Raw genomic sequence first — 922,746 nt, 5'->3', positions numbered from 1 at the left:
CTGCCCAACCTGGTCGGCCCGATCATCGTCTACTCGACGCTGCTCATCCCGACCAACATCCTCTTCGAGGCGTCCCTCAGCTTCCTCGGGGTCGGTATCCAGCCCCCGCAGGCTTCCTGGGGCGGCATGTTGCGAGACGCGGTCACCTACTACGAGGTCGACCCGGCGTACATGATCGTTCCCGGCCTCGCCATCTTCGTGACCGTCCTGGCGTTCAACCTGCTGGGCGACGGTCTCCGCGACGCTCTCGACCCCCGCAGCCGCTAGGGCCCGCACCCGAGAGTCCACCAAGTTTCCGACAATGGAGGAAGCAGACCATCATGCGAAGGTCAGCGCTGGCCGCAGTTGCGGCCATCGGCTCTGCGACACTGCTCATGGCAGGTTGCAGCAAGGCCGATGACAGTAAGAGTGACAACGGTACGAAGGCGGCTGGGGCCAACGCAGCGACCAAGGACGTCGTCAACGCCTCTACCCACAAGGGCGGGACGGTCACCTACGAACTGTCCGACGTTCCGGACTCGTTCGACCCGGGCAACACGTACTACGCGTACATGTACAACTTCAGCCGGCTGTACGCCCGTCCGCTGATGACGTTCGAGCCCGGCCCCGGTTCCAAGGGGAACACCCTGGTCCCGGACCTCGCCGTGAGCAAGGGTGTCTCCAGCGACGGCGGCAAGACCTGGACGTACAAGCTGCGTTCGGGCCTGAAGTACCAGGACGGCTCGGCGATCACCTCCAAGGACGTCAAGTACGCCGTGGAGCGTTCGAACTTCGCGCGTGACGTCCTCTCGCTCGGCCCGAACTACTTCCAGCAGTTCCTGGTCGGCGGCAAGGACTACAAGGGTCCGTACAAGGACAAGAGCGCCGAGGGCCTCAAGTCCATCCAGACCCCGGACGACACCACGATCGTCTTCCACCTGAACACGGCCTTCCAGGAGTTCGACTACCTGGTCGCGGCGCCGCAGACGGCTCCGGTGCCGCAGGCGAAGGACACCGGCGTCGACTACGTCAAGAACATCGTGTCCTCCGGCTCGTACCAGTTCCAGAGCTACCAGGACGGCAAGCAGGCCGTCCTCGTGCGCAACAAGAACTGGAACGCCGCGTCCGACCCGCTGCGCAAGCAGTACCCGGACAAGATCGTCGTGAACCTCAAGGTGAACGCCGACACGATCGACAAGGATGTCCTCGCGGGCAACGCGATCGACATGGGTGGTACGGGTGTCCAGGCCGCGACCCAGGCGCAGCTGCTCACCTCGGCCGACAAGAAGGCCGGCACGGACAACACCTTCGGTGGCCGTCTCGTCTACATGGCGATCAACACCAAGGTGAAGCCGTTCGACAACATCCAGTGCCGCAAGGCCGTCGAGTACGCCATCGACAAGGTCTCGGTGCAGACCGCCGAGGGCGGCCCGATCCGCGGCGAGATCGCTTCCACCGTCCTGCCGCCGGACATCACCGGCTACCAGAAGGACGACCAGTACGCCACCACCGGCAACAAGGGTGACGTCACCAAGGCCAAGGACGCCCTGAAGGCCTGTGGCAAGACGGCGATCTCGACGAACCTGTCGGCTCGCAGCGACCGTCCGCAGGAGATCTCCGCGGCCACCGCGATCATCAACTCGCTGAAGGCCGTCGGCATCAACGCCAGCCTGAAGCAGTACCCGTCGGGCAAGTACTTCACCGACTACGCGGGTGTCCCGAAGTTCACCGAGCAGCAGAACATCGGCCTGATCATGATGCAGTGGGGTGCCGACTGGCCCTCCGGCTACGGCTTCGAGCAGCAGATCCTGAACGGTGAGGCGATCGGTGCCTCGGGTAACACCAACCTGTCGCAGTACGACAACAAGACGGTCAACAACCTCCTCGCCAAGGCCATCGGCACGGAGGACGTGACCACCCGCAACAGCATGTACGCCCAGATCGACAAGCAGACCATGAGCGACGCGGCCCTGGTGCCGCTGACCTACTTCAAGGTCCTGCTCGCCCGTCCGGCGAACTACAGCAACCTGGTGTCGACGGCGGCCTTCAGCGGCCAGTACGACTACCTCAACATCGGCACCACGAAGTAGTCGTAGCCCCGGAAGGCAGGTGAAGGCATTGGTGCCCGCGGGCTTTACGGCCCGCGGGCACCAGCGCCGATCCCCGTGATCTCGTACATTCTCCGTCGGACGGTCGCAGCGGTGATCCTGCTGCTGGTCGTCTCCGCGGTCACCTTCGGCATCTTCTTCCTGCTGCCACGGCTCGCCGGCCAGACCGCGGACCAACTGGCCCAGCAGTACATCGGGAAGAGCCCGTCGGCGGCGGACATCGCCGCCGTGAAGCACAACCTCGGTCTGGACCAGCCGCTTTACCTGCAGTACTGGCACTTCATCAAGGGGATCGTGGCGGGCGCCACCTACAACCTCGGCCCCACCACGGTGCACTGCAACGCGCCCTGCTTCGGCTACTCCTTCAAGGACCACGTCGAGGTCTGGCCGCAGCTCACCTCCCGCCTTCCGGTCACCATCTCGCTGGCCGCCGGCGCCGCCGTGCTCTGGCTGCTGTCCGGTGTCACGGTCGGTGTGATCTCCGCGCTCAAGCCGCGGTCGTTCTTCGACCGCGCCTTCATGGGCGTGGCGCTCGCGGGTGTCTCGCTGCCCATGTTCTTCACGGGCAACCTGGCCATCCTGCTCTTCACCTACCAGTGGCCGATCTTCGGCCGCACCTACGTCCCGTTCACCGAGAACCCGGCGCAGTGGGCCAACACCCTCTTCCCGGCGTGGTGTTCGCTCGCGCTCCTGTACTCCGCCATCTACGCGCGGCTCACCCGCTCGGGCATGCTGGAGACGATGAACGAGGACTTCATCCGTACGGCCCGCGCCAAGGGCCTGCGGGAACGCAACGTCGTCGTCAAGCACGGTCTGCGGGCCGCCCTGACGCCGATCATCACCGTCTTCGGCATGGACCTCGGTCTGCTGCTCGGCGGCGCTCTGATCACCGAGTCGGTGTTCTCCCTGCACGGCATCGGGCAGTACGCGGTGCAGTCGATCGAGAGCAACGACCTGCCCCCGATCCTCGGCGTGACCCTGCTCGCAGCGTTCTTCGTAGTGATCGCAAATCTCCTGGTGGACCTTCTGTACGCCGCCGCCGACCCGCGGGTGAGGCTCTCGTGACCGACCTTGATCCTTCGTCTGCGACTGACGCCGCAGTGGGCGAGCCCGTCGCCACCGGCAAGGGCAAGCCGAGTGCCTTCCTGGAGGTCCGCGACCTCAAGGTGCACTTCCCGACCGACGACGGCCTGGTCAAGTCCGTCGACGGGCTCAGCTTCACGCTGGAGAAGGGCAAGACCCTCTCCATCGTGGGCGAGTCGGGCTCCGGCAAGTCCGTCACCTCGCTGGCGATCATGGGCCTGCACCGGCTCGGCCCGCGCGGCAAGAACGTGAAGATGTCCGGCGAGATCTGGCTCGACGGCCAGGAACTCGTCGAGGCGCAGCCGGACGACGTGCGCAAGCTCCGCGGCAAGCAGATGTCCATGATCTTCCAGGACCCGCTGTCCGCGATGCACCCGTACTACAAGATCGGCGACCAGATCGTCGAGGCGTACCGGGTCCACCACGACGTCAGCAAGAAGGCCGCCCGCACGCGCGCCATCGAGATGCTCGACCGGGTCGGCATCCCCGAACCGGCCAAGCGTGTCGACGGCTACCCGCACGAGTTCTCCGGCGGTATGCGCCAGCGCGCCATGATCGCGATGGCCCTGGTCAACAACCCCGAACTGCTCATCGCGGACGAGCCGACGACCGCCCTGGACGTCACCGTCCAGGCGCAGATCCTCGACCTCATCCGGGATCTGCAGAAGGAGTTCGGCTCCGCGGTCGTCCTCATCACGCACGACCTCGGTGTCGTCGCCGAGATCGCCGACGACGTCCTGGTCATGTACGGCGGCCGGTGCGTGGAGCGCGGTCCCGTCGACGAGATCTTCGAGAAGCCGCAACACCCGTACACCTGGGGCCTGTTGGGTTCGATGCCGCGCATCGACCGGGAGACCTCGGAGCGGCTCATCCCGGTCAAGGGCCAGCCGCCGAGCCTCATCAACGTCCCTTCGGGCTGCGCCTTCCACCCGCGCTGCCCGTACGCGGACATCCCCAAGGGCGATGTCACGCGAACCGTGCGTCCCGAGCTGGCGCAGGTCGCCGGCGGGCACTGGTCCGCCTGTCACCTCCCGGCCGAGGACCGTACGCGGATCTGGACCGAAGAGATTGCGCCGAAGCTGTGAGCGATACGAAGAAACAGACCGCGGCCGTGCCCGGGCAGGCGACCTCCTCGGAGGACCGCGAGGTGCTGCTCAAGGTCGAGGGCCTGAAGAAGCACTTCCCCATCAAGAAGGGGATCCTGCAGCGCCAGGTCGCCGCGGTGAAGGCCGTCGACGGCATCGACTTCGAGGTGCGCAAAGGCGAGACCCTGGGCGTCGTCGGTGAGTCGGGCTGCGGCAAGTCGACCATGGGGCGGGTCATCACCCGGCTCCAGGACCCGACGGGCGGCTCGATCCACTTCGAGGGCCAGGACATCACGACCCTGAACTCGGCCGGGATGCGTCCGCTGCGGCGGGACATCCAGATGATCTTCCAGGACCCGTACGGCTCCCTGAACCCGCGGCACACCATCGGCTCGATCGTCTCGGCGCCGTTCCGGCTGCAGGACGTGGAGCCCGAGGGCGGGGTGAAGAAGGAGGTCCAGCGCCTCCTGGAGCTGGTGGGTCTGAGCCCCGAGCACTTCAACCGCTACCCGCACGAGTTCTCCGGCGGCCAGCGCCAGCGCATCGGCATCGCCCGCGCGCTCGCGCTCAAGCCCAAGCTCGTGGTGGCGGACGAGCCGGTCTCGGCGCTCGACGTGTCGATCCAGGCGCAGGTCGTCAACCTCATGGACGACCTCCAGTCGGAGCTCGGCCTGACGTACGTGATCATCGCGCACGACCTCTCCGTGGTCCGGCACGTCTCGGACCGCATCGCGGTGATGTACCTCGGCAAGATCGTCGAACTCGCGGACCGCACCTCGCTGTACGAGGCGCCGATGCACCCGTACACCAAGGCCCTGATGTCGGCCGTGCCGGTGCCGGACCCCAAGCGCCGGGGCGCCAAGAGCGAGCGCATCCTGCTCAAGGGCGACGTCCCCTCGCCGATCTCGCCGCCCAGTGGCTGCCGTTTCCACACGCGCTGCTGGAAGGCGACGGAGATCTGCCGGACGAAGGAGCCCCAGCTGGTCGAGCTGCGGCCCGGCCAGCAGGTCGCCTGCCACCACCCGGAGAACTTCGCGGACCAGGCCCCGCAGGACACCGTCCTGCTGAGCGCCGCGAAGGAAGCGGTGGAGCTGGTGGGCGCGGCGGTCCTGGAGAAGCCGGCGGAGACTCCGGAGGCGGAGGCGCCTGAGACGGTGGCTCCCGAGGCGGAGCTTCCGAAGACGGTGGCTCCCGAGGCGGAGGTCCCCAAGACGGTGGCTCCCGAGGCGGAGCTTCCGAAGACGGTGACTCCCGAGCCGGAGGCCCCGAAGGCGGCGGCTCCCGAGGCGGCGGTTTCCGAGGCAGGGACCCCCGCATCGGAGGCCCCGAAGACGGAGACCCCCGAGGCCGAATCCGGTGACCAGGAGTCAACTGCCAAGTAGCACATGACGAGTTGGTAAAGTCATGGTCATGGCAAAACGGGAGAGTGCAGAGTCTGGCGTGTCCGTCTGATCGGAAACGCACCCGAAGGGACGACTCATGGCACTCTCCCGTTCGGCACGTCTGGGGGCCCTCGCAACCGCGGCGGCCTCTTTTCTTGTCATCGCCGCCTCATCCGCCCCCACCCCCGGCGCCGACGGCATCGGTGACCCCTACTTCCCCCAGCTCGGCAACGGCGGCTTCGACGCCCGGCACTACGCCCTGGACGTCGCCTACAACCCGGACACCGACCGCCTCGACGGCCGTACGACCCTCACCGCCCGCGCCACCCAGAACCTCTCCTCCTTCGACCTGGACCTCCAGAAGCTGGAGGTCACCAAGGTCCAAGTGAACGGAAGACGGGCCCAGTTCACCCGCGCAGGCGACGAACTGCGCATCACGCCAAGGGACTCCCTCCGCAAGGGCAGGGACTTCACGGTCACCGTCACCTACGGCGGTGTCCCCGAACCCCTCAACGGGCCCATCGTGTTCGGCTCCGACTACGGCTGGATGAAGACCCCCGACGGCGTCTTCGTCGCCTGCGAACCCAACGCGGCCTCCACCTGGTTCCCGTCCAGCGACCACCCCTCCGACAAGGCCACCTACGACATCCGCATCAAGGCCCCCAAGGGCCTCACCGGAGTCTCCAACGGCCGGCTCGTGTCGACGTACAGCAAGGGCGCCTCGACGTACACCCACTGGCGCGAGAGCAAGCCGATGGCGACCTATCTCGCGACCGCCACCATCGGGAAGTTCGACGTCAAGACCGGTAAGACGCCCGGCGGCATACCGATCTACGTCGCCATCGACCCCGTCCTCGCCAACAGCAACAGCGTCGACGTGTACGCCGTGACGGCCGCCGCCACCGACTACTGGTCGCAGCTGTTCGGGCCGTACCCCTTCGAGGAGACCGGCGCGATCGTCGACGACATGCCCGAGGCCGGGTTCTCGCTGGAGGTGCAGAGCAAGCCCGCCTACTCGGCCGTGCGCAACGAGACGACGATCGTGCACGAGCTGGCCCACCAGTGGTTCGGCGACTCCGTGTCGGTCGCGCACTGGAAGGACATCTGGCTCAACGAGGGCTTCGCGACCTACGCCCAGTGGCTGTGGGCCGAGCACCAGGGCACCCGCACCGCGCACGACTCGTTCCTGGCCGGCTACAACTCACGCCCCGCCACCGACGCCTTCTGGCAGACCGTGGTGGCGGACCCGCAGCGGGACACGATGTTCGCCTCGGGCGTCTACCAGCGCGGCGCGATGACCCTCCAGATGCTCCGTGAACGCATCGGGGACACCGCGTTCTTCAAGCTGCTCCCCGCCTGGACCAAGCTCCACCGCTACGGCAACGGCGACACCGCCGGGTTCATCAAGCTCGCCGAGAAGATCAGCGGGCAGCAGCTCGACGACCTGTTCCGGACCTGGCTGTACACACCGGGCAAGCCCACCCTCTAGCCCCACGGGAGATCCGCCGCGCCATCCCCACGAGTAACAATGTGGGGTGCTTCAGCAACTGTTCAGCCCCTCCGTCCAGCACACGCTCGACCTCGTCGGCATCTTCGTGTTCGCCATCTCCGGCGCGCTGCTGGCCGTCCGCAAGAACTTCGACGTGTTCGGCATCGCCGTGCTCGCCGAGGTCACCGCGCTGGGCGGAGGGGTGTTCCGCGACCTCATCATCGGGGCCGTGCCCCCGGCCGCCTTCACGGACCTGGGGTACTTCAGCACCCCGCTCTTCGCCGCGCTCCTCGTGTTCTTCCTCCATCCGCACGTGGAGCGCATCCAGTCCGGCGTCAACGTCTTCGACGCGGCGGGCCTCGGCCTCTTCTGTGTCACCGGCACGGTGAAGGCCTACGACTACGGGCTCGGCCTGACCTCCTCGGTGGCCCTCGGTCTCGGGTCCGCCGTCGGCGGCGGTGTGCTGCGGGACGTGCTGGCCAATGAGACCCCGTCCCTGCTCCGCTGGGACCGCGACCTGTACGCGGTCCCCGCGATCGTCGGCGCCACCATGGTCGCCGTGTGCATCCGCTACGACGCGGTGACCCCGTTCACCAGCGGGCTCGCGGTCGTCACCGCTTTCGTGCTGCGCCTGCTCGCGATGCGGTTCCACTGGCGAGCTCCGCGTGCGTGGAACCGGCGGTCGACCGTCCGTGAGGAGTAGTCGTAGTCGTCGTGGGGGGCTTCGCGTGCGGGTGGTTCTTGCCCATCTCCAGGGTCAGCCAGCGGAAGACCGCCTTCACCTGGGGCCGCCACAGCGCCATCGTGTGCCCGCCCGCGCTGCGCGGCAGGAACACCACGTGCACGGTCGTCGGCGCCTCGGCGACGGACGCCAGCGCGGTGCCCGCCTCGTAGCCGTCGCCGGACTCACCGGAGATGTACAGCGCGATCGGCGGCGGGGTCCTCTTGGCCCTCAGCAGCAGGTAGGGGTTGTTCGCGGCACGCGTGGCCGGGCTCGCGGCGGCGAGTGAATTGCGTTCCGCGATCGGGTCGTTGTAGCCGGACATGCCCACGGCGGCGCGGTAGCGGTCCGGGTGGGCGACGGCGAGCTTGACCGCGCAGTGCGCCCCGGCCGAGTAGCCGGCCACCGCCCAGCCCGAAGGGGCGGGCTCGGCACGGAAGTTGTCCATGACCATCTTCGGTACGTCGACGCTCAGCCAGGTGTCGGCGTTGACCGTGCCGGTGATGTTGGCGCAGCCGGTGTCGACACCGGCCAGCAGGTTGGTGCGCGGCGCGACCAGGATGAAGGGCGCGACCCGGCCGCTCCTCATCAGCGGCATCAGCTGCTCGTTCGCGTGCAGCGACCCGAACCAGGCCTTCGCCGAGCCGGGAAAGCCCGGCAGCAGCTCGACGACCGGGAACCTGTGGTGCCGGTAGGCGGGCTCCTTGTACTGCGGGGGCAGCCACACGTACACCTCGGCGTTGACGCCGGACACCCGGCCCTTGAGCTGGGTGACCTCGACCCCGCCGGCCGCGCGCATCCCGGGGCCCGCGGCGGGGGAGAAGTCCTGCCTGACCTTGGGCAGCCGCTTCAGCGAGATGTCCCCGGTGCCGTTCCTGCCGAGGTTCGCGGCCTGCTGGACGTGGTTGCCGGTGCCGAGGAGGTCGGCCCAGTTGTCGTAGAGGTTGTTCTGGTTGTTGACCATGACGAAGACCAGGGTGACGGCCGTGGCCTGGGCGAACAGCAGCATCAGGGCCCGTGCCGCCACGCGTACGGCCTTGGGGCCGCGCATCCGCGACCACAGCACGAGCGGCAGTATGAGAGCGACGATCGTCAGCACGACTGCGGTGTAGAGGAACGGAGTCCCGGTGAGGCTCATGTCCCCAAAGAGGGGGATCACGGGCCGCGGGTCACGGACGAGTTCGGACACTTACCAAGAAATTGCCGGTTCCTCACCCGGGCGGCTCAGGATCTGCCGGTGGTTTCATATGCCCGCAACAACAAAGCTACCGCTTAGTAATCACCTGTTGTACGGTTCATCCATGCCAGAAGCAGCATCCGCGCCTGCGGCCTCCCGGGCCGTGATCGGCGACAGCGAGTTCGACCGCGACACCGCCGTCGTCCGCCGCGCGCCGGGCGTCTACGACATTGACCTCTCGCCCGGCTGGACGATCATCAGCGCCGTCAACGGCGGCTACCTCCTCGCCGTCCTGGGCCGCGCCCTCGCGGACGCGCTGCCGCACGGCGACCCGTTCACGATCTCCGCGCACTACCTCACCGCGTCTCAGCCCGGCCCCGCGGTGATCCGCACGGACACGGTCCGCACTGGCCGCACCCTCTCCACCGGCCAGGCCTCCCTCTTCCAGTACGACGACGAGGGCCACGAGGTGGAACGCATCCGCGTCCTCGCCTCCTACGGCGACCTGGACACCCTCCCCGACGACGTCCGGACGACGGCCCGCCCGCCGGTGATCCCGCCCATGGACCAGTGCTTCGGCCCCGAGGACGGGCCGGCCCCCGTCCCCGGCAGCTCGGCCATCACCGACCGGCTGATGCTCAAGCTCGACCCGTCCACCCTCGGCTGGGCCCTCGGCGCGCCCTCCGGCAAGGGCGAGATGCGCGCCTGGTTCGGCCTCGCGGACGGCCGCGACGCGGACCCGCTCTCCCTGCTCCTCGCGGTGGACGCGCTCCCGCCGACCGCCTTCGAGATCGGCCTCAAGGGCTGGGTTCCCACGGTCGAACTCACCGTCCACGTCCGGGCCCGCCCCGCGCCGGGGCCGTTGCGGGTGTCGATCACCACCCGCAACCTGGCCGGCGGCTTCCTGGAGGAGGACGCGGAGGTCTGGGACAGCGCGGACCGACTGGTCGCGCAGTCACGGCAGTTGGCGCGGGCCCGGCTCAGCTGACCGGCTTCCGCCCCAGCCAGGCCGCCAACTGCCCGTAGGCGTCGGCCCCTTCGGGCGCCGCCTGGGCCGTGGCGAAGGGCGTGTCCGCGTCCCGCTCGGCGTCGGGCAGCACCCGGCGGGCGACGGCGAGCGCGAACTCGGCCAGTTCCGGGTCGAGTTGGATGGGGTGGCCGAGCGCCTCGGAGAGATCCCAGGCGTGGGTGACGTTCTCCATGAGATAGCCCGAGAGCGCGATCCGGCCCGGTGCCTCCCCCCACGGGACCCGGACCGGCGCGTCCAGCCGGGCGTCGTCCGCCCAGGCCTTCCTGACCCGGACGCGGGCCTCGTCGTAGGCGGCCGTCCAGCCCGTGTCGTCGACGCCGTCCACGAAGGGGTGGACGGCCATGCCGTCGCCGCCCTCGCCGACGGTCGCGATGCGGTGGGTGCCGCCGACGAGATGGCTCAGCAGGGTCCGCACGTCGAACTCGGTACAGGGAGTCGGGCCGTCCAGCTGCTCCGGCCGTACCGTCCCGATCAGGGCGGCGGCCTGCTCGGTGGCGCGGGTGTACAGGGGGCGGGGGTCGTTCGCGTCGGTGTTCATGGCAGCGATGCTGGACGCATAACCTGACAGTTTCCGTCAACATTTGCGCGGGGTTTCCGGGCGGCGGATCCTGGGGGAGTGAAGGCCGACCGACTCCTCTCGATCCTGTTGCTGCTCCAGACCCGGGGACGGGTTCCCGCACATGAACTCGCCGACCGGCTCGAGGTGTCGGTGCGGACCATCTACCGTGACGTCGAGGCGCTGTCCGCCTCCGGAGTGCCGGTGTACGCCGAGCGCGGGCGGCACGGCGGGATCGAGCTGCTCGCCGGGTTCCGCACGGACGTCACGGGCCTGACCGCCGACGAGTCCCGCGCCCTGTTCATCCTGGCCGCGCAGGGCGCCCACGCCGCCCTCGGCCTCGACGCCGCGCTCGGTTCCGCGCTGCGGAAGGTGATGGCCGCGCTCCCGGCGCCGTACCGCCCGGCCGCCGAGGTGACCTCCCGGCGCATCCTCGTCGACGCCACCCGCTGGAAGGGCGGGCCCCAACCCGCCGTGGATCTGGACGTGTTGCAGGACGCGGTCTTCGCCGACCGGCGGCTGCGGCTGCGCTACCGGCACAGTGGCGCGAAGGAACCGAGCACCTACACCGTCGACCCGTACGGCCTCGTCTCCAAGGCCGGTGTCTGGTACCTCGTCGCCGACCGCAGGGCCCGCCCCCGCCTCTTCCGCGCCGACCGAGTGCACTCGGCCACCCTGCTGCCCGACCCGGTGAAGCGCCGTCCGGGTGTCGAACTCGCCGACGCCTGGGAGGAGTTGCGCCGCCAGGTCGAGGAACGCCCCGGCGGACTCGACGTCACCGTCCGCGTCCGCCGCTCCCGCCTCGACATGTTCGTCCGCCTCAACGCCTCCTCGCTGGCCCAACTCCCCGAGGACGAGGGGGAGAAGGAGTGGGTGACGGTCCACCTGTCGTACGGCGTCGTGGGCGAGGCGCGTCAACTGCTGCAGTTCGCCGACGCGTTGGAGGTCGTGTCGCCGCCGGAGGTGCGCGCCGAGGTGGCCGCGGCGGCTGCTTCTGTCACGGAGCTGTACCAGCGAGTAAGCGGGCCTGCCGAGTGAACTCGCAGGTCAGCGGCGTCTCTTGAGGCGCTCTTTGCCCGGCGCACAGGTGTGGGACAGGGCGCCCCCAAGCGTCCCCTAAACGGCGTTGATTGGCTGCCCGCCTCAACACTCCCTCATCGTTTTTGGAGTTGTTTCTCATGAAGCGTGTACGGCTCGTCCCCGCCGTGGCCCTGCTGGTCCTCTCGCCCCTCGCCCTCGCGGCCTGCGGCTCGGGCGACTCGTCGTCGTCCTCCGGCTCCGGCTCAGGCAGCGGTAACTCCGGTTCCACACAGTCCTGTTCGGCCTCCGGTATGCCCACGGGCAACGCCACGGCACGCCCCGGCGGCGCCCCGTCCGGCGCACCCACGGGCGCCGCGGCCTCGGGCCGGCCCACCGGCAGGCCGACCGGCAACGCCTCCGGCATGCCGACCGGCGCACCCGGCGGAGCGGGCGGCCAGGGCGGCGGCCCCGGCGGCGGATGCGGCGGCGGTCCCGGCGGCGGCCGGATGAGCGGGGCCCCGCAGCAGGGCTGACCGCGCGCGCCCGCACGACAGGGGCGGCGCGTCCGGACACCGGGCGCGCCGCCCCTGTCGTACATCCGGGGTCCGGGCTGCTCAGCCGAGCCAGTGGCGGCGGCCGACGCTGATCAACCGCAGCTGGAGCTCGGCGAGTTGGGCCACGCGCTCGCGCTCCTCGGCCGTCGCCTCCAGTGCCTCCAGGAAGAGCGAGGCGGTGATGAGCATCTGGTCGACATAGAGGTGGGCCAGCATCAGCAGGTCCTCGTCGGACCAGCCCGCCGACTCCGGGTCCTTGGCGAGCTCGGCCTTCACCTCCTCGGAGAACCGGGCGAGCTGCTCCCGGATGGCCTCCCGCACCGGCTGGACCCCGCCGTGCCGCTCGCGGGCGATGAAGCGGACGTGGGCCGGGTGCGAGTCCACGTGGTGGGCGATCAACTCGACGGCGCGGGTGATGCGTTGGGCGCTGTCGGTGGGGGCCACGGTCTGCCGGATCATCGGGTGCAGGCTGCCCAGCGCCTCCTCGACGAGCGCGACCCCGAGGTCGGCCGTGGAGCGGAAGTGGCGGTAGAAGGCGGTCGGGGCGACGCCCACGGCCCGGGTGACCTCGCGCAGGCCGAGACTGCTCAGGCTCTGCTCCTCCAGCAGACCCAACGCGGCGTCCAGCAACGCCTGTCGGGTCTTCTGCTTCTGTGCCTGCCGGATGCCGAGGGTGTGACTCATGTCATCCAGTTAACAACTGTTCTCCGTAATTGAAAAGCCGTCGGACGGGATAGACTCAAGTTCAGTGAACAAGTGTTACTACAACCGTTCACCGAAACGTAACGAGAGTCGTCCCGGACATCTCGGAGGGGGATCCATCCCATGCTGTTCCTCGTCGTAGCGCTCCTGCTGTTCGGCGTCGTGGTGGGCACCGTGGCCCACGCGCCGCTCGCCTTCACCGCCGTCGCCGCCGCCGTCATCGCCGTATGGCTGGGCATCTTCGCGCTCCGCGAGCGGCACGGCCGCCGCGGCCGTCCGTCCGCCAACTGACCGACCGCCGCCGCCCGTCGGCCGCCCGACCCACCGCCCGCCCGATCATCGGGAGCTGAACCTCCATGCAACTCACCGCACCGGCAAGCAGCACCACCGCCGCCGTCAAGCCCACCGGCCGGCGCGACGCCGACGGCATGGCCGTCGCGTCCTTCATCCTCGGCCTCGTCGGCCTGCTCGTGCTCAACGTCTTCCTCGGCCCGATCGCCATCGCCCTGGCCGGCGCGGCGCTGTGGCGCGGCACCGCCCGTCGCGGCCGTGCCTTCCTCGGCCTCGGGCTCGGCATCGCCGATCTGCTGGTCCTCGTCGTCTTCATGCAGCTGGACAGCACCGTCTCCTGGAGCTTCTAGAGACGGTGCGGATTCCGTCGAGGCGCCCGCCCCTCCGGGGTACGCACCGGGGCCCGTAGAATCGGCGTCACCATGGCATACCTCGACCACGCCGCGACCACACCGATGCTTCCCGAGGCAGTCGAGGCGATGACGGCCCACCTGAGCATCACGGGCAACGCCTCCTCCCTCCACGCGTCCGGCCGCAAGGCCCGCCGTACGGTCGAAGAGGCCCGGGAAACCCTCGCCGAGGCGCTCGGCGCGCGACCCAGCGAGGTCGTGTTCACCTCCGGCGGCACCGAGGCCGACAACCTCGCGGTGAAGGGCCTGTACTGGTCCCGCCGCGACGCCGACCCGGCCCGCACCCGGGTGCTGGCCAGCCCCGTCGAGCACCACGCCGTCCTGGACGCCGTCCACTGGCTGGGCGAGCACGAGGGCGCCACCGTCGAGTACCTCCCGGTCGACTCCTACGGCCGTGTCCACCCCGAGGTGCTGCGCGAGGCGATCGCCCGCAACCCCGACGACGTCGCCCTCGCGACCGTGATGTGGGCCAACAACGAGATCGGCACGGTCCTGCCGGTCCGCGAACTCGCCGATGCGGCAGGGGAGTTCGGGGTCCCGCTGCACGCCGACGCGGTGCAGGCCTTCGGCCAGGTGCCGGTCGACTTCGCCGCCTCCGGGCTCGCCGCGGCCACCGTCTCCGGCCACAAGATCGGCGGGCCGTACGGCATCGGCGCCCTGCTGCTGGGCCGCGAGTACACCCCCGTACCCGTCCTGCACGGCGGCGGCCAGGAACGCCATGTCCGCTCCGGCACCCTCGACGTCCCCGCCATCGCCTCCTTCGCGGTCGCCGGCCGCCTCGCCGCCGAACAGCGCGAGTGGTTCGCCCGCGAGATCGGCGCCCTCCGCGACGACCTCGTGGCAGCCGTCCGTACGGCGGTCCCGGACGCGATCCTCGGCGGTGACCCGGTGCACCGGCTGCCGGCCAACGCCCACTTCACGTTCCCCGGCTGCGAGGGCGACTCCCTGCTGCTCCTGCTCGACGCCCAGGGCATCGAGTGCTCCACCGGCTCCGCCTGCACCGCGGGCGTCGCCCAGCCCAGCCACGTCCTGCTCGCCACCGGCACCGATCCGGACCTCGCCCGCGGCACCCTGCGCTTCTCGCTCGGCCACACCTCCACCGAGGCCGATGTCGAGGCCGTGGCCAAGGCGATCGGCCCGGCGGTCGACCGGGCCCGCGCCGCCGGACTGACCTGACCCGGAGACGACCGTGCCGAGCGCGGGACTAGCCGTCCGTCGCGGAGGCGGAGGCGCTCGCGGACGCGCTCGCACTGGCCGTGGCCGTGGCCGTGGAGTCGGTGCTGTCGGAGGTGTCGGTGGTGCTCGTGCCGGTCACCATGAGGGAGGCCATCATGCCCTCGTCCTCGTGCTGCAGCAGATGGCAGTGGAGCATGTACATATAGGTGTCGTCGGCGAAGTCGGTGAACTCCATGGCGATCTTGATCGAACCGCCGCCGACCACCTCGTAGGTGTCGTACCAGCCGAGCTGGACCCCGGTCGGATCCTCGCCGTTGACGGCGATCACCTGGTAGGGCACGTCGTGCAGATGGAACGAGTGCTCCAGCTGCGTGGCGTTCTGGATCGTCCAGATCTCCTTCGCGCCGACCGTCGTGCTGATCATCGCCATCGCGGCCATGGTCGTGCCGATGGCCCCGTTGATCTCCATGCTGGCGCCGCTCTGGCTCAGCGTGATCGTGCGCGCGGTGAAGTCGCTCGTGTCGTAGCGGTCGATCGTGTTGAGGGTGGTGGGCAGGTCGGCCGGGGTGTCGGTGCCGCTCGCCGTCACCGCGAGGACGTCGTACGTGCCGCTGCCACCGCGGATCCAGCCGGTGGTGATCACGGCCTGGAGGGTGGCGTCCGCGGTGAGGTCCATGACGAACTCGGCCCGCGCACCGGCCACCAGACGGATCGTAGTCACCTCGGTGGCCGCGGTCAGATAGCCCTGGTCGGTGCTGATCTGGGTGAGGGTGCCGCCGTCGCTGCGCTGGATCGCGATGATGTCGGACGGCGAGGCGTTCAGCGCGCGGAACCGGGTCCGGGTCTTCGTGGCGGTGAAACCGAGCGTGGTGGAGTCCACGTTGGTCCCGTTGAGCAGGAGCGGGAAGGTGGTGGTGCTCAGCCGGTAGCCGGCCGCGTCGTACTTGATGTCCCCCTCGGTGTCCACGGCCAGGGACTGGAAGATGAGCGGGACGTCGTCGACGCCGTAGTCGCTGGGCAGCGCGGCGGACGCGTCCGAGGAGTCCTCGACGATGATCATCCCGGCCAGGCCGTGCACGGCCTGCTTGGCGGTGGTGCCCAGGGCGTGCGGGTGGTACCAGAGGGTGGTGGCCGGGTCCTTGACGGTGAACGTGGGCGACCAGGTGGTGCCGTCGGCGAAGGCGACCTGGGGGCCGCCGTCCATCTTCGCCGGGACATGGGCGCCGTGGAAGTGGACGGTCGTGTCCTCGCCTGTGTCGTTGGTGATGTTGAGCAGGACCTCGTCGCCGTTCGTCCACTTCAGGGTGGGGCCGAGGAAGTCCTGGTTGTAGCCCATCGTGCTGCTGGTGACGCCCGGGATCACCTCATGGGTGCCGGTCTTGGCCTCCAGCGTGAACGTGGTGACGCCGCTGGAGGTGGTGCCCTCCAGCAGGTCCGGGATGACCAGGGTGCTGTCCGCCGCGGACGCCTTGTTCTTCGCCGCGTCGTTCAGCAGCGAGAAGGCGCCCCCGGCCGCGGCGACCGCCGCGATACCGGCCCCGGCCATGCCGCCGAGGAACCTGCGCCGGTGCAGGCCCTTGCCCCGGGCCGCACTCTCCTTGCCGTGGTCGCGCTTCTCCGCCGAGCTCTTGCGGTGGTTGCCCCTGGTGGCTCTGTTCTGTTCCGAGTTCTGTTCCGACGCGGGCTCGCTGGTGTGTGTCATGCGCCAGAGATTTGACCTAAGGGCTGTGTAAAGACTGGGCGACACTTAGTAGTCAGCAGGGCAAGCTGTGAAAGGTGAGCGTGCGTACTCACTTCACAACTCCCCTGGAAGAACTGCCGAGTTGGCGTGCCCCAGGTCACTTTCGGGACAGGGGACGCATCGGACACCGCCGTGACGGAAACGACTCATAGCCGCAGTGCGGTGTGACCTGAGTCACGCTTGTGTCCGGTGTGCCCGCGTTACGAGGTTCATGTACCGGTCCCAGTCCCAGTACCGCCCCGGGTCCGTGTGATCGGTCCCCGGCACCTCCACGTGCCCGATGACATGGTCCCGGTCGACGGGGATGCCGTACCGCCCGCATATCTGGGCCGTCAGCCGCGCCGAGGCCGCGTACATCGCGTCCGTGAACGACGACTTCCGGTCCACGAAGCCCTCGTGCTCGATGCCGACGCTTCGTTCGTTGTACTCCCGGTTCCCCGCGTGGAAGGCCACGTCCAGCTCGCGGATCATCTGTGTGACGGCGCCCTCCTTGCGGACGATGTAGTGCGCCGCCGCCTGGTGCCCGGGGTTCTGGAAGGCCTTCACCGCGCTGTCGTAGCCGCCCTGGGTGACATGGATGACCACCCGGTCTATCGCGTAGTCGTCCGGCCGGTCCGCCCGCCGGTAGTTCGCCGAGGAGGCCGCCACCCAGGTCGCGCCCAGGAAGTCGACCGCACCGGGCGTCCGGGGCTTCTCCACGCCCGGCATCCGCCACCACAGCCGCGACAGCTCGTCCCGCGCCAGCACCGCCGTCCCCACGGCCGCCGCGGCGCCGCCGATCAGCAGAGCGCGCCGCCCGGGCCGCCGCCCCGCCGTCTCTCCGTCGTCCTTCGTCTCCCCCATGTGATCGTCAACGGATACTCGCGGGTCCCGGTTCCCGAGGACCCGTACTCTGGAAGGGTTATGACTGAGACCTCCTCGCAGAGCCCCCGCCCGCTGCGCGTACTCGCCGCCATGTCCGGCGGAGTCGACTCCGCCGTGGCCGCCGCCCGGGCCGCCGAAGCCGGCCACGACGTGACCGGCGTCCACCTCGCGCTCTCCGCGAACCCCCAATCGTTCCGCACGGGCGCGCGTGGCTGTTGCACCATCGAGGACTCGCGGGACGCCCGCCGTGCCGCCGACGTCATCGGCATCCCGTTCTACGTCTGGGACCTCGCCGACCGCTTCCGCGAGGACGTCGTCGAGGACTTCGTCGCCGAGTACGAGGCCGGCCGCACCCCGAACCCCTGTCTGCGCTGCAACGAGAAGATCAAGTTCGCCGCGCTCCTCGACAAGGCGCTCGCCCTCGGCTTCGACGCCGTCTGCACCGGCCACTACGCCCAGGTGATCGTCAACGAGGACGGCAGCCGCGAACTGCACCGCGCCTCCGACATGGCCAAGGACCAGTCCTACGTCCTCGGCGTCCTGGACGAGAAGCAGCTCGCGCACGCCCTCTTCCCGCTCGGCGACACCGTGACGACGAAGGACGAGATCCGCGCGGAGGCCGAGCGGCGCGGCCTCGCGGTCGCCAAGAAGCCCGACTCGCACGACATCTGCTTCATCGCCGACGGCGACACCCAGGGCTTCCTCGCGGGCCGCCTGGGCAAGGCCGAGGGCGACATCGTCGACGAGTCCGGCGAGGTCATCGGCTCGCACGAGGGCGCGTACGGCTTCACCATCGGCCAGCGCAAGGGCCTGCGCATCGGCACCCCGGCCGCCGACGGCAAGCCGCGCTACGTCCTGGACATCTCCCCGGTCGACAACACCGTGACGGTCGGCCCGGCCGCCTCCCTGGACGTCAGCGGCCTGACCGCCGTCCGCCCCCGCTGGTGCGGCACGGCCCCCACCGGCCCCGGCACCTACACGGCCCAGCTCCGCGCCCACGGCGGCGAGACCGAGGTCACCGCCGAACTCGTCGACGGCACCCTGGAGGTGTCCTTCAGCGAGCCGGTGCGGGGCGTGGCCCCCGGGCAGGCGATCGTGCTCTACGACGACACGCGCGTGGTGGGGTCGGCGACGATCGCGACGACCACGCGCGCGGCGACGGCGATGGCCTGACCCGCACGGCTGATACCGGGCCCGGTCGTGACCGACTCGGGCCCGCGCAGGGCTAGTCCGAGAAGAACTCCGTGAGCACCGGCGCCAGGACGGCCGGGTCCACCATGTGGGTCTGGCCGTCCAGGACGCGGTACGTCCCGTCCGGCGCCGCGTCGGCCGCGTTTCGCGCGGCCTGACGCATCCACTCCGGGCTCGCGCCGCCCGCGATGCCGAGCACCGGGACGGACAGGGACGCCAGCCGCTCCACCGGGACCAGGCCGTCGCCCAGGGCCGCGTCGTCGTAGACGAGGGTGGGGGCGATCGCCTCCATGCCGGGCCACATGGGGGAGTGGCGGGCGCCCTCGATCATCTCCGGGGGCGCGCCGGTGAGCGCCATGAACAGCGCCACGGCGTCACCGCGGCGGTCCTCGGCGAGGAGTTCCTTCAGCCGCTCGGTGTACTCGGCGCGCTCCTTGGCGCCGCTCCCGTCGAGCGCGAACGGCGGCTCGTACAGGGCGACTCCGGTCACCGGCAGGCCGCTCGCCGCCGCGTGCACGGCCAGCGCGGCGCCCGAGGAGTGGCCGTAGAGCGCGGCGCTGCCGCCCACGGCGTCGATCAGCGCCGCGATGTCCTCGACCTCACGGGCCACCGCGAACGGCGCCGTGTCGCCGCTCGCGCCCCGGCCCCTGCGGTCGTACGGGACGGCCCCGAACCGGTGCGAGAGCTGCGCGGCGAGCGGCAGCAGCCCGTCGCCCGTGGTCATCGCGCCACCGACCAGGACGACGGGCGAACCCGCACCGATGCGTTCGTACGCGATGGCGGTGCCGTCGCGCGAAACAGTCTTCTTGTCCATGGAACGGAGACTGCCGCACGCGAGCGAACTAATCGGTCACGACACTTCCGCTCACACCACCTCTACTTCGTAGAAGCAGAGGTGGTCCTTGATCTGCGCGACGTCCGGCTTGGGGTCGGGGTAGGCCCACACCAGGTCGGTCGCGTCGGGGAGGGACCAGTAGGACGCGTCCCCCTTGAAGGGGCAGTGGGTGTGGGTCTCGGAGGGGGTCAGGAGGTCCAGGCGTACGTCCTCCGGAGGGAGGTAGTAGCGCACGGGACAGCCCGTCTCCTTCAGGATCAGGGGGCGGTCGCTCTCCGCCAGCACCTGGTCGCCGTGGACGACGCGTACGCGGCGGTCGCCCTGCTCGATCGTGATCGTGTGTCCGTCAGCCATACCCGAAAAGCACTCGCGGGCTCCTGGTTCTTCCCGCGTACGGTGACGACATGAAGATCTGTGTGTTTCTCTCCGCCGCCGACCTGGACGAGCGCTACACCCGCCCCGCGCGGGAGTTCGCGGAACTGCTGGGCAAGGGCGGGCACACGCTCGTGTGGGGCGGTTCCGAGTCCGGGCTGATGAAGGTGGTCGCCGACGGCGTCCAGGCGACCGGGGGACGCCTCGTGGGCGTCTCGGTGACCTTCCTGGCGGCGTCCGCGCGGGCGGACGCCGACGAGATGGTGATCGCGGCCGACCTCGCGGAGCGCAAGCGGCTGCTCCTGGAGAAGTCCGACGCCGTGGTGATCATGGTGGGCGGCACGGGGACGCTGGACGAGGCGACGGAGATCCTGGAGCTGAAGAAGCACGGCCACACCGACAAGCCGGTGGTGCTGCTCAACACGGCGGGCTTTTACGACGGCCTCAAGAGCCAGTTCCTGCGCATGGAGGAGGAGGGGTTCCTGCCCGTCCCGCTCACCGACCTGGTGTTCTTCGCGGAGGAGCCGGTCGGGGCGCTGGCCTACCTCGAGGAGTCGTTCGGTACGCCGTGATGCGAGCATGGCGGGCATGGCTACACATGTGATCACCGGGGCCGGTTCCGGCATCGGCGCGGCCGTCGCCCGCCGCCTGCACGCGCGCGGGGACGACCTCGTGCTCCACGCGCGCGACGCGGGCCGCGCGAAGGAACTGGCGGCGGAGTACCCCGGGGCGAGCACCCTGGTGGGCGATCTGGCGGACCCGGACAAGCTCAGCTGGGCGTTCTCGCACCAGAGCCTGCCCGACCGGGTGGACACGCTGCTGCACATCGCCGGGGTCGTCGACCTCGGCCCGGTCGGCGAGCTGACCCCGAAGTCCTGGCGTCACCAGCTCAACGTCAACCTCATCGCGCCCGCGGAACTGACCCGCCACTTCCTGCCCCAACTCCGGCTCTCCGGCGGGCACGTCCTCTTCGTGAACTCCGGCGCGGGCCTGCGCGCGAGCGCCGACTGGTCGGCGTACGCCGCCTCCAAACACGGCCTCAAGGCCCTCGCGGACTCCCTCCGCCACGAGGAGCACCCCCACGGCGTCCGCGTCACGTCCGTCTACCCCGGCCGCACCGCCAGCCCGATGCAGGCCAAGGTCCACCAACAGGAGGGCAAGCCGTACGACGCGGCCCAGTGGATCGACCCCGAGTCGGTCGCGACGACGATCCTCATGGCGATCGACCTGCCGGGGGACGCGGAGGTCAACGACCTGACGGTACGACCGGGACGGTGAGCGGGGCGGCCGGGAAATGAACGGGGCCGAGGGTTCCGTAGGCTTCCGGGGTGAGCAACAACAGCCAGTTCAGCTTCGGTGCCGCCACCGGTGTCGGTTCCCTGCCCGGTGGTGACGCCCGGGAGGCCGCCCGGACCGCGACCGGCGCCTTTGAGGACTTCCCGTTCCTGCCCGAGCTGCCCGCCCGGGGCCCCGGCGCGGACATGATCGGCCGGACCGCGGGACTCCTCGTCGAGGTGTACGCGCGCGTGGAGCCCAGCGGGTGGCGGGTCGGCGACCGGCCGGGCCGGGACACGAAGCGGGCGTGGGCTTGGCTGGGGGAGGACCTCGACGCCCTGGAGGAGTTCACCCAGGGGTACGAGGGCCCGCTCAAGGTGCAGGCAGTGGGCCCCTGGACCCTCGCCGCGAGCCTGGAGCTGAGGAACGGCGAGTCCGCGCTCTCCGACCTCGGCGCCGGCCGGGACCTCGCCGCCTCGCTCGCGGAGGGCCTGCGCAACCACCTCGCCGACGTCCAACGCCGCGTCCCCGGCGCCCAGATCGTCCTGCAGCTCGACGAACCCTCCCTCATGGCCGTCCTGCGCGGCCAGGTCAGATCGGCCAGCGGCTACCGCACCCACCGCGCCGTCGACCGCCAACTCGTCGAGGACACCCTCCGCGAGGTCGTCGGCGTGCACGGGAACGGCCCGGTCGTCGTCCACTCCTGCGCCCCGGACGTCCCGTTCGCCCTGCTGCGCCGCGCGGGCGCCGCCGGGGTCTCCTTCGACTTCTCCCTCCTCACCGAGCGTGACGACGACGTGATCGGCGAGGCCGTCGAGGCGGGTACCCGGCTGTTCGCCGGTGTCGTGCCGGGCACGGACACCGCATTGTCGGACCCTGCCGGTAGCGTCATGGGTGTCAGGACGCTGTGGCGCAGGCTGGGGCTGCGACCGGGACTTCTCGCGGAGACGGTCACGATCACCCCGTCGTGCGGACTCGCGGGGGCTTCTCCCGAGTACGCGCGCCACGCTCTCGCCCACTGCGTCCGGGCGGCGAGATCCCTCGCGGACAACCCTGAGTGACGGAAGGACAACACGGTGGCCGGCGACAGGCAAGCGGAGACGACGGTGCCCGCAGAGGCACGGGAGAAGCACGCGCAGCTCGCTGAGCAGATCGAGGAGCACCGCTTCCGGTACTACGTGAACGACGCCCCGGTCGTCAGCGACGCGGAGTTCGACAAACTCCTGCGCGCCCTGGAGGCGTTGGAGGAGGAGCACCCCGAGCTGCGCACGCCGGACTCCCCGACGCAGAAGGTTTCCGGGGCGTACGAGACGGAGTTCACGTCCGTCGTCCACCGCTCCCGCATGCTCTCCCTGGACAACGCGTTCGACGACCTGGAGCTGGCGGCCTGGGCCGAGCGCGTCCACAAGGACGTCGGCAGCGCCGAGCACCACTTCCTGTGCGAGCTGAAGGTCGACGGCCTCGCGGTCAACCTGACGTATGAGCACGGCCGCCTCACGCGCGCGGCGACCCGCGGTGACGGCCGTACGGGCGAGGACATCACGCCCAACGTCCGGACGATCGCGGAGATCCCGGACCGCCTCACCGGCGACCGCGTGCCCGGCCTGGTGGAGATCCGCGGCGAGGTCTACTTCCCGATGGAGAAGTTCGAGGAGCTGAACGCCCGGCTGGTCGAGGCCGGCGACAAGCCCTTCGCCAACCCCCGTAACGCGGCGGCGGGTTCACTCCGCCAGAAGGACCCCCGCGTCACCGCCACCCGCCCCCTGCACATGGTCGTGCACGGCATCGGCGCCCTGGAGGACTTCACCCCCCTCACCCGCCTCTCGGAGGCGTATGACCTGCTGAAGACCTGGGGCCTGCCGACATCGCCGTACAACAAGGTGGTCGACGACCTCGACGCCGTACGGGAGTTCATCCGGTACTACGGCGAGAACCGGCACTCCGTGGCGCACGAGATCGACGGCGTGGTCGTCAAGCTCGACGAGATCCCCCTCCAGGGGAGGCTCGGTTCCACCTCCCGCGCCCCGCGCTGGGCGATCGCGTGGAAGTACGCGCCCGAGGAGGTCAACACCAAGCTCCTCAACATCCGCGTGGGCGTGGGCCGTACGGGCCGGGTCACGCCGTACGCCCAGGTCGAGCCGGTGACGGTGGCGGGCTCGGAGGTCGAGTTCGCGACGCTGCACAACCAGGAGGTCGTCAAGTCCAAGGGCGTCCTCATCGGCGACACCGTGGTGCTGCGCAAGGCCGGTGACGTCATCCCGGAGATCCTCGGCCCGGTCGCCGACCTGCGGGACGGCAGCGAGCGGGAGTTCGTGATGCCGGCCGAGTGCCCCGAGTGCGGCACACCGCTGCGGCCGATGAAGGAGGGCGACATCGACCTCCGCTGCCCGAACGCCCGTACCTGCCCCGCCCAGTTGAGAGAGCGGCTCTTCTATCTCGCGGGCCGCAAGGCGCTCGACATCGACCACTTCGGCTATGTCTCGGCGGCGGCCCTCACCAAGCCGCTGGAGCCCGCGGACCCGCCGCTCGCCGACGAGGGTGACCTGTTCGACCTCACCATCGAGCAGCTGCTCCCCATCAAGGCGTACGTCCTCGACCAGGACAGCGGGCTGCCCAAGCGCGACCCGAAGACCGGCGAGGAGAAGATCGCCACGGTCTTCGCCAACCAGCAGGGCGAGCCCAAGAAGAACGCGCTGGCGATGCTGGACACCATCGCCGCCGCCAAGGACCGCCCGCTCGCCCGCATCCTCACCGGACTGTCGATCCGTCATGTCGGCCCGGTCGCGGCCGAGGCGCTGGCCCGCGAGTTCCGGTCGATCGAGCGCATCGAACAGGCCACCGAGAAGGAGCTGGCCGACACCGCCGGTGTCGGCGGGATCATCGCCGCCTCGGTCAAGGAGTGGTTCGCCGAGGACTGGCACCAGGAGATCCTCCGCAAGTGGCGGGCCGCCGGGGTCCGCATGGAGGAGGAGGGTTCCGCGGAGGACGAGGGTCCGCGCCCGCTGGAGGGCCTGACCGTGGTCGTGACCGGCACACTCGAACATTTCACGCGGGACGGGGCGAAGGACGCCCTGCAGAGCCGCGGAGCGAAAGTGACCGGTTCTGTTTCGAAGAAGACGTCTTTCGTCGTCGTAGGTGACAATCCTGGTTCGAAGTACGACAAGGCGATGCAGGTCAAGGTGCCTGTTCTGAACGAGGACGGCTTCACCGTCCTGTTGGAGCAGGGCCCCGAGGCCGCCGCCGAAGTCGCGCTTCCGGTCGAGGAGTAGGGAGGAGCAGCGGTTGAAGGCCACCCGATCTGCGCATACCAGATGCATACGGGTGGCCGGGTCGCATTCGGGCAACCGTCTACGACCGCTGCCCGTGGAAGCCTTCTGCGGCCTACTGTTGAGGTGTGCACCTGCCGTGCCCAGCTGCGGTTGGGGCAATCCCCTGCTCTTGGTGAGCAGGGGGAGGGGTTTTCCAAACGCGGTGCCGTTGACGGAAGTCGGGCAGCGGACCGCGTGGCGTGGGCACCGCCGGCTGTGAGAGGGACGGGAATGGAACCGACCGAGAGCGCCCCCCCGGACTCACTGCTGCGCCGGGTCACCGGCGCCTGGCGGGAGAGTCGTTGGGGAGCGCGACCCGTGGAGCGTCCGGGCGCCCAGCCGCGCGCCACCGGACAGTACTCCACGCCGGACGCGCGCCACTCCGTACCGCTGACCTCCGACCCGACCGCCGGACTGCCCGGCGGCGAGTCCGGACGCCATCTGAGCTGGCCCGCCCTGCCGGCAGGGGTGGTGGCCGCGGCCGGGTTCGTCCTCGGCGCCGGTTTCTTCCGGGCGTTCACCGGTGACCACGCGCTCTTCCCGTCCGGCACGGTCGGCTGGTCGCTGGCCGTCCTGACCGGCATCATCGTCGGCCACCTGGTCGCCCTCGGCCGCGCCCGCTGGTGGGGCGGCACCGGCTCGGGCGCCGCCCTCACCCTCGGCGTCCTGCTGCTCTACGGCTGGGTCGCCGCCGGCATGGTCAGCCTCACCGTCGTCGTCCTGGTCGGCATAGCCCGCCGCAACCGCTGGCGCCAGGGCGTGCTGCACGGCGCGGTGGACATCCTCGGCATCGCCGCCGGAGCACTCGTCCTGGGCTCCTTCGGCCGGGTGCCGTCGGTCGAGACGCCCTGGAACCCGGACAGTTGGACGGTCTACACCGCCCCCGAAGTCGTCCTGGTCGCCGTCGCCTACCTCGCCGTGACCCGCACCCTGCTCTGGTACCTGCACGCCCCGCGCAACGGCGGACTGCCCACCGTCGCCCGCACCGCTCTGCTGAGACAGGGCCTGGTCGCCGTGGCCCTGCTCGGCATCGCCCCGCTGATCTGCGTGGTCGCCGTGGCGCAGCCGGTCCTGCTGCCGCTCTTCTCGATCCCGCTCATCGCCCTCGACTCGACTCTGTGGATGGCCCGGGCCAGGGCCGAGGAGCAGCTGCGCGACCCGCTGACCGGGCTGCCCAACCGGCAGTGGCTCCTGGAGCGCATCTGGACCGCCCTGGACGACGCCGAGCGCATCGGCGCCAAGGCCGCCCTCATGCTCATCGACCTCGACCGGTTCCGGTCGGTCAACGACACCCTGGGCCATCTCGCCGGTGACCGGCTGCTGTTGCAGATCGCGGACCGGCTGCGGGTGGCGCTGCCGCGCGGGGCGGAGGCCGCGCGGCTCGGTGGTGACGAGTTCGCCGTGCTGCTGCCCGTCGCCGACTCCACCACGTCCGCGACCCGGGTGGCGCGCAACCTCGTCGCCGCGCTCAGCTCCCCGCTCGACCTCGACGGGCTCACCCTCGTCCTGGAGGCCAGCGCGGGCGTCGCCGTCTTCCCCGACCACGCCCTCGACGCCGAGGGACTGCTGCGCCGGGCGGACGTCGCGATGTACCAGGCGAAGCGGGACCGTACGGGCGTGGAGGTCTACGAGTCCAAGCGGGACTCCAACACCCCTGACCGGCTGGGTCTGTTGGGGGATCTGCGGCGGGCGCTCGACGCGCACGAGGTGCAGCTGCACTACCAGCCCAAGGTCCGTTTCGACGGTCAGGTCGCCGGGCTCGAGGCGCTGGTGCGGTGGGTGCATCCGGAGCGCGGGAAGGTGCCGCCGGACGAGTTCATAGCGATCGCCGAGTCGTCCGGGCTGATGCCGCATCTCACCGAGTACGTGCTCGACACCGCTCTCGCCCAGGTCGCCAGGTGGCGGGCCCAGGGGCTGTTCGTGCCGGTCGCGGTGAACGTCTCGCCGCGCGATGTGCACACCCCCGGGTTCGCGGGGTCCGTCGCCGCGCGGCTCGCCCGGCACGGTGTCCCCGCGGGGTCGCTCCAGCTGGAGATCACCGAACACGTCCTCCTGGAGGACCCGCAGCGCGCCGCCGACACCCTCAACGGGCTGACCGGGCACGGCGTGAAGATGTCCCTCGACGACTTCGGCACGGGGTATTCGTCGCTGGTGCATCTGCGGCGGCTGCCGGTCAGTGAGCTGAAGATCGACCGGTCGTTCGTGGCCCGGCTGGCGGTGGACACGGAGGACGCGGAGATCGTCCGGTGCACCGTCGATCTCGCGCATTCCCTCGGGCTGCTCGTCGTGGCCGAGGGGGTCGAGGACGACGAGACGTGGGAGCGGCTGCGGGATCTGGGGTGTGACGCCGTGCAGGGGTGGCTCGTCGCCGCGGCGATGCCTCCGGAGGACATGACGGCGTGGCTCCGGGCTCGCGGGTCGCGGGGGTGGCAGCGGCCGCGGGCTGCGTTGCCGGCGGCGGCCGCGGACGATCCGGGGCGGATCGGGTGACCTTCCGCGCCTGGTGGGGCGGGGGCTTCTGGTCGGTCGCGGCTGCGGCCCGGTGGTGGCCTGTCGCGCAGTTCCCCGCGCCCCTTGGGGGGTTCAGCTCACCCCTGCTGTGAAGTGGGCGGTCAGCAGCGCGAGCCGCTGCTCGTGGTCCTTCTCCGGTAGGCGCCCGCTGCGCATCAACGTCACCAGTCCATGCAGGCCCGCCCAGTACGTCTCCGTGAGCACGCCCGGGTCGTCGCCCTCGGCCGCGATGGGCTCGACGGCCTGGAAGATCTCGCCGAAGGCCGCCTGCAGGGGCGCCGGTGCCTCCGGGGTGGCGAACGGCAGGTCCACCATGTGCGTGAACATCGCGTCGTAGAGGGCCGGGCGGCGGCGCCCGAACGAGGTGTACGTCTCACCGATCGCGCTCAGTGCCCCGCGCGTGCCCCGGGCCGCCGTGCGCGCCGTACGCAACTCTGCGGCCAGTTCGGCGCAGCCCTCCACCGCCACCGCCGCCATGATCGCGCCCTTGTCCTTGAAGTGGCTGTAGAGCACGGGCTGGCTGTACTCGATCTCGGCCGCCAGGCGCCGGGTCGTCACCGCGTCCCAGCCCTCCGTCTCGGCGAGTTCCCGTGCGGCCGAGACGATCAGCCGTTCCCGCTCCGCCCGCTCGCGCTCCCGGCGCGTCTGAATCGTCATGCCCTGGATTCTAGCACCGCTAGCGTTCCTGTCGTCGCTCTGCTAGCTTCGCTCTTGTCGCTAGCGCCGCTAGCAAACGAGACGGGAGAAGTGGCATGACCATCACCGCGTACACCCTGGCGATCGCGCTCGACCTGTTCTGCCTGTTCCTCGGCTACCGGTTCCTGTTCCGGCCCGGCCCCGCAGCCGCCGGGTACGGAGTGCCGGCCGACCCCGCCGGAGACGCCGGCGCCTACCTCACGATCAAGGGCGTCCGGGACGGCACCCTGGGCCTGGTCGGCCTCGCGGTGCTGGCCTTCGCCGGGGCGCATGCCGAGGCCTGGTTCATGCTCTGCGTCGCGGTCATCCCCTTCGGCGACACCGCGATAGTCCTGCGGCACGGCGGAGCGAAAGCCGTCGCGTTCGGGATCCACTTCGCCACGGCGATCGTTGTACTGATCAGTGCCGCCCTGCTCTTCCTCGCCTGAGCCGTGCTCCTCCTTCCCTTCCGAACGGGGTTCCGACATGTCGCTGCTCGTCCCGAAGTCCGGTGAGTCCGTGATCGTCCGCGATGCCGAGGCCGAGGTGGTGGGCCGGGCGCCCGTCACCGTGAAGCTGCTGGCGGACAGCAGCTCGACCGGCGGTGCGCTGTCCACGCAGCGCGTCACCCTCACGGCCGGAGCGGACGGCGCGAAACCGCACTGGCACGGAAAGTCCGCCGAGATGTTCTTCCTGCTCGACGGCGCCGCCGAGATCCTCTCCGGCGACCAGGTCGTCACCGCGGGCCCCGGCGACCTGGTCGTCGTACCGCCCGGCCTGCCGCACGCCTTCGCCGCCGCACCCGGTGCCGACGCCGACCTCCTCATCGTCCTGACCCCCGGCGTCGAGCGCTTCGAGTACTTCCGTCACCTCCAGCGCATCGCCCTCGGAGAGGTCGGCCCGGAGAGCCTCCTGGAGGTGCAGGAGGTGTACGACAACCACTTCATGAAGAGCGCGGCATGGGACGCCCGGGACCGGTGACCGGGGTCCCGGGGAAACCGTTTAACGGCTGAGGGCCCCCGCCCCATAGGATTGGCGCCAAACCACACACACTCACCCCAGAGGAATGCTGCATGCCTGGCATCACGCGCGAGGAGGTCGCCCACCTCGCCCGGCTGGCGCGTCTGGAGCTGAAGCCCGAAGAGCTCGAGCACTTCGCGGGACAGCTGGACGACATCATCGGCGCGGTCGCCCGCGTCAGCGAGGTCGCCGACCAAGACGTACCGCCGACCTCCCACCCGCTGCCGCTGACGAACGTCATGCGCGCGGACGAGGTCCGTCCCTCGCTCACCCCCGAGCAGGCGCTCTCCGGCGCCCCGGCCCAGGAGCAGCAGCGTTTCAAGGTGCCGCAGATCCTGGGGGAGGACTAGAACACCATGACGGACAGCAACATCATCAAGCTCACCGCCGCCGAGATCGCCGGGAAGATCGCCGCCGGCGACCTCACGGCCGTCGAGGTCACCGAGGCCCACCTGGCCCGGATCGAGGCCGTCGACGAGAAGGTGCACGCCTTCCTCCACGTCGACCGCGAGGGCGCCCTCGCGCAGGCCCGCGCCGTCGACGAGAAGCGCGCCAGGGGCGAGCAGCTCGGCCCGCTGGCCGGCGTGCCGCTCGCGCTCAAGGACATCTTCACCACCGAGGGCATCCCGACCACGGTCGGCTCCAAGATCCTCGAAGGCTGGATCCCGCCGTACGACGCGACGCTCACCAAGCGGCTCAAGGCCGCCGACGTCGTCATCCTCGGCAAGACCAACATGGACGAGTTCGCCATGGGGTCGTCCACCGAGAACAGCGCGTACGGCCCCACCGGCAACCCCTGGGACCTCACCCGCATCCCGGGCGGCTCCGGCGGCGGTTCCTCCGCCGCGCTCGCCTCGTACCAGTCGCCGCTCGCGATCGGCACCGACACCGGCGGCTCCATCCGCCAGCCGGCCGCCGTCACCGGCACGGTCGGCGTCAAGCCGACGTACGGCGCGGTCTCCCGCTACGGCATGGTCGCCTTCTCCTCCTCCCTCGACCAGGGCGGGCCCTGCGCCCGTACGGTCCTGGACGCGGCGCTGCTGCACGAGGTCATCGCCGGACACGACCCGCTCGACTCGACGTCCATCGACGCCCCGGTCCCGCCGGTCGTCGAGGCCGCCCGCAACGGCAGCGTGCGGGGCATGCGCGTCGGCGTCGTCAAGCAGTTCCGCGGCGAGGGCTACCAGGCCGGCGTCATCCAGCGCTTCGACGAGGCCGTCGAGGTCCTCAAGGAGCTGGGCGCCGAGATCGTCGAGCTGGACTGCCCGTCCTTCGACCTCGCCCTGTCGGCGTACTACCTGATCGCGCCCTCCGAGTGCTCCTCCAACCTCGCCCGCTTCGACGGCCTGCGCTACGGCCTCCGGGTCGGCGACGACGGCACCCACTCGGCCGAAGAGGTCACCTCGCTCACCCGTGAGGCGGGCTTCGGCCCCGAGGTCAAGCGCCGCATCATGCTCGGCACGTACGCGCTCAGCTCCGGCTACTACGACGCGTACTACGGCAGCGCCCAGAAGGTCCGTACGCTCATCACCCGCGACTTCGAGAAGTCGTTCGAGAGCGTCGACGTGATCGTCTCCCCGACCACGCCGACCACCGCCTTCCCGATCGGCGAGCGCGCCGACGACCCGATGGCGATGTACCTCGCGGACCTGTGCACCATCCCGACCAACCTGGCGGGCAACTCGGCGATGTCGCTGCCCTGCGGCCTCGCGCCGGAGGACGGCCTCCCGGTCGGGCTGCAGATCATCGCCCCGGCGCTGAAGGACGACCGGCTTTACAAGGTCGGCGCCGCCGTCGAGGCCGCCTTCGTGGAAAAGTGGGGCCACCCGCTGCTTGAGGAGGCACCGTCGCTGTGAGCAACGCACTGTCGAAGGCCAAGGGCTTCAAGAAGTCCAAGTCCGGCACCTATGTGTCCATCGCCACCACCGCGTTCGGCGCGCTGGGCGTCGCCAAGCAGATCAAGAAGGCGCGCACCGAGCACGACACGCTCCGTCTGATCGACGCCACGGTCTCCGCCGTCGCGATCGTCACCGGCCTCGCCATCCTGTACCGCGAGCTGAAGCGGCTGGGCGACGACGACGTCCTGCTGGGCTGAGAGGGAAAGTTCACCGTGACCACCACGACCGACCTGGAGTCGTACGAGGACGCCCTTGCGTCGTACGACCCCGTCATGGGCCTCGAGGTCCATGTCGAACTCGGCACCAAGACCAAGATGTTCTGCGGCTGTTCGACCGAGCTGGGCGCCGAGCCCAACTCGCAGACCTGCCCGACCTGCCTCGGCATGCCCGGCGCGCTCCCGGTCGTCAACGCGATCGGCGTCGAGTCCGCGATCAAGATCGGCCTCGCGCTGAACTGCGAGATCGCCGAGTGGTGCCGCTTCGCCCGGAAGAACTACTTCTATCCGGACATGCCGAAGAACTTCCAGACCTCCCAGTACGACGAGCCGATCGCCTTCGACGGCTACCTCGACGTACAGCTGGAGGACGGCGAGACCTTCCGGGTGCAGATCGAGCGCGCCCACATGGAGGAGGACACCGGCAAGTCGCTGCACGTCGGCGGCGCGACGGGCCGTATCCACGGCGCCTCGCACTCGCTGCTCGACTACAACCGCGCCGGCATCCCCCTCATCGAGATCGTCACCAAGCCGATCGAGGGCGCCGGTGAGCGCGCTCCCGAGGTCGCCAAGGCCTACGTCGCCGAGCTGCGCGAGCTGATCCGGGCCCTCGGTGTCTCCGAGGCCCGCATGGAGCAGGGCCAGATGCGCTGCGACGTGAACCTGTCGCTGCGCCCGCACGGCCGCGAGAAGTTCGGCACCCGCAGCGAGACGAAGAACGTCAACTCGCTGCGCTCCGTGGAGCGCGCCGCCCGCTACGAGATCCAGCGCCACGCCGCGGTGCTGAACTCCGGCGGCACGATCATCCAGGAGACCCGCCACTTCCACGAGGACACCGGGTCGACGACCTCGGGCCGCGTGAAGGAGGAGGCGGAGGACTACCGGTACTTCCCGGAGCCGGACCTGGTGCCGGTCGCCCCCTCGCGCGAGTGGGTCGAGGAGATCCGCGGCGGTCTGCCCGAGCAGCCGCTCGCCCGCCGCAACCGGCTGAGCGAGGAGTGGGGGATCACCGCGTTCGACATGCAGTCGATCCTCAACGCCGGTGCCATCGACCCGATCGTCGCCACGATCGACGCCGGTGCCGACGCGGCCTCCGCCCGCAAGTGGTGGATGGGTGAACTCGCCCGCAGCGCCAACGAGTCCGGCAAGGCGCTCGACGAGCTGCCCATCACGCCGGAGCAGGTCGCCCGGGTCACCGCCCTGGTCACCGCCGGCGACCTGAACGACAAGCTGGCCCGCCAGGTCATCGAGGGCGTCCTCGCCGGCGAGGGCACCCCGGACGAGGTCGTCGAGAAGCGCGGCCTGAAGGTCGTCTCGGACGACGGCGCCCTCACCACCGCCGTCCAGGAGGCCATCGCCGGCAACCCGGGCGTCGCCGACAAGATCCGCGGCGGCAAGGTGGCCGCCGTCGGCGCCCTGGTCGGCGCGGTCATGAAGGCCACCCGCGGCCAGGCCGACGCGGCCCGCGTCAAGGAGCTCATCCTGGAGCAGCTGGGCGTCAGCGAAGGCTGAGTCAGTACACCGCGCACGGCCCCGGAGACCTGGTCTCCGGGGCCGTTGCCGTTACACGCGGCGGCCCACGACCCGGGTGAAGCCGAGGAGTTGCCCCCGGTCGGCCTTCACCAGGTCCACCGAATCACGGGCCATGTCCGCCATCCACGCGTACGGACTCTCCTCGGCGCACACCTCGCTCCACAGCAGCCAGTCCTTCCAGCCGTCGGGCTGCCAGTCGGCGGTCTCGACCTCCACGCCGCCGCCGCGGGTCCAGTGGCGACGCCACCAGGCGGGGGAGTGGAACGCCCAGAAGCCGGGGTCCCAGAAGGGCTTGAGGTGCTCCGGCGGTTCGTCGCCCGCCAGTTCCTCCCGGAGCGCGGGCATGACGACCCCGATCCGGCCACCCGGCTTCAACAGCCTGGTCACGGTGGGCAGATAGAGGTCGGCGGTGCCGAAGTACTGATAGGCGTCGATCGACACGATCGCGTCGAACGTGCCCTCCCCGAAGGGGATGTCGTGCGCCTCCACCCGGAGGGGGAGCACGCGGTCGGCCACGCCCGCCTCCGCGATCCGTACGGCGTTCTCGTCGGGCTTCACCCACAGGTCGGCGGCGGTGACCTGGAGGCCGTACTCCTTGGCGAGGAAGACCGAGGTCATGGCGCGTCCGCAGCCCAGGTCGAGGACGCGGGCGCCCGGGGGCAGGGTGTCCAGGCCGAGGGCCGGGGCCAGCCACTCCAGGAGCCACAGGGCGTGCGGGCCCATCTGGTTCTCGATGGTCCAGCGGGCGTCGTAGGTGTTGCTGCGCGGGTAGTCGGGGTGGGTCAGGCGGGTGGTCAGGTCGGTGTCGGACATCGGTGAACGGGGTCCTCCGGTTCTGCGTAGGTTGCTGTGAGGAAGCAACGCGATTGTGGGGGGCGTCGGTTGGCCGCGCATCAGGTTTCTCAGGCGGAGGAGCTGCCCTCGCCCGCCATGGACGGAGGCGGGGATGCCGAGACGCCGGACGTCGGGGATCCGGCGCTGGACGCGCGCCGGGCCCGGTGGACGGCGGCGCTGACCGGTGCCGTGCTGGCCCTCGCGGGGGTGGCCGCGGCGGCGCTGCGGGCGAGCGGGTCCGGGCCGGTGCTCGTCCCGGCCGCCTATGCCGTCGGCGCCGCGGTGTGCGCGCTCGCGTCGCTGCTCGGGTCCAGGGGCCGTACCAGGCGGGCGCTTTGGCTGCTGGTCGTCGGGGCGATGGTGATGGCGCTGGGGGACCAGTTCGACTGAGGCGACGCCCAAGGCGCGGCCAGGACTACAGAGATGCCGTTACTGTCCTGTGATCTGGCTCCCACTCCCGTGATTCAGCGCACGAACGTCATAAACGATCATTTTCTGCTGCAAGAGTGGGCCTCGTACTGCTCATGCGTTCTTTGCGGGCTGTTCATCCCATGAACGAATTTTCCCGGTCAAAGATCCACCATTCGCCATCCCCGGGAGCACGTTCGTGGCAGCCCTTGCACGCTGGTGTGTTCGGCACCGCCTCGTCGCCGTCCTGCTGTGGCTCGTCGCGTTCGGCGGGGTCACCGCGGCCGCCGCGGTCACCGGCTCGGCGTACTCGAACGACTACGAGGCCCCCGGCACCGAATCGGGCCGGGCCACGCAGCTGCTCAAGGAGAGCTTCCCGGGGCTCGGCGGCGACAGCGACACCGTCGTCTGGCGCACCGCCCCCGGCTCCGTCCGCGCCGCCGACGTCGAACAGACCATGACCGAGGCCCTGGACAGGATCGCGAACCTGCCCGGAGTCGCCTCCGTGGTCAGCCCCTACGACGGTCAGGGCACCGGCCGGATCAGCGCCGACGGACGCACCGCGTACGCGACCGTCACCTTCGCGCACCAGGCCGAGGACATCGACAAGGCGGAGGCGCAGGCGGTCGTGAGCGCGGCCAAGGCCGCCCAGGCCGACGGGCTCCAGGTCGAGCTGGGCGGCAGCGCCATCGCGCTCACGGAGTCGTCGAGCGGGCACACCGCCGAGATCGTCGGGGTCGTGGTCGCCGCCCTCGTGCTGTTCCTCGCCTTCGGCTCGCTCGCCGCGTCCCTCCTGCCCATCGGCACCGCCCTGGTGAGCGTCGGCACCGCGTACGGGGCGATCGTCCTGCTCGGGCACACCATGACCGTCGCCGACTTCGCGCCCATGCTCGGCATGCTGATCGGCCTCGGCGTCGGCATCGACTACGCCCTGTTCATCGTGACCCGGCACCGGCGCGGGCTGAAACGCGGACTGTCCGTCACCGAGGCGGTCACCAACGCGGTCGTCACCACCGGCCGCGCGGTCGTCTTCGCGGGCGCCACGGTGTGCATCGCCCTCCTGGGGATGCTGATCCTGCGGCTCGGCTTCCTCAACGGGGTCGCGATCGCCGCCTCGCTGACCGTGGTGCTCACCGTCGCGGCCTCCGTGACGCTTCTCCCGGCCCTGCTGTCCTTCATCGGCCCCCGCGCCCTCAGCCGCCGCGAACGGCGCCGACTGGCCGAGCACGGGCCCCAGCCCGAACTGCCCACCGGCCTCGCCGCCCGCTGGTCCGCGTTCGTCGAGCGCCGGCCCAAACTCCTCGGCACCCTCGCCCTGATCGTCATGGCCGTCCTCGCCCTGCCGACCCTCTCGCTCCACCTGGGCACCTCCGACCAGGGCAACGACCCCAAGTCCTCGACCACCCGCCAGGCCTACGACCTCCTCGCGGACGGCTTCGGCCCGGGCGTCAACGGCCCGCTCACCCTCGTCACGAAGATCGACGGCGCCGAGGACAAGCTCATCCTGGACAACCTCGACGCCACCCTCCGCACCACCGAGGGCGTCGCCTCCGTGACCCCGGTGACCTACGACAGCGGCGGCTCCACCGGCTACTTCAGCGTCGTACCGGACTCCGCACCGCAGTCCCAGCGGACCAGCGACCTCGTCGACCGGCTGCGCACCGAGGTCCTGCCCCGGGCCGAGACCGGCACCTCGCTCGACATCCACGTCGGCGGCGTGACGGCGAGCTACGACGACTTCGCCGACGTGATCGTCGGCAAGCTCCCGCTGTTCGTCGGGGTCGTCATCTCGCTCGGCTGTGTGCTGCTCCTGCTCGCCTTCCGGTCGATCGGCATCCCGCTCAAGGCCGCCGCGATGAACATCGCCGCCGTGGCCGCCGCCTTCGGGGTCGTCGTCGCGATCTTCCAGTGGGGCTGGGGGAGCGAGTTCCTCGGCCTGGGACGCGCCGGGCCCATCGAACCCTTCCTCCCCGTGATCATGGTGTCGGTCCTCTTCGGGCTCTCCATGGACTACCAGGTCTTCCTGGTCAGCCGGATGTATGAGGAATGGCTGGAAACCGGCGACAACCGCCGCGCCGTCCGCGTCGGCCTCGCCGAGACCAGCCGGGTGATCAACTCCGCCGCCGTCATCATGATCTCGGTCTTCCTCGCCTTCGTGCTCAGCGGCGACCGCGTCATCGCCATGTTCGGCATCGCCCTCGCGTCCGCCGTCGCCCTGGACGCCTTCGTGCTGCGCACCCTCCTGGTGCCCGCCCTCATGCACCTCCTGGGCGGCGCCAACTGGTGGCTGCCCCGCCGCCTCGACCGCGTCCTGCCCCGCATCAGCATCGAGCCTCCCGAGTGCCGCGCCGCCCATGAGAGGCTGGCCGCCGCGACGGACGCCGAGGTGGCGGACGTCCTGGCGAAGGAGCAGGAGCAGGATGTACGCGATACCCCTGGGTGACGACGGAGCCGAACTGCGTCCCCTGGAGCCGTGGAACGCCGAGGAGTTCCTCGCCCACCTGGACCGCGGCCGCGAGTTCATCGGGCAGTTCATCACCTTCGGCTCCAAGGCGACCGACGCCGACTCCACGCGGGCCATGCTCCAGCGCTACGCCGGCCTCCGCGCCGCCGACGAGGCGTCCCTGCACGGCATCTGGCTCGACGGCAAGCTCGTCGGCGGGGTCCTCTTCCTGAACTTCCACGCCGACCGGGGCAACTGCGAGGTCGGCTGCTGGCTGGAACCCGACGCCGCCGGACGTGGGCTGATCACCCGCGCGATGCGGATTCTCATCGACTTCGCGATCGAGCAGCGGGGAATCCACCGCGTGGAGTGGCACGCCGCCGCGGGGAATGAGAAGAGCCTGAATGTCGCGCGCCGCATGGGCATGACCAGGGACGCGGTCCTGCGCGAGTCGCACGCCCACGGAGGCGTACGGCACGACATCGAGGTGTGGTCCGTGCTCGCACCCGAGTGGCGCGAGGCACGCGCGCGTGTCTCACACAGCGATCATTAAGGAACTTCTCAGACTTCACCCCTACCGTGCGCAGCATGGGTACCAAGACTGTTGACGAGGCCGCGAACGAGGCCCCCGAGGTGAAGAGCGACGCGGAGACCGTCGACGTCACCAAGACCGACGACGAAGTGGCCGCGCAGGAGGCGGACCACCAGGCGGAGAACGCCGAGACCGAGGACGACCTCACCGAGGAGGAGTACGCGGCCGAGCTCGCGAAGCTCCACCAGGAGGAGGGCCCCACCGGCGTCGGCCAGGGCGCCGCAGCGGTCGTCTCCGCCGCGCTCGGCTTCATCTCCCTCTCCGGCGGCTGGATCGGCTCCGTCGCCGCCGCCCGCGAGACCCTCGTGGGCCAGCTCCACACCGCCTCCACCGCGAGCGTGGGCACCCAGATCAAGGAGGTCTACGGCGACGCCTGGCACACCACCGCGCTGTGGGCCGGCATCTTCGCCCTGGTCGCCGCGCTCGTCGGTGTCGGGGCCCTCATCCGGCCCGCGTTCGGCACCCCGGGCAAGCCGCAGGCCACGTGGATCAAGTCGGTCGCGTGGGCGGGCGTCGCCCTCGGTGTCGTAGGACTGCTCCTGGCCGTCCTCAAGTACACGGACGTCCTGCTCAGCCTGCCGTCGGCCAGCTGACGACCGGTTCACGTCACCGCACGTCATCAGGGGCCTCAGACCCTTCGTAAGCACCTTACGGAGGACCTGAGGCCCCTTACGTGCGTCTAAGGCCCGCCCGCCGCCGCAAGATGCGGAACTCTCCCGATGTGGCGGACCCCCCTCGGAGACGAAGGTTGAGGCATCGCAGAAAGCGAAGCCGAAAAACCGCCTCTTCCAAGGGACTTCAGATGTACGAGTACGAACTCCACCAGATCCGTTCCACCGAGATGCGCCGCGAGGCCGCGAACGAGCGGCTGGCCCGCGAGGCCATGCGCGGCGCCCGCGCCGCCCGCCGCGAGCAGGCCCGGCAGGCCGCCGAGGGCGAGGTGCATACCGAACGCCCCCGCAGGCACCTGTTCGCCCGCGCGTGGTGAACGCTCCGGCACGGGAGGGCGGCGGCGCTCTCCTGTCCGCGGTCGCCCTCCCGTCGGGCGCCCTCCCGTCGGTCGCCCTCCCGAAAACCGGTGCCGCGTTGTCAGAGCCGCGTGACATGCTCGGGGCCGTGGAGACCAGGTCCGTCAGTCCAATCTTCGTCGGCCGCGCCGATGAACTGGACACGCTGAACGATGCGCTCGCCCGCGCCGCCGCGGGCGAGCCGCAGGCGTTGCTGCTGGGCGGCGAGGCCGGCGTCGGCAAGACCCGGCTCGTCGAGGAGTTCGCCACCGCCGCCTGCCGGCAGGGCGCCGTCGTCGCCCTCGGCGGCTGCGTCGAGATCGGCGCCGACGGACTGCCCTTCGCCCCGTTCTCCACCGCCCTGCGCGCCCTGCGCCGCGAACTGCCCGACGAGCTGACGGCGGCGGCATCCGGCCAGGAGGAGGAACTCGCCCGGCTGCTCCCCGAGTTGGCGGAGACGGCCACCCTCCAGCGGACCCGCCGGCACGACGAGGAGGGCATGGCCCGCCTCTTCGAACTCACCGCGCGCCTCCTGGAGCGCGTCGCCGCCGACCGCACGGTCGTCGTCGCCCTGGAGGACCTGCACTGGGCCGACGCCTCCACCCGCCACCTCCTCGCCTACCTCTTCCGCACCCTGCGCACCGGCCGCCTCCTCGTCCTCGCCACCTACCGCGCCGACGACATCCACCGCCGCCACCCGCTGCGCCCCCTGCTCGCCGAACTCGACCGGCTCCGCACCGTCCGCCGGATCGAGCTCAGCCGCTTCAACCGGCAGGAGGTCGGCCGCCAGATCGCCGGCATACGCGCCGCCGAACCGGACCCCGCCCAGGTCGACGAGATCTTCGAACGCTCCGACGGCAACGCCTTCTTCGTCGAGGAACTCGCCGTCGCCGCCCACGACGGCTGCCGCTCCAGCCTCACCGACTCCCTGCGCGACCTGCTCCTCGTCCGGGTCGAGTCACTGCCCGAGAGCGCCCAGCGGGTCGCCCGGATCGTCGCCGAGGGCGGCTCCACCGTCGAGTACCGACTGCTCGCCGCCGTCGCCCGGCTCGCCGAGGACGACCTCATCGAGGCACTCCGGGCCGCCGTCGGCGCCAACATCCTCCAAGTCGCCCCCGGTGACGACGGCTACCGCTTCCGCCACTCCCTGGTCCGCGAGGCCGTCGGCGACGACCTGCTGCCCGGCGAGCGCTCCCGCATCAACCGCCGCTACGCCGAGGTCCTGGAAGCCGACCCGACGCTCGTCCCGGCCGACCAGCGCGTCATGCGCCTGGCGAGCTACTGGTACCACGCCCATGACGCCGCCAAGGCCCTCCCCGCCGTCCTCGACGCCTCCGTCGCGGCCCGCGGCCGGCACGCCCACTCCGAGCAACTACGGCTCCTGGAGCGGGCGATGGAGCTGTGGGACACCGTCCCCGACGCCGTACGCGCGGGACTGCGCCCCGTCGACTACACCGAGGTTTACCCGCCCTGCGGCTGCGACCCCGAGACCACACCCCTGCGCTACCTCGACCTGATGGCGGAGGCCGCCGTCGCCGGCCGGCTGAGCGGGGAGCGCGAGCGCGCCCTGAAGATCACCAAGCGGGCCCTGCACCTCCTGGAGGACGAGGAGGACCCGCTGCGGGCCGCCTGGTTCTGGGTGCAGCGCTCCGTCCTGGTCCGCTCCCAGGCCCGCGGCGACGGCTGGCCGGAACTCGCCGCCGCCCAGGAACTCGTCCGCGGACTCCCGCCCTCCGAAGTGCACGCCGAGGTGCTCGCCAAGGTCGCCGGCTGGTCCATGGTCCACGTCCCGGGACCCGACGCCTACGTCGCCGCCGAGCGCGCGGTCGAGTACGCGCACATGGTCGGCGCCCGCGAGATCGAGATGGACGCCCGCCTCACCCTGGCCGGCCTCATGGTCGCCTCGGGGGACGTCGAGGCGGGCCTCGCCGAACTCGTCGACGTCAACGAACGGACGGTCGCCGAAGGCATCACCATCGTCGCCGGCCGCAGCTATGTGAACCTCCCCTCCTCCCTGGAGACCGTCGGCCGCTCCCGCGAGGCCGTGCCCATCCTGGAGACCGGGCTCGCCTTCGCCCGGAAGTTCGGCCAGTTCGACAAAGAGGCCTGGATCTGGGGGAACCTCGCCGAATCCCTGTTCACCCTCGGCCGCTGGACCGAGGCCGCCGAGGCCGCCACCAAGGCCGAGCGGGTGGGCCAGAGCGCCCAGCCCCGCGGCTTCCACGCCCGCATCCACGCCGAACTCGCCCTCGCCCGCGGTGACGTGCCCGAGGCCCGCCGCCAACTGGCCGCCGCCCGCGAGCACTTCGGCACCCATGACGTGGCACCGCAGCACCACCAGCCCCTGGAGCGGATCGAGATCCAGCTCGCCGCCGCCGAGGGCCGCGTCCTGGACGCCCGCGCCACCCTCGAACGCGTCCTGGACTCCGGCTTCCGCCCCGGCACCCAGTTCGGCGCCTGGCCGCTGCTCGTCACCGCCGCCATCGCAGAGACCCAGGCCGTCGGGCTGCCGCTCGCCGACCCCGGCCGCTCCAAGATCCTCGAGCGCATCCGGGAAGCCGCCAAGCCCGTCGCCACCAACGTCCCCGTCTGGCAGGCCCACGAGCGCTGGCTCCGCGCCGAACTGCGGCACGCCGAGGGCCGCGCCACCCCGGACGACTGGTCCGAGGTCGTCGCCGCCTTCGAACTCCTCGACCGCCCCTACGACCTCGCCCGCGTCCGCCACCGCCTGGCCGAGGCCCTCCTGTCCGACCCGGCCGGAGACGACGACGAGCGGGATCGCGCCACCGAACTGCTCCGGCTCACCACTGCCGTCGCCCAGCACCTCGGCGCCCGGCCCCTCGCCGACGCCGTCGCCCTGCTCGCCCAGCGGGCCCGGCTGACGCTCACGAAGGTCCCGGCCCGCAGGGCGGTCCCCGCCGATCCCGTCGAGGCGCTCGGCCTCACCAGCCGTGAGCGGGACGTCCTGCGGCTGGTCTCCGCCGGCCGCACCAACCGGCAGATCGCCGAGGAACTCTTCATCTCCCCGAAGACCGCGAGCGTCCACGTCTCCAACATCCTCGGCAAGCTCGGTGTCTCCGGCCGGGGCGAGGCCGCGGCCGTCGCCCACCGCCTGGGCCTCTTCCCGCCGGACCCGCTCACCGTGCGATCCGCGGGATGAGTCGTACGCTGTAGGGGACCGGCACAGGGGAGGCGCCGTGTTCAACATGTTCGAGCAGTTGTTCTCACCGGGCCGCAAACACACCCAGGACGAGGCCAACCGCCTAGAGCTGACCAGGGTCGACGTCGCCGACGGAGACCCCGGGCGCGGACCGATAGACCTGGAGTCGGGCAAGGTGGTCGTACGGCTGCGTGAGCCCGGGGCCGAGGGCGAGCCCGCCGACGAGGCTGAGGGCGAGCCGGCTGGCGGGTCCGACGCTGAGCCTTACGACGGTGCCGAGGGTGAGCCTGCTGGGGTGCCTGAGAGTGAGTCGGCTGGCGGGCCTGGGGCTGAGACGGCTGAGCCTGAGTCTGACGCCGGTGCCGATCCTGAAATTGCTGCGGGTTCTGAGTCAGCTTCCGAGCGCGAGTCCGAGCACACTGCTGAACCAGAGGCTGTTGCCGAGCACGAGCACGAGCACGAGCACGAGCCCGAGCACGAGCCCAAGTCCTAGCCTGCTGCTGGGCCGGGAGCCGGGAGCCGGGAGCCGGAGGTCCGCCGCGGGGCCTAAGCCCGCTTCCGAGCCCCAGCCCAGGCCCGCTCCCCGACCCCGGCCCACGCCCGCTCCTGAGCCAGAGCACGAGGCCGTCGCCGATCCCCAGCCCAGGCCCGCTCCCCGACCCCGGCCCACGCCCGCTCCTGAGCCAGAGCACGGGGCCGTCCCCGAGCCCGAGCCGGAGCCCGATCCCGAGCCCGCCGGCGATCCCCGAGTCGGCCCAGTCGCCGGAGTCCCCTCAGTAACCCGGGTCCGCCCCCTCGCCCAAACCCGCCCCAGCCCGATCCACACCACCCGTATCTACGACACCTGGATCTCCAGAATCCGGTCATCGCCCGACTTGGGTGTGCCGCGGCCGTCCGTGTTGTTGGTCATGAGCCACAACTTGTTGCCCCCCGTGGAGACCACCGTGCGGAGCCGGCCGTACTCGCCGGTGAGGAAGGCCTGGGGAGCGGCGGATGTCTTCGTGCCGTCCAGGGGGATGCGCCAGAGGCGTTGGCCCTTGAGGCCTGCCATCCATATGGAGCCCTCGGCGTAGGCGATGCCGCTGGGGGAGGCGTCGTCGGTGTGCCACTGGGTGATCGGGTTGTGGTACTTCGGGTTGTCTCCCTTGCCTTCCGTGTTCGGCCAGCCGTAGTCGTCGCCCGGCTTGATCGCGTTCAGCTCGTCCCAGGTGTCCTGGCCGAACTCCGAGGCGAACAGGCGCTGTTCGGGGTCCCAGGCGAGGCCCTGCACATTGCGGTGGCCGTATGTGTACACCGGGGAGTCCGGGAACGGATTGCCCGGCGCCGGATCGCCCTCCGGGGTCAGCCGCAGGATCTTGCCGCCGAGGGACTTCTTGTCCTGGGCCAGGCCGCGCTGACCGCTCTCGCCCGTGCCCGCGTACAACATGCCGTCCGGGCCGAAGGCGATGCGGCCGCCGTTGTGGATATAGCCCTTGGGGATGCCCTTGAAGATGGTGTCGGGCGCCCCGAGCTGTTCACCGGCGGGCTTCTTGGCGTCGTAGAGCATGCGGGCGATGCGGTTGTCCGAGGCGGTGGTGAAGTACGCGTAGATCATGTGGTCGGAGGCGTAGGCCGGGGAGAGCGCGATGCCGAGGAGGCCGCCCTCGCCGGCCGCGGACACCCCGGAGACCTTGCCCAGCTCGGTCTTCTTGCCGGTGGCCTCGGCGATCCGGGTGATCGTGCCGTCGTCGCGGGAGGAGACCAGCAGGTTCCCGTCGGGCAGCGGGGCGAGGCCCCAGGGGGACTTCAGGCCCTCGGTGACCGTGCGCAGCACCTTGACCGTGCCCTTCGCGGGCGGGGTCTGCGCGGTGGCCTGCCGGGAGGGCGCCGATCCCGTCGCCGTGCCGCTGCCGCCGGACGACGCACTCGTGCCGTCACCCGGAGACCCTCCACTGTCGGAGGAGCAGCCGGCCGTCAGCAGGAGCGCGGTCACGGCCAGGGCGGCCGACACGACTCGACGTTGCACGATCAGGTCCTTTCGACGAGCGGGTTCTACTTTTCATACACCGCTCACCCCGCCCGGGTTCCCGATCACCACCCACCGACGCACGATCGAGCCGTCGGGTCGGGAGAACCGGGGCGCCGGTCGGTCCTGGGTACGGGAACCGGCTCGGCGGTCAGCCGCAAGGCGGGAGAAGCTCCCCCCCGGCCCTCCGTACCCCCACCCCCCGGCCCCCCTCAATCCCAAGACCCCAACGCCCCCGGCAACCCCGCCACCTCCGCCAGATCCTCCCCGGTCAACCGCACCCCCGCCGCCCCGGCGTTCTCCGTCACCCACTGTTCCCGCTTCGTGCCCGGTACCGCCACCACGTGGGCTCCCTGGGCCAGTACCCAGGCCAGGGCGACCTGGGCCGGGGTCACCTCCGGGCCGTGGCGGCGGGCGACGCGGCGCAGGCCCGCGACGATGGGCTGGTTGGCGGCGGTCATCTCGGCGGTGAAGCGGGGGTGGCGGGCGCGGACGTCGTCCGGTTCGAAGCCCTCGCCCGGCGTGAGGGTGCCGGTGAGGAAGCCGTTGCCCAGGGGCATCGCGGCCAGGAAGCCGACGCCTCGTGACGTGCACCACGGGAGCAACTCGTCCAGGGCCTCCGGGGACCACACCGAGAGTTCCGCCTGTACCGCCGCCACCGGGAACACCTGTTGTACGCGCCGGAGTTGGCGGATCGTTCCGTCGTGGAGGCGTGCGCCGGGGCGGCGGGCGGAGCGGGCGCCTACCGCGCACATGCCCAACGCCCGTACTTTTCCGGCCTGTACGAGGTCCGCCATCGCACCCCAGGTCTCCTCGACGGGGACCTCGGGGTCGGCGCGGTGGAGTTGGTAGAGGTCGATCACGTCCGTCTGGAGGCGGCGCAGCGACGCGTCGCACGCCCGTCTGACGTAGCCGGGGCGGCCGTTGGCCACGATGTGCTGTTCGCCGACCAGGAGGCCGACCTTGGTCGACACGAACGCGTCCGCGCGCCGCTCCTTCAACACCCGCCCCAACAACAGCTCGTTGGTGAACGGGCCGTACATGTCGGCGGTGTCCAGAAGCGTCACGCCCAGGTCGAGCGCCCGGTGCACGGCCCTGACCGACTCGTCACCCCGTCGCCGCGACCCGCTGTACGCCCAGTTCATCGGCATGCAGCCGAGTCCGACGGCCCCCACAGCGAGCGCCCCCGCACCGATCGTCCTGCGCTCCACCTGGTCGTGACCCTCCCTCTTCCGGCACACCAACCTAACCTCTGCGCGCGCGTGGCCCTGACATAGCCTCCTGACCATGACTGTCGACGTATGGCTGCCCATCCCGCCGGAGGAGATCGAAGGGCTCCCCGAGGGGCCCGACTACCTGTTCTGGGACGGGGGTGAGGACGGCGACCAGGAGTTCCCCGGTGATCCCGCGGACTGCGTCCTCTACGTCGTGCCGTACATGAAGCGGCAGCCCGTGAAGACGCGGCCCCTGGAGCGGATGCGGAACCTTCAGGTCATCCAGACGCTCACCGCCGGGATCGACGACATGACCGCGAGCCTGTCGTCGATCGCCCCGGGGGTGCGGTTGTGCAATGCGCGGGGCGTGCACGAGGCGAGCACCGCCGAACTCGCGCTCACGCTGACCCTGGCCTCGCTGCGCGGCATTCCGGGGTTCGTGCGGGCGCAGCAACAGGAGCGCTGGCAGGGGGACTTCCATCCCGCGCTCGCCGACCGGTCCGTGCTGATCGTCGGCTACGGGGCGATCGGTTCCGCCATCGAGGACCGGCTCACTCCGTTCGAGCTCACGCGGGTGGCGCGGGTGGCGCGCTCCGCGCGTACCACCGCGCGCGGGCCCGTGCATCCGCTCGCCGAACTGCCCGCCCTGCTCCCGGAAGCGGACGTCGTCATCCTGTCGACGCCGCTGAACGAGACCACCCGGCACCTGGTCGACGCCGAGTTCCTGGCCCGGATGAAGGACGGGGCGCTGCTGGTCAACGTGGCCCGCGGCCCGGTCGTGGACACCAAGGCGCTGCTCGCGGAGCTGGAAAGCGGCCGTATCACCGCGGCGTTGGACGTCACCGACCCCGAACCCCTGCCCCAGGGGCACCCGTTGTGGCATGCGCCGGGGGTGCTGATCAGTCCGCACGTCGGCGGGCCCACTTCCGCGTTCCTGCCTCGGGCGAAGCGTCTGGTTGTCGACCAGTTGGGACGGTTCGTGAACCAGGAGCCGTTGCGCAACGTGATCCTTACGACGGGACCGACGGAGTAGTCGCCGCACGGGTGTCATCCGCTTCCGGTACCCTCCGCGACCTTCCGGAAGCGGGGCGTGCACGCATCTCCGCTGGTCGTCACGGAGCGTAGAGGAACTATGTCCCTGAGTGACGAGACTGGTGTATCGTCCCGGCAGGGGCTGCGCCGCGGACCGTTCGGCGCCGGGGATGGACATTTCAGACTGTGAGGGGGGCGACGGGCGATGCACGGCCTATGGACGAGCGATCCGACGCGGCGGGGCCGCCGACGGCGACCCTGGCGCACCGCCGCGCGCGGCCGCGGCCATCACGCGGGCCACTGCGGTCATGGCGGCCACGGCGGACATCACAGCAGCCACAGCCATCACCACCGCAGGCCCAACAGCCGCCGCAGGCACGCCCATCCAGCGCACCGGGGCCCGCGGGACCCGGGAGCGACGCGGACCGGGAGGGACCGGTGAGTTCCCCACCGTCTCCGACGACCACCCTCAACGGGGCGCTCCGGAACCGGACTTCGCCGGGAGCGCGGCAGCCGTGCCCGCCGGGATCCGGCGGCGCGCGGAGCCTGGTCCAGCAACTCGTCCTGGCCCTGGTCTGCGCGGGATACACCGTCGGTTCCGCGCTCGACTGGGGCTCGCACCAAGTCGCCGTGGTCATGGGCGACTTCGGGCTCAGCGCGGCGGCCGGCACCGCGGCCGTCTCGTGTTTCCTCTACGCGCGAAACCGCCGTGTCCGCTTTCGACCCGCCTGGCTGCTGTTCTCGCTCTCCTCGACGATGGCGGCACTGGGCAACGGCGTCTGGGGGTGGTACGAGGTCGTGCTCCAACAGACCGTGCCCCGCTTCAGTTTCGCCGATCTGTTCTTCCTGTGCTTCGCGCCGCCCGCCATCGTCGGGCTCCTGGTGCTCGCCAAGAGGCCCGTCTCGAAGGCCGGTTGGGTCTGTCTGGCGCTCGACGCCTGGCTGATCGGGGGCTCGCTGCTCACGCTGTCCTGGAGCCTCGCGCTGGCCCAGGCCGCCAAGTTCGACGGGCCGAGCGTGGCCTCCACCGCGCTGTCGCTGGCGTACCCGCTACTCGACATCGCGCTCGTCAGCATGGTGCTCGCGCTGCACTTCCGGCGCTCCTCGGTGAACCGCACCGCGGTGAACACCGCGATCGGCGCGCTGGCCCTGACGGTGATGTGCGACGCCCTGTTCACCTCGCCGCTGCTCCACAACAGCTACCACTCGGGCCAGTTGCTCGACGCGGGCTGGTTCGCCGGCTCGCTGCTCCTCGCCTACGCCCCCTGGGCCGCGCCCCGGCACACCCAGCCCGAGGACGACCGGCACACGCGCGTGGTGCACGAGCACCGGCCAGGACCGCGGGTCGGCATCCCCCAGGTCTCCGTGCCGGGCGGCGAGCAGGTCGGCGATCCCGGCCGCTATCCGGTCACCCGGCCCATCGCGGGTTCGCTGGGCGCGCTCACCCCGTATCTCGCCGCCGCCGTCTGCACGTTGGGGATTCTCTACAACGTGCTCAACGGCCGCAGCCCCGACCGCGTGGTGCTCATCACCGCGGGCTGCGTGGTCCTCGCCCTCGTGGTGCGCCAGGGCATCATGCTGCTCGACAACATCACCCTCACCCAGGAACTGGCGCAGCAGGAGAACCACTTCCGCTCCCTGGTGCAGGGCTCCAGCGACGTCATCATGATCGCCGCCCCGAACGGCATCCTCCGCTACGTCTCCCCGGCCGCCGCCGGTGTCTACGGCAAGGACGCCGAGGAACTGGTCGGAACCGAACTGGCCTCGCTGATCCACCCGGAGGACCTCGGCTGTGTGGTGCACGAGGTGCGCCGCTTCCTCACCGCCAGTCCCGTCGAGGAGCCCACCACCCGGATCGAGTGCCGTTTCCGGTCCGGCGTCGGGGGAGGCTGGCTCAACGTCGAGTCGACGGTCAACCGCCACCACGGCGGCCTGATCTTCAACAGCCGGGACGTGACCGAACGCGTGCGCCTACAGGCCCAGTTGCAGCACAACGCCGAGCACGACCCGCTCACCGACCTGCCCAACCGCGCGCTGTTCACCCAGCGCGTCCAGCAGGCCCTGTCCGGCCGTCGCTCCACCGACCGGGGCACGGCCGTGCTCTTCATCGACCTCGACGGCTTCAAGGCCGTCAACGACACCATCGGCCACCAGGCCGGTGACGAACTGCTCGTCCAGGCCGCCCACCGCCTCCAGTCGGCGGTCCGGCACGGCGACACCGCGTCCCGGCTCGGCGGCGACGAGTTCGCGGCCCTGATCGTCGGCGACGGCACCCGGGACCGCTCCGCCCGCGAGCGGCACATCATGGAGCTCGCCGACCGGCTGAGAATCACCCTGTCCCAGCCGTACCTCATCGACGGCAACGATGTCCGCGTCGCGGCCTCCATCGGCGTCGCCTTCGCCGAACCGGGCCTGGGCGCGGGGGAGTTGCTGCGCAACGCGGACCTTGCGATGTACCGCGCCAAGGGGGCGGGCAAGGGCCGCGTCGAGCTGTACGCACCGCAGATGCAGCAGGACGTCGTACGGAAGGCGGAGCTGGCCACGCGGCTGCGGGCCGCACTGCACGACGGCGAGTTCGCGCTGCTGCACCAGCCCGTGGTCTCGCTGGTGGACGGCCGGATCGCGTCGGTGTCCACCCAGGCGCGCTGGCGCTCCTCGCAGGGGGTGCTGTTCACGCCGGCCGAGTTCCTGCGGGTGGCCGAGGACAGCGACAAGACCGCCGAGCTGGGGCGCTGGATGCTGGAGGAGGCCGTGGAGCAGGCCGCCGAGCGGACCGCCACCGGGCTCGCCGTGTCGGTGGCCGTGCGGATGAGTGCGCGGCGACTGCTGGACCGGTCGATGCCGCTGGGTTCGATCGAGGCGCTGCTGACCCGGCACGGGCTGCCGTCGGGGTCGCTGCTGATCGAGCTGTCCGACACCGATCCGCGGGTCTCCCTGGACGAGTTGGAGCGCCGTCTGACCGCGCTCAGGCGGCTCGGCGTTCGGATCGCCCTCGACGGGTTCGGGAGCGGCTACGCGGCGATCACCACGCTCCGGCGGCTCCCCGTCGACGTACTGAAACTGGACCGCAGTCTGGTCGAGGGCGTCGTCGAGTCCGCGCGGCTGCACAAGATCACCAGTGGGCTGCTGCGGATCGCCTGCGATCTCGGGCTCCAGTCGGTGGCCGACGGGGTCGATCTGCCGGAACAGGTGGTCGCCCTGCGCGCGATGGGCTGTACACACGGACAGGGCATGGCCTTCTCCGGGCCGCTCGACGAGTACCGGCTGCGCCGGGCCCTGGCACGCGGTCACTATCCGGTGCCGCACGGCCCGGCCGAACCCGCGTTCGCCGGGGGTGTCGCCGGGGTGTACACCAGTGGTGTGCCCGCGGTTTTCGGTGGCGGAACGGCCCTGCGCTCACATAATGAGACTCCCGTCCCACCCACTTGACAGTGGATGCGTGCCGGGGGGAGGGTCATTGCCATGCGCACCCGAATTCTCGTACTTGGAAAGCGCGTCGGCTGAAGCTGGTGACGTCCGGACGGACCCGGAACTCCCAGCGACCGCACCCGGCGCGCTCCCCTCGCTTGCCTCACGGCACGAGGGGTTTTTTGTTGCACAGGCACCAGTCGTGCAGCAGTAGAACCCCGCACAAACCTCGCAAAAACCCTCAGCATCGAGAAGAGAATGACGATGACCGAGCAGGCCACCGGGGCCCATCCGCAGCCGCGGCCCCGATCCGGAGGACAGCAGTCCGCCCCCGAGCACGTCACGGGCGCGCAGTCCCTCATCCGCTCTCTTGAGGAAGTCGGGGCCGACACGGTATTCGGCATCCCCGGGGGCACCATCCTGCCGGCGTACGACCCGCTGATGGACTCCACGCGAGTGCGCCACGTGCTGGTCCGCCACGAGCAGGGCGCCGGCCACGCGGCCACCGGTTACGCGCAGGCCACCGGCAAGGTCGGGGTGTGCATGGCGACGTCAGGGCCGGGCGCCACCAACCTGGTCACCCCCATCGCGGACGCGAACATGGACTCCGTGCCGCTGGTCGCGATCACCGGGCAGGTCGTGTCCGCCGCGATCGGCACGGACGCCTTCCAGGAGGCGGACATCGTCGGCATCACCATGCCGATCACCAAGCACAGCTTCCTGGTCACCAAGGCGGAGGACATCCCCCGGGCGATCGCCCAGGCGTTCCACATCGCCTCCACCGGCCGCCCGGGCCCGGTCCTGGTCGACATCCCCAAGGACATCCTCCAGGCCAAGACCACCTTCTCCTGGCCGCCGGTCATGGACCTGCCCGGCTACCGGCCGGTGACCAAGCCGCACGCCAAGCAGATCCGCGAGGCCGCCAAGCTGATCACCTCCGCGAAGCGGCCCGTCCTCTACGTCGGCGGCGGTGTCCTCAAGGCACACGCCACCGCCGAGCTGAAGGTCCTCGCAGAACTCACCGGAGCGCCCGTCACCACCACCCTGATGGCGCTCGGCGCATTCCCCGACAGTCACGAGCTGCACGTGGGAATGCCGGGCATGCACGGTGCGGTCACCGCCGTCACCGCGCTGCAGAAGGCCGACCTGATCGTCGCCCTCGGAGCCCGCTTCGACGACCGTGTCACCGGCAAGCTGGACAGCTTCGCGCCCTTCGCGAAGATCGTCCACGCCGACATCGACCCGGCCGAGATCGGCAAGAACCGCGCCGCCGACGTGCCGATCGTCGGGGACGCCCGCGAGGTCATCGCCGACCTCGTCCAGGCCGTCCAGAAGGAGCACAGCGAGGGGCACACCGGCGACTACAGCGCCTGGTGGAACGACCTCAACCGCTGGCGCGAGACCTACCCGCTCGGCTACGAGCAGCCCGACAACGGCTCGCTCTCCCCGCAGCAGGTCATCGAGCGCATCGGCCAACTCGCCCCGGAGGGAACGATCTTCGCCGCGGGCGTCGGCCAGCACCAGATGTGGGCCGCGCACTACATCCAGTACGAGAAGCCCGCGACCTGGCTCAACTCCGGCGGCGCCGGGACCATGGGCTACGCGGTCCCGGCCGCCATGGGCGCCAAGGCCGGCGCACCGGACCAGACGGTCTGGGCGATCGACGGCGACGGCTGCTTCCAGATGACCAACCAGGAACTCACCACCTGCGCGCTGAACAACATCCCGATCAAGGTCGCCATCATCAACAACGGCGCCCTCGGCATGGTCCGCCAGTGGCAGACCCTGTTCTACAACCAGCGCTACTCCAACACCGTGCTGCACAGCGGCCCGGAGGCGGACGGCAAGCAGCCGAGCGCCGGCACGCGCATCCCCGACTTCGTCAAGTTGGCGGAGGCGATGGGGTGTTACGCGATCCGCTGCGAGTCCCCTGACGACCTGGACAAGGTCATCGAGGAGGCGAACTCGATCAACGACCGCCCCGTCGTGGTCGACTTCATCGTCCACGAGGACGCCATGGTGTGGCCGATGGTCGCCGCCGGCACCTCGAACGACGAGGTCATGTTCGCCCGTGACGTCCGCCCCGACTTCGGCGACAACGAAGACGACTGAGCGAGAGAGACGAAAGAGAAATGTCCAAGCACACGCTCTCGGTCCTGGTCGAGAACAAGCCGGGTGTCCTCGCCCGGATCACCGCCCTGTTCTCCCGGCGCGGCTTCAACATCGACTCCCTCGCCGTCGGTGTCACCGAACACCCCGACATCTCCCGCATCACGATCGTGGTGAACGTGATCGAGGCACTCCCGCTCGAACAGGTCACCAAGCAGCTCAACAAGCTCGTCAACGTGCTGAAGATCGTCGAACTGGAGGCGGGTTCCGCGGTTCAGCGCGAACTCGTTCTGGTGAAGGTCCGCGCCGACAACGAGACCCGCTCGCAGATCGTCGAGATCGTCCAGCTGTTCCGTGCCAAGACCGTCGACGTCTCCCCGGAGGCCGTCACCGTCGAGGCCACCGGCTCCAGCGACAAGCTGTCCGCGATGCTCAAGATGCTGGAGCCGTACGGCATCAAGGAGCTGGTCCAGTCCGGCACGATCGCCATCGGCCGCGGCGCCCGCTCCATCACCGACCGCTCGCTGCGCGCGCTCGACCGTTCCGCGTAGCACCGTCTGCGGGCGGCCCCGGCCGCCCGCATTCCGAGACCCCCGAACTTCGTTTCCGCCCTCCGTCATACGGTGGGACGCAACACCTGCACACCAAGGAGAGAACCCAAAGTGGCCGAGCTGTTCTACGACGCTGACGCCGACCTGTCCATCATCCAGGGCCGCAAGGTCGCGGTCATCGGCTACGGCAGCCAGGGCCACGCCCACGCGCTGTCGCTGCGCGACTCGGGTGTCGACGTCCGGGTCGGTCTGCACGAGGGCTCCAAGTCCAAGGCGAAGGCCGAGGAGCAGGGCCTGCGCGTGGTGAGCCCGTCGGAGGCCGCCGCCGAGGCCGACGTCATCATGATCCTGGTCCCGGACCCGATCCAGGCCCAGGTCTACGAGGAGTCCATCAAGGACAACCTCAAGGACGGCGACGCGCTGTTCTTCGGCCACGGCCTGAACATCCGCTTCGACTTCATCAAGCCGCCGGCCGGTGTCGACGTCTGCATGGTCGCCCCCAAGGGCCCGGGCCACCTGGTGCGCCGCCAGTACGAGGAGGGCCGCGGCGTTCCGTGTATCGCGGCCGTCGAGCAGGACGCGACCGGCAACGGCTTCGCGCTCGCGCTGTCGTACGCGAAGGGCATCGGCGGCACCCGCGCCGGCGTCATCAAGACGACGTTCACCGAGGAGACCGAGACCGACCTGTTCGGTGAGCAGGCTGTCCTCTGCGGTGGTACGGCCGCGCTGGTCAAGGCCGGTTTCGAGACGCTGACCGAGGCCGGTTACCAGCCGGAGATCGCGTACTTCGAGTGCCTGCACGAGCTGAAGCTCATCGTCGACCTCATGTACGAGGGCGGCCTGGAGAAGATGCGCTGGTCGATCTCCGAGACCGCGGAGTGGGGCGACTACGTCACCGGTCCGCGGATCATCACGGACGAGACCAAGGCGACGATGAAGCAGGTCCTCGCCGAGATCCAGGACGGCACGTTCGCGCGTGAGTGGATGGCCGAGTACCACGGTGGCCTGAAGAAGTACAACGAGTACAAGCAGAAGGACGCCGAGTCCCTGCTGGAGACCACCGGCAAGCAGCTCCGCAAGCTGATGAGCTGGGTCGACGAAGAGGCGTAAGTCCTGCGGCACAGGGGCTGGAGCGAACGCTCCGGCCCCTTTGTCCAACCCGTCCAGCCACGGACGGGTGATCCTTCCGCAGAGGCGTAAGACGACTGTCGGCGCGCCACTACACTGCCGTACTAATACGCGTCAGGCCCACAGCGTCGTGCGTCTCCGCGGCTAGCCCCTCCACCGCCTGCGGCCGTCGGGACGGCCGTCCGCACGCAATGGACTTGTGAGGACTCACGTGAGCTCGAAACCTGTCGTACTCATCGCTGAAGAGCTGTCGCCCGCGACGGTGGACGCCCTCGGCCCGGACTTCGAGATCCGGCACTGCAACGGCGCCGACCGAGCCGAACTGCTCCCCGCGATCGCCGACGTCGACGCGATCCTGATCCGCTCGGCCACCAAGGTCGACGCCGAAGCGGTCGCCGCCGCACGGAAGTTGAAGGTCGTCGCACGAGCCGGCGTCGGCCTGGACAACGTCGACGTCTCCGCCGCCACCAAGGCCGGCGTGATGGTCGTCAACGCGCCCACCTCGAACATCGTCACCGCCGCCGAGCTGGCCTGCGGTCTGCTGCTGGCGACCGCACGCCACATCCCGCAGGCCAACGCCGCGCTGAAGAACGGCGAGTGGAAGCGCAGCAAGTACACGGGCGTCGAGCTCGCGGAGAAGACCCTCGGCGTCGTCGGCCTCGGCCGCATCGGCGCGCTGGTCGCGCAGCGCATGTCCGCGTTCGGCATGAAGGTCGTGGCCTACGACCCCTACGTCCAGCCTGCACGGGCCGCGCAGATGGGCGTCAAGGTCCTGTCCCTTGACGAGCTGCTCGAGGTCTCCGACTTCATCACCGTGCACCTCCCCAAGACCCCGGAGACGGTCGGTCTGATCGGCGACGAGGCGCTGCGCAAGGTCAAGCCGACCGTCCGCATCGTCAACGCCGCGCGCGGCGGGATCGTCGACGAGGAGGCGCTGTACTCCGCGCTCAAGGAGGGCCGCGTCGCCGGCGCCGGACTCGACGTGTACGCGAAGGAGCCCTGCACGGACTCCCCGCTGTTCGAGTTCGACCAGGTCGTCTCCACCCCGCACCTCGGCGCGTCCACGGACGAGGCCCAGGAGAAGGCCGGTGTCTCGGTCGCCAAGTCGGTGCGCCTCGCCCTCGCCGGTGAGCTCGTCCCCGACGCGGTGAACGTCCAGGGCGGCGTCATCGCCGAGGACGTCAAGCCGGGCCTGCCCCTCGCCGAGAAGCTCGGCCGCATCTTCACCGCGCTCGCGGGCGAGGTCGCGGTCCGCCTCGACGTCGAGGTCTACGGCGAGATCACCCAGCACGACGTCAAGGTGCTCGAACTCTCCGCGCTCAAGGGCGTGTTCGAGGACGTCGTCGCGGAGACCGTGTCCTACGTCAACGCCCCGCTGTTCGCGCAGGAGCGCGGCGTCGAGGTACGGCTGACGACCTCCTCCGAGTCGAACGACCACCGCAACGTCGTCACCGTGCGCGGCACGCTCGGCAGCGGCGAGGAGGTCTCGGTCTCCGGCACGCTCGCCGGCCCCAAGAACCTCCAGAAGATCGTGGCGGTCGGGGACTACGACGTCGACCTCGCCCTCGCGGACCACATGGTGGTGCTGCGGTACGAGGACCGTCCGGGCGTCGTCGGCACGGTCGGCCGGGTCTTCGGCGAGGCCGGGATCAACATCGCCGGCATGCAGGTGTCGCGGTCGGTCGCGGGCGGCGAGGCGCTGGCCGTGCTGACCGTCGATGACACGGTCGCCACGAACGTGCTGGCGGAGGTGGCCGAGGAGATCGGCGCGACGTCCGCCCGCTCGGTGAACCTGGTCTGAGGTTCCTGACGTTCCGCACGAACGCCGGGCGGGTCGAGGAGAAGTTCCTCGGCCCGCCCGGCGTTTCTGTGTAGTCGAGGGTCACGCCTCCGCCTTCTGAGCCTCCGTCACCACCGGCTCGGGTGCCGGGACCTGGATGCCCCGCAGGGTCCGCGCCGCCGCGACCGCCGCCCCCAGCAGCAGGACCGCCCCCGCGATCGCCGCCCCGTGCATGCCGTCGGTGAATGCGTCCCGGGCGGTGGCGGCCAGGGCGTCTCCCGTGCGCCCCGGCAGCTGGTGGGCGACGGCCAGGGCGCCGCCGAGGGTCTCGTGGGCCGGGGCGGGGGCCGAGGCGGGGACGCCGTGGCGGTAGACCGCCGTACCGATGGAGCCGAGGACGGCCATGCCGAGGGCGCCGCCGAACTCCGAGCCGGTCTCCATCAGGGAGGACGCGACGCCCGCCTTCTCGACCGGGGCGCTGCCCATCGCGAGGTCCATGATCAGGGACATCACCATGACGATCCCGGAGGCGAGGACACCGGCGGCGGCCAGCGCCGGCCAGAGGGAGTCGGTGCCGGTGAGGGCGAGCAGGACGTAGCCGCAGGCGGCGATGGTGAAGCCGGAGGCGACGACGTGGGCGCGGTCGACTCCCTTCTGGACGAGGGTCGTTGCGAGCGGGGCCGCCATGCCGATCGGGACCGAGGGGAGCAGCGCCCACAGGGCCGCCTCCATCGCGCTCTTGCCGAGCACGGACTGCAGGTACTGCGTGGTGAAGAAGGCCGAGCCGAGCATCCCGAAGGCGGAGAGGAGGTTGAGGACGAGGGAGGGCCCGAAGCCGCGGCCGCGGAAGAGGGTCGGGTCGATCATCGGGGACGCGGTGGTGCGCTGGCGGTGGACGAAGAGGACGGCGAAGAGCAGGCCGACGGTGACCGGGACGACGTACTGCGGGTGCCAGCCCTCGGAGGGGATCTCCTTGAGGCCGTAGATCACCGGCAGGACGGCGGCCATCGACAGCGGGACGCTCGGCCAGTCGAAGCGGGCGGGGGCGGGGTTCCTGGACTCCGGGAGCAGGAACGGGCCGAGGACCAGCAGCAGTGCCATCGCGGGCAGGTTGACCAGGAAGACCGAGCCCCACCAGAAGTACTGGACGAGGACACCGCTCATCACCGAGCCGAGGGCGATGCCTCCGGTCATCACGCCGGACCACAGACCGATCGCCTTCGCGCGCTGGCCGGGGTCGGTGAACATCCTGCGCAGCAGCGCCATCGTCGAGGGCATCAGGGTCGCTCCGCCGATGCCGAGGACCGCGCGGGCGGCGATGAGGGTCTCGGCGCTGGTCGCGTAGGCCGCGATGACGGAGGCGGTGCCGAAGGCGGCGGCGCCGATCAGGAGGAGCCTGCGGTAGCCGATGCGGTCGCCGAGCGAGCCCATCGTCATCAGCAGGCCGGCCAGGACGAAGGCGTAGATGTCGAAGATCCACAGCTGCTGGGTGCCGCTGGGCTCCAGGTCCGCGCTGATCGCCGGGATGGCGAAGTAGAGGACGGAGACGTCCATCGAGACGAGCAGCAGGGGGAGCATCAGGACGCCGAGAGCGGTCCATTCGCGGCGTCCGGCACGGGAGTCGGGGGTGCTGGGAGGGTTCGGCGAGTGCGTCGGGTTCGTCATGGCAGTGAATGTACGCGCGTATAAAACGCTTGTCTAGAACGCTTGTATAAGTCATGCGTCTAGGACGTCTGTATGGAATCGGCGGTACGGTGGGAGGCATGGGACACCGTGAGGATCTGCTCGAAGGCGCGAAGCGCTGTCTGCTGGCGAAGGGCTTCGCGCGCACGACGGCGCGCGACATCGTGAAGGAGTCGGGGACGAACCTCGCGTCCATCGGCTACCACTACGGCTCGAAGGACGCGCTGCTCGCCCAGGCGTACGTCTCGCTCGTCGAGAACACCTCCGACGCCTTCGAGGGGCGCGACGGCGACCCCGCCGCCGGGATCGAGGGGGAGCCCGGTTCGCTGGAGCGGTTCCGCTGGGTGTGGTCGAACATCGTCTCCACCATGCGGGAACCGGGGTCGATGTGGCGGCTCAGCATGGAGGTCATGACCCTCGAACTCCCCGAAGTGCGCGAGCACTTGTCGGCCGCGCAGCGGGAGGGCGGGCGCGGGCTGGTCGCCCTCCTGATGGGCGTGCCGGAGGAGGAGGTCACCGACGAGACGGCGGACACGCTCGGCCGCTTCTACCTGACCCTGATGACCGGGCTCATCGCCCAGTGGACGTTCGACCCGAAGACCGCGCCGGACGGGGAGGCACTCACCGAGGGCTTGCGGCAGGTGGTCGAGGGAGTGCGGAAGTCACCCTGACACGGCGGGAGTTCGCCGGTCGCGCAGCGCCGGGACCAGGGCGGTCAGCATCAGCAGGGCGGTCAGGGTGAAGGCCCAGGGGTAGCCGGTGGGCCCGGCGACGAGGCCGAAGGCCGCCGCGCCCAGGCCCATTCCGCCGTCGTAGGCGAGGTTCCACAGGGCGCTGACCGTGCCGTAGGAGGCGGCGGAGGTGCGGGCGTACATCACGGTGAGGGTGGCGTTCTGGGCGACGCCGAAGCCCGCGCCGAAGAGGGCGGTGCCCGCAATGACCGCCACCGGGTCGGCAGTTGGGGCGATGACGAGGACGCCCGCCGCCGAGATCAGCAGGCCGGGCAGCACGAGGCGCGCGCTGCCGTGCCGGTCGCCGTGGCGGCCCGCGAGCCAGCGGGTCAGGGTCGAGGCGGCGGTCTGCGTGAACAGGGCCGCCGCGACGACACCGGCGGACGCCGACGGCACGGCCAGCGGCAGGAACGTGACCACGATGCCGGCGGCGGTGGCGGTGGCCGCGAAGACGAGGACCGGGCGGAGCAGCGCGCCTGTGCGCAACCCCCGTACGACGCCCAGGGGTTGCTCGGAACGGTCCGCGCGGTCGGGCAGCCCGAGCACGAAGAAGACGGCGGCCAGCGCGGCGAGGCCACCGGCGACGGCGACCGGGCCGTAGCCCACGTGCCGGGCCAGCCACAGCCCCAGCGGCAGCGCGATCAGCGACGGCACGCCGGACACGACACCCACCAACGCGAGCCCCTCGCCCCGGCGTTGGTCCGGAATCAGTGACGCGGTGAGGGCGCCGCCCGCGACGATCGTCAGCGCGAAACCGAGCCCGCGCACGAAGCACACCGCGACGATCCACACGGCGTCTCCGGACACGGTCAGCACCAACGCCGGCGCCCCGAGCAGGAACAGCCCCACGATCAGCGTCACCCGGTACCCGAACCGCGCGACCAGCCGCGGCGTCCCCAGCTCCCCGAGCACCGTCGCAAGCATCAACGACCCGGTCGCGAGCCCCGCCGCGCCCTCACCGCCCCGCTCGGCCGCATACGCCGGTACGACCGACAGCAACAGGAAGAAACTGAGACTGGCACCGACCATGCTGACGAAACGGAGAAGGAGCGGACGGGTCAGGAGAGACGGCCGCACGGACGAAGTCGCCTCGGGGGAAGGGGTGTTGGGGGTGGCGGGTGTGCCGGGGCTCGGGTTGTCGGGGCTCGGGCCGGTCGTCATGACACCGACAGTAGGGGCCCGGTGGGGTGTCGGTCAGGTCCCATTCCGGGGGGCTGGACCGGTCACTCCGGGCTGTCCCCTACAACCGCGCCCTCTTCAACCCCATGTGCAGCAACAACCGATCCTCCCCGTCATCAAGATCCAGCCCCGTCAACTGCTCCACCCGGGACAACCGGTAGTACAGCGTCTGCCGGTGGATCCCCAACTCCGCTGCCGTGCGCCCCGCTTGGCCCGCGCAGTCGAGGTAGGCCTCGGCTGTGCGGGCGAGTTCGTGGTGGGTGGGGGAGAGGAGGGGGGCGACGGCGGGGTCGTGGGGGGAGTCCGGGGGCAGGCTGGTGAGGAGGCGGTACGGGCCGATGCGGGACCAGTCGGCGATCGGGGCGAGGCGGGGTTCCGCGAGGGCCGCGCGGGCTGCCGATGCGGCTTCCTGCCAGGTGGTGGCGAGGTCGGTGAGGCCGGTGCGGGGGCGGCCGATGCCCGCCGCCCGGGGGCCGTCCTTCAGGAGGCGGGTCGCTGTCGCCTCCGCCGGGGAGCCGACGTCCAGGGCGCGCAGGCGTACCAGCACCGCCAGGCACTGTTCCGTCGTGCCCCACGGCACCGTGCACAGCGCGGTCGCGTGCGGGACCGTACGCGCCGACGGGGCGTCGTCCGGGTCGGCGGACGGCCAGGGGGCGACGCAGACCACCGTGTGGGGGCCGTCGCCGCGGGGGCCGAGGGCCGTGCGGAGCGCGGCGACCGCCATGTCCCGCTGCCAGCCGCGCTCCGCGGTGAGGACCGCGCGGAGCTCACGGGTGAGGTCCGCGCCCGCCTGCGCCTCGTCTCCGAGGAGCGCGCCGATGCGGGCCGTCACCCGCATCGCCGCGTCCAGTTGGGGGGCGGAGGGTCCGGGGTCGTCGTCCAGCAGCCAGACGTAGCCGAGGACGACACCCCGATGGCGTACGGGGAGGCAGATGCGGCCGCGGTAGACGCCCGCCTCGGGGGTCGGCGGGATGCGGACCGGGCCGGTGGCGCGCGTGATGCCGAAGCCCTCGAACCAGGTGCGGATCGCCGCCGTGGAGCGCCGGGTCAGGATCGAGCGGGTGCGGACCGGGTCCAGGGCCGTCGGGTCGAGGTCGCCCTCACCGTCGTAGGCACCGAAGGCGATCAGTTCGAAGTCGCGGTTCTCCAGGGTCGCGGGGGCGCCGAGGAGCTCCGAGATCTCGTCCACGAGTTCCTGGTAGTCGCCGCTGGAATCGGATGTCACCCGGGCATTCTCCCGCATTCTCGCCGTGCCTTCATACATCTGTCTGAGATCCGTGGCACGGATGCGTGACAGCTGTCGATGGCCGACGATCGGAGAGATCCCTAGGTTTCACGGTGGTTCTCCGTATGTCCCACTGCTTGGAGGTGCCCCGTGCTGGGTCCCGTGATACTCGCCGCCTCGCGCAGCGATCAGATGCGTCGGCTGATCTCGGCGGCGCCGGTGACCAAGCAGGTCGTCGACCGCTTCATCCCCGGTGAGACGGTGGACGAGATCGTGCCGATCGTCCAGGACCTCACCGCCAAGGGTCTCGAACTGACGATGGACGTCGTCGGCGAGGACATCACCACCCCCGAGCAGGCCGCCGCCGCCCGCGACGCCTATCTGACGCTCGTCGACCGGCTCAAGGAGCTGGAGCTGGGCACCCGGGCCGAGATGTCGATCAAGCTGTCCATGTTCGGGCAGGCGCTGGAGGGCGGTCACGCACTCGCCCTCGCGAACGTCCGGCCCGTCGTCGAGGCCGCCGCCGCGATCGGGACGACCGTCACCCTCGACGCCGAGGACCACACCACCCTCGACTCGATGTTCGCGATCCACGAGGAGCTGCGGAAGGACTTCCCGCAGACCGGCTGTGTCATCCAGGCCTACCTCTTCCGCACCGAGTCCGACGCCCGCCGCCTCGCCGAGGCCGGCAGCCGCGTCCGGCTGGTGAAGGGCGCGTACAAGGAGCCCGCCGAGGTCGCCTACCAGCAGAAGCACGAGATCGACAAGGCGTACGTCCGGACCCTGCGCATCCTGATGGAGGGCGAGGGCTACCCGATGATCGGCTCCCACGACCCGCGCCTGATCTCCATCGGCCAGGAACTCGCCCGCCGCGCGGGCCGCAAGCTCGACGAGTACGAGTTCCAGATGCTCTACGGCATCCGCAGCGACGAGCACCTGCGGCTCGCCGCCGAGGGCCACCGCATGCGCGTCTACACCGCCTACGGCACCGACTGGTACGGCTACTTCATGCGCCGCTTGGCGGAGAAGCCGGCCAACCTCCTCTTCTTCGCACGCTCGACCCTCACCAAGGGCTGACCCCAACACCCGCTCACCTACAAGGAGTTACGGATCTCATGGACGCTGTGACCCAGGTCCCCACCCCCGTCAACGAGCCGGTGCACGGCTACGCGCCCGGCTCTCCCGAGCGCGCCCGTCTCGAGGTCAAGCTCAAGGAACTGGCCGAGAACCCGATCGACCTGCCGATGACCATCGGCGGCGAGCGGCGGATGGGCGGCGGCGAGCGCGTCGACGTCGTCCAGCCGCACAACCACAAGGCCCGCATCGGTACGTACGCCAACGCCACCCAGGCCGACGCCCAGGACGCCATCGACGCGGCCCTCGCCGCCGCGCCCGCCTGGCGCGCGATGTCCTTCGACGACCGCGCCGCGATCATCCTGCGCGCGGCCGAGCTGCTCTCCGGCCCGTGGCGCGAGACCCTCGCCGCGTCCACCATGCTCGGCCAGTCCAAGACCGCCCAGCAGGCCGAGATCGACTGCCCCTGCGAGCTCGTCGACTTCTGGCGCTTCAACGTCAAGTACGCCCGCGACCTGCTCGCCGAGCAGCCCCCGGCGAACTCCCCGGGCGTCTGGAACCGCCTCGACCACCGCCCGCTCGAAGGCTTCGTCTACGCGATCACGCCCTTCAACTTCACCGCCATCGCGGGCAACCTGCCGACCGCGCCCGCGCTGATGGGCAACGTCGTCGTCTGGAAGCCGTCCCCGACCCAGACCCACTCCGCCGTGCTGCTCCTGCAGCTGCTGGAGGAGGCGGGCCTGCCCAAGGGCGTCATCAACCTCGTCACCGGTGACGGCATCGAGGTGTCGAAGGTCGCCCTGGAGCACCGCGACCTGGCCGGCATCCACTTCACCGGCTCGACCAAGACCTTCCAGTACCTGTGGAAGACGGTCGGCAACAACATCGAGAAGTACCGCTCGTACCCGCGTCTGGTCGGCGAGACCGGCGGCAAGGACTTCGTCGTCGCCCACCCGAGCGCGGACCGCGCGGTGCTGAAGACGGCGCTGACCCGGGGTGCCTTCGAGTACCAGGGCCAGAAGTGCTCCGCGACCTCGCGTGCGTACATCCCGGCCTCCATCTGGAACTCCGGTTTCAAGGAAGAGTTCGCGACCGAGGTCGACTACCTGAGCATGGGTGACGTCACCGACCTGTCGAACTTCATTGGCGCGGTCATCGACGAGCGCTCCTTCGCCAAGAACAAGGCGGCCATCGACCGCGCGAAGGCCGACCCGACCTGCACGATCGTCGCGGGCGGCTCGTACGACGACTCGGTCGGCTACTTCGTCCGCCCGACGGTCGTCGAGTGCAGCGACCCGGCCAACGAGGTCTTCACGACCGAGTACTTCGGTCCGTTCCTCGCCGTGCACGTCTACGACGACGAGAACTACGACGAGATGCTGACCCAGATGGAGTCGGTCTCCGACTACGCGCTGACGGGCTCGGTCATCTCCAACGACCGTGCGGCGGCGGCCTACACGATGGAGCGGCTCCGCTACGCGGCCGGCAACTTCTACATCAACGACAAGTCGACCGGCGCGGTCGTCGGCCAGCAGCCCTTCGGCGGCGGCCGCTCCTCCGGCACCAACGACAAGGCCGGCGCCCCGCAGAACCTGATGCGCTGGACCCTGACCCGCGCCATCAAGGAGACCCTGGTGGCGCCGACGGACTACACGTACCCGCACATGGGCTGACCCACGGCCGGATGACGTGACGAGGGGCCGGGCGATCGCCCGGCCCCTCGTGTTTCCCCGAATGGGCCGGGCCGGTGAGCCCTCGTCTCCGATACTGACCCGGTGACCATCCGTATGCGCACCGCCCACACGGCCGACCTCACCCCGGCCGACCTCCGTGCCACCCGTGACCTGCTGGACGCGGCCTTCGCCGGGGACCTCACCGACCAAGACTGGGAGCACGGCCTCGGCGGCGTCCACGCGCTGCTCTCCGACGACACCGGCCTCGCCGCGCACGGCTCGGTCGTCATGCGCCGGGTGCGCTACCGGGGGCGCTGGCTGCGGGTCGGGTACGTGGAGGGCGTCGGCGTACGGCCCGACGCCCGGCGCCGGGGGTACGGCGGGCTCGTCATGGCCGAGCTGGAGCGGATCGTCGACCACGCCTACGACGTCGGGCTGCTCGGCGCCAGCGACGACGGGGCCCGGCTCTACACCGCGCGCGGCTGGCGGCTGTGGGGCGGCAGGATCTCCGCGCTCGGGCCGGACGGGATCGTCCACCTGCCCGAGGAGGAGGACAGCACCTACGTCAGACCCGCGCTCGCCGGACCGCTCGACCTCGGCGAGGACCTCCTCTTCGACTGGCGTGACGGGGACGTGCTCTGACCGCCGGAATTTAGAAACCGCAGGTCAGCGCCGTGTGACCCCTTTCACCGTCTCAGATAGTAGGAAGTCCGAGTAATTGTGGAGACAGATGCGCGGTCCTGTCCTAGCTTTGTAGGAGCCGAACGTCTCGCTAGACCAAGCGAATGGCGGTCGTGAGCCGGACACCGTGCAGGCAACCCCTGCGGTCCGTAGCTCCCCGCCCCTTCCGGCGTCTCGCACATCCCTTCCGCACTCCAGGATTTACGAAGGAGTCGATTCTCCATGGCCGAGACGACCGTCCGCCGCCGCGTCCGCCACGTGCCCCGCACGAGCGAGTCCGAGCGCAAGAACGCCGCAGCCGCCCTCCAGCGCGCCCTCGACCGCCGGGACAACGGCGGCGAGACCGGCCACTGAGCCGACGCGGCGCCCGTAGGACTCGACGAAGCACACCCACAAGCCGGGAGCCGCGCCCGCACGGGGTGCGGCGCGGTCTCAGTGACCGCGCCGCACCTCGAAGTGGTCGATGCGCTTGCCGTTCCCGTCGAGCGCAGACACCTTGAGCCGGGGCGTGCTGCCGCTCTCCGCCTCCACGGAGAGCAGTGAGAAGCCCCGGTAGCGCACCCGCGACCACTCCACCGTCTCCGCCTCGGTGTGCTGGCCCTTCTCCCACCGCACGGTGTCGACCGTCCCGTGCCGGGTGACGTGCCCCTCGTAGCTCTCCTTGACGCCCGCCGGGAACCCGTACAGATCGCGCCCGCCGCCGCCCGCCGTGACGTAGACGATGCCGTCCCGCGTCGGATCGGTGGACGCGCCGATCGGTACGGCCCTGCCGACCGCGTCGTTCCTGATCGCGTCGGTCCGCTCGTAGACGTGGTTGTGGCCGTTGATCACCAGGTCCACCTGGTGCTTCGCGAACAGCGGCAGCCACTCGGCGCGCACCCCGCCGTCGGAGGCGTGCGAGGAGGTCGAGTAGGCGCAGTGGTGGAAGAAGACGACGACGAAGTCGACCCCCTTCGTCGCGCGCAGCTCCCGCAGCCTGCCGTCCAGCCACTTGGTCTGCTTCCCGCCCGTGTGGCCGAGGTTGGCGGTGATCTCGTACGACACGTCGTTCGCGTCGAGCGCCACGACGCCGACGTTGCCGTAGACGAAGGAGTACACGCCCGGCGCGTGCGTCGGGTCGAAGCCGTTCTCCGGGAGGGACCAGCGGGCGAGCTGGCCGCCGTAGCCGTCGGGGGAGTACCAGGCCTCCATGTCGTGGTTGCCGGTCGTCACCATCCACGGGACCGAGCGGGAGACGGGCTCGTTCTGCTTGAGGAACAGGTTCCAGTACGTCGGGTCGTAGCCGTCCGTCTTCTTGCCCAGGCCGTTGGTGTCGGCGTAGCAGATGTCGCCCGCGTGGAGGTGGAAGGCGGGGTTCTCGCGCAGGACGACATGGTCGTTGGCGGCGGCCGCGTTGCTCACGCCCTGGTCGCCGAAGGCCGTGAACACGAACTTCCCCGGGCTCGCCGGGGCCGTACGGAAGGTGCCGATCGTCGAGCGGTGGGCCGGCGCGGCCGGGTCGAAGCCCTCGTGGCCGACGCCGTAGTAGTACGTCGTGCCGGGGTGGAGGCCGTCCAGGGCCGCGTGGACGTAGTACTGCTCCACGGCGGGGCGTACGCCCGTGAGCCCCGGGGTGTGCAGGTCGCGGACCTCGGCCGTGATCCGGCGGCTGAGGTCGTCCGGCTTCAGCCCCACGCGTACGTACGGCTTCCTGACCGCGAACGGGACCTGCCAGGAGATCCGCATCGCCGTCTTCGGGTCGGCGCCGAAGGCGAGATGGCGGCCGAAGGGGACGACCGCCGTGCCGGGCACCTTGGACGTGGCGGGGGAGGGGAGCGCGGCCTTGCCGTCGGCGGACGCCCGGCCCGCGCAGCCCGCGAGCAGCCCGCCCGCCGCCACCGCGCCCGCCGACACCAGCGTGCGGCGCCGGGTCAGCTTCGTGCGCAGGTACTCGTACTGCTCGGCCATGCTCATCCGGACCGCGAGGTGTTCCGGGATGCCGACGTCAGGTGTCTCCATGTCGATGAAGCTCCCCCAGAACTCCGACGACCTCCCTGCGTGGGGGTGAACTCCGGTCGAACGGCCGACGTCGGCGCCCGGGAACGGCCGATGTTCTGTCCGTATCGTGGACACCCCGTGTCATCTCATGGGACGCGGAGTACGGTGGCGGGCATGTCTCGCAGCATCGATCTCGCAGTGATTCCCGGTGACGGCATCGGTCAGGAAGTCGTGGCCGAAGGTCTGAAAGTCCTCTCCGCCGTCCTTCCGCAGGATGTGAAGCTGGAGACCAAGGAGTTCGACTTCGGCGCAAGGCGCTACCACGCGACCGGTGAGACCCTCACCGACGCGGACCTGGCCGCGCTGAAGCAGCACGACGCGATCCTGCTGGGCGCGATCGGTGACCCGTCGGTCCCGTCCGGGGTGCTGGAGCGCGGCTTCCTGCTGAAGCTCCGCTTCGCCTTCGACCACCACGTCAACCTGCGGCCGTCGAAGCTGCTCCCGGGTGTGGCGACCCCCCTCGCCGGTGACCCGGAGATCGACTTCGTCGTCATCCGTGAGGGCACCGAGGGCCCGTACACGGGCAACGGCGGCACCATCCGCAAGGGCACCGAGCACGAGGTCGCCACCGAGGTCTCCGTGAACACGGCCTTCGGTGTCGAGCGCGTCGTCCGGGACGCCTTCGCCCGCGCCCAGGCCCGCCCCCGCAAGAAGCTCACGCTGGTCCACAAGAACAACGTGCTGACCTTCGCGGGCCACCTGTGGACGAACATCTTCAACAAGGTCGCGGCCGAGTTCCCCGAGGTCACCACCGACTACATCCACGTGGACGCGGCGACGATCTACCTCGTCACCGACCCCGCCCGCTTCGACGTGATCGTCACCGACAACCTCTTCGGCGACATCATCACCGACCTCGCCGCGGCCGTCTCCGGCGGCATCGGCGTCGCCGCGAGCGGGAACATCAACCCGTCCGGCGAGTTCCCCTCGATGTTCGAGCCCGTGCACGGCTCCGCGCCCGACATCGCGGGCCAGGGCAAGGCCGACCCCACCGCCACGGTCCTGTCCGTCGCCCTCCTCCTGCGCCACCTCGGCTACGAGTCCGAGGCCGTTCGCATCGAGGACGCGGTCTCCGCCGACCTCGCGGACCGCACCGGCAAGCCCGCCCGCAGCACCACCGAGATCGGTGACGCGCTGGCCGTACGAGTAGCCGGCTGACCTTCCCCCAGAGCCTTGAGGGCCTGGGGAGACCCCCAGGCCACTCGAGAAACTCTCGCAGTATTCGAGGCCGCCGGGTCGCAACAGCACCCGGCGGCTTTTCTTACGTCCCCGCCGGGTGCCACCATCATCCCTGGGTCGCATTCACGCCGTTTCCTCCCCCGGCGCCAGACGCCTGGGCGGTACCCCCACCGCTCCACCACGCGCGATAATCGAACGTGGAGCCGCGGAATGAGGGAATGCTCGGACGTCCTAGCACTGGCCACTGGCAGTCGAGGGCGTGAGCGCGGCCCGTCACACACAACCGGTGAAGGACAACCACTCATGACGACGCCCACGATCGAGCTCAAGCCCTCGGCCTCGCCACTTTCCGCCGCCGAGCGCGACGCGATTCTGGCGAGCCCCGGGTTCGGCCGCCACTTCACCGATCACATGGTGATGATCAAGTGGACCGAGGGCCGCGGCTGGCACGACGGCCAGCTCGTGCCCTACGGTCCGCTCTCCCTCGACCCCGCGAACATGACCCTGCACTACGCGCAGGAGATCTTCGAGGGCCTCAAGGCGTACCGGCAGGCCGACGGCTCCGTCGCCACCTTCCGCCCCGAGAAGAACGCCCGCCGCTTCCAGATCTCCGCCCGCCGCCTCGGCATGCCCGAGCTGCCGGTCGAGACGTTCATCGAGGCCTGTGACGTGCTGGTCCAGCAGGACCGCGACTGGGTCCCGGCGCATGGTGGCGAGGAGTCCCTGTACCTGCGCCCGTTCATGATCGCGACCGAGGTCGGCCTGGGCGTGAAGCCCGCCAACGAGTACCTCTTCCTGGTCATCGCCTCCCCGGCCGGCGCCTACTTCCCCGGCGGCGTGAAGCCCGTCTCCATCTGGGTCTCCGAGGACCACGTCCGCGCCGTCCCCGGCGGCATGGGCGACGCCAAGACCGGCGGCAACTACGCGGCCTCCCTCCTCGCCCAGGCCGAGGCCGCCGAGCAGGGCTGCGCCCAGGTCTGCTACCTCGACGCGGTCGAGCGCCAGTGGGTCGAGGAACTCGGCGGCATGAACCTGTACTTCGTCTACGGCGACCGGATCGTCACCCCCACCCTCACCGGCTCGATCCTGGAGGGCGTCACCCGCGACTCCCTCCTCACCCTCGCCCGCGACCTCGGCTACACCGCCGAGGAGGGCCGGATCTCCATCGAGCAGTGGCAGCGCGACTCCGAGAACGGCTCGCTGACCGAGGTCTTCGCCTGCGGCACGGCCGCGGTCATCACCCCGGTCGGCACGGTCAAGCGCACCGGCGCCGAGTGGCAGCAGTCCGCCGGCGAGCCCGGCGAGGTCACCCTCCGGCTGCGCGGCGCGCTCCTCGACATCCAGCGGGGCGACTCCGCCGACAAGCACGGGTGGATGCACCGGCTCGGCTGAACTCCCGAGATTCCCGTACGGAGTTGACGACGGGCGGGGCCGATCCCCTGCGGAGCAGGTCCCGTGCGGAGTTGATGAAGAAGCCCGTCCCTGTCCCGGGGCGGGCTTCTCCGTGGCAAGGTGGGTCGCCGGGCGGAGGCGGGCGGACGGGGGAGACGGGGCCTTGGAGACGCTGGACTTCCATGTGGAGATCGGCACCGGGAGCGCGGACGACCGTGACCCCGGCCGCCCGCGCAGCTACGAGGTCACCCTGCGCGGCCCCGCGGGCGACGAGGCCTCCGAGGTCAGACCCTTCCCGCTCACCCCCGGCGAACTGCGCGCCCTGGACACCACCGTCCCGCATGCCGTCCTCAGCTCCGCCGCCCGCCTGCGCCGCGCCCCCACCGACGACGAACTGCCGGTCCGCGAACTCGGCCGCAGGCTCTACGAGTTCCTCCTGGGCGGCAAGGGCAGACCCCTCCTCGCCGCCGCCCGCCACCGGGCCGCCCACGACGACCGCCCCCTGCGCATCGTGCTGCGCGTCCGCCCGGCCGAACTCGCCCGGCTGCCCTGGGAGTTCCTCTACGACCCGGACGAGGACAGCTACCTCTGCCAGACCACGCCCCTCGTCCGCCGCCCCGAAGTCAGCGTGCCCGAAAGGCCGTTGACGGTACGGCCGCCACTGCGGGTGCTGTGCATGGCGGCCCGCCCCGACGACCAGGAGCCGCTGGCCGTCCGGGCGGAACAGGAGTGGCTGGGCCGAGCCCTGTCCGAACTGCGCCGCCAGGGCCTGATCCACGTGGAGTGGACGGCGGGACCGACCTGGCGCGACCTGCGCACCGCGCTGCGCGGCGGACCCTGGCACGCCTTCCACTTCATCGGACACGGCGGCTTCGACCCGGCCGGAGCCGAGGGCACGCTCGCGCTCGGCGACGACGACGGCGGCACGTACCACCTCGGCGCCGAGGACCTCGCGATGCTCCTCTCCCGCCACACCTCCCTGCGGCTCGTCGTCCTCAACGCCTGCGAGACCGGCCGCTCCGCCGACCGCGACCCCTTCTCCAGCGTCGCGGGCGCGCTCATGCGCAAGGGCCTCCCGGCGGCGGTCGCCATGCAGTACCCCATCTCGAACGACGCCGCCGTCGAGTTCAGCCGCACCTTCTACGAGTCCCTCGCGCACCGGCGCCCCGTCGACGAGGCCGTCACGGAGGCCCGCCAGACCATCCGCCTCGCCCGGCGCGGCACGCTGGAGTGGGTCACGCCGGTGCTGTTCATGCGCTCACTGGACGGCCGGCTCTTCGACCTCACCGACGCCGGTACGCCCGTGCCGGCCGCGGCCGACGAGGTGCACGGCCTGTACGTGGCGGGCCTCGCCGCGCTGCGCCGCAAGCGCTGGCAGCGGGCCGTCGAGATCTTCCGCGACGTCATGGCCCGCGACCCCGGCCATCCCGACGCCCACTCCAAGCACGCCGAGGCGCTGCGCCTGCGCCGCCTGAACGACCTGTACGAAGCGGGCCTCGGCGCGATCGGGGAACGCCGGTGGGACGCGGCCGTCGACCACCTGGAGGCGGTCGCCGCCACCGACCCCGCCTTCCTCGACACCGCCACCCACCTCACCGAGGCCCGCCGCCACCAGGCTGCCGCCACCTGGCACACCGAGATCGCCGCCTTCCACGCGGCCGGCGAGTGGGAAGCGGTCCTCGCCGTCGGCACGGAACTCGCCGCGCTGCTACCGGAGGATCCGGACCCGGACGGGTTGGTGGCGGATGCGCGGGCGCGGTTGGGGGTGACGGGGGATGTGGTTCCGGGGGAGTCTCCGACTTGGGTGAGCGAGGTGCCGGTCCCGGCCGGAGAGTTGGGGACTAGCGAAGTGCGGGCCCCGGTAAGTGAGTTGGCACCGGACGCGGTGGACAATGTGGTGCCGGGTGGAGTGCCTGTCCCGGTGGGCGAGTTGGCGCCGGATGAGGTCGGCGTGGTGGTACCGGGCGAACTGGCCTTCCCGGTAAGCGAGTTGGCGCCGGACACGCTGGACAGGGTGGTGCCGGGTGAAGCGCCTGTCCCGGTAGGCGAGTTGGCGCCGGACACGCTGGACAGGGTGGTGCCGGGTGAAGCGCCTGTCCCGGTAGGCGAGTTGGCGCCGGACGTGGTGGACAGGGTGGTGCCGGGTGAAGCGCCCGTCCCGGTAGCCGAGTTGGCACCGGACACGACGGACAAGGCGGTGCCGGGTGAACTGCCCGTCCCGGCGGACGAGTTGGCTCCGGATCAGGCCGGCGAGGTGGAGCAGGGCGAACTTCCCGTCCCCGTAGCCGAGTTGGCGCCGCACACCGCGAACCAGACGGCGCCGCTTGACGAGCCCGCCCCCGTGAGCGGGCCGTCCGCCCCGCCGCGCGACACCCCGGATCAGCCCGTCGAGCCACGGACGACCCACCACGGCTCGATCTCGGACTGGGCGCCTCCCGTGGTCCCGGACAGGCCCGCTCCCACCAACCGCCGCGCCTCCACCTCGTCGACCGCGAGGTCGGCCCAGGACGTACCGGTCCGCGTTCCGGGCCGCCCCCTCGCCTTCTCGTTCAGCCCGGACGGCACCCGGTTCGTCATCGCCTGTCTGGGCCGGAAGGCCCTGGTCGCCGACGTGCTCGACCCCGGCAGGTCGCGGCTGATCCGGCACGACGGCCCGTTCGAGCGGCTGGGGAGGCTGGCGCGCGAGGACAGGTCGCCGATCGCGGCGGCGCTCGCGCCCGGCGGGCATCGGCTGGTGACGTACGCGGTCCCGGCCCTGCGCACGTGGGACGTGGACGCCAGATCCCAGCTCGCGGAATGGCGGACGGACGAGCCGGAGGGCCAGGTAGCTCTCGGTGCCGAAGGCCTCAACGCCCTGTTCCTGCCCGGCAGTTCCGGCGCCCACCACTGGCCGGTCTCCCAGGACGCCCCCGACCGGCTCACCGCCCAGGAAGCCCGGGCGGCCCGCGCCGTCACCTCCCGGGACGGCACGATGTTCGCCACGGTGGACGCTCCCGCGGACCTTGGCCGCGCCTGGGTCCTGGCCGCGCAGGGGGTGCACACCCGCACCCGTGAGCTGCACGTCCGTGTCTGGGACGCCGCCACCGGCCGCCTCCTCGCCGAGCGGAACTGCGGTACCGACGTGATCCGTGTCGCCCTGCACCCCCGCAACACGGCCTTCGTGACGGGTCACGGCGACGGCAGGGTGCGGGTCTGGGGCCCCGAGGGGACGGGCCGCGTGATCGCCGAGGAGGGCTCCACCTTCTTCATGGACATCGCGTACGACAGCGAAGGGAACCGGCTCGCCGTCGCCAGGGAGAACGGCGCCTCCGTCCAGGATCTCCACAGCGGGCGGCTGGTCGCCTCCCGCCGGTACGGGTTCGACTGGACGGTGCGCGCACTGGCGTTCGGCCCCGACGGCGTGGCCCGCGCGCTGGTCGAGCGCTCCCACGAGGTCTGGCTGACCACCATCGCCACCATGGCCCAGGGAATCCGGGGCATCTGGGACGACGACGGTCCCACCCACGCACGGCTACGAGGAGACGTCCCATGACCGACCCGGCCCAGTCCCCCCGACCCGCCGACGTGGAACCGTCCCCGGATCCCCGCCCGCGTACCGCCGACGTCTTCGTCGAGGAGTCCGCCCCACCCGGTCAAGAGGCGCCCCTCGTCGAGGAGTTCGGCGCGCTGGGCTTCACGGTCCGCGCCCTCCCCGCCCGCCGCCCGATCGAGCAACTGGCCTGGGCGGTCCTGGTCGTCCTCCCGTTGCAGGCGTTCCTGACCGCACTCGGCGGCAAGGCGGGCGAGGACGCGCATCACGGCCTGAGGAACGCGGTCCGCAAGGTCCTGCGCCGCGCCTCCGAAGCGGGGCCCTCCACCGAGGCGTCCACCGGGCCCTCCGCCGAGCCGACCGGCGAGTCCGAAGCGGAGCCCCTCGCCGACGCCCCGCCGACCTCACCCACCGTCGTCCTCCAGGACCCCGCCACCGGCATCCAGATCATCCTCGGCCCCCACCTCGACGACACCGCCTACCGCGCCCTCCGCGCCCTCGACCTGACCGGGATCACCCAGGGCCCGGTCCGCTACGACACCGCGGAGGCCCGCTGGCTCTCTGACGTGGACGAGGCGACCTCCCGCTGAAGCACCGGACGCCCGCCGAGCACCAGGTACGCGGCACCCCCGACCGCCCCCGACAACAGGAAACTGCAGTCCACCCCACCCGTCAGCGACAGCAGCGGCCCCTCGTACGACGGCAGCGACACCGCCAGCAGACCGACCCCCGCGCCCACCGCCCAGGAGACCGTCGCCGGGATGTTCCAGCCCGCCCGGAACCAGTAGATGCCGCCCTGGGAGCGGCGGTTGAAGACCTGGAGGGCGTCCGCGTCGTACACGCCACCGCACCGCACGAAGCCGATGAGCGTGATCACCGCCCACGGTGTGCCGATCGCCGTGAGGAGCAGCACGAAGGACGTCATCGCGGACTGGGCGTTCCAGGCGTAGTGCCCGACGAAGACACAGAGCATCGCGACGACCGCGACCGTGCAGGTGGCCCGCGCCCGGGACGCCCGGGGCAGGATCGCGTCGAGGTCGAGGCCCATGGAGTAGAGCATCAGGCCCGCGTTGCCGACGGACCCCGCGGAGGCGGCGAGCAGCAGCGGTACCAGGTACCAGCCGGGGGAGGCCTGGACCAGCGGGCCCGCGTAGTCGAGGGCCGCGTGTGCCGCGTACGCCGTGAAGGTGCCGAAGAGCTGGGGGACCAGGAGCCCGGCGATCAGGCCGAGCCAGGTCGCGTGCAGGACCCGGCGTGAGGTGTGGCGGGCCGGGGAGATGTAGCGCGTGTAGTCGCCGAGGAGGGTGATGAAGGCGATCGGCCCGGACAGTCCTGCCGCGACCGTCGCCAGACACCAGGTCGGCCAGAACCCGCCCAGGAGATACCCGCCCGCCCCCGGCAGCGCGCCGGTGGTGAAGTGCGGGGCGTAGGCGATCACGCCGAGGACCAGCAGCGCGGTCATGCCGATGGACAGGACGCGGGACATGGCGAGCAGCACCCGGTAGCCGTAGACCGCGCCCGCGACGGTCGCCGCCGCGAGCACCGCGTACACGACGGCGTACGACACCCCGTCCGCCGGCAGTCCGAACAGCCGCCCGAGCACGCCCACCATCACATCGCCGCCGATCCACACGGTCAGCGCGGTGTAGCCGAGGGCGAGGAGCAGGCCGACGACCGAGCCGACGAGCCGGCCCCGCACGCCGAACTGGGCGCCGGACGATGTCGAGAGGTTGGTCGCGGTGCGCAGGGAGACCAGTGCGAGCGGGGCCGTGAACAGGGTGCCGACCACCGTGCCCGCGACGATCGAGCTGACCGACGCCCACCAGCCGAGGCCGAACGACGGCGGCAGCCAGCCGAAGATGATCACGCCGAGGCAGAGGTTGGAGCCGAGCAGGATCGACATGAGGTCGCGCGGACCGCTGGTGCGTTCCACATCGGGGACGGTGTCGACTCCGCGCTGTTCTATCGGCATGGTGGGCCCACCTCTTTCTTAGAGTGACGTTCAATGTGAACCGAGCGACGGTGGCGCGTCAACCGTTTCGGAGATGGGTTTTACGGTTTAGAGTGATGTTCTAAAGGAGGAACACGGGATGCGACTGACCCCCACGGAACGCGACCGGCTGCTGCTCTTCTCGGCCGCCGAACTGGCCCGCGCCCGCAAGGCGCGCGGCCTGAGACTCAACGTGCCGGAGGCCACCGCGCTCATCGCGGACACGGTCTGCGAGGCGGCTCGCGACGGCCGGCGGCTGGCCGAGGCCATCGAGCGCGCCCGCTCCGTGCTCGGCCCCGACGACGTCCTCCCGGGCGTCGCCGACGTCGTCACCGAGGTGCATGTCGAGGCCGTCTTCGACGACGGTTCACGGCTCGCGGTGGTCTCCGACCCGATCGGCGGCGGACTGGCCGGGGACGCCCCGGGCGCCCTGCTCCCGGGACCCCCGCACGCCGAACCCGAGGCCGTCGTCCGGGTCACGGTCACCAACACCGCGACCGTCCCCGTCTCCGTGACCTCCCACTTCCACTTCTTCGAGGCCAACCCGCGCCTCGACTTCCCCCGCGCCGAGGCCTACGGCATGCGCCTCGCCGTCCCCGCCGGATCCTCCGTCCGCTTCGGCCCGGGCGAGACCGCCGACATCGGCCTGCTGCCGATCGGTGGCGAGCGGATCGCGATCGGCTTCGCGGGCCTCGTCGACGGCCCGCTGGACGCGCCGGGCGCCAAGGACGAGGCCCTGCGCCGGGCAAGTGCCTGCGGTTACCTGGGAGTTGAGCTGTGAACCCGTACGAGTACGCCGCCACCCACGGCCCCCGCGCGGGCGACCGCGTCCGCCTCGGCGACTCGGGCCTGACGATCCGCGTGGAGTCCGACTCGCAGCGCTACGGCGACGAGTTCCTCGCCGGGTTCGGCAAGACGGCCCGCGACGGACTGCACCTCAAGGCCGCCGCCGTGCGGGACACCTGCGACGTGGTGATCAGCAACGTCGTCGTGATCGACGCGGCGCAGGGCATCCGCAAGGTGTCCATCGGGATCAGGGAGGGGCGGATCTGCTCGATCGGGCGGGCCGGCAACCCCGACACCCTCGACGGCGTGGACGTCGTCGTCGGCACCGGCACCTCCATCGTGTCCGGCGAGGGGCTCATCGCCACCGCCGGGGCGGTCGACACCCACGTCCATCTCCTCTCGCCGCGCATCATGGAGGCCTCGCTCGCCTCCGGGGTGACCACGATCATCGGCCAGGAGTTCGGCCCGGTGTGGGGCGTCGGCGTCAACTCGCCCTGGGCGCTGCGCCACGCGTTCAACGCCTTCGACGCCTGGCCGGTCAACATCGGCTTCCTGGGCCGGGGTTCGTCCTCCTCGGACGCCCCGCTGATCGAGGCCCTCGCGGAGGGCGGCGCCTCCGGGTTCAAGGTGCACGAGGACATGGGCGCCCACACCCGCGCGCTGGACACGGCACTGCGGGTCGCCGAGGAGCACGACGTCCAAGTCGCCCTGCACAGCGACGGGTTGAACGAGTGCCTGTCCGTCGAGGACACCCTGCGCGTCCTGGAGGGCCGGACGATCCACGCCTTCCACATCGAGGGCTGCGGCGGCGGACACGTGCCGAACGTGCTGAAGATGGCCGGGGTCCCCAACGTCATCGGCTCCTCCACCAACCCCACCCTCCCCTTCGGCCGGGACGCGGTCGCCGAGCACTACGGCATGATCGTCTCCGTCCACGACCTGAAGACCGATCTGCCCGGCGACGCCGCCATGGCCCGCGACCGCATCCGCGCCGGGACGATGGGCGCCGAGGACGTGCTGCACGACCTGGGCGCGATCGGCATCACCTCGTCGGACGCGCAGGGCATGGGCCGCGCGGGCGAGACCGTCCGCCGTACGTTCGCGATGGCCGGGAAGATGAAGGCCGAACTCGGCGCCCCGGACGAGCACGACAACGAACGCGTCCTGCGCTACATCGCCAAGCTGACCATCAACCCCGCCATCGCGCACGGACTTTCGCACGAGGTCGGCTCCCTGGAGGTCGGCAAACTCGCCGACATCGTGCTGTGGCGCCCCGAGTACTTCGGCGCGAAGCCACAGCTCGTCCTGAAGTCCGGGTTCCCGGCCTACGGCGTGGTCGGCGACCCGAACGCGGCGACCGACACCTGCGAACCCCTCGTCCTGGGACCGCAGTTCGGCGCCCACGGCACCACGCCCGCCGACATCTCCGTGGCGTTCGTCGCGCAGGCCGCCCTGGACCAGGGCAACGACTCGATGCCGACCCGCCGCAGGCGCGTGGCGGTGCGCGGCACCCGGGGCATCGGCCCCGCCGACCTGCGGCTCAACTCCCGTACCGGAGCGGTCGATGTGGACCAGGACACCGGCCTGGTCACCCTGGACGGCGAACCACTCCGCTCCGAGCCCGCCGACTCGGTCTCCCTCAACCGCCTCTACTTCCTCTAGCCACTTAGGAATTGGGACTTCTGATGAGCTTCCGCATGCCCCCCGAGTGGGCCCCGCACGAGCGCACCTGGATGGCCTGGCCCGGACCCAACCCGACCTTCACCAACGACGAGGAGCTGGCGGAGGCCCGTACCGCCTGGGCGTCCGTGGCCCGTGCCGTGCGCCGCTTCGAACCGGTGACGATGGTGCACGGCCCGGGGCAGGGAGAGTCCGCGCGAGCACTGCTCGGCCCGGACGCCGACCTGGTCGAGCGCGAGCTGGACGACGCGTGGATGCGGGACATCGGCCCCACTTTCGTCACCGACGGCAAGGGTGAACTGGCCGCCGTGGACTGGACGTTCAACGGCTGGGGCGGCCAGGACTGGGCCCGCTGGGAGCACGACTCCAAGATCGCCCGCCATGTCGCGGACCTCACCGGGGCGCCGGTCCTCGGCAGCACCCTCGTCAACGAGGGCGGCGCGATCCACGTCGACGGCGAGGGCACGGTCCTGCTCACCGAGACCGTCCAGCTCGGCGCGGGCCGCAACCCCGGCTGGACGCGCGAGCGGGTCGAGGCGGAGGTCCACGCCAAACTCGGCACCACGAAGGCCATTTGGCTCCCGCACGGCCTCACCGGCGACTACGGCGTCTACGGCACGCAGGGCCATGTCGACATCGTCGCCGCCTTCGCCGCGCCCGGCATCGTCCTGGTGCACAGCCAGCGCGACCCGGCCCACCCCGACCACGCCCGCTCGCAGGAGTACCTCGCCCTCCTCCGCGCCGAGACCGACGCGAAGGGCCGCCGACTGCAGGTCGTCGAGGTCCCCGCCCCGACCGTCCTCAAGGACGAGGACGGCGACTGGGTCGACTACTCCTACATCAACCACTACCTCTGCAACGGCGGGGTCGTCCTCTGCGCCTTCGACGACCCGAACGACGAGATCGCGGCCGGGATCTTCCGCCGTCTGTTCCCCGCGCGGACGGTCACACTGGTGGACGCCCGTACGATCTTCGCGGGCGGTGGAGGCATCCACTGCATCACCCAGCAGCAGCCGAAGGTCTAGGGACCCGGCCGGAGGGAGTCGGACGATGGCCGGTGCGCGGAAGAACGCGCCGCCGCGCGAGGACGTCCTCGCCGCCGCCATGGGCATGATCGCCGAACGCGGTCTGGAGCAGCTCACCATGGCGGCGCTCGGCCGCGAGGTCGGCATGAGCAGCGGCCATCTCCTCTACTACTTCCACTCCAAGGACGAACTCCTGCTCCAGGCCCTGGAGTGGAGCGAGGGCAGGCTCGGCGCCGAGCGCGGCCGTCTGCTCACCCGCACCGGGGCGACGGTCCGCGCACGCGTCGACGCCTACGTCGACCTGTACGTCCCCGATGGCCACCGCGACCCGCACTGGACGCTGTGGCTGGAGGTCTGGAACCGCTCGCAGAACGCCGACGACGACGCCCGCGACCGGCAGGCCGCGATCGAGGGCGCCTGGCACCGCGACCTCGTGGCGCTGATCGCGGAGGGCGTGTCACGGGGCGAGTTCCGGGCCGTCGACCCGGACCGGTTCGCGTCCCGGCTGCGCGCCCTCCTCGACGGTTTCTCCATCCATGTGGCGATCGGGCTGCGGGGCACGGACCGGGAGCAAGTCCTCGGCCACGTACGGGAGTTCCTGGACGAGGGGCTTCTCGCGGACGCGTGACGCGTCGAGCTTCGGCTGCGCGGATCACTTCCCGTGTCTCCGGGTGAAGAACCCGTCCCGGACGTGTTCGTGCGGCAGGTGAGTTGATCAACCGACTGTTCGCATCATGAGACGGACGGTGAGCGCGGAGGTGGTCTGTGCCAGACTGCCTCCGTGCTCTCGTTCGCCACGATTATTGGCAGCAGGCGCGCCGGTCCGCAGTGACCGCCTCGTACGACCAGGTACGGGCGGCCATCGTCGTCCTCGACCCGCGCGCAGACCTCTCGCACCCGCGAGGGGTTTTTCGCTTTTCTGGCCCACCTTCAGCCGGGAGCGCAGCGCGAGGGATCATTGGGGGACGGTGGAGCCGGTCATTCCGGTACAGACCGAGATCCAGATCCTCAGGAGCCAGAGACCATGACGGAACCCAGCGAACTCGACGACTCGTTCCACGTCTTCGACACGACCCTGCGTGACGGCGCGCAGCGGGAGGGCATCAACCTCACCGTCGCGGACAAGCTGGCCATCGCACGGCACCTGGACGACTTCGGCGTTGGCTTCATCGAGGGCGGCTGGCCGGGCGCCAACCCGCGGGACACCGAGTTCTTCGCCCGCGCGCAGCAGGAGATCGACTTCAAGCACGCCAAGCTCGTGGCCTTCGGTGCCACCCGGCGAGCGGGCGCGAAGGCGGCGGAGGACCCGCAGGTCAAGGCCCTCCTGGACGCGGGCACCGAGGTCATCTGCCTCGTCGCGAAGTCCCACGACCGCCATGTCGAGCTGGCCCTGCGCACCACCCTCGACGAGAACCTGGAGATGGTCCGCGACACCGTCTCCCACCTGGTCGCCCAGGGCCGCCGCGTCTTCGTCGACTGCGAGCACTTCTTCGACGGCTACCGCGCGAACCCCGCGTACGCGAAGGCGGTCGTACGGTCCGCCGCCGAGGCCGGTGCCTCCGTCGTGATCCTCTGCGACACCAACGGCGGGATGCTCCCCGCGCAGATCCAGGCCGTCGTCGCCACGGTCCTCGCCGACACCGGTGCCCGGCTCGGCATCCACGCCCAGGACGACACCGGCTGCGCGGTCGCCAACACCCTCGCCGCCGTCGACGCGGGTGCGACCCACGTCCAGTGCACGGCCAACGGCTACGGCGAGCGCGTCGGCAACGCCAACCTCTTCCCCGTCGTCGCGGCCCTGGAGCTGAAGTACGGCAAGAAGGTCCTCCCCGACGGCAAGCTCCGCGAGATGACCCGCATCTCGCACGCCATCGCCGAGGTCGTCAACCTCACCCCCTCCACCCACCAGCCCTACGTGGGCGTCTCGGCCTTCGCCCACAAGGCGGGCCTGCACGCCTCCGCGATCAAGGTCGACCCCGACCTCTACCAGCACATCGACCCCGAGCAGGTCGGCAACACCATGCGGATGCTGGTCTCCGACATGGCCGGCCGCGCGTCGATCGAGCTCAAGGGCAAAGAGCTCGGCATCGACATCAGCGGCGACCGTGAGCTGGTGGGCCGAGTAGTGGAACGCGTCAAGGAACGCGAACTCAAGGGCTACACCTACGAAGCGGCCGACGCGAGCTTCGAGCTGCTCCTCCGCGCCGAGGCCGAGGGCAGGGCTCGCTCCTACTTCGAGGTCGAGTCCTGGCGCGCGATCGTCGAGGACCGCCCCGACGGCACCCACGCCAACGAGGCCACGGTCAAGCTCTTCGCCAAGGGCGAGCGCATCGTAGCCACCGCCGAGGGCAACGGCCCCGTCCACGCCCTCGACCGAGCCCTCCGCGTAGCCCTCGAGAAGATCTACCCCCAGCTCGCCAAGCTCGAGCTCGTCGACTACAAGGTCCGCATCCTCGAAGGCAAGCACGGCACGTCCTCCACCACCCGAGTCCTCATCGCCACATCGGACGGCACGGCGGAATGGTCGACGGTAGGCGTAGCCGACAACGTCATCGCCGCGTCCTGGCAGGCCCTGGAGGACGCGTACACGTACGGCTTGCTGAAGGCGGGCGTAGAACCGGCGGAGTGACAAGCACCGCCGGTAGGGCTGAATTCCAGCCCTACCGGCGGTGTGTTTCTTTCAGCCCCTCCGGCGTTTGAGGAGCGGGGGTCCAGGGGGCGGAGCCCCCTGGCGGGGCCTGGGGCGGAGCCCCAGAAGGATGGGACGGGTAGGGGCGGCGGGGGCGAAAACCTACTGCAGATGCCACTTCTGGTTGGCAGCCCCCGTGCACGTCCAGATCTGCGCCCGAGTCCCATTCGCCGACGTATTCCCGGTGACATCAAGGCACTTGTTGGCCGCGGTGTTCACCACATCACCGGTACTCGCGTTGTACGACCACTGCTGCGCAGCGGTCCCATTGCAGTCGTACAACTGCACCTTCGCCCCATCCGCAGTCGAAGCCGACGTCACATCAAGGCACTTCCCCAACGCCCGCACCGTCCCGTCCGTCCCCACGGTCCACTGCTGCGCGGTCGAGGAGTTGCAGTCGTAGAGCTGCACGGCAGTGCCGTTGGTCGTCGAACCCCCGGCCACATCAAGGCACTTGCTCGCGAGCCCGACGAACGCCCCGGTCTGGCTACCGCCCCCGGCCTGCGTCCCCGCCCAGGTGAACGTCGCGGACGTCTTCCCGGGCAACGAGTAAGTCGCGTGCTGACCACCCCAGTTGATGGTCACCGTCTTCGCCGAGGACGCGTCGTTGTACGCGATCAGCGCCTTCGACCCGTCCGGATTGCGCCACGCGACGTTCGGCACGTTCGTGGACGCGGTGGAAGCGATCCGCTGGGCCCCCGGCCGGACGAACTTCGTCAACTGGCCCATCGTGTAGTACTCGACGGTGTAGTCGACGGTCCCGCTCGCGCCGTCCCCGTTGTGCACGGTGATGAGCCCGGTGCAGGTACCGCACCCACCGTTGTGCGGCCCCATGTTCTGGTCCACGGCGAGCGACCACTTGGTCACCGACTTCGCCCAGTTCCGGGTGTAGTCGATGATGTTGTTCATGTCCTCGCGCTGCTGGTTGGCGATCCAGGTGCCCCCGGAGTGCTCGGTGCCGAAGGCGTCGAGGGTGGGGTACTGGTTGTGGACGGTGGTCTGCTTGGTGACGTCACCGCCGTAACCGTGCCAGGCGATCCCGCCGAAGTTGGGGTTCGAGCGGACGGCCGCGTCGTCCACCGTCGAGGCCGCGTACGAGTCGTACACGTCCCAGTTCCAGTCGTGCGCCAGCACCTTCGTCGTCAGGCCGGAGGCGTTGAGCTTCGGCAGCAGCTCGCTCTTGGTGAAGTAGGCGAGACCGGACGCGTTCCAGCTCATCGACGGGTAGCCGGAGCAGCAGGTGGGCTCGTTCTGGACGGTCACGTACGAGACCGGAACGCCCTGGTTCTTGTACGCCTGGAGGTACTTGACGAAGTAGTTGGCGTAGGCACCGTAGTCCTCGGCTTTCAGCCAGCCCCCGTTGAGCGAACCGCTGTCCTTCATCCACGCCGGTGCCGTCCATGGCGAGGCCATGACAGTCAGGGACGGGTTCAGGCCGAGTGCCTGCTTGGTGAGCGGCACGACGTCGGCCAGGTCGTGCGCGATCGAGAAGGAGTTGAGGTTCGGGTCGGTCTGCCCGGCCGGCACGTCGTCGTACGAGTAGCCGTAGCGGGCGAGGTCGGACGCGCCCATCGGGTTGCGCAGGAACGACAGCCCGATCCCGTCGGTCGGCGAGAACAGCTTGGTCATGGTCGCGTTGCGGGTCGCCGTCGACAGCGCGCCGCTGCTGTTCATCAGCCAGGCGGCCGTGTCGGTGAAGGACGCGCCGCCGCCGGTGAAGGTCTGGTAGCGGGTGTTCTCGTCGACGGTGATGTTCTCGCCGCTGCCGCCAGTCCCGGAGGAGAAGGCGAACGGCGTCTGGGCCTGGAGGCCGCGCGTGACATGGCGTCCGGCGGCGTCGTCGGTGGTGGTGAGCCAGGCGGTGACCTGTTCACCGGCCGCGTGTGCGGGGGGTACGGCCGCGGTGAAGCCGGCCACGGAGAGCAGTCCGGCGAGGAGCAGCCGGGCCGTGCGGGGGGTTCTCCTGGACATGGTTGCGTTAGCCCTTCCTGACGAGACGTCTTGACGGGTCTGCGGGCCGTTAGTTAACTCACGGCGTGATCTAAGTCATGAGTGAACTGTGCGAACCAGAGTGAACCAGAGCCCCTGAGCCGAGGGAAGGTCCATGCCAAGAACCGCCCTGCTCGTTTCCACCGCCCTGTGCGCCGCGCTGCTGTCACCGGCCGCCGTCTCCCAGGCGGCCGCCGCCGCCGATCCAGCCCCCACGCCCGTCGACCGCTTCGAGGGCGAGGTGCCGTTCGCGAGCCAGCCCGCCGAGGGCATCTTCACCTGGGGCGGTGACACGGACGACCCGCCCCAGCTCGCCCTGACCGCGAGACCCGACGCCCCCGAGGGCGCGAAGGTCCTGTCCGGGACGTACGACATCAGCGGCTACGGCGGCTTCACCCACGACTACGCCGCGACCGAACCCGGCCACGACTGGTCCGCGCACCAGGGCATCCGCTTCTGGTGGGACGGTCAGAACACCGGCAAGGCCACCAACTTCGAGATCAAGGACGGCGGCGCGAACGGCGAGGCCTCCGAGCTGTGGACGACGTCCTTCACGGACGACTTCACCGGCTGGAAGCAGATCGAGATCCCGTTCACGAACTTCGCCTACCGCACGGACTACCAGCCGGTCGGCGGCATCGACCACGTCCTCGGCCTGACCCAGATGTGGGGCTACGCGGTCACGCTCCCCGTCGGCATCAAGGGCCAATTCGCCATGGACGACGTCGAGTTGTACGGCAAGGCCGACCAGTCCCTGCGCGCCTCCGTCACCACCGACTCGGCCGTCTACCCGGTCAAGGAGGGCGGTACGGCCGCGGTCAAGGTCACCGTCTCCACCACCGGGGCCGTCCCGCTCGACGACCCGGTGACCGTCGCCTACACGTCCGACGGCGGCACCGCGACCTCGGGCAAGGACTACACCCCGGTCTCCGGCACCCTCACCTTCCCGGCGGGCACCGCGTCCGGCGCCACCCAGACGGTGAAGGTCCGCACGCTGAAGGACAAGTCGGCCGAGAACGCCGAGACGATCCCGCTGAAGCTCACGGTCACCGGCGCCAAGGCCCCGACCGAGAACCCGCAGGTCGTCGTCGACGCGCACGGACTGCCGTACCTGGACAGCAAGTTGCCCATCAAGACGCGCGTCGCCGACCTCGTCAAGCGCATGTCGCTGGAGGAGAAGGCCGGGCAGATGACCCAGGCCGAGCGCGGCGCGATGAGCACCCCGGGCGACATCGCCTCCTACGACCTCGGCTCCCTGCTCTCCGGCGGCGGCTCCACCCCGACGCCCAACACGGCGGCGGCCTGGGCGAAGATGATCGACTCGTTCCAGCTCCGGGCACAGGCGACGCGGTTCCAGATCCCGCTGATCTACGGCGTCGACGCGGTGCACGGCCACAACAACCTGGCCGGCGCCACGATCATGCCGCACAACATCGGCATCGGCGCCACCCGCGACCCCCAACTCGCCGAGAAGACAGGCGATGTGACGGCCAGTGAGGTCCGCGCGACCGGCGTCCCGTGGGACTTCGCCCCCTGCCTCTGCGTCACCCGTGACGAACGCTGGGGCCGCTCCTACGAGTCCTTCGGCGAGGACCCGGCGCTCGTCGAGTCCATGGAGACGGTGATCCAGGGTCTCCAAGGCGCCGCGAACGGCAAGCAGTTGAAGGACGACGACAAGGTCCTCGCCACCGCCAAGCACTTCGTCGGCGACGGCGGCACCGCGTACGGCTCCTCCACCACGGGCACGTACACGATCGACCAGGGCGTCACCACGGTCACCCGGCAGCAGCTGGAAGCCATCCATCTCGCCCCGTACCAGACGGCGGTCGACCGGGGCATCGGGACGGTCATGCCGTCCTACTCCTCGCTCGACATCATCGGCGACGGCCTCGGCCCGGTGAAGATGCACGCCCGCGCCGACATGATCAACGGCGTCCTCAAGAAGCGCATGGGCTTCGACGGCTTCGTCATCAGCGACTGGAACGCCATCGACCAGCTCCCGGGTGACTACGCCTCGCACGTCGACACGGCGGTCAACGCGGGCGTCGACATGATGATGGTCCCGTACACCTACAAGGACTTCAGCTCGACGCTCATCGCCGAGGTGAAGGCGGGCCACGTCACCGAGAAGCGGATCGACGACGCCGTCTCCCGCATCCTCACCCAGAAGTTCAAGCTCGGCCTCTTCGAGAAGCCGTACGCCGACACGAGCAACGCCTCGAAGATCGGCTCGACCTCGCACCGGGCCGTGGCCCGGCAGGCGGCGGCCGAGTCGCAGGTGCTGCTGAAGAACGCGGGCAACGTGCTGCCGCTGAAGAAGTCGCAGAAGGTCTACGTCGCCGGCTCCAACGCCGACGACCTCGGCAACCAGACCGGTGGCTGGACCATCACCTGGCAGGGCGCGTCCGGCACCAACACCACCGGCACGACGATCCTCCAGGGGATGAAGAACGCCGGCGGGAACGTCACGTACTCCAAGGACGCGTCCGCCTCGACCAGTGGCTACGACGTGGGTGTGGTCGTCGTCGGCGAGACCCCGTACGCCGAGGGGATCGGCGATGTCGGCAACGGCAACGACCTGACCCTCACCCCGGCCGACCAGGCAGCCGTGGACAAGGTGTGCGCGGCGATGAAGTGCGCGGTGCTGATCGTCTCCGGGCGCCCGCAGCTGATCGGGGACCGGCTCCCCAGGATCGACGCCCTGGTGGCCTCCTGGCTGCCCGGCACCGAGGGCGACGGAGTGGCCGACGTCCTCTACGGCAAGCGCTCCTTCACCGGTCAACTCCCGGTCACCTGGCCGAAGTCGGAGGCCCAGCTGCCGATCAACGTCGGTGACACGTCGTACGATCCGCAGTTCCCCTACGGCTGGGGACTGACGACGCTGACGAAGGCGCCGACGGGTGGCACGGCCGCTCTGAAGGCGCTGGAGGTCGCGGCGGCGCACACCAGGTCGGCGACGGCCGGCAAGGCGCTCGTCACCAAGGCGCGGCTGCTCGTGCAGGCGAAGGTGGGGCAGAACGTGACGGCGGCGGTGTCGAAGCCGTTCGCCGACGCGGACCATCTGCTGCTGACGGGCAAGTACGCGGCGGCTGTGAAGAAGCTGGAGGAGGCGTACAAGGCGGCGTAGATCGCGGCTTGTTCGCTGGAGTCGCACCCCCCGTGGCCTCGACGGCACGGGGGGTGCGGTCAGTTGGCGGGAAGTTCCACCGTGATGCGGAGGCCGCCGTCGGGGCGCGGGATGAGCGTGAGGGTGCCGCCGTGGGCGCCGGTGATGGTCTTGACGATGGCCAGGCCGAGGCCCACTCCCGCGTGGTCGGTGTGGAGGCGTTCGGTGCCCCGCTGGAAGGGCTCGGTGAGGGTCGAGACCTGGTGGGGGGTGAGGACGTCGCCGGTGTTCTCGACCGTGAGGACCGCGGACTTGGGGCCGGTGGTGGTGGTGACCCGCACCGTGCCCTGGTCGGGGAGGTTGTGGACGATCGCGTTCTGCACGAGGTTCGTGGTGAGCTGGAGCAGGAGGGGCTGGGAGCCGCGGGTGGGGGTGATCTCGCCGCCCGTCTCGACGGTGACGCCGTGCTTCTCCGCGAGGGGGAGCAGCGTCTCGGCGGCTTCCTCCGCGACCAGGGACAGGTCGACGGGCTCGCGGGTGAAGGACCACTGGTGGGCGCGGCTGAGCAGGAGCAGGGCCTCGGTGGCCTCGATCGCCCGGGTGTTCACGGTGTGGAGGCGCTCGATGATCAGACCGGTGTCCTGGTCCGGGTCGGCGCGGGCGAGGTCGAGCAGGGTCTTCGAGATCGCGAGCGGGGTGCGCAGTTCGTGGGAGGCGTTGGCCGCGAAGCGCTGCTGTTCGGAGACGTGGGCCTCGAGCCGGGCGAGCATCGTGTCGAAGGCGTCGGCGAGTTCGCGGAACTCGTCCTTGGGGCCCGGCAGTTGGATGCGATGGGAGAGCGAGCCGTCCGTGGCCAGCCGGGTCGCCTCCGTGATGCGGGTCAGCGGGGCGAGCATGCGGCCGGCGAGCAGCCATCCGCCGCCGAGACCGAACACGAGCAGGAACGTCAGCGTGACGGCCGCGGTCGGCGCGAAGGCGCGCAGCACGGCCAGGGTGTAGTCGGGCTGGATGATGAGCCCGACATGGGACACCCGCGTCAGGAACGTCCACGCGGCGACGAGCAGCAGGACGCCGGCGAGCATGAGGAACCCGGCGTAGCTGAGGGTGAGTTTGAGCCGGACGCTCATCCCGGGGGCTCTATCCACGGGCTTCCCCTTCGTGGTCGGGCTCCGCCGGCTGGGTGTCGATGCGGTAGCCGACGCCCGGCACGGTCGCGATGATCCAGGGTTCGCCGAGCCGCTTGCGCAGGGCCGAGACGGTGATGCGTACGGCGTTGGTGAACGGGTCGGCGTTCTCGTCCCAGGCTCGCTCCAGGAGTTCCTCGGCACTGACGACCCCGCCCTCGGCGCCGACGAGGACGTCCAGCACCGCGAACTGCTTCCTGGTCAGCGCGATGTAGCGGCCGTCGCGGTAGACCTCCCTGCGGAACGGATCGACACGCAGGCCCGCCAACTCCCTCACCGGCGGCCTGTTGTGGGCGCGTCTGCGGTCCAACGCCCGCAGCCGCAGGGCGAGTTCCTGGAGTTCGAAGGGTTTCGTGAGGTAGTCGTCGGCGCCGAGCTCGAACCCGGTGGTCTTGTCGTCGAGCCGGTCGGCGGCGGTCAGCATGAGGATCGGCATACCGCTGCCGGAGGCGACGATACGGCGGGCCACCTCGTCGCCTGAGGGGCCGGGGATGTCGCGGTCGAGGACGGCGATGTCGTAGCTGTTGACGCTCAGCAGCTCCAGCGCGGTGTTGCCGTCACCGGCGATGTCGGCCGCGATCGCCGCCAGGCGCAGGCCGTCGCGGATGGCTTCGGCCAGGTAGGGCTCGTCCTCGACGATCAGCACACGCATGGGTCCGATGGTAGGAGTGGGCACATATCGTCCGCGTATCGAAAACGCCATACGCGCCGGCAACACCGGGCCGCCTTGACTGGCGGCGTGACGCCAACTCCTTCACCAGCACCAGCACAGACACCCTCACCGCCACCGACTTCCTCGCCCGTGCCGACGCGGACCCCGCCACCAGGGCGGACGGCGGGCCTGCGGACAACGGGTCTCCGGATTCCTCGCGAATCCTGGAAACGCGGTCCGGTCCTCGCGGCGCTCGCCCTGCTGCTCGGGCTGCTCATGGCGCTGCACGCCGAGCTTCCGAGCGTCGGGGGCATCGGCAGCCTGGTGGAGAACCTCCTGCCGTGGTGCGGCGCGTTCGTGCCGGTGCTGCTGGCCGGAGCGCTGTGGCGCCGGTCCGCCTCCGCCGTGGTCGCGCTGGTGCTGCCGGTCACGGTGTGGCTGAGCCTCTTCGGCGGGCTGCTCACCGACAGGTCCCACCCCGGCGGCGACCTCACCGTGGTCAGCCACAACGTCGACGCCGGCAACCCCGACCCGACCGGCACCGCCCGTGAACTGGCCGCTTCCGGAGCGGAGTTGATCGCCCTGGAGGAGCTGACCGACCAGGCCCGGGGCACGTACGGGAAGGGGCTCGCCAAGGCGTACCCGTACCACGCGGTGCGGGGCACGGTCGGGCTGTGGAGCAAGCTGCCGCTGTCGGACACGCGGCCGGTGAACGTCGTACGCGGAGATGTCGGACCGCTGGCGAGGACCAAGCCGGCCCAGTCGGCGGCGGAGGCGGCCGACGGGGTGCGGGCGCTGCGCACGACGGTGGCCACGCCTCACGGGCCGCTCGCGGTGTACGTCGTGCACCTGGGCTCCGTGCGGGTGATGCCCCGGCGCGGCTTCTGGACGGACTCCCGCGACTTCGGCGCCCGCGCGCTGGCCAAGGCGGTGGCCGCCGAGCCGAACAAGCGGGTGGTCCTGCTCGGCGACCTGAACGGCACCACGGACGACCGCGCCTTCCACGGCCTGACCTCCCGGCTGACCTCGGCGCAGAAGACGGCCGGGAACGGCTTCGGCTTCACCTGGCCCGCGTCCTTCCCGATCGCGCGGATCGACCAGATCCTGGTGCGGGGGGTGCGGGCCCGGAGTTCGTGGGTGCTGCCCGAGACCGGCAGCGATCATCTGCCGGTGGCCGCCCGGATCGGCTGGTGAGCCGAACCATGCACCCCTCAGGGGCCGTTGCCGCGGGCATGCGTCGGCTGTCCGTCGAACCGATCAGCTCCGCCGCGCACTTGGCGTTCGTACGCGCCCAGCGGTCGGTGAGCTTCCTGCAGACCCCGGCGTGGGGAAGCGTCAAGACCGAGTGGCGCAGCGAGTCCCTCGGTTGGTACGACGGCCGTCAACTGGTCGGCACCGGGCTCGTGTTGCACCGCCCGGTGCCGAAGCTGGACCGCTGCACGCTGGCGTATCTGCCCGAGGGCCCGGTCATCGACTGGACCGGGGACATCGACAGGTGGCTCGACCCGTTGGCGGCGTATCTCAAGGCACACGGCGCGTTCGCGATCCGGCTCGGGCCGCCGGTGTGCACGGACCTCTGGAGCGCGGCCCAGGTGAAGGAGGGCCTCGCCGACCCGGGCGTCAGGCGGCTCACCGACCTGCCCGCCGCGTGGGCCGATCCGGTCGGCACCCGCGTGACCGGCCGTCTCCGGGACGCGGGCTGGCTGCCGCAGCACCCCGAGGACGGCTTCGGCGTCGGGCATCCGCAGTTCAAGTACGAGATCCCGCTGGCCGGCCGGCCGGAGGACGACCTCCTCACGGGCATGAACCAGCTCTGGCGCCGCAACATCAAGAAGGCGCACAAGGCAGGGGTCGAGGTCAGGGTCGGGGGCGCGGCCGGGACCGCCGACTCGCTCGGTCCCGACCTGAAGGCGTTCCACGACCTCTACGTCCACACCGCGCACCGCGACCGCTTCACGCCCCGCCCGCTGCGCTACTTCGAGACCATGTTCGCGGCACTGCGCGCCGAGGACCCCGACCGGATCACCCTCTATCTCGCCCACCACGAGGGCGACCTGGTCGCCGCCACGATCCTGGTCCGGGTCGGCGCGCACGCCTGGTACGCCTACGGCGCCTCCTCCACCGAGAAGCGCGAGGTGCGCGGCTCCAACGCCTGCCAGTGGGCGATGATCCGCGACGCGCTGGCCGCCGGCTGCGATGTCTACGACCTGCGCGGCATCACCCCCACCCTCGACGCGGACGACCCGCATGTCGGGCTGGTCCGGTTCAAGGTCGGTACCGGGGGCCAGGCCGTGCGGTACGCGGGGGAGTGGGACCTGCCGTTGCGGCCGCTGATCTACCGGGCGTTCGACCTCTACATGAGCCGGCGGGGCCGATGAGCACAGGCATCACGATCTACGGCTGCGGGCCCGACGAGGACGCTCTGTTCCGGGAGTTGGCACCCCGCTTCGGTGTCGTCCCGACCATCACCCGGGCACCGGTGAACGAGGCGAACACCCAACTGGCCGCCGGAAACAGGTGCGTCAGCGTCAGCCACCGAACCCCGATCACGAACTCCGTTCTGCGCGCGCTCGGTCGAGCCGGCGTGGCGTACATCTCCACGCGGAGCATCCGCCGCGACCACATCGACGTGGACTACGCGAACCGGGTGGGCCTGTCCGTCGGGAACACCGCCTACTCGCCCGACAGCGTGGCCGACTACACGGTGATGCTGATGCTGATGGCGATCCGGAACGCACGGTCCACGGTCCGCCGCACGGACGTACACGACTACAGGCTGCACGAGGTGCGCGGAAAGGAACTGCGCGACCTGACCGTCGGAGTCGTCGGAACCGGCCGTATCGGCACGGCGGTCGTGCACCGGCTACGGGGTTTCGGCTGCCGAACACTGGCCCACGACAGTCGGCTCACCCTCGATCTGGACGAGTTGCTGCGCCTGAGCGACATCGTGACGCTCCACGCGCCGCTCACCCCCGACACGCACCATCTCCTCGACCGCCGGCGTATCGAGCGGATGAGACACGGGGCGTTCGTCATCAACACCGGACGCGGCCCGCTGCTCGACACCGAGGCCCTCGTCACGGCCCTGGAGAGCGGCCGGCTGGGCGGTGCGGCACTGGACGTCGTCGAGGGAGAGGAAGGGATCTTCTACGAGGACCGCAGAGACAGACCCATCGACAACAAGACGTTGCTGCGGCTGCACGAGCTCCCGAATGTGCTCATCAGTCCGCACACCGCCTATTACACGGACCACGCCCTGAGGGACACGGTCGAGAACTCCCTCACCAACTGTCTGGCATTCGAAATCGGGGATCAGCATGGCTAGGTCGAAGATCGCGGTTCTGTTCGGTGGCTGTTCCGAGGAACACCCCGTCTCCGTCAAGTCCGCGCAGGAGATCGCGCGGAACCTCGACACGGAGAAGTACGAGCCCCTCTACGTCGGAATCACGAAGAGCGGTGCGTGGAAGCTCTGCGACGGTCCCGGCCCGAACTGGGAGAACGGCGACTGCCGCCCGGCCGTGCTGTCACCGGACCGGGGCGTCCGCGGGCTGCTCGTCCTGGAGCAGGGGCGGTACGAGACGATCGGCGTGGACGTCGTACTGCCCGTCCTGCACGGCACCCTCGGTGAAGACGGCGCGATACAGGGCCTGTTGGAACTCTCCGGCATTCCCTACGTCGGCTGCGGCATCCCGAGTTCCGCCCTCTGCATGGACAAGTCCCTCGCCTACGTCGTCGCCCGGAGCGCGGGAGTCGCCACCCCGAATTTCCGGACCGTCACCGGCAAGGAGGACGACATCGACCCCGACCGTCTCACCTATCCCGTCTTCGTGAAGCCGGCCCGTTCGGGTTCGTCGTTCGGGGTCGGCAAGGTGTCCCGGAAAGAAGAGCTGCCGAACGCGCTGGACAGCGCACGGCAGTACGACACGAAGGTGCTGATCGAGGAGGCGGTCGTCGGCCGCGAGATCGGCTGCGCCGTCCTGGGCGACGAACCGGACCTGTTCGTGGGCGAGTTGGACCACATCGCGCTCTCCCACGGGTTCTTCAGGATCCACCAGGAGGACAGGCCCGAGACCGGTTCCGAGAACGCGACGGCGGTCGTCCCCGCCGACATCCCGGCCGAGTCGCGCACCCGCGTCCAGGAGACGGCGAAGGCCGTGTACCGCGCCCTGGGGTGCAGGGGACTCGCACGGGTGGACATGTTCCTCACCGAGGACGGGGAAGTGGTCCTCAACGAGGTCAACACCCTGCCCGGAATGACCTCGTACAGCCGTTACCCGAGAATGATGGAAGCCGCCGGACTTCCACCGGCCGAGGTGATCGACCGACTGGTGTCAGCCGCGCTGACCGCTGCCGGGGAAAGCCGATGAACGACGACTTCGTCCACGTCGACGAGCACGTTCCCGGAATACGCTGGGACGCCAAATACGCCACCTGGGACAACTTCACCGGCAGACCGGTCGACGGATACCTGGCCAATCGCGTCGTCGGCACGAAGGCACTGTGCGCGGCGCTGGAAGAGGCGCAGCAGAAGGCCGAGACCCTGGGCTTCGGCCTGCTCCTCTGGGACGGGTACCGCCCCCAGCGTGCCGTGGACTGCTTTCTGCGCTGGTCACGACAGCCCGAGGACGGCCGGACCAAGGCCCGGCACTATCCGAACATCGACAGGGCCGGAATGTTCGAGAGGGGATATGTGGCCGCCAGGTCGGGCCACAGCCGGGGCAGCGCGGTCGATCTGACGCTGTATCGCCGGGACACCGGTGAACTCGCTCCCATGGGGGGCATTCATGACCTGATGGATTCCGTCTCGCACCACGGAGCACAAGGAATCACGGATACGGAGACGGAAAACCGGCACCATCTGCGCTCCCTCATGGATTCCTGCGGTTTCAGCGCATATGACAACGAGTGGTGGCATTACGCACTGAAATCCGAACCGTATCCGGACACCTATTTCGACTTTCCCGTCACGTAACCGATCCGGCCCGGGGGGCCGGTGTCGGGTAGCGTCGAATCATGAAGGCTGTGACTCTGACCCGAAGCCTCCCGGGGCTGCTGCTGGCCGTGCTGCTGGCCGCGCTGACCATGGCGTCCCCGGCCGCCGCGGCCACCGGCGTCTCGACGATCGGGCAGGCCCTGCGCAAGGGTCCCGTCTACGTCGACCCGGCGGCTTCCGGGCTGTCGTCCGCCGACGCGCTCGCGCAGCGGATCAAGAAGGCGGACAAGCCGGTGTTCATCACGGTCCTGCCCGCCGGCTATCCGACGGCGAACCTCTTCACGAACCTCCGCACCGCCACCGGCATCACCGGCCTCTACGCGATCCGCCTCGGCGACCGTTTCGACGCCCGCGCCGACTCCTCCGTCCTGTCGAACGCGGCCGTGCGGAACCTGGTCAGCAGCGTGCAGGGCGAGGACGCGAAGACGCAGCTCGCCGACTTCACCGACCGCGCGCTCGCCGGCATGGGCGGCTCGGCGCCCGCGTCCTGGGGCGGCTCGTCCGGCGACGGCGGGGGAGTCTCCGGTACGGCGTTGATCGTCGCGGGCGGGGTGCTGGTGGCCGGCGGCGCGGGGGCGTACACCCTCGTGCGCCGCGGCCGTCGCCGCCGCGAGGAGGAACAGCGCGCGGCGCTCGACAAGCTGCGGGTGGTCGTGGACGAGGACATCACGGCCTTCGGCGAGGAACTGGACCGCCTCGAGTTCCACCCCGCAGAACCGGGCGCCGACGACGCGATGCGCGCGGACTACGAACGCGCCCTCGACGCCTACGAACAGGCCAAGTCGTACATGGCGGCGGCCACGAAACCGGAGGACGTCCGGTCGGTCACCCAGGCCCTGGAGGACGGCCGCTTCTCCCTGGCCCAGCTCGCCGCGCGCCGCGAGGGCCGCCCGCTGCCCGAGCGCCGCGCCCCCTGCTTCTTCGACCCGCGCCACGGCCCCTCGGTCGCCGACGCCACCTGGACCCCGCCCGGCGGCGCCCCCCGCGAGGTCCCGGTCTGCGCGGCCGACCAGGCCCGCCTCGCCGACGGCCAGGACCCGATGATCCGCGAGGTCGACACCGACCACGGCCGCCGCCCGTACTGGGACGCCGGCCCCGCCTACGGCCCCTGGGCAGGCGGCTACTTCGGCGGCGGCCTCCTCCCCGGCCTCCTCGTCGGCACCGTCCTCGGCAGCATGATGTCCACCCCGTCCTACGCCTCCGACTACGGCACCGGCTACGGCGACTTCGGCACCGGCGGCTTCGACGGCGGCGACGTCTCCGGCGCGAACTTCGACCCCAACGACTTCAGCGGCGGCTTCGGAGACGGCGGCGGAGGAGACTTCGGCGGAGGCGGCGACGGCGGCGGCGGAGACTTCGGCGGCGGCTTCTAAAAGAGCGACACCACAGGTATTTGCTACGGCAGGCGTACCAGCCCTGGCCGGGGCACCTCCCTCAGGGCCACGACTGTCGGCGGGACGTCCCAGCGCTGGCCGGAGCACCTCCCTCAGGGCCACGGCTGTTGGCGGGACGTCCCAGCTCCGGCCAGGTCAACCCCCTTAGGGGCGCGGGGAACTGCGCGACCAGCCCCCACCGCCCCGCACCCACTCAACTACCTGCAAGCCGCTCCATCAACACCCCCGCCAACTCCAACACCCCCCGCTCCGTCGCACTCAACGACCCCAACGCCTCCGCCAGCCACACATCCCGCTCACCCATGTCCTGGTCCAACGCCCGGTGCCCCTTGGCCGTCAGCGTGAGAACGGACTGGCGTCGGTCGACCGGGTCCGGCGCACGCGAGATCAACCCCTCCGCCTCCAGCTCACCGAAGACCCGGGTCAAAGACTGCGGCCGCTGCCGCTCAGCCACAGCGATCTCCCCCGGCGTCGCGGAGTGATGCCGATGCAGATGCCCCAGCACGATCAACTGGTTGGGGGTGAGCCCGGCCTCGTTACCCCGCTCCTGCCGCAACCGCCGATTCAACCGCACGACCCCACGCCGGATCCGCGCCGCTTCCGAGAGATGATCCATACCGGATATCGTACGCAGACACTTACTACCCAGGCGCCAAACGTCCCGCTATTCTCGGAACAGTGACCGCCAAACTAATACGCAACGCGTACGAAGCGGCCCTGACGATGACCGCCGTCCTGCTCAGCTGGGGCGCAGCCCTCTGGCTGGAGGGCACCGCCGGCCTCCACACCGACGTACTCGTCCTCGCGGTCGCACTGACCCTCACCCTGTCCTCGAGCCAGCGCACCGCGGACACCCGCCGCCGCCTCACCGCCCTCGCGCTGCTGCCCGCCACAGCCGGCGCCTCGATCTTCGTCGGCCGCCTGATCGGCTCGCACTACGCGCTCGGTGCCACCGTCTACACGGCGGGCATGGCGCTGGCGATCTGGATCCGCCGCTACGGCCCCGCCGCCACCAAGGCCGGCACCCTCATCGCCCTCCCGCTGGTCACCCTCCTCGTCGTCCCCGGCCCCGCACTGCCGGCCAAGGCGCAGAGCGGACTGGTCACTTGGGCCTGGGCCGCGCTCATCGGGGCGCTCGCGTGCGCCGTGGTCTGGCTCGTGCAGGGGCTGGGGGACCGGTACGGGCCGCAGGACTGGCGTACGCAGGCCGCCCTCGAACAACCCCGGCGCCGCTCCCGCCTCCACCCCCGCCCCAGCACCCGCATGGCGCTGCAGATGGCGGCCGGTATCGCCGCCGCCTTCGTCCTCGGGAATCTCCTCTTCGACGACCACTGGCCCTGGGTGGTCCTCACCGCCTACGTCGCCGCGAGCGGCAACCGCGGCCGAACGGACGTCCTGCGCAAGGGACTTGAACGCCTCGCCGGAGCCACCGTGGGCACCCTCCTCGCCGCGGGTGTCGCGGCGGCCGGGGTCACCGGACACACCGCTGTGGCGCTCATGTTCACCGTCCTGACCGTGGCGCTGTGGCTGCGCCCCCTCAACTACGCCTACTGGGCGGCCGGTATGACCTGCGCGCTCTCCCTCCTCCTCGGCTACTTCGGCCAGGACGCCCTGAGCCTGCTGCCCATCCGCCTCGAAGGGATCGCGGTCGGCGCGGTGCTGTCGGTGGCGTCGGCGTGGTGGCTGCTGCCGGTGCCGCGCGCCCGCCGCCGTCAGCCGGTCCTCGGCACCACGAGTCCCGTCTCGTAGGCCATCACCACGGCCTGCGTACGGTCCCGCAGCCCCAGCTTGGACAGGATGCGGCTGACGTGCGTCTTCACGGTCTCCTCCCCGACGTGCAGCCGCGCGGCGAGTTCCGGGTTGGACAGCCCCTCCGCGAGCAGCCGCAGCACGTCGGTCTCGCGCGGGGTGAGCACGTCCAACTTCCCCTGCGTGGGCGCCTTCGGGCGCAGCCGAGCGAACTCGGCGATCAGCCGCCGCGTGATCCCGGGCGCGAGCAGCGCCTCACCCGCGGCCACGACCCGGACCGCCTCGAAGAGCCGTTCCGCCGTCACGTCCTTCAGCAGGAACCCGCTCGCACCGGCGGCGAGCGCGTCGTAGACATGCTCGTCGAGGTCGAAGGTGGTCAGCACCAACACCCTCGGCACGACGGGGCAGTTCTGGAGCCGCGCGGTGGCCTCGATGCCGTCCATGACCGGCATCCGTACGTCCATCAGCACCACGTCCGGCGACTCCTCCCCGCACACGCGCACCGCCTCCGCGCCGTCGCGCGCGGTGCCTACGACGGTGAAGTCGGCCTGGGTGGCGAGGAGTCCGGCGTAGCCGAACCGGACGATCTCGTGGTCGTCGGCGACGACGATCCGGATGCTCACGGCAGCGCCACCGCTTCCTCCGATGTGACGGGCAGGCGTGCCTCGACCAGGAAACCGCCGCCGGGAGCGGGCCCGGTGCGCAGGGTCCCGCCGACCGTCGCGGCCCGCTCAAGCATCCCGAGCAGCCCGTGACCGGAGGGGGCGGCGGTGGACCCCGGCCCGTTGTCGCGCACGCGCAGCGCCAAGTCCGCTTCTCCGTAATGGAGTTCCACGTCCACCGCCGCGCCCGGCGCGTGTCGGCGGGCGTTGGTGAGGGCCTCCTGGACGATCCGGTACGCGGTGACCTCGATCCCGGGGTCCAAGGGGGTGATGGGGCCGCTGACGATGAGGCGGGTGCTGGAGCCGGCCGCGTCGCGTGACGCGTCGATGAGGTCGAGGAGTTGGCCGAGGCCGGGCTGCGGTCGGCGTTGGACTCCGGTGTCGGCGTCCTCCCGCAGCACCCCCAACAGGCGCCGCATCTCGGTCAGTGCGGTGCGCGCGGTGTCGCCGATGGCGAGCAGCCGGGTGGCTCCGTCGGCGGGGAGTCCGGGGGTGGTGAGCCGGGCGGTCTCGGCCTGGACGGCGATCATCGAGATGTGGTGCGCGACGACGTCGTGCAACTCCCGTGCGATACGCGCCCGTTCACCCCGTGCGGCGTGTTCGAGGAGGGTGTCAGCGAAGGCCTGTTCGGTCGCACTGTGGGCTTGTGCGGTGCTGCGGACGTGGTGGGCGATGCCGGTGGCCGCGGCGGCGGAGGCGAGGGTGGCCACCAGGACGGCGACGATCCTGGTCAGTTGCTCGTGACTGCCGAGGGCGATCACGACGTAGGGGAGGACCAGCAGCCCGCCGAGGCGGGTGGCTCCGGCGCGGCCCAGGACGTACACGCAGACGAGTTGGGCCACGACCCCGGCGACGGTGAGGCCGCCGAAGGGCACGAGGGAGAGCACGCAGGCGAGGCTGAGCGCCAGGGCGGCGCCGCTGCGGGCGAGCCGTCCCGTGCCGAGAACGAGGGCGAGGGGCAGCGTGGAGGCGAGGCCGAGCAGCAGCAAGGCGGCGAAGTCACCGGCCAAGTCGGTGCTGCGCAGGAGGACTTCGGCCTGTGCCAGGACGGCAAGAGTGACGGGAGCGGCGAGCTCCGCGCGCCGCGAGGCGGCGGCGAGCCCCGTGCGGCCGGCATCGACCAGTCGGCGCACATCCCGTTCCCGGCCCGGGACACCAGCTGTCACCGGACCGTGTTCCCTCGCCCCGCCCGCGCTTTCCGGCGCTGCCGAACCCTCCACACTCGACGCCCCCTCCACGCCCATCCGGTCATTGTGCCGATCGCCGTTCCGCTCGGCGTCCCCTTCGTGAGGGACCCCCGTCGCGTGACGACGGGCGGTGGCCGACCCGCCTAGCCTCCCTCAGCATGAGTCAAACAACCGACGCAACCATCGAAGTCCGGGAACTGCGCAAGCGGTTCGGGCGGACGCTCGCGGTCGACGGGCTGTCGTTCACGGTCGAGCCCGGCACGGTGACCGGGTTCGTCGGCCCCAACGGGGCGGGGAAGTCCACCACCATGCGGGCCGTGCTGGGGCTGGACGCCCCCGACGGGGGACAGGCGTTGATCGGCGGCCGCCCCTATCACGCCCTGCGTACGCCGCTGTTGGAGGTTGGCGCCCTGCTGGACGCCGCCGCCCTGCACCCCAGCCGGCGGGGGCGCGACCACCTCCGCTGGCTCGCACACTCCCACGGGCTGTCGATGCGGCGGGTGGACGAGGTGCTCGAACAGGTCGGGATGGAGGAGGCGTCCCGGCGGAGGGCGAGCGGTTACTCCCTCGGTATGCGCCAACGGGTCGGGATAGCCGTCGCGTTGCTCGGCGACCCACCGGTGCTTCTGCTCGACGAGCCGGTCAACGGCCTTGATCCCGAAGGCATTCAGTGGATCCGGGGCCTGCTCCGGCATCTCGCCGCCGAAGGCCGGGCGATCCTCGTCTCCAGCCATCTGATGAGTGAACTCGAGGACACCGCCGACCATTTGGTGGTCATCGGCCGGGGGCGGCTCATCGCCGACACGGCCGTGGCCGATCTCCTCGCGGCGGCCTCCGGTGACCGGGTGCGGCTGCGCACCGGCAGCCGTACGGAGGCCATGGAACTGCTCGCCCGGGAAGGCGGGACGGTCGCTGTCGTCGATCGCGACGTCCTCACCGTCACCGGTCTCCCCGCCGAACGGGTGGTGGAGCTGCTCTCCGGGGCCCGGGTCCCCTTCACCGAAGTGGGCGCCCACCGGGCGTCGTTGGAGGAGGCCTACATGGAACTCACCCGGGACGCGGCCGAGTTCACGGCCACGCCCGCCGAGGAAGCGGACGAGGTGACCCGGTGATGACGACGACACCGACGAGGACGGTTCCTCCGTACCGCTCGGGTCTGCATCCCGCGCGGGCCGGGTTCGGGCGGCTGCTGCGGGCGGAGTGGGCGAAGTTCTGGACGGTCAGGATCTGGGTGGCGGTGCTGGCCATCACCGCCGTGGTCGTGGTCGTCGTCTGTCAGCTCGGGGCGACCGGGTCCACTGTCGGCGGTGGACCGCCGGTGGTGCTCGGGCCCGGGGGCGAGGTCGTCAACGACGCTTTCCGGTTCGTCCACCGGCCATTGACCGGCGACGGCACGGTCACGGTCCGGGTCACCGGGATGAAGGGCGCCTCCGGGAACGGGCTGGAGCCCTGGACCAAGGCCGGGGTCATCGTCAAGTCGAGCCTGAAGCAGGGGTCGCTGTACGCGGCGGTGCTGGCGACGCCCGCGCACGGGGTGCGTATGCAGTGGAACTTCACTCACGACACGGCGGGCCCGAGCAGTGATCCGACGAAAGCCCCGCAATGGCTCCGGTTGACAAGGCTGGGGGAGAAACTCACCGGTTACGCGTCGGTGGACGGCGCGAAGTGGACCCGGCTCGGAGAGGTGAGCGTCGGGGGGCTGGGGAGGACGGTCCAGGTGGGGGCGTTCCTGGCGGCTCCCAACCGTGAGGTCGTGCACCGGTCCTTCGGCGGTACGAGTTCGGTGGCGGGCAGCGGTCAGGCCACCGGCACCTTCGACCACCTCGGCCTCACCGGCACGTCGGACACGGGCGGTTGGACGTCCACGGACATAGGGGCGCCCACCTCTCAGGCCCCGCCGGGAAGCACACGGCCGGGCGCGTCGACGGTGACCGCGGCCGGCGTCTACACCCTCACCGGGCAGGGAGACATCGCCCCGGACGAGAACAACCCCGACATGGTCCAGATGAGCTTCCAGGGAGTGTTCGTGGGCCTCCTCTTCATGGCCACCCTGGGCACGCTCTTCGTGACGAGCGAATACAAACGCGGCCTGATCCGTACGACGTTCACGGCGACGCCGTCCCGGCTGAAGGTGCTCGCGGCGAAGACGACGGTGATCGGCGCCGTCACCTTCGCGACAGGCCTGCCGGCAACGGCGATCGGCTTCACCGTGGCGCAGAGGACACTGCGCTCCAACGGCTTCAAGCCCCCCGAGTTCCCCGACCTCTCCCTCCTGGAGAACCCGGCCCTCAGGGCGGTGGTGGGCAGCGCGGTCCTCCTGTCACTGGTCGCGGTCCTGGCCCTCGCCGTCGGCGTGGTGCTGCGCTCCAGCGCCGGCACGATCGCGACGGTGGTGGTCCTGGTGCTGCTCCCGCAGATCCTCTCGGTCGCCCTCCCGCTTCCGGCGGCGCAGTGGCTGCTGAGGGTGACACCGGCGGCGGCCTTCGCGATCCAGCAGGGGGTCACGTACTACCCGCAGGTCCACCACAACTGCCTTCCCGAGGGCGGCTGTTACCCCCTGACCCCGTACCACGGCCTGGCGGTGCTCGCGGCCTACGCGGTGGCGGCCCTGCTGCTGGCGGCCTGGACGGTCAGGAGGCGGGACGCGTGAGGTGGCTGGGCTCTCTCCACGCCGAGTGGACCAAACTCCGTACGCTGCCCAGCACATGGTGGCTCCTGGCGGCGACGGTCGCCCTGACGGCGGCGGTCGGCGCGGCGGCGGCCTCGTCCCTGACGACCCAGGTGTGCCCGTCACCGGCGGCCTGCCACGAGGACACGGTCAAACTGAGCCTCACCGGCGTCCAGTTGAGCCAGTCGCTGTGTCTGGTGCTGGGTGTGCTCTCGATGGGCGCGGAGTACAGCACGGGCACGATCCGCACGACGCTCACGGCGATGCCGGGACGGTGGCGGGTCCTGACGTCCAAGGCGGCCACCCTGTCGCTCCTGACGGCGGTGGCCGGGGCCTCGGCGGTCCTGTCCGCCCTGGTCCTGTCCCACCTGATCCTCCCGAGCCCCACGGACGGTGCGACGCTCCGGGCGGCGGCGGGCTCGACCCTGATCCTCGTCCTGGTGACACTCCTGGGCCTGTCCCTGGCGACACTGCTCCGCGACACGGGCGGCGCGATCACCCTCGGCCTGGGCGTCCTCTACGTCATCCCGATCCTGTCCCGCCTGGTCAACTCCCCGACCTGGCAACACCGCCTGCAACGCTGGACCCCCATGCCGGCGGCCCTGTCCATCCAGGCGACAAAAAACCTGGAGCGACTGACGATCGCTCCGTGGCCGGGCCTGGGGGTACTGGCGGCTTACGCGGTGGGGTTGTTGGCGCTCGGCGGCACGGCACTCAGACTGCGGGACGCGTGACTCCGCCTTGGACGGTGTCGAGTCCGAGAAGTGCGGTGCTCATGCCGTCCCGGGCCCGGGCCTCTCCCACGGGGTCGCCGAGAAAGACGAACCAGTTCAATGCCCGGACGTGGGCTGCGAGCGCCTGGTCATGCGCCCCCGACTCGTTCCAGGTCCGCCCCAGGCTGTTCCAGACGGTGGCCCGGTGGTGCCAGTCGCCGGATTCCGCGCACAGCCCCAGAACACGGACGTAGGCGGTCACGGCTTCATCGAGGCGGCCCAGCTTGCGAAGGGTCATGCCGAGGCCGGCACGGGCCTGCTTCTCGCTCTCCTTGTTGCCGACGGCCACGTGGACGGCCAGGGCTTCTTCGAAGACCTCCTGTGCTTCCTCCGTGCGGCCCACCGCACTCAGTACAGCGCCGAGATTCGTGCGCACCTGGGATGCCTGCCGGACCATGCCGATCCCGGCGGCGATCCGTGCGCCACGGGTGTGGGCGTCGATCGCGTCGTCATACCGCTTGAGTGCCAGCAGGGTGAGTCCGAGGTGGTCCCACGCCAGAATCTGTCCCTCGGCGTCGTCGGAGTCCTCGGACAACCGCAGGGCTCGGCGGTGGGCGATCTCGGCCTCCTGGAACCGCCCCAGATGGAACAGGGCTCCGCCGTGATCACCGGACGTCCTGGCCTCGGCCCAGGGATGGCGGATTCGGCGGGCGGCCTCGTACGCGGCCTTCGTCACGGTGGCCCAGTCGTCGAAGGCGCGTCGAAGGATGAGGTAACTGCCCATGTGCAGGACGATCATCAGCGAGGGGGGTCGGCCCTCGTCCTCGCCGTCGGTCCAGTGGGCGATCTCCAGCAGTCCCGTCCGCTCGGAGTCGAGCCATAGCAGGGCGAACTCGCGTGAGCTGAAGTAATTGACGGGTGCCTCTTCCGGAGTCCCCAGGAGGTGGGCGGCGGCGGACACGACAAGGTGGAAGTAGGCCATCAGCAACTTCCTCCGTCCCTCGGCCACTTCCTTGTGCACCGCGGGATCCTCGACGGCGACGAGTTGGGCATAGGCCCGTACGAGGTCGTGCATCACCCAGCGCTGACCGCCTGGGAGCGCGGTGAGGAGCGAGACGGCGGCCAGCTCGTCGAGGAGTGGTTCCAGGCACCCGGCTTTCAGCGAGGTCGCGGTCAACGCCATCCGGAACGCGATGCTGTTCCCCGGCACCTGCCCCAACAGCCGGAAGACCCGGGCGAGTTCAGGCTCCAGCCTGGCGTACATCACGTCGAGCACGGGCCGCATGCTCAGTTCCTTGCCGTACTGGTCGACTCCCTTGGCGCGCAGGGCCCGTACGCGATCCTCGGCCGCCCGCAGCTCATCCACCAGCGTGGAGACCGGCCGCTGCCGACGCCGTCGTAGCAACGCCGAGACGATCAGCAGGGCGAGCGGCAGGTGGCCGCACAGCTGGGCGAGTCGGCGTACGGCTTCCGGCTCCTCCGCGACCCGGAGGTCACCGGGGTCGTACTGCCGAAGCTGCCGGTCGACAAGGTCCCGCGAGGCACCGGGCGTGAGCCCGGCGACCCTGAACTGCCGTACCGGAAGGGAGTCCTGGACCTCCCGGGAGGTGATCAGAACCCGATGTCCGCGCCCTTCCCCGGGCAGCAGCGGAACGATCTGCGCCGGGTCGGAGGCGTTGTCCAGAAGGATCAGCACAGACTCACGGGAACCCAACTCGCCCCGGTACCGCGCGTACTGCTCATCCGGCGTCGGCGGCAGATCCGCGTCCTCCACCCCCAGCATCCGCAGCACCGCCGGCACCGCCTGATCCGCCGTCATCGGAACGTCGTCGTACCCCCGCAGATCGACGAAGAGCGCACCCCCGGAGAACCAGCCCCGCCCCCGCGCCGCATGCGCGACAGACAACGCCAGCGCGGTCTTTCCGACGCCGCCGAGCCCCGAGACAGCCGAGACGACGACGGACCCGGAGCCACCACCGACCCCCGGATCCAGGGCACCCAACAGTTCGGCCACCTCGTCCTCACGGCCGGTGAAGACGGCCGGCGCGGCAGGCAACGCGGAGAGGGCGGTGGGGGCGGGCGCCGCGTCCGGTGACTCGGACTTGCCGGTGACGGGGCCGTAGAACGTACTGCCCCGCATGTCGATGTGATCCCCGCCGCCCACTGGCCCCGCCCGCCGTCCGTCCCTACGCAGCACCACCCACTGCCGTACCTCATAGTGCCCGGATTGTCAGTGGTGCGTCCTAAGGTCAACAGACACAGGCAGGGCGTCTGTTCGCGGCGGAAAGGGACGGCACGTGGGGGACGGCATTCAGTGGCTGGTGGACGAAACGACAAGCTCCGGATGGATGCTGGACGTCCACTTCGCCCACGGCATCACCGCCGAGGAACTGGCACTCCGCATGGGCGCATCGCCCGGGGCGAGGGCGGAACCCCCCGGCTGGTGGCAACGGCACACACACCTCCTCCCCGCAAGCGCCCAGTGGAGCCCCCGTGCATGAGCTCACCCGCCCCCAGGCCCGCAGAATCGCCGTCCAGGCCCAGCTCCTGGATGCCGACCGGCCCACCGAACTGCACGCCGTCGTACGCCGGTTGACCCTTCTCCAGATCGACCCCACCGCTGCGATCGCACCGAACGCCGACCTCGTCGCGTGGAGTCGGCTCGGCTCGGCGTACGCGCGGGAGGATCTCACCGCCGCGCTCGCGGACCGGACCCTTCTCGAACTGCGCGCGATGATCCGCCCGAGCGAGGACCTGGCGCTGTACCGCGCCGACATGGCCGTATGGGAGAGGGAGTCGAAGCACTACCGCGAGTGGGTCGCCGCGAACGACGCGTGCAGGCGGGACATCCTGGAGCGGCTCGGGGGTCAAGGGCCGCTCACCTCACGGGAGTTGCCCGACACGTGCGCGGTGCCGTGGAAGTCGTCGGGGTGGACCCACAACCGCAACGTCAGCCAGTTGCTGGAGCTGATGGTGCTGCGCGGGGAGGTCGCCGTCGCGGGGCGGGCCGGGCGGGAGCGGCTGTGGGACTTGGCCGCACGCGTCTACCCGGACGAACCCGCCGTGCCCGTCGACGAAGCGCGCCGACGGCGGAACGAACGGCGGCTGCGCGCCCTCGGCATCGCCCGGGCCACCGGCACCGCGCTCCCGGTCGAACCCGCTGTCGTGGGCGACGTCGGTGAACCCGCCGTCGTAGAAGGGGTGAAGGGGGAGTGGCGGGTCGATCCGGCGTACCTGGACCGGCCGTTCAGCGGGCGGGCCGCACTGCTGTCGCCCTTCGACCGGCTGATCCACGACCGGCAGCGCACCACCGAACTCTTCGGCTACGACTACCAGTTGGAGATGTACAAGCCGGCCGAGAAGCGCCGCTGGGGGTACTTCGCACTGCCGATCCTCTACGGCGACCGGCTCGTCGGGAAGCTCGACGCCACCGCGGACCGCAAGGCCGGCGTGCTCCTGGTGAACGCCGTCCATCAGGACGTGGAGTTCAGCAGGAGCATCGCCGATGCCGTGGACGCCGAGATCGAGGATCTGGCGGTGTGGCTGGGCCTCAGGCGTTCTTGATCGCCGAGATGTCGAAGTTCAGCTTGATCTTCTCGGAGACGAGGACGCCACCGGTCTCCAGCGTCGCGTTCCACGTGAGGCCGAACTCGGAGCGCAGGATCTCGGCCTTGCCCTCGAAGCCGACGCGCTCGTTGCCGAACGGGTCCTTGGCCGCGCCGTTGAACTCCAGGTCGATGGTGATCGGCTTGGTGGTGCCGAGGATCTCCAGGTCACCGGTGACGCGGTAGTCGTCGCCACCGAGGGACTCGGCGGAGGTGGAGCGGAAGGTCATCGACGGGAACTCGTCCGTCTTGAAGAAGTCCGCGCTCTTGAGGTGACCGTCGCGGTCCGGCGAGCCGGTGTCGATGCTGTCCATCTTGACGTCGAGCGACGCGGTGGACTTGGTCGGGTCGGAACCGTCCAGGTGCAGCGTGCCGGTGAAGTCGAGGAACTTGCCCTTGACGTTCGTGACCATCGCGTGGCGGGCGGTGAAGCCGAGCGTGGTGTGCGCCGGGTCGATCGTGTAGTCGCCGGTCAGCGCGGCCAGGTCGGGGTTGGTCGCGGCGGGTGCCGAGGTGGTGTCGGTGTCGTCGCTCTTGCGGCCGAAGATGCCCATGACGTGCTCCTAAAGGGGACGGGAAGCGTGCGGGATCGAATCTGTTGAACGTTCAACGAAGCGAACAAGAAGGACCGTAGACCTATTCCATTCAATTTTCAACATCATCCGCAGGGTGTTGAGCCAACTACTACGGGCCACTTCTACGAGTACGCTCTCCCGGCACTCCCGGCAACGCGAGAATCACTCCGGAGATGGCATCCGCCCGCATGAATGTGAGGTGGCTCTCAGCTGTCGGCTTTGTGTAACCCCTACAACCAGCATGCCCCGTGAGCAGTCGGAACGGCTGCATGCCGGTGAGGTTCTGTTCAGGGGTACCAGGAAAACGGGCCGGAGACTGTGCAGAGTCGACGGCGCCCTTTCCTTGGTGTCCTTCGTAGGGTCAGTACATGACCGTTTTGGATGAGGCGCCGGGCGAGCCGACGGACGCGCGAGGGCGAGTGGCCGAGCTGCACGAGATCCGTGCGCGGGCACTGGCCGGCCCGAGCGAGAAGGCGACCGAGGCGCAGCACGCCAAGGGGAAGCTGACCGGCCGGGAGCGCATCGACCTGCTCCTCGACCCCGGGTCCTTCCGCGAGGTCGAGCAGCTGCGCCGGCACCGCGCCGTGGGCTTCGGCCTGGAGGCCAAGAAGCCGTACACCGACGGTGTCATCACCGGCTGGGGCACGGTCGAGGGCCGCACGGTCTTCGTCTACGCGCACGACTTCCGCATCTTCGGCGGCGCCCTGGGCGAGGCCCACGCCACGAAGATCCACAAGATCATGGACATGGCCATCGCGGCCGGTGCGCCCCTGGTCTCCCTGAACGACGGCGCCGGCGCCCGTATCCAGGAGGGCGTCTCCGCCCTCGCGGGCTACGGCGGCATCTTCCAGCGCAACACCAAGGCCTCCGGCGTCATCCCGCAGATCAGCGTGATGCTCGGCCCGTGCGCGGGCGGCGCGGCCTACAGCCCCGCCCTCACCGACTTCGTCTTCATGGTCCGCGAGACCTCGCAGATGTTCATCACCGGCCCGGACGTCGTCAAGGCGGTCACCGGCGAGGAGATCACGCAGAACGGCCTCGGCGGCGCCGACGTCCACGCGGAGACCTCCGGCGTCTGTCACTTCGCGTACGACGACGAGGAGACCTGCCTCGCCGAGGTGCGCTACCTCCTGTCGATGCTCCCGCAGAACAACCGGGAGAACCCGCCGCGCGCCGAGTCGAGCGACGAGGCCGACCGCCGCTCGGACATCCTGCTCGACCTGGTCCCGGCCGACGGCAACCGGCCGTACGACATGACCAAGGTCATCGAGGAGATCGTCGACGACGGCGACTACCTCGAGGTCCACGAGCGCTGGGCCCGCAACATCATCTGCGCGCTGGCCCGCCTCGACGGCCAGGTCGTCGGCATCGTCGCCAACCAGCCGCAGAGCCTCGCGGGCGTCCTGGACATCGAGGCCAGCGAAAAAGCTGCGCGCTTTGTCCAGATGTGTGACGCTTTTAACATTCCGATCGTTACGTTCCTGGACGTTCCGGGATTCCTTCCCGGCGTCGACCAGGAACACGGCGGAATCATCCGGCACGGAGCGAAGCTGCTCTACGCGTACTGCAACGCCACCGTGCCGAGGATTTCGCTCATCCTGCGCAAGGCGTACGGAGGTGCCTACATCGTCATGGACAGCCAGTCCATCGGCGCCGACCTCACCTACGCCTGGCCCACCAACGAGATCGCCGTGATGGGCGCCGAAGGTGCCGCCAACGTCATCTTCCGCCGCCAGATCGCCGACGCCGAGGACCCCGAGGCGATGCGGACGCGCATGGTCAAGGAGTACAAGTCCGAGCTGATGCACCCGTACTACGCGGCTGAGCGCGGACTCGTCGACGACGTCATCGACCCCGCCGAGACCCGCGAAGTACTCATCAGGTCGCTCGCGATGCTGCACACCAAGCACGCGGACCTTCCCTCGCGCAAGCACGGCAACCCCCCGCAGTAACCCAGCGGATCCTTCGCGGTCCTTCCGCGGAAACCTCTCTCACGGAGACTGAGACCTATGAGCACCCCTGACATTCGTGTCGAGAAGGGCCACGCCGAGCCCGAGGAAGTCGCCGCCATCACGGCCATCCTCCTGGCCCGCGCCGCGGCCGCCCCTGCCGAGGCCCCGGCCCACCGCCCCCTCCCCAAGGCCGGCTGGCGCCGACTGGAGCGCGAGGGCGGATTCCGGGCTCCGCACAGCTGGCACTGAGCGATCCAGCGCGTCCACGACGGCCCCGCCCTCCTTCGGGAGGGCGGGGCCGTTCGCGTCGAGGACAACCAGGGCACGACAAAGGGCCCCTCCCGAAAACCGGAGGGACCCTTCAAGCAGACGGCCGACTATCGCTTCAGGCAGTCCAGTAGCCGTCCGTTCGCTACCGCAGGCGTGCCATCAGTGCGTGTTCGACCAGGGTGATCAGAGCCGACTTCGCGTCCGCGCGATGGCGGGCGTCCGTGGTGATGATCGGGGTGTCCGGGCCGATCTGCAGGGCCTCGCGGACCTCGTCCGGGTTGTACGGCTGCTGGCCGTCGAAGCCGTTGAGGGCGATGACGAAGGGCAGACCCGAGTTCTCGAAGTAGTCGACCGCGGGGAAGCAGTCGGCGAGACGACGGGTGTCCACGAGCACGATCGCGCCGATCGCACCGCGCACCAGGTCGTCCCACATGAACCAGAAACGGTCCTGGCCGGGAGTGCCGAACAGGTACAGGATCAGGTCCTGGTCCAGGGTGATGCGTCCGAAGTCCATGGCGACCGTCGTGGTCGTCTTGTCTCCGGTGTGGGTGAGGTCGTCGATGCCCGCCGACGCGGACGTCATCACGGCCTCGGTACGCAGCGGGTTGATCTCCGAGACGGCCCCGACGAACGTGGTCTTGCCCACGCCGAAGCCACCCGCCACCACGATCTTCGCCGAGGTGGTGGAGCGGGAAGGACCGCCGCTAGAGCTTGCGAAGTCCACTGAGCACCCTTTCGAGCAGTGTCACGTCTGGCTGGCCGCCGGCGTTCTCGTCGCCGCCGGGCTGATGAATGGCGACCAGGCCCGCCTCCGCCAAGTCGGCGACGAGGATCCTGGCCACACCGAGAGGGATCGTCAGGAGGGCCGAGATCTCGGCCACCGACTTGATCTCCCGGCAGAGGTTGCAGATCCGCTGATGCTCGGGCAACTGGCCCTGCATCTGGTGCGGCTGCGCGGTGGTGTGCACCAGTGCCTCGATGGCGAGCTGGTAGCGAGGGCGCGTCCGGCCGCCGGTCATGGCGTACGGGCGCACCAGGGGATTGCTCGTCGACCCCGCGGGTGCCGACTCGGGGGCGCGTCGATGAGGCTGCACCGGCTGGATCCGCGGCGCCGGCGGCTGGTCGTACGGCGAAGGACCGGGGCCCTGCGGGTACGGCTGGCGGCGCGGGGAAGGGGAGGAGGGGAAGTTGTACCGGTTCTGGGAACCGTCGCCCTGTCCCTGACCGGGACCGTACGACCAGTTGCCCGAAGACGAACCGCCTGGGGGTGTTGCCACTTTCTCCTCCTCCGACTGTGCCGGGCACCCATCAATGTGGAGCCGCGTCCCGAAACCTTATGGCCTCGGGACGCCAAAACGCACCGTCCGTCTGTTAGTTGAGAAGGCTCCCCTGGAGCTCCGCTCGAAGGTCCGGGGTCAGGACAGTGCCGGCGCGGTCCACCAGAAGGGCCATCTCGTACCCAATGAGGCCGATGTCCGCCTCCGGGTGCGCGAGAACCGCGAGCGAAGAACCATCGGATACGGACATGATGAACAGGAATCCCCGCTCCATCTCCACAACCGTCTGATTCACGCTGCCACCCTCGAAGATGCGCGAGGCACCGGCGGTCAGCGAGGTAAGACCCGACGCTACGGCCGCCAACTGGTCGGCACGGTCGCGCGGGAACCCTTCGGACATCGCCAGAAGGAGTCCGTCGGCGGAGACCACCACCGTGTGGGACACCCCCGGGGTGTTGTCCACGAAGTTGGTGATCAACCAGTTCAGGTTCTGCGCCGCCTGGCTCATCGGGCTCACACTAACGCTCCTGGTTGTAGGTGCTGTCAGAGCCGAAGCCCTGACCGTTCGTTTCGCTGCCTTCGCTGCGTCCCCGCTGGACCCCGCGGCGCAGGTTGCTCAGCCTGCCCCGGATGTCCTCGGGAGCGCGGGAGACCTGGGGGCCGCCCTGGGGAGTGCTCTCGGCGGTGCCCTCGACCAGGTTGGCCTTGGGTACCCGCCGCGGCAGGCCGGAGGAGGTGACCCCGCCCGCCTTCGGCTTCTTCAGCGCCGAGGCCTGCTGCCAGCGCTCGTCGTTCGCCGACCGCCAGTCCACGGTGCCGGTGCCGCCGTTCGCGGTGCCGAAGACGTCGACCTTGCTCTCCGGCGCGGCCGACGGCCCCTGCTGTGCGGGCCCCGAGCCGTTCGTGCCGCTCGCGGCCGAACCGCGGCGCGGCAGTCCGGCGTCGGTCAGCGCGTGCACGGCGGAGGGCGCCGGTCCCGGACGCTCGAAGCCTACGTGGTCCCGCTCACTGACGTCAGCGGCCTGCGTGGACTCCGCTTCCGGAGCGTACTGGTCCGGATACCCGTTGCGGTAACCGTCCTGCTGCGGCCAGTCGTCCTGGTAGGACGGCTCTTCGAAGCCCGTATACGTCTCCGGGGCCGCGGAGTGCGCCGACGCGTGCTCCTCCTGCACCGGCTCCGCGTAACCCGGCTCCGGGTAACCGCCGTTCGACGGGAAGGAGTCGGGGAAGGCGTCGCCCTGCGGCAGCCCGCCGTTCGGCGCGAAGTACTGCTCGTCGTACGTGGGCTGCTGCGGCTCGTCGTACGACGTCCGCTGCTGCTCCTCGTACGCCGGCTGGCCGGTGAAGCCGGTCGGCTGGTCCTGGTAGCCCTGCTGGCCGTTGCCGTACGGCTGCGGCTCGTCGAACTCGGGGAACTCCGGGTAGTCGCCGGCCTCGGACTCCTGGCCCGGCTTCTGGGTCTCCAGGGCCGCGCGGCGCTCCTCGCGCATCAGCGAGCGGCCCACCGGGTCCAGCTCGCGGATGTCGTCCGGCACCTCGGAGTAGCGGGTGTCGTCGAAGCCGAGCTCGGCCGCGGTGCGCATCGGGGCGTGGTTGAAGTCCTCGCCCTGGAACTGCTGCTGCGCCTGCTCCGGCATGATCTGCGAGACGGTGAACTCGTCGCGCTGGAGCTGGGATTCGCCACCGCCACCGTGCGTGATCGCGTCCGGCAGCATGACCAGCGAGGTGGTGCCGGCCTGCTCGCCCGAGGGGCGGAGCTGGACGCGGATGCCATGCCGGTCGGAGAGGCGGCCGACCACGAACAGGCCCATGCGCTGGGAGATCGCGACGTCCACGGTCGGCGGGTTGGCCAGCTTGTGGTTGATGTCCGCGAAGTCCTCGGCGGTGAGGCCGATGCCCTTGTCGTGGATCTCGATCATGACCCGGCCGTCCGGGAGCCGGGTGGCCGTCACGCGCACCTTGGTCTGCGGGGAGGAGAACGTCGTCGCGTTCTCCAGCAGCTCGGCCAGCAGGTGCACGAGGTCGGTCACGGCGCGGCCGTGGATCTCGGCCTCCGGGACGCCCGACAGCTCGATGCGCTCGTACTGCTCCACCTCGGAGGAGGCGGCGCGCAGCACGTCGACCAGCGGGACCGGCTGGTCCCAGCGGCGGCCGGGCTCCTCGCCGGCGAGGACCAGGAGGTTCTCGCCGTTGCGGCGCATACGGGTCGCGAGGTGGTCCAGCCGGAAGAGGTTCTCCAGCTGGTCCGGGTCGGCCTCGTTGTTCTCCAGGTCGGTGATGAGGGTCAGCTGGCCCTCGATCAGGGACTGGTTGCGGCGCGACAGGTTGGTGAAGATCGCGTTGATGTTGCCGCGCAGGAGGGCCTGCTCGGCGGCCAGTCGTACGGCCTCGCGGTGGACCTGGTCGAAGGCGCGGGCGACTTCGCCGATCTCGTCCGTGGTGGTGATGGGGATCGGCTGGACGCGGGTGTCCACGCGTCCCGGGTCGGTGCGCGAGAGCTGGTCGACCAGCATCGGCAGGCGCTGCTCGGCGATCCCGAAGGCGGCGTTGCGTAGCTGGCGCATCGCGCGGCTCATCTGGCGGGCCACCATGCCGGCCAGGATGAACGCGGCGAGCAGCGCGACCACGACGGCGGCACCGGTGATGATCGCCGACTGCTTGGCGTCGTCCGCGATGTTGGCGGCCTCGCTCACCGCGGTGTCGGCGAGGTCGGACTCGATCTTGTGATACGCGTTGTACTGGAGGGTCGTGACCGCCCACCAGTTCTGCGCGGTGATGCCCTTCGTGGCGAGCGCCTCGCGGTAGGAGGCGTCGGTGCCGCCGAGGGTCGCGAGCGCGGTGACCATCGTGGTCGGATCGGCCGGCGGGGCCACGTAGTTCGGGTCCTTGGCCTTGGCCTGCTGGACCATGGCCGCGCCGTCGGTCGTCATCTTCTTCTGGGCCGCCGCGAGCTTGTCGGCGTCGGCCTGCGTGCCACCACCGGTGTACTCCTCGATGGCGATGCGCTCGAGATAGGCGTACGACGAGAGCGCGACCCGCTGGCTGGCCAGGTTGCCGGCGTCGGGACCCGGCTTGACCAGCATGTGCATGCCGATCGAGCGGTCCAGCGACAGCGCGGCCTTGGTCAGCGAGATCGCGTAGACGGTACGGCCGTAGCTGGTGATGTTGCCGGTGCCCAGACCGAGTTCGTTGGCGAACTCCATCAGGGGGTGGGCGATCTCCGTGTAGCCCTCTTCGGTCTGCACACCGGTGAGCTTGGTGGTGTACGCGGCCGCGCGCAGCGACTGGAGGTTGGGCTCCTCGGCGCGGAAGAGTTTCAGACGGCGCTTCAGACCGGCGGTCTGGGGCATGTTCTGGGCGGCCGCGTCGAAGGCGTCGGCGGACTGGTCGGTGTTCTTGCGGACCGCGGCGACCGTCGCCTTGTCGTTGCCCAGGAGCAGGGGGGCGGCGCTGCTGTCGCGCTCGACGTACAGCGCGTCGCCGTAGTTGAGGGCGGCCTGCACCAGGCGGGCGGTCTTCTCCGCGTCCTCGGCGTTCTGCCAGGTGTCGATCGAGCTCTTCACCTGGAAGCCGCCCATGACGAGGCCGACCACCACGGGTATGAGCAGGATCGCGTTCAGCCGGGTCGGTACCCGCCAGTTCCGCGGTGACAGCCGGCTGCCGCTCGGAGGGGGCGGTGCCGAGGGCTCCGAGCCTGGCACAGGGGCGGGCGCCGCTCCGCGCGGCGGCGGGGTGAAGTTGCCCCGGGCCGACGGCTCGGGACCGTTCTTGCTTCGCCTCACTCGACCAACAACCTTCCGGCGGTCGGCACCTATCCTCGTGCCGCAGTGTCTCAAGCCCGTCAACGACCTCTGCCTATCAGTACGTCGTTGACTATTGGGCAGTTCACGCATTCCAGCACGTCGGCAACCGCGATTCCAAACAGTCGGAACCGCGGATTCCGAGTGATGTAAGCCCCAGATAAAACGGTCATAAAGAGCGAGCCCCGTCAAAAGACGGGGCTTTGTTAGCGGAGCGGCACCGGATGACCGCGACGCGTTGCGGTACCACCCGATTCCTCTGCCGAAACGTTATGAACACCGGGGCCGACCGTGTCAAAGGCCACAGTCGGCTCCGGGGTGTCTACGACAACTGCCGTACGGCGCTGCCGACTTGAGCACTGCATCAAGGGCGGCCGAAGCTAGCGCAGCCGGGCCATGAGTGCGTGCTCGACCAGCGTGATCAGCGCACTCTTCGCGTCCGAGCGGTGGCGGGCGTCCGTCGTGATGATCGGCGCGTCCGGACCGATCTGCAGCGCCTCGCGCACCTCCTCCGGAGAGTACGGCTGGTGCCCGTCGAAGCCGTTGAGGGCGATGACGAAGGGCAGACCCGAGTTCTCGAAGTAGTCGACCGCGGGGAAGCAGTCGGCGAGACGACGGGTGTCGACCAGGACCACGGCGCCGATCGCGCCGCGCACCAGGTCGTCCCACATGAACCAGAAACGGTCCTGACCCGGCGTACCGAAGAGGTACAGGATCAGGTCCTGGTCCAGGGTGATGCGTCCGAAGTCCATGGCCACCGTGGTGGTGGTCTTGTCCCCGGTGTGGGTGAGGTCGTCGATGCCCGCGCTTGCGGACGTCATGACGGCCTCCGTGCGCAGCGGGTTGATCTCCGAGACGGCACCCACGAACGTGGTCTTGCCGACGCCGAAGCCACCCGCCACCACGATCTTCGCGGAGGTGGTCGCCCGCCCTCCGTCAGAGCTTGCGAAGTCCACTGAGCACCCTTTCGAGCAGCGTCACGTCCGGTGCGCCGCCGTTGTTCTCGTCGCCGCCCGGCTGGTGGATGGCCACCAGTCCGGCCTCGGCGAGGTCCGCGACGAGGATCCTGGCCACACCGAGGGGCATGGCGAGGAGTGCCGACACCTCCGCGACCGACTTGACCTCGCGGCACAGGTGGCAGATGCGCTGGTGCTCAGGGAGCAGTCCCATCAGCGCTGCCGGATCGGCCGTGGTGCTGATCAGGGCCTCTATGGCGAGCTGGTAGCGCGGCCGGGTCCGGCCGCCGGTCATCGCATACGGACGTACCAGCGGCTGGTCGCCCTCGTCCCCGTACGGCTCGGCGTACGGATCATGAGAGGCGGTGGGCGGGGTCATGAATCCTCCGGGCGGGACAGCAAGTCGGTCGGGCTAGCCGTCTGACAGGGCCGGTGGGGGGATTGTGGCGGCCGGACGGTGATTTGGTGAGACGGGTGGTACCGGGGCCGGTCAGTGAAGCAGACTGCCCTGGAGTTCGGCGCGCAGGTCCGGTGTGAGGACCGCCCCTGCACGGTCGACGAGCAGTGCCATCTCGTAGCCCACGAGGCCGATGTCGCACTCGGGGTGTGCGAGCACTGCCAGGGACGAGCCGTCCGAGACGGACATGAGGAAGAGGAATCCCCGCTCCATCTCTACGACCGTCTGTGCCACGTCGCCGCCCTCGAAGATCCGGGACGCCCCGGCCGTCAGCGAGGTGAGCCCGGAGGCCACGGCCGCGAGCTGGTCGGCGCGGTCGCGCGGGAACCCTTCCGACATGGCCAGAAGGAGTCCGTCCGCGGACACGACGACGGTGTGGGACACACCCGGGGTGTTGTCCACGAAGTTGGTTATCAACCAGTTGAGGTTCTGTGCCGCCTGGCTCATCTGGCTCAACTAACGCTCCTGCTGGTGAGTGGGGCTGGGGAAGCTGCCGGTCTGGCCGGTACCCGTACCGGCCTGTCGACCCTGTGCGATGCCCCGACGGAGATTGGTCAGCCGGCCGCGTACGTCGTCAGGCGCACGGGAGACCTGCGGACCCGTTTGGTGCTGTTGCTGCTGAGCCGTACCCGGGACGAGGTTCGCCCTGGGCACCCGGCGCGGCAGGCCGGAGGTGGTGACGCCGCCCGCGGCCGGTTGCCGTACGCGCTCCGCCTGCCGAACGAGATCGTCGTTCGGCGAGCTGCGCCAGGTACCGCCCGTGGGACGTTGGGGGGGTGTCGCCGGAGCCTGCGGTGCCTGCGGCTGCGGGGCGGGCGCGGAGCCGTTGCTGCTCTGGCTCTGCTGCTGTTCCGCCTGCTGGCCGTGGAACCAGTTGGTCTCCAGCGTGTCGTACAGCGGCGTCCTGCCGTCGCCGGGACCCGTGGCAGGCGGCAACGCCTCGGGCTCCTGGCGGGTGGGACGCTGCGGGGCGGGCGGTCGCTGGGCGCCGTAATCGGCACCGTTGCGATTCCCGTTGACCTGCGGACGCTCGAACTGCCCGGTGTTCGCGGGGTTCTGACGGTTCGGCAGATTGTGCTGACCGGTGGACCCGTTGTCAAAGCCGGGGTTCGCGAACTGCCCGGTGGAGCCGGCGTCGTAGGCCTGCGGGACGGCGAACTGTCCCGTGTTGGCCGGATTCGACGGGTTGTTGGCCGGGCTGTTCGGGGCGCCGAAGACGTCCGAGCGGACGAACTGGCCGCCGTTCTGCGGGGAGTTGGCGCCGGGACGCGGGGCGTCGAAGTCCGGCCGCGGGAACGAACCCGTGTCCTGGGGGCCACCCGCACCGGGACGCGGGAACGAACCCGTGTCCTGCGCGCCGTTCGGGCCCTGCTGGGGGAACTGCCCGGGGTTCTGCTGGCCGTTGGTGCCGGGACGCGGGAACTGGCCCGTGTTCTGCTGCCCGTTGGTACCCGGGCGCGGGAACTGGCCGCTGTCCTGTGCGTCGAAGCGGGGTATCGCCGGCATCTCCGTCGTGGCCGCGGGGCCCTGACGGTCGTCGATGCGCGGCATCCGCGAGGTCTGCTCGGCATCGCGCTCGTCGTGACCGCGCGGGGCGTCGAGGTTGCCGCGGCCCAGCGGGGGCTGCGCGTTCTCGTCGCTCCAACTCGGGCGCTGCTGGCCGTTGTTGCCGCCCGGCAGCTCGGCCCTTGCACCACCGCGGGGCGGCAGCTGAGGCTGACGGCCACGGCGCCGGCCACCACCGCGGGGCGGCTCGGGCTCGTCGTTGCCCGTGCGCTGCGGCGGAACCGGGTTGCCGTTCTGCGGCGGGGGACCACCGAAGGCGTCCTGGCGTCCGTCACCGAAGCCCTGGCCGCCGCCCGCACCCGTGGCCTGGAGGCCCTGCGGGGCGGCGGGCGCCTGGCCGAAGAGACCGCCACCGGTGTTCTGCCGGCCCTGCGGAGCCGAGGGACCCTGCGGTCCACGCGCACCGCCCGGGCCACCGGGACCGCCGGGACCACCCGGACGTCCACCGCCCGCACCGGGCAGCGCGGCCCGCGGGCCCTGACCGGCACCGACCTGGCCGCGCGGAGCGGCCCCGGCACCGAGAAGTCCTCCGTTGCCGCCGTTCGGCGCACCGGCGCCGAGGGCGGAACCGCCCTGGCCGTTACCCCGGCGGGCCGCACCGGCACCGGCCGCGGCGGCTGCCGCCGCGGCGCCGACGGCGGCCTGGCCGGGCTTGCCCGGAGCGGGCTTCTTGCCGCCCTGGGCGACATCGACGGGGAGCATGACCAGCGCGGTCGTACCACCGGAGTCGGAGGGGCGCAGCTGGATGCGGATGCCGTGGCGCTGCGACAGACGGCCGACCACGAACAGACCCATGCGGCGGGAGACCGAGACGTCCACGGTGGGCGGCGACGCCAGCCGCTCGTTGATCGCGGCGAGGTCCTCGGGGGAGAGGCCGATGCCGGTGTCGTGGATCTCGATCAGCACCCGGCCGTCGGGCAGCGCGTGACCGGTGACCTTGACCTTCGTCTGCGGGGAGGAGAACGAGGTGGCGTTCTCCAGCAGCTCGGCGAGGAGGTGCACGAGGTCGTTGACCACGCGGCCGGCGACCTCGGTGGTCGGCACGGAGGCCAGTTCGATGCGCTCGTACTGCTCCACCTCGGAGGCGGCGGCGCGGAGCACGTCGACCAGCGGGACCGGACGGGTCCAGCGGCGGCCGGGCTCTTCACCGGCGAGGACCAGGAGGTTCTCACCGTTACGGCGCATGCGGGTCGCGAGGTGGTCGAGCTTGAAGAGCGAGGACAGCTGGTCCGGGTCGGCCTCGCGGGACTCCAGCTCGGAGATGAGCGAGAGCTGACGCTGGATGAGGCCCTGGGAACGGCGCGAGAGGTTGGTGAACATCGCGTTGACGTTGCCTCGCAGGAGGGCCTGCTCGGCGGCGAGGCGGACGGCCTCGCGGTGCACGTCGTCGAAGGCCGCGGCCACCTGGCCGATCTCGTCCCGGGAGTGCACACCGACCGACTCCACGGACGTGTCGACGTCCTGCGGGTCGGACTCGGAGAGCTGCTTGACCAGCTCGGGCAGCCGGTCCTGGGCGACCTTGTTGGCGGTCTCCTGCAGGCGGCGCAGCGAGCGGATCATGGACCGGGCGATGACGAAGGCGCCGACGAGGGAGACACCGAGCACGAGCAGGATCAGCGCACCGGAGATGATCGCCTCGCGCTCCGAGGCGGAGCGCAGCTCGCGGGCCTTCTGCTCCATGTCCTCGAGCAGCGTGTGCTCGATCTTCTTCATCTGCTCGATCTTCGTCGAGCTGTCGTCCACCCAGTCCTTGTAGGACCGCTTGTCCAGCGAGGCCAGACCGTTCGAGTTGTCGAGGACGCGCTGCGCGTAGGTGTCGGCCGACTCGATGGTCGGGTTGCCGTCCTCGATGGGCGCGATGAGTTCCTCGGCGCCCTGGGTGCCGTAGATGTTGCGGAAGATGCTCAGTTCCGACTTCTCGCTCTCCAGGGCGGAGTCGGCGTAGAGCCGGTCGTTGTCGGAGAGCTTGCCCTGCTGGGTGTTGTTGTTCGGCAGGGCCGCCGCGATCACCGCGCGCTGGACGGAGGAGAACTCCTTGGCGGCGGAGAAGGCCGCCAGGGCGCGGGTGCGCTGGATCATCTCCGGGTTGCTGGTGGCCTCCGCCATGTCCTGCGAGAGGTCGAGCAGCTGGGTGATCAGCCGGTGGTAGGCGTCGACCGTCTGGGTCGAGTTCTCCTTCGACTGGTACGCCGACTTCCGGATCTTGTCGAGGTTGTCCAGCTCGGTCGCGAGACCGACCAGGCTCTCCCGGACGCCCTGAAGGTTGCCGCTCTTGCTGGCGCTGTCGACCTCTTCCGAGGCGTTGATGAAGTTGTCGCGGGCCCGGTCGGTCTTCTGCTCGTAGCCCTTGACCTCGTAGTCGGTGGCCTTGCCGCCGTGCGAGAGAGGACCGGCCGACTGGTCGCGCTCCTCCTGGAGCGCGGTGGCCAGCTCCGTGGCCTGCTTGGTCATGTCCGTCAGCAGCTTCATGTTGTCGAGCTGCTGGATGTCGGTCATGGAGTCGCTGATGCGCAGGGCACCGAGCGAGGTGGCCGCGACCACCGGGAGCGCGAGCAGCGACACCAGGCGCGTGGAGATGCGCCAGTTGCGCAGAGCGACGCGCGAGCCGGGTCCGGGCGAACCCGTCGGCGGCTTCACCGGGGGTACGGGGGTCGGGGCTGCGGACGCACCGGGGCGACCGGCGCCTCCACCGTCTCCTGACGGGGCCGGGCCCGGGTTCTGGGCGTGCTGGGGCGAGGAGCTGCCGGTCTTGGGGCCAGCCCCGCCATGCGGCTCCGGCTCCGCCGAAGCACTGCCATCCCTCTTGAAACGTCCCTGCACTAGCGTCGCAACCTCTGGACCAGGCGCCCCTCCGCGTGAACGGAAGGACGGTGTCGGCGTCTTAGGGAGCGCCCTGAACGCGCACCCCAGTGTGTGGTCGTGAGTGACCGGCGCTGCTCCCCCTTCCGCCGCCCTCGGCGCTGCGTTGCGCCCCCTGAGCGCCGGGCTGATTCTGCGGCGGTCCGTGGAATTCCAGCACAGTGCAGGATCTCCAACAAGGCCCGTAGGCCAGGCTGTGACCTGTGTGACACCGCGTGAGGACTGCGTCACGAGACGTAGAAAGCTATTCACTCCAAAGGGGGCAAATCCCTACGGCCCTCAGGGGCATGTCATGTGCCCAAGTCGCCATGATCAGGAGCGGAATGACAGCTTCAGGGGGTCAATGTCCGTTTCGTTGAGGTGAGTTGGCAGTCCGAATTGGCCGGTATGCCCACGGGGTGGTGAGCAAACTCACACCCGGATCACGGCCTCTTCACGGCTTCGGCCGGGAATTGAATGTTTAGCCTGGCGCTTTACATGAGGGCAGAAACTGCCAACCACCCACCCACGGACGACGAGGGTCGAGTACAACAGTGAAGACGACGATGATGTTCCGCAACATTGCCAACCCGCGACGCACGACGCTGGCGCACCTCGCGGACGCCGACGCGCTGCAGACGCCGGAGCTGCAGGAACACTCGCTCGACCTGCCGGCCCAGACGGCCAACCCGCGCCGCACCATCCTCATGGAGATCCCGGTCACCGCCGCCGCGGAGTAGTCGCGCGAGCGGGCGCCCCGCACCGCGTTAGCCTGGAGCGTCAGACTCCAGCCAGCTCAGTGAGGGGCGCCCATCCCGTGCGCATCGCCAGATTCTCCATCGACGGGAACGTCGCCTTCGGCGCGGTAGAGGGCGACAAGCCGGACGAGCTCGTCCTCGACATCATCAAGGGCATCCCGTTCGCGGACTTCGAACTCTCCGGTACGAAGGTCCCCTTGAGCAAGGTCAGGCTGCTGCCGCCGGTGCTCCCGAACAAGGTCGTCGCCTACGGCCGCAACTACGCCGAGCACGCCAGGGAACTGGGCAACGAGGTGCCGGACGCCCCCTTCGCCTTCTTCAAGCCGTCCACCTCGGTGATCGGCCCCGGCGACGCGATCCAGTACCCCTCCTTCACCGAGGACCTCCACCACGAGGCCGAACTGGCCGTCGTCATCGGCCGGATGTGCCGCGAGGTCCCGCGCGAGCGCGTCAAGGACGTCATCCTCGGCTACACCTGCGCCAACGACATCACCGCGCGGGACGTCCAGAAGCGCGAGAAGCAGTGGGCCCGGGCCAAGGGCTTCGACACCTCCTGCCCGCTCGGCCCCTGGGTGGAGACGGACCTCGACCCGAGCGACCTCACCATCCAGCTCACGGTCAACGGCCAGCAGCGCCAGCTCGGCCGCACGAGCGAGATGATCCACTCGATCGAGGATCTGATCGTCAACATCACCGAGGCCATGACGCTGCTCCCCGGCGACGTGATCCTCACGGGCACCCCGGCAGGCGTCGGACCGCTCACCGTCGGCGACGAGGTCGCCGTCACCATCGAAGGCATCGGCACTCTCACCAACAAGGTTGTCAAGCGTGGCTAGCGCACCCGTACGCGTCCGTTTCTGCCCCTCGCCGACCGGTAACCCGCACGTGGGCCTGGTCCGCACCGCCCTGTTCAACTGGGCGTTCGCCAAGCACCACCAGGGCACCCTGGTCTTCCGCATCGAGGACACCGACGCGGCCCGCGACTCCGAGGAGTCGTACGACCAGCTGCTCGACTCGCTGCGCTGGCTGGGCTTCGACTGGGACGAGGGCCCCGAGGTCGGCGGCCCGCACGCGCCGTACCGCCAGTCGCAGCGCATGGACATCTACAAGGACGTCGCCCGCAAGCTCCAGGACGCCGGCCGCGCCTACCCCTGCTACTGCTCCACGGCCGAGCTGGACGCCCGCCGCGACGCCGCCCGCGCCGCCGGCCGCCCGTCCGGCTACGACGGCCACTGCCGCGACCTCACCGCCGAGCAGAAGGCCGCCTACGAGGCCGAGGGCCGCACGCCGATCATCCGCTTCCGGATGCCCGACGAGACGATCACCTTCACGGACCTGGTCCGCGGCGAGCTGACCTTCACCGCGGAGAACGTGCCGGACTACGGCATCGTCCGGGCCAACGGCGCCCCCCTGTACACGCTCGTCAACCCGGTCGACGACGCCCTGATGGAGATCACCCACGTCCTGCGCGGCGAGGACCTGCTCTCCTCCACCCCGCGCCAGATCGCCCTCTACAAGGCGCTGATCGACCTGGGCATCGCCAAGGAGATCCCCTCCTTCGGGCACCTCCCGTACGTGATGGGCGAGGGCAACAAGAAGCTCTCCAAGCGCGACCCGGAGTCCTCGCTCAACCTCTACAGGGAGCGCGGTTTCCTCCCCGAGGGACTGCTCAACTACCTTTCCCTGCTGGGCTGGTCGCTCGCCGCCGACCGGGACGTCTTCTCCATGGACGAGATGGTCGCGGCCTTCGAGATCTCCGACGTGAACCCGAACCCGGCGCGCTTCGACCTCAAGAAGTGCGAGGCGATCAACGCCGACCACATCCGCCTGCTCGACGTGAAGGACTTCACCGAGCGCTGCGCCCCCTGGCTGAAGGCGCCGTTCGCCCCCTGGGCGCCGGAGGACTTCGACGAGGCCAAGTGGCAGGCCGTCGCGCCGCACGCGCAGACCCGCCTGAAGGTCCTCTCCGAGATCACGGACAACGTGGACTTCCTGTTCCTCGCCGAGCCGGTCGAGGACGAGGCGTCCTGGGCGAAGGCCATGAAGGAGGGCTCCGACGCCCTTCTCCGCACGGCCCGCGAGAAGTTGGAGTCCGCGGACTGGAACTCGGCCGAGTCCCTCAAGGAGGCCGTCCTGGCCGCCGGCGAGACCCACGGCCTCAAGCTCGGCAAGGCGCAGGCCCCGGTCCGCGTCGCCGTCACCGGCCGCACCATCGGCCTGCCGCTCTTCGAGTCCCTGGAGATCCTCGGCAAGGAGAAGACCCTCGCCCGGATCGACGCGGCCCTCGCCAAGCTGGCCGCGTAACGCACACGCGCGTGAAGGGGCGGCAGCCGCAACCGGCCGCCGCCCCTTCGGCGTTGTCAGTACGGGGCGTTAGGGTTCCGGTTCATCGAAGATCGTCCCGGAGAGGCACCCGCAATGCCGATGACCGCACGTGACTACGGCTGGATGTTCACGCCGGGCAGCACGTTCACGCAGCACGAGACCGGCACGGTCGGCGTGATCCACCTCGCGGACGGCGGCCGGCTCTGGCTCCCCACCGGCCAGGTGGTGGCCTGCGACCCCTTCGTCTGCCTCGGCGGCGGCGAGGTCGAGCCCTTCACGGTCACGGTCGAGCCCGGCCGCTACCGCGTCGAGGCGGCCGTCGCCACCCTCACCCAGCCCGACGAACCCCCCGCCGACAAGCCCCACCTGCGCATCGCCGCCGCCCGCCTGGTCATACGCGACGAACCCACCACCACCTGGGAACTCGCCCTCCAGTCGGGTCAGGACCTCGCCGACCTCACCGAGGACGAGTTCTACGGCTACGGAGTCGACGCCGGCACGGGCGCTTTCTACGACGCCTCGGTCGACGGCTCCTTCCCCGAGTGCGAGGGCGACGAGGGCCCGCTGTGGGACGCCTTCGAGAAACACGGCCACGCCCCGGGCCCGTACCTGGTCACGTCCCCCTCCACCGGCCACACCCTGGCGGCCTTCGGCTCCGGCTGGGGCGACGGCGCCTACCCGACCTGGATCGGCCGCACGGCCTCCGGTGACGTCACCTGCTTCGTCACGGACTTCTTCGTCGTCCCCGTGTGACCGCCCACCGGGGGCAGACGCGCCCCCGGACCCCGGGTTACCGTCGGATCATGACCATTCGGGCCGTCGTCTGGGACGTCGACGACACCTTGTTCGACTACACCGGTGCCGACCGCGCGGCGATGCGCGAGCACCTGCTGGCCGAGGGCCTGGCCGACGGCCCCGCGAGCCTGACGGAGGCCCTGGAGCGCTGGCGGGAGGCCACCGAGCTCCACTGGGCCCGCTTCTCGGCCGGCGAGGTCTCCTTCGAGGGCCAGCGCCTGGACCGCGTACGGCTGTTCCTGGGGCGGGAGTTGACCGACACCGAGGCCGAGGACTGGTTCCGGCGCTACAAGGCGCACTACGAGACCGCCTGGTCCCTCTTCCCGGACGTCCTGCCCGTCCTGGACGCCCTCGCGGCCACCCACCGGCACGCGGTCCTCTCCAACTCCAGCCTCACCGTCCAGGACCGCAAACTGCGCACCCTTGGTGTCTACGACCGCTTCGAGGCCGTCCTGTGCGCGGCCGAACTGGGCGTCTCCAAGCCCGAGGCCGGGGCCTTCCTCGCGGCCTGCGAGGCGCTGGAACTGCCGCCGCACGAGGTGGCGTATGTCGGAGATCACCCCGAGATCGACTGGCGCGGTGCCGCGGACGCCGGCCTGCTGTCCGTGTGGATCGACCGTCACGGCAGACACACGCCTGGTGAGGTCCTCGTGGGCCGGCACCGGATCGCCTCGCTCGCCGAACTCCCCGCGCTCCTCGGCGCTGATACCCGTTTTGGAGCCCCGTCCACCTTCAGGTAATGTTCTTCCTGCGCCGCCGGAGAGCGGGCCGAAAGGCCGGGAACCGGAGGCGCAGACTAGAACAAGATCCCGCAGGGGATTGAGTTTCAGTGGCCTATGGTGTAATTGGCAGCACGACGGTTTCTGGTTCCGTTAGTCTAGGTTCGAGTCCTGGTAGGCCAGCTCGCAGAGCTCATCTGCACCCGCAGAGACCAGCTCTGCAAAGCCCCCGTTGTGTAGCGGCCTAGCACGCTGCCCTCTCACGGCAGTAGCGCCGGTTCGAATCCGGTCGGGGGTACAGATCCTTCCCAGGAAGGTGGTCGGGTCGCACCCGCCGCCTCTCATGCAGGATCGCTAGGGCCCCCGTTGTGTAGCGGCCTAGCACGCTGCCCTCTCACGGCAGTAGCGCCGGTTCGAATCCGGTCGGGGGTACGCTTTACCTTGAATCACCTTGGTCTATGGTGTAATTGGCAACACTACGGTTTCTGGTACCGTCATTCTAGGTTCGAGTCCTGGTAGACCAGCTTTGATCTGCGGAAACGCACGATCAGGGCCCCCGTTGTGTAGCGGCCTAGCACGCTGCCCTCTCACGGCAGTAGCGCCGGTTCGAATCCGGTCGGGGGTACATACAGCAGAGCCCCTCCACCTCGGTGGAGGGGCTTTCGCGTTGTCCGCCCGGTGGGTCAACTCGGCGTCCTCCACCAGGAGTTCGGGGGCCGGACAAGACGAAGGGCCTGCCGCGGCGTTGAGGCAGGCCCTCCTTGAGAACTTCCCGGCGGATCAGCCGGTGCGGCGCAGGGCCTCGGAGAGACGGGCGGCGGCGTCGATGACCGCCTGGGCGTGCATACGGCCCGGGTGACGCGTCAGACGCTCGATGGGGCCGGAGACGGACACGGCGGCCACCACGCGGTTCGACGGGCCGCGCACAGGTGCCGAGACGGAGGCGACGCCCGGCTCGCGCTCGCCGATCGACTGGGCCCAGCCCCGGCGCCGTACGCCCGAGAGGGCGGTGGCCGTGAAGCGGGCGCCCTGGAGGCCGCGGTGCAGGCGCTCCGGCTCCTCCCAGGCCATCAGGATCTGCGCGGACGAACCGGCTTTCATCGTCAGCGTCGAGCCGACCGGGACGGTGTCCCGCAGTCCGGACAGGCGTTCCGCGGCGGCGACGCAGATGCGCATGTCGCCCTGGCGGCGGTAGAGCTGAGCGCTCTCGCCGGTGATGTCCCGCAGATGCGTGAGCACCGGGCCCGCCGTGGCGAGCAGGCGGTCCTCGCCGGCGGCCGCGGCCAGCTCGGCGAGACGGGGGCCGAGAATGAAACGGCCCTGCATGTCGCGCGCCACCATGCGGTGGTGTTCCAAGGCCACGGCCAGCCGGTGTGCCGTGGGTCGTGCCAGCCCGGTCGCCGCGACCAGACCCGCGAGGGTGGCCGGACCGGACTCCAGAGCGCCCAGGACAAGGGCTGCCTTGTCCAGGACGCCGACGCCGCTACTGTTGTCCATGAAACGATACTCGCGTCTCACTCTGTGAAACGCAAGTTCCTTTTTTCGTGAGACGCGCAACTCTTGTAGGCACAGCGGCCCGGCCACCGAACGGGCCAGGCGGCGGCTGCCCGTGAACCAGGGGTGCGAGCGCCGTCTCCTCAGGATCTCTAGTTGGGCCGGCGCGTTCTGTCGGCCGGAGGGAAAGCGATGGGTAGGACACTCGCGGAGAAGGTCTGGGACGACCATGTCGTCCGGCGCGCCGAGGGCGAGCCCGACCTCCTCTTCATCGATCTGCACCTGCTGCACGAGGTGACCAGCCCGCAGGCCTTCGACGGACTCCGTCAGGCGGGCCGTCCGGTGCGGCGCCTCGACCTCACCATCGCCACCGAGGATCACAACACCCCGACCCTCGACATCGACAAGCCCATCGCGGACCCGGTCTCCCGGGCCCAGCTGGAGACGCTGCGCAAGAACTGCGCCGAGTTCGGCGTACGCCTGCACTCCCTGGGCGACGTCGAGCAGGGCGTCGTCCACGTCGTGGGACCGCAGCTGGGGCTGACCCAGCCCGGTACGACGGTCGTGTGCGGTGACTCCCACACCTCCACCCACGGCGCCTTCGGCGCGCTGGCGTTCGGCATCGGCACCTCCCAGGTGGAGCATGTGCTGGCCACCCAGACGCTGCCGCTGGCCCGTCCGAAGACCATGGCCATCACGGTCGACGGCGAACTGCCCGACGGCGTCACCGCCAAGGACCTGATCCTCGCGATCATCGCGAAGATCGGCACCGGCGGCGGCCAGGGCTACATCCTGGAATATCGGGGCCCGGCCATCGAGAAACTCTCGATGGAGGCTCGCATGACCATCTGCAACATGTCGATCGAGGCCGGTGCCCGCGCGGGCATGATCGCCCCCGACGAGACCACCTTCGAGTACATCAAGGGCCGCGCCCACGCCCCCGAGGGCGAGGACTGGGACGCCGCCGTCGCGTACTGGAAGACCCTGAAGACCGACGCGGACGCGGAATTCGACGCCGAGGTCGTCATCGACGGTCCCTCGCTGGCGCCGTTCGTCACCTGGGGCACCAACCCCGGTCAGGGCGCGCCGCTTTCGGCGTCCGTCCCCGACCCGGCTTCGTACGAAGACGCTTCGGAGCGCGTCGCCGCCGAAAAGGCCCTGGAATACATGGGGTTGGCGGCCGGACAGCCGCTGCGCGACATCAAGGTCGACACCGTCTTCGTAGGTTCGTGCACCAACGGCCGTATCGAGGACCTGCGTGCCGCCGCCGCGATCGTCGAGGGCCGCAAAGTCGCCGACGGCGTACGGATGCTGGTCGTTCCCGGCTCCGCGCGGGTCGGTCTGCAGGCCGTGTCCGAGGGCCTGGACGTCGTCTTCAAGGAGGCAGGCGCCGAATGGCGGCACGCGGGCTGCTCGATGTGTCTGGGCATGAACCCGGACCAGTTGGCGCCCGGTGAGCGCTCCGCGTCCACCTCCAACCGCAACTTCGAGGGCAGGCAGGGCAAGGGCGGCCGTACCCACCTCGTCTCGCCGCAGGTCGCCGCCGCGACCGCCGTGCTGGGCCACCTGGCCTCGCCCGCCGATCTGTCCGACGCCCCTGTGCCCGCTGGAGTCTGAGAGTCATGGAAGCATTCACCACGCACACCGGCCGGGCCGTCCCGCTGCGCCGCAGCAACGTGGACACCGACCAGATCATCCCCGCCCACTGGCTCAAGAAGGTGACCAGGGACGGCTTCGAGGACGGGCTCTTCGAGGCCTGGCGCAAGGACGAGAACTTCATCCTCAACCGCCCTGAGCGCAAGGGCGCGACGGTCCTGGTGGCCGGTCCCGACTTCGGTACGGGCTCCTCGCGCGAGCACGCCGTGTGGGCGCTGCAGAACTACGGCTTCAAGACCGTGATCTCCTCCCGCTTCGCCGACATCTTCCGCGGCAACTCGCTGAAGAACGGCCTGCTCACGGTGGTTCTGGAGCAGAAGATCGTGGACGCGCTGCAGGACCTCGCCGAGAAGGACCCGCAGGCCGAGATCACGGTCGACCTGGAGGCCCGCGAGGTGCGCGCCGAAGGCATCACCGCGGCCTTCGAACTCGACGAGAACGCCCGCTGGCGGCTGCTGAACGGGCTCGACGACATCTCCATCACCCTCCAGAACGAGGGCGACATCGCCACGTACGAGGCCAAGCGCCCCTCGTACAAGCCGCGGACGGTCCAGGTCTGACCCGAACCGCCGTACCGGGTCGAGAATCGGCCACGCGACACCCCCGTCTGTACCCCCGATCGCCACGATTGGGGGTACAGCCATGTCTGCACCCGAACGGCCCTGCGCGCCTGCAACGCTTTGCTCAACTCCCTGTGTTAGACAGGGTGTTGACGGGGTATGCGCAGCTTTGAGCCAAGGCTGTCGCCAGGCTCCGGAACGCTGTTTGAGGCACCAGTTGCTACCCCCGCAGGCGACAACTCGCCCCAGATGGCACAATCTGTGCATGGAACACGACGGCCAACTCAAGCTCTATGCGGCGGTCGCGGACCAACTCAAGGAAGCGCACACAAGGGTGCGCGCACTGCAAGTCCCGGAGGGCGTACGGATGGCGCTGGCCCGGAAGCTGCTGGTCATTACGGCCGCGGCCAAGCACGATCTCGCCGACGCGACAAGGCGGCTGGACCGGTTCACAGAGGACCTCGACGCGGGTCGATTCCCGGAAGAGGAACGCTGAAACAAGTCCAGGACAGCCGAGTTCGTTGCGGCGCACGGGTGATTAGCCCGTTTCGTGTTTGATTTGCGGTATATATCTGCCTAACGTGCGAAAAAGCCGGAGCAGTTTCGTTCCGGCAATGTCTCCGAAGGGGAAGACGTGAACAAGGCGCAGCTCGTAGAAGCGATTGCGGACAAGGTCGGTGGCCGTCAGCAGGCCGCCGAGGCGGTCGACGCGGTTCTGGACGCGGTCGTCCGTGCCGTCGTCAATGGTGACCGTGTTTCGGTCACCGGCTTCGGTTCGTTCGAGAAGGTCGACCGCCCGGCCCGTTACGCCCGCAACCCCCAGACGGGCGAGCGGGTTCGGGTCAAGAAGACCTCCGTGCCGCGCTTCCGCGCGGGCCAGGGTTTCAAGGACCTGGTGAGCGGCTCGAAGAAGCTCCCGCGCGGCGGCGAGGTCGCCGTCAAGAAGGCGCCCAAGGGCAGCCTGAGCGGCACCGCTTCGGCGACGGTCAAGAAGGCCGCGGCCAAGAAGACCACCGCCAAGAAGGCGACGGCCAAGAAGACCGTGGCGAAGAAGACGGTCGCCAAGAAGGCCACCGCCACCGCGAAGAAGGCCACCGCCAAGAAGGCGACCGCCAAGAAGACCACCGCCACGGCCAAGAAGTCCGCGGCCAAGACCGCCACCGCGAAGACCGCGGCGAAGAAGGCCCCGGCCAAGAAGTCGACGGCTCGCAAGACGACCACGCGCAAGACCACCGCGCGCAAGTCGACCGCCAAGTAGGCCACCACGCGCCGGGAACAAGGGCGCAAGGTACTCACGCGCCGGGCCGGACTCCCTCTGGGGGTCCGGCCCGCGGCGTCTCCCGGGGCCCGCGGAAAGGCCCTACGGAAAAGGGTGTTCAGAAGGTCTGCAGCGTCACCAGGGTGACCCTGAGGCCCTCTTTGGGGCCCTCGGTCTCGATCCGCACCCGCTGGCCCGGCCGGAGCAGCCGCAGGCCGCCCGCGTCGAACGCGGGGGCGTCGAAGGACACCGGGGTGCCGTCGTCGAGCAGCACACTGCCGGTGCGGGTCCCGGCGTCGTAGGTGTAAGCGGTCGCCTGCATGGCCGCAGCCTACTGCCGACCCGCCTCCTACGGCTGTCCCGGGATCAGCAGCCCCGCCGCCGCTGCCGCCGTGCGCGGCCCCACCCCGAGGGCCAGCGCCGCCCGCAGGTCCTCGCCGGTGTCCACGTCCTGGCGTACGGAATCCACCGCGTCCAGAGTGAGTTCGTGCGCCCCCGAGGCGCGATGGCGGGCGCGGGAATCCGTGCCGAATGCGGGGCGCAATTCGCGGCCCTCTCTCGCGGTGAGCAAAGTGGTGCCGATTGCGGCCGCGTCCGGGAGGAAAGCGCGCGGGAATTCGGCCGCCGCGTCCAGGACCCGGGCCAATTCGGCGGGGCGCAGAGCCGGCAGATCGGCGTTCAGGGCCGCGACGGCGCTTTCGGGCCGGGAAACCCGTACGGCCGCCGCCCCGTGCCGCAGAGCGGCGTTCAGGCCGTCTCCCGGCTCGTCCGCGACGATACGGGCGCCCAGCGCGGCCAGTTCGCGGCCGGCCAGGGCGTCGTCCGTGACGACCGCCACATCGCGGACCGCCCGGCAGGCCAGCACGGCCGCCACGGTGTCCTGGGCGAAGGCGAGGGCGAGGCCGGGGCGCAGCCCGTCGCCCGCGGTGTCCGAAAGCCTGCTCTTGGCTCGCGCCAGAGGCTTCAGGGGGATGACCAAGGTCCACTGCACGGGCGTTCCGTCCCTCTCTTGTCGCGGCCATTGTCACCCGGCGCCCCTGGCGGTGTCGGTGGCGGGGCGTACGGTGTTCTCGACAGACCGACGGCCTGGAGCGACACTTGTGCGGCCCCCCAGGTCCTAGAGGAAGGTGTTCGCGTGCCCCGCCGCAGAATCGGGTTCTGGTACCGCTTCGCAGCGGTCCTCTGCAAACCGCCGCTGGTGGTTCTGATCAAGCGGGACTGGCGCGGAATGGAGCACATTCCGGCCGAGGGCGGATTTATCACCGCGGTGAACCACAATTCGCATGTGGACCCCCTCGCTTACGCTCACTTTCAGTACAACACCGGACGCGTTCCGCGATTCCTCGCGAAGAGCGGCCTTTTCAAGAAGGGATTCGTCGGCGCCGCGATGCGCGGTACCGGACAGATCCCCGTCTATCGCGAGACCACGGACGCGTTGAGTGCCTTCCGCGCCGCGATCGACGCCGTGGAGCGCGGTGAGTGCGTCGCGTTCTATCCCGAGGGGACCATCACCCGGGACCCGAACCAATGGCCCATGACCGGCAAGACCGGTGCCGCCCGGGTCGCTCTCCAGACCAGGCGCCCGGTCATTCCCGTGGCGCAGTGGGGCGCGAATGAATTGCTCCCGCCCTACGCCAAGAAGCTGCACGTCTTTCCCCGCAAGACCAGCCATGTGCTCGCGGGCCCGCCGGTCGACCTCACGCGCTTCTACGGCAAGGACATGACCCCGGACCTCCTCAAGGAGGCGACCGAGGTCATCATGGCCGACATCACCCGCCTGTTGGAGCAGATCCGCGGCGCCAAGGCACCCGAGACGCCCTACGACCCGCGCCGCGAGCGGATCGAGCAGCGGCGCCGGACGGCCGCGGAAACACAGGAGTTGGAGTCTCAGACCGAGTCGGCGACCGAGCCGAAGGTCGAGCAGGAAGAGGGGCAGGGCACGTGAGCAAGCCGGTCAAGGCGGCTGTCTTCAGCGCCGGTTCGTGGGGCACGGCTTTCGGCATGGTGCTCGCCGACGCGGGGTGCGAGGTCACGCTGTGGGGGCGTCGCGCGGAAGTCGTCGAGGCCATCAACTCCTCGCGTACGAACCCCGATTACTTCCCCGGCGTCGAACTCCCGGCGAACCTGCGGGCCACCACCGACGCCGCCGAGGCCGCCGCCGACGCCGACTTCACCGTCCTGTCGGTCCCTTCGCAGACGCTGCGCGCCAACTTGGCCGACTGGGCACCCCTGTTGGCGCCCGACACGGTCCTCGTCTCGCTCATGAAGGGCGTCGAACTCGGCTCCGTCATGCGGATGAGCGAGGTCATCGAGGACGTCGCGAAGGTCGGCCGGGACCGTATCGCCGTGGTCTCCGGGCCCAACCTCGCGCGCGAGATCGCCTCGCGGATGCCGGCCGCCGCGGTGGTCGCGTGCACCGACGAAGCGGTGGCCCGCCGGCTCCAAGCGGCTTGCCATACGCCGTACTTCAGGCCGTACACCATCACCGACGTGGTGGGCTGCGAGCTGGGCGGCGCGGTGAAGAACGTGATCGGGCTCGCCGTCGGCATCGCGGACGGGATGGGGCTCGGGGACAACGCGAAGGGTTCGCTCATCACGCGCGGGCTCGTCGAGACGACGCGGCTCGGGCTGGCGATGGGCGCGGATCCGCTGACGTTCTCCGGGCTCGCGGGTCTGGGCGACCTGGTGGCGACCTGCTCGTCGCCGTTGTCGCGGAACCACACCTTCGGGACGAACCTCGGCAAGGGCATGACCCTCCAGGAGACGATCGCGGTCACCAAGCAGACCGCGGAGGGGGTCAAGTCCTGTGAGTCCGTGCTGGACTTGGCGCGGCGGCACGATGTGGACATGCCGATCACGGAGACCGTCTTCGAGATCGTGCACAAGGGGAAGTCGCCGGTGGTCGCGGTGAAGGAGCTGATGTCCCGCAGCGCCAAGCCCGAGCGTCGTTGAGCGTTGCGCCAGGGGATGCCGCTGGGTGTCGTCGTGCGGCTGCGGCTCCGTCGTGGCTTGTCGCGCTCACGCGGCGGTGGCCGCACATCGATACAGCCTCGCACCCTTGGGGGCGCTCTTCGGGGGCGCTGATCGAACCGCCGCTCGTCAACGGACGCTGACTCGAGGCCGTACCACCGGGTACTCTCATCGCGATATGAGCACCGAGAACCTCTCCCAGAGCCCCGAGCAGCCGCCTCGCAAGCCGCGTGTGGCCGTCGTGTTCGGCGGTCGCAGCTCCGAACACGGGATCTCCGTGGTCACCGCCGGCGCCGTCCTCGCGGCCATCGACCGGGACAAGTACGACGTCCTGCCGATCGGCATCACCCGCGAAGGCCGCTGGGCCCTGACCGCCGACGCCCCGGAGCGGATGGCGATCACCGACCGCCGTACGCCGGACGTCGACGAACTCGCCGAGTCGAGCGAGGGCGGAGTGGTGCTCCCGCTCGACCCCGGGAACCGTGAAGTCGTCCTCAGCGAACCGGGATCCGTGCCCAAGGCCCTCGGCGAGGTCGACGTCGTCTTCCCCGTCCTGCACGGCCCCTACGGCGAGGACGGCACCCTGCAGGGACTCCTGGAGCTGTCCGGTGTGCCGTACGTGGGCGCGGGTGTGCTCGCCTCGGCCGTCGGCCAGGACAAGGAGTACATGAAGCGGGTGTTCACCTCGTTCGGCCTGAAGGTCGGCCCCTACGTGGTGATCCGGCCGCGCGAATGGGAGCGGGACGAGTCCGCCGCGCGCAAGAAGATCGTCGACTTCGCGGGTGAGCACGGCTGGCCGCTCTTCGTGAAGCCCGCGCGCGCGGGTTCGTCGATCGGCATCACCAAGGTCGATGACCTCTCCGGCCTCGACGAGGCGATCGAGGAGGCGCAGCGGCACGACCCGAAGATCCTCGTGGAGGCCACACTGCGCGGCCGCGAGATCGAGTGCGGGGTGCTGGAGTTCGAGGACGGGCCGCGCGCGAGCGTGCCTGCCGAGATCCCGCCGCCCCAGGAGCACGCGTACTACGACTTCGAGGCGAAGTACATCGACTCGACCCCCGGTATCGTGCCCGCCCCGCTGACGCCGGACGAGACCGCCGAGGTCCAGCGGCTCGCGGTGGAGGCCTTCGACGCGGCCTCGTGCGAGGGGCTCGTGCGGGCCGACTTCTTCCTTACCGAAGACGGCGATTTCGTCATCAACGAGATCAACACCATGCCCGGCTTCACGCCGATCTCGATGTACCCGCAGATGTGGCAGGCCAGCGGGGTCGACTACCCCGAGCTGGTGGAACGCCTGGTCCAGGCGGCGCTGCGCCGGTCCACCGGACTTCGCTGAGCCGGGCCGGTCGGACCTGGGTGAACTAGTCGGCGATCCCCGCGGGGATCGCCTTCTTCACTGAATCCGCCAGGTCGACCAGGGGTGCCATGCCGTCCCCGGTGCGGTCCTTCGGGATGGTCACCTCGACGTAGGCCTTCCGCAGGGTCGTGGTGAAGCGGAAGGAGCCGTCGTTCTCTTTCTGCAGCAGCCAGCCGACGCCGTTCACCTCGACGCCGTCGGCCTCCGGGTCGTTCATCTTGGCGGGCCTGACGACACCGCAGCGCAGTATGATCGCCGGGTTCCCCCAGCCCGCGGTCAGCACTGACGCGGGCTCGGGATCCCGGCGGCCCTGGCCGTCGACCTTTGACGGCAGGGCCTCGTTCAGATTCCGGCACAGCCCGGTGACCTTCGCGCCCGGCGAGGGAACCGCCGCCGACGCGCTGTCGTCTGCCGAGGAGCAGCCCGCAACGGTGATCAGCAGGGCGAGCACGGACAGCCCGAGGACAGAACGGCGCCGGTGACGGAGAGAGTTCACCGGCCAAGGGTAGACGGGGGCTACAGATGCACCACCGGGCAGGTCAGGGTGCGGGTGATGCCGTCCACTTGCTGGACTTTGGCGACCACCATGCGGCCGAGATCGTCGACCGTGTCGGCCTGGGCCCGCACGATCACGTCGTACGGTCCTGTCACGTCCTCGGCCTGGATCACTCCAGGGATCTTGCTGATCGTTTCGGCGACGGTCGACGCCTTGCCGACCTCCGTCTGGATCAGGATGTACGCCTGTACCACGGAACCTCCAGGGCGGCCACGAGGATCATGTGGGGAAAAGGAACGCCACGGTATCGCGTCGCCGCTCGCCGCGGGGAGACCCGCGGAAGCCCGAGGCCGTGTCCGCGCGGTGCCGCCTGTCCCGAGGAGACTGTGCGGACCCGACCCGGCCACCGTGCCGGGGTGCGGGCCCGACCGGACTTGACGGTCACCTCGACCGTACCCAGCACACCGACGGCTCGCGACCGGGCGCTGCCGTCACGAGAAGAGGACGAACGATGAAGGGCACCGTGGGTGAGTTGGGAGAGTTCGGGCTCATCAGAGAGCTGACTTCCCGCCTCACCACCACCCCGGCGGTCCGGGTCGGCCCCGGCGACGACGCCGCGGTCGTCGCCGCCCCCGACCGCAGGGTCGTGGCGAGCACCGACATCCTGCTGGAGGGCCGGCACTTCCGCCGCGACTGGTCCACCGCCTACGACGTCGGACGCAAGGCCGCCGCGCAGAACCTCGCGGACATCGCCGCGATGGGCGCCGTACCGACCGCACTGCTGCTGGGCCTGGTCGTACCGGCCGAACTCCCGGTCACCTGGCCCATGGAGCTGATGGACGGCCTGCGCGACGAGTGCCAGGTCGCGGGCGCCTCGGTGGTCGGCGGCGATGTCGTACGAGGCGACACGATCATGGTGTCGATCACCGCGCTCGGTGATCTGCGCGGCCGGGAGCCGGTCACCCGGGGCGGCGCGCAGCCCGGTGACGTGGTCGCCGTGACGGGGTGGCTGGGCTGGTCGGCGGCCGGGTTCGCGGTGCTGTCGCGGGGCTTCCGCTCGCCGCGCGCGTTCGTGGAGGCGCACCGGCGCCCCGAACCGCCGTACCACGCGGGTCCCGCGGCGGCCGGGCTCGGCGCGACCTCGATGTGCGACGTCAGCGACGGGCTGATCGCCGACCTCGGGCACATCGCGGAGGCCAGCAAGGTCCGGATCGACATCCGCTCGGGCGCGATCGACGTCCCGACGCAGATGAACGACATCGGGCAGGCCGTCGGCGTCGACCCCATCCAGTGGGTGCTGACCGGGGGAGAGGACCACGCGATCGTGGCGACCTTCGCGCCGGACGTGAAGCTGCCGGCCCGCTGGAAGGTGATCGGCGAGGTCCTCAACCCCTCCGCGCTGCCCCAGGTGACGGTCGACGGGGCGCCCTGGACCAGCAAGGGCGGCTGGGACCACTTCGGGGACATCGAGTCGTGAAGCCCCGCGTACTGACGGTGGCCGGCTCCGACTCCGGTGGAGGGGCGGGAATCCAGGCCGACCTGAAGACGATGCTCGCGCTCGGCGTGCACGGCATGAGCGTCGTCACGGCGGTCACCGCGCAGAACTCCCTCGGCGTGCAGGGTGCTTGGGAACTTCCGGCCGAGGCGGTGCGCGCCCAGTACCGCAGTGTCGTCGACGACATAGGCGTCCAGGCCGTGAAGACCGGGATGCTCGCCTCGGCCGAACTCGTCGAGACCGTCGCGGGGTTGATCGGCGGCACGGACGTTCCCACGGTCGTGGACCCGGTCGGCATCTCGAAGCACGGGGACTCGCTGCTCGCGGACTCCGCGCTGGACGCCGTACGGACGAAGCTGCTGCCCGTGGCGACCGTGGCCACGCCGAATCTGGACGAAGTGACGCAACTCACCGGCGTACGGGTCGAGTCGGAGGAGCAGGTGCGGGAGGCGGCGGCGGCCGTGCTGTCGTACGGGCCGCGCTGGGTGTTGATCAAGGGCGGTCATCTGCCGGGTGACGCCGTGGACTTCCTCACCGACGGGTCCGAGGAGCACTGGCTGCGCGCGCCCCGGCACGACAACCGGCACACCCACGGGACCGGCTGCACGCTCGCCTCGGCGATCGCGTCACGGCTCGCCCAGGGGGATGCGGTGCCGGAGGCGGTGACGGCGGCGAAGGCGTATGTCACGGGGGCGATCGCGGCGGGGTTCGCCCTGGGGGGCGGGATCGGGCCGGTGGATCACGGATGGCGTTTCCGGGGCTGACCGGCTCCGGGGCACGGCAAAAAGCCGGCCCACACGAGGTGGACCGGCTCGATGCAGCGAACCAGCAGTGGCCGCGCGCTCAGCAGTGCGTCAGCGCGAGACCTTGCCGGCCTTGATGCACGAGGTGCAAGCGTTCACGCGCTTCGGCGTCCCACTGACCACGGTACGGACGCGCTGGATGTTCGGGTTCCAGCGACGGGACGTACGGCGGTGCGAGTGCGAGATGTTGTTGCCGAAGCCCGGCCCCTTGCCGCAGACGTCGCAGTTGGCAGCCACGGGTCACTCCAAAGACTTCAGATGCACAGATGCACTTACGGATGATCCCGGCATGCCGGGATCGAGATCGTAGGATCTGGAAGTGGCACTGCCAGGGGGGATGGCCCGATCGGGATCGGGCAACCGGAGCAGCATACAACGACTGCGCCAGTACAACGAAACTACCATGCCTGGTCGGGGGCTCGCTCCGGCCCTCCCCGGGCCCGGGCCGCTCCGGCGGTCTACGCTGCCTGCCAGTCCAGCAGCTCAAGGAGGCGCAGGTGCCGCAGGTGCCGCAGACATTCTTCGATGCTCTCGCGGTGCGCACCTGGTGCGGTCTCGCGCTGCGGGCCCTGGGGCGTGCGCGTGAGGAGATCGACGCGATCAACGTGTACCCGGTGGCCGACGGGGACACCGGCACCAACCTGTACCTGACCATGGAGTCCGCCGCCGCCGCGGTTGAGGCGGTGTTCGCCGGGCACGGCACCCTCACCGAGCAGAAACCGCCCCTGGCCGACGCCGCCGGCGCGATGGCCCACGGCGCCCTCATAGGGGCGCGCGGCAACTCCGGGACGATCCTCGCGCAGCTGCTCCGGGGCATGGCCCAGGTCCTCGCCGCCGACGGTGAGACGGCTCACACGGACGGGGAGGGCCTACGGCACGCCCTGCGCCGCGCCGCCGACTCCGCCCGGCACGCGGTGGCCCACCCGGTCGAGGGCACGGTCCTCTCGGTCGCCTCCGCGGCGGCGGACGCGGCCGACGGCACCGAGGGTGACTGCGGGACCGTCGCACGGGCCGCCTACGAGGGGGCGTGCGCGGCGCTGGCCGCGACCCCGGGGCAGCTGGCCGTCCTGGAGCGCGCGGGCGTCGTCGACGCGGGCGGGCGGGGGCTGGTGGCGGTGCTGGGCGCGCTGGTGGAGACGTTCACGGGGGAGTCGCCCGTTTTCGGGACGCACACACGCGTGGCTGTCGACGTGACGCACACACGCGTGGAGGCCGATTTCGACGCCGGTCCCCTTGATGCCCCTTCCGGTGTTCTCGACGCCGCCGAGGTCACTCTCTGCGAGGACGGTCCGGAAGCCGTCCCGGGGGGCGGCCCCGCCTTCGAGGTGATCTACCTCCTGGAGGCCGACGACTCCGCCGTGACGCGGCTGAGGCAGCGGCTGGACGCCCTCGGGGACTCGCTCGTCGTGGTCGGCGGGGACGGCCTGTGGAACGTCCATGTGCACGTGGACGACGCGGGCGCAGCCATCGAGGCGGGCGTCGAGGCCGGGCGGCCGTACCGGATCCGGATCACGCACTTCGGGCTCGGTGACGTGCACACCACCGGTGCCGAACGGCCGCCCAGGGAGCGCGCCCAGCGGGCCGTCGTCGCCGTGGTGCCGGGGGAGGGCCTTGCGGGGCTCTACGAAGAGGCCGGTGCGACCGCCGTGCTCGCCCGCCCCGGGGAGCCGCCCGCCAGCGGGGAGTTGGTCGCTGCCGTACGGCGGGCACACGCGCGTGAGGTGGTGCTGCTGCCCAATGACGCCGATCTGCGGCACACCGCCGCCGCTGCCGCCGAACAGGCCAGGGCCGAGGGCATCCGGGTCGCGCTGATCCCGACGCGCTCCGCGGTCCAGGGGATCGCGGCGCTCGCCGTGCACGAGCCGGAGCGGCGCTTCGACGAGGACGTCGTCTCGATGACCTCGGCGGCGGGCGCGACCCGGTACGCCGAGGTCGCCGTCGCCGAACGCCAGTCCTGGACCATGGCCGGCATCTGCCAGGCCGGGGACGTCCTCGGACTCGTCGACGGCGACGTGGCGGTGATCGGCGCCGATGTCACGGTCACCGCCCGGGCCGTCCTCGACCGCATGCTCGCGGCCGGCGGCGAACTCGTCACCCTGGTCCTCGGCGACGAGGCACCCGTGAGCGTCGCCGACATCCTGGAGATCCACGTCCGGGAGTCCTACCTCGCCGTCGACACGGTGGTGTACCGCGGCGGCCGGCAGGGTGCCCTGCTGCTCATCGGCGTGGAGTAGACGCCAACTCCCCCTACTTCTCCGTCTGTTCCTCCATCAGCTGGAGGAGCTGCTCGGCCTCGGCGCGACGGGACCGTACCGTCTCGTCGCCGTCGTCGGCACCCTCGTAGGCCTTCAGCACGCCACGCGCGCGTGCCGCCGCGTCCGCGGAGCGGCTGAGGTCGGCCTCCAGCCAGCCCGCGGCGAGTTCGGCGGCGGTACGGGTGTGCACCGCACCCTCCCCGAGGGCGGCGAAGACGGTGACCGACTCCGCGGTCTCGGCCAGGGCGTCCTCGAACGCGGCCTGGATCGCGGTGTCCTCGGCCTCCTCGGCGACGGAACGGGCCAGCAGTTCGCCGAACTGCCGGTGCGTGTGGCCGAGTTCACCGGTGAGCCGCTGCCGCGCCTCCTGGTCGTCGGTCACCAGGAGCGCGGCCTCGCACTCCTCGATCGCGCCCGCCATCAACTCCCGCGCCCGGTCGAGGCCCCGGTCCGCGCGCAGCGCCAGCCACGCGCGGGCGCGCAGCGAGCGGACCAGCCCGTGCACGTTCCCCAGGGTCCGCCACAGGTCGCCCGCGCGCTCGTACGCCCGGTCCGCCTCGGCGGGCAGGTCCGCGTGGCCCAGGGACTCGGCGGCCAGGTGGGCGAGGGTCGCATGGTCGTTCTGCTCGGGCCAGTGCCGGGCGATCTCGGCCGCCTGCAACCGCCGTTCGGCCGCCGCGCGGTGCTCGCCCAGCTCGCTGAGACAGTCGCCGAGCCACCACTGCGTCTGGACGATCGCGCCGTCGCCGTGCGTCTCGGCGCTCAGGTCGGGCAGCGCCGACTCCAGCACCTCCGCCGCCTCGGCCCACCGGCCCTGGCGCAGCAGGAAGCCGCCGAGCTGGTGCCGCGCCCAGGCGCCCAGCGTCGGACCCTCGCCGGCCTCGTCGGACCAGTGCGCGGCCTCCAGGGCGTGCTCGGCGGCCTCCTCGGACCGGCCCCGGCCCCCGAGCACCTCGGCGAGCTGCAGATGCAGCTGAGCCCGCCCGGGCGCCTCCAGATACGGCCCGCCGTGCTCCAGGGCCGCCCGCAGCGCCTGCTCCGCCTCCGTAACGTCACCGAGGTGATGGGCGAGCCCCGCGAGCCGGGCCTCGTACTCCACCGCGAACCACGGCAGCCCCGCGGCCACGAACGCCGCCGACGCCTTCGAGAACAGCTCCACGGCCGTCTCCAGGTCCCCGGCCCGCACCGCGAGTTCGGCCAGCATCGCCTGCCCCTCGGCACCCCGCGCGGCCAGCCGCACATCGTCCCCGGTGTGCCCCTCGACCAGCGCCAGCACCTCCCGTACGGCGGCCTCGGCGGCGGCCAGGGCCTCCGGGCCGGGAGTGTCGTCCGGGGACTCCCCGTGGACCCTGCGCATCAGGATGCGCGCCCGGCTCATCAGCACGGCCGCCGTCTGCCGTACGCCGGTGCGGTCCTCGGAGTACAGGGCGAGGACCCCGTCGTACGGCGCGTCGATCGCCGCGAGGGCCTCGTCGATCTCGCCCGTGAGGGCACGTACGTACGCCCCACGCGCGCGTGCCGCCAGCGCCTCACCGGGGTCGCCCGCCTCGGCGAACAGCTCGGCCGCGCGCTCGAAGAGGGCGATGCCCTCCGGGCCCCGGTCCATCGCCTGGTGGTCGGCTATCTCGGCACGGTCATGGGCGGACAGCTCGACGCCCTCGGCGGCCCGCGACACGGCCAACCAGGCCTCTACGGCGTGTGGTTGGAGGGTGTCCGACAGCCGTCGTGCCTCCGCGAGGAGCGCGGTGAGGTCCTTCGCCGGGACGACCTCGGGCACCGGCGTCGGCATCGGTGCGGCGACCGGCCTGGCCGCCGAACGCACTCCCAGGGGGAGCCGTTCCACCAGGGGGCGCTGATCCATGCGCGCGCGTGCCCCGTCGCCGATGTGCGTCGTGCCGTTGCGCCCGTCGAAGCGGGCGGCCAGGGAGAGGGCCTCCGCGCGCGCGTGGACGGCGAGTTCACGGGCCGTCCAGGTCCGCCCGGCCGGCCCCGGCACCTCCTGGTCGCCGAGGCCCAGCTCGGTCAGCCGGTCCATCAGCAGCGTCACCACGGACAGGAAGTCCAGCCCGCTGCGCGGGTTCCCGGAGTCCGTGAAGTACGCCGGACGCTCCGCGAGCAGCTCAAGACCGCGCGCCTCGTTGCCGCTCAGCGCGCAGAACTCCACATGGTCCGCGTAGGCGCCCCGCATGCTCTCCATGGGCCGTACGAGACGGAAACCGCGCAGGTGATGGGCGCGGGCCTCCTCGGCCCGGCCCAGGCGCAGCAGCGGGGCCAGGGAGGACGCGAGGACGGTGTGCGGCTCGTGGGCGCAGGTGAACTCGCCCTCCAGGACCGGCTTCCACAGCTCCAGCGCGTCGGCGTCCCGCTCCCGCTGCACCTGCCACTCGCCCTGGGTGTGCAGCTCGCACGCGTGGCAGTCGGCCATGGTGTCCCGGTCGGCGGCCAGCCACGCCGCGTACGCGCGCTCGGCCCGCGCCAGGTCGCCGACGTGCGAGGCGACGCTGAACTCGGCGCTGCGCACGGCCCGTTCGGAGTGACCGGCCAGCCGGTAGCGGTGCTCCATCTCGCCGAGCCACTTCTCGATCGACGCGAGCGGGATGTGCGGCTGGCCCAGCATCCCGGACGACACCCACTTGAAGACCCAGTGCAGCGAGTGGACCTCGTACTCGTCGAAGTCCTCGGGCCGCTCGTCCCACATGCGCAGCAGGCGCGCGAAGGGGACGAACATCTTGTCCTTCTCGGAGCTGTAGTTGTAGACCTTCAGCTGGTGCCCGAGCGCCTCGATCACCGCCAGCGGGACGTCCAGCTTCTCGGCCTCGGCGAGCAGCTGCTCCGCGCGCGCGTTGCGCGCCGGTCCCTCCGGCTCCTCGGAGTTCTCCGCCATCGCCCGGCGCAGCTCGCCGAAGTCGGTGATCCCTGTCATCAGTGGTCGCCCTCCCCGTGTGTGGCCCACTCCAGGAGGCCGATGAACGCCCGGTTCAGCAGAGCCGAATCGGCGGGGCGCAGGGGTCGCTGCGCCATCAGGAGTGCCTGTCCGTAGAGCGACTCGGTGGCCGTCCCGATCAGGTCCCGGTCCCCCAGCGAACTGATGCGCCGGATCAGCGGGTTGAGATGGTTGAGCACGAGACGCGCGCGGGGAGCGCTGCCCCGCAGCGAACCCAGGATGCCCGCCCACAGGTCGTCGGCCTGCTCCTCGGCCTCCGCGCGGGCCTGCTCGTGCCGTGCGGAACGGTCGTCCAGGTGCAGCGCGGGCACCGACAGCGGATGGAACGCCCGGAGGACCACATCGCAGCCCAGGGGGTCCAGCTTGGCCCGCGCGGCGGCCAGGAAGTCCGCCAGCGCCAGCTCCTCGGCCGGGTCCACCGAGTCCAGATGCGCGGTCACGGTGTCCGAGTCCAGCTCGGCGACCACCGTCCCCGGGCGCACCGACGGCAGCGCCTCGACCAGCTCGCCGTCGTAGGTGTAACCGCCGTTGATCACGCCGATGCCCTGCGCGGACGCGATCGGGGCGACCTGGCGGTACTCCTCCACGGTGCGCGTGAAGTGCACCACCGGGTGGCGCTGCGCGAACTCCTCCAGGGACACCCGTCCGTCGGTCGTCTCGAACGGGAGCCACGGCAGCATCGTGCGCAGCATCTCCTTGTCGTGCCGCGCCAGGGACTTGACCCCCAGGTGGTGCACCGACAGGAACGCGGCGAGCCGCTCCGGATCACCCGCGGCGAGCCCGGTCAGCCAGCCCCGGATCCGCTCCCCGAGCGCCTCCCGTACGGCGGCCAGCGTCTCGTCCTCGTACAGCGACTCGCGCGAGGCCGTCGGGCGCAGGCTGTCCGTGTCGAGCACACAGCGCACGAAGAACGCCCAGTCGGGCAGCAGCTGTTCGGCCCGCTCGGTCAGCAGCATGCCCTTGAGATGGACACGGTGGCTCGCCCGCTGCGCCGGACTCACGGCACCGGGAAGGACGTAGGCCACTCCCCGGATGCCCGCGAGCGGCACCGACAGGTCGATCGAGTCCAGCGGCGTGAACCCGAACAGCTCGTGACAGTGCCGCGCCAGCGCCACCCTTCGGGTGCCGGGACTCGGGTACGGCCGGTCCCAGGGCGCGGGCAGGTCGGTGACCGCCTCGCCGTCCACCTGGACGTCGTACGGCAGCAGCGCCCCGAAGTCCCGGGCCAGCGCGAGGACCCGCTCCTTGGTGAGCCACTCCGCGGCGCCCGCGCGGGCCACCAGGTGCACGGTGGTGCCCGGTTCGGGGCGTTCGGCGTCGGGCACGGTCCGCACGGTGTACGAGCCGTCGTCGGTCGCCGTCCACTCCACGGGCGGCGCGTCCGGCGTACGGGCGCTGCGGCTGACGACCCGGATCCGCTCGGCGACCACGAAACAGGCGAGCAGCCCGATGCCGAACTGCCCGAGGAAGTCGGAACGGGCCTCCTGGAGACCGTCGGCGCGCTTGGAGCTACGGCCGATGGTGGCAAGGAGGTTGTGCACGTCCGCCTCGGTGAGGCCGACGCCGGAGTCCTCGACGCGCAGGGAGCCGCCGTCGGCGTACAGCCGCACGAGGGCAGGGGAGTCGGGCTGCTCGGCCCGGCGGGCGGTGATCGCGTCCACGGCGTTCTGCAGCAGTTCGCGCAGATAGACCTTGGGGCTCGAGTAGAGATGATGGGAGAGCAGGTCCACCAGACCGCGCAGGTCGACCTGGAACGTGTGAGGTGACTGGGATGCCTGAGATGACTGTGAGGTCTGGGAGTCCATCGTCGCAGCGCCGAGGTGGGGGAGGTGCGATCGGCGCGGGGGTCGGGCGGTCCCTGTGAGGCGGTGACCGCGGGGATGGCCGGAGCGCGCCATCCTAGGCCCCGAACGACCCGCCTGACCAGGGGTTTAGCAAGACGTATACGGCATTGTCAGTGGCGTGGTGTGCAATGGATCTCGTGCCCGCACTGGAAGAACCACTGAAAAAGGTGCTCGGCCCCGCCACCGCGAAGGTGATGGCCGAGCATCTCGGCCTGCACACAGTAGGCGACCTCCTGCACCACTACCCGCGCAGATACGAGGAGCGGGGCCAGCTCACGCACCTCGCCGAGCTGCCGATGGACGAGCACGTCACCGTGGTCGCCCAGGTCGCCGACGCCCGTCTGCACTCCTTCGCGTCCAGCAAGGCCCCCCGGGGCAAGGGCCAGCGTCTCGAAGTCACCATCACGGACGGCAGCGGCCGGCTCCAACTCGTCTTCTTCGGCTCGGGAGTTCACAAACCCCACAAGGAACTCCTGCCGGGCACCCGCGCGATGTTCGCCGGCAAGGTCTCCGTCTTCAACCGCCGACTTCAACTCGCGCATCCGGCGTACGAGTTGCTGAAGGGCGACGCCGAGGAAGCGGTGGAGACCTGGGCGGGCACCCTGATCCCCATCTACCCCGCCACCGCCAAGCTGGAGTCCTGGAAGATCGGCAAGGCCCTCCAGACGGCGCTGCCCAGCGCCCAGGAAGCCGTCGATCCGCTCCCGGACTCCCTCCGCGAGGGCCGCGGCCTGGTCTCCCTCCCGGAGGCCCTCCTCAAGATCCACCGCCCGCACACCAAGGCGGACATCGCCGCCGCCCGCGACCGCCTCAAGTGGGACGAGGCCTTCGTCCTCCAGGTCGCCCTGGCCCGCCGCCGCCACGCGGACGCCCAACTCCCGGCCGTGGCCCGCACACCGACCCCGGACGGCCTCCTCTCCGCCTTCGACGACCGCCTCCCCTTCACCCTCACGGACGGACAGGTGAAGGTCTCCAAGGAGATCTTCGACGACTTGGCCACGGAGCATCCGATGCATCGGTTGCTGCAGGGGGAAGTCGGTTCGGGCAAGGCTCAGCCGCTCGACTCGCACGTGCTCACACCCGCAGGGTTCCGTCGTATGGGGGATCTGACGGTGGGGGACGAGGTCGTCGTACCGGACGGCGAGATCGCGTTTATCGACGGGGTCTTCCCCCAGGGAGAGCGTGAGGTCTGGCGCCTGGTCCTCTCCGACGGAAGCCACGTGGAGTGTGACGACGAGCATCTTTGGATCGTCGGCACGAGCCGCGCATGGCACGGAGGGCAGTCCCCCAAGGTCATGACGACTCGGGAGATCCGTCTCGACACGTTCAAGGCCAACGGATCCTCGAAGTGGTATCTCCCTGCAGCCGCTCCGGTCGATCTCGGAGGCGACTGCGGACTGCCTCTCGATCCCTACCTGTTCGGGGTCCTTCTGGGCGATGGCTCATTCCGGCACAACCTGCGGTTGTCCACGATGGACGACGAGATCCGTGACGCCGTGGCGGCGGCTGTGGCCCCTGAGTGCCACGTGGTCCCGGTGAAGGGTTCCCGTTGCGACTTCACCATTCAGCTCGCCCAACGTGCTGGAGGCGTCCGCAATCCCGTGATCCAGACCCTGCGTGGGTTGAATCTCTGGGGTGTCACATCGCACGGCAGGTTCGTTCCCGACGACTTCAAGAACACGTCGATCAAGAACCGCCTTGCTCTGCTGCAAGGGTTGATGGATACGGACGGCGCCGTCAGCGCGGACGGCTTCAGTATCTCGCTCAGTTCGGCCTCGCTCACTCTGGCGAACGACGTTGCCTGGCTGGTGCGTTCACTCGGTGGTCGGGCCCGCGTCCTGCCGAAGAAGGCGTCCTTCAACGTCTCTGTGGCGCTGCCCGACGAATACGCTCCGTTCAGGCTCGCCCGTAAGGCCGAACGCGTAGGGCCCAGGCCGGAATACAGCACATTCCGCCGCGGAGTCCGTGCAGTTGAGTACGTCGGACGTAAGCCCGTCCAGTGCATCAGCGTCGCGCACCCCAGTCACGCCTACGTCACCGACAACTTCACGGTGACCCACAACACGATGGTGGCCCTCCGCGCCATGCTCGCCGTCGTCGACGCGGGTGGGCAGGCCGCGATGCTCGCGCCCACCGAAGTGCTCGCTCAGCAGCATCACCGGTCGGTCACCGAGATGATGGGGGAGCTGGCCGAGGGCGGGATGCTGGGCGGGGCGGAGCGGGCCACCAAGGTCACGCTGCTCACCGGGTCCATGGGGACGGCCGGCCGGCGGCAGGCCCTCCTCGACCTCGTCACCGGTGAGGCCGGGATCGTGATCGGGACGCACGCGCTGATCGAGGACAAGGTGCAGTTTCACGACCTGGGCCTGGTCGTGGTCGACGAACAGCACCGCTTCGGCGTCGAGCAGCGTGACGCCCTGCGCAGCAAGGGCAAACAGCCGCCGCATCTCCTCGTCATGACGGCGACCCCCATCCCGCGCACGGTCGCGATGACGGTCTTCGGCGACCTGGAGACCTCGGTCCTCGACCAGCTCCCGGCCGGCCGCTCGCCCATCGCCAGCCATGTCGTCCCCGCAGCCGACAAACCCCACTTCCTGGCCCGCGCCTGGGAGCGCGTCCGCGAGGAGGTCTCCAACGGCCATCAGGCGTACGTCGTCTGCCCCCGCATCGGCGACGAGGAGGACGACCCCAAGAAGGCGGGCAAGGCCAGGAAGAAGTCCCCCGAGGACGAGGCGGAGAAGCGCCCACCGCTCGCCGTCCTCGACATCGCGGCCCAGCTCGCCAAGGGCCCCCTCCAGGGCCTCAAGATCGAGGTGCTGCACGGCCGTATGCACCCCGACGACAAGGACGCCGTGATGCGCCGCTTCGCCGCCGGGGACACCGACGTCCTGGTCGCCACGACGGTCATCGAGGTCGGCGTCAACGTGCCCAACGCCACGGCCATGGTCATCATGGACGCCGACCGCTTCGGCGTCTCCCAGCTCCACCAGCTCCGCGGCCGAGTGGGCCGCGGCTCCGCGGCCGGCCTCTGCCTCCTGGTCAGCGAGATGCCCGAGGCCAGCCCCGCCCGCCAACGCCTCAACGCCGTCGCCTCCACCCTCGACGGCTTCGAACTCTCCCGCATCGACCTCGAGCAGCGCCGCGAGGGCGACGTGCTGGGCCAGGCCCAGTCCGGCGCCCGCACGTCCCTGCGGGTCCTCTCGGTCATCGAGGACGAGGAGGTCATCGCGGAGGCGCGGCAGGAGGCGACGGCGCTGGTGGCGACCGATCCGGAGCTGACGGCACTTCCTGGTCTCCGCACGGCCTTGGACGCCCTCTTGGACGAGGAGAGGGAGCAGTACCTGGACAAGGGCTAGGGGCAACACCCCGGGGGCGCGAGGCCGCGTTGAACATGCGGCTACCGCCGCGCGTGCGGGACCAGCCACACTGATACTTGAAGACGCCCACAAGCAAGGACTCAAGATGACCCGCGTGATCGCCGGCGAAGCCGGCGGACGTCGACTAGCCGTCCCGCCAGGGACCGGTACCCGCCCGACCTCCGACCGCGCACGCGAGGGCCTCTTCTCCACCTGGCAGTCCCTCCTCGGCGCCCCCCTGAACGGCGAACGGGTCCTCGACCTCTACGCCGGCTCGGGCGCCATCGGCCTGGAGGCCCTCTCCCGCGGCGCCGGCCACACCCTCCTCGTGGAGGCCGACCCGAAGGCCGCCCGCGTCATCAGGGAGAACGTGAAGAACATCGGCCTCCCCGGCGCCGAGGTCAGGGCGGGCAAAGCGGAACAGATCGCCCAGACGCCGGCGCCGGGAGACCCGTACGACATCGTCTTTCTCGACCCGCCGTACGTTGTCGCAGATCACGATCTTCGGGAGATTCTCCTCACACTCCGGTCGGGGGGCTGGCTCGCGCCGGACGCGCTCGTCACCGTGGAGCGCAGCACCAGAGGCGGCGAATTCGGGTGGCCGGACGGCTTCGACGCGATCCGGGCCCGTCGCTACGGCGAGGGGACCTTTTGGTACGGTCGCGCCGCCTCTACGTGCGAAGACGCACGATGACCGGACCGGAGAGCGAGGGAACTCAGTTGCGCCGCGCCGTATGTCCGGGGTCGTTCGACCCCATCACCAATGGACACCTCGACATCATCGCCCGTGCCTCCCGGCTGTACGACGTCGTGCACGTCGTGGTGATGATCAACCAGTCGAAGAAGGGCATGTTCACCGTCGACGAGCGGATCGAGCTGATCCGTGAGGTGACCTCGGAGTTCGGCAACATCCAGGTCGAGGCGTACCACGGACTGCTCGTCGACTTCTGCAAGCAGCGCGACATCCCGGCCATCGTCAAGGGCCTGCGCGCGGTCAGCGACTTCGACTACGAACTTCAGATGGCCCAGATGAACAACGGTCTTTCGGGCGTCGAAACCCTGTTCATCCCCACCAGCCCCACCTACAGCTTCCTGTCGTCCTCGCTGGTCAAGGAGGTCGCGCAGTGGGGCGGCGACATCTCCCACCTGGTGCCGGGCGTGGTCCTCGAAGCGCTCACCGAGCGGCTCGGCAAGAGCTGACGGACTGACAGTGCGTCACCCGGTGTCGGGCGGGGCGGGAGTGGTCGTACAGTCGACCCGTCCGTCTCCAACACGTCGGTAGAGAGTGGCGAGCACACGGTGGACGTGCAGAAGAAGCTCGACGAGATCGTCTCCTCGGTCTCCAGCGCCCGGTCCATGCCCATGTCGGCCTCGTGCGTGGTCAACCGCGCCGAGCTGCTCACGCTGCTCGAAGAGGTGCGCGCGGCGCTGCCCGACTCGCTGGCCGAGGCGCAGGAGCTGATCGGCGGCCGGCACGAGATGGTCGAGCAGGCCCGCCAGGAGGCCGAACGGATCATCCAGACCGCGCACGCCGAGCGCGGTTCGCTGATCTCCGACACCGAGGTCGCCCGCCGCTCGCAGAACGAGGCGGACCGCATCCTCGCCGAGGCCCGCCAGGAGGCCGAGGAGATCCGCGCGGAGGCCGACGACTACGTCGACTCCAAGCTCGCCAACTTCGAGGTCGTCCTCACCAAGACCCTTGGCTCGGTCGGCCGCGGCCGCGAGAAGCTGCTCGGCACCGGCCCCGGCATCGACGACCAGGGCTACGAGGACGAGGACGCCCCCGAGCGCAGCCACGACCCGGAGACCCTGCGCCGCGACGCCGACGCGTACGTGGACGTCAAGCTCGGCGCCTTCGAGGCGGTCCTCGCCAAGACGCTGGAGGCCGTGGGGAAGGGCCGGCAGAAGCTGCACGGCCGGATCGCCAGCGACGACCTCGGTGCCCTCTCCCTCGACGACGAGGGCAACCAGGTCCAGCACACCAGCGACGCCGACTACCTCGCCGACCTCGCGACCGTCACGGACACCCCGGTCTCGGCCACCCCGCTCCAGCCCGAGCAGCAGGACTACGCCCCGCAGGCGGCCTACGACTACCAGCAGACCGCCCAGCAGCAGGACCCGTACGGCTACCAGCAGCAGGGCTACGTCCAGCAGCAGGACCCCTACGGGTACCAGCAGGCCGACCCCTACGCCTACCAGGGCTACGACACCGGCCAGCAGCCCGTGTACGACCCGAACCAGATGCAGCAGGCCCAGGTCGACCCGCAGCAGAACCAGGGTCAGCAGGGCTACGCGCTCGACGAGACCAGCCTCTTCGACACCGGCATGATCAGCGCGGAGCAGCTGCGGGCGTACGAGCAGGGCCGCGGGCTGTAGCGGATCCGGGCCGGTGGCCGGGAGCGGGCACCGGATTGGGCCGAGAGCGAAAGGTCCAGTATCCTGGCTCTTCGGTCGCGTGTACGTCCGCGATCACCGCTGCCCGGAAGCACCGAAGGGCAGCGCCCCATGAGCTCAGCAGACCGAAAGACAGGGATGGCTCTGAACGCCCGCCTCGACCACCGCAACCCACTCGTGTTCGACACTCACGAGCTGGGTCGGCGTCCTGGTGCGCTGCAGCGCCTGAACCGTTCGATCGACGCTCCCAAGGATCTCGGGATCCAGGGTGTCATCGGAGTGCCGGAAGGCGCCCCGGTGGAGCTCGACCTCCGCCTTGAGTCGGTCATGGAAGGGGTGCTTGTCACAGGCACCGCCCGTGCACTGGCGAAGGGGGAGTGCGTAAGGTGTCTGGAGCCGGTCGAGCTGTCGCTCGAAGCGGACTTCCAGGAGATGTTCTCGTACCCTGACGCCGACGACCGTGGCCGTGTGAAAGCGGAACCGGTCGACGACGCCGAGGAAGACGAGGACAGGCTCTTCATCGAGGACGGCCTGTTCGACCTCGAACCCGTGCTGCGCGATGCGGTGGTGCTCGCACTGCCGATGCAGCCGGTGTGCCAGGACGACTGTCTGGGCCTGTGCTCCGAGTGTGGAGTACGGCTCACGGACGACCCGGACCACCATCACGACGCCGTCGACATCCGTTGGGCGGCACTGCAGGGACTCGCCGGTTCACTCGAAGACGGCGAGAAGGACGAGATCAGTGGCGAAGCGCCCCGACCGGCGCGCGCCAACGAGAAGCAGGAGAAGTAGCCGTGGCTGTTCCGAAGCGGAAGATGTCGCGCAGCAACACGCGCCACCGCCGGTCGCAGTGGAAGGCTGCGGTCACCCCTCTGGTTGCGTGCGAGCGCTGCCACGAGCCCAAGCAGCAGCACATCGCGTGCCCGTCTTGCGGCACGTACAACAAGCGCCAGGTCCTCGAGGTCTGAGCGGCTGGTGAGAGGCACCATGTCTGACGTCAAGGCGGACTCAGTCGCCAAGAAACACGCGGACACGGCCTCGTCCCACACGCTGTTGGAAGGGCGGCTCGGGTATCACCTCGAGTCCGCCCTTCTGGTGCGTGCGCTGACCCACCGTTCGTACGCGTACGAGAACGGCGGTCTGCCGACGAACGAGCGGCTGGAGTTCCTCGGGGACTCCGTGCTCGGCCTCGTCGTCACGGACACGCTGTACACCACCCACCCCGACCTGCCCGAAGGCCAACTGGCCAAGCTGCGGGCCGCGGTGGTCAATTCTCGTGCGCTGGCGGAGGTCGGTCGCGGTCTGGAACTCGGCTCCTTCATCCGGCTCGGCCGGGGCGAAGAGGGCACGGGAGGCCGGGACAAGGCGTCCATCCTCGCCGACACCCTGGAAGCGGTGATCGGCGCGGTCTATCTCGACCAGGGCCTCGATGCGGCCTCCGAACTGGTGCACCGCCTGTTCGACCCGCTCATCGAGAAGTCCTCGAACCTCGGTGCCGGCCTGGACTGGAAGACCAGTCTCCAGGAGCTCACCGCGACCGAGGGGCTCGGTGTCCCCGAGTACCTGGTCACGGAGACCGGCCCCGACCACGAGAAGACCTTCACTGCTGCCGCCCGCGTCGGAGGCGTCTCGTACGGCACCGGCACCGGCCGCAGCAAGAAGGAGGCGGAGCAGCAGGCCGCCGAGTCCGCCTGGCGGTCCATCCGGGCCGACGCGGACGAGCGCGCCGCGAAGGCGAAGGAGGCGGCCGAACAGCAGACCGCCGAGGTCGCCGTCGAGGCCGCTGAGCAGCCTGCCGAGGAAAGCGCCGACACGTCGTCGGCGTCCGCCTGACCGAACAGCGCGACCTGAGCGCCCGTCCCCGCAGCGGGGCGGGCGCTCGGTTCATTCACCCGTCGTCACAGGGGATGTCATGCCCGAGTTGCCCGAGGTCGAGGTCGTCCGGCGGGGTCTGGAGCGCTGGGTCGCCCAGCGGACCGTCGCCGACGCCGAGGTGCTGCATCCGCGTGCGGTACGACGTCATGTCGCCGGCGCCGACGACTTCGCGCACCGGCTCAAGGGGCATCGGATCGGCACCCCGAGCAGACGCGGCAAGTATCTGTGGCTGCCGTTGGAGGACACCCGGCAGGCGGTGCTGGCGCACCTCGGGATGAGTGGTCAACTCCTGGTCCAGCCGCACGAGTTGCCCGACGAGAAGCACCTGCGCATCCGGGTCCGCTTCGCCGACGCTCTCGGTACCGAACTCCGCTTCGTCGACCAACGCACCTTCGGCGGGCTGTCGTTGCACGACACCACCCCGGACGGGCTGCCGGACGTCATCGCGCATATCGCGCGTGACCCCCTGGACCCGTTGTTCGACGACGAGTTGTTCCATCAGGCGCTGCGCCGCAAGCGGACGACGATCAAACGGGCCCTGCTCGACCAGTCGTTGATCAGCGGAGTCGGCAACATCTATGCGGACGAGGCCCTTTGGCGGGCCCGCGTCCACTACGAACGCCCGACCGCGACCTTCACGCGCCCGCGCACCGCCGAACTCCTGGGCCACGTACGGGATGTGATGAACGCGGCCCTCGACGTGGGCGGCACCAGCTTCGACAGCCTGTACGTCAACGTGAACGGGGAGTCGGGCTACTTCGACCGCTCGCTCGACGCGTACGGCCGCGAGGGTCTGCCGTGTCGGCGCTGCGGTACGCCGATGAGCCGGCGGGCGTGGATGAACCGGTCGAGCTACTTCTGCCCCAAGTGCCAGAAGGCGCCGCGGAGTTAGTGGACCCCTTGGGGGTCAGACGGCGCTGCGCGTCTCGTCGTAGCGCGTGCGGGCGGCGAGGACGTCGTCCATGCGGGACTCCACGAAGTCGACGAGGTCCTTCAGGCGTTCGGCGACGCCATGGCCCAGCGGGGTCAGCTCGTAGTCCACGCGCGGCGGGTTGGTCGGCTGGGCCTCGCGGTGGACCAGGCCGTCGCGCTCCAGGGCGTGCAGGGTCTGCGAGAGCATCTTCTCGCTGACGCCGTCGACCCGGCGCCGCAGCTCGTTGAAGCGCAGGGAGCCCTCGTGCAGCGCGCACAGGGTGAGGCCGCCCCAGCGGCCCGTGACGTGCTCCAGGGTGCCCCGGGAGGGGCAGGCCTTCGCGAAGACGTTGTACGGGAAGCTCTGCTCCTTCGTACGGTCCTGGGTCGTGTCCATGGCGCAAGGGTACGCGAACACAGCGCTAACCGACAGGGAGCACTAACCAGTGGTTAGTGCTCCCTGTCGGTGTGCTCGTTCCTAGTACCCGAAGTCCTGCGTCCACCAAGGGCCGCCGGTGCCGAAGTGCACACCGACACCCAGGGTCTTGAAGTCGCAGTTCAGGATGTTGGCCTTGTGGCCGGGGCTGTTCATCCAGGCCTCCATGACCGCGGCCGCGTCGGCCTGGCCGCGGGCGATGTTCTCGCCGCCGAGGTTGGTGATGCCGAGCTTCTCCGCCCGGTCCCACGGGGTGGCCCCGCTGGGGTCGGTGTGGTCGAAGAAGTCCTGGTCGGCCATCTGCGTGCTGAAGTTCTCCGCCAGCGTGGTCAGCGAGCTGTTGGCGGCGACCGGGCTGCAGCCGACGAGCGCGCGCTGTTCGTTGACGAGCTTGAGGACCTCGGCCTCGGCCGCGGCCTCCGTGGAGACGGTCACCGCCGGCGCGGCGGCGGACTGCGTGGGCGTCGGGGTGGGCTTCGCCGAGGGGGCCTTGGTCGCGGGCTTCTCGGTCGGGGCCGTGGCCGCAGGCTTCTTCGCCGGTGCCTTGGTGGCCGGCGCGGTGGCGGACTTGGTCGGAGCCGCCGACGGGGAGGCCGCGCGGTTCGCGTCGCGGCTCGTGGAGGAGCCGTCGTCGCGGGACTCCGCGCTGCCGGAGGTGCCGCCCTGCTCGGTCGCCGAGTTGGTCGGCGAACCGGCGGCCTGCACCTTGTCCGAGCTGTTGCCGCCGCCGAGTTTGTAGTTGTCCAGCCCCGGCACGGCGCCCGCGGCGACCGCGACCGTACCGATGGCGACCGCCGCGGAGACCCCGAGCAGGCCGGACTTCACCGGCGTCACACTCTTGCGCTTGCGGCGGCGACCGCGGCCCGCGCGCGAACTCTCGACCCGGGCGGAGGAACCCGCCGCCTCGGGGAAGACCACGGCGTAGTCCTCCTCGGTGGCGAAGAGGTACGCCTCGCTCTTGCGGCGGGAGTCGGCCTTGAGGCGGGTCTCGGCCTGCAGGCGGGCCTCGCTCTTCGGCGGGACCTCACTGCTGTGTGCGTGGACCTCACGGACCCGGTGGTCGGCCGGGGCCTGGTGGAACTCGGACGGGCCCTCCGGGTGCAGGTAGGGCGCCATGCCGATCGTCGAGCCGTCGGCCGGGTTCCAGTCGGACCGGTCGTTCCAGTCGTACGAGTCGTGCGGGCCGTAGCCGCCCGTGTATGAGCCGTGCGTCTCTGTGACCCCCGTGGCGCGGCCCGTGGCGGCGCGGCCGGCGGCGGAGCGTCGGTGGCGTCCCATGTCCTTGCCTTTCGTCCTTGCGGTCAACTCGTCCGTGTGACCCAGCTCACTCATTCGAGTGAGTTTCATATGAGATTCATTGGGGCGGACGGTACCGCATGGCGCGTGGGGAGCAAGTGTCCGGAGAGACATTGGCCGGTTAGGTTGCAGCCATGAGTGAGGATGTGCGGATGGTCGCCTGGGTGCGAGGGCGTGTGCAAGGTGTGGGTTTTCGGTGGTTTACCCGTGCCAAAGCCCTGGAGATCGGCGGCCTGAGTGGTTTTGCTCTCAATTTGGGCGACGGGCGGGTGCAAGTGGTCGCCGAGGGGGCGCGCGAGGGCTGCGAAGGACTCCTCGACTGGCTCCGGGGAGGCGACACGCCCGGGCGCGTGGATGGCGTCACCGAGATCTGGGACACACCTCGCGGCGGCTACGACGGCTTCGCGATCCGCTGAGCACAATCTGCGAAACCGTGTAAAGCGGCCCTGGCGGAAGCGGAGGGACATGCCACCGGCAGCTGCCCACAGCAGAAATGACCTGGTGGTTGCCAATAACGGCTCGCTCTGGCAGGCTCCGCACCTAAGGATGATCGCCACACTTGGAAAGGCCCCGCAGGAGTCGCAGCGCCGCCCGCTCAGGGCCGCGTGCCCCCGGGTTGCCGCCAATACGGGGTGTGATCGTGTTGACCGTCAAACTTTTTGGTGAGACTCTGAAAGCCCCGCGCACCTTAGCTGTTTGGCATGGAAGAACAGCAGAGCACCACCTAAGTCTGTCAAGCACCGCGGGTGCGATTCCCTCACGACCCACACCGCTTCGGTCGGTCACTCAGTGTGGAGGACCATCCATCATGGCAAAGGCGCTTCTCGGTTACGTCGGCGGCTCCGACCCGCGACTCCTCGCCGAGATGCGACGGCTCCAGCAGCGCGTCCAAGACCTGGAATCCGAGCTCGTTCGGATCCAGGAAGAGAACGACGCGCTGACGGCTGCCGCAACTCACGATTCGCTTCTCGAGCTCGACGCACGCCAGGCAGAGCCCGCGCTCACCTGATCACTGCGACGCACCACATGACACGCAGTGGTCGGGCGGCCTGCTTCAACCACTAAGTTGTCAGAGTTTGCAAGGGACGCTTCGGCGTCCCTTCTTTCTTTCCCCCGTATGCCTCCACCCTCTTTAACGTTTGGTGTGCCCTGCACGTTCACGGGCGAAACCGCGGGGAACCGGACGTTCATGGAGAGAGCGAGCGGCGGAAGGTAGAGTCCAGCGGCGTGCACCTCAAGGCCCTGACCCTGCGGGGGTTCAAGTCGTTCGCCTCGGCGACCACGCTCCGGTTCGAGCCGGGCATCACGTGCGTCGTCGGTCCGAACGGCTCGGGCAAGTCCAACGTCGTGGACGCGCTCAGCTGGGTCATGGGCGAACAGGGCGCCAAGTCACTGCGCGGCGGCAAGATGGAGGACGTCATCTTCGCCGGCACCACCGGCCGCCCCCCGCTGGGCCGCGCCGAGGTGTCCCTCACCATCGACAACTCCGACGGCGCACTGCCCATCGAGTACGCCGAGGTCACCATCACGCGGATCATGTTCCGCAACGGCGGCAGCGAGTACCAGATCAACGGCGACACGTGTCGCCTCCTCGACATCCAGGAACTCCTCTCCGACTCCGGCATCGGCCGCGAGATGCACGTCATCGTCGGGCAGGGCCAGCTCGACTCCGTGCTCCACGCCGACCCCATGGGCCGCCGCGCCTTCATCGAGGAGGCGGCCGGGGTCCTCAAGCACCGCAAGCGCAAGGAGAAGGCGCTCCGCAAGCTGGACGCGATGCAGGCCAACCTCGCGCGCGTGCAGGACCTCACGGACGAACTCCGCCGCCAGCTCAAGCCCCTGGGCCGTCAGGCCGCCGTCGCCCGCCGCGCCGCCGTCATCCAGGCCGACCTGCGCGACGCCCGCCTCCGCCTGCTCGCCGACGATCTCGTACGCCTGCGCCAGGCGCTGAACACCGAGATCGCCGACGAGGCCGCGCTGAAGGAACGCAAGGAGGCCGCCGAACAGGAGCTGCGCAAGGCGGTCCAGCGCGAAGGGCTCCTGGAGGACGAGGTACGGCAGCTCACGCCGCGCCTCCAGCGCGCCCAGCAGACCTGGTACGAGCTCTCCCAGCTGGCCGAGCGGGTGCGCGGCACGATCTCGCTGGCCGAAGCACGGGTGAAGAGCGCGACCTCGGCGCCCCCCGAGGAGCGGCGGGGGCGCGACCCCGAGGACATGGAGCGCGAGGCCGCCCGCATCCGCGAGCAGGAGGCCGAGCTCGAAGCAGCCCTCGAGGCGGCCGAGCACGCCCTGGAGGACACGGTCGCCCACCGCTCCGAACTGGAGCGCGAGCTGACGGCCGAGGAACGGCGTCTGAAGGACGTGGCCCGTTCCATCGCCGACCGCCGCGAGCACCTCGCCCGGCTCAACGGCCAGGTCAACGCGGCCCGTTCGCGCGCCGCCTCCGCCCAGGCCGAGATCGACCGCCTGGCCGCCACCCGCGACGAGGCCCAGGAACGCGCGGTCACCGCCCAGGAGGAGTACGAGGCACTCCAGGCCGAGGTCGACGGCCTCGACGCCGGCGACGCCGAACTCACCGAGCGGCACGAGGAGACCAAGCGCCACCTGTCCGAGGCGGAAGCCGCGTTGACGGCGGCCCGGGAAGCGGCCACGGCGGCGGAACGCAAGCGAGCCGCCACCCAGGCCCGCCACGAGGCACTGGCACTGGGCCTCCGCCGCAAGGACGGCACCGGGATACTGCTCGGCGCACAGGACAGACTCACCGGCATCCTGGGCCCAGCGGCGGAACTGCTGACGGTGACCCCGGGCCACGAAGTAGCCCTCGCGGCAGCCTTCGGCGCGGCAGCGGACGCAATCGCGGTGACCACGCCGGCATCGGCAGCAGACGCGATCCGCCTCCTGCGCAAGCAGGACGGCGGCAGAGCAGCGCTGCTGCTGGCAGGAGCCCCAGACGCTCCGACACCGGTCACGGGCACTCCCCAAAGGGGCGCGGGGAACGGCGCGACCAGCCACGACGCACCTGCAGACGCCCGACAACGCTTCGCGGCAGATCTGGTCCGCGCCCCCGCAGACCTCATGCCCGCAGTCCGCCGCCTCCTCCACAACTACGTCGTGGTCGAAACCCTCGAAGACGCGGAACAACTCGTATACACCCAACCCGAGTTGACCGCAGTCACCGCCGAAGGCGACCTCCTCGGCGCCCACTTCGCCCACGGCGGCTCCGCAGGCGCCCCCAGCCTCCTCGAAGTCCAGGCCTCCGTAGACGAAGCCGCAGCCGAACTCGAAGAACTGGCCATCCGCTGCGAGGAGTTGGCCACCGCCCAGCAGACCGCGACCGAGCGCCGCAGGGAACGCGCCGCGCAGGTGGAGGAGTTGGGGGAGCGCCGCAGGGCAGCCGAGCGCGAGAAGTCCGCCGTGGCACAGCAGTTGGGACGCCTCGCGGGTCAGGCGCGGGGCGCCGCCGGCGAGGCTGAACGATCCGCCGCTGCCGCCGCACGAGCACAGGACGCCCTCGACAAGGCCGTGGAAGAGGCCGAGGTTCTCGCTGAACGGCTCGCTGTCGCCGAGGAGATGCCGGTCGAGGAGGAGCCCGACACCTCCGTGCGGGATCGGCTTGCCGCTGATGGGGCCAACGCCCGGCAGACCGAGATGGAGGCGCGGCTTCAGGTCCGTACGCATGAGGAGCGGGTCAAGGGGCTGGCCGGGCGGGCCGATTCGCTGGACCGGGGGGCCCGCGCCGAGCGGGAGGCGCGGGCGCGGGCGGAGCAGCGGCTCGCGCGGTTGCGGCACGAGGCCGGGGTCGCGGAGGCCGTGGCCTTCGGGGCGCGGCAGCTGCTCGCGCACGTCGAGGTGTCCCTGCGCCGCGCCGACGAGGAGCGCACCGCCGCCGACGCCGCGAAGGCGCGCCGCGAGCAGGAGCTGACCGCCGCCCGCAACCAGGGCCGCGACCTCAAGGGCGAGCTCGACAAGCTCACCGACTCCGTGCACCGGGGGGAGGTGCTCGGTGCCGAGAAGCGGATGCGGATCGAGCAGCTGGAGACCAAGGCGCTGGAGGAGCTGGGCGTCGAGCCGTCGGGCCTGATCGAGGAGTACGGGCCGCATCAGCTCGTGCCGCCCTCGCTCGCCGCCGAGGGCGAGGTGCTGCCCGATGACCCCGAGGATCCGCGCAACCAGCCCCGGACGTTCCACCGCGCCGAGCAGGAGAAGCGGCTCAAGTCAGCCGAACGGGCGTACCAGCAGCTGGGAAAGGTGAACCCGCTCGCGCTGGAGGAGTTCGCGGCGCTGGAGGAGCGGCACAAGTTCCTCAGCGAGCAGCTGGAGGACCTGAAGAAGACCCGGGCCGACCTGCTTCAAGTGGTGAAGGAGGTCGACGAGCGCGTCGAGCAGGTCTTCACCGAGGCGTACCGGGACACGGCCCTGCAGTTCGAGGGTGTCTTCAGCAGACTGTTTCCGGGGGGCGAGGGCAGGTTGATCCTGACCGATCCCGACAACATGCTGACCACGGGTGTGGATGTGGAGGCCCGCCCGCCCGGCAAGAAGGTCAAGCGGCTCTCCCTGCTCTCCGGCGGGGAGCGGTCCCTGACCGCGGTGGCCCTGCTGGTGTCGATCTTCAAGGCGCGGCCCAGCCCGTTCTACGTGATGGACGAGGTCGAGGCGGCCCTCGACGACACCAACCTCCAGCGGCTGATCCGGATCATGCAGGAGCTCCAGGAGGCTTCGCAGCTGATCGTGATCACCCACCAGAAGCGCACGATGGAGGTCGCCGACGCGTTGTACGGCGTCTCCATGCAGGGCGACGGAGTGTCGAAGGTCATCTCGCAGCGTCTTCGCTAGAACCCCACCGCTTGTTCAACTCTTGAACGCGGCGTGGTCACCTGCAGGGTTCGATCTCACAGGGGACCCCCTATTGACTTCGAAACTTGAAGGCATAGTCTCTGCAACGTTGCTTTTACCTTCAGGTGGTGGGCAGCGGGAAGCTGTGCGCCACTGGAAGGGTCGCCCCCCCACCCCGGCGGCGTTGCCGGTGGCCCGAGGAGTTACACGTGACCAGCACTGCGCAGGCACCTCAGTCAGGAGCCGGGTCGGCTCATCCCGAACATCTGGGGCATGTCATTTTCATCGCGGCGGCGGCCGCGATGGGCGGCTTCCTCTTCGGTTACGACAGTTCCGTGATCAACGGGGCGGTCGAGGCGATCCGTGACCGCTACGACGTGGGGTCGGCGGCCCTGGCGCAGGTCATCGCGATCGCTCTGATCGGCTGTGCGATCGGCGCGGCGACGGCCGGTCGGATTGCGGACCGTATCGGCCGTATCCGCTGCATGCAGATCTCCGCGGTGCTGTTCACGATCAGTGCGGTGGGTTCGGCGCTGCCGTTCGCGCTGTGGGATCTGGCGTTCTGGCGGGTGATCGGCGGGTTCGCGATCGGTATGGCCTCGGTCATCGGCCCGGCCTACATCGCCGAGGTGTCCCCGCCCGCCTACCGCGGCCGGCTCGGGTCGTTCCAGCAGGCGGCGATCGTCATCGGTATCGCGATCTCGCAGCTGGTCAACTGGGGTCTGCTGAACGCCGCGGACGGTGACCAGCGCGGCAAGCTGATGGGTCTTGAGGCCTGGCAGGTCATGCTCGGCGTCATGGTGATCCCGGCCGTTCTGTACGGGCTGCTGTCCTTCGCGATCCCCGAGTCCCCGCGTTTCCTGATCTCGGCGGGCAAGGTGGGCCGGGCGCACGAGGTGCTGCGTGAGGTCGAGGGCGACGACGTCGACTTGGATGCCCGGGTCGCCGAGATCGAGCACGCGATGAAGCGGGAGCACAAGTCGACGTTCAAGGACCTGCTCGGCGGGGGCGGTTTCTTCTTCAAGCCGATCGTGTGGGTCGGTATCGGCCTGTCCGCGTTCCAGCAGCTGGTCGGTATCAACGTCGCGTTCTACTACTCCTCGACGCTGTGGCAGTCGGTGGGGGTCGACCCGACGCAGTCGTTCTTCTACTCCTTCACGACGTCGATCGTGAACATCATCGGCACCGTGATCGCCATGATCTTCGTGGACCGGATCGGCCGCAAGCCGCTGGCCCTGATCGGTTCGGTCGGCATGGTCGTGGGTCTCGCGCTGGAGGCCTGGGCCTTCTCCTACCACCTGGTCGACGGCAAGCTGCCCTCGGCGCAGGGCTGGACCGCGCTGGTCGCGGCCCACGTGTTCGTCCTGTTCTTCGCCCTGTCCTGGGGTGTCGTGGTGTGGGTGTTCCTCGGCGAGATGTTCCCCAACCGGATCCGCGCCGCCGCTCTGGGCGTGGCGGCCTCCGCGCAGTGGATCGCCAACTGGGCCATCACCGCGAGCTTCCCGTCGCTGGCGGACTGGAACCTGTCGGCGACCTACGTGATCTACACCGTCTTCGCCGCCCTCTCCATCCCCTTCGTCCTCAAGTTCGTCAAGGAGACCAAGGGCAAGAAACTCGAGGACATGGGCTGACGAAGCCCCCAAGAACCGGGTCCCATGCACCGGGGCTCATGAACTCGGGGAGACGGGCTCCATCCCCCGCCGCCCGTCTCCCCGAAACCCTCCCTCACCAGATGAGGACGCCGCCGCCGATCTCCCGGGCCCGGAGAGCGGCGGCCTCGATGTTGTCGAGGCGGCTCCCGATGACATCGGACTGCTTGCCGACAGCCCCGGCGACGGCTTTCAGATGCTCCCGGAGCAGCGCGATCTCGCGCAGGAACTCCGGTACGTCCGACGCCTCGACGTACAGGTCGCTGGAGGCCAGCACGGGAAGGTACGTGGCGCCCAGCGCACGTACGGGCGCCGAGCCCCACACGGTCTCGCGCCAGTTCTCGAAACCGGCCGAGTCGTTGCATCCCTCCGGAACGTCGAGCACGTTCCACTGGCCGTCCGCGTCACGCAGGAACACATCCACAGCCAAGGTCATGACCGCAGTGGACCACCGGTGGCGCGGCCGGTCCACCGGTTCCGGGTAAAGGTCACTCTCCGGGTCGGGGTCACTCCCCGAGCCGCGGCAGCACCCGCTCCGCGAACAGCCGCAGGCTGCGCCACCCCTCGTCCACCGGCATCCCGCCCGCCAGCGGATGTAGCACGAGGTTGTCGAGCCCCAGCGCCACGCACTCGTCCGGCGTGAGGATGCGGTACACGCCCTCCGCGCGCAGCTCCGCCACCGTCGTCGCCCCCGACTTCACCGCCGAGCGGATCTCCCCGGACTGCCAGGAGGCGTACGTCCGTGCCTCGTGCAGGAAGTGCGCGCCGTACTCCGCCCAGGCCCGGTCCGGGTCCTCGGCGATGTGCAGCAACGGCGTCTCCGCCCCCGGCATCATCGTCCAGCCCTCGGTGCCGTACTCGACGAGCCGGTCCTTGTAGTACGCCTCAAGCTCGGGCAGGTGCGCGCTGGGGAAGAACGGCAGGCCCAGCCGGGCGGCCCGGCGGGCGGCGGCCTTCGAGGAACCGCCGACCAGCAGCAGGGGGTGCGGGTCGGACAAGGGGCGCGGGGTGACCCGTACGGTACGGCCGCGGTACTCGAACTCCTCGCCGGACCACGCCTTCACCAGCGTCTCCAGCAGCTCGTCCTGGAGCCTGCCCCGGCGCTTCCAGTCCACGTCGAACTGGGCGTACTCCTCGGGCCGGTAGCCGATCCCGGCCACGGTCACCAGCCGGCCGCCGCTGAGCAGATCGAGTACGGCGATGTCCTCGGCCAGCCGCAGCGGGTCGTGCAGCGGGCCGATGACCGCCGACACGGTCACCGCGATCTGCCGGGTCGCGCCGAACACCGCGCCCGCGAAAGCGAAGGGCGAGGGCAGCCAGTTGTTGGCGACGCCGTGGTGCTCCTCCGTCTGCACGGTGGTGATCCCGTGCTCGTCGGCGTACGCGGCCATCTCCAGGGCGGCCCGGTAGCGGGCGCTCAGCGAGGCGGGGGTGGCACCGGGTTCGACGAGGTTGAAGCGTACGACCGAGACGGGCATGGGAGGTCCCCCTTCGAGTGCGGCGGGGTCGCGTGTGGTGGGGGACGGTAGCTGACGGTGCGTCAGATGGCCATGGCCACGACCACGGCGTTCCGGGTCTCCGGGCTTCTCGGCGTGTGCGAGGTCCGGGCGTGCCCGCGCTGGGTCCCGGCGAGGCCCATGGCTGATACTGGGTGGGTTATGGAAACCGTCATCCTTGCTGTAGTCATCGCCGTGGTCGTGCTCGGTGCGCTCGGCGGGCTCGTCGTCGGCAGCCGGCGCAAGAAGCCGCTGCCCCCGCCGCCCACCTCCGTGCCCGACATCACCGCCCCGCCGGCCGAGCCGCACGTCGGCGACGAGGCCGAGACCCCGCGCGACGAAGCGCGCCGGACCATAGAGGAGGTGGATCTCCCCGACGGGTCGGCCCCGGTCGCCGTCGAGGAACCCCCGGTACCGGACGTCCCCGTACTGGATGTCCCGGAGCCGACCGCCGGACGGCTCGTCCGGCTCCGCTCGCGGCTGTCCCGCTCGCAGAACGCGCTCGGCAAGGGGCTGCTCACGCTCCTGTCCCGCGAGCACCTCGACGAGGACACCTGGGAGGAGATCGAGGACATCCTCCTCACCGCTGACGTCGGCGTCGCCCCCACCCAGGAACTGGTCGACGGGCTGCGCGCCCGCGTGAAGGTGCTCGGCACCCGCACCCCGCAGGAGCTGCGCACGCTGCTCCGCGAGGAGCTGCTCAAGCTGGTCGGCACCGACATGGACCGCACGGTCAGGACCGAGCCCGAGGACCGGAAGCCCGGCATCGTGATGGTCGTCGGGGTCAACGGCACCGGCAAGACCACCACCACCGGCAAGCTCGCCCGCGTCCTCGTGGCCGACGGACGGACCGTCGTGCTCGGCGCGGCCGACACCTTCCGGGCCGCCGCGGCCGATCAGCTGCAGACCTGGGGCGAGCGGGTCGGTGCCCACACCGTGCGCGGGCCCGAGGCCGGTGACCCCGCCTCCGTCGCGTTCGACGCGGTGAAGGAGGGCAAGGAGATGGGGGTCGACGTCGTCCTCATCGACACGGCGGGGCGGTTGCACACGAAGACCGGGCTCATGGACGAGCTGGGGAAGGTCAAGCGGGTCGTGGAGAAGCACGCGCCGCTCGACGAGGTGCTGCTGGTGCTCGACGCCACGACCGGGCAGAACGGGTTGGTTCAGGCGCGGGTCTTCGCCGAGGTCGTCGACATCACCGGGATCGTGCTGACGAAGCTCGACGGCACGGCGAAGGGCGGCATCGTGATCGCCGTCCAGCGGGAGCTGGGGGTGCCGGTGAAGCTGATCGGGCTCGGTGAAGGGGCGGACGATCTGGCGCCGTTCGAGCCGGAGGCGTTTGTTGACGCCCTTATCGGCGAGTGACGCTTCGCGGGTCCGGTGGTTTTTCGGCCGCCGGTCTGTGGGGGCTTGTCGCGCCGTTCCCCGCGCCCCTGGCGGGGCGCTGAAGTTGGCCCTTGTTCGAAAAAATGCCCGTCCTCAACTCGCTGTTGAGGGCGGGCACTTCGTTGATCCGCGGGCTATGCGCGCGACCTGTGCGCCACGTACGCCAGGGTGCCCAGGAGCAGGCGGGCCGCAGGGGGCTTCGTTGCCGAGTCGAGGGCGGGGGAGCGGAGCCAGGTGACCGGGCCCAGGCCGGAGCGGTCCGAGGGCGGGGCGGTGATGTGGGTGCCGGGGCCGAGGCCTCTGAGGTCGAGGGAGGTGGGGTCGTCCCAGCCCATGCGGTAGAGGAGGGACGGGAGTTCGGCGGCCGCGCCGGGGGCGACGAAGAACTGGGCGCGGTGGTCGGGGGTCGCCGTGACCGGGCCGAGCGGGAGGCCCATGCGCTCCAGGCGGGCCAGGGCGCGGCGTCCCGCGGGCTCGGCGACCTCGATCACGTCGAACGCGCGGCCCACCGGCAGCATCACCGCGGCGCCGGGCAACTCGGCCCAGGCGTCGGTCACTTCGTCGAGGGTGGCACCGGCACGCACCTCCGGCGCGAAGGTCAGCGGATGCGCGCCCGGCGTACGGCATGTCGTGTCGCCGCAGGAGCACGCGCCGCCGGCGGCCCGTGCGCCCGCGACCACGTCCCAGCCCCAGAGGCCGGTGAACTCGGCCACGGCCGTGCACTCCGACGTGCGGCCGCGGCGGCGCGTGCCCGAGCGGATGTCGCGGATGGCCCGGCTGCTGCCGATCGTGAAGCCCATGCCCCCTCCAACGGGTCCAACGCACCGGTGGTTACGAGACGGATGCGTAACGTCACTCTGTGTTCACGCCTGCCCCGCACCGCGTGGTCCAGGCGGCGCCCAGGAGCATCCCGGGTGGTGCACTCGACGGCATGCGCCCCTGCGCGCACCGCTCCGCCCACTTCCGGTCGTCCTATGTCAAGTGAATCGTGCGCGGGCAACCGTAGGTTCATTCGAAGGGGTGGCGAATGGTGGCGTTTCCGCGATCGCCGTGGCTGGACGGGTGATCGTAGGATTACTTTGAGTGCACAAGCCCTCGGGGCACATGCACTCGTGGGTATGCCGGAGGCAACTCGTCATCTCGTTCGAAGGGTGACAAGTGCGGGACGGGAAGCCGTATTTACCGGCATTCTGATAGGGCTTGGCGCACAGCGGCGACAAGTGGTTCCAGGGATGGGGGCGTTCCAGTGGGCGGCAACGGCGGAAGCGGGACAACCGCGGCCAGTACGGAGAAGCGCCCCAATGAGCTGCTCGGCTCGTGGTTCGTGCGCAGCGGCTGGTCCAAGGGCGAGCTGGCGCGGCAAGTGAACCGCCGGGCGCGGCAGTTGGGGGCCAACCACATCTCCACGGACACCTCGCGGGTGCGCCGCTGGCTGGACGGTGAGAACCCGCGCGAGCCGATCCCGAGGATCCTCTCGGAGCTGTTCTCCGAGCGCTTCGGCTGTGTCGTCTCGGTCGAGGACCTGGGCCTGCGCGCGGCCCGCCAGGCGCCCTCGGTGGCCGGCGTCGACCTGCCGTGGACGGCCCCTCAGACGGTGGCCCTGCTCAGCGAGTTCTCCCGCAGCGACCTCATGCTGGCCCGGCGCGGCTTCCTCGGCGCCTCGCTCGCCCTGTCGGCCGGGCCGTCCCTCATCGAGCCCATGCAGCGCTGGCTCGTCCCGGGTCAGTCGGCCCAGCAGTCGGAGCCCGAGCCCGCGAGCGCCTCCCGGCACCAAGGGCGGCTCTCCCGGCCCGAGTTGGAGCTGCTGGAGTCCACCACCGCGATGTTCCGCAAGTGGGACGCCCAGTGCGGCGGCGGCCTGCGCCGCAAGGCGGTCGTAGGACAGCTGCACGAGGTGACCGACCTGCTGCAGGAGCCCCAACCCGAGGCCACCACACGGAAGTTGTTCAAGGTCGCCGCCGAACTCGCCGAGCTGGCCGGGTGGATGTCGTACGACGTGGGGCTCCAGCCCACCGCGCAGAAGTACTTCGTCCTCGCGCTGCACGCCGCCAAGGAGGCGGGGGACAAGCCGCTCGGGTCGTACGTCCTGTCCAGCATGAGCCGACAGATGATCCACCTCGGGCGGCCCGACGACGCGCTGGAGCTGATCCACCTCGCGCAGTACGGCAGCCGGGACTGCGCGAGCCCGCGGACCCAGTCGATGCTGTATGCGATGGAGGCCCGCGCCTACGCCAACATGGGCCAGCCGGGGAAGTGCAAGCGGGCCGTCCGGATGGCCGAGGACACCTTCGCGGACGTGCACGACTGGGACGACCCGGACCCGGACTGGATCCGTTTCTTCTCCGAGGCAGAGCTGTACGGGGAGAACTCGCACTCCTATCGCGACCTCGCCTACGTCGCCGGCCGCAGCCCCGCCTACGCCTCGCTGGCCGAGCCCGTCATGCAGCGGGCGGTGGACCTCTTCGCCAAGGACGACGAGCACCAGCGGTCGTACGCGCTCAACCTCATCGGCATGGCCACCGTGCACCTGTTGCAGCGGGAGCCCGAGCAGAGCGCGGTGCTGGCGACGGAGGCGATGACCGTCGCCAAGAAGGTGCGCTCCGAGCGCGTCAACACGCGTATCCGCAAGACCGTCGACACCGCGGTCCGCGACTTCGGCGAGCTGGCCGAGGTCGTCGACCTCACCGACCGGCTCGCCATCGAGCTGCCGGAGACCGCCGAAGCGGTCTGACACCCCGAACCCCGGCCGCGGCCGGCCCTCCCGAACCGCCCGACTCGGCTCCCCCATGCCAGGTCATCGGAAGGCCGACCGCGGCCGGTCCTGTTCCGCCGCCGAACGGTCCGGACGCGTCCCGACTCGTATTCGAAAGACCCGCCCCGCCATGGTCTGCGGCAGCGGTCGCCCGGCCGGAATCGCCGTACGCGCCGGGCGGCTCCCGGACCGGCCCCGGCAGCGCGCCGAAGGGGCCCGGCCCCATGCCCCGGCGCCCCCGCGCCGAGCAGGCGGGAGGCGGACCGCGGCCGGTTTCCCGCCACGGGAAAAGGTTGCGCCACGATAACGATCGCGCGGCCGGAGATCCGGCGGTTCATCGACGCGTAACACGTACGGCGCCTTCGTCACCCCGGTGAAACATCGAGGGGCTTCGACCGAAACCGCGCTGCGCCAATCTCATGGCGCATAACCGGACCCCCCGCCTTGACCGGACCGCATCCAGGCTTCGCCCGCACGGGGCCGTACAACCGACGAGGAGACGCCGATGGCATCAGCCGCCATCACGCTTGCCGCTGAGGCACCCAAACTGTCCTCCGCGAACACAGGCTTCATGCTGATCTGTTCTGCCCTGGTGCTGCTCATGACACCGGGACTCGCCTTCTTCTACGGAGGCATGGTCCGCGTCAAGAGCACCCTGAACATGCTGATGATGAGCTTCATCAGCATCGGGATCGTCACCATCCTGTGGGTGCTCTACGGCTTCTCCCTCGCCTTCGGTTCGAGTAACGGCTTCATCGGCTACAACTCCGACTGGCTGGGGATGAGCAACGTCGGACTGACGGAGCTCTGGGACGGCTACACCATCCCGATCTTCGTGTTCATGGTCTTCCAGATGATGTTCGCCGTCATCACCCCGGCCCTGATAAGCGGTGCCATCGCCGACCGCGTGAAGTTCTCGGCCTGGGCGCTCTTCGTCGCCCTGTGGCTGACGATCGTCTACGTCCCGGTCGCCCACTGGGTGTGGGGCGCCGACGGCTGGGCCTACAAGCTCGGCGTGATCGACTTCGCCGGTGGTACGGCGGTCCACATCAACGCCGGTGCCGGCGCCCTCGGCGTCATCCTGGTCATCGGCAAGCGCGTCGGCTTCAAGCGTGACCCCATGCGTCCGCACAGCCTTCCGCTGGTCATGCTCGGCGCCGGTCTCCTGTGGTTCGGCTGGTTCGGCTTCAACGCCGGTTCGTGGCTCGGCAACGACGACGGCGTCGGCGCGCTGATGTTCGTCAACACCCAGGTCGCCACCGCCGCCGCCATGCTCGCCTGGCTCGCCTACGAGAAGATCCGGCACGGCGCGTTCACCACGCTGGGCGCGGCCTCGGGTGCCGTCGCCGGTCTGGTCGCGATCACCCCGTCCGGTGGCGCGGTCTCCCCGATGGGCGCCATCGCCGTCGGTGCCATCGCCGGTGTCGGCTGCGCCGCGGCCGTCGGCCTGAAGTACAAGTTCAACATCGACGACTCCCTCGACGTCGTCGGCGTCCACATGGTCGGCGGTATCCTCGGCTCCCTGCTGATCGGCTTCTTCGCCACCGGCAAGGGCCAGTCCACCGCCACGGGCGTCTTCTACGGCGACCACACCTTCACCCAGCTGTGGAAGCAGTTCGCCGGTGTCGGCGCGGTCCTCGGCTACTCCCTGGTCGCCTCCGCGGTCCTCGCCTTCCTCATCGACAAGACCATCGGCATGCGGGTCACCGAGGACGAAGAGGTCGCGGGCATCGACCAGGCGGAGCACGCCGAGACCGCATACGACTTCAGCGGAGCGGGCGGCGGCCTCGGCAGCAGCTCCCTCGCCACGGCCACGGAGACGAAGAAGGTGGACGCATGAAGCTCATCACCGCCGTCGTGAAGCCCCACCGGCTCGACGAGATCAAGGAAGCCCTGCAGGCCTTCGGGGTCCACGGTCTGACGGTCACCGAGGCGAGCGGCTACGGTCGTCAGCGGGGACACACCGAGGTCTACCGGGGTGCCGAGTACACGGTCGACCTGGTCCCCAAGATCCGCATCGAGGTGCTGGCCGAGGACGACGACTCCGAGCAGCTGATCGACGTCATCGTGAAGGCCGCCCGTACGGGCAAGATCGGTGACGGCAAGGTCTGGTCCCTCCCGGTCGAGACGGCCGTCCGGGTCAGGACCGGCGAGCGCGGACCGGACGCGCTCTAAAAAGAAACAGAACAGGAGTCGCTGGGTGACGAGTACGGACGTGCGCAAGGATGCAGAGGACTCCGGACCCAGCGGCTACGCGGCGGCCCGGCTGCGCCTCCTCACTGAGGGGGCGCGGTCCGGGCCGCCGCGCCGTGCGGCCCTCGCCGAACTGACCGACGAATGGCTGACCGGCCTCTTCGCCGCCGGATCCGAGGCGCTCAAGGGCGTCTCCCTGGTCGCGGTCGGCGGCTACGGCCGCGGTGAACTCTCCCCGCGCAGCGACCTCGACCTGCTTCTCCTGCACGACGGCGGCGACTCCGGCGCGGTCGCCGCGCTGGCCGACCGCATCTGGTACCCGGTCTGGGACCTCGGCCTCGCCCTGGACCACTCCGTCCGGACCCCCGCCGAGGCCCGCAAGACCGCGGGCGAGGACCTCAAGGTCCAGCTCGGCCTCCTCGACGCCCGCCACATCGCCGGCGACCTCAGCCTGACCGCCTCACTGCGGACCGCCGTCCTCGCCGACTGGCGCAACCAGGCGCCCAAACGCCTCCCCGAACTCCAGGAACTCTGCGCCGAACGCGCCGAGCGCCAGGGCGAGTTGCAGTACCTCCTCGAACCCGACCTCAAGGAGGCCCGCGGCGGCCTCCGCGACGCCACCGCGCTGCGCGCCGTAGCTGCCTCCTGGCTCGCCGACGCCCCGCGCGAGGGACTCGCCGACGCCCGCCGACGGCTTCTCGACGTGCGGGACGCCCTGCACCTCGCCACCGGGCGCGCGACCGACCGGCTCGCGCTCCAGGAGCAGGACCAGGTCGCCGCCGAACTGGGCCTCCTTGACGCGGACACCCTGCTGCGGCAGGTCTACGAAGCGGCACGCGTCGTGTCGTACGCCAGTGATGTCACCTGGCGTGAAGTGGGGCGCGTGCTGCGGTCCCGTGCCGTGCGGCCGAGGCTGCGCGCCATGCTCGGCGGGGGCGCGAAACCCGCCGCTGAGCGCTCCCCGCTCGCCGAAGGGGTCGTGGAACAGGACGGCGAGGTGGTGCTCGCCCGGGCCGCGCGTCCCGAGCGCGACCCCGTTCTTCCGCTGCGCGCCGCCGCTGCCGCGGCCCAGGCCGGACTCCCGCTCTCGCTGCACGCCGTACGGCGCATGGCCGCCGGTGTGCGCCCGCTGCCCACGCCGTGGCCCGCCGAGGCGCGCGAGCAGCTGGTGACGCTGCTCGGTTCCGGGCAGCCCACCGTGGACGTGTGGGAGGCGTTGGAGGCCGAGGGCCTGATCACGCGGCTGCTGCCGGACTGGGAGCGGGTGCGCTGCCGGCCGCAGCGCAACGCCGTGCACATCTGGACCGTCGACCGGCACCTCATCGAAACCGCCGTCCGCGCCTCCGAGTTCGCCCGCCGCGTCAGCCGCCCCGACCTCCTCCTGGTCGCCGCGCTGCTGCACGACATCGGCAAGGGCTGGCCCGGCGACCACTCCGTGGCCGGCGAGATCATCGCCAAGGACGTGGCCGCCCGCATCGGCTTCGACCGCGCCGAGGTCGCCGTCCTCGCGACCCTCGTACGCCATCACCTGCTGCTCATCGAGACCGCCACCCGGCGCGACCTGGAGGACCCGGCGACGGTCCGTTCGGTCGCCGAGGCGGTCGGTACGACGAGCACCCTGGAGCTGCTGCACGCGCTGACCGAGGCGGACGCGCTGGCCACCGGACCGGCCGCCTGGTCGTCCTGGCGGGCCGGTCTCGTCACCGACCTGGTGAAGCGGGTCGCCGCCGTCCTCTCCGGTGACGCCCCCGAGGAGCCCGAGGCGGGCGCGGCCACCGCGGAACAGGAACGCCTCGCGATCGAGGCCGTCGCGACGGGCGGCCCGGTGCTGGCCCTGCGCGCCCAGACCGAACCCCCGTCCGAGGACGAGCCCGCGGGCGACCCCGAACCCCTCGGCGTGGAACTCCTGATCGCCGTACCGGACCAGCCGGGCGTGCTCCCCGCGGTGGCCGGCGTCCTGGCGATGCACCGCCTGACGGTCCGTACGGCGGAGCTGCGCGCGCTGGACCTGCCCGACGGCGTCGAGGGTTCCGTGCTGCTGCTGAACTGGCGGGTCGCCGCCGAGTACGGCTCCCTGCCCCAGGCCGCCCGGCTGCGCGCCGACCTCGTACGCGCCCTGGACGGCTCCCTGGACATCGCGGGCCGCCTCGCCGAACGCGACGCCGCGTATCCGCGCCGCCGGGGTGTCGTCGCCCCCGCCGCGCGCGTGACGGTCGCGCCGGCCGCCTCCCGGCACGCCACGGTCATCGAGGTGCGCGCGCACGACGCCCCGGGGCTGCTGCACCGGATCGGCCGCGCCCTGGACGACGTGGGCGTACGGGTCCGCAGCATGCACGTCTCGACGCTGGGCGCCAACGCGGTCGACGCCTTCTACGTGACGACCGCCGAGGGCGTCCCGTTGGTGGGGGACGAAGCGGCCTCGGTGGCGCGGAAGCTGGAGGAGACCTTGCGGGCCTGAGCCCCTCCCGGCTTTCCGACCCCGCAGGCGGGGACGATTCGCTTGCGCGGCCGGATACCCTGGAAGACGCTCACACTGCCCCCGACTCCGAGGACCGACGCCGCCGTGTTCGATACTCTCTCCGACCGCCTCTCAGCGACCTTCAAGAATCTGCGTGGCAAGGGGCGTCTGAGCGAGGCGGACATCGACGCCACCGCGCGCGAGATCCGTATCGCCCTCCTCGAAGCGGACGTGGCGCTGCCGGTCGTACGGACGTTCATCAAGAACGTCAAGGAACGCGCCCTCGGTGCCGACGTCAACAAGGCGCTGAACCCGGCCCAGCAGGTCCTGAAGATCGTCAACGACGAGCTCGTCACGATCCTCGGCGGCGAGACCCGGCGCCTGCGCTTCGCCAAGAACCCGCCGACCGTGATCATGCTCGCGGGTCTGCAGGGTGCCGGTAAGACGACCCTCGCGGGCAAGCTCGGCAAGTGGCTCAAGGACCAGGGGCACTCGCCGCTGCTCGTCGCCGCCGACCTCCAGCGCCCGAACGCGGTGAACCAGCTGAGCGTCGTCGCCGAGCGCGCCGGCATCGCCGTCTATGCCCCCGAGCCGGGCAACGGCGTGGGCGACCCGGTCAAGGTCGCCAAGGACTCCATCGAGTTCGCGAAGTCCAAGGTCCACGACATCGTGATCGTGGACACCGCGGGCCGCCTCGGCATCGACCAGGAACTGATGCAGCAGGCCGCGGACATCCGTGACGCGGTCTCCCCGGACGAGATCCTCTTCGTCGTCGACGCGATGATCGGCCAGGACGCGGTCAACACCGCCGAGTCCTTCCGCGACGGCGTCGGCTTCGACGGCGTGGTCCTCTCCAAGCTCGACGGCGACGCCCGCGGTGGTGCGGCCCTGTCGATCGCCTCGGTCACCGGCAAGCCGATCATGTTCGCGTCGAACGGCGAGAAGCTCGAGGACTTCGACGCCTTCCACCCGGACCGGATGGCCTCCCGCATCCTCGACATGGGTGACCTGCTCACCCTGATCGAGCAGGCGGAGAAGACGTTCAGCCAAGAAGAGGCCGAGAAGATGGCCTCCAAGCTGGCGTCCAAGAAGGGCCAGGACTTCACCCTGGACGACTTCCTGTCCCAGATGGAACAGGTCAGGAAGATGGGCAGCATCAGCAAGCTGCTCGGCATGCTCCCCGGCATGGGCCAGATCAAGGACCAGATCAACAACCTGGACGAGCGGGACGTCGACCGTACGGCCGCGATCATCAAGTCGATGACCCCGGCCGAGCGCGCCGAGCCGACCATCATCAACGGCTCCCGCCGCGCCCGTATCGCCAAGGGCTCCGGCGTCGAGGTCAGCGCCGTGAAGGGCCTGGTCGAGCGGTTCTTCGAGGCCCGCAAGATGATGTCCCGCATGGCCCAGGGCGGCGGGATGCCCGGCATGCCGGGGATGCCGGGCATGGGCGGCGGCCCCGGCCGCAGCAAGAAGCAGCCCAAGAAGGCCAAGGGCAAGCAGCGTTCGGGCAACCCGATGAAGCGCAAGCAGCAGGAGCTGGAGGAGGCGCAGCGCCGCGAGGCCGGCGCCGCCCCGGGCGGCAACGCGTTCGGACTGCCCGAGCAGGGCGCCCAGGACTTCGAGCTGCCGGACGAGTTCAAGAAGTTCATGGGCTGACGGTCCGTGCGCTGAGCTGCGGAAAGCTCACGGGCCGACCGCCCTTCCACGTCGCCGAGGGCGCCCTTCTCCGGAAGGGCGCCCTCGGCGCATGCTGGGCGTGCCGACGCCTGGCCCGTGTCGTAACTTGCCGATATGACCAACCCCGCGCCGCCGCGCAAGTCGCCCGACCAGCCCTGGCGTACCGAGGGCACCCCGGACGAGCCGCCGAAGCCGTCGCCGGGCGGGAAGAAGATGCGCGGCGGCTGGTGGAGCCTGATCCTCACCGCGCTGGTCGTGTACCTGATCGCGAACCTGATCCTGTCGTTCTTCAACGAGGGCGACGAACCGACGATCTCCTACACGGAGTTCAGCAAGCAGGTCGACGCGGGCAACGTCACCAAGATCTACGCCAAGGGCAACGCGATCCAGGGCCAGCTCAAGAAGGAGCAGAAGAACCCGGGCGGCGACGGCAAGTACACCAAGTTCGACACCGAGCGGCCGACCTTCGCGGACGACAAGCTCTGGGAGGACCTGACCAAGCACGACGTCACCGTCACGGCGGAACCCGTCGTCCAGCACCGCAGCTTTCTGGCCAATCTGCTGATCTCGCTGGCCCCGATGCTGCTCCTGGTCGTCCTCTGGCTCTTCATCGCGCGCCGGATGAGCTCCGGGATGGGCGGCGCCGGCGGCATGCTCGGCCGCAAGGCCCCGCCCAAGCCGGTCGAGCTGGAGCCCGGCAAGCAGCGCACCACCTTCGAGGACGTCGCCGGCATCGACGAGGTCGAGGGCGAGCTGAACGACGTCGTCGACTTCCTCAAGAACCCCGACGAGTACCGCAGGATGGGCGCCAAGATGCCCCGGGGTGTCCTCCTCGCGGGACCGCCCGGCACCGGGAAGACGCTGCTCGCGCGGGCGGTCGCGGGGGAGGCGGGGGTGCCGTTCTTCTCGGCGTCGGCCTCCGAGTTCATCGAGATGATCGTCGGCGTCGGTGCCTCACGCGTGCGTGAACTGTTCGCGGAGGCCCGCAAGGTGGCCCCCTCGATCATCTTCATCGACGAGATCGACACCATCGGCCGGGCCCGCGGCGGCGGCTCCGGGATGGGCGGTCACGACGAGCGCGAGCAGACCCTGAACCAGATCCTCACCGAGATGGACGGCTTCTCCGGCTCCGAGGGCGTCATCGTCATCGCGGCCACCAACCGCGCCGACGTCCTGGACCCGGCGCTCACCCGCCCCGGCCGCTTCGACCGGGTGGTCGTGGTCTCGCCGCCCGACCGGGGAGGCCGCGAGGCGATCCTGGAGATCCACACCCGTCAGATCCCGCTCGCGAAGGACGTGAACCTCGCCCAGGTCGCCCGTACCACCCCGGGCATGACCGGCGCCGAACTCGCCAACCTCGCCAACGAGGCGGCCCTCCTCGCCGTCAAGCGCAAGCAGAGCGAGGTCACCCAGTCCGACCTCTCGGAGGCCCTGGAGAAGGTCCAACTGGGCGCGGAACGCCCGCTGGTGATGCCCGAGGAGGAGCGCCGCCGCACCGCCTACCACGAGAGCGGCCACGCCCTCCTCGGCATGCTCCAGCCCGGCGCCGACCCGGTCCGCAAGATCACCATCGTCCCGCGCGGCAGGGCCCTCGGCGTCACGCTCTCGACGCCGGACGCCGACAAGTACGCGTACACCGAGGAGTACCTGCGTGGCCGCATCATCGGCGCCCTCGGCGGCATGGCCGCGGAACAGGTCGTCTACGGCGTGATCACCACCGGCGCCGAGAACGACCTCGAACAGGTCACCAACATCGCGCGCGGGATGGTCGCCCGCTGGGGCATGAGCGAACGCGTCGGCCGCCTCTCCGCCCTCCCCAACGACGCCCAGCAGGCCTACGGCCTCGCCGCCGCGCCCCAGACCCTGGACGTCATCGACGACGAGATGCGCCGCATCGTCGACGAGTGCTACGACGAGGCCTGCAGCAAACTCCGCGACCACCGCGACCAGTTGGACTCCCTCGCGGCGGCCCTCCTGGAGAGCGAGACCCTGGAGGAGACGGACGCGTACCGCATCGCGGGCGTCACCCGCCTCTTCAAGGAAGAGCCGTAGTCGTCCTCAGGTCGTACGCGCGCTGACTCATCCTCAGGTCGTACGCGCGATCAGATACCGGAAGACGTTCGGCATCCACACCGTCCCGTCCTGCCGACGATACGGATGTAATGCCTCCGCCAACTCCTTGTCCACCTGCGCCTGATCCGTCGCGACGATCGCCGCGTCGAAGAGCCCCGTCGACAGCAGCCCGCGTACGGCGCTCTCGACATCCGCGTACCCGAAGGGGCACGCCACCCGCCCCGAGCCGTCCGGCCTGAGGCCCGCGCGGTGGGCGACCACCTCCAGGTCGTCGCGCCGGACCGGACGCGGGCTGCCCGTGCCGCGCAGCGGGTCCGCCAGCCTGGTCGCCACCCGCAGCACCGAAGAGGTTGCGCAGCGCTCCGGCGGACCCCAGCCCGCCAGCACCACGGGCGCCCCGCGCACGGCGAGCGGCGTCGCCGCGGCGAGTGTGTCACCGAGCCCCTCCGAGTCGCCCGCGAGACACCCGATGGGCTCGAAGGCGGTCACCAGGGTGTACGCGGGCGTCTCCGCGTCGGCTGCGTCCCTCGGGGAGCCGTAGACGAGCCGGGTGCGGGCACGCACGCGTGGAGCGCGTGCGTCCGGGAGCAGGCGCTCCCGGGCCAGGGCCAGCCGCTCGGGGGAGTAGCTCTCGACCCCGGTGACCGTCGCGCCTCTGGACGCCGCCATCAGCAGGGCGAGCCCGGAGCCGCAGCCGAGGCCGAGCAGCCGGGTACCGGTCCCCACCTCCAGTCGCCGGTAGACCGCTTCGTGGAGCGGCACCAGCATCCGCTCCTGGATCTCGGACCAGTCACGCGCGCGTGCACCCAGGTCCACCCGGGGCACGGGCCCCGTATGTGGCAGGTACTGCCGCACGAGCGTAGGTGTCATCGAAAGCGCCCCAATCCGCCGAGAGTTGTGGCCGTGCCCGTTTCCGAGGCCCCCCGTGATGTGCGCCCGCACTTCCCCCGTATGCCAGCAAACTCCGCACTCGCTACGGCGTCCAGGGGTAGTGGCCCCCCGCTTGTGGCTTGCCTGTGGGAGTGGCGAGAATTCACATGACGGCAACGTGGGCCCGTACGATCTCGCCATGGCCAAGGCACCCGTACTCACACCGCGAGCGGACGACTTCCCCCGCTGGTACCAGGATCTGATCAGCAAGGCCGAACTGGCCGACAACGGTCCGGTGCGCGGCTCCATGGTCATCCGACCGTACGGGTACGGCCTCTGGGAGCGGATGCAGGCCGAGATGGACGCCCGCATCAAGGAGACGGGCACCGAGAACGCCTACTTCCCGCTGCTGATCCCGCAGTCCTACCTCGCCCGCGAGGCGGACCACGTCGAGGGCTTCGCGCCCGAACTGGCCGTGGTCACGCACGGCGGCGGCAAGGAGCTGGAGGAGCCCGCGGTCGTCCGGCCCACCTCCGAGATGATCATCAACGAGTACTTCGCGAAGTGGGTGCAGAGCTACCGCGACCTGCCCCTGCTGATCAACCAGTGGGCCAACGTGGTCCGTTGGGAGCTGCGCCCCCGGCTGTTCCTGCGCACGAGCGAGTTCCTCTGGCAGGAGGGCCACACGGCGCACGCGACCTACGAGGAGGCGCGCGACTTCGCCGCGCACATCCACCGCCAGGTGTACGAGGACTTCATGGTCAACGTCCTCGCGATGGACGTCGTACCGGGCCGCAAGACGGTCAAGGAGCGGTTCGCCGGAGCCATCAACACCCTCACCCTGGAAGGGATGATGGGCGACGGCAAGGCGCTGCAGATGGCGACCAGCCACGAGCTGGGCCAGAACTTCGCCAAAGCCTTCAACACGCAGTACCTGTCCAGGGAAGGCAAACAGGAGCTGGTCTGGCAGACCTCCTGGGGCTCCACCACGCGCATGATCGGCGCCCTGGTGATGATGCACGGCGACGACGACGGACTCCGGGTGCCGCCGCGGCTGGCGCAGATCCAGGTCGTCGTCCTCGCGATCAAGGGCGACGAGGCGGTTCTGGCCAAGGTCCGCGAGATCGGCGCCCGGCTGAAGGCGGCGGGCGTCCGCGTCCGCGTCGACGACCGCACGGACGTCCCCTTCGGGCGCCGGGCCGTCGACTGGGAGCTCAAGGGCGTGCCCGTACGGATCGAGGTCGGACCCCGTGACCTGGAGAACGGCACCGCGATGCTGGCCCGCCGGATCCCGGGCGGCAAGGAGCCGGTCGCGATCGACGCTCTCGTAGAGCTGCTTCCCGTAGTCCTGGAGGAGGACCAGGCGCTGCTGCTGAAGCAGTCGCGCGAGCGGCGCGAGTCGCGGACCTCGGAGGTGTCGACGGTCGTGGAGGCCGTCGAGGCCGCGAGTGCCGGCGGCTGGGCGCGCATCCCCTGGGCGACGCTCGGCGAGAAGGGCGAGGCCGAGCTGGCCGAACACGCGGTGACCGTGCGGTGTCTGGTCGCCGAGGACGGGTCGGTCCCGGACGCCGACGACGCACCCGGTAACGTCGCGGTCGTCGCGCGCGCTTACTGAGGTGACGCCCTCCGGCGGGAGAGCGACCGAAACGCCTCTTGCGCAACGGCGGAGTACAGCTACCCCGGCGTGCGGACACCGTCTACACGCCGGGTCGTACGGAGGACTACGCACCAGCTTGTGATGAGCTGTGAGGCTTCTCCGCAGATCAGCGCACCCGCCCTCCTCCGGACGCATCAGCGGCAACTGACGGGTACGTGCAAATTATTTGGGATGCCCCGGAATCGGAACACAGGGGCACTCCGGCTCGTTGTCATTACGTGAGCACGACACAGACACCACCTGTTCTCGCCGCAGAGCTGGCAGAGGCGTGGGCCGACATTCAGCGGTACCACCCCGAACTGCCCGATCTGGCCGCGCCCGAGTCCCTGATCGGAGAGTCGTCGTCCGCCTGCGGACACGAGCTCTCCTTCGAGCGACTGCTGCATGAGGCAGTCCATGGCATCGCCGCTTCGCGCGGCGTGCGTGACACGTCCCGCGCCGGCCGCTACCACAACCGCAGATTCCTCGCGATCGCCGAGGAACTGGGCCTGGACCACCCCGACGAACCGCATCCCAGCAGCGGTTTCTCGCTGGTCCAGCTCAACCCCGAGGCCAAGCGGCGGTACCGGCCGACGATCGAGCGCCTCCAGCGCGCGCTCAAGGCCCACACCGTCGCCACCTCGGCCGACACCTCCCGCACGTTCCGCGGCCCGGCCGCCCGTCACGGCTCGTCCGGTGGCGGCGTCCGCGTCAAAGCGGTGTGCGACTGCGGTCGTAACGTGCGGGTCGTCCCGTCGGTGCTGGCCCAGGCGCCGATCGTGTGCGGGGGCTGCGGCAAGCCCTTCCGCATTCCGGAGGCCGTGGCGGCCTGAGGACGCGGCTGCTCGTGGCAGCCGCATCCCGCAGGCCGGGTTGCGCACACCCGCGCCGGTCACCTCCCGGCGCCGGGTGTCGCTTCCGCACGGGCGGGAGCAGGTGGGGGCCTGCTCCCCGGTCGGGCGGACCGCCAGGGTGTGGCACAATGGCTAGCTGTACTCGACAGCCGCACAGGAACCCTCTCGCCTCCGGCTGACGCGTCCATCGGGCACTCGGGTACCGCAACCCCACGCGGCCATCTCGCCGTGCCCAACCACGTCAAAACCAGGAGAACCCACTCCCGTGGCAGTCAAGATCAAGCTGAAGCGTCTGGGCAAGATCCGTTCGCCTCACTACCGCATCGTCGTCGCCGACTCCCGTACCCGCCGTGACGGCCGGGCCATCGAGGAGATCGGTCTGTACCACCCGGTGCAGAACCCCTCGCGCATCGAGGTCGACACGGACCGCGCGCAGTACTGGCTGAGTGTCGGCGCCCAGCCGACCGAGCCCGTCCTCGCCATCCTGAAGCTCACCGGCGACTGGCAGAAGTTCAAGGGCCTGCCGGCCCCGGCTCCGCTGCTCGTGGCCGAGCCGAAGGCCGCTCGCCCCGTGTTCGACGCCCTTGGTGGCGACGACGCGGGCAAGGGTGAGGCGATCACCCAGAAGAAGAAGGCTGAGAAGAAGGACGAGGCTCCGGCCGAGTCCGAGTCGACCGAGGCCTGAGCATGCTCGAGGAGGCTCTCGAGCACCTCGTGAAGGGCATCGTCGACAACCCTGACGATGTGCAGGTCGCCTCCCGCGACCTGCGTCGTGGGCGCGTGCTGGAGGTCCGGGTGCACCCCGACGACCTCGGCAAGGTGATCGGTCGCAACGGCCGCACCGCTCGCGCTCTGCGCACCGTCGTGGGCGCCATCGGCGGCCGGGGTGTCCGCGTCGACCTTGTCGACGTCGACCACGTCCGCTGACGCTTATCGCACACCGGCGGGGCCGGTTCGGCGGGTCAGGTCGCAGGAATCAGCGTCTGCTTCACAGCACACGCGAGCGGGGCCTGGTGCGTCCAGCTGCAAGGCGGAGTAGGGAGTCGACGCGAAGCGTCGACGACCGACGACATCGCCGCAGGTGGGCGCGCCAGGCCCCGCGTCTGCGACAGCATCCGTCGGACCGGTCCCGAGGGCCGGGGAGGGCCACTGGCCGTCCCCGGCCCGATCTGTATGAAACAGGAGATGTGGACACGTGCAACTGGTAGTCGCACGGATCGGCCGTGCCCATGGCATCAAGGGCGAGGTCACCGTCGAGGTACGCACCGACGAGCCCGAGCTGAGGCTCGCGCCCGGCGCCGTCCTGTTCACGGACCCCGCCCCGACGGGACCGCTCACCATCGAGACGGGCCGCGTCCACAGCGGTCGCCTCATCCTCCGCTTCGTGGGCGTCGCCGACCGCACCGGCGCCGAAGCCCTGCGCAACACCCTCCTGATCGCCGAGGTCGACCCGGAGGAGCTGCCCGAGGAGGAGGACGAGTACTACGACCACCAGCTGATGGACCTCGACGTCGTCACCAAGGACGGCGAGGAGGTCGGCCGGATCACCGAGATCTCGCACCTGCCCTCCCAGGACCTCTTCATCGTCGAGCGTCCCGACGGCAGCGAGGTGATGATCCCCTTCGTGGAGTCGATCGTCATCGAGATCGACCTGGAGGAGCAGCGCGCGGTCATCGACCCGCCGCCCGGGCTGATCGACGACCGGGCCGAGGTCGTGTCCTCCCGGGAGGAGGAGGCGTGATGCGGCTCGACGTCGTCACGATCTTCCCCGAGTACCTCGACCCGCTGAACGTCTCCCTCGTCGGCAAGGCACGCGCGCGTGGACAGCTGAATGTGCACGTGCATGATCTGCGCTCCTGGACGTACGACCGCCACAACACGGTCGACGACACCCCCTACGGCGGCGGCCCCGGCATGGTCATGAAGACCGAACCCTGGGGCGAGGCCCTGGACACCGTCCTGGCCGACGGCTACGAGACGGGCTCCGGTACGCCCGCGCTCGTCGTGCCCACGCCCAGCGGACGCCCCTTCACCCAGGAACTCGCCGTCGAGCTCTCCGAGCGGCCCTGGCTGGTCTTCACGCCCGCCCGCTACGAAGGCATCGACCGGCGCGTGATCGACGAGTACGCGACCCGGATGCCCGTCTACGAGGTGTCCATCGGCGACTACGTGCTCGCCGGCGGCGAGGCGGCCGTCCTGGTGGTCACGGAGGCCGTGGCCCGGCTGCTGCCCGGTGTCCTGGGCAACGCCGAGTCCCACCGCGACGACTCCTTCGCGCCCGGCGCCATGGCCAACCTCCTGGAGGGGCCGATCTACACCAAGCCGCCCCAGTGGCGCGGCCAGGGAATCCCGGACGTGCTGCTCAGCGGCCACCACGGCAGGATCGCCCGCTGGCGGCGCGACGAGGCGCTGAAGCGCACGGCCGCCCACCGTCCGGACCTGATCGAGCGCTGCGAGCCGAAGACCTTCGACAAGAAGGACCGCGAGATGCTCTCGATCCTCGGCTGGTCACCGGACCCCGAAGGCGAGCCCTACGGCCGATTTTGGCGCAGGCCGGACGGCATGGAAGAATAGGTCGCTGTTGTGCGTCGTCCGGCGTGCGCCCCTGCCACAGGGGGACATGACGCCCGCCCCGACCCGGACAGCATCCTTCTCCACACCTATCTCCCGTCGGTGACCTGTGGCATCGATGAAGAAAGCAGACGAAATGTCCCACCTGCTCGACATCGTCGACGGCGCCTCGCTGCGCACCGACGTCCCGGCCTTCCGCCCGGGTGACACCGTCAACGTCCACGTCCGCGTCATCGAGGGCAACCGCTCCCGTGTGCAGCAGTTCAAGGGCGTAGTCATCCGTCGCCAGGGCGCCGGTGTCCGCGAGACCTTCACGGTCCGCAAGGTCTCGTTCTCCGTCGGCGTCGAGCGCACCTTCCCGGTGCACACCCCGATCGTCGAGAAGATCGAGCTCGTGACCCGTGGTGACGTCCGTCGCGCGAAGCTGTACTACCTCCGTGACCTGCGCGGCAAGGCCGCGAAGATCAAGGAGAAGCGCGACAACTGAGGTCGCGACGGGGTTCTCATCAGGGCCGGATAACATCTGGCTCCGATGGACACCGAAGCACAGCCTACGGAGCGCGACCGCTCCTCCCGCCCTTCCGACTCCGAGGACACCTCGGACCCGGCAGGACCGGAGGGACGGTCGCGTTTCGCGTTGGTGTCACGCGCCGCCGACTGGCTCCCCGGCGGCCGGATCACCCTGACCGTCCTGGTCTGCCTGGTGTTCGTGCTGCTGCTCAACACCTTCCTGCTGCAGCCGTTCCAGATTCCCAGCGGATCTATGGAGTCCGGATTGAGGATCGGCGACCGCGTTCTCGTAAATAAGTTGGCGTACCGTTTCGGTGCTCATCCGCGGCGCGGCGACATCGTCGTGTTCGATGGCACCGGCTATTTCGGGGACGCCGACTACATCAAGCGCGTTGTGGGTGTGGGGGGAGACCACGTGGTCTGCTGCGACGAGGAGGGGAGGCTCCAGGTGAACGGGCGGTCGGTCGACGAGACGGCGTTCCTGTACCCCGGTGACGCCCCGTCCAGCGTGGCGTTCGATGTCGTGGTGCCCGACGGCACCCTCTTCGTGCTCGGCGACCATCGCAGCGACTCACGTGACTCCCGGGACCACCTGGGCGACCCGGGCGGAGGCATGATTCCTGTTGGTGACGTCATCGGACGAGCCGATTGGATCGTCTGGCCCGCCGGCCACTGGACCCACCTCGTCCGACCCGACGCCTACGCGCGCGTACCCGCCGCGGACGGCGCCCATGGGTAACCGCGGCAAACCGCGCGGCGCGACACCGGGCGGCTCCTTCGGGAACGAAAACCTGCTGCCGACCGGCTCCCGGCGCGCGGGCGTAGTCGCCCCCTCCGGGGGAGGCGGGCGCAGCCGGGCCGAGCGGCGCAAGCTCCAGCGCAAGGTCAAGCGGCGCCGACGGCGGTCCGCGGTCCGGGAGATACCTCTCCTGGTCGGCGTCGCCGTCCTCATAGCCCTCGTCCTGAAGACCTTCCTCCTCCAGGCGTTCGTGATCCCGTCGGGCTCCATGGAGCAGACGATCCGCATCGGGGACCGTGTCCTGGTCGACAAGTTCACCCCGTGGTTCGGCTCCGAGCCCAAGCGCGGTGACGTCGTCGTCTTCCACGACCCGGGCGGCTGGCTCGCGGACGAGCAGACCACCAAGAAGAACGACCCCATCGTGGTCAAGCAGGTCAAGGAAGGCCTTCAGTTCATCGGTCTGCTGCCGTCGGACAACGAGAAGGACCTCATCAAGCGGGTCATCGGCGTCGGCGGTGACCACGTCAAGTGCTGTGACACGCAAGGCCGGGTGACCGTCAACGGCGTACCGCTGACGGAGGGCGACTACCTGTATCCCGGGAACGCACCGTCCGAAACACCGTTCGACATCACCGTCCCCAAGGGCCGGCTGTGGGTGATGGGCGACCACCGGGGCAACTCGGCGGACTCCCGGGCCCACCAGAACACCAGTTACGGAGGGACGGTCCCGCTCAGCCTGGTGGTCGGGCGGGCCAAGGTGATCGCCTGGCCCATGGGGCACTGGACCAGTCTGAACGAACCTAAAACCTTCGCATCGGTTTCCAACTCCGTGTCGGGGACGACCGCCGGTCCCGAACTGTCGCATAGGGTTGCCCCGGTCGATCCGAACGGATCGGTCCAACTCCCGAGCCCTGCGGAACTCCCGCTCGTTATGGGAGTGGTGGGCCTGCGCCGAGGATGGGGCAGGCGGCGGCACAGAGTAAGGAGTTGGCGTGGGGGATGTGGCGGTTGGCGCACGGTCCGGACACGACGGCGAGGAGCACCACGGACGTCCCGTGGAAGCACCCGCCCCGGCCGCGGACAGCGCCGTGACCTCCGGGAGTGACTCCGGAGCGGACGTGGACGATACGGCGCCGGGCGACGCGACCCGCACCGAGGACCAGGGGCCGGGCGACCAGACCCCCCAGCCGAGGAAGCCGCGCTCCTTCTGGAAGGAGCTGCCGATCCTGGTCGTCATCGCGCTCGTCCTCGCGCTGCTGATCAAGACGTTCCTGGTGCAGGCGTTCTCCATCCCCTCGGACTCGATGCAGAACACCCTCCAGCAGGGCGACCGTGTCCTGGTCGACAAGCTCACCCCGTGGTTCGGCTCCAAGCCCGAGCGCGGCGAGGTCGTCGTCTTCCACGACCCGGACGACTGGCTGGCGGGCGAGCCCGCGGCGAACCCCAACGCCCTGCAGACGGTGCTCAGTTGGATCGGCCTGATGCCCTCCGCCCAGGAGAAGGACCTCATCAAGCGGGTCATCGGCGTCGGCGGCGACACCGTCTCCTGCAGCGGCACGGGCCCGCTGATGGTCAACGGCAAGGCGCTGAACGAGCCGTACGTGTACCCCGGCAACACCCCGTGCACCAACGACGACCAGGGCGGCCAGTTCACCGTCAAGGTCCCCAAGGGCGACATCTGGGTGATGGGCGACCACCGGCAGAACTCGCGCGACTCGCGCTACAACCAGTCCGACAAGCATCACGGCATGGTCCCGGTGAACGAGGTCGTCGGCCGCGCGATCGTCAAGGCCTGGCCCATCAACCGCTGGGGCACGCTGCCGATCCCGGACACCTTCGACCAGACGGGCATCAATACCCAGGCCTCCGCCTCCCGCCTGCTGACGGCCGCCCCGGAGGGCCTCGCCCTCATCGGCGTGCTGCCGCTGGTCCTGTGGCGCCGCAAGCGCTCGGGCAAGGACGAGTAAAGGGCTTGTAGAGCTTCTGACCATGGTCCCGGAGGAAGGGCTGACCACCCTCGGTACCGCCGGGTAGGGTGCGGACCCATGGGTGGCGAGAGCGCAACACGTACGGCCCCGCGTACCGGCGGTGGCACTGGCAAGGGCCCGGTGGGCAGCCGGACCGGACAGCGACTGTCCGGACTGGCCGTCGCGCTGGGCCTTGTGCTGTTCCTCGGCGGATTCGGCTGGGGAGCGGTCGTCTACCGGCCGTACACGGTGCCCACCAGCTCGATGACACCGACCATCGCCATGGGCGACCGGGTGCTCGCCCAGCGGATCGACGGCGGCGAGGTGCGCCGGGGCGACGTCGTCGTCTTCACCGACAAGACCTGGGTGACGAACGCCCCCGTCGTCAAGCGCGTGGTCGCCGTCGGCGGGGACACCGTCTCCTGCTGCACGAACGGCAAGCTGGTCGTCAACGGCAAGCAGATCAACGAGGGGTACCTCAAGGGCGGCGCGGTCGAGGACAAGACCATCCCCGCGGTGAAGGTCCCCAAGGGCCGCCTGTTCCTCCTCGGCGACGAACGACAGGGCTCCCTGGACTCCAGCGCCCACCTCACGGACGTCGCCAGCGGCACCGTCGCGAGCAGCGCCGTGAGCGCCCGCGTGGACGCCGTCGTATGGCCCATGAAGGGCATGCTGGAACGCCCCACCGGCTTCGAGACCCTCGGCGGCCTCTCCCGCCCCGGCCCGCTGGGCGCGATCCTCGCGGTCATCGTCGCGGGCGCGGTCCTCGTCCTCGGCGGCGGCGCCTACGGCCCGATCGCCAAGCTCGCGGCCGGCCGCCGCGCCCGCACCCGGACGGAGCCCGCCGGTGCCCGCTGAGGCAACCGAGGAGGGCTCCTACGACGACTCGTACACCGGCGGACTGCGCAGGGTCGCCCGGGTGATCCTGCTCGACCCGCAGGACCGCATCCTGCTGCTCCACGGGCATGAGCCGGACGACCCGGCCGACGACTGGTGGTTCACGCCGGGCGGCGGCCTGGAGGGCGACGAGACCCACGAGGAGGCCGCGCTGCGGGAACTCGCGGAGGAGACCGGCATCACCCAGGTCGAACTCGGCCCGGTGCTGTGGACGCGGACGTGTTCCTTCCCGTTCGCGGGCCGCCGCTGGGACCAGGACGAGTGGTACTACCTGGCCAGGACGGCCGCCACGGCCGACGGAGTGCCCGGCGCCACCGCCCTCACCGAGCTGGAGCGGCGCAGCGTCTCCGGAGCACGTTGGTGGACGTGCCGGGAACTGGACCTGGCGCATGAGACGGTGTATCCGACCAGACTCGCCGAGCTGCTCCGCAGGCTGCTCGACGAAGGTCCCCCGGCCGGGCCCGTGACCCTGGACACCGAAATCGTCTAGGGGCTGGCGGGACTGGCGCACAATGGTGGGATCGCACGGGTGAAGGGGAACATGCCATGAGCGCCGAGGACCTCGAAAAGTACGAGACCGAGATGGAGCTGAAGCTCTACCGGGAGTACCGCGATGTCGTCGGTCTGTTCAAATACGTGATCGAGACCGAACGGCGCTTCTACCTCACCAACGACTACGAGATGCAGGTGCACTCGGTCCAGGGTGAGGTGTTCTTCGAGGTGTCCATGGCGGACGCCTGGGTGTGGGACATGTATCGACCGGCTCGCTTCGTGAAACAGGTCCGCGTGCTCACGTTCAAGGACGTGAACATTGAGGAGCTGAACAAGAGCGATCTGGAGCTGCCGGGCGGCTGACGGCGGTGACCCGCCGAGCGACTGTCGCTCGTGCGGGTGACGGAGTTGTCCACAAGCACTGAACGGTCCACCAAGATCCACTTGGTGGGCCGTTTCGCGTGACGGTGGGTGCCGGAGGTGGTGCCGACATGAACGCACGCAGTGCACTCGGCAGGTTCGGCGAGGCGGTCGCCGCACGACGGCTGACCGCGGCCGGCATGACGGTCCTGGAGCGCAACTGGCGCTGTGGCAGGACCGGAGAGATCGACATCGTGGCGCGGGACGGCGACGTCCTGGTGGTCTGCGAGGTCAAGACCCGGCGGACGGGCGCCTTCGAGCATCCGATGGCCGCCGTCACACCCGAGAAGGCGGAGCGTCTACGAGGCCTCGCCGAGCGATGGATCCACGCGCACGGCGGAGCCCCGCCGGGAGGGGTCCGTATCGACCTGGTGGGCGTCGTCGTGCCCCGGCGCGGCAGGGCTGTCGTCGAGCACGCCCGGGGGGTGGTCTGAGATGGGGTTCGCTCGTACGTGTTCGGTGGCGCTGGTGGGCGTCGAGGGCGTGGTCGTCGAGGTGCAGGCCGACCTCGAACCGGGCGTCGCCGCGTTCACGCTGGTGGGACTGCCCGACAAGAGCCTGACGGAGAGCAAGGACCGGGTGCGGGCCGCGGTCGTCAACTCGGGCTGCGCCTGGCCGCAGAAGAAACTGACGGTGGGACTCAGCCCGGCGTCGGTCCCGAAGAGCGGCAGCGGCTTCGACCTGGCGGTGGCCGCGGCGGTCCTGGGAGCGGCGGAACGGATCGATCCCCGGGTGCTCGCCGACATCGTGATGATCGGGGAGCTGGGGCTGGACGGACGGGTGCGGCCGGTCCGGGGCATCCTGCCGGCGGTGCTGGCCGCCGCCGACTCCGGCTACGAGCAGGTCGTCGTCCCGGAATGCGCCGCGGCCGAGGCGTCCCTCGTGCCCGGGGTGTCCGTCCTGGGCGTGCGCACCCTGCGCCAGCTGATCGCCGTGCTCGCGGACGAGCCGGTGCCCGACGAGGAGCCGGACGAGCTGGGCCGCCCCGACCCGCTGCTCGCCGGGCTGCGCCTGCCCGGCACGGGTGCTGCCACGGGGATGCACAGCGTGGGCGCGTCCCAGCACGATCCGGGGCACGATCTCGCCGATGTCGTCGGGCAGTTCTCGGCGCGGACGGCGGTGGAGGTGTCGGCGGCCGGCGGTCACCATCTGTTCCTCGAAGGCCCGCCGGGTGCCGGCAAGACGATGCTCGCGGAGCGGCTGCCGGCCGTCCTGCCCCGGCTCGGCCGGCAGGAGTCGCTTGAGGTCACGGCGGTCCACTCGGTGGCCGGTCTGCTACCCCCGGGCAAACCGCTGATCGACGTCGCCCCCTACTGCGCCCCGCACCACTCGGCCACGATGCAGGCCCTCGTCGGGGGCGGCCAGGGAATCGCACGGCCCGGAGCGGTGTCCCTGTCTCACCGAGGGGTGCTTTTTCTGGACGAAACCCCCGAATTCAGTGGCCAGGCCCTTGACGCGCTACGGCAGCCGCTGGAGGCCGGGCATGTGGTGATCGCGCGCAGCGCGGGCGTCGTCCGGTTCCCTGCGAGGTTCCTGATGGTGCTGGCTGCCAACCCCTGCCCGTGCGGCCGTTTCTCGCAGACCGACGACCTGTGCGAGTGCGCGCCGATGTCGATCCGCCGGTACCAGGCCAGGCTCTCCGGGCCACTGCTCGACCGGGTGGACCTGCGGGTGGAGGTGGACCGGGTCACCCGGGACCAGCTCACCGGGCGCGGTGCGCGGGGCGAGTCCACGGCGACGGTCGCGGACCGGGTGCGGGCGGCCAGGGAGCGGGCGGCCGCCCGGTTCGCGGACACACCCTGGCGCACCAACAGCGAGGTGCCCGGCCGCGAACTGCGCAGCCGCTGGCACGCCGAGCGCGGCGCGATGGACGAAGCCGAGCGCAGCCTGGAGCGCGGCGCGCTCACCGCGCGCGGACTCGACCGGGTGCTGCGCGTCGCCTGGACGGTAGCCGACCTGGTCGGCCACGACCGCCCCGGCGCGACGGATGTCGCCCTGGCCCTCCAACTCCGGACGGGCGTACCGCGGGGCGTGCCGATGGCTATCGGGGCGTTGACGTGACCGGGGGTGGTGGGTCGGGGGGCGGGTTCCTCGACAGTGCTGGAGCGGACCGGCACGTCACCGCGGACGGTGAGACCGGCGCCGGCTTCCCCGAGCATGTTGGAGGGGACGGGCTCGCCACTGCGAACGGGGAGTCCCACGTCGGCTTTCTCGTGCTTGCTGGAGAGGACAGGCGCGTGACCGCGCACGACGACGTCGGCGGTGAGTTCCACGCCCGTGTCTTTCTCGCTCGGGTCGTCGAACCCGGGGATGAGGTCGCCGGGCGGTGGATTCGGGAGTTGGGGGCCGTGGAAGTGGCCCGGCGGCTCAGGCGTGGCGGGCCGCAGCTCACCGGGGTGACCGACAAGCGGTGGGGTGGGTTGTGTGCGCGGGCCCGGCTGGTCGAGCCGGGGCGGGACCTGGCTGTTGCGGAGGACGCCGGTGTCCGGTTCGTGTGTCCCGGTGGCGCCGAATGGCCCGGCCAGCTCGACGACCTCGGGGACGCGCGGCCCATCGGACTGTGGGTGCGCGGGGAGCCCAACCTCCGTGCGTGGGCGCTTGAATCGGTCGCCGTCGTCGGCGCCCGCGCCTGCACCGAGTACGGCGCGCACATGGCGGCCACCCTCGCCGCAGGCCTCGCCGAGCGCGGCTGGGTGGTCGTGTCCGGCGGCGCCTACGGAGTGGACGGCGCCGCCCACCGTGGCGCCCTCGGCGCGGGCGGGGCCACCGCCGCCGTGCTCGCCTGCGGCGTCGACCGCCCCTACCCGCGCGGGCACGCCCAGTTGATCGGCAGGATCGCCGAACAGGGGCTGGTGATCGGGGAGTTGCCGCCCGGCGAGCACCCGACGCCGAGCAGGTTCATCCTCCGGAACAGGGTGATCGCGGCGCTCACACGAGGCACCGTGGTGGTCGAGGCCGCGTACCGAAGCGGGTCACTCGTCACGGCCCGGGCCGCACAGAGGTTGGGCCGCCACACGATAGGAGTGCCCGGCCCGGCCACGAGCGCGCTGTCGGCCGGAGTACATGAACTCCTGCGCGGAGAAGCCGTACTGGTCACCGACGCGGCCGAAGTCGTCGAACTGGTCGGCGGCATGGGCGAACTGGCTCCCGACCGCCGCGGACCGGTGCTCCCGCGCGACCTGTTGGAGCCGGCCGCCCGGCGCATCCTCGCCGCACTGCCCGGCAACAGGGCGGCGGAACCGGGGGAGATCGCGCGTGGAGCACAGACCACACAGGACGACGCGATCGCGAGACTGTACGAACTCCGAGCACTTGGTTACGTCGAACGACACGGCGACGGCTGGAAGTTGACACGCCAGGCGATGATCTCGGTCCGGGACACCGGCGGACGCCGCTGACCGAGCGTGTTCGGCCGTCCGGGGGAACCCCGACACCCTTGGGAATTCCCGCAGTTGGCGCATTCTGATGATCACGCAGAGCAATCAGGGCGACCCGTTCCGGTACCCCGTCGAATGCGTCCGCGCCCGGTCCATGCCCTGGCCTTCGCACACCGCAACACTCCAGTCACGCTACGCTCACGGGGATTCCGGCGCAGAACGGCAATCACGGCACCACTCCGACACCTCACCCAGGCACCCCCACTTCACGGCAGAACGGCACAAGGCGACGAATGCCCCAGCACACCTCCGGGTCCGACCGGGCGGCGATCCCCCCAGCCGCCCGTGACGGTGGCAGCGTCCGGCCGCCCGCTCCCTCGACGCTCGAGGAGCTGTGGCGGTCGTACAAGACGACGGGCGACGAGCGGCTGCGCGAGCAGCTGATCCTGCACTACTCGCCGCTCGTCAAGTACGTCGCGGGACGGGTGAGCGTCGGGCTGCCGCCCAATGTGGAACAGGCGGACTTCGTGTCGTCGGGGGTGTTCGGACTGATCGACGCGATCGAGAAGTTCGACATCGAGCGGGAGATCAAGTTCGAGACGTATGCGATCACCCGCATCCGGGGCGCGATGATCGACGAACTGCGCGCCCTGGACTGGATCCCGCGCTCGGTGCGGCAGAAGGCGCGGAACGTGGAGCGGGCGTACGCCACGCTGGAGGCGCGGCTCAGGCGCACCCCCAGCGAGGGCGAGGTGGCCGCCGAGATGGGCATCGCGGTCGAGGACCTCCACGCCGTCTTCAGTCAGTTGTCGCTGGCCAACGTGGTCGCCCTGGAGGAGCTGCTGCACGCGGGCGGCGAGGGCGGCGACCGGCTCAGCCTGATGGACACCCTGGAGGACACCGCCGCCGACAACCCGGTGGAGGTGGCCGAGGGCCGGGAGCTGCGGCGGTTCCTGGCGCGGGCGATCAACACGCTGCCCGAGCGGGAGAAGACCGTCGTCACGCTCTACTACTACGAGGGTCTCACCCTCGCCGAGATCGGCAACGTGCTCGGCGTGACCGAGAGCCGGGTCAGCCAGATCCACACCAAGTCCGTGCTGCAGCTCCGCGCCAAGCTGGCGAGTTTTGGCCGCTGAGCGGAAGTAGTACGGCCCGGGTGACCTCGCAGAATCGTGCCTGCATGGGCTGGGTCACTCCCGCCGGGGGTGCGCCGTCCGTAGAGTGGTTGACGTGCCAAGGATTCGAGCGGCCTCCGTGGCCGAGCACCGGTCGATGCAGCGAGCCGCCCTGCTGGACGCGGCTCGTTCCCTGCTGTCCGAGGGTGGGACGGAGGCGCTGACGTTCCCGGCCCTGGCCGAGCGGACGGGGCTCGCGCGATCGTCCGTGTACGAGTACTTCCGCTCCCGGGCCGCGGTCGTCGAGGAGCTGTGCGAGGTCGACTTTCCCGTGTGGGCGGCGGATGTGTCGGCGGCGATGGAAGGGGCGTCCTCGGCGGAGGGCAAGGTCGAGGCGTATGTGCGGCAGCAGCTGGCGTTGGTCGGGGATCGGCGGCACCGGGCTGTCGTCGCCATCTCCGCGAGCGAGCTGGATGCGGGGGCTCGGGAGAAGATCCGGGCCGCGCACGGGGGGCTTGTCGCGATGATCGTCTCCGCGCTGGGGGAGATGGGGCACGGGGAGCCTCGGCTGGCGGCGATGCTGCTGCAGGGGGTTGTCGATGCGGCTGTGCGGCGGATTGAGCTGGGCGCCGCAGAGGATCCTTCGGTGATCACCGAGGCTGCGGTGAGTATGGCTTTGCGAGGGGTTCTGGGTTGAGGTTCGTCTGTGCGGCCGGTGGGGACTGGGCGCGCAGTTCCCCGCGCCCCTAAAGGGCGGGCGTTGCGAGGACCGGCAGCAGGCGTGACGGGCCTCTGTTCAGTAGCCATGGGGGCAGTAGCGCCAGTGGGTCCAAGTACGTCTTCCCTCTCAACAGGCCCCAGTGCACGCATGCAGTCGGGCAGTGCGAGCCGGTGATCTCCACCGTGCCGACCACAGCGCCCGGCTCCACCTTCTCTCCCTTCTTCACCGTCGCGGTCACCGGCTCGTAGGTCGTGCGGAGATCCGTGCCCGCGAGCTCCACCGACACCACGCCTCTGCCTGCCACCCGGCCTGCGAAGGACACCCGGCCCGCCGCCACCGCTCGTACCTGGGCGCCGGCCGGGGTCGCCAGGTCCACGCCCCGGTGGCCCCGGGCGTAGACAGTCGCCGGGGGCTCCCAGCCTCGTAGGACCAAGGGGTGTGAGCCGACCGGCCAGGTGCGTGCGAGCGCCGGTACGGAGGGGGTGGGGGCCCCGGGGGTCGGGGGAGGGGCGCCGCTGGCTCGGGTCGTGCAGGCCAGGAGGGTCAGGAGGGTCAGGAGGAGGGCCGGCAGAAGGGCCTGGACAGTACGGGCAGTTCGGTCATGTCGTCGCATCCGCATGAGGCAAACCGTGCCGTATCCGAGGCGATCATGGCCGGGACCTGTGGGCCGGTGCGGGGTTGTGGACAACGGCGTCACCCGGTGCCTCGCGGGTCCCGTACACTTCCTTTGGCGATCCGGGTGACCGGGTCGACTTCGCACGCCCCGGCAACCGGTCCTCCGTCGTAAGACGAAACCGATGTCAGCGCTCCTCGGTCCTCTGGGCAAGCGCACGTGGGCGTCAGGCGCGAGTGCCGTCCGGTGCTCGCGGCACAACCGAGAAAATCAAGGAGAACGGCCATGGCCGTCGTCACGATGCGGGAGCTGCTGGAAAGCGGCGTCCACTTCGGTCACCAGACCCGTCGCTGGAACCCGAAGATGAAGCGCTTCATCTTCACCGAGCGCAACGGCATCTACATCATCGACCTGCTCCAGTCGCTGTCGTACATCGACCGCGCCTACGAGTTCGTCAAGGAGACCGTCGCCCACGGCGGCACGGTCATGTTCGTCGGCACGAAGAAGCAGGCGCAGGAGGCCATCGCCGAGCAGGCCACCCGCGTCGGCATGCCCTACGTCAACCAGCGCTGGCTGGGCGGCATGCTCACCAACTTCTCCACCGTCTACAAGCGTCTGCAGCGCCTCAAGGAGCTCGAGCAGATCGACTTCGAGGACGTCGCCGCGTCCGGTCTCACCAAGAAGGAGCTTCTCGTGCTCTCGCGCGAGAAGGCCAAGCTGGAGAAGACCCTCGGTGGTATCCGCGAGATGTCCAAGGTTCCCAGCGCCGTCTGGATCGTGGACACCAAGAAGGAGCACATCGCGGTCGGTGAGGCCCGGAAGCTCAACATCCCGGTCGTCGCCATCCTCGACACGAACTGCGACCCCGACGAGGTCGACTACAAGATCCCGGGCAACGACGACGCGATCCGCTCCGTCACCCTGCTCACCCGCGTGATCGCCGACGCCGTCGCCGAGGGCCTCATCAGCCGCTCCGGTGTCGCCGCCGAGGCCAAGGGTGACAAGGCCGCCGGCGAGCCGCTCGCCGCGTGGGAGCGCGACCTGCTCGAGGGCGAGAAGAAGGCTGACGAGGCTCCGGCCGCCGACGCCGAGGTCCAGACCTCCGCCGAGACCGAGAAGGTCGCCGACGCCGAGCAGGCCGACGAGGCCCCCGCCGCCGAGGCCCCCGCCGAGGTCGAGGCCCCCGCCGCGGAGGCCGCTCCGGCCGCCGAGGCCGAGCAGGCCTGACCCTTCCGGGCCAAAGGGCTGACAGGAGGACGGCGGGTGGTGCGGACCGCGCCACCCGCCGTTCATCCACAGCCCCTAGATCTTCGTAGCCCGTAGATCCTTGGCGGAAGCCCGCGTCACCCGCGGCCGCCGCCGACTTCGAGACTTCGAACTCCGAGAAGAGATTCACAGATCATGGCGAACTACACCGCCGCCGACGTCAAGAAGCTCCGTGAGCTCACCGGCGCCGGCATGATGGACTGCAAGAAGGCGCTGGACGAGGCCGACGGCAACGTCGAGAAGGCCGTCGAGGCGCTCCGTATCAAGGGCCAGAAGGGCGTCGCCAAGCGCGAGGGCCGCTCCGCCGAGAACGGCGCCGTGGTCTCCGTCATCGCCGAGGACAACACCTCCGGTGTCCTGGTCGAGCTGAAGTGCGAGACGGACTTCGTCGCCAAGGGCGAGAAGTTCCAGGCCGTCGCCAACCAGATCGCCCAGCACGTCGCCGCCACCGCTCCGGCCGACATCGCGGCGCTCCTCGCGTCCGACATCGAGCCCGGCAAGACGGTCCAGGCGTTCGTCGACGAGGCCAACGCGAACCTGGGCGAGAAGATCGTCCTGGACCGCTTCGCCCAGTACGCCGACGGCTACGTGACGGCGTACATGCACCGCACGATGCCCGACCTGCCCCCGCAGATCGGTGTCCTCGTGGAGCTGGACAAGGAGAACGCTGAGGTCGCCCGCGGCGTCGCCCAGCACATCGCCGCCTTCGCGCCGAAGTACCTGGCGAAGGAGGACGTGCCGGCCGAGGTCGTCGAGTCCGAGCGCCGTATCGCCGAGGAGACCACCCGCGCCGAGGGCAAGCCCGAGGCCGCGATCGCCAAGATCGTCGAGGGTCGCGTCAACGGCTTCTTCAAGGACGCGACGCTGCTCGGTCAGCCGTACGCGCTCGACCCCAAGAAGTCCGTCCAGAAGGTTCTGGACGAGGCGGGTGTCACCCTGAAGCGCTTCACGCGCATCAAGGTCGGCATCTGAGTCCGTACCGCGATCGACGCGCGGCGCCCGGCGGAATCCCGCTAGGGTCGTCACCAGTCGGCCCGGTACGCCGTCGCGCACGCGCGCGTGGCGGACGACAGCAGATCTGACGAGGAGGCCATTGCCGAGCATGGGATGCGACAGACACCCCACCGGCAGTGGCCTTCTTCGTATGTGCACCATGAGGAGAACGCCATGACCACCAAGCCCCAGAAGACCGACGACGGCAAGGTACGCGGCCGGTTCATGTTGAAGCTCTCCGGAGAAGCCTTCTCCGGCGGCGGGGGCCTTGGTGTGGACCCCGACGTGGTGCACAAGATCGCCCGCGAGATCGCGGCCGTCGTGCGGGACGGCGCGGAGGTCGCCGTCGTCATCGGCGGCGGCAACTTCTTCCGCGGCGCCGAGCTCCAGCAGCGCGGCATGGACCGGGCCCGCTCCGACTACATGGGCATGCTCGGCACCGTGATGAACTGCCTCGCCCTCCAGGACTTCCTGGAGAAGGAGGGCATCGACAGCCGCGTCCAGACCGCCATCACCATGGGCCAGGTCGCCGAGCCGTACATCCCGCTGCGCGCCGTGCGCCACCTGGAGAAGGGCCGCGTGGTCATCTTCGGCGCCGGTATGGGCATGCCCTACTTCTCCACCGACACCACCGCCGCCCAGCGCGCCCTGGAGATCGACGCCGAGGCGCTGCTGATGGGCAAGAACGGCGTGGACGGGGTCTACGACTCCGACCCGAAGACGAACTCCGAAGCCGTCAAGTTCGACTCGCTCAGCTACGGCGAGGTCATCACCCAGGACCTCAAGGTCGCGGACATGACCGCCATCACGCTGTGCCGCGACAACAAGCTTCCGATCCTGGTCTTCGAGCTTCTGGCGGAGGGCAATATCGCCCGCGCCGTCAAGGGTGAGAAGATCGGCACGCTTGTGGGTGACCAAGGCAGCCAGGGCTGATGACCCTGACCGGGGGATGGACAATGTCCTGCCGGTCGGGAACCGTGCAGGAAGAAGACGCGACGCAGCCGGCCGCCGACGCCGACACAGCACAGCAGCCGGGCCTACTCAAGACACGCAGGAGCAAGTGGTGATCGAAGAGACCCTCCTCGAGGCCGAGGAGAAGATGGAGAAGGCCGTCGTGGTCGCCAAGGAGGACTTCGCCGCGATCCGCACCGGTCGTGCGCACCCGGCGATGTTCAACAAGATCGTGGCCGACTACTACGGCGCGCTGACGCCGATCAACCAGCTGGCCTCGTTCTCCGTACCGGAGCCGCGGATGGCCGTGGTGACCCCGTTCGACAAGTCCGCGCTGCGGAACATCGAGCAGGCGATCCGCGACTCGGACCTGGGTGTCAATCCCAGCAACGACGGCAACATCATCCGGGTGACGTTCCCCGAGCTGACCGAGGAGCGCCGCAAGGACTACATCAAGGTGGCCCGCGCCAAGGCCGAGGACTCCAAGGTGTCCATCCGCGCCGTCCGCCGCAAGGCCAAGGACGCGCTGGACAAGCTCGTCAAGGACAAGGAGTCCGGCGAGGACGAGGTCCGTCGTGCGGAGAAGGAGCTCGACGACACCACGGCGAAGTACGTCGCCCAGGTGGACGAACTCCTCAAGCACAAGGAAGCGGAGCTGCTCGAGGTCTGATGAACGACTCTTCCTGGGGGGCGCCGCCACAAGCCGGGTACTGGGGGCCGTCCGACCAAGGGCCTGTCCAGGGGGCTGCCCCGGCGGGTCCCACGTACGATGCGCCTGAGGCGCAGCAGACTCGCCCCATGCCCATCGTGCCCGACGAGCCCGCATACGGCGGACACCAGGATGACGACCGGGGGGCCGCTCGGCTGAGCGGCCCCTTGTTCCGCGACGAGACGCAGCAGCCGCCGTACGACGTACGGCAGCCGCAGCCGTACGACCCGCGGACGCAGCCCTCTGACACGCCGCAGGCGCAGCCCTACGGGGCGGTGCCGCAGAATCCGGAGCCCATGCCCGACGTCCCGCCACCGGCGCCCGCCCCGCAGAAGAAGAGCGCGGGCCGGGACCTGGGTGCGGCCATAGGGGTCGGGGTCGGACTCGGCGCGGTGATCATCGCGTCCCTGTTCGTCGTCAAGGCCGTGTTCGTCGGCGTCATAGCGGTCGCCGTCGTCGTGGGCCTCTGGGAACTGACCTCGCGGCTGCAGGAGCGCAAGGGCATCAAGGCACCCCTCGTGCCCCTCGCGGTCGGCGGCGCGGCGATGGTCGTCGCCGGCTACGTGCGGGGTCCCGAGGGCGCCTGGGTCGCCATGGCGCTCACCGCGCTCGCGGTCCTCGTCTGGCGGATGACGGAACCGCCCGAGGGCTACCTCAAGGACGTCACGGCGGGCGTCTTCGCGGCGTTCTACGTGCCGTTCCTGGCCACGTTCGTCGCCCTGATGCTCACCGCCGACGACGGCGCCTGGCGCGTCCTGACGTTCCTGCTGCTGACCGTGGTCAGCGACACGGGCGCCTACGCCGTCGGCTGGCGCTTCGGCACGCACAAGCTCGCCCCGCGCATCAGCCCCGGAAAGACCCGCGAGGGCCTGTTCGGGGCGGTGTCCTTCGCGATGGTGGCGGGCGCGCTGTGCATGCAGTTCCTGATCGACGACGGCCGCTGGTGGCAGGGCCTGATCCTGGGCCTCGCGGTCGCGGCCAGCGCCACGCTGGGCGACCTCGGCGAGTCCATGATCAAGCGCGACCTCGGCATCAAGGACATGGGCACGCTCCTGCCGGGGCACGGCGGCATCATGGACCGGCTGGACTCGCTGCTGCCGACCGCTCCGGTGGTGTGGCTGCTGCTGGTGCTGTTCGTGGGCTCCGGCTGAAACACGGCTCGACCTGCTGTTTTGTACGAGAGGGGCTCGTTGTCCACAGGGCGGCGAGTCCCTCTTCGTATGTCTGCGACACTGGTAGGGCCATGCCTAAGCCCGGAGAACTCACATTCGTCGCCCCCCGCGGAGCCCAGAAGCCGCCGCGGCACCTCGCCGACCTCACGCCCGCCGAGCGCAAGGAAGTCGTCGCCGCGGTCGGGGAGAAGCCGTTTCGCGCCAAGCAGCTCTCGCAGCACTACTTCGCGCGGCTCGCGCACGACCCGGCGGAGTGGACCGACATCCCCGCCGGCTCGCGCGCGAAGCTGCAGGAGGCGTTGCTCCCTGAGCTGATGACCGTCGTGCGGCATCTGTCGACCGACCAGGACACCACGCGCAAGACGCTGTGGCGGCTGTTCGACGGGACGCTCGTCGAGTCCGTGCTGATGCGGTACCCGGACCGGGTCACCATGTGCATCAGCTCGCAGGCGGGGTGCGGCATGAACTGCCCGTTCTGCGCGACCGGTCAGGCCGGCCTGGACCGCAATCTGTCGACCGGCGAGATCGTGCACCAGATCGTGGACGGCATGCGGGCGCTGCGCGACGGCGAGATCCCCGGCGGGCCCGCGCGGCTCTCGAACATCGTCTTCATGGGCATGGGCGAGCCCCTCGCCAACTACAAGCGGGTCGTCCAGTCCATCCGCGCCCTCACCGACCCCGAGCCGGACGGCCTCGGTCTCTCGCAGCGCGGGATCACCGTCTCGACGGTTGGACTCGTCCCGGCGATCCACCGCTTCGCGGACGAGGGCTTCAAGTGCCGCCTCGCGATCTCGCTGCACGCGCCGGACGACGAGCTGCGCGACACCCTGGTCCCCGTGAACACCCGCTGGAAGGTCCGCGAGGTCCTCGACGCGGGCTGGGAGTACGCGGCGAAGTCAGGCCGCCGCCTGTCCATCGAGTACGCGCTGATCCGCGACATCAACGACCAGGCGTGGCGCGGTGACCGCCTCGGCCGCCTCCTCAAGGGCAAGCCGGTGCACGTCAACCTCATCCCGCTGAACCCGACGCCGGGTTCGAAGTGGACCGCCTCCCGCCCCGAGGACGAGAAGGCGTTCGTCGAGGCCATCGCGGCCCACGGGGTGCCGGTCACCGTCCGGGACACCCGCGGCCAGGAGATCGACGGAGCGTGCGGCCAGCTCGCCGCGACCGAGCGGTAGGCTGACCGGCGTAGGTACATCTTCATATTCCGACAGGGGAGCGCCACAGCGCTGAGAGTGCGGGATGGTCCGCAGACCCTCTGAACCTCGCCCAGGTCATTCTGGGTAGGAAGTTCGGTCATCACTCTTGCTGTTGCGCCCTGCCCGCGTCCCGTGGGCAGGGCCGCGTCTCTTCCTGGACACCCCAGGAGGAAAACAACCGTGCACACCAAGGCATTCATCGCCGCAGCCGTCGGCCTCGGGCTGCTCTCGCTCTCCGCGTGCGGCTCGTCCGACAGCGGCAGCGGCGCCGGCTCCAAGACCGTCACCCTCGTCAGCCACGACTCGTGGGCCGTCTCGAAGAGCGTCCTCAAGGACTTCGAGAAGCAGTCCGGCTACACCGTCAAGGTCCTCAAGGACGGCGACGCCGGCCAGGCCGTCAACAAGGCGATCCTCACCAAGGACAACCCCCAGGGCGACGTCTTCTTCGGCGTCGACAACACCCTGCTCTCCCGCGCGCTCGACAACGGCCTCTTCCAGTCCTACGACGCGAAGGGCTCCGCGCTCGTCAAGCCCGAGTACCGCGTCGACCAGACCAAGCACCGGGTCACGCCCATCGACACCGGCGACATCTGCGTCAACTACGACAAGGCCTACTTCAGCAAGCACAAGCTGACCCCGCCGACGTCCTTCGCCGACCTGGTCAAGCCGGAGTACAAGAACCTCCTCGTCACCGAGAACGCGGCCACCTCCTCGCCCGGCCTCGGCTTCCTGCTCGGCAGCGCGGCGCAGTACGGGGACGACGGCTGGCAGGCGTACTGGAAGAAGCTCCAGACCAATGGCGTCAAGGTCGTCGACGGCTGGGAGCAGGCCTACGACCAGGAGTTCTCCGGGTCCGCCGGTGGCAAGAAGGCGGGCGGTGACCGGCCCCTCGTCGTCTCGTACGCCTCCTCGCCGCCCGCCGAGGTCATCTACGCCGACCCGAAGCCGACCACCGCGCCCACCGGGGTGTCGTACGGCACCTGCTTCCGGCAGACCGAGTACGCGGGGCTGCTCAGCAACGCGAAGAACACCAAGGGCGGCAAGGCGTTCCTCGACTTCCTGCTCACCAAGGAGTTCCAGCAGGACATGCCTCTCAACATGTTCGTCTACCCGGTGATCCAGGGCGCCCAGGTACCGCAGGAGTTCGAGAAGTACGGCCGCCAGGCCCCGGACCCCGAGACCATGGCGCCCACGAAGATCGCCGCCGACCGGGACCAGTGGGTCAAGTCGTGGACCTCGCTCGTACTGAAGTAGCCGAAGCGGCTGAAGCAGCAGAAACGGCCCCGCGAAAGTCCCTCAAAAACAGGGGCAACGCGACGCGGCTCGGTCTCATGGCCGTGCCCGTCGCGTTCTTCGCGGTGTTCTTCGCCTACCCCGTCGCCGCGATCGTCGGACGGGGTCTCAAGGTCGACGGCGCCTGGCAGTTGGGCCGCGTCTGGGATGTGCTGGGTCAGTCCGACATCCGGCACGTCCTCTGGTTCACCACCTGGCAGGCGCTCGCGTCCACCGCGCTCACACTGCTGATCGCGCTCCCCGGCGCGTATGTCTTCGCGCGCTTCGACTTCCCGGGCCGGCATGTCCTGCGGGCCGTCGTGACGGTCCCGTTCGTGCTGCCGACGGTCGTCGTCGGTACGGCCTTCCTCGCGCTCGTCGGCCGCGGCGGACTCCTCGACGACCTGTGGGGCGTACGGCTGGACACCACCGTGTGGGCCATCCTGCTCGCGCACGTCTTCTTCAACTACGCGGTCGTCGTACGGACGGTGGGCGGCCTCTGGGCGCAGCTCGACCCGCGTCAGGAGGAGGCCGCGCGGATGCTCGGCGCCTCCCGGCTGCGGGCCTGGCGGACGGTGACGCTGCCCGCGCTCGGGCCCGCAGTGGCCGCCGCCGCGCTGATGGTCTTCCTCTTCACCTTCACGTCGTTCGGCGTGGTCCAGATCCTCGGCGGCCCGACCTTCTCCACCCTCGAGGTCGAGATCTACCGCCAGACCTCAGAGGTCTTCGACCTGTCCACGGCGGCCGTCCTGACGATCGTGCAGTTCGTCGCGGTCGGCGCGATCCTCACCGTGCACGCCTGGACGGTACGGCGACGGGAGAGCGCCCTACGGCTGGTGGACCCGGCGGTGACCGCACGGCGCCCGCGCGGTGCCGGCCAGTGGACCCTGCTGGCCGGGGTCGTCGCGTCCATCGCCGTGCTGCTCCTGCTGCCGCTCGCCGTGCTGGTCCAACGCTCCCTGGACACACCGGACTTCGGGTACTTCCGGGCGCTGACCCACGACGACGGCGGCACCTTCCTGGTCCCGCCGATCGCCGCGATCGGCAACTCGCTGGAGTACGCGGTCGCCGCCACCGCCATCGCCGTGGTGATCGGCGGACTCGCCGCCGCCGCCCTCACCCGGCGGGATGCCGGGCGGCTGGTGCGGGGCTTCGACGCGCTGCTGATGCTGCCGCTCGGGGTGTCGGCGGTGACGGTCGGCTTCGGGTTCCTGATCTCGCTCGACAAACCCCCGCTGGATCTGCGGAGTTCATGGATTCTGGTGCCGCTCGCGCAGGCGCTGGTCGGCGTCCCCTTCGTCGTACGGACGATGCTGCCCGTGCTGCGGGCGGTGGACGGACGGCTGCGGGAGGCGGCGGCCGTGCTCGGGGCGTCGCCGTGGCGGGTGTGGCGCGAGGTCGATCTGCCGCTGGTGCGGCGGGCGTTGCTGATCGCCGCGGGGTTCGCGTTCGCGGTGTCGCTGGGCGAGTTCGGGGCGACCGTGTTCATCGCGCGGCCCGACAACCCCACCCTGCCGGTCGCGGTGGCCCGCCTGCTGTCGCGCCCCGGTGATCTCAACTACGGCCAGGCGATGGCCCTTTCGACGATTCTGATGCTGGTGTGCGCGGTGGCCCTGCTGGTCCTGGAGCGCCTGCGCACCGACCGGACCGGGGAGTTCTAGATGCCGCCGACCATGCTGCTCAGCCTTGAGGGCGCGACCGTACGGTTCGGTGGGCGCCCGGTGCTGGACGCCGTCGACCTGGGTGTCGCCGAGCACGAGATCGTGTGTGTGCTCGGGCCCAGCGGCAGCGGCAAGTCGACGTTGCTGCGGGCGGTCGCCGGGCTCCAACCCCTGGACGCCGGGCGGGTGTTGCTCGACGGCGGGGACCAGGCCGGCGTGCCCGCGCACAAGCGGGGCGTGGGTCTGATGTTCCAGGACCATCAGCTGTTCCCGCAGCGGGACGTGGCAGGCAACGTGGCCTTCGGGCTGCGGATGCACGGGGCGTCGAAACGGCAACAGGACGACCGGGTGGGTGAGTTGCTCGACCTGGTCGGACTGCCGGGCGCGGCCCGCCGTGCCGTCGCCGGGCTGTCCGGCGGTGAACAGCAACGGGTGGCGCTGGCCCGGGCGTTGGCGCCCCGGCCCCGGCTCCTCATGCTCGACGAACCGCTCGGCCAGCTCGACCGGTCGCTGCGGGAGCGGCTGGTCGTCGAACTCCGGGAACTCTTCGGCACGTTGGGCACGACCGTGCTCGCGGTCACCCACGACCAGGGCGAGGCGTTCGCGCTGGCCGACCGGGTGGTGGTGATGCGGGACGGGCGAATTGCCCAGTCCGGTACGCCGCTCGAAGTCTGGCAGCACCCCGCCGACGAGTTCGTGGCCCGTTTCCTCGGCTTCGACAACGTGGTGGAGGCCACGGTCGCGGGGGAGGCCGCCGACACCCCCTGGGGCAAGGTTCCCGTCCCTGAGGACGCCCCTCAGGGAACGCGCAGCCTCCTCGTACGCCCCGCGGGAGTACGCCTGTTGCCCGCCGACGAGGGCCTGCGCTGCACGGTCACCGCCCGCACCTTCAAGGGCACCCACGTCGCCGTACAGCTCCAGCCGGAGGACGCGCCGCGCCTGGAGGCGGCCTGCGCGCTGCGGGCGGCGCCGGAGGTCGGGAGCGCGGTCGGGGTGGAGTTCGACGCGGCGGAGATCGTCGTACTCGGCGACTAGCGCGCAGGTGGGTCACTCGCCCCTGAACCGATCCGCGTACGCGGGTCATTCGCGCAGACGAGTCCCCCCGAACCGATCCGCGCATGCGTGTGGCCCGTCCCCACGAACCGGACGGGCCACAACAACAGGTGTTTCAGCGGCTGTTGATCAGCTGCCGTTGTTCGCACCACGACGGCGCATGCCGAAGTAGACGGCTCCGCCGCCCACGACGACGAAGGCGCCCGCGATGCCGGCGATCATGCCGGTGTTGGAGTTCGCACCGGTCTCGGCGAGGTTCGAGGAACCGGCCGCCGGGGACGGGGCGTTGTCCGTGGTCGTCGCGGGAGCGGTGCTGCTGCTCTCCGTGGCCGACGGGGTCGGGCTGTCGGACTCGGCCGGGGTCGAGGCGGTCTCCGACGGGGTCGGGGAGGCCTCGGTGGGAGTCGGGGTCGGGCTGGGCGACTCCTCGGCCTTGCAGGCCTTGGACGGCGTGGTCAGGTTCGGCGTGATGTCCTTGTCGACCACTTTGCCGGCCTTGACGTGAACGCGGTACGTCGCGTTCGGCTGCCAGTCCTCGGCGAAGGTGATGGTGACGCCTTCGCGCGAGCCCTTGATGGTCTGCGCCGTACCGATCTGCTTGGCGTCGGCGCCGTTGTTCTCCAGGAACACCGTGACGGTCGCCTCGGTGGCCGAGGCGTCCTTGTCGGTGACGGTGATGACACCGCTGGTGCCGTCACACGTCGCTTCGGCGGAGAACTCGCTGATGTTGCAGGCGAGCGCGTTGCCCGCAAATCCGAGCGCGAGTGCGGCCGAGGCGGACGCGACACCGAGGATGCGTACGGAACGTCGAGATATGGACACGTTTGCCCTTCACGGGATGTGCAACTGCGGGGGGTTTAGGGGGAGATGGAGCGGCAATCAGGTGAGGCACCACTACCCCCAGGCGTCTCACTGGTCTATAAGTGCTGCGTAAGCAGTGTCAATGCATATGCGGTGTACGGCAGTTGCCTTTACCGGTACTTTAATCAGAGAGACGTTTCAGCGCGTCCGGAGCCTCCTCGATACGGTCAACGAGGGCGATACGGGCCTCCATTGGCCGTTCCCGGGCAAGTGCACGCAGCAGCGGCCACGTCGGCAGCCGCTCCGTCCAGTGCTCCCGGTCCACGAGCACCATCGGGGTGGGCTCGCCGCGCGACTCGTAGTAGTTCGGCGTCGCGTTGTCGAAGATCTCCTGCACGGTCCCGGCCGCGCCCGGCAGGAACACCACGCCGGCGTTCGAGCGGGCCAGCAGGCCGTCCTCGCGGGTGGCGTTGGCGAAGTACTTGGCGATGTGCGAGGCGAAGGCGTTCGGCGGCTCGTGGCCGTAGAACCAGGTCGGGATGCCGATCGAGTGGTTGCCCTTCGGCCAGCGGGTGCGGACCTCGAAGGCGCGCCGGGCCCAGTCGGTGATGGAGGGGCTGAACGACGGTGATCCGGCGAGGAGTTCGCACGCCTCGTCCAGCATCGCGTCCTCGTACGGCGCCGCGTACGCGCCCAGGTTGGCCGCCTCCATCGCGCCGGGGCCGCCGCCGGTCGCCACGGTGTAGCCGGCGCGGCTCAGCTCGCGTCCCAGGCGCGCGGCACCGCCGTAGGCCTCCGTCCCCCGGGCCATCGCGTGGCCGCCCATGACGCCCACCACCCGTGCGCCGCGCAGGAGTTCGTCCAGGGCGTCGGAAACGGAGTCGTCGTGGACCGCGCGCAGCATCGACGCGTATATGTCGCCGTCGGCCTTGGTCCGCTGGAACCAGGAGTACGCGAGCGCGTCCGGGGTCTGTTCGTAGCCCTGGTCGAGCGAGGCGAACAGCTCGTCGGGCGTGTAGAGATGACCGCGGTAGGGGTCGAAGGGGAGGTGCGGGACGGGCGGGAAGACCAGGGCGCCGTCGGCGCGGACCTTCGCGGCCGCCTCGTCGCGCATCGGGCAGCCGAGGAAGACGGCGCCCGAGGTGTCCGTGGTGAGCAACTCCCGCGTACGGTCCGTCAGATCGACGCCCTGGACGCGGTGTCCTGCGAGAGTGCCGCGGGACGAGACGATCGCGTCGAAGTCCTCGACCGTCTCGATCTCGCGTTCGTCGTGATGGGCCGCATGGGCCGGGCTGGTCTGCACGCGCCCATGCTAGGCACCCGACCGCTCAGCCCTGGACGGCCGCCGGGTCCATCCACACGATCTCCCAGGAGTGGTTGTCCAGGTCCTCGAAGGAGCGGCCGTACATGAAGCCCTGGTCCTGGATGTCGTCGTTGGCGGTGCCGCCCGCCGCGACCGCCTTGTTGATCAGCTCGTCGACCTTCTCGCGGCTCTCGGCGCTCAGACACAGCAGCACCTCGCTGGTCCTGGCCGAGTCGGCGATGTCCTTCTTCGTGAAGTCGCTGTAGCGCTTCTTCTCCAGGAGCATCGCGATGATCGTCTCGCTGATCACGACACACGTGGTGTCGTCCGTGCTGAACTGGGGGTTGGTCGAGAAACCGAGCTCGGTGAAGAACTTCTTCGACGCGGCGGCGTCGTTCACGGCCAGGTTCACGAAGATCATCTGCTGGTACATGCTGGGGCCTCTCCCATCGGGCGTGCGTGCTGTTCGGTGGGTAGACAGGCGGTCCGCGGAAAACTCATCGGTGGGCGAGCGGAAGTGCCGCGAGTTCGGCGATCACGACGGTCAGCGGCACGAACAGGGCGAGCAGCGCGCCCGCGCGCAGGGCCGCCGCGCTGCGCAGCACGGTGGCCGGAGCGCCCAGCCGTACCAGCGCGGCCGTGGTGTCGGCGCGGGCCTGCCGGGCCTCGACGGCGGAGGTGAGCAGGGTCGCCACCGTGCAGCCGGTCACCAGGAGCGTGCCGAGGGTGGTGAGCGGGCCGACGGCCGCGTCCGTGTCGTGGAGCGCGGTCATCGCGTACGCGCCCGACGCCACCGCGCAGACCACGCCCAGCGGGCGGCCGATGCGGGTCGCCTCCTCCATGAGGACCCGGCCCGCGAGCAGCCGGAGGGCGCCCGGGCGCACGGCCTGGAGGAGCCGTCCGCACAGGTGGGTGAGGCCGGGGCCCGCGAGGGCGAGCCCGAGCGCGGTCAGCACCCAGCCGGCCAGCACGCCCGCCGGGCCGCCCGCGTGACCGCCGGGCATCGACAGCCCGTCGGTGTCCGCCGTCCGGTTCGCGTACGCCTCGACGGCCAGACCGGCGGCGAGGACGGCCACGCCCCAGGGGAGGCCCTTGGGGACCTCGCGGGGGGCCGGGGGGCGGGTGGGGTCGAGGTCGACCGGGCCCGTGACGGTGGCGGTCGGTTCGGCGTCGGCCGCGGGCTCGGGCGCCGGGGCGGGTGTCTCCTCGGCTTCCGCTTTACGGCTGCCCGTTCGCAGGTGGGCGCCGAAACGGCCGTAGGTCCCGAAGGTCTCGCGGGTGCCCGATCTGCCGTAGGCGCCGAAACGGCCGTAGGACCTCGGGGCGCCCTTCGGGGAGGTGTCCTTCGGGCGGAGGGTGAGGGCCACCGAGACGGACGCGGTCGCCGGGACGATGGCGAGGAGGGTGAGGGCGGCCGGGAGGGGGAGGGGGATGTCCGAGGCGAGGAACTCCGCCGCCGCTCCGTCGAAGGGCATGCCGGTGAGGTCGCCGCGGAGGTGGAGGAAGAAGAGGAGGGCCAGCATCGAGCCGAGGGTGCAGGCCAGCGCGGTCGTGGTCGCCGAGATCGCCATCAGGCGGCCGGGGCCGAGGCCGATCGCGGAGAGGCCGGGGCGGGGTTTCGTCGCCGGGTCGGTGCGGGCGACGGCCACCGCGAAGTAGACCGTGGCGGCCAGCGGGGTCGCGCACCAGGCCAGGCGGAGGGCCGCGGTGGCGGGGGAGTCGGGGTGGCCCATCGCGTAGCCGAGGGCGCACAGCAGCAGGAAGCCCGTGCCCGCCGAGGCCACCGCGACCAGCAGTCGGCGCAGTTGGACGGCGGGGTGCGAGCCGCGGGTCAGACGGAGAGCGAGCACGCGGCCCGGCCTTCCGACTCGGCGACCGGGGGAAGGTGAACCGTGTTCACCCGGCGGCCGTCCAGGAGCGACACCGTGCGGTCCGCGAGGGCCGCGGTCTCCGCCTCGTGGGTCGCGAGGACGACGGTGATGCCGTGCGAGCGGGCCGCCGTGGTGAGCGTGCGCAGCACCTGGGCGCGGTCCGCGCGGTGCAGTGGGGCCGTCGGCTCGTCGGCGAACAGGACCGTGGGGGCCGGGGCCAGCGCGCGGGCGATCGAGACGCGCTGGCGTTCCGCCTGGCGCAGCTCGTGCGGGCGTTTGCGGGCGTGGTCGCCGATGTCGAGACGGTCCAGCCACTCCAGGGCGGCGGTCTTGGCACGGCGGCGGCTGGTGCCGCGCAGCATCAGGGGGAGGGCCGCGTTCTCCCAGACGTTCAGCTCCGGGACGAGCACGGGGGCCGGGTCGATCCAGCCGAAGCGGTCGCGGCGCAGCCGTTCGCGGGTGAGCGGGCCCATGGTGTGCACGGGCACGCTGTTGAACCAGACCTCGCCGCGGCCGGGGCGCTCCAGGCCGGAGAGACAGCGCAGCAGGGTCGTCTTGCCGCTGCCGCGCGGGCCGCTGACGGCGAGGATCTCGCCCTCCCGGACACCGAGCGAGACACCGCCCAGCGCGGGCGTTCCGTCGTGGTGCTGGAAGTGCAGGGCGCGTGCCCAGAGCACGTCGTTGTCCGGCGGGGCCACCATGCGCGTACACCTCGTTCTGATCCGTTTTCCGTACCGCGTCCCCCTTGCGGGGGAACGAGGACGGGGCCGATCGGTTACCAGGCACGCTAAGGACGATGGGGGCGCGACCCCGGACAGCACACGGCCCGGGGTGCACCCTTCTCACTCGAACGGGTGCACCCCGGGCCGTATAAACCGTTGAATCGCCGAAGGCTAGAGCTTCGTCCACGCCTCCGTGAGGACCTGGCGGACGATGCCCTCGATCTCGTCGAAGGTCGACTGGTCGGAGATCAGCGGCGGCGACAGCTGGATGACCGGGTCACCGCGGTCGTCGGCGCGGCAGTAGAGGCCGTACTCGAAGAGCTTCTTGGAGACGAAGCCGTAGAGCACGCGCTCCGACTCCTCGTCCGTGAAGGTCTCCTTGGTGGCCTTGTCCTTGACGAGCTCGATGCCGTAGAAGAAGCCGTTGCCGCGGACGTCGCCGACGATCGGGAGGTCGTGCAGCTTCTGCAGGGTCTGCAGGAAGTTGGCCTCGTTGTCGAGGACGTGCTGGTTGAGGCCCTCGCGCTCGAAGATGTCGAGGTTGGCGAGGCCGACCGCGGCGGAGACCGGGTGGCCGCCGAAGGTGTAGCCGTGCAGGAAGGTGTTGTCGCCCTTGTAGAACGGCTCGGCCAGGCGGTCGGAGATGATGCAGGCGCCGATCGGGGAGTAGCCCGAGGTCATGCCCTTGGCGCAGGTGATCATGTCCGGCACGTAGTCGAACTTGTCGCAGGCGAACATCGTGCCCAGGCGGCCGAAGGCGCAGATGACCTCGTCCGACACGAGCAGCACGTCGTACTGGTCGCAGATCTCGCGCACGCGCTGGAAGTAGCCGGGCGGGGGCGGGAAGCAGCCGCCCGCGTTCTGCACCGGCTCCAGGAAGACGGCCGCGACCGTCTCCGGGCCCTCGAACAGGATCTGCTGCTCGATCTGGTCGGCGGCCCAGCGGCCGAAGGCCTCCGGGTCGTCGCCGAAGAGCGGGGCGCGGTAGATGTTGGTGTTCGGCACCTTGTGCGCGCCCGGGACGAGCGGCTCGAACGGGGCCTTCAGCGCCGGGAGTCCGGTGATGGACAGGGCGCCCTGCGGGGTGCCGTGGTAGGCGACCGCGCGGGAGATGACCTTGTACTTCGTGGGCTTGCCCTGCAGCTTGAAGTACTGCTTGGCGAGCTTCCAGGCGGTCTCGACGGCCTCGCCGCCGCCGGTGGTGAAGAAGACCTTGTTCAGGTCGCCGGGCGCGTGGTGGGCGAGACGCTCCGCCAGCTCCACGGCCTTCGGGTGGGCGTACGACCAGATGGGGAAGAACGCCAGTTCCTTGGCCTGCTTGGCCGCGGTCTCGGCCAGTTCGGCACGGCCGTGCCCGGCTTGGACCACGAACAGACCCGCGAGACCGTCGAGGTAGCGCTTGCCCTTGTCGTCGTAGATGTAGGTGCCCTCGCCACGGACGATCGTGGGAACGGGCGCGTTCTCGTACGAGGACATGCGGGTGAAGTGCATCCACAGGTGGTCGTACGCGGTGCGGCTGAGGTCCTTGCTCACGGTTATCGGGTTCCCCACATGTAGGTCTGCTTCTTGAGCTTCAGATAAACGAAGCTCTCGGTGGAGCGCACGCCGGGCAGCGCCCGGATGCGTTTGTTGATGACGTCCAGCAGGTGGTCGTCGTCCTCGCAGACGATCTCGGCGAGGAGGTCGTACGAGCCCGCGGTCATCACCACGTACTCCACTTCCGGCATGGCCGTCAGCGCGTCCGCCACGTGCTCGACATCGCCCTCGACGTTCACCCCGACCATCGCCTGCCTGCGGAAGCCCACGGTGAGCGGGTCCGTGACGGCGACGATCTGCATGACGCCCTGGTCGAGCAGCTTCTGGACGCGCTGGCGCACGGCCGCCTCGGACAGGCCGACGGCCTTGCCGATCGCGGCGTACGGCCGGCGGCCGTCCTCCTGGAGCTGCTCGATGATGGCGAGGGAAACGGCGTCCAAGTGAGGAGTACTGCCGTTCCTGGACTCGCGGGAGTCCCTCTGGTCTGCGCTTCGACTGGCCACGGCTTCACTGTGCACGACGTCTCGACCGTTCCGCAAGGCCGCTTCGATGAAATTCGTTGTTTACGTGGTCAAGACTTGCGGATTTCGTAGCCCTGGCGCGATCGGGGGTGTTGAAAACGTGGGCTGGGCGATTAGGGTGGGTGTCTCAGTGATTGGACACCCAGACCTTGGAGGGCCGGCAGTGAGCACCGAGCTGCGTCGTCTGCGCAATTACATCGACGGTGAGTTCCGGGACGCCGCCGACGGACGGACCACCGAGGTGGTCAACCCGGCGACCGGCGAGGCGTACGCGACCGCCCCGCTGTCCGGCGAGGCGGACGTCGACGCCGCCATGGTGGCCGCCGCCGCGGCCTTCCCGGCCTGGCGGGACGAGACCCCGGCCAAGCGGCAGAAGTACCTGCTGGACATCGCCGCCGCGTTCGAGGAGCGCGCGGAGGAGCTGATCGCCGCCGAGGTGGAGAACACCGGCAAGCCGATCGGGCTCACCCGCTCCGAAGAGATCCCGCCCATGGTCGACCAGATCCGCTTCTTCGCGGGCGCGGCCCGGATGCTCGAAGGCCGCTCGGCCGGCGAGTACATGGAGGGCATGACCTCGATCATCCGCCGCGAGCCGATCGGCGTCTGCGCGCAGGTCGCGCCGTGGAACTACCCGATGATGATGGCGGTCTGGAAGTTCGCCCCGGCGCTGGCCGCGGGCAACACCGTGGTGCTGAAGCCCTCGGACACCACCCCCGCCTCCACCGTCCTGATCGCCGAGATCATCGGCTCGATCGTGCCCAAGGGCGTCTTCAACGTCGTGTGCGGCGACCGCGACACCGGCCGCGCGATGGTCGAGCACCACACCCCGGCGATGGCCTCCATCACCGGCTCGGTGCGCGCCGGCATGTCCGTCGCCGAGTCCGCGTCCAAGGACCTCAAGCGGGTCCACCTGGAGCTGGGCGGCAAGGCCCCCGTCGTGGTCTTCGAGGACACCGACATCGCCAAGGCCGTCGAGGACATCTCGGTCGCGGGCTTCTTCAACGCCGGACAGGACTGCACCGCGGCGACGCGCGTCCTGGTCCAGGAGTCGATCCACGACGAGTTCGTGGCGGCGCTCGCGAAGGCCGCGTCCGAGACGAAGACGGGCCAACCGGACGACGAGGACGTGCTGTACGGCCCGCTCAACAACGCCAACCAGCTCAAGCAGGTCACCGGCTTCATCGAGCGGCTGCCCGCGCACGCCAAGGTCGAGTCCGGCGGTCACCGGGTCGGCGAGAAGGGCTACTTCTACGCCCCGACCGTCGTCTCGGGCCTGAAGCAGGACGACGAGATCATCCAGAACGAGGTCTTCGGCCCGGTCATCACCGTCCAGTCCTTCACGGACGAGGCCCAGGCCATCGAGTGGGCCAACGGCGTCGACTACGCGCTGGCCTCCTCGGTCTGGACGAAGGACCACGGGCGCGCGATGCGGCTGTCGAAGTCCCTGGACTTCGGCTGCGTGTGGATCAACACCCACATCCCGCTGGTCGCCGAGATGCCCCACGGCGGCTTCAAGAAGTCGGGCTACGGCAAGGACCTGTCGGGCTACGGCTTCGAGGACTACACGCGGATCAAGCACGTCATGACGTCGCTGGACGCGTAGGCTACGGCGCCCGACCGGACGTACACGGCGCGGCCCCGCACGGGATCAACTCCCCTGCGGGGCCGCGCTGTTGCGTCCCGGGGGGCCTGGCTCCCGCGGTGCCGGCACCCTGCCCGGTGTCCACGACGACCGCGCGTCGGCCCCGCTCCGTGTGAACGTGCGGTTACTTCACAGGCAACCGATCGACAAGGTGTCGGGTCCACAGGAACCCGCTCGACGCAGCGTCCATTGATCGGGGACAGGCGACCGGGTCATGCTGCGCGGGTGCCCCAGACTCCGAAGTCGTACTCGCCCTCCCGTCGCTCCCTGCTGCGCGCGCTCGGCGGGACCGCCGCGCTCGGCGCGCTCGCCGGGTGCGGTGTGCCCGCCGCGTATGTGAAGGCGGGCGATCGCGCCGGCGCCGATCTGTCCACCAAGGACAAGCGGCTGACCTGGGCGAACTGGCCGCTGTACATCGACACCGATGACAACGACGCCACGAAGCGGCCCACGCTCGACGCCTTCGAGAAGCGCACCGGGATCTCCGTCGACTACATCGAGGAGATCAACGACAACGACGAGTTCTTCGGCAAGATCAGCCCGGCGCTCATGAACCACCAGCAGACCGGCCGCGACCTGATCGTCATGAGCGACTGGATGTGCGCGCGGTTCGTCCACCTCGGCTGGGTCCAGCGGATGGACCGGTCCGCGCAGCCCAACGTGGCCAAGTACCTCGACCCGCAGCTCAGTTCGCCCGCCTTCGACCCGGGCCGCCGCTACACCGTGCCGTGGCAGTCGGGCATCACCGGCATCGCCTACAACCACCGCAAGCTGGGCCGCGAGATCCGCCATGTCTCCGACCTGTGGGCGAGCGACCTGAAGGGCCGGGTCACCCTGCTCTCCGGGCTCGACGAGGCGTTCGCGCTGCTGATGCAGGGCAACGGCGTCGACATCACCAAGTGGACCGCCGCCGACTTCCACAAGGTGTGCGACCAGGTGCGGACCCAGATCAGCCGCAACCAGATCCGCCGCTTCACCGGCAACGACTACACCAAGGACCTGGTCAGCGGCGACGTCCTCGCCTGTCAGGCCTACTCCGGCGACGTGATCCAGCTCCAGGCCGACAACCCGGACATCCGCTTCGTCGTCCCCGAGGAGGGCGCCGAACTCTGGGCGGACTCCCTGATGATCCCGGACCTGGCCCGCCACAAGACCAACGCGGAACGCCTCATCGACTACTACTACGAGCCCGAGGTCGCCGCCGAACTCGCCGCCTGGGTCAACTACGTCTGCCCGGTCCCGGCCGCCCAGGCGGTCCTCGCGGACTCCAAGGACAAGGACACCGCGGAGCTGGCCGCGAACCCGCTGATCTTCCCGGACTCGACGATGCGGAAGCACCTCGCGATCGCGCGGGACATCACGTCGACGGAGCGGGTGGAGTTCGCGAAGGAGTGGAACAAGATCGTGGGGTTGTAGGGGCGGGCGCGGCATTGTGACGAGGATTTTCAGTCGGCACGAAAGAGGAATGGTTGACATCAAGATCACTGCCGCCTGTCAGAGGTGACGGCGCATGACCTCAATGCAGTCTGCACGGGCGGCTGTTGAGCGGTCGCGTGGGTAGGCCGCGCCGAGGTTCATCCCCTCATCGGTCCTGATGGGCGGCTGCTGCCAGGCGAGACTCATCTGTGCGCCGGCTTCAGCGCGGGCCGTGGCGACGAGGATCGCGTACGGCCCCGCGACGGACGACGCTTCGATCTGGAGCCATGCCTGGTGGAACGCCATGCGCGCCAGCAGACTGCTGACCTCGTCCGTGAGTTGCTGCCGGACCAGGTCCGAGGACGCCGGGCGGCGTCGTATGCGGTACGGCATCTCCAGGTATTCCTCGACCGCGGTCAGGGCTTCGGCGAAGGTCTTCGCCTGGTGCTCCCGCCTCACCGCCCGCTGGTTGAGGGTGTACGTGAGGAAGGCCCCGAACACGGCGACGAAGGGGACGATCAGCGCGGTGGTCTGGGACCAGGTCCACCCGCCGCTCGTCGCCGCTGTCGCCGCGATGACCTCCATGCACCACTCCCCGGCATGCCGTGCGGGGCGTCCTCAATCAGCCACTGACCGCCGTGCTCACCGCCGGTGAGCCGCCAGTAGCGTTCGAGGAACAAGTGTGTGCGGACAATCTCGATGAGGTCCAGGAGTCCTTTCGAACTCGTCCACCGTCGTGCTTCCGGATCGAGCGGGTGCCAGAGGCAGAGGGCGTCGTCGTCTGTGTACCGGTGCTTTGAAGATGCCCCTGGTTTGGCGTGCACGCGAGGGAAGTCCTGGGGCTTCTGGTCGTAGGTCGGGTAGGGCGGATTCTCGTAGAACCTGATGCTGACGTCGATCGGCTCGGGCTCGCCGATGACGTCGAGTCCCGTGAGTTCATACGTCAGTGAGCCGCGGCGGTACGTGTGCTGGAGGGCGGAGCCGAAGCGTCGCCGGGCGTCGCGTTCGAACGGGGCCCACCAGAAAGGCTGAGCCCCGTACCAGGTCGCCATGGCTCAGATTCCCCAGGCCCGGGTGGGCGTGACGAGTCCGACGGCGAGTCCGAGACCGGTGGCGGCCGTGCCGCCCGAGCGGACCGTCGTTGCCAGCCGTGCGGCTTCCTCCTGTGTGGCATCCGCGTCCGGGACGAGCTCGGGGAGGACCTGGTGGAGTGCGTGCTGGGCGCTGAGCGGGCGTCCGGCTGCCTCGTGCTCGATCGCGAGGTCGACGTAGTCACGCGCGGTGCACAGTCGTTCGTGGACCTCGCGGCGCGTCATGTTCAGGGGGATGGGGCCGGCCACGTGGGCCGGGTCCGGTGTCGGGCCCTTGTCGATCTCGTCCGCCGCGTAGGTGAAGAAGACCTGGAGCGCGTTGATCAGAGGCATGGGCTCGTCGAGGCACCCGAGGCAGAGGGCCTTGATGTTCCAGGAGCACATGGGCTTGCTGTGCGTGCAGTTCCAGTGCTTCAGCAGCCGGACCGTGCGGGCGAACACGACCTTCGTGTCCGTGATGGCCTGGAGCACCATCTGGGTGTGCGTGATCGGGTCGGCGCGGTCCCACTGATCCGCGATCTTCGTGTTGGGGATGCACAGTCCGCGGCCGGAGGGGTGCGGCAGTGCGGTCATGACGTCCGCGGTGAAGTCGTCCTGGCCCCGGGTCACGGGGTCACCGAAGCGCACGAGGATGGCACGGCGGCGGCCGACGACCTCGATGGTCAGCTTCGGGAACTCCGTGTCGAGGTCTTCGTGGATCGCGTCACGGACGATCTCCATGAGCGGCAGGGCGCCCTTCTTGCCCGGACCGTAGGGCTCGGCGTCCTTCTTGGTGAGGACGACTCCGAGGTCGACGTCGGTCAGGGGCGTGTTTGCGTCGCCGTGCGCGACGCTGCCGTTGAAGTAGGTGGTCGATCCGGGGAAAGCCCGGCGTGCGGACGCGGCCAGAAGTCGGCGGCGCCGCTTGGCCTCGTCGAGTTCCTTGTCGGTCACCTGGATCTTGCGGCGTCCTTCGTCGAGGAGCTGCGCAAGGGACTCTTTTCGAACCATGGGGTACCTCTCTGTGCTCTGCCCCCACCCGTTTCCACTCTAGGAAACCACAAGCATTCCAGTTTGAGCAACAGTGTTGGTGAGACTGGAAGTGGTGGCGTGAGTGCGAGAGGATGCGAACACATGGACGGGTTCTATGAGGCGTTCGGGGAGCGGGTTCGGAGGGCGCGTGCCGCCCAAGGAATGAACCAGCAGGAACTGGGGGGCGCCGTGGGGCTCAACCGCACGTCGATCAGCAACATTGAGAAGGGACGCCAAAGGGTCGCGTTGCACATGCTCTTCGAGTTCGCTGCGGTACTGCAGGTGGAGCCCGAATCTCTGTTGCCCGAGCCCGACGGTCGCTCGGACGTCTTGGACGAGTTGCCGGAAGACGCACGTGGCTGGGCGCAAAGCGTGTTGGCCAATGCACAGAAGGAGGCAGATCGTGGCTAGGCGAGCGGAACAGGCTGCCGATCGACTCCTGGCGGAGGCGGGTGAGATCTTGCCGCCCGTCAACGTGGAGCGCTTGGCCGCTCAGCTCGGTGTCGTCGTATCCCGTAGTTCATTCAAGGACGGTGATGTGTCCGGCATGCTCGTTCGCCAGGATGGCCAGTCGCCGGTTGTGGGCGTCAACGATTCCCACTCCAGCCATCGTCAGCGGTTCACCATCGCCCATGAGCTGGGACATTTCCTGTTGCACCCCGGGCGTGAAGTCGTGCTGGACCGACCTGTCAGAGTCAACCTCCGGGACAAGACGTCGAGCATGGCGACCGACCGTGAGGAGATCGAGGCGAACGCCTTCGCTGCAAGCGTGCTGATGCCAGCTGGGCTTGTCCGATCGGAACTCGAGCGGCTACCCGTGACTGTTCGGCAGGATCCAGATCGTTGTACAACCGCTTTGGCCGCAGTTTTCGATGTCAGCGATTCGGCGATGGGTTTTCGTCTGATCAACCTCGGCCTAGTGAGCTGATCCCTTGGTAGGGGACTCGTTGCGTACCTGACCTAATCTGACGTTGCCGGTTGGTCTTCTGGTCAGGATTGGCTGGGCGACGGTGCTGGACCTCTTGAATAGGCTGCTCTTGCGGCTTCGATTCTGATCGTCCTGGCTCCTCGGCGTCGCGGATCTCCCGCAGTGCGGGGTTCTCCCGGTCGCTCAAGCCAGAGGTGTGACGAGCGTCGGCCGGGCGTTCGTCCGGGTGAAACGCCAACGCGTGATGGACCCGGTTACTCGACGTCGACGCCGTACGCCCGAGCGAGGCCGTCGAGCCCATCCGCCCAGCCCTGCCCAAGGGCCCGAAGCTTCCACACGGGGTTGCCGTTGGCGCTGTGCCGATAGAGCTCGGTGATGACCATGGCCCGAATGGAAGGATCGGTGGGAGGCCTGAAAGTCCAGGAGCTGCCGATTACACAGTTCAGATCCAACGTTGCGTGAGTGAGGGACCCGCAGGTCAGTCCGGTGTCGACATCCATGTTGATGGCGATGGCGACCCGGTGCACTCGGTCCGGTAGAGCGGAAAGATGGACGGTGGCTCGTTCCGCCGTCTGGGATCCTTCCTGTTGTTTGCCGAGGAGACGCGCGCTTCCGTCAGCAGCGGAGGGCTGGTTGTAAAAGACGAAATCTTCGTCAGCGCTGACCCGGTTGTCGTTCCCGAGCAGGAACAGGGTGAGGTCTGCGTCCGCGCCGGCAAAGGTGAAGGAGACACGGAGTCCCTGCCAGGCTTCCTCAGGCAGGACGAGGGTCTGGCCCGGGATGAGCACCGTAGGGGTGGCCGGAGGAGCAACGGGCACCGGTGGTGGTGAAAGAGTCCCTTGCGTCCACTCGGCGAACATTCTGATCCGGTACGGATCGCCGACTGCGGCGCCGAGGTCGGGAAGCGTGTTGGCGCCGAGGGCAATGTCCAGGTCGGCGAGGGACGGTTCACCAGAGCTGGAGTCGTCTTGGGCGCCCTCCAGCAGAGACTGCAGACCGGCAATGCGTGTGGTGTCCAGTTGTCTGAGGGTGGTGGAAGGGTTGCCCGAGGCAGTGGTGGTGACGGAACAGGCGTTGTCCTGCCCGATATCCAGGAAGCGTAGGGCATCCTCAGGCACTCGCCACGGTGTTGACTCGATCGCCTGCCGTGTCCAGCGGCCGTAGGCGACGAAGCCGAGTCGCTGTGTGTCGGGGAGACGTGTCATGACGGCCAAGTCGATGGCTTCGATGCCGGGTGCGGTCGCGAAGCCCTCCTTGAGAGTGGCGACGATGCTGGAGCCCATGGCTGTCAACCACCACAGAGTTCGGTCGCGTTTGGTGAGATTCTTAAGGGTGGGACGGCCGCCGGGGGTCAGGCCTGCGGTCTGGGTGGGCATCGTGTCGAGGTCCTGCTGTCGCATCACGACGGACAGGACCGAGCCGTCCACGGCGACTGCGCAGCCGGCCGCTGGATTGTCGGAGAAGGCGCTGTTCACCGCCTGGCAGACGGTGGCCTCGTCGTTGGCGACCAATGCGCGCCACCACTGTCCGGCCTCGGCGACCATCCGTTCACGAACGGCGTTCAGACGCGCTGTCTCCGAGGCAAGGTACGCGGGGGCGTCCTGTTGTGCGCGCCGCTTTGCGGCAGCCCGTTCGGTTCGTGCGAGTCGACTCACTCCGTGCAGGTGGAATGTCTGGGCTTCGGCGAGTGCCCATGGCAGGCCGAGCTGTGGAGTGGCTGGGATCAAGGGCGGTTGTGCAGCGGTGAAGGTCTGCAAGTGGACGCTGGTCATCTGCCGCCTGAGCTCTTGCAGTTGAGCGATGGCGGCGTCGCGTTCCGCCTCCTGTTGTGCTCGTTCCGCTTGACGGCGCGCTCGCTCCAACTGGCCGGCCGAAGGGGCAACCGATCGAGTTTGCGTGGTTCGACGCGTACTGGTCCGGCGACGACTGCCACGGAGGGAACTCGACGCGTAGAAGGGGCCCAGTCCTGTCGACACCCTTGCGCCGCCACTGCCCGTACTGAGCCTTGCCCCACGCGGACCGACAGACGTTCGCACGCCTCGTGTCGAGACGCGAACACTCAGCCCAGGCACGCCGACACGGAACCCGAATCCCATGCCCACCCCTTTCCCCAGGGGGCACAGTGTGGCACTAACAGACGCTTCGGGAGTACGTGTGAGGCTCATCCGCCCCTGGGAGATTCGACATCCGTGTAGGGAGGTGAGGACCGCAGTCACCTTAGGGGCGCATTCCGCTCAAAGTTGAGACGGCCAAGAACCAGCGGACTACCGTTTCCCTCTCAGCGATCAAGGGGGCGAGGATGCAAACGACGTCGTTGCGTAAAGGGGAGAACCACACACTCATGGCGACGCCGGTGGTAATGGCGGTGTCGGTTCAGGGCTTGGCTGCGGATGTCTCGGCACTGTTGTTGGGGGCGGACGGCAGGGTTCGCAGCGACGACGACTTGATCTTCTACAACCACCCGTCCCAAGACGGAGTGTCGATCGCCGGCCCAGCGGTCACGGCCGATCTCGTGCGCGTGCCGGCCGACGTGGACCGAGTGGTTGTTGTGGTGAGTGCCGACCCGCTGCAGCCCGGCGCGGTCTTCACCCGTGCACCGCTTCTGACGGTTACCCAGTCAGGGTCGCCGACTCTGTCGTTCACCGCTCCGGACTTTATGTCCGGTGAGACCGTAGTGGTTCTGGCGGAACTCTATCGGCGGAACGCGGAATGGAAGATCCGTGCTGTGGGACAGGGGTATGCCTCCGGCTTGGCTGGTCTGGCCACCGACTACGGAGTGGATGTCGAACCCGAGCCCGTTCCCACCCCTTCGTCTCTTCCCGCCCAAGGGCGTCGGAACTCAAGTCCGGCGGGGTCTGCGGTGGACTTGTCGAAGGTCGAACGGGTGGCCCCCGGTCTGCTGTCTCCGGCGCGTCAGGCCGGCAAGGCCCTTGTGAACCGGGACATCGCGAGCAGGCGGGCGGCGGTGTACCTGATCCTGGATCACGACTGGGACATGGAAGAGTTGTACGAGTCATTCGCTGTGCAAGCCTTCGCTGAGCGTGTCTTGGCGCTGTCGGCCAACCTCGACGACGACGGCACCGTGCCCGTGGTCTTCTCCAGCGGACGGGAACCCTTCCTGGAGGAGATCCGGTTGGACAACTACCGTGGCCGCATTGGGCAGTTGCATACCCAGGTCGACTGGGGGTGGGGCAATGTTGCCGACGCCATGCGTCGTGCAGTTGGGCACTACCAGGAATCCGGCGCTTCTGATCCCGCCTTCATCGTGACTCAGGTCGGTGATGAGCCCTGGGACAAGGCCGAGGTCCGCTCACTACTACAGAACACGGCATCACTTGGAGTGTTCTGGCTGTTCGTCGGGTTCGGGCGCGGCAAGCTCGCGTTCTACAAGAACCTCAACGCCTCCGCCTCCGCTAGCTTCACCAACGTCGCCTTCTATGACGCGAGCAAGAACCCGGGATCGGTGCCCGATGAGCGGTTCTACGCCGGTCTTGTCGATGCCTTCGCTGCCTGGTTGCGGCGTTGAGTCAACCGCCGCTTGCTCGCCGACTGAGCAGCCTCATCACCTCTGATCAGGCCGTATTGAATCTCCAGCGTTACTTCGGCACCAACCTGCTCCATGAAGCAGCGCCGTTCACGGGTAGTCGTTTCGAGCACCTTGCCGGCGGCGGGGACCGTCAGGCGGTCGCGAACGTAGTTACCGCCGACGACCTGATCGCTGTGCAGACCCTGTCGGTCAGGATTCCCGCGCAGGTGGCCCTAGATCTTCTAGAAGGCGACCTTGGTGTCCGGTTGTCCAAGCTGCTGAGCAGTGTTCCCTTCGACATCGACATGGTTGATGCCGAGACTGCCGACCTGGCCGAAGAGTCGCCGGCACACACTGCCTGGCGCGTGCTCTGCGATCAGCCCGGAATTGGGTGGGTGACGGCGGGCAAGCTTCTTGCCCGGAAACGGCCTCGGCTGCTGCCCGTCTACGACCAGGTAGTTCGCTGCGTTCTCGGTCGGCCGAAGTCATTCTGGCTCGAGTTGCATGGCGCGCTGCGTGCTGACAACCATGCCCTGCACCGTGAACTGACGGCCCTACGACAGTCCGCCGACGTACCCGCGACTGTCAGTGCGCTGCGGGTCTGCGACGTGGTGCTCTGGATGCACCACCGTGTGGATCACCAACAGGGAATCTGCACCGAGACCTGAGTCCGTCGGCTGTACCCGAGGGAGCGGCCGTACAGCGTGGTTTTCCGGCAACTCCCCTGCCCGGATTGAGGGTTGGGGCGCGATATGCGTGGAGTCGGGAAGGGTTTCCGCAGGGTTCCGGGGATTCCCGTACGGGAACGGAAGGGTCGGGGGGCTCACTCGGCGCTCGCCGGCAGGGCGGGCGTCGGTCCATGCGATGGGAGACCGACCAACGATGTTCACTCCGGTGCGGAGAAGAGTACGGACGGCCGCGCTCGCGCTGTCGGCCATTGCGGCCCTCGCCCTGGGCGCGACCGCCACGAACGGCGCGGCAGCGGCGCCGGCGGCGCCCGCCGCCGCGAAACAGGGACCGACCTCGGTGGCGTACGTCGAGGTGAACAACAACAGCATGCTGAACGTCGGCAAGTACACCCTGTCCAACGGCGGCGCCAACGTCTTCGACATCGCCGTGATCTTCGCGGCGAACATCAACTACGACGCCGGCACGAAGGCGGGGACCCTGTACTTCAACCCGAACGTGCAGCGCGTCCTCGACAACGCGGCCACGCAGATACGGCCGTTGCAGCAGAAGGGCATCAAGGTCGTCCTCTCGGTGCTCGGCAACCACCAGGGCTCGGGCTTCGCCAACTTCCCGTCGCAGCAGACGGCTTCGGTGTTCGCGAAGCAGCTGTCGGACACCGTGACCAAGTACGGCCTCGACGGCATCGACTTCGACGACGAGTACGCCGACTACGGCAACAACGGCACCACCCAGCCCAACGCCAGCTCGTTCGTGTACCTGGTGTCGGCACTGCGCGCCAACATGCCCGGCAAGATCATCAGCCTCTACAACATCGGCCCGGCCGCGTCGCGCCTCTCCTACGGCGGCGTCGACGTCACCTCCAAGTTCGACTACGCCTGGAACCCGTACTACGGCAGCTGGCAGGTCCCCGGCATCGCCCTGCCCAAGTCGAAGCTGTCACCGGCGGCCGTCCAGATCGGCGGCACCTCGCAGAGCACGGCCGCCTCTCTCGCCGCCCGCACGGTCAGCGAGGGGTACGGCGTCTTCCTGACGTACAACCTCGACGGCACCGACCGCACCGCCGACGTCTCCGCGTTCACCAAGAACCTGTACGGCAGTGCCGCCCACTACACGCCGTAGGCCTACGGCGCTCCCCGGCGTGCGGTGCTCCCTCGGGTCCGACCGGGTCCCGTAGGGCTGCGCCTCGGGCAGGCCGCGCTTCCGACAACGATGTCGGAGGCGCGGCCTGCCGCGTACACCCTGACCCGATGGCGGCCGGCGCTCCCCGTCACAGCTCCGCGGTGCTGTCCTGGTCCAGGGTCGCCGCCCAACTGGCCAGCAGCTGAAGACTGTCGTGGGCCGGGGTCCCCGGCTCCGCGCTGAGAGCGGTGAGGGTCAGGCCCGGCTCGGTCGGGATGGGCATCGCCTCGAAGGGGAGGGCGAGTTCACCCACGGCGGGGTGGCGGAAGTACTTGACGCCGGTCTGGTGCAGCCGTACGTCATGCGCCGCCCACAGAGTGCGGAACTTCTCGCTGCGGGTGGAGAGTTCACCGACCAGGTCGGTCAGGTCCCGGTTGTACGGGTCGCGGCCGGCCTCGGTGCGCAGCAGGGCCACCGCCCCGGCGGCCTGACGGTCGAGCTGGGGCAGGAAGTCGGCGGCACCGGGGTCGAGGAACTCGTACCGGGCGAGGTTCACCGGCCGGACCGGGTCGGCGAACACCGGGGCGTACAGCGCGCGGCCGAGCCGGTTGGTGGCCAGGATGTCGAGGCGGCGGTTGCGGATGAACGCCGGGGCCTCCGTCATCGCGTCCAGCAGGTGCTGGAGGCTCGCGCGGATCGGCTGCGGTGCCCGTCGGCGGGCCGGGCGCCGGGTCGTGTTCGCCGTACGGGCGAGGTCGTCGAGGTGGGCCCGCTCGGCGTCGTCGAGCTGGAGGGCGCGGGCGAGGGCGTCGATGACGGGCTCGGAGACCCCGGAGAGGTTGCCGCGCTCCAGCCGGGCGTAGTACTCGGCGCTGACACCGGCGAGCAGCGCGACCTCTTCCCTGCGCAGCCCCTTCACGCGCCGGTTGCCGGTGTGGACCGGCAGGCCCGCCTGCTGCGGCGTGATCTTGGCGCGGCGGCTGGTCAGGAACTCGCGTACCTCGCTCCGGTTGTCCATGGTTTCGAGGCTACGTCGGCTCGCCCGGCGGTGTCTCCGGCCTAGGGGTGTACTGGCAGTACACGTATCAACGAGTCCTTCCCCGCGCCCGTGACCTGCAGTTCCATCGGTGGTGGCGCAGACCGCGCCGCAATGGAGAGGACACGACGATGACGGACAAGACCCGGCCCCAGGGCCCGCGCGAGCTGTTCGGGGACATCGCCCCCGCGCTCGCCGGCTACAGCGAGGACGTGCTGTTCGGGCAGGAGTGGAAGAGCCCGGAGCTGTCCCCGAGGGACCGCAGCCTGGTGACCGTGGCCAGTCTCGTCACCAGCGGCAGCAGCGAACAGCTCACCTTCCACATCCCGCTGGCCAGGCAGAACGGCGTCACCGAAGCGGAGATCGTCGGGACGATCACGCACATGGCGTTCTACGCCGGCTGGCCCAGGGCGATGTCGGCCCTGAACGTGGCCCGGGAACTGTTCCGGACGGCCTGACCCCCTTCTCATCCCCCCCACGCCCACGCAAGGAGCCCGTACCACCATGGAGATCCTCAAGCAGCCCGCCACCATGAAGCTGCCGCCCCACATGTTCGCCGGTGACGTCTGGGCGGACGTGATCCACCGGGGCGAGGAGCCCTCCCGGGCTCGGGCCAACCTGGTCCGCTTCGCCGCCGGCGCCCGCACCGCCTGGCACAGCCACGGCCTGGGGCAGACCCTGCACGTCGTGTCCGGAGTCGCCCTCGTCGGCACCCGCGACGGCGTGATCATCGAGGCCCACCCGGGCGACACCATCGGCTGCCCGCCCGGCGAGGAGCACTGGCACGGTGCCACCCCGGACCGGTTCATGGAGCACCTCGCCCTCTGGGAGGGCGACGACGTCGACTGGCTGGAGCACGTCACCGACGAGCAGTACGGCGGCCCGCGCACCAGCACCCGCGCCTCCGACTGACCTTCACACCACACCCCCCACGGATTCAGGAACACCCATGCGCGCAACCGTGATCCACGCCCCCGGTGACATCCGGGTGGAGAACCTCCCCGAGCCGAAGCTCCTCGCCCCCACCGACGCGGTCATCCGCACCGTCGCCGCCTGCGTCTGCGGCTCCGACCTGTGGGACTACCGGGGCATCAACCCCGTGTCCGCGCCTACCCCGATCGGCCACGAGTACGTCGGCGTGGTCGAGGAGACCGGCGCCGAGGTGAAGGACATCAAGCCCGGACAGTTCGTCATCGGCTCCTTCTTCGCCTCCGACAACACCTGCGCGATCTGCCGCGCCGGGTACCAGACCTCGTGCCCGCACAAGGAGTTCGTCGGCGGCTGCCAGGCCGAGTACATCCGCGTCCCCCTCGCCGACGGCACCCTCGTCGCCCTCGACGGACAGCCCGACGAGGCCCTCGTGCCGAGCCTGCTCACCCTCTCCGACGTGATGGGCACCGGCTGGTACGCGGCCGTCGCCGCCGAGGTGCGCCCCGGCGCCACCGTGGTCGTGGTCGGCGACGGCGCGGTCGGCCTCTCCGGTGTCCTCGCCGCCCGCGAACTCGGCGCCGAGCAGATCATCGCGATGAGCCGCCACGCCTCCCGGCAGCGCCTGGCCACCGACTTCGGCGCCACCGACATCGTCACCGAACGCGGCGAGGACGGCGTCGCCCGCGTCAAGGACCTCACCGGCGGCCTCGGCGCCGACTCCGTCCTGGAGTGCGTCGGCACCCAGGAGTCCATGACCCAGGCGATCCGCTCCACCCGCCCCGGCGGAAACGTCGGCTTCGTCGGCGTCCCGCACCAAGTGGCCGTCGACGGCGAGGAGTTGTTCTTCTCCCACGTCGCCCTGCGCGGCGGCCCCGCCCCGGTGCGCCGCTTCCTCCCCGACCTGATCGACCGCGTCCTGGACGGCCGTATCGAACCCGGCAGGGTCTTCGACCTGACCCTGCCCCTGGACGACGCCGCCGAGGGCTACCGCGCCATGGACGAGCGTCGCGCCGTCAAGGCCCTGCTGCGCCCCTGACCCACCGACCCACGAAGGAAACACCTCTCATGACCCCGACCTACGACTTCCACGGCCAGGTGGCCCTCGTTACCGGCGCCGCCTCCGGCATGGGCCTCGCCACCGCCCGCGCCTTCGCCGAGGCCGGCGCGGCGGTGGTCCTGGCCGACCTCGACGAGAAGGCCGTACAGCACGCGGCCGAGGACCTCGCGGCGGCCGGTCACCGGGCGATCGGTGTCGTCTGCGACGTCACGGACGAGGCACAGGCCGCCGCGATGGTCGACCGCGCGGTCGCGGAGTACGGCCGCCTCGACATGGCGTTCAACAACGCCGGTGTGCAGGCCCCGCCCAGTGACGCGGCCGACGAGACGGCCGCCGACTTCGACCATGTCAACGCCGTGAATCTGCGTGGCGTTTGGGCCGCCCAGAAGCACGAACTGCGCCGGATGCGTGAGCAGGACAGTGGCGGCGCCATCGTCAACTGCTCTTCCCTGGGCGGGTTGGTGGGGCTGCCCGAGCGTGCCGCCTACCACGCGTCCAAGCACGGGGTGATCGGCCTGACCAAGAGCGCGGCGGTCGAGTACGCCCCCAAGGGCGTCCGGATCAACGCCGTTTGCCCCGGCGTCATCGACACCCCGATGGTCGCGGACATGCTCGAAGGGCAGGCCGAGGCCATGGCCGAGATCATGAAGCAGCAGCCGATCGGACGGCTGGGCCGGGCCGACGAGATCGCGGCGGCCGTCCTGTGGCTGTGCAGCCCCGGCGCGAGCTTCGTGGTGGGTGTCGCACTGCCCGTCGACGGCGGATACACCACGCACTGACCGACCCGGAAGTGCACCGACTCCGCCGCACGGAGCCGTACTTGACCGCGAAGGAGCCCCACCATGGAGTACACCCGACTCGGCACCACCGGCCTGAAGGTGAGCCGCCTCGCCCTCGGCTGCATGAGCTACGGCGATCCGACCGTCCCGCGTGCCCACCCGTGGGCGCTGACCGAGGACAGGGCCGCGCCGTTCTTCCGGCAGGCCGTCGAGCTGGGCATCACCTTCTGGGACACCGCCAACGTCTACCAGGCGGGCACCTCCGAGGAGTTCGTCGGCCGCGCGATCCGCGAGTACTCCCGGCGCGAGGACATCGTGCTGGCCACCAAGGTGCGCGGGAAGATGCACGACGGTCCGGGCGGTGAGGGCCTGTCCCGCAAGGCGATTCTCGAACAGGTCGACGCCTCCCTCACCCGCCTGGGCACCGACTACATCGACCTCTACCAGATCCACCGCTTCGACGACGACGTCCCGGTCGAGGAGACGATGGAGGCCCTGCACGACATCGTCAGGGCGGGCAAGGTCCGCTATCTCGGGGCCTCTTCGATGTACGGGTGGCAGTTCGCCAAGCTCCAGCACGCGGCCGACCTCGGCGGCTGGACCCGCTTCGTCTCCATGCAGAACCAGTACAACCTGCTGCGCCGCCAGGACGAGCCCGAACTCATGGCCCTGTGCGACGACTTGGGCGTGGGCCTGGTCCCGTACTCCCCGAACGGCAAGGGCCGCCTCGCCCGCCCCGTCGGCGAACAGAGCACCCGCTCCACCACCGACCACGTCGTGCGGGCCTTCGACAGCGAGCACGACGAGCCCGTCATCGACGCCGTCCAGCAACTCGCCGAGGCCCGGGGCGTCCCCATGGCCGGGATCGCCCTCGCCTGGGTCCTGCGCAACCCGCTCGTCTCGGCGCCCATCGTCGGCGCCACCCGGCCCCACCACCTCCAACAGGCCGTGGACGCACTCGCGTTGCAGCTCACCGACGAGGAAGCGGGAGCCCTGGAGGCCCCGTACGTCAACGCCGGCCCTTCCTGGTTCTGACCCCGAGACGCACCCGGGCCAGGGCACGGCCCTCTCACCTCTCTCCAACTCCGCTCCGGCAGAAGGGCGTTCAGAAACTCATGCGCTACCGCACCCTCGGCACCTCCGGACTCGCCGTCTCCAAGCTGGCGTTCGGCACCATGAACTTCGGTACCGAGAACACCGAGGAGGAGTCGTTCGCGCTGCTCGACGCCTTCATCGAGGCCGGCGGCACCATGGTCGACACCTCCGACGTCTACGGCGGCGGGCTCTCCGAGCAGATCATCGGCCGCTGGTTCGCGGCCCGCCCCCGCGAGACCACCGACCGCGTCGTCCTCGCGACCAAGGGCCGTTTCACCACCGGCCCCGACGTCAACGACCTCGGCCTCTCCCGCCGCCACCTCCACCGCGCCCTGGACGCCTCGCTGCGTCGCCTCGGGGTGGAGACCGTGGACCTCTACCAACTGCACGGCTGGGACGCCCACACCCCGGTCGAGGAGACCCTCTCCTTCCTCGACGACGCCGTCCGCGCCGGGAAGATCCACTACGCGGGTCTCTCCAACTTCACCGGCTGGCAACTCCAGTTGACCGTCTCCACCGCGAAGGCGATGGGCGTCCACGTGCCGCTCACCCTTCAGCAGCAGTACAGCCTGCTGTCGCGGGAGAGCGAGTTCGAGATGGTCCCGGCCGCCCTGCACAACACCATCGGCCTGCTGCCCTGGTCGCCGCTGGCCGGCGGCTTCCTCACCGGGAAGTACCGGCGCGGCGCCACCCCGGCGCCGGACACCCGGGCCGGTTCCGCGAACGAGCTGTACCAGTGGGTGTCGGCCGAGTACGCGTCCTCGGACCGCAACTGGGCCATCATCGACGAGGTCGTCCGCGTCGCCGGGGAGAGCGGGGCAACTCCCGCCCAAGTGGCACTGAGTTGGATCGCCGACCGCCCGGGCGTGGTCGCCCCGATCTTCGGCGCCCGCACCCTGAAGCAGCTCCATGACGGTCTCGGCGCCGTCGCCTTCACCCTCGACGCCGAGGCGACCGCCGCCCTCGACAAGGTCAGCGCGCCGACCCCGGGCGGCTATCCGTACGGCGCGTTCGGCACCAGCCAGCGCGACCGCCGGCTCCAGGGCGGCGCCCAGGCACTCGGCGACCTGGTCGGCAACGGCTCCGAACATCCCACAGGGCGCCGGTAGTTCAGCCGTTGTGTCAGGGGCCCGGACCAGCGGAAGAGCTGTGTCAGAGACTGCCCGGCCGGACCAGTCCCGTTCTCTTCACACCGCTCAGGATGGGCGTGACCTCCAGCGTGGTGACGTGGGGGAGGGCGCCGATCGTGTCGTTCAGGAAGTGGTAGAGGGCGTTGAGATCGGCTGCGGCGACGGCCACCAGGAGGTTGGCGTGGCCGGTGGTCGCGGAGGCGAAGCGGACCTGGGGGTGGCGGCTGAGCCGGCGGCCGGTCTCCTCCAGGCCGCCGGGAGCGACCGTGATCCACAGCAGGGCCTCGGTGCGGATGCCCAGCCGGGCGAGATCGACCTCGGTCGCGAGCCGCACGACCTGGCCTTCGACCAGCGCGTCCAGCCTGCGGCGGGCGGTGAGCGGGGTGGTGTCGGCGCGGCGGGCGAGGTCGGCGTAGGAGGCGCGGCCGTCCTCGGTCAGGGCGGTGATCAGCGCGTGGTCGAGGGGCTGGAGCGTGGGGTGGGCGGCCGGGGTGCCGGTGTCGGGGCGGGGGCTCTTCGGCCGCAGGCTGGTCAGTTCGGCCTCCGTGAGCAGGCCGCCGCTCCAGTCGAAGGCCGCCGGGAAGACCCGTAGCAGGATGTGGGAGGTCCATGACTGGACCGACGGGGTGGCCGGGAGATCGCGCAGGAGCAGCGAGTTGCGCGCGTCGGGACCGTCCAGGAACAGGATCGTGCAGATCTCGTCGCCGCCGCCGAGGACGTCCACCCACACGGTGTCGGGGCGGCGGGCCAGGGTGGCGGCGATCGCGCCGATGTGGTGGGGCCGGCAGCGGATGCGCAGGGCCAGCGGGATCAGGTCGGGGAACCACACCGGGTTGCGTACGGCGGTGGCGCGCAGCGTCCTGTCGTGGAACAGCGGGGCCGCGCGCCGCACCACCGTGCGCTCCGAGATGTCCAGGACGCGCCCGACCGTACGCCAGGAAGCCCTCGGCGAGGCCAGCATCGCGGCGGCGATCCGGCGGTCCGTCTCGTTCAAGGGGTGGCTTGTTCTCGCCATGTTCCTTGACCCTCTGTCCGGTATCCGCGCCTCGGGCTTCTCTTCCTGGCTCACTTCGATGCTCCCAGCCGGAATCGGCGCAGGGCAACCGGGCCGGAGAACGGGGAGGCGGGTCGGGTCCGGGTGCCCTGGGTCAGGCCACTTTGTCGGGGGTGGCTCTGTTCCGCTCGGGTGGGCGACCGCTGGGATGGGGGCGGGACATAGTGGGAGCCGTTCGGAAGGGGCTTGATGACCATGCCGCGCAGCCGTTCGTTCATGCAGGTCGACGTGTTCTCCACCAGCCCCTGTTCCGGCAACCCGGTCGCGGTCGTCCTGGACGGGACCGGCCTGAGCGACGAGGAGATGCAGGGACTGGCGCGCTGGACGAACCTGTCCGAGACCACGTTCCTGCTGCCGCCCACCGTCCCCGAGGCGGACTACCGGGTGCGGATCTTCACCCCCGGGGGCGAGTTGCCGTTCGCCGGGCACCCCACCCTCGGGTCCGCGCGGGCCTGGCTGGAGGGCGGCGGCACCCCGCAGGACGACGAACGCGTCGTGCAGGAGTGCGGCGTGGGCCTGGTCACCGTGCGCCGTGGCGAGGACGTGCTGTCCTTCGCCGCCCCGCCACGCCTGCGGGAGGGGGCGCTCGACGAGGATCAACTACTGCGGTTCGTGGGCGCGTTGGGGATCGAGCGGGACCAGGTCGTGGCCCATGAGTGGGTCGACAACGGTCCCGGGTGGGCCGTCGTCCGGCTGTCCACGGCCGCGGAGGTCCTCGCCCTCGAACCCGACTTCTCCCTCGTGCCGGACGCGATGGTCGGGGCGATCGGGCCGCACCCCGACGGGTCCCGGCACGCGTTCGAGATGCGGACCTTCGCCCCCGGCGCCGGTGTCCCCGAGGACCCCGCCTGCGGCAGCATGAACGCCGGTGTCGGCCAGTGGCTCACCTCCACAGGCGCCGCGCCCGCCTCCTACCGGGTCTCCCAGGGCACGAGGCTGGGCCGGGCCGCGAGCATCGAGATCACCGCCGACGCGGACGGCACGGTATGGGTCACCGGCGCGGCCGTCGTCCTCATCAGCGGCACCATCACCCTCTGACCTGCCCTCCTATGCGTCGGTGTCGGCGGTCAGCGTCTTCATCGTGACGTAGCTCGTCACCGTGGCCACGGCGGGCAGGGTCGCCAACTGGTTGGCGTGGAAGTCCTCGTAGGCCGGGAGGTCGGCCACCTCGACCTGGAGCAGATAGTCGAAGTTGCCGGTGATGTGGTGGCAGGCGACCACCTCGGGCAGCCGGGTGACCCCCTGCTCGAACGCGACCACGTCGGCCCGCGTGTGCCGCACCAGCCGTACGCCCGCGAAGACCCGCAGACCACGGCCGACGGCGGCCGGGTCGATCAGCGCGCGGTAGCCGCGGATGACCCCGGCCTCCTCCAGCTGGCGCACGCGCCGCAGACAGGGGGAGGGGGAGAGGCCCACCCGGGCGGCCAGGTCGTTGTTGCTGATGCGGCCGTGCGTCTCGAGCACGGCCAGGATCGATCGGTCCACGTCATCCATGGCGGCAGAATATTGCGCGCTGAGCCTCACTACCACAATTCCGCGCCCATGAGGCGCGCAATTTGCTGCCAAAGTTGCCGCGAACCGGGCACATCGGGCTGCCGGTCGGTCACGCTTCATGGAGTCCCCGCCTCAGGGAATCGGGCCTCCCGGATTCCCACCTCATGGGGTCACGCCGACGGTCCACGTCCACGGAAGGGCGGCAGCCATGCCGGGCAAGAGCACGATCACCGTTCACGCCGATCGCGAGGTCCACCCCAGCCGTGCCGTCGCGCCGCCCATCTTCCAGACGGCGGCGTTCTCGGCCGAGGACGGCGAGACCTTCGCGCGAGGGGCCGTGGAACCGCGCGGCAAGGACTTCTACACCCGCTTCGGCAACCCGAACCACGCCCAAGTCGCCGCTGTCGTGGCCGAGTTGGAGAACACCGAGGCCGCCATGGTCACCGCGTCCGGGATGGCCGCGCTCACCACGGCCGTGCTGGCCCTGGTGTCCGCCGGTGACCATGTCATCGGGCAGCGGTCCACCTACGGCGGCACCGCGTCGGTGCTGCTGAACCTGCTGCCCCGTCTCGGTGTGACGACCACGCTGGTGGACCAGACCGACCCGGAGGCGTTCGCGAAGGCGCTGACCCCGCGGACCCGGCTGATCCTCGTGGAGACCCCGAGCAATCCGCTGCTCCAGATCACCGACCTGCGCGCCGTGGCCGAACTCGCCCACGCGCAGGGGGTGTTGACCATGGCGGACAACACCTTCGCCACCCCGCTCAACCAGCGCCCGGTGGACTTCGGCATCGACCTGGTCTGGCACAGCGCGACCAAGTACCTCAACGGCCACTCCGACGTCTCCGCCGGAGTCCTGGCGGGCCCGGCCGAGATCCTCGACCGGATATGGGACGTCGGCCTCCTCACCGGCGCCACCCTCGGCCCGATCGACGCGTGGCTGCTGCTGCGCGGGATGCGGACCCTGCCCTTGCGGATGCCGCGGCACAACGCCAACGGCCTGGCGCTCGCGGAGGCGCTCGCCGCGCATCCGGCGGTGACGGCGGTGCACTACCCCGGGCTGGCGTCCCACCCCCAACACAAGCTGGCCGTCGACCAGTTGAGCGGCTTCGGCGGGGTCCTCGGCGTCGAGTTCGCCGGTGGGTTCGCGATGGCCGACGCCTTTCTCGGCCGGCTCCGCTACCCCCGCCGGTCGGCCAGCCTCGGCGGTGTGGAGTCGCTGGCCGTGCATCCGGCGTCCATGTGGCGCGGGATGCTCAGCGAGGAACAGCTCGCGGAATCAGTGCCGTTGGGCCTTGTCCGGCTGGCGGCCGGCACGGAGGACACGGCCGATCTGGTCGCGGACGCGCTCGCTGCGGCCGACGCGGTGCTCGTCACCGATGCGGCGGACGGCTGAGCGACCACACCCCAACACCCCTTTCCTGAGCCGGAGTTCGGAGCCCCAGCCAACCCCCTGTCACTTCACTAAGCCCCCCACGCGTAAGGAGCCCCCCATGAAGACCCTGCTCACCGGCGGCACCGTGCTCACCATGGACCCGGCCGTCCCCGATCTCGTCCGCGGTGACGTGCTGATCGAGGACGGCGTGATCGTCGAGGTGGCCGCGCGGATCGACGCACCGGACGCCGAGGTGATCGACGCGACCGACCGGATCGTCATGCCGGGGTTCGTCGACAACCACCGGCACAGCTGGCAGACCGCGTTCCGCGGCGCCGGGCGGACTGGACGTTCCCCGAGTGGGCGCAGGCCATGCACCGCACGGTCAAGCCCCACTACCGGCCCGAGGACGTCTACGTCGGCACCCTGCTCGGCCGCCTGGAGGCCCTGCACTCCGGGGTCACCACGATGCTGGACTGGTACCACGTCGCCCAGACCCACGACCACGAGGACGCCGCCGTCGCCGCCCTGCGGGACGCGCGGGGACGGTCCGTCTTCTGCCTCGGCGCGGGCTGGGGCACCACCGACCCCGTCGACGCCGACATCCGCCGCGTCCGCGCCGACCTGACCGGCGAAGGCCCGGTCACCCTGGCCCTTGGGCTGCGCGGCCCCGACGACACCGACATGGACACCGTCGCGCGGGAGCTGAAGCTGGCGGACGAACTCGGCCTGCGCACCAGCCTGCACGTCGACCCGAGCGGAACCAGCCGTACCGTCGCCGATCTCCGCGAGCACGGCCTGCTGCGCGGGACCACCACGTTCGTGCACGCCAACGGCATCACCGACGAAGAGCTGCGGATGCTCGCCGACGCCGGCGCCTCCCTGTCGGTCAGCCCGGACGTCGAACTGAAGATGGGCTTCGGATCGCCGGTCACCGGGCGGGCGTTGGCGGCCGGCGTGCGCCCGACCCTGTCCGTCGACGACGTCCCCTCGGCCGGTGGCGACCTGTTCTCCACGATGCGTACGGCCTTCGCCGTGCAGCGCGGTCTCGACGGCGGCCTGCGCTCCCGTGACCTGCTGGAGTTCACCACGATCGACGCGGCCCGCTCCTGCGGACTCGACGCCCGCACCGGCAGCGTCACCCCCGGCAAGGATGCCGACCTGATCCTCCTGCGCACCGACGACCTCACCGTGTTCCCGGTCACCGACCCGGCGGGCAGCATCGTCAGCGCGGGACACCCCGGGCTGGTCGACACCGTCCTCGTCGCCGGTCAAGTGGTCAAGCGGGACGGTGAGTTGGTGGGCGTGGACCTGCCCGCACTGCGGGCCCGCCTGCTCGCCTCCCGCGACCGGATCGCGGCGGCGGCGGGCATCCCGGTCGACGGCACGTGGCAGCCGGTGGGGTGAGCGGTTCGGCGCCGGTGCGGCGCGACGTGGTGGTCCGGGAGCGGCGCCGGTCCGGCGCTTCAGGACAGGTCGCCCTCCAGCGCCGAGGGATTCAGCGACGCCAGCAGCTTGAGCAGCAGCGTGTGGGTCTGCTCCTGCTCCGCCGGTGTCAGCACCTGGAGCGCCTCGGCGTGCGCCGCGTCCACGATCTCCGCCGCCTCCGCCGCGAGCCGTACGCCGGCCTCCGTGGCGTGCAGACGCTGGGTGCGCCGGTCGCCGGGTGTGGTGCGGCGCTCCAGCACGCCCCGCTCGACCAGTCCGTTGACCGCCGTACCCATGGACTGCGGGGTGATCGCCGCCCGGCGTGCCGCGGTCGCGCTGGACACCCCCGGGTCGAGGACGGCCTGCATCAGGGCCCGGTGCTGGGCGAGCGTGAGCTGGAGCGGGCGCAGGGCGCGCTCCATCCGGGCCGCCATGATCTGGCCGATCTGCCAGGCCACATAGCCGGTGCGGCGGTCTGGATGTTCCACGGAACGGACCTCTTTTTGGAAGGCAGCTGATTGTGATGTACAAATATTATCAGTTGCCTTCTAATCGAGGACCGCTCCGATGTCCCAGCACGTCGCACACCAGGCCACCGGCCCGACCGGCTCCACCGGCGCGACCCGCGCCGCCCGGCACCCGCACAAGCACGCCCTGGACGTGGCCCACCCGCCGCCCGGCCCCGGGAACACGCGCGCCGTCCTGCTCCCCGTGGCGGTCGTTCTGCTGATCGGCGCCGTGTTCGTCAGCGTCTATCTCGCCGCGTTCCACGCCCCGAAACCGCACCAACTCCGCGTCGGCACAACGGAGATAGGCAGCGCGCATGCCCATCTGGCGCAGGACCTGGAGCGCGTCGCCCCGGGCGGCTTCACCGTGGAGACCTACCCGGACGAGTCCGCCGCCCGCGACGCCGTACAGGACCGGCAGGTCTACGCGGCCTACCTCGGCGACGGAAAACTCCTCTACGGCAGCGCCAACGGAGCCGCCGTCACCGCCACCGTGACCACCGCCTTCGGCACCGTGGCCCACGCGGAGCAGCACGAACTCGCCGTCGAGGACGTCGCCCCGGCGGCAGCGGGGGACACCCGGGGCCTGTCCGTGTTCTACGCCGCCTTCGGCCTGGTCCTCGCGGGCTACCTCTTCGGCATGACGACCTACCAACTCGCGCCCCGCCTCCAGTACCGCTGGCGGATGACCAGCCTGGCCCTCTTCGGCGTCGTCGGCGGCCTCCTGATCGCGACCATCGCCGGAAGCACCGGCTTCGGCGCGCTGCCGGGGTCGTTCCTGCCGCTGGTCGTGGTGATCTCCCTGATGGGCGCGGCGGTCGCCGCCACCACCATGGTCCTGCTGCGGCTCTTCGGCTCGGCCGGCGTCACCCTCGCCTCCATCCTGATGCTGATCCTCGGCAACAGCACCAGCGGCGGCATCATGCCGTCGGCGTACCTGCCGGGCTGGCTGCGCCCGCTCTCCGAGATCCTCCCGGTCGGCGTCGGCGTCCGCGCGATGCAGGGCCTGTCCCGCTTCCAGAACGACGGCCTGACCCGCGCCCTGGTGATCCTCCCGGTGTGGGTGCTCGGCGCCGTCCTCGTGCTCTACCTCAAGGACGTGTACCGGCGCGGACCGCGGGCCGGGACACCGGAGCCGGAGCCGGTGCAGGAACCGGTGCCGGTGTCGGCGCCGGGTCCCGCGACCGGCTGATTTCGCCTGATCGTCCCCGGACGCGGCATCCTGGACACCGTAGAGGATCTACATGGACCTCCTCTCGGGAAAGGACCTTCCGATGGACCAGCAGGACGCGCAGGACGAGCGGTTCGATGTCGTCGTACTCGGTGCGGGCCCCGGCGGCTATGTGGCCGCCGTCCGCGCCGCCCAACTCGGCAAGCGGGTCGCGGTCGTTGAGGAGAAGTACTGGGGCGGTGTCTGTCTGAACGTGGGCTGCATCCCCACCAAGGCCCTTCTGCGCAATGCCGAGTTGGCGCACATCTTCACCCGTGAGGCGAAGACCTTCGGCATCAAGGTCGAGGGGGAGGTCTCCTTCGACTACGGCGAGGCGTTCAGCCGCAGCCGCCGGGTCGCGGACGGCCGGGTCAAGGGCGTCCACTATCTGATGAAGAAGAACAAGATCACGGAGATCGACGGCCGCGGCACGTTCCTCGACGCGCACACCCTCCAAGTGGCGGGCTACGACGGCGAGTCGCGCACGATCGGCTTCGACCACTGCATCATCGCGACCGGCGCCACGCCCCGGCTGCTGCCCGGCACCAAGCGCACCGCGCGCGTGGTCACGTACGAGGAGCAGATCCTCGCCGACGACCTCCCGCAGTCGATCGTCATCGCGGGCGCGGGCGCGATCGGCATCGAGTTCGCGTACGTCCTGCACAACTACGGCGTGAAGGTCACGATCGTGGAGTTCCTGGACCGGATGGCGCCCCTGGAGGACGTCGAGGTCTCCACCGAACTCGCCAAGCAGTACCGCAAGTTGGGCATCGACGTCCTCACCTCCACCCGCGTCGAGTCCATCGACGAGTCGGGCCCGCAGGTCCGCGTCACGGTCACCGGCAAGGACGGCACCCAGCAGGTCCTGGAGGCCGACAAGGTGCTCCAGGCGATCGGCTTCGCCCCGAACGTCACCGGCTACGGCCTGGAGAACACCGGCGTACAGCTGACCGAGCGCGGCGCGATCGACGTCGACGGGCACTGCCGTACGTCCGTCCCGCACCTGTACGCCATCGGCGACGTCACCGCGAAGCTGATGCTCGCGCACGCCGCCGAGTCGATGGGGATCATCGCCGCCGAGACCCTCGCGGACGCGGAGACGATGGAGCTGGACTACGCGATGATCCCGCGCGCCACCTACTGCCAGCCGCAGATCGCCAGCTTCGGCTACACCGAGGCGCAGGCACGGGAGTTGGGGCACGACGTCAAGGTCGCGAAGTTCCCGTTCACGGCCAACGGCAAGTCGCACGGCCTCGGCGACACCACCGGTTTCGTGAAGCTGATCAGCGACGCGAAGTACGGCGAGCTCCTCGGCGGCCACCTCATCGGCCCCGACGTCACCGAACTCCTCCCCGAACTCACCCTCGCCCAGCAGTGGGACCTCACCGTCCACGAGGTCGCCCGCAACGTGCACGCCCACCCGACGCTCGGCGAGGCGGTGAAGGAAGCGGTGCACGGCCTGGCCGGACACATGATCAACATGTGACGCGCGGGCCAACGGGCCTTCCACGCCCGCCGGATGACCCTCCGCGCGACTTTGCCATCCCTTTACAACCCGCCCTCCCGCTGCCTCGTCTCTCCGCTCGATCAGTGACCCGCCCCGCCGCCCGGACCGCCCGATGGTCCCGGCGGGGCGGCCGACGAGAGAGAGCGATTCATGCGCCGAACTGTCCTGAGCGCGCTGGCACTTGCCTGCGGCGCCGTCCTGGCGAGCACCGCGCCCGCGTTCGCGGACGGGGCCTCCACGACCCCGACCCGCGCCCCGTCCGCCGCGCCGTCCGCGGTGCCGAGCGCTACCAAGGCGCCGACCCCGGTCCCCAGCGACGCACCCTCCCGGAGCGCGAGCACCGCGCCCTCCGCCGAACCGTCCGCCGCGCCCAGCCAGGGCCGCGGCCAGGTCGCCGTCGTCCCGAGCGGCGCCCCCGACACGGGTGTCGCCCCGGCGGCCAAGGCGTCCGGCGACCTGACCACCGGCCTGGCCGGCGGGGGAGCCGCCGCGCTGGTCGTCGGCGGCGGCGCCTTCGTCGTCGTACGGCGCCGGAGGACGACCGGCGTATGACCTCGCTCTCCAGGCGCGCCTTCGTCGCCGCGGCGACGGCGACGCTGCTCGCCGGCTGCGGCGGCGGGCACGCGACGACTTCGACCACGAACTCCGCCACGGAACAAGGGAGTTCGGCGAAGAAGCAGTCCACACCCTCCGCACCGCTCGCCGGCAGGGCGGCGCACGCCCTGGCCCGTTCCGTCCCGGTCACCCTGCGGGTCCCCGCGATCGGGGTCGACACCCCCGTCATGCGACTGGGACTGGCCTCGGACGGCACCGTGCAGGTGCCGCCGATCACGGCCCACGACCGGGCGGGCTGGTACCGGAACTCGCCGACACCCGGGCAGACCGGGCCGTCGGTGATCCTCGGGCATGTGACCGTCGGCGCCTACGGGGACGGCGTGTTCCGTCACCTCGCGAAGCTGCGCAAGGGCGACCGGATCGAGGCGGGCCTGGAGAACGGCACGACGGCCACGTTCACCGTCACCACCGTACGGACGGTCGCCAAGGCCGACTTCCCGTCGGACGAGGTGTACGGGAACGTGGACCGTCCCGAACTGCGTCTCATCACCTGCGGAGGGACCCGTACCGGTACGGGCTACCTGGACAACGTGATCGTCTTCGCCGCGCTGACCGCGTAGCCCCGCGTGGCCCATCCCCGTACCGACCATGGAGAGTGTTGAAACGGTCCCGCGAGCGGGCAGCGTCCGAACTGTTCGCCGCCGTCTATCCGCGTCTCGCCGGCTGGTGCCGCCGTCTCGTCGACGACGACGAGACGGCCCACGAGATCGCCTCCGAGGCGTTCACCCGGCTCTGGGCCCGCTGGACGAAGGTGGCGGAGCCGCGCGGTTTCCTCTACGTCACCGCGGCGAACCTCGTCCGGGACCACTGGCGCAAAATGGAGCGCGAGCGCCGGGCGGTCCGCCGCGCCACCACGGAGGAGGCGGTCCGCCCACCGACCGAACAGGAAGACCCCTCGGTACGGCTGCTCGTGCAGTCGCTGCCCGAACGGCTGCGCGTCCCGATCCTCCTGCACTACTACGCCGACATGACGGTCCGGGAGGTGTCCGTGCTGACCGGACGCAAGGAAGGAACCATCAAGGCCGACCTCCACGCGGCCCGCGAACTGCTCCGTGCCCACCTGAGGAGAAGCGTTGACCACACACTTTGACGAGGGAGACGAGGGCCCGGACATCGACCCCGACGACCCCCTCACGGTCATCCTGCGCCCCTCCTCGGACTACCTCGGCCCACCCCCCGGCCGCTACGAGACGATCCGCCGCGGCGCCCACCGCCGCCGCCTGCTCCGCGCGACGATCGGCGCCGGCGCGACCTGCGCGGTGATCGTCCTGGCCGCCCTCCCGTTCCGCCTGGCCCACCACGACACACCTACGACCCCCACGGTCCCGCTCGCCCCACCCCCCGCGAGCAGCAGCCCCACCCCCACGCCCGCGCCCGCCCAGTCCGCGGCCAAGTCCCCGAGCCCCACCGCGATCCCGAGATCCCCCGTGGACCCCCGCGTCCCGAGCCGCACACCGATCCCGACCACGGAACCGTCCAGGGTCCCGACGTCCCCCTCCGCCTCGGCATCCGCACCCGAGACGGCGACCGGCGCGGCCTCGCGCTCGTCCCGCACCGACGCGCCGTCGGCCGTGGCGACCACCGCGCGGTAACGCCTGCGCCCACAGCGGCAATTGCAGCCAATCCTGTCGCGCATCTTGCCGACAATATTGCCAAGCGATTACACACGTGGGTCATGGGAAGGACGACCACACTCCGCAGCAGAGTCCGTACCACCCTGGCAACCGTGAGCGTGCTCGGCCTCGGGTTACTGTCCCCGATCGCCGTCCACGCACTGAAGTCCCCTCCCGCCCAAGGGAGTTCGCACAGCTCCTCGCTGGTGGTGACCACCGCCGCCGGCAAGGTCGCAGGCCGGGCCCAGACCGGCTACGACGCCTGGCTCGGCATCCCCTACGCCGCCACCCCCACCGCCGCCCACCGCTGGACCGCGCCCGGGCCGGCCCCCGCCTGGCACGGCGTCCGCGACGCCACCCGCTTCGGCGACCGCTGCGCCCAGGCCTCCGGCTGGGACCCCGGCTACGAGAAGACGATCACCACCGAGGACTGCCTCGACCTCAACGTCTATGCCCCGCAGGGGAGCCGGGCCGACACCCCGGTCGTCGTGTGGATCCACGGCGGCGGCTTCACCGGCGGCGCCGGCCAGGACACCAACCCGCGCAAGTTCGTCCAGCAGACGGGCGCGATCGTCGTCACCGTCAACTACCGCCTGGGCCCGCTGGGTTACCTCAACCTGCCGCAGCTCCGCGCCGAGAGCGCCAACGGCGCCGGGAACTACGGCCTGTTGGACCAGCAGGCGGCGCTGCGCTGGGTGCGGTCCAACATCGGGCACTTCGGCGGCGACAGCAGGAACGTCACCATCGCCGGCCAGTCCGCGGGCGGCAGTTCGGTCTGCGACCAGCTCGCCTCGCCCACCGCGAAGGGCCTGTTCGCGCGGGCGGTCGTCATGAGCGGCAGTTGCGGTCTCCAGACGGCGGCGGCCGGCGAGACGCAGAGCCAGGCCTTCGTCAAGGAGATCGGCTGCGCCGGCGCCCCCGACGTCCTCGCCTGCCTCCGCGCCAAGCCCGCCTCGGCGATCGTCGCCGCCCAGCTGAAGGCCCCGGTCCGCCCGTCCCTCGGCGGCACCGCCTTCCCGCTCGACCCGGCGACGGCCGTACAGACCGGCAACTTCACCAGGGTCCCGGTCATGCTCGGCCAGACCGACAGCGAACGCGGCCTGTTCACCTTCCAGACCTACGACTACCTCGGCACCCCCATGACCGCCGACCAGTACACCCAGGCCGTGCGGTCGACGTACGGCACCAACGCCGCCAAGGTCCTCGCCGAGTACCCGCTCTCCGCCTACCCCACCCCCGGCCAGGCATGGACCGCCGTCCAGAACGGCTCGACCTCCTACGACCGCCAACAGCTGATGGCACGGCTGTCGCGGTGGGTGCCGACGTATGCCTACGAGTTCGCCGAGAGCGACACCCCGCACTTCACCTCGATCTACCGGCTCCAGCAACAGAGCGCCACGGCAAGGGACTTCCCCTTCGGCGGAGCCATCCACGTCGACGACCTCGGCTACCTCTGGGACTACCTCGGCCAGACGCTGCCCTACGACGACGACCAACTGGAGCTGTCCCGCCAGATGATCACCTTCTGGGACCGCTTCACCACGACCGGCGACCCGAACGGCCCTGGCACCCCGACCTGGCCGAAGTACACGCTGGCGACCGGCGAGTTGATGTCCCTGAAGGCCTGCGACACCGCCCCGTCGAGCGACAGCCCCCCGGCGGCCTGCTCCAGGTCCACCCGCGACTTCGCCCAGGAACACGACCTGGACTTCTGGCAGAGCCTGGGGTCGCCCTGACGTATCCGACACCCAACACCCGACACCCGGCTTTCGGCCTCAGGCACCTGGCTTCCGGGATTGTTTTGAACGTGTTCAATTCTCGGCGTAGGCTGCCCTCATGAGCGACAGAGCCGCCCTCCTGAAGGGCATCCGCGCCTGGCTGGTCCTGTTCGTCGTCTGTCTGGTGCTCAGCGGCGCCACCGCTTTTCCACTGGTCCACGAACTCCGGTGGACCGAGGACGTGTTGAGGTCCCTGTCCGTACCGCACTACCTGCCCACCCTGATGGACTGGATCGTGCAGGTACGGCAGGGCCTCGACACCGCCGAGACCGACTACCCCTTCCTCCTCTACGGCACCGACTGGCTGGCCTTCGCACACCTCGTCATCGCGGTCGCTTTCTACGGCCCCTACCGCGACCCGGTCCGCAACATCTGGGTCGTCGAGTTCGGGATGATCGCCTGCGCCGGCATCGTCCCGCTCGCCCTCATCTGCGGGCCGATCCGCGGAATCCCCTTCTGGTGGACGGTGATCGACATGTCCTTCGGGGTCATCGGCATCGTCCCGCTGTACGTCGTGCGGAAGAAGATCAAGCGCCTGGAGGCCGTGACGCTCGCCCCGAACACCGCCCTCACGGCGGCTACTTGAGCGCGGCAAGCGCGATCCGTTCCGCCACCGCGTTCATCGACTCGCCCTTCGCGTCCGTCGAATTGACCGAGTAGACAAGAGTGCGGGACAGGTCCCTGGTGGCGACGACGACGGCGCTGTAGCCGTACCGGGCACCGGACTTGAGCCAGTACACCTTGCCGCCGTACTCGAAGCGCTGGAGGCCCGCGCTGTAGCTGGCGCCCTCGATGCCCGCCGGGACCGTGAACATCTCCCGGAGCTGCGGGGCCGGCACGATCCGGCCCCGGAACAGGGATGTGATCAGGCGCTCCAGGTCGGCGGTCGTCGAGATCATGTCGCCGGCCGCCCAGCGGTCCGCCTGGTCCCAGTCGGTGACGTCCACGAACCGCGTTGATCCGTCCGCCTGTCGGACCAGCTGGTAGCCGTGGTTGTGCGGGCCCCGGATGCGCGGGTCGGTGCCGGGGAAGTACGTGTCCCGCATGCCCGCCGGGCGCAGCACGAGCCGGGTGGCCTCCGAGGCGTAGGAGTGGCCGGTGACCTTCTCGATCAGGAGGCCGAGGATCGTGTAGTTGACGTTGAGGTAGTCCTGCTGCTCGCCGGGGCCGAACTCCGGTCCCTTCGCCACCGCCGACGCCACCACCTGCCGCGGCGTGAGCGTGTCGAAGCGGTGCGCGTACTGGTCCTCGAAGGCGTCCCCGAAGCCGTCACCGGCCTGGATCCCGCTGGTGTGATTCAGCAACTGCCGTACGGAGATGGGCTCGAAGGCCTTCGTGAGGAGCCCCGGCAGGTAGTGCTGGACGGGGGTGTCCAGGTCGACCTTCCCCTGCGCCGCGAGCCGCAGCACGGTCGCCGCCGTCACCACCTTCGTCGTCGAACCGGCCCGGAACCGCGCGTCGGGATCGGCCGCGGCACCGCTCTCCAGGTCGTGCACACCCGCGCTGCCCCGCCACGCCCCGTCGGTCCCTCCCACCCGCACGAGCGCCGCCGTCGCGTCGGCGTCCGGAAGCCCGGCGAGCGCGGCCCGCAGCGCCTCGGCGTCCGGTCCGGCCGACGCCCGCGCGGTGGCCGACGGCGACGCGGCGAACGCGGGGACGGCCAACGGCCCTGCGGCCAGGGCGAGTACGAGGGAGGCGGTGAGGACGGCGGTGGTGCGGTGGCGGGGGCGCATCGGCTGCTCCTGCGGTCTGGTCTCCGGCGGGTGTCGGTGATCAGCCTTGTCCGGTACGGCAGTTCGCGGATCGTCGGCGAGGAGGGCGTCCGCCCCTAGGTCGCCCCCGAGCAATTGCCGTACCGCACAAGGGGGTTGCCGGGGTTGCCCCCTACGGGATCCAACTCGGCGCGACGAAGCAGAAGTTGCGCCCGGCGCCGAGACCGGCCGGTCTTGAACTCGGTGCCGGAAAAACTGTTATCGCGGGCGGCTTCACCCCGTCTCCCTCTGCGTCCCCCGTCTCTTCACGCACCGGAGCCACGCACATGGCCACCAGCGCACCCCAGCGCCCCAACAAGCACCGCCTCACCCGCCGGGGCCTGTTCACCCTCGGCGGCGGAGTCGCGGCGGCGGGAGTCGTCGGCGCCGGGATCGCCGCGTTCACCGGCGACGGGGCCGACGCCGCGCAGACCGGCACCGCCGTCGGCACCCCGACCGCCCGCCCCCAGGTCCTCGTGCACCCGGGCATGCTGCACAACGCCGGTGACCTGCACCGCGCCAAGGTCCGCGTCGCCGCCGGCAAGGACCCCTGGCTGAAGGGCTGGACCCGGCTCACCGACAACCGGCACTCCGCGAGCGACTGGCAGCCCCGTCCGCAGGCCGTCGTCGTCCGCGGCGGTACCGGCCAGAACTACGTCACCATGTACAACGACATCCACGCCGCCTACCAGAACGCCCTGCGCCGGCGGATCGGCGGCACCAGGGCCAACGGCGACACGGCGGTCGCCATCCTCAACGCCTGGTCGGCCACGCTCACTTCGGTCAACGGCAACGCCGACCGCTTCCTCGCCGCCGGCATCTACGGCTACCAGTTCGCGAACGCCGCCGAACTCGTCCGCGACCACCCGCGGTTCGACCTCACCCGCTTCAAGAAGATGATGCGCACGGTGTTCACACCGATGAACATCGACTTCCTAACGAACCACAACAGCGCCAACATCACCAACTACTGGGCGAACTGGGACCTCTGCAACGTCGCCTCCCTCATGGCGACCGGCATCCTCTGCGACGACCGCGCCACCTTCCAGCGCGCCGTCACCTACATGAGGTCCGGCGCGGGCAACGGCTCCTTCAAGCACGCCATCCCCTTCGTCTACGGCGGCCAGGACCTCGCCCAGTGGCAGGAGAGCGGCCGCGACCAGGGCCACACGATGATGGGCATGGGCCTGATGGGCGCGATCTGCGAGATGGCCTGGAACCAGGGCGTCGACCTCTACGGCTACCTCGACAACCGGTTCATGAAGGCCGCCGAGTACGTCGCCAAATACAACCTCGGCGGGGCCGTGCCCTTCACGACGTACGGCTGGCGCACGGGCCAGGGCAACGGCACGTACAGGGAACAGCCTGTGATCTCGGACATGGCGCGCGGCGCCGTTCGTCCGGTGTGGGAGATCCTGTACCACCACTACGCGCGCCGACGACGCCTCTCCGCCCCGTTCATCACCCTCATGGCTGAGAAGGTGCGTGCGGAGGGCGGTGGCGGCGACTACGGCCCGAACAGCGGCGGTTTCGACCAACTCGGCTTCGGGACGCTGCTGTACAGCAAGTGACACCGTCGTACACCGAGTGACATCGAGAGACACCGGGGAGGGTGAGGAGCGACGTGGACGGGCGGCAGTGGCACGCCACCATCGCGGCGGCACAGGCCGGTGACCGGCGGGCGCTGGACGAACTGGTCGCGGGCTGGCTGCCGTTGGTCTACAACGTGGTCGGCCGCGCCCTCAACGGCCACGCCGATGTGGACGACGTGGTCCAGGAGACGATGCTCCGCGCCGTCGACCACCTCGGCTCGCTCCGCGACCCGGACAGCTTCCGGTCCTGGCTGGTGGCCATCGCCATGCGCCAGATCCGGGACCGGGCCCGCCGCACCTCCCCGGACCGGCTGCCCGACGGCCTGCCGGGCGACGCCGCCGACTTCGCCGAACTGACCGTCCTGCGGCTTCAGTTGGAGGGCCAGCGGCGCGAGGTCGCGGAGGCGGTGCGCTGGCTCGACGACGAGGACCGCCAACTCCTCTCCCTGTGGTGGCTGGAGGTCGCGGGCGAACTCACCCGCCGCGAACTGGCGTCGGCCCTCGGCATCAGCCGCCAGCACGCAGCCGTCCGCGTCCAGCGCATGAAGGAACGCCTCGAAACCGCCCGTGCGATCGTCCGCGCTCTCGACACCGCCTGCCCCGACCTCCGCGCCACCACCGCCCGTTGGGACGGCCGCCGCGACTCGGTCTGGCGCAAACGCCTCGCCCGCCACCTGCGCGGCTGCGCCCGCTGCGGCGACCCACGCGAGTCCGTCGTACCGGCGGAACGCCTCCTCGTCGGCATCGCCCTGGTCCCGCTCCCCCTCGGCTTCACACTGTCGCTGGCGTTCGGCACGAAGACGGCGGCGGCTGCGGCGGGGGTTGCCGGGGCGGCCTTCGGGGCGGGGGCGAGCGGGGCGGCCGGTGCCGGCGGGGTCACGGGCGCGGCGGGCGCTTCTGGCGTTGCCGGTTCCGGAGGCGTGTTCGGTTCGGGGGGAGCCGTAGGGGCGGCGGGCTCGGCGGGAGCGGCCGGGGCCACCGGTGCGGCGGGCGCTTCGGGCATCGGAGGTTCGGCAGGGGCCGCCGGCGGGTCCGGGGCCGCGGGTTCGGCGGGAGCGTCCGGGGTCGCCGGTTCGGCCGGGGCTCCCGCCGGCTGGTCCGCCAAGCTGCTCGAGGTGTTGGCCAAGCCCGCCGTAGCCGTGGCGGCAGGGGCGACGATCGCGGCGGGCGGCGTCTACGTCGTCACCCAGTCCCCGAACGACCCACCCCCCAAGGCCCTCGCCCCCACGGCGGCGGCCACCGCACCCGGCCCGGGCGCCGGCACCCCGACGACCTCCGCGTCCCCCTCACCACCCCTGTCCCGGTCGCCCTCCCCGTCCACGCCCCCGTCAAAGAGGACGACGACCACCGGCCCCTACGGCTCGGTCGTCGACGCGGTGGACCGGGCACCGGACCCCGATGAACTGCCCGCCGCCCTCCCGCACCGCCCCGCGTCCGGCGTGACCAGCACCGGCGGCGCGCACGCCACGCTGAACCATCGAGGGGACAACGTGACGCTCAGCGGCCAGGGTTACGTCCTCGTCCGCTGGCAGATCTCGCCGCAGTACCGCAACGGCACGGTGGTGATGCCGAGTTGGACCGCCCTGAAGGGCAAGCTCTTCCACGTGGCCTCGGGCGGCGGCCGACGCATGGACGACCCGGTCAGCACCACCGACACCACCGCCACCGGCATGGGCAACTCCACCACCGGCTACGACGTCCTGCCCACCGGCACCCAACAGATGTGGCAGAACGAGTACTTCTACGTCGACGGCAGCGTCACCCTCACCGTCAACGAACGCGGCGCCGACTACGGCCTCAACGTCTTCCCCACCACCTGGGACGCCGTGGAGAAGGACATCACCACCGGCCCCACCCGGGGCGCGACCCGCTATGGCCTGACCCGGGACACCGGCAAGGACAACACCCCGATCCCGCAGTACGTCACCCGCACGACCCCCGCCGACCCGGCGACGGTGGCTCAGGAGTCCCGCGTGTAGTCGTCCTGCGCGGCGTGCGCGAACGCCCACGCCCCGAACACGTCGATCGGGTCGAGCAACGTCCGCCCCAGCGCGGTGAGTTCGTACTCCACACCATCGCCCCGCCAAGAGAGTCGGCGGGGCGGACCGGCAGAACCCTCAGCCCTTCTTCCTGAGCCCGCACAGCACGTCGACACGGTTCGTGGTGATCGAGTCGACGCCCATGTCGAGGAGCCGGCGCATCGAACGCCGGGTGTCCGGGGTCCACACCGACAGCAGATAGCCCTCACGGTGGATGTGCGCGGTGAGGTCCCGATCGACCAGCGTGAAGCGGTAGTTGAGCCAGCGCGGCCGTACCGCGTCGAGCACCGCGGGGCGCGGGGGAGCGAGGGAGGTCCAGGTCAGGGCGATCTCGGCGGAGGCGTCGGCCGCGCGGACGGCGAGCATGGCGTCGGCGCCCGCGCAGTAGTACACACGGTCCGCCGCGCCGTACTCGCGGATGCCGTCCACGATCCGGCGCACGGCCCGCTGGTTGGCGGGGCCGGGCAGGTCGACCATCACCCGGCTGCCCTCGGTCGCGGCGAGCGCCTCGGCGAGCGTCGGCACCTGGCCGTCGGTGAGCCCGCGCACCTCGTCCACCGACAGCGAGGCGAGCGGACGTTCCACCTCCCACAGCCGTTCCAGCGTCTCGTCGTGCAGCAGCACGGGTACGCCGTCACGGGTCAGCCGTACGTCGAACTCGACTGCGTCCGCGCCCTGTTCGAGCGCGGAACGCAGCGAGTCGATGGTGTTCTCGCGGACACGGTAGGGGTCGCCGCGATGGCCCACGGCGGTCACGTTCTGCATGGGCCCATTGTGCTGGTTGTCAGGGCGCGAGCCACGCGGAGGTGTAGGTGTCGATCTCCTCGTCGATACGGGCCTTGCCGGCCGCGTCGAGGAAGGAGGCGCGCACGGCGTTCTTCGCGAGGTCGGCGACACCGCGTTCGTCGAGGTCGAGGAGGCGGGCGGCGACCGCGTACTCGTTGTTGAGATCGGTGCCGAACATCGGCGGGTCGTCGGAGTTGATCGTGACGAGCACGCCCGCGCGGGTGAACTCCCTGATGGGGTGCTCGTCGAGCGTGCGGACCGCGCGGGTGGCGATGTTGGAGGTCGGGCAGACCTCCAGCGCGATGCCGTGCTCGGCGAGGTGGGCGAGCAGCTTGGGGTCCTGGGCGGAACTGGTGCCGTGCCCGATGCGCTCGGCGCGCAGGTCGTTCAGCGCGTCCCAGACGGTTTCGGGCCCGGTGGTCTCGCCGGCGTGCGGCACGGAGTGCAGCCCGGCCGCGATGGCCCGGTCGAAGTACGGCTTGAACTGCGGCCGGGGCACACCGATCTCGGGCCCGCCGAGCCCGAACGACACCAGCCCCTCAGGACGCACCCGGTCATCGGTGGCGAGCCGCACGGTCTCCTCGGCGGCTTCGAGCCCGGCCTCACCGGGAATGTCGAAGCACCAGCGCAACACGGTCCCGAACTCGGCCTCCGCCGCCTTGCGGGCGTCCTCGATCGCGTCCATGAAGGCGCGGTCGTCGATCCCGCGGTGCGTCGACGAGAACGGCGTGATCGTCAACTCCGCGTACCGCACCTGCTGGCGGGCCATGTCCCGGGCGACCTCGTACGTCAGCAGCCGTACGTCCTCCGGGGTGCGGATGAGGTCGACCACGGACAGGTAGACGTCGATGAAGTGCGCGAAGTCCGTGAAGGTGAAGAAGTCGACCAGGGCCTCGGGGTCGGAGGGCACCTTCGTGTCGGAGTGCCGCGCGGCCAGCTCCGAGACGATCCGCGGGGAGGCGGAGCCGACGTGATGGACATGCAGCTCGGCCTTCGGCAGCCCGGCGATAAAGGCATGCAGGTCACGGGCCTGACCGGCGGCGGGTACGGCGCGTTGGTCGGACAAGGTTCCTCCCCGGAACAGCGCCCCGGCCCAAACCGGCCGGAACGCGGGTGATCGGCTGATCGATGACTCGGGATCATCGTAGGCCGGGGTGGGGACGGGGGACGGGGTGAGGTGTGGAGGGGGTGAGCGGGGCCGGGGGTTGGACGGGGGCCCGGGGTGTGCGCCGGGTTGAGGGTGGGTGGTCTGGGTTGTGTGCGGGGTGCGGGTGGGTGGGGGTTGGCCGCGCAGTTCCCCGCGCCCCTGGGGGGTTGGGGTGGGGCGGGTCCGGAGGCGAGGGTGGCTTCCGTACCCCCAGCCGGGCCCGCGGGGCGGGGCGGTCTGCGGAACGCTCTAGCATGGTCGCTCGGACGATGGACCGACGGGGACAATGGGGAGAGGGACGGGGACGGGGCATGGGGGACGAGACACAGCCGGAGGCCAACGCGGGTGCCGGCACGGGCGCGGGCGCGAACCGGGACCTGTGGGCACCGCCGGACGGCAGGCCGTCGCTGGAGAAGCGCGAGCAGCAGCCGCAGACACCCACACCCCAGCCACCCACACCACAGCCCTCCCCGCAGGACCAGCACCCGCCGACCATGGTGCAGCCCCCGCAGTCACCGTCCGTGCACAACCAGGCGACGGTGACCTCGATGCCGTCGGAGGGCTTCGCCCCACCGGCTTCCGCTTCCGGCGCACCCGGTCAGGGCCAGCCCGGCACGGCCCCCGGCACCCCGGGCTACGGCCACCCCGCCACACCCCCCGGCCTCCCCACCTACGGCACCCCGAACTACGCCCAGCCCAACCCCGCCACGGGTGGCTACGGCACCCCGCACCCCCAGAGCGCCCCCGGCCCGGGCCCCGGCGGCTACGGCTACCCGGGATACCCGCAGGGCTACGGCTGGCCCGGCATGCCGATGGCCCCGCAGAACAACATGGGCACGGCGGCGATGGTCCTGGGCATCCTGTCCTGCTGCCTGTTCTGCATCTACGGCATCGTCTCCCTGGTCCTCGGCGTCACCGCGATCATCCTCGGCGTCAAGGGCAAGAAGCGCGCAGACCGCGGCGAGGCCACGAACCGCGGCCAGGCACAGGCGGGTTTCATCACGGGCATCATCGGAACCACCCTGGGCGTCCTCACGGTCGCCGCGCTGATCGTCGGCATCGTCTTCGCCATCAACCACGGAGACAGCACCGACACCTCGGACTCCGACCCCTTCTACAACTCGGCCCCCAGCGTGACGCCCCCGCCCCAGGTCTGACCCACGGCAGCCGGTCAGGAACGCCCCACGCACCGCAGGCCGCCAACGAGACGGAAGCGGGTCGTGGCGGTACGGCGCAGCCCGCCGCGTACCCGGCACCAACCCCGCCGCCCCCTCTCAACAAACGCCAGGGCCCGACCGGCGGCGGGCTCGCTGTACCGCCACGACCCCGCCCCACAACGCACCAGCGCGCCCACCCGCACCCATGACCCCGCCGACCCCGAACCCCCCAGGGGCGCGGGGAACTGCGCGCCCAGCCCCCACGCACCCGCACCCGCCCAACAACCCCAAGCCACCCCCCCAGGGCCCCCAGGGTCACCCCTCCCGCAACCGCTCCCGAGCCACCATCAACGCAAACCCCAACAAGTTGGGCCCCCGCCACCGCTCAGGATCCCCCGCAGCCACATCATCCGCGGCAAGCCCAATCCCCCACACCCGATCAACAGGACTCGCCTCCACCAACACCCGCTCCCCCGTCCCCAGCAAAAACCCCCGCAACTCCGCGTCCGCGGAGAACTTCCGCACGCTCCCCTCGACGACGATCCCGACCCGCTCCCGAGCCCAGACCTCTTCGTCGAACCCCCGCACCAACCGCCCCGCGCTCTTCGCCTGAGACGGATGCCCCGCCCCCAGCACCCGCGCCAACGCATCCCCGTCACCGAACAGTCGCGCCTTCCCCGCCATCATCCAGTGCTCGGCGGTCGCATACGTGACCCCGTCCACCGTGAACGGCGACGGCCACCACTGGCTCAGACAGCTCGCGCCCACGCGGCCGTCCGCCCGCGGCCGGTGCCCCCAGAAGTGCAGGTACTTGACCCTCGCCCCCGCGCGCACTTCCCTGATCAGGGCTTCCTGGGAATCGATCTTTCCGCCGGCCCCCGCCGCGAGCTTCCCCGTGATCTCGTCCATACACGCGAGTCTTGCAGGCACCACTGACACTCCGTCCCCCCTTTTCCACGAGGACTCGACACCTGGTCGACAGATTCCGTCGCGTAACCAAAAGGCAACAACGGAATCACTTGTTGGAGTCCCTTTGCTCTGTCAGGATCGGCATTCAAATCGAGCTGGAGCTACGCCACCCGCCAGCGGACGAAGCGGGGCGAAGGCGGAGGAGAGCGACATGCACAACCCGGGCAGCGAGACCCCGGAACGATTCCCCGCACAGGAGTACTTCGCGGACGGCGCGCAGTTCATCGCGGGCCGCCTGACGAAGGGCACCTCGGGCCGGACCCACGCCGTCGTCGACCCGGCCACCGGCGAGGACGTATACACGTACGAGCTGGCCGGGACGGACGACGTGGACGCCGCCGTGGCAGCCGCGCGCGCCGCGTTCCCGGGCTGGTCGGGCGCCACGCCCGGCGAGCGCTCGGACGCGCTGCACCGTTTCGCCGCCGTGCTCGCCGAGCGCGCCGACGACTTCGCCCGCGCCGAGTCACTCCAGTGCGGCAAGCCCCTCAAGCTGACCCGCGAGTTCGACGTCCCCGGGACGATCGACAACACGGCCTTCTTCGCCGGTGCCGCGCGGCATCTGCAGGGACAGTCGGCGGGGGAGTACTCCGGCGACCACACGTCGTACGTACGCCGTGAACCCATCGGTGTCGTCGGCTCCATCGCGCCCTGGAACTATCCCCTCCAGATGGCCGCCTGGAAGATCCTCCCGGCGATCGCCGCAGGCAACACGATCGTGCTGAAGCCCGCCGAGCTGACCCCGCTGACCTCGCTGATGTTCGCCCAGGCCGCCACCGAGGCGGGCATCCCGGACGGTGTCATCAACATCGTCACCGGCTCGGGCAAGGAGGCCGGTGAGCACCTCGTCGGCCACCCCGACGTGGCCATGACGTCCTTCACCGGGTCCACCGCCGTCGGCAAGCGCGTCGCGGAGATCGCCACCGCCACCGTCAAGCGCATCCACCTGGAGCTGGGCGGCAAGGCACCCTTCGTGGTCTTCGAGGACGCTGATCTCGACGCGGCCGTCAACGGAGCCGTCGCCGGTTCGCTCATCAACACCGGGCAGGACTGCACGGCCGCCACGCGCGCGTACGTGCAGCGGCCCCTCTACGACGCGTTCGTCCAGAAGACGGCCGCCCTCATGGCGAGCGTCCGGGTTGGCGATCCCTTCGCCCCGGGCACCGACCTCGGGCCGCTGATCTCGCACGTGCAGCGCGACCGCGTCGCCGGTTTCGTCGACCGGGCGCGTGCCTACGCGCGCGTGGTGACCGGCGGCGAGGCTCCTCAGGGAGATCTCAAGAACGGCGCGTACTATCGCCCCACCCTGGTCGCGGACGCCGCCCAGGACAGCGAGATCGTGCAGTCCGAGCTGTTCGGCCCGGTGCTGGTGGTCCTGCCCTTCGACACCGACGACGAGGGCATCGAGCTCGCCAACGACACCCCCTACGGCCTCGCGGCCTCCGCGTGGAGCCGGGACGTGTACCGGGCCAATCGCGCGACCCGCGAGATCAAGGCCGGCTGCGTGTGGATCAACGACCACATCCCGATCATCAGCGAGATGCCTCACGGCGGATACAAGGCGTCCGGCTTCGGCAAGGACATGTCCGCCTACTCGTTCGAGGAGTACACCCAGATCAAGCACGTCATGTTCGACAACACGGCGGTGGCCCGCAAGGACTGGCACCGCACGATCTTCGGGGACCGATAGCAGAACTGACGGCCGCCCGAGCCGCGGCCGTCTCCTCCCGAAAGGGCAGCACGCGCATGAAGCAGTACGAGCCCGACCGCCTGACCCCGGCCGAAGTGGCCGCCGTGCGGCGCAGTTTCCGCAAGAGCCGGTCCGCGATGACCCGCCGTTCGGTGCTGCGCGCCTCCGCTGGCGGCGCGCTCGCGGTCGGCGGACTCGGGGCCCTGAGCGGCTGCGGGATCCCCGCGGCAGGCAAGACACAGGGCGGCGTGTCCGCCGACGACCACTCGGCCAAGGAGAAGGAGATCGACTTCTCCAACTGGCCCGAGTACATCGACACGGACGAGAGCGGCAACCACCGTCCGACGCTGGAGGCGTTCACCAAGCGGACCGGCATCAAGGTCAAGTACACCGAGGACATCAACGACAACGACGAGTTCTTCGGCAAGATCCAGCCGCAGCTCGCCGCGGGTCAGTCCACCGGCCGCGACCTGATCGTCCTCACCGACTGGCTGGCCGCCCGCATGATCCGTCTCGGCTACGTCCAGAAACTGGACGCGTCGAACCTGCCGCACGCCTACGCCAACCTGTCGGACCAGTTCCGCAACCCCGACTGGGACCCGGGCCGGGCGTACTCGTACGTATGGCAGGGCATCTCGACCGTCATCGCCTACAACAAGAAGGCGCTCGACGGCATCGAGGTGAAGTCGATCTCCGACCTCCTCGACAACCCCAAGCTCAAGGGCCGCGTCGGCTTCCTCACCGAGATGCGTGACAGCGTCGGCATGACCATGCTCGACATGGGCAAGGACCCGGCGAAGTTCACCACCGACGACTACGACGCGGTCATCGCCCGCCTCCAGAAGGCCGTCGACCAGGGCCAGATCCGCCGCTTCACCGGCAACGACTACACGTCCGACCTCACCAAGGGCGACTTCGCCGCGTGTGTCGCCTGGGGCGGCGACATCGTCCAGCTCCAGGCGGACAACCCGGACGTCGGCTACGTCATCCCCGACGCCGGCTACATGACATCGACCGACAACATGCTGATCCCCAACAAGGCGCGCCACAAGACGAACGCCGAGCGGCTCATCGACTACTACTACGAGCCCGAGCCGGCCGCCGAACTCGCCGCCTACGTGAACTACGTCAGCCCGGTCGCGGATGTGAAGCCCTACCTCGCCAAGATCGACAAGTCGGCGGCGAGCAACCCGCTGATCCTTCCCGACAAGGCCATGGCGGCCAAGTCCCACGCCTTCCGCTCACTGAGCTCGAAGGAAGAGACGGCATACCAGCAGAAGTTCGCAAAGCTCACAGGGGCGTGACGACGATGAACACCACGGACACCAGCGGCGACGTCCGCCTCTCCGGTATCAGCAAGACCTACGGCTCCTTCACCGCCGTGCACCCGCTCGACCTGACCGTGCCCCAGGGCTCGTTCTTCGCCCTGCTCGGCGCCTCCGGCTGCGGCAAGACGACCACCCTGCGCATGATCGCGGGCCTGGAGGAACCTTCCTCCGGCACCGTGTTCCTCGGCGACCAGGAGGTCGGCCATCTCCCGCCGTACAAGCGGCCGGTGAACACCGTCTTCCAGTCCTACGCCCTCTTCCCGCACCTCGACATCTTCGAGAACGTCGCCTTCGGACTGCGCCGGCGCGGCATCAAGTCGGTGAAGAAGCAGGTCGAGGACATGCTCGACCTGGTCCAGCTCGGTGAGCAGGCACGGAAGAAGCCGCACCAGCTCTCCGGCGGCCAGCAGCAGCGCGTCGCCGTGGCCCGCGCCCTGATCAACCACCCCAAGGTGCTCCTCCTCGACGAGCCCCTCGGCGCCCTCGACCTCAAGCTGCGCCGCCAGATGCAGCTGGAGCTCAAGCGCATCCAGACCGAGGTCGGCATCACCTTCGTGCACGTCACGCACGACCAGGAGGAGGCCATGACCATGGCCGACACGGTCGCCGTGATGAACGCGGGCCGCGTCGAGCAGCTCGGCTCGCCCAGCGACCTCTACGAGAACCCGAACACCACCTTCGTCGCCAACTTCCTCGGCACCTCGAACCTCATCGAGGCCGAGGTCGACTCCAAGAGCGGCGACGACATCATCCTCAAGGCGGGCGGCGGCAAGCTCGTCCTGCCCGAGTCGCGATGTTCGGCGCCCACCACGACCGGCGGCAAGGTCCTGGTCGGCGTACGCCCCGAGAAGATCACCCTCACGCACGCCGACGACGCGGGCGAGATCCCGGCCGGCCGCAACCGCATCACCGGCACGATCGCCGACTCCAGCTTCATCGGCGTCTCCACCCAGTACGTCATCGACAGCCCGGTCTGCCCCGAGTTCGAGGTCTACGCCCAGAACATCGACCGTGACGCCAGGCTGCGGCCCGGCGCCGAGGTCGTCCTGCACTGGAACCCGGCCCACACCTTCGGTCTGGACGCGGCGCAGGACATCGACGCCGGTGTCGACGTCGAGGAGGAGGCCGCCTGATGGCCGCTGTCACCGAGGCGCCGCCCCTGGCGCCCGCGCCGGAGGAGAAGCCGCCGCGCAAGAGGAGGGGCCGCTGGACGCCGTACTGGCTGCTGCTGCCCGGCATTCTCTGGCTGATCGTCTTCTTCGCGCTGCCGATGATCTACCAGGGCTCCACGTCGATCCAGACGGGCTCCCTGGAGGACGGCTACAAGGTCACCTGGCACTTCGCCACCTACTGGGACGCGCTGTCCGAGTACTGGCCGCAGTTCCTGCGCTCGGTCTTCTACGCCGCCGCCGCGACCATCCTCTGTCTGCTGCTGGGTTACCCGCTCGCGTACCTCATCGCGTTCCGCGCGGGACGCTGGCGGAACCTGATCATGATCCTGGTGATCGCGCCGTTCTTCACCAGCTTCCTGATCCGCACGCTCGCCTGGAAGACGATCCTCGCGGACAGCGGCCCGGTCGTCAGCGTCCTCAACACGCTGCACGTCCTGGACGTGACCAACTGGCTCGGCTGGACCTCCGGCGACCGGGTGCTGGCCACACCACTCGCGGTGGTGTGCGGACTGACGTACAACTTCCTGCCGTTCATGGTGCTTCCGCTCTACACCTCGCTGGAGCGCATCGACGGACGGCTGCACGAGGCGGCCGGCGATCTGTACGCCAAGCCGTTCACCACCTTCCGCAAGGTCACCTTCCCGCTGTCGATGCCCGGTGTCGTCTCCGGCACCCTGCTGACCTTCATCCCGGCGGCCGGTGACTACGTCAACGCCGAACTCCTCGGCTCCACCGACACCCGCATGATCGGAAACGTCATCCAGACGCAGTTCCTGCGCATTCTGGACTACCCGACGGCGGCGGCACTCTCCTTCATCCTCATGGCCGCCATTCTCGCCATGGTGACCATCTACATTCGCAAGTCCGGGACGGAGGATCTGGTCTAAATGGCCGTCGTACGCTGGTTCAAGCGCCATCTCGTCGTCATCGCGGGGCTGTTGACCCTCGGATATCTCCTCCTTCCGAACGTCATCGTCACGGTGTTCTCCTTCAACAAACCGAAGGGCCGCTTCAATTACGAGTGGCAGCAGTTCTCGCTGGACGCCTGGAAGAAGCCGTGCGGTGTCGCCGACATGTGCGGCTCGCTCTCCATCAGCCTCCAGATCGCCGTCTGGGCGACCATCGGCGCCACCCTGCTCGGCACGATGATCGCCTTCGCGCTGGTCCGCTACCGCTTCCGCGCCCGCGGAGCGATCAACTCGCTGATCTTCCTGCCGATGGCGATGCCCGAGGTCGTCATGGCGGCCTCGCTGCTCACCCTGTTCCTCAACATGGGCGCCCAGCTGGGCTTCTACACCATTCTGATCGCCCACATCATGTTCTGCCTCAGCTTCGTCGTCACCGCCGTCAAGGCGCGCGTGATGTCGATGGACCCGCGCCTGGAACAGGCCGCCCAGGACCTCTACGCCGGCCCGGTGCAGACCTTCCTGCGCGTCACCCTGCCCATCGCGGCCCCCGGCATCGCGGCGGGCGCGCTGCTCTCCTTCGCGCTCTCCTTCGACGACTTCATCATCACCAATTTCAACGCGGGCTCGACCGTCACCTTCCCCATGTTCGTCTGGGGTTCGGCACAGCGCGGCACACCCGTTCAGATCAATGTCATCGGTACGACCATGTTCCTCGTCGCCGTATTGTTGGTGCTCGTTTCCATGGCGATCACCAACCGCCGCAACAAGGTGAAGGCGTAAGACGGAATTCGCTCCAACCCTGTGAATCCTGTAGGGAGTTGAAATCATGGCCCCAAGCGCCATGACACGTTGGACCAAGTCTCTTTCCGAAGCCCGGCCGGTGCCGTTCTGGCTGGACGACCCCGGCAAGCCCCACCCCGAACCCGCGCTCACCGGCGGCGAGACCTGCGACCTGTTGGTCGTCGGCGGCGGTTACAGCGGACTGTGGACCGCGCTCATCGCGAAAGAGCGCGACCCGCAGCGGGACGTGGTGCTGGTGGAGGGCCGCGAGGTGGGCTGGGCCGCCTCGGGCCGCAACGGCGGATTCTGCGCCGCCTCGCTCACCCACGGACTCTCCAACGGCCTCACCCGCTGGCCCGACGAGATCCACAAGCTGGAGGAGCTGGGCGCGCGCAACCTCGACGCGATCGAGAGCGCGGTCGCCCGCTACTCCCTGGACTGCGAGTTCGAGCGCACCGGCGAGATCGACGTCGCCACCGAACCGCACCAGGCCGAGGAACTCCACGACTGGTACGGCGAGTTGGAGAGCCAGGGCCTCGCCGACGGCACCGAGTTCCTGGACGCCGACGCGGTCCGCGAACAGGTCGCCTCCCCGACCTTCCTGGCCGGCCTGTACGACAGCCGCGGTGTCGCGATGCTCAACCCGGCCAAACTGGCCTGGGGGTTGAAGCGCGCCTGCCTCCAACTCGGCGTCCGCGTCTACGAACACACCCCCGCCCTCGCGCTGAAGCCGTACGGCGCCGGCATGGCCGTACGCACTCCGTACGGCTCCGTCCGCGCCCGCCGGGTCGCGCTCGGCACCAACATCTTCCCGAATCTCGTCAAGCGCGTCCGCTCGTACACCGTCCCGGTCTACGACTACGCCCTGATGACCGAACCGCTCTCCGCCGACCAGCTGGCGTCGATCGGCTGGAAGAACCGCCAGGGCCTCGGCGACTCGGCGAACCAGTTCCACTACTTCCGGCTCTCCGCCGACAACCGCATCCTGTGGGGCGGTTACGACGCGATCTACCCCTACGGCGGCCGGGTCCGCGCCGAGTACGACGACCGGCCGGAGACGTACGCCAGGCTCGCGGAGCACTTCTTCACCTGCTTCCCGCAGCTGGAGGGGCTCAACTTCAGCCACGCGTGGGGCGGCGCGATCGACACCTGCTCGCGCTTCTCGGCGTTCTTCGGCACCGCCCACCAGGGCAAGGTCGCGTACGCGGCGGGCTTCACCGGGCTCGGCGTCGGCGCCACCCGCTTCGGCGCGGACGTGATGCTGGACCTGCTCGCGGGGGAGCGGACCGAGCGCACGGAGCTGGAGATGGTCCGCAAGAAGCCGCTGCCCTTCCCGCCCGAGCCCTTCGCGTGGACCGGCATCGCCCTCACCAAGTGGTCGCTGGCGCACGCCGACGCGCACGGCGGGCGGCGCAACCTCTGGCTGAAGACGATGGACAGGCTGGGCCTCGGCTTCGACAGCTGACCCGTCCTTGATCGGCGGGTGTGATCCGGTTCACTCCTTCGTGGAGCCCGAACCCGCGTAATGCCCGCCGCCGACCTCCCTCTCTCCTGTGACGCGACCAGCGTCGACATGAGAAAGGGAGGTCTCCTCATGACTGGGGCGAAGACGGCCGTCGAGTGGCTGGCATCCGTAGCTCCGGATCCGGAGGCCTGCCGCTGGGAATGGGAGCGCAACCCCCTCGGGGTCGCGCTGCTGCCCGCCGGCAAGGCCTGGGACGTACTCATCCTGCCGGGTGAGCTCGGCTATCCCACGCTCGATGTGCTCACCAGGGTCATCGATCAACTGGGCCCGGTACTCGTCGACTTCGGCGACGCGCGGATGGGTTTCCTGGTACCGCCCGGCACCGCGGCCCGCTGGCTCGGCACCGGTATCCGCACGGCGGGGCTCGGCACCTGGATCGTCGTGCCGTACCCCGGCCGGTCGACCGGGGGAGTCCGCTGGCTGGTTCCGCCGGACGGCTCCGGCACCCTCACCGACCCCGCACTCCTCGAACTCGCCATGCACGAGGCGGCGGCGGGGCTGGCCACGGAAGGGGAGGACGGCTAGCCGGCGACTGACCCGGCGACAGAGGTCCCGACACCGGACATCTTGACAACGGCAATTGGTCTGGACCAAATTGGGCGCGCTCCACCCCTCCATCTCCCCCATGCCCGGAGGCACTTGTGGATCGCACCAGACCTGTCCTCGCCGTGTTCGCGGCCGCGGCCCTGGCCGTGTCCGGCATCACCGCGCTCTCGTCGGCCGCCCGTGCGGCCGACGCGGACCTGGCGAAGAACGGAGGCTTCGAAGCGGGCCTCGACAGTTGGACCTGTTCCGCGAACAGCGGTACGGCGGTCAAGTCGCCCGTGCACGGCGGCAGTTCGGCGTTGCAGGCGACCCCGGCCGGCAACGACTACGCCCAGTGCGCGCAGACGGTGACCGTGCAGCCCAACTCCCAGTACTCGCTCGCCGGTTACGTCCGCGGCAGCTACGTCTACCTCGGCGCGAGCGGCACCGGCACCACCGACGTCTCCACCTGGACCCAATCGGCCCCCGACTGGCAGCAGTTGACGACAAGCTTCCGCACCGGCCCGTCCACCACCAAGGTCACCATCTACACCCACGGCTGGTACGCCACCGGCGCCTACTACGCCGACGACATCTCCCTCACCGGCCCGGCGGGCACCGTGGGGCAGCCGCCCGCCACCCCGACGGGCCTCACCGCGGGTGCCGTGACGTCCTCCTCCGTCGCCCTGTCCTGGTCCGCCGTCAGCGGCGCGACCAGCTACGCGATCTACCGCGACGGGGTCAAGGTCCAGACAGCGAGCGGCACTTCGGCCACCGTGAGCGGACTGTCGGCCGCGACGTCGTACAGCTTCCAGGTCACCGCGGTGAACGACGCGGGCGAGTCCGCGAAGTCGACGGCGGTCACCGCGAAGACGTCCACCGGCTCGGGGCCCAGCACCGGACTGCCCACCCACGCCCTGGTCGGCTACCTCCACGCGAGCTTCGCCAACGGCTCCGGCTACACACGCCTCGCCGACGTCCCCGACAGCTGGGACGTCATCGACCTGGCCTTCGGCGAACCCACCTCAGCCACCTCCGGCGACATCCGCTTCAACCGCTGCCCGGTCAGCGAGTGCGCGAACGTCGAGAGCGACGCCGACTTCAAGGCGGCGATCAAGGCCAAACAGGCGGCGGGAAAGAAGGTGCTGATCTCCATCGGCGGCGCCAACGGCCAGGTCCAACTGACCACGACAGCGGCCCGCGACACCTTCGTGTCGTCCGTCTCGAACATCATCGACACCTACGGCCTCGACGGCCTGGACGTCGACTTCGAGGGCCACTCACTGTCCCTCGACGCGAGTGACACCAACTTCAAGAGCCCCACGACTCCGGTCGTGGTCAATCTGATCTCGGCCCTGAAGACCCTGAAGGCCAAGTACGGCTCGAAGTTCGTGCTGAGCATGGCACCGGAGACGTTCTTCGTGCAGATGGGCTACCAGTTCTACGGCACCGGCAAGTTCGGCGGCCAGGACCCGAGGTGCGGGGCGTATCTGCCCGTCATCTACGCCCTGCGCGACGACCTCACGCTGCTGCACGTCCAGGACTACAACTCGGGGCCGATCATGGGGCTCGACAACCAGTACCACACCATGGGCGGCGCCGACTTCCACATCGCGATGACGGACATGCTGCTCACGGGCTTCCCGGTGGCGGGCGACACCACCAACATGTTCCCGGCGCTGCGCCCCGACCAGATCGCCATCGGCATGCCGGCGTCGGTCAACGCGGGCAACGGCTACGTCGCCCCGGCCGAGGTCACCAAGACCCTGGACTGCCTGACGAAGAAGGTGAGTTGCGGCTCGTACGCGACCCACGGCACCTGGCCGACCCTGCGGGGTCTGATGACCTGGTCGATCAACTGGGACCGGTACTCGAACTGGGAGTTCCAGAAGACCTTCGACGGCTACTTCGGCTGAGAGCCGTCGCGGAAGAGCCGGAGCGACGCGAGCAGCACCGTACCGAGGCACCAGCTGGCCACGACGTCCAGTGGCCAGTGGTAGCCCCGGCGGACCAGGCCGAAGCTGACGCAGGCGACCAGCAGGGCGCAGGCGAGGACCAGTGCGCGGCGCGCGTGCACCGTCCGCAGCCAGGGGAGGAGGAGCAGCGTCGCGGAGCCGTACGCGATCATCGCGGTGGCCGTGTGGCCTGACGGGTAGTAGCCGGTGCCGGGCGGGACCGCCGGGGTGCCGCCGCGGGCGATCAGTTCCTTGAGGGGAACGACGATCACCGGGACCAGGGCCATCAGCACGGCCCCCGCGAGCGGCGGCAGCCACCAGCGGTCCGTACCACTGGCACGGCCGCGCAGGCCGACGTAGGCGAGAACCACGACGAGGACCGGGACCGCGACCTGGATGTTGCCGAGGTCGGCGAGGAGTTCGGAGGCGCGGTCCGGGTGGACGAGGGCGCGGCTGAGCCGGGCGTCCAGGTGCAGGAGGGGGCCGTGGGCCGCGACCTGCCAGGTGATCACCGCGAACAGCAGCGCGGGTAGGGCGAGAAGCAGCCAGAGGAAGGAGGTCGGCCACCCCGGAACAGGGGGGGTGGTTCCGGGGTGGCCGTCCGGATCGGTTGGTCGGCCGCCCCGGGGGGTTTGGGGCGGGCGACTGTCCGATCGGTGAGGAGATTCGGAGCCAGAGGCCCCGGTTGTGTGCGCGAGGGCACGACCAGGTCGAAGCTGGGGAGGCCCCGGCCTGAAGTCGCCCACAGTCCCCTGTGGGCGGGGTGTATCTCTCATCTGGGTAGAACCTACGGCAGGGTCGGCGGGTACGACAGGCGGAATCGCGTCCCGTCATGCACCCCGCACACCTTCTTCACACGGCCCGACGTACGCGCGGGAGTGGCTCAGATATGTGCGAACGCCTGCTCGATGATGTCGAGGCCCTCGCTCAGCAGGTCCTCGCCGATGACCAGCGGGGGCAGGAAGCGCAGCACGTTGCCGTAGGTGCCACAGGTCAGGACCAGCAGCCCCTCCTGGTGGCAGGCCTTCGCGAGCGCGGCGGTCGCCTCCGGGTTCGGCTCCTTGGTCGTACGGTCCTTGACCAGCTCGATCGCGATCATCGCGCCGCGGCCGCGGACCTCGCCGATGATGTCGAACTTCTCCGCCATGGCGCCGAGCCGGGTCTTCATGACCGACTCGATGTTCTTCGCCTTGGCGTTGAGGTCCAGCTCCTTCATCGTCTCGATGGCGCCGAGCGCACCGGCGCAGGCGACCGGGTTGCCGCCGTAGGTGCCGCCCAGGCCGCCGGAGTGCGCGGCGTCCATGATCTCGGCGCGACCGGTGACGGCGGCGAGCGGCAGACCGCCCGCGATGCCCTTCGCGGTGGTGATCAGGTCCGGGACGACACCCTCGTCCTCGCACGCGAACCACTGGCCCGTACGGCAGAACCCGGACTGGATCTCGTCGGCGACGAAGACGATGCCGTTGTCGGCGGCGAACTTGCTCAGCGCCGGCAGGAAGCCCTTCGCGGGCTCGATGAAGCCGCCCTCGCCGAGGACCGGCTCGATGATGATCGCGGCGACGTTGTCCGCGCCGATCTGCTTGTTGATCATGTCGATGGCCTGCGCGGAGGCCTCGGCACCGGCGTTGTCGGGACCGGTCGGCCAGCGGTAGCCGTAGGCCACCGGCACGCGGTACACCTCGGGCGCGAACGGCCCGAAGCCGTTCTTGTACGGCATGTTCTTCGAGGTCAGCGCCATCGTGAGGTTGGTCCGGCCGTGGTAGCCGTGGTCGAACACGACGACAGCCTGCCGCTTGGTGTACGCCCGGGCGATCTTCACGGCGTTCTCGACGGCCTCGGCGCCGGAGTTGAACAGCGCGGACTTCTTGGCGTGGTCGCCCGGGGTCAGCTCGGCGAGCGCCTCGGCGACCTCGACGTACCCCTCGTAGGGCGTGACCATGAAACAGGTGTGGGTGAAGTCGGCGAGCTGCGCCGACGCACGGCGGACGACGGCCTCGGCGGACGCGCCGACGCTGGTCACGGCGATGCCGGAACCGAAGTCGATCAGCCGGTTCCCGTCGACGTCCTCGATGATCCCGCCGCCGGCGCGGGCGGTGAACACGGGCAGCACGGAGCCCACACCGGCCGCGACCGCGGCGGTACGGCGGGCCTGCAGCTCCTGCGACTTCGGGCCGGGGATGGCGGTGACGACGCGGCGCTCCTGCGGAAGTGCGGTCATGAGGGGCTCCTGGGGTGGTGCGGACGCTTTTCTTCTCTTCTCGCAGGCTAGGGCGGGTGACCGGGGGTGGGCATGCTCCATGTGGGCGGTGTCGGCGCCGCCGGTTGTCCGCCATGGACAGTGTCGGTATCCCGGGGTTCGGTACGGACCCGGCCGCGTAAACGGTGAACTCCCCTTCCTGGCGCGTTAGATTGACTCGCTGACGGTGCACGGAACGGCTGGTCAAGGGGCGAGGGCGAGGACGATGGACAGCGACGGAACGCGGGACGCGCACCACACACAGGCCAACCCTGTGCCGCGTCCGGCGGGACCGGCGGACATGCCCGGACAGCGGGGGGTGCCGCCTCGGCCGGCGCACGCGCCCGAACAGGCACCGCGGTTCGCCCCGGCCGTCGCCGACTGGCTGAACGAGCCCCGTCCGGCCGCCGCCCCCGGCATCTGGCGTTACGGCTACCGCCCGCCCAAGGCCGACCGCGCATCGACGCGGCTCACCCCGGTGGCGATCCTCGGTCTGCTGGTCCCCCTGGTCGTGGCGCTGATCGTATGGTCGTTCTGGCGCCACGGCGCCGTCCCGTACCAATGGGCCCTGCTCAAGCTGTTCACCCCGAGCGACTGGTGGTGGGCGGGCACCGTGTCCCCCAAGGGGAGCGAGGGCGGGGACGCCATCAACGTCTACGACGGTGTCTTCTTCGCCGTGCTCGTCTACGCCGTCGTCAGGCTCGGCGGCTGGCTCGAGGTGGCCCGGCATGTCGTCGGCGGTCGCCCGCAGCCCGCTCGTGCCCTGCTGGCGCTCGTCGGCGGTCTCATCGCGCTCAGCTTCGTCTTTCCCTCCGCGTTTCCCGGTATCGGCTGGCGGCCCCTGCCGGTCCAGGACCCGGTGTTCTCCCTCGTCTTCCTGACCGTCGGCCCCGACATCTTCCAGTCGGTGCTCTTCACCGACGCGCTGTACGCGCTCATCACCGTGCTGGTCCTGTGGCCCTTCGCCCGGCTCGGCGGCTGGTGGGGGCTCGCGAAGGAACGGCTCGCCGCGCGCGGCCGTACCGGAGAGGGCGAGGTCCGGCCGGCGCCCGCCACTGTGCTGCCCGCCCAGTGGCCCCAACTGCGCGAGGCGGGCCAGTACGAAGCGGCGGAGCTCCTCACCGCCGAAGTGCTCACGGGCCGTATGAACGACGTGGACTGCGCCCGGGTCGGGCACGCGTGGGAGACCGCCCGCAGGGAAGCGCAGGTGGCCGCCTTCAGCGACACCGTGCTGCGCAAGGGGGCCGCGGCCTGGGTCCACCCGTCCGGGGCCCGGGACCTGCCCGGCCGTGCCGCGCGGCACGACCTGCTCGACGGGCAAGTGCGCATCGGACGGTGGACGACCGGGGACCGCACGCCGTCGGCCTACCGCGGTGCGGGCACGGCCCTGGGCCCCGACGCACTCGGCACCTCGCTCCTCGTCGTGGGCCCGTCGGGCTCCGGCAAGACCAAGCACGTGGTCGCCCCGGTCGTCGAGTCCCTCGCCCTGCGGGCCCTGACCGGACAGTGCGCCGTCGTGGCGGTCTGCGCGGCCGGCACCCCGCTCGGTCCGGACTCGGCGTACGACGTCGTGGTGCGGATCGGGGACCCCGCCTCCGTCTACGACCTCGATCCGTACGCCGACACCGCCGACCCCGACGCTGCCGCCGCCTTCCTCGCCGAGGGGCTGGTCGGGGACCTCGACACCGTCGGCGCCCAGCGGGCCACCACCGCGCTCGCCCAGGTGCTCGGGCCGTACCGGGCGGTGCACGGCACCTTCCCGTCCCTGCCCGTGCTGCGGGAACTCCTGGAGGGCGAACCCCCGGCACTCGACTCCCTGCGCCAGGCACTGGCGGCGCCGGAGCACGCCGGTCTGCGCCGCGACCTCGACGCCCGGGCCCGGCAGAGCGGCAGCGCCACCGACCCGGGCACGGTCCTCGCCGACCGGCTCGCGCTGCTGGACCGGCCCGTGTTCGCCGACTTCTTCGGCACCGGCGACGCGGCCGTCCGGCCGTTCTCGCTGCGCGCCGTCGCCCACCACCCGCTGCGGGTCCGCATCGACGTACCGGCCCACGGGCACGAGGAAGCGTCCCGGCTGATCACCCGGCTGGTCCTGGCCCAGTTCGACCACGTCGTGCACGACTCCGCCCGCCGCCACTTCGCGTGCCTCGTCCTCGACGACGCCACCGGTTCGGTGACCACCGAGTCGGTACGGCGGATGCAGCGCCTGCGCTCCCAGAACGCGGGCGTGCTGCTCGCCCTGCGCACCCTCGGCGACGTGCCCGAGGCACTGCACGGACCGCTGCACGGGGCGGTCGGCTGCCGGATGGCCTTCTCGGGCGTCACGACCTGGGACGGCAGCCGCTTCGCGCACGCCTGGGGCACGGAGTGGGTGGAGACCCGGGACGTGGCCCAGCACACCGTCTTCGCGGACCAGCCGATGACCCGGGCCATCCACGCCCTGCGGAAATTGGTGACGGGCCGCGCGGTGACGACGGAGGCGGTGACCGTACGGCAGGTCGAGCGGGAGCGGTGGTCCGCGTCCCAGCTCGCCCACGAAGTGCCGCCCGGGCACGCGGTGCTGTCGCTCACGACGGTCGAGGGGAAGCACACGCCGCCGTCCCTGGTGGACCTGCGCTCCTCCGCCCCCTGACCAGCGCACATGGACATACCGGTACGCCCCGCCCATACAGTGAGGCAGAATCGCCAAAGGCAGTTCATACGCCGCGGCCAAAAGATCGACCTGATCGACGGTTCTTCCTCCACCTGAAGGCACCATGCCCCCCACGCTCGCCTCCCTCGTCCACCACTCCGCGCTGAAGCTCACCGTGCGCGCCGGAGAGGATCACCTGGACGTGCCGGTGCGGTGGGTGCATGCCAGTGAGCTGGCGGATCCGGTGCCGTACATGGAGGGTGGGGAGCTGCTGCTGATCACCGCGCTGAAGCTGGACGCGGAGGACGCGAAGGCCATGCGGCGGTATGTGAAGCGGCTGGTGGGGGCAGGGGTCGTAGGGCTCGGGTTCGCCGTCGGGGTGAACTACGACGAGATCCCCGAGGCACTCGTCGCCACCGCCCAGGAAGAGGGGCTGCCGCTCCTCGAGGTCCCCCGCCGCACCCCCTTCATCGCGATCAGCAAGGCCGTCTCCGCAGCGATCGCCGCGGACCAGTACCGCTCCGTCACCGCCGGCTTCGCCGCCCAGCGCGAACTCACCCGGCAGGCACTCACCGACGGTCCCGAGGGCCTCCTCACCGCACTCGCCGCCCAGGTCGACGGCTGGGCCGCGCTCTACGACGCGTCGGGCGCCGTCGTCGCCACCGCACCGGAGTGGGCGGGCCGCCGCGCCGCCCGGCTCACGGCGGACGTGGAGCGGCTGAGGGACCGACCCGCACCGGCCTCGTCCGTCGTCGGCGGCCCGGACAACGAGGACCGCGTCGAGCTGCACACCCTCGGCACCGGCCGCCGCCCCCGCGCCGCACTCGCCGTGGGGACGGCGGCGGCGCTCGGGACGGCCGAGCGGTACGCCGTGCACTCGGCGATCGCCCTCCTGACCCTCACCACCGAGCGTTCCCGCTCCCTCCAGGCCGCCCAGGAGCGGATCGGCGCGGCCGTGCTGCGGATGCTGCTCGCCGGACAGCCGGACCACGCGCGGGCGGTCGCCGGTGATCTGTTCGGCGGGCTGCTGGACGCGCCGTTCCGGATCGTCGTGGGTGAGTCGGCCGACGGTGCCGCCCTGGACGCGCTCGCCGAGGTCGTGGAGTCGGCGGCGGCCCGTTCGGGCGAGGCCGTGCTCGTCGTACCGGAAGGGCCGGAACGGCTGGTGGTGCTGGCCGTCGACGACGGCGCCGCGGTCGAGGCGTGCGTGGAGCACGCGGCGATGCTGGAGGCCGAGCGCGCCACGTCGGCCACCGGGGAGCGCACCGGCGACGAGGACGACCTGGTCGTGGGGCTCTCGGCACCCGCGGGACCCATCGCCGCGGCGGCGGCGTACAAGCAGGCCGAGCAGGCGCTGTCCGTCGCCCGGCGGCGCGGGCGCGTGCTGGTCGAGCACGAGCAACTGGCCGCCGGGTCCGTCCTGCCGCTGCTCGCGGACGACGCGGTGCGCGCCTTCGCGGACGGGTTGCTGCGGCCGCTGTCGGAGCACGACGCCACCGGGCGCGGGGATCTCGTCGCCTCGCTGCGGGCGTGGCTGTCCCGGCACGGCCAGTGGGACGCGGCGGCCGCCGACCTCGGGGTGCACCGGCACACGCTGCGGTACCGGATGCGGCGCGTCGAGGAGATCCTCGGGCGCTCGCTGGACGATCCGGACGTACGGATGGAGCTGTGGCTCGCGCTGAAGGCGACCGCCGCGGCGGAGTGACGGCATCTGCCGAACTGGAGTGTCCCCGACCGGCACTGCTACGGCCCGGACAAACGCACCCGCGCTTCCCCGCCCCTACGGTGGACCGAGAAGCACCGAGTACACGCACCCCCAACGCGGAAGGGCCGGCACACGCAATGCCCAACGAAACTGTGGCAGTCACCCACGCCTTCTGGCTCGCCGGCCGCCAGGCCACCGGCGACGACACCTTCGACGTCACCTCCCCCTGGGACGGACGCCTCGTCGGCAAGGTCAGCCTGCCGACCGATGCCCAGGTCGAGGAGGCGGTGGCCGCCGCGTACGCCGTACGGGACGAGTTCGCCGCGACCCCCGCCCACGTCCGCGCCGCCGCCCTCGACCACGTCAGCCGGCGTCTCGTCGAGCGCACCGAGGAGATCGCGCAGCTGATCTCCGCCGAGAACGGCAAGCCGATCAAGTGGGCCCGCGGTGAGGTCGGCCGCGCGGTGTCCGTGTTCCGGTTCGCGGCGGAGGAGGCCCGGCGCTTCAACGGCGGCGACGCCCAGCGCCTCGACACCGACGCCGGCGGCCAGGGCCGGCTCGCCCTCACCCGGCGCTTCCCGAAGGGTGTCGTCCTCGGCATCGCGCCCTTCAACTTCCCGTTGAACCTGTGCGCCCACAAGATCGCCCCCGCGATCGCGGCCGGCGCCCCGATCATCCTCAAGCCGGCCCCGGCCACCCCGCTCTCCGGCCTGATCATCGGCGACCTGCTCGCCGAGACCGAGCTGCCCGCCGGGTCGTGGAGCATCCTCCCGGTCGCCAACGACCACATGCCCGCCCTCGTCCAGGACGAGCGGCTGCCGGTGATCTCCTTCACCGGTTCGGAGAAGGTCGGCTACGCGATCATGGACTCGGTGCCGCGCAAGCACTGCACCCTGGAGCTGGGCGGCAACGGCGCGGCCGTGGTCCTCGGGGACTACTCCTCCGACGCCGACCTCGACTGGGCCGCGACCCGCATCGCCACCTTCTCGAACTACCAGGGCGGCCAGTCCTGCATCTCCGTGCAGCGGGTCATCGCCGACGCCGCGGTCTACGACCGGCTGCTCCCGCGCATAGTCGCCGCCGTCGAGGCCCAGGTCACCGGCGACCCGGGCGACGACAAGACCGACGTCGGCCCGCTGGTCAGCGAGGCCGCCGCGCAGCGCGTCGAGTCGTGGGTCCAGGAGGCCGTCGAGGCGGGCGCCACGCTCCTCACGGGCGGCAAGCGCGACAGCGCCTCGTACGCCCCGACCGTCCTCACCGACGTGCCGGCCGACACGACGATCTCCTGCGAGGAGGTCTTCGGACCGGTGCTGACCGTCACGAAGGTGGACGGCGAGGCCGCCGCCTTCGCCGCCGCCAACGACTCCAAGTACGGCCTCCAGGCAGGGGTGTTCACCCACGACCTGCAGGTCGCCTTCCGCGCCCACCGCGCGCTGGAGGTCGGCGGTGTCGTGATCGGCGACGTCCCGTCCTACCGCGCCGACCAGATGCCGTACGGCGGCGCCAAGCAGTCCGGTGTCGGCCGCGAGGGCGTCAAGTTCGCGATGGACGACTACACCTACGAGCGCGTGCTGGTCCTCACGGGCCTGGCGCTCTGACCGTCCACGGGACGAGAGCGGTCGCTTCCGACCGTTCTCTCACCGGGCTGCTCTAGCTAATGGGATCCATTTTCATATAGCCTCCCCGAAGGGGCCCGGCACCGATGCCTTCCGGTGCCGGGCCCCTTCTCCGCGTCGACCCCTCCGGACCCTCAGCCGGAGAACCCGACCCGCGCGAGCCGCAACGGCCCCCGCAGCTTCAGATGCACATCGTGCACGCCCTCGACGACGATCCCGGCGCCGAGCGTGGTGTAGTCGTACGGGCCCGACGTCGGTTCGGACAGGGCGAGTTCGGCCAGTACCGGGCCGCCGTCCAGGGACAGTTCCACGACGCCCTCGCCCGCCACCTCCACGGTCACCTCCGTGACTCCGTCGCCGAAGTCGCAGTGCCGGTAGGTCAGTTCGGCCGTACCGCCCCGCGCCGGGGTCACCGCGTCGCCCGCCGCCTTCGTCAGGTCGACGATCTCACCGCCCGACTGCTCGTCGAAGTCGGCCGCGGACAGGCCCTGTTGGAGGAGGGTCCGGGGTGCGGCGGGCTCGCCGTCGAGCGTCACCGCCGTACGGAGACGGATGTCCTCGCTGGAGGCACCGATCAGCAGGTCGTACGACCCCGGCTCCAGCCGCCACCCGCCCCGCGCCACGTCCCAGAACTCGAAGGCGGACAGCGGGACCTGGAAGTCCAGCTCGGCCCGCTCGCCCGGCGCCAGGGTCACCCGCCGGTGCGCCACGAGTTCACGGCGCGGGCGCGGGACCGACGGGTCGGCGGCACGCGTGTACAGCTGCGCGACCTCGTCCGCCGTCATGTCGCCTCTGTTGGTGACCGTGAACTCCACCTGCACCGCGCCGTGTTCGACCCGTGCCGTCACGTCGCCGTACGCGAAGGACGCGTAGGACAGGCCGTGGCCGAAGGGGAAGAGCGGGGTGCCCTCGAAGTAGAGGTAGGTCTGACGGCCGCCGATCACGTCGTAGTCGAGGAGGCCGGGCAGGTCGGCGTCGGCCGCGTACCAGGTCTGGGGGAGGCGGCCGGCGGGGGAGATGTCGCCTGCGAGGACACGGGCCAGGGCGGTGCCCGCCGCCTGGCCGCCGTGGGCGGTCCACAGGATCGCCGGGAGGTCGGCCGGGCCGACCGCGTACGGGTACGCGGAGACCAGGGCCAGGACCGTGTTCGGGTTCGCGGCACGGGCCGCGCGCAGCAGGCGTTCCTGGTGGGCGGGGAGACGGAGGGTCGTACGGTCCTCCGTCTCGCGGCCGTTGATGTGCGGGTCGTTGCCCGCGACGACGAGCACCACGTCCGCCGCCTCCGCGACCCGGGCCACCGCGTCCTCGCCGCGCTCGGCAACCACCAACTCGAAGACGTCCGCGCCCTCTTCGGCAACCTTCACGCCGTCGGCGGCGACAGAGACGTGGCGACCCGTACCGATGTGCTGCAGGAGGTGACCGTTCTCATGGGGTTCCAGGCGGAATGTCTCCTGGACGACCCAGCCTCCGGGCTGGTCGGCGGAGGCGCGGACGTAGCCGTCGTCGGCGACCGAGAGGTAACGGCCGTCCGGGGCGCGCAGGGTGAGGACGCCCTCGCCCCAGTCCACGAGGGCGAGTTCGGTGCCGGTCGCGTCGGTGGTGAGCGGGGGCAGGTCGGTGCGTCCGGCGAGCAGGGCCGGGTCCAACGCGCCCTCGGCGCCGCGTACTTCGTCCTCCGCGTCCGCCAACGGAACGCGCAGGAAGGCGCCTTGGAGGGTCCGCAGCAGGACCCGGTCCACTCCCTCCGCGAACTCGACGCGCTCGGCGCCGAACCGCTCGTACAGACCCTCCAGTGGAGTGGACCGGTGGATCAACGTGCCGCTGTACCAGTCGAGTTTGCACTCGTCCGCGAGCAGACCGACCACGGCGAGACGGGTGTCGTGGGCCAGCGGCAGCAGGTCGTCGTTCTTGAGGAGGACCACCGCCTGTTCCGCGGCCTCCTGGGCGAGGGCCCGGTGCGCCGGGGTGTCGAAGTCCTCGGTGCCGGTGTGCGGGTCGTGGTCCGGGTCGAACTCGCCGAGCCGGAACCGGACCGAGAGCTGACGGCGGACCGCCGCGTCGACATCGGCCTCGGTCAACAGGCCCTGGTCCAGCGCCCCTTGGACCCGGGCCGTGATCGTCGAACCGTCGGTGCCGTGATCGGTGAAGCTGTCCACACCGGACAGCAGCGAGGCCGCCGTCGCCTCCTCGTGGGTGTCGAAGTAGTGCTCCGAGTCGACCAGGTTGGAGGGCGCGCCCGCGTCCGAACAGACCAAGAGGTCCTCGTCGGTCCAGGTGCGCAACTGCTCGCGCAGATACGGCGACACGTGGTTGGGGCGGCCGTTGACCAGGTTGTACGCGGGCATCACGCCCGCCACCGCACCCGCCTCGACCGTCTCGCGGAAGGCGCGCAGGTCGTACTCGTGCAGCACGCGCGGGCGCACCGAGGACGACGAGATGTCGCGCCCCGTCTCGTTGTTGTGCGCCAGCCAGTGCTTGAGGACGGGTGCCGTGCGCCAGTACGTCGGATGGTCGCCGCGCAGGCCGCGCGTGTACGCGGTGGCGATCGCCGAGGTCAGCTTCGGGTCCTCCGAGTAGCCCTCCTCGTTACGGCCCCACAGCGGGTGGCGCAGCAGATTCACCGTCGGGGACCACACGTTGAGGCCGACGCGATCGTCGCGGGCCCGCATCGCGCGCACCTCCTTCGACACCGCGTCGCCGACCCGTCGTACGAGATCCTCGTTCCAGGTCGCGCCCAGGCCCACCGCCTGCGGGAAGACCGTGGCCGGGCCCATCCACGCGACGCCGTGCAGGGCCTCCTGGCCGGTGCGGAACGCGGCGACGCCGAGGCGCTCCACGGCGGGCGCGTACTGGTGCAGGAAGCCGACCTTCTCGTCGGGGGTGAGCCGCGCCAGCAGGTCGTCGATGCGCTTCGCGAACGGCAGTCGCGGATCGCGGAAAGGCGGCGTAGGCGGCGTTTGTTCGGTCACGTGGGGTTCCCCTTGCGATGGAGCGGAGAGGCGCTTTCGAAGCGCTTCGATGCTGATTCGATGCGCGTCGAGTGTCAAGAGACCTTCACCGATATTTCAAGCAGCACATACGGACAGGTCACCCCCTGCTCCGCGGAGGAATCTTGGGAGCGACCCTTGTGCACCCCTGGGTGTTCACTTAACCTCGCAGCAACATCGAAGCGCTTCGACTAAGTGCTCTGTTCCACTCAAGACACCGCAGCCGACGGCCCCACCGCCGGGTGTCCTGGTGCGCCATGAAGGGTTGACGCAATGACGCCGAACGCCTCCGCCGCCTCCGCTCCCAGCCGGAGAAGCTTCCTCGCCTCCACGGCGGTCGTCGCCGCAGCGGTCGCGGGAGGGGTGCCGCTGCTCTCCGCCTGCGGCGCCTCGGACAGCGGTTCGGGCGGGGGCAGTTCGGAGGGCAAGGGCGTCAAGAAGCTGCTGCCGGCCTTCGTCGCCGGCAATGTGGTGACCCCGGACATCGCCTCCAAGAACGGCTCCGCGGTCGGCTTCACCAGCAAGCTCGACCTCGCCACGCTCAAGACGTCGGTGCCGAAGAAGCTCGGCAAGGGCGGCAAGGTCAGCATCATGTCGCCGTTCTGGGGCTCCCCGCCGAAGAACGACAACGCCTACTACAAGGCGATGAACACCCTGATCGGCGTCGACGTCGCATGGCAGAACCAGGACGGCAACACCTACGACCAGAAGCTCGGCGCGGTCCTCGCCTCCAGCGACATCCCGGACGTCGTGGTCGTCCCCAGCTGGAACATGGGCGGCAAGATACCCAGCGCCATCATCGGCAAGTTCGCCGACCTCGGCCCCTACCTCTCCGGTGACAAGGTCAAGGACTACCCGAACCTCGCGGCGATCCCGTCCGACGCCTGGCAACGCTGCGTCTTCGGCGGCAAGTTGCGCGGACTGCCGATGCCGTCGTCGTACGTCGCCAACATCGTGCCGCTCTACCGCAAGGACATCTTTGACAAGGAGGGGTACGAAGTCCCCACCTCCGCCGACGAGTTCATGGCCCTGGCCAAGGAGATCACCAACGCCAGGGCCAAGCGCTGGGCCTGCCTGGACATGAAGTGGACCGCCTTCAACGCGTGGGGCGTGCTCTCCGGCAGCGAGAAGTCGCTCGGCTGGAACCTCGTCGACGGCAAGCTGGTCAACCGCATCGAGACCCAGGAGTACCTGGAAGCGCTGGAGTGGACGCGCAAGCTGTTCGCCGCCGGATACGTGCACCCCGACGCCAAGTTGGGCAAGAGCGCGGCCACCGACCCGGGCCCCAAGTTCGCCGCCGGCGAGTTCCTCATCTACAACCAGGACATCTCGCAGTGGTGGAGCCGCACCGCCGAACAGGCCACGCAGAACCCGGACTACAAGATCTGGGGCATGGACATCTTCGGCCACGCGGGCGGCAGCCCGACCCTCTGGGCCGGTGAACCCGCGGGCATCTTCGCCTTCATCAGCAAGAAGGCCTCCGCGTCCGTCATCCACGACGCGCTCGCCGTCGCCAACGTCACCGCCGCGCCGTACGGCACCAAGGAGTACATGCTCACCAACTACGGCGTGGAGGGCACCCATTACACCGTCAAGAACGGTGTCCCCACCAAGACCGACCAGGGCAACAACGAGGTCATCAACGCCTACGTCATGGTCGCCAGCCCCGCCGCGACCATCGCCCACCCCGACTTCCCCGAGGTCGCGAAGGCACAGGTCGAGTGGCAGCAGCGGATGGGCGCCTTCACGAAGAAGTCCACGTTCTACGGCCAGCAGATCACCGAGCCGAGCCGCTACACCAACCTCTCCAACGACTTCGAGCAGTTGGAGGACGACATCACCCGCGGCCGCAAGAAGATCAGCGACATGCAGCAGGCCGTCTCCGACTGGAAGAGCAAGGGCGGCGACCAACTGCGCGCCTGGTACCAGAAGTTGCTCGACGACAACGGCACCGCGACGAGCTGACCGGGCACCGAGGCAAGGAGAACGGCCGTGTCCCACAGCACGGTGCCTCGGAGCAGGACCGAGGCCGACACGACGGGAACGACCCCGGTGGCGTCCGGCGGCGCCACCGGTCCGCGACGCAACCGCCCCCAGGCGAAGGTGAGTTGGCGGCTCAGGTTCAGACGCGACCGCGTCCTGCTCCTGATGACCCTGCCGGCCGTCCTGCTCATCCTGGTCTTCAACTACCTGCCGATCCTCGGCAACATCGTCGCCTTCGAGGACTACGACCCCTACGTCAGCGACAACGGCATCGTCTCGATGCTGCACAGCCCCTGGGTCGGCCTGGAGAACTTCCAGCAGATCTTCGCGGACTCCGCGTTCTGGAGCGCCGTACAGAACACGCTCGTCCTGTTCTTCCTCCAGCTCATCCTGTTCTTCCCGATCCCGATCCTCCTCGCGCTGCTCATCAACAGCGTGGTCAGGCCCCGGGTCCGGGCGCTCTCCCAGGCGATCCTCTACCTCCCGCACTTCTTCTCCTGGGTGCTGGTCATCGCCGTCTTCCAGCAACTCCTGGGCGGGGCGGGCCTGTTCTCGCAACTCCTGCGGCAACACGGCTTCGACGGCCTCGACGTCATGACCGACCCGAACACGTTCAAGTTCCTCATCACCGCGCAGAGCGTGTGGAAGGACGCGGGCTGGGGGATCATCGTCTTCCTCGCCGCACTGTCCTCCGTCAGCCCCGATCTGTACGAGGCCGCAGCGATGGACGGCGCGGGGCGCTGGCGCCGCATGTGGCACGTCACCCTGCCCGCGCTACGACCGGTCATCGCGCTGCTGCTGGTCCTGCGGGTGGGCGACGCGCTCACCGTCGGCTTCGAGCAGATCCTGCTCCAACGCGACGCCGTGGGGCCGGGAGCGGCGGAGGTCCTCGACACCTTCGTCTGGTGGAACGGCGTCCGCAACCAGGACTTCGGCTACGCGGCCGCCGCCGGACTCGTCAAGGGCGTGATCAGCCTCGGGCTGGTCCTCGCCGCGAACAAAGTGGCCCACCTCATGGGCGAGCAGGGGGTGTACAAGAAGTGACCGCCGTCATCGACCAACCCGTCGAGCACTCCGAGTCCGCCAAGTCCGCACGGCCGCCCGGACGTTGGGCCGCGCCGCCCCGGCCCACCTGGGAGGAGGAACCCGGCAGGGTAGGTCTCGCGGGCAAGGGGCTCGTCCTCACGCTCGCCTGTCTCGCCATCCTCTTCCCGCTCTGGATCGTCCTCGTCACCAGCCTCTCCTCCCGCAAGACCATCGACCAGGCCGGCGGGCTCGTCATGGTGCCCAAGGGCATCACGTTCGTCGCCTACCGAGAACTCCTCAGCGGCGGCCAGGTCACCCGCGCGGCGATCATCAGCGTCCTCATCACCGTCGTCGGCACGGCGTTCTCCATGGCGGTGTCCGTCCTCTGCGCGTACGGGCTCTCGCGGATCGGGTCGCTCGGGCACCGGTGGATCCTGATGCTGCTGCTGGCGACCATGTTCTTCAGCGCCGGGCTCATTCCGACATATCTGCTCGTCCAGTCGCTCGGCCTGACCGACAGCTATCTCGCGTTGATCCTGCCGAGTGCGCTCAGCGTGTTCAACATCCTTGTGCTGCGCGGGTTCTTCATGGGGATCTCGCAGGAACTCATCGACAGTGCGCGGATCGACGGCGCCGGTGACTTCCGGATTCTGTGGGTGATCGTCATGCCGTTGTCGCGGGCGGTGCTGGCTGTCATCACATTGTTCTATGCCGTGGGGTATTGGAGTGCCTGGTTCAATGCGTCGCTGTATTTGAACGACCAGGACATGATGCCGTTGCAGAACGTCATGATTCAGCTGGTGCAGAAGCAGGAGGCTCCGGTGGGGCTCGGCCAGGCGATCAAGACGGGGGAGTTGTCCGGGCTCGCCGTGCAGATGGCGGTCATGGTGATGGCGTTGTTGCCGGTGGCCGTGCTTTCCCCGTTCGTGCAGCGGCATTTCAAGAAGGGGATGCTCACCGGAGCCGTGAAGGGCTGAATCCGTTTTCTTTTGTCTGCGGGCGCGTGGGGGCTGGTCGCGCCCACGCGGCGGAGCCGAAAACCAATACAGCCCCGCGCCCCTGAGTAGGTATCCGCATCCCGTCTCATACAGCGAGGTATGTGTCATGGAGGCGTCCCGACCGAGTCGGCGTTCCGTTCTTGCCGGGGTTTCCGTTGCCGCCGCGCTCACATCCGTGCCGCTTCTCACCACCAGGGTGCAAGCAGCGGAAGCCCCGGCCTATCGCTGGCGCAACGCCGTCATCGGTGGGACTGGATTCGTCACCGGCATCCTCTTCCACCCCTCCGTCCGTGGGCTCGCCTACGCCCGTACCGACATCGGCGGCGCCTACCGCTGGGACGACCGCGCCGCCCGCTGGACACCCCTCACCGACCAACTCGGCTGGGACGACTGGAACCTGCTCGGGGTCGAGGCCATCGCCGTCGACCCCGTGCACCCGGACCGGCTGTACCTCGCCGTCGGCACCTATGCCCAGTCCTGGGCGGGCAATGGTGCCGTACTCCGCTCCGAGGACCGGGGCACGACCTGGACCCGTACCGACCTCACCGTGAAGCTCGGCGGCAACGAGGACGGCCGGGGTGCGGGGGAGAGGCTGCTCGTCGATCCCCGGGACAGTGACACCCTGTGGCTCGGCACCCGGCACGACGGGCTGCTCAAGTCGACCGACCGGGGCGCCACTTGGGCAGCAGCGACCGGTTTCCCGGCGACCGCCGGTGACTCCGGCCAGGGCGTCACCTTCCTCGTCGCCGTCGGGCGGGCCGTCTACGCGGGGTGGGGTGACGGCGACGGGAGCGCGGGCGCCGTCAGCCTCTACCGGACCACCGACGGCACCACCTGGACGCCCGTCCCCGCGCAGCCCACCGGCACCTCAGCCAAGGTCCCAATCCGGGCCGCCTACGACGCGCGTGCCCGCGAGCTGTACGTGACGTACGCCGACGCGCCCGGGCCCAACGGACAGTCCACCGGCAGTGTGCACAAGTTGGCCGTGGTCAAGGGGACTTGGAGTGAGGTCACGCCGGTGAAGCCGGGTGGGACCACGCCCGACGGGTCCGCCGACACCTTCGGGTACGGCGGGGTCGCCGTCGACGCCCGTCGCGCCGGCACCGTCGTCGTCTCCACCAACAACCGCTGGGCGGCCGTCGACACCCTGTACCGGACCACCGACGGCGGCCGTACCTGGACGTCCCTCAAGGACGCCGCCGTCTTCGACGTGTCCGAGACTCCCTTCCTCACGTGGGGCGCGGATGAGCCGAAGTTCGGCTGGTGGATCCAGGCGGTGGCCGTCGACCCGTACGACTCGAAGCACGTCGTCTACGGCACCGGCGCCACGCTCTACGGCACCCGCGACCTCACCCACTGGGCGCCCCAGGTCCGTGGCCTGGAGGAGACGTCCGTGATCCAGTTGATCTCGCCCCCGGCCGGGGAGGCGCACCTGATCAGCGCCTCCCGGGACATCGGCGTGATGTACCACGAGCGGCTCACGGCGTCTCCGTCGCGCGGCATGGCGACGAACCCCGTGTTCGGGTCGGCGACCGGGATCGCGCAGGCCGCGGGCAGGCCGTCGTACGTGGTCCGCACGGGCTTCGGCGACAGCGGCAACGGTGCGTACTCCCGCGACGGCGGGCGGAGCTGGGCGCCCTTCGCCGCCCAGCCCGACATCGCCGGGGACTCACCGGGGCCGATCGCCACCGGCGCCGACGGCGGCACGCTGCTGTGGTCCTTCGTGCACTGGGACGGCACGAAGTACCCGGCTCACCGCTCGGCGGACAACGGCGCGACCTGGACCGAGGTCCCCTCCTTCCCGAAGGGCGCCACGCCGGTCGCCGACCCGGCCGACCCGACGCTCTTCTACGCCTACGACACCGACACGGGAACGCTGTACGCCAGCACCGACCGTGGCCGTTCGTTCGTGCAGCGTGCGGGTGGACTGCCCTCGGGCGACAGCCAGTTCCAGTTGGTCGCGGCGCCCGGGCGGTCCGGTGACCTGTGGCTGAGCGTCAAGGGGAACGGGCTCTACCGGTCCGTCGACGGGGGCGTCAGCTTCTCGAAGGTGGCCAGTTGCCGGGCCTCCTACACGCTCGGCTTCGGCAAGGCCGCGCCCGGCGCCGACTACCCCGCGATCTATCAGGTCGGCTCCACCGAGACCATCACCGCCGTCTACCGCTCCGACGACGAGGCGAAGACCTGGGTGCGCATCAACGACGATCAGCACCAGTGGGGTTGGACCGGCCAGGCGATCGTCGGTGACCCGCGCGTCCACGGGCGCGTCTACCTCGCCACCAACGGGCGCGGCATCCAGTACGGGGAGCAGCTCTGATGCCTCACCTCGGCGACGCGACGCGCGGGCGCATCCTCTTCGGCGGCGACTACAACCCCGAACAGTGGCCCGAGAAGACCTGGCACGAGGACGTCCGGCTGATGAAGGACGCCGGCGTCAACTCCGTCACCCTCGGCGTCTTCTCCTGGGCCCGACTCGAACCCGAGCCAGGAGCACGGGAGTTCGGCTGGCTCGACCGGCTGATGGACCTGATGCACGACAACGGCATCGGCGTCGTCCTCGCCACCCCCACCTCCTCACCGCCCCCGTGGCTCGGCCGCCTCCACCCGGAGACCCTGCCCCGCGACGCCGACGGCCGGATCGAATGGTGGGGCGGACGCCAGCACTTCTCGCACTCCAGCGCCGTCTACCGCCACCACGCCGCCGCCATCACCGAGGCCCTGGCCGCCCGTTACGGCAGCCACCCCGCGCTCACGATGTGGCACATCAACAACGAGTACTGCACCTTCGACTACGGCGACGAAGCCGCCGTCGCCTTCCGCCGCTGGCTGCGCGCGAAGTACGGCACGCTCGACGCCCTCAACTCAGCCTGGGGCACGGCGTTTTGGAGCCAGGGCTACGACACCTGGGACGGCGTCCTGCCCCCGCGTCACGCCCACTACCTCAACAACCCCGCCCACGTGCTCGACTTCCGGCGCTTCACCTCCGACATGCTCCTGGAGTGCTGCGTCGCCGAGCGCGACATCGTCCGCCGCCACACCCCGCACCTCCCGGTCACCACCAACTTCATGCCGCTGTGGGTGGGCCAGGACGGCTGGCGCTGGTCCGAGGAGGAGGACGTAGTCTCGGTCGACCTCTATCCCGACCCGCGCGACCCGCTCGGCGCCCAAAGCGCCGCCCTCGTCCAGGATTTGACCCGCTCCCAGGCGCACGGCGGCCCCTGGATGCTCATGGAACAGGCCGCCGGACCCGTCAACTGGCGCGGCGTGAACCACCCCAAGCCGCGCGGCCTCAACCGCCTCTGGTCCCTCCAGGCCGTGGCCCGCGGCGCCGACGCCGTCTGCTACTTCCAGTGGCGCCAGTCCCGCCAGGGCGCGGAGAAGTTCCACTCCGGCATGCTCAGCCACGCGGGGGAGCAAGGCCGCACCTTCCAGGAGGTGAAGCGGCTCGGCGCCGAACTCGCCCGGTTCGGCGCCGAGGTGACGGGCACTCGCATCGCCGCCGACATCGCGATCCTGCACGACTGGAACGCCTGGTGGGCGGGTTCGCAGGACGGCCGCCTCTCCACCGAGGTCGACCACCCGGACGTCCTCCGGGCCTGGCACCGCGCCCTCTGGGAGTCCCACCGCACCACCGACCTCGCCCACCCCGAACACGACCTGTCCGCCTACAAGCTGGTCGTCGTCCCGCAGCTCTACCTCCTCACGGACACCGCGATCGACAACCTCCTCGCGTACGTCCGCGCCGGCGGCACCCTGGTCTCCGGCTTCCTCACCGGCATCGCCGACGAGGACGACCGCGTACGCCCCGGCGGCATGGACCCCCGCCTCCGCGCGCTCTTCGGCATCCGCACCCTGCACGAGTGGTGGCCGCTGGACGCGGGGGAGACGGCGGAGTGCGAGGGGTTCCGGGGGACGCTGTGGTCCGAGGAGATCGAGCCGGAGGACGACGGCGTCGACGAGGTGATTCCCTACAAGGGCGGGGAGTTGGACGGCCTGCCCGCGGTCCTGCGCAGGGGCCGGTCCTGGTACGTCTCGACGCTCCCCGAGCCGGACGCGCTGCGGGACCTGCTCGCCCGTGTCGCCACCGACGCGGGGGTGCGTCCGGTGCTCGCCGGGCTTCCGCCGGGCGTCGAGGCCGTACGGCGCGGAGACCTCCTCTTCCTCCTCAACCACGGCCGCGAACCAGTCACCCTCGATATCCCGGGCACCCACCGGGACCTGCTCACCGACACGACCGTCGAGGGCGAGATCAACCTCGGCCGCTACGGTGCGGCAGTGTTGCGCCCATGACCAGCGAACACGCACCGGCCGACCCGCCGGCCTCCGGACCCGTACACGCCACCTGGGAGCCCCTCCCCGCCACCCGCTGGGAGGACGCCTTCCTCAGCGGCAACGGCCACCACGGCGTCCTCGTGTTCGGTGATCCGAACGACGACCGTGTCATCGTCACCCACCACACCCTCGTCCGCCCGAACGGCGCCGAACACGCCCGGCCGCCGCGCCTGGCCGCCGAACTCCCCGCACTTCAGGCCCGGTTGCTCGCCGGTGACCTCACCGCCGCCGAGGGTTTCACGGACGACCGTCCGCTCCAGTGGGTGCAGCCCTTCCACCCGGCGTTCCAGCTACGGCTGCGCAGACCGCCCGGCACCGAGGCCCACGACTACCGCCGCACCGTCGACTTCACCACCGGCGAGGTGACGGCCGCCGCCTCCGGTCCGGACTGGCGCAGCCGCGTCTTCGTCTCCCGCGCCGACGACGTCATCGTCCAGCACGTCACCGCCCCCGACCTCACCCTCGACCTCGCCCTGGACCACCAACTCTCCGGTGCGCCAGCCGGGTTGGGAGTCGGTCACGGCACCCTCCTCACCCCCGACGGCGCCCTGCTCAGCCTCCGCGTGCGCTACCCCGACAGCGACCGCGCGTACACCGGCGTCACGCTGGCCGTGGTCACCGGCGGCACCACACGCCTCGCCCCGCCGGGAGTCCGGATCGCCGGTGCCACCGAGGTCCTGCTCCTCACCCGGGTGCGACGCCACACCGGCGAGCTGGACGTCGTGGAAGAGACGCGGGCCCTGCGGGAGTTGACCGACGAGCGGTCGGACGTCTGCGACTACGACGCCCTGCTCGACCGGCATCTCGCCCTGCATCGGACCGCCTACGGCCGGGTCGCCCTGGACCTCCATGCCGATGACGCCGAACGGGCGCTGCCCGGAAGCGGGTTGCTGAAGCGGACCCGCAGTGCGGCGCTGCTCGAACGGCTCTTCGCCGCCGGGCGTTATCACCTCCTCTCCGCCAGCGGTCTGTGTCCGCCCCGGCTCACCGGGCTGTGGACCGGGGACTGGGACACGGCCTGGTCGGGGGCGTTCACCAACGACGCGAACCTCAACCTCCAGACCGCCTCGGCCGCGAGCGCCGCCCTGCCCGAAGTCACCGACGCCCTCGCGTCCTTGATCCATCGCCAGCTCGGTGACTGGCGGGAGAACGCCCGGGCCGTCTTCGGGGCCCGGGGTGTCGTCGCCCCCGCGCACACCGACGGGGAGTCCGGGCTGTCGTACCACTTCAGCCGGGAGTACCCGCTGCACTTCTGGACCGCCGGGGCCGACTGGCTGCTCAAGCCGCTCGTCGACCACGACGAGACGCGCGGTGCCCGCGATCCGCGTACCGCCGCCGCGCTGGCCGAAGTCGCCCTGTTCTACGAGGACTTCCTCATCGCCGAACCCGGCGCCGCCGACGGCCGCCTCGTCGTCGTCCCGTCGTACTCGCCCGAGAACCGGCCCGCGAACGGCAGTTGGGGTGCGATCAACGCGGCGATGGACCTGTCCGCCGCCCGGCACGCGCTCGAAACGGCTGCCGCGTACCACCCGGGTACGCCGGAGGCCCTGCGGTGGCGTGCCCTCGCCGACCGGCTGCCGCCGCACCGGGTCAACTCCCAGGGCGCGCTGGCCGAATGGGCCTGGCCGGGCCTCGACGACACCTACGACCACCGTCATCTCAGCCACCTCTACGGCGTGTGGCCGCTCGACGAGATCAATCCGTACGACACCCCGCGGCTCGCCGACGCCGCGCACCGCGCGCTCCACCTCCGGGGCGCCGAGAACGACTCCGCGCACGGGCATCTGCATCACGCGCTCGTCGCCGCCCGGCTGCGGGACGGCGAGCGGGTCGCGCACGCCCTCGGGCAGGTGCTCGACGGCGACTTCTTCCACGCCTCACTGATGAGCGCGCACTACCCGAACCGCGACGTCTACAACGCGGACGCCGCGCACACCCTGCCCGGTGTGCTCGTCGAGGCGCTCGTGCAGTCGACCCCGGACCGGCTGGTGCTGCTGCCCGCGCTGCCCGCGGCGTATCCGCACGGTCAACTCACCGGCGTACGCACGAGGTTCGGGGCGGAGGTCGAGCTGCGCTGGACGCCCCACTCCGCCACGGCGCTGATCCGGCCGTCCCGTACCCACCGCGTCGAACTCCGGACTTCCGCCGGCACGGAGCCGCTCGACCTCGTCGCCGGAGAAGACCGCGTCCTCACCCTGGGGGCGCGGTAGCCACTCGCAATCTCCCCCCACCCATGGAAGGGACACCATGGCAACACGCAAGCCGGGCCGGGTACTCACGGCCGTTCTCGCCCCCGTCGTCGCGCTCGGCGCCACCGTCGCGCTCGCCTCGGCCCCCGCGTCCGCCGCCGTCTGGAGCTCCTGCGACCAGTGGGGCTCCACGACCCTGAACGGCTACACGCTCTACAACGACATCTGGGGCTCCGGCGCCGGCAGTCAGTGCATCTGGGCCAACTCCGGCACCAACTGGGGCGTCAACGCCAACCACCCCAACACCGGTGGCATCAAGGCCTATCCGAACGCCAAGAAGGTGATCGGCAAGTCGATCACCTCGCTCGGTTCGCTCAAGAGCAGCTACAACGTCTCGGTGCCGTCGTCCGGCGCGTACAACACGTCGTACGACATCTGGGACACCAACTACGCCTACGAGATCATGCTCTGGGTCAACAAGACCGGAGCGGTCGGTCCGCTCGGCACCTCGCAGGGCAGCCTCACGCTGGGCGGCTCCACCTGGACCGTCTACAAGGGCAACAACGGTGCCAACGACGTGTTCTCGTTCGTGCGCAGCTCCAACTCCTCGTCCGGGACGATCGACATCCTGCCGATTCTCAAGTGGATCAAGGACACCAAGGGCTGGTTCGGCAACGTGACCATCGGGGACCTGCAGTTCGGCTTCGAGATCACGTCCTCGTCCGGCGGGCTCGCCTTCACCACCAACAGCGAGAGCGTCACCAGTAGTTGACCCACCCGCAGTCCGGTCAGCCGCCCGGTCCCCGCACTCCGCGAGGGCCGGGCGGTGCCACGACGAGCGTGGCGACCCAGCCGCCGAGCGCGGCCAGCGTGAGACCGAACACCGCCGGATTGACGTACCCGGGGACGGTGTCGGTGGCGTAGCTGCCCCCGCCCGTCTGCTCGCAGACGAACCTGAGCGGGACGAAGTCCACCGAGTAGTCCACGACGTCGAGGGCTCTGGGGTCCACCGGCCCGCCCTCCTCCCCGTTGGTCGTACGACAGGGCAGTATCGGCGAGGAGTTGGCGCCACCGTCCTCGGCCTGGATGAGGGCGCCCAGGACGTGCAGCAGGCCCCAGAGGTACAGGGCGAACGCGGCGAGGCCCGCCGCGAGGGCGAGCTTGCGTAACACCATCGGAGGAGTCCAGCAGAACAAGATCGATACGGCTGTGACGGAAGCCACAGTTCCGCGCAACGGAAGCGTCACGGGCGCCCGCCCCCACCGGGCGCCCCGACCCCTACTCCGCCACGGGCAGCGCCGCCCCGTCCCGCAGGAACAGCGGGATGCGGTCCAGCGGGGCGTCCACCGTGACCGCCGTACCGCCCTCGTACGTCTCGCCCGTCCACGCGTCCGTCCACCACGCGCCCGCCGGGAGGTACGCCGTACGGACCGTGGCGCCGGCTGTCAGCACCGGCGCGACCAGCAGGTCCGGACCGAAGAGATACGCGTCGTCGACCGACCAGGCCGCCGCGTCCTCGGGGAACTCCAGGAACAGCGGGCGCATCACCGGCAGTCCCTCCTCGTGCGCGGCGCGCATCACGTCCAGGACGTACGGCCGCAGGCGTTCGCGCAGCCGCAGGTACTTCTCCAGGATCGGCAGGGCCCGATCGCCGTACGACCAGACCTCGTTGGGGCCGCCGGTCATGTCGGGACCCAGCGGCATGCCCGGGTCGCGGAAGCCGTGCAGGCGCATCAGCGGGGACAGCGCGCCGAACTGGAACCAGCGGACCATGACCTCCTGGTACGCCGGGTCGTCCGGGTCCCCGCCGTGGAAGCCGCCGATGTCGGTGTTCCACCAAGGGATGCCCGACAGCGCGGTGTTGAGGCCCGCCGCGAGCTGGCGGCGCAGGGTCGGGAAGTCGGTGCCGATGTCACCGGACCAGAGTGCGGCGCCGTGGCGCTGACTGCCCGCCCACGCCGAGCGGTTGAGGGTGATGATCCCGTCGTCACCGACGCCCTCGGCGCGCAACCCCTCCGCGAACGCACGGGAGTTCTCGGCCGGGTACATGTTGCCGACCTCAAGGCCCGGGCCCGCCCAGTAGCGCAGGTTCTCCTGGAAACCCGGCTTCAGTTCGGGCTCGCACGCGTCCAGCCAGAAGGCCGTGATGCCGTACGGGGCAAGGTAGTTGTCGCGGATCTTCGACCACAGGAAGTCACGGGCCTCGGGATTGGTGGCGTCGTAGAAGGCCACCTGGACCGTCGACGCGACCCCCTTGTCCGGCCAGTCGGCGTGGGCCATCGGGCCGTACTGGGTGCCGATGAGGTAGCCGCGCTGTTCCAGTACGCCGTGGTTCTCGCTGAGGGGGGAGACGGAGGGCCAGACGCTCACCACCAACTTGACGCCCAGTTCGTCGAGTTCGCGGACCATGGCCGCCGGGTCGGGCCACTCCGCCGGGTCGAACTTCCAGTCGCCGAGGTGCGTCCAGTGGAAGAAGTCGCAGACGATCGCGGAGAGGGGGAGTTCACGGCGCTTGTACTCCCGTGCCACGGCGAGGAGTTCGGCCTGCGTGCGGTAGCGCAGCTTGCACTGCCAGAAGCCCGCCGCCCACGCGGGGAGCATCGGCGTACGGCCCGTCACCGCGCTGTAGCGGCGCTGGCCGTCGGCCGGATCGCCCGCGGTGATCCAGTAGTCCAGCTGCCGGGCCGAATCCGCCACCCAGCGCGTGCCGTTGCCGGCCAGCTCCACGCGGCCGATCGCCGGGTTGTTCCACAGCAGGGTGTAGCCGCGGCTGGAGACGAGCACCGGTATGCCGACCTCGGCGTTGCGCTGGACCAGGTCGAGGACCAGGCCCTTCTGGTCCAGCTTCCCGTGCTGGTGCTGCCCGAGGCCGTACAGCTTCTCGTCCTCGTACGCGGCGAAGCGCTGCTCCAATCGGTGATGTCCGTTGCCGACCGCCGTGTAGAGGCGCGAGCCGGGCCACCAGAAGTGGGCGCGGGCCTCGGCGAGGAGCTCGCTGGAGTCGGCGGTGCGCAGGAAGCGGACCAGGCCCTCGGCGTCGACCTCGACCGTCAACTCGCCGACGGTCAGCGTGCCTTGACCGTCCTCGATCTTGACGCTCGCCTCGGTGGGCGGTGCCTCGTCCAGCAGCGCGCCCGGCAGTCCGTCGAGCAGCGGGCCGCCGAGCCGGGCCCTGACCCGGACCGCGTCCGGCCCCCACGGTTCGATCCGCAGGGTCTCCTGACGGCCGCTCCACTCCAGCGCGCCGTCCCGCTCGCGGAACGTTCCGACGGTGGGGGAGGACTGCGCGAGACTGACCTCGGACTGGATTTCGGCATGCTGATTCACGAGGAGTGCTCCTGGAGGAAAGCAGAACAGGGGGTAACCGCACAATCACGTGGAGCGTGGCTGGTCAAGCAGCCGACGGTGCCGGTCCCGTGCTCGCCCGCACCGTCAACTCGGGTGCGATCAGCACGACTTCGTCGCTGCCGCGGCCGTCCAGCTTGGCCACCAGATGCTCCACGGCGTAACGGCCCATCTCCTGGGCGGGGATGGCGACGGACGTCAGCCGCACCGAGGCCTGGGTGGCGACCTGGTCGGGGCAGACCGCGACCACCGACACGTCCTCCGGCACGGCCCGGCCCTGCTGACGCAGCAGCGCGAGCAGCGGCTCGACCGCCGACTCGTTCTGCACGACGAAGCCCGTGGTGCCGGGGCGCTCGTCGAAGACCCGGGCCAGGGTCAGCGACATCGCGTCGTACCCGCCCTCGCACGGCCGGTGCAGCACCCGCAGACCCAACTCCCGTGCCCGGGACCGGAGTCCGTCGAGGGTGCGCTCGGCGAAGCCGGTGTGCCGCTCGTAGACCGCGGGGGCCTCGCCGATGACAGCGATGTCGTGGTGGCCGAGCTTGGCGAGGTGTTCGACACACAGCGCCCCGGTCGCCCCGAAGTCGAGGTCGACGCAGGTCAGTCCGGTGGTGTCGGCGGGGAGGCCGATGAGCACGGAGGGCTGGTCGGTGCCGCGCAGCAACGGCAGCCGCTCGTCGTCGAGTTCGACGTCCATCAGGATCATCGCGTCGGCGAGGCCGCTGCCGGTGACCCGGCGCACCGCGTCGGGACCCTCCTCGCCGGTGAGCAGCAGGACGTCGTAGCCGTGCAGGCGGGCGGTGGTCGCCACGGCGATGGCGATCTCCATCATCACCGGCACGTACATGTCGGTGCGCAGCGGCACCATCAGCGCGATGATGTTGGAACGGCTGCTGGCGAGGGCGCGGGCGCCCGCGTTCGGGTGGTAGCCCAGCTCGCGGATGCTCTGCTCGACCCGCTGCCGGGTGGCTCCGGAGATGGACCGCTTGCCGCTGAGGACATAGCTCACCGTGCTCGCCGAGACTCCGGCGTGCTGGGCGACCTCGGCGAGGGTGACCATCCAGCTCTCCAAGCTTTGTGAAGCGCTTCGACAGTGCGCGTTGCTGACAAGGGCGAGTGAGGGTGGTTCGACATTAGCTTCAGGTGGTGTGGGTGTCCATAGGTTGTCGAAGCGCTTCGACACTTTCTGGAAGCACCGGGCTCCACGAGGTTCTCCGGGCGGGGGAGGCAACCTCCGGGCCGGTCCGCGGCCACGGAGAGGTCGTAGACGAACCGTCCCCCGGAAGGACCCCCGACGCAACACCGCGGACCCCGCCTCTCGAAGAAGGCGACGGTGCTCGGCGCCGCTCCGGCATCGAGTCCGGCATCGAGGTCTTCACGGGCTCGGGGTGCCTTGACACAAAGGCGTACTCCGTCGACATCGGCTGAACGGACGCGCGAAGGGTGGCTGCTTCGCGGCGGATCGGGTACATACGATCGGGTAGCACCCGTCGGTAACCAGCATGGTCCGAGGGCCCGATTCGCGGCGAGGTGAGCCTGATGTCCGCTCCGTCCAGCAAACCCTCCGTCACCGAGCGAGAGGCCCGGCAGGTGGCGGAGGCGGCCCGGGAACAGGACTGGCGCAAGCCCAGCTTCGCCAAGGAACTGTTCCTCGGCCGCTTCCGGCTCGACCTGATCCACCCCCACCCCCTCCCGGCCGCCGAGGACTCCCGGCGCGGCGAGGAGTTCCTCGCGAAGCTGCGCGTCTTCTGCGAGACGCGGATCGACGCGGCCCGCATCGAACGCGAGGCGCGCATCCCCGACGAGGTCATCGCCGGCCTCAAGGAGCTCGGCGCCCTCGGCATGAAGATCGACACCAAGTACGGCGGCCTCGGCCTCACCCAGGTGTACTACAACAAGGCGCTCGCGCTCGCGGGCTCCGCCTGCCCCGCGGTCGGCGTGCTGCTCTCCGCGCACCAGTCGATCGGCGTACCGCAGCCGCTGAAGCTGTTCGGCACGGACGAGCAGAAGGCGGAGTTCCTGCCCCGCTGCGCCCGCACCGACATCAGCGCCTTCCTGCTCACCGAACCGGACGTCGGCTCCGACCCGGCGCGGCTCGCGACCAGCGCGGTGCGGGACGGGGACGCGTACGTCCTCGACGGGGTGAAGCTCTGGACCACCAACGGCGTGATCGCCGACCTCCTGGTCGTGATGGCCCGGGTGCCGAAGTCCGCGGAGGGCAAGGGCGGCATCACGGCGTTCGTCGTCGAGACCGACTCGCCCGGCATCACCGTGGAGAACCGCAACGCTTTCATGGGCCTGCGCGGCATCGAGAACGGCGTCACCCGCTTCCACCAGGTCAGGGTCCCGGCCGCGAACCGCATCGGCCCCGAGGGCGCGGGCCTCAAGATCGCCCTCACCACCCTCAACACCGGCCGCCTCTCGCTGCCCGCGTCCTGTGTCGCGGCCGGCAAGTGGTGCCTGAAGATCGCCCGCGAGTGGTCGGCGGCGCGTGAGCAGTGGGGCAGGCCGATCGCCGAGCACGAGGCCGTGGGCGCGAAGATCTCCTTCATCGCGGCGACGACCTTCGCCCTGGAGGCCGTACTCGACCTGTCCTCGCAGATGGCCGACGAGGACCGCAACGACATCCGCATCGAGGGCGCGCTCGCCAAGCTCTTCGCGTCCGAGATGGGCTGGCTGATGGCCGACGAACTCGTCCAGATCCGCGGCGGCCGGGGCTTCGAGACGGCCGAGTCCCTCGCGGCCCGCGGCGAGAAGGCGGTCCCCGCCGAACAGGTCCTGCGCGACCTCCGGATCAACCGCATCTTCGAGGGCTCGACCGAGATCATGCACCTCCTCATCGCCCGCGAGGCCGTCGACGCCCACCTCAAGGTCGCCGGCGACCTGATCGACCCCGACAAGTCCCTTCAGGACAAGGCGAAAGCGGGCGCGGGCGCAGGCGTCTTCTACGCCAAGTGGCTCCCGAAACTGGTCGCGGGCAGCGGCCAACTCCCGGGCACCTACGGCGAGTTCCGCCACGGCGTCGACCTCTCCCGGCACCTTCGCTACGTCGAGCGCAACGCCCGCAAGCTGGCCCGCTCGACCTTCTACGCCATGTCCCGCTGGCAGGGCCGCATGGAGACCAAGCAGGGCTTCCTGGGCCGGATCGTCGACATCGGCGCCGAGCTCTTCGCGATGAGTGCGGCCTGCGTGCGGGCCGAACTCCTGCGCACCCAGGGCGATCACGGCCGCGAGGCCTACCAACTCGCCGACGCCTTCTGCGAACAGTCCCGCATCCGCGTCGAGGAACTCTTCGGCCGGCTGTGGACCAACACCGACGCCATCGACCACAAGGTCGTCAAGGGCGTCATGGGCGGCGCCTACGAGTGGCTGGAGCAGGGCATCGTCGACCCGTCGGGAGACGGACCCTGGATCGCCGACACGACCCCGGGCCCGTCCAAGGCGGACAACCTGCACCGCCGCGTCGACTAGCGCCGGTTCAGCAGTACTTGTCGCTCGGATTCCGTGTCGTCCACGAACAGGTGTCGACCTTGCTGCCGTTGGACTTCGTCAGCGTCGCCGTGTCGCTGGTGTTGTTCCAGACGTAGGCGGCACGGCCCTGGTACGTGTTCGACGCGGTGTCCGTGCCCTTGCCGGTGTGCACCTTGATGTACTTGCCGGCGCCGATCTTGATGTTCTTGAAGACGTACCGGTGGTTCGAGACGTCCTTCAGGACATAGCCCTTGAGGGAGATCGCCGACCGGCTGGTGTTCTTGAGCTGCACCCACTCGCCGTTCAGGCTCGTGTTCGACCGGTTGTCCGAGCCCGGGCTGTCGAACCAGACGTGGTAGATCGTGACCCCGCCGGCGGCCTCGGCCGGAGTGCTCAGCAGGGTGCCGGTGAAGATCACGGCGCCCGCGAGCGCGGGCAGGGCAGCGCGTTTCCGCATGGAGAATCCCCCCAGGATGTCGTCCACGCACCGGCAGATCACCGGCGCAGGACTGAAGTGTTATCACACGACCTTCACGCCGTATTCACAAAGGGGGATTTCCCTTCAATCACCGACGAGAGCCGATAAGCCACCCGCCCGAGGGAACCGCTGTCCACCAGGCCACCCGTTGCGGCAACAATGGAGGGATGAGCGACAGTCCAGCACCCCTCGCCGACCCACATCTCGTCTACGACCCCGTCGTGGGCGACGGTCCCAAGGCCCTGGTGATCCTCGGGTCCACCGGGTCCATCGGCACGCAGGCCATCGACCTGGTGCTGCGCAACCCGGACCGCTTCAAGGTCACCGCCCTCTCCGCGAACGGCGGCCGGGTCGGCCTCCTCGCCGAGCAGGCGTACCGGCTCAGGGTGCGGACGGTGGGGGTCGCCCGCGAGGACGCCGTACCGGCACTGCGCGAAGCGCTCGCCGCGCAGTACGGCGCGGGGGAGCCGCTCCCCGAGATCCTGGCCGGACCCGACGCGGCCACCCAGCTCGCCGCCTCCGACTGCCACACCGTGCTGAACGGCATCACCGGATCCATCGGCCTCGCGCCCACCCTCGCCGCCCTGGAGGCGGGACGCGTCCTCGCGCTCGCCAACAAGGAGTCGCTCATCGTCGGCGGCCCGCTGGTGAAGGCGCTCGCCAAGCCCGGCCAGATCATCCCGGTGGACTCCGAGCACGCGGCGCTCTTCCAGGCCCTCGCGGCCGGCACCCGCGCCGATGTGCGCAAGCTCGTCGTCACCGCGTCCGGCGGCCCCTTCCGCGGCCGTACCAAGGCGGACCTGGCGCGAGTCACCGTGGAAGAGGCGCTCGCGCACCCCACCTGGGCGATGGGACCCGTGATCACGATCAACTCCGCGACCCTGGTGAACAAGGGTCTCGAAGTGATCGAGGCGCACCTGCTGTACGACATTCCCTTCGATCGCATTGAGGTGGTCGTACACCCGCAGTCGTATGTCCACTCGATGGTGGAATTCACGGACGGTTCGACACTCGCCCAGGCGACGCCCCCCGACATGCGCGGGCCGATCGCCATCGGGCTCGGCTGGCCCGAGCGGGTCCCGGACGCGGCGCCCGCGTTCGACTGGAGCAAGGCGTCGACGTGGGAGTTCTTCCCGCTCGACACCGACGCGTTCCCGTCGGTCGGCCTGGCCCGCCATGTGGGACAGCTCGCGGGCACGGCCCCGGCGGTGTTCAATGCGGCCAACGAGGAGTGCGTGGAGGCGTTCCGCGCGGGCGCGCTGCCGTTCAACGGAATCATGGAGACGGTGACACGGGTGGTCGAGGAACACGGGACGCCGGCCACGGGAACTTCACTGACCGTGTCGGACGTCCTCGAAGCGGAGACCTGGGCACGCGCCCGGGCCCGCGAACTGACAGCGCAGACGACCACGGCGAACGCGGAGGCGCGTGCATGACAGCCCTGATGATGATCCTCGGCATAGTCGTCTTCGCGGTCGGCCTGCTGGTCTCGATCGCCTGGCACGAGCTGGGGCATCTCTCCACCGCGAAGCTCTTCGGCATCCGGGTGCCCCAGTACATGGTCGGCTTCGGCCCGACCATCTGGTCCAAGCGCAAGGGCGACACCGAGTACGGCTTCAAGGCCATCCCGTTCGGCGGCTACATCCGCATGATCGGCATGTTCCCGCCAGGACCGGACGGCAGGATAGAGTCCCGCTCCACCTCGCCCTGGCGCAGCATGATCGAGGACGCCCGCTCGGCCGCCTTCGAGGAGCTCGAGCCCGGCGACGAGTCCCGCCTGTTCTACACACGCAAGCCCTGGAAACGGGTCATCGTGATGTTCGCGGGCCCCTTCATGAACCTCATCCTCGCCATCGCGCTCTTCCTCACCGTCCTGATGGGCTTCGGCATCTCGCAGCAGACCAACACGGTCAGCTCCGTCTCCGAATGCGTCATCGCGCAGAGCCAGAACCGCGACACCTGCAAGAAGTCCGACCCGGCGTCCCCGGCGGCGGCAGCGGGCCTGAAGGCCGGCGACAAGATCGTCAGCTTCAACGGCGTCAGGACCACGGACTGGAACAAGCTCTCCGACCTGATCCGCGCCACCCCCGGCAAGACGGTCCCGATCGTCGTGGAGCGCAAGGGCCAGTCCCTGACCCTCAACGCGAAGATCGCGTCGAACCAGGTCGCCAAGAAGGACTCCAGCGGCCAGATCGTCCAGGGGCAGTACGTCACCGCCGGCTTCCTCGGCTTCAGCGCGGCCACCGGCATCGTCCGCCAGGACTTCGGCGACTCGGTCACCTGGATGGGAGACCGCATGGGCGAGGCCGTCGACTCCATCGCGGCCCTCCCCGGCAAGATCCCGGCCCTGTGGAACGCGGCCTTCGACGGCGCCCCCCGCCAGGCCGACTCCCCGATGGGTGTGGTCGGCGCGGCCCGCGTCGGCGGCGAGATCTTCACGCTCGACATCCCGCCGACCCAGCAGCTGGCCATGGCCCTGATGCTGGTCGCGGGCTTCAACCTCTCCCTCTTCCTCTTCAACATGCTCCCGCTGCTCCCGCTCGACGGCGGGCATGTCGCGGGCGCGCTGTGGGAGGCGCTGCGGCGGAACCTGGCGAAGGTGCTCAAGCGGCCGGACCCGGGCCCGTTCGATGTGGCGAAGCTGATGCCGGTGGCGTATGTGGTGGCGGGGATCTTCGTCTGCTTCACCTTGTTGGTGTTGGTGGCGGACGTGGTTAACCCGGTGAAAATCTCCTAGTCATCCGCAGTTCGTAGCGCCCCGGCACCTTCTGTGCCGGGGCGCTCTCCATTGAGTGGGTTTACGGGCGATGGGAGTCCCCCCGCCGAGTGGATTAGAGGTGGGGGAGTGCTCGGGCCCCTGCGGTTGACGTAATCTCGAAGCCTGGAGCCCGCTGATTCGGGACCGGGGCCTTGATCCACGACTTGGGGTTGCACAGCAGATGACTGCGATTTCTCTCGGCATTCCGTCCGTTCCGACCCGGCTTGCCGAGCGTCGCAAGAGCCGGCAGATCCAGGTCGGCACCGTGGCGGTCGGCGGCGACGCGCCGGTGTCGGTGCAGTCCATGACGACCACCCGTACGTCGGACATCGGCGCGACGCTCCAGCAGATCGCCGAGCTGACCGCGTCCGGCTGCCAGATCGTCCGCGTGGCCTGCCCGACGCAGGACGACGCCGACGCGCTCGCGACGATCGCCCGCAAGTCGCAGATCCCGGTGATCGCCGACATCCACTTCCAGCCGAAGTACGTCTTCGCCGCCATCGAGGCCGGGTGTGCGGCGGTTCGTGTGAACCCCGGCAACATCAAGCAGTTCGACGACAAGGTCAAGGAGATCGCGCGCGCCGCGAAGGACCACGGCACGCCGATCCGCATCGGTGTGAACGCGGGCTCGCTGGACGCGCGACTGCTGAAGAAGTACGGCAAGGCGACCCCCGAGGCGCTCGCCGAGTCCGCCCTCTGGGAGGCGTCGCTCTTCGAGGAGCACGACTTCCGGGACATCAAGATCTCGGTCAAGCACAACGACCCGGTGATCATGGTCGAGGCGTACCGCCAGCTCGCCGCCCAGTGCGACTACCCGCTCCACCTCGGCGTCACCGAGGCGGGCCCGGCCTTCCAGGGCACGATCAAGTCGGCCGTGGCCTTCGGCGCCCTCCTCTCGCAGGGCATCGGCGACACGATCCGCGTCTCCCTCTCCGCGCCGCCGGTCGAGGAGGTCAAGGTCGGCAACCAGATCCTGGAGTCCCTGAACCTCAAGCCCCGCCGCCTGGAGATCGTCTCCTGCCCCTCCTGCGGCCGCGCCCAGGTCGACGTCTACAAGCTCGCCGAGGAAGTCACGGCAGGCCTCGAGGGCATGGAGGTCCCCCTCCGCGTAGCCGTCATGGGCTGCGTGGTGAACGGCCCCGGCGAGGCCCGCGAAGCCGACCTCGGCGTCGCCTCCGGCAACGGCAAGGGCCAGATCTTCGTCAAGGGTGAGGTCATCAAGACGGTCCCCGAGTCGAAGATCGTGGAGACCCTCATCGAGGAGGCGATGAAGATCGCCGAGCAGATGGAGGCGGACGGAATCGCTTCCGGGGAGCCTTCGGTTTCTGTGGCGGGTTGAGGGCCTCTGAGGTCTGACCAAGGCTGAGAGGACGTGCGCAGGCTGAAGGTCTGCTGCGGCGCTGAAAGGTCTTGGGGCTGCACTTGTCGGGGCCTTGAGCTTTGCTCGTCGAGAGCTCAGGGCTCAGGGCTCCCTACGAGGTCGCACGGTTCACGGGTCGCCGGGCACCCCAGCTCGCGGAGCTCCCGCCACCTCCCAGTCCAGGCCCCCACCCCCCAGCCCGTCCGGCGTTTGAGGACGAGGCCGTTCAGGCCGACAGCGGGGGGTCCGGGGGCGGCAGCCCCCGGAGGCGGTCACTGAACCCAGCCCCGCTTACAAGCGAACGGCACACAACGCGGCACCGCTCAGCTTCCGCAGGTACAGTGCGGAGATCAGCAGACCTTAGGGTGAGGCCCCGCACGTGTTGACCCAGACCACCTCTCGGGTGCTCGAACCGAGCGACCTGGACGCCGCGCTCGCCGTGCTCGACCGCGAGCCGGTCACGAACGCCTTCGTCACCTCGCGGGTACAGGTCGCCGGCCTCGACCCCTGGCGGCTCGGCGGCGAGATGTGGGGCTGGTACGAGGACGGCATGCTGACGTCCCTCTGCTACGCGGGCGCCAACCTCGTCCCGATCTGCGCGACCCCCAGAGCCGTCCGCGCCTTCGCCGACCGCGCCCGCAGGGCAGGCCGCCGCTGCTCCTCGATCGTCGGCCCGGCCGAACCGACCGCCCAGCTCTGGCGCCTCCTCGAACCCAGCTGGGGCCCCGCCCGCGAGGTCCGCGCCCGCCAGCCCCTCATGGTCGCCGACCGCATGCCCACCGACATCGCCGCCGACCCGTACGTCCGTCGTATCCGCAAGGACGAGATGGACACGATCATGCCGGCGTGCGTGGCGATGTTCACCGAGGAGGTCGGCGTCTCCCCCCTGGCCGGCGACGGAGGCCTCCTCTACCAGGCCCGCGTGGCCGAACTCGTGGGCGCGGGGCGCTCGTTCGCGCGTCTCGACGAGCAGGGCAAGGTCGTCTTCAAGGCGGAGATCGGCGCCGCGACCTCGCAGGCCTGCCAGATCCAGGGTGTGTGGGTGGCCCCCGAGTACCGGGGGAGAGGCGTGGCGGCCCCCGCGATGGCGGCGGTACTGCGTTACGCGCTGGCGGACGTGGCCCCGGTGGTCAGCCTCTACGTGAACGACTTCAACACCCCGGCGAGAAGGGCGTACTTGAGGGTGGGCTTCCAGGAAGTCGGCGCCTTCATGAGTGTCCTGTTCTGAAGGTCTTTCAGGGGCGCGAGCCTGTGACATGTGCGGCTCCGCCGCCTGGGCGCGACCACTCACATACGACCGGCGCTCGAACGACAACCGTCACCCCCCTGTACTCTCCCCACATGCGATTTCCCGGTCACGGTCACCGCCACCCCCAAGACGTCGTGATCGGCCCCCTGGACCTCTCGGCCCACGTGGACGAAGCCCTCGCCGTGCAGGCCCTCGCGTTCGGCCTGGGCCCGGACGAGGTGGCGGTAAGACGCCAGATCGTCCTGCGCCACATGACCTACCCCGGAGCCCGCGCCCTCGGCGCCACCACCGAGGGCCGTCTCGTCGGCTTCGTCTACGGCATGCCCAACAGCCGCACCCACTGGTGGTCCACCGTCGTAGAGCCGTATCTCCGCGCCCGCGACCACGACGACTGGCTCGACCACTCCTTCGTGATCACCGAGCTGCACGTCCACCCGCACTACCAGAACCGCGGCGCAGGCCGTTCCCTGATCACCACCATCACGGACACCGCCACCGAACCCCGCTCGATCCTCTCCGCGATCGACACCGACAGCCCGGCCCGCGGCCTCTACCGCTCCCTCGGCTACGAGGACCTCGCCCGCCAGGTCCTGTTCCCGAGCGCCCCGAAGCCGTACGCGGTCATGGGCGCCCCCCTCCCGCTTCGCCGCGGTTAACCGATTTCCACCGGCGCAGCACGCCCGGCTAACCTCCTAGCCATCACCCTTTCCCGGCAGGAGTACAGGAACCATGGCGAACGCACCGGTCCAGCGCATGTCCCAGTTGATGGCGAAGACGCTGCGCGACGACCCGGCGGACGCCGAGGTCCTCAGTCACAAGCTGCTCGTGCGGGCCGGATATGTCCGGCGTACCGCCGCCGGGATCTGGTCGTGGCTGCCCCTGGGCAAGAAGGTGCTCGCGAACGTCGAGCGGATCGTGCGTGAGGAGATGGACGCGATCGGCGCCCAGGAGGTGCTGCTCCCCGCGATCCTGCCCCGCGAGCCGTACGAGGCGACCGGGCGCTGGGAGGAGTACGGCCCCGAGCTGTTCCGCCTCCAGGACCGCAAGGGCGGCGACTACCTCCTCGGCCCGACCCACGAGGAGATCTTCACGCTGATCGTGAAGGACCAGGCGTCCTCGTACAAGGACCTGCCGGTCATCCTCTACCAGATCCAGCACAAGTACCGCGACGAGGCCCGCCCCCGCGCCGGCATCCTCCGCGGCCGCGAGTTCCTGATGAAGGACTCGTACTCCTTCGACACGGAGGACGAGGGCCTCGCCCACTCCTACGCCCTGCACCGCGAGGCCTACCAGAAGGTGTTCACGCGCCTCGGCCTCGACTACCGCATCTGCGCCGCCACCGCGGGCGCGATGGGCGGCTCCAAGTCGGAGGAGTTCCTCGCCCCCGCCGAGGCCGGCGAGGACACCTTCGCGGACTGCCCGAACTGCGACTTCGCGGCCAACACCGAAGCGATCACGTACGAGTTGAAGCCCGTGGACGCCACCGGCGTGCCCGCGCTCGAAGAGATCCCGACCCCCGACACCCCCACCATCGAGACCCTCGCCGCCCACCTCGGCGTCGAGGCCTCCGCCACCCTGAAGAACCTGCTCGTGAAGGTCGACGGCGAGATCGTGGCCGTGGGCGTCCCCGGCGACCGCGAGGTCGACCTCGGCAAGGTCGAGGCCCATTTCGCCCCCGCCGCAGTCGAGTTGGTGACGGCGGAGGACTTCACCGGCCGTCCCGACCTGGTGCGCGGCTACGTCGGCCCGCAGGGCCTGGGCGAGAAGGTCACGTACATCGCCGACCCCCGCGTGGCCCCCGGCACGAGCTGGATCACGGGCGCCAACAAGGAGGGCACGCACGCGAAGAACGTCGTGGCGGGCCGTGACTTCGAGGTCGACACGTACGTCGACGTCGTGGTCGTCCAGGAGGGCGACCCCTGCCCCAAGTGCGGCACCGGCCTCAAGCTGGACCGCGCCATCGAGATCGGCCACATCTTCCAGCTCGGCCGCAAGTACGCCGACGCCCTCAAGCTCGACGTCCTCGGCCAGCACGGCAAGCCGGTCCGCGTGACCATGGGCTCCTACGGCATCGGCGTCTCCCGCGCGGTCGCCGCCCTCGCCGAGCAGACCGCCGACGACAAGGGCCTGTGCTGGCCCGCCGAGGTCGCCCCGGCCGACGTGCACGTCGTGGCCGCGGGCAAGGCCCTGCAGACCGAACTCGCCCTGGACGTCTCGGAGAAGCTGCGCGCGGCCGGCCTGCGCGTCCTGGTCGACGACCGCGCCGGGGTCTCCCCGGGCGTGAAGTTCACCGACTCGGAGCTGATCGGCGTACCGAAGATCCTGGTGGCGGGCCGCCGTTCCGCCGAGGGCGTCCTGGAGCTGAAGGACCGCAGGACGGGCGAGCGCGAGGAGCTGACCGTCGACGAGGCGATCGCCCGCCTCACCGCGCACTGAGTTATTGAAGCCTCAAGCGATTTAAGGTTCCTCTCAGAGAGTTCTCGGGAGGCGTACGGGCGCCTCACAGACTTCTCTCAGGCTGGTCCCCGACCGTAGGACGTGACAGAGCGTCACTGCGGAGGGGAACGGTCATGACAGTCGAGGAGCGTGGGGCCGCTACGGCGGTCCGCAGAGGAAAGCGGCGCATCGCGGCCGCCACGGCGGCGATCACGCTGGCCGCGGCGGCCGGGGCCTTCGCCCTGGTCGGCACGGTGCAGTCGGACGCGGAAGCGGACACGGCGGCGAGCAGCACCGGCACGAGCAGCTCGTCGTCGTCCTCGACACCTTCACCGTCCGCCTCCTCCAACACCTCGTCCACGTCGGACAGTTCGACCTCTACGTCCTCCTCATCCTCCACGTCCACGTCCTCGTCCTCGTCCGGCGTGACGTCGTCCTCCGGCGGCTCCACCGACTCCACGTCGGGAGCGTCGTGATGAGCACAGCGACCTTGCGTACGACGGCCGCCGCCGACTGGCGCGCCCTCGGGACCGGCGTCCGGCTGGTCGTCACCGACCCGGCCCTGCTGGACTCCTGCAACCTGCTCCTCGCCCGGTACCTCGCCGAGGTCGACGCGGCGTGCAGCAGGTTCCGTACCGACTCCGAACTGGCCGCCCTGGAAGCCTCGTCGGGCCGCCCGGTCACCGTCAGCCCGCTCCTCGCCGAGGCGTTGGCGGTCGCGCTGCGCGCCGCCGAGGCGACGGACGGCGCGGTCGACCCGACGGTCGGCTCGGCCATGAACTCCCTCGGCTACGACCGCGACTTCACCCTCGTCCGCGAGGACGACCGCCCGGTCCGCCTCACCGTGAAGCGCGCCCCGGGCTGGCGCGCGATCGACCTGGACCCCGCGACGGGCACGGTCACCGTCCCGGCCGGCGTCCGTCTGGACCTCGGCGCCACCGCGAAGGCGTGGGCCGCCGACAAGGCCGCGGCGATGCTCGCCCAAGTGGCGGGCTGCGGCGTCCTGGTGAGCCTGGGCGGCGACACGGCCGTCGCGGGGGAGCCCCCGGTCGGCGGCTGGAACATCCGCGTGCAGGACGTCACCGGTTCCGTCGACGAGACGCCCGCGCACGGTACGTACGCCACGGTCGCCCTGCGCTCCGGCGGTCTCGCCACCTCGGGCACCGCCGCCCGTCGCTGGCGCCGGAACGGCTACGAGCTGCACCACATCGTCGACCCGCGCACCGGCCTCCCCGTCCGCAGCCCCTGGCGCACGGTCTCGGTCGCCGCCGCGACGAGCGCCGACGCCAACGCGGCGAGCACCGCGTCCCTGGTCAAGGGGGCGGGCGCGGAGCGCTGGCTGACCCGCCTGGGCCTCCCCGCGCGCCTGGTCGCCCAGGACGGCACGGTCGTCACGACCCCGGGCTGGCCCACCCACCAGGCGGTCGCCGCATGAGCTCCGAGATCCTCTGGTACGCCAACCGCGCCACCGGAGCGGTCTGCCTCGTCCTGTTCACGGTCGTGGTCCTGCTCGGCATCGCGGTCCGCCTGCGCACGCGGCTCCCCGGCCTGCCCCGCTTCGGCACGGTCGCCCTGCACCGCGGCCTCTCCCTCTCCGCGAGCGCGTTCCTGGCCGTGCACATCGCGATGGCGGTGATCGACGGCTACGTCGACATCACCGTCCTCGACGCGGTCGTCCCGTTCGTCTCCGCCTACGAACCCCTCTGGCTCGGCCTCGGCACGGTCGCCCTCGACCTGCTGCTCGCGGTCCTGGTCACCAGCCTCCTCCGGGAACGCATCGGACACCGCACCTGGCGGGCGCTGCACTGGCTCGCGTACGCCTCCTGGCCGGTCGCCCTGATCCACGGCATCGGCATCGGCACGGACACCGGCACCGACTGGATGACCTGGCTGACCGGCTCCTGCGTGGCCGCCGTGGTCGCCGCCTCCGGCATCCGCCTGGCCCACTCCGCCCGCGCCTCCCGCCGCACCCCCGCAGCCCTGCTCCGCACCGCCGAAGGAGCCCGCACATGACCATGAGCACGGCCTTCACCGACGTCTACATGTCCCCCCGCCTCCTCGCCCCCGGCGGCACCGCGGCCGACCTCTCCACCCACGAACTCCGCTACGGCCCGGTGGCGTACGGAGATCCCGACGGCCTGCTGAGAACGGTCGCCGAGTCCGGCCTCACCGGCCGCGGAGGCGCCGCGTTCCCGACGTACCGCAAGCTGGTCGCGGTGGCCGACGCGAGCCGCCGTACGGGCCGCGTACCGGTGGTCGTGGCGAACGGCGCGGAAGGCGAACCGGCCAGCCGCAAGGACAAGACGCTCCTGCGCCTGTCACCCCATCTCGTCCTGGACGGGCTGCAGTTGGCGGCCAGGGCGGTGGGTGCGGGGGAGGCGCACCTGGCGGTGGAGGACGGCGCCTCCTACCTGGAATCGGCCCTTGCCCAACGCCATGACCCGCTCCCCGTGCGGATCGTCCGTCTGCCCAAGCGCTTCCTGTCCGGCCAGGCGTCGGCTCTCGCGCAGTACGTCTCCGGCAACGCCCCGCTGCCCCGCCACCAGCGCCCGCCGGTCCGCGAACGCGGGGTGCGCAAGGCCCCCACCCTCGTCCAGAACGTGGAGACCCTGGCCCACCTCGCCCTGATCGCCCGCTACGGCGCCGACTGGTTCCGCAGCGCCGGCACCCCCGCCCAGCCCGGCAGCACGCTCTGCACCCTGCACGCGCCGGGCCGCGAAGTCCGGGTGGTGGAAGCCCCGTTCGGCCTCCCCCTGAACCGACTGCTCCCCCTGCGCGGAGTCTCCGCGGTCCTGGTGGGCGGCTACCACGGCACCTGGATCCCGGCCGCGGAAGCATCCCAACGCACCCTGGACGCAACCGACTTGGGAGCAGGAGTCCTCGCAGCACTCCCCACCGACCGCTGCGGAGTGGCCGAAACCGCCCGGGTCCTCCGCTACTTGGCCCTCCAGTCGGTCGGCCAGTGCGGGCCCTGCCTCAACGGCCTCCCGCGCATAGCCGCCGCCTTCCAGGCCCTGGCCACCCCCGGCCCCCAGGCCAACACCCGCCAGGACGTGGCCCGTTGGGCGGGTCTCGTGGAGGGCCGGGGCGCCTGCCACCACCCCGACGGCACGGCCCGCCTGGTCCGCAGCGCACTGACCACGTTCGCCCCCGAACTCGACGCCCACGCAAGGGGATTGTGCACGGCGAGCGACCCCACCCCCTTGCTCCCGATCCCGAACGAGGCCCACTGATCCATGGACCACCACCAGCTCGACATCGACTGGACGTCCTGCCAGGCCCACGGCCTCTGCGCAGAACTCCTCCCCGACCACATCACCCTGGACGAGTGGGGCTACCCCCTGCTGGACGGTTCCCCCATCCCACCCCGAACCATGAAACGAGCCAGAAGAGCAGCATCGGACTGCCCAGTGCTGGCCCTGAAACTAAGCCCCACCGCAGCACCCCTTCAGGGGCGCGGGGAACTGCGCGCCCAGCCACCACACACGCGCACCCAAAAACCGACCTAAAGCCACCCGGCAAATTCCAGCAACAACTCGGCATCCCGAGGCCGCCCCACGCGCAGTGCCCGCACCCCGGACTCCACGGCCCGGAACAACGTCCACCCCCGCAACCGCTCCTGATCCACATCCAAGGACTCGGCAAGTCGCTTGACCCGCCGCCGAGTTGTAGCGGCCCCCGACGGCGTGGCGATCAGATCCTCCACCCGGTCCCGCACCAACCGAGCAAGATCGAACGCACACTCACCCACCACAGGATCCGGCCCCACCGCAAGCCAGGGCATCCGCTCAGCCGCGAGCACCTTGCTCTGCCGAAACGTCCCGTGCAGCAACCGCACCTCGGGCGGCGCGACCAACAACGACTCACGAGCCTCCAACGCGGCGGAGACCAGCGCGGAGACCTCGCTCCCAGCACCCCGCATGGCGACAGCCTGCCGCCCCGTCCGCTCGGCCACGGTCTCGAACGCATGGTCACCGGGCGGCTCGACCCACAGCCGCCGCAAGGTCCCCGCGGCCTCCAGCAACGCCTTGGCCTCCGGCAGCGACCGCACCGACACATCGGGATGCAGCCGCTCCAGCACCAGCACACCCTCCGCCGCGAACGGCTCGACGAGCTGCACCGCCCCCAGCCCGCCCCACCGCGCGAGCGCGGCCCGCTCACTCTCGGGACGGGCCCGGCCGGGGGCCAGCTTCAGCACCGCCGGGGTGCCGTCGGCCCGCCGCACCAGCACGACCAGACTGCTGCGCCCACCCGGCACCTGCACGCGTTCGACGGTCAACTCGCGTAGATCGACGGCCTCTTGGGCCACCTCGGGCAGCTTCTCCAACCAGTCGTCACCGCTCGGTGCCGTCTCACCGAGCGCCCTCACCAGACGCTGCGGCGGTTCGAAAGCCATGCGCGAGTAGTTCCCTTCCTGCGGTACTGCCGTCCTGCGTCCCCGTGCGGATCACGCCGTGGGTGTCACCGGGGCCGTGGGTGTCGCGGCCCGCTCGGCGAGACCAGGGAAGGGTACGCTCCCGCCGCGCCAGCGCACCGCCCGCACCGCCGCTTCGCGCAGCGCCTCCGCGGCCGTACCGCGCAGCCCGCCCGTCGCCGCCCGCACGAGGTCGGAGTAGACCCCGGCCACCCGGTCCTCCAGCTCCGCGGCGAGCTGTACGGCCGCCGCCGAGTCCGGCACCGGGAACGGCAGCGCGTACCCGGCGGACGCGGCCACCGGGGTGCCGCCCAGGCCCCGCACCTCGCGGACGAGCGCGTCGCGCCGGGCGCGGTGGGCGTCGTAGGCCGTCTTCGCCTCCTGGCGGCGGCCCTCGCGGATGCGGCCGCCGACGACGCCGTAGCCGTACACCGCCGCGTGTTCCGCGGCCAGGGCCGCCTGTACCGCGGTCAGTTCCGCGGCCTTCTCCTCGCTCACTGGGCACTCTCCGTCAGCAGATACGCGTGGGCGGCTCCGGCGGCGGCCACCGAGGCCAGCAGGCGGGCCAGTTCACCGGGCAGGTCGAGCAGCGCCTTGGCCCGCCGGTCGGCGAGACTCCGCTCGGCCGCCGCGAGTCCGGCGAGGGCGTCGCCCTCGGTCGCGGGGGCGGCCGTAGGGGAAGCCGTGGTCGACGGCGATGCCGTGGTCGTGGCGGAGGGGGTGGAGCCTGTGCCGCCGAAGGCGGTCGTGTGCCGTACGACCTCCGCGCGCAGCGGGTCCAGGCGGGGTGCCAGGGTCGGGTAGGCGGCGAGGACCGTGTCGTAGTGGCGCAGGAGGGTCTCGCTGTCGGACGCCGCACGCGCGCGTGCGTGCTCGGCGGCGGACTCGCTGCCGCCCGTGGTCCCGGAGTCGTCGGCGCCGGAGGAACAGCCCGTCAGGAGGGCGGCCCCGGCGGCCGAGACGAGCAGGCTCCTTCTGCGCGGCCCGGCGAGGGTGCGCGGAGGTGAGGGGAACGGCACGGCAGACGTCCTCGGGGGGCTCGTACGAACGGAATGACGGCAAGGGCAGCGCGCCCGTGATCACGGTACCCGCGGACGCCCCCGACGTATGTCACCGGCTCGTGCGCCTGCCCAAGGGGCGCGGGGCTGTGTCGATGTGCGGCTCCGCCGCGTGGGCGCGACGAGCCCCCACGGACCCGCACCCGCCCGACCACGACGACCACCCGAGCTCAACGGCGTCCCGCTCCGCCGCCGGAGGCACGCGTGGACGGCAACACACCCCGCGACCGGATACCCTTTGTGCAGACACGCGCCCTACCCACAACAGCACACGCGGCCGAGGAGTCACCCGGATGAGCACGACCCAGAGCGAGAGGCTGCGAGAACTGCTGGAACCGCTCGTCAGCTCCCAGGGACTCGATCTCGAAGAGGTCGCGGTGGACTCGGTCGGACGCAAGCGGGTGCTGCGCGTGGTCGTCGACTCCGACTCGGGCGCCGATCTGGACCAGATCGCGGATGTCAGCCGCGCGCTCTCGGCGAAGCTCGACGAGACCGACGCGATGGGCGCGGGGGAGTACACCCTCGAGGTCGGGACCCCCGGTGCGGAGCGCGAGCTCACCGAACACCGTCACTACGTGCGCGCCACCGACCGGCTGGTGAAGTTCCAGCTGGCCGAGAGCGGTGAGCTGATCGCGCGGATCATCGAGGTGGACGACGACGGCATCGACGTCGAGGTGCCCGGCGTGAAGGGGCGCAAGCCCACCGCCAAGCGGCTCGCCCTCGCCGATGTCGTCAAGGCCCGCGTCCAGGTCGAGTTCAACCGCAAGAACAAGAACGACGACATCCAAGACACCGAAGACAACGAAGAGAACGCAGAGGAGGCGTAGCCGTGGACATCGACATGAGTGCCCTGCGGGGCTTGGTGCGGGAGAAGGAGATCTCCTTCAGCCTGTTGGTCGAGGCGATCGAGTCGGCCCTCCTCATCGCCTACCACCGCACCGAGGGAAGCCGCCGCCACGCGCGCGTGGAGCTCAACCGGGAGACCGGCCACGTGACGGTGTGGGCGAAGGAGGACCCCGAGGACCTGGAGGAGGGGCAGGAGGCGCGCGAGTTCGACGACACCCCGTCCGACTTCGGCCGTATCGCCGCCACCACCGCCAAGCAGGTCATCCTGCAGCGGCTGCGCGACGCCGAGGACGACGCGACGCTCGGCGAGTACGCGGGCCGCGAGGGCGACATCGTCACCGGAGTGGTCCAGCAGGGCCGCGACCCGAAGAACGTGCTCGTCGACATCGGCAAGCTGGAGGCCATCCTGCCGGTGCAGGAGCAGGTCCCCGGCGAGACGTACCCGCACGGCATGCGCCTGAGGTCGTACGTCGTCCGGGTGGCGAAGGGTGTGCGCGGTCCGTCCGTGACGCTGTCCCGCACGCATCCCAACCTGGTGAAGAAGCTGTTCGCCATGGAGGTGCCGGAGATCGCCGACGGTTCGGTGGAGATCGCCGCCATCGCGCGCGAGGCCGGCCACCGCACGAAGATCGCGGTCCGCTCCACCCGCAGCGGTCTGAACGCCAAGGGCGCCTGCATCGGCCCCATGGGCGGCCGGGTGCGCGCGGTCATGGGCGAGCTGAACGGCGAGAAGATCGACATCGTCGACTGGTCGGACGACCCGGCCGACATGGTGGCCAACGCGCTGTCCCCGGCGCGGGTCTCCCGCGTCGAGGTCGTCGACCTCGCGGCCCGCTCCGCGCGCGTGACGGTGCCGGACTACCAGCTGTCGCTCGCGATCGGCAAGGAAGGCCAGAATGCCCGGCTCGCCGCCCGCCTGACCGGCTGGCGGATCGACATCCGCCCGGACACCGAACAGCCGTCCGACCAGCCAGGGGAATAGATCTCGGCCTCCAGTGGCTCAGATCACGACAACAGCCGTTCGATTCTTGCCCCAAAGGGGTGAGGTCGGTGCGGGGAGGTAGACTTAGCAGTGTCTGGCCGGACGCGAGCCCGCGCATGCCCTGAGCGCACCTGTGTGGGGTGCCGGGAGCGAGCGGCCAAGAAGGACTTGCTGCGCACCGTGGCGATCGAGGGCGAATGCGTCCCCGATGATCGCGGTACGCTGCCCGGCCGGGGTGCGTATCTGCATCCCGCCCTGGTCTGTCTGGACCTGGCGGTCCGCCGCCGGGCGTTCCCACGGGCGCTGCGTGCCCAGGGAGCGCTCGACACAAAGGCGTTGCGCCTCTACGTCGAGCAGGCAACACCGTAAGAGCGAGTCGTACGGAACCTCCGTGCGGCCCGGTATTCCGCGAGTTGGAAGTAGGTCGAGATTGCGATGAGCACTCGATGAGCACGCGATGAGTACGCCCATGAAGTAGCGACGGTCCGGACGCACCCGGACCTAAAAGGAGCGAAGTGGCTAAGGTCCGGGTATACGAACTCGCCAAGGAGTTCGGGGTGGAGAGCAAGGTCGTCATGGCCAAGCTCCAAGAACTCGGTGAATTCGTCCGTTCGGCGTCCTCGACGATCGAGGCGCCCGTTGTACGCAAGCTGACAGACGCCCTCCAGCAGGGCAACGGAGGCGGCAAGCCCGCCCCCGCACGCAAGGCTGCCCCGGCTCGTCCGGCGGCCCCCTCTTCCGCGCAGGCCGCCCGTCCGGGTCCGGCCGCCCCGCGCCCGCCGGCCCCGAAGCCGGCCGTCGCCGAGAGCGCCCCCGCGGCTCCCGCCGCCCCGGCCGCTCCGGCCTCCACGGGTGGTCCCCGTCCGGGTCCGCGCCCCGCGCCGCGTCCGGCTCCGGCCTCGCCGGCGCCCACCGCGCCCGAGTTCACCGCCCCTCCGGCGGCTCCGGCGGCACCCGCCGCCCCCGCCTCCAACGGCGGCTCCGCCCCGCGTCCGGGCGCCCCGCGTCCGGCGAGCCAGGCCCCCCGTCCGGGCGCTGCCCGTCCGGCCGGTCCCGGCCAGGGTGGTCAGGGTCGTGGCGACCGTCCCGAGCGCAGTGACCGCGGCGACCGTCCCGGCGCACCCCGTCCGGGTGGCCAGGGCGCGCGTCCCGGTGCTCGTCCGGCCGGTCCCCGTCCGGGCAACAACCCGTTCACCTCCGGCGGCTCCACCGGCATGGCGCGCCCCGGTGCGCCTCGTCCCGGTGCCCCGCGTCCCGGCGGTCAGGACCGCCCGGGCGGTGCTCCCGGCGGCGCCCCGCGTCCGCAGGGTGCCGGTCAGGGCGGTCCCCGTCCCCAGGGTGCCGCGGGCGGTGCACGTCCCGGCGCTCCGGGCGGCGCGCGTCCGACCCCGGGTGGCATGCCCCGCCCGCAGGGCGGCGCTCCGCGTCCCGGCGGTGGCCCCGGTGGCAACCGTCCGAACCCCGGCATGATGCCGCAGCGTCCCGCTGCGGGTAGCCCCCGTCCCGGTGGCGGCCCCGGTGGCCGTGGTCCCGGTGGCGGCGGCGGTCGTCCGGGCGGTCCGGGTGGCGGCGGCGGTCGTCCCGGTGGCGGCGGCGGCTTCGCCGGTCGTCCGGGTGGCGGCGGTGGCGGTTTCGCCGGTCGTCCCGCGGGTCCCGGTGGCGGTGGCGGCGGTTTCGCCGGCCGTCCGGGTGCTCCCGCCGGCGGCGGTGGCCGTCCCGGCTTCGGTGGCCGTCCCGGTGGTCCGGGTGGCCGCGGTGGCACACAGGGCGCCTTCGGCCGTCCCGGTGGTCCCGCGCGTCGCGGTCGCAAGTCGAAGCGGCAGAGGCGCCAAGAGTACGAGGCCATGCAGGCCCCGTCGGTCGGCGGTGTGATGCTGCCTCGTGGCAACGGACAGTCCGTCCGTCTGTCGCGCGGTGCCTCGCTCACCGACTTCGCCGAGAAGATCAACGCCAACCCGGCGTCGCTCGTCGGCGTGATGATGAACCTCGGCGAGATGGTCACTGCCACGCAGTCCGTCTCCGACGAGACGCTGAAGCTCCTCGCGGACGAGATGAACTTCGTCCTCGAGATCGTCAGCCCCGAGGAGGAGGACCGCGAGCTGCTCGAGTCCTTCGACATCGAGTTCGGCGAGGACGAGGGTGGCGAGGAGTTCCTCGTCGCGCGTCCGCCGGTCGTGACCGTCATGGGTCACGTCGACCACGGTAAGACCCGACTCCTCGACACCATCCGCAAGACGAACGTCGTCGCGGGCGAGGCCGGCGGTATCACGCAGCACATCGGCGCGTACCAGGTGGCCACCGAGGTCAACGGTGAAGAGCGCAAGATCACCTTCATCGACACCCCGGGTCACGAGGCGTTCACCGCCATGCGTGCCCGCGGTGCCAAGTCGACCGACATCGCGATCCTCGTGGTGGCGGCCAACGACGGTGTGATGCCCCAGACGATCGAGGCGTTGAACCACGCCAAGGCGGCCGACGTGCCGATCGTGGTCGCGGTCAACAAGATCGACGTCGAGGGCGCCGACCCGACCAAGGTGCGCGGTCAGCTCACCGAGTTCGGTCTGGTGGCCGAGGAGTACGGCGGCGACACCATGTTCGTCGACATCTCCGCCAAGCAGGGTCTGAACATCGACTCCCTGCTCGAGGCCGTGGTCCTGACCGCGGACGCCTCGCTCGACCTGCGGGCCAACCCGGAGCAGGACGCGCAGGGCATCGCGATCGAGTCCCACCTCGACCGTGGCCGTGGTGCCGTCTCGACGGTCCTGGTCCAGCGCGGCACGCTGCGCATCGGCGACACGATGGTGGTCGGCGACGCGTACGGCCGTGTCCGGGCGATGCTCGACGACAACGGCAACAACCTCGAGGAAGCGGGTCCGTCGACCCCCGTCCTGGTCCTGGGTCTCACCAACGTCCCGGGCGCCGGCGACAACTTCCTCGTCGTCGACGAGGACCGCACGGCACGTCAGATCGCCGAGAAGCGCGCGGCGCGCGAGCGCAACGCCAACTTCGCCCGGCGCGGAGTCCGGTTCTCCCTGGAGAACCTGGACGAGGCCCTCAAGGCCGGTCTGGTGCAGGAACTCAACCTCATCATCAAGGGCGACGCGTCCGGTTCGGTGGAGGCTCTCGAGTCCTCGCTGCTCCAGCTCGACGTCGGCGACGAGGTCGACATCCGCGTCCTGCACCGCGGCGTGGGTGCGGTCACCGAGTCGGACATCGACCTGGCGACCGGCTCCGACGCGATCGTCATCGGCTTCAACGTCCGCGCTGCGGGCCGCGCGGCGCAGATGGCGGAGCGCGAGGGCGTCGACGTCCGGTACTACTCGGTGATCTACCAGGCCATCGAGGAGATCGAAGCAGCGCTCAAGGGCATGCTCAAGCCGGAGTACGAGGAGGTCGAGCTCGGCACGGCGGAGATCCGCGAGGTCTTCAAGTCGTCCAAGCTGGGCAACATCGCCGGTGTCCTGGTCCGCTCGGGCGAGGTCAAGCGCAACACCAAGGCGCGCCTCGTCCGCGACGGCAAGGTCATCGCGGAGAGCCTCACCATCTCCGGTCTGCGTCGCTTCAAGGACGACGTCACCGAGATCCGCGAAGGGTTCGAGGGCGGTATCAACCTCGGCAACTTCAACGACATCAAGGTCGACGACGTCATCGCGACGTACGAGATGCGCGAGAAGCCTCGCGGCTGATCGTCACAGCACGCGATCGGGGCCGGTCGGCGGAGAGTATTTCCGTCGATCGGCCCCGGCCGTTGCGTGTACGGTTCCTGTATCGGCGTCCGAGACCGGCGCCCATACCCCGAACCGGCGGGACATCCGGACACACATGTATGTGGGGACTCTGTCCTTCGATCTGCTCCTCGGCGACGTCCACTCGCTGAAGGAGAAACGCTCTCTCGTCCGCCCGATCGTGGCCGAACTCCAGCGCAAGTACGCGGTGAGCGCGGCCGAGACGGGCAGTCAGGACCTCCATCGCAGGGCCGAGATCGGGCTCGCGGTGGTCTCCGGGGACACGGGACACCTCACCGACGTACTGGACCGCTGCGAGCGACTCGTCGCCGCGCGGCCCGAGGTGGAACTGCTCTCCGTTCGACGCAGACTCCACAGCGACGAAGACTGAAGCAAGCGGCAAGACGTAGTTGCAGCACGACGTAGTTACTAAGGAGACGGACCAGTGGCCGACAACGCGCGTGCCAAGAGGCTGGCGGACCTCATCCGAGAGGTGGTGGCCCAGAAGCTGCAGCGCGGCATCAAGGACCCCCGGCTCGGCACCCACGTCACCATCACGGACACCCGCGTCACGGGTGACCTCCGGGAGGCGACCGTCTTCTACACGGTCTACGGCGACGACGAGGCGCGAGCCGAGGCGGCGGCGGGCCTCGAGAGCGCCCGGGGCGTCCTGCGCTCCGCGGTCGGCGCGGCGGCCGGCGTGAAGTTCACCCCGACCCTCACCTTCGTCGCGGACGCCCTCCCGGACACCGCCAAGACCATCGAGGACCTCCTCGACAAGGCACGGCAGTCCGACGAGAAGGTCCGCGAGGTATCGGCCGGCGCCGCCTACGCGGGCGACGCGGACCCGTACAAGAAGCCCGGCGAGGACGACGAGGACGACACCGCCGAATGACCGAGAAAACCCGGACGCCCGACGGCCTTGTCATCGTGGACAAGCCGTCGGGCTTCACCTCGCACGACGTCGTCGCCAAGATGCGGGGCATCGCCCGCACCCGCCGCGTCGGCCACGCGGGAACGCTCGACCCCATGGCCACGGGCGTACTCGTCCTGGGAGTGGAGAAGGCGACCAAGCTCCTCGGACACCTCGCCCTCACGGAGAAGGAGTACCTGGGCACGATCCGCCTGGGCCAGAGCACCCTGACCGACGACGCGGAGGGCGAGATCACGGGGTCGTCAGACGCCTCGAAGGTCACCCGGGACGCCGTCGACGCCGGGATCGCCAAGCTCAGCGGCGAGATCATGCAGGTCCCGTCCAAGGTCAGCGCCATCAAGATCGACGGCGTCCGCTCGTACAAGCGGGCCCGTGACGGCGAGGACTTCGAGATCCCCGCCCGTCCCGTCACCATCTCCTCCTTCACGGTCTACGACGTCCGCGACGCTGTCGCCGAGGACGGCACCCCCGTCCTGGACCTGGTGGTCTCGGTGGTCTGCTCGTCCGGCACGTACATCCGGGCCCTGGCCCGCGACCTGGGCGCGGACCTGGGCGTCGGCGGCCACCTCACGGCCCTCCGCCGTACCCGCGTCGGCCCGTACAAGCTGGACACGGCGAAGACCCTGGAGCAGCTCCAGGAGGAGCTGACGGTGATGCCGATCGCGGAGGCGGCCGAGGCCGCGTTCCCGCGCTGGTCCGTCGACACCCGGCGGGCGAAGCTGCTGCTCAACGGCGTACGGCTGGAGATTCCCGAGGAGTACACGGGCGTCGGCGCGGTCGGCGTCTTCGATCCCGAGGGCCGCTTCCTGGCGCTCGTGGAGGAACAGAAGGGCAAGGCGAAGAGCCTCGCGGTCTTCGCCTGACGGTCCCTCCGGGGACAGCCGAGGAAGTCGTCGAGTACGGAGTCGGCCTCGGCGCCGGATACGGAGTCGGATACGGAGCCGGGCCACGGGCGGGATCTCAACTCCCGCCCGTGGAGCGGCGGTCACGGGGTCTACGTTCCCGCCGCTCCACGGTCCCCCTTCGGTTCCCCCACCCCTAGGGTGTATCCAACCCTCCGCCTCTATTCACCCGTCCGGGCAGGCGCTCGGAGTGAACCGAGGGAGCGGAAGGGGGCGCGTTCACCACGCGATCTGTCCCGCTGATCACGCCACGCCTACCGTCGAACACAGGGCACGGGTACGGCGGGAGGTTCGACTATGGCGGGACGTGGCCCGCGGACGGGCGCCGCTCGTCGGACGCGGGAAAACACGCGCGGGGAGAGGTCGACGCGGGGCGTCGCGTCGGCTGTCGGCGACGCGACGGACGCCGTCTTCGGGCACGGGAAGGCCGCCGCGTCCACGCCCGCTGCCGATGACGCGACGGACGCTGCCTCCAGCACCGCCCTCACCGACGCGTCCCTGGTACGCATCCGGGACCTCGCCGGACGCCCGCGCGGCACCGGCTTCGTCGCCGACCACCACGGCACGGTCATCACCAGCCACGAGGCGGTCGACGGACTGCCCCGCCTCCTCCTGCACGCCGCCGGCGACCGCACCTGCCTGGTGACCGCCGACGCGGTGACCCCGCTGCCCGCCCTCGATCTCGCCCTCGTCCGCACGGAGGGCCTGGGCGTCGACCCGCTCCCCGTCACCGTCCGGGAACGCGTGGAGACCGGCGCGTACGTACGTATCGCCGCGGGCTGCTGGCGCGAGGCCCGCGTCCTGGGCGCGACCTCCGTCACCTACACGGCCACCGACCGCTTCCATCTCCTGGACGACGCCCTGGAGTTGGCGATCGGCACGGCGGGCCGGGACGCGCTGCGGCTGGGCGGGGGAGCGGCCGGGGGCCCGGTCCTGGACGCGGCGACCGGCGCGGTGGTCGGCATCCTGGGCACCGCCCTGCAATCCGGCCAACGGGACACGGGTTTCGCGGTACCACTACGCCAACTCCGTTCGACCGAGGGCATGTTGGACGCCGCCCAGGACCCGCTGGACGACCTCCTGGCGCGCAACGCGGCGACTGTCCCTGCCTACGGCGCCGACCTCAACCTGGCGGGCGTCCTGGAACTGACGGCCACATCGGTCGGCTCGGACGGCCCACCGGGAGCACTCGCGGGCTTCGTAGGCCCGGCACGTGCGGTGGACCCGGTCGAACGCCCCGCCCTGGCGCGGGAGTTCGCCGCGTTCCTCGACAGCCCGGCCGCCGTCCTCGGCCTCGTCGGACCACCAGGCAGCGGCCGTACGACGGAACTCGCGGCGCTCGCCGCCCGGCGCAACGGCGGCGCGGAACCGGCCCCCACCCTGTGGCTGCGCGGCGCCGATCTGCGGGACGACGACACGTCGGTGGCGGACGCGGTCCGCAGGGCGGTGGACCGGGCGGCACGGATCGTCGCGGCCTCCGACTCGTTGCCGGGGGCTTCCGGCGACCTGGGCGACGTAGCCCCCGAACGACTGGCGCGGGTGGCCCGCGACGCCGGCCGGCCGTTGCTGCTCCTGCTCGACGGGCCTGAGGAGATGCCGCCGGTGCTGGCTCACCGGCTGAGCGAGTGGACCGAGGGGACGGGGGAGTGGCTGCGGGGGACGGGGGCGCGGTTGGTGGTGGGGTGCCGGGTGGAGTACTGGGAAGGGGCGGGGTTTTCGGGGGAGTTGTTGTACGGCGGGGGTGGTTCCGGGGCGGCTGGGGTTGGCGGGTCGGGGTCGGGGTCGGGGTCGGGTCGGGATGCGGCTGGGTTTGGCGGGGTGGCTTCGGTTCAGGTCGGCGCGCACGCCCCCGAAGACGCCCCCGGTCCGGGTCACTTCGGCAGGCCCGCACCCGGCGACCCGGGTCCGCATATCTCAGCCCGTCCGGCGTTTGAGGACGAGGCCGTTCAGGCCGAAGGGGGGTCTGGGGGCGCAGCCCCCAGGGCGGTGCTCCCGGCCTGCGTTCAGTTGGGGGACCTGCGGCCGGAGGAGGCCCGTCGGGCGCGCGAGGCGTACGGCATTCCGGAGGGCGTCCTCACCGGCGCCGACGCCCGGCATCCGCTGACCCTCCGGCTCCTCTCCGAGGTGCTCGCCGCGCTGCCCGCCGCCCCCGACACCCAGCTCGACCGGGACGACGTGTTCTCCGTCTACCTCGACCTCATGTGCCTCCGGATCGCGGTCCGGCTGGCCGCGGAGAACGGGCTGCGCGGCACCTCCGTACGACGCCTCGCCGCCAAGGTGTCCGGCCAGGTGCACGAGGCCGCGCGGCGCAGTCTCGGGCCGGGGCAGGGGGAGTTGGACCGGGAGTCGTTCGAGGCGGTGTTCCCGTGGGGCCCCGCGCCCGCACGGCTCGGCGGTGGCACCGGGTGGGCGTCAGCCGTGCTCACCGAAGGGCTCCTCGTGCCCGCCGGAACCGGATACCGCTTCGCCCACGAGGAGTTGGCGGACTGGATCCAGGGCACTCACCTGGACCTGGACGAAGCCCTCCGGGCCCTGGTCCACCGCCCTCGCACGGCAGGAACAGGGCACCCCCTCCCCGTACCGCACCACCGCATCGGCCCCGTCGTACAGGCCCTGCTGCTCCTCGCCCGCCAACACGGCGCCCCCGAACTGGCCGTGAAGCTGGAGGAGTTGACGACAGCCCTGGACGCCGACCCGGACTCCTGGTGGGCCGCGCACCTGCTCGCCGAGGTGCTCCTCAGGGTCCCGGACGCAACGCCGTACGACACCGTATTGCGCCCGCTGGCCGACCAGTTGGTCATGCGGAGGCGGCAACACATCGCCGTACCGGGTGAGTTCGAGCCGCGCTTCTGGGCCGCCCTGCACCTCCCGCACTCCCAGCGGTTCGAGCTGCTGCGCCGGCTCGTGCTCGCCGACGGCGCCCCGCAGGACACCCCCGCCGCGCCCCGATTCCTGGACACCGCCGCCGAGTTGCTCGCCGCCGACCCCGCCGTCGTACAACCGCTCCTGGCCCGGTGGTTCGACGACGAACGGCCGTTGCCCGCGACGCCGGAGGCGACCGTGGCGACGGCCGCGCAGGCCCTCCTGCACACGCATCGGCGGCGGGGGCTGGACGAGTTGACGGAGGTGCTCGTCGGGTGTGCGCACGGGCGGGCCGATGAGCTTCTCGGCGTGCTGGCCGAGGAGGAGCCGTCGGCCGTGTGCCGGGCGGTGGACCGGTGGGCGCACGACGAGCGGCCGGCACGGCGGGTGGCGGCGGTGGCGTACGGACTGCGGGCCGCCCCGCACGTACGGACCGAGGCGGACCGTGAACTCCTGCGCTACGCGGCCGAGTTCCTCCTCGGGCGCCCCGCCGACTCCACCCTGCACGGCGGCGCCCTCGCCCTCCTCGTCCGCGACCCGCACACCCGCGCCCGCCATCTCCCTCAGGCGCTACGGCACTTCGCGTCCGGCGACCCCCAGTTCCCGCCGAGCGCCCTGGCCGCCGCGCTCACCACACACCCCGAACCGGTCCTGGAGGCCTTCCGCGCCCGGCTGCACGGACCGGACGCGAGCGAGGCGGTCCGCACGCTCGCCGACGTGGCGACCCCGTCCCTCGTCAGCCGGGCCGCCGCCTTGGTCCGCGAGACCGCCGTACGGTGGCCGGAGACGGCCGCGCACCTCGGCCTCTACGTCGACCGCTGCCTCGACCACGGCCCCGCCGCCCGCGCGATCCTCCACCCCCTGGTCACCGGCCTTCTCGACGGCGGCCCCGCGCCGGTGCGGACCGCACTCGCGCCCGTGCTCGCGGCCCCCGGCGCCCCGGCCTCCCGCCCGCTGCGCCGCGAACTCCTGGAGTTCCTGCTCACGCACGAGCACGACCCCGCCGTACTCGACGCACTCCTGCACACGGCAGGGCGGCGCGACGACGACGAGATCCGCGACCTCGTGCACCGCACCGGACGGCTGCTCGTCCGCACCCCCGCCGGCGCGACCCGTTTCGACCGCGGACTGGTCGACCTGGGCCGGCACGTCCCCGGTTTCGCCGCCCTGATGGCCCGCTGGCTGGCCGACACCCCGGAGGACTGGGCGGCGGTCGTCGGACCCAGCACGCGGCGCATGATCGAGAACCTGGCCGGGGTGGGCGTTCCGGCATAGCGGCCTTTGTACGTGCGCCCGGTCACAGCCTCCATGCCGATGCGGGGCGGAAGCCCCCGGCATGGCACCCTTAGACCTGCGTAAGAGGTCAACGACACAGGTCTACATACGGACACGGGTTCGATGAGGAGCGGTCACAGTGCAGCGCTGGCGTGGCTTGGAGGACATCCCTGAGGACTGGGGGCGCAGTGTCGTCACCATCGGTTCTTATGACGGGGTCCACCGCGGACACCAGCTGATCATCCGGCATGCCGTGGAGCGCGCCCGTGAGCTGGGCATTCCCTCGGTCGTCGTCACCTTCGACCCGCACCCCAGCGAGGTCGTGCGCCCCGGCAGCCACCCGCCGCTGCTCGCCCCGCACCACCGCCGTGCCGAACTGATGGCCGAGCTGGGGGTCGACGCGGCGCTGATCCTGCCGTTCACCAAGGAGTTCTCCAAGCTGTCCCCGGCCGACTTCGTGGTCAAGGTGCTGGTGGACAAGCTGCACGCGAAGGCGGTCGTCGAGGGCCCCAACTTCCGCTTCGGCCACAAGGCCGCGGGCAATGTGGCCTTCCTGACCGAGCAGGGCAAGACATACGACTTCGAGGTAGAGGTGGTGGATCTTTACGTGAGCGGTGCGGCGGGCGGCGGCGAGCCCTTCTCCTCCACACTGACCAGGCGGCTGGTCGCCGAGGGTGACGTCGAGGGCGCCCGCGAGATCCTCGGCCGCCCGCACCGGGTCGAGGGCGTCGTGGTCCGCGGCGCCCAGCGCGGCCGCGAACTGGGCTTCCCGACGGCCAACGTCGAGACCCTGCCCCACACGGCGATCCCGGCGGACGGCGTCTACGCCGGTTATCTGCACGTCGGCGGAGAGGCCATGCCGGCCGCGATCTCCGTCGGCACGAACCCGCAGTTCGACGGTACCGAGCGCACGGTCGAGGCGTACGCGATCGACCGGGTCGGCCTCGATCTGTACGGCCTCCATGTCGCCGTCGACTTCCTCGCCTTCGTGCGCGGCCAGGCGAAGTTCGACTCGCTGGAGGGCCTGCTGGAACAGATGGCCCAGGACGTGAAGCGCTGCCGAGAACTGATCTCGGCGGACGCGGCCGATGAGACCGACGAGTCCGACGAGTCGGACGCCGGGTAACTGGCCTCGTTCTTGTCGCTGTTCCTGTTGGCGTTTCTACGACGACGAAGGGCGGCCGGTGCCTGGTGGCACCGGCCGCCCTTCGCGTGCGCCTACTGCTGCGGGGGCGCGGGCGGCGGGGGAGGCGGCGCCTGCTCACCGTCCTGCTGAGGGGCCTGCGGGGGCTGGCCGTGGCCCGGGTGCTGCGGGTACGGCGGCGGGGGCTGCTGACCCGGGTGCTGCGGGTAGGGCGGGGCGGGCTGCTGGGCCGGGGGCGGGCTCTGCGGGGGGTAGGGCTGCTGGCCGTAGAGCTGACCGGGGTGCGGGGGCTGCTGCGGCTGCGGCTGCGGCTGCGCCTGCGGTTGGTGAGGTTGGGGCGGTTGTTGCTGTTGCTGCTGGGGGTAGGGGCCGGGTTGGCCGGGGGCCTGCTGGCCCGGGTACGGCTGCTGGCCCGGGTAGGAGGGTTGCCCCTGCTGACCTGGGTATCCCGGGTAGCCCTGCTGGCCGGGCATCGGCGGGGCCAGGACCGGGGGCGGGTTGCCGTCGTTCGTCCACAGGCCGTGCATCTGCTGGTGGCGGACGAAGTCCTCGGCGACCAGGGCCGCGAGGTTGAAGTACGACTCCCGTACCTTCGGCCGCATCATGTCGAGGTCGACCTCCGCACCGGCGGCGAGATGCTCGTCGAACGGCACGACCACGACACCCCGGCAGCGCGTCTCGAAGTGGCTGACGATGTCCTCCACCTTGATCATCTTGCCGGTCTCGCGGACCCCGGAGATGACCGTGAGCGAACGGGAGACGAGGTCGGCATACCCGTGCGCCGACAGCCAGTCCAGCGTCGTGCTCGCACTGCTCGCACCGTCCACGGACGGCGTCGAGATGATGATGAGCTGGTCGGCGAGGTCGAGCACACCGCGCATCGCGCTGTACAGCAGACCCGTGCCGGAGTCGGTGAGAATGATCGGGTACTGCTTGCCCAGCACGTCGATCGCGCGCCGGTAGTCCTCGTCGTTGAACGTCGTCGACACGGCCGGGTCGACGTCGTTGGCGATGATCTCGAGCCCGGACGCCGCCTGGGACGTGAACCGGCGGATGTCCATATAGGAGTTGAGGTACGGGATCGCCTGGACGAGGTCACGGATGGTGGCCCCGGTCTCGCGCCGCACGCGGCGGCCGAGGGTGCCGGCGTCCGGGTTGGCGTCGATCGCGAGGATCTTGTCCTGACGCTCGGTGGCGAGGGTCGAGCCCAGCGCGGTGGTGGTCGTGGTCTTGCCGACACCGCCCTTGAGGCTGATCACCGCGATCCGGTAGCACGACAGCACCGGCGTCCGGATCAGCTCCAACTTCCGCTGCCGCTCGGCCTCTTCCTTCTTCCCGCCGATCTTGAACCGCGACGGCGCGGCTCCGGGCCGCCCGCTCTTCGCCTTCTGCTTCTTGTTGTGCAGCAGCCGGTCCGACGACAGCTCCACGGCGGCGGTGTAACCCAGCGGAGCGGCAGCGGGGTTGGTCGGCTGCCGCTGGTCGTGCTGGATGGGCTGGGGCCAGGCGGTGCCGGTGCGGGGGTCGACCGGGGGCGGTGATTGGGGGTGGGGCTGGTGGGGGGTGGGCTGTTGGGCGTGCGGTGGGGGCGGGGACTGGGGTTGGGGCTGCGCATGGGGGGCCTGCGGGGGCAGGTTGGGGTGGGGCGCCTGGGGGGCGGGGGCCTGCGGGGGGAGTGCGTTGGCGGGGCCTGCCTGCGGGGGGCTGGGCCGGGTGGCCTCGGGGCCTGCTTCGGGAGCGGCGGGGCGGGGGAAGCCGTAGCCGCTCTGCGGGGTGGGGTTGGGAGTGGGGCTGGGGTTGGGCGGGCTCTGGTGTGTGGGGGGTTGGGGGAAGCCGTACGCGCCCTGCTGGTTCGGGGTGGGGGGAGCGGGGGGCTGCGGGAAGCCGTACGCGCCCTGCTGGTTCGGGGTGGGGGGAGCGGGGGGCTGCGGGAAGCCGTACGCGCCCTGCTGGTTCGGGGTGGGGGGTGCGGGCGGTTGCGGGAAGCCGTAGCCGTCTTGTTGGTTCGGCGCGGGGGGCTGGGGGAAGCCGTAGCCGCCCTGCTGGTTCGGTGCGGGGGCCGGGACCTGCGGGGCCGGCGGCGGCGCGTCCCAGGCTGCCGGGGCCGGCTGCGGGGGCTGCGGCTGGAACGGGGGCTGCTGCTGCTGCGGCGGCAGCGGAGGCTGGGCCGGGGCCTGGACGGGCTGCTGCGGTACGGGCGGCTGCGGTACGGGGGGCTGCTGGGGCGCGGCTGCGTCCAACGGCTGCGGCTGGACCGGGGGTTGAGCCGGGGCCTGAGCCTGCGGGTGGGGCTGCGCTGGCCACTGGTCGGCCGGGGCCGGGGCGGCGGGCTGGTAGGAGGGCGGCAGCGGCGGGATACCGGTCTGCGGGGCCGGCGGGGGAGTCCAGGTGGGCGGGACGTCCGCTGCGTCGGCGGTGGAGTCTGTGACCGGGGCGGTCGGGTCCGCCGGGTCCGTCGGGTCGGCGGGGTCCGCCTGGTCGGTCGGGTCGGCGGGGTCGACGGGGTCGATCGGATCGGTCGGGTTTGTGGAGTCCTTCTCCGGTGCGGACGGCGAGGCGTCGATGTTGCTCGGCTCGGCCTCTGCGTCAGCGGGTGTGTCGACGGGGGCGTCAGTGGTGGGCTCGGCGTCGGGGTGTGTCACGGAGGCGGCGGAAGCGTCGTCGTCGCTCTCGTCGGCAGCCGTGTTCGTGTCCGTGTCCGGGGCTGCGTCCGTGTTCGTGTCCGTGCCCGGGGCGGTGACCGCCCTGTCCTCGTCCTGAGCGCTCACTTCGGCGGCGTCGGGGTCTGTGATGCCCTCGGCGTGACTGTCGTCGCCAGGCACCTCACCCTCGAACTCCCGCTCCCCGGAACCGAGTTCCGCGTCACGGTTACCGTCACCGGCATCCGAGCCTTCGGCGTCATCCACGGGAACGTCGGCCGGGGCCGGGGCCGGGGCCGGGGCGGGGAGCGGAGCCTGAGCCGAATCCGGAACCGAAGCCGCCGGAGTCTCCTCATCGCCCTGCTCCGGCGAACCCTCCGCGACCCCACCCCGCTCAGCGATCTCCCGCTTCAACGCGGCCGAAGAGATCCGCATCGTCGCCCCGCTGACGAGGTCGCCGCTGTCGGCGTCCTCCTCCTCGGGAACCGCGGGCGGCCCCACAGGCGGAACCGCCGCCGAAGGTGCCCAGCCGGTCTGGAAACCGGAGTTGTCCGGCGGCGCCGGTACCGGGAACGCCGGTCCGACCGGAGGTGGTGGCACCGCCGTACCGCTGGCCGGAGTCGGCGGCGGCGAGGCCTGCCCGGACGCGCCCGAGGCGCCGGTCGAGTTCTGCGTGTACCAGGCCGGCGGCGCGTAGTCGATCGTGAACTCGCCCGTCATCTCGATGGCGGACTCGTCGTCGGGCTGGTCGTCGCCGGGCGTGGCCCAGCCCCCGCGGATCCCGTCCCGATCGCTGCTCACAATTCCTCCTGGTGTGGTCGAGCACCCTCATGCCGTGCCGGGGCGACCGTTCGTGTCGTACGGGGCCGGTCCGTCGAAAGCCTGGGAACGGTCCGAACCGATCGGATCCGCCCGGCCCGCCCCCTCCGAAGCGCTGACGGCCCAGCCACGGGCCCTGACGCGGCGCCCGGTCCCAGCCTAATCACCACAAGCAACCTCACGGCAGGCCCGTCCACCTCTCCGCGTCCGTCCAGCGCGCCACATGACGCCCGGAACCGGTCGCCTGCCCACCAACTCGTCGCTTGAAAACGGGTGATAGCGGTGCAGATGTTCATCGGGAGATGGGGGTGAAACGGGCTCAACCGTCCAAAGCCGGTCAGTGGTCCGCCAGTTCAGTCCATTCGGCGCGGTGTACCCAACAATCCGATCTCGGGGTCCGTGGGTTGTGTCATCACATACTGCCGGTCGCGGTCGCCGCACCACAGCGTGAGGCCGTCGGCGAGCGTGGGCAGGGAGTCGACGTCGGCCCGGGGGAGCGCCATGGCGCGGCCCAGCTCCGTCGCTTCGTCCGGCGAGATCCGCTGCACACCGACGAGCCGCGCCTGCCGGATGAGCCGCGGGGCGACGGGACTGAGGTACGGCAGCAGGGTCAGCACCGACTGCCAGGGCCCGGACACGACCCGCCCGCGCGGCGGACGCATGCCGCAGTCCCGCACCACGAGCACGGGCGTGCCCGCCGAGGCGCCCTGCGGCGGGACGCGGCCCACGTCGTACACCGCCAGGCCGTTCTGTCCGCCGCCCATGGCGTGGACCATCTGCATCCAGGCCTGCGGCCGGCCGGTCTCCACGGCGACGCGCGCCCCGGTCGCCGCCGCTCTCAGGGCGATGACCTGCACGGTCCACAGGCCGCCGATGAGGACGACGTCGTACGGAGTCGGCCGGTTGAGGCCCAGCACCGCGGGCTGGCCCTCGGAGTCGACGCCGATCACGACGCCGTCGTCACCGGTGGGCAGCGAGAGCGCGTCCACCTGCTCGGGGGTCAGCACATGCCGTCCGTGCCGCGGGCCGATCAGGCCGAGGCCGCTGCGCAGCATCGTCATCGCGGTCATCGGGCACCTCCGAGGGGCAGCGTGGCGAGCACGCCCGGGAGCTGCTCGCGGTCGAGGCGGGTGAGTGCCATGCCCGTGTGACGTGCGGCGCCCTCCAACGCGCGCCGCGCCGCGACCAGTTCGTCGTCGCTCCGTCCCGTCACCCGCAGGTGCCCGGACATCGACACCTCCTGGCGCTCCCCGCGCGCGAGGGTGAGGCTGAACGTCGTGGCGAGTGCCGGGGTGGCCGTGAGCAGGGCGATCAACTGCGGCAACGACGGGCCGCGGCCGCCCAGTTGGGGCCAGCGGCGGATCCAGTACGTCGTGTGTCTGCGGTTGTCGCAGCGCCAGCTCCGGCCGGACTCCTCGGTCCGGCGTTCCCGTGTTTCGGTCCTTCCGGCCTCCGCCGTCACCAGCGGGTTCGCGCAGGCGGAGGTGGCGAGCGCCGCGGTCAGCTCCTCCTCGCTGAGGATCGTCGAGCGGAAGCCGGCGCCGGTGAGCCGGCTCGCGAGGTGGTCGGCGACACGCACGACGCACTTCTGCGCTCCGGTGAGTCCCCCGCCCCGCGCGGCCACGGCCTCAAGGCACTGCTCGGGGTCGAGCTTCAGCGCGATCCAGGTGATGCGCACCGCCGGGGCGCCGGTCTGCTCCTGCAACGGCGCGTAGTTGGTGACGGCCACGGAGTGCTGGGGCAGGTGCAGCGCGGGTGCGGGCTGGGTGTGCAGCACGAGCTGCGCCGACTCCAGCCGGATGCCGTCCACCTCGAGCGCGTCCCGCACCAGTGCGAGCGGCAGCGGCTGTCTGTTCCGGTCGGCCCGCAGCGCGGTGGCATCGGACTCGACCTGCACGACGGCGGTCACGAAGGTGCCGTCCCCGATCAGCCCGATGGGACGCCGGTCCCGGCCGCCGTACGCATACGTCCGCAGGGTCGGGTCGCACTCCAGGGCCGGTGCGAGGCCGGGCTCCGTGCCCGGTGGTGTCTCCGTGTCGGCGGCGCGCTTCTGACGTGCGCGCAACGCCCGCGCGGTGCCCAGCCATTCGGGCAGGGAGCGGCCGCGCCGGCGGACGAAGGCGAGCAGCACGAGTGCCACGGCGACGACTCCCGCGGGCACCATCGCCATGGGGTCGGTCGCCCAGCCGACGAGGAGGACGGCCGCCGCGATCTCCAGCAGGACGAGGCGTTGCAACCGGAATGCCCCGGCCTGTCCGCGGCGCGTCCTGAGATGAAGTCCGCCCGGCCCCTGGGATGGTGTGCCCGCCGCGGACGGCGGCTGCGCGGACGCCTGCCCGGACGTCCCGGAGCCCCTCGTCCGCGACCGGTCACGGGACCGTGTCCGCGTTCCGGAAGCCATCACTCCATCCCCCCGTTTTACTCACAACTCACTGCTGTTCCAGCACCACATAGGGCCCCTGAAGGTCCAGGTACCCTACCCGCTCCACAAGTCCCCGCGGATACCAGGCATAGTAGGTGCCCGGTCTGACATCGATGGGCGGGGGACGGTGGACCCCCGAGCGCTGCCCAGGCTCAACACGGGGAGAGACAGACAGAGATGGCATCTCGGCGGGACCAGCTCAACGCCTACACCTTCGCGAAGCGGCGCATGCTGGCGTCCTTCGTGCAGTCGTCCCCGGACGGCTCGGAGGAGGGGGCACCGCGACCGCTGCGCGGAGTGGTGCCGGGCGTCATCGTGGGCGTGGTCGTCATGGCGGTCTTCGGTGCGTGGGGCATGTTCAAACCGACCGCGCCCCAGGGCTGGGACACCCCCAAGTCGAAGGTGATCATCGCCAGCAAGTCGACCACCCGCTACGTCGTCCTGAAGACCGGCGACACGGTCCAGCTGCACCCCGTCCTCAACATGGCGTCGGCGAAGCTCCTTCTCAACCCCGGCCAGGGCGAGGTCGTCACCGTCGACGAGTCGGTCCTCGACGGCGGCAAGATCCCGCACGGCGTCACCGTCGGCATCCCGTACGCCCCCGACCGTCTGCCCTCGGCGGGCGAGGCGGGCGCCGACAAGCGCTGGGCCGTCTGCGAGCGCCCGAGCGCCGGCGGCAGCTCCATCCAGAAGGCGGCGCTGGTCCTCGCCAAGCGCGACATGAAGAAGACCGAGGGCAAACAGCGGTTGCGGGGCGGCGAACTGCTCTACGTCGTGGACCCGGACAAGAACCGCTACGTGGTGGACGCGAGCGGCACGGCGTACCGCGTGGACAAGAGCGACGAGTTGCTGCTGCGCGCGGTCGTCGGCTCCGGCCGCGACCCCGAGCGCGTCTCCCAGGAGTGGCTGGCCACCCTGCACCAGGGCGACCCGATCACCTTCCCGTCCATCGGCGCCGCGTCCGGTACGGCCGCAGGCGCCCCGGGTGAGCTGGACGCGTCGGCCAACAAGGTGGGCATGGTGCTCAAGGCGTCCGACGCCAGCGGTGAGCACTACTACGTGGTGCTTCCCGGCCGGGTCGCTCAGATCTCCGCCTTCGTCGCCCAACTCCTGCTGTACAGCAAGGACTTGGCCCCGCTCGGCCAGGCCGGTCACGCCACCGGGGTGAGCCCGGGCGCGATCGAGCCGAAGGGGACCTTCGGCGCCGAGAACCGCTGGCCGACCAAGGAACCCAAGGCCGTCAACGAGGCCTCGGACGCGTCCGGCAGCCGCAGCACCATCTGCAACGTCCTGCAGAAGGTGGGCGGCAAGGGCGAGACGACCCTGACGACCTGGGCGGGCACCGACTTCCCGGCCCCGCTCCCCACCGGCTCCACCAGCGCCTACGTCACCCCCGGCTCCGGGCAGCTCTTCCGTCAGTTCCAGGGCGAGGAGACCAAGGCCGGCCCTGTCTTCCTGGTCACCGACACCGGGCTGCGGTACGTCCTGCAGTCCAACGCCGACAGCGCCACGAGCGACGCGGGCATCGGTACGACGGCCACGGAACGCAAGCAGGAGCAGCAGGAGGCCGAGCAGGCCCAGATCCGCCTCGGGTACGCCGACGTCGATCCGGCGCCGATCCCCGCGTCCTGGTCCGAGTTCCTGCCCACGGGGCCCCGCCTGTCGACGGCGGCGGCACGTCAACCGCAGGGATCGTAGGGAGAGTTGGGCATGCCGTACACGACTCTCTCCCGTCCCCTCCGCACGGCGGCGGCCATGGCGGCAGCGGCCGCGACCCTCGCCGTGACCACGGTCGCGCTGGCGCCCCCCGCGTCGGCGGACGACTCCTTCTCGGACCAGTGCACGTTCCCCAACAAGAAGTATCCGGGCCGCCCTTGGGCCCTGCAGCGTGTCCTTCTCGACGAGCTGTGGAACCAGTCCAAGGGCAAGGGCGTACGGGTGGCGGTGATCGACACCGGCGTGGACGTGAAGAATCCCCAGCTCACGCATGCGGTGGACGTGAAGAGCGGCCGCAACCTCCTGCCGAAGAACCTCAAGGACAGCAACGGCGACGCGATCAAGCGGGGCAGCGAGAACGGCACGACCGACACCGTGGGACACGGCACCAAGGTCGCCGGCATCATCGCCGCCCGCCCGGTCGGCGGCACCGGTTTCGTGGGCCTGGCCCCCGAGGCGACCATCATCCCCATCCAGCAGAACGACGCGGAGGGCCACGGCACGGCGCTGACGCTCGCGCAGGCGATCACTTACGCGATCCAGTCCGGGGCCGACGTCATCAACATCTCGCAGGACACGTCGAACGCGGTGAAGCCCGACCCCTCCCTGGAGACGGCGATCGACTCCGCGCTGGCCCACAAGATCGTGGTGGTCGCGTCGGCGGGCAATGACGGCCTGGGCGGCAACGTCAAGAAGACGTACCCGGCGTCCTACCCGGGTGTCCTCGCCGTCGCGGCCTCCGACCGCAACAACGAACGCGCGTCCTTCTCCCAGTCCGGTGACTTCGTCGGCGTCGCGGCACCCGGCGTCGACATGATCTCCACCGTGCCCAAGGGCGGCAACTGCTCCGACAACGGTACGAGTTTCTCGGCCCCCTACGTCGCTGGCGTCGCCGCGCTGATCAAGGCCAAGCACCCGGACTGGACCGCCCGCGAGGTCGTCGCCCAGATCGAGCAGACCGCCGAGCGCACCATCGCCGGCCACGACCGCCTCGTCGGCTGGGGCGTCGTCGACCCGGTCCGCGCGCTCACGGAGGACGACCACCCGATCGAGTCCCCCGATCCCCAGGACGGCCTCACCAAGGCCCAGGCCCCGTCCCCCGCGAAGCTCCAGCTCGGCGAAACCCCCGACGAGCACAACGCCCGCCTCGCGACCTACGTCGCCCTGGGCGCGGCCGTACTGGTGGCGGGACTCGGCGGCACGGCGGTGGCGACACGGGACGCGCGGAAGCGGGCACGGAGGGTGGCGGGACTGGAATGACGAACGTCGACTCCCTCGGCCGGCGCCCTCACATTCCCCGCCGGTCTGTCAAGACGCCGCGACCTGGGAAGAAGCAGGCCCAGGGCGGGAGTTGACGGAACCGGAGGATGCCATTCGCAATGGCCACGCTGCAACGACGGCCCCGCGTCACCCCTCCACCCGCCCTGACGTTCACTCACAGGTGTGCGGCCACGACGCCTGAGTAGCCGTACTCAGGCCACCGGTCCGCGGGTCACGTAGCGTCAGGAGGCAGCAGCGGCCCAGGTGGACGCGAGAGCACGCCGTGAAGGTGCGGTGAAGCTTGGTCGAGTGGTAGCACAGCTGTCGCATAAGGCAGTTGGGACTGTCACAGGAAGCGACTAGAGTGAACTCGTTGCGGAGAGGAACGCTCACGGGGTGCAGTCGCCCGGGGGGCGGGCGACGAAAACGGGGAGGGAAGGCATCATGCTTCCTGCGGACATGACAGGCGGAGCATCACCGAAGACGGCTGCTGACCTCAAGGTCGGCGCCGGCGTACTGACGACGTTCAAGCAGCGCATCGACAAACTGCTCTCCGAGTTCGAGGACTCGGCGGGCAGCGCCTCCAAGGTGGGCGCGCAGCGGGTCTCGCGGGCATCCCTCAGCGGGCACGGCCTCGACTTCCACGAGGCGGACGCGCTGTTCACCCAGTACCAGTCGGTCCACGAGCACATCACGCAGCTCTCCAAGACGCTGGGGCTGCAAATCGAAGCCATGGGCATCGCGACACAGGGCGCACAGAACGGCTTCGACAGCCTGGACGACGACCAGCGACGCCGCTTCTGGGAGATCCAGGTCGAGACGGACCGCCTGTACACCGAAGCCCAGGACAAGAAGTCCGGCGAGGGCGAGCGGAAGCTGAGCGACGCCAAGAAGTCCACGAAGGGACTCCAGTAGTGAGCGGGGACGACAAGGCGCCGAAGGAGCTGACCGACAAGCAGCGTGTCGACCTCCAGGTCGGCCAGGTCGACGCTCTGGCCGGGGTGTCGGAGCTGATGCACGACGCGTTCGGATCGAGGCGCGTCCGCCTCCTGACGAACGGCAGGGTCACGGACTTCGAGGACCACAAGCTCAACGCCATGATCGACCTGGTCCATCAGGCGAACCCCGCCGACCTGGAGCACGCGGGCGAGACCCTGGCGAAGGCGAGCAAGGCGATCAGCGACGCCGCCGTTGAGCTCAGGGGTCACCTCAAGCACGCGGGTGAGGACTGGCAGGGCGACGCCGGCACGGCGTTCCAGAAGTGGGGCGAAGGCCTCGCCGCGCACACCGAGAGCCTCGCCACGTATGCCGACGGCGCCGGCGTGCAGGTCACGGCCGCCGCGACGGGGCTGGCCTCCGTGCGCAGCTCCCTGCCACCCCGGGACTCCCGCCCCGTCGCCGACCAGAAGAAGCCGGGACAGCTCCCGATTCTCCAGCAGTTCGAGGGCAACAAGCAGTACAGCGAGGCGGTCCAGGTCGAGAAGGACCGCCAAGAGGCGATCAACCAGATGAACCGGTTGGCGTCGTTCTACTCGGTGTCGGGGTCCGAGCTGGCGAAGTTGGAGAAGGCGGCGCCGGAGCCGTATCGGGCGATGCCCAGCGTGGGGATGTTGAATCCGATCGAAAGCCCGGGGCGGAGTCGCTCTGGTTCCACAGACAACTCCAACTCAGGACCGGTCCACCGAGCAGCTGTCCGTGAGAGTGGAGGCAGCCACGTCGGTCTGCCGAGCGACGTCTCCGGAGACGATCTGCCAACTGGGCATCATCCTGCACACACGAATCTCGACGTGCATCGGCCCACTGTCGGTACCGAGATCAACAGCGTCGGCACGCTGCCTTCGGAAACCGTGAAGCCGACGCCAGTGACTCCTACGCCGTCTGTGACAGGGCCCAGTGGTCCTCCGGGAGGGATGCTGCCTCCCACAGGGACCGGCGCGGTGCCTCCTGCCTTCGGAGGTCCGGTCGGGCGTGCTGCCGGATTTGGCGGAAGGTCCCCTGGATCGGCTCAGGGGCGGGTTACCACCCCTGAGGGAACCACTGCTGGAGGCCGTACGGGTCGTGGCAGTGTGGGACCGGTGGGTCGTGCATCCGCAGTTGGCCAACAGGGTGTCCGTGGGCCTGCATCTGCGACGGGCAGATCGCCCATGGGGCGGGGGGTCACCGGCGGCGTGCCCAGGAGTACGGGTGCGACCGGTTCCCGCACAGGCGGTGTACCGGGCGGGCGTGTGGGCGGTGTGCCCGGTCAGTCATCTCCCCGGACCGGCCCCGGAGCCACAGGCGCCGCCCGAACGGGTGGAGTGGTGGGCGGCAGGCCCACTTCTGAAGGCGGCACGAGCGCGACGGGTTCCAGGGTTCCTCGTGGCACGGTCATCGGCGGAGAGGGCACCTCCGGCGCTCGTCCGAACGGTGAAAAGCCGGGCCAGCGCGGAGTGATCGGTGCGAACAAACCGGCGCCGGGCACGGGGCAGGGGCAGTCTCAGCGTCGATCTCCGGGCAACGCGGACGGTGTCGTGGGCGCGCCCGCGAGTCGCCGTGGCGTCAAGGGCAACGGAGCAGCGTCCGGTGGTTCAGGCCAGGTGTCCGGTTCCGCAGAGGAGCGCGGCCTGGGCCGTGCCGCAGGCCGGAGAACGCAGCGTCAACAGCAATCTGCCGAGAACAAGAAGCGCTCGCGTGACGATGCGCCGTCGGCGACCGACTGACCGAAACGACCGAGGACGTACAGAAGCATGAAGTCAGGGACTGGCGTACGCCGCATCCGGGCCGCGCTGTGGGCGAGTAATGCCCGGAGGCATGTGACCACCGTGGGCGCGACGCTCGGTGCTTTGGCCGTCATGTCTGTTGGGCTCGCCCCTTCGGCGGCTGCCGACGACGTCCAGTCGCAGCAGTGGTACCTGGACGCGATGAACGCCCAGGGGCTGTGGAAAGTCAGCACTGGTAAGGGCATCTCGATCGCAGTTGTCGACACTGGTGTCAACCCGGACACGAGTTCGTTGAAGGGGCAGGTGCTCCCCGGAGTCGATGTCACGGGATCCGCCGGCGATGAAACGGATGACTACGAGAGCCACGGCACTTCAATGGCCGAACTGATCGCGGGGACGGGCAGCGGGGGCGGCCTGCGAGGTGTTGCGCCGGGGGCCAAAATTATCCCGATCCGCACTGCGCTTACCGGAATCGGCAAGACGATTGAGAAGCAGGGCGACACTTCGGCGAAGGCCATCCGTGCCGCTGCCGACTCCGATGCGAAGATCATCAGTATGTCGTTCACTGGCGATTTCCCGATCGACGGCGGACTTGAAGCCGTGCAGTATGCGGAGAGCAAGGGGAAGTTGCTCATCGCCGGTGTGGGTAACGATGGTGATGGAGACAAGAACTACATCGGCTATCCCGCCAAGTACCCGGGCGTGGTCGGCGTCTCAGCCATCAACGAGAACGGCGAGGTGGCAAAGTTCTCGGAGAACGGTGCTTACGTTGACCTGGCTTCGCCGGGCGTAGACGTGCCCACCTGGTGCGACAAGACATTCAAGGCGTACTGCCCGCAGAGCAACGGCACCAGCCAAGCCACCGCCATCGCCTCCGGCGCCGCCGCCCTCATCTGGTCCGCCCACCCCAAGTGGACCGCCAACCAGGTCCTCCGCGTCATGATCGACACCGCGGGCCGGGACTGGCCGAAGAACACCCCGAGCCGGTACCTCGGTTACGGCACGATCCGGCCGGCGCAGGTTCTCCTGAAGGGCAAGGGAGACCCCGGAGCCGCCGACGTCGATCCGGTCACCAACAAGAAGATGCCCGGCCTGTCCGACACCGGTGCCTCGGCCGCCGCTTCCCCGTCGCCCTCCTCGCAAGCCTCCAACCCCACCTCCGGCGGCCAGACCTCTGCCGCAGGCGCGAGTTCGGACTCGTCCGGTGATACGACGCTGTGGGTCGCGATCGGAGCGGCGGTGGCCGTGGTCGTGGTCGCCGGCGGCGCCTTCGCCGCGGCCCGTTCGCGGCGAGGCGTATGAGAGCCGGCGGATAGCGCGAACCCCGACCAACCAGCGCCTCACCACTCGGTGTTGCGCACCCAGGAACACCAACCTCTCTCGCGAAAGGGAGTGCCGAGATGGCTGACGGCCGCAAGCTTGAAGATGCACATGTACAAAAGCTCCAGACGAACGTCATCGACAGGTACGACAACGTCAAGAAGCACCTGCAGAAGCTCCAGGGCTGCATCGACATGATCGAGGCGAACTGGACCGGCTTCGGAGCCAACGCGTTCAAGACCAAGCAGCACGAGATCAACGAGCACATGGCCGGGATCGGCCGCATGCTCGACGACTTCCTGAACGGAATTCACCTCACCAAGCAGGACAAGGACAAGCTCGAGGACGAACTCCACTCCACGATCTCCAGCATCGAAGTGGACGCCGGTGCGAAGACCTCGGCGCTCAACCTCTACTGACCGCTCCGAGCGTCGCACCCCGGACCGCGAGGTCCCTCTCACATCGTCAAGGAGATGAGGAAACATGACCGGCACGCCGCACCTGCAGGATCTTGCCGTCAAGTACGGCACCCTGGACGCCCTCGCCACTGAACTCGGCAACCTGGCCAAGCAGTTGGAGAGCGACCTCACGGCGCTGAAGAAGGGCGTTCACGACGCGGCCGAGGGTTGGGCCGGCGACGCGTACGACTCCTTCCAGCGGAAGTCGAAGGAGTGGGACGGCCACACCAGCGCCATCCACCAGGCGCTGCTGTCCATCACGCAGAAGGTGCACCAGGCCGGCGGCGACTACCGCGGCGGCGACAAGAAGGCCGCCAGCTTCTTCGAGTAGGACAGGTCGGCCGGAGGCAACGGGGTGGGCACGCACGGGAGGTGCCCACCCTGTTTCATGTCGGCCGCACGATGTCCGGACAGACCGTCACTTTCGAAACGCGTAAAGCTGGGCCTGTTGGAGAGCGACGCCAAAACAGATCATGCACGTCCCCTATGGCAAGGGAGCTCCCTAAATGCTGAGCAGAGCCGCAGCCGTGGATTCTGCCACCGTACTTCTCAGGAAGGTGTATCCCGAGAAGTCGGACTCCTTGGTCATGCTTCCTGAGAAATCCGTCGAATACGCCTACGGGTGGACGATCAGCTTCGACTGGAAAGAACACATCCAGACCGGGGACTGGCTGATGTCGCCGATCACGAGCGTTGTCGTGGTCCCGCACAACGGGGAGAAGGCCCACTTCCCGCCGAGCGTCTTTCCGGTGGACGACTACATGAGCCGACGGGCTTCGGGCGACTGGCCGCCCAAGGAGTAGCCGTGCTGAGTCCTGACAACCGTGCGCGGAGTGGCTGAACGCCACCCTCGCACCCTGAACCAGCAGAAGACGATCACTTCGGGGTCGACGCGGGCCTGCGCGAGCCCTCGGATCCCCACGGGTGCTGACGGGCTCCGCGCCACGCTACCCAGCCGGTCCGCCACCCAACGCAGACAACGCGTAGGACAGTTCGGCCACACCCGGCGGCGTGGGCACGCACGGGAGGTGCCCACGCCGCCGCCTTTGTGTTCCGGGCCGCGGGGAGTTCATGCGAGGCAGCGGCTCAACTCGCCTGTGTGCAGCCCTGCTTGGCCATGGCCTTCGGGAAATAGGACTTCAGGAACGAGCGCAGCGCATCCCGCCGTTGCGAGGTCTTCTCGGGGACCTTCTGCTGGAGCTGCACCAGCGTGACGAACTTGCGCTGCTGGCCTTTGTACGTGCACATGGCCACCGCCAGCGCTCCGTTGTCCGCGACCCTGGCGCTGTCACCGATGTCGACGGAGGCGGGGTTGCCGAGGCGTACCAGGGCCCGGTCCTGGACCTTGACGGGATCGGTGTCCGCGGGGACGACGTCGTCCGTCAGATAGACGACCAGCTTGCCGTCCACCGACAGGCGGCAGCGCGGGCTCTCCTGCCCGGCGTCGTAGGCCCGCTGGGTGAGCTTCTTTCCGTCCGGCAGGAACGGCGACAGGAGGTCCGAGTCGACGGCCACTCCACAGACCTTGTCCGGCACGCTGTAGGCACGTGAGTCCGAGTCCGTGCAGCCGGCCGTGGCCAGGACGAGCATCGTCACCGCGGTGGCGGTGCGCCGCGCCGAAGGTCCCGTTACGCGTGTGATCACTGGTTGCCCGCCAGTCCCTGAGCCCGCGCGTTGCCGTCGAAAGCGGCACCGTTGATCTCGGACGTCAGTGTGTATCTGTTGCTGTCGCCGTGGTTCGGATTGGCGTCGATCCACAGGTCGCTGAGCTTCTGCAACTGGTTCTCCCGTGCGGTGAACACCTCGCCGTTCTGGCGTGCGTTGTCGTCGTTGATACGGGCCTGCTCGTCCAACTGCCACTGATACGCGAGGGCATCGACCCCGCGCTGGGCCGCGTCACCGACGACCGGAATGAAGTTCACGGCGCCGCCGAAGCCGTGGTAGAGCCATTTGGCATTCCACGAGGGATCCTCCTTGTCGGTCGCCAGGGCCTGATAGCGGGCCTCTTCCAGGAAGCCCACCGTGTGCCCGGCTCGGAGCAGGGTCTCCTTGGGGTCGCTGGGGTGGTCCGTGTAGATGTCGCGGACCATCTCCTTGTTCAGACCGTCGTTGAGAATCCCGTACGCGTGCTGGTCCCGGGACACCTGTTTCGTCACTTCCAGCAGCTGGTGCCGGTCGAGCTGGCGGGGGTCACCGGGATCGTCCGCGAGCGAACTCGCCGTGTTGTGCACCTCGTCGCCGTAGTTCACCAGCACCTTCGCCATGTCGTCCCGCATCTCGGGGGCGAAGTCGTCGCCCGTGCCGGAGATGATCTTCAGCGACCGGTCGAGGACGCTGCGGTTCTCGGCACTGTGGTCCACCGGAACGGCATGCGGATCATTGGGATTGACACCGGTGGCCGCGGCGACGAGTGCGTTGCCGGTGGCCTCGCGTGACTGGTTCCCGTCGTGGCTGTCCAGTGGTGTGTCGTCGAATACGGGGCGGTCTTTGAGAACCCATTCCGCGTTGTCCTGAGGTTGGGTCTCGTTGAAGAACGCGGTCGCGGCATCGGGACTGTTCGACAGGGCCGTCATGAAACCGGTCATCGGGTCCCGGCCGAAGTCCTCGCCGATGAAGTTCATCTTGGGCATGGGCGGCCCGCCCATGCCGTTCCAGTAGTGGTCGGGAATCTGCATCTTCTTCTCGGTCGAGACGAGAGCGTTCCCGTACCGGTCCAGAAACGTGTCGTCGTAGTCCCCGACGCGCATGAGGTTGCTCATGAGCTGGAAGCCGTAGACCTGCGTCCCGCGGGTCTGGATGCGGTCGTCCGCGAGGTCGACCATGCCGTTCTCCCACTGCTGCATGGCCGGTGAGTCCGACCGTGTCGCGCCCGCGAGGGTGAGGCCGAGGTTCTTCTGGAAATCGCCGAGCTGGTCCAGGCGGGCCCGCTGGAGGTCGCCTCCGTCGGAGGGGTCGGAGAGATCCGCCCAGAAGTCCAGCACGCCTTTCGGGCCCAGCGTGGTGGCGAACTTCTCCTGGAACAGCGGATCGTTCTTGTATCCCGCGAGCTGCCGGTTGAGATCGTCGAACTCCTCGGGGGACATGGAGTCCCCCTTGGTCTTGATGAGGTTCGCGTATTTCTCGGCGTCCTTGAGCGCCTGCGCGGCGGAGTCCCGGTCCTTGTACGCCGCGCCGGAGAAGCCGTACTTGGCCTCGTCCGCTATCGCGCGCAGCGCGTCGGAGGCGGTGTCGTCGCTGTTGGTCGCCCTGGTGAGGAGGCGTTTGACGTCCTCGCACAGTTCGTCCACGTCCTGTTGGCTGTGGTCGGGAACCGTGGTTCCCTTCGCGGCGCGGTCGGGGTGGATGTTCATGGTGACGGTGAAGGAGCCGTTGCCGGTGTCCATCACGGTGAGGTTCTTCTTGAGACCCCGTGAGATCGTCTCGACCAACTGGTCGTGATAGCCGACGAGTTCGTCGTGGGTGTCCTTGAGGATGTTGTAGATCGTCGTCGCCTGGGTGTGGGCGTCGGTGAACTCGCCGCCCGTCTTGGTGATGAACTCGCGGGAGACGGTCGCGTTGACACCGGACCAACTGGCTTTGTCCGCAAGCCCCTTGAGGCCTTCACGCGCGTCCTTCTCCAGGGTTTCCAGGTGTTTCACCACCTGCGACCAGTCATCGATGGCGGTGCCGAGCGAAGCGAAGTTCCCGAATCGGAGCGTGTCGAGGTCCATCAGTGACCCGTCCCTTCACTGAAACCCTTGTCCAGTGTCGAGATGCTGCTGATCTGCCCGGCTATGTAGAACTCGTCGCCCTGGTGCGCCTTTTTGGTGTAGTCCATGTGGTTGGAGATATGCGCGCACGCGTCGAGCAGACTGGTGAGTTGCTCTTCCCACCGCTGTTGTACGTGGTCCAGCGCCCCGCCGAGCTTGAACCCCTGAGTCGTGAGATCCGAGGCCGCGGTCTGGCTGCTCGACCAGGCGTCGCGGCCATAGCGGCCCAGGTCCTGCCAGAGCTTGAACGCCCGGTCGCCGATCGCCGCCAGATCCTTGTGGTTGACGGTCAGATCACCTTGTGGTGTGCTGCCGCCGCCCTCATCCGGAACCCGATTGAGCCGCATGTGCGTGGACTGCTTCTGCGCGGCCTGGCTCTTCAGCTGTTCCCACTCGTCCCATGCCACGTGTGGATCCCTTCCCCGTGTCCCCGTAAGACCCCGCCCTTCGGACGGGATCAGTCCGTCAACCTAGCAACAGGCCGGTCCGGAGCCTCGGTTGAAGGGACCGGACCGGCCTCGGCCTGCCGTCTTCACGTCCGTGAGGTCCGTCCGTCCTCACGTCCGTGAGGTCCGTGGCGCCGCCCGCCGTCACGCCCGCTGCGGTCGTACCGCCGACCGTCAGTACACCGTCTCCGGCACCAACCCCGTCTGCACCAGTGGCTTCCCCCGCTTCCGTGACACGAACACCCCTCGCCCCGCAGGCATCGGCCGAGGCCGTACCCCGCCCAGGACGTCACCCTCGCCGGGGTCGCCCGCGAGGACGACGCCCTGGGCGCCCAGTTCCTGCATCCGCTGCATGAACGGCTCGTACGCGGCACGCCCCGCGCCCGCCGAGGAGCGGGCGATGATGAAGCGGACGCCGACGTCACGGGCGAACGGCAGCATCTCCGTGAGGTTGCCCAGCGGGTTGCCGCTGGACGTGGAGACGAGGTCGTAGTCGTCCACGACGACGTACACCGTCGGGCCCTGCCACCAACTCCGCTCGCGGAGCTGCCGGGCCGTGACGTCGGCCGTCGGCGTGCGGCGCTGCATCAGGTCCGCCAGGGCGACCATGTGGTGGTCCATGGCGTTGGACATGGGGATGTACTCGGCGAGGTGCGAGGACGGGGTCGCGTCCAGCAGGGCGCGCCGGTTGTCGATGACGAAGAGCTTCGCCTCGTCGCCGGTGTACCGCTCCGTCAACTGCTTGATCAGCAGCCGCAGCAGGTTCGACTTGCCCGACTCGCTCTCGCCGAAGACGAGGAAGAACGGGTCCTGCTCGAAGTCGACGAAGACCGGTTCCAGGTTGTTCTCGTCGATGGCGAACGCGACACCGCGCTGCGGGAAACGGTCGCCCGCCGGCAGCTGCGCCGCAGGCAACTCGCGCGGCAGCAGCCGTACTTCGGGCGCCCCCGGCGCCTCCCAGTGCCGGGACACCTCGGTCGCCAGCGCCTGGGTGGCATCGGCCAGGTCCGAGTCCGAGACCAGGCCGTCGATGCGCGGGACCGCCGCCATGAAGTGCAGCCGCTGCGGCGACACACCGCGTCCGGGGACGCCTGTCGGGACGTTCACCGCGACCTTGCGGTCGATCTCGGAGTCCATCGTGTCGCCGAGCCGCAGTTCGAGGCGGTTCATCAGGTGGTCCTTGAGGTTCGCGCGGACCTCCATCGACCGGGACGCGGTGAGCACCAGGTGGATGCCGAAGCCCAGGCCGCGCGCGGCGATGTCCAGCACCGCCGCCTCCAACCCCTCGTAGTCCGCGCGGAAGTTGCCCCAGCCGTCGATGACGAGGAAGACGTCGCCCCAGGGCTGGTCCGTGACCGAGATCTGGCCGCGTGCCCGACGGGAGCGGAACTCCGCGATCGACGGGATGCCCGCGGCGCGGAAGTACTCCTCGCGGCGCGTCATCACGCCGTAGACCTCGGAGACCGTGCGCCGGACCTTCTCGGGGTCGAGGCGGGAGCCGATGCCGCCGACGTGCGGCAGGCCGGCCACCGAGGAGAGGCCTCCGCCGCCGAAGTCGAGGCCGTAGAACTGGACTTCGTGCGGGGTGTGGGTCAGGGCGAAGGAGCAGATCAGGGAGCGCAGGAGGGTGGACTTGCCGGACTGCGGGCCGCCCACGATCTGCATGTGGCCGGCCGCGCCCGAGAAGTCGACCCACAGGTGGTCACGGCGCTGCTCGTACGGCTTGTCGACCAGGCCGACCGGGACCACCAGCCGGCCCGCGCCCTCGTACCCGGGCTGGGTGAGTCCGCGGCCCTGCACCGCGGTGAGGCCGGGCAGGAGTCCGTCCAGCGAGGGCGGGCTGTCCAGCGGCGGCAGCCACACCTGGTGGGCCGCCGGGCCCTGCGCCTCCAGCCGGCGCACGATGACGTCGAGCACCGTGTCGGCGAGGGCGTCGTCGACGTCCGGGGACTCGGTGCGCTGCTGCGGCACCGCCGTGTACTGCACCGGCACCTCGGCCGCCGTGAACAGCACCGGCCGCCGGTCGACCGGGAGTTGACCGGCACCGAACGCGGTCGGCGAGGAGCCGGAGCGATAAGTCCCGGACACGTAGGCGGCCTTGAACCGCACCATCTCGTCCGTGCCGTACTTCAGGAAGCCGGACCCGGGCACGTTCGGGAGTTCGTAGGCGTCCGGCACGCCCAGCGCCGCCCGCGACTCGGCCGCCGAGAAGGTGCGCAGGCCGACGCGGTACGACAGATAGGTCTCCAGACCGCGCAGCCTGCCCTCTTCCAGACGCTGCGAGGCCAGCAGCAGATGCACGCCGAGCGAGCGGCCGATGCGGCCGATCTGCACGAACATCTCGATGAAGTCCGGCTTGGCGGTGAGCAGTTCGCTGAACTCGTCGATCACCAGCACCAGGGAGGGGATCGGCTGCAGCGGGGCGCCCGCGGCGCGTGCCTTCTCGTAGTCGTGGATGTTGGCGTAGTTGCCCGCGTCGCGCAGGAGTTCCTGGCGGCGGTTGAGCTCGCCGCGGATGGAGTCGCCCATGCGGTCGACCAGGGTCAGGTCGTCCGCGAGGTTGGTGATCACGGCCGCCACGTGCGGCATCTGCGCCATACCGGCGAAGGTCGCACCGCCCTTGAAGTCCGCGAGGACGAAGTTCAGCGTCTCCGAGGAATGCGTCACCGCGAGACCGAGGACCAGGGTGCGCAGCAGCTCCGACTTGCCGGAACCGGTCGCGCCGACACACAGGCCGTGCGGGCCCATGCCCTCCTGGGCCGCCTCCTTGAGGTCGAGCATCACGGGCCGGCCGTCCTCACCGAGCCCGATCGGCACCCGCAGCCGCTCGGCCAGCGAACGGGGCCGCCAGGTGCGCTGGGTGTCGACGGAGGCCGCGTCACCGAGGTTCAGCAGATCGGTGAACTCCAGGTTGGCGAGCAGCGGTTGGTCGTCGTCCCCGCCGGACGCCATCCGCAGCGGCGCCAACTGCCGCGCGAGCGCCTCGGCGGACGCGTACGAGAGGGCGTCGGGCGTCCCTTCGTAGACATCTCCGTGCCCGGACTCCAGATGCAGCGACTTCGGCTGTACGACGATGGAGAGTTCGCCGCGTACCGCGGTCGGCTCGCCCGGGACGACATCGACGAGCGTGACGCCCTGCAGGCCCTCGGAGTTGGCCAGGACCGAGTCGGGCGGCAGGGAGACTCCGTCGAGGACGACGACGATGTGCGGCTCGTCCGGGAGCGGTGTCGCGGTGGGGTGGAAGCGCGGCCTGCCGGTCAGCCGGGCGGAGATCAGGTTCTCCAGCTCGCGGATGTCGCTGTCGATCAGCCGACGGCTGCCCGCGCCGTCCATGGCACCGGGCGCCTGCGCGTGCGGCAGCCACTTGGCCCACTCCCAGTGCGGCAGGTTCTCCCTCGCCGCCGCGACCACGATCACCAGGTCCTCGGGCGAGTGCAGCGCGGCCAGCGAGCCGGTCAGGGCGCGGGCGGAGGACCGTACGGACTCGGGGTCGCCGCTGATCGTCAGATACGAGAAGGCGCGCAGCGAGATCGCCATCGGCAGGTCGTCAAGGGTGCCGTGGACCGACAGGAAGCGCTGCATCGCGCCCGCGGTCAGCGGCTCCAGCTGTTCCACCCCGCCGGTCTCGGGGGCGATGAGCGGAGTGGCGAGCGACTGCTGGCCGAGGCCGATGCGGACCTGGCCGAAGTCCTCGTCGCCGGGCCGCCGTTCCCACACCCGGCTGCCCTCGGCGACCAGTGCCCACAGCTGCTCGGGGGAGGGGTGGAGGTAGTACTGCGCGTCGCGCTGCGCCCGCGCGGTGTCCAGTGCGGTCCGCCGGGTCTGCGCGAGGTAGCGCAGATAGTCGGTGCGCAGGTCCGCCAACTGGCCCTGGGAGCCGCGGCGGAAGCGGACCACCATCGCGATGGACATGGCGACCGTCGAGACGATCATCACCATGCCCATGATCTTCATGAACGGCTGCCCGTTCGTGAAGAAGAACACCACCGAGCCGCCCATGCCGAGCGTCGGCAGCAACTGCATCAGGACGCTCTCCTGATGTCCCCGAGGCAATTCGGGGGGAGGTTGCAGGACGATCTCGTCCGTGGGCACCTCGGACGGCAGCGCGCGAGGCGGGCGCTTCACGACGATGTGGCTCACTGCTCACCAATTCCCTTGCGCGGCCCCGGGACTACCGTCCGCCACCCCGTGTCAGGCGGACGCAGGCCGCCGCGCGATCCTACTGACTTCGCGGCGGACGGGTGAGCGGTAGGGTGCCGGATGTTCGCGCGAGCACACGCGAACCAGCCTGGAAAAACAGGGCATTCAGCGCGATGTGAAGGTGCGCGGAACGCCCCGCGCGACACCTTCACACCGCAGACGCAGAATCATCATCGAGGGGGAGCAGCAGGTGAGCATCACGGCATCCGCGGCGGGTGGGCCCGGTACCGGAGCCCCTGTCGGCACCGGCCCGGGCCTGGGTTTCTGCCGGGTCACGATCGTCGCGCCCGACAGCCGGATCGACGTGGCACTGCCCGACGACATCCCGGTCGCCGACATCTATCCGGAGATCCTCAGGCTCTCCCGGCAGAGCCCCGCCGACGGCGCCCCGGTCGGCTACCACCTGGTACGCCGGGACGGCACGGTCCTCGACAGCTCCCGCACGTTCGCCGCCCAGCGCATCCTCGACGGCGAACTCCTCACCCTGCGCCCCTTCTCCGAGTCGCTCCCGCCGGCCGTGTTCGACGACGTGTCCGAGGCCGTCTCGGCCGCCGTGACCCGCGAACACACCCTGTGGGGCGGTGAGTTGACCCGTGCGGCCGGCCTCGTCGGCGGCGGTGTGCTGCCCGCCCTGCTCGCGTTCGTCGCCTGGACCGCCGACCCGCGCCACGACATGCACAGCCTCCCCGGCATCCTCGCCGCGGTCGTCGGCATCCTGCTCGTCGTCCTGGGGTGCGTCCGCGCCCGCGTCTACGACGACCGGGCCTCGGCCATCGCGCTGGGCCTCGGCGCCCTGCCCAACATCGGGGTGGCCGGCTCGGGCCTGCTGCCGCTCACCGACGGCCAGGGGATCGGCAAGCTGCAGTTCCTCCTCGCGTGCGCGGCCGTACTGGTGGCCGCCGTCGTCCTCACCCTGTGCTCACCCGGTGGGGACGCTCCCTTCGTCGCCCTCGTCTTCGCGTCCGCCGTCGGCCTGATCGTCTCGTTCATCGCGATCCGCGCCCACTGGACGCCGTCCGAGATCGCCGCCCTGTGCGCCCCGGTCGCGGTCGGCGCACTGGCCTTCCTGCCGTCCCTCTCGATGCGCTTCGCCCGCCTGCCGATCGGCTTCGACCCCCCGAACACCACCCCGCGCAGCGCGTACGGCGCCGAGCCCGCCGCCCAGGAAGCGGTCGACACCGAACGGGTCGCCGCCCAGGCACGCCGCGGTCACGAACTCCTCGTCGGCCTCGTCGGCGGCTGCGCGGTCACCGCCGTCGGGGCCACGGCTGTCCTCGGTTTCTCCCACGACGTCTGGGCTCAGCTGCTCGCCCTCGCGACCGGTGCCGCCCTGCTGATGCGCGCCCACCTCTTCCGCTACACCGCGCAGGTCGCCCCCGTGCTGGCCGCCGGACTCGGTGCCCTCGTGCTGCTCGGCCTGGGCCTGGCGCTCAACCCGCCGCACTCCCTGATCCGCGAGGCGCTCGCCGGGGACCGCAGCGGGCTCGACATCCGTACGGTCTGGCTCGTCGCGGCGATCGCGGCGGCCACCGCCCTCGTGACGGCGATCGGCCTGATCGTCCCGCGCAGCGGACTCACCCCGTTCTGGGGCCGCTTCCTGGAGATCGCCGAGGGCTTCGTCCTGCTGACGCTGGTGCCGCTGGCCCTCGCCGTCTTCGACGTGTACGCGACGGTCCGCTCGCTGACGAGTTGACCCGACCGCCCCTGCCACCGGCACCGGCCTCAGCAGGTCCGGTGCCGGTCGTCCGCGACGGCCCGCGAGAAGCAGTCGTACGACGACGTACACCGATGACAAGGCGCCGGAAGGACTCGCCCGCGTGAGCTTCGGCCCACCCCCCTCTCCCTACACGCACTCCGTCCTCACCCAGAACGACCAGCAGAGGAAGCGCCGCCGCAACAGGCTGCTCGGGCTGCTCGCGGTCGTCCTCGTGGCGGCCGTGGGCACCGCCGGTCTACTGGCCGCCCGGAGCGACGACAAGAAGAAACCGACGGCAGACAACGCCCCCGCGGCCGGCGGGGGACGCCTCGACGTGCGGGACACGGTCGAGAGGAAGCCCGCCACCACCACCGGCGACATGGCGTTCCGCTTCTCGATCGACGACGCGAAGCCCGGCGAGCACACCGAGATGCCGGGCACCTGGGCCACGGACAAGATCCTCGCCAAGGGCATCAACCAGACGCTGGCCGGCTTCAGGACGGGCACCGACGCCGCACCGGGCGACGAGGCGTGGAGACTCCGCCTGGCCGGCCCGATCTGCGGCTACACCCGCCGTGTGACCGGCGAGAACCGTACGGCCGTGGTCTTCAGGGACAGCAAGGACAAGGCGTCCCTCTGCAACCACGTCGCCTTCTTCGACCTCGACGACGGCAAGCGGATCTGGGAGCACGAGTTCCCCGTCTCCGCGATCGGCGACGAACAGGACACCGCTCCGACGGACGGCGCCGTCCAGGACACGCCCGGCGTCACCCTGACCCACGCCACCGTGGCCGTCACCTGGGGAGGCGGCACGGACGCGTACGACATGGACTCCGGCGAGCGGACCTGGCCTACGACGGAGTCCGGCTCGTGCCAGGACATGGGAGTGGCGGGCGGACGCGCCCTGCTCGTCCGGCTCGAGTGCTGGGACGACAGCCAGACCTCCGCCTCGTGGCAGACCATCACCTACAAGGTACGCAAGATCGATCCCGCCACCGGCAAGGAGAAGTGGACGTACGCCGGAACCAAGGGCCTCCGGGATCTCGAGCTCCCGTCGAGCGATCCTCCCGTCGTGGCCGTGTCGGCGGGGGAGACGGGCTTCACCGAACTGCTCTCCCTGGACGACCGGGGCACGGTGCGCGCCACGATCGGCCTGACCGGCGGCAGTTACGTCGGCGACTGCTCCGACCAGGTCGACTACCTGGTGGTCGACGACTGCCAGACCATCGCCGTCGGCCTGGGCCAGGTCTTCGTCCGCAGCAAGGAGGCGGGCGCCCCGCACAACTCGAACTGGATCATCGGCTTCGACCTGGCGACCGGGAAGACCACGGAGAAGTTCGAGTCCGGGCCCGACTCCCTGCTGTACCCGCTGCGCGTGAGCGGCAGCCGGCTCCTCGCCCTGCGGATGAGCGACGACCGCATCTCGCCCTCGGCGCTCGTCAGCCTCGACCCGAGGACCGGCAAGGAGACCCCGTACTTCTACTTCGGGGTACCGCAGGACGCCGACACCCTCACGACCCTCGACGAGAACGACATCGTCGTCCAGGACGGCCGGCTGTTCTTCGCGGCCCACGCGGCGGACGGCCCCGGCAGCGGCAAGGCGTGGACCTGGCTGGTCCTGGGCATCGGGAGCGGCGCCACCGAGCGGTGACGGCCATGGGCGGTGACGGAAGAAGGGGTGGCACGCGTGCGCGTGCCACCCCTTCCGCCTGCGTACGACTACTTCTGCTCCTCCGGAGCCGGCTCCAGATCGAACTCCCCGTCCCGCGCCCCCAGCACGAACGCCGTCCACTCCGCCTCCGTGTACCGCAGCACGGTCCCCGGGTCGAGGGACGAGCGCATGGCCACCGCGCCGTCGGGCAGGTCGGCGATCTCGACGCGCTCCTCGTGGTCCTCCGTGCCCGGCGCGCTGCGCCACTCGACACCCGAGATGTCGAGGGCGTACAACTCGTCGCGCTCCCGCTCCTTGCGTGCCTTGATCTCCTGCTCCGTCTCCGCCATGGCGCGGCGACCCCTTCCCGAAGAACCGACGAGTTCCACCATGGGTTTCCGCGTTCCGTCCATGGATGGAATCACCCTAGTGGCCGCATCCCCGCCGGTCAGGGCCCTTCGGGGAGCTGGATCGGGGCATCCCCCCAGGCTGGTACGCTGTGTAGCGGCCGTTTGTGTACGCACCCCCGGAGCTCACGCCCTGGAGGCCGCGCGCAGCGGATCCCGCCTTCCGAGTCACGGAAGCTCCCCTGAGAAGTGGACCAGGGGCACTCGGTGGCACATCAAAGACTACGAGGAGTACGCGTGTCGCTCGACGCCGCTACGAAGAAGCAGCTCATCAGCGAGTTCGGTCAGAAGGAGGGCGACACCGGCTCCCCCGAGGTCCAGGTCGCCATGCTCTCGCGCCGCATCTCGGACCTGACCGAGCACCTGAAGACCCACAAGCACGACCACCACTCCCGTCGTGGTCTGCTCATCCTGGTCGGCCAGCGCCGCCGGCTGCTCCAGTACCTGGCCAAGAAGGACATCCAGCGCTTCCGTGCCCTGGTTGACCGGCTGGGCATCCGCCGCGGTGCGGCGGGCGCCAAGTAAGACGCCGTGAAGGGAGCGGTTCCCGAAACGATCGGGAGCCGCTCCCTTTGCCGTACGTGCGGATTGCCCGTACGTGCGGAAACGTGCGGACTGTCACTCACGCTTTGTAGTGTGGTAGCACAACGCACGACGCAGGACGTACGACCGAGCACGACCCCGTACGAAGACAGCACGACAAAGAAGAGGGGAAGCGCGCCTCGCAGCCGCCGGTCCTCGGTAGTGGCCCCCGGGCACAGACGCCCCGGGTGCTTCGATCGAAGACCGGCCCGCACCAGACAGCGCTTCTCCGCCACCGTCCCCCCGCCACACGGGCGGGGAGGGACGAAAGACGACAAGTAACGGAGAAAACGCTAGTGGAGAACGAGACCCACTACGCCGAGGCCGTCATTGACAACGGCACTTTCGGCACCCGCACCATCCGCTTCGAGACGGGCCGCCTGGCCAAGCAGGCCGCAGGCTCCGCCGTCGCGTACCTGGACGACGACACCATGGTGCTGTCGGCCACCACCGCCTCCAAGAACCCCAAGGACCAGCTCGACTTCTTCCCCCTCACGGTGGACGTCGAGGAGCGGATGTACGCCGCCGGCAAGATCCCCGGCAGCTTCTTCCGCCGTGAGGGCCGGCCCTCCGAGGACGCGATCCTCACCTGCCGCCTGATCGACCGCCCGCTGCGCCCGTCCTTCAAGAAGGGCCTGCGCAACGAGATCCAGGTCGTCGCCACGATCATGGCGCTCAACCCCGACCACCTGTACGACGTCGTCGCGATCAACGCGGCCTCCGCGTCCACGCAGCTGGCCGGTCTGCCCTTCTCCGGCCCGGTCGGCGGCGTCCGCGTCGCGCTGATCAACGGCCAGTGGGTCGCGTTCCCGACGCACACCGAGCTCGAGGACGCCGTCTTCGACATGGTCGTCGCCGGTCGCGTCCTCGAGGACGGCGACGTCGCGATCATGATGGTCGAGGCCGAGGCCACCGAGAAGACCATCCAGCTGGTCAAGGGCGGCGCCGAGGCGCCCACCGAGGAGGTCGTCGCCTCCGGTCTGGACGCCGCGAAGCCCTTCATCAAGGTGCTCTGCAAGGCCCAGGCCGACCTCGCCGCGAAGGCCGCGAAGCCGACCGGCGAGTTCCCGATCTTCCTCGACTACCAGGACGACGTCCTGGAGGCCCTCACCGCCGCCGTCCGCCCGGAGCTCGCCTCCGCGCTGACGATCGCCGGCAAGCAGGACCGCGAGGCCGAGCTGGACCGCGTCAAGGGTCTCGCCGCCGAGAAGCTCCTCCCGGAGTTCGAGGGCCGCGAGAAGGAGATCTCCGCCGCGTACCGCGCGCTGACCAAGGCCCTGGTCCGTGAGCGCGTCATCAAGGAGAAGAAGCGCATCGACGGCCGCGGGGTGACGGACATCCGTACCCTCGCCGCCGAGGTCGAGGCGATCCCGCGCGTGCACGGGTCGGCGCTGTTCGAGCGTGGCGAGACCCAGATCCTGGGCGTCACCACCCTCAACATGCTCCGCATGGAGCAGCAGCTGGACACCCTCTCCCCGGTGACCCGCAAGCGCTACATGCACAACTACAACTTCCCGCCGTACTCCGTCGGCGAGACCGGCCGCGTCGGCTCCCCGAAGCGCCGCGAGATCGGCCACGGAGCGCTCGCCGAGCGCGCCCTGGTCCCGGTCCTGCCGACGCGCGAGGAGTTCCCCTACGCGATCCGCCAGGTCTCCGAGGCCCTCGGGTCGAACGGCTCGACGTCCATGGGCTCGGTCTGCGCCTCCACCATGTCGCTGCTGAACGCCGGTGTGCCCCTCAAGGCCCCCGTCGCCGGTATCGCCATGGGTCTGATCTCCCAGGAGATCAACGGCGAGACGCACTACGTCGCCCTCACCGACATCCTCGGTGCGGAGGACGCCTTCGGCGACATGGACTTCAAGGTCGCCGGCACCAAGGAGTTCGTCACCGCCCTCCAGCTCGACACCAAGCTGGACGGCATCCCCGCCTCCGTCCTGGCCGCCGCTCTCAAGCAGGCCCGTGACGCCCGCCTCCACATCCTCGACGTGATGATGGAAGCGATCGACACGCCGGACGAGATGTCCCCGAACGCCCCGCGGATCATCACCGTCAAGATCCCCGTGGACAAGATCGGCGAGGTCATCGGCCCGAAGGGCAAGATGATCAACCAGATCCAGGAGGACACCGGCGCCGAGATCACGATCGAGGACGACGGCACCATCTACATCGGTGCCCAGGTCGGCTCGCAGGCCGAGGCCGCCCGCGCCACGATCAACGGCATCGCCAACCCGACCATGCCGGAGGTCGGCGAGCGCTACCTGGGTACGGTCGTCAAGACCACCACCTTCGGCGCGTTCGTGTCGCTGCTCCCGGGCAAGGACGGTCTGCTGCACATCTCGCAGATCCGCAAGCTCGCCGGCGGCAAGCGCGTGGAGAACGTCGAGGACGTCGTCGGCGTGGGCCAGAAGGTCCAGGTCGAGATCGCCGAGATCGACTCCCGCGGCAAGCTCTCCCTGATCCCCGTCATCGAGGGTGAAGAGAACGCCGAGGACGACAAGAAGGACGACGGCGACAAGTGACGTCGAGCAGCTCCAAGGCGACGGCCCGCACCTCCTCGGAGGCGCGGGCCGTCGCCCGTACCCAAACCCTCATCCAGGGCACCAACGGCATCGGCACGGTCCGCAAGACCACCCTCCCGGGCGGCCTGCGCATCGTCACCGAGACGCTGCCCTCGGTCCGCTCCGCGACCTTCGGCATCTGGGCACACGTGGGCTCCCGCGACGAGACACCGTCCCTGAACGGCGCCACGCACTACCTGGAGCACCTCCTCTTCAAGGGCACGCACAAGCGCAGCGCGCTGGACATCTCCTCCGCGATCGACGCGGTCGGCGGCGAGATGAACGCGTTCACGGCGAAGGAGTACACGTGCTACTACGCGCGCGTGCTCGACACCGACCTGCCGCTCGCGATCGACGTGGTCTGCGACATGCTGACCGGCTCCCTCATCCGTGAGGACGACGTCAACGTCGAGCGCGGCGCCATCCTCGAAGAGATCGCCATGACGGAGGACGACCCGGGCGACTGTGTGCACGACCTGTTCGCGCGCACGATGTTCGGCGACAACCCCCTCGGCCGCCCCGTCCTCGGCACGGTCGACACCGTCAACGCCCTCACCGCGGACCGCATCCGCCGCTTCTACAAGAAGCACTACGACCCGACGCACCTCGTGGTCGCCGCCGCGGGCAACATCGACCACGACAAGGTCGTACGACAGGTCCGCGCGGCCTTCGACAAGGCGGGCGCCTTCCGCACCCCCGAGGCGGCACCCATCGCCCCGCGCGACGGCCGCCGCGTGCTGCGCTCCACCGGCAAGGTCGAGCTGATCGGACGCAAGACCGAGCAGGCGCACGTCGTCCTCGGCATGCCCGGCCTGGCCCGCACCGACGAGCGCCGCTGGGCCCTCGGGGTCCTCAACACGGCGCTCGGCGGCGGCATGTCCTCCCGTCTCTTCCAGGAGGTCCGGGAGAAGCGCGGCCTGGCCTACAGCGTGTACTCGTACACGTCCGGCTTCGCCGACTGCGGACTCTTCGGGGTCTACGCCGGCTGCCGGCCCTCGCAGGTCCACGACGTGCTGAAGATCTGCCGCGACGAACTCGACCAGGTCGCCGCGAACGGCCTGTCCGACGACGAGATCGGCCGCGCCGTCGGCCAGCTCCAGGGCTCCACCGTCCTCGGCCTCGAGGACACGGGCGCGCTGATGAACCGGATCGGCAAGAGCGAGCTGTGCTGGGGCGAGCAGATGTCCGTCGACGACATGCTGGCCCGGATCGCCTCGGTCACCCCGGACGACGTCCGCGAGGTCGCCCGCGAGATCCTGGGGCAGCGGCCCTCGCTGTCGGTCATCGGCCCGCTCAAGGACAAGCAGGCGGCCCGACTGCACGACGCCGTCGCCTGACACCCGCCTTCGGAACCCGCATCCGGTTTCGGAACCCGTATCCGGTAAGGAAGCAAGAACGATGAGCAAGCTGCGCGTGGCGGTCCTCGGAGCCAAGGGCCGCATCGGCGCCGAGGCGGTACGAGCCGTCGAGGCCGCCGAGGACATGGAACTGGTGGCGGCCCTGGGCCGGGGCGACTCCCTGGAGACGCTCACGGAGTCCGGCGCCGAGGTCGCGGTCGAACTGACCACCCCCGCCTCGGTGATGGACAACCTCGACTACTGCGTGCACCACGGCATCCACGCGGTCGTCGGCACCACGGGCTGGACCGACGAACGCCTCGCGCAGCTCACCGGCTGGCTGGCCACCTCCCCGAAGACGGGCGTCCTCATCGCGCCCAACTTCTCCATCGGTGCCGTACTCACCATGAAGTTCGCGCAGATCGCCGCGCCCTACTTCGAGTCGGTCGAGGTCATCGAGCTGCACCACCCGAACAAGGTGGACGCCCCCAGCGGCACCGCCACCCGCACCGCGCAGCTCATCGCCGAGGCCCGTGCCAAGGCCGGTTCGGCCCCTGCGCCGGACGCCACCACCACGGCCCTGGACGGCGCGCGCGGCGCGAACGTCGACGGCATCCCGGTGCACGCCGTCCGGCTGCGCGGCCTGCTGGCCCACCAGGAGGTCCTGCTCGGCGGCGAGGGCGAGACCCTGACCGTCCGGCACGACTCGCTCCACCACAGCAGCTTCATGCCGGGCATCCTGCTCGGCGCCCGCCGTGTGGTGACGACCCCGGGTCTCACCTTCGGCCTGGAGCACTTCCTGGACCTGGGCTGACATGCGCGCCAAAATCACCTACGCCGTCACGGCCGCCGTCCTGGTCTTCTACTTCGTCCTGGTCGGCAGCCGCGGCGTCATGCTCATACAGTCGGGCACGGTCATCACCGTCACCTTCGGGATCGTGGTCCTGATCCTGCCGGTGATCGGCATCTGGTTCCTGTGGAAGAACACCCAGTTCGTCCGCAACGCCAACCGCCTCGCCGCCGAGCTCGACGCCGAAGGCGGCCTGCCCGTCGACGAGTTGAGGCGCACCGCGGGCGGCCGTATCGACCGCGACTCGGCCGACGAGGTCTTCGCCAGGCGCAAGGCCGAGACCGAGGACGCCCCGGACGACTGGCGCAGCTGGTTCCGTCTCGCCGTCGCCTACCACGACGCCCGCGACACCCCGCGCGCCCGCAAGGCGATGCAGCGCGCGATCGCCCTGCACGACGGCCGCCCCGTCCCGGCCTGACCCGTAGGACGACACACCCGTACGCCGAAGGGGCCGGCCCGTACTCGCTGCGGGCCGGCCCCTTCGGCGTACGACTGCTGTCGGGCGGTCAGTTCCGCCGGTACTCGTCGGACCACACCTCGACCGAGTCCGCGGCCCGGTCGAAGGCGGAGGCACGCGCCAGGAAGTCGATGTCGTGCGTGGTCAGCAGCGCGGTCACGTCCTCCGGAGCACGGTCCTTGCGGACGAAGACCAGCGCCTGCCCCTGCACCGTGCGTGGCAGGCCGAGCCAGCGCACCGGCTGCTGCACCGTGCGCACGGCGACGATCCGGTTCCACGGCACCGTACGGGTGAAGAAGAACCGCACACCGCGCAGCCCGCGCGCGCTCACCCACACGCCCATGCGCAGCAGCCGCAGGGCGCAGAGGATGACGACCACCGCGATGCCGAGGATCACCACGGCCTCGGACCGCGAACCGGTCAGGGCGATGATGACCGCGGCGAACAGCACGTACGACGCGAGCAGCAGCACGAGCGCCGCCACCGCCACCCGCCACGGTCCGGGCCGGTAGGGGCGCCGCCAGCGGTCGCGGTCGTCGAACGGCAGCGCGAGCTCGTCCGCGGCCTCGAATGCGCGGTCGGCCGTAAGGAAGGGCAGGGGCACGGCTGGTGTCCTCACTGAATCCATGCGTGGGCTGTGCCCGGTGAGGCTATCCGGCCGTGTTCTCCCTCACCACCGCTGGGGGTCCGGATGAGTCATGGTCAGCTGTACGGCAGTGCGCGGCAGGTCAGCGATTGTCGGCGGCCTGGGACTGCTGATGCTGTGTCGAGAGGTTGTTCTGCGACAGCGCCGGCATCCCGAGGACCAGGGAGCCCACGATTCCGGCGACGATGGTGAGACCCAGGAGCCAGCGCCCGGCCAGCTGACCGGCGGAGGCCCGCTCACGCGGCGGCGGGGTGACATTGCTGCGGAAGCGGTCGGTCTCGGCGATGAAGGCGAACGGGACGGGTTCGCTCCGACGGAACATCGGTGGTGCTTCTCCCTTCGGGGATCGAACGGGTGGTGCTCACCAGGACAGACGAGCGAACGACCCAAATGGTGCCCTGTTTCACCGAATTCGCAGAAGTTCGCCAACGAATGTCGCGGCACGGCACCGAACGCCCCGATGTCAGTGCCGGGCCGTAGAGTGGGCGCCGCCCGAGAGACGTGATGGAAGGACCCTCCGAGCCGTGACCGACACTCCCGCCGACGACCTCAAGCCCAGTTTCCGCAGTGATGTCACCGTCGAGCTGGTCAAGCACACCGCGTCCGACGCGGACGTGCTCTTCGCCGCCCGCGTCTCGACGATCGGCGAGCAGTCCCTGGACGAGATGGGCAAGGACCCCGAGCGCTCCAAGGGCCTGATCAACTACCTGATGCGGGACCGCCACGGCAGCCCCTTCGAGCACAACTCGATGACCTTCTTCATCAGCGCCCCGATCTTCGTCTTCCGCGAGTTCATGCGGCACCGCGTGGGCTGGTCGTACAACGAGGAGTCGGGCAGGTACCGGGAGCTCCAGCCGGTCTTCTACGTCCCCGGCGAGTCCCGGAAGCTGGTCCAGGAGGGCCGCCCCGGCAAGTACGTCTTCGTGGAAGGCACCCAGGCCCAGCAGGAGCTGGTCGGCCGCACCATGGAGGACTCGTACCGCCAGGCCTACGAGGCGTACCAGGAGATGCTCGCCGCCGGCGTCGCCCGCGAGGTCGCCCGTGCCGTCCTCCCCGTGGGCCTCTTCTCCTCGATGTACGCCACGTGCAACGCGCGCTCGCTGATGCACTTCCTCGGCCTGCGCACCCAGCACGAGCTGGCGAAGGTGCCGTCCTTCCCGCAGCGGGAGATCGAGATGGTCGGCGAGAAGATGGAGGAGCAGTGGGCCCAGCTCATGCCGCTCACCTACTCCGCCTTCAATGCGAACGGCCGTGTCGCCCCGTAGCGCACCTCTGTTTGCCCCTTGGGCACACATGTACGGATGGGCCGCACGAAGTGTCCGTATTGCGGCATTTGGAGAAGTTCATCTAGCCTGATCAAACGGACCCGGCACTGCTTGAACCCCCGAGCAGGCAGTGCCGGGCTCCATATTTGTCACGACTTGTCGCCAGCCCCTAAGGCAGACCCCGCATTGAGCAGCGAGTAGCGTGTTCCCCATGGCTCCGACCTCCACTCCGCAGACCCCCTTCGGGCGGGTCCTCACCGCCATGGTCACGCCCTTCACGGCGGACGGCGCACTCGACCTCGACGGCGCCCAGCGGCTCGCAACCCACCTGGTGGACGCAGGCAACGACGGCCTGATCATCAACGGCACCACCGGTGAGTCCCCGACCACCAGCGACGCGGAGAAAGCGGACCTCGTACGAGCCGTACTGGAAGCGGTCGGCGACCGCGCCCACGTCATCGCGGGCGTCGGCACGAACGACACCCACCACAGCGTCGAACTCGCCCGCACGGCCGAACACACCGGCGCACACGGCCTGCTCGTCGTCACGCCGTACTACAACAAGCCCCCGCAAGAGGGCCTGTACCGTCACTTCAAGACGATCGCCGACGCCACCGAACTGCCGGTCATGCTCTACGACATCCCCGGCCGCAGCGGCGTCCCGATCGGCACCGAGACCCTGGTCAGGCTCGCCGAGCACCCCCGGATCGTCGCCAACAAGGACGCCAAGGGCGACCTCGGCCGCGCCAGCTGGGCCATCGCACGAACCGGCCTGGCCTGGTACTCCGGCGACGACATGCTGAACCTGCCGCTGCTCTCCGTGGGCGCGGTCGGCTTCGTCTCGGTCGTCGGCCATGTGGTCACACCCGAGCTGCGCACCCTGGTGGAGGCGTACGTCTCCGGTGACGTCCAGAAGGCCACCGAGATCCACCAGAAGCTGCTCCCCGTCTACACCGGCATGTTCCGCACCCAGGGCGTCATGACCACCAAGGCCGCGCTCACCCTCCAGGGACTGCCCGCCGGACCGCTGCGCTCACCGATGGTCGAGTGCTCGCCCGAGGAGATCGCCCAGCTCAAGATCGATCTTGCCGCCGGCGGGGTACAGCTCTGACAACGGACTTCACAACTGAATACGCGGGGCTTCGGCGCCCGCATCCCACACCGACAACTGCATTTGCACGAACGTCATGCGCGCCACGTGCCCACAGGTACGTGGCGCGCATGGGTAGGAGAGTCTTTTGAGTCATCCGCATCCTGAACTCGCCCCGCCGCCCAAGCTCCCCGAAGGCGGCCTGAGGGTCACCCCACTCGGCGGCCTCGGGGAGATCGGCCGAAACATGACGGTCTTCGAATACGGCGGCCGCCTGCTCATCGTCGACTGCGGCGTGCTCTTCCCCGAGGAGGAGCAGCCCGGAATCGACCTGATCCTGCCGGACTTCACGTCCATCAGGGACCGCCTCGACGACATCGACGGCATCGTGCTCACGCACGGCCACGAGGACCACATCGGCGGTGTCCCGTATCTCCTCCGGGAGAAGGCGGACATCCCGCTGATCGGCTCCAAGCTGACCCTCGCGCTCATCGAGGCCAAGCTCCAGGAGCACCGCATCCGGCCGTACACGCTCGAGGTCGCCGAGGGGCACCGCGAGCGCATCGGCCCGTTCGACTGCGAGTTCGTCGCGGTCAACCACTCCATCCCGGACGCCCTCGCGGTCGCCATCCGCACCCCCGCGGGCATGGTCGTCCACACAGGCGACTTCAAGATGGACCAGCTCCCGCTGGACGGCCGTCTCACGGATCTACACGCGTTCGCCCGGCTCAGCGAGGAGGGCATCGACCTGCTCCTGGCCGACTCGACGAACGCCGAGGTCCCGGGATTCGTCCCGCCCGAGCGCGACATCTCGAACGTCCTGCGGCAGGTCTTCGGCAGCGCCCGCAAGCGCATCATCGTCGCGAGCTTCGCCAGCCACGTCCACCGCATCCAGCAGATCCTGGACACGGCCCACGAGTACGGCCGCAGGGTCGCCTTCGTCGGCCGCTCGATGGTCCGCAACATGGGCATCGCGCGTGACCTCGGCTATCTGAAGGTCCCGCCGGGTCTGGTCGTCGACGTCAAGACACTCGACGACCTCCCGGACAGCGAGGTCGTCCTGGTCTGCACGGGCTCTCAGGGCGAACCGATGGCCGCCCTGTCCCGCATGGCCAACCGCGACCACCAGATCCGCATCGTCTCGGGCGACACGGTGATCCTGGCCTCGTCGCTCATCCCGGGCAACGAGAACGCGGTCTACCGCGTCATCAACGGCCTCACCCGCTGGGGCGCCAACGTCGTCCACAAGGGCAACGCCAAGGTCCACGTCTCCGGACACGCCTCGGCCGGCGAGCTGCTGTACTTCTACAACATCTGCCGCCCGAAGAACCTGATGCCGGTCCACGGCGAATGGCGCCACCTACGGGCCAACGCCGAGCTGGGCGCCATGACCGGCGTCCCGCACGACCGCATCGTCATCGCCGAGGACGGCGTGGTCGTCGACCTCATCGAGGGCAAGGCCAAGATCTCGGGCAAGGTCCAGGCGGGCTATGTCTACGTCGACGGCCTCTCGGTCGGCGATGTCGGCGAGCCGGCGCTGAAGGACCGCAGGATCCTGGGCGACGAGGGCATCATCTCCGTCTTCCTCGTCGTGGACTCGTCCACCGGCAAGATCACGGGCGGACCGCACATCCAGGCCCGCGGCTCCGGCATCGACGACTCCGCCTTCGTGGACGTGGTCCCGAGGATCACCGAGGTCCTGGAACGCTCGGCCCAGGACGGCGTGGTGGAGCCCCACCAGCTGCAGCAGCTCATCCGCCGCACGCTGGGCAAGTGGGTCTCCGACAACTATCGGCGCAGGCCGATGATCCTCCCGGTCGTCGTGGAGGTCTGACCGCCGCACGACCTCTCGTACGCGTGAACCCGGAGCGGGCCGCCTCGATTTGCATCGAGGCGGCCCGCTCCAGTACGTTTACGGCTCCGCCTGAGGGGGAACCCGAACACTTCGCGTGTACGGGAACCACTCCCCGGAGGGCCGGAAATTCCGACTCAGAACTTCTGATAAAGTCGGAACCGCCGGAAAGGGAAACGCGGAAGCGGAAACCTGGAAAGCACCGAGGAAATCGGAACCGGAAACGGTCTGATAGAGTCGGAAACGCAAGACCGAAGGGAAAAGCCCGGAGGAAAGCCCGAGAGGGTGAGTACAAAGGAAGCGTCCGTTCCTTGAGAACTCAACAGCGTGCCAAAAATCAACGCCAGATATGTTGATACCCCGTCTCCAGCCATCACGGTTGGGGCGAGGTTCCTTTGAAGAAAATACACAGCGAGGACGCTGTGAACGGCCGGGCTTATTCCGCCTGGCTGTTCCGCTCTCGTGATGTATCACCGGATAACCGGTACACATTCACGGAGAGTTTGATCCTGGCTCAGGACGAACGCTGGCGGCGTGCTTAACACATGCAAGTCGAACGATGAACCACTTCGGTGGGGATTAGTGGCGAACGGGTGAGTAACACGTGGGCAATCTGCCCTGCACTCTGGGACAAGCCCTGGAAACGGGGTCTAATACCGGATAACACTTCGGGCCTCATGGTCTGTGGTTAAAAGCTCCGGCGGTGCAGGATGAGCCCGCGGCCTATCAGCTTGTTGGTGAGGTAATGGCTCACCAAGGCGACGACGGGTAGCCGGCCTGAGAGGGCGACCGGCCACACTGGGACTGAGACACGGCCCAGACTCCTACGGGAGGCAGCAGTGGGGAATATTGCACAATGGGCGAAAGCCTGATGCAGCGACGCCGCGTGAGGGATGACGGCCTTCGGGTTGTAAACCTCTTTCAGCAGGGAAGAAGCGAAAGTGACGGTACCTGCAGAAGAAGCGCCGGCTAACTACGTGCCAGCAGCCGCGGTAATACGTAGGGCGCAAGCGTTGTCCGGAATTATTGGGCGTAAAGAGCTCGTAGGCGGCTTGTCACGTCGGGTGTGAAAGCCCGGGGCTTAACCCCGGGTCTGCATTCGATACGGGCTAGCTAGAGTGTGGTAGGGGAGATCGGAATTCCTGGTGTAGCGGTGAAATGCGCAGATATCAGGAGGAACACCGGTGGCGAAGGCGGATCTCTGGGCCATTACTGACGCTGAGGAGCGAAAGCGTGGGGAGCGAACAGGATTAGATACCCTGGTAGTCCACGCCGTAAACGGTGGGAACTAGGTGTTGGCGACATTCCACGTCGTCGGTGCCGCAGCTAACGCATTAAGTTCCCCGCCTGGGGAGTACGGCCGCAAGGCTAAAACTCAAAGGAATTGACGGGGGCCCGCACAAGCAGCGGAGCATGTGGCTTAATTCGACGCAACGCGAAGAACCTTACCAAGGCTTGACATACACCGGAAAGCATTAGAGATAGTGCCCCCCTTGTGGTCGGTGTACAGGTGGTGCATGGCTGTCGTCAGCTCGTGTCGTGAGATGTTGGGTTAAGTCCCGCAACGAGCGCAACCCTTGTCCTGTGTTGCCAGCGTGCCCTTCGGGGTGACGGGGACTCACAGGAGACCGCCGGGGTCAACTCGGAGGAAGGTGGGGACGACGTCAAGTCATCATGCCCCTTATGTCTTGGGCTGCACACGTGCTACAATGGCCGGTACAATGAGCTGCGATACCGTGAGGTGGAGCGAATCTCAAAAAGCCGGTCTCAGTTCGGATTGGGGTCTGCAACTCGACCCCATGAAGTCGGAGTTGCTAGTAATCGCAGATCAGCATTGCTGCGGTGAATACGTTCCCGGGCCTTGTACACACCGCCCGTCACGTCACGAAAGTCGGTAACACCCGAAGCCGGTGGCCCAACCCCTTGTGGGAGGGAGCTGTCGAAGGTGGGACTGGCGATTGGGACGAAGTCGTAACAAGGTAGCCGTACCGGAAGGTGCGGCTGGATCACCTCCTTTCTAAGGAGCACTTCTAACCGAGTTCGCTCGGTCAGAGGCCAGTACATCGGCGAATGTTCGATGCTGGTTGCTCAAGGGTGGAACGTTGATTATTCGGCCGGTATCACGGGTCGGAGACTGCAAGTACTACTCGCAAGAGTGTGGAAAGCACGATCTCCGGACGGATCCTGGCCGGGCACGCTGTTGGGTGTCTGAAGGTACGGCTGTGAAGCTGCCTTCAGTGCCGACCCCAGTGAACTTGCCTGTAAGGGCAGGGTGATGGGTGGTTGGTCGTTGTTTGAGAACTGCACAGTGGACGCGAGCATCTGTGGCCAAGTTTTTAAGGGCGCACGGTGGATGCCTTGGCACCAGGAACCGATGAAGGACGTGGGAGGCCACGATAGTCCCCGGGGAGTCGTCAACCAGGCTTTGATCCGGGGGTTTCCGAATGGGGAAACCCGGCAGTCGTCATGGGCTGTCACCCTTGCCTGAACACATAGGGCAAGTGGAGGGAACGCGGGGAAGTGAAACATCTCAGTACCCGCAGGAAGAGAAAACAACCGTGATTCCGGGAGTAGTGGCGAGCGAAACCGGATGAGGCCAAACCGTATGCGTGTGAGACCCGGCAGGGGTTGCGTATACGGGGTTGTGGGATCTCTCTTTCACAGTCTGCCGGCTGTGAGGCGAGTCAGAAACCGTTGATGTAGGCGAAGGACATGCGAAAGGTCCGGCGTAGAGGGTAAGACCCCCGTAGTCGAAACGTCAACGGCTCGTTTGAGAGACACCCAAGTAGCACGGGGCCCGAGAAATCCCGTGTGAATCTGGCGGGACCACCCGCTAAGCCTAAATATTCCCTGGTGACCGATAGCGGATAGTACCGTGAGGGAATGGTGAAAAGTACCGCGGGAGCGGAGTGAAATAGTACCTGAAACCGTGTGCCTACAAGCCGTGGGAGCGTCGCGTTGCATGCTTGCATGCAACGTCGTGACTGCGTGCCTTTTGAAGAATGAGCCTGCGAGTTTGCGGTGTGTTGCGAGGTTAACCCGTGTGGGGAAGCCGTAGCGAAAGCGAGTCCGAATAGGGCGATTTAGTAGCGCGCTCAAGACCCGAAGCGGAGTGATCTAGCCATGGGCAGGTTGAAGCGGAGGTAAGACTTCGTGGAGGACCGAACCCACCAGGGTTGAAAACCTGGGGGATGACCTGTGGTTAGGGGTGAAAGGCCAATCAAACTCCGTGATAGCTGGTTCTCCCCGAAATGCATTTAGGTGCAGCGTCGTGTGTTTCTTGCCGGAGGTAGAGCACTGGATAGGCGATGGGCCCTACCGGGTTACTGACCTTAGCCAAACTCCGAATGCCGGTAAGTGAGAGCACGGCAGTGAGACTGTGGGGGATAAGCTCCATGGTCGAGAGGGAAACAGCCCAGAGCATCGACTAAGGCCCCTAAGCGTACGCTAAGTGGGAAAGGATGTGGAGTCGCAGAGACAACCAGGAGGTTGGCTTAGAAGCAGCCACCCTTGAAAGAGTGCGTAATAGCTCACTGGTCTAGTGATTCCGCGCCGACAATGTAGCGGGGCTCAAGCGTACCGCCGAAGTCGTGTCATTCCAGCAATAAGCCCCAACGGGTGCTGGGATGGGTAGGGGAGCGTCGTGTGCCGGGTGAAGCTGCAGCGGAAGCTAGTGGTGGACGGTTCACGAGTGAGAATGCAGGCATGAGTAGCGATACACACGTGAGAAACGTGTGCGCCGATTGACTAAGGGTTCCTGGGTCAAGCTGATCTGCCCAGGGTAAGTCGGGACCTAAGGCGAGGCCGACAGGCGTAGTCGATGGATAACCGGTTGATATTCCGGTACCCGCTGTGAAGCGTCAAACATCGAGCATCGTGATGCTAAGGCCGTGAAGCCGTTCCGGACCCTTCGGGGAATGGAAAGTGGTGGAGCCGCCGGCCCAAGCGGTTAGTAGGTGAGTGATGGGGTGACGCAGGAAGGTAGTCCATCCCGGGCGGTGGTTGTCCCGGGGTAAGGGTGTAGGACGTGGTCTAGGCAAATCCGGATCACACATAGTCTGAGACCTGATGCCGAGCCGATTGTGGTGAAGTGGATGATCCTATGCTGTCGAGAAAAGCCTCTAGCGAGTTTCATGGCGGCCCGTACCCTAAACCGACTCAGGTGGTCAGGTAGAGAATACCGAGGCGTTCGGGTGAACTATGGTTAAGGAACTCGGCAAAATGCCCCCGTAACTTCGGGAGAAGGGGGGCCATCACTGGTGATTGAATTTACTTCATGAGCTGGGGGTGGCCGCAGAGACCAGCGAGAAGCGACTGTTTACTAAAAACACAGGTCCGTGCGAAGCCGTAAGGCGATGTATACGGACTGACGCCTGCCCGGTGCTGGAACGTTAAGGGGACCGGTTAGTCACTCTTCGGGGTGGCGAAGCTGAGAACTTAAGCGCCAGTAAACGGCGGTGGTAACTATAACCATCCTAAGGTAGCGAAATTCCTTGTCGGGTAAGTTCCGACCTGCACGAATGGCGTAACGACTTCTCGACTGTCTCAACCATAGGCCCGGTGAAATTGCACTACGAGTAAAGATGCTCGTTTCGCGCAGCAGGACGGAAAGACCCCGGGACCTTTACTACAGTTTGATATTGGTGTTCGGTTCGGCTTGTGTAGGATAGCTGGGAGACTGTGAAGCTCACACGCCAGTGTGGGTGGAGTCGTCGTTGAAATACCAGTCTGGTCGTGCTGGATGTCTAACCTGGGTCCGTGATCCGGATCAGGGACAGTGTCTGATGGGTAGTTTAACTGGGGCGGTTGCCTCCTAAAGAGTAACGGAGGCGCCCAAAGGTTCCCTCAGCCTGGTTGGCAATCAGGTGTTGAGTGTAAGTGCACAAGGGAGCTTGACTGTGAGACCGACGGGTCGAGCAGGGACGAAAGTCGGGACTAGTGATCCGGCGGTGGCTTGTGGAAGCGCCGTCGCTCAACGGATAAAAGGTACCCCGGGGATAACAGGCTGATCTTCCCCAAGAGTCCATATCGACGGGATGGTTTGGCACCTCGATGTCGGCTCGTCGCATCCTGGGGCTGGAGTCGGTCCCAAGGGTTGGGCTGTTCGCCCATTAAAGCGGTACGCGAGCTGGGTTTAGAACGTCGTGAGACAGTTCGGTCCCTATCCGCTGCGCGCGCAGGAACATTGAGAAGGGCTGTCCCTAGTACGAGAGGACCGGGACGGACGAACCTCTGGTGTGCCAGTTGTTCTGCCAAGGGCATGGCTGGTTGGCTACGTTCGGGAGGGATAACCGCTGAAAGCATCTAAGCGGGAAGCCTGCTTCGAGATGAGTGTTCCCACCCCCTTGAGGGGTTAAGGCTCCCAGTAGACGACTGGGTTGATAGGCCGGATCTGGAAGCCCAGTAATGGGTGGAGGTGACCGGTACTAATAGGCCGAGGGCTTGTCCTCAGTTGCTCGCGTCCACTGTGTTGGTTCTGAAACCACGAACAACCCCATTGCCATGGTCACGGTGATGGTGCGGTTGTCTGTTTCATAGTGTTTCGGTGGTCATAGCGTGAGGGAAACGCCCGGTTACATTCCGAACCCGGAAGCTAAGCCTTACAGCGCCGATGGTACTGCAGGGGGGACCCTGTGGGAGAGTAGGACGCCGCCGAACAAATTTTGAAAGGGTTGGATCCTGAACTTCGGTTCGGGGTCCAACCCTTTTTTGTTGTGCGTCACTTGAAGTTCACGTTGCGCAATCACCATCCGAGCATGGGTACTGCTGTAATGCTCAGGGCCGCAGGCGTCGGCCTCGGTGACGAGGTCGTCGTGCCGGCGTTCGGGAACGTGGAAGTCGCCGAGGCCGTCACCCTCGCGGGTGGCCTGCCGGTGTTCGCCGACATAGATCCGGTGACGTACTGCCTGGACGCCTCCGCTGTCGAAGCGGCCGTAACTCCGCGTACCGCGGCGATAGTTGTCGTACATCGATTCGGGCGGTCCGCCGATGTGGCGCGGCTGCTCGGGGTCGGGCAGCGGCATGGGCTGCTGGTGTTGCAGCAGGGGGAGTCCGAGGCGCCGTACGACGAAGTCGCTCAGCGGCGGGAGCGGGCTGCGTATCTTGACGCGAAGTTGCGGGGGGTGCGGACGCCCGATGGTGGGGACGGGCACACCTACCAGCAGTACGTCGTGCGGGTGCCGGGGAACGGGCGGCCGGATCGGGACGCCTTCGCTCGGGCCGTGCGTGGCAGGGGAGTTGAGTGCCGGGTGCCGGTGAAGACTCCTGTGCACAGGCTGCCGGAGTACCGGAGGTGTGTGGCGCTGCCGGAGACCGAGCGGGCCGCGGACGAGACGCTCGCGTTGCCGGTCGACGCCTCGTTGACGAAGCGGGAGATGCAGAGGATCGTTTCTGCGTGCAACGCGCTCGGGGGTCTGTTGCAGCCCGCTTTCTGATCGAGTCGGGGCCGGGAGACGGTGGTTGGGCGCACGGGCCTGTTCGGGGTATGATTCTTTTCGTCGCCGCGAGGGAAACCTCGGGAAAGCGACAAGGCCCTCTTAGCTCAGTCGGTAGAGCGTCTCCATGGTAAGGAGAAGGTCAACGGTTCGATTCCGTTAGAGGGCTCCAGACATCAGAAGGCCCCGCCCAATTGGGCGGGGCCTTCTGCGTGTTCGGGGTCCGTCAGTCCTTCTGGAGGCCCGGGACGCGCATGGCCAGGATCGCCATGTCGTCGGACGGGGCGTCGGAGGCGAAGCGTTCGACCGCGCGCATGACGCGGGCGGCGACCGCGCCGGCCGTGAGACCCGTACAGGTCGTGAGGACGTCGGTGAGGCCGTCGTCGCCCAGCATGCGGGTGCCCTCGCGGCGCTCGGTGACGCCGTCGGTGACGCACAGGAGGACGTCTCCGGGGTCGAGGGTGACCGTCTGCTCGTAGAGCTCCAGGTCGTCCATGACGCCGAGGAGGGGCTGGGGTTCGGCGGCGGGTTCGACCGTGCCGTCCTGGCGGAGGCGGAGCGGGAGGGGGTGGCCCGCGCAGACCACCTTCAGTTCGGCGCTGCCGTCCTCCTGGGGCCACAACTCGCCGTAGAGGAGCGTCAGGAAGCGGCTGCGGGCTCCCTCGTCGAGGATCGCGGAGTTGAGGCGTTCCAGGACGGCGGGGCCGCCGAAGCCCTCCCTGGCGAGCAGGCGGAGGGCGTGGCGGGCCAGGCCGGTGACCGCGGCGGCCTCCGGGCCCGTGCCGCAGACGTCGCCGATGGCGAAGCCGTAGACGCCGTCCCGGATGGGGAACAAGTCGTAGAAGTCGCCGCCTACTTCGTTGCCCTCGCCGGCCGCGCGGTAGATGACCTCGACCTCGACGCCCTCGATGTGCGGGAGGTCGGGGGGCAGGAGGCTGCGCTGGAGGGACTGGCTGATGGCCGTGCGCTCCGAGTACAGGCGGGCGTTGTCGAGGGCGAGGGCGGCTCGGCGGCTCAAGTCCTCGGCCAGTTCCAGGATTTCCTGGCGGAAGTGTTCGTCGGTGGGCTTGCCGAGGGTGAGCATGCCGATGACGCGGTTGCGGGCGACCAGGGGGAGGACGACCGTCTCGCCGCCCACCGCGGACGCCGTGGCGAGAGTCGGGCCGATGCCCGAGCTGACGCGGCGGGTGGGTTCGCCGAGGCCGAGGCTGCGCATGGAGGTGCGCAGGGCGGCCTGGTGGGCGGCCTCGGCGGGGGCGGCCCAGACGCGGGCGCCGGGGGTGGGGACCGGGTCCGGAGGAGCGATCTTCGAGAGCAACGACTTGATGCCGTCGATGAGTTCCTCGTCCTCGTGGAGGACATAACTGAGGTACGGGTCCGAGGACTGGTCGGCGATCGTGTAGACCGCGCACCAGGTGGCCAGGGTCGGGACCGTCATCTGGGCCATCAGGGCGAGGGTCTGGTCGCGGTCCAGGGTGCCCGCGAGGAGGTCGGAGGCCTCGACCAGGAAGCTGAGCGAGCCGCGGCGCAGGCGTTCCAGTTCGCCCAGGCGGGCCGACTCGACCGCCAACGCGATGCGGTCGGCGGCGAATTGAAGCCGTAGGGCCTCTTCGTTCGAGTATCTGTTGGGGGCCTCGGCGGCGACTCCGAGGGAGCCGGTGAGGCGGCCCTCCACCTTCAGGGGGACGGTGACGACCGAACGCATTCCGGTGCCGCTCAGCAGCGGTACGGCGCCGGGGACGGCCTGGAGGTCCTCGTGGACGGCCGGCATGCGGGCGGAGCCGTAGCGGCCGGGGCCCGCCTCGACGGGCACGCGCGCGAAGCGCTGGCGGGCGGAGGGCAGGCCGGTGGAGGCGCGGACCTCCAGCTCCGTCTCGTCGTCGGTCGCAAGGAGCAGGAAGGCGGAGTCGCCGTCGAGCATGTCGCGGGCGCGCTCGACCGTGCGCTGGAGGAGACCGTCGAGGTCGTCCGGCGCGGGGGAGCCGATGAACACCTCGAAGGGGTCGGTGTTCTGGCCGTCCCCCGTGGACGCCGCGTCGGGGGCGGGGCCGCGCAACGGGGTCTGGAGAACCGCGCGTTCGTGGTCCCTCACCAGGAGGCACACGGTTGACGGCTCGCCGTCCGTGTCGCGGACGCGGAGGTGGGAGGCGTAGACCGGGGTCACGCGGCCGTCGGCGCCGCGGATGCCGTAGGTGCCCTCCCAGCGGGAGAGGCGGAGGGCCTCGGCGATGCCGGTGCTGGTGCCGGGGGTGTGCGGCCAGGCGGCGAGGTCGGTGAGGGGCTTGCCGGTGACCTGCTCGGCGGCGTAGCCGAAGAGTTCCTCGGCGTCCTCGTTCCAGGACGTGATGGAGCCCGCGCGGTCGATCTGGACGACCGCGACGCGGACCCTGCCGTCGGCGAGGGGGAGCAGGGCGGCCGGGAGGGACGGGCCGGCCGCGCGGGTGCCCACCGGGCGTGCGGGGAGGTCGAGTTGGAACCAGACCAGCTTCTGGGTGGGCGTGTAGTCGACGCCCCAGCGGCTGGCCAGGGCTGCGCACAGCTGGAGGCCGCGGCCGCCCTCGCGGTCGGGACTGCTCATGGAGATCGCGGCCCCCTGGAGGGGGATCTCGCGCTCGGGGTAGTGGTCGGCGACCTCGATCCGCACGCCGTCGTCACTCCGTAGGCACAGAACATCCGCGGCCGTGCCCGCGTGCACCACGGCGTTGGTCACCAGCTCGCTGGTGAGGACCACGGCGTCGTCGACGATGTCGGCGAAGCCCCAGCCCTGGAGGGTGTCGCGGACGAAGGACCGCGCGGTGGCGACCGATCGTCCGACGGGTTCGAAGCTGGCGGCCGCGCGCGCGGTGATCACAGAACTCCTCGGCCTGTCGTCGGCGGGCAGGTCACCATGGCCGATCGGCGCCTGCCGGGGCACCGGCTGGTCTCCGGTCGGCGGGGGATCCTGAGGCGTTCCCCCAGGATGCAGTCCGGTGGTCATGGTGCGGTGCCCCTCCGATGCCTGCCCGCTCGTGCTCGTGCCACCGCCCAGGCCGGACGGAACCGGCGCGGCTGGACAGCCGCATGCAAGGTTACTTACCTTCACCGTCCATGCGGATGCCGGTCCGCAGTGTTTCCGTCCGGAGGGTGTGCGGACGATGTGCGAAGCTGCCGAACTGTTATGGCCTGGTTCAGGCAGGGTGAAACACTGGGCAGGATTCTGGTGAAGGTCCGGGCAGGCTGGGTGTCTTCCGTGCATGGAGGGCGCCGGGCCCTGTTGAAGCCCGGTAAACCGGGCAGGGATACGCGGCGGTAGCTGATACGCCGAGCATGGCACACGGGCACAGCGGTAACGGTCGACCCCTTCGGGAGGGACACAGTGGAGTCTGGCGCAGCGACGCGGGCCACCAAGACGCGCGCGAAAGGCGGACAGTCCCTGAAGAACCAGCGCAAACCGCGCAATGGGACCACGGAGGTGGACGCAGCCTCCCTGGACCGGCTGCTGACGGCTCTGGTCTCCATGCGGGACGGGAACTTCCGCAAGCGGCTCACGGTGTCCGGCGACGGCGTGATGTCGGAGATCGCCGCCGTGTTCAACGAGGTGGCCGACCGCAATCTGCACCTCACCGGTGAGCTGTCCCGGGTACGGCGCATGGTGGGGCGTGAGGGAAAACTCACGGAGCGGCTCGAGACGGGCGCCTGCGAGGGTTCCTGGGCCTCGGCCATCGATGCCTCCAATGCTCTCGTGGACGACCTCGTACGGCCCGTCTCCGAGGTCGGACGGGTGCTGTCCGCGGTGGCCGAGGGTGATCTGTCGCCGCGCATGGAGCTGCGGACGCAGGCGCCGGACGGGACCGGGCACCCGCTGCGCGGGGAGTTCCTGAAGGTCGGGCGGACCGTCAACAACCTGGTCGACCAGCTGTCGACGTTCACCGACGAGGTCACGCGCGTGGCCAGCGAGGTGGGTACCGAGGGCAAGCTCGGCGGGCAGGCACGCGTGCGTGGCATGTCCGGCTCGTGGAAGGACCTCACGGAGTCGGTCAACACGATGGCGTACCGGCTGACGGCCCAGGTGCGGGACATCGCCCTGGTGACGACGGCGGTCGCCAAGGGCGACCTGTCGCGCAAGGTCACCGTCCATGTCGCCGGCGAGATGCTGGAGCTCAAGAACACCGTCAACACGATGGTGGACCAGCTGTCGTCCTTCTCCTCCGAGGTGACGCGCGTCGCCCGCGAGGTGGGCACCGAGGGCGAGCTGGGCGGCCAGGCGCAGGTGCCGGGTGTGGCCGGGGTGTGGAAGGACCTCACCGACTCGGTGAACATCATGGCCGGCAACCTGACGGCCCAGGTGCGCGGGATCGCGCAGGTGACGACGGCGGTCGCCAACGGTGACCTGTCGCAGAAGGTGACCGTGTCGGCGCGGGGCGAGGTCGCCCAGCTCGCCGAGACGATCAACCAGATGACCGAGACGCTGCGGACGTTCGCGGACGAGGTCACGCGCGTGGCCAACGAGGTCGGTGCCGAGGGGCAGCTCGGCGGGCAGGCGAACGTGCCGGGTGCGGCGGGAACGTGGAAGGACCTCACCGATTCGGTGAACACGGTCTTCCGGAACCTGACCATCCAGGTGCGGGACATCGCCGCCGTGACGACGGCCGTGGCGAGCGGTGACCTGTCCCAGAAGGTCACCGTGAACGTGGCCGGCGAGATGCTGGAACTGAAGAACACCGTCAACGGGATGGTCGACCAACTGTCCTCGTTCGGCGCCGAGGTCACACGCGTGGCGCGCGAGATCGGTGTCGAGGGTGAACTGGGCGGCCAGGCACAGGTGCCGGGCGCGGCCGGTACCTGGAAGGACCTGACGGACTCCGTCAACACGGCGTTCCGCAACCTCACCGGACAGGTGAGGAACATCGCGCAGGTGACGACGGCCGTGGCCAACGGCGACCTGTCGCAGAAGGTCACCGTCGACGTGTCCGGCGAGATGCTGCAGTTGAAGAACACCGTCAACACGATGGTGGACCAGCTGTCGTCGTTCGCCGACCAGGTGACCCGGATGGCCCGTGACGTGGGCACCGAGGGCCGGCTCGGCGGCCAGGCGCGCGTGGACGGCGTCTCGGGCACCTGGAAGGAGCTCACCGACTCCGTCAACTCGATGGCAGGGAACCTGACTTCCCAGGTGCGCAACATCGCCCAGGTGACCACGGCCGTGGCCCAGGGCGACCTGTCCCAGAAGATCGACGTGGACGCGCGCGGCGAGATCCTGGAGCTGAAGAACACCATCAACACGATGGTCGACCAGCTCTCCGCCTTCGCGGACCAGGTGACCCGGGTGGCCCGCGAGGTGGGCACGGAGGGCCGCCTGGGCGGGCAGGCGCAGGTGCCGGGCGTGGCCGGTGTGTGGCGGGACCTCACCGACTCGGTGAACGGCATGGCCGGCAACCTCACCGCGCAGGTCCGCAACATCGCCCAGGTGGCCACCGCGGTGGCCCGGGGTGACCTGTCCCAGAAGATCACCGTGGACGCGCGCGGGGAGATCCTGGAGCTGAAGAACACCCTGAACACGATGGTCGACCAGCTGTCCTCGTTCGCCGAGGAGGTCACGCGTGTGGCCCGCGAGGTGGGCACCGAGGGGCAGTTGGGCGGGCAGGCCGAGGTGCAGGGTGTCTCCGGCACCTGGAAGGACCTCACGCAGTCGGTGAACTTCATGGCGAACAACCTGACCATCCAGGTGCGCCAGATCGCCGAGGTCACGACCGCCGTCGCCAAGGGCGACCTCTCCAAGAAGATCACCGTCGACGCGAAGGGCGAGATCCTCGAGCTCGTCACGACCGTCAACACGATGGTCGACCAGCTGTCGTCCTTCGCCGAGCAGGTGACCCGGGTGGCCCGCGAGGTGGGCACCGAGGGCATCCTGGGCGGCCAGGCGCACGTACCGGGTGTCACGGGCATCTGGAAGGACCTCAGCGGCAACGTCAACCTGATGGCCAACAACCTGACCGTGCAGGTGCGGAACATCTCCCAGGTCGCGGCGGCCGTCGCCAACGGCGACCTGACCCGGACGGTGACGATCGAGGCGCGCGGTGAGGTCGCGCAGCTCGCCGACACCTTCAACACCATGGTGAAGACGCTGAGTTCGTTCGCCGACCAGGTCACCAAGGTGGCCCGTGAGGTGGGTACGGACGGCATCCTCGGTGGTCAGGCGCGCGTGCCCGGGGTGGCCGGCACGTGGAAGGACCTCACCGAGTCGGTGAACGGGATGGCGTCCAACCTGACCGGTCAGGTGCGCAACATCGCGATGGTCACCACGGCCATCGCCAAGGGCGACCTGACCAAGAAGATCGACATCGACGCCCGGGGCGAGATCCTCGAACTGAAGACGACGATCAACACGATGGTCGACCAGCTGTCGAGCTTCGCCGAGGAAGTGACCCGGGTGGCCCGCGAGGTGGGCACCGAGGGGCAGCTCGGCGGTCAGGCACGCGTGCGTGACGTCGACGGCACCTGGCGCGACCTCACCGAGTCGGTGAACGAGATGGCCGGGAACCTGACCCGGCAGGTGCGTGCCATCGCGCGCGTGGCGACCGCGGTGACCCGCGGCGACCTCAACCTGAAGATCGACGTCGACGCGGCCGGCGAGATCCAGGAACTGCAGGACTACATCAACAAGATGATCGCCAACCTGCGCGACACCACGATCGCCAACAAGGAGCAGGACTGGCTCAAGGGCAACCTCGCCCGCATCTCCGCGCTGATGCAGGGCCGCCGCGACCTGGACGACGTCGCCTCGCTGATCATGAGCGAGCTGACACCGGTGGTCTCCGCGCAGCACGGCGCGTTCTTCCTCGCGCTGCCGCTCGCGGACGCCGAGGGCGAGGACGCGTACGAACTGCGCATGCTCGGGTCGTACGGCTACTCCATGGGCTCCATGCCGACCTCGTTCAGGCCCGGTGAGGCGCTGATCGGGACGGCCGCCCAGGAGCGGCGCACGATCCTCGTGGAGAACGCGCCCAGCGGGTACCTGAAGATCTCCTCGGGGCTCGGGGAGGCGCCGCCCGCGCAGGTGATCGTCCTTCCGGTGCTGTTCGAGGGGAAGGTGCTCGGCATCATCGAGCTGGCCTCCTTCACGCCGTTCACGCACATCCAGAAGGACTTCCTCAACCAGATCGCCGAGATGATCGCGACCAGCGTCAACACCATCTCCGTCAACACCAAGACGGAGGTGCTGCTGAAGCAGTCGCAGGAGCTGACCGAGCAACTCCGCGAGCGGTCGGCCGAGTTGGAGAACCGGCAGAAGGCACTCCAGTCCTCCAACGCCGAACTGGAGGAGAAGGCCGAGCTGTTGGCCCAGCAGAACCGCGACATCGAGGTGAAGAACACCGAGATCGAGGAGGCGCGGCAGGTCCTGGAGGAGCGCGCCGAGCAGCTCGCGGTGTCGATGCGCTACAAGAGCGAGTTCCTCGCCAACATGTCGCACGAGCTGCGCACACCGCTCAACTCGCTGCTGATCCTGGCCAAGCTGCTCGCCGACAACGCGGAGGGGAACCTCTCCCCGAAGCAGGTCGAGTTCGCCGAGACCATTCACGGCGCCGGGTCCGACCTGCTCCAGCTGATCAACGACATCCTGGACCTGTCGAAGGTCGAGGCGGGCAAGATGGACGTGTCCCCGACCCGCATCGCGCTCGTCCAGCTCGTCGACTACGTAGAGGCCACTTTCCGCCCGCTGACCGCCGAGAAGGGCCTCGACCTGTCGGTCCGGGTGTCGCCGGAACTGCCCGCCACGCTCCACACCGACGAGCAGCGACTGCTCCAGGTGCTGCGCAACCTGCTGTCCAACGCGGTGAAGTTCACCGACTCCGGGGCGGTCGAACTGGTCATCCGGCCGGCCGGCGCCGATGTGCCGGTGGCGATCCGGGAGCAGCTCCTGGAGGCCGGGTCGCTGCGGGACGCGGACGCCGACCTGATCGCGTTCTCCGTGACCGACACCGGGATCGGGATCGCCGGCAGCAAGATGCGGGTCATCTTCGAGGCGTTCAAGCAGGCGGACGGTACGACCAGCCGCAAGTACGGCGGTACGGGCCTCGGGCTGTCGATCTCCCGGGAGATCGCCCAGCTGCTCGGCGGTGAGATCCACGCGCAGAGCGAACCGGGCCGCGGATCGACCTTCACGCTGTATTTGCCGCTGCACCCCAGCGAACTGCCCCCGCAGGGCTACCAGCAGCTGCCCGCGCTGGAGGCGGGCGACCTGGTGGCGTCGGCGGCGGAGCTCGCCGAGCTGCCGGAGCGGAGCGAGGTGGGCATCGAGACGCCGGCCGAGGTGAAGTCGTACCACGAGACGCAGAACGGTGCCGCCGCGCTCTTCAGGCGCCGCCGCAGGGCGGTCGAGCAGTCCACCCAGCTCGGGGAGACCGTGCGCGACCAGTGGGCGTCCGAGGAGTCGGCGCCGAGCCCGCGCCGGGGCATCCGGTTCGGCGGGGAGAAGGTGCTGATCGTCGACGACGACATCCGCAACGTCTTCGCGCTGACCAGTGTCCTGGAGCAGCACGGCCTGTCCGTGCTGTACGCCGAGAACGGCCGTGAGGGCATCGAAGTCCTGGAGCAGCACGACGATGTGACGGTCGTTCTGATGGACATCATGATGCCGGAGATGGACGGCTACGCGACGACGACGGCGATCCGCAGGATGCCGCAGTTCGCCGGGCTGCCGATCATCGCGCTGACCGCGAAGGCGATGAAGGGCGACCGGGAGAAGGCGATCGAGTCCGGAGCCTCGGACTACGTGACCAAGCCGGTCGATCCCGATCACCTGTTGTCGGTGATGGAGCAGTGGATGCGGCCGGAGTGACGAAATCGACCGGACCTGACGGGAAAGCGGTGGGAACGCCGCGGGGAACGTTCGGTGTGCACGCGGAGTTGCTGACTCAGTGTGGCCGAAGCCGTGTAGAAGCACGGGATTCGGGGAACCTTCTGGTCTCCCGCTACGTTTCTGCTACGTGCACAGTGACATCGCGGTGACAGGGTGTGGCGACAGGCGGGGTGCGGCTACCATGACCGGCACAAGGACGGGCGGCGCAAGAGAGTCGTCCCCTGGGGCGGCGCCCGGTGCACATCCGGGGCGAGGAGGGCGGGCCATGGTGCAGAAGGCCAAGATCCTCCTGGTCGATGACCGGCCGGAGAATCTGCTGGCGCTGGAGGCCATCCTCTCTGCGCTCGATCAGACACTGGTTCGGGCATCGTCCGGGGAGGAAGCGCTCAAAGCACTGCTCACGGACGACTTCGCGGTCATTCTGCTGGACGTCCAGATGCCAGGCATGGACGGTTTCGAAACCGCCGCGCACATCAAGCGACGGGAGCGGACCCGGGACATCCCGATCATCTTCCTCACCGCGATCAACCACGGCCCGCACCACACCTTCCGGGGTTACGCGGCGGGCGCGGTCGACTACATCTCCAAGCCGTTCGACCCGTGGGTGCTGCGCGCGAAGGTCTCGGTCTTCGTCGAGCTGTACATGAAGAACTGCCAGCTGCGGGAGCAGGCGGCGCTGCTGCGGCTCCAGTTGGAGGGCGGCGGCAAGCCCGCGGCCGGTGCGGCCAAGGAACCGGCCGGACTGCTCGCCGAGCTGTCGGCGCGGCTCGCGGCCGTCGAGGAGCAGGCGGAAGCGCTGTCCAAGCAGCTCGACGACGAGTCGGCGGACGCTGCCGCAGTGGCCACCGCGGCCCATCTCGAACGCAAACTCACCGGCCTGCGCAGGGCACTCGACGCCCTGGAGCCGGGCACCGGCAGCGGAGCACCATCGGTCCCGTCGCAGAACTGACGTCCGCCGCGGGCGCAGTTGTGCGTGAGCGAGCGTCAGTTCCCCGTCCCGTACGGGCGACACGAACGGGTGAAGCAGTGGGCACACGTGTCCGCTGCCGTCTCCACAGGTAACCTCACACCTATGGCCTCACGTCCCTCCGCAGCCAAGAAGCAGCCCGCCAAGAGGGCTGCTCCGGCGAAGGCTCCGGCGAAGAAGGCCGCTGCGAAACGGGCCCCGGCGAAGAAGGCGGTCGCCAAGAAGACCGCGCGCCCCGCGCCCCGGCCGGCGCCCAGCCCCACCGGAGGCATCGTCCGGCTCGTGCGCGCCGTCTGGCTCGGCACCGCGCACGCCGTCGGCGCCGTGTTCCGCGGCATAGGGCAGGGGGCGAAGAACTTGGACCCGGCCCACCGCAAGGACGGCGTCGCGCTGCTGCTGTTCGGCCTCGCGCTGATCGTCGCCGCCGGCACCTGGGCCGATCTGCGCGGCCCGGTCGGCGACCTCGTCGAGATCCTGGTGACCGGCGCCTTCGGCCGGCTCGACCTGCTCGTGCCGATACTGCTCGCGGTGATCGGCGTGCGCTTCGTCCGCCATCCCGAGAAGCCCGAGGCCAACGGCCGCATCGTGATCGGCCTCTCGGCGCTCGTCATCGGCGTGCTCGGCCAGGTCCACATCGCGTGCGGCGCGCCCGCCCGCAGCGACGGCATGCAGGCCATACGGGACGCCGGCGGCCTCATCGGCTGGGCGGTGGCGACCCCGCTGACGTACACCATGGGCGAGGTCCTCGCCGTACCCCTGCTGGTGCTGCTCACGATCTTCGGGCTGCTGGTCGTCACGGCCACGCCCGTCAACGCGATCCCGCAGCGGCTGCGGCTGCTCGGCGTGAAGCTGGGCATCGTCCACGACTTCGACCGCGAGGACGAGTTCGCCGGCGAGGACGACGAGCGCTACGACGAGCAGTGGCGCGAGGCCCTGCCCGCCCGCCCGCGCAGGCGCGGGAGCGCCCCCGAGGCCTACGACCCCGACAGCGCGGAGCAGGACGCCCTCACGAAGCGCCGGAGCCGCCCCCGGCGCTCCGCGGTGCCCCAGCCCGACATGAACCGCCCCATGGACGCCGTGGACGTCGCCGCGGCCGCCGCGGCGGCGCTCGACGGTGCCGTCCTGCACGGCATGCCGCCCTCGCCGGTCGTCGCCGACCTCACCCAGGGCGTACGGGTGGGAGGCGACCGCGAGGACACCACCCCGACGCCCGTCCCGGCCCCCGCCGCGCGCCCCAAGCAGGAGAAGCTCAAGGGCGAGGTCATGGACCTCACCAAGGCGCCCCCGGAGGAACCCCGCGACCTCCCGCCGCGCGCCGAGCAGCTCCAGCTCTCCGGCGACATCACGTACTCGCTGCCCTCGCTCGACCTCCTCACGCGCGGGGGCCCCGGAAAGGCACGCAGCGCCGCGAACGACGCCGTCGTCGCCTCCCTGACGAACGTCTTCTCCGAGTTCAAGGTCGACGCGGCCGTCACCGGCTTCACGCGCGGGCCGACGGTCACGCGCTACGAGGTCGAGCTCGGCCCCGCCGTCAAGGTCGAGCGGATCACCGCGCTCACCAAGAACATCGCCTACGCCGTCGCCAGCCCCGACGTGCGGATCATCAGCCCGATCCCCGGCAAGTCCGCGGTCGGCATCGAGATCCCGAACACGGACCGCGAGATGGTCAACGTCGGCGACGTGCTGCGCCTCGCGGACGCGGCCGAGGACGACCACCCGATGCTCGTGGCGCTCGGCAAGGACGTCGAGGGCGGCTACGTCATGGCCAACATGGCGAAGATGCCGCACATCCTGGTGGCCGGCGCCACCGGCTCCGGCAAGTCGTCCTGCATCAACTGCCTGATCACGTCGATCATGTGCCGGGCGACCCCCGAGGACGTCCGCATGGTCCTCGTCGACCCCAAGCGCGTCGAACTGACCGCCTACGAAGGCATCCCGCACCTGATCACGCCCATCATCACCAACCCGAAGAGGGCCGCCGAGGCGCTCCAGTGGGTCGTACGCGAGATGGACCTCAGGTATGACGACCTCGCCGCCTTCGGGTACCGGCACATCGACGACTTCAACCAGGCGATCCGCGACGGCAAACTGAAGACCCCGGAAGGCAGCGAGCGGGAGCTCAAGACCTATCCGTACCTCCTGGTGATCGTTGACGAGCTGGCCGACCTGATGATGGTCGCGCCGCGGGACGTCGAGGACTCGATCGTGCGCATCACGCAGCTCGCGCGCGCGGCCGGCATCCACCTGGTGCTCGCGACCCAGCGCCCGTCCGTCGACGTGGTCACCGGTCTCATCAAGGCGAACGTGCCCTCCAGGCTCGCGTTCGCGACCTCGTCCCTGGCCGACTCCCGGGTCATCCTCGACCAGCCCGGCGCCGAGAAGCTCATCGGCAAGGGTGACGGCCTGTATCTGCCGATGGGTCAGAACAAGCCCACCCGTATGCAGGGCGCGTTCGTCACCGAGGACGAGATCCACGCCGTCGTACAGCACTGCAAGGACCAGATGACGCCGGTCTTCCGGGACGACGTCACCGTGGGCACCAAGCAGAAGAAGGAGGTCGACGAGGAGATCGGCGACGACCTCGACCTGCTGTGCCAGGCGGCCGAACTGGTCGTGTCCACGCAGTTCGGGTCGACCTCGATGCTCCAGCGCAAGCTGCGCGTCGGCTTCGCCAAGGCCGGGCGGCTCATGGACCTCATGGAGTCCCGGAACATCGTTGGACCCAGCGAGGGCTCCAAGGCACGTGACGTTCTTGTGAAGGCCGACGAGTTGGATGGCGTGCTCGCGGTGATCCGCGGGGAGTCTGAAGGGTAGGCGTCCGCCGAAAGGATGCGACCGTGACTCACCCGTTAGAGATCGTCGGGCAACCGTTTCCCTTTGCCGTACGTCAAGTTGAGCGAGAAGACAGATCGGGCTCCCACCATGGGGTCCGTGTCTGCCTCGCCGTCGGGCGCTCCTTCCATACCGATGGCGTACAAAGTCCCACCGCCCGGTTGCCCCACCCTTCAGTACCCCCCCTAGACTGAATTTCCAGCACAGGCGGCTACACGCTCGAAAGGCGCCCCCGTGTCCATCGGCAACTCCCCTGAAGACGACCGTCCGTTCGAAGACGGCCGATCCGAAGACGGCCATGAGGAAGAAGTCCGCCCTTCCGTCGGCCGAGCCCTGCAGCAGGCACGTATCGCCGCCGGACTGACCGTCGACGACGTCAGCAGTGCCACCCGGGTCCGCATCGCCATCGTGCACGCCATCGAGGCCGACGACTTCACGCCCTGCGGCGGTGACGTCTACGCGCGCGGGCACATCAGGACCCTCGCCAGGGCCGTCCACATCGATCCGGCCCCGCTCCTCGCCCGCTACGACGACGACCACGGCGGGCGTCCCGCGCCGACGCCGGCGGCGCCCCTCTTCGAGGCGGAACGTATCCGCCCGGAGCGCCGCGGCCCCAACTGGACCGCCGCCATGGTCGCCGCGATCGTCGCGGTGATCGGTTTCGTCGGGTTCACCGCGGTCAAGGGCGGCGACAGCGACAGTGACGCCGCGTCACAGGTCACCCAGGGCACCACGCCCTCCGCCAGCAAGCCCGCCAAGCCGAAGCCGTCGAACAGCGACTCCGCCACGCCGAAGTCGGACCCCTCCGACAGTGCCATCGCCGCCGCGCCGCAGGACAAGGTGACGGTCCAGGTGAGTGCGGTCGACGGCCGCAGCTGGATCTCCGCCAAGGACCACAACGGCCGGATGCTCTTCGACGGACTCCTCAAGAAGGGCGAGTCGAAGACCTTCCAGGACAGCTCGAAGGTCAATCTGATCCTCGGCGACGCCGGGGTCATCCAGCTCTACGTCAACGGCAAGAAGATCGAGGACGACTTCCAGCCCGGAGCTGTGGAGCGCCTCACTTACACCAAGGGCGACCCCGAGGTCGGCTGAGGCCTCCAGGCCGGTCCACCGGTCCGACAGGGTGCTTGTTCAAGGGGTTGGCCAAGATCGGCCAGCCCCTTCGACGTGGGGTGTCAGTGGGACGAAGTAGTCTTGAGCCCATGCCTGAACGCCGTACCGTCGCACTCGTCACTCTTGGCTGCGCCCGTAACGAGGTGGACTCGGAGGAGCTCGCAGGCCGCTTGGAGGCGGACGGCTGGCAACTCGTGGAGGACGCCGAGGACGCGGACGTCGCCGTCGTCAACACCTGTGGCTTCGTCGAGGCCGCCAAGAAGGACTCCGTCGACGCCCTCCTCGAAGCCAACGACCTCAAGGGCCACGGCAGAACGCAGGCCGTCGTGGCGGTGGGCTGCATGGCCGAGCGGTACGGCAAGGAGCTCGCCGAGGCGCTGCCCGAGGCCGACGGAGTGCTCGGCTTCGACGACTACTCCGACATCTCCGACCGCCTGCAGACCATCCTGAACGGCGGCATCCACGCCTCGCACACCCCGCGCGACCGCCGCAAGCTGCTGCCGATCAGCCCCGCCGAGCGGCAGGAGTCCGCGGCCGATGTCGCGCTGCCCGGCCACGGCCCGGCCGACCTCCCGGACGGCCTCGCGCCCGCCTCGGGCCCCCGCGCGCCCCTGCGCCGCCGCCTGGACGGCTCCCCGGTCGCCTCGGTGAAGCTCGCCTCCGGCTGCGACCGCCGCTGCACCTTCTGCGCCATCCCGTCCTTCCGCGGCTCCTTCATCTCCCGCCGCCCCAGCGACGTGCTGAACGAGACCCGCTGGCTGGCCGAACAGGGCGTCAAGGAGATCATGCTGGTCTCCGAGAACAACACGTCCTACGGCAAGGACCTGGGCGACATCCGCCTCCTGGAGACGCTGCTGCCCGAGCTGGCGGACATCGACGGCCTGGAGCGGGTGCGGGTCAGCTACCTCCAGCCCGCCGAGATGCGCCCCGGGCTCATCGACGTGCTCACCTCCACGCCGAAGGTCGCGCCCTACTTCGACCTGTCCTTCCAGCACTCCGCGCCCGACGTGCTGCGCTCCATGCGCCGCTTCGGCGACACGGACCGCTTCCTCGAACTCCTCGACACCATCCGCTCCAAGGCCCCGCAGGCCGGCGTCCGCTCGAACTTCATCGTCGGCTTCCCCGGCGAGTCCGAGTCCGACCTGGCCGAGCTGGAGCGCTTCCTGAACGGCGCGCGCCTGGACGCCATCGGCGTCTTCGGCTACTCCGACGAGGAGGGCACGGAGGCGGCGACATACGACAGGAAGCTCGACCAGGACGTCGTGGACGCGCGGCTCGCGCACATCTCGCGACTCGCCGAGGAACTCGTCTCGCAGCGCGCCGAGGAGCGCGTCGGCGAGACCGTGCAGGTGCTGGTCGAGTCGGTGGACTCCGAGGACGGCGCCTACGGCCGAGGCGAGCACCAGGCCCCCGAGACGGACGGCCAGGTGCTGCTCACGAGCGGCGAAGGCCTGAGCGTCGGCCGTATGGTCGAGGCGAAGGTGGTCGGCACGGAAGGTGTCGACCTGGTGGCCGAGCCGCTCCTGGGCTCGCTCGCGTGTAGTGAGGAGGCGGGCAGATGACCGGAGTCCCGGCATCGGCGGCGGGCGGCACCTCCAGCGCGAACGGCGCGCCCGCGAGCGCGGGTTCGGGTACGGCCTCCGGTGGCGCCCCTTCCGGCGCGATGTCGGGCAACGTCTCCGGCACTGTCCCTCCCGGTGAAGCCCCGGTCGGCACCGCGGCGGCCGGCACTGCCCCGGCCGGTGGTGTCTCGGCGGGTGACCTCGAGAGCGGCCTGCCCGACGGGCAGCGGCCGGCGCGCGCCGCGAAGGTCGTCGCCGCGGCCGTCAACCAGGCGAGCGTCTGGAACATCGCCAACTTCCTGACCATGCTCCGGCTGCTGCTCGTCCCCGGCTTCGTCGCGCTGATGCTGGCCGACGGCGGGTACGACCCGGCGATGCGCTCGTTCGCCTGGGCGGCGTTCGCCATCGCCATGATCACCGACCTGTTCGACGGCCATCTGGCCCGCACGTACGACCTCGTCACCGACTTCGGGAAGATCGCCGACCCCATCGCCGACAAGGCGATCATGGGCGCGGCGCTGATCTGTCTCTCCTCCCTCGGCGATCTGCCGTGGTGGGTGACCGTCGTCATCCTCGGCCGGGAACTCGGGATCACGCTGCTGCGTTTTCTTGTCATCCGGTACGGCGTCATCCCGGCGTCGCGCGGCGGAAAGCTGAAGACGCTCACGCAGGGCGTGGCCGTAGGGATGTATGTGCTGGCGCTGACGGGCTGGCTGGCCACGCTGCGGTTCTGGGTGATGGCGGCGGCGGTCGTCCTGACCGTGCTGACCGGACTCGACTATGTGAGACAGGCCATTGTGCTGCGCAGGCAGGGGATCGCCGAGCGCATGGCGGCCTCGGAGGAGACGGAAGCGTGAGTTCCACGGCCACTGAAGTGGTGCGACTACTGACCGTGAGCGGTGCGACGCTCGCTGTCGCCGAGTCGCTCACCGGTGGTCTGGTTGCGGCGGAGATCACATCGGTGCCCGGAGCCTCCAAGGCCTTCCGCGGCTCGGTCACCGCCTACGCCACCGAGCTGAAGCACCAGCTGCTCGGTGTCGACGCCACCCTGCTGAGCGAGCGGGGGGCGGTGGATGCCCAGGTCGCGGCCCAGATGGCGGCCGGCGTGCGGAAGGCGCTCGGCGCCGACTGGGGCATCGCGACCACCGGCGTGGCGGGCCCTGACCCGCAGGACGGACAGCCCGTGGGCACCGTTTTCGTGGCCGTCGACGGCCCCTTTGGACCCGATTCGGGTGCCGCCGGTGGCGGGAAAGTGGCCGCGCTGCGGTTGAACGGCGGCCGGGCGGAAATTCGTATGGAGAGTGTACGGAGCGTACTCGCGCTGCTTCTGGAGCGGCTCGTGAGCGAACAGACTGGGAATGAGCGGGCACAGGATACGGAACAGAACGGGGGGTTTTGATGTTTGCAGCCCTGAGTGAACACGACATCGCTCCCCGCACGGCCGCGGCGCAAGGCGGTACGGTGGGGCGAGAAGGATGCGGCTACGCGGTCCGAGGAGGGAGCCACCGATGATTCTGCTCCGTCGCCTGTTGGGTGACGTGCTGCGTCGGCAGCGCCAGCGCCAGGGCCGTACTCTGCGCGAAGTCTCCTCGTCCGCCCGAGTCTCACTCGGCTATCTCTCCGAGGTGGAGCGGGGGCAGAAAGAGGCTTCCTCTGAACTGCTCTCCGCCATCTGCGACGCGTTGGACGTACGGATGTCCGAGCTCATGCGGGAAGTGAGTGACGAACTCGCTCTCGCCGAGCTGGCCCAGTCTGCTGCGGCCACCGATCCTGTACCCACTTCGGTTCGTCCGATGCTGGGTTCCGTGTCGGTGACCGGTGTGCCACCGGAACGGGTGACCATCAAGGCCCCCGCCGAGGCGGTGGACGTGGTCGCGGCGTGACGCTCACGCTGGTGTAGGCCGATGTGACGCTGATCGGCGTCTGGCTGATCAGTACCGAGAAGTGTGCGAGCCCCGGCCGGGGCTTCTCCAGGGAGATCTGGAGGGGTGCGGTCGGGGTTTTTCGCGTTTCGGGGACGGTCGGCTTGGTGTGGCTGTTCGTGGCGGCGGGTCTGCGCCGGTGGGTTTGGGTGTGGGGGTGGGCGTGGGCGTGGCCGTGGGCGTACGGGCAGCGGTGCGTTTGCCGGGGTGGCTCGCTGCGGTCATGGTTGAGGCGAGTGGTGCGTCCGTGTGCCGTCGATGCGCCCTCCTTGCGGTGACCAGGACGTTTTAGCGTCGGGCTGGAGGTGGGGCCATGGCGGGGCGAATAGCACGCTGGGGGCTCGCGCCGGTGCTCGGCGCGGTGTGGTGGTGGGCCGTGCTCCGGCTCGCCCTGACGCCGCACGCGGGCGCGCTGGAGGGAGCCGTTGCGGCCGGGGGGTGGGGGCTGAGTCTCCTTCCTGTGCACTGCATGCCGAAGGCTCGGGCTGCGGGGGCTGTTGCTGCGGGGCGGTGGCGGGAGGCCTGGAGGGGGGTCGGGGGGCGGTCTGGTGTGGGGGTGATGCCGGATCTTGGAGCGAGGGGTGCGGACGTGTTGCAGGATCTCGGGGCGTCGGATGCGGTGGCGATCTCGGGCTTCGGAGCGATGGGGGCGGGGGTGTTGCCGGGGGCTGGGGTGCCGGACGAGGGGGTGTTGCCGGGGGCTGGTGTGAGGGGCGAGGGGGTGATGCCGGGGCCCGGTGGGATGGATGTGGGGGTGATGCCGGGGCCCGGTGGGATGGATGTGGGGGTGATGCCGGGGCCCGGTGGGATGGATGTGGGGGTGATGCCGAGGCCCGGTGGGATGGATGTGGGGGAGTCGGCGGGTCCTGGTAGGGCGGAGGGCGGGGCTTTTCTGGATTCGGGTGTGGCGGAGGCTGGAGTTCCGCCGGAACTGGGTTTGACGGACGCTGGAGTGCCGCCGGAGCTGGGCGGGACGGGGGCTGGAGTTCCGGGGGACTTTGGCGTCCGGGGGGTGGGGGTGTTCCCGGCGTGGGGTGGGGCTGGCGCGGGGGCGCCGTTGGTACCGGGTGTCACGGACGGTGATGTGTTGCCGGACCCTGGCGCGAGGGACGAGGGGGTGTTTTCGGACTCCGGTGGGGTGGGGGCGGGGGTGCCCTTGGAACCGGGTGTCACGGACGCGGGCGGGGTGCTGGACCGTGGTGCGAGGGACGTGGAGGTGTTTCCGGACTTCGGTGGGGCGGAGGCAGGGGTGCCGTTGGGTGGGGGTGGGACGGACGCGGGAGTGTCGCCGGACCTTGGTGCGAGGGACGTGGAGATGATTCCGGACCTCGGCGTGACGGACGCGGGTGTGACGGACGCGAGCGGGTCGCCGGACCTCGGTGCGAGGGACGTGGAGGTGTGTCCGGACCTCGGTGGGACGGACGCAGGGGTGCCGTTGGACGCGGCTGTGACGGACGCGGGAGTGCCGCCGGACCTTGGTGCGAGGGACGTGGAGATGCTTCCGGACCTCGGTGTGACGGGTGCCGGTGTGTTGCCGGATCTTGGTGTGGAGGACGCGGGGATGTTCCCGGGTCTCGGCAAGGCAGAGGGTGAAGTGCCGCCGGATTCCGGTGCGTCGGACGCTGGGATGTCGTCGTCGGCGGCCGGGGCGGTGCCGGGTGCCGGGCTGTCGGCGGGCGCCGGGTCGTTGTCGGACCCCGGACCGGCCTCGGGTGCTGAACCGGCCTCGGGTACTGAACCGCCGGCGGCGACTGGACCAACGTCAGCGGCTGGACCAACGTCAGCGGCTGAATCAGCGCCGGGCGTTGAATCGTCGGCGTCGACCGGACCAACGCCAGCGGCTGAATCGTCGTCGGCCGCCGAACCGACGCCGACCCCTGAATCGTCGGCGTCGACCGGACCAACGCCAGCGGCTGGATCATCGTCGGCCGCTGAGCCGACGCCGGGTACCGAGTCGGAGCGAGTTACCAAGGCATCGCCACGCCGCCGTTCGGGCGGAGGATCTGGCCCGTTGTGAAGGATGACGCGTCCGACGCCAGGTGGAGCACGGTGTGGGCGATGTCCTCCGGTTCACCTACTCGGCCCAGCGGTGACAGCCGGGTCATCATCGCCTCGGTGCGGGCCTGGGCCTCGCCCTCGTGGTGGTCGGTCATGGGCGTGCGGATCCAGCCCGGCGCGACCGCGTTGACGCGGATGCCGTGCCGGCCCAGTTCCGTCGCCAGCGTCTTCGTCAGCTGGACGACGGCCGCCTTGGTCACGCTGTAGCAGAGCAGCCCCGCCCCGCCGGTGTCGATCGCGCCGGACGCCATGGTGACGATGCTGCCCCTGGTGCCGCGGTCGAGCATCAGCCGGGCCGCCTCCTGGCAGGCGTACAGGACGCCCTTGAAGTTGACGTTCAGCACTCGGTCGAGATCCTCGTCCCGGGTCTCCAGCACCGTGCTGCTGTGCATGATCCCGGCGACCGCCGCCATCACATGGAGGTCGTCGCAGGACTCGACGGCCTGCCTGACTTGCGCGCGATCGGTGACGTCGAGGTGGTGGACGTGGGCGGTGCCGCCCTTGTCCTTGATCAGGGTCGCCGTGTCGTGCAGGCCTGGCGCGTCGCGGTCGGCGCAGTGCACGGTGGCGCCCGCCTCGGCGAGCAGGACGGCGGAGGCGCGGCCGATACCGCTGGCGGCGCCGGTGACGAAAGCGGTGCGTCCGGTGAGGTCGTACGCCGTGACGGGCATGAAACGACCGTACGAGGGTTTCTGACGGGTCGTCAATTAGTCGTACGGTGCTGAGTTCTGCGGGGTGCGGTGGTGTTCGGGGCCGGTCCTACCTGGCAGGTGGGGCACCAGTACGTGGGGCGCTCGCGGGAGCCGTCGCCCTGGTTGGCCGTGCGGATGGGGGTGCCGCAACGGAGGCAGGGGCGGGGTGCGCGGCCGTAGACGAAGACGTCGGGGGTGATGGGGCCTGCGGCGCGGTGGGGTGTGGTGCGGGTCGGGGTGGTGCTTGTGAAGGCGCCGGTGGTGTTGCGGACGGGGCGCTCGCGGTTGGCTTCCAGGAGCCGCTTGGCGATGGCGGGGAGCTTGGCCGCGCGGTCGGCGGGGAGTGCGCCGACGGGGAGCCAGGGGGTGGCGCCCAGGAGGAAGCAGAGTTCGCTTTTGAAGATGTTGCCGATGCCGGCCAGGTTGCGCTGGTCGAGGAGGGCCTCGCCGAGGGGGCGGGCGGGGTCCGCGAGGAGGTTGGCGAGGGCCAGCTCCGGGTTCCAGTCGGGGCCCAGGAGGTCGGGGCCGAGGTGGCCCACGGCGCGGTCCTCCTCGGGTGTGCGGAGGAGTTCGAGGACGGGGAGGCGGTAACCGACGGCCGTGAGGTCGGCGGTGCCGAGGATCACCCGGATCTGGTGGGCCAGGCCGCCGCCGCTCCAGCGTCGGCCGTTGGCGTACACCCTCCAGGTGCCGTCCATCCGCAGGTGCGAATGGAGGGTGAGGCCGCCCTCGATGCGGGTCAGCAGGTGCTTTCCCCGGGGCGTGACGTCCAGAACGGTACGGCCGGTGAGGTCCGCCGTGGCGTACTTGGGCACCCTGAGGTCGCTGCGGGTCAGCACCTTGCCCGCGAGGGCGGTGTCGAGCCGCTTCGCGGTCTGCCAGACGGTGTCGCCTTCAGGCATGGGTCAAGGGTGGCATGGGGGGAGGGGTGGTGCGGGGTGCGGGGAAACGGGTCGTATGGGGTACGGGGGCTGGGGCGGTGGGGTGAGGGACATCGCGCGCAGGGCGTGGGGGCGGGGCGGCTTTGTCGTGGGGTGCGGCTTGGGCGGCGGGTGGCTCGGGGTGAAGGTGGCCGGGGGCGGAGGGGGCCGGGGCGGAGGCGCCGGACCGAAGTGAGCCGTGGTCGGACCCCGGACGGCCGTTGCCGTGGCTCATGCGCGGAGGCGCAGGCCGCGCGGTGTCGCGATGAAGCCCGCTCCTTCCAGAAGGGTGCCGATGGGGGAGGTCAGGGCCGAGGTGCCGTTGACGCGCTCCACCGTGACCGTGCCGAGCGAACCGGCTCGGGCCGCCGCCGCGAGTGCTTCGGCCGCCGCCTGGAGGCGTGGGTCCTCGGTGGCCGTGGTGTCCGGTGCGGAGGGCCAGGCGAGCAGGGTCTTGCCGCCGCGCTCCATGTAGAGCGTCAGCTCACCCTCGACCAGCACGACCAGCGAGCCCGCCTTGCGCCCCGCCTTGTGCCCGGCGCCGGTCGGCGGCTCGGGCCAGGGGAGGGCGGCGCCGTACGCGTTCGCCGGGTCGGCGGCTGCCAGGACCACGGCTCTGGTGACGAGGGAGGGGCGGTGGGCGCGGTGGTTGGCGTAGGGGGAACTGGTGTTGCCCTGGGGCGCCGGGGCGGGGAAGTCGCGGGGCGAGATGTAGTCGCCCGGGGCCGGGGGGTGTGAGGCCGGGGTGCGGTGGTTCCGGGACGTGGGGGTGCCCGGGTTCGTGAGGCCGCCGTCCGGTGAGCCCACGCTGTCGAGGTCGTCGAAGTCGGTGAACGGGCCGAAGTCGTCGGCGAAGTCGTGGACTCCGAGGGAGTCCGCTGTGCCGTGTCGGCCGGGGGCGGCGGAATCGTTGCCGGAGCCGTTCATCCGTGAGGCGGAGTCGCCGAGGGCCCCGAAGCCGTAGGGGTCGTTGTCCGTCGGGTCCGGGGTGGGCAGTTCGTCGCCACGGTCGCGGGCGTTGGCGACCGCGCGGAGGCGGTCCACCGCGCCGTCCATCGCGAACTGGGCGGCGCCGAGCCCCTCCACGACATAGCCGCGCCGCGCCTGCCCGCTCTCCTCGAAGACCGACAGGATGCGGTACGTCGCCGAGAAGCCGCCCTCGACGCCTTCCGCGGCGACCGCTCCCCGGGTCACCACGCCGTGCCGGTCGAGCAGGGTGCGGGCCAGGGCGTGGGCGCGCACGGTGGGGTCCGGTTCGTGGGCGGGCAGCAGGGACCAGCGGCCCGCGACGGTCGGCGGACCGGTGCGGGAGGCGGGGCGCGCGGCGGCGGTGAGGGAGCCGTAGCGTCCGCGCGGGACCGTGCGTTTCGCGCGGTGGGCCGTGGAACCTGCCGTACGACCGGAGCCCAGCAGGGAGCGCATGGGGGCGAGCGTGTCGTTGGTGAGCCGGCCGGACCAGGCCAGGTCCCATACGGCGTCCGCCAGTTGGGGATCGGTGACGTCGGGGTGGGTGGTCGCGCGGATCTGGTCGGTGATCTGGCGGAAGAACAGGCCGTAGCCGCCGGAGAGGGTGTCCAGGATCGACTGGTGCAGCGCGGTGAGCTCGAGCGGGTGCGGTGGCGGGAGGAGCAGCGGGGCCGCGTCCGCCAGGTACAGGGAGATCCAGCCGTCCTTGCCGGGAAGGGAGCCGGCGCCGGCCCAGACCAGCTCACCGGCCGAGGTGAGTTCGTCGAGCATCGCGGGCGCGTAGTTCGCCACGCGGGACGGCAGGACGAGCTTCTCCAGGGCGGACGCGGGGACGGAGGCGCCCTGCAACTGCTCGACCGCGCGCACCAGTCCGTCGATGCCGCGCAGCCCGTGGCCCTTGCCGATGTGCTGCCACTGGGGGAGGAACTGCGCGAGCGCGGCGGGCGGCACCGGCTCCAACTCGTGCCGCAGCGCGGCCAGGGAACGGCGGCGCAGCCGGCGCAGCACCGTCGCGTCGCACCACTCCTGGCCGATGCCCGCCGGGTGGAACTCCCCTTGTACGACACGGCCGTTGGCCGCGAGCCGCTGCAACGCGCCCTCGGTGACCGCCACACCCAGGCCGAACCGGGCGGCGGCCGTGGCCGACGTGAACGGTCCGTGGGTGCGGGCGTGCCGGGCGAGGAGGTCGCCGAGCGGGTCCTTGACCGGTTCGGTGAAGGCCTCCGGGACGCCGACCGGCAGTGCCGTGCCGAGCGCGTCGCGCAGGCGGCCCGCGTCCTCGATCGCCGCCCAGTGGTCGGCACCGGCGATACGGACCCGGATCGCGCGGCGGGCCGAGGCCAGCTCCTGGGCCCACTGCGGTGCGGCGCCCCGCTCTGCCAACTCGGCGTCGGTGAGAGGACCGAGCATCCGCAGCAGGTCGGCGACGCCCTCGGCGTCCTTGATGCGGCGGTCCTCGGTCAGCCACTGGAGCTCGCGCTCCAGCTCGGTCAGCACCTCGGCGTCGAGCAGTTCGCGCAGCTCCGCCTGGCCGAGCAGCTCGGCCAGCAGATGGGAGTCCAGGGACAGGGCGGCGGCGCGGCGCTCGGCGAGCGGGGAGTCTCCCTCGTAGAGGAACTGGGCGACGTACCCGAAGAGGAGGGAGCGGGCGAAGGGGGACGGCTCGGGGGTGGTGACCTCGACGAGGCGGACCTTGCGGGACTCCAGGTCGCCCATCAGCTCCGTGAGGCCCGGCACGTCGAAGACGTCCTGAAGGCACTCGCGGACCGCCTCCAGGACGATCGGGAACGACCCGAACTCGCTGGCCACCTGGAGCAGTTGGGCGGCGCGCTGACGCTGCTGCCACAGGGGCGTGCGCTTGCCGGGGTTGCGGCGGGGCAGCAGCAGCGCGCGGGCGGCGCACTCGCGGAAGCGGGCCGCGAACAGAGCCGAGCCGCCGACCTGGTCGGTGACGAGCTGATTGACCTCGCCCTTGTCGAAGGCGACGTCCGCCGCGCCTACGGGGGCCCGGTCGGCGTCGTACTCCGTGCCCGCCTTCATGGGCTCCTGGTCGAGCAGGTCCAGGCTCATCAGGTCGGCGTCGGGCAGGCGCAGGACGATGCCGTCGTCGGCGTGCATCACCTGGGCGTCCATGCCGTAGCGCTCGGAGAGGCGGGCGCCGAGGGCGAGGGCCCAGGGGGCGTGGACCTGGGCGCCGAAGGGGGAGTGGATGACCACACGCCAGTCGCCCAGTTCGTCGCGGAAGCGCTCCACGACGATCGTGCGGTCGTCCGGGATGTGGCCGCAGGCCTCGCGCTGTTCGGCCAGGTACGACAGCACGTTCTCCGCGGCCCAGGTGTCGAGGCCCGCGGCGAGGAGGCGCAGGCGGGCGTCCTCCTTGGGCTGCGAGCCGACCTCGCGCAGGAACGCGCCCACCGCGCGGCCCAGTTCGAGCGGGCGGCCCAGCTGGTCGCCCTTCCAGAAGGGGAGCCGGCCGGGCACGCCCGGCGCGGGGGAGACCAGGACGCGGTCGCGGGTGATGTCCTCGATCCGCCAGGAGCTGGTGCCGAGGGTGAAGACGTCACCCACCCGGGATTCGTAGACCATCTCCTCGTCCAGCTCGCCGACCCGGCCGCCGCCCTTCTTGGGGTCGGCGCCCGCGAGGAAGACCCCGAAGAGACCGCGGTCGGGGATCGTGCCCCCGGAGGTGACGGCGAGGCGCTGCGCGCCGGGGCGGCCGGTGATCGTGCCGGCGACGCGGTCCCACACCACGCGCGGGCGCAGCTCGGCGAACGCGTCCGAGGGATAGCGGCCCGCGAGCATGTCGAGCACGGCCGTGAACGCCGACTCCGGGAGCGACGCGAAGGGTGCGGCCCGGCGGACGGTGGCGAGCAGGTCGTCGACCTGCCAGGTGTCCAGCGCCGTCATCGCGACGAGCTGCTGGGCGAGGACGTCCAGGGGGTTGGCGGGGACCTTCAAGGACTCGATGGAGCCGGTGCGCATCCGCTCGGTGACCACGGCGGCCTGGACGAGGTCGCCCCGGTACTTCGGGAACACCACACCTGTGGAGACCGCCCCGACCTGGTGTCCCGCGCGGCCCACACGCTGGAGGCCGGAGGCCACGGAGGGCGGGGACTCCACCTGGATGACGAGATCGACGGCGCCCATGTCGATGCCCAGCTCCAGGCTGGACGTGGCCACCACGGCGGGCAGCCTGCCCGCCTTGAGGTCTTCCTCGACCTGGGCGCGCTGCTCCTTGGAGACCGAGCCGTGGTGGGCGCGGGCGATGACCTGGGGGGCGCCCTGGGCGGCACCGGAGCCGCCCATCAGCTCGGCCGGTGCGTGATGCTCGTCCAGGGACTCGCCGGTCGCGCGCTCGTAGGCGATCTCGTTGAGCCGGTTGCACAGACGCTCCGCAAGGCGGCGGGAGTTGGCGAACACGATCGTTGAACGATGTGCCTGGACGAGATCGGTGATGCGCTCCTCGACATGCGGCCAGATCGACGGCTTCTCCTTGCCCTCGCTGCCGTCCGCCACCGGGGAGCCGCCCAGCTCGCCCAGGTCCTCGACCGGGACGACCACGGAGAGGTCGAACTCCTTGCCGGACTTCGGCTGGACGATCTCCACCTTGCCCCGCGGCGAGAGATAGCGGGCGACCTCGTCGACCGGGCGCACGGTCGCCGAGAGGCCGATACGGCGGGCCGGCTTCGGCAGCAGCTCGTCCAGCCGCTCCAGGGACAGCGCGAGATGCGCGCCCCGCTTGGTGCCCGCGACCGCGTGCACCTCGTCCAGGATCACCGTCTCGATGCCCGTCAGCGCGTCGCGCGTGGCCGACGTCAGCATCAGGAACAGGGACTCCGGGGTGGTGATCAGGATGTCCGGCGGGCGGGTGGACAAGGCGCGACGCTCGGCGGGCGGGGTGTCGCCGGAGCGGATGCCGACCTTGACCTCGGGCTCGGGCAGGCCCAGGCGGACGGATTCCTGGCGGATGCCGGTGAGCGGGGAGCGGAGGTTGCGCTCGACGTCGACCGCGAGGGCCTTCAGCGGAGACACGTACAGGACGCGGCAGCGCTTCCTCGGATCGGCGGGCGGGGGTGTCGCGGCGAGCTGGTCCAGGGCGGCGAGGAAGGCGGCCAGGGTCTTGCCGGAACCGGTCGGGGCGACCACCAGCACGTCCGAGCCCTCACCGATGGCCTTCCACGCGCCCGCCTGGGCCGCGGTGGGCGCGGAGAAGGCCCCCGTGAACCAGCCGCGGGTCGCGGGGGAGAAGCCGTCGAGGGCTCGGTGTGCGGAACTGACCATGCGTCCATCCTGCACCCGACCACTGACAATGCGTCTGACCTGCGGACATTCTGCGGCGGTTGCTCGCGGGATCGTTTCGGCCCCTGCCGGCCGGCGCGGGCAGGACCGTTTCGGCGGCTTCCGGCTTCCGGCTTCCGGCCGCCGTGGCCGGGACCGCGCCCTCTCCCCGCCGTGGCGGAGAATGGCCGTATGGCGGGTTCGGGCGAGCTGGCGAGACACTGGCAGTACACGGAGCTGCCCGGCGTCGATCTGCTGCGGGCCCGGTACATCCACAAGACGTTCATCCGGCACACGCACGAGAACTTCGTCATCGCCGCCATCTCGGATGGCGTCGAGGTGTTCCAGCACGGCGGGGGCGACGTGTCCGCCGGGGCGGGAGCGCTCGCGCTGGTCAACCCGGACACTCCGCACACCGGCCGGGCGGGTGTGCCCGAGGGCTGGCGGTACGGGGCGGTCTACCCGTCGCCTGAGGTGGTGGCCGCGATAGCCGCCGAGACCACCTCGATCCGCGGCACCCCCGGTTTCGTCAGTCCCGTGCTCGACGACCCCCACACCGCCGGCCTCGTCCACCAGATCCTGCGCGCGGCCGACGAGGGCAACGCGCTCGCCGCCGATACCTTGCTGCGTGTCGCCGTCACCAGGCTGCTCCGGCTCAATGGCGGCCCGCTGCCGCAGCGCGTCGTGCCCACGGCCGGCGATCGGGTCGCCGCACGCGCGCGTGCCGTGCTCGAAGCGCGCATGGCGGAACCACCCACCCTGGAGCAGCTCGCCGGGGACCTGGGGACCAGCCCCTTCGCGCTGCTGCGCGCCTTCCGGAACGCCTACGGGATGCCGCCCCACACCTGGCTGACCGACGCCCGTGTGCGGCGGGCGCGTCGCCTCCTGGACGCGGGTACGGGTCCCGCGGAGGCCGCCGTCGCCGTCGGCTTCACGGACCAGCCGCACCTCAACCGGCACTTCGCCCGGATCGTGGGCGTGCCCCCGGGCGCCTACCAGCGGGAGCGCAAGAACGTACAAGACGCGGGGCGGCGACTGCTCCTACCGTGCGACACGTGGCAGAACAGATCGCTTCAGAAGACATACGCGCCGGAGCGGGAGGGACTGAACCGGAAGGGAAACGAGCCCCCGAGGCGGCAGAAAAGCCGGACTCCGCCGTCGTACGGGACGCCCTCGGAGTCGGGATCGCCGTAGGGCTGTCCGGGTTCGCCTTCGGGGTGACCTCGGCCGGTGGCGGGCTCAACCTGCTGCAGACCTGTGCTCTCAGTCTCCTGGTGTTCACGGGGGCATCCCAGTTCGCGCTCGTGGGGGCGCTCGCGGCCGGCGGCAATCCGCTCACCGCGGCGGCGGGAGCCTTCTTCCTGGGGGTGCGGAACACCTTCTACGGGCTGCGTCTCTCGCAGGTGCTGGCCCTCCCGCGCGCGGTGCGCCCCTTCGCCGCCCAGTGGGTCATCGACGAGACGACGGCGGTCACGCTCGCGCAGCCCACGCGACGGGCCGCGCGGATCGGCTTCACCGTCACCGGGCTCAGCCTGTACCTGCTGTGGAACCTCACCACGCTGCTCGGCGCGCTGGGCGCCAAGGCCATCGGGGACACGGACGCGTGGGGCCTCGACGCGGCCGGGCCCGCCGTCTTCCTTGCGCTGCTCGCGCCCATGCTCACGACCACCACGGAGCGTGCCGTCGCCGCTCTCGCGGTCCTTCTGGGACTCGGCCTGCTGCCCGTGCTGCCGGCCGGTGTGCCGGTGCTGGCCGCCGCGCTCGCGGCACCGATCGCCCTCTACGCAGAGGGCCGACGGCACGGAGGGACACGTAACGACACACAGGAGGAGGACCGTTGACCGTCTGGATCGCGATCGCGGCGACCGCGATCGGCTGCTACGTCGTCAAGCTCGCCGGACTGCTGGTGCCCGCGGGCGCGCTGGAACGGCCGCTGGTGAGGCGGCTCGCCGCCCTCCTGCCGGTCGCCCTGCTCGCCGCGCTCACGGCCCAGCAGACCTTCGCCGACGGGCACGCGCTCGTGCTCGACGCCCGGGCCGCGGGGCTCGCGGCGGCCGCCGTGGCGCTGGTGCTGCGGGCACCGTTCCTGCTCGTCGTCGCGGCGGCCGTCCTCGTGACGGCGGGCGTGCGGGCCATCGGCGGCTGACGCGCCCCGGGGTCAGCCCACGGGGCGGCCGTACGCCTTCAGGGTGCGCAGAGCCTGGATCGTCACCATGGGGCGTGCCTCCAGGGCGATGCCCGGCGCCCATTGACGCCAGCGGATCGGCCAGCCGCCGTCCTCGCGCTGGTCGCCCGCGAGGTGGTCCAGGGAGCGGGCCATCTCGTCGTCCGTGAACCACGCGCGCGCGAGCGAACTCGGCGTCCTCGCGTAGTCGTACGGGAAGTGGTGCTCGCCCGGCGCGTACCCGGGGGCGACCGGGTACGCCTCCAGGTTCTCCGGGTCCAGTGCGGCGAGCCGGTGTTCGCGCACCAGGCGGCCGAGGCGGTCGGCCGCCGCCTCCGCGCGCGGGCGGTCGGGCGCCGAGTCCAGGAAGGCCACGGCGGCCTCGATCTCGTACGGGTGCGACTTGTCCAGGGCGTCGACGGCCTGCCAGCAGTAGTCGGTGGCCCGGAACAGCCAGGCGTGCCACACCTCGTTGCGGTGCAGCAGACCCACCACGGGACCGGTCGCGAGGAGTTCGCTGGGCGGGTCGTCCACGATCGGCACGAAGGGCGCCGTCGGATAGCCGCGCTGGCCGGGAAGGATCGCCGGCAACGCGCCGTCGGCCGTGGAGACCGAGGTCAGATACCGGCACACACGTTCCACCCGCTGCCCGCCGCAGCGCCCGACGGCGTCCAGGACGCGCAACGCGTGCCCGGTGTGCAGCGGCTGGCTGACCGGGCCGCGCAGATCGGGTTCCAGGGCGTGCCCGTAGCCGCCGTCCTCGTTGCGGTAGGCGTCCAGCGCCGTCTCCACCGGATCGGGTTCGCCGTTGAGGAAGTGGTACGCGAAGAGGCGCTGCTCCAGCACGCGCGCGGTGAGCCAGACGAAGTGCTCGGCGCGGAAGAGCGGGGAGTGCGCCGGGGGCGTCGGGGGGAGTGGGGAAGCTCCTGTTTCGGCCATGGGTCAGACCGTAGGACGGAAAGCGGTCTCCGCAAGGGGTCCCGACCTGGTCCCACTCTCAGGGCGGGATACTGGTGTCATGCGGTTGACGGTCTTCTGGCAGCGGATGACGGAGTACTTCGGCGCGGGATACGCCGAGAGCTTCGCGCGCGATCATGTGATGACGGAGCTCGGTGGGCGGACGGTGCACGAGGCGCTGGACGCGGGCTGGGAGGCCAAGGACGTATGGCGCGTGGTCTGCGACGTCATGAACGTTCCGCAGCACAGCCGCTGATATTCCGCCCGAAAGTCGCTGATCGGTCACGAAGATCGACGGTGGTGACCGGTTGTCAGTGACGTAGGCGAGACTTGCACCGTGGCAGTGACTGACGAGACCGGGCGCGACGCCCCGCAGACATCCCCGACCGGTGCGACGCCGCCGACCCGGCCCCCGGCCGACGGCGCCGTGCCGCGCCCGGGCATGCCGCGCTGGCTGCCGCGCGCCATGGTGCTCGCGCTCGCCCTCGTCGCCGTGTTCCAGCTGGGCAGTTGGGCCTTCCACCAGCTCATCGGGCTGCTGATCAACATCCTCATCGCGTTCTTCCTGGCCCTCGCCATAGAACCCGCGGTGAGCCGCATGGCCGCCTTCGGGATGCGCCGGGGACTCGCCACCTTCCTGGTCTTCCTGGGCCTGTTGATCGTGTGCGCCGGCTTCATTACCCTCCTCGGGTCGATGCTCGCCGGCCAGATCATCAAGATGATCGAGGACTTCCCGGACTACCTCGACTCCGTCATCAACTGGGTCAACGGCCACTTCCACACCGACCTCAGACGGGTCGACATCCAGGAGGGGCTGCTCCACTCCGACTGGCTGCGCAAGTACGTGCAGAACAGCGCGACCGGCGTGCTGGACGTCTCCACCCAGGTGCTCGGCGGCCTCTTCCAGCTGCTGACGATCGGTCTGTTCTCGTTCTACTTCGCCGCCGACGGGCCACGGCTGCGGCGCGCCCTGTGCTCCGTACTGCCGCCCGCCCGGCAGGTCGAGGTGCTGCGCGCGTGGGAGATCGCCGTCGACAAGACAGGCGGCTACATATACTCACGCGGCCTGATGGCGCTGGTCTCCGGAGTGGCGCACTACATCCTGCTGCAGGCGCTGGGCATCCCGTACGCGCCCGTGCTCGCCGTCTGGGTGGGCCTGGTCTCCCAGTTCATCCCGACCATCGGCACGTATCTGGCGGGCGCCCTGCCCATGCTGATCGCCTTCACCGTGAACCCCTGGTACGCGCTGTGGGTGCTGATCTTCGTGGTGGTCTACCAGCAGTTCGAGAACTACATGCTGCAGCCCAAGCTGACCGCGAAGACCGTCGACATCCACCCCGCCGTCGCCTTCGGCTCGGTCATCGCGGGCACCGCGCTCCTGGGAGCCGTGGGCGCGCTGATCTCCATCCCGGCCGTCGCCACGCTCCAGGCGTTCCTCGGGGCGTACGTGAAGCGGTACGACGTCACGGACGACCCCCGGGTCCAGGGCCACCGGACGACCCGCGGCGCGGGCGGCCCCGGCCTGCTGACACGCGCGCGTGGGCTGTGGGAACGGCGCCCTGGGGAGGGGGCAGCGGAGCTGACAGAGGCCGACGCCGCCGGCACGACCGGCTCCGCCCGTACGACCGACGCCACCGATTCGACCGACTCCGGGAGAGCCGACTCGCGGCCGACCGATCAGGAAGCGGCCGACTCCGAGCCGACCGACTCCACGCCGAGAGACTCCGGCGAGAGCTCCTCCTGAGGGAGGACTTGGCGAGCCCTCCGAGGGGCGATCGGCAGGAACACCGGCCCGTCGCGGTCAGTACGTGAGCACCGCCCACACCCCGGCACCGGCCACGGCGACGACGTAGCAGCCGACCGCCACCTTCACGACCCGCAGCCGTATCGTCTCGCTCCAGGACGTGCGGGACAGCAGCCAGGCCAGGGCGGGCAGGACCAGGACGGCGTGCAGGCTCACCCCGTGCAGCGGCTTGAGCGGGGCCGTCGAGTGGTACGCCGCCTCCTGGTGGCCTGTCCGGGCGAGGACGACCCCGCGCGCGATCATCGCGGCGCCCGAGGCCAGCGCCACGAGCATGATCGCGAACCCGGAACGCACCGCGAGCGCCATCCCCGTAGGGCCCGTCGGCCGGTGCCTGAAGGACGTCACCGCGAACACGGTGAGCAGCACCACGAGGACGCCGCCGCCCACCGCGAGCATCATGGACACCGCCGTGTCGAAGGGCGTCTCCATGTCGAGGTGCGACGGCACCCGGCGCCACGCCTGGAGGGTGATGCCGCCGACCTCCACGACACAGTCGGCGGCGAACACGACGAGCAGCACGGTGCGCAGCCGGGCCCCGATGCGCAGATACGACGTGACCCAGGTGACCGCGATCAGCGTCGCCCCGAAGGAGAGCCCGAACGTGACGGGCTTGCGCCAGGAGACGGGCCCGTACCAGGGACCGCCGTCGACCGCGAACACCACCAGGTGCACCAGCCCGGAGAGGATCAACAGGGCACCGATCACATGGCAGAGACGCTCGGCGGGACGTACGTGCAGCTTCATGGCCCGAGCCTCGCGGGAACCCGTCGCGCAGTCGTCGTACGACCGAAGGCACCCGTCGTACGACGGCGGAAGTAGGCCCCCGGAGGCGCGGCGATGAGTTTCGGGGGCGTGCCGGGTCCATGGAGGTGCAAGCCGCTCGGAATCCGCGGAACAGTGACCCCTGAAGCGAGGAACGATCATGTCCACCGCAAAGAGCCCACAGCGCGGCGACATCGCGCCCACCCCGCAGCCGGCGGACACCGAGCGGCAGACCGCCGCGGGCAAGGTGCTGTGGCACTTCACGATGTCGCTGGACGGGTTCGTGGCGGGGCCGGGGCATGCGATGGACTGGATGACGGGGTTCTCGTTCCGGCCCGGCCTCGTCGAGGAGTACGTCGCGACGACCGGCGCCGTACTGGGCGGCCGGGACGGCTTCGACGCCTTCCCCGATGCGGGCAGCGTCTATGGGGGCGCGTGGGAGGGGCCGGTGTTCGTCCTCACCCACCATCCCGACGACGCGCCGCCCGCCCCGGGGGTGACCTTCCTGGACTGCGACGTGGCCGAGGCCGTCCGCATCGGGCTGGAGGCCGCCGGGGGCAAGAACCTCGAAGTGCTCTCACCCACGATCGGCCGACAGCTCCTGGAGCGCGGACTGCTCGACGAGATCGACCTGCACATCGTCCCCATCCTGCTCGGCGACGGCATCCGGCTCTACGACAACCCCGGGGGCGTCCCCGTCCGGCTCGGGTTCCTGAACGGCGACGACCACGCGGCCGCGGTCGACGTGCGCTGTCGGCCGGTTCGGTAGCGTGCGGCGCCCGTGGGGTTCCTACTGGTAACAGTTGCCGCTGCACAGGATGGTGACGGTGCCGGTCTCATCGGCCGGGGTGATCGCCGTGCTCTGCGTCGGCGCGGGCCTGTGCACGAGGCTGGTCTCCCACGGCATGGGAGCGGCCGATGCAACCGGGCTCATGATGCCGATGGCCGCCGCGGTCAGTACGGCCGCGATCCCCGCGCGCTTCCACGTCTTCATCGGGTTCTCCTTGTGGTCGTTCGGCGTTGACTGCTGCCGTCAGTCAAGGGGCCGGGCGGCCGGCACAGGAAGGATTTCCATGTGGTTCGAAGCGTCGTTACGACGTTCGGCGTCAGAGGAGATCGGTGACGTGAGTGCCGCGTGGTGCGCTTGACACGAAAATCGAACATCCATTCTTATGGAAGCTCCGGCGAGGCCATGACGGGCATTTCGACTGGCTTTTGATGGCGAAGTGTCCGAGTTATCCACAGGCCGGACGGGCGTCGGGGCGCATTGTCAGTGGCAGGCGTTAGCGTCTTTGACGTGAAGCGATCGACTCAAGCAAACCGGGTGGAACCCATGGCAGGAACCGACCGCGAGAAGGCGTTGGACGCCGCACTCGCACAGATTGAACGGCAATTCGGCAAGGGCGCGGTGATGCGCCTCGGCGAGCGGCCGAACGAGCCCATCGAGGTCATCCCCACCGGGTCGACCGCACTGGACGTCGCCCTCGGCGTCGGCGGCCTGCCGCGCGGCCGAGTGGTGGAGGTCTACGGCCCGGAGTCCTCCGGCAAGACGACCCTGACCCTGCACGCGGTGGCGAACGCCCAGCGCGCCGGCGGCCAGGTCGCGTTCGTGGACGCGGAGCACGCCCTCGACCCCGAGTACGCGAAGAAGCTCGGCGTCGACATCGACAACCTGATCCTGTCCCAGCCGGACAACGGCGAGCAGGCCCTGGAGATCGTGGACATGCTGGTCCGCTCCGGCGCCCTCGACCTCATCGTCATCGACTCCGTCGCGGCGCTCGTGCCGCGCGCGGAGATCGAGGGCGAGATGGGTGACAGCCACGTCGGTCTGCAGGCCCGTCTGATGAGCCAGGCACTGCGGAAGATCACGAGCGCGCTCAACCAGTCCAAGACCACCGCGATCTTCATCAACCAGCTCCGCGAGAAGATCGGCGTGATGTTCGGCTCGCCGGAGACCACGACCGGTGGCCGCGCGCTGAAGTTCTACGCCTCGGTGCGTCTCGACATCCGCCGTATCGAGACCCTGAAGGACGGCACCGACGCGGTCGGCAACCGCACCCGCGTCAAGGTCGTCAAGAACAAGGTCGCACCGCCCTTCAAGCAGGCCGAGTTCGACATCCTCTACGGCCACGGCATCAGCCGCGAGGGCGGCCTGATCGACATGGGCGTGGAGAACGGCTTCGTTCGCAAGGCCGGCGCCTGGTACACGTACGAGGGCGACCAGCTCGGCCAGGGCAAGGAGAACGCGCGCAACTTCCTGAAGGACAACCCCGACCTGGCCAACGAGATCGAGAAGAAGATCCTGGAGAAGCTGGGCGTGGGTGTCCGTCCTGAGAAGGACAAGCCCGCAGCCGAGCCGGTCGCGGACGCGGCGGTCCCCACCGCCACGGACGACGCCGCCAAGGCGGTGCCCGCTCCGGCGGCGGCCAAGACCACCAAGTCCAAGGCCGCGGCAGCCAAGAGCTGATCCGTGACACGACGAACGGACTGGTCCGAGTACGCATATCCCGGCGCCCCCCAGGGGCGCGGGGAAGGCGGCGACGGCCTGGCCCACGGTGCGGACGGCAGGTTCGAGGAGCCGTACGGCGGTGAGCCGGGCGGCACGTGGTCGGCCGGCGGCTTCGCGGGGGAGCCCGGTCCGCCTTTCGGCGGCTCGGAGCCCGGCGACGGTTCGGCGGGCACCGGCCGGCTTTTCAGGAGCTCGGCGCCCGGCGGCAGTTCGCCCGGCGACGAGTCCGCCGATGACGACGCGTACGGCCGCGGCTCACGCCGTAGCCGTGGAGCGCGTGACCAGGGCGGCTCGAGAGGGTCTACGGCGCGCGGTGACGGCGCGCGCGGTAGGCGCGGGCGCCGTGGCCGTGGCTTCGGCGAGTCGTCCGGAGAGGACGGGGGTGACTTCTCCTCGTCGAGGGCCGAGAAGGAGGAGCCACCGGCGGACCCGGCTGAGCGGGCGCGGGGAATCTGCCTGCGCCTGCTCACCGGGAACCCGCGCACCCGCAAGCAACTCGCGGACGCCCTGCGCAAGCGGGAGATCCCGGACGAGGTGGCGGACGAGGTGCTGTCGCGGTTCGAAGAGGTCGGGCTCATCAACGACGGCGCGTTCGCGGACGCCTGGGTGGAGTCCCGGCACCGCGGCCGGGGCCTGGCCCGGCGCGCGCTCTCCCAGGAACTGCGCACCAAGGGCATCGACTCGACACTGATCGACGAGGCCGTCTCCCAGCTCGACTCCGAGCAGGAGGAGACGACGGCCCGCGAACTGGTCGACCGCAAACTGCGGTCCACCCGAGGCCTCGACCGCGACAAGAGGCTGCGCCGCCTCGCGGGCATGCTGGCCCGCAAGGGCTACTCCCAGGGCATGGCCCTCAGAGTCGTCCGACAGGCGCTGGAGGAAGAGGGCGAGGACACGGAGTTCCTCGGGGACGAGGGGTACTGATCCGGAACGGTTCCGGTTCCGACCCTTCGATGGTGCGGACGTCCTGAACACGGTGGACGCGCGGGGGCGCCGACCGCGTTCAGGCAAGCACCGGGGTGATGGCCGAGGTAGGGCTAACCCCCCACGGAAGACGCCGGATTGCCGCAGTGCACAGACACCTGTGCACAAACGACTGTGTACGCATGGCACAGGAACCCGGCACCACCGGCCCGGAGACGCCCACCGAGCGGACCCCGGCGACACCCGCACCGGTCGAACTCTCCGACCTCGCCGCGCTGAAGGCCCTCGCGCAGCCCCGCCGGCAGCGCATGCTTCAGCACCTCACCCTGCACGGCCCCGCGACCTCGGCCACCCTCGCCCGCGCACTGGGCCTGAACACCGGCTCCACCAGCTACCACCTGCGTGAACTCGCCCGGTACGGCTTCGTCGAGGAGACGGAAGCGGGGGCGGGGACCGAGGCTGGAACTGAGGCTGGGGAAACCGGGACCGGAGCCGGGGTTGCGAAGGCGGCGGAGTCCGCGGCGGAGGAACGGCGGACGGAGCGCGCGCCCGGCCATGGTCGCGAGCGCTGGTGGAGAGCCGTCCCCGGTGACCGCCGGTTTCCGCCGCGCAGCCGCCAGAGTGCCGAGATGCGGCACGTCATGGATGAGCTCAACCACCATGCGTACGCCGCCGATCTGGAGCTCTTCGAGCAGCTTCAGCGGGGCTCCGCCGAGAGCGGGCCGTGGGCGGACGCGTTCCCGTACTCGCGCGGCACGATCCGGCTGACCCCGGCCGAACTCGGGGAGTTCTTCGAGGAGTACATCGCCCTCCTCAACCGGTACAAGCGCCCCGAAGCGGAGACACCGACCGGCGCGCGCACCGTGCTGACCCGGTTCCTCGCCTTCCCGGCGCCTCTCATCGATGCGGATGCGGATGCGGATGGGGGTGGGGGTGGGGGTGCGGACGCTGGTGCTGCTGTCGCTGCGGATTCCAAGGTGGGGGCTGATGCCGGAGCCGGAATCGGAGCCGAAGTCGCCCCCGCGTGCCCCGCCGACGCCACCCCGGTACACAACAGAAAAGAGACCGAGCCCTCATGATGCTGCGCTACGCCCTCCGGTCCGTCCGCGCCCGCAAGGCCGGTTTCCTCGGCGCCTTCCTCGCCCTGATGTGCGCGGCCGCCCTCATCACGGCCTGCGGCACCCTCCTCGACACCGGATTGCGCGGCACCATCCGTACCGAGCGCTACGCGGCGAGCCCCGTCGTGGTCTCCGCCGACCAGAACGTCCACCAGACCACCGTGAAGCACAAGAAGGGCAAGACCAAGGTCAAGCACAAGGCGAAGCCGATCGCCGAGCGCGCCTGGCTCCCCGCGAGCCTGGAGAGCACGCTCGCGCGGACGCCGGGTGTCGCCCGCGTAGTGCCCGAACTGACCTTCCTCGCCCAGCCGTTGGCCCCCACCAGCACCGGTGGGCAGCCTGCGTACGGGCACGCCTGGGACTCCGCCGTGCTGACCCCGTACCGCCTGGTCACCGGCAGCGCTCCGCACTCCGCGACGGATCTCGTCATCGACCGCTACCTCGCCGAGCGCGCCCGCCTCCGGCTCGGTGACCGGCTCACCGTCCAGTCGACACAGGCCCCGCGCAGCTACCGGATCACCGGGATCGCCGCTCCCGCCACGGCCGTACGCCATCAGACGTCGCTCTTCTTCTCCACCGCCGAGGCTCAGAGACTGGCCGTGCACCCTGGCCAGGTCACCGCGTTCGGCGTGCTCCCGGCCAAGGGCACGAGCACGGCCCGGCTGCAGCAAGCGGTGGCGGCGGCGCTCCACGGAACCGGCACAGCGCACGCCGGAACCAGCGCGCGCCCCGGCTCCACCACTCCACTCGACAGCACCGCTCAGGTCACCACCGGGGACGCACGCGGCCCCGTCGAGTTCCTGAACGCCGCCGCGGCGAGGATCAGGCTGGTCAGCATGGGCGGCGCGATGGGCGGCACCTCGCTGCTCGTGGCGATCCTCGTGGTCGTCGGCACCTTCACGCTCTCCGTCCAACAACGCCACCGCGAACTCGCCCTGCTCCGCGCGGTGGCCGCCACCTCCGCCCAGATCCGCAGCCTCCTCGGCCGCGAGGCCCTGATCGTCGGCACAGTCGCCGGAACCGCAGGCGCCCTGCTCGGCCTACCCCTGGGCACTTGGCTCTACGACAGGTTCGTCGCCTTGGACGCAGTCCCCGCCACACTCCAGCACACCACCGGCGCCGTCCCGCCCCTGGCCGCCCTCGCCGTGACGGTCCTGGGCGCCTGGGCCGCGGCCCGGATCGCCTCCCGCCGCATCTCCCGAATTCACCCGGCCCAGGCGCTTGCCGAGGCGGGATCCGAACCGGGGGCTGGATTCGAACCAGGATCCCGAGCCGTAGCCGTAGCCGTAGCCGTAGCCGAAGACCGAGCCGACGACAGCGCTGAAGCAGGAGCCGAAGTCGGAGCCCAAGCCCAAGCCGGAGTTGAAGTCGGACGCGCGGCCCCAGTCCGAGCTAAAGCCGGACGCGGAGCCGAACTTGGGGGCCGAGTTGAAGCCGGAGCCGAAGAACTCGGAGCCGAGCCTCGGGCCGGAGCCGGAGCCGGAGCCGGAGCCGGAACTGAACTCGGGCGCAGGGCAGGCGCCCGAGTCGAGCCCGGAGCCGGAGCCGACCTTCCGGGCAGACCTGAAGCCGGAGCACTCGGAGCCACCCCTAAAGCCGGAGCCACCCCTAAAGCCGGAGTCACCGCTCAAGCCGGAGCCGGAGCCAGCGCCCCAGCCGGAGCCAGCACCCCAGCCGAAACTGACGCTCGACTCGGACCCGGAACTGAACCTGATGCCACAGCCGGCTTCGACGCCGCACCCGGAACTGACCCCGAAGCCGCAGCCGGCCCCCACCCCGCAGCCGCCCCCGAAACCCAAGCCCACCCCGCAGCCACCGAACCCACACCCCCTCGCCCCACCCATGGCCACCCAACCCAAACCCGCCCCAACCGCGCCGGACCCAAGCACCCCCGCCTCACGCGCCGCCGCCCCGCAGACCCTCACTCCGCGCACCCCCGCCTCACGCACCCCCGCCCCACACCCCCTCGCCGTCACCTCGCCCACCCCCACCGCAACCACCCCCACCCCACCCGAACCCGCCTACTCGCCGGCCTCCCCCTCCTCGCCCTCGGCATCGCCCTGGTCGCCCTGCTCAGTCAGCTCCGTACCGAACCCGCCTCAACCCCCGTGACCTTCCTGGCCGTTGTGGTCCTGTCCACCTCCGTCGCTCTCCTCGGACCGCTCCTCGTCAAGGCGGCCACCTTCGTGGGCGGTGGCACGCTGCGCCGTACCGGACCGTGCGGTCGGCTCGCGGTCGCCCATCTCCGGGGCAATGCCACCCGCATGGCCTCGGTCGTCACCCCCCTCACCCTCCTGATCGGCATGACCTGCACCGTCCTGTTCGTCCAGCCCACCCTTGGTGACGCCGCCCGCGCCCAGGTCCGGGAAGGTGTCCGCGCAGACTGGGTCGTCGCCTCCCAGGGGCCGGGCGTCCCGGCGGACGCCGCACGGCAACTCCGTGCTCGGCACGACGTAGTCACCGAAGTCGTCCGTACGACAGTCCGCGTGGGCCTCGCCAAATACGCGGCGCAAGGCGTCACACCGGCCGGACTCACCCGCACCTGGGATCCCGACGTCACCGCCGGATCACTCCGCGGCCTCACCGAGCGCACCGCGGCCGTAAGCGAACTGGCCGCGGACCAGCTCCACTTGAAGCCCGGCAGCACCCTCAAGCTGACGCTCGGCGACGGCACGCCCCGCACGCTCACCGTCGTCGCCGTCTACGCCAGAGGTCTCGGCTTCGGCGATCTCACCTTCGCGCACGATCTCGTCGCCCGGCACGTCGACAATCCGCTCGCCTCCTCCGTCTTCGTCAGCACGACCCGTACACAGACACAACTCGCGACTACCCTCCGTGAGTTCCCGGGCGTCCAAGTTCTTGCGCCGGCCGCCGCCGACTCGCTCCAGGCGCGGCGGCAGCAGGCGAACGCCGAGGTCAACTACCTGGCCATGGGACTCGTCCTCGCCTTCACCGCCATCGCCGTGGTCAACACGCTCGCCATGTCGGTCGCGGAGCGTGTCCGGGAGTTCGCGTTGCTCCGCCTCGCCGGGGCGACCCGCCGTCAGGTACTGCGCATGCTCCGCGCCGAGGCGCTCTCGGTCCTGCTGCTCGCCACCGCCCTCGGCAGCGGCATCGCTCTCGCCGTCCTGACCGCGTTCAGCGTCGGGATGACCGGCCGGGCGGCCCCATCGGTCGAACCCCTCGTGTACCTCACGGTGATCGGGGTGGCCGGCACCCTCGCCCTCGTCGCCACGGCGTTGCCGGGACGCGTGGCGCTCAGGGTCCGAGCGGTCACGGTGGCGACCGCCAGACAGTGACCGAACGAGACCGCTGGGGAAGCCGGGACGCACACCCGGGACTCCCCCCCCGCACGCTCCACAGGGAGGCCCCACGGAACGTACGCCCAAGAGGCAATCAGACGCCCGCCCAGGAGGAGCCTCGACCGCCGGTCCCCAGAAGTCACCCACCCCCCCCACCAGCGTGCGCGCCACGCAGACTTAGCGTGCATTCCGCGGAGGGTGCGCATGTTTGGCCCGGCGGTAGCTTCTGCTGCCGACCCGCGATCGCCAAACCCCAACTCCCCGGCCCTCCCCGCCTGCTGAGCCACAGTCAGGCCTGCCTGAGTGCCTTCGGCCGCTCGTCGACCGGTCCTCGTACGCCCTGAAAGGCGGCCACCCTTGTCGTTGTCCCTGCCCGCGCACCACCGAAGAACCCTGGTCGTCCTCATGGCCGGTATCTGTCTCCTGCTGAGTGGCTGCGGACTGGAGTCCAGCGCCACGCCCGCCCACGACGGGCCCACCACCCTCGGGTTCGTCAACGGCGGCAGCACGGAGTTCCACACCTGTCTGCAGCGGTCGATCGAGAACACGGCCAAGAGCAACTTCGCGAAGCTCGTCACGGCCGACTCGCATCAGGACGCAGCGCGGGAACTGTCCAACATCCAGGAGATGATCGCCCGCCATGTCGACGCGATCATCGTGCAGACCGTCGACACCACCGCCCTCAAGAGCGACATCGCCAAGGCCAAGGCCGCGCACATCCCGATCTTCCTGACCTCGGTCAGCGCCGATCCGAACGACATCCTGGGGGCCGTCGTCGTCAACCTGAAGACGGTGGGCAAGCTGGACGCCGACTGGATCAAGGACGACGCCGGGGGACGTGACGTACAGGTGGGTGTCATCGCGGGCGCCCCGGGCGCGGCCTCCGACCTGCTCGTCGGCGGGTTGACCAAGGGGCTCCCGGCGAACGCGAAGGTGGTCGCGAACCAGCCCGCCATGTTCGTCGCCGCGAAGGCCAGGACCGTCGCCGAGGGCATGATCAAGGCGCACCCCGACCTGGACTACGCCTTCGTCGCCAACGAGGAGATGGCGTTCGCCGCCCGCAAGGCGTTCGACGCGGCCGGCGGCAAGAAGGTCAAGATCGTGACGGTCAACGGCACCGACGAAGCGCTGGCCGCCCTCAAGGACGGCCGTTTCGCCGCCACGGTCTCCAACTCGGCCAAGGACACCGGCGAACTGGCCGTCACCAACACCATCAGCCTTCTCCGTAAGGAGAAGGTGCAGAAGATCGCCACCACACCGGCCCGCCTGATCACCAAGGGCAACGCGGACACCGCCCCGCTCTACTGCCCTTCCGACGCGCTGTGAGCGGGCCGGAAGGGCACGTCGTGGACAGCGAGCCAGAAGCCCGACCGTCCGCCCTGCCGTAGACAGAGCGGACGGAGTGCGACATCCCGTGCTGGCACAGCCAGCGTGTCTAGAAGGACGTGACCGGAAGTCCCGCAGCCTTCCATGCCTGGAAGCCGCCGACGAGGTCCGTCGCGCGGTGCAGGCCCAGTCGGTGCAGGGACGCGGCCGCCAGGCTGGACGCGTAGCCCTCGTTGCAGATCACCACGACGCGCAGGTCGTGGCCGGTGGCTTCGGGGGCGCGGTGGCTGCCCCGGGGGTCGAGACGCCACTCCAGTTCGTTGCGCTCGACGACCAGGGCGCCGGGGATGAGGCCGTCCCGGTCGCGCAGGGCGGCGTAGCGGATGTCGACCAGAAGGGCGTCGCCGTCGCGGGCCGCTTCGTACGCGGCCCGCGCCTCGATCCGGTGGTAGTCCGCGCGGACCCGCTCCAGCAACTCGTCTATGCCGGGCGGCTGTTCGCGTACGGCGCTCACTGCCAGTCCTCCGGGCGCTCGACCTGCTCCAGGCGCAGCACCGGGCCCGTGCGGCTGTAGCGGCGGATCTGCGGCAGCGGCGGGTAGTAGGCGTGGACGGAGATCGCGTGCTCTTCGAGCGACTCGTTGAGCACCTCGTGGACGTGGTGGCGGCCGAAGGCGCGGCCCTTGCCGGTCGGCAGCCGGCGCTCGCGGTCGACGCCCTCCTCCAGTTCGAGGGTCTTCCAGCCGTGGCTGGGGAGTCGAGCGGCGAGCGAGTTCTCCTTGAGTTCGCCGGCGGCGGTGAGGAAGGCGCCGACCGATTCGGCGTGGTCGTGCCAGCCGGTCCCGCTGCCGGGCGGCCAGCCGATCAGCCACGCCTCGCTGCCGCCGGGGCCTTCGAGCCGTACCCAGGTGCGGCCTTCGGGGTCGAGCGGGAGCGAGGCGATCAGCTCGGCGTCGGCGGCCGTGCGCCGGACGAAGTCGAGGAGGTCCGCCTGTGTCGGGGCCTGAGCGGGCACGGCGGGGGACACGGGGGCAGAGGGGAAGACAGACACGTGCACCGTCCTGATGAAGGTTCGCGAAGGTGCGCGCAGGCATCACAGAAGTGGCGCGCGCGGGTGAGGGAGATGCGAATTCAGCAGGAGATGTGACACACGCAGCCCACGTAGCGGACAAGGTCCAGATGGACCTTCCGCCACAGGTGGACAGAGGTATCAGTCACGATTCGGAGTACAGCATGGCGGTGCGGACCGGTCAACTCACCGTCACTATGTGGACAGCGGCCGGCCCGCCGGCCTCAGCGTGAACCGGCCGTCGCCTCCGTCCGCGCCGGACCGCCCAGCGTCGCCTCCGCCGCCGCGTACAGGTCGGCCGGACGCACCCCGCTCAGCGCTGTGACCAGGTGTCCGTCGGGCCGTACGAGCAGGACGGTGTGGGCGGCGGCGCCCGGGTAGCTCTCGGCGACCAGCAGCTCGGCCGGGTGCGGCAGGGCGGTCACGGCGGCGGCGAGCCGGGGCATGATCCCGGCGGTCACCCAGTGCTTGCGCTCCCACACGCCCGTGCCCGGCGCGACCAGCACGACCAGCAGGGATCCCCGCCCGAGGCGGTCCCGCAGCCGTACGAAGGCGCCGTCCTCGGCGGTGACCCGGACGTCGGCGACGGGCGCGCCGGGCGGGGTGTCGACGGGGACCTCGGCCTCGATGTGCAGGGGTGCGAGCGGTGAGTCGGCGTACGCCCCCGGCGCACCTAGCGCGCCGCGCCCCAGGTGACCGTCCGTGAGCAGCACGTCGTGGTTGCGCGTCGAGCCGGGCACGACGGCGCGCAGTCCGGCGCCGCCGCGCACGAGCGGCAGCGCTTGGTCGGCGGCGCGCAGCCGGGCGGCGACGACCGCCCGCCGCTCCTCCTGATAGCTGTCGAGCAGCGCTTCGTGCGGCCCGTGGTGCCAGGCCAGGGCGAGCTTCCAGGCGAGGTTGTCGGCGTCCCGCAGCCCCTCGTCCAGCCCCTGTGTCCCGAGCGCGCCCAGCAGATGCGCCGCGTCCCCCGCGAGAAACACCCGCCCCACGCGCCACCGCCGCGCGAGCCGGTGGTGCACGGTGTGCACACCGGTGTCGAGCAGTTCGTACGGCGGGGTCGAACCCTCGGTCCAGCCCGCGAGCGTCTCCCGGATGCGGGCCAGCAGCAGCTCGGGGGTGACCAGGTCCTTGCCCGGGGGCAGCAGCCAGTCCAGGCGCCACACGCCGTCGGGGAGAGGGCGTCCGGTGACCTCCCCGACCGAGGGTCCGGACGTCCGCCACGGCGGCACCCGATGCAACAACGCCTGGTCGGGCCACGGAAGTTCCGTGCGCAGCGCGGCCACGGCGTGTCGCTCCACCGCCGTACGGCCGGGGAAGCGGATGTCGAGGAGCTTGCGGACGGTCGAGCGCGGGCCGTCGCAGCCGACCAGGTGACTGCCGCGCCACCAGGTGCCGTTGGGGCCGCGGGTGTGGGCGGTGATGCCCGAAGGTTCCTGCTCGATCGAGTCCAGGCGGTTGTCCGGGGCGATCTTCACCAGCCGCTCGCCCGCGAGAGCCTGCCGGAGGGCGCCGGTCAGGACGTGCTGGGCGATGTGCAGGGGGGCGGGTTCGGTCTCGTCGAAGGTGATCTCGCGTGTCACCTGCTTGCGCCGCATCGACCGCCATCCGGCCCAGTGCGTTCCGGCCCCGCCGAGCGGCGCGCCGGTCAGCCGCTCCAGGAGCGCGGTGGTGTCCTCGCGCAGGACGACGGTGCGCGCGGGGCGCGGTTCGTCCTTGCCCGGACCCTCGTCGAGGAGGACGGAGGGCACCTCCTGCCGCGCCAGTGCCAGGGCGAGCGTGAGCCCGACGGGCCCAGCCCCGACGATGATCACCGGGTCCACGGTGCGGCGCCCCCTGCCCGTGACGGTGTCCTCAGGGACGCATGTGAACAGGAAGTTGGAGCAGGGTGCACGATCACAGAACGTATGCAACCCATTGCCGGTGCTTGCGTCAAGTGACGGAGGCAGTGGCGATCATGCCACTGCCTCCGTGTCGTTCACGCCTTTTGACGGATCATCACACCCCGCCGGCGCCGGTCCCATACGATCCGCCGACCTGCGCGGGGCTGAGCCCCGTCGCGTCATCCAGGTCGACGGTCGCGCCCGTGCTCTTCTTGCTGCGCCGCAGCCTGCGCTCCAGCCAGCTCGCGAAAGTGGTGAGGGCGAGGTTCAGGAGGATGTAGATGATTCCTACGACGATGAAACTCGCCACCACATTGGCGTAGTTGGCCGCCAGTGTGCTGCGCGAGTTGAGCAGCTCCGTGAAGCCCAGCATCACACCGCCCAGCGCGGTGTCCTTCACGATGACCACGAGCTGGCTGACGATGGCCGGCAGCATGGCGGTGACGGACTGCGGCAGCAGGATGCTCGTCATCGTCTGGCCCTTGCGCAGACCGATCGCGTACGCGGCCTCCGTCTGCCCCTTCGGGAGGGACAGGATGCCCGCCCTGACGATCTCGGCGAGCACCGAGGCGTTGTAGAGCACCAGGCCGGTGACCACGGCGTACAGGGGCCGTTCCTCGCTGCTGATGCCCGAGGAGCGGACGTAGAACTCGTTCGCGAACAGCATCAGCAGAAGGACCGGGATCGACCGGAAGAACTCGACCACCACTCCGGCGGGCACCCGCACCCACCTGTGGTCGGACATCCGGGCGATACCGAAGAACGCGCCCAGGGGGAGGGCTATCACCATGGCGAGGCCGGCGGCCTTCAGGGTGTCGCCGAGGCCCGGCAGCAGATACGTCGTCCAGGCGTCCGCCGTGGTGAACGGCTGCCACAGGGACCACTTCAGCTGCCCCTTGTCGTCCATCGTCTGCCAGACCCACCACAAGAAGAGGGCCAGCAGGACGAAGAACACCACGGAGAGGAGCACGTTGCGCCGCTTGGCACGGGGGCCGGGCGCGTCGTAGAGGACGGAGGTCATCGCTTCACCGCCATTCGCTTGCCCAGCCAGCCGAGGAGGAGGCCGGTGGGCAGGGTCAGTACCACGAAGCCGAACGCGAAGACCGCGCCGATGGCGACCGTCTGGGCCTCGTTCTCGATCATCGTCTTCATCAGGGCCGCCGCCTCGGCGACCCCGATCGCCGCCGCCACGGTGGTGTTCTTCGTGAGGGCGATCAGTACGTTCGCCAGCGGTGCGATGACCGCGCGGAACGCCTGCGGAAGGATGACGATCCGCAGCACCTGACTGAAGCTCAGCCCGATGGCGCGGGCCGCCTCCGCCTGGCCGACCGGCACCGTGTTGATGCCCGAGCGCACCGCCTCACAGACGAAGGCCGCGTGGTACGCCACGAGACCCAGCAGGGCCAGCCGGAAACCCTGCACCTTGAAGTCGTCGGACGCGCCCATGGTGACGCCGAAGATGTCGGCGAGGCCGAGCGAGGTGAAGACGATGATGACCGTCAGAGGGATGTTCCGGACGGTGTTCACGTAGAAGGTGGCGAAACCACGCATCAGTGGGACCGGGCTGACCCGCATTCCGGCCAGCAGTGTGCCCCAGACCAGGGAGCCGAGGGCGGAGAGGGCGGTGAGTTTCACCGTCATCCAGAACGCCCCGAGGACGTCATAACCTTGAAGAAAGTCGAACACGATCTCCCGCGCTTCCGGGTATGGGGCCTGCCTTACCGGGGTTTTCTCGGGCTTACTTGACGATGTTGCCGATCTTCGGGGCGGGCTCGTTCTTGTAGTCGGCCGGGCCGAAGTTCTTGGTCACCGCGGTCTGCCAGGCGCCGCTGCTGACCATCTTCTCCAGCGCGGTGTTGATCTTGCCGACGGTCGCGGAGTCGCCCTTCTTGACGCCGATGCCGTAGTTCTCGTTGCTGAGCTTCAGGCCGGCGAGCTTGAACTGACCCTTGAACTTGTCCTGCGCGGCGAAGCCCGCGAGGATCGAGTCGTCCGTGGTCACCGCGTCGACGGCACCGCTCTGGAGGGCCGCGATGCACTCCGAGTAGCCCGCGTTCTCACGGAGGTTGGCCTTCGGGGCGATCGTGTCGTGGATGTTCTGCGCCGAGGTCGAGCCGGTCACGGAACAGAGGTTCTTGCCGTTGAGGTCCGTGGCCTTCGCGATCGTCGAGTCCTTCTTGACGAGCAGGTCCTGGTGCGCCAGCAGGTAGGGGCCGGCGAAGTCGACCTTCTTCTTGCGCTCGTCGTTGATCGAGTACGTGGCCGCGATGAACTTGACGTCGCCGCGCGCCAGCGCGTTCTCACGGTCGGCGCTCTTGGTCTCGACCCACTCGATCTGGGTGGGCTTGTAGCCGAGCTGGCCGGCCACGTAGGTCGCCACGTCCACGTCGAAGCCGGCGTAGGTGCCGTCCGGCTGCTTCAGGCCGAGGCCCGGCTGGTCGAATTTGATGCCGATCTTGATCTTGCTGCCGCCGCCGGAGCCCGAACCGGAGTCGTCCTTGTCGCCGCTTCCGCAGGCCGTCGCGGCGAGCGAGAGGACGAGAGCGGTGCTGGCGAAGAGGGTGACCTTGCGAAGCTTCATGGTGAACATCCTTTGACTGGTGCGGAGATGAGGGCCCATCAGGGCGTGTGACGGCGGCCGTCAGGGCGTGCGGGGCCCTCAGCGGCAGTCGGCGGCCGCCCGCCGTCGGCGGGCCGCCAGTGGCTGGCTGTAGCGGTTCGTCAGCGCTCGTGGCTGATCGTCAGGGAATGCCGGCGAAGGCCGGCGGTCGTCAGTGGTGCAGGATCTTCGACAGGAAGTCCTTGGCGCGGTCGCTGCGCGGGTTGCTGAAGAACTGGTCCGGCACGGCCTCTTCGACGATGCGTCCGTCGGCCATGAACACCACGCGGTTGGCGGCCGAGCGGGCGAAGCCCATCTCATGGGTGACGACGATCATCGTCATCCCGTCCCGGGCGAGCTGCTGCATGACCTCCAGCACCTCGTTGATCATCTCCGGGTCGAGCGCCGAGGTCGGCTCGTCGAAGAGCATCACCTTGGGGTCCATGGCCAGGGCCCGCGCGATGGCGACGCGCTGCTGCTGACCGCCGGACAGCTGGGCCGGGTACTTGTCCGCCTGCGTGGCCACGCCGACCCGGTCGAGCAACGCCCGGGCCTTCTCCTCGGCCTGCTTGCGGTCGGCCTTGCGGACCTTGATCTGACCCAGCATCACGTTCTCGAGCACGGTCTTGTGCGCGAAGAGGTTGAAGGACTGGAAGACCATTCCGACGTCCGCACGAAGCCGGGCCAGCTCTCTGCCCTCCTGGGGCAGCGGCTTGCCGTCGATCGTGATCGAACCCGAATCGGTCGTCTCCAGGCGGTTGATGGTGCGGCACAGAGTGGACTTCCCGGACCCGGAGGGCCCGATCACCACGACGACCTCGCCGCGGGCGATCGTCAGATCGATGTCCTGGAGTACGTGCAACGCGCCGAAGTGCTTGTTGACGCTCTTCAGGACGACGAGTTCGCCGGTCGCGGCCACATTTTCCTTGGCCACCGATACTTCGGTCATCGCTTGCTGGCTCCGTCCTCGTCGGTTGCGGAGGACAGTAGTGAGGCCGTACGACCAGCGTCATCACATCTGAGCGAGATCTGAGCATCACGATCGGATAGCAATCGGACACGTGTCGTAGCACTGGACGCCGGGACGCGTACCGGCTGGATAACGGAAGCGGCGAGCAACCGGAACCCACTTGACGGCGTCTTCGTCCATCAGCGTGACTGCCTGGGTGCACGCGTGCGTGAGACATGCTTTTGTACAGGCCGACACCATACGAACGATGAACCGGAGGGGGCCGGGATGAGACTGCTCCTCGTCGAGGACGACAACCATGTCGCCGCCGCTCTGTCCGCGGTCCTGGCGCGGCACGGATTCGACGTCACCCACGCCCGCAGCGGCGAGGAGGCCCTCCAGGCACTCGTCCCCGAAGGCGACGTCTTCGGTGTCGTCCTTCTCGACCTCGGCCTGCCCGACCAGGACGGCTACGAGGTCTGCGGCAAGATCCGCAAGCGCACCAGCACCCCGGTGATCATGGTGACCGCCCGCTCCGACGTGCGCTCCCGCATCCACGGCCTCAACCTCGGAGCCGACGACTACGTGGTGAAGCCGTACGACACCGGGGAACTGCTCGCCCGTATCCACGCCGTCAGCCGGCGCAGCGTCCACGAGGACGCGAGCGGCGACGGCGACACCGCGCTCAGGCTCGGCCCGGTGCGCATCGAACTGCCCACCCGCCAGGTCAGCGTGGACGGTTCGGTCGTCCAGCTGACCCGCAAGGAGTTCGACCTGCTGGCGCTGCTGGCCCAGCGCCCAGGAGTGGTCTTCCGCCGGGAGCAGATCATCAGCGAGGTGTGGCGCACCAGCTGGGAGGGCACGGGACGCACCCTGGAGGTGCATGTCGCGTCCCTGCGCGCCAAGCTGCGGATGCCCGCGCTGATCGAGACCGTACGAGGCGTGGGCTACCGGCTCGTCGCTCCGGCCGCGTAGCGGGCACGGGTGCGCACACGGCTCCTCCCGCTGCTCATCGTCCTGATGGCGGCCGTTCTGCTCGCGCTCGGCGTGCCGCTCGCGATCAGCGTGGCCGCGGCCCAGCAGCAGAAGGTGATCGTCGACCGCATCGACGACACCGCGCGGTTCGCGGCCCTCGCCCAGTTCGTCACCGACGTGCCCACGGGATCACGCCCCGCCGACACCGTCCCGGACGAGCGCCAGCAGACCCTGGACCGCGAACTCAGCAGCTACTACGAGGTCTACGGCATCCGCGCGGGCGTCTTCTACCGCACCGACACCTCCATGGCGAACGCCCCGGACGACTTCCTGGTGCCCAAGACGGGCGAGGTGCGCGACGCGTTCGCCGAGGCGCTCCTCAGCCGCCGCAGCCACGACCCGGAGCAGGTCTGGCCCTGGCAGCGCAACCGCCTGGTCGTCGCCTCGCCGGTCATCCGCGACGGCGACGTCATCGCGGTCGTGGTCACCGACTCGCCCACCGGACCGATGCGTTCACGCACCGTGCGCGGCTGGCTGACGATCGGCGCGGGCGAGATCGCCGCGATGCTGCTCGCCGTAGGCGCCGCCCTACGGCTGACCGGCTGGGTCCTGCGCCCCGTACGCGTCCTCGACGCCACCACCCACGACATCGCCACCGGGCGCCTGAAGTCCCGGGTCGCGGCCGCCGGCGGGCCGCCGGAACTCCAGCGCCTGGCCCGGTCGTTCAACGAGATGGCGGACAACGTCGAGGACGTGCTGGAGCAGCAGCGCGCCTTCGTCGCCGACGCCTCGCACCAGTTGCGTAACCCGCTCTCGGCGCTCCTGCTGCGCATCGAACTGCTCGCACTCGAACTCCCGGAGGACAACGACGAGATCGCCTCGGTCCGCACCGAGGGCAAGCGCCTGACCCAGGTCCTGGACGACCTGCTCGACCTAGCCCTGGCCGAGCACGCGGACGCCGACCTCAGGATCACCGACATCGGCGCGCTGACCGCCGAGCGCGTCGCGGCCTGGGCGCCGACCGCCGAGGCCAAGGGCGTGCGGCTGGTGGGCAGTTGCCCGCCCACCACGGCCTGGGCCGACCCGATCACGCTGTCCAGCGCCCTGGACGCGGTGATCGACAACGCGGTGAAGTTCACGCCCGAGGACGAGTCCGTGGAGGTCACGGTCGCGTCGAACGGCGAGACCTCGACCGTCGTCGTCGCGGACCACGGCCCGGGCCTCACCGAGGAGGAACTCGCGCGCGTGGGGGACCGCTTCTGGCGCAGCGGCCACCACCAGAACATCAAGGGCTCCGGCCTCGGCCTGTCCATCTCGCAGGTCCTGCTGGCCGCGGGCGGCGGCTCCCTCACGTACGCCCACCACGAGCCGCACGGCCTCAAGGTGACGGTCACGGTCCCCAGGAGCGGCCCGACGGCCTGAACGGGCCCTCCAGGGGCCTGTGTTGGGCCCTCACGGGCCGCGGGCCGACGGCCTGGGGTCGTTACGGTCCGGGGCGGTCCTACGGCCTACGGCTTGACGGAGCGGTAGTAGCGCCGGGCGCCCTCGTGCAGGGCCAAGGGGTCGGTGTAGATCGCCGTCCTCAGGTCCACGAGTTGCGCGGAGTGCACGTGGGCGCCGATGCCGTCCCGGCTCTTGATCACGGTCTTGGTGATCCACTCGGTGAGCCGGGGGTTCAGGTCCTCCCGGGTCATCAGCAGGTTGGACACGGCGATCGTCGGCACCGTGGACCCGCGTTGGATGCTCGGGTAGGCCGACTCCGGCATGTTCGTCGCGCGGTAGTAGCGGGTGGCATCGCCCTGCTCGTGCATCTTGGCGACCAGGGTGGCGTCTATGGGCACGAACCGGAACGAGTAGTGGGCGGCGAGGTCCTTCAGGCCGTCCGTCGGCAGCCCGCCGGACCAGAAGAACGCGTCGATCTTGCCCCGCCTGAGCAGATCCGGACCGGTGTCGATACCGGCCGGCACCGGCTCGACGCCCTTCTTCGGATCGATGCCGGCCGCCGTGAGCACCCGGTCCGCGATCAGCCGCACACCGGAACGATCGGGCCCTATGGCCACCCGCTTGCCCCGCAGATCGGCCACCGAGTCGATGTCCGAGTCGTGCGGGACGATGAGCTGGACGTAGTCGTCGTAGAGCCGCGCGACCCCCCGCAGCTCGGACGCACCGGGCTTGCCGCCCATCTCGTACGTCTCCACCGCGTCGGCCGCGGCGATGGTGAAGTCGGCGTGACCGGTCGCCACGCGCGCGACGTTCTCCTGCGACCCGGCGCTGTTCACCAGCTTCACCTTGAGGCCCGGCATGTCCTTGTCCAGCTCGGTGCGCAGGAGCTTGCCGTACTCCTGATAGACCCCGAGCGGGGTCCCGGTGCTGAAGGTGATCGTCCCGGTCGGCGGCTCGTCGCCCAGGGGCAGCAGCCACCACAGCAACAGCCCGAACGCGACGACACCGGCCGCGGCGCCCTGCAGGGCCCGGCGCCTGCTGATACGGGAGAACACCTTGAACATGCGCGCGATCCTGCCAGCCGGTGCGCGGTGCTGACCAGGGCGGGCCTGGCGGGCCGGGGTGTCAGTGGTGATCGTTAGGGTCGGGGCATGAGTTCTTCGCCCGCCGACCTGGTCCGCGAATTCCACCTGACCTTCGGGCTCGACGCCCGCACCACCCCCACCGAGGTCTCGCCCGCCCTAGCCGCCCACCGGGGCGAACTGCTCGCCGAAGAGGCCGCCGAAGTCGCCGAGGTCGCGGTGCACGGCCCTCTCGACCAGTTGGCGCACGAGCTGGCCGACGTCGTCTACGTCGCGTACGGCACCGCCCTCGTCCACGGCGTCGACCTGGACGCGGTGATCGCCGAGATCCACCGCTCCAACATGACCAAGATCGGCCCGGCCGGCGAGATCGCCCGCAGAGCCGACGGCAAGGTGCTCAAGGGGGAGCACTACGAAGCGCCGGACGTCTCCGGGGTGCTGCGCAAGCAGGGGTGGGACGCGGGCGACGCCTGACGTGAGCCGGGGCGGTTCTCGGCCGCCGGGAGAGTCACTCCCGGCACCGCCTACCCTTGTCACATGAGCAGCGGTGACCGGAGCGGGGCAGTGGACGTCAAAACGTACGAAGTGCGCACCTACGGGTGCCAGATGAACGTCCACGATTCCGAGCGGCTCTCCGGACTCCTGGAGGGTGCCGGTTACGTGCGCGCCCCCGAGGGCTCGGACGGGGACGCGGACGTCGTCGTCTTCAACACCTGCGCCGTGCGCGAGAACGCCGACAACCGCCTCTACGGCAACCTCGGCCGCCTCGCCCCGATGAAGACGAAGCGCCCCGGGATGCAGATCGCCGTCGGCGGCTGCCTCGCCCAGAAGGACCGCGACACCATCGTGAAGAAGGCGCCCTGGGTGGACGTCGTCTTCGGCACGCACAACATCGGCAAACTGCCGGTCCTGCTGGAACGCGCGCGCGTCCAGGAAGAGGCACAGGTCGAGATCGCGGAGTCCCTGGAGGCCTTCCCCTCGACGCTGCCGACCCGGCGCGAGAGCGCCTACGCGGCCTGGGTGTCGATCTCCGTCGGCTGCAACAACACGTGCACCTTCTGCATCGTCCCGGCCCTGCGCGGCAAGGAGAAGGACCGCCGCACCGGCGACATCCTCGCCGAGATCGAGGCCCTGGTCGGCGAGGGCGTCTCCGAGATCACCCTGCTCGGCCAGAACGTCAACGCGTACGGCTCCGACATCGGCGACCGCGAGGCCTTCAGCAAGCTGCTCCGCGCGTGCGGCGCGATCGAGGGCCTGGAGCGGGTCCGCTTCACCTCCCCGCACCCGCGCGACTTCACCGACGACGTCATCGCCGCGATGGCCGAGACGCCGAACGTGATGCCGCAGCTGCACATGCCCATGCAGTCCGGGTCCGACCCGATCCTCAAGGCCATGCGCCGGTCGTACCGCCAGGAGCGCTACCTGGGGATCATCGACAAGGTGCGCGCGGCCATCCCGCACGCCGCCATCACCACCGACATCATCGTGGGCTTCCCCGGCGAGACCGAGGAGGACTTCGAGCAGACGATGCACGCGGTCCGCGAGGCCCGCTTCGCGCAAGCGTTCACGTTCCAGTACTCCAAGCGGCCCGGCACCCCGGCCGCGACCATGGAGAACCAGATCCCCAAGGAGGTCGTCCAGGCGCGCTACGAGCGTCTCGTCGCCCTCCAGGACGAGATCTCCTGGGACGAGAACAAGAAGCAGGTCGGCCGCACGCTGGAGCTGATGGTCGCCGAGGGCGAGGGCCGCAAGGACGGCGCCACCCACCGCCTCTCCGGCCGCGCCCCCGACAACCGCCTCGTCCACTTCACCAAGCCGGACCAGGAGGTCCGCCCCGGTGACGTGGTGACGGTCGAGATCACCTACGCCGCCCCGCACCACCTCCTCGCCGAGGGCCCCACCCTGAACGTGCGCCGCACGCGCGCGGGCGACGCGTGGGAGAAGCGCAACGCGGCCGAGGCCGCGAAGCCGGCCGGCGTGATGCTGGGCCTCCCGAAGATCGGCGCGCCGGCGCCGCTGGCGGTCGCTACGGGGAGCGGTTGCGGGTGTGACTGAGGTGTCGTTGCGCTCCTGCTGAGTGACGGTGGGGGCGCGACGGTTAGGCCCGTGTGGGCGGGGCCGTGTGAGGCGTGCGCCTGCGTGGCCGAGTGAGGCGGGTATGCCCGCGGGACGTGGACCCTGCGATGGGGGCGCCCGTGTGACATGACCTGTGGATTGTCGGCGTGGCCTGTCCGGGGTGCCTTGTTAGGGTTCCGGCCATGCTTGTAGCCGCCGCTGTCTGTCCCTGCCCGCCGCTTCTCGTCCCCGATGTCGCCGCCGGCGCCGCGCCGGAACTGGCCGTCGCGCGGGCCGCGTGCACCGACGCGTTGGGCGTGCTCGCCGCCGCCCGGCCCGACCGACTGGTGGTCGTCGGGCCCGCCGAGCAGAGCGGGCGCGGGCCGCATCCTCAGGGCACCCGGGGTTCGTTTCGCGGCTTCGGCGTGGACCTCGACGTACGGCTGGGCGGGGACGGGCAGGCAGAGACCGGCGCCGTGTCGGAGCGCGAACTTCCGCCCTCGCTCGCCGTCGCCGCGTGGCTGCTGGAGCGGACCGGGTGGTCCGACGCCCCGATCGAAGGACTCGGCGCAGGGGAACCTCTCGAGCCCGAGCGGTGTATTCAAACCGGGAGGAACATCGTCGCCCCGACCGACCGGGTCGCGCTGCTGGTGATGGGCGACGCCAGCGCGTGCCGGACGCTGAAGGCACCGGGCTATCTCGACGAGCGGGCGGCACCGTTCGACGCGGAGGTCGCGCGGGTGCTGGGCGCGGCGGATGTGGCGGGAGTGAAGGCGCTGGACGCGGAGCTGGCGTACGAGTTGAAGGCGTCCGGCCGGGCGCCGTGGCAGGTCCTTGCGGGGGCGGCGGAGGGAGCGGGGTTGGGCGGGGCGTTGTTGTACGAGGACGCGCCGTATGGGGTTGGGTACGTGGTTGCTACCTGGTCGTAGGGGCGGGGCGGGGCGGGGCGGGGCGGGGCGGGGCGGGGCGGGGCGAGGCGAGGCGAGGCCGGGGCGGGGCGGGCTAGAGGGGCGGCGGGGCTGTGGCCGGGGCGGGTGCCGGTGCGCTTGCCCGGCGCGCTGAGCCCGTGGCGTGGCCTTGGCGTGGGTCTGGTCGGCCGTCGCTTGTGGGGGGCATGGCGTGAGCTTCGCGTTGTCCGTGCGGGTACGGGTGCGGGTGCGGGTGCGGTTTGGTTCGGGTTGCGCCGGCCCGAAGGTGGCGCCGCGTGCCATGTGTTGCGCCTGAGCAGGGCGGGGACGGCGGCCTAGGTGGTGGCGGGGGAGTGGGCAGCGGAGGCAGCCCACGGTGGGCGGCTGAGGTGACGGACACCTGCGCCTGGGCGCAGACGCGCACCGCTCGCCGCAGCCGTCGCGCAGAGGGCGGGTGCCGGGTGGAGGGCAGCGCGGCTGACGGGCGGTACGAAAGGCAGGCGGTGCGGGACAGGCGGCGGGCCCCGAGGGCTGCCGTAGCGCCCGCGCACCGCCTTCACTCACCTCGCTGCGAACCGACCCCACTCACCCCGGTCCGAGCCGACCCCACCCGCCCCCCTCACCCTCAAGCATCCGAACCGGCCCGGCCCGCAATCCGAACCACCCCGGCCCGCAATCCGAACCGCCCCCGCCGAGTCCCCTCCGCCTCACGAAACGCCGGACGGCCGAGGAGCCCTAAGCCCCTCGGCCGTCCGCCGATCGCTGTGCAGGTGCCGCTCAGGGAGCCGGCGGAGTCGAGCCCGGCGGTGGCGGCGTCGTGCCCCCCGCCCCCGGTCCCGCGCTTCCGGCGCTCCCCGCGCTCCCCGTCCCGTCGTCCTTGTGCGCGAAGCGGTCCATGGCGTCCTTGGCCTTGCCCGTGCCGGTCTGGATCTTGTCGCTGTACTTGCCCTTGGTCTTCTCGTCGACCATCTTCGCGGCCTTGTCCAGGCCGTTCTCGATCTTGCCTCCGTGCTGCTGCGCGAGGCCCGAGACCTTGTCCTTCGCCGGGGCGAGTTTGGCCTTCCAATTGTCCATCAGACCCATGGTTCACCTTCCCACGCGGGGCAATTACGTGCGGGCGCCCTCACCGGCCTCGTTGTCGGCGGCCACCTCGGCGGACTGCTGTTTGGGGATTTCGACGCCGTCGGCAGCGTCCGCGGATCCGGCGGTCGCGACGGCCTCCGTCGCCGTCGTCCCCGCCGCTTCCTCGACCCCTGCCCCCGCCTCGGTCCCCGACACCTCGTCCGCCGCCTCGGCGGTCGGTGCCTCGGCCGTCTCCGTGTCGGTCACCGCCTCGGCGGTCGACGCCTCCTCCGTAGCCTTCGACCTCCGAAGAATCCGGTCAAAAACGCCCATATCAACTCCATACGTTACTCGTGCGGGCGAAATCCCGCGTAGCCCGGTGCGTCCGTTTGCGTCGCCTGGGTCACCGCCTCCAGAAACCGGCGGCGGGATACCTCGCAACGGCAACGACCCCACGCGTGTGCTGTCACGTAACTCGTTCGAGGCGAGGGTCCGACGTTTGGGAGACTGGGAGTGTGAGCAGCGCACCCCCCGCCCCCCGAGTCATCGCCGTCGTCGGACCGACCGCGGCCGGAAAGTCCGATCTGGGCGTCTTCCTGGCCCAGCGCCTAGGTGGCGAGGTCGTCAACGCCGACTCCATGCAGCTCTACCGAGGGATGGACATCGGCACCGCCAAGCTGACGCCCGAGGAGCGCGACGGCGTCCCGCACCACCTCCTGGACATCTGGGACGTGACGGTCACGGCGTCCGTCGCCGAGTACCAGCGGCTCGCCCGCGAGCGCATCGACGCCCTGCTCGCCGAGGGGCGCTGGCCGATCCTGGTCGGCGGCTCCGGCCTCTACGTGCGCGGCGCCGTGGACAACCTGGAGTTCCCCGGCACCGACCCCGAGGTCCGCGCCCGCCTGGAGGAGGAGCTCGCCCTGCGCGGCTCCGGCGCCCTGCACGCCCGCCTCGCCGCCGCCGACCCCGAGGCCGCGCACGCGATCCTGCCGAGCAACGGTCGCCGTATCGTCCGCGCCCTGGAGGTCATCGAGATCACCGGCAAGCCCTTCACCGCCAACCTCCCCGGCCACGACTCGATCTACGACACCGTCCAGATCGGCGTCGACGTGGCGCGCCCCGAACTCGACGAGCGCATCGCGCGCCGGGTCGACCGGATGTGGAGCGCGGGCCTCGTGGACGAGGTGCGGGAGCTGGAGGCGCGCGGCCTGCGCGAGGGGGTCACGGCGTCCCGCGCGCTCGGCTACCAGCAGGTGCTCGCGGCGCTCGCGGGGGAGTGCACGGAGCAGGAGGCGCGTGCGGAGACCGTGCGTGCCACCAAGCGCTTCGCGCGCCGTCAGGATTCGTGGTTCAGGCGCGATCCTCGGGTGCACTGGTTGAGTGGGGCTGCGGCGGATCTCACAGAACTTCCGCACCTGGCACTGGCGTTGGTCGAACGACCGGTCACAGCCTGATCACGTCATGGCATCGGGACGCTCCGGCCGCCGTTTCGGCCTCCGGGGGCGTGCCATCATCGAGCTTCGATCGACCAAGTGGAGTCCGAGTTGGGAGGGCGCGTGGCGATGGAGGCCGGCCCTCGCGAGACCGCAGAAGGCGCTGAGCAGGTCACCGCGGACCGTGGTGAACCGGAAGAGGGCGACGGCAGGCTGAGCCCGGACGGCCCGGACGAGATCCAGGGCGGTGTGACCGCCGACGGTCCCGGGCCCGACGAGATGTTCGCCGGACCCGAGGTCGAGGTCGAGCTGCGGCCGCAGCGCCGTCTCCGCATCTGGCAGCTCGCGCCCATCGTGGCCCTGGCCGCGGTCGGCTCCCTGATGTTCGCCTTCCCGCTCGCCTTCGACTTCGGCGACAGCGGGGCCGTGATCGCCATGCTCGGCCTGCTCATCTGCTCCTGCGCGGCCGGCTGGGGCATGATGGCCGCCCGCCGCGTCGGCTCCACCTGGCCCGGCTTCCCGCAGCGCGGCTCCGGGGGCCGCCCGGACTACCGGGTCGTCATCGCGTACGCCCTGGTGGTGGGCGCGGTGGTGGTCCTCGCCGTGTGGCGCGTGGCCAGGCTCCGCTAGCCGCCGCGGCCGGTCACCGTGATCGTCGGGTTGTCGTAGGCACCCCGTACGATCGAGGAATGAGCACGCGGATCGCCTTCCTCAAGGGGCACGGCACCGAGAACGACTTCGTGATCGTCCCGGACCCCGAGAACGCCATCGACCTGTCCCCGGCCGCCGTGGCCGCCCTGTGCGACCGCCGCGCGGGCATCGGCGGCGACGGACTGCTGCATGTGGTGCGGTCCGCCGCGCATCCCGAGGCGCGCGCCATGGCGGCCGAGGCGGAGTGGTTCATGGACTACCGCAACGGCGACGGCTCGATCGCGGAGATGTGCGGAAACGGCACCCGTGTGTTCGCCCGCTATCTCCAGCGCGCCGGTCATGTGGCCGAAGGTGACTTCGCGATCGCCACGCGCGGGGGCGTGAAGACCATGCACATCGCCAAGAACGGCGACGTCACCACCGGCATGGGCAAGGCCCGTCTCCCCGAAGGGGACGTCAAGGTGACCGTGGGCGACCGCAGTTGGCCCGCGCGGAACGTGAACATGGGCAACCCGCACGCGGTCGCCTTCGTGGACGACCTCGCGCACGCCGGCGACCTGTACGCCCCGCCGCCCTTCAGCCCGGCCGCCGCCTACCCGGACGGGGTCAACGTGGAGTTCGTGGTCGACCGCGGCCCCCGGCACGTCGCCATGCGCGTGCACGAGCGCGGCGCCGGCGAGACCCGCTCGTGCGGCACGGGCGCGTGCGCGGTCGCCGTGGCCACCGCGCGGAGGGACGGAGCCGACCCCGCCGTCACCGGGACGCAGGTGACGTACACCGTCGATGTGCCCGGCGGAACGCTCGTGATCACCGAGCGGCCCGACGGAGAGATCGAGTTGACCGGTCCCGCGGTGATCGTCGCCGAAGGCGAGATCGATGCGGAGTGGCTGGAAAACGCCATCCGCTGAATGGGTGAAACGCAGTCCCGGCCGCCTCGGGTGCCGTGAATCAAAGACTCCGGCGTCCGGTGCGGCTCGAAAGCACGGCTGACCTCGTACGCCGTGGCGCAAAACCATAAACCTTCCGACCTTCGCTCGAATGGGTGATCCGTTTCACGCTCGGCGAGAGGCGGTCAGTCGCACGTGGTGGGCTCGGTAGCATCAAGCACCGGCCCGGACGGGGGAGCGAAGATCCCCTGAGCCGAGTACGCCATGGGGCATCCGTCCGCCGGTCAAGCAGCCGGAGGTGCCCATGAGTGCGGAGGCCACGAACCCTGCGACCCCAGGCCCTGTGACCAACACAGTGCCCCGCAGGAAGGCCCGCCCCCGGATCGACCTGCGCCGGCTCGGCCGGGCCGCCCTGCTCGGCCCCACCGCGCGCGACCGGCTGCCGGACGCCATCGGCCATGTCGCCGAGGCCCACCGCGCCCACTATCCCGACGCCGACCTCGAACCGCTGCGCCGCGCCTGGGTGCTCGCCGAGTCCTCGCACCGCGGCCAGATGCGCAAGAGCGGCGAGCCGTACATCACGCACCCGCTCGCCGTGACCCTGATCCTCGCCGAACTCGGCGCGGAGACCACGACGTTGACGGCCTCCCTGCTCCACGACACCGTCGAGGACACGGAAGTGACGCTCGATCAGGTCGGCGAGGAGTTCGGCGCCGAGGTGCGCTATCTCGTCGACGGCGTCACGAAGCTGGAGAAAGTCGACTACGGCGCCGCGGCCGAGCCGGAGACCTTCCGCAAGATGCTCGTCGCCACCGGCAGCGACGTCCGCGTGATGTCGATCAAACTCGCCGACCGGCTGCACAACATGCGCACCCTGGGCGTGATGCGCCCCGAGAAGCAGGCCCGCATCGCCAAGGTCACCCGCGATGTCCTCATCCCGCTCGCCGAACGGCTCGGCGTCCAGGCGCTCAAGACCGAACTCGAGGACCTGGTCTTCGCGATCCTCCACCCCGAGGAGTACGACCACACACGCGAGTTGATCGTCGACAACGCCTCCCGCGCGGACGACCCGCTAGCCGAGGTCACCGACGAGGTACGCGGGGTCCTGCGCGACGCCGGCATCCAGGCCGAAGTCCTCATCCGGCCACGGCACTTCGTCTCCGTGCACCGCGTCGCCCGCAAGCGCGGCCGGCTGCGCGGCGCCGACTTCGGCCGCCTCCTGGTGCTCGTGAACGAGGACGCGGACTGTTACGGCGTCCTCGGCGAGCTGCACACCTGCCTGAAGCCGGTCGTCTCGGAGTTCAAGGACTTCATCGCCGTCCCCAAGTTCAACCTGTACCAGTCGCTGCACACCGCCGTCGCCCACACCGACGGCCAGGTCGTCGAAGTCCTCATCCGCACCCACCAGATGCACAAGGTCGCCGAGGCCGGGGTCATCGCGCTCGGCAATCCCTACGCTCCTCCTTCGGAGGAGCAACAGGCCGCGAACGACGGCGAGCGCGCCGACCCCACCCGGCCCGGCTGGCTCTCCCGCCTCCTCGACTGGCAGGAGGGCGCGCCCGACCCCGACACCTTCTGGTCGACGCTCCGCGAGGACCTCGCCCAGGACCGCGAGATCACCGTGTTCCGGCCCGACGGCGGCACGTTGGGCCTGCCCGACGGCGCGACCTGTGTGGACGCCGCGTACGCGCAGTACGGCGAGGACGCCCACGCCTGCATCGGCGCCCGCGTCAACGGCCGCCTGGCGACCCTCAGCACGGTTCTGAAGGACGGCGACACCGTCCAACTGCTCATGGGCCAGGACCCGGCCTCCGAGCCCTCCAGGGAGTGGCTGGAGCACGCGCACACGCCTGCCGCCCGGATCGCCATCCAGCGCTGGATCACCGCGCACCCGGGAAGTGACGACGGAGCGGGCGCCGCGGCCGACGAGAGGGCACGGAGCGTCCGCACGGCGCCCCCCGCCGCCGAAGACGTCGCGCCCCCCTTGGACGCCCCCGCCACCCCCGTGGTCGACCAGCCCGGCGCGACCGTACGGCTCGCCGGCTGCTGCACGCCCGTACCGCCCGACGAGGTCACCGGATTCTCCGTACGCGGCGGGGTCGTGACCGTCCACCGTGTGGAGTGCAGCGCGGTGGCGCATATGAAGGGCGTGGGGCGCGCGGAGGTCGGAGTGCGCTGGGGGGACACCACCGAGTGCCGGGTCACGCTGGTAGCCGAATCGTTCGGCCGCCCGCATCTGCTCGCCGACCTCACCGAAGCGATCGCCCTGGAGGGCGCGGAAATCGTCTCGGCGACCGTCGAACCCCCCACCCAGCAGCGCGTCCGCCACACCTACACACTCCAACTCCCGGACGCCGCCCACCTCTTGACCCTCATGCGGGCGATGCGCAACGTCCCGGGCGTCTACGACGTGAGCCGCGCGCAGCATCACCAGACGTCGGGCTTCTGAGCGGGGCGCGAGCTTCGAAACCGGCCTCTTGGGGTGTGCGCTCAGTTTTTGGCTCCCCTGTAGAGGTGCTTTTGCGACGTGCGCCTGGTGGGGCCTTTGCAGCGCGTGGCTAGAGGAGCCTTTTGCGACGTGCGTCCGCTGTGAGGCCCCGGAAGACCCCGTTCGAGTGGGCCGGTCGCGAGTCGTCGCCGTACGGCACGCGCGCGCTGGTAGCGGTGGTGCATGCTGCTCACCCCCCGCACCGGCACGACCGGCAACGGCGTCCCCCGCACCGGCTCCGGCGATCCGGCCCCCCGGTCGCGCACCAGGAACTCCCGACGACTGAAGGCGGCGCTGCTCGCCTCCGCCGTGTCCGTCTGCCTCGTCGCCGCGAGCGCGCCGCCCACGCCCCTGGGAGTCGGTGACCGTCTCTTCCCGACCCTGGGCAACCCGGGCTACGACGTGGCGTCGTACGACCTCTCGTTCACGTATCCCGGCAGCAACAGCAAGCCCCTCCAGGCCGTCACCACCATCGACGCGTGGACGACCCGGACGCTGGACCGGATCAACCTCGACTTCGCGCACGGCACCGTGGACTCGGTCGAGGTCGACGGGCGGCCCGCCGACTTCGCCAGTGCCGACGAGGACCTGGTCGTCACTCCGGAGAGGCCGATCTCCGAGGGGAGCTGGACGCGGATCACCGTCCGGCACACCAGCGACCCCGTGTCCGCCAAGGGCGAGGACGGCGGCTGGGTGCGCACCAAGGACGGGCTCGCGATGGCCAACCAGGCCGACGCAGCGCACCTGGTGTTCCCGTGCAATGACCACCCCTCCGACAAGGCGATGTTCACCATCAGGGTCACCGCCCCCAACGCCTACACGGCCGTCGCCAACGGACTCCCGGCCGGCGTCGACAAGGCCGGCGGGAACACCACCTGGACCTACCGCACACAGCACCCCATGGCCACCGAACTCGCCCAGGTGTCCATCGGCCGCTCCGCCGTGCTGCACCGCACCGGGCCGCACGACCTGCCGATGCGGGACGTCGTCCCCGCCAAGGACGCCAAGCAGCTCGAACCGTGGCTCAAGAAGACCCCCGACCAGATCGCCTGGATGGAGAGCAAGGTCGGCCGGTACCCCTTCGAGACCTACGGGCTGCTCATGGCCGACGCGTCCACCGGCTTCGAACTCGAGACGCAGACGATCTCTCTCTTCGAGAGAGATCTCTTCACCGAGCCCGCCTACCCGAAGTGGTACGTCGAGTCGATCATGGTGCACGAACTGTCCCACCAGTGGTTCGGTGACAGCGTCAGCCCCGGCACCTGGTCCGACCTGTGGCTCAACGAAGGACACGCCACCTGGTACGAGGAGCTGTACGCCGAGGAGAAGGCGCACCGGCCCATGGAGACCCGCATGAAGGCCGCCTACGAGGCCTCCGACCGCTGGCGCGCCGCCGGCGGACCGCCCGCACTGCCCAAGGTGCCCGCACCCGGCCAGAAGATCGGCATCTTCCGCCCGAACGTCTACGACGGCGCCGCCCTCGCCCTCTACGCCCTGCGCCAGGAGATCGGCCGCCCGGCCTTCGAACGCCTGGAGCGCAGCTGGGTCCACATCCACCACGACGGCACGGCCACCACCGCGGACTTCGAGGAACTCGCCTCCGCGATCTCCGGCCGCGACCTGAGCGACTTCTTCAAGGCCTGGCTCTACGACGCGAAGACCCCGCCGATGCCGGGGCACCCGGACTGGAAGTCGCAGGCACCGGTGAAACAGCGCGGCCAGGGGCAGTGAATAAGGCAGTGACGTGGCGATCCGCGCCGTGCGACCATCTTCAGGTCGGCGGCGCGGGTACCGGTACACACCGGGCAGCCATCGGGATTCCGGATTCGCCGGGAATCTCCGGAGGCACTCGCACGTTATGACCTTTGCAGGACTCCCATCGACGTAAGGACCCAATGACCTCCTCTTCTTCCCCTTCCCAGGACACTGAGCGCTTCGCGCACGCCTATCCCGAAGGTCTTCGGGCCGATGCCCTGATGGAAGAGGACGTCGCCTGGAGCCACGAGATCGACGGAGAGCGGGACGGCGACCAGTTCGACCGCTCCGAGCGCGCGGCCCTGCGCCGCGTCGCCGGCCTTTCCACCGAGCTCGAGGACGTCACCGAGGTCGAGTACCGACAGCTCCGCCTGGAGCGCGTCGTACTCGTAGGCGTCTGGACCACCGGCACGGTCCAGGACGCGGACAACTCGCTCGCCGAGCTGGCCGCCCTCGCGGAGACCGCGGGCGCGCTCGTGCTCGACGGTGTCGTCCAGCGCCGTGACAAGCCGGACGCGGCCACCTACATCGGTTCCGGCAAGGCGAACGAACTGCGGGACATCGTCCTGGAGACCGGCGCCGACACCGTCATCTGCGACGGTGAGCTGAGCCCGGGCCAGCTGATCCACCTCGAAGACGTCGTCAAGGTCAAGGTCATCGACCGTACGGCCCTGATCCTCGACATCTTCGCCCAGCACGCCAAGTCCCGAGAGGGCAAGGCGCAGGTCGCGCTCGCGCAGATGCAGTACATGCTGCCGAGGCTCCGCGGCTGGGGTCAGTCGCTGTCCCGTCAGATGGGCGGCGGCTCGGGCGGCGGCCTCGCCACCCGTGGTCCCGGTGAGACCAAGATCGAGACGGACCGGCGTCGTATCCGCGAGAAGATGGCGAAGATGCGCCGGGAGATCGCGGACATGAAGACGGGCCGCGACATCAAGCGCCAGGAGCGCCGTCGCCACAAGGTGCCCTCGGTCGCGATCGCCGGTTACACCAACGCCGGCAAGTCCTCCCTGCTCAACCGCCTCACGGGCGCGGGCGTCCTGGTGGAGAACGCACTGTTCGCCACCCTCGACCCGACCGTGCGCCGGGCCGAGACCCCGGGCGGACGGCTGTACACACTGGTCGACACCGTCGGCTTCGTCCGGCACCTGCCGCACCACCTGGTCGAGGCCTTCCGCTCCACCATGGAGGAGGTCGGCGACGCCGACCTGATCCTGCACGTGGTGGACGGTTCGCACCCGGTCCCGGAGGAGCAGCTGGCCGCCGTACGCGAGGTGATCCGGGATGTCGGCGCCACGAAGGTGCCCGAGATCGTCGTGATCAACAAGGCGGACGCGGCGGACCCGCTGACGCTCCAGCGCCTGATGCGGAACGAGAAGCGCTCCATCGCGGTCTCGGCCCGCACCGGCCAGGGCATCGACGAGCTGCTCGCGCTCATCGACAACGAACTGCCGCGCCCCTCGGTCGAGATCGAGGCGCTCGTGCCGTACACCCACGGCAAGCTGGTCGCCCGCGCCCACTCCGAGGGCGAGGTGATCTCCGAGGAGCACACCGCGGAGGGCACCCACCTCAAGGTCCGGGTGCACGAGGAACTGGCGGCGGAGTTCGCGCCGTACGTCCCGGCACCGCTGGCCTGACGGGTCGTAGCGGACGTCGTCGAAACGGTCGTAGCGCAAAAGCTGTGGCCGCGGAGATGGTCGCAGCAAAGGCCGTGGCCGTTGCAGACGGCCGTGGAACAACCCGAAGGCCCGCCCCCAACTCGTTTCCCGGGGGCGGGCCTTCGGCATGCACGCGTGTGTGCGGGTGCCTGTGAGCGGATGCGTGTGCGGGGTCACTGACCGCCGTGGGTCTTGCTCATGTTCTCGTAGAGCGACTCGGCGGTGGCGCCGAGTTGGGGGCCCGCGAGCCAGGTGTTGTCGGTCGGGCCGATCGAGGTGTTGGAGACCAGCTCGGTCTTGCCGTTGACCACGCGGAACCAGCCGCCGCCGGACGAACCGCCGGTCATGGTGCAGCCGATGCGGTACATCGTCGGCAGGGTCGTGTCGAGCGACAACCGGCCCGGCCGGTCAAGGCACTTGAACATCTTCAGACCGCTGTACGGCGGCGCGGCCGGGTAGCCCCAGGCGCCCATCGAGCCGGCCTGGGCCGCGGAGGGCGCCGAGAAGTCGATGTCGAGCGCGGCACCGACCGTCTCCTCAAGGGACTTGGAGCCGGACTGCGGCTTCACATGCAGGATCGCGTAGTCGTACGCGGCACCCGCGCCGCCTGTCTCCGAACCGCCCTGGATCCACTGGTTCGACGTCGACGCCCAGTCCGCCCACCACTGGCCGTAGGGAGCTATTTCCGACGCCGAGGCGTTCCTCAACTGGGCGGCGGACTCACCGAGATCGTTGTACGAGGGCACGAACTCGATGTTGCGGTACCAGCCGCCGTCCTTGCCCGCGTGGACGCAATGGCCCGCCGTCCAGACGAGGTTGGACTTGCCGGGGTGGTTGACGTCCTTGACGACCGTCCCGGAGCAGACCATCGAACCCTCGGGGGAGTCGAAGAAGACCTTCCCGACCGGGGCCGCGTTCTGGTGGTACGGCGTCTTCTCGGCCGTGGCGTCGACGGGCGTCGGCTCAGGGTCGCTGATGCCCTGGTCGGCGGCGGCGTCCTTCGTCGTGACCGTCTTGTTGGCCTCGTCGGCGGACTTCATCCGCTCGGGCTTCCACAGCCCCTTGATCACCGGATTGACGAAGTCCTTGGCCGAACTGAGCCACTTGTCCCTGTCCCAGTCCTTCCAGCCGCCGTCGGCCCACTTGTCCACGTCGACGCCGTGCCGCTTGAGCTTGTCGGCGACGGACGACGGAATCCGGGCCTTGTCCTGACCGGAGGTCCGCGTGGCGGTGGCGGTGGGCTTGTCGCTCGCCGAGTCGTCGCCGTTGCAGGCGGTCGCGGTGAGCGACAGGGCCGCGACGAGACAGGCGGCGGCCAGAACGGTGCGCCGCCCGTGCGGATCGGTCGCGGACGTGGTTGTGGAACGCATGGTGCGATTACCCCCGTGGAAACTACTGGTCTTCTGCTGCTGGTCTCTCTGGCCGATCGGGTGCCAGTGAGCGTGCAGCGACACCCCACTATGCCTGGGGAGTTGGGGACGAACGCCGGTGAGGCGGTGAGGTTCCTGTGAGACACCCCGCCCGCGTCTGTCCCCCGACTGTGCCTGCCCCCGCGCCTACTGTCCGGCGAACTTCTTGCTGACCGAGTCGTACACACCCTTGGCCACATCGCCCAGCCGCGGGCCCGCCAGCCAGCCCGAAGTCACCGGGCCGATCGAGGTGTTGGAGACCAGCGCGGGCTTGCCGTCGGAGCCCGTCTCGACCCAGCCGCCGCCGGACGAACCGCCGGTCATCGTGCAGCCGATGCGGTACATCGTCGGGTCCGAGACGTTGATCGACAGCCGCCCCGGCTTGTCCGTGCACTGGTACAGCGTCGAACCGTCGTACGGCTTCGCCTCCGGGTAGCCGGTCGCCGTGAGGGTGGACACCTTCGGCACGGCAGGCGCGTTGAAGTTCACCGGCAGCGCCGAACCGACCGTCTCCTCAAGGGACTTGCCCCCGTTGCCCTTCTCCGGCGTCACATGGATCACTGCGTAGTCGTACGACGAACCCTGGCCGCCCGTCTCACCGCCCTGGTCGATCCACTGCTGCGAGGTCCGCGCCCAGTCCGCCCACCAGACGCCGTAGGGAGCGACCTGCTCGCGGGTCGCGGTCTCCAACTGCGCTGCCGAACGACCCGAGTTGTTGTACGACGGCACGAACGCGATGTTGCGGTACCAGCCGCCCTTCTTGCCGGCGTGCACGCAATGGCCCGCCGTCCAGACCAAGTTGGACTTGCCCGGGTGCGCCGGGTCCTCGACGACCGTCGCCGAGCAGACCATCGTGCCCTCGGGGGAGTCGAAGAACACCTTGCCCGCCGTCGCCGCGTTGGCGTGGTACGTGGGCGACACGGCTTTCGCGTCCACCACCGCGGGCGTCGGGTCGGTCACTCCCTGGTCGCCGGAGATGTCGTTGGTGTCGACGCCCTTGTCCGGGTCGTCGGCGCCCTGCATCCGGCCGGAACTCCACAGCCCCTTGATGATTGGGTTGATGTAGTCGTCGGCCTCGCGCAGCCAGTCCTCCTTGTTCCAGTTCTTCCAGGCGCCGCCCTTCCACTTGTCGATGTCGATCCCGCGCTCTTTGAGCTTCTCCCTGATGTCGTCCGGGATCTTGATCTTGCCGTCACCGGTGTCACTGCTGCTCGCGGACGCCGTGGACTGCCCATCGGCCTTCGTGTCACTGGAACCGCACGCGGTCGCGGTCAGCGCGAGCGCCGAGGCGAGGGCAACGGCGGCCAGCACGGGGGAGGTTCCGCGCCGCGCGCCCCTCCCACGACGGGCGCTGAAGGACGGCCGTATCGATCGCATGGTCTTGACTCCCCCTGGGTGAACGGACGGTGCGCTTCCGACGGTGATCTCAGCCGGACCCCATTGCGGGTCCACGCCGAACTCACGACCTACGGAACGGCACCACACACTATGCGCTCGCTGTGGGCGACTTCCCACGGAACGGCAACGGTTTAGCTACGGCAAGGATCTTGAGGCAACCCGTAACCCGGTGCGGGGTGGGGTGTTGGTAGCGGTGGGCGGTCTGCTGTCGATACGCCGGCCCCTGTGCCCGTGGCGACTGCACCGGCGGCGATGCGAGGCCTCAACTCGGCTGTGGGCGGCCGGGGGGAGGGGTGGCTGTGGGTGAGTCGGGTCTGGGCCTGCGGCTGTGCGTGGGCCCCCGTTGGGGGATGTGGGTCTGCGGCGGTGGGCGGGGCCCGGGAGTCGTTGGTGTGTCCTCGGTGGTGGGAGCGCGGGAGGGTGTCTTGGGGGATGGGCGGCGGGTGACCAACATGTGGGCGGCCACGGGCGGGAGTTGGGAGTTGGAGGTCGGGCGGAGTGAGAGCGCTCTGTGGGTTCGGTCGGCGGGTCAGGGGGGCGGGGATGACCCGGGCTGTGAGCGGGCGCGGGACGTGGGCTGGGGTGCTTCGGGCGGTGAGCTGATGCGGGGTGGGGATGGGGATGGGGGCGGGGATGTTCCGGGTTGCGAGGCGACGGGGGACGGGTTCGGGGTTGCCTCGGGCGGTGGGGCGACGTGTGACGGGTTCGGGGATGCGTCGGGTAGTGGGGTGACGCGTGGCGGGTTCGAGGATGCGTCGGGTAGGGACTTGGCGGGTGACGGGTTTGGGGTTGTTGCCTCGGGTGGTGAGGCTGCGCGTGACGGGTGCGGGGGCGCCCCGGGTGGTGAGTCGGCAGATGAGGGGCGCGTGGATGTCCCAGGGCGTGAGCCGACGGGGGGCGCGCACGGGCACGTTCCGCGCCGTGAGCCGGTGCGTGACGGGTACGGGTACGGGAACGCTCCGCGCCGTGACCCGGTGCGTGACGGGTACGAGGGGATTCTGCGGCGGCACGCGGTGCGTGAGGCGGCGGCGCGGACTTACGCGCGGGCCCTTCCCATCGTGCCGGTACGGGCGCGCGGCCTGACCGTCGAGGGCGCGGACGGCCGCCGTTACCTGGACTGCGCCTCGGGCGGCGGCGCGCTGGCCCTCGGGCACAACCACCCCGTGGTCCTGGAAGCGATCCGCGGCGTCCTCGACTCGGGCGCCCCGCTGCACGCCTACGACCTCGCCACGCCCGTCAGGGACGACTTCGTCACCGAGCTGCTCCGCACGTTGCCGCCCGGACTCGCCGACCACGCCCGCGTGCGGTTCTGTGGACCTGCCGGTATCGACGCGGTCGAGGCCGCGCTCCAACTCGTCCGGGCCGCGACCGGCCGCACCGAGATCCTCGCCTTTGCCGGCGGCCAGCAGGGAGTGACCGCTGTCGTGCGTCAGGGGTCCGGGGACGCATTCGGCGCCCGCGCGGGGAGCCTTCCCGCCTCGCATGGCTGCCGCAGTCTGCCCGCCCCCGACGGCGTGTACGGCGGTGAACTGAGCTCCCTCTGGGCGGACTTCGCTCTCGATGCCCCTAAGTCCGGGTTGCTGAAACCCGCAGCTGTCATCCTCGAACCCGTCCAGGGCGACGGCGAAGTGATCCCGGCCCCCGACGACTGGATGCGGCGCATCCGGCACATCACCGCCACGCACTCCACCCCGCTGATTGTCGACGAGAGCGAGACCGGCGTCGGTCGAACCGGCGCCTTCTGGGCCGTCCAGCACAGTGGCGTCACGCCTGACGTGATGGTCCTCTCCAGGGCCATCGGCGGCAGCCTGCCTCTGTCCGTGATCGTCCACCGCAACGACCTCGACGTCGGCCAGCCCCGCGCCCACGCAATCGAGTTCCGCGGCAACCAACTGGCCATGGCCGCCGGCACCGCGACCCTCACATACGTCCGCGAGAACGACCTCGCCGGTCGCGCGGCCGACATCGGGGCGCGGATGCTGGGCCAACTCCGCCGTTTGGTCGCGGAGTTCGCGTGCGTGGGGGACGTGCGGGGATGGGGACTGATGATCGGGGTCGAGTTCGTGGGCAGGGAGGGAACGGGCACGGTAGTCGGATTGGGAGTGGGTGCTGCAGAGGTTGAGGGTGCCTTTGCCGGTGAGAGGGCGGTGACGGACCAAGGCACCTTTGCTGACGGGGTAGTTGGCCCCCGGCGCAGGAGCCCCTCGGCCCCTCCCCGCGCCGCCGAACTCGCCGCCGCAGTCCAACAGGAGTGCCTCCGCCGCGGCCTCATCGTCGAACTCGCCGGTCACCACGCAAACGTCGTACGCCTCCTCCCACCCCTCACGATCACCGACGAGCAGGCGGCTGCGGTCATCGACCGGCTGTACGGCGCGGTGGAGGCTGTCGCCGGTGGCCGGACCGGAGGTAGTGGTGGCGGCATTGGCGGTTAGACCCGTGTCCCGAGGCGACTGCTCCAGAGGGCGCAGCGCCTCCCAGACATCAACTCGACTGATCCCCAGAACCAGTTGCAGAAGAACCGAACTCAACGCCCACCAGAGCACCGGGACTCGACCCCACACGCTTCCCACTCCGAAACACCTCCGAGGAACAGTCTTGAACCCCACACCCACCCCTGACGGCAACTCCCACGAGGCCAGCCCTCACCACACGCAGTCCCTGACGGCGTCGGCGGCGTCGTCGGCCGAGTCCGTTCCTCGGCAGGAGCCCCGCAGCCCGGAAGTCGAGCGGCCCCAGAACCCGGAAGCGGAGCAGCCGCGCGGCACAACCTCCGACCTTCTGGAGCACCCCGACCCCCACACCGCCGCCCAGGCCGCGGCCGTCGAGAACCTCCTGCGCTGCTGGGTACGCGAAACGAACCTCCCCGCCCCCACCAACGGCACCCTCCACATCCCCCTCCCCGCCAGCGGCACAGCCCTACTCGCCCAGGTCCACTACTGGTCCCCGACGGGCTGGCACCGCTTCGGCCTTCCGTACCTGTCCACTGCTCCCTCCGACGCACCACCGGTCGACGCGGTGACCGTCGCGGCGTTGCTCGCCAGGGAGACGGTTGCGCGCGACGGCGGCTCCGGGACGGTCAGCGATATCGCGGACGGATCCTTCAAGGGAGAGGCGTCGCAAAAGGCTGGCTGCGATGCCGGGGCTGCTGGCGGATCGGCAAATTCCGCCGCTTGCCTGCCTGTTGACGAGCTGGTCGCAGCTACAGGGGCAACGGCATCGACAGCAGCACTGGCACCCGTACCGGACACGGGAACCGACCTCGTGGCCCGCGTGGCCGACTCCGTCCGCCGAACCGTCACCTTCATCACCGAACGCCGTGCCCACCCGGCCGACGATCCCGACCTCTTCCTCTCGGCGGAACAGGCTCTCCTGCTCGGACACCCTCTGCACCCGACCCCGAAGAGCCGCGAGGGCCTCTCCGACGCCGAAGCCCGCCTGTACTCACCGGAGTTGCGCGGCTCCTTCCCCCTGCACTGGCTGGCTGTCGCCCCTTCCGTACTCGCCACCGACTCGGCCTGGACCGAACGCGGCCGCCCTGTCCCCGCCGCCCATCTCACGGCCCGACTCGCCGGCCCCGAACTGCCTCTGCCGGAGGGCCACGCCGCCCTGCCCCTGCACCCCTGGCAGTGGCGCGAGATCCAACACCGAGCCGATGTCTCCGCTCTGCTCGATGCCGGTCTGCTCCGGGACCTCGGTACCCATGGCGCCCCGTGGCACCCCACCTCCTCCGTACGAACCGTCCACCAATCCGGCGCCCCCGCCATGCTCAAGTTGTCCTTGGGCCTCCGCATCACCAACTCCCGTCGTGAGAACCTCCGCAAAGAACTCCACCGCGGCGTCGAGGTACACCGCCTGCTGCGCACCGGCCTCTCCCAGCAGTGGCGCGCCGCCCACCCAGACTTCGACATCGTCCGCGACCCGGCGTGGCTGGCCGTCGACGCGTTGGCCGCGCTGGCCGGGTTGGACGAGTGCGGCACCGGCTCGGGGGAGCGTGGCGCGGGGCCAGGTACGCACGGGTTCCGCCTGGGCCACGGCAGTTCGGACCGTGGTGGCCGCGCTGAGCAGGATGCCCGCGTGCCCCTGGCCGGCATCGACGTGGTGATCCGGCACAACCCGTTCAGCCCGTCCGACGACGTCTCCTGCGTCGCCGGGTTCGTCTCACTTCGGCCGTACGCCCGCCGGAGCGCTGCCATCGAGGGACTGCCACCAACTCCGCACACCAGCCACCCCGCATCCGGCGCACCGCTGTTGCGGTCCCGTCTAGCTGAAGTCATCACGGACCTCGCCGCGCGGACCGGCCGACCACGCGGCGCGGTCGCCGCCGAGTGGTTCCTGCGCTATCTGGAGCAGGTCGTACGTCCCGTGCTGTGGCTGGACAGTGAGGCGGGCATCGCGCTGGAGGCGCACCAGCAGAACACGCTGCTTCTGCTGGACGGTGAAGGTTGGCCCGTAGGCGGCCGCTACCGCGACAACCAGGGCTACTACTTCCGCGAATCCCGACGCGCGGAACTCGACGCGCGGCTCCCCGGTATCGGTGAGCACAGCGACACCTTCGTCTCCGACGAGGTCACCGACGAACGCTTCGCGTACTACCTCGCCATCAACAACGTGCTCGGCCTCATCGGGGCGTTCGGCTCTCAACGCCTCGCCGACGAGCGGCTGTTGCTCTCTGCCTTCCGCCGCTTCCTGGTTGACGTGGCCACCTGTCCCGCCCGACTCCGCACCTCCTTGCCTGCCCGCCTTCTCGACTCACCCGTCCTGCGGTGCAAGGCCAACCTGCTGACCCGACTGCACGGCCTCGACGAACTCATCGGCCCGGTCGACACCCAGTCCGTCTACGTCACCATCGCGAACCCCCTTTCCTCCTGACCGCTACCGCTACCGCTACCGCCACCGTCGTTGGCTCCGGACGCCGCCGACTCCCTTTGAGCCCGGGCCTCACGAATCAATGCCGACCGTCCAACTCCCTTCGCCCCTAAGGAACATGACCCACCCCAACTCCTGAGAGGAGCGTGACTGTGTCTCCCATCGAAGCGAGCGCCGACTCCGTGGCCGTCCCGGGCTTTGACCCCGGCATTAGCCCGAGGGCATCGGCGAGTGCGAGCGCCAACCAGAGTCCAAGTAGGGACTGCGAGAACACCCTCAACCTCCGCTTGCCCGAGGAGTTCTTCGCGCTCTGCGCCGAGAAAGACCACCGCGCGCCCATGCCCGACCCAGCCGCCCATGGCGAGGCTGACCTCCTAGACCACATCGACGACTGGGGCCTAACTTCCACCCCCGCAGGCCCCTTCCACCTCCTCCCCGTCCACATCGAACGCGACCTCCCCCTAATCCACCGCTGGATGAACTACCCTGCAGTCGCAGAATTCTGGGAACTAGCCGGCCCTCAAGCTCTGACCGAGAACCACCTGCGCACCCAACTCACCGGCGACGGACGCAGCGTCCCCTGTCTCGGCGTGCTGGACGGCACCCCGATGAGCTACTGGGAGATCTACCGGGCGGACCTCGATCCCCTGGCCCGCCACTACCCCGCCCGACCCCACGACACCGGCATCCACTTGCTCATCGGCGACGACACCGACCGAGGACGAGGCCTGGGTGGCGGCCTGCTCCGGGCCGTCGCCGACCTCGTACTCGACAACCGCCCCGCCTGCGCCCGCATCCTCGCGGAACCAGACATCCGAAACACCCCTTCCGTAGCTGCTTTTCTGAGCGCCGGTTTTCGGTTCTCCGCCGAGGTCGACCTGCCCGACAAGCAGGCCGCCCTCATGGTCCGAGACCGTTCCCTGCGCGATCTGCTGTAGCGCCATGTGGCGAAGCCGTCACTTTTGGTACACCGGTCGGCCCGGTCCGGTTCCCACTTCGTCGGATCGGATTCCGATCAACGCGGCCCAGCCCTGAAGCCACCAGCCGACCGAAGCCGCAACGGAGCCGCGCAACCCGAACCCGCCGTATCCGCCCCACCCTGAAAAATCCGAGCCCACCCCACCGGACCCCACTTCGCCCCAGACCGGTCAACACCCCACCCGAACCGGTCCCACCCGAACCAAGCCAACAACCACCCCGATCCCCACCCGCCCCAATCTGATCCCCACCCGAACAAAACCCACCCCACCCCAGAGCTCACACCCCCCCATCCACCCCCGCCCCCCAGCCGTGATCACCCGGTTGTCAGTCCCGCCCCGTAGGGTGGTCGCGCTATGACGAAGCCCTCACTCCCCGAACTCCTGCATGCTGCCGTCACTGCCGTCGGCGGTTCGGAGCGCCCCGGCCAGGTGACCATGGCCGAAGCCGTCGCGGAGGCGATCGACGACGGTTCCCATCTGCTAGTCCAGGCAGGCACCGGCACCGGAAAGTCGCTCGGCTACCTCGTGCCCGCGCTCGCGCACGGGGAGCGTGTGGTCGTCGCGACCGCCACCCTCGCGCTCCAGCGCCAGCTGGTGGAGCGCGACCTGCCCCGCACGGTCGACGCACTACACCCCCTGCTGCGCCGCCGTCCCCAGTACGCGATGCTCAAGGGCAGGTCGAACTACCTGTGCCTGCACCGCCTCCACGAGGGCATGCCCCAGGACGAGGAGGAGGGCCTCTTCGACCAGTTCGAGGCGGCCGCCCCCACCAGCAAGCTGGGCCAGGACCTCCTACGGCTGCGCGACTGGACGGACGGGACCGAGACCGGCGACCGGGACGACCTGACACCCGGAGTCTCCGACCGAGCGTGGGCGCAGGTGTCGGTCTCCTCCCGCGAATGCCTGGGCGCCCAGAAGTGCGCCTACGGAGCGGAGTGTTTCGCCGAGATGGCCCGTGAGCGGGCCAAGCTCGCCGAGGTCGTCGTCACCAACCACGCGCTGCTCGCGATCGACGCCATCGAAGGCGCCCCCGTCCTCCCGCAGCACGAGGTGCTGATCGTCGACGAGGCGCACGAACTGGTCTCGCGCGTCACCGGAGTGGCCACCGGCGAGCTCACCCCCGGCCAGGTCAACCGCGCGGTGCGCCGCGCCGCGAAGCTGGCCAACGAGAAGGCCGCCGATCAGCTCCAGACCGCCGCCGAGGGCTTCGAGCGGCTGATGGAGCTCGCCCTGCCGGGCCGCCTGGAGGAGATCCCGGAGGACCTCGGTTACGCCCTCATGGCGCTGCGCGACGCCTGCCGTACGGTCATCTCCGCGATCGGCGCCACCCGTGACAAGTCCGTGCAGGACGAGGACGCGGTCCGCAAACAGGCGCTGGCCTCCGTGGAGAGCGTGCACGACGTGGCGGAGCGGATCACCAACGGCTCCGAGTGGGACGTCGTCTGGTACGAACGCCACGACCGTTTCGGTGCTTCTCTGCGCGTCGCCCCCATGTCGGTGTCGGGCCTCCTGAGGGAGAAGCTCTTCACGGACCGTTCGGTGACCCTGACCTCCGCGACCCTGAAGCTCGGCGGCGACTTCAACGGCGTCGGGGCGTCCCTTGGGCTCGCCCCCGAGGGAACGGCAGGCGAGGATCTGCCGCAGTGGAAGGGTGTCGACGTGGGCTCGCCCTTCGACTACCCGAAGCAGGGCATCCTGTACGTCGCCAAGCACCTCGCACGCCCCGCGCGGGACGGCGATCGGGCCGACATGCTGGACGAGCTGACGGAGCTGATCCAGGCGGCCGGCGGTCGCACCCTGGGCCTCTTCTCCTCGATGCGGGGCGCCCAACTCGCGGCCGAGGAACTGCGCTCCCGCATCCCGGAGTACCCGATCCTGCTCCAGGGCGAGGAGACGCTCGGCGAGCTGATCAAGAACTTCGCGGCCGACCCGAAGACGTGCCTCTTCGGCACGCTGTCGCTCTGGCAGGGCGTCGATGTCCCTGGGGCGAGCTGTCAGCTGGTCGTCATGGACAAGATCCCGTTCCCGCGCCCGGACGACCCGCTGATGAGCGCCCGCCAGAAGGCAGTCGAGGACGCCGGAGGCAACGGCTTCATGGCGGTGGCCGCCACACACGCGGCGCTCCTGATGGCCCAGGGAGCCGGCCGTCTCGTCCGTGCGTCGGGCGACCGGGGCGTGGTCGCCGTCCTCGACCAGCGGCTGGCAACGGCTCGCTACGGCAGCTATCTCAAGGCGTCGCTGCCCGACTTCTGGTACACCACGGACCGCAACCAGGCACGGAGGTCGCTGGCCGCGATCGACGCGAAGGCGAAGCAGGAAGAAGCCGAATCGGCAAAGAAGGAAGCCGAACCGGCGAAGGAAGCAGCCGAACCGGCGTGATCCGGGAAGGGGTTGGTCCGGCGCCGCCGGGCCGGCCCACGGCTGTCCGGAGCCGGACAGCACAGGACCCCGGAACCGGCGCAGGGGTCCCGGGGTCCGGTCTGGGGGCGAGGTCGCTGGTGCCCGCCCGCCGCGGCCGTCACACGCGCCGCAGCACTGCCACCACCTTGCCGAGGATCGTCGCGTCGTCGCCGGGGATCGGCTCGTAGGCCGAGTTGTGCGGGAGGAGCCAGACGTGGCCGTCCTCGCGCTTGAAGCGCTTGACGGTGGCCTCGCCCTCGAGCATGGCGGCGACGATGTCGCCGTTCTCGGCGACCGGCTGGCGGCGCACGGTGACCCAGTCGCCGTCGCAGATCGCGGCCTCGATCATCGAGTCACCGACGACCTTCAGGACGAACAGCTCACCGTCACCGACCAGTTGGCGGGGGAGGGGGAAGACGTCCTCGACCGACTCCTCGGCGAGGATCGGGCCACCGGCGGCGATCCGGCCCACCAGAGGGACGTACGACGCGGCGGGCTTGCCCGCGGTGTCCGTGGGCTGCACCGACGAGGACTGGTCCGAACCGCGGACCTCGTACGCGCGCGGGCGGTGCGGGTCGCGGCGCAGGAAGCCCTTGCGCTCCAGTGCCATCAGCTGGTGTGCGACCGAGGATGTGCTGGACAGGCCCACGGCCTGGCCGATCTCGCGCATCGACGGCGGGTATCCCCGCCGCTGCACCGAGTCCCTGATGACCTCGATCACCCGGCGCTGCCGGTCCGTGAGCCCCGAGCTGTCCGCCCGGATACCGGGAGGTCGGCCCGGTAGGGAGCGCTTGTGTCCCTCGGGATTCGCGGCTTCGTTCATTGCATGCACCGGCTCGAGTCGGCCCTGGGAGCGATCCTGGGCAGTGATGGTGGCACTGTCTGCGGTGGTGGTCACGTCGGCCCCTCTCGATGGTCTCCCTGCTGGACAACGGTAGTTGCTTTCGAAAGGTTGCGCCAAACACACGTTCGAGTGAAAAAGTACAGATAGCCTGTCGCGATCATGCGTCTGGGTGTATGGCTAACGCGGCACCTGGTGGACAAAAGAGGTCATTGTTGTACTCTTCGCCGCCGGGGTGATGGCCTCGCGGGTTGTCGCCACAGTCTGCCACCCGGTGTCGCGGCAGTCGGGGGTCGGTCCCGTTCTGTGCGGGAGCCCCACGCCTCCTCCGTGCCGCGCTCACGGTATCTCCGTATGTGGCCTGGCGGTACGGCTGTGCGCCCGCGTGTTCGGGGCGACGGGATGGCCGTATGGCACATGCCAATACGGGTGCGACACGCGCGTGCGGCGTGTTTGTGTGAGCCAATCACCACATCTAGTGGTTGGATTGCTACAGCAGCCCAGAAGTTGTGGTCCCCCGGGTCTCCAGAGTCCCGGCCATCGCCTATGCTGGGGGCTGCTTCGAGAGGCCCAAGGGGTCTCACGAGGCTATTGAGTCTGCTGTGAGGGAGGGTTGGAGACCATGCACTGCCCCTTCTGCAGGCACCCCGACAGCCGTGTGGTCGACAGTCGAACGACCGACGACGGCACGTCGATCCGCCGGCGCCGCCAGTGCCCTGACTGCTCCCGTCGTTTCACGACTGTGGAGACGTGCTCGCTCATGGTGGTCAAGCGGTCCGGAGTCACCGAGCCTTTCAGTCGTACCAAGGTCATCAACGGTGTGCGCAAGGCATGCCAGGGACGGCCTGTCACCGAGGACGCACTCGCCCAGCTCGGCCAGCGGGTCGAAGAGGCGGTGCGGGCCACCGGAAGCGCCGAACTGACCACCCATGATGTCGGGCTGGCCATACTCGGCCCGTTGCAGGAGCTCGACCTCGTCGCCTATCTGCGATTCGCCTCCGTCTACAGGGCGTTCAACTCCCTTGAGGACTTCGAGGCCGCGATCGTGGAGCTGCGGGAAGCGACGCCAGGCCCCGCCGCGGACGACGAAGACGCGGTATCGGGGAGCCAGGAAGACGACGGCGGGAGCGGGGGGACTGTTCAGGTTCCCGTGCCCGCCCACTCCGCCGACTGACCGACGGGCCGGAACCGGGCGGAGACCCCGGGTCCGGTCGGGCGGCGGCGTACCAGGACTTGTCGCGGAGCCATGAGCGTGTGGGCTGCCGGGACACCAGACAAACACTCTGCCACGGGAACATCGTGGCATTTTCAGGCGTTTTGGCCTGTAGAGGGAGGCGGCATGACAGAGACGGCGAGCGGTCCGGCACGAGGTTCCCGCGCGAAGGGCACCAAGGCCACCAAGGGACTGCGCATCGAGCGTATTCACACCACCCCCGGCGTGCATCCGTACGACGAGGTGGAGTGGGAGCGCCGTGACGTCGTCATGACCAACTGGCGCGACGGCTCGGTCAATTTCGAGCAGCGTGGCGTCGAGTTCCCCGCCGAATGGGCGGTGAACGCGGTCAACATCGTCACCAGCAAGTACTTCCGCGGTGCCGTGGGCACCCCGCAGCGCGAGGTGAGCCTCAAGCAGCTCATCGACCGCATCGTGAAGACGTATCGGAAGGCCGGTGAGGACTACAAGTACTTCGCCTCGCCCGCCGACGCCGAGATCTTCGAGCACGAGCTGGCGTACGCCCTCCTGCACCAGGTCTTCAGCTTCAACAGCCCCGTCTGGTTCAACGTCGGGACCCCGCAGCCCCAGCAGGTCTCGGCCTGCTTCATCCTGGCCGTCGACGACTCCATGGAGTCGATCCTCGACTGGTACAAGGAAGAGGGCATGATCTTCAAGGGCGGTTCCGGCGCCGGCCTGAACCTCTCGCGCATCCGCTCCTCCAAGGAGCTGCTCTCCTCCGGTGGCAACGCCTCGGGTCCGGTCTCCTTCATGCGCGGCGCCGACGCCTCCGCGGGCACCATCAAGTCCGGTGGCGCCACCCGCCGCGCGGCCAAGATGGTCATCCTGGACGTCGACCACCCCGACATCGAGGACTTCATCCAGACCAAGGTCAAGGAAGAAGAGAAGATCCGCGCCCTCCGTGACGCGGGCTTCGACATGGACCTGGGCGGCGACGACATCACGTCGGTGCAGTACCAGAACGCCAACAACTCGGTCCGCGTGAACGACACGTTCATGAAGGCCGTGGAGAACGGCGACAAGTTCGGCCTGACGTCCCGCATGACCGGTGAGGTCATCGAGGAGGTCGACGCCAAGCAGCTCTTCCGCAAGATGGCCGAGGCCGCCTGGGCCTGCGCCGACCCGGGCATCCAGTACGACGACACCATCAACCAGTGGCACACGTGCCCGGAGTCCGGCCGTATCAACGGCTCGAACCCGTGCAGCGAGTACATGCACCTGGACAACACGTCCTGCAACCTTGCCTCGCTGAACCTGATGAAGTTCCTCAAGGACGACGGCAAGGGCAACCAGTCCTTCGAGGTCGAGCGCTTCGCCAAGGTCGTCGAGCTCGTCATCACGGCGATGGACATCTCCATCTGCTTCGCGGACTTCCCGACGCAGAAGATCGGCGAGAACACGCGCGCGTTCCGCCAGCTCGGCATCGGCTACGCCAACCTCGGCGCCCTGCTGATGGCGACGGGCCACGCGTACGACTCCGACGGCGGCCGTGCCCTCGCCGGTGCCATCACCTCCCTGATGACCGGCACGTCGTACAAGCGCTCCGCCGAACTCGCCGCGGTCGTCGGCCCGTACGACGGCTACGCCCGCAACGAGCAGCCGCACCTGCGCGTCATGAAGCAGCACTCCGACGCCAACGCCGTGGCCCCGCGCGCGGACGACCTGGACACCCCGATCTGGGCCGCCGCCACGGAGGCCTGGCAGGACACGCTGCGCCTCGGCGAGAAGAACGGTTTCCGTAACTCGCAGGCGTCCGTCATCGCCCCGACCGGCACCATCGGTCTCGCGATGTCCTGTGACACCACCGGACTTGAGCCCGACCTCGCCCTGGTCAAGTTCAAGAAGCTGGTCGGCGGCGGCTCGATGCAGATCGTCAACGGCACCGTCCCGCAGGCCCTGCGTCGCATGGGCTACCAGGAGGAGCAGATCGAGGCGATCGTCGCCCACATCGCCGACAACGGCAATGTGATCGACGCCCCGGGCCTCAAGCAGGAGCACTACGAGGTCTTCGACTGCGCCATGGGCGAGCGCTCCATCTCCGCGATGGGCCACGTCCGCATGATGGCCGCGATCCAGCCCTGGATCTCCGGCGCGCTCTCCAAGACGGTCAACCTGCCGGAGACGGCGACCGTCGAGGACGTCGAAGAGGTCTACTTCGAGGCGTGGAAGCTGGGCGTCAAGGCGCTCGCGATCTACCGCGACAACTGCAAGGTCGGCCAGCCCCTCTCCGCGAAGACCAAGGAGAAGGAGAAGGCCGAGGTCACCGCCAAGGCCGAGGACACCATCCGTACCGCGGTCGAGAAGGTCGTCGAGTACCGCCCCGTCCGCAAGCGTCTCCCCAAGGGCCGCCCGGGCATCACGACCTCCTTCACGGTCGGCGGCGCCGAGGGCTACATGACCGCCAACTCCTACCCGGACGACGGTCTCGGCGAGGTCTTCCTGAAGATGTCGAAGCAGGGTTCCACCCTCGCGGGCATGATGGACGCCTTCTCGATCGCCGTCTCCGTGGGCCTGCAGTACGGCGTCCCCCTGGAGACATACGTCTCGAAGTTCACGAACATGCGCTTCGAGCCGGCCGGCATGACGGACGACCCGGACGTGCGGATGGCGCAGTCGATCGTCGACTACATCTTCCGTCGCCTGGCGCTCGACTTCCTGCCCTTCGAGACGCGCTCCGCACTCGGCATCCACTCCGCCGAGGAGCGTCAGCGTCACCTGGAGACCGGTTCGTACGAGCCGACCGAGGACGAGGTCGACGTCGAGGGCCTCGCCCAGTCGGCGCCGCGCGCCCAGGAGTTGAAGGCCGTGGCCGCGCCGAAGGCCGTCGCCGAGGCGGTCAAGCCCGCCCCGCAGCAGGCGCACACCAGCGCCGAACTGGTGGAGATGCAGCTGGGCATCCAGGCCGACGCCCCGCTCTGCTTCTCCTGCGGCACGAAGATGCAGCGGGCCGGTTCCTGCTACATCTGCGAGGGGTGTGGCTCGACCAGCGGCTGCAGCTGATCAAGAGCACCCGCTTGAAGTGAACTAGCTGGTCAGGGCGGTGAAGCCGGTATCCGGGCTTCACCGCCCTCAGCATGTCCGGCCCCCGGGCGAATCCGGTTTCCCAGCGGAACGATCAGCAGTTAATCTCCCTCGACGCGCATAGCGTGCGCACAGGGGAGGGTGGGGGCATGGTCGACAATTCAGTCGAGCCCGAAAAAGGTATGAGGGCGGGGGCCCAGGCGGTCGCGGCGGTGGTCGTGGTCGGGGGTGTCGTGGGCGGCATGTGGGGACTCGGGGGAGTCCTGCCGAAGACATCACAGGCAGACAGCAAACCGGCGACCTGCTCGGCGAGCACGGACAAGACCCTGCCGGCGAAGTACGTCTCGCCGACGCAACTCTGCACTGCACTGAACCGCTCGGACCTTCCGGTGCTCCTGGGGACCCCGGAAGAGCACGCGGAGACCGCGGGGGGCAGCGCTGGCTGGATGACACTGGCGGGCGGCACCAAGATCGCCAGTCCTGAGGCCGACGTCGACCTGAAGACGTACTCCGTGCGGCTTTCGGCGTCCTACGACGACATTCCCGTCGCCGCGGCGGCCCGGTACGTGGACTCGACCTCAGAGGTGAAGATGGTCCTGGGGCACCCGGCCGTCCTCTACTCGGACCGGACGATCGCCATCAGCTTCAACCTCGGGGGAGGCAAGGCCAGTACGGGCCCCGGGGGCATCGCCCGCAGCCTCCTGGTCTCCACGAGCGCCAAGGACGACGGCGACTCCTTCGAGATATCCATCTGGCGTCAGGACGACGTGCCGCCCGACGACCAGGCGCTGTTCCGCATCGCCGAGGAGGTGCTGCCGACGGTCCCGGGCTGGACCGCCGGCTGACGAGCCGTCCGCGACGGGCTCAGGGCTGCTGCGCCCGGCCCATCGTCCTGGTGAAGGTCGCGGGGTCGTCCTCGAAGCCCCGGATGCCGGGATGGAAGTCCCAGCTCCCGGAGTCGTCGCGGACGAACTCCCCGACCGTCGCCGCCGTAGCACCGAGGACGTCACCGAAGTCGTCCTCGGTGAGGACGGTGTACCCCTCGCGGATGCGCAGCTTCGGGTTGAGCACATTGACGAACGTGCGGTGGGCGACCCGCTGTTGGATGACGACACCGACCACCACGCGCGCGTACCGCTCGGAGAGTCGGTCTAGCTCCAGTGTCATGACCTCGTCCCAGCCGAAGCCCTTGCCGTCCTTGCTGTCCCGGTTGAGATAGATGGTGCCATCGGGGGAGCGGCTGTCGAAGTGCACCGCGTACGCGGGAGCACCGTACAGATCGCCCGCCACATACGTGGTGGCGACGATGTCCAGATCGACGGGCGGCTGCCCGGTGGGACTCGGATCCCACTGGAGCCCGACTTCGGCCTTGCGGATCCCCTTGCTGAGGCCGTTCACCACAGTTCCCCTTCCCCGTTCGCCTCGAACGCGCGCCCCAACTACCGGGCGATCAACGTGCGTTGTCCATCGTGCCACGCGCGCGGGGGCGTATGCGCCGACGATCTCAGCCGGAGCGTGACCGGCGCCACGCTCCGTGGCCTTACGATGGCGCGGTGCTGGTCAAGTGGATTCGCTGCACCGTGGTGGACCGCCGCGGCTTCGAGCGCGGGCAGCGAAAGTGGGCGGGGCTTCTGGGGGAGCCGGGATTTCGGGGACAGGGGGGAGGCTGGAGCAGAGCGCGGCCAGGAGTGGCGCACACCTTCGCGTTCTGGGAAAGCCGTGCCTTCTACGACTCCTTCATGGCCCGATCCCACGACCGGCTGGCGTCGGCCCAGGTGGGCACCTTCAAGGACGCGCAGGTCAAGCTGTTCGACCACCGCTTCGACGTGAAGACCGGCTTCGAGCCGCGCTTCACCGACGCCGACCTGGTGCGGGTCGCCCTGTGCCGTGTCCACGAGGAGCGCGCGGAGCACTTCACGCTGATGCAGGAGAAGGTCTGGAACCCGGCGATGGCCGGTTCCCCCGGCATGCTCCGCGGGCTGTTCGGCGAGGCCCCGGGACACGAGTTCATGGTGCTGTCCATGTGGCAGTCGGCCGCAGAGCACGGCAAATACCGCACCGAGCGGGTCGAGCGGCTCGCCCTGCGGGCCCAGATCGAGGCGGACATCGATTCCCTCACCGGGGACATCGTGCAACTGGAACCGTCATGGACGGTTTGAAATCCAAACTGACGCCATAGGTGTCCCACTCTGTGAACCGGCGTCACCGGCGTCCCTCTGTGTGAATCGTGCGCCCCTATGTGGTCCATCGGGCCCAATTCGTGTGACCTACGCCGTATGGAGCCCGTACGAGTGCTCGATATGCCGTCACTCGATCTAGGGTTTTGGCATGGCACGACCACGGCGCATCGTCCTTGTCCGGCACGGCGAGTCAACGGGCAATGTTGATGACACTGTGTACGAGCGTGAACCCGACCATTCCCTGGCGCTGACCGACCAGGGCTGGCTCCAGGCGGAGGAGACCGGCAAACGGCTGCGGGAGGTGTTCGGCCGCGAGCGCATCAGCGTGTACGTCTCCCCGTACCGCCGCACGCACGAGACCTTCCGCGCCTTCCACCTCGATCCCGACCTCGTCCGCGTACGCGAGGAACCCCGGCTGCGTGAGCAGGACTGGGGGAACTGGCAGGACCGGGACGACGTACGCCTCCAGAAGGCCTACCGGGACGCCTACGGGCACTTCTTCTACCGCTTCGCCCAGGGCGAGTCCGGAGCCGACGTCTACGACCGGGTGGGCGGCTTCCTGGAGAGCCTCTACCGCAGCTTCGAGGCCCCCGACCACCCGCCGAACGTGCTCCTCGTGACGCACGGCCTGGCGATGCGGCTGTTCTGCATGCGCTGGTTCCACTGGACGGTCGCGGAGTTCGAGTCGCTGTCGAATCCGGGGAACGCCGAGATGCGGATGCTCGTTCTCGGAGAGGACGGCCGGTACGCGCTGGACCGGCCTTTCGACAGCTGGCGGGACCCGGAGCCGTACGGGATCACCGGATAGGGTGGCCCACCGATGACCTCTGACTCCTCTTCCGACTCTTCTGCCGGGCGCCTGGATCGCGCCCTTGCCAGCCTGCGTGGACTCGCCGTGGGCGACGCGCTCGGCTCCCAGTTCTTCGTCCCCGCCAACTACCCGCTGCTCAAGCGCCGCGAACTGCCCCCGGATCTCTGGCAGTGGACCGACGACACGGAAATGGCCTGCTCCGTGGTCGCCGTCCTGGCCGCCCACCGCCGTATCGACCAGGACGCCCTGGCGCACTCCTTCGCCGAGCACCACGACTTCGACCGCGGCTACGGCCCGGCGGTCAACCGACTGTTGCGCCTCGTCCGCGAGGGCGGTGACTGGCGTGAACTGTCCGCCGCCCTCTTCGACGGACGGGGGTCATGGGGCAACGGCGCGGCGATGCGGATCGCACCCCTGGGCGCCTGGTACGCCGACGACCCCGAGCAGGCCACCCACCAGGCCGAGATCTCGGCCTACCCCACGCACCAGCACCGCGAGGCCGTGGTCGGCGCCATGGCCGTCGCCGCGGCCGCCGCACTGGCCGCAGCCCCTGGCGGCCCGCCCAGCGCCGAGGCACTCCTCGACGGCGTCATCGCACTCGTCCCGAAGAGCGCCGTCGGCGCGGGCCTGCGCCGCGCCCGGGACATGCTCGACTACGCCGATCCGGGCACCGTCGCGGCCGTCCTGGGCTGCGGACGCCGTACATCAGCTCACGACACGGTGCCCTTCGCGCTCTGGTCGGCCGCGCGCGGCCTCAGCGACTATGAGCGGGCGTTCTGGGACACCGCCCAGGTCGGCGGAGACGTGGACACCACCTGCGCCATCGTGGGCGGTGTGATCGCCGGCGGGAAGGCCGGGGCGCCGCCCGCGGGGTGGCTGGAGCGGACGGAGGCGCTGCCGGGCTGGGCTCTGGCGTCAATCTGACGTTCTGAACTCCCGACCCGGGTAGCGCCGCCCGCATCCGGTCGAAACTCTCTGTGTTTTTCGGGAACTCTCCGTGACCGTCCGGCCGTTGTCGTGGCAGTCGCTGTGCGAGACACGAGTCCGCGCAGGCACCGCACGACAGGTACGGGGGTGGTCATGAGGTGGTTTTCGCTGGTGCCGGTCGGCCGGACCTCGACGGGGTCCGGCCGGTCAGCCCGCCGCTGCCCCCGCGCCTGCCGTGCCCGCGAGGGCTTCGAGGTCGCTCTTGCGCACCCGGATCACGAACCAGGCGGTGACCAGGGCGAGCGCTGCCATCGCGGCGGCCGGGACGAAGGCCGTCGAGATGCCGTGTGCGAGCACTTCGTTGCCCCAAGGTGCGGGCAGTCGATGCGTCTTGGCGAACTCCGCCTTCTGCTGCGCCGAGCCGTCGGTCATGAACTTCGGCAGCTGCTTCTTCAGTTCGTCCCGGCTGGCCGATCCGAACACCGTGGTCAGGATGGACAGACCGAGCGAACCACCCACCTGCTGCGTGGTGTTGAGCAGGGCGGAGGCCGCGCCCGCCTCGTGCGGGGGGACACCGGAGACGGCGGTCACTGTCAGGGTCACGAAGTTCAGGCCCATGCCGAAGGCGAACACCAGCATCGGGCCGAGCACTCCGCCGACGTACGAGCTGTCCGGCCTGATGAAGCTCTCCCAGATCAGCCCGATCACCGTGAGCGTCGAGCCGATCAGCATGAGCGGGCGCGGTCCGAGCACCGGCAGGAACCGCTGGGACAGACCCGCGCCGGCCCCGATCGCCACCGTCAGCGGGAGGAAGGCGAGACCTGCCTGGATCGGGCTGTACTCCAGCACGTTCTGCACGAAGAGCACGATGTAGAAGAACATGCCGAACATCGCGGCGGTCAGGGTCAGCATGATCACGTACGTGCCCGACCGATTGCGGTCGGCGAACATCTTGAGCGGGGTGATCGGCTCCTTGGCCCGGGACTCGATGAGCCCGAAGGCCAGCAGCAGGACGATGGCCGCGGCGAAGGACCCGATGGTCACGCCGTTGCTCCACCCCTTGTCCGCCGCGTGGATGAAGCCGAAGACGAGGGTCGCCATGCCCGCAGTCGAGGTCAGCGCGCCCGCGATGTCGAACCGGCCGGTGATCCGTTCGGACTCGCTGATGTAGATCGGCGCGAGCACGGCGATCAGCACGCCGATCGGGACGTTGACGAAGAGCACCCAGCGCCAGTTGAGCCACTCCGTGAGCATGCCGCCCGCGAGCAGACCGAGCGCGCCGCCGCCCGCCGAGACAGCGGCGAAGACCCCGAACGCCTTGTTCCGCTCCGGGCCTTCGGGGAACGTGGTGGTGATGAGGGCCAGCGAGGTCGGCGACGCGATCGCACCTCCGGCGCCCTGCAGGACGCGGGCGGCGAGCAACTGCCAGGGTTCCTGGGCGAGTCCGCCGAGCAGCGAGGCGAAGGTGAAGAGCAGGATGCCGGTCATGAAGACCCGGCGTCGGCCGAGGATGTCGCCGGCCCGGCCGCCGAGCAGCAGCAGACCGCCGAAGGTGAGCGTGTAGGCACTCACGACCCAGGTGAGGTCGGTGGTGCTGAAACCGAGTGCCACTTGAATGTGCGGGAGGGCGATGTTCACAATCGTGCCGTCGAGTACCACCATGAGTTGGCAGGCCGCGATGACTGTGAGCGCGATACCGGGATATCCCTCCCGACGGGCCGCCCCCGGTTTCGGGGTTTCGATCGACTGAGAGGTTGTCACGATGGGTCCCCCACAAGTCCGTTAGTGAACGCCAGCGTTCACTGTCGCGACAACGGTAGTGAGTCCCGGACAGTGAACGCAAGCGTTCACTTAAGCCGTCTTCGTGCGGCCCGGAACCCTGGCCGGCGCCGCATGTCCTGTTCTCGTTCCTCGAACATCCCGTTCACCCCTGCTCGCTGGAGACACTCAGATGGTTACCTCGGGCGGGACGGCCGCCGCCGTTCCGACGGCCTCCCTCCGCCGCCGCGGCGCCGTGCTCGAACGCGCGATCCTGGACGCCGCGTTGGACCAACTCGGCACGGTCGGATGGAACGCCCTCACGATGGAGGGTGTCGCCGCGGGTGCCCAGACCGGCAAGGCGGCGGTCTACCGGCGCTGGTCGTCCAAGGAGGACCTCGTCGCGGACGCGCTGCAGGCGGGGCTACCGGGGCTGAGCGAGGCGCCCGACCTCGGCACCGTGCGCGAGGACCTGCTGGCGTTGTGCGTGCAGGCGCGCGACGCGATGTATTCGCGCCCCGGGTACGCCCTGCGCTCCGTGATTCACGAATGCGACACCGCACAGGCGGAGCGCTTCCATGGCGTGATCTTCGAAGGGGTCGTGGAGCCCACGATCCGACTGCTCGGCGAAGTGATCAACCGCGGAATCGAGCGGGGCGAGGTCCGCGCCGACGCCTCCAACAGCTACGTCCTGGACGCCATCCCGGCGATGATGATGTACCGCTCGAAGATGTGCGGCAGCGAATGGCCGGACCGCGACCTCGAGGAAATGATCGACCAGTTGATGCTTCCGCTGCTCCGGCCAGGCGGTGCGTGAAGCAGGAAGGGAGCGGCCCGGGAGAGGCTCGCGGAAGGCTGGGTGTCGCGAGGGGTTCCGGGCGGCGTAGGCTGATCCCGCCATGCCGTACGAAGCACCCACTCACACCGTCGAGCGCTCACTCCGCGCCACGACCGGGGCCAAGATCATTGCCGGCGTCGACGAAGTGGGGCGCGGCGCGTGGGCCGGCCCCGTCACCGTCTGCGCGGCGGTCACCGGACTGCGCCGACCCCCTGAAGGCCTCACCGACTCCAAGCTCATCGCGGTCAGACGACGCACCGAACTCGCCGAGCAACTCCGCAAGTGGGTCACGGCGTACGCCCTCGGACACGCCTCCCCGGAGGAGATCGACGACCTCGGGATGACGGCTGCGCTGCGGCTCGCCGCGGTGCGTGCCCTGGAGGCCTTGCCCGTTCGCCCCGACGCGGTCATCCTCGACGGTAAGCACGATTACCTGGGGGCCCCATGGCGGGTTCGTACGGTGATCAAGGGCGACCAGTCGTGTGTGGCGGTCGCGGCCGCTTCCGTCATCGCCAAGGTTCAGCGCGACAAAATGATGGCCGAACTGGGCATCGACCATGCAGACTTCGCTTTCGCGGCCAACGCCGGGTATCCCTCTCCCGTGCACAAGGCCGCACTGGAGGAGCGGGGCCCCACCCCGTACCACCGGTTGTCGTGGGCGTATCTTGATGCGCTGCCCCAGTGGCGGCACCTCAAGAAGGCCCGCAGTTGGGCGGAGGGAAACGTTCCGGAGATCGAGGGCCAGCTCGGCTTCGACTTCTGACCGTTCCGCTCGCACTCATGTGCCACCCGCTGCCGCAAACCGCACCAGCGTTTGATAAAAATCAGCTCATGCCTCTCATTCCCGAGGAGCCTCAGATTCACGAGAGTGCCCAGGGTCCCAGCGCCACTCCGGCCAGCAGCCGTGTCGCGCCGACCCCCCGCCCTGTTCCCGGTCCCCGCCCCGCGGCTCCGTCACGTCCCGGTCGTCCCGGCCCCCTGCGGCCGACGGCGCCGGCGCAACGTACGCCGCGCGACGTGGCCGTGGCCAAGCCCGGACCCTCGGGTCCGGCTGTTCCCGCCTCCTCCGACACGGCTGTGGCTACCCCGCAGATCCAGCTCATCCCGGCCTCGGCCGAGGGCGCGCTGGACGCTGCCGAGGAAGCCGTGGACCTGCTCCTGGAGTCGGGTCGTGCCCCCGGTGACGTGCTGGTGATCACCACCGGCCAGCCGCACCCGTGGGCCGCCCACGAACTGTCCTTCGGTGAAGCCTCCTACTGGGCGCAGCACGACGCGCGCGACGACGTCTTCTACGCGGACGCCGCCGTCGCGGGCCGGGCGGCTTCCCGTCCGGTCGTCGTGGTCGCCGTCAACGGGGGCCCCGCCGCCGTTGCCACCACCACCCTGCCCCTGGCCCTCGGCCGGGCCGGCGCCCTGCTGATCGTCTGCGGTGACCCGCAGGAGATCAACTCGGTGCTGGGCGCGGGCGTCTGAGCCTTCCGGGAACTCCGGGAGGCTTCAGCACGGCGACGGCGGTCAGGTGAACGCCGTCGCGGCGGTCTGTGCACGGTGAGGCCTTCGGCGTGCGCGGAATTCGGCGAAACGTGCCCTCTATAGGGGCACGTCGGGACGAGAACGTAAGTGAGCCCCCATAGGGGGCCGGCTCAGCACTTGAGTCGTACCGCCGTACGGTCCGGGCGCGAGGCCCGGACCGGGGTTTCAGCGGGCCGCGGCGCGGCGCAGGACCTCCGACGCGGCGCCGCCGGTGCGGGGCAGCAGGGGCGGTACTTCGGACATGGCGAAAGGTTCCGGCGCGGAGTCCGCGCTGGGCCGTCGGCCACCACGACCCTCGCCCAGCACCTGCCAGCCGTCACGGGTCAGCGTGATGTAGGCCCCGCAGCGCAGCCCGTGCAGCGTGCAGGCGTCCCGCAGCCCCCACATCCACGCACCGTCCTCCTCCGTCCAACGCGCGTCGCCCTCACGGCAGTAGAGCAGCACGGCCGTACGCACCGGGGTCCGGCGGCGCAGGTCGTGCGGGATGACGCGGCGCAGCTGCGCGAGCAGCGCGTTGCGGAACATCCAGCCGTCGGCCGGGGCGGACCGCCGTACGAACGAGGCGCTCGCGAGCAGCCGCTCGTCCGGGTCGAGGACGGCCACGACCGCGGTCGCCGGTCTCGGGCGGTGCCGGGAGTGCAGCCCGCTGACGACCTCGCGGGGATTGCGCAGCAACGGGATTCCGGCGGCGGCCCATTCGGAGGGCTCGAGCAGACGGGCCAGGGGGTTGGCGGAAGCGGCGGACAGGTCGGCAGACGTCGACATGGATGCCGCGGAGGACGGAGCGAATCCGAAGGTCACGGTCCTCCCTTCGGCTACGCGCCCACACTACGGGCGGGGTCGGATTCGGGGGAGCGCACACCGCAACGGAGCCCTACCGGATCACGGACGAAGCGTGCGGGGAGCGGACTCCAATTCTTCCTGGCGAAGTTGGATGCGGCAACGAGCAAATGGGGCCACAGACCCTTATCTGACGGTGTGTGGCTTATATCCCTACCCAATGCGGCACCCGGGGACGCCTGGGGCGTTCAGGCACGACACTTTCGTACGCCATCGAGGTGCGGGAGGTCCAGAGAGCGCCGGTGGGAAGGGGTGCGGGAAGGGACCCGCGGGGTTTGTCACGGCGGGGGATTGGGCCGATGTCAGTGGCGTGGGGTTGCATGGGGGGATGAGCAACCAGGAGCTGCGTGCCGAAGCCGACGCCATCCTCGCCGAGCTGGTCGGTGATCCGAGCGGCACGGCGCGGCTGCGCGAGGACCAGTGGCAGGCGGTGGCGGCCCTGGTGGAGGAGCGCCGGCGCGCGCTGGTGGTGCAGCGCACCGGCTGGGGCAAGTCGGCGGTGTACTTCGTCGCCACCGCCCTGCTCCGCCGACGCGGCGCCGGCCCTACGGTGATCATCTCGCCGCTGCTCGCGCTGATGCGCAACCAGGTCGAGTCGGCGGCGCGGGCCGGAATCCGCGCGCACACCATCAACTCGGCCAACCCCGAGGAGTGGGACACCATCTACGGAGAGGTCGAACGGGGCGAGACCGACGTGCTCCTGGTGAGCCCGGAACGGCTCAATTCCGTCGACTTCCGCGACCAGGTGCTGCCCAAGCTCGCGGCCACGACCGGCCTCCTGGTGGTCGACGAGGCGCACTGCATCTCCGACTGGGGACACGACTTCCGCCCCGACTACCGCAGGCTGCGGGCGATGCTGGCCGAACTGCCCGCCGGCGTACCGGTCCTGGCCACCACCGCGACCGCCAACGCGCGCGTGACGGCCGATGTGGCCGAGCAGTTGGGCACAGGGGCGGGAGAGGCCCTGGTGCTGCGCGGTCCGCTGGAGCGGGAGAGCCTGCGGCTGGGAGTGGTCCAACTGCCGGACGCCGCGCACCGTTTGGCCTGGCTCGCCGAGCACCTGGACGAACTGACCGGCTCCGGGATCATCTACACCCTCACCGTGGCCGCCGCCGAGGAAGCCACCGCCTTCCTGCGCCAACGCGGCTTCAAGGTCGCCTCGTACACCGGGAAGACGGAGAACGCCGACCGGCTGCAGGCCGAGATCGACCTCCAGGAGAACCGCGTCAAGGCCCTCGTCGCCACCTCAGCGCTCGGCATGGGCTACGACAAGCCGGACCTGGGCTTCGTGGTCCACCTCGGCTCGCCGTCCTCGCCGATCGCCTACTACCAGCAGGTGGGCCGTGCGGGTCGCGGTGTCGCCCACGCCGACGTGCTGCTCCTGCCAGGCCGCGAGGACGAGGCGATCTGGCGCTACTTCGCCGATACGGCCTTCCCGCCCGAGACGCAGGTCCGGCAGACCCTCGCGGCCCTGGCCGACGCGGGACGCCCGCTGTCCGTGCCCGCCCTGGAGACGGCGGTCGACCTGCGGCGCAGCCGCCTGGAGACCATGCTGAAGGTCCTGGACGTCGACGGCGCGGTCAAGCGCGTGAAGGGCGGCTGGGCGGCCACGGGCACGGAGTGGGTGTACGACGCCGAGCGGTACACCTGGGTGGCCAAGCAGCGAGCGGCCGAGCAACAGGCCATGCGCGACTACGTGAGCACGTCCCAGTGCCGGATGGAGTTCCTGCGCCGGCAGCTGGACGACGAAGGCGCGGTGCCCTGCGGCCGGTGCGACAACTGCGCGGGTGCCTGGATCGACTCCTCGGTCTCCTCCGAGACGTTGACAGGGGCGACGAAGGAACTGGACCGCCCGGGTGTGGAGGTCGAGCCGCGCCGCATGTGGCCGACCGGCATGGCCGCGCTGGGCGTCGACCTCAAGGGCCGCATCCCGGCCAAGGACCAGGGCTCCACAGGGCGTGCCCTGGGGCGGCTCTCGGACATCGGCTGGGGCAACCGTCTGCGCCCGCTGCTCGCGGAGAACGCGCCTGACGGCCCGGTCCCCGACGACGTCCTGAAGGCCGCGGTGGCGGTCCTCGCCGACTGGGCGCGCTCTCCCGGCGGTTGGGCGCCGAACGTCACGGACGCCTCGCCCCGGCCCGTGGGCGTCGTGGCCGTCCCGTCCCTGGGCCGCCCACAACTGGTCGGTTCCCTCGCCCAGGGCATCGCGACCATCGGCCGTCTCCCCCTCCTGGGCACCCTGACGTACACGGGCCCTGACGGCACGCACGCGGCACGCCGCAGCAACTCCGCCCAACGCCTCAGGGCACTGTCCGACGCCTTCGCCGTCTCGGGGGAACTGGCCGCCGCCCTGGCCGCCTCTCCCGGCCCCGTCCTGCTCGTGGACGACTACACCGACTCCGGCTGGACCCTCGCGGTCGCTGCCCGTCTGCTCCGTCAGGCGGGCGCCGAACAGGTACTCCCGCTGGTACTCGCTGCGGCGAGCTGAGGTTTCTTTTCGAGAGCCTTGGCGCGGCGGGGCTGCGTTGGAGTGATGTCGGCCTGCGGGCGCGGTGATTGAGGCGGGTCGGGCCTTCGGCGGCGACCGGGGCTGAAGCGCCTCGGTCGCCGCCTCCTCGCAGGGCGACCGCACGATCATCGAGGCAGTCCGGATCTCCCGGTCACATGGCCCGACTTGGCCGTGCCGAAGCCCATGTGGCGTGTCCCTGACCGGACTTATCCACAGGCTCAAGCGGGACTTTGCAATCCGCGAGATCGTCATCGCATGACGAATCACAGCGAAACGGCCGGATCCTCCGAAAACGGCGACATCGACCCCACCGCGTACGACCGACACACCAACCCCGAGCACCAGCTCACCCTGCGCAGCCCCGCCGAACTCGCCGACGCCCTGCCCTATCTGCTCGGGTACCGCCCCGAGGACAGCATCGTCCTCGTCGCCCTCCACGACCGGGCCGGCCGGGGCCGGTTCGGCGGGAGGGCCCGGCTCGGCATCCCCGCCGGTGCGGACGACTGGGCCTCCGTGGCCAGGCAGTTGGCCCACGGCCTGGTGACCGGCAGCGAACGCCGAGGAACCCGCCCCGAGCAGATGATCGCCTACGTCTGCCAAGAACCGGCGCCGGGAGAATCCGGGCGCCAGGTCATGGAGCGCCTGCGCCCGCTCGTCCAGAAGCTGCGCACCGAGTGCGGTCGGCTGGACGTGACGGTGATCGAGGCGCTCTGCATCTCGGACGGCCGCTTCTGGTCCTACTGCTGCTCGGGCCAGGGATGTTGCCCGGTCGACGGCTCCCCGATGGGCCTGCCCGGCACGTCCGTACTGGCCGCCGCGGCGACCTACGCGGGACTCCAAGTGCGCGGCACACTGCGCGAGTTGCGGGCGAGGCTGCTGCCGTGGGAGACGGCTGCCGCGCTGCAGCAGGAAGTCGCCCTGGACGCCGCCGGTATGACCCTGGTCCCGAGGATTCTCGACGACGCCAGCCAGGCGGACGTCGCGGAGGACACCCTGGACCTCGCCCGGCGGATCATGAAGCGGTTCGCCCTGGCACCGCGCGTGACCGGTGTGCTGCACTCGGACTTCCGCGACGACGACCTGCTCACCCACGACGAAGCCGCCCACCTGATCCTCGGCCTCCAGGACCGCACGACCCGCGACCGCGCCGCCGAATGGATGGAGGGCGACGACGCGCTACCGGCCCTGCGCCTCTGGCGCGCACTGGCCCGCCGCTGCGTCGGACCGTACGGCGAACACGCCGCGGCTCCTCTCACCCTCGCCGGCTGGGTCGCCTGGTCGACCGGCGACGACCTGGAGGCCAGGGAGGCCCTGGCCATGGCACTGGGCGCGGACCCCGACTACCTCTTCGCCCGCCTCCTTCACCAGGCCTGCAACGAGGGCCTGGACCCGGAGTCCATTCGCCGATGCCTGCGCGCGGAACGGGTGGAGCGCGCAGAGGGGACGGGAACTGAAGAGGTCTCGGGCGCCGGAGGGGCGACGCGAGCTGGAGAGGTGGTCGCCGGCGCGGAGGCCGCTGACGGTTCCGAAGGGCAGGGCGCGGGCACTCCCGCCGAAGCCCCGGCAACCTCACGCACGGCTTCACCCACCCGCCGTCGGCACCGCACGCGTACCCCCGACCTCGACGGTGTCCCCGGCCGTCCCCGTTCCTCGGGCGCGGACAGCCGTCGATCCGGCGGGACGGACGGATCCCGTCCCCGCACACCTGCGCAGGGCACCGCACGCCCCGGCAACACACGTTCGCGCACCTCCGCGAAGGGCGGCTCGCGACGCTACGACACCCGCTCGGAGGGGTCGCGGCCGGAGGTCAACGGCGTTGAGGGGGAGGGGTGATCAAAGCTCGGGGGAGTGAAGGGCGGCACCGTCGCTCCAGCGGGCGGCTCGGTGTGTTCGGTGCCTGGTTTCGGCGATCGACCGTGCGCCGAGTCGGCGGCCACCGGGACCGGCGGACCGAGGCAGGCTGCCGCGCCCTTCCACCGCGCCGCCATTCGGTCGGCTTCGCGGGCCGGAGGCGTGACCAGGAGGAGCCCGGGCCCGTTCACCTGAGTGGCGGAACGCCTGAACGGGCGGTGTCGCCGGACAGTCCCTGTCCTCTCGGAACCGTCCCTCGCGGAACCGTCCATCCGGCGCCGAACACGTCTGAGGCGCACAGAGCGCAGAAGAAGCCGCCCATGCACCAGCCGACTCCGCCCTCGGCCGACGACGACCGCTCCGACTTCGATCTCCCCGTGCCACGCCCGAGCCGAGGCACCGGCTCATCGCCGCCGCACACGGGCACCGCCGATCCCGGCGATCCACCGCAACCCTCCCACCGGCCGCCCGAAGGCTGGACACCCGGCCGAGGCCGACGTCCACCCTCGCCACCGCACCAGCCCACAACCCTCTCCCCACCCCAGAGCTCCCTGCCACACCCGTCCCGCCCGATGCCCCGCCGCTCTCTCGAACTGCCGCCCACCCACACCACGTTGATCTGCGTGGCGCTCCCGGGCCTCGCCGTCTCCACCGAGCAGGGGCAACTGAACGGTCGAGGGCTGGAGGGGTTCTACCGCGCGGGTCGGCGCGTGCTGTCCCGGTGTCAGCTGCGGGTGGCCGGACGGGAGCCGCTCGCGGTGCAGGCGCGGATGACGGCGGCCGACCGCGCCCGTTTCGTCGGGACCCTGCGGGTGTCCCCGGACTGCGGCCCGGACCCGGACCTCCTCGTCGAGCGGACCCGGCACGCGGATGGCACGGAGCACATCACGCTGCGCAGTGTCTCCCGGCGCCCGTTGCGCCTGCCGGTGGAGGTGGCACTCGGCACCGACATGGCCGACCTGGGAGCGATCGCCGCAGGCAACACAGGACCCGAACTGCCCGCCAGCGTCCATGACTCCGGCCTGCGCTGGTCCGGCGCCACCGGCAGTTCGGCGGTCACGGCCGATCCACCGCCCACCGACGCGCTGGCCTCCGCGGGACTCCTGCGCTGGGAGTTCGAACTGCCACCGGGCGGCACGGCGACCGTGGAACTCCGGGTACGGCCGGACGGCGCGGGACCGGTCCGGGCCGTGGGCCACGGGGCGACCAGCCCCCTCGCGACCGCACGGGCGACCGGTGACGACTCTCGAGTCCACGCGCTCCTGCGGACCAGTGTCGAGGACCTACAGGCACTGCTGCTACGCGACCCCGCGCACCCCTCCGACACCCATCTCGCGGCAGGGGCACCCTGGCGCTGCGGTTTGGCCCCGGCGGAGTCGCTCACGGCGGCGCGGATGACGCTGCCCCTCGGAACGCGTCTGGCCGCAGGCACGCTGCGGACACTCGCCCGTACCCAACTCCACCGTTCAGGAGCGCAGTTGGGCATGATCCCCGGACCGCGTCGTGACGCCGGCGCCCATCTGCCACCGAGCTGCACCGGGACGGAGGCGACCCTGCTCTTCCCGGTGCTGCTCGCGGAGGCCCGCCGCTGGGGGCTACCGGAGCAGGAGGCACAGGAGTTGCTGCCGACCGCCGAGCGCTGTCTGACCTGGCTGCGGACCACCGTGGGTGACGGCACCTACCTGCACGACCCGCACCCGGGCGGACCGGTCCGCTGCGAGACGCAGGCCCACGCCCACCGGGCGGCGCTGCTCGGCGCCGACCTGCTCGACGCGTACGGCAGACCCGGCGGTACAGAACTCCGCGAGTGGGCGCAGGAGTTGCGCACCGCCTTCCGCGCGGAGTTCTGGATCGGGGACGTGGGTGGCGGCCGCCCGGCAGCGGCCCGGGCTCCGGACGGACGCCTCGTACCGCACCTCGGCGCGACGACGGCCCACCTCCTCGACACCGGACTCTTGGGCGGCGGCGAGTACGCGCCGGGCCTGCTCGACAAGGTGCGGGCCGAACAACTCGCCCGGCTGCTCGGCGCCCCGGCCATGGACTCGGGCTGGGGACTGCGCGGCCTCGGCATGAAGGAGCCCGGGTACAGCCCGTTCAGCCACCGGGGAGGAGCCGTGCGGGTGGCGGAGACGGCGATCGCCGTAGCCGGCCTGGCCGTGGCCGCGTACGAGAAGGAAGCGACCTCGCTGCTGCGGGGCGTCCTCGCCGCGGCCGAGGCGTTCGGACACCGCCTCCCCGAGATGTACGCGGGGGAGCAGCGTACGGACGGGAGCGCTCCGCTTCCCCACCCGGCGGCTTGCCGCCCGGCAGCCACGGCTGCGGCCGCCGGAGTGCTGCTCCTGACCACCCTCGCCGGCATCCGCCCCGACGCCCCCGCCCGCACGGTCACTCTCCGCCCGGTACGCAGCGCGCCCCTGGGTGAGATCGGCCTGACCGGGCTGCGAATCGCGGGTGCCCCCTTCTCCGTACGGGTCGGCCGGCTCGGCGTCGCCATGGTCGAGGAGGCGGCCGATGGCCTGCAATTGGGAGCGTGACCTCGGGGAAGGCGGTGTCGGCCGACGGCCGGAAGCGGAGGAGGGAACCGCCCTTCGCGCCGCAGTGGATCAGTCTTGGCGGTACCTGCGAAGGGAGTGTTTATCGTCAGGCAGACGACTATGATCGCCGCATGTCCTACGACCCGTCAGCGTATCCGCCCTTCGCCGTCACCGTGGACCTGGTCGTGCTGACCGTGCGCCGCCATGCTCTGTGCGGGCTGGCGGTACGCAGGGGCGAGCCGCCGTTCCAGGGGCGCTGGGCGCTACCAGGCGGTTTCGTGCGGGCCGACGAGGACCTGGCGCAGGCCGCGGCACGCGAACTCGCCGAGGAGACGGGACTGCGCGCCCACGACCCCGGCGCGCCCGCCCAGGACAACGGAGCGCACCTGGAGCAGCTCGCGACCTACGGCGACCCCAAGCGCGACCCGCGGATGCGCGTCGTCAGCGTCGCCCACCTCGCGCTCGCTCCCGACCTGCCCGCACCCCGCGCCGGCGGGGACGCCAGCAACGCGCGGTGGGCGCCCGTCGAGGAGCTGCTGCAGCAAGGGGGGTTCGGCCGCGACGGCGATCCCGTGGCCCCGCTCGCCTTCGACCACACGCAGATCCTGTCCGACGGGGTGGAGCGCGCCCGTTCGAAGATCGAGTACTCGTCCCTGGCCACGGCGTTCTGCCCCACCGAGTTCACCGTCGGTGAGCTGCGCCGCGTCTACGAGGCGGTGTGGGGTGTGGCGCTCGACCCGCGCAACTTCCACCGCAAGGTGACCGGCACGCCCGGCTTCCTCGTCCCGACGGGCGGTACGACGACCCGTCAGGGCGGGCGCCCGGCGCAGTTGTTCCGGGCCGGCGGGGCCACGTTGCTCAACCCGCCGATGCTGCGCCCCGAGGTGTGAGGTCGTAGCGCGTCGCCCGCGGCGATCAACCGTTGCGCAGCGGGCCGTTCGGTGCCCGGAAAAACGGACATAGCGCGCTATCTTGCTGTGGGTGATCCAGGCCTTCGGACTGACCAGCAACGCCCGCAAGGAGCACCCGCCCGCCGTCGACGACGTCTCCTTCGAGGCACGTGCGGGCCATGTCACCGCACTCCTCGGGGCACCGGGCGCGGGCAAGACGGCCGCGCTCAGGCTCATGCTCGAACTCCAACAGGGACGTGGAATCACCTACTTCAGGGGCCGCCCCCTGCACCGCATCGCCCACCCGTCGCGCGAGGTCGGCGTCCTGCTGGGCGATGTGCCGGGTCATCCGGCCCGGTCGGTGCGCGGCCATCTCCGGATGCTGTGCGCGGCGGCGGGCGTTCCGGCCCGGCGTGCCGACGAAGTCCTCGAAGTGGTCGGCCTCGTCAGCCTGCGCGACGAACGCCTCGGCAGCCTCGCGCGCGGCATGGACCGCCGCCTCGGTCTCGCCTGCGCCCTGCTGTCCGACCCGCACACACTCGTGCTGGACGAACCCGCGGACGAACTCTCCGCCCGCGAAAGCCGTTGGCTGTACGGCATGCTGCGCGCGCACGCGGCCCAGGGCGGCACGGTCCTGTTCACCACCGCCGAGCCCAAGGAGGCCGCCCGCTGCGCCGACCGGGTCGTCACCCTGGAGCAGGGCAGACTCGTCGCCGACCAGGACGCCGGAGAGTTCGCCCGCACCCGGCTGCGACCCCGCGTCGCCGTCCGCAGCCCGCACGCCGCCCGCCTCGCCGCCCTCCTCACCAAGGAGGCCCGCACCGCACACCGCTCCGTCGAAGTCGTCCGGGAGGGCGGCAACCGCCTTTCCGTGTACGGCAGTACGTGCGCCGACGTCGGCGAGACGGCGTTCCGGCACGACATCCTCGTACACCAACTCGCGGACGAGATCGGGGACATGGGGCCGGGCGCGGGCGCACTCCGCCGAGAGGGGCCCGAGTCCGTCGAGGAGCCGCGAGTCCCGGGCACCCCGTCGGCGACCGAGATCCCAACGGCACGCGCCAAGGCACCCCTTGGCGAGCCGCGCACGGCCCGCACCGACACCCCGCTTGCCGAGCCGTCAACGCCTCGCTTGGACACCGCCCTTGCCGAGTCGCCGACACCCCGCACGGACGCGTCCCTTGCTCAGCCGCCAACGCCCCGCACGGATGCGCCGCTTACCGAGTCGCTGACGCCGCGCGCGGACGTACCGCCTTCCGAGCCGCTGACACGCCCAACCGATGCGCCGCACGCCGAGATGCCAACCCCCCGCGCAGACACACCCCTTGGTGAGCTGCCCGCGGGGCCCGCAGATGCGCCGTCCACCGACATGCGGTCTGCCGAGGGCTCACAACTTCACGCCGACGCCCCACAGCAGCCTCACACCGCCGCGCCGCTCACCACCACGACGCCCGTCGCCGAGCCACCCGTCGTCGAAGAAGCGCAACCTGCAGCTGAATCCCACCTGCCACAGGAGCCCCACCCGTCGCACGAGGCCCACGCAAACTCCGCGAGCCCTTCCACCGCAAACTCCCGGCTGGTCGCCCTCATCGACCCCGAGGAGTCCGCCAATACCCATCCCCGCGCGCGTGCCACCCGCCCCGCCCAAGCCGTCACCCTCGACGCCCTGTCCCCGCTCCCGCCCCCCATCTCCGTCCGCTCCGCCCCCAGCCCGCTGCGCCCGCTCCGCTACGAGCTGCGCCGCGCCGCTGGCATCGGCACCGGGTTTCTGACCGGGGCCGCCGTGCTCGTCGTGTCCGTGCTCACCGCGCTGTTCCTGGCGCGCGTCGGACATACCCCGCAGCAGCGTCTGCTGGCCGCGTGGCCGCGGGAGTTGCCCCTGCCGCCCGCGGCGCTCGGGGCGGGGCTGCTCGGGGCGCTCGCCTTCGGTGACGAGTTCCGTCACCCTGCCCTGGCGGCGGATCGCGGCACTGTGCCCCGCCGGATGGGACTGCTCGTCGCGAAGCTCCTCGTCTCCGCGGCCACCGCGCTGGTGCTGGCATTCCTGACGGTGGGCTGCGACGCCGAAGCGCTCTATCTCGTCTACGGACGGGAGCTCGCGCAAGTTCCCGCCGACTGGCTTTCGATGAGCGCGAGTTGGATCGGCCTGGTCGTCGGCTGCGCCTGGGCCGGTGTACTGGCCGCCGGCATCTTCCGGTCCACCACGGCCGGGCTCGCCGCGGTGGTCGCCGTACCGATCCTCGTCGTACCTCTCGTACACAAGGCGTTGGAGGGACCGGCCGTTCGGACCGCGGAAGGTTTCCCGCTGCGGATGCGGAAGGTGTTCCTGCTGCAGTGGCCCTTCGGAGGCGAGCGTTACCTGTCCGCGGCGGCGCGTGTGATCGCCCAACCCGTGGGCGGGGCACTGACGTTGTCGCTGACCGCACTGCTCTGCGCGTATCTGCTCACGACCCTGCGGAGCAGGGTCCGATGACGACCGTCCGCGCCCTTGGGGGCCCGCTCTGCGCACAACTCCCCGGAGAAAGCCCATTTCTTTACGATAAGGCGTCAATTGCGACGGGGTGAGCGATCACCCTTTCGTGTGCTTTTCACCAAAGACCTCAAGGGAGTTGGAGCCAACGCCGACAAATGATCCGTGAGTACCCTTGCGCACACCATGATGACCGCCGCCCGCTCCGCAGACTCCGGTCTCGCCGGCCCGGGCGAACTCGACCGCTACCCCTATGCCGAGGCGCCCGTCACCGAGCGCCTCGGAGCCCCTTCCTGGGACGGTTCCGACCCCGAGCTGGGCCGCGTGGGCCGGCGTGCCGCGGGCAGCCGCGGACGCGGGCTGCACGGCCAACTCGTCCAGCAGCTGGGTCAGATGATCGTCTCCGGGGACCTGGGCGCCGACCGCCCGCTGGTGCCCGAGGAGATCGGCCAGCGCTTCGAGGTCTCCCGCACCGTCGTCCGCGAATCGCTCCGCGTTCTGGAGGCCAAGGGCCTGGTGAGTGCCCGCCCGAACGTCGGCACGCGCGTGCGTCCCGTCAGCGACTGGAACCTCCTCGACCCGGACATCATCGAATGGCGCGCCTTCGGCCCGCAGCGCGACAACCAGCGCCGCGAGCTGAGCGAGCTGCGCTGGACGATCGAGCCGCTCGCCGCGCGCCTCGCCGCCGGACACGGGCGCGAGGACATCCAGCAGCGCCTCTCCGACATGGTCGAGATCATGAGCCACGCCCTGGGACAGGGTGACGCGCTGACGTTCTCCCGCGCGGACGCCGAGTTCCACTCGCTGCTCATCCAGGTCGCGGGCAACCGGATGCTGGAGCACCTTTCCGGGATCGTCTCCTCGGCCCTCCAGGTATCCGGCGGCCCCGTCACCGGATGCGACCGCCCCACCGACGCTTCCCTGGGGCACCACGCCCGGATCGTCGACGCCCTCGCCGCCGGTGACGGCGCGGCGGCCGAGGCAGCCATGCGGCAGCTGCTCATCGTGCACCCCGAGGTGGAGCGCGTGGTGCCCGCCCCGCGCGAACACTGACGCGTGCCGGGTGGTCGGCGCGGCCGAGACGTGCCGCGTTCTCGTGGCGTCGCCCGGCCGGGGCGCCCGTCTCCCGCCGGACCCCGCAGGATCCTCCAGGGAACCGGCGGGGTCCGGCGGTGCGACGGGGTGTCGGATCTCCCTGAGGAGCGCCTGTCACGGCCACGGGTGACCCCCTCTGCCCGTGTCTGACCGTTTTTGCGCGCTTACGGGGTGTGACTCGGGCCACGCAGATTGGGCGTAACGCTCGCGGGAACTGCGCGATGACCTAAGAGGTGACAGCCGCGGAAGGGAATACGGACGCCGTTCAAGGCGCTGTGATTCTTCCCGGCCCCAGCCCGCGCCGTCGGCCATCCCCAGTCGGCGGTCGTCGGTTCCTGTCCGTACCGGACGGGGCCGGAAGCCGTTTTCCATCGTTCCGAGAGGTTGTTCGTGTCGGCCAGCACATCCCGTACGCTCCCGCCGGAGATCGCCGAGTCCGTCTCTGTCATGGCGCTCATCGAGCGGGGAAAGGCTGAGGGGCAGATCGCCGGCGATGACGTGCGTCGGGCCTTCGAAGCTGACCAGATTCCGGCCACTCAGTGGAAGAACGTACTGCGCAGCCTCAACCAGATCCTCGAGGAAGAGGGTGTGACGCTGATGGTCAGTGCCGCGGAGCCCAAGCGCACCCGAAAGAGCGTCGCAGCGAAGAGTCCGGCCAAGCGCACCGCCACCAAGACGGTCGCCGCGAAGACGGTGACCGCCAAGAAGGCCACCGCCACCGCCACTCCGGCCGCACCCGTCGCCGACGCTCCCGCCGAGGACGACGTCCAGAAGGCCGCCGCCAAGAAGACGGCGCCCGCCAAGAAGGCGGTCGCCAAGAAGGTCGCCGCCAAGAAGACGACGGCGGCTGCCAAGAAGACCAGCGCCAAGAAGGACGACGTCGAGCTGATCGACGAAGAGGCGACCGAGGAGACCCCCGGCAAGACCGGGGACGAGCCCGAGGGCGCCGAGAGCGCCGGGTTCGTGCTCTCCGACGAGGACGAGGACGACGCGCCCGCGCAGCAGGTCGCAGCCGCCGGTGCCACCGCCGACCCCGTCAAGGACTACCTCAAGCAGATCGGCAAGGTCCCCCTCCTCAACGCGGAGCAGGAGGTCGAGCTCGCCAAGCGCATCGAGGCCGGTCTGTTCGCCGAGGACAAGCTGGCCAACGCCGACAAGCTCGCCCCCAAGCTCAAGCGCGAGCTGGAGATCATCGCCGAGGACGGCCGCCGCGCCAAGAACCACCTCCTGGAGGCCAACCTCCGTCTGGTGGTCTCCCTGGCCAAGCGCTACACCGGCCGCGGCATGCTCTTCCTGGACCTCATCCAGGAGGGCAACCTCGGTCTGATCCGCGCGGTCGAGAAATTCGACTACACCAAGGGCTACAAGTTCTCCACGTACGCCACCTGGTGGATCCGTCAGGCTATCACCCGCGCGATGGCCGACCAGGCCCGCACCATCCGTATCCCGGTGCACATGGTCGAGGTCATCAACAAGCTCGCGCGCGTGCAGCGCCAGATGCTCCAGGACCTGGGCCGCGAGCCCACCCCGGAGGAGCTGGCCAAGGAACTCGACATGACCCCGGAGAAGGTCATCGAGGTCCAGAAGTACGGCCGCGAGCCCATCTCCCTGCACACCCCCCTGGGCGAGGACGGCGACAGCGAGTTCGGTGACCTCATCGAGGACTCCGAGGCCGTCGTCCCGGCCGACGCGGTCAGCTTCACCCTTCTCCAGGAGCAGCTGCACTCCGTCCTGGACACCCTGTCCGAGCGCGAGGCCGGTGTGGTCTCGATGCGCTTCGGTCTCACCGACGGTCAGCCGAAGACCCTCGACGAGATCGGCAAGGTGTACGGGGTCACCCGTGAGCGCATCCGCCAGATCGAGTCCAAGACCATGTCGAAGCTGCGCCACCCGTCGCGTTCGCAGGTGCTGCGCGACTACCTCGACTAGGTCGTAGTCGTACGACACGGAAGGCCCGGCCCCTCTCGGGGAGCCGGGCCTTCGTGCTGGCGCGCGGGTGCGGGGCGCGACGCGCTGGATCACTGTGGGTCTCCCATGACCATCCCAGAGTGAGGAACGTGCATGCGTGGTCCCCTTGCCCGGGCGCTGACCCGGCCGCTGGTCCTGGCGGCTGCCGCGTCCGCCATACCGCTGGTCTCCGCCGTCCCCGCGGCCGCGGACAGCATCGTCGTCGGCGGGTTCCCGGTCGATGTCTCCGTGAGCCCGTGGACAGTGGCGCTGTCCAGCCGTGACCGGTTCGGGGGTACCCGGGCAGGACAGTTCTGCGGGGCCGTCGCCGTCGACCGGACCACCGTGCTGACCGCGGCCCACTGCATGGCCGACGACGTCCTGGGGGCGCCGCCGCACCGGGCGACCGACCTCAAGGCCATCACGGGCCGCACGGACCTGCTCTCGGACCGGGGCCGCGAGATCGCCGTACGCACTGTCTGGGTCAATCCGGCCTACGACCCCGCCACCAACGCCGGTGACTTCGCCGTGCTCACCCTCGCCGAGCCGCTGTCCCAGAGCTCGGTGATCAAGATGGCCGCGGCGGGCGACCCGGCCTACGCGCCGGGCACGGCCGCCACGGTCTACGGCTGGGGCGATCTGACGGGCAGCGGCGACTACGCGGGCAGCCTGCACGGCGCGAACGTGCACGTGCTGCCCGACGCGCGCTGCCAGGAGGCCTATCCGGCCGGTTCCGACGGCTCCTACCTCCCCGAGTCGATGCTCTGCGCCGGAGAGGTCCAGGGCGGCCGTGACGCCTGCCAGGGGGACAGCGGGGGACCGCTGGTCGCCCAGGGACGGCTCATCGGGCTCGTGTCGTGGGGCAGTGGGTGCGGGCGGGCCGGGAGCCCTGGCGTCTACACGAGGGTGTCGGACGTCCTGCAGACCCTGGGCGGCCGCCGCGGCGCGCCAGGGCCGCACAGGGGCGCCTGACGGCGTCTGAGAGGCATCTCCGGGTCGAGCGAGACCCGCGGGTACGAAGACGGGCGGCCCCGCTCCTGTGGTTCAGGAGCGGGGCCGCCCGTCGCCGGCCTGGGCCGGTGCTGGCTCGTCGTGGACGCGATGTGTCAGCGGTCTTCTTCAGGAGCGCTTGCAGCAGGAGCGGAGGTCAGCCGCTCCGACTCGTCCTGTATCTCAGCGGCGATCTTCTTGAGTTCCGGCTCGAACTTGCGGCCGTGGTGGGCGCAGAAGAGCAGTTCTCCGCCGCTCAGCAGGACGACGCGCAGGTATGCCTGGGCGCCGCAGCGGTCGCAGCGATCGGCGGCCGTCAGTGGGCTCGCGGGGGTCAGAACAGTAGTCACGTCGCCTCTTCTCTAGCTCGACGAGCTGTCGTACCAGGGTCAACATCCAACCAGCCCGAAAACGTTCCCGCTCGTGGCTTTTCCTCGAAAAAATCTTCCGGGGCGGCTGTCTGCTGCCGGTTGGCGGCGAATGTGCCGTATTGCGTGTCTATGTGTCTGTACGGGTTCGCGCTGTCTGTCAGGGTCGGATCCTCCCGGCTGGGTTGCCGGTTGTTCTTGAGGACGTGCCCGGAGCCTAAATGGTTCATGCCCCGAAGGGAACGTGATATGTACTTCACTCCATCGAGGGATCGAACAGGTATACGACCCTCAACTAGTGTGAGGAGGAGACGAGGGTGGCGTTACAACGGCTCTACCAGGCCTCGGTACCCTCTGAGCGGCAACCGAAGCCGGGCCCTTACCCAAAAGGGCCTCATCTGAAATTCAGCGAGGAGCGAACCGCGTGACCGCCGAAACGTCCGTGCCGTCGACAGCGCTGCTGGCAGGAGCAGACCGGGACGGTTCCAACTACACCGCGCGGCACCTGCTCGTCCTCGAGGGGCTCGAGGCCGTACGCAAGCGCCCTGGGATGTACATCGGGTCCACCGACAGTCGTGGCCTCATGCACTGTCTGTGGGAGATCATCGACAACTCCGTGGACGAGGCCCTTGGGGGCTACTGCGACCACATCGAGGTGATCCTGCACGACGACGCCTCGGTGGAGGTCCGGGACAACGGCCGGGGCATCCCGGTCGACGTCGAGCCCAAGACCGGCCTCTCCGGTGTCGAGGTCGTCATGACCAAGCTGCACGCCGGCGGAAAGTTCGGCGGCGGCTCCTATGCCGCCTCCGGCGGTCTGCACGGCGTGGGCGCCTCCGTGGTGAACGCCCTGTCCGCGCGGCTGGACGTCGAGGTGGACCGCAGCGGCAACACCCACGCCATCAGCTTCCGGCGCGGTGTGCCTGGCTCCTTCGCGAACGCCGGTCCGGACGCCGCGTTCGAGCCCGGTGGCCTGCGCAAGACCAAGCGGATCCCCAAGACCCGCACCGGCACGCGCGTGCGCTACTGGGCCGACCGCCAGATCTTCCTCAAGGACGCCAAGCTCTCCCTGGACAACCTGCACCAGCGGGCCCGGCAGACCGCGTTCCTGGTGCCCGGGCTGACCATCGTCGTCCGCGACGAGTACGGCCTCGGCGAGGGCGGCAGCAAGGGGGAGGAGTCCTTCCGCTTCGACGGCGGCATCAGCGAGTTCTGCGAGTACCTGGCGAGCGACAAGCCCGTCTGCGACGTCCTGCGCCTGTCGGGCCAGGGCACCTTCAAGGAGACGGTGCCCGTCCTGGACGACCACGGCCAGATGACGCCCACCGAGGTCACCCGCGAGCTCGGCGTCGACATCGCCATGCGCTGGGGTACGGGCTACGACACGACCCTCAGGTCCTACGTCAACATCATCGCCACGCCCAAGGGCGGCACCCACGTCGCCGGCTTCGAGCAGGCCATCGTCAAGACGATGAACGAGGTGGCACGCGCCAAGAAGCTGCTGCGTGTCGCCGAGGACGACGTCGTCAAGGACGACGCCCTGGAGGGCCTCACCGCGGTCGTCACCGTCCGGCTCGCCGAACCGCAGTTCGAGGGCCAGACCAAGGAGGTGCTCGGTACGTCGGCGGCCCGCCGTATCGTCGCCAACGTGGTCGCCAAGGAACTCAAGGACTTCCTGACCTCGACGAAGCGTGACGCGGCGGCCCAGGCCCGCGTGGTCATGGAGAAGGCCGTCGCCGCCGCGCGGACGCGTATCGCGGCCCGGCAGCACAAGGACGCGCAGCGCCGGAAGACGGCCCTGGAGTCCTCCTCGCTGCCCGCCAAGCTCGCCGACTGCCGCAGCGACGACGTGGAGCGCAGCGAGCTGTTCATCGTCGAGGGAGACTCCGCGCTCGGTACGGCCAAGCTCGCCCGGAACTCCGAGTTCCAGGCGCTGCTGCCGATCCGCGGCAAGATCCTCAACGTCCAGAAGTCGTCCGTCACCGACATGCTGAAGAACGTCGAGTGCGGGGCGATCATCCAGGTCATAGGAGCGGGCTCGGGCCGCACCTTCGACATCGACGCGGCCCGCTACGGCAAGATCATCATGATGACCGACGCCGATGTGGACGGCTCCCACATCCGCTGTCTGCTCCTGACCCTCTTCCAGCGCTACATGCGGCCCATGGTCGAGGCCGGCCGGGTGTTCGCCGCGGTGCCGCCGCTGCACCGCATCGAACTCGTCCAGCCCAAGAAGGGCCAGGACAAGTACATCTACACGTACTCGGACCGTGAGCTGCGCGAGAAGATGCTGGAACTCCAGAGGAAGGGCGTCCGGTACAAGGACTCCATCCAGCGTTACAAGGGTCTCGGCGAGATGGACGCCGACCAGCTGGCCGAGACGACGATGGACCCCCGTCACCGCACCCTGCGCCGGATCAACCTCTCCGACCTGGACGCGGCCGAGCAGGTCTTCGATCTGCTGATGGGCAACGACGTGGCACCGCGCAAGGAGTTCATCTCCAGCTCGGCCGCGACGCTGGACCGGTCGCGCATCGACGCCTGACCATCCCGCCGGGTTCGGGTTCGGGTTCGGGTTCGGGTTCGGGTTCGGGTTCGGGTTCGGGTTCGGGTTCGGGTCCGGGTCCGGGTCCGGGTCCGGGTCCGGGTCCGGGTCCGGGGTCGACCCGGCCCTGGTCCGGGTTCGGCCCTGGCCCGACCCTGAGTTCGAATGCCTGATCCCGGAGGCCTGACCCCGGGGCGACGCGATCGTTCCGTTTCCGACGCCGCCCCGCTGCGATCGCTGGGTTCGTCCACCGATCCGGCACGCTCGCCCCGTTCCGAGATCTGCCCCGGCACGATCACCCCGTCGCCTGGAGACGAGCCCGGCACCCTCGCGCTGTCCCCGACACGGACCCCCCGCCGTCGCCCTGCCCCTGAGCCGCATCCAGCCCGGCCCAGCCGCCGACTCCACCCGTGGGTGGAGGACGGCCCGGTTCGGGAATCCACCCGCGATCCACCCTGGCGCCGATCTGCTGAGCTGCGGATCTCCGTAGCGTCGAAGGCGTCGGCAGCGCTCGCCGCCGGCATCCTCTTCCGCTCACGGAGGCTCTGATGTCCGGGCTCGTCAACGCGTTGGTGATCGTGGCCGTCGTCGCGGTGGTGATCGTGCGGCAGTTCCGCGCCCGTCAGATCGGCACCGACCGGCGCTGGTGGCTCCTGCCCGTGATCCTCGGCGTCGTGGCGCTGCGCGAGCCCGGGCTGCTCGACGCGCACCACCACACCACGTCCGCCATCCTGCTCGGCGTCGAGTTGGTCATCGGACTGGCCACCGGAGCCGGCTGGGCCTGGACCACACGCCTGTGGGCGGAGCCCGATGGTTCCGTGTGGAGCAAGAGCACCAAGGCGAGCGGTGGCGTCTGGGTCGTAGGCATAGCCCTGCGCGTCGGCCTCATGGCTCTGGGCGCGGCCGTGGGTGTGCACCAGGACAGCTCGGCCCTGATGCTCGGTCTCGCGGCGACCCTGCTGGTCCGCTCCGGGGTCCTGACCTGGCGGGCCCAGTCCTTCACCGGGACGGCCGGATCCGCCCCGGCGTACGGTTTCGGCATGGCCCGGCCTGCCCGGAAGGAACGCGTGTGACGGAGAACGCCTGGACGCGCTGGCCCTCGCGGGAGGCGCTGGGCCGAGAGGGGGTTTCACGGCCCCGGCGACTGCTCGCCTGGGCCGTCCGGCTGCTGGTGATCGGCGTGCTCCTGGGGGGCGCGCTCACCGGCGGTCAGGTCCGCGGCTGGGCCCTGGCCGCTGGCGCGGCCGGGATCCTGCTGGCTGCGGTCGCCGCCTGGGCGTTCTGGCGCACGACTCTCGCCCAGAGGCTCTGGCCGTCGGTGGCCCTCATGGCCGTGCTCATCGGGTTGGCGGTCGGGGGACAGGCAGCCGGTTTCAGGGTTCCGGCCCTCGTCATCTGGTGCGGTTGTGCCGTCAGCTCGCTGGAGCGGCTGCCCATCGCGGTCGCCGTACCGGTGACGGTGGTGTCTCTCGCGACTTTCGCCGCGGTCAACAACGACGTCTGGCTGACCACCGCGGTCACGACGGCGGGCCTGGCCCTCGCCGGATACACGCTCCGCCTCGACGCCGAGGCCAGGGGCAGCGCCCAGCGGCTGCTGACCCAGGAGCGCATGGCGAGAGCGGCCGAGGCGGAGTCCGCCGCGCTGGCGGAGAGGGCCCGCATCGCCCGGGAGATCCATGACGTGCTGGCACACAGCCTCTCGGCCCAGCTCGTACACCTGGAGGCGGCCCGGCTGCTGATCGAGCGGGGCGCCGACCGGGAGACGATCCTGGAGCGGGTCGTCGCGGCCCGGGGGATGGCCCGCGACGGACTCTCCGAGACCCGGCAGGCGTTGTCCGCGCTGCGGGGCGAGATGAGCCCGCTGGAGGACTTCCTGTCCGAGATCGTCGGGACGACCAGTGGTGCCGAGGTCACTGTTACGGGTGATCGGAGACAGCTCTCCGCCGAGGCCTCGCAGGCCGTGCGCCGGGTCGCCCAGGAAGCCCTGACGAACGTCCGCAAACACGCCCCGGGCGCCAAGGTGCTGCTCACGTTGGACTACGGCGAGCGCGAAGTGACCCTGGATGTACGGGACTCGGGCGGCTCGCCCGGCGAACTGACCGGGGCGGGAGGTGGATACGGTCTGCTGGGCATGCGGGAACGCGCCGAGTTGCTGGGTGGTTCGCTGCGCGCCGAGCCGGGCGAGGAGGGATTCGTGGTGACGCTGAAGGTGCCCGCATGACGGAGGAGCCCATGAAGAGGCCGGCGAGGGTCGTGGTCGCGGACGACCAGACCGTCGTACGGGAAGGCATCGTGATGCTGCTGGGGCTGCTGCCCGGGATCGAGGTCGTCGGCGCCGCCGGTGACGGGGACGAGGCGGTGCGGCTCGTCGCCGAACTCGCCCCGGACGTCGTGCTGATGGACCTGCGCATGCCGCGCTGCGACGGCGTCGAGGCGACCCGGCAGATCCGTGCCGGCTATCCCGGTACGCAGGTGGTGGTGCTCACGACGTTCGCGGACGACGCGTCGCTGTTCCCGGCGCTGCGCGCGGGGGCGCGCGGCTATCTCACCAAGGACGCGGGCGGCGACGAGATCGTACGGGCCGTGGAGAGCGTGCTGTCGGGGGACGCGGGGCTGTCGCCGAGCATCCAACGCCGGTTGCTGGAGCGGTTGTCGGAGCCCGAGCCGCAGCCGGCGTCCGGGCCCGCCGAGCCGCCGGACGGGCTCACCGCGCGGGAGGCGGAGGTGCTGGTGCTGATCGCCGAGGGCCTGACCAACCAGGAGATCGCCCGCGCGTTGCATGTCTCCACGGCAACGGTGAAGACCCACATCAACAACCTGTTCGCCAAGACGGGGCTCAAGGACCGTGCGCAGGCGGTGCGTTACGCCTACGGGAAAGGACTGGTGCGGCCACCAGCGAGTTGAGTCACCTGATGGGGTGAAGAGACCGGAGAAGAAGAGTCGGGGATCTTCCCGTTCTGTCCATCCTTGGGCATGCAGTCAAGCAACGGTCGTCCCCGCGGTGGCGGGAGCGGCCACGAGAGTCCGGCCGAGAACCACGAAGGTCATGACCTGACCCCCGCCGAGGCAACCGGAAAGGTGAGATACCACGACCCCTGGTACGACGCGCTCGCGTCGGGCTGGGGCGAGTCGGACGGCGCGGGCGTGCCCGCCCCGGAGGTGCCGGCCGCCCGCCGGGAGGACGAGGTCAGGGCGATGCGCGCCGTGGACGTGTACCGGGAGGTGCAGCGCAGCGCGGCCTTCCAGGAGGTGCGCGGGCGGTATCTGCGGTTCGTGGTGCCGGCCACCGTCGTCTTCTTCACCTGGTACGTGGCCTATGTGGTGACGGCGACGACGGCACCCGGATTCATGGCCCGGCCGGTGGCCGGCGCGGTGAACGTGGGGATGGTCGCGGGACTCGGACAGTTCCTCACCACCTTCCTGCTCACCTGGGCCTACGCCCGGCACGCGCGGCTGCGCAGGGACCGGGCCGCGCTCGAACTGCGCTGGGACACACAGGAACTGACACGAGGCATTCGAGGCGGTAGGTCGTGACCGGGAACCATCAGACGCTGGCGCTGCTGCTGTTCAGCGTGTTCATCGCGGTCACCCTCGGGATCACCACCTGGGTGAGCCGCAACCGGCATGGTTCGGAGGAGGAGTTCTACGCGGGCGGGCGGCTCTTCTCCCCCATGGAGAATGGTTTTGCCATCTCGGGTGATTATCTGTCCGCAGCCTCCTTCCTCGGGGTCACCGGGCTCATCGCCCTGTTCGGCTACGACGGCCTGCTGTACGTGGTCGGCTTCTTCGTCGCCTGGCTCATGGTGCTGTTCCTCGTCGCCGAACTGGTGCGCAACTGCGGGCGGTTCACGCTCGCCGACGTGGTCGCCGCCCGCATGAGCGAGCGGCCGGTGCGGATCGCGGCGGGAACTTCCTCGGTCACCGTGTCCGTTCTCTACCTGGTGGCGCAGATGGTGGGCGCGGGCAGCCTGGTCTCGCTGCTGCTGGGCGGGACGAGTCCGGCCGCGCGGGCCTGGACCGTCATCGGCGTCGGGGCGCTCATGGTGATCTATGTGTCGATGGGAGGGATGCGGGCCACCACCTGGATCCAGATCGTCAAGGCGGTCCTGATGATGAGCGGCACCATCGCGCTCACGGTGCTGACCCTGGTCCGCTTCCACGGAAACCTGAACCACCTGCTGCTCACGGCCGCCGCGCGCAGCGGTCACGGCGCGGCCTTCCTGGCGCCGGGGCTCAAGTACGGCGGGGACTGGACCGCGCGGTTCGACTTCATCAGCCTGGGCCTCGCGCTGGTGCTGGGCACGGCCGGGCTGCCGCACATCCTGTCGCGCTTCTACACCGTGCCGACCGCGCGGGCCGCGCGCCGTTCGGTGGTGTGGTCGATCGGGCTCATCGGCGCGTTCTACCTGATGACGATCGTCCTCGGCTTCGCCGCCGCGGCGGTCGTGGGACCGGACACGATCCGCAAGTCCAACGAGGCCGGGAACACGGCGGTCCCGCTGCTCGCCCTCGACCTCGGCGGAGGAGCCGATTCCACCGGAGGCACCGTCCTGTTCGCGATCGTCGCGGCCGTGGCCTTTGCCACGATCCTCGCGGTGGTGGCCGGGATCACCCTGGCCTCCTCGGCATCCGTGGCGCACGACCTGTACGCCTCGCTACGGCGCCCGAACGCCAAGCCGCGCAGCGAGGTGGCCGTGGCCCGGGTCGCCGCGGTCGGCATCGGCATCGCGGCCATCGGGCTCGGCCTCATCGCCAGGAACCTCAACGTCGCCTTCCTGGTGGGCCTCGCCTTCGCCGTCGCCGCCTCCGCGAACCTCCCGGTGCTGCTCTACTCGCTGTTCTGGCGCGGCTTCACCACCCGCGGCGCCGTGTGGGCCGTATACGGCGGACTGATCCCCGCGCTCGTCCTCGTGCTGCTGTCGCCGGTCGTGTCGGGCAGTCCCGAATCGCTGTTCCCGGGCGTCGACTTCCAGTTCTTCCCGCTGCAGAACCCCGGCCTCGTCTCGATCCCGCTCGGCTTCCTGGCCGGCTGGCTCGGCACGGTCACCTCGACGGAGGTACCGGACGAGGCCAAGCACGCGGAGACCGAAGTGCGTGCGCTGACGGGGGCGGGGGCCGTGTAGCACGGTCCCTGTGTGCCGTAGCCACGCGCGGGTCGTGCGGCTGTCGCGTGGCTACGGCGCCACCCAGGCGTAGCGGTGCTCCGGGCGGCCCGTGTCGCCGTACTTGAGGGAGAGGCGCAGGCGGCCGGCCTGTTCCAGGTGGCGGAGGTAGCGCTGGGCCGTGGAGCGGCTCAGGCCGGTCTCGGCGGCGACCTCGTGGGCCGAGAGCGGGTGGCCGGCGCTGTGCAGGACGCCGCAGATCAGGTCGGTCGTCGGTTCCGAGTGGCCGCTGGGCAGGCCGGGGGAGGCCGGTGCGGGCGTCGTGCGCAACGCGCCGAAGATGCGGTCGACCTGCTCCTGGCCGGCGATGCCCCGGCCGCCGACGCGCTCGACGGTGCGCCGTAGGGCGGCGTACGAGTCGAGGCGGGTGCGCAGTGCGGCGAAGGTGAACGGCTTGACCAGGTAGTGCAGGGCGCCGAGGCGCATCGCGCGCTGCACGGTCGCCACGTCGCCGGCCGCCGTGATCATGATGACGTCCGTACCGTGGCCCTGCTCCCGCAGGTGGTGGACGAGTTCGAGACCCGTCCGGTCGGGCAGATAGTGGTCGAGCAGCACCAGGTCGATGGTCCCGCGTTCCACGGTGGCCAGCGCCTGGGCAGCGTTGTGCGCGCGGGCGGCGACCCGGAATCCGGGAACCTTCCCCACGTACTTGGCGTTGATCTCAGCGACGCGGAAGTCGTCGTCCACGACCATGACGTCAATCATTGGGCCTCTTTCCTCAAGGCCAGGCGAGCGTTAAGCCCGTGTTTCGGCTCCGCAGTTGTAGCGCGAGCAAAACGAGCACAACAGGCTCTTGCGAGCAAAAGAACGGCTTGCGCCCAGAAGACTGCTGCTGTGGTCCGGGCCACATCTACGGTCCCGCCCATGAGCGCAGACACCAGCCCCGCCATCGAGCTGCGGGGCGCGAGCAAGACCTTCAGGACCCCGTCGGGGGGTCTGCACACGGCCGTACGGGGGCTCGATCTCACCGTCGGACGTGGCGACTTCGTGGCGGTCGTCGGACCCACGGGCTGCGGCAAGTCGACCACGCTGACCCTCGTCAGCGGGCTGGAAGAGCCCTCCGAAGGCGACGTCCTGGTGGGCGGTGAGCCGGTCTCCGGCGTCGGCGACAAGGTCGGCTTCGTCTTCCAGCAGGACGCCACCTTCCCCTGGCGCACGGTGCTGTCCAACGTCATGGCGGGCCCGCGCTTCCGCGGCGTACCGAAGGCGGAGGCCAAGGCGAAGGCGCGTGAGTGGCTGGCCCGGGTCGGGTTGTCCGCCTTCGAGGACCGCTATCCGCACCAGCTCTCCGGCGGCATGCGCAAGCGCGTCGCGCTCGCCGCGACCTTCGTCAACGACCCCGAGATCCTGCTGATGGACGAGCCGTTCTCGGCGCTCGACGTGCAGACCAGGGCCCTGATGTCGGACGAACTCCTGGAGCTGTGGGAGGGCACCGGCGCCTCGGTCGTGTTCGTCACCCACGACCTGGAGGAGTCCATCGCGCTGGCCGACAAGGTCGTTGTCATGACCGCGGGGCCCGCCACCGTGAAGCAGGTCTTCGACATCGACCTGCCGCGGCCCCGCAAGGTCGAATCCGTGCGCCTGGAGCCGCGGTTCATCGAGATCTACCGCGAGATCTGGGAGTCCCTGGGCGAAGAGGTCCGCATCACGCGCGAGAGAGGTGCGGCCAATGTCGCCTGACGTCATGCCCGAGAGCAAGGTCGCGCCGGCCGTGGTCGAGTCCGGTGCCACGTCGGACCGTGCCCATTCACGCGCGCGTGCCGCTCGTAAACGCAAGGTCGGCGTCGGAGCGGCCCGGGTGCTGCTCCTGGTCGCCGTGCTCGGCCTGTGGGAGTGGCTGTCCCGGGTCAAGGTCATCGATCCGTTCAACTTCTCGATGCCCTCGAAGATCTGGGACCAGATTTACACCTGGGTGATGCACGGCACCGCGCTCGGCTCCCTGGGGGAGCAGATCTGGTACACGCTCCAGGAGGCGCTGCTGGGCTGGATCATCGGTGTGGTCGCCGGTGTCGTGTTCGGTATTGCTCTGGGGCGGATCACCTTGCTGGCCGACGTACTTGGTCCATACATCAAGGTGCTCAACTCCATACCCAGGATCGTGCTCGCCCCGATCTTCGTGATCTGGTTCGGCCTCGGACCGGCTTCCAAGGTCGCCTCCGCCGTCGTGCTCGTCTTCTTCCCGGTGTTCTTCAACGCCTTCCAGGGCGCCCGCGAGGTCGACCGCAACCTGGTCGCCAACGCCCGCATCCTCGGCGCCAGCGACCGGAGGGTGACCCTCCAGGTGGTCATCCCGTCGGCCACCTCCTGGATCTTCACCAGCCTCCATGTCAGCTTCGGCTTCGCCCTCATCGGGGCGATCGTCGGCGAGTACATCGGCGCCACCAAGGGCATCGGCCTGCTCGTCGCGCAGTCCCAGGGCACCTTCAACGCGGCCGGTGTGTACGCCGCGATGGTCATCCTCGCCGTCGTCGCCCTGGTAGCCGAAGGGCTCCTGACCTTCGCCGAGAACCGCATCTTCCGCTGGAAGCCGTCGGGCTCCGACAGCTGAACGGCCCCTCGCCCCGGCCCTGTTGAAGACGCCTCTTCTCCTCTCCGCACCCTCACAAGGACGTGAACCGCCATGCGCAAAACCGCCAGATACGCGGCCCTGGCCGCCTCGGGCCTGCTCGCCCTCTCCTCGCTCACCGCCTGCGCCAACGACGCGGCCAGCACCGCCTCCACCGGCTCCGGCAGCAAGGGCGACGGCAAGGGCGAGAAGGTCAAGATCATGGTTGGTGGCCTGGACAAGGTCATCTACCTGCCCGCGATGCTCACCCAGCGGCTCGGCTACTTCGACGCCGAGGGCCTCGACGTGGAGCTGCTGAGCGAACCGGCCGGTGTCCAGGCCGAGACCGCGCTCGTCTCCGGGCAGGTCCAGGGAGCGGTCGGCTTCTACGACCACACGCTCGACCTGCAGGTGAAGGGCAAGTCGGTCGAGTCCGTGGTGCAGTTCTCGCACGCGCCCGGCGAGGTGGAGGTCGTCTCCACGAAGGCGGCGGGGAAGGTCAAGTCGGCCAAGGACTTCAAGGGCAAGAAGCTCGGCGTGACGGGCCTCGGCTCCTCCACCGACTTCCTCACCAAGTACCTCGCCGTCAAGAACGGCGTCAACGTCAGCGAGTTCACCCCGGTCGCCGTGGGCGCGGGACCGACCTTCGTCGCGGCGCTCCAACAGGGCTCCATTGACGCGGGGATGACGACCGACCCGACCGTCGCGACGATCCTCGACAAGAAGGCCGGCAAGATCCTCGTCGACATGCGCACGCCCGAGGGTTCGCAGGCGGCGCTGGGTGGACCGTATCCCTCGTCAAGTCTGTACATGCAGACGGACTGGGTGAACGGCCACAAATCAACGGTGCAGAAGATGGTCAATGCATTCGTCAAGACGCTCCAGTGGATGTCCACCCACAGCGCGACGGCGATCGCCGACAAGATGCCCGCCGACTACTCCCAGGGCAACAAGTTCCTCTACGCGACCGCGATCAAGAGCACGCTGCCGATGTTCACCAAGGACGGCGTGATGCCGACGAACGGCCCGGAGACCGTCGAGAAGGTGCTCAAGGCGTTCAACCCCACCATCAAGAACGCCGACGTGGACCTCGACAAGACGTACACGACGGAGTTCGTGAAGAACGCGGCAGGCTGACGGTCGCGCGGACGGTATCCGTATAGGAGGGCGGGTACGGCCTCTTCCCCCACCCCCCACAGGCCGTGCCCTCAGGCGCGGGTCGCCCACACGTAACGGTGTTCCGGGCGGCCCGCGTCGCCGTATTTCAGCGTCAGCCTGGCCCGTCCTGTGCGCTCCAGGAGCTTCAGATAGCGCTGGGCGGTCTGCCGGCTCACCCCCGTGCGATCGGCGATCTCCTGGGCGGACAGGGGGCCTTCGGCGTGCATCAGGGACTGGCGGACGAGCTCCGCCGTGGTGGGGGAGTGCCCTTTGGGCAGCCCGGGTTCCGAGGGCGCGGACAGGGCGCCGAAGATGCGGTCGACCTCGGCCTGTTCGGCCTCGCCGCCGCCGTCGAGGGTGCGGCGCAGTTCGGCGTACGCCTCCAGCTTGGCGCGCAGGCCCGCGAAGGCGAACGGCTTGACCAGGTACTGCAGGGCGCCGTGGCGCATCGCCGCCTGCACGGTCGTCACGTCCCGGGCGGCCGTCACCATGATCACGTCCGTCTGGTGACCGCGCCTGCGCATCTCCTGGACGACCGTCAGACCCGTCTCGTCGGGCAGATAGTGGTCCAGGAGGACCAGATCAACCCGGGGCAGCGCCTCCAGCCGGTCGAGCGCCTCGGACGCGCTGTGCGCCTCGGCCGCGACATGGAAGCCCGGCACCTTCTCCACGTATGCGGCGTTGACCTGCGCCACCCGGGTGTCGTCGTCCACGACCAGGACCTCGATCATCGCGACTCCTCCTCGGCGACGGGCTCTCCGGGGGCGGTGAGGGCGGGGGCGAGGTCCGGTCCGGTCAGTGCCTCGGGGAGGACGACGACGAACTCCGCGCCGCCGCCGAACGCCTCCGTCACCACCGCGCTGCCGCCCTGCCGTTCGGCGAGCCGACGCACCAGGGAGAGCCCGATTCCGCGCTTGCCGTGCGCCGGGGGCTTCTTCGTGGACCATCCCTCGGTGAAGATCAACTCCCGTTGCTCCGCCGGGATTCCGGGTCCCGTGTCGCGCACCCGGAGCACGGTCGTACGCCCCTCCGTCCGCAACTCGACCTCCACGCGTGCGTGCGGTGTGCCCGCGACGGCGTCGAGCGCGTTGTCCACCAGGTTGCCGACGACCGTGACCAGGCCGCGCGGGTCGATCAGCCGGTCCGGCAGCCAGGTCCGGTCGGAGATCCACAGGGCGACGCCCCGCTCGGCCGCGACGGTCGCCTTGCCCACCAACAAGGCGGCGAGCAGCGGGTCCTGGATCTTCTCCGTGACCTGCTCCGCCGTCGCCCGGTGATCGCCGACCACCTCGCCGACGAAGTCCACGGCGTCGTCGTACATCTCGAGTTCGAGCAGTCCCAGGAGTGTGTGCATACGGTTGGCGTGCTCGTGGTCCTGGGCGCGCAGGGCGTCGATCAGGCCGTGCGTCGAGTCCAACTCCCGGCCGAGCTGCTCCAGTTCGGTGCGGTCGCGCAGGGTGGCGACGGCGCCACCGTCGTCGGTGGGCATCCGGTTGGTGACCAGGACCCGCTGGCCCCGGACGGCGAGCAGATCGGTGCCGGTGACCCGGCCGGCCAGGACGTCGGTCGTCCGTCCCTCGCCGAGCGCCTCGTCCAGGGAGCGGCCGACCGCCTCGTCGCCGATGCCCAAGAGCCGTCGTGCCTCGTCGTTCAGGAGGCGTATGCGGCCGCTGCGGTCCAGGGCGACGACGCCCTCCCTGATGCCGTGCAGCATCGCCTCGCGCTCCGAGAGCAGTGCCGAGATGTCCGAGAAGGCCAGGTCCCGGGTCTGCCGCTGAACCCTCCGGGAGATCAGCCAGGCCGCCAGGGCGCCGACCGCGAGGGCGCCCCCGGCATACGCCAGCAGCCCCGGGATCGCGCTGATCAGCTGCGCGCGGACGCTGTCGTACTTGATGCCCACCGAGACCGCCCCGACGACCGTGCCGTCGGTGTCCCGGAGAGGCACCTTGCCCCGCGCGGAGCGGCCCAGAGTGCCCTTGTCGATCTCCTTGACCTCTTGGCCCGCCAGCGGCTGGCCGGGAGAGGTCGAGACGAAACGGCCGATCTCGCTCGGTGTCGTGTGCGACCACCGCATGCCCCGCCAGTCCATCACCACCACGTACTCGGCCTTGGTGGCCTTCCGGATCCGCTCCGCCTCCCGCTGCACGGGTCCGTCCACGGTAGGAGGGGTGTTCTGGATCTCCTTGACGATCTGCGGCTGCTGCGCGGTCGTCTGGGCGATGGCCAGGGCGCGGTTCATCGCCTCCTGGTCCAGCTGCTTGCTCAGCGGCGCGAGGAACAGCCCGGTCGCCAGGACCGCGACTCCCGCGGCGATCGCCAGCTGCATCAGCAGGACCTGGGAGAACACCCGCCGCGGCAGCCCGAGGCGCCGACGGCGTGCGGGGGGAGTGGGGCTCATACCTCTGACCGTACGTGCCGGGACGGGGGCTGCCCCAGGGGTGTGGCGCGGATCTCTTGACCAGTTCTTGGGAAAACCGGCCTCCAGAAGAGGGCGGTTTTCTGTAGGGGCCCTCCAGGAGGCCGGCTGTCGTGCGGGTCAGCCCGCCAAGGCCGTCGTCAGTTCGCGCACCGCCACGACGTCCATCCGCGCCGGCGAGCCGAGGACCGCCGCCCCGCAGCTCTCCGGCCGGGGCGGCAGCGAGGCACCCTGGGCGACGATCACCCGCCAGTGGCGCCCGTCGGTGTGCGCGACGGTCACCTCCCAGCGCGGCGCGGCACCGTCCGTCCGTACGACGCTCAGGGCGTCCGTCGCGTACTCGCCCGCCGCCGTCCGCACGGCCAGCTCCGCCGCCTGTCCGGGCCTCTCCCAGGCCGAAGCGCCCCGGCAGCCCTCGACGACCACCCGGCCCTCCTGGACCCCGTGGAGGATCTCCTTGATGCCGTGCGCCTGGACCCGCCCGTACGCGTAGCCGTACGGCAGGACGAGCACGGTGGGCGAGAAGCGGTGACCGCCGAGATGGGTGACCTCCCAGGCGCCCTCGACACCGGAGGTGGCCAGTTCCGCCGCGAGGGGGCGGCCCAGGAGCGCGCAGCAGCGGTCGCGCTTGCCGTTGGTGCACACGAGCGCGAGCGGATCACCGGTGTGGGGTCGCCCGCCGAGCGCCGAGCCGAACGAGCCGGGATCACCCGTGCCGAGAGCGGCGAAGTCGAGGCCGAGCAGCTCCCGCGGATCCTCGGTCGAGGCGCTGTGCAGCCACACGTTCCCGGGAACGGTGTGGGCCGCGTACACCTGGCGCACCGGCGAGGACGCGGGGTCGGCGTGCCGCCCGGGGCGCCGGATGAGCGCGATCCGTACGCCCGTGTCCGCGGCGGCCGCTTCCAGGGCACGCCCCACCACGGGGTCCAGGTGGCTCGAAGTGAGCGCTTTGGCACCCCAAGGACCGGGCTGTTCCAGCAGCAGCCACGTCGTCGCCGTGGCAGCGGTTCCGGAAATGGGCTCGTCGAGGTCCTGAGAGACGGTCGCGCACGTACTCACAGAGGTGAGCCTAACCTGACTTGGCTCGGGGCGACTTCCGGCCGTGCTCGTGTCCTACTCCGGTAGTGGTCGAGGCGGCCTGGGGCCCACGTAGTGACCGCTGGGCCGCATGCGCAACGGGCGCTCCCCGTACTCTTCCAAGGCATGCGCGATCCAGCCCGCCGTACGGGCGACGGCGAAGACCGTCTCGCCCGCCGTGGAGGGCATCCCGGAGGAGACGGTGAACACGGCGAGCGCCAGGTCGACGTTGGCGTGCAGCGGGGTGTGGCGGGCGGTGGTGGCGACGATGTCGCGGGCCGCGGCGAGGGCGGGCGCGGCGCCCGGGATCTCCTCCAGGAGCGCGAACAGGGCACGCGCGCGTGGGTCTTCGCCCGGGTAGAGCCGGTGACCCAGTCCGGGGATACGGCGGCCGGAGCGCAGTTCGTCCGCCACCACCGGGGCCGCGGTGCCCTGGTCGAGCACGTCGAGCAGCAGCCGGTGCGCCAGGCCGCTGGCGGCGCCGTGCAGGGGGCCTTCGAGGACGCCCAGGCCGGAGGAGACGGCCGCGTAGGCGTGCGCGCGGGCCGAAGCGGCGACGCGCACCGCGAGGGTCGAGGCGGCCAGGTCGTGGTCGACGAGGAGCCCAAGTGCCGTGTCCAGAACGCGCAGTGATGCCTCGTCAGCTGGTCGGCCACTCAGCCGTGCCCACAGTCGGTGGGCCAGGGGACCCTCGTCGCGATGGGTGCGCCGTACCGGCGGCAGGGCCGCGACGAGGGTGGGGATGAGGATGCGCGCGGTGCCGAGCACGGCGTCCTCGGACAGGTCGAAACGCAGCGGGTCCGCGGTCGCCGCCGCGATGGCCGCGACCCTCAACCGGTCGGTGGGACCGGCGTGTTCGGGCAGCGCGTCCACGGCACGCCGGGCCACGGCGACGGCCGCTTTGGGCGCGGTGAACGTGATCCCGGGGCGCAGCTCCCCGGTCCACAGCCACTCCGCGATCTCCTCGTAGGAGTGGCGGGCGGCCAGCTCGGTCGCGTCGACGCCCCGGAAGTAGTACCGGTCCTTCTCGATGAGCGTGATCCGGGTCCGTACGGACAGCTCGCCCCCGGAGCCCGAACTCCCGCTGCTCTCGCGTCTGTTGCGCCGGGCGAGCGCCTCCACCTCCTTGGCGTCGAAGGTGCTGCCCCGGCCGCCGGGCTCGCGCCTGCTGCTCAACTGCCCGCGACTCACGTACGCGTACACGGTGTCGGGCTTCACGCCGAGCAACTCGGCGGTCTCCTTGGTGCTCAGACGTCGCTCGGGGTGACCGGGAGCGGGTTCTTGATCGCGCATGGGGGCCACCGTATCCATCCGCATGCCTGCCTTGCGGATATTGATTCAATCAATATTGACAGAGATTGAGTCAACCATGGACATTGAAATCAAGTCCAGGGAGGAAACATGTCCAGCAACAGGGCCGTAGCCACGCGTATCGAGGTTCCGCGGGGACTCGCGGGCGTCGTCGTCACCGACACCCGAATCGGTGACGTCCGAGGCATCGAGGGCTTCTACCACTACCGCCAGTACTCCGCCGTCGACCTCGCGCAGACCCGTGGCTTCGAGGACGTCTGGCATCTCCTGGCCCACGGCGAACTGCCGGACGCCGAGCGGAGCGCGGCCTTCGCCGCCGAGACCGCCGCGCTGCGTCGGCTGCCCGACGAGGTGCGGGCCGCGCTGCCCGCGGTGGCGGCGGCGAGCGGCACGTCCGGACCGCTGTCCGGGATGCGTACGGCGCTGTCGCTGCTCGGCGCCGCGAAGGGCTTCCGGCCGGTGTACGACATCGACGCGGACGCGCGCCGCCGGGACACCCTCGTGGCGTCCGCGGCCGTACCGACGCTGCTGACCGCGCTGTACCGGCTGGGGCAGGGACTTGATCCCGTGGAGCCCCGCGAGGACCTCTCCTACGCGGCCAACTACCTGTACATGTTGACGGGTTCGGAGCCGGACAAGCAGCAGGCCAGGGCGATCGAGCAATACTTGATCTCAACCATTGACCACGGATTCAACGCATCAACCTTCACCGCGCGGGTCATCGCGTCGACCGGGGCGGATGTGGCGGCCTGCCTCGTCGGAGCCGTAGGGGCGCTCTCGGGTCCGCTGCACGGGGGTGCGCCCAGCCGGGCCCTGGACACCCTGGACGCGATCGGCACGCCGGACCGCATCGACCCGTGGATCCGTGAACGGGTCCTCGCGGGCGACCGCATCATGGGCTTCGGTCACGCCATCTACCGCACGGAGGACCCTCGTTCGCGGATGCTGCGCGAGGTCGCCCAGCAGTTCGGCGGGCCGCGGGTCGAGTTCGCGGTGGAGGTCGAGCGGCAGGTGGAGGCGATCCTCGCGGAGCTCAAGCCGGGCCGCGAACTCCATACGAACGTCGAGTTCTACGCGGGGCTGGTGATGGAACTCTGCGGGCTGCCACGGGAGATGTTCACTCCGACCTTCGCGGCCGCGCGGGTGGTGGGGTGGAGCGCGAACGTCGTGGAGCAGGCGGAGGACCCGAAGATCATTCGGCCGGTGGCTCGGTACGTGGGGGCGGAGGCGCCGGTGGCGGTGCCGCTGATGAGCTGAGAACGGGCCCCGGGAACGCGTGTGGCCTGGTGCCGTTCTGGCGCCAGGCCTCATGGGTGGTGATCGAGCAGTGACGGGGTGGCGGGCTGCTCGCCGGTCGGGTGCCGGACTCGCTCACGGTGGCGTGCGGCCGGAGTTCGGTACGGGACGGGTCTTTGGTGGACGCGTGCTCGTGCGGTGCTGTCAGGCGTCGGGGATGTCTGCCTTGGCTCGAATCAGCGTTTCCCGACTCACGATGACGATGCGTTCGTAGTCGGCGCGTGCGGCGTCCGGGGGCAGTTCACCGTCCAGCTTCTCGGTTGCCTCGGTGCCGATGACGGCGAAGTTGCCGTCACTGAGTTCGAACACGTCCGGGCAGGTGCTTCCTGAATTACTGCCTCGGGCGCTTGGGGGCACACCGATGCGGCGCACGATCTTCAAGAGTAGTGGTCCTTACGAGCAGCTGGTCTGGACGTTGTAGCGGAGGGCATGCTACTGAGGTCCAGGGGGCTGGTGCGGCAGGATGGCCGAAATTCCACTCAGTCGTGTCCGTGACGCATCTCGCTTGACCGGTCCGGTCCGGTGGCTTCGCTAGTCGGTCGGTGGGTTGCCGACAACCCACCACTCGTCCGTGTCCGCGTCGTCGAGGTCCTTCACCAGGCCGTCGACCATGCGCCCCAACTGCGCTTCCACGGAGGACTCGTTCAGCGAGGCGCGCATCTGCCTCGATGCCTCCCAGTACTCGCGGAAGACCGGGCTCTGGAAGAACTCCCGCAGATGCCTGTACAGCACCTCTCGTTCCAGTAGCCCTGCCTGGTAGAGGTGGTAAAGATGGACATACCACGCGTTTGCGTAGAGGAACTGTCGGCGCCTCTCCGCCGGGATGGTCTTGTCGTAGGTGTCGATCACCTCAGCGAGGGACGGGTCGTCGATCGCGCGGGCCAGCAGTTCCCACTGCATGCGCTGCTGATGCGCCAACGCCTTTCGCCGTATCGCCAACTCCTCCAGTCCCAGACGCCGTTCCTCCAGCCGTTGTTCGGCCAGGCGCGCCGCTTCCAGACGTCGCTGACGTGCCGCGAGTGTCATCGTGGCGGTGGCGAGCAGCAGGCTGAGCGCTGCGGAACCGACCCTCCACGCCGAATACTTCCGTGTGGCCATGTCAACAACCCCCGAATCAGGCGGCCATCCGCCGGCCGTCGGGTGCGGGTTGGTGAAGACGGGGACCGGCGAGCGATGGGCGGCGCTTGCCGTCTCCCAGAGTGCCGAGCGGCTCTGATCGGCAGGGAGGCGGAGAGGAGGCGCACGGAGGGAAGCGAGGGTCGCACGAACCGGCGCCTTCCCCAACGTCTGCCCCGCGGGTGCTGCTAACAATCGTTCACTTCGCGGCGATTCTCCCGACTCGTATCCTGGGGCGGCATTCAACCTCCGTACGTGTGCCGCGCCACGAGCCGGTGCACGCGTCGGCGTGAAAGAGGTCGCACGTTGAGCGAGCAGAGCCCGAGCCAGAGCCTCGGCCCGAGCGGTGGCCCGGGGTCGAGCCAGAGCACACACCCAGACTCGAGTCCGCCCTCGACACCCCACCTGGACCCGACCCCGCCCCCGGCGCCAACACCCCGCACGGCCCCCACCCCACCACCACCCCCCGCATCGGCACCCCCACCCCAAACCCCCGTCATCGTCCTGGCCGGCTTCCTGGGCTCAGGAAAGACCACCCTCCTCAACCACCTCCTGCACCGCAGCGGAGGCAGCCGTATCGGGGCCATCGTCAACGACTTCGGGGCGATCGAGATCGACGCGCTGGCCGTGGCCGGCGCCCTGGGTGACTCGACCGTGTCGCTCGGCAACGGGTGCCTGTGCTGTGCCGTCGACGCCAGTGAACTCGACGTCTATCTGGAGCGACTCGCCCGGCCGGCCGCCGGGATCGACGTCATCGTCATCGAGGCCAGCGGGCTCGCCGAGCCGGAGGAGCTGGTGCGGATGCTGCTCGCCAGCGAGCAGCCGGGGATCGTCTACGGCGGGCTCGTCGAGGTCGTCGACGCGGCCGAGTTCGACGACACGCGCGTGAAGCATCCCGAGATCGACCGGCATCTCGCCCTCGCCGACCTCGTCGTCGTCAACAAGCTCGACCGGGCGGCCGACGGCCCGCGCGTCCTCGGCCTCGTCCGCTCGCTCACCGACCGCGCCGCCGTCGTACCCGCGACCTACGGCCGGATCGACCCGGAGTTCCTCTTCGACTGCCGTCCGAACGAGGAGCGCGTCGGGCAGCTGACCTTCGACGACCTCCATGAATCAGACCACGAGCAGGAGCATGGTGGTGACGATCACGCCGGGCACCTGCACGACGCGTACGACAGCCTCTCCCATGTCTCCGACGTGCCTCTCGACCCGCGCAGGCTGATGGCGTTCCTCGACAGCAGGCCCGAGGGGCTGTACCGCATCAAGGGGTACGTCGACTTCGGCGCGCACGATCCGCGCAACCGGTACGCCGTGCACGCCGTAGGACGGTTCCTGCGGTTCTATCCCGAGCCCTGGGCCGACGGGGACGCGCGGCTCACGCAGCTCGTGCTCATCGGTACCGGTCTCGACATGGCCGCTCTCGGCAAGGAGCTGGAGGCGTGCGCGGATGGCGACGCCCCACTCGCCGACGAGCGCGGCATGTGGGGCGTCCTCCGTTACGTACAAGAACCGGAGCGGGAGGCCGAGTTCGAACCCGAAGCCGAGCCCGAACTCGCACCCGAGTCGGACCTCGGCCTCGACTACTGACCGGTGCTACACCGGCCCCGCCACCACCGACACCGTCTTCGGCAGTGACACGCCCGAGCCGTCGCGGCGCGGGTCGATCTCCGGGAGCTCCGCCGGGGTGCCGTCCCGCTGGGCCGCCTTGGCCGGTACCGCGCCCGCCCAGGCCAGGGAGAGGCAGTCCTCGCCCTTCAGGAAGCGCTGGCAGCGGACGCCGCCGGTCGCGCGGCCCTTGCGGGGGTACTGGTCGAACGGGGTCAGCTTGGCCGTCGTCTGGACGGAATCGTCGAGCGTGCCGCGCGAGCCGGCGACCGTGAAGACGACCGCGTCCACCGCCGGGTCGACGGCGGTGAAGGAGATGACCTTCGCGCCCTCGGTGAGCTTGATGCCCGCCATGCCGCCGGCCGCGCGGCCCTGGGGGCGCACCTGGGAGGCCTGGTAGCGCAGGAGTTGGGCGTCGTCCGCGATGAAGACCAGGTCCTCCTCGCCGGTGCGCAGCTCGACGGCGCCGACGATCCGGTCGCCGTCCTTGAGCGTGATGACCTCCAACTCCTCCTTGTTCGTGGGGTAGTCGGGGACCACGCGCTTCACGACGCCCTGTTCCGTGCCGATGGCGAGGCCGGGAGAGGACTCGTCGAGGGTCGTCAGGCAGATGACCGTCTCGCCCTCGTCCAGGGAGACGAACTCCGAGATCGGGGCGCCCCCGGAGAGGTTCGGCGCGGCGGCCGTCTCCGGGAGTTGGGGCAGGTCGACGACGTTGATCCGGAGGAGGCGTCCGGCCGAGGTGACCGCGCCCAGCTCGCCGCGCGCGGTCGCCGGGACCGCCGAGACGATCACGTCGTGCTTGACGCGCCGGGCGTCGGCGTCCTCCGGGAAGGGCTCGCCGTTCGCCGTGCGGGCCAGCAGGCCCGTCGAGGAGAGCAGCACCCGGCACGGGTCGTCGGCCACCTGGAGCGGCACGGTGGCGGCGGGGGAGCCCGCCGACTCCAGCAGGACCGTGCGCCGGTCGGTGCCGAACTTCTTCGCCACCGCGGCGAGTTCGGCCGAGACCAGCTTGCGCAGCTCGGTGTCCGACTCCAGGATGCGGGTCAACTCGGCGATCTCCGCCTGGAGTCGCTCCATCTCCGACTCCAGCTCGATCCGGTCGAACCGGGTGAGGCGGCGGAGCGGGGTGTCCAGGATGTACTGGGTCTGGATGTCCGACAGCGAGAAGCGCTCCATCAGACTCTGCTTGGCCTGCGCGGAGTTGTCGCTGGAGCGGATGATCCGGATGACCTCATCGATGTCGATGAGCGCGGTGAGCAGACCCTCCACGAGGTGGAGGCGGTCGCGCCGCTTGGTGCGGCGGAACTCGCTGCGGCGCCGTACGACGTCGAAGCGGTGGTCGAGGTAGACCTCCAGGAGTTCCTTGAGGCCCAGCGTGAGGGGCTGGCCGTCGACCAGAGCGACGTTGTTGATGCCGAAGGACTCCTCCATCGGCGTCAGTTTGTAGAGCTGCTCCAGGACCGCTTCCGGGACGAAGCCGTTCTTGATCTCGATGACCAGGCGCAGGCCGTGCGCGCGGTCGGTGAGGTCCTTGACGTCGGCGATGCCCTGCAGCTTCTTCGCGCCGACCAGGTCCTTGATCTTGGCGATGACCTTCTCGGGGCCCACGGAGAAGGGCAGTTCGGTGACGATCAGGCCCTTGCGGCGGGCCGTCACGTTGTCCACGGTGACCGTGGCGCGGATCTTGAAGGTGCCGCGGCCCGTCTCGTACGCGTCCCGGATGCCGGTGAGGCCGACGATCCGGCCGCCCGTGGGCAGGTCGGGGCCGGGGACGTGGCGCATCAGGCTGTCCAGGTCCGCGTTCGGATAGCGGATCAGGTGCCGGGCGGCGGCGATGACTTCGCCCAGGTTGTGCGGCGGCATGTTGGTGGCCATGCCGACGGCGATGCCCGACGAGCCGTTCACCAGGAGGTTCGGGAAGGCGGCGGGCAGGGCCACCGGCTCCTGCTCCTGGCCGTCGTAGTTCGGGGTGAAGTCGACCGTGTCCTCGTCGATCGACTCGGTCATCAGGTTGGCGGCCTCGGACGGCCGGCACTCGGTGTACCGCATGGCGGCGGGCGGGTCGTCGTTGCCCAGCGAGCCGAAGTTGCCGTGGCCGTCGGCCAGGGGGACGCGCATGGAGAAGGGCTGGGCCATGCGCACGAGGGCGTCGTAGATGGACGCGTCCCCGTGCGGGTGCAGCTTGCCCATGACCTCGCCGACGACACGCGCGCACTTCACGTAGCCGCGGTCGGGGCGCAGGCCCATCTCGTCCATCTGGTAGACGATGCGTCGGTGGACCGGCTTCAGGCCGTCCCGGGCGTCCGGCAGGGCGCGCGAGTAGATGACCGAGTACGCGTACTCAAGGTAGGAGCCCTGCATCTCGTCGACGACGTCGATGTCGAGGATCCGCTCCTCGAACGAGTCGTCGGGCGGCGGGGTCTTCGTGCTGCGGCGGGCCATCGCTGCCGGCTCCTCTTTTCTGGTCGCTCGCCTGGGGGTCGCTCCCCTTCGGCTCACTCTTGCTGAAGCGTGAACGGGGTCTTGACGTGAACCATTGTGGACCGCGGCACTGACAACGCGGACCAGGACCCGGCGTTGCCCGCTCGGGTCCGTCGCCGGCGGCTGCCGCGTGAGTCCACGTGTGCGACTGCCCGCAGGCTACGCGATCTCGCTCTCGGCGTACGTCCGCCGGGAACTTCGCCGACGGTCCGCACGCTTGCATACAGTGGCGGGACGAGCAGGATTTCTGCGTTTCCAGCCAGAGAATCCGCGATCGAAGGGACGTACATGCCCATGGGTCACACGGCCACCGCCGAGGCAGGCTCCGGCGGCCTGACAGCGACCGAACACCGCTTGGCCAACGGTCTGCGCGTGGTGCTCTCCGAGGACCACCTGACCCCGGTCGCGGCGGTGTGCCTCTGGTACGACGTCGGTTCCCGCCACGAGGTCAAGGGACGTACCGGCCTGGCTCACCTCTTCGAGCACCTGATGTTCCAGGGCTCCGGACAGGTGAAGGGCAACGGACACTTCGAACTGGTGCAGGGCGCGGGCGGCTCGCTCAACGGCACCACCAGTTTCGAGCGCACGAACTACTTCGAGACCATGCCCACCCACCAGTTGGAGCTCGCCCTCTGGCTGGAGGCCGACCGCATGGGCTCCCTGCTGGCCGCCCTGGACGAGGAGTCCATGGAGAACCAGCGGGACGTCGTCAAGAACGAACGCCGCCAGCGCTACGACAACGTGCCCTACGGCACCGCGTTCGAGAAGCTGACCGCCCTCGCCTACCCGGAGGGCCACCCCTACCACCACACGCCCATCGGCTCGATGGCGGACCTGGACGCGGCCACCCTGGAGGACGCGCGCGCGTTCTTCCGCACCTACTACGCGCCCAACAACGCGGTCCTGTCCGTGGTCGGCGACATCGACCCCGAGCAGACGCTCGCCTGGATCGAGAAGTACTTCGGGTCCATCGCCTCGCACGACGGCAAGCCCGCACCCCGTGACGGCGCGCTGCCCGACACGATGGGCGGCGAGCTGCGCGAGGTCGTCGTCGAGGAGGTCCCGGCCCGCGCCCTGATGTGCGCGTACCGCCTCCCGGAGGACGGCACGCGCGCGTCCGACGCGGCCGACCTCGCCCTCACCATCCTGGGCGGCGGCGAGTCCTCCCTCCTCTACAACCGCCTTGTACGACGCGACCGTACGGCCGTAGCGGCCGGCTTCGGACTGCTGCGGCTGGCCGGAGCGCCCTCCCTGGGGTGGCTGGACGTGAAGACGTCCGGTGACGTCGAGGTGCCCGTCATCGAGGCGGCCATCGACGAGGAGCTCGCCCGGTTCGCCGAGGAGGGCCCCACGGCCGAGGAAATGGAGCGCGCCCAGGCCCAGTTGGAGCGCGAGTGGCTCGACCGGCTGGGCACGGTCGCGGGCCGCGCCGACGAACTGTGCCGGTACGCCGTCCTGTTCGGCGACCCGCAGCTCGCCCTGACCGCCGTACAGCGCGTCCTCGACGTGACGGCGGAGGAGGTCCAGGAGGTCGCCAAGGCCCGCCTGCGCCCCGACAACCGCGCGGTGCTCGTCTACGAGCCCGTCGCGGAAGAGGACGACGAAGCAGAGGCCGGCGACGAGAACGAGGAGGCGGCCAAGTGACCGAGCTCGCCACGATGGAATTCCACCCCCAGCCCCAGGCCGGCGAGGCCAAGCCGTGGGCCTTCCCGGCCCCCGAACGCGGCACGCTGGCCAACGGCCTGACGGTCCTGCGCTGCCACCGCCCCGGCCAGCAGGTCGTCGCCGTCGAGGTGCTCCTCGACGCGCCCCTGGACGCCGAGCCGGCCGGCCTGGACGGTGTCGCCACGATCACCGCGCGGGCCTTCTCCGAGGGCACCGACAAGCACTCCGCCGAGGAGTTCGCCGCCGAGCTGGAGCGCTCCGGCGCCACGCTGGACGCGCATGCCGACCACCCCGGGCTGCGCCTCAGCCTGGAGGTCCCGGCCTCGCGCCTGGCCAGGGGGCTCGGCCTGCTCTCCGACGCGCTGCGGGCGCCCGCCTTCGCGGACAGCGAGATCGAGCGGCTGGTCCGCAACCGCCTCGACGAGATCCCGCACGAGACGGCCAACCCCTCGCGCCGCGCCGCCAAGGAGCTCTCCAAGGAGCTGTTCCCGGCGACCTCGCGCATGTCGCGTCCGCGCCAGGGCACCGAGGAGACCGTCGAGAAGATCGACTCGGCGTCCGTACGCGCCTTCTACGAGCGGCACGTCCGCCCCGCGACGGCCACCGCCGTGGTCGTCGGCGACCTCACCGGCATCGACCTGGACGCGTTGCTCGCGGACACCCTGGGTTCGTGGACGGGCTCCGCCGCGCAGCCGCGCCCCGTGCCGGCGGTCACCGCCGACGACACCGGGCGCGTCGTGATCGTGCACCGTCCCGGCGCCGTCCAGACGCAGCTGCTCATCGGCCGTGTCGGAGCCGACCGGCACGACCGCGTGTGGCCGGCCCAGGTGCTCGGCACGTACTGCCTCGGCGGCACCCTCACCTCCCGCCTGGACCGCGTCCTGCGCGAGGAGAAGGGCTACACCTACGGTGTGCGGGCGTTCGGCCAGGTGCTGCGTTCGGCACCCGACGGCACGGGCGCCGCGATGCTCGCCATCAGCGGCTCCGTGGACACCCCGAACACCGGTCCCGCGCTGGACGACCTGTGGACGGTCCTGCGCAAGCTCGCCGAGGGCGGCCTCACCGACGCCGAGCGCGACGTCGCCGTGCAGAACCTCGTCGGGGTGGCGCCGCTCAAGTACGAGACCGCCGCGGCCGTCGCGAGCACGCTGGCCGACCAGGTCGAGCAGCACCTGCCCGACGACTACCAGGCGACGCTGTACCAACAGCTCGCCGCGACCGGCACGGTGGAGGCCACCGCGGCGGTCGTGAACGCCTTCCCGGTGGACCGTCTGGTGACGGTCCTGGTCGGCGACGCGGAGCAGATCAAGGCGCCCGTGGAGGCGCTCGGCATCGGCGAAGTGACCGTCGTACCGGCCGAGTAGACGACCCGTAGCGGGCCGACGGGCGGCACGCGCGCGTGGGGGCCCTGGTGACGGAAGAGTCACCAGGGCCCCCTATTGTCCGAATTGGGGGAGAGGTTGCCTGTCTGCCCTGTGGCGTGCGCAACAAAAACCGTGATCCGTTTGGGGATTGAAAGTGGCCCCCCTTAGCGTCGGTCCGGCTGTCCGTCAGGCACCGCGCCGCACTCGCGGCACCGGACAGTCATCGCCGAGTCCCCGTACGGCGCGAGCCAGGGGAGCCGGGGACCCATGTCCCTGGGGTGAATCGGACGCCCGTCGAGGGAGTCCGTAGGAGACCTTCCTGCTCCGAACCCGTCAGCTAACCCGGTAGGCGAGAAGGAAGGAAAGGACCAGCCACTCCATGGCGTTCACCCGCGCCACCGGGAAGCACCGTCGCCCGAGCCGGACCCACCGCACCACCGTTCGTGTCGCGAGTGTCGCGGCCCTCACCACCACCGGCGTCGTCGGCACCCTCGCGAGCGCCCCGGCGTTCGCCGCGGAGCCCGCCCCCGAACAGACCGGTCTCACCCCCGTCATCGCCATGGGCGACGCCGTCGCCGAGCAGATCGACGCCCAGGCCGTCGCCCAGCAGCAGGCCGCAGACGAGGCGCTGGCCAAGGAGGTCGCCCGCGCCAAGGCCGCCGCACTGGCCAAGGCCGAGCGCGAGGCCAAGGTACGCGCCGCCCGCGCCGCCGAGCGCGAGAGGCTCAACACCTTCGTCTCACCGGTCACCGGCTCGTACGTCTCCACCGGCTACAAGACCGGCGGTTCCCTCTGGTCCTCCGGCGCCCACACCGGCATCGACTTCCACGCCTCGACCGGCACCAGCGTCCACGCGGTCGGCTCCGGCACCGTCGTCGACACCGGCTGGGGCGGCTCGTACGGCAATCAAGTGGTGATCAAGATGGCCGACGGCATGTACACCATGTACGGCCACCTGTCGTCCATCGGTGTCTCCGTCGGCCAGAGCGTCACCCCGGGCCAGCAGATCGGCCTCTCCGGGGCGACCGGCAACGTCACCGGACCGCACCTCCACTTCGAGGCCCGCACCACCGCCGAGTACGGCTCGGACGTCGACCCCGTCGCCTACCTCCGCAAGCACGGCGTGAACGTCTGACGACGCGGTACCGCACTTCCCGAAGCCCTGGCCCGCCCAGCCGGGGCTTTCGGCGTTTCCGGAGCCCTCCTGTCCAAAAAATATGCATGGATTCCGGCCCCCCATCGGAAATTCCCGCTCATTGCAATAGAGTCACGGAACACACGTCAATCGTCGACGTTTCACGGGGATTAAGGCGGAGGTCGGACATGCGTATTCCGGCGCACTCGGTATGCACGGCGATCCGGGACGACATCGTCGCCGGTGTCTACGAGCGCGGCAGCCGGCTCACGGAGGAACTCCTCGCGCGCCGGTACGGGGTCTCGCGCGTCCCGGTCCGGGAGGCCCTGCGCACGCTGGAGGCCGAGGGGTTCGTGGTGACCCGGCGGCACGCGGGCGCGTGCGTCGCGGAACCGACCGAGCAGGAGGCCGCCGACCTGCTGGAGATGCGGATGCTGCTGGAGCCGCTCGGTGCCTCACGGGCCGCCCAGCGGCGCACCGAGGCCCACCTCAAGGTGCTGCGCGGCCTCGTCAGGCTGGGCCAGGAGCGCGCCAGACGGGGCAACAGCGAGGATCTGCGCTCCCTGGGCAGCTGGTTCCACGAGACGCTGTCCCAGGCCTCCGGGAGCCCCGCGCTGACCTCGATGCTGACCCAGCTGCGGCACAAGATCGCCTGGATGTACGCGGTGGACGCCCCGGCCAACCCCGTGGAGTCCTGGGCCGAGCACGGCGCCATCGTGGACGCCGTGGCCCGCGGTGACAGCGAGCGCGCCCGGGCGATCACCGCCCTGCACACCGAGCGCGCGGGCACCGCGCACCGGTTGCGCTTTCCGGGCGGGGCGAACGGCGCGAACGGCACGGACCGTGTGAGGACTTCGCAACCTCCCGTAAACATGTCGGGTCTGCGGCATTAACACGGGCACCGTATACAAAGAGGGGCTAATTCGCGGGGGATTATTTATGCTGCCCACAAATGGAATTGCGAAGGGCTCGCCCGGTAATTCGGACGAGCCCTTCGAGGTTGTGGTGCACCGGGTTTTGGGCCAAAAGCACCGCAACCCTCAATTGGGTGGTTCTCAGACGGTCTCGGGGAGTTCCTCGAGGCCTTCCGCGACCAGCTTCGCGAGGCGGTCGAGGGCCGCGTCCGCGCCCTCGGCGTCGGACGCGAGGACGATCTCCTCGCCGCCCTGGGCGCCCAGGCCCAGGACCGCGAGCATGGAGGCCGCGTTGACGGGGTTGCCGTCGGCCTTGGCGATCGTCACGGGGATACCCGAGGCCGTGGTGGCCCGGACGAAGATGGAGGCGGGGCGGGCGTGAAGGCCCTCCGCCCAGCCGACGTTGACGCGGCGCTCAGCCATGTGATGCTGCCCTTCAGAGTCTCAGGGTTGTCTAGACCAGTTTCCCACACGTGAAGCGAGCCCGGACCGGTCCGCCGGACCGTCCGGAACGGGGTGTCGGACCGCGGCCTCGGCCCCACTCCCCGTGCTCTGTTGTTCCCCACAGACTGCCTCGCGCCGTTGTCGGACGCGAGCCGTACGCTGGGGCCCATGCAGACCTCGTCGGACCGGCACGAGTACCCCGCCCACTGGGAAGCCGACGTGGTGCTGCGCGACGGGGGTACCGCGCGCATCAGGCCCATCACCGTCGACGACGCCGATCGCCTGGTCAGCTTCTACGAGCAGGTCTCCGACGAGTCGAAGTACTACCGCTTCTTCGCGCCGTATCCTCGCCTGTCCGCCAAGGACGTCCACCGCTTCACGCACCACGACTTCGTGGACCGGGTGGGACTCGCGGCCACCGTCGGCGGCGAGTTCATCGCCACCGTACGCTATGACCGCATTAGTGCCGACGGGCGAGCGGCCTCCGCCCCGGCCGACGAGGCCGAGGTCGCCTTCCTGGTGCAGGACGCCCACCAGGGAAGGGGCGTCGCGTCCGCCCTCCTGGAGCACATCGCGGCCGTCGCCCGCGAGCGCGGCATCCGCCGCTTCGCCGCCGAGGTGCTGCCCGCCAACAACAAGATGATCAAGGTGTTCACGGACGCCGGCTACACCCAGAAGCGCAGCTTCGAGGACGGGGTCGTCCGCCTGGAGTTCGATCTCGAGCCCACCGACCGGTCCCTCGCCGTGCAGCGCGCGCGGGAACAGCGCGCCGAAGCACGGTCCGTACGACGGCTGTTGGTGCCCGGCTCCGTGGCGGTCGTCGGCGTCGGCCGTTCCCCCGGAGGGGTGGGCCGCAGCGTTCTCGACAACATCAGGGACGCCGGTTTCACCGGTGGCCTGTACGCGGTGAACAAGGCGTTCCCCGAGGACCGGAAGGACCTCGACGGGGTACCGGCCCACCGCTCGGTGCGCGAGATCGAGGGCCCCGTGGACCTCGCGGTCGTCGCCGTACCGGTCGAGCACGTCCTCGAAGTCGTCACCGAGTGCGGTGAACACGGGGTGCAGGGGCTGGTCGTGGTCACCGCCGGTTACGCCGAGAGCGGCCCCGAGGGACGCGAGCGCCAGCGCGAACTCGTGCGCCACGCGCGCACGTACGGCATGCGCATCATCGGACCGAACGCCTTCGGGGTCATCAACACCGCGGCCGACGTACGGCTGAACGCCTCCCTCGCCCCCGAGATGCCGCGCCCCGGACGCATCGGCCTGTTCGCCCAGTCCGGTGCCATCGGCATCGCCCTGCTCTCCCGGCTGCACCGGCGCGGCGGCGGGGTCACCGGAGTCACCGGCGTCTCCACGTTCGTGTCGTCGGGCAACCGCGCGGACGTCTCCGGAAACGACGTCCTCCAGTACTGGTTCGACGACCCCGACACCGACGTCGCCCTCATGTACCTGGAGTCCATCGGCAACCCCCGCAAGTTCACCCGACTCGCCCGGCGCACCGCGGCGGCGAAACCCCTGGTCGTCGTCCAGGGCGCCGGATCCGCCCCCCAGGGACACGCCGTACGGGCGACCCGCCTGCCGCACGCCACGGTGTCCGCGCTGCTCCGCCAGGCCGGGGTGATCCGCGTCGAGACGATCACCGAACTGGTCGACACCGGGCTGCTCCTGGCACGGCAACCGCTGCCCAATGGCCCACGCGTGGCGATCGTCGGGAACTCCGAGTCCCTCGGACTGCTGACCTACGACGCGTGCCTCTCCGAGGGGCTGCGGCCGCTCGCCCCGCTGGACCTGACCACGGCGGCGACGGCGGGAGACTTCCACCGGGCGCTGTCCGAGGCGCTGGCCGACGAGGCGTGCGACGCGGTCGTGGTGACCGCGATACCCGCGGTGGGGGAGGGGTCGGCCGAGGACGCCGCGCTGGCGGAGGCACTGCGCTCAGCGGCGGCGGCCGTTCCCGGGAAGCCGGTGCTGGTGGTCCACGTGGAACTCGGCGGCCTGGCCGAGGCGTTGTCCGCCGCGATGAGCACGGCACCCCAGGTCGCCTCCAAGGCACCCGGCACGGAGAGCGGCGCCGACCGGTACCGCCCCGCGGAGGGAGCACCGCGACCGGACACCGCGGAATCGGAGCCGGCCGTCACCGAGATGCCCGCCCCCGAAGGCGGTGGTCTCATCCCCGCCTTCCCCGCCGCCGAGCGTGCCGTCCGCGCCCTCTCCGAAGCCGTGAAGTACGCCCAGTGGCGGCGCGAGGCCGTCGACCCCGGCCGGGTCCCCGAGTTCGAGGACATCGACGAGAAGGGCGCCGCCGGGCTGATCGGCAGGCTCCTCGCGCGCGGGCAGGGCCTCACCCTCGGCGTCGACGACACCTGCGACCTGCTCGGGAAGTACGGCGTCGACGTCCACCGCGCGCTCCCCGCCCCCACCCCGGATGCCGCCGCCGAAGCCGCCCGCACCCTCGGCTACCCGGTCGCCCTCAAGGCCACCGCCCCGCACCTGCGCCACCGCGCCGACCTGGGCGGCGTACGCCTTGATCTCGCGGACGAGGACCAACTGCGGCGGGCGTACGCCGAGTTGGGCGAGCTGTTCGGGACACCCGAGGAACTGCGGCCGGTGGTGCAGCGGATGGCGCCGCGCGGCGTCGACACCGTCGTACGGGCCGTCATCGACCCGGCGGCCGGGGCCGTGCTGTCGTTCGGGCTCGCCGGGGCCGCCTCGCAGCTGCTCGGGGACACCGCGCACCGGCTGGTTCCGGTCACGGACCGGGAGGCCGCCTCGCTGGTCCGGTCGATCCGGACGGCGCCGCTCCTGTTCGGCTGGCGCGGCTCCACACCGGTCGACACGCCTGCCCTGGAGGAGCTGATGCTCCGGGTGTCGCGGCTGGTCGACGACCACCCCGAGGTGGTCGCCGTGACCCTGGAGCCGGTCGTCGTCGCCGCGCACGGCCTGAGCGTCCTGGGCGCCTCCGTCCGTCTGGCCCCGCCCCCGGCCCGCGACGACCTCGGCCCGCGCACGCTTCCCGTGTACTGAGAGGCGCGGTGGGCACCCTCGGACGCCTCCCGCGCGCGGGGCACAGGCGTGGGACAGGAGAGATGAGACGGCCCTGACCGGTGCCTCGCAGTCAGTGCGCCACCGTAGGATGGACGTCATGGCCAAGACCAGTACGACGACCCAGGGGCTGCGTGCGGCGATCGAGCGCAGCGGCTACTACCCGGCCCTCGTGGCCGAGGCGGTGGAGGCCGCCGTGGGCGGCGAGCCGATCCGGTCGTTCCTGGTCCACCAGGAGACCACGTTCGACCAGAACGAGGTGCGCCGGCATGTGACGGTGCTCGTCCTCACGGGCAACCGCTTCATCGTCAGCCACACCGACGAGCAGGCCGCCGACACCACCTCCCCGACGCCGTACGCGACGACGTCCACGGAGTCCGTGAAGCTCGGCCGGATCTCGTCGGTGGTGCTCAGCCGCGTGGTCGCCAACCCGGAGTCGTACACCCCGGGCACGCTGCCCCGGGAGGTCGTGCTGACCATCGGCTGGGGCGCCGTAGCCCGGATCGACCTGGAGCCGGCGGCCTGCGGCGATCCCAACTGCGAGGCGGACCACGGCTACACGGGCAACTCGACGGCGGACGACCTGAGCCTGCGTGTCAGCGAGGCCGGCGACGGCCCGGAGACGGTGCAGCAGACCCTCGCCTTCGCGCAGTCCCTCTCCGAGGCGACCGCGGACGTTCCCCGCTGATGGCCCAGCCCGCCACCTGGGACCACCCGGAACCCCTGGCCGTCGAGTCCGCGCCCGTCCCCGAATACGGCTCCGGCTCCCTCGCCGACCTGCTGCCCACGCTGGCCGCGGGCATGGGCGTACCCGGCACCACCGCGGCCATCCCGGAGCTGACCCCGGCCGACCGCAACTGCGTTTTCCTGATCGACGGCCTCGGCTGGGAGCAGATCAAGGACCACGCCGACGAGGCGCCCTACCTGCACGCCCTGCTCGGCATCTCGCGCGGCGGCACCGGACGCCCCCTCACCGCCGGGTACCCGGCGACCACCGCGACCTCCCTCGCCTCGGTCGGCACCGGCCTGCCGCCCGGCGCCCACGGCCTGCCCGGCTACACCGTGCGCAACCCGGCCACCGGCGAGCTGATGAACCAGCTCCGCTGGCAGCCGTGGACCAAGCCGCACGCCTGGCAGCCGTACCCCACGATCTTCCAGCTGGCCCAGGACGCGGGTGTGCACGCCGCCCAGGTGTCGTCCCCCACCTTCCAGAACACCCCGCTGACGAAGGTCGCGCTCAGCGGCGGGACGTTCCACGGGCGGCTCACCGGCGAGGAGCGCATGGACCTCGCGGCCGAGCAACTGGCCGCAGGGGACCGCTCGTTGGTGTACACGTACTACGCCGAACTCGACGGCGCGGGCCACCGTTACGGCATCGCCTCCGACACCTGGCGCGGCCAACTCATGTACGTCGACCGGCTGGTGCAGCGCCTCGCCGACCAACTCCCGCCGCGCAGCGCCCTGTACGTCACCGCCGACCACGGCATGATCGACGTGCCCTTCGACGAGGAGCACCGCATCGACTTCGACGCGGACTGGGAGCTGCGCGCCGGCGTCGCCCTCCTCGGCGGCGAGGGCCGCGCCCGTCACGTCTACGCGGTGCGCGGCGCCGAGAACGACGTACTGACCTGCTGGCGCGAGGTCCTCGGCGAGCAGTTCTGGGTCGCCTCCCGGGACGAGGCGATCGCGGCGGGCTGGTTCGGCCCGCACGTCGACGACCGTGTCCACGACCGCCTCGGCGACGTGATCGCGGCGGCCCGGGACGACGTCCTGATCATCGCGTCCGAGCGGGAGCCGAAGGAGTCGGCGATGGTCGGCAACCACGGCTCGATGACCCCTGCCGAGCAGTTCGTCCCCCTGCTCGAAGTACGCTCCTGAAGTCCCTCCGTCCTCCGTCTTGCCGAAAGGTGCTCACCTTCCCATGCCCGAGCTGGTGTTCTTCTCCGGAACGATGGACTGCGGGAAGTCGACCCTGGCGCTCCAGATCGAGCACAACCGCTCGGCACGCGGACTGGCGGGGATGATCTTCACCCGGGACGACCGGGCGGGCGAGGGAAAGCTTTCCTCACGCCTCGGCCTGGTCACCGACGCCGTGGAGGTCGAGGACGAGCAGGACCTGTACGCGTACGTCGTCGAGCACCTCTCCCAGGGCGGCCGCGCGGACTACGTCATCGCCGACGAGGCACAGTTCCTGGCGCCGGTGCAGATCGACCAGCTCGCGCGCGTGGTCGACGACCTGGGCCTCGACGTCTACGCCTTCGGTATTACGACCGACTTCCGCTCCAAGCTCTTCCCCGGCTCCCAGCGCCTGGTCGAACTCTCCGACCGCGTGGAGGTCCTCCAGGTGGAGGCCCTGTGCTGGTGCGGCGCCCGCGCCACCCACAACGCCCGCACGATAGGCGGCGAGATGGTCGTCGAGGGCGCCCAGGTCGTCGTGGGCGACGTCAACCAGGCGGAAGCGGTCGGCTACGAGGTTCTGTGCCGCCGCCACCACCGCCGCCGCATGACGGCGGCCACGGCCCGTGCGGCGGCCCTGTCCCCGGACGTGCTGCCGATGACGTCGGCCTAGCGCGGCCCCTCGATCACCGAGAACATCGCACCCTCGGGGTCCGCGACCGTCGCCACGCGCCCGTGCGGGCTGTCGTGGGACGCGGCGAGGGTGTGCCCGCCGAGCTCCGTGACGCGGCGGAGCGCCTCGTCGGCGTCGGCGACTTCGAAGTACGTCATCCAGTGCGGGCCCCGGTCGCGGGGCAGGTCGCTGCCGACGCCGTGGATGCCGGCGACCGGGTGGCCGTCCAGGTGGAGGGTGACGTAGTCGAAGTCGTCGGCGGCCACCGGCCGTTGCTCGTAGCCGAACACCGCCTCGTAGAACTTGGCGACGTTCGCGGTCTCGGACGTCAGCAGCTCGTTCCAGGCCGGTGTGCCGTGCACGCCGGTGATGGTCGTGCCGAGGTGGTCGGCGGCCTGCCAGATGCCGAACACCGCCCCCGACGGGTCCGAGCCGATCGCCAGCCGGCCGGCCTCGGCCGCGTCCAGGGGACCCACCCCGACCGTGCCGCCGCACATCCGTACCGTCTCGGCCGTCTGGTCGACGTCGTCCGAGGCGAGATACGGCGTCCACGCGATGGGCAGATGCCGGTCCGGCGGCAGCTGGCCGATGCCGGCCACCTCCTGCCCGTCGAGCAGGGCCCGCGCGTAGGGGCCGAGCTGCTGCGGGCCGGGCTCGAACTCCCAGCCGAACAGCTCTCCGTAGAACTCCTGAGTCGTGGCCATCCCGTGCACCATCAGACTCACCCAGCAGGGTGTGCCCTGCGTACGCCGAGTGTGCGTGTCGCCGTTCAGGCCGGCCGACCCCCGTGCCTCGGTCATCGTCACCTTCTCCTAGGCCCCTTGCGGTGGCCGTGTCGCTTCCGCTCTGCGGATCCGCGTGCCGCACCCGCGTGCACGCCCCGTGCCGATGCTCGCACCCCCCGTGGCGCACCGCGCCCCGGCCGCGCCGTCGACGGACGGCTCACGTGGAGAGGATGACCGATCTGCGGCTACTCGTCCGTTTCCGGGCGATTGCCGGGGGGTGTCCATCGGTTGTACAGCATGTGCTCGTTCCCGTACGCCTCGTGATCGAGACTGTCCGGCCGAGCAGAGTAGTCGGACCTGGACGCGGCGGCCACCCCTTGCGCGAGGATGGTGGTCATGAACGCCATCATCTCCGCATCCGAACTGGCGACCGATCTGGCCGGACCGAACCCGCCCGTCCTGCTCGACGTCCGCTGGCAGCTCAGCGTCGCCAAGGCCGCAGGTGAACCGCCCTTCGACGGCCACGCCGCCTACGCGAGCGGGCACATCCCAAGCGCCGTCTACGTAGACCTCGATCAGGAACTCGCCTCGGCCCCCGGCGCCGGGGGCCGGCACCCGCTGCCCGACACCGCGCGCTTCGGTGCCGCGATGCGCCGCGCGGGCGTGTCGGCCGGCCGCCCGGTCGTCGTGTACGACGGCGGCCAGGGCTGGGCGGCGGCACGCGCGTGGTGGCTGCTGCGCTGGACGGGTCACCCGGACGTGCGGGTCCTCGACGGCGGCCTTCCCTCCTGGGAGGGGTCTCTGGAGACGGACGCACCGGCCCCCAAGGAGGGCGATTTCACGCCGGAACCTGGTGCCGTGGACCTCCTGGACGCCGACGGAGCCGCCGCCCTCGCCCGCAGCGGCGTCCTGTTCGACGCCCGCGCGGGAGAGCGTTACCGGGGCGAGGTGGAACCGATCGACCGCGTCGGCGGCCACATCCCGGGTGCCCTGTCCGCCCCGACCAACGAGAACGTCGGCCCGGACGGCCGCTTCCTCCCGGCGGACCAACTGGCCGCCCGCTTCACGTCCTTGGGCGCCACGGAGGGCACGGGCGTCGGCGTGTACTGCGGCTCAGGCGTCTCGGGCGCCCACGAGGTGCTGGCCCTGGCGGTCGCCGGGATCCCGGCCGCGCTCTATGTGGGCTCCTGGTCGGAGTGGTCCGCGGACCCGGAACGCCCGGTCGCCGTGGGCCCGGACCCCCAGTAGGACCCGTACACCCGGGGTATCCGCATCCCCGTACGACGACGGGGGCCCGCCACCGAACCGGCGCGGGCCCCCGTCGTCGTACGCACAACTGCCGTACCACGCCTGTTGCTTCCTGCTACTCCTGCTTCTTCCTGCGTGTCCCGAAGACGATCTCGTCCCAGCTCGGAACCGCCGCTCTGCGGCCAGGACGGACGCCGTCCGCCTCCGCCTGGCGGTCGGTGGAGCCGATGAGACGGTCGCGATGGGCTCCCACGGAGCGCGGCATCAGAACGTCCGCGTAGGCCGAGCCGGCCGAGGCCGCGGGGGCCGGTGGCTCTTCCTCCTCCGGCTCCACGGCGGGCTCTTCGGGGGTCTCCGAGGGGCGCTCGGGGACCACCATGTCGCCGCGGAAGCTGGGCACCGCCTCCAAGAGGCTGGTCAGGGAGTCGCGCTCGCTCTCCTCGACCTGCTCCGGCGACGGCAGCGCGGGACGCTCCGGGCGCTCCAGGGCACGGTCCAGCGGCCGGTCCCGGGGCAGCCGGGCGATCCGCGGCACGAACGGGAAGCTGGGCTCGGGCGTCGAGGCGAGGTCGTCCGACTCGCCGATCAGCGAGCGCGCCTCGTCGTCGACGGCCTGGACGAGCCGCCGGGGCGGGTCGTACGTCCAGCTCGCCGAGTGCGGTTCGCCCGCGACCCGGTAGACCAGCAGGACCTCCCAGGTGCCGTCGTCGCGGCGCCAGGAGTCCCACTGGACGGTGTCCTTCTCGGCACCGCGCAGCGTCAGGCGCTCCTGGACGGCCTCGCCGAGCTGGGGACCCGCGTTCTCGCCGGGGCGGCGGACGGGAGTCTTCCGGGCCCGCTCGGCCATGAAGGCGCGCTCCGCGAGGACAGGGCCCTCGAAGCGGCGCACCCGGTCGACGGGGATGCCGGCGAGCTGGGCGACCTCCTCGGCGGAGGCGCCGGCGCGTATACGTGCCTGGATGTCTCGGGGGCGGAGATGGCTCTCCACCTCGATCTCGATCTGGCCGAGGCGGGGACGGTCGCCGCGTACGGCGGCGCGCAGACGCTCGTCAATCGGAAGCGTGTACTCCGTGCTGTCCGCAGCCTTCAGCACCAGCCGTGTGCCGTCGTTAGAGACGGCCACGACACGCAGTTCGGGCATGGGGACCTCCCGGGTGGTGCCTGCCGACGTCACGTGCGTCGCTGCTTCCGCTAGTCGAGTGTGGCCTGCCCGGGTGCAGCCTGCCACAACCTTGCCGAGTTGCCCGGCGTGTCGGGCACGGGCCCGGACTCGCCGTTATGGCACGGTTACCTATTCGCAACGCTAAGTGACCAACTACGTCACCCTGTGCAACGGGCCCCTTCTGGGCGGTCCAAAAGCCTGTGGACGCCCTGGCGGGAGGCCTGACCCAGGGCTCGCAACAGTACTCCATTTGGACCACGTGCGTGGATTGGCACGCCGCCCAACTTCTTGTGGGGGGCGGGACTTGGCGCGCTGGGGCGGGGTTCGGGCGATCTTGAAAGTGGCGTACTTCACGCAATAGCCCGAAACGGAACTATTGGTTTCGGCCGTACGTCCCTTTGTCGTACAGATAGTTGATCAGGTACGGGAAAGGCAGGCAAGGCCCCGGAATGCGTGAAGTGCCCGATGTCAGCAAGAAGCGGATCGAACTGAGCGTCCCTCAAGTCGCCGGAAGCGCGGTGGCGGCGGTGGTGGCCGCCAAGCTCGCCTCCTACTTCGGGGTCTACGGCACGATCCTCGGCGCCGGCGTCGTGAGCGCGATAGCCACCTCCGGAGGCACCGTCTTCCAGCACTTCTTCAGCAGAACCGGCGCCCAGCTCCGGGAGGCGAAGGTCACCTCCAAGGAGGCCGTCACCCCCAAGGAGGCCGTCACCTCCAGGGAGCCGGAACAAGGCCTCGCGCGCCCCGGCGAGTTCACCGAGGGCACGGTCTACCGCGCGCGGGTGGGCAGTTGGAAGCGCCCGGTGCTCGCGGCGGCCCTCGTCTTCGGGGTCACGATGACCGGGATCACCGTCTACGAACTGGTGTCCGGCGACAGCTTCAGCGGCGGCAAGGGCACCACGGTCAGCGCCGCCGTCACCGGCCACGACACGTCCTCGTCCCCGAAGTCCGGCGACCACACCCCGAGTCCGGCCGCCTCCCCGTCCGGTTCCTCGGACGGTTCGTCGCCCGCCCCGGAGCCGTCGTCCGGCTCGACCGACACCGGCACACCGTCCAAGAGCGGTGGTGCGACGCCCAGTCCGACGCCGACACCCGGTGCTTCCGACGGCGGCGGTACGCCGACCCCCACGCCGAGTGCGTCGGCTACTGACCCAGCACCCTCCGCAAGTAGTCGTTCTGGAAGCGGCGATCTGGGTCCAGTCGATCCCGCAACGCCGTGAACTCGCCGAAGCGCGGGTAGACCCCGGCGAAGTACTCCGCGTCCCGGGTGTGCACCTTGCCCCAGTGCGGACGGCCCTCGTGCGCGGTGAGGATGCGCTCGGCGGCGGTGAAGTACGCCTGATAGGGCGTGCCTTTGAACATGTGCACGGCGATGTAGGCGCTGTCCCGGCCGGAGGCGGTGGACAGGGCGATGTCGTCCGCCGGGGCGGTGCGGACCTCCACGGGGAAGCTGATCCTCAGGTCCGAGCGGTCGACCATGGTCTTCAGCTCGCGCAGGGTCTCCACGAGGGCCTCGCGCGGGACGGCGTACTCCATCTCCACGAAGCGCACCCGGCGCGGGGACGTGAAGACCTTGTAGGGGATGTCGGTGTACGTCCGTGCCGACAGGGCCCTGCTGGAGATCTGGGCGATCGACGGGACCGTGCCGGGGGCAGCGCGGCCGACCCACTGGGCCACCTGGAAGACCCCGTTGGAGAGGAACTCGTCCTCGAACCAGCCGGAGACCGGGCTCACCGGCTTCTCGGGGCCCGCGCTGCGGTTGTTGCGCTTGGTGTTGGTGCTGCCGGTGTGCGGGAACCAGTAGAACTCGAAGTGCTCGTTCTCGGCCCAGAGTTCGTCGAAGCGTCCGGTGACCTCGTCGAAGGTCATCGGCTCCTCGCGGGCCGTCAGCAGGAAGACGGGCTCCACGGCGAACGTGATCGCCGTGATGACCCCGAGGGCGCCGAGGCCTATACGGGCCGCCGCGAAGACCTCGGGGTTCTCCTTCTCGGAGCAGGTGAGCACCGAGCCGTCCGCGGTGACCAGCTCAAGTCCCCTGATCTGGGCGGCTATCGAGGCCGACTCGCGGCCGGTGCCGTGGGTGCCGGTGCTGGTCGCCCCCGAGACCGTCTGCTCCATGATGTCGCCCATGTTCGTGAGCGACAGCCCCTCGCGCGCGAGAGCCATGTTGAGTCTCTTGAGCGGGGTGCCCGCCTCGACCGTGACCGTCAAGGCATCGCGATCAATGGCGCGGATGCCCGTCAAGAGTTGAGGGCGGATCAACACACCGTCCGTGGCGGCGATCGAGGTGAAGGAGTGCCCGGTACCGACGGCCTTCACCGTCAGACCGTCCTCACCGGCCCGTCGCACGGCCGCGGCCAGCTCCTCCACGGAGGCGGGCGTGACCTCCCGCGCGGGCCGCGACGCGACCGTACCGCCCCAGTTACGCCACGTGCCGTTCTTCGCGCTCGCTGTGGTGCTCAACGGTGCCTCCCCGACCCGGCGCCGGTCTGCTGAGCCGGCGGTACCCCAGGAAACCGACCGCGACCGCGACGGCACCGGCGACGACCGGAACCCCGTACCCGGCACGCGCGCCGGCTGCGTCGATCACCCAGCCGGCGACGGAGGAGCCGAGCGCGACCCCGACCGCAAGGCCGGTGCTCACCCAGGTCATGCCTTCGGTGAGCTTCGCGCGAGGTACGTGCTCTTCGATGAGGGACATCGTCGTGATCATCGTGGGTGCGATGGACAGACCCGCAAGGAACAGCGCCACGGCCAGAAGCGGCAAGTTTCCGACCAGTAGGAGGGGGATCATACTCACGGCCATCGTGCATATGCCCAGCAGCCATCGACGTTCCGGGGCTCCCCGGAAGCGCATCAGCCCGAACACGACACCCGCCACGCAGGAGCCCGCCGCGTACAGCGCGAGGACGATGCTGGCGCCGCCCTTGTGGCCCCGCTCGTCGGCGAACGCCACGGTGACCACGTCGACCGCCCCGAAGATCGCCCCGGTCGCCACGAAGGTGGCCACCAGCACCTGGAGACCGGCCGTGCGCAGCGCCGAGCCGCCGGCCTTGTCGCCACGCGCGCGGGGATGCGGCGCGGGCTCGGTGGCGCGCTGGGAGGTCAGCCAGAAGACGCCGACCGCCAGGAAGCAGGCGGCCAGCAGGGGACCGGCCTCCGGGAACCACGCCGTGGACAGCCCGATGGAGATGATCGGCCCGAAGATGAAGCACATCTCGTCCACCACGGACTCCAGGGAGTACGCGGTGTGCAGTTGCGGGGTGCCCCGGTAGATCGCCGCCCAGCGCGCGCGGACCATCGCGCCCAGGCTCGGCACCGACCCGATGCCGGCGGCGCACACGAACAGCACCCAGTCCGGCCACTCGAAGCGGGCGGCCAGCAGCAGCCCGGCCGCCGCGAGCAGCGCCACCAGGGTCGCCGGGCGCAGCACCCGCCGCTGCCCGTACTGGTCGACCCAGCGCGAGATCCGCGGTCCGATCGCGGCGGCGGCCAGCGCGATGGTGGCCGACAGGGCGCCCGCGAGCCCGTAGCGCCCGTTGATCTGGGAGATCATCGTGACCACGCCGATGCCCATCATCGACAGCGGCATACGGCCGAGGAACCCCGCGGCGGAGAAGCCCTTGGAGCCGGGTGCGGCGAACAGGGCGCGATAGGGGCTGGGCACGGCGTCTCCGGTCGGAAAAGGAGCAGGGCGGCTCGGTGGTGCTGCGGTGGCGGCTGCGTAAGGTGCTAATGCGGCTGATACAGCTTACGAGCAGGTGGGCCCCGTTGCACCCGTCCGTCACGGGTCCGGATCTACGGGCGGATCTCAGCCCCGATGCTCCGTCCGGACCCCGCCGTTCACCGGCTGTCAGTGGCGGGTGGCAGGATCGGAGGCATGCCAGACGTGCTCGATGCCACCCCCTACGACGCCCTCCTCCTGCTCTCGTTCGGCGGCCCAGAAGGCCCGGACGACGTGGTTCCGTTCCTGGAGAACGTGACGCGAGGGCGAGGCATCCCCAAGGAACGCCTCAAGGAAGTGGGCCAGCACTACTTCCTGTTCGGCGGGGTCAGCCCGATCAACGACCAGAACCGCGCCTTCCTCGACGCCCTCCGCAAGGACTTCGCGGACCACGGCCTGGACCTGCCGGTCTACTGGGGCAACCGCAACTGGGCGCCGTACCTGACGGACACCCTGCGCGAGATGGTCGCCGACGGCCGCCGCCGCATCCTGGTCCTCGCCACCAGCGCCTACGCGTCGTACTCGGGCTGCCGCCAGTACCGCGAGAACCTCGCGGACTCCCTGGCCGCCCTCCAGGCCGAGGGCCTCGACCTCCCGAAGGTCGACAAGCTGCGCCACTACTTCAACCACCCCGGCTTCCTGGAGCCGATGATCGACGGCGTCGTCGCGTCCCTCGCCGACCTCCCCGAGGACGTCCGGGACGGCGCGCACCTCGCCTTCTCGACCCACTCCATCCCGCTCGCCGCCGCCGACAGCTCCGGCCCGGCCGAGGAACACGGTGACGGCGGGGCGTACGTCAAGGAGCACCTGGACGTGGCCCGGCTGGTCGCCGACGCCGTCCGCGAGCGCACCGGCGTCGACCACCCCTGGCAGCTCGTCTACCAGTCCCGCTCCGGTGCCCCGCACATCCCGTGGCTCGAGCCCGACATCTGCGACCACCTGGAGGAGCGGCACGCGGCCGGCGTCCCCGCGGTCGTCATGGCCCCCATCGGCTTCGTCTCCGACCACATGGAGGTCCTCTACGACCTCGACACGGAGGCCACGGCCAAGGCCGCCGAACTGGGCCTGCCCGTACGCCGGTCGGCCACCGTGGGCGCCGATCCGCGCTTCGCCGCCGCGATCCGCGAGCTGGTCCTGGAGCGCGCGGCCGTCGAGAGCGGCCGGCAGGTCACCCCCTGCGCCCTGGGCGCGCTCGGCGCGAGCCACAACCTCTGCCCAGTGGGCTGCTGCCCGGCCCGCGCCCCCCGCCCCGCCGCCGCGGGCGCCGACAGCCCCTACGCCTGAGGAGCGCCGTGACCGACCCCCTGCACCAGGAACTGCTCGCCCTCGCCCAGGACGCCGCCCACAAGGCAGGCGCCCTACTGCGGGACGGGCGCCCGGCCGACCTCGCCGTCGCCGCCACGAAGTCCAGCCCGATCGACGTCGTCACCGAGATGGACATCGCGGCCGAGAAGCTGATCACCGACCTGATCTCCGAACAGCGCCCCGACGACGGCTTCCTGGGTGAGGAGGGCGCCTCCGTCGAGGGCACCAGCGGCGTCCGCTGGGTCATCGACCCGCTCGACGGCACGGTCAACTACCTGTACGGACTGCCCACTTGGTCCGTCTCCATCGCCGCCGAGCTGCACGGCGAGACCGTCGCCGGGGTCGTCGCGGTCCCGATGCGCGGCGAGACGTTCCACGCCGTGCTCGGCGGCGGGGCGTGGGCCACGGGCGCGTGGGAGGGCGAGCGCAGGCTCGCCTGCCGTCCCACGGCGCCCCTGGAGCAGGCGCTGGTCTCGACCGGCTTCAACTACGTCACCGAGGTCCGCACCCACCAGGCCGACGTGGCCCAGAAGCTGATCCCCCTGCTGCGCGACATCCGGCGCGGCGGCTCGGCCGCGGTCGACCTCTGCGACGTGGCGTCGGGCCGCCTCGACGGCTACTACGAGCGGGGCCTGAACCCCTGGGACCTCGCCGCGGGCGACCTGATCGCCCGTGAGGCGGGCGCCTTGACCGGTGGACGCCCCGGAGAGCGCCCCGCACGGGATCTGGCGATCGCCGCCACCCCGGGCGTCTTCGAGCCCCTCCAGCGGCTGTTGGACGACTTCGGCGCCTGGCACGACTGACGCTTCCGACACCGGCCCGGCCGCCCGGACGGTGGGAGAGCCGAAAGCAGCAGGACCCCGGCGCTGGATTCGCCGGGGTCCTGCTTTTCTGCTGGCCGCACTGATCAGACGCTCGTCGCGCCGACCTCCACACCGTGGTCGGCGGCGAGGCGGCGCAGGTCGTCGAGCTCGGCCTGTTCCACCTCGACGAGGAAGTCGTCGCCCTCGTCACGAGCCCGCGTCAGGTCGGTCTCGGTCGCCCTTATGCGCTGCAGAAGTCCTGCGGTGAATGCGTCCATGCTGCGCCCCCTCGTCCTGGGTCGTGGGTCGTTTGGCACGGGGGTGTGCCGTTCGGAAGGGGCGATCACGTCTGCGGTCGGGGGTGCCCAGCGCTGCCCTGGCTGGGCGGCGACGGTGCCGGACACCCACGCCCGCTCTGCGGAAGCGGTTGGACGTACCACAAGGTGGCTTGCCACGTGCAGAGCGTGATCGCGGGGTGTAAAGCCGTCCTCCCCCCGCTCCCTTCCGTGGAAACCTCAACCCACCGAGAAAATCCCGCATTCCCGGGCCTCACACCTGACCTTCATCTCGCCCCCGGCCGCCTTACAGCCGACTTATGGCCGAAAAGGGCAGGATGGAGGTCACACAGCCACGAAGACCCTGCCCGCGTGCGCCTAGGCGCGCTACGCGGGTGGACAGAGGAAGGACAAGCGACGTGCGCGTACTCGTCGTCGAGGACGAGCAGCTGCTCGCCGATGCGGTGGCCACCGGACTGCGCCGGGAGGCCATGGCCGTCGACGTCGTGTACGACGGTGCGGCCGCCCTGGAGCGCATCGGCGTCAACGACTACGACGTGGTCGTCCTCGACCGCGACCTCCCGCTCGTGCACGGGGACGACGTCTGCCGCAAGATCGTCGAACTCGGCATGCCCACGCGCGTGCTGATGCTCACCGCGTCGGGCGACGTCAGCGACCGCGTCGAGGGCCTGGAGATCGGCGCCGACGACTATCTGCCCAAGCCCTTCGCGTTCAGCGAGCTGACGGCACGCGTGCGTGCCCTCGGCCGGCGCACCAGTGTGCCGCTGCCCCCCGTCCTGGAGCGCGCCGGCATCAAGCTCGACCCGAACCGCCGCGAGGTGTTCCGCGACGGCAAGGAAGTCCAGCTCGCGCCGAAGGAGTTCGCCGTCCTGGAGGTGCTGCTGCGCAGCGAGGGCGCCGTCGTCTCCGCGGAGCAGCTCCTGGAGAAGGCGTGGGACGAGAACACGGACCCGTTCACCAACGTCGTGCGCGTCACCGTGATGACCCTGCGCCGCAAGCTCGGTGAGCCCGCGGTCATCGTCACCGTCCCCGGCTCCGGCTACCGGATCTGATCACCTGTGGCCACGACCCCGGCGCCTCCCCAGGCGCCCCCGAAGCCCACGTGGGATCCCAGAAGGCCCGAACCGCCGTTCCCCTGGCTGCGACCCACCATCCGCATAAGGCTCACGCTGCTGTACGGCGGCATGTTCCTGATCGCCGGCATCCTGCTGCTGTCGATCATCTATCTGCTCGCCGCGCACGCGTTGAACGTGGGCAGTGAGCTCCCCTTCAAGGTCATCTCCGGCTCGGTCGGCAGCAGCACCTGCAACTTCCCGTCCTCGCCGTCGGCGCCCGAGATGAACAACGCGATGAACGAGTGCGTCAACCAGCAGCGCCAGCACGCGCTGGACGACCTGCTCAGCCGCTCGCTGCTGGCCCTGCTCGGCCTCGCGATCATCGCCTTCGCCTTCGGGTACGCGATGGCGGGCCGGGTGCTGTCGCCGCTGGGCCGGATCACCCGGACCGCCCGCGCGGTGGCCGGCTCGGACCTCTCCCGCCGGATCGAGCTGGACGGCCCGGACGACGAGCTCAAGGAGCTCGCGGACACCTTCGACGAGATGCTGGACCGGCTGCAGCGGGCGTTCACCGCCCAGCAGCGCTTCGTGGGGAACGCGTCGCACGAGCTGCGCACCCCGCTGGCGATCAACCGCACGCTCCTCGAGGTGCATCTGTCCGATCCCGGCGCCCCCATCGAGCTCCAGCAGCTCGGCAAGACCCTGCTGGCCACCAACGAGCGCAGCGAGCAGCTCGTCGAGGGCCTGCTGCTGCTCGCCCGCAGTGACAACCAGATCGTCGAGCGCAAGCCCGTGGACCTCGCCGAGGTCGCCGAGCAGGCGGTCGACCAGGTGCACGCCGAGGCGGCGGCCAAGGGCGTGGTGATCCGCGGCGAGCGGAAACCCGCGGTCGTCCAGGGCAACGGCGTCCTCCTGGAGCGCATCGCCCTGAACCTGGCGCAGAACGCGGTGCGGTACAACGTGCCGGAGGACGGCTGGGTCGAGGTCACCACCGAGGTCCAGCACGGCCACGCGGTGCTGGTCGTCTCGAACACGGGCCCGGTGGTCCCGGCGTACGAGGTCGACAACCTCTTCGAGCCCTTCAGGCGGCTGCGTACGGAGCGAACGGGCAGCGACAAGGGTGTGGGCCTCGGTCTGTCGATCGCGCGCTCCGTGGCGCGCGCTCACGGCGGCCACATCTCGGCCCAGCCGCGTGAGGGGGGTGGACTCGTGATGCGAGTCACCCTGCCCATCTGAGATCATGTCGCCGACACACGAGGATGTTCGCTTTGCGCGGAATTTTCTGGCCGCTTCTCCGGCACCCCCGTGTGTGATCGATCACAAGCGCGATTTTCAGGCCATCTACTCTCCGTGATCATGCACCCTGTCGGAAAGCCGGGAAAATCCGGGTTTTCGGGGGTCTTGATCACGGGAAGTACACGATGAGGTGCCTTTGAAGAGCGGCATGAGGACCGTGTACGGTCCCCTTCGCCATCCAAGCCGATCACTCTTGAGGGGTCCGGTTGGGTGTCGATTGAGTAACAGACCTTGATGTGAGGCAAAATCTCCGCCTCAGGTCGGGCACAAGTCCGGCCTCTCACGCGTTACGTGCGCTGGAGACACCGCAGACACCCAGAGGGGGAGAGCGACATGGCAACGGATTACGACACCCCACGCAAGACCGACGACGACGTCGACTCGGACAGCCTTGAAGAGCTCAAGGCGCGTAGGAACGACAAGTCGACTTCCGCAGTGGACGTCGACGAATTCGAGGCCGCCGAGGGCCTCGAGCTGCCCGGAGCGGACCTCTCGAACGAAGAGCTGGCCGTCCGGGTGCTGCCCAAGCAGCAGGACGAGTTCACTTGCATGAGCTGCTTCCTGGTGCACCACCGCAGCCAGCTGGCCCGCGAGAAGAACGGCCAGCCGATCTGCCGCGACTGCGACTGAGGAGGGGTCGGCCGTGACTGGCTCGACCCCACCCTGGAAGCGCCGCTCCCGGCGATCGGGAGCGGACGAAGGACCGACTGTGGGTCCTCAAGGCGCGCGTGACGACGAGCGGGGCTCATCCGACCAGGGATCAGCCTCGCTCGAACCGGCGGCGGACCGGACTGACCTCCCGGTGCCGGCGGACGATCCCGCAGCCGCCCCCGTCGCCAAACGACGGGCGGCGGTGATCCGGGACAAGGCCAAGGAAGGCGTCCGTAAGGGCGGCAGCAGGGCCAGGGCCGGTCTGGCGTACCTCGCGGACCGGATCATCGACATAGCCCCGCGGATCCCCGTACGGGACCTCGAGGCGCTTCGGCGGCAGTTCCCGGGCCTCGGCCCCGAGCAGCTCGCCGACAAACTGGTGGCGGGCGCGGCGAACGCGACGTCGACCGTCGGCGCGGGCATCGGCGCCGCGGCGATGCTCCCGGTGCCGCCCGCGATGCCCACCGAACTGGCCGCCGAGATCACCGGTGTGGCCGCGATCGAGCTGAAGCTCATCGCCGAGCTGTACGAGGTCTACGGCGTCCGTCCGGCCGGCGATCTCCGGCAGCGCAGCGTCGCGTATCTGAACTCGTGGTCCGGGGAGCGCGGCATCGACGTGACCAAACCGTCGACCATGAGCACCGCGCTGAACGGCCACATGAAGCGCGAGCTGCGCCAGCAGATCATGAAGCGCATGGTCCGGGACCTGCCGAACCTGATGCCGTTCATGGTCGGCGCCGCCGTCGGAGCGGTCATGAACCGCCGGGACACCAAGAAGCTCGCCGAGCGCATCCGCAAGGATCTGCGCAAGAGCCAGGTCCCGTGGGACGCGCTGCCCCAGCTCCCGCCCCTGGAAGCCCCGCCGGACCCACTCCGGATGGGTGAGATCCCGAAGGAACTCGGGTACTAGACGGCCGCCGCCCGCGCGGTCTTCAGCGCCGCCGCCAGCCGCTCCGGCTCGCGGGTCGACAGATACAGGTACGGCGTCGGGTCGTCCGGGTCGGTGACCTCGACGCGCAGTGCCCTCGGGATGTACGAGCGCAGCAGCAGGAAGGCGCGGGTGTCGGCCTTGTAGGTCCGCCAGGCGCGGGCCTCCTCCGGCTCCAGGATCTCCGCCTCGCCCAGGGCGGACACCGGGATCTTCGCCTCGCCGGCGATCAGCTGGTCGCCCACGATCCGGATGCGGAGCGAGCCGTAGGAGCTGGCCATCACAGATGCCGCGGCGGTGCCGCCGACCAGGCCGCCGAGCAGCGGCAGGGTGCCGAAGGGCAGCAGGATCAGGGCGAAGGAGACGCCCACCAGGAACGAGATGAACCACCACGAACGGGGGGCGGTGAGGCGCTCGTCGTAGGGGGAGGCGGAAAGCTGCATGGAACCAAGCTTGGCACGGTGTCGGGAACCCGCCGACGCGCGGGTAAGGTCTGCGGCTGTGAGTGGTACTTCTCCAGCTCTTAAGCCCCCGTCCGACGCCGTGAAACCGGTGCGGCACCCCGACGCGCCCGCGCCCGGAGAGCTGCTCGGTGCGCACTACGAACAGTGTTTCGGATGTGGCGGCGACCAGCCGCACGGACTGCACCTGGCGGCGCGGGCCGGTGAGGGCGTGACCATCACCGCCGAGTTCACCGTGCGGGCCGCCCACCAGGGCGCCCCGGGCCTCGCGCACGGCGGGGTGCTCGCCAGCGCGCTGGACGAGACCCTCGGCTCGCTGAACTGGCTGCTGCGGACGATCGCGGTGACCGGCCGCCTGGAGACCGACTTCGTCCGGCCGGTGCCCGTGGACACCGTGCTGTACCTGGAGGCCGAGGTGACGGCCGTGGCCGGCCGGAAGATCTACTCGACCGCCACTGGACGCATCGGCGGCCCCGATGGACCCGTCGCGGTGCGCGCCGACGCCCTCTTCGTCGAGGTGAAGGTCGACCACTTCATCGACAACGGCCGCCCGCAGGAGATCCGGGCCGCCATGGACGACCCGGACCAGGTCCGGCGTACCCGTGCCTTCGAGGTGAACCCGTGAGCCGTGAACCCCGTCCGGAGCTCGGCGTGCTGATCCGCCGCGTCGACCCCGACGTACCGCTTCCGTCGTACGAGCACCCCGGGGACGCAGGGGCCGATCTGCGGACCACCGAGGCGCGGGAACTGAAGCCGGGGGAACGGGCCGTGCTGCCCACGGGGGTGTCTATCGCGCTCCCCGAGGGGTACGCGGCCTTCGTGCACCCTCGTTCTGGGCTCGCCGCCCGCTGCGGTGTCGCCCTCGTGAATGCCCCGGGGACGGTTGATGCCGGGTACCGTGGGGAGATCAAGGTGATCGTGGTGAATCTCGACCCGTACGAGTCGGTACGGTTCGAGCGCTTCGACCGGATCGCCCAGCTGGTCGTCCAGCAGGTCGAGAGGGTCCGCTTCCAGGAGGTCGCGGAACTTCCCGATTCGGCGCGGGCCGAGGGGGGCTTCGGGTCCACCGGCGGTCACGCCGCCGTGGGCGGCACCACGGGTGGGAATCGATACGCTTCGGTCGTATCCGACCGGGAAGGACAGTGACGTGTTCGGACGTCGCAAGAAGGGCACTGCCGCCGAGGACGCGGCGAGCGAGGCCGAGCAGGTCGTCGACCACGTCGACACTGAGGCGGACGGATCGGTCGAGCGCGTGAAGCTCGAGCCGGAGCCCCGCCCCGACGGACCCTGGGACGACTCGGAGATCGGCGACCCCGCCGAGGGCCGGGTGGACCTGGGCGGTCTGTTCGTGCCGGGAGTCGACGGCATGGAGCTGCGGGTCGAGGTCGCGGGTGACGCGATCGTCGCCGCCACCGTGGTCCTCAAGGACAGTGCCATCCAGTTGCAGGCCTTCGCCGCTCCCAAGCGCGAGGGCATCTGGGGTGAGGTCCGCGAGGAGATCGCCAGCGGCATCACCCAGCAGGGTGGCATCGTCGACGAGGTCGAGGGACCGCTGGGCTGGGAGCTGCGGGCGCAGGTCCCGGTGCAGCTGCCGGACGGCACGGGCGGTTTCCAGGTCGTGCGGTTCGTTGGTGTGGACGGTTCGCGCTGGTTCCTGCGCGGGGTGATCTCCGGGCAGGGCGCGGTGCAGCCGCAGGCCGCCGGTCTGCTGGAGCAGATCTTCCGGGACACGGTCGTCGTGCGCGGCGAGGGCCCGATGGCGCCCCGCGACCCGATCGTCCTGAAGCTGCCGAACGACGCGCAGATGGTTCCCGAGGGCGTCCAGCAGGAGGAGGCGGGTTCCCGCTTCTCCGGCGGCATGGGCCAGCTGCAGCGCGGACCGGAGATCACCGAGGTCCGCTAGCGGGAACAGCCGTACGAGAAACAGACGTACGGAACAGTCGTAGCCGAAAGGGCCGTACCCCTCCCCGGGGTGCGGCCCTTCGTCATGCGCGGACTCTTGACGGCGCATTGGTCCGTACCTATGGTCTCGGCTCAACGCCCATGTTCATGAGGGTGCTCTTTGTTCACATACGAGAACGGAGTCACCGTGCGCCGCGCTGCCCTGCTCTCCGTCGTCACCGCGCTGGTCCTGGGCTTCTTCGCCCAGCCCGGCACCACCGCCCAGGCCGCCCCCGCCACCTTCGTCCACCCCGGAGTCGACGTCTCCAGGAGCCAGCTGGACTTCGCCCGCACCGAGGTCCTCGCCGGCGCCCAGCCCTGGAAGGGTGCCTACGACCAGATGATGGCCAGCTCCTACGCGAGTCTGAGCCGCACCCCGAAGCCCCGAGCCGTCGTCGAGTGCGGCTCGTACTCCAACCCCAACTACGGCTGCACCGACGAGCGCGAGGACGCGATCGCGGCCTACACCGACGCGCTCGCCTGGTACATCACCAAGGACGCGCGCTACGCCCAGAAGGCCATCGAGATCATGGACGCCTGGTCGGCCACGATCACCAGCCACACCAACAGCAACGCGCCCCTGCAGACCGGCTGGGCCGGTGCCTCCTGGCCCAAGGCCGCCGAGATCATCAAGTACACGTACACCGGGACCTGGACCAACTCGGCCCGCTTCTCGACCATGCTGCGGAACGTGTACCTCCCGGAGATCATCAACGGCTCCAATTCCAACGGGAACTGGGAACTGACGATGATGGACGCCGCGATCGGCATCTCCGTCTTCCTGGAGGACAGGACGTCGTACGACAAGGCCATGGCACTCTTCCGGACGCGGACGGCCGCGTACATCTACCTGGCCTCGGACGGGTCCGTGCCGAAGACCGTGCCGAGCCAGAACCTCAACACCACGGCGAAGATCGTCAGTTACTGGCAGGGCCAGTCGACCTTCGTCACCGGGCTCACCCAGGAGACGTGCCGCGACTTCACGCACACCGGGTACGGCCTCTCGTCGATCTCGCACGTCGCCGAGACCAGCCGCATCCAGGGCACCGACCTCTACGGCACGGACGTGGGGGAGCGGCTGCGGCAGGCGCTCGGGTTCCAGGCCAAGTACCAGCTGGGGGCCGCCGTCCCGAGCTGGCTGTGCGGCGGGTCGCTGACCCTCGGGCTCGGGCCGGTCACCGAGGTCGGGTACAACGCGCTGCACAACCGCCTGGGCATCGCGATGACCAACACCCAGACCCTCACCCAGAACAACCGCCCGGCCGGCACGAACAACCTCTTCGTGGCCTGGGAGACCCTCACCCACGGCGACAACCCCAACTGAACAGCGCCCGACCCCGATGCCCGTACGGCGCCGAGCGCGGTGCCGTATGGGCATCAGGGATGCGTCAAAGACGTCCCCCGGCGCACACTCCACCCCATTTGTCGGACTTATTGGCCGTAAAGTCGACGCTGCGTACACAGCGGTGACGGGAAGACAATGGGGCCATGGGACGCGGCAAGCTTCGGATCTATCTCGGTGCGGCACCGGGCGTGGGCAAGACCTACGCCATGCTGTCCGAGGCCCACCGCAGGGTGGAGCGGGGCACCGACTGCGTGGTCGCCTTCGTGGAGCACCACGGGAGGGCCCGCACCGAGGTGATGCTCCACGGCCTGGAGCAGGTCCCGCGCGCGGAGCTGGCCTACCGGGGCAGCGTCTTCACCGAGATGGACGTCGACGCGGTGCTGCGCAGGGCCCCCGCCGTCGCCCTGGTGGACGAACTCGCCCACACCAACATCCCCGGCTCCCGCAACACCAAGCGCTGGCAGGACATCGAGGAACTCCTCGCGGCCGGCATCGACGTCGTCTCCACCGTCAACATCCAGCACCTGGAGTCCCTCGGCGACGTCGTCGAGTCCATCACCGGGGTGCGCCAGCAGGAGACCGTCCCGGACGAGGTCGTCCGCCGGGCCGACCAGATCGAACTCGTCGACATGTCGCCCCAGGCGCTCCGCCGCCGCATGGCGCACGGCAACATCTACAAGCCCGACAAGGTCGACGCGGCCCTCTCGAACTACTTCCGCCCCGGGAACCTCACCGCCCTGCGGGAGTTGGCGCTCCTGTGGGTGGCCGACCGGGTCGACGAGTACCTCCAGGAGTACCGCAGCGAGCACAAGGTCTCGGCGATCTGGGGTTCGCGCGAGCGGATCGTCGTAGGACTGACCGGCGGCCCCGAAGGGCGGACGCTGATACGGCGGGCCGCGCGGCTCGCCGAGAAGGGGGCCGGCGGCGAGGTGCTGGCCGTCTACATCTCCCGCAGCGACGGCCTGACCTCCGCATCCCCGAAGGAACTCGCCCTCCAGCGCACCCTCGCCGAAGACCTCGGCGGCACCTTCCACCACGTCGTCGGCGACGACATCCCGGCCGCGCTGCTCGACTTCGCGCGCGGGGTCAACGCCACGCAGATCGTCCTCGGCTCCTCGCGCCGCAAGACCTGGCAGTACGTCTTCGGGCCCGGGGTGGGCACCACGGTCGCCCGCGAGTCCGGGCCCGACCTGGACGTCCACATCGTCACCCACGAAGAGGTCGCCAAGGGGCGCGGACTGCCCGTGTCCCGGGGCGCGCGGCTCGGGCGGACCCGGATCGTCTCCGGGTGGCTGGTCGGGGTGCTGGGCCCGGTGGGGCTCGCGTTCCTGCTGAACGCGATCCACCTCGGCCTCGCCAACGACATGCTGCTGTTCCTGTCCGTGACGGTGGCGGCGGCACTGCTCGGCGGGCTGGCTCCCGCGCTGGTGTCGGCGGCCGTCGGATCGTTCCTGCTGAACTACTACTACACGCCTCCGCTGCACCGGATGACGATCGCCGACCCCAAGAACATCGTCGCCATCGCGATCTTCGTCGGCGTCGCCGTGTCCGTGGCCTCCGTGGTCGACCTCGCCGCGAGACGCACCCAGCAGGCCGCCAGACTGCGCGCCGAGTCCGAGATCCTGTCCTTCCTCGCGGGCAGCGTGCTGCGCGGCGAGACCAGCCTCGAAGCACTCCTGGAACGGGTCCGGGAGACCTTCGGCATGGAGTCCGTCGCCCTGCTGGAGCGCAAGAGCGACGTGGAGCCCTGGACCTGCGCCGGCCGGGTCGGCGTCGGGGCACCGCTGGAGCGGCCCGAGGACGGCGATGTGGACATGCCGGTCGGCGACCACATGGCCCTCGCGCTGACCGGCCGCGTCCTGCCCGCCTCCGACCGCCGGGTCCTCGCCGCCTTCGCCGCCCAGGCAGCCGTCGTCCTCGACCGCAGACGCCTGCGCGAGGAGGCCGACCAGGCCCGCGCGCTCGCCGAGGGCAACCGCATCCGTACGGCCCTCCTGGCGGCCGTGAGCCACGATCTGCGCACCCCGCTCGCCGGCATCAAAGCGGCCGTCTCCTCCCTGCGCTCCGACGACGTGGCGTGGTCCGAGGAGGACCAGGCCGAGCTGCTGGAGGGCATCGAGGACGGCGCCGACCGCCTCGACCACCTCGTGGGCAACCTCCTCGACATGTCCCGCCTCCAGACCGGCACGGTCACGCCGATCATCCGCGAGATAGACCTCGACGAGGTCGTGCCGATGGCCCTGGGCGGGGTCCCCGAAGGCAGTGCCGAACTGGACATCCCGGAGACGCTGCCCATGGTCGCCGTCGACCCCGGGCTCCTGGAACGCGCGGTGGCCAACCTCGTCGAGAACGCGGTCAAGTACAGCCCGCCCGGCGAAACCGTCCTGGTGTCCGCCAGCGCCATCGCCGACCGCGTGGAGGTACGGGTGGTCGACCGGGGCCCGGGAGTCCCTGACGAGGCCAAGGACCGCATCTTCGAGCCCTTCCAGCGCTACGGCGACGCCCCGCGCGGCGCGGGAGTCGGACTCGGGCTCGCCGTGGCGCGTGGCTTCACCGAGGCCATGAGCGGCACCCTGAACGCCGAGGACACCCCCGGCGGCGGCCTCACCATGGTCCTCACCCTCCGCGCGGCGGAGCCCTTCGAAACCGCGCCGGCCGACAGCGCCGTAGAAGACACGCAAGACACGCGAGACACGCAAGACATGCAGGACGTGCAACCGGAAAGGCAGGCCTCATGACCAGGGTCCTCGTGGTCGAGGATGAGCCGCAGATCGTGCGGGCCCTCGTGATCAACCTCAAGGCGCGGAAGTACGAGGTCGACGCGGCCGCCGACGGCAAGACCGCCCTCGACCTCGCCGCCTCCCGGCACCCGGACGTGGTCGTCCTCGACCTGGGGCTGCCCGACATGGACGGCGTCGAGGTGATCCGGGGGCTGCGCGGCTGGACCCGGGTGCCGATCCTCGTGCTGTCCGCGCGGCACTCCTCCGACGAGAAGGTCGAGGCGCTGGACGCGGGTGCCGACGACTACGTCACCAAGCCGTTCGGGATGGACGAGCTGCTGGCCCGGCTGCGGGCCGCCGTGCGCCGCGCCGAGCCCACCGGGGCCGGTGAGGACGACGTCCTGGTGGAGACCGAGGAGTTCACCGTCGACCTCGCCGCCAAGAAGGTGCACCGGGACGGCCGTGACGTACGGCTGACCCCCACGGAGTGGCATCTGCTGGAGGTGCTGGTGCGCAACACCGGGCGGCTGGTCAGCCAGAAGCAGCTGCTCCAGGAGGTGTGGGGGCCGTCGTACGGGACCGAGACGAACTACCTCCGCGTGTACATGGCGCAGCTGCGGCGGAAGCTGGAGACGGACCCCGCGCATCCCAGGCACTTCATCACGGAGCCCGGTATGGGCTACCGGTTCGAGCGCTGAGGGCGTGGGTGCGTCACTGTCGGTGGACCCCGGTACGCTTCAGATATGAGCGCTGTCCCTCGTTCCGAAAAGCCGGCCGGACGGTTCCGGCGCATGCTCGACCGGCTCTCCACCTCGCAGGAGGACCTGGAGTCGGAGGAGCTGCGTGAGGACGCCGAGACCGAGGGCTGTGTCCGGATCGGCGACTGCCACGACCGACAGATCGTGACGGTTACTGGTACCTTGCGCACGGTCACGCTGCGCCCCCGGGCGGGAGTCCCGGCCCTGGAGGCCGAGTTGTTCGACGGCTCCGCCGCCCTGGACGTGGTGTGGCTCGGCAGGCGCTCCATCGTGGGGATAGAACCGGGGCGCAAGCTGATCGCGTCCGGCCGGATCTCGATGAGCAGAGGCCGCCGCGTGCTCTTCAACCCGAAATACGAACTGAAACCCCTCGGACGGGAGTAGCCGGTGACGTCGCTCGACAAGCCGACCGCGGACACCGTGGACGCCGAAGACAGCGAGCAGGATGTCCGGGCGGTGACCGAGGCGGCCCTCTTCGAGGCGTTCGGCGGACTGCGCGGCATGATCGAAACGGTCCTGCCCGGGCTGCTCTTCGTCAGCATCTTCACCGTCAACAAGAACCTGCACTGGTCGGCGATCGCCGCCCTGGCCGTCGCGCTGGCCCTGGTCGTGGTCCGGCTGGCCACCCGCGACACCGTGAAGCACGCCTTCAGCGGTGTCTTCGGCGTCGCCTTCGGTGTGGTCTTCGCGATGATGACGGGCAACGCGAAGAACTTCTACCTCCCCGGCATGCTCTACACGCTGGGCCTGGCACTGGCGTACATCGTCACCACCCTCGCGGGCGTCCCGCTGATCGGCCTCATCCTCGGCCCGGTCTTCAAGGAGAACCTCTCCTGGCGGACCCGCAACCCCGGTCGCAAGAAGGCCTACGCGAAGGCCAGTTGGGCCTGGGGCCTGATCCTGCTCGCCAAGTGCGCGATCCTCTTCCCGCTCTACTGGTGGGCCAACACCGCCCAACTCGGCTGGGTCCTGGTCGCGTTGAAGATCCCGCCCTTCCTCCTCGCCGTCTGGCTCACCTGGGTCTTCCTCGCGAAGGCACCCGCGCCGATCGACGTGTTCGCGGAGATGGAGGCGGAGGAGCAGGCGGAGAAGGAGCGCAAGGCGGCCGCCGCCGAGGCCACCGGCGAGGGCCAGGACGCCACGCCGGGACGGCACCGGCGCGACGCGTAGTTCTTGTTACGACGAGGAAGGGCGCCCTGAACATTCAGGGCGCCCTTCCTCGTCGTATCCCCGAAGGGATCAGCTCGCCGCGTCCTCCCGGCGCACCGACAGCAGGTCCTCCAGCTGTTCCTCGCGGGCCTGGGCCGCCACGAACAGCAGCTCGTCGCCCGCCTCCAGCGAGTCCTCGCGGGACGGGGTCAGGACGCGGGTACCGCGGATGATCGTGACCAGGGACGTGTCCTCGGGCCACTCCACGTCGCCGACCTGGGTGCCCGCGAGCGCGGACTCCTCGGGGAGGGTCAACTCGACGAGGTTGGCGTCGCCGTGGCTGAAGCGGAGCAGACGGACGAGGTCGCCGACCGACACCGCCTCCTCGACCAGGGCCGACATCAGACGCGGGGTGGAGACGGCCACGTCGACGCCCCAGGACTCGTTGAAGAGCCACTCGTTCTTGGGGTTGTTGACGCGGGCGACGACCCGCGGGACGCCGTACTCCGTCTTCGCGAGGAGCGACACGACGAGGTTGACCTTGTCGTCGCCCGTCGCGGCGATCACCACGTTGCAGCGCTGGAGCGCCGCCTCGTCCAGGGACGTGATCTCGCAGGCGTCGGCCAGCAGCCACTCCGCCTGGGGAACCCGCTCGACCGAGATCGCGGTCGGGGCCTTGTCGATGAGAAGGATCTCGTGACCGTTCTCCAGGAGCTCTCCGGCGATCGAACGACCGACCGCGCCGGCTCCGGCAATGGCGACCCTCATCAGTGACCGCCCTCCTCTTCGGGACCCTTGGCGAACGCCGCCTCGACCTTGTCGACCTCGTCCGTACGCATCATCACGTGCACGAGGTCGCCCTCCTGCAGCACGGTCTGCGAAGAGGGCAGCATCGCCTCGCCGAGCCGGGTGAGGAACGCCACGCGGACGCCCGTCTCCTCCTGAAGCTTGCTGATCCGCTGGCCGACCCAGGCGGCCGAGGCGTGCACCTCGGCGAGCTGGACACCGCCGGTGGGGTCCCGCCACAGCGGCTCCGCGCCCGAGGGCAGCAGCCGGCGCAGCATCTGGTCGGCGGTCCAGCGGACCGTGGCCACGGTGGGGATGCCCAGGCGCTGGTAGACCTCGGCACGGCGGGGGTCGTAGATACGGGCCGCGACGTTCTCGACGCCGAACATCTCGCGGGCCACGCGGGCGGAGATGATGTTCGAGTTGTCACCGCTGGAGACGGCAGCGAACGCGCCCGCCTCCTCGATGCCCGCTTCGCGCAGCGTGTCCTGGTCGAAGCCGACCCCGGTGACCCGGCGGCCGCCGAATCCCGGGCCCAGCCGACGGAAGGCGGTGGGGTCCTGGTCGATCACGGCGACCGTGTGCCCCTGTTGCTCCAGGGTCTGGGCGAGAGCGGAACCCACTCTGCCGCAGCCCATGATGACGATGTGCACGACCGTCCTTCCGGTGTCCTGAAATCAATGCTCAGCCCCATCAGGGTCTCAGACCGAGGCCCAAGCTACACACGCCCGGTCCCTCCAGGGCACCCCTGTGCGTCAGCGGCGTCCGATGCTGCGCACGCTGGCCAGGGTGAGGAATCCGAGGCCGACGAGGGCGGCCAGGGCGCCGATCAGCTCTGCGGTCGCGGGCATGGAACCTCCAGGAGGCGATGGGAGCGGGGTTTTGTCATATAGACACGGCGTCGCCGCTCCCGACGGAATCCGCAACTCCACTCGTCCCTTATTTCACTCGTGAGGCAGATGACAGGGGGTAAGACGGCGGAAAGTGGAGGATCGCCTGTTCGAAGCCCTACGATCCTCTGTTGTGTCCAAACTGACCGACGTGCCCAAGCGCATCCTCATCGGGCGGGCGTTGCGCAGCGACCGGTTGGGCGAAACGCTCCTGCCGAAGCGCATCGCACTCCCCGTCTTCGCTTCCGACCCGCTGTCCTCCGTGGCCTACGCGCCCGGCGAGGTGCTGCTGGTCCTCTCCATCGCGGGCGTGTCGGCGTACCACTTCAGCCCGTGGATCGCGGTCGCTGTCGTGGTGCTGATGTTCACCGTGGTCGCCTCCTACCGGCAGAACGTCCACGCCTACCCCAGCGGCGGCGGCGACTACGAGGTGGCCACCACCAACCTCGGCCCCAAGGCCGGCCTCACCGTCGCCAGCGCCCTGCTCGTCGACTACGTCCTCACCGTCGCCGTCTCGATCGCCTCCGGCATCGAGAACCTCGGCTCCGCGGTCCCGTTCGTGGTCGAGCACAAGGTGTTCTGCGCGATCGCCGTGGTGGTGCTGCTCACCCTGATGAACCTGCGCGGGGTGAAGGAGTCCGGCACGCTGTTCGCGATCCCGACGTACGTCTTCGTCGCGGGCGTCTTCATCATGATCGCGTGGGGCGCCTTCCGCGGACTCGTCCTCGGCGACACCATGCGCGCACCGACCGCCGCCTACCACATCAAGGCCGAACACCAGGGCCTCGCGGGCTTCGCCCTGGTCTTCCTGCTGCTACGGGCCTTCTCCTCCGGCTGTGCCGCGCTCACCGGTGTCGAGGCGATCTCCAACGGCGTCCCGGCCTTCCGCAAGCCCAAGTCGAAGAACGCGGCGAGCACGCTGGCGGCGATGGGCATCCTGGCCGTCACCATGTTCTGCGGGATCATCGCCCTCGCCATGACGACCAAGGTCCGCATGGCCGAGAACCCGGCCACCGACCTGCTGCACAACGGCGTCGCCATCGGCTCCGGCTATGTCCAGAACCCGGTGATCTCCCAGGTCGCCGAGGCCGTGTTCGGCAAGGGCAGCTTCCTGTTCGTCATCCTCGCCGCCGCGACCGCGCTGGTCCTGTTCCTGGCCGCCAACACCGCGTACAACGGCTTCCCGCTGCTCGGCTCGATCCTCGCCCAGGACCGCTACCTCCCGCGCCAGCTGCACACCCGCGGCGACCGCCTCGCCTTCTCCAACGGCATCGTGCTGCTGGCCGGCACCGCGGCCATGCTGCTGGCGATCTACGGCGCCGACTCGACCCGGCTGATCCAGCTGTACATCGTCGGCGTGTTCGTGTCGTTCACCCTCAGCCAGACCGGCATGGTCCGGCACTGGAACCGCCACCTGGCCACCGAGAAGGACCAGGTCAAGCGCCGCCACATGGTCCGCTCCCGGGCGATCAACACGTTCGGCGCGTTCTTCACCGGCCTGGTCCTGGTGGTCGTCCTGGTCACGAAGTTCACGCACGGCGCCTGGGTGGCACTGCTCGGCATGTGCATCTTCTACGCCACGATGACCGCGATCCGTAAGCACTACGACCGGGTCGCCGAGGAGATCGCGGCCCCCGAGGGTCCCAGCGACGACAGCCTCCGCCCGTCCCGCGTCCACTCGGTCGTCCTCATCTCCAAGATCCACCGCCCGGCTCTGCGGGCCCTCGCCTACGCCAAGCTGATGCGCTCGGACACCCTGGAGGCGCTCAGCGTCAACGTGGACCCGGCCGAGACCAAGGCGCTGCGCGAGGAGTGGGAGCGGCGCGGGATCGACGTACCGCTGAAGGTTCTCGACTCGCCGTACCGGGAGATCACGCGGCCGATCATCGAGTACGTGAAGGGGCTGCGGAAGGAGTCGCCGCGCGACGCGGTGTCCGTGATCATCCCCGAGTACGTGGTCGGCCACTGGTACGAGCATCTGCTGCACAACCAGAGCGCGCTGCGGCTCAAGGGCCGGCTGCTGTTCACGCCGGGCGTGATGGTGACGTCGGTGCCCTACCAGCTGGAGTCCTCCGAGGCGGCGAAGAACCGGGCGCGGAAGCGGCAGGAGTGGAGTGCGCCGGGCGCGGTGCGACGGGGTCCGGCCGAGGAACGGCACAGCGACTCCCACAAGTCCAAGCTCTAGCCGCGACGGCCTTGTGGTGAGCGGCCGGGCGGGGCCCACGTAGACTGGTGGGCTGTTGTCCGGCCGTACCCCCTTTGACGTTGTGGAGTCACCCCGCCATGCAGGCAGAACCGAAGAAATCGCTGGTGGGGGAGGAGTACGAGGTCGAGGTGGGCCCCGTCGCCCATGGCGGGCACTGCATCGCCCGTACGGCCGAGGGCCAGGTGCTGTTCGTCCGGCACGCGCTGCCCGGTGAGCGGGTCGTCGCGCGGGTCACCGACGGCGAGGAGGGCGCGCGGTTCCTGCGCGCCGACGCCGTGACGGTCCTGGAGGAGTCCAAGGACCGCGTCGAGGCGCCGTGCCCCTACGCCGGACCCGGCCGCTGCGGCGGCTGCGACTGGCAGCACGCCAAGCCCGGCGCCCAGCGTCGCCTCAAGGGCGAGGTCATCGCGGAGCAGTTGCAGCGGCTCGCCGGGCTCACGCCCGAGGAGGCCGGCTGGGACGGCACGGTGATGCCGGCCGAGGGCGACAAGCTGCCCGCGGGCCAGGTGCCGCAGTGGCGTACGCGCGTCCAGTACGCGGTCGACGTCGACGGCAACGCCGGTCTGCGCAAGCACCGTTCGCACGAGGTCGAGCCGATCGAGCACTGCATGATCGCGGCGCCCGGCGTCAGCGAGCTGGGCATCGAGGAGCGCGACTGGTCGGGCATGGCCTCGGTCGAGGCGATCGCGGCGACCGGCTCCCAGGACCGCATGGTCATCCTGGAGCCCCGCCCCGGCGCCCGCCTGCCCCTGGTCGAACTGGAACGCCCCGTCTCCGTCATGCGCGTCGAGGAGCACGACGGCGGCATCCACCGTGTGCACGGCCGCGCGTTCGTCCGCGAGCGGGCCGACGGCCGTACGTACCGCGTCGGCAGCGGCGGTTTCTGGCAGGTCCACCCGATGGCCGCCGACACCCTCGTCAAGGCGGTCATGCAGGGCCTGCTCCCGCGCAAGGGCGACATGGCCCTCGACCTGTACTGCGGCGTCGGCCTCTTCGCCGGCGCGCTGGCCGACCGCCTCGGCGACAAGGGCGCGGTCCTCGGCATCGAGTCCGGGAAGCGCGCGGTCGAGGACGCGCGCCACAACCTCGCCGGGTTCGAGCGCGTCCGCATCGAACAGGGCAAGGTCGAGACCGTGCTCCCGCGGACCGGGATCAGCGAGGTCGACCTGATCGTCCTCGACCCGCCGCGTGCCGGGGCCGGCAAGAAGACGGTCGAGCACCTGTCGTCCCTCGGCGCCCGAAAGATCGCGTACGTGGCCTGCGATCCGGCCGCTTTGGCTCGGGATCTGGCGTACTTCCGGGACGGGGGGTATCGGGTGCGGACGTTGCGGGCGTTCGATCTGTTTCCGATGACTCACCATGTGGAGTGCGTGGCGATTCTGGAGCCGGTGGCGAAGCCGGCCTGAGCTGCGGGTTTGTGTGTCGGTTGGGCGGGCGCTCCCCGGTGATCGGCTGGGTGGCGCGCCCACGCAGCGGCCAGTGAGCCGCGGACCGGTGGTCGGCCGGGAGCCGAGGTTGGCATCCTCGCCCCAGCCGCCACCAGCTACGCGTCGCGGTTGCGGTCGACCCGATCGCTGCCGGGCCGACTCGCGCTCACCGGCTCAGCCGAGGCCGATCTGCCCGTAGAAGGTCTGGTTGTCCCAGAACAGGAACTCCTCGTCCATGGTGCCCCGGCGATTCCAGATGCCGACCGTGGCCATGTTGATGGCGTACTTCTTGCCGGTCGGCTGGATGAAGCCGCCCTTCCCGTCCGGCATGGGGCGGGTGAAGGTGCCCTCCATCACGCCGGTGACACAGGTCAGTTCGTCCTTCGCGACCCGCAGGGGGTGCGAGTGGATGCGGGTGTCGGGCGCCCATACGAACATCGCGGCGAGGTCGGCTATGTGCTGGTCGATACCGTCGGTGTAGTGCCCGTCGGGCCAGTGCACGCGGATGTGCTGCGCGTGGCTCTCGCCCAGGCGCGCCCAGTCGGCGTGGGTGAACACCTCGAAGTCCAGTTCGTCGAAGGTTTCCAGGTGCTTGCGCTCGGCACGGGTCAGGTTGTGGGGGTAGGGCGGGTTCGGCACCGGCGTGGTGGCCGGGTCCGGGAGCAGACCCGGGTATCGCGTGGCCGCCTGCGCCAGACTTTCCCCGCTCGTCGCAGCGGTGATGGCGAGCGCACCGAACGCGGCGGCGGCTCCGCCCTTGAGCATGGAACGACGCTCCATGGTGAGTCCTCATTCTCGTGATGAACGCTCGTGACGAGCGCTGACGGTGACCTGCGGAGGCAGGCCCAGGGCCGTGACGGCCCGGCCGGAAAGTGAAGGGGTGGGGGAGTCCCCGGCGCTCTGCTAGGCGGCGGCCGGGGTTGACTTCCCCGTGGCCCAGGCGTGACTGGCGCTCACGATCGCCGTGACGACGTCGAGTTCATGCTCGTCTCGGGGCCCGTAGACCAGCACCATGCCCGGAGTCAGCCTGATCCCGGCGAGCGGATGCGCCGTGGCCCATCCGTGCCGGATCACGTCGGCCGCCAGGCCGGCCGGCAGCGCCACGTGGAGTGAGCCGTCGTGTCCGGGGTGCAGGTGAGCGAACTCCCTGGCCCTCGGCACGAGAAACGCCTGCGCAGGACCGGTGGCGGTGGCCGGCGAGAGCATGAACCCTCGCGCGCCCGGCACGGATATCGCCGACTGTCCGGTGTCGACGCCGACGAGTGCGCTCAGCCGGGCGAACAACTTCTCCTGCAGCTCAGGTGGTGCGTTGTCGGTCAGCTGCTGCTGGGGAATCGTCACACTGACGCGCGGCCTCGACCCGGCGCGGTCGGGAAGCTCCTCGCAGAGGGTCGGCTCATCGGAGAGGGCCGGCCGACGGGCCGGCTCCCTGCCGGGAAATCCATGACGGGCGATGTAGCCGGCCCGCTCCGCGAGCCAGCCGGCGAGGCCGACCAGTGCGCCAGGGGCGAGTGTGTGACCCACGGGGTCCCGCCTGGCGACCGTCGGGGCCCCGGACTCCTCGGTCAGGTACTGCCACGTGCGGTCGAGGAGGTCCCGCGGGATGACGTGGTCGCGCTCGCCCTGGGCGACGAACACCGGCACCCCGGCCAGTCGCGCGGCCTCCGTGGGCACGCCCGCGTCGAAAGGGAGGGTGCCGTAGAGGATCGCGGCTCCGGCGAAGTGGTCGGGGTTGTCCAGGACGAGACCGCCCGCGAAGGCGGCGCCGCCGCTGAAGCCGACGAGCAGGACGGGGCGACCGGGTGGAGCGACCCCGTCGAGCCAGGCGTTGAACCAGTGCATGGCCGCCCGCAGGGACTCAGGTACCGGGCGGCCGATACCGCGGTTGGCGAACCAGGCGAAACCCGGGCCCTCGGCGATGGGTGCGCGCACTGCGGCGTACGCCAGTTCAGGAGGCAGCGCGTCGGCGAGCGCCATGATCTCGGTCTCGCGCGAGCCGCGGCCGTGCAGCAGCACGACGAGCGGAGCCACCGCGTCGCCTCGGGTCACCGCGATCGGCGCCCCGAACGGTGAATCGACATGTCGTCGTCAGTGGACATGACGGCCCTGCTCGACGGGGTTGCCGAGGCGTCCGGCAGAGACGGTGCTGAAGGCCTTGACCACGGGGATGTTCGGCAGGTTGCGCTGGAGGGTCTGCGCGGCTTCGGTCGCCCCTACCGCGGCGGCCTTCTTCGGGCTGGTCGCCGACACGGACACCGTATGTCCGGCGGTCACCGCGGCCTTGCCGGGAGCGGAGCCCACGGTGCCCGCTCCGATGATCGCGACACGCATGACAGCCTCCAGTTCTTTGACTAGTCAGATATTGACACAGTAACTATCGACGCTTGACGGCGCAATATCTGACTAGGCAACCTTTTGGAAGGTAAGATGGTCGTCATGTCTTCCGTGACCCCCATCGACGACCCTCTGATCACTACGTTCGGCCGCCTGGCCGAGGCGTACAGCCGGCTTGAGCAGTGGCTCGGAGCGGCCATGGAGTCCGAGACGGGGCTGCCGCACGTCTGGTTCGAGGTGCTCATCCGCCTGGCCCGCTCGGAGGGGGAACAGCTGACGATGAGCTCCCTGGCCGACCAGATCGCCCTCACCACCAGCGGCGTGACCCGCCTGGTGGACCGCATGCAGGTGGCGGGATACGTCGAGCGGCGCCCGTGCCCCACGGACCGGCGGGTCTCCTACGCGGGCATCACCGCCACCGGGCGCGACGTACTCGACCGGGCGGCCGTCGTGCACGCCCGCAACCTGCGAAAAGTCTTCGACGGCTTCACCCCGCAGGACCTGGCCGCGCTGGACGCGGCGCTGGACCACGTCCGGGAGGCGGCGTCCGGGCTGCCCCGGCGGCCATGACGCGCGCGGGATGAACAGCCGGAGTGCGGAGCCTGCCTGAACGATGGTCTGCCAGGAGGCGGCGAAGGTGGCCAAGGGGCACAAGGAAGATCGCGGACTTCGGCCGCTGAGCCGCCGGGCGTCGGAGTGTCGGGGCCGGCCTCGCCGACTGCCCCACCCTGCACCGCTGGTCGATCACCGACCTGGAGGACTTCTGGGGCGTGGAGAGGGACGACTGGCCTTCGGTCGCCCCGACCCCTGCTACCCCTGCTCGCCCACCGGCTTCGGCCAGCTCCCCAGCAGCTGCTCGTCCGTCATCGCCGCCCCCCGTTCCGCAGGTGACGGCGACAGCCCGAACCCCACCATCAGCACCTCCGCGTACCGCCGCCACGCATCCGGTGCGACCTCGTTCGTCTGGTCGGCGACCGCGCCGATCATGTAGAGGTAGGCGTAGACGTCCGCGCTGGCGAAGTCCTTGCGGACGGCGCCCGCCGCCACCGCTCGTTCCGCGAGGGAGTCGACGAGGCGGCCGAGTTCGTCGCGGGTCCGGGCGATCGGGGCCGTGCCGACGCTCGCGTTGGCCATGATGACCTCCAAGGCGCGGTCACCGGCGCGGAGTTGGGCCGCGTTGAGAAGGTAGTGGCGTAGCGCTTCCGCCGGGTCCTCGTGGGCCGCCGATGTGGTCGCGAGGTGCAGGAAGACCGTGAAGCGTTCCGTGAACAGGGCGTCGATCAGGGACTGGAGGTCGGGGAAGCGGCGGTAGACCGTGCCCACGCCGAGGCCCGCCTCGCGGGCGATCTCGTTGAGGGGGACGACGGACCGCCGCTGGGCGAACAGCCGGTCGGCCGTCGTCATGATGAGGCGGCGGTTTCGTTCCGCGTCCGCTCGCAGCGGGCGTTGCGTATCGGGGCTCACGCCGGGACATTCTCCGGGATCCGCGCCTCGGCCGGGCGGCGGGCCCGCCTGACCAGCACCGCCACACCCGTCACGACGCTCCACAGCAGCCACGAGTACACACCGCCCCGCTCGAAGATCCCGGCCGTACTCGTCGAGACGCCCACGCCCGCCTCGCTCAGCAGGCCGAGCACGCCGACCGCGATGCTGAACACCCGGTACACGCGCGGCAGTTGGAGGCTCTTCAACGAGCCCGCCATGATCACGATCATGTTCGCGCACAGGATGGCGACCGACGCACCGCCGACGTGCAGCCCCAGGCTGTAGCTCGCGCCGTCCGCGGAGCCGTGGAACAGGCCGACCAGCAGGAAGCCCACCGCGTGCGCGCCCGCCAGGGCGATGACGACGCGGCGCACACGGCCCGTGAGCAGAGGCACCGCCAGCAGGATCACCCCGGCGGCGAACAGGATCCCCTGGACGATGAACGACGTGTTCATCAGCGCGTGATCCGGCGAGCAGATGGTGCGGTCCTGGAAGGTCGTGCCGCAGTCCGTGACGCCCAGGTCGCTGATGTAGTTCGTGGCGTAGCTGTAGGCCGGGCTGGTCCAAGCGCCCGCGGCGACCGCCTCGGACACCACCCACTGCACCGCGTTCAGCACCAGGACGGCGGCCCCCAGCGGCAGCCAGATCTTGCGTGACATCGGAACTTCCATCACCACTCCTCACGATTCCTCTCGACAGGTCTTGCTCACCACCCTACATTAAGTGGATAGATCTATCCGTTTAGCGCGCCGAGCGTCCAGTAGGCACTCGCCATCCATGTGACCGGCATCACATCGCCAGGTTCGAACTTCGAGGGCCGCCATGCATCTAGTCGGCGTCCACTCCACTCCACCGAGGAAACAATCAATGTTGGCTTATCTGCCCGGATTCGCCCCCTGGATCGTCGCCGGCGTCCTCTCCTCCTTCGACTGGCGCTGGGGCGCCCTCGGCGGTCTCGTCACGGGACTGCTGATGATGCTGAACGACCGGCGCCGCGGGGTCGGCTTCGACGCCCTGGTCCTGGAGATCAGCACCCTCGCGTACTTCGTCGTGATCGGCGCCGTCTCCGTCACGAAGCCGGACTCCTCACTGTCCGGCCGCACCGACGTCATCTCGTTCGTGTGGCTGGCCGCCACCGCCTGGGGGAGTCTGGTGGTCCGGAGCCCCTTCACGCTGGGCATCGCCAAGCGGCAGACCCCGCGCGAGTGCTGGGACATGCCGGAGTTCGTCCAGGTCAACAACTACATCACCAGCGCCTGGGGGGCCGGCTTCACCTTCATCGCCGTCAGCCTGTCCATCGCCAACGCGGCGGACGCCCCCGCCTGGGTCGGCATCACCGCCCACGTCATCGGCCTCGTCGCCCCCGCCGTCTTCACCAAGGTCTACCCCGCCCGCGCCCAGGCCCGCCTGCTGGCCCAGGCCCAGACCCAGCCACCGGTGACGGCCCTCCCGTAGCCCAACGGGCGATCAACTGCCCTACCAGGTCTACGACGTGACCGACCTCCCGGGACCGAATCACTCACCCCGTTCCCGCTCACCCCGCTCATCCCGCTCACCCCTCTCATCTCGCTCATCCAACTCAACCCACTCACCCCACGAAGGAGTTGGCGCATCATGAGCACCACACCGGAAACCGGCACAGCGCGGAACATCGTTCTCGTGCACGGCGGATTCGTCGACGGATCGGGCTGGCGGGGCGTCTACGACGCGCTCCGCGCCGATGGCCACCGCGTCAGCGTCGTCCAGAACCCCACCCTGTCCCTGGCGGACGACGTCGCCACGACCCGGCGGGTCCTCGACGCCCAGGACGGCCCGACCGTACTCGTCGGACACTCCTACGGCGGCGCGGTCATCACCGAGGCCGGCACCCACCCGAACGTCTCGGCGCTCGTCTACGTCACCGCGTTCGCGCCCGACAAGGGCGAGTCCGTGAACACCCTCATCGCCGATCCGCCGCCCGGCGCTCCCGTGCCGCCGATCCTGCCGCCCGTCGACGGGTTCCTCTTCCTCGACCGGGAGAAGTTCGCCGCGTCCTTCGCCGGTGATCTGCCCGCCGCCGACGCCGAGTTCCTCGCCGACTCCCAAGTCCCCTGGGGAGTCGAGGCGTTCGCGGGGGTCATCACCGAACCCGCCTGGCAGAGCAGGCCGACCCACTACCTCGTGGCCACCGACGACCGCATGATCCCGCCGCCCGCCCAGCGCGCCATGGCGGAGCGGGCCGGTGCGACGGTCACCGAGACCGCCGGCAGCCACGCGGTGTACGTGTCCAAGCCCGCCGAGGTCGCCGAGTTCATCGCGAAGGCGGCGTCCGGCACCACCACTTGAGCCCGATCCGCTGACAGGCGTGGCGGCCGGGGCAACCGGCCCGGCCGCCACCACCCCGGCGCCGGACCAGCGCCCGCCACCACCCCGGCGCCGGACCAGCGCCCGCCACCACCCCGGCGCCGGACCAGCGCCCGCCACCACCCCCGCGCCGGACCCGCGCCCGTCGCCGCAGCCGACTCCGGCCCGTACCAAGGCAGTTCACGTCTACGACACCCTCGGCGATCCCCCTGACCGGTCCGGCGGGTCCCACCTGCCCGCCACCTCCGGGCCGTCCCACTCGCCAGCCCCTAAGACCCTTTGAAGGAACCCCGCATGACCAACGACACCCCCGCCCCCCTCTACCTCCAGGGCCGCTTCGCTCCGGTCCCCGAGGAGCACACCGCCGCCGAGCTGACCGTACGCGGCACGCTGCCCCCCGACCTGGACGGCCGCTATCTCCGCAACGGCCCCAACCCGCTGCCCGGTGAGGACCGCGGGCACTGGTTCACCGGACCCGGGATGCTGCACGGCATCCGGCTGAGCGGCGGGCGGGCCGAGTGGTACCGCAACAGGTGGGTGAAGACACGGGAGTTGGAGGGTCACCCCTTCGTCCGCCAGGACGGCACCGTCGACCTGGCCGCGACGCCCGCGAACACCCACGTGATCCGGCACGCCGACACCGTCCTCGCCCTGTGCGAGGTCGGCCTGCCGTACTGGGTCACCCCGGAGCTGGAGACCGTCGGACCGTACGACTTCGGCGGCAAGCTGACCACCGCGATGACCGCGCACCCGAAGGAGGACCCGGTCACCGGTGAACTGCATCTGTTCGGGACCGGGTTCGCGCCGCCCTATCTCACCTACCACCGGGTCACCCCGGAGGGCGAGCTGCTCGACAGCCGGCCGATCGACGTGCCCGGGCCGACGATGATGCACGACTTCGCCATCACCGAGCACCACATCGTGTGGATGGACCTGCCCGTCGTCTTCGACCACACCCTGGCCGGGCGCGGCGGCATGCCGTACCGGTGGGCGGACGCGTACGGCGCGCGGATCGGGATCATGTCTCGCGAGCACGGCTCCACCGACGTCCGGTGGTTCGACGTCGACCCCTGCTACGTCTTCCACGTGGGCAACGCCTACGAGGACGCGCAGGGGCGTGTGGTGCTGGACGCGGTGCGCTACGACGACGCCGGGTTCCGGAAGGTCTGGGGCGACATCGGCGGCCCCACCGGCGAGAGCGTCCTTGCCGGCGCGGGTGTTCCCGGTGTCGCGAACGGTCGGGTCGGGGTGCGTGAACCGGGGCACACCCAGGCCCCCTCCGTCCTGTACCGGTGGATCCTGGACCCGGTGGCCGGCCGGGTCGTCGAGTCCCAACTCGACGACCGAGAGGCCGAGTTCCCCACCCACAACGAGAACCTCACCGGGCGCCAGAACCGCTACCTCTACACGGTCAACGGCGACGGCATCGCGAAACACGACCTCGTGCGCCAGACCGGTGACGTCCACAAGACGCCCGGCAGCCGCTACTCCGGCGAGGCCGTCTTCGTTCCGGCGCCGGACGGCACCGACGAGGACGCGGGCTGGCTCATGTCACTCGTATCGGACGACGACGGAGCGGCCGGTGAACTCCTCGTCCTCGACGCCTACGACCTCTCCGTGCAGGCGGTCGTGGAACTGCCGTACGCGGTCCCGTCCGGCTTCCACGGCAGCTGGCTGCCCGAGACCGGAACCGAGATCGAGACCGGGACCGAGTGCGACTCCCGGTCCGTCCAACAGGCCTGACACGGACGCGGGTTGACCGATCGGGCCGAGGGGGTCCACGAGGAGCCGTAGCGGCGTATCTTCCTCGGCGAGGGGTCCCTCGGTCCGCCACGCGGGGGCCATCTCCCGTTCATCGGCGGGTGGGAGAAGTGGGGTCCCGGAGCATGGGCCCCAACTGTCCGCAGTGGAGCAGGGCTTGTGATGTGCGTGCATGGAGGCTTCATGGTGCCCCTCGACCGTCCCACGGATGAGGAACTCACCCGCAGGGCCCAGGCCGGTGAGTCCGGTGCCCTGGGGTTGCTGCTGACGCGGCATCAGGCACCCATGCGTGCCGTCGCGTTGAGCCTGCTCGGGCACGGCCCGGATGCCGAGGACGCCGTACAGGACGCCGCGTTGACCGCGCTGCGGCGGATCGGTGACGTACGGGACCCCGCGGCCGTCGGGGCGTGGCTGCGGGCGATCGTGCGGAACGCGTCCCGGATGCGGTTGCGGGCCGTGCGGGAGCTGCCCGGGCTCGACGTGCTGGAGCAGGTGTACGTGCGGGACGACGGGCCCTCGCATCCGGAGCGGGTCGTCGAGCAGCACGCGATGCGGGACTGGATCTGGGACGCGGTGGAGGAACTGCCGCCGCAGCAGCGGCTGGTGCTGATGCTGCGGCACTTCAGCGGGATCACCTCGTACCAGGAGATCGCCGAGGCCTGCGAGGTCCCGGTGGGCACCGTGCGCAGCAGGCTCAGCCAGGCCCGGGCGAAGATGGCCCAGGTCCTGCTGTCCACCGCGGCCGGCGGACACGACGACGCCACCGCGCTCACCGAGGACAGCCGCCAGGAGGCCGAGGTCACCCTCGACGGCGCGATGCGCGGCCAACTGCCCGTCGAGATCCTGGAGTTGTGGCCCGAGGAGACCGAACTCGTCGGTGTCCTCAACAAGGACGGCGGACGATGCCACCCCTTCCCGGCGATGCGCAGCACCCGGGACAAGGGCGTGACCCAGCATCTGCGCCATGTCGTGGCCAGCCGGGACATCGCCATCTGGGAGATGGAGGCCGTCACCCCGGCCGGGATCGCCAACCCCTGCCCGCCCACCCTGGCGTGGCTGATGTTCCGCCAGGACGGACGGGTGCGGAAGCTCCGGGTGGTCTTCCCCGGGGCGGGCGACGGATCAGGCGGCGCGCAGCAGCTGTCGTAGCACTGTGGTGTCGATGACGTGGGCGCGGGACGGGAACACCTTCTCGACCAGCACCCGGTGGGTCTCGGCGTCGGGGTCGGCGACGCCGTCGGAGAGGACCAGGACGCGGTAGTCGCGGTCGGCCGCGTCGATGACCGTGGACAGGACCACGCCGCTGGTGCTGATGCCGGCGAGGACCAGGGTGTCGATGCCGCGGGCGCTCAACTGCTCGTGGAGATCGGTGGTCGAGCCGGAGCCGTAGCGGATCTTGCGGACGACGATGTCGCCCTCCTCCGGTGCGATCCGGGCGTCGAGCTGGGTGGCGTCGTCCTCGTGGTGCAGCATCTTCGCCGCGGCGACCGCGCTGAAGGACTTGTTGGTGTCCGGGATCGCCGACCAGTCGTCCTCGGTGAAGGCGACGCGGACGTAGCCGATGGTGCCGCCGGCCGCGCGGACCTCGGCGATGGTGTCCTTGACCCGCTCGACGAGGGCGTCGGAGTCCGGGGCGATCGGGACGATGCCGTTCTGGAAGTCCATGACCAGCAGGGCGGTGCGCTCGGGGGTGATCGTGGGGAGGGAGGTGGTGCTCACGCGAGGTTCTCCTTGATGGGGTCTTGCTCGGGGGGTAGGGGTACCGGTCAGGTGGTCTGGGTGGTGCGGCTCATCAGACGGCGGTCCAGGACGGTCAGCAGCAGGACCGCGAGGCCCGCGCCGACCAGGACGAGGCCGAGGATGTGCAGGCCGTGGTCGGTCACTCCGGCGCGGAAGACGATTCCGCCGATCACGGCGGAGGTGATCGTCCCGAGGTAGCCGAAGGTCCTGAACAGGCCGGAGGCGGTGCCTATCTGGTCGGGCGGCGCCTCCAGGTAGAGGGCGGTCTGGTTGCCGACGGTGGTGGTCGCGGAGGCGACGCCGAAGATCAGGGACACCAGCACGATCGCTATCGCCGGGCTGTGCGAGTTCAGCAGCATGATCCCGGCCGAGCCGACCAGCATGGTCACCGCCGCGACGACCAGCGGGCCGCGGATCAGATTGCGGCGGGCGAGCGGGCGCGAGAGCAGCGCGGAGACGGCGCCCATCGGCAGCAGCAGGAGTCCCGCCGCCACGCTGGACAGCCCGTGCGCGGCCTCCATCCACTGCGTCACGCCGTACATCACGGTGTACGTGCCGAGCAGGGTGAGGGCCTGGCGCAGATAGGTGCGGGTGAGCGCGCCGTTGGCGGCGAGGCCGCGGAAGTCGAAGAACGGGGCGGGCTTGCGCAGCTCCCACCAGACCGTGGGCAGCGCGGCCGCGGCGAGGACGGCGAGCGTGACCCACTCGATCCGGGGGAGCGCCATCAGGAAGACGACCAGCGCGGTCATCGACACGGCGAATCCGACGATGCCGGCCAGGTCGATCCGGTCGGCGACCCGGCGGAAACCGTGGTCCGCGCGGTCGAGCGGCGGGTCCGCGGGCAGCCAGCGCACGGCCATCACCAGCGCCGCCAGCGTCACCGGGATGTTGATCAGGAAGGCCCAGCGCCAGCCTGCGGCGCCGACCAGCAGCCCGCCGATCGGCGGTCCCACGGCCGCGGTGGCCATGCCCGCGATGGCGATCCCGCCGAGGACTCCGCCCGGCGGGGCGTCGAGCCCGGCGTCCTGGGCGCGGCGCCGGATCAGCACCATCGCGCAGGGGAACGCGGCGGAGGTGCCGATGCCGACCAGTACCCGGGCCACGGTCAGCATCGCCAGGTTCCGGCCGAGGCCGCCGACGATCCCGCCGAGCAGCACCAGCACGATCCCGGCCAGGAAGATCCGGCGCGCCCCGAGCACCTCCGCCAGCTTCCCTGCGGTGGGCTGCGCCACCGCGCTGGCCAGATAGAGCGAGGAGACGAGGACGGCCGTGCTGCCGACCGGGACATGCAGTTCGGTGGCGATCGGCACCAGCGCCGTCGCGATGATCGAGCTGTTGACCGGGTTGAGGCCCGCGCCCACGTAGAGCGGGGTGGTGAAGGTCCACGCGAAGGGCTTGCGCGCGAGGGCGCGCGCCGGGTCGGCGGCCGTCTCGGTGTCGGTCCGGGCGGTCCTCATATGCCGTCGGCGTTCAGGTCGACGTCGGCGAGGCGCTCCAGCAGCTCGATCGCCTTCTCCACGTCCTCGCGCTCGCCCGGGGTGACCAGCTGGTCGATGGCCCGGGCCAGGAAGGAGGCGCGGCCCGCGAGCAGCTTCTCGACCAGCTCCGTCGCGGACGGGTCGGCGCTCATCAGCTTCTTCCGGCCGTCCTGCGCGTCCGGCTCGCTGCGCACCAGCCCGGCGGCCTTGAGCACGGCCAGGCTCTGCGCGATGGACTGCGCGCTGACCCGCTCCAGCGTGGCCAGCCGCGCCGCCGTGACAGGGCCTTCCCGTACGACGCTCGCCAGCACGCCGAGCTGCGTGAGGGTCAGGCCGGTCGCGTGCTGCCCCGACTCCGCCCGCAGCCGTGCGCGCAGCCGGGCCATCGCGTCATTGAGCCGCTGCGCCGTCGCGACGGACCGTTGCGGGGGGTTCGTGGTCATGTCCCCAACGTAAAACTGCACAAGTAACTTTGCCAAGTTACTTGTGCAGTTTTGACTGTCTACCGGATCACACGCTCGACCGGATCGAGAGGACGGCCCGCTGGATCACCCCGGCAGGTGCGCGGCGAAGAAGCCGTCCAGCCTCTCCACGGCAGGCGTCACGTACTCCTCCTTGTCGTAGAGATCGACGTGCGAGGCCCCCTCGATCCACGCCAACTCCTTTGACCCGTAAGCCTTTTGGTACGCCTCCACACTCATCCAGGACGTCACCGCGGCCCGCCCCACGACCAGCAGCAACGGCCGCGGCGCGATCAGCGCGACAGAAGCGAAGGCGTCGAAGGCGGCGATACGGTCCACGCTGGTCCAGGTCAGCGACTTGGCCGAGCGGGGGTGCCGGGCGCGCGGAGTGCAGTAGTACTCCCAGCCGTCGTAGACATGCGGACCGCCCGCGCGCGCCTCCTCCTCGGTGGCCGGGAACACCGGGAAACGCCGGACGTCCGCACCCCGCGCCTCGGCGGTACGGGCCTCGGAAGCCGCGGCCAGCATGCCCGCCACGACGGCCGGGTCCTGCGCGCCGTCCGCACCGAGCCGGAACTGCCGTGAGATGTCCGCGGCACTGACCGCCCCCACGGCCCGGATGCGCGGGTCGGTCGCGGCCGCCGCCAGGGCGTAGCCGCCGGAGGCGCAGATCCCCAGCGCCCCGATCCGGTCCGGGTCGACCTCGTCGAGGGTGCTCAAGAAGGACACGGCGGCCTTGAGGTCCTCGACCCGCTGCCCCGGATCCTCCAGACCGCGCGGCTCGCCCTCGCTCTCACCCTGGTGGGCAGCGTCGAAGGCGAGCGTGACGAACCCGCGCTCGGCGAGCAGCCGGGCGTACAGCCCGGCGGCCTGTTCCTTCACCCCGGTGCCGGGATGCCCGACCACGATCGCGGGCCGCGGCGACCCGCCCCGCGCCTCCCCGTCCGGGGTGTGGAGATGACCGGCGAGCTTCAGGCCCGCACTGAGGAAGGTGACATCGGTACGCATGGGGATGCACTCCAGTCGCGAAGGGGGGAGCCGGATGACGGCCGTGTCCCCACCGTCGCTCCGCCCCACCCCGCGCCACCAGGGACGGCCCTGCCTATGCGGTTCTGTACCAGGCACGCGCCCGCCGGCCCGAGCACACTGGACCCATGGCAGACCGTGACGAGCCGTCCCCCTCCGGCAACGAACTGGGCGACTTCCTGCGCGCCCGCCGAGCGGACCGCGACCCGCGGCAGGCGGGCTTCCCCGACGACGGCAGCCTGCGCCGGGTGCCAGGACTGCGCAGGGAGGAGCTGGCCTTCCTCGCGCACGTCAGCGTCGACTACATCGTCCGCCTGGAACAGGGCCGCACCCGCCGGGGCTCCCGCGCCGTCCTGGACGCCCTGGCCGACGCACTGCATCTCGCCCCGGACGAGCGCACCTACCTCTTCACGCTGGCCGAGGTCGCACCGGGCGCATCGACGCGGCTACCCGACCGCTCCGAAGTCGCCCCGCGGCTACGGCAGTTGCTGGACACCATGCACGACATCCCCGCGATGGTGCTGCACCGGGGCATGGACGTCCTCGCCTGGAACCGCGCGGCCACCGCCCTGCTCACCGACTTCGGCGCGGTGCCCCCGGCCCGGCGCAACCTGATCCGGCTCACCTTCCTCGACCCCGGCTTCCGTGCGCTGTACGCCGACTGGCCCCGGGCCGCCCGCGAGTGCGTCGCCGTACTGCGCATGGAGGCGGGCCGCACCCCGCACGACCCGGCACTTGACGTCCTGATCGCCGAACTCCTCGCCCACGACCGGGACTTCCGCACCTGGTGGGACGAGCATCAGGTGCGCGGCCCGCGCCAGCTCACCAAGACGTACGTCCATCCCGTCGCCGGCGAACTCACCCTGGACGTGCAGCAGTTCACCGTCGACACGCACCCGGAGCAGTTCCTCGTCGCCTACACCGCCCCACCGGACTCGCCCTCGCAGGAGGCGCTGCGGTTCCTGCTGCAGTGGGCCGGTCTCACCGGCGCGCAGACGGGCTGATCAGCCGCCGACCGGTGCGCCCGCCACCGCCGGGGTGCCGGGCAGGGGAGTGCGGGCGGGCCGTGCGGCGAGCACGTCGAGGATGTTGTCCACGGCCAGGTCGACCATCGCGGCCCGGGTCGCCTCCGTCGCCGAGCCGATGTGCGGCAGCGTGATCACGTTCGGCTCGGCCACCAGCGGGGACAACTCCGTGCCCATCGGCTCCCGTTCGAAGACGTCGAGCCCGGCGGAGTGCAGCCGCCCCTCGCGCACGGCGTCCAGCAGGGCCGCCTCGTCGATCACTCCGCCGCGCGAGGTGCTGACCAGCGTGGCCGTCGGCTTCATCGCGGCCAGTTCGCGGGCCGAGATCAGATGGCGGGTCTCGTCGGTGAGCGGCACGTGCAGCGACACGACGTCGGAGTCGGCGAGCAGCGCGGCCAGGCCCACCGAGGTCGACAGGTCGTCGTCGGGGGCGTACGGGTCGTGGTGGATCACGCGCATCCCGAAGCCGTGGGCCCGGCGGGCGACCGCGCGGCCGATCTGGCCGTAGCCGACCAGGCCGAGGGTGGCTCCGTGGATGTCCTGGCCGAGGTGGTCGTGCATCCGGAACAGTCCCCAGGCGCCGTCCGCGAGGCTCGCGGACGCCGCGCCGAGGCGGCGGCGGGCGGCGAGGATCAGCGCGAAGGCGAGGTCGGCGGTCGTCTCCGCGAGCACGCGGGGCGTGTGCGTGACGACGACGCCGCGCTCGGCCGCCGCGGCGCGGTCGACGTTGTCGAAGCCCATGCTGGCCAGCGCGACGACCCGCAGCGAAGGGCCCGCCGCGTCCATGAGGGCGGCGTCCACGGGGTCGTTGCCGAGCGCCAGCACACCGCTCACGCCCGGGGCGAGCGCGGCGAGATCGGCGGCGTCCGGCTTCCCGGCGCCGGGCCAGGACACCAACTCCGCGTTCTCCGACAGGCGTTCCAGACCGCTGCCGGGCAGGTTCTCACGGGTGGCGAGGACACGCTTTTTCATGTGCTTCTCCAGTGACGAGCCGTGTATTGCCGACCAGGCGAACTGTTTCGAAGTGGTTTCGAAGAAAGCTAGTCGCGGCGCTCACCGGAAACAAATAGCGGATTCGTCTGACGCTATTGGCCGTCCTTATTCCTCGGTGTTTCTGTCGGCGTCGATCAGCTCCAGGAAGAGATCGTGCACGGCCAGCGCGGGCTCCGAGAGCGGCTGGTTGTCGGAGGTGACCACGGACAGTTTCACCGCGATCACGGGCTCCACGATCCGCCGCACGGACAGCTCGCGGACGTCGAGGATGGCCCGCGCCGCCGACCAGGGCAGGACCGTCGCGCCGAGCCCCGCGTCCACGGCGTGCACGAGCGTCGACGCGGACTCGACCTCGCCCACCACGTTCAGCGGCAGCGAGGCCTGCTGGAAGGCCGCGTCCACGACCTGCCGGATCGTGTGGATACGGCTCGGCAGCAGCAGCGGCATGCGCGCCAGCTCCTCGAGCCGCACCTCGCCCCGCCCCGACGGCGCCGTGTCACCGGGCGCGCCGATCAGGAACAGGTCCTCCGTCCGCACCGGCTCGAACTGCACACCCCGCAGCGGTCCGGCGCCGTAGATGAAGGCCATGTCCATGCGGCCTGTCATGATCGCCTCGCTGATCACACCGCCGAAGTTCTCGTTGATGTGCAGCAGGATGTCCGGGTAGCGCTCGCGGACGCCCTTCAGCAGCGGTACGGCGAGGGCCGCGCCCAGGCTGTACGGCGCGAGGCCGACCGAGACGCTGCCGGCCGGGGCCCGCCCGGAGACGTCGACGGCGGCCTGCGCGAGATCCACCTGCCGGAGGATGAGCTGCGCGTGCAGGTACAGCGCGCGGCCCGCCTCGGTCGGCGCCACCCCGCGCTTGCTGCGGATCAGCAGCTGCTGCCCGAACTGCGCCTCCAGCGCGGACAGTTGCTGGCTCAGGGCCGGCTGCGCGATGTGCAGGATGTCGGCCGCGCGCGTGATGCTCCCCGCGTCGATGATCTTGATGAACGAGTAGAGACGCCTGGTGTCCATGCGCGGGGCCTTCCAGATGGAGCGAAGCCTCATCGTAGGGAGGGATCACCCCGAAACACAGCCCCGATGGGCGGAGGCCGTGAGGGGAGTCATAACGGTTCGCGATAACGCCAGAACGAACGCATATTGGCGATCACACGACCGGCGGAATAAGTTGTGCGGAACATCCACACCGGGCCATTCACCCGCTCCCGGTTTCACGAAGACGTGATGGAATCTCCTTCCCCCCCACCAGAATTCCCCTGCGCGGAATTCCATCTTTCCGCATTCCCTCCCGGAGGACGTCATGACTCCCATGGTTGATCTCGTCGCCGATCTCGGTGAGGGATTCGGCGCGTACACGATGGGCGACGACGCGGCCCTTCTGGAGTTGCTGACGTCCGCCAATGTGGCCTGCGGATTCCATGCCGGTGACCCGCGCATCATGGACGCCACCGTGCGGACCTGCGTGGCGCGGCAGGTGGCCGTCGGCGCCCACCCGAGCTTCCCCGACCTCGTCGGCTTCGGCCGCCGCGCGATGGACCTCACCCCGGACGAGGTCCGCACGGACGTGCTCTACCAGATCGGCGCCCTCCAGGCCTTCGCCGTCGCCCACGGCACCCGCGTCCGCCACGTCGCCCCGCACGGCCGCCTCGGCAACCTGGTCGCCGTCCGCGCCGACTACGCCCGCGCCGTCGTCGACGCCGTGGCCGCCCTGGACGAGTCGCTCATCGTCCTCGCGCAGGACGGCGAACTGGCCGACGCGGCCCGCGCCCGCGGCCTGCGCGTCGGCATCGTCGGCATCGCGGACCGCGCCTACCGCGCCGACGGCACCCTCGTCCCGCGCTTCGAACCCGGATCGGTGATCCACGACCCGGACGAGGTCGCCCGCCGCACCCTGCGCATGGTCACCGAGGGCGCCATCCGCAGCGTCGACGGCACGGACGTCCAAGTCGCCTGCGACACCGTCCTGTTGCACGGCGACAGCCCCGGCGCCATCGCCCTGGCCGCCCGCATCCGCGAGCAACTCCTCACCGCGGGCGTCCAGATCACCTCCCTCGACACAGTCCTGAGCGGCAAGGGGTGACCGACATGAACAGCCCTGCCGCGGAGGCCCCCGCCGTGAACAAGCCTGGAACGAACGGCACTTGCCCCGAACCGCACACCAACGTGACCATCACCGACTGCGGCGACTCCGCCCTCGTCTCCAAGGCCGTCGGCCTCGCCCCCGAACCGGCCTGGCAGCTGGTCCACGCCCTCGCCGACGCCCTGAACGCCGTCCGACTCACCGGCGTCCACGACGTGGTGCCCACCTACGACGCCCTGCTCGTCGAGTTCGACTGCGCCACCACCGACCACGACACCGTCCGCCGCGTCCTGGCCCACGAAGCGGCCCGCCTCGGCCCGCACCCCGCGCCGGCGACACCCCCGCGCCGCTTCGTCGTCCCCGTCGTCTACGGCGGCGAGCACGGCCCCGACCTCCCCGAGGTGGCCGCCCAACTCGGCCTGACCGAGGGCGAGATCATCGCCCTGCACTCCGGCTCCGACCTCACCGTGCGCTGTCTCGGCGCCCCCGCCGGAGCCCCGATGACGGACGGCCCGCCCTTCCCGAAACCGGTACCGCGCCTCGCCTCGCCCCGCACCAAGGTCGCCCCCGGCTCGGTCGCGGTCGCAGGACGCCAGGCGGTCATCTGCCCGATGCCGTCCCCCGGCGGCTGGCCCCTCCTGGGCCGCACCCCGGTACGCGTCCTGGACCTGCACAGCGACCCGATCACGGCATACCGCCCCGGCGACACCTTCACGTTCGTCCCCATCGCGCCCCAACAGTGGTCCGAATACGCCGACTTGAGCCTGGCGGACTGCACGGACCCGGCGGGCACGACAGACCTGGCGGGCCAGGGAGGTCGCCATGGCTGACACTCTCACGATCCGCACCGCTGGCATCGTCACCGTCCAGGACCTGGGCCGCGTAGGCCGCTCCCGCTACGGCCTGCCCGCCAACGGAGCCGCCGACCAGCACTCGGCCCGCGTCGCCAACGTCCTGTGCGGCAACGACGACCGAGCCCCGCTCCTGGAGATCACCGCCCTCGACTTCGCCTGCGTCCCCTCCGCCGACATCCTCATCGCGGTGACAGGCGCCCCCGCCGAGGTCACCGTCGACGGAGTCGTACGCCCGCAATGGGAACCGATCCCCGTCAGGGCAGGCGACACAGTTCGCGTCGCGGGCATCCACAGGGGCCTCCGCGTCTACCTGGCCGTCCTCGGCTCGATCGAGGCCGACTACCTCCAGGGCAGCTGCGCCCCCGACACGATCCTCGGCTTCGGCCCCGCCCTGAGCGCCGGCGACGAACTCACCCTGCGCACGGCCTGCCCGCCTATCGACCACCCCTTCTCGCGGATCCCCCTGTTCCGCCTGAGGGCACCGGTCCCCGCATTCCCCACCACCTGGACCATCGACGTCACCGACGGCCCCGACCGGGCCGAGTTCGGCGACACGGCCCGGCGGCTCTTCGACGCCCCCTTCACGGTCACCCCCCGAAGCAACCACATCGGCCTGCGCCTCCAGGGAGCGGTGCCCCGCCGCGTCACCCAGGGCGAGGTCCTCTCCCGAGGCGTCCCCATCGGCGCGGTGGAAGTCCCCGCAGGCGACGAACTCCTGGTCCTCCACCGCGGCCGAGGCGTCACAGCCGGCTACCCCGTCCTGGCCGTAGTCACCGCCACCGGCCTCTCAGCCCTCGGCCAGGTCCGCCCCGGCCAATCCCTCACCTTCCGCCACCGCACCGTAAACCAGGCGATCACAGCCCACCGCGCCCAACGCCACGCAATAGAAACCCTCAGAACCAGAGTCCACACAGCCTTCGAGGCACTGCGCATCCGGGCGCCTGCGGGCACTTGACGCCCCGCACCTCTTCACAGAGGCCCACTCAAGAAGGGGCGCGGGGAACTGCGCGCCCAGCCCCCACCGACCGGCACACATTCCACAACAGCTCCCCCCACGCACCCCACCCGCACAATCCCCACCCGCACCCAACCCCACCCGCACCCAAACCCCGCTCCCCGCCAACCCGCTGGAAGCCCCCGCACGGAGCCGCAACGCCCCACCCCCAACCCCGCCCCCAGACAGGAGAAGCCATGAGCACCGTGGCCGCTCAGCCACTCCCCAACACGGTCGACCCCAGAACCGCCCGCAAGGTAACCCTCGCCGGCTGCGTAGGGATCTTCGCCGAGCTCTACGACAACGGCATCTTCGGCTTCATGGCCGGCTCCCTCGCCGCCGTCTTCTTCCCCGGCTCCGACAACGCCGTCCAGCTCGTCTTCCTCGGCTACGCCGTCTCCTTCTTCTTCCGCCCCCTCGGCGCCGTCATCTGCGGCCACCTCGGCGACCGCATCGGCCGCCAACGCATGCTGGTCTTCGTCATCCTGCTGATCAGCGCCGCCACCGCGGCCATCGGCGTGCTCCCCAGCTATGCCGGCATCGGCGTAGCCGCCCCCGCCCTGCTGATCCTGCTCCGCGTCGCCCAGGGCTTCTCCGTCGGCGGCGAGGCCTCCGGCGCGATGAGCTTCCTCGCCGAGCACGCCCCGGAGGGCAAGCGCGGCCTGTACACCAGCTACGCGCAGATCGCCTCGTTCCTCGCGCTGCTCACCGGCACCCTGGTCGCCGCCGCGATGACCAGCGGCCTCGGCTCCGCGCGCATGGAGTCCTGGGGCTGGCGCATCCCGTTCCTGCTCGCCGTACCGCTGGGCATCGCCGGTATCTACATCCGCAAGCGCATCAGCGACACCCCCAACTTCACGCGCCTGAAAGAAGAGGACGGCCTCTCCAAGAACCCGCTCAAGGAGGCGTTCGCCTCCGCCGAGCACCGGCGCGCGATGCTGCTGGCCCTGTTCATCCCCCTGATGAACGGCTCCGGTTACTACGTCCTGTTCAGCTACATGCCCACCTTCATGAGCACCGAGCTGCACTTCGGGAAGGTCCAGGGCCTCCTGGTCACCGCCTCCAGCCTGGTCGCGATCTGTATCGCCATCCCCTACATGGGCCGCCTCTCCGACCGCATCGGCCGCAAGAAGGTCCTCGCAGGCTCCGCCGTCGCGATGGCCGTCGTAGGCATCCCCTGTTACCTGCTGATCGGCACCGGCAACGTGGCCCTCGCGGTGATCGGCGCCTGCGTCATGGCGGTGGTGTTCGCCGGCCACACCGGCGTCATCCACATCCTGCTCGTCGAACTCTTCCCGACCCGGGTGCGCTACTCCGCCTACGGCCTCGGCTACAACGTCTCCTCCGCCCTCTTCGGCGGCACGGCCCCCCTGCTGATGACCTACCTCATCGACCGCACGGGCAACGTCAACATGCCGGCCTTCTACGCCGTCATCACCGCCCTCGGCACGCTCATCGCCGTCTCCCGCGTGACGGACCGGGCGCACCTGCCCCTGCGCGACGCCTGACACCCCGCCCCGCAAAAAAGCACCCGCACCCGCACGCCCGCACAACCTCACCCGCACAAGCCCCGCGCACACGCGCCACCCGCACAAACCCCCCACCCCGCACAGCAAGGAGCCCTCAGCATGCCCATCTCCGACTACAGGACGGCCCTCGTCACCGGAGCGTCGACCGGCATCGGAGCCGTGGTCGTCGAGCGACTCGCCAAGCGCGGCCTGGAAGTCCACGCCGTGGCCCGCAACGCCGACCGGCTCAACACCCTTGCCGACGAGACCGGTTGCATCCCGCACGCCGTCGACATCACCGACACCGAGGCCCTCACCGCCGCCCTCGACGGCCTGGAGATCGACGTCCTCGTCAACAACGCGGGCGTCTCCCGCACCGGCAACATCCTCACCGCCGACGAGTTCGCGGTCGACGAGCAGATCGCCGTCAACATCCAGGCCGTCCTGCACCTGGTCCGGCTGCTGATGCCCGGCATGGTCGAGCGCGACCTCGGCCACATCGTCAACATCAGCTCCATCGCCGGTGTCTACAACTTCGGCGGCAACACGATCTACCACGCCACCAAAGCCGCCGTGCACACCCTCTCCCGCCAGCTCCGCGTCGACGGCTACGGCCGCCGCGTCCGCGTCAGCGAGATCTGCCCCGGCCGCGTCGAGACCGAGATCTTCGGCCGTCTGCTCGGCGACATGGAGGCCGCGCGGCGCGAGTTCTACGACGGCTACGAGTCCCTGAAGCCCGAGGACATCGCCGACGCCATCGAGTTCGCCGTCGACTCGCCCCGGCACGTGAACATCGGCCACATCGAGATCCTGCCCACCTTCCAGGTGCCCGGCGGCCTCAACTTCGAGCGCAGGGAGGGCTGATCACCGTGAAGACGGCAGCACGGCTCGGCCGGATCAAGCCCTCACCGAGCACGGCGGCGGCGCAGCGCGTACGCGAACTGAAGAGCCAGGGCCTCACCATCCTCGACCTGACGGTGGGCGAGCCCGACTTCGACACCCCGGACCACGTCAAGGCCGCCGCGATCAGGGCGATCGAGGCGGGCGAGACCAAGTACACGCCGGTGAACGGCACTTCGGCCCTGCGCGCCGCGATCAGGGTCAAGCTCCGCGAGCGCCACGGCCTCGACGTCACCGACGCGAACATCACCGTCGGCGGCGGCGCCAAGCAGGTCATCTTCCTTGCCCTGATGGCGACTCTGGACGAGGGCGACGAAGTGATCGTCCCCGCCCCGTACTGGGTGTCGTACCCGGACATGGTCAGCGCCAACGACGGCACCCCGGTCATCGTCGACTGCCCCGAGGGGGAAGGCTTCAAGCTGACCCCCGGGCGCCTCACGGCGGCGATCACCGAACGCACCCGCTGGGTCGTCCTCAACACCCCGGGAAATCCCACCGGATCGGCCTACACCACCGCCGAACTCCGCGCCCTCGCCGAGGTGTTGCTCGCCCACCCGCAGGTCGGCGTCCTCACCGACGAGATCTACGACGAGATCTGGTACGGCGCCGCGAGCGCCGCGTCCCTCGCGGCCGTCGAACCCCGTCTGGCCGACCGGGTGTTCCTCACCAACGGCGTCTCCAAGACGTACGCGATGACGGGCTGGCGCATCGGCTACGGCGTGGGCCCGGCCGGCCTGGTCACCGCGATCAACACCCTCCAGTCGCAGACCTCTTCGTGCCCGTCCTCCGTCAGCCAGGCCGCCGCTGCCGCCGCGCTCACCGGACCGCAGGGTTTCGTCCAGGACGCCGTGCGCGTCTACCGAGCCCGCCGCGACGAGACCGTGAAACTCGTCAACGACGTCCCGCAGCTGAGCTGCACCGTCCCGGACGGCGGCTTCTACCTCCTCGTCAACTGCCAAGCGGCAATAGGGCAGTTCACCCCCGCCGGCACCCGCATCGAGAGCGACGAGGACTTCGCCCGTCACCTCCTCGACGACCAGCAGGTGGCGGTGATCCACGGAGCGGCGTACGGCGCTCCGGGCTACTTCCGTATCTCCTTCGCCACGTCGACGGACGTCCTGACCGAGGCCTGCGAGCGCATCGCGACGGCCTGCGCCGCACTGACGTCCTCCGCCCCTTCCGTCTGAAAGGTCACCATGATCCGCGTCAGCACCAAGTTCGACCGCCCGGACGAGGCCGTGGTCAAGCAGCTCAGTGCCTTCTCCTCGGCCACCGTCCACGAGGCACAGGGCCGCCTCGGCGCACTGGACTCGGCCATCAAGCCGGTCGACCGCACCATGTCCCTGTGCGGCCCCGCCTTCACCGTGCAGTGCGCCCCGCGCGACAACCTCATGCTCCAGACCGCCATCGCCTACGCCCGCCCCGGCGACGTCGTGGTCGTGTCGGCCGGCGACTACGAGGAGGCGGGCTCCTTCGGCGACGTCCTCGCCAACGCCTGCCAGGCCAAGGGCCTCGCCGGACTCATCACCGACACGGGCGTCCGCGACACCGAGGACCTGCGCGCCCTCGGCTTCCCGGTCTTCTCCCGCAGCGTCTCCATCAAGGGCACCGTCAAGGAGACCGTCGGCCCGATGTGCGAGCCGGTCACCATCGGCGGAGTGCTGGTCCGCCCCGGCGACGTGATGCGCGCCGACGCCGACGGCGTGGTCGTCGTCCGCCGCGAGGACGCGGCCGATGCGGTCACCGCCTCGCAGGAACGGGTCGACGCCGAGGCCGGGTTCATCGCCGCGTACCGCGCGGGCAGGACGGTCGTGGAGATGTGCGGCCTCGCACCGGTGCTCGCGGCGAAGGGCCTCGTCATCGAGGAGTAGGACGGGCCCCTGCCGACCGCCCCCACTGAGCACCGCGCCGGGGAAAACCGTACCCACGGCTGAGAACCGGGTTCGGATGCCAGGATGAGGCGCGATGACGGCAGGGTGGGGTGTGCGCACGGTACGGGCCGCGATGTTCGCGGCCGTCTGTGTGGTGCTCGCCGCCCTGGGCCACGTCCTCATGTCCGGCCGCCACGTCCCCGGTTGGGCACTGGCCGCCGGACTCGCCGCCACCGCCCTCGCGGGTTGGACCCTGGCGGGCCGTGAACGCGGCCTCCCGCTCGTCGTCACCCTCGTGGTCGCCACCCAGGCCGCCCTCCACTCGGCGTTCTCCCTGGCACAGCCGACGACAGGGCAGCCGCTGGCCATGGACATGGGGTCGGCCGACATGGGCTCCATGCACATGGGCGCCATGGACTCCATGGATATGGGCCATATGTCGGCCACCACCACAGACCCGTCCTCGACCGGCATGCTCGCCGCCCACCTCCTGGCCGCCCTGCTCTGCGGCCTGTGGCTGGCCCACGGCGAGCGCGCCGCGTTCCGCGTCCTGCGCGCCGTGGCCACCCGACTCGCGGCCCCGCTACGACTGCTGCTCGCCCTCCCCGCCCCGCCGCACCGCCCGCGACTCCGCCCGCGCCGCCCCCGCTCCGAGCGGGCGCCGCGCCTTCTCCTCCTCGGCCACGCGATCACCTCGCGGGGTCCACCCCTGGGGACCGCTGTCAGCTGACGACAGCCGGCACCCCGGGCCGCTCCTACGCGCCCCGGGCCAGGCCGTACCCCCGCGCCGCCTCTCTTCCGGGCGCCGCGGGACGGCCGATCCCCTTTCACGGTGACCGAGAAGGACCCCTGGTGATCACTCCCACCCTGCCCGCGCCGCCCGACGTGACCGAGTCGAGCGACGAGTCCCTGACCAACTGGGCGCTCGCCGCCCGCCACGGCGACCCCGCCGCCGTCGACCACCTCGTGCGCGCGCTGCACCGCGACGTCCTGCGTTACGTCTCCCACCTGTGCGCCGACCCGCAGGCCGTCGACGACCTCGCGCAGGACACGTTCCTGCGGGCGCTCGGCAGCCTGCACCGCTTCGAGGGCCGCTCCTCGGCCCGTACCTGGCTGCTGTCCATCGCCCGCCGCGCGGTGATCGACAGCTACCGCCGCGCCGCCGCCCGCCCCCGTCTGTCCGACGTCCAGGACTGGCAGCTCGCCGTCGAACTGGCCCAGCCCCGGGGCCTGCCCGGCTTCGACGACGGCGTGGCACTCCTCGACCTGCTCGCCCTGCTGCCGGACGAACGCCGTGAGGCCTTCCTCCTCACCCAACTCCTCGGCCTGCCCTATGCGGAGGCGGCGGAACTCACCAACTGCCCGGTGGGGACGGTCCGTTCGAGGGTCGCCCGAGCCCGGGCGACCCTCGTGGACCTGCTGGCCGAAGGGGGTGCCGTACCCACCCTCTAGCCGGGCCGTCAGCGGGCGGTGAGGCTCCACAGATGGTCGGCCGTCCCGTTGTCGTCCCACTGCAGGACCTGCGCCCCGGAGGCGGTACTCATGTTCGTCACACCGAGCAGCAGCCCGCTGTTGTAGTTGGCGATCTTGTACGTGCCGTCTCCGGCCGGGATCAGCTGCCAGAGGTGGTCGGCGGTGCCGTTGTCGCCCCAGATCAGGGCGGTACCGCCGGCCGCCGTACCGGCGTTGGTGATGCCGAGCAGCAGCCCGCTCGCCTTGTTGCCGATCTTGTACAGCCCGGACCCGGCGGCCGTCAATGTCCAGGACTGACTGCTGCCGGTGCCCGACGCGGCCTGAACGACCGCCGTCCCCTGGGCGGTTGCCGCCCCCTGCGTGTCCAGCGCCAGTCCGCTGTTCTTGTTCTTGATCTGGTACGTCCCCGCCAGCGAGGCCGAGGTCCCGGTGGGCGTGACGACCAGGTGGTAGCCGTCGGACGCGTTCATCGCGACGGGCACGGTGATCGAGCCGTTCGTCACGGTGTAGGTGGTGTCGGAGATGGTGACCGGCGCGGCCACGCCCGTGGTCCGCCCCTTCGACGGCGTGTACTCCAGCTTCACGTGCACGGTGCTGCCGAAGCCGGACAGCGACCCAAGTCCATTGACCTGCACGGCAGTCGACCCCACCCCGCCGCCGAAGACGACACCGATCTGCTTGCCGTCGCCGGTCAGCGCGGCGGCGCCGTCGATGCCGGTCTGGGCCGGGGGAGTGGTGGTGAGCATGGTGCCCGACAGGTCGCCGTACCACTTGTAGAGCCAGTACGACGCGTTGGGCGAGCCGCCCGTGTCGGTCAGGGTGTCGCCGAGGGTGCCGTAGTGGTTCCAGAAGGCGAGTTCGGCGTCATGGACGCCCGCCCGCTCGAACTTGGCCACATAGCCGACCAGTTGGCCGGGGACGCCGACCTCGCTCGTCGTGCCGTACTCCTCGATCGAGATCGGGCGCGGGCTGATGCCCAGGCTCGCTTCGAGCGCACGGTACGCGGCCACGTGTGCGGCGATGCCCTGCGAGCCCTGCAGCTCGTGCCAGCTCACGATGTCGGGGAGGGTGCCGCTCGCCTTGGCGTCGGTGAGGAACGTGCTCATCCAGGTCTGGTTCCACGCCGAGTAACTCGGCCCCTGGACCGGCGTGTTGGCGTCCTTGGCGCGGACCTCCTTGTACGTCGTCGCCCACCCGGTGTCGAAGGCGCCGGCCGCCGAGGTGTTCCAGGTCCAGTCGGGCTCGTTCCACAGCTCGTACGCGGCGATGTTGGTGGCGCCGGAGGACTTCACGGACGCGACCTGCTTGTCCACGGCGGACAGCCAGTCGCTCCAACTCACCCACTTGTACGGGAAGTTCGGATACCAGTCGGGCATCCGCACCACCACCTTCGCCCCGGCCCGTGCCGCCTTCGACGCCACGACGAGCGCGTCACCGGCGGGCTTGGGCTCACCGTTCGGCAACTGGGCACCGCCCGGCGCCATCTGGACGAAGGTGTTCGGCTTGAGCGGGGTGACCAGGCCGTCGGCGGGGGTGCTCGCGTCGGCGAGGCCGTAGAGACTGCCGGTCGCCACATGGGTGACCGGCCGCAGGGTGGAGGCAGCGTTGACGACCAGGGTGGTCGCGGCCGTGGGGGCGGCCTGCGCGGGGGCGGAACTGCCGAGTGCGGCGGCGGCCGTGAGGATCGCGGCACCGAGGACGGCTCTGAGGGATGTGCGGCTCATGACATGGATCTCCTCAGGAAGGGGGTTGCGCCGGTGGGGAGTCGAAGGGGAAGTCGGTCGGAGGGGGAGTGGTCGGCCAGTCGGAGGTGGGGGTCAGTCCTTCACCGCGCCCGCGGTGACGCCCGCGGCCACGTAGCGCTGGGCGAGGACCAGGAGGACGGCCGCCGGGACCGACGCGACGACGGCGGTGGCCATGATCGCGTTCCACTCCTGGTTGTTGTTGCCGATGTACTTGTAGATGCCGAGCGTGATCGGCCGCCAAGTGCCGGCCCCGTCCAAGGTGTTGGCGAAGACGAAGTCGGACCAGGCCCACAGGAAGCCGAACAGCGAGACCGTGACGACCGCGTTGCGGCTCAGCGGCAGCACGATCGACCGGAAGGTCCGCCAGGTACCGGCGCCGTCGATCAGCGCGGCCGAGATCAGCTCGCCCGGGATGCCCGACATGAACGCGGTGAAGATCATGACGCCGAACGGCACGGCGATGGTGGAGTCCGCGATGACCAGCCCCCACCAGGAGTTGAGCAGCCCGAGGTCGAGGAAGATGCCGTAGAAGCCCATCGCCATCACGATCCCCGGGATCATCTGGGCGATCAGCAGGGCCAGACTCAGGGCGCCCCCGGTGCGTGGCCGCAGCTTGGCCAGCGCGTAGCCGGCCGGTGCGGCGATCACGAGGGTCAGGGCGACCGTGCCGATCCCGATCAGCAGACTGGTGCCCAGGTAGGGGAGTTGGTCGTCGAGCACCGCGCGGTAGCCCTCGAACGTGGGGTGCAGCGGGAGCAGGTCGGGCGGTGACTTGCGCATGTCCTGCTGCGGGGTGAGGGACACGTTCAGCATCCAGTACACCGGGAACAGCATGAGCGCCGTGAGGAGAAGACCGATGAGGGTGTAGCCGCGCGCTCTCATGTCTCCTGCCTCCTCTGGACGCGGATGTACAGCAGCCCGAAGACGAGCGCGATGAGGATCAGGATGTTGCCGACGGCCGCCCCCGGCCCGAACTTCGGCAGCAGCGTGCCGAATCCGAGCTGATACGACCAGGTCGCCAGCGTGGACGACGAGTCGCCTGGGCCGCCCTTCGTCATGATCCAGATCAGGTCGAACACCTTGAGCGTGTAGACCAGCCCGAGCAGCACCGTGATCGCCGACACCGGCCGCAGCAACGGGAAGGTGATCCGCCGGAACTGCTGCCACCCACCCGCCCCGTCCAGGGCGGCTGCCTCGTACAACTCGGCCGGGATGTTCTGCAGCCCGCTGTAGAGGATCACCAGGTTGAACGGAATCCCGATCCAGATGTTCGCGACGATCACCGAAACCAGCGCCCAGTCCGGCGAGGTCAGCCACCCGACCGGGTCCACCCCGACGAGATGCAGCCCGTAATTCACCACTCCCGACTCGCTGTTGAACATCCACGACCAGGTCGACGCCGACACGATCAGCGGCAGCAGCCACGGGATCAGGAACAACGCCCGCAGCGTGGCGGCCAGTCGGAAGTGCCGGTTGAAGAACACGGCGAGCGCGAGCCCGATGACGTACTGAAAGACGATCGACACAAAGGTGAAGATCACGGTGTGCCGCATCGCCGGGCCGAACGTCGGATCGTGCAGCACGGTCGAGAAGTTGCGCCAGCCGGAGTAGGGCGCGTCACCCTGCACGAACGACCGGACGGTGTAGTCACGCAGGCTCAGATCGAGATTGCGGTAGAGCGGATAGGCGTAGAAGGCGGCGAGGTAGACGAGCAGGGGGGCCACGAAGGCGAGGGCGGTGAGCCGGCTCCGCAGCGAGGGGCCCGTCCGCGACCCGAAGGGGCGCGGGGCTGTGTCGGTATGAGCCTCCGCCGCGGGGCGCGACAAGTCCCCACCGGCCCGCAGATTCACGGCCACGGATCACCCCTTGCCGGCAGCCGACTGAGCCACGTCCAACGCGGCCCCCGGACTCTTCCCCCCGGACAACGCCGACTGCACAGCCGTCCACAACGGCTGGGAAATCCCCGGATATTTGGTCCCCAGCCCCCCGCTGGTCCGCCCCCGCGCAGCGGCGACCGCAGCCACCCAGGGCTTCAACTCCGCGTTCTTGGCCACCTGTTGTGTCTGCACCGTGGCGGTCGGCGCGACATACATCAGCGTCGTGTCGGTGGCCAGCAGGCTCGTCGGGCTGGTCAGACACGTCACGATCTTCTTGCTCACGTCATACCGGGCGGTGTCCTTCTGCACCGGCACGGTCACGAACTCCCCGCCGGTGGGCACGGGCGCCGAACCCCCGTTCTGAGCCGGGATGTTGATGATCCCGTAGCCGAACCCGGCCTTGTCGGCGTTGCCGAGCTGCCAGGTGCCGTTCTCGCTGAACGCGTAGTCGCCGGTGGCGAACTCCTGCCAGCTGGTGGTCTGGGTGTTGTTGAGGACGTCCTTGGGGGCGTAACCCGCGTCCACCCAGTCCTTCCACAGGGTCAACGCGGCTGTCCCCTCGGCCGAGTTGAGCCGGGTGAGATCCCCGCCCGCCCCCCAGAACCACGGCAGGAACTGGAAACTCCCCTCCTCCGTGTTGATCGCGGAGAACGTGATCCCCTTCCTGCCCGCCGCCTTGACCTTCTTCAGCGCGGCCGTGAGCGACGCCCAGTCCTTCACGGAGGCGGGATCGACCTGCGCGGCGGCGAGGATCTTCTTGTTGTAGTAGAGGGCAAGGGTGTTGGCCCCCACGGGTATCCCGTACGCGGCGCCGCCCAGGGTGCCCGCGCCGATGATGTTCTTCTGGATCGACGAGGTGTCCAGCCCGAGGTCGCTCGTCTTGTTGAGGATGCCCGCCTCGACCAGCGTGGAGACGACGGGGTTGTCCACCAGCATCACGTCGGGCGCGTTCCCCTGCTGGGCGGCGAGCAGCGCCTTGTTGCCCAGGTCCGTCGTGTCGTACGCGGTCCGCTTGACCGTCACCCCCGCCTGCGTGCCGCACTGCGCGACCCGCTTGCCCCAGTCGGAGGAGGCGTCGAACTGCGGGTAGGGGTCCCAGAAGGTGTAGGTCCTGGAGTCTCCGGAGGACGAGGAGGAACCGGAGCCCGAGCCGCACGCGGCGACCGAGACGAGCGCGCCGGTCGCGGTGAGCGCGATGAGGAGGGTCCTGCGGGTTCGGCGGGTTTTTCGCACGGGAGTGACCTCGTTGTCAGGTGAACCGAGCTGGGAGAAAAGGGAGTTCAGGAGGTCGGCAGCCAGACGCGCATGCTGCCGTCCTGTCGGTTGGCCCACGCGTGGTAGGGGATCGCGGTGAGCTCGACCAGGTCGCCTGCCGGTGCGGCTTCGGGTCCGGCGGCCCGGTACGGCCACCAACTCCCGTCCTCCGCGAGGTTCCTGCGGTACCCGGCGGCGACGACGGTGGTGACCCCGCCGAGCAGATCCGGGCGATGCTTCACAGCGAGCGGGCGGGTGGGGTCGAGGACGATGTCGTCCAAGCCGCCACCGGGTACGTCCACTTGCTCCAGGCAGTACACGAGCGGCCCGCGCTCGATCGCCGCACAGCCGCGCACCGCGTCCACCCGAGGATCGGCCGCGGTGAGCCGGGGTTCGAGCGCCAGCTCCAGGACGACCGAGTCGCCCGGCGCCCAGGCCCGTTCGAGCCGCAGCCAGCCGTCATCGACCGGCGCGTCCGTCTCGTCGTAGGACAACTCCCCGACCTGGACCCGGAATTCGCGGCACCACTGCGGGATGCGCAGGGACAGGGTCCACGGCCGGCCGGGGGTGTTCTCGACGGTGAGGGCGATCGTGCCGTGCCAGGGGTAGTCGGTCTCGGTGCGGACGGACATCCCGCCGTGGGAGTGGCGGCCGGTGGTGAACTGGTGAATCTGTAGGCCCTGTTCGTCGCCGGACGCGAGGTAGTGCTCCAGGGAGGCCAGCAGCCGCATCACGTTCGGCGGGCAGCAGGCGCAGCGGAACCAGCGGGTGCGGCGGGCCGACTGGTCGCCGCCGGGGTCGGTGTGGCCGTCGCGGACCTGGAGCGGGTTGACGTACAGCCAGCGCTCGCCGTCCAGGGAGACCCCGGCCAGGAAGCCGTTGTACAGGGTGCGTTCGATGAGGTCGGAGTAGCGGGCCTCGCCGGTGAGCAGGGCCATGCGCCAGCTCCACTGGACCGACGCGATGGCCGCGCAGGTCTCGCAGTAGGCACGCTCGTTGGGGAGTTCGTACGGGTCGCCGAAATCCTCCTTGTCGTGGTGGGCGCCGAGACCGCCGGTCAGATGGGTCTTGGCCGCGGTCATCGCCCCCCACAACCGCTCGGCGGCGGACCGGAGTTCGGCATCGTCCGTCTCGGTGGCGAGGTCGGCGACGGCGGCCAGCAGATACACCTGCCGTACGGCGTGGCCCTCCACGTCCGTCGCCTCGCGCACGGGGACGCGGTCCTGGCAGTAGGCCTCGCCGCCGAGGAGGCCGTGGCCGTGCCGGTCGACGAAGTAGCCGGCCAGGTCGAGGTGGCGGCGGTCGCCGGTCTCCCGGTACAGCTCGACCAGGGCCGTCTCGATCTCGGGGTGGCCGTCGATGCCGTCGATCGGCCTGCCACTGCCGGGCGGGCCGAAGACCAGGCCGAGGTGATCGGCGAACTTGACGGCCACATCGAGGAGTTCGGGGCGTCCGGTGGCCCTGCGGTGGGCCACGGCGGCCTGGATCAGATGGCCCGCGCAGTACAACTCGTGGCCCCAGCGCAGGTCTTGGTAGCGGGCGCCGCCCTTCCGCACCTGGAACCAGGTGTTGAGGTAGCCGTCCGGCTGCTGGGCGGCGGCGACCAGGGCGATGATCCGGTCGACCGCCGACTCCAGTTCCCCGTCGGGCTGGTGGGCCAGCTGCCAGGAGGCGGCCTCCAGCCACTTGTAGACGTCGGTGTCGACGAACGGGTAGGCGCCCTGGAACCCACCCTCGACCGCGCCGGCGGCGACGCGCAGATTGTGCAGATTGCCCGCGGACTCCAGCAGTTCGGGGCCCTGGGGGAGGGACACCCGGGCGTTGACCTCGCGGCGGGTGTGCCAGAAGCCCGCGTCGACGGCGGTGGTGGCGGGACGCAGTGCCGCGCGGGCGGCCGGGCCGAGCCGGACCGGGCCGACGGGGGACGCGGCGGACGGAATGCGGGGCATGGCTCTCCGGTTCTTCTCAGGAACTCGTTTGAGCAATCGTTTTCCTGCCGGAAAGTAGAGGGGAGTCCGTGGATCCGGGTCAAGTAGCGCGACCTACCTTTTTTCATGCCGTACGAGGGCTGCTACTGTCGCCGATGAGGACGTCGGCGCCGACGCCTCGTCGGCGAGGAGGGAAAGGACCGCCCGTGACCTCTGCTTCCCGTTCGCCCTCCGCGGGCCGGGCCAGACTCACCGATGTCGCCGCGCTCGCGGGCGTCAGCGTGGGCACCGCGTCGAAGGCGCTGAACGGCGCCGGCCGGATGCGGCCCGAGACCCGGCAGCGGGTGCTGGACGCGGTCGAGACCCTCGGCTTCCGGCCCAACCAGAACGCGCAGAGCCTGCACACCGGCCGGAGTTGGACGGTCGGGCTGATGACCACGGACGGCATAGGGCGGTTCTCCACACCGGTGCTGCTGGGCGCCGAGGACGCGCTCGGCGCCGGCAAGATCTCCGTGCTGCTGTGCGACACCCGGGGCGACGCGATCCGCGAGCAGCACCATCTGCGCAACCTCATGGACCGCCGCGTCGACGGCATCATCGTCACCGGCCGCCGCACCGACCCGCGCCCACCGCTCACCGGCGTCGACGAGATCCCGGTGGTCTACGCGCTGTCCCCGTCCACCGCCCCGGACGACACCTCCGTGGTCTCCGACGACGAGGGCGGCGCCCGTCTCGCCGTGGAACATCTGCTGGCCACCGGACGCACCCGGATCGCGCACGTGACCGGCCCGGCCCACCACGCCGCCGCCCGTGACCGGGCCCGGTTCGCGGCCGACGAGCTGAAGGGCGCCGGGCTCGAACTCGCCACCGGACGCGTCCACTTCGGCGAGTGGAGCGAGGCCTGGGGCCGCCGCGCCGCCGACGCGGTCCTGCGCACGGCACCCGACACGGACGCCATCTTCTGCGGCAACGACCAGATCGCGCGCGGCGTGACGGACGCGCTGCGCGAACGCGGGGTGGGCGTCCCCGCGGACATCGCGGTGGTCGGCTACGACAACTGGGACACCATGGCCCTGGCCAGCCGCCCCCCGCTCACCACGATCGACATGAGCCTCGCCGAGATCGGCCGGATCGCGGCCCTGCGGCTGCTGGAGGCGATCGACGACGACCTCGCGCCCGGACTGCACACGGTGCCGTGCCGGCTGGTGGTGCGGGAGTCCAGCTGAGCCCCGTCAGTTGACGGTGAGATCGGGCAACAGGGCGCGCATCGCGTCGTGTTGGGCCGGTCCGACGAACCGGCCGAGGGCGTGCTTGACCGTCTCGGAGAGCGTCCCCGACGCCTCCTTCAGCAGCTCGCGGGCCTTCTCCGTGAGGGCCACCTCGACGCCGCGCTTGTCCCCGCACACCGACTTCCGGGTGACCAGGCCCGCGTGCTGGAGGCACGCGATCTGATACGTCAGCCGGGTCTTCGGACGGCCCAGCAGCTCGGCGATCCGGGTCATGCGCAGCCCCGCGGGCTCCTCGGCGAGCAGGCACAGCACCAGGAACTCGTCGTGCGAGACATCGAGGCTGCCCTTCACCGCCGACCGCAGCTCCTGCTCCACCGCGCCTGTCGCCGCCAGCAGCAGCATCCATGCGCGCAGCTCGGGCGGCAGCAGCCCGTCGCCCCTCAGTGAGGGGCATTCGGGCTGGTCGGCGGGGTGCTCCACAAGGTCGGCCATGGGGTCGAGTCTACCCGTTGTCCAATTTTGGAACAGCCTGTTGTCCAGATTTGGATAATGGGCTAGCGTGAGGCTCATTCAAATTTGGACTACCGGAAACCAGTGGGAGAGATCATGACCGTCGCCGTCGAAACCGGTGTGTGGCAGCTGGACCAGACCGCCTCCACCGTGGGCATCAGCCACAAGACGATGTGGGGCCTGGTCAATGTGAAGGGCACCTTCGGCACCCTCAGCGGTCAGGGCGAGGTGCGGGGCGACGGCTCCGCGATCGGCACGGTGACCCTGGACGCCGCCTCCCTGGACACCAAGAACGCCAAGCGCGACAAGCACCTGCGGTCCGCCGACCTGTTCGACACCGACAAGTTCCCGGAGATCACCTTCGCGGCACGCAGCGCGGAACTGCGCGACGGCGACACCGTGCACGTCGTCGGTCAGCTGACCGTCCACGGCGTCAGCCGCCCCCAGACCTTCACCGCCCGCCTCAAGGACGCGACCGCCGAGGCGCTCACCCTGGACACCGAGTTCACCGTGGACCGTGACCAGTTCGGCCTCGGCTGGAACCAACTGGGCATGCTCCGCGGCCTGACCACGGTCACCGCCACGCTCCGCTTCGTGCGTACGGGGGCCTGACCGACCGTCAATCGGTGGGCCGCAGCGCGATGTCCGAACTGGACAGCGTCTGCGGAGTGGCGGTGAAGGCCCGCACCCGGATCCGGATGTTGTTGTGGGGCAGCGTGAACGTCCCATTGGGCGGCCGGAGTTCGATGGTCTCCGTGCTGTGCGCGGGCAGCGTCGCCGGGCCGCTCACCTGGGACCAGTACCTGCTCATGCCCTGGCCCGTGGTGAGCGTGTAGTGCGGGGTGAGGGCGTCGCCTGACGAGTTGGTCACCTTGAGGGTCAGCCGGGTCACCACGGTGGGCAACGCCCGCCGCACACCGGTGAGTTGCATGGCCATCGGCGGGGCGCCCGTCGCCGCCACGGCGGCGCTCGCCAACGCGGGCGTGACCAGCAGCACGGCCGCCGCGACCCTGGCCTGCCTGCGGTGCGGGCCGGACAGCAGCCGGGGGCGCGGTTGCCACGCCGTACGGAACTCGGCGATCGGCGCGGTCACCGCCGACGCCAGCCACAGCGGCGTCATCAGCAGGTAGTAGCCGTCCTGCGAACGCGTCGCCAGATAGAAGGCGCACCACGGCAGGACGGTCGCCGCGGGCCCCAACCGCCGTACGAACAGCACGAACACGGCCAGCAGACCGGCCGCGAGCAGCATGCTCGCGTGGGAGTACCAGTCGAGCCGGCCGCTGCCGTTCGTGAAGTACAGCGAGATGTCCACCAGGCCCTGGCCGTGGACCACCGCGCCCTGCGTCAGCGGCAGCGCGATGCCCCGCAGCCAGGTGCCCGGCTCGTGCACGATGAAGTACGTGTTGATCAGCAGCCATACGGTGACGGCGACCCCGACGATCCGCAGCAGCACCGACGCGGCCTGCCGGGCGCCCAGTTCACCCCGCCGCACCGCGTAGATCCCGGCGAGCAGGAACGGCGTGAGGAACCAGGGGAGTTGCTGCGCCGCGCAGGCCGCCCCCAGGCACGCGGCCTGCGCGAGCCCGGAACGGCCGAGCCGGCCGCCGACGCCGATCCGGGGCCAGCGGATCACCACCGGCACCAGCAGCGCCAGCGCGAGCACGGCGGGATAGCCCTGCCGGCCGTAGGTCGGCAGCAGCCCGAGACCCAGACACGCCATGGTGGCCGCCGACCGCCACTGCGTCGGCAGCAACCGCCACATGAGGACCGCCGCCGCGATCAGCGCGCCGGTCGCGACCGCCGTCGCGGGGGCGCCGTCGTGGCCGATCCACAGCAGAGGCGCCGTCAACAGCGTCTCCAACGGCGGATAGCCGTAGGTGTAGTCGTATCCGCCGGTCACCGTCGGGGTCAGCGCGACGCCGTGACTGGGGTGGAAGAGCCAGGGCCACGGCTGGCCGTAGACCGGGTGTCCGGCGAGGAGTTCCTTGGCGGCCTGGGTGGTGAGGACCGCCTCGTCGCCACCCGTGTGGAACACCGACCACGCGGACAGCGTCAGCAGGACGGCGGTCACCAGCACCACGAGATCGATCCGGGCCAGCGACCGCGCCTGACGGACCACCAGCGTCAGCACCCCGCACACCAGGATCGAGGCGTAACAGAGGCACACGACCGCGGCCACGACGAGCCGGTGACTCGCGGCCTGCGTCCACACCGAGCGGACGCCGATGAACAGACTGATGTCGGCGAGCAGAGTGAGGATCCGGTGCCACTGCGCGGGAGGTTCCGGGGCGGACACCGCCGACTGTGTCCGCCGACCGGGTGTCACCTGTTGTGTTTCTGCCAAGTGCACAAGACGGGACGCTAATCCCGGCCGGTGAGCGGTGTGTCGGCAATCGAGAAGATTCCGGTAGGAGACCGGTAAGAACCCCTCTTCATGGCCTAAATGGGGCAAACTCGAACGGCTTTGTTCACGTGGCGGTGGCCATCAGTTCATTCAGTAAACATCGCGCACATACCGCTTCGCCGCCGCCAGTTGCTTCACGTACGCACCCGCCTCGTCCTCGTCCATCCCACCGTGCGCGACCGCGATGTCCCGCAGCGCCCGGTCCACGTCCTTCGCCATCCGCGAGGCGTCCCCGCACACATAGAAGTGCGCACCCTCCCGCAACCAGCGCCACACCTCGGCCCCGTGCTCCCGCAACCGGTCCTGCACGTACACCTTCGCGCGCTGGTCTCGGGAGAACGCCGTGTCGAGCCGCGCGAGCGCCCCCTCCTCCAACAGCCCTGTCAGCTCCGCCTCGTAGAGGAAGTCCGTCGCCCGGTGCTGCTCCCCGAAGAACAGCCAGTTCGGCCCGGCATGCCCGAGCGCCCGCCGCTCGTGCAGGAACCCGAGGAAGGGCGCGACCCCGGTGCCCGGTCCGACCATCACCATCGGGGTCGCGGCATCGGCGGGCGGCCGGAAGTGCGCGGAGCGTTGCACGAACACCGGGACCTCGGTCCCCGCGTCCGCATCAGCCAGGAACGGCGAGCAAACCCCGCCGCGCGGACGCCCGTTGATGCTCTCGTACCGCACCACCGACACCGTCAGCGAGACACGGTGCGGGTCGACGAGCGGGCTGGAGGAGATCGAGTACAGCCGCGGCTGAAGCCGCTTGAGAACTCCGGCCCACTCCTCGGCCCCGGCCTTCACCGGGTACTCGGCGAGCACGTCCACCAGCTGTCGTCCCCAGCTCCACTGCGCCAGCCCGTCCTTGTTGTCGGGCCGCAGCAGCCTCCGCAACTCCCGCTCGTCGCGGGCGCGTTCGGCTATGAAGCGGAGCAGGTCCGGGGAGACGCGGGTGATGTCCAGGTGCCGGCGGATCGCCTCGGCGAAGGGCAGCTCTCCAACACCTGACAGTTCTACGACCGTTGAGGCATCGACACCGGAGACGGTGAGCCATTCGTCGACCAGGGCAGGGGAGTTGACCGGCCGGACGCCGAGCGCGTCACCCGTCTCGTACATGAGGTCGGTGCCGCTGGTGTCGAAGGTGAAGCGGCGGACCTCCTTGGCCGCGCCGGGGCGGCTCAGCAGACGGTTGCCGACGAGCCGGGCGGTGGTGGGAGGCGGGGTCAGCGAGGGGGTGCGGGCAGGTGAGACGGGGGCGCTTTCGGTGCCCAGCGCCGTGAGCACCTGCCCCAGCCACGCGTCCGCCGACGGTTCGAAGTCCGGCTCGCAGTCCGTGCGCGGGGTCAGCCGGACCCCGCCCAACTCGCCGAGCCGGGCGTCCAGTCGGCGCCCGTGGCCACAGAAGTCGTCGTACGACGAGTCGCCCAGGGCGAGTACCGCGAACCGCACTCCGTCCAGCCGGGGTGCCTGTTCACCGGCGAGCGTGTCCCAGAAGCCGGAGCCGTTGTCGGGGGCGTCGCCGTCGCCGAACGTGCTGGTGACGAAGAGGAGATCGGCGTCGGCCGGCAGCCTGCCGGGGTCGGCCTGGTCCATGCCGAGCAGGGAGGCCTGGTGCCCGGCCGAGCTCAGCCGTTCGGCGGTGGCCGCCGCCAACTCCTCGGCGGTGCCGGTCTGTGAGGCCCACAGGACGACGATCTGCCGGGTGGGCGGCGGCTGTTGTCCTGGGGGAGCGGGGATGGACCTTGAGTACATCCCGGCCAGCACGCCGTTGACCCACAGCGCGTGTTCGGCGCCGAAGGGCGCGTCCGGCGGGAGGGTCGGCACACCCGGGGCGCCGGATTCGAGGCCCGCGAGGAAGCCGGTCAGGTAGAGGCGTTCCTGGGCGGTGAGCACGGGTGGCGGGGTCGGGTCGAGGCCGAAGGGATTCGGGTCCGGGGTGACGGCTTGCGGCACAACTGCCTCTTGGGACGGCACTGTTGGTACCGGTACCGCTGTGGGCGCCACCCTCGTCAACGACACCGCGCACACCTTGAACTCCGGCTGGAACGACACCGGGTCCACCGCATCGCTCGTCACCGCGTTGACGCTCAGATACTCGCCGAAGAGGTCGTTCCAGTGGAACGGGGCGAAACAGCCCCCGGGCCGCACCCGGTCGGTCACCACGGCAGGCAGCACCGCCCGCCCCCGCCGGGAGGCGACCTCCACCGAGTCGCCCTCCGCGATCCCCAACTCCCGTGCGTCCAGCGGATGCAGCTCCACGAAGGGCCCGGGGTTCAGCTTGTTGAGCCTGGGGACCCTGCCCGTCTTCGTGAGCGTGTGCCACTGGTGCTGAAGCCGCCCGGTGTTCAGCACGAACGGGTAGTCGTCGTCGGGCAGTTCGGCGGCCGGCAGATGCGGCCGGGCGTGAAAGACGGCTCGCCCGCTGCCAGTCGGGAAGCGCAGCTCGCCCCCGTCGATGTACCGGATGGGGTTGCGGTCGGGCCCGTCCTCCTCCGCCGCAGGCCACTGCACCGGCGTGGACCGCAGCCGCTCGTACGTCACCCCGCGCAGGTCCCAGCCGGTCACCGGGTTCCAGAACTGCCGCAGCTCCTCGAAGACCTGCTCCGCGCTGTCGTAGGAGAAGCCCTTCTCGTAGCCCATCGCGCAGGCGACGGACGCGATGATCCGCCAGTCGGGGAGTGCCTCGCCGGGTGGGGGGACGGCGGGGCGGGCGAGGGTGAGCGTGCGTTCGCTGTTGACGAGGACGCCCTCGGACTCGGTCCACATCGCGCCGGGGAGGACGACATCGGCGTAGGCGTTGGTCTCGGTGTCGGCGAAGACGTCCTGGGTGACGACGAACTCGGCCGCCTCCAGCCCCTCGATGACGGTACGGCGGTTGGCGACCGAGGCGACCGGGTTGGTGCAGATGATCCAGCAGGCCTTGATGTCGCCGTCGGCCATCTTCCGGAACAGCTCGACCGTGCCCCGGCCGACGCCGTCCGCGCGGATCGTGCCGGGCGGCAGGCCCCACAGCTCCTCGGTGAACTCCCGTTCCGCGTCGACGAGTACGGACCGCTGGCCCGGCAACCCCGGCCCCATGTAGCCCATTTCGCGGCCGCCCATCGCGTTCGGCTGGCCGGTGAGGGAGAACGGGCCGCTGCCGGGGCGGCAGATCGCGCCGGTCGCGAGATGCAGGTTGACCAGGGCGTTGGTGTTCCAGGTGCCGTGCGTGGACTGGTTGAGGCCCATCGTCCAGCAGCTCATCCACTCGCCCGCCTCGCCGATCAGCCGGGCCGCCGTACGGATGTCGTCCTCCGCGAGACCGGTGAGGGCGGCGACGGTGTCCGGCGCGTAGTCGGCGAGGAAGCCGGGCAGCGCCTCCCAGCCCTCGGTGTGCGCGGCGATGAACTCGGGGTCGGTGTGGCCGTTGTCGTGCAGCAGCCTCAACAGGCCGTTGAGCAGGGCGAGATCGGTACCCGGCGCGATCTGCAGGAAGAGGTCCGCCTTCGCCGCCGTGGCCGTCCTGCGCGGGTCGACGACGATCAGCTTGGCGCCCGCCTTGACCCGTTCCATCATCCGCAGGAAGAGGATCGGATGGCAGTCGGCCATGTTGGAGCCGATGACCAGGAACACGTCCGCGCGCTCGAAGTCGTCGTACGACCCCGGCGGTCCGTCCGCGCCCAGCGACGACTTGTAGCCGGCGCCCGCACTCGCCATGCACAGCCGGGAGTTGGACTCGATCTGGTTCGTCCGGACGAACCCCTTGGCCAGCTTGTTCGCCAAGTACTGCGCCTCCAGGGTCATTTGTCCCGAGACGTAGAAGGCGACCGCGTCCGGCCCGTGCTCGTCGACGATCTGCCGGAGCCGTCGTGCGGTTTCGGCGATCGCGTCGGCCACGGGTGTCGGCACCGGCTCCGCGCCCCGCTCGTCCCGCACCAGGGCCCCGGTCAACCGGCCCGGTGCGGTGAGCATGTCGGCCGTGGTCGCGCCCTTGGTGCAGAGCCGCCCGGCGTTCGCCGGGTGCGACGTGTCGCCGGACGCCCTGAGCACCGTAGGACCGCCGTCCGGGCCCGCGCCGATGTCGAGCAGCATGCCGCAGCCCACACCGCAGTACGAGCAGACCGTCCGTACCTGCCGCGCCGGGGTCGTCGTCATGGCGTCGACCGTACGAATTGCCCGTTACGCCGATGTCACGCGGCGCGATCTTGAGGGGTTACGCGCGCTGCACAACCGGGGCGGTGCCACTGTGAGATGCGCCCGATCTTGTCGCGGAGTGTGTCGCTGTTGAGCCGAACGGGTGACAGTGCGCAACAATTGGCGGATGCAGACTGCCAGCGCGACCCAGGACGGAGCATGCCGGTGAACAGCCACGATGTCACCGACGAACAGTGGGAGGGGCTCGCCCAGGTAGTGCCGCTGCGAGGGCGGGACGCCTGGCCGTCCGCCGTGGGCCACCGTGCGATGCCCGAGGCCCCGACCGAGCCGCGCCGACGCTTCGTCGTCCTCCGCGTCAATGTGTTCGGGGACGCCCGCGAGGTCGCGGAGACCCTGATGGCGGGCATCCCGGTCCTCCTCGACCTCACCGGCGCGGAGACCGAAGTCGCCAAGCGGGTGCTGGACTTCAGCACGGGCGTCGTCTTCGGCCTCGCGAGCGGGATGACTCGCGTCGACCGGAACGTGTTCCTCCTCACACCGCCCGGCACCGAGGTGCAGGGGCTGATGGAGGGGGCGGGGGTTCCGGGCGTGTGAGCGAGCCGATTCCGGGTGCGTGAGCCGTCCCGTCGGCGAGGGCGGTGGGGTGGTCCCCCGATCGTAGGAAGGTCCCCGGGGCGGAACGGTTCGCCTGCCGGCGGAGCCCTACGGTCCGGATATGACCGTGTCAGCACCGTCGCCCCGACCGCCCGGACCAGCCACCGGGCGCGCCGCGCCGCCTGAGTCCTCCGGGGCGTCCGAGCCCTCCGGGCCGTCCAAGTCCTCCGGGGCGCGGGAGCCTTCGCCGTCGTCCGCGTCGTCCCCGCCGCTGGCGTCCTCCCGGTCGTCGGCGTCGGCCGAGTTGTCCCGACCATCCGCGTCTTCGGGGTCGTTCGCGTCGCCCGAGTCATCCCGGGAGCCTGAGCCGTCCCGGCTGTCGGAGTCCCCGCGGTCACCCGCGTCGGCGTCGCCCGGGCCGTCCCGACCGCCCGCGTCCTTGCGGTCGTCCGGGTCCTCCGGGCCGCCGGAGTCCTCGCCGTCGCCCGCGTCGGCGTCGGCCGAGTTGTCCCGACCATCCGCATCATCCCGGCCACCCAAGTCGTCCCGACCCCCCGCCTCCTCCCGATCCTCCGAGTCCGTGCCTCCGCAGGGCCGTTCGCCCGAGGCCATCTCGCCCCGGAGTCGCCCATCGCCGGAGCCATCGGCCGGGCTCGCCCCGGCCTCGTCGCGGGTGCCCGAGTCGGCGGGCCCCGGGCGGTTCGAGGGGTATTCCGACCGGCCCCACCTCACCGAGCTGCGGCTGTCGGCGTTCGCCACCCACCGGGGTGCCGGGCTGCCGCTCGGGCCGCTCACCCTCCTCGCCGGGTCCAGCGGGAGCGGGAAGACCAGCGCGCTGCGGGCGTACGAGGCGCTTGCGCGGCTCGGGGCCGGGGGTGCGGTGGGGGAGGTGTTCCCCGACCCGGTCGCCTGTGTGCCGGAGCGGGCCCGGCCCGATGCCCAGCACCGGCGCGGCTTCCGCATCGGCTGCACGGCGGACGGTCCCGAGGGGCCGGTACGGCTGGACGTCGCCGTGCAGGCCGAGCCCGAACTGCGCATCGTGGGCGAGCGGTTGACCTCCGGCGGGCTCGTCCTCCTGGAGACCGCGCTGCGCGACCCCACGCGCCGCTTCGTGCAGGCCGCCTGGCACACGGCGGGTTCGTCACCGGTGACCCGCGCACCACTGCCGGACGACCGGCTCGGCACCGCGCTGCTGCCGCTGCGGGTCGCGGGCAAGACCGACGGGCAGCGCCAAGTCCTCGCCGCCGCCGAGCAGATGGTGGTCGCCCTGCGCTCCGTCTTCGCCTGCGACCCGGAACCCGGGCGGATGCGCGACGCCGTGCCGATCGGCGATGGACGGCTGCTGCGGGACTGCGCCAACCTCGCCGACGTGCTCTGGCGCACCCGGACCGAGTGCGGGCGACGGCACGGGCAACTCGTCACGGCGGTGCGCACCGGCTGCGCGGGACCCGTGGTCGACGTCCTCGCGGAACCGCTCCCCGACGCCCTGCTCCGCGCCGTTCTCGACCGGGGCGACGGACTGCGCACCGGCTTCGAGCGGCTCGGCGACGGCGAACTCCGCTACACCGCACTGGCGTTGGTGCTCCTGACCGGCCCCGGCGTCCTGGAGGTCGACCCGCCGGGCGAGGTCCCGGCCGCGATGCAGACCCTCACCGTCCTCGCCGACGGCCTCGACCGGGCGGTGGACGTACGGCAGCGCGCCGAACTGCTGCGGCTCGCGGCGCGGATGTGCGAGCGCGGGCACATCCGGCTGGTCGGCGCGGTGAGCGACGCGTCCTGGGCCACCGGGATCGACGGCGTCACAGTGGTACACCTGGACCCGTGACAGAACATCTCGACGTGGCGAAACTGCAGCGCAGACTGGCCGAGTTCGCGGTCTCGCGGAACTGGCAGCAGTACCACACCCCCAAGAACCTCGTCTCGGCGCTCAGTGTGGAGGCCTCCGAACTCGCGGAGATCTTCCAGTGGTTGACCCCCGAGGAGTCGGCGCGGGTCATGGACGACCCGGACAGCGCGCACCGGGTGCGGGACGAAGTAGCCGACGTACTCGCCTACTTGCTCCAGCTGTGCGAGGTGCTCGGCGTCGACCCGCTCGCCGCGCTGGACGCGAAGATCGACCGCAACGAGCACAGGTTCCCGGCGCCGTAGCCGACAACTCCGCGGTCCCGTCGATCAATTGGGGTCCGTTTGGAGGAGTCGACGCGTCCATTTTCACTCTCCGGAGTCATTCATCTGTCCGCAACCGATTTGTTGTCCACAGATTTCCGCCTTCCTCTGGCTTTTCGTCTCAGGGACTCTCACTCTGGGTAGTGGACAAGGGAGTTCGGGCGGACGTGCGAACAGCGCGTCGGGACATGACGGGGGCAGCGCATGGACGCGATGCGGCTCATCGTGACGAGCAGGCGCGCCCTGGCCGGCAGCGGCGACGTGCCGGAGACCATGACGGAGGTGTGGCAGGCGCAGGCACTCGCCCAGGCGATAGGCAGTCGGCTCGCGGTCTTCGGACCGCCCGAACTGCGGGGCGAGGCCCTGGGGTTGACCGAGCTGGCGGGCCGGGGCTGCGGGGTGCTCGACACCCCGGTCCTCGCGATCGAGGACTTACGCGCGGCCCAGCTCACGGAGTTGGGTGATGCCCGCCTCGCCCTGCTGTGCCTGGGCGGCCTGCTCGGTGAGGTCGGTATCGCCCTCGTGGGCATCGCCTGCGCGGCGGACGACGAGGGCACGTACTGGCAGTGCATGGAGGCGATCGACGCGGCGGACGAGTCCCGGGACCGGGTGCTGGAGATGCTGCGAAGACTGGCGGATCGCGAGCAGGCGATACCGGAGCGGGAAGCGGGGTGACCTTGGCGTTCGGCTCCGGCGCGGGGACGTGTTCGGGTGCGGGGAGCGCCGTGGTGGTCGGGGTTCGTGGGGCTGCGCGACTCCGTCGTGGCTGGTCGCGCAGTTCCCCGGGCCCCTTCAGGGCGCCTTACGCGGCCTGTGTCGTCGGCGTCGAGTTCGCCTGGTCAGCCGGTCGTGCCGGCCTCCTTGGCGGGCGCCGACCCCGTGCCGGCGGTCGACTGCAGATCCGCGTCCAGGGCGGAGAGGTCCGCGTTCAGGGACGCCATCAGCTCCTCCATCTGCTGCAACAACCCCTTGGGTTGCGCAGGCCCACCCTGCTGCGGCACGGCTTCTTCGGACATGACGGCCTCCTCGGCCCGTGGCCTCCCCGGCGAGGAGGAGGCCGATGCGGGTGACGCCCCGACGTCGTCCTGCCGGTGCGGGAATCCGGGCGGTCCGGCTCCGCCCGAGCCAACGATCATCGACGGGGCCGGTCACTGGCGCGGGCACCCCCCGTGCGCACGGTTGACGCAATTTCACCCGACCGGGGACGGCAGCGGCCGGAGGGACCGATGGGGTTGACCGGCAGCCGACCGTGCAGGATGGAGCCATGGATCTGCGTATCTTCACCGAGCCCCAGCAGGGGGCGACCTACGACACCTTGCTCGCCGTGGCCAAGGCCACCGAGGACCTCGGCTTCGACGCCTTCTTCCGCTCCGACCACTACCTCGCCATGGGTTCCGGCGACGGCCTCCCCGGCCCCACCGACGCCTGGGTCACCCTGGCCGGCCTCGCCCGCGAGACCAAGCGCATCCGCCTCGGCACCCTGATGACGGCCGCCACCTTCCGGCTCCCCGGCGTCCTCGCCATCCAGGTCGCGCAGGTCGACCAGATGTCCGGCGGCCGGGTCGAACTCGGCCTGGGCGCGGGCTGGTTCGAGGAGGAGCACAAGGCGTACGGCATCCCCTTCCCCAAGGAGAAGTTCGGGCGTCTCGAGGAGCAGCTCGCGATCGTCACCGGCCTGTGGGCGACCAAGCCCGGCGACACCTTCGACTTCCACGGCAAGCACTACGACCTGACCGGCTCGCCCGCGCTGCCCAAGCCCGCGCAGGCGAAGATCCCCGTGCTGATCGGCGGCCACGGCGCGAGCCGCACCCCGAAGCTGACGGCTCAGTTCGCCGACGAGTTCAACATGCCGTTCGCCTCCATCGAGGACAGCGAGCAGCAGTTCGGCCGGGTCCGCGCCGCCGCCGAGGCAGCCGGCCGCAAGGGCGACGACCTGACCTACTCCAACGCCCTCGTGGTCTGCGTCGGCAAGGACGACCAGGAAGTCGCCCGCCGTGCCGCCGTCATCGGCCGCGAGGTCGACGAACTCAAGGCCAACGGCCTCGCGGGCACCCCGTCCGAGGTCGTCGACAAGATCGGCCGCTACGCCGAGATCGGCTCCCAGCGCATCTACCTCCAGGTCCTCGACCTCGCCGACCTGGACCACCTGGAGCTCATCTCGGCCCAGGTGCAGACGCAGCTGTCGTAGTCCCGTCGTAGGAACGGCAGTTGAGCCGTGCGTGCGGGACGCGCCGACCCCGTCCGCACGGCTCGCACGAACCGTGCTAGCTCGAACTCGACGCCCCCGCCCCCGCGGTGGCCGTCGCGGGCACCTCCGCGGCCACCGGCTTCCGGCGTCCCGGGAGGAACGCGGCGAGGAACAGGGCGGCCAGGGAGGACGCCGAGCCGATGCCCATGATCACGCGGAAGCCGTTGTGGGAGGGGACGGTGAGGGAGCCGAAGGTCGTCGTCATATGGGCCAGTACGACCCCGGCGACGGCGCTGGAGGCGGACGTACCGATGGACCGCATCAGGCTGTTGAGGCTGTTCGCGGCGGCCGTCTCGGAGAGCGGCACCGCGCCCATGATGAGCGCGGGCATCGCGCCGTAGGCGAAGCCGACGCCGGCCGAGATCACACAGCAGACCACCACGACCTGCCAGACCGCGGCCATCATGACGACCCCGAGGCCGTACCCGGCGGCCACGATCAGCGCGCCCAGCATCAGGGTGATCTTGGGTCCGGCCGCCGCCGAGATACGGGCGGAGAGCGGGGCGGTCGCCATCATCACCAGGCCGGACGGGCCGAGCGCGAGGCCCGCCGCGAGCACGGTCTGACCGAGTCCGTAGCCGGTGAGCGTGGGCAGTTGGAGGAGCTGCGGCACGGCCAGCGACATCGCGAACATGGCGAAGCCGAACATCACGGACGCGAGGTTGGTGAGCAGCACCTGGCGGCGCGCGCTGGTGCGCAGGTCGACCAGCGGCCGTACGGTGCGCAGTTCCCACCAGCCCCACACCAGCAGCACCACAACCGCCATGGCGAACAGCCCCGTTGTCGTGCCGCTGCCCCAACCCCAGTCCGCGCCCTTGGAGATGGCGAGCAGCAGGCACACCAGACCGATCGACATCCCGACGCCGCCCACCACGTCGAACCGGCCGCCGCTGCGCACCGCCGACTCCGGTACGAGGGCCACGACGAGCGCGGTCACGACGGCGCCGAGCACCGCCGCCGTCCAGAACAGCACGTGCCAGTCGGCCTTTTCGGCGATGAACGCGGCCGTCGGCAGCCCCAGCGCACCGCCCACCCCGAGGGACGCGCTCATCAGCGCGGTCGCCGATCCCAGCCGCTCGGGCGGGAGTTCGTCCCGCATGATGCTGATGCCGAGCGGGATGACGGCCATCGAGACGCCCTGGAACGTCCGCCCGACGATCATCGGCACCAGCGTGTCGCTGAGCGCGCCGATCACCGATCCGGCGATCAGCAGCACCAGGCTGAGCAGCAGCATCCGCCGCTTGCCGTACATGTCCCCGAGCCGCCCCACCACCGGGTTGGCGACGGCACCGGCGAGCAGGGTCGCGGTGATCGCCCAAGTGGCGTCGGACGGCGAGGAGTTCAGCAGCTTGGGGAGTTCCGGCACGATCGGGATGATCAGCGTCTGCATCAGCGAGACGGTGATCCCGCCGAGCGCCAGGACCCAGACGACGGCGCCGGAGCGCGCGCGCCCGACCCCCTCGACGGGAACGGGTGGGGAGGGGGAGCTGGACGCGGACATGGTGAAGCCTCCGGCTGGCGCGTGCGACACGGGGCTGAGCGAAACGAGTCTGGCATGTTTTTCGTATGACGTACGCAAAATAGGTGGAGCCCGGATGGAGAGGCGCCGGAGCGGTAGCCTTCCGGTGTCCGGGCGAGACCGTCGCGGACGGAGAGGCGTGGGAGATGACGCAGGTGGCGACCGGTCCTGACCGTCGCGGCAGGGGGCGTCCGCCCCGGCTGTCGCGGGAGCGGATCGTCGAGGGCGCGGTCGAGGTCCTGCTCGCCGAACCCGCCGTCTCCCTCACCATCAAGCGCGTGGCCGACGCCGTCGGCGCCGCCCCCATGGCCCTCTACCGCTACTTCCCGGACCGCGACGCCCTCCTCCAGGCCACCGCCGACCACGTCCTCGAAGCCATGGAGCGCGCCCCCATCGCCGACGGCCCCTGGCCGGACCGGCTGCGCGCCTGGATGCGGGCCGGGCAGGCCAACCTCCGCCCCTACCCGCAGCTCATGCCGTACATGACGACGACCCGGCACCCCGCCTGGCTCCCCGGACTGACCCGGCTGCGCGAGATCCTCACCCCGGCCGGGCTCACCGCCGAGGACCTCGCCCTCGCCGCCGCGCTCATCTCGTCCACGATGCTCGGCCACGCCGTCTACGAGGGGTACCGCAGGCCCGACGAGGAGATGACGGCTCTGCTCGACGACGCCGTCGGCCACGGCCCCGACCCCACGACGGACGCCCTGCGCCCCCTCGTCGCGGGCCTCCCCGCAGCGCACGCCCGTCTCTACGACACGATCCTCGACCAGACGGTCACGACGGTGGAGCGGCTGGCGGGCGGCGGCGGCACGCGGTAGTCGCCGGGACGGACCGTCGAACGGGCCCTCAGGGGCGTGCACTTGTCCGGTCGGCGTACCGTACGGTGCGATGCGGGGCCGTCCTACCTATCGAGCCGGGGGAGCGGGTATGAGCGAGCAGGCAAGCGGGCGCGGGGTCGCCGTGGACGTCGGGGCGCCGGACGGCCCGATGGTGGTCGTCGAGGATCTGCGCCGCACCTACGGCAGCGGGGACACCGCCGTGCACGCGCTGCGCGGGGTCTCCTTCAGCGTGCCGCGCGGTGAACTCGTCGCGCTCCGGGGGCGGTCCGGCTCCGGGAAGACCACCGTGCTCAACCTGGTCGGCGGGCTCGACACCCCCGACGGCGGCCGGATCGTCCTGGACGGCACGAACCTGGCGGGGCTCGGCGACGACGAGCTGCTGGCGCTGCGCCGCGACCGGATCGGCTTCGTCTTCCAGTCCTTCGGGCTCATCCCGATCCTGACGGCCGCCGAGAACGTCGGGGTGCCGCTGCGGCTGCGGAAGGTCCCGGCCCGTGAACGCGAGGCCCGCGTCGCCCTGTTGCTCTCCCTCGTCGGCCTCTCCGACCACGCCGACCAGCGGCCCGGCGAGCTGTCCGGCGGCCAGCAGCAGCGGGTCGCGATCGCCCGCGCCCTCGCCAACAACCCGGCGCTGATCATCGCCGACGAACCCACCGGCCAACTCGACGCGGACACCGGCCTGACCGTGATGGACCTGCTGCGTGCCGTCGTTCGCAGCGAGTCCGTCACCGCCCTCGTCGCCACCCACGACACCCAACTCCTCGCGCTGGCCGACCGGGTGCTCGAACTCCGCGACGGCCGCATCGTCGAGGACAGCTGACGGCGGGGCGGGTCCACCGCCCTGCCCTGACCGCAGTCCGGCATCTCATCCGCAGCCTTCACCTCCTCGGGGGAACCGCGTGGCAGTTCACCAACAGCCCACCGGGGCACCGGACTTGGGCGAGCTGCGGCGGCGGGCCGTCGCAGCTGCCGCACCGCGCCGCGAGGAGGGTCTGGTCGTCTGCGAGAACTTGGTGCGGATCTACCAGACCGAGGGCGTCGAGGTGCAGGCCCTCCAGGGGCTCGATCTGGCCGTCGCCGAGGGCGAGATGATCGCGGTGATCGGCGCCTCCGGCTCCGGCAAGTCCACCCTGCTGGGCATCCTCGCCGGCCAGGACGTGCCCACCGCCGGTGCCGCCGAGGTCGCGGGGCACGACCTGTTGGCGATGAAGCGCCGCGACCGCCTCGCCTACCGTCGCGGCACGGTGGGTTTCGTCTGGCAGCAGACCTCCCGCAACCTGCTGCCCTATCTCTCGGCCGCCGAGAACGTGATGCTGCCGATGACCTACACCGGGATCAAACGCTCCCAACGCCGCGCCCGCGCCGAGGAGTTGCTCGACCTGCTGTCCGTCGGCCACTGCCGCGACCGCACCCCCGACACGCTCTCCGGCGGAGAACAGCAGCGCGTCGCCGTGGCCGTCGCCAACGCCAACGAACCCCGGGTGCTGTTCGCCGACGAGCCCACCGGCGAACTGGACACCGCCACCAGTGACGAGGTCTTCGCCGCGTTGCGCCGGGCCAACGAGGATCTGGGCGTCACCGTTATCGTCGTCACCCATGACGCGCTGGTCTCCGAGCAGGTCCAGCGCACCGTACGGATCCGCAACGGCCGTACCTCCACCGAGGTGTTGCGCCGGGTCGCCACCGACGAGGACGGCGTCGAGGTGCTCACCGCCGAGGAGTACGCCGTACTGGACGCCAGCGGACGCCTCCAACTCCCCGCCGAGTTCACCGAAAGCCTGCACCTGCGCAAGCGCGTCCGGCTCGCCCTGGAGACCGACCACATCGGCGTCTGGCCCGACGAGGCGGCCCGGCGGGCGAGATCCGAGGCGGAGGGCGACGGCCTCGACGACAGCGTGTCGTAGGCGAGTTGCCCGTCAGGTGAGGCGCAGTACCGCCCCCAGCCGCCGCCTGCGCGCGAGCACCGTCTCCGACGCGGCGGCGACCAGGATGAGCAGCGTCACGCCCGCGACCAGTGCGAGGGTGAGGGAGTAGTCGGTCCGCAGCGCCGGCTGGGCCGGGCCGCCGGTGAACTGCCGCAGGTCCAACGTCGGTGCCAGGAGCCGGGGTTCGAGCAGGCCGAGCAGGGTGCCGCCCAGCGCGGTCGCCACGGCCAGCGGGAGCAGCTGGAGGAAGTGGATCACCCCGGCCTCCCTGGCGCCGAGACCAAGGGTGCGCAGGAACGCGGTCGTTCGGCCGCGCTCCTGAGCGGTGAGCGTCAGCTCCAGGGCCAGCGCGAGCAGACCGGACAGCGCGGCCAGGATCGAGGTGGTCGTGTAGATCGTGCCGAGGCCCTGGGTCAGGCCGTCCGCGCGCAGCGTGCTCAGCGTCTCGGTGCGGACGCGGATCTGCGCCAGCGGCCCGAGCGCCTTCGCCGCCGCCGACCGCAACGCCGTGGCCTCGTCACCCTTCCCCTCGCCGTCGCTTCCGAGGAGCAAAACCGTGCTGCCCGAGGCCTGTTGGGGCAGCAACCGCTCCGCCCCCGCGACGGTGATCAGCATCGGAGTGCCGGCAGGGATCTGCGCGGTGACCGGCCCGAGGAGAGGATCGCGCAGTTCGTCGGTGCTGAGCGTGCCGACCGGCTTGAAGGTCAGGTTCACCGGCGGCTCGCCCTGCGTCACGACCGTGGCGCCGAAACCGCCGGTGCGCTCGGCCGCCCGCAGGCCGGGGGAGACGAACGACGGCAGCGGGACCCGCGCGTCGACCCGGCCTCCCGACGCGCCGCCGAGCCCGGACAACAGCGCTTCGGCCAGCCCCGACTTCGGTGCTACGGCGGCCAGTTGCCGCGGGTCCACGGTGATCACGGCGACCTGCGAGACCACCGCGCCGTCGTCCTGCCCGACGAGGTCGAGGGCGTACAGCCGCTGGAGAGCGGTCCGGACACCGGTCGTCGTAGCGGCTCCCGGCGCCACGGCCGGCGTCCCCGCCACCGTCGCGCTCGCGTCCGCGCCGCTCGTCCAGGCCGCGCCCGTGGCCAGCCCGTCGCCGATGGTCCGCTGCACGAGGCCGCCGAACACGGCCGTTCCCAGGGTCAGGACGAGGACGAACAGGGCCAGCCCGGTCGCCGGGGCGTCATGCGCGGCCCGGGCCGCGCCGATGAAGCCGACCGTTCCCCGCCCGCGCCGGGCCTGCCGCAGCACCAGGCGGAGCACGAGCGGATAGACCCGCAGCAGGAGCAGTACGACGGACAGCGCCACCAGCACCGGTACCGCGCCCAGGATTCCGTCGGGGCCCTGTGAGCGCAGGGCGACCACCCCGGCCGCCGTCGCGAGCAGCACCGTCAGTTCCAGGACCACGCGGCGGCCCACGGCGGTCTTCCGGCGGGTGCGGCGCAGACGGCCGGGTCGGCGCGGTTCGCGGACCGCGAGCCAGGTCATCAGCGGCACCGTCAGCAGCACCACGGCGGTGGCGAGCGCGGCGGGCAGGGGCTGCGGTGAGCCGGACGCGCCGGTGGGCGCGAGGGCCCGTCCGACCGCCCAGCCGAACAGCGCCGCGAGCAGCACCACCGGCCACGACACCGCGCAGCGCAGCAGCACCAGCCGTGTGGTGGACGCGCCGCGCGCCCGCTGCAACCGCAGGTGCGGCTGCCTACGGCGCAGCAGGAGTCGTACGGCGACGGCGACGGTGGCCAGCGCGACCGCGGCGAGCGCGTCGACGGCGTAGGTCGCGAGCGCTCGGGCCTGGTGGTCCTGGGTGGTGAACGCGGTGAGCAGCGGAGTCAGGGAGTCGGTCACCAGCAGCGAGCCGGTGGCCTGGCCGCCGATCCGGCAGCTGATGTCGCCGGTGACCCAGTCGCTGCCCTGGCAGCGGGCGGCGCTGAGGTCGGCGCTGTAGTGGGAGAGCGGTACGGTCAGGGCGCGGGCCCGGTCGTAGGCCGCCCCGGACAGGTCGGCGCGCAGCTGCCAGGTCACCCGGGGGCCGCCGACCCCGGCGCCGGCCAGCAGGTCGGCGGCGTCGCGGCCGACGAGTCCGTGGACGGCGAGCACGGTGCCGTCGGAGCGTTCCGCGGCGTAGCGCGCGGGCCGGTCCAGGGTCTCGCGGCCGGTCCAGAAGTCGTCGGCGGCGGCCGTGGCCCGGTAGATCCCGCTCACCGACAGGGTCGCGTGCGGCGGTGCGTCCTGGGCCTCGGGGGTCTTGGAGAACTCCAGGGACAGCCGGCTGCCGGTCCGGACGCCGAGGGCCCGCGCGGTGGTCTGCGACAGGGCGATCTGGGGTGGGGTGGCCAACGGGGTGTGATCCGCCGGTGGTCGGCCGCTGACGTAGCGCACGTGGGCGCGTGCGGACGGGAGGTAACTGGCCGTCAGGTCGGTGCTGGTGTTCGCCGGGCCCGGTGGCCGGGGTGAGAGCAGGGATGCCGGGTCGTAGTCGTAGCTGCCGCCGGTGAAGGACAAGTGCCTTGCCGCGGGACCGAGTTGTTCGGTGAGGGTGCGGCCCGCGGTGAGGAGGGAGGCCATGTCGACGGCGGGCGGTGAGGTGTTGAAGACCTCCGGGGTGGTGCTCAGGCTGATCAGCGGTGCTTGGGTCTGCGCCGCGTCGACGCGCTGTCGTAGCGCCCGGTCCTCCTGGCGGCCCGCGAGGGCGGGGGCCCAGGCGCACAGCGCGGTCAGCAGCAGGACCAGGACCGCGAGGCAGGCCAGCAACGGGAGGTCGCCGCGGGTCTCGCGGCGGATGAGGCGCCGGGTCACCGCCGTGCCGGCGGTCGTGGGGCGGGTCGCCGTGCGCTCTGTCGTGTGGCTCAACGGTCTTCCCCCGCTCGCAGGACGCGGACCAGATCGACCCGGGCCAGTAGCCGTGCCAGGGCCAGGACGATCGCGCTGATGGCGAGGGCGGTCGCCAGCGCGGTGAGGGTGACGGTGGCCCAGGGGGTGATCCGGGGCAGCGGCGGATAGGGGGCCTGCCCGGTGTCGTCCACGGTGACCAGGGGCAGGACGGCGGCGGCCAGGGCCATGCCCAGCAGCGCCCCCGGGATCACCGCGAACAGCGCGAGGCCCACCTGCTCGGCGCCCAGCAGCGCGGACAGGCTCTTGGCGCGGACGCCGATCGCGCGCAGCAGCGCGAACTCCTTGCGGCGCTCCCGGGCGGAGACCACCGCGTGCACGGTGAACGCGATGACCGCGAACCCGGGGGCCAGATACCGGACCAGCTCCAGCACCCGGCGCAGCCCGGCACGGAACGGGTCCGCCTGGAGGGCGGCGGCGGTGCGTGCCGTGGTGGTGACGGCGCCCAGCGCGGGCTGCGCCTCGGCGGCGGCGGCCGTACGCGCGCTGTCGGTGCTGCCCAGCCACCAGAACGCCGGGTCCTCCTGGTCGGCACCGACGAACGTGAGGGCGCTGGAGAGTTGACGCTGGTCGGCGATCAAGTGCCCCTGCGCGCGGCCGAGTCCGGGCGGCGAGTCGACGCGGCCCACGATCCTCGCGGCGATCCGGCCACCACCCAGGTCGAGCGTGGTCGTACTGCCGATGTGCAGGCGGGCCGCGCTCAACGTCGAGGCGTCGGCGCGCACGGGGAGGGGTGCAGGACCGCCGGACGGCCCTGCCACGAACCGCACTTGGCTGCCGGGCTTGGTCACGTAGTCGCCGGCCGACAGACCGCCGAAGGTGTCCGAGATCGCCTGCGAGGGCCGGACCCCGGTGCTGACCGTGGCCCGGAGCACCTCCGAGCCGGGCGGCGCGATCGTGCACACCCCGGGGACGCCGGGCTCGTAACTCCCGGCCAGATTCCCCTTGCAGGCCCCCTCGGTGGCGTCCGAGGCGTGGTCCGTGCCGTCGGACCAGGCCTGTCCGCCCGGGAGTCGGGCGACCCAGGTGTCGGCGGTTTCGCGCGCGCCGACCCGGAGCAGGTCCAGGTCCAGCCGTGCGGGAGCCACGTTCGGCTGCGGCAGGACGCTGATGGCGGTCACCGTCAGCGGATACGTCCGGGGGTGGCCGCCGCTCAGCGCCACGGCCAGCGGGACCGCGACCGTGTGCCGGGTGCCGTCGGCGGCGGGCAGCCGGGCCGGTACCACGCCGACCAGGCCGGACGCGTCCTGCACGGTCAGTTCCAGACTGGGTGCCACCCGGCTGCTGTCACCGTGCAGCCGCTCGTCCAGCAGCAGCGCGGTCGGCCGCCCGGGCAGCCGTATGCCGGGGACGGCCGGTGCCGGGGTGCGGGGCGCGGGCCCGCCGACCGTGCCGACCAGGTCCTCGGTGGCGCCGCCGGGCAGGTTCACCGTCGCCCGCGTCACCGGGGTCACGGAGGTCACCCCCGGCAGCGCGCTATAGGCGGCGCCCAGCACGGCGGCGGGATACCCGTCGTCCGCCGACGGATCGATCCGCACGTCCGCGCCGACGGTGAACGCGGCCTCCTCCGACGCCAGCCCGCCCAGGCACGCGAGCGCGGTGGTCGCGAAGGCGCTCACCGCCACGGCGAGACACATCAACACCACCGGCCCCGCATTGCGAGCGGCCCGACGGCTCAACTGCCAACCCGCCAGAGCGAGTACGAGCCCCCGGCCGCGCCGACCGAACGCGTCCAGCAGCAGCGAGGTGAGCGGCAGCAGTCGTAGCAGCAAGAGCGCGGCGGCACCCGCCACCAGCGTCGGCACCAGCACCAGCACCGGATCCACGGACGCGCTGCCCGTGCCCACATCGGCGATCAGCGAGTGGTGGCGCCGCAGCTCCAGATATCCCAGGGTCGCCACGGCCACCAACGCCAGATCCACGCCCAGTCGTTGAGCGGCGGCGGCCCGCGCCCCCCGGGCACCCCGCACCCGCGCCGACGGCAGCACGGGCAGCAGCACCGCCGCCGCGTGCACCACCAACGTCAGCCCTACGGCCGCCCACGCGTCGGCGCCCCGGGTGCCGGGGTGCAGCAGCCCGGCCAGGAAGGGCGCCGCCAGGGCGGCCGGGACGCCGGTCAGCGCCCACTCGGCCGCAGCGCCGCGCAGCAGCCTCAACGTGCCGGCGCCCCTCGCCTGTTGGAGGGCCAGCTCGTCGCGTCGGCGCACGGTCAGCTGGCGCGCGGCGAGCACCAGGGTGGCCAGGGCGAGAACCGCAAGCAGCACGCTCGGCAGATAGAGGGAGGAGCGGGCGGCGACCGTCGGGACCGTCAACTCGTCGATGGCGCCCGGCAGTCCGGACGCCACCGTCAGGTCGTCGAGGGACGGCTGCCGTCCGCCGAACACCGACACCTGGCTCTGGCTGCCGGAGAACGCCCGCAGCCGGCCGTGCAGTCGGGCCAGGCCGTCCGCGTCGAGCCGGGACAGATCGGGCTGCACGCTCCAGTGGGCGCTGAGATGCCCGTTCAGCACGGCACTGCCGTTGAGCGCCGTCGCCGAGACCACCAGCAGATCCTGGTCTGCGGTCTCGCCCTCGGTCAGATCACCGGCCATCGCGGGCCAGAACCCGACCGCACCGCTCGCCCGGAACACGCCGGTGATCCGCAGGGTCATGGGCCGGCTGAACGCGTCCCGCACCTGGAGCCGCGAACCTGCCGTGACACCAAGGCGTTTGGCGAGCGCGACGGGTATCGCCGTGTCGACCGGCGCGGTGGACCCGGTGGCGACCGGGACATCGGGCAGCGAGGTGAACGCACCGGCCGGGGCATCGGCCGTACCTCCGGGCCACCGCCCGGCCACCAACTCGCCGAACCTTCCCGGTTGTTGTACGGCAGCGGGATGCAGCCCGCTGCCGCCGGGGCCACGCGGCGGACCGTCGACCCCGTCGACCCCGTCGATCCTGGAGACGGACACGGGAGACGTGCCGAGCAACCCCACGTACGTCCGCTGCGGCACCCCGGCGAACACCCGCGCGGCGGCGGCCCGTACATCCCGGTCGGCGGCTGCCATCCCACCCGCCCGGTAGGACGCGTTGACGTTCACCTGCGCACCGGGATCGGCGGCCAGCCGCCGTACGGCACCGGCCTGCACCGAACTCCCCGCCAGTGCCGTGAGCGCGGCCAGCGCCGTCGCGCACAGCAGCACGGTCACCGCCACGGCGGCCAGCACCAGCCCGTGTTGGCCGGCCCGCCGGGCAACTACCGGCATACGGCGGCGAGTTGGGCGCGGGGCGTCGGGACGCCGTCGCGACGAGGACGGCCAGGCCGTGGCGACCACATGAACCCCCGCAGAATCGAACATGTGACGGCGACAGCGCGGCTCAGTCCTACCAGCCCGCCCACGGCGCCGCAAGAAACGCCGACCGTCACGGCCGCCCGGCGGGGGAGGGCCAGGGGGAAAATGCCTGACTACGTGAGGGATGTTCGCTGTACGTTGGGCGGGCGCCCCGAGTTCCGCGGCGGCGCGCTTCCCCAGTTCAGAGGCTCAGCAGACGTTTCGAGGCATACCCACCGTGTTCCTGACCATCAGCACCACCGGCACCCCAGAGCGCCCCGCTACCGACCTCGGTTTCCTGCTGCACAAGCATCCCGACAAGGCGCAGGCGTTCTCCACGTCCTACGGCAAGGCGCACGTCGTCTACCCGGAGGCCGATGCCGAGCGCTGCACGGCGGCGCTCCTGCTGGAGGTCGACGCGGTGGCGCTGGTCCGGCGCGGCAAGGGCAAAGGACGCGGCGGCGCCCCCGACGCGGCCCTCGCGCAGTACGTCAACGACCGCCCGTACGCGGCCTCTTCACTCCTCGCCGTCGCCCTGAGCGCGGTCTTCTCCAGCGCCATGCGGGGCGTGTGCACCGCGCGCCCCGAGCGGGCCGGCCAGCCGCTGCCGCTGCGCGTCGAGGTACCCGCGCTGCCCGCGAGGGGCGGCCCCGACCTCGTACGGAACCTCTTCGCGCCGCTCGGCTGGACCGTCACCGCCGAACCGGTCGCGCTGGACGCCGAGTTCCCCGAGTGGGGCGACTCGCGGTACGTCGGCCTCGTCCTGGAGTCGGAGACGCTGACCCTCGCCGAGGCGCTGCGCCACCTGTACGTCCTGCTCCCGGTCCTCGACGACGCCAAGCACTACTGGGTGGCGTCCGACGAGGTCGACAAACTGCTGCGCGCGGGCGAGGGCTGGCTGCCCGCGCACCCCGAGCAGAAGCTCATCACCAGCCGCTATCTGTCCCGCCGTTGGTCCCTCACCCGGGAGGCCATGGAGCGGCTGGAGCTGGTGCGGCTCGCCGAGGCCGACGACAGCGAGGTCGAGGAGATCGACAACGCCGTCGGGGCGGAGACCGAGACCGAGGAGAAGCCGACACCCCTCGCCGTGCAGCGCCGGGACGCGATCGTCGACGCGCTCAAGACGTCCGGTGCCGCCCGCGTGCTCGATCTCGGCTGCGGACAGGGCCAGTTGGTGCAGGCGCTCCTCAAGGACACCCGGTTCACCGAGATCGTCGGCACCGACGTGTCGATGCGCGCGCTCACCATCGCCGGCCGCCGTCTCAAGCTCGACCGCATGGGCGAGCGGCAGGCCTCGCGCGTCCAGCTCTTCCAGAGCTCCCTCGCCTACACCGACAACCGCCTCAAGGGCTACGACGCCGCCGTGCTCAGCGAGGTCATCGAGCACCTCGACCTGCCCCGGCTGCCGGCCCTGGAGTACGCGGTGTTCGGCGCCGCCCGCCCCAGGACGGTCGTCGTCACCACCCCGAACGTCGAGTACAACGTCCGCTGGGAGACCCTCCCCGCCGGACACGTACGGCACGGCGACCACCGCTTCGAGTGGACGCGCGCCGAGTTCGGCGAGTGGGCGGCGAAGGTCGCCCAACGGCACGGCTACGACGTCGAGTTCGTACCGGTCGGGCCCGACGACCCCGAGGTGGGGCCGCCCACCCAGATGGCCGTGTTCCGTATGACCACCGCGAAGGAGGAGAAGGCCGCATGACGAACGAGACCCCCGCGAAGGTACGGACCCTGCCCGTCACCGACCTCTCCCTCGTGGTGCTGATCGGTGCCTCCGGCTCGGGCAAGTCCACGTTCGCGCACCGCCACTTCAAGCCCACCGAGGTCATCTCCTCGGACTTCTGCCGGGGCCTGGTCGCCGACGACGAGAACGACCAGAGCGCCAGCCGGGACGCCTTCGACGTCCTGCACTACATCGCGGGCAAGCGCCTCGCCGCCGGCCGCCGCACCGTCGTCGACGCGACCAGCGTGCAGCAGGACAGCCGCCGCCAACTGATCGACCTGGCAAAGCAGTTCGACGTGCTGCCCATCGCCATCGTGCTCGACGTGCCGGAGGAGGTGTGCGCCGAGCGCAACGCCTCCCGCTCCGACCGCGCCGACATGCCGCGCCGCGTCATCACCCGCCACACCCGTGAACTCCGGCGCTCCCTGCGGGGCTTGGAACGCGAGGGCTTCCGCAAGGTGCACGTCCTGCGCGGCGTCGAGGAGATCGAGAACGCCACGGTCGTCACCGAGAAGCGCTACAACGACCTGACCCACCTCACCGGCCCCTTCGACATCATCGGCGACATCCACGGCTGCGCCGCCGAACTGGAGACCCTGCTCGGCAAGTTGGGCTACGACGACGGCGTCCACCCGGCGGGCCGCACGGCCGTCTTCGTCGGCGACCTCGTCGACCGCGGACCGGACTCGCCCGGTGTGCTGCGCCGCGTGATGTCCATGGTCGGCTCGGGCAACGCGCTGTGCGTCCCGGGCAACCACGAGAACAAGTACGGCCGTTACTTGAAGGGCCGCAACGTCCAGCACACCCACGGCCTCGCCGAGACCATCGAGCAGATGGAGGAGGAGACCGACGAATTCCGTACCCAGGTACGGCAGTTCATCGACGGGCTCGTCAGCCACTACGTCCTCGACGGCGGCAGGCTCGTGGTCTGCCATGCCGGGCTGCCCGAGAAGTACCACGGCCGCACCTCCGGCCGGGTCCGCTCGCACGCCCTCTACGGTGACACCACCGGCGAGACCGACGAGTTCGGCCTGCCCGTGCGCTATCCGTGGGCCGAGGACTACCGAGGTCGGGCGGCGGTCGTCTACGGCCACACCCCGGTCCCCGAGGCCACCTGGCTCAACAACACGATCTGCCTCGACACGGGTGCCGTCTTCGGCGGCAAACTGACCGCACTGCGGTGGCCGGAGCGGGAGTTGGTCGACGTACCCGCCGAGCAGGTCTGGTACGAGCCGACCCGTCCGCTGCGCACCGAGGCACCCGGCGGCCAGGACGGCCGCCCGCTCGACCTGGCGGACGTGCACGGCCGCCGGGTGGTGGAGACCCGGTACACAGGCCGGGTGTCGGTCCGCGAGGAGAACGCGGCGGCGGCCCTGGAGGTCATGAGCCGCTTCGCGGTCGACCCGCGCCTGCTGCCGTACCTCCCGCCGACGATGGCTCCCACGGCGACGTCGCACGTGGACGGCTATCTGGAGCACCCGGCCGAGGCGTTCGCGCAGTACGCCGAGGACGGGGTCGCGCGGGTCGTGTGCGAGGAGAAGCACATGGGGTCGCGGGCGGTCGCTCTGGTGTGCCGGGACGCGGAGGCCGCGGCGAAGCGGTTCGGGGTGGACGGCGGGCCCACCGGCTCCCTGTACACGCGTACGGGGCGTCCGTTCTTCGACGATGCGACGGTCACCGAGGAGATCCTCGGCCGACTGCGGACGGCGCTCGACGAGTCGGGCCTGTGGGCGGAGCTTGACACCGACTGGGTGCTGCTGGACGCGGAGTTGATGCCGTGGTCGCTGAAGGCGTCCGGGCTGCTGCGCGGTCAGTACGCGGCGGTCGGTGCGGCGGCGCGAGCCGTGTTCCCGGGTGCGCTCACCGCGCTGGAAGGTGCGGCGGGCCGGGGTGTCGATGTGGACGCGCTGCTCTCCCGGCAGCGTGAACGCGCCGCGGACGCCTCGGCGTTCACCGACGCGTACCGGCGCTACTGCTGGACCACGACCGGCCTCGACGGTGTCCGGCTCGCCCCGTTCCAGTTCCTCGCGGTCCAGGGCCGCAGCCTCGCCGCGCTCCCGCACGACGAGCAACTCGCCCTGCTGGACCGGCTCGTCGAGCACGACGGCACGGGCCTGCTGCAGACCACCCGTCGTCTCTACGTCGACACCGGTGACCCCGAGTCCGTCCAGGCCGGTGTCGACTGGTGGCTGGAGATGACCGGGCGCGGCGGCGAGGGCATGGTCGTCAAGCCGGTCGGAGCGGTGGTGCGCAGCGGCGCCGGGCGGCTTGTCCAGCCCGGGATCAAGTGCCGGGGGCGGGAGTATCTGCGGATCATCTACGGGCCGGAGTACACGCGGCCCGACAACCTCACGCGGCTGCGGGGGCGGTTCCTGAACCACAAGCGGTCCCTGGCGGTCCGGGAGTACGCGCTGGGTCTTGAGGCGCTGGATCGGCTGGCCGAGGGGGAGCCGTTGTGGCGTGTGCACGAGGCGGTGTTCGGGGTGCTGGCGTTGGAGTCGGAGCCGGTGGATCCTCGGTTGTGAGGGGTGGTGCGGGTGGGTGGGGGCGGGCGTCCCTGGGGGCTCTGCCCCCAGACCCCCGGGCCCTTGCCCACCCACCACCCGTGCGGGGATGTTTTTAGGTTCACCTTTAAACACCCGCAAACGGGTGGGTGGGCGGGAGACGGGGGTCTCGGGGCGGAGCCCCCAGGGACGTTCAACCGACGAGCCGCAAGCGCTGACCGCACACCCCGACCCGAACCCCCTGCCCCCACGTCAACTCCACCGCATCCCCCTCCATCCCGTCCCCGAACACGATCAACGCCTCGGACTCCACGGTGAGTTCAAGCACCGAGGAACCGACCAGCTCCCCGGCGACCAGCGACGTGCCGGTCACCGGTGACGGCCACGCCTCTCGTACGAACCAGACGAGCCGGCCCTCCGAGGGGTGTGGCAGGGACAGGGCACTGCCCCGTTCCTGCCACACCGACCGGAGCCACCCCGTGGCCCCCGTGCCCGTTCCCACGAGCACCCCGGAGGACGCCTGGGCCTCGACGACACCCCCGTCGCCCTCCAGGCCCAGGCGGTATCGGGCGGTCTGATGACCGACGGATCCCAGATAGATCTCGTTGAGCGCGACCAGCCGCTGCGTGTCGTCGGCGACGGCCTCGACCATGGTGAGTTCGTCCACACCGGTACCGACCGAGTGCGCCGAGGGCAGCAGCGTGGCTGCGGCCGACGGGCTGTGCCGGACCAGGACACCGGGGTTGCGCCCGGGGTCGGTGTCGAAGCCCAACACCGGTTGCCCGGTGAGGTACTTGGCGACGTTCGCGACCAGCCCGTCCTGCCCGACCACGGCGACCACGTCCTCCGGCGCGAACAGGAACCGGTCCAAGTCGGCCCGCTCGACCTGGGTCTGACGCCAGGTCAGGGGGATCGCCGCCGACACCTCGGCCAGCGCCCGCCGGGTGCGGCGGTGCCGTTCGGCGACCTCCTCGATGTCCCGCCCCCGCGACCGGAGGAAGTACGCGGCCTGCCCGTGCGTCCCGTGCCGGGCCACCAACTCCTCGTACTCCGTGGTCCGGTGGACGAGGACGGCCCGCGGCGCGAGACTCACGCGCCCGTCTCCCCGCCACCGCCGGCGAGCTTGGTCAGCAGCCCCGTCAGCACGTCCGGCGAGATGGTGATGCTGTCGATGTTCGGCAGGTTCTCCGCGAGCCGCGTGCCGGTGAGCGCGTTGAGCGTCGCCACGTCGACATCGGCGTGCACCCGCAGCCACGCCGCCTGGGCGTGCGCCCGCGCGTCGCCCACCTCGCGCGCACCCTCGGCCTCGGCACGGGCGAGCCGTACCGAACGGGCCGCCTCGGCGTCGGCGAGCCGTACCGTGCGGGCCGCCTCCGCCTCGGCCCGTACACCGTCGGCCGCCGCGTGCTCCTCGGCCTCGCGGCGCGTGTTGGTGCCGCGCTGGTCGACCAACTGCTCCTCGCGGCGGGCGAGTTCGATCTGGCTGTCCAGTTCGTTCTCGGCGATCGCGCGCTCCCGCTCGACGGCCACCGCCCGGCGTTCGTAGGTGGCCTTGTCCGCCTCCTGCTGGATCTGCTCGCGGGCCGGGGTGCGCAGCGCCCGCTCCACCTCGGGCTCGGGGCGGATCGCCATCACGCGGACGGCGACCACCTCGATGCCGGTGGCCGGCAGCCGGGGTTCGGCGCCGAGCCCGGCCGCGATCCGCTCCCGTACCGCCGTCACCCCGTCGACCAGCGCGGCGGCGAGGGGCGTCCGGGCGAGGACCGCCAGCGCGTGCTGCTGGGCCGTTTCGGTGAGCAGGGTGCCGAGCTGTTCGAGGGGCGAGCCCCGCCACACGCCCGTGTCCGGGTCGACGGAGAAGTCGAGGCGGGCGGAGGCGAGGGCCGGGTCGCTGATCCGGTAGGTGACGGTCGCCTGCACCGCCACGTCCTGGAAGTCGGACGTACGGGCGTGGAAGGTCATGGCCAACTCGCGGTCGTCGACCGGCACTTCGGAGAGTGCGGCGGTCAACGCGCGGAACCAGAAGCTGAGTCCGGGCCCGTCGTGCAGCAGCGTGCCCCCGCGGTGGTGCCGGATGTGCGCCGTCGGCGCCCCGCGCAGGTGGCGCCAGCCCAGGCGCCGGGTGATGTCGGCCATCAGAGTCCCTCAGATCCGGTCGTTCCCATGGGATCCGGTCAGATCCCGCCTCGATTTCGTCAGTAAGACGATAAGCGGAGTCCGCACTTGTCGTCAAGAGGACGAGAACAAGTGCAGTATGAAAAGTACGGGGGTGAACTCGGCCCGGTGTGGTCAGGATGGAGACATGGCACTCCATGTCGACTCCGAGACCGGGCGGCTGCGCCGCGTCATCCTGCACCGGCCGGATCTGGAGCTCAAAAGGCTCACCCCCGGCAACAAGGACGCGCTCCTCTTCGACGACGTGCTCTGGGTGCGCCGGGCGCGCGCCGAGCACGACGGCTTCGCGGACGTGCTGCGCGACCGAGGCGTCGCCGTCCACCTCTTCGGCGACCTGCTCGCCGAGTCCCTGGCGATCCCGGAGGCCCGCGCGCTCGTCCTGGACCGTGTCTTCGACGAGAAGGAGTACGGCCCCCTCGCCACCGACCACCTCCGCGCCGCCTTCGAGGCGCTGCCCGCACCCGAACTGGCCGAGGCGCTGGTGGGCGGCATGACCAAGCGTGAGTTCCTGGAGGCGCACGCGGAGCCGACCTCCGTCCGCTTCCACGTCATGGACCTCGACGACTTCCTCCTCGCCCCGCTCCCCAACCACCTCTTCACCCGCGACACCTCCGCCTGGATCTACGACGGCGTCTCCGTCAACGCCATGCGCTGGCCGGCCCGGCAGCGCGAGACCGTCCACTTCGAGGCGATCTACCGGCACCACCCGCTCTTCCGCAGCGAGAAGTTCCACGTCTGGTCCGAGGGACAGGCCGACTACCCGTCCACCATCGAGGGCGGCGACGTGCTCGTCATCGGGAACGGCGCGGTGCTCATCGGCATGAGCGAGCGGACCACCCCGCAGGCCGTCGAGATGCTCGCGCACAAGCTGTTCGCCGAAGGCTCCGCACGCACGATCGTGGCCCTCGACATCCCCAAGCAGCGCGCCTTCATGCACCTCGACACGGTGATGACGATGGTCGACGGCGACACCTTCACCCAGTACGGCGGGCTCGGCATGCTGCGGTCGTACACCATCGAACCGGGCGTCGGCGACAAGGAGTTGAAGGTCACCGACCATCCGCCGGAGCACATGTACCACGCGATCGCCGCCGCCCTCGGTCTGGGCGGGATCCGGGTCCTGACCGCCACCCAGGACGTGCACGCCGCCGCGCGCGAGCAGTGGGACGACGGCTGCAACGTCCTCGCCGTCGAGCCCGGCGTCGTCGTCGCGTACGAGCGGAACGCCACCACCAACACCTATCTGCGCAAGCAGGGCATCGAGGTGATCGAGATCCCGGGGAGCGAGCTGGGCCGGGGCCGGGGCGGGCCGCGCTGCATGAGCTGCCCGGTCGAGCGGGACGCCGTGTAGCGGGACCTGGGCAGGATGGGCGGGACGAACGGGGTGTCGTATAGAAATTCTATGTATCGTATAGAATTCCAAAAGTAAGCACGTGTTCCCCGTGTCCCCGTGTCCCGTCCCTGCACCGATGGAGCGCCCCCATGGCGACAGTCCCGACCGCCCTCGCCGGCCGCCACTTCCTCAAGGAGCTGGACTTCTCCGAGGAGGAGTTCCGCGGTCTGATCGAGCTGGCCGCGGAGCTGAAGGCCGCGAAGAAGGCGGGGGGCGAGACGCGGTACCTGTCGGGGAAGAACATCGCGCTGATCTTCGAGAAGACCTCGACGCGCACCCGCTGCGCGTTCGAGGTCGCCGCCGCCGACCAGGGGGCCTCGACGACCTACCTCGACCCGTCGGGCTCGCAGATCGGGCACAAGGAGTCCGTGAAGGACACCGCGCGGGTGCTCGGTCGTATGTTCGACGCCATCGAGTACCGCGGCGACAGCCAGGTCGCCGTGGAAGAGCTGGGCGTGTACGCGGGCGTGCCGGTCTACAACGGGCTCACCGACGACTGGCACCCCACCCAGATGCTCGCCGACGTGCTCACCATGACCGAGCACAGCGACAAGCCGCTGCAGCAGATCGCCTTCGCCTACCTGGGCGACGCCCGCTTCAACATGGGCAACTCCTACCTGGTCACCGGCGCGCTGCTGGGCATGGACGTACGGATCGTCGCGCCGAAGTCGTACTGGCCCGCCGGGGAGATCGTCACCGCCGCCCGCACGCTCGCCGCGCGGAGCGGTGCGCGCATCACGCTCACCGAGGAGATCGAGGAGGGCGTCGCGGGCGCCGACTTCGTCGTCACCGACGTCTGGGTCTCCATGGGCGAGCCCAAGCAGGTCTGGGACGAGCGGATCGCGGCCCTCGCGCCGTACGCGGTGACCATGGACGTCCTACGGGCCACCGGCAACCCGGACGTCAAGTTCCTGCACTGCCTGCCGGCCTTCCACGACCTCGGCACCAAGGTCGGCCGCGAGATATACGAGACCCACGGCCTCGACTCCCTGGAGGTCACGGACGAGGTCTTCGAGTCCCCGCACTCGGTCGTCTTCGACCAGGCGGAGAACCGACTGCACACGATCAAGGCCGTCCTGGTCGCCACACTCGCCTGACCAGGCCTGATCTCCTACGGCGGCTATCCCGCCGGGCGCCACTGGGGCGGTACGACGGGCAGCCGGAACCACACGGCCTTGCCCGACTCGGTGGGGCGGTGGCCGCAGGACGAGCTGAGGGCGCGGATCAGCAGCAGGCCGCGCCCGTGCTCCTGCCAGGGGTCGGGGTCCTCGACGACGGGTTTCGTGAGACTGCCGGGCGGCTCCGGGTCGGGGTCGTGCACCTCGACCTGGCAGCCGGTGGGCAGCAGCTCGACCACGAGCTCTATGGGAGCGTCACCGGCGGTGTGCTCCACCGCGTTCGCGACCAGTTCCGCCGTCAGCAGCTCCGCGGTGTCACTGTCGGCCGTGTACGTGACCTCGGACAGAGCCGTACGGACCAGTGCACGGGCCACCGGCACGGCCGCGGCGGTGTGCGGCAGTGCGATGCGCCAGGAGGCGGAGGCGGAGGGTCGATCTTGCAAGGCGGGTCCGTTCATGGAGCAGGCTGTCCTGCTTTCAACTATATGAATGGTACGGCGCCTTTTGTCAGAGTCTCTCGGCAGGCGCCGGACGGGACCTTCGGCCCCGGTACCGAGCGGCATACCCCGTTCAACGGTCCCTCCCGCACACCTGCTCCCGTTGTTACCGCGCTATTGACGACTCGTGACGGATGCGACGGCAACAGGTCATTTCGACAGGCTATTTCGGCTGGGCAAGAGAATGCCCTCGGGGCCCGTCCGAAACGGGCCCCGAGGGCATTCTGCGGGTAAGAATCAGGTCAGATCGGCCATCCCGGCGGTGAGCGTCCCGCCGTCCGCCGGATCGATCACCAGGAACGCGCCCGTACGGCGGGAGACCGCGTAGTCGTCGAGCGCGAGCGGCTCGGCGGTGCGCAGGGTGATCCGTCCCAGGTCGTTCGCGGCCAGCTCGGCAGCGCCGCCGAGGTCCTTGACGATGGCCTTGACCGTGCGGGTCGTGTGCCGCAGCAGCACCCGGTCGCCGACCCGCAGCGGGCGGTCGGCCAGATGGCAGACGGCGGCCCGCACGTCCTGCGTGAGCGCGGGCGCGTCGACTCCGGCGGTGATCATGTCGCCGCGCGACACGTCCCGTTGATCGGCGAGCCGCAGACTCACCGACTGCGGCGCGTACGCCACGTCGGCCTCGGTGCCGAGCACGGAGATCCCGGCGATCTCGGAACCCTCCCCGGAGGGATGCACCGTCACCCTGTCCCCGACCCGCACCGAACCGGACACCAACTGCCCCGCGTACCAACGGACTTCGCCGTCCCGGATGACGTACTGCACCGGGAAACGGGCCGGTGCGTCCGACGGGTCCGCGCCCACCGGGACATCCTCCAGGAACTCCAGCAGCGCCGGGCCCTCGTACCAGTCCATGCGCGCCGAACGGGCCACCACGTTGTCGCCGACCAGCGCCGACACCGGGACCGGAGTGAAGGAGGGCAGCCCCAACTCGGCCGCGTGGCCCGCGAATTCCTCGACGATCCGCTCGAACACCGCCTGCTCGTAACCGACGAGGTCCATCTTGTTGACGGCCAGGACGACCGTGGGCACCCGCAGCAGCGCCGCCACGGCCGCGTGCCGCAGGGTCTGCTCGACCACGCCGTTGCGCGCGTCGACGAGGATGATCGTCAGCTCGGCGGTGGAGGCGCCGGTGACCATGTTGCGGGTGTACTGCACATGCCCCGGGGTGTCGGCAAGGATGAACCGCCTGCGCGGGGTGGCGAAGTAGCGGTACGCCACGTCGATGGTGATGCCCTGCTCGCGTTCTGCACGCAGGCCGTCGGTGAGCAGCGCGAGGTCGGGGGCGTCCTGGCCGCGGTCGGCCGACACGCGCTGCACGGCCTCCAGCTGGTCGGTGAGGACCGACTTGGAGTCGTGCAGCAGCCGTCCCACGAGGGTGGACTTGCCGTCGTCGACCGAACCGGCCGTCGCGAACCGCAGGGTGTCGATGGTGGTGGTGCTCATGACTAGAAGTACCCCTCGCGCTTGCGGTCTTCCATCGCGGCCTCGGACAGCTTGTCGTCGGCGCGGGTGGCGCCCCGCTCGGTGACCCGGGAGGCGGCGATCTCGGATATGACCTGCTCCAGCGTCACCGCGTCCGAGTCGACGGCACCCGTGCACGACATGTCACCGACGGTCCGGTACCGCACCTGCCGCTTCTCCACGGCTTCGCCCGCCTTCGGGCCGCCCCAGTCGCCGGCGGTGAGCCACATGCCGTTCCTGCTGAAGACCTCGCGATAGTGCGCGAAGTAGATCTGGGGGAGGTCGATGCCCTCGCGGGCGATGTACTGCCAGACGTCCAGCTCGGTCCAGTTGGAGAGCGGGAAGACGCGGACGTGTTCGCCGGGTGCGTGGCGTCCGTTGTAGAGGTTCCACAGCTCGGGGCGTTGCCTGCGCGGGTCCCACTGGGAGAACTCGTCGCGGAGGCTGAACACGCGTTCCTTGGCGCGGGCCTTCTCCTCGTCGCGCCGTCCACCGCCGAAGACCGCGTCGAAGCGTTCGGCCTGGATCTTCTCGGTGAGCGGGAGCGTCTGGAGGGGGTTGCGGGTGCCGTCGGGGCGTTCGCGCAGCACACCGCGGTCGATGTAGTCCTGTACGGAGGCCACATGGAGGCGCAGCCCATGTGCGGCGACCACACGGTCGCGGTACTCAAGGACCTCGGGGAAGTTGTGTCCGGTGTCCACATGCAGCAGCGAGAACGGCACCGGCGCCGGCGCGAACGCCTTCAACGCCAGATGCAGCATCACGATCGAGTCCTTGCCGCCGGAGAAGAGGATCACCGGCCGCTCGAACTCACCCGCCACCTCACGGAAGATGTGCACCGCCTCGGACTCGAGAGCGTCCAGGTGGGAGAGGACGAAGGCCTCCGGGGGCGTCACCGCGCTCACACCAGCCCCCGCTCGGAGAGCACCGCGTACACCGCGTCCGCCGACTCCTGCGGGCTCTGCACCTGCGTCGGCAGGGTGAGCGCCGGTTCCGTGGGCGGTTCGTACGGGTCGTCGACGCCGGTCAGGCCGGTGAGACGGCCCGCGGCCTGGCGGGCGTAGAGGCCCTTGACGTCGCGCTCGCTGCACACCTCGACGGGGGTCGCCACATGCACCTCGACGTACGGCGTCCCGCTCGCCTCGTGGCGCTTGCGGACGGCCTCGCGGCTGTCGGCGTAGGGCGCGATGACCGGGACGACGGAGAGGACGCCGTTGCGGGCGAGGACCTCGGAGACGAGGCCGATGCGCTGGACGTTGGTGTTGCGGTCCTCCCGGGAGAAGCCGAGGCCGGCCGAGAGGAAGCGGCGTATCTCGTCGCCGTCGAGGATCTCCACGCGATGTCCCTCGGCCTTCAGGCGCTCACCCAGACGCCGGGCGATCGTCGTCTTGCCCGCACTCGGCAGTCCGGTGAGCCAGACGGTGGCTCCCTGAGCCCGTGCCGTGGTGGTCATGCGCAACAGTCCTCTTTCCTGCCCGACGAGCGACGTCGTCGAAGGCTAGGTAAGAACTCTGAGAGGACCTGCTGAGGAACCTGAAGTTTGGCTGAGTGACCGCCCTCACACGCCTGCGAAGACCGCCCCCGCGTCCCGCAGCCGCTCGTGCAGCGCCCGGAACACCTCGGCAGAGCGGACGCCGGGCCAGTCCCGGGGGAGCAGGCCCGCGGGCAGTCCGGGGTCGACGTAGGGGAGATGGCGCCAGGAGTCCAGGGCGAGGAGGTAGTCGCGGTACGCGTCCTCGGGCGGGGTGTCCGGGCGCTGCTCCCAGGCGTGCAGCACGCGCGCGTGGCGGTCGAGGAACGCCTGGTGCTGCGCGGCGATCGCGGGCAGGTCCCACCAGCGGGCCACGGCCTCGGCGGTCGGCGCGAAGCCCAGGTGCTCGCCGCGGAAGAAGTCCACGTACGGGTCGAGGTGCAGCCGGTGGAGGATGTGCCGGGTCTCCTCGTGGAGCCGGGCGGGCGCGATCCACACACCGGGGGCCGCGGTGCCGAAGCCGAGGCCGGACAGACGCGAGCGCAGGACGTGCCGCTTCTGGCGCTCCGACTCCGGTACGGAGAACACCGCGAGCACCCAGCCCTCGTCCTCCGGGGGAGTGCTCGCGTAGACGCGCCGGTCGCCGTCGTCGAGCAACTGCCGTGCCTCGGGCGAGAGTTCGTAGCCCGCGGCGCCCTGTGCGGTACGGGCGGGCAGGAGCAGTCCGCGCCGTTTGAGGCGGGACACGGAGGAGCGCACGGAGGGTGCGTCGACGCCGGCGGCGGCCAGGAGCCGGATCAGTTCCGCGACCGGGACCGGGCCGGGCACGAAGCGGCCGTACGCGCCGTAGAGCGTGACGATGAGAGACCGTGGAGCATGCTGGTCGGACACGTTGATCATCTTAGGCCGACGGCATCGCTGCTGGTCACCTCGGGTGCGCAAGCTGAACCTGCGCGGTGCGGGGGTGGCGGTGCCGCGGGCCGTGCCCGGCGGTCCCGCCGAGTCGCGGGGGAGCCGAACGGTCAGGCGGCGACGGCGAGTTGGTCCGCCGGCACCCGGTGCGGGGCGACGATCCGGCCGTCGGGGAGCAGGGCGCCGGTGTCGTCGAAGACGATCGCGCCGTCGCACAGCAGCGTCCAGCCCTGCTCGGGGTGGGCGGAGACGATGTGCGGGGTCTCGGTGCGGGTGTCGGTCACGGGGCACGAGGGCTGGTGGGAACACATGGCGTACCTCCACGTCGGATGCGATCCGTTCCGGCGGCTCCGTCACCGCCCGCATCGCATATACAGACCATCCTCCCGGCGCGAACTCATCGGAACAGCCCGCTGTGAAGCGTGACAACACGCGGACAACACTCGGACGGTTCCACGACGCTCGATGCGGAGCCGCCACCTGAGGAGCCCTGAGGAGTGACGATCGCATCGCCCGGTGCGGACTCGCCACCGAAGGAGTGAGGGTCACGGGAGTCGGGGCGCTCGCCCGGTACCAGTGGAGGCCCCAACTCCAGGAGGTATCCCCATGTCCCTGCGTTCCGTCCTCGGTACGGCGGCCGGTGCCGCGCTGCTCCTGCTGGCCGGCGCCCCCGCCGCGACCGCGTCCGCCGACTCCTACGAGGCGGTGACGGTCGACCCCACGGGCAGCATCGCCCCGGACGGCACCGTCACCCTCTCCGGCACCTACCGCTGTCTCGGCAACTCGGGCCCGGCGTACGTCAGTTCCTCCGTCTCCCAGGGCGACCCCGCGGTCCGGCACGGCATCGGCGGCACCCAGGCGGTCTGCGACGGCATGGAACACAGCTGGAAGAACTCCGGCAAGCCGTCCCACCCGGTCACCCCCGGCGCCGCCCACGTCGAGGCCACGGTGATGGAACTCTCCGCCGGCTCCGGCCTCCCGCTGCCCCGCTTCCACGCGGTGCAGCAGCAGGACATCACGCTCAGCGCGAGCTGAGCCCGTGGCGCGGTGCACGGGGTGACGAAGCCCTGGTGGCGCCCCTGCCTGCGCATGCCTCCGGCCCGTCCCCAAGTGGGGGCGGGCCGGAGGGAGTTGAGGGCGGTCAGTGGACGGTGTTGGTCGCCCAGATCGCGGTCGAACCGGAGTAGATCACCATGTTGCCGTCGCCCTGGAGCCGCAGGGTCGCGCCGTTGTGGCCGTCGGTCCGGCTGGCCCAGACGGGCCGGTTGTCGGCGGTGTAGACGACGAGGTTGCCGTCCGCCTGGAACACGGCGTGGAAGTTCGAGCCGAAGGTCATCGTGGCCCAACGGGCCTTGTTGTTCTCGTCGTAGAGCACGAAGTTGCCGTCGGCCTGCATGCGCAGCCGGGCCTTCTTCGCGTTGAGCGACTGGCCCGCCTTCAGCACCCGGGTGGCCGTGACGAGGACGTCCGACGGGTACGAGGTCGTGGACTTGGAGGTCGAACTCGTCCCGGACTTCGCCGTCGACTTCTTCGGCTTCGGTGTCGCGGCCGGCTTCTTCGACTTCTTGACCGCCGTCGGCTCGCTCACCGGCTGCGCGAGGGACGTCTTCGCCGGAGCCGGCTTGTGCGGGAGTGCCTTCGGCGAGGCCTTCAGGACGGACGCGGACGGGCTCGACGAGGCGTACGCCCCCGCCCCCTGCGTCGCGTCGCCGCCGCCGAGCACGGTGCCCGCCTGGTCCGCGACCACCCGGTCGTGGCTCTCCGGCGTCCGGTCCCGGCTCATCAGCAGCCCCGGTACGGCGATCAGCAGCGCGCCGAGCACCGCGGCACCGGCCAGCAGCGGCCGGCCGGGACGCCCCACCGACGCGGCGTGCGCGTCCGGGTCGGGGCCGTCGCCCTCGGGCACGCTCACGGCCAGCACCCCGGCGGGCGCCTCGGCCTCGGCCTCCTGCCGCGCGGCCCGAGCGGAAGCGGAACCCGCACCCGGTCCCGCCGGTTCCTCTGCGGTACGGCTCCCGGCGAGCGCAGCGGCTTCCACCGTGGCCCCGGCCGCCGAGCCAGCCTCCGGATTCGTGCCTGCGCTCGCCGCCGTGCCCGCCGGGTCTGTGCCCGCGCTTGCCGCCGTGCCTGCCGCGCTCGTGCCCGAGCCGGCTGCCGTGGCTGCTTCCGAGCCCGCGCCTACTGCCTTGCCCGCCGCGCCTGTTGACCCACTCGCGGTGCCCGCTTCCGAGCTCGCGCTCGCTGCCGCACCCGCGCCTGCCGCCGCGCTCGCCTCCGAGGCCGCGCCTGCTTCCGAGCCCGCGCTTGCAGCCGTACCCGCGCTCGCCGCCTTGCCCGCCGCCCCTGTTGACTCGCTCGCGGTGCCCGCTTCCGAGCTTGCTCGCGCTGCCGTACCCGCGCCTGCCGCCGCGCTCGCCTCCGAGGCCGCGCCTGCTTCCGAGGCCGCGCTTGCAGCCGTACCCGCGCTCGCCGCCTTGCCCGCCGCGCCTGCTGACTCGCTCGCGGTGCCCGCTTCCGAGCTCGCGCTCGCTGCCGCACCCGCGCCTGCCGCCGCGCTCGCCTCCGAGGCCGCGCCTGCTTCCGAGGCCGCGCTCGCCGCCTTGCCCGCCGCCGAGGGTGTCGCCGGTGCAGGTGTCGTCGGGTCCGCCGCCGCTTCGTCGGCCGGGGTGCCCGCCACCGATTTCTCTGCCGCCGTGTTCCGCGCGGCCGGTCCGGTCCGGTCTGTCATCCGCCCTGTCCGCCCTGTTCGCCCAGCAGTTCGTCGTACGTCCGTCCGCGCAATCCTATTCACCTCTGTTCACGCGCATGCACCAACGACGGTTCCTTTCACCGGAGTTAACAATCACCTCGCTTGCACCCCGCCGCTGGTACGCCTGTTGCGCGACAGCCCATAATTCGTCCTACGGCACGGTTGTGCCGCACCGCGCGCACCCCGGCCGGACGTCCCGCGTATCGGACCGGAGTGGGAACGCGCGTGCGGGGACGGCATGATGGGGTTGCCGCAACCGACAGGTGCCGACACGAGGAGGTCAGCTGAGTGCGCCAGGTACTGACGGTCTGTCCGGAGGGCACCGGGGACGCCCGGACGATCGGAGAGGCCCTGGCCAGGGCGCGCGGAGGCGCGGTGCTGAGTGTGCGCCCGGGAACGTACGAGGAGAACCTCGTCGTCACCACCCGGGTCACCATCGTCGCCGAACAGGCGCGCGGCACCGTCCGGTTGGCACCGCGCAAGGGCATCGTGATCTCGCTGCGCGTGGACGCGGTGATGCTGACCGACCTCGTGGTGCAGGGCCAGGACGAGGAACAGCCCGCCGTCGACGCCTCGCACGGGCAGGTCGCGATGCAGGGCTGCGACCTCTCCGGCGCCTCGTGGACGACCGTCCTCGCCCGCAACTCCGGTTCGCTCGCGATGCGTGAGTGCCGGGTCTCCAACCGCACCGGCGCCGGTGTCGTGGTCACCTCGTCCACCGAGAGCTCGCTGGAGTCCTGCACCTTCGAACACTTCGGCACCAGCGGCGTGGTGATCAGCGACCGCGGCCGGGCCACCCTGCGCGGCTGCACCGTGCGCGACGCGCGCGGCAACGGCGTGCTCGCCAACGGCGACGCCCAGGGCTCCGTGGAGGACTGCGACCTGGCGTCCACGGACAAGCCGTCGCTGGCACTCGAGGAGCGCAGCGCGGTGCGGGTGCTGCGGACCGTGATCCGTGACACCTCGATCGGGGTGCATGTGACCAGCGCCGCCCGCTGCGAGCTGGAGGAGGTCCGGGTCACCGGCAGCAGCGGCCCCGGCATCATCGTCTCGCACGGCTCCGACCCGGTGCTGCGCCGCTGCCGTACCGCCCGCAGCACGGGCAACGGCCTGCTGGTGACGGACCGTTCGCGCGGCACGTACGAGGACTGCTGGCTGACCGGCGCGCAGACGGCTGCGCTGCGGGTGGCCGGGGCGTCCTCGCCCACCCTGACCTCGCTGACCATCCGCGACGGCGAGTCCGACGGTGTCCTCCTCGAAGAGGACTCGGCGGCCGAGCTGGAGCGCGTGGAGATCATCGACGTCAAGGGCACCGGCGTGGTGATCCGCGGCAACGCCAACCCGCTGGTGCGGCGCGCCCGGATCACCGGGGCCGGCGGCTGCGGTGTGTCGGTGCGCGACGGCGGACGCGGCCGGGTCGAGGACTGCACGGTGGAGACACCGGGCGGTTCCGGCGCGGAGATCGCGGCGGGCGGCAACGTCTATCTCGCCGGGTTCCGGGTCAACAACCCCGGCGGCGCAGGTCTGGAGATCGGCGGCGAGGGCACGGCGGCGATCCGTGACGGCGAGCTGGTCTCGGCCGGCGGCTGCGGTGTGGTCGTGGACAGCGGCGGCGAGTTGACGGCGAACCGGGTGCGGACGGCGGCCGCCGCCGAGCACGGCTTCCTGGTCCGCGAGGGCGGCCGGGCCTCCCTGAACGGCTGCGAGGCCGCGGGCAACGACCGCGACGGCATCCGGGTCGAGTCCGAGGCGCCGGTCTCGGTCGTGGGCTGCACGGTCCGCGACAACAAGGGCGGCGGCCTCGTGCAGGCCAAGGCGGGCGGCCGGCTCGCGGTGGAGAACCTCATCAGCACCGGCAACGAGTCCCGCGACGCGTGGGGCTTCGGCGAGGCCGAGGGCACCGACCCGGCGGGCACCGTCCCGGCGTCGGAGGGCCCCGGCCGCCCCGACGGACCGATGGCCGCGCTGGAGGGCCTCATCGGCCTCGACAACGTCAAGGAACAGGTCCGCACCCTCGTCAACCTCACCCAGCTCGCGGCCCGCCGTGCCCAACTCGGCATGTCCGCCCCGCCGATGAGCCGCCACCTGGTCTTCGCGGGCCCGCCCGGTACCGGTAAGACGACCGTGGCCCGGCTCTACGGCACGATCCTCGCCGAGCTGGGCGCCCTGCGCTCCGGCCACCTGGTCGAGGTCTCCCGCGCCGACCTGGTCGCCCAGGTCATCGGCGGTACGGCCATCAAGACCACCGAGGCCTTCGAACGGGCCCTGGGCGGTGTCCTGTTCGTCGACGAGGCGTACACCCTCACCTCCGACTCCCGTGGATCCGGGGCCGACTTCGGCCGCGAGGCCGTGGACACGCTGCTGAAGCTGATGGAGGACCACCGCGAGGACGTGGTCGTCGTCGCGGCGGGCTACTCCGACGAGATGCGCAGCTTCCTCGGCTCCAACCCCGGTCTGGCGTCCCGCTTCTCGCGCACCGTCGAGTTCGAGAACTACTCGGTGCCGGAGCTGGTGGAGATCATGGAGAGCATGTGTGTGCGCCACCAGTACACGCTCGCCGACGAGACCCGCCACGCGCTCGCGGTGCACTTCGAGCGGATACCGAAGGACGCCGGTTTCGGCAACGGCCGTGCCGCGCGGCAGGTGTTCGAGGAGATGGTGGACCGGCAGGCGGTACGGCTGTCCGCGCTCACCGACGTCACCGAGCAGGACCTCTCCCTGCTGCTGCCGCAGGACATCAGCGAGGAGGCGGCCCGCACCGCCGCCGACGGACCGAACGCGGTCGACCCCGGCGACGACGCGCTCAGCAGGCTGGACGCGCTGGTCGGACTCCACGCGGTCAAGCGGGACGTCACCGACCTCGTCAACCTGGTCTCGACCGCCAAGCAGCGCGAGGCCGCCGGACTCCCGGTGCCCCGCCTCAGCCACCACCTCGTCTTCACCGGCCCGCCCGGCACCGGCAAGACCACGGTCGCCCGGCTCTACGGCGAACTCCTCGCGTCCCTGGGCGTGTTGCCGCGCGGCCAGCTCGTCGAGGTGTCCCGCGCCGATCTCGTCGGCCGCTACGTGGGCCACACCGCGCAGTTGACCCGCGAGGTCTTCGAACGGGCCCTGGGCGGTGTGCTGTTCGTCGACGAGGCGTACACCCTCACCCCGCGCGAGGCGTCCGGCAACGACTTCGGCCGGGAGGCCGTGGACACGCTGCTGAAGCTGATGGAGGACCACCGCGACAAGGTGGTCGTCATCGTCGCCGGCTACACCCAGGAGATGGAGACGTTCCTCGCCTCCAACCCGGGCCTGTCCTCCCGCTTCTCGCGCCGCGTCGAGTTCGCCGACTACTCCTCCGACGAGCTGGTCACGATCGTTCGCGAGCACGCTGTACAGCTCGGCTACGAGTGCGCGGCCGGACTCGGCCCGGTCCTGCGGCAGTACTTCGACTCGCTGCCCCGCGACCGGTCGTTCGGCAACGCGCGCACCGCCCGTCAGATCCTGGAGCGGATGATGACCCGACAGGCGGGCCGGCTCAGCAGGCTGGCCGTCCCCAGCCTCGACGACCTGCGGCTGCTGCTTCCCGAGGACCTCGCCGATCCGGCGGGCGCCTCCTCCACCTCCAGCGGGGCGGCCCGGGCATGACGACGACACACGGCAAGGCCCTCGCCGCCGGACTGGCCCTGCTCCTGACGGCCGGCGCGAGCGCCGTCGGTGCCGGGACCGCCACGGCGGCCGACGGCTCCACGGTCCAACTCCCCGTCCTCGCCTCGAAGTTGGCCGCCGACGCGGCCTGTACGACGGGCTCGGACCAGCGGGCCACCGACCTACCGTGGGAGCAGGTCTCCCTCCAGCTCGGCAGGACCTGGCAGTTCGCCTCCGGCGCCGGGGTGACCGTAGGCGTGGTCGACACCGGCGTCTCGTCCTCGGCACCCACGCTCAAGGGCCGGGTCACGGCGGTCGGCGACGCCGGGACCGACTGCGTGGGACACGGCACCTTCGTGGCCGGGCTGATCGGCGCGGCCGTAGCCGACGGTGTGCGGTTCGCCGGGGTCGCGCAACAGGCGCGGATCCTCGCGGTGCGGGGCAGCGACGCGCGGGGGTCGGTGACCGCGGACCGGGTCGCCGACGGCATCCGGGCCGCCGTGGACGGCGGCGCGAAGGTCGTCACCGTGTCGGCGGCGCTCGGCGGCGACTCCGGCGCGCTGCGGTCGGCGGTCGCGTACGCCGCGAAGAAGGACGTCCTGGTGGTCGCCGCCGCCGTACCGGACACCCCGGCCTCGGCGACGTCGGCGACCGACAGTCCGCCCGCCCGCGCCTACTACCCGGCCTCGGACAAGGGCGTGCTCTCCGTCCTCGACGTGGACGTCGACGGCAAGCGCCCGACCGGCGCATACACGACCAACAGCGCCGCCGTCGCCGCGCCCGGTGACGGTGTCGTCGGCATCGGCCCGGCGAAGAAGGGCCACTACATCGGCTCCGGGGCGTCCTTGGCCGCCGGTTTCGTGGCCGGTACGGCGGCCCTGGTCCGCTCCGTCCACCCCGACCTGACGGCCACCCAGACCGCGACCCTGCTGCGCACCTCGGCCTACCCGGCGGACGTCCCGCGCCTGGACCCGTACGCGGCCGTCACCTCGATCCTGAACGGCACGGCGGCGTCGTCCCGGGGCGACGACTCCGCCACCCCGGTCCATCTCCCCGCCGACAAGGCGGCCGGCCCGCTCCGCCGCGCCCTGTGGCCCGCGTCGGCGGGCCTCGCGGTCATCGTCGCGGTGGTGTGGCTGGGGCTGATCGTTCCCCGGGGGCGGCGCCTGGGCTGGCGTCCGTCGCGGGCGGCTGCCGAGGCCGGTCCGGCGGAGCCGGCGGGTACGGCCGAGCCCGAGGGCGCGGCGAGCCCGGTTCCGGTGGGCACGGGGGCACAGGGGACCCCGCAGCACTGACGGCAGACCGATCCTCGTAGGCACCGCATACAGCGTGAAACGGAACGGCCCCGGGTGACGAACAGTCGCCCGGGGCCGTTCCGTTCACTACCGGTCGCTCACTCCTCCGCGCCCGGCGCCGCCAGTGCCGTCTGGATGAGGGACGGCTTGCGGCGGACGATGTGGAGGGCTCGGCCCGGCGGGAGGACCCGGGGCTTCACGTTGCCGAAGACATAGCCCTCGGACGGGGAGCAGGACATCAGGACTCCCGGGGTGTTGACCTCGTCCAGGCGGCGCAGGAGCTGGTCGTTGAGACCGCGGCCGGCGCCGGTGGCGGAGCGGGCCACGACTACGTGGAGGCCCAACTCGTGGCCCAGGGCGAGGTGTTCGAAGAGCGGGGCGAAGGGGTGGTCCATGACCGTGCCGCCGCCGACCATGTCGTAGTCGTCGACCAGGACGAACAGGCGCGGGCCCGTCCACCAGTCGGCCTGGCGCATGCGGGCCGGGGTGATCTCCTGGCCGGGTACGCGGGTGCGCAGGGCCTTTGCCGAGCCGCCCACCAGTTGCTTCAGGGCCTCCAGGGCCACCGCGTGGCCGAGGCGGTACTCCTCGGGGACCGCGTCGACCAGGCCGCGACGGTAGTCGACGACCAGGATCCGGGCCTCGGCGGGGGAGTAGCGGGCGACGACCGAGTCCGCGACCAGCCGCAGGAGGTTGGTCTTGCCGCTCTCCGTGTCGCCGACGGCCACCAGGTGCGGGGTGCGGGAGAAGTCGTGCCAGACCGTGCCGAGGGTCTCCTCGTCCTGGCCGAGCGCGATCTTGAGGCTGACGCCGTCGCCGAGTTCGGGCTCGGGGAGTTCGGTGGCGGGCAGCCGGTGCGGCAGCATCCGGACCTGCGGGGCGCGCGGCCCGTGCCAGGCGGAGGCGATCCGGTCGACCAGGTCGGCGACGCCCTCGCTGAGCGTCTCCGGGTCGGTGGAGCCGTCACCGCGCGGCAGCGCCGACAGGAAGTGGAGCTTCGTCTCGACGGTCAGACCGCGGCCCGGGATCTGCGGTACCGCGCTCGCCTTGCGGATGTCCACGACGGAGTCCATCGTGTCGCCGAGCCGGAGTTCGAGCCGGGTCGCGGACTGGTCGCGCACCGGGGCGGTGAGTTCCAGCCAGCGGGCGGTCGCGACGATCAGGTGGATGCCGTAGTTGAGACCGCTGGTGGCGATCTGGTTGAACGTCGGGATGAACTGGTCGAAGTTCTGCCGGACCGCCGACCAGCCGTCGATCACCAGGAAGATGTCGCCGTGCGGTTCGTCGGGGAACTCCCCGGCGGCCCGGCGGCGCCGGTAGGTGGACATCGAGTCGATGCCGTTGTCGAGGAAGAACTGCTCGCGCTGGGTGAGGACGGCGGTGACCTCGGCGACCGTACGGCTGATCCGCTCGGTGTCGAGGCGGGCCGCGACCCCGCCGACGTGCGGCAGGCCGGTCAGCTGGGAGAGCGTGCCGCCGCCGAAGTCCAGGCAGTAGAACTGCACTTCGCGCGGGGTGTGGGTGAGCGCCAGCGCCATGATGAGGCTGCGCAGGACCGTGGACTTGCCGCTCTGCGAACCGCCCGCGACGGCGACATGGCCACCGGCCGCGGCGAGATCCACCACGAGCGGGTCGCGCCGCTGGTCGAAGGGCTTGTCGACGAGGCCGACCGGCACCCGCAGCTTCCCGGCACCGGCCCAGCGGGACGCCGTGAGACCCCGGTCGGGGTCCTCGGTGAGACCGCCGAGCAGCACGTCCAGCGGGGACGCGGTGTCCAGCGGCGGCAGCCACACCCGGTGGGCGGGCGGCCCGGAGTCGCGCAGCCGGTCAAGGGCCACCGCGAGCAGGCTCTCGGCGCTCTCCTCCGCCTCGGGCTCCGGCACGATCGCGGCCGGGGCGGGAGCGCGCGGCACGATGTACCCGGTCGACCAGGGCACCACCTGCGTGGCGACCCGGGCCTGCGCGACCGCTCCGCCGCGCCTGCGGTACGGGCCGGAGACGTAGGCGGCGCGGAACCGGGTGAGCGCCTCGATACCGGACTTGAGGTAGCCGCTGCCGGGCTGCGAGGGCAGTTCGTACGCGTCGGGGACACCGAGGACACCCCGGGACTCCATCGCGGAGAAGGTGCGCAGACCGATCCGGTACGAGAGGTGCGACTCCAGCTGGTGCATCCTGCCCTCGTCCAGGCGCTGCGAGGCGAGCAGCAGATGCACGCCGAGCGACCGGCCGAGGCGGCCGATCATCACGAACAGCTCCATGAACTCCCGGTGCGAGGCGAGGAGTTCGCTGAACTCGTCGACGACGACGAAGAGGCTGGGCAGCGGGGCGAGAGCGGCACCGCCGGCCCGCGCCCGCTCGTACTCCAGGGCCGAGGTGTAGTTGCCTGCGGACCTCAACAGCTCCTGGCGGCGGATGAGTTCACCGTGCAGCGCGTCCTGCATGCGCTCCACGAGGGCGGCTTCGTCGGCGAGGTTGGTGATGACGGCGGAGGTGTGCGGGAGTTCGTCGAGACCGAGGAAGGTCGCGCCGCCCTTGAAGTCCACCAGGACGAAGTTGAGTGTTTCGGAAGAGTTCGTGAGCGCGAGACCGAGGACCAGGGTGCGCAGCAGCTCCGACTTGCCGGAACCGGTCGCGCCGATCAGCATGCCGTGCGGGCCCATGCCGCCCTGCGCGGACTCCTTGATGTCCAGCTCGACCGGCCGCCCGTCCGCGCCGACGGCGACCGGGACGCGCAGCCGGGCGGAGCCGGTGTGCCGCCGCCAGATCGTGTCGGGGTCGAGCCGGTGCAGGTCGGCGATGCCGAGCAGGGTCGTCAACTCGGTGTCGTTCGAGAGCGGTTCGACCGCGTCGGAGGAGAGGCTCATCCGGTACGGCGCGATCAGCCGGGCCAGCGACTCGGCGGCGACCGGACCCACCCGGTCGGGGCGGCCGAGCACCGTGGACTGCTCCTTGCGGCTGCGGTCGGTGCGCACCAGGGAGACCGCGTGCGGGGCGACGTCGAGACGCAGGGTGGAGCGGCCGGGGCGCCAGGTGAGGCTGTCGGAGAGGTCGAGGACGACGGCGTTGCGGTAGCCGGGGCCGTCGAAGCGGTGCCCTGCCGGGATGGCCGCGCCGTCCACGATGACGACCACGAGCGGCTCGTCACGGCCGGGCACGGCGTCCGGGTCGAACGCGGGCCGCTCCGAGAACTCGCTGCCGAGCTGGTCCTCCAGGTCGGTGAACGCGGAGGCCACCATACGCAACGGACCGGCGCCGTCGGTCTCCTGGGGGTGCTGGTTGTGCGGCAGCCACTTCACCCACTCCCACTCGGCCCGCACCTCGTCACCGGCGCAGACCGCGATCCACAGCTCCTCCGGCGGGTGGAACAGGGCGAGTTGGGCCAGCGCGGCGCGCAGCATCCCGCGCGAGGCGTCGTGGTCGCCGTGCACCAACACCCGTGACCAGGACCGCAGATACAGCGCGATCGGCTGACCCGGCACGGTGCTGTAGGCACGGATGAAGCGGCGCAGGGCATGCGCGCACAGCGGCTCCAGGTCCTCAACGGGCTTGCTGGACACGGGCGTCAGCCGCATCGCGAGCTGCTGGTCGCCGACGGCTATCCGCACCTCGCCGAAGTCCTCGTCCTTGACCCGGCGCTCCCACAGCCGGGTGGTGCGCACCATGGCCCGCAGCACCCGTGGCTCGGGATGCCGCCAGGCCAGGGCGAGCTGCTGCTCCACCACGGCCCGCTGCACCGTACGGCGACTCTGCGCCAAGTACCGCAGATAGTCTCGGCGTTCACCGCGCAGCCGCTGCTTGCGGTCCCCGGCCTTCCGCATGACCTGGCCGACCATCATCGCACCGGCGGCCATCACCATCATGCCGAGCGCGATGTACATGAAGACGCCGCTGGACTGGCCGCCCGACCGCAGGAACAGCATCATCATCGAGACCGACATCATGGCCATCGGCAGATACGTCCACACCGCGGACGTGTCCGGGACGGTCTCCATGAGGGTCGGCGGTTCCTGGAGGACCAACTCGCCGGCCGGCATGTCGGGTCCGCGACGGCGGGCAGGGCGACGGAACAGGACCACGCTCAACGCTTGGGGCTCCTAACGGACTTCGCGCACCGCGGCGGCACGTGGGGGCGTGCACCGGAACCGGCCTCGGCACTGGCACGGTGGAAGACGCTGTCAACACCGTTCGTGGGGACTCCCGTTGACACGCGTCTCGGGGAGTGTCAGTAGTGTGCACCCCGTCAACTCCGTACGTCCATGTCACCCCCCGCTTCACACGCACCCCGTTCCCCCCACCCCCGCACGCCGCGCCGCGTGCCCCCGTTTCGATGTCCAGGAGACGTGAGCCCCGGTATGACCGACACTTCCGTGACCGGACTGTGCCACCTGACCGTGCGTGCCCCGGCCCGCACCATCGACCTCGCCGTGCCGTCCGACGTGCCGGTCGCCGACCTGCTGCCCACGGTGCTGCGGTACGCGGGGGAGGAGGCCGAGGAGACCGGTCTCGAACACGACGGCTGGGTCCTCCAGCGCCTCGGCGGCCGGCCCCTCGACGAGGAGGCGACCCTCGCCTCCCTCGGGCTGACCGACGGCGAGGCGCTCCATCTCCGGCCGCGCACCGAGGCGTTGCCCGAGGTACGCCTCGACGACCTGGTCGACGGCATCGCCGCGGTCACCCGGGACCGGCTGCACGGCTGGAGCCCCGAGGCGGCCCGTCGGCTGCTGCGCGGACTGCTCGCCGTGGCGGTCCTCACCGGCCTGGTCCTGCTGGCCCTGCCGGACGCCCCGGCGTCACTGCGCGCGGCCACCGCCGTGGGAACCGGCCTGCTGCTGCTGGCCGGTGCCGCCTCCGCCAGCCGGGCCGTCGACGACCCGGCGACCGGTGTGATCCTGGGGCTGCTCGCGTCTCCGGCGCTCGCGCTCGCGGGCTGGCTGGTGCCGGGCGGTGAGCTGAGCGGACCGCAGGCCCACCAGGTGCTCGGGGCACGGCTGTTGGGGGCGGCGGCGGCCTGGGCGGGCGGCGCGGTCCTCGCCCTCGCGGCCTCCGCGGCCCGCACCCCGCTCTTCCTCGCCTCGGCGCTTGTGGCGTTGGCCACAGCGGTCGGCGGGGTCCTGATGACGGTCTTCGACGTGCGTGTGGCGGCCGCCGCCGGTGTGGTCGCGGCGCTCACGGTGCTGCTCGGCGGTCTGGTGCCGGCGCTGTCGTTCAAGTTCGCCGGGATGCGCATGCCCGCGCTGCCCACCAACGCCGAGCAGCTCCAGGAGGGCATCGAGCCCTACCGGGGCAACGACGTCGCCGTGCGCACCGAGCTGGCCGGCGAGTGGATGACCGCCCTGTACGGCGCGACCGGCGTGCTCTCCTCGGCCTGTCTGGTGGCGCTGGCCCGCCGCCCGAGCCTCCCCGCGCTGCTGGTCGCGCTGGTCCTGTCGCTGCTGCTGCTCCTGCACGGCCGGGGCCTGGTGAACACCGCGCAGCGGCTGGTGCTGGTGCTGCCCGGCGCGTGGGGTCTGCTGCTGCTCGCGTTCGGCTGGGGCCTGCGGCTGTCCGGCACCGAGCGGACCCTGCTCGTCGCGGGCCTGCTCGCGGTGGCGGCGGCGCTCACGGTCGCGGTGTGGACCGTACCGGGACGGCGTCTGGTCCCGTACTGGGGGCGCGCGGCGGAGATCCTGCACTCGCTGCTGGCGATCGCGCTGCTGCCGCTGACCCTGTGGCTGCTGGGCGTCTTCGGCACCCTCCGCGGCCTCTTCGGCTGACCGCCCGCCAGGGCCGACCCGACCAGAACCTGAACGACCGAGCAGGAGGAAAGCGTGCGGTCGAAGCGCGACCAGGTGCAAGCGCACACGTTCATGATGGGCCGCCTGACCTCGGGCATGCTGCTCGCCGACCCGGACGCCCCGGAGAGCCCGCTGGGCCGTACCAGCCGGGGCGCGCTGGTCGGCGTGATCGTCGGCATCCTGTTCAGCGCGGGCGCGCTGGTCTTCGGGCTGCTCAGGCCCGGCGGCAACGACGCCTGGCGCAGCGGCGACACCCTGATCGTCAACAAGGACACCGGCGCCCGCTACCTGTATGCCGACGGCAGGCTGCGCCCGGTGCGCAACTACGCCTCGGCCGTGCTGATCGGCGGCGCCGACCTGAAGACCACGTCGGTCGGCTCGAAGTCGCTGGCGGGCACCCCGGTCGGCCGCCCGGTCGGCATCACCGGCGCCCCCGACTCCGTACCGGGCACCAGCGACCTGGAGAGCTCGCCGTGGGAGGTCTGCTCGACGGGCTCCGGCGTGCAGACGACCCTCGTGCCGGGCGCCCCGGTCGAGACGGACTCCGTCGGCGCGAAGTCGGCGCTGGTCGTCAAGGGCCCTGACAAACACACCTATCTGGTGTGGCAGGGCAGCCGCCTGGAGCTGGACGAGGCCTCGGGCGCGGCGGAGTCCCTCGGCTACGCGCCGGTGACCCCCCGCCCGGTGTCCGCCGCCTTCCTGGACGCCCTGGTGACCGGCCCCGACCTCGCCACCCCGAAGGTCGACGGCCGAGGCACGGCGGGACCCGAACTCGGCGGCCGGGCCACCCGCATCGGCCAGGTGTTCCGTGTCGTGGCGGGCTCCGGAAATCAGGAGTACCTCCTCCAGAAGGACGGCCTGCACCCGGTCACGGACACCCAGTCCGCCCTGCTGCTGGGCGATCCGGACACCCGCAAGAAGGCCTACGACGGCGGGGCGCCCAATGTCGCCACCATCGACGTGTCCGACCTGCGCGCCCACCAGGCACCGGGCTCGGCGGGCACCGACCCGTCGGTCGCCGGGCTGCCGGACACCCCGCCGAGCGCGCTGTCCCTGCCCGCCGGCGAGTCGGTGTGCGCCCAGGTCGACCCGGCCGACGGACAGGTGCGGGTGACGTCGGTACGGGTCGCGGAGTCCGCGCTGTTCCCGGCGGCCCAGGCCGACCCGACGGCGCTGACCGCGGCCTGTGTGACCGTGGACCGGGTGGTGGCACGGCCCGGACACGGCGCGCTGGTACGGGCGTTGGGCGCGGCCGGCGGCACGGTCGGCGACACCACGTTCCTGATCGGCGACGACGGCGTGAAGTACCGCATCCCGGACTCGAACGCGCTGGCCGCCCTCGGCTACGGCGGGGCCACAGCCGTGAAGGTGCCGTCCACGCTGCTGTCCATGCTGCCGACCGGCCCCGAACTCAGCGCCCAGGCGGCCTCGTCGGACTCGGGCACGGCGCCAGGGGCGCTGGGCGGAGCGTCGGCGCAGTGCGGCACCGGCGCCGGATCCGGGACCGGCGCGGGCCCCGGCGGAGCCATCGGCGCGAGGCTTCCGGCGATCGCCGGGAGCGTCCCGGCGGGCAAGGGGAGCGCTTCGGCAAGCGGCTCGGGGAGCGCGTCCGGTGCCTCGAACTGACGAAAACGCGCCGATGGAGATCGTGTTCACGCCAAAGTGGATCAGGGTCAGAACCGACGTCTGCGGAACAGCGTGTTCCGGTCAAGTTGCCTACCGGTAAAAGGCTTTGGACGGAAGTGGTAGGCAACCTCAGATCTTCCTCAGTTCGTTGCCAGCGTAACTTCCGTCAACCTAGGCTCACTTGTGCTCGTACTGTAGATCGACTTATGAAAGGTGGGACGATGGCTGGAGATGGCCAGCAGTCAAGCGAAGGTTCGACCCGGAACGGAATCCAGGCCCTGGAGAGCGCCTTCAGCGGCATCGTGAAGATCCGTCAGGACGTCGACAGCACCCGTTCCACCCTGGGCAGCGGCTACCAGGGCAGCGACGGCGGCCAGTACGGCCAGCTCCTCGCGCAGTGGGACGGCCAGTGCAACGTCATCCTCAAGAACCTCGAGGACGTCATCGACCGGCTGAACCAGAGCCTCGTGGAACACAACAAGACCCAGGGTTCCTCGAACGACTCCATCAACCAGGCGTACAACGCGGCGCAGTCGGCCTTCGACCAGCTCGCCGGCTGACCTAGCGGTCACGTCCGATCCCCACATCGCGCAAGACCCATCGCGTAAGAGAGGCAAGCTGTGGCAGACAACCTGTCCGACGGTGTCATCTACGTCAGCTACAACCACATGTCGAACGCCGCGGACGACATGGTGGCGCAGACCAAGGCGATCGCGCAGACGCTGTCCAACCTTGAGGCGGAGCTCAGCGAGCTCTCCAAGACCTGGTACGGCAACGACGCCGACACCTACCGCCAGAAGCAGGCGGCATGGGACGGCGCGGTGCAGAACATGGAGACGCTGCTCACCTCGCATTCGCAGCTCCTCAACGAGATCTCGAACAGCTACAAGTACAGCGAGAACTCGCTGAGCCAGATGTGGTCCGAGGTCACCATCGGCCGCTGATCCGGCCGGCTCCCACCGCACCGACCTGCCCCCTTCGTGGTCGGTGCGGTCCAGGCTCCTTCCCGTTCCGTCGCCGCGCCGTACGCCAGGGTCGGCGCGTTCCGCCCGCGGAGGCACCCATGGCAGACCTGACCCACCTCGACTCGACCGCGCTGAAGAACTTCAAGAACACCGACGTCGCCGACTTCATCAGCGATCTGGTGGCCATCCGCAAGGACAACGCGGGTGTCCGGTCCCTGAAGAACCTCGTCGCGGAGACCGGTGAGGGCTCGGCCGCGGGCCTCGCCAAGATCCTCCGGATCGGCCTGATGAACGGCGGCGACAGCAAGGACCCGGTCGGCGGCTCCACGCTCGTGGAATCCCTCAAGACGCAGGCGACCGCCCTGGACAAGATCCTCACCGGCCAGAAGACGCTCTTCGACGACATCGACGACGCCCTGGACGAGACGATCACCACCCTGCTGAAGACCCAGGGCGACAGCCTCGACTCGATCGACGGCGAGAAGCTGCTGGACATCTTCGACACCGTCGACGGCGACATGAGCGGCAGCGACTCCAAGACCACCTGAGCCCGGCGCGCGCCCGGCTCACATCTCCCCGGGCCGCGCCCCTCCCATTGCGCACCCTGTCCCCGCCCCCACATTCCCAGCAGGGGAGTTCCGCCCCATGGCCGAAAGCACCACCTCCGGGACCGCCAACTACGACCCGGACGACTACTTCGCACAGGCCGTCACCGACTTCACCGGCTACACGCTCCCGGCCCGGTCCACCCTGTTCGACAAGCTGAGCAGTTCGAGCAACGACGACTTCGGCAACCTCAAGCTGTTCCGGATGGACATCCAGGGCATCGACATGAGGTCGGTGACCGCGGCCGACTACTCGGCGATCGGCGGCTGGCAGGTCAACAAGGGCGAGGACTACGACCTGGCCTTCTACGACGCCGGCGGGGACGGCGCGCACAACAGCGTGAAGATGAAGAAGGCCCGCATCGTGATGATCGGCGTCACGGTCGACGAGAACGGCCGGGCCACGCTGTGGAGCGGCGGCGAGGTCACCGGCGGCGGCGCGTTCGAGGGCTCGTACTCGCATGTCCAGTGGGACTCGGGGCCGATGGCGCAGTACATCTCCGGCAGCAAGCTGGTCCTCGACCACCTGCTGGCGTCGCCGTACTCGACGCAGGGCTTCTCCTACAGCGGGCTGTCGGTCATCGACGACAACGCCGTCGACATGCTCTCCTTCGAGAACACCGGGCAGTCCTTCGACCGGGTGGTGCAGTTCTTCAAGGACCACTCGGACATCGTGGACAAGTGGATGACCTCGCTCGGCGAGGACCAGGCCTCCTGGAAGGGCAAGGCCGCCAGCCTCTTCTGGCATCTGCTGGACGAGCTGAAGACCAACTACAACGGCTACGTCTCGCAGTTGGGCGGCAGCGACTACACGCCGACCAACACCACCCTCGGCGGTTACGTCCCCAAGTCGAAGCTGAGCGACGCCCTGGCCGCCGCGCAGACGGCCCTGAAGGACGCGATCACCTCACTCCAGGCCGCCTGGACCGACTGGGCGTCGGACGGCCAGCACGACCCGCACTACCACGTGAAGAAGATCCTCGACGACATCAGTCAGTGGGTCATCAACAACAACATCAACCACGTGCTGTCGTCGCAGCACTCCACGTACAGCCAGTACGGCGGCGGCACCTACACCTCCTACTCGACCGACGCCAACTTCAAGCAGTCGGTGCCCGAGTACGGCGACCTCACCCAGCACACCACCTGGCAGAAGGTCGCCGACGCCGCCGTCAAGAGCTGGTCCGACCACGCGGACGCCAAGCTCAAGCAGCCGTCGATCGACGCGCTCAGCGCGGTGAAGAACGCCTGGGCCGACGTCCAGGACGCCTTCGACCAAGAGGTCACGAACAAGAACAACGAGACGCTCTCCGAGGTCCTCCAGAAGGAGGAGAACGAGATCGCCGAGCAGGAGGCGAAGGACAACAACGACAAGCTCAACGAGAACCTGAACAACCTCGACGACAACCTCAACAACCTCGGCGACAACTTCAACAACCTCAATGACAACCTGAACGACAACCTCAACAACCTGGGCGACAACCTCAACAACCTCAACGACGGTCTCAACGACAACCTGAACAACCTCGGGGACAACTTCAACAACCTCAACGACAACCTGAACGACGACCTCAACAACATCGGTGACGGGCTGAACAACAGCCTCAACAACCTGAACGACGACCTCGGCAACAGCCTGAACAACGTCGGCAACGGCCTCGACGACCTCAACAACGGCGACCTGCTGAACAACAACGGCAACGACCCGACCCAGCTCGCCAACTCCCTCCTGAACGGCGGCGGCCTCAATCCGCTCCTGACGAACAACGACCCCACCAAGAACGGCTCGACCACGCTGAACTCCCCGACCGGGGGCGAGACCCAGCTCAACGGCGACGGCAGCCTCACCACGACGTTCCCGGACGGTTCGACCCAGACCATCGACCCCTCGACCGGCCTGGTCACCACCACGAATCCGGACGGCACCACCTCGGTCTCCCAGCTCAACCCGGGCACCACCATCACCAACCCGGACGGCTCGACGACCACGCTCAACGACGACGGCACGCTCACCACGAAGTTCCCGGACGGCACGAGCCAGACCCTCAACCCGGACACCGGCCAGGTCACCACCACCAACCCGGACGGCACCGTCAGCACGTCGACGCTCAACCCGACCGACGGCTCCTTCACCACCCCGGACGGCTCGACGGCCCAGCTCAACGACGACGGCACGCTGACCACGAAGTTCCCGGACGGCTCCACCGAGACCCTCAACCCGGACACCGGTCAGATCCAGGTCACCGACCCCTCCGGCCACGTCACCACCTCGCACCTCGACCCGGGTGACACCTTCACCAACCCGGACGGCTCGACCACCACGCTGAACAACGACGGCACGCTGACCACCAAGTTCCCGGACGGCTCCACCCAGACCCTCAACCCGGACACCGGCCAGCTCACCACCACCGACCCGTCGGGCCACACGACCACCACCGACATCGACGGCAGCCGGCTCCCCTCGTCCTCGATCGACACCAGCGGCCTCAACGGCAACGGCATCGACACCAGCGGCATCGACACGAGCGGCCTGAACAACAACGGCAGCAGCCTCGACACCAGCGGCCTGAACAGCGGCGGCGGTCTCGACACCAGCAGCCTCAACGGCGGCGGCCTCAACACCACCGGCGGCGGCCTCGATTCGGGTCTCGACAGCGGCTACGACGACTACGACAGCACCCCCTACACCGGCGGCGCGCTCCGCTCCGACGCCCTCGACGGCAGCGCGCTCAACGCCGCCAGCCCGGCACAGGCATCCAGTGGCACCCCGCTCAACCCGATGGGGATGGGCGGCGGCATGGGCGGCATGGGCGGCGGCATGGGAGGCATGGGAGGCGGCGGCGGACAGGGCGGCGGCACCAGCGAACGCACCCGCGCCGTCCTCACCGACCCGTCCAACGGCACCACCCGGCGCGGCCGGGGCACCCGGGCGGCCTCCGTGGACGAGGACGAGGACGTCGTGTACACCCGGCCCACCACGTCCAGCGCCCCCTACCCGGTGGGCGGCCCCGGCGGCAACGGCGCCGGCCAGAACGGCCGCTCCACCGAGAGCGGCGACCGCGCCCGCGAGGCCTGGCTCACCGAGGACGAGGACGTCTGGGGCACGGACGAGGGCGGCGCCCCGGCGGTGATCGGCCGATGACGGAACGCGTACGAACGGTGAACGGCGGCCGGAACCACGGCCGTTGGGGAGGCATGGAGTGAACAGCAGCGAGTCGATCGAGCAGCGGCTGGCCAAGGCGGTCGCCGAACTCGAGGCCACCGAGGCCGCCGTGGCCCGCGCGGAGGGCGAACTCGCCCACGCCGAGAGCACGGTGCGCTCGGCGGACCGCGCGGTCGAGGTGACCGTCTCCGCCCAGGGCGACCTGCGCGCGCTGACCTTCCTGGACGACAAGTACCGCACCATGCCCGCCGGTCAGCTCGCCGCGAGCGTGCTGGAGGCGGTCCAGGAGGCCCGGGCGCGGATGGCCCGGCACGTCATGGCCACCTTCGAGCCCTTCACCAAGGCCAACCCCGAGGCACCCGAGATCACCGGCTTCGACATCGACTGGAACAAGATCTTCGGGCCCGGTGTACTGGAGGGCCCCAAGGGCGGCCGACGGCGCGGGGCCGGCCGGCTCCGCGACGAGATCAGCGAAGACCCGGAGGACTGAGAACACGATGGGAAACGCCTACTCCGCCAGCCCGGCGGCGCTCATCGCCGGCACCCGGCAGATCGAGCAGATCAGCAGGCTGGCCAACGAGATGATCAGCGAGTTCATCACCGACGTCTCCGCCACCTCCCGGTGGCCCGGACACGACGACAGCTACGCCAAGCAGATGCTGCCGCAGGAGAAGGAGCAGCGCGAGGGCGCCATCACGACCGGCTCCTCCCTGTCCGAGGCGATCGTCGGCGTCGGTGACGGCACCCTCGCCAACCTCAAGAGCGTGGTCGGCACGCAGAACGGCGTCCTCGGCGCCATCCACGACTCCAACATCAACTCGGGCGACACCGACGGTGGTTCGCACGGCGGAAAGCACTGACGCAGCGGATCGCCCCTGATGACCATCCACGCGTCGCCCCAGCTGAACAACCTCATGTTCGTGCTCATCGGCGAGAAGTTCCTCCAGGCCGACGAGGACATGGCCTTCGCCAACGGCAAGCCGTACGAACGGCTCGGCCGGCGTGTCCGTGATCTCTCGGACCTGATCGAGCAGACCGCCGGTGGGGTCGGGCGCGCGTTGCCGCCGCAGGTCGGGAACAACTATGTGCGGGCGATGCACATGTTCCTCGACAGCGGCGGCGTCAACTACCTGAAGGAATTCGCCGACCAGCTCGACGGCATCGGACAGTCCCGCACCAAGTCCTCCATGGACATCATGGAGTCGAAGTGGCAGATCATCGCCGAACTGGTGCGGCTGCTCATCGAGTTGCTCATCATCGCGGTGCTGTCCGCCTTCACCGGGGGTTCCGCCTCCAGCCAGGCCGCGGTGGCGAAGGCCCGCAGCCGGGTCGCCATTCTCACGCTGATGGAATGGCTGATGAAGAAGACACACCTCCTGCCGAGCCTCACGGAGGCGATCGAGGAGGCGTTCACGACCTTCGCGGTACGGCTGGCCATGATGCTCGGCGCGCCCAAGGGCCGCCGCCCGCACGGGTTCGACTGGTCGCAGATCATCCAGGACGGTGTCTTCGGCGCGTTCACCGGACTGTTCCACGGGCTGCTGCACGACCTCGGCAAGAACCTGAAGAACAACTTCAAGAACATCTTCAACAGCCACAACCCGTTCAAGGACATCAGCGGCAACGGGAAGAAGTTCGACAACCACAAGTTCGACAACCCGGACCTCAACACCAAGCCGAACCCGAAGCCGACGCCCACGCCCAACCCGAAGCCGACACCCACGCCGAACCCGAAGCCCACGCCCAACCCCACGCCGACCCCGCACATCACCCCGAAGCCGAACCCGACGCCCACGCCCAAGCCGAAGACCTTCGGCGACAAGGTGAAGCACGAGATCGGCGAGGACTTCGAGCACTTCCTCACCGAGGGCGGCGCGGAGACGCTCGGCGAGATCGCGACGGCGTCCATCTTCGGCTTCCCCATCGACCCGCTGAACACCTTCCTCGGCAGCGGCCTCAGCTCGATGAGCGAACGCCATCTCGGCCAGGGCGCGGGCGCGTTGGGCAACAAGTTCAACTTCAACACCCCGGCACCGGTGAACACGCTGGGTACGGCGGACGTCCCGGACGACACGGACTCCGACTCCCACACCAACTCCGGCCCCGGCAACGACTCCTCGACGAACGGCCCGTCGTCGGACCCGTCCACCACGTCGGGCCCCGGCAACATCAACACCACGTCGAACAACGGCAGTTCATCGCCGACCACAGTCAATCCCCCGCGCACGATCACGAACACCCCGTCGACGGAATCCAACGACGTCGACACGCACATCACGGACCCGCACCTCGACGAGGTGAAGGTCGACGGCGGAGACCTCCAGAGCAACGTCCCGCACGGATCGACCAACCCGACGGGTACGTCCGGCACCAACACCCCGACGACCACGACCCATACGCCGACGGGGACGCAGGGGCAGGGGCAAGGACAGGACCAGGAGCAGGACCAGAACCAAGGCCAGGACCAGAACCAGAACCAAGGCCAGGACCAGAACCAGAACCAAGGCCAGGACCAGCAGCCCGATCCGAACACCTCAACTCCCGCTCCTCCGAAGGATGTTCCGGTCGCGAACGGGTCCAACAGCACCGTCGTACCACCGAACAGCAGCGTCGTACCGCCCAGCACCAACACGACCACGACCGGAACCGGTACCCCCACCCCGAGCAACACGACCTCGGGCAACTCGATGCCTGGCTCCAGCACGTCCTCGAACACCGGGGGCAACCCGCGCACCACGCCGTCGGGGCGCCCGGAGAACACGACATCCGACGGCACCACCACCAGCGACAGCACCAACGCCACCGACACCAACGGCACGAACACCACCGGCAGTTCGACCCCCACTGTCACCGATGGAACCGACACCGAGACCTCCCCCTCAGGGCCCGGCGTCGACACCAACACCACCCCGGACCTCCCGACCCCGGTCACCACCACCAGCAGCAACAGCGCCCCGCCCACGACGAGTTCGACGCCGGACACCACCCCCGCTACCACCCCCGCCCCCACCCCCGCTCCCGAGACGGCCGCGCAGACGCCGACGCCGACCCCCGTCCACACCTCCTCGGACCTCTCGTCCACCCCGGTACCGGACAGCACCCCCGCCCCGGAACCCGTCGTGCTGACCCCCTCCCCGACACCCAACTCCGTCCCGGAGCCCGGGAGTTACGAGGACGTCCGCTCCGGGGTCGAGCCCTCGGAGCGGAGCACCACGTGGGTGGACCCGGTGTCGCGGCCGATCGGGCCGGACGGGCAGCCGACGCAGTACGTCGTGCGGGCCGGGTTCGCCGTACGGCAGTTCAGCCATGACGGCGGTCCCGTCACCGATGTGACCGTCACCTACCGGCTCACCGGAAATCCGCAGCTCGGGCCGCAGGCCGACGGTGTGCACCAGCGGATGACGGACGGGATCCAGCGGGTCTTCAACGCGCCGGGGCACAGGCTGAGGGACGGAAGCCTGCTGCGCGTCAACGTCGTGCCGGCCGCCCCCGGCGAGACCCCGCACCTCGACGTCACCCTCACCGACCCGGCGGACGGGGTTCCGACCACCCACCACTCGTGGCCGGCGGACATCCCCGAGGACAAGCTCGTCCACGAGGTCGGCCACCAGCTGGGCCTGCGCGACGAGAGCGGCCGCGACCCCGCCGCCCCGCACCGCGGCGGCACCGCGAGCCTGATGGGCGACCCCACCGGCCCCGTGCCCGAGACGGGGCCGGACGACGCGCCGTACGTGGTGGGCGGGTTGAGGCCCCACCACCTCGACGTGATCGGCGGGATCGTCAACACCACGCCGGTGGCCGGGCGGGGCAACGGTCCCCGGGGACCGCTCAGGGGCGCGCCCGGCGCGGACCCGCCCGCTCCCCTCACCACGCCCCCGTCCACGACCACCGTCGATCCGGCGGACACCCCACCGACCCCCGTGGTCACCACGTCCACGCCCCTGACGGTGTCCCAGGACACGGTCACGCCGGACCCCGATCCGGCGGACACGCACACGGAGCCGGAGCCGGAGACCGCCCCCGCGGTCGTGCCGGTGCCGGCGCCCGTCATCACCGTGACCTCGCCGGAGGGCGACGTCACGTCGGTCGAGGCACCGGCAGGCGGTGGCCGTCGTACCTCCTACCTCGGCGGCTACGGGCGGCGGCACGACGGCCAGTTCGGCCTGGTGCACGTCGAACCGTTCTCGCCGGACGTCGTCGACGGGCTGCACCGGCAGGTCCTCACCGCGCTCGGCAGGCCCGCGCCGGGCCCGGACGACCCGGTGCGCGCGCAGCTGCAGGACGTGCTGTCGGCGGAGCAGATGGCGATGAACATGCCGTATCTGCGCAGCCTCGGCGGCCACCGGATCACGCTCGACGTCGACGGTGTCGAGCGGCAGGTGGACGTACGGCTGTCGCTCGACGACGCGCGGCCGTCCGCGCGCGGCGGACTCGACACGAGCGATCCCGACAAGCACGTGGAGCGGCGCGGGTACGGCACCCGGGAGATCGTGTCGGCGCAGCCGTCCGGCACGTTCTCGACGTTCCCGGTGCCGTGGATCGGTTCGGTGCCGATCGGCGCGGCGGGCCCGGTCCGCGGGGTCGATCTCGCGCTGTCCGGGACCTTCACCCACAACCAGGCGGACGGCTCGGCCACCGTCACCCAGGTCGTGCAGACCACCAGCGCCCAGCGCAGCAACGAGCCGTCCCGCGCCTACGACTTCACCGGCAACTGGCAGGTCCGGCTGGACGCGGACACCGCTCCGGCCCCGGTCACCACCCCGACGGACACGACGGGCGCGGACCCGACGGACGTAGCGGACACGGCAGTTGTCTCCGCCACACCCGATTCCGCGCACGACTGGCGGCCGGCCGAGCCGCACGGGCCCGTCACCATCTGGTTCCCGCAGCACGTCGTGGACGCCGACGCCGATCCGGATCAGGAACTGCCCGAGCCTGCCGCCCTGGACGACCTGCCGATCTACGGCGTGGACTCGGTGCTCCACCCGCGCCGGCTCTACGAAGGTGCCGCTGAGCACTTCGACGCCGACCTGGACGCCACCTCGTCGTCCCAACTCGCCGACTTCCTGGGCGAACCGGTGCTGCGCGGCACCCTGCCGATGCAGCGCGACGGCGGCCTGTACTCGCCGGTGCTCACCGACGCGCACGGCCGGGCCGTCGGCATCGTGCGGCTGGACGCGCACGTCACGCCGACCACCCCGGTCGCCAAGAGCATCGACAAGAAGATCAACCTGGAGAGCCACCTCGTCAACACGGTCAAGAACGACCAGAACACCACGTTCAACAGCGGGCTCAACCTCTCCGGCAGCATCGGCCCGAACTTCACCAGCGACCTGCGCGCGGGACACCCCGACGGCTCCCACCGCATCGGCGGCAGCTTCAACGGCAAGGGCACCGCGAGTCTCGCCGCGCAGAACGCGTTCGGCACCAGCTCCCTCGCGGGCACCATGCACGCGGTGCGCACCAACCGCAGCCATCTGCTGACCGAGGCCGACGTCACCTACACCCTCACCCTGATCCGGCCCGACGGCTCCGTCAGCACCTACGCGCCCGGCACCTGGACCCACGGACTCGACCTGCGGATGCTCAGCGCCGAGGACGCTCGGGGACACACCCCGACCGAGGACGAACTACGGTCGCTGCCCCATGAGTTGGGGAACCTGGAGACCGTGGGGCAGTCCACCGCGCCGCTCGGCGTGACGGGCACCGCCCCGCTGTTCCAGGAGGCCGAGACCTGGCTGCGGGACCACGGCTTCCTGCCGCCGCCCGCCACCGCCCCGCACCGGGGCTGGCTGCCCGACGAGACGCTGGTGCAGGCGCAGTTGAACAACCTGCGGCGGCTGCACGAGCTGCGTTCCCAGCTCGGGCTGCGCGCCGCCACCGACTCCATGGTCGACGGCGGCCACTCGCTGTTCCTGGAGGTGCCCTCGGTGACCGGGCGGCGCCGGGTGCGGCTGGAGCTGGGCGCCCAGCGCGACCCGGACCGGCCCGTCACGCATGCCACGGTGCTGCCCAACATCCAGGTCATGGGCCTGGCCCAGGCGGCGGGCGGCGGCAACGGCAGGCTCGGCAACACCTACGGCCTGGGCGCCGGGTTCGGCGGCGGGCTCACCGTGCCCACCCCGAACGGCGCGTGGACCTTCAACGGCACCGGCGACTACCAGTACGTCGGACAGGCCGCCCTCGGCAACACCACCGCCACCACGCTCGGCCACGACCAGTTCTTCATCGGCACCGGCCAGGACACCCAGGTCTTCGACGTACCGGCCCGCCTCACCCTCGACCTGTACGAGGGCCCGAGCACGGACCCGACGGTCCGCTTCGGCGAAGGGGAGGACACCGGACCCCGCGCCGAGGGCGACCTGGAGCGCGGCCCGCAGCTCATCGGCCCGCGCGGTGTCGGAGGAACGATCCGTCTGGCCGTACCGCACGAGCGGACCCTCGACGCCGAGGAGGCCGCGCCGGACGGTGACCCGTACACCGTCCGGGAGGTCGCGCCGCTGGACACCGAGCGGCTGACCATGACGGACCCGGACACCGGCGGCCCGCACCCGGACGTGGTCCGCGTGCCGGACGACGCGCTGATCGACGTGATGCGCGGTTCCACGGCCCTCCAGGACGCCTTCCACCGCATCGTCACCGGCACCGTCGATCCCGCATCCGACGGGGACACGGCTCCCGTCACCGACCCCGCGATCGACCCGGCTGCCGTCACCGACCCGGCCCCCAACCCCGTCACCCCGACTCCCCGCCCCGGGCGGGTCTCCCGCCTCGTGGGCGGGGTCACCAGCTTCCTGAGCAGTTCGCTGATCGGGAGTCCGGCCTCCGACACCACCACGGTGAGCGCCGAGTCCCGTGCGGCGGCGCTCTCGCCCGGGTCGCTGGTCGGCCGGGGTCACCAGATCCTCGGCGGCACCTACGTCGTGGAGGGGCTGACGCTGCCCGGGCTCGGTGTCGACGGGCAGCTCGCGATCGAGATCCAGGCCGTCGCCCACACGCCCCGGCTGACGCACAGCGTGAACCAGTACCTGGAGACCGGCATCTCCGCCGCCGACTCCGCGCAGCAGCTCAAGGGGCTTGGGAAAACACACCAGTTCGGCGTGGGCGGCTCGGCGGTCCAGAACAACCCGCCGACCCCCGCCGCCCCGAACCCGCAGCCCGCGGGAAGCCCGGAGACCACCCCCGCCCCGGCCCCCACGCCGTCCCGCTTCAACCCGTCGGGCCGCTACCAGTACGACCGCAAGAGCGACAAGTCCGACACCCTCATCAGCGGCACCGGCACCAACCGGACGCCCACGCAGTCGGGTCTCCAGCACCGGGTCACCGCCGACGTCACCTACTTGATCACCGTGCGGTCCGGACACCGCAACGTGATCGCCAACTCCCTCGGGATCGGGCCCGGGCAGACCGTCACGCTCGCCGTGGACGTGCCGCGCGGACTCCAGTTCCTCATGACGGACAGTCAACTCCGGCGCGACGGACGGTGGATGGGCGCCGTGCAGAACCGCCCGGACGACCCGCCGACCACCGGTCTCGAGAGCCCCGCACTGCCCAGCCGCTACGTCCGCGACGGCACCCTCGGCCTGGCCGCGGTCACCTCGGTCACCGAACTCTCCGGCCCCGGCACGCGGCAGACGCCCGTCACCGACACCGACACCGATACCGACACAGACACCGGCGACGGCACCAGCACGAGCACCGTCTCCGTGCCCCCGCCGACCGAGCAGCGCAACCGACTCCACGACGAGGTACAGCAGTTGGTGGAGCGGTACGCCCCCGGCGTCACCACTCCCGGCCACGCCTCCTTCCTCCCCGGTGTCGCCACGCTCATCGCCGACAACACCGGTGTCGCCGGGAAGCGGGCGCTGATCGGACGCGGCGGCGGACAGACCAGGTTCAGCTTCCGGCACCACCGGTTCGGCGGCGCGGCCCTCGTCGAGGTGACGTTCTCGGCCCGCCCCACGAGCACCGCCGCGAGCCGGGGCACCGTACGCGGCATCGCGGTGGCGGGCGACAAGTCCGGTATCGAGCAATGGGGTTCGCACACGGCGGAGGGCCGCTCGGTCTCCTCCTCCGTGGGCCGTCAGCACCGGCTCACCGTGAACCCGACGGCCCGCTTCACCCGCCCCGACAGCGACGACCGCACCGACCGGCTCGGCCCCTCCGTCAATGTCGCCTCCGCGTCCAGCAAGGTCGACAAGTCGGGGCGCACCGCCGAGGACCGGTTCTGGCTGCGCACCGACAGCGCCGCCGACTTCGACGGCCTGGACTACGAGCTGGTCGCCACGGTCCGCTCCACCTACGTCGCCGACTGGCCGCCCAACGTCCTGGGCGCGCTGGTGCAGCGCGGGATCATCGCCTGGGACGACGCCGACGCGCCGACCCGCTCCTGGCTCAGCCGCACCCTCTCCGGCGAACTCGGCGGCCAGGTCCGGGTACCGGCGCTCGTGAGCCTGCGCTTCACCGGCAGCGAGACGAACCCGCCGGACCTCCAGGCACCCCCGCCGCCCACGCTGTCCCGGACCGACCCACGCCAACTCACGGGCAGCCAGCCCTCGTTGGACGACGCCGACCTGTTCCACCCGACCGGCTCCACCCCGGTCTACGGCTTCGACGGCTGGAACCAGCTCTACACGGCGCTGGACCAGGTCGCCCCGTACACCGGGAGCAGCTGGCGCGCCCAGCCGGCCTCGACCTCCGACGAGAACGCGTCGGTACGGCTCGGCGAACTCATCCAGGCCGGCACGATCTCGCTCGACACGCCCCGGCAGACCGGCGGCATGCTGCCCACGATGCCGGGCGCGTTCCCGTTGCAGAACGCGCCGGACCAACGGCCCACGCTCACCGTGTCGTTGTACCGGCCCAGGCCGGTCACCGACGGCGGCGACGTGGCCATCGACCGGCTGCGGATCACCTCGGAGAACACCAGCACGGTCTCCGGCGCCGACACCACCACCGGGCTCGCGCTGCCGTTCGTCCTGAGCGCCGACGACCCCGACCGCAATCTCCTCGGCGTGACCCCGCCGGTCCTCCAACGGCCCGTCGACGCGAGCAACTTCGGCAGCACCGTCTCCGGCGGCCGCCGCGACTGGCTCAAGACAGGCAGCACCAGCCTGCCCGCCGACGGCCGCGGCACCCGCAGCTACGAGGTGCAGGCCGACGTCCACATCGAGGTCGCGGGACCCGAGGGCGTCCGCCATGTCACCGGCACCGCCACGATCCGCGTCGAGGAACGCGACGCCCTCGGCCACGGCATCACCGAGCCCCGCCCGGTGCCCCGTGTCTACGACCTCCCGGCCCTGCTCACCCAGGGCACCGGTCTCACCCCGGACAACTGGGCGACGACCCCCCTCAGCGACGTACCGGACCTCATGGCCGACGGCGTCCACCCCGACGACGACGGCTACCAGTTCTGGGTCGCCACCGGCCCCGACCCCGACGGCTCCCGCCTCGCCCTCGCCCTCTACGGCGCCTCACGCACCGCCCGCTCCCAAGGCCACCCGGTCGAACTCGTCACCCGGGGCCCGGAAGGCCTCCGCGTCTGGACCTTCGACCCGGACGGCACGCTGACGGGCCCGCCGACGGACCGGGGGAGCACCGACGATGTGACACCGGGGGCCGGCGATGGCGACGTCACGGCACCCGACACCGACACCACGACCCCCGGCTCCACCACCGGTGTCGCCGACCTGGACCAGGCATGGGCGGACTTCGAGCGGGTCGCCGCCGACTTCGACCGGGCCGAGTTCGACCACTCGGCGGCGCTCGTCGACGAAGCCCTCCAGCGCGGGCTGCGGATCGATGCGCAGGACTCCCTCGACCGGGCCGTCACCGCCCTCACGGACGCGGCGGCCGAGGCACACCGCACCGACACGGCCGCGACCACCGCCGAACAGCGGGCGGACCAGGCCGAACAGCACCTCGGCGACCTCACCGGCCGCGAGAAGACCCTCATCGGCGGCATCTCCGCCGGGCGCCGCAGGATCGGCACCCTCACCGACGCGGTCGCCGACGGCCAGCGCGCCGAACTGAGCCTCAGCTCCCAGGCCAAGACCGCCCGCCGCAACCTCGCCGACCTCTACGCCCGGGCGGCGGCAGCCGCTACGACGACGACCCCCGGCAATACCGAGAACGCGCCGACGCACGGCCCGTCCACCACGGAGAACACCCCGACGCCCGGCCCGTCCACCACGGACACCGGCACGCAGGACACGGCCGTAGAGCCGCCGGTCGGAGACGGCACCACCGAGGCCGCACCCGCCCCCGCAGCGGACACCGCCCCCGCCGTCGACCCGGCCATCACCCAGCAGATTGACCAAGTCACCGCCCAGGTCGGCAAGTTGGACGCCGATCTCGCCGAGGTGCGGGCCGGGCTCGAGCGGGACAGTGCCGACCTCGACGAAGCCAGGAACGGGCTGGAGCGCGACGAGGCGGCCCTGCGGGAGGTGCGGTCGCAGCTGCCGGGCGCCGCGGCCACCGCGGGCACCACGCGTTCGGACGCCGACACGGCGCGCGGGCACGCCGAGGACGCGGCCCTCGTCCATGAGGACGCACGCGAGTCCCACGACCGGGCGGCACAGGGCCTCGCCGACATCGACACCGAGATCGACAACGCCCTCGGCCGCCGCGACGACGCGGCGGCCCGCCGGGCGGCGGCGCAGACCGAACTGCCCGGGGTCACAGGACCGGTGCTGGCCGCGGGCCCCTCCGCGCTGCCCACCTCCCGCACGACCCTGGCCTCCACCAGCCCCCGCTGGCCGGGCTCGGGCCTGCCCCGCACGGCGGGCCCCTCCACCGGCAACACCCCCGGCGCCGACGACACCTCCACCAGCGACGACGACACCGACACCACCACCCCGGACGACGACTCGACGGACGACACCCACTCGGTCCCGGACACCGAACTGACCACCCCCGACCCGACAGCCCCCGTCCCGCCGAAGGACCCCGCCACCGGCGACGACGACACCACCGACGACGACACCACCGGCGGCGACCAGGACGACCAGGGCTCCGTCCCGCACCAGGACAGCGTGTTCGACGCGCTGGTAGGCAAGACCGACACCAAGGGCAAGGCGAAGGCCCCGGCTGAGGACGACACCAACGGCACGTCGACCGACCCCACCTCACCCAACTCCGCGACTCCGAACCCCACTTCGCCCGCCCCGGCCGTACCCCAACACACCCCCTTCCAGATCCGCCCGCCACGCGGCCGTACGATCCGGACCCGAGGCGACGGCCGCTGCCTGCTCTACACGTTCCTCGGCACCGACCCCCAGCGCATCCGCGACCAGGTGCCCAACCTGCGCACCGAGGCCCCCGCGACCTACGCCTGGCTCGGACGGCCGGACCAAGTCCGCGCCGGAATGGCCCAGTTCGCCCAGTGGAACGGCGTGAGCGGTCCGATACCCCCCGCGGGCAACCACCTGCGGATCGCGGCCGACCTGCTCCGCGCCCACGCCGAGGACCGCCTGCTCACCGCCCGCAGCGGACGCCCGCTGCCGCACGAGGTGGTCGGCCAGGTACGGCAGACCCTCGCGCCGTGGTTCGACGCGCGCACGGCGGCCATGAACCGGCCCGAACTCCTCGCCACCCTCGACGAGTACGGCATCGCCGGGGTGACCGAGCCGGACCAGCTCGACGACCTCAACGCGCGCTACGACCAGGCGCTGACCGAGGACCATGTGACCGGCCCGGCGGAGCCCGGCGTCCGCGACATGTTCGGCTACCTCCGGGACACGCACCGGATCCCCACGTTCGACCAGCTCACCGACGGCCAGCTCCGCAGGCTGCTCGGCCACGGATACACCGACAGCGCCGCCCAGTTCACCGATGCCGAACTCGCCCACGCGCTCGACGCCGTCCAGAAGTGGTCCCAGTCGTGGGAGAGCAACCAGGGCGAGATGTTCCTGCCCCTGCTGGCGGACACCCTGGACGTGGCCGTGGAGGTGCTCCGGCCGAACCCCACGACCGGCCTCGGCACTGTCACCCGCGTCGGATCACCCACCGCCACCCGGGTGTTGGAGGTCCACTACACAGGCCTCAACCACTACAACGCCACCGACGCCGGCCCCCTCGGCGACACCTCGTCGACCATCACCACGTCGAAGGCACCCCGGGGTCCCGAGGACGCCGGCAGCGTTGAACCGGACGGCCGTTATCGTCCCGAGCCGGTGCGTGACGCGGCCGACGACCTGCCCGCATCTCAAGTCAACAATCCGGCATCTAAGGGCAGTTGGCACGGTCTGCGGTCGCATGCCCGTCCCGCCGTGCACTCCACGGAGCGGTTCGATCCGCACGCGGATCAGAGCAACCCGCCCCGCCCGGGCACGCTCAGCGGTGCGACGACCCTCATCCGCACCCAGGTCCGTCGTATCCAGGCGCCCAACGGCCAATGGATACGCGACTACACGGTCAACCTGCCGGTCACCACCAACGACCCTGCCCGCACGCAGCAGTTGAACGACCGGATCACGAGACTCCTGGACACGCATCTCAACACCGGTCTGGCGTTGCCCGGTTCACGCGACCAGCTCCACATCAATCTGAACCTGATCGAGGACCCGTCCCACCCCGAGGCGGTCACGCTCACCGACTCCGAGAAGCCGGGCCGCGCGGACCAACTGCACCTGGACGTCAACCACTCCGACGAGGACCTGCTCCACGAGGTCCTGCACTACCTGGGCCTGCCGGACGAGCAGCGCGACAACGACTTCCTGCTCCGCAACCATGCCAACAGCACCACCGTCCGCACGACCGGGCTGATGGCGACCACCCAGGGCCAGGTCCACATCCCGCAGCGCTACCTCCGCATCATCGAGGACGTCACCGCTGCCGGGCCCCGACTCCACGACCACACAGGGCAGGACGCGAGCACCCCAGCCGAAGACCCCGACACGACTCCCATCCCCACCGACACCGATCTCGTCTGGCCCGCGTCCCACGCCCCGACCGCCCTGCCCCCGGCGCCGAGCCCTCTCCCGTCGTCCTACGTGAACTCGTACGGTTCGCTCCCGGACGGCACGGTGGGGCTGGTGTACGCGGAGCCGTTCTCGGACGAGGTGATCGAGGGGCTGCACGGGCAGGTCTACGAGGCGCTCGGGCTGGATGCCGACGATCCGCCGGAGTCCGTGCGCGAGCAGGTGCAGGGGGCGTTGAGCCGGGAGAATCTCGCGCTTCAACTGCCGTATCTGCGGTCGAACGGCGGTCACCGGATCACCGTGACGGTCGACGGGCGCGACCACACCGTCGACGTACAGCTGACGCTCTCGGATGCGCGAACCTCCCTGCGGCAGGGGCGCTTCGACCAGCGGGACCCGGACAAGCACGTCGAGCGGCGCGGGTTCGGCACGCGGGAGAACTTCTCCGGGCAGCCGTCGGGGACGTATCGCACGGTCCAGGTGCCGTGGACCGGGTCGTGGCCGATCACCGCGCCGACGGCGGTGCGGGCGGTGGACGGTTCCGTGACCGTGTCCCTCACGCACAACCAGGCCAGTGACGCGACGACCGTCACGCAGGCCGTGCAGACGACGTCCGCGCAGCGCTCCAACGAGCCTTCGGATCCAGTGGAGTTCACCACTCGCTGGCGCGTGCGCGTCGATGCTCCCGCCGTCACCGCGCCGCCCGCCGCGCCCGCGACCGCCCCGGCTCCGGACACGTGGGGTCAGCCGGTGTCGCACGGGCCGACCACGATCTGGTTCCCCCGGCACCTCACCGTCGCCGACCCGGCGCCGGGTTCGCTGCCCGCGCCCGCCGCCCCGGCCGACCTTCCGCTCTACGGCGTCGACACGGTGATCGACCCCCGGGCGCTGTACGAGCATGTCCACCAGACGTTCCACGCCGACCTCGACGAGACCGCGGCCGGGCAGGTCTCGGACTTCCTCTCCGAGCAGGTGCTGCGCGGCACGCTGCCGATGCAGATCGACGGCGGCATCTACTCACCCGTGATCACCGACGCCGACGGCAACGTGGTCGGCATGCTGCGCCTGGTCACCGTGCCGGGGACCAGCACCCCCCAACGGCAGAGCACCGCGGGGCAGATCAACCTGGAGAGCCACCTCGTCAACACCTCGAAGGTGGACCTCTCCTCGCGCTACACGAGCGGTATCGGCATCAGTGGCAGCGCTGCCGCCGCCCTCACCGGCGACCACGCGCAGGGGCACCCGGACGCGTCGAGCGTGATCGGCGGCAGTCTCGGTCTGCGCGGGCAGATGCAGGCGACCGTCACCAGCACGTACAGCGCGAGCAGTTCGGCCGGCACGATGCACGCGATCCGCACCAACCAGAGCCATCTGCTCGCCCCCACCGCCGTCACCTACCACGCCACCCTGATCCGCCCGGACGGCACCGAGACGGCGGCGCCCCCGCTGGCGCGGACCCACGGCATGGACCTCCGGGTGCTCAGCAAGGCGGCCGCGACCGGTCGCCCGCCGGCCGCCACCGAAGTGCGTGAACTCCCGGACTCCCTGGAGCGGTTGGACGGGATCGGGCTGAGCGCGGCCCCCCTCGACGTCACGGGCACGGACGGTCTGTTCAACGAGGCCGAGGCCTGGCTGCGCCGCGAGGGCTTCCTGCCGCCCGCTCCAACGGCCCCCGCCGCGACCGGAGTCGGCGGGCGGCTGAAGCAGGCCGTGCGCAACCATGAGCCCGAGCACCAGATCCGGCTGCACGCCCAGCTCAACAACCTGCGGCGGCTGAACGAGGCCCGTTCGCGGACCGGGCTGCGTGCCGCGACCGACTCGATGGTCGACGGCGGGCACGCCCTGCACTTCGAGGTGCCCAACAGCACCGACACCGGCGTGCGTCGGGTGCGGCTGCTGCTCACCGCCGACCGGGACACCGGGCAGGCCAGCACCCACCGCCTGGTGCTGCCGGGCATCCAGGTCATGGGCCTCGCCCAGATGGCGGGCAGCGACGCCGAGCAGCGGGGTGAGTCGTACAGCGGCGCGCTCGGGGCGCTGGGCAGTGTCAGCGGTCCGTTGCGCAGGTGGGGGTCCATCGGGTTCGGGGGCGACTACCAGTACGGCCAGCAGGTCACGCACGGTGACACCGTGGGCGGCGCGACCGGGCACGACCAGTTCTTCATAGCCACCGGCCAGGACAGCCACGCGTTCGACGTGCCGGTGCGGTTCGCCCTGGATCTGTACGCGGACGACGGCGACCAGCCCAGCGAGCGGTTCGGGCAGACCATCAACCAGGCCGCCGTCCCGGCACCGGCACCGACTGTGCCCGGAGCGCCGCCCGTTGCCCCCGCACCTCCCGTCGCGCCGACCGTCACCGGTTCGCTGCGGCTCGCGGTGCCGAACGGCCGTACCCACGCACCCGCGACGGCCCCCGCGCCGCCCGCGCGTGCCGACGGAGCGCCGCGCCCGACGAACGCGGTCGACCGGGCCCGACTGGACGCGACCGACGCGACCGGCACCCCCCGCCCGGAGTTGGTGCGGATTCCCGATGACGCGCTGATCGACACGGTGCGCGGTTCAGCCGCCATCGAGTCGGTGTTCCGGCGGGCCGCGCGGGAGATCCGCAACCAGGCGCAGCAGGCCGCGCCTCCCACCCCGGCCACCGGCCCGATCCTCCCGGTCGCCGCCCCCGGCACGGCACCCGCTCCCGCCGCCCCGCAGCGCGCGAGCGTGTTCCCGCTCGCCGGGCACGAGCTGATGGACAACAGGACGCGGGCCGCGGAGACCCGGCACGCGGCGATCACGCCGGGCAGCCTGGTCGCGCACGGGCACGAACTCTTCAAGAACTCCTATGTGGTCGAGGGCCTGAGCCTGCCGGGGACGTTCGCGGACGGGCAGTACTCGCTGGAGATCGAGGCCGTCGCCCACCGGCCCCGGCTGCTGGACACGACCCGGCAGTACCTGGAGACGGGTGTCTCCGCCACGGACAACGCCCAGCAGGCCAAGTCCCTCGGGAAGTCCCACCAATTCGGCGGCACCGGGACGGTCACCCAGAGCGCGACCACAACGGTGGCGCCGACCAACACCGATACGGAGACGGGTGGTTCGGACTCCGCGGGCAAGAGCACCTCGAAGCCGAACAAGAACCAGCTCAACCCGGGCGTCCGGCTCAACAAGGTGTCCCGCACCGACACCTCCGACACGCTCTCCGCCGGCACCGGCGTCAACCGCACCCCCACCGAGAGCGGTGACCTGCACCGGGTGGTCGCCGACGTCACCTACGTGGTCACTGTCCGCGCCGGTTCCCGCACGCTGCTCAACGGGGTCGGGAACCCCGGCACGATCGACCCCGTCACCTTCTCGGTGGACGTCCCGGACGGCCTCCAGTTCCTCATGACACAGGGCCAACTCAACCGTGACGCACGGTGGATGGGCTCGGTGAACGGCCTCACCCCGACACCCGTCCCGGGCCAGGCCCCGCTCCCGGCGGCGTACGTCCGCAACCGCCAACTCGGCCTCGGCGGCGTCCTGTCGGTCATCGAGTACGACCGTCCCGTGGCCGCCCCCGTCCCCGCGACCGGGCCCGCCGCAGGCCAGGTACCGCTCGGGCCGGTCAACCCGAGGGAGCGGCGCGGCCAGGTCCGGCGCGAACTGCTGGGACTGGTCGAGACCGAGGCACCCGGAGTGTTCACCCCGGGGCACGCCGGCCACCAGCCCGGCGTGCACAGCCGGATCGCCCAGCTCACCTCGACCGCGGGACTGCGCTCACTGCCCGGACGCGGCCCGGACGGCACCCCGCACCCGGCCACCACACGCTTCCACTTCCGTCACCACGGCTACGGCGGCGAGCGACTGGTCGAGGTCACCCTGCGCGCGGTGCCCCGACGGACCCAGAACCTGGCCGGGATCCGGGGCAACTCCACGCCCGGCTCGGGCCTCGAACAGTGGCAGTCGCACACCGCGGCGGGCCGCACCACCACCCGTGCCTCGGTCCGGCAGACACAGCTCCCGATCACGCCGACGGTCCGCTACCTCCGTCCGGACCAGGGGCCCGACCCCCTGACGACGGACCGTTCGGCGCCCGGGTTCACCCCGCAGTCCGCGAGCAGCATCTCGGTCCGCCGGGCGACCACCGCCGACAACCGGTTCTGGCTGCGCACCGACAACGGCGCCGACTTCGACGGCCTGCGCTACGACTACGAGCTGTCGGTCCGTTCCGCGCTGGTCGTCGACTGGCCGCCCAACGTCATCGGCGGTCTCATCCAGAACGGCGTCATCGCCTGGGCCGACGCGGACGGCGACATACGCCAGTGGATCGACCGGGTGCTGGAGGGCGGCAACTCACGCACCAGCACCGTCCCGGTCAGCCTGGCGCTGCGGTTCACCGGCACCGAGACCAACGTGCCCGTACCGACCGCCACGGTGACCGCACCGTCCGCCGAGTCCGGCGCCGATCCGCGCAACACCGTGCTGCCCGGCCCGGCCCGGACGCCGTATCTCGCCGACGCGCAGATGTTCCACCCGGTGGGCCCGACCCCGGCGTTCTTCTTCGACGGCTGGGCCCATCTGGAATCGGCGCTGAACCAGGTGGCGCCGCCCGGCGGGCACGGCTGGCACGCGCAGATCACCTCCGTCTCCGTGGAGGGACAGGCCGTCCGGCTCGGCCAGTTGATCCAGGCCGGGCGGGTCAGCCTCGACCGTCCCCGGCTGGTCGCCGACCTCACCCGCGCCATGCCCGGCAGCCGCCCCTTCGAAGGAGCGCCGGAGCAGGCCCCGTCGATCGCCGTGTCGCTGTACAACCCGCGCCGCTCGACCCACGCCGACGACGTCACCGTCGACCAGCTGCACAACACGACCGACACGGTGAGTACCGCCGCGGGCGCGGACCACTCCCTGGCGACCACGTTCACGGAGACCCTCAGCGGCGAGGACGACAACCGCCAGCTCGGCGGGATCAGCGTCCCGCTCGCGCAGCGGCAGACCCAGCCCTCGTCCTTCGGTGGCACCACCACCGGCAGCCGCCGCGACTGGCTCAAGTCCGGCAGCACCTCAGCGCCCGCCAACGGAGCGCGTGGGACGCGGAGTTACGTCGTCGACGCCGACGCCCACCTCCTCGTGGACGGACCCCAGGGCACCCGGCATGTCACCGGCACGGTCACCCTCCGGGTGGAGGAGCGCGACCTCCTCGGGCACGGACTCATCACCCCGGCCGAGGCCCCGCCCAACGTCCACGACCTGCCCGCGCTCGTCCCCGACTGGGCCACCGCGGAACCCCACACCCTGCCCGAACGCCTCAACTCCGCGATCCCGCCCGGCGATCACGGCGTCCAGGTCTGGGTCGCCCTCGGCGCCGACCCGCACGGCATCCGGCTCGGCCAGGCGCTCTACGCCGCCTCCCGCACGGCCGTGCTGGGCAACCGCCCGCTGGAGCTGATGACCCGGGACCCGCAGGGCATCCGCCGCTGGGAGTTCACCCCCAACGGCGCCCTCCTCTCGGCCGACCCGGATCTCACCACCGCGTGGAACGCCTTCGACGCCGAGGCCGTACGGCTGCACGACGCCGCCGACACCCTCGCGGACACCCCGCGCCTGCTGAACCTCCGCACCGCCGCCCGTCGGGAGGCCAACCAGGACTACACGGTCGCCGTCGAGGACCACAGGAAGGCGCGGCTCGCAGTCAGGAACGCGACCGACGCCCACCGCGACGCCGTGGCCGGGGCCAAGACCTCCGCAAAGGCGGCGACCGACGCGGCGGCCCTGGTCGAGCGGCTGAAGCGGGACTTCGCGGACGCGCGCAGGACCGTCACCACCCTGCCGCCGCAGATCGCCCTGAACGAGCGGACCGAGACCCGGGCCCGCAGTGAACGCCAGGCGGCCCTGGCCCGGCTGACCCAGACCGAGAACACCGTGCGCGCGGAACGCGCGGCAGCCCAACAGGCCGCACAGGGCGGTCAGTCGACGCCCGCACCGGCCCCCGTCGCGCCCAACGCCGCACGGACCAAGGACCCCGCGGCCGACGTCGCCGACGACCCCCGCGTGCAGGGCGTGGTCGACGAGATCGACGCCCTCGACGACACGATCCAGCAGGCCACCGACCAACTCGCCGCCGACCGGCCGAAGTTGACCCGCGCCGAGCTCATCGTCAGCATCGCCCCCGAACGCATCGGCCAGGCGGAGGAGAGCCACGAGGAAGCCGTCGAGGAGGCGGAGCAGGACGCGCGCGACGCGGAGACCGCGGCCAGGAACCTCAGGACCGCCCAGGCGCAGGAGGCCGCCGCCCAGGACGAGGTCGACGAGGCCCAGGCCGAAGTCGACCGCCGCGACGCGGAGATCGTCGCCGTCGTCACCGCGCAGGTGCGGGCCGCCGCCGAACAGACGGCGGCCACCGACGCCCTGGAGGACCTGTCCGCCGACGTCCAGGACAGCGCCCCGACCCCCGAGCAGTCCCTGCGCACCACCTTCGCCACCACCCCGCCCCGCTGGCCCGCCCCCGACGGCCCGGCCGCCCCCCTCCCGGCCGGCGGCCAGACCCACACCCCGCCCCCGGCCACCACCGGCACGGTCCCCAGGACGACCGCGCCGAAGCCGAAGAAGACCGCGCCGCCCAAGTCCGGTACCAGCGGCGGCAAGTCGACCAAGAGCAAGAAGCCGGCCACCAGGAAGACCACGGGCCCGGACAAGAGCACGGGTCCCACCAAGGGCAAGGGCGTCGCCAAGGGCAAGGCCCCGCTCGTGACGTCACCGCCCGGCACGACCCCGGCCGCCCCGCCGTCCCCGTACGTCACCCCCACGGGCAACGCCGTCACGACCCCCGGCGACGGCAACTGCCTCCTCTACGCCGTCATCGGCAGCGCGCCCGCCCTGGTCCGCACCCGACTGCAGGCGGCCGACCCGGCCCTCGACGCCGGTCTCGCCCAGTGGCTCGGCCGACCCGACGCCGTACGGCAGACCCTCACGACGATGACGCAGCACCCGCAGACCGCGACCCAGGGGTCCGGTCATCTGCGGGCCGCCCGGCGGGAGTTGCAGAACCTGGTCGCGGACCGGCTGGCGGCGGCACGCGACGGCAGCCGCCCGCTGCCCCCGCAGGTGCTCGGCCAGCTCCGGGGCGTCCTCGCCGACCGGTTCGAGTCGGCGGTCGAGAACATGTCCGACACGGACGTCACCAACCAGCTGACCCTGTACGGCATCCAGGGCATGACCCAGGCCGAGGACCTCGACCCGGCCGACCTCCAGACCCGCTATCTGCAGGCCGTCTCGCTCGGCACCGCGCCCGCACCGACCGGCGCCGCGCCGAGCAACCGGCGCATGTTCGCCTACCTGCGTGCGGTGAACGCCCTGCCCACGCTCAACGCCATGACACCGGACGAGCGCCGGTCCCTGCTCATCGCCGGCTACCACCGCAGCACCGCCGCGCTCACCCCACCCGAGGCGGCCGTCCTCGACCGCGCGGTGCGGAACTGGTCGGACGCCTGGGCCGACCCGGTCGGCGACGCGTTCCTACCGCTGCTCGCCGACACCCTCGGCGCCCCGATCCACGTCTTCGAGCCGGTGACCGCCACCCCTGCCGGCCCCCAGGGCATCGTGCTGCGCTACGGCCCGAGCACCAACACCCCCGCGCTGGAGGTCCATTACACGGGCCTCAACCACTACAGCGCGAGCGACGCGACCCGTGGCGCGGGCGGCCCGACCATCACCACGTCGAAGGCACCCCGGGGTCCCGAGGACGCCGGCAGCGTTCAGCCGGACGGCCGCTATCGTCCCGAGCCGGTGCGTGACGCGGCCGACGACCAGCCCGCGATCCACGTCAACAACCCTGCGCCGAAGGACAGTTGGCACGGTCTGCGTCCGTATGCCCGTCCGGCCGTGCACTCCACGGAGCGGTTCGATCCGCACGCGGACCAGAGCAATCCGCCGCGCGCGGGGGTGCTCAGCGGTGCGACGACTCTGATCCGTACGCAGGTCCGTCGTATCCAGGCGCCGAACGGTCAGTGGGTACGCGACTACACGGTCAACCTGCCGGTCACCACCAACGACCCTGCCCGCACGCAGCAGTTGAACGACCGGATCACCCGTCTCCTGGACACGCATCTCAACACCGGCCTCGCGCTGCCCGGTTCGCGCGACCAGCTGCACATCAACTTCAACCTAATCGAGGACCCGTCCCACCCCGAGGTGGTCACGCTCACCGACTCCGAGAAGCCGGGCCGCGCGGACCAACTCCACCTGGACGTCAACCACTCCGACGAGGACCTGCTGCACGAGGTCCTGCACTACCTGGGCCTGCCGGACGAGCAGCGCGACAACGACTTCCTGCTCCGCAACCACGCCAACAGCACCGCGGTCCGTACGACCGGCCTCATGGCCACCACCCAGGGCCAGGTCCACATCCCACAGCGCTACCTCCGCATCATCGAGGACGTCACCGCTGCCGGGCCCCGACTCCACGACCACACAGGCCAGGACGCGAGCACCCCCTCTCTCGATCCCGACGCCGCCCCCATCCCCACCGACGCCCCCCTCATCTGGCCCGCGTCCCACGCGCCGACCGCCCCGACCCCCGCACCGGCTCAACTCCCGTCGTCCTACGTGAACTCGTACGGTTCGCTCCCGGACGGGTCCGTCGGTCTGGTGTACGCGGAGCCGTTCTCGGACGAGGTGATCGAGGGGCTGCACGGGCAGGTCTACGAGGCGCTCGGGCTGGATGCCGACGATCCGCCGGAGTCCGTGCGCGAGCAGGTGCGGGCCGCGCTGAACCGGGACAACCTCGGGCTCCAGTTGCCGTACCTGCGGTCGAACGGCGGTCACCGGATCACCGTGACGGTCGACGGGCGTGACCACACCGTCGACGTACAGCTGACGCTGTCCGATGCCCGGGCGTCGTTGCGGCAGGGGCGGTTCGATCCCCGTGATCCGGACAAGCACGTCGAGCGGCGTGGGTTCGGTACACGGGAGAACTTCTCGAGTCAGCCGTCGGGGACGTACCGGACGTTCCAGGTGCCGTGGACGGGGTCGTGGCCGATCGAGGCGGCGACCGCGGTGCGGGCGGTGGACGGTTCGGTGACGGCTGCCGTCACGCACAACCAGGCGAGCGATGCCACCACGGTCACGCAGGCCGTGCAGACGACGTCCGCGCAGCGCTCCAACGAGCCCTCCGATCCAGTGGAGTTCAGCACCCGGTGGCGGGTGCGCGTCGACGCGCCCGCCGTCACCGCGCCGACCACCGGTACCGCGCCCGCCGCCGACGGCTGGGGCACCGCCGAGTCGCACGGGCCGACCACGATCTGGTTCCCCCGGCACCTCACCACAGCCGACCCGGCGCCGGGCTCGCTGCCCGCGCCCGCCGCTCCGGCCGATCTCCCGCTCTACGGTGTCGACTCCGTGCTCGACCCGAGGGCGCTGTACGAGCACGTCCACCAGACCTTCCACGCCGATCTCGACGAGACCGCGGCCGGGCAGGTCTCGGACTTCCTCTCCGAGCAGGTGCTGCGCGGCACGCTGCCGATGCAGCTCGACGGCGGCATCTACTCGCCGGTCCTCACGGACGCCTCCGGCAACGCGGTCGGCATGCTGCACCTCGTCACCGTGCCGAACGTCGGTACCCCGCTGCGGCAGAGCACCCCGGGTCAGATCAACCTGGAGAGCCACCTCGTCAACACCGCGCGGGTCGACCTGTCCTCCCGGTACACCAGCGGGATCGGCGTCAGCGGCAGCGGCGCCGCCGCGCTCACCGGGGACCACGCGCAGGGGCACCCCGACGCGTCCAGCACGATCGGCGGCAGCCTCGGCCTGCGCGGGCAGACCCAGGCGACCGTCACCAACACGTACAGCGCGAGCAGTTCCGCCGGCACGATGCACGCCATCCGCACCAACCGGGGCCACCTCCTCACCCCCTCGGGCACCACCTACCAGGTCACCCTGATCCGCCCCGACGGCACCGAGACGGCGGCGCCCCCGCTCACGCAGACCCGCGGCATGGACCTCCGCGTGCTCAGTCAGGCGGACGCCAACGGCCACCCGCCGACCGCGGCCGAGCTACGTGAACTCCCCGACTCCCTGGAGCGGTTGGACGGCATCGGGCTGAGCGCCGCGCCCCTCGACATCACCGGCACGGACGGCCTCTTCGACGAGGCCGAGACCTGGCTGCGCCGCGAGGGCTTCCTGCCGCCCAGCCCAACGGCCCCCGCGCCCACCGGAGTCGCGGCCCGGCTGAAGCAGGCGGCACGGGACCACGAACCCGAGCGCCAGATCCGGCTGCACGCCCAGCTCAACAACCTGCGCCGACTGCGCGAGGCCCGCTCCCGCACCGGCCTGCGCGCCGCCACCGACGCCATGGTCGACGGCGGACACGCCCTGCACTTCGAGGTGCCCAACAGCACCGACACCGGTGTCCGCCGCGTCCGGCTGCTGCTCACCGCCGTCCGCGACCACACCCAGGCCAGCACCCACCGCCTGGTCCTCCCGGGCATCCAGGTCATGGGCCTCGCCCAGATGGCGGGCAGCGACGCCGAGCAGCGCGGCGAGTCCTACGGCGGCGCGCTCGGGCCGATGGGCAGCGTCAGCCGGCCGCTCGGCGGCTGGGGGTCCATCGGGTTCGGGGCCGACTACCAGTACGGGCAGCAGGTCACCCACGGCGACACCGTGGGCGGCGCCACCGGACACGACCAGTTCTTCATCGCCTCCGGCCAGGACAGCCACGCCTTCACCGTGCCGGTGCGGCTCGCGCTCGACCTGTACGCGGACGGCGGGGACCAGCCCAGCGAGCGGTTCGGGCAGACCATCAACCAGGCCGCCGCCCCGGCACCGGCCCCAACTGTGCCCGGAGCCCCGCCTGTTGCCCCCGCGCCGCCCGTCGCGCCGACCGTCTCAGGCGCGCTGCGGCTCGCGGTGCCGGACGGCCGTACCCACGTACCCCCGGCGGTCGCCGTACCGCCCGTCGCGCGCGTCGACGGGGCACCGCGTCCGGCCAACGCGGTCGACCGGGCCCGGCTCGACGGGACCGACGCGACCGGCACCCCGCGTCCCGAGCTGGTGCGTATACCGGACGACGCGCTGATCGACACCGTGCGCGGTTCAGCCGCCATCGAGTCGGCCTTCCAGCGCGCCGCCGCCGACATCCGCAACCAGGCCCAGCCGACGCCCGCCACCCCGGCCACCGGCCCGATCCTCCCCGTCACGGCACCCGCGCCCGCCGCCGCACCGCAACGCGACGGCATCTCGCCGCTCGCCGGGCACGGGCTGACCGACAGCACGACCCGCGCCGCCGAGACCCGGCACGCGGCGATCACCCCGGGCAGCCTGGTCGCCCACGGCCACGAACTCTTCAAGAACTCCTACGTGGTCGAGGGCCTGAACCTGCCGGGGACCCTGGCCGACGGGCAGTACTCCCTGGAGATCCAGGCCGTCGCACACCGCCCCCGACTGCTGGACACCACCCGGCAGTACCTGGAGACGGGCGTCTCCGCGACGGACAGCGCCCAGCAGGCCAAGTCCCTTGGAAAGTCCCACCAGTTCGGCGGTACCGGGGTCCTCACCCAGAACCCGCCCACGCAGCCGAGCGGCCCGGAGAACGCGGCCGGGCAGGGCAACACCGGCCCCGAGTCGGACGGTTCGGTCTCCACCACCCAGAGCAGCGGCAAGCCGTTCAAGGGACTCTTCAACCCCTCGGCACGGCTCGGCTATGTCTCCCGCACGGACACCGCCGACACGCTCTCCGCCAGCACGGGCGTCAACCGCACCCCCACCGAGAGCGGCACCCTGCACCGCGTCGTCGCCGACGTCACCTATCTGGTCACGGTCAGGGCCGGCTCCCGCACGCTGCTCAACGGCGTCGGCGAGCCCGGAACCGTCGCCCCCGTCACCTTCGCGGTGGACGTCCCTGGCGGCCTCCAGTTCCTCATGACGCAGGGCCAACTCGCCCGCGACGCACGGTGGATGGGCTCCGTCCAGGGCCTCGCCCCGGCGCCCGCGCCGACCCTGACGGCCCCGCTCCCGACGCCGTACACCCGCGACCGCGAACTCGGCCTCGGCGGCGTCCTCTCGGTCATCGAGTACGACCGTCCCGTCGCCGCGCCCGTTCCCGCGACCGGGCCCGCCGCGGGCCAGGTCCCGCTGGGGCCGGTCAACCCGAGGGAGCGGCGCGGTCAAGTCCGGCGCGAACTGCTGGAGTTGGTCGAGGCGGAGGCGCCCGGCGCGGTCACCCCGGGCCACGCCGGTTACCAGGCCGGTGTGCACAGCCGGATCGCGCAGCTCACCTCGACGCCCGGACTGCGCTCGCTGCCGGGGCGCGGCCCGGACGGCACCCCGCGCCGCGCCACCACCCGGTTCCACTTCCGCCACCACGGCCACGGCGGCGAACGGCTGATCGAGGTCACGCTCACGGCGGTGCCCCGACGGACCCAGAACCTGGCCGCCGTTCGCGGTTCCTCGACGCCCGGCTCGGGTCTCGAACAGTGGCAGTCGCACACCGCCGCCGGCCGAACGACCACCCGCGCCTCGGTCCGGCAGAAGCAGCTCCCGGTCACCCTGACCACCCGCTACCGCCGCCCCGACCAGGGTCCCGACCCGAAGCGGACGGACCGCGCGGCGCCGGTGTTCACCCCGCAGTCGGCCACCAGCAGGTCCGCCCGCCGGGCCACCACCGCCGACAACCGGTTCTGGCTGCGCACCGACAACGGCGCCGACTTCGACGGCCTCCAGTACGACTACGTCCTGTCCGTGCGGTCCGCGCTGGTCGCCGACTGGCCGCCCAACGTCATCGGCGGTCTCATCCAGAACGGCGTCATCGCCTGGTCGGACGCGGACCACGACGTACGCCGCTGGGTGGACGAACTGCTGGCCCGGGGCAACCCGCGCACCCGCACCGTCCCGGTCCGGCTGAGTCTGCGGTTCACCGGCACCGAGACCAACGCGCCCACGCGGCCCGCGACAGTCACCGCCCCGTCGGTCGTCTCCGGCGCCGACCCGCGCAACACCGTGCTGCCCGGCCCGGCCCCCACGCCGTATCTCGCCGACGCGCAGATGTTCCACCCGGTGGGCCCGACCCCGGCGTTCCACTTCGACGGCTGGGCGCACCTGGAGACCGCCCTCGACGAGGTGGCACCGCGCGGCGGACGCGGCTGGCACGCGCAGATCACCTCCGTGTCGGTGGAGGGACAGGCCGTCCGGCTCGGCCAGTTGATCCAGGCCGGCCGGGTCTCCCTCGACCGTCCCCGGCTCGCCGCCGACCTCACCCGCAAGCTGCCCGGCACCACCCCCTTCGAGGGAGCACCGGCCCAGCCACCGACCATCGCCGTCACGCTCTACAACCCGCGCCGCTCGACCCACGCCGACGACGTCACCCTCGACCAGCTCCACAACTCCACCGACACGGTGAGCACCGCCGCCGGCGCCGACCACTCCTTCTCGACCGCGTTCACCGAACTGCTCAGCGGCGACGACGACAACCGTCAGATCTCCGGCGTCAGCGTCCCGCTAGCCCAGCGGCAGACCCAGCCCTCCACCTTCGGCGGCACCACCACCGGCAGCCGTCGCGACTGGCTCAAGTCCGGCAGCACCTCAGCGCCCGCCAACGGGGCGCGCGGGACGCGGAGTTACGTCGTCGACGCCGACGCCCACCTCCTGGTCGAGGGACCGGAGGGCACCCGGCATGTCACCGGCACGGTCACCCTCCGGGTGGAGGAGCGCGACCTGCTCGGGCACGGTCTCATCACCCCGGCCGAGGCCCCGCCGAACGTCCACGACCTGCCCGCGCTCGTCCCCGACTGGGCGACCGCGGAGCCGCACACGCTGCCCGGACGCCTCAACTCCGCGATCCCGGCGGGCAGTCACGGCGTCCAGGTCTGGGTGGCCCTCGGCGCCGACCCGCAGGGCGAGCACTTGGGCCGGGCCCTCTACGCCGCGTCCCGCACGGCCGTGCTGGGCAACCGCCCGCTGGAGCTGATGACCCGGGACCCGCAGGGCATCCGCCGCTGGGAGTTCGCCCCCGACGGCGCCCTCGTCACCTCGGACCCCGACCTCACCACCGCGTGGACCGCCTTCCACACCGAGGCCGTACGGCTGCACGACGCCACCGACACCCTCGCCGACACCCCGCAGCGGCTCAACCGCCTCACCGCCTCACTCCAGCACCGCAACCGGGTGCACACGGACGCCGTCGACGCCCACACGCGGGCCCAGCACGCGGTCACCGTCGCGACCGACGCCCACCGTGACGCCGTGGCCGAGGCCAAGGCCTCCGCAAAGGCGGCGGCCGACGCGGCGGCGCGGGTCGAGCGGCTGAAGCTGGACTTCGCCGACGCGCGCAAGACCGTCACCACCCTGCCACCGCAGATCGCGCAGCACGAACGGGACGAGACCCGGGCCCGCAGCGACCGTCAGACGGCCCTGGCCCGCCTCACCCAGACCGAGAACACTGTGCGCACCGAACGCGCCGCCGCACGGGCAGCCGCCCAACAGGCCGCGCAGGGTGGCCAGTCGACGGCCGCGCCGACCCCCGCACCGGCCCCGCCGACCCCCGTCGCACCCAACGCCGCGCGCACCAAGGACCCGGCTGCGGATGTCGCCGACGACCCCCGCGTGCAGGCCGTGGTCTCGCAGATCGACGCCCTCGACGACACGATCCGGCGCGCCACCGCCCAACTCGCCGCTGCCCGGCCGAAGTTGGCCCGCGCGCAGCACATCGTCAGCATCGCCCCCGAGCGCATCGGCCAGGCGGAGGAGAGCCACGAGGAGGCCGTCGAGGAGGCGGACGAGGACGCGCGCGCCGTCGTCCGCCGGGCCGAGAACGTACGGATCGCCAGGTTCCGCGAGGCCCGCGCCCAGCGCCGGATACCCCGCGCCCAGGCCAGGATCGCCCGCCGCAACGGCCAGCTCGCCACCACCGTCACCGCCCAACTCCAGGCCGCGGCAGACCAGGTGGCGGCCACCGCCGCACTCCCGGCTGTGTCCGCCGACGTCCAGGAGAACGCCCCGACCCCCGAACAGTCCCCGCGCACCACCTTCGCCACCACCCCGCCCCGCTGGCCCGACCCCGACGGCCGCCCCACCCCCCTCCCGGCCGCGGGCCAGACGCACACGCCGCCCCCGGCCACCACGACGACGGTGCCGACCACCACGGCGACGGTCACGCAGACCCCGCCGAAGCAGCCGCCGAAGAAGACCGCGCCGTCCAAGCCCGACAAGGCCAAGGGCAAGGACAAGGGCAAGGGCAAGCAGCCGGCCAACGGCAAGCAGCCGGCCAACGGCAAGAGCGCGAGCACGAGCAAGACCGGGCCCGCGCCCAAACCCGGCACGACCACGACGACCACCCAGAACCCGGCACCGGGCACCACCGCGACCCCGACCGCCCCGCTGACCCCGTACGTCGCCCCCACCGGCAACGCCGTCCAGACCCCCGGCGACGGCAACTGCCTGCTCTACGCCGTCATCGGCAGCGCGCCCGGCCACGTCGCCACCCGGCTGCGCCAGGCCGACCCGACCTTCGACGCGGGCACCGACGCCTGGCTCGGACAGCCCAACCTCGTACGGCGGACCCTCACGACCCTCGCCCAGCACCCGCAGACCCTCGACCAGGGAACCGCCCATCTGCACGCCACCCGCCGGGGGTTGCAGAACCTGGTGCTGGCCCGCCTCACCGCCGCACGCAACAACACCCACCCGCTCCCGCCGCAGGTACTGGGCCAGCTCCGGGGCGTTCTCGTCGGCCGCTTCGCGACGGCGGTGCAGGGCATGAACAACGCCACCGTCGGCACCCAACTCGCCCTCTACGGCATCCAGGGCCCGACCCGCGCCGAGCAGATGGACCCGGCCGACCTCCAGGCCCGCTACATCCTGGCCGTCTCGGCGCCGGGCGCACCGCCCGCACCGGCCGGCACCCCGCCGAGCAACGCGCGGATGTTCGCCTACCTCCGGGCGCTGAACGCGCTGCCGACGGTCGCCACCATGACACCGGACGAGCGCCGGGCCCTGCTGGTCGCCGGCTACCACGAGAGCACCGCCCCGATCACCGCGCCCGAGGCGGCCGTACTCGACCAGGCGGTGCGCAACTGGTCGACCCAGTGGGCGAACCGGATCGGCGACGCCTTCCTGCCATTGCTCGCCGACACCCTCGGCGCCCCGATCCACGTCTTCCAGCCGATGCCCGCCGCACTCGCCGGCACCACCGCGACCGGCGGCCCCCGAGGCATCGTCCTGCCGTACGGCCCGACCACCAACACCCCTGCGCTGGAGGTCCATTACACGGGCCTGAACCACTACAGCGCGAGCAACGTGAACACCGTGGCCGCCCCGCCGACCATCACCCCGTCGAAGGCACCCCGGCGCCCCGGGGACGCCGACAGCGTTCAGCCGGACGGCCGTTATCGTCCCGAGCCGGTGCGTGACGCGGCCGACGACCTGCCCGCATCTCAAGTCAACAATCCGGCATCTAAGGGCAGTTGGCACGGTCTGCGGTCGCATGCCCGTCCCGCCGTGCACTCCACGGAGCGGTTCGATCCGCACGCGGATCAGAGCAACCCGCCCCGCCCGGGCACGCTCAGCGGTGCGACGACCCTCATCCGCACCCAGGTCCGTCGTATCCAGGCGCCCAACGGTCAGTGGGTACGCGACTACACGGTCAACCTGCCGGTCACCACCAACGACCCCGCCCGCACGCAGCAGTTGAACGACCGCATCACCCGTCTCCTGGACGCGCACCTCAACACCGGTCTGGCGCTGCCCGGTTCACGCGACCAGCTCCACATCAATCTGAACCTGATCGAGGACCCGTCCCACCCTGAGGCGGTCACGCTCACCGATTCCGAGAAGCCGGGCCGCGCGGACCAACTGCACCTGGACGTCAACCACTCCGACGAGGACCTGCTCCACGAGGTCTTGCACTACCTGGGCCTGCCGGACGAACAGCGCGACAACGACTTCCTGTTGCGCAACCACGCCAACAGCACCACCGTCCGCACGACCGGCCTCATGGCGACGACGCAGACCCCGGTCCACATTCCGCAGCGCTACCTCCGCATCATCGAAAACGTCACCGCTGCCGGGCCCCGACTCCACGACCACGCGGGCCAGGACGAGAGCACTCCCGCCGAGAACCCCGACACCCACCCCATCCCCACCGACACCCCCCTCATCTGGCCCGCCTCGAACGCCCCGGCGGCGCCGCCCTCTTCGACGTTCGTGCTCGGGTACGGGTCCCAACGGGACGGCAACGTGGGCCTGGTGCTGCTCGAACCGCTGTCGGAGGCCGTGGTGAACGGCGTGCACCAGCAGGTGATGACGGCCCTCGGGCTGGGGACCGCGCCGGACACACATCCGGTGCGGGAGCAGCTGCGGACGGTGGCGAGCGGTGAGGAGCTGGTGCTCAACCTGCCGTATCTGCGCGGAAGTCTGGGCTTCCGGATCACCGTGCGGGTGGACGGCCGCGACCGGACCGTGGACCTGCGGATGCGGCTCGCGAACCCGGTGGCGTCGGCCCGGTACGGGGACGCCGAGGGCGGGGTGCGGGACGTACGCGTGGAGCGGCGCGGGATCGGTTCGCAGGAGTCGGTGTCGTCGGAGGCGTCCGGCAACATCCGTACCCTGATGCTTCCTTGGACCGGGCTGTTCCCGATCAGCAGGGCGATCCCGGTGCGGGGTGTCGACGCCGCGCTGACCCTGGCGCTGACCCTGAACCAGCTGTCGTCGAGCGCGTCGGTGACGTCCGTGGTGACGTCGACGACCGCGCAGCGCAGCAACGAGCCGTCGGAACCGTACGACTTCACCGCCATGTGGGATGTACGGGTCGACACCCCGGCGCTGGCCGCGCCCGTCACGTGGACGGCGGAGCAGTCGCACGGGCCGGTCACCATCTGGTTCCCGCAGCACCTGGCGCGGGACGAGGACGGGGAGCTGCCGGAGGCGGCGGGTCTCGACGTGCTGCCGATCTGGGGCGTGGACACGGTGGCGGAGCCGGGGCGGCTGCTCGCCGAGACGCTCCAGCACTTCCACAACCAGCTGCGGTCGCTGGACACGGACTCGCTGGCGGAGCTGGAGACGTTCCTGTCGGAGCCGTTGCTGCGCGGCACCCTGCCGATGCAGCGGGAGGGCGGCGTCTTCTCGCCGGTGCTGCTCGACACGTCGGGGCGCGCGATCGGCATGTTCCAGTTGCGGACCGACGTCACGGTCGGCGATCCGCTGCGGCAGAGCGTCGCCGGGAAGATCAACCTGGAGAGCCATCTCACCCAACTGGTCAAGATCGACGCCCAGTCGAAGTTCAGCAGCGGCGCGTCCCTGTCCGGGAGCGTCGGTCCCGCGCTCACCGGCGACCACAGCGAGGGCCACCCGGAGGCGACGCGGCGGGTCGGCGGCGGTGTGCTGGGGCGGGTCTCGGCCCAGGCCGCGACGAGCGGCGCGCTGAACCAGAGCGCCAGCGCGTCGTTGATGCACGAGGTGCGCACCAAGCGCAGCCACCTGCTGGCGCCGGCCTCGGTCGAGCACACGCTGGTGTTCCACCGGGCGGGCGGCGGCCGGGAGACGTTCGAGCCGGGCGAGTGGCCGGCGGGCATGCATCTGCGGGTGATGACCGCCGAGGACGCCGAGGGCCATGCCCCGACGGCGGAGGAACTGCGGCGCCTCCCGGCGGAGTTGGAGCATCTGCGGTCGATCGGCGCCAACGCGACACCGCTGGCAGTGACGGGCGCCGAACCCCTCTTCGTGCAGGCCGAGAACTGGCTGCGCCGCGAGGGCTTCCTGCCCCCGGACACCCACACGCGCAACCGCGTCCTGCCTGACGAGGCGCTGGTGCAGGCGCAGTTGAACAACCTGCGCCGGTTCGAGCAGGCCCGCTCGCAGATCGGGCAGCGGGCCGCGACGGACGCCATGCTGGACGGCGGTCACTCGCTGTTCCTGGAGATTCCGACCGTGCCCGGCAGCCGTAGGGTGCGGCTGGTGCTCAGCGCGGAGCGCGGCACGGGCGAGAGCACGCACACCACGGTGCTGCCGCATGTGGAGGGCATCGGCCTGATCTCGCTGTCGACGGTCGCCGCCGACCAGAACGGCTCCCAGTACGGGGTGTCGTACGGCGCGGGCGGCTCCTTCGGCATCCCGGTGCGCGACGGCGCCTGGACCCTCGGCGGCACCGGCGACCACGTGCGTTCCCACCAGGTGCAGCACGACAACAGCGTGCAGGTGTCCGTCGGGCACGACCAGCAGTTCCAGGGCATCGGGGCGGGGCAGCGCAGCGAGGTGTTCGAGGTGCCGGCCGACTTCGCGCTCGACCTGTACGAGGGCCCGGGGGAGGAGCCGCTGGTGCGGTTCGCGCACCAGACGGTCGTGGAGCCGTACGTCCCGCACGGCGCGCCGCCGCCCGGGCCGGACGACCCGGCGCCGCCTCCGCCGCCGGACCGGGTGGCGGGGTCGCTGCGGCTGTCGGTGCCCACGCTCCGCACCCTGCCCGCCGTCGACGACGAGCCCGCCCCGGCCGCGCCCGCCGCGCACACCGTGCGGGCCGCGAACGCCGCCGACCGCACCGCGCTCGAACTGAGCGACGAGCACGGCGGCCCGCTGCCCGACTCGATCCCGCTGCCCGACGACTCGATGCTGGAGGTGTTCCGGGCGTCGGCCGCGCTCGACGACGCGTTCCGCGCGGTGCTCGGCAACACCTACCAGGGTCATCCGGCACGCGGCCTGCTGGACGGCGTGCTCGACGCGGTCGCGGACCGAACTCCCGCCCCCGTGGCGCGAGTCGGCCGTGCCGTCGGGGAGTCGCTGGCCGGTGCCGCCGCCACCGACCCGACCACGGTGACGGCGGAGATGCTGGCCGCCGCCCGCAACCCCGTCGCCCTGCTGGCCCGCGGCCACCAGGTGTTCAAGGGCGCCTACGTGATCGAGGGCCTCACCCTGCCCGGGCTCGCCGCCGACGAGGTGCTGTCGGTGGAGATCCGCGGCGCCCTGCGCCGGGCCCGGGCCTCGGACGCGTTCACGCAGTACTTCGAGTCGGGGCTCAACGCCTCCGACGGCGCCGGGCAGCAGCGCGGGGTGACCCACGCCGTGCAGTGGGCGGGCGGCTTCACCTCCGTCCACAACAACTCCTCGTCCCAGACGCCGAGTTCGGACCAGGCGGCGGGCAACGACGGCGACATCGGCGGCCTCGGCGACGGCGGCATGAAACGCCGCGCCGACGCCCCCGCCGAGACACAGGGCGGCGGTACGTCCACCTCCGCACCCCGCGCCGCGACCCTCAACCCCTCGGCCCGCTACACCCGCACCAGCCGCCGCGAGAAGGGCCGCGGGCTCGCCTCCTCGACGCTCGTGCACCGCACCGCCACCGAGGGCGGCACCCAGCACCGCGTCTCGGCCGACGCCCTTCTGCTGGTCACCTTCCGCCGGGGCCGCCGCAACGTGGTGGGCAACGCGCTCGGCCAGGGCGAGGGCCGCGCCGTCACCGTCGCGGTCGAACTCCCGGACGCCGTACGGTTCTTGGTCACCCCGGCGCAGATACGGCGGCACGCCCGCTGGTACTCCACCGTGCCCGGGCTCACCGTGCCCGCGCCGGTGCCGGGCGACGTGCTGCTGCCGCGCCGCTTCGTCGCCTCCGGCGAGGTCGGCCTCGGCAGCGTCCAGGCGATGGACCAGTTCACCGACGCCACCCGCTCCGTGCAGCGCCCCGACCTGTTCCGGCAGCAACTCCTCACCCTCATCGAGGAGGAGGCCCCCGGCACGACCCGCCCCGGCCACGCGTCCTACCTCGCGGGCGTCGACACCCGCATTGCCGACCTCACCTCCACGGCGGGTCTGCGCACCCTCGCGGGCCGGGGCCCCGGCCGCGTCCAGCGCTTCCGCTTCCGCCACGTCGGCTACGGCGGCGCCCGCCTCGTCGAGGTCACCCTCGCGGCCCGCCCGGACGCCGACGACCACGCGCTCCGGGGGCTGCGCGGCCACCGGGGCGCCCAGGGCACCGGCATCGAGCAGTTCCACGGCCACACCCCGGCCGCGGTGACCGATCGGACCTCCCGCGGCGTCCGCCACTCCGGGTTCGTCCAGCTCCAGACCCGGCTCCCGAGGCCCACCGGCGGCCCCCGCACCGACCGCGCGGGCGTCCTGCTCGGCGCGGACACCCTGCGCGGCAACTCGGTCCGCGTCACCCGCGCCGCCGAGGACCGGCACTGGCTGCGCACCGACAACGTCGCCGACTTCGACGGCGTCCCTTACCGGGTCGTCGCCACCGTGCGCTCCTCCCTGACCGCCGACTGGCTGATCGACCTGCCCGCCGGCATGCTCCAGCACGGCGTGCTCAGCCTCACCGACGCGAACACCACCCTCGTCAACCGCATCACCCACCTCTTCCTCGGCCGCCCGACCCGCACCACCGCCGTGCACACCATGGCCGCACTGCGCTTCACCGGCAGCGAGACCGCCGAACCCGCCCCGGCCGAACGGCAGGTGGCGGCGGGCCGGTCCGTGCAGCGGCCGACGCCGACCGGACACCGGTTCACACCGGGCGGCCCCGCACCCGTCTTCTCCTTCGACGCCGGAACCCACCTCGCCGCCGCTCTCGGCGAGGTCGCCCCGGCCCTCACCCGCACCTGGCGCCGGATCGCCGCCTCCGATTCGGCGGACAACACCGCCGTACGCATCGGCGAACTCCTCCAGGCGGGCACCATCTCCCTCGACCACCCGCGCGGCCCCGCCGGACTCACCACCTCGATGCCCGGCGCCTACCCGCTCCAGGGCGCGCCCGGCACCCCGCCCCGGCTCACCGTGGAGCTGTACCGGCCCCGCCCGGTGACCGACGCCGGCGACGTGACGATCGACCGGGTACGGCTCAACACGGTCAGCGCGGGCTCCGCCTCGCACGCGGGTGTCACCGGGAGCCTCTCGGCGCAGGGCGGCTTCAGCGCCACGGACTCCAACCGCCAGCTCGTCGGCTTCACCATGCCGGTGCTCGCCCGCCCGGCGCAGGACCCCGGTTCGGGCGGGGGCGTCGTCGGCACCCGCCGCGAGTGGCTCAAGCGCGGCGACACCAAGATCCCGGAGGGCACCCGCGGCACCCGCAGCCACGAGATCGTCGCCGACGCGATCCTCACCGTCCACGGCCCGAACGGCACCCGGTACGTCTCCGGCACGGTCCGGCTGCGCCCCCAGGAGCGCGACCTCCTGGGCCACGGCGTCACCACGGGCCTGACGGACCCGGGTGTCTACGACGGCGCCTCCCTCACCCGCGAGGCGGCCGACGACCGCGCACCGGGCGACCGCGCCGACGACGTCCTGCGCGACTGGCGCACGGTCCCGCTCCGCGACCTCCCGACCCTCATGGCCCACGGCATCGGCGCCACCGCCGACGGCGACGACGGCATGATCCAGCTCTGGCTCGCCACCGACGGCACCGCCGACCGGACCGCGCGCGCCCTGTACGCCGCCTCGGGCACCGCCGCGCTGCTGGGACGGCCGGTCGAACTCGCCCTGCGGGACGGGGAAGGCGTGCGGTTCCGGCAGTTCGGCGCGGACGGGGACCCCGTGGTTCCGCCGGAGAACGCGGAGCCGGGCGAGGGACAGGACGAAGACGGCCTGGAGCAGGGGCAGTCGGAGGGCGACCAGGGGGACGGCGCCGGGCCGAGCGACGCGGGCCAGGAGCGCCGGGGCGGTGCCGGCCGGGGTGGCGTGCGTCAGGGTGATCCCGCTCTCGACGCGGGCTGGGCCGCCGCACGGGCCCAGATCCGCACGCTGGAGGACGCCGGGCAGGCGGAGGACGCCGCGCGCACCGAGGAGATCCGGCTCCAGGACCAAGTGCCCGACGCCCAAGAGGTGTTGGCCGAGGCCGGGCCCCGGGTGACGGAGGCGGACCGGGAGCTGCACGAGGCCGAAGCCGCGGCGGCCACCGCCGCCGACGAACTCGACGCCGCTGGGCGGGCCGTCGTCGCCGCCGCACGCACCGACCAGGAACGAGCCGCCCGCGTCACGGAGTTGACGACGGAACTCCAGGAACAGAACGAGCGGGCGGAGGCCTTGACCCGGGCGGCGAGGGAGTCGCACGAGGCGGTCCGCACGGCGGAGGACGAACTGGCGGCGGCGGAACGGGCCGTACGGGAGGCGGAGGAGGCCGCGCGGGAGGCGGCGGAGCAGGAGGCTGCCCACGCGTCAGGCCGGCAGGGCGCCAACACGGCTGGACAGGACGGGAGTTCGCGGCGCGGCGAAGGCAACTCCGTCGCGAACGGCGCCGGTTCGCTCGCCCGGCGCCAGTCGCAGCGGAACCGGGCCCGCAACACCCTCAACCAGGCCCGGATCGACGCCGCGGCGGCCGACCGTGCCGCCGACACCGCCCGGCACGCCGCCGACGACACCGAACTCCGGCTCGGCCTGGCCCGGGACGCGGCCCGTACTGCCGCCGCCGGCCTGACCCGGGCCCGGAACACCGCCGCGACGGTCGCCGAGACGGACCGTACGGCCCAGGCGGAGCTGACGGCGGCGACGGCGCACCGCGACCAGATGCTCGCCGCGCGGAACGAGGCCCAGCGGGCGCTGGACGCCCTCACCGGCGGGATCGACGACGCCCTCGCCGAGCAGGCCAGGCAGGCGGCCCGGCAGCGCAACGCGGAGCACGATCTCGGCGACGTCGTGGCCCTGTTGGAGACCCGGCGGGCGGCGGCGGGCGACGGTACCGCGCCGCTGACCACCGGTTCCCTGTCCGCGACCCCGGCCGGCTGGCCCCGCCGCACGCCCCGCCCGCCGCTGACCCGCAACGGCGCGGGACCGGCGACCGAGCTGAGGGACGACCCGCAGGAAGAGCCGGAGAACGAGCCCCGGGAACCGGAGCTCCCGCCCGTCGTGGCGCCGGAACAGGGACCCGAGACGTTCGCCCACGCACTGGCCCGTCTACTCTCGACTCCCGGTACCACCGACCCCGCCCCCACCCCCGACTGGACCCGTGCCCGAGACCCCCACACCGCCCTCCTCGCCTGGGCCCAGGCCGACGTGACAGCTCACGGCGCCCCGGACGACGCCCCGCTCCCGACGCCGGAGACCGCCGTGCCGACCGACGTCCTGGCCGAAATCGGCGCGCTCACCGAAGAGTTGCGCGCCCAGTCGATCATGCAGAGCGGCACGGTGACCGTCGGGGAGGCCGGGCTCGACGACGCGGCGCGCCTCGCCCTGGTGCTGGCCCGCCCCGCAGGCGCCGCCTACGCGGCCACCCTCGCGGCCCTGGTCGCACGGGACACCGGGCGGCCGGTCGTGCTGCGCGGCCCCGGCGAGCTCACCCAGCGCTTCGGCCCGGCCGAGGGCGCCCCGCTGACCTTGTATGTCGACGGCAATCGGTTCACGGTCAACCCGCCCGCCCCGGACGACGACTGACCGGTCGTCACCCGATCCCCTTTCTGGAAGGACCAGCATGTCCGGCAAGAACAGCCCGCAGCACCAGGCAGCGACGGGCGGGGCGGAGCCCACTCCGGCCCCGGACACCGCGAGCGGCGCCCCCGAGACCGGCGCCGAACTCCCGCCCACGAGCGGCGAGTCGGAGAGCGGCCGCACCGCTGCCACCGGTACCCCGGCGACCGCGGCGAAGGCGGAGGCGACACCGACGCCCCCCGCGCAGCCCGCCGCGGCGGCCCAACTCCCCGGCGCCGAAGCCGCCGTAGGCACCGATACGGGCACCGACGGCGCCACCGCCGAAGCGGCCCCCGACACCCAAGCCCAAGGTCACGCCGATCCCGACCCCGCCCCCGAGGCCCTCGCGGGCGCGGCAACGGCCGCATCCGGAGGCGGCGTTGGAGCGGGCTCGGGGACCGATGAGGACACCGCCACCGCCGCGCCCGCCTTCGGCCGCCCTTCCCGGGGTCTCCTCGCCGGCGCCGCGATAGCAGGTGCGCTGCTCATCGGGGTGCCGTTCCTGGTGTCGGGGATGCTCGGCAAGTCGGGCTCGGACAGCAAGCCGTCGGACCAAGTGGCCGACGCCGGGACGGTGTTGAACGGGGCGACGACGGACAGCGGCGCGGGCGCCTACGGTTCGGCCAGCCCGGACCTGACCACCCCGAAGGCGACCCCCTCGCACCCCTCCGGCGGCAAGAACAACGCGGTGAAGAACGGCGCGGGAGCGGCGGCGGCCGGTGCCGGTTCCGGTGCCGGGGTGATCGCGGGCAGTTCCGCCGAGGCGCCCAAGAAGGCCTCTTCCGGGAAGAGTTCGACGAAGAAGTCCACCACGCCCAAGGTCACGGCCACCAAGACGGTGATCAGCGCCCCCGGCACCACCATCTACGGTCACGCCTCCAACAAGTGCATTGAGATGGTGGGTCACAAGGGCGCCGACGGCTCGCCGCTGCAGATCAACAGCTGCACCGGCAAGAACTGGCAGAAGTGGGACTTCCGTTCGGACGGCACGATCCGCTCCATGGGCCTGTGCATGGACGTCGCCTGGGGCTCGTCGGCGAACGGCGCGGTGATCCAGATCGCGGTGTGCAGCGGCAACCCGGCCCAGCAGTTCCGCCTCAACTCCAGCAACGACCTGGTCAATCCGCAGTCCAACAAGTGCGTGGACGTCAAGGACCAGAAGACCGGCAACGGCACCCGGCTCCAGCTCTGGGACTGCAACGGCCAGGACAACCAGAAGTGGAGCACCCGCTGAACACGGCGGTGCCGCCGCACCTGTAGGGCACGGCGGCACCCGAGCATCCGCGATGCGGTCTAGATGTCGCGGAAGATCTCGATCTGCGCCCCGATCGAGTTGAGCCGCTCCGCCAGGTCCTCGTAACCGCGGTTGATGACATACACGTTGCGCAGGACGGACGTGCCCTCCGCCGCCATCATCGCGAGCAGGACGACCACCGCGGGCCGCAGCGCCGGCGGGCACATCATCTCGGCGGCCCGCCAGCGGGTCGGGCCCTCGACCAGCACGCGGTGCGGGTCGAGGAGTTGGAGCCGGCCGCCGAGGCGGTTGAGGTCCGTGAGGTAGATCGCGCGGTTGTCGTAGACCCAGTCGTGGATGAGGGTCTGACCCTGCGCGACCGCCGCGATGGCCGCGAAGAACGGCACGTTGTCGATGTTCAGGCCGGGGAACGGCATCGGGTGGATCTTGTCGATCGGCGCCTCCAGCTTGGAGGGCCGGACCGTCAGGTCCACCAGCCGCGTACGGCCGTTGTCCGCGACGTACTCCGGGGTGCGGTCGTGGTCGAGGCCCATCTCCTCCAGGACCGCGAGCTCGATCTCCAGGAACTCGATGGGCACCCGGCGGACCGTCAGCTCCGACTCGGTGACGACGGCGGCGGCCAGCAGGCTCATCGCCTCGACCGGGTCCTCGGAGGGGGAGTAGTCCACATCGACGTCGATGGTCGGCACGCCGTGCACGGTGAGGGTGGTGGTGCCGATGCCCTCGACCTCGACGCCCAGCGCCTCCAGGAAGAAGCACAGGTCCTGGACCATGTAGTTGGAGGACGCGTTGCGGATGACCGTGACACCGGCGTGGCGGGCGGCGGCCAGCAGCGCGTTCTCGGTGACCGTGTCGCCGCGCTCGGTCAGCACGATCGGGCGGTCGGGGGAGACGGACCGGTCGATCCGCGCGTGGTAGAGACCCTCGGTCGCGGCGATGTCGAGACCGAAGCGGCGCAGCGCGATCATGTGCGGCTCGATCGTGCGCGTCCCGAGGTCGCAACCGCCCGCGTACGGCAGCTTGAAGCTGTCCATGCGGTGCAGCAGCGGGCCGAGGAACATGATGATCGAGCGGGTGCGGCGGGCCGCCTCGGCGTCGATCGACTCCATGTCCAGCTCGGCCGGCGGCACGATCTCCAGGTCGACGCCCTCGTTGATCCAGCGGGTGCGGACGCCGATCGAGCCGAGTACCTCCAGAAGGCGGTACACCTCCTCGATCCGCGCGACCCGGCGCAGCACTGTGCGCCCCTTGTTGAGGAGCGAGGCGCACAGCAGTGCCACGCACGCGTTCTTGCTGGTCTTCACATCGATCGCACCGGACAGCCGGCGTCCGCCGACCACCCTCAGATGCATCGGACCGGCGTAGCCCAGAGACACGATCTCGCTGTCCAGGGCTTCACCGATTCGAGCGATCATCTCAAGGCTGATGTTTTGGTTGCCGCGCTCGATGCGATTGACGGCGCTCTGACTGGTGCCGAGCGCCTCGGCGAGCTGCGTCTGTGTCCAGCCCCGATGTTGCCGGGCGTCACGGATGAGCTTGCCGATACGTACGAGGTAGTCGTCTGCCATGAGGCCGAGGTTATCTCAGATATGAGATGGCGCCTCCTGGGGGGTCCATTCGGGTGACGACCGGTCAGCAGCGCCCTCAGTCGTCCTTCTTGGTGCGCGTCTTGCGCCACCCGAACGGCCCGGGCAGGTTCATCGATGTCGTACGGCGCCCCGAGGTACTGCGTGTGTACCGCGGGCCGCGCTTGCCCCCGGTCGTGAACGACAGGGACCCCTTGTTGATGTTCAGCCGAAGCCAGGGAAGGATCCGGAAACTCTTGCGGAACGTGAGCGGCATGCCCGCCCCCTTTCGTCTCGCACCGGGTACCCCGAAGTCGGCCAAACATCCGAGGACAAAAGGGAGTTGCTCACTTTCCTCCGTCGTCCCCGAGCTGGAAATGCCAGATCACCACGACCGGCGCCCCGTCCAGCGCGGCGGCCGACGCCTCGGGGCACCAGCGCCGGAGGTCCCAGGACATCCAGGTGGGCAGCGCGTCCGGGGCGGCGCCGGGGTCGGGGGAGTGGCGCGGGCGGCGGGGTTCCTCGCAGTGGCGGACCTGGAAGCCGAGGGGGAGCGCGGCCGACAGGTAGGCGCTGAGCGGGCGGTGGTACTCGGTGAGCAGGGTGGGACGGCCGTCCGGGCCGGGGCGGCGGGGGAGTGTGGGCCGTAGGTAGGACGACATGAGGTGCGCGTCCGAGATCACGAGATGCCCGCCGGGCCGCAGCACCCGTGCGAACTCGGCGAGCACGGCCGCGAGATCGGGCACGTGGGTCAGCGCGAGCGCGCAGACGACGGTGTCGACCGCACTGTCGGGAAACGGCAACCGGTGCAGATCGGCCTCGCGGAGGTCGACGTCCGGCAGCCGCTCCCGTGCCCGCGCGAGCATCTCCGGCGAGGCGTCGACGCCCGTCACGCGATGGCCGAGCCGGTGCAGATGGGCGGTGTGCCGGCCGGTGCCGCAGGCGGCGTCCAGGGCCGTGCCGACCGGCAGGCCGTCCAGGATGCGCCGGACGACGGGCTGCTCGATGTCGATCATCTGGTTGCCGGGCTCGTCGTAGTACGCCGCCCACTCCTCGTAGACGTCGGCCGTGCCGATCGCGCCCGGCACCGCCGTGACGCCCTCGGCGCGGGCGAGTTCCGGGGTGTCCAGCAGCCCGCGGATCTCGGCCGTCCTGGCCTCGACGAAGGCCTGGTCGGCGGTTCCCTCCCGGAGGCCGCGCAGCAGGGCGGTGCCCTCCAGTCCCAGCAGATAGCCGAGCGGGCTCAAGTAGGTCACCCCGGCGACGGTACGGACGCGGGGCGTGTCGGCTCCAGCGGTTTTCCGGCGCAGCCGGGTCCGGGCATGACCAGCCCGCCCCCATGTACTAGAGTTATCTCGACATCGAGATATCTGCCGAGGTGCACCGCAGCCGCACACTCCGCCGATCCAGCAGTAAGGCTTGCCTAACTTAGCCTTACCTTAGCGGATCGGCCAAGACGTCGTAGCGGCAGGATGCGGTGGGAACGCGCACATCAATGAAGGAGACTGTCGTGTCGGCGAACAGCTTCGACGCCCGCAGCACGCTGCAGGTGGGCGACGAGTCGTACGAGATCTTCCGCCTGGACAAGGTGGAGGGCTCGGCCCGGCTCCCCTACAGCCTTAAGGTCCTGCTGGAGAATCTGCTCCGCACCGAGGACGGCGCGAACATCACCGCCGACCACATCCGCGCCCTCGGCACCTGGGACTCGCAGGCCCAGCCGTCGCAGGAGATCCAGTTCACGCCGGCCCGTGTGATCATGCAGGACTTCACCGGCGTGCCCTGCGTGGTGGACCTCGCGACCATGCGTGAGGCCGTGAAGGAGCTGGGCGGCGACCCGGCGAAGATCAACCCCCTCGCGCCGGCCGAGCTGGTCATCGACCACTCCGTCATCGCGGACAAGTTCGGCACCCACGAGGCGTTCGCGCAGAACGTCGAGCTGGAGTACGGCCGCAACCGCGAGCGCTACCAGTTCCTGCGCTGGGGCCAGACCGCGTTCGACGAGTTCAAGGTCGTCCCGCCGGGCACCGGCATCGTCCACCAGGTCAACATCGAGCACCTGGCCCGCACCGTCATGGTCCGCAACGGCCAGGCGTACCCCGACACCCTCGTCGGCACCGACTCGCACACCACGATGGTCAACGGCCTCGGCGTGCTGGGCTGGGGCGTCGGCGGCATCGAGGCCGAGGCCGCGATGCTCGGCCAGCCGGTCTCGATGCTCATCCCGCGCGTCGTCGGCTTCAAGCTCACCGGCGAGCTGACCCCGGGCACCACCGCCACCGACCTGGTCCTCACGATCACCGAGATGCTGCGCAAGCACGGCGTCGTCGGCAAGTTCGTCGAGTTCTACGGCGAGGGCGTCGCCGCCACATCCCTCGCGAACCGCGCCACCATCGGCAACATGTCGCCGGAGTTCGGTTCCACCGCCGCGATCTTCCCGATCGACGACGAGACCCTGAAGTACCTGCGCCTGACCGGCCGTGACGACCAGCAGGTCGCGCTCGTCGAGGCGTACGCCAAGGAGCAGGGCCTCTGGCTCGACCCGGCCGCCGAGCCCGACTTCTCCGAGAAGCTGGAGCTCGACCTCGCCACGGTCGTCCCCTCGATCGCCGGCCCGAAGCGCCCGCAGGACCGCATCGTCCTCGCGAACGCCTCCGAGCAGTTCAAGAACGACGTCCGCAACTACGTCGCGGACGACGACGAGGCGGGCAAGGAGTCCTTCCCGGCCTCCGACTCCCCGGCCGCCAGCAACGGCGTCCCGTCGAACCCGGTCACGGTGACCGCCCCCGACGGCTCCAGCTACGAGCTGGACCACGGCGCGGTGACGGTCGCGGCCATCACCTCCTGCACCAACACCTCGAACCCGTACGTCATGGTCGCCGCCGCGCTCGTCGCGAAGAAGGCCGTGGAGAAGGGCCTGACCCGCAAGCCGTGGGTCAAGACCACCCTCGCCCCGGGCTCCAAGGTCGTCACCGACTACTTCGACAAGGCGGGGCTCACCCCCTACCTCGACAAGGTCGGCTTCAACCTCGTCGGCTACGGCTGCACCACCTGCATCGGCAACTCGGGCCCGCTGCCCGAGGAGGTCTCCAAGGCCGTCAACGACCATGACCTGGCCGTGACGTCGGTGCTCTCCGGCAACCGCAACTTCGAGGGCCGGATCAACCCGGACGTCAAGATGAACTACCTGGCGTCCCCGCCGCTGGTCGTCGCGTACGCCATCGCCGGCTCCATGAAGGTCGACATCACCAAGGACGCGCTCGGCGTCGACCAGGACGGCAAGCCGGTCTACCTCGAGGACATCTGGCCGACCGAGGCCGAGGTCAACGACGTCGTGGCGAACTCCATCGGCGAGGACATGTTCAACAAGTCCTACGCCGACGTCTTCGCGGGCGACGCCCAGTGGCAGGCGCTGCCCATCCCGGAGGGCAACACCTTCGAGTGGGACGCGCAGTCGACCTACGTCCGCAAGCCCCCCTACTTCGAGGGCATGACGATGGAGACCACCCCGGTCTCGGACATCGACGGCGCCCGCGTCCTGGCCAAGCTCGGCGACTCGGTCACCACCGACCACATCTCGCCCGCCGGTGCCATCAAGGCCGACACCCCGGCCGGCAAGTACCTCACCGAGCACGGCATCGAGCGGCGTGACTTCAACTCCTACGGCTCCCGCCGAGGCAACCACGAGGTCATGATCCGCGGCACCTTCGCCAACATCCGCCTGCGCAACCAGGTCGCGCCGGGCACCGAGGGCGGCTTCACGCGTGACTTCACGCAGGCCGACGCCCCCGTCTCCTTCATCTACGACGCCTCGCGCAACTACATCGAGCAGGGCATCCCGCTGGTCATCCTGGCCGGCAAGGAGTACGGCTCCGGCTCGTCCCGCGACTGGGCCGCCAAGGGCACCGCGCTCCTCGGCGTCAAGGCCGTCATCGCCGAGTCGTACGAGCGCATCCACCGCTCGAACCTCATCGGCATGGGCGTCATCCCGCTCCAGTACCCGGCGGGCCAGACCGCCGAGTCCCTCGGTCTCACCGGCGAGGAGTCCTTCTCCGTCGCCGGCATCACCGAGCTGAACGACGGCACCACCCCGAGCACGGTCAAGGTCACCACCGACACCGGCGTGGAGTTCGACGCGGTCGTCCGCATCGACACCCCCGGTGAGGCCGACTACTACCGCAACGGCGGCATCCTGCAGTACGTCCTGCGCAACCTGATCCGCAACTAGCGGCTCCGGTAGGGCAGTTGAGGGCCGCATCCCCGGCGACGGGGGTGCGGCCCTTCGCGTTTCCCGCCGTCAGGGCCGTACAGGACATCGCCAGGACTCAGGTGGAACACAGGATTCCCTCAGCGGGCGGGGACAGAATCGGGACATGACTGGCACCTCGGGGTCCCGCAGCAGCCGCGTGCGCGTGCTCATCGTCGACGACGAGCACGCGCTCACCGAGCTGCTCTCCGTCGCGGTCACCGAGGCAGGCTGGCGGCCCTACCCCGCGCCGGACGGCCACAGCGCGCTGCGCATCGCCCGCGGCTGCGCCCCGCACGCCGTCGTCCTCGACGGCATGCTGCCCGACCTCGACGGCGTCCAGGTCCTGCGCAGGCTCCGCTATGAGAACCCGCGGCTGCCCGTCCTCATGCTCACCGCCCGTGACGCCGTCGAGCACCGCCTCGACGGCCTCGAAGCGGGCGCCGACGACTACGTCACCAAGCCCTTCTCCCTGGAGGAGGTCGTCCTGCGGCTGCGCGGCCTGCTCCGCCGCGCGGGCGGCGCACGCCCCCCGGCCGACGACTCCGTACGCGTCCTCGGCGACCTCGTCCTGACCGGCGAGACCCGCGAGGTCCGCCGCGCCGGCGCGCCGATCCGGCTCACCGCCAAGGAGTTCGACCTGCTCACCCTGTTCCTCGACCACCCCCGCCAGGTGCTGAGCAAGGCCCAGATCCTCGACCGGGTGTGGAGCAGCGCCTTCGACGGCGGCGGCAACCTCGTCGAGGTCTACATCTCCAGCCTCCGCCGCAAGATAGACCGCGGCCGGGCACCGATGATCCACACGGTGCGCGGCATGGGATACGCCCTACGGCCCGTGGAGGACGGCAGATGAACCTCCTGACCCGCAACCGAGGCCGCCTGCACGGCCGTTCACTCCGCACCCGGCTCCTGCTCTTCATCAGCGCCACCCTGGTCGTCGTGTGCGCCGCGATGTCCCTCACCACCGTCCTGGTCCAACGCGCCTACCTCCTCGGCGACTTGGACGACCGCGTCGGCAACGCCGCCGAACGCAGCCTCGGCGGCGCCCAGCACCACCCGGACTCCGACGGGGACCTCGGGTTCCTCATGGAGAACGGCCACGCCGTCGGGACGCTCGCCGCACGGTACGACGACAAGGGCACGATCATCGCCGCGGCCGTCGTCCGGCAGGACGCCCCGCCCCGGAACCTCACCGCCGCGCAGCGTGCCGCCCTCGCGGGCATCACCGCCGACAGCGCGATGCACACCCGCACCGTGCCCGGCCTCGGCACCTACCGGCTCACGGCCCTCGACAGCAAGGGCGTCCGGGTCCTCGCCGGCCTCCCGATGGACGACGTACAGGACATGATCAGCGGCCTGGTGGCGGTCGAGGCGGCCGTCGCCCTGGCCGGACTCACCGTCGCGGGCTGCCTCTGCGCGGTCGTCATACGACGGCAGCTACGGCCGCTGGGCCGCGTCGCCGCCACCGCCGTCGAGGTCTCCCGCTCCCCCCTCGGGCGCGGCGAGGTCACCGCCCTCACCCGGGTGCCCGAACGGGACACCGACCCCGGCAGCGAGGCCGGCCAGGTCGGCGCCGCGCTCAACCGCATGATCGACCACGTCGAGTCCTCCCTCGCCGAACGCCGGCGCAGCGAGGAGCAGATGCGCCGCAGCGAGGAACGCATGCGCCGCTTCCTCGCCGACGCCAGCCATGAACTCCGCACCCCGCTCGCCTCCATCGCGGGCTACGCCGAGCTGATGAACCGCGGCACCGACCGCATCGAACCCGGCCTCGCCTGGCGCCGGGTCACCGCCGAATCGGCCCGCATGACCGGCCTGGTCGAGGACCTCCTGCTGCTCGCCCGGCTCGACGAGGGCCGGCCGCTGCAGTCCGCCGAGGTCGACCTCGCGGCGCTGCTCGCCGAGGCGGTGTGGGACGCGCGCGCGGCGGGCACCGGCCACGAGTGGCAGCTCCAACTCTCCCTGGACGCGCCGGCCTTGGTCGTCGGCGACGAGGCCCGTCTGCACCAGGTGCTGGCCAACCTGCTGGCCAACGCGCGGATGCACACACCTGTCGGTACGACGGTCACGGCGAGCGTCGAGGCCACCGCCGCCCGGACCGTCGTCATCCGGGTGCGCGACGACGGCCCCGGCATCCCCCCTGCCCTCCTCCCCACGGTCTTCGAACGCTTCACCCGCGCCGACGCCTCCCGGGCCCGCGCCGGCGGCAAGGAGGGCGGCTCCGGCCTCGGCCTCGCCATCGCGACGGCGATCACCGGGGCCCACGGCGGCCGGATCGACGTGACCAGCGTCCCGGGCCGCACGGAGTTCACCGTCGAACTCCCGGCGGCCACCACCACCGAACTCCCGCCCGCCGAACCGGCGTTGCGCGCCCGCACGGCGCCGGTCTAGGGCGAGGTGGTGAAACCGTCGAAGTCGGCCTCGCCCGTCGTGCCCGAGGCGTGCGAGGTCTGGGTCAGGCCGACGTCCTGGGCGGGGGCGGCGGTCGGGACGTCGATGGTGCCGACCAGGTGCCAAGTGGCGTTGTCCGTCGAGTAGTAGCCGCTGTAGCTCGTGCCGTCCCGGACGAGCTTCAGCCAGGACGGGTAGACGGCGGTACCGGCGGAGTCCTGCGAGTCCAGCAGTCCGTCGCCGTCGCTGTCCCAGTCGAGGAGGTAGCCGTTGCCCGGGGTCGCGACGAGCGCCACGTACCCGGGGGACGTGTTCGCCTTGGTGATGTCGTTGCGGACCATGATCCCGGCCTTGGCCCACACATCGGTGTCCGACTGCGAGTTCAGCTTCACGGTCGTCACCGAACCGTCGTGCTCGGCACCCGGCAGATAGATCGAGCCGTATTCATTGGTGCCGTTGTACAGGTCCGCGCCCTGCGCCTGAATGCCCAGCCGGGTGCCGGACTCGCTGAAGGCCGCGGTGGTGGAGGCGAACGTCCGGTAGGGGGCGGTCACTTGATGGTTGACGGTGATGGTGTCACCGGCGGCCAGCCGGGTCGTCCCCGTCGACCGGTAGCGGTAACTCGCCGTCCCCCGGAAGGCGTTGGAGTCGAAGAGCTTCTCCGAGGACGGGATGGACACGGAGTACGTGGCCTTCAGCGCGTGGCCGCCGCGGACCGTCCGCGCCCGCGTCACCGAGTGCGTGGTGATCTTCGCGCCGGCCGGTCCGGTGAGGTCGAGGGCGGCATCGGTGACGGACCGGGACCCGTTGTCGGACAGGACGGCCGTCACGGTACGGGTGGTGCTGTCGCTCGGAGCGGACGCCCAGTCGAGCGCCAGGGAGACGTCCGGGGCCGCGCCGGTCACCGTGTGGCGGCTGCCGTGGACGCGGTACAGGGCCACGCCGTGCGCCGGGACGGTGGCGGCGATCCGTCCGGTGGACTCGGTGAGCCGGTGACTCCACAGGTCCCGCAGTCCGTAGTCGCGCGCCGTGGACAGCCCCAACGCGGCCGCGCTGGTGGCGACTTCACGGGGAGCGGGCGAGGTGTTGAACAGCCCGACCACGACGTCCCCGTCGGCCTCGGTCTTGGCGAACACCTGCGCGTCCGTGTCCGAGGAGATCCGCCGGGCGTCGATGCCGTCCTGGTCGACCGCGAGGACGTCACGGTTCTTCAGCAACGAGAGGTCGGCCGGGTCGAGATGCGTCAGGTCGGTGCCGAGGACGAGCGGGGAGGCGGCCAGCGACCACAGGCTCATCTGCGTCCGCCGCTCGTCCGGGGTGAGGCCGTTGTTCGCGCCGTTGCCGATCTCCAGGGAGTCGTAGTCGTTGTAACCGCCGGGCCCGCCGTACGGCGCCCAGGCCGCGACCTGGTCGAAGCGGGAGGAGATCGAGGCCCAAGTGGTCAGGGGGTAACTGCTGTCGTCCGGACCGCAGTAGCACTCGATGTCGCCGCCGGTGCGCCAGCCGTTGGAGAGCCTCTTCCAGGTCGCCGCGTTGCTGATGTCGAGGTTGTTGGACAGCTCCAGATGGATCGGCCGCCCGGTGTGGTGCAGCGCGTCCGACCAGGCCTGGACGTCCTGTCGGTCGGAGGTGCCGACACCGTCGATCTTCAGGTAGTCGATGCCCCACCCGGCGAACTGCCCGGCCCACGAGTCGATGAACGTCTGCGCGCCGGGCTTGGCGTAGTCGATGCCCACCATGCCGCCGCAGTTGTAGTTGCTCTCCGTCGCCGAGGTGGCGATGTCCCGCGCGTGGTACGGCGATCCCTCGATCGCGGTGTTCTTGGCGACCGCCTGCCGGGAGATGCCAGGAGTGACGTACAGGCCGAACTTCAGGCCCAGGGAGTGCACATAATCGGCCACCACCTGGACGCCGTTCTCACCACCGCGCGGCGGGAACTTGACGGGGTCGGTGACCCAGCGGCCGTACTGGTCGACGTCCGGTCCCTGGCTGCCCGGGCACTGGTACCAGAAGTCGTCGACGTTGGCGTACACGTACCCGTTCTTCGCGAGCCCGCTGTCCTTGAGGGCCTTGGCCTGCGCCTCGATGGTCCGCGCGGTCGGATCGCGCCGCACGAAACTCCAACTGCTCCACCCCAGCACGGGTTTGAGCCCGACACCGTTGTCATCGGCCCGCGCCGACTGACCCCCGGTCACGGTGATGCCCATGGTGAGCAGCAGCGCGCCCGTGAACGCGGCCAGGACGCCGCGAATCCGTCTCCTCATGAGCTGTTCCTCCATCGCAACGCCCACCAGACTCAGAAAACCTCAAGAACCAACCTCGTGAACACCACAAGTGAACAGGCTCGAACGCCGGTAGCCACATAACCCGTTTGGCCAAAACCGAGTCAAGAAACCGGGTCACGCCTGTGGGCCCGCTGCGGTGCCGGCCGCTCGCCCACCCAGCAACCGCGCCTGCTCCAGCTTCAGTTCGCCGAAGCCCCGCCGCGCGTACCCGGCCAGCTCCGCACTCGGGAACGCGACCAGTGACAGATGCTCCGTGAAGTCACCCCGCGCCCAGCGCGCCACGGTGATCTCGTAGCCCGCCGCGTGCGCGCACAACTCCAGCAGTAGCGGCGGCATCTCCGGCTCCCGCAACAGATCCGCCCGCCCCACGACGAGCTCGCGCATCTCGCGCAGCACCGGCAGGAAGACGGTCGTCACCCACAGCCGCCATTCGGCGAGCTCCTCGTCCGTCGGCGGGGTCGCGTCACTGAAGGGCGAGGTGCCCGCAGCGCGGCCGTGCCGCTCCACGAACGCGGCGAAGGTGCGGGCGTTGGCCTCCGTCAGCGCGAACAACGGCCCGTAGAAGTCGCTGAGTTGACGATTGACCCGGGCGAGCCGCTCCTGCCGCTGCGTCAGCCGCAGCCCGTTGAGATACGTGGCGGCATACCCGGCGAAGGCCAGCGCGACCGTGACGACGACTGCGATCATCCCGGGATCGTACGAGACGCGGTTCCAGGCAGACCCGGCCTCGGGCAAGCCGGCCCAGGACATGCCCGACTCCAGGCAACTCCGGCCCCGGACGAGCCCGGCGCCAAGCAGCCCCGTCCCCGAACAACCCCACCCCCACCGCCACTTCGGCAGCCACCAGACGTTTACAGCCCCGCGAGTCCGCGCTAACTTCACGGACAAGTGGGGTGGGAGCGCTCCCACCCGCCCGACGGTCCGGAACCCGCCGGGCGGCCGGATCGCCCCGCCCCACCCATCCACCCCGCACGTTCCTCGCACCCGCCGACCGAAGGGACGTAGAACTGTCATGTCTGCGACAACATCGAGTCCACCTCCCACCCCCGTACCGCGATTACCGCACCCCACCCCGCACCGAGCCCTCTTCCTCGTGCTCCTGGCGCTCCTCACCACCGTCCCCGCCCTGGCCCTGATCCTCGCCACCGGCGGCCGGGCCGAGGCGCACGGCACGCCCATGAAGCCCGCCAGCCGGACCTTCCTCTGCTGGCAGGACGCGCTGACCGACACCGGCGAGATCAAACCGGTGAACCCGGCGTGCAGGGCGGCCCAACAGGTCAGTGGGACAACGCCGTTCTACAACTGGTTCTCGGTGCTGCGCTCCGACGGGGCCGGTCGCACCCGGGGCTTCGTGCCGGACGGCTCGCTGTGCAGCGGCGGCAACCCGAACTTCACGGGCTTCGATCTCCCCCGCGACGACTGGCCGTTGACGCATCTCACCTCGGGCGCGACGGTCGACTTCTCGTACAACGCGTGGGCGGCGCACCCGGGTTGGTTCTACGTCTACCTCACCAAGGACGGTTTCGACCCGACGAAGACGCTCACGTGGGACGACATGGAGGACACCCCGTTCCTCACCGTCGACCACCCGCCGCTCAACGGCACGCCGGGCACGGTCGAGGCCAACTACTCCTGGACCGGGCAGCTTCCGGCGGGCAAGTCGGGGCGCCACATCATCTACATGGTGTGGCAGCGCTCGGACAGCGCGGAGACCTTCTACTCCTGCTCGGACGTCGTGTTCGACGGCGGCAACGGCGAGGTGACGGGCATTCACGACCCGGGCAACCCCACCGACCCGGTCCCCGGGGTCTGTTCGGCCACCCGCCGCACGACCGGCAGCTGGCCCGGCGGCTACCAGTCCGAGGTGACCGTCACCAACTCCGGCGACGTCCCGATGCTCGGCTGGATGGTCAACTGGTCGCTCCCCGCGGGGCAGTCGGTCGCCAGCCTCTGGAGCGGCAACGCGACCTACAGTGGCCAGGACGTGATGGTCCACAACGCCGACTGGAACGGCTCACTGAGTCCAGGACAGACCGCCACCTTCGGCTATGTCGTCAACGGCGACGGGGGTGACCCGGCAACCGCCCTTCCCTGCCAGGTCGGTTGACCCGGTGCTCAGGGCGGACCCGGTGGACGGGGGCCACCGGGTCCGCGAGCCGGGCAGGGAATGGGGGTTCGACCTGCCCGGGTGGTGCGTGGCTTGGTACGGCACTGCGGTGCGACAACGTTGTCGAATGGTCTGCCTATGACTCTACCGCCCCAACGGACAACGACGTCAAGCCAGTTGGCCAGCGGGCGCCGTCCGAGCGGGCGCCCCGCGTGCCCCACCGGCCCACGCGCTCTTCCGTGGTACGGGTGGCGCACGTTACTGTCCCTGCGGCTTGTGCGACCTGTGGTGCGCGACCCGTCCGAAGGAGGAGGGGCCGCGTCATGCGTTTCCGTCCCATGTCCCTGCTGCTGGCCGCCGCGCTCGCGGTCGGCGGTGCCACCCCCGCCCTGGCGGCGACCGCCGCCGCCCCGCCGCAACTCGTCAAGGACCCCACGGCCTATGTCGATCCGCTGATCGGCACCAAGAACGGCGGCAATGTCTTCCCGGGTGCCGTCGTGCCCTTCGGCATGCTCTCCTGGAGCCCGGAGAACACCAGAGGCAGCGCCACCAGCACGGCCGCGCCCGGCGGCTACCAGTACGACGCCACCCGCATCCGGGGCTTCAGCCTCACCCACATGTCCGGCACGGGCTGCGCGGGCGGCAGCGGCGACATCCCGTTCTACCCGTACGCCGGTGCGGTCACCTCGTCCCCGGCGAGCGACACCAAGGACGCCGTCTACGCCTCCGACTTCAGCCACACCGACGAGACCGCCGAACCCGGCCACTACAAGGTCGGCCTCGCCTCCGGTGTCACCGCCGACCTCACCGCGACGGCCCGCACCGGATCGGGCCGCTTCACCTACCCGGCCGACAAGCCCGCCTCGCTGCTGATCCGTACCGCCAACTCCGAGGTGGGGTCCACCGATTCGGCGGTCACCATCGACCCGAAGACCCGCACGGTCTCCGGCTCGGTCACCTCCGGCAACTTCTGCGGCTACCTCGACCCCGAGGGCCAACGCGCCTACTACACCGTGTACTTCACCGCCCGCTTCGACCGCGCCTTCAAGTCGACCGGCACCTGGCAGGACGACAGGCTGACCCCGGGCTCGACGAGCGCGACCGGCGGCACGGGCGGCTTCTCCACCGGCGGCCGTCCCGTCGCGGGCAAGGGGACGGGCGGCTACGTCGAGTTCGAGCCCGGCACCGGCCCGGTCGGCGTCAAGGTCGGCATCTCGTACGTCAGCCAGGCGGGCGCGAAGGCCAACCTCGCGGCGGAGAACCCGCCGAAGCGCTCCTTCGACGCCGTCCGGAGCGCGGCCCACCGCGCCTGGCGCGACCAGCTCGGCGCGATCAAGGTCGGCGGCGGCACCGACACCGAGCGCACCACCTTCTACACCGCGCTCTACCACTCCCTCCTGCACCCGAACGTCATCAGCGACGCCGACCGCAGCTACACCGGCAGCGACGGCAAGGTGCACAAGGTCGGCCGGGGCCACCAGGCGCAGTACGGCACCTTCTCCGGCTGGGACATCTACCGCTCGCAGGTCCAGCTCCTCACGCTTCTCAGCCCCCGCACCGGCTCGGACATCGCGCAGTCCCTCTACGAACTCGCCCAGCAGAACGGGGGAGTCTGGGATCGCTGGCTGCACGGCGCGAACGGCACCCACGTCATGAACGGCGACCCCTCACCCACCGCCCTGGCCGGCATCCGCGCCTTCGGCGGCACCGACTTCGACCTGAAGGGCGCACTCGCCTCCCTCGTCAAGGCGGCCACGGTCCCGACCGCCCAGGACCTGTCCTCCTCGGGCAAGCCGGTCCTCTCGGTGGGGCAACGCCCCTCCCTGGACAAGTACTTGAAGCTGCACTACATGCCGTCCGTCTCCAACGCCTGGGGCGGTGCCGCCGAGACCCTGGAGATGTCCACGGCGGACTTCGCGCTCTCCCAACTCGCCACGGCGGCAGGGAAGAAGAGCACGGCGTCCGACTTCGCCCAGCGCGCCCAGTGGTGGCAGAACAACTTCAACATCGCCGCCGACCCGACCGGCGGCTACATCGCCAACCGCAAGGCGGACGGCAGTTGGGTCACCGGCTTCACCCCGGGCACCGGCAACGGCTTCGTCGAGGGCACGGCCGCCCAGTACACGTGGATGGTCCAGCACAACCCCGCGGGCCTGTTCGCGGCGATGGGCGGCACCGACAAGGCGCTGGCCCGTCTCGACTCCTTCTTCCGCGAGGCGGACGGGAGTTGGGCCTTCACGGGCAGCGGCGGCGACAAGTCCGAGCTGGACAACGAGCCGTCCGTCAACGTCCCCTACCTGTACGACTACGCGGGGGCGCCCTACAAGACCCAGGAGACGGTCAGGGCGGCCATGAAGCAGCTCTGGACCACCGACCCGGCCGGCATCCCCGGCAACGACGACCTCGGCGAGATGTCGTCCTGGTACGTCTTCTCCGCGCTCGGCATGTACCCGCAGGTGCCCTCCCGCGCCGAACTCACCCTCGCCTCCCCGCTGTTCGAGCGCATCGAGATCAGCCGCCCGCACGGCGACGACATCTCCATCCGCGCGAAGGGCGCCGCGACCGACGCCCCGTACATCCAGTCCCTGAAGGTCAACGGCCGTACCAGCGACCGCCCTTGGCTCTCCTCCTCGATCGTGAAGAACGGCGGCACGCTCGACTACACCCTCTCCACCACGCCGAACCGCACCTGGGGCAGTGACCCCGCCGACGCCCCGCCGTCCTTCCGGACCGGCGAGCAGCCGTACCAGATCGGTGTCGGCCCCACCGCCGCGACCCTCGCCCCCGGCGAGAGCACCAAGGTCAACATCAAGGCCCTCTCCCTCGGCGGCGGCACCGGACCCGAGGTCCGCTACACCGTCGAGACACCCACCGGGGTCACCGCGACTCCCGCACAGGGCACGGTCGTCGACGGCTCCCAGGACATCACCCTCACCGCCGCCACCGACGTCCAGCAGGGCTTCTACGACGCGAAGGTCACCGTCACCTCGGGCAGCACGTCGTACGAGCAGCCGGTGTCCCTGACCGTGGCCGCGCCCGGCACCCTCCTCGCCGCCTACAACAACACCGGCGTCTCCGACGACACCGGCGAGCACGACGAGGCGGACTACGACGGGGGCGGCTGGAGCTACTCCCTCCAGGCGCTCGAGGCCGCCGGGCTGACCCCGGGCGGCGCGGGCACGGTGGACGGGCTCGGCTTCACCTGGCCCAGCTCGCCGAACGGGCGCCCCGACAACGTCTCGGCGGCCGGCCAGACCGTCCAACTCCCGCGGCCCGCGGCCAACTTGTCGTTCATCGGCAGCGCGGTCAACGGCAACCAGCAGACCAAGGCGACCGTCACCTACACCGACGGCAGCACCGACGCCGTGGACCTGTCCTTCACGGACTGGACGGTCGGCGGGGGCGGCGGCACCGTGCAGTACGGCAACGAGGTCGTCGCACGGGCCGCGTACCGCAATGTCGCGGGTGCGGACAAGGACCCGGTCGTCACCTATGTGTTCGTCACCAAGCCGTTCGCGGCACCCACGGGCAAGACCATCAAGAGCGTGACACTTCCGGACGACCCGGATCTCCATGTGTTCACCCTTGCGGTGAACTGACGTCCACAATGTGCGCCCTCGCCCGTTTCGGTGGCGGGGGCGCACTGTCGCGTGCGAGCATCCGCAGATGGTGAAACGGCCGCAGCTGCCCGAGGAGTTCCGGGCCGAGGCGCGCACCGCCTTCGCGTTCCTGGTGGGGGACGAGGGCTTCGCGCCGCCGGAGGACATAGACGGGGGCCTGCGATATCTGCGCGCCGACCTGATGGTGCGGGTCTGGTTCCTGGGCGGCGCCGAATCGGAGGTCCTGACACGACTGATCCCCCTGGCGCCTGACGGCACCAGGGGGAGCGGGGCGTGGCTCGACGACCTGTACACGGCCGCCGCGTGCGGTCCCGCCCAGGACGTCCCCGTCTTCGCGTCGACCAGACGGGGCGTCCTCAGACGGGTCCACCAGCACGCGGAGGCGTTGCGGCGGCTGCTGCCCCGCCTCCCCGTGCCGTGAGGGCGTCTCAGCCCAGCAGTTCCACCTCCGCGAGCGTCGAGGAACCGTTCAGCACCAGCCGGTAATGGGCGTACGCGCCAGGCGACTTGACCGAGAAGACGCGCGTCTGGCGGTCCCAGGTGAAGGATTCACCGGAGCGCTTGTCGAGCGTCTTCCACGAGGTGCCGTCGGCCGAGCCCTGGAGGGTCCAGCCGGTCGGCGCCAGGGTGTGGTCCTTGGACGACGTGAGCGTGTACTGGACGCCCTTGGTGGCCTTGGCGACCGGCAGGTCCACCGAGGTCACCGTCGCCTCCGTGGCCGACGTGTTGTCGAACAGGGCGCCGTCACCCTTGAGTTGGTCGCTGCGGGGCGTGGGCACCTTGTCGTCCTTGGTGATGGACACGGGTGCCGCGTTCTTGCCGCTGCCCCACGACGAGGGCTTGGAGCCCATGGAGAAGTCCAGTACTCCGCCCTTCTCCAGCAGCGAGTGGGGGAGTGAAGTCTTCGTCCACGTCTTCCCGTTGACCTTCAGGCCCTGCACGTAGATGTTCTTCGTGCTGTTCTTCGGCGCCTTGACGACCAGGTCGCGGCCGTTCTCCAGGTGGACGGTCGCCTTGGTGAACAGCGGGGAGCCGATGGCGTACTCGCCGCTGCCCATCACCAGCGGGTAGAAGCCGAGCGCGGAGAAGAGGTACCAGGCCGACTGCTCGCCGTTGTCCTCGTCGCCGTGGTAGCCCTGCCCGATCTCGCTGCCGGTGTAGAGGCGCGACATCACCTCGCGCACGTCCTTCTGCGCCTTCCAGGGCTCGCCGGCCGCGTCGTACATGTACGTGACGTGGTGGGCGACCTGGTTGGAGTGGCCGTACTGGCCCATGCGGACGTCCCGGGCCTCCGTCATCTCGTGGATGACGCCGCCGTAGGAACCGGCGTTGGTGGGCGAGGCGGTCTCGGGGGTGGAGAAGTACTGGTCGAGCTTGTCCCCGAGGGCCTTCCTGCCGCCGTAGAGGTTGGCGAGGCCGCGGCTGTCCTGCGGGGCGGTGAAGGCGTAGCCCCAGCCGTCGGTCTCCGTGTAGTCGTAGCCCCAGATCTTGGGGTCGTAACTCGCCGAGTCCACGCGCCAGTTGCCCTGGTCGTCCTTGCCCTGGAAGAACCCGGCCTGCTTGTCGAACAGGTTCACGTAGTCCTGGGCGCGGTTGAGGAAGTACGCGGACTCCTCCTTGTAGTGCTTCTCGCCGGTCTTCTTGTAGAGGGCCTCACCCATCTGCGCGATGCCGTAGTCGTTGACGTAGCCCTCCATCGCCCAGGAGAAGCCCTCGCCGGTGTCCGTGCTGGTGTAGCCGAGGAAGGGCGAGGTGGCCATGCCCTTGCGGCCGACGCCGGAGGCGGGCGGGACCACGGTCGCGTTCTTCACGGCCGCGTCGTAGGCCGACTTGGCGTCGAACTTCACGCCCTTGACGTACGCGTCCGCGAACGCGACGTCCGAGGAGGTGCCCGTCATCAGGTCCGCGTAGCCGGGCGAGGACCAGCGCGAGGTCCAGCCGCCGTCCTTGTACTGCTGCACGAACCCGTCGACCATCTCACCGGCTTGACTGGGCGTCAGGAACGAGTAGGCGGGCCAGGTCGTCCGATACGTGTCCCAGAAGCCGTTGTTGACGTACACCTTCCCGTCGACGATCTTCGCGCCGGTGTGGGTCGGGGTGTCCTGGCTCGTCATCGGGGAGAACGGCGAGGCGTACTGGTACGTCGAACCGACCTTCTCGAAGCCGGAGTTGGGGTACAGGTACAGCCGGTACATGCTGGAGTACAGCGTCGTCAGCTGGTCCGGCGTCGCACCCTCCACCTCGACCTTGCCGAGCAGCTTGTCCCACACCTTCCGGGCCTGCTTCTTGACCGAGTCGAAGGACGTGCCGTCCGGGATCTCCTGGCGCAGGTTGTCCTTCGCCTGGTCGACGCTGATCAGCGAGGTGGCCAGGCGCAGGGTGACCGTGTGGTCGGCGCCCGGCTTGAACTTGAGGTAGCCCTTGACCCCGCTGGAGGAGCCGTCCGTCACCGGCGCGTCGAACGTGCCGTAGACGAAGAGCCGCGTAGCACCCGTGGAAAGACCGGACTTGACGTCCGAGTAGCCGGTGACAGTGCCGTTCTCCTTGTCGAGGGTCAGGCCCGCCTGCTCGGTGACGTTGTCGAAGACGACGCTCGCGTCGTCACCGGGGTAGGTGAAGCGCAGCGAGGCCGCGTGGTCGGTCGGGGCCATCTCGGCCTTCAGACCGTTCTCGAACGTGACGCCGTAGTAGTACGGACGCGCCGTCTCGTTCTCGTGCCTGAACGCCAACTCCCGTGCGTTCGGGTCGGTGCTGGGAGTTCCGGAGGCCGCCGACGGCATCACCTGGAAGGTCTGCCGGTCGCCCATCCAGGGGCTCGGCTCATGGCTCGCGCTGAACGCCTGGATCGTCGGCAGGTTGTCGTCGTTGTTGGCGCGCGCGTAGTCGTAGAGCCAGCTGAGCGACCCCGAATTCGTCACCGGCGTCCAGAAGTTGAAGCCATGCGGCAGCGCCGTGGCGGGGAAGTTGTTGCCGCGCGAGAAGCTGCCGCTGGAGTTGGTGCCCCGGGTGGTCAGCGCGTAGTCGGCCAGATGCGCCTTCGGCTTCTCCGGCGCCACCGACTTGAGGCTCACGTCGTCCAGCCAGCCGCGGAACTTCGCCGGGCCGCTGGGGGAGTCGTAGTCCAGCAGGATGCGGTCGACGGTCTTGCCGGCCGCGACCGAACCTATCCGCGAGACCACGTTGTTCCACTGGTTGACGTAAAGGATCTTCGCCGCGCCCTGCCCCTGCGGAGTCAGCGCGAAGCCGTGCGAGTCCGTCGCGCCGAGGTCGCTGAGATAGGTGCCGTCGGTGAAGGCGAGGTCGACGGAGACGTTCGTGGCGTCGTAGTCGAGGTCACCGTCGGACATCTGCGGGAAGAGCCGGTAGGAGAGCGCGGTGTCCCGGCCGACCCGTACGTTCACGTCGAAGACCTTGTTGTACGAGTACGCCCGCCCCGTGGCCGTGTGACGGCCCGCGTACCGCAGCGCCCGCTTCCCGGTGAAGCCCGCGCCCGCCTTGGCGGTGGGGGAGCCGCTGGGACCCCGGTCGACGAGCGAGAGCATGTCCTCGGGGATCGGGGCGGTGGTGCCGCCCGTGGAGAACTGGACGTCGGCGAGCTGGAGTATGCCGCTCGCGCCGTTGTTCTTCGTGATGTCGAGCCGGAAGTGCTGGTACTCGGCCGGCTCGGCGAGGTCGTACGACTTCGTCTGGAACCGGTCGGCGAAGCTCTCGCCGGAGCGGGTGTCCAGGGTCTTCCAGTCCTTGCCGTCCGTCGACCCCGACAGCGTCCAGTCCCGCGGATCGCGTTCGGCGAAGTCGTTCGCCGAAGTCAGCGCGTACGTCACGATCTTGGCCGGTTTGTCGAGGTCGAACTCGACCCAGCCGGTGGACGCGAAGGTCAGCCACTTGGTGCCGGACTCGCCGTCGACGAGGTTCTCCTTCACCTCGCCGCCGCCCGTGTTCTCGGAGCTGGCCCGGACGTCGGTGACATGGTCGGTCACATTGCCCGGGATGCCGGTGCTGTAGCCGCCGTCGACCCCCGAGGCCCGCTTGGAGCCGTCGGGCGCGGTGTCGACCGTGTTCAGCCAGTCCGGTGCCGGATCTCCCGTCTCGAACGAGGAGGCGAACTCCCCGCCGGCCGTCGGGGCCTTCACGGGAAGGGCGACCGCCACCCCCTGAGAACCCACGAGCAAAGTCAGTGCGGCGGTCGATACGACCGCCGGACCCCACCATCTGTGATGCATACGAGGGCATCCTCCCTGCACGCTGGACAACGTTGTCAGCTTCGATGCGCAAGGAACAGTAGGGAGTCAAGTGCCCTGGTGTGTCAAGGGTGTTGAGTGAGGCATTCGAGGGCAATAACGGGGATTTCTCCGCCCTCGAACGCACAGGGCGTTCATATTTCCGCGAGGTCTCACTTCGGAAAAGACCGACAACCCACCCTGCATTCGATCTTGCTCTGTCGGCCGGAAGTGGACTATACCTGTCGCGTTCGACACCGCTCTCGCAGCAGCATGCACGAAGTACTCCTGCACGACCAAGCTCGACCTGACCGCGGTGCCGGGGAGGATCCGGTTCACCGCCTGAGTCCTGGAGAAGGCGAGGACTTGAGCATGGGATCCACTTCCGCCGAGAACAACGGTTCCAAAGGCGTCAACCGCCGTGATCTGATCAAGAGGTCGGCCGCACTGGGTCTGATCTCCGTACCCACGATGAGTTTCCTTTCGGCCTGTGCGAGCAGCGACAGCGGCTCGGACAAGAAGGCCACGGCGGGCACGAAGACCGCCAAGAACCCCCTCGCGGTGAACGCCACCGCACCGATGGAGTTCGTGCTCTTCGACGGCGGCTTCGGAAAGGAGTACGCCGAGGACGCCGTCAAGATCTACGAGAAGGCCTTCCCCAAGGCGAAGGTCAAGTTCTCCGCCACGCAGAAGATCCAGTCGACGCTGCAGCCCCGCTTCAACCAGGGCACCCCGCCGGACCTGATCGACAACTCCGGTGCCGAGCAGATGGACATGGGCGTCCTGGCGAGCAAGAAGCAGCTCACCGACCTCACCCCGCTGCTGGACGCGCCCTCCTACGACGACCCGTCGAAGAAGGTCCGCGACACCCTGCGGCCCGGCATCGTCGAGATGGGCCAGCTCGACGGCGACCCGGTCTGGATCATGTACTACGCCTACACGGTGTACGGCGTCTGGTACTCGCAGAAGGCCCTGGACTCGCTCGACGAGAAGTACCCCGAGACCTGGGACCAGATGCTGGCGGTCTGCGAGAAGGCCAAGAAGAAGGGCATGGCGGGCTGGACGTACGCGGGCAAGTACCCGTACTACCTCCCCTTCTCGCTCTACCCGATGATCGGCAAGGTCGGCGGCCGCGAGGTCCTCGACGCGATCGACAACCTGGAGCCGAACGCCTGGAAGCACCCGGCCGTCAAGGCCTGTTTCGAGGCGTACTACGAGCTGTTCAAGAAGGGCTACATCCTCAAGGGCACGCCCGGCATCGACCACATCCAGTCGCAGACCGCGTGGGCCCAGGGCAAGGCGCTGTTCATCCCGAACGGCTCCTGGGTGGAGAACGAGTCGGCCAACGTCATCCCCAAGGACTTCAACCTCGCGGTCTCCGCGCCGACGGGCATCGACAGTTCCGACAAGCTGCCCTTCGGCACCATCTGGGCGTCCGGCGGTGAACCCTTCATCGTCCCGGCCAAGGGGGCGAACACGGCGGGCGGCATGGAGCAGTTGCGCATCATGCTCAGCGAGGCCTCCTCGAAGAACTTCACCAGCAAGGTGAAGTCGCTGACCGCGTACAACGGCGGCACCACCGGCATCACCCTCACCCCGGGCCTCACGTCCGGTGTGGCGGCGCTGAAGCTGGCCGGTGCCAACGTGCTGAACCCGCGCCTCCAGGACTGGTACGTGCAGTTGCAGAAGGAGCAGATCGGCGTGGCGGGCCTCGGCGAGATGATGGCCGGCCGGGCCACCCCGGCGGAGACCATCAAGAAGATCCAGGGCTTCGCCGACGCGACCGCCAAGGACACGTCGATCAAGCACTACAAGCACCAGTGAGGATCCGTCACCAGCGGCGGCGCCCGCCCAGAGAACGGGGTCGGTAGCAATGCAGCACGGCAAGTACCGGTTCATCGTGGGGTTCCTGATCGTTCCCCTGGGGCTGTACGCGCTTTTCGTCGTATGGCCGTTCATCCAGTCCATCTACTATTCGTTCACGGACTGGACCGGACTGAGCCCGGAATTCAAGATGGTCGGCTTCGCCAACTACAAGAGAATGTTCCACGACGAGATCTTCTGGAAATCGTTGCAGCACAGTCTCTTGTTCGCGTTGGTGCTGCCGCTGGTGACGATCAGTCTGGCGCTGTTCTTCGCGTTCATGATCAACGTGGGGGGACGGCGCCGGACGGGCGGCCCGGTTATCCAGGGCGTCCGCGGTTCCTCGTTCTACAAGATCGTCTATTTCTTCCCGCAGGTCCTGTCGATCGCGATCGTCGCCCTGTTGTTCGCGTTCGCGTACAACCCGGACAGCGGCGCGATCAACTCCCTGCTGCGCGGCATCGGGCTCGACAGCCTTCAGCCGCTCTGGCTCGGTGATCCGAGCCTCGCGCTGTGGTGCGTGATGGCGGTGCTCGTCTGGTCCTCGGTCGGCTTCTTCGTGGTGCTCTTCTCCGCGGGCATGGCGTCCATTCCGGCGGAACTGTACGAGGCGGCGCTGCTCGACGGCGCCAACCGGATGACCACGTTCTTCCGCCTCACCCTGCCGCTGCTGTGGGACACCGTGATGTCCGGCTGGGTGTACATGGGCATCCTCGCGCTGGGCGCCGAGTCGTTCGCGGTCGTACAGATCATGACGACCGGACCCGGCGGTCCCGACTACTCGACCACCGTCCTGGTCCTGTACGTGTACCAGAAGGCCTTCCGGGACGGACAGGCCGCCTACGCGACCACCATCGGCGTCGCCCTGCTCGTCGTCACCCTGGCCTTCGCGGCCATAGTGATGCGACTGGGCCGTCGTGAGCGGCTGGAGTTCTGAGCAGATGAAGACGACAGAGACCCCCGCCCCCGTGCCGGCCGAGTCCGGTGTCCCCGTCACCAAGACCGGCGCACCGGACGGAAATCCAGCGAAGAAGCAGAAGAAAGAGGGCTCCGTCCTCAATGTCTTCTCGCACGGCATGCTCATCCTGTGGGCGTTCATGGTCGTCCTGCCGCTCGCGTGGGCGGTGATGACGTCCTTCAAGAGCGACAGCGCGATCTTCAGCTCGCCCTGGGCACTGCCGGACAAACTGCACTTCGACAACTGGGCGCGGGCCTGGACCGACGCCAACATGAGCGACTACTTCTTCAACACCATTCTGGTGGTGGCGGGTTCACTCATCGGCACGCTGGTGCTCGGTTCGATGGCCGCGTACGTGCTCGCCCGGTTCGACTTCCCGGGCAACCGGTTCATCTACTTCCTGTTCATCGGCGGCATGAGCTTCCCGATCATGCTCGCCCTTGTCCCGCTGTTCTACGTCGTCAACAACATGGGTCTGCTGAACACGATCCACGGTCTGATCCTGGTCTACATCGCGTACTCGCTGCCGTTCACGGTCTTCTTCCTGACCGCGTTCTTCCGCACCCTGCCCACCTCGGTGGCGGAGGCGGCGTTCGTGGACGGGGCCTCGCACACCCGGACGTTCTTCCAGATCATGCTGCCGATGGCCAAGCCGGGCCTGATCAGCGTGGGCATCTTCAACTTCCTGGGCCAGTGGAACCAGTACATGCTGCCCACGGTCCTGAACACCGACCCGGACAAGCGGGTCCTCACCCAGGGGCTGGTGCAGCTCGCCGCCAGCCAGGGCTACAAGGGCGACTGGTCCGGGCTCTTCGCCGGTCTGGTGATGGCCATGCTGCCGGTCCTTGGTGCATACATCGTCTTCCAGCGTCAGGTGGTCCAGGGCCTGACCGCGGGGGCGCTCAAGTAGCGGCCTGCGCAGGCCTCGTGCAAGCCGCTCCCGGCTCCTGGAGCGGCTTGCACGCATGCGTGCAACTACCCGGATGCGGTTCAACCTCTTGACGGGAGGCAGCCCGAACGGCTCAGCTTAGAGTTCACTAGTTGGACATAGACGGGGCCTCATCGATGCGGTCCCGCGCGCAGGAGGTCGTCGTGGAGACTCCGGGGTCGCAGTCGTCACTGCACCGAGCCAATCTCGAGCGGGTGGTGCGAGCGGTGCGGTTGGCCGGGTCGCTGACGCAGGCGGAGATCGCGAGGACGACGGGCCTGTCCGCGGCGACGGTCTCCAACATCGTGCGCGAGCTCAAGGACGGCGGAACGGTCGAGGTCACCCCCACCTCGGCGGGCGGCCGCCGGGCCCGCAGCGTCTCGCTGAGCGGTGATGCCGGCATCGTCATCGGCGTCGACTTCGGGCACACGCATTTGCGCGTCGCGGTCGGGAATCTCGCCCACCAGGTGCTGGCCGAGGAGTCCGAGCCCGTCGATGTGGACGCCTCCTCCACGCAGGGGTTCGACCGGGCGGAAGAGCTGGTCAACCGGCTGATCGCGGCCACCGGCGTGGACCGTTCCAAGATCGCCGGGGTGGGCCTCGGCGTGCCCGGACCCATCGACGTCGAGTCGGGCACCCTGGGCTCCACGGCGATCCTTCCGGGCTGGACCGGCACCAGACCCGCGGAGGAGCTGGGCAGCCGTCTGGGCGTACCGGTGCACGTGGACAACGACGCCAACCTCGGCGCCCTCGGTGAGCTGGTCTGGGGCAGTGGACGGGGCGTCAGGGACCTGGCGTACATCAAGGTGGCGAGCGGGGTCGGCGCGGGACTGGTCATCAACGGCAAGATCTACCGGGGCCCGGGTGGCACAGCGGGAGAAATCGGGCATATTACTCTTGATGAGTCCGGCCCTGTCTGCCGCTGCGGAAACCGGGGCTGCCTGGAGACCTTCACGGCCGCGCGCTATGTGCTGCCGCTCCTCCAGCCCAGCCACGGGACCGACCTGACCATGGAGGGAGTCGTCCGGCTGGCACGGGACGGAGACCCGGGCTGCCGTCGGGTGATCGCCGACGTCGGCCGACACATCGGCAGTGGAGTCGCCAATCTCTGCAATTTGCTGAACCCGAGCCGAGTGGTCCTCGGTGGCGATCTCGCCGAGGCCGGTGAGCTGGTGCTCGGGCCGATCAGGGAGTCAGTCGGCCGCTACGCGATCCCCAGTGCGGCACGTCAACTGTCCGTTCTCCCGGGGGCACTTGGAGGCCGTGCGGAGGTGCTCGGAGCGCTCGCTCTCGCACTGAGCGAGATGGGCGATTCGACCCTTTTGGACGGGTCGCTGACCGCGGCCACACCTGTCTTCACTTAGAGAACGCACGACGCCGTTGCCATCTCGTTAAGTATTTACTTCTTGACGCCGAACGCGCGGCCGAGTTGACTTCCAGCCACCTCGGCCGCAACGACGCGGCCTCGTCAGGGAGGTTTCAAAGTGAACACGCGTATGCGTCGTGCCGCCGTTGCCGTCATCGCCACCACGATGGCCGTTTCGATGGCCGCCTGTGGCAAGGCAGGCGACGACAAGAAGTCCGACAGCAGCTCCAGCTCCTCGGGCGGCGGTACGAACGCCTCGATCGGCCTGCTCCTGCCCGACAGCGTCACCGCTCGGTACGAGAAGTTCGACAAGCCGTACTTCGAGGCGAAGGTCAAGGAGCTCTGCTCCGGCTGCACCGTCCAGTACGCCAACGCCAACGCCAGCGCGGCCACCCAGGCCCAGCAGGTCAGCACGATGATCACGAAGGGCGTCAAGGTCATCGTGATCAGCGCCCAGGACTCCGCCGCGATCAAGTCCTCGATCCAGCAGGCCGTCAACAAGGGCATCAAGGTCGTCGCGTACGACCGCCTGGCGCAGGGCCCGGTCTCCGCGTACGTCTCCTTCGACAACGTCGAGGTCGGCAAGCTCCAGGGCCAGGCGCTCCTCACCTCGCTGGGCTCGAAGGCCACCCCGAAGTCGAAGATCGTCATGATCAACGGCGACGACGCCGACCCGAACGCCGCGCAGTTCAAGAAGGGCGCCCACGAGGCCCTCGACGGCAAGGTCGACATCGCCTACGAGCAGTCCGGCCTGTGGAAGGACACCGTCGCCAACCAGAAGGTCACGGCGGCCATCACCCAGCTCGGTGCCAAGAACATCGCGGGCGTCTACTCCGCCAACGACGGCATGGCCGGCGGTATCGCCACCGCCCTCAAGGGCGCGGGCATCAGCGGCATCCCGCTGACGGGCCAGGACGCGGAGCTCGCCGGTATCCAGCGCATCGTCGCCGGTACCCAGTCCAGCACCGTCTACAAGGCCTTCAAGCCGGAGGCCGAGGCCGCCGCGACGCTCGCCGTCGACCTGGCGCAGGGCAAGAGCATCTCGTCGCTCGCCACCACGACCCAGACCAGCGGCTCCGGCAACAAGGTGCCCTCGCAGCTGCTGACCCCGGTGTCGGTCACCAAGGCCAACATCAAGGACACGGTCATCAAGGACGGTCTCTACACCGTCGCGCAGATCTGCACCGCCGACTTCGCCAAGGCGTGCAAGGCAGCCGGTCTGCAGTAATCGCCGCTCAGCGGTGACAGACCCCCTTCGGCGCCCGCCCCACCTCCAAACCCCGCTGCGGGGCGGGCGCCGATCGGAACCCCCGCGAACGCAGCCGTTGCCAACTGGCATCGGCCGCGCGCATGTTCATCTTGTAAATCTGTGCCTAGGCACAACCCTCCGCGCCTTTTGACAAGCGCGGCATCCCCGCCGGTCAGGCGGCGAAGGAGATGGTTCACGTGTCCGCTACGCCCGTGCTGGCGTTGCGCGGAGTCTCCAAGCGATTCGGTGCGGTGCAGGCCCTCACCGAAGTAGAGCTGGAGGTCCACGCCGGAGAAGTCGTCGCACTGGTCGGCGACAACGGCGCAGGAAAGTCCACCCTGGTGAAGACCATCGCCGGAGTGCACCCCATCGATGAAGGAGTCATCGAGTGGGAGGGCAACCCGGTCAGCATCAACAAGCCGCACGACGCCCAGGGACTCGGCGTCGCGACGGTCTACCAGGACCTCGCGCTCTGCGACAACCTCGACGTCGTCGGCAACCTCTACCTCGGGCGTGAACTGCTGCGCCACGGGGTCATCGACGAGGTCACGATGGAGAAGAACTCCCGTGAGCTGCTGAGCACGCTCTCGATCCGCATCCCGAGTGTGCGCATCCCGATCGCCAGCCTCTCCGGTGGCCAGCGACAGGTCGTCGCGATCGCCCGTGCGCTGATCGGCGACCCGAAGGTCGTCATCCTCGACGAGCCCACCGCCGCCCTCGGCGTGGAGCAGACCGCGCAGGTCCTCGACCTGGTCGAGCGGCTGCGCGAGCGCAACCTCGGCGTCATCCTCATCAGCCACAACATGGCCGACGTGAAGGCGGTCGCCGACACCGTCAACGTGCTGCGCCTGGGCAAGAACAACGGCTCCTTCCCGGTGAAGGACACCAGTCAGGAAACGATCATCGCCGCGATCACCGGTGCCACGGACAACGCCGTGACCCGTCGTGCGGTGCGCAGCACGGAGGCGGCAAAGTGAGTGACACGTCCAACACCGTGAAGAAGGACGCGGTGGAATCCACCGCGGCTCCCGTGGACGACCCCACGGCGGCGGCCGCGTCCGCCACCGTCGTCGACCCGCGACTGCTGGTCCGCGAAGAGGGCTTCAAGGGCTACATCACCGAGTTCAAGCGCAAGGTCAAGGGCGGTGAGCTCGGCTCCCTGCCGGTCGTCGCCGGCCTGATCGTCATCGGCATCATCTTCCAGTCGCAGAACAGCCGGTTCCTGAGCGCGGACAACCTGTCCAACATCAGCTACTACCTGTCCGCGACCGGCATGCTCGCCATCGGCCTGGTCTTCGTGCTGCTGCTCGGCGAGATCGACCTGTCGGTCGGCTCGGTCAGCGGTCTGGCGTCCACCCTGTTCGCCGTCTTCGTGGTCAACCACGGGATGAACGGCTGGCTGGCGCTGGTCCTCACGATCATCACCGGTATCGGAATCGGCGCGCTGCACGGATTCTTCTTCGCGAGGATCGGTGTACCGGCGTTCGTGGTGACACTGGCCGGCTTCCTCGGCTGGAACGGTCTGATGCTGTGGCTGCTCGGTTCGAGCGGCACCATCAACATCCCGGACAGCGGCCCGGTGCACCTGTTCGGCCAGAGCTCGTTCTTCATGAACCAGTCGATCGCGGGCGCCTACATCCTGGCCGCCCTCGGCGTCGCGTCCATGCTCTACGGCTCGCTCACCGACCAGCGCCGCCGCAGGGCCGCCGGGGTGCCGTTCCGGCCCACCAGCGAGATCGCCCTGCGCGTCGGCCTGCTCGCCGTGGCCGCGTTCGTCACCGCCTACGTGCTGAACCAGTCCGCCGGTGTCTCCAACGCGCTGGTGATCTTCCTCGCGTCCCTGGTGATCGTGGACTTCGTGCTCCGTCGTACCCCGTACGGCCGTAAGGTCTTCGCGGTCGGTGGCGGCATCGAGGCCGCGCGCCGTGCCGGTATCAACGTGCCGATGATCCGCATCACCGTGTTCGCCATCTCCGGTGGCTTCGCGGCGGTCGGCGGTATGTTCTTCGCCGGTCAGACCCAGAGCGCCACGCTCAACGCCGGTGGCGGCAACACCCTGATGCTGGCCATCGCGGCCGCGGTCATCGGTGGTACGAGCCTCTTCGGCGGTCGCGGCACCGTCTGGTCCGCCCTCCTGGGCATGCTCGTCATCCAGTCGATCCAGACCGGCCTCGACCTGCTCAACATGAACACGTCGATCCAGTACATGATCACGGGTGGCGTCCTGCTCGGCGCGGTCGTCATCGACTCGGTGTCCCGCAAGAGCCAGAAGGCGTCCGGTCGCGGCTGACCTGTGTCCTTCCGTACTGTGCCCGGTACCGACGTCGGTACCGGGCACAGTCATGTCGTACGAAAGGCTGTTCTTGGGTACAGCCGATCGCGTGACGTACGACGCACAGCCCGGGCGACGTCCGCAAAGGCGGAACATTAGACTCGACAAGCCCGGCAACAGCTCGATCAGCTCTACTCGCAAGGAGGCACGGGTGCCGCTGCTGACCCGCATCAGGGGACCGCGCGATCTGGACCGGCTCAGCCTGGAGCAGCTGGACCAGCTGGCCGGGGAGATCAGGACCTTCCTCGTCGACGCCGTCTCCAAGACCGGCGGCCACCTCGGCCCGAACCTCGGTGTGGTCGAGCTGACCATCGCCCTGCACCGCGTCTTCGAGTCCCCGAAGGACCGGGTGCTGTTCGACACCGGCCACCAGTCCTACGTCCACAAGCTGCTCACCGGCCGCCAGGACTTCTCGAAGCTGAAGATGAAGGGCGGCCTGTCCGGCTACCCCTCGCAGGCCGAGTCCGAGCACGACGTCATCGAGAACTCGCACGCCTCGACGGTCCTCGGCTGGGCCGACGGCCTCGCCAAGGCCAACCAGGTCCTCGAGCGCGACGACCACGTGGTCGCGGTCATCGGTGACGGCGCCCTGACCGGCGGCATGGCCTGGGAGGCGCTGAACAACATCGCCGACGCCAAGGACCGCCCCCTCGTCATCGTCGTCAACGACAATGAGCGGTCCTACGCACCGACCATCGGCGGCCTCGCGAACCACCTGGCGACCCTGCGGACCACCGACGGCTACGAGCGCTTCCTGGCCCGCGGCAAGGACCTCCTGGAGCGCACCCCGGTCGTCGGCAGGCCCCTCTACGAGACGCTGCACGGCGCGAAGAAGGGCCTCAAGGACTTCATCGCCCCGCAGGGCATGTTCGAGGACCTCGGCCTCAAGTACGTCGGCCCGATCGACGGCCACGACATCGAGGCGACGGAGTCCGCGCTGGCCCGCGCCAAGCGGTTCGGCGGCCCGGTGATCGTCCACGTCATCACCGAGAAGGGCCGCGGCTACCAGCCCGCCCTACAGGACGAGGCCGACCGCTTCCACGGCATCGGCCCCATCCACCCCGATACCGGCCTCCCGATCAAGGCCTCCGGCGCCGACTGGACCTCCGTCTTCGGCGACGAGATGGTCGCCCTCGGCCAGGAGCGCCAGGACATCGTCGCGATCACCGCCGCGATGCTCCAGCCCGTCGGCCTGAAGAAGTTCGCCGACGCCTTCCCGAACCGCATCTACGACGTCGGCATCGCCGAGCAGCACGGCGCCGTCTCCGCGGCCGGCCTCGCCACCGGCGGACTCCACCCCGTCTTCGCCGTCTACGCCACCTTCCTCAACCGCGCCTTCGACCAGGTGCTGATGGACGTGGCCCTGCACAAGTGCGGGGTGACCTTCGTCCTGGACCGGGCCGGCGTCACCGGCACCGACGGCGCCTCCCACAACGGCATGTGGGACATGTCGATCCTCCAGGTCGTCCCGGGCCTGCGGCTCGCCGCACCGCGCGACGCCGACCAGGTCCGCGCCCAGCTCCGCGAGGCCGTCCAGGTCAAGGACGCGCCGACGGTGGTCCGCTTCTCCAAGGGCGCGGTCGGCCCGGCCGTACCCGCCGTCGGCCGCATCGGCGGCATGGACGTGCTCCGCGCGCCCGGCACCGACGCCCCGGACGTCCTGCTGGTGTCGGTCGGCGCCCTCGCGCCGATGTGCCTGGAGATCGCCACGCTCCTCGACCAGCAGGGCATCACCACCACGGTCATCGACCCGCGCTGGGTCAAACCCGTCGACGAGGCCATGGCCCCGCTCGCCGAGCAGCACCGCGTGGTCGTCACCGTCGAGGACAACTCCCGTGTCGGCGGCGTCGGTTCGTCGATCGCACAGGCACTGCGCGACGCCGGAGTGGACGTTCCGCTGCGCGACTTCGGCATCCCGCCGCGCTTCCTCGACCACGCCTCCCGCGCCGAGGTGATGACGGAGATCGGCCTGACCGCCCCGGACATCGCCCGCCAGGTCACCGGCCTGGTCTCCAAGCTGGACGGCCGCTTCGAACGCCCCACGGCCGAGGTCGACTCGGTGGAGTCCGCCCGCGACTGAGGCACGGTCAGTACCGCCGAACGGGCCGCTTTCACCACTCTTTGCAGTGGTGAAAGCGGCCCGTTCGCGTGAATCCGCTCGCGCCGGGGCATACGAAGTACGCCCCCTCTCGATCATGTCGAGGACGCCAAGCGTGGGAGGTACACCCGTGAGCAGCACACTCTTCCGGACGAAGAGAGTCGAACAGTCCATCCAGGACACCGAGGAACCCGAGCACGCGCTCAAGAAATCCCTCTCGGCCCTGGATCTGACCGTGTTCGGCGTCGGTGTCGTCATCGGCACCGGCATCTTCGTCCTCACCGGCACGGCCGCCAAGAACACCGCCGGCCCCGCGGTGGCCCTGTCCTTCGTCGTCGCCGGCGTCGTCTGTGCCCTCGCGGCGCTCTGCTACGCCGAGTTCGCGTCCACGGTTCCGGTCGCGGGCTCCGCGTACACCTTCTCGTACGCCTCGCTCGGCGAGTTCCCCGCCTGGATCATCGGCTGGGACCTGGTCCTCGAACTCGCCCTGGGGACGGCGGTGGTGGCCGTCGGCTGGTCCGGCTACATCCACTCGCTGCTGGACAACGCGGGCTGGCATCTGCCCGAGGCGCTCAGCGGCCGGGACGGCGCCCACGGCTTCGGCTTCGACATCCTCGCCGCGCTGCTCGTGCTGGTCCTCACCGCGATCCTCGTCCTCGGCATGAAGCTCTCCGCGCGGGTCACCTCGGTCGTCGTCGCCATCAAGGTGGCCGTCGTCCTCGTGGTGATCGTCGCCGGCGCCTTCTTCATCAAGGGCGACAACTACAAGCCGTTCATCCCCAAGTCGCAGGCCGTGGAAGCGGGCGGAAACCTCAAAGCCCCGTTGATCCAGCTGATGTTCGGCTGGGCGCCCTCCAACTTCGGCGTCATGGGCATCTTCACCGCCGCGTCCGTGGTCTTCTTCGCGTTCATCGGCTTCGACGTCGTCGCCACCGCCGCCGAGGAGACCCGCAACCCGAAGCGGGACGTGCCGCGCGGCATCCTCGGGTCGCTGGTCATCTGCACCACGCTGTACGTCGCCGTCGCGATCGTCGTCACCGGTATGCAGAAGTACAGCTCGCTGTCGATCGACGCCCCGCTCGCCGACGCGTTCAAGGCCACCGGGCACCCGTGGTTCGCCGGCCTGATCAGCTTCGGCGCGGCGATCGGCCTGACGACGGTGTGCATGATCCTGCTCCTGGGCCAGGCCCGCGTGTTCTTCGCGATGAGCCGGGACGGACTGCTTCCCCGCTTCTTCTCCCACGTCCACCCGCGCTTCCGCACCCCGTACCGCCCGACCATCCTCCTCGGCGTGATCATCGCGATCGTCTCGGGCTTCACGAGCCTCAGCGAACTCGCCGAACTGGTCAACATCGGCACGCTGTTCGCCTTCATCGTGGTCGCGATCGGCGTCATCATCCTCCGCCGCTCCCGCCCCGACCTCCCCCGCTCCTTCCGCACCCCCCTGGTCCCGGCCCTCCCGATCGTCTCGGTCCTGGCCTCCCTCTGGCTGATGCTCAACCTCCCCGCCGAGACCTGGCTCCGCTTCGCCATCTGGATGGCGATCGGCTTCCTCGTGTACTTCTTCTACGGCCGCACCCACAGCCGCCTGGCCCTGGAACAGGCAGCGGACACGGACAAGTCCACGACCGCGCCCCCTGGAAACGCCTCGTAGGCAGCCCGGTTGGCTTTTACGGCCCTGCAAGTCCCGCTGGAAGGGAGGGACTTGCAGGGCCGTGTGCGTGTGCGTGTGGGTGCGCGTGCGGGCCGGCCGGGGTGTGCCGCCGTCCGCAGGGCCTCGTGAGTCCCGCTCGGCGGGGGAGGCATGCGGGGTCTCTCGTCGGCCGCGCGTCAGCCGCGTACGCTGCCGGGCCTGGCGATCCTGCACGGTCAATTCGGTGGCCCTGTTGCGGAGTTGGTGGGCGGCCGTGTGCCGGGATGCGGAGGCCAGGGCCTGTTGACCGAGGGCGTCGTAAGTCCCGCTCGCCGAGAGGGTTGTGGGGTCTCGTCGCTTGCGCGTCAGCCGCGTATGTTGCGCATCCAGGAGGCCCGCGCGCTCAACTCGGCGCCTGCGTGCCGAAGTTCGTGGGCGACGGTGGGCCGAGACGGGGGCGCCACGGAGCCCGTCGGGCATAGGGTCTCGTAACTCCTGCTCGGCGGGGGAGGCTTGCGGGGGCTCTCATCGGCCGCGCGTCAGCCGCGTACGCTGCCGGGCCTGGCGGTCCTGCGCGATCAATTGGGTGGCCCTGTGCCGGACTTGGTAGGCGGCGGTGTGCCGGGACGTGGAGCCCTGGGGCCTGTTGGCCTAGGGCGTCGTAAGTCCCGCCGCCGGGGGGCTTGTTGGGTCTCATCGCCTGCGCGTCAGCCGTGTATGTTGCGTGGCCCGGCGGCCCGCGCGCTCAACTCGGCGTCCCCGTGCCGAAGTTCGTGGGCGACGGCGGGCCGAGACGGGGGCGCCCCGGAGCCCGTCGGCCATAGAGCCTCGTAAGTCCCGCTCGGCGGGGGAGGCTTGCGGGGTCTCTCATCGGCCGCGAGTCAGCCGCGTACGCTGCCAGGCTCGGCGGTCCGGCACGATCAATTCGGTCGCCTTGTAACGGAGTTGGTGGACGGCGGTGTGCCGGGACGCGGAGCCCCGGTGCCTGTCGGCGTAGGGTCTCGTAAGTCCCGCTCGCCGGGGGAGACCTGCGGGACCTCGTCGCCCGCCCGTCAGCCCCGTACGCTCCGTGGCCCCGTGACCTCCGCGCCCAACTCCGTGACCCTGCGGCGCAGTTCGCGGTCTGCGGTGATGACCAGGCAGGGGCGGCCGGTGGCCTCTGCGACCAGTTCGACCATGCGGTCGTCGCCGCTGGCGGGGGCCGAGTCGACCCGTACGCCGGGGACGGAGGTCACGCCGCGGGCCGCGCCCTCGACGACGAGGACGAGTTCCACGGGGTCCGTGCGGCCCGGCAGGCCGTTGCTCGCGAGGTGGTCGCGGAGGCGCTCGGCGGCACCCTTGCGGTCGCGCCACCAGCCGTCGGGCACCGAGCCGACGACGTTCGCGCCGTCGACGATCACGAGCAGGGGAGTGTCCTCGTCCATGGCGCAAGGGTCGCACGCTGACGGGGGTGCCCCGCGCGGATCCGCCCGCCCCAATTACAGTGAACCGGTGAACGGCGACTGGCTCATACGCGGCCGCGACGGCCGGCTCAGTGTCTATCTGCCCGCGGGCGACGCCGTCCGGTGCCGGGCGGAACGCGGCCCCGGCGGCCTCTGGAGCGCCCCACGCACGGTGGGCGGCGACCAGAAGCTGATCCCGGGACCCCTCGGGATCGGACAGGGCGCGGACGGCTACGCCCATCTCGTGTCCTGGCGCCCCACAGTGGCCGGCGAGTCCGGGCTGGTCCACTCCACCCACTTCAGGCCCCGGCTCGCGGCCCTCGACTGGAACCCGGTCGGCCATCCGAACAAGAAGGGCGACCGCACCGGCGTACCGGCGATCGCGGTCGACGCGGAAGGCCGCGCCCACCTCTTCGTGCGCAACGCGGGCGGCGGGGTCAGCCTCCTGGCCCAGAAGGAGAAGGGCGGCTGGGAGGCCTGGCGCGACCTCAAGGGGAGCGACGTCCACGAGGACCTGGCGGCGGTGACGGGGGAGTCCGGCACGGTCGAGCTGTACGCGTCGGTACCGGGCGCGATCCTGCACTGGCGCCAGCTGGAACCGGGCGCCCAACCGGTGCTGGAGGAGGCGATGGAGGCCCGGGTCCGCCCCGGCACGCTGCGCGCCCTGGCCACCTCCCCGGAGAGCACCACCCTCTTCTACACGGACGACTCCGGCGACCTCTGCGCCTGGCGCCCCGGCACCAAACCGATCACCCTCCTGCCCTCGGCGGGCCCCGGCCCGGTCTCCGCCGTCCGCTGCGAACTCGACGGCTATGACTGCACGTTGCTCGCCCAGCGCTCGGCCAGCGGCCGGGTCGCCTTCGCCGCGTACCCCACGGAACAGGAGTCGGCCGGCGCCTGGTGGACCGAGTCCGGCCCCCAGCTCCCGGCCGACGCCGAGGTCTCCCTCACCCTGGACGAGGACGACCGGGTGGTCGCCGCGACGGTGTCGCCGTCGACCGGCCAAGTCCTCGTCACCCGGCGGAAGGCGGAGGCGGGGCTCGCGCTGGAGGCCTGGCGGGAGGTCTGAGCAGCGGGAACAGCCGGGTCTCCGGAGCCCGGGGACCCGCACACCGCCGACATATGATGAGCGGTGTTTCAGCCAATCCGTACGCATGACGCGTCGGCTTCAGGGGAGAGCGGCAGGCCATGCGGAAGAAGTCGTCAGGTCCCGTCGCCCCTGTCCGTGCGGCCGGGATCGGCGTCCGCGCCCCGGGACCCGCCGCGTCCGGTGCCGCCCACGGCGACTGGCTGACCCTCGGCAGGGACGGCAGGCTCAGCCTCTACGCGCCGACCGACGGCGGGCTGCTGCGCTGGACCGAGAACACCCCGGGCGGAGCCGACTGGACCGGCCCCCATCTCGTGCCCGGGGCCGGGCTCACCCATCTGACGGTGGTCCAGGGCGCCGACTCCTACGTGCACTTCCTCGGCCGCCGGGAGCGCACCGGCGCCGACGGGACGCGCCGGGTGGACGTCGTGCACGCGATCCAGTACCAGACCGGGCTCGCCGTCACCGACTGGCGTTCGCTGGGCAACCCGCACTCCGACCGGGAGCAGGGGCTGCTCCTAGGTCCGCCCGTGGGCGCGGTCGCGGCGGACGGCAGCGTCCACGTCTTCGCCCGGGGCGCACACGGCGGCCTGGTGCTGCGCCGCGAGGCACCGAACGGCAAGTGGCGGGCCTGGGAGGAACTGCAGGGCGTGGGCATCAGCCCGTGGCCCGCGCCGGTCGCCCTCTCCGGTGGGCGGATCGAGGTGTGCGCCGACGCCGAGACCGGGGTGTTCGTCTGGCGGCAGCTCGAAGCGGGCGGCGACTTCACCGGCCCGCGGGGCTTCGCGCTGCGCGCCGCGCCGGGCACCGTCGCCGGGGTGGAAACCGGTCCGGAGCAGGCCACCTTCTTCTGGACCGACGCCGACCACGGCACCGCGGTCTCCTGGCGGGCGGGCGGCTGGCCGACCCCGCTCGGCGGCTCCCCGTCGAAGCGGCCGTACGCGACGCTGCGCACGGTGATCGACGGCTACGACTGTCTCGTCCTCGCCCACCGGGACCCCGACGGCCACGCGGTCTTCGGCGTGGGCGGCGCCGGGGACGAGGGCAACGGCCTGTGGTGGTACGCCCTCACCGAACCCTGCGAGGGCACACCCGCACTGGCCCGGGACGGCCACGGCCGCGTCGTCATGGCGCTGATCCCCCCGGACGGCCCCCCACGAGTGGCCCGCCAGCAGCCCGGCCAGGGACTGACCCTGGGCCCTTGGTCGACCCTCTGACCCGACGGTCCACACCGGGCCCCTGAGGACGGTTCGGGTACCCGGCGCCGAGCTCCCGAGGACGAATCAGCCGCCCCTCCCCGGCCCCCCGTACCGGTCAGCCCCCCGTCGCCGGGGACTTCTTGGCCGACTCGGGGATGGTTGTGTCGCTGCGGACGGCCTTCCAGAGCGTGCTTGCCTGTGGTTCGGCGGCCACGACCCGGTTCGGGTCGACCTTGTCGTAGGCCACCGGGAGCATGATCGTCTCCATGGTGGACGGGTTGACGCCGTTCAGGCTGCGGCCGAACTCCGCGAGCTTGGGGAGCGAGGCGAGCGCGGAGTCGGTGGTGAGCGCGGCCGTGAGCTGGTCGGCGATCTTGTAGGCCTTGACGGGGCTGCCCAGCAGGTCCTGCTTCTGGATCTCGGTGAGCAGGGCCAGCATGAACTTCTGCTGGAGACCTATCCGGCCGAGGTCGCTGCCGTCGCCGATGCCGTGCCGGGTGCGGACGAACTCCAGGGACTGGGTGCCGTTCAGCTTGTGCGTGCCCGCCTTGAGGTCGAGGCCGCTGGAGGTGTCGTGGATGTCCTGGTCGACGGTGACGGTCACGCCGCCTATCGCGTCCACCAGGTCCTTGAAGCCGGCGAAGTCGACCTCGACGTAGTGGTCCATGCGGACCCCGGACATCTGCTCCACCGTCTTCACCACACAGGCCGGACCGACCTGGGAGTAGATGGAGTTGAACATCACGCGCTGTGCCGAGGCGACCGAGGAGCCGTCGGATTTTGTGCACTTCGGCCGGGTCACCAGGGTGTCGCGCGGGATGCTGACCGCCACCGCTTTCTTACGTCCCTCTGGTACGTGCATCACCATCGCGGTGTCCGAACGGGCCCCGGAGACATTGCCGGTGTTCAGCTTCGCGTTGGCCCCGGCGCGTGAGTCGGAGCCCAGGATCAGGATGTTCTGGCCCGAGGTCGGCAGCTTCTCCGGGCGGTCGTCACCGATCGCCTTGTCGATGTCGACGCCCTTGATGTTGCCGTCGATCCCGCTGTAGAGCCAGTAGGCCGTACCGCCCGCCGCCAGCACCAGGACCAGCAACGACAGCAGGATGATGCGCCCCTTGCGTCTCTTGCGCGGCGGGGTGGATCCGCCGTCGCCGCTCGGCTTCCGGGCACGCCGGGGCTCGGTCGTGGCGCTGTGGGACATGGGTGTGCGGTTCCTCTCCTCACGGGCTCCGCTTCCGCGGAGGTGCGGGGCCCGGGTAGGGGGGATTCCGGCCCAACTGAAACAAGCAGTGCAGTGGCAGCACTATAGGCACGCCCATGACCTGGCTTTAAGCCGGGATGTACGGACACCGAGCTCGCGATGAACGCCACATTGCTCGACCTTGACCCATGGTTAGTATCTGTTAAGAATATGTGGATCCTGTGACTCTCGGTGGAGGGGGCTCTGTCCGAGGCCACAGGTGCGGCAGTTGCGTGCCAGCGATGGTGCTGGGGGCGTGCCGAGTCAGGGGGGTGTCCGCCCGGAGTGGGCTTCTCGACCAAGCTCAACGGGCGAATTGTCTCGGTAGGAGTCGGAGTTGGCGGATCATCCGCGTCTCAGTGTTGTCGTGCCCTTTCAGGATGTGGAGAGCTATCTCGCGGAGTGCCTGGAGTCGATCGCGCGTCAGTCGTTCCGCGACTTCGAGGTCATCCTCGTCGACGACGGTTCCACCGACCGCTCGACGGAGATCGTCGCCGAGTTCTGCGCGGCCGACCCGCGCTTCCGGCTGATCCGCCAGGAGTCGCACGGTCCGGGCCACGCCCGGAACACCGGCCTGCGGGCCATGCATCCGCGCGGGGAGTTCGTCGCGTTCGTCGACGGTGACGACGTCATCCCGGAGTACGCCTACGAACTGCTGGTGCGCACCCTGGAGGAGTCCGGCTCGGACTTCGTCTCGGGCAACGTGCAGATGATGAACTCCACCAAGAAGTGGCAGTCCCCGCTGCACAAGACCCCGATGCAGAAGAACCGGCGCGGCACCCACATCACCCGCTTCGACGCGCTCATCTACGACCGCACGGTCTGGAACAAGCTGTTCCGGCGCTCCTTCTGGGACCACCACTTCATCGCGTTCCCCGAAGGCGTCCTCTACGAGGACTCCTGGGTCAACATGTTCGCCCACTTCCGGGCCGCCAAGGTCGACGTCGTCACCGACATCGTCTACTTCTGGCGCCGTCGCGAGGGCGGCGCGGCCCCCTCGATCACCCAGCGCCACACCGAGCTGTCCAACCTCCGCGACCGGGTCGCCGCCGTCCAGTCGGTCAGCCGCTTCCTGGCCGAGCGCCGCTCGCGGCTCTACGAGGAGAGCAAGCGCAAGTACGACCTCGCCTGCCTGAAGTCCGACCTGATGCTGCATCTGAAGGTGCTCCCGGACGCCGACGAGGAGTACCAGCAGGCCTTCATGGGGTGGGCCAACGAATTCCTCGACGAGGCCGACCCCACCATCATCGACGAGCTGCCTGCCGACGCCCGGGTCAAGTGGCTCCTGGTGCGCGAGGGGCGGCTGACCGAGCTGCTGGAGGTCATCCGGTTCGAGCGGCGCGGCGGCCCGATGCCCGTCCAGCGCCGGTTCCGCCGCTATCTCAAGTACCCCTATCTCGGGGACCGGGAGGTCGGCCTCGACAAGAAGGCCTACCGCCTCGACAAGGAGTTCTCGCTGCACGGCTCGCTCGACGCGGCCCGCTGGAGCACCAACGGCCAGCTGCTCAGCCTGAGCGGTTCGGCGTACGTCCGCTTCATCAACGTGCACAAGAAGCACATGTCGGTGAAGGCGATCGCCCTGCGCAACAAGAAGCAGGGGCGGATGGTGCTCACCACGGCGAAGACCACGTACGCGCCGCAGGCCACCGAGCAGTCCAACCAGAATCGTTACTGCTACGACTGGGCGGGCTTCGAGGCGAAGATCGACATCACCCGGCTCAAGCGCAAGGGCCAGTGGGTCGAGGGCACCTGGGACGTGGCCGCCGGAGTGCTCAGCCGCGGCCTGTTCCGCTACCGGGGCATCGACCGCGGCAGCGCCGGATCCGCCGCCAATCCGCCGTACCGCTATGTCGACAAGAACACCCGGGTCCTGCCGGTGTTCCTGCAGGGCAAGCTCAAGCTACGCGTGGAGATCGTGCGCTGCCGGATCACCGGACACCGCGTCAGCGGCGACCACCTGGAGCTGAACGGCGTCTACCTCGGCCCCAAGGTCCCCGAGTGGGGCAAGCTCCGGGTCACCAGCATGGGCGGCACCGGACAGCACGAGGCGTGGGCCCACTTCGGTGCCGGCGGCGACGGCTGGTGCACGTTCACCGCGCGGATCCCGCTGCGCGTCCTCATCCCGGGCCACCGCACCGACGCCCAGGCCGGGGCCGACGTACCCCAGTCCTGGAACATGGGAAGCAACGGCTGGAAGACCACCTTCCACGTCGAGGGCCGCAAGATGACCATCTATCCGGTGGTCGCCGAGGAGACACCCGACGGGCACTACCGCATGCCCGCCGCGCTGCAGACCGGCGAGGGCGACCGCGAGGTCGTCGTGCACCGCAACGGCTCCGGCTACCTCGTGGTCTTCGAGCGCGCGACCCTGCCCATGGCGAGCGACGTCACCTGGGGCGAGGACGGTTCCCTGGAGGTCACGGGCCGCTATCTGGCCGCCGACCGGCTCTCCGAGCGCGAGTACCGCGACGCCCATCTCGTCGTGCGCTCCCGCGCGCACGGAGCGGAGCGCGCCGTACCGCTCCAGTGGGACGGCACCGCGTTCCGCGCCGTCCTGGCACCCGCCGCGATGCGGACCCTGGCCGGCGAGATCCCGCTGGCCGCCGGACGCTGGGACTTCTTCCTGCGCCGCCAGGACCTCTCCTCGGTGGCCCGCGAGGACCGTCTCGAAGACCTCATGGTCAAGATCGAGCAGTCCCTCGTCGAAGCCTTCCCGCAGGACTACGAGGCGAACGAGCGCCGCTACGAACTCCAGGCCGAGGCCTACGACCGTCTCTCCCTCATGGTCCACTCGGCCATGCCGGACGACGCCCGAGGCCCCTACCGCCAGAAGCTGCTGCGCACCAAGGCCTACCCGGCCGCGCGCCGCAAGGACGTACGCCCCGCGATCCTCCTGGACGCCTTCAAGGGCACCCAGTACTCCGACAGCCCCCGCGCCCTGCACGAGGAACTGGTGCGCCGCGGCCTCGACTTGGAGCACCTCTGGGTCGTCCGCGACGACCAGGTCCAGGTGCCCCCGACCGCGACCCCCGTGCGCATGTGGTCGCCGCAGTGGTACGAGGCGCTGGCCACCAGCCGGTACGTCGTCGCCAACAACCACCTGCCCGACTGGTTCGAGAAGCGCGAGGGCCAGACCGTCGTGCAGACCTGGCACGGCACCCCGCTGAAGAAGATCGGCCACGACATCGAGGCCATCCACTTCGCGGACCAGCGCTATCTGGAGCGGGTCGAGAAGGAGGTGCGGAACTGGGACATGCTGGTCTCGCCCAACAGCTTCTCCACCCCGATCCTCCAGCGCGCCTTCGGGTTCCCGGGCGAGATGGTCGAGTCCGGCTACCCGCGCAACGACATCCTGCGCAGGCCCGGCACGGAGGAGCGGGAGCGGGAGATCCGCCGGCGCATGGGCCTGCCCGACGGCAAGCGGGTCGTGATGTACGCGCCGACCTGGCGCGACGACCAGTTCTACGCGCCCGGCAAGTACAAGCTGGACTTCCGCGTCGACCTCGCCGACGCCCGGGCCCGACTGGCCGCCGACCACGTGCTCCTGGTCCGCCGTCACCCCAACGTGGTCGACCCGGTGCCGGGCGCAGGCGACGGCTTCGTCTTCGACGTCTCGGACTACCCGGACATGGCCGACCTGTCCCTGATCACCGACGTGATGATCACCGACTACTCGTCCCTGATGTTCGACTACGTCAACACCGGGCGCCCGATCCTCTTCTTCACCTACGACCTCGACCACTACCGGGACACCCTGCGCGGCTTCTACTTCGACTTCGAGCGCAGCGCGCCCGGCCCGCTGGTGTACTCCTCCGAGGACCTGGTGACCGCGATCCGGGAGATCGACCGGATCCAGGACGCCTACGCCGAGCGCTACCGCTGGTTCCAGCGGGAGTTCTGCGACCTCGACGACGGCCACGCCTCGGCCCGGCTGGCGGACCGGATGCTGGTCGCCGGCGGCGACCTCGCCCCCGAGGAGGCGCACGCGCCCGCCGTCGGTTCCGTGGACACGAGTCACCCGGGTCGCCCGCTCACGCCGATCAGCTGGAACGCCCAGCACTGGTTCACCCCGCAGCGCCACCCGGCGCAGACCGCGCCCACCGTCGACCGGCCGGTGAACGCGCTGCCCGCCCAGCCCGGGCCGGCCGAGACCCTCACCTCGCACGGCACACGGCAGGATCGTTTCACCGAGGAGCCGTCAGCCCCGGGAAGGGTCGCCGAGGACATGGTCGTATGAGACCCGACGACCACGGGCGGCACCGGTGAACCGCGTCTCAGCCGGTGCGCACCCGCAGGAGCAGGGCGTAGTGGTCCGACGTCCCGGTGTCGCGCACCGAGCAGCGGACCCTCGGCAGCCCGGTGAAGAGGTAGTCGAACTTGTGGCCCGACACATGGGTGTCCCGGCCCGCCCGGGAGGACGCGGACGTCTGGTCGCACTCCCGCTGGTCGGTGTAGGGACCGGACGGCCACACCCAGGAGAACGGGTTGCGGGAGCCCGGCGGATTCACGTTGAGGTCACCGCCGTAGACCGTGCGCCGGGCGTCCGCCGCATGGGCCAGCGCCTTCAGCTGGTCGTCGCGGAACTCCCAGGAAGGGTGCGCCGCATCGCTGTGCCGCGGGCTCAAGTGGGCTGTGCACAAACGGAGTTCGTGTGCGGCGACGGTGGCGCACAGGATGCCGCGCCGCACCCCCACGGTGGGCTGCTGCGAGGCCACGGTGGTGACGGCGGACAGGGGATAGGCGGACAGGATCGCGAAACCGGCGGTGCCCGCACCGGGCGTATCGCAGCGGACCGGTGCCGTACGCCCCGCCGCGTCGCGCTCGGAGTACGCCCGGAACGCCGTGTGCCAGGACCCGCCGAGTCCCCGGCGCACCGACTCCAGCTCCGCGCCGCAGGTCTCCTGGAGGAAGATCACCCGGGCCCCCGCCCGGGTGGCGAGCCCGCCCAGCCGCGTCCGCTTCTCCGCCCAGCCGCCCGTGGCGGCGCAGCCCCACTGCCGGACACCGCACATGTTCCAGGTCGCCACGGTCAGCGTCCGGGTCGACGCGGCGGAGCGGTCGGGCCCGTACGCCTGGATCGCCGTCACCGCCGTGGCGAGCCCGAGCAGCGCCACCGCGGCGACGGCGACCCTGCGCCAGGGAATGCCCATGTGCCCGGACCCGGGCGGGGAGGTAGCGGGATGCATCACGACATCATGGCCGACCTCCCGTTCCGGCACCGCACCGGCCCGGACCCGAAGCATCCGATGAGAGAGAAAGCGCACCATGGCTGAGGCACCCGCGAAGGCCCGCAAGGTGATCGGCGGGATCGACGCCTCGGGCCCCCACCCCGTCGAGTACCGGTTCACCCACGCCCGCAGCGGCAACCGGCACCTGATGGTCGTCTTCGCCAACATCTACGCCCCGGACGACTACGGCTGGGCCACCGGCGTCCTCGGCGGCCTGCGCTCCAACATCCTCTGGATCCGCGACCGGTTCGGCGACGGGAACACCTACTACCTGTGCAAGGGAATGGACTTCGGGGTCGAGCAGTCGGTGATCGGACTCATCACCCGCGTGATGAAGTCCCTCGGCCTGACCCCGGACGACGTGACCCTGTGGGGCAGTTCCAAGGGCGGCAGCGCGGCACTCCACTTCGGGCTCAGCTACGGCTTCCGCAACATCGTCGCCAGTGTTCCGCAGCTGCGGATCGGCACCTTCGTACGCGACGTCTATCCCGACACCGGCCGGCACATGCTCGGCGAGGCGATGGCCGACGACGACGTCCGGGTCCTCGACGCGGTCCTGCCCGACCTGCTGGCCTCGGGAGCCAACGGGGACGCCAACCTCTACCTCGTGTCGTCGCCGCAGGACGAGCAGTACCCCACTCAAGTGGAGCCGTTCCTGGGGCTGTTGCAGCGGTTCCCGAACTTCAACCTCATCTTCAGCGAGTCCCCGTTCATCACCGACCACGGCAAGGTCACCCAGCGGAACACGCCCCCGCTGCTGGGCATCGCCTACCTCCTCGTCGAGGGCATCGCCCCGCGCCTGGGGATCACCCGGCACGGCTACGAGGAACCCGACGCCGACCTCTCGGGCATCACGTCCTTCCTGGAGTCGACCGCGGTGGTGCAGGGCTCGTTCGCCGCACCGGTCGTGATCTCGCCCCAGCCGCACGACCTGCTGCCCACGACCGACGCCCGCTTCACCGGCCGGGCCCCCGGCGCGGTACGCGTCAGCATCTGGGAACACGGCAGATACCTGGCGTCCGCCCCCGTCGCCGCCGACGGCACCTGGACCTGGCAGCGGGACCAGCCGTGGAGCGCGGGCGAGCACCTGCTGCGGCTCTTCGCCGTCGATGCCAGCGGCTATCAGTCGGGGCGTACGGAGGCGCGGTTCACGGCGTCGGAACGCCAACCGGAGCGGGCGGAGGCGCAGTTCGCGGCCCCGGGGCAGCAAGCTGAGCTTGCGGAAGCGCAATTCGCCGCCCCGGTTCACCAATCTGCGCATGCCGACGGCCAGTTCATTGCCCCGGAGCCCCAAACCGAGCCCACGCAGGCGCAGTTCAGCACACCTGAACCCGTCATGACCCTGCTGCCCCCGCTGATCCGCACGCCGGAGCCCCACCAGCAACTCCTCGACGTGCAGGTGCGGTTGACCGGGGCCGCCAACGGTGCGACCCAGGTGGGGTTCCGGGAGAACGGGGTGTTCCTGGGGTCCTGCGGGCTCGACCACGACGGCCGCTGGCTGTGGAACGCGGACTGGCGGTGGGCCCAAGGCCCGCACACCGTCGAGGTGTTCGTGGTGAACGCCGTCGGCGACGAGTCCCCGCCCGCCCTTGTCACCTTCGCGGTCATCCCGACCCCGGCCGTCCCCGCCCACTGAACCCCGACACGTCCCAGGAACGGATCACGCCCATGTCCCCAGCACCCGCGAACGGGAGGCAGCTGCTCACCGGCATCGAGGCCGCGGGGGCCTACCCCGTCGAGTACCGCTTCGCCCACGCCCAGAAGGGCAACCGGCATCTGGTCGTCGTCTTCGCCAACTTCTCCGCGCCCGGCGACTACGGCTGGTCCAACGGCGTCTTCGACAAGCTGCGCGCGAACATCCTCTGGATCCGGGACAGCTTCGAGGGCAACCGGAGCTACTACCTGTGCAAGGAGATGGACTTCGGCCTGGAGCAGTCCGTCGTCACCCTCATCTCGAACGTGATGAAGTCCCTCGACCTCACCACGGATTCCGTCACCCTGTGGGGCGGCTCCAAGGGTGGCAGCGCGGCCCTCTACTTCGGCCTGAAGTACGGCTTCCGGAACATCGTCGCCATCGCGCCCCAGTTCTCGATCGGCACGTACGTGAAGAACGTGCACCCCAAAGTCGCCCGCTTCATGCTCGGCGACGGCGTCCCGGAGGAGAACGTACGGATCGTGGACGCGCTCGTCCCCGACCTGGTCCGTTCCGGCGTCAACCGCGCGGCCAACGTCTACCTGGTCTCCTCGCCCCAGGACGACCAGTACCCGACCCAGGTCGAGCCGTTCCTCGGCCTGTTCCAGCACTACGAGAACTTCAACTTCGTCTTCAGCGACTCCCCGCACATCGCGGACCACACGCAGATCGCGGGCCGCAACGTGCCCATGCTGATGGGCATCGCCAACCTCCTGATCGACGGCATCGCCCCACGGCTCGGCTTCGTGGGCAACGGCTTCGAGGAGCCGGACCGCGACAGATCGGCGATCGACTCCTACCTGGCCGCCACGAGCATGGTCCGCGGGGAGGAGTTCCCGCCCCCGACGGTGACGGCACCCGCACCCGGCACGGAGGTCCGCAGGGACGCCGTACGGCTCAGCGGTCATGCCCCCGGGGCGGTGCGGGTGATCGTCTGGGAGCACGGCAAGTACCTCGGCCAGACCGACGTCGACGCCCACGGCACCTGGTCCTGGGAACTCGGCAGATCCTGGAGCAAGGGCGAACACCCGGTGAAGGTCTACGGCGTCGACGCGTCCGGCTTCCAGTCCCAGCGCACCGAGGCCCGCTTCACGGCCGTGGAACCGGGGCCGGGCGCTCCGGCCGGCACCCCGGCCGCGCCCCTGGCCACGATGATCGCGACGGTCGGGCCGAGCACCTCCGCGCCGGTGGTGCTGGAACCGGTGGCCCACGAGCAGGTCCTCGACCCCCGTGTCGTCTTCACCGGCTCGGCCGCCGCCTCCACGCAGGTCGGGTTCCGGGAGAACGGGGTCCTGCTGGGCGGCACGGTCGTCGCCCCGAACGGCGCGTGGTCGTGGGAGTCCGGCTGGCAGTGGGCCGCGGGCCCGCACGTCATCGACGTCTTCTCCGTCGACGCCTCCGGCACGGAGTCCCCGGTGACCACGGTCCCCTTCACGGTCATGCACACCCCGTCCGGCGCGACCCCCGCCGCGTACTACGGCGGAACGTACTGAGGAACCGAGAAAGGGGGCCTCCGCACGATCGCGCGGAGGCCCCCTTTGTCAGTCGCCGGTCGTCACATCACGCCGGAACGCTGGCCAGACCCGGGGCCAGGAACGGCTTGCCGTTCACCCGCTGCGAGACACCCTCGCGGTCCAGGTACGGCGTGATGCCGCCCAGGTGGAAGGGCCAGCCCGCGCCGGTGATCAGGCACAGGTCGATGTCCTGCGCCTCGGCGACGACGCCCTCGTCGAGCATCAGGCCGATCTCCTGCGCCACCGCGTCCAGGACCCGGTCCCGCACCTGCTCCTCGGTCAGCACCGAGTCGCCCTGCTGGAGCAACGCGGCGACCTCGGGGTCGAGTTCTGGCTTCCCGCTGTCGTAGACGTAGAAGCCGCGCTTGCCCGCCTTGACGACGGCCGCGAGGTTCGGGGAGACCGTGAAGCGGTCGGGGAAGGCCCGGTTGAGGGTCTCCGAGACATGCAGCCCGATCGCCGGACCGACCAACTCCAGGAGTACCAGCGGGGACATGGGCAGACCGAGCGGCTCGACGGCCTTCTCGGCGACCGCGACCGGGGTGCCCTCGTCGATGACGTTCTGGATCTCGCCCATGAAGCGGGTGAGGATGCGGTTGACGACGAACGCCGGGGCGTCCTTCACCAACACGGCAGTCTTCTTCAGCTTCTTGGCCACCGCGAACGCGGTCGCGAGCGAGGCGTCGTCCGTCTGCTCGCCGCGCACGATCTCCAACAGGGGGAGAATCGCCACGGGGTTGAAGAAGTGGAAGCCGACGACCCGCTCGGGGTTCTTCAGCTTCGACGCCATCTCGGACACCGAAAGCGAGGAGGTGTTGGTGGCGAGGATCGCGTGCGCCGGGGCGACCGCCTCGACCTCCGCGAACACCTGCTGCTTGACGCCGATCTCCTCGAAGACGGCCTCGATGATGAAGTCGGCGTCGGAGAAGCCCTCGGCCTTGTCCAGCACGCCGGTCACCAGGGCCTTGAGGCGGTTGGCCTTGTCCTGGTTGATACGGCCCTTGCCGAGCAGCTTCTCGATCTCGGCGTGGACGTAGCCCACACCCTTGTCGACACGCTCCTGGTCGATGTCCGTGAGGACGACCGGCACCTCGAGGCGGCGCAGGAACAGCAGGGCGAGCTGCGAGGCCATCAGGCCCGCGCCGACCACGCCGACCTTCGTCACCGGACGCGCCAGGTTCTTGTCGGGCGCACCCGCCGGACGCTTGCCGCGCTTCTGCACGAGGTTGAACGCGTAGATGCCGGCGCGGAGTTCACCGCCCATGATCAGGTCGGCGAGCGCCAGGTCCTCGGCGTCGTAGCCCTGCTGGAGGTCGCCGTTCTTCGCGGCGCCGATGATGTCGAGGGCGCGGTAGGCGGCCGGGGCCGCGCCGTGCACCTTGGAGTCCGCGACGAACCGGCCCTTGGCGACGGCCTGGTCCCAGGCCTCGCCGCGGTCGATCGCCGGACGCTCGACCTTGATGTCGCCCTTGAGGACGTTCGCCGTCCAGATCAGCGACTGCTCCAGGAAGTCGGCGCCCTCGAAGAGCGCGTCCGCGATCCCGAGGTCGAAGACCTGCTGGCCCTTGAGCTGCTTGTTCTGGTTGAGGCTGTTCTCGATGATCACCGAGACGGCCTTCTCCGCGCCGATCAGGTTCGGCAGCAGCGTGCAGCCGCCCCAGCCGGGGACCAGGCCGAGGAAGACCTCGGGCAGCGAGAAGGCCGCGATGTGCTTCGACACCGTGCGGTACTCGCAGTGCAGACCGACCTCGACACCGCCGCCCATGGCCGCGCCGTTGTAGTACGTGAACGTCGGCACCGCGATGTCCGCGAGGCGCTTGAAGACCTCGTGGCCGCCCTTGCCGATGGCGAGGGCGTCGTCGTGGTTCTTGAGCAGCTCGACACCCTTGAGGTCCGCGCCGACGGCGAAGACGAAGGGCTTTCCGGTGATGCCGACACCGACGATCTCGCCGGCCGACGCCTCCTTCTCGACCTGGTCGATGGCGGTGTTGAGGTTCGCCAGCGAGGCCGGGCCGAAGGTGGTCGGCTTGGTGTGGTCGAAGCCGTTGTCCAGCGTGATGAGCGCGAACCGCCCGGCGCCGTACGGCAGTTCGAGGTGGCGGACGTGCGCGGACGTCACGACCTCGTCGGGGAACAGCTCGGCCGCACCCTTCAGAAGCTCGGTGGTGGTGCTCACTTGTCCCCCTCGAAGTGCGGGTTCTCCCAGATGACCGTGGCGCCCATGCCGAAGCCGACGCACATCGTCGTCAGGCCGTAGCGGACGTTCGGCTGCTCCTCGAACTGACGGGCCAGCTGCGTCATCAGGCGTACGCCCGACGAGGCCAGCGGGTGACCGAAGGCGATCGCGCCGCCGTACTGGTTGACGCGCGCGTCGTCGTCCGCGATGCCGTAGTGCTCAAGGAAGGCCAGCACCTGGACGGCGAAGGCCTCGTTGACCTCGAAGAGGCCGATGTCACCGATGCCGAGGCCCGCCTTGGCGAGCGCCTTCTCGGTCGCGGGGATCGGGCCGTAGCCCATGACCTCCGGCTCGACGCCCGCGAAGGCGTACGACACGAGGCGCATCTTGACCGGCAGGTCGTGCTCGCGGGCGAAGTCCTCGCTCGCGATGATCGACGCGGTGGCACCGTCGTTCAGACCGGCCGCGTTGCCCGCGGTGACCCGGCCGTGCACACGGAACGGCGTCTTCAGACCGGCCAGGTTCTCCAGGGTGGTCCCCGGGCGCATCGGCTCGTCGGCGGTCACCAGACCCCAACCCACCTCGCCCACCTGGTCGTTGGTGTTGCGCACCGAGATCGGCACCAGGTCCTGCTGGATCTTGCCGTTGGCGTACGCCTTGGCGGCCTTCTCCTGCGAACGCACCGCGTACTCGTCGGCGCGCTGCTTGGTGATCGTGGGGTAGCGGTCGTGCAGGTTCTCCGCGGTCATGCCCATGAACAGCGCGGAGTCGTCGACCAGCTTCTCGCTCACGAACCGCGGGTTCGGGTCCACGCCCTCGCCCATGGGGTGGCGGCCCATGTGCTCGACACCACCGGCGATGACGGCGTCGTACGCCCCGAAGGCGATGGAGCCCGCGGTGGTCGTGACGGCGGTCAGCGCACCCGCGCACATGCGGTCGATGGAGTAACCGGGCACCGACTGGGGCAGCCCGGCGAGGATGCCCGCGGTCCGGCCCAGGGTCAGGCCCTGGTCACCGATCTGCGTGGTCGCGGCGATGGCGACCTCGTCGATCTGCGCGGGGTCGAGCCCGGGGTTGCGGCGCAGCAGCTCCCGGATCGCCTTCACGACGAGGTCGTCGGCCCGGGTCTCGTGGTAGATGCCCTTCGGGCCCGCCTTGCCGAACGGGGTACGGACGCCGTCTACGAAGACGACGTCCCTGACGGTACGAGGCACGATTGGCTCTCCTCCAGGGTGCGGGATCGGCACTGCTGCGATGCGCTGAGCGCGCGCTCAGTACCCATGCTACTTGCGAGTAACCAAGCTGCCCAGTCCCGGGGCCGGGAGCGGCGAACGTCACACTCGCCCACACCCGGTTCCCTACCCGCACCCCGAGGATCTTGGCCTGATCTCGACGCCCCGGTTCCGCTTCGGAGGCCTTTTTGTCTTCAGGGGCCCGGGGAACTGCGCGACCGGCCATACGAGCCCACACCCGCAAAACGACACAGACCCCTACGGCGCCTTCGCGGTCAAAGCCTCGACCAAAACCGGCGCAACCTGCTCAACCTGCCAAGCCCGAGCCCCGTACCCGGCAAGAGCCGCCCCCACGGACTCCACATCCACACTCTTCGGCGGCTCCCAGCAAACCCGCCGCACGGTATCCGGAGTAATGAGGTTCTCCTGAGGCATGTTCAGCCCCTCGGCCACCGCAGACACAGCAGCCCGCGCCGCGGACAGCCGAGCCGCAGCCTCAGGATCCTTGTCGGCCCAGGCGCGCGGCGGCGGCGGCCCGGTGACCGGCTGCCCGGGCTGTGGCAACGCCGAGTCGGGCAGCGCCTTGGCCCGGTCCACGGCCACCTGCCACTGCTCCAGCTGCCGCCGCCCCATCCGATGCCCGAACCCGTTCAGCGCGGCCAGCGCCTGCACATCGGCGGGAAGGGAGAGCGCGGCCTCCACGATCGCCCCGTCGGACAGCACCTTCCCCGGAGACACATCGCGCCGCTGTGCGATCCGGTCCCGCGTCTGCCACAGCTCGCGCACGACAGCGAGCTGCCGGCGCCGCCGTACCTTGTGCATCCCGGACGTACGACGCCACGGGTCCTTGCGGGGCTCCGCGGGCGGCGCGGACGCGATCGCGTCGAACTCCTGGCGGGCCCAGTCCAGCTTGCCCTGCCGGTCGAGCTCCTTCTCCAGGGCGTCCCGCAGGTCGACGAGGAGCTCGACGTCGAGGGCGGCGTAGCGCAGCCAGGGTTCGGGCAGCGGGCGGGTGGACCAGTCGACGGCGGAGTGGCCCTTCTCCAGGACGAAACCGAGGACGCTCTCGACCATGGCGCCCAGGCCGACCCGCGGGAATCCGGCGAGCCGACCAGCCAGCTCGGTGTCGAAGAGCCGCGTCGGCACCATGCCTATCTCGCGCAGACACGGCAGGTCCTGGGTGGCCGCGTGCAGCACCCACTCGACGCCGGCGACGGCCTCGCCGAGCCCGGACAGGTCGGGGCAGGCGACGGGGTCGATCAGTGCGGTGCCCGCGCCCTCACGGCGCAGCTGCACCAGATAGGCGCGCTGTCCGTAGCGGTAGCCGGACGCGCGCTCGGCGTCGACGGCGAGGGGACCCGTGCCGGCGGCGAAGGCCGCGATCGCCTCGGCGAGGGCCTCCTCGTCGGCGATCACGGGCGGAATGCCCTCTCGGGGCTCGAGCAAAGGGATCGGCGCCGGTTCGACGTCGTCCGGAGGGGCGCCTCCGGTGGTTCGCAGTGAGCTGTCTGCTGCGGTTTCTTGGGCGTCGGTCACCTGTCAAGGGTATCCGTGTATGGACAACGCCCGCCGACGGAACGTTCCGTCGACGGGCGTCTGGGGGTCGTAAACCAGTCAGGTAAGTGAAAGATCCGGTTCACGGCTCGAAGGGGGAGCGGGAAGGGGAGCGGAAGGGGAAGCGGGGACGGGGTCGCGGGACAGGGTCAGTGGATGATTCCGGTGCGCAGCGCCACCGCCACCATGCCGGCGCGGTCGCCCGTGCCGAGCTTGCGGGCGATGCGGGCGAGGTGGCTCTTGACGGTCAGTGCGGACAGGCCCATGGAGACGCCGATGGCCTTGTTGGACTGGCCCTCCGCGACCAGGCGCAGGACCTCGACCTCTCGGCCGGACAGTTCGCGGTAGCCACCCGGGTGGCTCGGGGAACCCGGGGGGCGGCGGTGCATACGGGCGGCGGCGGAGCCGATGGGGGCGGCGCCGGGCCGGGTGGGGAGCCCGACGTTGGTGCGGGTGCCGGTGACGACGTAGCCCTTGACGCCGCCCGCGAGGGCGTTGCGCACGGCACCGATGTCGTCGGCGGCGGACAGGGCCAGGCCGTTCGGCCAGCCTGCGGCTCTGGTCTCGGAGAGCAGGGTGAGACCGGAGCCGTCGGGGAGGTGGACGTCAGCGACACAGATGTCGCGGGGGTTGCCGATGCGGGGACGAGCCTCCGCGACGGACGAGGCCTCGATGACGTCGCGCACACCGAGCGCCCACAAGTGGCGGGTGACGGTGGAGCGGACGCGCGGGTCGGCCACGACCACCATGGCGGTCGGCTTGTTCGGGCGGTAGGCGACCAGGCTTGCGGGCTGCTCGAGGAGAACGGACACCAGGCCTCCTGGGGTGTGGGACGACTTTCAAGGTCACAGTCGTCTTCGGCACCAAACCCCAGGTCCTTTAGAGAAAGATCACGATTTAGTGAGTAGCAATCAGTGCAATTCGGACACGCTGTCGATCGTTCGGTGCACGAAACGGCTCGTTCGATGGGCCACTCCTGATTGAAAGTGGCCGTATCGACAAAGACACCGGAAGTGATCGGTAAGACCTCGGTGTGCCTCGGGTAAGTCTCAGCGTGACTGCGGGCCCCTGCGCTGCGGCAGCGTGACGATGGACGCGTCGCCCGGGCCCGCCGGGGGCAGGCCCGCGACCTGGGCCAGCAGATCGCACCAGGAGGCGAGATGCGCCGCCGTGTCCGGCACGCCGCCGAGCCCCTCGCGCGGAGTCCACGAGGCGCGGATCTCGATCTGCGAGGCGGACGGCCGCTCGGACAGCCCGCCGAAGTAGTGGGAGCTGGCCCGGGTGACGGTGCCGCTCGGCTCTCCGTACGTCAGTCCGCGCGCCTGGAGCGCACCCGTCAGCCAGGACCAGCACACGTCGGGCAGCAGCGGGTCCGCCGCCATCTCCGCCTCCAGCTCGGCGCGCACCAGCGTCACCAGCCGGAACGTGCCGTGCCAGGCGTCGTGCCCGGCCGGGTCGTGCAGCAGCACCAGCCGGCCGTCGGCCAGGTCCTGGTCGCCGTCGACGACCGCGGCCTCCAGCGCGTACGCGTACGGCGCGAGCCGCTGGGGAGCGGGCGTCGGATCGATCTCGATCTGCGGCCTCAGCCGGCTGTTCCGCAGGGCCTTGACCGCGGCCTGGAAAGCCGGCGGCGCCCCGCCGCCCCCATCCCGGTCCCCCTCCTTGGAGTCGTCCATCCCGTCAGCGCCATCCGACAATCGTCCCTGAGCCGCAGCCATGCGGGAAGATTAAGGGGAACGGAGGCATCGTGCGGGACTAGACACCCGCTCTTCCGCTCAGCACACCGTGTAATCGCCTTCTGGCGCCGTGCGAGACTTGCCCCGTGAGTGCCAACCAGAGCCCCGCGGGCCAGCAGCAGACCGCCACTTACGACTCCGCCTTCATGAAGGCGTGCAGGCGTGAGCCCGTACCGCACACGCCCGTGTGGTTCATGCGGCAGGCCGGGCGCTCGCTGCCGGAGTACCACAAGGCGCGCACGGGCATCCCCATGCTGGAGTCCTGCACGCGGCCCGAGCTGGTCGCCGAGATCACCCTCCAGCCGGTGCGCAGGCACAAGGTGGACGCGGCGGTCTACTTCAGCGACATCGTCGTCCCGCTCAAGGCCATCGGCATCGACCTCGACATCAAGCCCGGTGTCGGCCCGGTCGTGGCGAACCCGATCCGCACCCGCGCCGACCTGGCCCAGCTCCGCGACCTCACCCCCGAGGACGTCTCCTACGTCACGGAGGCCATCGGCCTGCTGACCGCCGAGCTCGGCTCCACCCCCCTCATCGGCTTCGCCGGCGCCCCGTTCACCCTCGCGAGCTACCTCATCGAGGGCGGCCCGTCCCGCACGTACGAGAACGCCAAGGCGATCATGTACGGCGACCCCGAGCTCTGGACCGACCTCCTCGACCGCCTCGCCGACATCACGTCCGCGTTCCTCAAGGTCCAGATCGAGGCGGGCGCCAGCGCCGTCCAGGTCTTCGACTCCTGGGCCGGCGCCCTCGCCCCGGCCGATTACCGCCGCTCGGTCCTCCCCGCCTCCTCGAAGGTCTTCCAGGCCGTCGAGGGCTACGGCGTCCCGCGCATCCACTTCGGCGTCGGCACCGGCGAGCTGCTCGGCCTGATGGGTGAGGCCGGCGCGGACGTCGTCGGCGTCGACTGGCGCGTCCCGCTGGACGAGGCCGCCCGCCGCGTCGGCCCCGGCAAGGCGCTCCAGGGCAATCTCGACCCGACCGTCCTGTTCGCCTCCACGGAGGCCGTCGAGACCAAGACCCGCGAGGTCCTGGACGCGGCGAAGGGCCTGGAGGGCCACATCTTCAACCTCGGGCACGGCGTGATGCCGAACACCGACCCGGACTCCCTCACCCGGCTCGTCGAGTACGTCCACACGCAGACGGCCCGCTGAGCCCGCTCACCACGTGTGCCGGGGCCGCGCCCGCCTGCCGAACAGCAGGCCGCGCGGTTCCGGCGGCGGGGGAGTGCCCGCCTTGAGCGGCCAGGCCAGCAGCATGCCCGCCAGGAAGCCGACCACATGCGCCGCGTACGCCACGGTGCCCGCGTCGGAGACGCCCTCGCCGGCCGAGTAGAACGCCTGGAGCACGAACCAGAAGCCCAGCACCAGCCAGGCCGGCAGGCGCAGCGGCAGGAAGAACAGGAACGGCACCAGGACCCACACCCTGGCCTTCGCGTACAGCACCAGATACGCGCCCAGGACACCGGCGATCGCCCCTGAGGCGCCGATCAGCGGGTCCCCGGAGTCGGCGTTGAGCAGCGCGAAGCCGTAGCCCGCCGCGTAGCCGCACACCACGTAGAAGAGCGTGAAGCGGATGTGGCCCATGCGGTCCTCGACGTTGTTGCCGAAGATCATCAGGAACAGCATGTTGCCCAGCAGGTGGATCCAGCTGCCGTGCAGGAACATCGCGGTGAACACGCTCAGCGGGGCCGACTTGTCGTAGGTCGGCGGTCCCGCCGCGCAGCTCGCTCCGCCGGGGCCCGCCTGGACGCCGCCGGTCGGGACGAGCTGCGGCATTTGGTGGTGGATCAACTCCCGCGGCACGGCCGCGTAGTGATCCAGGAACGCCTGCAGATGACACAGCTGCGAAAGGTCGCTGCCGCCCGCCACGGAGCCCGCCATTCCGGGCGTGAACAGGAAGACGAGCACATTCGCGGCGACGAGCGCATACGTCACCCAAGGGGTGCGGCGCACCGGGTTCACGTCATGGACGGGGATGACCACATGAAATTACTGCCCCCGATCCGCGCGGCGAACCGGTGAACACCGCCGTCCGCCAGTGCGTATGACTCCTCAACCGCCCGCGGCGCGGGGAAGGCGGGTCGCGGGGACGACGTGAGGAACAGGCGATGAACGACCGAATTTCTCCGCAGCTGACAGCCACGCCCGACGGCGAGGCCGAGATCTCCCTGGTGGTGCGCCTCCCCTGGGAGGACGTCGCCCGGCTGGGTCAGGAGGCGGGCCGCCTCGCCGCCCAGATGCAGCGGCCCGTGACCCTGGACGAGGCGGTGAGCAACCGGCTGCGCTCCAACGCCCTGGGCGCCCACGCCAAGCCGGCCGGGGCTCAGCCCGCCGCCATGGTCCCGCCGAGCGCGTCCGTCTCGTCCCTGCCCGCCAGGCCGCCGGCCGAGCAGGCACGGCAGGCGATAGACCGCATCAACGGCTCGGCGTAAACGCTTTACCGCATACCCGCCTGGACCTTCGCGGTCGCCTTTCTGGCCGCCACCAGGACCGGGTCCCACACCGGGGAGAACGGCGGCGCGTACCCCAGGTCCAGGGCCGTCATCTGTTCCACCGTCATACGGGCCGTGAGGGCGACCGCCGCGATGTCGACACGCTTCGCGGCGCCCTCCCGGCCGACGATCTGCACGCCCAGAAGACGGCCGGTACGGCGTTCGGCGAGCATCTTCACCGTCATGAGCGAGGCCTCCGGGTAGTAGCCCGCGCGGCTGGTCGACTCGATGGTCACCGCCTCGAACTGCAGGCCCGCGCGGTGGGCGTCCTTCTCGCGCAGCCCGGTACGCGCGATCTCCAGATCGCACACCTTGCTCACGGCCGTACCGACCACCCCGGGGAAGGTGGCGTAACCGCCGCCCACATTGGTGCCGATGACCTGCCCGTGCTTGTTGGCGTGCGTCCCCAGGGCGATGTGCCGCTCCTGCCCGGAGACCAGGTCGAGCACCTCGACGCAGTCGCCCCCGGCCCAGATGTTCTCGTGCCCGCGCACCCGCATCGCCAGGTCGGTGAGCAGCCCGCCATGCTGTCCGAGCGGCAGCCCCGCGGCCATCGCCAGCGTCGTCTCCGGGCGGACGCCGATCCCCAGGACCACCACGTCCGCCGGGTACTCCGCGTCCTCCGTGACCACGGCCCGCACCCGCCCGTCGTCCCCCGTGCGCAGGGCGGTGACCCGGGCGTCGTTGACCATGGTGATGCCCAGACCCTCCATCGCCTTGTGCACCAGCCGCCCCATGTCCGGGTCGAGTGTGGACATCGGTTCCGTGCCCCGGTTGACGACGGTCACCTCATACCCGCGGTTGACGAACGCCTCCGCCATCTCGACCCCGATGTACCCGGCACCGACCACCACCGCACGACGTCCACGCGTGCGTGCCAGCGAGTCGAGCAGCGCCTGCCCGTCGTCGAGCGTCTGCACCCCGTGCACCCCGGGCGCGTCCACCCCGGGCAGCTCCGGCCGGATCGGCCGCGCCCCGGTCCCGATCACGAGCTTGTCGTACGACGTCCAGGACTCCTCCCCGGAATCGACGTCACGCGCGCGTACCCGCCCGCCCGCGACGTCGAGCTCGACGACCTCGGTGCGCATGCGCAGGTCGATGTCGCGCTCGCGATGCTCCTCCGGGGTGCGGGCGATCAGCTCCTCCGGGGCGGCCACGTCACCGCCCACCCAGTAGGGGATGCCGCAGGCCGAGTACGACGTGAAGTGGCCCCGCTCGAAGGCCACGATCTCCAGCTCGTCCGGCCCTTTCAGACGGCGGGCCTGCGACGCCGCGGACATGCCCGCGGCGTCACCGCCGATGACGACCAGTCGTTCCCGGGTACCCCTCGCACGGCTCATGCTCATGCGAACACGCTACGGGGACCGATCATTTCAGTCCTGCCCGCCCTGCTCCGGCAGAGCGCCCGCCCCGGTGGCCGCCGGCACCGTCCCCGCCCGGCGCGGCCGCACGAGACGCAGCCACACGAAGAGCGCCAGTGCCGCCACGGCCGCGAACGGCAGCACCGCGCCGAGGGACAGGGCGATCCACCGCAGCATCGTCACGAAGACATGCCAGCCGCCCGCGACCGCGTCCACGAAACCGGGCCCGTCGTCCTTCGCGGCGGCCTTCGCGACCGGGGTCTGCGACAGGGACAGCGTGATGGTCGCCAGGCTGGTGCGGTCCTTCAGGGAGGCCTGTTGGGCGAGCAGCGCCTCCAGGTCGGACTCGCGGGTGCTCAACTCGCCCTCCAGCTCCACCACATCGCTCAACTTGGTGGCCCGGTCCATCAGCTCACGCACGCGTGCCACGCTGGCCCGCTGCGAGGCGATGCGGCTCTCCACGTCCACGACCTGATCGGTGACGTCCTGCGCCTTCGCGGTCCGCTGCAGCAGCTTGCCCGCACCCTCCAGGTCGGCGAGGACCTCGTCGTACTTGTCGCTGGGCACCCGCAGCACGACCTGCGTGCGCTCGTGCCCCTGCCCGTCGCGGGTGGTGGACTCGTTGCCGACGAACCCGCCCGCGTTCTCCGTGGTGGTACGGGCCTCGTCGAGCGCCTTCGGTACGTCCTTGACGCGCACCGACAGCGAGGCGGTACGGATGATGCTGCTCGCGGTGAGCTTGGGCACCGCCTTGGTGTTCCTGGCGTTGCCGCTGCCCGCCGCGCCCTCCTGCCGGGCGGTGTCCGGAGCGGCGGCCTTGGCGTCTCCGCCGGCATCACTCGCGCTGGACGTCTTGTCGCTCGCGCCGCCGCTGCACCCGGCCAGCGCGAGCGAGGAGGCCAGCAGGAGCGCGGCAAGAGCCTGGAGGGGCCGTACGGAGTGTCGTGTGCGCATGTGTCGCTACCCCCGGGGGTTCGTCGTGACGACTGACGCACCTTCGACGCCGGGACCGGGCGGGACGTTGGCGGGAAACGGTCCCGATGCGGTCACGGTCGGGACTCGCGCCGGACACCGGCCCGGAGTCGGACTGTCAGTGGGGTCTGAGAGGCTGGGGGCATGCGCGAAGTGGAGACTCGTACGGGCACAGGGCATGTCGTCGTCATCGGCGCCGGGATCGGCGGGCTGGCCGCCGCACACCGGCTGCTGGACAGGGGCGTGCGCGTGACCGTCGTCGAGGCGTCGGACCGGGTCGGCGGCAAGCTGCTGCCGGGTGAGATCGCGGGCGCCCGCGTGGACCTCGGCGCCGAGTCGATGCTGGCCCGCCGCCCCGAGGCCGTCGCCCTGGCCCGCGAGGTGGGCCTCACCGACCACCTCCGGACGCCCTCCACAGCCACCGCGTCGATCTGGACCAGGGGTGCCCTGCGCCCCATGCCCAAGGGCCATGTCATGGGCGTCCCCGGCACCGCCTCCGCGCTCTCCGGAGTCCTCTCGGACGAGGGCCTGCACCGCATCGAGCGCGACGCCGACCTGCCCCGCACGGAGGTCGGCGACGACGTCGCGGTCGGCGAGTACGTGGCGGCACGCCTCGGCCGCGAGGTCGTCGACCGCCTGGTCGAACCCCTCCTGGGCGGGGTCTACGCAGGCGACGCGTACCGCATCTCGATGCGCTCGGCCGTCCCGCAGCTGTACCAGGCGGCGAAGACCCACGACTCCCTCACCGAGGCCGTCCGGGGCATCCAGGAGCGCGCCGCCGCCGCACAGCAGACCGGCCCGGTCTTCATGGGCATCCAGGGCGGAGTGGGCCGACTCCCGCTCGCCGTGGCGGAGTCGGCCCGGGCGCGGGGCGCCGAGATCCTCACCGGGACCCCGGTGACGGAGCTGCGCCGCAGCGGCACATCGGGCTGGCGGGTCGTCGCCGGAGACCGCGTCCTGGATGCCGACGGCGTGATCGTCGCCGTTCCCGCCCCGGTGGCCGCCGAGCTGCTGCGCCCCGAAGCACCGGGCGCGGCAACCGAGTTGGCGGCCGTCGAGTACGCGTCGATGGCCCTCGTCACCCTCGCCTACCGGCGCGCGGACATCGAACTCCCCGAAGGCAGCGGCTTCTTGGTGCCCCCGGTCGACGGCCGCACCATCAAGGCGTCCACGTTCGCCTCCCAGAAGTGGGGCTGGATCGCCGACGAGAACCCGGACGTGGTCGTCCTGCGCACCTCGGTCGGCCGGTACGGCGAGACGGCGATCCTGGAGCGCGACGACACCGGCCTGGTGGACGTCTCGCGTCACGACCTGCGCGAGGCGACCGGCCTGGACGCCACCCCCCTGGAGACCCGCGTCACCCGCTGGACCGACGGCCTGCCCCAGTACCCGGTGGGCCACCACGCGCGCGTGGCCCGCGTCCGCGAACACGTGGCCAAGCTGCCCGGCCTCGCCGTCTGCGGTGCCGTGTACGACGGTGTGGGCATCCCGGCCACCATCGCGAGCGCGCACGCGGCCGTGGAGCGGCTGACCGGTGACCCGGTGCCGAGCGCCTCCGGCGGAGCGGGAGAATAGCCCCATGAGCGACGACGCCCCCACCACCGACCCCGGCCGTGTCCCGAACAAGGGCAAGCTGGCCAAGGACCTCAACGAGGCCATCCGCTACACCCTGTGGTCCGTCTTCAAGCTGAAGGATGTGCTGCCCGAGGACCGCGCCGGTTACGCCGACGAGGTCCAGGAGCTGTTCGACCAGCTCGCCGCGAAGGACGTGACCGTCCGCGGCACGTACGACGTCTCGGGCCTGCGTGCCGACGCCGACCTCATGATCTGGTGGCACGCCGAGACCGCCGACCAGCTGCAGGAGGCGTACAACCTCTTCCGCCGCACGAAGCTCGGCCGAGCCCTGGAGCCGGTCTGGTCGAACATGGCGCTGCACCGCCCCGCCGAGTTCAACCGCTCGCACATCCCGGCCTTCCTGGCCGACGAGACCCCGCGCAACTACGTCAGCGTGTACCCGTTCGTGCGCTCCTACGACTGGTACCTGCTCCCCGACGAGGACCGCCGCCGTATGCTCGCCGACCACGGCAAGATGGCCCGCGGCTACCCGGACGTCCGCGCCAACACGGTCGCCTCCTTCTCCCTCGGCGACTACGAATGGCTCCTGGCCTTCGAGGCCGACGAGCTCTACCGCATCGTCGACCTCATGCGCCACCTCCGAGCCTCCGAGGCCCGCATGCACGTCCGAGAAGAGGTCCCCTTCTACACCGGCCGCCGCAAGGACATCGGTGAGTTGGTAGCCGGCCTGGCGTAAGGCGCCTCAAAGGGGCGCGGGGCTGTGTCGGCATGCGGCTCCGCCGCGTGGGCGCGACCAGCCCCCACCGGCCGGCAGACTACTTACGACCTGCCCGCGCGGGACTCGGCTTCGGCTCCTGATGCGGCGCGCAAGCGGCGCGCCGCTCAGGCAACCGCCCCTCCAACAGGTACGCGTCCAGGTACCCGTTGACGCACTTGTTGGATCCACCGGCAATCCCATGCGTCCCGGCATCCAGCTCGGTCACCAACACCGAGCCCGACAACCGCCGTTGCAACTCCAACGCCCCGTCATACGGCGTAGCCGCATCCCGCTCGGCAGCCATGATCAGCACCGGCGGCAACTCACGCGGACCCGTGCGCACATCCAAAGGCTGCTGACGCGGCGCGGGCCAGTACGCGCACGGCAGATTCATCCACACGTTGTCCCACGTCTCGAACGGCGCCACCCGAGCGAGCCGAGTGTTGTCCCGGTCCCAGGTCCGCCAATCGGTGGGCCAGGCCGCGTCGTTGCACTCGACGGCCGTGTACACCGCGTTCCCGTTCTCCGCCTCGACGGCCGCCCCGGGCGTGGGCCCGGCCTGCTGGATCAACTGCTTGGGGTCACCCTTCAGATACGCCGACAGGGCCGCCGCGCTGTGCGGCCAGTAGTCGTCGTAGTACCCGGCGGACAGGATCGCGCCCTGCAACTGCGCGGGCCCCACCTTCCCGCCCGCGGGCTTCTCGGCGAGCCGCGCCTCGGCCTTGCGGTAGTTGGCGAGGACCTCGTCCGCCGTGTCGCCGAGGCCGTAGACGTCGTCGTGCTTGGCGATCCACTCCCGGAAGTCCGTCCAGCGGCCCTCGAACGCGGCCGACTGGTCGAGGTTGTTGCGGTACCAGATCTGCTCGGGGTCCGGGTTCACCGCCGAGTCGAACACCATCCGCCGTACGTGCGTGGGGAACATCGTCGCGTACACCGCCCCGAAGTACGTCCCGTAGGACGCGCCCATGAACGTCAGCCGGTCCTCGCCGAGCGCGGCGCGCAGGACGTCCAGGTCGCGGGCGTTGTTGAGGGAGGTGTAGAAGCGGAGCTTGCTGCCGGAGCGCTTTGCGCAGCCGCGGGCGTAGGCCTTGGCCTCCGCGATGCGTTCCTTCTTGTACGACTCGGAGGGGTAAGTGGGCGACTGCGAGGGCGCCTTGAAGAAGTGCTTGGGGTCCTCGCAGGACAGCGGCGCCGACTTGTCGACGCCGCGCGGGGCGTAGCCGACGAGGTCGTAGGCCGACGCGATGCGCTTCCACTCGGGGAGCATGCCGATCAGCGGGAAGTAGAGGCCGGAGGCGCCGGGGCCGCCCGGGTTGTAGACCAGGGAGCCCTGGCGGGGGACTCTTCGCTTGCTGTTGTGCGGGTCCTTGTGGGTGGCGTGGGCGCGGCTGACGGTCAGCTTGATCTGCGTGCCGTCGGGGTGCGCGTAGTCGAGCGGGACGGAGACCGTGCCGCACTCCATGGTGCCGGGCAGGTCCTGCGCGTCCGGGCACTTGCCGAAGGTGATGCCCTTCGCCCGGGCGTGCGCGGCGGCCAGCGCGGTGCCGGTGGACTCGGCTGCCCGGACGCCGGGAACGGCCGTGGTGCCGGTGGCCGGGGCGGCGGCGAGGGTGGTCAGGAGCAAGGACCCGGCGGCCGAGTACAGGGCGGCGGCTCGCATGGTGGCGTATCCCTTCGGAGCACGGCAGCAACAAAGGGGATGTTTCGTTCGCTTCCAGGCGAAGGCAAGCACCGTCGGGCGGTGTCGGCCCCAATGACCCCCGTGCGCCCCCGGGGAGCGCCCTCACGAGGTGGTCAGCGGCGCCGCTCGTACTGCTCGCGGTGTGCGAACGCCGCCCGCAGATCCGGCTCGCCGACCGCGCGGATGCCGCGTACGGCCACCGACGTCAGATACGTACGGTCGTCACCGCTGCCCGCGTGCCGCGCGAGCGTGCCCAGCAGCCGCTGACCGGCCGGGGAGGCCCAGCGCGAGTACGGGTGCACCTCGACCCGCGCGATGGCCAGACAGCTCAGCGTGAGCGCGAGCGGCAGCGCGAACCAGAGCGCGACCAGGCCCCGCGGCATCTCCGCCCCCGGCGTCAGCAGCGCGGTCGCGCCCAGCCCGAGCACGACGAGCGCGGCGGCGCGCACCTGCCGGACCCCGGACGCGACAGTGGTCGTACTCCCGTCCGGTACGGCGAGACCCGCGTCGACGAGCCGGACCGCGAGGTCGCGCACCGCGTCCGTGGCCGCCGCGGTGGCCCGCACCGGGCCGATCCTGGACTGCCCCTCGGGACCGATCGCGCCTATCACCGACCGCTCGATGGCGTCCCGGCCGCGCGGGTCGACGACGGTCGCCCAGCCGGTGTGCGCGAGCAGCAGCCGGTGCTGCCGCGCCATGGAGACGAGCGTCAGATCGGCGACCCGCGCGGGACCGCCGGACAGGAACGCCGCCTCGTAGAGCGTCAGATCATGTCCCGTGCCCGTGTCGTCCGCGTCGACGGCCGCCGCTCTGACGGCGGCCAGGCACAGCCGCGTGCACGCCGTGCCGGCGACGGCCCAGGCCAGGAGCAGGAGAAGGACCCAGAACATGCCACGTTTCTATGCCAAGGGCCCAGCGCGACGCCATGCCTTGTTCACAATCCGGACAGAGCGTTGTCGGCATGTGACGTTCCGGTTGTCCGGAAACCACCCACGGCCGAAACAGGTCTACGGCTGTGCCGACGCCCGCGGGCTGGAGGCGGCCGGCGGGAGCGTGTAGGTCGGCGAGACCGACGGGGCCAGCGGGACGACCTGGCCGGGGTCGGCCGCGGCGGAGACGCTGGGCGCGGGCGAGCTCGACGCCGCCATGTCCCGGGCCAGCTGGGCGAAGTCGACGTCGCCGGTGGCCTCCAGGACCTTGATGTGGTCCAGGACGGTCGTGTTCGCGTCGTCGGCGAGCGAGCGGACCAGGGAGTTCTGCGTGGTGGCCCGGACCTGCGCGACCACCGTGAAGACCCGGCCGTGCGCGAGGCGCAGGATGTTGGCGAACTTGCGGTCGAAGTCCACCCCCTGCGCCGCGTTGAGCGTGGCGAGCCACTGCTGTTGCTGCGCGTTGGGCTGGTTGGGCAGCGGCACCCCGAGCTGCGAGGCGACGTCCCGCACCCGCTCGTCGAGGAACGTGTGACCGTCGATGAGATGCTGCCCCGCCGTCCGTACGGCCGCGGTCGTGCCCTTTTCTTCCGCCTGCTGCCCGGCGGGCAGCTCCCACAGCCCGGCCAGCCGGACCTTCGTGACGAAGTCCCGGTCCAGGGCGGACAGCGGCCCGTACCGCGTCGTCACGGTCTGGTCGCTGAGCACGCTGGCACCGGCCGTGCCGGACCGGTCGGCGTAGGACCAGACCGGGAAGATCAGCGCGGCCAGGGTCGCGGTCAGGCCGATGACGATGATGCCGGTGCCACTGAAGATGCCTCGGCCTTGTGCGGGGGGGCGCGGTCGCATGGGGTGCCTCCTGTCACGGCACCGCACGTGAGTGCGCTTCTCGTGCGGGACCACAACATTACTGTGGGGTCACTGTCACCTCCCAAGGCCCCACGTCAGCCCCGCTCCGCCCCCTCAGCGGCCCAGCAGCACCCGCCGGGTCGCGCGGGCGAGCCGCACCGCGGGCCGCCTCGACCGGGGGACGGGACCCGAGCGCTCCAGCCACCACTCCCGCAACTCCCGCCGCGCCTCGGCGTCCTCGGGCCCGCCCGACAGCAGCAGCTGCCCGGCGAAGTCCAGCGCGTCACGGCGGTAGCCGCCGGTCATCGGGTGCGAGTGCGCGTACGCGAGGAACGCCGGGCGGTACGACTCCCCGAGGATCTCCGGCAGTTCGGGGGCGACCTTCGCCACGACGTCCGCACGCTTCACCCCGAGCGCCCGCGCCTGCACCCCGAGCCGTACACGGTCGAAGCCGTCGGGGACAGGAGTGCCGGCGACCAGGGCGGAGAGGAGGGTGGTCTCGGCCAGGGCGAGGCGCTGGCGGGCGGGGTCGGTGTCCGGGGCCGGGGCGGGCCGCGTGGTCCGGGGTGCGGATGCCGTCTCCGGCGCCCCTGCGGCCCGTAGCGCCTCCGTCTCTGTCCTGGCCTTTGTCCTTGCGCGCAGCGAGGCCGCCCCGCTCGTCGTCCCCCGCGCCCACCCCTTGGTCAGCGCCCCCTGAATCGCCTCCAACTCCCGCTCCAGCTCGGCCGGTTCGGGGAAGTTGTCGTCCCGCTCCAGCAGCACCCCCGGCGGGGAGACGCGGGAAGCCAGGTCGGTCAGGATGTCGAGGACCGTCGCGGGCACGGGATGGGCATGGGTGTCGTGCCACACGCCGTCGCGCTCGATGCCGCCCGCGACATGGACGTAGGCGATGGCCTCGACGGGGAGTTCGGCGAGGGCCTTGGCCGGGTCCTCGCCGCGGTTGACGTGGTTGGTGTGCAGGTTGGCGACGTCGATGAGGAGGCGTACGCCGGTGCGGTCGGCCAGGTCGTACAGGAACTGGCCCTCGGTCATCTCCTCGCCCGGCCAGGCGAGCAGCGCGGCGATGTTCTCGACGGCGAGGGGTACGGGCAGCGCGGCCTGGGCGATGCGGATGTTCTCGCAGAGCACGTCGAGGGCGTCCCGGGTGCGCGGCACGGGCAGCAGGTGGCCGGCTTCCAGGAGCGGGGAGGCGGTCAGCGGGCCGCCCGCGCGGACGAACGCGATGTGCTCGGTGACCAGGGGCGCGCCCAGCGCCTCGGCCCGCTCGGCGAGCGCCGTCAGCCGGGACTCGTCCGGGCGGTCGGCGCCGCCGAGGCCGAGGGAGACGCCGTGCGGGATCACGGTCACGCCGCGTTCGCGCAGCCGTAGGAGGGAGTCGGGGAGGTGGCCGGGGCAGACGTTCTCGGCCACGGCCTCGACCCAGTCGATGCCCGGCATGCGTTCCACGGCGTCCGCGATCTCCGGCCGCCAGCCGATGCCCGTCCCCAGTCGCTCCATCGTCCGTCCCCGTCCTCCAGGAAATCCATGAACTCCTCATGGCCGCTGTTCCGGCGTGACGGGGGTATCGCCGGAACAGCGGCCCCCGAACCCCGGCCGCGTCACCTTCAGAGCAACATTTGAGGTTCGGGAGCTGTCTCCTACCCCAGGATGCCGTTCGAGTCGACCGGATCCGGTCGCCCGGTGTTCACCGTGCCCGGTGCCGCCGGGGACGGCCGTGAGGTGGCGCCGATGTCGCCGCTCGCCTCGGCGGCCGGGGCGGAGGGCACGGGCACGCCGGGCGCCGGTGCGGCGGGGCCGGTCGGGCTGGCGGTGGAGGCGTTCGCGATCTCGTTGGCGATGGCGTCGAAGTCGACCCGGCCGGTCTTCTCCAGCATCGTGATGTGGTCGAGCACGGTCTGGTTGGCGTCCGAGGCGAGCTGCCGTACGAGCGTGTTGCGGGTGGTGTTCCGGACGGCGCCGATGGCCGGGAAGATCTTGCCGTGCGCGGCCCGCAGCAGGTTGGCGAACTTGTACTCGTAATCGGCGCCGGTCGCGGCGCTCATCTCCCGCAGCCAGCCCTGCTGTTGTTCGTTCGGGACGTTCGGCAGCGCGACATTGAGCTGGGCCGCGATGATCCGCACCCGCTTGTCGAGGTCGGTGTGGCCGACGATGAGATGGTCACCGGCCTCCTTGATCGCCTGGGTCGGCGCCCGCTCGATCGCCTGCTGGCCCGCGGGCAGCTCCCACAGCCCGGCCAGCCGCACCCGCACGATCAGGTCCCGGTCGGCGGCTGTCAGCGGGCCCCACTCGGTGTTCACGGTGCCCGCCGCCACGTTCGCCTGCCCGGTGCCCGCGCGGTCGGAGTACGACCACACGGGAAAGGCGAGCGCACCGGTGGTGGCGACGATGGCCGTGATGAGCACAGCCGTACCGTTGATACGACGCAAGGGAGCCTCCCGGGGAAACCAACTGGTCGTTGGAGAAGTCGACACGTGGCCAGTGCCAGGAGGTACGAGCGGTCGGGTCGCTTTGCTCAAGGGGAGGGCAGCTTTTCTCAAAGGGCAGGCAAAGAAGGGGAGTTCGCCCACCCTCCGTCAAGCCCACGTCAGCCCTGCGTCGGCCCGTGTGTCAGTGCTTCGTCGGCCACTGCTCCGGCGCCCGGCCCAGCAGCCGTAGCGTCTCGTCGAGCGGTCCGGCGTCCGGCGGTACGTCGAGAGGCGGAGCGAAGGCGAATCCCGGTCCGCGGCCGGCCGGGTCGGTGGGCACCAGCTGGGCGACGGTCAGGGCGATGTCGAGCACGTCGTCCGACAGGTCCAGCGGTACGCCGAGAGTGGCGGCGACGTCCCAGGCGTGGACCACGTAGTCGACGAAGTGGAAGCTGATCGCCGTCCGGCCGGGGAAGCTCGCGCCGAGCTCCGGCAGGGTGAACTCCCGCTCGGTGGCGCCGGGTTCGGCGAACGCGGCGAGGACGTCGGTGGCCGCCGCGCGGTGCGTACGGGCCGGTTCGCTCATGTCCGCGGGCTCCCGCCAGGAGTTCAGGTCCTGGCCCGTGCCGCGTGCGGCCGCCGCGAACCCGTGATGCTGCGCGGCCATGTGCGCCACGAGCCGCCGCAGGTCCCAGCCCGCGCAGGGGGTGTCCCGCTCCCAGTCCTCCGCCTGCGCCGACTCCACTACGCGCAGGGCCTCGTGGACGGCGATCCGGTCGAGCTCGACGATGTCCGTTCCGGTGGTGGTCATGAGACTTGAGCGTAAAACTGTGCGAACGATCGTGCTACTTGTTTTCGGCCGAAATCGGGAGGAGGGGAAATGCCGTGTATGTCAGGGGACTTGAGGCGCCGTGGCGGGGTCGGTGGCCGCGCCCCGAAGCCGGGCCGCTATGCCGGTACGGGCCCTGCGGTACACGGTCTCCTCGTCGTGCAGCACGGAGAACGCGTTGGACGTCTCCATCAACGCGACGATCTCGAAAGCGAGTTGGGGTATGTCGGTGTCGGCCCGCAGCTCGCCGGTGTCCCGGGCCTCGGCGGCGGTCCGCTCCACGAGGGACATCCAGGTCCGGTGCGCGCCGACCATCGCGTCGTGCACCGGCCCGGAGCGGGCGTCGAACTCGGCGATGACCCCGTAGAAGAAGCAGCCGCCGGGGAAGACCCGGCCCCGCGAGTACTCCAGCCACAGTTCGCACAGCCGCCACAACCGGCCGATACCGGGGGCGACTTCGGCGGCGGGCACGATCACCTGCTCGGTGTAGATGCGGGCGGCCTCGCGCACGGTCGCCAGCTGCAGCTCCTGCTTGGAGCCGAAGAGCGCGAACACCCCGCTCTTGCTGAGCCGCAGCTCGGTGGCCAACCGCCCCACGGACAGCGCCTCCAGGCCCTCGACGGAGGCGATGTCGACGGTGCGGCGCAGGACGAGCCGCCGGGTGCGGTTGCCCCGCTCGACCCGGCCGTCGAGTCGTGTCATCGCCGTATCCTCGTCAACTCCGCCCGCTCCCATGGTGGTCCACCCTAAGCAACACGGGGGAAACGGACCCTTCCTAGGATGCGGCGGGTGCACCTGACCGTCCTGGACGCATCCAATGAATGGAGCCGGTTCGCCGAGGGCTCCGTCGAGCGCCGCATGCTGCTCGCGCTCGGCGACCGCCTCGGCACACCGCTGCGCCCGAAGCCGCTCATGCTGCCCGACGGCAGCCGCGTCGAGGTCGAGGGGATCGACGCCGCCTGCCGCGTCCTCGTCCAACTCGTCGGCAACCAGGGCGCGTACAAACCGGCCTACCGCAACAAGGTCATGGCCGACATGTTCAAACTGCTCTGGCTGCGGGACTCCGTACCGACCGCCGAACGCGCGGTCCTGCTGGTCACGGACGTGATCGTGCAGGCCCTCGGCGGCTGGGTGGCGCGCGCCGCGACCGACCTCGGGATCGAGATCCACGTCTTCGACAATGGCGCGATCGTCCCTTTGCGGGCCCCGTCGCGTCCAGCCGTAAAACGCGCGTAACAGACAACTGCCGTCCGCCGAAACAGAATCTTCCTACGGTCGGGGGCACCTAAGCGGATTTCCGCGTGGCAGTCAGTCGCACTCGCTACGCACGCTCTCCGACTTCCAGGATCGGGCACTCGTGCCCGCGACATGGATGGGAGCGTGAAGGTGACTGGTACGCCAGCACTCGAACTGCGGTCGGTACGACGGGTCTACGGCTTCGGGTCGACCGCGACCACGGCCCTCGACGACGTCCACCTGACGGTGCCGTCGGGCCGTTTCGTCAGTCTCATCGGCCCCAGCGGCTGCGGGAAGTCGACGCTGCTGCGCCTGGTCGCCGGGCTCGAACAGCCGGACCTCGGTGAGGTGTCGGTGCACGGCGTGACACCGGCCGAGGCCTGCGCGGCCAAGATGATCGGCCTCGTCCCGCAGAGCCCCGCGCTGCTGCCCTGGCTCTCCGTCCTGCGGAACGTCACGCTGCCGCAGAAGATCAACCGGGGTGCGGCCAAACGCCGTGAGCGCATCGCCGACTTCGCCGAACGGCAGCAGGCGGCACCCGACATGCAGGAACTCCTCGCCAAGGCCGGTCTCGGCGACGCCCTGCACAAGCTCCCGGCCCAGCTCTCCGGCGGCATGCGCCAACGCGCCGCGATCGTCCGGGCGTTCGGCCTGCGGCCCGACGTGCTCGTCATGGACGAACCCTTCTCGGCGCTCGACGAGTTCACCCGCGAAAGCCTTCAGGACCAACTTCTCGACCTCTGGGAGGAGTTGAGGACCACGGTCCTGTTCGTCACCCACTCCGTCTCCGAAGCCGTACGGCTCTCCGACACCGTCGTCGTGATGGCGCCGAACCCCGGCCGGATCGTCGAGAGCATCGACGTCGACCTGCCCCGGCCGCGCGGTGAACGGCTCTTCGGGGAACGGCGGTTCCACGAGTACGAGGACCTGGTGAGAGAGCGGCTGCGCCGCGCCTGGCACAGCGAAGCCGCGTGAACGGGGGCGTGAGGGACATGACCGTAGCCGACGAACGCACCACCGCCCCGGCGGCCAAGACACCGCCGCCCGCCGAACCGTCCCGCTTCAGCCTGAAGCACCCGAGGTCCCGGATCGCGTGGATCCGGCCGGCCGTATGGCTGCCCCTCGTCGTGACGCTGGTGCTCCTGGCCGGGCTCTGGCACTGGGGGGCCGGTCGACTTCCCTATCTGCTACCGCCGTTGTCCGACGTCGGCAGTTCACTCTCCGGCAATTTCAGCTACTACGTCCACAACGCCCTGGTCACGCTCGGTGAGGCGACGGCCGGGCTGGGGATGGGGTTCGTCGCCGCGTTCGTTCTCGCGGTGCTGACCAGTGAACTTCCCCTGGTCCGGCGGGCGGTGATGCCGATCGCGGTCGTCCTCAACGTGACACCGCTGGTGGCGATCGCGCCTGCGTTGGTCGTCGCCTTCGGGTTCGGGCCGATGCCCAAGCTGATCATCACCGGGCTGATCTGTTTCTTCCCGATCCTCATCAACACGGCTACGGGCCTGCGGTCGGTGCCGCAGCAGGTGGTGCAGGTGTACCGGACGATGGACGCGAGCCGGGTCGAGCTGCTGTGGCACGTGCGCGTCCCGAGCGCGCTGCCGTTTCTCTTCGCCGCGCTGAGGATCGTCTTCCCGCTGTCGATCATCGGTGCGGTGGTGGCGGAGATGTCGGCCTCGGGGTCGACGAGCGGTCTCGGCACGGCGATCAGTGTGGCCTCGTCGATGAACCAGCTTCCGGTCGTCTACGCGTCGATCTTCGTCCTCGCGCTCATGGGCGTGCTGCTGTTGCTCGCCGTGACCCTTGTCGAGCGCCGCGTTCTGCACTGGCACGACAGCACGCAATAGCCGCGCGGGCCGGCCGTTGTCGCTCCGCGGGCCCGGTGGGGGTTGGTCGCGCAGTTCCCCGCGCCCCTTTCGGGGCGCGCACCGCACCGGGATTCAACGGTCCCGCATCTCACATCCCACAACTCCCCAGCGTCAAAGCCAGTTTGGAGTCACCCATGCGCTACCACCCTCGCCTCACCAGATCAGCCCTCTTCGCCACGGTATTGACCCTTGGCATCGCCGGATGCGGCTCGTCCTCCGGCTCCGACGACAGCGCCTCCGCCGGCGCGGCCGGTTCCGCCGTCTCCGCCAAGCGCTGCGCGGAGAACAAGGCGGCCGGAAAGATCACCTACCTCTCCGGGTACCAGTTCCAGTCCTCCGTCTCGATCCTCGAATACGTCGCCGCCGCCAAGCTCGGCTACTTCAAAGACCTCTGCCTCACCGTCGACCTCAAACCCGGTACCGGGGACACCGCGCAGAACACCAAGCTGCTGGCCAGCGGGCAGGCGACCGTGTCCGCGATCTCCCAGCAGGACCTGATCCAGGCGCAGGCCAACGGGATCGACATCAAGGGGATCTCGTCGTACTCGAATGCGGGTCTCGACATCCTGATGACCAACAAGGACATCACCGATCTGACCCAGCTCGACGGAAAGGTCGTCGGACACAAGGGCTATGTGCCCGCCACCGTCGAGGCGATGATGGTCAAGGCCGGGGTCGACTGGGACTCGCTCAAGCTGGTCAAGGAGGGCTACGACCCCTCCGTGCTGCCGCGCAAGCAGGGCGGGCTCGAAGCGCTCACCGGGTTCGTCTCGAACGAGCCCAACCAGCTGAAGGCGGCCGGCAAGGACGTCACCGTGTGGAAGCCCGTCGACTACAAGATCCCGAGCTCGATCGGCGCCATGGCGGTCAACCCGGCGTTCGCCAAGGCCCATCCGCATGCCGTGGAGGACGTCCTGCGGGCCGCGCTGCACGCCTACGCCTACTGCTCCGCGAGCGAGGCGCACATCAGTGAATGCGTCGGCTACGCGGCCAAGTTGTCGGGCCCGACCTACGACAAGAAGCTCAACGCGACGATCTGGAAGACCGAGACACAGGTCGTCAAGGAGAACCCGACGCCCGGACAGCCGCTGGGCGGGGTCGACCCCGACAACGTCGCCCAACTCGTCGCCATGCTGCACCAGTTCAAGATCGTGCCGGGCAGCGTGACCGCCGCGAAGGCCCAGGGGTGGTTCGACACCTCCTTCGTCAAGGACGTCTACAGCGGCGGCAAGCTCGTCTGGCCCGCGCCGTAGCCACCGTGGAGCCGTGGAAAAGCCCCTGAAAGAGCCGTGGAAAGGCCCGTGACGTGCCCGCGAAAGAGTATGGAATCTTCCTTCCCATCGGGAGCGGCGGCTGGATGCTGTCCACCACCGCACCCCACCCCGAGGCGACCTACGCGTACAACAGGCGTGCCGCGCTGCACGCGGAGGACATCGGTCTCGACTTCGTGATGTCGATGGCCAAGTGGCGTGGTTTCGGCGGGAGTACGGACCACTGGGGCCGCTCGCTGGAGTCGATGACGATGATGGCGGCGCTCGCCGAGGCGACCAGCCGGGTCAGGATCTGGGCGACCCTGCACGCCAACATCCACAACCCGGCCGTCGCCGCGAAGATGCTCACCACGCTCCAGGACATCTCCGGCGGCCGGGCCGGGATGAACATCGTGAACGGCTCGTACGCGGGGGAGTTCGAGCAGTTCGGCGACTGGGACCCGGAGTTGAGCCACGAGGACCGCTACCGCATGACCGAGCTGTGGACGGAGGCGGTCACCCGGCTGTGGACCGAGGACTCGGTCACCCTGCGCACCCCGTACTTCGACCTCGTCGACTGCGAGTCCCGGCCGCATCCCGCGACCCGGCCGACCATCATCAGCGCGGGCCGCTCCGAGGACGCGCGCCGCTTCCAGGCCCGCTACGCCGACGGCGCCTTCCTCGCCGCCGACAGTCTCGACGACATGCGGTCGCTCTCCGCCGACGTGCACGCCCGGGCGAAGGCCAACGGCCGTGTCTGCAAGACGTATTCGATGCTCACCGTCGTCCAGGACGACACCGACGAACTTGCCGTCAAGAAGGTCAGGGAGTGGGGCGCGGGCGTCGACCGCGAGGCGCTCGCCCATATGCGGCACACCTGGGGCGTGCCCGAGGACCAGGCCCGTGCGTGGGCCGCCGGAGCCGACGGGGAGGCGGCCTTCCAGACGCCGTACGTCGCCGGTTCGGCCCGTACCGTCACCGAGCACATCGAGTACATCGTGCGCGAGGCCGACCTCGACGGACTCATGCTGATCTTCCCGGAGTACGACGAGGACATGGTGCTGTTCGGAGAGACCGTGCTGCCCGCGCTGCGCGCCCGCGACGAGGTGACCGCCTGATGTCCGACCTGCGGGACAGACAACTCGCCCACCTGACGCGGCCGTTCAGCAGGCCCGCACTCGTCGTGGTCGACGTCCAGCGTGACTTCGCGGACCCGGACCTGCTCGGGGTGTACGGCCTGACGGACGCGGCGCTGGCCACCCTCGACCGGACCGTCACCCGCATCGCCGACCTCGTCGACGCCGCACGCGCCGCCGAAGTACCGGTGGTCTGGGTCGAGTTGGGCAGTGACCCGGCACGGCCCTGGCGGTCGAGCAACTGGCTGCGCGAGGGCGACTACGACGCACCCATGAGCCCGGACGAGCCGTGCCGCATCGGCACACCCGGCGCCGAGTGGTACCAAATGGAGCCCGCCGACGATGAGTTGAGGATCGTCAAGCGCGGCTACAGCGGCTTCCTCGGCACCGATCTCGACACCCGGCTGCGCGCGACCGGCTGCGACTGGCTCACCGTCGTCGGCCTGACGAGCGAGTGCTGCGTGTACGCCACCGCCCAGGACGCCGTCCAGCTCGACTGGCCCGTCGTCGTACCGCAGGACACGACGACCGCCTACGACCACCACGTGAACGCCGCCGCCCTCTTCCAACTGAGCCTGAACGTCGCCGTGTTGAGCGACGCCGACGAAGTGGTCGAGCTGTGGAAGAAGGCCGCGCGATGACCGGAATGCACATCGGCTACGACCTCTCCTTCACCCACACCGAAGGCGCCTGGGCGCGGCAGGGCTCCTGGGTCGGGCGGGACTTCCCGGACGTCCGCATGTTCATGGAGCTGGCGCAGACCGCCGAACGTGCAGGCGTGGGTCTGCTGTTCTTCGGCGACGGCAGCGGCATCCCCAGCACCTGGCGCGGCAGCATCGCCCCGGCCGTGGAGTGGGGCATCCAGTGGCCGCGCCACGACATGGCACCGGTGATCGCCGCGATGTCCACCGTCACGGAGCGGGTCGGCTTCGGGCTGACGTACTCCTCGACGTTCATGCACCCCTTCTACGTGGCCCGGCTGTTGAACTCGCTCGACCACGTGACCGGCGGCCGGATCGCCTTCAACGTGGTCGCCTCCACACGCGGCGCGGACGCGGCCAACTACGGGTTCGCGGAGCTGATGGACCACGACCTGCGCTACGACCGGATGGAGGAATTCGTCGCCGTCTGCCGGGCGTTGTGGGACTCCGTCGCACCGGACGCCATCGTCCGCGACCGGAGCACGGGCCGGTTCGCCGACCCCGCGAAGGTGCACCCCATCGACCACGAGGGGCGCTTCTTCACCGTCAAGGGCCCGCTCGCGTCCGTACCCGGCCCGCAGTACCACCCGCTGATCGTCCAGGCGGGCAACTCGCCCCGGGGCATCGCCGCTTCGGCCCGCTTCGCCGACCTGGTCTTCGGCTTCGGCGGCAGCCTCGCGGGACAGCAGCGCCACCGCAAACTGCTCGACGAGGCCCTCCTCGCCGAGGGGCGCGACCCCGAACACGTGGGCATCCTCTGGGCCACCCAGGTGATCGTCGGCCGCACGAAGGCCGAGGCGTCGGCGCGCTGCGAGGCGGTCCACGAGTTCTGGAACGAGGAGGCCGTCGCCACCTACCTCTCGCACAACGCCGGCTACGACTTCTCCACGTTGCCCGCCTCCTTCCAACTGGGCGAGCTGCGCGACGAGTTGGCGGCGGCCAACGCGAGTCCCGCCGGGATCGTCGGCTCGCTCGTCGCGGAGTTCGGCGCGGAGCACACCATGAGCCGCGGCGAGTTCTTCGCGCACGGGCGGGGGAGGGCAACGGGGTTGGACCACAGCATCGTCGGCGACCCCACCGCCGTGGCCGACGCGTTGGAGGAGAACTTCGCCGACACCGGAGCACGCGGCGGCTTCATGTTCTCCAGCCCGCTCGCCATGCCCTCCGGCTTCGCCGCGCTCAGTGAACTGCTGCTGCCCGAACTGCGCCGACGCGGCGCGCTCGCACCGGCCTACCCGGGGCCAACTCTCCGCGAGAACCTGGCAGTCTGAGATGCCGACGGTGAGCGCGGGTGGGGACGGAGGCACGGGCGCGCGGCGCGACTGGCTCGCCCTCGGCAGCCTCTGCACAGGGTTCTTCATGCTCCTGCTGGACAGCACGATCACCTCGGTCGCACTGCCGTCCCTGATCACCGGACTGCACGCCGGTGAGACCGTCGCGATGTGGGTCAACAGCGGCTATCTCATCGCGTACGCGGTGCCGTTGGTCGTCGCGGGACGCCTGGGCGACCGCTACGGCCACCGGCGCGTCCACCTGATCGGCCTCGCGGCCTTCACCCTTGGCTCGCTGCTGTGCGCAACCGCCGCCTCCATCACGGCACTTGTCGCCTGGCGGGTGGCACAGGGCATCGGCGCCGCGCTGATGACCCCGCAGTGCCTCACCCTCATCAAGGCGCTGTTCCGGCCCCCGCGCCTCGCCGTCGCGCTCGGTGTGTGGGGCGCGGTGGGCGGAGCGGCGGTGGCCGTCGGGCCGCTGCTGGGCGGTTTCCTTGTCGCGGCCGGGGGCTGGCCCGCGGTGTTCTGGGTCAACGTGCCGGTCGGTGTGGGCGCGTTGGTGGCCGTGGGTGTCTTCGTACCAGTCCTGCCGCGACAGGAGGCGCGCATCCCTGTTTGGGCGATCTGCGCGAACGCGAGCGGGGTCGGCGCGCTGGTGATCGGCATCCAGGGGACGGGCGCGGCGAGCGGTGAAGTGCGGGGCGTGCCACGGTGGTTGCTCGTCGTCGTGGGTGTGGTGGTCGTCGCCGGTGTGGTGTGGTTCCAGCGCCGGGACGGTCGACGGGCCCTCGTGCCGGTCGAGTTGTTGCGCAGCCGGGGGTTCGTCGTCGCGGCCTGGGCCGGTGCCGCGGCGGCCTTCTGCTCCGGGTCGGCGATGATCCCGCTGATGCTGTACCTCCAGCGGGAGCGCGGGCTCGACGCGGGCGCCGCCGCCCTCACCCTCGTACCGATGGGCGTGGTCTGCCTGTTGGGGGCGCCGGTGTCGGCCCGGCTCAACAACGGAATCGGGTCCCGTGCGGTCGCCGTCATCGGCTCCGGCGCGCTGGTCCTCTCGATCGGGACATCGGCGGCGCTCGTCGCGACGGACGCGCCGATCGCCGCGCTGACGGCCACGTTCGCGGTGTACGGGGTCGCCAACTCCTTTGTCTGGTCGCCGCTCTCGATCGCGGCGGTGACCTCCGTGGCCCCGGACGAGGTCGGCGCGGCGTCCGGAACCTTCAACGCCATGAAGCAACTCGGGGCCGTGCTGGGCAGCGCGGTGTGCGCGGTGCTGCTGGCGGGGCACGGCTACGCGGTCACGCTCGGCGGGCTCGCGGCGGTGGGAGTGCTGTGTCTCCTCGCGTGCGCACTCCTGCGGACCGAGCCGCCGAGGAGCGGACGTCCCGGGATTCCCGCCCCGTCACAACTGCCCACAGGGGTCGCCTGATGAAGCCTGCGGAATTCCCAACAGGCCTGATGCGGAAGGGGGTTGCTCGATGACGGCCATGGAAGGCCTGGAGGATCTGGACGGCATCATCTCGGATCCCGGGGAGATGACCAGCGCGTTCTCCGGGTTCCCGTCGGGGGTCGCGGCGCTCTCCGCCCGTGTCCACGGCGAACCGACCGTGATGATCGTCTCGTCGTTCGCCGTCGGCGTCTCGCACAACCCGCCCATGGTCTCCTTCGCGGCCCAACACACCTCCACGACCTGGCCGTTGCTCTCCCGAGCGCAGGCCATCGGCATCTCCGTCCTGGGCGAGGGCCACAGCGACAAGGCCCGCCAACTCGGCTCCCGCAGCAAGGCGGCCCGCTTCGCCGACCTGCGCACGGTGGAGGCGGAGTCCGGCGCGATCTTCCTCGACGGCGCGCCGGTGTGGCTGGAGTGCACCGTCGAGCACAGCTATCCGGCCGGCGACCACGACATCATCGTGCTGCGGGTGCTGGCGATGAGGTCCGACGACGAGCGGAGTCCGGTGGTGTGGCATCGGCGGAGGATGAGGCTGTTGGGGGAGTGAGCTGCGGGTGCGAGAGGGGGACGTGGACGACCTCAGTCGACCGACGGTGCGTCCTCATCAGCCAGATCACCGACGCGTTCGTACCCCTCGACCGCGACCGTGAGTCCCGGGGCAATCTCCGTGAAGCCCGCGTCGCGGACCAACGGCCGTTCGGTGCTGATGAGTTCGGCCCAGTGGGCGGGGGTGGCGGTGCGGACGGAGAGGGGGAAGCCCGCTCGGCGCCAGGCGGTGCGGTCGTCGTCGGACAGTTCCCACCAGGCGAGTTGGGCGCCGTGGCCGGTCTGGGCCATCGTCTTGCCGGCGGACATGTCGAGTTCGGGGTTGAGCCAGAGCACCGGGGCCGTCGGGTCCGCGTCGGCCGGGGGTTCGGGGTCGTCGAGGTCGGTGCCGGAGACCTGGAGCCGGGCGAGGTCCTTGGGCCAGCCGTCGAGGGGGACGGGCGGGAAGACCCGTACCTCCGCCGACTTCCCGGTCACGGTGATGCCCGGCAGTGCCTCGGCCCGCCGCCACTCGGCCCCGCGCGCCCGCCGGACCACCTTCCGGATCCGCGCGTCCTGCCAGTCCCGCATGGCCTGCGCCCACTCCCCGTCCCCGAGGGCCCGCTCGTCGCTGAGGATCGTCAGCACGGCACGGGCAGCCGTCTCCAGCGCGTCCGTACGGACCGGCGGCGCGTCCCGCTCGATCCGCACGACCAGAGGCAGCACGAACTGCGGAGCCTCGTCCCGCACGGTGGGCTCATTGCGAAAGGGGTCGGCGCCGTCGCCGGAAACGGTGGAGTCACTGATCACCCCCACAGTCTGCCAGCCAGAGAACCGGCTCCTGAAAGCACCGCCAAGGGGCCCCACCCCAGGGGCGCGGGGAACTGCGACCAGCCACAACGGACCCGCACCCGCAAAACCACCCACACCCCCACGGCGCCCTCGCGAGAAGACGTCCCGCCGCTCACCCCGAGCAGGCGGTCCGCTGTGCCTCCTGCCACTCACAGACGGGGCACAGCGTGATCCCCTTGTACGACTCCAGGTACTCGGTCGGCTCCCGGCACAGCACACACTCCGCGTACACCGGCGCCGTCTCTTCGTCGCTCATGACACCAGCGTAAAAGGAGCGCACGGCGTTCAGCCGGCTTCAGCGGTGCCGACCGGTCGCCCCGATCAGCTCGGAGACCTTCACGAACCGGTACCCCTTCTTCCGCAGCTCGGGCACGACCATGCGGACCGCGCGCTCGGTCGCCGGCGCGGCGCTGCGCGTGCAGTGCATGACGACGACGGAGCCGGGCTTCACACCGTCCAGCACCTGCTGGGCCACGGCGTCCGAGTCCGTCGCGAACGCGTCGCCGCTCACCACGTCCCACTGCACCGCCGTGACACCGACCGCGCTCAGCGTCTTCAGCGCCTGGCGGTCGTAACACCCGCCGGGGAAGCGGAAGTACGGCATCGCGTTCGGCACGCCGGCCTTCTTGAAGGCGGTGTACGCGCGCTCGACATCGGCCTTCATCCGGTCCGGGGCCACGGTCGGCAGGCCGTAGCAGTCACCGGTGAAGGCGTAGTGGCTGTAGGAGTGGTTGGCGATCTCGAACTGCGGGTCGCGGCCGATGGCGCGGGCCTCCGCCGGGTACTCGTCGGCCCAGCGGCCCGTCATGAACACGGTCGCCGGCACCTTCAGCGTGCGCAGTGTGGAGATCAGCTGCGGATTGTCGAAGTGCTCGCCCTTCGCCGCGCGCGGCCCCTCGTCGGCGGTCATGTCGGCGTCGAAGGTCAGCGCGACGGTCTTGCCGCCGACCCGCGGACCGTTCTTGAACACGGGGGTCAGCCCGGCGGGACCGGGCGCGAGCGTGGGCGGCCGCGAGACGGCGGCGGAGGGCGCACTGGGCGCCGGACGGCCGGCGTGGGGCGCCGAGGGGGCCCCGCAGGCGGTGAGCGCGGCGCCGAGCGCACAGGCGGCGGCGACTTGGCGTACTCGAATGGTCACCGTAGGAAGATAGAATGATAAAAGGGATTATTGGGTCACCGACACGGGTGGGCGGTCAGCCCGAGCTCAGCAGCCGTTCCCGGTTCTCCTCCACGTCGAAGTCCGCCTTCGGGTACTGCGGGTCAAGGGCTGTCAGGTGTTCCAGGAGGAGGCGGCTGATGGCCCAGTTGCGGTACCACTTGCGGTCGGACGGGATCAGGTACCAGGGGGCGTCCCGGGTGGAGCAGCGGGTGAGGGCGGTCTCGTAGGCCTGCTGGTAGGCGGGCCACAGGGCTCGCTCCTCGATGTCGCCCGGGTTGAACTTCCAGTGCTTGTCCGGGTTGTCGAGGCGTTCCAGCAGGCGTTGGCGCTGCTGGTCGTAGGAGATGTGGAGGAAGCACTTGACGACGGTCACGCCGTCGTCGGCGAGGGACTTCTCGAAGCGGTTGATCCGGCCGTAGCGGTCGTTGATCTCGCGGTGCGGGGCGAGTTCGCGGACGCGGGCGATGAGGACGTCCTCGTAGTGGGAGCGGTCGAAGATGCCGATCTCGCCGGGGTGGGGGAGGGCGCGTTTGATGCGCCAGAGGAAGTCGTGCCGGCGTTCCTCGGGGGTGGGCGCCTTGAAGGCGCTGATGCGGCAGCCGGAGGGGTTGAACAGGCCGATGACGTGCTTGACCGTGCCGCCCTTGCCGCTGGTGTCCATGCCCTGGAGGACCAGGAGGAGGCGGCGGTTGTCACCGGCCGTGCTCGCGGCCCAGAGGCGTTCTTGCAGGTCGGCGAGGTGTTCGCCCATCCGGGCGGTGTCCTTGAGGCCGGCGGCCTTGTCGGCGGGGCCGCCGGGGGTGGCCCTCGGGTCGTACGAGGAGAGGTCGACCGGGCGGCCGGCGGGGACACGCAGCTCGTGGGCCAGGGTGCCCACCTCGTCCTCGGAGGTATGAGCCTTCCCCGACTTCTTCCGGCCCTCGTCCTTCTCCTTGGCCTTGCCCTTGCTCTTCTTCTGGTCCTCGCTCTTCGAGTCCTTCTTGCCCATGGGCCGTCCCTTCCGGTCGGGTCCCTCGATCCTGCGCGGTGGGCGCGGGACGCGCCAGTCCATGGCGGTCGGCGCCGGGTGTCACTTCTCCACGGGCGGCGGGGGAGGAGGCGCGGCCCGTTCCAGGAACCGCAGCAGCTCGACCGGGAACGGGAGGACCAGCGTGGAGTTCTTCTCGGCAGCGACCGCCACCACCGTCTGCAGCAGCCGGAGTTGGAGCGCGGCGGGCTGCTCGGACATCTGCTCGGCGGCCTCGGCGAGTTTCTTCGAGGCCTGCAACTCGGCGTCCGCGTTGATGATCCGGGCCCGCCGCTCACGGTCGGCCTCGGCCTGCCGGGCCATCGACCGCTTCATCGTCTCGGGGAGCGACACGTCCTTGATCTCGACCCGGTCGATCTGGACGCCCCAGCCGACCGCCGGGCTGTCGATCATCAACTCCAGCCCCTGGTTGAGCTTTTCACGGCTGGAGAGCAGGTCGTCGAGGTCGCTCTTGCCGATGATCGACCGCAGGGACGTCTGGGCCATCTGCGAGACGGCGAAGCGGTAGTCCTCGACCGTGACGATCGCGTCGGCCGCGTTCACGACCCTGAAGTAGACGACCGCGTCGACGCGCACCGTCACGTTGTCCCGGGTGATGCCCTCCTGCGCGGGCACCGGCATCGTCACGATCTGCATGTTGACCTTGCGGAGCCGGTCCACGAACGGGACGACCATGGTGAAGCCGGGTGCCCGGACGTCACCGGCCACCCGCCCGAGGCGGAAGACGACCCCGCGCTCGTACTGCTTGACCACCCGCGCCGCCGCGGCGACGTACACCACGCAGGCGGAACCGACCGCGGCGCCCGCCACCAGCAGTTCCTGGAGCATCCTGACCCCCTCACAGAGAGGCCGTTTTGTCTACTCCTGCAAGAGTATGCCCGGCGCCTGTTCGGAGGCCACGATCACGCCGGTGCCTGCTTCAGGACCCCGCACGCACCGGTGCCTGCTCCGGGGCCACCATCACCCCGGAGCAGGCACGGCACCGCTAACTCAGCTGCTTCGTCGCCGGGACCTTCGGCGCCGGGATCTTCGCCGCCGTCAGCTTCACCGGCTCGGTGCCGGCCGCGCTGTGCCGCTCGGCCCAGTTCTCCAGGGCCGTACGGCAGGCGTGGTCGAGGTGGTGCAGGCCCGAGAGGTGCAGTTCGACCGGGCGGTCCTGGGGGAGCGCCTCCAGACTGTCGAGGATCTTCGGCAGCCGCAGGAAGGTCGCGTTGCCCGACAGATAGGCCTGGACCGGGCCCGCGCCCTTGTCGACGACCTCCAGCTTGATGTGCGAGGCCTCCCACGCCGTCTTCGCGACGGCCAGCGCGAGACCGATGAGGACGCCCTCGAACATGCTGACCGCGACGATCGACAACGCCGTGACGACCAGGATCAGCGCCTCGCCCCGGTGCTCGCGCCACAGCGACACGATCTCCCGGACGGGGATGAGCTTGGCACCGGCGTGCACGAGGATGCCCGCCAGGGCCGGGATCGGGATGTACGCGAGGACGTCCGGCAGCAGCGCCGCGAACAGCAGCAGCCATACGCCGTGCATCACCCGGGACGCCTTCGTCCGCGCGCCCGCCTGCACATTGGCCGCGCTGCGCACGATCACCGCGGTCATCGGCAGCGCGCCGAGGATGCCGCACAGCGCGTTGCCCGCGCCCTGGGCCACCAACTCCTTGTCGTACTGGGTGCGTTGACCGGAGTGCAGCCGGTCGACGGCCGCCGCGCTGAACAGCGACTCGGCGGACGCGATCAGCGTGAACGCGACGATGGTGCCCAGCATCCCGACCTGCGCGAGGCCACCGAACGCGCCGAGCGGCGGCGGCTGCAACGACCCCAGCAGCCCCTGCACTTCGACCGTCGCCACCGGCAGCCCGAACACGAGCGCGGCGAGCGTCGCCAGTCCTACGGCGGCCAACGGACCCGGCACCGTACGGACCTTGGCCGGCAGCCGCTTCCACAGCACCAGGACGGCGATGGTGGCGGCGCCGAGCGCGAGCGAGGCCAGTGCCTCCGTGTTCCCGACGGCGTCGATGAGCGCGCCGGGAAGCCCGACTATCTTGTCCACCCCCGAGGCGGGGGCCTTCGCCCCGGCCACCGAGTACAACTGCCCGGCGATCAGCACCAGTCCGATGCCGGCCAGCATGCCCTCGACGACCGAGACCGAGATGGCCCGGAAGTAGCGCCCCAACTTCAGGACGCCCATGAGGACTTGAAGCAGGCCGGTGATGAGCACGATGACTCCGAGGGCGGGCAGGCCGTACTCCCGCACCGCCTCGAAGACCAGCACGGTCAGACCGGCGGCGGGCCCGGACACCTGGAGGCTGCTGCCCCGCATGAGTCCGGTGACGATCCCGCCCACGATGCCGGTGACCAGGCCGAGTTCGGCCGGTACACCGGAGGCGACGGCCACGCCCACGCAGAGCGGGAGCGCGACCAGGAACACGACGAGAGAGGCGGCGAAGTCCTGCCGCAGATAAGGGAACGTGGTCTTCTTCGGGGTCAGGTCGTTGTCCATGGCGCGACTCACAGGGCCTCGAACTGGTCGGTGTCCGTGCTGTGTTCGAGCACGGCACCGGTGTGGACCTCGTAGTACCAGCCGTGCACCCGCAGCCGTCCGTCCGCCAACCGCCGCTCCACACAAGGGTAGGAGCGCAGTCGCAGCAACTGGGCGAGTACGTGGTTCTGCACGGCTCCGGCGACCGTCGGGTCGGCGGTGTCGCTGGGCGCGGGTTCGTCGGCGGCGTGCGCGAGCCAGTCGCGTACGGCCGGTACGGCGGCGAGGTCGTCGCCGCGCACCAGGGCGCCGACGGCACCGCAGTGGGAGTGGCCGCAGACGACGACGTCCTGGACGGCGAGCACCTCCACGGCGTACTCGATGGTGGCCGCCTCGCTGGTGGGGTTGCCTGAGGCGTACGGCGGGACGATGTTGCCCGCGGTGCGCAGTTCGAAGAGCTGGCCGGGGCGGGCGCCCGTGATCAGGGCCGGGACGACCCTGGAGTCGGAGCAGGTGATGAACAGGACCTGCGGGGACTGGCCTTCGGCGAGTTTGGCGAACTCCTCAGGGCGTTGTCCGAACGTACGGGCGTTGTCGATGAGGGGCTGCATGACGTGAGGACTCCTCCTGGCGCGCCCTCTGGGCGCGTCGGGCTTGCATGACAGTGTGCGTGGGGGAAGTGACTGCCTGCCGGTCTCTCAGCAGCGGAAGACTTGAAGTGCCGCCGGAGAGTGCGCTGTCGAGGATCTCGATGTGCGGTGGTGCGCCGCGCCCGGCGCCACCGGGGTGCTGACGGCCGCCGGGTCCTGTGTGAGCAGGGGGCGCTCGGGCGCCTCCGGCCCGCAGTCGGCGGCGCGGTAACGGTCGCGCAGGCGCAGCGGGACGGTGGGGGTCCCGGAGGCGCCGCAGTCGCGGAAGGTGATGGTCTCGGTGCGCAGGGCCTTGCCGCCGAGCTTGAGCACCGGCTGTGCTTTGGCCTCTGCATGACGCGCGGTGTGCGCGGGTGCGAAGGATGCCGTGGGTGCGAAGAACTGGAGGGCGAGCAGGACGGCGGTGATCAGCGTGATCACGGTCCGTGCCGTCTTACCTCGGAACATCCGCCCCCCTTCACGCAGTTCGCATCTCTTGTACAGACCAACGGTTGGTCAACGGCTGGTCAAGAAACACGGTAGCCCAGCGAAGTTGTTTGCAGGGTTAACGCAGCGTTTCCGATGAAAGAGAGCGTGAAAAGCGTGCCTGGGCTGGCGCGAACTAGGCGGTTTCGACGAGGCCCTTGGCGTCCCGGGCCAGCGCGGTGAGGCGGGAGATCGCACGGAAGTACTTCTTGCGGTAGCCGCCGTTCAGCATCTCCTCGCTGAACAGCCGGTCGAAGGGCAACCCCGAGGCCAGGACGGGCACCTCACGGTCGTAGAGCCGGTCCGCGAGGACGACCAGGCGCAGCGCCGTCGACTGGTCGGGTATCGGCTGGACGTCGGTGAGGCAGACCGCCTTGAGGTCGTCGGTGAGGGCGCCGTAGCGGCTGGGGTGGACCTTGGCGAGGTGGGCCAGCAGGTGCGGGAAGTCGTCGAGGGAGGCGCCGGGGGTGGCGTACGCGGCCTTCGTCACCTGCTCGTCGGAGAACGGCGCCGGGGCTTCCGGGAGGCCGCGGTGGCGGTAGTCCTCGCCGTCGATGCGCAGCGAGCGGAAGTGCGCGGACAGGCCCTGGATCTCGCGCAGGAAGTCGACGGACGCGAAGCGGCCCTCGCCGAGCTTGCCCGGCAGCGTGTTCGAGGTGGCGGCGAGCGCCACACCGGCGTCGACGAGCTTGCCGAGCAGGGTCGAGACGAGGACGGTGTCGCCCGGGTCGTCCAGCTCGAACTCGTCTATGCACAGCAGACGGTGGCCCGAGAGCGTCCGGACCGTCTGCTGGAAACCGAGGGCGCCGACCAGGTTCGTCAGCTCGACGAAGGTGCCGAAGGCCTTGAGCGCGGGCTCGGCCGGGGTCGCGTGCCACAGGGAGGCCAGGAGGTGCGTCTTGCCGACGCCGTAACCGCCGTCCAGGTAGACGCCGCGAGGGCCCGCCGGAGTCTTCGCCCTGCCCTTGCCGAGGCCCAGGAAGCCGCGCTTGGCGGTGCCGGCCGCGTGCGCCCCGCCGAGTCCGGCGGCGAAGGCCTCCAGGACTCCGACCGCCTCGGTCTGGCTTGGCTGGTTCGGGTCCGGGATGTACGTGGCGAAGCGCACCGAGTCGAAGCGCGGCGGCGGCACCATCTCGGCGACCAGCCGGTCCGCGGGGACGAACGGCTCACGGGCGCACAGGGACAGCGGGGCCGCGTCTGCTATCGGGCTGGTCCCGGCGGCGGCTGAGGAGGACGACACGGTTCACCACTCTAAGGGCCGTGCCACACTGCACGACATGCGACGCCTGATCCCTGTGACCGACGAAACAGCAGCCCAGGCCTCGGACGGGGCCCCTGATACGGGTGGGACGGACCGCGAATGGGGGCTCGCGGACCTCGCGGAGGCGTACGCCTACCCGGTCGGCGACGCTCCCTGGCTGCGCGCCAACATGGTCTCCACGCTCGACGGGGCCGGCCACCACGAGGGCCGCTCGCAGCCCATCTCCGGGGACGCCGACATGCGGATCTTCGGCACCCTGCGCGCGCTGGCGGACGTCGTGATCGTGGGTGCGGAAACGGTACGCCAGGAGGGTTATCGACCCGCACGCGCGCGTGCCGAGTTCGCGGAGGCACGCACGCGTGCCGGGCAGGGACCGGCCCCCGTGATCGCGGTCGTCACCGCGAGCCTCGACCTGGACTTCTCGCTTCCGCTTTTCGTCTCGCCCCTGGTGCCGACGCTGGTCCTCACGGGCGCCCAGGCGGCGCCGGACCGGATCGCGGCCGCCGAGAAGTCGGGCGCCCGGGTGGTCGTCGCCGGTGACGGCGTCGGCGTCGACCCCGCGCGGGTCGTGGAGGCGCTCGCCGCGCTGGGGCACACCCGGCTGCTGACCGAGGGCGGGCCGCGCCTGCTGGGGCAGTTCGTGGCCGCCGGGGTACTCGACGAACTGTGTCTGACCCTCTCGCCGATGCTCGTCTCGGGGGAGGCGCAGCGGATCGCGGGCGGGCCGTCGGTTAAGGTTCCCCATCGCTTCGAACTGGTGTCTCTGCTGGAAGAGGCCGGGTTCCTGTTCGGTCGTTACCGTCGGTCGTGAAAACGGGGCGGAATCATCCGTTCCGTTTAGCTTTCGACGGGCACACTAAATCCGGCAGTACCCGTGCGATCACGGGGCAGGATGGTTTCCGCAGGGCCTGGCAGGCCTACGGAGGAGAGAGGGCCCGAGGGTCCTCGAAGGAGAAAGGGCGCCTGGTGTTCACAAGCGTACTGATGATCGAGAAGGCCCTTACGTCCGCCGACGTGGAGTTCGTCACCACCTTGCACGGTGACGAGACCGTCTCGTTCCACGTATTGCTCCAGCCCCGCGGCGACCAGGCGGACCGCCTGCTGCGGGCCATCGACGACGTCGCCCTCGGCGAACTCGACGAGGCGGCGCACGAACGGGAGACCCCCGAGGGCAAGGACGCGGCGGCGCTCGGCGCGCAGGCCCTCCAGGTGTCCCTGGACGCCCTGCACGCCGCAGGCAGCGCGGCCGAGGGCCGGCTCATCGAGAACCACCCGCTGGACGCGCTGAAGAGCCTCGTGGAGGAGATCGGCGCGGACGAGGTCATCGTGCTGACCGACCCGCACTACGTGGAGGAGTTCTTCCACCGGGACTGGGCGTCCCGCGCACGTCACAAGGTCGGCGTACCGGTCCTGAAGTTGTTCTCGCACAGCAAGGAGTAGCGGCGGGCGGGGCGGCCGACGGGTGTCCGTGATTGTCAGTGGCACCGCATAGGCTTGCCGCTGAACGTCCGCCGTACCCGTACAAAACCAGCACGCACAGGGAGACACGCATGGCACCCGGCCTTCCCACCGCCATGGACCGACCGCACTTCATCGGCATCGGCGGGGCCGGGATGTCGGGGATCGCCAAGATCCTCGCCCAGCGCGGGGCGAAGGTCGCCGGCAGTGACGCCAAGGACTCCGCGACCGCCGACGCCCTGCGCGCCCTGGGGGCCACGGTCCACATCGGACACGCGGCGGAGCACCTCGCCGACGACGCCACCTGCGTTGTCGTGTCGTCGGCGATCCGCGAGGACAACCCCGAGCTGGCCCGCGCGGCCGAGCTCGGCATCCCGGTCGTCCACCGCTCGGACGCGCTGGCCCGCCTGATGGACGGCCTCCGCCCGATCGCCGTGGCCGGCACGCACGGCAAGACCACCACGACCTCCATGCTCGCGGTGTCGCTGTCCGAGCTGGGCCTGAACCCGTCGTACGCGATCGGCGGCGACCTGGACGCCCCGGGGTCGAACGCGCTGCACGGCGACGGCGAGATCTTCGTCGCCGAGGCCGACGAATCGGACCGCAGCTTCCACAAGTACGCCCCCGAGGTCGCGATCGTCCTCAACGTGGAGCTCGACCACCACGCCAACTACGCGTCCATGGAAGAGATCTACGAGTCCTTCCAGACGTTCGCCGACCGGATCACCGAGGGCGGCACCCTGGTGATCTCGGCGGACCACGAGGGCGCCCGCGAGCTGACCCGACGGGTCGCGTCGGACGCACTGAAGACCGTGACGTACGGAGAGGCGGAGGACGCCGACATCCGCATCCTGTCCGTCGTCGCGCAGGGCCTGAAGAGTGAGGTGACCGTCCTCCTGGGCGGCGAGAACCTCACCTTCACCGTCTCGGTCCCCGGCCGCCACTACGCGAGCAACGCGGTCGCGGCCCTCGCCGCGGGCGTCGCGCTCGGCATCCCGGCCGCGGAGCTGGCGCCCGCGCTGGCCGCGTACACCGGCGTCAAGCGCCGCCTCCAGCTCAAGGGCGAGGCGGCCGGCGTCCAGGTGATCGACTCCTACGCCCACCACCCCACGGAGATGACGGCCGACCTGGAAGCGATGCGCGCGGCGGCCTCCACCTCCCGGCTGCTGGTCGTCTTCCAGCCCCACCTCTTCTCCCGCACCCAGGAGCTCGGCAAGGAGATGGGCCAGTCCCTCGCCCTCGCCGACGCCTCGCTGGTCCTGGACATCTACCCTGCCCGCGAGGACCCGATCCCCGGCGTCACCAGCGACCTGATCATCGAGGCCGCGCGCGCCGCGGGCGCCGACGTCACCCCGGTCCACGACAAGGCGGACGTGCCCGAAGCCGTCGCGGGAATGGCGAAGCCCGGTGATCTGGTTCTCACCATGGGAGCGGGCGATGTCACTGACCTCGGCCCGCGGATCCTGGACCGTCTCGCGAAGTAAGGGGCTGAGTTTCATGTCGTACGACGTCGAAAAGCCGGACGAGGAATGGCGCGCGGAGCTGAACCCGGCCGAGTACGCGGTGCTGCGGCAGGCCGGCACGGAACCGGCCTTCGTCGGTGAGTACACCGACACCAAGACCAAGGGCGTCTACGCCTGCCGCGCCTGCGGCGCCGAACTCTTCACCTCCACCGAGAAGTTCGAGTCGCACTGCGGCTGGCCGTCCTTCTACGACCCGAAGGACACCGACGCGGTCGAACTGATCCAGGACCGCTCGCACGGGATGGTCCGCACCGAGGTGCGGTGTGCCCGGTGCGGTTCGCACCTCGGGCACGTCTTCGAGGGCGAGGGCTATGCGACGCCCACGGACCAGCGGTACTGCATCAACAGCATTTCGCTGCGGCTGACGCCCGACGAGGGCTGACACCGGCGCATCGCCCGGTAGGCAGGACGGCCCCGCAGCTCATCGCACGCCCGAGCCGGCCCCAGGCATCCGCGCGGGGCCGGCTCTCGGCATGAGTACGGCGCTGGTCGATCACTTCGCCTGCGCGAGCCGGACCGCGCCGGGGCCGGCTCGTCCACCGAGGCGCCGTTCGTCGCACGGGCGGCGAAGCCGGTCGTCAGACAGGCACCCGTCTCGGCCGTCCTGGCCTGCGGGGTGATCGACGTGACCCCAAGCGTGGTGCTGCGGAGCCCCGCACGCGGCGTGCGCGTCGTGGCGATGACGTTCCACCCCTGCGCTACGGCTCTCCTGTCCGGGTCAGGGCAGGACGCTCACCGGGGATCGCGCGATGTTCCGCAGGCGGGCCGCGTCCCGGCTCGGGGGTTCGCCGAACTGGCGCCGGTACTCACGGCTGAACTGCGACGGGTTGTCGTAGCCGACGCGCTGCCCGACCCCCGTCACATCCCCGGGGTGGGTGGCCAGCAACAGCCGAGCCTCCTGGAGGCGGATCTGCTTCTGGAACTGGATGGGGCTCATCGCGGTCACCGCCTGGAAGTTGCGGTAGAACGCGGAGACGCTCATGCCGGACAGCCGGGCCACGTCCTCGACCCGGAAGGGCTGCGCGTAGTGCTCGCGGATCCAGCGCACGGCCCGGGAGACATGGCTGAGCCCGCTGTCGGCCAGACCGAGCTGCCGAACCGTCGCGCCCTGCTCGCCGGTGATCAGCCGCCACAGGATCTCGCGCTTGGCCAGGGGTGCCAGTACGGCCCGGTCGCGCGGCTCGTCGAGCAGGCGCAGCAGCCGGACCACCGCGTCGAGCAGAGCGGCCGGGGCGTCACTGACGGCGATCCCCGACGGCGTGGCTCCACCGCCGCGGGGAAGGTCGCCTGAACCGGCCTGCAGCAGGAGTTCGGCCACGGCGGACGGCTCCAGGGTGAGGCCGAAGCCGAGGGCCGGCCGCTCGGGGTCGGCCTGGGTGAACTGCCCGGTGACGGGCAGGTCGACGGAGGCCACCAGGTACTGCCCGGGGCCGTACTCGTAGACCCGCTCGCCCAGCGCGAGGCGTTTGGCGCCCTGGGCGATGACGGCGACGACCGTGCCGGACATGGAGGGCGCGGGCGGATCCGGCCGGTCGACCTTCGAGATCAGGACACCGTCGATCGCGGTGGTCCAGTCGGGCCGGGCATGCCGGTCCAGCAGGGTGCGGAACTCTTCCAGGGACATGCCTCCATTGCAGCACCTCGCCGCCGCCCCGCTCTCGACATTGCGAGGATCGTGCAAGTACCCGCGAGCATCGCTCTAACGTTTACGCAGGTCAGGCGCTTTGAATGGAATCAGTTCAGTCCACCGCCCCACCACTGCGAGGGAAGAAACCATGCTTGCCGACTACGGCTTCAACGCCACTCTGACCGCCAAGCCCGGGATGGGCACCCAGCTGGTCGACCTGCTGCTGGCCGGCCTGGACGAGGGCAGCCCCGGGGCGAGCGAACACTGCGTCGTCTACCTCGTCTCCCGTTCCGCCTCCGACCCCGACGTCGTCCACGTCACCGAGGGCTGGACCAGCGAGGAGGACCACCACCGGATCTTCGCCGGCGAGGCCGCGCAGGCCATCGTGGCGCGGATCGGCGGGCTGCTGGCCAAGGAGTCCGAGTACACCGACTACGTCCCGGTCCTCGGCAAGGCGGCCTTCTGAACTCTTGCATGATCGGCCGATCCGCCGATTGCCTGCTTGGCCGGACGCGCCCGCCCGCACCCTTCATCCACCCCGCACCACACCACGAAAGGCCCACGCCATGACCCCGGTACGTCCCGCCCTGGACCCCGAACTGCGCGTGCTGCTGGCCGACATGCCCCTCATGTCCCGGCTCACCCCGGAGATCCTCGCGCAGGTGCGACAACTCCCCACGGCATCAATCGACTTGCTCCTGGCCGACCGGCAGATCGACCGGCGCGAGGTCACCTTGCCGGTCAAGGACGGTGCCCAGCTCCGCCTGTCGGTCTTCAGCCCCGCGACCATCGACCGCACCACGGCCGCCCCCTGTGTCTACTGGATCCACGGGGGCGGGATGGTCATGGGCGACCGCTTCTCGCAGCTCGACATCCCGCTGGAATGGCTCGACGCACTCGGCGCGGTCGTGGTCACCGTGGAGTACCGGCTCGCACCGGAGGTCACCGGCACCACCCTCGTCGACGACTGCTACCAAGGGCTGCTCTGGACCGCCGAACACTCCGAGGAACTGGGCATCGACCCCGCCCGGATCATCGTCGCGGGCGCCAGCGCGGGCGGCGGACTCGCTGCCGGCCTCACCCTGCTGGCCCGCGACCTCGGCGCCCCGGCGATCGCCGCGCAGCTGCTGATCTGCCCGATGCTCGACCACCGCAACACCAGCACCTCCAGCCGCCAGTACTCCGGCGTGCCCGGCGTCTGGACCGGCGAGATGAACGAGTTCGGCTGGCGAGCCGTCCTCGGCGACCTCACCGACGACGAGGTGCCCGCGTACGTCTCGCCGTCCCGCGCCGAGGACCTCTCGGGTCTGCCGGCCACCTACATCGACGCGGGCTCCGCCGAGGTCTTCCGCGACGAGGACACCGACTACGCCACCCGCATCTGGGCGGCCGGCGGCCAGGCCGAACTCCACGTCTGGGCAGGCGGGTTCCACGGCTTCGACGCCCTGTATCCGCAGGCGGACATCTCGGCCACGGCCCGCCGGACCCGTACGGACTGGCTCACCCGGCTCCTGCGCGACATCTGATCGCGGGACGGAGCCGGGGCTCCCGGTGGGCGGCGCAGCTGGGCCGGCTCAGCCGTTGTACGGAGCGGCGACGTCCAGCACCCAGGTGACGCCGAAGCGGTCGGTGAGCATGCCGTACAGCGGGGCCCACTGGGCGGGCGCCAGGGGGCTCACGATCGTCGAGCCCTCGGCGAGCCTGTCCCACAGGGCGTTGATCTCCTCGGTCCCGTCGCCGCGCACGGAGACGAAGAACGCGTTCTCGCCCTGGTTCCACGGCAGTTGGGACGGCACGTCGTAGGCCATGACGTGGAACCCGTTGTCGCCGGCCACCTCGCCCCACATCACCCAGTCCGCCTCGCTCTCGTCGCGAACGGCGCCCGCGTCCTTGTAGGTGACCGTGACCGTGCGTCCGCCGAAGACGGACTGGTAGAAGTCCAGCGCCGCGCGTGCGGTGCCCCGGAAGTTCAGGTGAGTGGTGGTCGTGACGGACATGACCTGCTCCTTGCCTCTGTGTCTCGGTGACACATGTGTGCCGACACCCGTGTGTGTGTCGTCGGGCCAGATTGGCAGCGGTAGAGGACAGGGTGTGTCCGGTACTTCCGGGAGGATGGGTGTCATGCAGAAGACGTCCGCCCGGTTGCTCGCGTTGCTCTCGCTCCTCCAGACGCCCCGTGACTGGTCGGGGGACGATCTCGCCGAGCGACTCGGGATCACCTCGCGTACGGTGCGCCGTGACATCGACCGTCTGCGCGAGCTCGACTACCCGATCAGGTCCGTCAAGGGACCAGCCGGCGGTTACCGCCTGGAGGCCGGTACCCATCTGCCGCCGATGCTGTTCGACGACGCGCAGGCCGTGGCCCTGGCCGTGGCGCTGCGGACCGCGGCGGCCGGCACCACCGTCGCCGAGGACGCCTCCCGCGCGCTGGCCACCTTGCGCCAGGTCATGCCGCCCCGGCTGCGCCACCGCATCGACCTGGTGCACGTCACCGCGGTCCGACCACCCGCGGCCGACGACACCCCCGGCCAGGTCGACACTCAGGTCCTGATGGAGCTGAGCCGCGTCATCCACGCCCACGAGGAACTGCGCTTCGACTACCCCCAGGCTCACGGCACTTCGGCCGAAGACGTCCGCCGCGTACAGCCCCACCACCTGGTCACCTGGCGTCAGCGCTGGTACCTGGTGGCCTGGGACCTCCACCGCGAGGACTGGCGTACGTTCCGCGTCGACCGCATCCGGCCCCGCACCCCCACAGGACCCCGCTTCGCCCCGCGCGACCTCCCCGGCGACACCGTCTCCGCCTTCGTCACCAGCCGGTTCCGCGGCAACGACGGCACCACCACCGACTGGCCCTGCCGAGGCGAGGTGATCCTCCACCTCCCGGCCGCCGAGGTCGCGCCCTTCGCCGGGGACGGGATCGTCGAGGAACTCGGGCCCCGGCACTGCCGGTTGGTCCTCGGCTCCTGGTCATGGACCGGACTCGCCGCCGCCCTCGCCCGCTTCGACACCGACATCGAGGTCGTCGGCCCGCCCCGACTGGCCACCGCCTTCAGGCATCTCGCCGCCCGCTACGCCCGCGCGGCCCGCACCACGGAACCGGAGACCACCCCGGAGCGCTGAACCGAGCCCCGTCCCGCCCCCGCCGGAAGCACCGCGTCACGCCTCGGCGTCAGAGTTCCCCGCTGGACACCACGATCGTGGCCACCGCGCCGCTCCTGGTGCGCCCCAGCCACACCACGCCGCCCGACTCCGCGGTGAACGTGACGGGGTCGGCCTGGAGCGTCTCGTCGCTCAACCGCTCGCAGCTGTACGGCAGTTGCTCGGAATCGCGCGGCACCGGTCTGCCGTCCACGAACGTGCGGAACGGCGCGACCAGGGTCGGCCACGCCTCGGCGTCGGCGAAGCAGCCGACGTTGGCGTCCGAGTAGAACCGGACCTGCTCGCCCGGCTGGAGCCGGTCGACGGCGTCGTGGATCCCCAGACCCATCTCCCACCCGGCCACGGGCTCATCGCTCAGACGTATCCGGGTCGCGGCGCACGCGATCCCGTCGAAGTGCTCGCCCATGAACTCGTACGGCCCCGCCGTCCAGGCGATCTCCACCGGATAGGTGCCCGGCGGGATCCGCACGGCCAGCTCGCGCGGGGGACTGGTCGGTGAGCCGTTCTTGTAGTCGAAGATCTCGTCGTCGTGCCACGGCGCGTCCACGATCAGGCGGCCGCTGGGGATGCGGATGGTGGTCATCCGCTCAACTCCCGTGACTATCACGGGCGTCGACGGATCGTCGTACACCGTCCCCAACTGCGCGCCGGGCGTGAACGCCGCCTCCAGATACCGGACGGCCTCCGGCCCGGCGGCAAGCCGCGCGTCCCCCGACCACTCCATGTCCCGTCCCTCCCCTGACCAGCCGGCCCGTCCGGACGGTCAGGGAAAAGGTACGCGGAGCCACTGACATCGAGCCGCGCGCACCGACACCGGAGGCCTCACAGCCGTCGAAGCCGTCGGACCACGCGCTACGACCCCGTCGTCCCGAACGTCACCCGGTAATAACAGGCCCCCTTGCACGGCATCGTCGCCCCGTCGTCGAAGGCGTACGAATAGGCGTACGGCGCCGCCCGCTTGAAGACCTGGGTGTAGTCGACCGGCCACTTCGCGGGGACGCAGTGGTCGCGGCCCGCCCAGGCGCCGCGACAGCAGTACGTGTCGCCGCCGAACGCCGCGCAAGGCGGCTCGCAGCCGACGACCTGCCCGCCCGAGGTCGCCCGCATCGCGGCGGGGCAGTCCACGTCCGAGGTGCAGACCCCCTTGTAGCAGCCCGAGGAACTGACCGGGTCGACGGTCGTGGTGTGCGAGATGTTGATGTACATCGGCAGGTTCGAACCGTCGACCATGCTCACGTCGTAGAAGTCCAACCCGGCATACGCGTCGAACGTGAACTCACCCAGTGTGGTGGGCGGGTTGGCGCCCTCGCACACGCTGGTGCAGTCGCCGGTCGCGCAGTGGCCCGCGGCCGTCGAGGTGCAGCCCGTGCGGCCCCAGATCCGGCCGCCCCAGTTGTTCGCCACGGTCACCGACACGCTCTGGCCCGGGCCGAGTTGGCGGCCCGCCGGGTAGAGGGCGGTGTCGGTGACGATCGCCCAGACCGTCTTCGGGGTGCGGTTGACGACCGTGATCAGGCGTTTGCCCGCAGGGGCCGTGCTGGGCTGCCGCGCCGGTGCGTCCGAGGCCGTGACCGGCTTCCGGGTGCTCCGCTTCGACGTCTTTGCCTTGGGCGAGGGGGAGTTGGCGGCACTGCGGCTCGACGAGGGCGACGGCGAAAGGGAGGGTGAGGGTGACGTGCTTCGCGAGGCCGAGGGTCGCGCCGCCGTGTCCGCGTCCTGGTGGGCCGTGGCGCGCGTGCCGGCCGTCCCCGACGGTGTCCATGCGCCGTAGGCGATCAGTACGGTCGCCGCCGTCGCGAGGGCGGCGACCGCGGCGAACCACCAGCGGCGGCGCGGTCGTCGGAGTCCCGCGCCGTGTCTTCTGCGTCCTCGTGCCATCGTTCTCGCGCCTTCCTGATGCTCTCCGGATGCGTTCTCGCGTATCGGTGACCTTCTCGACGGCGGCTCGACAACATAAATTTCGAGCCGACCGGCCGATTTCTGTTGTCCTTGCGCGCGCCGGCGGTCTCCGAATCAGGGACACAGCACGGCCGGACCACACGCGGAGGAACGAACCAGATGCCCAAGAAGCCCAGGAGCGGACCCGATTCGGGTGTGGTGACGGCCGCGTGCGCGGGTGACCGGCAGGCCCTGGACCACCTGGTGACGCAGTGCCTGCCGCTGGTCTACAACATCGTCGGCCGGGCCCTGAACGGTCACGCCGACGTCGATGACGTCGTACAGGAGACGCTGTTGCGCATGGTGCGGGGACTGCCGAAGCTGCGGGATCCGGCCGCGTTCCGGTCGTGGCTGGTGGCCATCACCATCCGGCAGGTGCGCGACCGCGAGCAGCTACGGGCCGCCGACCGCGACCGCAGGGCGCACCTCGAGGACGCGGAGGCGATCACCGACCCCGCGCTCGACTTCGCCGGACTGACCATCCTGCGGCTGGGGTTGACCGAGCAGCGCCGTGAGGTCGCCGAGGCCACGCGCTGGCTCGACCCCGACGACCAGGAACTGCTGTCCCTGTGGTGGCTGGGGGAGACCGGCGAACTCGAACGCGCCGATCTGGCCGGTGCGTTGGGGCTCTCCGACCGGCACGCCTCCGTCCGCGTGCAGCGGATGAAGAAGCAGATGGAGGTCTCGCGGGTCGTGGTGCGGGCGCTGGTCGCCGTGCCGCGCTGTGTCGAGCTGGACGAGACGGCCGCCGCCTGGGACGGAACCCCAAGTGCCTTGTGGCGTAAGCGCTTTGCCCGGCACATCCGTGGCTGCGGGGTGTGCGAGGGGATGGACGAGGGCCTGCTCCCGATGGACCGGCTGCTGAGCGGCCTCCCGCTGGTGGCGGTGCCCCCAGGTCTCGATCCGGCGCGGGTGCTCAACGCCGTTACGGGACATGGAGGTTCGGCCGCGCCCGCAGAACACACATCGGCGCCTTCACGATCCGCACGTCGCCGACACGGCCGCCGGTCCGGTCGTATCGGAAAGCAGGTCGTCGGTGGTTCGGCCGCGGTCGCCGTCGCCGTGGTGGCGGCCCTGGTCGCGCCCCGGCTGACGGGCGGTTCCTCGTCCACGGCGGCTGTCGCGTCGCCCTCCGCCTCGCACGCGCCGGCGGTCAGCGCCGCCCCGAGTCCGACAGCCAGCCCTTCGGTCTCGCCGAGCGCGTCCCCGAGCCCGACCCCGAAGGCCAAGCCGAGTCCCTCGCCCTCGAAGCGCACCGCCGCCGCCCCCGCGCACATCGCCTCCGGTGCCAAGAAGGGCGTCGGGGTGTGGTCGTTCGGCGGAGTGAGCCAGGCGCTGGCCGCGAGCGGGGCGAGCTGGTACTACACCTGGTCCACGCAGCACTCGGGGGTCACCACACCGTCCTCGGGGTCGTTCGTGCCCATGATCTGGGGCGCGTCGTCCGTCACCGACTCCTCGCTCGCGCAGGCGCGGTCGTACGGGCCGTATCTGCTGGGGTTCAACGAACCGGACATGGCGCAGCAGTCGAACATGACCGTCGAGCAGGCGCTGGAGCTGTGGCCCAAGCTCATGGGGGCGGGCAAGATCCTCGGCAGCCCGGCGGTCGCCTACGGCGGGGACACGGCGGGCGGCTGGCTGGACCGGTTCATGTCCGGGGCGCAGGCGAAGGGGTACCGGGTCGACTTCATCACGCTGCACTGGTACGGCGGCGACTTCCGCACCCCGCAGGCCGTCGAGCAGCTGAAGTCCTACCTGGCCGCGGTCTACGAGCGCTATCACAAGCCGATCTGGCTCACCGAGTACGCGCTGATCGACTTCTCCCAGGGGACCCGCTTCCCGACCGCGCAACAGCAGGCCGACTTCGTCACCGCGTCCACCAAGGCGCTCGACGGGCTGCCGTACGTGCAGCGCTACGCGTGGTTCGGGCTGGGCGCGGACCCGTCGAAGCCGAGCAGCGGTCTGTTCACGGACGGTACGACCACGACCGCGGCCGGCCGGGCGTTCCAGTCGGCGGGCTGACCCGTGCCCCCGGTGAGCAGTACCGGTGAGCAGTAGTGGTCAGAAGTCGATCAGAAGGTGGCAACCTGAGCGTGAGTATTCCGCCATACATTGCGGCAGCGGGGCCGAAGATCATCCGATCGCCCTGAAGGAAGACCGGGAGACCGACCGGGAAACCGACCGGAAGATCACCTTGAAGTCCGGTTCCCCGCCCCCCTGTTCGGACATTGCTCTGGAGACACACCGATGAAGATCGCCAAACGTCTCGTCCTCACCACCGCGGCCCTCACCGCCGTGACCGCCGGCACGCTCGTGAGCGCGACCGTCGGCCAGGCGGCCACCCCGCAGCCGCCCGTCCGCCTCGGCGTCACCGTGCCCGACGCGCTGAAGGTCCCCGACGGCAACCGCCTCACCGGCGTCTTCTCCGCCGCCGGCGTCCAGACGTACACCTGCGTCAACAGCGCCTGGACGCTGCTGGAGCCGGCCGCCACCCTGTGGGCCAAGAACGACCGCACCAAGCGTCCCGTCGCCCTGCACTCCCGCGGCCCGGTCTGGGTGTCCACGGTGGACGGCAGCGCGGTCAACGGCTCCGCGATCGCCAACTCGCCCAAGACGGGCACCATCCCCGAGCTGCTGCTGAAGGCCACCGCCACCCGCGGCACCGGCACCTTCGCCGACGTCACCTACGTCCAGCGGCTCAACACGAGCGGCGGCGTCGCGCCCACCACCGCCTGCACCGGCACCAGTTCGGACCAGGTCAGCGTGCAGTACACGGCCACGTACGCGTTCTACAAGGCCGCCAAGTAAGCGAGGCCGGCAGACGGCGACGGCAGTGGCTCCCGAACGATCCCGGGGGGCCACTGCCGTGCGGTCGAACCGGCCGCACTTGGTCCCTCGCCCAACCCGCCCAACTCGCCTACGGATGCTCCCGGTTCGGCTCCTGCTCCGTCCTGATCCGGCCGTGCACCTCCCACTCCCACACCGTCTCCCGCACCTCGTCCAGCGCCCGCGCCAGATGCCTGCGATACGTGCTGAACGCCAGGTTGAGCTTCCGCGCCACCGCGTCCTGCGTGGACGTCGAGTGGTACGTCAGCGTCAGGACATCGTGCAGATGCCGGGTACGGGGATGGGCGTTGAGCCGCTCCACGGCCTTGCCGATCAGCTCGCGCAGGGCGGTCACCGGGTCGCCCTCACTGAGTTCCTCCACCAGACGGCCGCGCAGCAGCGCGTTGTCGGTGAGCCCGCCGGGGTCGAGCCAGCCCCGCAGCGCCTCCCGGACGGCGGCGTCCGACTCCTCCCGACTGAGCGGTGTCAGCGGGGACCTGGGCTTCCCGGCGGCCACTGCCGGTGCCCCGCCGAGCAGGCGCGCGTCGATGCCGTCGGCCCACTCGTCCACCCGCGCGGCCCGCCAGTCGTGGCAGAACAGGCCGTACCCGCGATCGGCGTGGACGGCCCCGCGGGGCGGCTGGAACATGCCCAGGTACGTCAACAGCGGTGCCCAGAACTTGGGTTCGGCGCTGACGAAGCAGGACCAGGCGCAGTGTTTGGCGCGCAGCACCTCGAAGACGATCCGCGTACGCACCGCGTCCCACGAGCGTGAGGGGCGGTGGTGATGCTCCGCGTGGACCATGAACCGCGCCACACCGAGGTGTTCGCCCTGGCGCGGGGGAGTCATCGCGCAGACGAGCTCCCATGCCTCCGCCACCACGGGGTCGGCCGCCCGGGTCTCGTCGTCGAGGCCGTCGATCCTCAACCAGGCCATGAAGCCCAGGAGTTCGCCGGTGTGACAGTGCCGGTGGACGTGGAACGCCTCGGGCTGGCGTCCCAACCAGTAGGAGACCGTACGGGCGTTGTGCTCGCCCTCGACGCGCCGGGTCAGTTCGATCAGTGCGGGGGCGTCCTCGGGGCGCATCGGCTCCTCGTGGACGGCGGGTTCGTTCCGGTCGCCCTGGAACTCCCTCAGCCACTGGGCCCTGGACACGATGTGGTTGAACTCCCCTGCGGCGCGCAGGGCTTCCTTCTCCGGCGCGTTGCGCACCCGCTCCACGAGGTGGCGGCGGATCGTGCGGTGCATGGCCTTGTAGCGCTCCGGGTCGCGCCAGCGGAAGTCGCTGTCGAGGGCGTCGCGGACGACGTCGTAGGGGCACACCCCGAAGGGGCCCGACTTCATGCACGACAACTGCCGCAGCCAGGCGAAGAGTTCGGTGGCGTCCTCGTCGGGCAGCGCCACGCGCAGCAACTCCTCGGTGGTGTCGGCGACATGGCCGCACACCTCCAGGGCCCGGCGATGGGCGGGTGTGGGCGGCTTGCCGACCATGTGGGTCAGCAGGCGGTCGACGACCGTGCGCAGGGGCGCCCAGAAGACCTCGTCGGTCGAGGTGTTGTCGTGGGTCGCGGCCTCCGCGACCAGGCGCAGGGCCAGCGGATGGCCGGCGGCGAACCGGAGCAGGGCCGCGTGCAGTGCGGGGTCGGCGCCCTGTGCGGTGAGCAGCGCGGCAGAGTCGGCGGGCCCCAACTCCCGCAGCGGTACGACCTGGAGGACCTCGCTCCACGCCAGGTCGGCCTTCCAGAGCGGGTCCGGTGCGTGCCGTCCGGCGACGACGACCAGGGCACCCGCCGGTAACCGGGGCAGGAAGCGGTCGCGTATCCACTCCTCCATGTCCCGGTAGCGCTCGAAGTCGTCGACGAGCAGGACAGCGTTGTCACGGAGGAAGACCTCGGCGGTCGCCGCCTCGAAGGCCGACGGCGAGAGCTCGACCGCACGGGCGTCGACGCCCACGACCGGACGGCCGGCGGCGCGCGCCTCCGCGGCGAAGCGCTGCAGCAGGGCGCTCTTGCCCATGCCGCCCGGGCCGTGCAGCACGATGACCATCGGTGCGCCGGGCTCACCGGCCAACGCGCGCCGGAACAGGGCGAGTTCCTCGTGTCTGCCGACGAAGTACTGCAACCGCGCGGACGCCAGCCGGTCCGCGAGGCGGCCGTTTCCGGCCGATCTGCCGTGCCCGTCCGCCGAGTTGGCGTCGTCCGGGCCGGACCGCAGGGCGGAATCGTCCGTCGCCATGCCGTTCCCCTCCCCGGAGTCGACTCCTTCGGGCCGCTGCGAAACCTACCGGGTCGGGCCGGACGACGGGGCGCGGCGCGACCTTACGCATGAGGGACGGACGCTCCGGCCGACAGCGGGCGGGCAGCCGTAAACCTGGCGTGAGGCCGTCCGTGGAAACCCGCACGGACCCGCTTCTTTGTCCTATTCGTGCTCGTTGAGGAACGCAGAAGGGTCCGTAACCCTCCTTCTGTGTGAAGGAAACAGCACAGGCAAGGAAACCGGGGACTGAGTGGCATGGGTTTGACCAGCGAGACTACCGTTTATGTGGTGGCGGCCGTGGCTGCCGTCTGCGTGGCGCTGCTGGTCTGGGTGTGGCCGCGGCTCGCCAGTCCGGGCGTGCGGCATGTGCTCGGGCGGCTGGCAGCCATTGGGGTGACTCAGGTCACCATCATCGCGGCGTTCGCGTGCTGGCTGAACTCCTCGTACCAGTTCTTCGGATCGTGGGGCGAGCTGTTCGGCAATGTCGACACCGCCCCCGTCGGCGTGACCCAGGCCGACGGTCACAACAGCGCTGGCACCGCCGCCGTCGCCGTGAAGGGCGCCCTGGTGCAGCCCGCAGGCGACGAGCAGCTGAGCCGGGTCAGCGGACTGCCGAGCGGCAACCCCGCGGTGAACGGCAAGGTGGAGTCCGTCAAGGTCATAGGGCGTCGTACGGGCGTGGTCGACCCGGCGTTCGTCTACCTCCCGCCGCAGTACTTCCAGAAGGCCTACGCCCGTCAGCGCTTCCCCGTCGTCGTCGCGCTCAGCGGCTACCCGGGCAGCATCTTCAACCTCGCGCAGTACCTGCGGGTGTCGCAGACCGCCGGGCAGCTGCAGAAGAGCGGGCAGATGCAGCCGACCATCATGGTGATGATCCGGCCGACGATCGCCCCGCCGCGCGACACCGAGTGCGTGAACGTCCCGGGCGGCCCGCAGACCGAGACCTTCCTCGCCAAGGACCTCCCGCAGGCCCTCAAGTCCGTCTACCGCGTGGGCCACGACGCCAGCGCCTGGGGCGTCATGGGGTACTCCTCCGGGGGCACCTGCGCCCTCCAGCTCACGATGCGCAACCCGCACGTGTACACGACGGCCGGGGCGCTCTCGCCCGACTACAAGATCAAGGACGACCCCACCACCGGCAACCTCTTCGGCAGCGGACTCGGCCGGGTGAACCGGGTCAACGGGCACGACCTGATGTGGCGGCTGAAGCACCTGCCCGTGCCCCAGGTCTCCGTCCTGGTCGCCGACAGCAAGCACGGCGAGCGCGGCTACCCGCAGACCGTCGCCTTCATCAAGGCCGTCAAGGCCCCCATGCGCGTCGCGTCGATCCTGCCCGAGACCGGCAGCCACAACTTCCCCACCTGGGTGCGGGAGATGCCCGCCACCCTCAAGTGGATGAACGAACAACTCACCTTCCCCCAGGACGTCGTGCCCCGCCACGTCCCCAAGAAGGGCCACAGCACCGTCCGCGCGGAGGGCACCGAGCAGCCCAAGCCGACGGCCAGTACGCGCAAGAAGTAGCCGACCGCAAGCGAGCACAGCACACAGCCGACGGCCGCCTGTCACGCACACCGCGTGGCAGGCGGCCGTCGGTGCGCGGCGGACGTGTCCAACATCCGCCGCGCGCCGGTCACTTCCCGCCAGCGCCCCCCAGCACCCCGGACAGCTCGCCCCGCCGGTGGATGCCCAACTTTCGGTAGGAACTGGTGAGATGGGTCTCCACCGTGCGGCGCGCCAGGTGCAGCAGATCCGCTATCTCGGTGTTCGTCCGCCCCTCGGCGGCCAGCTCCGCGATCCGCCGCTCACTGCTCGTGAGAGACCGTGACCCGGTCCGCGCCGAGGCCGTGCGCCGGGCACCGCTCTCGCCCAACGCCTCCTCGGCCAGGGCCCATTGGCGCGCCGCCCCCAACCGCTCGGCCCGCTCCGCGGCCTCCCGCAGACAGGCCCTCGCCCGCCCCCGGTCACCGGCCGCGGTCAGCCCCCGCCCCTGCGCGATCAACGCCGACACCAACTCGGTCTCCGTCCCTTCGGGCGCGCCCCGCAGCAGCCGTACGGCCTCCTCGGCCAGCTCCAGACCGTGCCTGCCGCCGGTCGCCTCGGCCAGGACGCGCAGCGAACGGCCCACCGTGCGGGGCGTGTTCCACACCCGGGCGAGCCGCAGCTCCTCCTCCGCCAGGGCGATGGCCTCCTGGGGGCGGCCCAGGGCGAGACGGCACTCGGCGGCGGCCGTCCGCCACGGCGTGACGATCGGGCTGACCACCTCTCGGGCCGACTGACGGCGCCCGCACTCCAGGAAGTCGTGCAGCGCGCCCGCCGTGTCGCCGGTCGCGGCGCGCGCCACCCCCCGCGCGTAGAGGAAGCGGTTCACCTCCCAGGAATCAGGCGCCGACCGCAGATCGAGACTTTCCGCGAACCGTACGGCGCGTGCCTCCTCGCCGGTCGCCACGAGCGAAAGCAGCACATGGGCCTGGCGGTTGGAGGGCGTGGTGCGCGCCGGGTCGCGCGCCCACGGCTCGGCGAGCAGCCGCGCGTGCTCGCCGCGGGCGGCCAGGATGTCGGCCCGTACGTTGGCCAGCGCCTCGTGCATCGGGTGCAGCAGGTCGGGCCGCTGACCCACCAGGCCGGACTCCAACAGCCGTTCCGCTTCGAGGAGTTCGTCGGCCCACTGGGCGACCGCGGCGGCCGTACCGATCAGGAACGGCTCCGTCTGCGGGTCGGCGGGCTGGGCGAGCAGCGCCCGCAGCCGCCCCATCGCCTCCGCGGCCGAGATCAGCCCGGCGGTGGCCTCGTGCCGCACGACCAGCGCGTGACCGGCCGTGCCGACCAGCTCCGGCGCGCGCTGGGCGGCGTCGCACAGCCACCGGTACACCTCCTTGCGCACCGACGGGTCCTGCTCGGACAGCAGCACCGAGGCGGTCTGGAGCGTCCGGATCAGCTGCGGACGGTCCGTCAACTCGTCCTCCACCGTGCGCAGTACGTCCACCGCGGCCACGGTCCTGCCCCGGCCGGCCAGCGCCGTACCGAGCGCGACGGCCGCGCGCACCGTGTCCTGCGGCGCGCCCGGCAGCCGTAACGCCTCGCTCAGGCGGGGGATTCCGGCCGAGGTGGCGTGCGCCTTGTACTCCAGGGAGCCCAGTTCGGTCAGCAGGCGCTGCCGGTGGGTGTCCGTCAGCGGCTCGCGCAGGGTGCGGCGCAGGAAGGCGGCGGCGTCGTCCGTGCGGCCGTCGCGCAGCGCGAGCGAGGCGGCCTCCTGGAGCGCGGCCGACGTCCACGGCTCGCCCACGGGATCGGACAGCAGTAACTGCCGGGCGACCGTGTCGGGTGAGACGCCGTGCCGGTGCATCGTCCCGGCCGCCGCCGCGTGCGCGGCCCGCCGTCTGGCCGCGGGTACGCCGGTGAGGACCGCGTCGCGCAGGAGGGGATGCGCGTACCGCGGACGCCCGTCGAGGTCGGGGCGCAGCACTCCGAGTCCGGTCATCGCGGTGAGCCAGCCGGCCACCCGCGCCGGGTCGGCCCCCGCCAACTCGGCGATCAGCGAGGCCAGTTCATCGGACGGACAGGCCGTGTCGGGACGGGTGACGCCGTTCGGCAGCTCCCTCGGCGCGTCCCCGTCCCAGCCCTCGTCCAGCGCGGCCAGCGCCCGCGCGACCTCGCCCGTGCCAGGGCCCGCGCTGTCCAACCACCAGGACACGGCGGCCGGATACGCGCCCGGGTACAGCGCCGCCGACGTCGTCGGCACGGTCGGATGCCGCCCGGCACCGAGGTCGTCGAGCAGGGCCCGCAGCAGCAGCGGATTGCCCGCGCCCGCCCGTACGCAGTCGTCGACCCAGGACGCCGAGGCGTCCGCGTGCGCCGAACGCACCAGCTCCGCTGCCGAGTCAGGGGTGAGGGGGGCCAGGGTGAGGGTGCGCACGAGGGCGGGGGAGAGGGTGTGGGTCAGGCCCGGGGCCGGGGGATCGATGTCGTACTGGCTGCGCTCCGTGGCGACCAGCAGAATCCGTAATCGGTCGACGTGCCGGGCGGATTCGACCAGCCAGCGGTGCGAGGCCGGGTCCGCGAGATGGACGTCGTCCACCGCGATCAGCAGCGGCGCCCGGTCGGAGTACGAGTGCAGCACCCGCCGGAACAGCGCGGCGCCCGCCCGGTCGTCCCCCGCGAACGCCGCCTCCCCGAACTCCGGGACCGGCGCCATCAGTTGCAGCACGGTCGCGTACGGCACCCCCTGGTCCCGCGGTGAACAGCGCGCCCGCAGCACCCGCATACCGTGCGCCCGGGCGTCCGCCACGGCCGCCTCCAGCACCGTGGTACGACCCGTCCCCGTGGCCCCGCGCAACAGCACGAGCCGACCGGCACCGGCTCTGGCCCACGCCGCCTCCACCGCCAACATCCGTGCCGCGTCGCGGTGTTCGGGCGGCAGCGCGGACATGGCGGCGTCCGACCTCGTCCCCGTCATCGTGGTCCCCCCTCGTCTCCGTCGTACCCGTCGTGCCGGTCGCCTCCGCCGTTCCCGCCGCTCACTCCGCGTGGTCCGCCGTACGTCCGATCTCGTGGTGCTCCTCGTGGTGCTCCACGATTGCGCGCACCCCGTCCGCCCCGTGAGGGTGAGGAGTACACGGCCGCCACCAGCGCGACTGGGGTGGCACGTAGTTGGATGTGGATTCGAGGGAGAACGTTGCTCAGCTCATCGCGGCCCGCACACCCCGGTACGGGGGACTCCGCCGACCGGATACCCGTGGCGGTGCACGCCCCGGACCCGATCTCCCGCGAGGGAGCCCTCAGCCAGCTGCGCAGATACCCGGAGATCGACCTCCGCGAGGAGAGCGACACCGGCCCCGGCAGGGTCGCCCTGTTCATCGCCGACACCCTCGACGAGGCCGCGCTCACCCGGCTGCGCCGACTGGTGCGCAGCGAGGGCGGGCGGGCCGTGCTCGTCGTCGGGGCGCTGCGCGAAGCCGAGTTGCTCGATGTGATCGAGTGCGGGGTCGGCGCCATCGTGTGGCGCGGGGAGGCGACCGCACCCCGCCTGGTGCAGGCCGTGGTCGCCGCCGCGCGTGGTGACGGCGATCTGCCCGCCGACCTCATCGGACGGCTCGTCGAACAGGTGGGGACACTGCATCGCAGCGCGGCGGGCCGGTCCGGAGTCCACGCCTCGGGGCTCGCGCCGCGTGAGGTGGACGTCCTGCGGCTGGTCGCCGAGGGACTGGACACCGGAGAGATAGCCAGCAAGCTCTCCTATTCCGAACGCACCGTCAAAAACGTCATGCACGGACTGACCACACGCCTTCACCTGCGCAACCGGGCGCATGCCGTGGCGCATGCCCTTCGGGAAGGCTACATCTGACCGAACGGGCACTCGAAGGGGCACGCGCGGGCAGCGTGTCGTGCCCTGTCCACGACCCCAAGGTGCTTGCGGGGAGGGCCAGTTCGGACGGCACGATCGGGGGACGGCCGACAGGGGCGTACCGGGCCCCGACGCACACCGCGGGGCACGACAGCACGGCAGGGCGGGAGTTCGGCGGTGATCCACGAGGTGGACGAGGTCCTCAAGGACCTGATCGGCGGCGGCGCACTGGCCGGTTCGGGCATCGAGGTCTCCTTCGACGCCCCGACCCGAGACTGGGCGGCCCGCCGCAACACCCCCACGATCAACACCTACTTGTACGACATCCGCGAGGACGTGAACCGGCGTCAGCGCGGGCATGTCGCCGTGCGCGACGAGCGGGACGTGGTCGTCAAGCGTCGCCAGCCGCCACGCTGGTTCCGCCTGTCGTATCTGGTGACGGCGTGGACGAAACGGCCGCAGGACGAACACCGGCTGCTGTCCGCCGTGTTGGCGACCCTCATCCCGCGCGAACTGCTCGCCCCCGCCGAACTCCCCGGTTCGCTCGGTGAACTGGGCCTGACGGTGCCGATCTCGGTGGCCGGCATCCAGACCGAGTCCCGCTCTCTCGCGGAGATCTGGTCCGCCCTCGGCGGCGAACTCAAGCCGTCCCTCGACCTCGTGGTCACCGCCCCCTTCCCGGCCTACCCCGAATACGACGCCGGGCCGCCCGTCACCGAGGGCGCCGCGGTCCGCCTCGGCGGCCTCGACGGCACCGAACCGGCACCGGAGGAACGCGCCCACCGTCCGCGGCAGGTAGCGGCGGTACGGGAGTCGCGCGAGATCGCCCGGCGCAAGAGGACGCCGGGGGCGTCGACATGATTGTCACCGGGGACATCGGAGATGTCGGTGGTCTCGGGGACGTCGACAGGACGGTGACGGACGAGGCGAGGGAGGCCTTCGCCGCAGAGCCGGCGACCGATGCCCTCACCGCCCGCCTCGGCCGGCTCCGTGAGCGCGTCGCCCTGCTCGTCGACGGACGGTCCGCCACCGACCCCACGGCCGGCGACCCGATGCGCGGCCTCTACCTCCCGGAAGAGGCGATACGGCACCTGCTCCTGCGCTCCCCGCAACCATCCACGCCCGCACCGGAGTCGGCACAAGGCCCGGCCGACCGGCTCGCCGCCCTCCGCCTGACCGACCTCGACACCGTCCTCCTCCTCGTCGCCCTCGCCCCCGACCTGGACCGCACCTTCGAGCCCCTCTACGGCTACCTCAACGACGACGTCAGCCGCCGCAGGGCCACCGTCGGACTCGCCCTGGACCTGTGCGGCATACCGGCCCACCAGGCCGCGGGCCGGGCCAGATTCCTCCCGACGGCCCCGCTGTCCGCGCTGGGCCTGCTCACGGTGGAGGAACCCGAACGCCCTTTCCTCAGCCGCTCGTTGCGCGTGCCCGACCGGGTCGTGGCCCACCTCCTCGGCGACGACACCCCGGACGCGACCCTCACCGGCCACCTCCACCCGCTGCCGCTGCCGAGCGGGTCGTACGAGGAACAAGAGGCGGGCGCGGACGGGGAGTTCACCGGCTTCGTGGACCGGCTGGGCACGCTGCTCGGCGAAGGGCAGCCCCTCACCGTGTATCTGAGGGAACGTCACGAAGGCGACGGGCTCGTGTGCGTGGCGGCCGCGCTGCACGCGGCGAAAGTGGCCGCCGTACGCTACTCCGGCCCCGTGGAACGGGTGCCCGACGTGCTGCGCGAGGCCCGGCTCACCGGACGCGCGGTCGTCGTGAGCGGGCTGACCGATCAACCCGGCCCGCTGGTAAAGGCGTTGACCGATGCCGTCGACGTCTCCGTGCTGATCGCCGGTGCGCGGCCGTACGACCCGCAGTGGTGCGAGAGCGATCCGCTGATCCTGGAGGCGCCCCGGCAGCGCGCCGCGGCGGTGCGGGCCTGGACGGACGCCGTCGGCGAGCAGAGCGGCTTCGACGTACGGGCCACCGTCGCGACGTACCACCTCGGCGCCGACCGCATCGCCCGCGCCGCCCGCGCGGCCCGGGGGCTCGCCCAGTTCGACGGGACCCCGCTGACCGCCGCCCATCTGCGGCTCGCCGCCAGACAGCAGTCGGCGTCGGGGCTCGAACAGCATGCCCGGCGGATCCGGCCCGCCGTCGACTGGACGGACCTCGTCCTGCCCGACCGGTCCCTGACCCAGCTGCACGAACTCGCCCTGCGCGCCCGGCACCGCGACCGCGTCCTCGGCGACTGGCGGCTCAGCGCGGGCGGCGGGCGGGGGCGCGGGGTGCTCGGTCTGTTCGCGGGGGAGTCCGGCACCGGCAAGACGCTGTCGGCGGAGGTCGTCGCGGCCGAACTCGGCCTGGATCTCTATGTCGTTCAGCTGTCGTCGATCGTCGACAAGTACGTTGGCGAGACCGAGAAGAACCTCGAACGGATCTTCACGGAGGCCGACCGCACCGACGCCGTGCTCCTCTTCGACGAGGCCGACGCCGTGTTCGGCAAGCGGTCCGAGGTGAAGGACGCGCACGACCGGTACGCCAACATGGAGAGCGCCTATCTGCTCCAACGGCTGGAGTCCTTCGACGGGATCGCGCTGCTCACCACCAACCTGCGCGCCAACATCGACGAGGCGTTCACCCGGCGCCTCGACCTGGTCGTCGACTTCCCGTTCCCGGATCCGGCGCAGCGGCTTGCCCTGTGGCGGCACGGCCTGACCCATGTGCCGAGCGCTCCCGACCTCGAACTCACGCCGCTGGCCGATGTGTTCGAGCTGGCGGGTGGCTCCATCCGCAGCGCCGTCGTCACCGCCGCGTACCTCGCCGCCGGGCGCAACGACACGGTGTCCGCGGCGGACCTCCTCGAAGGGGCCCGCCGCGAATACCGCAAGGCGGGGCGGCTGGTGCCGGGAGAGGGCAGCTGGTGACCGCCCGTCTCACACGGTGAACCGCACGGCCTCCAGCCAGTGGGAGTTGTCGAGAGTGCCGCCGAAGATGAACTTCGGGCGCGCGTCGGCGCAGCCCTGACCGCCCCAGTCCCAGCCGGTGTTGCGGGTCGTCTCGCAGACCTGGCCGCTGCCGATGTTGATGGCGAAGCCCGTCATGTACGGGGCGTCCTCCTTGGTGCTGCCGACGTAGTTGTCCTTGCCGTCGGGGATGATCGCCGTCCACTGCGGCTCCCACTTGCCGTTCCCCGAGGTCGAGTCCGGGTCGTGGATGAAGGCGTTGGCGGCCGAGCCGCCCGTGCCGGAGACCGCGATGTTCAGGGCCAGGATCTTCTTGCCCTCCTGGACCGTGCCGGCGGTGGCGCCGTCGCAGACCGCGTCCTGCCAGCCGTCGCCCTCGATGTAGGCGCGATAGCAGATGTGCCGCCCGGCGTCCTGCGAGGCCAGCTTCTTCACCGCGGTGGCCGCTGTCTTGGGTTTGGGCTTGGCGGCCGGCTTGGTGTCACCCGAACCGCCGCCCGCCGCGGCCGCCGTCGAGGTCTCGGCGGTCACCGCCGGGGGTGTCGGGGCCGTCGCGCTGGGCGGGGGAGGCGGGGCGGCGGTCAGCGTGGGACTGGGCGCGAGCGTGCTGACGCCCGCGTCCTTCAGCTGCTCGGTCGCGGACGTCCGCACCTGCGGCTTGTACGCGATCCACAGCATGAGGAACGTGATGGCGAGCGCCGTGAAGACACCGAGGAAGGTCGCCAGCCAGCGCGGCAGGAACCCGCGCTGGAGGTAAGTCCCCTCCACGGGAAGGGGGTTGGCGCCGGACCGCAGCACGTTCAGCGTGTACGGCCGCTGCTCCTTCGGCCCGAACCAGATGATCTTCCGCGGCTTCAGCGAGGCCTTGACGAACGCCGCCCGGCCCGGCTCGATCTGCACATTGCCCGGATGGATGTCGTACGACAGCTGGTCGCCGTGGTCACTGCCGCTGATCGACGCCGTCAGCCTGGTGTTGCCGAGGTTGTCCACGGCGAGCTTGGGCCGGCCCCGGAAACGCCCCTTGACCGTCGGCGGCACCAGCTCCGCCCGCACCTCCGTGAACGGGGTGATGGTCAGATTGCCCTCGGGGACGGTGACCGCCTCCGGGTGCTCGGTCGGCGTAATACGTACCGCGTACGGGTTCGGGCCCGCCGTCGCGTCCGGGGTGCGCGGCGGCGTGAACGTCAGGTCGACCGTCCCCGTGGTACCCGGGTAGAGCCGCAGCGTCTGCGGCTCCACAGCGGTCCAGGGCGCGATGCTCCCGACCGGCTCGAAGCGGTACTCGTCCACGACGTCGCCGGTGTTGCGCAGCCGCAGCCGCACGCGGGTACTGCCACCGGGATCGACGGTCGCGGACGCGGGCTCCAGGGAGGTCCACAGACTCATGAGCCGACGCTACGACAGACGGTGAGCACACGTCAGGAGTCGCCGGGGCAACACGAGTTGCCCAAAAGGGCCGCCCGTCAAACCCGTCACTGCCCCCACGGCGTCGGCGTCCACCGCAGCGTGCCGCCCCCGTCACGGCGCCGGACTGCCCCTGAGGGCAAGGAAGTTGCCCCAAGGCAGGCACTCGGGGACGTTTCGGCGGCCGGGTCGCGCGCGTGACGCTTGAGGGCATCCTGTCTCGTACCCCGAGGAGAGCAGAGCATGCCGTCCTACCTGTCGCCCGGCGTCTATGTCGAGGAGGTGGCCAGCGGCTCGCGCCCGATCGAGGGAGTGGGCACCTCGGTGGCGGCCTTCGTGGGCCTGGCCCCGACCGGTCCGCTGAACGAGCCGACCCTGGTGACCAACTGGACGCAGTATGTCGCTGCCTTCGGTGAGTTCACCGACGGGTACTACCTCGCGCACTCCGTCTACGGCTTCTTCAACAACGGCGGTTCGGCCGCCTACGTCGTCCGCGTCGGCGGCACCGGCGAAGGCACCGCCGGGGAGACCAAGTCCCCGTCCGCCGTGACCGGTTCGGCTCCGCCCGCCGCGCTGACCGCGGGCGAGCCGGCCCAGCTCGGCACGTTCGCCGTGACCGCCCTGGCGCCCGGCGACCTGAGCGTCGAGGTGACCGACGCCGAGGGCGAAGGTCCCGCCGAACGCTTCCGCCTGGTCGTCAAGGACGCCGGCAAGGACGTCGAGACCTTCGACGTGACCGCCAAGAAGGGCGGCCGCAACTACGTCGTCACCCAGGTCAAGGAACGTTCCAAGCTCATCGCCGTGGCCGAGACCGCGCCCGCCGCGCAGCTGGCCCGCCCGGAGAACCAGACGGTCGCCCTCACCGCGCCCGCCGCCGCCCCGGCCGCACCCGCCGTACCCGGCAGGGGAGATGACACCGCGTCACACCCCGGCCCGGCCACCTACCTCGGCGACTCCGCCGACCGCACCGGCTTCGGCGGCCTGGAGGCCGTCGACGAGATCTCCATGGTCGCGGTGCCCGACCTGATGGCCGCCTACCAGCGCGGCGCGATCGACCTGGAGGCCGTCAAGGCGGTCCAGTTGGGCCTGATCGCACACTGCGAGCTGATGGGCGACCGCGTCGCCGTCATCGACCCGCCGCCGAGCCTGAACGCCCGTCAGATCCGGGTCTGGCGGCAGGAGACGGCCGGTTACGACTCCAAGTACGCGGCCCTGTACTACCCGTGGATCAAGACCTTCGACCCGTCCAGCGGACAGTCCCGGCTGATCCCGCCGAGTGGCCACATCGCCGGCGTCTGGGCCCGCAACGACTCCGAGCGCGGTGTGCACAAGGCGCCCGCCAACGAGGTCGTACGCGGCGCGGTCGATCTGGAGACCCAGATCACCCGCGGCGAGCAGGACCTGCTCAACCCGATCGGCGTCAACTGCATCCGCGCCTTCCCGGGCCGCGGCATCCGCGTCTGGGGCGCCCGCACCATGTCCTCCGACCCGGCCTGGCGCTACCTCAACATCCGCCGGTACTTCAACTACCTGGAGGAGTCGATCCTGATCGGCACCCAGTGGGTGGTGTTCGAGCCGAACGACCACGCCCTGTGGGCGCGGATCCGGCGCAACATCTCGGCCTTCCTGGTCAACGAGTGGCGCAGCGGTGCCCTGTTCGGCCAGCGGCCGGAAGAGGCGTACTACGTGAAGTGCGACGAGGAGACCAACCCGCCGGAGTCGGTCGACGTCGGCCGGGTCGTCTGCGAGATCGGCATCGCGCCCGTCAAGCCGGCCGAGTTCGTGATCTTCCGGCTGGCCCAGTTCTCCAGCGGCAGCGGGGAGTTGGAGGAGTAGACGGGCCCGGGCCCGCCGTGGCTCCCGGTCGTCAGCTCCCCAGGTCGTCGTCAACACCCTTAGAAGGACAGCGAATTCATGAGTCTCCAGCCGGGTGACGCCCTCACCTCACACAATTTCGGCCTGCAGATCGACGGCGTGATGGTCGAGTACCTCGCGGAGGTCAGCGGCCTCAGCATCGAGCAGGACGTCATCACGTACCAGCAGAACACCCCCAACGGCCAGAACGTGGTCAAGAACCTGCCGGGCGTGAAGAAGAACGGCACCTGCACGGTGGTGCGCGGCATGACCCAGTCCGCCTCGTTCACCCAGTGGATCAACGAGTCGATCTCCGGTCAGATGACCACCGCGCGCAAGAACGCGTCGATCATCATGATGGACTTCCAGAACAACCCGGTGAAGCGCTACCACCTGCGCAACGCCTGGTGCAGCAAGATCGACGCGAGCACGGTGAAGGCCGGCGAGGCCGCCGCCCTCACCGAGTCCGTGACCATCGTGTTCGAAGAACTGGTCATCGAATAATGCGCCGTTCGGGGGCTGCGGCGGCGGTGGCGCCGGGTGCGCGCGCGGAGACACCGGCCGAGGTGGGGGCCGGTCCGGTGCCGGCTCCGGCCGCCGCCGCGGCGCCCGCTCCGGCCGTACGGCAGACGCTGCGGACCGAGTTCCCCTTCCAGCTGCCGCGCGGCTATGTCGACGAGTCCGGGACGGTCCACCAGGACGGCGTGATGCGACTGGCCACCGCACGCGACGAGTTGGTGCCGCTGCGGGACGTCCGCGTGCAGGAGAACCCGGCGTATCTGTCGGTGGTGCTGCTCGGCCGGGTCATCACCCGGCTGGGCACGGTCCCCATGGTCCACGACGGGATCGTGGAGAACATGTTCGCCTCCGACCTCGCCTTCCTCCAGGACTTCTACCGCCAGATCAACGCGGAGGGCCACACCCGCGCGGCAGTTCAGTGCCCGCACTGCGCGGAGCCCTTCGAAGTGGAGCTCGGCGGGAGCCGCCTGGGGGAATCGTGACGTACGCGACCAACCGGCTGCACGAGGAGATCGCGTACGTCGCCTACCACTTCCACTGGAGCCTGGAGGACATCCTGGACCTCGAACACCACGACCGCCGCCGCTACACGGGCGAGATCGCGTCCCTGGTGACGCGGGCCGGGGCGGAGGGCTGAGACGTGGGGTTCTTGGACCGGTTGCGGGGGCGAGGGCAGGAGCCGGGCGAGGGGGCGGACTCCGGCTCCGTGCCGGGCACGGGAGTTGACGAGGTTCGGCCTCAGGGACCTACGGGTTCTACGGCTTCCGCCGGGCCTGCGCCCGCGGTGGCGGTGGCCGCCTGGCCGGGGCTGCCGCCGATTCAGCGTGCCTCCGCCGCAGGGGACACCGGGGTTGCCGACGCCGGGTTCGGCGGTCGGCTGCCCACGTGGCAGAACCCGTCGTTCACGGGGGCGGGGTTCCGCTCGGTGCTGGACGCGGAACGGAGTGCCGGGATCGGGGGTTCGTCCCTGTCGTCGGCGCCGACACCGGGGCGCGCGGTATCGAGTCTTGGGCGGCCTGCGGGTGAACTGCCTGTGGTCGGCCGGTCGTTGGCTGCTCAGCAGGGACCGGTGGTGCCGTTGCGAGCGAGTGGGAGTGTGGGGCCGGGGCCCAGTCCCGTTGTGGGGCGCGGGAGTTCCGGGTCCACGGTGCAGCGGGCGGTGCGGCCTGCGGGCGATGCCGCCGGTGCGGTGGCTCCGGTGGGTCCCGTTTCTGGAATCCGGGTGAGTGCGGTGTCCTCGGAGCCGCCTCGGTCCAGGCCGGGGGCGGGATCGCTGACGCGGTCGGGCGCCGGCGTTGTCGGGGTGCAGCGGCGGCTTGCTGCTCGGGCTAACTCCGGTGTGGTGGAGGGTGGTTCGGGGCGCGATTCGGGTGGCGGTGAGGGCGGCGGATCTACGGTTGCGTCAACTGACGGGAACCGTAAGGGAGGTGACCCGGACGGGGTCGGTGGGGGCGCTTCTGCCGAGCCTTCGCCTGTCACCCCTGCTGCTGCTCCGCTGACGGGCGGTACTCACGGCTCTGCTCCTACGGCAAAGCCGATGGCACAGCGCGCCGTGTCGAAGTCACCCTCGGTGCCAGGGAGTTACGAACCTGCCGTGCCCGGTGTCCCTGCGCCCGAGAGCCGCCCTGGTGTGAATGTCGGCGAGCTTCCCGTCCCCGGGAACAGGACGGACAGCGTGCAGCGGGCGACCGCCGCACCGTCCCAGCCGAACTCCGCACAGCTGTCGCCCGAGTCGCCGTCCACTGGGACCCCTGTCCCCGCGCGGCCGACGGCACCCGGCACCTCCCGTGAGGGCAGCACCGCTAGGCCGCAGCCCGCCGAACCGGACCTCCGTACCCGCACCGCCGACTCCGGGAACGGTCCAACCCCCGCTCCTACGACCCCTCCCGCACCCCAGGTGCAACGCAGCCCCGCCCGCCGCCCGCCTCGCGTTCCTCTGGGCGCCCCGCTGGCCACGCGCCCGGGCGAGACACGGCAGGCCTCCACGCCGCTGTCCTCCGAGCGGAGCAGGATGCCCAACACCCGCTCCTCGCAAGGTGATTCGTTCCCTGCTCCGGCAGCGGGCTCGTCGACACCGGCCCCGCTCACGCCTTCACAGACTCCCGGCTCGTCGACACCCGCCCCGCTCACGCCTTCACAGACTCCCGGCGCTCCGACTCCGGCGGTGACACCCCCCGCCCGACGCCGTTCACCCCTCGGCGCTCCGGTCACCGCGATGCCTGCGGACGCGAGGCCCATCGCCGGTGCCTCGGTCCCGCCGGGCCGTACTGGGCACCGTACGGAATCGGCTTCGATCCCGGCCTCAGTACAGGCACCGCCGACGATCCAACGCAGCGTGACCCGCACCGCGTCTTCGGCGACCCCGCTCATGCCCCCGGCGGCTCCGCAGTCGCCGACCGCGCCGTCAGCCGCTCCGCTGTCGTCGGCCGAGCCGTCAGCCGCCCCGCCCTCGCCGACCGCGCCCCCGACCACCGCGCAGTCGCCGGCCCAGTACCCAACTACCGCGCAGCCGTTGCCCACTCACCCGGCCGACATGCCCTTGCCTGCCGCGTCGCCGACGCCGGTGCAACGGTCTGCCGTGACCCGGAACACGGACCAGTCGCCGACCGTGTATCCGACCACTGAGCACCCACCCGCCGCGCCCCCTGCCACGGTGCAACGGTCTGCCACGCACCGGAACACCACGCAACCGCCCACCGCGCACCCGACTGACGCCCACCGGCCTGCCACGCCCCCGGCCACGGCGGAACGGCCCACCACACCTCCGGCCGCCGCGCACGCACCTGCACCGGTCGCGTACGCGTCCACCGCGCCCACGGCCAAGACGGAACCATCCGGCGTCCGCCCGCCCACGGTCCAGTCGTCAGCCGCGCATCCGACCACCGAGCACCCCGCCGCCGCGCCCTCGTTCCCGGTGGAACGGTCCAGCCCCCGCCGAGCCACGCCTGAGCCGCCTGCCGCGCCCTCGCCCGCCACGTCGCCCACTGCGGTGCAGCGCTCGGCCCTGCCTTCGGCCACAGCGCAGCCGACTGCCGCCTACCCGCCCACCACGCACCGGGCCGATGAGCACCGCCCCGCCGCGCTCCCGAGCACGGTCCAGTCACCGGCCGTGCAGCCGACCACCGAGTCCCTGTCCGCGGTGCCCCCTGCTCCGGTGGAACGGTCCAACGCTCGCCCACCCATGGTTCAGCCGCCCGCCGCGTCGCCCACCTCGGTGCAACGGTCCGCCCTGCCCTCGGCCACAGTGCAGCCGCCTGCCACCTACTCAACCTCCGACGGGCCCCCGCCTGTCGAGCCTCCGGCCACGGTGTCACGGCCCAACGCGCCCTCAGTCACGGGTCAGCTGCCTGCCGCACCTCCGCCTGCCGCACCCCAGGCGACGGTCCAACGGTCTACGACGTCCTCAACTGCCGCGCGCCCGCCCGCCGTTCACCCGGCGACCCCGTCCTCGCCCACCCCATACCCGACCACCACGCACCCACCAGCCGCGCCCCGAACCACCCCCCGCCCGGACATGCCGACACCGCAGGCCGCTTCCGCGTCCCCGCTCATGACGGCACCCGCATCCACGCCCCCCTCCACCTCCCCGCTCACCGCCCCCACCCCACCCCGAGCGCAACCCCTCACCACACGCCCGCCCTTCACCCCCGTACAACGCCATCCCCGTACGACCCCCCACAGCCCCACGGCCCACACCACCCCCGGCACCCCCGTAATACCCGGAGCACCCACCACCCCCGTAGTCCCCCTAACCCTCCCCACCATCCAGCGCAGCCCCTACCCCTCCACCACCCCTCTCCCCACCGTCCAACGCAACGCCCCCTCCACCGCCACCCCCACCCCCCTGAACCACCCCCACCCCACCCTCGCCAAATCCCCGGCCGCCTCCCCGCCCTCCACGGTCGCCGCCCCCGCCACACGCCCCTCCACCCCACCCCCGCCCTACACCCCGCCCACATCCACCCCACCCCCAGACCCCCCGCCCCCGTACTCCCCGCCGACCACCTCCGCCTCCGGCACCCCACCCCCACCCGCCTACGAGGCCATCCCCGCGGGCCAGTTCGACCCCCGTGACCTCACCGACTTTCAGCTCGACGAACTCGTGCACCGGATCATCGGCCGTATCACCCGTCTGATCCGGACGGAACTGCGCCTGGACCGCGAACGGATCGGCAAGCTCCGCGACCCCCGCCACTGACCGGAACCACACCGCGTCCCTTCAGCCCCTCCGCGCAACGAGAGAAAGGCCCACCCCCGATGTCCCGCCTCGACCCGGGCTCCACCATCTGGTTCACCCTCAGCATCGACGGCGAGAGCCTCGGCTACTTCAACGGGTGCGACGGGCTGTCGTCGACGGTGGAGGTCGAGCACCGGCAGGAGGGCGGCAACAACGGCTTCGTCTGGCAACTCCCCACCCGTGTCACCTTCTCCACCATCCGGCTGACCCGCCCGCTCACCCCGGACACCGCGAAGGTCGCCAAGTGGATCTCCTCCGTGCAGACCGGGATCAGACGACCCACCGGGCAGATCGCGGCGCTGCGCGCGGACGGTTCGGAGGTCGCGCACTGGGGGCTGATCGACGTGCTGCCGGTGAGCTGGCAGGGGCCGTCGCTCGACCCGTCGGGACCGGCGGTCGCCACGGAGGTCCTGGAGATCGCGCACCACGGATTCACGGACTGAGCGGGGCGGAGACAGACCATGGCCAGCAACAGCAGGGGCGCGGGCAAGAGCCTTGTCCGCGCCAGTCTCGCCATTCATGAGCCGCCTGTCGGGGGCAGTACCACCCCCGGCGGGCTCATCAAGACCTTCGCCTTCGACTTCAACCCCGCACAGCTGTCACTCACCCGCCGCGCCCAGTGGAAGACCACCCCCGCCCAGATCGAACGGGACGGTTCCCTACCGGAGTTCATGGGGTCGGAGCCCCGGCAGATGAGCGTGGAGATCTTCCTCGACTCCTCCGACGAACCGACCAGCAACTCGGTGCTGAAGAAGGTCGAGTCGCTCCTCGCGTGCTGCGACGTGACCACCAAGTCCATTGCCGCCAAACAGCCTTCACCGCCGTGGGTCGTGTTCCAGTGGGGATCGTTCTCCACCGCCCGGTTCACCGCCTACGTCTCGTCCGTCGAGGCCGCCTACTCCCTCTTCGGGACCACCGGCGTGCCCATCCGCGCCACCTGCCGGCTGCAACTGCACGAGATACCGAGCAACACCAAGGGCCAGAACCCGACTTCGGGCGCGCTCACCGCACAGCGCGTCCACCGGGTCGTGGCGGGCGACTCCCTGCAGTCGCTGGCCTGGCGGGAGTACGGCGACTCGTCCGCGTGGCGGGCGATCGCCGAGGCCAACGGCATCGACGACCCGACCCGGCTCGCGAACGGTGTCGAACTCGTGCTGCCCGCCGCCGAGGAGGTGCGTTCCTGATGGTGAAGTCCGCGTTCTCCAACATCGTCGAGGTGAAGATCGGCGGCGCCAAACTCCCTTCGGAGTACGCCCGTTCGCTCGTCGACAGCTACGTGGACCAGGGCGTCGGCGTCCCGGCCGCGTTCCGGCTCACCTTCCGCGACCCGTACCGGCAGCTTCTCGGCAAGCTCGGTGTCACCTTCGGCACGAAGGTCGTCATCGCGCCGGTCGCCGACGGACAGGGCGCCTCCGATCCGCTGCTCACCGGTGAGGTCACGGGACTTGAGGCCGACTACGACGGCACCGGCACCTTCACCGTCGTCCGCGGCTACGACCTCGGGCACCGGCTGCTGCGCCAGCGCCGGGTCGCCGCCTACCGCAACCAGAGCGCGTCCGACATCGCCCGCAAACTGGCCGCCCAGGACGGGGTGCCGATCGGGAAGATCACCTCGACGCGGACGGTCTATGAGTTCATCTCCCAGTCCAACGTGTCGGACTGGGACTTCCTCGCGCGGCTCGCCGACGAGAACGAGATGGTGATGTCCGTCGACGCGGACGGCAAGTTCCAGTTCGTGGAGCCGAAGCCGTCGTCCGGAGCTCCGTCGCCCGAAACCGACGGCGACAAGAGCCCGTTCGTGCTCCAGGCCGGGCACGACATCCTGCGGCTGCGGGCCGCCGTGACCGCCGCCGACCAGGTCGGCACCGTCGAGGCGCGCGGCTGGGACGTGACCACGAAGAAGAAGCTCACCGCCACGTCGCCCGGGGCCTCGAACCCGGCGATCGGCATCGGCACCACCCCGGGCGCGGCGGCCGGAAAGTTCAAGACGGCCAAGCTGGTCGAGACGGGCTCGCCCTACGACAAGCAGACCGAGGTGAAGTTCGCCGCCGCCGCGCTCGCCGACGACGTGACGTCCTCCTTCGCCGAGCTGGAGGTCGTCGCCCGAGGAAATCCCAAGCTGCGTCCGGGAGTTCCGGTCGCCCTCGCGGACGTCGGCACGCCCTTCGAGGGCAAGTACACGGCCACCTCCGTACGGCACGTCTTCGGTGACGGCAAGCACTACGAGACGTGGGTGACGGTCAGCGGCCGGCAGTGGCGTTCCCTGTACGGGCTCACCTCGGGCGGTTCGGAGACGATGCCCCGGCTGCCCGGTGTCGCCAACGCCCTTGTCACGGACGTCAACGACCCGCTGAAGCAGGGGCGGGTGCGGCTGCAGTTCCCGTGGCTCGACGACACGTACGTCAGCGACTGGACGCGAACCGTCCAGTGGGGCGGGCTCGGTGGGGGCGGGATCTTCCCCATGGACGTCAACGACGAAGTGCTGGTCGCCTTCGACCGGGGGGCACTTGACCATCCGTTCGTGATCGGCGGGCTCTACAACGGCAAGGACAAGCCGACGGTCGTGGGCGATGTGCCGTTGCACGACGCCGTGCGGAAGAAGGCGAGCCGGCACACCGTCTCCGACCGCGACGGCAACCGTATGGACCTGCTCAGCCAGAAGACCGGCGGCCGCAAGCAGGGCGTCCGACTGGCCTCGGGGGACAAGCAGTTGACCATCACCCTGGACCGCACCAACACCGAGATCATCGTGGACAGCAAGGGCGAGGTCACCATCAAGGGCAGCCGCTCGGTGTCCGTCGAGGCCGGTACCGACCTCACCCTCAGCGCCCGGCGCAGCCTCACCATCAAGAGCGGCGGGCCGCTGAACATCGAGGGGCGCGGGCTGGTCAACCTCAAGTCGACCACCGGAGCGATCACGGTGGACGCGATGGGCGCCCTCAACATGAAGGCGCTCGGCAACGCGGCGCTCACCGGGATCGGCAGCGTGCAGATCAACTCCGTCGCCACGGTGGGCATTCGGGCCGTGACCGTGCCGATCATGGGCGTGGTCACCATCGACGGCCTTGTCCCGATGGTGATTCCGGCGTGAGCGGCGCAGCGAGCCACGGCGTGAGCGACGCCATGGGCGAAGACGTGTATGGCCCAACGGGCAAGGAAGCGGCGGGTGTTGTCTGATGGCCGAACAATTCGTGGGCTCCGGCTGGTCGTTCCCGCTGCGCATCGGGCCGACCGGCGGCATCGCGCTGGTCAGCGGGGAGCGCGAGGTCGAGGAGGCGATCCGGCTCGTGCTGTCGACCGCGCCGGGCGAGCGGCCGATGCGGCCCGACTTCGGCTGCGCGATCCACGACCTGGTGTTCGCGCCGGTCAACGAGCAGACCGCGGGCCGTATCCAGCACGAGGTGCACGTCAGCCTCGACCGCTGGGAACCGCGCATCGAGGTCGACGACGTCGAGGTCACCGCGGGCACCGAACAGAGCGTGCTGTACATCGACGTCCGCTACTCGATCCGCGGCACCAACAACCCGCGCAGCCTCGTCTTCCCCTTCTACGTCATCCCGTCCCACGACGAGCCGGACACCTCCGGTACGCCCGGCACGGCTGCTGAAAGCGACAACTGACCGATGGCCCTGCCCTCCCCGAACCTCGACGACCGCCGCTTCCAGCAGTTCGTCGACGACGCCAAGCGCTACATCCAGCAGCGCGCCCCGGAGTGGACCGACCACAACGTCTCCGACCCCGGCGTCACCCTCGTCGAGACGGTCGCGCACATGGCCGACCAGATCGTCTACCGCCTCAACCGGGTACCGGACAAGAACCACTTGGCCTTCCTCGACCTGGTCGGCATCACCCTCTTCCCGCCGTCGGCGGCCCGCACCGACGTCACGTTCTGGCTGTCGGCGCCCCAGGAGGAAGCGGTCCACGTGCCGCTCGGCACCGAGGTCGCGACCATGCGCACGGAGGGCGAGGAGGCGGTCGTCTTCGCCACCGAGCGCGAACTCGCCGTCGTACCCAGCGCATTGCGGCATCTGGTCGTGCAGCACCAGGGCAAGCAGGTCGTCGACCGCACGCATGACCTCGCCGAGGGCAACCACGTCATGTGCTTCGCCGAGTCGCCCGACCCCGGCGACTCGATGCTGTTCGGCCTCACCGCCGCCGTCCCGCACTGCGCCCTCGCCCTCGAACTCGACAGCCGCGTCGACGGAGTCGGCGTCGACCCGCGCCAGCCGCCTCTGGTGTGGGAGGCGTGGACCGCCGACGGCTGGCAGGCCTGCGAGGTGGACCGCGACGGCACCGGCGGCCTCAACCGGCCCGGCGCGGTCGTCCTGCACGTCCCCGCCGGCCACACCCTGTCCCGCAACGGCGGCCAGGAAGCGGGCTGGTTGCGCTGCCGCGTCACCGAACCCCACTCCGACCAGCCTTTCTACACCACCTCGCCGACCGTCCGCTCCGCCGAGGCCTTCACCATCGGCGGCACCACCACCGTCGTCCACGCCGACACCGTCTACGACGAGGCCCTCGGCGAGTCCACCGGCCTCCCCGGGCAGCGGCTCCGGCTCTCCCACACCCCGGTCGTCGGCGACGTCGTACCCCTGCTCCTCCAGACCGCCGAGCGCGACGGCTGGACGGACTGGCAGGTCGTCCCGCACTTCGCCGCCTCCGGCCCCGACGACCGCCACATCACCCTGGACGCGGCCACCGGCGAACTCGCCTTCGGCCCCGCCGTCCGCGAACCCGACGGCACCCTGCGGCAGTACGGCATGGTCGCCCCCAAGGGCGCGGTGATCCGCGCCCGCCGCTACCGCACCGGCGGCGGCCGGGCCGGCAACGTGGCACGCGGCGCGGTGCAGATCCTGCGCAGCTCCATCCCGTACGTCTCCGAGGTCGTCAACCGCGAGGCCGCACGCGGGGGAGTGGACGGCGAGACCGTCCAGGAGGCCAAGACCCGCGCGCCGATCACCCTGCGCGCCCAGGAACGGGCCGTCACGCTCCGGGACTACGAGGAACTCTCCCGCCGCGCCGCCCCCGAGACCGCGCGCATCACCTGCCTGGAAGGCGACGAGGAGGAGCACGGGGCGTACGCCGTACGGGTGTTGGTGGTCCCGCAGGCCGTGCCCGACCCCGGCGGACGGCTGCGCTTCGAGCAACTCGTGCCCGGGGACGCCCTGTTGGACCGCATCACCCGGCACCTCGACGAACGGCGGCTGATCGGCACCCGGTTGGCCGTCGGTCCGCCGTTCTACCAGGGCGTCACCGTCGTCGCCACGGTCCACGCCTTCCGGGGCGTCGACACCGACCGGGTACGCCGCCAGGCCCACGACGCGCTCTACCGCCACCTCGACCCGCTCGTCGGCGGATCGGACGGCAAGGGCTGGCCGTTCGGACGCCCCGTGCAGTCCGGCGAGGTCTTCGCGGTGCTCCAGCGCGTGCCCGGCGTCGAGCTGGTGGACGAGGTCGTCCTGCACCCCGCCGACCCGCTCACCGGCAAGCGCGGCGACCCCACCGACCGGATCGACCTGGAGCGGCCGTCGCTGGTGTTCTCCTTCGACCACCGCGTCCGCGTGATCGGAGACGGCGCGTGACCACCCTCAACTCCCAGTGGGGAGGCTCGCGTTGAGAGGATCAGTCGACGGGCTCGGCTCGTCCGCGCCGATCGGTGCCATGCTGCCCGCCGTGTTCGCCGACGACGACCTCGCCCAGCGGTTCGTCGCCGGGCTCGACGAGGTCGTAGCGCCGATCCTGAGCGTGCTGGACTGCCTGGACACCTACTTCCGGCCCTCGCTCGCACCGCTCGACTTCGTCCAGTGGCTGGGGAGTTGGGTCGGTGCCGAGACCGACGGGACCGAACCGGAGGCGCGGCTGCGGGCCGCCGTAGCGGCTGCCACGTACCTGCACCGCATTCGCGGCACCCGGCGCGGACTGGCCGAGGCGGTCCGGCTCGCGTTCGGCGAAGAACCGGAGATCACCGAGAGCGGCGCCGCCGACTGGAGCGCCCGCCCGCTCGGCCCGGTGCCCGGCGAACGCAGCCCCCGGCTCCACGTCCACCTGCGGCTGCCCACGCCCACCACCCTGGACACGCACCGCCTGGACGCCCTCGTGGCGGCCGCCCGCCCCGCCCACATGCCGTACACGGTGCAGGTCACCGCCGCCGTACCCGCCGAAAGGAACCCCGAGAGATGACGACCACCCAGAGCTGCGCCGAATGCGGAACCCGCGCGGAACCGGGCCAGTCGTTCTGCGACGCCTGCGGTGCCGTCCTGAGCTGGACGGACCGCGCGGGCGCCCGCACCGGGGCCCCGGCCGAACGCGGCGAGGCGGCGGGAGGAGCCCCGGCCACCGGCGGTGACCCGGGCTGGGACGCCTTCTCCGAGTCCGACGGCGCCGGCCTCCCGCGCGCCAACCGGCCCCAGCCACAAGGCAGTTCGACCGCCGAGGACCCCGCGGCCCGCCTCGACGCCCTGTCCCTGCGCCTGGACGCCCTGGCCGCAGGCGACCCCCGCGACCCGGTCGGCGCGGCCACCCGCCAGGACCCGCCGCACGGTGACGCGTCCGCGAACGACGCCACGGTCCCGCTCACGTCCGGCAGGCCTACGACTCCCCAGCCGTCCGGCGGTTCTACGCCCCACCCCGCGCCCCACGGGACGACGGACCCGGCCCCCGCGCCCGACCCGACCACCACCCCCTCCACCACCGACACCGCCCCCACCCAGCCGGTGCCCGCGGCCCCGGAACCGGAGTCCGAGGCCGAGCGCGCCCGGCGGCTCCTCGTCCCGGTCAACGACCCGGAGCCCCGCCAGGCCCCCTCCGTCGCGCCGGTGCTGCCGGGCCGCCCGGTCGCCGCGCGCCCCCAGTCCGTCCGGGCACCCGGCATCGACCCCGGCGCCGTCGGCGGAATCCCCTGCCCCTGGTGCGCCACGGCCAACCGGCCCGACCGGCACTACTGCACCCGCTGCGCGATGCCCATGGCCGGCGACGAGCACACCCCCGGCCGGCTGCCCTGGTGGCGGCGGCTCCTCGCGTTCCGCACCGGTGAGATCCCGTGGGCGGGGGACCGGCCCCGGCTGCGCCGTACCTTCGACCGGATCCTGACCTGGCTGGTCGCGGCGATCGTGCTGACCCTGCTCATCGTGCTGGCCGTGCACATCCCGCAGGGCGTCCAGGCGGCCAAGGACCACTTCGCCAAGCGGGCCCCGGTCTCCCCGGACCGCGTCACCGCGTCCCGCTCCTTCCCGGGACACAAGCCCGAGCTGGCGTTCGACAAGCTGAACAACACCTGGTGGGGGCCGGGGGTGAGCCAGTCGGGCGAGGGTCAGTGGCTGGAGGCGCGGTTCGACGAGCCGACCCGGCTGCTGGACGTGCTGATCACTCCGGGGGTCTCCACCCGCCCCGACCAGCTGGGCCAGTCGGCGCTCCCGCACCGGATCGAGGCCCTGATCACCACGGCCGACGGCAAGACGATCAAGCGTCAACTGACCCTCGACCAGGGGGCGGGCGCCCAGCGCCGGGCCTTCCGGGTCGGCAAGGTCCTTTCCGTCCGCTTCACCATCGAGTCGGCCTACGGGATCTCCGGGAAGAAGCAAGTGGCCATCTCCGAGATCGAGTTCTTCGGTCCGTCGAGCGGAGGCAGTTCCTGACGGACGGACTCTCCGGCTGCGGTCCCCTCAACTCGGCCTGGTTCAGGCGAAGTCGGTCGAGGGGACCGTGGCGTACCGGCTCATCACCTTGATCGTCGACTCGGCGTCGAGTTCCCGGCCGCCCGCGATCATGTCCCGCAGATCGCGGAAGTACCGCACGTACAGGTCGGGCGTGAAGGTGTTGATCATCACCGCGGGTTCGTCACCGGGGTTGGCGAAGGTGTGCGGGGCGCCCGGCGGAATCATCGCGAGGGTGCCGGCCGGGGCGATGTGCACGGTCTCGCCGATGGTGAAGTGCACGGTGCCCGAGACGACGTAGAAGCCCTCGTCGTGCTGGGCGTGCCGGTGCTGGGGCGGGCCCTCGGTGTGCGGGGCGAGGGTGATCTCGCCGATGCCGAGACGGTGGCCGGTGGTGCTGCCGTCCTCCAGGATGCGCATGGTGACCGGGCCCAGGTGGATCGTCTCGCCGTCGTCGGGACCGACCACGGACACCTCGTTGGACACCTCGTTCATCGCCGACTCCCTTGTGTTCGCGGCACGTTGTGACCCCTCGGACCCTAGGCCCGCAACTCTCGTTATGCAAGTGAACTCTCATGACGAGAGCCGGGCGTGATAAAGTCGGCGGGACGGACGGCGACGACGAACGGATACGGGGAGTGACGCACCGATGGCGACAGCACAGACGGACACGGGCCGCAGCAACCAGAAGAAGCGCACCCGTACGGCGATCGTCGAAGCGGCCCGTGGCCTGATCGGCTCGGGCAGCGAGGTGACCATGCCCGAGGTCGCCCGCGCGGCCCTGGTCTCCGAGGCCACCGCGTACCGCTACTTCCCCGACCTGCCGTCCCTGATCGGCGAGGCGCTCGCGGGCGTCTGGCCCGACCCGGTCGACGCGCTCGGCCCGGTCGCCGACTCCCGCGATCCGGTCGAACGGATCGCGTTCGCCTGCGAGTTCCTGCTCCGCGGCATACTGGCCCGCCAGGGCGGGGTGCGCGCGATGATGGCCGCGACGATCGTCCGCCCGGACACGGCGAACATGAGACCCGGCATCCGCTTCGGCCTCATCGACCACGCCCTCTCGCCCCTCGCGGCCACCCTCGGGACGACCGACCCGGACGCGCTCACCCAGCTCAAGCGGAGCCTCGCGGTGGTCATGGGCGCGGACGCCCTCTTCACCCTCACCGACCTGCTGGACCTCCCCCCGGACGAGGCCGTCGCCAGCGCGGTCCGCACGGCCACGACTCTGACGGAGGCGGCGGTGCGGGCGGCGCGGTCACCGGAGGAGAACTAGGGCAGAGCCGGGCTCTCTCAACTGCCCTTTGCTTCTACGGCAGTCGGGTCCGCCGCCAGCCAGTGACCGTCCGTCGTCCAGCCGAGCAACCGCCGCGCCCGCCCACCGTCCGCCGTGCCGTCGGGGTCGAACGCGCCGCCCTCCACGACCAGCCGTAGCCCGGCCAGCGCGGGTGCGAGCCGTGCCGCGACGTGGGCGGGCTGCCGGGCCGCCTCCGCGCCCAAGTCGGCCAGCACACCGCGCTGTTCGGCGGGCGCGCAGAGCGACAGGTGGAACACCGACTGCCGCCACGCGTACGCCGCGTCCTTGATCGTGGAGTACGGCCTCGCGTTGTGGTGCACGCGGGCCGTGAGCCGGCACACGGTGCCGAAAGCCCGGCGGGCCGGCTCGGCCCAGCCCGGCTCGGGGGCGATGCCGACCCGGTGGACCAGTGTGGCCAGGTTGTGCGTGGTGAGGATCTGGGACTGCTCGATCACCTTGCCGTTGGCCGCCACCCCGAACCCGCGCGAGACACCGGACGACCCCGCCGGGGCCGAGGACGCCGACGCCGTCCGCTCCGCGCACAGCCGCATGAACCCCGGCGACGTCCGGGCCGCGACGGACCCGGCCTTCTCCGGTCGCCCCGCTGCCCCGCCCGCCTCGGCGATCGCCAGCTCACGGACCGCCGCGTAGTCGATGCCGTAGTACCGCTCGTACACCGAACCGCCGAGCAGCTCGCCCGCGATTCCGGCCGCCACAAGGAACTTGGGGCCGAACGCGTCCATGAAGATGTCCGCCGCCAGCTCCTCCACGAGCGGTGCGCCCAGCTCCGACTGCCGGGCGAGCACGCCGAGTTCGCGTACGAGCGGGTTGGGCAGGATCGTGCCCGGGAACCCCCGCACCGCCAGCTCGCCCAACTGCCGTAGCAGCAGGGCCGCTTCGGCTGTGGTGTCGCCGCGGCGGGCGGACACCGCGCGGACCCAGGGCAGTTCCTCGATCCGGACCTGCCGCTCCAGGTTGAGCAGGAGCAGCGAACGGCGGTTGCGGAACGCCCGGTAGCTCGCGGCCATCAGTGTCCGCAGCGCCTCGTCGTCGTAGCTGCGCGCGGTGGTGACGGCGACCAACTGCGGTACCAGGGCGGCCAGTACCTCCGCCGAGGGGACAACTCCGCGCTCCACGAGGGTGGACACCGGTGCGCTCAGCGCCCGCTCGACCACCCGCCGTAGCGCGGGCGGGAGTTCGGCCCCGGTGGGCAGGCCCGTGTCCCGCTCCTCCCGCTCGGAGACGGGCGCGAGGACGGGGGTGAGGTCGGCGATACCCGATTCCTGGGGGAGTGCGGCAAGGCGGCCCACCACCACTTGCGCGAGGGCGTGGTGAGAGGGAAGCGCGGCCTGGGTCCGCTGGGCGCGGCGCAGTCCCGTGTGCCGCGCCGAACCCGGCAGGCCGCGCCGCCGCACCATCGACGTGACGGCGTGCCTCAGCAGCCCGAGCCGCCGCGGGTCCAACGGCCGCCCGGCGACGGTCTCCTCCAGCGCCCCGCGCAGAATCGCCAGGTTCTCCTTGGGCCTGCGGTGCTTCCCGCAGCGGGTGTGCTGCTCGGCCAGCAGCCCGTACCGGTCCAACAGGGCGGCACCGCGGGCCAACCAGTCCGCGTCCGGGGCGAGTTCGAGCACCGCGCCGCCCTCCGTGCCCGCCGTCTCCAGCCAGTGCGCGAGCAGCTCGTCCCCGAACGGCTGCCATACGGCGAGTGCCTCGCGCTGTGTCTCCACGGCCGCGTTGGGGCGCCGCCGGGCCAGCGTCGCCACGGTGGCGGCGACGCTACGGCGGTGCAGCGCGTCGCCGGCGTCCGGCGCGGGCCGACCGCTCGACGGGCGGGGCAGGAACCGGAGTCGACCCGCGAACGGCGCCAACTCCGCGACCAGGTCCAGGGCGGCGGCCGTCTCCCCGTGCCGGACCAGCCACGCCATGGTGAGCAGGGCGCCCTCCTCGGGCACGGTCACCTCGTACCGGCCGCTGTTCAACTGCCCCCACAGCCAGGTGAGTCCGGTGTCGGTGAGGCAGTGCGCGAACAGCGCCCGCCGGTCCGCGGGCACACCGAACTGCTCCGCGAGCCGCGTCTCGTACGGCTGGAACGGGCCGCCCGCGCCCGGGGTGCCCGTGGCGAAGCCGCCGTGCACCACCTCGGGGGTGACCCAGGCGGGGAACCCGGTCACCGGCGTGCGCGAACCGATCGTGAGCAGGCCGCCGCTCATCCCCGCGAGCACGGCACGCCAACGCTTCACACGGCCCTCCGCGCGGCGGCGGGTGTCGGCGTCCTGGTGGGTGAGCGCGGTCGTGAAGGCCTTGGCCAACTGGCCCTGGGCATAGCCGGGGGCCGCGGTGAGGTGCTGCTGGTCAGCGTTGTCGTCCATAAGCCGGCGCGGCAGGTCCTGCCCCTGCGCCCTCCGGGAGAAAAGCCCGGTGCTCTGCTGCTGAGCTACACGCCGTCGAGCGGCGACGTTAGACGTGCAACGGGCTGCCGTACAACGGGATTTCGCCGAGCAACAGGATTTCGATGAACCAGGGGATTTCGACGGACAGGGGGATTTCGGTGGACAAGGGGATTCCGGTCACAGCACCTTCCGGTGCACCAGCGCCGACAGCATCAACGCCCCCGGCAGCAACGGCACCCACACCGTCAGGACCCGGTAGCCGATCACGCTCGCCGTGGCCAGTTCCATGGGGGCGCCGAACGCGACCATCGTGAACACCGTCGCCGCGTCCACCGGACCGATGCCGCCGGGTGCCGGAACCGCGCCGACCGCCGTGCTCGCGGCGAGGAACGCGAGGACGACCTGCGGCCAGGACAGCGGCATGCCGAGCGAGGCGCCGACCGAGAAGATCACCGTCGCCTGCAGCACCGGCGCGGCGGCGGCCCCGCCCCACAGGGCGAGGATGCGGCTGGGCATGGTGTGCAGCTGCCGTACGTCGGTCAGGGCGGTGCGGAAGCAGCGGAGCACCGGGCGGCGCAGCGGACGTACGACGGCCAGGAGCAGGGCGGCCGTGACGAGCGCGGCACCCATACCGCCGAAGGCGAGCACCAACGACCAGCCCTGGGGCACGAGTTGGCCGGAGCGCAGGATCTCGGGGAAGGACACCAGGAACACGAGCAGCACGAGCGTCTTCGCGATCGGCCTGACCAGGGAGTACAGGGCGAGGGAGGCGGTCGCGCGGGCGAGCGGGATGCCGCGGCCCTGGAGGAAGCGCAGCGTGACGGCGTGGGCGCCGATGCTGGCCGGAAGGGCGTGGTTGGCGGCACCGGCGGCGAACTGCGAGGCGATCAGCAGCCCGGTCGGCAGCCGTTCCGGCACGGCACCCTGGCGGACCAGGGCGGCGGTGCCCCAGCCGAGGCAGGTGAAGAAGAACGCGGCCAGCAGCCACCAGGGGTCGGCTGAGGCGAGCCGGGTCGTGCCGTCGTACATGGCATGCCAGTCGACCGCCGCCCACACCGCGATCATCAGCAGGGGCAGCAGGGTCAGCACCTTGGTGACGAGGCGCGCCGCGGAAGGGAGGCGGAAGGGGACGGGGGCAGGGGTGGGAGCGGGGCCGGCGGTGGAGGCGGGGAGCGGCCCGGGGATGTCTTCGAGCGGAAGCAGGGACACGAGGCGAAACGTTCCCCTCCGGTATGACGCCGCGGTGTCCGGAAGCGGAAGGCGCGCGGGCGGGTGGGCGACGCGGACGGCATACATGGCGTGAATGGCACGGTGGTCGCGGCGTGCGGTGCGGGTGGGGCGTGGGGGAACACGCACCCGCATCACCTGTCCCGGCCCCGGGCCAGTCCTCTGTGTCATCCCCGCGCGGAGCCCGCGCCACTCCAGTTCATTCCAGTTCATTACCTGAATCAACAATCCATCGTTTTGTTGACTTTCGGCTGATCGTGCCATCAGCCACCATGGTCAGGGATGAGGAGTGATGTGAACCAGGAATGGGTGATCGGCCTCGATGCCGGAGGCACTCGCACCCGCGCCGTCCTCGCCGCCGCCGAGGACGGCCGCCACCTCGGTGAGGGCGCGGCCGGTCCCGGGAACGCGCTGACCGTGCCGGTGCCGCGCCTCACCGACCACCTGGCCGAGGCGATCGGCCAAGCCGTCCCCGAGGCGATGCGCACCCGGGTGGTCGCCGTGTCCGGCGGCTTCGCGGGCGCCACGGCCGCCTTCGCCGAGGACCCGGGACACGTCAACGCCCGTACCGCCCTCACGGCCGCGCTGGACCGCCTCGGCATCCCCGCCGACCGGCTCCGCGTCTGCAGCGACATCGAGGCGGCCTTCGCCTCCGCCCCCGGCACCCCGGCCGACGGCCTCGCCCTGGTCGCCGGCACCGGCGCGGTCGCCCTGCGCATCACCGACCGGCGCACCACGACCAGCGTCGACGGCGGCGGCTGGCTCCTCGGCGACGACGGCAGCGGCTTCTGGATCGGCCGCAGCGCGGTCCGCGCGGCCCTCCGCATGGCGGACGGCCGCGGCCCTACGACCGTGCTGGCCGGGTCCGTCGGACGGGCACTCGGGGTTCCGGCCGAGGAACTGCCCGGCGACGGCGACTGGACCCGTGCCCACCGCGAGGCCTACCGCATGCACGTCCTCCCCGCCGTGATGGCCGAACTCCCCGTCCGCCTGGCCCGGTTCGCCCCTCTGGTCGTCGAGGCGGCCGGGAAGAGGGACACCGTGGCGGAAGGGATCCTCGACGAGGCGGCGGCCCAACTCGCCGCCACCGTCCGGGCGTTGGAGCCGCACCCCGGCGAGCGCGTCGTCGCCACCGGCGGACTGCTGGGCCCCGAAGGCCCGTTGACCGCCCCCCTCGCCGCCCGCCTCCACACCCTCGGCCTCACCCTCGACTGGGTACCGGACGGCTGCCGCGGCGCGGTCGCCCTCGCCCGCCTCGCCCACGGACAACTCGGGCCGACAGGGCGGCGGTGACGCGCATGGGTCTCCTGCCGGAGGCCCGGCCGGGATCACCGGCCCCTGCGGGACTTCACCGTGTGCTCCCCGGCGATGTGGTCGGTCAGGGCGAGAGAGGCGCTCGCGCGCTGGTAGGAGAGCTGCGCGATACGAACGTAGAGACAGTCGATGAGGACCAGGACGGAGTGGCGGGCGCCGATGATGCCGGTGGGGAAACTCGTCGCGGAGGACGAGGAGATGAGCCGGATGTCGGCGGCGCGGGCGAGCGGGGAGCGCGGGTCGGAGGTGAGGGCGATGGTGGTGGCGCCGCGCTCCTTGGCCAGCTCGAAGGGCTCGATGGTCTCGCGGGTCGAACCGGACTGGGAGATGCCGACCGCCACGTCCGCCGGGGTGAGCAGGGCGGCGGAGGTGGCGGCCGCGTGCACCTCGGTCCAGCCGCGCACCGCGCAGCCGATGCGGAAGAGCCGGGTCTCGGTCTCCTGCGCGATCGCCCCGCTGCCGCCGATGCCGTAGACGTCGATCCGGCGGGCGCGGGCGGCGGCGGTGGCCGCGCGCTCCACCGCGTCGAGGTCGATCCGGTCGATCGTCTGCTGCACCGCGCGGAGGTCCGCGCTGCCCACGACCTGCACGACCCGTTCGAGATCGTCGTCCGGGGAGATGTCCGGGCCGATCTCCGCGGTGCCCCAGTCGGAGACCTCGCCGCGACCGCGCTCCTGGGCCAGCTCGATCAGCAGATGCTGGTACGAGTCGAGGCCGACCGCCCGGCAGAACCGCGTCACCGTCGCCTGTGACGTACCGGTGCGGCGGCCGAGCTCGGCGGCCGAGCAGTGGGTGACGGCGGCAGGATCCTCCAGGATCAGCTCGCCGACCTTCCGCAGCGAGCCGGCCAGCCGGGGCAGCTCGGTGCGGATCAGGGTGGTGACGTCCGTCGAGGGCATGCGGAGAAGGTATCAGCCACCCCACAGGCCATCGATTGAATACCAGGACCGCATGTGATTTATTGATTCATTGGTCTAGATGGAACAGGTGGTTTGATCCACCGGTGGGGAGTGTCGCGTGTCCGCCGAGTCCGTGAGCGCCGAGACCTTCGCGCGGGAGAGCCTGGCCGTCCTCCAGCGCATCACCGAGTCCAGCCGCGACACCGTGTCCCGCGCCGCCGAACTGATCGCGGACTGCGTCCGCACCGACGGCGTCGTCCAGGCCTTCGGCACCGGCCACTCCCAGGCCATGGTCCTCGAACTCGCGGGCCGCGCCGGCGGTCTGGTGCCCACCAACCGCCTCAGCGTCGCCGACCTCGTCCTCTACGGCGGTGACGCCCCGAGCCTCCTCGACGACCCGCTGCTGGAGCGCCGGGCCGGCATCGCCGACCGCCTCTACGACCTCGCCGCGCCCCGCCCCGAGGACCTCTTCGTGATCATCTCCAACTCCGGTGTGAACAAGGTGATCGTGGAGATGGCCCTGCGGGTGAAGGAGCGCGGTCACCGCCTGCTGGCCATCACCTCGCTCGCCCACACCCGGGCCGTCCCCGCCGGTCACCCGAGCGGCAAGAAGCTCGCCGACCTCGCCGACGTCGTCCTCGACAACGCGGCCCCGCGCGGCGACGCCCTCCTCGAACTCCCCACGGGGGGTGCCGTGTGCGCCCTGTCCACGCTCACCGGCGCGATGCTCGTCCAGCTGTCGGTCGCGGAGGCGGCGGCCCGGCTGATCGCCTCGGGGGAGCGCCCGCCCGTGTACGTCTCGGCCAATGTGCCCGGCGGCTTCGAGGGCAATCTGGAGCTGGAGAAGCGGTACGAGGGGCGAATCCGCCGTACCGCGAGCTGAGTCGAGACCGGTTGGACGAGCGGCCGGAGCCCCCGGAACCGGGCCGCGGCCGCTCGCCGTCGCCACGCCCCCCGTCACGCTCGCTGTCAACGAGCGAAAGTCAGACGGGAATTGATGGAATCACCAAGTGATGCTAGACGCGGTGAATGAATCATTCAATGGGGGTCGGCCGGTACCGGCGCCCGCGTCCTGGCGGAACGGGACCGATCGAGTCCCTGAGCGAGCGGGCTCAGTCCCGTCGCGCCACCAGCCGGTACGCGTTCGACACCCCCAGCCGGTGCGACAGCGGCTTCACGACGAACCGGTCCAGGAGGGTTCCGAGGAGCAGCGCAGGGATGCCCGCGATCAGCACCGCCGCACGGCCCGTACGAGCCAACCCCGACGGCGGCTTCGGCAGCCACGGGAGGTTGTCGCGGGGCGCGGCCGTGTCCAGGGCCAGCCAGGTGCCGGCCAGGAGGTCGACCGGGTCGTGGGGTTCCGCGTGCTGTTCGGCCACGACGGTGAAACCGAGGTCGGTGAGGCGGCTGCGCAGGTTCTCGACCGGGATGAAGTGCAGGTGCTGCGGCTGGAGCCACGGCAGCCACCAGCGGCCGAGGAGCCGGGAGTAGCGGCTGTCGGGGTCCGGGACCTCGATCAGGAGGTGGCCGCCGGGGCGCACGGCCTGGTGGGCGGCGGCGAGTTCGCGCTCGGGCTCGGTGCTGTGCTCCAGGTAGTGGAACATGCTGACGACGTCGTAGTGGCCCGCGAGACCCGGGGCCAACTCCGGGAAGCTGCCCCGGTAGCCGCGCTCCACCCGGCCCGCCTGCTCGGCGAGTTCGGCGCCGTCCGTGAAGTCGAGGCCGTCGAAGGTGGTGTCGGGGTAGACCGTGCGGGCCGACTCGCAGAAGTGGCCGTGGCCCGTTCCGACGTCCAGCCAGTTCTTGGGAGCCGGCGAGTGCGGGAGCAGTGACTGCGCGCGCTGCTCGTACATCTTGGTACGGGCAGCGAACGTGTTGCCCAACTGCTTCTCGCCCAGGCCGTCGTAGAAGTCCCGGTAGTAGAACTCCAGCCCGGCCGGGCTCAGTCGGGGGTTCTGGAACGTGTGCCGGCAGTCCTGGCACTGGTCCAACTCGAACGTGCCCGGCTTGTGTTGGATCAGGTCCTTGGTGCGCAGTCTGGTCCGGAGCCGGGACGAGTCGCACCACGGGCAGGTCTCGCGCCGGGGTTCGAAGAACCGGTCCAACCCCTCGGCCAGGTCGGCCTGGTAGGCGGGGCGCAGGGCGGTGATCTGCTCGGTGCGGCTCGGCGGTGCGGTCTGCGGCTCTTTGCTCACGGGCTCGTTGCTCACTGGTCCTCCTTGAGGGACGCGCCGGCTGCCAGCCGCTCCAGGTGGTCCGCCGCGGTGCGGGTGCCGCCGGCCGCGCGGAACGCGGCACGGACGCGGTCGGCGGCGGCGCGGTACGCGGGTTCGTGGAGTACGGCGTCCAGCGCCGCGCCGAGTCGGGTGGCCGTCACCCGGCCGAAGCGGACCCGGACTCCCGCACCGGCGCCGGTGACTTGGGCGGCCACGACGGGCTGGTCGTCGCGGATCGGGGCGACGACGAGGGGGACGCCGTGCCAGAGGGCCTCGCAGACCGTGTTGTGCCCGGCATGGCAGACGACCGCGTCGACCCTTTCGAGAAGCGGGAGTTGGGGCACGGACGGGAGGATCAGCAGGTCCTTGTCCTGTCCGTCGGGTGTGCCCAGGGTCCGGCCCGGATCGGCGATCACCGCCTGGACGCGGTCGGTTCGGGCCCGTAGTGCCGTCACGCACTCGGTGAGGAAGCGCGCTCCCACGTCCGTGTTGGCGGTGCCGAGGCTCACCAGGACCGTGGCACGTGACGGGTCCAGCCAGTCCCAGGGGAAGTCCGGCGTGGCCGGACGCGAGGCGATCGACGGGCCCACCCACCGGATGGGGTCGCCCAACCGGGCCTCGGTGCCTGCGAGTTCGGGGGTGCTGAACGCCAGCACCAGGTGCGGGGAGAAGCGCGGGTCCGCGCTGCCCGACGGGTCACCGACACTGGCCCGCAGCTCGCCGAGCAGCCCGTCCAGCCACTCGGTGACCTTGGGCATACCCGCCAGCGGGTCGGTGAACTCGGCCGTCGTGGTCGCCGAGGTCGCCCACGGCACCCCCAGCCGCTCAGCCACCAGCCCACCGGCCAGGGCCTGTTGATCGGCGACGACCACGTCGGGCCGGAACTCCGTCACGGCCGCCTCGACACCCGGCGCCATCTCCACGGCCAGCGGCGCCAGGAAGCGTTCCCACAGGAACTTCAGCGCCTCCGGGCCACGGATGTCGGCCGGACGCGCCCAGTCGCCCGGCACCGGTCCCGCGCACGTGAACACGGTCGCGGTCTCGTCCGCGAGCCGTCGCACGAGCGCGGGATCGGCGCACGCCCACGCCAACTCGTGTCCACGAGAGGTCAGTTCGGCGGCCACGGCGGCGGCCGGGTTGATGTGGCCCACCAAAGGCGGGACGACGAACAGGAACCGGCTCACCGGACCGCCGCCGCGGGTGTGCTCGCCTGGATCAGGGAGAGGATGTGCCCGCCGACGGTGCCCGCCGCCTCGACCAGTACGGAGTGCTCATGGCCGGGGACGACCACGGTCCGGCAGTCCGGCAGCGTCGACTCCAGCCACGGTGCGAGCAGGGCGAGGTCGGAGTCGCCGCCGTAGATGCCGAGCACCGGGCAGTCCACCGCGCGAATCTGGGCCTCCGTCAGCACAGCGCTGGCCGGGATGTCCTGGGAGACGGAGGTCTCGCGGGCCAGGCGGGCGGCGCCCTTCGCGAGGCGGGCGGTGTTGTGGCCGCGGTTCGCGCTGATCCAGGCGATGGCGTCGTCCTCGTTGTGCGCCAGCTCGTGCAGCACACGGTCCAGGATGACGCCGAGCTTCGGCGCCCAGGCCGTGGTCGCCGGTTCCGACTCGATGAGCGAGACACTGGCGGCCCGCTCCGGATGGCGGGCCGCGTAGCCGAACGCGACCGTCCCGCCATAGGAGTTGCCGACCAGATGGACCGGACCCGTCACCTCCAGGCGGTCGAGCAGCGCCTCCAGGTCGTCGATGTTGTCGTCGAGGGTGTAGCCCGTGGCCGGGCGCCCGCTGCGGCCGTGACCGCGCAGGTCGTACATGACGACGTCGATGCCCGCGAGCGCGAACGGCGGCGCGATGGTGAAGTAGTAGCTGGCCAGGCTGTCGGTGAGCAGACCGTGCACGAGCACCGCCGTGGCGGTGACCGGACGGCCGTCGGACGGGCTCATCCGCTGCACGTGCAGCCGGAGTTGACCGGTGTCGACCATCGCCATGGGTCAGCCCGCCTCGGCTGCCTTGAGGCTCTGCACGACGTACTCCACGAGCCGGCCGACGGTGAGTTCGATGATCTCGTCGAACTCCATCCCGGCCAGGAACTCGGCGAAGTTGACCTTCGTGCCGTAGTGCTCCTGGAGCAGTCCGGCCAGCGTCACCAGGTCGATGCTCTCCAGTTCCAGATCCCGGTTGAAGGTCGTCGTCATGGTGATCTCGACGTCGTCGACGCCGTACTCGTCCTCCAGGAGCGTGGTGAGCATGCCGGTGAGATCGGCGAGGACGGTGTCCTCGGTGGTGGGGGTCATCGGTCGTACTCCTCCTCGTGCGCGGGTCCCGTCGTCCAGGCCACGACGTAGGTCCTGTCCGGCAGACTGGGGGGATTGCCGGCCGGCTCGTAGTGCACGGTGTAGGCGCGTTCCAGTCGCCCCGACACCAACAGCCGTGACCCGGAGGCCACGTGGAAGACGGCGAAGTCACGCGGCCGGCCCCGGAAGCCGGTGCCCTCCGCCTTGGCCACCGCTTCCTTCGCCGCCCAGAAGCGGGCGAACCACAGCGCCTCGGACTCGCCGGTGGCCGCCGACCGGGTCCGCAGCAGGGCGAGTTCCTCCTCGCCGAGAGCGGTGGCGAGGGTGGCCGGGGGCCGGTCCACGACCTCCTCGATGTCGATCCCGGGGCCGGGACCGGGCACATGCGGCCGTACGATCGCGACCGCCGCCTCGGCGCGATGGGCGAGCGAGACGTCCAGCGGGGGCAGGGTCCTGCCGTGCAGACCGGTGACGTACGGGCGGCCCGACTCGTCGTTGTGGACGCGGATCTCCGCCGGAAAGACCGGTCCGGCGCCCTGCCCCCACAACCACTGCCGCACCGCGTCCTTGACCGCGATCCGGCCCAGCAGCCACTGCCTGCGCCCGCGTGGCGGATGCTCCGCGTACTCCGAACGCTCCACGCCGCTCAGCGAGTTGCGCATGATGAGGTCACGGGAGGCGAGGTCGGGCCAGCGCTCGTTGAGCAGGGTCCGGCCGCCGGGGCGGGCCTCGGACAGGGTGTTGCGCTCGGGGAAGCGCTCGACCGGTTTGGTCTGCGGGTCGTTGTCGAAGCGCCGGTCCTGCCAGCCGGTCAGCTCCGCCCACACCGCGCCGTCGACCGTGAGCTGCACGTCGGCCTCGAGCACGGTGTCGGTGAGCGAGGTGATCCGCACCAGGCACTCCACCTCCATGCCGGGGCGCGGATGAGGGCCGTAGAAACGCATCTCGCGCATGCCGACCGGGAAGACGACCGTGCGTTCCGTGCGGGTCGCCATGATCCAATAGCCCAGGATCTGGCCCACGTTGTCGAGCAGGGCGCCGGGCGCGGGCGGTGTGGTGATGATGCCGCGTACATGGCGCTCACCGATCGCGGTGAGTTCGGTGACGCCCTGGAACGCCGGGCCGTGGAACATCCAGCGCTCGTCGTAGAGATGGGCCGCGGTGTGGTCGGGCACGCGCTCGGTGGTCGGATCCGGGCGCGGGTGCGGTGCGGGCGACGGGGCGTGGGCGGGGGCCAGTTCGACCACACCGCGGGCATGTGGACCGAAGGAGACGGCGAGGCGGTCGGGGGTTTCCGCGACTACCCGTACCGGTACGTCGATCGATGGTGTCGCCGTCAGCCACCGGTCGAACCGCGCGTCGTGCACGGCGACCGCACGCATCCCCGGGGCGGCCCGCTCCGCCAGCTCGACGATGTGCTGCACGATCGTGGTCGCGGGCACCACCGGCCAACGGTCCGCCACATCGGGCCAGTCGGGGCGCTGCGGGAAGAAGCAGTGGTCCATGAGGTACGGCATGGACTCGGGGGAGACATGGACCGTGGTCTGCCACTCCCGTGGGGGAGCGGGAGGCGCGGCCGCGATGCGCGGCGCGGGGGCGGTCCTCGCGGTACGGCGGCTGCCCGCGCCGATGAGCTGGGCGGCCGTGTCGGCGGTGTCACGCATGAGGGCGCGCAGTTCGGCCGCGGCCGGGAAGCGGTCGGTGAGGGCGTCCAGGGGTGAAAGGGCGGCCAGGGCCGGGGTGTTGGCGGTGGCCGGTGTGCGTAGTTCCGCCCGCAGTCTCGCCAAGGTCGGGGTGTCGAGGGAGACGAGGGCGCCGTCCATGTCGAGCCGCGTCGGGGGCCGCTCCCGTCGTGGCGAGAGCTTCTGGGGAGCCAGTGTCACGGGGTCTGTCGCTCCGCCCGCCGACCACAGGGCTGTTGCCACGCGCCGAAGTTGGGCCAGGCCGGAGCGGTGGGGCGAGTTGGCGGCCACCACCAGGTGATCGCGTCCGCTGAGGGTGGCGTCGACGAGGGAGCCGAGCTGGCCCGTGCCGACCTGGACGAAGGCGCGGTGGCCGGCGGCGTACATGGCCTCGACGAGCTGACGGAAGCGCACGGGTTCCAGGAGGTGGCGGATGAAGAGCGCGCGTACCGCCGACTCCTCCGCGGGGTACGGCGCGGCCGTGGTCCCGGACCAGAGGGGGACCGTCGGCGGGTGGAGGCGGAAGCGGTTCGTGGCCTCTTCGATCGGAGCGAGGTAGGGCTTCAACATCGGTGTGTGGAAGCCGGATCGGAATGGCAGGACCTGGCTCAGGACGCCCTGCGCACGGAAGGACCGTACGAACGCGTCCACCGCTCGGTCCGGTCCGCACACCATCGACTGGCCCGGCGCGTTGTCGTGCGAGAGGACGATCCCGGCGTCCGGCCAGTCGGCGGCGAGTGCCGACAGCACGCGCTCGGCCGGGGCCCCGATCGCCCCGAAGGCCAGGCCGGGGACCGTCACCGAGTCGGGGTCGAACGCCTCCATGAAGTCGCTGACCTCGTCCGGCGCGTACACCCCGGCGGCTGTCATCGCGGTCCACTCACCGACGCTGTGTCCGGCGACGGCGTCCGGGACGACGCCCATCCTGCGCAGCGCGGCGTCCAACAACCGCCCGACGCCGACGACATCGAAGCCGTGACGGCCGACATCTCCCACCTGCGCGGGAGTCGCGGACCGGGTCTCACGCAGGCCGAAGTGCGCGGCCACGTCCTCGACCCGGGGTGTGAAGTCGCCCTCCAGGCCCGGGAAGACGAACGCCAGCTTGCCCGCGCCGGGTCCGATGAGCGGGCTCGGCGTGAACCACACATCACTACGGCCTTGCCACGCCCGGCCCTTGGCGACCGCCCGGCGGGCCAGCGCGAGGCGCTTGGCGTCCGGGGCGACGATGCCGAGCCGCGAACGGCCTGTGGTGGCAGGGGTGTTGGGTGCAGAGAGGAGGGTGGAGTCGGCGGAGTCCAGCAGTGCGGCGAGGGCCTCGGGGCTGTCGGCGGCGAGGGTCAGGACGCGTTCCGGTTCTTCCACGGAGGCCGTGCGGGCACGGGTGTTCGGGCGTTCCGGTGCGTCGGCGACCGCGGCCGCCGAGCGTGATGCGCGCGCCCCGGGCGCCTCTTCCAGCACCACATGCGCGTTGATGCCGCCGAACCCGAACGCGTTGACCGCCGCCCGGCGTATGGGGTGTTCGGGGGTCGTCTCCCAGGGGGCCGCCTGCTCCAGCGGGCGGAACCGGGTGGCCGCGAGGGCCGGGTGCGGGTCGTCGCAGTGCAGGGTCGGAAGGAGCATGCCGTGGTGGACGGCGAGCGCGGCCTTCACCAGGCCGGCGACTCCGGCGGCCGGCATCGTGTGGCCGATCATCGACTTCACCGAACCGATGACCGCACGGCCGTGGGCGGTGCCCGTGTCGCCGAACACCTCCGCCAGCGTGGCGAGTTCGGCCGCGTCACCGGCGGGCGTCGCCGTGCCGTGCGCCTCAAGGAGGCCGATCGAACCAGGCAGCGCTGGGTCGAGTCCCGCCGCCCGCCAGGCCTGTCGTACGGCGTGGGTCTGGCCGGTCGAGTCGGGGTTGACGAGACTCGCGGCGCGGCCGTCGCTGGACACACCGGTGCCGCGGATGACGGCGTAGATCCGGTCGCCGTCGCGCTCGGCGTCGGCGAGGCGCTTCAGGACGACGACTCCCGTGCCCTCGCCGATCAGGATGCCGTCGGCGTCGCGGTGGAAGGGGCGGATGCGCTGGCTCGGGGAGAGCGCGCGCAGCTGGGAGAAGACGCTCCACAGCGTGATGTCGTGGCAGTGGTGGACACCGCCCGCGAGCATCAAGTCACAGCGCCCGGCAGCCAGTTCGGCGACCGCCTGGTCCACGGCGATCAGCGAGGACGCGCAGGCCGCGTCCACCGTGTAGGCCGGGCCGCGCAGGTCGAGGCGGTTGGCGACGCGGGATGCCGCGAGGTTCGGGACCAGACCGATGACCGACTCGGGGCTGTCGAGGCCGAGCCGTTCGGTGAACGCGGTGCGGATACGGTCGAGTTGGCCGGGGTCCAGGTCGGGCAGGAGTTCGCCCAGGGTGTGCACGAGTTGGCCCGCCGTCCGGACCCGCTGGTCGAGGCGGACCAGGCCGGGGGTGAGATAGCCGCCCCGGCCGAGCACGACGCCGACGCGCTGCCGGTCGGGCAGGCGGGACTCGCCGCCCGCGTCGGCGAGGGCGGCGGCGGCCACATGGAGGGCGATGAGCTGGTCGGGCTCGGTGCCGGGCACCGAGTTCGGCATGATGCCGAACCGGGTGACCTCGACCTCGGCCAGCTCGTCCACGAAACCACCGCGCCGGCAGTACACCTGGTCGGCGACGGCCGGGCCGCTCGCGGAGCCCGGCCGGTAGTAGTCCGCGTCCCACCGCCCCTCCGGCACCTCACTGATGGCGTCCGTGCCGCCCAGCAGATTCCGCCAGTACGCGTCGAGGTCGGCGGCGCCCGGCAGCAGCACCGACATACCCACGATCGCGACCGGCACATGACGGTCCGTCACGGCTACCAGCCCGAAGCGGTGTAGACGACGGCCCCTGCCGACTCGTCGCCCCAGGCGAGTTCACGCAGCAGGGCCGCGGTGCCCTCCTCGGGGTCGATCAGCGAGATGCCGCGCCGGGCGTACTCGCGCCCCAACTCCGGTGTCACCATGCCGTGGTGGCCGCCGGTCGGCGCCCACGGTCCCCAGTGCACGGTGAGCGCGCGGTGCCCGGTGCGGGCCGCCCAGTCGGCGCCGAGGCTCTGGAGCGCGTCGTTGGCGGCGGCGTAGTCGACCTGGCCGCGGTTGCCGAGCACGGCCGAGATGGAGCCGAACAGCACCGCGAAGGCAGGGCCGTTGGGCAGTTCCTCCAGCGCCGACAGCAGGGTCTCGGCGCCGTGGATCTTCGTGCCGTAGACCCGCTGGAAGGACTCGCTGGTCTTCTCGGCGATCAGCCGGTCCTCGATGACGCCGGCCGCGTAGACGACACCGTCGAGGCGGCCGTGTTCGGCGTGGATCTCCTTGACCGCCTGGAGCGCGGCGTCCGGTTCGCGGAAGTCGACGGAGTGGTAGCGGGCCTGGCTGCCGAGAGCGGCGAGCTCGTCGAGGGTCGCGGTGATCTCCCGCTGGGCGAGCAGGAGTTCGGCGGTGCGGTTGATCTCGGCGGGCGTGAGTCCACCGCTGGTGCGGGCGAGGGCGGCACGCAGTTCGGCCGGGGTGCGGGCGCCCGCGGTCGCCGGGTCCTCGGGTCCTGTCGGTGCGGCCGTCCTGCCCAGAAGTTCGATACGGCAGCGGGAGGCCGCGGCGAGCGCGGCGGCGAACTTCGCGGTGATGCCCCGCGCACCGCCCACCAGCAGCACCACCGAGTCGCGGTCGAGCCCGATCGCGGCGGCCTCCGCGACTCCGTCACCTGCGGGTCCGGCACCGTTCGTCGCGAGCGCGCCGAGCGGCGTCTCGTTCAGCGCAAGTCCGTTGCGTCCGGCGGGAGTTCGGAGGACGACCGGCTCGGTGTCGGGGGCGAGGAGTTCGGCGATCAGGGCGTCGGCGACGGCGGCCGGTGTGGTGTCCGTCAGTTCGACGACCCGGGCGATGGTGTCGGGGTACTCGCGCGCGACTGTGCGGAACAGCCCGTGCAGGCCCGCTGATCCGCCGTCCGCGCCCTGTGCCGCGAGGAGGTGACGCGGGCCGCGTCGCAGGGTGGCCTGGAATACGGGGAACGCGTCCGGCAGCACCGGCGCCGATGTCGTCAGCGGGGCGAGGTACAGGATGCCGTCCACCTGGCCGTCGGCTTCGGTGAGGTGGTGCTCGGCGGTGACGGTCACCGTGTCGGCACCATAGGAGGAGAGGCGGGTCGCGACCGTCTCCGGGATGTCGCCGCCGTCGTCGCCGTAGAGGACGAAGCGTCGGCCGCTCAGGACCGATGCCGGGTCCGCAGGGTTGTCGCCGTCCTGGTGTGCGAGGAGTACCGGGCGCAGTTGGAGGCGCTTCGGGGCGACGCCGGTGACTTCGTCCAGCGGGGCGTGGGCAGTTGGGGAGGCGACCTCAGGGGTGCTGACACTCGCGGGCGTCTCGTCCGTCGCCGTGGGTGCCGTCAACCGGGCCGACAGCCAGCCGGTGACGGAGGCCGCCGTGCGGGCCTTCGCCAGGTCCTCCAGCTCGGCGTCCTCCAGCGTCGCGACGTCCATCCCGCCGCCGATGCCCAGCCGTTGGGCCAGTTCGCCGGCGATCTCGGCGCGCTTGATGGAGTCGATGCTGAGGTCCGCCTCCAGGTCGAGGTCGGGCTCGATCATGTCGACGGGGTAGCCGGTGCGCTCGCTGATGATCTCCAGGACGACCCGGAGCACGTCGGCCTCGGTGACGGCTTCGGGCGCCTGGGGTACGGGCAACTCCACCACAGCCGCGGCCTGTTGAGGTACGGGTGCGGCGGCGGCCGGCAGCTCGGGTATCTGGGGGAGTGCCTCGACCGCGGCGGGTGCCGCCGGTGCCGGTATCCACGTGCCCTGGGGTGCCGTGCCCTGCACCGAGCCGAAGTAGGTCAGCAGTACGTCCCGTTGCGCGGCCACCATCTCCCGGCTGGTGCGGAGGAATTCGGAGATGAGCGCGTCCCTGTTCACCTCGACGGGGGCACCGTCCTGAGGGTTCGTCGTCACAGTCGTCTCCACAACGCGTCGGGCCGGTGCGAGGGCACCGGGCAGGAGTGCTCCGGCGGCGGTGCGGACGAGCTGTCCGTCCACCGTCCAGCCGGGTCGCGAGGGCACGGGAGTCCGGGCGGCGTCCACGGCGTCGCGCCCGTTGAGGAGCCAGGCGGTGCGCACCGGCAGCCCGGCGACGGCCAGTTGGGCCAGTGCGTCGAGCCAGCCGCGCAGCCCGCTGTTCTGGTTCGGCTCGCAGGCGACGGTGCGGTGCGGGCGGTCGCCGAGGATCTGGCCGACCAGGCGGGTGAGGACGGAGCCGGGTCCGGCCTCCACGAAGATCCGGGCGCCCGCCTCGTACATCGCCTCGATCTGCGCGACGAAGCCGACCGGGGAACCGATCTGCGCGACGAGTTCGGACCGGACGGCGTCTGCGTCGTCGCCGTAGGGGGCCGCCGTGCGGTTGGACCAGACGGGGAACTCGGGTGTGAGGACCGGGCGTTGGGCGAGGGACTGTGCGAAGCGCTCGCCCGCGCCTGCCACCAGCGGGCTGTGGAAGGCGCAGGCGACGGGGATGCGCTTGGCACCGAGACCGGCTTCGCGCAGGAGCCGTATGGCGGTGGTGACTGCCTCCGTCGGGCCCGAAATCACCGTCTGGCGCGGTGAGTTGTGGTTGGCGATGACGACGGAGTCGGGTGCGTCGGCCGCCTTCAGGGCCTGTTCGACGTCCTCGGCGCCTGCCGCCACCGCGGCCATGGTTCCCGGGTCGTCCGTGCCGGTGGCTTCGAGGATCGCCGCCGCGCGTTCGGTGCTCAGCTCCAGCAGCGCTTCCGGCGTGATCGCACCGGCCGCGCACAGGGCGACCAGCTCGCCGTAGCTGTGCCCGGCAGCCATGTCGGGCCGGACGCCCGCCTCGGTGAGCAGGGCGTGGGCGGCCAACCCGGCGATGCCCAGGGCGGGTTGCGCGACCCGGGTGTCGGTGAGTCCGGCCTGCTGGCGGTCCCGGGTGGTGTCGTCGAAGGCGGTCGGCGGGTAGAGCGCGTCGGTGTGGGCGCGGCCGAGGTGCAGGTAGTGCTGCAGTTCGGGGAACGCGATGAAGACGTCGGCGAGCATGCCGGGGCGCTGACTGCCCTGGCCCGGGAAGAGGAAGGCGACCTTGCCGGAATCCGCGCCGGCATCGGCGAGGTGAATACCGGCAGCCGGGTTCTCCTCACCGTCCAACGCCCGCCGCAGCTGCCCGACCAGCTCCTCCGCATCCCGTGCCACGACGGCCACTTGGACCGGTTCAAGCCGGGCGTCCGCCCGCCGTGACGCGCTCAGCGCGAGGTCACGCAGTCTCCAGTGACCCGCCTCCGCGAGCTTCAGGGTCTCCTCGATGCCCCGTCGCGCCGCCGCCCGGTCGGCTCCTCGGAACGTGAACAGTTCGGCGGGCCACGCGTCCAGACCCTGCGCGGGCGGTACGGCGTCGCCGTAAGCCCCGATCACCGCATGGAAGTTGGTGCCGCCGAAGCCGAACGCGCTGAGGCCCGCGACGCGTTCCTCCGCCGGTGCCGCCCACGGCCGGGGCCGGGCGTGGAAGACGAACGGGCTGCTGTCCTCCTGCCAGGCCGGGTTGGGCTGCTTCATGTGCAGGGTGGGCGGCTTGACGCCGGTGTAGAGGGACAGCACGGTCTTGATGAGACCGGCGAGGCCCGCGGCGCACTTCGTGTGCCCGATCTGCGATTTGACCGAGCCGAGGGCGCAACTGCCCGTCTTCGCGCCGGACTCGGTGAACACCTCGCTGAGGATGGAGAGTTCGGTGCGGTCGCCGACGACCGTGCCGGTGCCGTGCGCCTCGACCAGGCCGACCTCGGCGGGGGAGACGCCCGCGTTGCGGTACGCCCGTTCCAGCGCAGCGCGTTGGCCCTCGGGGCGGGGTGCCGTCAGGCCGAGGGAGCGGCCGTCGCTGGAGCTGCCGACTCCCTTGATCACACCGTAGATCCGGTCGCCGTCCCGCTCCGCGTCCGCGAGCCGCTTGAGGACCACGCAGGCGACTCCCTCGCCGAGCGCGATGCCGTCCGCCGAGCTGTCGAAGGCGCGGGAGCGGCCGGTGGGGGAGAGGGCGTGCACGGAGGAGAAGAGGACGTAGTCGTTGATGCCGTTGTGGAGGTCGGCGCCCCCGCACAGCACGACATCGCTGGTGCCGCCCACGAGTTCCTTGCAGGCGACGTCGACGGCGGCCAGCGAGGACGCGCAGGCCGCGTCGACGGTGAAGTTGGCGCCGCCGAGGTCGAGCCGGTTGGCGATGCGCCCCGAGATGACGTTCGAGAGCATGCCGGGGAAGGAGTCCTCGGTGAGCGTGGGGAGTTGCTCCTCGATGCCCGGCGGGATCGTGCCGTAGTAGGAGGGCAGTACGGCGCGCAGCGTCGTCGCGTTGGACAGGTCGCTGCCCGCCTCCGCGCCGAACACCACGGAGGTGCGGGCGCGGTCGAACTCCCGCCCCCGGTCGCCGTATCCGGCGTCCTCCAGGGAGCGCCGGGCGGCTTCGAGGGCCAGCAGTTGGACCGGTTCGATGCTGCCGAGGGAGGTCGGCGGAATGCCGTAGCGCAGCGGGTCGAAGGGGATGCGCGGGAGGAAGCCGCCCCACTTCGACGGGGTGGCGCCGCCCTTGTCCGCGGAGTAGTGCACGGCCGGGTCCCAGCGGTCGGGCGGGACCTCGTCGACGGAGTCGCGTCCGCCGAGGATGTTCGCCCAGAACGTGGGGAGATCGGGTGCCTGCGGGAACATGCACGCCATGCCGATGACAGCGACGTCCAGCGGGGCCGGCGCCTCCGGCTCGGCCGTCTCCTCGACTCCCAGGCGGGCGCGGGCGGTTCGCGCGCTGTCGGCCAGGAAGTCGGCGGCCCCCTCGGTCACCGAGCGGTGCAGCGCGTCGATCGTGGTGGTCGCCGAACGCAGTACGGCGACCTCGCCGGCCATGAACATCCCCTCGGCGAGCTGGCGTTGCTCGTCCACGGAGGTCAGCGCACCGGCCGCGTCCCGCTCCACGCCCTTGCTGGCGATGCGGAGCCGGCCGACGTTGAGCCGTTCCAGTTTCTCCCAGATCTCCCGGTCCGGGACGCCCCGCTCGCGCAACTCGGCTTCGAAGACCAGGTAGTTGTCGCTGAACGGGCTGGGTACGCAGCGGGTGGCGTGACCGGGCGCGGTCTCCAGCAACGCGGTCCGGGTGGCCCGGATCACCTGCTCCTGGAAGAGGGGCTGGACCGTTCCCCGCGTCACCGCCTCCTCCGTGAAGAGGTAGGCGGTGCCCATCAGCACGCCGACGGCAGCGCCGCGGGCGGTGAGCGGTGCGGCGAGCGCGGCCACCATCGCCGCCGAGCGCTCGTCGTGGACGCCGCCCGCGAAGAACACCTCGACGTGTTCGGCCGTACCCGCTGCCGCTGTCTCCAAGAAATCGTCCAGGACGGCGAGTTGGGCCTCCCAGAGCGGGAAGCTGCCGCGCGGTCCGACGTGGCCGCCGCACTCGGAGCCCTCGAACACGAACCTGCGGACACCGGCGTCCAGGAACTGCCGCAGCAGTCCCGGCGAGGGCACGTGGAGGAAGGTCGAGATGCCGGACCTTTCCAGCGCCTCGGCCTGGGAGGGCCGGCCGCCCGCGATGATCGCGTGCGTGGGCCTCAACTCCCGTACCGCTTCGAGCTGGGCGTTGCGCATCTCCTCGGGCGCGAAGCCGAGCACCCCGACACCCCAGGGCCGGTCGCCCACGGCGGCCCGGGTCTCGGCGAGCACCGCCCGCGACTGCTCGCCGGTCGACAGGGCGAGCGCGATGAACGGCAGCGCACCCGCTGAGGCGACGGCCGCGGCGAAGTCGGCCTGGTCGCTGACCCTGGTCATCGGGCCCTGGGCGATGGGGAGTCGCGTGCCGAGGGCGCGGCTCATCGGGGAGTTTGCGCGCAGGGCGTCGGCCGGGCTGTCGTCCCGCACCGACTCCCTTATGGCGGTGGTCAGTTCGCGTACCGTGCGGCCCACATCGCCCCAGCGTTCCGCGAAGCGGGCGGCGAGGAAGCCGTCCTGGCCGACCGGCAGCAACTGGGTGCGCGGGTCGCGGGCACCGAGCAGTTCGGAGACCCGGTCGGCGGGCACGTGCGGGGCGTCAGGGCCGCGTCGTAGGAGCACGCGGTGACCGGCCACCACCGTCGTCTCGGAGCCGTCCATCGAGCGGAGTGCGGCTGCCGCCGTCTCCGGGAGGCCCGACTCGGCCAGCAGGGCGAGTTGGCTGTCCAGGACGACTCCGGCGGCGCCGCCCGCGACGGCCGCGGACGCCGTACGGGGGCCGATGCCGCCGCAGGCCCAGACCGGGACGTCCACGGCGGGTTCGGCGAGCAGGTGCTGGAGTAAGACGAAGGTGCTCAACTCGCCTGTTCTGCCGCCGCTTTCGGTGCCCCGGGCGATCAGGCCGTGCGCACCGGCGCGGACCGCCGTCAGCGCCTGGTCCAGGTCGGTGACCTCGACCAGCACCCGGTGGTCCGCGACGACCTCGTCCACCCGCCAGGGCGCGTCCACCGCGAGGACGACGGTGTGCGGGATGGCGCCTGGGCCCGTGGTGAGGTCACTCGGGCCGGTCCGGCAGTGCGGTCCGACCCGTACCCCGAAAGGGCCCGGGGACCAGCGCCGGACGCGCGCCAGGGCCTCTCTGGATCTTCGGTCGCCATTCCCCAGGTCCAGTACGCCCAACCCGCCGGCACGGCTGACAGCCGCCGCGAGCCGGGCGTCCGGCTCATGGAACGGGGTGATTCCAATGATCAGTTCTTCGGCGTGCGCGACAGACGTCATGATTCTCCGAATAAACGGTGAAACTGCACGGTGGGGGGTTTCGGCCGCAGCGCCGAATAGCATCGCAAAGGCGCGAGATGGCTGGTTGAAAGCTAGCCCCCTGTTACTCGTCGGTCAACAACGGCAAGGCAATCAACTGGTGGACGGCAGTTATCCGGCCAGCCGGAACCGGCCCCCGAACAACCGAAAAACCAGCCGATTTCCTTCAGAGGGCACACCACTCGGCCGCAGTGGCGCAAGCGGTCCAAAAGCCTCCGCTATTCATCCGAGGCTCACAGTCCCGAAACACCACTGACGGCAGAACAGAATTATGTAAACGTTGGGTGTCGATGCCTCCTCGCATAAGCCGCGCTAGGTTGGCACCCATGAGCACACCGCGTGACCTGATGATCGTCGCCATGGATGTCGCACCCGACCGCCCTGTCGAGACGGGTGACCTTTCGCTCGCGCTCGCCGGAGCGGAGGTGGTCGACCTCCTCGCCGCCGGAGCCGTCGTACTGGACGGCGACCTGATCGTGCCGAACCCCCAAGTACCCCTGGAGGACGGCCTGTTGGACCAGGCAGCGACCGCGCTCGTACGGGAGACGCCGTACGAGTCGGTCGAGAACTGGCTGTGGCGGCGAGGGCGTGACCTCTCCTCCGCCTATCTCGCCGCGCTGGAGGCGGAGGGGCTGGTGGCCCGGCAGCGCGGGCGCTGGATCCCGGTCCGCACCGGGAAGACGGCCCTGGTCGACTCCCCGGCCCGCAGCCGCGCGGCCGAGCGCTGGTCCGAGGGTGAGCCCGTCCTCGCCCAGCTCGCCGCAGCCGCCGGGATCGGCGAGGTGTCCGACGAGGACTCCGCGAAGATCGCCGACGAATCGCTGGACACGGTCATCGCCGTGGTCCATGACGCGGTGACGGAGCTGGAGGCCGTACGGCAGCGCAAGACCGTCGAGGACGCGGCGTACGACAATGTGTGGCGCGGGATGTGACGGCGGCCTCTGGGCTTCGAAGCACGGCAACTGCCGATGAAACAGAGCCAGTTGATGGTCCTGAGCCTCAGGTGACGACACGTCACCCATGGTAGGCACAAGCCCTTCAAGGAGCCAGAGCGAACGACGGCACACCACCCGCGTTCACCGCGCCGACGCGGCCCCCAGCGGGATCGTCACCGTGAAGACCGTCGAGCCGGGCTCGGACGTCAGCTCGACGGAGCCGCCGTGCGCCTTCGCCAGCGACCGGGCCACGGCGAGGCCGAGCCCGCTGCCGCCCCGGTCGCGGCTGCGGGCCTTGTCGACGCGGTAGAAGCGGTCGAAGACCCGGGCCCGGTCGTCCTCCGGGATGCCGGGCCCCGCGTCGGCGACCCGCACCGACGCCATGCCACCGGCGACCGACAGCGTCACCGACACCGCCGTACCGGCCGGGGTGTGCACGGCCGCGTTGGTCAGCAGGTTGTCCAGCACCTGCCGGATCCGCACCGGGTCCACGCGCAGCCGCACCGGGCGCTCCCCGACCTCGACCGTCAGCGGACGGTTCGGATGCCCCGCGCGGAAGGCGTCCGCCGCCTGCTCCACCAGCTCGGCCAGGTCCGCGTCCTCCGGCCGCAGCGGAGTCTCCACATCGGCCGCGTCCAGACGGGCCAGCAGCAGGAGGTCGTCGAGGAGGATGCCCATGCGGGCGGCCTCGGCGCGCAACCGGGCCAGGTGCTTGTCCCGCTCCTCGGGCACGTTGGCCGCCGCGTACTGGAACAGGTCCGCGTAGCCGCGCACCGACATCAGCGGTGTCCGCAGCTCGTGCGAGGCGTCCGCGACGAACCGGCGCAGCCGCTGCTCCGCCTCGGCGCGCACCGCGAGCGAGTCGTCGATGTGCTCCAGCATCGTGTTGAACGCGGTGCGCAGCTCCTCCACCTCGGGCCCGCCGTCGCCCCGCTCGGCCCGCAGCGGCAGCCGGGCCGCCGAGTCCGTGAGGTCGTGCGAGGTGATGCCCTGGGCCGTGGTCGCCATGTCGCTGAGCGGCCGCAGCCCGCGCCGCAGCATCTTCCGGCCGATCACCACCAGCACCAGCAGCGCCAGCGCGAACGCCACCACCTGGACCGCGACCAGCCGCCGTACCGTGCCCTCCACGTCCGCCAGGGGTGCCGCGCTCACCAGGACCACACCGGGTTCGACCTCGCAGGCCCGCAGCCGGTAGGGGCCCTCGCCGTCGATCGTCACCGTGCGGGAGATCTCCGTGGTGGAGTGCGCCATCGTCTTCGCTAGGGCGGTGAGCGCGCCGGTGTCGTCCGGCACGTCGGACGGCTCGCGCAGTTTCGGGGTTTTCCCCGAGACGTCGTAGACCGCCGTGTACCAGCCGTAGTACGGCTTGCGCTCGACGACGCCGTGGATCTGGGCGTCCTTGGACTGGACGACCTGGACGAGCTTCAGCTGCTCGCTCAGCTGGCGCTCGAGATAGTCGCCCATGTACGTCGTGAGGACCGTCCCGACGACCGCGAACACGATCAGCGAGAGCACACCCACGCCCAGGGCGAGCCGGGTGCCGAGGCGCACCCGGCGCCAGTTCTCACGCAGCCGGCGGATCACTCGGCGGCCTGCCGGATCACGTACCCGAAGCCGCGCACGGTGTGGATCAGCGGATCATGCCCCTCGTCGAGCTTGCGGCGCAACCTGCTCACCACCAGCTCCACCACATTGGAGCGGCCGCCGAAGCCGTACTCCCACACATGGTCGAGGATCTGCGCCTTGGTGAGCACGGTCGGCGACTTGCGCAGCAGATAGCGCAGCACCTCGTACTCGGTCGGGGTGAGCGTGACGAGCCGCTCGCCGCGCCGCACCTCGCGCGTGTCCTCGTCCATCGTCAGGTCCGCGACCCGCAGCACCGAGCGCGGGAAACCGGGCCCCGCACTGCGCCGCAGCACGGTCCGCAGCCGGGCCATCAGCTCCTCCACCGCGAACGGCTTGACCAGATAGTCGTCACCGCCGCGCGTCAGCCCCGCGACCCGGTCGGCGACGGCGTCCCGCGCGGTGAGGAACACCACAGGGACCATCGTCCCGGAGCGGCGCAGCCGGTCCAGCACACCGAAGCCGTCCAGGCCGGGCAGCATCAGGTCGAGCACCACGATGTCCGGCTGGAACTCGGCGGCCACGGTCAGCGCCTCCTCACCGGAGTACGCGCACGCGGCCTCCCAGCCCTCGTACCGGGCGACCGTCGCGACGAGGTCGGCGATCGGCGGGTCGTCGTCCACGACGAGGAGTCGTACTTTGTCCACCCGCTCATACTGCTTCACGCACCGCGGGACACCAGACCCGCGTCACCGTCCCACCCACATCGACAGCCACTTGTAAGTCGTCCGACAGGAAAACGACAGTCCCGCGAGGCGAAGCTCGAGTCCCAGGACCCGATCAAGGAGCTGCCGTCCGTGACGACCGTCCAATCACCCCCTGCGCCCCCCACGGCGATACGCCCCAGGGTGGTGGCCCGCACGAGCCTGTACGCCGTGCTGGCCGCGAACGTCGCCGTGGTGACCGTCTTCTTCGTCCAAGCAGGCTTCGCCTCCAACACCCTCATCGTCATCGGCCGCGTCCTCGGCCTCTACGCCGCCCTCGTCATGGCCTTCCAGCTGCTGCTGGTGGCCCGGCTGCCCTGGCTCGACCGCCGCATCGGCATGGACCGGCTGACCTCCTGGCACCGCTGGACGGGCTTCGCCCTGCTCTGGACGCTGCTCGGACACCTCGTCTTCATCGCCTTCGGCTACGCCCAGGGCACCGGCACCGGCACCGGCCCCGTCGGCGAGGTCGTCGACCTCGCCGAGACCACCGAGGGAATCCTGCGCGCGCTCGTCGCCTTCGCCCTGATCCTCGTCATCGGCGCGACCTCCGCCCGCTATGCGCGACGCCGACTCGCCTACGAGACCTGGCACTTCATCCACCTCTACACCTACGTCGCGGTGGTCCTCGCCTTCACCCACCAGGTCGCGGTCGGTACGACGTTCACCGCGTCGTCCGCCGCCACGACGTACTGGTACGCCGTGTGGGGCGTCGCGCTCGGCTCGGTGGCCCTGGGCCGCGTGATCCTCCCGCTGTGGCGCAACCTCCGCCACCAGCTCCGGGTGGAGGCGGTCGTCCCCGAGTCCGACAACGTCGTCTCGATCTACATCACCGGCCGCGACCTCCACCAACTCCCGGCCCAGGCAGGCCAGTTCTTCCTCTGGCGGTTCCTGACGAAGGACCGCTGGTGGCAGGCCAACCCCTTCTCCCTCTCGGCCGCCCCCGACGGCACCCGCCTCCGCCTCACCGCGAAGACCGCCGGCGCCGGCACAGCCGCCCTGCGCCACCTCGAGCCCGGCACCCGCGTCTTCGCCGAGGGCCCCTACGGCGCCTTCACCTCCCTGCACCGCACCAAACCGGAGTCCCTGCTCATCGCGGGCGGCGTCGGCGTCACCCCCATCCGCGCCCTGCTGGAGGACCTGGAGGGCCACGCCGTCGTCATCTACCGCGTCGCCACCGACCGCGACGCCGTCCTCTACGGCGAACTCGTCGAACTCGCCCACGCCAAGGGCGCCCAGCTCCACCTGGTCACCGGCCCGCCCGTCCCCGACAAGCTCGCCCCGCGCGAACTCGCCCGGCTCGTACCGGACATCGGCGACCGCGACGTCTTCCTCTGCGGCCCGCCGCCGATGATGAACGCGGTGCTGCGCAGCCTCGGCGACCTGGGCGTGCCCAAGCAGCAGATCCACTTCGAACGCTTCAGCCTGGCGGGATGAGAGACATATCGTGAAGCGAGTCATACCTGTACTGGTGCTGTCCGTCGCGGGGCTGATCCCCGTGTGGCGTTACGAGCCGTCCATCGGGACGACGACGAGTTCGGCGAGCGCGCCGGCCACGGTGACGACACCGAGTCCTACGACCACTTCCTCGGCGTCGGGCTCCGCGTCCACGCCGTCCACGTCGTCGAAGAAGGTCGTGCAGGGCACCGCGATCAACACATCCAAGGGCACCGTGCAGGTGCAGGTGACCTTCGAGGGCGACAAGATCAGCACGGTGAGCATGCTCCAGCAGCCGAACCACCCGCAGACCACGGCGGCGGTCCCGGTGCTGATCGAGGAGACCCTCAAGGCGCAGAGCTCGAAGATCGACACGGTGTCCGGCGCCACGATCACCAGCGACGCCTACGTCCAGTCGCTCCAGGCGGCGATCGACGCCAAGGGCGCGTGAGATGCGCCGAGTCGAGCACGTGATGGGTTTCCCGGTGTCGTTGCGGGTGGATGACGAGGGCGACGGGGACTTCAGCGAGGAGGCGGCGGACGCGCTCTTCGCCTGGCTGCGCGAGGTCGACGCCCGCTTCAGCCCGTTCCGCGCGGACAGCGAGGTCTGCCGCCACGACCGGGGCGAGCTCGAACTCGGCGACCTCAGCGCGGACTTGACCGAGGTCCTCGACCTCTGCGAGCAGTACCGTGTCGCGACCGGCGGCGCCTTCGACGTCCGCCTGCCCGGCCGCCCCCTCGACCCCTGCGCGATCGTCAAGGGCTGGTCCGTGCAGCGCGCGTCGGAACTCCTCACCGCCGCCGGGGCCCGCCGCTTCATCCTCAACGCCGGAGGCGACGTGGTCGTCTCCGGCGGCCCGTGGCGGGTGGGCATACGCCACCCCGAACAGGCCGACCAACTGTGCACGGTCCTGGAGTTGACCGACGGCGCGGTGGCGACCTCCGCCCGCTACGAACGCGGCGACCACATCCTCGACGGCCGCACCGGCACCCCCGCGACCGGCCTCCTCAGCATCTCCGTCGTGTCCCCCACCCTCACCGAAGCGGACGCCACGGCCACCGCGGCTTTCGCGCTGGGCCCAGAGGGCGTCGACTGGGCCGCGTCCCGGCCCGGTTGCGAGGTATTCGCGGTCGACGGCGAGCGCCGGGTCCGGCGGACGGCGGGGTTTCCGGTCGCGATGGCGGAGGCTTAGACACCGTTTGCTAGGGCTCTTGCGAGGGACGGCCGGCCTGGGGAAACCCCAACTCGTCCAACAGCGTGCCGAAAAGGTCCTCCGCGAAGGTCTCCCGTGAGCGCAGCAGCTCCTCGATCCGGGGGCGCCGCGCTGCGACGGGGATGCCGGCGGCCTCGGCCCAGATGACGGCGCCTTCAGCAGCGGCCGGCACAGCCGTGTCGAGCTCCCCGCGCTTGCGTCCCACCGCCGCGTCGAACTCGGGTGTGCCCACCCACAGGCTCACGTCGTCCAGGTCCTCGGGCTCCTCGGTGAGGAGTGCCGCGGCGTTGTCCAGGTTGAGCCACGCCTGCCAACGCCGCCCGCTGGTTCCGAGTCCGGTCACGAGGGCGATGTCGCTGTCGGAGACGTCCGCGACGCAGGCCGGTGCGCCGGTCCAGCCGACCAGGGCGGACAGGTGGTCGTCCTCCCAAATTCCTTGGTCGAACTGGAGAGTCTGCCAACCGCCCGGTCGTGCCCGCCACACATGCACGGTGTCCTTCACCTCCTGATGGACACCGTCGAACACGGGCGCTTCCAGCAGCGGACGCTTGCTGCGGGCAAAGACCAGGTGACCCGAAAATCCCACAGGACCTCCTCCTTGGACATGGTGCGCGCACCTTATGGGGTGCGGGTGCGATGCAGGACGTCGGCATCCCGCAAGTCGCGACATGTGGAAGGGCCGCCGGGCTCACCGGCGGCCCTTCCAGTCGGGAGATGTGGTTCAGGGGAGGGGGTCAGCTGGCGTCGGTGGGGTCCAGGCGGTATAGGCCTGTGTTGGTGGAGGTTGTTGAACTGGTGCTGTATGCCGTGGACTTGACTGCCGTGCCGTGGGCCTTGACCCAGGTGGTGATGGCGGTGTCGGTGCTCTGGCCGCCGTCGCTGCTGATGATGATGTAGTGCAACTTGCCGGACTTCACCAGGGACTTGAGCTTGGCGAGGGTCATCGCGTCGTCGCTGCCGGACCAGCCGCCCATGGAGATCACGGGCTGGCCGGACTCCAGGATGATCGAGGACGCCGTCTGGTCGGTGGAGACCGCCAAGAGCCAAGTCGCCCCGTCCTGGTGCTTCTTGAGATACGTGATCATCTCGGACGAGACCTGGGTGCCGCCGCCCATGCCGCCACCGTTGCCGGCCGACTGACCATCCGACTCCGAGGGGGACTTGGTGCCCGAGGGAGCCGTGCCGCCGGACGGGGGCGTGCCCATCTTGCCCGAGCCTGCGCCCGTACCGCTGGGTGCGCTGCCCGTCTTGCCCTTGGCGCCGCCCATGCCGCCGCCCGTGCTCGGGCCTGCCGTCGGGTTCGTGCCGTTGGTCGACGACGTCGCCGCCGAGACCGAGTAGGCCGCTGGGCCGGCGAGGAGGGTGACGATCGCTGCCAGTGCCGCGAAGACCATCAGGCGGTGGCGCCTGGTGAACCGGGCCACCAGCAGGCCGAGTACGGAAGCGATGCCTGTCGCGGCGACCACGATCTCCGCGACCGTGTACACCGTGCCGGAGCCGGAGACCCGCTGGAGGAGGACGACCGCCCAGATCGAGCCGGCCGCGATCGCCGTCGGCAGCACCCAGGCCCACTTGGCGGCCGAGCCCTCACGGAAGGCGCGGTACAGCAGCACCCCGCCCGCTCCGGCGACGGCCGCGATGCCGGGTGCCATGGCGGTGACGTAGTACGGGTGGAACGTGCCCTCGGCGAGCGAGAAGGTCAGGAAGTGGAGGACGGACCAGCCGCCCCAGAGCATCAGGGCCGCGCGCTTGGCGTCCGTGCGGGGAGCGCGGCCGCGCAGCACCAGGCCGCCGACGAGGGCGATCGCCGCGAAGGGGATCAGCCAGGAGATCTGGCCGCCCATGATCTCGTTGAACATCCGGTACAGGCCCGAACTCCCGCCGAACGACGCCCCGTTGCCCTGCGAGCCGACGGAGGAGCCGGCGCCGAAGATCCGGCCGAAGCCGTTGTAGCCGATCACGAGGTCCCACACCGTGTTGTCGGTGGAGCCGCCGATGTAGGGGCGGGAGGACGCGGGGATCAGGTCGACGATCACCATCCACCAGGCGCTGGAGACGACCAGCGCGACGGTGGCGACGGCGAGGTTGCGGACGCGCCTGCCGAGGGAGACGTTCGTGGCCCAGAGGTAGACCAGGAAGAACGCGGGCAGGACGACGTACGCCTGCATCATCTTGGTGTTGAACGCGAAGCCGATCGCGACCGCCGACCACACCAGCGGCATCAGCTTCCCGTTGCGGACGGCCTTCATGAGGGCCGCGGCGCCGAGCATCATCAGCAGGACGAGGATCGGGTCCGGGTTGGTGTCTCGGGTGATGGCGACCGTGATCGGGGTGAGGGTGAGGACCAGTGCGGAGATCGTGCCTGCCACCGCACCGAAATCGCGCTTCACCTGCCGGTACAGGAGGGCCACCGAACCCGTGCCCGCCGCGACCATCGGCAGCATCAACTGCCAGGTGCCATAACCGAATACGCGGGCGGAGAGGCCCATCACCCAGAGAGCGAACGGTGGTTTGTCGACCGTGATGAAGCTGCCGGAGTCGAGCGCGCCGAAGAAGAACGCCTTCCAGCTCTTGGTGCCGCTGTAGACGGCCGCGTCGTAGAAGGTGTTACCGGTGATCGAGGTCAGGTTCCACGCGTAGAGCGCGGTGGCGAGGATCAGGATCGCCCACAGGGCCGGGCGGGCCCAGCGCGGGTCGTCCTCCGGGCCCGTGAAGAGCCTTCTGGCACGGGAGTCGAGGCCGCCGTCGGTGGGCGGGCCCGCGCGGTGCGAGCGGCGGGCGCTCTCCTGACCGGGGGGCGGGGCGAGGGTCGTCATGACGCGTACTCCAGGTGTTCCGCGGAAGAGGCGGGCGCCCCGACGGGCAGGACAGGGGTGGCGGTGCGGGTGCGGCGGGGTACGGCGGCGATGCGGCTGCCGGGGTCGTCGGTCCAGTCGACCGGGACCTCGTGGATACGGAGCCCGTTGCGCTGGGTGAGGACGAGGGGCTCGGCGCCGAAGAACCGGGCGGTGTCCTCGATGTGCGGGGCGAGCGCCGCCTGCCAGGGGGCGTCGGTGCTCGCGTTGTGCGCCACGGTGGTCGTGAACGGGAACGGGAAGGACGTTTCGAGGTCTGCGTGGAGACGGCCGATGCTGTCGGCGAGGACGTGTGCCTCGTTGTACGGCGGCACCACGATCCCAACCGAGCGCTGCCGGACGCCTCCCGCGTTCTGTTCGTTCATGACGGTGACTTTCCGGTCCCCGCCTGTGCCGTTGCTGAGCCTTCACTGAGCGGCCGATGAGAATCAGCGGACTCACAGGTCGCGCACAGCGCGCTGAGGCCTGGCCCCAATGCCGGTGCCCGGAACGGCAGTTCGGGCCGGGTGCCGGGGGCTTCAGATGGGCTGGGGTTCGAAGTCCCAGCCGGGTGGTTCCTCCGCTCCCGTCCCCGACGCGTCCTCGCAGGCGCGGACGAGCGGATGGTCGCGGCCGACGGCGTCGCGAGCCCGCAGCAGGGTCTCCCGGCGCAGCTCGGCCGCCTCGTCCGGCCGCCCGGACAGCCGGCGGACCGCCGCCGCGTTCAGGGCGCAGCCCAGGGTCCACGGATGGTCGGCGCCCACCGCGTTCGTCATGCCCCGCAGCGCCTGCTCGATCAGCCGCGCCCCGGCGGCCCGGTCGCCGCCGAGCCACAGCAGCAGCCCGCGGTTGCCGAGGACGCCCACGGTGTACGGGTGGTCGTCGCCGAGGAGATGCCGGTAGCCGTCGGCGACCGCGTCCGTCAGCTCGGCAGACTCGGTGAGATCGCCGTACGAGCGCAGGAAGGAGGCGTGGTCGGCCTGGACCATCAAGGTCATCGGATGGCGGACGCCCTGGAGGTTCCGGCACCGCTCGACGAGGCTGCGCAGCAGGTCGGCGGCGGCCGGGATGTCGCCCGAACGGCGAAGGCACAGCGCCTGGTTGTGCAGGGCGGCCAGGGTCTGCGGATGGTGGTCGCCCATGGTCTGGCGGTGCAGCAGGGAGTTGACGCCTTGGAGCGCGGTGGCGTCCTGGTGGCGGCCCAGCAAGCGCAGCGAGCGGGCGTACGTGAGCCCGCTGAGCAGCGTCGACTGGTGGTCGGAACCGAACGACTGCCGTCGCAGGACGAGGAGTTGGGCGTGGACGTCGGCCGCCTCCTGGTAGCGGCCGAGGAGGCCGAGGGCGACGCCGAGGTTGTTGAGGCAGGCCTGGGTGCGGGGGGCCTCCGGGCCGTCGAGGACGTCGTAGGCGCGCCAGACGTCGTCGAAGAGCTGGTGGGCCTCCTTGAAGAGGCCGAGCGCCATCAGGGAACCGCCGAGGCCCGCCTCGGCCCGCAGCAGGTCGAGGTCGTCGGAGGGCCGCTCCTCGGCGAGTTGCTCGACGACGGCCCGGCCGACGGCCTCCGCCTCGCGGTAACGGCCGCACCGGCGCAGCATGTTGGCGTGCTGGTGGACGAGGACCAGCATCGACGGGTGCGTCGGCGCGAGCCGGATCCGCCAGCGGGCCAGCACCTGTTCGCACAGGGTGAGTCCGGTGCTCTCCTCGTCGCGCAGCCGCAGGTACTCGATGCAGTTGAGGACGAGATCGCGCACCGCAGCCTCGGAGCTCTCCAGGGCGCCCGACGGGTGCAGATGCGGCAACAGCTCCGCGTACACGGGCCAGTTGGCGACCTCGGACGGCGAGCGGGGATCGGCCGAGACCAGCACGCGGCAGGCGACCGCCGAGAGTTCGTCGCGTTCGCCGGGGGTGAGGGTGCGGCGCAGGAAGCGGTGGTAGAGGCGGTGCATCTCCACGCTGTCCACATAGCCGACGCTGTCGGAGGGCTGAACGTAGTCCATCCGTACGGCAGTCGACTCCGAGAGGCGGCGGAGCGCGCCCAGCCAGTGGGCCGGGTCGGCGGCCAACTCGGCCAGCAGCGTGGGGAGATCGCCGGGGCGGGCCCGCTGGAGCTGGCGTACGGGAATGGAGCCGGGGGAGAACATCGCGAACAGGCGGAGAAGTTCGGTGGCCTCGGGGCTGTCCTGCTCCAGCGAGTCGAGGGTGAGGGCCCAGCTGGTCTGGAAGCCGATCGGGTAGTCCGGCAGGGTCTGGATGCCGATCTCGTCGGCGTCGGCCCGGCGCAGCAGCCCGATGTACTCGGCCGCCGACATCCGGTTCGCGTCCAGCCACGCCGTCGTCTGGGCCAGCAGCAGCGGGAAGTCCTCGACGGCGTCGGCGAGTTGGTCGGCCTCGTCCTCGGTGAGCCGCTCCACGTGCCGGCGGGCGTAACTGATGCTCTCCGCCCGGGTGAACCGCTCCACCTGCACCTCGGCGACCCCGCCGGACGCGGCCCACCCCTGGGTGAGGGTCGTCACCGCGACATGGCCGCCGGCCTCGGGGAGGAGGTCGTAGACCTGTTCCAGGTCGTCGGCGCTGTCGAGGACCAGGAGCCAGCGGCGGTGCGGGCGGCCGGTGCGCAACGCCTCGCGGACCGCGCGGACCCGCTCGGGCAGCGCGCTGCTGTCCGCGAGGCCGAGCGGTTCGGCGAGGTCGGCGAACTGCTGGCGGGCGGTGGCGCGGAAGCTCGCGCTGATCCACCAGACGACGTCGTACTCGTTGGCGAACCGGTGGGCGTACTCGATGGCGATCTGGCTCTTGCCGACGCCCGAGATGCCGCGCAGGGCGACCCGGGCGCCCGCCGGTGGGCCGTTCTCGAAGAGGGCGCGGAGTTCCTCCAGGACCGTGTCGCGGCCGGTGAAGCGGAAGTTGCGGCGTGGCACGTTCCACACGGCGGGCGGCGCGTCCGGGAAGCGGGGGGCGACGGACTCGTCCTCGGGCTCCGGGCGGGCGTCCTGGAGGTCGAGGGTGGTCAGCAGCCGGCGCAGTGCCTCGGCCGGGTCCAGTTCACGCAGACTGACCGGCCCCAGTACGGCGGTCGAGGGGGGCAGGGTGCGGGCGGAGAGGTCCACGGCGGCGAACCGGTCCGGGTCAGCGCGGACCACCGCGCCCAGTGCCTCGTTCCACTCCGGCTCGGTGCGCTGACCGAGCCGCAGATACTCCTCGTCGAGCAGCAGCAGCACCCGGCCGGGCGCGCCGAGCAGATCCGACAGCAACCGGGCCAGCGGCACCCCGGGCGGCGGGTCCCAGCGCAGCAGGAACGTCTGGCAGCCGTGCCGCTCCAGCTGCCGCGCCGTCCACACGGCCCACGCGCGGTCGGTGCCGGCGTAGCTGATCGTGATGTGGTGCGGCGACCAGACCCCGGACGCGGGACGCCGTCCGGTGCGCTGACCGGGGACGGTGTGCTCGGCGGGCAGGGTGGCTGTCCTGCCGTTCAGGGCGGGCACGACGACATGGCCCTGTCCTACGACGGCGTCCGCGACGATCTCGCTGGGCAGCTCGACGGTACGGACCGGGACACCCCAGCGGTTGCTGATCGTCAGCCAGATCGTGCCCGGGCCCGGCGCCCGGCTCGCCTTGATCACGAAGCGGGCCGGGCCGTAGGTGCCGCCGAAGCGGTGCAGGACGACGCTGGGTTCGTTCAGGGCCTCGCACACGAAGCGGCGGGAGCCGTCCAGGGAGACGCCGAAGTCGAACTCCTCCTCCTCGTACGGCCAGTCCTCGGGTGCTGCCGGGCCGTTGAGGTCGACGGTGACGAGATAGCTCTGCCCCGCCTGTGCCTTGCGGGGCCAGCCCACCAGGGGCTCGATCATCAACGCAGCGGGATCGCCGCTCATGTCCTCGCCTCCTGCGCGCGGACGCTGAGCCGCAGCGTGGTCAAGGGGTGTCCGAAGTAGAGGAACATGAAGCTGTAGAGGATCGGCAGAATCTGCCGCTGCCCCTCGGCGTCGAACCGGTCGTCGTCACCGTAGACGTACGGCAGCGGATCGGGCAGCCGGGCGACGGCGGCGGCCCGGAAGTCGCGCAGGGCGCGGGCGACGGGCAGTTCGGGATCGGCGCAGAGCCGGCCGACGAGTTCGCGGATCAGGGTGTGCGCCACGTCGTCGCCGACCTTGCCCGAGGTGGCGATGCAGCCGCCCGCGCCCTTGCGGAGGAAGAGCTCCGCGAAGCCGCGCAGGGCGTTCTCGCCGAGTGGCCGGTTGTTCACGAACCGGGCGGAGTGGCAGGCGTTCAGGCACACCAGGGTGCGGCGGCCGTCCAGCGCGGACATGTCCAGGTCGTTGAGTTCGTTCCAGGTGACCGTGCCGAGCTTGAGCTTGTACAGGTTCGGGCCGTGGGTGGCGTGACAGCCCATGTAGACGAGACCGGCACCGAGGCTCGGGCGGGCGAGTTCGGTGAGGAAGGTGCGGGTGGTGCCGAAGTGGCCCCGGTGCTCGAAGTTCTCGAACACCGTGGCGTCCCGGCGCATCTCCTCGGCGTAGTAGCCCAGCACATGGCCGGAGCAGACCGCCGGTTCGTTGAAGGGGGTGCGGCCGGCCTCGCGGATGGTGGTCCAGCGGACGACGGTCACCAGGGCGCCGAGGATGCCGTCGTCCACGCCGTGGTCCCGGCCGCCGGTGAGGCGCAGCATCTCCCAGGGGATGTCGTAGTCGGTGTCGTCCCAGATCACCAGGTGCAGGTCGGGGCCGAAGCGGGCGCGGAGCTCGTTGATCCAGCGCACGACGTCCCCTTGGTGGCCGGACCATTCGGCCACCGCCCGGAAGATCTCGGTGGGCGGGAAGCCGTCGGGGCGGAGGTTGCTCAGGGCGAGGCCGGTGGGGCGTAGGCGGGTGTCTTCCGAGTCGAGGGAGAGTTCCAGGTCGCCGCTGTGGCCCGTCAGCCAGAAGACCTCCTGGCCGGTGTCGTCGTAGGCCCTGTTCACGGCCAACTTCGCGAAACCCGGCGGGAGTTGGGCGTTCGGGTCCACGGGGGTCGCGGCCAGGGGGATGGGTTCGTACGGCTCTACGACGTGTTCGGGGACGCCGGCTGTCCGTGGGGCGGTGAGGGGTTCGGGGGCGGGTCTGCGGGCGGGGGTTCCTGGGCCCAGGGGGACTGCTCCGCCCAGGGGGCGGGGGCCGGGGGGTTCAGCGGGCATTCGTCACCCCCGGTGCCAGGTCGTTGTGCGGGTGCGGGTGCGTTGTGGCTGGTCGCGCCCCGCGGCGGAGCCGCAAATGAATACAGCCCCGCGCCCCTTTGGGGCGCTGATCTGCGGGGGGCCTAAAAGGTGCTCGCTTAGTGGGCATGGGGCACCGCCCCCCGCGTTGTGCGGCCTGCCACTGTCACTCCGCCCAGGGCGTCCGCCAGGAGGAAGGGGAGGTCCGGGTGGGGTTGGCGGGCTGCGTCGACGACCACGGAGTGGAGGCGCATGCGGCCCATGGCGCCGATGTGGGCGGCGGCGGTGATCGCGTCGTCGATGCCGGTGCGGCGGACCGGGGCCAGGAGGCGACCGCCTGCGCTGGCGTCGAGGGGGACGTTGCCTCGGCCGTCGGAGACGACCACCAGCCAGGCCTCGACCAGGTTGGAGCGTTGTTGGAAGGCCCGGCGGAGGAGCTGGTCGGTGAGGGTGAGGCCATGGGCCAGAGGGGTGCTGCGGCCGGGCTGGCGGTGGAGGGCGCTGCCGACCCTCGGGTCGAGGACGCTGCGGGCGATGAAGTGGTCGGCGCGGAGTTCGTGGGCCGCGTCCCTGCTGCCCACCTCCACCAGGCAGACCGAGGCCCGTCCTGTGTAGGCCCACTGGAGGTAAGGGGCGAGGGCCGGTTGCCAGTCCCAGCCTCGGCGGCAGGTGTGGTCGAGGAGGAGGACCAGCATGCGTTCGGCCACCGGGAGGCGGGCGTAGCTGCGGAAGTCCCCTGGCAGGACGACCAGTTGGCCGTCGCCGGTCGCGCGTAGCGCACGGCGGCCCGGCAGGTTCTGGTGTTTGGCCGCCTCCACGACCGTCGCAACGACCGCCAGATCGCGCAGAGTTGTCGCGGAGCGGACGCCTATCACCGGGCCCCGCGCGGAACTTGGCTCCGGGCGGCGTTGCCAGGGAATGCGCAGCGGTGCGAACTCCCTCAGGAAGCGGGCGTCGTCCTCCGGGAACGGGGAGCCCTGGCCCTCTCCCGTGTCGGCCGTGAAGGTGTCGAGGGCCTCGGCGGGGCCCGCGGGGAGTGCCATCGCGCCGCCCGGCTGGCCCGTCGGCGCGGTCTCTTCGGGCACCGGGTCCGCCTTCGGCTGCTCGGGGGGTGGTGGGCGGCCGTCGGTGCCGTCGCCGGTGGCGAGGGAGGTGCCGTTGGCGGAGTGGCCGGTGCCGGTCGGGGTCGCCGGGGGCGCGGCCACGCCCAGGAGGCGGGCTGCCTCGTCGACGCGGTCGGGGCCGCAGGTGTCGGCGCCGTTCACCACCGCCAGGACACGGGCCAGGCGTGCCAGCCCGATCGCCCGGCGCCCGCTCGTGTCCCCGCGGAACAGGCCCACGGCGTGTGCCGCGGCTTCCTCGGTCAGGGTGCACGCCGGGCGGGTGCGGGCCGTGAGTGCGGCGCGCCAGGCCGGTGGCAACTCGCCCAGCCCCGGCTCGGGTTCGCGTCCGTCGAGCGCGTCCAGCACCCGGTCGGGGCCGCTGCTGGTCCGCCGTAGACCGGCCGCGTTGAGGCGGATCGGGAAGCGGTCCAGGAGGTGGGGGGAGAGGCGGCCGATCTCCGCCTCCTGGCAAGCGGCCAGCCAGCGGGCGCGAGGGCGCCAGCGGGCCCGGAAGCCGGACCGCTCGACCGCCGCCACGTCCGCGCCGAGCAGTTGTACGGCCGCCCGCATGCCCGGCAGGCTGAGGCGGACCAGGTCGGGGACCACGACAACCATCGCGGAGTCGGGGGTGTTGTCCACCAACGGGCCTGGTGACAAAGAGAAGTTGACACCGTTGCCGTCGCGGCGCAGGGTCGGCCGCAGCCACAGTTCGTCGTCACCGGTGACCGAGCCGAGCGTGGTGCGTCGTACGGGACGCTGCTCGCGGAGCTGGAGCAGGGCGGCGAACGCGTCCGTCACCGGGGCCACCATCTCCGGCTCCAGGTCGAACAGCAGCACCCCGTCGAGGCCGGGGCCCAGCGCGGAGCAGGCCAGGACCTGTAACAGGCGCTGCCGGGGCCCGACCGGACGCGCCTCCGCGGGCGCGCTCACCCCAGCAGCCCGTCGAGCAGCTCCGACTCCTCCGCCGTCCACTCGACCGGACCGCCGTGCGCGGCCTCGGGCCGCCGGTGCCGCAGGGACAGCGGGACCACCCGGCGCACATGGTCGGCGGTCACCGCGTCCGCCTCCTCGAACGCGGCCAGCGCGCGGGCGGCCCACGCGGTGACCACCTCGCCGCGATGGCCCACCGCCCGCAGCCGGGTGGCGACATCCGCGCACAGCTTCGCGATGTCCTCGCTCAGCCGCACGTCCTGGATGCCGCCCTTGGCCCGGTCCAGCCGCTCGCGCAACTCCCGGTCCCGGTCGAGGCCTTCGGCCAGCCAGGGGGAGTCCGTGCCGGCCGCGTCGTCGAAGCGGAGCACGGCCAGCACCATGGCCCGGCGCTGCTCCTGGTCCAGCTCGGAGACGGCGACCATCAGCCCGAACCGGTCGAGCAACTGCGGCCGCAGACCGCCCTCTTCGGGGTTCATCGTGCCGACCAGACCGAAGGCGATGTTCCGTACGGTGTCGATGGCCTCGCGCTGCACGGACAGCACGCCGGTGGAGACGACGTCCAGGATGATGTTGACGATGTGGTCGTCCAGCAGGTTGACCTCGTCGATGTACAGCATCCCTTTCTCGCCGGCCTCCTCCAGCAGCCCCGGCTGCGTCCGCGCCTCGCCCCGCATCAGCGCGTCCAGCTCCCAGCCGCCCAGCACCCGGTCGTCGGTCGCGTTGATCGGCAGGGTGACCGGCAGCTCGCCCCCGGTCAGCAGGGAGAAGGCCCGTACCACCGTGGACTTGGCGGTGCCGCGCTGCCCGCTGATGAGGACCCCGCCGATACGCGGCGCGATGTAGTTGAGTTCGAGCGCGAGCTTCAGCTCGGCCTGCCCGACCACATGGCTGTACGGCAGGATGTGCACGTCCGAGCCGCCCGGCGCACCGGTCACGACGCGCTGCCCGGAGTCCAGCGGAAGGTCACCTGGAGCTGCGCCTCGGCCCCCGACTTCACCAGGAACGCGCCGAGTTCGGCGTCGAGCTTGATGGACAGCTGCAGTTCGATCTCGTCCGGGGTCAGCCCCTCACCGAGGTCGTGCAGCCGGGTCGCCGCCTGCCGGGCGCAGCGCCGGGCCAGCTCCAGACCGTCGTCGTAGACGTCCCGGGCCACCGCCAGCACGCGCTCCGCCGCGTTCTCCCGGGTGTCGATGCCGTCGTAGAGGCCGTCGAGGCCGCCCGGTGCGAGCGGGGTGTCGACCTCCACGTAGAGCGGCACCTGTCGGTCCTGGCCGTCCGCGGCCACCCTTGTCACGATCGCCATGCAGCACTTCCCCCGTTGGCTGAAGCCGGAATCCTCTCCTTACCTTCCCCAATTCTGGCGTGCCATCAACAGCCTTGTGGTCAACGTGCGTTGATCGCTTCGCGGGGGAAGTCGGCGTCGGCGGCGCTGCGTACCCGGCGGGCGATGTGCGGGATGAGGAGGTGCAGGTCGGCGCAGTAGACGGACGGATTGCGGAAGCCCTCGACCGGGCGGTAGCGGTGCGCGTAGTTGCCGCCGCCGCACACCTCCGCGAGCGGACAGGTGAGGCAGGTGGGGGAGAGCGCGTCGATGCCCAACTGCCGTGCCACCACGCCCGGATGGTCCAGGGCGTCGTCGAAGGCGTGGTCGAAGACGTTGCACCCGGTCGCGGGCGCCCCGGCGTACGCGGTCTTGAGCGAGTCGACCTGCTCGATGGTGCCGTCGGTGTCGACGACGACGGCGACGACGGGCGCGTTGCCCACCGCCTCGGCGCGGGCCGGCACCCCGAGCAGCAGGGCGATGATCTCGTGGAACAGCCGTACGGGCACGGCCCGTTCACCCGCGTCGAACCAGAGGTCGAAGAGGCGGACGAGCCAGTCGCCGTAGGGATGCGGGCCCTTCGCGGCGGGCGGGAACGCGTGATTGGCGTGCGGCAGCAGGAAATCCATCGAAGGGGGTTCGAACGCGGTCAACGACGTGTAGACCTCGGCCGGATCGGAGTCCGGGTCGATGACGCTGAGGATGCCCGCGTAGGCGTCGGGACGGCCGCGCAGCACCCGCAGTCCGGCCACGGTCGCCGCCCAGGAGGAGCGGCCCGCGTGGTCGACCCGGCGCCGGTTCAGCGCGGCGGTGCCGCCGTCCAGGCTCACCCCGATCCGTACGCCGGCGTCGGCCAGCCGGTCCACGGCGCGCTCGGTGAGGAGCGTGCCGTTGGTCTGCACCGAGGCGTCAACAGTGCAGCTTCGGCCACAGCGGTCGCGGACCGCCTCGCGCACCGCGCTGACCTGGTCGATCAGATGCGAGACGCCCGCCAGCAGCGGTTCGCCCCCGTGCAGGTTGATCTGCAGGGAGGTGAGTCGATGGGTCGCGGCGTGCTCGGCGATCCGGGTCGCGGTGCGCCGCACGACGTCCGGCGAGACCCGGTTGGGGCGGTCCCGCCAGCTGCTGTCGGCGCCCTCGTAGACGTAGCAGTAGCTGCACGCGAGATTGCAGCGGCCGTTGACCTTGAGGACGAACTGCCGGAACGGCACAGGCCGTACCCCGGACCGCCGCAACGCCGCGACGTCGAGTTTCTCAAGGGGCCACAGGGCGGTCACAGTTGGTAGGGGCCGTCCTCGTAGAAGGCCATCGCGGGCTCGCCGCGCAGCATCCGGGGCAACAGGCCGCTGGCCACCGCCGCGAGCACCGGATGCGATGACTGACGGGACAGGGCCCTCAGATCCAGATCCGCGAAGTCGGGCAGCGCGCCACCCGGCCCCCGCTCTCCCAGCCTGGAGGGGCCGTCCCCTTCTCTTCCCCGCACGATCTACCTCTCCAGGAAGGCCGAAGTCCCTCTTGGGATAACGAATTCGGCCATGCTACTGGTCCCCTGGGGCTCATGTTGTCAACGGTTCGAAGTCCCAGTACGGCCGTTCCCTGCGGCGCACGGACAAGGTGTGCGGATGCTGGGGCCCGAGGGTGTCGGAGAGTTGCTGGAGTGCCTCGTTCTCCAGCTTGGTGGCCTCCTGGCCGCGGCGCAGCGTGCGTTGGTCACCGGCGAGGGCCGCCTTGCAGGACAGGGTCAGCGGGTGGGTCTCGCCGAGGGTGGCACGCGCCGACTCCAGGACGACACGGCTGAGGTCGGCCGCTCCTTCCTCGTCACCGGCCAGGCTCCGCGCACCGCTCGCGTTGAGCGCGGCGCCGAGTGCCCACGGGTGGGTGGGACCGACCGCGGCCCGCATCCGCGTCAGCGCCTCCTCGGCGATCCGCAGCGCCTCGTCACGCTCCCCGTACTCCCACAGCGCGAGCCCGACATTGCCCAACGTGCCTACGGCATAAGGGTGATCGGGGCCGACGAGACGGGCGTAGTCCTCGGCCACGGTCGCGGCCATCTCGCGGGCCTGCTCCAGATTGCCGTGCTCGCGGTTGAAGGTCGCGAAGTCGGCCTGCACGAGCAGCGCGTCGGGGTGGCGCGGCCCCTGCCGCTGCACGAACCGCTCGACCACGCTGCGCATCAGCGACTCGGCGCCCAGCAGATCACCGGTGCGCCGCATGCACAGCGCGAGGTTGTGCTCGGCGAACAGGGTCTGCGGGGTGAAGCGGTCCATCGCCTGCCGGTGCGCGCGGACGTTGAGCTCCTGCCGCGAGGTGGCCTCCGCGTACCGGCCGAGCAGCCGGAGCATCCAGGCGTAGAACATGCCGGAGCGCAGGGTGAGGTGGTGGCGCGGGTTCAGCAGCCGCTCGCGGATCAGCAGGATGTCGCGGTGCAGGAGGAGGGACTCCTCGTAGCGGCCGAGGAGGCTGGTGACGACGGCGAGGTTGCCGCGGTCCTGGAGGGTGCGCGGGGCCTCGGCGCCCAGGGTGTCGGAGTAGGCGTGGACGCACTCCTCGAACATCTGGTGGGCCTCGTCGTAGCGGCCCAGCGACACCAGCGTGCCGGCGAGACCGTTCTTGGCGCGCAGCAGATCGGGGTCGTCGTCGGCGCGGGTCTCCGTCAGCTGGTCCAGGACGGCACGTCCCACGGCCTCCGCCTCGCGGTAACGGCCGCTGCGGCGCAGCATGTTGGCGTGGTCGTGGGTCAGCACCAGCATGTCCCGCTCGTCGGGCTGGAGCCGGGTGCGCCAGCGGGCGACGGTCTGCTCGCACAGGCGCAGCGCGGCCCGGTTCTCGCCCCGCACCCGCATGTAGTCGATGCAGTTCAGGACGAGCTGCCGGACCACGGGCTCACGGCTGTCCAGGGCCCCGGCGGTCTCCAGGTGCGGGATCAGCTCCGCGTAACGGGTCCACTCACGCGTGTCGTTGGGCCGCCGCGGGTCGGCGCCCGCGAGCAGCGTGCAGGCGATGGTGGACAGAGCCTCGCGCCGGTCCTCGGTGAGGGTGCTGAGCAGGAAGCTGTGGTAGAGCCGGTGCATGGACACGCGGTCCACGGCCGGCTCGGCCTCCGAGGACTCGACGTAGTCCAGGCGGACCGCGGTCGACTCGGAGAGCCGGCGCAGTGCCGTGTGCCAGCGGATCGGGTCGGCGGCGAGCGCGGCCAGATGCGCGGGCAGGTCGGACGGGTGGGCGGCCTGCATCAGCCGGACCGGGATGGCGTCCGGCGAGAACAGGGCGAAGAGGTGCAGCAGTTCCACCGCTTCGGGGTTGTTCTCCTGCAGCGTGTTCAGAGTTATCGACCAACTGGTCTGGAAACCCATCGGGTAGTCCGAGGAGATCCGGATCCCGATCTGGCTGGCCTCGCCGCGCCGGATCATCGCCACGTAGTCCTTCGCGGGCATGACGTTGGCGTCCAGCCAGGCCGCCGTCTGGGCGAGCAGCAGCGGCAGGTCCTGTACGGCGTCGGCGAGATCGTCGGCCTCGTACTCGGTCAGGCGCTGCGCGCGGCGGCGGGCGTAGGCCACGCTCTCGGCGCGGCGGAAGGGCTGCACCTCGATCTCCGTGACGCTGCCCGAGGTCGCCCAGTCCTGGGTGAGGGTGGTGATCAGGACATGGCCGTTGCCCTCCGGGAGGAGGTCCTCGATCTGCTCCATGTCGTCGGCGCTGTCCAGCACGAGCAGCCAGCGGCGGAACGGCCGTCCGGTGCGCAGCGCCTCGTGCACCGCGCGGATCCGCTCGCCCAGCTCCTGCCCGACCGGCAGTTCGAGCCGGGGCGCCAGCTGGGCGAACTGCTCACGGGCCGGGGCCCGGAAGCGCGCGCCCACCCACCACACGATGTCGTAGTCGTTGCCGAACCGGTGGGCGTACTCGATCGCGATCTGGCTCTTGCCGACGCCCGAGATACCGCGCAGGGCGACCCGGGCACCGCCGCGGCCGCCCTCCTCGAAGCGGGCGTGCAGCTTCTCCAGGATGGCGTCGCGGCCGGTGAAGCGGACGTTGCGGCGCGGCACGTTCCACACGGCGGGCGGGTCGTTCGGGAAGCGCGGCGCGGTGCCGGAGACCGGGCCGGGGGAGACCGTCGCGTCCAGGTCGAGGCGGCGCAGGATACGGCGCCGGGCCTCGCGCGAGTCCAGGTCGCGCAGGTCCACCGGGCGCAGCGGGGCGGCGGTCGCGGGCAGCGCCCTCGTGGCCACGCTGACCGCGGAGAACCGGTCGACGTGCGGCGGGACCACCTCGTGCAGGGCCTGGGTCCACTCGGCGTCGGTGCGCGGGCCCAGCGAGAAGTACCAGTCGTCGAGGACCAGCAGGACCCGGCCGGGCGCCTGGAGCAGATTGCGCAGCGCCTCCGCGAGCGACATCCGGCGCGGCGGGTCCCAGCGCAGCAGGGTCGTCTCGTGCCCCAACTGCTCCAGCTGGTGGGCGATCCAGGTGGCCCACGGCCGGTTGAATCCCGCGTAGCTGATGGTGAAGTGCTCGTGGGACTCGGCGCCCTTGGACTTGTCGGTCATCCGGCCGTCTCCCCCTGCACCAAAAATAGGCAAATGAGCTGTTTTCTCGTGGTTTTACGGGTTTTCGCGTGCACGATAGTCGATGCGGACTCAGTCCTCGGGCATTACCGCGCTCAGCCGTCGGGCCGCGTGCCGCACCAGTTGTTCCAGATCCGCGCAGTAGACGGAAGGGTGCAGGAAGCCTGTTCCGGCGGAGTACCGGTGGCCGTAGTTGCCGCCGCCGCACACCCGGCCGACCGGGCACGCCCGGCACTCGTCCGCGAGCCCCTCGACCCCGAGCTGCCGGGCCACGATCCCGGGGTGGTCGAGCGCCTCGTCGAAGCTGTTGCCGAAGACGTCGAGACCGGTGGCGGTGGCCCGGTCGTAGGCCAGATTGAGGGAGTCGATCTGCTCGACCGCGCCGTCCGTGTGCACGACCACCGCGCAGGTCGGGGACAGGCCCACGGACTCGGTGGCGCTGGGGACGCCGAGCAGCAGGGCCACGATCTCGGTGAACAGCCGCACCCGCGGCTGGGTCCCGTCCGGCGGGCCGTCCCACCACAGGTCGAAGGCGGTCGAGAGCCAGTCGCCGTACGGGGTGGGGACCTGGGTGGTGTGGCGCGGCGGGCGGGCGGCCAACCCCGGTGGCGGACTGGACCAGTTGGCGTGCGGCAGCAGCAGGTCCAGGCGCGGTGGGCGCAGGGCGGCCAGCGAGGAGTACACGTCCTTCGGGTCGCTGGTGATGTCGATCGCGCACAGGATTCCGGCGTACAGCTCCGGGCGGTCCGCCAGCAGACGGGCGGCGCGGGCGGCGGCCGGCCAGGAGGAGCGGCCCGCGTGGTCGACCCGGCGGCGGTTCAGCACAGCGTTGCCACCGTCCAGGCTCAGGCCGACCCGGATGTTCGCGTCGGCCAGCCGGTCCAGGGTGCGCTCGGTGACCAGCGTGCCGTTCGTCTGCACGGTGGTCCGCAGCGCGGTGCGGGCGGGCAGCGCGGCGCGCACGGCGGCCGTGTAGGCGAGCGCGGACTCGGGGCCCGAGAGCAGCGGTTCGCCGCCGTGCAGATCGATCCGTACCTCCGACAGCCCGTGGACGACGGCGTGTTCGGCGATCCGGCGCGCGGTCTGCCGCATCACCTCGGGGCCCACCCGCGCCGGACGCTCGCGCCAACCGGCGTCCTGGCCCTGGTAGATGACGCAGTACGTGCAGTCGAGATTGCAGCGGCCGTGCACCTTGAGCACGAACTGCCGGAAGGGGTACGGCCGTTGACCCGCGCGCCGCAGCGCCGCCACATCGAGCACGGCATGCGGCCACGGCGCGAGTTCCCGGTCCCTCGCCGTCCGTAAGGTGTGCTCCGGTGCCCTGTGCACAGCGTCGCCTCCCGTCGGCCGGCGCCCTGCCGCCCCTATCGTTCTGCCCCGGGGGAGTCCTCGTGATACGCGACAAGGCCCCCGTCGGGATGGCAGGACCGGGCCAGCAGCGTCGCCAGCACCGCACCCAGCACCGGGTGGTCCACCCGCGCCCGCAGCGCGGTCAGATCGACCCCGGTGTAGTCGGGCAGTGGTCCCCGCCCCCCGTCCGGCGTGTGCACGACCGGTTCCGCCACCCCGTACTCCTGCACGTCGTAGCGCGCCAAGTCCGACACCCTGCACTCCTCTACGTCGTCGCCCCGAGCGCGGTCATGCGCTCGAACGTGGACCGGGCCTGCGGCCCCTGTGCCGCACCGGCGCGCTGCCACAGCTCCCAGGCCGCCCGGTACGACGTCAACGCCCGCACCGGCCCGGCCGTCCGCTCCAGCACCGCGCCCCGCTGATGGTGCGCCTGCGCCGCGAGCAGCGGCTCACCCGCCCGCAGCGCGCTGCGCACCCCGTGGTGGTACGACTCCGCCGCCAGATCCAGCCACTCCGGCGCCCCGGTCGCCCCGGCCAGCGTCAGCAGCACCTCGCCGCGCTCCAGCCAGGCCAGCGCCGCCGTACGGTCCGCCCGGGCGCCGCGGGCCGCGCGGGCGAGAATCCACTCGGCCTCGTGCAGATCGGTCGCTGCGCCGCCCGCCGTGTGGTGCCGGTGCAGCGCCCGGCCGAACAGCAACTGCCGCTCCGCCAGCCGCAGTTCACCGCCCGCCGTCAGGGCCAGCGCCGCGCGCAGTTCCCGTACCGCCTCGGCGGCCACCTCCAGCCCGCCGCCGCTGTCGGCACGAGCGAGCAGTACCTCGCCCCGGCCCGCCAGCAGTTCGGCCCGCACCGGGTCGTCGCGCTGCACCAGACCCTGCGCCTGCGCGAACACCCGGTCGGCGGCGTCGAGTTCGGCCGGGTCGGCGGTGTACCGGTACCGGGCGCCGTGCGCCTCGGCGAGCCTGCGCAGCGCCAGCACCCGCAGATCCGGGCTCACGTCCCGGACGTCCTCGACCGCCTCGTGCAGCGCCTCCAGCACCCCGGTCGCCCCGCTGTCGGCCGCCGCCACCGCCCGCGCCTCGGCCAGGTCGAGCAAGGCCCGGCAGCGTACGGCGGAGGGCGTGCCCGCGTCGCCGGTGAGCCGCACCCCGCGCTCCAGGTCGGCCGCCGCCCGCAGGGCCAGCGTCCGCGCCTCCTCGGCCGAGTCACGGCCGCGCGCGTCCCCGGCGAGGGCCAGCAGCCGGCGTCCCCGGGCGAGCACGGCGGCGTCGGAGGAGGACGTACCGCCGTTCGTCACGTCGCGCTCCTCGTCATCGGACGGTCGGATGCGTGCGTATGCGGTCGAGAAAGATCGAGTGGGATCAAGAAGTGCCGGCAACCATCGGTCACCGTCCATGACAGTACGCGGCTACCGACCGGTCAACAGCGCTTTCCGGCCGCCGAGTACCGACCATGACCGGTCATCCCGAGGCGGATCCCGCCAAGTTCCCGCAACACTCGCGGTCTAGACTCTGCCCCCAGTGGCCTGCGACCGTGGCCGAGAACGGGCAGATTCTGCCAAACCCGAAGGGTATTCGGCGTTTTGATACGGATAGATTCAGTCACCAAGCGGTACCCGGACGGCACGGTGGCGGTCGACCAACTGTCCTTGGACATACCGGACCGCTCGATCACCGTCCTCGTCGGCCCCTCGGGCTGCGGCAAGACGACCACCCTGCGCATGATCAACCGGATGATCGACCCCACCGAGGGCACGATCTCCCTGGACGGCGCGGACATCACCAAGCAGCCGGTCAACACGCTGCGCCGGTCGATGGGTTACGTCATCCAGAACGCCGGGCTCTTCCAGCACCGGACGATCGTCGACAACATAGCGACGGTGCCCCGCATGCTCGGCTGGGGCAAGGAGAAGGCCAGGGCGCGGGCCACCGAACTCATGGAGCGGGTGGGCCTCGACGCCGCCCTCGCCAAGCGGTACCCGTACCAGCTCTCCGGCGGCCAGCAGCAGCGCGTCGGCGTCGCCCGCGCCCTGGCCGCCGACCCGCCCGTCCTCCTCATGGACGAGCCCTTCTCGGCCGTCGACCCCGTGGTCCGCAAGGGACTGCAGGACGAACTCCTGCGCCTCCAGGACGAGTTGGGCAAGACGATCGTCTTCGTCACCCACGACATCGACGAGGCCATCAAGCTCGGCACGATGGTCGCGGTCCTGCGCACCGGCGGCAAACTGGCCCAGTTCGCCCCGCCCGCCGAACTGCTCTCCGACCCGGCGGACGCCTTCGTCGAGGACTTCCTCGGCACCGACCGCGGCATCCGCCGCCTCTCCTTCTTCTCCTCGGCGGGCCTCGACCTCAAGACCTCCCCGATCGTCGCCGTCGACTCCACCGCCGAGCAGATCGCGGAACGCACCACCCCCGACGCGCCCTACCTCCTCGTCACCGACCTGGACGGCAGGCCGCTCGGCTGGAGCGAACCCGGCACCCTCGTCGCGGGCCAGATCGACACCGATCGACTCCTCGCCCACGGCCGCCCGTTCGAGGCCGGCAAGGACTCGCTGCGGGCCGCGCTGGACGGCGCGGTGCTGTCGCCGACCGGATGGGCGGTCGGCGTCGACGGGACCGGTCGCGTGGTCGGGGTCGTGTCGCAGGGCGCCGTGGGCGAGGCGATCCGGAAGGCGCACGCGGCGGGTCGCAGCGGCGCGAAGGTCGCCGGATGAACGACTGGTTCCGCATCCCCAGCGATCTCCAGAACAGCTACCTCGGTCTGATCGGACTGCATCTGCGCGAGGCCGTCATCCCGGTCCTCGTCGGACTGGTGGTCGCGCTGCCCATCGCCCAACTCTGCGTGCGGCTGCGCTGGTTGTACCCGCCGGTGCTGTGGGTGACGACCGTCCTCTACGCGATCCCCTCGCTGGCCTTCTTCGTCGTCCTCATCGACTACACCGGCCAGACCGAGACCACCGTGATGATCCCGCTCGGCGTCTACAGCCTCGTGGTGTTCGTCCCGGCGATCGTGGACGGCGTCCGCTCGGTGCCCCAGGAGACCCTGGACGCGGCCACCGCGATGGGCCTCGGGCCCGTACGCCGCTATCTCCAGGTGCAGTTGCCCATCGCCGTGCCCGCGATCATCGCCGGACTTCGGGTCGCGACCGTCTCCAGCATCTCCCTCGTCAGCGTCGGCATGCTGATCGGCAACCAGGGCGCCCTCGGCAACCTGCTCAACGACGGTCAGATCTACCACCAGCCACGCCTGATCTGGCTCTCCGTGATCACCACGGCCGTCCTCGCCATCGTCGTGGACGCCGCCCTGGTCGCCGTACGCCTGCTCCTCACGCCCTGGATGCCCCGCGGCACCCGCAAGGCCCGTACCGCCGAGGACCGGCCCGAACCGGCCGAGCCCGCACTGGAGGACGCAGTCCGGTGAACGTACTCCACTTCATCAACGCCTTCTTCAGCGACAGCAGCCACTGGCACGGCTACGACGGCATCCCCACCCGGCTGCGCGAACACGTCCAGTACTCGCTGATCGCGCTCGCCATCGCCGCCGCCATCGGGCTGCCCGTCGGCCTGGTGACCGGCCACACCGGCCGGGGCGGCAACACCCTCGCGCTCATCGCCACCGCCGCCCGCGCCCTGCCCAGCTTCGGCCTGCTGGTGCTGATGTTCGTGCTGATCGGCTTCGGCCTGGTCCCGGTGATGATCCCGCTGGTCGTCCTCGCCGTACCGCCGATCCTCGTCACCACGTACGAGGCGATGCGGTCCGTGGACCCGTCCCCGGTCGACGCGGCCCGCGGGATGGGCATGAACGAGGCGAACATCCTCGTCCAGGTGGAACTCCCGGTCGCCCTCCCGCTGATCCTCAGCGGCCTGCGCTCGGCCGCCATCCAGATCGTCTCCACGGCCACCATCGCGGCCTACGTCAGCCTCGGCGGCCTCGGCCGCTACATCATCGACGGCCTCTACCAGAAGAACTACGAGAAGGTCGTCGGCGGCGCCACCCTCGTCGCCGGCATGGCCCTCGTGACCCTGGGCCTGTTCTGGGGCATCGCACGGCTCGCGGTGTCACCGGGGGTCCGCAGGAGCAACTGAACAACCGCGTACACAAAGGGAGATGGGGGAAGGTCGCCACGACCTTCCCCCATCTCCCTTTCTGCAAGCGTCAGTTCTGTGTGCGCGCCAGCGCCAGTTCCAGCACGACCAGCAACGCGTCCCGCACCGAGCCGCGTTCACGGGCGTCGAAGGCCAGGACCGGGACGCGTTCGTTGACGTCCAGGGCCCAGCGGACCTCGTCGAGGGAGTGCTCGATCTTGCCGTCGAAGGCGTTCAGGGCGACCGCGAACGGGATCTGCCGGTGCTCGAAGTAGTCCACGGCCGCGTAGCAGTCGTCGAGCCTGCGGGTGTCGACGATGACGAGACCGCCGACCGCGCCCTCCACGATGTCGTCCCACATGAAGCCGAACCGGTCCTGCCCGGGCGTACCGAACAGATACAGCTTCAGCGTCGGGTCGATGGTGATGCAGCCGAAGTCCATCGCGACCGTGGTGGTGGTCTTGCGCGGGGTGTGGGACAGGTCGTCCACGCCCGCCGCGACCTCGGTGATGGCGGCCTCGGTGGTCAGCGGCTCGATCTCGGAGATCGCGCCCACGGTGGTGGTCTTGCCCACGCCGAAGCCGCCCGCGACGACCATCTTGACCGGCAGCGGCGGTCGTACGACGGTCTGGGCAGCCGCACCGCGGGCGACCGGTTCAGTCGGTGTCACGGAGTACTCCCCGGGAGTTGGGGATGGCGCGGAGGCCATCGATGACCCTTCGCAGGACGGTTGCGTCATGGGTGATGTCGGAGTTGGGCACGTGCACCGTCAACTGCCCGGCCGCCCGCAGGTCCTCGGCGAGGACCCGCACCACGTTCAGGTGCAGCCGCAGCCGGGCCGCGATCTCCGCGAGGGACTGCGGCTGCCGGCAGGCGGCGACGATGTCGTGCTGCTCGAAGGAGAGCCGGTCGAGCACCTCAAGCCCGGCGGCCGTGGCCACCACCTGGGTCTCGACCGGGATCGGCCGCCCGGAGTCGGCCGCTCCGGCGCCCGCCACCCGGCCGGCGGTCACCAGGAACGGCCGTACGGCGGAAGGCGTGCGCACCGGATCGCGACCCGGGGGTGTGGCCCCGTCCGCGCCGGCACCGCTCGGAGTGCGGCCGTCGGGCATGAGTGGCTGTTCCTCTCTCGACCGGTCGGGGACCGGTCACCGAGCCGAAGTCGCGCCGACGCTGTTCTTCAGCTGGAGCACCAGCTGCGGGTTGAGCGCGGAACCGGCACGGTTGGCGAACAGCGTCATCTCGTAGGCGATGTTGCCGAGCTTGGCCTCCTTGTCGGTGACGACGCCGAGGACGGCGCCGCTGCCGATCGCGGAGACGAGGACGTGGCCGCCCTCCAGGTCGATGATGACCTTGTTCAGGCCGCCCAGACCGTAGTTGCCGGAGGCCCCGGCGGCCAGGCTGGTGATGCCGGAGACGATGGCCGCGAGCCGCTCCGAGTGGGCGTGCTCACGCAGTTCGGCCACGGCGATCAGCAGACCGTCGGACGACACCGCGATGGCGTCGACGACACCCGCGGTCTCCGTCGCGAAACGGTGGAGCAGCCAGTTGAAATCGGCCGCGGCTGCCTGCAGATCGGCCGGCGTGGTGCCTCCCGTGGGAGTTTCACCTGTCGACGTACTCACTGCTCCGCTCCTTTCGGGAGGTGGTTCCGGTCGTGCGGGTGGTCCCCGTCCGGCGCGCGCAGGCCCGTGAGGGTGTCGCTGTCGCGATGCGCTTGCTCCACGGCGGCCTCGAACTCCTCGAGGGCCGAGCGGACGGCGTCCGCGTCGGCGGGCCGTGGGGCCTGCCGGGCGGCCTGCTGGGCGGCGTCGTCGGCGCCCGTACGAAGGGTGGCCCCCCGGACCCGCCGCCGCAGCGGGCGGGAGCCCCCTGCCACGCTGTCGGGACCGTCGGCGGACTCGTCCACCGGGGAGTGCGGGGGAGCCGGCTCCCCTACGGCGCCGGCCTGGGCCGTGTCGTAGCGGGAGACCCGGCGGGGCAGCGGGGCGGGCTCGTCGGCGCGCATGTGCTCCTGGGCGACCGGCTCGGGCGTGCTCAGGGTGATCGACGGGCGGGGCCCGGAGTCCGAGGTGGCCCAGGACGGTGCCGGACGGTGGTCGTGGTTCGCGACGGGAGGCGGCTCGATGGGCAGGGGCGCGGGGGGAGTTGACCCCGCTCCGGACCCCAACTCGGTGTGACCGCCGCTTGCCGCGCCGGTGGAGGCCAGCGCGCTCATGCGCAGCAGCAGCGTCGCCGGGATCGTGATCTCGGCGGTCACACCGCCGCCCGGGGTGCGGGCGAGCGTGACGTCGATGTCCCAGCGGCGGGCGAGCGTACCGACCACGAACAGGCCCAGCACCTTCGTCGGCACCAGGTCGAGACGCTCACGGCGGATCAGCCGCGCGTTCTCCTCGGCGATCCGCTCGGCGCTCATCCCGAGACCGTGGTCGGCGACCACGATCAGCGCGTCGTCGCCGTCGGTCCGTACGACCACCTCGACGGGGCTGCCCGCGGGCGAGAACGAGACCGCGTTCTCCAGGAGTTCGGCCACCATCAGCGTGAGGTCGCCGATGATGTCGGGCTCCACCATGATCTCGGTGTCGGCCCGCAGACCCACCCGCTGGAAGCCCTCGATCTGCCCGAGCGCGGCCCGCACGACGTTGGTGAGCTCGGTGGGTCCGCCGTCCAGCACGGTCTCGCGGATGCCCGCGAGCAGCATCAGGCTGTCCGCGTTGCGGCGCAGGCGGACGGCGATGTGGTCGATGGAGTACAGCCGCTCGAGCAGCGCCGGGTCGGTCTCGCCGCGCTCCACCGCGTCGATCAGGGCGAGCTGACGGGTCGTCAGGTTGCTGACGCGGCGGCCGACGTTGCCGAACATCTCGGCGACGTTGCGGCGGCTGATCACCTGACGGGCCAGCAGCGCGGCGGCCGTGGTCTGCACATGGTTGAACGCCTCGGCGAGGTCGCCGATCTCGTCCTTCGCGGTGACCGGCATGTCCCGCAGCAGCGGCGGCCCGTCGTCCTCGGCGTCGTCGTCGGCGACGCGGGCCAGCTCACGGCCCGCGACCTCGGCGACCTGCTTGGCGGCACCGGTGAGGGCCTGCACCGGGCGGACCACCGAGCGGCGCACGACCACCACGAAGAAGAGCCACAGCGCGAAGCCGATCAGCGCGAGGTTCAGCAGCAGTCCGGCACGCCAGGACGCGGAGCTGGACGCGCTGTCGGCGCGGCTCGCGATCTGGCCGATCAGCGAGTTGGTGATCTTCAGCCGGCTCGCGGCCTGCTGCGGATAGGCGGGGTAGTCGCTCATGGCGTCCGCGAAGGCCTTGCGGACGGCGCCCGGCGTCGACGCCTGCAGCCCACTGGGGTCGACCTGCAGCTCGGCGTAGGCCTCGGCGATCAGCCGCTGCGCCGGAGTGTGCTCGATGCCGGAGAGCTGGTCGGCCTGGTCCTCGGTGGCGAACCGGGCGAACCTGGCCGCCTGGTACGTGTAGAGGTCGTAGGAGCCCACCGCGTTGGTGAACTCGATCAGCGCGTTGCTGTCACCGGTCGTCGCCGAGAACACGCTGGTCTCGAACGAGCTGTGGGCGGCATCGGCCCGCAGTACGGAGTCCAGCAGGTTGCCGGTGAAGGTGGTGGAGAGGTTCGCGTTGTGCTCGAGGTCGAGGCCGTCGATCAGGCTGTCGGAGGCGCTGGTGTACGCCGGGTCGATGTTGTCGGCGGGCAGATAGCTCTGCTCGACGGTGTCGCGCAGGGTCTCCAGGCCGTTGATCTCCCGGAGCGCCTGGGCCTCGTTGGCCGGGAGCCGGTCGCCGAAGGTGTCGCGCACCTTTTCGACCTGGGCGTCCACGGCCTTCTGGGCCGACCGGTAGGCGCTCTGCGAGGGGGTGCCGCCGTCGTTGGTGGCCTCGAAGCGCACGGAGAGCAGGATGGCCTGCTGATGCTCCGCCTCCACGAGGTTCACCAGCTTGGCGACCTGCCCGCTGTCGCGGACCAGCTGTGCCGCGTCGCTCGCATCCGTCGACTGCCCGACCTCATCGGCGATGAGATACGCCAGCAGCGCCGCGACCACCGCGAGCGGTACGCCGACCAGCAGATTGAGCTTGCGCCTGAAGGGCCAACGGTCTGCGAAGCCCCGTATGGACACCAGGCCTCCTTCGTGGGGTGTTGTCACGGTACGCGCAGCGACGCGTGTGACTGTTTTTGATCGAAGCGGCCCCCGCACACCGCTGTGACCGACGCCAACTCCGGGGAGACTACCGCCTCTTTGAACGATCAAGGGCGTCGCCCTACGTCAAGAATCAATTACAAAGCGCCCGTGTTCGTGACCGGTCTGTTTACGTTGCCTTCACAATTGGGCACTCATTGAGGCCAATCGGTGACCAGACTTCTCTTGACTGACCAAGAACCGGCTGGATTGGATCAGCGGAGTGCGGTGTTCACGCCCCGCGCGTGGACGCCACAGCCATGCCTGCACGCCTGTGCCAACATCCGAGCCCGGAACGGGAATTGTGACTTCAAAAGCGAAGAACAGCTGGTCCAGTACTAGGTACCCCGGCGCGGCCGCCATCGCGCTCGCCGCGACGGCTGCGCTGGTCACGGGATGTGGTTCGTCCTCCGACAGCAAGTCCGACGACCCGCTCTCGGGCGGTAAGGCCAGCGGCGACACCGTCGTCGTCGGCTCCAACAACTTCGCCGAGAGCAACCTGCTCGCCGACATCTACGGCGAGGCGCTCAAGGCCAAGGGCGTCAAGGTCACTTACAAGCCGAACATCGGCAGCCGCGAGACGAGCTACGGCCTGCTCAAGAACGGCTCCGTCACGGTGCTGCCCGAGTACAACGGCGCCCTGCTGGCCTACCTCGACCCGAAGGCGACCCCGACGACCGTCGCCGCCACCACGGCCGCGATCAACGCCAAGCTCGACACCAAGCTGACCCTGCTGGACGCCGCGGCCGCGGAGGACAAGGACACGGTCACGCTCAACGCCGAGACCGCGAAGAAGTACCACCTCACGTCCAGCTCCAGCATCGGTGACCTCAAGGACATCGCGAAGGACCTGGCCATCGGCGCCTCGCCGGAGTTCCAGACCCGGCAGCAGGGCCTCGTCGGCCTGAAGTCCGTCTACGGCCTGGAGTTCAAGTCCTTCAAGGCGCTGGACGCGGGTGGCACGCTGACCGCCGCCGCGCTGAAGAAGAACACCGTCCAGGCGGCGGACCTCTTCAGCACGGACCCGACCATCGCCAAGGAGAAGCACGTCACGCTCCAGGACCCGAAGAGGCTCTTCGGGTTCGAGAACGTGCAGCCCCTCGTCTACAAGAGCGGCCTCTCCGCCGCCGGTGTGGCCGCCCTGAACGCGGTCTCCGCGAAGCTCGACACGGCGACCCTGCTGGACCTCGACACCCAGGTCCAGTCCGGGAACAAGGACCCGCTGGACGTGGCGAAGGCCTGGCTGAAGACGGCCGGCCTGGACTAGGAACGCTCCGGCCGACGCGGGTGCCTCCGTTTCTCCGGGAGGCACCCGCGTCGTGCTGCGCGGGTCCGGCGACCGGCCCTCAGTACCCGACGCGGAAGGTCGCGTCCTGCCGGTCCGTCGCCGTCGGGACCGGGTCGATGCGCAGGACGTAGTTCGAGTGCCGGATGTAGCGGGTCGGGTTGTTGTACGACCGGAACGACGCCCAGGTCGAGTCCGCGAGCCCGGCCGTCCGGTAGAACGTGGCGTCCCCGGCGAACGTCGACGTGCCGTCGTTCACGTCGAGTTGGAGCGCGTAGTCGTAGTGCCGCAGATAGCGGGTCGGGTAGTTCACCGACTGGAAGGACACCCCGGCCGGGTCCGCGAGACCCGGGACCAGCGTCCACTGCGAGTCGGTGTACGGGTCGAAGGCGTACTCGTCGATCCGTCCGACGAAGTTCGCGTGGCGGACGTAACGGGCCGGATAGTTGTAGGACTTGAGCCGGTTCCAGGCCGGAGTGCCCCACTTCGCAAGGAGGTTGGTGTACTCGGCCGCGGTGATCGGCTGGATGCCGCAGTGCTTGGAGTTGAGCGGCTGCGTGTAGAGCTTCTGGTCGACGGCGGTCCAGGTGCCGGCGGCGAGGCTGCTGGTCTGCCAGGCATAGAAGACGCCGTTCGGATCCCAGGTGTCTCCATAGAGGTACCAAGTACCGTTCGAGTTAAGGGACTTGACCAACTCCGGTGCCTCGGTGCCGTTGTGTGAGACCGCCGTGCTGAACTCGGTGAAGCTGCCCGGGTCCAGTGACGTGGACTTCGCGCCGACCAGCGTCGAATTCTTCTTGAAGTAGAGGTAGTTGACCCCGTTCACGCCGACGGCGATGTCGCCGTCGATGACGTCGTACCCGGGGTCGAAGAACACCTGCGGATCACCGGCGGTCACGAAGTCGCTGGTGTAGTTGACCATGATGACGTTGTGGCCGCTGGAGTTGACGGCCGAGTAGATCACGCCGTACTTCCCGCGCCCCGCGTCCCAGAACGACTCGGGTGCCCAGGCGTGGGTGTTCATGTCGTGCAGCTTCATCCGCCGGTAGCCGGTGAAGGTGCGCAGGTCGGTGGAGTCCCAGACGTGGATGTACTGGCTGACGTACGACCAGTCGGTGCCGTTGAGGTCCGTGGCGAGGGCGACGAATGTGCCGTCCTGCTTGCGCAGGATGAAGGGGTCGCGCAGGCCGAGGGAGCCTGCCGTGGGGGTGGCGACGGGGGCGTTCTGGTTGAGCGGGGTCCACTCCAGCCCGTCGGGGCTGACGGCCAGGTGCAGACCGTAGTTGGCGCCCAGGAACGTCGGCGACTCGGTGAAGTAGCACATGACGTAAGCCGAGTTGGCGGCTGCCTGGGCGCTGCCCGCGCCGAGCGTGAGCGCGCCGGTGGCCGCGAGGGGAACGGTCGCGGCCATGCCGAGGAACAGGCGGCGGGACGGGTGGGGGAGCGGAGGGACGGCCATGTGTTCTCCAGGGGTACGTGCGGCCCGATAGTCCTGCGTGGCTGTGCCTGTTCGATCTTTCGTGTCTGATATATCGAACGTGGTTCGGCAAGCCGATCAGAAGGTAAGGAGGGGGCGCGTGCACGTCAATCACACGGTCGGGCTTGGCCGATTCCCGCCGTTCACGTAGGCGCGCGCTGAGTGCCTGCTGTGTGGATCGGGGTGCGGAGGTGGGGGTGGATCGGTGTGGCGGAGGGTGTGGATCGGCGCGGGATCTGCGCGCGGACCGGCGTGCGGACCGGCATCAGGACCAGCGTGGGGATCAACGCCCTGCGCACCGCACAAGCCTGCGCCCCTGCACCTCGCAAGCCCCCGGCCCTTATCCCTCACAGGCCCGCGCCCCCGCCCCTCACACCCCCGCGCCCACCCCGAGTTCCGCCCGCGCCCGGGCCGCTGCCCCGACCGCCACCGCGTCCCCGCCCAGCAGCGCCGGCAGCACCCGCACCGGGTGACCGCTCACCGGCGGTTCCAGGGCCAGCGTCTCGCGCACGCCCGACTCGACCAGGTCCCAGGCCCGGGCGACACCCCCGCCGATCACGCACGTCGTGACATCGAGCAGCCCCGCCGTGATCAGCAGCGCACGGGCCACACCGCGACCCAGCGCCGCGTACACGGCCTGCGCGTCCGGGTCGCCCGCCCTGGCCGCCCCGGCGACCTCACGGGCCGTCCGCTCGCGCCCCGTCCGCTCCCCGTACCGCGCCGCGACCGACCGCCCCGACGCCAGCGTCTCCAGGTGTCCCCGGCCGCCGCAGGTGCAGGGCAGTTCGCCGAATCCGGGTACGTGCCCGATCTCGCCCGCCGCCCCGCGCGGCCCGTCGTGCAGGGCGCCATCCAGCCACAGCGCGCCGCCCACGCCGGTGCCGAGCGTCATCCCGAGCACGTTCGCCTCACCGGCGACCGCGCCCCGCGCGACCTCGCCGCGCAGGAACGCGTTCACGTCGTTGTCGAGGAACGCCGGTACGTCGAGGGCCTGTTGGACGGCGGCCGTCACCTCGAACCCGGCCCAGTCGCGGAAGGAGTCGCTCGCCACGAGGATCCGTCCGGCCCGCGCGTCCACGACCCCGGCCGCCCCGACCCCTACCCCGGCCAACCGTGCGTCGGGCCTGCGGTCGAGCAGTGGCCGTAGCGCGGAGAGCGCCGCGTCGAGCATCGCGGCGCCGCCCTCGCTCGCCGGCGTCGGTATCTCCGCCCGGTCCAGGACGTCGAGCCGGGGCGTGCACAGCACGACCTGGGTGGTCGTGCCGCCGATGTCGACGCCGGCGACCACCTGGAGAGGGTCGCTCACGCGCCCGCCCCCGTCCCGAGCGCCAACCGGCGTTCCCTGCGCTCCCGTTGGAGGACCGGATCGGGCACGGGCACGGCGGCGATGAGCCGGCGCGTGTACGCGGTTTCCGGGTGCAGCAGCGTGCTCATCGTCGGCCCCTGTTCCTCGACCCGGCCGTTCCGCATCACGACGACCCGCCCTGCGAACTGCTGCACCACGGCCAGGTCGTGCGACACGAAGAGGCACGCGAACCCGAGTTCCGCCTGCAGTTCGGCGATCACCTCCAGCACGGTCTGCTGCACGCTCACGTCCAGCGCGCTCGTCGGCTCGTCCGCGACCAGCAGCCGCGGTGCGAGGACCAGCGCCCGGGCGAGACTCACCCGCTGCCGCTGCCCACCGGACAGCTCACGCGGCCCGCGCCGCGCCAACTCCTTCGGCAGCCGCACCCGTTCGAGCACCTCGGCGACCAGCTCGCGCCGTTCGGCGGCCCCCATCCCGCGCCGGTGCACGCGCAACGGCTCGGCCACACACTCCGCGACACTCATCCGCGCGTCCAGCGAGGCCACCGGATCCTGCAGCACCACACCGACCCCGGCCAACAGGGTCCGCCGGGCCCGCCCCCGCGCCTTGCGCAGATCGGCCCCGAAGAGCGAGACGCCGCCCGACTCCGGCGCGACGAGTCCGAGAGCGACCCGAGCCGCGGTCGACTTCCCCGACCCGGACTCCCCGACGAGGCCCACGGTCTCACCGGCCCGCACGGTCAGGGACACCTCCTCCAGCGCCCGTACGGCACGGGGGCCTCGCCCGAACTGCACGCTGACATCCCGGAGTTCGACAACCGGAGCCGTCTCGTCGGACTCACTTTCCCGGACGACGGCATCCACCGACTCGCTCACCGCCAGCCGGGGCACGGCGGCCAACAACCGCCGCGTGTACTCATGGGTGGGCCGCAACAGCACGTCCTCCACCGACCCCGTCTCCACGACCTCCCCTTCCAGCATCACGGCGACCCGGTCGGCGAAGTCGGCGACGACCCCCATGTTGTGCGTGACGAGCAGTACGCCGGTCCCGGAGTCGGCGGCCAACGCCCGCAGCAGATCGAGGATTTCGGCCTGCACGGTGACGTCGAGCGCGGTGGTCGGTTCGTCGGCGACCAGCAGCCCGGGCGAGTTGGCGATGGCCATGGCGATGACGACCCGCTGCCGCTGCCCACCGGACAACTGGAACGGAAACGCGGAGGCCCGCCGCTCGGGCTCGGGAATCCCGACCCTGCGCAACAACGCGACGGCCTCGGCGGCGGCCTCCTGCCGGGACACGTCCCGGTGATTGCGTACGACTTCCGCTATCTGCTTGCCTATTCGGGTCAGCGGATCGAGTGCGGTGGCCGGCTCCTGGAACACCATCGAGGCCGTACGCCCGCGCAGCCGCGCGAGTTGGGCCTCGCCGGCCCCCACGACATCCGTGCCGCCGACCGAAACGCCGCCGGACGCACGGGCGTTGCCGGGCAGCAACCCGAGCGCGGCAAGCGCCACGGTCGACTTCCCGGACCCGGACTCCCCGACGAGGGCGAGGGTCTCCCCGGGCTCCACCCGCAACGACACCCCGCGCACGGCGGGCACATCACCGCTCTCGGTGGAGAAGGTGACGCCCAGGTTCTCTATCTCCAGGATGCTGTTCATCCCCGTCCCTTCACGTCGAAGGCGTCACGAAGCCCGTCACCGATCGCGTTGAACGCACACACGACGAGGATGATCGCGAGACCCGGCGGAACGATCAGCCACCAGCGCCCCGAGTAGGCGGCCGTCAGCCCGGCCGAGAGCATCCCGCCCCAGTCGGTCGCCGGCGGCTGAACTCCCAGCCCCAGATAGGACACATAGGCGACGAGCAGAATCGCGTCGGCGACCTGGAAGGTGGCCGCCACGACGATGGTCGACACCGAGTTCGGCAGGATGTGCCGGGTGATGGCCCGGCTGTGCGACCCCCCGATGGCACGCAGCGTCAGCACGTAGTCCCGGCTCTTCAAGGTCAACGTCTCCGCCCGCACCAACCGCGAGGGCACCAGCCAGGACACCAGCCCCAGAATCAGGATCAGCCCCCCGGTGTCCGGCGTGGTGATGGCGGACACGACCAGCAGGATGAAGAGGGCGGGAATGGCGATCCCCGCGTCCACGACCCGCATCATCACGGCATCGACCCACCCGCCCGCATACCCGGCGACCGCGCCCCACAGGGTCCCGATCACCGTGGCGAGCACCCCGGCCGCGAGCCCGACGAGCAACGACACCTTCCCGCCGTACATGAGCCGCCCGACCTCGTCGTGCCCCACGGCATCGGTACCGAGCCAATGGGCCCCGCTGGGCCGGAGATTGACCTGCGTGAGGTCGGTATGGATCTGATCGGTGGAGTAGAGAAAAGGCCCAACGAAGCAGAACAGGAAGAAGAGGGCGACGACTACGAGCCCGGCCACGGCAAGCTTGTTGCGCGCGAAGCGGGCAATGAGGGGCGCGGGGCTGTGTCGATCTGCGGCTCCGCCGCGGGGCGCGCGCAGCCCCCACCGGCCGGCACTCTGAACACTCATGCCCGACCAGCCTTCACTCGGGGATCCACGATCCGCTGAACGACATCGGCAAGCAGCGTCCCCACCACCGTCGCCACGGAGATGACCAGGACGCATCCGAGGAGCACCGGGTAGTCAGAAGACTGGGCCGCACTCCAGAACAACAGCCCCATCCCCGGGTAGTTGAACAGCTGCTCGACCACCAGCGCCCCGCCGAACAGCACCGGCACGTAATACCCCAACATCGCGATCACCGGCGTCAACGAGTTCCGGAACACATGCTTGAAAAGAACCGCCCGCTGCCGGGAACCCCCCGCCCGAGCCGTACGGACGTAGTCCTCGGAGAGGTTCTCCAACGTCGAGGCCCGCATGTACCGACTGAACACGGCGACCATGGAAGCCGCCCCGGTGACGACAGGCAGTACCAACGCCACGGGATCCGCGAAGACTTGGGCGACGGTGTCCCCCTGCGGCGCCTGCGAGGGAAACCACCGCAGCAGCTGCGTGAAGACGAGCACCAGCACAAGTCCCAAGAAGTACACGGGAGTCGAGTACGCCACGAAGCTGAGCGTGGTGATGACGTAGTCGGCCGGCTTGTTCCGCCGCACCGCCTGCCACATGCCCAGCGGAATGGCGAGCACCAGCCCGACCACCGCCGACAACACGGTCAACACCAGTGTCTTCGGGAGCCGTTGCTCGATGAGCTGCGACACCGCCTCGTTCAGGGTGTATGACGTGCCGAGGTCACCGTGCAGCAACTGCCGCAGGTAGTACAGGTACTGCACGGGCAACGGACGGTCGAGACCCTGGTCGTGGTTGAACAGCGTGATCTGCTGGGGTGTGGCCTGCGGGCCGAGAATCCCGCGCGCGGGACCCCCGGGCAGTGCGTGCAGCAGACCGAACACCACGACCGTCACGATGAGGATGACGACCAGCGCCTGGGCGATCCGCCGGGTCAGATACAGGAGGGTGTCCATGCCTCAGCTGGTCCACTTCCACTGGGCCGGGTGGAAGTTGGCGAGCGGGTCCTGCGAGAAGCCGCCGAGACCGCTCTTGACCACGGAGATCTGGTAGTCGGGCTCCGGCAGCCAGATCACCGGCAGATCCTTGGCGAGGGCCGCGCTGTAGTCCTGGATCGCCTGGGTCGAACTCGACGTCGTGGACGCGGAGATGAGCTTGTCGACGTCCGCGTTGGAGTAGTTGCCGAAGTTCGCGCCGCCCTTGGACTGGAACAGGGAGTCGCCGGTCGGGAAGGCCGGGAAGTACCAGCTGCCCGCCGTGCCGAAGAAGGACAGCTGCCACTTGCAGATCGACTGCGAGGCCGTGCACTGCGGGGTCTGCGACAGCACGGAGTTGACCGGCGCGGTCTTGATGGAGAACTTGATCCCGGTCTTCGCCAGCGAGGACTGGATCGCGCTCATCATGTTGTCGGTCACCGTCGAACCGGACTGCGACAGCACCTGCATCTGGAACTTGGTGCCCTTGGCGACCCCTTCACCGCACTGTGAGGCGCCGGTGCCGGGGCTGGTGCAGGTCATGACCCCGCCCTGCTCGGTCCAACCGTGACCGCTGAGCAGGGACTTGGCGGCCGAGGTGGAGAACGGGTACGGGTCGGACTTCTGCGTGGCCGACAGGAACGACGACGTCTGCGCCTGCGGGATCGGCCCGTATCCGGGGACCGCCGTGCCGTTGAAGATGACCTTCGACAGACCGGCCTGGTCGATGGAGCGCTGGACGGCCTGCCGGGCGTAGAGCTGCTTGAACACGGCGCCCATGGAAGGGTTGTTGAAGTTGTACGGCATGTAGGTGATCGCCCAGCCCGACCACGGCTTCACCGTGTAGCCCTGGGCGGTGAAGCTCGCCTTCTGGTCGAGGTCGGTCGCCTCGATGTAGCCGTAGTCGACGCTCCCGGAGCGCAGCGCGTTCTTCTCCGCGTCCGCCGTCGTGAAGGGGAGGAGGTTCACGGTGGGGATGCCGGGCTTCTCGCCGCCGTCGTACTTCGCGTTGGCGGCGAGGACGACCTTGCCGGCCGTGGAGAAGGACTTGACGGCGTAGGGGCCGCTGATCGTCTTCCACAGGGCGTTCGTGGCATAGCCGTTGATGTTCTTGGCCGCGTCGTTGAGGTACGTCCAGTCCTTCTTGGCGTCCCCGGCCTTGTCCCACACGTGCTGGGGGAGCGGGGTGATGGAACTCAGCTCGTTGGCCAGCATCCACTGCGGGTTGTAGGCCTTGTCGAACGTGATCGTGAAGTGGGCGGCGTCGACGGCCTTGAACGACGTCCAGTTGTCCGGCGCCTTGCCCGGGTTGTAGCCCGCCCACTGCGCCTTGTTCGCCTTGATGAGGTCGAACCAGAACTTCACGTCGGTGGAGGTGATCGGCTTCCCGTCGCTCCAGTGCCGGTCGCCGAGGGTGACCGTGACGCTCTTGTCGTCGGCCGCGAAGTCGGCGGCGGTCGCCACCGAGCCCTTCTTGTTCCAGCCCATGGTCCCGGTCGAGCCGTCGTAGGCGATGAGCGGCTCCCACAGCGAGTTCGCGATGGAGATGTTGTTGGTGTTGAGGTGGGCCGCGGTGCCGATCGGCAGGATCCAGTTCGGGGTGAAGTTCGCGGGCAGCGCGTAGTCGATCGAGTCGTGGGACCCGGACGACGACGTGCCGCTCGACCCTGAACAGCCCGCGAGCAGCAGCGTGGCCGTGGTCAGGGAGGCACCTGCGAGGAGTCTCGAGCGAACAGGGGACATGGTTCTCCTCGGAAAAAGAGGGGCGGAGGCGGGAGTGAGGACAGTCAACGACCCCTGCCGTCGAAGAAACAGGCGTGCGGCTGTAAAAAGCCTGTTACTGCCGTTCTGAAAAAAGCCGCCAGGGCATGTGGGTGACTTACGCTCGTCGCCTCGATCGCCGATCCGGAAGTAACTTCCTTCATGCCTGAAAAAAGTGCGCACCGCCGGAAGAGCACCTCGGGCGTCTCCTCACTGGCCGAGCACGTCCTCGAACTCCTCGCCTCGGGCCAGGCCGCGACCCGCACCGAACTCGCCGAACTCCTCGGCGCCGCCCCCTCGACGATCTCCCTCGCCGTGGGCCAGCTGGTCTCCCTGGGCCTGGTCGCCGAACACGGCACCCGCTCCTCCACCGGCGGCCGCCCGCGCAAGGTGCTCCGGCTGGGCGGCAGCGACGGCTTCGCGGTCGCGGCGGAACTGGGCGGCAAGCACGCGCACGTCGGGGTGGTACTCCCCGGCGGCGGCCTGACCGACGTCTCGACCGTGCCGTTCCCCACGGCCGAGGGTCCGGAGGCAGCGCTACCCGGCCTGGCCGACACCCTTCAGGGCCTCGCCGAGCGCCGCGGGCCGGAACTGCTGCGCGGGGTCGGACTCTCACTGCCCGGCCCGGTCGACGTCACGAACGGCGTCGTCACCCTCCCGTCCCGCATGCCCGGCTGGAACCGCTTCCCCGTCCGGGCCTGGCTGGAGGACCGCTTCGCCGTCCCGGCGGCCATCGAGAACGACGCCAACTGCATGGCCGTGGGCGAGCACACCGTGCAGCCCGCCGACCGACGCCAGTCGATCATGGTCAAGACGGGCACGGCGATCGGCGCGGGCGTCATCGCCGACGGCCGTCTCTACCGCGGCGGCACCGGCGCGGCGGGCGAGATCACCCACGTCCGGGTCGAGGCCGCCCACGACATCCCGTGCTCCTGCGGCAACACCGGCTGTCTGGAGACCGTCGCCTCCGGCGCCGCCCTGGTCCGCATCCTGCGCGGCCTCGGCCTCGACGTGACCTCCACCGAGGACGTCGTACGCCTCGCCACCGACTCCCACCCCGAGGCGACCCGAGCGGTCCGCCAGGCCGGCCGCTACCTCGGCCAGGTCCTCGCGGCCAATGTCAACTTCTTCAACCCCGACGCGGTGTACCTGGGCGGCATCCTCTCCACCCTGGAACCCTTCGTCGCCGCCGTCCGCAGCCAACTCTACGAAGGCTGCCACCCCTTGGTCACCGAACACCTGATCATCGAACGAGCAAGCCTGGGCGCAGACGCAGGCCTGGTGGGCGCAGGCCAATTCGCCCTACAGAGAGCCCTGGCACAAGCCCTCCAAACGGTCACGGACCAATCGACGACACGGTGATGCCCTGCTTTTCAGGGGCGCGGGGAACTGCGCGACCAGCCCCCGCGCACCCGCACCCGACACACAACCTGGAGCCCCCATGCCAAAACCCCGCCCCACCATCGCCATCGCCGGCCTGGGCATCGAATCCTCGACCTTCTCCCCAGCCCGCACCAACGCCCCCGCCTTCCACCCCCACCGAGGCCCAGAAGTCCTCACCCGCTACCCCTTCCTGGCCCCCGGCACCCCCCTCAGGGAATCAGCGACCTGGCAGGGCGCCCTCGTGGGCAAGGCCCTCCCCGGCGGCACGGTAACCGCAGCCGCATTCACCGAACTCACCGACGAACTCCTCACCCGACTAGCAGAGTTGGGCCCGGTAGACGGCCTCTGGTACGACATCCACGGCGCGATGACAGTGGAGGGAATGGACGACGCCGAATCCCTCCTCCTCACCCGCATCCGGGAAACCGTGGGCCCGACCACCCTGATCTCCACCTCGATGGACCTCCACGGCAACGTCTCCCGCGACCTGGTCCACCAGAGCGACCTGATCACCTGCTACCGCATGGCCCCGCACGAAGACGCCATGGACACCAAGGAACGCGCCGCCCGCAACCTCGTGGACCTCCTGACACGCGGCGCCCCCCGCCCGGTCAAGGCCTGGATCCCGGTCCCCGTCCTGCTCGCGGGCGAACAGACCTCCACCCGCATCGAACCGGCGAAGAGTGTCTACGCGGCCGCAGCGGACGTGGAAGCGACCGAGGGCGTCACCGACGCCGCGATCTGGGTCGGCTACGCCTGGGCGGACGAGCCCCGCAACCGAGCCGCGGTCGTGGTGACCGGCCCGTCGGAACCCCAAGTCCGGGCCGGCGCCGAACAGTTGGCCCGAGGCTTCTGGGAGGCACGGCACGACTTCGAGTTCGTCGCCCCCACCGGCACCCTGGCCGACTGCCTGGACGAGGCCCTCGCCTCCACCGCCCGCCCGTACTTCATCAGCGACACCGGCGACAACCCCACCGCGGGCGGCGCGGGCGACGTCACCTGGGGCCTCCAACAGGTCCTGGAACGCCCGGAGTTCAAGGACGAGAGCGGCCCTACGGTCATCTACGCGTCGCTCCCGGGCCCGGCAGCCGTGGAAACGGCCGTAGAAGCGGGAGTCGGCGCCACCGTCACCGTCACAGCCGGCGCCGAGGTCGACGACCGCCACGCGGGCCCGCTCACCCTCACCGGAGTCGTGCACTCGATCCGGCACGGCGACCGGGACGCGGAGACCGAGGTCGTCCTCAGGGTCGGCAGCGTGCACGTGATCCTGACCCGGCTGAGGAAGCCGTACCACCACGAACACGACTTCACCGACCTGGAGTTGGACCCGCGCTCCGCCGATCTCGTGCTCGTCAAGATCGGCTATCTCGAACCCGAACTCTTCGCCATGGCCGCCGACTGGAAGATGGCCCTCACGCCGGGCGGGGTGGACCAGGACCTCGAACGGCTCGGCCATCACCGCATCCGCCGGCCCATGTTCCCCTTCGACCGGGACATGCCTGACCCGGACCTCACCGCCCGGGTCATCGCCCCCTCGGACGAACCGCTCAGCGGGCCGGACGAGTGAGCTTGCCGCCGCCCCCGTCCTCGATGGCGGCGGCGATCAACTGGTCGAGCAGTGCGATCAGTACGTTCCGGCACGAGTCGCGCTCACGCGCGTCGCAGAGCAGCACCCGGACGTCCTCCGGGAGGGCCAGCGCCTCGCGCACCGCCTCCGCGGGGTACGGGTGCTCGCCGTAGAAGCCGTTCACGCCCACCACGAACGGGATGCCCCGGCGCTCGAAGAAGTCGACGGCCGCGAAGCTGGACTTCGGGCGCCGGACGTCGATCAGGACGACCGCGCCGAGGGCGCCGAGGGCGAGGTCGTTCCACATGAACCAGAAGCGCTGCTGGCCCGGGGTGCCGAACAGGTAGAGCACCAGGTCCTGGCCGATGGTGATGCGGCCGAAGTCCAGGGCCACGGTGGTGGCCCGCTTCTCCTCGATGCCGTCGAGGTCGTCGACGGCGAGGCCCGCCACGGTCAGCGGCTCCTCGGTGCGCAGCGGGGCGATCTCGCTCACCGAACCGACCATGGTGGTCTTGCCGACGCCGAAGCCCCCCGCGATCAGGATCTTGACCGTCTCGGGCGGCGCGGGGGCCGGAGCGATGGTGTCAGAGCCGGTCAAGGCCCTCCCTCACTTTCTGCAGCAGGTCCAGGTCCGGGCTGGTACGGGAGACCGGGTGCGGCGGCCGGGCCGTGATCAGGCCCGCCTCCAGCAGATCGCAGAGCATGATCACTACCACGCTCACCGGAAGGTCGACAAGAGCGGCGACCTCCGCCACCGCCAGCGGCTCGGCGCACAGCCGCAGGATGCGGGACTGCTCCGGCTGCGGCCGGGGCGCACGCGCGGGCGCCGGCTCGACCGCGGTCACCGTCGTGATGAGGGTGAAATCGGCGCGGCTGGGCCGGGTTCTGCCACCGGTCAGCGTGAACGGCCGTACGAGCCGTCCCGCCGCGTCGCCACCGCTCACCTCACTCGCCGGAGCCGGTGGCGGGGCCGACGCCCGCCCGCGGCGCGGCGCTGAGATGCTCGCCGATCTTCTTCACCAGCATGTTCATCTGGTACGCCACGACACCGACGTCCGCGCCGGGACCGGTCAGCACGACCAGGTGGGCGCCGGGGCCCGCCGAGGTGAGGATCAGATAGCTGTTCGCCATCTCGATCAGCGCCTGGCGCACCGGGCCGCCCCGGAAGTCCATGCTGACCCCCTTGCTGAGGCTCATCAGCCCGGACGCGGTGGCCGCGAGCCGCTCGGCGTCGTCACGCAGGAACCCGGTGGACTTGCTGACGACCAGGCCGTCCTCGGACAGCACGACGGCCTGGTTCACCTCGGCCACCCGGTCCACGAGTCCGGTGAGCAACTGGTCGAGCTGGGTGTGCGTGGCGGGGACGGGACGTGTCATGGCGGAGTCCTTCATGAGCGGTCGGCGGGCGGATTCGAGGAGGCTGCTGCTTCCTCCCGGTCGTACTGCGATGGCGCGTCGTCGTCGACGGCGTCTCGCGCCTGGAACGTGCCGCGCTGGAACCCGGCGAGTGAGGAGGCCGCGCGTTCCGCGGTGAAGTCTTCCAACTCCTCGTCCTCCTCGGCCGGTCCGGCCTCCTCCCGCAACTCACTGGCCAGACTGGTCTGCGGCACCCGCCGCGGCAATGGGGCGAGCCCACCCGGATCGACGGAGGCCGACGGCTCGGGCGACCGCGCCGGAGGGATGACGGGCCGCGCCGCGGGAGCAGCGCCCGGGTCTTCAACTGCCCGGCCCTTCGCGGCGGTTGTGGTCGCGGCTGCCTTCTCGGCCTCGACTGCCTTGTCCTCCGCGGCACTTGAGGCATCCGGCGCGAACTCCTCGACCGGCTCGGGTACGACGATGTCGTGCGGGATGAGCACGATCGCGGTCGTGCCGCCGTACGGCGAGGAGCGCAGGGTCACCGCGATGCCGTGCCGGGTGGCGAGCCGGGCGATCACGAACATGCCGAGCCGGAGGTCGTCGGCGAGGGCGACGACGTCGAACTGCGGGGGCACGGCCAGCTGCGCGTTGAGCGAGGCGTAGTCCTCCTCGGACATGCCGAGGCCGCGGTCCTCGACCTCGATGACGAGGCCCTTGGCGACCATCGCGGCCCGCACCCCGACCGGGCTCGGCGCGGGGGAGTACACCGTGGCGTTGTCGATCAGCTCCGCCAGCAGGTGGATCACGTCGGCGACCGCGGGCGGCGCGAGGCACACCTCCTCCTCGGTGTGCACCTCCACCCGCTGGTACTCGGCGACCTCACCGACGGCGCTGCGCAGGATGTCGATCAGGGCGACGGGCTCGGTCCAGCTGCGGCGGGGCTGCTCGCCGCTGATGACGACGAGGTTCTCCTCGTAGCGGCGCAACTGGCTTGCGGTGGAGTCCAGTTCGTACAGGCCGCGCAGCACCTCGGGGTCGTCGTGGCGGCGCTCCAGCTGGTCGAGCTTGGTGAGCTGGAGGTTGACGAGGTTCTGGCTCTGCCGGGCGATGCCGAGGATGACCTTCTGGAAACCCCTGCGGGTGTCGGCGAGTTCGACCGCGGTGTGCACGGCGGTGCGCTGCGCGGCGTTGAACGCCTGGGCCACCTGGCCGAGTTCGTCGTCGCCGTAGTCCAGGGGAGGGGTCGCGGACTCCACGTCGATCTTCTCGCCACGGTTCAACCGGGCCACCACATCGGGCAGTCGGTCCTCGGCGAGACCCAGCGTGGCCATCTTGAGGCCGCGCAGCCGGCGGGACAGCGAGCGGGTGATCCGCCAGGACATGCCCACGCACAGCAGCAGGGCGGCGAGTCCGCCCGCGCTCAGCGAGGCGGCGGTGACGAGCAGGTTGTGCGCCTTGTCGGAGCTGCGGTCGAGGAGGCCGGATGTCTGCTGGCTGATCAACGCCGTGTACTGGTCGGCGACTTCGGTCAGCGCCGCGTTCCACTGCTTCTGCGCGGCGGGCAGGGCGATCCGCCCGGCCGAGCCGTCGTTCGGGTCCGCCCTGCCCGCCGTGCCGGCCCGGAGCACCGCGTCCTCCGTGGACTCCAGGGTGCTCCACTCGACGCTCTGCAGTACGTGCTCGATCTTCGTCTTGGCCGCGCCCTGGAACCCGGTGGCGATCTGGTCCTGGACCAGCCAGCGCCGGGCGTGCACCAGCTCGGCGAACTGTTCCCACGATGCGTTGTCGAGGTGCCCGGAGTGCCAGGCAAGCGTCAGCTGGGCGTCCTCCTGGGAGACCAGCTCGGCGCCGTGCTCCAGGGCGACGAGCGGCTCGGCCTGCGAGGTGAGGTCGCCGTCGTCGACCTGGGACAGCTCCTGGAAGGCCTGGATCTGGTCGTCGATGATCGAGGTGTACTGGTCCAGCACCTGCTGGGGCGTGATGTCGGTGGGGTTGTCCACCTGGTCGCGGTAGTACTCCAGGCTGTCGACGGACGCGACGACCGAGTACATCCGGTCCCTGATCCGGGACGGTGCCTTCTTGATCGCCGCCGACTGGGCCACGAGTTTGGCCACGGCCTTGTCCGTCGCCGCGCGCTGGGTCTCCAACGCGGCCTGTGAGCCGTGCGGATACGCCATCCACGCCGCCGAGAGACTGCGTTCCTTCTGCAGGGCGAGCGCGGCCTCGGTGCCCATGGAGCCGGTCGAGCGGCTCAACTCCGTCTGGGAGCGCAGCCGTAGACCCTCCGTGAACATCTGGGTCGTGGTCACGCCCCACATCGCGGCCAGCGTGACGCTGGGGACCAGGGCCAGCAGGATCAGGGAAAGACGTATGGAACCGACGCGGCGCCGGGCACCTGTCCGTGGAGACATCGTGGTCGTCCTCGCTACATCCTCGTACGAAGTGTCCGGTCAGCGCGTTCCGTTGGCCGCGAACTTCGCGACCGCGCCGACGTTCGTCCTCGTCACGAACGCCGGGCCGGTGAGCACGGGAGCCACCCCGCCGCCACTGATGTTGCCGTTGGTCTTGTACAGCCACAGCGAGTCCACGGCCAAGTAGCCCTGGAGATAAGGCTGTTGGTCGACCGCGAACTGCACGTCCCCGCCCTGCACGGCCTTGACCAGGTCCTGGTTCAGGTCGAAGGTGGCGACCTTGGCCCTACTGCCCGCCGCTTTCACGGACTTGACCGCGGCGAGGGCGAAATCGGCGCCCATCATGACCACTTCGTCGATGCTGGGGTCCTGCTTCACCCGGTCCGTGACTCCGGCGGACACGGCGCCCATGTCGGTGCCGTCCACGTAGAGCATGTCGGTCTCGCCGGTGAACGACTTCTTCACGCCTGCGCAGCGCGCCTCCAGGGCCACATTGCCCCGCTCGTGGATCACACACAGCGCGTGCTTGGCCTTGAGGGCGTCCAGTTTCTCACCCACGGCGCGGCCCGCGACACTCTCGTCCTGCCCGATGAACTCCAGGACGCCCTCCGACCGCCAGGAGGCGATACCGGAGTTGAGGCCGACCACCGGGATGTCCGCGGCCCTGGCCTCCTTGATGGGGCCCTTCATCGCGTCCGGCTTGGCGAGCGTCAGCGCGATGCCGTCGACCCCGTCCTTGACCGAGTCCCGCACCAGCTCGGCCTGCCCGGTGGCGTCGGGGTCGCTCGAGTACGTCAGATCGACGCCGTCCTTGGCCGCGGCGGCCTCGGCGCCCTTCTTCACCAGCAGCCAGAAGGCGTCGCCCTTGCTCGCGTGGGTGACCAGCGCGAGCTTGAGGCGGCCGGTGTCCGCGGCGCCGGCCGTGTCCGTGCCGGAACCGCCGGTCCCGGAGCAGCCGGAGAGCAGTACGCAGGCGGCAACGGCGAAGGGCAGTGCCGTGCCGCGTATGAGACGGGAGGAGGGGTGAGGTGAGGGAGGAGTGGTCATGGGGGGTGCGGCACCTCGCTGTGCGGCCGAGCTCGGGGACGGGGAGAGTGCGCCCGGAGCCGTAAGAGGTGCGCCGACCGGGTTACTCCCGTTGGGCCGGAGCCAATCGCGTGTGACCGCTGGTAGTCAAGTGAGCAGCGACATGGAGTGAGTTGTTGCTGCCGCATCGTGATCATCTCGACGGCGTACGGGAGTTGTCGAGGCTGGAAAGGTTACATAAGAGCAGACGGAGAAGTGTCCCGGACGTGGATATTGACGGTCGGTCAGAGATCGAACTCGTGCGGCGGGAGGTCGAGCGTGAAGCACGCCTCGCGGACCACGGCCTGCTCGGTCTTGTCGAAGTCGCCGTCCGCGCCGCCGATCACGATGCCGATCTGGATGACCGCACGCGCCTCGGCGGGCTTCTTCTTCGCCTTGGCGACCTCCTGCAACACGCTCACCTTGCCGAACGCGAAGTCGGCCGTCAGCTTGTTCAGGTTCTCGTCGAAGCGGCGCTGGAGGTCCGTCGCGTCGAAGTTCTTCAGTACTTCGTTGCTCGCGATGAGCTGGGCCACGCGCTGGCGCTCCGACGGGTCGATGGTGCCGTCGGCGGCGGCGACGAGCGCGCACATCGCCATGCTCGCGTCGCGGAAGGCCCCGCTCTTCAGGTCGTTCTTCTTCGCGACGAGCTGGGTCTGCATCGTCGACGCGGACTCCTTGAAGCGGTCCCACAGGGCCATGCGAAATCCTTACGTAGGAGGTGTGCGGCACGCGCCGGTCGTCCGTCCGTACCGTCCTGTCTGCAAGCACCGTGGAAACTCCCCGCACCGGGGAGAAGTTCCGGCCGCCTACACTGGTGCGGTCCGTGCGAGGGACCGGCCAGGGGCGGGAGGCGACGACGGTGACGGCAGCCGGCAGCGGTTTCGACGACCCGTCCGCCGACGTGCTCGCGGACGCCGCCGCGGCCTTCGGGCTGCTGGCCTCGCCCGCGCGGCTGCACATCGTGTGGGCGCTGGCCCAGGGCGAGAGCGATGTCACCGGGCTCGCGGCGCGGGTCGGCGGCGCGCTGCCCGCGGTCAGCCAGCACCTCACCAAGCTGCGGCTCGCCGGACTGGTCCGGGCCCGCCGTGAGGGCCGCCGCCAGGTGTACTTCGTCGACGACCCGGACGTGGTCGACGTCGTCCGGCTCGCGGTCACCCGCCTCGGCGCCCGCGCCGACCGGTCCGACCTGCCCACGCCCCGCCTCCGCGGACTCTGACACCGCTCCCCACCGGCACACCCCTCCCAGGCTCTACGACGTCCTGGCCCTGAGGGGTCTCCGCGCGACCTCCGGGTTGTACAGTTGCGCAACATAGCAACTGTTGTCGGTGAAGAGAGGCGAGGTCATGCTCCGCAACGGACTCGAACCATGGCACCTGCTGGTCGTGGTGACCCTGGCCATCCTGCTGTTCGGCTCGAAGAAGCTCCCGGAGGCGGCCCGCGGACTGGGCAAGTCCATGCGCATCCTCAAGAGCGAGGCGAAGGCCATGAAGGAGGAGAGCAACACGGTGGAGCCGACCACGGTGCACACCACCGTGACCGAGTCCCCGGCGGCCACCGCCACGGAACCACCGGCAACCGCCCACTGACCCCCCTGAGCACGGCACAGGGCGGAACGCGTCGAGCCCCGGCGGTCGCCGGGGCCGAAGTGTTTCTCAGGACTGTTGCTGGAGGGGTGCCGTCGTCGTCTTCGCCTCGCGCTTACGGCGGCGGCGCTCCGACCGCGGCTCCTGGTCCGGCAGCCAGCCGAACGTCATACAGCTGCCGACGATGCCCAGCAGCAGCCCGACGAAGAAGCCGCCGAGGTTCGAGGTGAGCCAGCTGCCGAGGCTGCACAGGATCCCGATGAGCGAGTAGAAGAGGCGCTGGCCCGGACTGAAGAGGATCAGCAGTCCGCACAGCAGCATCACCACGGGCAGCAGATAGCCGGTCATGCCCTGCATGCCGATGTGCATCGCCACCTTGATCGACACCTTCTCCGTGACCAGGATCTCCGCCCCGCCCAGGGCGAGCAGCAGCCCGCCCCAGAACGGACGGCGGGCCCGCCACCGTCGGAAGGCGGGCCGCATCCCCTGCCGTGACAGGTTCCCGGACATCAGCAACCCGAGTCGCTGAAGCTGAGCTTGAGGCCCGGCAGCTTGAACACACCTGCCGTGGTGGCGTAGTTGGTCTGCCGCAGGTTGTTGATGTGCACGGTGTCGGACTGCTGGCTGAAGACGCCCTTCTTGCCCTGCACCCCGGCCTTGGTGAGCGTGCTGGCGTCGTTGCCGATCTCGATGTTGCCGAAGGACGCGTCGCCCGACAGTTCCGTCGAGTCCGTGGTCAGATCGGTCGCCGTGACCTTCGTCGAACCGCTGCCCGCCTTGATCAGCAGGTTGATGCCGCCCAGGTCGACGCTCTGGCAGAGGCTGTCCAGCGTGGCGTTCTTGATGGCGGAGGTCATGATCAGCACCTGGCCGCCGGTGTCACCCTCGTTCGGGCTGTTCGGGATCATGTTGTCCAGATCGCCGAACTGCTCGAAGCCGGTGCCGTCGAGGGACTTGGCCGTGACCGTGAACGGCATGCCGGAGATGGAGAACTGCACCCCCAGGGCGCCCTGGGCGGTGAGCACCGCGAGGGCCGCGGCGGCCAGCGTGGCCGGCACCGCCATGATCGCGGCACGGCGCAGTCGGACCTGACCGCGTCTCTCGGGCCCCTCGACGGTCTCCGGCGCGGAACCGCTTTCCGGCTGCTCAGGGGTGTTTCCGTTGGACGGGGTGGCGTCCGAGGGTGAAGCCATGTCTGCTCCCAATGTGCTGCTCTGGTTCAACGCGGGTCGGATTCCAAATGGCGCGTTGTCCTGGCGCGGACAGCGGGTGCGGCGCAGCCCTCCTCACAACTCCCGGCGGGTGCAAGGGCTTTCAGGTTACGCAGCAGTAGCCGACGAGGAAGTTACCGGGGGTTACATTCAAGGGTCAAGAGAGTTGTGAAAAAAGAGTGTTGATGATGCGCCACCTGTGAGGCAAGGCTTTCCGGCCCCTCGGTGCGCCTCGTCTTGTCTGTCAACTTGCCCTGGATCTCTTGACGTTGACGGACACTCAGGTCTACAACTCTCCCTTGTTTGCCGGATCCGTGGCGCCGGATCCGCCGCGCGGCACGAGCCGCGTTCCCGGACTTCCCTTTCCGCAGGGGCAGTTGACGCCCCCTCAGAGTCCGCACCCCGCGGCCCGGCACGGCCGCTTCCCCCCTGGTCCGTGCCGTCCGCCCCACTGCCCGGCCCGGCCGGAGACCCCCAACCCCCGCGGGCCTCCGGCCGGTCACCGGCCGACCGCCGCTGCCGGTCCGTCGCGTACGGAGAAGGCGTCACGGGCCGGCGGCGGCGACGCGCACACACCGGGCGGCGGCGAACTCGCGCCCCCCGACCCCCCGTTCCCCCACCCCCCTCAGAACCCCCGGTTCGACCGTCCACTTCGGAAGAAGAGGTACACCCGCATGCGTACTCGCACCGTCCTCACCCTCGTCGGCTCCGTCGCCGCGCTCACCATCCCCTTCACCGTCCCGGCCTCGGCGGCCGACATCCCGGTGCTCACCACCGGCAGCCTCGGCGGTACGCCCGTCGCCGTCGGCGATGTGCTCACCGCGCCGCTGGCCACCGGCACCTCGGCCACCCTGTACTCCAGCGCGACCGGCACCAGCGGCATCAAGTGCACCGCGTCGCAGTTCACCGCGACCGTCACCGACAACCCGACCGCGCCGGGCACCGCCACCGAGTCCGTCTCCGGGCAGACCTTCGACAGCAGCACCTGCACGAGCAACGTCCTCGGCGTCACCGGTGTCACCAGCATCACCGTCGACAACCTGCCGTACAGCACGGCGGCCGTCTCGGACGGCACCCTGACCGTCACCCCGGCCAGCGGCTCCACCATCCAGACCACGGTCAAGCTGAAGACCCTGCTGGGCAGCATCACCTGCGTCTACCAGGCGCCCAGCCTGAGCGGCACGGCGAGCAACACCGACTCCAGCATCAACTTCACCAGCCAGGCCTTCACCAAGACCTCGGGCTCGTCCCTCTGCTTCAGCGCCGGCTACTTCACCGCGAAGTACGCCCCGGTGACCGACGGCGGCGCGGCGGTCTTCACCAACTGATCAGCAGCGGCCGAGCAGTTCCGGCCACGTAGCAAGTAGGGCCTGTACGCGCCGAGTTCAGCGTCGGCGCAGTCGCAGGGCCAGGGCGGCGCCCCCGGTGAGCACCAGTACCGCGGTGGCGCCGCCCGCCATCATGGGCGCCGAAGGACCGCCGGACGCGTCGGTGTCGGACGCCACCGGACTGCTGCCCGGCGCCGTGCTCTCCTCGGCGGGGGACGCCTTCTGTGCCGTGGCGGATGCCGGGGCCTTCGCCGAACTGCGCGCCGCGGTAGGGGACTTGACCGCTGACGACGACGGGCTCGCCGACCTGCCCTTCGAGGCGGCCTTCCCCGCGGACGAGGCCGACGAGGGTGTGGAGGCGGTCGTGCCGCCGGGGAACACCACGTCCGAGCACGAGTAGTAGGTGTCTTCCGTGCTGCTGTTCTGCCAGATGGTGTAGATGAGCTGGCGCCCGGTACGGCCCGTCGGCAGCGTCGCCTTGATGCGGTACGCGCCGCCGGTCAGCGGCGGGTCCTTCACCTCGGCGAAGGGTGTGGTCGGCAGCTCGGACCAGGTCAGCGGCTTCGCCGGGTCGTAGCCGGCCTTCGTCAGATACAGCTTGAACGTGCCGGTGTGCGCGATCGTCGACGCGTACGTCATCGTCAGCTTCGCCCCCGGGGTCAGCCGCGTGGACGGCCAGTCGGTGCGGGCGAGGTTGAGACCCTTGTAGTCGGGGAGCCCACCGCTGCACAGCTTCCCGTCGGGGATCAGCTGGCGGTCGCGGCCGTTGATGTCGGGGACACGGAGGTTGTCCCAGTAGGTGAAGGGCGCCCCGTTCGCGGCGATCGCCGCCTTGCACGCGGCCGAGCCGGCCTGGCTGCCGCCCTGGGGCGAGCAGGCGTAGACGCGGCTGACCGGATAGGTCGGCGCGCCGTGCGCCTGCGCCGGACCCGCCGCCCAGACGGTGAGCAGGAGCGGGGCCAGGGCGGCGCCCGCCATGGCGGTGCGGTGTGCGGTCATCCGGGACATCCGGAACGTCTCCTCGGCCGGGGGCGGCAACGGTCTGTTCGTGCAATACGGGAACCAGGCCCGGCGCGTTCAGTCCGCCCCCTCGCCGTGAACCAGGACGTTTCCGGTCAACTGCCCGACAGTCAGGGGTGGTTTCCGGCCTGATCGAGGGTTTCCCCCGTATCCCTATGACCTTCTCTTTGCCTATCGTTTGACCACAGCTGACCCATGGGCAACCCCTGTTGTGGCAGCCGCCCGCGCCCGGCGCTCCTCGGCTCGACCCCCACCGCTTCGACGGCGAAGCGCATCGACCGACGCTCCGCGCCGCGCGGAACACGGCCACGAAAGGCAAGCCCTTGCGCACCCCCACGGCATTCGCCACCGGACGGACCCTGATGTCCGTCGCCGCGGTCTCCGCGGCCCTCCTCGTCACGGCCGCGACCTCGGCCGCCGTCGCCCAGGTACCCCCCACCCAGGCCGCCGCACCGACCCTGTCAGGACAGACCGAGGCCGCCCCCGGCACCCTCGCCGAACGCCTCATCGTCGGCTACAAGTCCGATTCCGCAGAAGCGAGTTCGAACCGCGCCGCCGAGACCGACGCCACCGCCAAGGGCGAGGTGACCGGCGAGCGCGTCGACTTCGAGCGCCGTCTCGGCACCGGCGCCGCCCTCGTCGGCCTCGGCGACGCCCGCTCCACCACCGAAGTCGCCGACGTCATCGCCGAGTTCAGATCCGACCCGCAGGTCTCCTACGTCGTACCGGACCGGCTGAACACCGCGCAGGCCGACCCGAACGACACCGGGTACGGCAAGCAGTGGGACCTCTTCGAGACGACAGCCGGGATGAACGTGCCCGCCGCGTGGCCGACCTCGACCGGCAGCGGCGTCACCGTCGCCGTCATCGACACCGGCTACGTCACCCACTCCGACCTCGCCGCGAACATCGTCGCCGGCTACGACTTCATCTCCGACACCGCCGTCTCCGTCGACGGCAACGGCCGCGACAGCAACCCGGCCGACCCCGGCGACCACTACGCCGCGAACGAGTGCGGCGCGGGCGTCGCGGCCAGCCCCTCCTCCTGGCACGGCACCCATGTCGCGGGCACCATCGCAGCCGCCACCGACAACGGCAAGGGCATCGCGGGCATCGCCTACGGCGCGAAGATCTCCCCGCTGCGCGTCCTCGGCAAGTGCGGCGGCTACGACTCCGACATCATCGACGCCATCACCTGGGCGTCCGGCGGCAGCGTCGCCGGCGTCCCCGCCAACGCCAACGTCGCCAAGGTCATCAACATGAGCCTGGGCGGCGACGGCCCCTGCACCTCGGCCACCCAGAGCGCCATCACCGCCGCCGTGAACCGGGGCACCACGGTCGTCGTGGCCGCCGGGAACGACAACGACAACGTCGCGAACCACTCCCCGGGGAACTGCGACAACGTCATCTCCGTCGCCGCCACCAACCGCGCCGGCGCGAAGGCGTCCTACTCCAACTACGGCTCCGGCGTGGACATCTCGGCCCCCGGCGGCCAGACGAGCACCGGCACCGCCAACGGCATCTACTCCACGCTGAACTCCGGCACCAGGACGCCGTCCACCGAGTCGTACGCCTACTACCAGGGCACCAGCATGGCCGCCCCGCACATCGCGGGCCTGGCCGCGCTGATGAAGTCGGCCGACGCTGCGCTGACCCCGGCCCGGATCGAATCGGCGATCAAGGCGAACGCCCGCGCTCTGCCCGGCAGTTGCTCCGGCGGCTGCGGAGCCGGGCTCGCGGACGCGGCCAGGACGGTACAGGCCGTGCGCAGCGGTTCGTAGCGGTTCGTAGGGCACCTCCGTACAACAGCCCTGATGGCACAAGGGATGCAGAGAAACAGACCGACTGACCCGTAGGGCGGGGCGCGCTTCCGGAGGCGCCCCGCCGGGCCGGTCGGCCCTCTGTTTGGCCGGGAACCGGCGCTGACACGTGCCAGGGCCACTGAAAGTGGTCAAGAGTCGGGACAGGGGTGACACAGAGATGCAAGTGATGGGAACGTGAGGGGTGTTGGTGGTCTTCGAGTGCAAGGCCGACACCGCCACAGGGTGAGCTACTGTGTACAGGGGGTAAGAAAAAAACGGCATGGGCCGTTGTTTTTCCTTCATCGGGAGTGTTTCAGTCGATGGTGAGGCAGCTACGGGCCGAACAGACCCGCACAACGATCATCACGGCCGCCGCCGAGCTGTTCGACCGGCAGGGCTATGAATCCACCAGCCTGAGCGACATCGTCGACCAAGCCCAGGTCACCAAGGGTGCCCTGTACTTCCACTTCGCGGCCAAGGAAGACCTGGCCCACACCATCCTGGAGATGCAGGCCAAGGCGTCGCGCCAGATGACCAAGGAGATGGACAGCAGGGGATACTCCTCACTCGAGGCGTTGATACGTGTCACGTTCGGCATGACACGCATGGCGGTCGAGGGCCCCATCCCGCGCGCCGGACTCCGGCTCGCCGCCGGGGAGATCGAGGTACGGCCCCCGATGCCGCACCCCTTCACCGAGTGGCTGGACATCGCCTCCCGCAAGCTCGCGGGCGCCGTCGCGGAAGCCGACGCACACCCCGACACCGACGTGGACGCCATGGCCCGCACCCTCGTCGGCCTCTTCGTGGGCGTCCGTGTGCTGGGCCGCACCCTCGAACCGGTCGCGTTACAGCCGCGCAGAACGGCCCAGATGTGGCACCTCGTCATCCGCGGCCTGGTCCCCGTCCCGCGCCGCGCCCGCTATCTCAGCCTCGCCGCGCGCCTGGAGCGGGAGATCGAAGCGGACTGACCAGCCCGGTACGGTGAGCCGCATGCCCGACACCCCCACCGCGCCCGTGATCCTCGGCGACGAGCCCGGCTCGTTCCCCCGCAGCGTGCTGGCCGAACGGCACCCCGCGATCATCCAGCAGGTACGCGACGCCTTCCCCTACGGCCCCGAGCAGCACCGCGCCCTCGACGCCCTCCTGAAGAACTGCACCGAGGGCACGATCGAACCCCTCCCCGGCGACGCCCCCGACCATGACCGCTGGGCGGCCTGGGGCACCGACCTCTACGCCGGACAGTCCTGGTACGACGTGCCCTGGCTCTGGTCCGAGAGCTACTTCTACCGTCAGCTCCTCGGGGCCGTCGGCTACTTCGGCCCCGGCGCCTGGCAGGGCATCGACCCGTTCCGCCCCTTCAAGCGCGCCGAACTCGACGCACCCGAGACGGACGAAGAACTCGCCGCACTCGACGCGCTGGCGGACACGTCACCCGAGGAGCGCGCCAACTCCCTGCTGCACGGCTCCCTTTGGGGCAACCGCGCGGACCTCGGCTTCCGCCTCTCGGCGGCCGGAGCGGAGTCGGCCGCGCGGGCCCCGGTGCCGGCCCTGGTCGCCGACGACAGCGAGCGGCTGTGGTCGCTCCTCTCCGGCACCGGCACCCTCTGCCTCGTCGCCGACAACGCGGGCCGCGAACTCATCCCCGATCTGCTTCTGTTGGCCCATCTCCTCGACCAACAGCGGGTCGAGCGAGCGGTGTTGCACATCAAGCCCCACCCGTACTACGTCTCCGACGCCACGACCGCCGACGTCGTCGAGGCCCTGCACCGGCTGGCCGGCGCGCCGGGCGCCGCGGCGACGTACGGCCGCGGCCTCTGGTCGGCCATGGCGGACGGCCGCCTCACCGTGCGCGCCCACCCCTTCTCCTGCGCCCCGCTGCCGTACGCCGACATGCCCGCCGACCTCCGCGCCGAGTTCGCCGCGGCCACCCTGACGATCGTGAAGGGCGACCTCAACTACCGCCGGCTGGTGGGCGATCGGCGCTGGCCGCCCGCGACGCCGTTCGCGGACGTCACCGCCTACTTCCCGGGCCCGGTGGCCGCCCTGCGCACCCTCAAGTCCGACGTGATCACCGGGCTCGACGCCCATACGGAGACCGCGCTGGTCGAGGCGGAAGGGCAGCGGTGGCGTACGGGGGGTACGCACGCGCTGATCCAGGTGCGGGGCGCGTAGGCGACTCGGCCGCGTCGGTGGCTGTACGGACGGGGAGGCGCGCCCGGCGCCGGTGCGGTGTCAGGCCAGCCGTACCTGCCACACCATCCGGAGAAGGTTCGGGAGTGGTTCATCGGTGATTCACGCGATGGTGTGATCATGTCCCCTGCCCGGGATGGGTGTTGAGGGCCGCGGGTAGGGCCCGGCCATGACCCAGCCGTTCGAACTCCCGCACTTCTACATGCCGTATCCCGCGCGCCTCAACCCGCATCTGGACGAGGCCCGCGCCCACTCCTCCGAGTGGGCGCGCGAGATGGGCATGCTGGAAGGCTCCGGGATCTGGGAGCAGGCCGACCTCGACGCGCACGACTACGGCCTGCTCTGCGCCTACACCCACCCCGACTGCGACGGGCCCGCCCTGTCGCTGATCACCGACTGGTACGTGTGGGTGTTCTTCTTCGACGACCACTTCCTGGAGACCTTCAAGCGCAGCCAGGACCGCGCCGGCGGCAAGGCCTACCTGGACCGGCTGCCGCTGTTCATGCCGCTCGACCTGTCGACCCCCGTGCCCGAGCCGGAGAACCCGGTCGAGGCGGGGCTCGCCGACCTGTGGGCGCGCACGGTGCCCTCGATGTCCGTCGACTGGCGCCGCCGCTTCGCCGTCTCCACCGAGCACCTGCTCAACGAGTCCCTGTGGGAGCTGTCCAACATCAACGAGGGGCGGGTCGCCAACCCCGTCGAGTACATCGAGATGCGCCGCAAGGTCGGCGGGGCGCCCTGGTCGGCCGGGCTCGTGGAGTACGCGACCTCCGAGGTGCCGGCGTCCGTCGCCGAGGAGCGGCCGCTGCGGGTGCTGATGGAGACCTTCTCCGACGGCGTCCACCTGCGCAACGACCTCTTCTCCTACCAGCGGGAGGTCGAGGACGAGGGCGAGCTGAGCAACGGCGTGCTCGTCCTGGAGTCCTTCTTCGGCTGCACCACCCAGGAGGCCGCCGACACCGTCAACGACGTGCTGACCTCGCGGCTCCACCAGTTCGAGCACACCGCGTTCACCGAGGTGCCCGCCGTGGCCCTGGAGAAAGGTCTCACCCCGGACGAGGTCAGGGCCGTGGCCGCGTACGCCCAGGGCCTCCAGGACTGGCAGTCGGGCGGCCACGAATGGCACCTGCGCTCCAGCCGCTACATGAACGAAGGCGCCCTGGACAACTCGCCGTTGAACGGCCCGACCGGCATCGGCACCTCCGCCGCCGACGTCGGCGCCCTGCTCGCCTCGGCCGGCGCCGAACGGCTGCGCGCCTACACCCACGTGCCCTTCCAGAAGGTCGGCCCGTCCCAACTCCCCGACTTCTACATGCCGTTCACGGTCGAACTCAGCCCGCACCTCGACGGCGCCCGGCACCGCCTCGTCGATTGGGCGCACGCCATGGGCATCCTGGAGGAGGGCGTCTGGGACGAGGAGAAACTCGCCGCCGCCGACCTCCCGCTCTGCTCCGCGGGCATCGACCCGGACGCCACCGAGGCGGCCCTCGACCTCAGCTCCCGCTGGCTCGCCTGGGGGACCTACGGCGACGACTACTACCCCCTCGTCTACGGCATCCGCGGCGACCTCGCCGCCGCCCGCGTCACCACGGCCCGCCTCTCGGACTGCATGCCCATCGAGGGACCAGCGGTCATCGTGCCGGTCAACGGCATGGAACGCGGCCTCATCGACCTGTGGGCCCTCACCACCGCCGAGATGCCCCTGGACGACCGGCGCACCCTGAAGACCGCGATCAACACGATGACCGAGAGCTGGGTCTGGGAGCTGTCCAACCAGATCCAGCACCGCATCCCCGACCCGATCGACTACCTAGAGATGCGCCGCGCCACCTTCGGCTCCGACCTCACCCTCAGCATGTGCCGCATGGGGCACGGCCCGAAGGTGCCGCCCGAGGTCTACCGCACCGGTCCCGTCCGCGCGCTGGAGAACGCGGCCATCGACTACGCCTGCCTCCTCAACGACGTCTTCTCCTACCAGAAGGAGATCGAGTACGAGGGCGAGGTCCACAACGCCATCCTTGTCGTCCAGAACTTCTTCGGCATCGACTACCCGACCGCACTCGGCGTCGTCCACGACCTGATGACCCAGCGCATGCGCCAGTTCGAACACGTCGCCGCGAACGAACTGCCCATCGTCTACGACGACTTCGACCTCTCGGACGAGGCCCGCGAGATCATGAAGGGCTATGTGACCGACCTCCAGCACTGGATGGCGGGCATCCTGAACTGGCACCGCGAGGTCGACCGCTACAAGGCCGAGTATCTGGCGAGCCGCTCGCACGGTTTCGTGCCGGATCGGGTGCCGGCGCTGCGGTTCGGCTGAGGGCTGAGGGCGGATCGGTCGGGTTCCGGGGGGCTTGAGACGGGGCTGTTCAGCCGAGATCCCGGGAATCCTCGACCCTCTCGGCGACCTCAACGGCGAGCTCTCGTACGGCCGTTGCGGCGGCCCCCGAGAGCTCGCCGCGTATCTCCTCGGCGGCGGTCAGGGTCGCGCGGGCCTCTTCAGGAAGGTCCGCGTCGGCCAGGGCGCGGGTGAGGGCGTAGTGCTCCTGGGCGATGAAGCAACCGAGGTTCACGCCCCGCCAGTGCCGGAGGGAGTCGTCGGCGGGGTCGGCGAGGATGTCCCGCAGTGCAGCCAACGTCCGTCCCGCCTGCGGGAGTTGGTCGGTCTCGCGCTCTAGGCGGGCCTGGGTCAGCCGGGCGGAGACGCGGTCCCATGCCGTGTCCTGGAGGGCGGCGTACAGACGCTGGGCGCGCAACGCCTGGACGCGGTCGCCCAGTTGCTCGAACTCGCGGGCCAGTGTCCGTAGGGGAGACGGGTCGAGTACCTTCGGGGCGCCCGGCCGCCGCAGCCTGCTCTGATCCAGCTCGATCTCGTCCAGCCGGCGGATCAGGGCCGTCCTGGCCAGCTCGACGAGCCCCTGGTCGGCCGCCAACTCGGTCCAGGTGGACGGGGGTTCGTCGGAAGGGTCCGTACCGAAGAGCGACTCGTCGAGGCCGCGGGCCCATTCCCGCAGTGCCGCGCCGTCCGCGTCCGGCCCCGGCATCTCGCTCAGCCCGCACATGGTGTCGAAGTCCGTGTCGCGCACCTCGTCGAGCAAGGTCAGATCTTCCGCATGCCCGTGCAGCCCCACCAGCACGGCGGCCAGCCGGAGTTCGTCCGTCATCGACGACTCCGCCTCGTGGCGGATCAGGTGCCGCAGCAGCTCCAGATCGCCGTCCGCGCGGTCGAACTGGGCGGCCCGCAGGGCGAGTCGACGCCGTACGGGATCCGAGGCGGTCGCGTCCCACGCCGTACGGTCGCCCGCGCGCAGCGCCGCGAGATCCGCCCGCCCCTGAACGAGCACCGGCTCCCACAAGGGGCGGCGGGGATGGCGGTCGAGAAGGCTGTAGGCGCAGCCCTCCTCGGCGTTGAGGAGCAGGAAGTCGGGCTCGGTGCGCAGCAGGGCGGTGTGCAGCATGCCGATCAGCTCGACGGGAGAGCGCTCGGGCAGGCCCAGGGCGGCGCGGAGTTCGGGCCTCGCCTCGTCGATGCCGTAGTCCTCGCGGACCTCCTCCGCCTCCGCGACCCGGGCCGTGATCCGCTCCGGGCCGTCGGCCGGGGACAGGTCGACATGGTCGCGCCAGCCCGGCAGACCGATCACTATCTCCAGGGCCTCGTCGACACTGGAGCCGATGATCCCGGCCGAGCCCTCGGAGTCGGCGTACAGCACGGAACCGTCCGCGCACACGAAGTACGTACCGCCCGTCCCGTCGCCCGCGACCGGACGCAGTGGACCGCCCGAGGCCAGCCGGACCGGCTCGACGTGGTCGGCCCGGTCCAGGTCGAAGTCGAAGGGGAACACGGCCAGTTCGGCCAAGAGCGCGTCCTGCCGGAGCAGCCGCAGAGCGTGATCGGTCATGTCACAGAACGTAACAGCCGCCACTGACAACGGGGTCGGGCGGCCGGATGCGTGGTGGTCGGTCACCACTGGCCGGCAGGACTTCGGGCGGTCAGACCGTCGCTCCGTGCTCCCGTCCCGCGTGCTCCACCGCCGCCTGGGCCAGTGCTCGGACCACCGGGTGCGGGCGGGAGCCGTCGCCGGAGAGTTCGGGCTGGAAGAGGGTGGCCAAGTAGAAGGGGTGGTCGGGGAGTTCGGCGATCCGGACGTGGCCGTCCTCGTCGTGGCCGGAGAAGCGCAGGCCGTGCGCGCGCAGGGTGTCGAGGTGGCGGGTCGGGCCGTAGGAGCAGAAGTAGCGCTCGACCGTGCGTTCCGAGCCGATCGAGGACTCGGCGAGCGAGCCCGGTTCGATGGTGACGGCGGACTCGTGGCCGACGAGGGAGCAGGCGAGCGGCTCGATGAGAAGGTCGTCGGCGTCGGGGTCGTTCTCGGCGTGCGCGACCCGGGTCAGCCCGCACACGTCACGGGCGTACTCCAGCAGCGCATGCTGGAAACCGCCGCAGGTGCCCAGGAACGGAATGCCCTCCACGCGCGCGGTACGGATCGCGGACAGCACGCCCGCCTCGCTGCGGTAGGGGCTGCCCGGCAGCACCCACACCGCGTCGAACCCGCGCACCGCGTCCGCCGCTTCGGCGTCCTCGGACGGGATCCAGTAGGCGTCGAGGACGAGCCGGTCGTGCTCGGCGAGGGCGTCGAGGATGAGCGGGAGGCGGGTGTGCGAGACGACGTTGGGGGAGCGGTCGCCGACCAGGGCGATACGGGCGGTCCGAGCTGCGGAGTTCGTCATGTCCCTCATCCTGGGCGGGGCCGTGGTTCACGTCCAACGATGATTTCTGCACTCTCGATAAGCAGAGCTGATGCAGCCCGCCTGGAGAGCGGGTGTCGTACGGCATCCTGTCCCGCATGGACCCGCACCTCCTGCGCACGTACGTCACCGTGGCCAGGCTCGCCTCCTTCTCGGAGGCCGCGCGCGAGCTGGGCTACACCCAGTCCGCGGTGTCCCAGCACATCGCCGCCCTGGAACAGGATCTCGGCGCCCCGCTGCTCACCCGCCGCCCGGTCACGCCCACGGCGGCGGGCGAACGGCTCCTCGAACACGCGGGCCCGCTGCTGCTGCGCCTGGACGCCGCCCGCGCGGACGTCGTCCGGATGGCCGCCGCCCCCGAACGCGGGCTCACCCTCGCCACCGCGCCCACCGCACTCGTGCCCCGCGTCCTGAACGCCCTCCCGCGCGCGGGCGTGACGCTCCGTGTCCTCACCCGGGACGAGGTACCGGTCGCGGTCGCCACCGGCACCGCGGATCTCGGCCTGGTCGACGGTATCGCGGCCCCCAGCGACCCGCTACGGCTGCCCGACGTGGCCCCGCTGACCACCCACGGCGTCGCCGAGGAACCCGTCTGCGTCCTGCTCCCCGACACGCATCCCCTGGCCGGCCGCAACGCCCTGCGTCTCGGCGACCTCGCCGCCGCCCGCTGGCTCGACGCCCCGGACGCGGGCGTGCCCCTCGCCCGGCTCCGCGCGGCGAACGGCGGCGGCGCCTTCCGCCCGGCCCTCCGCTACGACGGCACCGACATCCGCGTCCTCACGTCCCTCGCCGCCGCGGGCCACGGCCTGACCCTGCTGCCCCTTTCGGCGGCCACGGGGGTACCGGGTGCGGTCGCCGTCCCGCTGACGGAACCGCGCGTCGTGCACCGTACGGAACTGGTGTACGGGGGTGCGCCACAGGGGGCGGCGGCACGGTTGGTGGGGCGGCTGGTGGAGCGGGGGTGAGGCCGGTGACGTGGACGACGCGGAGGTGAGAGGCCACGCGCGCGTGCGATGCCGTAGGCCCGTGGTCCCGCCTGCCGCCTCCCTCTCCTGACCGCCGGTCAGTCTCACTCGTTCGTGGCACGTCGGGCGCCGGTGCGCCGGGTAGAGCATCTGCCGGAGGCGATCCATGGAACAGACCGCGTTGCGTCCCAAGCCGATGCCCGGGCAGGAACCCGGCGACGGCACCAGGCCGGGCGGCCCCCGGCACCCGCACGCCGCGCGGCGCCGCGGCCGACGGCTCATCACCCTGCTGTTCAGCGTGTTCGTCGGGACCGTCCTGGTTCTGTCCGGGGTCGGCCTGGGCACGGTCGGCGCCACGGTGATCGGCATGAGCAAACTCGCCGAGATGCAACGCCAGGCGGCCCGTCAACCGGCGCCCACGGCACCGTCGTCCGGCAAGCCCGCATCCTCCGTGAGTCCTACGCCGACGCCGTCGTCCAGGGCCGCCGCCGCGACCCTCGGCGTGGAGGTCGTGGACGCGGAGAAGGCCGGCGCCCTGATCGTCGGCGTCCACATGCCCGGCCCCGGGTACACCGCCGGTCTGATCCGCGGCGACGTACTGCTCACGTTCGACGGCGACCGTGTCGACTCCGCCGCCGACCTCGCCCGCGCCGTCGCCCGGGCCCACCCCGGGGACGAGGTCACCGTCACCGTCCGCCACCACAGCGGCGGCTTCCAGCAGTTCACCGTGGTCCCCGGGTACGTCCTCTGACGAACCGTGTCACCACGAAGCACCCGATCAGGGAAGCACCCGATGGCCCTGGAGAGCCGGCTCCGGGACCGCGTCCGGGGCGGAAAGAGCGGGCGATCGGCTCGCGTGGCCCCCCGGGTGCGGGCAGGATGCTGACCGTAGCTCCCTTTCGTCCGCCCTCGGAGGCCCTGAATGACCGGTAGCCCGCCCGCGCCCTTCACCGCCGACGACTACAGGGCGCGCATGGACCGCGCCGCCCGGGCCGCCGCCGACGCCGGTCTCGCGGGGCTGCTGGTGGCTCCGGGACCGGACCTCGTATGGCTCACCGGCTACGCGCCCACGGCGATCACCGAACGGCTCACCGTCCTCGTCCTGGCGCCCGGACGCTCCCCGGTCCTCGTCGTGCCCACGCTGGAGGCCCCCGACGCCGCGAAGGCGGCCGGAGCCGACGCCCTCACCCTGCGCGACTGGACCGACGGCAAGGACCCCTACGCCGCCACCGCAGCGCTCCTCGACGCCACCGGCCGCTTCGGGATCAGCGACAACGCCTGGTCCATGCACCTGCTGGGCCTGCAGAAGACGCTGCCCGACACCACCTACGCCTCCCTCACCGACGCGCTTCCGATGCTGCGCGCCGTCAAGGACAAGGCCGAACTGGACCTCATGGCGGCGGCCGGAGCCGCGGCCGACGCGGCGTACGAGGAGATCCGGAAGGTTCCCTTCGCCGGCCGTCGTGAGTCCGACGTCGGGGCCGATCTCGCCGATCTGCTACGGCAGTTCGGGCACTCCCAGGTCGACTTCACGATCGTCGCCTCGGGCCCCAACGGAGCCAACCCGCACCACGAAGTGGGCGAACGTGTCATCCAGCAGGGGGACATGATCGTCCTCGACTTCGGCGGCCTCAAGGATGGCTACGGCTCCGACACCTCGCGCACGGTCCACGTCGGCGAACCCACCGACGAGGAACAGCGTGTCCACGACCTCGTCCGCGAGGCGCAGGAGGCCGGTGTCCGCGCGGTGCGCCCCGGAGTCGCCTGCCAGGAGGTCGACCGCGCCGCCCGCGCGGTCATCGACTCCGCCGGGTACGGCCCCTACTTCATCCACCGCACCGGCCACGGCATCGGCGTCACCACGCACGAGCCGCCGTACATGATCGAGGGCGAGGAACAGCCCCTCGTGCCCGGGATGTGCTTCTCCGTGGAGCCCGGCATCTATCTGCCCGGCCGCTTCGGGGTACGTATCGAGGACATCGTCACGGTGACCGAGGACGGCGGTCGCCGGCTCAACAACACGGCCCGTGAGATGGCTCTGGTGGACTGACGACGACCAGGAGCCCCGACCCCCCGAACGGCGACGGCGCGACCATGACCCAGGCACCGACACCCACCGCGGACACCGTCCGGCAACTGGTCCGCTCCCTGCTCAAGGACAGCGCGGCCGACGGTGCCGGACCCGAGATCCGGCCCGTCACCGAGGGCGGCGAGCACGCCACCTGGTGGGTCGGCTCCCGCCATGTGTTGCGTCTCGCCCCCAACCGCGACGCCGCCCTGCGCCAACGCCGCGAACTGCGCCTGCGCGATCTCGTACGGCCGTGCCTCCCGCTCGCTGTCCCGACGAGCGTGGCGTCCGGCGAGTGGGCGCCCGGGCTCACCTACACGCTGGACACCAAGGTGCCCGGGCGTTCCGGCGAGGACCAGGACGTCTCCGCCGTCGGCGAGGCCGACCTCGCCGGGCTGCTCACCGGGCTGCGCGAGGTGCCCGCCCGGCAGGCCGAGACACTCGGCGTCCCGCGCGCCGCGCCGCGCTCCCTGGAGGCGCTGCGCCGCTCCGCCGAGCGGGCCGCCGAACGGCTCGCCGCCGCCGACGAGTTCGACGCCGCCCGCCTCCACCAGCTGACCCAGCCCGGCGCGATCCAGCTCGCCGCACAGCCCGGCACCGCCGTCCTCGTCCACCACGACCTCAAGGGCGAACACCTCGTGGTCAGCTCCGACGGCCGCGTGCGCGGAGTCCTGGACTGGACCGACGCGGCCGTCGGCGACCCCGCCGAGGACATCGCCGGCCTCGCCCTGGCGGTCGGTTCCCCCGCCGCCGTACGTGCCGCGACCCTCGCCGGCTACGGCGCCCGCCCCTGCCTGCGCGGCCTCTGGCTCGCCCGCTGCGACACCGTCATCCGCCTCGCCGACCACCTCAAGGGCCGCGACACCGGCCCGCTCCCCCTCCTCAGGATCCAACTACGGCGCACCTGGGAGGCGATCCTGCTGGAACGGGTGACGGAGCTGCGGGACGCGGGCGGGGGCGGGGACGCGGAACTGTAGGACGTAAACGCTTGCGCAAGCGTTTACGCAAGCGATTGCGCGAGCGCTCGCGTCAGCCGTCCGCAAACGTTTACGCGAGCGTTTACGTCACCCCTGCGCCAGCACCACGCACGACTCCCCGGGCACCCGCAGCAACCCGTCCGCCCTCGGTACCTCCACCGGTTCCCACGCGGCCAGGATCTCCGCCGGGCGGGTGCCGAGGGGGATCGCGGCGGGTTCCTTGCCGAGGTTGACGGCGACGCGGACGTCACCGCGGCGCAGGGCGAGCCAGCGGGCGTCCTCGTCGTAGGCGACCTTCGTGTCGGTGAGGTCGGGGTCGGTGAGGTCGGGCTCCTGGTGGCGGAGGGCGATGAGACGCCGGTACCAGGCCAGCACGCGCGCGTGGTGCTCGCCCTGCGGCTCCGTCCAGTCGAGGCAGGAGCGGTCGCGGGTCGCCGGGTCCTGCGGGTCGGGCACGTCCTCCTCGGCCCAGCCGTGGGACGTGAACTCCCGCCGCCTGCCCCGCCGTACGGCCTCCGCGAGGTCCGGGTCGGTGTGGTCGGTGAAGAACTGCCAGGGCGTGCCCGCGGCCCACTCCTCGCCCATGAACAGCATCGGGGTGAAGGGCCCGGTCAGGGTCAGCGCGGCGGCGCAGGCCAGCAGGCCGGGGGAGAGGGAGGCCGAAAGGCGGTCCCCCTGGGCGCGGTTGCCGATCTGGTCGTGGGTCTGGCTGTAGCCGAGGAGGCGGTGGGCGGCCACGCGCGTGCGGTCCAGGCGGCGGCCGTGATGACGGTCCCGGAAGCTCGAATAGGTGCCGTCGTGGAAGTAGCCGCCGGTCAGCGTCTTGGCGACGGCGGAGAGCGGGGCCCGCGCGAAGTCCGCGTAGTAGCCCTGCGATTCACCGGTCACCGCGGTGTGCAGGGCGTGGTGGAAGTCGTCGTTCCACTGCGCGTGCAGCCCGAGGCCGCCCTCCGCGCGCGGGGTCACCAGACGCGGGTCGTTCAGGTCGGACTCGGCGACCAGGAACAGCGGCCTGCCCGACTCGGCGGCCAACGCGTCGACGGCGGACGACAGTTCCTCCAGGAAGTGGCACGCGCGCGTGTCCTTCAGCGCGTGCACCGCGTCCAGCCGCAGCCCGTCGATCCGGTACTCGCGCAGCCACGCCAGCGCGCTGCCCAGCAGGAACGCGCGGACCTCGTCGGAGCCGGGCGCGTCCAGATTGACGGCGCTGCCCCAGGGCGTGTGGTGCGTGTCCGTGAAGTAGGGGCCGAACGCGGGGAGGTAATTCCCGGACGGGCCGAGGTGGTTGTGCACCACGTCGAGCACGACGCCCAGGCCCAGTTCGTGAGCGCGGTCGACGAAGCGCTTGAGTGCCTCGGGGCCGCCGTAGGGCTCGTGCACGGCCCACAGGGAGACGCCCTCGTAGCCCCAGCCGTTGCGGCCGGGGAAGGGGCACAGGGGCATCAACTCGACGTGTGTGATGCCCAGCTCGACGAGGTGGCCGAGCCGGTCGGCCGCCGCGTCCAGGGTGCCCTCGGGGGTGTACGTGCCGACGTGCAGCTCGTAGAGGACCGCTCCGGGGAGCGGACGCCCGGACCAGGACGCCCGCCAGGTGTACCGCTCGTGGTCGACGACCGCGCTCAACCCGTCGGGGCCGTCCGGCTGCCGGCGCGAGCGCGGGTCGGGCAGCGGTGGCCCGTCGTCCACCGCGAACCCGTACCGCGAGCCGTCGCCCGCCTCCGCCTCCCCGCGCCACCATCCCGCGCGTTCGGGATCGCGCTCCAACGCGCGCGTGGCGCCGTCGCAATGGAGCGTCACTCGTTCTGCCTCTGGTGCCCACACCTCGAACTGCACGGACGGTTCCCCTTCGTCTGCTCACCGGGATGTAGCCCGTCCATCGTGCTTCAAACGAGATCAATCCGCTTTTGAATCCACCCCTTTGGCGCAGGTGTCGTCAGGTTCGCGCGCGTGCGGGCCGTTTCCGCGTCTTCTGGACACCCGGGGTTCACTGCCCGACAATCACGAACGTGACGTCGTCCTTCGAGTTCCACACGTACCCCGCGCGGCTGTCCGACGCGGAGCGCGACAAGGCGCTCAAGGTCCTCCATGACGGCGTCGCCATGGGCAGGCTGTCGCACGACACGTTCATCCGCCGCATGGAGCTGGCGCTCGCCGCCCGCCGGTCCGAGGACCTCGTGCTGCTCACCGCCGACCTGCCCACCGAAAGCCGCCTCTCCAGGCTGCTGTTCGGCACCGTGGAGGCCGTCTCCGGCTTCACCGTGCGGCTGCGCAGGGCCTGGCAGGCCGAGCGGCTGCCGAAGCTGCTGCTGCCCCACCCGGGCAGCGGGCATCCGCTGCGCATCGGCCGCGACCCCGCCAACGGACTGCGCCTGACCCACGAGACGGTGTCCCGGGTGCACGCCGAACTCAGCCGCCAGGGCGGCATGTGGGTGCTGCGCGACCTCGGCTCGACCAACGGCACGACGGTCAACGGCCGCCGGGTCATCGGGGCGGCCGTCGTCCGCGAGGGCGACCAGATCGGCTTCGGGCAGATGGCGTTCCGGCTCGCCGGCAGCTGAGCGCGGACACCGTCCGGCGACGGCCGACCGTATCTCCACCTCACCTCTGGCCTGGGCATTACCCGATGTGGCGATCTTGGGGTGCGTGAAATCCCTTTGTGTACCGCGGTGTTGACGTACCCCGTACGTCGTGACTGACTGTGCGTACACCATGCACACCAGGTGAACCGACGGCACCACATTTGTGGAGGTGCGCCCTGCCGCCACTCCTCCGCTACCCGTCCGTGGACGAGTTGGGCGCCCAGGCCGCCGCGCTCGTCGCCCGCCACCCCCAGGACGCCCGGCTGCGCCGCGTCGGGACCTCCCGGGCCGGTACGCCCCTGTGGCTGCTCTCCGTGGGCCACGGCAGCCGTCAGGCCCTCGTGGTCGCAGGACCGCACGCCAACGAGCCGGTGGGCGGCGCGACGGTGCTGCGGCTGGCCGAACGGGTCCTGGCCGACCGCCGGTTGAGCGAGGGCGCCGACGCCACCTGGAACCTGCTGCTGTGCCTCGACCCCGACGGCTCGCGACGCAACGAGGGCTGGCTGTCCGGCCCGTACAGCCTCGGCCGGTACTTCAGGAACTTCTTCCGGCCCGGCTTCCTGGAGCAGCCCGAGTGGCTCCCGGACGGCGCGGCCGGGGCCCGACTCCCGGAGACCCGAGCCCTGTTGGCGGTCCAGGACGAACTCCGGCCGTTCCTCCAGTGCTCCCTGCACGGCGTCGACGTCGGCGGCGGCTTCGTGGAGCTCACCCACGACCTGCCCGGCCTCGCCCGCCGCGTCGCCCACACCGCGGCCCGTCTCGCCGTCCCGCGCGAACTCGGGCCCTACGACACGCTGTACTGGCCGAGCCTGGGCCCCGCCGTCTACCGCATCCCGCCACCGCGCCCAGGCGACCTGGCCGCCGCCATCACCGAGGCCGCCGTCGAGTCGACCTGGTACCACCCGCACCGGTACGGCACCGTCACCGCGGTCGTCGAGGCGCCGATGTGGGGCGTGGCCGGCGTCGAGGACGGCACCCCGCCCGCCGCCGCGGACGCGTTCCTCCGCACCGTGAGCCACACCCTGCGCCACGACACCCGCATCCTGGAACAACTCCTCGCGCGAATACGGCCGTTCGTCCGCGACGGCGCGGAAGCGGGAGGGCTCTCCAGAGCGGGCCTGGAGCCGGGCGGACTCGCGAGGGCGGGTGGCCTGGTGCCGCCGTCCACCGTGCCCGGCGCGCGGCCCGGGACCCTCGTCGTGTCCGACGCCGCACGGCTGCTCGCGCCGGTCGACGACTATTTACTGGTCTGCCCCGGGCTCGCCGACGCGTGGGACCCCGATGTCGACACGGGTGCCGCCCGCCCGCTTCCGCCGCTCAACACCGCCCATCTGGCCGCCCTGCGCATCGCCGGGCGACGGCTGGCGCTGCGCACGGCGGGGCTGCTCTACCAGCTCGTCGTCACCTCCGGGCGCGATCAGGCCGGTGTCCTCCCGGAGTTGGACCGGCTGATCGACCAGTGGTGCGCCGACTACCGCGACGGCTGCGGAGCACGCTGGATCTCGGTCGCACGCCAGGTCGAGTACCAGTCGCGCGTGGTGCTCAGCGCGTTCGAGCTGGCCCACCGGCACGCGCCCGTGCGTTCCCGTTCGGGTGAGCCGGGGTGGGGTACGGAGACCGCGGTGCCGATGCACCGGGAATGACGCACACCACCTCCAAGACGCACACCCCGAAGACCCGCAGCGCGGAAACCCGTCCCCTGAAGACTCGCACCAGGAAGGCGACCGCTCTACGGAGTGCCCTGCTCGCGACGGCTCTCGTGCTCCTCGCCGGGCAGGCACCGGCCCGGGCGACCGCCCCTCACCACGGGGTCCGGGGCGACTGGCTCTACCTCACCGTCACACGCGGCGACAACCGGTCCAGTGACACGCGCGGGACCCTGCTGCTGTGCGACCCGCCCCAGGGGCACGCCCACGCGGCCGAGGCCTGCGCGGAACTGGCCGTGGCGGACGGCGACATCGACGCGCTCCCGCCCAAGAGCGTCTTCTGCCCGATGATCTACGCCCCGGTGACCGCACACGCGCGCGGGGAGTGGAAGGGGCGCCCGGTCGACTACAGCAGGACGTTCTCCAACGCGTGCTCCATGGCGGCACGCACAGGACACGTCTTCGCGCTGGACAGCTGAGACGCCGCCGGGATGGGTCAGGCCGGGCGCCGGGCACGCGCGCTTGAGACGTCGTCGAGCCCGCCCGCCTGCTCGCGCGCGTGCAGCGCCGCCGCCACGACCGTGCGCGCCTGATGCTCGACCTGGTGCTCCAGGGGCACCCAGCGGGCCCGGAAGCGTTCCTCGAAGGCGTCGCTCCAGGACGCCACGAGGTGTTCGAGCAGGGGCGCCGCGCGGTCGTCGGTCTCCCGCAGGACCCGCAGCAGCATCGCCGCGGCCCGCAGTGGCAGCCGCCGCCCGAACGCGTCCACGCTGCCCACGTACGCCATCGTCGTGTCGGCGGGCTCGGTGTGCATCCAGTCCGCGGCGAGGCCCGGCACCAGCTCCAGGGCCCACTTCGCGGCCCGCAGCAGAGGCCCGTCGACGCCTTGGAGCCGCGGCAGCGCCTCGGTGAGCACCCGCTCCACCTCGCGCCCGTCCCGCAGCAGACGGCGCGCCAGCCGCCGTATCGCCGCCGCCGGTGCGGGATGCGGTGCCGGGTCGTCCACCAGATCGCTGGCCCACATCGGGACCTCCACGACCGCCGTGAGGCCGCCGTACCGGTGCGCGTGGTACCAGGTGCTGTGCCGGGCGTCGTCCGGCATGCTCGGGTACGCCATGTCCACACCCGGCGCCGGCATCACATGCACCCCGGGCCCCGAGGCGGGCCAGCCCGCCGCGTCCGAGGCGCCCGTCTCCACCGGGATGTGCAGCTCGGCCGCCGACTTGGCGAACGGCTCGGCCAGCCCCGGTATGTCCTTCGTCAACTGCACCCAGCTGCCGCCCAGATCGGTCCCGTGCAGCGTCACCTGGAGGTAGGGCCGCAGCTCGTCGATCACCCGGGTCAGCACCCGCGTCTCGGGCGGCAGCCGATCAGGTGGCAGCACCGAAGGCGACCACTCCGGCTGCTCGGGCCCGGCCGGACGGAAGAACCCCAGGTGGTAGTCGAACAGACTTCGCGGCGCGGGCGTCACATGCAGACTCGCCCCGTCCGGATCCGCGCAGAGCAGGAAGTGCCAGGAGGTGTCCGACCTCAACTCCCTCTCGGCCACGACCCGTTCGGCCAGGGCGAGGAGAGTGGAGCCGCCGGTCGGCTCGTTGGCGTGGGCGCCCGCGACCACCAGGACGGCGCGCTGGGCGTGCCCCACGGACAGCAGGTGCAGTGGTCTGCCCGCGCGGGAGACGCCCACCTGCCTCAGGGCGCACAGCCCCGGCCTGTGCGCGGCCAACGCCCTTGCGGACGAGACCAGTTCGGTCACACTGGGGTATCGCAACTCCGGCAGGAGACTCACCCCCGACTAGTCCGCCCCGGCTTCGCAACCGCAGTACCCCACGGCCTCTGGGAACTGTCAAGGAGACCGCGGGGGAGGCTACCGGGGGCGCCCAGGCGCGTTTACCGGCAGCCGGTAAGGGCGTGGGTGCCAGCAGGGGGCCGCAGTTCTCCAGGGTGCCGCACGGGCCCGCTGCTCACTGCCGGTGACGTCCCCAGCGGGCACACGCGCGTGCCCCCGCACCGGGGCCTCCCCACGCCGTACCCCGTCACCGCACGCCCGCCGTCCGGCCCGCACCCCGGGTCCGCACGCGGGTGCGAGCCGGTGGCCGCGCCGGTCCCACGGCGTGCGGCCGTCCCCGTACGCCGCAGGTCTACGGAACGCCCGCCTCACCCGAACGGCCGTACGAGAGCTGCGCCCCGCGCGGGGCGGTGGTCGGCTGGGGGCAGCCGCGTGTGCGCTTGGCGCGGACGACCGGCCGCGCGCCCCCTGGGCGGTGCGCGGCGGAGCGACGACCACGGGAGCGGGCGGCGGTGCTGTGTCTCACGGACGTCCTCGTCACACGGACCGCGGGCACCCTGGCCCGCCCACCGGCCCCGCCGAGCCTGCGGACGGCCGTACGGGACCCGTATCCGCTCTACCGCACGCTCCGTACGCACCACCCCCTGGTGTACGACGAGCCCTTCGGCGCCTGGCTCGTCAGCCGCTACGACGACGTCCGCGCCGCGCTCGCCGACCCCCGGCTCGTCCCCCTGCCCGGTGAGGGGACATCGGAGGCCGACCAGTGCCTCGAACGGGCGCTGCGCGGGCGCGCGTCGGCCGCGCTGACCGCCGCCGTCGAACGCGGCGCCCATGTCCTCGCCCGGCGGCTGGCCGCGCGTGAAGAGGCCGACCTGGTGGCCGAGTTCTGCGACTGGCTGCCCACCGCGACGGTCGTGGCCGCGCTCGGGCTGCCGTACGAGGAGACCGCGCGCGTGCACTGCTGGTGCCGCACGGGACTCGGCCCCTCCGGGGGCGGGCGTTCCGAACTGGGCGTCTTCCTGCGCCCGTTGACGGCCAGGCGCCGCGCCCACCCGGGCGGTGACCTGCTGTCCGTGCTGTGCGCCGAGCGGACCGACGAGGCCGTGACGGGGCTGGTGGGCACGCTGCTCGGCGCGGCGGGGGAGACCACCGCGCGGGCGCTGGCGTCGTTCCTCGCCAACCTCCTCGACCACCCGCGCCAGTTGACGGTGCTCCGCGACCGGCCCGACCTCACGGCCAGCGCCTGGGCGGAGTCCCTGCGCCGTGACCCGCCGCTGCACATCGTGAAGCGCCGGGCCGTCGAACCCGTCGGCGCGATCCCCGCCGGAGCGACCGTCGCCTGCCTCCTCGGCGCCGCGGGCCGCGACCCGGAGCGCTTCACCGACCCCGACCGCTACGACGCCTTCCGCCGCGACCCCGCCCCGCTCGCCCACGGCACGGGCCGCCATGCCTCCGCCGAGGCCCTCCTCGCCCGTCTCACGGCCGAACACGGCCTGCGGGCGCTGCTGGCCGCCCTGCCGGGTCTGCGCCGCGCAGAAGGCGCCCAGGCGGCGCCTGAGGACCTTGTCCGGCGCTCGCCCAAGATCCTCAGGGTCCGCACCCGCTAGCCGCTCTCGCCCACCCGCTCCAGCAGCACCGCGGGCGACGACTCGAGAACGTCCGCCACGCGTGCGTGCCCCGTGAACTCCCGCTCCGGAGCCAGCACATCGGCCCACCGCCCCGGCGGCAGCGGCAGCACGGTCTCCCGCCAGCCGCCCGCCTCCGCGAGCCGCGACGACAGCCGGGTCACCACCGTGACCGCACTCCCGGAGCGCGCGAACGCCACACAGTGCGCCGCCGCAGGGCCCTCCGCCGCCAGAGGGGTGTACGTCGCCGAGTCGCCGAACACCTCGGGCCGCCGGGCCCGCAACTGGAGCGCGGCGACCGTCAGCGCGCCCTTGTCACCGGGGTGCGGCGGCGGGAACGGCACCGGGCGGCGGTTGTCCGGGTCGACCAGGGCCCGGTACTCGGTCTCCGTGCCCTGGTAGAGGTCCGGCACGCCCGGCATCGTCAGCTGGACCAGGGTGGCGCTCAGCATGTTGGCCCGGATGTGCGCCTCAAGTGCCGTACGGAACGCGGCCACCCGCTCGCCCGGAGCGCCGCAGGGGCCCGCCGCGACGAACGCCGCCACCGCCTCCTCGTACGGCGGCTCCTGCTCCGTCCAGCTCGTGTACAGGCCCGCCTCGCGCACATGCTTCAGCAGGGCATCCTGGACGCGCTCCGTGTCCGCGGGGCCGAGGCCGAACACCGTCTGCCACGCCGCCCACGCCAGTTGCGCGTCCGGCACGCCCTCCCCGGTGCGGGTCACCTCCGCCAGCACATCCGCCCACCGCTCCGGCACCTCGGTGAGCACGGCCAGCGCGGCCCGTACATCGGCGCTGCGCTTGGTGTCGTGGGTCGACAGCACCGTGCCCATGGCGGGCCAGTCGCGCTGCACGCGCGCGCAGAACGCGTGGAAGTCCTCCGGGGACACCGCGGGGCTGCCCGGGTTCCCGCCCACCTCGGTCGCCGACAGCAGCGGCACATACCGGTAGAAGGCCGTGTCCTCGACGGACTTGGCCCGCAGCGCGGACGCGGTCTGCGCGAACCGCGTCCGGAACTCGACGTGTTCGGGCCCGTCCCCGTAGCCCCCCAGCAGCAGCTCCCGTACGACATCGACGGCACCGGCCTCCTCCGGGACGACGAACGCCTGCCGGGCCTCGGCCGCCGCCTCCTCGGTGACGACCGCGGCGGTGTCCCCGGAGGTGTACGGCCGGTACACCTCCAGGCGGACCAGCAGCTCCAGCAGCGCGGTCCGCAGCGCCCAGGGGGCCCGGTCGCGCAGCGCGGGCTCCGGGGAAGTGGCGCACAGCCGGACCACGACCCGGGTCAGCCGGTCCATCTCGGCGACCAGCTCGTGCGTGAGCACCTTGTACGCCGCCCGCCGTACCGTCGCCTCCCACTGACCGCCGCGGTCGGTCTGCGGGGCCGCGAACCTCCGGTACTGGCCCAGGAGTTCACCGACGCCCGCCGGGTCCGTGAACAGCCCGTCGACCTGCCGGAGGGCGTCGTAGCCGGTGGTGCCCGCGACGGGCCAGGACGCCGGCAGGTGCTCCCCGTCCGCGAGGATCTTCTCCACGATCGTCCAGCGGCCCCCGGTGGCCTCGTGCAGCCGCGCGAGGTAGTCGTCGGGGTCGGCGAGCCCGTCGGGGTGGTCCACGCGCAGCCCGTCGACGACGCCCTCGCGCAGCAGCTGGAGCATCTTCGCGTGGGTGGCGTCGAAGACCTCCGGGTCCTCGACGCGTACCCCGATCAGCTCCGAAATGCTGAAGAACCGCCGGTAGTTGAGCTCCGTGCGGGCCAGCCGCCACCACACAGGGCGGTACCACTGCGCGTCCAGGAGCCGCGGCAGCGGCAGCTCCGCCGTGCCCTCACGCAGCGGGAAGACGTGGTCGTAGTAGCGCAGCACGTCACCGTCGACCGCCATGTGCTCCAGCTCCCCGCCGACGGGGCCGCCCAGCACCGGCAGCAGCACCTGCCCGCCCTGGGCCTCCCAGTCGATGTCGAACCAGCGCGCGTACGGCGACTTCGGGCCCTCCCGGAGGACCTCCCACAGGGCGTGGTTGTGGCGCGGGGACATCGCCATGTGGTTCGGCACGATGTCCACCACGAGGCCGAGACCGTGCTCCCGCGCGGTGCGCGCGAGGGCCCGCAGCCCGTCCTCGCCGCCGAGTTCGTCCCGCACGCGCGCGTGGTCGACGACGTCGTAGCCGTGCGTGGAGCCCGGGACGGACTCGAGGACGGGGGACAGATGCAGATGCGAGACGCCGAGCGACGCCAGGTACGGCACGGCCGCAGCTGCCGCCGTGAACGGGAACTCGGGCTGCAGCTGCAACCGGTAGGTGGCCGTGGGCACTGCCGGGTCGGGTCGCTCAGGTGTCATGCAGACCTACGTACCCGCCCGGCCGTCTTTCGTGTCATCGACCCCGCATCCGGTGCTCTGATCGGCCGACCCGCCTCCTAGGTGGGCCGTTTCAGCACGGTCATGCTGCGGTCCAGCAGAGTCAGACGGTCACCCGCCTCCACCTTCGCGCCCGTGCCCGGCGGCACCCCCTCGGGGCGGCCCGTGTCCACGACCACCTCCCACTGGCGGCCGTGATTGACCGGCACGACGAATTCCAGCGTCTCCGGAGAGGCGTTGAACATCATCAGGAACGAGTCGTCGGCGATCCGCTCCCCCCGCTGACCGGGCTCCGAGATGGCATTGCCGTTCAGGAACACCGACAGCGCGGACGCCTGCGCCGAGTCCCAGTCCCGCTGGGTCATCTCCTTGCCCTCCGGGGTGAACCAGGCGATGTCCGACAGCTCGTCGTGGGTGCCCTCCACGGGCCGCCCGTGGAAGAACCGCCGGCGCCGGAACACCGGATGCTCCTTGCGCAGCCACACCAACGCGCGCGTGAAGGCGGGCAGCCCCGCCAACTCGGCTTCACCCTCGGGCCACTTGACCCACGCCAGTTCGCTGTCCTGGCAGTACGCGTTGTTGTTGCCCTTCTGGGTGCGCGCGAACTCATCCCCATGGCTGATCATCGGCACGCCCTGGGACAGCAGCAGCGTGGCCACGAAGTTGCGCATCTGGCGTGCGCGCAGCTCCAGGACGGCCGGGTCGTCGGTCTCGCCCTCGGCCCCGCAGTTCCAGGACCGGTTGTGGCTCTCGCCGTCCCGGTTGTCCTCGCCGTTGGCCTGGTTGTGCTTGTCGTTGTACGACACCAGGTCGTTCAGCGTGAACCCGTCATGGCAGGTGACGAAGTTGATCGACGCCAGGGGACGGCGGCCGTCGTCCTGGTAGAGATCGGACGAGCCGGTCAGCCGGGACGCGAACTCCGCGAGCGCCCGCCCCTCGCCCCGCCACATGTCCCGGACGGTGTCGCGGTACTTGCCGTTCCACTCCGTCCACAGCGGCGGGAAGTTGCCCACCTGGTAGCCGCCCTCGCCGACGTCCCAGGGCTCCGCGATCAGCTTCACCTGGGAGACCACCGGGTCCTGCTGCACCAGGTCGAAGAACGACGACAGCCGGTCCACCTCGTGGAACTGCCGGGCCAGGGTGGCCGCCAGGTCGAAGCGGAAGCCGTCGACGTGCATCTCGGTGACCCAGTAGCGCAGCGAGTCCATGATCAGCTGGAGCACGTGCGGGGACCGCATGAGCAGTGAATTGCCCGTCCCCGTGGTGTCCATGTAGTAGCGGGGGTCCTCCGTCAGCCGGTAGTACGAGGAGTTGTCGAGGCCCTTGAAGGACAGCGTCGGCCCCAGGTGGTTGCCCTCGGCGGTGTGGTTGTAGACGACGTCCAGGATGACCTCGATACCGGCCTCGTGCAGCGCCCGTACCGCGGACTTGAACTCCAGGACCTGCTGGCCGCGGTCGCCCCAGGAGGCGTACGCGTTGTGCGGGGCGAAGAAACCGATCGTGTTGTAGCCCCAGTAGTTGTTCAGCCCCATGTCGACCAGCCGGTGGTCGTTCACGAACTGGTGCACCGGCATCAGCTCCAGGGCCGTCACGCCCAGCTCCACCAGGTGCTCGATGACCGCCGGATGCGCGAGCGCCGCGTACGTGCCGCGCAGCTCGTCCGGCAGCCCAGGGTGCTGCATCGTGAGGCCCTTGACGTGGGCCTCGTAGAGCACGGTCTCGTGGTAACCGCGCCGGGGCAGCCGGTCGTCGCCCCAGTCGAAGTAGGGATTGACCACGACCGAGGTCATGGTGTGCGGCGCCGAGTCCAGGTCGTTGCGCTTGTCGGGCGCGTCGAAGTGGTAGCCGTACACCTCCTCGCCCCAGGCGATCGATCCGCTGACCGCCTTCGCGTACGGGTCGAGCAGCAGCTTCGCGGAGTTGCACCGCTGGCCGCGCTCGGGCGCGTAGGGGCCGTGCGCGCGGAAGCCGTACCGCTGCCCAGGCATGATGCCGGGCACGTACGCGTGCCGCACGAACGCGTCACTCTCCCGCAGTTCCACCGCCGTCTCCGAGCCGTCGTCGTGCAGCAGACACAGCTCTACTCGGTCCGCGGCCTCGGTGAAGACCGCGAAGTTGGTACCGGCGCCGTCGTACGTGGCACCGAGTGGATACGCCTCTCCAGGCCAGACCTGCATGGTCACGACTCTTTCAGCCGGGCCCCGCCACCGGGGCTCCTTGGGCATGAGTCTCCCCGAAAGTGAGGGAACCACCTATGACTTACGTCCCTCTTACCAAATGACCGGTGGATACGACGTATGCCGTATCCCGAAGGAAGTGCGACACACCACTCCCAGCGGTCCGGGGCAGGACCCAGGGGGAGTAGGGGGAAATGTGCGAAGGACAGTGCACCGCCACCTGGGCAAAGTGGTGGCCGGTGCGGCCATAGCGGTCGCCGGGACCGCCGTGATGGTCGCCGTCACGCTGCCGGGCACGGCGGGGGCCGACGAGTCGGGCGGCACCGGGCAGGCCGCCGGATCGGCCGGGCAGCAGGCCGGGGACACGCTCGGCGCGGCGCCCGGAGTGGTCCAACAGGCCCCCGCCGAGGGCGAGAAGGGCAAGGGCCGCGACCCGCTCACCGACGACGAGACCAAGCGCGTCGAGCAGATAGCGGTGAACCAGCAGCTGTTCAACTCCATGGAGAACGTGGACGGGAAGCGCGGCCCGCAGCGCCTCGACGTCGAACTCGCCGACCCCGAGCCGAGCGAGCTGGACAACCCGAACGCGCCGCGCCGCGCGGACGTGACGTTCTACGACTACAAGGACGACTCGGTCGTCACCAAGACCGTGAACCTCGACACCGGCAAGGTCGAACAGACCGGCACCCAGCACGGAGTGCAGCCCCCGGCGAGCAACGCCGAGGACGTCGAGGCCGCCGAACTGCTGCTCGCCAGCCCGCTGGGCGCGGGCCTGAAGGCGGACTACAAGGACGCGACGGGCAATCAACTCACCTCGCCCGACCAGCTGTTGCTGACCGCGATGATCTACAAGGCCACTCCGGGACGCCAGTCGGGCGATCTCGACCAGTGCGGCGCGCACCGCTGCGTACGGCTGTTCCCGAAGGTGAAGAACGGGCCGTGGATCGACGCCCGCGACTTCGTCATCGACCTGAGCGCCCGCAAGGTCGGCAAGCTCACCGGCTGAGCCGGCCGTCCTCCGTCCACCCAACTTGCTTCTCCTGTAAGGGAGTCACCTCTTCATGCGCGTGAACAGAATCAGCCGTGCCCGCAGGCGGGGAGCCGTCGCTCTCGCGGTCGCCGCCCTGGCCGCCGGTGCCACCGCGGGCGCGGGACCTGCCGTCGCCCAGCCGAAGGCCGCCCCGAGCGCCGCCGCCCCCGGCTGCAGCGCCGCCTTCACCATCGAGCAGAAGCTCTCCACCGGCACCACCTGGCGGATGTGCTGGCACTACGAGCGCGAGGCCGGCCTCGTCCTGGAGAACATCTCCTACCAGCCGCCCGGCCAGGCCACGCCCATCAAGGTGCTCGCCGACGCCAAGCTCGCCCAGATCCACGTCCCGTACGACGACGGCAAGAACGAGTACAGCGACCTCACCCAGTACGGCTTCGGCACGGGCCTGATGAACATGGCGCCCGGCGAGTGTCCCGGCGGCACCATCAAGACCGTCAAGGTCCCCGACGCCATGGACCCGGCCCACCCGAACGTCAAGGGCCTCTGTACGACGACCCGTTCGCGCGGCCACGCCTTCCGCATGCAGGGCGACAGCGCCAACAAGGTCTTCCAGACCCAGGGCAAGGACTTCCTCGTCTACACGGTCAACCAGGTCGGCTGGTACGAGTACATCACCGAGTGGCGCTTCCAGGACGACGGCACCATCAACATGAACGTCGGTGCCACCGGCAGCCTTTCGCCGTACGACTACGACGCGGGCGACGGCCGCGGCTGGCCGCTCGGCAAGGGCGCCAAGGCGTACGCGACGAGCCACCAGCACGACGTCTTCTGGAAGTTGGACTTCGCGCTCGACGGCTCCTCCAAGGGCCGCGTCGAGCAGTACGACTCCGCCGTCACCACGCACGGCGCCAACACCCCAACGAACAAGACCACGTTGACCAAGGTCACCAAGGAACTCGCGGGCGACGCCAAGAACATGCGCTGGTGGCGCATCGTCAGCGCGACCGGCAAGAACAAGGACAACCACGCCCGGTCCTACGAGATAGTCCCCGGCCCCACCACCAAGTACCCGGGCCGCAGCTTCACCCAGCACGACGTGTACTTCACCCAGTACAACAAGTGCGAGCAGTTCGCCAGCGACAACCTGCCCAACTGCGGTGCGGGGCACCCGAAGCAGGTCGACAAGTGGGTCAACGGACAGACCCTCACCCAGCCCGTGGTCTGGGTGAACGTCGGCTTCCACCACATCGCCCGCGACGAGGACCAGCAGCCGATGCCGGTCCACTGGCAGGGATTCTCCATCGCCCCGCGCGACGTCACCGCCATGAATCCGCTCACTCCGGCCGCGCTCGCCGACCAGAACGGCAATGTGATCGGCGGAAGTTGAGAAACGACCCTGTCCATCCGGCTGCACCGCCGACCGGTCCCGGAGTACCCTTCCTTGATCGTTGAGACTGGGGAGAGCTCGGGGGAGCGGAAGGCGGTGCACGGGTGGGCTCGGGAGGGCTGGAGTTGCCCCCTGGTGACGAGGGTCACGAGGGGAACTCCGCAGAAGTCCCGCCCGGCGCGGTGTCCCTGGCACGTCCGATGGACGCGGCTGGTTCCATCGGTCCGGAGCTGGACTGGGACGCCGACGCCTGGCGCGAGGTGCGTACGCGCGCCCAGCGAGCCGGCCGCGCCTACATCTGGCTGAACCTCGTCGAACAGCGGCTGCGCGCGGTCGTGGCCGCTGTTCTGCGTCCCATCTACGAACCCGTCCACGGCGACGAGTGGGTGGTCGCCGCGGCCGGACCGGCCGGACAGGAGTGGGTGCAGCGCGCGGTCGCCGTCCGCGAAGTCAGCCGCCGCAAGGGCTACTTGCTCGACCCGGCCGACGACAACGTCCTCAGCTTCCTGACCCTGCCGCAGCTGCGCGAGCTGATGGTGCAGCACTGGCCGTGCTTCGAGCCGTACTTCGACGAGCGCCGTGACGTCGAACTCGCCCTGGACGAGCTGGAGGTGACCCGCAACGTCGTCTCCCGCAACCGCGCCCTGTCCGAGGCCGTCCTCAACCAGGCCGAGCGGGCCTCCGCGAAACTCCTGGAGACCCTCGGCGCCGGCAGCGACGTGCCCTCGGCGCGCCGGCTGCCCGTCGACGCCGTCGAGGAGCTCATCGGCGACCGCTTCGCCGACGTGGTCGCCGTGCACCCCGACCGGGTGCGCCTGATGCGGCAGTTCCCGGCCGAGGACATCTTCGGCGGGGCCCGCCGCGTCGACGCCATCGGCATCGGCCTCAACCTCCTCGTGCAGAACTTCTCCGGCCGCCGCCTGGTCCGGCTCGCCGAGTCGGGCTGCCGGGTACGGCTTCTCTTCCTCAACCCCGCGTCCAGCGCGGTGAAGCGGCGCGAGCGCGAACTCGGCATCAAACGAGGTGAGTTGAGTCGCGCGGTCGAGATGAACATCCTGCACATGCGGCGGGTCCGCTCCCGGCTGCGCGACCCGGACGCCTTCGAGATCCAGGTCTTCGACGAGACGCCCCGCTTCACGGCGTACCTCGTCGACGGCGACGGCTCGGACGGCATCGCCGTCGTGCAGTCCTATCTGCGCCGCAGCCGCGGCATGGAGGCGCCGGTGCTGGTGCTGCGGAACGGCAGCCGACTGGTCAAGTCGGACGAAATGGATGACAGCGCACTTTTCCCCACCTACCGCGATGAGTTCGAGCAGATGTGGGCGGATTCGCGACCGGTGTCCTGACCTGTCCCAGGGCCGCGCCCGGGTCCGCTCCGGCGGTAAGCGGAACGCGGTCATCGGATTGTCAGTGGCTCGTGCGATCGTGGAGACCACTGGGGGAAAGCACCACCGAGAAGGGGGGCCGTCATGGCCTGGCACCAGGAGCTGCTCATCGGCTTCGACCTGGAGACGACGGGGACCGAGCCGCGCGAGGCGCGCATCGTCACGGGCGCGGTCATCGAGGTCAGGGGCGGACGCCCGATAGGCCGCAAGGAGTGGCTGGCCGATCCGGGCGTCGAGATCCCGGCGGACGCCGTCGCGGTGCACGGCATCACGAACGAACGGGCGACCACCGAGGGCCGCCCCGCCGACCAGGTCGCCGACGCGATCGCCGACGTCCTCGTGACGTACTGGAAGACGGGCGTCCCGGTCGTCGCGTACAACGCGGCCTTCGACCTCACCCTGCTCTCCGCGGAGCTGCGCCGGCACGGACTGCCGTCCCTGCGCGACCGGTTGGGCGGCACCGACCCCGCGCCGGTCATCGACCCGTACACGATCGACCGCTCCGTCGACCGCTACCGCCGCGGCAAGCGCAACCTCGAAGCGGTCTGCCAGGAGTACGGCGTGGTCCTCGACTCCGCCCATGACGCCTCGGCCGACGCCCTCGCCGCCGCCCGCCTGGCCGGCGCGATAGCCGACCGCCACCCCAAGGTCGCCGCCCTCGGCCCCGCGGACCTCCACCGCCGCCAGATCGAGTGGTACGCGGAATGGGCAGCCGACTTCCAGAGCTTCCTGCGCCGCAAGGGCGACCAGGCCGCGGTGGTGGACGGCACGTGGCCCCTGCGTGAGCCGGCAGACGAGACGGTCTGACGCGGAGGCGCCCCGAAAGGGGCACGGGGAACGGCGCGAACAGCCACAACGAACCCGCGGCCGCCCGATCCGAATCAGCCCCCGTTCACCAGGCGCTCAGAACGGAAACCACCGCACCGTCTCATCCCCGTCCCGCAACGACCCCACCCGCCGCCGAAACTCAACCAGCGCCTCAGGGTTGCTCGGCGCATGCTGAGCGACCCAGGCGCAACTGGCCGTCTCCCGAGCCCCACGCAGCACCCCGCACCCGTCCCACTCCCGCACATCCCATCCGTACGCCTCGACGAACGAGTCATAGGCCCGAGCCGGATACGCGTACCGGTCCCGCGAGAGAGCCATCACCACAAGGTCGTGCTCACGCAGATCCGAGGAGAAGGTCTCCAGATCGACCAACACCGGCCCGTCCGGCCCGACATGCACATTCCGGGGCAACGCGTCCCCGTGAATCGGCCCCGGCGTCAAACGCGGCGTGAGCGCGGCCGCGGCCGCCGCGAACCCGTCCCGCCGCTCCCGCAGATACGCGGCGTCGGCCGGATCGATCGCGTCCCCCGCGAGCCGCAGCCACCGCTCCACACCGCCCAGCAACTCACGCGGCGGAAGACCGAACGAGGGGGCGGGGAGCGCGTGGACGAGGCGTAGCAGTTCGGCCAGATCCCGGGCGTCGGCGGGACGTACGGAATCGGCCAACCGGTGCCACACCGTCACGGGGTGCCCGTCGACCAGCCGCGCCTCCGGCTCCGCGGCCCGCACCGCGGGCACACCCGACTCGGCAAGCCACAGCGCGACATCCAGCTCACGCCGCGCCCGGTCGAGGAGTTCGGCGTCGCGCCCCACCTTGACGACCAGGTCACCCGCGGCGAACACCGCGTTCTCGCCGAGGGCCAGGAGCTGGGCGTCCCGCGCCGCGCCGGGCAGTACGTCCGCCGCGGCCAGTACGTCCCGGGCCCGTGCCTCGTCCATCGTCCGCCTCCGTGTGGTCCCTGTGCGTGTGCGGACGGCGTCGGGTTCCCGCCATCCGACGGCCAGTGTCGCATTCGTACAGGTGGGACGGCGTGCGAGGTGCCTTGACGCGGTACGACGTGTTCACGACCATGACGGGGCCCGACCGGGCCGCGCAAAGGGGCTGATTCCATGACATCGGTGACGGAGGCGAGGAGGCCGACGAGCCGCGCCCCGAGCCGGGACCGCCGGCGAGGCGCTCCCGACCACGCGGCCTGGTTCCTGGTGTTACCCGCCCTGATCCCGATCCTCGTGCTCAGCGTCGGCCCCCTCCTCTACGGCGTCCTGCTGGCCTTCACCGACTCCCAGTCGGGCCGCACCGCGCCCACCCAGTGGATCGGCGGTCTCAACTTCCGGGACCTGCTGCACGACTCGCTGTTCTGGGAGTCGTTCCGGATCGGCCTGGTGTGGGCGGTCGGCGTGACCGTGCCGCAGTTCCTGCTCGCCCTCGGTCTCGCCCTGCTCCTCAACCAGGATCTGCGGCTGCGCTGGCTCGCGCGGGCGCTGGCGATCGTCCCGTGGGCGATGCCCGAGGTCGTCGTCGGCATCATGTGGCGCATCGTCTACAACCCGGACGCGGGCATCCTCAACGAGACCCTGCACGACCTCGGCCTCGGCAACGGCCGCGACTGGCTGAGCAGTCTGACGACCGCGCTGCCCGCCGTGATCGTCGTCGGCATCTGGGCCGGCATGCCCCAGACCACGGTCGCCCTCCTCGCCGGACTCCAGAACACCCCGCGCGAACTCCACGAGGCCGCGGCGGTCGACGGCGCCGGAGCCTGGCGCCGCTTCCGCACGGTCACCTGGCCCGCCCTCAGACCCGTGGCGCTGGCGATCACGGCGCTCAACCTGATCTGGAACTTCAACTCGTTCGCCCTGGTCTACGTCCTGACCAACGGCGGACCCGGCGGCCGCACCCGGCTGCCCATGCTCTTCGCCTACGAAGAGGCCTTCCGCTACGGCCAGTTCGGCTACGCGGCGGCGATGGGATGCGTGATGGTCGCGGTGATCTCGGTGCTCCTCGCCGTCTTCCTCGTGGGCCGTATCAGGGGAGAGGACGCGTCATGAGGACCAGCACCGGAGCCCGCGCCGGACAGTACGCCGCCCTGGTCGCCTATCTCGTCTTCCTCGGCTTCCCGCTCCTCTGGCTGATCTCCACCGCCTTCAAGTCCCCGCGCGAGCTGGGCAGTCTGCATCCCACCTGGATCCCCCGCCACCCCACGCTCGACAACTTCCGCCAGGCCTTCGGCGAACAGCCGCTGCTGCACGCCGCGTTGAACTCCCTGCTGGCCGCGCTCGGGGCCGCGCTGATCGCCGTGGTGATCGCGACCCCGATGGCGTGGGTGATGGCCCGGCGCCGCACCCTGCTCGCGCGGGCCGCGACCGGGTGGGTGGTGGTCAGCCAGGCGTTCCCGTTCGTGCTGGTGATCATCCCGCTCTTCCTGGTGCTGAAGAACCTGCGGCTGATCGACTCCCTGGCCGGACTCGTCCTGGTCTACGTGGTGTGGTCGCTGCCGTTCGCGCTGTGGATGCTCGTCGGCTATGTCCGGGCGGTACCACCGGAGTTGGAGGAGGCGGCGGCCGTCGACGGCGCGGGAAAGCTGCGGACGCTGGTGTCGGTCACGGCGCCCCTGCTCGCGCCGGGCATCGTGGCGACGGCACTGTTCGCGTTCGTCACCGCGTGGAACGAGTTCTTCTTCGCCCTGGTCCTGCTCAAGACCCCGGAGAAACAGACCCTCCCGGTCGTCCTCACCCACTTCATCGGCGCGGAGGGCGTCGCCGACCTCGGCCCGCTGGCCGCCGCCGCGTTCCTCGCGACCCTGCCCTCGCTCATCGTCTTCGCGCTCATCCAACGCCGCATCACCGGCGGCATGTTGACCGGGGCGGTGAAGAGCTGATGCGCACCCGCTGGATCCTCGCCCTCGCCCTGACCCTGCTCCTCAGCGGCTGCACCGGCGGCGGAAGCACCTCCGCGCACGGCCGGATCACCCTCCGCTTCCAGTCCCTGGCCTGGCAGGACGAGTCCGTCACCGCCAACAAGGAACTGGTGAAGGAGTGGAACGCCACCCATCCCGACATCAAGGTCGAGTACGTACAGGGCAGTTGGGACAGCGTCCACGACCAGCTCCTCACCTCCTTCGAGGGCGGCGAGGCCCCCGACATCATCCACGACGCCTCCGACGACCTCGCGGACTTCGCCTACGGCGGCTACCTCGCCGACCTCCGCGACCTGCTCCCCGCCCGCCTCACGTCGGAGATCCCGCAGCGCAGTTGGGACACGGCGACCTTCGGGAACGGCGTCTACGGCGTCCCGTTCCTCCAGGAGCCCCGGGTGATCGTCGCCAACGCCACCTGGCTGAAGAAGGCGCACGTACGCATCCCGACCCCCGAACACCCGTGGACCTGGACCGAGTTCAGGGACATCACCCGGCGGCTCAGCGGCAACGGCACGTACGGCGTGGCCTGGCCGCTCAAGGAACCGGTGTCCGCCACGCTCAACCTGTCCCTGTCGGCGGGCGGCGAGATGTTCCACCGGGGCAAGGACGGCAAGGTGACCGTCCGCTTCGACCAGGCCGACCAGGTCGTCCCCCGCACCATCCGCGACCAGGCCGACACCGACCACAGCGCCTCACCCACCACCCTCGGCAGCGGCGGCTCGGACACGCTGCCCGGCTTCTTCGGCGGCAAGTACGCGATGATCCCGCTCGGCTTCTCCTACCGCCAGCAGATCGTGCAGCAGGCCCCCAAGGGCTTCGACTGGCAGGTCCTGCCCGCCCCGGCCGGCGCCGACGGCCTCACCCAGGGCGTCAGCCCGCAGACACTGTCCATCGCCCAGGACAGCCCGCACAAGAAGGAGGCCGCCGAGTTCATCGCCTTCCTCCTCCAGCCCAAGAACATGGTCCGCCTGGCCCTCGGCGACTGGATGCTCCCCACCGCCACGCAGGCCCTCAAGTCCCCGGCCCTGCAGACCACCAAGAACGACTGGTCCACCGGCACCGCCCTGGCCGACGACCTCGTCCCGGCCCCCGCCCAGTCGGTACGCGGCTATCCCGAGTGGAAGGACAAGGTCGCCACCCCGGCCTTCCAGGAGTACTACAGCGGAGCGATCACCCTCACCGAACTACGCCAACGCCTGGAGAAGGACGGCAACTTGGTCCTGGCGAGATACCAACGCTGACGGTGTACCCCCTTCCCCGGCCGGCGTTCCTGTCCACAAAACCCCGTTGCCCCGCCCCTACCCGGCCTCCTACCGTGATCCCATGTCCGCCGCGAACGCGATCACGAACTCCGGTCCCGACCGGAGCTGCACGCATGCGATCCGTATCCGCCGCAGCCCCGGTGCCTTGACCGGCCCGGGCGCGCACGCCCGCTGACACCCCGCGCCACCACCCCCGCCGACCGCCACTGACGGTCCGCGGTTCCGCGCCGTCCTCCGGTCAGGGCCTTCGTCTGCCCGTATGCCCTTCACGGAAGACAAGGACCGCAGGCCATGGCCCGCCCTGCCCGCATTTCCCGCGCGCTCTCGCAGAACTTCCTCGCCGACCGCGCCACCGCCGAACACGTCGCCCGCCTGGCCGTCCCGCACGGTCGACAGGTACCGCTCCTCCTCGAAGTAGGGGCAGGTAAAGGCGCGTTGACCGCGAGACTCGCCCCCCGCTGCCACGAACTCCACGCCCACGAGATCGACCCCCGTCTCGTCCCGAAGCTCCGCACCCGCTTCCGCGCCACACCCCAAGTGCGGGTGATCGCCGGGGACTTCCTGGACACCCGGCCCCCGCGCACCCCGTTCGCCGTAGCCGGAAACGTGCCCTTCTCCCGTACCGCCGACATCGTCGACTGGTGCCTGCGCGCCACAGCCCTCACCGACGCCACCCTCCTCACCCAGCTCGAGTACGCCCGCAAACGCACCGGGGACTACGGCAGTTGGACCCTCCTGACGGTCCGCAGTTGGCCGTGCCACGACTGGCGGCTGGTGGGCCGGATCGACCGGCGGAGGTTCAGTCCCGTGCCGCGCGTCGACGCCGGGGTCGTACGGATCGAACGGCGCCGCACCCCGCTGCTCGAACCGGCCGCGCTGCACGACTGGCGGAAGCTGGTCGAGCTGGGTTTCTCGGGCGTCGGCGGCTCCCTGCACGCCTCGCTGCGCCGGGCTCACCCGAGACGACGCGTGGACGCCGCGTTCCGTGCGGCGAGGCTCGACCAGCGCGTCCTGGTGGGCGAGGTGCCCCCGGACCACTGGCTGCGGCTGCACCAGGAGCTGTCGTCGTAGAAAAGAGGGCGGGATGTGACGTCAGGCGTGGTGGGCGTCCGCCGGTCCGTCCGGCGTGGTGTCCGCGGGCTCGGGGTGGGAGAGGGCGGCGAGGAGCCGTAGCTTCTCGTCGCTGTCGCTGTTCTTGTCGGGGTAGTAGACGACGAGGATGACGTCGTCGACGGGGAGCTTGTCGCGGTGGAGGCGGAGTTCACCGACGACGGGGTGGTGCACCGTGGTCGTGCCGCCGTCGAGACCGCGGACGTCGTGGCGGGCCCACAGGGTGCGGAACCGCTGGCTGGACAGCGCGAGTTCGCCGACGAGTTCGACGAACCGGGGGTTGTCGGTGTCGTCGCCGATGGTGGTGCGCAGCGCGGCCACGAAATCGGCGGTGGCTCTCGTCCAGTCCTGCTGGAAGGCCTGTTCCTCGGGATCGAGGAGAAGGGAACGCAGCCGGTTCTGGCCCGGCCGCAGCCGGGGCGAGAGCGCGACGGCCATGGGGTTGGAGGCCAGGACGTCGAAGGCGCGCCCCTCGACGAACGCGGGGATCTGCAGATGGGCGAGCAGCTCGTGCACCCGCGCCGGCACGTGCTCCGGCCGCATCCGGCGCGGCGCCCTGGGCCGTGTCGCGGCGAGGCCGAGCAGATACGTCCGCTCGATGTCGTCGAGCCGCAGGACCCGCGCGAGTGACTCGAGCACCTGGGGCGAGGGGTTCTTGTCGCGGCCCCGCTCCAGGCGCAGGTAGTAGTCGGGACTGATTCCCGCGAGCAGGGCGACCTCCTCACGGCGCAGCCCGGGCACGCGGCGGTTGCCGCCGGACGGAATGCCCGCCTGCGCGGGGGAGACCAGCTCGCGCCGGGCACGGAGGTAGCTGCCGAGTCGGTTGCCGGATTCCTCGTCCTTCATGCCTTCACCGTAATCCGGTGCGCGTGATGCAGCGGGGGCCCTGTCAGGACCAGGGAGGACGGGGGCCCTGCCACACCGGCCGCAGGCCGCCGAGACTGCGGTGACAACGCGCTCTCGACTGAAGGGAAGATCCCATGGATCTCTCCAACCGCACCGTTCTCGTCGTCGGTGGAACCTCGGGCATCGGACGGGAGCTGGCCCGCCGGTTCGCCGCGGCGGGCAGCACCGTCGCCGTCGGCGGCCGTAGCCCGGAGGCACTCTCGGAACTCGCCGGGGAGGGGTTCGGCACATTCCGTATCGATGTCACGGACGGTGCCTCCGTCGCGGCGGCCCGTGGCGCCGTGCTCGCCCGCCACCCCGAGCTGGACACCGTGGTGACCATGTCGGGGGTCATGATCCTTGAGGACCTGCGCGACCCCGCGCACTTCGCGGCGGCGGAGACGACGATCGACACCAACCTGCTCGGCACCATCCGGGTCGTCGACGCCTTCACTCCCCACCTGGTCGGGCGGGGTGCCGGCACCGTCATCACCGTCACCTCCGGGATCGCCTTCCTGCCGTTCCCGCCCATGCCCGCCTACGCCGCCTCGAAGGCCGGGGTGCACGCCTACTCGGAGGCCCTGCGGGCGCAGCTCGACGGCTCCGGTGTCGACGTCGTCGAGCTCATCCCCCCGGCCGTCGCCACGGCGGGCCAGGAGAAGGTGAACCCGCACGCGCTGCCCCTCGACGACTTCGCCGGCGAGGTCATGCAGCTGCTCTCGGAGAACCCCACCCCGCACGAGGTCCTCGTGAAGGGCGTCCTCATGCACCGCTGGGCCGAGCGCGACGGCACCTACGACGACCTCGTCGCACAGCGCTCCCGGGCTCTGTCCATGCTCCCCGGCCGCGAGGGCTGACGCCCCGCACATGCCGAAGGTCCGCCGAGTCGAGGGACTCGGCGGACCTTTCAGGACGCAGCAACAGGCCCTTGGCCAGCGGGAGTTACACCCGCACGGGCTCGCCCTCGTCCGTCACCGCGGGCGGTGTGAACTCCTCCGGCGACTCGTCGTGCGTGAGGTCGGGGAGGCGGTGGAGCCACTTCGGGAGGTACCAGTTGCGCTCGCCGAGCAGGGCCATCACCGCGGGGAGCAGGACACCCCGGATGACCGTGGCGTCGATGAGGACCGCCGCCGCGAGGCCGACGCCCATCTGCTTCATGGACTGCATGGACAGCGTGCCGAAGATCGCGAACACGGCGACCATGATGACCGCGGCACTGGTGACGACACCGGCCGTGGTGACCACCCCGTGCTGGATCGCCTCCTGTGTCGTACGGCCGCGCAGCCGCGCCTCGCGGATCCGGGAGACGACGAACACGTGGTAGTCCATCGACAGGCCGAACAGGATCACGAAGAGGAACAGCGGCAGCCAGGTGACGATCGCGCCGACCCCCTCCGCGCCCACCAGCGAGGCGCCCCAGCCGTGCTGGAAGACGGCGACGAGGATGCCGTAAGCGGCGCCCACGGACAGGAGGTTGAGGGCGATCGAGGTGATCGCGACCGTCAGCGAGCGGAACGAGAGCAGCATCAGCAGGAAGGCGAAGACCACCACGAAGGCGAACACCGGGACGACGGAGCCCAGGAGCTGGTCGTTGAAGTCCTTCGATCCCGCGACGTTCCCGGTGATCGGTGCCTGTACGCCGTCGACCTTGCCGAGGGTGGCGGGCCGTACGTCGTCGCGCAGTTTCTCCAGGCTCTTGGCCGCCTTGTCCTGGTCGGAGCCGCCGACGAGCGGGACGTAGACGAAGGCGACGTTCTGCGCGTCGTGCAGCTTGATGTCGACCGGGCCGCGCGAGGCGCCCGAACTGACCGCCTGCGCCTTGAAGTCGGCCAACGCCTGCTTCACATCGGGTGCGTTGATGTCCTTCGCCTTGACGACCACCTCGGCGGGTTCCGAGCCGCCGGGGAAGGCGTCGTTGACGCGGTTGTAAGTCCCCACGATCGGGAGGGAGTTGCCGAACTCCTGGTCCAGGGTGAGGTTCTGGGTCTTCATGCCGATCGCGGGAGCGGCGATCGCGAGCAGCGCGCCGGTCGCGACGAGCACGGAGACGAGGGGCCGGGCGAGCACGCCCCTGAGGACGGCGGTCCAGAACCGGCTCTCCCCGTTGCCCCGGCGGCTGCGCCGGCGCAGGAACGGGATGCGGCCCTTCTCGACCCGCTCGCCCAACAGCGAGAGCAGCGCGGGCAGTACGGTCACCGAGCCGACCATGGCGACCGCGACGACCATCAGCGAGGCCAGGCCCATCGCCTCGAACTCGGCGAGCCCGGTGAACAGCATGCCCGCCATCGCCACGCACACCGTGACACCGGAGACGATGATCGCGCGGCCACTGGTCGCGGCGGCGATGCGCAGCGCGGCCCCGGCGTCACGGCCGGCCTCGCGCTCCTCGCGTTCGCGGCGCAGATAGAACAGGCAGTAGTCGACACCGACGGCCAACCCCACCAGCAGCATCACGGAGTTGGCGGTGTCGCTCATCGGCTGCACATGGCTGACGAGGCCCATCAGACCCATCGTCGCGATGATCGCCGTGATGGCCAGGGCCACCGGCAGCAGCGCCGCGACCAGCGCGCCGAAGGCGATCAGCAGGATGCCGAAGGCGACGGGCACGGCGGAGTACTCGGCCTTCTGGAAGTCGTTGCCGAAGGCGTCGTCGTACTGCTTCGCCATGCTGGCGCCGCCGATCTCCTCGATCCGCAGCGAGCCGTGGTCCTTCTGCACCCCGGCGACGGCCTTCAGCACCGGCGCCACCCGGTCACCGGCGGTGTCCGCGTCGCCGCGCATGTCGAACTGGACGAGCGCGCTGCGGCCGTCCTTCGAGATGGTCCGCGTGTCGTACGGGGACGACACGTCCGTGACCCGGCCGGTCCCCTCGACGGCCTTGACCACGGCGGTGACCGCGGTGCGGAACTCGCTGTCCGTGGACGTGACCGACGCGTCCTTCGACTGGATCAGGACGGTCTCACTGGACGGTTCCTTGATCCCCGCGTCGTCGATGATCGTCGCGGCGGTGTGGGTCTCGCCCTTCAGCTGGTCGCTCTCGTTGACGTCGACGCGGCCGGCGGCCGAGCCGATCCCCATCGACAGCACCACGAACAGCACCCAGATGCCGACCGCGGCCCAGCGGTGCCGGGCGCTCCAGCCGCCGGCCCGGGCGGCGAGCCCCCGTACCCGCGAATCTCCGTTCCCCATGACGGGCTTGCCCCCTTGCGCACGGTGCCAGCCCCCTGCCGCCACCTCATGGTTCGAAGGTATGCGCGGAATAAGAACGTCCCCTCGTGCTCACCGGTGAAGTACCGGGCGCCCTGCTCCTCCCGACGGACCCCGGGCCCTCCGCACTGGGGAGGACGGCGGCCCCTTACATCTACCCGGCGGGCTCGGGGGTGGTGATCAGGGTGGGAGAGGAGAGCGGTGTCCGATCCGTCGGCCCGGACCCGCTTTGTCATTACGAAACGTTGTTGAACAAGTCACAGCCGGCCGTCGGTGTGCCTGTACGTGTTGATCCCGGCCCACCTCATCCGCGAGAGTTTCCGCGCACCCGCAGTCCTGAAGCGGCCGTCGTGCCCACCCCCACGGGGCACGAAGGCCGCTTTATGGTGTCCGGATGACGACGACGTATGCGGCGCTCCTGCGCGGGATCAACGTGGGCGGCAACAAGAAGCTCCCGATGGCCGACCTGCGCACGCTCCTCGAAGGCCTCGGACTCGACGGCGTCCGCACCTACCTCCAGAGCGGCCAGGCCGTGTTCACCAGCGGCCACGGCGACGAGGAGTCCCTCGCGGCGGACATCGCGCGGGCGATCGAGGAGCGGTTCGGCTTCACGGTCGGCGTCGTCGTCCGCGACCACGCCTACCTGGCGGCGATCGTCGCCGACTGCCCCTTCCCGGCAGCCGAGTTGGAGGGCAAGCAGCTCCACGTCACCTACTACTCGGTGCCGCTCGCGGACGACCGCTTCGCCGGACTCGACCAGGCCGCCTTCCTCCCCGAGGAGTTCCGCCTCGGGGACCGCGCCCTGTACCTCTACGCCCCCGACGGCCTCGGCCGCTCCAAGCTCGCCGCGGAACTCTCCCGGCCGCGCCTCAGCAAAGGGGTCGTCGCGACGAGCCGCAACTGGAACACCGTCGTCAAACTCGTGGAGATGACGGCCGGTTGAGCGTCCGCCCGGCGTGGAAGGAGAGATCCACGCTGTGCGAGGCTCGTCGCATGCGCTACATCATCATCGGAGCAGGGGCGGTCGGCGGGGCCATCGGTGGCCGGCTGGCCGGGGCGGGACACGAGGTCGTCCTGGTCGCGCGGGGCGCGCAGCGGGCGGCGCTGACCGAGCACGGGCTGCGGCTCAAGGTGCCGGACGGCGAGTCGACGTACCGGCTGCCGGTCGTCGAAGAGCCCGCGGAACTGGACGAGTTGAGGGCCGACGACGTCCTCGTGCTGACCGTCAAGACACAGGACGTCGAGAGCGCGCTCGCGGCCTGGGGCCCGGCACCGGTCGCCGGGGGCGGTACGGCCGCCGAGCGGCTGCCGGTCGTCTGCGCGCAGAACGGCGTGGAGAGCCCGCGCCTCGCGCTGCGCCGCTTCCGGCGGGTGTACGCCGTCTGCGTCTGGCTGCCCTCGACCTTCGTCGAACCGGGTGTCGTCTCCGCCGAGGGCACCCCCCTCACCGGCATGCTCCACCTCGGCCGCTACCCGCACGGCACGGACGCGACCGCCCGGCTGATCGCCGCCGACCTGGAGAAGTCGAGGTTCGAGGCACCGGTCGTACCGGACGTCGCGCGCTGGCAGTACGCCAAGCTGCTCAGCAATCTCGGCAACGCCCTGGAAGCGGTCGTGGAAGTGCTCGACACCGAGGACCACCTCGCGTTCTACGCGCGGGTGCGGGCCGAGGGCGCTGCCGTGCTCGACGCGGCCGGGATCGACTGGGCGAGCACCGAGGAGGAGAAGGCGCTGCGCGGCGACAAGATCCGGCTCGTGGAGATCGACGGCGCCCCGCGCCGCGGCGGCTCCTCCTGGCAGTCGCTGAACCGGGGCACCGGCACCATCGAGGCCGACTACCTCAACGGCGAGATCGCGCTGCTGGGGCGCCTGCACGGCGTACCGACCCCGCTCAACGACCTGCTGCAACGGCTCGCGAACACCTTCGCGCGCGAGCACAGGCCGGCCGGCTCGCTGCCGCTCGACGAGCTGATCCGGCTCGCCGACGAGGCTGTCGCGTTTGTTCAAGAGTCCTGAGAGCGCCCTCCCTAGCGTGGGGGCATGAGCAACGACGACCTGAACCCGCAGCTGAACGACCTGTACCCGTACATGACCGAATGCGCCGCCGAGGCGGCCCGTGTCGCCCGCGGTGTCGGCGCGGACCGCCTCGACGACCCCACGCACTGCCCCGACTGGGACGTCCGCGCGATGGTCAACCACTGGGTCCTCTACACCTCGCACGGCCTGGAGCACCGCGCCCTGCGCACCCAGCTCCCCGAGGAGCTGACCACGCGCGACTTCACCGCCGATCCGGACTGGGCGCAGGCCTACGCCGCCCAGCTGGACCGGGCCGTCGCCGCCTGGGCCGACCCGGCGGTCTGGGAGGGCGAGGTCGACCTCGGCATGGCGAAGATGCCCGCCGACGAGATCGCCTCGATGATCATCAAGGAGCTGGCGGTGCACGGCTGGGACGTCGCCACCGCCACCGGCCAGCACTACCGCGTCTCGGACGGCGCCGCCCGGCTCGTCCTCGCCGTGGTCGAGAAGCACGCCGAGCTCTACCGCCAGTACGACGGCTTCGCCGACCCGGTCCCCGTACCGGCCGACGCCCCCGTCTTCGACCGCGCCCTCGCGGCCAGCGGACGGAACCCGGAGCAACAGGCCATGAGCGCGGCGGACCACTGAAGACCCGGCGAAGTGGACCACTGAGAATCCCGCACATTGGGTCGTTCTTTCAGGCCACCGCGCGGCTAACGTCTCCGGTATGAGCCAAGACAGCGGCCACGCCACCCCCGTCCGGGTCGACTTCTACTTCGACCCCGCCTGCCCCTTCGCCTGGATCACCTCCCGCTGGCTGCTGGAGGTCGAGCGCGAGCGCCCGCTCGACCTCCGCTTCCACGCGATGAGCCTCTACCTCCACAACACGGGCAACGAACTCCCCGACTGGTACCGGGAGTTGGTCGACAAGTCGATCGGCCCGGTGCGCGTCGCGGTGGCCGCCGCGGAACAGCAGGGCGACAAGATCCTGCGCGACCTCTACACCGCCTTCGGCGAGCGCATCCACGAGCGGCGCCACGACGACTTCGACGCCGTGATCACCGAGTCCCTCGCCGAACTCGGCCTCCCCGCCGTGATCACCGAGTCCCTCGCCGAACTCGGCCTCCCCGCCGACCTGGCCGCCGCCGCCCACGATCCGTCCTGGGACGACGCCGTGCGCCGCAGCCACCAGGCGGGCGTGGAGGAGGAGTCCGGCGGCTACGTGGGGACACCGACCCTGCACGTCGACGGAACGGTGTGGTTCGGACCCGTGCTCCGAGCCATCCCGCGCGGCCCGAAGGCGGCCGAACTCTTCGACAGCTTCCGGGTGTTGGCCACCAACCCCGACTTCTTCGAACTGAAGCGGACGCGCACCGGAGGCCTGTCCTTCGACTGACCGTGCCGCCTCGGACCGACACGGACTGACCCGGAGTGACGGAGGTGTGACAAGAACGCCGGACGTGACGCAGTACAGAAAGCGGCCCCCCGTAAAGGCACTTGCCGACCGGGGGGCGCCGCGCGGACGGTCGTCCGGGGTCCGACATCACAGGGGAGTGCCGGAAACCGGACGGCTTTCCGCATGCCCTACGGCCAACACCCCGCCTTGGGACGCGTGTTACGCCCCGAGAGCCGCCAATGCCGGTGCCAGGGCCGTGTCGTAGCGCTCCAGCACCACCCGCGCCACCTCCGGAGCAGGACCCAGCACCTCGGCGAGGACGTCCGCCTCCGCCGCGCCCCGCGCGATGCGGTCGGGCAGGAAGCCGGGGGCGAGGACGTACGGTGCGACGGCGACGCGTTCGCAGCCCAGGGAGCGGAGTTCGCGGACCGCGTCCTCGGTGCGGGGGAGTGCCGCCGAGGCGAAGGCGGGTCGTACGGCGCGCCAGCCGGTGTGTCGCCACTCCCGCGCCAGGCCGTCGATCACCGCGATCGCCTCCGGGTCGGTGGACCCCGCAGAGGCCAGCACGATCCCGGTCGTGGACTTGTCGGCGGGCGTCAACCCGGCCTCGTGGAGACGCCGTTCGAGGGCGCGCAGCAACAGGGGCGAGGGGCCCAGCACCTCGGCCTGCCTGATCCGCAGCTGTGGCGGCGCGTCCCGCAGGACCGCGGGGATGTCCGCCTTCGCGTGGAACGCGCGGGTCAGGAGCAGCGGGAGCGCCACGACGTCTTGGACGCCCTCCGCCGCGAGGGACTCCAACACCCCTTGTACCGAGGGGATGTTGAAGTCCAGGAAGCCGGTCTCCACGCGCAGCCCGGGCCGCCGTGACCGTATCCGGCGCACCAGGGCGTGGACGGTCGCGGCGTGCCGCGGATCGCGGCTGCCGTGGGCGATGACGAGGAGGACCGGCTTCCTGTAGTACATGGGACTCAGCTCTTCACCAGCAGACCGCGGCTGCGCAGCACCCACCGCTCCAGCGGGCTGAAGATCAGCAGGTCGATGGCGATACCGACGAACAGGATCAGGATGATGGCCTCGAAGACCCCGGCCATGTCGCTGTTGGTGCGGGCGTTCTCCAGCAACTGGCCCAGGCCCACACCGAGATCGGGGAAGCTCGCGATGATCTCCGCCGCCATCAGCGAGCGCCACGAGAACGCCCAGCCCTGCTTGAGGCCCGCCACATAGCCGGGGAGCGCCGCCGGCAGGGTGACGTGCCAGACGCCCTGGAGGCCGGTCGCGCCCATCGTGCGGCCCGCCCGCAGGAACAGCGGCGGCACCTGGTCCACGCCGGACACCAGGCCGTTGGCGATCGAGGGGACCGCGCCGAGCAGGATGACCGTGTACATCATCGAGTTGTTCAGACCCAGCCAGATCACGGCCGGCGGCACCCACGCCACCGACGGCAGCGACTGGAGACCGGACAGGATCGGGCCGATCGCCGCGCGCACGAACTTCACCCGTGCCACCAGCAGCCCCAGCGGGGTGCCGATCAGCAGCGCGAAGAAGAAGCCCAGCAGACCGCGCGAGACGCTGGTCCAGACGTAGCCGATCAGATCGCCCTTCAGCCAGGCGTCCTTGAACTCGCCGCCCACCGAACTCAGCGAGGGCAGCTTCGTCGGGTCGTCGACGATCGGGGTCAGGATCGCCCAGACCACGAGGACCACCGCGATCGCGACGATCGGCGGGAAGATCTTGCTGACGAAGGTCTGCCGCAGGCTCGGCCGGCCGGTGGCCGTGAACTCCAGTGCGTCCAGGCCGGCTTCGACGCTGCCGCCGTCCTTGACCGTCGTCGTCTCAGTGCTGGCCATGACGGCGGATCTCCCCACGCAGTACATCGGTGATCTCAAGGGACAGTTCGGCCACGGGCGCGTCCTCGATACGGCGCGGCTGCGGGATGTCGACCGTCCACTCGCGGGCGATCCGGCCGGGCCGCGAGGACAGCAGGATCACCCGCTGGGCGAGCCGCACCGCCTCGCGCACATTGTGCGTGACGAACAGGACGGACAGGCCCGTCTCGCCCCAGATACGGGTGAGTTCGTCGTGCAGCACGTCCCGCGTGATGGCGTCGAGCGCCGCGAACGGCTCGTCCATCAGCAGGATGCGGCTCTCCTGGGCGAGCGCGCGGGCCATGGCGACGCGCTGGCGCATACCGCCCGACAGCTCGTGCACCCGCTTGCCGTACGCGCCAGGCAGCCGGACCAGGTCGAGCAGCTCCTCGGTCCTGCCGCGCCGCTCCTCCTTCGGAACTCCCCTGAGTTTCAGGGCGAGTTCGATGTTCTTGCCCGCGGTGAGCCAGGGGAACAGGGCGTGCTCCTGGAACATCAGCGCGGGGCGGCCGTCCGTCGCGATGGACCCGGCGGTGGGCTTGTCGAGGCCCGCCACCAGGTTCAGCAGAGTGGACTTGCCGCAGCCCGAGGCCCCCAGGAGGGTGACGAACTCGCCCGGCGCGACATCGATGCTGATGTCGTCCAGGACGAGCTGCTGCCCGCCCGGCGTCGCGAAGGACTTCGAGACATGCTCAAGGCGTGCCGCGTGCTCGACCGACGCGGTGGTCTCCTTGGCGAGGGTCGTGGCCATGGTCGTCACCTCCTGGGAAGTCATCGGGATCCCTCGGTCAGCTCGTGCCGAGGCCGGCGGCGTCGACGGCGCTGTCACCGTCGGCCTTGAGGACCTTGTTGAGGAGCGTCAGGTCGTAGATGCCCTTCAGGTCAGGCTTCTCCAGCAGGCCGGCCTTGACCGCGTGGTCGGCCTCGGTGGTGAGGGTGGCGGCCAGCGGGTCGTTGGTGAACTGGATCGAACTCCACGCCGGGTCGAGGATGTTGGCGGGCAGCGCCTTGCCGGAGTCGGCCTCCAGCTGCTTGTTCGCCGCGGCCTTCGCCTCCGTCGGGTTGGCGTTGATCCACTTGTTGGCCGCGACCGAGCCCTTCAGGACGGCCTCGACGACCTTCGGGTGCGCCTTGAGGAACTTCTGCGACACGATGATGTTCGTGATCACGAACTTCTTGTCGGGCCACAGCGTCGACTCGTCCAGGATCGTCTTGCCGCCCTCGGCGACCAGCTTCGACGCGGTCGGCTCCGGCACCCAGGCGCCGTCGATCGAACCGGACTTGAAGGCGTCCGGGGTGATCTTGTTGTCGGTGCGGACGACGGTCACATCGCCCTTGCCGCTCTGCGCGTCGACCTTCCAGCCCTGGTCCGCGATCCAGTTGAGGAACGCCACGTCCTGCGTGTTGCCCAGCTGAGGCGTCGCGATCTTCTTGCCCTTGACGTCCTTCAGGGACTTGATCTTCTTCGGGTTGACGACCAACTTCACACCGCCCGACGCCGACCCACCGATGATCTTCAGGCTCTTGCCGTCGGACTTGGTGTAGCCGTTGATCGCGGGGGAGGGGCCGATCCAACCGATGTCGATGGAGCCCGAGTTGAGCGCCTCGATCTCGGAGGGGCCCGCGTTGAAGGTCGCGTAGTCCGCCTTGGTGGCGCCCAACTCCTTCTGGAACAGGCCCTGTTCACGGCCGACCAGCGCGGTCGCGTGGGTCAGGTTCCCGAAGTAGCCGATCTTCACGGAGGCGAGGCCCTCGATCTTCGAGGACCCCGCGGCCACCTTCTCCTTGGAGTTGGTGCTCTTGGAGTCCGACCCGTAACCGCAGGCGGCGAGGGTGAGCAGAGGGAGCGCGGCGAACACGGCTATGCCGCGACGCAGATGGGTCGAGCTGGTGGCAGGCACGGGAGGTGTTCCTCTCGTTGGCCCGGCGGTCACGGTCTCAGGTCGTGGCCGGGAGGTCGGCAGGTCTTCGTTTTCGTCGCGTCCGGGACGTCGGGTGGGGGGACAGGGCGCGCAGGCAGTGCGCGTACGTCAGCGCGCACATCGCGCCACCCCGCCCTGCCCGCTGCCGAGGGCGCCGCTGCCGACGCGGCCGCCCTCCTTCGCGAACGTGGAGTAGAAGTCGATGGACGTCATGTCAGAAGTCCCAACCGTCGTCGTCCGTACCGTCCTTGACCGGCTCCGGCGCCGCGAACGACTCGCCGACCATGCCGGCCGTGAGCGTCGTACCGTCCGCCGGGTCGATCAGGATGAAGGAGCCCGTGCGGCGCGAGTCCGCGTACGAGTCGACCGGCAGCGGCTCCGCGGTGCGGATCTTCACGCGGCCGATGTCGTTGGCGACGAGCTGTCCCGGATGCGGGTGCAGGGACAGGTCGTCGAGCGTGAGCCGGGACGGGATGTCCTTGACGATCGCCTTGACCGTGCGGGTGCCGTGCTTGAGGAGCACCCGGTGGCCGACGGTCAGCGGCGCGTCGGCGACATGGCAGACCGTCGCCTCGATGTCCTGCGTGGTCGCCGGGGCGTCCTTGCTGGGCACGATGAGGTCGCCGCGCGAGATGTCGATGTCGTCCTCCAGCAGGAGGGTCACCGACTGCGTGGTCCACGCGGTCCGCACCGCCTTGCCGAGCAGGTCGATGCCGAAGATCTTCGTGGCCCGCCCGGACGGCAGCACCGTCACGGACTCACCGACGCGGAAGGTGCCGGCGGCGATCTGACCGGCGTACCCGCGATAGTCCGGGTGCTCCGCGTTCTGCGGCCGGATCACGTACTGCACGGGCAGCCGCGCGTGGCAGTGGCTCAGGTCGTGGGCGACCGGCACCGACTCCAGGTGCTCAAGGAAGGTCGGCCCGCCGTACCAGTCCATGTTGGCGGAGGGTTCCACGACGTTGTCGCCGGCCAGCGCCGAGATGGGGATCGCGGTGATCTCCGGGACGCCCAACTCGCTCGCGTACGCCGTGAATTCCTCGGCTATCGCGGCGAACACGGATTCCTTGTACTCGACCAGGTCCATCTTGTTGACCGCGAGGACGACATGCGGGACGCGCAGCAGCGCGGCGATCGCGGCGTGCCGCCGGGTCTGCTCGACCACACCGTTGCGCGCGTCGACCAGGACCACCGTCAGCTCGGCCGTGGAGGCACCCGTCACCATGTTGCGGGTGTACTGCACGTGACCGGGCGTGTCGGCGAGGATGAACCGGCGCCGGGGCGTGGCGAAGTAGCGGTACGCCACGTCGATCGTGATGCCCTGCTCGCGCTCGGCGCGCAGGCCGTCGGTGAGCAGCGCGAGGTCGGGGGCGTCCTGGCCGCGGTCGGCCGACACGCGCTGCACGGCCTCCAGCTGGTCGGTGAGGACCGACTTGGAGTCGTGCAGCAGCCGTCCCACGAGGGTGGACTTGCCGTCGTCGACGGAGCCCGCCGTGGCGAACCGCAGCAGCGTGGTGGCCGAGAGTTCCTCGGTCGTGATGGTGCTCATGGTTAGAAGTACCCCTCGCGCTTGCGGTCTTCCATCGCGGCCTCGGACAGCTTGTCGTCGGCCCGCGTCGCGCCCCGCTCGGTCAGCCGGGAGGCGGCGATCTCGGTGATGACCTGCTCCAGCGTCACCGCGTCCGAGTCGACGGCACCCGTGCACGACATGTCGCCCACGGTCCGGTACCGCACGAGCCGCTTCTCGACCGTCTCGGTCTCCTTCGGCCCGCCCCACTCGCCGGCGGTCAGCCACATCCCGGCGCGGCTGAACACCTCACGCTCGTGCGCGAAGTAGATCTGCGGCAGCTCGATGCCTTCGCGGGCGATGTACTGCCAGACGTCCAGTTCGGTCCAGTTGGAGAGCGGGAAGACGCGGACGTGTTCGCCGGGTGCGTGGCGTCCGTTGTAGAGGTTCCACAGCTCGGGGCGCTGCCTGCGCGGGTCCCACTGGGAGAACTCGTCGCGGAGGCTGAACACGCGTTCCTTGGCGCGGGCCTTCTCCTCGTCGCGCCGTCCGCCGCCGAAGACGGCGTCGAAGCGCTCGGCCTGGATCTTCTCGGTCAGCGGCACGGTCTGCAGGGGGTTGCGGGTCCCGTCGGGGCGTTCGCGCAGCACACCGCGGTCGATGTAGTCCTGTACGGAGGCCACATGGAGGCGCAGCCCATGTGCGGCCACCACACGGTCGCGGTACTCAAGGACCTCGGGGAAGTTGTGTCCGGTGTCCACATGGAGGAGTGAGAACGGCACCGGCGCCGGCGCGAACGCCTTCAACGCCAGGTGCAGCATGACGATCGAGTCCTTGCCGCCGGAGAAGAGGATCACCGGCCGCTCGAACTCGCCCGCCACCTCACGGAAGATGTGCACCGCCTCGGACTCGAGAGCGTCCAGGTGCGAGAGGGCGTACGGCGTGTCCGTACCCTCGTCGGCCGTGGCAACGGTCGTCGTCATGCCAGTCCCCTCTCGGTGAGCAGCGCGTGGACGGCCGCCGCCGACTCCTGCACGGTCTGGTGCTGCGACTCGATCCGCAGGTCCGGCGACTCGGGCTCCTCGTACGGGTCGTCGACCCCGGTGAGCCCGGTCAGTTCACCGGCGGCCTGCTTGGCGTAGAGACCCTTCACATCGCGTACGGAGCACACGTCGACCGGGGTCGCCACATGCACCTCGACGTAGGCGGCGCCGCTCTCCTGGTGCCGCTTGCGGACGGCCTCGCGGCTGTCGGTGTACGGCGCGATGACCGGGACGAGCGCCAACACACCGTTGCGGGCGAGCAGTTCGGCGAGGAAGCCGATGCGCTGCACGTTGGTGTGCCGGTCCTCGCGGGAGAAGCCGAGGCCCGCCGAGATGAACTCGCGGATCTCGTCGCCGTCGAGCACCTCGACGAGGCGGCCCTCCTCGCGCAGCCGGCCTGCCAGCTCGTACGCGATGGTGGTCTTGCCGGCGCTCGGCAGACCCGTGAGCCAGACGGTGGCTCCGGTCGTCACGTGCAACTCCTTGTCGCTGATGGTCATTCGTGCAGCCCGCACTCGGTCTTGCCGCGGCCCGCCCAGCGGCCGGCGCGCGCGTCCTCGCCCTCCAGCACCCGGCGGGTGCAGGGCGCGCAGCCGACGGACGCGTAGCCGTCCATCAGCAACGGGTTGGTGAGGACGCCGTGTTCGGCGACGTAGGCGTCCACGTCGTCCTGGGTCCAGCGGGCGATGGGGGAGACCTTGACCTTCCGCCGCTTCTCGTCCCAGCCGACGACCGGGGTCTTCGCCCGGGTCGGGGACTCGTCGCGGCGCAGTCCGGTCGCCCAGGCCGCGTACTTGGTCAGGCCCTGCTCCAGCGGCTGGACCTTGCGGAGCTTGCAGCACAAGTCCGGGTCGCGGTCGTGCAGTCGGGGGCCGTACTCGGCGTCCTGCTCGGCGACGGTCTGGCGCGGGGTGAGCGTGATGACGTTGACGTCCATCACCGCCTCGACCGCGTCGCGGGTGCCGATGGTCTCCGGGAAGTGGTAGCCGGTGTCGAGGAACACCACGTCGACGCCGGGCATCGCGCGGGAGGCGAGGTGGGCGACCACCGCGTCCTCCATCGAGGAGGTCACGCAGAACTGCTTGCCGAAGGTCGCGACCGCCCACTGGAGGATCTCCAGCGCGGAGGCGTTCTCCAGGTCGCGGCCGGCCTGCTCGGCCAGGGCTTTCAAGTCGTCGGTGGGGCGCGCTTTCTGAGTCGTCGTCATATTTCGTCTCCCCCTGCGTCGGTCTGCCGAAGGCCCCGGGCGAGGAGCCCGAGGAACTTCAGCTGAAAGGCCCGATTGCATGCCGCGCATTCCCATGCGCCATGGCCCTGCTCGCTGGGACGCAGGTCCTCGTCACCGCAGTAGGGGCAGTAGAAGGGGGCGGCCCGCTCGCTCATGGCTCCTCCTTTCGCTGTCGTTCGCTGCCGCTCACGACAGTGCCTCCTCGGAGGCGCGGGTGGCCCAGGCGGCGAAGCGTTCGCCGTCCTCGCGCTGCTCCTGGAACCGGGTGAGGACGCGCTCGACGTAGTCGGGCAGTTCCTCCGAAGTGACCTTCAGGCCACGGACCTTGCGGCCGAAGCCGGCCTCCAGACCGAGCGCGCCGCCCAGGTGCACCTGGAAGCCCTCGACCTGCTCGCCCGCGTCGTTGAGGACCAACTGGCCCTTGAGACCGATGTCCGCGACCTGGATACGGGCGCAGGCGTTCGGGCAGCCGTTGATGTTGATGGTGATCGGCTCGTCGAACTCCGGGATGCGGCGCTCGAGTTCGTCGATGAGCGTGATGCCGCGCTGCTTCGTCTCGACGATCGCGAGCTTGCAGTACTCGATGCCGGTGCAGGCCATGGTGCCGCGCCGGAAGGGGGAGGGCTTCGCGGTGAGGCCGAGCGCTTCGAGGCCCTCGACCAGGGAATCGATCCGGCTCTCCTCGACGTCGAGCACGATCATCTTCTGCTCGACCGTCGTACGCAGCCGGCCCGAGCCGTGTGCCTGGGCCAGGTCGGCGATCTTCGTGAGCGTGGTGCCGTCGACGCGGCCGACGCGCGGGGCGAAACCGACGTAGAACAGGCCGTCCTGCTGGCGGTGGACGCCGACGTGGTCGCGCCAGCGCTGGACCGGCTGCGCGGGGGCGGGGCCGTCGACGAGCTTGCGCTTGAGGTACTCGTCCTCCAGGACCTGGCGGAACTTCTCCTGGCCCCAGTCGGCGACGAGGAACTTCAGACGGGCGCGGGTGCGCAGCCGCCGGTAGCCGTAGTCGCGGAAGATGCCGATCACGCCGGCCCAGACGTCCGGGACCTCGTCCAGCGGGACCCAGGCGCCGAGCCGGACGCCGATCTTCGGGTTGGTGGACAGACCGCCGCCGACCCACAGGTCGAAGCCGGGGCCGTGCTCGGGGTGGTTCACGCCGACGAACGCGATGTCGTTGATCTCGTGGGCCACGTCCAGGAGCGGGGAGCCGGAGATCGCCGTCTTGAACTTGCGCGGCAGGTTGGAGAACTCCTTGGTGCCGATGTAGCGGCTGTGGATCTCGTCGATCGCCGGGCTGCCGTCGATGATCTCGTCCTCGGCGATCCCCGCGACCGGCGACCCGAGGATGGTGCGGGGCGTGTCACCGCAGGCCTCGGTGGTGGAGAGACCGACCGCCTCCAGGCGGTTCCAGATCTCGGGCACGTCCTCGATGCGGATCCAGTGGTACTGCACGTTCTGCCGGTCGGTGAGGTCGGCCGTGCCGCGCGCGAACTCCTGCGAGATCTCGCCGATCACCCGGAGCTGCTCCGTGGTCAGTCGGCCGCCGTCGATGCGGACGCGCAGCATGAAGTACTTGTCGTCCAGCTCCTCCGGCTCCAGGATCGCGGTCTTGCCGCCGTCGATCCCGGGCTTGCGCTGGGTGTACAGCCCCCACCAGCGCATCCGGCCGCGCAGGTCGTTCGGGTCGATCGAGTCGAACCCGCGCTTGGAGTAGATCGTCTCAATGCGTGTCCGCACATTGAGACCGTCGTCGTCCTTCTTGAACTGCTCGTTGCCGTTGAGCGGGGTGAAGTGTCCGGCTGCCCACTGACCCTCACCGCGGTGACGGCTCACCTTGCGGCGGGGCGCTGCGGCTGCAGGGTTCTCAGGGGTGGCGGCCATGGTTCTACGTCCTCCGGGACAGGCGGGTGATCGGCTCTGACCTGCGCGTACGGGCGCATGCGGGCATACGTGCGCATCATTGCGCAAGGTGAGGCAGATACGGGGGAATCCGGCGGTGCTGCGGCTCGGCTAGCCCGCCGGACAGATGGCGCTGGACATGCGGCCGAGGTCGACGTGCCGCCGACTCACCAAGGCAATTCCAGTTCCGGACATGACGGAAGCGTGTCACGGCGTTCTGGACACAGTCCAGCTTCGTCCGCCATGCGGACACCCTGGTCCCGTTATGTGAGACAAGGGTGTCGTCGGTCACAAGCCGCGCACGGCGTCTTGTCGGCGCAGGTCAGACAGGGTAGGCCCCCGGCCAGGGGCCCGGCGTGGGCGCCTGGCGCACCTCCTCGACCTGTGTGTCGAAGAGCTTGAAGCCCCGCCGCTGGTAGTTGTCCATCGCGTGCACCCCGTCCAGGCTGCAGGTATGCAGCCAGACCCGCTTGGTGGGGGCCAGGCCGGGCCAGCGGTCGGCGAGGTCCCAGGCGCGGGCGGCGCCGTAGGAGAGGAGGTGGCCGCCGAGGCGGCGGCCGCGGAAGGCGGGGACCAGGCCGAAGTAGACGATCTCGACGACGCCGTCGTCCTGCGGCTCCAGTTCCACGTACCCCCCGGGCGTGCCCCGGTCGTACACGACCCAGGTCTCCACGCCCGGCCGGTCCAGGTGCTCCTGCCACTGCGCGAACGTCCAGTGCAGCCGGTCGATCCAGAGGATGTCCCCGCCCACGGACGCGTACAGATAGCGGCTGAACTCGGGGGAGGGCAGCTCGGAGCGGACGATCCGCACGTCCCCGTCCGGCGCGATGGCCGGGAGGAGGTCGCTCGGGTCGGTCTGCTCCAGGGACCAGGTGGTCACCGGCATGTTCGTCATGCCCGTCAGGGAATCATCCGGCCCGGGGATCTGTCGATCAGGTGATCATCCGAGCGAGCTGTCGATCGAGTTCAGCGGCAGCGCGAACAGCATCCGCCCGGACACCGACCAGACCTCGCCGGTCTCCTGCCAGTAGGAGAGGGAGTCGGTCTGCGCGCTCCAGCACCGGTGCGTGTCGTCGGCCCCGCACTCGGTGGCCTTCGCGTCGCTGGTGTCCTGGCGCCACAGCGAACCGCGCGCGTCGTCCTTCCCGGGCGAGCCGCCCACGTACCAGGCGGACCCGTTCGCGAGCACGCCCCCGGTACCACCGGCCTTCGTCGCGTACGCCTCCTCGGGCACCGCGCGCCCCGCGGAGTCGGTGGCGAGCAGCCCCGGCCGCGCCGGGTCCTGGCTGAAGGGGTAGCGCCACAGCCGCTTCGCGCCGCTCGCGACCAGACTGTCCGGGACGCTGCTGCGGTCCAGCGAGAGACCCGTCGGCCGTACGGCCGCCTTGCCGCCGCCGATCCGGTACGACCCGACGGCGGGCAGCACGTACCGGTACCCGGCGGCCGACCAGCCCTCGCGCACCCGGCCGACCGCGCCGGCCGTCACCGTGGTCCGCTGGATGCGGTTCACGTCGTACACGTACAGCGCGTCGCGGGTCCCGCCGGTGGTGGTGACCAGGAGCTTGTCCTGGTACCAGACCATGCCGGAGATCTTGGAGACGAGCGCGTGATAGTCGCGTCCGCCGTCGGTCGGTACGGCGAGGAGGGCCCAGGTGTAGGTGAGGCGGGCGGGGTCGTCGGCGTTCACGAAGGCGACCCGGGCCAGGCCGCGGGTGTTCGCGGTCCAGCCGGAGAGGATCACCCGGTTCGAGCCCCACCAGCCGTCCTCGTCGGCGTCGCCCGAGGTGGTCACCGAGCGTGGCGTCCAGGCGGGGTCGGCCGCGTCGCCGCTGTCCCAGCAGTACGCGTGCGTGGCCGCCGGTTCGACGGGCAGCGCCGACTTCTCGTCGGTCGTGCAGTCGGAGGCGTCGCGCATGGTGTGGTCGGCGCTCTTGAGGACGGCGTCGACACCGACCGGGCGGCCCATCGCCGAGGCGAGCCGGTCCAGGGACTGCTGTGGCTCCAGACGCTCCCTCAGCTGCAGAGCGCCCAGGTCGGAGGCCGAGGTGAGGGGCTTGAGCGCCCCGGGATCGGAACCGACCGTGGCCTGCGAGGCGCTGATCATCGTCGCGGCGGCGGTGAGGCCGAGCGCGGCCCCGGTCAGCACGGCGCGCAGCGCCCTGCCCCGTTTGCGCCGGCGGTGTCGCCCACGTGCACTCATAGTGTCCTCCCGAGGCGAGCCAACTGCGCCTGGTGATCCGTGCGTTGACCAGGGAGCAGGTGGGGTGGCCCGTAGAGGGATGCTACGGCAGTCAGGGCCCCCGCATGGGTAAGACCCTGCAAATATGCGGAAGATGCCGCAGGACGCGTCTTTTGCGCCACCTGTCCGCGGCAGCGCCCTGACCCGCGTCTCCCTCTCGGCTACGGCACTTGGGCCGATGTCCGACCCCTGGCCACCCCGGGTGCCGTCGAGTGCGGCAGCAGCCTCCGCGGGTCGTCCGGCAGCAGCACCTCCACCTCGGCGTCCTCCCGGAAGCGGTACGGGCGATGCTCCAGGACCGCCCCGAGATAGCGCCGTACCCGGGACAGCTCGGCACGCACCGTCACCGTGCGGCCGGGGTCGCCGAACATGTCCTCGGCGAGGTGCGCGGCGCTGCGGCCGGCGCGGTGCAGGGCCAGGAGGTAGAGCAACTCGGCGTGCCGCGGGCTCAGTTCATGGGTCCAGGAGCCCGCGCTGCCGGAGACCGTCACCGACCAGCGGCGCGGCAGGGTCAGGTCGAGCACGATCCGGGCGGCGGCCCCCGCCACCGGCTCGTCGTCGGCGCGGATCAACCAGCCCCCGGCCAGCGGCTCCAGCGAGCACAGCCCGAGCGAGGGCACCCAACGACGGCCCTCCGAGGGCGCCTTGGGCAGCGCGATCCGCTTCACGTACGGCATGCCGGTCACCGCGGCCGTCCAGCCGTCCCGGTCCACCACCAGGGCCTGTCCGCCGATCCGGGGCAGGATCGGCGCCGCCACCGCGCGCAGCCGCTCCAGCGAGGTCATGTGCAACTCCCGCAGCCGGGCCTCGGCGAGCTTGGCCACCGAGTCGACCCAGGCGAGGGTCGCCGGATGCATGGTCTCCAGCGGGCCGCTGACATCGACGACACCGATCAGCCGGCCGTCCCTGGGGTCGGTGATCGGGGCGCCCGCGCAGGTGAACGCGGCCAGCGCGTGCGAGAGATGCTCACCGGCGAACACCTGCACGGGCCGTCGTACGACCGCCGGGGTGCCCACGCCGTTGGTGCCGATGACGTCCTCGCGCCAGTCCGTGCCGACCTCGATGCCGACCTCGTCGGCCTTGCGCAGGACGGCCGCGCTGCCCTCCCGCCACAGGGCGCGGCCCTCGTCGTCGGCGACCAGCACGATGTGGTGGGCGGCGTCCGCGACCGACACCAGCCCCTCGCGCAGCACCGGCAGGACATGCCGCAACGGGCTTGCGCCGCGCCGCCGTTCCACCTCCTCCAGGGACAGCAGTCCGGTGCGCAGATCGTGGTCGGGGCGGGTCCCGCCGCGTAACGCGCGCTCCCAGGACTCCTCGATCAGCGGGCGCGGCGGGGTGCGGGCGCGCGGTCCGGAGAGCGGGGTGTGCCGGGCGTCGCTGAGCATCCGGGCCGTCCGAGCCGCGTCGACTGTGGTGCGCCACGTCCGGCCGGCCGGCGGGTTCGCCATGGGTCCTTCTCTCCGGTCCCGTATCGACTGTTGTTCTCATAGTGCCGCTCCGCGGTGACGGAGGGAGACAGTCCGGACACAGAAGCGGCCAAGTTGCAACCCTCTGCAACCCTGGTGAACGGTCGTACGGTGTCTGAAACTTGTCCCACGCTGCGAGGGTGGTGCCGTGTCGGCGCAGCACCACCCTCGCGTTGTGCCGGTGTGCTCAGAGCGCCGGCCGGGCCCGCTCGGCGATCGACGTGAGGTCCAGGCTCGGCGGCAGGGTGCCGAACGCGGTGCCCCAGTCGCCGCCCAGCCGGGACGCGCAGAAGGCGTCGGCGACCTCGGGCGGCGCGTACTGGACGAGCAGCGCCCCCTGGAGCACGAGCGCCATCCGCTCGACCACGCGCCGGGCACGGCCCTCGATGCCGTCCAGGTCGGCGAACTCGGCGAGCAGGTTCTTCATCGCACCGTCCAGCCGGTGATCGGCGCCCCGCACCCTCCCGACCTCGGTCAGGAAGGCGTTCAGCGCCTGCGGTTCCCGCTGCAACGCCCTGAGCACGTCGAGGGCCTGGATGTTCCCGGCGCCCTCCCAGATCGAGTTGAGCGGTGACTCCCTTACCAGGCGCGGCAGTCCGGACTCCTCGACATAGCCGTTGCCGCCCAGGCACTCGGCCGCCTCGACCGTGACCGGTGAACAGCGCTTCGTCACCCAGTACTTGGCGGCCGGGACCGCCAACCGCAGGAACGCCGCCTCCTGTTCGCCACCGTCGTCGTAGGCCGCCGCGAGCCGCAGTCCGAGGGCGGTGGCCGCCTCCGACTCCAGGGCGAGGTCGGCCAGCACGTTGCGCATCAGCGGCTTGTCCATGAGGGAGCCGCCGAACGCCTCGCGGTGGGCGGCGTGATGGACCGCCTGCGCGACGGCCTGCCGCATCAGCCCGGCCGAGCCGAGCACACAGTCGAGCCGGGTCGCCGCGACCATCCCGATGATGGTCCGCACCCCGGCCCCCTCGTCGCCGACCCGACGCGCCCAGGTGCCGTCGAACTCGACCTCGGCGGAGGCGTTCGACCGGTTGCCCAGCTTGTCCTTGAGGCGCTGGAGGAGGAACACGTTGCGGGTGCCGTCGGCCAGCACCCGGGGGACGAGGAAGCAGGTGAGCCCGCCCGGTGCCTGCGCGAGCACGAGGAAGCCGTCGGACATGGGCGCCGAGCAGAACCACTTGTGGCCGGTCAGCTCGTACGTCCCGTCCTCGGCGAGCGGGCGCGCCTCCGTGGTGTTGGCGCGGACGTCGCTGCCGCCCTGCTTCTCCGTCATGCCCATCCCGAAGACCGCACCGGCCTTGAGATGGGCGGGCCGCAGCTCACGGTCGTAGACCACCGAGGTCAGCCGCGGCTCCCACTCCGCGGCGAGCGCCGGGTCGGCGCGCAGTGCGGGCACCGCCGCGTGGGTCATCGACAGGGGGCAGCAGTTGCCCGCCTCGACCTGGGTCCACACCAGGAAGCCGGCGGCCCTGCGGACATGGCCTGCCGGGCGGTTCCAGGCGGCGGTCAGGCCGGCGGAGACGCCCTTGCCGAGCAGCCGGTGCCAGGCCGGATGGAACTCGACCTCGTCGGTCCGGTGGCCGTAGCGGTCGTGGGTGCGCAGGACCGGGGGGTTCTCGTTGGCCTGCGCACCCCACTCCTGGAGCTGGGCCGAACCTGCGGCGCGGCCCAGCGCGGAGAGGTCGTCCCGGACCTCGTCCAGCAGTCCGGGCGGGGTGTGCCGTTCGACCGCCTCCGTGAGGACGCGGTCGGCGGTGAAGACGTCGTAGCCGACCAGTGGGGGAGTCTGGTTCGTCACGGTGTGGGTGGTGCGTGCCATGGCTGGAACCTACCCGGGGGGACGGCGGTGGTCTGGATCTCCACCCTGCGGAGCGCGGGATCTCCACCCTGACACGCCGTCGCCCCCGACGTCAGGCCGAGCGGGACATGGCCGCCAGCATCGCGGTCTCGGGCGCCTCCTCCTCCAGCCAGCCGGTGCGGTACACGGTGTCCAGATAGCGTTCGCCGAGGTCGGGGGCGATCGCCACCGCCGTGGTGCCGTGCCGTCCGTTGCGCGCGAGCCACTGCTCGGCGCCCCTGACGACGGTGCCGGTGGACCCGCCGAACAGGAAGCCCCGCGCGGCCAGCCGACGGCAGGTCTGCACGGTGTCCGGCTCCTCGACATGGATCACGTCGTCGATGTACGACGTGTCGAGGAACGGCGGCGCCACGCTGGTGCCGAGCCCCGGGATCATCCGCGGCCCGGCCTCCCCGCCGAACGTGACCGAACCGGCCGCGTCCACGGCCACGATCCGCACCCGGCGCCGCCACTCCCAGAACCAGCGCGCGCAGCCCATCAGCGTCCCGGTCGTCCCGGCGCCGACGAACAGCACGTCCAGCTGCGGGAACCGGCGGGCGATGGACGGTGCCGTGGTGCGGTAGTGCGCCCGCCAATTCCCCTGGTTCGTGTACTGGTTGAGCCATACGTACCGCTCGTCGGACGCGCACAGCGCCCGTACGTACCCGATCCTGGCGCCCAGGAAGCCGCCGTGCGTGTCGGGCTGGTCGATGACGTGGACCCGGCTGCCGAGCGCCTCCATCAGCTGCACCGTCGGCACGTTGCAGCGTCTGTCGGTGACGCAGAGGAAGCCGTAACCGCGGCTGGCCGCGAGCACGCTGAGCGCCACGCCCAGATTCCCGGACGACGACTCGACGAGCACCGAGCCGGGCCGCAGGATCCCGGCCCGCTCGGCGGCGTCCACCATCTCGGTCGCCGCCTTGAGCTTGACCGAGCCGGCGAAGTTGAACCCCTCGCACTTCAGATAGAGCGGCAGTTCCAGCGCGGCCCGCAGGTCGACGTAGAGGTCGTCCTCGTTGAACTCCGCGGGATCGGAAATAACAGCCATGTTCTCCCCCTAGTGGTGCGCCACGATCGCCGTCAGCCGTACCGGCGCAGCTCGTGGAAGAACCCGTCGACGACGTGGAGTTCACCCCGTCGCACCACTTCGTCGTGGACGAACCTGCCGACCGCGAGATCGAGCACCCCGAGCCCGAAGGGTGAGAACACCACGGTCCGGTCGGTCGGTACGGTCACCCGCCCGGTCAGTACGTCGTCCAGCGTGCCGTCGATGAACTCCCGCCCCCCGGTGGCCTGTTCGGCCAGATGCGGAGACGTGTCGGCCTTCAGGCAGTGCTCGACGTCGTCCACGAAGTTCGCGGAGGCGAGCAGGATCGCCGGGTCGAGATCCCGCAACGACACGTGCAGCACCAGCGGATGGTGGTCGAACCAGGCCGGGTCGTGCACATGCGGGCTGCCCGCGATCGTCGCGAACACCAGCAGGTCACTGGCGCGCACGAGACCTTCGAGCTTGTCGTGCACGGTGACCCGCCCCGGCGCCTCCGACCGCTCCAGGTAGCCCCGGAACCCCTCCGCGCTCTCCGCGGACAGGTCGTACACGCCGGTCTCCTCGAACTCCCAGCCGGTGGCGCGGAGATGGGTGTGGATGTAGCGGGCGATCAGCCCCGTCCCCACGAACCCGACCCGCGGCGGCCGGGTCCGTCCCTGACTGAGCTTGTCGGCCGCGAGCGCCGCCGAACTCGCCGTACGGACCGCGCTGATCACCGAACTCTCCAGGCAGGCATACGGATAGCCGGTGTCCGGGTCGTTGAGGATCAGCACCGCCGAGGCCCTGGGCAGCCCCGACCCGGTGTTCCCCGGGAAGCTGGAGATCCACTTCAGCCCGTCCACCCGCGACGGCCCCCCGAGCGACGCGGGCAGCGCGATGATCCGGGACGACGGACGGTCCGGGAAGCGCAGGAAGTACGACGGCGGGTTCACCGAGTCACCCGCGCCGTGCAGCCGGTAGGTGGCCTCCACCAGGGCGCAGATCTCCGACTCCCGCCCGGCCAGGGCCTGTTGGACCTGCTCGCCGCTGATGACCGAGAAGGAAGGCGTCTCGATGCTCATGTCGCCCTCCCGCCGGCCGACGGGACGAGGTCGCCGGGCCGCACCGGATCGCCGAGCCCGGCGAGCACCTCGCGCGGCCCCTCGAACGGCTCCCTGCCGTGCGCGGTACGGATGTTGTCCACCAGCAGCAGATCCCCCGAGCGCCACGGCTCGCGCCGCACATGCCGGTCGTAGGCCTCGTTGACGGCCGTCACGATGCCCGCGTCGATCGGATCGCCGTTCCCGAAGCGGGTGTTGAAGGGGAGCGCGTCCGCGCCGTAGACGTCGACGAGGTACTCGCGGACCTCGGGTTCCATCGTCCACTCGTTCAGGAACGCGATCTGGTTGAACCAGCAGCGGCGGCCGGTGACCGGGTGGCGGAGCACGGCGGCGCGGCGCTGGCGGGTGCGCAGCGAGCCGTCGTGCTGCCAGGCGAACTCGATGCCCTGGGCCCGGCAGTAGCGCTCGACGACGGCGCGGTCGTCGGTGCCGAAGGCCTCGGCGACGGACGCCCCGATCTCGTCGTGGTACGTCCGCGTCAGCATCCAGCCCTCCCGCTCGAACCGTTCCACGAGCGGCGCGGGCAGTGACTGAAGGACGGCCTCGGCGTCGGCGACCGGCGTCGCGCCGCCCTCCGTCGGCGCCTCGAGACAGGCGAAGAGCAGCAGCCCCGGGAACTCCAGGGCGTAGCTCAACTCGTGGTGCTGGCACATCGGTTGGTCGGTCGGCCACTTCGTGGCGGAGTACACGCCCTCCGCGTACGTACGGCGGGGCGCGAACGGCTCCCGGTCGGCCATCAGGGAGTTCGCGAGCCGCCGGAAGACGGCCTCGGCGCCCGTCGGGTCGGCGAGGCCGAGCCCGCGGACCAGGACACAGCCGTGCTCGGCGACGACGGCACGCAGCGCGTCACGGTGCCCGGCGGCCCAGCCGACCGGGTCCCCGCCGGCGTCGGCGTGCAGCAGCGGCGGAGTGTCCGGGCCCAGGGCGACGGAGTGGAGCAGCGTCGCGGAAGAGAGCGACATCTCGGTGTTCCTTTCGGTGGTGCTGTCGATCATTCGGCCGGGGGTGCGGCTGGGCTCAGGAGGAGACCGGCGGGTCCAGCAGTCCGGCCAGGTCCGCGAGGACCGGGTGGCGGGTGACGTCCTTGAGGCTGATCGCCCGGTCGAGGGCGACCGCCAGCTTCACCGCGGCCAGCGAGGTGCCGCCGCGGTCGAAGAAGTGGTCCTGGCGGCCGATCCGGTCGGCCGGGATGCCGAGGACCACCGCCCAGGCCGCCGCGAGCCGCCGCTCGGCGGGCGTGTCCGGCCCGTCCCCCACGGCGTCCAGGTCACCGGCGAGCGCGGTGAGCGTCCCGCGGTCGGTCTTGCCGTTGGCGGTCAGCGGCAGCGACGCCCGCCAGTGCACGACCGACGGCACCATGTACGCGGGCAGCGACTCCGCGAGCCGCTCCCGCACGGCGCCGGCCGCCACGGGCCGCGGGCCGGTGCAGAACGCCACCAGCTGCGTGCCGCGCACGACGACCACCGCGCCGTCCCGCACCCCGTCCACCCGCAGCAGCGCGTTCTCGATCTCGCCGATCTCGACGCGGAACCCGCGGATCTTCACCTGGCTGTCCCGGCGCCCGAGGAACTCCAGCTTGCCGTCAGGACGCCAGCGCCCGTGGTCCCCGCTGCGGTACAGCCGCTCACCGGGCCGGTACGGGTCCTCGGTGAACGCCGTCTTCGTCCGCTCGGGGTCGTTGACGTACCCCCGGCCCACGCACACACCGGAGAACACGATCTCGCCGGGCGCGCCCAGCGGCACGGGCACCAGGTCCTCGTCGACGACGTACACCCGCACATTGGAGACGGGCCGGCCGAGCGGGACGCGGTCGCCGTCCGGTGCCCGGTCCATCACCTCGTGGTTGGTGTCGTCCGAAGTCTCCGTCAGGCCATAGGCGTTGACGAGCCGCACCCCGGGCCGCGCGGTGAACCAGCGGTCCACCAGCTCCTTCTTCACGGCCTCCCCGGTGACCGACACACAGCGCAGATCCGGGAGCCGGCGCGGCTGCCGCTCCAACTCGGCGAGCACGGCCTCCAGATACGACGGCACGACCTGGAGGACGTTGACCCGCCCCGCCTCGACCGTGTCGGCGAACCGCGCCACGTCCAGGATCACGTCCTGCTCCACCAGCAGCGTCCGCCCGCCCACGAGCGGCGCGCAGACCAGCTGCCACAGGGAGATGTCGAAGCACTGCGGCGCGGTCTGCGCCACCACCTGCCCGGCGCCGATCCCCAGGTCGTCGAGCTTGGCGAACACATGGTTGAGGAAACCCGCGTGCTCGCACATCGCGCCCTTGGGCTCGCCGGTGGAGCCCGACGTGAAGTAGATGTACGCCAGTTGACCCGGCGTGACCGTGATGCCGAGGTCGCCGTCCGAGTGGCCCTCGGCGTACACCTCGTCGACGTAGAGCGTCCGGTCGGACGGGTCGCCGAGGGAGCCGTCGCTGCCGCGCTCGGTCAACACCAGGGCGCACCCGGCCCGTTGGAGCACTCTCGCCACCCGGTCGGCCGGGAAGTGCGGCTCGACGGGCAGGTACACCCCACCCGCCTTGAACACGGCGAGCACGGCGGCCATCCAGTCCAGGTTCCGCTCCAGCACCACGGCGACGACACCCTCGCGGGTCAGCCCCCGGGAGAGCAGGCCCCGACTCAGCTGGTTCGCGCGGGAGTTGAGCTCCCGGTACGTCCACTGCCGGTCGCCCTGCACCGCGGCGACCGCGTCCGGGCACACCGCCACCATGTCCTCGAACAGCTCGTGCACCCGCCGGTCCGGCAGCTCGCGCCGCGGGCCCGCCAACGCGTCGAGCTGGAAACGGAGTTCGGCGTCCGACAGCAGCACCGGCCGGTCCGGCTCGGTGAGGACGGTCAGGTGGTAGCCCGCGATGCGGGCGGCGGCCTCCGCGTCGAGGACGTCGGTGCGGTACCGCAGCCGCAGCGTGCGGCCGGTGACGCTCACCTGCAACGCCGGGTCCTCCTCGGCGGGTTCACCCGACAGCGCGCCGAGGACCTTGGCGTGGGCGGCCTTCAGTGCGGCGGGCTCGGCCGACACCCCGTCGGGCAGGGGCACTTCGTGCTCCGCCACACCGGGCACCGGAGCGAGCGTCCACCGCGGAATGATCTCCATCGTTCTCTTTCCCCCCTGGTTCCTTCCCCCTGCGGCACGAGCCGTCAGGGAGCCATGTGCTGTCCGGCGCGCCGTGGCGCCACCGCCGGATTCCCGCCCCACCGGGACCGCGCGGGCATCTCCTCGCCCTTCATCAGGAAGGAGTCGGCGGCCAGTTCGGCCCCGTCACCCATCGAGACGCCGTAGTGGACGAGCGCCCCCACCCCGAGGGTGCAGCCGGCCCCGATGGTGATCATTTCGGACTTGAAGGTGCCGTCCTCCTGCGAGTGCGACTGCACCTTGGTGTGCGCCGACAGCGTGCAGTCGTCGCCGATCGCGGTCAGCGAGCGCTCGGTGATGTAGGCGCCGTCGTCGAAGACCCGGCGTCCCATCCGTACGCCCAGCAGCCGCCAGATCAGGTTCTTGAACGGCGTGCCGTTGAACACCTGGATGTAGGTGTCCGGCACCTTCCACAGCCGCTCGTGCCACCAGAAGTACGGGTCGTAGATCGAGCACAACTTCGGTTCCAGCGGCCGGAATCCGCCGACCAGCCGCTCCACCAGCACGTAGTACCCGGCGGTGAAGCCGAGCCCGAGCATCAGGGACGCGCCGATCAGCAGTCCGCCGCCGATGCCCTCGCCGCCGTACAGGTCGACGGCGCCGAAGCCGAGCACCGTGAGGACGAACCAGTGCAGCCAGCGCACGAACAGGTAGAGGCCCATCGAGCGCAGGTTGGATCGGTTCTTCGCGGCCAGCCGGCGCTTCAGCTCGTCGCCCTCGCGGAGATGGTCGAAGCGGCTGTCGCGCTCCACCGAGCGCGGGATCTCGAAGCACGGCGAGCCCAACAGGCCGACGCCCTCGCGGAGTTCGCCGTCGATCGGGACCATCACCTTGGTGGCGAGCAGACAGTTGTCGCCGGTGCGGCCGCCCGAGGGGTAGGCGATGTTGTTGCCCAGGAAGTTGCGCGGCCCGATCGTGGCGCGCGAGAGGCGGAACGACGTGCTGGAGAAGTCCGCGTTGACGATCGACAGCCCGTCCGCGACCATCGTGCCGCTTCCCACCGTGGCCAGATACGGGGTCTCGTGCTGCACCTCCGTACCGAAGTTGGAGCCGGTCTGCTCCACATCGCCGAGGTCGTAGCCGATCGCCTTCAGGTAGCCGACGACGTAGGAGCTGTCCCCGCACAGCCACTTGAAGAACTTCAGGTTGGTCATCCGCGCCACCGCGCGCTGCACCGAGTAGTGGAAGCCGTACAGCGGATACACCCGGTCCGGGCGCAGCAGCGGGCGCAGCAGCCTCGGCACCAGCGACACGGCTGCGAAGCCGAGCACGATGAAGGCGACGAACGCGACGAGCGACAGGGCGAGCGCCTCGCCGTAGAACCGGGCGGAGTTGAGGTCCTGGGTGTCCGGATCCAGCAGGCGGTCGAGGGCCGGGACGACGGTCAGCACCATGTAGGTGCCGCCGACCGCGAGCGGGACGTAGACAAGGAGCATCTGCAGGATCGCGCCCAGGCCGTAGCCGAAGCGACGCCAGGTCGAGCACGTCGCGTGCGGGACGCGGACGTAGTCGACGTCCGTGGGCTGCGCGGGGGAGCCGTGCACGCGCTGGCCCGCCGGTACGTGCGCGTCGTCGTACAGGGCGGAGGAGTGGCCGAGTTGGGACCCGTCGCCCATGACCGTGCCGATGTCGAGGACGGTCTTCTCGCCGACGTAGACCTCGCTGCCGAGGGTGATCCGGCCGGTGCGGATGCGGCCGGCGCGTGCCTGGTAGCAGAGGAAGAAGGTGTCCTTGCGGATGACCGTGCCGTCCCCGATGGTCAGCAGGTCGGTGCAGACCGGGACGGAGTGGGACAGGATCGTGACGCCCTTGCCGATGCGGGCGCCGAGGGCGCGCAGGTAGAGGACGTAGACCGGGTTGCCGGCGAACAGGATCATCGGGTTGGCGTGCAGAAGGGCCTTGACCGTCCAGAACCGGACGTACGCCAGGCCCCAGACCGGGAACTCGGTCTCCTTCCAGCGGCCCACGAGAACCCACTTGGCCACCACCGGCACCGTGCACACACCGACGAACACCGCGCCGCCGAATATCGCGGAGCGCAGATAGACCTGCACCACGCCGTTACCCGAGGAAACCCATTCGTAGCCCTGCCCGGTGACGATCCCGGCGAGCACGCAATACAGCGCGAAAACCAGGAACTGAAGCACTCCGCAGAGCAGATAGCGGCCCGTGCTCCCGGCCGGCGGCGCCTCGGCCTGAACCGGCGCGACGGGCTCGGGTGTGTCGGCGATTGCGGCCGCCAGACTGCGGATCGTGGGATATCCGTAGACGTCCCGCATCGACACCGACGGCAGATCCTCGCGTTTTCTGACCCGGGCGCAGAAATGTGCCATGACCAACGAGTTGGCGCCCAGGTCGTCGAAGAAGTGACTGTCGAGAGGTATCGCTTCCTTGCGTACGACACCGGCCAGGACCTCCGCGAGGACGGTCTCGGTCACGGTGCCGGGTTTTCCCACCACGTGGCTCCTTGGTGCTGATCATTGTCTTTGAATTGCCAATCGCCAAAGACGAATACGGCACACGCGAAACGGGTGAGGTGAGTGGAAATTCCTGAGAGTGAAGTTCTGCATCGTCTGCAGAGTTACCGAATGGACGGGGTCCCGGTCATGGACCCAATGTCATTTCCCCCGAGTCGTGTGCGCTGGCGCCGCCCCGACGCGCGCAACGAATGCAGTCCGGATTATTTCTGGACATTCTGGAACGGGTCAAGGCTGTTGGGGTCAATGGCGCTTTTTCGTCTTCGCCGGCCGGAGTGCGGGTCAACAGGAATTGACGGCTGAAGTCCCCACCGGGACACTTTCCGGAACAAGCGCGAAAGTATCGAATGCGGCTTCGAATGCCCGGGGGATTATTTTCGGCCAGCGCGAGCATGACACGACCGCCCCCGAGGGCGTCCCGCCCGGCCGACGCCCCCAGGGGATGAGTGCATCCCGGCGCGACGGATACCTTTAGGGCGTGCAGTCAGCAAGTGAAACCCCCGAGCGGCCCACCAGCCGGTTCCACCGGGCGCGTGCCCTCTACCGGAACGTCTCCAAGCGCAGGACCGCCTGGCTGCTGGTCAAGGACACCGTCAACTCCTGCATGGAGTACCGCATCCTGGGCCTCGCGGCCGAGGCCGCGTTCTTCACGCTGCTGTCCGTCCCGCCGCTCCTGCTGAGCCTCATCGGCCTGCTCGGCTACGTCGACAGCTGGACCGGCGCCGACAGCATCGCCGGGCTGGAGAACAACATCCTCGAGGCGTCCCGCACGGTCCTGTCCGACAAGGGCGTGCACGAGATCGCCCAGCCGATCCTGCACGACGTGATGAAGGGCGGCCGCCCCGACGTCATCTCCATCGGCTTCCTGTTCGCCCTGTGGTCGGGCTCCCGCGCGGTCAACGTCTTCATCGACACGATCACCGTCATGTACGGCCTCGACGGCGTGCGCGGCATCGTCAAGACCCGGATCGTGTCCTTCGCCCTGTTCGTCGCGGCCCTGCTGATCGGTTCGGTCGCGCTGCCGCTCATGGTCGCCGGGCCGGACGCCGTGGTGAACGTCGTGCCGTGGTCCGAGACGGTCGTCCAGGTCCTGTACTGGCCGGTCGTCATCGTCCTGTCCGTCGTCTTCCTGACGACGCTGTACCACGTCTCCGTCCCCGTGCGTTCCCCGTGGATCGAGGACGTCCCCGGCGCCCTGGTCGCCCTCGCGATGTGGGTCCTCGGCAGCTACCTGCTGCGCATCTACCTCACCAGCACGGTCGAGGGCCCCACGATCTACGGCTCCCTCGCCGCGCCCGTCGCCGTCCTCCTGTGGATCGGCGTCTCCGCGTTCGCCGTGCTCGTCGGCGCCGCCGTCAACGCGGCCATCGACCGCGTCTGGCCCGCCGCCGCCACCGCCGCGGCCCGCGCCGCCAACGAACGCCGCCAGGAGGAGCAGGTCGCCGAGTACGTCGCCCGCATGGCCGCGGTCCGCGCCCGGGACGGCGAGGACGACGACGACCCCGACGACTCCTACATGCCCTCGGAGTTCCCCGAACGCTGGTCCCGCTTCCTCCCCCCGGAGGACGTCACGTCCCGCCTCCGCACCCACGCGAAGAACACCCACACCCACAAGGGCACCGGCGACTCTTCGCAATCACCGGAGAAGTGAGCGCCCCGTCAGGGGCGCGGGGAACTGCGCGACCAGCCACGACGGACGTGCAGCCGACGAACCACCCTCCAACGGGTAACGCCGCGGCCATCTCCGACGAACCCGCGCCCTAAGACCCGACCTTCCAGACCCCCGCCGCAGCAGCATCCCGCACGAACTCCGCAAAATCCCGAGGCTCCCGCCCCAGAACCTCCTGCACCCCCTCGGAGAGATACGAGTTCCGCCCGTCCAACAGCGACTCGAACAACTCCACCAGGAACTCGACTTCCTCCGCCGGCACCCCGAACCCCGCGAGAGCATCCCCGTACTGACGAGCCGACACCGCCCGGTACGTGAGCTCACGTCCCGTCACCGCCGCGATCTCCCCGACCGCCTCCCCGAAGGTCAGCAACCGCGGCCCGGACACGGTGACCGCCCGCCCGACATACCGCTCCCCACCCGTGACCACCGCCACCACCACATCCGCGATGTCCCGCACATCGACGAACGGCTCCCGCACCGAACCCCCGGGAAACACCAGCTCCCCGCTCTCCCGAAACCCCTCCACCAACGGCCCCTCGCTGAAGTTCTGCGCGAACCATGACGCCCGCACGACCGTCCAGTCCGCCCCGGACCCGCGCAACGCCTCCTCCGTGGGCCGAGCCCGCTCCTCCCCCCGCGAGGACAGCAGCACCAGCCGCCGCACCCCCAGCCCGACCGCCTCCTGCGCGAGCAACCCCACCGCGCGCCCCGCGTCCGGCGCCCCCACGTCCGACGGGTACACGAGGTACGTCGCATCGGCACCCCGCAGGGTGTCCGCCCACGTGGACCGATCCGCCCAGTCGAACCCCCGCGCCCGAGTGGCCTCCCGCACGGTCAGCCCCGCCTCTCGCGCCGCCTCCGCCACCCGCCGCCCGGTACGCCCCGTGGCACCGGTGACCACAATCGTCATGTTCCGCGCATTCTGTGTCATGCCTTCCAGTCAACGCCCGCGCACCGGCATCGACCATCGCTGAACGGCTCATTCCCATAAGCGCCCGTCTACGCTGGCCACATGGACGCCCTGGCAGGCCTTCTGGAGGGTCCACGCGCGCGTGGCGCCTTCATGATCCGTGCGTGCTTCGACCCGCCGTGGGCGGTCCGCATCGAGGACCGTGCCCCGCTCACCGTCATGCTCATGGTCCGCGGAGACGCCTGGATCACCCCGGACACGGGGGAGCGCGTGCGGCTGCGGCCCGGCGACCTCGCCATCGCCCGCGGCCCGGACCCGTACACCTGCGGTGACACCCCCGACGCCGCCCCGCAGGCCGTGATCCTGCCCGGCGGCGAGTGCCGGTACCCCGACGGCACCCCGCTCAACGGCTCCATGGACCTGGGCGTCCGCACCTGGGGCGACCGGCTCGACAGTTCGACGGTCATGTTCATCGGTACGTACCTCATGCGCGGCGAGATCAACGGCCGCCTCCTGGACGCCCTCCCGCCGTTGCTGACCCTCCCGTCCGAGGTCTGGGAGTGTCCGCTCACCCCGCTCCTCATGGAGGAGACCGTCCGCGACGAACCCGCCCAGGAGGTCGTCCTGGACCGCCTCCTCGACCTGCTGGTCATCGCCGCGCTGCGGGCCTGGTTCTCCCGCCCGGAGGCGGAGGCGCCTGCCTGGTACCGCGCGCAGGCCGACCCGGTCGTGGGCAGGGTCCTGCGTCTCCTCCAGGACGACCCCGCCCACCCCTGGACGGTCGCCTCCCTGGCCGCGAAGGCGGGTGTCTCCCGCGCGGCCCTCGCCCGCCGCTTCACCGACCTCGTCGGCGAACCGCCGATGTCCTACCTCACCGCCTGGCGCCTCGCCCTCGCCGCCGACCGCCTCCGCGACACCGAGGACACCATCGGCGCGATCGCGAGACAGGTCGGCTACGGCAGCGCCTTCGCCCTGTCCACCGCCTTCAAGAGGGTCTACGGCTTGAGCCCGCAGGAGCACCGGACGCGAGCGGGATAGCGGCTCCGGTGGCCACCCGGCGACCGGCGTAGCCTTTTGAGCGTGTACGTGGAGAGGGCGTCGCGGCTGCCGGGCGCGGTGGTCTGGAGCCGAACCGTCGAGAACCCCACCGCGGGGCCGGTCCTGCCCGACGGCTGCATGGACCTCCTCTGGAACGAGGGCCGCCTGCTGGTCGCCGGTCCGGACACCCGCGCGTACGCCCCCGGCGGCGAACCCACCCACTGGGCAGGAATCCGCTTCGCCCCCGGCACCGCCCCCACCTACCTCGGCGTCCCCGCACACGAACTCCGCGACCGCCGCGTCGACCTCACCGACCTCTGGCCCACCGCGACGGTACGCCGCCTGCACACCCGCATCGCCAACTCCCCCGACCCGGCAGCCGAGTTGGAGCGAATGGCACTGGAACGCGCGGCACAGACCCCGGCCCCCGACCCCCTCCTGCGACACCTCGTCGCGGCCCTCGACACCGGCCGCCCGGTCGCCGCCACCGCCGACGAACTCGGCCTCGGCGCCCGCCAGTTGCACCGCCGCTCCCTCACCGCCTTCGGCTACGGCCCCAAGACACTCGCCCGGGTGCTACGCCTCCAACGCGCCCTCACCCTGGCCCGCGCCGGAGTCCCCTTCGCGGAGACGGCGGCCCGGTCCGGTTACGCGGACCAGGCCCATCTCGCCCGTGACGTCAAGGAGTTGGCGGGGATGCCACTGGGCGAACTACTCGGCAGGTCCGGCTAGTGCTGTGACCGCACAGGTTCGCCGCGGGTGGTCGTGACGGTGGATCAGGAAGGCCGCGGCACCAGCGTCAGGCGAGCGAGCCGAGCTCTGCGGTCACGATGTCCGAGAGGCGTTGCGCGGTGGCGAAGTCGGGAGTGAGGCGGTTCTTGGTGACCGCGAACGACGTCCCCGTGGCGGGGTCGGCGTAGGCGTAGCTGCCCCCTCCGCCGGGCCAGCCGAACGTGGTCGGTGCCTCGTCCACCGGAGCGCCGACGCGACCGAGCGGATAGCCCAGGACCAGCCGCGCGGGGTTGCCGAAGACCTGGTCGGTTCCCTCGAAGGCGACCGCCGACACCGCCGCCAGCTGGTCCGCGCCGATCAACCGGCCGTCCAGGATCGCCGCGTACACGGTCGCGATCCCCCGTGCGGTGAAGGTGCCCACGGAGGGGACGTCGGCCTGCACGAAGTCGGAGCTGTTGCCCATCGACGCCCGGGGTCGCCGTTCCCACGGCGCCAGGATGCCGTCGTGCTCCGCCGGTTCGGCCGGATGCGGCTCGGCGTCCTCCAGCCGGGCGAGCCGTGCGAGCGCGGCAGGGGGCACGCCGAAGTACAGCTCACCGACGATCCCGAGGGGCGCGGCGACCCAGTCGTGCACCAGCCGCCGCATCGGCTGCCCGGTGACCCGGCGCGCGATCTCGCCGACCAGGAAGCCGAAGGTGAAGGAGTGGTAGCCGGTCCGGGTGCCGGGTCGCCACCGAGGTTCCGCCCCGGCGATCGCCGCGCAGACCCGTGGCCAGTCGGCCAGGTCGGTGGGGCCGAGTCCGCCGGGCATCGCCGGCACTCCCACCGTGTGCGTCAGCACCTGTCGCAGGGTCGCCGTCTCCTTGCCGTGCACCCCGAACTCCGGCCACACCTCCGCCACCGGCGTGTCGTAGCCGACCAGGCCGTTCCTGACCAGCAGGTGGGCGATCAGCGCGGTCACGCCCTTGGCGGTGGAGAAGCTGAAGAACAAGGTCTCCGGGGTCACCGGCCGCCCGGTCGTGCCGTCGGCGACGCCGGCGACGGCGTCGACGACCTGATCGCCCCGGTGGTGGACGGCCACCTGCATCCCGGTCTCGGCCCCGGAAGCGACCAGTTCGTCCACGACGTCCTGGACCCGGCGCTGGAGAGTCATCAGAGCTCACCGCGCAGCACGGCGTGGCCGGTCTCGGCGTCGAAGGGCACCGACGCGTGCTCGTGAACGATCGTCCAGGTGTCGCCCTGCCGACGGAGGCAGCTCGTCGCGCGCACCCACATGCCGACCTCGGTGCCGTCCCGCATCGTGCCGCTGACCCGGACCAGGAAGTGGCAGAACGCGAGATCGGCTCCGGGGGTGATCTCCAGGTCGCGGATCTCATGTCCGATCCCGGTGCGGTACGACGCGATCCACTTCTCCAACCGGTCGGCCGGGTCCTCGCCACGGCGGACGAACGGGCCGACCGCGTCGTACAGCACGAGGTCGTCGGCGTAGTCGGCGGCCGCGGCGGCGGCGTCCCGGCGGCCGAACGCCCGGGTGCGGGTCTCCAGCAGCTCGCGGATCTGCCGGTCGCTGTCCGCCGTCATCGCCGGGCCACCTGACGGCCGAGTGCGTCCAGCCAGTCGCCGGTTCCCTGCTCGCGCCACTCGGGCTGTTCCCGGTCGTCCAGGAAGGTGCCCTGTTCGGTGAGGAGCAGGCGGGTCCCGTCGCCGTCGCGGGTGAACCGCACCGTGGTCAGCGACACGGTCGACAGGACCTCGTCGGCGAACAGGGCCGTGGTGTAGACGATCCGCTCATCGGGGACGATGTCGTGGTACTCGCTCCTCGCGACGAGGGCGACCCCGTCGCCGCCGTGCACCGTCTCGGTGCCGCCGACCCGGAAGTCCAGCGCGTAGCGGCCGTCCTCGGCCGCGAACCACTTCGCCTTCGTGTCGCGGTCGGACCAGGCCGCGAAGACCGCGGCCGGCGAGGCGTCGTAGGTCCGCTCCAGCGTGAACGTGCCGTGTTTCACCGAGTGGTCGGTCATGATCCTGACTCCTTCGGCTGGTCGTCGAGGACCGCGCCGAGGCGGTCCAGGCGGTGCTCCCACGCCGTGCGCCTGCGCTGCAGCCACGCCTCGGCGTCGCGAAGGCCGGCCGGATCGATCTGGCAGGTGCGCACCCGTCCGACCTTCTCCGACCGCACGAGCTCGCTGTCCTGCAGCACCCGTAGGTGCTGGACCGTCGCGGCGACGGTCACCCCGAGCAGGGCCGCCAGCTCGCTCACGGTGGCCGGGCCGTGGGTCAAGCGCTCGATCACGGCCCGTCGGTTCGCGTCCGCAAGCGCGTGGAACACCCGGTCCGCCACCTCCGCATCATGCTTAAGCATGTACTTAACTTTGACCACCAGGTCCGAAAAGTCAAGTGGAGGCTTAAGTTTCTGGTCCGCCCGGTGGCGGACCACGGCGTGCCGACGCCGACAGCACGGTGATCCTTCGAGGTCACAGCACCAGCGGGGCGAAGAGGTCCACGCCGTTGCCGTCGGGGTCGTGCAGGACGGCGTACCGCTGCCCCCAGAAGGCGTCCCACGGCTTCAGCTCGCCGTGATGACCGGCGCCGACCAGCTCCTCGTAGACCCGGTCGACCTCGGCGGGGTCGTCGCAGAGCAGCGCGAGCGCGGCACGGTTGCCGCCGCCGGGTGCCTGCCACCCCGGGTGGAACGAACGAATCGTGTCCTCGGTGTCCAGCAACAGCCGCAGCCCACCCGGCAGTTGGGCCTCGGTGTGCGGCTGGTTCTCGGCGTCCTCGGGGAACCCGAACCCGAGCCGACGGTAGAAGGCGACAGAGGCGGCCATGTCGGAGACGACCAGGCCGATAGCGTCGAATCGTGGAGTCATGGGGCCACGGTAGGCGGGGCCGGGCGGGCCGGTCTTGAAGGAATCGGACACGGAGGTCGTGTCGGGCACGGGGGTGCTGTCGGGGTGGTGTCCGGCTGCTCAGCCGAAAGCGACCGGCCCGCGCGGGGTGTCCAGCGTGAAGGAGAGACCCACCGGCCCGGTCGCCACCGCCAGCTCCACGCCCACGGCCGACAGCAACGGGCGGATGTCGTCCGGCATCGGCGCCGTGGCGGACAGCTCCAGCAGCGGTGCGACGGGAAGATCCGGGGCGGTCGTCGGATGAGGCGAGGAAGCCCAGTCGATGAGGAACGGCACCAGGCCGGACGGGTGCGCGGTGTCCCCGTCGGTGAGCCGCCACTCCAGCAGCGTCCCGTCGGGCCGCCGACGGCTCATCGCCCGCACGGGCCCGGGGTCGTACCCCCGCGCACGGGCCGCCGCGACCGCCGCGTCCAGATCGGGCGGGGAGACCGCCCACGTCACCGTCCGGGCGGCGTCCAGCCCGTCGACACCGAAGGGCCGCGGCCCTGGTGGCTCGGGCTGCTCCAGGTCCGGCCCCAGGATCTCCAGATAACGCGAACCACCCAGCGAGACAAGGAAGTTGCGGGTGCCGAGCCCGACATGGGCTCCGCCCGCGACCGGCACGATCCCCGTACGCCCGGTGAACTCGGCGACCGTGGCCGCCAGATCGGGGGTCGCGAGGACGAGGTGATCGAGAAGTACGGGAATGGCATTCATCCCCACCGAGGCTACGCGGCGAACCCGCACCACAGCAGGGGGAGGGCCCTCAACTCCGTTACGCACAGCGGGATGCCCGGTATCGCACCGACGAAGGTACCTGTTCTGCCGGAGGGACCGAGCCCCCCGCGTGAAATAGGCTGGCCGCATGGCTGCCGCGCCCCGCCTCCTCGTCTACACCCGTACGACCGCCTACCGCCACGACTCCATCCCGGCCGCCGTGGCCGCCGTACGCACGCTCGGCCCCTTCGAGGTCACCGCGACGGAGGACCCGGCCGCCTTCGAGCGCCCCCTCACCGACTACGCCGCCGTCGTCTTCCTCTCCACCAGCGGCGAGGTCCTGACACCGGCGGGCCGCGAACACCTCGCCGCCCACGTCGAGTCGGGCGGCGGCTTCGTGGGAGTCCACGCGGCGGCCTGCACGGAGTACGACTGGCCTTACTACGGCGACCTGTTGGGCGCCCGCTTCGCCCAGCACCCCGCCTACCAGCCCGGCAAGGCCATCGTCGAGGACGACACCCATCCGGCCACCCAACACCTGCCCGCCGTATGGCAGTTCACGGACGAGTGGTACGACTTCCGCACCACCCCCCGGAGTTCGGTCCACGTCCTCATCACGGCCGACGAATCCTCGTACGAGGGCGGCCGGATGGGTCCCGACCACCCCCTGGCCTGGTGTCACCGGAAGGGCGAAGGACGCGTCTTCTACACGTCCCTGGGCCACGCCTCCGAGGCCTACGAGGACCCGGCCTTCCGCGCACATCTCCTCGGCGGGATCAACTGGGCGGCGAGGCAGGGCTAGAGGCGTCGCCGTCGTACGGCGGGACGGCGGCATGTCTCACTCCGCCGGACGCCATACGGCAACCGCCCGGCGCCCCCGTGCTCGCCCGTTCCACCAGCCGCGTCGACAGCTCCGTCCGCGTGCCCTCCGGCCGGTCCCCGTCCATCAGCCGGACCAGTAACCGCAGCGCAGTCGCCGCCATCTCGGACAGCGGCTGCCGGATCGTGGTGAGCGCCGGAGTGACCCAGCGGGCCTCTGGAAGGTCGTCGAAGCCGACCACGCTGATGTCGTCCGGGACGCGCAACTGCCGTTCCGTCAGGGCCTCGTAGACGCCGAGCGCCATCCGGTCGGAGCAGACGAAGACCGCTGTGGGCGGCTCGGGCAGGTCGAGGAGTTCGCGCATGCGGGTGCGGGCCATCGCCTGGTCGAAGCCGCCGTGACGGATGAAGTCGGCGCGAATCGGCACCCCCGCCGAGGTGAGCGCGGAACGGTACCCGGCGACGCGGGCCGCGCTGCACATCTTGTGCCGGTGACCGGCGATCACGGCGATGCGTCGATGGCCGAGGGCGAGCAGGTGCTCGGTCGCGGTCACCCCGCCCTGCCAGTTGGCCGCGCCGACCGACACCACGCCCGGCGGCGGCTCGTGCACGGGGTCGATCATCACGAACGGGATGCGGTGCTGGTCGAGCCACGCGTACTGGGACGGCGTCAACTCCGCCAGATTGAAAAGGACTCCGGACGAACCCCGGCCAACGAGCTTGTCCAGCCAGCCCCGTTCGGGCCGGTCGGCCCGCGTCCGGGTCAGCCCGGCCGAGACCACCACCTCGAGACCCGCCTCGTACGCCGCCTCCTCCACCCCGTGCAGCACCGCCCCCGACCACGAACTCGCCAGCGAGTGCACCACCAGGTCGACCATTCCCGGCGCCTTGCCCGCGTCGAACCTCGGCCTGCGCACATACCCGAGCCGCTCCAGCGCCTCCGTCACCCGCCGCCGCGTCTCCGGCGCCACGTCCTCCCGGCCGTTGACCACCTTGGACGCCGTCGGCACGGACACCCCCGCCTCCCGGGCCACGACCGCCAGCGTGGGCCCCGCCGTCACGCCCGCGTTCCCCGTACGGACCATCGGGTACCGCCTCTCCAGCCCGCCCGAGGGCCCTCGAAAGTTTCGACCAGCGCCGCTTCCCACGACCGGTAACCCGTCGGTCAGAAAGCGCTTCCTACGATAGGGTGCGCGCCAACACGGCGGGAAGACCAGGGAATTCACCCGATGGCACCGACCCGCTCTTCCGAAACCCCGAACAGGGAAGAAAGCGTCACCTTAGGGTCAGTCGGACCTGCACGTCAGCCGGAACCCCGCGAAGTCCGCCGTGAACTCGCCCCCGACCAGATCCCACGCATGCACTCCCGCCATCGCCCCCGTGAACCGCAATCGCGACCCGTGGTCGTCGGACAGCCGGCTGAAGTCCAACTCCGGCCCGACCGCCGTCCGTTCACCCTCCCGCAGCCACCAGAACCTCGCCCCCGCCCCCTCGACCGTCACCCCGAGCGCCAGCGGGACACCGGCGTCCACCGCCACGAAGGCCACCTGCCGGGTGCCCTCCTCGTCCCGCTCCACCAGGCTCAGCACGGTGCGGCCACCACCCGCCCACTGCTGCCCCCGCTGCCCCTCGCCCTCGGGCTCTGCCCACGTGAGATGCAGGCTCAGATACGCGTCGGCGCCGTACCAGAGCACCAGCCCCGCCGCCTGCGTGAACGTCAACGGCCGCGCCTCGACCGTTACTTCGGCCTCCGCGCGGTGCTCCGTGATCCGCTGGGCCAGCAGACTGTGCGCCCACCGCGACTCGGGCCCGTGCCGCCCGCGCAACCGGATCCAGCCGGGGCGGGTGGTGGCGTCGGCCCAGGAGGGGGCCGGGTACCCGCGCGGACTGCTCCACGGCCAGCCCAACGGACCTTCGGAGTGGGGGACTTGGTCCGGTGGGGCGGGACTCGTCGGCAGGTCCACCTCGACCGCGGGATGCCGGCCGCCCTGCCGTAGTCTCGGCCAGCCGTCCGCGTCCCAGGTCACCGCCTGGATCGCCGTCTCGCGGCCCAGGGTGCAGCGCGGCCCGTCCGGTGTCCGGACCGGCCGTGATGCCAGGTGGCTCAACACCCAGTCCCCGCCCGGAAGTTCGACCAGTTCACCGTGGCCCGCCTTCTGCAACGGCACCGACGGGTCGTCCCGGGACGTCAGCAAGGGACGGTCGTCCAGCTCGTACGGACCGGTGACCGTACGGCTGCGTGCCACCAGCACGCCGTGCTCGAAGCCCGTGCCGCCCTCCGCGAGCAGCAGGTGGTACCAGCCGCCCCGCCGCACCAACTTCGGTCCTTCCACGAGCCGTTCGTGCTGGAGCAGCAGCCGGGTCGGGCCGACCGGGGCGAGCGTGCCGCGGTCCAGCTCGGTCGCGACGATGCCCGCGAAGCGGCGGCCACCCGGGCGGGAGTCGTTCTGGAGGTTGAGCAGCCACAGCCGGCCCTCGTCGTGGAACAGCGCCGGGTCGAAACCGTGGCTCACCACCCGCCGCGGGGCCGTCCACGTCCCGGCCACGTCCGTCGCCGTCGTCACGTACACATCCAGGTCGAAGTACGGCGTGCCGACCGAGCGGACCACCGAGTACGTCAGCCAGAAGCGCTCCCCGTCCCAGCTCAGCGAGGGTGCCCAGACGCCGCCCGAGTCGGGGACCCCGGCCAGGGAGTCCCCGGGGACCGCGCCCCGGACATGGCCCGCGTACCGCCAGTCGGCCAGGTCGCGGGAGCGGTGGATCGGGATCGTCGGAAACCACTCGAAGGAACTCGTCGCCACGTAGTACCGGTCGCCGACCCTGACCATCGACGGGTCGGGGGCGAAACCACGGACAACAGGGTTGTGCAGCAAGGTCACTTGAGGGCTCCCAGCGTGACGCCGGTGCGCCAGTACCGCCGCATCGCGACCATCATCACGGCCATCGGCACGATGGAGAGCAGCGCGCCGGTCAGGACCAGGCCGGTGAGGTCGACGCCCGACTCCAGGCGTTTGCCGGTCCAGTTGTAGAGGCCGATGTTGAGGGTCCAGTTCTCCTCGCCGCGCAGCACGGTCAGCGGGAGGAAGAAGGCGTTCCAGGTGTTGACGAAGGCCAGGAGGAAGACCGTCGCGCCGCCCGTCGTCATCATCCGCAGCACGATGCTGAAGAAGATCCGCAGCTCGCCCGCGCCGTCCAGCCGTGCCGCCTCCAGGAGTTCGAAGGGGACCGTGGCCTCCGTGTAGACCTTGGCGAGGTACACGCTGAACGGGTTGATCAGGCAGGGGATCAGCATCGCCCAAGGCGTGTCCACCAGGCCGATCTTCGAGAACATCAGGTACAGCGGCAGCGTCAGCAGCGCGATCGGGATCAGGAACGAACCCACCACGCACGCGAACACCGCGCCGCGGCCCGGGAATTCGAAGCGGGCGAGGCCGTAGCCCGTGGCGAGGGCGATGAGCGTGCCGCCGAGGGAGCCGACTCCCGCGTAGAGGAAGGAGTTCGCGGTCCAGCGCAGGAAGATGCCGTCCTCGTAGGTGAAGACCTGCCGCACGTTCTCCCAGAGGTGCATGCCGGAGAACCAGAGGCCGTTGCTCTGGTAGAGACCCGTGCGGTTCTTGGTGGCGGCGACGATCAGCCACCACACCGGGAACAGGCTGTAGGCGCTGGCCAGGACCAGTCCGGCGAGCAGGAAGCGCTGGCCGCCGCGTGAACGGGCCACGGGATCGGGCTTGTCGAGGCGTCGGACCTGATGGGCGTTCCGGCGTTCTTCGGTGAGGGTCATCAGTCGGCCTCCTTCGCGGTGAGCCGGTAGAAGAGGAAGGAGGCGAGACCGAGGATGAGGGCGAGGAGGACCGAAAGGGCCGCCGCGTAGTGGTAGTTGCCCGCGTTGAACGCCTGGTTGTAGATCACCATGATCGGCGTGAAGCTGTCGTTCACCGTCTGCGGGGTGACGTTCCGGAACAGCGCCGGCTCGTTGAAGATCTGCAGCATCTGGATGATCGAGAGCATCCCGGTCAGCACCAACGCGCCCCGCACGTAAGGGATTTTGATGCTTGTCGCGACCCGGAACTCGGAGGCGCCGTCCAGCCGGGCCGCCTCGAAGAGGTCGCGGGGGACACCCTGGAGCGCGGCGTAGATGATGACCATGTTGTAGCCGATGCCGTGCCAGGTCAGCAGGTTGCCGATGGACGGCCACACCATCGAGGGTGCGAAGAAGTTCCAGGACAGCCCGAACACCTTGCCCAGCGGCGTCAGCGGCCCGACGTCCGGGCTGTACAGGTTGATCCACACGATGGCCGCGACCACCCCGGGGATCATGTATGGCACCAGGAGGAGGATCCGGAACCGTCCCGCCGCCTTGGACGACAGCGCGTCAAGGAACAGCGCCAGCAGCAGGCTGACGAGCAGCATCACCGGGATCTGCACGCACGCGAACAGCACCACGCGCAGCACCGAGTTCATGAACGCCGAGTCGGTCAGGCCCTGTCGGTAGTTGTCGAGGCCGGAGAACTTCTGCGTGGAGCCGCCGAGGCCGAGGCCCGACTGGTGCTCCACGAACAGTGACTCGTGGACGGCGTACCCGATCGGGATCAAGTACAGGAAGACGAAGCCGAGTTGGAAGGGCACCGTGAACGCGGCACCCTTCCAGCGCTGGGAGCGGATCATCGGCGCTGCCTCAGCCCTTGACGCTGATACCGCGGGACTTCAGGTCCTTGACCGTCCACTCCTGCATGTGCGCCAGCAGATCGGTGACCTTCTCCTGCTTGCTCATCACCTTCGCCCAGCCCGTCTGCAGCTCGGTGAACATCGCGGTCCAGTCCGGGCCGAACACCCAGTCCGACGTCACGGTGTCGAGGCTGTCGGTGACGACCTTCTTCGCGGGCTCGTAGTTCGTCCCGAGGAGCTTGTCCGAGATCGACTCGGCGACGTACGCGTCGCTGTCGGCCAGCGCCGGCATCACCCCGTTGCCGGTGGTCGGGCTCGCCATCGTCTTCACCGCGCCCGTGTTCGTCGACATCCACAACGCGGCCTCGGCGGCCTGCTGTTGGTGCGAGCACTGCTTGGTCACCAGCGTGACGCCACCGCTCTGGTTGGTCCCGGCGGGCGTCTTCGCGGCCTCGCCCGGATAAGTCGGCCAGGGCGACAGCGCCCACTTGCCGTCGGACTTGGTGAAGTTCTGCACCATGCCCGCCATCTGCCAGGTGGAGATCTGCCGGGTCGCGGTGCCGCCGTCGTCGTAGTTGCGCTGTACGGCCGCGTAGTCGGCGAACGACAGCGTGGAGGCGAGGCCGTCGTCGATGATGTCCTGGATCACCTGGGCGGCCTTGAGGCTGCCCGCGTCCTGGAAGCCGACCTTCCAGGCGTCGCCGTCGATGGCGTACCAGTGGGCGCCCGCCTGCATCGCGAGGACTTCGAGGGTGCTGGGGTCCTCACCGGCGTAGTTGGTGATCTTGACGCCGTGCTTCTTCAGGACCTTGCCCGCGGCGATGAACTCGTCCCACGTCGTCGGCGCCTCGAGACCGTACTTCTTGAAAATGTCCGTGCGGTAGATCGTGAACGCAGGGGCCGAACTCGTCGGCACGCCATAGGACTTGCCCTGCACCTGCGCACTGGCCCACGCGCCCGCGTTGAACCTGTCCTTGTCCGCGGAGACGTACCGCGAGATGTCGGCGAGCGCGCCCTGCGAGACCCAGGTGGTCACGTACTCCGCCGTGTTCTGCACCAGGCAGGGCGCGTTGCCGGCCTTGACCGCGTTGGTCAGCTGCTTCTGCATCGTCAACTGGTCGGTGACCTTGGTGTACTTGAGCTTGATGTCCTTGTGCGCGGCGTTGAACGCCCGCACGACCGCGTCCTGTCCGTTGGCCCAGCCCCAGAAGGGGAGGGTGACCGGGCCGGAGGACGCCTTGTCCCCCGAGCCGGATCCGCCGCAGGCGGAGAGCAGACCTGTCAGTGCGAGGCCCGCGACCGCCGCGCGAGCGAACCTTCTCCTGGGACTGGTGGAGTTCATCAGACCGTGTTCCTTCGGAAGAGAAGAGGTAGAAACCGGTTGCTGGGAAGGTAGGCAGGATGAACTGTCCGGAGCAAGGGGTGTGCGGCAACTTGTTTCGACGGGCCAGGACAGAACCCATCTGGCCAGGGGCTTTGAAGGGAAACCGGTTACGTAACGAAGATCTAAGGCGCCTGTCCTGGGGCCTGCGGCCCCGGTACCACCGGCCCTACCGGTCCTGGTCGCGTCGCGTCGGTGGCCGGACCGAGTTCCGTACGACGACATGCGTGCCCAGCACCAGATGGTCGCCGTCGCCGCCCCTGCGCCGGCCCGTGCCGCCGCCCTCGCGCCGGTCCGCCACCGCGCGCAGCGCGACCCGGCCCATCTCCTCGTACGGGACGTGCACGGTGGTGAGCTGAGGGGTCAGCTGGGAGGCCAGCGGGATGTCGTCGTAGCCGACGATCGACACGTCCTCGGGGACCCGCAGGCCCGCCGCGCGCAGTGCCTGCATGGCGCCCGCCGCGACCACGTCGGTGCCCGCGAGCACCGCGGTGAAGTCGACGCCCTCCTTCAGGGTGTCCTCCACCGCCTCGTACCCGTGCTCGTAGTCGTACGGGCCGTGCCGCACCATCCCCGGGTCGAACGGCACGCCGTACGCCTCGAAAGCCCGTTGCGCGCCCTTCAACCGGCCCTGGGCGGTGGTGAGTTCGGCGTGTCCGGGGAGTACCAGGACGCGGCGGTGGCCGGCCGAGAGGAGGTGGCTGGCCATGGCGTAGGCGCCGCCCTCGTTGTCGTAGTCGACCGTCGTCGCCGGGACGTCGCCCTCCAGCGGCGGGCGGCCGACGAGCACGAGGTGCGAGCCCGCCGCGTCGAGGGAGCGGGCGAAGCGGGCCATGCGCAGCTGGTACTCGTCGACGTCGTACGCGCCGCCCAGCAACACCACGGCGGCGACGCCCTGTTGACGCATCAGGTTCACCAACGCGAGCTCGCGCTCCGGGTCGTCGCCGGTCGTGCCGACCAGGGAGAGCCAGCCACGCAGGGTGGCCGCGCCCTCAACTCCCTTGGCCACGTGGGCGAACGCGGCGCCGGTGATGTTGTTGATGAGGATCGCCA

At 70.7% G+C, this 922,746-nt stretch carries 731 protein-coding genes, 7 tRNA genes, 3 rRNA genes, 2 pseudogenes and 1 riboswitch (2 of these 744 only partly in view); of the genes and pseudogenes, 453 read left to right on the top strand and 290 right to left on the bottom strand.

Annotated features, from left to right (window positions below; genetic code table 11):
- From OHT77_RS13915 to OHT77_RS13885, 7 genes are all read left to right on the top strand, one after another.
- Window positions 1-267, top strand: the final stretch of a protein-coding gene (locus OHT77_RS13915; protein WP_266772784.1) for an ABC transporter permease. It extends 732 nt beyond the left edge of the window; 267 of the gene's 999 nt are visible here — the last part of the coding sequence; the start codon falls outside the window, past its left edge; its stop codon occupies window positions 265-267.
- Window positions 268-320: 53 nt separating this feature from the next.
- Window positions 321-2,069 (top strand): ABC transporter substrate-binding protein, encoded by a 1,749-nt coding sequence (locus OHT77_RS13910; RefSeq protein WP_328828676.1) that lies wholly within the window; start codon window positions 321-323, stop codon window positions 2,067-2,069.
- Window positions 2,070-2,144: 75 nt separating this feature from the next.
- Window positions 2,145-3,152, top strand: coding sequence for an ABC transporter permease (locus tag OHT77_RS13905; protein ID WP_266772787.1), 1,008 nt, complete (start codon window positions 2,145-2,147; stop codon window positions 3,150-3,152).
- Window positions 3,149-4,255, top strand: coding sequence for an ABC transporter ATP-binding protein (locus OHT77_RS13900; protein ID WP_328828675.1), 1,107 nt, complete (start codon window positions 3,149-3,151; stop codon window positions 4,253-4,255). Before OHT77_RS13905 ends, OHT77_RS13900 begins: the two co-directional genes overlap by 4 nt.
- Window positions 4,252-5,637 carry an ABC transporter ATP-binding protein gene (locus OHT77_RS13895; protein WP_328828674.1) on the top strand — a complete coding sequence of 462 codons (1,386 nt, stop codon included), beginning with the start codon at window positions 4,252-4,254 and terminating at the stop codon, window positions 5,635-5,637. Before OHT77_RS13900 ends, OHT77_RS13895 begins: the two co-directional genes overlap by 4 nt.
- 97 nt (window positions 5,638-5,734) lie before the next feature.
- Window positions 5,735-7,126, top strand: a complete 1,392-nt coding sequence (locus OHT77_RS13890) for a M1 family metallopeptidase (RefSeq protein WP_328828672.1) — start codon at window positions 5,735-5,737, stop codon at window positions 7,124-7,126.
- A gap of 46 nt (window positions 7,127-7,172) precedes the next feature.
- Window positions 7,173-7,829, top strand: coding sequence for a trimeric intracellular cation channel family protein (locus OHT77_RS13885; RefSeq protein ID WP_328828671.1), 657 nt, complete (start codon window positions 7,173-7,175; stop codon window positions 7,827-7,829).
- Here the strand turns inward: OHT77_RS13885 and OHT77_RS13880 are convergent.
- Entirely contained in the window at window positions 7,738-8,985 is a 1,248-nt protein-coding gene (locus OHT77_RS13880) for an alpha/beta hydrolase (protein ID WP_328828670.1), read from the bottom strand. The genes OHT77_RS13885 and OHT77_RS13880 overlap by 92 nt on opposite strands.
- Window positions 8,986-9,148: 163 nt before the next feature.
- Between OHT77_RS13880 and OHT77_RS13875 the strand changes: the two genes are divergently transcribed.
- Window positions 9,149-10,012, top strand: a complete 864-nt coding sequence (locus OHT77_RS13875; RefSeq protein ID WP_328828668.1) for a thioesterase family protein — start codon at window positions 9,149-9,151, stop codon at window positions 10,010-10,012.
- Here OHT77_RS13875 and OHT77_RS13870 read toward each other — a convergent pair.
- Window positions 10,005-10,592, bottom strand: a complete 588-nt coding sequence (locus OHT77_RS13870; RefSeq protein ID WP_328828666.1) for a TIGR03086 family metal-binding protein — start codon at window positions 10,590-10,592, stop codon at window positions 10,005-10,007. The genes OHT77_RS13875 and OHT77_RS13870 overlap by 8 nt on opposite strands.
- Window positions 10,593-10,670: 78 nt before the next feature.
- Between OHT77_RS13870 and OHT77_RS13865 the strand changes: the two genes are divergently transcribed.
- Together OHT77_RS13865 and OHT77_RS13860 are read left to right on the top strand one after the other, a co-directional pair.
- Window positions 10,671-11,648: a helix-turn-helix transcriptional regulator gene (locus tag OHT77_RS13865; RefSeq protein ID WP_328828665.1), complete on the top strand. Its 978-nt coding sequence runs from the start codon at window positions 10,671-10,673 to the stop codon at window positions 11,646-11,648.
- A gap of 140 nt (window positions 11,649-11,788) precedes the next feature.
- Window positions 11,789-12,163, top strand: a complete 375-nt coding sequence (locus OHT77_RS13860) for a hypothetical protein (RefSeq protein ID WP_328828663.1) — start codon at window positions 11,789-11,791, stop codon at window positions 12,161-12,163.
- 81 nt (window positions 12,164-12,244) lie between these two features.
- Here the strand turns inward: OHT77_RS13860 and OHT77_RS13855 are convergent, their stop codons facing one another.
- A complete protein-coding gene (locus OHT77_RS13855) occupies window positions 12,245-12,868 on the bottom strand; it encodes a TetR family transcriptional regulator (RefSeq protein WP_328828662.1) in 624 nt (207 codons plus the stop codon).
- 141 nt (window positions 12,869-13,009) lie between these two features.
- Between OHT77_RS13855 and OHT77_RS13850 the strand changes: the two genes are divergently transcribed.
- The 3 genes from OHT77_RS13850 to OHT77_RS13840 all read left to right on the top strand — a co-directional run bounded on the left by OHT77_RS13850 (window position 13,010) and on the right by OHT77_RS13840 (window position 14,763).
- Window positions 13,010-13,177 carry a hypothetical protein gene (locus tag OHT77_RS13850; protein WP_266772804.1) on the top strand — a complete coding sequence of 56 codons (168 nt, stop codon included), beginning with the start codon at window positions 13,010-13,012 and terminating at the stop codon, window positions 13,175-13,177.
- 65 nt (window positions 13,178-13,242) lie between these two features.
- Window positions 13,243-13,527, top strand: a complete 285-nt coding sequence (locus tag OHT77_RS13845; protein WP_328828660.1) for a DUF4190 domain-containing protein — start codon at window positions 13,243-13,245, stop codon at window positions 13,525-13,527.
- Window positions 13,528-13,599: 72 nt separating this feature from the next.
- Window positions 13,600-14,763, top strand: coding sequence for a cysteine desulfurase family protein (locus OHT77_RS13840; protein WP_328828659.1), 1,164 nt, complete (start codon window positions 13,600-13,602; stop codon window positions 14,761-14,763).
- Between the two features lie 28 nt (window positions 14,764-14,791).
- Here OHT77_RS13840 and OHT77_RS13835 read toward each other — a convergent pair whose 3' ends face one another.
- Window positions 14,792-16,465, bottom strand: coding sequence for a multicopper oxidase family protein (locus OHT77_RS13835; RefSeq protein WP_328828658.1), 1,674 nt, complete (start codon window positions 16,463-16,465; stop codon window positions 14,792-14,794).
- Between the two features lie 213 nt (window positions 16,466-16,678).
- Entirely contained in the window at window positions 16,679-17,347 is a 669-nt protein-coding gene (locus tag OHT77_RS13830; RefSeq protein WP_328828657.1) for an N-acetylmuramoyl-L-alanine amidase, read from the bottom strand.
- 60 nt (window positions 17,348-17,407) lie between these two features.
- On the opposite strand from OHT77_RS13830, the gene mnmA reads away from it, so the two are divergent.
- Complete coding sequence (mnmA, locus tag OHT77_RS13825; protein WP_266772812.1) at window positions 17,408-18,541, top strand: tRNA 2-thiouridine(34) synthase MnmA; 1,134 nt, start codon at window positions 17,408-17,410, stop codon at window positions 18,539-18,541.
- Window positions 18,542-18,593: 52 nt separating this feature from the next.
- On the opposite strand, the gene OHT77_RS13820 is transcribed toward mnmA, so the two are convergent.
- Complete coding sequence (locus OHT77_RS13820; protein WP_328828656.1) at window positions 18,594-19,373, bottom strand: alpha/beta fold hydrolase; 780 nt, start codon at window positions 19,371-19,373, stop codon at window positions 18,594-18,596.
- Window positions 19,374-19,424: 51 nt separating this feature from the next.
- A complete protein-coding gene (locus OHT77_RS13815; RefSeq protein ID WP_266772816.1) occupies window positions 19,425-19,748 on the bottom strand; it encodes a DUF427 domain-containing protein in 324 nt (107 codons plus the stop codon).
- Window positions 19,749-19,798: 50 nt separating this feature from the next.
- Here OHT77_RS13815 and OHT77_RS13810 point away from each other — a divergent pair, with 50 nt between their 5' ends.
- The 5 genes from OHT77_RS13810 (at window position 19,799) to OHT77_RS13790 (ending at window position 26,839) form a co-directional block, all read left to right on the top strand.
- Entirely contained in the window at window positions 19,799-20,338 is a 540-nt protein-coding gene (locus OHT77_RS13810) for a TIGR00730 family Rossman fold protein (RefSeq protein WP_328828654.1), read from the top strand.
- A 7-nt stretch (window positions 20,339-20,345) separates the two neighbouring features.
- Complete coding sequence (locus OHT77_RS13805) at window positions 20,346-21,044, top strand: SDR family oxidoreductase (protein WP_328828653.1); 699 nt, start codon at window positions 20,346-20,348, stop codon at window positions 21,042-21,044.
- A gap of 50 nt (window positions 21,045-21,094) precedes the next feature.
- Window positions 21,095-22,102, top strand: coding sequence for a methionine synthase (locus OHT77_RS13800; RefSeq protein WP_328828651.1), 1,008 nt, complete (start codon window positions 21,095-21,097; stop codon window positions 22,100-22,102).
- Between the two features lie 15 nt (window positions 22,103-22,117).
- On the top strand, window positions 22,118-24,310 hold the full coding sequence (ligA, locus tag OHT77_RS13795; RefSeq protein WP_328828648.1) for an NAD-dependent DNA ligase LigA: 2,193 nt from the start codon (window positions 22,118-22,120) through the stop codon (window positions 24,308-24,310).
- A gap of 270 nt (window positions 24,311-24,580) precedes the next feature.
- Window positions 24,581-26,839, top strand: a complete 2,259-nt coding sequence (locus tag OHT77_RS13790; RefSeq protein ID WP_328828647.1) for a putative bifunctional diguanylate cyclase/phosphodiesterase — start codon at window positions 24,581-24,583, stop codon at window positions 26,837-26,839.
- Between the two features lie 93 nt (window positions 26,840-26,932).
- Here OHT77_RS13790 and OHT77_RS13785 read toward each other — a convergent pair whose 3' ends face one another.
- Window positions 26,933-27,517 carry a TetR/AcrR family transcriptional regulator gene (locus OHT77_RS13785; RefSeq protein ID WP_328828646.1) on the bottom strand — a complete coding sequence of 195 codons (585 nt, stop codon included), beginning with the start codon at window positions 27,515-27,517 and terminating at the stop codon, window positions 26,933-26,935.
- 95 nt (window positions 27,518-27,612) lie between these two features.
- Here OHT77_RS13785 and OHT77_RS13780 point away from each other — a divergent pair, with 95 nt between their 5' ends.
- The 6 genes from OHT77_RS13780 to gatB all read left to right on the top strand — a co-directional run bounded on the left by OHT77_RS13780 (window position 27,613) and on the right by gatB (window position 32,180).
- Window positions 27,613-27,984, top strand: a complete 372-nt coding sequence (locus tag OHT77_RS13780) for a DUF4267 domain-containing protein (protein ID WP_328828644.1) — start codon at window positions 27,613-27,615, stop codon at window positions 27,982-27,984.
- Window positions 27,985-28,021: 37 nt separating this feature from the next.
- Window positions 28,022-28,516, top strand: coding sequence for a cupin domain-containing protein (locus OHT77_RS13775; protein ID WP_328828643.1), 495 nt, complete (start codon window positions 28,022-28,024; stop codon window positions 28,514-28,516).
- A gap of 92 nt (window positions 28,517-28,608) precedes the next feature.
- Window positions 28,609-28,905, top strand: a complete 297-nt coding sequence (gene gatC, locus OHT77_RS13770) for an Asp-tRNA(Asn)/Glu-tRNA(Gln) amidotransferase subunit GatC (protein ID WP_007384860.1) — start codon at window positions 28,609-28,611, stop codon at window positions 28,903-28,905.
- A 6-nt stretch (window positions 28,906-28,911) separates the two neighbouring features.
- Window positions 28,912-30,411, top strand: a complete 1,500-nt coding sequence (gene gatA, locus OHT77_RS13765; protein WP_328828642.1) for an Asp-tRNA(Asn)/Glu-tRNA(Gln) amidotransferase subunit GatA — start codon at window positions 28,912-28,914, stop codon at window positions 30,409-30,411.
- Window positions 30,408-30,650, top strand: a complete 243-nt coding sequence (locus OHT77_RS13760; protein WP_019068646.1) for a hypothetical protein — start codon at window positions 30,408-30,410, stop codon at window positions 30,648-30,650. Before gatA ends, OHT77_RS13760 begins: the two co-directional genes overlap by 4 nt.
- Before the next feature lie 15 nt (window positions 30,651-30,665).
- Window positions 30,666-32,180, top strand: coding sequence for an Asp-tRNA(Asn)/Glu-tRNA(Gln) amidotransferase subunit GatB (gene gatB / locus OHT77_RS13755; protein ID WP_328828641.1), 1,515 nt, complete (start codon window positions 30,666-30,668; stop codon window positions 32,178-32,180).
- A 51-nt stretch (window positions 32,181-32,231) separates the two neighbouring features.
- On the opposite strand, the gene OHT77_RS13750 is transcribed toward gatB, so the two are convergent.
- Window positions 32,232-33,014 carry an SAM-dependent methyltransferase gene (locus OHT77_RS13750; protein WP_328828640.1) on the bottom strand — a complete coding sequence of 261 codons (783 nt, stop codon included), beginning with the start codon at window positions 33,012-33,014 and terminating at the stop codon, window positions 32,232-32,234.
- Window positions 33,015-33,131: 117 nt separating this feature from the next.
- Between OHT77_RS13750 and OHT77_RS13745 the strand changes: the two genes are divergently transcribed.
- The 7 genes from OHT77_RS13745 to OHT77_RS45005 all read left to right on the top strand — a co-directional run bounded on the left by OHT77_RS13745 (window position 33,132) and on the right by OHT77_RS45005 (window position 41,138).
- A complete protein-coding gene (locus tag OHT77_RS13745) occupies window positions 33,132-33,425 on the top strand; it encodes a hypothetical protein (protein ID WP_328834235.1) in 294 nt (97 codons plus the stop codon).
- 217 nt (window positions 33,426-33,642) lie between these two features.
- Window positions 33,643-35,886 carry an MMPL family transporter gene (locus tag OHT77_RS13740; protein ID WP_328828639.1) on the top strand — a complete coding sequence of 748 codons (2,244 nt, stop codon included), beginning with the start codon at window positions 33,643-33,645 and terminating at the stop codon, window positions 35,884-35,886.
- Window positions 35,864-36,439, top strand: a complete 576-nt coding sequence (locus OHT77_RS13735) for a GNAT family N-acetyltransferase (RefSeq protein ID WP_328828638.1) — start codon at window positions 35,864-35,866, stop codon at window positions 36,437-36,439. The genes OHT77_RS13740 and OHT77_RS13735 overlap by 23 nt, the downstream gene beginning before the upstream one ends.
- Before the next feature lie 35 nt (window positions 36,440-36,474).
- On the top strand, window positions 36,475-37,071 hold the full coding sequence (locus tag OHT77_RS13730; protein WP_328828637.1) for a hypothetical protein: 597 nt from the start codon (window positions 36,475-36,477) through the stop codon (window positions 37,069-37,071).
- Between the two features lie 209 nt (window positions 37,072-37,280).
- A complete protein-coding gene (locus tag OHT77_RS13725) occupies window positions 37,281-37,466 on the top strand; it encodes a hypothetical protein (protein WP_266772847.1) in 186 nt (61 codons plus the stop codon).
- Window positions 37,467-37,582: 116 nt separating this feature from the next.
- On the top strand, window positions 37,583-40,645 hold the full coding sequence (locus OHT77_RS13720; protein WP_328834234.1) for a helix-turn-helix transcriptional regulator: 3,063 nt from the start codon (window positions 37,583-37,585) through the stop codon (window positions 40,643-40,645).
- A gap of 46 nt (window positions 40,646-40,691) precedes the next feature.
- Window positions 40,692-41,138 (top strand): DUF6191 domain-containing protein, encoded by a 447-nt coding sequence (locus tag OHT77_RS45005; RefSeq protein WP_443048208.1) that lies wholly within the window; start codon window positions 40,692-40,694, stop codon window positions 41,136-41,138.
- Between the two features lie 342 nt (window positions 41,139-41,480).
- Here the strand turns inward: OHT77_RS45005 and OHT77_RS13710 are convergent, their stop codons facing one another.
- The gene (locus tag OHT77_RS13710) at window positions 41,481-42,635 is read right to left on the bottom strand and encodes a PQQ-dependent sugar dehydrogenase (protein WP_328834233.1); all 1,155 of its coding nucleotides are present in this window, start codon (window positions 42,633-42,635) and stop codon (window positions 41,481-41,483) included.
- Window positions 42,636-42,862: 227 nt separating this feature from the next.
- Window positions 42,863-43,861 (bottom strand): aldo/keto reductase, encoded by a 999-nt coding sequence (locus tag OHT77_RS13705; RefSeq protein WP_328828634.1) that lies wholly within the window; start codon window positions 43,859-43,861, stop codon window positions 42,863-42,865.
- A 76-nt stretch (window positions 43,862-43,937) separates the two neighbouring features.
- Between OHT77_RS13705 and OHT77_RS13700 the strand changes: the two genes are divergently transcribed.
- The 6 genes from OHT77_RS13700 (at window position 43,938) to serA (ending at window position 53,893) form a co-directional block, all read left to right on the top strand.
- Window positions 43,938-44,897, top strand: coding sequence for a 2-hydroxyacid dehydrogenase (locus tag OHT77_RS13700; protein ID WP_328828632.1), 960 nt, complete (start codon window positions 43,938-43,940; stop codon window positions 44,895-44,897).
- Between the two features lie 437 nt (window positions 44,898-45,334).
- Window positions 45,335-48,325 (top strand): putative bifunctional diguanylate cyclase/phosphodiesterase, encoded by a 2,991-nt coding sequence (locus OHT77_RS13695; protein WP_328828631.1) that lies wholly within the window; start codon window positions 45,335-45,337, stop codon window positions 48,323-48,325.
- Between the two features lie 243 nt (window positions 48,326-48,568).
- Window positions 48,569-50,416: an acetolactate synthase large subunit gene (locus OHT77_RS13690; RefSeq protein ID WP_328828630.1), complete on the top strand. Its 1,848-nt coding sequence runs from the start codon at window positions 48,569-48,571 to the stop codon at window positions 50,414-50,416.
- Between the two features lie 20 nt (window positions 50,417-50,436).
- Window positions 50,437-50,964, top strand: a complete 528-nt coding sequence (ilvN, locus tag OHT77_RS13685) for an acetolactate synthase small subunit (protein ID WP_019058577.1) — start codon at window positions 50,437-50,439, stop codon at window positions 50,962-50,964.
- Window positions 50,965-51,075: 111 nt separating this feature from the next.
- Complete coding sequence (ilvC, locus tag OHT77_RS13680) at window positions 51,076-52,074, top strand: ketol-acid reductoisomerase (RefSeq protein WP_328828628.1); 999 nt, start codon at window positions 51,076-51,078, stop codon at window positions 52,072-52,074.
- A gap of 229 nt (window positions 52,075-52,303) precedes the next feature.
- The gene (gene serA, locus OHT77_RS13675; RefSeq protein WP_328828625.1) at window positions 52,304-53,893 is read left to right on the top strand and encodes a phosphoglycerate dehydrogenase; all 1,590 of its coding nucleotides are present in this window, start codon (window positions 52,304-52,306) and stop codon (window positions 53,891-53,893) included.
- An 81-nt stretch (window positions 53,894-53,974) separates the two neighbouring features.
- Here the strand turns inward: serA and OHT77_RS13670 are convergent, their stop codons facing one another.
- Window positions 53,975-55,537, bottom strand: a complete 1,563-nt coding sequence (locus OHT77_RS13670; protein ID WP_328828624.1) for an MFS transporter — start codon at window positions 55,535-55,537, stop codon at window positions 53,975-53,977.
- A 98-nt stretch (window positions 55,538-55,635) separates the two neighbouring features.
- On the opposite strand from OHT77_RS13670, the gene OHT77_RS13665 reads away from it, so the two are divergent.
- Window positions 55,636-56,226, top strand: coding sequence for a TetR/AcrR family transcriptional regulator (locus OHT77_RS13665; RefSeq protein WP_328828621.1), 591 nt, complete (start codon window positions 55,636-55,638; stop codon window positions 56,224-56,226).
- On the opposite strand, the gene OHT77_RS13660 is transcribed toward OHT77_RS13665, so the two are convergent.
- A complete protein-coding gene (locus tag OHT77_RS13660; RefSeq protein WP_328828620.1) occupies window positions 56,218-57,447 on the bottom strand; it encodes an MFS transporter in 1,230 nt (409 codons plus the stop codon). The two genes, OHT77_RS13665 and OHT77_RS13660, sit on opposite strands and share 9 nt — an antisense overlap.
- Window positions 57,448-57,526: 79 nt before the next feature.
- Window positions 57,527-58,708, bottom strand: a complete 1,182-nt coding sequence (locus OHT77_RS13655; RefSeq protein ID WP_328828618.1) for a PucR family transcriptional regulator — start codon at window positions 58,706-58,708, stop codon at window positions 57,527-57,529.
- Between the two features lie 132 nt (window positions 58,709-58,840).
- On the opposite strand from OHT77_RS13655, the gene OHT77_RS13650 reads away from it, so the two are divergent.
- The 4 genes from OHT77_RS13650 to OHT77_RS13635 all read left to right on the top strand — a co-directional run bounded on the left by OHT77_RS13650 (window position 58,841) and on the right by OHT77_RS13635 (window position 62,472).
- On the top strand, window positions 58,841-59,767 hold the full coding sequence (locus OHT77_RS13650; RefSeq protein ID WP_328828617.1) for a proline dehydrogenase family protein: 927 nt from the start codon (window positions 58,841-58,843) through the stop codon (window positions 59,765-59,767).
- A gap of 38 nt (window positions 59,768-59,805) precedes the next feature.
- Window positions 59,806-61,437 (top strand): L-glutamate gamma-semialdehyde dehydrogenase, encoded by a 1,632-nt coding sequence (gene pruA, locus OHT77_RS13645; RefSeq protein WP_328828616.1) that lies wholly within the window; start codon window positions 59,806-59,808, stop codon window positions 61,435-61,437.
- Between the two features lie 102 nt (window positions 61,438-61,539).
- Window positions 61,540-62,079, top strand: coding sequence for a GNAT family N-acetyltransferase (locus tag OHT77_RS13640; RefSeq protein WP_328828615.1), 540 nt, complete (start codon window positions 61,540-61,542; stop codon window positions 62,077-62,079).
- A 261-nt stretch (window positions 62,080-62,340) separates the two neighbouring features.
- Window positions 62,341-62,472 carry a hypothetical protein gene (locus tag OHT77_RS13635; RefSeq protein ID WP_266772865.1) on the top strand — a complete coding sequence of 44 codons (132 nt, stop codon included), beginning with the start codon at window positions 62,341-62,343 and terminating at the stop codon, window positions 62,470-62,472.
- Between the two features lie 78 nt (window positions 62,473-62,550).
- On the opposite strand, the gene OHT77_RS13630 is transcribed toward OHT77_RS13635, so the two are convergent.
- Entirely contained in the window at window positions 62,551-64,116 is a 1,566-nt protein-coding gene (locus OHT77_RS13630) for a purple acid phosphatase family protein (RefSeq protein WP_328828614.1), read from the bottom strand.
- Window positions 64,117-64,269: 153 nt separating this feature from the next.
- Here OHT77_RS13630 and OHT77_RS13625 point away from each other — a divergent pair, with 153 nt between their 5' ends.
- The 4 genes from OHT77_RS13625 to OHT77_RS13610 all read left to right on the top strand — a co-directional run bounded on the left by OHT77_RS13625 (window position 64,270) and on the right by OHT77_RS13610 (window position 70,845).
- On the top strand, window positions 64,270-65,313 hold the full coding sequence (locus tag OHT77_RS13625) for a 3-isopropylmalate dehydrogenase (protein ID WP_328828613.1): 1,044 nt from the start codon (window positions 64,270-64,272) through the stop codon (window positions 65,311-65,313).
- A gap of 324 nt (window positions 65,314-65,637) precedes the next feature.
- Entirely contained in the window at window positions 65,638-66,726 is a 1,089-nt protein-coding gene (locus OHT77_RS13620) for a branched-chain amino acid aminotransferase (RefSeq protein WP_328828612.1), read from the top strand.
- A 163-nt stretch (window positions 66,727-66,889) separates the two neighbouring features.
- Window positions 66,890-70,258: a CHAT domain-containing protein gene (locus OHT77_RS13615; RefSeq protein ID WP_328828610.1), complete on the top strand. Its 3,369-nt coding sequence runs from the start codon at window positions 66,890-66,892 to the stop codon at window positions 70,256-70,258.
- Window positions 70,255-70,845, top strand: coding sequence for a hypothetical protein (locus tag OHT77_RS13610; protein ID WP_328828609.1), 591 nt, complete (start codon window positions 70,255-70,257; stop codon window positions 70,843-70,845). Before OHT77_RS13615 ends, OHT77_RS13610 begins: the two co-directional genes overlap by 4 nt.
- Here the strand turns inward: OHT77_RS13610 and OHT77_RS13605 are convergent.
- A complete protein-coding gene (locus tag OHT77_RS13605) occupies window positions 70,788-72,227 on the bottom strand; it encodes a cytosine permease (RefSeq protein WP_328828608.1) in 1,440 nt (479 codons plus the stop codon). The genes OHT77_RS13610 and OHT77_RS13605 overlap by 58 nt on opposite strands.
- A gap of 118 nt (window positions 72,228-72,345) precedes the next feature.
- Between OHT77_RS13605 and ureA the strand changes: the two genes are divergently transcribed.
- From ureA to cimA, 5 genes are all read left to right on the top strand, one after another.
- Window positions 72,346-73,026 carry an urease subunit gamma gene (ureA, locus tag OHT77_RS13600; RefSeq protein ID WP_328828605.1) on the top strand — a complete coding sequence of 227 codons (681 nt, stop codon included), beginning with the start codon at window positions 72,346-72,348 and terminating at the stop codon, window positions 73,024-73,026.
- Entirely contained in the window at window positions 73,023-74,693 is a 1,671-nt protein-coding gene (locus OHT77_RS13595; RefSeq protein WP_328828603.1) for an urease subunit alpha, read from the top strand. The genes ureA and OHT77_RS13595 overlap by 4 nt, the downstream gene beginning before the upstream one ends.
- Window positions 74,694-74,716: 23 nt before the next feature.
- Entirely contained in the window at window positions 74,717-75,736 is a 1,020-nt protein-coding gene (locus tag OHT77_RS13590) for an agmatine deiminase family protein (protein WP_328828602.1), read from the top strand.
- A gap of 25 nt (window positions 75,737-75,761) precedes the next feature.
- On the top strand, window positions 75,762-76,364 hold the full coding sequence (locus OHT77_RS13585; RefSeq protein WP_328828600.1) for a TetR/AcrR family transcriptional regulator: 603 nt from the start codon (window positions 75,762-75,764) through the stop codon (window positions 76,362-76,364).
- 396 nt (window positions 76,365-76,760) lie between these two features.
- Complete coding sequence (gene cimA / locus OHT77_RS13580) at window positions 76,761-78,365, top strand: citramalate synthase (RefSeq protein ID WP_328828598.1); 1,605 nt, start codon at window positions 76,761-76,763, stop codon at window positions 78,363-78,365.
- Between the two features lie 162 nt (window positions 78,366-78,527).
- Here the strand turns inward: cimA and OHT77_RS13575 are convergent, their stop codons facing one another.
- Window positions 78,528-80,396: a ricin-type beta-trefoil lectin domain protein gene (locus OHT77_RS13575; protein WP_328828597.1), complete on the bottom strand. Its 1,869-nt coding sequence runs from the start codon at window positions 80,394-80,396 to the stop codon at window positions 78,528-78,530.
- Between the two features lie 133 nt (window positions 80,397-80,529).
- Between OHT77_RS13575 and OHT77_RS13570 the strand changes: the two genes are divergently transcribed.
- A complete protein-coding gene (locus OHT77_RS13570; protein ID WP_328828595.1) occupies window positions 80,530-83,541 on the top strand; it encodes a glycoside hydrolase family 3 protein in 3,012 nt (1,003 codons plus the stop codon).
- 59 nt (window positions 83,542-83,600) lie between these two features.
- Here the strand turns inward: OHT77_RS13570 and OHT77_RS13565 are convergent, their stop codons facing one another.
- Both OHT77_RS13565 and OHT77_RS13560 read right to left on the bottom strand, forming a co-directional pair.
- Window positions 83,601-84,665 carry a sensor histidine kinase gene (locus OHT77_RS13565; protein ID WP_328828594.1) on the bottom strand — a complete coding sequence of 355 codons (1,065 nt, stop codon included), beginning with the start codon at window positions 84,663-84,665 and terminating at the stop codon, window positions 83,601-83,603.
- Window positions 84,658-85,356, bottom strand: a complete 699-nt coding sequence (locus OHT77_RS13560) for a response regulator transcription factor (RefSeq protein ID WP_328828592.1) — start codon at window positions 85,354-85,356, stop codon at window positions 84,658-84,660. The genes OHT77_RS13565 and OHT77_RS13560 overlap by 8 nt, the downstream gene beginning before the upstream one ends.
- A gap of 210 nt (window positions 85,357-85,566) precedes the next feature.
- On the opposite strand from OHT77_RS13560, the gene OHT77_RS13555 reads away from it, so the two are divergent.
- From OHT77_RS13555 to OHT77_RS13530, 6 genes are read left to right on the top strand one after another with little or no spacing between them, the layout of a single operon-like run.
- Complete coding sequence (locus tag OHT77_RS13555) at window positions 85,567-86,550, top strand: endonuclease/exonuclease/phosphatase family protein (protein ID WP_443048207.1); 984 nt, start codon at window positions 85,567-85,569, stop codon at window positions 86,548-86,550.
- A gap of 38 nt (window positions 86,551-86,588) precedes the next feature.
- Window positions 86,589-87,734, top strand: a complete 1,146-nt coding sequence (locus OHT77_RS13550) for a lipid II:glycine glycyltransferase FemX (RefSeq protein WP_328828591.1) — start codon at window positions 86,589-86,591, stop codon at window positions 87,732-87,734.
- Complete coding sequence (locus OHT77_RS13545) at window positions 87,731-88,681, top strand: D-isomer specific 2-hydroxyacid dehydrogenase family protein (protein WP_328828589.1); 951 nt, start codon at window positions 87,731-87,733, stop codon at window positions 88,679-88,681. The genes OHT77_RS13550 and OHT77_RS13545 overlap by 4 nt, the downstream gene beginning before the upstream one ends.
- Window positions 88,674-89,723: a D-alanine--(R)-lactate ligase gene (vanA, locus tag OHT77_RS13540; protein WP_328828587.1), complete on the top strand. Its 1,050-nt coding sequence runs from the start codon at window positions 88,674-88,676 to the stop codon at window positions 89,721-89,723. The genes OHT77_RS13545 and vanA overlap by 8 nt, the downstream gene beginning before the upstream one ends.
- A complete protein-coding gene (vanX, locus tag OHT77_RS13535) occupies window positions 89,720-90,328 on the top strand; it encodes a D-Ala-D-Ala dipeptidase VanX (protein ID WP_328828586.1) in 609 nt (202 codons plus the stop codon). Before vanA ends, vanX begins: the two co-directional genes overlap by 4 nt.
- Before the next feature lie 41 nt (window positions 90,329-90,369).
- Entirely contained in the window at window positions 90,370-91,722 is a 1,353-nt protein-coding gene (locus tag OHT77_RS13530) for a hypothetical protein (protein WP_328828585.1), read from the top strand.
- A 214-nt stretch (window positions 91,723-91,936) separates the two neighbouring features.
- Here the strand turns inward: OHT77_RS13530 and OHT77_RS13525 are convergent, their stop codons facing one another.
- Window positions 91,937-92,359 (bottom strand): MarR family winged helix-turn-helix transcriptional regulator, encoded by a 423-nt coding sequence (locus OHT77_RS13525; protein WP_328828582.1) that lies wholly within the window; start codon window positions 92,357-92,359, stop codon window positions 91,937-91,939.
- Window positions 92,360-92,421: 62 nt separating this feature from the next.
- Here OHT77_RS13525 and OHT77_RS13520 point away from each other — a divergent pair, with 62 nt between their 5' ends.
- Window positions 92,422-93,492, top strand: a complete 1,071-nt coding sequence (locus tag OHT77_RS13520; protein WP_328828581.1) for an FUSC family protein — start codon at window positions 92,422-92,424, stop codon at window positions 93,490-93,492.
- On the opposite strand, the gene OHT77_RS13515 is transcribed toward OHT77_RS13520, so the two are convergent.
- Window positions 93,456-94,115 carry a response regulator transcription factor gene (locus OHT77_RS13515; protein WP_328828579.1) on the bottom strand — a complete coding sequence of 220 codons (660 nt, stop codon included), beginning with the start codon at window positions 94,113-94,115 and terminating at the stop codon, window positions 93,456-93,458. The genes OHT77_RS13520 and OHT77_RS13515 overlap by 37 nt on opposite strands.
- Window positions 94,112-95,278: a sensor histidine kinase gene (locus OHT77_RS13510; protein ID WP_328834231.1), complete on the bottom strand. Its 1,167-nt coding sequence runs from the start codon at window positions 95,276-95,278 to the stop codon at window positions 94,112-94,114. Before OHT77_RS13510 ends, OHT77_RS13515 begins: the two co-directional genes overlap by 4 nt.
- Window positions 95,279-95,499: 221 nt before the next feature.
- Between OHT77_RS13510 and OHT77_RS13505 the strand changes: the two genes are divergently transcribed.
- From OHT77_RS13505 to OHT77_RS13495, 3 genes are read left to right on the top strand one after another with little or no spacing between them, the layout of a single operon-like run.
- Window positions 95,500-96,453 carry an ABC transporter ATP-binding protein gene (locus tag OHT77_RS13505; protein ID WP_328828578.1) on the top strand — a complete coding sequence of 318 codons (954 nt, stop codon included), beginning with the start codon at window positions 95,500-95,502 and terminating at the stop codon, window positions 96,451-96,453.
- Window positions 96,453-97,991 (top strand): hypothetical protein, encoded by a 1,539-nt coding sequence (locus OHT77_RS13500; protein WP_328828576.1) that lies wholly within the window; start codon window positions 96,453-96,455, stop codon window positions 97,989-97,991. Before OHT77_RS13505 ends, OHT77_RS13500 begins: the two co-directional genes overlap by 1 nt.
- Complete coding sequence (locus OHT77_RS13495) at window positions 97,988-98,743, top strand: ABC transporter permease subunit (RefSeq protein WP_328828574.1); 756 nt, start codon at window positions 97,988-97,990, stop codon at window positions 98,741-98,743. Before OHT77_RS13500 ends, OHT77_RS13495 begins: the two co-directional genes overlap by 4 nt.
- Here OHT77_RS13495 and OHT77_RS13490 read toward each other — a convergent pair.
- A complete protein-coding gene (locus OHT77_RS13490; RefSeq protein WP_328828573.1) occupies window positions 98,724-100,862 on the bottom strand; it encodes a tetratricopeptide repeat protein in 2,139 nt (712 codons plus the stop codon). The genes OHT77_RS13495 and OHT77_RS13490 overlap by 20 nt on opposite strands.
- A gap of 353 nt (window positions 100,863-101,215) precedes the next feature.
- Here OHT77_RS13490 and OHT77_RS13485 point away from each other — a divergent pair, with 353 nt between their 5' ends.
- A complete protein-coding gene (locus OHT77_RS13485) occupies window positions 101,216-102,286 on the top strand; it encodes a DNA glycosylase AlkZ-like family protein (protein WP_328828571.1) in 1,071 nt (356 codons plus the stop codon).
- On the opposite strand, the gene OHT77_RS13480 is transcribed toward OHT77_RS13485, so the two are convergent.
- Window positions 102,273-102,881, bottom strand: coding sequence for a YceI family protein (locus tag OHT77_RS13480; RefSeq protein ID WP_328828570.1), 609 nt, complete (start codon window positions 102,879-102,881; stop codon window positions 102,273-102,275). The genes OHT77_RS13485 and OHT77_RS13480 overlap by 14 nt on opposite strands.
- Before the next feature lie 389 nt (window positions 102,882-103,270).
- Here OHT77_RS13480 and OHT77_RS13475 point away from each other — a divergent pair, with 389 nt between their 5' ends.
- Both OHT77_RS13475 and OHT77_RS13470 read left to right on the top strand, forming a co-directional pair.
- Complete coding sequence (locus tag OHT77_RS13475; RefSeq protein ID WP_266772901.1) at window positions 103,271-104,854, top strand: acyl-CoA carboxylase subunit beta; 1,584 nt, start codon at window positions 103,271-103,273, stop codon at window positions 104,852-104,854.
- A gap of 57 nt (window positions 104,855-104,911) precedes the next feature.
- Entirely contained in the window at window positions 104,912-105,103 is a 192-nt protein-coding gene (locus OHT77_RS13470) for an acyl-CoA carboxylase subunit epsilon (protein ID WP_078652542.1), read from the top strand.
- 163 nt (window positions 105,104-105,266) lie between these two features.
- On the opposite strand, the gene OHT77_RS13465 is transcribed toward OHT77_RS13470, so the two are convergent.
- The 8 genes from OHT77_RS13465 to OHT77_RS13430 all read right to left on the bottom strand — a co-directional run bounded on the left by OHT77_RS13465 (window position 105,267) and on the right by OHT77_RS13430 (window position 116,000).
- Window positions 105,267-105,848 carry a GTP-binding protein gene (locus OHT77_RS13465; protein ID WP_009314218.1) on the bottom strand — a complete coding sequence of 194 codons (582 nt, stop codon included), beginning with the start codon at window positions 105,846-105,848 and terminating at the stop codon, window positions 105,267-105,269.
- Entirely contained in the window at window positions 105,829-106,401 is a 573-nt protein-coding gene (locus OHT77_RS13460) for a DUF742 domain-containing protein (protein WP_328828569.1), read from the bottom strand. Before OHT77_RS13460 ends, OHT77_RS13465 begins: the two co-directional genes overlap by 20 nt.
- A 94-nt stretch (window positions 106,402-106,495) precedes the next feature.
- A complete protein-coding gene (locus OHT77_RS13455) occupies window positions 106,496-106,909 on the bottom strand; it encodes a roadblock/LC7 domain-containing protein (RefSeq protein WP_005479603.1) in 414 nt (137 codons plus the stop codon).
- Window positions 106,910-106,919: 10 nt separating this feature from the next.
- A complete protein-coding gene (locus OHT77_RS13450; protein WP_328828568.1) occupies window positions 106,920-110,183 on the bottom strand; it encodes a sensor histidine kinase in 3,264 nt (1,087 codons plus the stop codon).
- A 398-nt stretch (window positions 110,184-110,581) separates the two neighbouring features.
- Entirely contained in the window at window positions 110,582-111,157 is a 576-nt protein-coding gene (locus tag OHT77_RS13445; RefSeq protein ID WP_266772908.1) for a GTP-binding protein, read from the bottom strand.
- Window positions 111,138-111,536, bottom strand: coding sequence for a DUF742 domain-containing protein (locus OHT77_RS13440; RefSeq protein WP_019058642.1), 399 nt, complete (start codon window positions 111,534-111,536; stop codon window positions 111,138-111,140). The genes OHT77_RS13445 and OHT77_RS13440 overlap by 20 nt, the downstream gene beginning before the upstream one ends.
- Window positions 111,537-111,647: 111 nt before the next feature.
- Window positions 111,648-112,061 carry a roadblock/LC7 domain-containing protein gene (locus tag OHT77_RS13435; RefSeq protein ID WP_005479910.1) on the bottom strand — a complete coding sequence of 138 codons (414 nt, stop codon included), beginning with the start codon at window positions 112,059-112,061 and terminating at the stop codon, window positions 111,648-111,650.
- 9 nt (window positions 112,062-112,070) lie between these two features.
- Window positions 112,071-116,000 (bottom strand): sensor histidine kinase, encoded by a 3,930-nt coding sequence (locus OHT77_RS13430; protein WP_328828566.1) that lies wholly within the window; start codon window positions 115,998-116,000, stop codon window positions 112,071-112,073.
- Between the two features lie 572 nt (window positions 116,001-116,572).
- Here OHT77_RS13430 and OHT77_RS13425 point away from each other — a divergent pair.
- The 10 genes from OHT77_RS13425 to OHT77_RS13380 all read left to right on the top strand — a co-directional run bounded on the left by OHT77_RS13425 (window position 116,573) and on the right by OHT77_RS13380 (window position 121,240).
- Window positions 116,573-116,758, top strand: a complete 186-nt coding sequence (locus OHT77_RS13425) for a hypothetical protein (protein ID WP_266772910.1) — start codon at window positions 116,573-116,575, stop codon at window positions 116,756-116,758.
- A 77-nt stretch (window positions 116,759-116,835) separates the two neighbouring features.
- The gene (locus tag OHT77_RS13420) at window positions 116,836-117,612 is read left to right on the top strand and encodes a fumarylacetoacetate hydrolase family protein (RefSeq protein ID WP_266772911.1); all 777 of its coding nucleotides are present in this window, start codon (window positions 116,836-116,838) and stop codon (window positions 117,610-117,612) included.
- Complete coding sequence (gltX, locus tag OHT77_RS13415; protein WP_402417850.1) at window positions 117,605-119,080, top strand: glutamate--tRNA ligase; 1,476 nt, start codon at window positions 117,605-117,607, stop codon at window positions 119,078-119,080. Before OHT77_RS13420 ends, gltX begins: the two co-directional genes overlap by 8 nt.
- 114 nt (window positions 119,081-119,194) lie before the next feature.
- Window positions 119,195-119,854, top strand: coding sequence for a DUF4241 domain-containing protein (locus tag OHT77_RS13410; RefSeq protein WP_328828563.1), 660 nt, complete (start codon window positions 119,195-119,197; stop codon window positions 119,852-119,854).
- Between the two features lie 50 nt (window positions 119,855-119,904).
- Window positions 119,905-120,636, top strand: a complete 732-nt coding sequence (locus tag OHT77_RS13405) for an HAD family hydrolase (RefSeq protein WP_328828562.1) — start codon at window positions 119,905-119,907, stop codon at window positions 120,634-120,636.
- A gap of 90 nt (window positions 120,637-120,726) precedes the next feature.
- Window positions 120,727-120,798: transfer RNA gene (locus OHT77_RS13400), tRNA-Gln, on the top strand.
- 42 nt (window positions 120,799-120,840) lie between these two features.
- Window positions 120,841-120,913 (top strand) — tRNA-Glu (locus OHT77_RS13395).
- 61 nt (window positions 120,914-120,974) lie between these two features.
- Window positions 120,975-121,047, top strand: a tRNA-Glu gene (locus tag OHT77_RS13390).
- A gap of 20 nt (window positions 121,048-121,067) precedes the next feature.
- Window positions 121,068-121,139, top strand: a tRNA-Gln gene (locus OHT77_RS13385).
- A gap of 28 nt (window positions 121,140-121,167) precedes the next feature.
- Window positions 121,168-121,240, top strand: a tRNA-Glu gene (locus tag OHT77_RS13380).
- A 155-nt stretch (window positions 121,241-121,395) separates the two neighbouring features.
- On the opposite strand, the gene ndgR is transcribed toward OHT77_RS13380, so the two are convergent.
- Window positions 121,396-122,112, bottom strand: coding sequence for an IclR family transcriptional regulator NdgR (gene ndgR, locus OHT77_RS13375; RefSeq protein WP_019068721.1), 717 nt, complete (start codon window positions 122,110-122,112; stop codon window positions 121,396-121,398).
- Window positions 122,113-122,301: 189 nt separating this feature from the next.
- Between ndgR and leuC the strand changes: the two genes are divergently transcribed.
- The 4 genes from leuC to OHT77_RS13355 all read left to right on the top strand — a co-directional run bounded on the left by leuC (window position 122,302) and on the right by OHT77_RS13355 (window position 125,583).
- A complete protein-coding gene (gene leuC / locus OHT77_RS13370; RefSeq protein WP_328828560.1) occupies window positions 122,302-123,726 on the top strand; it encodes a 3-isopropylmalate dehydratase large subunit in 1,425 nt (474 codons plus the stop codon).
- A 5-nt stretch (window positions 123,727-123,731) separates the two neighbouring features.
- Window positions 123,732-124,325, top strand: a complete 594-nt coding sequence (gene leuD, locus OHT77_RS13365) for a 3-isopropylmalate dehydratase small subunit (RefSeq protein WP_328828559.1) — start codon at window positions 123,732-123,734, stop codon at window positions 124,323-124,325.
- Between the two features lie 265 nt (window positions 124,326-124,590).
- On the top strand, window positions 124,591-124,821 hold the full coding sequence (locus tag OHT77_RS13360; protein WP_033282690.1) for a hypothetical protein: 231 nt from the start codon (window positions 124,591-124,593) through the stop codon (window positions 124,819-124,821).
- Window positions 124,822-124,959: 138 nt separating this feature from the next.
- Window positions 124,960-125,583, top strand: coding sequence for an HU family DNA-binding protein (locus OHT77_RS13355; RefSeq protein ID WP_328828558.1), 624 nt, complete (start codon window positions 124,960-124,962; stop codon window positions 125,581-125,583).
- A gap of 118 nt (window positions 125,584-125,701) precedes the next feature.
- Here OHT77_RS13355 and OHT77_RS13350 read toward each other — a convergent pair whose 3' ends face one another.
- Both OHT77_RS13350 and cofC read right to left on the bottom strand, forming a co-directional pair.
- Window positions 125,702-125,905: a hypothetical protein gene (locus OHT77_RS13350; protein WP_328828556.1), complete on the bottom strand. Its 204-nt coding sequence runs from the start codon at window positions 125,903-125,905 to the stop codon at window positions 125,702-125,704.
- Window positions 125,906-125,932: 27 nt separating this feature from the next.
- A complete protein-coding gene (gene cofC / locus OHT77_RS13345; RefSeq protein WP_328828554.1) occupies window positions 125,933-126,574 on the bottom strand; it encodes a 2-phospho-L-lactate guanylyltransferase in 642 nt (213 codons plus the stop codon).
- A 144-nt stretch (window positions 126,575-126,718) separates the two neighbouring features.
- On the opposite strand from cofC, the gene OHT77_RS13340 reads away from it, so the two are divergent.
- From OHT77_RS13340 to OHT77_RS13330, 3 genes are all read left to right on the top strand, one after another.
- Window positions 126,719-127,528 (top strand): lysophospholipid acyltransferase family protein, encoded by an 810-nt coding sequence (locus OHT77_RS13340; protein WP_328828552.1) that lies wholly within the window; start codon window positions 126,719-126,721, stop codon window positions 127,526-127,528.
- A complete protein-coding gene (locus OHT77_RS13335; RefSeq protein WP_266772921.1) occupies window positions 127,525-128,535 on the top strand; it encodes an NAD(P)H-dependent glycerol-3-phosphate dehydrogenase in 1,011 nt (336 codons plus the stop codon). The genes OHT77_RS13340 and OHT77_RS13335 overlap by 4 nt, the downstream gene beginning before the upstream one ends.
- Window positions 128,536-128,731: 196 nt before the next feature.
- Window positions 128,732-129,889 carry a D-alanine--D-alanine ligase family protein gene (locus tag OHT77_RS13330; protein WP_328828551.1) on the top strand — a complete coding sequence of 386 codons (1,158 nt, stop codon included), beginning with the start codon at window positions 128,732-128,734 and terminating at the stop codon, window positions 129,887-129,889.
- A 25-nt stretch (window positions 129,890-129,914) separates the two neighbouring features.
- Here the strand turns inward: OHT77_RS13330 and OHT77_RS13325 are convergent, their stop codons facing one another.
- Together OHT77_RS13325 and OHT77_RS13320 are read right to left on the bottom strand one after the other, a co-directional pair.
- Window positions 129,915-130,406, bottom strand: a complete 492-nt coding sequence (locus OHT77_RS13325; protein WP_328828550.1) for a DUF3515 domain-containing protein — start codon at window positions 130,404-130,406, stop codon at window positions 129,915-129,917.
- Window positions 130,407-130,426: 20 nt separating this feature from the next.
- On the bottom strand, window positions 130,427-130,660 hold the full coding sequence (locus OHT77_RS13320) for an Lrp/AsnC family transcriptional regulator (protein WP_003997603.1): 234 nt from the start codon (window positions 130,658-130,660) through the stop codon (window positions 130,427-130,429).
- 257 nt (window positions 130,661-130,917) lie between these two features.
- Here OHT77_RS13320 and OHT77_RS13315 point away from each other — a divergent pair, with 257 nt between their 5' ends.
- Together OHT77_RS13315 and thiD are read left to right on the top strand one after the other, a co-directional pair.
- Window positions 130,918-131,883 (top strand): thiamine-phosphate kinase, encoded by a 966-nt coding sequence (locus OHT77_RS13315; protein ID WP_019058663.1) that lies wholly within the window; start codon window positions 130,918-130,920, stop codon window positions 131,881-131,883.
- Window positions 131,880-132,665, top strand: a complete 786-nt coding sequence (thiD, locus tag OHT77_RS13310; RefSeq protein WP_328828548.1) for a bifunctional hydroxymethylpyrimidine kinase/phosphomethylpyrimidine kinase — start codon at window positions 131,880-131,882, stop codon at window positions 132,663-132,665. Before OHT77_RS13315 ends, thiD begins: the two co-directional genes overlap by 4 nt.
- A gap of 90 nt (window positions 132,666-132,755) precedes the next feature.
- Here the strand turns inward: thiD and rpmB are convergent, their stop codons facing one another.
- On the bottom strand, window positions 132,756-132,941 hold the full coding sequence (gene rpmB / locus OHT77_RS13305; RefSeq protein WP_003973430.1) for a 50S ribosomal protein L28: 186 nt from the start codon (window positions 132,939-132,941) through the stop codon (window positions 132,756-132,758).
- A 260-nt stretch (window positions 132,942-133,201) separates the two neighbouring features.
- Between rpmB and OHT77_RS13300 the strand changes: the two genes are divergently transcribed.
- Entirely contained in the window at window positions 133,202-134,938 is a 1,737-nt protein-coding gene (locus OHT77_RS13300; protein ID WP_328828547.1) for a DAK2 domain-containing protein, read from the top strand.
- A 13-nt stretch (window positions 134,939-134,951) separates the two neighbouring features.
- Here the strand turns inward: OHT77_RS13300 and OHT77_RS13295 are convergent, their stop codons facing one another.
- Together OHT77_RS13295 and OHT77_RS13290 are read right to left on the bottom strand one after the other, a co-directional pair.
- Window positions 134,952-137,882: a tetratricopeptide repeat protein gene (locus OHT77_RS13295; RefSeq protein ID WP_328828546.1), complete on the bottom strand. Its 2,931-nt coding sequence runs from the start codon at window positions 137,880-137,882 to the stop codon at window positions 134,952-134,954.
- Entirely contained in the window at window positions 137,882-139,708 is a 1,827-nt protein-coding gene (locus OHT77_RS13290) for an HSP90 family protein (RefSeq protein WP_328828545.1), read from the bottom strand. The genes OHT77_RS13295 and OHT77_RS13290 overlap by 1 nt, the downstream gene beginning before the upstream one ends.
- Before the next feature lie 167 nt (window positions 139,709-139,875).
- Here OHT77_RS13290 and OHT77_RS13285 point away from each other — a divergent pair, with 167 nt between their 5' ends.
- The 8 genes from OHT77_RS13285 (at window position 139,876) to mutM (ending at window position 148,264) form a co-directional block, all read left to right on the top strand.
- Window positions 139,876-143,103: a helicase-related protein gene (locus tag OHT77_RS13285; RefSeq protein WP_328828544.1), complete on the top strand. Its 3,228-nt coding sequence runs from the start codon at window positions 139,876-139,878 to the stop codon at window positions 143,101-143,103.
- A gap of 73 nt (window positions 143,104-143,176) precedes the next feature.
- On the top strand, window positions 143,177-143,797 hold the full coding sequence (gene rsmD, locus OHT77_RS13280; RefSeq protein WP_328834230.1) for a 16S rRNA (guanine(966)-N(2))-methyltransferase RsmD: 621 nt from the start codon (window positions 143,177-143,179) through the stop codon (window positions 143,795-143,797).
- Window positions 143,794-144,303 (top strand): pantetheine-phosphate adenylyltransferase, encoded by a 510-nt coding sequence (gene coaD / locus OHT77_RS13275; protein WP_266772930.1) that lies wholly within the window; start codon window positions 143,794-143,796, stop codon window positions 144,301-144,303. Before rsmD ends, coaD begins: the two co-directional genes overlap by 4 nt.
- A gap of 99 nt (window positions 144,304-144,402) precedes the next feature.
- Entirely contained in the window at window positions 144,403-145,479 is a 1,077-nt protein-coding gene (locus tag OHT77_RS13270; RefSeq protein WP_266772931.1) for an ATP synthase F0 subunit B, read from the top strand.
- A 156-nt stretch (window positions 145,480-145,635) separates the two neighbouring features.
- On the top strand, window positions 145,636-146,289 hold the full coding sequence (locus OHT77_RS13265; protein ID WP_266776768.1) for a YceD family protein: 654 nt from the start codon (window positions 145,636-145,638) through the stop codon (window positions 146,287-146,289).
- A gap of 2 nt (window positions 146,290-146,291) precedes the next feature.
- The gene (gene rpmF / locus OHT77_RS13260) at window positions 146,292-146,465 is read left to right on the top strand and encodes a 50S ribosomal protein L32 (protein WP_015657589.1); all 174 of its coding nucleotides are present in this window, start codon (window positions 146,292-146,294) and stop codon (window positions 146,463-146,465) included.
- A 19-nt stretch (window positions 146,466-146,484) separates the two neighbouring features.
- Window positions 146,485-147,330, top strand: a complete 846-nt coding sequence (rnc, locus tag OHT77_RS13255; protein WP_384880173.1) for a ribonuclease III — start codon at window positions 146,485-146,487, stop codon at window positions 147,328-147,330.
- 79 nt (window positions 147,331-147,409) lie between these two features.
- Window positions 147,410-148,264: a bifunctional DNA-formamidopyrimidine glycosylase/DNA-(apurinic or apyrimidinic site) lyase gene (gene mutM, locus OHT77_RS13250; protein ID WP_328828541.1), complete on the top strand. Its 855-nt coding sequence runs from the start codon at window positions 147,410-147,412 to the stop codon at window positions 148,262-148,264.
- 15 nt (window positions 148,265-148,279) lie between these two features.
- Here mutM and OHT77_RS13245 read toward each other — a convergent pair whose 3' ends face one another.
- On the bottom strand, window positions 148,280-148,681 hold the full coding sequence (locus OHT77_RS13245; protein WP_328828540.1) for a winged helix-turn-helix transcriptional regulator: 402 nt from the start codon (window positions 148,679-148,681) through the stop codon (window positions 148,280-148,282).
- Window positions 148,682-148,762: 81 nt separating this feature from the next.
- Window positions 148,763-149,998 carry a CAP domain-containing protein gene (locus OHT77_RS13240; protein WP_328834229.1) on the bottom strand — a complete coding sequence of 412 codons (1,236 nt, stop codon included), beginning with the start codon at window positions 149,996-149,998 and terminating at the stop codon, window positions 148,763-148,765.
- A gap of 152 nt (window positions 149,999-150,150) precedes the next feature.
- Between OHT77_RS13240 and OHT77_RS13235 the strand changes: the two genes are divergently transcribed.
- The 4 genes from OHT77_RS13235 to OHT77_RS13220 all read left to right on the top strand — a co-directional run bounded on the left by OHT77_RS13235 (window position 150,151) and on the right by OHT77_RS13220 (window position 156,480).
- Window positions 150,151-150,432, top strand: a complete 282-nt coding sequence (locus tag OHT77_RS13235) for an acylphosphatase (protein ID WP_266772936.1) — start codon at window positions 150,151-150,153, stop codon at window positions 150,430-150,432.
- A 392-nt stretch (window positions 150,433-150,824) separates the two neighbouring features.
- Window positions 150,825-151,025 (top strand): hypothetical protein, encoded by a 201-nt coding sequence (locus tag OHT77_RS13230; protein WP_019068749.1) that lies wholly within the window; start codon window positions 150,825-150,827, stop codon window positions 151,023-151,025.
- Between the two features lie 218 nt (window positions 151,026-151,243).
- A complete protein-coding gene (gene smc / locus OHT77_RS13225) occupies window positions 151,244-154,849 on the top strand; it encodes a chromosome segregation protein SMC (RefSeq protein ID WP_328828539.1) in 3,606 nt (1,201 codons plus the stop codon).
- A gap of 209 nt (window positions 154,850-155,058) precedes the next feature.
- Window positions 155,059-156,480 carry a sugar porter family MFS transporter gene (locus OHT77_RS13220; RefSeq protein WP_328828537.1) on the top strand — a complete coding sequence of 474 codons (1,422 nt, stop codon included), beginning with the start codon at window positions 155,059-155,061 and terminating at the stop codon, window positions 156,478-156,480.
- Window positions 156,481-156,574: 94 nt separating this feature from the next.
- On the opposite strand, the gene OHT77_RS13215 is transcribed toward OHT77_RS13220, so the two are convergent.
- On the bottom strand, window positions 156,575-156,934 hold the full coding sequence (locus OHT77_RS13215; protein WP_328828536.1) for a hypothetical protein: 360 nt from the start codon (window positions 156,932-156,934) through the stop codon (window positions 156,575-156,577).
- A 70-nt stretch (window positions 156,935-157,004) separates the two neighbouring features.
- A complete protein-coding gene (locus tag OHT77_RS13210) occupies window positions 157,005-157,976 on the bottom strand; it encodes an LLM class flavin-dependent oxidoreductase (RefSeq protein ID WP_328828535.1) in 972 nt (323 codons plus the stop codon).
- A 180-nt stretch (window positions 157,977-158,156) separates the two neighbouring features.
- On the opposite strand from OHT77_RS13210, the gene ftsY reads away from it, so the two are divergent.
- Window positions 158,157-159,359 (top strand): signal recognition particle-docking protein FtsY, encoded by a 1,203-nt coding sequence (ftsY, locus tag OHT77_RS13205; RefSeq protein WP_328828533.1) that lies wholly within the window; start codon window positions 158,157-158,159, stop codon window positions 159,357-159,359.
- A 155-nt stretch (window positions 159,360-159,514) separates the two neighbouring features.
- Here the strand turns inward: ftsY and OHT77_RS13200 are convergent, their stop codons facing one another.
- Window positions 159,515-160,180, bottom strand: a complete 666-nt coding sequence (locus OHT77_RS13200; protein WP_328828531.1) for a bifunctional DNA primase/polymerase — start codon at window positions 160,178-160,180, stop codon at window positions 159,515-159,517.
- A 446-nt stretch (window positions 160,181-160,626) separates the two neighbouring features.
- Here OHT77_RS13200 and nsdA point away from each other — a divergent pair, with 446 nt between their 5' ends.
- The 6 genes from nsdA (at window position 160,627) to ftsH (ending at window position 170,515) form a co-directional block, all read left to right on the top strand.
- Window positions 160,627-162,111, top strand: a complete 1,485-nt coding sequence (nsdA, locus tag OHT77_RS13195; protein WP_328828528.1) for a transcriptional repressor NsdA — start codon at window positions 160,627-160,629, stop codon at window positions 162,109-162,111.
- Window positions 162,112-162,637: 526 nt separating this feature from the next.
- Window positions 162,638-163,972, top strand: coding sequence for an ammonium transporter (locus tag OHT77_RS13190; RefSeq protein ID WP_266772945.1), 1,335 nt, complete (start codon window positions 162,638-162,640; stop codon window positions 163,970-163,972).
- Window positions 163,969-164,307: a P-II family nitrogen regulator gene (locus OHT77_RS13185; protein WP_043680493.1), complete on the top strand. Its 339-nt coding sequence runs from the start codon at window positions 163,969-163,971 to the stop codon at window positions 164,305-164,307. The genes OHT77_RS13190 and OHT77_RS13185 overlap by 4 nt, the downstream gene beginning before the upstream one ends.
- Window positions 164,308-164,332: 25 nt before the next feature.
- Complete coding sequence (locus tag OHT77_RS13180; RefSeq protein WP_328828526.1) at window positions 164,333-166,783, top strand: [protein-PII] uridylyltransferase; 2,451 nt, start codon at window positions 164,333-164,335, stop codon at window positions 166,781-166,783.
- Between the two features lie 105 nt (window positions 166,784-166,888).
- Complete coding sequence (gene ffh, locus OHT77_RS13175) at window positions 166,889-168,442, top strand: signal recognition particle protein (RefSeq protein WP_328828525.1); 1,554 nt, start codon at window positions 166,889-166,891, stop codon at window positions 168,440-168,442.
- Window positions 168,443-168,577: 135 nt separating this feature from the next.
- Complete coding sequence (gene ftsH, locus OHT77_RS13170; protein ID WP_328828524.1) at window positions 168,578-170,515, top strand: ATP-dependent zinc metalloprotease FtsH; 1,938 nt, start codon at window positions 168,578-168,580, stop codon at window positions 170,513-170,515.
- 33 nt (window positions 170,516-170,548) lie between these two features.
- Here ftsH and OHT77_RS13165 read toward each other — a convergent pair whose 3' ends face one another.
- Entirely contained in the window at window positions 170,549-171,406 is an 858-nt protein-coding gene (locus OHT77_RS13165; protein ID WP_328828522.1) for an SAM-dependent methyltransferase, read from the bottom strand.
- Window positions 171,407-171,605: 199 nt separating this feature from the next.
- Between OHT77_RS13165 and proS the strand changes: the two genes are divergently transcribed.
- The 18 genes from proS (at window position 171,606) to OHT77_RS13075 (ending at window position 186,681) form a co-directional block, all read left to right on the top strand.
- The gene (gene proS, locus OHT77_RS13160) at window positions 171,606-173,021 is read left to right on the top strand and encodes a proline--tRNA ligase (protein WP_328828519.1); all 1,416 of its coding nucleotides are present in this window, start codon (window positions 171,606-171,608) and stop codon (window positions 173,019-173,021) included.
- A gap of 260 nt (window positions 173,022-173,281) precedes the next feature.
- Window positions 173,282-173,875 carry a hypothetical protein gene (locus OHT77_RS13155; protein WP_033282654.1) on the top strand — a complete coding sequence of 198 codons (594 nt, stop codon included), beginning with the start codon at window positions 173,282-173,284 and terminating at the stop codon, window positions 173,873-173,875.
- Window positions 173,876-174,161: 286 nt separating this feature from the next.
- On the top strand, window positions 174,162-174,581 hold the full coding sequence (rpsP, locus tag OHT77_RS13150) for a 30S ribosomal protein S16 (RefSeq protein ID WP_328828518.1): 420 nt from the start codon (window positions 174,162-174,164) through the stop codon (window positions 174,579-174,581).
- Between the two features lie 2 nt (window positions 174,582-174,583).
- Complete coding sequence (locus OHT77_RS13145; RefSeq protein ID WP_005479813.1) at window positions 174,584-174,823, top strand: RNA-binding protein; 240 nt, start codon at window positions 174,584-174,586, stop codon at window positions 174,821-174,823.
- 268 nt (window positions 174,824-175,091) lie between these two features.
- Window positions 175,092-175,637 carry a ribosome maturation factor RimM gene (gene rimM, locus OHT77_RS13140; RefSeq protein WP_328828517.1) on the top strand — a complete coding sequence of 182 codons (546 nt, stop codon included), beginning with the start codon at window positions 175,092-175,094 and terminating at the stop codon, window positions 175,635-175,637.
- Window positions 175,637-176,470 carry a tRNA (guanosine(37)-N1)-methyltransferase TrmD gene (gene trmD, locus OHT77_RS13135; protein ID WP_328828514.1) on the top strand — a complete coding sequence of 278 codons (834 nt, stop codon included), beginning with the start codon at window positions 175,637-175,639 and terminating at the stop codon, window positions 176,468-176,470. The genes rimM and trmD overlap by 1 nt, the downstream gene beginning before the upstream one ends.
- Before the next feature lie 133 nt (window positions 176,471-176,603).
- Window positions 176,604-176,954 (top strand): 50S ribosomal protein L19, encoded by a 351-nt coding sequence (gene rplS, locus OHT77_RS13130; RefSeq protein WP_033282651.1) that lies wholly within the window; start codon window positions 176,604-176,606, stop codon window positions 176,952-176,954.
- A 45-nt stretch (window positions 176,955-176,999) separates the two neighbouring features.
- Window positions 177,000-177,716: a signal peptidase I gene (lepB, locus tag OHT77_RS13125; protein WP_328828513.1), complete on the top strand. Its 717-nt coding sequence runs from the start codon at window positions 177,000-177,002 to the stop codon at window positions 177,714-177,716.
- Window positions 177,709-178,821 (top strand): signal peptidase I, encoded by a 1,113-nt coding sequence (gene lepB, locus OHT77_RS13120; RefSeq protein ID WP_328828512.1) that lies wholly within the window; start codon window positions 177,709-177,711, stop codon window positions 178,819-178,821. The genes lepB (OHT77_RS13125) and lepB (OHT77_RS13120) overlap by 8 nt, the downstream gene beginning before the upstream one ends.
- Window positions 178,709-179,683, top strand: a complete 975-nt coding sequence (lepB, locus tag OHT77_RS13115; RefSeq protein WP_328828511.1) for a signal peptidase I — start codon at window positions 178,709-178,711, stop codon at window positions 179,681-179,683. The genes lepB (OHT77_RS13120) and lepB (OHT77_RS13115) overlap by 113 nt, the downstream gene beginning before the upstream one ends.
- A 78-nt stretch (window positions 179,684-179,761) precedes the next feature.
- The gene (gene lepB / locus OHT77_RS13110) at window positions 179,762-180,541 is read left to right on the top strand and encodes a signal peptidase I (protein WP_328828510.1); all 780 of its coding nucleotides are present in this window, start codon (window positions 179,762-179,764) and stop codon (window positions 180,539-180,541) included.
- Window positions 180,531-181,070 (top strand): NUDIX hydrolase, encoded by a 540-nt coding sequence (locus OHT77_RS13105; RefSeq protein ID WP_328828509.1) that lies wholly within the window; start codon window positions 180,531-180,533, stop codon window positions 181,068-181,070. The genes lepB (OHT77_RS13110) and OHT77_RS13105 overlap by 11 nt, the downstream gene beginning before the upstream one ends.
- Before the next feature lie 56 nt (window positions 181,071-181,126).
- The gene (locus OHT77_RS13100; protein ID WP_003965949.1) at window positions 181,127-181,435 is read left to right on the top strand and encodes a DUF2469 domain-containing protein; all 309 of its coding nucleotides are present in this window, start codon (window positions 181,127-181,129) and stop codon (window positions 181,433-181,435) included.
- A gap of 128 nt (window positions 181,436-181,563) precedes the next feature.
- Window positions 181,564-181,926 carry a YraN family protein gene (locus tag OHT77_RS13095; RefSeq protein WP_328828508.1) on the top strand — a complete coding sequence of 121 codons (363 nt, stop codon included), beginning with the start codon at window positions 181,564-181,566 and terminating at the stop codon, window positions 181,924-181,926.
- A gap of 1 nt (window position 181,927) precedes the next feature.
- Window positions 181,928-183,553, top strand: coding sequence for a YifB family Mg chelatase-like AAA ATPase (locus tag OHT77_RS13090; RefSeq protein ID WP_328828507.1), 1,626 nt, complete (start codon window positions 181,928-181,930; stop codon window positions 183,551-183,553).
- Between the two features lie 176 nt (window positions 183,554-183,729).
- A complete protein-coding gene (gene dprA, locus OHT77_RS13085) occupies window positions 183,730-184,890 on the top strand; it encodes a DNA-processing protein DprA (protein ID WP_328828506.1) in 1,161 nt (386 codons plus the stop codon).
- A gap of 272 nt (window positions 184,891-185,162) precedes the next feature.
- Complete coding sequence (gene whiG, locus OHT77_RS13080; protein ID WP_328828505.1) at window positions 185,163-186,005, top strand: RNA polymerase sigma factor WhiG; 843 nt, start codon at window positions 185,163-185,165, stop codon at window positions 186,003-186,005.
- A 118-nt stretch (window positions 186,006-186,123) separates the two neighbouring features.
- Window positions 186,124-186,681: a TetR/AcrR family transcriptional regulator gene (locus OHT77_RS13075; protein WP_328834228.1), complete on the top strand. Its 558-nt coding sequence runs from the start codon at window positions 186,124-186,126 to the stop codon at window positions 186,679-186,681.
- Between the two features lie 49 nt (window positions 186,682-186,730).
- Here OHT77_RS13075 and OHT77_RS13070 read toward each other — a convergent pair whose 3' ends face one another.
- Entirely contained in the window at window positions 186,731-187,324 is a 594-nt protein-coding gene (locus OHT77_RS13070) for a peptidoglycan DD-metalloendopeptidase family protein (protein WP_443048002.1), read from the bottom strand.
- A 279-nt stretch (window positions 187,325-187,603) separates the two neighbouring features.
- Here OHT77_RS13070 and rpsB point away from each other — a divergent pair, with 279 nt between their 5' ends.
- The 9 genes from rpsB (at window position 187,604) to OHT77_RS13025 (ending at window position 197,576) form a co-directional block, all read left to right on the top strand.
- Window positions 187,604-188,545, top strand: coding sequence for a 30S ribosomal protein S2 (gene rpsB, locus OHT77_RS13065; RefSeq protein ID WP_328828501.1), 942 nt, complete (start codon window positions 187,604-187,606; stop codon window positions 188,543-188,545).
- A gap of 174 nt (window positions 188,546-188,719) precedes the next feature.
- The gene (gene tsf / locus OHT77_RS13060) at window positions 188,720-189,556 is read left to right on the top strand and encodes a translation elongation factor Ts (RefSeq protein ID WP_328828500.1); all 837 of its coding nucleotides are present in this window, start codon (window positions 188,720-188,722) and stop codon (window positions 189,554-189,556) included.
- Between the two features lie 195 nt (window positions 189,557-189,751).
- Window positions 189,752-190,510, top strand: coding sequence for a UMP kinase (gene pyrH / locus OHT77_RS13055; RefSeq protein ID WP_266772967.1), 759 nt, complete (start codon window positions 189,752-189,754; stop codon window positions 190,508-190,510).
- A 130-nt stretch (window positions 190,511-190,640) separates the two neighbouring features.
- A complete protein-coding gene (gene frr / locus OHT77_RS13050) occupies window positions 190,641-191,198 on the top strand; it encodes a ribosome recycling factor (protein WP_266772968.1) in 558 nt (185 codons plus the stop codon).
- Window positions 191,198-192,388 (top strand): phosphatidate cytidylyltransferase, encoded by a 1,191-nt coding sequence (locus OHT77_RS13045; protein ID WP_328828499.1) that lies wholly within the window; start codon window positions 191,198-191,200, stop codon window positions 192,386-192,388. The genes frr and OHT77_RS13045 overlap by 1 nt, the downstream gene beginning before the upstream one ends.
- A gap of 92 nt (window positions 192,389-192,480) precedes the next feature.
- Window positions 192,481-193,587, top strand: coding sequence for a 23S rRNA (adenine(2503)-C(2))-methyltransferase RlmN (gene rlmN, locus OHT77_RS13040; protein WP_328828498.1), 1,107 nt, complete (start codon window positions 192,481-192,483; stop codon window positions 193,585-193,587).
- A 201-nt stretch (window positions 193,588-193,788) separates the two neighbouring features.
- Window positions 193,789-194,862: a thiamine ABC transporter substrate-binding protein gene (locus tag OHT77_RS13035; protein WP_328828496.1), complete on the top strand. Its 1,074-nt coding sequence runs from the start codon at window positions 193,789-193,791 to the stop codon at window positions 194,860-194,862.
- Between the two features lie 77 nt (window positions 194,863-194,939).
- Window positions 194,940-196,541 (top strand): ABC transporter permease, encoded by a 1,602-nt coding sequence (locus tag OHT77_RS13030; RefSeq protein WP_328828494.1) that lies wholly within the window; start codon window positions 194,940-194,942, stop codon window positions 196,539-196,541.
- Window positions 196,542-197,576, top strand: a complete 1,035-nt coding sequence (locus tag OHT77_RS13025) for an ABC transporter ATP-binding protein (RefSeq protein WP_328828492.1) — start codon at window positions 196,542-196,544, stop codon at window positions 197,574-197,576. It begins immediately after the preceding gene.
- Between the two features lie 147 nt (window positions 197,577-197,723).
- Here OHT77_RS13025 and OHT77_RS13020 read toward each other — a convergent pair whose 3' ends face one another.
- The 7 genes from OHT77_RS13020 to OHT77_RS12990 form a co-directional block, all read right to left on the bottom strand.
- Window positions 197,724-198,416 carry an LAETG motif-containing sortase-dependent surface protein gene (locus OHT77_RS13020; protein ID WP_328828490.1) on the bottom strand — a complete coding sequence of 231 codons (693 nt, stop codon included), beginning with the start codon at window positions 198,414-198,416 and terminating at the stop codon, window positions 197,724-197,726.
- A gap of 160 nt (window positions 198,417-198,576) precedes the next feature.
- Window positions 198,577-199,698: an LOG family protein gene (locus tag OHT77_RS13015; RefSeq protein ID WP_328828488.1), complete on the bottom strand. Its 1,122-nt coding sequence runs from the start codon at window positions 199,696-199,698 to the stop codon at window positions 198,577-198,579.
- A gap of 25 nt (window positions 199,699-199,723) precedes the next feature.
- Window positions 199,724-200,131: a VOC family protein gene (locus tag OHT77_RS13010; RefSeq protein ID WP_328828487.1), complete on the bottom strand. Its 408-nt coding sequence runs from the start codon at window positions 200,129-200,131 to the stop codon at window positions 199,724-199,726.
- 64 nt (window positions 200,132-200,195) lie between these two features.
- A complete protein-coding gene (locus tag OHT77_RS13005; RefSeq protein ID WP_328828485.1) occupies window positions 200,196-201,548 on the bottom strand; it encodes a hypothetical protein in 1,353 nt (450 codons plus the stop codon).
- A complete protein-coding gene (locus OHT77_RS13000) occupies window positions 201,530-202,270 on the bottom strand; it encodes an ABC transporter ATP-binding protein (protein ID WP_266772977.1) in 741 nt (246 codons plus the stop codon). The genes OHT77_RS13005 and OHT77_RS13000 overlap by 19 nt, the downstream gene beginning before the upstream one ends.
- A gap of 192 nt (window positions 202,271-202,462) precedes the next feature.
- Window positions 202,463-203,842 carry an aspartate aminotransferase family protein gene (locus tag OHT77_RS12995; protein ID WP_266772978.1) on the bottom strand — a complete coding sequence of 460 codons (1,380 nt, stop codon included), beginning with the start codon at window positions 203,840-203,842 and terminating at the stop codon, window positions 202,463-202,465.
- Window positions 203,827-204,345 (bottom strand): Lrp/AsnC family transcriptional regulator, encoded by a 519-nt coding sequence (locus OHT77_RS12990; protein ID WP_266772979.1) that lies wholly within the window; start codon window positions 204,343-204,345, stop codon window positions 203,827-203,829. Before OHT77_RS12990 ends, OHT77_RS12995 begins: the two co-directional genes overlap by 16 nt.
- A 166-nt stretch (window positions 204,346-204,511) precedes the next feature.
- Here OHT77_RS12990 and OHT77_RS12985 point away from each other — a divergent pair, with 166 nt between their 5' ends.
- Window positions 204,512-205,951, top strand: coding sequence for a gamma-aminobutyraldehyde dehydrogenase (locus OHT77_RS12985; protein WP_328828484.1), 1,440 nt, complete (start codon window positions 204,512-204,514; stop codon window positions 205,949-205,951).
- Between the two features lie 264 nt (window positions 205,952-206,215).
- A complete protein-coding gene (locus OHT77_RS12980) occupies window positions 206,216-207,406 on the top strand; it encodes an extracellular solute-binding protein (protein ID WP_328828482.1) in 1,191 nt (396 codons plus the stop codon).
- Between the two features lie 78 nt (window positions 207,407-207,484).
- Here OHT77_RS12980 and OHT77_RS12975 read toward each other — a convergent pair whose 3' ends face one another.
- Window positions 207,485-207,991: a hypothetical protein gene (locus OHT77_RS12975; protein WP_328828481.1), complete on the bottom strand. Its 507-nt coding sequence runs from the start codon at window positions 207,989-207,991 to the stop codon at window positions 207,485-207,487.
- Between the two features lie 470 nt (window positions 207,992-208,461).
- Window positions 208,462-209,487, bottom strand: coding sequence for a hypothetical protein (locus tag OHT77_RS12970; protein ID WP_328828480.1), 1,026 nt, complete (start codon window positions 209,485-209,487; stop codon window positions 208,462-208,464).
- 123 nt (window positions 209,488-209,610) lie between these two features.
- Between OHT77_RS12970 and OHT77_RS12965 the strand changes: the two genes are divergently transcribed.
- Together OHT77_RS12965 and OHT77_RS12960 are read left to right on the top strand one after the other, a co-directional pair.
- Entirely contained in the window at window positions 209,611-209,919 is a 309-nt protein-coding gene (locus OHT77_RS12965; RefSeq protein ID WP_328828479.1) for a helix-turn-helix domain-containing protein, read from the top strand.
- A complete protein-coding gene (locus OHT77_RS12960; protein WP_328828478.1) occupies window positions 209,912-210,436 on the top strand; it encodes an ImmA/IrrE family metallo-endopeptidase in 525 nt (174 codons plus the stop codon). Before OHT77_RS12965 ends, OHT77_RS12960 begins: the two co-directional genes overlap by 8 nt.
- Before the next feature lie 254 nt (window positions 210,437-210,690).
- Here the strand turns inward: OHT77_RS12960 and OHT77_RS12955 are convergent, their stop codons facing one another.
- The gene (locus OHT77_RS12955; protein ID WP_328828477.1) at window positions 210,691-212,208 is read right to left on the bottom strand and encodes a TerD family protein; all 1,518 of its coding nucleotides are present in this window, start codon (window positions 212,206-212,208) and stop codon (window positions 210,691-210,693) included.
- Window positions 212,209-212,735: 527 nt separating this feature from the next.
- Here OHT77_RS12955 and OHT77_RS12950 point away from each other — a divergent pair.
- From OHT77_RS12950 to OHT77_RS12940, 3 genes are all read left to right on the top strand, one after another.
- Complete coding sequence (locus OHT77_RS12950; RefSeq protein WP_328828476.1) at window positions 212,736-213,962, top strand: VWA domain-containing protein; 1,227 nt, start codon at window positions 212,736-212,738, stop codon at window positions 213,960-213,962.
- Window positions 213,959-214,630, top strand: coding sequence for a DUF6308 family protein (locus tag OHT77_RS12945; RefSeq protein WP_328828474.1), 672 nt, complete (start codon window positions 213,959-213,961; stop codon window positions 214,628-214,630). Before OHT77_RS12950 ends, OHT77_RS12945 begins: the two co-directional genes overlap by 4 nt.
- A gap of 214 nt (window positions 214,631-214,844) precedes the next feature.
- The gene (locus OHT77_RS12940; protein ID WP_328828472.1) at window positions 214,845-215,771 is read left to right on the top strand and encodes an endo-beta-N-acetylglucosaminidase H; all 927 of its coding nucleotides are present in this window, start codon (window positions 214,845-214,847) and stop codon (window positions 215,769-215,771) included.
- A gap of 148 nt (window positions 215,772-215,919) precedes the next feature.
- On the opposite strand, the gene OHT77_RS12935 is transcribed toward OHT77_RS12940, so the two are convergent.
- Entirely contained in the window at window positions 215,920-216,789 is an 870-nt protein-coding gene (locus OHT77_RS12935) for a helix-turn-helix transcriptional regulator (RefSeq protein WP_328828471.1), read from the bottom strand.
- Window positions 216,790-216,938: 149 nt separating this feature from the next.
- Between OHT77_RS12935 and OHT77_RS12930 the strand changes: the two genes are divergently transcribed.
- The 6 genes from OHT77_RS12930 to OHT77_RS12905 all read left to right on the top strand — a co-directional run bounded on the left by OHT77_RS12930 (window position 216,939) and on the right by OHT77_RS12905 (window position 221,777).
- The gene (locus OHT77_RS12930; RefSeq protein ID WP_328828469.1) at window positions 216,939-217,265 is read left to right on the top strand and encodes a carboxymuconolactone decarboxylase family protein; all 327 of its coding nucleotides are present in this window, start codon (window positions 216,939-216,941) and stop codon (window positions 217,263-217,265) included.
- Window positions 217,266-217,311: 46 nt separating this feature from the next.
- Window positions 217,312-217,719, top strand: a complete 408-nt coding sequence (locus OHT77_RS12925) for a (R)-mandelonitrile lyase (protein ID WP_328828468.1) — start codon at window positions 217,312-217,314, stop codon at window positions 217,717-217,719.
- A 37-nt stretch (window positions 217,720-217,756) separates the two neighbouring features.
- On the top strand, window positions 217,757-218,773 hold the full coding sequence (locus tag OHT77_RS12920) for a zinc-dependent alcohol dehydrogenase family protein (RefSeq protein WP_328828467.1): 1,017 nt from the start codon (window positions 217,757-217,759) through the stop codon (window positions 218,771-218,773).
- A gap of 29 nt (window positions 218,774-218,802) precedes the next feature.
- The gene (locus OHT77_RS12915; RefSeq protein WP_328828466.1) at window positions 218,803-219,573 is read left to right on the top strand and encodes a glucose 1-dehydrogenase; all 771 of its coding nucleotides are present in this window, start codon (window positions 218,803-218,805) and stop codon (window positions 219,571-219,573) included.
- Between the two features lie 63 nt (window positions 219,574-219,636).
- Window positions 219,637-220,608, top strand: a complete 972-nt coding sequence (locus tag OHT77_RS12910) for an aldo/keto reductase (protein ID WP_328828465.1) — start codon at window positions 219,637-219,639, stop codon at window positions 220,606-220,608.
- A gap of 80 nt (window positions 220,609-220,688) precedes the next feature.
- Complete coding sequence (locus tag OHT77_RS12905) at window positions 220,689-221,777, top strand: aldo/keto reductase (RefSeq protein ID WP_328828463.1); 1,089 nt, start codon at window positions 220,689-220,691, stop codon at window positions 221,775-221,777.
- A 43-nt stretch (window positions 221,778-221,820) separates the two neighbouring features.
- Here OHT77_RS12905 and OHT77_RS12900 read toward each other — a convergent pair whose 3' ends face one another.
- A complete protein-coding gene (locus tag OHT77_RS12900; protein WP_328828462.1) occupies window positions 221,821-222,813 on the bottom strand; it encodes an Lrp/AsnC family transcriptional regulator in 993 nt (330 codons plus the stop codon).
- A gap of 234 nt (window positions 222,814-223,047) precedes the next feature.
- Here OHT77_RS12900 and OHT77_RS12895 point away from each other — a divergent pair, with 234 nt between their 5' ends.
- Window positions 223,048-223,890: a PhzF family phenazine biosynthesis protein gene (locus OHT77_RS12895; RefSeq protein ID WP_328828461.1), complete on the top strand. Its 843-nt coding sequence runs from the start codon at window positions 223,048-223,050 to the stop codon at window positions 223,888-223,890.
- 9 nt (window positions 223,891-223,899) lie between these two features.
- Here OHT77_RS12895 and OHT77_RS12890 read toward each other — a convergent pair whose 3' ends face one another.
- The gene (locus OHT77_RS12890; RefSeq protein ID WP_328828460.1) at window positions 223,900-224,346 is read right to left on the bottom strand and encodes an Lrp/AsnC family transcriptional regulator; all 447 of its coding nucleotides are present in this window, start codon (window positions 224,344-224,346) and stop codon (window positions 223,900-223,902) included.
- Between the two features lie 208 nt (window positions 224,347-224,554).
- Between OHT77_RS12890 and OHT77_RS12885 the strand changes: the two genes are divergently transcribed.
- Window positions 224,555-225,742 (top strand): trans-sulfuration enzyme family protein, encoded by a 1,188-nt coding sequence (locus tag OHT77_RS12885; protein ID WP_328828459.1) that lies wholly within the window; start codon window positions 224,555-224,557, stop codon window positions 225,740-225,742.
- 351 nt (window positions 225,743-226,093) lie between these two features.
- On the top strand, window positions 226,094-227,128 hold the full coding sequence (locus OHT77_RS12880; RefSeq protein WP_328828458.1) for an amidohydrolase family protein: 1,035 nt from the start codon (window positions 226,094-226,096) through the stop codon (window positions 227,126-227,128).
- Window positions 227,129-227,187: 59 nt separating this feature from the next.
- On the opposite strand, the gene OHT77_RS12875 is transcribed toward OHT77_RS12880, so the two are convergent.
- On the bottom strand, window positions 227,188-227,637 hold the full coding sequence (locus OHT77_RS12875) for a MarR family winged helix-turn-helix transcriptional regulator (RefSeq protein WP_328828457.1): 450 nt from the start codon (window positions 227,635-227,637) through the stop codon (window positions 227,188-227,190).
- Between the two features lie 79 nt (window positions 227,638-227,716).
- Here OHT77_RS12875 and OHT77_RS12870 point away from each other — a divergent pair, with 79 nt between their 5' ends.
- From OHT77_RS12870 to OHT77_RS12835, 8 genes are all read left to right on the top strand, one after another.
- Window positions 227,717-228,847: an ABC transporter permease gene (locus tag OHT77_RS12870; protein WP_328828456.1), complete on the top strand. Its 1,131-nt coding sequence runs from the start codon at window positions 227,717-227,719 to the stop codon at window positions 228,845-228,847.
- An 82-nt stretch (window positions 228,848-228,929) separates the two neighbouring features.
- Window positions 228,930-230,351, top strand: a complete 1,422-nt coding sequence (gene lpdA / locus OHT77_RS12865) for a dihydrolipoyl dehydrogenase (RefSeq protein WP_328828455.1) — start codon at window positions 228,930-228,932, stop codon at window positions 230,349-230,351.
- 171 nt (window positions 230,352-230,522) lie between these two features.
- A complete protein-coding gene (locus OHT77_RS12860; protein WP_328828454.1) occupies window positions 230,523-230,924 on the top strand; it encodes a sortase-dependent protein in 402 nt (133 codons plus the stop codon).
- Window positions 230,921-231,547 carry a class F sortase gene (locus OHT77_RS12855; RefSeq protein ID WP_328828453.1) on the top strand — a complete coding sequence of 209 codons (627 nt, stop codon included), beginning with the start codon at window positions 230,921-230,923 and terminating at the stop codon, window positions 231,545-231,547. Before OHT77_RS12860 ends, OHT77_RS12855 begins: the two co-directional genes overlap by 4 nt.
- A 38-nt stretch (window positions 231,548-231,585) precedes the next feature.
- Window positions 231,586-232,077, top strand: coding sequence for an RNA polymerase sigma factor (locus tag OHT77_RS12850; protein WP_328828452.1), 492 nt, complete (start codon window positions 231,586-231,588; stop codon window positions 232,075-232,077).
- Window positions 232,061-232,579 carry a hypothetical protein gene (locus tag OHT77_RS12845; protein ID WP_328828451.1) on the top strand — a complete coding sequence of 173 codons (519 nt, stop codon included), beginning with the start codon at window positions 232,061-232,063 and terminating at the stop codon, window positions 232,577-232,579. Before OHT77_RS12850 ends, OHT77_RS12845 begins: the two co-directional genes overlap by 17 nt.
- Before the next feature lie 134 nt (window positions 232,580-232,713).
- Entirely contained in the window at window positions 232,714-234,336 is a 1,623-nt protein-coding gene (locus tag OHT77_RS12840; protein WP_328828450.1) for a carboxylesterase/lipase family protein, read from the top strand.
- Between the two features lie 100 nt (window positions 234,337-234,436).
- On the top strand, window positions 234,437-234,964 hold the full coding sequence (locus OHT77_RS12835; RefSeq protein ID WP_328828448.1) for a hypothetical protein: 528 nt from the start codon (window positions 234,437-234,439) through the stop codon (window positions 234,962-234,964).
- Here the strand turns inward: OHT77_RS12835 and OHT77_RS12830 are convergent.
- A complete protein-coding gene (locus OHT77_RS12830) occupies window positions 234,957-236,111 on the bottom strand; it encodes a serine hydrolase domain-containing protein (RefSeq protein WP_328828446.1) in 1,155 nt (384 codons plus the stop codon). The genes OHT77_RS12835 and OHT77_RS12830 overlap by 8 nt on opposite strands.
- Before the next feature lie 305 nt (window positions 236,112-236,416).
- Between OHT77_RS12830 and OHT77_RS12825 the strand changes: the two genes are divergently transcribed.
- Together OHT77_RS12825 and OHT77_RS12820 are read left to right on the top strand one after the other, a co-directional pair.
- On the top strand, window positions 236,417-237,700 hold the full coding sequence (locus OHT77_RS12825; RefSeq protein WP_328828445.1) for an alginate lyase family protein: 1,284 nt from the start codon (window positions 236,417-236,419) through the stop codon (window positions 237,698-237,700).
- Window positions 237,701-237,753: 53 nt separating this feature from the next.
- Entirely contained in the window at window positions 237,754-239,700 is a 1,947-nt protein-coding gene (locus OHT77_RS12820; RefSeq protein WP_328828443.1) for a sigma-70 family RNA polymerase sigma factor, read from the top strand.
- A 138-nt stretch (window positions 239,701-239,838) separates the two neighbouring features.
- Here the strand turns inward: OHT77_RS12820 and OHT77_RS12810 are convergent, their stop codons facing one another.
- Window positions 239,839-240,525, bottom strand: a complete 687-nt coding sequence (locus tag OHT77_RS12810) for a glycerophosphodiester phosphodiesterase (protein WP_328828441.1) — start codon at window positions 240,523-240,525, stop codon at window positions 239,839-239,841.
- A 19-nt stretch (window positions 240,526-240,544) separates the two neighbouring features.
- A complete protein-coding gene (locus tag OHT77_RS12805; RefSeq protein WP_328828439.1) occupies window positions 240,545-241,612 on the bottom strand; it encodes an adenosine deaminase in 1,068 nt (355 codons plus the stop codon).
- A 392-nt stretch (window positions 241,613-242,004) separates the two neighbouring features.
- Between OHT77_RS12805 and OHT77_RS12800 the strand changes: the two genes are divergently transcribed.
- Window positions 242,005-242,850, top strand: coding sequence for a DUF4190 domain-containing protein (locus OHT77_RS12800; RefSeq protein WP_328828437.1), 846 nt, complete (start codon window positions 242,005-242,007; stop codon window positions 242,848-242,850).
- Between the two features lie 315 nt (window positions 242,851-243,165).
- On the opposite strand, the gene OHT77_RS12795 is transcribed toward OHT77_RS12800, so the two are convergent.
- The gene (locus OHT77_RS12795) at window positions 243,166-243,759 is read right to left on the bottom strand and encodes an NADAR family protein (protein ID WP_328828436.1); all 594 of its coding nucleotides are present in this window, start codon (window positions 243,757-243,759) and stop codon (window positions 243,166-243,168) included.
- A gap of 211 nt (window positions 243,760-243,970) precedes the next feature.
- Here OHT77_RS12795 and OHT77_RS12790 point away from each other — a divergent pair, with 211 nt between their 5' ends.
- From OHT77_RS12790 to OHT77_RS12755, 8 genes are all read left to right on the top strand, one after another.
- Window positions 243,971-245,506, top strand: coding sequence for a gamma-aminobutyraldehyde dehydrogenase (locus OHT77_RS12790; RefSeq protein WP_328828435.1), 1,536 nt, complete (start codon window positions 243,971-243,973; stop codon window positions 245,504-245,506).
- Window positions 245,507-245,562: 56 nt separating this feature from the next.
- Window positions 245,563-246,810, top strand: a complete 1,248-nt coding sequence (locus tag OHT77_RS12785) for an ABC transporter substrate-binding protein (RefSeq protein ID WP_328828434.1) — start codon at window positions 245,563-245,565, stop codon at window positions 246,808-246,810.
- On the top strand, window positions 246,807-247,967 hold the full coding sequence (locus OHT77_RS12780) for an ABC transporter ATP-binding protein (RefSeq protein WP_266773032.1): 1,161 nt from the start codon (window positions 246,807-246,809) through the stop codon (window positions 247,965-247,967). Before OHT77_RS12785 ends, OHT77_RS12780 begins: the two co-directional genes overlap by 4 nt.
- Window positions 247,967-248,893, top strand: coding sequence for an ABC transporter permease (locus OHT77_RS12775; protein ID WP_328828433.1), 927 nt, complete (start codon window positions 247,967-247,969; stop codon window positions 248,891-248,893). The genes OHT77_RS12780 and OHT77_RS12775 overlap by 1 nt, the downstream gene beginning before the upstream one ends.
- Window positions 248,894-249,694, top strand: a complete 801-nt coding sequence (locus tag OHT77_RS12770) for an ABC transporter permease (protein ID WP_266773035.1) — start codon at window positions 248,894-248,896, stop codon at window positions 249,692-249,694.
- 46 nt (window positions 249,695-249,740) lie between these two features.
- Window positions 249,741-251,159: an NAD(P)/FAD-dependent oxidoreductase gene (locus OHT77_RS12765; protein WP_328828432.1), complete on the top strand. Its 1,419-nt coding sequence runs from the start codon at window positions 249,741-249,743 to the stop codon at window positions 251,157-251,159.
- A 129-nt stretch (window positions 251,160-251,288) separates the two neighbouring features.
- Complete coding sequence (locus OHT77_RS12760) at window positions 251,289-251,744, top strand: hypothetical protein (RefSeq protein WP_328828431.1); 456 nt, start codon at window positions 251,289-251,291, stop codon at window positions 251,742-251,744.
- Window positions 251,745-251,860: 116 nt separating this feature from the next.
- Window positions 251,861-253,660 (top strand): chitinase, encoded by a 1,800-nt coding sequence (locus OHT77_RS12755; protein ID WP_328828429.1) that lies wholly within the window; start codon window positions 251,861-251,863, stop codon window positions 253,658-253,660.
- On the opposite strand, the gene OHT77_RS12750 is transcribed toward OHT77_RS12755, so the two are convergent.
- Together OHT77_RS12750 and gabT are read right to left on the bottom strand one after the other, a co-directional pair.
- Window positions 253,648-254,445: a phosphatase PAP2 family protein gene (locus tag OHT77_RS12750; RefSeq protein WP_328834227.1), complete on the bottom strand. Its 798-nt coding sequence runs from the start codon at window positions 254,443-254,445 to the stop codon at window positions 253,648-253,650. The two genes, OHT77_RS12755 and OHT77_RS12750, sit on opposite strands and share 13 nt — an antisense overlap.
- Before the next feature lie 137 nt (window positions 254,446-254,582).
- A complete protein-coding gene (gene gabT / locus OHT77_RS12745; RefSeq protein WP_328828427.1) occupies window positions 254,583-255,917 on the bottom strand; it encodes a 4-aminobutyrate--2-oxoglutarate transaminase in 1,335 nt (444 codons plus the stop codon).
- Window positions 255,918-256,161: 244 nt separating this feature from the next.
- On the opposite strand from gabT, the gene OHT77_RS12740 reads away from it, so the two are divergent.
- From OHT77_RS12740 to OHT77_RS12730, 3 genes are all read left to right on the top strand, one after another.
- Window positions 256,162-258,567, top strand: coding sequence for an ATP/GTP-binding protein (locus tag OHT77_RS12740; protein WP_328828426.1), 2,406 nt, complete (start codon window positions 256,162-256,164; stop codon window positions 258,565-258,567).
- Between the two features lie 124 nt (window positions 258,568-258,691).
- Complete coding sequence (locus OHT77_RS12735; RefSeq protein WP_328828425.1) at window positions 258,692-260,272, top strand: PucR family transcriptional regulator; 1,581 nt, start codon at window positions 258,692-258,694, stop codon at window positions 260,270-260,272.
- A 152-nt stretch (window positions 260,273-260,424) separates the two neighbouring features.
- Window positions 260,425-261,870 carry an aldehyde dehydrogenase family protein gene (locus OHT77_RS12730; protein ID WP_328834226.1) on the top strand — a complete coding sequence of 482 codons (1,446 nt, stop codon included), beginning with the start codon at window positions 260,425-260,427 and terminating at the stop codon, window positions 261,868-261,870.
- Between the two features lie 152 nt (window positions 261,871-262,022).
- Here the strand turns inward: OHT77_RS12730 and OHT77_RS12725 are convergent, their stop codons facing one another.
- Window positions 262,023-264,857 (bottom strand): glycoside hydrolase family 3 C-terminal domain-containing protein, encoded by a 2,835-nt coding sequence (locus OHT77_RS12725; protein WP_328828424.1) that lies wholly within the window; start codon window positions 264,855-264,857, stop codon window positions 262,023-262,025.
- A gap of 291 nt (window positions 264,858-265,148) precedes the next feature.
- Here OHT77_RS12725 and OHT77_RS12720 point away from each other — a divergent pair, with 291 nt between their 5' ends.
- From OHT77_RS12720 to OHT77_RS12690, 7 genes are all read left to right on the top strand, one after another.
- Complete coding sequence (locus tag OHT77_RS12720) at window positions 265,149-266,840, top strand: extracellular solute-binding protein (RefSeq protein ID WP_328828422.1); 1,692 nt, start codon at window positions 265,149-265,151, stop codon at window positions 266,838-266,840.
- Between the two features lie 27 nt (window positions 266,841-266,867).
- Window positions 266,868-267,902, top strand: coding sequence for an ABC transporter permease (locus OHT77_RS12715; RefSeq protein ID WP_328828420.1), 1,035 nt, complete (start codon window positions 266,868-266,870; stop codon window positions 267,900-267,902).
- A complete protein-coding gene (locus OHT77_RS12710; RefSeq protein WP_328828419.1) occupies window positions 267,899-268,861 on the top strand; it encodes a carbohydrate ABC transporter permease in 963 nt (320 codons plus the stop codon). Before OHT77_RS12715 ends, OHT77_RS12710 begins: the two co-directional genes overlap by 4 nt.
- Window positions 268,862-268,988: 127 nt before the next feature.
- Entirely contained in the window at window positions 268,989-271,199 is a 2,211-nt protein-coding gene (locus OHT77_RS12705) for a 1,4-beta-glucanase (protein ID WP_328828418.1), read from the top strand.
- Window positions 271,199-273,172, top strand: a complete 1,974-nt coding sequence (locus tag OHT77_RS12700) for a beta-galactosidase (protein WP_328828417.1) — start codon at window positions 271,199-271,201, stop codon at window positions 273,170-273,172. The genes OHT77_RS12705 and OHT77_RS12700 overlap by 1 nt, the downstream gene beginning before the upstream one ends.
- The gene (locus tag OHT77_RS12695) at window positions 273,169-275,424 is read left to right on the top strand and encodes a glycosyl hydrolase family 95 catalytic domain-containing protein (protein WP_328828416.1); all 2,256 of its coding nucleotides are present in this window, start codon (window positions 273,169-273,171) and stop codon (window positions 275,422-275,424) included. Before OHT77_RS12700 ends, OHT77_RS12695 begins: the two co-directional genes overlap by 4 nt.
- A 37-nt stretch (window positions 275,425-275,461) precedes the next feature.
- Entirely contained in the window at window positions 275,462-276,175 is a 714-nt protein-coding gene (locus OHT77_RS12690; RefSeq protein ID WP_328828415.1) for a glycoside hydrolase family 12 protein, read from the top strand.
- Window positions 276,176-276,191: 16 nt separating this feature from the next.
- Here the strand turns inward: OHT77_RS12690 and OHT77_RS12685 are convergent, their stop codons facing one another.
- From OHT77_RS12685 to OHT77_RS12675, 3 genes are all read right to left on the bottom strand, one after another.
- A complete protein-coding gene (locus OHT77_RS12685) occupies window positions 276,192-276,578 on the bottom strand; it encodes a hypothetical protein (protein ID WP_328828414.1) in 387 nt (128 codons plus the stop codon).
- A 103-nt stretch (window positions 276,579-276,681) separates the two neighbouring features.
- Complete coding sequence (locus OHT77_RS12680) at window positions 276,682-278,730, bottom strand: glycoside hydrolase family 31 protein (protein WP_328828412.1); 2,049 nt, start codon at window positions 278,728-278,730, stop codon at window positions 276,682-276,684.
- 64 nt (window positions 278,731-278,794) lie between these two features.
- The gene (locus OHT77_RS12675) at window positions 278,795-279,808 is read right to left on the bottom strand and encodes a LacI family DNA-binding transcriptional regulator (RefSeq protein ID WP_328828410.1); all 1,014 of its coding nucleotides are present in this window, start codon (window positions 279,806-279,808) and stop codon (window positions 278,795-278,797) included.
- 479 nt (window positions 279,809-280,287) lie between these two features.
- Here OHT77_RS12675 and OHT77_RS12670 point away from each other — a divergent pair, with 479 nt between their 5' ends.
- Window positions 280,288-282,219, top strand: coding sequence for an acyl-CoA dehydrogenase family protein (locus OHT77_RS12670; RefSeq protein WP_328828409.1), 1,932 nt, complete (start codon window positions 280,288-280,290; stop codon window positions 282,217-282,219).
- 7 nt (window positions 282,220-282,226) lie between these two features.
- Here OHT77_RS12670 and OHT77_RS12665 read toward each other — a convergent pair whose 3' ends face one another.
- Complete coding sequence (locus OHT77_RS12665) at window positions 282,227-282,676, bottom strand: lamin tail domain-containing protein (protein ID WP_328828407.1); 450 nt, start codon at window positions 282,674-282,676, stop codon at window positions 282,227-282,229.
- 188 nt (window positions 282,677-282,864) lie between these two features.
- Between OHT77_RS12665 and dxr the strand changes: the two genes are divergently transcribed.
- The 6 genes from dxr to OHT77_RS12635 all read left to right on the top strand — a co-directional run bounded on the left by dxr (window position 282,865) and on the right by OHT77_RS12635 (window position 290,500).
- Entirely contained in the window at window positions 282,865-284,133 is a 1,269-nt protein-coding gene (gene dxr / locus OHT77_RS12660) for a 1-deoxy-D-xylulose-5-phosphate reductoisomerase (RefSeq protein ID WP_328828406.1), read from the top strand.
- 8 nt (window positions 284,134-284,141) lie between these two features.
- The gene (locus OHT77_RS12655) at window positions 284,142-285,434 is read left to right on the top strand and encodes a M50 family metallopeptidase (RefSeq protein WP_328834225.1); all 1,293 of its coding nucleotides are present in this window, start codon (window positions 284,142-284,144) and stop codon (window positions 285,432-285,434) included.
- Window positions 285,435-285,636: 202 nt separating this feature from the next.
- On the top strand, window positions 285,637-286,794 hold the full coding sequence (ispG, locus tag OHT77_RS12650) for a flavodoxin-dependent (E)-4-hydroxy-3-methylbut-2-enyl-diphosphate synthase (RefSeq protein ID WP_328828405.1): 1,158 nt from the start codon (window positions 285,637-285,639) through the stop codon (window positions 286,792-286,794).
- A 400-nt stretch (window positions 286,795-287,194) separates the two neighbouring features.
- Window positions 287,195-288,043 carry a GNAT family N-acetyltransferase gene (locus OHT77_RS12645; RefSeq protein WP_328828403.1) on the top strand — a complete coding sequence of 283 codons (849 nt, stop codon included), beginning with the start codon at window positions 287,195-287,197 and terminating at the stop codon, window positions 288,041-288,043.
- 113 nt (window positions 288,044-288,156) lie between these two features.
- A complete protein-coding gene (locus tag OHT77_RS12640) occupies window positions 288,157-288,720 on the top strand; it encodes a GNAT family N-acetyltransferase (protein WP_328828402.1) in 564 nt (187 codons plus the stop codon).
- A 73-nt stretch (window positions 288,721-288,793) separates the two neighbouring features.
- The gene (locus OHT77_RS12635) at window positions 288,794-290,500 is read left to right on the top strand and encodes a proline--tRNA ligase (protein WP_328828399.1); all 1,707 of its coding nucleotides are present in this window, start codon (window positions 288,794-288,796) and stop codon (window positions 290,498-290,500) included.
- A 64-nt stretch (window positions 290,501-290,564) separates the two neighbouring features.
- Here OHT77_RS12635 and OHT77_RS12630 read toward each other — a convergent pair whose 3' ends face one another.
- The gene (locus OHT77_RS12630; RefSeq protein WP_328828398.1) at window positions 290,565-290,960 is read right to left on the bottom strand and encodes a hypothetical protein; all 396 of its coding nucleotides are present in this window, start codon (window positions 290,958-290,960) and stop codon (window positions 290,565-290,567) included.
- 15 nt (window positions 290,961-290,975) lie between these two features.
- Here OHT77_RS12630 and OHT77_RS12625 point away from each other — a divergent pair, with 15 nt between their 5' ends.
- The 4 genes from OHT77_RS12625 to OHT77_RS12610 are packed head-to-tail and all read left to right on the top strand — an operon-like array spanning window position 290,976 to window position 294,009.
- Window positions 290,976-291,935, top strand: coding sequence for an FAD:protein FMN transferase (locus OHT77_RS12625; RefSeq protein ID WP_328828394.1), 960 nt, complete (start codon window positions 290,976-290,978; stop codon window positions 291,933-291,935).
- Window positions 291,932-292,513 carry a ferric reductase-like transmembrane domain-containing protein gene (locus tag OHT77_RS12620; RefSeq protein ID WP_328828393.1) on the top strand — a complete coding sequence of 194 codons (582 nt, stop codon included), beginning with the start codon at window positions 291,932-291,934 and terminating at the stop codon, window positions 292,511-292,513. Before OHT77_RS12625 ends, OHT77_RS12620 begins: the two co-directional genes overlap by 4 nt.
- Window positions 292,510-293,733: an NADH-ubiquinone oxidoreductase-F iron-sulfur binding region domain-containing protein gene (locus OHT77_RS12615; RefSeq protein ID WP_328828392.1), complete on the top strand. Its 1,224-nt coding sequence runs from the start codon at window positions 292,510-292,512 to the stop codon at window positions 293,731-293,733. Before OHT77_RS12620 ends, OHT77_RS12615 begins: the two co-directional genes overlap by 4 nt.
- Before the next feature lie 3 nt (window positions 293,734-293,736).
- Window positions 293,737-294,009 carry a ferredoxin gene (locus OHT77_RS12610; RefSeq protein ID WP_328828391.1) on the top strand — a complete coding sequence of 91 codons (273 nt, stop codon included), beginning with the start codon at window positions 293,737-293,739 and terminating at the stop codon, window positions 294,007-294,009.
- On the opposite strand, the gene OHT77_RS12605 is transcribed toward OHT77_RS12610, so the two are convergent.
- Genes OHT77_RS12605 through OHT77_RS12595 form a run of 3 tightly spaced genes read right to left on the bottom strand, consistent with a single transcriptional unit; the run spans window position 294,006 to window position 295,933 of the window.
- The gene (locus OHT77_RS12605; RefSeq protein ID WP_328828389.1) at window positions 294,006-294,896 is read right to left on the bottom strand and encodes an aminoglycoside phosphotransferase family protein; all 891 of its coding nucleotides are present in this window, start codon (window positions 294,894-294,896) and stop codon (window positions 294,006-294,008) included. The two genes, OHT77_RS12610 and OHT77_RS12605, sit on opposite strands and share 4 nt — an antisense overlap.
- Window positions 294,897-294,947: 51 nt before the next feature.
- Entirely contained in the window at window positions 294,948-295,412 is a 465-nt protein-coding gene (locus tag OHT77_RS12600; RefSeq protein WP_328828388.1) for a ferritin-like domain-containing protein, read from the bottom strand.
- Entirely contained in the window at window positions 295,409-295,933 is a 525-nt protein-coding gene (locus OHT77_RS12595; protein WP_328828387.1) for a hypothetical protein, read from the bottom strand. Before OHT77_RS12595 ends, OHT77_RS12600 begins: the two co-directional genes overlap by 4 nt.
- 332 nt (window positions 295,934-296,265) lie before the next feature.
- Between OHT77_RS12595 and rimP the strand changes: the two genes are divergently transcribed.
- The 9 genes from rimP to OHT77_RS12550 all read left to right on the top strand — a co-directional run bounded on the left by rimP (window position 296,266) and on the right by OHT77_RS12550 (window position 308,624).
- The gene (gene rimP, locus OHT77_RS12590) at window positions 296,266-296,799 is read left to right on the top strand and encodes a ribosome maturation factor RimP (RefSeq protein WP_328828386.1); all 534 of its coding nucleotides are present in this window, start codon (window positions 296,266-296,268) and stop codon (window positions 296,797-296,799) included.
- 2 nt (window positions 296,800-296,801) lie between these two features.
- The gene (nusA, locus tag OHT77_RS12585; protein WP_266773091.1) at window positions 296,802-297,800 is read left to right on the top strand and encodes a transcription termination factor NusA; all 999 of its coding nucleotides are present in this window, start codon (window positions 296,802-296,804) and stop codon (window positions 297,798-297,800) included.
- Window positions 297,801-297,890: 90 nt separating this feature from the next.
- Window positions 297,891-298,169, top strand: coding sequence for a YlxR family protein (locus tag OHT77_RS12580; RefSeq protein ID WP_266773092.1), 279 nt, complete (start codon window positions 297,891-297,893; stop codon window positions 298,167-298,169).
- A gap of 146 nt (window positions 298,170-298,315) precedes the next feature.
- The gene (gene infB, locus OHT77_RS12575) at window positions 298,316-301,486 is read left to right on the top strand and encodes a translation initiation factor IF-2 (protein WP_328828384.1); all 3,171 of its coding nucleotides are present in this window, start codon (window positions 298,316-298,318) and stop codon (window positions 301,484-301,486) included.
- A gap of 136 nt (window positions 301,487-301,622) precedes the next feature.
- Window positions 301,623-301,916: a DUF503 domain-containing protein gene (locus OHT77_RS12570; protein ID WP_019064765.1), complete on the top strand. Its 294-nt coding sequence runs from the start codon at window positions 301,623-301,625 to the stop codon at window positions 301,914-301,916.
- A 54-nt stretch (window positions 301,917-301,970) separates the two neighbouring features.
- Window positions 301,971-302,420 (top strand): 30S ribosome-binding factor RbfA, encoded by a 450-nt coding sequence (gene rbfA, locus OHT77_RS12565; RefSeq protein WP_328828382.1) that lies wholly within the window; start codon window positions 301,971-301,973, stop codon window positions 302,418-302,420.
- Window positions 302,417-303,322: a tRNA pseudouridine(55) synthase TruB gene (gene truB, locus OHT77_RS12560; RefSeq protein WP_328828381.1), complete on the top strand. Its 906-nt coding sequence runs from the start codon at window positions 302,417-302,419 to the stop codon at window positions 303,320-303,322. The genes rbfA and truB overlap by 4 nt, the downstream gene beginning before the upstream one ends.
- A 336-nt stretch (window positions 303,323-303,658) precedes the next feature.
- Window positions 303,659-307,498, top strand: a complete 3,840-nt coding sequence (locus OHT77_RS12555) for a trypsin-like peptidase domain-containing protein (protein ID WP_328828379.1) — start codon at window positions 303,659-303,661, stop codon at window positions 307,496-307,498.
- 139 nt (window positions 307,499-307,637) lie between these two features.
- Window positions 307,638-308,624 carry a bifunctional riboflavin kinase/FAD synthetase gene (locus tag OHT77_RS12550; RefSeq protein ID WP_328828378.1) on the top strand — a complete coding sequence of 329 codons (987 nt, stop codon included), beginning with the start codon at window positions 307,638-307,640 and terminating at the stop codon, window positions 308,622-308,624.
- Window positions 308,625-308,716: 92 nt separating this feature from the next.
- Here OHT77_RS12550 and OHT77_RS12545 read toward each other — a convergent pair whose 3' ends face one another.
- The 3 genes from OHT77_RS12545 to eccE all read right to left on the bottom strand — a co-directional run bounded on the left by OHT77_RS12545 (window position 308,717) and on the right by eccE (window position 314,501).
- Complete coding sequence (locus OHT77_RS12545) at window positions 308,717-312,082, bottom strand: SCO5717 family growth-regulating ATPase (RefSeq protein ID WP_328828377.1); 3,366 nt, start codon at window positions 312,080-312,082, stop codon at window positions 308,717-308,719.
- 371 nt (window positions 312,083-312,453) lie between these two features.
- Entirely contained in the window at window positions 312,454-313,170 is a 717-nt protein-coding gene (locus OHT77_RS12540; RefSeq protein WP_328828376.1) for a hypothetical protein, read from the bottom strand.
- Window positions 313,167-314,501, bottom strand: a complete 1,335-nt coding sequence (eccE, locus tag OHT77_RS12535; protein WP_328828375.1) for a type VII secretion protein EccE — start codon at window positions 314,499-314,501, stop codon at window positions 313,167-313,169. Before eccE ends, OHT77_RS12540 begins: the two co-directional genes overlap by 4 nt.
- 198 nt (window positions 314,502-314,699) lie before the next feature.
- On the opposite strand from eccE, the gene eccB (OHT77_RS12530) reads away from it, so the two are divergent.
- From eccB (OHT77_RS12530) to OHT77_RS12495, 8 genes are all read left to right on the top strand, one after another.
- Window positions 314,700-316,220, top strand: coding sequence for a type VII secretion protein EccB (gene eccB, locus OHT77_RS12530; protein WP_328828374.1), 1,521 nt, complete (start codon window positions 314,700-314,702; stop codon window positions 316,218-316,220).
- 12 nt (window positions 316,221-316,232) lie between these two features.
- On the top strand, window positions 316,233-317,498 hold the full coding sequence (mycP, locus tag OHT77_RS12525) for a type VII secretion-associated serine protease mycosin (protein WP_443047996.1): 1,266 nt from the start codon (window positions 316,233-316,235) through the stop codon (window positions 317,496-317,498).
- A 444-nt stretch (window positions 317,499-317,942) separates the two neighbouring features.
- Window positions 317,943-318,413, top strand: coding sequence for a hypothetical protein (locus tag OHT77_RS12520; protein ID WP_328828373.1), 471 nt, complete (start codon window positions 317,943-317,945; stop codon window positions 318,411-318,413).
- A complete protein-coding gene (locus tag OHT77_RS12515) occupies window positions 318,413-320,197 on the top strand; it encodes a WXG100 family type VII secretion target (RefSeq protein WP_328828372.1) in 1,785 nt (594 codons plus the stop codon). Before OHT77_RS12520 ends, OHT77_RS12515 begins: the two co-directional genes overlap by 1 nt.
- Before the next feature lie 93 nt (window positions 320,198-320,290).
- The gene (locus tag OHT77_RS12510) at window positions 320,291-321,499 is read left to right on the top strand and encodes a S8 family serine peptidase (protein ID WP_328828371.1); all 1,209 of its coding nucleotides are present in this window, start codon (window positions 320,291-320,293) and stop codon (window positions 321,497-321,499) included.
- 98 nt (window positions 321,500-321,597) lie between these two features.
- Window positions 321,598-321,936 (top strand): WXG100 family type VII secretion target, encoded by a 339-nt coding sequence (locus OHT77_RS12505; RefSeq protein WP_328828370.1) that lies wholly within the window; start codon window positions 321,598-321,600, stop codon window positions 321,934-321,936.
- A 64-nt stretch (window positions 321,937-322,000) separates the two neighbouring features.
- Window positions 322,001-322,306: a WXG100 family type VII secretion target gene (locus tag OHT77_RS12500; protein WP_328828369.1), complete on the top strand. Its 306-nt coding sequence runs from the start codon at window positions 322,001-322,003 to the stop codon at window positions 322,304-322,306.
- A 175-nt stretch (window positions 322,307-322,481) separates the two neighbouring features.
- Window positions 322,482-322,778, top strand: a complete 297-nt coding sequence (locus OHT77_RS12495; RefSeq protein WP_328828368.1) for a YrhB domain-containing protein — start codon at window positions 322,482-322,484, stop codon at window positions 322,776-322,778.
- 283 nt (window positions 322,779-323,061) lie between these two features.
- On the opposite strand, the gene OHT77_RS12490 is transcribed toward OHT77_RS12495, so the two are convergent.
- The 4 genes from OHT77_RS12490 to eccCa (OHT77_RS12475) form a co-directional block, all read right to left on the bottom strand.
- On the bottom strand, window positions 323,062-323,619 hold the full coding sequence (locus tag OHT77_RS12490) for a hypothetical protein (protein WP_328828367.1): 558 nt from the start codon (window positions 323,617-323,619) through the stop codon (window positions 323,062-323,064).
- Window positions 323,616-325,685, bottom strand: coding sequence for a DUF6571 family protein (locus tag OHT77_RS12485; protein WP_328828366.1), 2,070 nt, complete (start codon window positions 325,683-325,685; stop codon window positions 323,616-323,618). The genes OHT77_RS12490 and OHT77_RS12485 overlap by 4 nt, the downstream gene beginning before the upstream one ends.
- Window positions 325,685-326,131 carry a hypothetical protein gene (locus OHT77_RS12480; protein ID WP_328828365.1) on the bottom strand — a complete coding sequence of 149 codons (447 nt, stop codon included), beginning with the start codon at window positions 326,129-326,131 and terminating at the stop codon, window positions 325,685-325,687. Before OHT77_RS12480 ends, OHT77_RS12485 begins: the two co-directional genes overlap by 1 nt.
- 213 nt (window positions 326,132-326,344) lie before the next feature.
- Window positions 326,345-330,310: a type VII secretion protein EccCa gene (eccCa, locus tag OHT77_RS12475; protein WP_328828364.1), complete on the bottom strand. Its 3,966-nt coding sequence runs from the start codon at window positions 330,308-330,310 to the stop codon at window positions 326,345-326,347.
- A gap of 250 nt (window positions 330,311-330,560) precedes the next feature.
- On the opposite strand from eccCa (OHT77_RS12475), the gene eccD (OHT77_RS12470) reads away from it, so the two are divergent.
- Window positions 330,561-332,063, top strand: a complete 1,503-nt coding sequence (eccD, locus tag OHT77_RS12470; protein WP_328828362.1) for a type VII secretion integral membrane protein EccD — start codon at window positions 330,561-330,563, stop codon at window positions 332,061-332,063.
- Between the two features lie 124 nt (window positions 332,064-332,187).
- Complete coding sequence (locus OHT77_RS12465) at window positions 332,188-333,717, top strand: outer membrane protein assembly factor BamB family protein (protein ID WP_328828359.1); 1,530 nt, start codon at window positions 332,188-332,190, stop codon at window positions 333,715-333,717.
- A gap of 68 nt (window positions 333,718-333,785) precedes the next feature.
- On the opposite strand, the gene OHT77_RS12460 is transcribed toward OHT77_RS12465, so the two are convergent.
- Window positions 333,786-334,067 (bottom strand): DUF397 domain-containing protein, encoded by a 282-nt coding sequence (locus tag OHT77_RS12460; protein WP_328828358.1) that lies wholly within the window; start codon window positions 334,065-334,067, stop codon window positions 333,786-333,788.
- Between the two features lie 294 nt (window positions 334,068-334,361).
- On the opposite strand from OHT77_RS12460, the gene rpsO reads away from it, so the two are divergent.
- From rpsO to OHT77_RS12435, 5 genes are all read left to right on the top strand, one after another.
- Window positions 334,362-334,649 (top strand): 30S ribosomal protein S15, encoded by a 288-nt coding sequence (gene rpsO, locus OHT77_RS12455; protein ID WP_019064787.1) that lies wholly within the window; start codon window positions 334,362-334,364, stop codon window positions 334,647-334,649.
- Between the two features lie 353 nt (window positions 334,650-335,002).
- Window positions 335,003-337,225 carry a polyribonucleotide nucleotidyltransferase gene (locus OHT77_RS12450; RefSeq protein WP_328828357.1) on the top strand — a complete coding sequence of 741 codons (2,223 nt, stop codon included), beginning with the start codon at window positions 335,003-335,005 and terminating at the stop codon, window positions 337,223-337,225.
- The gene (locus OHT77_RS12445; RefSeq protein WP_328828356.1) at window positions 337,222-338,601 is read left to right on the top strand and encodes a M16 family metallopeptidase; all 1,380 of its coding nucleotides are present in this window, start codon (window positions 337,222-337,224) and stop codon (window positions 338,599-338,601) included. The genes OHT77_RS12450 and OHT77_RS12445 overlap by 4 nt, the downstream gene beginning before the upstream one ends.
- 61 nt (window positions 338,602-338,662) lie before the next feature.
- Window positions 338,663-339,415 carry a 4-hydroxy-tetrahydrodipicolinate reductase gene (dapB, locus tag OHT77_RS12440; protein ID WP_328828353.1) on the top strand — a complete coding sequence of 251 codons (753 nt, stop codon included), beginning with the start codon at window positions 338,663-338,665 and terminating at the stop codon, window positions 339,413-339,415.
- Between the two features lies 1 nt (window position 339,416).
- Window positions 339,417-339,869 (top strand): tetratricopeptide repeat protein, encoded by a 453-nt coding sequence (locus tag OHT77_RS12435; protein ID WP_328828352.1) that lies wholly within the window; start codon window positions 339,417-339,419, stop codon window positions 339,867-339,869.
- Window positions 339,870-339,957: 88 nt separating this feature from the next.
- On the opposite strand, the gene OHT77_RS12430 is transcribed toward OHT77_RS12435, so the two are convergent.
- Window positions 339,958-340,512, bottom strand: coding sequence for a hypothetical protein (locus OHT77_RS12430; protein ID WP_328828351.1), 555 nt, complete (start codon window positions 340,510-340,512; stop codon window positions 339,958-339,960).
- Window positions 340,513-340,636: 124 nt separating this feature from the next.
- Window positions 340,637-340,876, bottom strand: a complete 240-nt coding sequence (locus tag OHT77_RS12425) for a hypothetical protein (RefSeq protein WP_266773139.1) — start codon at window positions 340,874-340,876, stop codon at window positions 340,637-340,639.
- 202 nt (window positions 340,877-341,078) lie between these two features.
- Between OHT77_RS12425 and thyX the strand changes: the two genes are divergently transcribed.
- The 8 genes from thyX (at window position 341,079) to OHT77_RS12385 (ending at window position 351,367) form a co-directional block, all read left to right on the top strand.
- Window positions 341,079-341,819, top strand: coding sequence for an FAD-dependent thymidylate synthase (thyX, locus tag OHT77_RS12420; protein ID WP_328828349.1), 741 nt, complete (start codon window positions 341,079-341,081; stop codon window positions 341,817-341,819).
- Window positions 341,820-342,030: 211 nt separating this feature from the next.
- Window positions 342,031-342,930, top strand: coding sequence for a 4-hydroxy-tetrahydrodipicolinate synthase (gene dapA, locus OHT77_RS12415; RefSeq protein ID WP_328828348.1), 900 nt, complete (start codon window positions 342,031-342,033; stop codon window positions 342,928-342,930).
- Window positions 342,931-343,057: 127 nt separating this feature from the next.
- A complete protein-coding gene (locus OHT77_RS12410) occupies window positions 343,058-344,743 on the top strand; it encodes a ribonuclease J (protein WP_266773142.1) in 1,686 nt (561 codons plus the stop codon).
- Between the two features lie 509 nt (window positions 344,744-345,252).
- A 16S ribosomal RNA gene (locus OHT77_RS12405) occupies window positions 345,253-346,778 on the top strand.
- Window positions 346,779-347,087: 309 nt separating this feature from the next.
- A 23S ribosomal RNA gene (locus tag OHT77_RS12400) occupies window positions 347,088-350,211 on the top strand.
- Between the two features lie 91 nt (window positions 350,212-350,302).
- Window positions 350,303-350,419 (top strand): 5S ribosomal RNA (rrf, locus tag OHT77_RS12395).
- The 16S, 23S and 5S rRNA genes sit together here, the layout of an rRNA operon.
- Before the next feature lie 113 nt (window positions 350,420-350,532).
- A complete protein-coding gene (locus OHT77_RS12390) occupies window positions 350,533-351,195 on the top strand; it encodes a DegT/DnrJ/EryC1/StrS family aminotransferase (protein ID WP_328834223.1) in 663 nt (220 codons plus the stop codon).
- 96 nt (window positions 351,196-351,291) lie between these two features.
- Window positions 351,292-351,367: transfer RNA gene (locus OHT77_RS12385), tRNA-Thr, on the top strand.
- Window positions 351,368-351,421: 54 nt separating this feature from the next.
- Here OHT77_RS12385 and OHT77_RS12380 read toward each other — a convergent pair.
- The gene (locus OHT77_RS12380) at window positions 351,422-354,172 is read right to left on the bottom strand and encodes a SpoIIE family protein phosphatase (protein WP_328828347.1); all 2,751 of its coding nucleotides are present in this window, start codon (window positions 354,170-354,172) and stop codon (window positions 351,422-351,424) included.
- A gap of 378 nt (window positions 354,173-354,550) precedes the next feature.
- On the opposite strand from OHT77_RS12380, the gene OHT77_RS12375 reads away from it, so the two are divergent.
- The 8 genes from OHT77_RS12375 to OHT77_RS12340 all read left to right on the top strand — a co-directional run bounded on the left by OHT77_RS12375 (window position 354,551) and on the right by OHT77_RS12340 (window position 368,394).
- Window positions 354,551-360,013 (top strand): HAMP domain-containing protein, encoded by a 5,463-nt coding sequence (locus OHT77_RS12375; protein WP_328828346.1) that lies wholly within the window; start codon window positions 354,551-354,553, stop codon window positions 360,011-360,013.
- Between the two features lie 286 nt (window positions 360,014-360,299).
- A complete protein-coding gene (locus OHT77_RS12370) occupies window positions 360,300-360,983 on the top strand; it encodes a response regulator (protein WP_033287121.1) in 684 nt (227 codons plus the stop codon).
- 123 nt (window positions 360,984-361,106) lie between these two features.
- A complete protein-coding gene (locus OHT77_RS12365; RefSeq protein ID WP_328828345.1) occupies window positions 361,107-363,815 on the top strand; it encodes a DNA translocase FtsK in 2,709 nt (902 codons plus the stop codon).
- A gap of 252 nt (window positions 363,816-364,067) precedes the next feature.
- Complete coding sequence (locus OHT77_RS12360; protein ID WP_328828344.1) at window positions 364,068-364,928, top strand: helix-turn-helix domain-containing protein; 861 nt, start codon at window positions 364,068-364,070, stop codon at window positions 364,926-364,928.
- 110 nt (window positions 364,929-365,038) lie between these two features.
- Entirely contained in the window at window positions 365,039-366,511 is a 1,473-nt protein-coding gene (gene rimO, locus OHT77_RS12355) for a 30S ribosomal protein S12 methylthiotransferase RimO (protein ID WP_266773151.1), read from the top strand.
- Window positions 366,508-367,368, top strand: a complete 861-nt coding sequence (gene pgsA / locus OHT77_RS12350; RefSeq protein ID WP_328828343.1) for a CDP-diacylglycerol--glycerol-3-phosphate 3-phosphatidyltransferase — start codon at window positions 366,508-366,510, stop codon at window positions 367,366-367,368. Before rimO ends, pgsA begins: the two co-directional genes overlap by 4 nt.
- A complete protein-coding gene (locus OHT77_RS12345; RefSeq protein WP_328828342.1) occupies window positions 367,365-367,910 on the top strand; it encodes a CinA family protein in 546 nt (181 codons plus the stop codon). The genes pgsA and OHT77_RS12345 overlap by 4 nt, the downstream gene beginning before the upstream one ends.
- A 109-nt stretch (window positions 367,911-368,019) precedes the next feature.
- Window positions 368,020-368,394 carry a helix-turn-helix domain-containing protein gene (locus tag OHT77_RS12340; protein ID WP_037745230.1) on the top strand — a complete coding sequence of 125 codons (375 nt, stop codon included), beginning with the start codon at window positions 368,020-368,022 and terminating at the stop codon, window positions 368,392-368,394.
- Window positions 368,395-370,397: 2,003 nt separating this feature from the next.
- Here OHT77_RS12340 and OHT77_RS12330 read toward each other — a convergent pair.
- The 3 genes from OHT77_RS12330 to OHT77_RS12320 form a co-directional block, all read right to left on the bottom strand.
- Complete coding sequence (locus tag OHT77_RS12330; RefSeq protein WP_328828340.1) at window positions 370,398-371,162, bottom strand: SDR family NAD(P)-dependent oxidoreductase; 765 nt, start codon at window positions 371,160-371,162, stop codon at window positions 370,398-370,400.
- 32 nt (window positions 371,163-371,194) lie between these two features.
- A complete protein-coding gene (locus OHT77_RS12325; RefSeq protein WP_328828338.1) occupies window positions 371,195-372,085 on the bottom strand; it encodes an Fpg/Nei family DNA glycosylase in 891 nt (296 codons plus the stop codon).
- 249 nt (window positions 372,086-372,334) lie between these two features.
- Window positions 372,335-377,350, bottom strand: a complete 5,016-nt coding sequence (locus tag OHT77_RS12320; RefSeq protein WP_328828336.1) for an ATP-dependent helicase — start codon at window positions 377,348-377,350, stop codon at window positions 372,335-372,337.
- Between the two features lie 189 nt (window positions 377,351-377,539).
- Here OHT77_RS12320 and OHT77_RS12315 point away from each other — a divergent pair, with 189 nt between their 5' ends.
- From OHT77_RS12315 to OHT77_RS12305, 3 genes are read left to right on the top strand one after another with little or no spacing between them, the layout of a single operon-like run.
- Window positions 377,540-378,541, top strand: a complete 1,002-nt coding sequence (locus OHT77_RS12315) for an AraC family transcriptional regulator (RefSeq protein WP_328828335.1) — start codon at window positions 377,540-377,542, stop codon at window positions 378,539-378,541.
- The gene (locus OHT77_RS12310) at window positions 378,430-379,188 is read left to right on the top strand and encodes an AzlC family ABC transporter permease (protein WP_328834222.1); all 759 of its coding nucleotides are present in this window, start codon (window positions 378,430-378,432) and stop codon (window positions 379,186-379,188) included. Before OHT77_RS12315 ends, OHT77_RS12310 begins: the two co-directional genes overlap by 112 nt.
- Window positions 379,185-379,493, top strand: a complete 309-nt coding sequence (locus tag OHT77_RS12305) for an AzlD domain-containing protein (RefSeq protein WP_266773165.1) — start codon at window positions 379,185-379,187, stop codon at window positions 379,491-379,493. Before OHT77_RS12310 ends, OHT77_RS12305 begins: the two co-directional genes overlap by 4 nt.
- 12 nt (window positions 379,494-379,505) lie before the next feature.
- Here OHT77_RS12305 and OHT77_RS12300 read toward each other — a convergent pair whose 3' ends face one another.
- On the bottom strand, window positions 379,506-380,450 hold the full coding sequence (locus tag OHT77_RS12300) for a hypothetical protein (RefSeq protein ID WP_328828334.1): 945 nt from the start codon (window positions 380,448-380,450) through the stop codon (window positions 379,506-379,508).
- Window positions 380,451-380,529: 79 nt separating this feature from the next.
- Here OHT77_RS12300 and OHT77_RS12295 point away from each other — a divergent pair, with 79 nt between their 5' ends.
- The gene (locus OHT77_RS12295; protein ID WP_328828332.1) at window positions 380,530-380,724 is read left to right on the top strand and encodes a DUF3046 domain-containing protein; all 195 of its coding nucleotides are present in this window, start codon (window positions 380,530-380,532) and stop codon (window positions 380,722-380,724) included.
- 81 nt (window positions 380,725-380,805) lie between these two features.
- Window positions 380,806-382,212, top strand: coding sequence for an AI-2E family transporter (locus OHT77_RS12290; protein ID WP_328828331.1), 1,407 nt, complete (start codon window positions 380,806-380,808; stop codon window positions 382,210-382,212).
- Window positions 382,213-382,269: 57 nt separating this feature from the next.
- Here OHT77_RS12290 and OHT77_RS12285 read toward each other — a convergent pair whose 3' ends face one another.
- Entirely contained in the window at window positions 382,270-383,016 is a 747-nt protein-coding gene (locus tag OHT77_RS12285; RefSeq protein ID WP_328828328.1) for a hypothetical protein, read from the bottom strand.
- 178 nt (window positions 383,017-383,194) lie between these two features.
- Between OHT77_RS12285 and OHT77_RS12280 the strand changes: the two genes are divergently transcribed.
- Window positions 383,195-383,803 carry a dihydrofolate reductase family protein gene (locus OHT77_RS12280; protein ID WP_328828327.1) on the top strand — a complete coding sequence of 203 codons (609 nt, stop codon included), beginning with the start codon at window positions 383,195-383,197 and terminating at the stop codon, window positions 383,801-383,803.
- Between the two features lie 21 nt (window positions 383,804-383,824).
- Here the strand turns inward: OHT77_RS12280 and OHT77_RS12275 are convergent, their stop codons facing one another.
- Window positions 383,825-384,028 (bottom strand): hypothetical protein, encoded by a 204-nt coding sequence (locus tag OHT77_RS12275; protein WP_328828325.1) that lies wholly within the window; start codon window positions 384,026-384,028, stop codon window positions 383,825-383,827.
- 339 nt (window positions 384,029-384,367) lie between these two features.
- Between OHT77_RS12275 and recA the strand changes: the two genes are divergently transcribed.
- From recA to OHT77_RS12250, 5 genes are all read left to right on the top strand, one after another.
- On the top strand, window positions 384,368-385,501 hold the full coding sequence (gene recA, locus OHT77_RS12270; RefSeq protein ID WP_328828324.1) for a recombinase RecA: 1,134 nt from the start codon (window positions 384,368-384,370) through the stop codon (window positions 385,499-385,501).
- A gap of 3 nt (window positions 385,502-385,504) precedes the next feature.
- Window positions 385,505-386,467, top strand: coding sequence for a recombination regulator RecX (gene recX / locus OHT77_RS12265; protein WP_328828323.1), 963 nt, complete (start codon window positions 385,505-385,507; stop codon window positions 386,465-386,467).
- Between the two features lie 182 nt (window positions 386,468-386,649).
- On the top strand, window positions 386,650-387,546 hold the full coding sequence (locus OHT77_RS12260; RefSeq protein WP_328828322.1) for an ArsR/SmtB family transcription factor: 897 nt from the start codon (window positions 386,650-386,652) through the stop codon (window positions 387,544-387,546).
- Entirely contained in the window at window positions 387,543-390,884 is a 3,342-nt protein-coding gene (locus OHT77_RS12255) for an FtsX-like permease family protein (RefSeq protein WP_328828321.1), read from the top strand. The genes OHT77_RS12260 and OHT77_RS12255 overlap by 4 nt, the downstream gene beginning before the upstream one ends.
- Before the next feature lie 366 nt (window positions 390,885-391,250).
- Window positions 391,251-392,213, top strand: coding sequence for a sugar ABC transporter substrate-binding protein (locus tag OHT77_RS12250; protein ID WP_443048206.1), 963 nt, complete (start codon window positions 391,251-391,253; stop codon window positions 392,211-392,213).
- 109 nt (window positions 392,214-392,322) lie between these two features.
- Here the strand turns inward: OHT77_RS12250 and OHT77_RS12245 are convergent, their stop codons facing one another.
- From OHT77_RS12245 to OHT77_RS12215, 7 genes are all read right to left on the bottom strand, one after another.
- Window positions 392,323-392,727: a rhodanese-like domain-containing protein gene (locus tag OHT77_RS12245; protein ID WP_328828319.1), complete on the bottom strand. Its 405-nt coding sequence runs from the start codon at window positions 392,725-392,727 to the stop codon at window positions 392,323-392,325.
- Window positions 392,724-393,263, bottom strand: coding sequence for a cysteine dioxygenase (locus tag OHT77_RS12240; protein ID WP_328828318.1), 540 nt, complete (start codon window positions 393,261-393,263; stop codon window positions 392,724-392,726). The genes OHT77_RS12245 and OHT77_RS12240 overlap by 4 nt, the downstream gene beginning before the upstream one ends.
- Window positions 393,264-393,505: 242 nt before the next feature.
- On the bottom strand, window positions 393,506-395,101 hold the full coding sequence (locus OHT77_RS12235) for an FAD-dependent monooxygenase (protein WP_328828317.1): 1,596 nt from the start codon (window positions 395,099-395,101) through the stop codon (window positions 393,506-393,508).
- A gap of 175 nt (window positions 395,102-395,276) precedes the next feature.
- Window positions 395,277-396,182: an amino acid ABC transporter permease gene (locus tag OHT77_RS12230; protein WP_328828316.1), complete on the bottom strand. Its 906-nt coding sequence runs from the start codon at window positions 396,180-396,182 to the stop codon at window positions 395,277-395,279.
- Window positions 396,179-396,847: an amino acid ABC transporter permease gene (locus OHT77_RS12225; protein WP_266773184.1), complete on the bottom strand. Its 669-nt coding sequence runs from the start codon at window positions 396,845-396,847 to the stop codon at window positions 396,179-396,181. The genes OHT77_RS12230 and OHT77_RS12225 overlap by 4 nt, the downstream gene beginning before the upstream one ends.
- Window positions 396,848-396,899: 52 nt before the next feature.
- Entirely contained in the window at window positions 396,900-397,742 is an 843-nt protein-coding gene (locus OHT77_RS12220) for a glutamate ABC transporter substrate-binding protein (RefSeq protein WP_328828315.1), read from the bottom strand.
- Between the two features lie 190 nt (window positions 397,743-397,932).
- Window positions 397,933-398,709, bottom strand: coding sequence for an amino acid ABC transporter ATP-binding protein (locus OHT77_RS12215; protein ID WP_033286186.1), 777 nt, complete (start codon window positions 398,707-398,709; stop codon window positions 397,933-397,935).
- Between the two features lie 288 nt (window positions 398,710-398,997).
- On the opposite strand from OHT77_RS12215, the gene OHT77_RS12210 reads away from it, so the two are divergent.
- Together OHT77_RS12210 and OHT77_RS12205 are read left to right on the top strand one after the other, a co-directional pair.
- Window positions 398,998-399,684 (top strand): response regulator transcription factor, encoded by a 687-nt coding sequence (locus OHT77_RS12210; RefSeq protein ID WP_266773186.1) that lies wholly within the window; start codon window positions 398,998-399,000, stop codon window positions 399,682-399,684.
- Window positions 399,685-399,693: 9 nt separating this feature from the next.
- Window positions 399,694-401,106: a sensor histidine kinase gene (locus OHT77_RS12205; protein ID WP_328828314.1), complete on the top strand. Its 1,413-nt coding sequence runs from the start codon at window positions 399,694-399,696 to the stop codon at window positions 401,104-401,106.
- An 86-nt stretch (window positions 401,107-401,192) separates the two neighbouring features.
- Here the strand turns inward: OHT77_RS12205 and OHT77_RS12200 are convergent, their stop codons facing one another.
- Window positions 401,193-402,191 (bottom strand): TAXI family TRAP transporter solute-binding subunit, encoded by a 999-nt coding sequence (locus OHT77_RS12200; RefSeq protein ID WP_328828312.1) that lies wholly within the window; start codon window positions 402,189-402,191, stop codon window positions 401,193-401,195.
- Between the two features lie 87 nt (window positions 402,192-402,278).
- Between OHT77_RS12200 and OHT77_RS12195 the strand changes: the two genes are divergently transcribed.
- The 3 genes from OHT77_RS12195 (at window position 402,279) to OHT77_RS12185 (ending at window position 405,193) form a co-directional block, all read left to right on the top strand.
- Window positions 402,279-402,683 (top strand): MazG nucleotide pyrophosphohydrolase domain-containing protein, encoded by a 405-nt coding sequence (locus OHT77_RS12195; RefSeq protein ID WP_328828310.1) that lies wholly within the window; start codon window positions 402,279-402,281, stop codon window positions 402,681-402,683.
- A gap of 63 nt (window positions 402,684-402,746) precedes the next feature.
- Window positions 402,747-404,264, top strand: coding sequence for a tRNA (N6-isopentenyl adenosine(37)-C2)-methylthiotransferase MiaB (gene miaB / locus OHT77_RS12190; protein ID WP_328828309.1), 1,518 nt, complete (start codon window positions 402,747-402,749; stop codon window positions 404,262-404,264).
- A 203-nt stretch (window positions 404,265-404,467) separates the two neighbouring features.
- Window positions 404,468-405,193, top strand: a complete 726-nt coding sequence (locus tag OHT77_RS12185) for a class III extradiol dioxygenase subunit B-like domain-containing protein (RefSeq protein ID WP_328828308.1) — start codon at window positions 404,468-404,470, stop codon at window positions 405,191-405,193.
- A gap of 756 nt (window positions 405,194-405,949) precedes the next feature.
- Here the strand turns inward: OHT77_RS12185 and OHT77_RS12180 are convergent.
- Window positions 405,950-406,255: an antitoxin gene (locus tag OHT77_RS12180; protein WP_328828307.1), complete on the bottom strand. Its 306-nt coding sequence runs from the start codon at window positions 406,253-406,255 to the stop codon at window positions 405,950-405,952.
- Between the two features lie 24 nt (window positions 406,256-406,279).
- Window positions 406,280-406,567, bottom strand: a complete 288-nt coding sequence (locus OHT77_RS12175) for a hypothetical protein (RefSeq protein WP_328828306.1) — start codon at window positions 406,565-406,567, stop codon at window positions 406,280-406,282.
- 182 nt (window positions 406,568-406,749) lie between these two features.
- Here OHT77_RS12175 and miaA point away from each other — a divergent pair, with 182 nt between their 5' ends.
- The 6 genes from miaA to hflX all read left to right on the top strand — a co-directional run bounded on the left by miaA (window position 406,750) and on the right by hflX (window position 415,082).
- Window positions 406,750-407,688, top strand: a complete 939-nt coding sequence (gene miaA, locus OHT77_RS12170; RefSeq protein WP_266773199.1) for a tRNA (adenosine(37)-N6)-dimethylallyltransferase MiaA — start codon at window positions 406,750-406,752, stop codon at window positions 407,686-407,688.
- 108 nt (window positions 407,689-407,796) lie between these two features.
- Complete coding sequence (locus OHT77_RS12165) at window positions 407,797-408,297, top strand: hypothetical protein (protein ID WP_266776793.1); 501 nt, start codon at window positions 407,797-407,799, stop codon at window positions 408,295-408,297.
- Between the two features lie 59 nt (window positions 408,298-408,356).
- Entirely contained in the window at window positions 408,357-409,226 is an 870-nt protein-coding gene (gene dapF, locus OHT77_RS12160; RefSeq protein ID WP_328828305.1) for a diaminopimelate epimerase, read from the top strand.
- Between the two features lie 283 nt (window positions 409,227-409,509).
- On the top strand, window positions 409,510-411,654 hold the full coding sequence (locus OHT77_RS12155) for a RelA/SpoT family protein (RefSeq protein ID WP_328828304.1): 2,145 nt from the start codon (window positions 409,510-409,512) through the stop codon (window positions 411,652-411,654).
- Window positions 411,655-411,876: 222 nt separating this feature from the next.
- Complete coding sequence (locus OHT77_RS12150; protein WP_328828302.1) at window positions 411,877-413,424, top strand: M1 family metallopeptidase; 1,548 nt, start codon at window positions 411,877-411,879, stop codon at window positions 413,422-413,424.
- Between the two features lie 164 nt (window positions 413,425-413,588).
- Window positions 413,589-415,082, top strand: coding sequence for a GTPase HflX (gene hflX / locus OHT77_RS12145; protein ID WP_328828301.1), 1,494 nt, complete (start codon window positions 413,589-413,591; stop codon window positions 415,080-415,082).
- A 194-nt stretch (window positions 415,083-415,276) separates the two neighbouring features.
- On the opposite strand, the gene OHT77_RS12140 is transcribed toward hflX, so the two are convergent.
- Window positions 415,277-416,473, bottom strand: a complete 1,197-nt coding sequence (locus OHT77_RS12140) for a trypsin-like serine peptidase (protein WP_328828300.1) — start codon at window positions 416,471-416,473, stop codon at window positions 415,277-415,279.
- Between the two features lie 186 nt (window positions 416,474-416,659).
- A complete protein-coding gene (locus OHT77_RS12135; protein WP_328828299.1) occupies window positions 416,660-417,889 on the bottom strand; it encodes a trypsin-like serine peptidase in 1,230 nt (409 codons plus the stop codon).
- A 995-nt stretch (window positions 417,890-418,884) separates the two neighbouring features.
- On the opposite strand from OHT77_RS12135, the gene OHT77_RS12130 reads away from it, so the two are divergent.
- The 4 genes from OHT77_RS12130 (at window position 418,885) to OHT77_RS12115 (ending at window position 426,135) form a co-directional block, all read left to right on the top strand.
- Entirely contained in the window at window positions 418,885-420,342 is a 1,458-nt protein-coding gene (locus OHT77_RS12130; RefSeq protein WP_328828298.1) for an aminotransferase class III-fold pyridoxal phosphate-dependent enzyme, read from the top strand.
- Window positions 420,343-420,505: 163 nt separating this feature from the next.
- Window positions 420,506-422,779, top strand: a complete 2,274-nt coding sequence (locus tag OHT77_RS12125; protein WP_328828297.1) for an IucA/IucC family protein — start codon at window positions 420,506-420,508, stop codon at window positions 422,777-422,779.
- Between the two features lie 149 nt (window positions 422,780-422,928).
- The gene (locus OHT77_RS12120) at window positions 422,929-423,714 is read left to right on the top strand and encodes a GNAT family N-acetyltransferase (protein ID WP_443047991.1); all 786 of its coding nucleotides are present in this window, start codon (window positions 422,929-422,931) and stop codon (window positions 423,712-423,714) included.
- 396 nt (window positions 423,715-424,110) lie between these two features.
- Window positions 424,111-426,135, top strand: a complete 2,025-nt coding sequence (locus OHT77_RS12115; RefSeq protein ID WP_328828296.1) for an ATP-dependent DNA helicase — start codon at window positions 424,111-424,113, stop codon at window positions 426,133-426,135.
- 139 nt (window positions 426,136-426,274) lie between these two features.
- Here the strand turns inward: OHT77_RS12115 and lexA are convergent, their stop codons facing one another.
- Window positions 426,275-427,054: a transcriptional repressor LexA gene (gene lexA / locus OHT77_RS12110; RefSeq protein ID WP_026151025.1), complete on the bottom strand. Its 780-nt coding sequence runs from the start codon at window positions 427,052-427,054 to the stop codon at window positions 426,275-426,277.
- Between the two features lie 565 nt (window positions 427,055-427,619).
- Here lexA and nrdR point away from each other — a divergent pair.
- The 3 genes from nrdR (at window position 427,620) to OHT77_RS12095 (ending at window position 432,097) form a co-directional block, all read left to right on the top strand.
- Entirely contained in the window at window positions 427,620-428,171 is a 552-nt protein-coding gene (gene nrdR / locus OHT77_RS12105) for a transcriptional regulator NrdR (protein WP_266776797.1), read from the top strand.
- A 165-nt stretch (window positions 428,172-428,336) separates the two neighbouring features.
- A complete protein-coding gene (locus OHT77_RS12100; RefSeq protein ID WP_328828294.1) occupies window positions 428,337-431,231 on the top strand; it encodes a vitamin B12-dependent ribonucleotide reductase in 2,895 nt (964 codons plus the stop codon).
- A gap of 170 nt (window positions 431,232-431,401) precedes the next feature.
- Entirely contained in the window at window positions 431,402-432,097 is a 696-nt protein-coding gene (locus tag OHT77_RS12095; protein WP_328828293.1) for a DUF6215 domain-containing protein, read from the top strand.
- A 19-nt stretch (window positions 432,098-432,116) separates the two neighbouring features.
- On the opposite strand, the gene OHT77_RS12090 is transcribed toward OHT77_RS12095, so the two are convergent.
- Window positions 432,117-432,650 (bottom strand): TerD family protein, encoded by a 534-nt coding sequence (locus OHT77_RS12090; RefSeq protein ID WP_328828292.1) that lies wholly within the window; start codon window positions 432,648-432,650, stop codon window positions 432,117-432,119.
- 155 nt (window positions 432,651-432,805) lie between these two features.
- Here OHT77_RS12090 and OHT77_RS12085 point away from each other — a divergent pair, with 155 nt between their 5' ends.
- The 3 genes from OHT77_RS12085 to OHT77_RS12075 all read left to right on the top strand — a co-directional run bounded on the left by OHT77_RS12085 (window position 432,806) and on the right by OHT77_RS12075 (window position 435,167).
- Entirely contained in the window at window positions 432,806-433,411 is a 606-nt protein-coding gene (locus OHT77_RS12085; protein ID WP_328828290.1) for a YdbC family protein, read from the top strand.
- Window positions 433,412-433,580: 169 nt separating this feature from the next.
- On the top strand, window positions 433,581-434,240 hold the full coding sequence (locus tag OHT77_RS12080) for a histidine phosphatase family protein (protein ID WP_266773222.1): 660 nt from the start codon (window positions 433,581-433,583) through the stop codon (window positions 434,238-434,240).
- A gap of 12 nt (window positions 434,241-434,252) precedes the next feature.
- Window positions 434,253-435,167: an ADP-ribosylglycohydrolase family protein gene (locus OHT77_RS12075; protein WP_328828289.1), complete on the top strand. Its 915-nt coding sequence runs from the start codon at window positions 434,253-434,255 to the stop codon at window positions 435,165-435,167.
- A 210-nt stretch (window positions 435,168-435,377) separates the two neighbouring features.
- Here OHT77_RS12075 and OHT77_RS12070 read toward each other — a convergent pair whose 3' ends face one another.
- Window positions 435,378-436,931: an MFS transporter gene (locus OHT77_RS12070; RefSeq protein WP_328828288.1), complete on the bottom strand. Its 1,554-nt coding sequence runs from the start codon at window positions 436,929-436,931 to the stop codon at window positions 435,378-435,380.
- A 190-nt stretch (window positions 436,932-437,121) separates the two neighbouring features.
- Between OHT77_RS12070 and OHT77_RS12065 the strand changes: the two genes are divergently transcribed.
- The 3 genes from OHT77_RS12065 (at window position 437,122) to OHT77_RS12055 (ending at window position 439,239) form a co-directional block, all read left to right on the top strand.
- Complete coding sequence (locus tag OHT77_RS12065; protein WP_328828286.1) at window positions 437,122-437,745, top strand: TetR/AcrR family transcriptional regulator; 624 nt, start codon at window positions 437,122-437,124, stop codon at window positions 437,743-437,745.
- An 82-nt stretch (window positions 437,746-437,827) separates the two neighbouring features.
- Window positions 437,828-438,529 (top strand): ribonuclease HII, encoded by a 702-nt coding sequence (locus tag OHT77_RS12060; protein ID WP_266773228.1) that lies wholly within the window; start codon window positions 437,828-437,830, stop codon window positions 438,527-438,529.
- Window positions 438,530-438,597: 68 nt separating this feature from the next.
- Window positions 438,598-439,239, top strand: a complete 642-nt coding sequence (locus OHT77_RS12055) for a hypothetical protein (RefSeq protein ID WP_328828285.1) — start codon at window positions 438,598-438,600, stop codon at window positions 439,237-439,239.
- A 225-nt stretch (window positions 439,240-439,464) separates the two neighbouring features.
- On the opposite strand, the gene OHT77_RS12050 is transcribed toward OHT77_RS12055, so the two are convergent.
- The gene (locus tag OHT77_RS12050; protein ID WP_266773231.1) at window positions 439,465-440,100 is read right to left on the bottom strand and encodes a hypothetical protein; all 636 of its coding nucleotides are present in this window, start codon (window positions 440,098-440,100) and stop codon (window positions 439,465-439,467) included.
- A 367-nt stretch (window positions 440,101-440,467) separates the two neighbouring features.
- Here OHT77_RS12050 and OHT77_RS12045 point away from each other — a divergent pair, with 367 nt between their 5' ends.
- The 8 genes from OHT77_RS12045 to OHT77_RS12010 all read left to right on the top strand — a co-directional run bounded on the left by OHT77_RS12045 (window position 440,468) and on the right by OHT77_RS12010 (window position 454,407).
- Window positions 440,468-442,627, top strand: coding sequence for a RecQ family ATP-dependent DNA helicase (locus OHT77_RS12045; protein WP_328828283.1), 2,160 nt, complete (start codon window positions 440,468-440,470; stop codon window positions 442,625-442,627).
- Window positions 442,628-442,903: 276 nt separating this feature from the next.
- Window positions 442,904-444,481 carry a DUF4192 domain-containing protein gene (locus tag OHT77_RS12040; protein WP_328828282.1) on the top strand — a complete coding sequence of 526 codons (1,578 nt, stop codon included), beginning with the start codon at window positions 442,904-442,906 and terminating at the stop codon, window positions 444,479-444,481.
- A gap of 590 nt (window positions 444,482-445,071) precedes the next feature.
- Complete coding sequence (locus OHT77_RS12035; RefSeq protein ID WP_328828281.1) at window positions 445,072-447,033, top strand: glycogen debranching N-terminal domain-containing protein; 1,962 nt, start codon at window positions 445,072-445,074, stop codon at window positions 447,031-447,033.
- Between the two features lie 131 nt (window positions 447,034-447,164).
- Window positions 447,165-447,923, top strand: coding sequence for an NUDIX hydrolase (locus OHT77_RS12030; RefSeq protein WP_266773238.1), 759 nt, complete (start codon window positions 447,165-447,167; stop codon window positions 447,921-447,923).
- A 91-nt stretch (window positions 447,924-448,014) separates the two neighbouring features.
- Window positions 448,015-450,396 (top strand): ATP-binding cassette domain-containing protein, encoded by a 2,382-nt coding sequence (locus OHT77_RS12025; RefSeq protein ID WP_328828280.1) that lies wholly within the window; start codon window positions 448,015-448,017, stop codon window positions 450,394-450,396.
- A gap of 162 nt (window positions 450,397-450,558) precedes the next feature.
- A complete protein-coding gene (locus OHT77_RS12020) occupies window positions 450,559-451,446 on the top strand; it encodes a FadR/GntR family transcriptional regulator (RefSeq protein ID WP_328828279.1) in 888 nt (295 codons plus the stop codon).
- Between the two features lie 432 nt (window positions 451,447-451,878).
- Entirely contained in the window at window positions 451,879-453,417 is a 1,539-nt protein-coding gene (locus tag OHT77_RS12015; RefSeq protein ID WP_328828278.1) for an RNA polymerase sigma factor, read from the top strand.
- Between the two features lie 132 nt (window positions 453,418-453,549).
- The gene (locus OHT77_RS12010) at window positions 453,550-454,407 is read left to right on the top strand and encodes a S1 family peptidase (protein ID WP_328828277.1); all 858 of its coding nucleotides are present in this window, start codon (window positions 453,550-453,552) and stop codon (window positions 454,405-454,407) included.
- A 134-nt stretch (window positions 454,408-454,541) separates the two neighbouring features.
- Here the strand turns inward: OHT77_RS12010 and OHT77_RS12005 are convergent, their stop codons facing one another.
- Window positions 454,542-454,775 carry a DUF7455 domain-containing protein gene (locus OHT77_RS12005; RefSeq protein WP_033283991.1) on the bottom strand — a complete coding sequence of 78 codons (234 nt, stop codon included), beginning with the start codon at window positions 454,773-454,775 and terminating at the stop codon, window positions 454,542-454,544.
- Window positions 454,776-455,217: 442 nt separating this feature from the next.
- On the opposite strand from OHT77_RS12005, the gene OHT77_RS12000 reads away from it, so the two are divergent.
- From OHT77_RS12000 to OHT77_RS11975, 6 genes are all read left to right on the top strand, one after another.
- Window positions 455,218-457,338 (top strand): DNA gyrase/topoisomerase IV subunit B, encoded by a 2,121-nt coding sequence (locus OHT77_RS12000; protein WP_266773248.1) that lies wholly within the window; start codon window positions 455,218-455,220, stop codon window positions 457,336-457,338.
- A 548-nt stretch (window positions 457,339-457,886) separates the two neighbouring features.
- Entirely contained in the window at window positions 457,887-458,411 is a 525-nt protein-coding gene (locus tag OHT77_RS11995; protein ID WP_328828276.1) for a DUF1453 domain-containing protein, read from the top strand.
- Window positions 458,408-459,559: a sensor histidine kinase gene (locus OHT77_RS11990; protein WP_328828275.1), complete on the top strand. Its 1,152-nt coding sequence runs from the start codon at window positions 458,408-458,410 to the stop codon at window positions 459,557-459,559. Before OHT77_RS11995 ends, OHT77_RS11990 begins: the two co-directional genes overlap by 4 nt.
- Window positions 459,556-460,242: a response regulator transcription factor gene (locus OHT77_RS11985; protein ID WP_328828273.1), complete on the top strand. Its 687-nt coding sequence runs from the start codon at window positions 459,556-459,558 to the stop codon at window positions 460,240-460,242. The genes OHT77_RS11990 and OHT77_RS11985 overlap by 4 nt, the downstream gene beginning before the upstream one ends.
- Window positions 460,243-460,311: 69 nt before the next feature.
- Window positions 460,312-460,872, top strand: a complete 561-nt coding sequence (locus OHT77_RS11980) for a DUF485 domain-containing protein (protein ID WP_328828272.1) — start codon at window positions 460,312-460,314, stop codon at window positions 460,870-460,872.
- The gene (locus OHT77_RS11975; RefSeq protein ID WP_266773255.1) at window positions 460,869-462,461 is read left to right on the top strand and encodes a solute symporter family protein; all 1,593 of its coding nucleotides are present in this window, start codon (window positions 460,869-460,871) and stop codon (window positions 462,459-462,461) included. The genes OHT77_RS11980 and OHT77_RS11975 overlap by 4 nt, the downstream gene beginning before the upstream one ends.
- Before the next feature lie 51 nt (window positions 462,462-462,512).
- Here OHT77_RS11975 and OHT77_RS11970 read toward each other — a convergent pair whose 3' ends face one another.
- Window positions 462,513-463,205, bottom strand: a complete 693-nt coding sequence (locus tag OHT77_RS11970) for a response regulator (protein WP_328828270.1) — start codon at window positions 463,203-463,205, stop codon at window positions 462,513-462,515.
- A 159-nt stretch (window positions 463,206-463,364) separates the two neighbouring features.
- On the opposite strand from OHT77_RS11970, the gene OHT77_RS11965 reads away from it, so the two are divergent.
- From OHT77_RS11965 to OHT77_RS11955, 3 genes are all read left to right on the top strand, one after another.
- Window positions 463,365-464,180: an ABC transporter ATP-binding protein gene (locus OHT77_RS11965; protein WP_328828269.1), complete on the top strand. Its 816-nt coding sequence runs from the start codon at window positions 463,365-463,367 to the stop codon at window positions 464,178-464,180.
- Window positions 464,170-465,048, top strand: coding sequence for an ABC transporter permease (locus OHT77_RS11960; protein WP_328828267.1), 879 nt, complete (start codon window positions 464,170-464,172; stop codon window positions 465,046-465,048). The genes OHT77_RS11965 and OHT77_RS11960 overlap by 11 nt, the downstream gene beginning before the upstream one ends.
- Before the next feature lie 72 nt (window positions 465,049-465,120).
- Complete coding sequence (locus tag OHT77_RS11955; RefSeq protein WP_328828265.1) at window positions 465,121-466,182, top strand: ABC transporter substrate-binding protein; 1,062 nt, start codon at window positions 465,121-465,123, stop codon at window positions 466,180-466,182.
- 71 nt (window positions 466,183-466,253) lie between these two features.
- Here the strand turns inward: OHT77_RS11955 and OHT77_RS11950 are convergent, their stop codons facing one another.
- The 4 genes from OHT77_RS11950 to OHT77_RS11935 form a co-directional block, all read right to left on the bottom strand.
- Entirely contained in the window at window positions 466,254-466,934 is a 681-nt protein-coding gene (locus OHT77_RS11950; RefSeq protein ID WP_328828264.1) for a response regulator, read from the bottom strand.
- Entirely contained in the window at window positions 466,931-468,601 is a 1,671-nt protein-coding gene (locus OHT77_RS11945) for a sensor histidine kinase (RefSeq protein ID WP_328828263.1), read from the bottom strand. Before OHT77_RS11945 ends, OHT77_RS11950 begins: the two co-directional genes overlap by 4 nt.
- 138 nt (window positions 468,602-468,739) lie before the next feature.
- Window positions 468,740-469,678 (bottom strand): sucrase ferredoxin, encoded by a 939-nt coding sequence (locus tag OHT77_RS11940; RefSeq protein ID WP_328828262.1) that lies wholly within the window; start codon window positions 469,676-469,678, stop codon window positions 468,740-468,742.
- 54 nt (window positions 469,679-469,732) lie between these two features.
- On the bottom strand, window positions 469,733-470,989 hold the full coding sequence (locus OHT77_RS11935; protein WP_328828260.1) for a citrate synthase: 1,257 nt from the start codon (window positions 470,987-470,989) through the stop codon (window positions 469,733-469,735).
- Between the two features lie 108 nt (window positions 470,990-471,097).
- On the opposite strand from OHT77_RS11935, the gene OHT77_RS11930 reads away from it, so the two are divergent.
- On the top strand, window positions 471,098-472,264 hold the full coding sequence (locus tag OHT77_RS11930) for a citrate synthase/methylcitrate synthase (RefSeq protein ID WP_328828258.1): 1,167 nt from the start codon (window positions 471,098-471,100) through the stop codon (window positions 472,262-472,264).
- Between the two features lie 183 nt (window positions 472,265-472,447).
- On the opposite strand, the gene OHT77_RS11925 is transcribed toward OHT77_RS11930, so the two are convergent.
- Window positions 472,448-472,684, bottom strand: a complete 237-nt coding sequence (locus OHT77_RS11925) for a hypothetical protein (RefSeq protein WP_328828256.1) — start codon at window positions 472,682-472,684, stop codon at window positions 472,448-472,450.
- Window positions 472,685-472,834: 150 nt separating this feature from the next.
- Window positions 472,835-473,401: a DUF6082 family protein gene (locus OHT77_RS11920; RefSeq protein WP_328828254.1), complete on the bottom strand. Its 567-nt coding sequence runs from the start codon at window positions 473,399-473,401 to the stop codon at window positions 472,835-472,837.
- Between the two features lie 516 nt (window positions 473,402-473,917).
- On the opposite strand from OHT77_RS11920, the gene OHT77_RS11915 reads away from it, so the two are divergent.
- On the top strand, window positions 473,918-475,006 hold the full coding sequence (locus tag OHT77_RS11915; RefSeq protein WP_328834219.1) for a CobW family GTP-binding protein: 1,089 nt from the start codon (window positions 473,918-473,920) through the stop codon (window positions 475,004-475,006).
- A gap of 6 nt (window positions 475,007-475,012) precedes the next feature.
- On the opposite strand, the gene OHT77_RS11910 is transcribed toward OHT77_RS11915, so the two are convergent.
- Window positions 475,013-477,469 (bottom strand): DNA gyrase/topoisomerase IV subunit A, encoded by a 2,457-nt coding sequence (locus OHT77_RS11910; protein WP_328828253.1) that lies wholly within the window; start codon window positions 477,467-477,469, stop codon window positions 475,013-475,015.
- A 333-nt stretch (window positions 477,470-477,802) separates the two neighbouring features.
- Between OHT77_RS11910 and OHT77_RS11905 the strand changes: the two genes are divergently transcribed.
- The 4 genes from OHT77_RS11905 to OHT77_RS11890 all read left to right on the top strand — a co-directional run bounded on the left by OHT77_RS11905 (window position 477,803) and on the right by OHT77_RS11890 (window position 482,565).
- Complete coding sequence (locus OHT77_RS11905) at window positions 477,803-479,152, top strand: M16 family metallopeptidase (RefSeq protein ID WP_266776801.1); 1,350 nt, start codon at window positions 477,803-477,805, stop codon at window positions 479,150-479,152.
- On the top strand, window positions 479,149-480,537 hold the full coding sequence (locus OHT77_RS11900) for a M16 family metallopeptidase (protein WP_328828251.1): 1,389 nt from the start codon (window positions 479,149-479,151) through the stop codon (window positions 480,535-480,537). The genes OHT77_RS11905 and OHT77_RS11900 overlap by 4 nt, the downstream gene beginning before the upstream one ends.
- Before the next feature lie 214 nt (window positions 480,538-480,751).
- Window positions 480,752-480,903, top strand: a riboswitch (cyclic di-AMP (ydaO/yuaA leader).
- Window positions 480,904-480,916: 13 nt separating this feature from the next.
- Window positions 480,917-481,672, top strand: a complete 756-nt coding sequence (locus OHT77_RS11895; RefSeq protein WP_328828249.1) for a M23 family metallopeptidase — start codon at window positions 480,917-480,919, stop codon at window positions 481,670-481,672.
- A gap of 188 nt (window positions 481,673-481,860) precedes the next feature.
- Entirely contained in the window at window positions 481,861-482,565 is a 705-nt protein-coding gene (locus tag OHT77_RS11890) for a GntR family transcriptional regulator (protein WP_266773286.1), read from the top strand.
- A 162-nt stretch (window positions 482,566-482,727) separates the two neighbouring features.
- On the opposite strand, the gene OHT77_RS11885 is transcribed toward OHT77_RS11890, so the two are convergent.
- Window positions 482,728-483,009: an HPr family phosphocarrier protein gene (locus tag OHT77_RS11885; RefSeq protein WP_013000229.1), complete on the bottom strand. Its 282-nt coding sequence runs from the start codon at window positions 483,007-483,009 to the stop codon at window positions 482,728-482,730.
- Between the two features lie 189 nt (window positions 483,010-483,198).
- Here OHT77_RS11885 and OHT77_RS11880 point away from each other — a divergent pair, with 189 nt between their 5' ends.
- From OHT77_RS11880 to OHT77_RS11865, 4 genes are all read left to right on the top strand, one after another.
- Window positions 483,199-486,054 (top strand): bifunctional acetate--CoA ligase family protein/GNAT family N-acetyltransferase, encoded by a 2,856-nt coding sequence (locus OHT77_RS11880; protein WP_328828247.1) that lies wholly within the window; start codon window positions 483,199-483,201, stop codon window positions 486,052-486,054.
- Window positions 486,055-486,163: 109 nt separating this feature from the next.
- Window positions 486,164-486,760 (top strand): DUF5998 family protein, encoded by a 597-nt coding sequence (locus tag OHT77_RS11875; RefSeq protein WP_328834218.1) that lies wholly within the window; start codon window positions 486,164-486,166, stop codon window positions 486,758-486,760.
- Window positions 486,760-487,950 (top strand): alkaline phosphatase family protein, encoded by a 1,191-nt coding sequence (locus tag OHT77_RS11870; RefSeq protein WP_328828245.1) that lies wholly within the window; start codon window positions 486,760-486,762, stop codon window positions 487,948-487,950. Before OHT77_RS11875 ends, OHT77_RS11870 begins: the two co-directional genes overlap by 1 nt.
- 43 nt (window positions 487,951-487,993) lie before the next feature.
- The gene (locus OHT77_RS11865) at window positions 487,994-488,641 is read left to right on the top strand and encodes a thymidine kinase (RefSeq protein WP_266773294.1); all 648 of its coding nucleotides are present in this window, start codon (window positions 487,994-487,996) and stop codon (window positions 488,639-488,641) included.
- On the opposite strand, the gene OHT77_RS11860 is transcribed toward OHT77_RS11865, so the two are convergent.
- Together OHT77_RS11860 and OHT77_RS11855 are read right to left on the bottom strand one after the other, a co-directional pair.
- Window positions 488,638-489,441 carry a VOC family protein gene (locus OHT77_RS11860; RefSeq protein WP_328828244.1) on the bottom strand — a complete coding sequence of 268 codons (804 nt, stop codon included), beginning with the start codon at window positions 489,439-489,441 and terminating at the stop codon, window positions 488,638-488,640. The genes OHT77_RS11865 and OHT77_RS11860 overlap by 4 nt on opposite strands.
- Window positions 489,442-489,611: 170 nt before the next feature.
- Entirely contained in the window at window positions 489,612-489,764 is a 153-nt protein-coding gene (locus OHT77_RS11855; protein WP_328828242.1) for a hypothetical protein, read from the bottom strand.
- Here OHT77_RS11855 and OHT77_RS11850 point away from each other — a divergent pair.
- Window positions 489,763-490,614, top strand: coding sequence for a sulfurtransferase (locus tag OHT77_RS11850; RefSeq protein WP_328828241.1), 852 nt, complete (start codon window positions 489,763-489,765; stop codon window positions 490,612-490,614). The two genes, OHT77_RS11855 and OHT77_RS11850, sit on opposite strands and share 2 nt — an antisense overlap.
- A gap of 115 nt (window positions 490,615-490,729) precedes the next feature.
- Here the strand turns inward: OHT77_RS11850 and sepH are convergent, their stop codons facing one another.
- On the bottom strand, window positions 490,730-491,755 hold the full coding sequence (sepH, locus tag OHT77_RS11845; RefSeq protein ID WP_328828239.1) for a septation protein SepH: 1,026 nt from the start codon (window positions 491,753-491,755) through the stop codon (window positions 490,730-490,732).
- Between the two features lie 470 nt (window positions 491,756-492,225).
- Here sepH and OHT77_RS11840 point away from each other — a divergent pair, with 470 nt between their 5' ends.
- Window positions 492,226-492,996 carry a hypothetical protein gene (locus tag OHT77_RS11840; protein WP_328828238.1) on the top strand — a complete coding sequence of 257 codons (771 nt, stop codon included), beginning with the start codon at window positions 492,226-492,228 and terminating at the stop codon, window positions 492,994-492,996.
- On the opposite strand, the gene OHT77_RS11835 is transcribed toward OHT77_RS11840, so the two are convergent.
- Window positions 492,920-494,239 (bottom strand): D-arabinono-1,4-lactone oxidase, encoded by a 1,320-nt coding sequence (locus OHT77_RS11835; protein ID WP_328828237.1) that lies wholly within the window; start codon window positions 494,237-494,239, stop codon window positions 492,920-492,922. The genes OHT77_RS11840 and OHT77_RS11835 overlap by 77 nt on opposite strands.
- A complete protein-coding gene (locus OHT77_RS11830; RefSeq protein ID WP_328828236.1) occupies window positions 494,199-495,443 on the bottom strand; it encodes an MFS transporter in 1,245 nt (414 codons plus the stop codon). Before OHT77_RS11830 ends, OHT77_RS11835 begins: the two co-directional genes overlap by 41 nt.
- A 213-nt stretch (window positions 495,444-495,656) precedes the next feature.
- Here OHT77_RS11830 and OHT77_RS11825 point away from each other — a divergent pair, with 213 nt between their 5' ends.
- The gene (locus OHT77_RS11825) at window positions 495,657-496,784 is read left to right on the top strand and encodes a ferrochelatase (protein WP_328828235.1); all 1,128 of its coding nucleotides are present in this window, start codon (window positions 495,657-495,659) and stop codon (window positions 496,782-496,784) included.
- A gap of 8 nt (window positions 496,785-496,792) precedes the next feature.
- Window positions 496,793-497,608 (top strand): inositol monophosphatase family protein, encoded by an 816-nt coding sequence (locus tag OHT77_RS11820; protein WP_328828234.1) that lies wholly within the window; start codon window positions 496,793-496,795, stop codon window positions 497,606-497,608.
- 104 nt (window positions 497,609-497,712) lie between these two features.
- On the opposite strand, the gene OHT77_RS11815 is transcribed toward OHT77_RS11820, so the two are convergent.
- Window positions 497,713-497,886 (bottom strand): hypothetical protein, encoded by a 174-nt coding sequence (locus OHT77_RS11815; RefSeq protein WP_019061061.1) that lies wholly within the window; start codon window positions 497,884-497,886, stop codon window positions 497,713-497,715.
- 416 nt (window positions 497,887-498,302) lie between these two features.
- Between OHT77_RS11815 and OHT77_RS11810 the strand changes: the two genes are divergently transcribed.
- From OHT77_RS11810 to OHT77_RS11795, 4 genes are all read left to right on the top strand, one after another.
- The gene (locus OHT77_RS11810) at window positions 498,303-498,956 is read left to right on the top strand and encodes a response regulator transcription factor (protein WP_103549594.1); all 654 of its coding nucleotides are present in this window, start codon (window positions 498,303-498,305) and stop codon (window positions 498,954-498,956) included.
- A 6-nt stretch (window positions 498,957-498,962) separates the two neighbouring features.
- Complete coding sequence (locus OHT77_RS11805; protein ID WP_328828233.1) at window positions 498,963-500,195, top strand: sensor histidine kinase; 1,233 nt, start codon at window positions 498,963-498,965, stop codon at window positions 500,193-500,195.
- 393 nt (window positions 500,196-500,588) lie between these two features.
- Window positions 500,589-500,885 carry a DUF4193 domain-containing protein gene (locus tag OHT77_RS11800; protein WP_005481602.1) on the top strand — a complete coding sequence of 99 codons (297 nt, stop codon included), beginning with the start codon at window positions 500,589-500,591 and terminating at the stop codon, window positions 500,883-500,885.
- 13 nt (window positions 500,886-500,898) lie between these two features.
- Window positions 500,899-501,816, top strand: a complete 918-nt coding sequence (locus tag OHT77_RS11795) for a hypothetical protein (protein WP_328828231.1) — start codon at window positions 500,899-500,901, stop codon at window positions 501,814-501,816.
- Here OHT77_RS11795 and OHT77_RS11790 read toward each other — a convergent pair.
- On the bottom strand, window positions 501,813-502,277 hold the full coding sequence (locus tag OHT77_RS11790) for a DUF3093 domain-containing protein (RefSeq protein ID WP_266773318.1): 465 nt from the start codon (window positions 502,275-502,277) through the stop codon (window positions 501,813-501,815). The genes OHT77_RS11795 and OHT77_RS11790 overlap by 4 nt on opposite strands.
- A 58-nt stretch (window positions 502,278-502,335) precedes the next feature.
- Between OHT77_RS11790 and OHT77_RS11785 the strand changes: the two genes are divergently transcribed.
- The 8 genes from OHT77_RS11785 to OHT77_RS11750 all read left to right on the top strand — a co-directional run bounded on the left by OHT77_RS11785 (window position 502,336) and on the right by OHT77_RS11750 (window position 510,229).
- Window positions 502,336-502,920 (top strand): PaaI family thioesterase, encoded by a 585-nt coding sequence (locus OHT77_RS11785; protein ID WP_328828230.1) that lies wholly within the window; start codon window positions 502,336-502,338, stop codon window positions 502,918-502,920.
- Window positions 502,917-503,441, top strand: a complete 525-nt coding sequence (gene dut / locus OHT77_RS11780) for a dUTP diphosphatase (RefSeq protein WP_328828228.1) — start codon at window positions 502,917-502,919, stop codon at window positions 503,439-503,441. The genes OHT77_RS11785 and dut overlap by 4 nt, the downstream gene beginning before the upstream one ends.
- 1 nt (window position 503,442) lies before the next feature.
- A complete protein-coding gene (locus OHT77_RS11775; protein WP_266773324.1) occupies window positions 503,443-504,198 on the top strand; it encodes a DUF3710 domain-containing protein in 756 nt (251 codons plus the stop codon).
- 186 nt (window positions 504,199-504,384) lie between these two features.
- On the top strand, window positions 504,385-505,560 hold the full coding sequence (locus OHT77_RS11770) for an alginate lyase family protein (protein ID WP_352285794.1): 1,176 nt from the start codon (window positions 504,385-504,387) through the stop codon (window positions 505,558-505,560).
- A 164-nt stretch (window positions 505,561-505,724) separates the two neighbouring features.
- Entirely contained in the window at window positions 505,725-508,319 is a 2,595-nt protein-coding gene (locus OHT77_RS11765; RefSeq protein WP_328828227.1) for a sensor histidine kinase KdpD, read from the top strand.
- Window positions 508,316-508,999: a response regulator gene (locus OHT77_RS11760; RefSeq protein ID WP_328828226.1), complete on the top strand. Its 684-nt coding sequence runs from the start codon at window positions 508,316-508,318 to the stop codon at window positions 508,997-508,999. The genes OHT77_RS11765 and OHT77_RS11760 overlap by 4 nt, the downstream gene beginning before the upstream one ends.
- 45 nt (window positions 509,000-509,044) lie before the next feature.
- Window positions 509,045-509,443, top strand: coding sequence for an OB-fold nucleic acid binding domain-containing protein (locus OHT77_RS11755; protein ID WP_078652621.1), 399 nt, complete (start codon window positions 509,045-509,047; stop codon window positions 509,441-509,443).
- 3 nt (window positions 509,444-509,446) lie between these two features.
- Window positions 509,447-510,229, top strand: a complete 783-nt coding sequence (locus OHT77_RS11750; RefSeq protein ID WP_328828224.1) for a DUF3159 domain-containing protein — start codon at window positions 509,447-509,449, stop codon at window positions 510,227-510,229.
- A 69-nt stretch (window positions 510,230-510,298) separates the two neighbouring features.
- Here OHT77_RS11750 and OHT77_RS11745 read toward each other — a convergent pair whose 3' ends face one another.
- Window positions 510,299-510,976: a potassium channel family protein gene (locus OHT77_RS11745; RefSeq protein WP_019061074.1), complete on the bottom strand. Its 678-nt coding sequence runs from the start codon at window positions 510,974-510,976 to the stop codon at window positions 510,299-510,301.
- Complete coding sequence (locus tag OHT77_RS11740) at window positions 510,976-511,647, bottom strand: potassium channel family protein (protein ID WP_033283949.1); 672 nt, start codon at window positions 511,645-511,647, stop codon at window positions 510,976-510,978. Before OHT77_RS11740 ends, OHT77_RS11745 begins: the two co-directional genes overlap by 1 nt.
- Window positions 511,648-512,017: 370 nt before the next feature.
- On the opposite strand from OHT77_RS11740, the gene OHT77_RS11735 reads away from it, so the two are divergent.
- Window positions 512,018-514,069, top strand: a complete 2,052-nt coding sequence (locus OHT77_RS11735; RefSeq protein WP_328828223.1) for an APC family permease — start codon at window positions 512,018-512,020, stop codon at window positions 514,067-514,069.
- A 98-nt stretch (window positions 514,070-514,167) separates the two neighbouring features.
- Window positions 514,168-515,496, top strand: coding sequence for a class I SAM-dependent RNA methyltransferase (locus tag OHT77_RS11730; protein WP_328828221.1), 1,329 nt, complete (start codon window positions 514,168-514,170; stop codon window positions 515,494-515,496).
- Between the two features lie 195 nt (window positions 515,497-515,691).
- On the opposite strand, the gene OHT77_RS11725 is transcribed toward OHT77_RS11730, so the two are convergent.
- The 3 genes from OHT77_RS11725 to OHT77_RS11715 form a co-directional block, all read right to left on the bottom strand.
- Window positions 515,692-516,297, bottom strand: coding sequence for an ester cyclase (locus OHT77_RS11725; protein ID WP_328828219.1), 606 nt, complete (start codon window positions 516,295-516,297; stop codon window positions 515,692-515,694).
- Window positions 516,298-516,420: 123 nt separating this feature from the next.
- Window positions 516,421-517,548: a luciferase domain-containing protein gene (locus OHT77_RS11720; RefSeq protein ID WP_328828216.1), complete on the bottom strand. Its 1,128-nt coding sequence runs from the start codon at window positions 517,546-517,548 to the stop codon at window positions 516,421-516,423.
- Window positions 517,549-517,605: 57 nt separating this feature from the next.
- Complete coding sequence (locus OHT77_RS11715; RefSeq protein ID WP_328828214.1) at window positions 517,606-517,848, bottom strand: NAD(P)-binding domain-containing protein; 243 nt, start codon at window positions 517,846-517,848, stop codon at window positions 517,606-517,608.
- A gap of 105 nt (window positions 517,849-517,953) precedes the next feature.
- Here OHT77_RS11715 and OHT77_RS11710 point away from each other — a divergent pair, with 105 nt between their 5' ends.
- Complete coding sequence (locus OHT77_RS11710; RefSeq protein ID WP_328828213.1) at window positions 517,954-518,421, top strand: MarR family winged helix-turn-helix transcriptional regulator; 468 nt, start codon at window positions 517,954-517,956, stop codon at window positions 518,419-518,421.
- 240 nt (window positions 518,422-518,661) lie between these two features.
- Here the strand turns inward: OHT77_RS11710 and OHT77_RS11705 are convergent, their stop codons facing one another.
- Both OHT77_RS11705 and OHT77_RS11700 read right to left on the bottom strand, forming a co-directional pair.
- Window positions 518,662-519,315: a TetR/AcrR family transcriptional regulator gene (locus OHT77_RS11705; RefSeq protein WP_328828212.1), complete on the bottom strand. Its 654-nt coding sequence runs from the start codon at window positions 519,313-519,315 to the stop codon at window positions 518,662-518,664.
- Complete coding sequence (locus OHT77_RS11700) at window positions 519,312-519,995, bottom strand: DUF998 domain-containing protein (RefSeq protein WP_328828211.1); 684 nt, start codon at window positions 519,993-519,995, stop codon at window positions 519,312-519,314. Before OHT77_RS11700 ends, OHT77_RS11705 begins: the two co-directional genes overlap by 4 nt.
- Window positions 519,996-520,203: 208 nt before the next feature.
- Here OHT77_RS11700 and OHT77_RS11695 point away from each other — a divergent pair, with 208 nt between their 5' ends.
- From OHT77_RS11695 to OHT77_RS11680, 4 genes are all read left to right on the top strand, one after another.
- The gene (locus OHT77_RS11695; protein WP_328828210.1) at window positions 520,204-520,791 is read left to right on the top strand and encodes a hypothetical protein; all 588 of its coding nucleotides are present in this window, start codon (window positions 520,204-520,206) and stop codon (window positions 520,789-520,791) included.
- Between the two features lie 159 nt (window positions 520,792-520,950).
- Window positions 520,951-521,661: an alpha/beta fold hydrolase gene (locus OHT77_RS11690; RefSeq protein ID WP_328828208.1), complete on the top strand. Its 711-nt coding sequence runs from the start codon at window positions 520,951-520,953 to the stop codon at window positions 521,659-521,661.
- Between the two features lie 312 nt (window positions 521,662-521,973).
- Complete coding sequence (locus OHT77_RS11685) at window positions 521,974-523,422, top strand: carotenoid oxygenase family protein (RefSeq protein WP_328828207.1); 1,449 nt, start codon at window positions 521,974-521,976, stop codon at window positions 523,420-523,422.
- Window positions 523,423-523,623: 201 nt separating this feature from the next.
- Complete coding sequence (locus OHT77_RS11680; RefSeq protein ID WP_328828206.1) at window positions 523,624-524,589, top strand: RNA polymerase sigma factor; 966 nt, start codon at window positions 523,624-523,626, stop codon at window positions 524,587-524,589.
- Here OHT77_RS11680 and OHT77_RS11675 read toward each other — a convergent pair.
- From OHT77_RS11675 to OHT77_RS11660, 4 genes are all read right to left on the bottom strand, one after another.
- Window positions 524,563-525,159 (bottom strand): cysteine hydrolase family protein, encoded by a 597-nt coding sequence (locus OHT77_RS11675; RefSeq protein ID WP_328828205.1) that lies wholly within the window; start codon window positions 525,157-525,159, stop codon window positions 524,563-524,565. The genes OHT77_RS11680 and OHT77_RS11675 overlap by 27 nt on opposite strands.
- A 47-nt stretch (window positions 525,160-525,206) precedes the next feature.
- The gene (locus tag OHT77_RS11670) at window positions 525,207-526,637 is read right to left on the bottom strand and encodes an MFS transporter (protein WP_328828204.1); all 1,431 of its coding nucleotides are present in this window, start codon (window positions 526,635-526,637) and stop codon (window positions 525,207-525,209) included.
- Window positions 526,634-527,101 (bottom strand): MarR family winged helix-turn-helix transcriptional regulator, encoded by a 468-nt coding sequence (locus OHT77_RS11665; protein ID WP_328828202.1) that lies wholly within the window; start codon window positions 527,099-527,101, stop codon window positions 526,634-526,636. The genes OHT77_RS11670 and OHT77_RS11665 overlap by 4 nt, the downstream gene beginning before the upstream one ends.
- Before the next feature lie 105 nt (window positions 527,102-527,206).
- Entirely contained in the window at window positions 527,207-528,127 is a 921-nt protein-coding gene (locus OHT77_RS11660; RefSeq protein ID WP_328828201.1) for an alpha/beta hydrolase, read from the bottom strand.
- A gap of 146 nt (window positions 528,128-528,273) precedes the next feature.
- Here OHT77_RS11660 and OHT77_RS11655 point away from each other — a divergent pair, with 146 nt between their 5' ends.
- A complete protein-coding gene (locus OHT77_RS11655; protein ID WP_328828200.1) occupies window positions 528,274-529,149 on the top strand; it encodes a helix-turn-helix domain-containing protein in 876 nt (291 codons plus the stop codon).
- On the opposite strand, the gene OHT77_RS11650 is transcribed toward OHT77_RS11655, so the two are convergent.
- Window positions 529,150-530,142 carry a 2-hydroxyacid dehydrogenase gene (locus tag OHT77_RS11650; protein ID WP_328828197.1) on the bottom strand — a complete coding sequence of 331 codons (993 nt, stop codon included), beginning with the start codon at window positions 530,140-530,142 and terminating at the stop codon, window positions 529,150-529,152.
- Window positions 530,143-530,268: 126 nt separating this feature from the next.
- Complete coding sequence (nac, locus tag OHT77_RS11645; RefSeq protein WP_328828196.1) at window positions 530,269-531,180, bottom strand: nitrogen assimilation transcriptional regulator NAC; 912 nt, start codon at window positions 531,178-531,180, stop codon at window positions 530,269-530,271.
- Between the two features lie 286 nt (window positions 531,181-531,466).
- On the opposite strand from nac, the gene OHT77_RS11640 reads away from it, so the two are divergent.
- The 9 genes from OHT77_RS11640 (at window position 531,467) to OHT77_RS11600 (ending at window position 539,825) form a co-directional block, all read left to right on the top strand.
- Complete coding sequence (locus OHT77_RS11640) at window positions 531,467-532,246, top strand: LamB/YcsF family protein (RefSeq protein WP_328828192.1); 780 nt, start codon at window positions 531,467-531,469, stop codon at window positions 532,244-532,246.
- A gap of 5 nt (window positions 532,247-532,251) precedes the next feature.
- Window positions 532,252-533,076 carry a 5-oxoprolinase subunit B family protein gene (locus OHT77_RS11635; RefSeq protein ID WP_328828191.1) on the top strand — a complete coding sequence of 275 codons (825 nt, stop codon included), beginning with the start codon at window positions 532,252-532,254 and terminating at the stop codon, window positions 533,074-533,076.
- Window positions 533,069-534,055, top strand: coding sequence for a biotin-dependent carboxyltransferase family protein (locus OHT77_RS11630; RefSeq protein WP_328828190.1), 987 nt, complete (start codon window positions 533,069-533,071; stop codon window positions 534,053-534,055). Before OHT77_RS11635 ends, OHT77_RS11630 begins: the two co-directional genes overlap by 8 nt.
- Before the next feature lie 236 nt (window positions 534,056-534,291).
- Window positions 534,292-535,602 (top strand): MFS transporter, encoded by a 1,311-nt coding sequence (locus tag OHT77_RS11625; protein WP_328828189.1) that lies wholly within the window; start codon window positions 534,292-534,294, stop codon window positions 535,600-535,602.
- Window positions 535,603-535,722: 120 nt separating this feature from the next.
- Window positions 535,723-536,466: an SDR family oxidoreductase gene (locus tag OHT77_RS11620; RefSeq protein ID WP_328828188.1), complete on the top strand. Its 744-nt coding sequence runs from the start codon at window positions 535,723-535,725 to the stop codon at window positions 536,464-536,466.
- Window positions 536,467-536,471: 5 nt separating this feature from the next.
- Complete coding sequence (locus OHT77_RS11615; protein WP_328828187.1) at window positions 536,472-537,689, top strand: aspartate transaminase; 1,218 nt, start codon at window positions 536,472-536,474, stop codon at window positions 537,687-537,689.
- Between the two features lie 9 nt (window positions 537,690-537,698).
- Complete coding sequence (locus OHT77_RS11610) at window positions 537,699-538,373, top strand: 4-carboxy-4-hydroxy-2-oxoadipate aldolase/oxaloacetate decarboxylase (protein ID WP_328828185.1); 675 nt, start codon at window positions 537,699-537,701, stop codon at window positions 538,371-538,373.
- Window positions 538,374-538,467: 94 nt separating this feature from the next.
- Window positions 538,468-539,103, top strand: a complete 636-nt coding sequence (locus tag OHT77_RS11605) for a hypothetical protein (protein ID WP_328828181.1) — start codon at window positions 538,468-538,470, stop codon at window positions 539,101-539,103.
- 122 nt (window positions 539,104-539,225) lie between these two features.
- Window positions 539,226-539,825, top strand: a complete 600-nt coding sequence (locus OHT77_RS11600) for a sigma-70 family RNA polymerase sigma factor (RefSeq protein ID WP_328828180.1) — start codon at window positions 539,226-539,228, stop codon at window positions 539,823-539,825.
- A gap of 8 nt (window positions 539,826-539,833) precedes the next feature.
- Here the strand turns inward: OHT77_RS11600 and OHT77_RS11595 are convergent, their stop codons facing one another.
- From OHT77_RS11595 to OHT77_RS11575, 5 genes are all read right to left on the bottom strand, one after another.
- Window positions 539,834-541,570, bottom strand: a complete 1,737-nt coding sequence (locus tag OHT77_RS11595; protein WP_328828179.1) for an RICIN domain-containing protein — start codon at window positions 541,568-541,570, stop codon at window positions 539,834-539,836.
- Window positions 541,571-541,663: 93 nt separating this feature from the next.
- A complete protein-coding gene (locus OHT77_RS11590; protein WP_328828177.1) occupies window positions 541,664-542,473 on the bottom strand; it encodes a carbohydrate ABC transporter permease in 810 nt (269 codons plus the stop codon).
- A complete protein-coding gene (locus tag OHT77_RS11585) occupies window positions 542,470-543,441 on the bottom strand; it encodes a carbohydrate ABC transporter permease (RefSeq protein WP_443048205.1) in 972 nt (323 codons plus the stop codon). The genes OHT77_RS11590 and OHT77_RS11585 overlap by 4 nt, the downstream gene beginning before the upstream one ends.
- 9 nt (window positions 543,442-543,450) lie before the next feature.
- Window positions 543,451-544,701 carry a sugar ABC transporter substrate-binding protein gene (locus OHT77_RS11580; RefSeq protein ID WP_402416664.1) on the bottom strand — a complete coding sequence of 417 codons (1,251 nt, stop codon included), beginning with the start codon at window positions 544,699-544,701 and terminating at the stop codon, window positions 543,451-543,453.
- 47 nt (window positions 544,702-544,748) lie between these two features.
- A complete protein-coding gene (locus OHT77_RS11575) occupies window positions 544,749-546,671 on the bottom strand; it encodes a glycoside hydrolase family 127 protein (protein ID WP_328828176.1) in 1,923 nt (640 codons plus the stop codon).
- A 185-nt stretch (window positions 546,672-546,856) separates the two neighbouring features.
- Here OHT77_RS11575 and OHT77_RS11570 point away from each other — a divergent pair, with 185 nt between their 5' ends.
- A complete protein-coding gene (locus OHT77_RS11570; RefSeq protein ID WP_328828173.1) occupies window positions 546,857-547,876 on the top strand; it encodes a LacI family DNA-binding transcriptional regulator in 1,020 nt (339 codons plus the stop codon).
- 6 nt (window positions 547,877-547,882) lie between these two features.
- Here the strand turns inward: OHT77_RS11570 and OHT77_RS11565 are convergent, their stop codons facing one another.
- Window positions 547,883-548,371 carry a MarR family winged helix-turn-helix transcriptional regulator gene (locus tag OHT77_RS11565; RefSeq protein ID WP_266773388.1) on the bottom strand — a complete coding sequence of 163 codons (489 nt, stop codon included), beginning with the start codon at window positions 548,369-548,371 and terminating at the stop codon, window positions 547,883-547,885.
- A 114-nt stretch (window positions 548,372-548,485) separates the two neighbouring features.
- On the opposite strand from OHT77_RS11565, the gene OHT77_RS11560 reads away from it, so the two are divergent.
- Entirely contained in the window at window positions 548,486-549,001 is a 516-nt protein-coding gene (locus OHT77_RS11560) for a YceI family protein (RefSeq protein ID WP_328828171.1), read from the top strand.
- Window positions 549,002-549,008: 7 nt separating this feature from the next.
- On the opposite strand, the gene OHT77_RS11555 is transcribed toward OHT77_RS11560, so the two are convergent.
- The gene (locus OHT77_RS11555) at window positions 549,009-550,685 is read right to left on the bottom strand and encodes a hypothetical protein (RefSeq protein WP_328828170.1); all 1,677 of its coding nucleotides are present in this window, start codon (window positions 550,683-550,685) and stop codon (window positions 549,009-549,011) included.
- Window positions 550,686-550,883: 198 nt separating this feature from the next.
- A complete protein-coding gene (locus OHT77_RS11550) occupies window positions 550,884-554,909 on the bottom strand; it encodes a bifunctional nitrate reductase/sulfite reductase flavoprotein subunit alpha (protein WP_328828169.1) in 4,026 nt (1,341 codons plus the stop codon).
- Between the two features lie 198 nt (window positions 554,910-555,107).
- On the opposite strand from OHT77_RS11550, the gene OHT77_RS11545 reads away from it, so the two are divergent.
- Window positions 555,108-555,503: a cell division protein SepF gene (locus tag OHT77_RS11545; RefSeq protein WP_266773396.1), complete on the top strand. Its 396-nt coding sequence runs from the start codon at window positions 555,108-555,110 to the stop codon at window positions 555,501-555,503.
- A 108-nt stretch (window positions 555,504-555,611) separates the two neighbouring features.
- On the opposite strand, the gene OHT77_RS11540 is transcribed toward OHT77_RS11545, so the two are convergent.
- Window positions 555,612-556,115 (bottom strand): hypothetical protein, encoded by a 504-nt coding sequence (locus tag OHT77_RS11540; RefSeq protein WP_328828167.1) that lies wholly within the window; start codon window positions 556,113-556,115, stop codon window positions 555,612-555,614.
- A gap of 61 nt (window positions 556,116-556,176) precedes the next feature.
- Here OHT77_RS11540 and OHT77_RS11535 point away from each other — a divergent pair, with 61 nt between their 5' ends.
- The 3 genes from OHT77_RS11535 to OHT77_RS11525 all read left to right on the top strand — a co-directional run bounded on the left by OHT77_RS11535 (window position 556,177) and on the right by OHT77_RS11525 (window position 558,344).
- The gene (locus OHT77_RS11535; protein ID WP_328828166.1) at window positions 556,177-557,328 is read left to right on the top strand and encodes an ATP-binding protein; all 1,152 of its coding nucleotides are present in this window, start codon (window positions 556,177-556,179) and stop codon (window positions 557,326-557,328) included.
- Window positions 557,325-557,651: a nucleotide pyrophosphohydrolase gene (locus OHT77_RS11530; protein WP_328828165.1), complete on the top strand. Its 327-nt coding sequence runs from the start codon at window positions 557,325-557,327 to the stop codon at window positions 557,649-557,651. The genes OHT77_RS11535 and OHT77_RS11530 overlap by 4 nt, the downstream gene beginning before the upstream one ends.
- 222 nt (window positions 557,652-557,873) lie before the next feature.
- Complete coding sequence (locus OHT77_RS11525; protein WP_328828164.1) at window positions 557,874-558,344, top strand: DUF6099 family protein; 471 nt, start codon at window positions 557,874-557,876, stop codon at window positions 558,342-558,344.
- A gap of 164 nt (window positions 558,345-558,508) precedes the next feature.
- Here OHT77_RS11525 and OHT77_RS11520 read toward each other — a convergent pair whose 3' ends face one another.
- Complete coding sequence (locus OHT77_RS11520) at window positions 558,509-558,685, bottom strand: hypothetical protein (RefSeq protein ID WP_266773406.1); 177 nt, start codon at window positions 558,683-558,685, stop codon at window positions 558,509-558,511.
- Between the two features lie 248 nt (window positions 558,686-558,933).
- Here OHT77_RS11520 and OHT77_RS11515 point away from each other — a divergent pair, with 248 nt between their 5' ends.
- Entirely contained in the window at window positions 558,934-559,857 is a 924-nt protein-coding gene (locus tag OHT77_RS11515) for an LLM class F420-dependent oxidoreductase (protein ID WP_328828163.1), read from the top strand.
- A 76-nt stretch (window positions 559,858-559,933) separates the two neighbouring features.
- Here the strand turns inward: OHT77_RS11515 and OHT77_RS11510 are convergent, their stop codons facing one another.
- Window positions 559,934-561,418: an MFS transporter gene (locus OHT77_RS11510; protein WP_328828162.1), complete on the bottom strand. Its 1,485-nt coding sequence runs from the start codon at window positions 561,416-561,418 to the stop codon at window positions 559,934-559,936.
- A 164-nt stretch (window positions 561,419-561,582) separates the two neighbouring features.
- On the opposite strand from OHT77_RS11510, the gene OHT77_RS11505 reads away from it, so the two are divergent.
- The 3 genes from OHT77_RS11505 (at window position 561,583) to OHT77_RS11495 (ending at window position 564,182) form a co-directional block, all read left to right on the top strand.
- The gene (locus OHT77_RS11505; protein ID WP_328828161.1) at window positions 561,583-562,257 is read left to right on the top strand and encodes a TetR/AcrR family transcriptional regulator; all 675 of its coding nucleotides are present in this window, start codon (window positions 561,583-561,585) and stop codon (window positions 562,255-562,257) included.
- 109 nt (window positions 562,258-562,366) lie between these two features.
- Window positions 562,367-563,098: an ABC transporter ATP-binding protein gene (locus OHT77_RS11500; protein ID WP_328828160.1), complete on the top strand. Its 732-nt coding sequence runs from the start codon at window positions 562,367-562,369 to the stop codon at window positions 563,096-563,098.
- A 79-nt stretch (window positions 563,099-563,177) separates the two neighbouring features.
- On the top strand, window positions 563,178-564,182 hold the full coding sequence (locus OHT77_RS11495; RefSeq protein ID WP_443047986.1) for an ABC transporter ATP-binding protein: 1,005 nt from the start codon (window positions 563,178-563,180) through the stop codon (window positions 564,180-564,182).
- A 12-nt stretch (window positions 564,183-564,194) separates the two neighbouring features.
- On the opposite strand, the gene OHT77_RS11490 is transcribed toward OHT77_RS11495, so the two are convergent.
- Both OHT77_RS11490 and OHT77_RS11485 read right to left on the bottom strand, forming a co-directional pair.
- On the bottom strand, window positions 564,195-567,056 hold the full coding sequence (locus OHT77_RS11490) for a hypothetical protein (RefSeq protein ID WP_328828159.1): 2,862 nt from the start codon (window positions 567,054-567,056) through the stop codon (window positions 564,195-564,197).
- Window positions 567,053-570,340, bottom strand: coding sequence for an FtsX-like permease family protein (locus OHT77_RS11485; RefSeq protein ID WP_328828158.1), 3,288 nt, complete (start codon window positions 570,338-570,340; stop codon window positions 567,053-567,055). Before OHT77_RS11485 ends, OHT77_RS11490 begins: the two co-directional genes overlap by 4 nt.
- Window positions 570,341-570,644: 304 nt before the next feature.
- Between OHT77_RS11485 and OHT77_RS11480 the strand changes: the two genes are divergently transcribed.
- Window positions 570,645-572,108, top strand: coding sequence for a 3' terminal RNA ribose 2'-O-methyltransferase Hen1 (locus OHT77_RS11480; RefSeq protein WP_328828157.1), 1,464 nt, complete (start codon window positions 570,645-570,647; stop codon window positions 572,106-572,108).
- A complete protein-coding gene (locus OHT77_RS11475) occupies window positions 572,105-574,654 on the top strand; it encodes a polynucleotide kinase-phosphatase (protein ID WP_328828156.1) in 2,550 nt (849 codons plus the stop codon). Before OHT77_RS11480 ends, OHT77_RS11475 begins: the two co-directional genes overlap by 4 nt.
- A 172-nt stretch (window positions 574,655-574,826) precedes the next feature.
- Here the strand turns inward: OHT77_RS11475 and OHT77_RS11470 are convergent, their stop codons facing one another.
- Together OHT77_RS11470 and OHT77_RS11465 are read right to left on the bottom strand one after the other, a co-directional pair.
- Entirely contained in the window at window positions 574,827-575,726 is a 900-nt protein-coding gene (locus OHT77_RS11470) for a hypothetical protein (RefSeq protein ID WP_328828155.1), read from the bottom strand.
- On the bottom strand, window positions 575,723-576,769 hold the full coding sequence (locus OHT77_RS11465; protein ID WP_328828154.1) for an SPFH domain-containing protein: 1,047 nt from the start codon (window positions 576,767-576,769) through the stop codon (window positions 575,723-575,725). Before OHT77_RS11465 ends, OHT77_RS11470 begins: the two co-directional genes overlap by 4 nt.
- A 166-nt stretch (window positions 576,770-576,935) precedes the next feature.
- Between OHT77_RS11465 and OHT77_RS11460 the strand changes: the two genes are divergently transcribed.
- Together OHT77_RS11460 and argF are read left to right on the top strand one after the other, a co-directional pair.
- Complete coding sequence (locus OHT77_RS11460; RefSeq protein ID WP_266773428.1) at window positions 576,936-578,159, top strand: arginine deiminase; 1,224 nt, start codon at window positions 576,936-576,938, stop codon at window positions 578,157-578,159.
- Window positions 578,160-578,290: 131 nt separating this feature from the next.
- A complete protein-coding gene (argF, locus tag OHT77_RS11455) occupies window positions 578,291-579,298 on the top strand; it encodes an ornithine carbamoyltransferase (protein WP_328828153.1) in 1,008 nt (335 codons plus the stop codon).
- 23 nt (window positions 579,299-579,321) lie between these two features.
- On the opposite strand, the gene OHT77_RS11450 is transcribed toward argF, so the two are convergent.
- The 6 genes from OHT77_RS11450 to OHT77_RS11425 all read right to left on the bottom strand — a co-directional run bounded on the left by OHT77_RS11450 (window position 579,322) and on the right by OHT77_RS11425 (window position 583,977).
- The gene (locus OHT77_RS11450; RefSeq protein WP_328828152.1) at window positions 579,322-579,777 is read right to left on the bottom strand and encodes an ATP-binding protein; all 456 of its coding nucleotides are present in this window, start codon (window positions 579,775-579,777) and stop codon (window positions 579,322-579,324) included.
- A gap of 276 nt (window positions 579,778-580,053) precedes the next feature.
- A complete protein-coding gene (locus tag OHT77_RS11445; protein WP_328828151.1) occupies window positions 580,054-581,265 on the bottom strand; it encodes a sulfate adenylyltransferase subunit 1 in 1,212 nt (403 codons plus the stop codon).
- A gap of 2 nt (window positions 581,266-581,267) precedes the next feature.
- Complete coding sequence (gene cysD / locus OHT77_RS11440; RefSeq protein ID WP_328828149.1) at window positions 581,268-582,188, bottom strand: sulfate adenylyltransferase subunit CysD; 921 nt, start codon at window positions 582,186-582,188, stop codon at window positions 581,268-581,270.
- Entirely contained in the window at window positions 582,185-582,736 is a 552-nt protein-coding gene (gene cysC, locus OHT77_RS11435; RefSeq protein ID WP_328828148.1) for an adenylyl-sulfate kinase, read from the bottom strand. Before cysC (OHT77_RS11435) ends, cysD (OHT77_RS11440) begins: the two co-directional genes overlap by 4 nt.
- Window positions 582,737-582,841: 105 nt before the next feature.
- Window positions 582,842-583,654 carry a PaaX family transcriptional regulator gene (locus OHT77_RS11430; protein WP_328828147.1) on the bottom strand — a complete coding sequence of 271 codons (813 nt, stop codon included), beginning with the start codon at window positions 583,652-583,654 and terminating at the stop codon, window positions 582,842-582,844.
- 122 nt (window positions 583,655-583,776) lie between these two features.
- A complete protein-coding gene (locus tag OHT77_RS11425) occupies window positions 583,777-583,977 on the bottom strand; it encodes a DUF5999 family protein (protein ID WP_328828146.1) in 201 nt (66 codons plus the stop codon).
- A 295-nt stretch (window positions 583,978-584,272) separates the two neighbouring features.
- On the opposite strand from OHT77_RS11425, the gene OHT77_RS11420 reads away from it, so the two are divergent.
- Window positions 584,273-584,701, top strand: a complete 429-nt coding sequence (locus OHT77_RS11420) for a DUF6299 family protein (RefSeq protein WP_328828145.1) — start codon at window positions 584,273-584,275, stop codon at window positions 584,699-584,701.
- Window positions 584,702-584,807: 106 nt separating this feature from the next.
- On the opposite strand, the gene OHT77_RS11415 is transcribed toward OHT77_RS11420, so the two are convergent.
- Entirely contained in the window at window positions 584,808-586,394 is a 1,587-nt protein-coding gene (locus OHT77_RS11415; protein WP_328828144.1) for a hypothetical protein, read from the bottom strand.
- Window positions 586,395-586,703: 309 nt separating this feature from the next.
- Between OHT77_RS11415 and OHT77_RS11410 the strand changes: the two genes are divergently transcribed.
- Together OHT77_RS11410 and OHT77_RS11405 are read left to right on the top strand one after the other, a co-directional pair.
- Window positions 586,704-590,048, top strand: a complete 3,345-nt coding sequence (locus OHT77_RS11410; protein WP_328828143.1) for a right-handed parallel beta-helix repeat-containing protein — start codon at window positions 586,704-586,706, stop codon at window positions 590,046-590,048.
- Window positions 590,045-591,343 carry a S8 family serine peptidase gene (locus tag OHT77_RS11405; RefSeq protein ID WP_328828142.1) on the top strand — a complete coding sequence of 433 codons (1,299 nt, stop codon included), beginning with the start codon at window positions 590,045-590,047 and terminating at the stop codon, window positions 591,341-591,343. Before OHT77_RS11410 ends, OHT77_RS11405 begins: the two co-directional genes overlap by 4 nt.
- A 98-nt stretch (window positions 591,344-591,441) precedes the next feature.
- Here the strand turns inward: OHT77_RS11405 and eccCa (OHT77_RS11400) are convergent, their stop codons facing one another.
- Window positions 591,442-595,377 (bottom strand): type VII secretion protein EccCa, encoded by a 3,936-nt coding sequence (gene eccCa, locus OHT77_RS11400; protein WP_328834213.1) that lies wholly within the window; start codon window positions 595,375-595,377, stop codon window positions 591,442-591,444.
- Between the two features lie 318 nt (window positions 595,378-595,695).
- On the opposite strand from eccCa (OHT77_RS11400), the gene eccD (OHT77_RS11395) reads away from it, so the two are divergent.
- The 10 genes from eccD (OHT77_RS11395) to OHT77_RS11350 all read left to right on the top strand — a co-directional run bounded on the left by eccD (OHT77_RS11395) (window position 595,696) and on the right by OHT77_RS11350 (window position 641,969).
- Window positions 595,696-597,096 (top strand): type VII secretion integral membrane protein EccD, encoded by a 1,401-nt coding sequence (gene eccD, locus OHT77_RS11395; RefSeq protein WP_328828140.1) that lies wholly within the window; start codon window positions 595,696-595,698, stop codon window positions 597,094-597,096.
- Between the two features lie 54 nt (window positions 597,097-597,150).
- On the top strand, window positions 597,151-598,743 hold the full coding sequence (gene eccB, locus OHT77_RS11390) for a type VII secretion protein EccB (protein WP_328828138.1): 1,593 nt from the start codon (window positions 597,151-597,153) through the stop codon (window positions 598,741-598,743).
- 221 nt (window positions 598,744-598,964) lie between these two features.
- Window positions 598,965-599,303 (top strand): hypothetical protein, encoded by a 339-nt coding sequence (locus OHT77_RS11385; protein WP_033285066.1) that lies wholly within the window; start codon window positions 598,965-598,967, stop codon window positions 599,301-599,303.
- A gap of 60 nt (window positions 599,304-599,363) precedes the next feature.
- Complete coding sequence (locus tag OHT77_RS11380; protein WP_133027746.1) at window positions 599,364-599,687, top strand: WXG100 family type VII secretion target; 324 nt, start codon at window positions 599,364-599,366, stop codon at window positions 599,685-599,687.
- Window positions 599,688-599,806: 119 nt separating this feature from the next.
- Window positions 599,807-600,256 carry a type VII secretion system-associated protein gene (locus OHT77_RS11375; RefSeq protein WP_328828136.1) on the top strand — a complete coding sequence of 150 codons (450 nt, stop codon included), beginning with the start codon at window positions 599,807-599,809 and terminating at the stop codon, window positions 600,254-600,256.
- A 97-nt stretch (window positions 600,257-600,353) separates the two neighbouring features.
- Entirely contained in the window at window positions 600,354-603,455 is a 3,102-nt protein-coding gene (locus tag OHT77_RS11370; RefSeq protein ID WP_328828134.1) for an AAWKG family protein, read from the top strand.
- A gap of 58 nt (window positions 603,456-603,513) precedes the next feature.
- Window positions 603,514-603,966, top strand: coding sequence for a YbaB/EbfC family nucleoid-associated protein (locus OHT77_RS11365; protein WP_328828133.1), 453 nt, complete (start codon window positions 603,514-603,516; stop codon window positions 603,964-603,966).
- A gap of 7 nt (window positions 603,967-603,973) precedes the next feature.
- A complete protein-coding gene (locus tag OHT77_RS11360; RefSeq protein WP_328828132.1) occupies window positions 603,974-604,336 on the top strand; it encodes a hypothetical protein in 363 nt (120 codons plus the stop codon).
- Between the two features lie 18 nt (window positions 604,337-604,354).
- Window positions 604,355-640,702 (top strand): hypothetical protein, encoded by a 36,348-nt coding sequence (locus OHT77_RS11355; protein WP_328828131.1) that lies wholly within the window; start codon window positions 604,355-604,357, stop codon window positions 640,700-640,702.
- A gap of 37 nt (window positions 640,703-640,739) precedes the next feature.
- The gene (locus tag OHT77_RS11350) at window positions 640,740-641,969 is read left to right on the top strand and encodes an RICIN domain-containing protein (RefSeq protein ID WP_328828130.1); all 1,230 of its coding nucleotides are present in this window, start codon (window positions 640,740-640,742) and stop codon (window positions 641,967-641,969) included.
- A gap of 59 nt (window positions 641,970-642,028) precedes the next feature.
- On the opposite strand, the gene OHT77_RS11345 is transcribed toward OHT77_RS11350, so the two are convergent.
- The 3 genes from OHT77_RS11345 to OHT77_RS11335 all read right to left on the bottom strand — a co-directional run bounded on the left by OHT77_RS11345 (window position 642,029) and on the right by OHT77_RS11335 (window position 644,811).
- Window positions 642,029-643,558: a helix-turn-helix domain-containing protein gene (locus OHT77_RS11345; protein WP_266773472.1), complete on the bottom strand. Its 1,530-nt coding sequence runs from the start codon at window positions 643,556-643,558 to the stop codon at window positions 642,029-642,031.
- Window positions 643,559-643,634: 76 nt separating this feature from the next.
- The gene (locus OHT77_RS11340) at window positions 643,635-643,832 is read right to left on the bottom strand and encodes a DUF4236 domain-containing protein (protein ID WP_266773474.1); all 198 of its coding nucleotides are present in this window, start codon (window positions 643,830-643,832) and stop codon (window positions 643,635-643,637) included.
- Between the two features lie 70 nt (window positions 643,833-643,902).
- Window positions 643,903-644,811 (bottom strand): class I SAM-dependent methyltransferase, encoded by a 909-nt coding sequence (locus tag OHT77_RS11335; RefSeq protein WP_328828128.1) that lies wholly within the window; start codon window positions 644,809-644,811, stop codon window positions 643,903-643,905.
- 254 nt (window positions 644,812-645,065) lie between these two features.
- On the opposite strand from OHT77_RS11335, the gene acnA reads away from it, so the two are divergent.
- The 3 genes from acnA to OHT77_RS11320 all read left to right on the top strand — a co-directional run bounded on the left by acnA (window position 645,066) and on the right by OHT77_RS11320 (window position 650,189).
- Window positions 645,066-647,780, top strand: a complete 2,715-nt coding sequence (gene acnA, locus OHT77_RS11330; protein WP_328828126.1) for an aconitate hydratase AcnA — start codon at window positions 645,066-645,068, stop codon at window positions 647,778-647,780.
- A 145-nt stretch (window positions 647,781-647,925) separates the two neighbouring features.
- The gene (locus OHT77_RS11325) at window positions 647,926-648,651 is read left to right on the top strand and encodes a response regulator transcription factor (protein WP_328828125.1); all 726 of its coding nucleotides are present in this window, start codon (window positions 647,926-647,928) and stop codon (window positions 648,649-648,651) included.
- Window positions 648,648-650,189, top strand: a complete 1,542-nt coding sequence (locus tag OHT77_RS11320) for a sensor histidine kinase (protein ID WP_328828124.1) — start codon at window positions 648,648-648,650, stop codon at window positions 650,187-650,189. Before OHT77_RS11325 ends, OHT77_RS11320 begins: the two co-directional genes overlap by 4 nt.
- Here the strand turns inward: OHT77_RS11320 and OHT77_RS11315 are convergent.
- Together OHT77_RS11315 and OHT77_RS11310 are read right to left on the bottom strand one after the other, a co-directional pair.
- Window positions 650,186-652,453, bottom strand: a complete 2,268-nt coding sequence (locus tag OHT77_RS11315; RefSeq protein ID WP_328828123.1) for an NEW3 domain-containing protein — start codon at window positions 652,451-652,453, stop codon at window positions 650,186-650,188. The genes OHT77_RS11320 and OHT77_RS11315 overlap by 4 nt on opposite strands.
- 135 nt (window positions 652,454-652,588) lie before the next feature.
- Entirely contained in the window at window positions 652,589-653,161 is a 573-nt protein-coding gene (locus tag OHT77_RS11310; protein WP_328828122.1) for a hypothetical protein, read from the bottom strand.
- Between the two features lie 325 nt (window positions 653,162-653,486).
- Between OHT77_RS11310 and OHT77_RS11305 the strand changes: the two genes are divergently transcribed.
- The 3 genes from OHT77_RS11305 (at window position 653,487) to OHT77_RS11295 (ending at window position 658,622) form a co-directional block, all read left to right on the top strand.
- Entirely contained in the window at window positions 653,487-654,581 is a 1,095-nt protein-coding gene (locus tag OHT77_RS11305; RefSeq protein ID WP_328828121.1) for a lytic polysaccharide monooxygenase auxiliary activity family 9 protein, read from the top strand.
- 323 nt (window positions 654,582-654,904) lie between these two features.
- On the top strand, window positions 654,905-658,180 hold the full coding sequence (locus OHT77_RS11300; RefSeq protein WP_328828120.1) for a GH92 family glycosyl hydrolase: 3,276 nt from the start codon (window positions 654,905-654,907) through the stop codon (window positions 658,178-658,180).
- Window positions 658,181-658,247: 67 nt separating this feature from the next.
- Window positions 658,248-658,622 (top strand): hypothetical protein, encoded by a 375-nt coding sequence (locus OHT77_RS11295; RefSeq protein WP_328828119.1) that lies wholly within the window; start codon window positions 658,248-658,250, stop codon window positions 658,620-658,622.
- A 7-nt stretch (window positions 658,623-658,629) separates the two neighbouring features.
- Here the strand turns inward: OHT77_RS11295 and OHT77_RS11290 are convergent, their stop codons facing one another.
- Window positions 658,630-662,424, bottom strand: coding sequence for a GH92 family glycosyl hydrolase (locus OHT77_RS11290; protein ID WP_328828117.1), 3,795 nt, complete (start codon window positions 662,422-662,424; stop codon window positions 658,630-658,632).
- A 369-nt stretch (window positions 662,425-662,793) separates the two neighbouring features.
- Here OHT77_RS11290 and ngcE point away from each other — a divergent pair, with 369 nt between their 5' ends.
- The 9 genes from ngcE (at window position 662,794) to OHT77_RS11245 (ending at window position 674,869) form a co-directional block, all read left to right on the top strand.
- The gene (gene ngcE / locus OHT77_RS11285) at window positions 662,794-664,245 is read left to right on the top strand and encodes an N-acetylglucosamine/diacetylchitobiose ABC transporter substrate-binding protein (protein ID WP_328828114.1); all 1,452 of its coding nucleotides are present in this window, start codon (window positions 662,794-662,796) and stop codon (window positions 664,243-664,245) included.
- A gap of 49 nt (window positions 664,246-664,294) precedes the next feature.
- Window positions 664,295-665,221, top strand: coding sequence for a carbohydrate ABC transporter permease (locus OHT77_RS11280; protein ID WP_328828113.1), 927 nt, complete (start codon window positions 664,295-664,297; stop codon window positions 665,219-665,221).
- A 4-nt stretch (window positions 665,222-665,225) separates the two neighbouring features.
- Window positions 665,226-666,152: a carbohydrate ABC transporter permease gene (locus tag OHT77_RS11275; protein WP_266773496.1), complete on the top strand. Its 927-nt coding sequence runs from the start codon at window positions 665,226-665,228 to the stop codon at window positions 666,150-666,152.
- A gap of 182 nt (window positions 666,153-666,334) precedes the next feature.
- Window positions 666,335-667,534, top strand: a complete 1,200-nt coding sequence (locus OHT77_RS11270) for an ROK family transcriptional regulator (RefSeq protein WP_328828110.1) — start codon at window positions 666,335-666,337, stop codon at window positions 667,532-667,534.
- Between the two features lie 132 nt (window positions 667,535-667,666).
- Window positions 667,667-668,764, top strand: coding sequence for a sugar ABC transporter substrate-binding protein (locus tag OHT77_RS11265; RefSeq protein ID WP_328834212.1), 1,098 nt, complete (start codon window positions 667,667-667,669; stop codon window positions 668,762-668,764).
- Between the two features lie 209 nt (window positions 668,765-668,973).
- A complete protein-coding gene (locus OHT77_RS11260; RefSeq protein WP_328828109.1) occupies window positions 668,974-669,762 on the top strand; it encodes an ATP-binding cassette domain-containing protein in 789 nt (262 codons plus the stop codon).
- Window positions 669,759-671,075 carry a sugar ABC transporter permease gene (locus tag OHT77_RS11255; protein ID WP_328828108.1) on the top strand — a complete coding sequence of 439 codons (1,317 nt, stop codon included), beginning with the start codon at window positions 669,759-669,761 and terminating at the stop codon, window positions 671,073-671,075. Before OHT77_RS11260 ends, OHT77_RS11255 begins: the two co-directional genes overlap by 4 nt.
- Before the next feature lie 193 nt (window positions 671,076-671,268).
- Window positions 671,269-673,197, top strand: coding sequence for a 1-deoxy-D-xylulose-5-phosphate synthase (dxs, locus tag OHT77_RS11250; RefSeq protein WP_328828106.1), 1,929 nt, complete (start codon window positions 671,269-671,271; stop codon window positions 673,195-673,197).
- A gap of 148 nt (window positions 673,198-673,345) precedes the next feature.
- Entirely contained in the window at window positions 673,346-674,869 is a 1,524-nt protein-coding gene (locus OHT77_RS11245; protein WP_328828104.1) for an amino acid permease, read from the top strand.
- 1,031 nt (window positions 674,870-675,900) lie between these two features.
- On the opposite strand, the gene OHT77_RS11240 is transcribed toward OHT77_RS11245, so the two are convergent.
- Entirely contained in the window at window positions 675,901-676,272 is a 372-nt protein-coding gene (locus OHT77_RS11240; RefSeq protein WP_328828102.1) for an NTP pyrophosphohydrolase, read from the bottom strand.
- Window positions 676,273-676,339: 67 nt separating this feature from the next.
- Here OHT77_RS11240 and OHT77_RS11235 point away from each other — a divergent pair, with 67 nt between their 5' ends.
- The gene (locus OHT77_RS11235) at window positions 676,340-677,359 is read left to right on the top strand and encodes a hypothetical protein (RefSeq protein WP_328828101.1); all 1,020 of its coding nucleotides are present in this window, start codon (window positions 676,340-676,342) and stop codon (window positions 677,357-677,359) included.
- Between the two features lie 119 nt (window positions 677,360-677,478).
- Window positions 677,479-678,594, top strand: a complete 1,116-nt coding sequence (locus OHT77_RS11230) for a hypothetical protein (RefSeq protein WP_328828099.1) — start codon at window positions 677,479-677,481, stop codon at window positions 678,592-678,594.
- A 97-nt stretch (window positions 678,595-678,691) separates the two neighbouring features.
- On the opposite strand, the gene OHT77_RS11225 is transcribed toward OHT77_RS11230, so the two are convergent.
- Window positions 678,692-679,777, bottom strand: coding sequence for an LCP family protein (locus OHT77_RS11225; protein WP_328828098.1), 1,086 nt, complete (start codon window positions 679,775-679,777; stop codon window positions 678,692-678,694).
- A gap of 406 nt (window positions 679,778-680,183) precedes the next feature.
- Here OHT77_RS11225 and OHT77_RS11220 point away from each other — a divergent pair, with 406 nt between their 5' ends.
- Window positions 680,184-684,053, top strand: a complete 3,870-nt coding sequence (locus OHT77_RS11220; protein ID WP_328828097.1) for a bifunctional glycosyltransferase/CDP-glycerol:glycerophosphate glycerophosphotransferase — start codon at window positions 680,184-680,186, stop codon at window positions 684,051-684,053.
- 37 nt (window positions 684,054-684,090) lie between these two features.
- On the opposite strand, the gene OHT77_RS11215 is transcribed toward OHT77_RS11220, so the two are convergent.
- Window positions 684,091-685,002: an endonuclease/exonuclease/phosphatase family protein gene (locus OHT77_RS11215; protein ID WP_328828095.1), complete on the bottom strand. Its 912-nt coding sequence runs from the start codon at window positions 685,000-685,002 to the stop codon at window positions 684,091-684,093.
- 79 nt (window positions 685,003-685,081) lie between these two features.
- Here OHT77_RS11215 and OHT77_RS11210 point away from each other — a divergent pair, with 79 nt between their 5' ends.
- Both OHT77_RS11210 and OHT77_RS11205 read left to right on the top strand, forming a co-directional pair.
- Window positions 685,082-686,680 carry a hypothetical protein gene (locus OHT77_RS11210; RefSeq protein WP_328828094.1) on the top strand — a complete coding sequence of 533 codons (1,599 nt, stop codon included), beginning with the start codon at window positions 685,082-685,084 and terminating at the stop codon, window positions 686,678-686,680.
- 32 nt (window positions 686,681-686,712) lie between these two features.
- Window positions 686,713-688,230, top strand: coding sequence for a hypothetical protein (locus OHT77_RS11205; protein ID WP_328828093.1), 1,518 nt, complete (start codon window positions 686,713-686,715; stop codon window positions 688,228-688,230).
- A gap of 67 nt (window positions 688,231-688,297) precedes the next feature.
- Here the strand turns inward: OHT77_RS11205 and OHT77_RS11200 are convergent, their stop codons facing one another.
- From OHT77_RS11200 to OHT77_RS11180, 5 genes are all read right to left on the bottom strand, one after another.
- Window positions 688,298-690,427 carry a 3-hydroxyacyl-CoA dehydrogenase NAD-binding domain-containing protein gene (locus tag OHT77_RS11200; RefSeq protein ID WP_328828092.1) on the bottom strand — a complete coding sequence of 710 codons (2,130 nt, stop codon included), beginning with the start codon at window positions 690,425-690,427 and terminating at the stop codon, window positions 688,298-688,300.
- On the bottom strand, window positions 690,424-691,641 hold the full coding sequence (locus OHT77_RS11195) for a thiolase family protein (RefSeq protein WP_328828090.1): 1,218 nt from the start codon (window positions 691,639-691,641) through the stop codon (window positions 690,424-690,426). The genes OHT77_RS11200 and OHT77_RS11195 overlap by 4 nt, the downstream gene beginning before the upstream one ends.
- 276 nt (window positions 691,642-691,917) lie before the next feature.
- A complete protein-coding gene (locus OHT77_RS11190; protein WP_328828089.1) occupies window positions 691,918-693,195 on the bottom strand; it encodes a ribonuclease D in 1,278 nt (425 codons plus the stop codon).
- 167 nt (window positions 693,196-693,362) lie between these two features.
- On the bottom strand, window positions 693,363-694,025 hold the full coding sequence (locus OHT77_RS11185; RefSeq protein ID WP_030605794.1) for a response regulator transcription factor: 663 nt from the start codon (window positions 694,023-694,025) through the stop codon (window positions 693,363-693,365).
- A gap of 237 nt (window positions 694,026-694,262) precedes the next feature.
- Window positions 694,263-694,889, bottom strand: coding sequence for a DUF3000 domain-containing protein (locus OHT77_RS11180; RefSeq protein ID WP_328828088.1), 627 nt, complete (start codon window positions 694,887-694,889; stop codon window positions 694,263-694,265).
- A 146-nt stretch (window positions 694,890-695,035) separates the two neighbouring features.
- Here OHT77_RS11180 and hemE point away from each other — a divergent pair, with 146 nt between their 5' ends.
- Entirely contained in the window at window positions 695,036-696,103 is a 1,068-nt protein-coding gene (hemE, locus tag OHT77_RS11175; protein WP_328828087.1) for a uroporphyrinogen decarboxylase, read from the top strand.
- Window positions 696,104-696,109: 6 nt separating this feature from the next.
- On the opposite strand, the gene OHT77_RS11170 is transcribed toward hemE, so the two are convergent.
- Window positions 696,110-696,934, bottom strand: coding sequence for a rhomboid family intramembrane serine protease (locus tag OHT77_RS11170; RefSeq protein WP_328828086.1), 825 nt, complete (start codon window positions 696,932-696,934; stop codon window positions 696,110-696,112).
- A gap of 125 nt (window positions 696,935-697,059) precedes the next feature.
- Between OHT77_RS11170 and OHT77_RS11165 the strand changes: the two genes are divergently transcribed.
- Window positions 697,060-697,383 carry a hypothetical protein gene (locus tag OHT77_RS11165; RefSeq protein WP_328828085.1) on the top strand — a complete coding sequence of 108 codons (324 nt, stop codon included), beginning with the start codon at window positions 697,060-697,062 and terminating at the stop codon, window positions 697,381-697,383.
- Between the two features lie 5 nt (window positions 697,384-697,388).
- Here the strand turns inward: OHT77_RS11165 and OHT77_RS11160 are convergent, their stop codons facing one another.
- Both OHT77_RS11160 and OHT77_RS11155 read right to left on the bottom strand, forming a co-directional pair.
- The gene (locus OHT77_RS11160; protein ID WP_328828084.1) at window positions 697,389-698,789 is read right to left on the bottom strand and encodes an FAD-dependent oxidoreductase; all 1,401 of its coding nucleotides are present in this window, start codon (window positions 698,787-698,789) and stop codon (window positions 697,389-697,391) included.
- 27 nt (window positions 698,790-698,816) lie between these two features.
- A complete protein-coding gene (locus OHT77_RS11155) occupies window positions 698,817-699,758 on the bottom strand; it encodes a DUF4349 domain-containing protein (RefSeq protein WP_328828083.1) in 942 nt (313 codons plus the stop codon).
- 162 nt (window positions 699,759-699,920) lie between these two features.
- Between OHT77_RS11155 and hemG the strand changes: the two genes are divergently transcribed.
- Both hemG and hemQ read left to right on the top strand, forming a co-directional pair.
- The gene (gene hemG, locus OHT77_RS11150; RefSeq protein ID WP_328828082.1) at window positions 699,921-701,351 is read left to right on the top strand and encodes a protoporphyrinogen oxidase; all 1,431 of its coding nucleotides are present in this window, start codon (window positions 699,921-699,923) and stop codon (window positions 701,349-701,351) included.
- Between the two features lie 4 nt (window positions 701,352-701,355).
- Window positions 701,356-702,087 carry a hydrogen peroxide-dependent heme synthase gene (gene hemQ / locus OHT77_RS11145; RefSeq protein WP_328828081.1) on the top strand — a complete coding sequence of 244 codons (732 nt, stop codon included), beginning with the start codon at window positions 701,356-701,358 and terminating at the stop codon, window positions 702,085-702,087.
- A 79-nt stretch (window positions 702,088-702,166) separates the two neighbouring features.
- Here hemQ and OHT77_RS11140 read toward each other — a convergent pair whose 3' ends face one another.
- From OHT77_RS11140 to OHT77_RS11110, 7 genes are all read right to left on the bottom strand, one after another.
- Window positions 702,167-703,768 (bottom strand): alpha/beta hydrolase, encoded by a 1,602-nt coding sequence (locus tag OHT77_RS11140; protein WP_328828080.1) that lies wholly within the window; start codon window positions 703,766-703,768, stop codon window positions 702,167-702,169.
- 134 nt (window positions 703,769-703,902) lie between these two features.
- Window positions 703,903-704,679, bottom strand: a complete 777-nt coding sequence (locus OHT77_RS11135) for a TIGR04222 domain-containing membrane protein (protein WP_328828078.1) — start codon at window positions 704,677-704,679, stop codon at window positions 703,903-703,905.
- 117 nt (window positions 704,680-704,796) lie between these two features.
- Window positions 704,797-705,567, bottom strand: coding sequence for a DUF4142 domain-containing protein (locus OHT77_RS11130; RefSeq protein ID WP_328828077.1), 771 nt, complete (start codon window positions 705,565-705,567; stop codon window positions 704,797-704,799).
- A 114-nt stretch (window positions 705,568-705,681) separates the two neighbouring features.
- Entirely contained in the window at window positions 705,682-707,064 is a 1,383-nt protein-coding gene (locus OHT77_RS11125) for a DUF692 domain-containing protein (protein ID WP_328828076.1), read from the bottom strand.
- 140 nt (window positions 707,065-707,204) lie between these two features.
- Window positions 707,205-707,993: a DUF4142 domain-containing protein gene (locus tag OHT77_RS11120; protein WP_328828074.1), complete on the bottom strand. Its 789-nt coding sequence runs from the start codon at window positions 707,991-707,993 to the stop codon at window positions 707,205-707,207.
- A 181-nt stretch (window positions 707,994-708,174) separates the two neighbouring features.
- Window positions 708,175-708,783, bottom strand: coding sequence for a TIGR03086 family metal-binding protein (locus OHT77_RS11115; protein ID WP_328828072.1), 609 nt, complete (start codon window positions 708,781-708,783; stop codon window positions 708,175-708,177).
- A gap of 81 nt (window positions 708,784-708,864) precedes the next feature.
- Window positions 708,865-709,503 carry a TetR/AcrR family transcriptional regulator gene (locus OHT77_RS11110; RefSeq protein WP_328828071.1) on the bottom strand — a complete coding sequence of 213 codons (639 nt, stop codon included), beginning with the start codon at window positions 709,501-709,503 and terminating at the stop codon, window positions 708,865-708,867.
- A 78-nt stretch (window positions 709,504-709,581) separates the two neighbouring features.
- Here OHT77_RS11110 and OHT77_RS11105 point away from each other — a divergent pair, with 78 nt between their 5' ends.
- From OHT77_RS11105 to OHT77_RS11065, 9 genes are all read left to right on the top strand, one after another.
- A complete protein-coding gene (locus tag OHT77_RS11105) occupies window positions 709,582-710,037 on the top strand; it encodes a hypothetical protein (RefSeq protein WP_328828070.1) in 456 nt (151 codons plus the stop codon).
- A gap of 150 nt (window positions 710,038-710,187) precedes the next feature.
- Window positions 710,188-711,012 (top strand): ABC transporter ATP-binding protein, encoded by an 825-nt coding sequence (locus tag OHT77_RS11100; protein WP_328828069.1) that lies wholly within the window; start codon window positions 710,188-710,190, stop codon window positions 711,010-711,012.
- Between the two features lie 17 nt (window positions 711,013-711,029).
- Entirely contained in the window at window positions 711,030-711,884 is an 855-nt protein-coding gene (locus OHT77_RS11095; protein WP_328828068.1) for an ABC transporter permease, read from the top strand.
- A 155-nt stretch (window positions 711,885-712,039) separates the two neighbouring features.
- A complete protein-coding gene (locus tag OHT77_RS11090; protein ID WP_328828067.1) occupies window positions 712,040-713,158 on the top strand; it encodes an ABC transporter substrate-binding protein in 1,119 nt (372 codons plus the stop codon).
- A 53-nt stretch (window positions 713,159-713,211) separates the two neighbouring features.
- The gene (locus tag OHT77_RS11085) at window positions 713,212-714,273 is read left to right on the top strand and encodes an LLM class flavin-dependent oxidoreductase (RefSeq protein WP_328828066.1); all 1,062 of its coding nucleotides are present in this window, start codon (window positions 713,212-713,214) and stop codon (window positions 714,271-714,273) included.
- Window positions 714,273-714,932: a cysteine hydrolase family protein gene (locus OHT77_RS11080; RefSeq protein WP_328828065.1), complete on the top strand. Its 660-nt coding sequence runs from the start codon at window positions 714,273-714,275 to the stop codon at window positions 714,930-714,932. Before OHT77_RS11085 ends, OHT77_RS11080 begins: the two co-directional genes overlap by 1 nt.
- Window positions 714,929-716,263, top strand: a complete 1,335-nt coding sequence (locus OHT77_RS11075) for an NtaA/DmoA family FMN-dependent monooxygenase (protein WP_328828063.1) — start codon at window positions 714,929-714,931, stop codon at window positions 716,261-716,263. The genes OHT77_RS11080 and OHT77_RS11075 overlap by 4 nt, the downstream gene beginning before the upstream one ends.
- Before the next feature lies 1 nt (window position 716,264).
- Window positions 716,265-717,692, top strand: coding sequence for an MFS transporter (locus OHT77_RS11070; protein WP_328828061.1), 1,428 nt, complete (start codon window positions 716,265-716,267; stop codon window positions 717,690-717,692).
- Window positions 717,693-717,741: 49 nt separating this feature from the next.
- The gene (locus OHT77_RS11065) at window positions 717,742-718,260 is read left to right on the top strand and encodes a flavin reductase family protein (RefSeq protein WP_328828058.1); all 519 of its coding nucleotides are present in this window, start codon (window positions 717,742-717,744) and stop codon (window positions 718,258-718,260) included.
- Window positions 718,261-718,292: 32 nt separating this feature from the next.
- Here the strand turns inward: OHT77_RS11065 and OHT77_RS11060 are convergent, their stop codons facing one another.
- The 9 genes from OHT77_RS11060 to zapE all read right to left on the bottom strand — a co-directional run bounded on the left by OHT77_RS11060 (window position 718,293) and on the right by zapE (window position 726,116).
- Window positions 718,293-719,048 carry a peptidyl-tRNA hydrolase gene (locus OHT77_RS11060; protein ID WP_328828057.1) on the bottom strand — a complete coding sequence of 252 codons (756 nt, stop codon included), beginning with the start codon at window positions 719,046-719,048 and terminating at the stop codon, window positions 718,293-718,295.
- Between the two features lie 154 nt (window positions 719,049-719,202).
- The gene (locus OHT77_RS11055) at window positions 719,203-719,346 is read right to left on the bottom strand and encodes a hypothetical protein (RefSeq protein WP_328828056.1); all 144 of its coding nucleotides are present in this window, start codon (window positions 719,344-719,346) and stop codon (window positions 719,203-719,205) included.
- Between the two features lie 39 nt (window positions 719,347-719,385).
- Window positions 719,386-720,228, bottom strand: a complete 843-nt coding sequence (locus tag OHT77_RS11050) for a polysaccharide deacetylase family protein (RefSeq protein WP_328828054.1) — start codon at window positions 720,226-720,228, stop codon at window positions 719,386-719,388.
- A 55-nt stretch (window positions 720,229-720,283) separates the two neighbouring features.
- Window positions 720,284-721,237, bottom strand: a complete 954-nt coding sequence (locus OHT77_RS11045; RefSeq protein WP_328828053.1) for a PPK2 family polyphosphate kinase — start codon at window positions 721,235-721,237, stop codon at window positions 720,284-720,286.
- An 81-nt stretch (window positions 721,238-721,318) separates the two neighbouring features.
- Window positions 721,319-722,104, bottom strand: coding sequence for a slipin family protein (locus tag OHT77_RS11040; RefSeq protein WP_328828052.1), 786 nt, complete (start codon window positions 722,102-722,104; stop codon window positions 721,319-721,321).
- Between the two features lie 157 nt (window positions 722,105-722,261).
- Window positions 722,262-723,782 carry a SulP family inorganic anion transporter gene (locus tag OHT77_RS11035; protein WP_328828051.1) on the bottom strand — a complete coding sequence of 507 codons (1,521 nt, stop codon included), beginning with the start codon at window positions 723,780-723,782 and terminating at the stop codon, window positions 722,262-722,264.
- 8 nt (window positions 723,783-723,790) lie between these two features.
- Window positions 723,791-724,372: a carbonic anhydrase gene (locus OHT77_RS11030; RefSeq protein WP_328828049.1), complete on the bottom strand. Its 582-nt coding sequence runs from the start codon at window positions 724,370-724,372 to the stop codon at window positions 723,791-723,793.
- A gap of 87 nt (window positions 724,373-724,459) precedes the next feature.
- Window positions 724,460-724,858, bottom strand: a complete 399-nt coding sequence (locus OHT77_RS11025; protein ID WP_328828048.1) for a hypothetical protein — start codon at window positions 724,856-724,858, stop codon at window positions 724,460-724,462.
- Between the two features lie 154 nt (window positions 724,859-725,012).
- Window positions 725,013-726,116, bottom strand: coding sequence for a cell division protein ZapE (gene zapE, locus OHT77_RS11020; protein WP_328828046.1), 1,104 nt, complete (start codon window positions 726,114-726,116; stop codon window positions 725,013-725,015).
- A 37-nt stretch (window positions 726,117-726,153) separates the two neighbouring features.
- Here zapE and OHT77_RS11015 point away from each other — a divergent pair, with 37 nt between their 5' ends.
- The 4 genes from OHT77_RS11015 to msrB all read left to right on the top strand — a co-directional run bounded on the left by OHT77_RS11015 (window position 726,154) and on the right by msrB (window position 729,500).
- Window positions 726,154-726,948, top strand: a complete 795-nt coding sequence (locus OHT77_RS11015) for a pyrimidine reductase family protein (protein ID WP_328828045.1) — start codon at window positions 726,154-726,156, stop codon at window positions 726,946-726,948.
- Window positions 726,949-727,103: 155 nt separating this feature from the next.
- Complete coding sequence (locus OHT77_RS11010; protein WP_328828042.1) at window positions 727,104-727,577, top strand: indole-3-glycerol phosphate synthase; 474 nt, start codon at window positions 727,104-727,106, stop codon at window positions 727,575-727,577.
- Between the two features lie 110 nt (window positions 727,578-727,687).
- Window positions 727,688-729,079, top strand: coding sequence for a UDP-N-acetylmuramate--L-alanine ligase (gene murC / locus OHT77_RS11005; RefSeq protein ID WP_328828041.1), 1,392 nt, complete (start codon window positions 727,688-727,690; stop codon window positions 729,077-729,079).
- A gap of 13 nt (window positions 729,080-729,092) precedes the next feature.
- On the top strand, window positions 729,093-729,500 hold the full coding sequence (msrB, locus tag OHT77_RS11000; protein ID WP_266773578.1) for a peptide-methionine (R)-S-oxide reductase MsrB: 408 nt from the start codon (window positions 729,093-729,095) through the stop codon (window positions 729,498-729,500).
- Window positions 729,501-729,836: 336 nt separating this feature from the next.
- Here msrB and OHT77_RS10995 read toward each other — a convergent pair whose 3' ends face one another.
- The gene (locus OHT77_RS10995; protein ID WP_328828039.1) at window positions 729,837-730,742 is read right to left on the bottom strand and encodes an AraC family transcriptional regulator; all 906 of its coding nucleotides are present in this window, start codon (window positions 730,740-730,742) and stop codon (window positions 729,837-729,839) included.
- A 151-nt stretch (window positions 730,743-730,893) separates the two neighbouring features.
- Between OHT77_RS10995 and OHT77_RS10990 the strand changes: the two genes are divergently transcribed.
- Window positions 730,894-731,211, top strand: coding sequence for a putative quinol monooxygenase (locus tag OHT77_RS10990; RefSeq protein ID WP_328828038.1), 318 nt, complete (start codon window positions 730,894-730,896; stop codon window positions 731,209-731,211).
- A 100-nt stretch (window positions 731,212-731,311) separates the two neighbouring features.
- Entirely contained in the window at window positions 731,312-732,271 is a 960-nt protein-coding gene (locus OHT77_RS10985; protein WP_328828037.1) for an alpha/beta hydrolase, read from the top strand.
- 48 nt (window positions 732,272-732,319) lie between these two features.
- Here the strand turns inward: OHT77_RS10985 and OHT77_RS10980 are convergent, their stop codons facing one another.
- The gene (locus OHT77_RS10980; RefSeq protein WP_328828036.1) at window positions 732,320-732,742 is read right to left on the bottom strand and encodes a VOC family protein; all 423 of its coding nucleotides are present in this window, start codon (window positions 732,740-732,742) and stop codon (window positions 732,320-732,322) included.
- A 124-nt stretch (window positions 732,743-732,866) separates the two neighbouring features.
- On the opposite strand from OHT77_RS10980, the gene OHT77_RS10975 reads away from it, so the two are divergent.
- Window positions 732,867-733,868 (top strand): helix-turn-helix transcriptional regulator, encoded by a 1,002-nt coding sequence (locus OHT77_RS10975; RefSeq protein ID WP_328828035.1) that lies wholly within the window; start codon window positions 732,867-732,869, stop codon window positions 733,866-733,868.
- Between the two features lie 49 nt (window positions 733,869-733,917).
- Here the strand turns inward: OHT77_RS10975 and OHT77_RS10970 are convergent, their stop codons facing one another.
- The gene (locus OHT77_RS10970; RefSeq protein WP_328828033.1) at window positions 733,918-734,631 is read right to left on the bottom strand and encodes a DUF4241 domain-containing protein; all 714 of its coding nucleotides are present in this window, start codon (window positions 734,629-734,631) and stop codon (window positions 733,918-733,920) included.
- Window positions 734,632-734,759: 128 nt separating this feature from the next.
- The gene (locus OHT77_RS10965) at window positions 734,760-735,785 is read right to left on the bottom strand and encodes a thaumatin family protein (RefSeq protein WP_328828032.1); all 1,026 of its coding nucleotides are present in this window, start codon (window positions 735,783-735,785) and stop codon (window positions 734,760-734,762) included.
- A gap of 180 nt (window positions 735,786-735,965) precedes the next feature.
- Here OHT77_RS10965 and OHT77_RS10960 point away from each other — a divergent pair, with 180 nt between their 5' ends.
- The gene (locus OHT77_RS10960; protein WP_328828031.1) at window positions 735,966-737,864 is read left to right on the top strand and encodes a sigma-70 family RNA polymerase sigma factor; all 1,899 of its coding nucleotides are present in this window, start codon (window positions 735,966-735,968) and stop codon (window positions 737,862-737,864) included.
- 225 nt (window positions 737,865-738,089) lie between these two features.
- The gene (locus tag OHT77_RS10955; protein ID WP_266773598.1) at window positions 738,090-738,650 is read left to right on the top strand and encodes a DUF3455 domain-containing protein; all 561 of its coding nucleotides are present in this window, start codon (window positions 738,090-738,092) and stop codon (window positions 738,648-738,650) included.
- Between the two features lie 109 nt (window positions 738,651-738,759).
- Here OHT77_RS10955 and OHT77_RS10950 read toward each other — a convergent pair whose 3' ends face one another.
- Complete coding sequence (locus tag OHT77_RS10950; protein ID WP_328828029.1) at window positions 738,760-740,904, bottom strand: ATP-binding protein; 2,145 nt, start codon at window positions 740,902-740,904, stop codon at window positions 738,760-738,762.
- Between the two features lie 276 nt (window positions 740,905-741,180).
- Between OHT77_RS10950 and OHT77_RS10945 the strand changes: the two genes are divergently transcribed.
- On the top strand, window positions 741,181-742,446 hold the full coding sequence (locus OHT77_RS10945) for an alpha/beta hydrolase (protein ID WP_328828027.1): 1,266 nt from the start codon (window positions 741,181-741,183) through the stop codon (window positions 742,444-742,446).
- 109 nt (window positions 742,447-742,555) lie between these two features.
- On the opposite strand, the gene OHT77_RS10940 is transcribed toward OHT77_RS10945, so the two are convergent.
- On the bottom strand, window positions 742,556-745,351 hold the full coding sequence (locus tag OHT77_RS10940) for a LuxR C-terminal-related transcriptional regulator (protein WP_443048204.1): 2,796 nt from the start codon (window positions 745,349-745,351) through the stop codon (window positions 742,556-742,558).
- A 246-nt stretch (window positions 745,352-745,597) separates the two neighbouring features.
- On the opposite strand from OHT77_RS10940, the gene OHT77_RS10935 reads away from it, so the two are divergent.
- From OHT77_RS10935 to OHT77_RS10925, 3 genes are all read left to right on the top strand, one after another.
- A complete protein-coding gene (locus tag OHT77_RS10935; protein ID WP_328828026.1) occupies window positions 745,598-746,266 on the top strand; it encodes a helix-turn-helix transcriptional regulator in 669 nt (222 codons plus the stop codon).
- A 177-nt stretch (window positions 746,267-746,443) separates the two neighbouring features.
- Entirely contained in the window at window positions 746,444-747,127 is a 684-nt protein-coding gene (locus OHT77_RS10930; RefSeq protein ID WP_328828025.1) for a DUF4255 domain-containing protein, read from the top strand.
- Window positions 747,124-749,187, top strand: coding sequence for an ATP-binding protein (locus tag OHT77_RS10925; protein ID WP_328828024.1), 2,064 nt, complete (start codon window positions 747,124-747,126; stop codon window positions 749,185-749,187). Before OHT77_RS10930 ends, OHT77_RS10925 begins: the two co-directional genes overlap by 4 nt.
- A gap of 9 nt (window positions 749,188-749,196) precedes the next feature.
- Here the strand turns inward: OHT77_RS10925 and OHT77_RS10920 are convergent, their stop codons facing one another.
- The gene (locus OHT77_RS10920; protein ID WP_328828023.1) at window positions 749,197-750,612 is read right to left on the bottom strand and encodes a hydrolase; all 1,416 of its coding nucleotides are present in this window, start codon (window positions 750,610-750,612) and stop codon (window positions 749,197-749,199) included.
- Window positions 750,613-750,873: 261 nt separating this feature from the next.
- Between OHT77_RS10920 and OHT77_RS10915 the strand changes: the two genes are divergently transcribed.
- The 12 genes from OHT77_RS10915 to OHT77_RS10860 all read left to right on the top strand — a co-directional run bounded on the left by OHT77_RS10915 (window position 750,874) and on the right by OHT77_RS10860 (window position 764,874).
- Window positions 750,874-752,466 (top strand): phage tail sheath family protein, encoded by a 1,593-nt coding sequence (locus OHT77_RS10915; RefSeq protein WP_328828022.1) that lies wholly within the window; start codon window positions 750,874-750,876, stop codon window positions 752,464-752,466.
- A 78-nt stretch (window positions 752,467-752,544) separates the two neighbouring features.
- Complete coding sequence (locus OHT77_RS10910) at window positions 752,545-752,988, top strand: phage tail protein (RefSeq protein ID WP_266773613.1); 444 nt, start codon at window positions 752,545-752,547, stop codon at window positions 752,986-752,988.
- Window positions 752,988-753,485 (top strand): hypothetical protein, encoded by a 498-nt coding sequence (locus OHT77_RS10905; protein WP_328828021.1) that lies wholly within the window; start codon window positions 752,988-752,990, stop codon window positions 753,483-753,485. Before OHT77_RS10910 ends, OHT77_RS10905 begins: the two co-directional genes overlap by 1 nt.
- Window positions 753,482-753,640: a DUF6760 family protein gene (locus OHT77_RS10900; protein WP_328828019.1), complete on the top strand. Its 159-nt coding sequence runs from the start codon at window positions 753,482-753,484 to the stop codon at window positions 753,638-753,640. Before OHT77_RS10905 ends, OHT77_RS10900 begins: the two co-directional genes overlap by 4 nt.
- A 2,913-nt stretch (window positions 753,641-756,553) precedes the next feature.
- On the top strand, window positions 756,554-757,201 hold the full coding sequence (locus OHT77_RS10895; RefSeq protein WP_328828018.1) for a hypothetical protein: 648 nt from the start codon (window positions 756,554-756,556) through the stop codon (window positions 757,199-757,201).
- A 59-nt stretch (window positions 757,202-757,260) separates the two neighbouring features.
- Window positions 757,261-757,683, top strand: a complete 423-nt coding sequence (locus OHT77_RS10890) for a phage tail protein (protein ID WP_266773623.1) — start codon at window positions 757,261-757,263, stop codon at window positions 757,681-757,683.
- An 18-nt stretch (window positions 757,684-757,701) separates the two neighbouring features.
- The gene (locus OHT77_RS10885) at window positions 757,702-758,424 is read left to right on the top strand and encodes a CIS tube protein (protein WP_266773625.1); all 723 of its coding nucleotides are present in this window, start codon (window positions 757,702-757,704) and stop codon (window positions 758,422-758,424) included.
- The gene (locus OHT77_RS10880; RefSeq protein ID WP_328828017.1) at window positions 758,424-760,331 is read left to right on the top strand and encodes a VgrG-related protein; all 1,908 of its coding nucleotides are present in this window, start codon (window positions 758,424-758,426) and stop codon (window positions 760,329-760,331) included. Before OHT77_RS10885 ends, OHT77_RS10880 begins: the two co-directional genes overlap by 1 nt.
- A gap of 85 nt (window positions 760,332-760,416) precedes the next feature.
- A complete protein-coding gene (locus OHT77_RS10875) occupies window positions 760,417-760,860 on the top strand; it encodes a GPW/gp25 family protein (protein WP_019062855.1) in 444 nt (147 codons plus the stop codon).
- Window positions 760,861-760,863: 3 nt separating this feature from the next.
- Window positions 760,864-762,822 (top strand): putative baseplate assembly protein, encoded by a 1,959-nt coding sequence (locus OHT77_RS10870; RefSeq protein WP_328828016.1) that lies wholly within the window; start codon window positions 760,864-760,866, stop codon window positions 762,820-762,822.
- A gap of 31 nt (window positions 762,823-762,853) precedes the next feature.
- Complete coding sequence (locus tag OHT77_RS10865) at window positions 762,854-763,420, top strand: phage tail protein (RefSeq protein WP_266773632.1); 567 nt, start codon at window positions 762,854-762,856, stop codon at window positions 763,418-763,420.
- A complete protein-coding gene (locus OHT77_RS10860; RefSeq protein WP_328828015.1) occupies window positions 763,417-764,874 on the top strand; it encodes an NADase-type glycan-binding domain-containing protein in 1,458 nt (485 codons plus the stop codon). Before OHT77_RS10865 ends, OHT77_RS10860 begins: the two co-directional genes overlap by 4 nt.
- A 42-nt stretch (window positions 764,875-764,916) precedes the next feature.
- Here the strand turns inward: OHT77_RS10860 and OHT77_RS10855 are convergent, their stop codons facing one another.
- Window positions 764,917-765,387, bottom strand: a complete 471-nt coding sequence (locus OHT77_RS10855) for a cupin domain-containing protein (protein ID WP_328828014.1) — start codon at window positions 765,385-765,387, stop codon at window positions 764,917-764,919.
- A gap of 154 nt (window positions 765,388-765,541) precedes the next feature.
- On the opposite strand from OHT77_RS10855, the gene OHT77_RS10850 reads away from it, so the two are divergent.
- The gene (locus OHT77_RS10850; protein WP_328828013.1) at window positions 765,542-766,165 is read left to right on the top strand and encodes a TetR/AcrR family transcriptional regulator; all 624 of its coding nucleotides are present in this window, start codon (window positions 765,542-765,544) and stop codon (window positions 766,163-766,165) included.
- Window positions 766,166-766,182: 17 nt separating this feature from the next.
- Here the strand turns inward: OHT77_RS10850 and OHT77_RS10845 are convergent, their stop codons facing one another.
- The 3 genes from OHT77_RS10845 to OHT77_RS10835 form a co-directional block, all read right to left on the bottom strand.
- On the bottom strand, window positions 766,183-768,555 hold the full coding sequence (locus tag OHT77_RS10845) for a hypothetical protein (RefSeq protein ID WP_328828011.1): 2,373 nt from the start codon (window positions 768,553-768,555) through the stop codon (window positions 766,183-766,185).
- Window positions 768,556-768,558: 3 nt separating this feature from the next.
- Window positions 768,559-768,630 (bottom strand) — tRNA-Lys (locus OHT77_RS10840).
- Between the two features lie 123 nt (window positions 768,631-768,753).
- On the bottom strand, window positions 768,754-769,785 hold the full coding sequence (locus tag OHT77_RS10835) for a lysylphosphatidylglycerol synthase transmembrane domain-containing protein (protein ID WP_328828010.1): 1,032 nt from the start codon (window positions 769,783-769,785) through the stop codon (window positions 768,754-768,756).
- Between the two features lie 300 nt (window positions 769,786-770,085).
- Here OHT77_RS10835 and OHT77_RS10830 point away from each other — a divergent pair, with 300 nt between their 5' ends.
- Window positions 770,086-771,096, top strand: coding sequence for an N-acetylglucosamine kinase (locus OHT77_RS10830; protein WP_328828008.1), 1,011 nt, complete (start codon window positions 770,086-770,088; stop codon window positions 771,094-771,096).
- Between the two features lie 35 nt (window positions 771,097-771,131).
- Here the strand turns inward: OHT77_RS10830 and OHT77_RS10825 are convergent, their stop codons facing one another.
- Window positions 771,132-772,016: a MurR/RpiR family transcriptional regulator gene (locus tag OHT77_RS10825; protein WP_328828007.1), complete on the bottom strand. Its 885-nt coding sequence runs from the start codon at window positions 772,014-772,016 to the stop codon at window positions 771,132-771,134.
- A gap of 118 nt (window positions 772,017-772,134) precedes the next feature.
- Here OHT77_RS10825 and OHT77_RS10820 point away from each other — a divergent pair, with 118 nt between their 5' ends.
- Entirely contained in the window at window positions 772,135-772,899 is a 765-nt protein-coding gene (locus OHT77_RS10820; RefSeq protein ID WP_328828006.1) for an SIS domain-containing protein, read from the top strand.
- A gap of 229 nt (window positions 772,900-773,128) precedes the next feature.
- On the opposite strand, the gene OHT77_RS10815 is transcribed toward OHT77_RS10820, so the two are convergent.
- Genes OHT77_RS10815 through OHT77_RS10790 form a run of 6 tightly spaced genes read right to left on the bottom strand, consistent with a single transcriptional unit; the run spans window position 773,129 to window position 787,986 of the window.
- A complete protein-coding gene (locus OHT77_RS10815) occupies window positions 773,129-774,226 on the bottom strand; it encodes a class I SAM-dependent methyltransferase (RefSeq protein ID WP_328828005.1) in 1,098 nt (365 codons plus the stop codon).
- Window positions 774,223-775,416 carry a glycosyltransferase gene (locus tag OHT77_RS10810; RefSeq protein ID WP_328828004.1) on the bottom strand — a complete coding sequence of 398 codons (1,194 nt, stop codon included), beginning with the start codon at window positions 775,414-775,416 and terminating at the stop codon, window positions 774,223-774,225. The genes OHT77_RS10815 and OHT77_RS10810 overlap by 4 nt, the downstream gene beginning before the upstream one ends.
- Entirely contained in the window at window positions 775,413-776,222 is an 810-nt protein-coding gene (locus OHT77_RS10805) for an alpha/beta fold hydrolase (protein WP_328828002.1), read from the bottom strand. The genes OHT77_RS10810 and OHT77_RS10805 overlap by 4 nt, the downstream gene beginning before the upstream one ends.
- Before the next feature lie 3 nt (window positions 776,223-776,225).
- Complete coding sequence (locus OHT77_RS10800; protein ID WP_327400548.1) at window positions 776,226-776,528, bottom strand: acyl carrier protein; 303 nt, start codon at window positions 776,526-776,528, stop codon at window positions 776,226-776,228.
- Window positions 776,525-781,066, bottom strand: a complete 4,542-nt coding sequence (locus OHT77_RS10795; protein ID WP_328828000.1) for a polyketide synthase — start codon at window positions 781,064-781,066, stop codon at window positions 776,525-776,527. The genes OHT77_RS10800 and OHT77_RS10795 overlap by 4 nt, the downstream gene beginning before the upstream one ends.
- Window positions 781,067-781,068: 2 nt before the next feature.
- Window positions 781,069-787,986: an SDR family NAD(P)-dependent oxidoreductase gene (locus OHT77_RS10790; RefSeq protein ID WP_328827999.1), complete on the bottom strand. Its 6,918-nt coding sequence runs from the start codon at window positions 787,984-787,986 to the stop codon at window positions 781,069-781,071.
- A gap of 365 nt (window positions 787,987-788,351) precedes the next feature.
- On the opposite strand from OHT77_RS10790, the gene OHT77_RS10785 reads away from it, so the two are divergent.
- Entirely contained in the window at window positions 788,352-788,957 is a 606-nt protein-coding gene (locus tag OHT77_RS10785; protein ID WP_328827998.1) for a GOLPH3/VPS74 family protein, read from the top strand.
- Window positions 788,958-789,101: 144 nt separating this feature from the next.
- Here OHT77_RS10785 and OHT77_RS10780 read toward each other — a convergent pair whose 3' ends face one another.
- Together OHT77_RS10780 and OHT77_RS10775 are read right to left on the bottom strand one after the other, a co-directional pair.
- Window positions 789,102-790,544, bottom strand: a complete 1,443-nt coding sequence (locus OHT77_RS10780) for a sensor histidine kinase (protein ID WP_328827997.1) — start codon at window positions 790,542-790,544, stop codon at window positions 789,102-789,104.
- Window positions 790,541-791,230: a response regulator transcription factor gene (locus tag OHT77_RS10775; RefSeq protein WP_266776825.1), complete on the bottom strand. Its 690-nt coding sequence runs from the start codon at window positions 791,228-791,230 to the stop codon at window positions 790,541-790,543. The genes OHT77_RS10780 and OHT77_RS10775 overlap by 4 nt, the downstream gene beginning before the upstream one ends.
- 150 nt (window positions 791,231-791,380) lie before the next feature.
- Here OHT77_RS10775 and OHT77_RS10770 point away from each other — a divergent pair, with 150 nt between their 5' ends.
- The 3 genes from OHT77_RS10770 to OHT77_RS10760 are packed head-to-tail and all read left to right on the top strand — an operon-like array spanning window position 791,381 to window position 793,917.
- Window positions 791,381-792,724, top strand: a complete 1,344-nt coding sequence (locus tag OHT77_RS10770) for a ferredoxin reductase family protein (protein ID WP_328827994.1) — start codon at window positions 791,381-791,383, stop codon at window positions 792,722-792,724.
- A 10-nt stretch (window positions 792,725-792,734) separates the two neighbouring features.
- Window positions 792,735-793,175, top strand: coding sequence for an FMN-binding protein (locus OHT77_RS10765; protein ID WP_328827992.1), 441 nt, complete (start codon window positions 792,735-792,737; stop codon window positions 793,173-793,175).
- A gap of 1 nt (window position 793,176) precedes the next feature.
- Entirely contained in the window at window positions 793,177-793,917 is a 741-nt protein-coding gene (locus OHT77_RS10760; RefSeq protein WP_328827991.1) for an FAD:protein FMN transferase, read from the top strand.
- 10 nt (window positions 793,918-793,927) lie between these two features.
- Here the strand turns inward: OHT77_RS10760 and OHT77_RS10755 are convergent, their stop codons facing one another.
- The 14 genes from OHT77_RS10755 to OHT77_RS10690 all read right to left on the bottom strand — a co-directional run bounded on the left by OHT77_RS10755 (window position 793,928) and on the right by OHT77_RS10690 (window position 812,523).
- Window positions 793,928-794,524: a hypothetical protein gene (locus OHT77_RS10755; protein ID WP_328827989.1), complete on the bottom strand. Its 597-nt coding sequence runs from the start codon at window positions 794,522-794,524 to the stop codon at window positions 793,928-793,930.
- Window positions 794,525-794,672: 148 nt separating this feature from the next.
- The gene (locus tag OHT77_RS10750; protein WP_328827987.1) at window positions 794,673-796,754 is read right to left on the bottom strand and encodes a glycosyltransferase family 39 protein; all 2,082 of its coding nucleotides are present in this window, start codon (window positions 796,752-796,754) and stop codon (window positions 794,673-794,675) included.
- On the bottom strand, window positions 796,751-797,158 hold the full coding sequence (locus tag OHT77_RS10745) for a hypothetical protein (protein ID WP_328827986.1): 408 nt from the start codon (window positions 797,156-797,158) through the stop codon (window positions 796,751-796,753). Before OHT77_RS10745 ends, OHT77_RS10750 begins: the two co-directional genes overlap by 4 nt.
- 153 nt (window positions 797,159-797,311) lie before the next feature.
- A complete protein-coding gene (fxsT, locus tag OHT77_RS10740) occupies window positions 797,312-800,644 on the bottom strand; it encodes an FxSxx-COOH system tetratricopeptide repeat protein (protein ID WP_328827985.1) in 3,333 nt (1,110 codons plus the stop codon).
- Window positions 800,641-801,942, bottom strand: a complete 1,302-nt coding sequence (locus OHT77_RS10735; protein ID WP_328827984.1) for a CHAT domain-containing protein — start codon at window positions 801,940-801,942, stop codon at window positions 800,641-800,643. Before OHT77_RS10735 ends, fxsT (OHT77_RS10740) begins: the two co-directional genes overlap by 4 nt.
- Window positions 801,943-802,079: 137 nt before the next feature.
- Window positions 802,080-803,993: a hypothetical protein gene (locus OHT77_RS10730; RefSeq protein WP_328827982.1), complete on the bottom strand. Its 1,914-nt coding sequence runs from the start codon at window positions 803,991-803,993 to the stop codon at window positions 802,080-802,082.
- On the bottom strand, window positions 803,990-804,931 hold the full coding sequence (locus tag OHT77_RS10725) for an AAA family ATPase (protein WP_328827980.1): 942 nt from the start codon (window positions 804,929-804,931) through the stop codon (window positions 803,990-803,992). The genes OHT77_RS10730 and OHT77_RS10725 overlap by 4 nt, the downstream gene beginning before the upstream one ends.
- The gene (locus tag OHT77_RS10720; RefSeq protein WP_266773680.1) at window positions 804,928-805,299 is read right to left on the bottom strand and encodes a CU044_2847 family protein; all 372 of its coding nucleotides are present in this window, start codon (window positions 805,297-805,299) and stop codon (window positions 804,928-804,930) included. Before OHT77_RS10720 ends, OHT77_RS10725 begins: the two co-directional genes overlap by 4 nt.
- An 80-nt stretch (window positions 805,300-805,379) precedes the next feature.
- Window positions 805,380-806,585, bottom strand: coding sequence for an FxsB family cyclophane-forming radical SAM/SPASM peptide maturase (locus tag OHT77_RS10715; protein ID WP_328834210.1), 1,206 nt, complete (start codon window positions 806,583-806,585; stop codon window positions 805,380-805,382).
- A gap of 5 nt (window positions 806,586-806,590) precedes the next feature.
- Window positions 806,591-806,800, bottom strand: a complete 210-nt coding sequence (locus tag OHT77_RS10710) for a YxD-tail cyclophane-containing RiPP peptide (protein WP_328827979.1) — start codon at window positions 806,798-806,800, stop codon at window positions 806,591-806,593.
- A 73-nt stretch (window positions 806,801-806,873) separates the two neighbouring features.
- The gene (fxsT, locus tag OHT77_RS10705) at window positions 806,874-809,858 is read right to left on the bottom strand and encodes an FxSxx-COOH system tetratricopeptide repeat protein (protein WP_328827977.1); all 2,985 of its coding nucleotides are present in this window, start codon (window positions 809,856-809,858) and stop codon (window positions 806,874-806,876) included.
- 90 nt (window positions 809,859-809,948) lie between these two features.
- The gene (locus OHT77_RS10700; protein ID WP_401317356.1) at window positions 809,949-811,205 is read right to left on the bottom strand and encodes an FxsB family cyclophane-forming radical SAM/SPASM peptide maturase; all 1,257 of its coding nucleotides are present in this window, start codon (window positions 811,203-811,205) and stop codon (window positions 809,949-809,951) included.
- Window positions 811,206-811,240: 35 nt separating this feature from the next.
- On the bottom strand, window positions 811,241-811,480 hold the full coding sequence (locus OHT77_RS10695; protein ID WP_328827975.1) for a YxD-tail cyclophane-containing RiPP peptide: 240 nt from the start codon (window positions 811,478-811,480) through the stop codon (window positions 811,241-811,243).
- 11 nt (window positions 811,481-811,491) lie between these two features.
- Window positions 811,492-812,523 (bottom strand): hypothetical protein, encoded by a 1,032-nt coding sequence (locus OHT77_RS10690; protein WP_328827974.1) that lies wholly within the window; start codon window positions 812,521-812,523, stop codon window positions 811,492-811,494.
- A 285-nt stretch (window positions 812,524-812,808) separates the two neighbouring features.
- Between OHT77_RS10690 and OHT77_RS10685 the strand changes: the two genes are divergently transcribed.
- From OHT77_RS10685 to OHT77_RS10675, 3 genes are read left to right on the top strand one after another with little or no spacing between them, the layout of a single operon-like run.
- Entirely contained in the window at window positions 812,809-813,939 is a 1,131-nt protein-coding gene (locus OHT77_RS10685; protein WP_328827973.1) for an ABC transporter ATP-binding protein, read from the top strand.
- The gene (locus tag OHT77_RS10680; RefSeq protein WP_328827971.1) at window positions 813,936-814,646 is read left to right on the top strand and encodes an ABC transporter permease; all 711 of its coding nucleotides are present in this window, start codon (window positions 813,936-813,938) and stop codon (window positions 814,644-814,646) included. Before OHT77_RS10685 ends, OHT77_RS10680 begins: the two co-directional genes overlap by 4 nt.
- Window positions 814,643-815,311 (top strand): ABC transporter permease, encoded by a 669-nt coding sequence (locus OHT77_RS10675; RefSeq protein ID WP_266773694.1) that lies wholly within the window; start codon window positions 814,643-814,645, stop codon window positions 815,309-815,311. The genes OHT77_RS10680 and OHT77_RS10675 overlap by 4 nt, the downstream gene beginning before the upstream one ends.
- 70 nt (window positions 815,312-815,381) lie before the next feature.
- Here the strand turns inward: OHT77_RS10675 and OHT77_RS10670 are convergent, their stop codons facing one another.
- The 4 genes from OHT77_RS10670 to OHT77_RS10655 are packed head-to-tail and all read right to left on the bottom strand — an operon-like array spanning window position 815,382 to window position 819,440.
- Window positions 815,382-815,981, bottom strand: a complete 600-nt coding sequence (locus OHT77_RS10670) for a GTP-binding protein (protein WP_266773696.1) — start codon at window positions 815,979-815,981, stop codon at window positions 815,382-815,384.
- Window positions 815,968-816,423 (bottom strand): DUF742 domain-containing protein, encoded by a 456-nt coding sequence (locus OHT77_RS10665; protein ID WP_266773698.1) that lies wholly within the window; start codon window positions 816,421-816,423, stop codon window positions 815,968-815,970. The genes OHT77_RS10670 and OHT77_RS10665 overlap by 14 nt, the downstream gene beginning before the upstream one ends.
- A 36-nt stretch (window positions 816,424-816,459) precedes the next feature.
- A complete protein-coding gene (locus OHT77_RS10660; protein WP_328827969.1) occupies window positions 816,460-816,936 on the bottom strand; it encodes a roadblock/LC7 domain-containing protein in 477 nt (158 codons plus the stop codon).
- Window positions 816,933-819,440, bottom strand: a complete 2,508-nt coding sequence (locus OHT77_RS10655) for a sensor histidine kinase (RefSeq protein ID WP_328827968.1) — start codon at window positions 819,438-819,440, stop codon at window positions 816,933-816,935. Before OHT77_RS10655 ends, OHT77_RS10660 begins: the two co-directional genes overlap by 4 nt.
- Before the next feature lie 364 nt (window positions 819,441-819,804).
- Between OHT77_RS10655 and OHT77_RS10650 the strand changes: the two genes are divergently transcribed.
- Complete coding sequence (locus OHT77_RS10650; protein ID WP_328827967.1) at window positions 819,805-820,767, top strand: ABC transporter substrate-binding protein; 963 nt, start codon at window positions 819,805-819,807, stop codon at window positions 820,765-820,767.
- A gap of 79 nt (window positions 820,768-820,846) precedes the next feature.
- Here OHT77_RS10650 and OHT77_RS10645 read toward each other — a convergent pair whose 3' ends face one another.
- The 6 genes and pseudogenes from OHT77_RS10645 to OHT77_RS10620 all read right to left on the bottom strand — a co-directional run bounded on the left by OHT77_RS10645 (window position 820,847) and on the right by OHT77_RS10620 (window position 828,842).
- Window positions 820,847-822,244: a glycoside hydrolase family 43 protein gene (locus OHT77_RS10645; RefSeq protein WP_328827966.1), complete on the bottom strand. Its 1,398-nt coding sequence runs from the start codon at window positions 822,242-822,244 to the stop codon at window positions 820,847-820,849.
- Between the two features lie 388 nt (window positions 822,245-822,632).
- Window positions 822,633-823,568, bottom strand: a complete 936-nt coding sequence (locus OHT77_RS10640; RefSeq protein WP_328827965.1) for an ROK family protein — start codon at window positions 823,566-823,568, stop codon at window positions 822,633-822,635.
- Window positions 823,565-825,226, bottom strand: a complete 1,662-nt coding sequence (locus OHT77_RS10635; protein WP_328827964.1) for an ABC transporter ATP-binding protein — start codon at window positions 825,224-825,226, stop codon at window positions 823,565-823,567. Before OHT77_RS10635 ends, OHT77_RS10640 begins: the two co-directional genes overlap by 4 nt.
- Window positions 825,223-826,044: pseudogene (locus tag OHT77_RS10630) on the bottom strand (ABC transporter permease); the annotation flags it as partial. The pseudogene OHT77_RS10630 and the gene OHT77_RS10635, both read right to left, overlap by 4 nt.
- 77 nt (window positions 826,045-826,121) lie before the next feature.
- The gene (locus OHT77_RS10625; RefSeq protein WP_328827962.1) at window positions 826,122-827,081 is read right to left on the bottom strand and encodes an ABC transporter permease; all 960 of its coding nucleotides are present in this window, start codon (window positions 827,079-827,081) and stop codon (window positions 826,122-826,124) included.
- Window positions 827,082-827,084: 3 nt separating this feature from the next.
- Window positions 827,085-828,842, bottom strand: a complete 1,758-nt coding sequence (locus tag OHT77_RS10620; protein ID WP_328827960.1) for a peptide ABC transporter substrate-binding protein — start codon at window positions 828,840-828,842, stop codon at window positions 827,085-827,087.
- A gap of 180 nt (window positions 828,843-829,022) precedes the next feature.
- Here OHT77_RS10620 and OHT77_RS10615 point away from each other — a divergent pair, with 180 nt between their 5' ends.
- Together OHT77_RS10615 and OHT77_RS10610 are read left to right on the top strand one after the other, a co-directional pair.
- Window positions 829,023-830,222: an ROK family transcriptional regulator gene (locus OHT77_RS10615; protein WP_328827958.1), complete on the top strand. Its 1,200-nt coding sequence runs from the start codon at window positions 829,023-829,025 to the stop codon at window positions 830,220-830,222.
- A gap of 79 nt (window positions 830,223-830,301) precedes the next feature.
- Window positions 830,302-831,810 (top strand): M81 family metallopeptidase, encoded by a 1,509-nt coding sequence (locus tag OHT77_RS10610; RefSeq protein WP_328827956.1) that lies wholly within the window; start codon window positions 830,302-830,304, stop codon window positions 831,808-831,810.
- Here the strand turns inward: OHT77_RS10610 and OHT77_RS10605 are convergent.
- The 6 genes from OHT77_RS10605 to OHT77_RS10580 form a co-directional block, all read right to left on the bottom strand.
- Complete coding sequence (locus tag OHT77_RS10605; RefSeq protein ID WP_266773720.1) at window positions 831,791-832,408, bottom strand: GTP-binding protein; 618 nt, start codon at window positions 832,406-832,408, stop codon at window positions 831,791-831,793. The two genes, OHT77_RS10610 and OHT77_RS10605, sit on opposite strands and share 20 nt — an antisense overlap.
- A complete protein-coding gene (locus OHT77_RS10600) occupies window positions 832,395-832,754 on the bottom strand; it encodes a DUF742 domain-containing protein (RefSeq protein ID WP_328827955.1) in 360 nt (119 codons plus the stop codon). Before OHT77_RS10600 ends, OHT77_RS10605 begins: the two co-directional genes overlap by 14 nt.
- Window position 832,755: 1 nt before the next feature.
- The gene (locus tag OHT77_RS10595) at window positions 832,756-833,187 is read right to left on the bottom strand and encodes a roadblock/LC7 domain-containing protein (protein WP_328827954.1); all 432 of its coding nucleotides are present in this window, start codon (window positions 833,185-833,187) and stop codon (window positions 832,756-832,758) included.
- Window positions 833,188-833,198: 11 nt separating this feature from the next.
- Window positions 833,199-835,577, bottom strand: a complete 2,379-nt coding sequence (locus OHT77_RS10590) for a sensor histidine kinase (RefSeq protein WP_328827952.1) — start codon at window positions 835,575-835,577, stop codon at window positions 833,199-833,201.
- A 39-nt stretch (window positions 835,578-835,616) separates the two neighbouring features.
- A complete protein-coding gene (locus OHT77_RS10585; protein WP_328827951.1) occupies window positions 835,617-836,624 on the bottom strand; it encodes a substrate-binding domain-containing protein in 1,008 nt (335 codons plus the stop codon).
- A gap of 263 nt (window positions 836,625-836,887) precedes the next feature.
- Window positions 836,888-837,343, bottom strand: a complete 456-nt coding sequence (locus tag OHT77_RS10580) for a tellurite resistance TerB family protein (RefSeq protein WP_328827950.1) — start codon at window positions 837,341-837,343, stop codon at window positions 836,888-836,890.
- Window positions 837,344-837,504: 161 nt separating this feature from the next.
- Between OHT77_RS10580 and OHT77_RS10575 the strand changes: the two genes are divergently transcribed.
- Entirely contained in the window at window positions 837,505-837,861 is a 357-nt protein-coding gene (locus tag OHT77_RS10575; protein ID WP_328834208.1) for an ArsR/SmtB family transcription factor, read from the top strand.
- A gap of 127 nt (window positions 837,862-837,988) precedes the next feature.
- Complete coding sequence (gene tatA / locus OHT77_RS10570) at window positions 837,989-838,231, top strand: Sec-independent protein translocase subunit TatA (RefSeq protein WP_328827949.1); 243 nt, start codon at window positions 837,989-837,991, stop codon at window positions 838,229-838,231.
- 66 nt (window positions 838,232-838,297) lie between these two features.
- On the opposite strand, the gene OHT77_RS10565 is transcribed toward tatA, so the two are convergent.
- Both OHT77_RS10565 and OHT77_RS10560 read right to left on the bottom strand, forming a co-directional pair.
- A complete protein-coding gene (locus OHT77_RS10565; protein ID WP_328827947.1) occupies window positions 838,298-838,738 on the bottom strand; it encodes a DUF6114 domain-containing protein in 441 nt (146 codons plus the stop codon).
- Window positions 838,738-839,421, bottom strand: coding sequence for a DUF6230 family protein (locus OHT77_RS10560; RefSeq protein ID WP_328827946.1), 684 nt, complete (start codon window positions 839,419-839,421; stop codon window positions 838,738-838,740). The genes OHT77_RS10565 and OHT77_RS10560 overlap by 1 nt, the downstream gene beginning before the upstream one ends.
- A gap of 692 nt (window positions 839,422-840,113) precedes the next feature.
- Here OHT77_RS10560 and OHT77_RS10555 point away from each other — a divergent pair.
- The gene (locus tag OHT77_RS10555) at window positions 840,114-840,767 is read left to right on the top strand and encodes a Tat pathway signal sequence domain protein (RefSeq protein ID WP_328827945.1); all 654 of its coding nucleotides are present in this window, start codon (window positions 840,114-840,116) and stop codon (window positions 840,765-840,767) included.
- A 57-nt stretch (window positions 840,768-840,824) separates the two neighbouring features.
- Here OHT77_RS10555 and OHT77_RS10550 read toward each other — a convergent pair whose 3' ends face one another.
- Complete coding sequence (locus OHT77_RS10550) at window positions 840,825-841,775, bottom strand: lytic polysaccharide monooxygenase auxiliary activity family 9 protein (protein ID WP_328827944.1); 951 nt, start codon at window positions 841,773-841,775, stop codon at window positions 840,825-840,827.
- Window positions 841,776-842,149: 374 nt separating this feature from the next.
- Between OHT77_RS10550 and OHT77_RS10545 the strand changes: the two are divergent.
- The 4 genes and pseudogenes from OHT77_RS10545 to cyc2 all read left to right on the top strand — a co-directional run.
- A pseudogene (locus OHT77_RS10545) lies at window positions 842,150-843,562 on the top strand (S8 family peptidase); the annotation flags it as partial.
- 347 nt (window positions 843,563-843,909) lie between these two features.
- Window positions 843,910-844,557, top strand: coding sequence for a ScbR family autoregulator-binding transcription factor (locus tag OHT77_RS10540; protein WP_328827941.1), 648 nt, complete (start codon window positions 843,910-843,912; stop codon window positions 844,555-844,557).
- Window positions 844,558-844,579: 22 nt separating this feature from the next.
- Window positions 844,580-845,761, top strand: a complete 1,182-nt coding sequence (locus OHT77_RS10535) for a damage-control phosphatase ARMT1 family protein (RefSeq protein WP_328827940.1) — start codon at window positions 844,580-844,582, stop codon at window positions 845,759-845,761.
- A 187-nt stretch (window positions 845,762-845,948) separates the two neighbouring features.
- A complete protein-coding gene (cyc2, locus tag OHT77_RS10530) occupies window positions 845,949-848,102 on the top strand; it encodes a germacradienol/geosmin synthase Cyc2 (protein WP_328827938.1) in 2,154 nt (717 codons plus the stop codon).
- A 49-nt stretch (window positions 848,103-848,151) separates the two neighbouring features.
- Here the strand turns inward: cyc2 and OHT77_RS10525 are convergent, their stop codons facing one another.
- Both OHT77_RS10525 and OHT77_RS10520 read right to left on the bottom strand, forming a co-directional pair.
- On the bottom strand, window positions 848,152-849,681 hold the full coding sequence (locus OHT77_RS10525) for a hypothetical protein (RefSeq protein WP_328827937.1): 1,530 nt from the start codon (window positions 849,679-849,681) through the stop codon (window positions 848,152-848,154).
- A gap of 91 nt (window positions 849,682-849,772) precedes the next feature.
- Window positions 849,773-850,507, bottom strand: coding sequence for a CTP synthase C-terminal region-related (seleno)protein (locus OHT77_RS10520; RefSeq protein ID WP_328827936.1), 735 nt, complete (start codon window positions 850,505-850,507; stop codon window positions 849,773-849,775).
- 116 nt (window positions 850,508-850,623) lie between these two features.
- On the opposite strand from OHT77_RS10520, the gene OHT77_RS10515 reads away from it, so the two are divergent.
- The 4 genes from OHT77_RS10515 (at window position 850,624) to OHT77_RS10500 (ending at window position 854,535) form a co-directional block, all read left to right on the top strand.
- A complete protein-coding gene (locus OHT77_RS10515) occupies window positions 850,624-851,490 on the top strand; it encodes a LysR family transcriptional regulator (RefSeq protein ID WP_328834207.1) in 867 nt (288 codons plus the stop codon).
- A gap of 166 nt (window positions 851,491-851,656) precedes the next feature.
- Entirely contained in the window at window positions 851,657-852,241 is a 585-nt protein-coding gene (locus tag OHT77_RS10510) for a PDZ domain-containing protein (protein WP_328827935.1), read from the top strand.
- A gap of 171 nt (window positions 852,242-852,412) precedes the next feature.
- On the top strand, window positions 852,413-853,540 hold the full coding sequence (locus OHT77_RS10505; RefSeq protein ID WP_328827934.1) for an aminopeptidase P family protein: 1,128 nt from the start codon (window positions 852,413-852,415) through the stop codon (window positions 853,538-853,540).
- A 44-nt stretch (window positions 853,541-853,584) separates the two neighbouring features.
- The gene (locus OHT77_RS10500) at window positions 853,585-854,535 is read left to right on the top strand and encodes a phosphotransferase family protein (protein WP_328827933.1); all 951 of its coding nucleotides are present in this window, start codon (window positions 853,585-853,587) and stop codon (window positions 854,533-854,535) included.
- An 87-nt stretch (window positions 854,536-854,622) separates the two neighbouring features.
- Here OHT77_RS10500 and treZ read toward each other — a convergent pair whose 3' ends face one another.
- Window positions 854,623-856,368 carry a malto-oligosyltrehalose trehalohydrolase gene (gene treZ / locus OHT77_RS10495; protein ID WP_328827932.1) on the bottom strand — a complete coding sequence of 582 codons (1,746 nt, stop codon included), beginning with the start codon at window positions 856,366-856,368 and terminating at the stop codon, window positions 854,623-854,625.
- Window positions 856,369-856,541: 173 nt separating this feature from the next.
- Here treZ and OHT77_RS10490 point away from each other — a divergent pair, with 173 nt between their 5' ends.
- The 3 genes from OHT77_RS10490 to OHT77_RS10480 all read left to right on the top strand — a co-directional run bounded on the left by OHT77_RS10490 (window position 856,542) and on the right by OHT77_RS10480 (window position 859,239).
- Window positions 856,542-857,093 (top strand): DUF1707 and FHA domain-containing protein, encoded by a 552-nt coding sequence (locus tag OHT77_RS10490; protein WP_328827931.1) that lies wholly within the window; start codon window positions 856,542-856,544, stop codon window positions 857,091-857,093.
- 182 nt (window positions 857,094-857,275) lie between these two features.
- Window positions 857,276-858,757 carry a M14 family zinc carboxypeptidase gene (locus OHT77_RS10485; RefSeq protein ID WP_328827929.1) on the top strand — a complete coding sequence of 494 codons (1,482 nt, stop codon included), beginning with the start codon at window positions 857,276-857,278 and terminating at the stop codon, window positions 858,755-858,757.
- On the top strand, window positions 858,754-859,239 hold the full coding sequence (locus tag OHT77_RS10480) for an SSI family serine proteinase inhibitor (protein ID WP_328827928.1): 486 nt from the start codon (window positions 858,754-858,756) through the stop codon (window positions 859,237-859,239). Before OHT77_RS10485 ends, OHT77_RS10480 begins: the two co-directional genes overlap by 4 nt.
- Window positions 859,240-859,256: 17 nt before the next feature.
- Here OHT77_RS10480 and OHT77_RS10475 read toward each other — a convergent pair whose 3' ends face one another.
- Window positions 859,257-860,549: a M14 family zinc carboxypeptidase gene (locus tag OHT77_RS10475; RefSeq protein WP_328827927.1), complete on the bottom strand. Its 1,293-nt coding sequence runs from the start codon at window positions 860,547-860,549 to the stop codon at window positions 859,257-859,259.
- Window positions 860,550-861,061: 512 nt separating this feature from the next.
- On the opposite strand from OHT77_RS10475, the gene OHT77_RS10470 reads away from it, so the two are divergent.
- On the top strand, window positions 861,062-862,156 hold the full coding sequence (locus OHT77_RS10470; RefSeq protein WP_328827926.1) for a cytochrome P450: 1,095 nt from the start codon (window positions 861,062-861,064) through the stop codon (window positions 862,154-862,156).
- On the opposite strand, the gene treY is transcribed toward OHT77_RS10470, so the two are convergent.
- Both treY and glgX read right to left on the bottom strand, forming a co-directional pair.
- Complete coding sequence (gene treY / locus OHT77_RS10465; RefSeq protein ID WP_328827924.1) at window positions 862,153-864,510, bottom strand: malto-oligosyltrehalose synthase; 2,358 nt, start codon at window positions 864,508-864,510, stop codon at window positions 862,153-862,155. The two genes, OHT77_RS10470 and treY, sit on opposite strands and share 4 nt — an antisense overlap.
- A 77-nt stretch (window positions 864,511-864,587) precedes the next feature.
- Window positions 864,588-866,705: a glycogen debranching protein GlgX gene (glgX, locus tag OHT77_RS10460; RefSeq protein WP_328827923.1), complete on the bottom strand. Its 2,118-nt coding sequence runs from the start codon at window positions 866,703-866,705 to the stop codon at window positions 864,588-864,590.
- Between the two features lie 196 nt (window positions 866,706-866,901).
- Here glgX and OHT77_RS10455 point away from each other — a divergent pair, with 196 nt between their 5' ends.
- From OHT77_RS10455 to OHT77_RS10440, 4 genes are all read left to right on the top strand, one after another.
- Window positions 866,902-867,711 carry a Tat pathway signal sequence domain protein gene (locus OHT77_RS10455; protein WP_328827922.1) on the top strand — a complete coding sequence of 270 codons (810 nt, stop codon included), beginning with the start codon at window positions 866,902-866,904 and terminating at the stop codon, window positions 867,709-867,711.
- A 55-nt stretch (window positions 867,712-867,766) separates the two neighbouring features.
- Window positions 867,767-869,083: a copper amine oxidase gene (locus tag OHT77_RS10450; protein WP_328827921.1), complete on the top strand. Its 1,317-nt coding sequence runs from the start codon at window positions 867,767-867,769 to the stop codon at window positions 869,081-869,083.
- Window positions 869,084-869,187: 104 nt separating this feature from the next.
- Window positions 869,188-870,429: an SAV2148 family HEPN domain-containing protein gene (locus OHT77_RS10445; protein ID WP_328827919.1), complete on the top strand. Its 1,242-nt coding sequence runs from the start codon at window positions 869,188-869,190 to the stop codon at window positions 870,427-870,429.
- Window positions 870,430-870,552: 123 nt separating this feature from the next.
- Window positions 870,553-871,275 (top strand): 3'-5' exonuclease, encoded by a 723-nt coding sequence (locus OHT77_RS10440; protein ID WP_328827918.1) that lies wholly within the window; start codon window positions 870,553-870,555, stop codon window positions 871,273-871,275.
- A gap of 96 nt (window positions 871,276-871,371) precedes the next feature.
- On the opposite strand, the gene OHT77_RS10435 is transcribed toward OHT77_RS10440, so the two are convergent.
- Window positions 871,372-872,235, bottom strand: coding sequence for a phosphotransferase enzyme family protein (locus tag OHT77_RS10435; RefSeq protein WP_328827917.1), 864 nt, complete (start codon window positions 872,233-872,235; stop codon window positions 871,372-871,374).
- Window positions 872,236-872,406: 171 nt separating this feature from the next.
- Here OHT77_RS10435 and OHT77_RS10430 point away from each other — a divergent pair, with 171 nt between their 5' ends.
- The 4 genes from OHT77_RS10430 to erm all read left to right on the top strand — a co-directional run bounded on the left by OHT77_RS10430 (window position 872,407) and on the right by erm (window position 876,544).
- Window positions 872,407-873,342 (top strand): carbohydrate ABC transporter permease, encoded by a 936-nt coding sequence (locus OHT77_RS10430; protein ID WP_328827916.1) that lies wholly within the window; start codon window positions 872,407-872,409, stop codon window positions 873,340-873,342.
- Complete coding sequence (locus OHT77_RS10425; RefSeq protein WP_328827914.1) at window positions 873,339-874,172, top strand: carbohydrate ABC transporter permease; 834 nt, start codon at window positions 873,339-873,341, stop codon at window positions 874,170-874,172. The genes OHT77_RS10430 and OHT77_RS10425 overlap by 4 nt, the downstream gene beginning before the upstream one ends.
- Window positions 874,172-875,452, top strand: coding sequence for an ABC transporter substrate-binding protein (locus tag OHT77_RS10420; protein WP_328827912.1), 1,281 nt, complete (start codon window positions 874,172-874,174; stop codon window positions 875,450-875,452). The genes OHT77_RS10425 and OHT77_RS10420 overlap by 1 nt, the downstream gene beginning before the upstream one ends.
- Window positions 875,453-875,764: 312 nt before the next feature.
- Window positions 875,765-876,544, top strand: a complete 780-nt coding sequence (gene erm, locus OHT77_RS10415) for an ErmE/ErmH/ErmO/ErmR family 23S rRNA (adenine(2058)-N(6))-methyltransferase (RefSeq protein ID WP_328827911.1) — start codon at window positions 875,765-875,767, stop codon at window positions 876,542-876,544.
- 21 nt (window positions 876,545-876,565) lie between these two features.
- Here erm and OHT77_RS10410 read toward each other — a convergent pair whose 3' ends face one another.
- Window positions 876,566-877,429: a helix-turn-helix transcriptional regulator gene (locus OHT77_RS10410; protein WP_328827909.1), complete on the bottom strand. Its 864-nt coding sequence runs from the start codon at window positions 877,427-877,429 to the stop codon at window positions 876,566-876,568.
- A gap of 134 nt (window positions 877,430-877,563) precedes the next feature.
- Here OHT77_RS10410 and OHT77_RS10405 point away from each other — a divergent pair, with 134 nt between their 5' ends.
- The gene (locus OHT77_RS10405; RefSeq protein WP_328827908.1) at window positions 877,564-878,325 is read left to right on the top strand and encodes an SDR family oxidoreductase; all 762 of its coding nucleotides are present in this window, start codon (window positions 877,564-877,566) and stop codon (window positions 878,323-878,325) included.
- A gap of 85 nt (window positions 878,326-878,410) precedes the next feature.
- Here OHT77_RS10405 and OHT77_RS10400 read toward each other — a convergent pair whose 3' ends face one another.
- Entirely contained in the window at window positions 878,411-880,657 is a 2,247-nt protein-coding gene (locus OHT77_RS10400) for an MMPL family transporter (RefSeq protein WP_328827907.1), read from the bottom strand.
- A 412-nt stretch (window positions 880,658-881,069) separates the two neighbouring features.
- Here OHT77_RS10400 and OHT77_RS10395 point away from each other — a divergent pair, with 412 nt between their 5' ends.
- The 4 genes from OHT77_RS10395 to OHT77_RS10380 all read left to right on the top strand — a co-directional run bounded on the left by OHT77_RS10395 (window position 881,070) and on the right by OHT77_RS10380 (window position 884,087).
- The gene (locus OHT77_RS10395; protein WP_328827905.1) at window positions 881,070-881,618 is read left to right on the top strand and encodes a DUF1697 domain-containing protein; all 549 of its coding nucleotides are present in this window, start codon (window positions 881,070-881,072) and stop codon (window positions 881,616-881,618) included.
- Between the two features lie 50 nt (window positions 881,619-881,668).
- Window positions 881,669-882,691: a ketopantoate reductase family protein gene (locus OHT77_RS10390; RefSeq protein WP_328827903.1), complete on the top strand. Its 1,023-nt coding sequence runs from the start codon at window positions 881,669-881,671 to the stop codon at window positions 882,689-882,691.
- Between the two features lie 24 nt (window positions 882,692-882,715).
- Complete coding sequence (locus tag OHT77_RS10385) at window positions 882,716-883,339, top strand: TIGR03086 family metal-binding protein (RefSeq protein ID WP_328827902.1); 624 nt, start codon at window positions 882,716-882,718, stop codon at window positions 883,337-883,339.
- A gap of 79 nt (window positions 883,340-883,418) precedes the next feature.
- Window positions 883,419-884,087, top strand: coding sequence for a mycothiol-dependent nitroreductase Rv2466c family protein (locus OHT77_RS10380; RefSeq protein WP_328827901.1), 669 nt, complete (start codon window positions 883,419-883,421; stop codon window positions 884,085-884,087).
- 219 nt (window positions 884,088-884,306) lie between these two features.
- Here OHT77_RS10380 and OHT77_RS10375 read toward each other — a convergent pair whose 3' ends face one another.
- From OHT77_RS10375 to OHT77_RS10280, 20 genes are all read right to left on the bottom strand, one after another.
- Window positions 884,307-885,050 (bottom strand): sirohydrochlorin chelatase, encoded by a 744-nt coding sequence (locus tag OHT77_RS10375; RefSeq protein ID WP_328827900.1) that lies wholly within the window; start codon window positions 885,048-885,050, stop codon window positions 884,307-884,309.
- Between the two features lie 5 nt (window positions 885,051-885,055).
- Entirely contained in the window at window positions 885,056-885,934 is an 879-nt protein-coding gene (locus tag OHT77_RS10370; protein ID WP_328827899.1) for an ABC transporter permease, read from the bottom strand.
- Window positions 885,921-886,703, bottom strand: a complete 783-nt coding sequence (locus tag OHT77_RS10365; protein ID WP_266776839.1) for an ABC transporter ATP-binding protein — start codon at window positions 886,701-886,703, stop codon at window positions 885,921-885,923. The genes OHT77_RS10370 and OHT77_RS10365 overlap by 14 nt, the downstream gene beginning before the upstream one ends.
- 37 nt (window positions 886,704-886,740) lie before the next feature.
- A complete protein-coding gene (locus OHT77_RS10360; RefSeq protein ID WP_328827898.1) occupies window positions 886,741-887,853 on the bottom strand; it encodes an aliphatic sulfonate ABC transporter substrate-binding protein in 1,113 nt (370 codons plus the stop codon).
- A 235-nt stretch (window positions 887,854-888,088) separates the two neighbouring features.
- Entirely contained in the window at window positions 888,089-889,423 is a 1,335-nt protein-coding gene (locus tag OHT77_RS10355) for a sulfate adenylyltransferase subunit 1 (RefSeq protein WP_328827895.1), read from the bottom strand.
- Between the two features lie 2 nt (window positions 889,424-889,425).
- Window positions 889,426-890,364, bottom strand: a complete 939-nt coding sequence (cysD, locus tag OHT77_RS10350) for a sulfate adenylyltransferase subunit CysD (protein ID WP_328827894.1) — start codon at window positions 890,362-890,364, stop codon at window positions 889,426-889,428.
- Window positions 890,361-890,897: an adenylyl-sulfate kinase gene (cysC, locus tag OHT77_RS10345; protein WP_384296155.1), complete on the bottom strand. Its 537-nt coding sequence runs from the start codon at window positions 890,895-890,897 to the stop codon at window positions 890,361-890,363. The genes cysD (OHT77_RS10350) and cysC (OHT77_RS10345) overlap by 4 nt, the downstream gene beginning before the upstream one ends.
- Before the next feature lie 23 nt (window positions 890,898-890,920).
- Window positions 890,921-891,631: a phosphoadenylyl-sulfate reductase gene (locus OHT77_RS10340; protein WP_328827892.1), complete on the bottom strand. Its 711-nt coding sequence runs from the start codon at window positions 891,629-891,631 to the stop codon at window positions 890,921-890,923.
- A complete protein-coding gene (locus OHT77_RS10335) occupies window positions 891,628-891,807 on the bottom strand; it encodes a hypothetical protein (RefSeq protein WP_033281522.1) in 180 nt (59 codons plus the stop codon). Before OHT77_RS10335 ends, OHT77_RS10340 begins: the two co-directional genes overlap by 4 nt.
- Before the next feature lie 31 nt (window positions 891,808-891,838).
- Window positions 891,839-893,536, bottom strand: a complete 1,698-nt coding sequence (locus OHT77_RS10330) for a nitrite/sulfite reductase (protein ID WP_328827891.1) — start codon at window positions 893,534-893,536, stop codon at window positions 891,839-891,841.
- A 129-nt stretch (window positions 893,537-893,665) separates the two neighbouring features.
- A complete protein-coding gene (locus OHT77_RS10325) occupies window positions 893,666-893,749 on the bottom strand; it encodes a putative leader peptide (RefSeq protein WP_309500612.1) in 84 nt (27 codons plus the stop codon).
- A gap of 127 nt (window positions 893,750-893,876) precedes the next feature.
- Window positions 893,877-894,449 (bottom strand): GNAT family N-acetyltransferase, encoded by a 573-nt coding sequence (locus OHT77_RS10320; RefSeq protein WP_328827890.1) that lies wholly within the window; start codon window positions 894,447-894,449, stop codon window positions 893,877-893,879.
- A gap of 45 nt (window positions 894,450-894,494) precedes the next feature.
- A complete protein-coding gene (locus OHT77_RS10315; RefSeq protein WP_328827888.1) occupies window positions 894,495-895,754 on the bottom strand; it encodes a hypothetical protein in 1,260 nt (419 codons plus the stop codon).
- Window positions 895,755-895,954: 200 nt separating this feature from the next.
- The gene (locus OHT77_RS10310; RefSeq protein WP_328827886.1) at window positions 895,955-897,244 is read right to left on the bottom strand and encodes a GAF domain-containing protein; all 1,290 of its coding nucleotides are present in this window, start codon (window positions 897,242-897,244) and stop codon (window positions 895,955-895,957) included.
- A 205-nt stretch (window positions 897,245-897,449) separates the two neighbouring features.
- Entirely contained in the window at window positions 897,450-899,084 is a 1,635-nt protein-coding gene (locus OHT77_RS10305) for an acyl-CoA dehydrogenase family protein (protein ID WP_328827885.1), read from the bottom strand.
- A gap of 91 nt (window positions 899,085-899,175) precedes the next feature.
- Window positions 899,176-900,150 carry a 2,3-diaminopropionate biosynthesis protein SbnA gene (gene sbnA / locus OHT77_RS10300; protein WP_328827884.1) on the bottom strand — a complete coding sequence of 325 codons (975 nt, stop codon included), beginning with the start codon at window positions 900,148-900,150 and terminating at the stop codon, window positions 899,176-899,178.
- A gap of 32 nt (window positions 900,151-900,182) precedes the next feature.
- Window positions 900,183-901,211, bottom strand: coding sequence for a 2,3-diaminopropionate biosynthesis protein SbnB (sbnB, locus tag OHT77_RS10295; protein WP_328827882.1), 1,029 nt, complete (start codon window positions 901,209-901,211; stop codon window positions 900,183-900,185).
- Complete coding sequence (locus OHT77_RS10290) at window positions 901,208-902,212, bottom strand: TauD/TfdA family dioxygenase (protein ID WP_328827881.1); 1,005 nt, start codon at window positions 902,210-902,212, stop codon at window positions 901,208-901,210. The genes sbnB and OHT77_RS10290 overlap by 4 nt, the downstream gene beginning before the upstream one ends.
- A 55-nt stretch (window positions 902,213-902,267) precedes the next feature.
- Window positions 902,268-904,355: a non-ribosomal peptide synthetase gene (locus tag OHT77_RS10285; protein WP_328827880.1), complete on the bottom strand. Its 2,088-nt coding sequence runs from the start codon at window positions 904,353-904,355 to the stop codon at window positions 902,268-902,270.
- Between the two features lie 44 nt (window positions 904,356-904,399).
- The gene (locus OHT77_RS10280; RefSeq protein WP_328827879.1) at window positions 904,400-906,850 is read right to left on the bottom strand and encodes a Pls/PosA family non-ribosomal peptide synthetase; all 2,451 of its coding nucleotides are present in this window, start codon (window positions 906,848-906,850) and stop codon (window positions 904,400-904,402) included.
- A gap of 499 nt (window positions 906,851-907,349) precedes the next feature.
- Between OHT77_RS10280 and OHT77_RS10275 the strand changes: the two genes are divergently transcribed.
- Entirely contained in the window at window positions 907,350-908,522 is a 1,173-nt protein-coding gene (locus tag OHT77_RS10275; RefSeq protein ID WP_328827878.1) for a YihY/virulence factor BrkB family protein, read from the top strand.
- Window positions 908,523-908,631: 109 nt separating this feature from the next.
- On the opposite strand, the gene OHT77_RS10270 is transcribed toward OHT77_RS10275, so the two are convergent.
- Window positions 908,632-909,474, bottom strand: a complete 843-nt coding sequence (locus OHT77_RS10270; RefSeq protein WP_328827877.1) for an NAD(P)H-binding protein — start codon at window positions 909,472-909,474, stop codon at window positions 908,632-908,634.
- Window positions 909,475-909,555: 81 nt separating this feature from the next.
- Between OHT77_RS10270 and OHT77_RS10265 the strand changes: the two genes are divergently transcribed.
- Together OHT77_RS10265 and OHT77_RS10260 are read left to right on the top strand one after the other, a co-directional pair.
- Window positions 909,556-910,491 carry an AraC family transcriptional regulator gene (locus OHT77_RS10265; RefSeq protein ID WP_328827875.1) on the top strand — a complete coding sequence of 312 codons (936 nt, stop codon included), beginning with the start codon at window positions 909,556-909,558 and terminating at the stop codon, window positions 910,489-910,491.
- A 42-nt stretch (window positions 910,492-910,533) separates the two neighbouring features.
- Complete coding sequence (locus OHT77_RS10260; RefSeq protein ID WP_328827873.1) at window positions 910,534-911,223, top strand: helix-turn-helix domain-containing protein; 690 nt, start codon at window positions 910,534-910,536, stop codon at window positions 911,221-911,223.
- A 67-nt stretch (window positions 911,224-911,290) separates the two neighbouring features.
- Here the strand turns inward: OHT77_RS10260 and OHT77_RS10255 are convergent, their stop codons facing one another.
- From OHT77_RS10255 to OHT77_RS10230, 6 genes are all read right to left on the bottom strand, one after another.
- Window positions 911,291-912,376 carry a serine hydrolase domain-containing protein gene (locus tag OHT77_RS10255; RefSeq protein ID WP_328827872.1) on the bottom strand — a complete coding sequence of 362 codons (1,086 nt, stop codon included), beginning with the start codon at window positions 912,374-912,376 and terminating at the stop codon, window positions 911,291-911,293.
- Window positions 912,376-912,804, bottom strand: a complete 429-nt coding sequence (locus OHT77_RS10250) for a YybH family protein (RefSeq protein WP_328827871.1) — start codon at window positions 912,802-912,804, stop codon at window positions 912,376-912,378. Before OHT77_RS10250 ends, OHT77_RS10255 begins: the two co-directional genes overlap by 1 nt.
- Window positions 912,801-913,244: an SRPBCC domain-containing protein gene (locus tag OHT77_RS10245; RefSeq protein ID WP_328827870.1), complete on the bottom strand. Its 444-nt coding sequence runs from the start codon at window positions 913,242-913,244 to the stop codon at window positions 912,801-912,803. The genes OHT77_RS10250 and OHT77_RS10245 overlap by 4 nt, the downstream gene beginning before the upstream one ends.
- Window positions 913,241-913,585 (bottom strand): ArsR/SmtB family transcription factor, encoded by a 345-nt coding sequence (locus tag OHT77_RS10240; RefSeq protein WP_328827868.1) that lies wholly within the window; start codon window positions 913,583-913,585, stop codon window positions 913,241-913,243. Before OHT77_RS10240 ends, OHT77_RS10245 begins: the two co-directional genes overlap by 4 nt.
- A 112-nt stretch (window positions 913,586-913,697) precedes the next feature.
- Window positions 913,698-914,093, bottom strand: coding sequence for a VOC family protein (locus OHT77_RS10235; RefSeq protein WP_328827866.1), 396 nt, complete (start codon window positions 914,091-914,093; stop codon window positions 913,698-913,700).
- A gap of 99 nt (window positions 914,094-914,192) precedes the next feature.
- Window positions 914,193-914,828 carry a VOC family protein gene (locus tag OHT77_RS10230; RefSeq protein WP_328827864.1) on the bottom strand — a complete coding sequence of 212 codons (636 nt, stop codon included), beginning with the start codon at window positions 914,826-914,828 and terminating at the stop codon, window positions 914,193-914,195.
- A gap of 148 nt (window positions 914,829-914,976) precedes the next feature.
- Here OHT77_RS10230 and OHT77_RS10225 point away from each other — a divergent pair, with 148 nt between their 5' ends.
- Window positions 914,977-915,630, top strand: a complete 654-nt coding sequence (locus OHT77_RS10225) for a ThuA domain-containing protein (protein ID WP_328827863.1) — start codon at window positions 914,977-914,979, stop codon at window positions 915,628-915,630.
- Here the strand turns inward: OHT77_RS10225 and OHT77_RS10220 are convergent.
- The 6 genes from OHT77_RS10220 to OHT77_RS10195 form a co-directional block, all read right to left on the bottom strand.
- Entirely contained in the window at window positions 915,605-916,708 is a 1,104-nt protein-coding gene (locus OHT77_RS10220; protein WP_405881875.1) for a LacI family DNA-binding transcriptional regulator, read from the bottom strand. The two genes, OHT77_RS10225 and OHT77_RS10220, sit on opposite strands and share 26 nt — an antisense overlap.
- Window positions 916,709-916,933: 225 nt before the next feature.
- A complete protein-coding gene (locus tag OHT77_RS10215) occupies window positions 916,934-918,526 on the bottom strand; it encodes a family 43 glycosylhydrolase (RefSeq protein WP_328827861.1) in 1,593 nt (530 codons plus the stop codon).
- Window positions 918,523-919,428: a carbohydrate ABC transporter permease gene (locus tag OHT77_RS10210; RefSeq protein ID WP_328827859.1), complete on the bottom strand. Its 906-nt coding sequence runs from the start codon at window positions 919,426-919,428 to the stop codon at window positions 918,523-918,525. The genes OHT77_RS10215 and OHT77_RS10210 overlap by 4 nt, the downstream gene beginning before the upstream one ends.
- Window positions 919,428-920,312: a carbohydrate ABC transporter permease gene (locus OHT77_RS10205; RefSeq protein WP_328827857.1), complete on the bottom strand. Its 885-nt coding sequence runs from the start codon at window positions 920,310-920,312 to the stop codon at window positions 919,428-919,430. The genes OHT77_RS10210 and OHT77_RS10205 overlap by 1 nt, the downstream gene beginning before the upstream one ends.
- Window positions 920,313-920,322: 10 nt before the next feature.
- Complete coding sequence (locus OHT77_RS10200) at window positions 920,323-921,654, bottom strand: ABC transporter substrate-binding protein (protein WP_328827855.1); 1,332 nt, start codon at window positions 921,652-921,654, stop codon at window positions 920,323-920,325.
- A 208-nt stretch (window positions 921,655-921,862) separates the two neighbouring features.
- On the bottom strand, window positions 921,863-922,746 hold the 3' portion of the coding sequence (locus OHT77_RS10195) for a LacI family DNA-binding transcriptional regulator (RefSeq protein WP_328827854.1). The gene runs 217 nt beyond the window's last position; the window shows 884 of its 1,101 coding nt (coding positions 218-1,101); the start codon falls outside the window, past its right edge — the gene reads right to left on this strand; the stop codon is at window positions 921,863-921,865.

It is taken from the genome of Streptomyces sp. NBC_00252, assembly GCF_036187565.1.
In the GTDB taxonomy this organism is placed as follows: Bacteria; Actinomycetota; Actinomycetes; order Streptomycetales; family Streptomycetaceae; genus Streptomyces.
This window is presented reverse-complemented; position numbering and strand designations above follow the sequence as displayed.

Excerpts from the sequence above, each read along its gene's own strand:
- OHT77_RS13910 (WP_328828676.1), top strand. The coding sequence starts at position 321 with ATGCGAAGGTCAGCGCTGGCCGCAGTTGCGGCCATCGGCTCTGCGACA.
- OHT77_RS13890 (WP_328828672.1), top strand. The coding sequence starts at position 5,735 with ATGGCACTCTCCCGTTCGGCACGTCTGGGGGCCCTCGCAACCGCGGCG.
- OHT77_RS13880 (WP_328828670.1), bottom strand. The coding sequence starts at position 8,985 with ATGAGCCTCACCGGGACTCCGTTCCTCTACACCGCAGTCGTGCTGACG.
- OHT77_RS13875 (WP_328828668.1), top strand. The coding sequence starts at position 9,149 with ATGCCAGAAGCAGCATCCGCGCCTGCGGCCTCCCGGGCCGTGATCGGC.
- OHT77_RS13870 (WP_328828666.1), bottom strand. The coding sequence starts at position 10,592 with ATGAACACCGACGCGAACGACCCCCGCCCCCTGTACACCCGCGCCACC.
- OHT77_RS13860 (WP_328828663.1), top strand. The coding sequence starts at position 11,789 with ATGAAGCGTGTACGGCTCGTCCCCGCCGTGGCCCTGCTGGTCCTCTCG.
- OHT77_RS13855 (WP_328828662.1), bottom strand. The coding sequence starts at position 12,868 with ATGAGTCACACCCTCGGCATCCGGCAGGCACAGAAGCAGAAGACCCGA.
- OHT77_RS13850 (WP_266772804.1), top strand. The coding sequence starts at position 13,010 with ATGCTGTTCCTCGTCGTAGCGCTCCTGCTGTTCGGCGTCGTGGTGGGC.
- OHT77_RS13845 (WP_328828660.1), top strand. The coding sequence starts at position 13,243 with ATGCAACTCACCGCACCGGCAAGCAGCACCACCGCCGCCGTCAAGCCC.
- OHT77_RS13840 (WP_328828659.1), top strand. The coding sequence starts at position 13,600 with ATGGCATACCTCGACCACGCCGCGACCACACCGATGCTTCCCGAGGCA.
- OHT77_RS13835 (WP_328828658.1), bottom strand. The coding sequence starts at position 16,465 with ATGACACACACCAGCGAGCCCGCGTCGGAACAGAACTCGGAACAGAAC.
- OHT77_RS13830 (WP_328828657.1), bottom strand. The coding sequence starts at position 17,347 with ATGGGGGAGACGAAGGACGACGGAGAGACGGCGGGGCGGCGGCCCGGG.
- mnmA (WP_266772812.1), top strand. The coding sequence starts at position 17,408 with ATGACTGAGACCTCCTCGCAGAGCCCCCGCCCGCTGCGCGTACTCGCC.
- OHT77_RS13820 (WP_328828656.1), bottom strand. The coding sequence starts at position 19,373 with ATGGACAAGAAGACTGTTTCGCGCGACGGCACCGCCATCGCGTACGAA.
- OHT77_RS13815 (WP_266772816.1), bottom strand. The coding sequence starts at position 19,748 with ATGGCTGACGGACACACGATCACGATCGAGCAGGGCGACCGCCGCGTA.
- OHT77_RS13810 (WP_328828654.1), top strand. The coding sequence starts at position 19,799 with ATGAAGATCTGTGTGTTTCTCTCCGCCGCCGACCTGGACGAGCGCTAC.
- OHT77_RS13805 (WP_328828653.1), top strand. The coding sequence starts at position 20,346 with ATGGCGGGCATGGCTACACATGTGATCACCGGGGCCGGTTCCGGCATC.
- OHT77_RS13790 (WP_328828647.1), top strand. The coding sequence starts at position 24,581 with ATGGAACCGACCGAGAGCGCCCCCCCGGACTCACTGCTGCGCCGGGTC.
- OHT77_RS13785 (WP_328828646.1), bottom strand. The coding sequence starts at position 27,517 with ATGACGATTCAGACGCGCCGGGAGCGCGAGCGGGCGGAGCGGGAACGG.
- OHT77_RS13780 (WP_328828644.1), top strand. The coding sequence starts at position 27,613 with ATGACCATCACCGCGTACACCCTGGCGATCGCGCTCGACCTGTTCTGC.
- OHT77_RS13775 (WP_328828643.1), top strand. The coding sequence starts at position 28,022 with ATGTCGCTGCTCGTCCCGAAGTCCGGTGAGTCCGTGATCGTCCGCGAT.
- gatC (WP_007384860.1), top strand. The coding sequence starts at position 28,609 with ATGCCTGGCATCACGCGCGAGGAGGTCGCCCACCTCGCCCGGCTGGCG.
- gatA (WP_328828642.1), top strand. The coding sequence starts at position 28,912 with ATGACGGACAGCAACATCATCAAGCTCACCGCCGCCGAGATCGCCGGG.
- OHT77_RS13750 (WP_328828640.1), bottom strand. The coding sequence starts at position 33,014 with ATGTCCGACACCGACCTGACCACCCGCCTGACCCACCCCGACTACCCG.
- OHT77_RS13745 (WP_328834235.1), top strand. The coding sequence starts at position 33,132 with ATGGACGGAGGCGGGGATGCCGAGACGCCGGACGTCGGGGATCCGGCG.
- OHT77_RS13735 (WP_328828638.1), top strand. The coding sequence starts at position 35,864 with ATGTACGCGATACCCCTGGGTGACGACGGAGCCGAACTGCGTCCCCTG.
- OHT77_RS13730 (WP_328828637.1), top strand. The coding sequence starts at position 36,475 with ATGGGTACCAAGACTGTTGACGAGGCCGCGAACGAGGCCCCCGAGGTG.
- OHT77_RS13725 (WP_266772847.1), top strand. The coding sequence starts at position 37,281 with ATGTACGAGTACGAACTCCACCAGATCCGTTCCACCGAGATGCGCCGC.
- OHT77_RS13720 (WP_328834234.1), top strand. The coding sequence starts at position 37,583 with ATGCTCGGGGCCGTGGAGACCAGGTCCGTCAGTCCAATCTTCGTCGGC.
- OHT77_RS45005 (WP_443048208.1), top strand. The coding sequence starts at position 40,692 with ATGTTCGAGCAGTTGTTCTCACCGGGCCGCAAACACACCCAGGACGAG.
- OHT77_RS13700 (WP_328828632.1), top strand. The coding sequence starts at position 43,938 with ATGACTGTCGACGTATGGCTGCCCATCCCGCCGGAGGAGATCGAAGGG.
- OHT77_RS13690 (WP_328828630.1), top strand. The coding sequence starts at position 48,569 with ATGACCGAGCAGGCCACCGGGGCCCATCCGCAGCCGCGGCCCCGATCC.
- ilvN (WP_019058577.1), top strand. The coding sequence starts at position 50,437 with ATGTCCAAGCACACGCTCTCGGTCCTGGTCGAGAACAAGCCGGGTGTC.
- OHT77_RS13670 (WP_328828624.1), bottom strand. The coding sequence starts at position 55,537 with ATGACGAACCCGACGCACTCGCCGAACCCTCCCAGCACCCCCGACTCC.
- OHT77_RS13665 (WP_328828621.1), top strand. The coding sequence starts at position 55,636 with ATGGGACACCGTGAGGATCTGCTCGAAGGCGCGAAGCGCTGTCTGCTG.
- OHT77_RS13660 (WP_328828620.1), bottom strand. The coding sequence starts at position 57,447 with ATGACGACCGGCCCGAGCCCCGACAACCCGAGCCCCGGCACACCCGCC.
- OHT77_RS13655 (WP_328828618.1), bottom strand. The coding sequence starts at position 58,708 with ATGCGGGAGAATGCCCGGGTGACATCCGATTCCAGCGGCGACTACCAG.
- pruA (WP_328828616.1), top strand. The coding sequence starts at position 59,806 with ATGGACGCTGTGACCCAGGTCCCCACCCCCGTCAACGAGCCGGTGCAC.
- OHT77_RS13635 (WP_266772865.1), top strand. The coding sequence starts at position 62,341 with ATGGCCGAGACGACCGTCCGCCGCCGCGTCCGCCACGTGCCCCGCACG.
- OHT77_RS13630 (WP_328828614.1), bottom strand. The coding sequence starts at position 64,116 with ATGGAGACACCTGACGTCGGCATCCCGGAACACCTCGCGGTCCGGATG.
- OHT77_RS13625 (WP_328828613.1), top strand. The coding sequence starts at position 64,270 with ATGTCTCGCAGCATCGATCTCGCAGTGATTCCCGGTGACGGCATCGGT.
- OHT77_RS13620 (WP_328828612.1), top strand. The coding sequence starts at position 65,638 with ATGACGACGCCCACGATCGAGCTCAAGCCCTCGGCCTCGCCACTTTCC.
- OHT77_RS13610 (WP_328828609.1), top strand. The coding sequence starts at position 70,255 with ATGACCGACCCGGCCCAGTCCCCCCGACCCGCCGACGTGGAACCGTCC.
- OHT77_RS13605 (WP_328828608.1), bottom strand. The coding sequence starts at position 72,227 with ATGCCGATAGAACAGCGCGGAGTCGACACCGTCCCCGATGTGGAACGC.
- ureA (WP_328828605.1), top strand. The coding sequence starts at position 72,346 with ATGCGACTGACCCCCACGGAACGCGACCGGCTGCTGCTCTTCTCGGCC.
- OHT77_RS13590 (WP_328828602.1), top strand. The coding sequence starts at position 74,717 with ATGAGCTTCCGCATGCCCCCCGAGTGGGCCCCGCACGAGCGCACCTGG.
- OHT77_RS13585 (WP_328828600.1), top strand. The coding sequence starts at position 75,762 with ATGGCCGGTGCGCGGAAGAACGCGCCGCCGCGCGAGGACGTCCTCGCC.
- cimA (WP_328828598.1), top strand. The coding sequence starts at position 76,761 with ATGACGGAACCCAGCGAACTCGACGACTCGTTCCACGTCTTCGACACG.
- OHT77_RS13575 (WP_328828597.1), bottom strand. The coding sequence starts at position 80,396 with ATGTCCAGGAGAACCCCCCGCACGGCCCGGCTGCTCCTCGCCGGACTG.
- OHT77_RS13570 (WP_328828595.1), top strand. The coding sequence starts at position 80,530 with ATGCCAAGAACCGCCCTGCTCGTTTCCACCGCCCTGTGCGCCGCGCTG.
- OHT77_RS13560 (WP_328828592.1), bottom strand. The coding sequence starts at position 85,356 with ATGCGTGTGCTGATCGTCGAGGACGAGCCCTACCTGGCCGAAGCCATC.
- OHT77_RS13550 (WP_328828591.1), top strand. The coding sequence starts at position 86,589 with ATGCGTCGGCTGTCCGTCGAACCGATCAGCTCCGCCGCGCACTTGGCG.
- OHT77_RS13545 (WP_328828589.1), top strand. The coding sequence starts at position 87,731 with ATGAGCACAGGCATCACGATCTACGGCTGCGGGCCCGACGAGGACGCT.
- vanA (WP_328828587.1), top strand. The coding sequence starts at position 88,674 with ATGGCTAGGTCGAAGATCGCGGTTCTGTTCGGTGGCTGTTCCGAGGAA.
- vanX (WP_328828586.1), top strand. The coding sequence starts at position 89,720 with ATGAACGACGACTTCGTCCACGTCGACGAGCACGTTCCCGGAATACGC.
- OHT77_RS13530 (WP_328828585.1), top strand. The coding sequence starts at position 90,370 with ATGAAGGCTGTGACTCTGACCCGAAGCCTCCCGGGGCTGCTGCTGGCC.
- OHT77_RS13525 (WP_328828582.1), bottom strand. The coding sequence starts at position 92,359 with ATGGATCATCTCTCGGAAGCGGCGCGGATCCGGCGTGGGGTCGTGCGG.
- OHT77_RS13505 (WP_328828578.1), top strand. The coding sequence starts at position 95,500 with ATGAGTCAAACAACCGACGCAACCATCGAAGTCCGGGAACTGCGCAAG.
- OHT77_RS13500 (WP_328828576.1), top strand. The coding sequence starts at position 96,453 with ATGACGACGACACCGACGAGGACGGTTCCTCCGTACCGCTCGGGTCTG.
- OHT77_RS13490 (WP_328828573.1), bottom strand. The coding sequence starts at position 100,862 with ATGCGGGGCAGTACGTTCTACGGCCCCGTCACCGGCAAGTCCGAGTCA.
- OHT77_RS13480 (WP_328828570.1), bottom strand. The coding sequence starts at position 102,881 with ATGGGCATCTTCGGCCGCAAGAGCGACGACACCGACACCACCTCGGCA.
- OHT77_RS13475 (WP_266772901.1), top strand. The coding sequence starts at position 103,271 with ATGACCGTTTTGGATGAGGCGCCGGGCGAGCCGACGGACGCGCGAGGG.
- OHT77_RS13470 (WP_078652542.1), top strand. The coding sequence starts at position 104,912 with ATGAGCACCCCTGACATTCGTGTCGAGAAGGGCCACGCCGAGCCCGAG.
- OHT77_RS13455 (WP_005479603.1), bottom strand. The coding sequence starts at position 106,909 with ATGAGCCAGGCGGCGCAGAACCTGAACTGGTTGATCACCAACTTCGTG.
- OHT77_RS13440 (WP_019058642.1), bottom strand. The coding sequence starts at position 111,536 with ATGACCCCGCCCACCGCCTCTCATGATCCGTACGCCGAGCCGTACGGG.
- OHT77_RS13435 (WP_005479910.1), bottom strand. The coding sequence starts at position 112,061 with ATGAGCCAGGCGGCACAGAACCTCAACTGGTTGATAACCAACTTCGTG.
- OHT77_RS13410 (WP_328828563.1), top strand. The coding sequence starts at position 119,195 with ATGCCGATGACCGCACGTGACTACGGCTGGATGTTCACGCCGGGCAGC.
- OHT77_RS13405 (WP_328828562.1), top strand. The coding sequence starts at position 119,905 with ATGACCATTCGGGCCGTCGTCTGGGACGTCGACGACACCTTGTTCGAC.
- ndgR (WP_019068721.1), bottom strand. The coding sequence starts at position 122,112 with ATGGACAACAGTAGCGGCGTCGGCGTCCTGGACAAGGCAGCCCTTGTC.
- leuC (WP_328828560.1), top strand. The coding sequence starts at position 122,302 with ATGGGTAGGACACTCGCGGAGAAGGTCTGGGACGACCATGTCGTCCGG.
- leuD (WP_328828559.1), top strand. The coding sequence starts at position 123,732 with ATGGAAGCATTCACCACGCACACCGGCCGGGCCGTCCCGCTGCGCCGC.
- OHT77_RS13360 (WP_033282690.1), top strand. The coding sequence starts at position 124,591 with ATGGAACACGACGGCCAACTCAAGCTCTATGCGGCGGTCGCGGACCAA.
- OHT77_RS13350 (WP_328828556.1), bottom strand. The coding sequence starts at position 125,905 with ATGCAGGCGACCGCTTACACCTACGACGCCGGGACCCGCACCGGCAGT.
- OHT77_RS13330 (WP_328828551.1), top strand. The coding sequence starts at position 128,732 with ATGAGCACCGAGAACCTCTCCCAGAGCCCCGAGCAGCCGCCTCGCAAG.
- OHT77_RS13315 (WP_019058663.1), top strand. The coding sequence starts at position 130,918 with ATGAAGGGCACCGTGGGTGAGTTGGGAGAGTTCGGGCTCATCAGAGAG.
- OHT77_RS13295 (WP_328828546.1), bottom strand. The coding sequence starts at position 137,882 with ATGACAGGGATCACCGACTTCGGCGAGCTGCGCCGGGCGATGGCGGAG.
- OHT77_RS13290 (WP_328828545.1), bottom strand. The coding sequence starts at position 139,708 with ATGGACTCCCAGACCTCACAGTCATCTCAGGCATCCCAGTCACCTCAC.
- OHT77_RS13285 (WP_328828544.1), top strand. The coding sequence starts at position 139,876 with ATGGATCTCGTGCCCGCACTGGAAGAACCACTGAAAAAGGTGCTCGGC.
- coaD (WP_266772930.1), top strand. The coding sequence starts at position 143,794 with ATGACCGGACCGGAGAGCGAGGGAACTCAGTTGCGCCGCGCCGTATGT.
- OHT77_RS13265 (WP_266776768.1), top strand. The coding sequence starts at position 145,636 with ATGGCTCTGAACGCCCGCCTCGACCACCGCAACCCACTCGTGTTCGAC.
- rnc (WP_384880173.1), top strand. The coding sequence starts at position 146,485 with ATGTCTGACGTCAAGGCGGACTCAGTCGCCAAGAAACACGCGGACACG.
- mutM (WP_328828541.1), top strand. The coding sequence starts at position 147,410 with ATGCCCGAGTTGCCCGAGGTCGAGGTCGTCCGGCGGGGTCTGGAGCGC.
- OHT77_RS13245 (WP_328828540.1), bottom strand. The coding sequence starts at position 148,681 with ATGGACACGACCCAGGACCGTACGAAGGAGCAGAGCTTCCCGTACAAC.
- OHT77_RS13240 (WP_328834229.1), bottom strand. The coding sequence starts at position 149,998 with ATGGGACGCCACCGACGCTCCGCCGCCGGCCGCGCCGCCACGGGCCGC.
- OHT77_RS13235 (WP_266772936.1), top strand. The coding sequence starts at position 150,151 with ATGAGTGAGGATGTGCGGATGGTCGCCTGGGTGCGAGGGCGTGTGCAA.
- OHT77_RS13230 (WP_019068749.1), top strand. The coding sequence starts at position 150,825 with ATGGCAAAGGCGCTTCTCGGTTACGTCGGCGGCTCCGACCCGCGACTC.
- OHT77_RS13215 (WP_328828536.1), bottom strand. The coding sequence starts at position 156,934 with ATGACCTTGGCTGTGGATGTGTTCCTGCGTGACGCGGACGGCCAGTGG.
- OHT77_RS13210 (WP_328828535.1), bottom strand. The coding sequence starts at position 157,976 with ATGCCCGTCTCGGTCGTACGCTTCAACCTCGTCGAACCCGGTGCCACC.
- ftsY (WP_328828533.1), top strand. The coding sequence starts at position 158,157 with ATGGAAACCGTCATCCTTGCTGTAGTCATCGCCGTGGTCGTGCTCGGT.
- OHT77_RS13200 (WP_328828531.1), bottom strand. The coding sequence starts at position 160,180 with ATGGGCTTCACGATCGGCAGCAGCCGGGCCATCCGCGACATCCGCTCG.
- OHT77_RS13190 (WP_266772945.1), top strand. The coding sequence starts at position 162,638 with ATGGCATCAGCCGCCATCACGCTTGCCGCTGAGGCACCCAAACTGTCC.
- OHT77_RS13185 (WP_043680493.1), top strand. The coding sequence starts at position 163,969 with ATGAAGCTCATCACCGCCGTCGTGAAGCCCCACCGGCTCGACGAGATC.
- ftsH (WP_328828524.1), top strand. The coding sequence starts at position 168,578 with ATGACCAACCCCGCGCCGCCGCGCAAGTCGCCCGACCAGCCCTGGCGT.
- OHT77_RS13165 (WP_328828522.1), bottom strand. The coding sequence starts at position 171,406 with ATGACACCTACGCTCGTGCGGCAGTACCTGCCACATACGGGGCCCGTG.
- proS (WP_328828519.1), top strand. The coding sequence starts at position 171,606 with ATGGCCAAGGCACCCGTACTCACACCGCGAGCGGACGACTTCCCCCGC.
- OHT77_RS13145 (WP_005479813.1), top strand. The coding sequence starts at position 174,584 with ATGCTCGAGGAGGCTCTCGAGCACCTCGTGAAGGGCATCGTCGACAAC.
- trmD (WP_328828514.1), top strand. The coding sequence starts at position 175,637 with ATGCGGCTCGACGTCGTCACGATCTTCCCCGAGTACCTCGACCCGCTG.
- rplS (WP_033282651.1), top strand. The coding sequence starts at position 176,604 with ATGTCCCACCTGCTCGACATCGTCGACGGCGCCTCGCTGCGCACCGAC.
- lepB (WP_328828513.1), top strand. The coding sequence starts at position 177,000 with ATGGACACCGAAGCACAGCCTACGGAGCGCGACCGCTCCTCCCGCCCT.
- lepB (WP_328828512.1), top strand. The coding sequence starts at position 177,709 with ATGGGTAACCGCGGCAAACCGCGCGGCGCGACACCGGGCGGCTCCTTC.
- lepB (WP_328828510.1), top strand. The coding sequence starts at position 179,762 with ATGGGTGGCGAGAGCGCAACACGTACGGCCCCGCGTACCGGCGGTGGC.
- OHT77_RS13100 (WP_003965949.1), top strand. The coding sequence starts at position 181,127 with ATGAGCGCCGAGGACCTCGAAAAGTACGAGACCGAGATGGAGCTGAAG.
- OHT77_RS13095 (WP_328828508.1), top strand. The coding sequence starts at position 181,564 with ATGAACGCACGCAGTGCACTCGGCAGGTTCGGCGAGGCGGTCGCCGCA.
- OHT77_RS13090 (WP_328828507.1), top strand. The coding sequence starts at position 181,928 with ATGGGGTTCGCTCGTACGTGTTCGGTGGCGCTGGTGGGCGTCGAGGGC.
- whiG (WP_328828505.1), top strand. The coding sequence starts at position 185,163 with ATGCCCCAGCACACCTCCGGGTCCGACCGGGCGGCGATCCCCCCAGCC.
- OHT77_RS13070 (WP_443048002.1), bottom strand. The coding sequence starts at position 187,324 with ATGCGGATGCGACGACATGACCGAACTGCCCGTACTGTCCAGGCCCTT.
- rpsB (WP_328828501.1), top strand. The coding sequence starts at position 187,604 with ATGGCCGTCGTCACGATGCGGGAGCTGCTGGAAAGCGGCGTCCACTTC.
- tsf (WP_328828500.1), top strand. The coding sequence starts at position 188,720 with ATGGCGAACTACACCGCCGCCGACGTCAAGAAGCTCCGTGAGCTCACC.
- pyrH (WP_266772967.1), top strand. The coding sequence starts at position 189,752 with ATGACCACCAAGCCCCAGAAGACCGACGACGGCAAGGTACGCGGCCGG.
- OHT77_RS13045 (WP_328828499.1), top strand. The coding sequence starts at position 191,198 with ATGAACGACTCTTCCTGGGGGGCGCCGCCACAAGCCGGGTACTGGGGG.
- rlmN (WP_328828498.1), top strand. The coding sequence starts at position 192,481 with ATGCCTAAGCCCGGAGAACTCACATTCGTCGCCCCCCGCGGAGCCCAG.
- OHT77_RS13030 (WP_328828494.1), top strand. The coding sequence starts at position 194,940 with ATGGCCGTGCCCGTCGCGTTCTTCGCGGTGTTCTTCGCCTACCCCGTC.
- OHT77_RS13025 (WP_328828492.1), top strand. The coding sequence starts at position 196,542 with ATGCCGCCGACCATGCTGCTCAGCCTTGAGGGCGCGACCGTACGGTTC.
- OHT77_RS13010 (WP_328828487.1), bottom strand. The coding sequence starts at position 200,131 with ATGTACCAGCAGATGATCTTCGTGAACCTGGCCGTGAACGACGCCGCC.
- OHT77_RS13000 (WP_266772977.1), bottom strand. The coding sequence starts at position 202,270 with ATGGTGGCCCCGCCGGACAACGACGTGCTCTGGGCACGCGCCCTGCAC.
- OHT77_RS12975 (WP_328828481.1), bottom strand. The coding sequence starts at position 207,991 with ATGGAGGTCATCGCGGCGACAGCGGCGACGAGCGGCGGGTGGACCTGG.
- OHT77_RS12970 (WP_328828480.1), bottom strand. The coding sequence starts at position 209,487 with ATGGTTCGAAAAGAGTCCCTTGCGCAGCTCCTCGACGAAGGACGCCGC.
- OHT77_RS12965 (WP_328828479.1), top strand. The coding sequence starts at position 209,611 with ATGGACGGGTTCTATGAGGCGTTCGGGGAGCGGGTTCGGAGGGCGCGT.
- OHT77_RS12955 (WP_328828477.1), bottom strand. The coding sequence starts at position 212,208 with ATGACCAGCGTCCACTTGCAGACCTTCACCGCTGCACAACCGCCCTTG.
- OHT77_RS12950 (WP_328828476.1), top strand. The coding sequence starts at position 212,736 with ATGCAAACGACGTCGTTGCGTAAAGGGGAGAACCACACACTCATGGCG.
- OHT77_RS12940 (WP_328828472.1), top strand. The coding sequence starts at position 214,845 with ATGTTCACTCCGGTGCGGAGAAGAGTACGGACGGCCGCGCTCGCGCTG.
- OHT77_RS12935 (WP_328828471.1), bottom strand. The coding sequence starts at position 216,789 with ATGGACAACCGGAGCGAGGTACGCGAGTTCCTGACCAGCCGCCGCGCC.
- OHT77_RS12930 (WP_328828469.1), top strand. The coding sequence starts at position 216,939 with ATGACGGACAAGACCCGGCCCCAGGGCCCGCGCGAGCTGTTCGGGGAC.
- OHT77_RS12925 (WP_328828468.1), top strand. The coding sequence starts at position 217,312 with ATGGAGATCCTCAAGCAGCCCGCCACCATGAAGCTGCCGCCCCACATG.
- OHT77_RS12920 (WP_328828467.1), top strand. The coding sequence starts at position 217,757 with ATGCGCGCAACCGTGATCCACGCCCCCGGTGACATCCGGGTGGAGAAC.
- OHT77_RS12915 (WP_328828466.1), top strand. The coding sequence starts at position 218,803 with ATGACCCCGACCTACGACTTCCACGGCCAGGTGGCCCTCGTTACCGGC.
- OHT77_RS12910 (WP_328828465.1), top strand. The coding sequence starts at position 219,637 with ATGGAGTACACCCGACTCGGCACCACCGGCCTGAAGGTGAGCCGCCTC.
- OHT77_RS12905 (WP_328828463.1), top strand. The coding sequence starts at position 220,689 with ATGCGCTACCGCACCCTCGGCACCTCCGGACTCGCCGTCTCCAAGCTG.
- OHT77_RS12900 (WP_328828462.1), bottom strand. The coding sequence starts at position 222,813 with ATGGCGAGAACAAGCCACCCCTTGAACGAGACGGACCGCCGGATCGCC.
- OHT77_RS12895 (WP_328828461.1), top strand. The coding sequence starts at position 223,048 with ATGCCGCGCAGCCGTTCGTTCATGCAGGTCGACGTGTTCTCCACCAGC.
- OHT77_RS12890 (WP_328828460.1), bottom strand. The coding sequence starts at position 224,346 with ATGGATGACGTGGACCGATCGATCCTGGCCGTGCTCGAGACGCACGGC.
- OHT77_RS12885 (WP_328828459.1), top strand. The coding sequence starts at position 224,555 with ATGCCGGGCAAGAGCACGATCACCGTTCACGCCGATCGCGAGGTCCAC.
- OHT77_RS12880 (WP_328828458.1), top strand. The coding sequence starts at position 226,094 with ATGCACCGCACGGTCAAGCCCCACTACCGGCCCGAGGACGTCTACGTC.
- OHT77_RS12870 (WP_328828456.1), top strand. The coding sequence starts at position 227,717 with ATGTCCCAGCACGTCGCACACCAGGCCACCGGCCCGACCGGCTCCACC.
- lpdA (WP_328828455.1), top strand. The coding sequence starts at position 228,930 with ATGGACCAGCAGGACGCGCAGGACGAGCGGTTCGATGTCGTCGTACTC.
- OHT77_RS12860 (WP_328828454.1), top strand. The coding sequence starts at position 230,523 with ATGCGCCGAACTGTCCTGAGCGCGCTGGCACTTGCCTGCGGCGCCGTC.
- OHT77_RS12855 (WP_328828453.1), top strand. The coding sequence starts at position 230,921 with ATGACCTCGCTCTCCAGGCGCGCCTTCGTCGCCGCGGCGACGGCGACG.
- OHT77_RS12835 (WP_328828448.1), top strand. The coding sequence starts at position 234,437 with ATGAGCGACAGAGCCGCCCTCCTGAAGGGCATCCGCGCCTGGCTGGTC.
- OHT77_RS12830 (WP_328828446.1), bottom strand. The coding sequence starts at position 236,111 with ATGCGCCCCCGCCACCGCACCACCGCCGTCCTCACCGCCTCCCTCGTA.
- OHT77_RS12825 (WP_328828445.1), top strand. The coding sequence starts at position 236,417 with ATGGCCACCAGCGCACCCCAGCGCCCCAACAAGCACCGCCTCACCCGC.
- OHT77_RS12810 (WP_328828441.1), bottom strand. The coding sequence starts at position 240,525 with ATGCAGAACGTGACCGCCGTGGGCCATCGCGGCGACCCCTACCGTGTC.
- OHT77_RS12800 (WP_328828437.1), top strand. The coding sequence starts at position 242,005 with ATGGGGGACGAGACACAGCCGGAGGCCAACGCGGGTGCCGGCACGGGC.
- OHT77_RS12795 (WP_328828436.1), bottom strand. The coding sequence starts at position 243,759 with ATGGACGAGATCACGGGGAAGCTCGCGGCGGGGGCCGGCGGAAAGATC.
- OHT77_RS12790 (WP_328828435.1), top strand. The coding sequence starts at position 243,971 with ATGCACAACCCGGGCAGCGAGACCCCGGAACGATTCCCCGCACAGGAG.
- OHT77_RS12785 (WP_328828434.1), top strand. The coding sequence starts at position 245,563 with ATGAAGCAGTACGAGCCCGACCGCCTGACCCCGGCCGAAGTGGCCGCC.
- OHT77_RS12775 (WP_328828433.1), top strand. The coding sequence starts at position 247,967 with ATGGCCGCTGTCACCGAGGCGCCGCCCCTGGCGCCCGCGCCGGAGGAG.
- OHT77_RS12770 (WP_266773035.1), top strand. The coding sequence starts at position 248,894 with ATGGCCGTCGTACGCTGGTTCAAGCGCCATCTCGTCGTCATCGCGGGG.
- OHT77_RS12765 (WP_328828432.1), top strand. The coding sequence starts at position 249,741 with ATGGCCCCAAGCGCCATGACACGTTGGACCAAGTCTCTTTCCGAAGCC.
- OHT77_RS12760 (WP_328828431.1), top strand. The coding sequence starts at position 251,289 with ATGACTGGGGCGAAGACGGCCGTCGAGTGGCTGGCATCCGTAGCTCCG.
- gabT (WP_328828427.1), bottom strand. The coding sequence starts at position 255,917 with ATGACCGCACTTCCGCAGGAGCGCCGCGTCGTCACCGCCATCCCCGGC.
- OHT77_RS12740 (WP_328828426.1), top strand. The coding sequence starts at position 256,162 with ATGGACAGCGACGGAACGCGGGACGCGCACCACACACAGGCCAACCCT.
- OHT77_RS12735 (WP_328828425.1), top strand. The coding sequence starts at position 258,692 with ATGCCCCCCACGCTCGCCTCCCTCGTCCACCACTCCGCGCTGAAGCTC.
- OHT77_RS12720 (WP_328828422.1), top strand. The coding sequence starts at position 265,149 with ATGACGCCGAACGCCTCCGCCGCCTCCGCTCCCAGCCGGAGAAGCTTC.
- OHT77_RS12705 (WP_328828418.1), top strand. The coding sequence starts at position 268,989 with ATGGAGGCGTCCCGACCGAGTCGGCGTTCCGTTCTTGCCGGGGTTTCC.
- OHT77_RS12700 (WP_328828417.1), top strand. The coding sequence starts at position 271,199 with ATGCCTCACCTCGGCGACGCGACGCGCGGGCGCATCCTCTTCGGCGGC.
- OHT77_RS12695 (WP_328828416.1), top strand. The coding sequence starts at position 273,169 with ATGACCAGCGAACACGCACCGGCCGACCCGCCGGCCTCCGGACCCGTA.
- OHT77_RS12690 (WP_328828415.1), top strand. The coding sequence starts at position 275,462 with ATGGCAACACGCAAGCCGGGCCGGGTACTCACGGCCGTTCTCGCCCCC.
- OHT77_RS12685 (WP_328828414.1), bottom strand. The coding sequence starts at position 276,578 with ATGGTGTTACGCAAGCTCGCCCTCGCGGCGGGCCTCGCCGCGTTCGCC.
- OHT77_RS12675 (WP_328828410.1), bottom strand. The coding sequence starts at position 279,808 with ATGGTCACCCTCGCCGAGGTCGCCCAGCACGCCGGAGTCTCGGCGAGC.
- OHT77_RS12670 (WP_328828409.1), top strand. The coding sequence starts at position 280,288 with ATGTCCGCTCCGTCCAGCAAACCCTCCGTCACCGAGCGAGAGGCCCGG.
- OHT77_RS12665 (WP_328828407.1), bottom strand. The coding sequence starts at position 282,676 with ATGCGGAAACGCGCTGCCCTGCCCGCGCTCGCGGGCGCCGTGATCTTC.
- dxr (WP_328828406.1), top strand. The coding sequence starts at position 282,865 with ATGAGCGACAGTCCAGCACCCCTCGCCGACCCACATCTCGTCTACGAC.
- OHT77_RS12655 (WP_328834225.1), top strand. The coding sequence starts at position 284,142 with ATGATGATCCTCGGCATAGTCGTCTTCGCGGTCGGCCTGCTGGTCTCG.
- ispG (WP_328828405.1), top strand. The coding sequence starts at position 285,637 with ATGACTGCGATTTCTCTCGGCATTCCGTCCGTTCCGACCCGGCTTGCC.
- OHT77_RS12640 (WP_328828402.1), top strand. The coding sequence starts at position 288,157 with ATGCGATTTCCCGGTCACGGTCACCGCCACCCCCAAGACGTCGTGATC.
- OHT77_RS12635 (WP_328828399.1), top strand. The coding sequence starts at position 288,794 with ATGGCGAACGCACCGGTCCAGCGCATGTCCCAGTTGATGGCGAAGACG.
- OHT77_RS12625 (WP_328828394.1), top strand. The coding sequence starts at position 290,976 with ATGAGCACAGCGACCTTGCGTACGACGGCCGCCGCCGACTGGCGCGCC.
- OHT77_RS12620 (WP_328828393.1), top strand. The coding sequence starts at position 291,932 with ATGAGCTCCGAGATCCTCTGGTACGCCAACCGCGCCACCGGAGCGGTC.
- OHT77_RS12615 (WP_328828392.1), top strand. The coding sequence starts at position 292,510 with ATGACCATGAGCACGGCCTTCACCGACGTCTACATGTCCCCCCGCCTC.
- OHT77_RS12610 (WP_328828391.1), top strand. The coding sequence starts at position 293,737 with ATGGACCACCACCAGCTCGACATCGACTGGACGTCCTGCCAGGCCCAC.
- OHT77_RS12605 (WP_328828389.1), bottom strand. The coding sequence starts at position 294,896 with ATGGCTTTCGAACCGCCGCAGCGTCTGGTGAGGGCGCTCGGTGAGACG.
- rimP (WP_328828386.1), top strand. The coding sequence starts at position 296,266 with ATGAGCACGACCCAGAGCGAGAGGCTGCGAGAACTGCTGGAACCGCTC.
- OHT77_RS12570 (WP_019064765.1), top strand. The coding sequence starts at position 301,623 with ATGTATGTGGGGACTCTGTCCTTCGATCTGCTCCTCGGCGACGTCCAC.
- truB (WP_328828381.1), top strand. The coding sequence starts at position 302,417 with ATGACCGAGAAAACCCGGACGCCCGACGGCCTTGTCATCGTGGACAAG.
- OHT77_RS12555 (WP_328828379.1), top strand. The coding sequence starts at position 303,659 with ATGGCGGGACGTGGCCCGCGGACGGGCGCCGCTCGTCGGACGCGGGAA.
- OHT77_RS12540 (WP_328828376.1), bottom strand. The coding sequence starts at position 313,170 with ATGACCGCGATGACGATGCTGCGCAGCGGCCTCGGCCTGATCGGCCCG.
- eccE (WP_328828375.1), bottom strand. The coding sequence starts at position 314,501 with ATGGCTTCCGGAACGCGGACACGGTCCCGTGACCGGTCGCGGACGAGG.
- eccB (WP_328828374.1), top strand. The coding sequence starts at position 314,700 with ATGGCATCTCGGCGGGACCAGCTCAACGCCTACACCTTCGCGAAGCGG.
- mycP (WP_443047996.1), top strand. The coding sequence starts at position 316,233 with ATGCCGTACACGACTCTCTCCCGTCCCCTCCGCACGGCGGCGGCCATG.
- OHT77_RS12520 (WP_328828373.1), top strand. The coding sequence starts at position 317,943 with ATGCTTCCTGCGGACATGACAGGCGGAGCATCACCGAAGACGGCTGCT.
- OHT77_RS12505 (WP_328828370.1), top strand. The coding sequence starts at position 321,598 with ATGGCTGACGGCCGCAAGCTTGAAGATGCACATGTACAAAAGCTCCAG.
- OHT77_RS12500 (WP_328828369.1), top strand. The coding sequence starts at position 322,001 with ATGACCGGCACGCCGCACCTGCAGGATCTTGCCGTCAAGTACGGCACC.
- OHT77_RS12495 (WP_328828368.1), top strand. The coding sequence starts at position 322,482 with ATGCTGAGCAGAGCCGCAGCCGTGGATTCTGCCACCGTACTTCTCAGG.
- OHT77_RS12485 (WP_328828366.1), bottom strand. The coding sequence starts at position 325,685 with ATGGACCTCGACACGCTCCGATTCGGGAACTTCGCTTCGCTCGGCACC.
- OHT77_RS12460 (WP_328828358.1), bottom strand. The coding sequence starts at position 334,067 with ATGGCGGAGACGGAGCAGGAGATCAAGGCACGCAAGGAGCGGGAGCGC.
- dapB (WP_328828353.1), top strand. The coding sequence starts at position 338,663 with ATGAGCAAGCTGCGCGTGGCGGTCCTCGGAGCCAAGGGCCGCATCGGC.
- OHT77_RS12435 (WP_328828352.1), top strand. The coding sequence starts at position 339,417 with ATGCGCGCCAAAATCACCTACGCCGTCACGGCCGCCGTCCTGGTCTTC.
- OHT77_RS12425 (WP_266773139.1), bottom strand. The coding sequence starts at position 340,876 with ATGTTCCGTCGGAGCGAACCCGTCCCGTTCGCCTTCATCGCCGAGACC.
- dapA (WP_328828348.1), top strand. The coding sequence starts at position 342,031 with ATGGCTCCGACCTCCACTCCGCAGACCCCCTTCGGGCGGGTCCTCACC.
- OHT77_RS12390 (WP_328834223.1), top strand. The coding sequence starts at position 350,533 with ATGCTCAGGGCCGCAGGCGTCGGCCTCGGTGACGAGGTCGTCGTGCCG.
- OHT77_RS12380 (WP_328828347.1), bottom strand. The coding sequence starts at position 354,172 with ATGACCACCGGACTGCATCCTGGGGGAACGCCTCAGGATCCCCCGCCG.
- OHT77_RS12370 (WP_033287121.1), top strand. The coding sequence starts at position 360,300 with ATGGTGCAGAAGGCCAAGATCCTCCTGGTCGATGACCGGCCGGAGAAT.
- OHT77_RS12365 (WP_328828345.1), top strand. The coding sequence starts at position 361,107 with ATGGCCTCACGTCCCTCCGCAGCCAAGAAGCAGCCCGCCAAGAGGGCT.
- rimO (WP_266773151.1), top strand. The coding sequence starts at position 365,039 with ATGCCTGAACGCCGTACCGTCGCACTCGTCACTCTTGGCTGCGCCCGT.
- pgsA (WP_328828343.1), top strand. The coding sequence starts at position 366,508 with ATGACCGGAGTCCCGGCATCGGCGGCGGGCGGCACCTCCAGCGCGAAC.
- OHT77_RS12340 (WP_037745230.1), top strand. The coding sequence starts at position 368,020 with ATGATTCTGCTCCGTCGCCTGTTGGGTGACGTGCTGCGTCGGCAGCGC.
- OHT77_RS12330 (WP_328828340.1), bottom strand. The coding sequence starts at position 371,162 with ATGCCCGTCACGGCGTACGACCTCACCGGACGCACCGCTTTCGTCACC.
- OHT77_RS12325 (WP_328828338.1), bottom strand. The coding sequence starts at position 372,085 with ATGCCTGAAGGCGACACCGTCTGGCAGACCGCGAAGCGGCTCGACACC.
- OHT77_RS12320 (WP_328828336.1), bottom strand. The coding sequence starts at position 377,350 with ATGGTCAGTTCCGCACACCGAGCCCTCGACGGCTTCTCCCCCGCGACC.
- OHT77_RS12315 (WP_328828335.1), top strand. The coding sequence starts at position 377,540 with ATGGCGGGTTCGGGCGAGCTGGCGAGACACTGGCAGTACACGGAGCTG.
- OHT77_RS12300 (WP_328828334.1), bottom strand. The coding sequence starts at position 380,450 with ATGGCCGAAACAGGAGCTTCCCCACTCCCCCCGACGCCCCCGGCGCAC.
- OHT77_RS12295 (WP_328828332.1), top strand. The coding sequence starts at position 380,530 with ATGCGGTTGACGGTCTTCTGGCAGCGGATGACGGAGTACTTCGGCGCG.
- OHT77_RS12285 (WP_328828328.1), bottom strand. The coding sequence starts at position 383,016 with ATGAAGCTGCACGTACGTCCCGCCGAGCGTCTCTGCCATGTGATCGGT.
- OHT77_RS12280 (WP_328828327.1), top strand. The coding sequence starts at position 383,195 with ATGTCCACCGCAAAGAGCCCACAGCGCGGCGACATCGCGCCCACCCCG.
- OHT77_RS12275 (WP_328828325.1), bottom strand. The coding sequence starts at position 384,028 with ATGAAGACGTGGAAGCGCGCGGGGATCGCGGCCGTACTGACCGCGGCG.
- recA (WP_328828324.1), top strand. The coding sequence starts at position 384,368 with ATGGCAGGAACCGACCGCGAGAAGGCGTTGGACGCCGCACTCGCACAG.
- OHT77_RS12260 (WP_328828322.1), top strand. The coding sequence starts at position 386,650 with ATGGCACAGGAACCCGGCACCACCGGCCCGGAGACGCCCACCGAGCGG.
- OHT77_RS12255 (WP_328828321.1), top strand. The coding sequence starts at position 387,543 with ATGATGCTGCGCTACGCCCTCCGGTCCGTCCGCGCCCGCAAGGCCGGT.
- OHT77_RS12230 (WP_328828316.1), bottom strand. The coding sequence starts at position 396,182 with ATGACCTCCGTCCTCTACGACGCGCCCGGCCCCCGTGCCAAGCGGCGC.
- OHT77_RS12220 (WP_328828315.1), bottom strand. The coding sequence starts at position 397,742 with ATGAAGCTTCGCAAGGTCACCCTCTTCGCCAGCACCGCTCTCGTCCTC.
- OHT77_RS12215 (WP_033286186.1), bottom strand. The coding sequence starts at position 398,709 with ATGACCGAAGTATCGGTGGCCAAGGAAAATGTGGCCGCGACCGGCGAA.
- OHT77_RS12210 (WP_266773186.1), top strand. The coding sequence starts at position 398,998 with ATGAGACTGCTCCTCGTCGAGGACGACAACCATGTCGCCGCCGCTCTG.
- OHT77_RS12200 (WP_328828312.1), bottom strand. The coding sequence starts at position 402,191 with ATGTTCAAGGTGTTCTCCCGTATCAGCAGGCGCCGGGCCCTGCAGGGC.
- OHT77_RS12195 (WP_328828310.1), top strand. The coding sequence starts at position 402,279 with ATGAGTTCTTCGCCCGCCGACCTGGTCCGCGAATTCCACCTGACCTTC.
- miaB (WP_328828309.1), top strand. The coding sequence starts at position 402,747 with ATGAGCAGCGGTGACCGGAGCGGGGCAGTGGACGTCAAAACGTACGAA.
- OHT77_RS12185 (WP_328828308.1), top strand. The coding sequence starts at position 404,468 with ATGCTTGTAGCCGCCGCTGTCTGTCCCTGCCCGCCGCTTCTCGTCCCC.
- OHT77_RS12180 (WP_328828307.1), bottom strand. The coding sequence starts at position 406,255 with ATGGGTCTGATGGACAATTGGAAGGCCAAACTCGCCCCGGCGAAGGAC.
- OHT77_RS12175 (WP_328828306.1), bottom strand. The coding sequence starts at position 406,567 with ATGGGCGTTTTTGACCGGATTCTTCGGAGGTCGAAGGCTACGGAGGAG.
- OHT77_RS12165 (WP_266776793.1), top strand. The coding sequence starts at position 407,797 with ATGGAGGCCGGCCCTCGCGAGACCGCAGAAGGCGCTGAGCAGGTCACC.
- dapF (WP_328828305.1), top strand. The coding sequence starts at position 408,357 with ATGAGCACGCGGATCGCCTTCCTCAAGGGGCACGGCACCGAGAACGAC.
- OHT77_RS12155 (WP_328828304.1), top strand. The coding sequence starts at position 409,510 with ATGAGTGCGGAGGCCACGAACCCTGCGACCCCAGGCCCTGTGACCAAC.
- OHT77_RS12150 (WP_328828302.1), top strand. The coding sequence starts at position 411,877 with ATGCTGCTCACCCCCCGCACCGGCACGACCGGCAACGGCGTCCCCCGC.
- hflX (WP_328828301.1), top strand. The coding sequence starts at position 413,589 with ATGACCTCCTCTTCTTCCCCTTCCCAGGACACTGAGCGCTTCGCGCAC.
- OHT77_RS12140 (WP_328828300.1), bottom strand. The coding sequence starts at position 416,473 with ATGCGTTCCACAACCACGTCCGCGACCGATCCGCACGGGCGGCGCACC.
- OHT77_RS12135 (WP_328828299.1), bottom strand. The coding sequence starts at position 417,889 with ATGCGATCGATACGGCCGTCCTTCAGCGCCCGTCGTGGGAGGGGCGCG.
- OHT77_RS12115 (WP_328828296.1), top strand. The coding sequence starts at position 424,111 with ATGACGAAGCCCTCACTCCCCGAACTCCTGCATGCTGCCGTCACTGCC.
- nrdR (WP_266776797.1), top strand. The coding sequence starts at position 427,620 with ATGCACTGCCCCTTCTGCAGGCACCCCGACAGCCGTGTGGTCGACAGT.
- OHT77_RS12100 (WP_328828294.1), top strand. The coding sequence starts at position 428,337 with ATGACAGAGACGGCGAGCGGTCCGGCACGAGGTTCCCGCGCGAAGGGC.
- OHT77_RS12095 (WP_328828293.1), top strand. The coding sequence starts at position 431,402 with ATGGTCGACAATTCAGTCGAGCCCGAAAAAGGTATGAGGGCGGGGGCC.
- OHT77_RS12080 (WP_266773222.1), top strand. The coding sequence starts at position 433,581 with ATGGCACGACCACGGCGCATCGTCCTTGTCCGGCACGGCGAGTCAACG.
- OHT77_RS12075 (WP_328828289.1), top strand. The coding sequence starts at position 434,253 with ATGACCTCTGACTCCTCTTCCGACTCTTCTGCCGGGCGCCTGGATCGC.
- OHT77_RS12065 (WP_328828286.1), top strand. The coding sequence starts at position 437,122 with ATGGTTACCTCGGGCGGGACGGCCGCCGCCGTTCCGACGGCCTCCCTC.
- OHT77_RS12060 (WP_266773228.1), top strand. The coding sequence starts at position 437,828 with ATGCCGTACGAAGCACCCACTCACACCGTCGAGCGCTCACTCCGCGCC.
- OHT77_RS12055 (WP_328828285.1), top strand. The coding sequence starts at position 438,598 with ATGCCTCTCATTCCCGAGGAGCCTCAGATTCACGAGAGTGCCCAGGGT.
- OHT77_RS12045 (WP_328828283.1), top strand. The coding sequence starts at position 440,468 with ATGAGCAACCAGGAGCTGCGTGCCGAAGCCGACGCCATCCTCGCCGAG.
- OHT77_RS12040 (WP_328828282.1), top strand. The coding sequence starts at position 442,904 with ATGACGAATCACAGCGAAACGGCCGGATCCTCCGAAAACGGCGACATC.
- OHT77_RS12035 (WP_328828281.1), top strand. The coding sequence starts at position 445,072 with ATGCCCCGCCGCTCTCTCGAACTGCCGCCCACCCACACCACGTTGATC.
- OHT77_RS12030 (WP_266773238.1), top strand. The coding sequence starts at position 447,165 with ATGTCCTACGACCCGTCAGCGTATCCGCCCTTCGCCGTCACCGTGGAC.
- OHT77_RS12010 (WP_328828277.1), top strand. The coding sequence starts at position 453,550 with ATGCGTGGTCCCCTTGCCCGGGCGCTGACCCGGCCGCTGGTCCTGGCG.
- OHT77_RS11995 (WP_328828276.1), top strand. The coding sequence starts at position 457,887 with ATGTCCGGGCTCGTCAACGCGTTGGTGATCGTGGCCGTCGTCGCGGTG.
- OHT77_RS11985 (WP_328828273.1), top strand. The coding sequence starts at position 459,556 with ATGACGGAGGAGCCCATGAAGAGGCCGGCGAGGGTCGTGGTCGCGGAC.
- OHT77_RS11980 (WP_328828272.1), top strand. The coding sequence starts at position 460,312 with ATGCAGTCAAGCAACGGTCGTCCCCGCGGTGGCGGGAGCGGCCACGAG.
- OHT77_RS11970 (WP_328828270.1), bottom strand. The coding sequence starts at position 463,205 with ATGATTGACGTCATGGTCGTGGACGACGACTTCCGCGTCGCTGAGATC.
- OHT77_RS11965 (WP_328828269.1), top strand. The coding sequence starts at position 463,365 with ATGAGCGCAGACACCAGCCCCGCCATCGAGCTGCGGGGCGCGAGCAAG.
- OHT77_RS11960 (WP_328828267.1), top strand. The coding sequence starts at position 464,170 with ATGTCGCCTGACGTCATGCCCGAGAGCAAGGTCGCGCCGGCCGTGGTC.
- OHT77_RS11955 (WP_328828265.1), top strand. The coding sequence starts at position 465,121 with ATGCGCAAAACCGCCAGATACGCGGCCCTGGCCGCCTCGGGCCTGCTC.
- OHT77_RS11950 (WP_328828264.1), bottom strand. The coding sequence starts at position 466,934 with ATGATCGAGGTCCTGGTCGTGGACGACGACACCCGGGTGGCGCAGGTC.
- OHT77_RS11945 (WP_328828263.1), bottom strand. The coding sequence starts at position 468,601 with ATGAGCCCCACTCCCCCCGCACGCCGTCGGCGCCTCGGGCTGCCGCGG.
- OHT77_RS11935 (WP_328828260.1), bottom strand. The coding sequence starts at position 470,989 with ATGCGCGATCAAGAACCCGCTCCCGGTCACCCCGAGCGACGTCTGAGC.
- OHT77_RS11930 (WP_328828258.1), top strand. The coding sequence starts at position 471,098 with ATGTCCAGCAACAGGGCCGTAGCCACGCGTATCGAGGTTCCGCGGGGA.
- OHT77_RS11920 (WP_328828254.1), bottom strand. The coding sequence starts at position 473,401 with ATGGCCACACGGAAGTATTCGGCGTGGAGGGTCGGTTCCGCAGCGCTC.
- OHT77_RS11910 (WP_328828253.1), bottom strand. The coding sequence starts at position 477,469 with ATGGCCCGCCGCAGCACGAAGACCCCGCCGCCCGACGACTCGTTCGAG.
- OHT77_RS11905 (WP_266776801.1), top strand. The coding sequence starts at position 477,803 with ATGGGTCACACGGCCACCGCCGAGGCAGGCTCCGGCGGCCTGACAGCG.
- OHT77_RS11895 (WP_328828249.1), top strand. The coding sequence starts at position 480,917 with ATGGCGTTCACCCGCGCCACCGGGAAGCACCGTCGCCCGAGCCGGACC.
- OHT77_RS11890 (WP_266773286.1), top strand. The coding sequence starts at position 481,861 with ATGCGTATTCCGGCGCACTCGGTATGCACGGCGATCCGGGACGACATC.
- OHT77_RS11885 (WP_013000229.1), bottom strand. The coding sequence starts at position 483,009 with ATGGCTGAGCGCCGCGTCAACGTCGGCTGGGCGGAGGGCCTTCACGCC.
- OHT77_RS11880 (WP_328828247.1), top strand. The coding sequence starts at position 483,199 with ATGCAGACCTCGTCGGACCGGCACGAGTACCCCGCCCACTGGGAAGCC.
- OHT77_RS11875 (WP_328834218.1), top strand. The coding sequence starts at position 486,164 with ATGGACGTCATGGCCAAGACCAGTACGACGACCCAGGGGCTGCGTGCG.
- OHT77_RS11870 (WP_328828245.1), top strand. The coding sequence starts at position 486,760 with ATGGCCCAGCCCGCCACCTGGGACCACCCGGAACCCCTGGCCGTCGAG.
- OHT77_RS11865 (WP_266773294.1), top strand. The coding sequence starts at position 487,994 with ATGCCCGAGCTGGTGTTCTTCTCCGGAACGATGGACTGCGGGAAGTCG.
- OHT77_RS11860 (WP_328828244.1), bottom strand. The coding sequence starts at position 489,441 with ATGACCGAGGCACGGGGGTCGGCCGGCCTGAACGGCGACACGCACACT.
- OHT77_RS11850 (WP_328828241.1), top strand. The coding sequence starts at position 489,763 with ATGAACGCCATCATCTCCGCATCCGAACTGGCGACCGATCTGGCCGGA.
- OHT77_RS11855 (WP_328828242.1), bottom strand. The coding sequence starts at position 489,764 with ATGACCACCATCCTCGCGCAAGGGGTGGCCGCCGCGTCCAGGTCCGAC.
- sepH (WP_328828239.1), bottom strand. The coding sequence starts at position 491,755 with ATGCCCGAACTGCGTGTCGTGGCCGTCTCTAACGACGGCACACGGCTG.
- OHT77_RS11840 (WP_328828238.1), top strand. The coding sequence starts at position 492,226 with ATGCGTGAAGTGCCCGATGTCAGCAAGAAGCGGATCGAACTGAGCGTC.
- OHT77_RS11825 (WP_328828235.1), top strand. The coding sequence starts at position 495,657 with ATGCCAGACGTGCTCGATGCCACCCCCTACGACGCCCTCCTCCTGCTC.
- OHT77_RS11815 (WP_019061061.1), bottom strand. The coding sequence starts at position 497,886 with ATGGACGCATTCACCGCAGGACTTCTGCAGCGCATAAGGGCGACCGAG.
- OHT77_RS11800 (WP_005481602.1), top strand. The coding sequence starts at position 500,589 with ATGGCAACGGATTACGACACCCCACGCAAGACCGACGACGACGTCGAC.
- OHT77_RS11790 (WP_266773318.1), bottom strand. The coding sequence starts at position 502,277 with ATGCAGCTTTCCGCCTCCCCCTACGACGAGCGCCTCACCGCCCCCCGT.
- OHT77_RS11765 (WP_328828227.1), top strand. The coding sequence starts at position 505,725 with ATGGGACGCGGCAAGCTTCGGATCTATCTCGGTGCGGCACCGGGCGTG.
- OHT77_RS11760 (WP_328828226.1), top strand. The coding sequence starts at position 508,316 with ATGACCAGGGTCCTCGTGGTCGAGGATGAGCCGCAGATCGTGCGGGCC.
- OHT77_RS11755 (WP_078652621.1), top strand. The coding sequence starts at position 509,045 with ATGAGCGCTGTCCCTCGTTCCGAAAAGCCGGCCGGACGGTTCCGGCGC.
- OHT77_RS11745 (WP_019061074.1), bottom strand. The coding sequence starts at position 510,976 with ATGAGGGTCGCCATTGCCGGAGCCGGCGCGGTCGGTCGTTCGATCGCC.
- OHT77_RS11730 (WP_328828221.1), top strand. The coding sequence starts at position 514,168 with ATGCAGGCAGAACCGAAGAAATCGCTGGTGGGGGAGGAGTACGAGGTC.
- OHT77_RS11725 (WP_328828219.1), bottom strand. The coding sequence starts at position 516,297 with ATGGAGCGTCGTTCCATGCTCAAGGGCGGAGCCGCCGCCGCGTTCGGT.
- OHT77_RS11715 (WP_328828214.1), bottom strand. The coding sequence starts at position 517,848 with ATGCGTGTCGCGATCATCGGAGCGGGCACCGTGGGCTCCGCTCCCGGC.
- OHT77_RS11710 (WP_328828213.1), top strand. The coding sequence starts at position 517,954 with ATGTCTTCCGTGACCCCCATCGACGACCCTCTGATCACTACGTTCGGC.
- OHT77_RS11700 (WP_328828211.1), bottom strand. The coding sequence starts at position 519,995 with ATGTCACGCAAGATCTGGCTGCCGCTGGGGGCCGCCGTCCTGGTGCTG.
- OHT77_RS11695 (WP_328828210.1), top strand. The coding sequence starts at position 520,204 with ATGTTGGCTTATCTGCCCGGATTCGCCCCCTGGATCGTCGCCGGCGTC.
- OHT77_RS11690 (WP_328828208.1), top strand. The coding sequence starts at position 520,951 with ATGAGCACCACACCGGAAACCGGCACAGCGCGGAACATCGTTCTCGTG.
- OHT77_RS11685 (WP_328828207.1), top strand. The coding sequence starts at position 521,974 with ATGACCAACGACACCCCCGCCCCCCTCTACCTCCAGGGCCGCTTCGCT.
- OHT77_RS11680 (WP_328828206.1), top strand. The coding sequence starts at position 523,624 with ATGGTGCCCCTCGACCGTCCCACGGATGAGGAACTCACCCGCAGGGCC.
- OHT77_RS11670 (WP_328828204.1), bottom strand. The coding sequence starts at position 526,637 with ATGAGGACCGCCCGGACCGACACCGAGACGGCCGCCGACCCGGCGCGC.
- OHT77_RS11665 (WP_328828202.1), bottom strand. The coding sequence starts at position 527,101 with ATGACCACGAACCCCCCGCAACGGTCCGTCGCGACGGCGCAGCGGCTC.
- OHT77_RS11660 (WP_328828201.1), bottom strand. The coding sequence starts at position 528,127 with ATGCGTACCGATGTCACCTTCCTCAGTGCGGGCCTGAAGCTCGCCGGT.
- OHT77_RS11655 (WP_328828200.1), top strand. The coding sequence starts at position 528,274 with ATGGCAGACCGTGACGAGCCGTCCCCCTCCGGCAACGAACTGGGCGAC.
- OHT77_RS11650 (WP_328828197.1), bottom strand. The coding sequence starts at position 530,142 with ATGAAAAAGCGTGTCCTCGCCACCCGTGAGAACCTGCCCGGCAGCGGT.
- nac (WP_328828196.1), bottom strand. The coding sequence starts at position 531,180 with ATGGACACCAGGCGTCTCTACTCGTTCATCAAGATCATCGACGCGGGG.
- OHT77_RS11640 (WP_328828192.1), top strand. The coding sequence starts at position 531,467 with ATGACTCCCATGGTTGATCTCGTCGCCGATCTCGGTGAGGGATTCGGC.
- OHT77_RS11635 (WP_328828191.1), top strand. The coding sequence starts at position 532,252 with ATGAACAGCCCTGCCGCGGAGGCCCCCGCCGTGAACAAGCCTGGAACG.
- OHT77_RS11630 (WP_328828190.1), top strand. The coding sequence starts at position 533,069 with ATGGCTGACACTCTCACGATCCGCACCGCTGGCATCGTCACCGTCCAG.
- OHT77_RS11625 (WP_328828189.1), top strand. The coding sequence starts at position 534,292 with ATGAGCACCGTGGCCGCTCAGCCACTCCCCAACACGGTCGACCCCAGA.
- OHT77_RS11620 (WP_328828188.1), top strand. The coding sequence starts at position 535,723 with ATGCCCATCTCCGACTACAGGACGGCCCTCGTCACCGGAGCGTCGACC.
- OHT77_RS11610 (WP_328828185.1), top strand. The coding sequence starts at position 537,699 with ATGATCCGCGTCAGCACCAAGTTCGACCGCCCGGACGAGGCCGTGGTC.
- OHT77_RS11605 (WP_328828181.1), top strand. The coding sequence starts at position 538,468 with ATGACGGCAGGGTGGGGTGTGCGCACGGTACGGGCCGCGATGTTCGCG.
- OHT77_RS11595 (WP_328828179.1), bottom strand. The coding sequence starts at position 541,570 with ATGAGCCGCACATCCCTCAGAGCCGTCCTCGGTGCCGCGATCCTCACG.
- OHT77_RS11590 (WP_328828177.1), bottom strand. The coding sequence starts at position 542,473 with ATGAGAGCGCGCGGCTACACCCTCATCGGTCTTCTCCTCACGGCGCTC.
- OHT77_RS11575 (WP_328828176.1), bottom strand. The coding sequence starts at position 546,671 with ATGCCCCGCATTCCGTCCGCCGCGTCCCCCGTCGGCCCGGTCCGGCTC.
- OHT77_RS11565 (WP_266773388.1), bottom strand. The coding sequence starts at position 548,371 with ATGGCCGACCTTGTGGAGCACCCCGCCGACCAGCCCGAATGCCCCTCA.
- OHT77_RS11560 (WP_328828171.1), top strand. The coding sequence starts at position 548,486 with ATGACCGTCGCCGTCGAAACCGGTGTGTGGCAGCTGGACCAGACCGCC.
- OHT77_RS11550 (WP_328828169.1), bottom strand. The coding sequence starts at position 554,909 with ATGACGACGACCCCGGCGCGGCAGGTACGGACGGTCTGCTCGTACTGC.
- OHT77_RS11545 (WP_266773396.1), top strand. The coding sequence starts at position 555,108 with ATGCCGGTGAACAGCCACGATGTCACCGACGAACAGTGGGAGGGGCTC.
- OHT77_RS11540 (WP_328828167.1), bottom strand. The coding sequence starts at position 556,115 with ATGGCCTCGGGCGAACGGCCCTGCGGAGGCACGGACTCGGAGGATCGG.
- OHT77_RS11525 (WP_328828164.1), top strand. The coding sequence starts at position 557,874 with ATGGACGCGATGCGGCTCATCGTGACGAGCAGGCGCGCCCTGGCCGGC.
- OHT77_RS11520 (WP_266773406.1), bottom strand. The coding sequence starts at position 558,685 with ATGTCCGAAGAAGCCGTGCCGCAGCAGGGTGGGCCTGCGCAACCCAAG.
- OHT77_RS11515 (WP_328828163.1), top strand. The coding sequence starts at position 558,934 with ATGGATCTGCGTATCTTCACCGAGCCCCAGCAGGGGGCGACCTACGAC.
- OHT77_RS11510 (WP_328828162.1), bottom strand. The coding sequence starts at position 561,418 with ATGTCCGCGTCCAGCTCCCCCTCCCCACCCGTTCCCGTCGAGGGGGTC.
- OHT77_RS11505 (WP_328828161.1), top strand. The coding sequence starts at position 561,583 with ATGACGCAGGTGGCGACCGGTCCTGACCGTCGCGGCAGGGGGCGTCCG.
- OHT77_RS11500 (WP_328828160.1), top strand. The coding sequence starts at position 562,367 with ATGAGCGAGCAGGCAAGCGGGCGCGGGGTCGCCGTGGACGTCGGGGCG.
- OHT77_RS11485 (WP_328828158.1), bottom strand. The coding sequence starts at position 570,340 with ATGCCGGTAGTTGCCCGGCGGGCCGGCCAACACGGGCTGGTGCTGGCC.
- OHT77_RS11475 (WP_328828156.1), top strand. The coding sequence starts at position 572,105 with ATGACGAACGAGACCCCCGCGAAGGTACGGACCCTGCCCGTCACCGAC.
- OHT77_RS11465 (WP_328828154.1), bottom strand. The coding sequence starts at position 576,769 with ATGGCCGACATCACCCGGCGCCTGGGCTGGCGCCACCTGCGCGGGGCG.
- OHT77_RS11460 (WP_266773428.1), top strand. The coding sequence starts at position 576,936 with ATGGCACTCCATGTCGACTCCGAGACCGGGCGGCTGCGCCGCGTCATC.
- argF (WP_328828153.1), top strand. The coding sequence starts at position 578,291 with ATGGCGACAGTCCCGACCGCCCTCGCCGGCCGCCACTTCCTCAAGGAG.
- OHT77_RS11450 (WP_328828152.1), bottom strand. The coding sequence starts at position 579,777 with ATGAACGGACCCGCCTTGCAAGATCGACCCTCCGCCTCCGCCTCCTGG.
- OHT77_RS11445 (WP_328828151.1), bottom strand. The coding sequence starts at position 581,265 with ATGAGCACCACCACCATCGACACCCTGCGGTTCGCGACGGCCGGTTCG.
- cysC (WP_328828148.1), bottom strand. The coding sequence starts at position 582,736 with ATGACCACCACGGCACGGGCTCAGGGAGCCACCGTCTGGCTCACCGGA.
- OHT77_RS11430 (WP_328828147.1), bottom strand. The coding sequence starts at position 583,654 with ATGATCAACGTGTCCGACCAGCATGCTCCACGGTCTCTCATCGTCACG.
- OHT77_RS11425 (WP_328828146.1), bottom strand. The coding sequence starts at position 583,977 with ATGTGTTCCCACCAGCCCTCGTGCCCCGTGACCGACACCCGCACCGAG.
- OHT77_RS11420 (WP_328828145.1), top strand. The coding sequence starts at position 584,273 with ATGTCCCTGCGTTCCGTCCTCGGTACGGCGGCCGGTGCCGCGCTGCTC.
- OHT77_RS11415 (WP_328828144.1), bottom strand. The coding sequence starts at position 586,394 with ATGACAGACCGGACCGGACCGGCCGCGCGGAACACGGCGGCAGAGAAA.
- OHT77_RS11405 (WP_328828142.1), top strand. The coding sequence starts at position 590,045 with ATGACGACGACACACGGCAAGGCCCTCGCCGCCGGACTGGCCCTGCTC.
- eccCa (WP_328834213.1), bottom strand. The coding sequence starts at position 595,377 with ATGCCGGCCGGCGAGTTGGTCCTCCAGGAACCGCCGACCCTCATGGAG.
- eccD (WP_328828140.1), top strand. The coding sequence starts at position 595,696 with ATGACCGACACTTCCGTGACCGGACTGTGCCACCTGACCGTGCGTGCC.
- OHT77_RS11385 (WP_033285066.1), top strand. The coding sequence starts at position 598,965 with ATGGCTGGAGATGGCCAGCAGTCAAGCGAAGGTTCGACCCGGAACGGA.
- OHT77_RS11375 (WP_328828136.1), top strand. The coding sequence starts at position 599,807 with ATGGCAGACCTGACCCACCTCGACTCGACCGCGCTGAAGAACTTCAAG.
- OHT77_RS11370 (WP_328828134.1), top strand. The coding sequence starts at position 600,354 with ATGGCCGAAAGCACCACCTCCGGGACCGCCAACTACGACCCGGACGAC.
- OHT77_RS11360 (WP_328828132.1), top strand. The coding sequence starts at position 603,974 with ATGGGAAACGCCTACTCCGCCAGCCCGGCGGCGCTCATCGCCGGCACC.
- OHT77_RS11355 (WP_328828131.1), top strand. The coding sequence starts at position 604,355 with ATGACCATCCACGCGTCGCCCCAGCTGAACAACCTCATGTTCGTGCTC.
- OHT77_RS11350 (WP_328828130.1), top strand. The coding sequence starts at position 640,740 with ATGTCCGGCAAGAACAGCCCGCAGCACCAGGCAGCGACGGGCGGGGCG.
- OHT77_RS11345 (WP_266773472.1), bottom strand. The coding sequence starts at position 643,558 with ATGGCAGACGACTACCTCGTACGTATCGGCAAGCTCATCCGTGACGCC.
- OHT77_RS11340 (WP_266773474.1), bottom strand. The coding sequence starts at position 643,832 with ATGCCGCTCACGTTCCGCAAGAGTTTCCGGATCCTTCCCTGGCTTCGG.
- OHT77_RS11325 (WP_328828125.1), top strand. The coding sequence starts at position 647,926 with ATGACTGGCACCTCGGGGTCCCGCAGCAGCCGCGTGCGCGTGCTCATC.
- OHT77_RS11320 (WP_328828124.1), top strand. The coding sequence starts at position 648,648 with ATGAACCTCCTGACCCGCAACCGAGGCCGCCTGCACGGCCGTTCACTC.
- OHT77_RS11315 (WP_328828123.1), bottom strand. The coding sequence starts at position 652,453 with ATGAGGAGACGGATTCGCGGCGTCCTGGCCGCGTTCACGGGCGCGCTG.
- OHT77_RS11310 (WP_328828122.1), bottom strand. The coding sequence starts at position 653,161 with ATGATCGCAGTCGTCGTCACGGTCGCGCTGGCCTTCGCCGGGTATGCC.
- OHT77_RS11305 (WP_328828121.1), top strand. The coding sequence starts at position 653,487 with ATGTCTGCGACAACATCGAGTCCACCTCCCACCCCCGTACCGCGATTA.
- OHT77_RS11300 (WP_328828120.1), top strand. The coding sequence starts at position 654,905 with ATGCGTTTCCGTCCCATGTCCCTGCTGCTGGCCGCCGCGCTCGCGGTC.
- OHT77_RS11295 (WP_328828119.1), top strand. The coding sequence starts at position 658,248 with ATGGTGAAACGGCCGCAGCTGCCCGAGGAGTTCCGGGCCGAGGCGCGC.
- OHT77_RS11290 (WP_328828117.1), bottom strand. The coding sequence starts at position 662,424 with ATGCATCACAGATGGTGGGGTCCGGCGGTCGTATCGACCGCCGCACTG.
- ngcE (WP_328828114.1), top strand. The coding sequence starts at position 662,794 with ATGGGATCCACTTCCGCCGAGAACAACGGTTCCAAAGGCGTCAACCGC.
- OHT77_RS11280 (WP_328828113.1), top strand. The coding sequence starts at position 664,295 with ATGCAGCACGGCAAGTACCGGTTCATCGTGGGGTTCCTGATCGTTCCC.
- OHT77_RS11275 (WP_266773496.1), top strand. The coding sequence starts at position 665,226 with ATGAAGACGACAGAGACCCCCGCCCCCGTGCCGGCCGAGTCCGGTGTC.
- OHT77_RS11265 (WP_328834212.1), top strand. The coding sequence starts at position 667,667 with ATGCGTCGTGCCGCCGTTGCCGTCATCGCCACCACGATGGCCGTTTCG.
- OHT77_RS11260 (WP_328828109.1), top strand. The coding sequence starts at position 668,974 with ATGGTTCACGTGTCCGCTACGCCCGTGCTGGCGTTGCGCGGAGTCTCC.
- OHT77_RS11240 (WP_328828102.1), bottom strand. The coding sequence starts at position 676,272 with ATGGACGAGGACACTCCCCTGCTCGTGATCGTCGACGGCGCGAACGTC.
- OHT77_RS11230 (WP_328828099.1), top strand. The coding sequence starts at position 677,479 with ATGCGGAAGAAGTCGTCAGGTCCCGTCGCCCCTGTCCGTGCGGCCGGG.
- OHT77_RS11225 (WP_328828098.1), bottom strand. The coding sequence starts at position 679,777 with ATGTCCCACAGCGCCACGACCGAGCCCCGGCGTGCCCGGAAGCCGAGC.
- OHT77_RS11215 (WP_328828095.1), bottom strand. The coding sequence starts at position 685,002 with ATGCATCCCGCTACCTCCCCGCCCGGGTCCGGGCACATGGGCATTCCC.
- OHT77_RS11210 (WP_328828094.1), top strand. The coding sequence starts at position 685,082 with ATGGCTGAGGCACCCGCGAAGGCCCGCAAGGTGATCGGCGGGATCGAC.
- OHT77_RS11205 (WP_328828093.1), top strand. The coding sequence starts at position 686,713 with ATGTCCCCAGCACCCGCGAACGGGAGGCAGCTGCTCACCGGCATCGAG.
- OHT77_RS11180 (WP_328828088.1), bottom strand. The coding sequence starts at position 694,889 with ATGGACGACTCCAAGGAGGGGGACCGGGATGGGGGCGGCGGGGCGCCG.
- OHT77_RS11165 (WP_328828085.1), top strand. The coding sequence starts at position 697,060 with ATGAACGACCGAATTTCTCCGCAGCTGACAGCCACGCCCGACGGCGAG.
- OHT77_RS11160 (WP_328828084.1), bottom strand. The coding sequence starts at position 698,789 with ATGAGCATGAGCCGTGCGAGGGGTACCCGGGAACGACTGGTCGTCATC.
- OHT77_RS11155 (WP_328828083.1), bottom strand. The coding sequence starts at position 699,758 with ATGCGCACACGACACTCCGTACGGCCCCTCCAGGCTCTTGCCGCGCTC.
- hemG (WP_328828082.1), top strand. The coding sequence starts at position 699,921 with ATGCGCGAAGTGGAGACTCGTACGGGCACAGGGCATGTCGTCGTCATC.
- hemQ (WP_328828081.1), top strand. The coding sequence starts at position 701,356 with ATGAGCGACGACGCCCCCACCACCGACCCCGGCCGTGTCCCGAACAAG.
- OHT77_RS11140 (WP_328828080.1), bottom strand. The coding sequence starts at position 703,768 with ATGCGAGCCGCCGCCCTGTACTCGGCCGCCGGGTCCTTGCTCCTGACC.
- OHT77_RS11135 (WP_328828078.1), bottom strand. The coding sequence starts at position 704,679 with ATGTTCTGGGTCCTTCTCCTGCTCCTGGCCTGGGCCGTCGCCGGCACG.
- OHT77_RS11130 (WP_328828077.1), bottom strand. The coding sequence starts at position 705,567 with ATGCGACCGCGCCCCCCCGCACAAGGCCGAGGCATCTTCAGTGGCACC.
- OHT77_RS11125 (WP_328828076.1), bottom strand. The coding sequence starts at position 707,064 with ATGGAGCGACTGGGGACGGGCATCGGCTGGCGGCCGGAGATCGCGGAC.
- OHT77_RS11115 (WP_328828072.1), bottom strand. The coding sequence starts at position 708,783 with ATGACCACCACCGGAACGGACATCGTCGAGCTCGACCGGATCGCCGTC.
- OHT77_RS11110 (WP_328828071.1), bottom strand. The coding sequence starts at position 709,503 with ATGACACGACTCGACGGCCGGGTCGAGCGGGGCAACCGCACCCGGCGG.
- OHT77_RS11105 (WP_328828070.1), top strand. The coding sequence starts at position 709,582 with ATGCGGCGGGTGCACCTGACCGTCCTGGACGCATCCAATGAATGGAGC.
- OHT77_RS11095 (WP_328828068.1), top strand. The coding sequence starts at position 711,030 with ATGACCGTAGCCGACGAACGCACCACCGCCCCGGCGGCCAAGACACCG.
- OHT77_RS11090 (WP_328828067.1), top strand. The coding sequence starts at position 712,040 with ATGCGCTACCACCCTCGCCTCACCAGATCAGCCCTCTTCGCCACGGTA.
- OHT77_RS11080 (WP_328828065.1), top strand. The coding sequence starts at position 714,273 with ATGTCCGACCTGCGGGACAGACAACTCGCCCACCTGACGCGGCCGTTC.
- OHT77_RS11075 (WP_328828063.1), top strand. The coding sequence starts at position 714,929 with ATGACCGGAATGCACATCGGCTACGACCTCTCCTTCACCCACACCGAA.
- OHT77_RS11070 (WP_328828061.1), top strand. The coding sequence starts at position 716,265 with ATGCCGACGGTGAGCGCGGGTGGGGACGGAGGCACGGGCGCGCGGCGC.
- OHT77_RS11065 (WP_328828058.1), top strand. The coding sequence starts at position 717,742 with ATGACGGCCATGGAAGGCCTGGAGGATCTGGACGGCATCATCTCGGAT.
- OHT77_RS11055 (WP_328828056.1), bottom strand. The coding sequence starts at position 719,346 with ATGAGCGACGAAGAGACGGCGCCGGTGTACGCGGAGTGTGTGCTGTGC.
- OHT77_RS11045 (WP_328828053.1), bottom strand. The coding sequence starts at position 721,237 with ATGGGCAAGAAGGACTCGAAGAGCGAGGACCAGAAGAAGAGCAAGGGC.
- OHT77_RS11040 (WP_328828052.1), bottom strand. The coding sequence starts at position 722,104 with ATGCTCCAGGAACTGCTGGTGGCGGGCGCCGCGGTCGGTTCCGCCTGC.
- OHT77_RS11035 (WP_328828051.1), bottom strand. The coding sequence starts at position 723,782 with ATGGACAACGACCTGACCCCGAAGAAGACCACGTTCCCTTATCTGCGG.
- OHT77_RS11030 (WP_328828049.1), bottom strand. The coding sequence starts at position 724,372 with ATGCAGCCCCTCATCGACAACGCCCGTACGTTCGGACAACGCCCTGAG.
- OHT77_RS11025 (WP_328828048.1), bottom strand. The coding sequence starts at position 724,858 with ATGTTCCGAGGTAAGACGGCACGGACCGTGATCACGCTGATCACCGCC.
- OHT77_RS11015 (WP_328828045.1), top strand. The coding sequence starts at position 726,154 with ATGCGACGCCTGATCCCTGTGACCGACGAAACAGCAGCCCAGGCCTCG.
- murC (WP_328828041.1), top strand. The coding sequence starts at position 727,688 with ATGGCACCCGGCCTTCCCACCGCCATGGACCGACCGCACTTCATCGGC.
- msrB (WP_266773578.1), top strand. The coding sequence starts at position 729,093 with ATGTCGTACGACGTCGAAAAGCCGGACGAGGAATGGCGCGCGGAGCTG.
- OHT77_RS10995 (WP_328828039.1), bottom strand. The coding sequence starts at position 730,742 with ATGTCCCTGGAAGAGTTCCGCACCCTGCTGGACCGGCATGCCCGGCCC.
- OHT77_RS10990 (WP_328828038.1), top strand. The coding sequence starts at position 730,894 with ATGCTTGCCGACTACGGCTTCAACGCCACTCTGACCGCCAAGCCCGGG.
- OHT77_RS10985 (WP_328828037.1), top strand. The coding sequence starts at position 731,312 with ATGACCCCGGTACGTCCCGCCCTGGACCCCGAACTGCGCGTGCTGCTG.
- OHT77_RS10980 (WP_328828036.1), bottom strand. The coding sequence starts at position 732,742 with ATGTCCGTCACGACCACCACTCACCTGAACTTCCGGGGCACCGCACGC.
- OHT77_RS10975 (WP_328828035.1), top strand. The coding sequence starts at position 732,867 with ATGCAGAAGACGTCCGCCCGGTTGCTCGCGTTGCTCTCGCTCCTCCAG.
- OHT77_RS10970 (WP_328828033.1), bottom strand. The coding sequence starts at position 734,631 with ATGGAGTGGTCGGGGGACGCGCGGCTTGCCGCCGGGCCGGAGGCCGTC.
- OHT77_RS10965 (WP_328828032.1), bottom strand. The coding sequence starts at position 735,785 with ATGGCACGAGGACGCAGAAGACACGGCGCGGGACTCCGACGACCGCGC.
- OHT77_RS10960 (WP_328828031.1), top strand. The coding sequence starts at position 735,966 with ATGCCCAAGAAGCCCAGGAGCGGACCCGATTCGGGTGTGGTGACGGCC.
- OHT77_RS10955 (WP_266773598.1), top strand. The coding sequence starts at position 738,090 with ATGAAGATCGCCAAACGTCTCGTCCTCACCACCGCGGCCCTCACCGCC.
- OHT77_RS10950 (WP_328828029.1), bottom strand. The coding sequence starts at position 740,904 with ATGGCGACGGACGATTCCGCCCTGCGGTCCGGCCCGGACGACGCCAAC.
- OHT77_RS10945 (WP_328828027.1), top strand. The coding sequence starts at position 741,181 with ATGGGTTTGACCAGCGAGACTACCGTTTATGTGGTGGCGGCCGTGGCT.
- OHT77_RS10940 (WP_443048204.1), bottom strand. The coding sequence starts at position 745,351 with ATGTCCGCGCTGCCGCCCGAACACCGCGACGCGGCACGGATGTTGGCG.
- OHT77_RS10925 (WP_328828024.1), top strand. The coding sequence starts at position 747,124 with ATGATTGTCACCGGGGACATCGGAGATGTCGGTGGTCTCGGGGACGTC.
- OHT77_RS10920 (WP_328828023.1), bottom strand. The coding sequence starts at position 750,612 with ATGAGTCTGTGGACCTCCCTGGAGCCCGCGTCCGCGACCGTCGATCCC.
- OHT77_RS10915 (WP_328828022.1), top strand. The coding sequence starts at position 750,874 with ATGCCGTCCTACCTGTCGCCCGGCGTCTATGTCGAGGAGGTGGCCAGC.
- OHT77_RS10910 (WP_266773613.1), top strand. The coding sequence starts at position 752,545 with ATGAGTCTCCAGCCGGGTGACGCCCTCACCTCACACAATTTCGGCCTG.
- OHT77_RS10905 (WP_328828021.1), top strand. The coding sequence starts at position 752,988 with ATGCGCCGTTCGGGGGCTGCGGCGGCGGTGGCGCCGGGTGCGCGCGCG.
- OHT77_RS10895 (WP_328828018.1), top strand. The coding sequence starts at position 756,554 with ATGACGGCACCCGCATCCACGCCCCCCTCCACCTCCCCGCTCACCGCC.
- OHT77_RS10890 (WP_266773623.1), top strand. The coding sequence starts at position 757,261 with ATGTCCCGCCTCGACCCGGGCTCCACCATCTGGTTCACCCTCAGCATC.
- OHT77_RS10885 (WP_266773625.1), top strand. The coding sequence starts at position 757,702 with ATGGCCAGCAACAGCAGGGGCGCGGGCAAGAGCCTTGTCCGCGCCAGT.
- OHT77_RS10880 (WP_328828017.1), top strand. The coding sequence starts at position 758,424 with ATGGTGAAGTCCGCGTTCTCCAACATCGTCGAGGTGAAGATCGGCGGC.
- OHT77_RS10875 (WP_019062855.1), top strand. The coding sequence starts at position 760,417 with ATGGCCGAACAATTCGTGGGCTCCGGCTGGTCGTTCCCGCTGCGCATC.
- OHT77_RS10870 (WP_328828016.1), top strand. The coding sequence starts at position 760,864 with ATGGCCCTGCCCTCCCCGAACCTCGACGACCGCCGCTTCCAGCAGTTC.
- OHT77_RS10860 (WP_328828015.1), top strand. The coding sequence starts at position 763,417 with ATGACGACCACCCAGAGCTGCGCCGAATGCGGAACCCGCGCGGAACCG.
- OHT77_RS10855 (WP_328828014.1), bottom strand. The coding sequence starts at position 765,387 with ATGAACGAGGTGTCCAACGAGGTGTCCGTGGTCGGTCCCGACGACGGC.
- OHT77_RS10850 (WP_328828013.1), top strand. The coding sequence starts at position 765,542 with ATGGCGACAGCACAGACGGACACGGGCCGCAGCAACCAGAAGAAGCGC.
- OHT77_RS10845 (WP_328828011.1), bottom strand. The coding sequence starts at position 768,555 with ATGGACGACAACGCTGACCAGCAGCACCTCACCGCGGCCCCCGGCTAT.
- OHT77_RS10830 (WP_328828008.1), top strand. The coding sequence starts at position 770,086 with ATGAGGAGTGATGTGAACCAGGAATGGGTGATCGGCCTCGATGCCGGA.
- OHT77_RS10825 (WP_328828007.1), bottom strand. The coding sequence starts at position 772,016 with ATGCCCTCGACGGACGTCACCACCCTGATCCGCACCGAGCTGCCCCGG.
- OHT77_RS10805 (WP_328828002.1), bottom strand. The coding sequence starts at position 776,222 with ATGGCGATGGTCGACACCGGTCAACTCCGGCTGCACGTGCAGCGGATG.
- OHT77_RS10800 (WP_327400548.1), bottom strand. The coding sequence starts at position 776,528 with ATGACCCCCACCACCGAGGACACCGTCCTCGCCGATCTCACCGGCATG.
- OHT77_RS10790 (WP_328827999.1), bottom strand. The coding sequence starts at position 787,986 with ATGACGTCTGTCGCGCACGCCGAAGAACTGATCATTGGAATCACCCCG.
- OHT77_RS10785 (WP_328827998.1), top strand. The coding sequence starts at position 788,352 with ATGAGCACACCGCGTGACCTGATGATCGTCGCCATGGATGTCGCACCC.
- OHT77_RS10760 (WP_328827991.1), top strand. The coding sequence starts at position 793,177 with ATGCGCCGAGTCGAGCACGTGATGGGTTTCCCGGTGTCGTTGCGGGTG.
- OHT77_RS10750 (WP_328827987.1), bottom strand. The coding sequence starts at position 796,754 with ATGACGACCCTCGCCCCGCCCCCCGGTCAGGAGAGCGCCCGCCGCTCG.
- OHT77_RS10745 (WP_328827986.1), bottom strand. The coding sequence starts at position 797,158 with ATGAACGAACAGAACGCGGGAGGCGTCCGGCAGCGCTCGGTTGGGATC.
- fxsT (WP_328827985.1), bottom strand. The coding sequence starts at position 800,644 with ATGAGCGGCGATCCCGCTGCGTTGATGATCGAGCCCCTGGTGGGCTGG.
- OHT77_RS10735 (WP_328827984.1), bottom strand. The coding sequence starts at position 801,942 with ATGCCCGCTGAACCCCCCGGCCCCCGCCCCCTGGGCGGAGCAGTCCCC.
- OHT77_RS10720 (WP_266773680.1), bottom strand. The coding sequence starts at position 805,299 with ATGGCGATCGTGACAAGGGTGGCCGCGGACGGCCAGGACCGACAGGTG.
- fxsT (WP_328827977.1), bottom strand. The coding sequence starts at position 809,858 with ATGACCGACAAGTCCAAGGGCGCCGAGTCCCACGAGCACTTCACCATC.
- OHT77_RS10680 (WP_328827971.1), top strand. The coding sequence starts at position 813,936 with ATGAACGACTGGTTCCGCATCCCCAGCGATCTCCAGAACAGCTACCTC.
- OHT77_RS10665 (WP_266773698.1), bottom strand. The coding sequence starts at position 816,423 with ATGCCCGACGGCCGCACTCCGAGCGGTGCCGGCGCGGACGGGGCCACA.
- OHT77_RS10645 (WP_328827966.1), bottom strand. The coding sequence starts at position 822,244 with ATGGCCGTCCCTCCGCTCCCCCACCCGTCCCGCCGCCTGTTCCTCGGC.
- OHT77_RS10635 (WP_328827964.1), bottom strand. The coding sequence starts at position 825,226 with ATGAACAGCATCCTGGAGATAGAGAACCTGGGCGTCACCTTCTCCACC.
- OHT77_RS10625 (WP_328827962.1), bottom strand. The coding sequence starts at position 827,081 with ATGGACACCCTCCTGTATCTGACCCGGCGGATCGCCCAGGCGCTGGTC.
- OHT77_RS10620 (WP_328827960.1), bottom strand. The coding sequence starts at position 828,842 with ATGTCCCCTGTTCGCTCGAGACTCCTCGCAGGTGCCTCCCTGACCACG.
- OHT77_RS10615 (WP_328827958.1), top strand. The coding sequence starts at position 829,023 with ATGCCTGAAAAAAGTGCGCACCGCCGGAAGAGCACCTCGGGCGTCTCC.
- OHT77_RS10610 (WP_328827956.1), top strand. The coding sequence starts at position 830,302 with ATGCCAAAACCCCGCCCCACCATCGCCATCGCCGGCCTGGGCATCGAA.
- OHT77_RS10595 (WP_328827954.1), bottom strand. The coding sequence starts at position 833,187 with ATGACACGTCCCGTCCCCGCCACGCACACCCAGCTCGACCAGTTGCTC.
- OHT77_RS10590 (WP_328827952.1), bottom strand. The coding sequence starts at position 835,577 with ATGTCTCCACGGACAGGTGCCCGGCGCCGCGTCGGTTCCATACGTCTT.
- OHT77_RS10585 (WP_328827951.1), bottom strand. The coding sequence starts at position 836,624 with ATGACCACTCCTCCCTCACCTCACCCCTCCTCCCGTCTCATACGCGGC.
- OHT77_RS10580 (WP_328827950.1), bottom strand. The coding sequence starts at position 837,343 with ATGGCCCTGTGGGACCGCTTCAAGGAGTCCGCGTCGACGATGCAGACC.
- tatA (WP_328827949.1), top strand. The coding sequence starts at position 837,989 with ATGCTCCGCAACGGACTCGAACCATGGCACCTGCTGGTCGTGGTGACC.
- OHT77_RS10565 (WP_328827947.1), bottom strand. The coding sequence starts at position 838,738 with ATGTCCGGGAACCTGTCACGGCAGGGGATGCGGCCCGCCTTCCGACGG.
- OHT77_RS10560 (WP_328827946.1), bottom strand. The coding sequence starts at position 839,421 with ATGGCTTCACCCTCGGACGCCACCCCGTCCAACGGAAACACCCCTGAG.
- OHT77_RS10555 (WP_328827945.1), top strand. The coding sequence starts at position 840,114 with ATGCGTACTCGCACCGTCCTCACCCTCGTCGGCTCCGTCGCCGCGCTC.
- OHT77_RS10550 (WP_328827944.1), bottom strand. The coding sequence starts at position 841,775 with ATGTCCCGGATGACCGCACACCGCACCGCCATGGCGGGCGCCGCCCTG.
- OHT77_RS10540 (WP_328827941.1), top strand. The coding sequence starts at position 843,910 with ATGGTGAGGCAGCTACGGGCCGAACAGACCCGCACAACGATCATCACG.
- OHT77_RS10535 (WP_328827940.1), top strand. The coding sequence starts at position 844,580 with ATGCCCGACACCCCCACCGCGCCCGTGATCCTCGGCGACGAGCCCGGC.
- cyc2 (WP_328827938.1), top strand. The coding sequence starts at position 845,949 with ATGACCCAGCCGTTCGAACTCCCGCACTTCTACATGCCGTATCCCGCG.
- OHT77_RS10525 (WP_328827937.1), bottom strand. The coding sequence starts at position 849,681 with ATGACCGATCACGCTCTGCGGCTGCTCCGGCAGGACGCGCTCTTGGCC.
- OHT77_RS10520 (WP_328827936.1), bottom strand. The coding sequence starts at position 850,507 with ATGACGAACTCCGCAGCTCGGACCGCCCGTATCGCCCTGGTCGGCGAC.
- OHT77_RS10515 (WP_328834207.1), top strand. The coding sequence starts at position 850,624 with ATGGACCCGCACCTCCTGCGCACGTACGTCACCGTGGCCAGGCTCGCC.
- OHT77_RS10510 (WP_328827935.1), top strand. The coding sequence starts at position 851,657 with ATGGAACAGACCGCGTTGCGTCCCAAGCCGATGCCCGGGCAGGAACCC.
- OHT77_RS10505 (WP_328827934.1), top strand. The coding sequence starts at position 852,413 with ATGACCGGTAGCCCGCCCGCGCCCTTCACCGCCGACGACTACAGGGCG.
- OHT77_RS10500 (WP_328827933.1), top strand. The coding sequence starts at position 853,585 with ATGACCCAGGCACCGACACCCACCGCGGACACCGTCCGGCAACTGGTC.
- OHT77_RS10480 (WP_328827928.1), top strand. The coding sequence starts at position 858,754 with ATGACGCACACCACCTCCAAGACGCACACCCCGAAGACCCGCAGCGCG.
- treY (WP_328827924.1), bottom strand. The coding sequence starts at position 864,510 with ATGACACCTGAGCGACCCGACCCGGCAGTGCCCACGGCCACCTACCGG.
- glgX (WP_328827923.1), bottom strand. The coding sequence starts at position 866,705 with ATGCAGGTCTGGCCTGGAGAGGCGTATCCACTCGGTGCCACGTACGAC.
- OHT77_RS10450 (WP_328827921.1), top strand. The coding sequence starts at position 867,767 with ATGCGCGTGAACAGAATCAGCCGTGCCCGCAGGCGGGGAGCCGTCGCT.
- OHT77_RS10440 (WP_328827918.1), top strand. The coding sequence starts at position 870,553 with ATGGCCTGGCACCAGGAGCTGCTCATCGGCTTCGACCTGGAGACGACG.
- OHT77_RS10435 (WP_328827917.1), bottom strand. The coding sequence starts at position 872,235 with ATGGACGAGGCACGGGCCCGGGACGTACTGGCCGCGGCGGACGTACTG.
- OHT77_RS10430 (WP_328827916.1), top strand. The coding sequence starts at position 872,407 with ATGACATCGGTGACGGAGGCGAGGAGGCCGACGAGCCGCGCCCCGAGC.
- OHT77_RS10425 (WP_328827914.1), top strand. The coding sequence starts at position 873,339 with ATGAGGACCAGCACCGGAGCCCGCGCCGGACAGTACGCCGCCCTGGTC.
- OHT77_RS10420 (WP_328827912.1), top strand. The coding sequence starts at position 874,172 with ATGCGCACCCGCTGGATCCTCGCCCTCGCCCTGACCCTGCTCCTCAGC.
- erm (WP_328827911.1), top strand. The coding sequence starts at position 875,765 with ATGGCCCGCCCTGCCCGCATTTCCCGCGCGCTCTCGCAGAACTTCCTC.
- OHT77_RS10410 (WP_328827909.1), bottom strand. The coding sequence starts at position 877,429 with ATGAAGGACGAGGAATCCGGCAACCGACTCGGCAGCTACCTCCGTGCC.
- OHT77_RS10405 (WP_328827908.1), top strand. The coding sequence starts at position 877,564 with ATGGATCTCTCCAACCGCACCGTTCTCGTCGTCGGTGGAACCTCGGGC.
- OHT77_RS10400 (WP_328827907.1), bottom strand. The coding sequence starts at position 880,657 with ATGGGGAACGGAGATTCGCGGGTACGGGGGCTCGCCGCCCGGGCCGGC.
- OHT77_RS10395 (WP_328827905.1), top strand. The coding sequence starts at position 881,070 with ATGACGACGACGTATGCGGCGCTCCTGCGCGGGATCAACGTGGGCGGC.
- OHT77_RS10390 (WP_328827903.1), top strand. The coding sequence starts at position 881,669 with ATGCGCTACATCATCATCGGAGCAGGGGCGGTCGGCGGGGCCATCGGT.
- OHT77_RS10385 (WP_328827902.1), top strand. The coding sequence starts at position 882,716 with ATGAGCAACGACGACCTGAACCCGCAGCTGAACGACCTGTACCCGTAC.
- OHT77_RS10380 (WP_328827901.1), top strand. The coding sequence starts at position 883,419 with ATGAGCCAAGACAGCGGCCACGCCACCCCCGTCCGGGTCGACTTCTAC.
- OHT77_RS10375 (WP_328827900.1), bottom strand. The coding sequence starts at position 885,050 with ATGTACTACAGGAAGCCGGTCCTCCTCGTCATCGCCCACGGCAGCCGC.
- OHT77_RS10370 (WP_328827899.1), bottom strand. The coding sequence starts at position 885,934 with ATGGCCAGCACTGAGACGACGACGGTCAAGGACGGCGGCAGCGTCGAA.
- OHT77_RS10365 (WP_266776839.1), bottom strand. The coding sequence starts at position 886,703 with ATGGCCACGACCCTCGCCAAGGAGACCACCGCGTCGGTCGAGCACGCG.
- OHT77_RS10355 (WP_328827895.1), bottom strand. The coding sequence starts at position 889,423 with ATGAGCACCATCACGACCGAGGAACTCTCGGCCACCACGCTGCTGCGG.
- cysD (WP_328827894.1), bottom strand. The coding sequence starts at position 890,364 with ATGACGACGACCGTTGCCACGGCCGACGAGGGTACGGACACGCCGTAC.
- OHT77_RS10340 (WP_328827892.1), bottom strand. The coding sequence starts at position 891,631 with ATGACGACGACTCAGAAAGCGCGCCCCACCGACGACTTGAAAGCCCTG.
- OHT77_RS10335 (WP_033281522.1), bottom strand. The coding sequence starts at position 891,807 with ATGAGCGAGCGGGCCGCCCCCTTCTACTGCCCCTACTGCGGTGACGAG.
- OHT77_RS10330 (WP_328827891.1), bottom strand. The coding sequence starts at position 893,536 with ATGGCCGCCACCCCTGAGAACCCTGCAGCCGCAGCGCCCCGCCGCAAG.
- OHT77_RS10325 (WP_309500612.1), bottom strand. The coding sequence starts at position 893,749 with ATGTCCGGAACTGGAATTGCCTTGGTGAGTCGGCGGCACGTCGACCTC.
- OHT77_RS10320 (WP_328827890.1), bottom strand. The coding sequence starts at position 894,449 with ATGACGAACATGCCGGTGACCACCTGGTCCCTGGAGCAGACCGACCCG.
- OHT77_RS10315 (WP_328827888.1), bottom strand. The coding sequence starts at position 895,754 with ATGAGTGCACGTGGGCGACACCGCCGGCGCAAACGGGGCAGGGCGCTG.
- OHT77_RS10310 (WP_328827886.1), bottom strand. The coding sequence starts at position 897,244 with ATGGCGAACCCGCCGGCCGGCCGGACGTGGCGCACCACAGTCGACGCG.
- OHT77_RS10305 (WP_328827885.1), bottom strand. The coding sequence starts at position 899,084 with ATGGCACGCACCACCCACACCGTGACGAACCAGACTCCCCCACTGGTC.
- sbnA (WP_328827884.1), bottom strand. The coding sequence starts at position 900,150 with ATGGCTGTTATTTCCGATCCCGCGGAGTTCAACGAGGACGACCTCTAC.
- sbnB (WP_328827882.1), bottom strand. The coding sequence starts at position 901,211 with ATGAGCATCGAGACGCCTTCCTTCTCGGTCATCAGCGGCGAGCAGGTC.
- OHT77_RS10290 (WP_328827881.1), bottom strand. The coding sequence starts at position 902,212 with ATGTCGCTCTCTTCCGCGACGCTGCTCCACTCCGTCGCCCTGGGCCCG.
- OHT77_RS10285 (WP_328827880.1), bottom strand. The coding sequence starts at position 904,355 with ATGGAGATCATTCCGCGGTGGACGCTCGCTCCGGTGCCCGGTGTGGCG.
- OHT77_RS10270 (WP_328827877.1), bottom strand. The coding sequence starts at position 909,474 with ATGACACAGAATGCGCGGAACATGACGATTGTGGTCACCGGTGCCACG.
- OHT77_RS10265 (WP_328827875.1), top strand. The coding sequence starts at position 909,556 with ATGGACGCCCTGGCAGGCCTTCTGGAGGGTCCACGCGCGCGTGGCGCC.
- OHT77_RS10255 (WP_328827872.1), bottom strand. The coding sequence starts at position 912,376 with ATGACTCTCCAGCGCCGGGTCCAGGACGTCGTGGACGAACTGGTCGCT.
- OHT77_RS10250 (WP_328827871.1), bottom strand. The coding sequence starts at position 912,804 with ATGACGGCGGACAGCGACCGGCAGATCCGCGAGCTGCTGGAGACCCGC.
- OHT77_RS10245 (WP_328827870.1), bottom strand. The coding sequence starts at position 913,244 with ATGACCGACCACTCGGTGAAACACGGCACGTTCACGCTGGAGCGGACC.
- OHT77_RS10240 (WP_328827868.1), bottom strand. The coding sequence starts at position 913,585 with ATGCTTAAGCATGATGCGGAGGTGGCGGACCGGGTGTTCCACGCGCTT.
- OHT77_RS10235 (WP_328827866.1), bottom strand. The coding sequence starts at position 914,093 with ATGACTCCACGATTCGACGCTATCGGCCTGGTCGTCTCCGACATGGCC.
- OHT77_RS10230 (WP_328827864.1), bottom strand. The coding sequence starts at position 914,828 with ATGAATGCCATTCCCGTACTTCTCGATCACCTCGTCCTCGCGACCCCC.
- OHT77_RS10225 (WP_328827863.1), top strand. The coding sequence starts at position 914,977 with ATGGCTGCCGCGCCCCGCCTCCTCGTCTACACCCGTACGACCGCCTAC.
- OHT77_RS10210 (WP_328827859.1), bottom strand. The coding sequence starts at position 919,428 with ATGACCCTCACCGAAGAACGCCGGAACGCCCATCAGGTCCGACGCCTC.
- OHT77_RS10205 (WP_328827857.1), bottom strand. The coding sequence starts at position 920,312 with ATGATCCGCTCCCAGCGCTGGAAGGGTGCCGCGTTCACGGTGCCCTTC.
- OHT77_RS10200 (WP_328827855.1), bottom strand. The coding sequence starts at position 921,654 with ATGAACTCCACCAGTCCCAGGAGAAGGTTCGCTCGCGCGGCGGTCGCG.